The sequence below is a fragment of the Polaribacter sp. R2A056_3_33 genome, assembly GCF_019278485.1.
Lineage (GTDB): Bacteria > Bacteroidota > Bacteroidia > Flavobacteriales > Flavobacteriaceae > Polaribacter.
Window position 1 is genome coordinate 749,728 of sequence record NZ_CP058984.1, and the last position, 922,746, is coordinate 1,672,473.

Genomic DNA, 922,746 nt, shown 5'->3' on the forward strand with positions numbered 1-922,746 from the left:
GAAGGCTTTATGGATTGTTGCGGTTTTGTTTTAAATGATGATGGTAATTTGGTTGGAGAAATTAAGGAAAAAGAAGATTGTAAAGTTTGTAAATAAATTAACCATAAACATCATCTTATTATTTATCTTAGTTGAAATTATAACAAAATTAAAACACCCCAACTATGGCAGCACTTAAAAAAGAAGACATTAGTCAAGAAGTATTTGACTTATATGACGACTATGCACATAACAAAATAGACAGGAAGCAATTTCTAAAAAAACTATCATTATATGCCGTTGGTGCAATTACATTACCAGCTTTATTAAGTTTTATTTCTCCTAATTATGTAGATGCTATCTTGGTAGAACCTAACGATCCTAGATTAAAATCTGAAACCATAAATTACGCCTCTCCTAAAGGTGGAAAAAAAATGACAGGTTTACTCTCCATTCCTAAAGATCCAAAAGGTAAACTACCCGGAATTATAGTTGTCCACGAAAACCGAGGATTAAACCCGTACATAAAAGATGTTGGCAGAAGAGCTGCCTTAGAAGATTTTATAACCTTAGCACCAGATGCACTTTCTCCAATGGGAGGATATCCTGGTAATGATGATGATGGTAGAGATATGCAAAAAAAGAGAGATCAAGGCGAAATGCTAGAAGACTTTATTGCTGGCTACAACTACCTTAAATCTCATGAAGATTGTAACGGAAAAGTAGCAGTTGTTGGTTTCTGCTTTGGAGGTTGGATTTCTAATATGATGGCAGTTAGAATACCAGAATTAGCAGCTGCCGTTCCATATTACGGAAGGCAACCAGAAACAGAAGATGCTAAAAAAATTAAGGCTCCTTTACTATTACAATATGCCGGTTTAGACAAAAGGGTTAATGATGGTTGGCCCGCTTTTGAAAAAACTTTAAAAGAAAATAATATTGAACACGAAGCACATTTTTATCCTGAGGTAAACCATGGCTTTCATAACAATACAACCCCCAGATATGATGAAGCAGCAGCTGATTTATCTTGGAAAAGAACCATCGATTTTTTTAACAAGCATTTAAAAGAATAATTTAATAAATGTAAGCTACAATAACGAAGCATTGTGTTTATTTACAATCGTTTCTCAATTTATAATGAGAAACGATTGATAAATCTATTTTTTAATTAGATTCCTTCTCATTCTTTCTTTAGAATGACAATTTAATGTTTATAATTATTTACTTTTATCTTTTAAATATTTAAGGTGAAAAATAAAACTCTTATCAGTAAAGAATTAGACAATTTCTACAACAAAGCATCAGAAGAAACCAGACTAGAAAAAGGTATGGGGATATTTGAATTTGAACGTATTAAAAATCTCATACAGTTACATATTTCTAATCCAAAATCTAGAATTATTGATGTTGGTGGCGGAACCGGTAAATATTCTGAATGGTTGGCAAAAAATAATCATACCGTTCATTTAATAGAACCTGTTTTAAAACATATAAAATTGGCTGAAAAAAGAGCCAAAAAATTAAAAAACCCTTTTTCTGTTGCTATAGGTGAAGCTAAAAATTTACCTTTTGAAGACAATGTTGCCGATTTGGTAATTTTACACGGACCTTTATATCATTTACAAAAAAGAGAAGATAGAGTTGCAGCTATTCTTGAAGCAAAAAGAGTGTTAAAAAAAGGTGGAATTATTTTAGGTTTTGCTATTAACGCAACTGCCTCTACCGTTGTTGGTTTAATGAATGGAATGATTCATGCAAACTCATTTTTTGATATGTGCAAAAAAGAACTTACTACAGGTGTTCATGATGCACCAAAAGACTTTCCTTTTCTATTAGCTGATGCTTTTTATCACAAACCAGCTGGGTTAAAAGCTGAATTTCTAGAGCAAAACTTCAACTTTATAAACCTGTTTGCCGTAGAAGGTATGATTTGGTTAGACAATGAATATTTTGCAAATATGTTAGATAAGAAAAAATCGAAAACATTAAAAGCATTGCAAAATCTCACACAAAATGATGAGTATTTATTACCTTTTAGTCCGCATATGATGATTGCCGTAAAGAAATAACTTCGTTTCTTTTTTAAATTTATATAAAATAAACTCGCTATATAACTAATTAAAAATAGTCTTTAGAAAACGAATAAAATAACTAAAGTGAAAGATAAAGAGGTCTATTGGGGAGTTTGTAAAAACTGTAAAGGAACAGGAAAAAAAAGGAAAAGTCTTCCTAAAAAAACACGACTCATTTACAAAAATTCATTAGAACAATTTAAAAAATCAAATGGAGAAATTACCCCTCCAGTTTTACCTAAAGGACCACTAGACACATGTGCTAAATGTAAAGGAACTGGACTTATTGAATCTAACACCTTGCCAACTGTAGACACAGAAAACTACCCACACATTGCCATTATTGGTGGCGGAATTGGAGGCGTTGCATTAGCTGTTGCATGTTTACATCGCGGAATTCCCTTTACACTTTATGAACGAGATGTTAGTTTTAATACACGCTCTCAAGGTTACGGACTTACCCTCCAACAAGCAAGCAAAGCTATGGCTGGGTTAGGTATTGTAAATTTAAAAGACGGAATTACATCTACTACGCACATAGTTCACACAACTGCAGGAGAAGTTATTGGTGAATGGGGAATTAGAAAATGGGGAAGATCAGAAACAAAAGCATCACCAAAACGGACAAATATTCACATTGCAAGACAATCTTTACGTTTGGCTTTACTAGAGCAGTTGAACAATACTGATAGCGTAAAGTGGGGACACAAATTATTAAATTATAAAGAGTCTAAAGATGGAAATATTGATATCAACTTTAAAGTAAACGACAAAGTTAAAACAGAAAAAGCAAATCTAATTGTTGGTGCAGACGGAATTAGAAGTTCCGTAAGAAAACTGTTAATTGGTGACGATATTTCTCCTTTACGCTACTTAGACTGCATTGTTATTTTAGGTATTTGTCCTCTAAAAAATCTAGACGGAATTGAAAGCCCATTATTAGATTCCGCTACCGTTTTTCAAACTGCTAATGGTAATGAACGCATCTATATGATGCCTTTCAATTCGGAAACCATCATGTGGCAACTTAGTTTTCCTTTATCAGAAAAAAAAGCAAAAGAACTTAATATTAAAGGGGCTAAATTTCTTAAAGAAGAAGCGTGCAAAAGAACGCAATGGCACAGTCCAATCCCTCAAATTGTTGCTGCGACCAATGAAGCTCAAATATCAGGTTATCCTGTTTACGACAGGCCCCTACTGAATACTAAATTGCTAGAAAAAGAATCTAAAGTAACACTCATTGGAGATGCAGCTCACCCTATGAGTCCGTTTAAAGGACAAGGAGCAAACCAAGCTTTGTTAGATGCTTTATCACTTGCACGAAGCATTACTAAAAACTGCAAACCGCTATCTAAATGGAGAGAGATTGGTATACGAAAAAGTGTGCTTACTAAATTTGAAGCGGAAATGATAGCCCGTAGTACTTCCAAAGTAAAAGATTCCGCAGAGGCTGCAAAATTATTACATTCAGAAATTGTACTTTATAAAGGAGATGGCCCGAGAGGCAAGCATCGAAAGAAAAAAGGAGAATAATTTTTAATTTTAAAACGCGACAACCCACTTAAAAATACTGACAATCAACCTCCTGAAATATTTATTATTCTTTATTTTATTGATTAGATGAAATTTCCGTTGCTCACTTTCAAATTACCGCTTATCATATTATCAAATTAAAAAGCAGTTTACTCACTTACATTTACCAAACCATTCTAAAAACAATAAATTATGATTGTAATTGTAAAAGCAGTAATAGAAATAGTTGAAAAAACAATTGAACTTGTTTTTCAAGTATTCTTGTGATAAATTCATTTAATAATTGATAAAAAAATTAAAATTAGATTTAATTTGTAAGTTAGACAATTAGAATACTCAATACATGAATTTATCTTTAAAAAGATTTTATATACTATTCAACCTCATTGGATGGGTCCTTTTATTTACAGCAACATTGGCTGGTCCAAAACTGTTTCTTTCAGGCACTATATTGGCTCCTGAACAGATATTATATTACTGGCTAGAAACTATTACGTGTGCACTGCTTGCTTTTACGCTAACGTTTTTAATTTCTTTTTATATTGATAAAAAAATTAATTTTAACAGCGACTGGAAGCCTATTACTTGGAAGATTCTTCTAATTTTTACAATTGTACAAGCATTATACTCTTTATTTATCTGGCCAATGTTAGATTTTGTTCAAGAGTACACCAATTACGAATCAACTCACATAATGAATTTTGTAGGTAAAATATATAATGTTTTTTATTTTTCTACCTTATTTGTAATCTGGCTTTTTGTTTTTTTAACCATTAAAATTTACCATCAATTAAAAACGGTTCAAATAAAACAGCTAGAATTAAAGGCTACTTTAAAAGAATCTCAATTAAACACTTTAAAAGGACAAATCAATCCACATTTTATGTTTAATAGCTTAAATAATATACGTGGCCTTATGCTAGAGGATGTTGATAAAGCAAGAAATATGCTTACTAGCTTATCAGAAACCTTACGCTATTCTCTTACAAAAAGCGCTCTAAATTCAATTTCTCTAGAAGATGAATTAGAAATGGTAGAAAATTACATAGAAATTTCTAAAATTCAATTTGAAGATCGCTTACACTTCGAAACTCATATTGATAAAAATTCTTTAAGCAAACAAATTCCACCAATGATCATTCAAATGTTAATTGAGAATGCATTGAAACACGGAATTTCTAATTTAAAACAAGGAGGTAAAATAACCTTATCGACTGCTATAGAAAGTAATCATTTGCAAATCGAAGTTATAAACTCAGGCACCTTACAAAAGACTAAAAAAGGTACTCAATTAGGAATAAAAAATATTAAAAAGAGGTTAAAACTACTCTATGGAGAAACTGCTAATTTTAGATTAGTAGAAATAGAAAATCAGGTAATTGCCTCTATTAAAATTCCACTAATATGATAAAGTTAAAAGCAGTTATTGTAGAAGATTCCCGTTTGGCTCGTAATGAGTTAAAAGAACTAATTAAGGCACATAAAGAAATAGAAATAATAGGAGAAGCAGAAAATGTAGATGATGCTTTTAAGTTGATTAATGACACAAAGCCCGATCTTCTTTTTTTAGACATTAACATGCCTGAAAAAGATGGTTTTGAACTCTTAGAAATGTTAAGCGAAGTACCTATTACAATTTTTACCACTGCGTTTGATGAATATGCAATTAAATCTTTTGAATACAATGCTTTTGATTACCTGTTAAAACCAATTAATCAAAAACGTTTTTCTACAAGTGTTGAGAAAGTAATTGAAAGTATTAGTAAAAATGAAACTGCTACTATTAACAAAAATGAGAATGCCTTAAGTTTAGAGAAACAAATTTTTATTAAAGACGGAGAAAATTGTTGGTTAGTAAAATTAAAAGATATTTCGCTATTTGAAATTGTAGGCAATTACACGCGGGTTTACTTTGATCAGAAAAAACCATTAATTTACAAATCATTAGCACAAGTAGAAGAAAAACTACCAACAGAAGTATTTTTTAGAGCTAACAGACAACAGATTATCAACATTAACCACGTTAAAAAAGTGGTTTCTTGGTTTAACGGAAAGTTAAAAATAGAAATGAATTCTGGCGAAGAAATAGAAATTTCTAGAAGACAATCTTACTTATTTAAAGAACAGTTGAGTTTCTAATTCAGCTATTTTAAAGCAAAAAAAAAGTTTTCATCCTTTAACAAAAGGATGAAAAACTTTAATCTATCTTTTTTAGAAAAACTATAAAGCTTCTTTTCTTCTTACTTTAATTTTCATTGCACCTTCAATAGGTTTGTCAGAAACTAAAATTAAATATCCTGCTCCTCCAGCTCCTGCTAGTTTCCAAGCAAGTGACTTTTCCTTATATTTTTCTATTTCTTTAAGAATTTTATCATTTACCATTGCCGGAAACATTTTTACTTGTGCATCAAATGACTTTAAAAATGCTTCAGAGAACTTCTCTAAATCTTTATTTTGAATCGCATCCCAAACTTCTTCAGAAGCATTTGCTAAAGACTTTACATTCTCTTCCGTAATATAAGTTTCTCCTAATAAATCTAAACCTTGTTCTCTAGGCCATAATAATACCATCTGAATATGATCTTCTAACCAACCTAAAATAGATTCATCATGTACAGATTCAAATTGTGTTGGCCAATAACCATCACTATAATAATGTCTAACAAGACCTGGCATACAAATACCTATTGCATCTTGAGCTCCAGAAACCATCGTAGAACCTGGTGTATTTTCAAACTTAAAAAGTATTTCTGCTAATTTTTGTGGTTTCTCTAATGGTAAATAATGAGGCCATATTTTTTTTGCAGCATTTCTAGTAGAAGTAGACATTCCACAACGTTCATTATACTCAATAATTGGTTCTAAAGAAAGTGTAATTGCCCAACCTGGATGAAATTTAGAAACATAAGGTTGATCGATCCACGTACCACCAAGATCTATTCTGTAAGGCAAACTACAAATACCACCTGTTCTTAAAGAAGTTGTAGACCTTTCTGGCAGACCAGCATCCGGAATTCTCTTCAAGTTTTTTAACTCAATATTTAACTCATTACATAATTCTTCTTTTGCAGGCGAAAAACCATCTTCATTTACAATAAAGTAATCTGGTTTTAATGCCTCTAGATCTTCTTTAAAATCTAGCATTCCAGAACCAGAGTTCACAAAAGCATTTTTCACATATTTAATGGCATTAATCATATAAATTCTTTCTTGTTCAGAATTTATAGTATGACGCCCTTTTAATTCAGACACAGTAGCATCCGAACCAATACCTACATATAAATCTCCATACGTAGAAGCCTCTTTAAAAAATGCAATATGCCCACTATGTAGCATATCAAAACAACCTGATACAAATACTTTCTTCTTCATCAATTATAACTATTTTTTGTAATTCACTCTATTTGAACAGTAAAAATACTGCATTTATTTTAAAAGGTAAGTTTCTTAAACTAGTTTTCATTAAAATCAGAAAAACCTTTACAAACATTTACATTATCTTTATATTCTATGTTACTTTTTATAATTTTACGTGTCTAATAAGTAACAGACATAAAATACAATCATGAAAAAAACACAATCCCTATTAGTTTTAATATTTCTTTTTTTAGCAGCTACTTCTTATGCACAAGAAGTAGTCTATAAAGACACAACATATACTGTTAAAAGGAAATCAATTTATTTAGCAAAAGTAGATGTAACAAAAACCTTAAAACCAGAAAAGGTAAATGAAATTTTTGCTATTCATAAAATAAATGAAGACATAATAGAAACTGCAAAAAAAGCAGAAAAAGAAAAAAAAGCAACCCAAAAGAAACTAAAGAAAGCTGAAAAGGCTTTAAAGAGTAAAATTAAAGCTCAGAAAAAATTAAGCAAAGCAAACGACAAACTAGAGAGTGGTATTAAAAAATACAATAAGCTTAAAAAGAAAGGCGACTTATCTCCTAATGACGACCAAAAATGGTTAGATAAAATAGTGAAGCTAAAAAAGAACGTTACAAAAGCAGAAAAGAATTTTAAAAAATCATAACGAACAATTTTAAAAATTCTTATTTGTAAAAAAAAGGTCTGGTTTATAATAAACCAGACCTTTTTTTGTTATATAATTTTATAAATATTACCTCCTTCTTTTTGGAGCTCTACTTACTTTTTTCTTTCGCTTATTAAAAGGAACAGGCACTGCATCATCAAAAGTATTCTTAGTTTCTTTTGCATTTTTGTTCTTTTTCCAAGAATTATTTTCAGGTAATAATTTCTGTAATAAATCTTGTCGTCCAACTTTGTTCAACGTGTTTTTAATCCAATCTTTATTTTCTTTCTTATACCAAAAGAAAAATTTATGTTGATCTTCACGTTCTTTTTTAGTCTTAGGTGTTTTGGTTGGTTTTAAAGTATACGGGTGATATCCTGAATAATAAATAACCGTTGCAACCGTCATTGGTGTTGGGGTAAAACCTTGCACTTGTTCTAACTGAAAGCCCATATCTTTGGTTTCTGCAGCTAAATTTGCCATGTCTTCCACTTCACTTGCTGGGTGACTAGAAATAAAATACGGAATCAATTGTAAGTTCAATTTCTTCTTAATATTTATTTTATCGAAACGCTCTTTAAACATATGAAAATATTTAAAAGAAGGTTTACGCATTAGCTTTAAAACAGGGTCAGACGTATGCTCTGGTGCAACTTTTAATCGTCCAGAAACGTGCTTTGTCATTACCTCTTCTGTATATGCATCCAACTCTTTTGGATCTGCATTTTTATTGAATTCTGGTACCAACATATCATGTCTAATTCCACTTCCAATAAAAGACTTTTTAATCTTCGGATGTTTATCAACTGCTTGATATAATTCCGTTAAAGGTTTATGAGACGTATCTAAATTAGAACAAATTACGGGCGATATACAACTAGGTGCCACACATTTGTCGCAAATAGATTGCACTTTTCCTTTCATCTGATACATATTAGCAGAAGGTCCACCAATATCAGATAAATACCCTTTAAAGTCTGGCATATTTGCCACTTTATCAATTTCTCGTAAAACAGACTCCTGACTTCTACTTGCTATAAATTTTCCTTGATGTGCAGAAATTGTACAAAAACTACAACCACCAAAACAACCTCTGTGAATGTTAATAGAAAATTTTATCATTTCAAACGCAGGTATTGGTCCACGTTTGTCATATTTTGGGTGTGGTAAACGTGTAAAAGGCAAATCGAAAGAACCATCAATTTCCTTTTCTGTCATGGTAGGAAACGGCGGATTAATCACCAACGTATTCTCTCCTACTCGTTGTAAAACTCTACGTGCTTTTAACTTATTAGACTCTTGTTCTATCACTTTAAAATTAGAAGCAAACGTTTTCTTATCCTTTAAACAAGACTCATGAGAATTAATAGTAACATCTTCCCAATCATTTACAACAGGTAATTTCTCTTTCTTTTCATTAACGTAAATAGCCGTTTGTTTAATGTTTTTTAAACTAGAAAACGGAACCCCTTTTTGCATCAATTCTACAATTTCTCGCAAAGGCTGTTCACCCATTCCATAAACCAACATATCTGCTTTAGACGTCTCTAAAATACCAGGTAACAACTTATCAGACCAATAATCATAATGTGTTACACGCCTTAAAGAAGCTTCAATTCCTCCAATTAAGACAGGAATATCCGGAAACTTATCTTTTAAAATCTTAGAATACACAGACGTAGCATAATCTGGTCTAAACCCTTTATCACCATTTGGTGTATACGCATCTTTATCTCTACGCTTTTTACTTGCCGTATAATTAGAAACCATCGGATCCATACAACCACCAGTAACCCCAAAAAACAAACGAGGCTTTCCTAGTTTTTCAAAATCTTGTAAATTATCGTTTACACTTGGTTGCGGCACAATAGCCACACGCAAACCGTAACTCTCTAAAATACGACCGATTACTGCAGGTCCAAATGATGGATGATCTACATAAGCGTCTCCGCTAAATAAAATAACGTCTAATTCTTCCCAACCACGAATTTTCACTTCCTTGTTTGTAGTTGGTAACCAGTCTGTTAATTGATGTCTCTTAGGTTCTTGCATAGTTTGCAAAAATACAAGAATTTTAATAGAAAAAACACTTATTTTAAGAATGTCTTTATTTCGATTAATTTGAAGCTATTTCCTGCTTTCACTACTCGCTTTTTTCATGCAGAAAAAGCATAAAAAAGAGCTCAAACAGACCGTTCAATCAGGGCTAGACTTGTTTGCTTACAAATAGAAAAACTAAGAATAAAATCTATTTTTTTTTAGAAAAACACAAAAACTCGCAAACCTGTCATTTCGACGTTTGGAGAAATCTCATAACAATGATAACGCAACGCTAACTAAACTTTACGAGATTTCTCATAAAGTTGAAATGATGATTGTGTAAAAAAAATACGCTGTATTCTAGGAGACAACTCCTCTATTCCACAATTAAATGCGGCACCTCATCAACATTCCAATCAATTACCAAACCACCAGCTAAAGATTTTGCTACTTCTTTTCCGTATAAAAACTCACATAAATACAACGCAGCTTCAAAAGATTTTGCGCCACCGGCAGAAGTAATGTATTTTCCATCATGTACAAATAAAACTTCTTTTCTAATATCTAAACCAGGAAAAGTTGCTCTCATTTTATCAATATCCGAAGGAAAAGTAGTAGAAACTTTATCATTTAACAAACCTGCTTTTGCTAAAACAAAAGCGCCATCGCAATGAGAAGTTATATAAGTAGCGTCTTTATCTACTCTTTTTACAAAATTAATCATCGCTGTATCCTCTAAATCTGTATCTAAATGATGTTCTGCAGAAGGCACTACTAAAATATCAATTTTTGGTAACGAATCTTTTAGATAATTAAAATCTGGCAGAATTCTCATTCCTTCGAAAGTAGTAATCGGATTGTCTGTGTTTGCAACAGTAAACACATTCATTGCCTTAATATTTTCTCTAAAAATGGTGTGCTGAAAAATATCGAAAGGAGCAGTTAGTTCTGTATTAAAGGTTCCGTCCATAATTAAAAAAGCAACATTATATCTGTCTTTTTCTAATTTTGGAAATACTTTTTTAGGTTGAATCTCTTTTACATTTTCAGTGCTCTTTTCTACTTCTTTAGATTGACAACTTATTATTAAAATTACTGATAACAACAAAAATACTTTTTTCATCTTTTGGCTTTTAGTAAAGTTTAAAAATAGGCAAAAACTCTTACCCCTGATTGAAACGGCATCCTTTTTATGCTGAACTCGTTTCTGTATTATTAAGCTTATAGAAATGCTATTTGATAAAAGAGAGTGAATGCTGAACTAAAGTCAGCATAAAAAGATATAGTGTAAAGCAGGAAATAGCTTCTAATAAAAAAAGAAAAATCATTTTAACAAAAGATTTTTTACCAACTCTTTTTTGTTTTGTAGTTTTAGCAAAAACTAATTTACCTTTATATGAAGAAACTTTTACTCTTAACATTTTTAAGTCTTTTTTTACTAAATTCTTGTAATTCTACCATAGAAAAAGAACAAAAAAAGGACACTTTTGTAGCAGATAATTACACAAAAAAGGAAGTAGATATTGTTATGCGAGATGGCACAAAACTCCACACAACCATATACGCTCCAAAGGATACAAGTAAAAAATATCCTATTTTAATGCAAAGAACGCCTTATAGTTCTGCACCTTACGGAGCAGGAAAAATGAAAACTAAAATTGCGCCAAATATTCATTTAATGAAAGAATTGAATATTGTGGTATATCAAGATGTTCGTGGTCGTTGGATGAGTGAAGGCGTCTATGATAATATGCGTGCTTATATTCCGAATAAAAAAGAAAATGAATCTGATGAAGTTTCAGATACCTACGACACCATTGATTGGTTGGTAAAAAACGTAGAAAACAATAACGGAAATGTTGGTACGTGGGGAATTTCATACCCTGGGCATTATGCAACCGTTTCTACTATAGATGCGCATCCGGCATTAAAAGCAGCTTCTCCACAAGCTTCAATTGGAGATTTTTTCTTTGATGATTTTCATCATAATGGTGCTTTTTTATTGAGTTATTTTAGAGCCATTTCTTTATTTGGAACTTATAAAGACACGCCAACAGATTCGGCTTGGTATTCGTTTCCTAAAATGGATTCTCAAGATCAATACCAATTTTTCTTAGACAAAGGTCCTTTAAAGAACTTGAATGAATATTTTCAGTATGATAAATTAGATGTCGCAAATACCGAGAAAGATAAAAATAAAATTGATGATTTTTTCTGGAAAGAGATTGTAGAGCATCCTAATTACGATTCTATCTGGCAAAGCAAAGGTATTATTCAGCATTTAGACAAAGTACCTTCTACTGTTGCAACAATGGTTGTTGCAGGAGAGTTTGATGCAGAAGATTTATACGGACCTTTAGAAACCTATAAAGGCATAGAAAAACACGGTAAAAACAATTATAACACCTTAGTTTTTGGCCCTTGGGATCATGGAAAATGGGCTAGAAGCACCGTAGAAAATTATGTTGGTAATTATTATTTTGGAGATTCTATTTCTTTAAAATATCAATCTGATGTAGAAACAAAATTCTTTAATCATTTCTTAAAAGGAAAAGGTGATAAAAACTCTGGATTGCCAGAAGCCTATGTTTTTGATACCGGTAAAAAAGAATGGAAATCTTATGATGCTTGGCCTCCTAAAAATGTAATTAAAGAAGATTGGTTTTTGTCTGAAAATCAAGAATTAACGTCGGATAAAAAAACAACAGAAGAAATTAAATTTATTAGTGATATTAAACGTCCGGTTCCTTATTCTGAAGATATTAAAACGGTTTTTACACCACGTAAATACATGACAGACGATCAGCGTTTTGCTGCAAGAAGACCTGATGTTTTGGTTTTTGAAACGGATATATTAACAGATGACTTTACTTTAGCGGGAGATATTTTAGCAAAACTAAAAGTAGCAACTACAGGTTCTGCTGCAGATTGGATTGTAAAAGTGGTAGACGTTCATCCTGCGGATGCAGAAGAAAACAACAAGAAACTACAAAATCATTTAAAAATGAGCAATTATCATTTAATGGTTAGAAGTGAAGTTTTAAGAGGTAGATTCAGAAATAGTTTCGAGCATCCAGAACCTTTTATTCCGAATAAAAAGACTGATGTAAATATTAGGCTACAAGATGTTTTTCACACGTTTAAAAAAGGACATAAAGTACAAATTCAAGTACAAAGTACCTGGTTTCCTTTAATAGATTTAAATCCGCAAACGTATGTAGACAATATTTATAAAGCGGACGAAAAAGATTTTAAAACACAAACACACACGGTGTTTACAGATTCTAGTATTGAGTTTTCTGTATTGAAATAAAATATTAAACATTTAATTTTAAAAAATCCATCAAGAAAACTTGATGGATTTTTTTATATCACCTCTTTCTTTAAAACTCTTAAAAGATAAAATAGAATTAAGACACCTACAAATGCGAATGCTGTTACTAGTATCCAAGTGGTTTCAAAACCAAATTTAGCCACCAACTGCATACCAACATTGTGGCTAAAAATATGTGATAAAGAGAACGCAATACTATACAAAGCCATGTATTCTCCTTTATTTCCTTTTTCAGCTCTATCTATGGCAAAAGCATTCGAAAACGGAAAAGCAATCATTTCTCCAATAGACATTAATAAAATTCCGATAATTAAAACACCCACCCAACCTGTTAAATTTAAAATAATAAAACTAAAACCGACCAGAAAAAGGCCTAAAGCAATTAATTTAACTTTAGATTTTTTTAAATCTTCTAACCATTTTATCAAAGGCATTTCTAACAAAAAAATAAACAGACCACTTAAGCCCATTAATAGTCCTATTTCAAATTCTGACAAAAAACGCTTATCACTATAATATAAAGGAATTGTAGAAAAATATTGCATAAATACAAATCCAAAAATAAACATCGCTATAAAAAAGACCCAAAAAGCTTTGTCTTTATAAACAGAAATTGGGTTTTCCACTTTTACCTCATCCTGAACTTTTGCTTTCTTAGGATGCAATACTTTCAGTAATAAAAAGGCTGCTAGCATACAAGTAATTCCATCCATCCAAAATAAACCTACATACCCAATTCCAGTAATTATTAAACCTCCAATTGCAGGTCCTGCAGAAAAACCTAAGTTAATTGCCAAACGAATTAAAGTTACAGAACGTGTTTTATTTTCTGGCTTGCTGTACGCACTTAAAGCAACAAACATTGCAGGTCTAAAAGCATCTGCAACGAGCATAACTATAAAAATACCAAAACAGAATTCGTTAAAAGTACTTGCAAATTGCAGAAAAACAAATAGAATTCCTGTACCAAATAAACTTACTAACATTACCTTATAATAGCCAATTATATCGGTTAATTTTCCTCCAATCCAAGTTCCTACAACAGAACCTAAACCAAAGAAAGACATAATCCAACCAACATCTGACAATGAAAAGTGAAGACTTTTTGTAAGATATAATGATAAAAAAGGAATTACCATAGTACCAGATCTGTTAATAAAAGTGATTAATGATAACCACCAAACCTCTGTAGAGAGTCCTCTAAAAGTGTTGATGTAATTGTTGTAAAGTTTTTTCATTTTGGTTTAGTTGATGTATATATAACAAAAAAGTCCGACGTTGAAGTCGGACTTTTATAATTGTTTGATTTTATATTGAACTCATCAAAACATATAAATATACCGATTACTGTAGTTCTCCCACGATAACTTGGCAATAAATGTTAAGACTCTTTTCATTATTTGTTTATTATTGTGCCAAAGCTACATAAATTATTTGAATGTTGTATTTTTGATTTGTAAATAAATTATAATGAAAAAAATAGTACTTCTACTCTCTATCACTTTTCTATTGATGTCTTGTAATTCGCAAAGCAAAAGGCCTTTAATGGGAAAAACTGTTTATCAACAAGAACTAAATGCGAGTTTTAAAGATGCATCTATATCACCTTTAAAAAAGAAAGATTTGAGACATTTTAAAGGGTTAGATTTTTTTGATATTGATTCTACTTTTATTGTAACTTCAAAATTAGTTAGAACAGAAAATGCACCAACATTTGAGATGGCAACCACCACAGATAGAAAGCCTTTGTACAAAGAATACGGGAAGTTACATTTTACTTTGCAAGGAAAAAATCACGAATTAACCATTTACCAAAGTCAAGATGATTTAGAGGATGAAAAATATAAAGACTATTTATTTTTACCTTTTACAGATGATACTTCTGGAGAAACATCTTATGGTGGCGGGCGTTATATGGATGTAATGACCACAGATATTACGGCAGAAAACATGGTAATATTAAACTTCAACAATACTTACAATCCTTATTGTGCCTATAACGACAAATATTCTTGCCCATTAACACCTAGAAAAAATCATTTAGATTTAGAAATAAAAGCCGGAATTAAGGTTTATAAAAAATAAGTATTTTAAACTCTGTTATAACCTACTATAAACAAGTGCAGAAATAACAATTTAATTAAAATCCCCAAGGTTGCACCTTGGGGATTTCTTTTTGCTTACACCATTTTTTTATTGGTCATATACAAACCATAAGCCGCACTAAAAACAACTTTAAATCCAAAGAAGTTTTTCCATTTTCCGTCTGCAAAATTGGTTTCTATAACTTTAGCAAAGTCGGCAGAAAATAAATCGCTAAAACTAGCCATTAACAAAGAAACTACCGTTACAATTACAAAGAAAGGAATAGCTACTCTAGCAAAATTACTCCAAAAAAGCGGTTGTTTTATTTTTTCTAAAAATGTCATTATTTTAATTTTTGATTATTGTGATGACGGTCGTGATCACGTTTTGTTTTAATATCTAATTTCTTTTCAAAAGCGTCTTGTAAATCGACCCCTGTTTGGTTAGCCAAACACAAAACGACAAACATTACATCTGCCAACTCCTCTCCTAAATCTTTATTTTTATCAGACTCTTTTTCACTTTGTTCCCCATAACGTCTTGCAATAATACGTGCAACTTCACCAACTTCTTCTGTTAGTTGCGCCATGTTTGTTAACTCGTTAAAATAACGAACCCCATGAGTTTTAATCCAATCGTCTACTTGTTTCTGTGCGTTTTCTATATTCATTTTTCTTTATTAAAAGATTGAAAAAATTAAAGTATCAAAGATACATTTTATAAATTATTTGGTTTGTTTCTAAACCAATAAAACGCTAACTTCGTTATCGACTGATATAAAATATTAAAACGATTTTATATTATTTCATTAGCAGCAATATGACCAAAAATATGAAAGAAGGATTAATTAAAGATACTTACGAACTCATTTTTAAAGAAATACAAACAGTAATTACAATTTTCTATATTTTGATTGTTGGTATTGGGATGCTTTTTACTTATCAAAAGTACTCGGAATTCGGAATTAATATTTTTGATTATGCGGATGTTTTTGATTTTTTAGTAGCTCCTTTTTCTGATTTTAAAATATTATTATTTTCTACAATAACAATAACGTTAGTTTTTCTCTTTTTTAAACTTGATAGTCTATTTAATAGAAAATTTCCGAAAAATTACTCGAGAATAAACTTTGGTTGGGATAAAAAAAGCTGGTTCAATTCATACAGGTATTCATTATTTTTTATTCTTTTTATTTTCTACCTTTATCTTTCTGCTGATTTTTATGGAAAATTCACAAGTAAACAAACAAAAGAAAATTCACCAATAAACTTAAAATACTCCGACAATGAAATTATCAATGGAATAGTAATTGGAAAAACAAAAGATGTGATTTTTTTATTGCAAGGTAAAAAAGTGAAAGCAATCCCAATAAATTCAATAATTAAAGAATTTGAAATAAAATAAAGCTGCTAACACCGTGTATAATTAATTGCTTTGGTCCTTGCCTATTTGGAAAATTCCTTCGATATTTTTCTCGCGTTCGTTTTTGTTTACTAACTTAGTCGCTTAAACACGTAACAAAGTGTACACAAAACAAAGATAACGAACCTTAAAAAAACTAACTCAAAAACTCAGAAACCTCTGCGTAAAAATCCTTCGGATTTTCAGCATGTAACCAATGACCTGCATTTTTAATTTCTACAATTTTAGAATTCGGAAAATGTGCTTCAATAATTGGTTCTTCGTCTTGTGTAATATAGTCCGATTTTGATCCTTTTAAGAACAAGGTATCTTTTTCAAAAACAGTAAATGATGGCAAAGCTTCACCAACTTCTGGATTATTATCGGTTAAAGATTCCAAATTAAATCTAAACGCTAATTTTCCTTTTTCTTTCCAATAGACGTTTTTCAACAGAAACTGACGCACACCAAAATCCGGAATTAAAGCTGATAATTTTTTATCAACCAAAGTTCGAGTATTTTCTACAGAAAAATCAATAGAATTTAATCCAGCTAAAATAGCATTATGGTGTGGTTGGTACATTCTTGGAGAAATATCAACAACAATTAATTTATCAACTAAATCTGGATATGTAACGGCAAACAACATCGCGGTTTTTCCGCCCATAGAATGCCCAATAATATTTACTTCTTCTAACTGATAATGCTCAATATAAGCATGTAAATCTTCTACTAAAACCTCATAATTAAATTCATCTTCATGAAAACTACGTCCGTGATTCCTTTGATCTATTAAATGAACTTGATAATCTTCAGCAAACTGATTTCCAATGGTCTTCCAGTTATCAGACATTCCAAAATAACCATGTAAAATTAACAATGGTTTTCCTTCTCCTTTTATCGTTGAATGTAAAATTTGATTTTTAGACATTTTGATTTTTTTTGTCTGGTCGAGCGCAGTCGAGACCTAAAGATTAACCTCTCGACTGCGCTCGAGGAGATATTTTTTAAGTTTCCTGACCACAAAGAAACATAGAAAACTTAGTTTTATTGCAGACTGAAACTGAAAACTGAGACTGAATACTACTTACTATTTCAGTCGATGTAAATACATATTTACAACATTCTCTAAACCTAAATACAGACTTTCTGCAATAAGTGCGTGTCCTATTGAAACTTCTGCCAAATTAGGAATATTCTCTTTAAAGAATTTAATATTATCTAAGCTTAAATCGTGCCCAGCATTAATACCTAAACCTAATTTATGTGATAAAATTGCAGCTTCTGTATAGGGTTTTATAGCATCAAAATTACCTAAATCATATTGCGTTGCAAAATCTTCTGTGTACAATTCTATTCTATCTGCTCCTGTTTTAGCAGCTGCTTCAATCAGTTTTGCATCTGTATCAATAAAAATTGAAGTTCTAATTCCGTTTTGTTGAAATTCTTTAATTACTTCTTGTAAAAAAGATTGATGTGTAATGGTATCCCAACCTGCATTAGAAGTAATTGCATCTAGAGCATCTGGCACCAAAGTAACTTGTGTTGGTTTTACTTCTAAGACCAAATCCATAAAAGATTTTATAGGGTTTCCTTCAATATTATACTCGGTAGTAACAACATTTTTTAAATCTCTTGCATCTTGATAACGAATATGTCTTTCGTCTGGTCTTGGGTGAATTGTTATTCCCTGAGCACCAAACTCTTCTATATCACTGGCTACTTTTAATAAATTAGGGACATTTCCTCCACGAGAATTTCTTAAAGTTGCTATTTTATTAATATTTACACTTAACTTTGTCATTGTCTAAAATTAGGCTGCAAATATAATTTATTAAATCATTTTATCCTATATTCGTAAAGCATGAATATGAACGACTACTTATTAGAACAAATAAAACCACTTCGCTTAAAAGACACTGTTAAAAGTGCTCAAAAAGTGTTAAGAAAAAATCATATAACACATTTTCCCATTATTGAAAACAACAAATTATTAGGTTCTTTTGCAGAAGATGATATACAGACCATAGAAAACAACGAAGAAGAGTTAGTTGAGCATGCACATTTATTAAATTCTTTTTTTGCTGATGAAAAAGCAACTGTTTTAGAACTGTTAAAGATTTTTGCAGACAATGACACCAACCTTATACCTGTTTTAAATGAAGCCAAAGATTATATTGGTTATTTTGATTTACGTGATGTTTTAGATGTTTTTTCGACAAGTCCGTTTATGGTTGAAGAAAGCGAGACTTTAATTATAGAAAAATTAAGGAACGACTACTCTATGAGTCAGGTTGTACAAATTATAGAAGCTAGTGGAGGTCAATTATTAGGCTTATATATTTCCGAAAAGAATTTAGATAATGTACAAGTTACCATCAAAGTAATTTCTGAAGAAATAAATGAAATTATGCAAACTTTTAGAAGGTATGATTATAAAATTATATCTATGCATGAAAATGACATTTATTTAGAAGATTTAAAAAGTAGGTCTGAATATTTACAGAAATATTTAGACATGTAAACCTATAAGAATACATTTACCAAAAAATAAAAAAACGTATTGAAAAAAGCAGCAATTTACGGTCAATCATACGCGATTACATCAGAAAAAGAAGTTAAAACATTAATACACGTTTTACAAAAAAATAAGATTGATTTTTATATTGAACATGAGTTTTACAAACTTTTAACAGTAAATAAAGTATTGGAGGATTCATACAAATCATTTGATAATTTTAATGATTTAGACAATACTTTTGATATCATGCTTACACTTGGTGGAGACGGTACATTTTTACGTTCTGCAACCCATATTAGAGATTTAGACATTCCTATTTTAGGCATAAATACAGGTAGATTAGGTTTTTTAGCCATCGTTGCAAAAGACGTAATAGAAGAAAGTATAAATTTGGTTTTAAAAGGCGAATATACCATACAAGAAAGAACACTTTTATCTGTTAAAACAGAACCTAAAACAAAAGATTTTGAAGAATTAAATTTTGCCTTAAATGAAGTAACTATTGCCAAAAAGAACACTACTTCTATGATTGGGGTAAAAACCTATTTAAACGGAGAGTACCTAACAAATTACTGGGCAGACGGCTTAATAATATCTACACCAACTGGTTCTACAGGCTATTCGTTAAGTTGTAACGGACCTGTAATTTTACCAGATTCTAAAAACATTGTAATTACACCAATTGCACCACACAACTTAAATGCAAGGCCTATAGTAATCTCTGACGAAACTAAAGTAGAGTTAGAAGTAGATTCTAGAGAAAAAAGTTACTTAGTATCTTTAGATTCTAGAGTTACTACGGTAGCCAACCACACAAAAATTCTAATAGAAAAAACAGATTTTACCATAAAAAGTATTCTACCTAAAAACCAATCTTTTTTAAAGACGTTAAGAAGTAAACTTTTATGGGGAGAAGACATTAGAAACAAAACAAATGTTTAACGGAGTACTTACAATATTTCTTTAAAAATGTTGTTATTCAAAAAAGACTATATATTAACTTTATAAAGCAATTTGAAATTTCTATATTTGCCCACTATTTTATAATGAAAAAAAGAATATTATTTTTTGTATTTGTAAGTTTCACCTCCATTTTTATGGGGCAACTTCATGAGGTAGGCCTTACTATTGGAGGTACTAACTATGTTGGTGACATTGGTAAAAACTACTACTTTTATCCGAATGAACTCGCTGGTGGCATTACATACAAGTACAATTGGAATCCAAGAATTGCTTTAAGAGCATCTTACAGCTTTCTACCTATTTCAGGAAATGATGCAGATGCAGACACGGGGTATAGAAGAGATCGATTAGACGCTAGCGGAAAAACATACAAGTTTTCTAACAATATTAATGAATTAGCTGTTGGTATCGAATATAATTTCTATGAATATGATTTATCTTCTTATGATAAAACTTGGACTCCTTACCTAATCTTAGAATTGGCTGTTTTTAATCATACAAACGTAAGTTCATACTTACCAACAGGAGGAATAGAAAAATTAGGAAAGAAAACGTCTTTGGCTATTCCTTTCGGTTTTGGTTATAAGTCTAAATTATATGGTACTTTAGCTTTTGCAATTGAAGCAAAATTTAGATATACTTTTGAAGATGATTTAGATTACCTTTCTAACGATACACCAAATGTGAATTTAGACGGTACAGGTAATGATTGGTATATGTTTACTGGGGTTTCTTTAATCTATACCTTTGGTAGACCTGCTTGTTATACAAACGGATTATAAAAAACTATGGACAAAAAATTACTAATCGACCTACAAAGAACACCAAAACATGTTGCCATTATAATGGATGGTAATGGCCGTTGGGCAAAAGGTAAAGGAATGAATAGAATTTTCGGCCATAGAAATGCCCTAACTGCTGTTAGAGAATCTGTTAGTGCAGCTTCTCAAGTAAACATAGAGGCAATTACTTTATATGCTTTTTCTACAGAAAACTGGAACCGACCTAAATTAGAGGTAGACGCTTTAATGAGTTTATTAATTAATTCTTTAAAAAAGGAATTACCTGGCTTCATGAAAAATGGCGTAAAAGTAAACGCAATTGGTGCTATAGAAAGCTTACCTAAAAAAGCTCAAAAAGTTTTAGGAGATGTAATTTCTCAAACAAAAGACAACACAGATATTGTATTAACCTTTGCTCTTAGCTATGGTTCTAGAGAAGAAATTGTTAATACTATTAAAAACATATCCAAAAAAGTTGTTAATAATGAGATAAATATCGAAGAAATTGATGAAAATACTATAAATAACCATTTATATACGTTTAATTTGCCCGACGTAGACTTAATGATTAGAACTAGTGGAGAACAACGCATTAGTAATTTCTTATTATGGCAAATGGCATATGCCGAATTATATTTTACAGATATACTTTGGCCAGACTTTAGAGAAGAGCATTTTTACGATGCAATCATAGATTATCAGAATAGAGAACGAAGATTTGGAAAAACAAGCGAACAAATTACAGAATAAATTTTTTATGAAATTATTTTCTGCATCAATAATGTTAACAGCATTATTTTTTACTTTTAGTGCTAAGGCACAAACTGAAATAGATAGTTTATCGACAGTAAAAATAGACACGACCTCTATAAAAGATACATCCTTTGAAAAAGGGAAAGAATACACCCTAGGAGGCATAAGTGTAACCGGTTTAAAAAAGTTTAGTGAAGAAACCGTTAGGGTTTTTACAGGCTTAAGAAATGGGCAACCTATTAAATTACCAGGAGACAAACTTACAAGTGCCATTAAAAAGCTATACGAAAGTAAGCAGTTTAGTAACGTAGATGTTTACCTAGCTAGATTAGATGGTAGTACAGTTTACCTACAATTTGATGTCTTAGAATTACCTCAATTAAACAATATAACAATTGCAGGTATTAAAAAAGGGAAAGCAAAAGAACTTAAAAAAGATGCTGAATTAAAAAAAGGAGCAATGGTTACTGATAACCTTATTGTTACTACTAAAAATTACTTCACAAAAAAATATACAGATAAAGGTTTCCTAAAAACAAAAGTTAATTTAGATGTTAAAAAAGATACATCTGATATTAACATTGTTAACATGGCTATTTTTATTGATAAAGGCAAAAAAATTAAAATTAAAGACATTAATTTTGTAGGAAATAAAGCGCTTTCTGATAAGAAACTTAAAAAAGCGATGAAAAACACCAAAGAAAAACTTCTTGGTCGTTTTTGGAAAGGATCTAAATATATAGAAGAAGACTTTCAGGAAGATTTAGAAAGTATTTTAGATAAATATAGCAGATTAGGATACAGAGATGCACGTATTCTTAGTGATAAAATTAGTTGGAATGATGACAACACCATCGATATTGATTTAGAATTAGAAGAAGGAAGACAATATAGATTTGCAGAAATTTTATTTGTTGGTAATAAAGAATACACAGCAGAACAACTTCAATTATATTTAAAGATTGAAAAAGGAGATGTATATAATGGTGCTGTTTTAGAAGAGCGCGTTAAAGGTGATGGTAGCCCAACATCTCAAGATATATCTACTTTATACCAAGATAACGGTTTTTTATTCTCTTCTGTGAATGCTGTAGAAACTAAAGTTAAAAATGATTCTATTACAGTAGAAATTAGAATTAGAGAAGATGAAAAAGCTCGTATTAAAAAAGTAACTGTTTCTGGTAATGACAAAACTAATGACCATGTTTTATTCAGAGAACTACGCGTAAAACCAGGAGACTTATTTAGTAGAAGTGCTATTATTAGATCTATTAGAGAAATTGGTCAATTAGGTTTCTTTGATTCTAATGTTTCACCAGATGTAATACCAGATTATCAAAATAAAACAGCAGATATAGACTTTTCTGTTGTAGAAAAAGGTGGAAGTCAAATAGAATTACAAGGTGGTTATGGTGGTGGTTCTTTTATAGGAACTTTAGGTTTATCATTCAACAACTTTTCTATAAGAAACATCTTTAACAAAGAGGCTTATAAGCCTTTACCAATGGGAGATGGTCAAACACTATCATTAAGGTTACAAACGAGTAGAACATACAATACATATAGTTTTTCTTTTACTGAACCATGGTTAGGTGGTAAAAAACCAAAATCATTATCTTTTTCTGTATATTCTTCTAATCAATATCAATTAGATTTTACTACTTATGATGTAGATAAAAGTAAAAGTTTAGGTATTATTGGAGCTTCTGTAGGGCTAGGACAACGTTTAAAATGGCCAGATGATTTTTTCCAATTATCACAATCTATTAGTTACCAAGCATTAAAATCTAACAACTATAACTTTGGTTTGGCAGGTTTAAACTTAAACAATGGTACATTAAACAACCTTTCTTACAATATTTCTTTATCAAGAAACTCTGCAGGACCAAGTTTAATATTTCCTACATACGGATCTGAGTTTACCGTTGGAGCGAAAGCAACATTTCCTTATTCTTTATTGAATAATAAAGATTATAATGACAGCAGTTTAGATGCTGTAGACAAATACAAATGGTTAGAGTACTATAAATTAAATTTTAAAGGAAAATGGTATACTGCATTTACAGACAAATTGGTATTAATGACCAATGCAGAGGCAGGTTACTTAGGTTCTTATAATAGTGATTTAGGAGCAACACCTGTAGAGCGTTATTTTGTTGGTGGAGATGGTATTGCTGCTTACCAGTTAGATGGTAGAGAAACAGTAGGTTTAAGAGGATATGAAAACAGTGGACTTTCATCTAACTATGGTGGAACCATTTATAATAAATTTCAATTAGAATTACGTTATTCAATTACAGATGCTCCTTCTGCATCTATTTATACACTTGGGTTCTTAGAAGCGGGTAATTCTTATGACGATTTTGATGAATTTAATCCCTTTGATTTAAAACGTTCAGCAGGTGTTGGGGTAAGAATTTTTATGCCTGCATTTGGTTTATTAGGAATTGATTTTGCACATGGATTTGATCCACTACCTGGTCAAAGTGAAAAATCTGGTTGGCAAACACACTTTATAATTGGAAAACAATTCTAAAAAAACTTCAGCATTGTAAGGGAAAAGTTTTTTTGGCACGGTTTTTTCTAAATACATAATACAAATGAAAAAAATATTTTTAGTAATCGTTCTTTTACTTAGTGTTACTTTTTCTTGGTCTCAAAGAGGTCAATCAATTGCCTATATAGATATGGAGTATATTCTAGAAAATGTTCCAGAATATTTAGATGCGCAAAACACGTTGGATGCTAAAGTTGCTAAATGGAGAAAAAAACTAGATGAACAAGCTAGACATATAGAAATCTTAAAAACAGATTTAGCAAATGAAAAAGCAATTCTGACAAAAGATTTAATTGAAGAAAAAGAAGAAGAAATTAGTTTAAAACAAGTAGAATTAAGAAGACTAGAATCTTTGTACTTTGGCCCAAATGGAGATATGTTTTCTGTAAGAAAACAATTGGTTAAGCCAATTCAAGATCAAGTTTACAATGCAATACAAAGTATTTCTTTAAGAAAAAATTATGACTTTGTTTTTGATAAATCTACTGACTTGGTAATGCTATATTCAAATAAAAAATACGATATTAGCGACCTTGTTTTAGCAACTATAGATCGTAGTAGATTAATTGCTGAAAAAGGGAAACAAAGAGAAGAAAGAAATCTAGCTCCTAAAAACGAGTTAACAGATAGACAAAAAGAAGCTATCGCCAAAAAAGAACAAGCACAAGCAAAGAAAATTGCAGATGTTGAAGCAAAAAAGAAGCTAATCGCAGAAAAAAGAGAAAAGCTTTTAAAAGATCGAGAAGAAAAGAGAGAGTTGTTAAGAGCTAAGAAAGAAGCTTTAAGAAAGAAAAAAGAAGAACAAAAAGAAGAACAAGAATAATAATTAAATTAAAACAAGAATGAAAAATTTAAAATCGTTACTATTAATCGCTGTATTTACTTTAGGACTAGCAGGTGTTGCAAATGCACAAAAAATAGGTCATATAGACTTTGAAAAATTAGTTGCAGAAATGCCTCAAACTAAGACTCTAAAATTAGATATGGAGAAACTTGGTAAAACGTACCAAGATGAGATTACAGGAATGGAAAAGAAAATTGAAGCTACTAGACAAAAGTATGTTGCAGAGTCTAAAGGACAAACCAACGAAACTAATGATACAAGAGCTCAAGAATTACAACAAGAAGCTGCAAAAATTGAACAAGCAAGAAGATTTGCTTACCAAGATATGCAGAAAAAACAAAATGAAGGTTTACAACCAATCATAGAAAAAGCACAAACTGCTATCGATGCTGTAGCTGCTTCTAAAGGTGTAGTATATGTTTTAGATGCTTCTGTTGGTAAAGGTTTATTAGTTAAAAAAGGTGAAGACTTATTTAACGATGTAAAAGCTAAATTAGGTTTTTAATAAATCTACTTAATATTACAAATTAAAACCTACTGAAATTCAGTAGGTTTTTTTATTTTTACAGAACATGGTAAAACACAATAAATTTCCTATTGGCATATTTGACTCTGGTGTAGGCGGTACTTCTATTTGGAAAGAAATTAATGCACTTTTACCACAAGAGAATACTATTTACTTATCAGATAGTAAAAATGCTCCTTATGGGGATAAAAGTAAACAACAGATTATTGATTTATCCATTAAAAACACCGAGTTTTTACTAAAACAAAATTGTAAAATTATAATTGTAGCCTGCAACACTGCAACTACAAACGCCGTAAAAGTTTTAAGAGAAAAATACGATATTCCATTTATAGGAATAGAGCCAGCTATTAAAACAGCTGCTTTACATACAAAAACCAATACCATTGGCATACTTGCCACAAAAGGAACCTTAAATAGTGAGTTGTTTGAAAAAACATCCCATTCCATCAACCAAAAAATTATACGCAAAGAAATAATAGGAACAGGCTTAGTAGAGCTTATAGAAGATGGTAAACTGCACTCTAAGGAGATGACAGAATTATTATCAACCTATGTTAATCCTTTAATAGAAGAGAACGTAGATTGCCTAGTTTTAGGTTGCACACACTACCCTTACTTAATTCCACAAATAAGAAAATTGGTTGGAAATAAAATTCAAATTATAGATTCTGGTCAAGCTGTAGCAAGACAAACCAAAAATATTTTAGAAAAACATCTACTAATAAATACGAATAAAGAAAAAGGTGTACATCAATTTTTTATCAATAAAGAAAAAAATGTATTAGAAATTTTAATCTCTGATAAAAACCACACAACAACAGTATCTGAAAGAGATTTTTAGAAACCGATAAATGAATTATTAATATTAGGCATACTACGCCAAGTTTTATCTTGCGTCCATAAATTAATACCTAAAGTTAATTGATGAAAACCAGATTTTGTTAAGACTACATCTCCTATTTGGTTTGTATAGGTATAAGAAAACATAACGTTTTTATAATTTAAACCAACTATTGGAGAAACAAATTGAGAGTTCTCTACAGCATCGGCATCAAAACTTCTTCTATAAGACAATGCTAACCACAATTGATAGTTATTAAGCGTTTTATATCCTTTTAAATTAAAATCTGCAATTTTCTGTCCTGTGTTTTCCTTTACTTGAAGCATAAAAGAAGGTTCTAATTGAAAATAGTAATTTTCATCATAATAATATCCTGCAGAAAAAACATAATTCCTTAAATTTAAAGGTTCTAAAACATTTAAATTATTTTTAGCTGTTAATAATAAATTCTTCACTGTAAAATAAGACGAAAAACCACCTCTATGGTAAGCAGCACTAAAATCTGAATTATAATAACTGGAGCTCTGAATAATTGCAGCAACATCATCATTACCAAATGATCTTTGATCGGATTGATTTTGAACAAAAGTAAAAGATAACCCGAAAGATAATTGCTCAAAATAATTACCATTATCATTTAAAGGTAAATGATACGCATACGTACCTTGAATTCCTTTTTGAGAGTGATATCCGTTTTTATCATTAAACAAAACAACACCAAAAGCTGCATTTGTTTCAGCACCAAATCTAGAATGGAAACTTATAGTTTGTAAAGCAGGTGCATCTGGTATACCAGACCATTGTTGTCTTGCTGTAAAACGTAATTTACTAGAATTACCAATACCTGCAGCAGATGGATGTACCAAATACACATTGTCAGATAAATAATCTTGATAAATCGGTAATGTTTCTTGTGCATAATTTTTTAAAGAAAAAAACAAAACACACAGTAAAGAATATTTTACGTAATTTAATTTCATTAAAGGAAAAGTATTATAAGATATCAAATATATTCTTTTTCTTATAGAAAACACTTTTCATGTTAAAAATTTTACAAAATTAGTTGTATATATTTCAGCTAACAAGCTAAAATTATGATTAATACAGTAAAATTTAAAAAGAAAGAATAAAAACCGTTAATGACAAATTTCATTCGCATTTATAACTTCTAAAATAGGAGCCGGAGAAACATAAGGAATTCCAAGACCTAGTCCTCTTAAAACAAATAAAACCCCAATAAATACAACCACAACGGGTATTGCTTTTTGAATTTTTTTTCTAAGAGTACCTTTGGTAAAGTTGCCCAAATAAACGACAGAAGTCATTAAAGGAATAGTACCCAAACCAAATAAAAACATATATAAACTTCCTGAGAAAGCATTTGTGGTAGCTAAAGCTCCAAAAACAGCCATATAAACCAAACCACAAGGTAAAAACCCATTTAAAAAACCAATGGTAAAAAAAGTATCATTTCTCTTCTTCTTCAACTCTTTGCCTAATGCATTCTTTACTTTAAAAATAACTTTATTGATGCCCTTAGAAAAATTTATTTTTGAAAAAAATCTAGGAAAAATCACCATCAAAATCATACTGACACCAACAACTATAGATAGTTGCTGTTGAAATCCGAAGAAATAAAATCCCTTCCCTAAAAAACCAAATAATAAACCGATAATACTATAACTAAATAATCGACCAAAATGATAACTTAAAATTTGTAGAAAACCTTTAGTTTTATTTTGTCTATCAATTGGAAGCATAAAGGCAATAGGTCCGCACATACCAACACAGTGAAAACTACCTAATAACCCAAATAATATTGCCGATAAAAACATTAATACTGTATTTCTCTTTTAATTAAGTATTCTTTATCCTTATATTTGAAAGCCAAATTAATGTTCCAACGACCATCTAATAAACGTTTCTCAGGCACGAGCAAATATGTATTAGAGATTGAAATAGGTATTTCAAAATCTAATTGTTTATTAGACGGTCTATATAGGAACACTTTTCCTGTAATTTCATTTGGAGATAACTCTTTAGGAAATTCTATTTTTAAACCTTCTACTGTTCTTTGAATAGTTACTTTATCTTTATACTTGGCTCCATTTTGCTCTGCATCAATTTCACCTTGAAAATGTACTTCTTGTTGGTAATAATTTTCTGTAACTAAATCGTAACTATAAGAATTATCTGTGCTCATAGTAATAACCATGTATAAAATAAAACTCATAAAAGCGACTATTGCAATAGTAATTCCTGTTCCCCAATTAAATTTCATAATGTTATTTATTTGTAACTTCTAGGTCCTAAAAAGTTGGTTATGGTAGTTTCAATTAATTCGTCGCCACTATAAACACCTATTTCTAACTTTATTTTATCTTTTTTTAATGCTGATGAGTTTATTTCTATAAATAGAGTTCCCTCTGCTAAACCTTGCTTCGGAATATTAAAATCTTGATTGGTTACTAATTTTATAGTTCCTTTTTGAGACATTAATTTATAACTGACGTCATTTATATCTTTGGTTGTTTTATTAATTACCTTAAAAGTATACACATTACTAATAATGTTATTTTCTTTATGCTGATACAATTGTCCTGGTAACCTTAAAATAGTTGCTTCAACATCATTTCTTAAAAACAACATTCCTATTAAAACTCCTACTAAAATAAATAAGACAGCAGAATAACCTTTAATTCTTGCATTCAGCTTAAAAGGTTTCTTTTTCTCTATATTTTCTTCGCTTTCGTATCGTATTAATCCTTTTGGTAAACCAACACTTTCCATCATGTGGTCACATTCATCAATACAAGCAGTACAATTTACACACTCTAATTGTGTACCGTTTCTAATATCTATCCCGGTAGGGCAAACAACAACACATTGTTTACAGTCTATACAATCTCCTTTACCTATAGCCTCTCTATCTTCGTTTTTCTTAAATTTAGATCTTCCTGCCTCTCGTTCACCTCGTTTATGATCATACGCTACGTTAATGGTTTTGTTGTCTAATAAAACCCCTTGCAACCTACCATACGGACAAGCAATAATACAAACCTGCTCTCTAAACCATGCAAAAATAAAATAGAAAACACACGTAAAAATAATTAATGAAATTAGCGTACTAGTATTATCAAAAGGACTGCCAGTTATGTAAGTTATTAATGTATCGCCACCAATTAAATATGCTAAAAACACATTAGCAATAAGAAAAGAAATAACAAAGAAAATAAACCATTTTAAAAGTCTTTTTCTAATTTTTTCTGCGTTCCAAGGTTGTTTATCTAAACGTATTTGTTTTCCTCTATCACCATCAATCCAATATTCTACTTTTCTAAAAACCATCTCTAAAAAAATGGTTTGCGGACAAATCCATCCACAGAAAATACGACCGAAAATAACTGTAAATAGAATGATAAACACAACACCTACAATCATTGAAATTACCAATAAGTAAAAGTCTTGTGGCCAAAAAGGGAATCCAAAAATATTAAATTTACGTTCTATAACATTAAATAGTAAAAACTGATTCCCATTAATCTTTATAAATGGAGCTAATAAAAGAAAAGCTAATAAAAAGTAACTTACGTAAGACCTGTATTTATAAAATTTTCCACTAGGCTTTTTAGGAAAAACCCAAGAACGATTACCAGATTTATCAATTGTACCAATACTATCTCTAAATTGTTCGTTTTTAGGAGTTTCCATAAATCTACTAATTAACTTGTATTATCAGTTATTCTACTTCTGTTTCTACAGGAGCTTCTTCAGTTGAAATTACCTCTACACCTTCTGCAACCCATTTATCTCCTTCAGGAGCTTTAGCGTTTGCAGGTGTAGTACCTTGTAAAGAAATTACATAGCTAGCAACTTTAGCAATATCATCTGCTTTTAAAGTTTTATTCCAAGCTATCATCCCTTTACCATCTCTACCTCCATTAGAAATAGTACTAAAAACATTTTTAATACCGCCACCTAAAATCCAGAATTCATCTGTTAAGTTTGGTCCAATTGCTCCACCACCATCTGCAATATGACAAGATGCACAGTTCAATTTAAAAACAGCTTTACCTCTACCTAAATCTTTAGCATCTGTTAATAAAGTTACATTTTCAGCAGTTATAAAATCTGTTGCTGGTGCTGTAGATTTATATTCTTTTAAAGCAGCTTTCGCTTCTGCAACCGCTTTATCATATTCTACAATTTGATTATCGCCATCTAAGACTTCAAACCTTACTAAATACACAATTGCAAAAACAATAGAAGCATAAAACATATACACCCACCAAGGTGGTAACGTATTGTCTAATTCCTGAATTCCATCATAGTTATGCTCTAAGATTATTTCTTGTTCACTATCAATATCTTTAGATCTTGTCCAAGATTTTAATAGCTTTTTAATCCATGCATTACTTTCTTCTGGAACAATACCTAATTTTTCATTTTTTAATTCTGTTGCTTTAGCAATGGCAATTACATTTACCATTTCCTTTAGTACAACAACTAAAACAAAACCAATAAGAGCGATCCAAACTAAAGGATTCTCATAAATATCAAATGGGTTTTCGTACACCATAAACGACTTTGCAAGCGCTAAAAACGTAACAATTACAAAGATTATATAGATTGTAGATTGAAAATATTTTTTCATTTTTTTTTCTTTTTAGTTCTCTAACGGTATATTACTTACCTTATTTATATATTCTTTTTTTGCTGTAAATACCCACAAGAACAATGCGACAAAAAAAGTAAAGAATATGATTAATGATATTAAAGGATAAATTTCTATCCCTAAAATACTCTCCATGTGACCTTTTACAAATTTTAACATCGTCTTATTTTTTAGTTATTTTTTGTTCGTCTTTTACTTTTATATCAGTACCCAAACGTTGTATGTACGCTATTAAAGCAACAATTTCTCTGTTTTTCATTTCTATAAAAGCTTCACCATTTTCTTCTGCGTATTGTTTATCCGCTTCGTAATTTTTAGCAAAATCTGGATCTGCATACAAGTTTTGCTCAATTTCTGTTCCTTGTGCTAACATATGCTGTTGTGCATTTGCTATTTCTTCTTCAGAATAAGGAACCCCTAAAGTAACCATCACTTCCATTTTAGATTCCGTATCAGATTTATCTAGTTCATCTGTAATTAACCATTTGTATGACGGCATAATAGAACCTGGTGATGTACTCTGTGGATCGTACATGTGGTTTAAGTGCCAGCTATCTGAATATTTAGCCCCAATTCTATGTAAATCCGGTCCTGTACGTTTAGATCCCCATAAAAATGGATGATCATACACATACTCGCCTCCTTTAGAGTATTCACCATAACGCTCTACCTCACTTCTAAAAGGTCTTATCATTTGAGAGTGACAACCAACACATCCTTCTCTAATATAAAGATCTCGTCCTTCTAACTCTAATGGCGTATAAGGTTTTACACTACTAATTGTAGGAATATTAGACTTTACTAATAAGGTAGGAATAATTTGAACTGCTCCACCAATTAAAATAGCAATCGTTGCAAAAATTGTTAATTTAATAGGTTTTCTTTCTATCCAAGTATGCCATCCTTCTCCTTTAGTTCTGTGTTTAGGCACTACTGTTAAAGCAGCTGCTTCTGCTAACTCATCTTCTACTTTGCTACCCGATCTTACTGTTAAAACAACATTGTACAACATTACAAATGCTCCTATAATATACATACTTCCTCCAATTGCACGCATCCAGTACATTGGTATAATTTCACTAACAGTTTCTAAGAAGTTACCGTATGTTAAAGATCCATCTGGGTTAAATTGTTTCCACATAGAAGCTTGTACAAAACCTGCTACATACATTGGTAACGTATACAATATGATTCCTAAAGTACCAATCCAAAAGTGTACGTTTGCTAATGCAACTGAATATAATTTTGTTTTAAACATTCTTGGTACCATCCAATACAACATACCAAATGTTAAGAAACCGTTCCAAGCTAATGCTCCAACGTGAACGTGAGCAATAATCCAATCACTATAATGCGCAATAGCATTTACATTTTTTAAAGATAACATTGGCCCCTCAAACGTTGCCATACCATACCCGGTAATTGCAACAACCATAAACTTTAAAACAGGATCTGTTCTTACTTTATCCCAAGCACCTCTTAATGTTAACAAACCGTTTATCATACCACCCCAAGAAGGTGCTAATAACATTATAGAAAATGCAACTCCTAAATTTTGAGCCCATTCTGGTAATGAAGTATACAATAAATGGTGAGGTCCTGCCCAGATATAAATAAATATTAAAGACCAAAAGTGTACAATAGACAATCTATAAGAATATACAGGTCTGTTTGCTGCTTTTGGCACAAAGTAATACATCAATCCTAAAAACGGTGTTGTTAAGAAAAATGCTACGGCATTATGACCGTACCACCATTGAACTAAGGCATCTTGCACTCCTGCATACACAGAATATGATTTTAAAAAGGTAACAGGTAATGCCAAACTATTAAAGATATGTAATACAGCAACCGTTACAAATGTTGCTAAATAAAACCAAATAGCGACATATAAATGACGTTGTCTTCTTTGTAAGATAGTCCAGATCATGTTTACACCAAACGCAACCCATACCAATGCGATAGCAATATCTATTGGCCACTCTAACTCTGCATATTCTTTAGATGAAGTATAACCTAAAGGCAATGTTATGGCTGCTGCAACAATAATTGCTTGCCAACCCCAGAAGTTAAAATTACTTAAAAAATTACTTGCCATTCTTGCTTTTAACAATCTTTGAAGCGAGTAATAAACTCCTGCAAAAATAGCGTTACCTACAAAGGCAAAAATTACAGCATTTGTATGTAATGGTCTTAAACGCCCAAAACTTAACCAAGAAATTCCTTCTGTGTAGTAAGGGAATAAAAACATAAAAGCGAGCATTAGCCCCACAGAGAACCCCACTATTCCCCAGAATAATGTAGCATAGATAAATTTCTTTACGATCTTATTATCGTAATAAAATTGTTGCATTTCCATAATTTAATATTTAGTCTTTAGTTGATTTTTCTTTATCTTTTACTAATTCATCATCAAACAACATACGAACAGATGGCGTATAAGAATCGTCAAATTGCCCAGTTTTTACTGAATAAATAAATGCGATAAAAAATAAGATTGCTACTAGAATACTAATAGTTAGTAGTAGGTATATTACGCTCATATCTTGCCTGATAATTGATTTGTCAAAAATAGTATTGGTCCGTTTCTTAAAACATGACAAATATCATGTTTCTCAAATATCTTAATTATTTGTTAAATAGTCATAGAAAACAACTGTGTTTTTGGTTTATTTTTTAAAAGATGCAAATCAAACGCCATACAAATGTTTCGTACATAAGGTCTTGCTTCTTCGGGTATTGATAATGATTTTGATTTTACATCAATTTTAACCAATCCATCTTGCTCCATTTCTTCTAATAATGCTAGATGTTCTTCTATTTTATTGATTCTCATCGTTTTTTCATCCCACGAAGTGGAAAAATGACACATAATATTTAAAATATGTTTTCTAATAACGATATCTTCTTCAGATAATAAATGTCCTTTAAAAATAGGAATCTCTCCTGCATTTACAATTTTCTGATATTCTTTTACAGTCTTTACATTTTGTGCAAATGCATACCAAGAATCGGAAATTGCAGACATTCCTAAACCAATCATTAACTTTGTTTTATTGGCTGTATAGCCCATAAAATTTCTATGCAATGTTTTGTTGATGGTGGCCTTATACAAACTATCGGTCTTTAAAGCAAAATGATCCATACCAATTTCTACATAGCCTAATTCTGCAAAAAGTTCTTTTCCTATTTCATACAAGGCTCTTTTTTCATCATCTTTTGGTAAATCATCTTCATTAAAACCTCTTTGCCCAACACCTTTTACCCAAGGCACATGTGCATAACTGTAAAATGAAATTCTGTCTGGTTGTAATTCTTTGGTTTTATTAATACTATAAATTACGTTTTCTTTAGTTTGATGTGGTAATCCAAAAATTAAATCGTGACTTACAGAAGTATACCCAATTTCTCGAGACCATCTGGTAACTTGTTCTACAGCTTCAAAAGGCTGAACTCTATGAATTGCTTTTTGTACTTTTTCATTATAATCCTGCACACCAAAACTTACTCTTGTATAGCCCTCATCAAACAACGTTTGTAATTGTTCTTTGGTGGTATTATTAGGATGTCCTTCGAAACTAAACTCTGCCTCTGGGTGCTTTTTTGCAATTTCGAAAATACCATCCATTAAATATTTTAGGTTTTCTTTTGAGAAAAAAGTTGGAGTTCCGCCACCTAAATGCAATTCTTTAACAACAGGAACCTCATCTACCAAAGCCACATATAATTTCCATTCCTTTAAAACAGTATCTATATACTCATCTTCTACCTCATGACGTTTTGTAATGTGTTTATGGCATGCACAAAACGTACATAAACTCTCACAAAAAGGTAAATGAATATAAATACTGATACCTTCGGATGCATTACTTTCTTTAAAAGATGTTTGAAAAGACTGTATCCAATCTTGTTTGTCTATTCCTGCCTTGTTCCAATAAGGCACCGTTGGATAACTAGTATATCTTGGCCCTGGAATGTTATATTTTTGTACTAATGATTTCATATGCTCGATACAATTTTATTTGATTCTTCCATAAAAACACTTTAGCTGACAATTAACTAAGCCAATTCTAAAGCAATTTCTATCATTTCTTTAAACGTTTGCTCTCTTTCTTCTGCAGTGGTTCTTTCTTTGGTTACCAAACTATCTGATATTGTTAAAATAGACAATGCGTTTACATTGTGTTTTGCTGCTACCGTGTATAAACCAGCAGTTTCCATTTCTACACACAAAACACCATAATCTGCCCATTTTTTATAACTATCAAATTCATCTGCATAAAATTCATCTGAACTTAAAATCCCTCCAGCATTTACAGTTATATTTTTTTCTTTTGCAACCTCTATTGCTTTCTGAAATAATTTAAAACTTGCGGTTGGTGCATAATCTGCTCCGTTAAAACGAATGGTATTTAAACCCGAATTAGTAGAAGCTGACATTGCCAAAACAATATCTCTTATTTTTACATCTTTTTGATAAGAACCTGCAGAACCTACTCTAATCAAATTTTTAACACCGTATTCTGTAATTAATTCTGTACAATAAATTAAAGTTGATGGAATTCCCATCCCCGTTCCTTGCACAGATACCTTTTTACCATTATAAGTCCCCGTAAAACCTAACATACCTCTCACATCATTGTATTGCTTAATATCTTTTAAAAAAGTATCTGCAATCCATTTGGCTCTCATAGGATCTCCAGGTAACAAAACTGTTTCTGCTATTTCTCCTTTTTTTGCTTCGATATGAACACTCATAATTATTTTATTTTATTTCCGATTAAATTGGTAGAGATTGTTGTAAAAACAACAATACTTATAGAACTTAAAGGCATTAGAATTGCTGCCATTACAGGTATTAATTGCCCCGTTACAGCAAAATACAATCCTATTACATTATAACATAGAGACAGTATAAAACTGTATTTTATAACCTTAATCGCTTTTTTTGATGCTTTTATGTACGTGCCAATTTTATTAAATTTTGATGCATCTAAAATTCCGTCACAAGCAGGTGAAAACACATTAATATTTTCTGATAATGCAATACCAACATCACTTTTTGCTAAAGCACCGGCATCATTTAAACCATCTCCAATCATCATTACTTTTTGATGTTTTAGCTGAAGACCTGCAACTACTTCTAATTTATCTTCTGGTTTTTGATTGAATAACAAATTGGTACCTTTTGGTAAACTTTCTTCTAAATAAACTCTCTCCCCTTCATTATCTCCAGAAACAACAGCTAAGTCATATCCCTTTTTTAAGGATTCGAATAACGGCTTTACTCCTTCTCTGTAAGAATTTTTAAAAGTAAATTTCCCTTTGTAAATCTCATTAAAACTAACATATACAGAGGTGTCTAAAGCAGAAGTATCATCTGTATTTTTCACATAAGAAGAAGAACCTAATTTTAATTTTACATCTTTACAACTTACTTCAATACCTTTGCCTACAATTTCTTTAAAATCGGAAATAGCAAGTACCTCTACTTCTCCCAAACTATTATACAATGTTCTACTTAACGGATGATTAGATGCTCTTAAAGAACTTTTTAAAACACTTTTCTCTTGATTATTTAATTGAACTCCGTCATAAGAAATCGTATTCTCTTTATGTGTGGTTAGCGTACCTGTTTTATCAAAAATAATAGAATCTATAGCTGCCAGTTGCTCTACAACCGTTGCATTTTTTAAATAGAATTTTTCTCTCCCAAAAACACGTAGCATATTCCCTAAAGTAAATGGTGCTGCTAAAGCAATTGCACAAGGACATGCTATAATTAAAACTGCGGTAAACACATTTAATGCTTTGCTGGCATCATAAAACAACCAAAAACTAGTGGACAATAAAGCAACTAGTAAAACTAGTATTGTAAAATTCTTACTAATCGTATCTGTAATGGTTTTAAAAGGCGATTTATTTTCTTTATTAAACACATCATTACTCCATAATTGCGTTAAGTAACTTTGAGAAACAGAAGCTAAAACTTCCATCTCTATCACTCCTGAAAGCTGCTTACCACCAGCAAATAATTTGTCTCCAGATTTTTTAGAAACTGGTTCCGCTTCCCCGGTAACAAAACTATAATCGATATCTGCAGTTCCGTTGATTAGAATACCATCCGTAGGAATTAATTCTTGGTTTCTAATAAGTAGTCTATCTCCTTTTACAATATCATAAATAGCCACATTTTCTTCTTTGCCTTTAGAAGTTATACGGGTAACAGCAATAGGAAAATAAGATTTATAGTCTCGTTCAAAAGACAAGAAATTGTATGTTTTCTGCTGAAAAAACTTCCCTAATAAAAGAAAGAAAACCAACCCTGTTAAACTATCGAAAAAACCAGTCCCTAAATCGAAAACAATTTCTACAGTACTCCTAATAAATAGCACTAAAATACCCAGCGCAATAGGAACATCAATATTTAAAATTTTTGATCGCAACCCTTTGTAAGCAGAAACAAAATAACCTTGTCCCGCATAAAAAACAACCGGTAAAGAAAAGGCAAACATTAACCACCTAAAGAGCGTTTTATATTTCTCTATCCAAAAACCATCTACTTCAAAATACTCAGGAAAAGAAAGAAACATAACGTTTCCGAATGCAAAACCTGCAATCCCTAATTTATAAATTAGACTTCTGTCTACAGCTTTTTTGCCTCCTTCATAATCATCTAAACTAATGTAAGGTTCATAACCAATAGAACTTATTAAAAGAACAATTTCTTTTAAAGTGGTTTTACCAGAATTAAAAGTAACCCTTACTTGTTTCTTCGGAAAATCTACTTGAGACGAAGATATTTTATCATTTAATTTATGTAAGTTTTCTAAAACCCAAATACAAGAACTACAATGAATATGTGGTATATACAACGTTGCAATCTGCGTATTTCCATCATTAAAATCCAATAATTTCTCCGCTATTTCTGCAGTATCTAGAAAATCATATTTTCCTTGAATTTCTATTGGAATTGCTCCGGGATTGTCTTGAAAATTGTAATAACAAGTTAAATCGTTTTCAGAAAAAATTTCATAAACAGTTTTACAACCATTGCAACAGAAACTCTTTTCATCGAACTTTATTAAATTATCATCACAAGAATCACCACAGTGATAACATTGTGTAGGTTTCATATTTACTCTTTTGCCTTTTGCAAATTTACGATAAGAATCATGCTTTAGAACATGATATATATCACATTTTTAATATCTTTGACTCTCAAATACCATTAGTCATTATGAGTAAATGCGAGCAATGTATTATTCGTCAATTTAATTCCCTACAACACTTAACTAAAGAAGAGTTAGTTAAGATCTCTAACTGTAAAACAACTAAAGTTATAAAAAAAGGTGAGGCTATTTTTGAGGAAGGTGAGCGATTAAAAGGTGTTTTTTGTATTAAGGATGGTGTTTGCAAGGTTTCTAAAATGAGTGAAAATGGTAGAAATCAAATTATTAGTTTAGTTACCAAAGGTGACTTATTAGGAGAAAGAAGTTTAATATCTGACGAAGCATCTAATCTTAAAGCAGTTGCCTTAAATGATATGCAAGTCTGTTTTATCCCTAAAGAAGAAATTTTAAAGGACCTATCTAAAAACCCAAACTTTACCATGAATGTGCTTAAAGACATGGCACAAACTTTAAAACAGGCTGATAACGTTATTGTAGATATGGCTCAAAAGACCGTAAAACAACGTTTAGCCGAAACACTTCTAAAGCTTCATAAAAAATTTGGCACAAACAGAGAAGGCACAATAGACATCCACCTTTCTAGAGAAGATATTGCTAATATTATAGGAACAGCAACAGAGTCTGCAATTCGCTTACTTTCTGAGTTAAAAAAGAAGAATATTATTGAGTTTAAAGGAAAGGATATCTCAATATTAAATAGTATTGAATTAGACAAAATTGCTCAAGGATTCTAAAACAAAAATACTTTATTATCATATTTTAAAAAGGTGCATTCAACAATGCGCCTTTTTTCTTTTTTTACAGCAAGCTGATGAAATAAAAAAAATTGAGCCTTAGATTAACGATACCACAACTAACATTAAAAACACTGCAAAAAAACTATAGCGCTAAAGAAACTTATAAACACAAAAAAAGCACTTCATAAATGAAGTGCTTTTCGCGGTCTGGACGGGACTCATTTTTAATTTACTTAATTTTAATAAAAACACATAAACCTTACTAAATCGCACTATCTGTATACATATAGAATAAAATAAAGAAAACTAAAATAAACACAAATAAACTAAATGTTGCCACAAACGTTGCCAAAATTAAAATAATCACTATTTTTGAGTAACTAAAAAAAAGAAAAAAATGGCAACCTTTAACTACAAACTAAGAGACAATAAAGCTACCAAACCAACAACAATTAACTATTATATAAGTCTAGGTAGAGGTTGCAGACTCCGTGGAGCAACTCAATACGCTATTTTACCAAAGTATTGGAATGATGACAACCAAGAAGTTAGAAAAATTTCAGATATATCTAACAAAAGAGTTGAAATAAACAAATGGTTAAGAGAATTTAAAAAATGGAGTGAAGACGAAATAGACAACCTTAAAAAAACATATATTTCTAATGACAAACTAAAAGCAGCTTTAAAACATAGTATTGATATAAAATTGCAAAAAATAGTCATCAAAGAAAAAGAGGTTTTAAACTTTTATTCTTTTGTAGAGAAATTTGCAGAACAATCTAAAGGCAGAATTATAGAAAAGACAGGAAAACCAATTTCATCTAGAACAATACAAGACTACAATACCGTTTTAGAACATATTAAAACTTTCGAAAAAGAAGAAGAATACAAAATAACTTTCAATACTATTAATCTAGACTTCTATTATGCCTTTAAAGACTACTTAGAAAATGAAAAGAATAATTATAGCTTAAATACTATTGGTAAATACTTTAAAATTATAAAAGTCTTTATGAATGAAGCAACGGAACAAGGTTTAAACATTAATCTTTCTTACAAATCAAAACACTTTGTAAAACCAACAGAAAAATCAGAACAGATTTATTTAAACGAAAAAGAACTAGAAAAAATTATAAAACTAAACTTATCAGAAAACCAAGAACTAGAACAAGCCAGAGACTTATTTATTATTGGAGCTTATACAGGTTTAAGAGTTTCAGATTTTAACGGACTAACAAAAGAAAATATTCACGAACACAAAGGAACTAGAGTTTTTAGATTATATCAACAAAAAACAAATCAATACCTACCAATACCAATACACCCTATTGTAGAAACAATTCTTAAAAGCAGAAACGGAAACCCACCAAACAAAATGCCTAGTCAAAGAATAAACGACCTATTAGAAACTATTGGAGAAAAAGCGAGAATTAGTGAGATTATTACCATTAAGAAAACCAAAGGAGGCAAACAAGAAACTAAAATGATTGCTAAATATAAAATGATTAAAAACCATACTGCAAGACGCTCATTTTGTACAAATGCTTACCTATCTGGAATGAATACTTTAGATATTATGGCAATATCTGGACACAATTCAGAGAAAACATTTTTAAACTATATAAAAGTGTCTAAAGATGAAAGAGCTATAAAAATAGCAGATACAGCATTTTTTAAACCTAAAACAGAATTAAAAGTAGTCTAGAAATATAGCGTTATCTGTTTTGATTTTGTACATTTATTGACTTCAAAAAAAAGCTAATAAATTACAGAATTAGAAAGAATGACAATAGAAAACTATATAGACAACCTCAACCAAAGATACACCCTAGGCAACGCCACAGAACACACCTTTAGAGGAGATTTACAACAACTACTAGAAACACTTTTACCAGATATAAGAGCCACAAACGAACCTAAAAGACAAAAATGTGGCGCACCAGATTACATACTTACTAAAAAAGAAATTCCAGTTGGTTTTATTGAAGCCAAAGACATTGGAGACAAAGATTTACTAGGTAAAAAGAAAACTGGCAACAAAGAACAGTTCGACAGATACAAAGCATCTTTAAGCAATCTTATTTTTACAGATTATATAGATTTTCATATTTACCGAGATAGCGAATTAATTACTAAAATTGCTATTGCTGAGGTTGTAGACAATCAAATTAAACCACTACCAGAAAATTTTGAAACGTTTACCAATTTAATTAAAGATTTTACCACCCATATAAGTCAAAGTATTAAAAGTTCTAAACGTTTAGCAGAAATGATGGCGGGTAAAGCAAGGTTGCTTTCAGACGTTATAGAAAAGGCTTTAAATAGTGATAACGAACATTTAGAAGACAGTACTCTAAAAGAGCAAATGACGGCTTTTAAAGAGATTTTAATACACGATATAACACCCAAAGGGTTTGCAGATGTCTACGCACAAACTATTGCGTATGGCTTATTTGCTGCACGTCTACACGACCCTACACTAGACACTTTTAGCAGACAAGAAGCCGCAGAACTTATACCAAAATCAAACCCTTTTTTAAGAAAGTTATTTGGCTATATAGCGGGTGCAGATATAGACGACCGTATTAAATGGATTGTAGATAATTTAGCAGAAATATTTTTAGCGTGTAATGTAGAAGAGATTTTAAAAAATTATGGGAAATCTACAAAGATGGAAGACCCTATTATACATTTTTACGAAACCTTTTTAGCAGAATACGACCCTAAACTTAGAAAAGCCAGAGGGGTTTGGTACACACCCGCACCAGTTGTTAATTTTATAGTAAGAGCGGTTGACGATATTTTAAAAACCGAGTTCGATTTACCACAAGGTTTGGCAGATAGTTCTAAAACCACCGTAAAAGTAAAAACAGACATTGCTAATAAAAATTTTAAAAGTGGTTATAAAGAAGTTGATAAAGAAGTACACAAAGTACAAGTTTTAGACCCCGCCACAGGAACAGGAACGTTTTTAGCAGAGGTTATAAAGCACGTACATAAAAAGTTTAAAGGACAAGAGGGTATTTGGAGCAGTTACGCAGAAAACAACCTTTTACCTCGTTTAAATGGTTTTGAGTTGTTAATGGCATCTTATGCAATGGCACACCTACAAATAGATTTACTATTAAGAGAAACTGGTTTTAAAGCCACCAGAAACCAACGTACTAAAATATATTTAACCAATAGTTTAGAAGAGTACCACCCAGACACAGGTACACTATTTGCCAATTGGTTAAGTAGCGAAGCAAACGAGGCAAACCATATTAAAAGAGATACACCAGTTATGTGTATTATTGGAAACCCTCCTTATAGTGGAGAAAGTGCCAATAAAGGCGACTGGATTATGAGTTTAATGGACGATTATAAAAAAGAGCCTGGAGGTAAAGTAAAACTAAAAGAAAGAAATCCTAAATGGATAAATGATGACTATGTGAAGTTTTTAAGATATGGACAACATTTTATAGAAAAAAACGGAACTGGAGTTTTAGCATTTATAAACCCTCACGGATTTTTAGACAACCCTACTTTTAGAGGTATGCGTTGGAATTTATTAAAAACTTATGATAAAATTTACACCATAGATTTACACGGAAATAGCAAGAAAAAAGAAACTGCTCCAGATGGTAGTGCAGACGTAAACGTTTTTGATATTATGCAAGGTGTTTCTATAAATATATTTATAAAAACAGGTAAGAAAAAAACAAATGAACTAGGCAAAGTTTTTCATTATGATTTGTTTGGTAAAAGAGATTTTAAATATGATTTTTTAAATGACAACTCAATTAAAAATATTGACTTTACAGAACTACCAAATATAGCACCTGATTACTATATGGTACAGAAAGATTTCGAATCACAAGGAAAATACAATAAAGGAATCTGTTTAACAGACTTATTTATTTTGAATAACGTAGGTATCGTAACATCTAGAGACAGTTTTGTAATAGATGAAAACAAGCAAACTCTCGTAAACAGAATAAAAGATTTTTTTATCCTAGAAAGTGATGAGATATTGAATAATTATAAATTAAGAGAAAATAAAACTTGGAAAATAAATAAAGTTAAACAAAAAGAAAAACAATTTGAAACGGAATGTATTAAAAGTATTTCTTATCGACCTTTTGACAATCGTTTTATTTATTATAATAACAGCTTCATAGAACGAACTAGGCTTGAAGTAATGCAACATTTGCAAAAAGAACCAAATTTAGCAATTGCAGTAAAAAGACAATCCAAATTAGATTTTTCATATATTTTCATCACTAATAGATTAACTGAATCTTGTCTTTTTGAAAGTGCATATGCAAATAACTCTACACTACCTCTTTATTTATACCCAGAACAAACAAACCAACAAACCACAGAAAACAGCCCAGAAAGAATACCAAACCTCAACTTAGAGATAATAAAAGAAATTAGTAAAAAATTAGAATTAACCTTTACTAACGAAAAGGAACAAACCAAAAACACCTTTGCTCCTATAGATATTTTAGACTATATATATGCAGTATTACACAGTCCTACTTATAGAGAAAAATACAAAGAGTTTTTAAAAATAGATTTTCCTAGAGTACCTTATCCAAAAGACCAAGCTACTTTTTGGCAGTTGGTAAAATTAGGTAAAGAAATTAGAGAAATTCATTTACTAGAAAGTGAAACCGTAGAAAACTATATTACAAGTTATCCAGAAACAGGAGACAATATAATAACAAGAAAACTAACAAAAACTAACATTGGTTACGAGCCTATTACAGAAACGTTAGGTAAAGTTTGGATAAATGACACACAATACTTTAATAACGTGCCTTTAGTGGCTTGGGAGTTCTATATTGGAGGCTACCAACCCGCTCAAAAATGGTTAAAAGATAGAAAAGACAGAGAGTTAAGTTTTGAAGACATTTTACACTATCAAAAAATAATTGTTGCCCTATCTGAAACCCATAGATTAATGCAAGAAATAGACACCATAGAAATTGAGTAAGTTATGGATAAAACAGTTAAAAATTTATATGATGGTTTAAATCTCACAACCTTACCAAAAAGCATAAAAGACTACTTTTTTAGCCTAGGCTACCAAGTTGATAAAGATAACAGAATGAAACCCTATATGGGTAGACACAATTACAGCGAAACAGATTTCTATATACTTGAAAAAGATTATTACAGTTTTTTAAATTTCATAGAACGTGGACTAATTTTCGATAAAGATGATAACGAGGTAACAAAAGAGAATCTTTATTTATTTTTAAAAGAATATGGAAAAGGTTTTTATAAAGGTTATTCAGAATTTGAAGCAACTATAAAACCAAATAGTGTATTATTTGAACTAGACACAAAAGAGAAAATACATAAGATATTTTCTAGAATATACTCTTTTAAATTTGGAGGTAACAACAAAGGACACCTACCAATGTCAATACATACTAATAAAACAGAATATCAAAAAAACTGCCTACCAGAACATTTTTATTACATAACAAACGAAACAATGTTTAAAGCAGGTTTTAATGGCGGGGAATATTATAAATCTTGGGAAATTATTTTACACAATCCTACAATTTTTGATAAGTTATTTAAAAGAAAAATACTTAAAAAAGAAACATTAGAAGCAAAAGAAAATAAACCAATAACAGAAACACCAGAGCTTTCATTAAAAAACATTCCAACCTTTAATTTACAACAACGCTTTTACATATTTCAAAAACTAAAACTAGATAGTTCTATTCATAAAATAGAAACAGAAAAGCAAAGTTCTAAGCATAAAATTTTAGCTCTAATCTTGGGAATAAGTCCAGATAATGCAAAACATCTTATAAATAACACATACAAAGATTTAACACAAGAACAAAAGACAGAGGTTGACGAATATTTACTACTTCAAAAAGTAAAACTTTAAAAAAAACCTCGAAAATACTCGAAAGGGGTCAAAATACCTCAACCCCTTTTTTGACCCTCTAGTAATTAGCTGCAAGCAATTTTAAAAAAACAGTTTGCAATGAAGTTAATACAAGTTACACCAAGTGAATTAAAAGAAATCTTTAACGAACTACTAGACACTAAGTTTAGAGAGTTTTTTAATTCTTATGACAATCAACAAAAACCAGAGTTTATAAGCAGAACAGAAGCCAAAGAACTTTTAAACGTTTCTTATGTTACACTTAACAACTGGAACAGAAAAGAGATTTTAAAACCTAGCTACATAGGCAATAAACCATACTACAATAAACAACAAATTATTAAGCAACTTTCAAAAGGCAATTAATGCCAGTTGATTATGTAAAAGCATTATTAAAAAATGCGAACACAGACAAACTAATAAACAACCCAAAGTTTAAAAAAACGTTTGAAAGTTACCAAGATGAAGATTCTGGAGAATATTCTAAATTGATATTAAAATATTTAAACTTAAATATTATTATCTTTAGAAACGAGCGGGTTTTATTAACTGGTAGTTTACATTACTACCATAATAAAGGCATACATAATTACAATGATTTCACTTTTATAGATTTACAAAAAACTATTTACGAGATTTCTAAATTAGTAGAGGTAAAAATTAGTGATATAATTCTACTTAATATTGAATTTGGCGTTAATTTAACCCCTTATTTCAACCCTAATTACATTATTAATAACTTACAACTACATAGAGGTAAAGAGTTCTTAAAACCGTATAATTTCAACTACAAGGTTAGTAAGCATCAAAGATTTTGGATAAAAGTTTATAATAAAGGAGAACAATTTAAAAGACCTTACAATATTTTAAGAATAGAATTAAAATATAAAAAAATGATAGACTTAAATAAACTAGGTTTATACACTTTCGAAGACCTAGTAAATCCTAGTATCTACAACAACCTATTAAAGCTTTTAGTTGCTAAATGGAGTGAATCTATAGTATATGATTATTCTATTAAAACAGACAACTTAAAACCTCTACTAAAAAACAAAACATTACAATATCAAAACCAAAACTATTGGTTAAACCTAAGTAACCAAGAAAGACAAAGACAAAAAAACAAATTGAGAGAATTGTCTAAAGATTTCGGTTCTAACATTCAACAAGAAGTTAAAACAATAATACTTTTAAAATGGAGTTCTTTATTTGAAAAATGTATACTAAGTAACCAATCTTATAAAGGGTTAATTAATATACAAAAAGAGTTTAAGAGGTTAATTTGCTAAACTTGATTAATCAACAGTATTTCAAGTTGTTTTTCACACTATAAAAAAGAGAGCCGAAATAATCAGTATTCTTTAAATTAAACTCCTTTTGAATTGTTTTTACAACGGTAAAAAGAAAACAGAAACAAACCTACTTTACATCTATTAAAAGATGTTGCCACAACGTTGCCACAGTATTTTTACCTTTAATTGTATCAAATTAAAAAATGTTGCCCCCGATGTTGACATTATTAAAAACAAAAAATCCTTAACGCTCTAATAAATAGATTGTTAAGGACTTTTAAAGCGGTCTGGACGGGACTCGAACCCGCGACCCCCTGCGTGACAGGCAGGTATTCTAACCAGCTGAACTACCAGACCGTTGCTTTAAGCGGTTGCAAATATACAATGTATTTTTACATACACAACAAAAAAATGAAATAATTTAAAAATAATTTCATTTTATATAATTTTGATGCTTTTCAACTAAAATTTGGACACAAAAAAAGCACCTCATAAATGAAGTGCTTTTCGCGGTCTGGACGGGACTCGAACCCGCGACCCCCTGCGTGACAGGCAGGTATTCTAACCAGCTGAACTACCAGACCGTTGCTTTAAGCGGTTGCAAATATACAATGTATTTCTAGATACACAAGCATAAAATAAAAAAAAGTTTATATTTTTTTTCTACTAATTAAATATGCCGTTAAAACTTCATTATATCCTTTACGTATATCTACAGGGATGTAATCAATTTTATATTGTAAACATTTATTTTTCAATTCTTTAAAATAATCACCAACTAATGCAGTGTACTTTTCTCTAATATTTTCTGCGTATATATTAATTTCTTCTCGAGTTTCAACATCCACAATTTTTTTGGGATTATTGTCAAAATTGAAATTAAATTCTGTTTCTCCATCATAAGTATGAAATAAAACAACCTCATGTTTATTAAATTTAAGATGTTTTAAAGCTTCAAAAAGTGTTTCATTATCTTTATTTGGTTGAAACATGTCTGTAAAAACAAAAATTAATGAACGCCTGTGTATTTTCTCTGCAATTTCATGCAAATACTTATAGGTTTCTGTAGAAGACTTAGATTCTGAAACTAATAATTGCTCTAATTGATGCAGTAACATCTTTCTGTGCCGCTCACTCCCCTTTTCTGGAGCATAATATTCATAACTATCGCCATAAATACTTAAACCAACTGCATCTCTTTGTCTTTTTAAAATCTCCATTAAAGAAGCCGAGGCAACTGCAGAAAACCCAATTTTGTTTAAATTGTCTACCGTTTGCTTTTTTACAATAGGGTAATGCATAGAAGCAGAATTATCTATTATAATATGGCACCTTAAATTGGTTTCTTCTTCATACTTTTTAGTATATAACTTCTCTGTCTTTGCAAACAGCTTCCAATCTATATGACGTGTACTTTCTCCTTTATTGTATAATTTGTGCTCAGAAAACTCTACCGAAAACCCGTGAAACGGACTTTTATGAATCCCAGTAATAAAACCTTCTACTACTTGTTTAGCAAGTAAGTCTAGGTTTTTAATGTCTGATTTAACTTCAGATAAATCCATATTATTTTTTAATATTTTGAGCTCTCGTTAAATTATCTGTAGTTTGTAACAACTTCTTTAATAAAATAGCATTGTAATCTGGATGCTCTTCTAAAAACTGATCTAAAACAACTTTTGCTTCTTTAGAGGAATATTGACCAATAGAACTTGCCAACCATCCTTTAGGAAAAAAGATATCACCTGTTAATTGCACTTCTTCTAATGTTTCTAAAACCGATTTTAAATGTATTGTTGCCTCTTTTTGTCTCAACGGATGGTGAATATTCTTTAACCCTGCTTCTACCCAAGATTCGTTTTCTCTATTTTCTTTTTCTAAAAGTGATGTCATAAAAGCATCTCTTACTTGTAAATCTTCAGATAACGAAGGTAACAACCATTTAAAACGATCTAATCTATCGTTGTTAGATATTCTAGTTTGCTGTTCTTGTAAAATTTCTATTGCTTTTACATGTTCTAAAATAGCTAATGTCATTGCCAAAGAACTAAAGTCGCTTTCATTTAAAAATAAGTTGTTAATTTCCCTCTCTTTATTCCAAATTTCATACAAAGTTTCTTTTCCTCCTTCAGAAATAGCTATTGATTTATACAAACCAAACAGCGTTCTTTTTATATTTTTAGATACATTACTTTCTAGCAAACCTAAAACCTCTTTTTCTACTTTTTGCTGCACTTCATTTTGCTCCTCTTCTGTTAAAAATGACCAAAATATTGTTTGAATCCTTCCTGACAAATAATTGGTAATCAACTCATTTTTTTCATCTTTAATTGCTGATATATAAATCTGAAACGTTTCTAACGGAGTAACTTCACCAATCAACATATTTTCATATAAATTAATGTATTGAGAACCTCTAGAAACTTCATCATTTATGTGTCGATAAGTATCAATTTCTTTCTTATAAATTGGAAAAACACCGTAACCAAATCCGTTTGTATTGTATAAAACTTGTCCGGGTTTAAAATCTTTTGTTGCAGATGTAATATCAAAAGATTTCCCCATATTTTTTATATTGATAATTTTCTCAAAACCTCTTTTATCAATCAATTTAATTTTAAAAGATTGCGTCCAAACTTTATTAGAACCATCTTCTGCTTTTTGATGAATTACAAACTTACTTACGTTTCCTTTTTCGTTCAATTCTATTTCTTCAAAGAAAATTGGTCTTCCAGATGAATTCACCCAAACATCAGACCAGTTTTTTATATTTCCTGGTGACTTGTTATCTAAAATAGCAACCAACTCATTCCAATCTGCATTAGAATTTGCATAAGTTTTTATGTATTCTTGAACTCCCGATTTAAAAGCCTCTTCTCCCAACAAATACTCTAACTGACGCATCATAATTGGCGCTTTGTTGTAAATAATTCTTCCATATAAAGAACCTGCATCTTTTAAGTTCCCTAAATGCTGTCGAATTGCATTTGTCCCTTTTGTTCTATCTTCGGAATAGGCACTTGGGTAATGCGTCATCATAAAATTAAGTTTATGATTTACTTCTGGAAAAACAGGATTCATAATTTTATCTGCCATAAAATTAGCAAACACCTCTTTCATCCAAACATCATTAAACCATTTCATGGTAACCAAATCTCCAAACCACATGTGTGAGGTTTCATGTGCAATTAACTTTGCTCTGCTAATTTTTTGCTTTTGAGTAGCATTCTTATCTAAAAACAAAGACGATTGTCTGTATTGTATAGCACCAACATGTTCCATTCCTCCATATTGAAAAGGAGGAATCGCAGCAAAATCCATTTTTTGGAAAGGAAATTTAACCTGCGTAAATTCCTCTAAAAAATCAATCGATTTCTGATGAATTTGAAACACCTCATCTACACTCTCATTTATCTTTTCTGTATCATTTTCTCTGTATAAAAAGCGCATATCAAACGCTCCAGGATTTTTAGTTTCTTCCGTAAATTTACCTGCTACAAAAGAAAACAAATACGTACTCATTAAATCAGACGTTGCAAACGTATGTTCTATAAAGTCATCAAGCTCTACACTACTTTCTTCAAATCCTCCTGCAAGAACTTGCCAATCTTTTGGAGCAGTAATTTTTAAATTGTACTTAGCTTTTATATCTGGCTGATCAAAACAAGGAAACAACGTACTTGCTCTATCCGGAACTAATAAAGTATATAAAAACTCTTCATTTCTATTGAGTGATTTTTCTCCTGCTTCAAATAATATTTCTATTACGTTTTCGCCTAAACTCAATCGTTTTTTCTTAATAATAACGTGTTCTTTCTGGTGATTTATATCGGATATTTCTCCGTTTACTTTTATTGACTTCAACTTAGAGGCATCCTCGTTAAAATCTAAATAAACATCGTTTTCTAAATCATTAGCAGTAAACTTAACTTCCAATATAGAAGCAATAGCCTTTTCTTTTTGCTTCGGAATTTTAAAATGTACATCATAAACAACATCAGCAATTTGCTGTTTTCTGTATTTGGCTAACTCAAAAGAAATTCCCTTTTCTAGTTTTAATTGATTCTCTTGCTTATCACAAGAAATAAAAAGGAAAAGGAAAACTATTATTGATAGGTAAAGTTTCATGTAAAGAATTTAGATTTTAAAAATAAAAAAAGGTTTGACGTTAGCCAAACCTTTTTAATATTATAAAAAATGAATACTACTTATATAGCTGCATCGATTTTTCCTGTATACACATTTTTAGGAGCAACACCTACTTGTTTGTCTACAACTTCTCCGTTCTTAAAGATTAAAACAGTTGGTATATTACGTACTCCGTATTTTGCTGCAAATTCTTGGTTAGCATCAACATCAACTTTACCAACTACGGCTTTTCCTTCATATTCAGTATGAATTTCATCAACAATTGGTCCTACCATTCTACATGGTCCACACCAAGCTGCCCAAAAATCTACTAATACTGGTTTGTCTGATTTTAATACTAATTCGTCAAAGTTTGCGTCTGTAATTTCTAATGCCATTTTTATATTTTTAAATTATTATTTCAATTTCGAACTACAAAAGTAATCATTTTATTCACTTAGTAGTTTTCTTAAAAATTACTTTTTCCTATTTGTCTATAAATAGTTGTTATGCATACAAATAGAGAATCATCAAAAAGACACTCTTTTAAAGTAGTTTTCTGATGATTCTCTATAAATTTAATTCCTAATTAAAGAAACTACACCTTTTTATTTTAAAATAATTTTGATGCAATTGCATGTATATTATCACTTTTCCCCATAGAGTAATAGTGTAAAAATGGCACTCCTGCTTCTTTTAACTCCTTAGATTGCTGAATAGCAAACTCAATACCAACCTGTCTTACCGCTTTATTATCTTTACAACCTTCTACAGCATCAATTAAATCTTCTGGTAAATCAATTTTAAAAACTTGTGGTAAAATCTGTAAATGTCTTTTTACAGCAAGTGGTTTAATTCCTGGTATAATTGGCACTGTAATTCCTATTTCTCTAGCTTTTTTAACAAACTCGAAATATTTATTATTATCAAAAAACATTTGCGTTACCACATAATCTGCACCCGCATCTACCTTTTGTTTTAAACGTTTTAAATCTGTATTTAAAGATGGAGATTCCATATGTTTTTCTGGATATCCTGCAACACCCACGCAAAAATCATAATTATGCTCTACTTTAATATCATCATGTAAATATTTCCCTTTATTTAAATCAGATATTTGTTGTACCAAATCGCTCGCAAAAGCGTTACCTCCTTGAGTTGCTTTAAAATAAGATTCATCTTTTCTAGCATCACCTCTCAAGGCAACCACGTTATCCAATCCTAAATAATGGCAATCTACCAAGACGTATTCTGTTTCTTCTTTGGTAAAACCTCCACACAGTAAATGCGGAATTGCATCTACCTGATATTTATGCATAATAGAAGCACAAATACCTACCGTTCCTGGGCGCATTCTAGTAATTCTCTTGTCTAAAAGTCCATTTCCTTTATCCACATAAACATATTCTTCTCTAGAAGTTGTTACGTCTATAAAAGGTGGATTAAATTCCATTAAAGGATCTATATTATTGTATAAATCTTGAATATTTTTTCCCTTCTGAGGTGGTATTACTTCAAAAGAAAATAATGTTTTACCATTTGCATTTTTAATGTGATCTGTAACTTTCATTTCTGCTGAATTTATTTCAGTATTTAATAGAAATAAGCAACAACTAATGCCGAAAGCGATAACAATAAAAACTGTAGAAGGAATTTTAATTCTATTCTATATCTTTTCATCTCTTAAATTTTCCGCAAAAATGTACTTTCCTATTGTATTATTTATTGATTTAAATGTAACAAATTGTTAATTTAATGTTTTATTCATTTTTTGGGAGTTACCACAAGGGTCACGCTTTACACTATATCTTTTTTTTATCAAAAAAAAGGATGCCGTTTCAATCGTTAACGCAAACTATTTAGCAGCTTTTTTACGACTTCGAAATCTTCTTTGTATTCCCAATAAATCCATCTCCCATCTACATAATCTGTTAAAATATATTTTTCGCTTAAAGATTTAATTCTAGAAACTGCAATTAATTTCTTTCCAAATTTCTCTGCAGCAACAGGAGTCATTTTCTCTTTATTGTTTTTATCAAAACCATGAGAAATAACATAACTTCCTAAATGCAATTCTATAAACTCCATATATACTCATTTTGTAAAATACCCCTGATAGGTTTTAAAACCCTATCAGGATTAATTATTATTCTTCTGCTAGTATTGGATGCAACCATTTTCTAGCTTTCTCCTTAGTAATACCTTTTCTTGTTGAATAATCTGTTACTTGATCATCTGTTATTTTACCCAAACCAAAATACTTAGATTCTTTGTTTGCAAAATAATATCCAGACACAGCTGCAGCTGGCCACATTGCCATACTTTCTGTTAATGTAACACCAATGTTTTCTTCCACTTTAAGCAATTCCCAAATGGTTTCTTTCTCTAAATGATCCGGACACGCAGGATATCCTGGTGCAGGACGTATACCTTTGTAACTTTCTTTTATTAAATCATCATTTGTTAATCCTTCATCTGTATCAGAACCCCAATGTTTCGTCCTAACTTGTTTATGCAGGTATTCTGCCATTGCTTCTGCAAAACGATCTGCAATAGCTTGCGCCATAATTGCATTGTAATCATCTTCTTTTGCCTTATAGCTTTCTGCCAATTCTTGTGCTCCAAAAATACCGACACAAAATGATCCTATATAATCTGTTCTACCAGTTTCTTTGGGTGCAATAAAATCTGACAAAGCGTGATTGGGTATGCCTTCTCTCTTTTTTAATTGCTGACGTAAAGTTCTAAAAATAAATTCTTCTCCTCCTTTTTTCTTTACAGCAATATCATCGTCATTTATAGTGTTTGCCTCAAACAAACCAAAAACAGCTTTTGGCTTTAACAATTGTTTCGCAATAATTTCTTTAATCATTGCCTGAGCTTCATCATACATAATAGTAGCTTGCTCACCAACAACCTCATCCTTTAGAATAGCTGGAAACTTACCATGTAAATCCCAACTTCTAAAAAATGGACTCCAATCTATAAAAGGTAATAATTCTTTTAAACTTAATTGCTCTAAAGTCTGAATTCCTAATTCGTTTGGTTTTACAATTTCAGACGTTTCCCAATCAATTTTATATTTTCTATTACGTGCTTCTTTTATAGAGATGTATGATTTTTCTTTCCCTCGTTTTAAAAACTTGGTTCTAAATTCATCATAATCTTTTTTCATTTTAGCAACGTACTCATGCGATGTTTTCTTATTTAATAAATCACCTACAACAGTTACTGCTCTAGAAGCGTCATTTACATGCACCACAGCATTGGTGTATTGTGTATCTATTTTAACAGCTGTATGTGCTTTAGAAGTTGTTGCGCCACCAATTAATAAAGGCAACACAAAGTTTTGGCGTTGCATTTCTTTGGCTAAATACACCATTTCATCTAACGATGGTGTAATTAAACCAGACAAACCAATAGCATCTACACGTTCGCTAATAGCCATTTCAATAATCTTTTCTGGCGGAACCATTACGCCTAAATCTACAATTTCGTAGTTATTACAAGCCAAAACAACACTCACAATATTTTTCCCAATATCATGCACATCACCTTTTACAGTTGCCATTAATATTTTACCAACAGGCTCTTGCTTATCTCCTTTTTCGGCTTCAATAAAGGGATTTAAATAACCTACCGCTTTTTTCATTACACGTGCAGATTTTACTACTTGTGGCAAAAACATTTTTCCTGCTCCAAATAAATCTCCAACCACATTCATTCCAATCATTAAATGACCTTCAATCACTTCAATTGGTGCCGTAGCTTCCTGTCTTGCTTGTTCTATATCTTCAATAATAAAAGCATCTATTCCTTTTACCAAAGCATGTGTAATTCTATCTTGTAAAGGGTTTTCTCTCCAAGATAAATCAACCGTTTTTTCTACTTTAGAGCCTTTTACAGTATCAGCAAAATCTAATAAACGTTCCGTTGCATCTTCTCTTCTATCTAGAATTACATCTTCTACGCGTTCTAATAAATCTTTAGGAATATTATCATACACTTCTAAAAGTGCAGGATTTACAATTCCTATGTTCATACCTGCTTGAATCGCATAATATAAAAATACTGAATGCATCGCCTCTCTAACTCCATCATTTCCTCTAAAAGAAAACGACACGTTACTAACCCCTCCACTAACACTTGCATTTGGTAAATTTTCTCTTACCCAACGTGTAGCTTCAATAAAATCGATGGCATTTCTTCTGTGCTCATCCATTCCCGTTGCAACGGGAAATATATTTAAATCGAAAATAATATCTTCACTAGGAAAACCAACTTCATCAACTAAAATATCATACGATTTTTTAGCAATTTCAATTCTACGATCATAGTTATCTGCTTGTCCTTCGGCATCAAAAGCCATTACAATTACAGCAGCTCCATATCGTTTTATTTGTTTTGCTTCCCAAATAAATTTTTCTTTTCCTTCTTTAAGTGAAATTGAATTTACAACGCATTTTCCTTGAACCACTTGTAAACCTGCTTCTATGATTTCCCACTTAGAGCTATCAATCATAATTGGCACTCTACAGATATCTGGTTCTGCTGCAATTAAATTTAGAAAACGAACCATAGCTTGTTTTCCATCAATTAAACCGTCATCAAAATTAATATCTATAATTTGTGCGCCACCATCTACTTGGTGTCTTGCAATATCTAAAGCTTCATCAAATTGCTCGTTTTTTATCAATCGTAAAAACTTACGAGAACCAGCTACATTTGTACGTTCCCCTACATTGATAAAATTGCTATTTTCATTCAAGACTAGAGGTTCTAATCCTGATAAACGCATATATTTTGTTTGTTTCACTTTCATTATATGTAATGTTCTACTATTGGAAATGGTTCATAAAAATGATGCAATAATTCTTTCCATTGTTCATATTCATCAGATTTTCTAAATCCAACCTCGTGATCCTCTATTGTTTGCCAACTCACCAATAAAATATATTTATCATCTTGTTCAACACATTTCTTTAATTGATGAGAGCTATATCCTTTCATAGAAGAAATAATCTTTTCTGCCTTCTTAAAATTAAACTCAAAATCCTTTGAAAGACCTACTTTTATGTTTAAAATGGCTACTTCTAGAATCACTTTCCTTTTATTTATATTGAGATTACTACTTACGCAGCACTACTTTTTTATATATCTAAAACCTGTTTATTTACAACAAATGCTCTTGGCTTATATTTTTCCGAAATCCTTGCAATCTCGCTAATATGCTCAGGTGATGTTCCGCAACAACCTCCAATTATATTGATTAAATCTTTCTTTAAATACTCTTCTATTTGCTCACCCATTTCTTCTGCAGTTTCATCATACTCTCCAAAAGCATTTGGCAACCCTGCATTTGGATGTGCAGAAATAGCAAAATCTGTTTTGTTTGCAATAGCTTGTAAATGGGGCTGTAATAAATTGGCTCCTAAAGCACAATTAAAACCTACAGATAATAAAGGAATGTGTGATACAGAAATTAAAAAAGCTTCAGCAGTTTGCCCAGATAAAGTTCTACCTGAAGCATCGGTAATAGTACCACTTAACATAATTGGAACATCAATACTACGTTCGTCTTTTACTTCTTCAATGGCAAATAATGCTGCTTTGGCATTTAAAGTATCAAACACCGTTTCTACTAACAATAAGTCTGCACCACCATCTAATAAAGCTTCTACTTGCTGTTTATAGGCAATTCTTAATTCATCAAAAGTAACTGCTCTATAACCAGGGTCATTAACGTCTGGAGACATACTAGCAGTTCTGTTTGTTGGACCAATAGAACCTGCTACAAAACGAGGTTTGTGTGGTTCTTTTGCAGTAAACTCATTTGCAACTTCTTTAGCAATTTTTGCAGACTGATAGTTTAATTCGTACACTAAATCTTCCATCTGGTAATCTGCCATTGCAATGGTCGTTCCAGAAAAAGTATTGGTTTCTATAATATCTGCACCAGCTTCAAAATATTTACCATGAATGGTTTTAATTGCTTCTGGTTGTGTAATTGATAACAAGTCATTATTTCCCTGTAAAGGTGATGGATAGTCTTTAAAACGTTCTCCTCTAAAATCTTCTTCCGTGAATTTATAGGCTTGTAGCATGGTACCCATAGCACCATCTAAAACCAAAATTCTTTCTTGTAAAGCTTTGTATATATTTGACATTCCTGAAAATTAATTTTTGTGTTATCAGGAAAAGAAGAATTGATACTTTTTCCGTTATCTCTCTGAAAGGTTCTGAACCTAGTTCAGAAAGAATCAGTAGAAATTAGCACCTTCTTTAAAGATAAAGGGTTGCCAAGGCTTCCTCGGGTCTAATCCCTCAACCTTTCTTGATAACAATATTTAATAAATGAACTAAATTACGTTACAAAGTAACGAACTTTTTTCTTGTTTTTATAATTTATTCGTAGATATCTGATGATAAATAACGATCTCCTCTATCGCAAATAATAGCAACGATTACACCTTTGTCTATTGATTTTGCTACTTTTAACGCGGTAGCAACAGACCCTCCACTACTCATTCCTGCAAAAATGCCTTCTTCTTTTGCTAAACGAACCGTCATTTCTTTTGCTTCTTCTTCACTTACTTCAAATATTTGATCTATTTTTTTAGCTTTAAAAATAGCGGGCATATATTCTTCAGACCATTTTCTAATTCCAGGTATTTTAGCTCCTTCTTTAGGCTGCGCTCCAATAATGGTGATGCTTTCGTTTTGCGATTTTAAATAATCAGAAACTCCAGTTATGGTTCCAGTAGTTCCCATGGCAGAAACAAAATGAGTAACTTCTCCTTCTGTGTCTCTCCAAATTTCTGGTCCTGTTGTATTAAAATGTGCTTTAGGGTTATCGAAATTATCAAACTGATTTAAACGAAAGTATCCTTTTTTATATTTTAACTTTAAAGCATAATCAATAGCACCTTCAATCCCTTTATCAGCAGGAGTTAAAATCACTTTTGCACCGTAAGCTCTCATCGTTTTAACTCGTTCTATAGTAGAGTTTTCCGGCATTGTAAGCACCATATTTACACCTAAAACTTTTGCCATTAAAGCCAATGCAATACCCGTGTTTCCACTTGTTGCTTCTACTAAAGTATCACCTTTCTTTATATTTTTTCTTTTAATAGCTTCAGAAATCATATAATAAGCTGCTCTATCCTTTACACTTCCTCCAGGATTATTTCCTTCTAGTTTTAATAATAAAGTAACACCTTCTTTCTTTAAGATATTTTGTACCTCTACAAGTGGTGTATTTCCAACAAAATCTATGATACTTTTGGTTTTCATTCTAATTTCTTTTTTGAAAAATATTATTTTCTGATTTCACTGTTACCACCGAATTTTCTGGAACGGATTCCATAATACAAACATTGGCTCCAATTACAGAGTTTTTCCCTATTACAACATCTCCTCCTAAAATAGTAGCATTTGCATAAATAACTACACCACTTTCTATTGTAGGATGTCTTTTCGTTGATGCTAAACTTTTCTTTACTTGTATTCCTCCTAAAGTTACGCCTTGAAAAATCTGTACATTATCTTTTATAATTGCAGATTCTCCTATTACCGTTCCTGTTCCGTGATCTATATGAAAAGAGGCTCCTATTTCTGCTCCTGGATGAATCTCTGTACCGGTTTTACTGTGCGCATACTCACTCATTATTCTTGGAAAAACAGGGATTCCTAAGTTTAATAATTGGTGACTTAAGCGATACACTGCAATGGCATAAAAACCAGGATATGCTAAGTAAATTTCTTCTAAACTTTTAGCAGCAGGATCATTTTTTTCTGAAGCAGCAGCATCTAAATCTAATTTTTGACGAATAGAAACAAAAGAACTTTCAAAATCATTCCACAAATTTGCTCCATTTTCTATGGATAATCTTTCTAAAATTTTCAAAAACTTTAACCTTGTTTCTGCACCACTTTCAGACAAATGGCGTTCATCAAACAAGTTATTGATTAACTGTTTCGTAAAAACCTCTACTGCATCTCTTAAACACATGCTGTAGTTTTTAAACGTAATTATTTGTGCTGTTTCTTTCATGTTAGCTTTTACATTTCTGGAGCTAATACTACTTCTAACCCGTCCATTGCTGGCGTCATTTGTATTTGACAGCCCAATCTACTATTGTCTTCTACATTAAACGCTTCTGCTAACATAGCATCTTCATCATCTGTCATTTCTGGTAATTCGTGATCTGAATTTACATAACACTGACAAGAAGCACACATGGCCATACCGCCACAAATACCTATGGTACCTTCTTCTGCTAATTCGTAAGAACGAACAACTTCCATAAGATTCATTGCCATGTCTGTAGGTGCTACAACTTCATGTAGTACACCATTTCTATCAGTTATTTTTATATTTATATCTACGCTCATTATACATTTTTTACCAAAGCCAAAAGTAATAAATTTGTTTGGTTAGACCTCAAAGGTTTTAAAAACCTTTGAGGTCTATGTTATTCTCTTTTATTAATTGTCTACTAAATTAAGTAAACCTAACAATTTATACCAATAAGGTTTTTGAAAACTTGCTAAAAAATTACTGAATAGCTTTTACAACTGCTTTTGGCGCATCTTTTCTTGTTCCATCAAATCCTTCTACACCACCAACAGTAGTATATTTCATAACGTATTTCTTATCTGGAAAAATTCTTTTGTAAGCACTCTGACACATTAAAGTTGCTTCGTGAAAACCACAAAGAATTAATTTTAATTTACCAGGATATGTGTTTACATCTCCAATAGCGTAAATACCAGGAATATTTGTTTGATAGTCTAATGCATTATTTACTTTAATTGCATTTTTCTCAATCTCTAATCCCCAGTCTGCAATAGGTCCTAATTTTGGAGATAAACCAAATAAAGGAATAAAATGATCTGTATCTACAATAAAAGCATCTTCTCCTTTTTTCTCTACAGCAACACCCGTTACTTTATCTGTTCCGATAATTCCTTTTACTTCTGCAGGAGTTATCATTCTAATTTTACCTAAATTCTTTAATTCTTGTACTTTTTCTACAGAATCTAAAGCGCCTCTAAATTCATTTCTTCTATGAATTAAAGTTACTTCAGATGCAACGTCTGATAAGAAAACAGCCCAATCTAAAGCAGAATCTCCACCACCAGAAATTACTACTTTTTTATCTCTATAAAATTCTGGTTCTTTAATAATATATTCTACACCTTTATCTTCAAAATCTGCAATATTAGGTATCAATGGTTTTCTTGGCTCAAAAGAACCTAAACCACCAGCAATTGCAACAATTTTAGCATGGTGTTTTGTTCCTTTATTGGTTGTAACAATAAAAGTACCATCCTCTTGCTTATCTATTGTTTCTGCTCTTTCTCCTAATGTAAAACCAGGTTCAAACTGCTTTGTTTGCTCAATTAATTTATGTGTTAAATCTCCTGCTAAAATTTCTGGATATGCAGGAATATCATAAATTGGTTTCTTAGGATAAATCTCAGAACATTGCCCACCTGGTTGTGGTAATGCATCAATTAAATGACATTTTAATTTTAATAAACCAGCTTCAAAAACTGTAAATAAACCTGTTGGACCTGCTCCAATAATTAGTATATCTGTTGTAATCATCTTAAGACTCTTTTTTCTCTATTAATCCTTTGGTGAATTCGTTTAGTGTTTCCACTTTTTCTTCGAAATCTCCTTTTATTGTTTTTCTAAACTCGTTTAAATTCTTAACCAAATCGTCTACGTTTTCCGGAATTACATCCTCAAAAAACTGACGTAATCTTTTGGCTGTTGTTGGCGATTTTCCGTTGGTAGAAATGGCTACTTTTACATTTCCTTTGGTTACAATACCGCCCATATAAAAATCACAAAAAGGAGGATTATCAGCAACATTTACCAATATACTTCGCTTTCTACAATGTTTATAAACCTTTTCGTTAACTTCTGGAAACTCTGTTGTTGCCACAACAATATGTTTTCCTTTTAAGTAACGTTTATTATATTTTTCTTTAATCAGTTTTACGTTTCCCTTCTTTGCTAATGCAGTTGTGCCTTCCCTAAACATAGGTGAAACCATGGTTACATTTGCATCTGGACTCGATTTTAATAAGAACGTTAATTTTTCTTCTGCTACAAAACCACCTCCAATGATTAAAACTTGAAGATTTTTAGTTTTTAAGAAAATAGGGTATAAATTATTTCTTTCCATAAACCTATCCTTTTGACTCATTTGCATACTGTTCTTTAATATCTAAAATTACCTGACGATGTTTTACTACTTCACCCAAAACAATAATTGCCGGGTTTTTTAATTCATTATCAGCAACAATTTTTTCTATAGTATCCACAGTACCTATTCCTAATTTTTCTCTAGAAGTAGTACCTCTTTGAATAATTGCAACTGGCAAGTCATTTTTACCTTCTGCTTGAAATAATTTTACAATTTGAGGCAGTTTGCTCATTCCCATTAACACCACAATGGTTGCATTAGACTTTGCAGCCAACTCAATATCATTAGAAATTTTATGATCTTTTGTGGTTCCAGTAATTACCCAAAAACTCTCTGCACTACCACGTTTTGTTAAGGGTATATTTTGATAAGCTGCTACCGCTAATGATGATGAAATCCCTGGAACAACTGCAACTTCTAAACCTAAATTTGCGGCATATTCCATTTCTTCTGCACCTCTACCAAAAATAAATGGATCTCCACCTTTTAAACGAACTACATGTCCGCTAGATTTTGCTCGTTCAACAATTAACTCATTAATTTGTTCTTGCTGATATTTATAACACCCTCTACGTTTTCCAACGAAAATTTGTTCAGCTTCCGGATTTATATATGCTAATAACTCTTCATTCACCAAAGCATCGTATAAAACTACATCGGCAGTTTTTAAAACCTTAATGGCTTTTACTGTAATTAAATCTATATCTCCAGGGCCTGCACCTACAACGGTTAACTTTGGTGTTTTTAAACTCATTTTATTCTTTTATAACTTACTTTGCAATTGCAGTTTCAGCATTTCTAAAAGCTCTTACTTTCTGTAAAAACGTATTCGCATCGCTAATATACTTCTTTGCAAATTCTTCTGTTGGCGCAAACTTATTAATTTGATAAATTAAATCCGCAAAAGAACCTCCTAAATCTATTTTTTCTGATGCAATAAAGTACTCATCAAATTGAGAAACGATACTTGCATGTGTATTTGTTTTCTTATCTGCTGCTAATAAAGACGCTTTTGCAGAGTTTACAATAGACTGATATGCGTAATAAATAGCTCCTGAATATACTTTGTTTTCAAAAGCTTCATTTGCATTTTCAATTTTCTCATCACTTTCTAAGAATAAAGTTGCAATTAAATCGATTACAACACCAGCACATTCTCCAATTCCTATTTCCTTTACATATTTATCTGCCTCTCCCCAATCGATAAAATCTTCTTGAGTTAAATTAGTAACATCTTGTAAATCGTTTAATAAATCATAAAAATAACGTTCTCCCGTCACTTTATAATACTCTACAAATGATTTTCCATCAGCATTTGCTTCAAAATCATTAAAAATTCTACGCAATGCTTCCGGACCTCTTTTACTTGGTACTTTTACTACTTTATCTGCAAATAATGCATTTCCGTTTCCTAAGTTTCCTCCACCTAATAAAACTTGTAATGCTGGAGCCACTAATTTATCTGGAGTTCTAACAGTCATTCCTTGAAAACCAATGTTTGCCATGTTGTGTTGTCCACAAGCATTCATACAACCACTAATTTTAATTACTAAATCTTCATTTTTTAAGTATTGAGGATATTCAGCCGCAATCACTTTTTCTAGTTCTGCTGCAATCCCCGTACTACTTGCAATACCTAAATTACAAGTATCAGTACCAGGACACGCAGTAATATCTACTGCTTTGTTATAACCTGCTTCTACAAATCCTAATTTTTCTAACTCTTGATAGAAATAAGGAACTAAATCTTCTTTTACAAAAGGAATTACAATATTTTGACGCAAGGTTAAACGGATTTCTCCTGCTGCGTAAGTATCAACTAAATCTGCTAATAAACGTGCTTTATCTGTGTAAAAATCTCCTAATAAAACTTTAATTCCAATAGCAACATAACCTGCTTGTTTTTGCGGGATTAAGTTGGTAGATTTCCATAAGTCAAATGCTTCTTTATTTTTTATCTCTACTTGTGGAGCATCAACAGCAACTGGAGTTGATGCAACATAGCCATCAGCATCAATAGCCACTGATTTTAATTCGATAGCCTTTTGTTCTTGTGCTACTAATTCTTTAAAAGCTTCTAAACCGATGTCTTTTAATAAGAATTTCATTCTTGCTTTGGCTCTACTTTTACGCTCACCATAACGATCAAAAACTCTTAAAACACCTTCCATTACTGGAATAATTTTATCTGATGGTAAAAACTCATATAAAGTTTCTGCATGTCTTGGCTGAGAACCTAATCCTCCTGCAACCATTACTTTAAAACCTCTTACACCGTTTTCAATTTTAGCAATGTATCCTAAATCGTGTAAATAAGACAAACCTGTATCTTCATCTGTAGAAGAAAAAGAAACTTTAAATTTACGTCCCATTTCTTGACAAATAGGGTTACGTAAAAAGAATTTATACAAAGCATCTGCATACGGAGAAACATCAAAAGGTTCGTTTACATCGATACCTGCAGTTTCTGATGCTGTTACATTTCTAACAACATTTCCACAAGCTTCACGCAAGGTAACATCATCTCTTTCTAATTCTGCCCATAACTCTGGCGTTCTTTGTAAATCTACATAGTGAATTTGAATATCTTGACGTGTTGTAATATGTAATCTTCCTCTAGAATACTCGTCTGAAACTTCAGAAATTCTACGTAATTGATTACTCATTACTTTACCATAAGGCAATTTTATACGAATCATTTGTACGCCTTCTTGACGCTGACCATAAACACCTCTTGCTAAACGTAAACTTCTAAATTTTTCTTCATCTATTTCTAGATTATTGAATGCTGCAATTTTATCTGCTAATTCAATAATATCTCTTTCTACAACTGGATTCTCTATTTCGGTTCTAAAACTCTGCATTTTTTCTAGTATTTAGTAGTTCGTATAAAATATTAAGCAATTCTTAATACCTTAAAATTCTACTTTAATTTTACTGTTCCTTTATTCTTTATTCTTACTACTTAATAAAACCAACACCTACTGTATTGTTCGTTTTTGGATCAATCAAAATAAAAGATCCATTAGATTTATTATCTTTATAAGAATCTACCAACAAAGGCTTGCTTAATTTTAATTGTATGTCTCCTATTTGGTTTAAGACTAATTCTGATGGATTTTCTTCAATTCCAGAAAAATCAGTTTTTATAATACTAGACAATTGTGTAATTTTTGCTTGTGCATCATTTACCCCATGTTTAATATAGTATTTTTGAGAAGCTTTTAAAGGCTCTTTATCCATCCAACAAATAGTTGCTGTTAACTCTTTTGCAATTGTTGGCTCTTCATTTACTTTCACCAACATATCACCCCTACTAACATTTACATTGTCTTCTAAAGTAATGGTAACAGAACTTCCTCTTTTTGCTTCTTGAAATTCTTTATCGAAAAAATTAATTGTTTTCACTTTAGATTTTGTTTGCGATGGTAACACTGCAACCTCATCTCCAACAGCTAAATCACCTCCATAAAGCTTCCCAGCATATCCTCTAAAATCATGGTATTCTTCTGTTTTAGGTCTGATAACTGTTTGCACAGGAAAACGAGTTTGAGAAGCATCATTAATATCTTCTGCATCTAATCTTTCTAAGTGATGCATTAACGTTTCTCCTTTATACCAAGGGGTATTTTCAGATTTATGAACCACATTATCTCCTTGTAAAGCAGACATTGGTATAAACGTTAAATTCTGACCTTTGTACTCACTTTTACTTGCTAAGTACTCAATCTCAGCTTTAATAGTGTTGTATTTTTCTTCAGAAAAATCAACCAAATCCATTTTATTTATTGCAATTACAACGTCTTTAATTCTCAATAAATTATTGATAAAAAAGTGTCTGTAAGTTTGTTCTATAACTCCGTTTCTTGCATCAATTAAAACAATAGAAGCTTGTGCTGTTGATGCACCCGTAACCATGTTTCTTGTATACTCTATATGACCTGGAGTATCTGCAATAATGAAACTTTTACTTGGTGTAGAAAAATATATATGTGCAACATCAATAGTAATTCCTTGTTCTCGTTCTGCAACTAAACCATCGGTTGCCAAAGAAAAGTCTAAATAGTCAAAACCACGTTGTCTACTTTTTTCTTCTATTGCTTCTAATTTATCGTCAGTTAATGATTTTGTATCGTATAAAATACGACCAATTAAGGTACTCTTACCATCATCTACACTTCCTGCTGTTGCTATTTTTAATACTTTCATTCTTATGAGCTGTTCGCTATTGGCCTTTGGCTTTTAGCTTAATTTGTATTCATTTTTAATACTTACAAAGCGATTAAATTTTGTAAGGTGTTTGCAAATAGTTGCGTTAGGGATTGAAACGACATCCTTTTTTTGTTCTTTTCAAAAAAAGATATAGTGAAAAGCCCGTTAAAACGCCCAAAGTATTCTAAAAATACCCTTGTTGTTTACGTTTCTCCATTGCTGCTTCAGAACGTTTATCATCTATTCTTGCACCTCTTTCTGAAATGGAAGAATCTCTAATTTCTTCTACAACTTTTGCAATATCGACTGCGTCGGATAAAACTGCTGCTGTACAACTCATATCTCCAACAGTTCTAAAACGAACCATTCTTTCTTCTACAACTTCTTCTTTGTCTCTAAAAACAACGTCATCATCTGCAGACCAGATCATTCCGTCTCTTACAAAAATCTTTCTTTTGTGTGCAAAATAGATAGAAGGAATTTCGATATCTTCTTGTTTGATATAAGACCAAACGTCTAATTCTGTCCAATTAGAAATAGGGAAAACACGTACATTTTGCCCTAAATCTATGCGTCCGTTTAACATATCGAATACTTCTGGACGTTGGTTTTTTTCATCCCATTGACCAAAATCATCTCTTACAGAAAAGATTCTTTCTTTAGCTCTTGCTTTTTCTTCATCTCTTCTTGCTCCACCAATACATGCATCAAAACCAAACTCTTCTATAGCGTCTAATAAGGTTTCTGTTTGCAACATATTTCTACTTGCATATCTACCAGTTTCTTCTTTAACTCTACCAGAATCTATATTGTCTTGTACATTTCTTACAATTAACTCAACACCTAATTCTTTTGCTAAACGATCTCTAAATTCTATTGTTTCAGGAAAGTTATGACCTGTATCAATATGCATTAAAGGAAAAGGAATTTTTGCAGGATAAAATGCTTTTTGTGCTAAACGCACTAACGTTATACTGTCTTTTCCTCCAGAAAATAATAAAACAGGTTTTTCAAACTGTGCTACTACTTCTCTAAAAATATAAATTGCTTCACTTTCTAAAGCATCTACTTGTATTGTTGTATTACTCATAATTATCTTTTTAGATGTGTAAACCACATTCTCTGTTACTTTCTACTTTTGTTGGATCGAAATATGTAAACTCATTTGGCAAATTTTGCGCTACTAAATAAGCGTCTAACTGTTCATCTGTCCAGTTATAAAACGGACTCACTTTTACCACACCGTCTTTACTTTGAGAAACAACATCTATACTATCTCTAAATGCAGTTTGACCTTTTCTTAAGTTTGTAAACCAAACATCTGGTTGATGTTCTTTCATAGCTCTAGAAAATGGTTCTAACTTAACTTGTTCTGTAAACAAAACATGTTTTGGGTCTTCTACCGAAGGAACTCCTAAAACAACATTTCTATGAGCTGCAGTTTGTTTTGGTGTATATAAATGAATATTTAAATTCAGCTTTTCTATAATATCTTCTGCATGTTTATACGTCTGCATCGTATTGTAACCTGTATCACACCAAATTACTTTAATGTCTTTTTGCACATCCGTAACCGCTTTTAAAATTGCAACTTCATAAGGTCTGAAGTTGGTTGTGATTACTGGATTTTTAGCAAAAGAAATAGCCCAAGCTATAATTTCTGCTGGACTTTTATCTTTTAATTCTGCGTTAACTTGTGTTAAGTTTAAGCTCATTACTTTCCCCATTTTATTTTATTCCATACTCTCTCGTGAAAGAAGTATAAAACTAACTTTGTTAAAAAATCTATTGATGCAATTGAAGTAGCTACTGATAACTCCCCTGTTAAGAGGTAAGACACTATTAAAGTATCTACGGTACCTATAACTCTCCAACTTAATGCCTTAAGCACACTTCGTAAAGGTTTTTCAGAAGTTTTATCTTCTTTAAAACCTTTAGTCTGTGCTTTTTTACTAAAAATGATTTGGTCTAAAATCATAAAAAAAATTAATTCAAATAATTACCCTACTACTTTAATAGGGTATGCAAATCTACATTATTATTATACAAAAAGTCGGGATTAAATCTTAAAAATTACCTAAACCCTATAGATTTAGTAGATTAATAAAAAAAAGGCAAATAAATTATGAATATGTAACCACTACAAGGATTTAGTAATTAAAATAATACAAAGGGACTATGAAGTGTATTTGTAAAGATGTATTGTACTCAATATTAATTGACTAAAGAAGCTTACAATTAATCTAACTATAGAATTGTTAATTAACAGATTACCTACTCTATAGAACTTACATTTTTGTTATAAATTTAGCAATTACACAAATCTGCAAGAGTAGTATTTTTAAAAATCTGCAAAGAACTATCCCTTACCTGAACCATTAACTTGTTTACAGCACAAAGGTTTTCATCAGGACAATCTGCACATTTTTCGTAGAAATTTAAACTAACACAAGGAATCATGGCAATTGGCCCTTCTAAGATTCTCATAATAGTAGTCATTTGAATATCTTTAGGCTCTTTTAAAAGATAGTAGCCACCACCTTTTCCTTTTTTAGACGCTAACAATCCGTTTTTACGAAGGGTTAAAAGAATAGTTTCTAAAAATTTTAAAGAAATATTTTCATTTTTAGAAATCGTAGCAATAGAAACAGGCGTTTTATCTTCTAGTCTTGCAAGATAAGTAAGTGCTTTAATTCCGTATTTTGTTTTCTTTGATAGCATAGTGCAAAATTACACAATTTAATTACTATACTAAAACAGTAGGATATACTTTTTTACAAATATCTTTTAAAACTAAAAACCCACTAAGTATTATCTCAGTGGGTTTATAGTTTAATCTAAAATCTAAGTATTTTTAACCCTAACTTAATTTGCAGTGTGCGACTTTTCTAAAGCGTAAAAAGTAGCTTGCACATAATCATCAGCATCTCCAGTGTTATTTTGATTATAAACTCCAGCTTTAAAATACATGTATTGTCCACCAGTATTATAACCACTATTTGCCATAACTACAGTTTTAACAACATCTGCTTTACCTTCTCTTATAATAGTAACCGTTAGATCATCTCCAACAACTTTAATGTTATAACTAAATTTTTCGTCTAGAGCAATTCCATCTGAAGGATTAGAAGCACTATCACTTCTAGAACCTATCATTTCGTGCCATTGTTCAGCTCCACTTCCCTCTGCAGGTTCGTGTGCAAAATAAATAGAACCGAAAGTATTACCTTCTAATTTTCTATAATAAAGACGGATAGGTTCATCATCATTTGCATGAATTTGACCAACAATAACACGCCCTTGCTGATCAGAATTACCTGTAGTTGTTACATGATTTACAGCAAGTGTTGCAGACATTTCTCCGTCATAACTTGCAGCGGCAGTTATATCCGCTTGCGGAGCAGTACCAAAAACCCAATTATTTTTATTAACTCCTTTGGTATCTATGCTCGTATTGGTTCCTCTTAACATTTCGCGAAACTCAACTCTTGTATAACTTGTACCTAGAGATGTTTTAAATCCATCAACTGGACATTTAAAAACCATTCCACCATCATTTGCTGTATAAAAATAAGTATCATTTTTATATTCGCTATTAAGCTCACTTACAGTAATTGTCTTAGCTACACCATTTCCATTATTAGTAGGAATACTCAAATTCCATGTTGATAAATCAAAATTTTGTGATGGAACTTTATTAGGATCTAATTCTCCTGAAATTTCTTCTCTTGCTGCTTGTGTAATTGTTAAACTTTTAGTGATATTATCACCAATAACAGTTATTATTCCTGTACGCTTATTAAACTCAGAGTTTGCTGTTACAGAAATATTTATGATTCTGTTAGTTGTTCCGTTTGTAGGTGTAATGTTAATCCAGTCATTATTATTACTCGTGTACCAATAAGCATTCGCAGTTACCTCAACGGTTTGTGTTTCTTGACTTGCAGAAAATTCAGCAATTGTAGATAAAGACAAAATATCTACTATTTCTTCTTCTGAATCTGCAGAGCTACAAGAAAAAAAAGATAAAAATAATGAACCAATAAATAATAATAATAATCTGAAAGAAATTTTCATAAAAATAATGACATTAATAATTGAATTTTTAAAAATACAAAATTGGTTAACCAATTTACTGTAATTTTAAATAAAATTATTATTTAATTAAATAAAGAGATTAAAACCAACTCTTTAAACAATCAAAATATCTATTATTAATTATTATCTAAAGCTTGTTTTAAATCAGCAATGATATCATCTGCATGCTCTAAACCTACGGAAACACGAACCAAACCATTAGTAATACCAACTTCTAATCTATCTTCTTCAGACAAACGTCCGTGAGTTGTAGAAGATGGATGCGTAACAATAGTTCTTGTATCTCCTAAATTTGCAGACAATGAACACATTTTTATAGCATCTAAAAACTTTCTTCCAGCTTCAATTCCTCCTTTTATCTCAAAGGCAACAATATTTCCTCCTAATTTCATTTGGTTTTTAGCTACTTCATATTGAGGATGCGACTTTAAAAATGGATATTTTACAAGCTCTACATTTTCATTTTCTTCTAAAAAAGAAGCAACTTTCAAAGCATTTTCACAATGTTTTTCTACTCTAATTGATAAGGTTTCTAAACTTTTAGACAAAACCCAAGCATTAAAAGGAGACATTGCTGGTCCTGTATTTCTTGCAAACAAATAGATTTCTCTTAATAAATCTGCTCTACCAACTGTTACTCCACCTAAAACTCTTCCCTGACCATCAATCAATTTTGTTGCAGAATGAATTACCAAATCTGCTCCAAATTTAATTGGCTGTTGAATGTATGGTGTTGCAAAGCAATTGTCAACAATAAAAATAAGATTGTGTTTTTTGGCAATTTTACCAATCACATCTAAATCTAAAATATCCACAGCAGGGTTTGTTGGCGTTTCTATATAAAGAACCTTTGTATTTTCTTGAATCAAACTTTCTATTAAATCTACCTCATCAACCTTAAAATAAGAAGTTTCAATATTCCATTTGGGCAAATATTTAGTAAACATTCCATGTGTTGATCCAAATACAGACCTACAAGAAACAATATGATCTCCGGCACTTAACAACGCTGCAAATGACGAAAATATAGCTGCCATACCTGTTGCAAAAGCATAACCAGCCTCCGCACCTTCCATAGCAACAATTTTATCTACAAATTCTGTAGTATTTGGATTTGTAAAACGACTATACAAGTTACGTTCTTTTTCTTCTGCGAAGGATGAACGCATGTCTTCTGCATCGTCAAAAACAAAACTAGAGGTTAAATATAAAGGTGTAGAATGTTCAGAAAACTGACTTCTTTCTGTTTGACTTCTAATTGCTTCTGTTTCGAAATGTTTACTCATGATTTGTATTGTATTATTGTTAGACCGCTATCGCTTTTTAGAATCAAGAGTTAAGACAAAAAATGGTAATTCCATTCTTTCGCTGCCTTATTCTTGTCTCTTTCAATCTCTTGTTTTTTTTTAAAAAAATCGTAGTTGACTGAAATACAGCCAACTCATAACTACCTACTATTTAATTATTATGCTTTGCTAATCTTAGAATATCACCAAAAACACCTCTTGCAGTAACGCTTGCTCCCGCTCCTGCCCCTTGTATTACAATTGGTTGTTCTCCGTAAGATTCTGTATAAATTTCAAAAATTGCATCAGAACCTTTTAAAGAACCTAATGGAGTGCTTTTATCTGTAGAAACTAATTTCACTTCTAATTTCCCTTTATTTTGCGACAAATCTCCACTTAATTCACCAATATAACGTAAAACATGATTCGGTTCTTGGTTTTCTTTTATCTTTTGATATTCGTCATTCAATAAGTCTAATTTCCCTAAGAAATCAGCAGCAGAACCTTCTCTTAAATTTTTTGGAATTAAATTTTTAATTTCAACTTCATCAAATTCATTTTCTAATTCTAATTCTCTTGCTAAAATTAGTAATTTTCTAGCTACATCATTTCCTCCTAAATCTTCACGAGGGTCTGGCTCTGTAAATCCTTTATCAATTGCTTCTTGCAATGTTTTAGAAAAAGGAACATTTTCCGCAGAAAAAGTATTGAATAAATAACTCAAACTTCCAGAAAACACCCCTCTAATTTTAGTAATATTTTCTCCTGATTCATGCAATAAACGAATGGTATCAATTAAAGGTAAACCTGCACCAACATTGGTTTCATACAAATATTGTTTTTTGTACTCTTTTAACTTTGCTCTTACTTCTTTGTAGAAATCAAAAGACAATGTATTTGCTATTTTATTACAAGAAACTAAATCGAAACCAGCTTCGATAAACGGAATGTAATTACTTACAAAATTGACGCTCGCTGTATTATCTACCGCTATCAAGTTTTCAAAATGGTTTGCTTTTGTAAAAGCGATAATATCATCAACAGTTACATTTTCTTCCCCATTTTCTAATAAATTTTGTTTCCAATCTTTAGAAACTCCATTTTTATTCAGCAATACTTTTTTAGAATTTGCTACAGCAAAAACATTCAATTGAATTTTCCTACGCTCTAAAACAGATTGTGTGTTTTCTATAATTTGATCAATTAAAGTTCCACCAACCAAACCTTTACCAAAAACGGCAATGTTTATTTTTTTAGTAACTCCAAAAACTTGACCATGAATTACATTTACCGCTTTGTGTAATTCGGTTTTTTTAACCACCAAACTCACATTTTTTCCAGTAACCGTATTATTGAATAAAAGTGGTACTATTTGATTTTTAATTAATGCATTATAAGGATGGTGAAATTCACTTAAATCTTGACCAATAATAGAAATCACCGCAACATTACTTACAATAGAAATATGATTTACATCTTGCGAATAAAAATCATTTTCGAATTCTTTTTCTAATGCAGAAACCGCTTCAACCGCTCTATCTGCATCAATAATAAAACCGATTCCTCTTTCTGATGAACCTTGTGCAATTATACTTACACTAATATTACGATCACTTAAAACCTTAAAAATACGAGCATCAACACCCACTTTACCTAATAAACCTCTACCTTCAAAATTCAGTAAAGCAACATTATCTATGGTAGCAATAGATTTAATTCCTTTTGCTGATGAAGATTCTGATGTAATTAAAGTTCCTTTATCTTCTTTATGAAATGTATTTAAAATTCTTAGATTGATATTTTTCTCTAATAACGGAATAATGGTTTTTGCATGTAAAATAGTTGCTCCAAAATTGGCCATTTCATTCGCTTCTGAGAATGATAATTGCTCAATCTTTTTAGCATCTGCAACCAAATCTGGATTTGCTGTAAAAATTCCGCTTACATGTGTATAATTCTGTAACTCATCCGCATCTAAATAATTAGCCAATAAAGCTGCAGTATAATTACTACCATTTCTACCTAAAGTAGTGGTTTCTCCTTTTTTGTTGGATGCTATAAAACCTGTAACAATATTAACTGTTGTGTCATTATTTTTGAAAAAATTAATCACATTTTCTTTAGAAACCGCTGGAATAGGTTGTGCATTTCCAAAGTTTTCATCTGTAATTATTAAAGATCTAGAGTCTACAGCATTTGAAGAAATTTGCTGTTTCTCCAACAAACTAGCTACCAATTTTACAGATAACAATTCTCCTTGAGCTAAAACCTCATCTTTAATTTTATGACTATAATCTCCCAATAAAGAAACACCTTCAAAAATGGTTTCTAATTTAGAAAATTCTTGAGAAAAGTTTACAGAACTATTTGGTTCTGATTGATATGCTTTAAACTTTTCAAACTTTGTTTTATACTCCTTTTTTGACGCTGCCTTATCTAAAATATCTTCTAGTTCGTTTGTAGAATTCCCTCTTGCAGAGGCTACAACGGTTACTTTTATTCCGGCTTTATATTTACTTGCAATAATTTCTATTGCATTTTCTAATCCTTCACCATTGGCTAAAGATTTTCCTCCAAATTTTAAAACTTTCATCTTCTTCTCTCTATAATCTTTATTAAAAATAGGCTCAATAATTTTTTGCAACTGGTCATACTCCATCAAAAATGCATCATGACCATGCACAGAGTTTATTTCATTATACGTAACATTATCTTTTGTTAATGCTAACTTTTTATGTGTTTCTCTGTTTTCTTCCGCAGTAAAAAACAAATCTGAATCCACACCTATAATATGAATATTGGCATCAATTTTATCAAGAATTTCAATATCTTTTTGTCCTCCAATAGTAACATCAATCGTTTTTAATAATTGATTCATTAACTTATAAGAAGATAATTGATATCGTTCTTGCAATGATTTTCCGTGATGTAATAACCAACTTTCTACATCAAAAATATCTGAATCTTGTTTTTTAGATCGATGAAAACGCTCTTTAAAACTTTCTGGAGTTCTGTAGCACAACATAGCGTGCATACGTGCATCATGAACAGGATTGCTAGAATTTACCAGAAATTGTTCTTGAATTTGGCAATTGGCAATTAACCAATCTGTAGATTTCCAATCGGTTGCTATTGGTAAAAAATGTTGTGTTAAATTGTTGTTTAGTACCATCATTTCCCAAGCAATTCCGCCTCCTAAAGAACCTGCAATCAAAGCAAATAGTTTATCAATTTTTAAAATTGATAAACCTTCTAAAAATATCTTTGCAACATCTCTAGCTATAAAGTCTTTATAGTTATCAATTAAAATTCCATCGAAACCATTACCAGGAATATTAAAGGATAAAATGGTATAGGTTTTAGTATTAATCGCCTTTTCATCTCCAACAATATCTCGCCACCAACCTTCTTTACCTGCAACATAAGAGTTACCAGTAAGTGCATGATTTACCAAAATGATAGGAGCTGTCCCTAAATCTTGACCAAAAACCTGGTAACTTAAATTCATTTCCGAAATTAAGGCACCTGATTCTGTAGTAAAATCTTTTATTTTGATATGTTGTAATGGATGTTCCAAATTATTTACTGAATTTTAAATTATTGTCCGTTCGAGCGCAGTTGAGAACTCTTCTATTACAAAAAGTAAAAAAACCTTTCAATTACCCTCGAACAGACATCATTTTATATTTTTGAAAAAGCTGCTGTTAAATCTGCTTTTAAATCTTCTAAATCTTCAATACCAACAGACAATCTAATTAAATCTTGACTTACACCTGCACTTGCTTGTGCCGCTTCATCTAATTGTTGATGCGTTGTACTTGCTGGATGAATTATTAATGATTTAGTATCACCAATATTTGCTAGTAAAGAGAATAATTTGGTATTATCTGCGATTGTTTTTGCTGCTTCAAAACCTCCTTTTACACCAAACGTTACCAAACCACTTTGTCCTTTAGGCAAGTATTTATCTGCTAACGTTTTGTATTTATTACTTTTTAAACCAGGATAGTTTACCCAAGTAACCTCTTCTTGCGCTTCTAACCAAGTTGCCAAAGCCAATGCATTTTCTGAATGTTGCTTAATTCTAACGGGTAAAGTCTCTAAACCTTGAATAATATTAAATGCATTTGTAGGACTTAATGCTGCTCCGAAATCACGTAAACCTTCTAAAATTAATTTAAAAGTAAATGCCGCTGCACCTAAAGCTTCATGATATTTTAAACCATGATACCCTGCAGAAGGCTCTGTAAATTCAGGAAATTTTCCGTTTGCCCAGTTAAAAGTTCCAGCATCAATAATTGCTCCTCCTAAAGAAGTTCCTTGTCCGCCAATGTATTTTGTTAAAGAATGAATTACAAGATTTGCTCCATGTTTAATAGGATTCAATAACGCAGGTGTTGCCACTGTATTGTCAACAATAAAAGGAACCTCTGCTGCTTTTGCATGTTCAGAAATTGCCTCTAAATCTAATACATCTAACTTTGGGTTTCCTAATGATTCTACAAAAAATGCTCTTGTGTTCTCTTGAACTGCAGCTGCAAAATTATCTGGATTATCAGCATCTACAAACGTAGTTGTAATACCTAATCTTGGTAAAGTTACACTTAATAAATTGTAGGTTCCTCCGTATAAACTACTTGAGGCTACAATATGATCTCCTGCTTTTAAAAGCGTTAATAAACCAGTTGCAATTGCTCCTGTACCAGAGGCAAAAACTACGGCTCCAATTCCGCCTTCTACAGCCGCTAAACGATCTTGTAAAATTTGGTTTGTTGGGTTATTTAATCGAGTATAAATAAAGCCTAATTCTTTTAATGAAAAAAGGTTTGCAGCATGTTCTGAGTTGTTAAAAACGTATGATGATGTTTGGTAAATAGGAACTGCTCTTGTACCTCCATTTTGTGTTACATCATGCCCTGCATGTAGTGCGTTTGTTGCTAATTTGTGCGTACTCATTTTTCTATTTTTTTTGAGTTAATAAATGATTAAACCAAAAGTCGAATGCATCAAAAATTTGATGTACTTACTAGAAAAATGTTATTAAGAATTTTACAAATACACGGAAGTGTAATTGTTTATGGGTTATCTATCCAATTTCTGATAAATGAATCTGAAATTAAGTAGAATTTAGCACCTTCTTTTCCTCACGAAAAGGGTTGCTAAGGTTTCAACGGGTCTTTCCCTCCACCTTTCTTGATAACATTTCGATAAGTTATTGAACTTTCTGAATGCAAATATATGTTTAGAAAAATTTAATAACCAAGAAAAAACCGATTTATTTTTTAGAAATATAAATATCACATTAAAACCCCTTGTTTAATAAGTATCAAACAAATAACAAACAATGAAGTTTGTTTTATTGATGATACCATAATAAAATATTATGCTGAAAAATTATGTTATTTGAATTTAAGCTGTAACTTTGCAAAGAATTTTAGAGGAAAAATTTGAACTGATTGCAACCTCTGACGCTGATATTTATATCTGCTGAAACAAAAAATGCTAAAGCAGTAATATTCTACTACTTTCAGCGACTTATGCAATCTCTTTTTATTTTTCTTGATTTCCAATAGGAAGAACACGTTTAAAAAAAATCAATTTTTAATATTAAAAAAGATTTATTATGTCATATTTATTTACCTCAGAAAGTGTTTCTGAAGGACACCCAGACAAAATTGCCGATCAAATTTCTGATGCTTTAATCGATAACTTTTTAGCATTCGACAAATCTAGTAAAGTTGCTTGTGAGACCATGGTAACAACCGGTCAAGTATTTTTAGCAGGAGAAGTAAAATCTAAAACGTATTTAGATGTACAGAAAATTGCTAGAGATGTAATTAACAAAATTGGTTACACCAAAGGTGCCTATATGTTTGATGGAAACTCTTGTGGAGTTTTATCTGCAATCCACGAACAATCTCCAGATATTAACCAAGGTGTTGATAGAGCAAACCCAGAAGAACAAGGTGCAGGAGACCAAGGAATGATGTTTGGTTATGCTACAGATGAAACGGAAAACTATATGCCTTTAGCATTAGAATTATCTCATAGATTGTTAATTGAATTAGCTGCTTTAAGAAGAGAAAATAAAGATATTCCTTATTTACGTCCAGACGCTAAATCTCAAGTAACTATTGAATATTCTGATGATAATGTACCGCAAAGAATTGACGCTATTGTAATTTCTACACAACATGATGATTTTGACAAGTCTGATGATGTGATGTTAGCAAAAATTAAAAAAGACATTGTAGAAATTTTAATACCAAGAGTGGTTGCAAAATTACCTGCTCATCTTCAAAAATTATTTACAGATAACATTACCTACCATATTAACCCAACAGGTGTTTTTGTAATAGGTGGACCTCACGGTGATACTGGTTTAACTGGTAGAAAAATCATTGTTGATACCTACGGAGGAAAAGGAGCTCACGGTGGTGGTGCTTTCTCTGGAAAAGATCCTTCTAAAGTTGATAGATCTGGAGCATATGCAACAAGACATATTGCTAAAAACTTAGTTGCTGCTGGTCTTTGTAAAGAAGTTTTGGTACAAGTTTCTTACGCAATTGGTGTTGCAAAACCAACAAGTATAAATGTTGAAACGTATGGTACAGCTACTGTAGATTTAACTGATGGAGAAATCAGCAAAAAAGTAGAATCCCTTTTTGATATGCGTCCTTATTTTATAGAAAAACGTTTAAAATTAAGAAGCCCTATTTATTCTGAAACTGCTGCTTATGGTCACATGGGTAGAACTCCAGAAGTAAAAACAGTTACATTTACAAATCCTATGGGAGAGACTACCAGCGAAGAAGTAGAAACTTTTACTTGGGAAAAATTAGACTATGTAGATGCAATTAAAGAAGCTTTTAAGTTGTAAAACTTAAAAAATATAATATAAAAAAAGCCTTTAGAATTAATTTTCTAGAGGCTTTTTTTATTGCATATCATTTACTCATATTTAATTTATCTTTATAAAACGAAACGTTTTCAACTCTCTTCTATTGATCAAAAATCAACCTATAAAATTTTACTTTAGTTATTTTTTTCATCAAAATTATTCTTACTTCTAAAATTACATTTTACAAAAATCATATTCTAAGAAACTAGACAGATCAGAAGTCTGGTCTAGCTTAAAACATCTTTAACACTAATTATCAGTCAATTATATGAATTTCAAAAAAAACAGGTGGATGTAATGGCTTTTAATTTAAAATACATATATTTGGGTGCCCAAACTGGTTAACCAAAAATATATGAGCGATTTAAAAACAAACATTACATTTATTATGGGAGTTTCTGGTTGTGGAAAAAGCACCATCGGTCACCTATTATCTAAAGAATTGAATGTTCCTTTTTTTGATGGAGATGACTTTCATCCTGAAAAAAACATTTTAAAAATGTCTAATGGAGAAGCCTTAAATGATGATGATAGATTCGGTTGGTTACAAACATTAAACAAATTAGCAATAGAACAACTAAAAGATAAAGGTTGTATTATAGTTTGTTCTGCATTAAAAGAAAAGTATCGTACTATTTTAAATACAAACATAAAAGATAGTGTAAAGTGGGTTTTTCTTGATGGTTCTTTTGATCAAATTAAAGAAAGAATGAATCAACGAGAAGATCATTTTATGAGTTCTGATTTATTGAAATCTCAATTTGATATTTTAGAAGCACCAAAAAACGCCATTAAAGTAGATATAAGTTTAACGCCTAAAAATATTGTAAAAGTGATTAGTAATGAATTATTAAAAAAATCGGAATTTGGATTATTCGGATTAGGAGTTATGGGGAAAAGTCTTGCTCGAAATCTAGCTAATAAAGGGTTTCATATATCTCTATTCAACAGACATGTTGCAGGTATAGAAGAAGATGTTGCTAAAAATTTTAAAAACGAATTCAAAGAATTATCTACAAGTCTTCCGTTTGATGATATAGCATCTTTTGTAAACTCTCTAGAGAAGCCAAGAAAAATCATGTTAATGGTGAATGCTGGTAAAATTGTAGACAATGTTATTGAAGATCTATTGCCTTTTTTAGAAGATGGAGATATTTTAATAGACGGAGGAAATTCAAACTATAATAAAACAAAAGAACGTTTTGATTATCTAAAAGGCAAAAACATTCATTTTGTTGGCGCTGGAGTTTCTGGTGGAGAAGAAGGTGCATTAAAAGGACCATCTATTATGCCCGGTGGAAGCAAAGAAAGTTATAAAGGTGTACAACCTTTTTTAGAAGCAATCGCAGCTAAAGATGCCAACAACTTACCTTGTTGTACATATATTGGAACAGAAGGAAGTGGTCATTTTGTAAAAATGGTGCATAATGGAATCGAATATGTAGAAATGCAATTGTTGGCAGAAGTGTTTGTAATGCTAAAAGCATTAGGTCATAATCCAGATGAAATAGCAGCCATTTTAGAATCTTGGAAAGAAACAACAAATAGCTACTTATTAGAAATTACCATTGATATTTTAAGAAAAAAAGAAGGTGATGATTGGTTAGTAAACCAAATAATGGATAAGGCAGGTAATAAAGGAACAGGAAACTGGACTACCATAACTACCGCTCAATTAGGAGTACCAAGTTCTATGATTGCTACTGCCCTATTTGCTCGTTATACCTCATTTTATAAAGAGGAAAGAATTGCTGCAAGTAAAAATTTAGAATCTCGAAACAACACTAATTTTAACGTTGCCATTGATGATATTTTAAAAGCATATCAATTTGCAAGAATCATAAATCATTATCAGGGTTTTAAATTGATACAAGAAGCATCTAAAAGCTATCAATGGGATTTAAACTTGAGTGAGTTGTCTAGAGTTTGGACAAACGGTTGTATTATTAGATCTGATTTAATGATAGAATTAGTTACCGTTTTTAAATCTACAGACAATATTTTAACTGACAAAACCATCATTCATAAAATAAAAGCTTTAAAACCTAGTGTTAAAAAAGTGGTTTCTGAAAGTATTTTAAATGAATTACCGATTCCTAACTTTAGTGAATCTATCAATTTCTTAAACAGTTTTGCGATAGCAAATTCATCAGCAAATTTAATACAAGCACAACGAGATTATTTTGGTGCACATACCTACCAAAGAATTAATGACGATTCAAATAAATTCTATCATACTGAATGGAATAATTAACTAAATAAAAACAATTAACTATGACAACACCCCAAAATAAAAAGTCATTCCTACAAAAAATAATAGCAGTTATTTTAGGATTTGGCCCTGGGATTTTCGCCATTGGATATACCATTGGTACAGGTAGTGTAACTTCTATGATTGTTGCAGGTAGTAAATTTAACATGCAACTCTTATGGGTACTTTTAATAAGTTGCCTTTTCTCTGGAGTACTAATGTTTACTTATGGAAATTACGCTTTAATAACAGGAGAAACAGCTCTTTATGGCTTTAAAAAACATTTTAAATATGGTAAAATATTCGCCATTTTAATTATTGTTGGTATCACCTTTGGTCAATGGAACTCATTAATGGGAATTTTAGGTATTTCTGCCAATATTATTTTTGAAATATTAGCCATGAATTTTGAAGGTTTAATCGCCTATAAATATGAAACCGTTTTAATTACTGCAATTGTAATAATTATTACTTTTTACTTATTAATGCTGGTAGGTAGATACACCTTTTTCGAAAAAATACTTGTCATTTTTGTAAGCTTAATGGGGCTTTCATTTATACTTTCCTTATGTTTTGTACAACCACTTTCTATAGATGTAGTTAAAGGTTTAATACCAACAATACCAGACGTAGCAGGCGGTAAAATGCTAGTTGCAGCCTTTGTTGGTACAACAATGGCATCAGCAACTTTTTTATCAAGACCCTTATTTGTAAAAGGAAAAGGATGGACTATAAAAAATTTAGATCAACAAAAAAAGGATTCTATAACTGCAGCAATTTTAATCTTTATTATTAGTGGTGTTATTATGGCAGTCGCTGCGGGTGCATTATATTACCAAGGTAAAGAAGTTACACAAGTTTTAGATATGGCAAATACTTTAGAGCCCGTTGCAGGAAGTTGGGCGGTTTCAATTTTCTTTTTTGGAGCATTAAGTGCTGGTTTATCTTCTATTTTTCCGTGCTTATTAATTGCTCCTTTATTAATTGCCGATTATCAATCTGGAGAACTAGATACCAATTCACGTCAATTTAGAATCATAACTGCAATTGCATGTTTAGTAGCTTTAATAGGTCCTGCTTTTGGAGCAAACCCAATAGAAATTCAAATTTTATCGCAAGTTTTTAATGTGTTTGTTTTACCAATTGTTATTCTAGGAATAATTTTAATCGTAAATAACAAAAAAATAATGCAGGGTTACGAAACAAGTCTATTTGTAAATATAGGATTGTTTGCTTCACTCCTTTTTGCATGCATCATTTCTTATAATGGAATATTAGCTCTTATAGAATATTTTTAATACAAAACACAAATCCCTTTAACACAAAAGAATAATCAATTTCATGAAAATAAGTCTGATAGATACGAACGCAAAGAAAACCTCAGAAAACAGTGTGATTTGCATGATTAGAGATTTAATTAACTCTAAAAATTTAGAACGAGGAGACAAACTACCTTCCGAAAGAATTATGTCGGAAAAGTTTGATATCAAAAGAAATCACATTAGAGAGGCAATCAGAAAGTTAGAGTTTTATGGAATCATAAAATCAATGTCTCAAAGCGGTACTATTTTAAATATTGGATTAACAGGTTTTAACGGAATGGTAGATGAAATTATTTCTTTGAACACTCCAACTTTTAATGAACTCGTAGAAACCAGAATATCATTAGAGTTAAAGACTGTTAGTTTAGCTGCTCAGAGGAGAACAGAGACGGACTTAAAACGAATAAAGGACACCTTAAATGATTTTAAAGCTAAAATTACTGAGGGAGATGATTATTTAGAAGAGGATTTATTATTTCATTTAGCCATCGCAAAAGCAAGTAAAAACAATACAATGATTTCATTAATGCTTTTAATTACGCCTCCTATCCTTGCTACTTACGACAGAAAAACGGTGTGTGAAGGAGATAAATTGATTTCTGAAATAAAAAAACATGAAGATATTTATTTAGCCATAGAGTCTCAAGACCTTGAACTTGCAACGGACATGATGAAACAACATTTTAATAAATTATCTAAACATATTACAAGTAGTGATTCAAAAAAATAAACTTAAATAAAAATAAAATGAACAAAAAAATGATTAAATCGGTATCAACCATCTTTATATTTAGCATTCTATTAATATTAAGTAGTTGTAACAACAAGCCAAAAAAGGCTGATAAAAAAGAAGCTGAAAAAGAAGTTGCAAAAACAGTTTACCCTAGTGACGTTATTCCATTTTTCGATCATTGGAAATTAATATTAGGAGACGGTTCTAATGCTGGAATTGCAAATAATTTTGAAAACAAAGATTTCTTTTACGCTACAAACGATAAAAAAGAAGATTGGGTTGTTTTTAAATCACCTAACAGAGGAAACACACACGGAACGTCAAACAACACAAGAACAGAATTAGCACAAGTAAAAAAGTGGTATCCAAAAACAGCGAATGACAGATTAACCGCTACACTTAAGGTAATGAATGTATCTGCAACTGGAGACGCTCGTGTAGCAGCTTCACATGCCGTTGTTGTTGGTCAAATTCATAGTGCAGACAAACATGAAAACGAACCTCTTAAAATATTTTATAAAAAATACCCTGGTCACACAAAAGGATCTGTGTTTTGGCATTATGAAATAAATACGGCAGGAGACGATAATTCTGGAAGATGGGATTATTCTTATGCTGTTTGGGGTGATGACTTTTCAGTTGTTGGTACAGATGCAAATACACCGCCAGAAGAACCAAAAGACGGCATTGCATTGGGAGAAGAATTTAGTTATGAAATTGAAGTTAAGGATGGAATCATGAACTTAAAATTTACAAGTGAAGGACACGAAACTAAAACATTTACAAAAAACTTAATTGAATCTGAATACACAACAAAAGCAGATATACCAGAACAAACTAAAAAATTATTTGGGCCACTTGGTCAAGATGGTGTAGAACGTAAAGAAGCTTACGCAGGTGAAGGTTGTTTTTTTAAACTTGGTACTTACAATCAAACAAATGGAAAATCTCCAGAAGAAAATAAAAACTGGTGTTCTGGTGCAGAAACACATGGAGGAGATCTTAAAAAACAATATGCAGATGGCAACTATGCAGAAGTTTGGTTTAAAACAGCTAGCATCACTATAAGCAGTAATTCTGTTTCTAACGATGGTTATTTCTCTAAAAATGATTTACTGTACCAAAAAGAAACAAAACACTAAAAGAAATATTTTATTTATTAGTCCATCAAAAAAAATCTAACAGACACAAGAATAACATGAAGAACGATAACAAATTAGTTGGAAAAAACATATTAGTAACAGCTGGTGCTCAAGGAATTGGAGAATCCATCACTAAACATTTTATTGATAATGGTGCACACGTAGCAATCCATTATTTTTCTAGTGCAGATACTGCAAACCAATTAGTAGAATACGCAACTAGTAAAGGACAGAAAGCAATTGCTATTGCAGGAGATTTAACCAAAGAAGCAGATGCTAATAAAGTAGTAGAAAAAACAATAGAAGCATTAGGTGGTTTAGATATTCTAATTAATAATGCAGGATCTCTTGTTGCAAGAAAACTAATAGGAGAAATGGAAGCTGAATTCTGGCATAAAGTAATGGACATTAACATGACCTCTATGATGTTTGTAACAAAAGCTGCAGTACCTCATTTAGCAAAAAATAACCATAGTAGTATTGTTAATTTGGCGTCTCTTGCAGGACGTAAAGGTGGCCACCCAGGATCTTTAGTTTACGCTACCAGTAAAGGTGCTATTCTAACATTTACAAGAGCACTTTCTACCGAATTAGGTCCTCAAGGAACAAGGGTAAATGCCGTTGCTCCAGGACTTATTTTGGGTACTTCTTTCCATAACACACACACAACAAAAGAATCTGCAGCAGAAACTACAGCAGGAATTCCAATTCAAAGAGCTGGTAATGCTGCGGATGTAGCTCGTGCTGTTTTATTTTTAGCATCAGAATATGATGGATTTATTACAGGTGCAACCTTAGATATTAATGGTGGTGTTTACAATATGTAATTATAGCTTTTAATAAGAATTTAAAACACTAGGAACTATACTAATCTCTAGTGTTTTAAATTTAATCAATTAATAAAAAATTAAATTATGTTAAAAACGGCAGTAATACACCCTACAATAATGGAAGTGCTTGCAAGATCAGGTCACTTTGCACAAGTTGTTATCGCAGATGGTAATTTACCAGTTGGAGCAATGACAGGACCAAACTCAACTACAGTACACCTTAATTTTCGTCCAGGGCTTTTAGATGCACTTACCGTTCTAGAAGGCATCCTAGAAGTTTGTCCTATTCAAGGTGCAATCGTTATGGAAAAGCCAGCAGAAGCAAATGCAGAAATTCACCATGAATATAAAAATTTATTGGGTGATGTAACTTGGGATGAAATGGAACGTTATGCTTTTTATGATAAAATTAGAGACCAAAATACCACCCTAATTATTCAAACTGGAGAACAACGTCGTTTTGCAAATTTGATTCTAACTGTTGGTGTTGTTAAAATGGCAGAAGAAAGCAACTTTTAAAAACAAAATACCGAGTGCATTTATAAGAATTATATATCTAAAATAGAAACAAAATGAAAATAACAATCACTAAATCATCTTTACAGTCTTTTTTAATGATAAGCTTAGGTTTATTGTTAATTGGTTGTTCTAATCCAAAGAAAAAAAAAGAGCCATCTAAAGAATTAATAGCAGTCACTTACCCTAGTGATGTATTACCCTTTTTAAATGAATGGAGTATTCTTTGTGGAGATGGTACAAAATATAAAGAATTAGTAGACGTAGATCATAAAGACTTTTTTTATGTAGAAAATGAAAAAGGAACAAATTGGGTAGTGTATAAAACGCCTAACGCTGGTATTACTTCTAGAACATCTAGTAATACAAGAACAGAATTAGGTCAGAAAAAGCATTGGATACCAGAAACAGGTGGTAAATTAACAGGTACCTTAAAAGTACAACATGTTTCTACTTCTGGTGATGCTAGAGTAGCCGCTTCTTACTCTGTTGTAGTAGGACAAATTCATAGTGATGAAGGTCATGAAAATGAACCTATCAAAATATTTTATAAAAAATTTCCTGGCCATACAAAAGGATCTGTTTTCTGGAATTATGAAATTAATACAAAAGGAGATAATTCTGGAAGATGGGATTATTCATCAGCCGTTTGGGGAAATGACATGTCTGTTGTTGGACCTGATGCTACCACATATCCAGAAGAACCTAAAGATGGAATTGAATTAGGTGAGGAATTTAGTTATGAAATTAATGTATATAAAGGTATCATGTATTTAACTTTTACAAGCGAAGGACATGAAACAATTAAGTTTACTAAAAATTTATTAAAATCCGAATTTTCAACAAAAGCAGATATTCCTCAACAAATACTATCACTTTACGCAACAATAGGTCGCGATGGTGTAGAACGTGAAAATGCGTATGCTGGAGAAATAAATTATTTTAAACAAGGTGCATACAATCAAACAAACGGTAAAAACCCTGAAGATAATATTGTTTGGAGCACTGGATCTGAAACTTACAATGGAGATATCGCTAAACAATATGCCAACGGATGCTATGCAGAAGTTTGGTTTAGAGAAGGAACTGTAGGAGAAGGTACTTTACCTGATGAGGAATAATATCAATTTTGAATTAATAACTTCATTATAAAAAAGGATCAACTTATTATATTTATTTAAAGCTCAGAATACACTTCATTGGTGTTTTGAGCTTTTTTTATGACTAAAAATAAAGTCTAAATACAATTAAACCTTCATCAATTACAACTTACTACTCTGATAAATATCATTACATTATTCTTAATAGGAAAGAATATAATCATCTTAATATCTAATATTCTCGAATATAAAACGTGTACAAACTATTAAATAAGATACCGCCTTATTTGGTAATCATCTTTTATTAAGGGTAAACAATTCAACAAATTCTCTTTAGTTTTCAACTTTCTTCAGTGCTTAACACCTAAAATCACTGGTTAACTGCTATATGTTATCAGTAAAACCATTTACAATCCTTAACAGATAACAAAACCAATAACATCTTTTAAGATAACTTTTATACATGTTTAAAAATAAAGACTAAAACAAACCATGTGCTATATTAATAATATTACAAAATAATTTTATTAGAATACAAAAAAAGGGTTGCAACTTTTAAAAGTTGCAACCCTTAGTAAAAAACCAATTTAAAAAACTTAATTATTAGTAACCTGCATTTTGAGTAATTACTCCATTGGTTGCTGTTATTTCTGAGGTTGGAATTGGAAATACATAATAGTTAGGATTAACTGATAATCCCATTTCAGCATCAACTGTACCTGTTCTTACCAAATCGAACCATCTATGTCCTTCTAAAGCTAACTCTAACCTTCTTTCATTTGCAATTGCTTCTCTAACATCTGCTTGAGAACTGATTGTACCTGTTAGACTACTTAAACCTGCTCTACTTCTTATATCATCTAACATAGGAAGTACAGTGCTTGCAGGAGAACTCGTTTCGTTTAAAGCTTCTGCATACATTAGTATCACATCAGACAATCTCATTTCAATAAAATCTTGTTCTAAACCTCCTGTATATTTTACAGCTACTCCATTAGCAGCATCAACTGTTAACGCTTTTCTTAAGTCTGTATTTCCATCAGCTGCACTACTAGCATCAAATGCAGCAGTTAAACGTGGGTCTAACGGTGTAAGAGATTTTGTATCAGCTCCTTCAAACCATCCTACAAATGTAGAAGATATAGAAGAACCATCAGCAATTGAAACAGAGGTTGATAATTGAGTTGCAAATAATCTTTCTGAACTTAAATCAGTTACAACATCTTCAAAGTTAGCTTCTAAACTAACACCTGCTGCAGATGCACCACTTACAACAGCTGCAAGCTCTGTTACTGCACTCGTAAAATTATTTCTGTGCATATATACTTTTCCTAAAAATGCACGTGCAGCAATTTGTGTTGCTCTACCTTCTTCTAATCCAGAATTGTCTAAACCTGCTATAGCGTCTTGAAAATCTGGAATAATTACATTATTATAAATGTCTTCAGTCGGTTGTCTCTCCAAAATAGATAAATCTGAAGTACTTGGCGTAGCAGATAAATTTACTGCAACATCACCAAAAATTGTTACAAGTTTAAAATAAGATAAACCTCTTAAAAACTTTGCTTCTGCTACCTCTGTAGACTCCGATGAGTTTTCTATTACATTGTTTGCACTTAAGATTGACTTGTACAAGTTTGTATAAATTGGATTAAAAAAGGCTTCTGTCATATCTCCACCTGATAAATCTGGATTATAGGTATCTAAAGATGTAAATGGGTCTTCTAACATTAACATGTTGTCTGCTCTAAAATCACCTAAAACTACTTGTGACATTGCAACTCCTGTATGATAATAATATGCTGCATTTAAAACAGGACCATATACTTCTAAATTACTTGATTCTAAATCTAAAGCTGGTGTTTGTTCTAAGTCATTATCGCATGATGTAAATAACATCATCGCTGTTAATACTATATATATAGTTTTCATTTTTCTCATTTTTTCTTAATTAAAAATTAACATTTAATCCAAAAGTAAAACTTCTAACAATTGGACTTGCACCTTCTTGGTATCCGTAAGTTGTTGGACCTCCATAGTTACTATTTTCAGTCTCTATCCCTTCAGGATTAAATGAAGTATAATCATTACCCATTATATATAACAAATTTGTACCTGCAAGATATAATCTCAATGAGCCAATCCCCATTTTACTTGTAAAATCTGAATTAAGAGTATAACCGATAGTAAGGTTTCTTAGTGCGATGTATGAGGCATCTTGAATTAATGCACCATGTACATCTCTAGTTTGTAAATAATGTTTACCATTATTATCAGCAATACCGTCACTATTAGCATCAAAAGCAGTGTTTGTTGCATCACGGAATTGAGATTGCCAATAGATAGGATCTATATTATATAATTCTGCCCCTTGAGATCCTTGTAACTGGAATGATAAATCAAATTCTTTATAATTCATATTACTTGATACTCCCCAATAAAAATCTGGAGTAGCAGAACCTAACTTTACGTAATCATCTTCATACGTTATTTGACCATCATTATTTTGATCTACTACGTATTGTACACCACTAGTATAACCTATAGATCTTGTTGGGTCTTCTATATAAATAGATTCTACTTGACCTGCGCTTTCATATCCCCACATTTCACCAAGTTCTCCACCAACATAATTTCTAAACTCAACACCTCTACCACTAGGACCTCCATATATTTGACGAGGTAATTCGTCTACAGCTCCTAAACTTGTAATTTCTGAATTAACAGTAGATAAATTCGCTCCCATACTCCAAGTAAACTCATCATTTTGGATAATTCTAGCATTTAATTCTAACTCTAAACCAGAACTAGTAATATCTCCACGGTTAAGTCTAACCTGATCTGTACCAAGAACTTCAGAAACACTTTGTTGAATCAACATGTTATTCACATCTGATGTATAATAGTCTACACTAAATTTTAAACGATTGTCTAAAAATCCTGTGTCAACACCATAATTAGTTTCTTTATTTGTTTGCCAAGTTAAATCAGCATTTGCAACCTCATCAGGAATTAAAAATCCTGTACCAAAAGCAGTTGATGAAGTACCTAAAACACTTAATGAACTGTAAGAACCTAAATCAGATGAAGTTCCTAAAGATCCCATACTAAATCTAAGTTTTAATGTACTTAATGTTTCATTGTCTTGTAAAAAATCTTCTTTATGTACATTCCAACCTAAAGAAACTGCTGGAAATACTGCATATTTTTCATTAGCTCCAAAACGAGAATCACCATCTCTTCTAACAGATGCAGATACTAAATATTTATCGTCATATGCATAAGCAACTCTACCAAAAATACCTCTTCTTGCTTGCACTTCATCAATTCTGTTAGATACTACATCTTCAGCATTAAATAAAGAATAATTTAAAGGTAAACTAATTGGCACATTTGATCCATAAGATTCTAAACCTTTAAATTTTGTACTTACAAGTTCAACTCCAACTACAGCAGAAAGATCATGCTTATCAGCTATTACTGTTGCGTAATCTAAAGTAGTTGTACTTAAAATGGTAGATTTTTTAATATCTGAAATATCTAAAGCAGTCTGATTAGAACGTTGTTGACCATCTGATAATATTCCTCTATAATAATACAACTGTACATCTTGTACATCTGCTCCAAAAATGGTTTTGATATTTAACCCATCAGTTATTTCATACTGTAAATAAGAACTTACATTACCATAAAATGTTTTTTTGGTTCTTTCTGAATTATCAAATTTAGCAGCTACACCTGCATCACCTGTTCCTCCAATACCATTCTGATTTCTACCATATTGCCAATCATGAGCAACATCACCTGGCTGTAAATCATAAATACTTGTAGCATCTAAACCTATACCTCTATAATCTTGGTCAAATGAACGACCAATATTATTACCTGTAAAACCAGAGTCTGCTAATGCTTGTCTTCTAGTATCTAATTCTTGAACAAAATCAATTGAAGATTGCGTATGGTAAATAGGACTAATACTATATGCTCTTAAAAGATCTCTCATTTCCCAAGGCACAATATCTTGGTTACCATAAAACCCATTCATACTTAATCCTGCCTTAAATTTATCATTCAAATTAGCATCAATATTCATACGTCCATTAAATCTTTCATAACCTTGTCCTTTAACAATACCTTCAGTATTTAAATATCCTACAGAAGCAAACGCTTTTATATTTTCTGATCCACCACTCACGCTAAAATCGTGACTAGTTGTAGAACCATCTTGGAAAAGCCAATCTTCTATACTAACAACATCTGGTGCATTCTCATAAGCCCATAATCTATAATCTAATAATCCAGCATCTGTTTGTGTAAGATCATAAGCATCTGTCTGCAATTCTTTTGCCCACTCTCCAGAAGTTTTAAGCATATCAATGTCTTTCACATATTTTCTAGAAACACTTGTATAGGCATTATAACTGAAATTTAATTTCCCTGTCTTTCCTTTTTTAGTAGTAATTAAAATTACACCATTTGCACCCAAAGAACCATAAATGGCAGCAGAAGCAGCATCCTTTAATACTTCCATGCTCTCAATATCATTTGGATTAACTGTTGCTAAATTTCCAGAAATAGGAAATCCATCTACAACAATTAATGGATCTGAATTACTTGAAAGAGATGATCCTGTTCTAATTTGAATTTTTGGATCTGAACCTGGCTCTCCACTTTGGTTTTGAATTAAAACACCAGATAACTTACCTGTTAAAGCCTCATCTACACGCGCAACTTGAACAGATGCAAGGTCTTCTCCACCTATTTTAGAAATTGAACCTGTAAGGTGAGATTTTTTACTAGTACCATAACCTACCACAATAATCTCATCAAGTGCACTAGCATCTTCTACTAAATTTACATTGATATTATTTCTATTGTCTACTTTTACTTCTAGCGCAGCAAAACCTAAATAGCTAAAAACTAAAGTAGCATCTCCATTAGAAACTGTTAAAGAATAGTTTCCATCAAAATCTGTTGAAGTACCATTTGTTGTTCCTTTCTCTTGAATACTAACCCCAGGTAGCAAGCCTTCACTTACACCTCCTGTTACAGTACCTGTTACTTTTTGCTGAGAAAAAGCAAAAAGCGATGCTAACAAAAAGAAGCATGTACTTAATTTTTTAATAATGTTGTGTTTCGACATAATAAAATTTAATTTTAATTAATTAAAGAGTTATATTTTTAATTGGTAATCCAATTTGGTCACCCAAACTGGTTAACCAATATGGTTTTTCAAATATACAATTATATTTGAATTAACAATATATTAACTCTAAAATATTCTAAATTAACCTCTAAAAACTTCAACAACTTTCAATGAAACACATAAACACCACTATTACAAAGAGATGACATTAATTTACACAAATAAAAAAATGAGCTATTATTGAGGTAATTTTAACCAATATCAACGTTTTTAAAACCATTTAAGAGTTCTGTTGACGATCAGTTGAACGCATAATTAAAAGAATAAATCTCGCAGACTGAACTTAATTATCCTAAGAAATAATATGATTATGTAATTTTTTGATTTTTTTATTAAAATCTAATCTTAATAATCACATTGTAGATAACATAAATTGTTCATTAAGTACAAACACTTTTTAAAGAGTGAGAAACACACAATAGCCATTTGATTTTGTGCGACAAACATATTTGTAAACAGGAGCGTGATTAGAATTACAAAGGATATGGTAATAATTTTCTTAAACTTTTACATCTAAAATTCAATAGAAGGGTAAACTAAAAATTGTAAAGAATTCTTTAAAATTAAATACACAACTAGTATTTACAATAATTTCTAATGCTAAAATTAGAACAAAAAAAAACTCCTTTACATATGATGTAAAGGAGTTGTATATAAAAAAATATCTAATTAGATACCTAATGCTTGACCACCACCAATTTGGATAGTTTCTGCAGTAATAAAAGCAGCATCTTTACTAGCTAAGAAAGCAACTACACCTGCCACATCTTCTGGCTGACCTAATCTTCCTAACATAATACTATTTGCCCAAGAAGCAAAAACTTCTGGCTTAGTAGCTTTAATTTGAGCATGAAAAGGAGTATCAATAGTACCAGGAGATACTGCATTTACTCTAATACCATATTCTGCTAAATCTTTTGCTAACGCTCTTGTTATTGCATGAACACCTGCTTTAGAAGTACCATAGATTCCTGCTCCTGGTCCACCTGCATTCCAACCAGCGTTAGAAGTATAGTTAACGATTGAAGCATTGTCACTTTTCTTAAGAAAAGGGATTGCTGCTCTAGAAGCAAAAAATGCTGAATCTAAGTTTAAAGCCATTACAAATCTGTAAAATTCAGTTGTCATTTCTTCAAATCTAGATCTACCACCTAAACCACCTGCGTTATTAACTAACACATCAATTTTACCAAACTTTTCACCAATTTTATTGATGTTTGCAGTTACTTCTTCTTCTTTAGTAACATCAAAACCATAGTATTCTGCAGTAATTCCTTCTGCAGTTAACTCTTCTACTCTTTTAGCTCCTGCTTCATCTTCTATACCGTTTAATATAACAGTATAACCATCTTTTCCTAATCTTTTTGCTACTGCAAAACCAATTCCTCCTGTTGCTCCAGTAATTACAGCAACCTTGTTGTTTAATGTACTCATTTAAATTATTTTTAAATATTAATTATGTTATATTAAATTTTTGTAATCGACTTAACTTTTGGTATAAATACCCAAACACTTACTAAAGTTAAGATAGCTAATCCAGCACCAATAACAAATGCAGGTGTATAATTACCACCACTTGTTAACCAAGGCACTAAATATGTTAAACCAGCAGCAGTCAGTTTAGCAGCCATACCAGAAAGTCCAGATAATGTACCTACTGTTTTTCCACTAAAAAGATCACTTGTTAAAGTTTGAACATTTCCAATCGCTGTTTGAAATCCGAATAAAATAACAGCCATAATAATTACTGCAGTTGTTGGTCCTCCAGGACTAGCCATAGCCAATAATGCTGGTAACATTATTAGACAACCTAATGTAATTATCATTTTTCTGGTCTTGTTAATAGTCCATCCTTTTTTAAGTCTGTTTTGTGCCAAAAGACCACCAAACCAAGCTCCTAACATAGCTCCTGCATAAGGTACCCAACCATAAAGTCCGATAGATTTTACATCCATACCATACACTTCATTTAAATAGATTGGTATCCAAAAAACAAACAACCACCAGATAGGATCAATAAATGCTGATGCTAATATTACACCCCAACTTTCTTTATGACCTAATAACTCTTTTGTATCTGGATTGTATTCTTGATCATTTACTCCATCTCCATCAAAATCTTCATTCTTTTGACCTGTTAAGATATAATCACGCTCTTCATCTGTAATCCATGGGTGATTTATTGGTGGCGCTTTTACTAAAATTAACCAAGGCACCAACCATAGTAAACCTGCTAAACCAATTAAAATAAATATACCTTTCCAACTAAAATACACTGTTAAAAAAGCAATTAACGGAATGGAAATAATTCCACCTATCGCAGCTCCTGAGTTAAAGATACCTTGTGCAAGTGCACGTTCTTTAGTAGGAAACCATTCTGCATTTCCCTTTGTAGCACCTGGCCAGTTTCCTGCTTCAGAAACTCCTAAGATTGCACGGAATATACCAAAACTTAAAACTCCTTGAGCAAATGCGTGTAATGCTGTAGCAACAGACCACACACCAATAGACAAAACAAACCCGAATCGTGTACCTACCCAATCAAATATTTTCCCAAATATTGCTTGTCCGAAAGCATAAGAAAATACGAAAATAATTGAAATAAGAGCATAAATTGCTTTCGTTTCATCAGCTGTATGCCCGGGATATAAATCCTTGGCTATTTCTGGCCAAAGGACACTTAATGATGTTCGGTCAATGTAATTAATAATAGTAGCTATAGCAATCAATGCGACGACCCACCAACGTAATCCTTTTACTTTCATTTTATATACTTATTTAATTAAACATTATAACAATATGTATAGAGCTCTCTAAAATGCTCTTTCATTTTTAGTTTTGCCATTTGAGGGTCTTTAGCTTTAATAGCTTCAAAAATAGCCTGGTGATCAGCTATTCCTCTATGCGCTAAGTCTGCATCACAAACATGGTGCTCCTTAAAGTTTGTAATAATTTCTGGAGTAATAATCAACATAAATGTATTCATAGTGCTGTTACGACAAGCCTTTGCTATTGCTAAATGAAATAACAAGTCTTCTTGTACAGCGTCTTCTCCATTAAGCACCTTTTCTTTGTGTGCTTCTAACGCTTCCTCTATTTTTAGTAAATCATCATCCGTTCTCCTTAATGCAGCTAATCTTACAGTTTTTAATTCTAATAGTATTCTAGTTTCTACTAGAGATTTAAAACCTGATTTTTCTAATCTTAAAATATCGTCTATCATACCATTCATAGCAATAACACCAATATTAGCTACAAATGTTCCACTTTGTGGAATGGATTTTAGAAGGCCATAAAATTCTAATTTCTGAATCGCTTCTCTTACGTTACTTCTACTCACTACAAATTTTTCTGAAAGCATCCTTTCAGAAGGTAATTTATCTCCAGGTTCTAAATTTTTATAATTAATAAGTTCTTTAATTCCTTTAATTATTAAATCCTGGATTTTTTGATTTTCATTTTTTGTAAGCACCTCTAATTTCATTTATTCAAATTTTATAGTTTTATGACTTACTAACATTATTTTTAAAAGAAACATTGTCATAAAAATTAAATTAACCGTTATACTAATTGTTAATTGTTTTGAATTATTTATTATAATTCTAGAAACTTTAATTAACCTTTTAAACTTTAAATACTGCTATTTTATAGTTAAAATAAATTGGTTTTTAAAGAACATCTAAAATAAGCTTACTTCTGGTTTACCAAATTGGTTTACCAGTTTCAGTTTTTCAAAGATATACTATTTTTTTTACCTATAAAACACTTTATTAATTAATTCACTAAACTATTGTAATTTAATTAAAATGACAAATTATGTTTTATTGAAGATTATTCTACTTAAAATTCTAAACAAATTATTGACTTAATAATAATTATTTTACTAAGAAGTTAATCGTTAGTTATCTATTAATTTTTCCTCTTGTAGGTTTAAAATAAAAAAGCAAAAAACAACACAATATTAAAGTGAATTATTATCAAATAATTTTAGTTTTAAAAAGCAATAAAACCAAAAATAAAATATCATAAAAATAGCTACGCTCCTCCCTTAAATATTAAAAAAAACAAAAAATATACCTGAAAATCAATAGATTAAAGCCTATTACAATATACCAATTAGAAAATTCTGTTTACAATAAAAAGCAACTATTCGTATTATATTCAAAATAAAACGGACTTAAAAAGAGATAACTATTCTCTTAATTTTCAATATTATTTTAATGTCAATAACATCACTTTTAAAGCTTCTAAATTATCAATAAAAAGAAGAAATAAAATTAAGTAAATATTCAAAAAAGACCTTAAACGAAGTATTTTTCATGAGTCTTTTTAGAAGTATTTAGGAGGTAAATTAAGTGCTGTTTTATTTAGTATTTATACTTATCAAATACAGTAATTTATTAATAATAAATTGGTAAGAAATTCATCATTTAAAAGATTCAAAATGAAAGAATGGGTATTATTTTCTGATAAAGGCTATTTATCAGTCAAACTTCAACCTAATTTATTTAGATACGTAAATATTAAAATAGCTGTTACAATAAAAAAAAGAAGTGAAATATTATTACTCTACGCAGAAATCATCCTTAATATATTGATTTTTAAAGCTAAAATATACGTAAAAAACCACCACTGATATCATACTTAAATATGCTCAAAAATTTGAATAATTAGAAGTTTAAAAATTAAATATCATGAATTTATAAAGCATATTTATGGCTAAAAATTAGCACAAAAAAAAATAACACACATTATTTAAAAATTATAATGTGTGCTATTTATTCTATGATAGACTTGTAAAACTGTCTACTTCTTTACCATCGAATGAAATAAAATAAGTGTTATTTCATTGTGATATAGTACTTCTTAATTAAAAGCCAGGAGTAATAATATCAATATTATCTATAAATACCTCATTGCTGCTATCTACCGCTTTTAATGCTCTCGCATAAATTACAACAATATTTGATGTAGCCTTAAAGGTAAATGTTGTAGTTGTAAATGTATTATCAGATGAAGATCCTTTACTTGAATTAAAATCATTAGTAATATCAAAATAAGCATCAACATTGCTATTATTTGCAGGGTCTGTATTGATATCTTCTTCCGTAGTAATTTCATTATTTAAAATGAATACTTCGGTATTGATTCCTTCAGCTTCAGAACGAGTATCAATAGTAAAAGAATACACAACGCCTGCTTCTACCTCTACAAGTTGGTATAGACGTCTAGAATTATTAGAAAGTTTAACTGCTCTCGTTTTTTCTCCATTCACATAAGAACCATCACTAGAAGAACCTGGTTGTTCATTTGTACCAAAAGCTCCATCTATATAGGCATTTAGAGCAGTATTATTCCATAGTGCTCTAAAAGGACTATCTATAGTATTCCCAGAATTATCTTCTACACTACTGTTAGGAGTCATATCCCAAGCATCTGCATTATCACCTGTATTTTTAGTAAAATCATCTGCTGTACCATTTTGAACAATTGCTTTAAAAGTTGGTTTAACAGCACCTACTGGTACCGCTTTTGTTTCACTTTTAGAAACACCTGCTTCGTTGGTTGTTGTTAAAGTTACATCATAAGTCGCTTCTGCCGGAAAAGTGTGTAATGGACTAACTTCTGTTGATGTAGTTCCGTCTCCAAAATCCCAACTATGTGTAGTTGCTAAAAGAGAAGCATCTGTAAACTGAACAGTAAGACCATTTACATCAAAAGTAAAATCTGGTACTGTAGATAAAACCAATCCTTCAATATTTTTTGAAACCGTAACCTCAGCATCTAAAAAATTAGTTACTGTTAAGGTTACTTCAAAAGTATCTGCTGTTTTATAAATATGAGAAGGGTTAAAGTCTGAATCTAATTCTGTATCTTCTTCAGAGTTCCATGTTAAAGTTTCTCCGTCTCCAAAATTCCAAACTAAAGATTTTGCACCAGAAGTTAAGTTTTCGAAAGTTACTTTAGAATCTATAGAAGTAAAATTAAAATCAACAAAAACAGGAGCTACTGTTGCTGAATCTACAGCTACTAAACCATCTGAACTTGTAGTAGTAAGTTTTACTTTATACTCTCCACCATTGGTATATTTATAATCTGGATTTGCTTCCGAAGAAGTTGTACCATCGCCAAAATCCCACAAATAAGAAGCAGCATCTGTAGAATAACTTCTAAACACGATAGACATAGTATCATCTGCACTTGTACTTGTTGTAAAAAGTGTAGATGGTTGTATATCATTTACATTACCTGTTGGTGGCACAAATTCTTCATACCCGTTGTCATAACAAGAAACTAGACCTAGAAATACAAAAAACAGTGCAAAAATACTGCTATTGAATTTTTTATTTTTTTTATAATTCATAATATTAAATTTTAGAATCTATTATTGTTTAACTATTATATCAAAAGCATCTAGCCTACACTCTGTTCCAGAATTAGTAAGTAAAATAATTACTGATTCATTAAGACCTGCTTCAAACGTAATAGCATGTTTTTTAAATACATCATCTACACGTCCTTCACTACTATCTGTTCTAGATGCAATAATATTAGCTTCTAATTTAGACTCGGCAAGTGTTGTAGCATTTGGACTTATTAAAGAAACTGTTACGTCTCCTGCATTATTAGTATCTAACTCACTAAAATAAGTTAACACATAAGTTGCTCCAGGAGTAACCTCAATTTCTTGATACCCTACTCTACTACCATCTGCAGGAAATTTAGCAGCTTGTAAACCAGAAGGCAATACACCTAACTCAGATTTTGAATTGATTTGAAATACTCCTCCCCAATTTGCGGTACTAGGAGATCTCCAAGAATCTCTACCGTCTCCTGTTCCATCAAATAAAGTTCCATCATCAAAACCTGGCTCTCCAATTTCTGGTATAGCAATGGTTGGTACGGCTTGATTTACAGTTACTAACTTTTCTGTATAAGCAGATTTACCAAGGTTGTCTGTTACCGTTAAACCAATAGTATATGTACCTGGACCAGGAAAAGAAAAAATTAATTCTTGATCTTGTAATGTTGCTGGTGCTAATTCTGAAATTTGTGTATTTAAAGCAGCAACATTTTCTGTAACTTCTGCAGAAACCTCATCTTTAGCTGCTTGTAATTGAACTTTTAAACTTGCAATAGAAGCTTCTAAGACAGCCTTTTTGTCTTCATTTACTTCACATGGTAATTTAAATTCAATTTTAGCTATCTCATTTTCTAATGCTACGACAGTTGCTAATTCCGCATCTATAGATTGCTTAAGAATTGGCAAGTCTTTATTTATTAAAGTTACCCCTTCAGATGGTGTTACTGTCCAATCGTACTGTGTACCATTTACAGCTAAATTAGAACCTGCTTGAAAATTAACTTCATAATTAGCCCATAATTCTACATCATTACAATCAAATTCAGATGTTGTAATATCTGTTGAATTGTAAAAAGGTGTTGGACTTGTAAAATCTTCTAAATCGCCAACTTCTGGTAAGTCGTTACTTACACAAGAGGTTAGAGAAACTACTGTCCCTAACACAATATATTTTAAGTTAAACAAATATTTTTTCATAATTGAGTGTTTTTTAGTATCCATCATTTTGTTTATAAAAATTAGGCAAATTATCTCTTTCTCTTTGTGGGAATGGAAGGTATTTCTTTCCACTAGTATAATTTAAACTATTGTCTGTAGAAAATTTAGACAACACATTATCTGCTTCTCCAAATCTTATTAAATCATACATACGTTGGTTTTCATATACAAACTCAACTCTTCTTTCATCTAATAAGTCTTGTTTTGTTAAGTTTACTACCTCTTCTAAACCAGCTCTTAGTCTCACTTGATTAAAAGCATCTATAGCTCTTTGGTCTGTAGTACTATCTGAGTTTCCTAGAATAGCTTCTGCATATAATAACAACACATCTGCATATCTTAAAACAATCCAATCATTATCTCCAATTTCACCATCCGTAGGATATTTAGCATTAAAAACATCTACAGTATTATTTGCTAAAAAAGCGCTATACCCTAAAGACAAAATAGAGGCAGGAAATCTTACCGGTTGTGCTGTTGGGTTCATAACTTCTAAGAATTCTAAAGTTGCAATATTTACACCGTTAGAAGGTCCTTGTAATGTCATTGCAAAACTGTGAGATTCTGAATCTGTTTCTACTTGATCGCCTAAACCACTATCACTAGTTGCATAGTTATCACTACTAACAAGATCATAAGCTATTGAAAAAATAATTTCGTTGTTAATTTCAAGACCTGAGTTATTAACCCAATCTCCATCAAGAACTGGATCTGATTCTAAATTTGATTCAGAAAAATCACCCGTAAATTCATTCCCAAAAATATGTCCATAATCTACAGCTAAAGTTGCATAATAATCACGGTCTGATAAACCAGCAGCTTTTTCTGTAAACATTAAATCATATTTATAGGTAACATTGTTTTCTACAACTGAAGCTAATAAAAGTTCTGCTTCTACATAATTTGGATTCGGTTGACTTAAATATGCTTTTGCAGCTAAAGAAATTGCAGCTCCTTTAGAAGGACGGTATCTATTTTGTTCTGCATTGTTTAAGTAAGCAATTGAAGTTTTAAAATCTTCAATAATTTTAGCATACACTTCAGCTTCTGGTAATTGAGGATAATCTAAAGCTTCCTTTTCTGTAACATCTAATACTTTGTCTATAAAAGGTATGTTTTGATATGCTCTTACCAAGTTAAAGTGACATAAAGCTCTCATAAAGTAAGCTTCACCAACAGTATATTGTTGACTTTCTGGTGCTAAAAATTTATTATCAATAATTGTATTTGCATGCTTAATAGTATGCATATTATTAGAGTAATACGTTGCTACATCTCCATTATTTGCATCTACATTAAATGCGTTAATTGCAGGAAAGTTTCCGTTTTCTGAATTTGCTCTAACATTATCTGATCTTAATTCTGTTAATAAGAATTCGTTTGCAGGAATTTTTTGATAAGAATCTAAAACTCCATTAGATAATGCTATAAACCCATCGTCTGTTTGTAGTAACTCCTCTAGCGAAAGTGCTGTAGGATTACTTAAGTCCAGTTCTGTTTCACAACTTGTCAATAAAGCTATAAAAGAAAAACCAACTATTATATTTTTATATATATTTTTCATAATTATTTAAAATTGAAAGTTAATTCCCGCTGAAATTGTTTTAACGATAGGTCCATCTCCTCTTTGATATCCTGCTGTTAAAGGCGTATTCGCATTATCTGATGTTTGACCTGCTGCTTCTGGATTAAATCCTTCATAACCTTTAGCTGTAAAGAATAATAAGTTTTCTCCTGCTATGTAAAATCTTAATTTATCAAAATTATATTTTGATGTAAAAGACTCTGGTAATGTATATCCTAAAGTTACATTTCTTAAAGCTACAAAAGATGCATCTTGAATGTGGTCATCAGTAAATCTTCTATGAACCGTTAAGTCTCTATCCGGAAAATTAGATACTTCGTTAACAGCAGACTCACTTGCATAATACAATTGATCTAAATCTGCAACTCTAACTTCTGCTCCATGAGAACCTTGTAATTGAAAAGAAAAATCGAAATCATACAAAGTAAAATCAGAATTAAAACCCCATTCAAAATCTGGGTAAGGACTACCTAATTCTGTTCTATCATCATCATCAATAATTCCGTCTCCATTTAAATCTTTTACATAAACATCTGCATAATCATTGTTAAATCTATTAAAAGGATTGTCTACCCATTCTAAAGGAATTTCTTTTTCATATACCCATCCATAAAAAGAGGTAATTGGCTGCCCAACTTTTGCAATAAATTCTGTTGGTCTTGTATCTTGATCAATTCTAGAGATAATTTGTTCGTTATTTCCTAAGCTTGTTACTTCGTTTCTATTTAAAGAAAACTGACCAGAAACACTCCAACGGAAGTTTTCTTTAGACATCAATCTAGAACTTACCTCAAATTCTACTCCTTCATTTTTAACTTCACCAAGGTTTTGTAACCAATTGTCTGTACCATAAGCAGCAGCAGATGGAGCAAAAAGTAATAAATCTTCACTTGTTCTAATATAGTAATCTGCTGTTAAGCTAAAAAGACCTCTACCAAAAGTAACATCTATACCTGGGTTAAATTCTCTTAATTTTTCCCAACCTAAAATTTGATTTGCTAAAGTTGTTGCTTTTACACCAGTTGTTCCATCATAGCTTATTGTACTATACGCTTCTTCAAATCTGTAAAGAGATTCGAATATGTTATTAGAAATTTGGTTAGAACCAGAAAGACCATAACTTGCTCTTACTTTTAAGAATGATATTAAGTTGCTGTCTGATAAGAATTTTTCATTAGACATAACCCAACCAAGAGATGCAGCAGGAAAAAATCCATTTTTAGAATCTGGACCAAATCTTGTACTTGCATCATTACGTACAGATAATTGAAACAAGTATTTTTCATCATAATTATAGTCTAACCTACCAAAAAATGAAACTAATTTTTCGCTTGCGTTATCTGTATATGTTGTTCCTCCATCTGCAATAGCAATATTATTGTTAAAATCATTAGAAAAACCAACTGCTTCAGATTCTTGTCTGTAATTATCACTTTGCATGTACTCAAATCCTAATACTGAATTAAAGTTATGCTTTTTATAACTTGTATCATATTTAAGTAATGACTCGAACGTATATTGGTTTAATTCGTCTCTCCTTTCTAATCTAAAAGATTCTTGATCTCTGTTTTCTTGACCATACAAATAATCTGCTTCGTTACTTTTATTGTGTCTAAAATCACCAGAAATAGTTTGTCTAAAACTAAGCCCTTTTGCTAATTTAAAATCGATATAAGAAGATGCGTTTAAACTTAACTTCTTCTTAGTTCTAGATCTTTCCATATAATGTACCAAAGGATGTACGTTTTTAGTGGTAGATAAGGTTAAACCACCAGAAGTTAAACCACTAGCAACAGGTAAACCAGTAGCTGGATCTCTAAGAATACTTCTTGGGTTGCTAGGATCTGCTGTAAAGGTATGATCAAAAGCTCTAGAAAAACCGTAACTTCCAACACCAAGGTTTTCAAATAATTTTCCTGCATCTGTAGAAACACCTACCTCTGTAGAAAATGGAGTTACATATTTTAAATGTTCTTCATTTAAATATAATGGCACATGCCCCATTTGTCTTAATGGATCTGTAAATCTTGCAGGTACTTTAGTTTGGTCATTATAATTAACACGTATACTTGCACCATATTTTATTTTTTTATTCTTAGATCTACTATCAATCTTAACTCTAGCATTGTATTTTTTAAAATCATCATTTAAAACAATTCCTTCATCTTCTAAATAACCTAAAGAAGCTGAATAACTAGTTAACTCAGAACCACCTCTGGCAGCAAAAGAATGACTTTGTATAAAACCACCATCAAAAATTTCATCTTGCCAATTTGTTTCACCACTCCCTAATGAAGCAATAAATTCCATAGCTTCTAATTCAGCGTAAGCATTATTATAAGATCCATTATCTGCATTTGCGTTATCACCAACAATTCTACCATAGTTAGGACTATTTACTGATATTGCACTCACTTGACCTTGTAAACCATCTAACCTTGCTCTTTCTTGCGCTATTGTTGTATTAAAGTTGCTATTGTTATCAGAATATTTATACCCTGTAAAGCTGTTATAAGAAAATCTTGTTTGACCAGAAATTCCTTCTTTTAAAGTAACTAAAATTACACCATTTGCACCACGAGAACCATAAATGGCCACAGAAGATGCATCTTTTAAAACACTAATAGATTTAATATTATTATTGTCTATAGATCCTAAAATATCTGAATCTGTACCTAGAATTACTCCATCTACCACAATTAAAGGAGAAGAAGAACCAGTAACAGAACCAGGTCCTCTTAATGTAATTTTTGGATCTCCACCCGCTTCAGAAGAAGTTACTTGAATTCTTAAACCTGCTACTCTACCCTTAAGAGCATCCTCTACACGCGCTACTGCTTGGTTTTGAAGATCTTCTCCAGAAACTTTTGTTAAAGCACTTGTTACGTTTTTTTGTTTTTGATTTCCATAACCTACTACAACAATTTCATCTAAAATATTAGAATCTTCGTCTAAGGCTACATTAATTGTTTTTTGATTTGTAAAAGTTACTGTTTTCGTTTTAAAACCTAGGTAAGAAAACTGAATAACATCTCCAGACTTCACGGTAATTTTATAATTACCATCAAAATCGGTACTTGTTCCTTTTGTTGTTCCAACCAGGATAACATTAGCACCCAATATAGGCTCACTATCCGTTTTAGACATAACATTTCCCGTTACTGTAACACTTTCTTGCGCAAATCCTATTGCACTAAAAAGAAGCATTGCAATAAATACTAACTTAATTTTTAAGTTCATTGTTAATTGTTTTGAATTATTTTTCTTTAAAAAACATTTAATCTTAAATATGTCTTTAAGATTAAAACTGCTATATTTTGATGTAATAGTAACGTCTATCACCTCATTAAATCTTCCTTAAGAGATTCTTATTTTACTTCTTGTCTGCAAAATAAGAAGGTCCATCTCCAGTTAAAAAATCTTCTCTTACAGGACTAAATGTGTCAATTAATTGTCCCTCTTCTAAACAAACAGCACTATGCAATAAATTAGGCTCTATATAAACCCCATCTCCTGCTTCTACAATTTGTTTTACACCGTCAATTTCAAATTCGAATTTACCTGAAACCACATAAGTAGCTTGCGTATGAAAATGTTGATGAGGTGCACCTAATGCTCCTTCTTCAAATTTTACGCTTACCATCATAATTTGATTATCATAACCTAAAAATTTTCTAGAAACTCCTCCACCTAATACTTCCCAATCTAAATCTTTAGAAATTACGTACTTTTCACTAAATCTATTCATTTTTCCCATTTTATTTATTTTTTTTATTTACTTATAATAATAAGAACCTTTCCAATTATACTCCTTATTGCCTATTTTAATTATATGATTTTTATCTGTAGAATTATCTTTATTAGAAATTATAAAAATTTTAGTAGTATTTTTCTTTGTAGTAATTTCTACTGCAGTATAAGCCTCTGTATCTAAAACAACATTTAAGTTTGTAATACTACTATATGCGTTTAAAGCTAATTCAGAAACAGAACTATAACTACCATGAGATTCTATTACAGAAGCAAAAGTGGTGTTTTGAGTATTTTTTCTTCGGATAATAAAAGAAGGTTCTTTACGTAAATTATACTCTGGATCGTTTGCTCCAATTCTTGCCAAAATCAACTCATCATTTGCATTAGAAGCGGTTGTTAATGTGTAGAATAAATCATTATTTTTCCAAGAGAACACCGTATTAGCATCAGCAGGTTTTCCTGAAGCCTCTTTCCATAAATGCTGATAACCATTCTTTTTTCCTAAAGGATTTAGTTGATCATACGTTTCAAACTCAAAATTAGTTTTCATAATATGACCTAAGTAATAATAAGGTAAATCATATTGTTTTTTACTATCTGATTTTATTTTAAAAAGATCTATTGTAAATGGTCTTTCAAAATCTTCATCTTTAATTAAGGCAAGAGTTCTAAGCATTTCTGTACCAGGATAAGCATTTACCTCTGTTGCACTTAATATCTGTATATTAGGATTTTTATCATCATAAAAATACAAGTCTGAATGGTGTTTGGTTCCAATCTCAAACTTACCTTCAAAATGACTTTCTTCATTTACGGTAATTGTATTATGTGCAATGGTTTGTTTTGCCCATGTTTGGTTTTCTTTTAAATAATTACCTCCACCTTTTTGTTCAATATTTACAAAACGAGCTAAACCATAATCTTGCAATACTTCATTACCCTTTTCGTGTAAAGAGAAAGATAATTTATCATAATGACCATGACTAGAACCATGTGAAGCGTATTTATACACCAACTCTAAATTATCACTTCTTAAAATACCAACTCCACCTTCGTCTCCTTTTTTACCGTCAGATAAATTAACAGATTTTTTTGTAAAAGGTTTCTCTAAGCCTTCTTTAATTCCAATTGCAATTGCTAAACCAGTATCATCTAAAACAACTCTATCTTGTTTTTTAGCAATACTTAACAACTCAGGATTTTCTCCTCCAAACTTATAAGCAATGTCTACTGCAGAAACCAACGCTGCTGTATAATAAGACATCCCTTTCTGGCCATCATTTAATGGAAAAAAATCTCCATCTGCATCCGATAAGTTTAATAAAGCATCTACTGCTTTTAATAAAACGCCATCTTTATATTCAAATATTTTTAATTCTGGTTTTACATTGTGTAATGCTTCAGCAAAAATTAAAAAAGGATACATGGCATAACGTTGGTAATAAGGACCTTCATTATAATAACCATCTGGAGAAAAAGGCTCGTCTAAGTTCCCGAAAAAGCCTAACCTTAATCCTTCAACTTTAATAAAACCACCATCATTGTCTCTCATTCCGGTATTTAAATTATCAGTTTTTAAACCGTTTAATGCATTGTCTAACAACTCATCGTTGTCCATAACCAAGGCAATCATTCCAACAGCTACATTACCCCAAGTACTATGGTTATGTACTCTGTTAAAAAATTGTGGATTCCCTTCTGATATAAATTTAGCAAACGGAATAAATAAATCGTTTTCTAATGTTTCTCTCTCTTCTTTAGACAACCAATCATATACGCAATCATAAGCTTGTGCAGAATACACTAACCAATTAGAATCATTTAAACATTGCCAAAATAATTTACCTCTTGCATACGACCTTGTTTGTGGGTGTACAGGTAATGTTGGATATAATTTTGCATACGCAAACAACATATCTTTAACATAGTTTGCATATTTTTCATCATTCAAAATCTGAAATAAGACTCCAGCTTTTTGAATAATTATAAAGTTTTTCTTGTGACGTTCATGTGTATAACCTCCAGATAAATCTTTAGGAATAGGAACTAATATTCCTAATTCTATTTCGGCATCTACTTCTGCTTTTGTATCTGCTAACGTTTTATCGAAAATAGGCACATTGCCTAAGTTTTTTCTGATGTTATCTACACCTTCTTTGGTTAAAATCAATTTAGGATGTGAACCCTCTTTTTTTGCATCCTCATTAGCATTCTCTGTTGTTTTATTACAAGAGATCGCAATAAAACTAATAAAAAAAAGAGCTATTAATTGTATGCTAAATTTTTTCATATATAAATTGAAATTAAAATTGGTTAACCAGATTGGTGTACCAAATATATGGCTAATTAGTATTTTAACAAAATAATAGTATATAAAATAGTGAATTTAACATATTTTACACGCAGAATTTCATCTTTTTATATTAGTCATGTTATAAAAAAACAAAAAAAAAGGCCCATTTATTAAATAAATGGGCCTTAAAAGTAATAATTCAAAAAACTACTCAATAATTATTTTTATAGAACCTACTAAGTCATTACTTATTTATAACATAAACTCATTAAAAAAACAGACAATTCAATTGTTTTTTTGCCTATATATTGTTCGAAAACGGATATTGAAAAAAAATTAAAAGAACGATTAGAGGTATAATATATTTTATTAATACATTAATTTCATCACTAAATTTTCTTCAGTTTTAATTTTACCAGAATTGATTAATGTATTATTAGATTCAACGTTGTTTTTTGCTCCCCATAAAATAGAAACAAACTCCACTTTATTGTTTTTAAATACATTCTTAGTGATGTTTACATTTACTATACCTCTATGATTTAACAACATACCGTTTTCCTCTTTACTCCCACATTCTGTAAAAGTACTATTAGAAACCAATAAGTTTCCACCAATAGTAGACTCATCATAACCACCTCTGTAATAGTCTATCACATTTTGCTTAACATTTGTAAACTGACAGTTATCTACCGTTAAATACTCTGTATTATAGTCTCCTCTATCATTTGTTTCTTCAGATAATTCAATACCATTTTCACAATTGGTAATGGTGCTATTTTTAAAGGTAACTTCTTCTGCAAATGTCTGTTTATATGCTTTTAACACATAATTAAAATTATTAATATCGCATCCAGAAACTGTCAATCCAAAATGATTAGACATGTTTTTATTTAAGTTTGCAAACGCTTTTTGTTTTCCGTTTCCATAAAGCACAATGTTATTGATTGTTAAAATTCCGTACGGATTCAAATTAAACAAAGGCGTATTGTCTGCTCCTTCAAAAATAATTTCCGCTTTTTTATCATCCTTAGATTGAATTGTAAGTGATTTATTAATTACAAGAGATGCAGAAACATTATATGTACCAGGACTCAAAGCAATAACGTCACCAGATTTAGCAGAAGCAATTACCGCTTCTAATTCACCTTTAGCATTTGTAACAGCTAAAACATTTGGTGTTGCAGCTTCTACTACATTAGAATACCAAGAAGCTCCGTATTTAGTTTTATCTAAAATTGCTGGATCTTTCATTAATCCTTGAACTGCAGCTCCTATAGAGTTCGAATTTTCTCTAGAGTTTCCAAAAATATCTTGTTTAATAGTTTCAAAACCAAAACCGTTATAAACATCAAAATCACTCGTTAATTTAGGCATATAAATATGCTCACTCAATTTTGTTAATTCAAATTCAGCAGCTTGTATTCTTTCTGAATTATCAAAACCTACACCCTGATTATTAATGATGTTGTTTTTAAATTTAACTCCATCCGCTTTATCATGTTCTATAATTGGAGTTTCATCTCCTACACTGTTGTAAATAATATTATTTGCAACAACTGTTCTAAGCGCTCTTGCAGAACGAATTTCTGACTTAGGCAATACAGCTGCTTGAGCAATATTTGTACCTACACCAAATTGCCATGGAGATTTAGAGTCTACATATGTATTATATGCAACTACAACATCGGTAACTTGATTGTATCTATTTAATGGTGATTTAGGAATACCATTCATAATAGCTAATGGACTTCTAAAGTTTTCTCCTATAATTTTATAAAAATAATTATTGATAATCCAGTGTCCGGTATTTACAATTCTAATTCCACCAAATTGTTTATTTACACCATCACCAATAAAATAATTACCATCAATAGTAACGTAATTTCCATGACGGGTTACAACAGAACCTTCACTTTTATAAAAAACGTTATTTTTAATGATATTAAAATTTGTCTTACTAGAAATTATTTCAACTTCTCCATTACATTCTTCAAATAAATTGTTTGCAATGGTTGTATTACTTGGAGACATAGATGTAAAACTACTTCCTAATTGAATAGTTTCTCCTCTTGCACCACCTTTTCTAGGTCTTGGTCCAAAATGATTATTTATAATTTGGTGATAATTTCTAATGCTTTGGTTCCCTTTTAGATCTACTCTAACAGTTGGTCCACCATTTGTTTTACCAGCAATATAGTTATTACTTAATTCGTTATGCGTACCATAAAGTTGCACCCATAAATTATCCTGATCACGCTCTAAACTGTTATAATCTAAAATAACACAGTTGGTAACTTTACTATAGTTTGCTACATTTTCTTCTGTAATTCTAAAACCAATAACATTTTTAAACGGTGAATATCCGTTTCTAAAAAATAATCCATTTACTTCTAAATAACTACCTCCCATTTGTAAACTAGAAATACCTTCTATAAAAACTTTACCCGCATTTTCTGCTTTTAAAACAATAGGGTTTTCTTTTGTTCCTTCACCTTCAAAAACAATTTCTACATCTTTGTAAACTCCGTCTTTAATAACAATATTATCTCCTGCTTGCGCGTTTTTTGTTGCCTCTATTAGTTCGGATGAGTTTGTTACAACAATACTTTTAGCTACTTTTTGCTCACAAGAAACGATTAGCAATAGTAAACTGATAATTAGAAGTGTTTTTTTCATTTTCTTTTAGTTAATATGTTTTAGGTAAACTCTTATAAAATTTTTAGAGACTGCTAACCCTAAAAAAGTATGTTGTTTTAAAAAATAATACATAAATTATTTGGTAAAACAAAAACTGGTTTACCAAATTGGTTTACCAAATATAGTTACTAATTTTGGAATGATAAAACTATTTAAGAAGAATTAATAGTTTCATTAAGAACTAATTAATTTTATGTTTCAAAAATTAAAAATAAATGTAGATACTTTAATTTAACTTATAATGCTTTGAAAGCATTATTTAATATAGCATTTTAATACTTTTACTATTACTGAATCTTTTGTAAGAACAACAAAATACAATCCTTTAGAAAAACCACTAAAATCTACCGTTTTATTATTAAACCTATTTTCTATAGAAATATTTCTACCAGTATTATCAAACAACGCAACTTCATCATACGTATCTGAATCTGTATTTTTAAACTCTATCTCATTAGATGATGGATTTGGAAATAATAAAATATTTTCTGATTTTGCTTTTAAATCATCAACAGAAAGTAATCCTGTAATTTCTTCAATGCTAAAATCAGCATATTTTACTATTTCATCTTGCAGGTCTTGTTTGTTATTTAAACTTCTATAAATACCCCATTTGGGTCTTGCAAATTCTGCACCATCTTGCCAAGTATCTAATGGACTATTAGAATAACTAAATATTTCTTCATTATTAGAAACCTTTCTTATTTCTAAAGAATAACTCCCTGCATCATCAAATTTAATATACTCTGTTACTTCTACCCAATTCCCTCTAAATAAATCTAAGTTTGCCGTTTCTAAAGTAGTTTGATCATTGGTTGCTGTATACCTTAATTCAAATTTATCCGGATTTCCTTTTCTTAAAGTAAAAGAAATCATTGGTATAGATGCATATGAACCACCAACTGCTTTTATTTGATGAATATGTGTAAAACTTGCTGAAGTTTTAAAGGAATCACTTAACTTAAATTTCCATTTATATGCTACAGTTTCTCCTTTAGTTACCTTTAAATTTTCAGGTGAATCAGAATATGTTTTTATCTCATTACGTTGCCTATCAAACTTTTTACAACGATCATTATCTGGAGTTACATGAATATGAAAACGGAAAACATTCTTATTTAATTCTGTATCAAAAACTTCATCTATATGATTTCCAAAATCTGTATGATTACAATCTGGAGCTTCCACCACACTTCTGTTTGGATTAGCAAAAACAGCATTTATCAACTCATAGGTATTTCCAGGACCATCTGCACTTAAAACAACCTGACTAAAAATTGTTTGTGAGACTAAAGTCAAAAAAACAATACCAAAAAGAAATTTTTTCTTCATCAGAAAATATATTTATTGCTTTAAACCTATGTTATCGATATCATTATTTACTTTTAATAATGGAGATTTATCACTTGGAGTAAAAAGATAATTATCATCCCATCGGGGATTTTTATAAATTAAATTTTCCTTTTTAGCATTATCACTTATTTTAACAAAACCACTTTTATGAATTAAACAATTAGAAATACTATTATTAGAACCTTTTAAAGAAACAGGCGTTATAACTTTATAACTATCTTCAATCACAGAATTTGTAATGGAAACATTGCTAATTCCATCTGCTCTAATAATTTTACCTTTTTCATTATTAAAAACATTACTAAATATTGAATTATTTATAATTAAGTTACCACCCGGAATTTCTGTCGATACAGTTTTTCTATAATAATTAATTGCTGCTTCTTCTATATTTTTAAATACAGTGTTGTCTATAATAATTGTATTTGCATTGTATAGCTCCATAATATCTTTATCATAAGATAAATTTAAACCTCTATAATTGTTTTCGAATCTAGAGTTTACAAAACTTAAAGTATCTGCTTTTGTACCATTATAGGCTTTAAAAACGCTTCCTCCATTTTTATTCGTAAAGTTTTGAAAGATAATATTATCTACAAATAAATTATAAAGTCCGCCTTCTTGTTTGTCAGGAGAAACAATAGCATATTTTAATTCAGAATTTACACCATCTAGAATTGCATTGCTAATGTGTAAGTTTATCCCTTCATTTACCCTAAACAAATAACTAATCGGTTTTTCTAGATCTTTTTTGGCTGCTATAATGGTAGCACCGCCTTTATCTCCAACAATAGTAATATTCTTAGATACTTTAATTGATTTTTCTAAAATATACTCTCCTGTTTTTAAATTTAAAACAGAACCTGGAGATGCTTTATCAATCGCTTTTCTTAAAGTTTCTATACCAGGTTCTACGGTAATTTCTTCAGCTTTAATAATTGGAGCAACAATATTAGGTGTCCAACCCGGACCAGATCTTAACTTTAAAGCTCTTGGTAAATTATTGGCATCCAGATTAAAAGCGCCTGCATTAAAAACTTCTCTTATATTATTGTTAATATCTTTTTCTAGACTTTTACTATTTTTAGTAACTACTAACAAATCGTTATTCTTAGCAGTCGGCACAGGAAAAGAACCTATCTCTTTCCAATCTATTTTGGTTGCATTAAAACCGTTAATAACTTGTGGTGTTGCCGCATCTATATAATTATTATTAAAAGTGATTCCAGAAACGTCATCAACAAATAAAATATTTTTCCCTGGTTTGTCGTTAAAAATTAAATTGTTTGAAAAATTAGTATTTATAGGTGCAAGCGTTTTTTCATCATCTTTACCTTCTCCAAAGGAAATTGGCCCAGAATTGATAATGGTATTATTCTGAATATCTACATTCTTTACTTGTTCATATCTATTTAAAGGTGAATTTGGCACCCCGTTCATTACTACAATTGGTCCTCTAAAACCATCACCTAACAAACCTACAAATAAATTATTTCTGATAATATGATTAGAGTTGATTACCCTAACTCCACCTGTTTTAGATACACCATTTCCTAAAAAAACATTTCGTTCTACCAACGCGTTATCGCCATGTCTTAGCGTTAAAGCACCTTGGCTACCTACAAATAAATTATCTCTATAAATATTGTCTCCAGATTTATTAGAAATAATTTCTATTTCACCGTCACAACTTGAAAAAATATTTTTTTCTACAAGAGTTTTAGATGATTTTTTAGAGTTCGTACTGGTACCAATTCTAATTGTTTCTCCTCCGTTTTTACCTAGGTCTGGTCTTGTACCAAAAAAGTTATTATCTATTCTATGATTATTTTCTACATGTTCTTCTCCTTTAAGCCAAACTACCAAAGTAGTTCCTTCACTTATTTTACCTGTAAAGTTATTATGATCCACACGGTTATTTTTACCCCAAAGATCTACCCAATGGTCTTTTAAATTTTCTTTAGATTTATAATAAGATATTGTAGAGTTTGTTAAACGACAATTATTAGCAAAGGTTTTAGAATCTTTTCTAAACTGAACAACCGATTTATAGCTTGTATTACCATCTTTAAACCACAAGCCACTTACAATAATGTGTTCGCCATAAATATTTAAGGTAGAGTTTCCTGTGATTATTACTTCTCCAGCAGTTTCTGCTTTTATTAAAATGGGGCTTCCTACCTCACCTTGTCCGTAAGCATTTAATTTAACATCTTGCCAAATACCATTCTTCAAAACAATAACATCTCCCGCTTTTACAGTTTTAATAGTACTGTTATATTCTGTTATATTAGAAACTAATTTTTCTTGTGCAAAGAGATTAATATTAGTAATTGATAAAATGGAAATATAAAATAAAACTAATTTTTTCATAAATAGAATTTATAATTAATATATGGTAATAATCAAAAGGTGAGCCACTTTTTAAAACAACCATTTAAGTATAGTTTTAAACTGGTAAACCAAATTGGTTAACCAAATATACGTATTTTTATTAAATAAAAAAATGGTAAGGCCATTCGAAAATTTAAAATAATAAAATGCAATTTAGTTTTAATAATTAAAGGAGATGTATAAAACATAAAATTAGATTAATAAAAGATATAAAGAAGAAGAATTAGTTATATATGCTAATAAAATTCTTAATATGGAATAACAATTTTACAGAAAAAAATATTTTAAATTTAATTATTAAAATTTTCTAAATAACGAATTTAATTAGATAGATATATTATTGGTATAAAAAAGATTGTAAAAATATTTTAATAAACAAATATGATAAAATATAATTACTTAGGATTTTCATCTTTAAATAAGCACCTAAACATATTATAAAAATAATAGTTTTCAGAAGAAAACGAATCTTTAAATGTAAGATATAAATGATTTTATGTAATTCATAGATTACAAGACCATAACAAACCTTTGAGTTTATTACAAAAAAAAACCTCAATTCATAAGAATTGAGGTTTAGGATCTTGAATATTCAAGATTAAAGAAAGGCGGCGACCTACTCTCCCACATAAATGCAGTACCATCGGCGCGATTGGGCTTAACTTCTCTGTTCGAGATGGGAAGAGGTGAGCCCCAATGCTATAACCACCCTAAAATTTTCAGCTAAATAATTTTAACTGTATAAGTTAACATATGGTAAAATAATATCTAAATCGTCTAATAAATAAAGAGGTTCTGCTCCCGCCTTTCGGCGGGAAGCGTACATAAGTCTATGGGTTATTAGTATCACTTGGCTATGACATTACTGCCTTTACACCTATGACCTATCAACGTTGTAATCTCCAACGACCCTTTAAAGAAATCTCATCTTGTGGTGGGTTTCGCGCTTATATGCTTTCAGCGCTTATCCCTTCCCGACGTAGCTACCCTGCTATGCTTCTGGCGAAACAACAGGTACACTAGAGGTCAGTCCAACTCGGTCCTCTCGTACTAGAGTCAGATCCACGCAAATTTCTAACGCCCACAGCAGATAGAGACCGAACTGTCTCACGACGTTCTGAACCCAGCTCGCGTGCCACTTTAATGGGCGAACAGCCCAACCCTTGGGACCTTCTCCAGCCCCAGGATGTGACGAGCCGACATCGAGGTGCCAAACCCCCCCGTCGATATGAGCTCTTGGGGGAGATCAGCCTGTTATCCCCGGAGTACCTTTTATCCTTTGAGCGATGGCCCTTCCATGCGGAACCACCGGATCACTATGCTCTTGTTTCCAACCTGATCGACCTGTATGTCTCTCAGTCAAGCACCCTTATGCCATTGCACTCTACGTACGGTTACCAAGCGTACTGAGGGTACCTTTAGAAGCCTCCGTTACTCTTTTGGAGGCGACCACCCCAGTCAAACTACCCACCAAGCACTGTCCTCATCTCTGAGTTAGACTCTAGATAAGCAAAGGGTGGTATTTCAAGGACGACTCCACAACGCCTAGCGACGCCGCTTCAATGTCTCCCACCTATCCTACACATTACTTATCCAAAGCCAATACTAAGCTATAGTAAAGGTTCACGGGGTCTTTTCGTCCCGCTGCGGGTAATCGGCATCTTCACCGATACTACAATTTCACCGAGCTCATGGCTGAGACAGTGTCCAGATCGTTGCACCATTCGTGCAGGTCGGAACTTACCCGACAAGGAATTTCGCTACCTTAGGACCGTTATAGTTACGGCCGCCGTTTACTGGGGCTTCATTTCAGATCTTCGCCGAAGCTAAACCCTCCACTTAACCTTCCAGCACCGGGCAGGTGTCAGGCCTTATACATCATCTTTCAATTTAGCAAAGCCCTGTGTTTTTGATAAACAGTCGCCTGGACCTTTTCACTGCGGCCCATCCGAAGATGGGCGACCCTTCTCCCGAAGTTACGGGTCTATTTTGCCTAGTTCCTTAGCCATGAATCTCTCGAGCACCTTAGAATTCTCATCCCAACTACCTGTGTCGGTTTACGGTACGGGTTCTTATAATCTGAAGCTTAGAGGTTTTTCTTGGAAGCCCTTAGGCACACTATCCAATTGTCCGAAGACGCTTGGTACTATCACATTTCACCTAACTCTGCGGATTTACCTACAGTGCCAATAGCTACATGTTTCAACGAACTATTCCGTCAGTTCGCGGTGCTTTCATTACTCCGTCACCCCATCGCAATTATAAGAAGTACAGGAATATTAACCTGTTATCCATCGACTACTCCCTTCGGATTCGCCTTAGGACCCGACTAACCCTCAGCTGATTAGCATCGCTGAGGAAACCTTAGTCTTTCGGTGTGGGGGTTTCTCGCCCCCATTATCGTTACTTATGCCTACATTTTCTTTTGTAAACACTCCAGCATACCTCACAGTACACCTTCTACGCTGATTACAATGCTCCCCTACCACTAACGTGTCTTTCAACGTTAATCCATAGCTTCGGTAATATGTTTATGCCCGATTATTATCCATGCGAAATCGCTCGACTAGTGAGCTGTTACGCACTCTTTAAATGAATGGCTGCTTCCAAGCCAACATCCTAGCTGTCTAAGCAATTTCACCTCGTTTTTTCAACTTAACATATATTTGGGGACCTTAGCTGATGGTCTGGGTTCTTTCCCTCTCGGACATGGACCTTAGCACCCATGCCCTCACTGCTGAGAAACATTTTATAGCATTCGGAGTTTGTCAGGAATTGGTAGGCGGTGAAGCCCCCGCATCCAATCAGTAGCTCTACCTCTATAAAACTTTTACTCAACGCTGCACCTAAATGCATTTCGGGGAGTACGAGCTATTTCCGAGTTTGATTGGCCTTTCACCCCTACCCACAGGTCATCCAAAGACTTTTCAACGTCAACTGGTTCGGTCCTCCACTGTGTGTTACCACAGCTTCAACCTGCCCATGGGTAGATCACTCGGTTTCGCGTCTACTACTACTAACTAAAGCGCCCTATTCAGACTCGCTTTCGCTACGGCTCCTTGACTTAATCAATTAACCTTGCTAGAAACAGTAACTCGTAGGCTCATTATGCAAAAGGCACGCCGTCACACCATAAATGATGCTCCGACCGCTTGTAGGCGTACGGTTTCAGGTTCTATTTCACTCCCTTACTTAGGGTTCTTTTCACCTTTCCCTCACGGTACTAGTTCACTATCGGTCTCTCAGGAGTATTTAGCCTTACCGGATGGTCCCGGTGGATTCATACAGGATTACTCGTGTCCCGCACTACTCAGGGTACCACTATCTTAAATTCGCTTACTTTTACGGGACTATCACCCTCTATGGTCAGTCTTTCCAAACTGTTCTAATTCACTTATCTTCGAATATCGTGGCCCTACAACCCCAAATTTGCCGTAACAAATTTGGTTTGGGCTAATCCGCGTTCGCTCGCCACTACTAACGGAATCACTATTGTTTTCTCTTCCTCCGGTTACTTAGATGTTTCAGTTCACCGGGTTTACCCCTATTGCTAGGTGACATGTCTTCAACATGCCGGGTTGCCCCATTCGGATATCTACGGATCAAAAGGTATGTGCCCCTCCCCGTAGCTTTTCGCAGCTTATCACGTCCTTCGTCGTCTCTGAGAGCCTAGGCATCCGCCATACGCCCTTACTTAACTTATTGTACTTTTTGCTACAGTATGTTTCCATACTATAATGAACTCTTTTATATTTTTATAAAAAAATTATTTAATTAGAATATAAATATTCTAATTGTTCTCTATCTATTTGATTCTTACGATATCATTTTACCAATATGTCAATGAACTTGTGGTCTATTTACTTGAAATTGACCGTTGTGGAGAATATCGGAGTCGAACCGATGACCTCTTGCGTGCAAGGCAAGCGCTCTAGCCAGCTGAGCTAATCCCCCATTATGAAATTCAGAATAAATCCTAAATTATGAATGTAGAATCCTCTTACTTCCAGAATTTCCTTAGTACTTTAGCTTTTTGTAGTCCCGGGCAGACTCGAACTGCCGACCTCTACATTATCAGTGTAGCGCTCTAACCAGCTGAGCTACGAGACTATAATAGCTTAAAATACTTATATTATAAAATTAACAGCAAAGAGTAAAAATGACCTTTTTTTTGTAACTCACCATCTTTCTCTAGAAAGGAGGTGTTCCAGCCGCACCTTCCGGTACGGCTACCTTGTTACGACTTAGCCCTAGTTACCAGTTTTACCCTAGGCGGCTCCTTGCGGTGACCGACTTCAGGCACTCCCAGCTTCCATGGCTTGACGGGCGGTGTGTACAAGGCCCGGGAACGTATTCACCGGATCATGGCTGATATCCGATTACTAGCGATTCCAGCTTCACGGAGTCGAGTTGCAGACTCCGATCCGAACTGTGATATGGTTTATAGATTCGCTCTCTGTTGCCAGATGGCTGCTCATTGTCCATACCATTGTAGCACGTGTGTGGCCCAGGACGTAAGGGCCGTGATGATTTGACGTCATCCCCACCTTCCTCACTACTTGCGTAGGCAGTCTCGTTAGAGTCCCCAACTTTACTTGATGGCAACTAACGACAGGGGTTGCGCTCGTTATAGGACTTAACCTGACACCTCACGGCACGAGCTGACGACAACCATGCAGCACCTTGTAATCTGTCCGAAGAAAACTCTATCTCTAAAGCTGTCAGACTACATTTAAGCCCTGGTAAGGTTCCTCGCGTATCATCGAATTAAACCACATGCTCCACCGCTTGTGCGGGCCCCCGTCAATTCCTTTGAGTTTCAGTCTTGCGACCGTACTCCCCAGGTGGGATACTTATCACTTTCGCTTAGTCACTGAGCTAATGCCCAACAACTAGTATCCATCGTTTACGGCGTGGACTACCAGGGTATCTAATCCTGTTCGCTCCCCACGCTTTCGTCCCTCAGCGTCAGTACATACGTAGTAGACTGCCTTCGCAATCGGTATTCTGTGTAATATCTATGCATTTCACCGCTACACTACACATTCTATCTACTTCCATATGACTCAAGTCAACCAGTATCAAAGGCAGTTCCATAGTTGAGCTATGGGATTTCACCTCTGACTTAATCGACCGCCTGCGGACCCTTTAAACCCAATGATTCCGGATAACGCTCGGACCCTCCGTATTACCGCGGCTGCTGGCACGGAGTTAGCCGGTCCTTATTCTTACAGTACCGTCAAGCTGGTATACATACCAGTGTTTCTTCCTGTATAAAAGAAGTTTACAACCCATAGGGCAGTCATCCTTCACGCGGCATGGCTGGGTCAGAGTTGCCTCCATTGCCCAATATTCCTCACTGCTGCCTCCCGTAGGAGTCTGGTCCGTGTCTCAGTACCAGTGTGGGGGATCTCCCTCTCAGGACCCCTACCTATCAAAGTCATGGTAAGCCGTTACCTTACCATCTAACTAATAGGACGCATAGCCATCTTTTACCAATAAATCTTTAATTAAGTCTTGATGCCAAAACTCAATACCATGGAGCATTAATCTTCATTTCTAAAGGCTATTCTCCAGTAAAAGGTAGGTTCTATACGCGTTACGCACCCGTGCGCCGGTCGTCATCTGTGCAAGCACAATGTTACCCCTCGACTTGCATGTGTTAAGCCTGCCGCTAGCGTTCATCCTGAGCCAGGATCAAACTCTTCATTGTATATTTTAAATATTTTAATGAATAAGTTTCAAAAGAATTTGTTTAAATAAATCTAAACATGGTTATTCTACTCTTTAATTACGCTGTCAATTTCAATATTTTCAATGAACTTTGTTCTAATCTTAAAAAGCAACTTAAAAGCTACTCCCTAAATAAAACTTTGTAGAAATGTTAGACTCGAACTAACTGACTCTTTTAATAGTCATTCCAAATTTTCTTTGATCGTTTTCGCTGTATTTCTTAGCGGCTGCAAACATACAAACTATTTCTAATCTGACAATAAAAAATTAAACTTTTTTTTTATTTTTTTTGTTTGATCTAAAACTAAAAAAATCTTGAACGTTTTTGCCGAAAATTTCGGACTGCAAACATACAACTCTTTTTAATTATAAACCTAAGGAAATTGTTATTTTATTTTTAATAAAATTTTGACGTTTTATTTAGATAAACTACTAATCCTCAACTTACTTACAACTCCTCAATGAACGTTGCTAACTGTGTGATATTACTGTTAGCGGGTGCAAACTTACAACTCATTTTTAATCTAACAACTATTTTTTTACCTTTATTTTAATTTAATTTTACAATACGTTTTAAGACACTTGTTTTTAACTGTTTATGAAGAAAGTTTTTTTGAGGGTATTTTGGAGGTTTTAGGTTTTGGGGTGGTTTTGGAAGTGGATACTTGTTTTTAACACAAAAAACACAAGATCGTTGGAAGATTATTTTAGTAAAAATAGACCTTTTTATTGTTTGTGGTTTGTTGAAATGTGCGTTGTTCTATGAAATAGCGTGGTTGAAATGTGTTTTACTGCTTGAAGAAAACATTTTTTTAGGTGCTAAATCTGTTCTTGGTATGATTCTTTTTGTAAAAAAAGTACTTGGGCTGACAACTCTGGAGATATTTGAAATAAAAATTTCTACAAAGTAATTCTTAAAATCGGAATAATTATGAGCTCTTATATAAGTTAACATTTTACGGAAATATGCAATTATGGAAATATAAGTTCAAGATGAAATTGTTTAACGTCCTGCAATGACATTTCTATTGTAAGAAAGGAAATTAAAAACCACGCTTAGTGAAAGTGAAAAAAGCAGTTTCTTTATTAATGACAAAAGTTAAAACAGATTAAATAGATTCTCTATAAGTACAGAAGCCCGTGTTAGGGATTGAAGCAATTGTTTGAGCTCTTTTTTGTTTTAAAAAAAAGCGAGTGCGGAAAGCCCGACCGCACTTTTTTGTGCGGAAACACCCGAAAAAAAATAGTATTTAATAAGTAGTCATATATATTGTGTGAAATATTGTTTTCTAATATATTTGTATCCTCAAATATTATACATTAAATGATTAAAATAACTTTACCTGACGGAACTATTAAGGAGTTTGCTAAAAATAGCACTCCGATGGATGTTGCAAAAAGCATTAGTGAAGGGTTTGCTAGAAACGTAATATCTGCAAACTTTAACGACGTAACTGTTGAAACCTCTACCCCACTAACCACGGATGGTTCTTTAACTTTATATACATTTAATGATGATGGCGGAAAGAAAGCTTTTTGGCATTCTTCTGCGCACGTATTAGCAGAAGCTATTTTAAGTTTTTATCCGAATGCTAAATTGACTATTGGACCAGCTATTGAAAATGGTTTCTATTATGATATTGATTTAGGAGAAGATGTTATTTCTGATAAAGACTTCCCTTCTATTGAAAAGAAATTTTTAGAGATTGCTCGAGGAAAACATGAGTTTTCTTTACGTTCTGTTTCTAAGGCAGATGCTTTATCATTATATAAAGCAGAAAATAACGAATATAAAGTTGAGTTGATTGAAAACTTAACAGACGGAGAAATCACTTTTTGTGATCATAGTAACTTTACAGATTTATGTAGAGGAGGTCACATACCAAATACAGGAATTATAAAAGCGATTAAAATAATGAGCGTTGCTGGTGCTTATTGGCGCGGTGATGAAAAGAATAATCAGTTAACTCGTGTTTATGGAATTAGTTTTCCGAAACAAAAATTGCTAACTGAATATTTAGAGCTATTAGAAGAAGCTAAAAAACGTGACCATAGAAAATTAGGTAAAGAATTAGAGTTGTTTACTTTTTCTCAGAAAGTTGGTGCTGGTTTGCCTTTATGGTTACCAAAAGGCGCTGCTTTACGTAATCGTTTACAAGATTTCTTAAAGGTAGCACAAAAGAAAGCTGGTTATGAAGAAGTAATGACACCTCATATTGGTCAGAAAGAATTATATGTTACTTCTGGTCATTATGAAAAATATGGTGAAGACAGTTTTCAGACAATAAAAACCCCTAAAATGGATGAGGAGTTTTTGTTAAAACCGATGAACTGCCCACACCACTGTGAAGTTTATAATTTTAAGCCTTATTCTTATAAAGATTTACCAAAACGTTTTGCTGAATTTGGAACCGTTTATAGATACGAACAAAGTGGAGAGTTACATGGTTTAACGCGTGTTAGAGGTTTTACACAAGATGATGCGCATATTTTTTGTACACCAGAACAATTAGATCAAGAATTTAAAGATGTTATCGACTTAGTTTTATATGTTTTTGGTTCTTTAGGTTTTGAAAATTTTACAGCACAGGTTTCTATTAGAGATAAAAGCAACCCTGATAAATATATTGGAGATACTGAAACTTGGGAAATTGCTGAAAATGCAATTATAAGTGCAGCAACTGATAAAGGTTTAGATTTTGTGATTGAAGAAGGTGAAGCTGCCTTTTATGGTCCTAAATTAGACTTTATGGTTAAGGACGCTTTAGGCAGAAGTTGGCAACTTGGAACGATACAAGTTGACTATAATTTACCAAAACGTTTTGATTTAACCTATAAAGGAGCAGATAATCAACTACACAGACCGGTGATGATTCACAGAGCACCATTTGGTTCTATGGAGCGCTTTATTGCCGTATTGCTAGAGCACACGGGCGGTAACTTCCCTCTTTGGTTAACTCCTGATCAGGTTATCTTATTGCCAATCAGTGATAAATATCAAAAATATTCAGAAAAAGTTTTAAAATCGTTAGAAAATTCCGAAATTCGCGCCCTGGTAGATAACCGAAGTGAGAAAACTGGTCGTAAGATTAGAGATGCAGAAGTAAGCAAAGTACCGTTTATGGTAATTGTTGGTGAAAAAGAAGAACAAGATGGCACAGTTTCTGTAAGAAGACACGGAGAAGGAGATCTTGGTACATTTACAATTGAAGAATTTATTTCTTTAATTAAAGCAGAAGAAAGTAAAACATTGAAGAAATTTTAATTAATTTTGAAATTCATCTAGAAAATAAAAAGGTTGGAAAACAACCATTAGTTAAATTTAAAATTTATAAGTCATAGCAATTCGTAGAAGCAGGTCAAGAAGACCGTTAAGAGTAATCAAAGAAGATCAACATAGAATTAATGAGAAAATAAGATATGTTGACGAAGTTCGTCTTGTGGGCGATAATATAGAAGTTGGTGTATATCCTTTAGATAAAGCTAAAGAGCTAGCCAGAGAGCAGGAATTAGATTTGGTTGAAATATCACCAAAAGCTAAACCACCTGTTTGTAAAATTATTGATTACAAGAAATTCTTGTATGAGCAAAAAAAACGTGAAAAGGTTTTAAAATCGAAAGCTACAAAAGTGACGATTAAAGAAATTCGTTTTGGACCTCAAACTGATGAGCATGATTATGAGTTTAAAAAGAAACATGCTCTTAAATTCTTACAAGAAGGTGCTAAGTTAAAAGCATTTGTATTCTTTAAAGGACGTTCTATTATATTTAAAGAACAAGGTCAAATTTTATTATTAAAATTAGCCCAAGAATTAGAGGAATATGGTAAAGTAGAACAGTTACCAAAATTAGAAGGTAAACGTATGATTATGTTTATAGCTCCTAAAAAACTAAAATAAAAAGAGTTTTTAAAGTTTAAAGCTTCTTATAGATTTTAAAGTTATGTATTATTTAACTTTAAAAAATTTATGGACTAATAACTTTAATACTAAAGATAATAAGCAAGTTAAAAACGAAGGAGAGATGCCTAAAATGAAAACCAAATCTAGCGCCAAAAAACGATTTAAAGTTACTGGTACTGGGAAAATCAAAAGAAAGCACGCGTTTAAAAGTCACATCTTAACAAAGAAGTCTAAAAAACGTAAGCTAGCCTTGACACATTCTGCATTAGTTCACAAAGCTGATGAATCGAATATCAAGCAACAATTAAACTTAAAGTAAATTTAAGTTTAAACAGGAAATTTAATTATTAACCATGTAATGTAGCAATTAAAAGTCATTTTTAATTAAAAGTACGTAAGTAGCGTCGCTCTTTACAAAACACATTGAAATTATGCCAAGATCAGTAAATTCAGTAGCCTCAAGAAAAAGAAGAAAAAAAATCTTGAAGGCTGCAAAAGGTTACTTCGGACGTAGAAAAAACGTTTACACAGTAGCAAAAAATGCAGTTGAAAAAGGTATGCTTTATGCATACAGAGACCGTAAAAACAATAAGAGAAACTTCCGTTCTTTATGGATTGTGCGTATTAACGCAGCAGCTCGTTTACACGGAATGTCTTACTCTCAGTTTATGGGGAAAGTTAAAGCTAACCAAATCGAATTAAACCGTAAGGTTTTAGCTGATTTAGCTGTAAACAACCCAGACGCTTTTAAGGCAGTTGTAGAAAAAATAAAATAAATAATAATACTTGCTTATAATAAAAACCCAAACAATTACGTTTGGGTTTTTTTTATAAATTTACAGATGTTAAAAAATCAACCAATGAAATCATTATTAATTACCTTACTATTATTTACTGCTACTTTTTCTTTTTCACAAGAACCTACAGAAGAAACAAACTCCATAGAAAATCAATTTGATAAAATTTATAGAGTATCTACTACTTATCAGTCGTATAAAGTAATTAGTAAAGATAGTTACCAGAGCTTAAAGTCGAATGTTTTAGATTCTCTTAAATCTTCAAAAATGATTATATCAAAAAAAGATATATTATTAAATGCAGAAAAAGAGAATATTGAAAAAAACAAAATTCTTCTATCTAAAACACAATTAGATTTAGAAGCTGCTTTAATAAAAGAAAATTCTATTTCTGTTGCTGGTTTACAGCTAAGTAAGGTAACGTACAACCTTATACTTTGGAGTATTGTAATTATCTTACTTTTAGCACTATCTTATTTTATATTTAAATTCACTAGAAGTAACGTGCTAACAAGAGAAGCTAAAGATAATTTAGCAGAGATAGAAGAAGAGTTTGAGAAACACAGAAAAAACACCTTAGACAAGGAGCAAAAACTTAGAAGACAATTGCAAGATGAAATAAATAAACAGAGAAATAGTTAATTTCACATGCAAAAAATTCATTAATTAAACATAAACTCTAAAATCAATGATAATTTTATATTAAGGCTCACAATTTACACCTTAATATTATCACTTTCGTAATATTTATGACTGAAATAAAAATACCCTCAATTATTTAGTCCATTAAATAGTATTTTGTTAACTTAGGATTTCTAAAAAAAACTAAACCAACTTAATTACTAAAATTTTATGAAAGCCCTTTTTTATACTAGAGAATATCCTCCTTATGTATATGGTGGCGCTGGTGTTCATGTAGAATATCTTGCTGCAGAATTAGCGAAGCTTATGTCTGTAGATGTTAGATGTTTTGGAGATCAGGATGACACTAACAATAACCCAACTGTAAAGGGTTTTCCCTATGAAAACCCTATTTTCGATAACTCAGACGATAAGCTTAAAGCCATCTTTAAAACTTTAAGTACGGGTCTTCATATGAATGCAGATCCCATAGATGCAGATGTTGTACACTGCCATACTTGGTACTCGCACTTTGCAGGGATTGTAGCTAAACTTTGCTACGGTATTCCTTTAGTAATAACTACACACTCTTTAGAACCATTAAGACCTTGGAAAAGGGAACAACTAGGTCGTGGTTACGATGCTTCTTCTTGGATAGAAAAAACAGCTATTGAAATGGCTGATGCCTTAATTGCTGTTTCTGAAGAAACAAAAGAAGATGTTTTAAAGCATTTTAATGTAGATGAATCTAAAATTAAGGTTATTTACAACGGTATTAACTTACAACAATACATTACAACTACTGAAACCTCTACTCTAGATGAATATGGTGTAGATAAAAACAAACCTTATGTACTTTTTGTTGGAAGAATAACAAGACAAAAAGGAATTATTCATTTGGTAAATGCCATAAAATACATTGACTCAGATACTCAAATAGTACTTTGTGCTGGTGCACCAGATACTCCTGAAATTGGTGCGGAAATGAAGGATGCTGTTAACGAGGTTAAAAAAACTCGTAAAAATGTAATCTGGATTGATAAAATGGTCACCAAAGAAGAAATTATTCAATTATATTCTCATGCGGATGTATTCTGCTGTCCATCTATCTACGAACCTTTTGGTATTATAAATATAGAAGCAATGGCTTGTAATACAGCTGTTGTAGCTAGTGCAGTTGGTGGTATCAAAGAAGTTGTTGTGCATGGAGAAACAGGTTTCCTAATCCCTGTAGAACAACAAGACGCAGCTCCATTTGAACCCATAAACCCAGATAAATTTGCTAGAGATTTAGCAGAAGGAGTTAATAAAGTTATTAGTGATCCTAAATTAAGGGAAACGATGGCTCAAAAAGGAAGAAAAAGAGTAGAAGAACATTTTGATTGGATATCAATCGCTAAGCAAGTAGAAGAATTATATAAATCACTAAAAAAATAACGCAATGATAAATGAAAAAGTATTAGGAATTATTTTAGGAGGTGGACAAGGCTCCAGGTTATACCCACTAACAAAGGATAGATCTAAACCTGCTGTACCAATTGCAGGTAAATATAGACTCGTAGATATCCCTATTTCTAATTGTATCAATTCTGATATTAAAAGAATGTATGTATTAACTCAATTTAATTCTGCTTCTTTAAATAGACATATAAAAAATACTTATCATTTTAGTTTCTTTAGTTCTGCTTTTGTAGATGTTTTGGCGGCCGAACAAACCATTAAAAGTGATAAATGGTTTCAAGGAACAGCTGATGCTGTAAGACAAAGTATGCAACATTTTTTAGCAAACGATTTTGAATACGCTTTAATTCTTTCTGGTGATCAATTATATCAGATGGATTTTAATGATATGATTAAAAAGCACGAAGATAGTGGCGCAGAAATATCTATCGCTACGTATCCTGTAGAAGCTAAAGATGCAACCTCATTTGGTTTACTAAAAACAAATGAAGAAAATATAATTACTTCATTTATAGAAAAACCCGCAGCAGAGTTATTACCTGATTGGACTTCTGATGTAGGTGATCAAATGAAAGCACAAGGAAGAGACTACTTAGCTTCTATGGGTATCTATATATTTAATAGAGATTTATTAATAGAGTTAATGAGTAATCCTGATACAAATGATTTTGGTAAGGAAATTATTCCTCAAGCAATTGATAAGCATAAAACATTTAGTTATCAATATGAAGGTTATTGGGAAGATATTGGTACTATAGAGTCTTTCTTTGAAGCAAATTTAGGTTTAACAGATGATGTACCTCAATTTAATTTATATGATGAAAAAGGAATTTATACAAGACCAAGAATATTACCTACTTCTAAGATTGCGGGTTCAATTTTAAATAAAGTAGTTATAGGAGACGGTTGTCTGATTCATGCAGAAAAAATAGAAAGATCTGTTATTGGTATTCGTTCGAGAATTGGAAAAAACTCTTTAATATCCAATACCTATATGATGGGTAACGATTCTTATGAAACTTTAGACGAAGTGTCAGAAAATAATATTGATATTATGATGGGAATTGGAGACAGATGTTACATACACAACTGTATTGTAGATAAAAACTGTAGAATTGGTGATGATGTTAGAATTAATGGAGGAAAGCACATAAAAGATGTAGAAACAGATACCTATATGGTTAAAGACGGTATTGTAGTTATTAAAAAAGATGCTATTATTCCTAAAGGAACAAACATAGGATAGCACATTTTTTTACTTTTTTATTATTTAAACTTAACAAAATTAATGCAAAATCAAAGTAGAATTGTAATAGAAAATATTGCTCCACAAATAAACCACGGAACAGTAAATATTAAACGTGTTGTAGATGAAATTGTAAATGTAACTGCAGATGTTTTAGTTGATGGTCATGATGTACTTCAGGCTAATTTATTATTCAAACATGAAAAAGATAATGAATGGTCAGAAATTAGAATGACACCAACATCTAATGACGAGAATTTAGCAAGCTTTCAAACATCAAAACAAGGTTATTATTCATATAAAATTGAAGGTTGGGTAGATTATGCCTTAAACTGGCAACATGGTTTAGGTAGAAAAATTGATGATTCTCAACATGTAAGTTCAGAGCTTTTAGAAGGAGCAGAACTTTTAGCTCCAATGCTAGAAAAGGTTTCTTCTGAGGATAAAAATTACTTACTGCACCTTATATTCATCTTTAAAAATAATGAAACCTATTCCGAAGCTGTAAAAGAAGCTGTCTCTAAAAGATTAACATCTATTTTTAAAAAACATCCAGAGAAAATTTTAATAGAAACTTCTACTGAATACAAAGTGTATGTAGATAGACTAAAAGCAAGATTTAGTACTTGGTATGAATTTTTCCCACGTTCTGCTTCTGAGCAAGAAGGAAGACATGGAACTTTTAATGATTGTCACAGATTATTACCCAGAGTTGCTAAGATGGGTTTTGATACTTTATACTTCCCTCCTGTTCACCCAATTGGTGAAGTAAATAGAAAAGGTAAAAACAATACTACTGTAGCACAAGATGGAGATGTTGGTTCTACTTGGGGAATTGGATCTAAATATGGTGGTCATAAAGACTTACATCCAGAATTAGGTTCTTTAGAAGATTTTAAAAACTTAATTACCAAAGCCAAAGAATTAGGTATTGAAGTTGCTATGGATTACGCTTTGCAAGCAGCACCAGATCATCCTTGGGTAAAAGAGCATCCAGATTGGTTTAAATGGAGACCAGACGGAACTGTACAGTATGCAGAAAATCCACCTAAGAAATACCAAGATATTCTTCCAATTTATTGGGAAAGCAAAGATTTTAAAAACCTTTGGAAAGAATGCTTAGACACTTTATTATATTGGATTGATTGTGGTATTAACGTTTTTAGAGTTGATAACCCACATACAAAACCATACTTTTTTTGGGGTTGGATTATTACTGAAGTAAAAAAACAGCATCCAGATGTATTATTTTTAGCAGAGGCATTTACACGTCCAAAAATAATGCAGCAACTAGCAAAACAAGGTTATACACAATCCTATACTTATTTTACTTGGAGAGATTCTAAACACGAATTAATCGAGTATATGAATGAATTAACTAAAACCGAACAGAAAGAATATATGAGACCTAATTTCTGGCCAAATACTCCAGATATTAATCCGTTTCATTTACAAGGAGCTCCAGAGAGCAAATACTTACAACGTTATGCTTTAGCTGCAACTTTAAGTTCTAATATTGGTATTTACGGACCTGTTTTTGAACAAATGATAAGTGATCCTATTCCTGGTAAGGAAGAGTATTACATGTCAGAAAAATTTCAACTTTGCAATTATGACTGGTTTAAAGAAAATAAAGTAACTACTTTAATATCTAAAATCAATCACATTAGAAAAGAGCATGAATCTTATCAACAAACAAATAATATTCAATTTTTAGAAACTGGTAATGATCAAATTATAGCTTTTTATAAATGGGACGATGATAGAACTAATGAAACCATAACAGTTGTAAGTTTAGATGCTTATAACTCACAATCTGGTTCTATTCAATTACCATTACAAGCCTTAAAAATAAATCATGGTCAGAAAATTGAGGTAGAAGATTTGGTAACTAGAAATTGTTACAATTGGTATAACGAGTGGAATTATGTAGAATTACATGCAACCCTTCCGTTTCATATCTTTAAAATCAATAAATAACAAAAAGTACCTTTTTAAAAAGGTACTTTTTTGAACTCATAAAACTATGGCACAAACAAAAGTACACAGTCTTTTTACAGAATTTGATATTAGCCTTTTTCAAGCAGGTAAGCATTATCGATTATACGAAAAATTTGGATCGCACATTGTTACTGTAGATGGTGTAGAAGGAACCTATTTTGCCGTTTGGGCTCCAAGCGCAAAATCGGTCGCGGTAATTGGAGATTTTAATTTTTGGTTAGAAGGAGAGCATCACTTAAATGTACGTTGGGACGGAAGCGGTATCTGGGAAGGTTTTATTCCTAATATTGGTAAAGGAACAATTTATAAATATAAAATTAGAAGTACTAATAACGATATAACAACAGAAAAAGCAGATCCTTTTGCAAGGAGATGTGAGCACCCACCAAAAACAGCTTCTGAAGTTTGGGAAGATGACTACGCTTGGAATGATAAAAAATGGATGAAAAATAGAAAGAAAAATAATGCATTAGATGCTCCTTTTTCTGTTTATGAAGTTCATTTAGGTTCATGGAAAAAGCAAATTGAAGAAGGGCGCTTTTTAAGTTATAATGAATTAGCAGAAGAATTGGTTAATTATGTTGCTGAAATGAATTTTACCCATGTAGAATTTATGCCAATTATGGAATTTCCGTATGACCCAAGTTGGGGATATCAATTAACCGGTTATTTTGCACCAACTTCTCGTTTTGGATATCCGGATGAATTTAAATATTTAGTAGATAAATTTCACGAAAAAGGAATTGGAGTCTTATTAGACTGGGTTCCTTCTCACTTTCCATCAGACGATCACGGATTAGGTTTCTTTGATGGCTCTCATTTATATGAACACCCAGATAGAAGAAAAGGATATCACCAAGACTGGAAAAGTTTAATTTTTAACTACGGAAGAAACGAAATAAAATCATTTCTAATTAGTAATGCTATTTTCTGGCTAGACCAATACCATGCAGATGGATTAAGAGTAGATGCAGTTGCCTCTATGTTATTCTTAGATTACTCTAGAGAAGAAGGAGAATGGGAACCAAATGAATTTGGTGGAAGAGAAAATTTAGATGCCATTAATTTTATTAAAGAGATGAATGCAGCTGTCTATGAATCTTTTCCAGATGTACAAACTATTGCAGAAGAATCTACATCATTCCCAAAAGTATCTAAACCCATTTATGACGGAGGTTTAGGTTTTGGAATGAAATGGATGATGGGTTGGATGCATGATACGCTAGATTATTTTGCAAAAGAACCTATATACAGAAAGCATCATCAAAACGAATTAACATTCAGTTTAAATTATGCATTTACAGAAAACTTTATGTTACCTCTTTCTCATGATGAAGTAGTATATGGTAAAAAATCTTTAGTAGATAAAATGCCTGGTGATGAATGGCAAAAGTTCGCAAACTTAAGAATGTTATATAGTTTGATGTACACACACCCAGGAACAAAATTATTGTTTCAAGGTGCAGAATTTGGACAAACAAGCGAATGGAATTTTAACGGAAGTTTAGATTGGCATTTATTAGAATACGGTGTACATAAAGGTGCACAAAATTTAGTAAAAGACTTAAATAAACTATACAAAAAAGAACCCGCTTTACATGAAAAACAATTTTCTCATGAAGGTTTTGAATGGATAGACCATGGAGATCATGAAAATTCTGTTATGTCTTATATTAGAAAAGGAGAAAATGAAAAAGATAATATAATTGTTATCTTAAACTTAACTCCTGTTCCAAGAGAAAACTATAGAATAGGTTTACCAAAATCGGGTACCTTAAAACCTATTTTTAATAGTGATGACACCAAGTATAATGGTACTGGAAACTATGCAAACAAAAAGTTAGCTTCCGAAGAAAAGGAGTGGAATAACAGAGAAAATTCTATAGAATTAAATTTACCTCCGTTAGGAATGATTGCTTACAAGTACAAATAAATTTAAAATGTAAATCCTCTTTTTTTTATCATTCTATTATTCTGACAAAAAAAGAGGAATATTTTTTTTAACTTCACAATAAGAAAACCTCATTTTTAAGACATTAAGAAAAATACCGTCAATTTAAAAAAGAAAATGTAATCTATTTATATTTAAATAAATAAGCAATATTTTTACATCTTAATTAAACCAATCCATTATCGTAGATAAAAAAGTATTCCATAATTCTCTTTTACAAATAATTACGATTTTTATAAGTACAACAAACAACCAAAATTATGATTGTTAATACAGAGTTAGAACAAAAGGGAAACTTATTTCCTTCAGAAATAGTGAGCTACAAGAAAGATGTAGACACATTATACTTTACTACAAAGAACAATGTAATTTTACAACTTACTGTAGTAAGAGACAGTGTAATAAGATTTAGATACTCTACAACAGGTAAATTTGAAAACGATTTTTCTTACGGAGTTACCATTCACGCATCTAGAGGGTATTACTTTTTAGACGTAACAGAAGATGAAACTCACTATGTTGTTACAACTTCCAAATTAATCTGTAAAATAGAAAAAAGTAGTTTACAAGTTAAACTTTTTGATGCTGTAGACTTAAAGTTAATAAACGAAGATGAAATTGGATTTCACTGGGAAGAAAGTTATGAATATGGTGGAGACATCGTAAAAATGAGTAAAGCTTGCCAAAGAGCAGAAAGTTTTTATGGTTTAGGAGATAAACCTGTAGACGTTAACTTAAAAGGTAAACGTTTTGAAAACTACGCTACAGATTCATATGCATTTGGTAAAGATACAGACCCTATATATAAAGCAATTCCTTTTTATACGGCTATACAAGGTGATAAGTCGTATGGAATTTTCTTTGACAATACTTTTAAATCACATTTCGATTTTGCACATGAAAGAAGAAATGTAGCAAGTTTTTGGGCACAAGGTGGTGAAATGAATTATTATTTTATCTACGGACCTAAAATGGAAGATGTAGTTAAAAATTATACAGATTTAACCGGTAAACCTCACGCTTTACCTCCATTATGGGCTTTAGGATTTCATCAATGTAAATGGAGTTATTTTCCTGAAAGCAACGTAAAAGAAGTTACAAAAACTTTTAGAGATTTAAAAATACCTTGTGATGCTATTTATTTAGACATCGATTATATGGATGGTTTCCGTTGTTTTACTTGGGATAAAAACCATTTTCCAGATCCTAAAAGAATGGTTAGAGAATTGGAAGAAGACGGTTTTAAAACCGTAGTTATTATAGATCCGGGAATTAAAATAGATTTAGAATACGATGTTTTTAAAGAGGCATTAGATAAAGATTATTTCTGTAAACGTGCCGATGGTCCTTATATGAAAGGTAAAGTTTGGCCTGGTGAATGTTATTTTCCAGATTATACAAAACCAGAAGTAAGAGAATGGTGGTCTGGTTTATTTAAAGAACTAATTGAAGATTTTGGAGTAAAAGGTGTTTGGAATGATATGAACGAGCCAGCAGTAATGGACGTTCCTAACAAGTCTTTCCCAGATGATGTTCGTCATGATTATGATGGAAATCCTTGTTCTCATAGAAAAGCACATAATATTTATGGAACTCAAATGGCACGTGCAACATACCATGGTTTAAAGAAATATGCATATCCAAAAAGACCATTTGTAATTACAAGATCTGCTTATTCTGGTGCGCAAAGATATACTTCTACTTGGATGGGAGATAATGTTGCTACTTGGGAACACTTAGCAATTGCTAATAACCAAGCACAAAGAATGGCTATGTCTGGTTTCTCATTTGCAGGTTCTGATATTGGTGGATTTGCAGAACAACCACAAGGTGAACTATTTGCTCGTTGGGTGCAATTAGGTGTTTTTCATGCTTTTTGTAGAGTACATTCTTCTGGAGATCATGGAGATCAAGAACCTTGGGTATTCGGAGATGAAGTTACAAACATTGTAAGAAAGTTTGTGGAACTTAGATATCAATTATTACCATATCTATATACTTGTTTCTGGAATTATATTAACGACGGAACACCAATTTTAAAATCTTTAGTTTTATACGATCAAGAAGATACTGCTACACATCATAGAAGTGATGAGTTTGTGTATGGTGAACAAATTTTAGTTTGCCCAATACAAGAACCAAATGCTAGAGGAAGAAGAATGTATATTCCTAGAGGTAAATGGTATAATTTCTGGACAAATGAGCTTGTAGTTGGTGGAAAAGAAATGTGGGTAGATGCAGACATAGATAGCATGCCAATATTTATTAAAGAAGGTGCAGTAATACCAAAATATCCAGTACAACAATATGTTGATGAAAAAGAATTTGATGAAATTACTCTAGATCTTTATTATAAAGAAGGAAAAGAATCTTCACAATTATATGATGATGCCCATGATGGATATGATTATAAAAAAGGTAGATTTAGTTTACGTACTTTTAAAGTAACAGGAAAAAAAGAAGAATTAATTATACAACAACATAAACGTGGTGACTTTAACGCAGGTTACAGCAAGTTTAATATTGTGTTCCATAATTTACCTTTTACTGTTACTTCTATTCAAATAGATAATGTTGAAACTTCTATAGATAGAGTTATTTCTGGAAACACTCAATCTATACTTCTAGATAAAGGTTTTTCTGAATTACATCTAATAGGAAAATAAGTTTTTTCTCACCGTTTTCAGTGAACAGACTCACCAAAAACAGTGAGATAAAATACCCCATAAATGGGTATTGCAGGGGTTAGATTTCTACTGTATATTTGTATCATAAGGAATCTTTTCCCCAAGCAAGATATAATTTGCTTAAGGTTCTTAAATATTTAAATTACACAAAAGCGATTAATAGTTATCTAAACTATAATCGCTTTTTTTTGTTATAATATTACACAGATTTTAATTTTCACAAATACATACCCCTTTCAAACGAATATGTTAAACAACTAAATAAATATTGTATTTTATAAGAACACAAAATATTACAGTAAAAGAATTTTATCAACTATATATCTTTACAAATAAAATTCATCTCACTGTTTTCAGTGAGATGACTACCTGAAAACAGTGAGATGAAAATACCCCATAAATGGGTATTGTAGCATCTAAATTACAAGTATATATTTGTACCATAAGTAATCTTCCCCCTAAACAAAATAAAAATTGTTTAAGATTTCTTAAATAATTGAATGAAAAAGAAGCGGTCTATAGTTTTTCTAAACTATGATCGCTTTTTTTTGTTACCATAAAAATAATGCTCAAATTTAAAATTGCACAAATAAAAGAATCTAATGGGCAATAAAAATAACTAAATCAATGCTAGTCTTATAAAAGTTATTACAAGTAGTAGAGCAAAATAGTTTTAACAGCTATATATCTTTACAAATAAAATTTATCATCACCATTTCTGGTGAACTGACTCACCGAAAACAGTGAGTTGAAATTACCCCATAAATGGGTATTGTGTAGTTTCAATTACCAGTATATATTTGTAGCGTAAGTAGTCTTCCCCCTAAACAGCATAAAAACTGTTTAAGATTTCTTAATTATTTGAATACAAAAAAAGCGATCTATAGTTTATCTAAACTATAATCGCTTTTCTTTTTTGAGCAAAAAAAAACCTTAGAACAATGTTTTAAGGTTTTTCTTATAATTATTAAGAGAACTATATTCCGTCACTTAATCCTTTTAATTTTTGAGTATTTTCAGCTAACATTAATTCATCAATAATTTTCTGAATATCTCCATTTACAATATTTGGAAGATCATATAAAGACAAACCAATTCTATGGTCTGTAACTCTACCTTGTGCATAGTTATAAGTTCTAATCTTAGCACTTCTATCACCAGAAGAAACCATAGAACCACGTTTTAAAGCGTCTTCTGCATTCTTCTTAGCCAATTCCATATCATACAAACGAGAACGTAACACTTTAAATGCTTTTTCTTTATTTTTATGTTGCGATTTTTGATCTTGACATTGTGCAACTAAACCAGTTGGAATATGTGTTAAACGCACTGCAGAATACGTAGTATTTACAGATTGACCACCAGGACCAGAAGAACAGAAAAAATCGATACGAACTTCTTTTGGATTAATTTCAACATCAAACTCTTCGGCTTCTGGAAAAACCATACAAGTAGCAGCAGAAGTATGCACACGTCCTTGTGTTTCTGTTTGTGGAACTCTTTGTACACGATGCACACCTGCTTCGAACTTTAAAATTCCATAAACATCATTACCAGTAACTTCGAACTGAATTTCTTTAAAACCACCATTGGTACCTTCAGAATAATCTACCGTAGAAACTTTCCATCCCCTACTTTCGCAATATTTAGAATACATTCTAAATAAATCTCCTGCAAAAATACTTGCTTCATCTCCACCTGCACCTGCACGTAATTCTACAACTGCATTCTTAGAATCTTCAGGATCTTTTGGTATTAATAAAACTTTTATTTCATCTTCTAATTGAGGGATTCTAATATTGGCTTCTTCGATTTCCATCTTCGCCATTTCATTCATTTCGGCATCAGAACCATCGGCAAGTATTTCTTTTGCCTCCTCTATATTGTTTGTTAAGGTTTGATATTCATCTCCCTTTTTAACAACATCACCTAAATCTTTATATTCTTTCATCAATTGCGCATAACGCTTTTGATCCATGATGATTTCTGGCTGAATAATTAAATCAGAAACTTCATCATAACGCTGCTTAACAATTCTTAATTTATCTAACATCTTCTGTCTTTTCTTGGATTGCGAATTTACAATTTTTATAATTATATTTGAACAAAGCAAACTATTTTTATGAAATTACTCTTTATAGTCTTTTCTTTTTTATTGATCACTTCTTGTCAGAAAGAAAAACCTAGTACGCTTATCCCCAATTTTCTAGTAGGAGATTGGATTCGTGTAAACGAAGAAGAGGGCAATACTACTTATGAATCTTGGAATACAAACCTTAAAGGTTTAGGTTATACTTTAAAAGAAAACGATACTATTTTTAAAGAAAGATTGAGCTTTATTACGGTAAAAGATACATTATTTTTAAAAGTGGAAGGCGTAAATGACACTGCTACTTTATTCAAATTAACACAACAAACGGGCTCTTCTTTTGTTTGCGAAAATCCTATAAACGAATTTCCTAAAACAATAAAGTACTATTTAGAAAACGAGCAATTAAAAGCGATTGTATCTGCTAATAATTTTAAAATTGAATTTATTTTTGATAGGCTGTAATTCTAAACTCTCATAACACTTTTGCCTTTTTTACAACACTATAAAACATAAAAAAGCTCATTATTAAATAATGAGCTTTTTTTATTTTAATAAAATCAAAAACTAGAAATTAGAAACTTCTGCTTCTATTTTTTCCCAGTTTTCCATTACTGCATCTAATTTAGCTTTTTTAGCTTTGTATTTTTCAAAGAAATTTGGTCTAGCAGAAACTTCATCATAATTCTGTGCTAACTCTAAATCTATTTTAGCAATTTCCTTTTCTAAATCTGCTATTTCAGTTTCAATATTAGAAAGTTTATTCTTTAATTTTTTTAATTGCTTTTCTTCATCTCTAGATAATTGATGTGCTTCTTTTTTAGAAGTGTCCTTTTCAACTTTTACAACCGTCCTTTTTTCTGCTTCTCTAAGATTTTCAATTTTGTGTTGCTCTAAGAAATAATCAATATCACCTAGATATTCTTTAATTTCTTTGTCTTTAAATCCATAAACAGTTTCTGTTAAACCTTGTAAGAAATCTCTATCGTGAGATACTACAATTAAAGTACCATTAAAGTTTTTTAAAGCTTCTTTTAATACGGTTTTAGAGGCGATATCTAAGTGGTTGGTTGGCTCATCCATTATTAAAACATTAAATGGTTGTAATAATAATTTACACAATGCCAATCTATTTCTTTCTCCTCCAGAAAGTACTTTTGCTTTTTTATCTACAGCATCTCCGCCAAATAAGAAAGAACCTAACATATCTCTAACACGCATTCTGTTCGTATCTGTGGCAGCATCTTCCATAATTTCCAGCACAGTTTTTTCTCCTGGCAATTCTTCAGATTGGTTTTGAGCAAAATATCCAACTTCTACATTATGCCCAAGTTTTAAATACCCTTCAAAAGGAATTTCACCTACCATCATTTTTGCCAAAGTAGATTTCCCTTGTCCATTCTGACCTACAAAAGCAATTTTACTGTTTTTTTCTATTAATAAATCTACGTCCTCTAAAACATGTTTATCGCCATAACTTTTACATAAATCTTTTGCTTCAACAATAATCTTACCGGGCTCTTTAGAAATTGCAAACTTAACATTCATTGCTTGGTTATCATCTTGGTCAACCTCAATTAATTCAACTTTATCAAGTTGTTTCATTAAAGATTGCGCCATAGAAGCCTTACTAGCCTTCGCCTTGAATTTATTAATTAAGTGTTGCTTTTGCTTTATTTCTTTCTCTTGGTTTTTCTGCGCCTGTAATTGTTTTTCTTTAATTTCTGCTCTTAAAACCAAAAATTCAGAATACGGTTTTTTATAATCATAAATCTGACCTAAAGAAATTTCAATAGTTCTATTCGTTACATTATCTAAAAACATTTTATCATGCGATACCAAAACAATCGCACCAGAATATCCTTTTAAGAAATTCTCTAACCAAATAATAGATTCAATATCTAAGTGATTTGTAGGCTCATCTAATAACAAAATATCATTATTTTGTAAAAGCAATTTTGCCAATTCAATACGCATTCTCCAACCTCCAGAAAAAGTATCTGTTTTTTTGTCAAAATCTTCTCTTTGAAAACCTAAACCTTGTAAAATCTTTTCGGTATCACCTTGGTAATTGTACCCACCAAGTAACTCATAACGCTCTGTATTATCCGTTAAATCATGAATTAATTCTGTATAACCTTCACTTTCATAATCGGTTCTAGTAGCAAGCTGCTCATTAATTTCATCAAGTTTTACCTCAATTTCTTTAATTTCTACAAACGCTTGGTACGCTTCTTCTAAAATAGTTCTTCCTTCAACAAAATCTATATCTTGTCTTAAAAACCCCATTCTAATATCTTTATCAAAAGCCATGGTACCACCACTTGTTTCTATATCTTTAGAAAGCACTTTTAAAAGCGTAGATTTCCCTGCTCCATTTTTTCCGATAAGACCAATTCTATCTCCTTTATTTAACTTGAAAGTAATTCCTGAAAATAAATCCGTTCCCATAAAAGAAACCGATAAGTTGTGTACGTTTAGCATCTAATGTAATAATTGTTACTTAAAAAAAAGTTTAAAACTCTATATTTGCAAAAGTATACAAATTTAAGGTCTATTATGTTGAAAAAGGGTACCAAGTTATATAGTATTTTTAAAGCCAAATGTCCTAGATGTCACGAAGGCGAATTCTTTGCCCATAAATTTACTTTTAATCCAAGTAAAGTAACCAAATTACATGACAATTGTCCGAATTGTAATTTAAAATACATGATGGAACCTTCCTTCTTTTACGGAGCTATGTACGTTAATTATGGTTTAACAGTGGCACTTTCTGTTGCTGTATTTGTAATAAGTAGTTTGTTTTTTGGCTTAAGTCTTTTACAATGTTTTGCCGCAATTGTAATAGCATTATTAATTTTAGCACCTTTTAATTTACGTTTATCTAGAATAATTTGGATAAATATGTTTGTCCATTTTGATAAAAAGTTCAAGAAAAAAGAAGCATAAACTTTTTTTTGGCGCTTTAACAAGCTTTCGCTACTCGCTTTTTTTTGTGCCAGTTCTCGATACAAATTTGTTGAAAAACAAATTCTCTCTAACTGACACTAAAAAAGAGCTCAAACATACCGCTCTATCCTTAGCGCATATTGCTAACCGAGAAGAAAAATCATGAAAATCCACTAAAAAAATACATCTAATAATCAAACTTGTAAAGAATTAGCAATATTTTTTTTTAATAAATTATTTAATTTTTCAATATATTCTTTTCGCTCAAGTAATTGACCTATGTCCGCCTCAAATGTTTTAGTTTTATTTAATTTTGGAAATGATAATTTATTTTTTGCTATTGAATTTGAAATTAAAATATTAAAGTAATTATAAGTTAGGATTATTTTTTGTAAAAAATCAGTTTCAATAATTCTAAAGCCAATTTTCTCGGCGGTTCTCCTATTTATAATATAGCTTGTACCACTAATTTTCATTCTTTTATCCTTCTCATACTTTTTAAGTAGATGTAAAAGTCCTTCTAAATATTGTTGAATTATAAAATCAGTTCTTTGTTTTCCATTCATTTGATTTTCAATTACAAAATAGTAATCAAATAAAGTTCCGCCGTGAATTTTGATTCGACCTTTTTTAGGTTTTTCGATTACAAATAAAGATGAATAATAAATTATTCTACCACTTTTTTTTAAGGATGGCATATCAAAGAATGGAGCAATTATGGATAAAGTAATAGAAAATATTAAAATTCCAATCACATATATTCTTGAATATATTGATATAATAATTGACAACACAATAATCATAAGAGAACAAATTGCTATCGCAATTTGTATTCTTTTTTGCTCTTTTTCATTCTTATTATAAAAACGATGGTTCAACGTATCAGTATGTCTTTTTTATTATTACTATCTTTTATCCTTCAAATGCTTAAAACGAACAATATCTATTTCTTCATCTAAAGATTCACCATTATAAATATGGTTAAATAGGTTTTTAGCTACTGTTGGGGCAATCATTACACCACGTGTCCCTAAACCGTTTAAAACAATTAAATTGTCATAATCTGGATGTATCCCAACCAAAGGTCTTCTACCTGAAACCGTAGGTCTTATTCCTGCAGATTGAGAAACGATGGTATAAGGAACATTAAGTACTTTCTTTAATTTTTCTACCAATTCTTCTTTTCCTTCCTCCGAAGGGTCGGATGTTTTGTCTATCCAATTAAAAGTAGCTCCTACTTTATACATATTGCCTCCCAAAGGCATTACAAAAAGTGTGGATTTTAATAAAAAGTCGATATTTAATTCTGGAGCATGAATGGTTAATAATTCCCCTTTTGCTTCATTAATGGGTAAATAATTAAAATAAGGATTTTCTACCACACCAAAACCTTCACAAAAAACAATTTTGGAAGCTTCAATATCTTTATAGGTTAGAGCTTCTTCTTCAATATTTAATTCTTTATGTTTAAACTGTTCAAAACGAATAAAGTTTTCAGATTTTAAATACGCTCTATAGGCATTTATTAATTTCTCTGTATCTACTCTACCCGTTTCATTTACGTTTCCAAAACTAAAATCGGCTAAAACTCCGTGATAAGAATTGGTATCTAATTTAGGATCTAAATAATCGGTTAACTTAGGTTTGTCTAAAGCACCAAACCAATTATTTTGATCTTCTACAGATTTAAAAGATTTCTTAATTACAAATTTTTGGTCTATAATTATGTTTAGTTTTTCTTCTAACCGTTTATAAAAAGGAAGTGCAACTTCTAATTGTTCTTTCGCGTTCCACACTGGTGTAAAACGTTTTAAAATTACGGGATTATAAACCCCTCCAGCAACTAAAGAAGAGGTTTGAGAATCGTCTTCAAAAACGACAAATGTTTTTTTTGCAGCAATTAATTCTTCTGCAAAAGCCAAACCTGCTAATCCTAAACCAACTATTATATAATCTACTTTCATGTGATAAAAATACGTGAATTTGCAATAATTATGATATTATTACTGAACTTTATTAAAATGAATAGCCCCGATAGAACGGTATGTTTGAGCTCTTTTTTATTCCTCTTTAGGATAAAAAAAGCGAGTAGTGATAGCGGGAGATAGCTACAAAAAAAAACGTCCCAAAGTATTGGAACGTTTTTATATTTTTAAAGAATAATAGAATTTTAGTAATTCCACATATCCATTTCTCTATTTCTAATACCTTCTTTAATTTTATTAGCTTCTAATAACTGGAATAAAGAATTTCCTCTAACGTAATCAGATATTGCTCTATCTCCGTAAATGTTTTCTTCTCTAACAATGGTACTGCTAAATCTTCTTGCATTTAACATGTGATCAAAAGAAATTGGTTGTGATGCATTTTTTGGATTAAATACTTTTGCATCGTGTAAAACATCTCTTGCAGATGGATAAAACACCCAAAATAACTCAAACAATTCTTCTTCATTTCCTCCATCAAGTCCCAATCCTAAAGTTTGTACATCTTTAGCCATTGGAGCAATTGCTAACAATCTGTATTTTAATTCTCCTTGACGTTTATCAAAATACCACATTCCTTTCATCATATAACCTTCTACATCCTGAGATTGAAGTCTAATAGTATCGCTATATCCATTTGATTCTCTTACACTAGACATTCTAGAATCTATTTCATTCTGAGTAATCTTAGACGTAAAGAAAGAGTCTGAATATACTTCTTCTATATTACCTTGTTTAATTCCTTTAATTAAAGTATCAAATAAAGATCTTCTGTTAGAAGATACATTTGAATTATCGATAGGAAAATAATACGGTAAATTTATTTTTTGATTTAGATCTACAAATTCCCAAACTACTTTAGACCATAATACATCTCTATCATCTACATATCCGTAGGCTAAAGGAGCATCGTTATCTGCTGCAATTTGTTGCTCGTTTTTCTTTCCTATTTGATCTACTGTTTTAGCATTTAATAAACCTATTTGTGCGTTTATTGAACTACTAATCATCAAACCGAAAAATAATACTAAACAATTTTTAAACATATTTTATTTTTTAACTTCTAGTTTGTTAATTCAATACTAACAGGTAATACTTGTTTAAGTTTTACTCCATTAGCAGTTGCCTTAATATCGAAAATGTTAATTTGATCTCCTCTTTTTGCTTTGGCTAATTTTTGTTTTGCTGCTGCACTTAAAGAAGAACCATTTACAATAATTGTTAATTCTCCTGGTACTTTTATTTTAAAACTCTGAACTCTAATACTTAAATCGAATTCAAAATCTGGTAATCCTGCTGCAATTGGTGCATTAGATAAACCTGACTTAGGCATTCTTACAGTTCCGTATTGACCTCTTACAGATCCCATAGCTGCTGGTATGTCTTTAATTCTAAAAGTTGCTTTAGAATTTACAGATTTACCATTGCTTAAAGTTGCACTTACGTTAATAACTGCAGTGTTACCTCCACCTGGTTTTAAAACATATTTACCATTACCGCCAGATAAACTACCTCCTGTTGCAGAAACTCTTAAGTTGTTATCACTAACACCAGGTAAAGAAACTGATATTGGGTTGCTTAATCCTCTGTAAACTACATTCATTTTATCTGCAGACACAACAGCATCACCTGGTTGTGGAATTACTGAATAAGAACTTTCGAAAGGTACTTCTACCACTTCTCCATTTTGTGTAAAGGCTATTTTACCTTTAATATCATGGCTTCCAATATTTCCTGCAGGCATGTCTATAATTACTTGACCTGATTGAATGTTTTTATAATCTTTACCGTTTAAAGTAACATTATCTGGAATCATAGTAGCATCATAACGACCTAAAACAATTTTACCTGTTACTTTTTCACCAGCAAAATAAGCGTTCTTGTCTAAAGCAACAATACCTTTATAGTTGTTTAAAGACAATGCCTCTTCCATTTTTCCTCCTAACAAATCAGATACAATATCACTTTCTGTATTTTTGATATCTGCTTGCATTTGCGTTAAATTGGTTAAAGAAGCTACTAAAGGAAACCCTTTATATCTATAATCTAACCATTTAATGGTTTTACCATCTCTATTTTTTTCATCTTCCGTAGAAAATCTTTTTGCTAGAACTGGTACAAACTTGCTTTTTTCTCCTAAAACGTTAAGTACATCTGTTCTATAACCATTTATTTTAGCTAAAAACTCTTCACCTTCTGCTGTAAATTTTTCTCCTTTAAAGAAATACTCATCTAAAAAAGAGGTTTTATCCATTGCTTCATAGTCGCTTTTATCTTCAATATCTGCAGCCATTTTAGCTTTCAGCTCTTCTATATATGTATAGAATTCAGATGAATATCCCTTTATTTTTATTGCATCTTTATTTAATTCTTCAAATTTTGCCGCTTGCTCTGATGCTTTTGTTGCTAAATTAGCATACGCCTCATTATTTTTTGCTGTAGTTGAAATATTATTTTCAATCAACTTTTCATTCATAAAACCAAAAGCAGATAAAACTTCTTTACTCATATTCATTGCCAACATTGCAATAAACACAAGGTACATTAAGTTTATCATTTTCTGTCTTGCGGACACTTTTCCTCCTGCCATTCTAATTAGTTTTTTAAGTTAAAATTATTGTTTGCAACTAATTATTATTTAGACATTGCAGAAAGCATACCTCCATAAACTCCGTTTAAAGAAGATAAGTTTTTTGCTAAAGATTCCATTTGATCTTTTAATTTTTCTGTATTTTCTACAACAGCTCCATTTAAAGCAGACTGTTTGCTTACATTTTCTACCTGTACTTTATACAAATTGTTTAAAGACTCCATTTGAATAGCAGCCATAGACATTTGCTCATTGTATTTGTTAGTAGATGAAATAGATTCTGATGCAGCAGATAAACCTTCTGCAGCTCCTTGAAAGTTTTTCATACTATTTCCTAAACTAGTCATTAAACCTGCATCAATTTTTGCTTCTTTTAATAAGTTATCTAACTTTTCAGATAACATTCCTTGAGATCCAGCTTCTTCTTTTTCTTCTTTCACTGCTTTTACAGTAGTAAAACCATCTTCTCCTAATTCAGGATATACTTTAGACCAATCAAAATCATCTTCTGGTGTCTCAAAAGCAGACATTAAGAAAATAAGAGCTTCCGCAATTAATCCAACAGCTAAAACATTAGAACCATTAAACCAACCAAAACTAATATGATTTAATTTAAATAATGCTCCTAAAATTACAATTGAGGCTCCAATATTGTAAGCCATGTTAAATAATACTTTTTTTGTTTTTGACTGTGCCATAATTTCTTTTCTTATTTTTTTGATTATTTGTTAGTTGTACCAATGTAATTCTGAACGGTTCTAAAACCAATGTAACTTCTAGCAGTATCTGCATATTCATAATCTCTAGAACTCACTTCTAAAAAGTATGCTACATCTTTCCAAGAACCTCCACGAATTATTTTTCTTTTGTTTTTTCTATCTTCTACATTTGGGTTCATTGTAGAAGCCATGTAGTAAGAAGATAAGTTATAAGCAGTGTTTGTCCATTCAGAAACATTACCAGCCATATTATACAGACCGTAATCATTTGCATTAAAAGATTTCGCTTCCATAGTATATAGCGCTCCATCTACAGCATAATCTCCCCTTACCGGTTTAAAGTTTGCTAAGAAACAACCTCTATCTGTAGTGGTATTACCAGTACCCCAAGGATACGTAGCAAATTCTAAACCTCCTCTTGCAGCATATTCCCATTCTGCTTCTGTTGGTAATCTAAAGTCTGGAACACCAATTGAGTTTTTTCTACTTTTTAAATAATTATTTTTCTTCTTAGTTCGCCAGTTACAAAAAGCAGTTGCTTGCCCCCAGTTTACCCCAACAACAGGATAATCTCCATAAGATTGGTGATAAAAATAATCTTGGTGCATTGGATCATTATAAGAATAACTAAAATCTTTTACCCAAACAGTAGTATCTGGATAAATGTTTAATTTTTCGTGTTTTACAAAATCTTTTCTATTACCACCTTGTCTTGCAGCATTATCTCTATCAAACCAAGTATATTTATATTTTAAGTATTTTACGTTAAAAGTTCTAACACCATCTACAGCTTCATCTCTAGCTACAAATAAGGTATCCATAACCTCTACATAATCTGCATCCGGAAAATCTTCTTTTTCCCAAATAATATCATTTTCCCAGTTTAATGGTCTTACAGAATCTGAATCTAACTCTAAACTTGTGTAGTTTTCATACATGTATTTTTCATAAGCATTAGCTCCAGTAGTATCTTTTAAGACAGCAAATGCATAATCATTAATACCTCCAGAAGGAAGTGCACCATTTGGATCTGGTGTTCCCATCATACTTGCAAATTCTTGTTGATAACCTAATCTAGTTCTTACAACAGAATCTCTAACCCACTGAACAAATTCTTTATATTCGTTATTGGTGATCTCTGTTTCGTCCATGTAATATGGTCTTAAAGTAACTGTTTTAGTAGGTGAATTCATTGTACCGATAAGGTCCTCGTCTTGTTTACCCATTGTAAAAGCACCTCCAGGAATCAACGCCATGCCAAATGGTTTTTCTGAAAACCACTTTTTATTCGATTTAACTCCAACCAATTCTCCTCTATCATTAGAGCCACAACTGTAAAAAACTACTATTAAAAGTGCAAATATTGCTGCTTTCTTCATATTTAAAAATGTCTTTACTATAAAGTCCGTAAACCTATTATTTTTTTTGTTAAAAAACAATAAGCAAATTGCTTTTTAACGTTCTAATTTCCTAATCTATATTTATTACACTAATTTTCGCATCGCTTTATACCACTTTTCAGGAATATTTTGCTTAGTGGCTTCTGTATAATCATTATATGTACATGGTATTAACGCATGTCTTTTATATTTATTATCTGATAAGATTTTTATCTCTATCCACCATCTTCCAGATTTATTACTTTTATAAAACGTTAAAGGATCATCATCATCTAATAAAACGGTAAATTTCTGATAATTTTCCTTTCCAGAGAACGGATAATCTTTTACTCTAAAGTTAACGCCCTCAATAAAATACCAAATCATTTGAGCAATTAAATGTGCTGTCTGATGGTTGTTATCTAACTTAGAATTGTACTCATAAACACCAAATGAAGTTACTTTATCACTAAGACCTGCATATCTAGAAATGGCACAAATTTCTTCTCCATAAAACCCATTCGGAGAAGCATTATTGTTTGCAGGTGCTTCACTTTGTCTTACAGAACCCAAATCTATAGAAACAATATCTGCATTTCTAAAAACAGGTTCAATATTTTTTAATTCTTTTGCATTCCCTAATCTATAAGCATCAAAAAATAAGTTATCTAACAACTGTATTTCATCTTGCGAATTAAAATACGTCTGATAACCTACATTACTATAATTAAACAAGTTATTAGGTTCTTGCATAATTATTTTACTTAAATAAGATTGAGAAGTTAATGGATCATCTAAATGACCTAAATCGAAACGACTGTCTACAGCAGCAATATTAACGGTTTGCTCTAAAGAATCATAAGCTCTATAATTTACGTAGGTAAGATCCTGACCTCCACCAATAATTACGGGTATTATATTTTTCTTAAGTAATTCCGTAATAATTTCTGAAACAGCATAATACGTATCTGTAACCGAATTTCCTTTTAAAACATTTCCTAAATCAGCTATCTGCGTGTTCCAATTACCAGGAAACAAATTGTATAATTTTTTTCTGATAAAATGTAAATCTTCTCCACAGCCAAAATTATTCTCTGAGTTTCTGTCTTCTTGAACTCCTAAAATAGCAATTTGCACATTTTCTAAATCAGGCAAACCTTCTTCTAGGGTATGTATCCTAAAGGTTTTTCCTAAGCACAAATTAGATTGTTCTTCTAAAGATTTTACAATCGATTCTTTTACAGGGGTTAAAAAGTCTTGGTTCATTAATTTTTTAAAATCAAATGTAATTTATGAAAAATATTATTTCTTTTTGGTTACTTTCTTCTTAACTACCTTTTTCTTGACAGCTTTTTTCTTTGCCACTTTTTTCTTTGGCGTTTTAGCTTCAATCATTTTAACAGCCTCTTCCTTAGATAGTTTTTCTATTTCTGTAGTTTTAGGTAACTCTATTTTAATCTTTCCTTTTATTACATTAAAACGTCCCCATCGTGCTTTTTCTACACGAATTTCTACATCTTCCCAATTATGGATTACCTTATCGATCTCTTTCTGTTTCTTTACCTCTATTAATTCAATAATATCGTCATCAGTAAGATTATCGAAATCATATTTTTTGTTAACATTGATAAATATATTATTCCATTTTAAGAAAGGTCCAAAACGACCAACACCTTTTTGAACAGGCAAGTCTTCATAATGGTAAATTGGTGCATCTGCTTTTTGTTTTGCCACAATTAACTCTATAGCTCTTGGCAAGTCTACTTCCATAGGATTTTCTCCTTTGTCTAAAGAAACAAACATGGTTCCAAAACGAATATAAGGACCAAAACGACCGTTAGAAACAATTACTTCTTCATCTTCATAACCACCTAAAGTTTTTGGAAGCAAGAATAACTCTAAAGCTTCTTCCATGGTGATGGTTCCTAAATTCTGATCTTTATTTAAGCTAGCAAACACTTTTTCTTCGTCTTCTGGCGCTCCAATTTGTGCAATTGGTCCAAATTTACCTAAACGAACTAAAACTGTTTTACCTGTTTCTGGATGCTTTCCTAAAATACGTTCTCCACTTTCTCTTTCTGCATTCTCCTTTACATCTTCTACAGTGACATGAAACTTGCTATAGAAACCTTTAATCATTTCTATCCAATCTTCATTTCCTTCAGAGATATCATCAAAAGAAGATTCAACCTTAGCAGTAAAACCAAAATCTAAAACATTAGAAAAGTTTGCAACTAAAAAGTCGTTAACAATATTACCAATATCAGTAGGAATTAATTTATTTTTATTTGAACCCGTTTTTTCAGTCAAGGTTTCACTTTTTACAGTACCTGAAACTAAAATCATTTGTTCGTAATTTCTTTCTAAACCTTCATCCTCTCCTTTTTCTACATAGCCTCTTCTTTGTACAGTAGAAATTGTTGGTGCGTATGTAGATGGTCTACCAATACCTAATTCTTCTAATTGTTTTACCAAAGAAGCTTCTGTAAAACGATAAGGCGGACTTGTAAAACGTTGTGTTGCATTTATAAAAGAATACTCTAATGCTTCACCAACTTTTAAATTTGGTAGCATTCCTGCTTGTTCTTCCTCATCATCATCTTTTCCCTCTAAATACACTTTTAAGAAACCATCAAACTTTATCATTTCACCATTTGCAGTGAATATTTTAGAATTCTCAGAGTTCTCTATCTTAAAATTCGTTCTTTCTAACTGAGCATCACTCATTTGAGAAGCCAATGTTCTTTTCCAAATTAAATCATACAATCTAGTTTGATCGTATTCTGTATCTATAGAATGCATTTTCATGTTGGTCGGACGAATAGCCTCATGCGCCTCTTGAGCACCTTTTGCTTTCGTTTTAAAAACACGTTGTTTGCTATATTCTTTACCGTAGTAATTTGTAATTTCTTCTTCAGCAGCGTTTCTTGCATCAACAGATAAATTTAAACTATCTGTTCTCATATAGGTAATTAAACCGGCTTCATACAAACGTTGTGCAACTTGCATTGTTTTTGCTACCGGAAAACCTAATTTCCTAGATGCTTCTTGCTGTAACGTAGACGTTGTAAATGGTGCTGCTGGAGATTTCTTTGCTGGCTTTTTAGTTAACTCTGCAATCGAAAAATCTGCATTTGCACACGATTTTAAGAAATTTTCTGCTGTTTTTTTAGTATCAAAATTCTTTGGAATGGTTGCTTTAAACGTTTTTCCTTCAACATTAGCAAATTCTGCAACTACTTTATAATGTGTTTCTGCATTAAATTCTTGAATACTTCTTTCTTTTTCTACAATTAAACGAACCGCTACAGATTGTACTCTACCTGCAGACAAACCTCCTTTAACTTTTCGCCATAAAACAGGCGATAATTCATACCCAACAAGTCTGTCTAAAACTCTACGTGCTTGTTGTGCATTTACCATATTATAGTCTATATCTCTAGGATTTTCGACTGCTTTTAAAATGGCATTTTTTGTTATTTCATGAAAAACAATACGTTTTGTATTTTCATCCTTTAAACTTAATTGCTCTTTTAAATGCCATGCAATTGCCTCACCCTCTCGATCCTCATCACTTGCTAACCATACAGTATCTGCTTTCTTTGCTAAAGCTTTCAACTTTTTAACTACTGGTTTTTTATCATCAGAAATAATATATTTTGGACTAAAATCTCCTTCTACATCAATACCCAATTCTTTGGATGGTAAGTCTGCAATATGACCATAACTAGATTCTACTTGAAAATCTTTTCCAAGAAATTTTTCGATGGTTTTTGCTTTTGCTGGTGACTCTACAATTACTAAATTCTTTGCCATTTATCTCTCTTTTGTCGCTAGAACGCTTTAAAAACGTGCTATTTTTGATTGCAAAAGTAGTTAGTTTTTTGTAAAAAAAAATTATTTCATCAATTTTCAACAAAAAACATTAGAATTAGTCCATTAAATTTCTGCCAATTTGTCACAATAAATTAAATTTGGTTGTATCTTTGCTCACCTTTAAATGATAAATTGAGAGATGGAATACGTAGAAAAAATCATAGACGAGAAAATACAAGGGAAAGCTCTTGTTACCGAAAATAAAAAAAATAACACTAAAAAATTATTCATAGAAAGCTACGGCTGTCAAATGAATATGAATGATAGTGAAATAGTAGCCGCTATTTTAGATAAAGAAGGCTACAACACAACCCAAATTCTAGAAGAAGCAGATTTAGTTTTAGTAAATACCTGCTCTATTAGAGAGAAGGCAGAAACTACTGTTCGTAAAAGATTACAGAAATACAACGCTGTAAAACAAGTGAACAAAAACATGAAAGTGGGTGTTTTAGGCTGTATGGCAGAACGCTTAAAAGAAAAGTTTTTAGAAGAAGAAAAAATAGTTGACTTAGTTGTTGGTCCCGATGCTTATAAAGATTTACCTAACTTATTAGAGGAAGTAAACGCTGGTAGAGATGCCGTAAATGTAATTTTATCTAAAGAAGAAACCTACGGAGATATTTCTCCGGTGCGTTTAAATTCTAACGGAGTTACAGCATTTGTATCTATAACCAGAGGTTGTGACAATATGTGTACTTTCTGTGTGGTTCCTTTTACTCGTGGACGAGAAAGAAGTCGTGACCCAAAGAGTATTATTGAAGAAATTCAATCTATGGTAGATAGAAACTTTAAAGAAATTACACTTTTAGGTCAGAATGTAGATAGCTTCTTATGGTATGGTGGAGGATTGAAAAAAGACTTTGGCAAAGCATCTGAAATGGCACAAGCAACCGCTGTAAATTTTGCACAATTATTAGATATGTGTGCTACAGAGTTTCCAAAAACTCGTTTTCGTTTTGCGACTTCTAATCCGCAGGATATCAGTTTAGACGTAATTCACGCCATAGCAAAACACAAAAACATCTGTAAATACCTTCATTTACCTGTACAGAGCGGAAGCAACAACATGTTAAAAGCCATGAACAGACAACATACTCGTGAAGAATACATCGAGTTAATTGATAATATCTTTAAGATTGTTCCAGAAATGTCTTTAAGTCAAGATATGATTGTTGGTTTTTGTGGAGAAACGGAAGAAGATCATCAAGACACTTTAGATTTGATGAAGTACGTAAAATACGATTTCGGTTTTATGTTTACCTATTCTGAAAGACCAGGAACTTTAGCTGCTAAGAAAATGGTAGATGATGTACCTTTTGCAACAAAAAAACGTCGTTTACAAGAAATTATAGATTTACAACAAGAACACGCTTTATACAGAACACAGCAACATTTAGGAAAAGTAGAAGAATTTTTAATTGAAGGTACTTCTAAGAAAAATCCGAATGAATGGAAAGGTAGAAACACCCAAAATACTGTAGCTGTTTTTGATAAAGGAAATTATAAATTAGGAGATTTTGTAATGGTAAAAGTAGAAGATTGTACTTCTGCAACCTTAAAAGGAACTGTTGTTGGGTATTCTGATAATAATTAGAAGCTATCTCCTGCTTTTCACTACATCTTTTGTATGAAAAATAAAAAAGGATAGAGTCTGCCCTGAGTAAAGCTGAAAGGTTTCAATCAGGGTTAAGCATTTTAGAAAAGAAAGTACAGTAAAGATATAAATTGCTTATTTATTATTAATTGACAAAAAAGAATCATGACACAAGACCATCTTGGATCTTGAATCAAAAATAATCCTATTTCAAAAAAGAAAATATGGAAAACTTACAAGCTTTAAAACAGCGTTTTGGAATTATCGGTAACGATATTCACTTAAATAGAGCTTTAGAAAAAGCACTTAGAGTTGCACCTACAGATATTTCTGTTTTAGTTACAGGAGAAAGTGGTGTTGGTAAAGAAAATATTCCAAGAATTGTACATCAATTATCACATAGAAAACATGCAAAATACATTGCTGTAAACTGTGGTGCAATTCCAGAAGGAACTATAGATAGTGAATTATTTGGTCATGAAAAAGGATCATTTACAGGAGCAACACAAGATCGAAAAGGATATTTTGAAGTTGCCGATGGAGGAACTATCTTTTTAGATGAAGTTGGTGAATTACCATTAACAACACAAGTACGCTTACTACGTGTTTTAGAAAATGGAGAATTTATAAAAGTTGGTTCTTCTAAAGTTATAAAAACCAATGTTAGAATTGTTGCAGCAACAAATGTTAATATGCAATCTGCAATTCAGAAAGAAAAATTTAGAGAAGATTTATATTACAGATTAAGTACCGTAGAAATTCATTTACCTGCTTTAAGAGAGCGTGATGAAGATATACACTTATTGTTTAGAAAATTTGCTGCAGATTTTGCTCAAAAATATAGAATGCCTTCTATTCGTTTAGATGATAACGCGGTAAAAATGTTATTAAACTATCGTTTTCCGGGGAACATTCGTCAGTTAAAAAATTTAGCAGAACAAATTTCGGTTATTGAAGAAGAAAGAGTTATTTCTGCCCTTAAAATGCAACAGTATCTACCTAATAATAATGGTAATTTACCTGCTGTTATTGGTAGCAAAAAAGAAAATGATTTCTCTACTGAGCGCGATATTATGTATAAAATTTTATTTGATATGCGTAATGACATCAACGATTTAAAAAAGTTGACGCTCGACTTAATGAAAAGTGGTAATGTAGAAGAAGTGCAAGAAGAACATCATCAATTAATTGAAAAGATGTACGAAAACAAAGATGCTCATAAATCTAATGTAGAAGTGATGAATATCCCTCAAAACTCATCCACAGAAAAAGATTATGATTTTATTGAGACTATAGAAGAAGACGAGTCTTTATCTTTACAAGACAAAGAAGTAGAAATGATAAAAAAATCTTTAGAGAAAAACAGTAATAAACGTAAATTGGCCGCTAAAGAACTAGGGATATCTGAAAGAACTTTATACAGAAAAATTAAACAATACGATTTGTAAAAGATTGAGTAATTGTTTAAAATTTAATCACTAAAAACTATCCCTCGAGCGCCGTCGAGAGGTATTAATAAGTAACTATTTTAGGTCTCGACTGCGCTCGACCAGACAAAATCGATGAAAAAAACACTATACATAACACTATTTACACTAAGCACACTCTTTTTTATTGCTTGTGGTGCATATTCTTTTACAGGAGGAAGTACGGGTGATGCAAAAACATTACAAATAGATTTCTTCCCAAATCAAGCATCTTTGGTAGAGCCAACTCTAAGTCAGCGTTTTACCCAAGACATGCTAGATTTATTTACAAGACAAACCAATTTAACCACAGTAACCTCTAATGGAGATTTATATTTTAGCGGAGAAATTACAGGCTATAGAATTACTCCTATGAGTGCTACTGCAGACCAAACTGCTGCTCAAAATAGACTTACCATCACCGTTAATGTTCGTTTTGTGAATAAACTAGTTGAAAAAGACGATTTTGAAAAACAATTCTCTTTTTATTCAGATTTTGCTGCAGATGCACAACTTACAGGTAGTGTATTAGAAGCTGCTTTAGATGAGATTATGGAGAGATTAACACAAGATATTTTTAATGCTTCCGTTGCAAAGTGGTAATATTAAAAGTTAAAAATATTCAGTTGTACTATTCAGTAAAAAGTAGATAAAAATAACTAAGATTTGAAATCAAGTACTTTTATAGATTTAATAAAAAACAAAAGACAAATTCAGGAAGTGGAAACTGCTGAATTAAAAACTGTTGTTGAAGAATATCCGTATTTTCAAGCAGCACGTGTTTTATATTTAAAAGGATTAAAAAATCAGGATAGTTTTAAATACAATAACGAATTAAAAGTAACTGCTTCTTACACCACAGACAGAACTTTATTATTCAATTATATTACTACAAATAATTTTAATAATCAGAAAGAAGATATTCATCAACAAATATTTGAAAAAATATCAGCAGAAAAAACAGTAGCAACTCCTTCTGAAAAAATTGAAAGCCTAATAGAAAAAACTGAAGTAGCTTTAGAAAATATTGCTGAAATAGAAACGGCATTAGAAATTGGAAAACCTATATCTTTTTCTTCCGCAGAGAATCATTCTTTTGGCGAATGGTTACAACTTTCCTCCAGAAAGCCTATTGTTAGAGAAGAAAAAAAGCAAATAGAAAAAACTACTATAGAAAAACCTACAGCAAAAGAGGACTTAATAAACACATTTATTGAAAACAATCCTAAAATTAAGCCTTTAGCAAAAGATAAAATAGTAGCTGTACCAGTTGCTAAAAACAGTCAAGATTCCTCTTTAATGACAGAAACATTGGCTAAAGTTTATTTAGAACAGAAAAAGTATGAAAACGCAATGCAAGCTTATAGAATTTTAAGTTTGAAATATCCAGAAAAAAGTGGTTTCTTTGCAGACCAAATTAAAAGAATACAAATTTTACAAAAAAATAAATCATGAGTTACACAGCATTTTTAATTCTAATTTTGATTGTAGCCGTTGCATTAATCTTAATCGTGATGGTTCAAAATCCTAAAGGTGGAGGATTAACTTCTTCTTTTGGAGGTAGTGGAGCACAATCTTTGGGGGGTGTACAAAACACTAACAATTTCTTAGACAGAACAACTTGGACTTTAGCAATTGCTATGTTTGCATTAATTTTATTAGCAAACTTTGCAATTCCTAGAGATGGAGACAACAACTTTGAGTTAAATAATACTTTAGATGGTATTGAAACCTCTACTCCTGTTGAAAACACAACTCCTATAACTAACGATAGTTTAAATTAATTATCCGTTAGAGATAAATTAAAAATGCCAACGTAAATGACACGTTGGCATTTTTTTTATGCTTAAAATTTAACAATAAATTCAATCAAAGAAAAATTGTCAGTTTTAGTGTAATGGCACAATTTCTGACAATTTACAGTTAGTAACATATAAATTAATTAACTAAAAATATAATAATGGGATTAAACATTAAACCTTTAGCAGACAGAGTTCTTGTAGAACCTGCTCCAGCAGAAACAAAAACAGCGTCAGGATTAATTATTCCTGATAACGCAAAAGAAAAGCCACAACAAGGAACTGTTGTAGCAGTAGGTAATGGTAAAGTTGATGAGCCTTTAACTGTAAAAATTGGAGACACTGTTTTATATAGTAAATATGGTGGAACTGATTTAAAATTAGAAGGTAAAGATTACCTAATGATGCGTGAGTCTGATATTTTAGCGATTATCTAAAAGTATTTAGTTTTCAGTTGCGGTTTACAGTAGCAACAATTAAAACGAATAAATAGTTAAACAAATAAACATTTAAAGAAAATGGCAAAACATATAAAATTTGATATTGAAGCAAGAGACGGATTAAAACGTGGAGTTGATGCTTTAGCAAATGCAGTAAAAGTAACTTTAGGACCAAAAGGAAGAAACGTAATTATTTCTAAATCTTTTGGAGCACCAACAGTTACTAAAGATGGAGTTTCTGTAGCAAAAGAAATTGAGCTAGAAAATGAGCTTGAAAATATGGGAGCTCAAATGGTAAAAGAAGTTGCTTCTAAAACCAACGACTTAGCTGGAGATGGTACAACAACTGCTACCGTTCTTGCACAAGCAATTGTAAAAGAAGGTCTAAAAAACGTTGCTGCAGGTGCAAACCCAATGGATTTAAAACGTGGAATTGACAAAGCTGTTGCTGCAATTATTGCAGACTTAGAAAAACAAGCAAAAAAAGTTGGTAATTCTTCTGAAAAAATTCAACAAGTTGCAGCAATTTCTGCAAATAACGATGCTGTTATTGGAGACTTAATAGCTACTGCTTTTGCCAAGGTTGGTAAAGAAGGCGTTATTACTGTTGAAGAAGCAAAAGGAATGGAAACTTATGTTGACGTTGTAGAAGGTATGCAATTTGACAGAGGTTATTTATCTCCTTATTTTGTTACCGATGCAGATAAAATGATTGCAGATTTAGAAAATCCTTATGTTTTATTATTCGACAAAAAGATTTCTAACTTGCAAGAAATTCTTCCAATTTTAGAGCCAGTTTCTCAATCTGGACGTCCTTTATTAATTATTGCAGAAGATGTAGACGGACAAGCGTTAGCTACTTTAGTTGTAAATAAATTAAGAGGTGGTTTAAAAATTGCTGCTGTTAAAGCTCCAGGATTTGGAGACAGAAGAAAAGCAATGTTAGAAGACATCGCAATTTTAACTGGCGGAACTGTAATTTCTGAAGAAAGAGGTTTCTCTTTAGAAAACGCAACATTAGATCTTTTAGGTACTGCAGAAGGTATTACTATTGATAAAGACAATACAACTATTGTAAATGGTTCTGGTGATGCAGATGCTATTAAAGCAAGAGTTAGTCAAATTAAAGCTCAAATAGAGACTACAACTTCTGACTACGACAAAGAAAAACTTCAAGAACGTTTAGCTAAATTAGCTGGTGGTGTTGCTGTTTTATATGTTGGTGCTGCTTCTGAAGTAGAGATGAAAGAGAAGAAAGATAGAGTTGATGATGCTTTACACGCTACAAGAGCTGCAGTAGAAGAAGGTATTGTTGCTGGTGGTGGTGTTGCTTTAGTACGCGCTAAAAAAGTTTTAGAAAAAATCACTACAGAAAACTTAGACGAAACTACAGGTGTACAAATTGTAAACAAAGCAATTGAAGCACCTTTAAGAACCATCGTAGAAAATGCTGGTGGTGAAGGTTCTGTTGTAATTAATAAAGTTTTAGAAGGTAAAAAAGACTTTGGTTATGATGCTAAAAACGACATATATGTTGATATGCTAGAAGCTGGAATTATAGATCCTAAGAAAGTAACGCGTGTTGCATTAGAAAATGCTGCATCTGTTGCCGGAATGATCTTAACTACAGAATGTGCCTTAGTAGACATTAAAGAAGATGCTCCTGCAGGAATGCCTCCAATGGGTGGTGGAATGCCAGGAATGATGTAGCCAGTAGCACTGGCAGGCAGGCTTTCACTCTTGCTTATTACATTTATATCAATAAAAAATCCGATAGATTAATTTCTATCGGATTTTTTTATTACCTACAAAAAAGAAGTATTATTCCTTCTTCTGCTTTTTCAATTCTCCATTATGGTCTTTAATTATTTCTTCTTCCCTATACTTACAACAACCATGTACAGAACCATACGCTTCATCTGTTGCAATTAGTTTATTTTCTTCATCTAAAATAACATCATGCCCTACTGCTAAAACACTTTTCTGAACAGCCTCTGCATCGGTTTTACGTTCATCTAAAATTACATTTAATTGATGCGTCTCTACACTCCAAATTGCAAACTTTACCCCTTTTGTTTTTAAAGCAGCAGTTTCAATACGTTTTTTACACATACCACAAATTCCATCTACTTCTATAGATACTTTAGCACTTTTCTTCTTTTTTACTTCTTGTGATTGTGTTGTAAAACCAATCAAACATAAACTGAATACGAATAGTATTTTTTTCATCTTTTTTCTATTTTATATTATATTACTTAATCCCACTCTGTGGCTATTTTATTTTAAATCTTAACCCCATATAAAATGCTCTTCCAAAAATAGGAGAATACACAATTGTACTATCAAAATTAGATCCAAATGGATCATCACTTGCTAAAATAGGATTTTTCTGCTGAACATTTGTTAAGTTTTCGGCACCTACATAAACTTCAAATTTGTCTGAAAAAACCTTTGTAATTTGAGAGTTTAACAATTGATAAGAATCTGAATGTGATGGCAATTGATATTGCACAGGATTAGATACCGTATTTGGTAAACGCTGTTTTCCTATATTATTAAAAGTAACATCAAACTTCCATTGAGCTCCACTATCTTTAGCAGGGGTTTCATAGGAAAGGTTTGCAAAAAATCTATTTTTAGGTTGAATCGGTTTCTGTAAATTACCCGAAGTATAATCCGTAGAAATATCAAAATACTTATACGCTGTTCTAAAATTAAAATACGGTGCAATATTATAATTTACTTCAACTTGAAAACTATTTGCAATACTTTTTCCGTTTAAATTATAAAATGATATTTCTTGAGGGTTTTCCCAATCTACCACAACTTGATTTGTAAAATCTGTTTGATAAAAATCGAAAGTAACATCTCCCTTTTTATTGAATAAGTTAAATCTTTGCATATAAGAAACTCCGTAATTCCATGCAACCTCAGGATTTAATCCGTAGATATTACCACCAACATCATCAATATTAATACTCCTTGAACTTGCAAATAATTGTTGATTTTCTGCAAAAATATTAGCACTTCGCTTTCCTCTTCCTGCAGAAGCTCTAAAAACACTGTTTTCCCAAGGCACATATCTTGCATGAATTCTAGGAGTAACAAAAGTTCCTAATAAATTATGAGTATCTATACGCAAACCTGCAGTTAAGCTAAAATCATTCAAATTATCGAATGCATATTCGAAAAAAGCTCCTGCAGAAGTTTCTTTTCTATCGTAATCGGTAATATTTACCAATTCTTCATAATTATCATGCGTAAAACTAAGTCCGGTTTTAAACTTATTTCTAGTATCCCCTATTATAGAATTAAAAATAATATTAGAAAATATACTTTCATGCTCTATATTATAAATTTTTTGTCCAAAATAAGAATCTTGCTGATGATTACTATACGCAAACTGAAGACTTACACTCTGAAAAGGCAACTCTGGAAAAACGTACCCTAATTTAGCCGAAGTCTCAAAACGTCTTGTATCTATTTCACTTCCCCAAGCATTTGTGGTTCCTTTATCTAAAGATGGATTAAAATCAATCTCACCCGTTTGTTTTTCATCATTTAAAAAACGTACATTAATAAAACTTACCCAACCTTTTTCTGCATCAACATACTGCCAACGATTCATTACATTTATTTGATCTGCTAACGGACTGTCTAAAAAATTATCATCATTTTTATCGAATTTCTCACCTCTATAATTACCGTGAACATAAATACCTGTAGACCATTTATCTGAAACTTTTTGGTTAAAATGTGTATTTAACTCGATCCTTCCATTTAAGGAAGAATAGGCATTAACAAAGAATTTATTATCAGAAAAAGGTTTTACCAATTCTGCATTTATTTGTCCAGATATACTTTCATACCCATTAACAACAGAACCAGCACCTTTTGTAATCTGTATACTTTCTACCCAAGTACCTGGTGTAAATGTGAGTCCGAAAACCTGAGCAGCACCTCTAACAGAAGGAATATTTTCTTGTGTAATTGACAAATATGGACTTGTTAAACCCAGCATTTGTATTTGTTTCGTTCCGGTTAAAGCATCAGAAAAACTAACATCTATAGATGGGTTGGTTTCAAAACTTTCTGCCAAATTACAACACGCAGCTTTTAACAATTCTTCAGAATTTACAGTAAACATATTTGCCGTAGACAAAAATGATTTCTGAATTGCATTTCGTTTACTTTTAATTATTACTTCATCTAAATCACCTTCTGGAGTAATATAATGATGAATAGGGTCTAAGTCCTCAATAGTTAAAGTATCGGTTTTGTACCCTAAATAATTAATTACTAATTTTTTATATCCTGGTTTATAATCTATAGTAAACCAACCTTTCTTATTTGTAATTGCACTTACGTTTGTATTTAACCAATGTACAGTTACATCGGCAACCCCTAAATTATCTTTAGGATTATTTTTGTCCATAATCATCCCTTTAAATGTAGTTTGAGAAAAGAGTATAACAGGAATAAATAGCAGAAAACTACTAATTATATATTTTTTCATTATGTGTATTAATTTTAATTTATAACGCTAAATTTCATCGCCTTTAGGCAATATTTATAGTTTAAAAATTAAAATCAAATTAAAAAAGACTGGTATATAACCTGATAATCTAATAGAATTTCAGGCGGAGAAATGTTGTTGTAGTTTGTTTCTTTAAAATCTTGTTCAAAAAATAGATCATTAAAAGAAATATAAAACGATGCTAGAAATTGTTGGTTAGAAAAATCAAAATCGTCAACTTGAGTTTGTCTTAATTGATCTTGACCTTTAATTTGATGAATTTCATCTTTACAACAGTTAGTCTTAGCTGCAATTTTTTGCATTTCTAAGCCGCAATCGTTTGTACTCCCTATAAAAGAAACATCCATTAGAGAATCTCCACAGTAATGCTTTTCTACCGTAAAAGAAAACGTAGAAAACAACACTAAAAGTGCCAATAAAAAAGACGCTATTTTAGAAAAAAACTGTTTCATTGCTTCTGCAAATTTACAATAAGAAAATCAAATTCTATATAAAATTATCTATTACTCAATTTTTGATAATAGAAAGCTGGAAGCAATATTAGTAAAAACAGCGGATGGATTATAAATCTACGTATATAAAACGGTAACAAATAACCACTTTCAAAATTATTTTTAATTAAAATTACGAATACAGAAATAAGAATTACGAAAGCTATCATTAAAAAATAACTAGCAAATTTTAAATACTCTTTTCGCTCAAACAACACCCAAATTATACCTAATGAAATAACAGAGTTTATGAGGTACCTAAAGAGCATATTTACCACTAGCTTCCAAACAACTATATTCTGAATACCTGTGTACAAATAATCATTTTTAAAATATACTATTAAAGGGTCATAAAACAAATTCGTTTGAAAAGCTCTTACCGCGACCAACAGCACAAAAAGCAAGAATACTAATACTATTTTTAGATATTTACTCATTTCTTAAACTTAGAAAATTGATTAACCCAAATAACCCAAAGCATAAAAATGGTACCATAAATAATTGCCGGAAATACCAAACCATGTAAAAATTCTTGATTTTCGGGATATTTATAGATCATTACTGTCAGAAATGCAATTCTTAATACATTGATTGTATAAATGAACAAACTACCAAACAGAGAATAAAAGAAAGTAGCTTTTAAAGACCCAGAAAAAGCAATAATAAATGATATAAATAGAACAATTAAACTAATAGAATTACACCCTTCTATAACCCTAGCGGTATATTTACCTTCTATGATTAGTTTTACAGAAACTTCTTTATCATGCTGAACAGCCTCTACGCTATAATCGAAAAAAGTAAGCACTTTTACGGTTTGGTCCGCCACAAGTGTTGTTATAGATGCTGTTTTATAAACCCCTTCTTTTTCTTGAGAACGCTGTAAGTAAGTGTTATAGATTGTAACTAATAAAAAATAGGTTACAAAAAACTTAATCAGAAAAATGATGATGCTTTTATGTTTCTTCACAATAAATTTTATTTAATTTTGCGACTTATTTACAGAACGAATATACAAAATGAATATAGATATTTTACAACAACAGATCGACAAAATTATTTTATCTAACACATCTAAAGATGAGAAATTACAAGCTATATGTGATTATTTAGAAAAAGAAATTTCTTACTATGATTGGGTTGGTTTTTATTTTAAAAACGGAGATAAAGACGAGCTAAAATTAGCTCAATATACAGGAGAAGAGACAGAACACACTATTATTCCGTTTGGGAAAGGTATTTGCGGACAAGTAGCGGTTAGCAACGAAAACTTTGTAGTACAAGATGTTTCTGCTCAAGACAATTATATTTCTTGCGGTTTGAAAGTAAAATCTGAAATTGTAATCCCAATTTTTGTAGCAGGCGAGAATATTGGTCAAATTGATATAGACTCTCATACAGCAAATACATTTTCCGCAAAGGACGAGGCACTTTTAGAGTATATCTGCAAAGAATTGTCAAGTATTCTTTAATTTTGTTGATTTATATTTATCTTTTAACTACTTTTGATAAAAATAATATAATTCACAAATCGACATATTCCTAAATAATGAGAAAATACGAATCCACTACCATAACATCTAAAAATTCAACATCTAATTATGCTTCAAAAAAAACATCTATTGTAGATAATTTTGTTGTTTGGTTTCGAGATTTTTTAGATAACGCCGAGTAGTGGATCTGTTTTTTTCTAATTAAAAAAACTTCATTAAAAGTTTGTTGTTAATTACTTACTTGTTTTGTTACTATCTTTTATTGCCTTAGAAGATTGCTTTACCTAAATTTGCACGCTTAACAACACAACACTAAATGAGCACTGCAAAAACAATTAAATCCGCATTAATTTCGGTATTTCACAAAGATGGTCTAGAACCAGTTGTAAAAAAATTAGATGCACTTAACGTAACTATCTATTCTACAGGTGGTACAGAAAAGTTTATTAAAGATTTAGGAATCAATGTAATTCCCGTAGACGAGGTTACTTCTTACCCATCTATTCTTGGTGGAAGAGTTAAAACATTGCATCCAAAAGTTTTTGGAGGTATTCTTAACAGACAAGACAATGAAAGCGATGTTGCTGAATTGGCTGAATACAATATTCCACAAATAGACTTAGTAATTGTAGATTTATATCCGTTTGAAAAAACGGTAGCTTCTGGAGCACCAGAACAAGATATCGTAGAAAAAATTGATATTGGTGGTATTTCTTTAATTAGAGCTGCTGCAAAGAATTTTAAAGACACGGTTATTGTTTCATCTATGGATCAATACGAAGGTTTCTTAAACACACTTTCTGAAGGTAATGGAGAAACTACCATTTCTGAAAGAAAAAAATTAGCTGCAAAAGCATTTAATATTTCTTCTCATTACGATACTGCTATTTTTAACTATTTTAATGAAGATGAAATAGTTTACAAAGCAAGTGAACAAAATGCAAACGTTTTACGTTATGGAGAAAACCCTCATCAAAAAGGATATTTCTTTGGAGACTTAGAAGCAATGTTTGATAAACTTCATGGTAAAGAATTAAGCTACAACAATTTATTAGATGTTGATGCTGCTGTAAATTTAATTCAAGAATTTAAAGGTGAAGCACCAACGTTTGCTATTTTAAAACACAACAATGCTTGTGGTTTTGCACAAAGAGACACAATTAGTCAAGCGTATACAGATGCTTTAGCAGGAGATCCTGTTTCTGCTTTTGGTGGTGTATTAATTGCAAATACAGAAATAGACAAAGAAACTGCAGAGAAAATTCATACTTTATTTTGTGAGGTTGTAATTGCTCCTTCTTTTTCTGATGATGCATTAGCTATTCTAAAAGGTAAGAAAAACAGAATTATCTTAATTCAGAAAGATGTTGCATTACCAACATCAACTGTTAGAACTTGTTTAAACGGTTCTTTAGTGCAAGATAAAGATAGTATTACAGATCAATTATCAGATTTAAAGTACGTAACTAACAATAAACCAACTCAAAGTGAGTTAGATGATTTGTTATTTGCTTCTAAACTGTGTAAAAACACAAAATCGAACACCATAATACTTGTTAAGAACAAACAATTATTAGCTGGAGGAACAGGACAAACAAGTAGAGTTGATGCGTTAAACCAAGCTATTGAAAAAGCAACTTCTTTTAAATTTGATTTAAATGGATGTGTAATGGCAAGTGATGCATTTTTCCCTTTCCCTGATTGTGTAGAAATTGCAGATAACGCAGGAATAAAAAGTGTTATTCAACCTGGAGGATCTATTAAAGACCAATTAAGTATAGACTATTGTAATGAACACAATATATCTATGGTAATGACAGGAACAAGACATTTTAAACATTAATAATAAATATGTATTTTACACACAGAATTTTAGTAATTTTGTAAGAATACATCAAGAATAAAACAACAAATATATTTTATGGGTTTTTTCGATTTTATGACGGAAGATATTGCGATTGATTTAGGTACCGCAAATACTTTAATAATCCACAACGGAAAAGTGGTTATTGATAGTCCTTCTATTGTTGCCAGGAACAGAATTACTGGAGAAATCATTGCAATTGGTAAAGAAGCCAACCTAATGCAAGGAAAAACCCATGAAAATATTAAAACTATTCGCCCTTTAAAAGACGGAGTTATAGCAGATTTTGAGGCATCTGAACAGATGATTAAAGAATTTGTAAAGCAAATTCCATCAATTAAGAAGCGTTTATTTCCACCCGCATTAAGAATGGTTATCTGTATCCCTTCTGGAATTACAGAAGTAGAAAAACGAGCTGTTCGTGATTCTGCAAAACACATGAATGCAAAAGAAATCTATTTAATTTATGAACCTATGGCTGCTGCAATTGGTGTTGGTATAGACATTATGGAGCCTAAAGGAAACATGATTATTGATATAGGTGGTGGTACAACAGAAATAGCTGTAATAGCATTAGGAGGTATTGTTTGTGATCAATCTGTAAAAGTTGCAGGAGATCTATTTACAAATGATATTATGTACTACATGCGTACCCAACACAATTTACATGTTGGTGAATCTACTGCAGAAAAAATAAAAATTACCATTGGTGCCGCAACGGAAGATTTAGAAACTCCACCAGACGAAATGTTGGTTCAAGGTAGAGATTTACTAAGCGGAAAACCAAAACAGGTACAAGTTTCTTATAGAGAAATTGCAAAAGCATTAGACAAATCTATTTTAAGAATTGAAGATGCTGTAATGGAAACTTTATCTAAGACTCCACCAGAATTGGCTGCAGATATTTATAATACAGGTATCTATTTAGCAGGTGGTGGTTCTATGTTAAGAGGTTTAGATAAGCGTTTATCTAGAAAAACAGACTTACCTGTTTATGTAGCCGAAGACCCTTTAAGAGCAGTTGTTCGTGGAACAGGAATTGCATTAAAAGAATTAAAAAAATACAAAAATGTATTAATGAAATAGTAGTTTTTAAGTTCTTACAATGCAACAGATTATCTATTTTTTTCAGAAGTTTAAGTATTTTCTGTTTTTTATATTGTTAGAGTTAATAGCGCTAACTTTTACTTTTAACAACCTTCGTTTTCATAAAAGCAAGTTTATAAACTCAGCTAATAGTGTTACTGGTGGTTTTCTTACAACCCTTTCTAACTCTACAGAATATTTAGGATTAAAGTCTGAAAATAAATTATTGTCAGAAGAAAACACACGTCTAAAAAATCTTTTAGAAAAAAATACATCTGTAAATTTTGATATTGATTCTACAGTGATGGATTCTACAAAATATCATCAAAAATATACGTTCACAAACGCAAAAATCATCAACAATAATTATTCTAAACCATTTAATTTTATAACTATAAATAAAGGTAAAAATCAAAATATAGATAAAGAAATGGCTGTAATTAATAGCAAAGGAATTATTGGAATTACAGAAAACTCATCAAATAATTATACGAGAGTACAATCAATTTTAAATAAAAATAGTGGTATTAATGCACGTCTTAAAGGAAATGATTTTTATTACGGAACATTAAAGTGGAATAGTATAGATTACAATATTGTTCAGTTACACGATATGCCAAGACAAGCTCCATTAAAAATTGGAGACACTATTGAAACAGGAGGAAAATCTACTATTTTTCCTGAAGGAATACCTATTGGAACAATCTCTAAAATAAACAAAGGAAACACCGCTAATAACCAAGTAGATGTAACGTTATTTAATGATATGAGTAACCTTGGTTATGTATATATTGTTAAAAATTTAGATAAGGAAGAATTACAATTTTTAGAAAACACGAGCAATGAATAAAAGTATAAATCAAATTTTATCTTTTTTTTTCTTGCTATTCTTGCAAGTATTAGTGCTAAATAACATTAATTTTTTAGGACATATAAATCCATATCTTTATATTAGCTTTGTAATTCTATATCCTTTAAATGAAAAAAGATACTCCTTTCTTTTTATAAGTTTCCTTTTAGGACTATTTGTTGATTTCTTTTCAGATTCAGGAGGTATACATGCATTTGCTACTTTATTTATCGCTTATATTAGGTTGTTTTTTGTGAATGTTTATTTTAGAAAAATACCAGCAGATTACCCTTTCTTTAGCTTAAAATCTGAATCTTTTGGTAAAGTTTTTAACTATGTAGTAACTTTAACAGTAATTCATCACCTTATTTATTTTACTTTTGCTAATTTTAGTTTTGAAAATTTATCAATGGTTTTTTTAAACACATTATACTCTAGTGTTTTTACATTGATTTTATTTTTTTTAGGAACTTATATTTTTACTAAAAGCGAATAATGCAAAGAAGTTTTTTACTTTATTTTTTAATAACACTTATCGGTATTCTTTTTATTGGGAGACTTTTTCAATTACAAGTAATTAGAGGTGCCAGCTATGACCCTATTCATAATTCTGCTGTAAAAATAGAGTATGATTATCCAGAAAGAGGATACGTATATGACAGAAACGGAGAACTTTTAGTTGCAAACCAGCTTTCTTATGACGTTATGGTGCAACCCAACCAGGTAACACCATTAGACACATTAGAATTTTGTAATCTATTAAAAATTGATAAAGCAGATTTCTTAAAAAGATTAAAAAAAGCAGATAATTATGCCCCTTACCTACCTTCTGTATTTTTAAAACAATTGGCAAAAGAAGATTTTGCTTTTCTTCAAGAAAAATTACATAAATACACTGGTTTTTTTATTCAAAAAAGAATCATTAGAAAATATCCTATAAATGCTGCCGCAAATGTACTTGGCTATATTGGAGAAGTAAATGAAACTTTAGCAAAAGAAAATGCCTATTACCAACCTGGAGAATTAATTGGAAAAGATGGAATTGAAAGACAATATGAAGATTATTTAAGAGGAACTAAAGGTAAAAAATATCTACAAAGAAATAACCTAAATAAAGTTACAGGATCTTATTTAGACGGTTCATACGATACCATACCAGAAAACGGAAAAGACTTAACATTAACCTTAGATATAGAACTACAAGTTTATGCCCAAAAACTAATGTCTGGTAAAAGAGGCGGAATTGTAGCTATAGAACCATCTACTGGAGAAATCTTAGCGTTAGTTACTGCACCTTCCTACGATCCTAACATGTTGGTTGGTAGAAAACGATCTAGAAACTCTACAATACTATTTAATGACACCATAAGTAAACCTTCTTATGACCGAGGTTTATTAGCTACCTATGCTCCTGGTTCTCCTTTTAAAATGATGAATGCTTTAATTGGCCTTCAAGAAGGTGTTATTACAGAAGATACCGGTTTTAGATGTAATCATGGTTTTAGATACGGTAGTAGAGCAGGTGCTTTTATGGGATGCCATTGCGGAATTACAGGAAGGCCAGTACTACTAAAAGCAGCTATTGCTAGATCTTGTAACACTTACTTTTCTCAAACTTATAAAAAAATTATAGAAAAAAACAATAATCCTTCAGAAGGTTTAGACACCTGGCATAACCATATTGCCAGTTTTGGTTTAGGCAATTATTTAGGTTATGATTTACCTGCTGGAAGTCCAGGTTTAATACCTACCGGAAAATATTATGATGATATTTATAGATATTCTTGGAACGGTTCTACTACTATATCTAACGCAATTGGTCAAGGAGAAGTTTTAACAACACCTATTCAGTTAGCTAATTTTACAGCAGTAATTGCAAACAGAGGATATTTTTATACACCACACGTATTAAAAGAAGTAAATAAAAACCCTATTAAAGACTCTGTATATACAATTGCAAAAAAAACAACGATAGATAAAAAGTATTTTTCTCCAGTAGTTGAAGCTATGCACGAAGTATTTAAGACAGGAACAGGGAGATTTAATCAAGTAAAAGGAATTGAGATTTGTGGAAAAACCGGAACTGCAGAAAACTTTGCTAGAATAGACGGTCAAAAAATTCAACTACCAGATCATTCAATTTTAGTGGCATTTGCACCTAAAGAAAACCCTAAAATAGCGATAGCAATTTTTGTTGAAAATGGTGGATATGGATCTACAATAGCTGCTCCAATTACCAGTTTACTTATAGAAAAATATATAAATGGTAGCATCTCTAAAGAAAATAAATATAGAGAACAACGAATGTTAGACCTAAACTTAAAAGATATTTACGCTAAACTAAATCAAAAAACTCAATAAATTGCGCCAAGAACGAAATAACATTTTTGCTGAGATCGATTGGCTTTTAGTTTTCTTATTTGCTATTCTTGTTGGTTTTGGATGGATGAATATATATGCAGCATCCAAAACTGAAGATAATATACAGATATTAGATTTTTCTACTAATTATGGAAAACAAATTCTTTGGATTATTTTAAGTGTTCCATTAATTGTGATCATTCTTTTTTTTAATTCAAAATTTTACGAGAAATATTCAAGTATATTCTACATAATATCTTTGATTATGTTATTTCTTTTATTTCCACTTGGTAAAGAAATAAATGGTGCAAAATCTTGGTTTAGTTTTGGTGGCATGAGTTTACAACCATCTGAATTTGTAAAAGCATTTACAGCACTTGCTGTTGCCAAGCTTTTAAGTGATAGACAATACAATTTAGGTTTAATAAAAAACCAAATAAAGGCTTTTATAATCATTTTTACACCTGCCCTATTAATAACCTTACAACCAGATGCAGGTTCTGCCTTAATTTACTTAGCATTTTTCTTTGTTCTAAACAGAGAGGGATTAACCCTAAATTATATAATTTTGGGTACTTTGGCTATCGTTATTTTTATTTCAACTATTTTCTTCGGATTTACATCTGTATTATCTACCCTATTATTATTAATTACAGTCGCTGTTGGTTATGCAATTTATAGAGGAGGTAAAACATTTTTTCGTTTTAATTGGTATAAAGTATTAGCTCTATATATAATTACCGCACTTTTTGTATTCGGAACAAACCTAACTTATAACAATATTTTTAAACAACACCACAGAGATCGTTTTGAAGTGTTATTAGGTTTAAAAACTGATAAAAAAAATATTGGATACAACTCACACCAGTCAGAATTAACAATTAGTTCTGGTGGTTGGACAGGTAAAGGTTTTTTAAAAGGAGATATTACTAAAGGAAATTTTGTACCAGAACAACACACCGATTACATTTTCAGTACTATTGGAGAAGAATGGGGTTTCCTAGGAAGTAGTATTGTTATTATTCTTTTTATGTTGATGATGTATAGAATAATATATCTATCGGAAACACATGCTAATAAATTTGGACGAATATATGGCTACAGTGTGGCTTCTATTCTCTTTTTTCATGTTATTGTAAACATAGGAATGGTTATAGGCTTACTACCAACTGTTGGTATACCTCTACCCTTTTTTAGCTACGGAGGTTCGTCTCTTTGGGGTTTTACAATCTTACTCTTCATCTTTATTAGATTAGATGCTCATAAACACTACGATTGGTAAAATAGGATTAACATTCCTGTTAGTAGTTGGTTTAATAAGCGTTAAAAACCTATAATTCTTCCTTTTTAGACAGACTAATATTTATGCATAATTTTTAAATACGACAACTTTGGGACTTGATCCAAATAATGTTTGATCTGTAATTCAGTTTTTAAAATTAACTTATTCTGTACCCATCTCATTAAAATAAAAAAGGCTTCACATTTCTGTGAAGCCTTGCTATACTTAGTAGCGGGAACTGGACTCGAACCAGTGACCTTCGGGTTATGAGTTTGACAAAAACCCCATAAACCATCCTATTTTGATCTAATTTATATAAAATCGTGTACGTTTTCGTGTACGTTGATTAATAATTAATTTAAGTAAAAATAATAAACAAATTTGAGTGACACAAGAATAAAAACTAAAGACTTTTTAAAGTTGTAAACTCTCCTCTATTATATTAAAATAATACTACTCGTTTTAAAAAATAAAAAAATAAAAAAAAGAGCAACAAAAATGAAACAGTCTGTCAACAATAAAAAAAATCTAAGCCTTTAATTCCTAACATTTTTTTCATTAAATTTAAATTTTAAAATAAAGAATGAATATCTTACTTAAGAAAGTCCTGTTTTCTATAAAACTTCAGAATCATTTTTTTTTAAATATTAATTCTAAACAAGCGTGATAATAAAAAGTAAAAACTTTTATTATCCGGAATATATAAACGGATAAACAATATATTTGTTTGCATATAACCAGTTGTGCGTCATTCGCGGGAAATTATAAAAACAGTAAAAATTATAATAATTAAAAAATGGATGGAGCATATATAGCACTTAGAGGATATAAATTTCAGTTCGATAGGACAATATTAGAGCTATTTAATAATTCGTCAAAAACAATTGAAATTGAACAACTTCAAGATTACGGATTTGACGATTATTTAATTCAAGTAAAATATCACAATACTGATTATAATGCTTCCCAACAAAAACAAAAAGTAAAAAAACCGCTAGTTTTACTTTTTGAACAATTCTTAAAAAACAGAACAAAAAAATTTATTTTATTGATCTATTTAAAAGGTGTTCTTCCCTCAAAAAAGACATTAACCGTACCTGAACTTGATTTAATTCTTGGAAAATTAAAGAAATTTTCATTAGCTGACAAAACTGACTTTGTAAAATGCTTTACACTTATTTACGCTGAAGATTTTGAAATTCAGTACAAAAACGTTATTCAAAAAATTAAATCGGCATATTCTAAATCTGATGAAGAAGCTGAAATTTATTATTCAATGATATCAAGTCATTTATTGGATATTGTTACCAAAAATCCGCCATCAGTAAATTCAAAAAGAAAAACATCCAAAAATGAAATAGACAAATTTATTCATAATGGTAAAAAATTAATTTATAAATCTACTTATGTTGATGTAGTTGCAAAAGAAAAACAACTTAAAAATTTAAATAAAATATTTTTTAAAACTTCATTAAATACTGAACCACACGAAAGAATATTTATAATTGAAGTGAATCCTTTATATGACATCAAAATACTTAAAGAAATAGTCTTATCTATAAAAATAAAGTGGAGTAAAAATAAAACAAAAACAATCCCAGATACTGATAGGTTTGTTCCGATTATTTATTTTAATGGTCTTCAAGATAGCAATTCAGTTAAATTAAAATCCGATTTACAAAAAGATGGGTATGTAATTAATGATGGATATAATTTCTTAAATGCACCTTTCAATGTAAATAGTTTTAATGTGCGTCCAACATTCAACAATAAATTATTCTTTAAATTTATAAATAATCAAAAAGACCTTAAAAAACTATTAAATAATTTACAAAAAACGGGAGAAATATATCAATTTTTCACTCAAAATCCATCACCTATACTTTTCAGTGGGAAACATATTAAAATTGAAATCGAAGATATCGAAGATATTAAAAACATAATCTAATGGCAGATTCAAAAGTAAATGGAGAAGTAATTGCAGTACTTCCAAATAAAGTAAAAATTAAAGTTGATGATTTAAATGCATTTAAAGGAGCTGAACAGCTTAAAGTAGGTTCATACATTCAAATTGCAGATAATGAAAATTCATCAATTAAGTTAATAGCAATAATTGAAAGTTTTCTCATAGAAGTGAATGAGACTGGAGATAGAAAATACTTAATAGAGGCAAATCCTCTAGGAACTATAGAGGATGGAAACTTCAGAAGAGGAGGTGACTCTATTGCTTTACCACCTAAAGAAGCAACTAAAGCATCAGTTGAAGATATAAGGTCAATATATGCTAGTGGTAGTAAAGAAAGTAAATATGAAAGGTTTTGCTTTGCAGAATTGGCTCAATCCCCAAAAGAAAGAATTGAGGTTCCTGTTAATGGAAATAAATTTTTCAATAAACATTTTGCAATTGTTGGTTCAACAGGTTCTGGGAAATCCCATACCACTGCTAAGGTTTTACAAAATGCAACAAAAGAAAAAAAATCCGATTTTAAAGGATTGAATAATTCACATATTATAATCTTTGACATTCATTCTGAATATTCAACTGCGTTTCCTAATGCAAATATTATTAATATAGACGATTTAGTTCTTCCTTATTGGTTATTAAATGCAGATGAACTTGAAGAACTTTTTTTAGAATCTGGTGACAATAATAATTATAATCAATCCTCAATATTAAGGGCTATTATAACAGAAAACAAAGAATCGAATAATCCTGGTGTCGGTAAAGTTTATTTTGATAGTCCTTTAAAGTTTGACATTAATGAAGTTCTTAATTGTTTTTACAACCTTAAAAAGGAAACTGTTAATAGTGATAATGAATTAGATATTCAAATTTCCCCAAGCTCTAAAATTTTCGCATCTGAAAAAGAAAAATACGAACATTATTTCAAAGCTGTATATGATTTTTCCAATACAAGAAGATCTAGCGCAGCAGCTGGTCACGGAATATCAAACGGAATTTTTGCTGATGGTAAAATTGATAAATTTATATCAAGATTGTCAGCAAAAGTTAATAATCCACGTTTGCAACAATTCTTGTTTGGCTCGAAAAGTAAGACTATAACATTTGAGGATACTCTAAAACAATTTCTAGGATATGGCTACAAAGAAACTGTGCGTAAGAATGCGAAATCAAACGTTACTATTATAGATTTAAGTGGAGTGCCTTTTGAGGTTTTAAGTATAACTGTTTCCCTTATTTCTCGATTACTTTTTGATTTTGCTTATTACTATAAGAAAAATTTAGGAGACAATGATATTCCTCTATTGTTAGTTTATGAAGAAGCTCATAAATATGTACCTAAGAGTGACCTTGCAAGATTTAAATCTTCTAGAGCATCAATTGAAAGGATTGCTAAAGAAGGTAGAAAGTATGGAATTTCTTTAGCAATAGTTAGTCAGCGACCATCTGAATTATCCGAAACTATATTTTCTCAATGTAACAATTTCATTGCAATGAGACTCACAAATCCTGAAGACCAAAATTATGTAAAGCGTTTATTACCTGACTCACTAGGCTCTGTGACAGATATACTTCCATCTTTACAATCAGGGGAAGCTTTATTAATTGGAGAAGCAACTGTTATGCCTTCAATTATAAAAATTGACAGATGTGAACACGAACCTTCTTCAAATGACATATTATATCTTGAAAAATGGAAAAATGAATGGAATAGTAAAATTGATTTTAAGGATATTACAGCAAAGTGGATGTCATAAAAAGAACGAACGCACAACACCGTATATAATTTATTGCTAGTTTCTCGCCTACTTACGAAAGTCCTCACAGACTTTCTTTGTCGGTAATTATTTACTAAATTAGTTGTTTAAACCACGCAACAAATCATATACAAACACGTTGTAGTGTATTTAAGGAACCGATGAACAGAGAGAAAAATAATTGTACAGAATGTGAATCCGAATATTTTAGAGATAGTTCGGAAATGACAGATTTATGTCCAGATTGCGCTCACAAATTATATGATTATCCGAATTGTAAACACGAATTTAAAAACGGAAACTGTTCAAAATGTGGTTGGAATGGAAAAACATCTGAATTTCTAAAAAACCGAATTGAAAAAATAACTCTTGAAACGGAATCATATTTAATAGACGGAAAAAATAATGAACGATATTTTCCTTTTTTGGAATTGGAATTTAACGAAAATGTTATTTATGAAAATGATATTCCGAAATATTATTTAAGTTTTTCTGAAGACCTAAAATCTGCTTACGGAATTGGAGATTGGATAATGACTGAATTAAATAAAAATGAACACAATTTGAGAGAATTAATTATTGACTTTGGAAAAATCCTGAATTTGAATTGGGATATTTTCTCATCAAATGTTGGAAAATTTATTGAGGGCAGTTGGAAACCTGAAAAAATTGAACTGATTATATTAACCGACAATCTAATTGAAAAAATAAAAACGCACTACAACACCGTGTAAAATTAATTGCTAGTTTTGGCTCACTTGGGAAATTCCTTCGGAATTTCGCCGTTCGTGATTAATCTAGTAAATTAGTTGCTTGAAACACGCAACTAATCTTACACATAAACGTTGGCAATAATTTAAGAAAAATCCCGAATTGAATAGAATAATAGGAATTATATTGACAATTTTACTTTTGATTTCTTGTAAGAATTCGGAAAATACAGAAACGGAAAAAAAATCTGAATCTGAAAACGAAATCACTCAATCGGAATTTAAAAAAGTTGAGTCTCAAAACGGACTGAATTTGGAATATCAACTTTTAGACGAAAATAACGAACAAATAAAATTTTCGAGTTTAACAAAGATGCCTGAATTTCCAGGCGGACTTGATTCGCTGACTAAATTCATACAGAGGAATTATAAATTTCATCAAGGATTTACGGAATATATAAACGGAAAAGTCAAATCGACTTTTGTAGTTGACACTTTAGGAAAAGTCGTAGATATAGAAATAGTTGAAAAATTGAGAAAAGATTACGATACAGCTTGTTATAAAGTAATATCTAAAATTCCTGACTGGAAACCAGCGGAAATAGAAAATAACAAAAAAGTGAAAGTTAAATTTCTTCTTCCATTCAAATTTGTGACTGAAGAATAAAAACTATTGCCAACAACATATATAATTTATTGCTTGCTTCTTGCCTACTTGCGAAAATCCTCGCGGATTTTCTTTGTCCGTAATTATTTACTAAATTAGATGCTTAAACACGCAACAAACCATATATAAACACGTTGGCAACAATTAAAACTCATCTACAAAAAAAGAAATGGAAACGAATAAAATTTTTGCTATAGCAATAAATGATTATGATGATGCTGAATTAAATCAAATTCAAAATTGTAAAACAGATTTAGAAAATATTATAAAAATTTTAACTGAAAAATATTATTTTGAAGATGTTGAATTTATTTATGAAAAATCGAAAACAACAAGAAAATCACTTTTTAATTCGTTAAATCAATATTTTATTAATTGTTTGCCTGAAGATAACGTCCTTTTTCTTTTTGCAGGTCATGGTCATTATAATGAATTATTGAATACTGCATATTGGCAACCATCTGATGCTGACCAAAAAGATTCTTCAACTTGGATTAGTATCATTGAAATTTTGACATTTATTAAAGCTTCAAAAGCATTTCATATCGGACTTATTTCTGATTCTTGTTTTTCGGGAGCTGTTTTTGAACCAATGAGAGGTGGTGGAATTGGAGCTTTCGAAAAAAGAAAATCTCGTTTAGGCTTAACATCTGGAGGTATTGAAAAAGTAAGTGATGGAAAAGAAGGAGAAAATAGTCCTTTTGCAAAATCATTAATAAACGTTCTTGAAAATAATGAATCAAAAGAACTTCCTTTTTCTGCTTTAGCAACTAATGTTATCTTGGATTTCAGTGAAAAGAAAAAACAAACACCAAGATTTGGAGCATTAAATGAAGTTGGACATGATGGAGGTTCATTTGTTTTTAAACTAAAATCAAAAGGAAGAAAAATTGTAAAAAAAGATGATATAAATGATTTCCTAAAAGAAAAAATGGAACACTTATACATTGAAATCTCCGAATTTGATTTAAAAACAATTGAAGAAATTAAACCAATTACTGATTTAAAAATAAAAGCAGTTAATAACCAAAGTTATGAAGAAGCAGCAAAATTTAGAGATGATGAGAAACAGATAGAAACGAAATTATTTGATAGAAGTTCTGAATATATTGATACTTTTCTTGCTAAAATGAAGTTTACAGCTAAACAAATTAAAGATTCGAAAAAACTCGATATTCTTATAGAAGAATATCAAAAGGAATTATCTAAAACGACATCTGAAAGAGAAAAAAGGAAAGCACTGATAAAAGGAGAAATAATAGGAGTTGAAGAAGAAGTTAAAGACGTTGCAACTCAATTTGAACAGTTTGAAGAAATATTTGGTTTTTTTCTTCCCACTAATCCAGCAATAGATTTATTTGAAAACGAAAAGAGTAATTTTATAAAATTTTATAAAATAAACGTAATTAAAATTTACGAACAAGTTTATAGAATAACAAATATATCCGAAAGTGAATTTTTAAATAATAAAATAATAGAGTTAAGAGAGTTATTAATTAAAATTTATAAATATCAAATTAATCTTATTATTAGAGGAGGTTATAGAGATGAACTCGATGAAATTATGAATTTAAAACAAATAGATATAGATATATTGAATTGGATAAAAAACAAATAACTGTTGCCAACACCGTGTAAAAAAAATTGCTGGTAAAAGCCTACTTACGAAAATCCTCGCGGATTTTGAACTGCTCCCAAAAAGTTAGACACTATTTGAGGGTATTATTATGGGAAGAAAAGTCAAGTATGATTACGCATTTAAACTTCGATGTGTAAAGCAAGTTTTAAAAAATAACCAAACAGTTGAAGATGTGTCTAAGTTATATGGTTGTCATCATACAACCCTTCATGATTGGATTCGATTTTATGAAAAATATGGTAAAAAAGCACTATTACCAAGAAAAACAAAAGTGTATAGCATTCCTTTTAAACTTAAAGTTTTAAAAGCTATTGACAAAGATTCATTATCTTTCAGTCAAGCTTGTTTAGAATTTAATATTCCTACAAAATCTGTAATTATGAAGTGGCAACGTAATTATAAAAAAGAGGGTATTATAGGCTTAAACATTAAACCTAGAGGTAAACCAAAATCTATGCAATTTAAGAGGGCTAAAAAAAAGTCTAATAAACCTTTAACAAGAGAAGAGGAACTTTTATTAGAAAATGAATCATTACGTGCAGAACTGGACTTGCTAAAAAAGTTACAGGCCTTAATTCAACAAGAGCAAAACAAAAAGCAAAAGCCATAACAGAATTAAGGCATAAGTATGATTTAGATATTTTATTATATCATATGAACATGGCAAGAAGTAGTTATTATTATCATCATAAAAGAAGTCTTATAGTTGATAAATATAAAGAGATAAAACTATTGATTCATCAAATATATCATCGTCACAAAGGAAGATATGGTTATAGAAGAATCTCTTTAGAAATCAACAAAATAGGAACTCTAATAAATCATAAAACAGTACTCAAGTTAATGCGTGAATTAGGTTTAAAAAGTTTAGTCAGAGCTAAAAGATACAAGTCTTATAAAGGGCAAATAGGGGAAACAGCTCCTAATATATTACAACGAAATTTTAAAGCTATTAGGCCAAATAAAAAATGGGCTACCGATATTACAGAATTTAAAGTTTTAGGAAAAAAACTATATCTATCTCCAATAATTGATCTCTTTAATAGAGAAATAATAAATTATCAATTATCTGAAAAACCTGATTTTAAACAAGTAGCTATTATGCTGAAAAAGTCTTTTAAGAAAATACCTGATCAAACAAATTTAATATTACATTCAGATCAAGGATGGCAGTATCAAATGAAACAGTATCGAAGATTATTAACAGAAAAAGGAATTACTCAGAGTATGTCTCGTAAAGGAAATTGTTTAGATAACGCTGTGATAGAAAATTTCTTCGGTATTCTAAAATCTGAATTGTTTTATATAAATAAATACAAGTCGATATCTCAATTAAAAAAAGAGATTAAAGTGTATATAAAATATTATAATAATGAGAGAATTAAACAAAATTTAAAGGGAATGAGCCCGATTGAATATCGAGCTAATTATTATCAAAATTAATTATAAATTTGTCTAAACATTTAGGTGCACTTCATTTTCTATTCGGTTTTTATTTGCTAAATTTAGTCGTTAAACCACGCAACAAACCATATACAAATACGTTAGCCACAATATGATAAAGAAAATAATCAAGTTCATAATTATATTTTTAATTCTAGGAATTGGAATTAAAGTTTCAAACGATTATTCATTTGAAGGAACTGAAAAACTAATTATTCTAAAAGATTATAACAAAATTTCAAGTCTCAATGAATTGATTAATTTACCTGAATTCGAAAACAAAATATTATACATTAATTTATATAATACTTATTGTGCCTATTCAACAAAAGAGTTTGAATATTTTCCTATTATTAAAAAGAAAAATAAAGATTTAGTTTTTATTCACCTTTCAACCCCTAAATTTACATTTAAAAATAATTGGAAGGCAACTATAAAAAAAAACAATCTTGAAGGATACAATATTCTTATGAGTGATTTATTTTACAAAGAATTCTATACAAATTTCCAAAATGAACTTTATGGAACAACTCCACTTCATTTTATTGTTGATAAAGATAAAAATATCAAACAAATACGTGTACCTAGTTCTATAGAAGGAATGAAAGTTCTTCAAAAAAGAATTTCGAATATATATAACTTCGTAAATTCAAATTTAGTTTCAATTCAAGAAAATTTATCAAAAAAAAGTGATTTTTTACAGGTTGAAATTATCTTTAATAAAAAATCAGAAGTTAAAAACATCACATATTATACAAGTGATTCTATTGTAAAAGAAACTATTAAGAACGAAATTACTATCTGGAATAATTTAGATACATTTATAAAGAGGTCATTTGATTCGATTTCAGGTAAAACTAGTTTAAAAAAGTATAATTTTTTAATACCACTGAAAAGGAAAAATTTAGAATTAAAAATATCTGAAATAAAGAAAATATAAAATACTGTGGCTAACAACGTATAAACTTTATTGCTATTTATAGCTCACTTGGGAAATTCCTTCGGAATTTCGCCGTTCGTGTTTTATTTACTAAATTCACTGCTTAAATAACACAACAAAGCTTATACAACAACGTTAGCAAACATTAGAATCAACATTATTCATTCCTAGAATTCTATTCATAATTACGTAAATGGAAATTAACTATAACATTGTCAGTTTAATCGATATACTCGGATTAGTTCAAGGTGTGTTTTTAGGCTTGGTATTAATAATTGAGGGCAGACGCATAAAACCCAAGCTTTTTTTAGGCTTATTTTTAATTGCGTATTGCGCAGAACTCTTAAACTCAATCCTTCACGATTTAAACATTCTTGAATCTGAACCTTGGTTGCTGTTTTTACCATTTAACTTTTTTTATTTAATACTTCCTTTATTCTATATATATGTTAAAGGAATTTCTAATATTAATTTAACTAAAAAAAAAATTGTACTCATCCTTTTGCCTGGAATACTAGAATTTATAAGTTATACAGTACTTTTTATGCTAAGTGTGGGTACAAAAGTAAAATTGCATAATTCAGAAAGTTTTTCTAATGTATTGTCTCTGATTGAAATATTATCATTTGCTTATTCAATATATTATATCTTTCTAACTATTAAATTCATTAATAAGCAAAAAACAAAAGTTGAAGAATTTTACTCAAATACAGAAGGAAAATTACTCACTTGGGCAAAGGGTGTTCTTATGTTTCTGTTTACCTTTCTGATTATTATATTGTCTTCACTTTTTTTAGAAGGAATATTTTATGATGATTACATCTATCCAGCCATTTCAATAATTAATGTCGTTTTTATTTTCTGGATAGGGATTTCCGGTATAAAGCAGTCTAAGCTTTTTGTTACTAAAATCGCTAGTATTAAAAAGATAGACCATCAACAAAGTGATGTTAATGAAACCAATAATAGATTAAAAACTAATAATAAAGATCATTATGAAAAGTTAATTGCATTAATGGATGATGAAAAATTATTTTTAGAGCCCAATTTATCTTTAGCAGATGTGTCTTTAAAACTTAAAATAACGCAACGGAATTTATCGGAACTCATACGAGACGAGTCTGACAAAAACTTTAATCAATTTGTAAATCATTATCGAGTAGAAGAAGCAAAAAAGTTATTATTAGATACTTCAAACGATCATTTAAATATGTTAGGAATAGCTTTTGACTCAGGATTTAGCTCAAAAGCAACATTTTATAGTGTTTTTAAAAAACACACTTCCCTTACACCTACATCGTTTAAAAACAACACATTATCATAAAACTACACGAGTCTATAATTATGTAATAAGTCTAGAAAACGGTTTTCTAGACTCAACAAGCCTTTTTTAAGACTTAAAAAATAGTCCTTGGCCGTATCTTTGCACCAGCAAATCAAGAATTAGAATTATGAAGACTAATAAACTGACTTTGATGGTAATAATCTTTATCTGGATTCTTTTCATTTCTTGGGAATTACTTATAACAGAATGGAGTCTTATAAAAAACAAAGATGCATTTAGGGTAGACCTACTTATTATTTTTCCACTACTTCAGTTTATTACAATTTATACATTAATTAAAGTATTTAGTAAAACCAAAATAACAAAATAAATAATTGCGCAAAAGTGCGCTAAAAATTAAAAAAAATGAAAATTAAAAATTTATTTAAAACAGTAATTTGCTTATTAACTTTAAGCTTAACATTTAGTTGTTCTAGCGATGATGATTCTATGAATCCACCAACAGATAATAGTAGCTTTACAACTAATTCCAACACAGGTTTTTTTATAAATTTTGATGGGACTGTAAATCTAATAGTTTCGGGAACTTTTCAAGAAGATAGTGGTTTTGGGACAGTAACAGACAGAGGTTTTGTTTATGGTACTTCATCTAACCCTGAAGTTGGTGCTAATAATACTTCAGGTATATCTGGTAGTAATTCTGATGCAACAGGTTATATAGAAAATTTAACAAGTGGTCAAACTTATTTTATAAGAGGTTATTTTGAATACAGTGATGGCACTCATTTCTATGGAAACGAGATACAAGCAAGTACTGATGTTGATGCGAGTACTAGTAGAAATGTTACTTTAGATATAGAATCAGACGCGTTTTTAATTCAGACAGACTTTATCACAGTAACATTAAATATTAATAATGTTGTTAAAGAAATGCCTATAGAATTTGGTGTTGAATATAGTGTAAATAGCGATTTCACTAGCAGTAGTATAAATGCAATTGAGAATTTTGATGGTATACATAACGAAGGTACTATTGTAATTACTAGTTATTCTGCTGTAGCAGAACCTCTAATGTCAGGAACTCAATACTATTTTAGGCCATACGTAAAATATGCTGACAATACAGTAACAAATGGCGGAACTAGTATAGCTAATTTCGCTACAAACTAAATAGAATAAAACGTTTGCTAACAACGTATATAAAAAATAGCTAATTAAGCGCAAATCATAATGGTTTGCGCTTTTTTAATATCTTTAGGCAAAGAGAAAAGTATTGAATACCTAAACGCTACTTTTCATATACAAGACCGTTAGGTGTCATTAAAAAAAAAAAAACCTCCATTCAATAATGAAAAAAATCAGATTAGTAATTTCGTTAATTCTTATTTCAAATTTATTATCAGCTCAGAGTGAATCTGATATTACTCAATTTGATAAAGCACTAAATCAATTTCTTAATTTAAGAGATTTTTGTATTTCAAAAGATGGAAAAGAAGCATTCTTTACTGTACAAAGCCCTAATCAGGAAATTTCACAACTTGCTTATATTAAAAAGAATAAAACAGGATGGTCTCAACCAGAATTATTGCCTTTTTGTGATTCATATATGTATTTAGAGCCTTTTTTATCTTTTGATAATAATCGACTATTTTTTGTCTCTAATAGACCATTAAATGATTCTATTAATGAAAAAAAGGATTTTGATATTTGGTATGTTGAAAGAGGTAACAATAATGAAGTGTGGTCAAAACCCAAAAACGTCGGGAAACCAATTAATTCAGAATTAGATGAGTTTTATCCTACTGTCAGTAAAAATGGGAACATATATTTTACAATGGTATCACCTGATGGTTTTGGAAAAGATGATATTTATTATTGTGAATTGAAAGGTGATAAGTATTTAAACCCTGTTTTATTAGATGAAAATATAAACAGTGCCGGCTATGAGTTTAATGCTTTTATTTCTGAAAATGAAGATTTTATAATTTATTCGAAATATAATGAAAAAGATGGTCAAGGAAGTGGGGATTTATATATCTCGAAAAAGGATACAAATGGAAACTGGAAAAAGGCCATAAACCTAGGAATTCCTGTAAATACAAAATATATGGAATATTGCCCATTTTATGATGAGCAAAACCAAATATTATATTTCACAAGCAAAAGAAATAATATTTATCCAAGAAATTTCGAAACTATTTCAGATTTTAAAAAATATATTAATGAAAGTAACAATGGCTTAAGTAAAATTTATAAAATCTCACTTAAAATAAAATAGTACTATTGCCAACAATGTATAAAAATAATAGCGGTTTAATCGCTAAAACGAAAGCAAGTAAGTATAAAAAAGGTCTGTATTTAACCGAAAAGTTAGTACGTCTAAATCCGCTACTATTCTTATACTAGACCGTTAGGCACAAGTTAAAAATTGTACTTTCCTGAAATAGGTTGACTAAAAATTAAACACTTAATTATAGTCACTTATGAAAACACAAAAACAACCCTGGCGAAAAAAAACGTACGAAAAAGCAACTTTAGAACTCAAATTATTCGTCGTTGACCAAATTCAGAATGGACAGATTTCCACAAACTTTGCTTCCAAAAAATATGATGTTCCTAGAACTACAATTGGGTATTGGATCAAAAAATATAGTACTTTAGTCCAACAAAATACAGGTATGAGTAAATTAGATGAGATTAAAAAACTAAAGGAACGTATTGAAGAATTGGAGTTTGTAAAGGAATTTCAACAAGATATTATTGCTGACATGGAAATCATTACTGGAGTCGATTTGTCAAAAAAGTCGTTGCCCAAAACATTAGCGAAAGAGATAGAACTAAAAAAGAAAAACCGTTTAAAAGAAAATGGTTCTATGAGTGTTTTGGGATTAGTAAACAAGCCTTCTACAAAAGACTCAAAACCCAAGAAAACAAACGACTAAACGATGAAAAAGTCATCGCAATGATACAAGAATATCGAAAATTAGTTGGTATGAGAACTGGCTGAATTAAGTTATATGATGAACTTAAACAAGACTTTATAAAACAAGGTATTAAAATCGGTAGAGATAAGTTGTACGATGTGTTAAGGCTTCATAATTTACTTGTTCCTAAGCTTAAAAACTATGTGACAACAACAAATTCTAATCATCAATTTAGAAAATATAAAAACCTAATTAAAGACCAAGTTCCTACTCGACCAGAACAACTATGGGTAAGCGATATAACATACATTAAAACAGACAATGGACACAATTACCTAGCAATCGTTACAGATGCATATTCTAAACAAATTATGGGCTATAAATTAGATAACAACATGAAGACATCACTTTGTTCAGAAGCGCTAGAAATGGCTATTAAAAATAGAAAATACCCTGATAAAAAATTAATACATCATTCTGACAGAGGTTTTCAATACTGTAACCCCAAATACACAGCATTCGCAGAAGAAAATGGCATAATGATGAGCATGACAGAACAATATGATCCTTATGAAAACGCAATTGCAGAGCGAATTAATAGAACTTTAAAATATGAATATGGACTTAGAAATTGCATTAAAAACACTGCCATTGCTCAAGAAGTAACAAAACAAGCAGTATATATTTACAACAATTTAAGAACCCATTTTAGCTTAGAATTAAGAAAACCAGCTGAAGTACATTTAAATCCAAACATCAAATACAAATCATATCGAAGAAATAATGTAAATTTGACTGAACTAACAATTTGAAAACAAAACTAGTTCAAAATATTTTTTGCCTTCTAAACGGCTAAAAAAATCTTTTGAACGGTATAAATTAACCTAAAAAAAGGTCAACCTATATCAGTATAATACAAAATGAGATACAATAATCATCTTGAATTACAAAAAACTGAATTTGAATTCAATGAATTTATTATGTTGAATCTTATTAATCCAGAGGTTGAAAGCTTGAATGGACTAAATGGAGAAATGCTAATAGAAGTAGATATTGAATTTGAAATTGATTCAAATAATATTCCTCAAAACATTAAAAAAGCAGAACAATTTAATGGAATACCACGAATGGTTTCTTTTAAAAAAGAGTTACTTAAAATTCAAGATGATTTATTTTTAAATGAGTGTATAAGAGTAATTACAGATTTTAAAAATTGGAAACAGCATAAAAAAGATAACCAATACATAAATATCAAATTCTTTAAAACAATTTATTTTGCTTATCATTCAGAATATTTTAGGAACAAAAATGATTTTGAATTAAACCCAGATATAAAACCTTATTTCAGAATTAAAAACGACAAATATGAAAGAATAATCAAATGCAAATATGGTTGTGATGGAGTTGCGAATTTATTATGTATTGTCGAAAAAAATGGAGAATTATCAAATATTGAACTAATTGGAATTAGCGGAAAGATATCAAGTGAGTTCGCAATAAAAGAATTGAAAACACTAGGGAATCTTGAACCTGCCATAAAAGATGGAAAAAAAGTAAGAACACAAATTGATTTATTAATTTATATATAAAAAATACTATTGCCAACACCGTGTAAAAAAAATTGCTGGTAAAAGCCTACTTACGAAAATCCTCTCGGATTTTCTTGGTTTGTGTTTTATTTACTAACTTTATTGTTTAAACCACGCAACTTTACTTACACAACAACGTTAGCAAACATATGACGAAAAACCTTGAAGAGATAATTGAATTTGAAAATGAAAACACAGAATTAGACTTCAAGTCAATTCAATATGTGAAAAGTAACTATGAAAATTTACTTAAGGATTTAATTTCAATGGCTAACGCAAAAACAAGTAATGAAAGACACATTATTATTGGGGTAAAACATAAAACAAATGGAAATAGGGAAATTTTAGGAATAGAAGATGCATTTATAGATGACGCCACATATCAAGAGATAGCAAACCAGAATATTGAACCTGAATTAAATTTCATTTATTATCCATTCGACTTTAAAGGGAATAAATTAGGGATTTTCAAAATTTTTGATTGTACAAATCCTCCTTATATGATGAAAAGAGCAAAAGGTAAATTAAATATTGGAGATTCATTTATAAGAAAAGGTTCGCATCAAGCAAGATTAACAAGAAAAGACATAGATTATTACATAGAAAGACGTATTTCAATCGATAAATTTAATGGAGAACTTGCCTTTTATTTTGATAAAATTGGAAATAAAGAGCTTTATTTAAAACCAAAATTAATAGATAAAACTCCTTCTGAAAAAGCTAAACAAAAGATTTTAGAAATAATAAAATCTAAAGAAGACTCAATTTCAAAAACTCCTAAATCTTTAATATCTCCTTTTGTCGATTTTGACTATTCAGTTCCTGGTATGTCAACACCATATGAAAAAAGGAGTATTAAAACTTTAAGAGAAAATCTCAAAAACATTGAAATAACGTACGAAGAAGATGATTTGTATTATATCTATGAAGAGAATTCACTTAAATTTAATTTTTCAATTTTAAATTTAAACAATTCATATCTTGAGGATGCAATGATTGAAGTAAGAATTAGTAATAAAAACATCTTGATTTGTAATAAAATATATTCAAAGCCAGTTGAAGAAAATCACTTTTTGGGTGTTTATTCTCCGAAAACAAGTTTCTCATTGGAACAGATGAATTACCCAAACATTAAAGAGACTGAAAATGAATTTATTATTAGAGAAAATTTAGGAGACTTAAAACATCAAATTGAAAAATCAGCATTTAATGTTCCTTTAAGAATATTATTAAATCCTAATTCTGTTGGAGAAAATATTAAAATTCAAATTAAAATGTTTGGAAAGAATTTAAAAGAACCTATAAAAGATAATTTAATAATACAAGTTATTGAATAAATACGTTTGCTAACAAAGTACTGTGGTAAAAAACAAGTAAAAACTCATTATTTTTTCACTAAAACACTTCTATAATTATTATCATAAGTTAGTCCGGATTTAGCAATAGCAAAAGCCTGTTTTAGTAGCTTATTACAAACCGCTATTAAGGTTAGTTTTTTGCTCTTTCCTTTAGCCACTATTCTATCATAAATTGCTTTGCAAGCATGGTTATATTTACAGGCATTAAAACTGCACATAAATAGTAAATTCCGAAGTTTTTGATTTCCTATTTTACTAATTCGAGGACGTCCTTTTACACTACTTCCACTTTGTCGTATTAAGGAAGTTAAACCTGCATAACTACAAAGTTCACTTCCACTTGTAAAGCGATCAAAACCATCCGTTAGAACAACTAGCATTAGAGAGGTTTTAGGACCTATTCCTGGAATGCTTTTTAAATCTGTTAAAAGTTTCTGGTGTACTTCTTTTACTAAAAACAACAATTTATCTTCTATCGTTTTCATATCTTTCTGGAGTTCTTTTAAAATTCGTTTTAAAGACCTCACAACAGATTTACTAGGAATCCCTAAAACAGTTTCTCCATGTATTTTATTCTTAAGCATAGTGCTTTGTTTTGTATACGTAGAAAGGAGTCTAATCATTTGAAGGCATTCTAATTGATGTTTTGAATTACCTTTCCATAACTTTAACTCAACTTGTTTAGCATACTCACAAATTAACTTAGAATCGCTTTTATCTGTCTTTATTTTAGACAGTTTCATCTGAATAAACCGCTTTACAGATAAAGGATTCTCTACGGAAACTTTAACACCTTGTTCTTGCAAATAATAGGCTAACTGGTAGTGATAATAGCCCGTAGCTTCCATCACACAATGACTATTTACATCTAGTAGTTTTACGAACTTTTTAAAGCCTGAAATGCTATTTTTAAATTGGTAATAATTACCTAAAGAATCGGTAACATCAAAAAATAAATGACTGATGTCAAGTCCAAAATATTTTATATCTTTATTCATAAGAAAATGTTTTTTGAAAGGACATACTACGCGAGTTTCAACGACTTAAAATCGAGGTCTAAAAGCCTCATAGAACTGTACGAAATCTGTGTAGAAAAGAGAGGGGATTTTCAATGTTGACGAGATCTAAAGTCTCTCCGTATATAATAACCTTACTCCTCTCTTTTGTGCTTTCTGATTTATATGCTTAAATTTAGTCTTTTATTATAAAATGCTAACTTAAGCCGTGTATAATTAATTGCTAGGTTCTTCCCTACTTGCGAATATTCCTGCGGAATATTCACGGGTTCGTAAAAGTTTGCTAACTTAGTTGCTTAACCACACAACAACGTTGGCAAACATTAAAATGAAAAAACAATTATTAATATTCGTCCTTGTTTTGACAAATGCTTTTGCTTTTTGTCAAGACACAAATCCTGAATTAGCAAAATATGTTTCTTTTCTAGAAACACAAAACACAAGTGCAAAAGATTATATAATTAACTTGTGGAAAAAACATGACATCGTTATTTTATGTGAAAGAAATCATGGAGAAATGACTCAATATGAATTGATATATGACATTGTAAGTTCCGATTATTTCAAAAAAAATGTCGGAAATATTTTTACAGAAATAGGTTCAATAAGTAATCAAAAAGCTGTGTTAGATTTTACTAAAACTGATTTTACAGATTCTAAAGAAAAAGAAAAACAACTTCTAAATCTTTACAGAAAAATTCAATGGAATGGTTGGAGTGCTGCTAATTTCTATTATTTTATAGACAAAATAAATACACTTAATTTTTCATTACCAGCAGATCAAAAAATAAACTTATTTGTTTCAGACGTTAAAGACCCTTCCAAAGAAAACCTTTCCAGTAAAGAAAATTTTTTAACGTATTTTAATGGAATTTACAAACATCGAGATAGCGCAATGGCAGAAAACATTATTCATGTTTATGATAGTATAAAGCTAAACTCTTCACGAAAAAAAAGTTTAGTAATTATGAATTCAAGACATGCTTTTTCAAAAACTTTTTTTGAAAACGATGACAAAAATGTTGGACATAAATTAATTGAGACTTACAAAAATGATGTTTCAAATGTATATTTAAATGGGTTAGCTCCAACGTTAAAAGTCGTTGAATCAGATAAAAATGAGACATATAAAGACTATGTACAAAGGCCTATACAGAATGGAAAATGGGATGCATCATTTAAAATTATAAACAAAGAAAGTTTAGGTTTTGATTTTAAAAATAGTCCTTTTGGAAATGAATTATTTGACCTTTTTCCTTTTATCAAACATAATTATAAGTATAAAGATATATTTACAGGATTTGTATTTTATTTACCGTTAAAAAGACATTATGAAGCGTGGGGAATTCCTAATTATGTAGATGATGATTTCATAGATGAATTTTATAAACAACAAAAATTCTTTTCAGAAGCAATAGGAAACGGAGAAGTTCTAAAAGAAAACTTGAAAGAAGATTATGATTATAATGAATCAAAATATGATGATTATATAATAATAATTGAAGAAATTAATAAATGGTTGGAAAAATAAAAAACGTTTGCCAACACCTTGTATAAAAAATTGCTATATTTGGTTTAAACTAAAACTTGTTGCTTCTTTGCAAACTTCTGAATTTCCGCTGGAAATTCCTCGTTCACAAAATCGCAACTTTCCATACAAAACAACGTTGTACAATATTTAGGAAATGTACTTTCCTGAAATAGGTTGACTAAAAATTAAACACTTAATTATAGTCACTTATGAAAACTCAAAACAACCCTGGCAAAAAAAACGTACGAAAAAGCACCTTTAGAGCTCAAATTATTCGTCGTTGACCAAATTCAGAATGGACACAACTACTTAGCAATCGTTACTCATGCATATTCTAAGCAAATTACGGGATATAAACTCGACAATCAAATGAGGAACGGTATAAATTAACCTAAAAAAAGGTCAACCTATATCAGTATAATATAAAAGGATTGCAACTGTAATACAAAAGAATTGCTACTACCCTACACTGCAATGTTTATCATAAAGTAAAAACAATTGCTACAAATTCACAAAGACAATACAAATTCTCATCAAAATAAATAATTGCATTACAAAAACAAAAAGGATTGCAAATGTAATACAAAAGGATTGCCATTACTTTAGACTGCAATTTTATCACAAAGTAAAAACAATTGCTATAAATTCACAAAAACAACACAAAGCCATATCAAAATAAATTATTGTATTACAAAAACAAAAAAGATTGCAACTGTAATACAAAAGAATTGCTACTACCTTACACTGCAATGTTTATCATAAAGTAAAAACAATTGCTACAAATTCACAAAAACAACACAAAGCCATATCAAAATAAATTATTGTATTACAAAAACAAAAAAGATTGCAACTGTAATACAAAAGAATTGCTACTACCTTACACTGCAATGTTTATCATAAAGTAAAAACAATTGCTACAAATTCACAAAAACAACACAAAGCCATATCAAAATAAATTATTGTATTACAAAAACAAAAAAGATTGCAACTGTAATACAAAAGAATTGCTACTACCTTACACTGCAATGTTTATCATAAAGTAAAAACAATTGCTACAAATTCACAAAAACAACACAAAGCCATATCAAAATAAATTATTGTATTACAAACACAAAAAAGATTGCAACTGTAATACAAAAGAATTGCTACTACCTTACACTGCAATGTTTATCATAAAGTAAAAACAATTGCTACAAATTCACAAAGACGACACAAATTCTCATCAAAATAAATAATTGCATTACAAAAACGAAAAGGATTGCAAATGTAATACAAAAGGATTGCCATTACTTTACACAGCATTTGCAGAAGAAAATGGCATAATGATGAGCATGACAGAACAATAAGATCCTTATGAAAACGCAATTGCAGAGCGAATTAATAGAACTTTAAAATATGAATATGGACTTAGAAATTGCATTAAAAATACTGCCATTGCTCAAGAAGTAACAAAACAAGCTGTATATATTTACAACAATTTAAGAACCCATTTTAGCTTAGAATTAAGAAAACCAGCAGAAGTACATTTAAATCCAAACATCAAATACAAATCATATCGAAGAAATAATGTAAATTTGACTGAACTAGTTATATAGAATATAAATAATTTAAAAGGTATAAATTAGACCAAAAAAGGTCAACCTATATCAGTATAATACATTTCTGATTTTACTGTTTGTGGTGCAGGAACCAATCCTGTTTTTGATTTCTTTTTCTCTAGGTTATGAGAACCTACTCTACAACTATTACTACAAAACTTTTGCACACCTCTTCTTTTAGGTATATATTCCTTTCTACAATAATTACAGATATAGTTTCTTGATTCCATTTTGACTTAAGCTTACATACGATTTAAGGTAAATCGCGATTTTTATATATTTTTTTTGATTCATTGCTTCCTAGAAAACACATTCTTCAATAAATATTCTAAAGCATCTTCTGTACTTAAAAGTGGCTTATGTTTGTGTTTTTTAGGCTTAGATACAATCGCAAAATCTTTCTTTAATTTATCAAACAGCAATCTTTGCTCTTCTTTCGGAAGTGCTTTTGCTACTTGATAAACGATTTCTGCATTCATATTAGAACACAAAAATGAATCTTTATAAAATTAAGTTGTTCGGCTTTGAATGCCTTTGAATAGCTTTTATTGGCTTTGAACGGCTTTTGACACCTATTTTAAAAGAAAATCTGATTGTTTTTTTTAACAGCCAACACTAAGCTAAAAATTTAGAGTAATCTTCTGGTAATTCAGCATCAATATCACGTAAATATTTTTCCAATGCAACCATTGTTGCATGTCCAGAGATTGGCATCAAATTACTTTTCGCTTCATGTTGAGACATGTTTTCTCTAAATTTTCGATATAATTTAGTAATAAAAGTATGCTTAAAACCATACATTCCGTATTCTTCACCTAAATTAAAATGGTCTTTTATTTTTTTGAATCGAGCGGTAAACTCGTTTCTCTTATTCGTTTCTTGTGCATTCCATTCTGCTCCAATTTCATACCTACCAAATAAAAATGCTTTGGGATCTTTATTAGATAAATCAGGTAAATCGTTTAATAAAATTTCTGGAATTATTTTTATCTGTACAGGCTTATTCTTCGCTTTGATGTACAACTTTTTATCTTGTACGTCTACATCTTCAATTTTTAACCTACAAATTTCAATAGGTCTTAAAATACTATAAGATATAAACTTTACAAAAAGCAATAAATGGGCATCTACTTCTTGTAAATGCTTGTAGATTTCCTTTTCTTGTTGTGGTGTATATGTTTTATTTCTTTTGGGAACAGATTTTAGCACATGAATTTTCCTAACAAAATTATGAGCGACCATTTCATTGTCTTCTAAAATTTGAAACATAGAAGCAATGTCTGTTCTTGAATTATTACGATTTCTCGCACTAGTCCTTTTTAAAACTTCATTCAAATATTGAGTCACTACTTTTTTAGTAATAAACGTAATTGGGTTCTTATAATAGTCTCTCTCTTTCAACCATTTTTCAAAAAGCCCTATTCTACTTTTATATTGAACATATGAATTCTTATTCATCATATTCACTTTCAACTCTAAAGTTAACTTTAAACAGTCCGCAATAGAAGTACCAGTCTCTTCAACTTTTTCAACTGCAATTACTGATTTTATAATTTCTGTTTCTAGTGGTGTTTTTGGAATTATTTGATTTTCTACCTTAGTAGAAATCGATACATTCTCCTTTTTATCGGTTACTACTTTTGTTTCTTGTCCCAAAAAAGTACTTTCTAAATCAGAATTATCTTCATAAGGATTAAAACCATAATCTAACAATTGCAACAGCCCTTCTTGCATCGTTCTTAAAAAAGCATACCGCTCTCTTTTAGTTTTCAACTTATTTACACCTGCCTTTATATTCGGCTGCCTTTTTAATTTATTTGTTTGAGGGTTTCTAAAGGAGAAATAAACATACCAAGGTTTATCCAAAGCAGCTTTTTTTTCTTTCAAATTAAGTTTAGACCAACTAGAAATATCAACTCCACCTGTGTAGATTTTTGGCTCAGAATAATTCAGTTTCATAGGTAAAGCGTGTACGTTTTCGTGTACGGTACGTAAAAGTAAGAAATTTAAAGACATAAAAAAAACGGTTCGTGTAACACGAACCGTTGATTTTATTGGCTTTAAACCTTGTAGCGGGAACTGGACTCGAACCAGTGACCTTCGGGTTATGAGTTTGACAAAAACTCCATAAACCATGCTATTTATACCTTATGATAACAGAAACGTTTACGAGAACGTTTACGATGATTAATTATTAATTTTATGCTAAATTAATAATTCCTTCTAACAATTATATCCTTTTTATAAAAAATAACACACAGCTAGTCTGTAAAATTTTTCTTATTTTTGGAAGGTATCAGGAACGCAAACTGCGTACCAACCGAGCATAAAAGCCACGGTGGTTTAGAATACGGACAGTTCAGTCAAAATAAATGAACCTCCATAACTATATTATTTCCCTGATACATAACTTTTAAATTATGTATTATGAAAACTGTTTTTACAACAAAAGAAGGCGTTAAAATGAATTCTCAATTAGATTTTGGAAATACAGCCAACATTAAAGATGAATTTCACTTTTTAATGACCACTTATGAAACAATCTTTGAAGAAGAATTTGATTATTTTTATAGAATTACAGATGATGGTTATATTCAGCTTGCTTATTCATACAATAACAGTAAATTATCAATCAAAGCGCAATACAAATTGAAATTTCAAAATAAAAAAGAAAACATTATTTCAATTGTAAGCAACCTTATAGAAGCCAATTATCTTCATGATGGTTATCCTACTTTAAAAGATAGTGTTATTTTTACACAGCTAGAATTTGATAAAATCATTTCTGACATAAAAGCTCCTAAAACCATTCTAAAGGAAAAGGCAAAACAAAAAATTACACCATTAATTACATTCTTAGAAGAACAACAATTACACCCTATCCCAACAGGGTGCAATGAAAATAGCTGGACTGCAAAATGCCCTTCTGGAGGAAATCATTTTTTACAAGTTGTAACCACAAACGATCAATGGGGTTGTGGATATTGTAAGCGTAAAGGCGGAAAAGAAGAGTTAGAAAAATGGTTGCAAGGAAGAAAATCTATTAAAGATCAAAAAAGACTAACAACCATGATGAAAGAATTAGAGAAAGGAAGTATTCAAACTAAAAAAACATTAAAATGGTGGTTGAATAGATACTAATATACATTCTAATAGAAAAATGAGCTATAAAAAACATATATTTAAAAAATCCAGTGGTTAAAGGTATTTTAACAAAAACAGGAACATTAAAAAGTACTCGTTATGAATTGAAAATAAAAACCATTAACAAACACGTCTTTTTATGGAAAGCCGTAAATAAGATTAAAACATGTACTATACATTTATACATTCAACAACTGTATCAATTTCTGAAATCAGTTCTTCTTTTTTTCTAAAAAAACTATTTCTGAAGAAAAATAAACAAAACAGTTAGGAAAATTTTAAAAATCAATGCGCTTTAAAAGAAATCTAATTTTACTATTATTACCATATTTAGTAATCATCTTGATTAACGAATCTGTGAGACCCACTATTATAGAAAAACCTTATCAAATATTGGGACTTACTTTCATTAATTCTAATCTTCGTAAACCTGATAAATGCACTTGGGTAGCACACAATGACACAAACTATTGTAAAAAACACCATGTAAAATATTTAAAAAATTATTTAGAGAAAACAGATGTAGTCTATTTTGGCATAATTAAACTTTTACATTCTACGGGAAACTACGGAGCAGCAAACATTATTTTCTTGGTCATTTTATTCCCATTAATAATGTGGTATTCCCTTGTTAAGATTATTGATTATTGGTTTGAAATTAAACATTTGAAAAAAAAATAACATGACAATACTCGATATTATTGCAGATTTAGGCATGGGAATTTATGCCTACTGTACAGATTTCACAATCAACATAGCCAACCTTACAAATACATCATACTATGAAGTTAATTTTTTTTTATTCTGTGTGCTATTTCCTGTTTTACTAATTGCTTTACCGTGTACAGCTTTCTTTTTAAAGTTTAAATTAAAAAAATTAAAACAGCTAACAGAAATACAATAAAGAGATTCATATTTATAAATTTATAAAAACTAAATATCAAGTTTTCGAGAAATTCAGTATTAAAAAAAAATACAGAGGTCAGTAGCATTACTCAATTGTATTTTGTTTGTATTCACCCTTTTGAAGATGGAAACGAAAGAATTGGACGTACATTAGCAGAAAAATCAATTGCAGTAAGCTCTAAACAACCCTTCTTAATTTCTCTATTACGTACCATAGAAGCTCATGAAAAAATGTATTACAATTCATTTGAAACCAATAATACAACTTAAGAAATTACAGATTGATTGCAATACTTTAGCAAGACCATTATAGAAGTACAACAAAACACTTTAAAACTTGTAGATTTTATTGTAGAAAAAGCAAAGTTTTTCAACAGTATTCTACCCAACTTAATAACAGGCAACAAAAAGTATTGCTGAGAGTATTTGAAGCAAGTTATACTGGTTTTATAGGTGGTTTAACTGCTTAAAAGAATACTAAAACTGCTAAAATCTCCGCCTCTACTGCTACAACAAATTTAAAAGATCTAGTGGATAAAGGTATTTTAACAAAAAGGAACTTTTAAAAAGTACTCGTTTTGAATTAATTTTGAAGGCAATCTAATTTTATTTCAGCAATACTTTTTTTTAAAAAAAAGTATTGCTGAAATTATAAATGATAGTTTATTGTAATATTTGTTTAAACTCACTTTTAAAGTAAGAAGCAATCTTATAAGGTACTTTTCTATATTCTTCCTCTGGTAATTGTATTCCTTCTGTTTCTTCTATCAAAGACCTTAATAAAGCATAATTATTATTTGTAAACTTTTTAAGTTCTTTTTTAAGAATACTTCTTTCGTTTTTAAATCTATTTTGAAGTTCCTCTATATTAGAAAAATTAAAAGATTCTTCATCATAGCTCAGCATAAACGCGCTTACAATTTCTATATATTCTTTTAGGCTTATTTTTCCATTTTGCCCGCCACGATTCGCATATTTGTCTTCAAAAAAAACAGACAACCACTTATTAAATGTTCTTTGATCTTGGTAGCCCAATTCTTTTCTTGTTTTACTTAAACTTAGTTGTAATTTTTTCTCTAATAAAGGAATTATAGAAACCTTCATTCTACTTTCAGACAAGTTTAAAATGGATTCCATTTCTGGTGCAATAGATTCTAAAAATGCTAAACTTTTAGATAGTTCTTCTGCATCTACAGCACTCATGCTTCGTAAATTAGCAAAATTATCAATTATATCAGTAATTGGAGTACTTGTAATATTCAAAAAAGGTCCAATAAATTTCGCAAAAATTGCAAGGTTAAAATCTTTCGAAAACTCATCTATAGGATTCTTTTTATGCTCATTAAAATATTTTTGAGCAGCTCCTTCAGACCCAAATTTTCGAATATAATGATTCTCAATTATTTTACAAGCGCTCTCTTCTGTTATATTAGGTACGATTTTATTTAAGTTGAAATAAGTATCTGATTTCATAGTATTAAAATTAAAAGTTTTTAAAAATTTGTTCTACTGAAATTCCTTCAGTAGAACAACCTATTTATTAAAAGAACAATGATAATGGTGATGATAATGGTGATGATAATGATAAAATGATAATAGCAATTATGATGATAATGGTAAAATATTAAGCAAATGTAGATAACCTCCTTTTATAAAACGAGCTCTATAATTTTAAATTCTACTACTCTCTAGAGTGCCAATACTCTGCATTGTTCTCATTTAATTGATTAGAATGATTATCTAAATCTGCTTGTGTTGGATCGTCTTTTCTGTTCATTAAGTTTTTCATAATTAAAGTGTTTAAATTAATACTACCGCAAAACTAATGTATAATTGCTTTCTCATTTTTAATTAGTACACGATGATGAAAAAAACTCATTTAAATTTATTTTTTTTAATAATTGAATGCATTTGACACTTAGAATGATATTAATCATTCTCCTTTCCTCTTAAATTCTTGTCATAATAAATAATAAGTTAATTCATAATAAAAATTAGATTATTTCGACTATGATATTCTAATTGTAAGACTTATTACTGTGCTTATTTTCTAAGCCAACCTAACAATAAATCATTCTCAATTTCCCATATTCCATCTTTATGAATCAGCTTAAAAGTTGCTCTAGACATTCTACCAACATTTTGTTGAACAATTTCAACCTCATTGTCACTAACTTTAGATACAATTGCAACATGACCGTATTTATTAAAAGTATGACCACCCATTATTACTAGATCATTTACTTTTGGTTGAGATTTACTTTTATTAGAATATTGCGTAAGATTTCTTGCTGTATTTTTTTGTCCATCTTTTAAACCATGATTATAGAAGCTTTTTGCGTGTCCAAAGGTATTTGGCATTTTGTGGTTTAAATGGTCATAATAATACCTTTTTACAAACTCTACACATTGCCATTCTAAACCGTAATTATACCCATCACTAGCCTTATGTCTAGTATTTTTACCTTGATGTAGATATACTGGAACATTATTAAAGGTATCTATAATTTCATTTCCTTTTTTATCATACACTCTATCTGAATTACAATTTATAAAGCAAGCGCTTAATATCAATAATAAAAGAATCTTTTTCATAGTTAAGAAGTTTAATCAATAATACATTCTAAAAAAACAGGTAAATGATCAGATAACATTCTGGCTGTTTTTAAATTATCACATGTTTTAACAAAATCTAAATGATTTGAATTAATAATCTGTACCTCTGATGAATTATAGTATATATTATCAATAGAATGATTTAGATAGACATCTTTCTTACATGCCATTTTTAAAGTAGTTTTTTTATTTTTAACAGCGCTTTTAAAACCTAAACCATATAGATCATCCCAGACCTTATGACGTTCGTTTAAATTAAAATCTCCGACAATAAAAATATTATTCGTATTTAACCTTTTTGGGTAATCTTTTAAAAATTTAATTTCTTCTTCTGGGTGATCATTGTGTTTTCTTGAATGAAAATTGACAACATAAAACGGAGTTTTGCCTTTTTTAAGTTTAAACTTTCCAATAAATGGTTCTCTAAAACACTTATCCTCTAGGTCTTTATCTAAATATGCTTTTTCTAGTATGCTAACTTTTGAGGTTTTCCACAGAATAGCATATCGTTCTGACATGTATACTGATGGACTTTTTGTAGGGTTACTAATTTGATAATCCCATTTACTCCCCATTCTATTTAATTCGTCGACAATTTTAGCTACTGCTTGGGCTCCTGCAGGGTCTTTTGCCGCCACTTCTTGAATAGCAACTAAATCAAAATTTCTAAGAATTTTAGCAATTTCAATAATTTCTTCTGCATTCTTAGTTCTACCTAAATCTCGAATATTCCAGGTTACAATTCTCAATGAATTAGGTACACCTCTCTTTTTTGTTTCACTTAGCAGTAAATCCTTAGACAATGAAACATTTTTTGCTGATTTTTCTTTTGGGTGTAAGGTTTCTTTCTTTTTTCCTGAAGTACAAGAAAATAAAAATAATATCAATACAGGAATGAATAATATAGATATCTTCTGTACCATCAAACAACTCTATAATTTATATCTAACCAAATCTGAAATGTTATTCAAAGCAGAAACTTGTATTGCTACATATTTCTTTTTATTATCTCTAAATGATAATACAGGATTAATAGAAGCATTTCTATGCTTAGAAAACTCCTTAAGCTTATCATCTAAATCAGATTTTATATTTTCATGAATTACATAGTTTTGGATATCTAAAGAACTTGTTGTTTGCTTAATATTACAAAAAGGTTTTGAAACCCTATGAATATTACTTATTGTATTACTTATGGCAGGTGCATCATTAAAATAGGGATACGTTTTTACACCTTGTATATAATCTACAATACTAATATCTAAAATATTTTCTATGTTGTTCTGAATATCATTTAAATATTTTATGCGCAATTTTTCAAATATTTCATCAGTATTATTCTCTTTAGGAACATAGTCATTATGGAACGTAACAGATAGATTTGGTAAGTTCTTTAAAAATATTTCTTTTTCTTTTTCTATATAATCTAATAAAGGTTTTTTTTCAACAACGTTTACAACAAATGTTGGAGAAGAATACTCAATCTGTTCAAGGGTATCGTCAATTTCTTTTTGCCAATGTTTTATTTTTATAAAATAACTTGATAAAGCTTTATATCGAATTATAAGATCTTTGTTCATTTCATCAAATTTACTAAACAATAAATCAGCTGCTTCAAATGAATATAAATCTTTTTCATACAAAATTTCCTGTAAGTTAGGAGCTGGTACTTCAATCGGAGTAATCAACAACTGTTCTTTCTTTTCAAATAGTTTTTTACCTCCTAAAATTAGCAGATACACACCTACAAGAGAACCAATTATAGTTCCAACAACTGTAATAAACGATTTAAAAAAAATACTTAACAGAATTAATATGATACCTCCCAAAATAAAAAACAAAGCTATATTCTTTTTTGTATCAGCTTTTACAGAAATATTATCAACTTCATTATTTTCGGTCTTAGTGATTGGTGTTTTTTCTTCCTTTAGTTTTTCTAGTATTCTTTTTCGGAACAAAGGGCTTTTAATTTGCTCAGTATTTTCTTCATTCTTTAGAGCTATTAAATCATAGTCTTTTTTTATTTTATTTAACTCTCTTTCTTTTCCACGAAGATTGTATTCTTTAATCGTTTTTATTCGTATTAATGAATCCGCTAAAAACGTAAAACTAGTGTTAGCATCATAGTTAAACTCACTGTAAGATAAATCTACAATACTAGTTATTACAAAAGCTTCTAAACAAAAATCTGAGTTAGTTACATAATCATAAGGTATATAACAATACCCGTTTTCACCAAATGCAGTTCCCCAACTATTCCTTACTTTAAATAACTTCTCATCATCATTAAACCCTACAACTAATAAAGCATGATTTCCATGATCTTCATATTCAGCTTCATTTTTAGAAGGATAAGGAACAATCGCAGATTTATTTTTTGGATAAAAGGATTTAAATAACTTTAATCCAATTATTACAGGATGCCCACAGCTTATAGCATGTTTAAAATCTTTTTCGCTAATATGTACACGACATGCCTTTTCTACAATCTGATGTTGCCCCTCCGTAAATGCTGTTTCATTTGGTCTTTTAGAAAAGGAATCAATAGTATAAGGATGATTTTCTGTATAGCAAGCACCTTTGTCTTTAACTGCATTAATAGTCTCTAACAATGTTGCTCCAGAATCCTCGTCTATATTACCTCTTAAAACTCTAGTATTATAGTAAATAAAAAGCTCACTTATCTCTACGTTCTTTGCATTCTGTTTTGCTGCAAACTCATACACAGCAGCTACAGGAAAAGCTGTACAACTACCTAATTGACCTTGATCTTTTACTTTTGAAAAATATTTAGTTAAATCTATAAATTTAGAAATGGGTCCATCTTCAAACGTGTAAAACTCATCATTAGAATTAATAACAGAAGGAATATACCCTGAAGCATTTATTCTTTTCCCATTGACACTAAAAACTCCTTCATCAAATGCAATATCTAAATCACTATGTATTTCATTAGATTTTTCTTCTAAGGATTTAAGTGATTTTTTATCAGCTTTTATAGATTGAGTTAATTCTGTAATATTATCTCTAAGTATTTTTTGACCTATAAAATCTACTTTTTGATCATCCTCAACATATTTATTAAAATAATTGATGACATCAAACTCTAAATCATTAATATTTAACCGTTCATCAACCCAATGAATACCTTCAACTTTTTGATCATCCTCTCCTAATAAATTAGCAAGAATAACTTTAGACTCTCCTATTGTGTGATTTTTATCTGTAACAAATGTTTCTAGACCTTCTTTAAAGTCATTAATATAAGTTTTCGAATTCTCTGTTAGATTTTCACTGTTCTCGTTAGTCTTAGGATGCTTTTCTATAAATTTTTGGAAAAAATTTTGATACCTTTTAATAAATGGATTACAAGTTTGAATGACATCTCTTAACTGTACACCTTCCTCTTCAAGAACACCTTCTTGCTCAAACTTATACTGTAAAATTTTATTAGATAGAACACTTCTGAATAGCACTTCATTGAAATGAATAACTCCTAACCCAAAAATTTTCGATTTATTTAGAGCTGCTAACGAATTAGGTCCAATCATTTGAAAAACAAAAAACTCTCCTAATGCAAAAGCCAACCAATTTAAATTTAGATGTAATGCAACCTTATCCGTGTTTCTATCGTCTAAATAATAAATATCTTTAATTAAAAAATCATAATCAGTTGTTAATTTCTCCAATAACAACAATTCATTTTTAATATGAGTATCTTTCTCATAGTTCTGTTGATCTAAAGAATACATAATTGTAAATATCTTAATCTCTACACCAGATATCTGTTCATCATTATTTAATTCTTTTACAGCCTTTAAAAGATTATTTAATAATAACACTGAGTCCTCCTCTGCAAGTGGAATAATAATATTTACTATAACCGTATTGCTAATAGAATCATTAACTAAACTGACTAAATTTTTAATATTTCCATACAACTCATAGTCGAACCAACTTTTTACATCATTATCCCTAAATATTTCAAACTCCCCATTTCTTATATTAGAAAGCACGTTCTTATCGTTCTTCAACTCGATTGAGGAAGACAGAATAAAATTCTTGTAAAACCTAGGTTCATGACACCTAAAATGTGTGTCAATTATCTCAACAAGTGCTTTTCCTTGGTTGTTAATACCTATATTTATAGAAGGTGATGACATATAATTATTCTTAAAAAGTTATAAGGTATAGTAGTTACATTAGCTACTATACCTATTGAGAAATTTTTATTTAGCTAATACTTTTTTAACAAAATTTATTTCATCACTAAATAACTCCTTAACTTTTATCATTTTAGAATCTTTTAACTCACTATTCTCAAAATTTTTCTTAGAATAGTGTTCGTTGTAATTTGTTGAGACTGTAACTTCTTTAATTAATTTATGGTTTTCTGTTTCTCCTAAATCGGCTATTTTAGTGTCAATCATAGACTTAAACTCATCTTGTAATTTCAGTCTTTTAAATTCTGTAAAAGCTTCATCTCTATAAGTTCCTAATTCTATCCAATAATCCTCTATAGGGTCTCCTTTTTCTTCACTATAAGCTAAATAATTTTCACCTTCAAATTTTATAAAATCATAGATAAAACCAGTTACCCAGTATTCTAAACTATGATCTTCTCGTTTTGTAGGATAAATATCAAACCCTTCACGCTCCATTCTTAATAACCAATTTGCATCTATATGATGACTTATTCTACTACTCTCCTTTTTTTCTTTATATAAAGTCATATTAGAGACAGCATAAGCGGGCACTGTAGCTTCCATTCTGTAAATAACAATTCTATCTTGCATGCTTGTAGAATTAAAATCTGCTCTCTGATTTGACTCTAAGACATTACTTAATGTCTTTTTATTTATTACTGAAGATTTTACATTAGGAACCCCAATGATGAAAGCCTCATGATGTTGTCTATTTATCACGTGTCCCTTATAGTTATATGACCAAAGTGGATTTGACTTTATAATTAACTCTTTTATTATTTTATTTAATTCGTCTTCCGAATAGGTGCTTAATACTTCATTTATATTTTTATTCCTATATTCTAAAGCTTTAGGTAACTCTTTTGAAAAGCGCCAAAAAGACTCAGATATCAATTTAGTTGACATTTCAGAAAAGTCATACAACCCATCCATATTTCCCCTTATACTTTTAATAAAGTCTGATATATTTAAATCTTTATCAGACACTTTAACGCTGTTTACAAAATCACGGTGTAATTCTTTTACGAATTTTTTAGGCTGTTCGTTTATTTGATTTTGTAATCCTATAAATTTAGACTCACAATCTTCTTCGACTTGTTGTAGTTTTTGAATAATATTTTTAACATTTTCTTCATGATTACCTACCGTTAATAGTAATTTGTTAAAAAATGTAATTGCATATTGGCGTCTTAACAACTCATGAATATTACTAGCTATTAAATTAACAGATTGAATAACATCCTCTTTTGCATTATTTAACTTGGGTCCAAATTTTTTCTCGAGAAAACTCAACCCTTTTAATTCTGAAATTGTTTGATTGAGTTGATTTTTATATAGTTTATCATTTTCTGACATTACCACCTGTTCAGATTTCATTTCCTCTAAAAACAACTGAACATGTTTAACTAATGCATTTAAAAATCGATCTATATTCCCTACCCCTGAAGACTTATTAATGTGTTCAATAATAAAAGAACTTAACTTCTTATTTACATCTGTTTCTTTTATGGCATAATTAGAGGAAATCTCTGTTTTTGCTGAGTCTTCAACATTTACTAAATAAGCATTTACCTCTGAATCAATAGAATTTACATCATTAATAAATGAATACTGAATTTTTGGAGACACTGATAATAAAGAATCAATCAACTCATCATTAGCATCACCATTATTCTCTCTAATTTTAGCATCATCAATAAAAATATCATCTAAATTAAAAGAATCTGTTTCAGGTGTAATTAAATTATTAATGATACTTGTAGAAGCTTTGTGAGCATAAATATTTCCTAATTTATTACCATCATAATACAACTCACTAAGTCCTAAACCACAAGCCCATGACTCTTTATCTTCAACTTTCATAGATCCTCCTGCAATAACTGTTTTTACATTATCATAAGAACTCGCCATCCCTCCACTTAACTCACTCGCTCCTGTAAACATCGCTAAACCAATCAACTCACTTAAATCATTAACATTGGTATAGGTATTGGCATTTTTATCACTATTGTTTATAGTAAATACCAAATCAAACGGAGGCTTCTCAATTGTTATAGTCTTTGTTGCATATTTTATTTCTAGAGGTTTTTTATCAAAGTTGTGATGCATTAAAAAATCTAAATCATGTAAAGCACCATACCCATTAGGCAAAACGTTAGCCATAGCAGGACCATTCATCATAGCATTAAAAACATCTGGTAGAATAGCAAATCCAATAGTTGAAACACCTACAGTAGAATTTATACCTTTTGATACTTCTTTTACAATATAAGCCATATCTAAAAAAGTTCCACTACCAGTACCTCCTGCAACAGAAAACATCATATTTATCTCTACATCACTACCGTTTACCTCGTATTTTTCATGACCTATAGCGTCAGCATTTAATATAGAAGTTAATTTAGTCCTTATGGCTGTTTCAATAGCACCATAATTAAAATGCGTAGCAAATCGACCATTAGACCTTACTTGTCCAGCTCCATCAGTTAGACTCACCAATAACGGCCTATTTTCTGTTGGTACAAAATCAAATAAGTCAGGCTGTTTACTTAATATTTCTTGAGGATTTCTCACCCTAATATGGAGAAACTCAGAAGCATCTAGTCCAATTCTTTGCCCTCCTTTATTGCTGTCAATTTTAGTATTAATACTATCTCCGTCTGTATCAAAAGCCAAAAAAGCAGTCATAGGAGGTATTTCTCCATAGGTATCTATAAATCTTTTTTTAGTATGTAGTATTGATTTTAAACCTGTTCCTCCTAATCCTATGAATAGACTTCTTTTTAACTTTGCCATGATTTTTTTTTTATGAGTATTGTATTTCTATTTTTTCTTCTTCTATCTGAATAGTATAGTTATTAAACTTTTCCATATTCATTACCATAGGACTTATTCTTGCTCCTAAAGGCAATTTTATTTTTATTTTATTACCTCTACCAGGTCTTAGAGTAACTTCCTTTTCGTAGATAGGGTTTACTTCGTAAATTATTTTACCTGTAAAAAGACGATTCAGAGATTTTTGTTTTCTATAAGAATTTGTAAACACGATTAATCTCGTATTCTTAGTAATTGTAATTCCTTTAAAATAAGGTGATAAAATTTGAATTTTTCCTTTTTTAAATTTAGAATACATTGCATTTCTAAGAATCATGAACCAAATTAGTAAAGTACAAAGTACAAAAAGACCAAACCACATCACCCATTTCTTTAATGGATTCATTATTAATCTATGAGTGGCTTCCCACTTAAAAAGTCTTTTTTCTGCAGAAGAATTTAGATCATTATTATTTATAACATCTAGACTGTGATTAGATACAGAAAGAAAACCAGAGGTATAACCTTCAGGGTAATCTGGTAGAAACTTCAAACCTATTTTTAAAGCACCTTTTTGTGTATCTTCACTATTTAAAATAAAGCTGTTATTTTCTATTAAATTATCATTGATAAAAAACTGAATATATTTATTACTGACGATATTTTGTGCGGTATCTACAACCTTAATGGTTACTCTTGATTTTTTTTCAATAGAATAGTCATTAAAACTATACTTTAAATTTTTTGTTAAGACTAAAGTATCACAATCGAAAAACAAAAAAGACCTATAGTAATCTACAGTTCCAAAATCTGCGGTTTCCCCCTGAAATGAACTTTCTTTTTGACAGCTAAAAAAACTAACAATTATTAAAAAGACTAGTACTTTTAGGGATTTATTCATCTTCTGAAAATTCTAGAGTTAAGATTCTTTCTTTATGATTTTTTACAATAATATTAATCTCAGGGTTCAAAATTTTAAGATCATCTTTTGTTGAAAGAGTTAATAATAAATTTGATTCAATGTCACTAATCTTTTGCAGTTCTAAAAAAGATAAATCTCCTTTATTCTTAAGCTTAATCACAAGTTTTTTACTTTCAATTTTAACCTTATCATTCACTAACTCAAAAATTGAGTTATCATCTAAATCTAAATCAATAAATGTATCCTCCTTTAAATAACCCCAATTGTTCGCTTCTAAATTAATTTCAATATCTGTAGGTTCATCATGAAGGTTAAGCTTTAGCCTCTTTGTTTTCGGTTTAACAAAAGCAATATTCATATTAGTACCCTGTACAATGTAAGCATTACACTCTTCATTTATAATATTTACGATAGATTCGTTTATAGCTTCTTTAGAAAGCATAACGTAAAAAAGGTGTGAATTTCTATTCATAGAAAAGTCACACCAATTATTTAATGATTTTTTCAAATCCACTACACTAAAATCTATTTTACTTGTTTTTTTGGTAGCGCTAGGTATCTTAGATTGTTCACCATCCGTTAATAAAAAGATATAATTAATCCTATCTTTATCTATATTTTCCTTAGCCTTTTTAAGAGCTGAATAAATATCGGTATATCCACCTGGAACAGTATTTACATTATAAAAATCAATCTTACTTTTAATCTCTTTTAGCTTAGTTATATTTCCTGCCTTAAACGTCCAACTCTGAAGAATTTCGTAAGTATGCGTTGCTTGAAAAGGTATTATTGTCACAACAGTTTCAGGATCTTTAATTTCTGCTATACCTTTATAAAGAGCATTTTTAACCTCTTCAAAAATATCAATATTATCACCAGACCCCCACATGGATTTAGTAATATCTAGCATATAAATACGTTTTTCTTTTTTAAAATTCTGCGAATTGCTTTGCAAAGAAACTAAAGCCAAAATTAAAATAGGGAGCAACTTAATTCTCATTAATCATTTAAATTAATTAGCATTTATAAACGAATGCTTATTATAGAATAGAAATCACATAAAATTATACCTCAAAAGGGTCTAAAAAAAAATGGAGTATAAGTAAATAGCAATTTTCACTTGTTTCTCCAAACTTAAAGAAAATATATTTATTGAAATATAATATTTCTCATTTTTTTTAGACAAATTTCAATTAAATAATAAATATCCTCATACTTTTCTAAACCTCAAACCTACATAATTATAGATTATAATTATTACGGAAATCCGTAATGCCTTTAATTAGAATCATAAAACTACTTAGGGTAAACATAAAGTATTGCAAAAAAAATGAAGCTGAACACACAAGTTTTATAGATAAATTTAAGTGTATAAAACCAGAACTATAAAAAGTAGCCTTTATGAATTAAATATTAGAAATTAAAACACGATTCCCTGCCTCTTTTATAACTGTTTTAGCTATATTTGATAAGGACTTTCTTAAATCTAAACTACCCACTTTACCATTAAATTTGTATTCAATAAAAAAATGGAGAAATAAGTTTTTATCTGGTATGGATTCATTTAAAATATCAAATAATATTATTCAATGACAAATATTATTCTCTATATAGATATTAAGACATATAAGTAAAGGTTTGTGATTTAGAATTGATTAGTTTAAGTTTAACTTCTGATTTTAGGGAAGTTGATAGTGAAAATAATTTATTTAGCAACCTACCCCTTTCGTTTTTATCAAAAATAGAATGAAGTGTTTACAATAGACAAAGGTTTATTTATTACCATATTTAGATATTATTTGCTTAAAACTAGTTATCTTTTTTAATGATTTTGAGAGTTATTTAGCACAAAATAAGTTAACATAATCACCAAGACTTTAAGAGGACTTTTCTGATAAATAAATTTTACTTGAATTTTAAAAAATTATATTAAAAAATTGATGGAAACAATGAAAAATAGTGGAACAATAATAAAAATTACTTTAGCAGTATTTCTGTTTTTGTGTTTGTTAAAAATGCCTTATGGATTTTATGAATTTGTACGCTTTTTATCCTTAATTGGGTTTGGGCTTTTAGCTTATAAAGCTAAGGAAGAAAATAAAAATTCAGAAATGATTATTTTTACAAGTTTAGCTCTTCTATTTCAACCTTTCTTCAAAATTGCACTTGGAAGAGAATTATGGAACATTGTAGACGTCATTGTTGGTATTGGACTTATATTAAGTTCAGGAAGATTATTTTTCACTAAAAGAAATAATTAAGTCCTAGCTTTTTTTATTTAGTACAATAACTTTTCTTAAATCAATAAAAAAACACATCTATATAAAATGATACAACCAATAGGGTTCAAAAATAAACCTAATATTTTAGGTTCTGTCGATAAATGTGAATGCCCAAAGTGTTTAAATATTTCAAAATGGAATTTATTAGAATTAGAGAAGTATTTCACTCTATTTTTCATACCAATTATTCCTATTGGAAGTAATTATAGGATCATGTGTGAGATTTGTAATCATCAAGAAATTTTAAGCAAGAAACATTTTATAAATTATAAAAAAAAATTAGACATTGAATGGCTGTTTTCAGAAAATGAAATTACAGCGCAAGAAAGAAATTTAAAAATAAATGAAATAAATATAATTATAGAAAAAGCAAAAATAAATAAGTTAAATACTTCACCTGAAGAAAGAAAAGAATGTAAAGAGTTAGCATCAAAAAAAACGGATGAAGAATTATTAACTATTTATTTTAAAGAAAGGTATAAATATATACCTGCAATGATTACAGCTGTTAAAAGTGAGATAGAAAAAAGAAATCTTACAAACGAAAAAAAATAATTAGGAACAGCTCACAGTAGAAATCGTAAAAGAAAACAAAAAACAATTGATCATATATATTTTAGTTATGTAGCTCTATTATTTACTGGAGGTGTTTATGGAATAATAGCTGGTTCTATTTAATTGGTATACAAATTAAAAGAAGAAGAAGTTTATGATTTATTTATCATATTATAATATGGTAAGAAACTATTAGCCAAACCTTTACAACTTACTTAATTCTTAATCCCAAAACTAATAACTTCAACACCTTAACCCCTAAAACCTCATCCAACTCCCCATCCTCTAAAACAGAAACAAACCCCATTTTACATTGATGTTTAATTTGTGAATGATTTTCTTTATCCAAGATATAGTCATCTGTTAAGTACGATTTAAAACTATTTTCTCGGGGATCTCCAGGATACAATAACAATGCTTTTTCTGCATCCCAAAAACGACAATACGCATACATTTGACGTAAATCACTTACTGAAGCGGTATTGTTTTTTGGTCTTTTCCATTTTGTATCGATTATAAATGTTTGCGAACCTTTACGTAACACAACGTCTGGTCTTAAACTATTACCTCCCCAAAAGGATTTAGATTCTTGTCCTGACACTTTTATATCAGTTCCTAAACAAGCCTTCTGTAACTGCTTTAAAACATAGGTTTCCCATAATTCATTCATATCAAATAATAGAGACAACATCTTTTCTTTTCCGCTTGATATATCTGGTGAATAATTTAAAATAATTAACCTCGCTAACTCCAATGCATTCGCATATCCTACAGATTTTCTATTTAACCGAACTTCATTCAGGTGCTTTTCGGTAATAGTTTTTTGATCTACTTCTGGAAAATTTAACTGCACTCTGTTTGCTAAATCCTGTAATCTCGTTCCGTTTGTAAACTGAGTAACAATAATTAATGCTTTTTGCAATACTTGATGTAAAAAGTGATTACTATCGTACACTTGATGCGTAGTATAAAAGCGTTCTTTATGGACGATGTTTTTTCGAATATGTCCTGCAAATTCTAATTTACCTTTTAATGCTTTTGTATTTTGTGTTTGCTTTCTATAGTTTTTTATCAAACCTTTTCTAACCAAACTTTCTACTTCTAATAAGTACAATTCAAAATAAACTTCTAGTAAATTAAGGTGCTGTCTTTTAACATGTGCTGCTCCAGAAGATTCCGCTTTAAGCTTTCCGCATGCTTGTAACATTTTTAATAAAACACCTTTCCATTTAGTATCTGAATCCTCTTTATCTGCTTTTGGGTGAATCTCAATAGTTAAACCATCTACCTGAATTACCCCAACATACTGATTAAATTTGATCCCTTTTGCAATAGGTTCAAAATAATTACCATCATGATATTCGTTCAGTTTTAATAGCGCATCTAAATGTACTTGCCTAAAACCTTCCTCACCCACATACAAACGTTGGTGTTCAAAAACCGATATTGTCTTATTTCTTATCAATTATTCCGCTTGCTTTTTTCCTAACAATGATAAAACTGCTTCTATTACATTATCTTCATTTACTTGCTTTAGAAGGTATGAAGGCGCTTTAAAATCATTTGAATTTTCATACGAGAAATCAGCAAAATTGATAGCATCATTTTTTTCCTTTTCTACAAATCCTTTTCCTAACACCAATCCTATTTTACCATAATCACCATAAAAATACTCTTGCAATAAAGGCACTATTTTAGTATTAAAAGCTTTGGCTAGTTTTTCTTCTGAATTTACTTTACAAAAGTACGAATGACCAATGGCATGATCTCTATCTATTAATAACTCTATACGCTCGTTTATCTTTTTTAAAACTTCAGATAGCTTAATATAATCTACTTCTTCATTTTCTATAACAGTATAATCTGGCATCATTTCTTTAAACTCAAAACGACGTCTTAAAGCAGTATCTAATGCTTCTACAGAACGATCTGCGGTATTCATGGTACCATAAATATCCAAGTTAGAAGGCACACTAAATTCTTTTTTAGAATATGGTAACTTTATACTCATTTCATTTTTAGCGCCACTTCGTTTATCGGTTTCAATAAGCGTTATTAACTCACCAAAAATAGCAGAAACATTTCCTCTATTAATTTCATCAATAAAAATTGCATATCTATTTGAAGGATCATTCTTCGCTTTTATACACAATTTTTTAAAAACACCATCTTCAATCTTATATCCTAAATCTTTAGTTTCTTCTTCTGTTTCAGGAAAAACAGGTTTGATTCCTTCTATAAAATCTTCATAAGCGAAAGATTGGTGAAATGTTACGAAATCGTAATTTTTTATAACTGTTTCATTATTGCTTTTAAAATTGTTAACCTCATCTATTATATCATATACTTCAGGAATTTGCTCTTTTGTTTCTTCTTCAAGTAACTGCCACATTTTATCATTATTCTTATCAAAAATTAACGGATTTTGACGTTGTTTATATGCTACATTTTCTGAAGAAGTTATCGTGTGCATTTGTAATGTTCCCCATATTGTAGCTCTCACATTTTTAGATTCTGATAAAGATGCTTTTGTTTTTACCCATCTATTCTCTAGAATGTCATTTACTTTAGATGTTCCATTTTCAATAAGTGCAATTGCTATTACTTGCCACCAAGTTAAATTCGTTATTTTATCTTCAAAAAACTTTTCTTTGGTAATCGCATTTTCTTTAAGAGTATATCTATCAAACAATTGATCTTTTAAATAAAACGTTTTCCCTGTTCCTGGAGGGCCATAAAGGATTTGGTTTGTTGCTGGTTTCATGTTTTTTTCTTCGTTAGCTTCTACTTGAAAGACGTAATTTTGAAATTCAATATCATTAGATTTAGAATAACCAGATTTAGTTGTTTTATCCAAAACTGATTCTACAGCCTCTAAAACGTTTTGCTTTTCTTTTTCACCAACCACAAGGCTATCTAAATAATTGTAAAAGGTTTGGGGGGACTTACCTGCAAATTTCTCATTATTATTTGATAATTTATCAGTAGATATAAGCCCAAAATTCTGTTTGTTTTTAGAACTGTAAACATTTACACAGTATTTTTGACCAACAATAAAGTTTAATTTATAGCCTCTAACACTAAAAACAATCCTTGGGTCGTTGGGCTTTAAGTTAAATGTTTTAATTAATGATCTTACAAAAGAAATAAACTCCTCAAAAATCGATGGATCTAGTTTTGATCTTACTTTTTCGAATGAGTTTTTAGAATTAAACAAACTCTTTATTTCCTCATATTGTTCTTTTCTTGCATTAAAATTGGTGCCTTGATTACCTGCCTTAAAATCATAAAAACAGGGATTCCCTTTTATGTCTTCATCGGATATTGGACTATCTGCATAGTAATCTGTAATTTTAATTTTCACACGATCTGTTGCCGAAGCATCCGATTTATTGGTATAATACCATTGTTCATGTGGTTCTTCTTCAAAAACACTTACTTCAGAAATAACTTCTGCCAAAGCATAACAACCTGCGTTTTTTCCTGTTTGCCAAATAATAACTTTATCACCTATTTTAATTTTGTCTTTATGCGCTGCTACTTTCCAACTTTTTAGGTGTGCTGCTTTTAAGGCATTGGTAATGTTGTAAATATCAGGGGTTCCTTGAAAGATCCAGTAATTAACATTTTTATTGATATATCCATACTTTTCAAAACGCTTTTTTAACTTGGCCTGCATATTTTGAAATTCTTTAGTAGAAATTCTATGTGCTTCAAATTCTGAATTCTCTTTTTTTTCTATTTGAATATGCTTGTTAATTATTGGTATAATTATTTCTAAATCTTTTTCAATATCTCCAAGCATACTGTTTAAATCTGTGTAACTATCAGTGCGTTGTTTAGTTACATAGGCAAACATTTTTTTATCTCGAGATCCTTCTCTTTGTAATACAATTTTTTCTTTTATTGGAGTTTCAATAGCTTCAATAAGGTTTAAAGCTGATTTATTCTGAGCATCTTGAGGTGAATTTGTTTGCGTAAACTCAAATTTGTAAGTATAATAATCGTTTTTAGATTCAAAAATTAAATTAATGCAGTCAGAGGATGATCCTGGGTAAGAAATTGGTAATGTCCAAAAGGTAATTCCAAAATAATTAGATTTTTCTGTTCCTATAAAATAATCTAACTCTGTTCCTTTAGAGGCATTTTGCCTCAATGAAAACGTAAAACTAGGATCAACTTCATGCTTTTGCATAAGCCAATCATAAACTTTCTTTTCGTAATCTTTATAGTTAATCATAATTGTACTTTTCTAGAGTATTTTACAATATAGTTTCCTTCAGGTAATTTTAAAAACTCAATAAAAGGCTTTAAAATATCAGGATAAAATTCTAATATCCCTTTAAAACACTCCATATTATAACCTTCTAATGGGCTTTTTTCATTATTACTTCGATATAATTTAAATAAACTGTTAAACATATTTTATTCTACTTCAAAAATTATATTCTGCTTTTTCACAAATTCATCCATTCTACTATCTTGTTTTTTTAAGAATAATTTAAAATTTAATTTAGATATAATTCCTTTGGGAGCATATTCATTTATTCCTTTCATAAACTCATTATGTTTCTTTGATCTTTCACGAATACTATCATTAAACCTTTTTTTTAGTAACTTTTCTTTAGTCTTAGTTAAAGTCTTCATAGATTTAATTACTAAATTATTATCTCTTATTTCTCCAGTAAACAGCTCCATACTATCAAACATAATGTCTAAAATTAAATTTGCTTGCAGCTCTTCATAAGTTTTAAATATTTTTTTAAAAACTGATATTTTTTTCTCTTCTAAAGCTCTTATGGCAAGTGTTTTTATAATTGGTTCTACGTCCTTTATAAATGTATGATAAGAAAGTATATAATTAGCATAAGCAATGCAAATTTGCTTAAAGGAAGGAGTACTAATTGCTGTTAAAACAATCTCTGTATTCTCATTTTCTTTATAAGCTTTAAAATATTCTTTTTCAGCATCTTCATAATTTTGATATGCCTTTAAGTTTGGTACCTCTGTTTTAGAAGCCTCTATTAAAAAATACTTACTTTTTTTTCGTAATTTCTCCCATTGACTTCTAACAGCTCTATTATTTTTTCTGAATAGTTTACTTAAGTCTGTAATAAAATTATATTTTTCTAGTATTTCATAGACAAGATCAGCTTCATCATCTGTAAGTTCTTTATCACTTGACATTAACGAATGAAATTCTGAAAACTTAGGGTCGGAGTCATAACCTAATTCTTTTAATCTAGTTTCATAAAGTAAATCTGTTATTTCTACCAAAGTAGACCAGTTATGATGAGAACTAGTACGAATTTGAATTTCGATTCGTTTACCAGAATCTTTATCTTTTATGTAGATGTGAATACCACGATATCCAATTTTTTTTGGATTTTCTATATAATCCCTAATTTTCCCACTTTGTTCAAATTGTTCTTGGATTAATTCTAATGCCTTATATACTTCCCTGTCATTTTCTAATATTAAGCGTATTCCTGCTATATCTCCCATCCTAAAAAGGTTCATATCAGGTTCTCGTATAGCTTTATTTATAATGGTGCTAATCCTTTTTAGTCTAAAAGCAACTATAGCAGATTGTCTTACATTATTTTTAATCGTAATTATTTTATTAAAAGTATATGTTAAAGGTTTAGAAAAAGAGGTTCTAAAATCTTGCAATAAAGTCAAATCTTTAGAATTTATTTCACCTGCAGACTCAACAATTCTTGTTCCTAATCTCTTTATGTCTCCTCCTGTATATGTCATAATTAAATACCTTGAATTATCTTTTGTCAGTGTATATCTCGGTCGATTCTATTAATATTTCTAATTCCTTAAATATTTCTTTTATTTCAGATAATTCTGCTTCCTTTTTTGTTCTTTTCTCTTTTATATATTTCCTTATAACTTCAATGTAATTTTCTCTAATTTTATTATAGCCAATTTGATCTGCAGGATTCCATTTTCCTTTAAATGCTGTATTACATTGTACACAAGAAATAGCTTTATTATCAAAATTTTCTACATCTTTATAACCAGAAATTTTGGGTATAATATGATCTACTTGCCATAATTTGTAATTATCTACAGATTCAAATAAATATTTGTCACAATATTCACATTTACAATTAGCCCTTAGGCCTAAATCAATATTGGTATGATCCCATCCTAGTTTTAATAACTGCTTTCTTAACTTGCTTTTTTTTTCTTCCATTTTTTAATTAATCAAACCTTCATTCCAAAGTGCTAAAACAACATCCATTTGAGAATTAGATCTTTTGTCTCCTAAATTTAATTCTGTCCAAAGTTCTTTTGGAGTATAGGTTTTATTATCTGCCCATTTTAATATTTCAATAGCTTGCAAGGCATATTCCTTATTTTTAATAGATTTTGTATAGGTTCCTTTTGGAATTCCTTTTACCAAACCTGCTTCACACAAACCTAGAAAAGTTCCTTTGGGACATCCTTTTTCTTGTGAACTTTTTGTCTCAAAAATCTCTTTTGCAGCTCTAATGTAAATTTCTGTTATAGAATAAGAGCTTTTATAATTTTGTACAGCCTTTATAGCTGTTTGTCCGTATTTGTTCATAGTATTTTTTTTAACTCAATATTTTTTATTAATTACCTATCTACACTCGACATCCGCTTCATAGTATCAAAAAGAGCTGTTCTAAAAGTATCATCTTTTGCGTATAAACGATATAAATCTAATTCTTGTTTACGTTGCTTGGACATCACATCATCCATTATCTTTTGAAATGCTATGTTCTTGTTTTGTTCATCGAAATTGTTTAAATATTTAGACTCAAAATCTGGGTGGGCTTGTATCGATTTTGTTAAACTAATAAATTTTACACGTTGGTCATCTGGTGTGGCTTCCCAACCTTGAAACCAACGTTCATTAAAACTATTGATAATTAAATCTAAAGGATCTTGTTCTTCACCACCACCATAAGCACCTCTAGGTGTTGGATTTTGTGGATCTACTGCTGTTTCAGAAGCGTCTAATTCTATGGTTTCATTTAAACGTACTCGCTCTAAACCATAGGTAGATAAATCAATAGAACTTAACAATTCATCAAGGGCATCAATAGCTGGATCTACTATTGGTAATTTCGGAATTAAAAACTTTAAAAACCAGTACAATTTTTCCCAATTCAATATTTCGAAAGGTAAAATAGAAGCCATTTGTCCGTAGATTTTTACAAACTGTTTTGCTTTTATTTTAAAATCGGCTTTATCCTCGTCTTCTAACTCGAGTTCGTTTACAAAACGTTCTGCTGCTCTTTCAATAATCGGACTTAATACTTGTGCGTCTGCTTTATTAAAAAATAACTCGTTAAAGTTTTCTACTTCGATCCATTCATAAACACCTACATCATCCAATACATCTTTTAATTCATGTAAAACGTTTACATCAGTAGCTTCACTTAATGAAGTTGCAGTATAAAAAGGATCAAAAGAAGTTTTAATATCTGCAGAAGGATTAAAAAAGTCCAATACAAAAACATCTTCTGTTTTCTTTCCTAATTTTGTGGCTGCTCTGTTTAAACGAGACAATGCTTGTACTGCTAAAACACCTTGTAGTTTTTTGTCTACATACATGGCGCATAACTTAGGTTGATCAAAACCTGTAAGATATTTATTAGCTACTACTAAAATTCTATAATCATCTTCATCAAACTTAATTCGTGTGTCTTTTTCTGCAAAACCATTTATTTCTGCTTCGGAATATTCAATACCATCTACCGTTTTTGTTCCAGAAAAAGCAATTACAATTTTAAACGGATGTCCTTTATCCTTTAAAACACTTTGTAAGGCTTTGTAATAACGAATTGCAGATTCTATACTCTGTGTTACTACCATTGCTTTCGCTTTTCCTTTTAGTTTTTTCTGATTGACTATTTTAGGAATAAAATGATCGAGTATTATTTCTGCTTTGGTATTAATGGTCTGTTGATGTTGCTCTACATACGCACGTAATTTCTTCTGTGCTTTTGCAGCATCAAACAAGGGGTTATCTTCAATAGATTTTTCTATTTCGTAATAACTTTTTAACGTAGTGTAATTTGCTAAGACATCTAAAATGAAACCCTCTTCAATAGCTTGTTTCATGGAATATAAATGAAAAGGTATAAAACTACCATCTTCTTGTTGTACTCCAAACTTTTCTAAAGTAATCGGTTTTGGTGTTGCTGTAAATGCTAAATAACTTGCGTTCCCTCGCATTTTACGAGATTGCATGGCTTGTACAATTTTATCTTGTGCATCAGCAGCTTCCTCTTCATTAAATTGTTGTCCCATAGCTCTGTTCATGTTATCATGAGCCGAACCACTTTGGCTAGAATGCGCTTCGTCAATAATAACCGCAAAACGCTTTTCGCTTAAATCTGCAATACCATCTATAATAAATGGGAATTTCTGAATGGTTGTAATAATTATTTTCTTGCCTTGTTCTAAACTGTCTCTTAGTTCTTTGGATGAATATGCGGGTGCAATAATATTTTTTACTTCAGAAAAACTGGCAATATTATCACGAATTTGCTTGTCTAACAAACGTCTGTCTGTAACTACAATTACAGAATCGAATAAGGGTCTTTCTACATCTTTTATTCCTGGTACATTACCATCTACTGGATAGGTTTCTATCAGTTGATAGGCTGCCCAAGTAATAGAATTCGATTTACCTGAACCTGCGGAATGCTGAATTAAATAGGTTTGCCCTACGCCTTTTTTACTAGCGTCTTCTATTATTTTTCGTACCACATCCATTTGGTGATATCTTGGAAAGAACAATGTTTTTGTTTGGATAGGATCTTTCTTTTTACCATCTAAACGTACAAAGTGCTGAATGATATTTGCTAAACTTTCTCTAGTAAAAACCTCATTCCATAAATAATTAGTTCTATGACCTGTAGCACCATCAGGCAATGTAGGATTTCCTTTACCGTGATTATTTCCTTTATTAAATGGTAAGAAAAACGTGTTTTTACCATCTAATTTCGTAGTCATATACGCTTCGTCTGTGTCTACAGCAAAATGAACTACAGAACGTGCAAATTGTAATAAAGGTTGTTTGTTGTCTCTTTGTGTTCTGTATTGATGCTGACCGTGTACGCGTGCGTTTTGTCCTGTCCAATGGTTTTTTAATTCCATAGTAACAATTGGCAACCCATTTATAAACAATACCATGTCTATTTCTTCTCTTGGGTTGTCTACACTATAGCGTAATTGTCTGGTCTCGCTAAAGCGGTTTTGTTCAAAATTATCTTTTACTTGCTGACTACTACTTGCCAAAGGAGATTCATAAAATAAAACAAAACGTGCATCGTCTACTTCCAAGCCTTTTTTAAGTAAATGCAACACCCCGTATTTTTTAATCATACGATCAAAACGATTTAGAATTTTTAATTTCCAGTCGTTTTGTTTTTGTAGTTTTTCTAACTCTTCTTTTTGTGTTGTTTCTAAAAAAGACCAAAAGAATTGCTCATCTATGGCAAATTGTGCATTAAAATTAGAAGGTTGCCCAATATAATAGCCTTTGCCTGTTCTATAGATTTCTGCATTTTCGTTGACTGCATCTACAGTTTCACTATCCTTTTTAATGGCTTCTATGCAAGTTCCTGTTAAAGTTCTTTCTATGGCTGCTTCTAAAGCTTGTTCATTAGTCTTTGATTGCATATTCTTTTAACTTAATTTGAACCTTATATTTTAATGGTTGTAACTCACCTAATTTCTTAATATTTTTAATAGCAAATATTTTTGAATCTTTATTTACAAGCCATATTTCGTATTTATCTTTATTTTCTTCACCAAACTTCTTCTCTTCATTTGAAAGCATAAAAGATGTGCCATTATAATATTTACTTTCTACAAATTTCAGTGTATTCTTTAGCACATCATAATACTTAATATCATAATGTTCGTTTTCATTTGTTCTCGCTATTAGTTCAACATTTTTATACAAATGAGGTCTTTCATATAAATATTTTCTAATAATCTCTTCCACACTATTTCCAAGTTTTTTCTTGTCATTATCAGATAATCCACTATTTCCACTACCACCTAACCAAAAACCATTTTTAGCCTCTTCCTCTCTACCATTGTTTTTAGTAATTATTTCAAACTCTTCTATAAATTCTGGTACCTGATTAATATCTAAATTAAATGAAGCATTACCATTAATCGTATCGACTACTTTTTCTTCTTCTTTATTTTCTTCAAGTTGAGATTTTATGTAATCTATATGACCTTCAAAGTAAATTAAACTATTAAGTTCTTCATCTCTTCTAATATTTAATATCTCATCATCTGAAAAATGCTTACTGCTAGAACTTTCAATGAAATCATATTCAGGATAATCTTCATTCTCTAATTCAAAATCTATTTTAGGGAATAAATTTGTTAATGCATTAATTATGATAGCATCCAAATTATAACTATTCTCATTTTGTGTAATTGAAAAACCATTTATCAAATGTTCTATTTTGTTTACATTTTTAATAAATAGTTTTTGTTCATCTATTGTTTCGGTTAAAAGAAATTGCCACAATTGATTTTTAACTAATTTTTTTCTTTCATCATAAAATAGATTCAATTCTTTGTTAAATAATGTATCAAAAGATAATTTGTAATCTGATATATCATTATAACTCTTCAAATCTATATCTAAAATTGTGAACACATTTCTAATTTTTACAATTTCATCAATATTATCATCTGAACTAAATAATTTCACCTCACTTAATTCAGGAAAATTATCATATATGTATTCCTCTATATTATGCTCATTTAAATCAGAAATTCCATCAATTCCTTTAAGTCTGAAAATAGTTTTCCAAACAGATAATCTTATACTAATTTCCCCTAGTAAAATATTTGCATCTTCTAATATACCTTCTGCTAGTTCATTTCTAACATCGTAAATATTATCCTCTTTTGATTGCATTATTATTGACTCAAAAGTTTTCTTTTCATCTAATGTATCAAAGACCTTTAAGAAAATATCGGATAGATTATCCCTAAACTGTTTTTTTTGTTTTAATTGAACTATTGATACTCCATTTGGAATATGCAAATAAAACTGATTATTGGAATAAGCATAATTATATGGCTCAACTTGAAAAACTTCTTTATCAATACTACAAACTAATTCTTTGCTACAGTTAATTTTTAACTTATTTAAAAGTCTAACTTGTTTGTTTTTATCGTCTTCCTTTGATATTTTATCTAATCTAAATGCTAAAACAAATGGTTTTATCTCTTTAATAAACTTTTCAAAATCTTGAGAAATTTCAGCATTTTTATTTTCAGTCTCAATTTCTAAATCAAGATCATTCAAATTTGTTAAACCAAACATTTTTATAGCTCTGGAACCTCCTGATCGTGAAGGATAATAAAAAATTGGGAATTTTTTTGTTAAGCCTTCAGGTAGTTTTATTCTATCACTAAAATAAATATCATTAGCATTTTTTACTACAATTTTCTCACCTTCTCTGGCATATAAATCAACATCCAAGATTGATTGTTCATTTTTCTTATAATGGCCAACTAAACTCTTGTAAAAGACTTGAGAACTTTTACTGTTATTTTTATTAGCTAGCTCTTGAGTTCTTTTTTTAAGATAATTAATATCTAAATCATTAAAATCTTTTTTCGCTCCAAAGAAAACAAGTATTCTATCTACTTCCGTTTTATCTAACCCTTTATTTATTTTTGATAGATATTCATAATCTATTTTAAAAGGGTTGAACCATTCTTGCTTTTTACTAGTAATTAAGTAATCTTTAATATTAAACAGTTGTGTTATTTTATAGAAAATTAAGTTCTGATAATCTGATATTTGATAAATACGCTTACGATAAACGTAATTTAATTTTTCTACATTAGAATGCAATAAAGTATAATTTGTAAAAATATTTTTTATTTTTTCATCAAGAGAAAGCCAACTAATAACTTGATTGATATTAATTGATTCTTTGTTTAGTATTTTATTAAAGTTTTTTATGCTAAATAAACTATAGCTATGAATTACTGTATTGTGAATATTATTTGAATATTGAATAAAACCAGGCTCAATAGCTGTACTAATTTTCTCTATTACAGAAAATGGATTTACACCTAACCATTTCAAAAAGGCTTCAACTTCTTCTGCGTTCTCAGTTTCTAAACCTAAATTTTCAAGATTTGCAATTGTGAGTTTATTATCATACAATTCTCCAAAAATTTCCTTAGATAATTTACCTATTTCAAATTCATCAGATAAAACAAGGTTTTGAATCTTTTCTAATCGATTTTCACGGTTTAAACAAGGAATTACTGCATCATAATCTAACTTTGGGTTATCTCCTCGCAACTTATAATTATGAAACAATTTTTGATAAAACTCCTTAATTACTGCAAGTTTTTTGTCTGTATTTTCTCCAAGATAAGTTATCGTTTCTGTTATAATACTTTTTATAACATATTGTGGCTCAAAAGACTGAATATTTGAAATCCCTTCTAGTTCATCTTTTAAACTTCTTGATTTGTTTTTTTGTAACCGAAGGTCTAATTCTTCTAGTAGCTTTGTATGCAATTGAGGGTTTAAAAACCTAATATTAGAATAGCTTGGTACTTTTAAATCTTTATTTTCTGTTGTTTTATTTGTAAAAACAAAATCCTCTACTTTAATAGGTTTGTCTTTCTCATCAATTAAAACACAAAACTTTTCATTTGGATATATCTCTAAAAGTAATCTCACCAATTCTGCTCGCTGCGCAATAGTTAAATTAACGGCAATACCTTCAAGTAGTTCTTTATAGTTTTTAGGTTTTTCTACATATTGCTGTGGTGTAATTGGCAAATCACAATATACAAGTTGTTCACCAAAATGATTTTCTAAATTATTTTTTTGAATAAAATTGGCTATTCTATTTCCTAAGTTTTTTGCAACCGAGGATTTAACATAATCTCCAGATAGTATTGGATATATTTCAAAATTCCACCAATAATTATCTATAACATCCGAATACGGCTTATAAACAGTAAACATTTCATTATTAACAGATTGATAAGGCAACCAAGATTTTGTGAGCGTATTTTTAAGTGCATCAATTAATTTTAAATGCAGTTGAAAAAGTTTATTTAATATAAACGGGTTTACCTTTGATTCTGTACTATGATTTCTATTTTGGTCTAACTCTAAACTGGCGTGTGCAACAAATGGAAGCTCGAAAGGAATTTGTGTTTTAAAATAGTTGTATAATACTTTATCCTTAAAAGTTAAGTCGTTGTTGTAAGCTATTTTTACACTATAGCGTTTAGGTTCGCTAGAATCTTTATCTTCTATCAAGTCTTCATCTACCACTCCATCATCGCTAATCACATAATAAACTTGACCATTATAATTGATTTCGTAATTGTTTTCAGTAATTTTTTTTCTAGTAACAGATATTGTTTTGTTTAAAACGTTTCCATCAATTTCTATTGTATTAATATTATGTAAAAATAAAAGCGTTTTTTCACTAATTGATTTTAATTGCTCTTTAATTCTTTCTTCATAATCTGAATTATATCTTATGGAAATTGTGGTTGTAAACTCCAAATTAGGGTCTACATCTTCAAGTTTACAACAATTTAAAAGCGGTAAAGGATATACGTCTGCCTTTAACTTTCTGTCTTCTCTTATTTCAGTTAACTCTTCTTCACAGTAACCTATTTCATTTAATAAAACATCTTTTTTTAATGAAGTATCGAATACTAATTTAAAATCATTGCTAATAATACTAATTTTATCCGCCCAATTAACAATAGAACGAAAACCTAAACCTTTATTACCAATATAACCAGAAGAAACTTTAGCAGAAAGCCCTGGGTAAAAAATAGAAGCATAACCATTTACCGAAAATGGCTTACTTCCATCATTACTTATTTCTAAAAGATTTTTATTTGTGTCTAAAAAAATTTTAACTTTTGTGGCGCCTTCATCTTCACAGTTTTGAAACAATTCTAATAATTGCCTACCATTATAACCTTGGTTGGTTTGTTTTTCTATACTATTTAAACTAATTAGATTATTAGGGTTTCTTAGTTCTGACCATCGTTTTCTTATTATTTTATCAACTTCTTCTCTAATACTCATACTCTTTTTATAGCTTTTTATTTTTTTATAACAATCCTTTACTTTTCCAAAACCTCCCTAACTCCTTTTCTCTAAATCTGCAATAATATCTCTTCTACCAATAATGGTGTTGTATTTTTCAACCACATCATCCATTGTTTTAAAATCTTCGGTTTCAATAAGAGAAAGTGCAGAATTCTCTTCATTAGTACTAAATGCACCATTAAAATCGACTCCTTTTATACAAGGTACGTAAGTTGGAAAAAAATGATCATTCAATTGTATTGCTGTTGTATACAAATCCATATAATAATCTAATTGATCATCTTTATCTTTACCCTTTAAAAAAGGTTCAATAACCTCTTCTATAAAGCATTCATATAAATCTGTAGAGCCTTTAATAATGACCAAACGATACAAAAAATTCTCTGGAAATTTTAACAAGGCAAGCTGTGGATTGTCTCTAACCATCATTTGCAGTAATCCTGCCATGGCATCTGCTTTATAGGTAGTGAAATTTACATAAATGTATTCTGCAAAATCACGACTTGCGTCTTCTTCAGAAATTTCTTTTTGATATTCCTGTATATTTTCTAATAAGCCTTTTTTGTCAGCATAACTGAAACATTCATCTAAGTTTTTAAATAATTCTTCTTTTTTCATAATTGTATTTTTTTAATTTTTTTTATCACTTGTATATAAAATCTGCACCTATAAATGACCTATTAAAGGCAGGTGTGATTTTGAAAAATTAGATTCGTACAAGGGTAATAAAAAATCTATTTCTTTCTCAAAAACATATATATTTAAACGTAATTCTAATACTAAGGGTTTTGCCCAATGCAATAATTGCAAAGCATTTTCTGTGGTATTTTTATATCCAAAATGCACTTTTAGACGGTTTAAAATGGTGCTTTTACTTCTTCCAACATACAAATAGGTAGTCTTGTAGTTTATTTTCTTTTTTACTGCCGACTTGTTTGTTTTATTTAATTTCTTGTAGGTTTCTATAATATCTTTTGTATTTCCTTTTTTTATTTCAAATACATAAATACAAGGTTTGTTTTTTAGTAACTCTTTATAAGGATGTATCATTATATCAAATTCTGATAAACGTTTTTTTTCGGGCAAACTAAAATCTGGAACATTAAAATTACTCACATCTATTGCTATTTCTAGCTGTTTGTAAGGTTGCAATAAACTTAGTTTTTCTGTTATAAATTTATTGGTTTCTTCAATTATTTGCTTGCCTTTTCCCTCCATACTAACAAACCTTTACCTTACCTGTTACACCCCCATTTATTAAACTACTCTTATACTCTTTTAACTTGGCTATCTCTTGCTGTTTTAAGCCAATAGCTGTTTCTATTTTTTTTGAAGCAGTTTCTATATATGCTGAAATTTCTTTTTGTTCTTCCATTGAAGGAATTACAATCGAATTAGACCCAATCCTATCAACATTCAAATTCATTTGAGTATTCTTAATTGTTGAACTCATAAATTGTTCCTTCATTACTAAAAGTGAATTGTAGAGAAAATGCTTTTCAACAAAATCATTAGGTTCAAAACCAACTATACTATCTGGAAAACAAGCATCAATATCTAAAATTGAAATATCTCCAATATTAGCTGCTATGGTAATTACAATTGTTCCTTTAGGAAATAATGTAGAAACCCTAAGTCCTTTTTCATTCAATGTTTGTCTAAAAACAGAAAGATATTTCCCTGCTCTTGCAACATCTCCTGTTTGAAAAAACGGATATTCTCCATCGTACATTCTTTCATCATTTCTAGGTCTATGTGTAAATTTCCCCCTAAATATTCTAGTTGCATACTTCAATTTCTTCACCTCCCAATGCTCTGGAATCTCACCAATCCACTCCACACCAGAATCTTTCAAAGTAACACTATCATCTAAACCACGTGTTACTGCTTTGTGTATTAAAATTTGTTTGCGTTCTTTAAGTAAGTTTATTTGCTGCTGTTTAATAGCAATAGCATCCTCAATTTTGGTGGTTTTATCGTCTAAAAATTGTGCTATTTTGGTTTGTTCTAGAAGTGGTGGAAGTGTGGTAATTATTTTAGGGATATCTCCCATACTTATATTCTTTTGAGTATTGGAAGTGCACAAAATTTCAATTTGAAATTGAGAATATGTACTTTTCAAATAATATTCTAAAAAAGTAGAGCTAACTTTTGAAAGCAAAGGCTTAATCAATGCTAAAGGCGACCATATACTATATTCAAAATCAACTTTGGATTGAGCTATTTTTCCAATAGAAGCTGCTTTTCCCATCAGAATATCAAACTTTTCAATTTCACATTTCTTTTTATATTTAATAAAATCCTTTTGACTAATATATCTACAATTTTCAAAAACCAACTCTCCATTTTGAATACCATCAACAGATAGAAAAGGAATACCTTCATCTATAAATACTGGTGTTTCGTGAGGACCATCCGTTATATTCTCTCTTATAATATTTTTCAATCTTATTACTTCCCAATGAGTAGGAATTTCACCCAACCATTCTACACCAGAATCTTTATAGGTATCGTAACGTTGTACTTTATTTTCTACTTCTACCATTACACCAAGTTTAAAATGTCTGCAATTAAACCATCACTTTGTTTTTCTAAGTCTAGAATATCTTTGGTAACGTCGTCTATGTTACGCAATGGTGTCTGCTTGTAAAAGTATTTGTTAAAGCTAATTTCGTAACCAATTTTGGTGGCATCTAGGTTTATCCACGCTTCTGGTACGTGTGGTTGTACTTCGCGTAAAAAGTAGCTATGTATGTTATCTTTAAGTGGTACGTTTTCGGTGTCGCGTAGGTCGCTTTCCGTTTCGTAGGTTGTGTACTCTCCTTTTTTAGCAGTTGGGTAATACCCAAAGTCAGCTAAATCTTTTTCTTCGCAATCTAATTGTGCTAAGAGTTTGGTTAATTTATCACCAGATAGTTTTTCAACTTTTTTAATGACTTTTTCAGCATCTGCATCATACCAACTTACCGCATTTAAAATGGCTTTTTTATCGCTTGCGCTAATAGATAGTTTTTGCTTTTTAATTTCGGCATCTACTAATTTTTTAAATTGGTTAAAGTCGTTGTATTCCTCTTTCCCAATGGCTTTTAATAAAACAGTTCCTGCTTTTACTAGGTTTAAGTGCTTTTGCCATGTTGCAGGCTTGGTCAGTTTTGTTTTATTGGCAGACGATAAGTTTAACTCGTTTTTTTCGCACCATTCTAAAATCTCTTTTTCGTGTTTTGCGGTATTCGAGTAGATACTTTCTCCAAAGGTTTCAAAAGCATATTGCATGGGTTCTTGTAAAACTCTATCATAACGCAAAGTTTCTATACGTGCTGCCGCAAATTGTGCTTTTAATCGTTTTGGTCTTTCTATAGTGGCTTTGTAATAGCCAAAATCTGTATTATCGAATACCTGAGCAGAAATACCTTGCTCGCCTTCGCGTTCTGCAACGCTCATGTTGGTATAGGTATTTACAATTTTAGTAATGTGTTTTGGCGAAAATTCGCAGTTTTTGTTCCCTAAATTTTTACGCAGTTTACGGTACAGTTGCCCTGCATCAATCAATTGTACTTTCCCTTTACGGTTGGCAGTTTTATTGTTGCTTAAAATCCAGATATAAGTCGTAATTCCTGTATTGTAAAACAGGTTGTTTGGTAATTGTACAATAGCTTCTAGCCAATCGTTTTCTATAATGTGTCTGCGGATGTTGCTTTCTCCTCCTCCTGCATCTCCTGTAAATAAACTACTTCCGTTATGTACCGAAGCAATGCGTGTTCCTTTTGGGCTTTGGTTTAAAGATTTCATCTTATCTACCATTTCCATTAAAAACAGTAATTGTCCGTCTGACGAACGTGGAATGGCATCTGCATCTTCGGCTACATTCCAATAGTTTTTTAAAGAGATTTTAAAACGAGGATCAATAACATCTTTACCATCCTTGATGTATTTTTGCTCACTACTCCAAGACTTTCCGTAGGGTGGATTGGAGAGCATAAAATCGAAAGACTTGCCTGCAAATTCGTCTGTAGATAAGGTAGAACCAACTTTGATATTTTCAGGGTCGTTTCCTTTAATCATCATGTCCGACTTACAAATAGCGTAGGTTTCGTCGTTTATTTCTTTTCCGTATAAATAAACATCTCCTGTAGCACGAATCTCGCCTGCTTCATCTTTAATAAAGTTTTGACTTTCGGTTAACATTCCTCCAGAACCACACGCAGGATCGTAAATAGTCATTACTGGTGGTAAATTGTCTTTTATAGGGTCGAAAATAATGTGTGTCATTAAATCGATTACTTCACGAGGTGTAAAGTGTTCTCCTGCTTCTTCGTTATTTTCTTCGTTAAATTTTCTAATGAGTTCTTCAAAAACATACCCCATTCCTAAATTGGAAAGTGCTGGTAATTTCCTGCCTTCTGGATCTTCTTTTTCAAAAGGTGTTAAATTGATGTTTGACGATGTGAATTTTTCTAATACATCTAACAACACATCTTTATTCGCCATGTGAGCCACTTGACTTTTGAGCTTAAATTTTTGAATGATTTCTTTTACATTTGGACTAAATCCGCTTAAGTAATCTTCAAAATTTGCTTGTAATATTTGCTGACTGTTAGTAGCGGTATCTTTTAATTTTTGAAGTGTCCAGGTGCTTACATTGTAAAACACATAACCAGAAGCTTCTCGCAAACCAGATTCATCCCATTCGGTAAAACCAGCTTCGTCACGCTGAAAGGCTAATTCTTCTAAAACCGCGTCTTTAGTTGGTTCTAAAAGCGCGTCTAATCTGCGTAATACAATCATTGGTAAAATAACGTCACGGTACTTTCCGCGCACGTAAACATCTCTAAGACAATCGTCTGCAATAGACCAAATAAAGGATACTAATTTATTGTGTGATGATTTATTCATATATATGGATTTTTCCTTATCATGCTATAAACATTATAAGGAATACAATTTTTTTGAGAGCATCTAAAGTAGTAAAACGAACTGATATATAATTACGGAAAACCATAATTATATAAAACTAGAATTGTAGAAATATTTTACATCTTTTTACAGTAATTACATGTAGAGTGCCTTATTCTTATTTTGCGTTAATTATACGTACGATTAACGTATAATTACCCATTTTTGACCTTTTTTATTAATTTCACTTAAGAAAACAGACTTACTATACACTATTCTGACGTTATTTTAAAATAGTTTGTTTTGTATTTTTTTAATACAAAAACAATAATAAAATCCTATAAAATTTATCAACTAGAAACAACTCATCTTATCTTGAAAAAGGAGTTCTAACTGTACATCTATAAATAATTTTAGATACTTTTTAAAAAAGGTTTAGGTTTATGGAAGATTTGGAAATGTCAACAATAAGAATAATTTTATTTTCTTTTGTAGAAGTATTTTAAGCAGTAATACTTTTAAAACCTATATGTAAACAATAATTTTCTGCTCATTATCATAATAAGCCTTTTGTCCATTGAAATTAGGATTCATATTTTTAATAATCTGAAATCTCTCTAATTTTGAAGATATTAATTTTAGATCTCCTTTTGTTGCAGGCTTATTTTCTTCTTTTGTAAAAATAGATTTCACCAATTCTGACGTAAAAGTTCCTACTATAACATTTCCAACCCCAGCAAAACTCATTTCTTCTATTTTTGTGTTTTCTGATTTTACTGTTTGTGGTGCAGGAACCAGTCCTGTTTTTGATTTCTTTTTCTCTAGGTTATGAGAACCTACTCTACAACTATTACTACAAAACTTTTGCACACCTCTTCTTTTAGGTATATATTCCTTTCTACAATAATTACAGATATAGTTTCTTGATTCCATTTTGACTTAAGCTTACATACGATTTAAGGTAAATCGCGATTTTTATATATTTTTTTTGATTCATTGCTTCCTAGAAAACACATTCTTCAATAAATATTCTAAAGCATCTTCTGTACTTAAAAGTGGCTTATGTTTGTGTTTTTTAGGCTTAGATACAATCGCAAAATCTTTCTTTAATTTATCAAACAGCAATCTTTGCTCTTCTTTCGGAAGTGCTTTTGCTACTTGATAAACGATTTCTGCATTCATATTAGAACACAAAAATGAATCTTTATAAAATTAAGTTGTTCGGCTTTGAATGCCTTTGGATAGCTTTTATTGGCTTTGAACGGCTTTTGACACCTATTTTAAAAGAAAATCTGATTGTTTTTTACTAGCCAACACTAAGCTAAAAATTTAGAGTAATCTTCTGGTAATTCAGCATCAATATCACGTAAATATTTTTCCAATGCAACCATCGTTGCATGTCCAGAGATTGGCATCAAATTACTTTTCGCTTCATGTTGAGACATGTTTTCTCTAAATTTTCGATATAATTTAGTAATAAAAGTATGCTTAAAACCATACATTCCGTATTCTTCACCTAAATTAAAATGGTCTTTTATTTTTTTGAATCGAGCGGTAAACTCGTTTCTCTTATTGGTTTCTTGTGCATTCCATTCCGCTCCAATTTCATACCTACCAAATAAAAATGCTTTGGGATCTTTATTAGATAAATCAGGTAAATCGTTTAATAAAATTTCTGGAATTATTTTTATCTGTACAGGCTTATTCTTCGCTTTGATGTACAACTTTTTATCTTGTACGTCTACATCTTCAATTTTTAACCTACAAATTTCAATAGGTCTTAAAATACTATAAGATATAAACTTTACAAAAAGCAATAAATGGGCATCTACTTCTTGTAAATGCTTGTAGATTTCCTTTTCTTGTTGTGGTGTATATGTTTTATTTCTTTTGGGAACAGATTTTAGCACATGAATTTTCCTAACAAAATTATGAGCTACCATTTCATTGTCTTCTAAAATTTGAAACATAGAAGCAATGTCTGTTCTTGAATTATTTCGATTTCTCGCACTAGTCCTTTTTAAAACTTCATTCAAATATTGAGTCACTACTTTTTTAGTAATAAACGTAATTGAGTTCTTATAATAGTCTTTTTCTTTCAACCATTTTTCAAAAAGCCCTATTCTACTTTTATATTGAACATATGAATTTTTATTCATCATATTCACTTTCAACTCTAAAGTTAACTTTAAACACTCCGCAATAGAAATACCAGTCTCTTCAACTTTTTCAACTATAATTTCTGTTTCTATTGGTGTTTTTGGAATTATTTGCCCTTCTACCTTAGCAGAAATCGATACATCTTCCTTTTTATCGGTTACTACTTTTGTTTCTTGCCCCAAAAAAGCACTTTCTAAATCAGAATTATCTTCATAAGGATTAAAACCATAATCTAATAATTGCAACAATGCCTTTTGCATCGTTTTTAAAAAAGCAAACCGCTCTCTTTTCGTTTTGAGTTTATTTACACCTGCTTTTATAAAGGGTTGTTTTTTTAATTTACCTGTTTCAGGATTTCTGTAGGAGAAATAAACAAACCAATCTTTAGAAAGGGCTACTTTTTTTTCTTGTAACGAAAGCTTTGACCAACTAGAAATGGGCACGCCTCCAGTATAGATTTTTGGTTCAGAATAATTCAATTTCATAGGTAAAACGTTTACGGTAGCGTTTACGGTACGTAAAAGTAAGAAACTTATAGACATAAAAAAACGGATTGTTCGTAAACAATCCGTTGATTCTATTAGCGATAAGCTTAGTAGCGGGAACTGGACTCGAACCAGTGACCTTCGGGTTATGAGCCCGACGAGCTACCTACTGCTCTATCCCGCGATATTGTTTCAAAAACAACAACTTAGCTTTTAACTTTCGAATCATAAAATCGACCCGTTATTTCCGGCGGCAAATGTACAACTTAATTAGAGAATTGCGCTCTTTTTTAATAAAAATTATAAATATATTTTTTATTGACCTATTATCAACAAAAAATCAACTTTCAAAATAAAAATTAAAGTAAAAAAAAAAGAGTAATCATTGCTGATTACTCTTTACTTAGTAGCGGGAACTGGACTCGAACCAGTGACCTTCGGGTTATGAGCCCGACGAGCTACCTACTGCTCTATCCCGCGATATTGTTTCAGAAACATCAACTTAGCTTTAAACTTTCGAATCATAAAATCGACTGTTATTTCCGACTGCAAATATACATCATTATTAAATAACTGACCAAACTTTTTTTTATTTTTTTAAAACATTTTTTAATACACTAAATTCTAATCAAATATAAAAAGGAATTATCTTTGCACTATGACGCATAAAGCAGGTTTTGTAAATATTATAGGAAATCCTAACGTAGGTAAATCAACATTAATGAATGCCCTAGTAGGTGAAAAGCTGTCTATCATAACAGCGAAGGCACAAACAACAAGGCATAGAATCTTAGGAATTGTAAATGAAGACGACTTTCAGATTGTCTTTTCCGACACTCCGGGTATTCTAAAACCTGCCTACGAGTTGCAGTCTTCTATGATGGATTTTGTAAAATCTGCCTTTGAAGATGCAGATGTTCTTATCTATATGGTAGAAGTTGGTGAAAAAGAATTAAAAAATGAAGCTTTCTTTAAAAGAATCATCCATAGTGAAATTCCTGTTATTCTATTATTGAATAAAATAGATAAGTCTTCTCAGGAAGAAGTGGAAGAAAAAATAGAATACTGGAAGAATAAAGTTCCTAATGCAGAAGTGTTTGTAATTTCTGCCTTAGAGAAATTTAATGTTCCTGCAGTTTTCGATAAAATAAAAGAATTATTACCAGAAGGTCCTGCTTTTTATCCGAAGGATCAATTAACAGACAAACCAGAACGTTTTTTTGTAAATGAAAAAATTAGAGAAAAGATTCTAATGCATTACAAAAAAGAAATTCCGTATTCTGTAGAAGTAGAAACAGAGGAATTTATAGAGGAAGAAAATATTGTGAGAATTCGTTCTATTATTATGGTAGAAAGAGAGACCCAAAAAGGAATCATAATTGGTCATAAAGGATCTGCCCTAAAACGTGTTGGTGCAGAAGCAAGAAAAGATTTAGAAAAATTCTTCGAGAAAAAAGTTTTTATAGAACTGTATGTAAAGGTTAATAAAAACTGGCGTAGCGATAAAACACAACTTAAACGCTTTGGTTATAATCAAGGTTAATAAGAAAGAACTCTTTTAAACCTATTTTTAAAATATCATTCCCGTTAATGTTGCTTGCAACAGATAAAACGGGAATAAAGTTAATATCTATTGCTCAATAATAGTGATTAACAAATTGTGTAATTCTTTCATCTGATTTTTTCCGGTCTCCTTACCTATACTTCCTAAAAAGTATAATAATAACCAAATTAAAGGCAACGCAACCAAAATAGCAATAGGAAACACCAAGCTTTCCCCTAAACGATATTGTACGTAAGCGAACACTCCTACCCCTAAAAATAAGGTAGCTACCACAAAGTGGACGAACACAAAAAGTGTCCAAACTTGTGGTTTTGGTCCAAAAAGACCTTTTAAAATAGAAGAGTTCTCATCTACTTTTACAATTTCAAAATGTAATTGTGGCGACCAAAAATGACTTTTTTTCATAGGAATATCAATAAACACATGTTTATCTGCAACATTACTCCTATATATACAAGCATCACTTTTTAGATACGTTGTAATTCTTTCTAGCAATGATTCAGGATTCTCTTTTAAATCAATAGAAAACCTAGGTCTTAAAAAAAAATCGCTATTCCTTTTTTCTTGAATACTCATTAAACTGATATTATTTTTTAAATGTAATTAAAAATTCTATTTTGATTGCAATTCAAGCAAAAATCAGTAAAAAAACCACACAAACTTCCTTAGATTTTTTCAGTATTTTAAAGACTTTATTTTTTACATCTTTCTTACAAGCTTAAATTGTATCTTTGCAAAAATTTTCAATAGAGATGAACAGTATTGTTGCCATTGTAGGAAGACCAAATGTAGGAAAGTCAACGCTTTTTAATAGACTGGTACAAAGAAGAGAAGCCATTGTAGATTCTGTAAGCGGAGTTACAAGAGATAGACATTATGGAAAATCTGACTGGAATGGTAAAGAATTTTCAGTAATTGATACTGGTGGATACATTACTGGTTCTGATGATATCTTTGAAGGTGAAATTAGAAAACAAGTAAATCTTGCCATTGATGAAGCAGATTTAATTGTTTTTGTAGTAAACGTAGAAGACGGAATTACACCTATGGATGCAGAGGTTGCTAAACTTTTACGCAAGGTTAAAAAACCAATTTTTACGGTAGTTAATAAAGTAGATAACGCAATGCGTGAACCTGACGCTATAGAGTTTTACAACTTAGGCTTAGGAGAATACTTTACAATTGCTTCTATTAACGGAAGTGGAACTGGAGAATTATTAGATGCATTAGCAGAAAAAATGCCAGAACCAGAAGCAGTAGATTTAGAAGAAGAAGCATTACCAAGATTTGCTGTAGTTGGAAGACCAAATGCAGGTAAATCATCATTTATAAACGCTTTAATTGGGCAAGATAGAAATATTGTAACCAATATTGCGGGTACCACTAGAGATTCTATTGACACCAAATACAATCGTTTTGGTTTCGATTTTAACTTAGTAGATACTGCTGGGATTCGTAAAAAATCTCGTGTTAAAGAAGATTTAGAATTTTATTCTGTAATGCGCGCTGTACGTACTATTGAATATTCTGATGTTATTGTTTTAGTGGTAGATGCAACTCGTGGTTTTGAAGGTCAGGATCAAAATATATTTTGGTTGGCAGAAAAAAACAGAAAAGGTGTTGTAATCTTAATTAACAAATGGGATTTAATAGAGAAGGAAACCAATACCATGCGAGATTTTGAAGCAATGGTTAGAAAACAAATTGAACCTTTTACAGATGTGCCAATTGTATTTATTTCTGCTTTAACTAAACAACGTTTGTTTAAAGCCATTGAAACTGCAGTAGAAGTTTTTCAGAAGAGAAAAACCAAAATACAAACGAGTAAGTTTAATGAAACCATGTTAGATATCATTAAAACTTCTCCGCCTCCTGCAATAAAAGGAAAGTTTGTAAAAATAAAATACTGTATGCAATTGCCTACACAAACACCACAATTTGTATTTTTCTGTAACTTACCACAATACGTTAGAGATTCTTACAGACGTTTTCTTGAAAACAAATTAAGAGATATTTACGATTTTTCTGGAGTACCAATTACTATTTATTTTAGACAGAAATAAACCTATTCTGTAACTTTTGTTACTTTTATACGTCTAAGACAATAGTAATATTGTAATTATATATTCTATCTATAAGGCATGAAAATTATTGAATCGAAGTTAGTAGCTGAAACGGATTTACCATTACAACTAAACGTATCTTTTAACAAGGTTTTTGACTTGTTTAAAAAGTATGCGGATATGGAGTATGCAAAACATCCATACCATAGTTCTGCTAAAAAAATGGTACAATTAATTAACAAGCATCCAGAATTAAATGATGGTTTTTCTGATTATTCTTTATTAGATAAATATAAAGAACAGATAGATCTATTACTAAACCCTTTATTTCCAGAACCTTTATTATTAAACGAAATAAAAGCAGCAAGTATCCCTTTCTCTTTTACTTCTTTTAAATTTACAAATCGTTTTGAAAACATATTAAAAAATGCAGGTGAAAACTACGAATTAAATGTTCGTAATTTTGAAGAAGATAGTATGTACATTATGGCATGTACATTTATTTTAAGTTTCGTACATGGTTTTAATGTTGATTTAAAAAGACCCTTCTATTTTGATATTCCAGATAATACAACTGGAACAATGAAATATTATAGGACCACCTTTAATGGAGATTTTTCTGATATTACAGCTACAGAAAATGCACCTAAATTAACAGAAAAAGACTTTAAAGAATTACTGAATAACTTCGATAATATAGCCTTATGGAAAGAGAAATTCCCTCCAAATAGTTATATTTTTAAAGGATTCGGACTTATTAGTTTATTTGATGTTACTTCAGAAGAAATGTTGTCTTCTATTAAAGCAAACCTACTAAAAGGCGGACAAGATTTAATACCGAAGCTTCAAAGTAACTTAAGAGATTTTTACAGCATTAGAGATTTAAAATTAGGGTATTCTATTTTTGATAACGTAAATACCAAAATTTGTGAAACGCAGGTAAATAAATCCAATAGTCTAATTTTAAACCATGGAATAGAAATAAATTGCGACTCTAGCTACTTTTGCAACACCATTATGCAAAAAGTTTTTAAAGATCATGAAACTTTTATTATTTCTGATGTAGCAGATTATGGAGTAAAAACAGGTAATAATCTTTTTTCTAAAAATCTTCAAGAAAATAACATTCAGAGTATTATATTAATTCCTATTAAAGCAACAAACAATGGAGATTTGGCTTTATTAGAAATTGCTTCACCAAGAGCTTATGATTTAAACTCTGTAAACATCAATAAATTAAAAGATATTATTCCTGTTTTTGAAGCCGCTGTTAAAAGAACTTCAGAAGAGCGTCAAAACATCTTAGAAGCTACCATTCAAGAAAATTACACATCCATACATAGTTCTGTAAAATGGCGTTTTTATGAAGCTGCAGAAAAATACCATACAACTCGTCAAACCAATACCAACGCAAAATTAGATGAAATTGTATTTAATGATGTATATCCATTGTTTGGACAAAGTGACATAAAAGGATCTTCTGTTGCTAGAAATAAAGCAATTCAAGAAGATTTAACCACGCAATTAACCTTAGCAATTACAGTATTAAAAGATGCTTGTAAAACAGAAAAACTCCCTATTTATAATGAGTTAATGTTTAGGGTTACTTCTTATTTAAATGATGTAAAAGAAGGGTTAAATGCAGGTGATGAAATAAATATTTTAGACTTTTTAAATAGAGAAATTTATCCTGTTTTTAATCATATTAACAAAATTAGCACAGAACTTTCTCAGAAAGTGAGTGTTTATATGAAACGTTTAGATAAAAATCTAAATGTAGTGTATGAAAAAAGGAAAGAATACGAGAATAGTGTTACACTTTTAAATGATAAACTGGCACAGTTCTTAGACAACAAACAAAAGCAAGCGCAAGAAATGTTTCCTCATTATTTTGAGCGATACAAAACAGATGGTGTAGAATACAACATGTACATTGGACAGGCTATTACAAAAAAGAAAAAGTTTGATGATCTGTATTTGTACAACCTTCGTTTATGGCAACTACAAACCACTTATGAAATGGAAAACTTAGCATTTTATGAGCGTAAAAACATGCAACATGATTTACAAGTTGCTTCCTTAATTCTAGTTCATAGCAATGCAATGGCTATTAAATTTAGAATGGATGAAAAGCAGTTTGATGTAGACGGTGCTTACAATATTAGGTACGAAATTATAAAAAAGAGAATTGATAAAGCAAACATAAAAGGAACTGATGAACGATTAACAGTTCCTGGTAAAATTGCCATTGTATACTCTCAAGACAAAGATGCTCTAGAATACATTAAATATATTAACTATTTACAATCTAAAAATCAATTAGGAAAAATTGAATTTTTAGAATTAGAAGATTTACAAGGCGCATCTGGTTTAAAAGCATTGCGTGTAGAAGTTATATATCAAACAAGTTTTGATGAAAACAAAACAATTACTTTTAATGATTTGATAAAAGAAATTGAAGCTTAAACAGCTATTTCTAAACTATAAAAAGAAATTGCAAAAGCCAATACACTTACAATAATACCAATCATAAAAACGGTATACGTAATTCTTAATATTTTATATTTTCTATTTAAAACCAAGCCTAAAAAATACAGATCTTTGGTTAAAGAACCATACAAATAATCTCTATCTTGCATCATCTCTTGAATTCCCCATTCAAAATCTGGTAATTTCATTTGATGAAAATTTCCAAAAAATAATAAATTCACTTTTTTATTAGCAACATCTACCTTTGTGAATTTTCCTTCGGTAACATTTGGTCTTGTCGCTAAAATGGATAATATGATAGAAGCAACTGTAAAAACAACAAATATTACAGTAGGTATTATTAAGAAACTATTAGATGGTTTGTCTAATTTTGGTATTAAATTAGACATTGCTAAAGAAACGATAATAGCATTTACAGAAAGTAAAATATTGGCTTTTGTATCTGCAATATTACTTAACGTCATGTGATTTTTTAAAGCAACCCTAAACATGGTTTCTACGCCTCTTTCTGGAACTTCACTTTTATTTTGTTTAATTTCTAGAGCTTCTTCTTTCTGCTTAAACTTTGCTAAATTTTCTTTTATTTTATGTTGATTTTTCAATAATTTAGAGATATTCTTGTCTTTTCCTTTGCTCCATTTTTTTAAAGCATAAGCAGTATAATAATTATGACCTTTAGTTAAAAACTCTATATTAATCTCAATCCATTCTGTATCAGAAAACTTTTTATTCTCTGTACTTTCCCATTCTTTTCTTAATAATTCTAACTTGTTCTCAAAGTTTTTACTTCCTAAATGCGCACAATCTGCATCCATTATAATCTGCTCTAATTCATTATCAGATTGATTTCCCATTTTAGTCGCTAAAATCAATTTAGAGATTACCGCTATTCTTCCAGCATCAACATTATTTTCATTTAAAAAATTGTTAGCTATTTTTACACTTTCAGATTCATGATTTTTTGCATCTTCTATAAATCCGGTGTCATGAAACAAGGCTGCGAGCTGTAAATTTTCTTTAGAAATTGCATCTATATTTAAGTTTTCTGCAAGTTCTGTAGCATAAGCAACCACATCTTGTGTATGTGTTATATTATGATATACATAAACAGCATCTAACTCCTTATTTAATAAATTAAAAACATATTTTTCTGCATCTAAAACTAATGTGTTCATTGTAAAATTATTTTATAAATAAATAGGAAGAAATGATCATTTGCTCTACCACTTTATTAATATTGGTCGTAAATTTATGTTTTGCTTTCAACAGCTTACAAATTAACAATTATTTGTAATGTAACAAGTGTTTTTACGTCTAAAAAAACTATTAACATTATAGTACTAATTTAAAAAGAAAAGAAACAAATATGCTTACTTGGAAAGAAATTATCAACTTTAGTGTAAAAGGAAATCCGACTCCAGATAAAAGAGTAGAGAAATCCGAAAAAGAATGGAGAGCTCAATTAACTGCAGAACAATTTAGAATTACAAGACAAAAAGGTACAGAAAGACCACATACAGGCGATTTGTGTAGTATTTATGATGAAGGCCAGTACAACTGTGTTTGTTGTAACACGCCGTTATTCGACTCTACCATAAAATTCGATTCTAGTTCTGGATGGCCAAGTTTTACGCAACCTATTAAAGAAAATGCCATAAAATATCATAAAGATGTTTCTTTTGGTATGGTTCGGGTTGAAGTGATGTGCAATACTTGCGATGGACATTTAGGACACGTTTTTCCTGATGGACCAGAACCAAGCGGATTACGTTATTGTATAAACTCTGAATCGATGGTTATTGATAAAAAATAATTTAATTAAAAAAAAGTCAAATGTCATTCCGAACGAGGAACGAGGAGAAAATCTTATTATTTTTTAGAGATTACTTCTTCATTTTTCCTCTTAATGACAAAGAAAATATAAATGAATATAAATTTACAAGTTGCTACTTTAGGAGGTGGCTGTTTTTGGTGTACAGAAGCTGTGTTTCAAGAAGTAAAAGGTGTAGAAAAAGTAGTTTCTGGTTATGCAGGTGGTAACGTTCCTGGAGAACCAACCTACAGAGAAATTTGCTCTGGCTTAACAGGTCATGCAGAAGTAATTCAAATAACGTATGATGCAAATGTAATTTCGTATGAAGATATTTTAGTTATTTTTATGACAACGCACGATCCTACAACCTTAAATCAACAAGGAGCAGATAGAGGAACTCAATATAGATCTGTGGTTTTTTATCATGATGAAAATCAACAAAAAATAGCTTCGGAAGTTTTAAAACAGATTCAAGATTATTATAATGACAAGATAGTAACTGAGTTAAGTGCTTTACCTATTTTTTATAAAGCAACGGAAGAACATCAAAATTATTATAGAGAAAATACACAACAAGGGTATTGTAGTTTTGTTATTGAGCCAAAATTAGCTAAATTGAGAAAATTACATGCAGATAAATTAAACTAATAAAATAGGTTTTAGATAGTAGTTAATCTAAAGCCTATTTATAATCAATAAAAAAATGACTGAAATTTTACTATACGGCGCAGATTGGTGTCCAGATTGCAGAAGAGCAAAAACGTATTTAAAAGAAAACAACATAGATTTTACTTTTGTGGATGTAGATTTAGATAAGGAAGCAACTGCAAAAGTAGAAGCTATTAACAACGGTAAACGTATTATTCCTACACTTATAATTAGAGAAAAATCATACACAAACCCTAACAACGTAGAATTAGCTTCAGTTTTAGGAATCAACGAAGTTGGTAACGTTCAGTTATTTGGTGCAGATTGGTGTCCAGATTGTAGAAGAGCAAAAAGCTTTTTAACAGATAATGGTATCAATTTCGATTTTATTGATGTAGATCAATACGATTGGGCAACAAAAAAAGTAGAAGAAATTAACAACGGAAAACGTATTATTCCTACGGTTTTAATTGATGATGTACCATACACAAACCCAGATAATGTAAAATTAACAGAACTTCTTTCTATCAATGTAGAAAAAGAACATAAAGTTTTTGACACCATTATTATTGGTGGTGGTGCTGCTGGTTTAACAACATCTATTTATGCGCAAAGAGATCGTTTTGATACGTTAATTTTAGAAAAATCCACCATTGGTGGAAACGCCTTTTTAACAGAAAAAATTGAAAACTACCCTGGTTTTACCTCTATTTCTGGTCCAAAATTAATGGAAAAGATGGAAGATCAAGCCAAAACCTACGGAGCTATTATTAAAACGGGAGAAGAAGTTGTTGGTATTGAAAAAAAGGATAATTTATTTTCAATAGAAACAAAAGGAACTACCTATTTAGGAAAGTCTGTTGTCTTATCAACAGGTTCTACGTACAGAAAATTAGGCATCCCTAATGAAGAGGAATTAATTGGTTCTGGTATCCATTTTTGTGCAACCTGCGACGGTGCTTTTTATAGAGATAAAGATATTATTGTAATTGGCGGTGGAAATTCTGCCTTAGAAGAAGGTATCTTTTTAGCTGGTTTTTGTAAAAGTGTAAAAATAGTACATCGTTCAGAAAACTTTTCTGCATCTGAAACCTATGTAGAGAAATTGGCAAGTATCGATAATATTTCTACGTATATGAATAAAACATCTTTAGAATTTATTTCTGATGAAAAAGAATTATTTAAAGCATTAAAAGTAAAAGACAATGATACAAACGAAGAGTCTTTATTAGAAGCAGATGGTGTCTTTATTTTTATCGGATTAATACCAAACACACAATCTTTTAAAGGAATTGTAGATTTAGATAAAAGAGGTTTTATACAAACTACAGCATTGGCACAAACTTCTGTTGATGGAATTTTTGCTGCCGGAGATTGTAGAGAAGGCGCAATTGCACAAGTAGCAGCAGCAACTGGTGAGGGCGTTTTAGCTAGTTACGGAATTAGAAGTTTTTTAAAATAAAATGATTAAATTATTTGGCACAGAAAGGTGTCATAAAACTCAATATTATAAAACATTTTTAGAAACGCGTAATTTAGATTACGCGTTTTTAGATATAGAAAAGTCTGCAGAAAATGCAGAGGAATTACGTAACTTGTATGAAAATAGAAAACTAAATTTTCCTACAATTACGATTAACAATAAAAAGTTAAGAAATCCTTCTGATAAAGACCTTCTAAAATGGATAGATACAATATGATGAACCTAAACATAAAAGACACTTTTACGGCAGAATTACCTTCGGATGTTAACTTGGAAAACTCAAGAAGACAAGTAGAAAATGCTGCTTTTTCTTATACAAATCCAAAGAAAACTGCAAAACCAGAAGTATTACACGTTTCACAAGAAATGGTTACTGAATTAGGTATTTCTGAAGAAGATGTAAAATCAGAGTTTTTTAAAAACATTGTAACCGGTAACGAAATTTATCCAAATACAAGACCGTATGCTATGTGTTATGCGGGACATCAATTTGGTAATTGGGCAGGACAATTAGGCGACGGAAGAGCTATTAATTTGTTTGAAGTTGAACACAATACTAAAAACTGGAAAGTACAATTAAAAGGAGCTGGCGAAACGCCGTATTCTAGAACTGCAGATGGTTTGGCGGTTTTACGTTCATCCGTTAGAGAATATTTGTGTGCCGAGGCAATGTTTCATTTAAACGTGCCAACCACAAGATCTTTATCTTTAAGTTTGTCTGGCGATTCAGTAATGCGAGATGTTTTATATGATGGAAATCCGGCGTACGAAAAAGGTGCCATTGTTTCTAGAATTTCTCCTTCGTTTTTACGTTTTGGTAGTTTCGAAATTTTTGCAGCTAGAAAAGACCTTAAAAACTTAAAAGGTTTAATGGATTATACCATTAAACATCATTTTCCGCATTTAGGAAAACCATCCAAAGAAAATTATATTCAGTTTTTTAAGGAAGTTTCAGAACGTACTTTAGCCATGATTATTCATTGGCAACGTGTTGGTTTTGTTCACGGAGTAATGAATACTGATAACATGTCGATTCTTGGTTTAACCATAGATTTTGGGCCTTATGGTTGGCTAGAAGGCTTCGATTTTGGCTGGACTCCGAACACAACCGACAGTCAGCATAAACGATATAGATACGGAAATCAACCAAATATTGGTTTGTGGAATTTGTATAAATTAGCCAATGCGTTGTATCCAATAATTGAAGAAGTAGATCCTTTAAATGCTATTTTAGAGCAATATAAAATCGATTTTGAAATACAATCTTTACAGATGATGAAATCGAAGTTAGGCTTGGTTTCTTCGGATGAAGACGATTTAAAATTGATACAAGAATTAGAAGATAATTTACAATTGGTAGAAACAGACATGACTATTTTCTTTAGAAATTTAAGTAATTTTACGGAGGAAAAATCAGGTTTCAAATTGGTAGAAAATGCTTTTTACGATTTAGAAAACATTTCTAAAGAAGTAGAAAACAGATGGAATACTTGGTTTAAAAAATTTGATAATAGACTTGCCATAGAGCGAATCTCATCCGAAGAAAGAAAAGAACAAATGGATTTGGTAAATCCTAAATATGTGCTTAGAAATTATATGTCTCAACTAGCAATTGATGAAGCAGATAAAGGAAATTACGCTTTAATTGATGAATTATTTCAACTCTTGAAAAATCCATACGCAGAACAACCAGAGAACGAAAAATGGTTTGCAAAAAGACCAGAATGGGCAAGAAATAAAGTAGGTTGTTCTATGTTATCTTGTAGTTCATAAAAAAAGTATCTAATAAAGGTAAAGGCCCTTCAGTTTTCTAAAACCTGAAGGATCTAAAAAAATTAAAAACATGCAATTAGGATTAGGAACAGCCGCTTTAGGAAGACCACAATACATTAATGTTCGTACAGAAAACTGTGACAACTCCAACTTAGCGGAATTTAGAAAACAAAGTTTTAACGTTTTAGAAAAAGCATATAATTTAGGAATTCGTTATTTTGATACTGCTCCTGGTTATGGTTTGGCCGAAGAATTGGTCTTAGAATGGTTGAAAACTAAAAATGATAAAACAATTGAAATTGCTACAAAATGGGGGTATACCTACACCGCCAATTTTGATGCGAACGCAACGGTTCATGAAGTAAAAGAACATAGTTTGTCCAAATTAAATGAACAATGGGATTTTTCTAAACAACTCCTGCCCTATTTAAAAGTATATCAAATTCATTCTGCAACTTTAGAAACCGGGGTTTTAGAAAACAAAGAAGTTTTAGAGCGATTGGCTTTCTTAAAAAAGGAGCACAACCTAAAAATAGGATTGACCACAACGGGAACCAACCAAGTTGAAGTAATAAAAAAAGCGTTAAACGTTTTAGTTGATGGAGAACCCGTTTTTGATTTATTTCAGGTTACCTATAATTTTTTAGATCAAAGTTTAATAGAAATTTCAGGGAAATTAGTTAGTCAAAATAAATCGATTGTAATTAAAGAAGCTTTGGCAAATGGAAGAGTTTTTAAGAATGAAAGCTATACTCATTATGCTAAAATGTATACTACTTTAGAAAACTTAGCTAAAAAACACCAAGTTGGTGTAGACGCTATTTCTCTAAAATATTGCGAGCAAACAATTCCAGGAAGTATTGTTTTAAGTGGGGCAAGTTCTATTGATCAAATGAAACAGAATTTAGAAATGAATTCTTTCACCTTATCTGCTGATGAAATTGAAACTTTAAATTCTTTAAAAGTTTCTCCTGATGCATACTGGACAGAAAGAAAGCAATTACAATGGAATTAACCAAAATTGCTTTTGGTGGTGGTTGTCATTGGTGTACAGAAGCCGTTTTTCAGACTCTAATTGGGGTAGAAAAAGTGGAACAAGGTTGGGTTGCATCAACAGATGTAAACAACACTTTTTCTGAAGCCGTAATTGTACATTTTAATATCGAAAAAATAGCTTTAAAAACGCTAATTGAAATTCATTTATTAACGCATAAAAGTACAAGTAATCATTCTATGAGAACAAAATATCGTTCTGCGATATATTATTTTTCTCATCAACAAAAAGAAGAAAGTTTAAAAATTATTGAAGATTTACAAGGAAACTTTAAAGATAATATCATTACAAAAATATTAGAATTTAAAAACTTTAAACCTTCTACCGAGGAATTTCAAAATTATTATCAATCGAATCCAGATAAGCCATTTTGTAAGAACTACATCAACCCAAAACTGAAACTATTATTAAACCAATTCTCTAAAAACGTAGACAAACGTAAAGTTGCTCACCTTATTCCGACTACCTAAAAAAACAAAAAAAATGAATACTGTTAGATTAGAAATTGAAAATAAAAAAGGCTTAAAATTACAAGCATATTTAGAATTACCTGCCAATGAAAAACCGAATCAATTTGCCATTTTTGCACATTGTTTTTCTTGCAACAGTAATTTTAACGCAGTAAAAAACATCAGTCGTTCTTTGTCTAATCATGGTTTTGGTGTTTTACGTTTCGATTTTACAGGACTAGGAAGAAGTGAAGGCGAATTTGCTGAAAGTCACTTTTCTGCCAACGTAGAAGATTTGTTAGCGGTTAATGCTTTTTTAGAAAAAAACTACAAAGCACCGTCATTATTAGTTGGTCATTCTTTAGGAGGAGCTGCAGTTATTGTTGCAGCATCAAAATTAGAAAACATAAAAGCGGTTGCCACTGTTGGCGCTCCTGCAACTGTTGGACATGTAACTCACTTATTTTCTCATGGAACAGCAGAAATTCCAGAAAAAGGAGATATAGAAGTAAAAATTGGAGGTCGTCCTTTTAAAATAAACCAAGATTTTGTAAACGATTTTAGTAAAACAGATTTACCTAAAATTATTAAAAATTTACGCAAACCAATCTTGGTAATGCACGCTCCTTTTGATACCGTGGTTGGTATAGAAAATGCTGAGAAAATTTATCACAATGCAATGCATCCAAAAAGTTTTGTAAGTTTAGATGGTGCAGATCATTTATTATCAAAATCAAAAGATAGCATTTATGTTGGTAATATGATTGGTACTTGGGTAGAACGTTATTTTGAGTCTGAAGAGAACAATATGATTTCTACCGAAGGTGAACAGTTGGTTGGACATTTAAACTTATTAGAAGACAATTTTACAACTTCTATTCAGACTAAAAAACATGCTTTTATTGCTGATGAACCTGCAAATGTTGGTGGTGATGATTTTGGTCCTTCTCCCTATGATTTTTTAAGTGCAGGTTTGGCTGCTTGTACTGTAATGACTTTAAAAATGTATGCAGAGCGTAAAAAGTGGGATTTACAAGAAGTCTTTGTATATATTACCTATTCTAAAAAACATAGTGACGATTTAGAGGTTGCTGTAGATAAACCAACTCGTTTTGATCATTTAAAGAAGAAATTAAAGTTTGTTGGCAATCTAGACGAAAAACAAACGCAACGTTTAAAAGAAATTGCAGCAAAATGTCCTGTTCACAAAACGTTACAAAGTGACATTATTATAGAAACAGAAATCGTCTAATTTAAACGCTTAGAACATCAATCTTACTTAAATACAGAAAAAACTTTTTTTAAATCAGATTTATTAAAACATGAAATCGTTCAGTTTTAGCAAAAGAGTCAAAAATTTATGATATTAGGACAATTTGAATAAAATTAGCAAGTTACATTTGCATAACTAAAATTGTCAGTTATAGTGTCTAAAAAAATAAAGAATAAAAAATATCGATTTTTAAGAAGATTCTTACGAGTTTTTTTAGGACTAATCATTCTTGTTAGTTTTTTAATACTTTTTATTAGAAGCCCTTGGGGACAAAGTGTTATTGTTGATAAGGCAGTAAACTATGTTACCGATAAAACAAACACTAAAATTACTGTAGACAAGCTATTTTTAACCTTTAAAGGTGGTTTGCAATTAGAAGGCTTGTATGTGGAAGACACCAAAGGAGACACGTTGGTATACTCTAAATCGTTAGAAGCAAACCTACCTCTTTGGGGAATGATTAAAGGAGGTGCCGTTGGTGTAGACAATTTAGAATGGAATGGTTTACGTGCCAATATTATAAGAAAAGACAGTCTTTCTGGGTATAACTTTCAGTTTTTAATAGATGCATTTGCATCAGAAGAACCAACTCCTGTTGTTGAAGAAACAACCTCTGAGCCAGTAGATATTATTCTTGGAAATATTGATTTATCAAATATTAATGTTGTTTTTAAAGATGATGTAATAGGAATTGACAGTCATTTTAAAATTGGAAATCTAACTGCCAATATGGATAAAGTTGATTTGCAAAAAATGATTTTTAATGCTGATGAAATTTCTCTTTCTGATACAAATATTAAACTTATTCAAAAGCCTGTAATTTCAAATACGCCAACTACAGAAAGTATTTTACCCACTTTATCTGTAAATAAGCTTTCTCTTAAAAAGGTTGAAGCTTATTTTGAAAACCCACAAGATCAATTAATTGCTGATGTAAGGGTTGCTGATTTTTATACAGAAATCCCTGAAATTAATTTATCTACAAACAAAATAAATCTTACCACACTTCAACTTAAAAGTTCTGATGTTCTCTTAAAAACAATTTCAACAAATACTGCAACCGTTAAAGAAACATCAAACAGTGATATCGCATTTAACTGGCCAGATTTTGAAGTACAAGTAAATGATATCAATTTAGAAAACAATAAGATTCAGTATTTTGTAAATAATGAAAAAGTGATTCAAAATGTGTTCAATCCGAATGCACTTGTTTTAGAAGATGTAACCTTAAAAGCATCTGATATTTTCTTAAAAGACCAAAAAGCAAATTTGAAATTAAGTGCTTTAAATTTTAAAGAAAAATCTGGATTTAGATTGAGGGAACTCGCACTAAATGCGGAAATAACAGATACAGAATTAAAAGTTTCAGACCTTAAAATCTCATTCAAAAAAAGTATGATTGCTGGTTTTGCAAATGCGAATTATAAATCACTTTCTCAATTCATTTCATCACCAGAAAACACAAAAATTAACATAGGCATTCCGTCATTCTCACTCTTTTTAGATGAACTTTTTACGTTTCAACCGAGTTTAAAACAAAATGAATATGTAACCAAATTAAGTAAAAAAGAACTTTTTGGTGAAGTAAATATAAATGGAGTTTTAGCTGATTTAAATATTGCCAACACCAACCTTAATTGGGGTAATTACACTAAAATATCTTTAGATGGAAACATCAAAAACAGTACAAACCCAGATAAGTTACAACTAAACATTCCTAATTTTGAAGCAAAGACAAAACGAAATGATCTTTTACAAATTGTAGACGAAAAAGCATTAGGGATTCATTTACCGGAAGATATTTTAATAACGAGTAATGCAAAAGGTACTTTAAGCAACATCGTTACAAATACTAAAATAAATACATCACAAGGTATTGCAACAATTAAAGGAAACTTTAAAAACGAAGCAAAAATTAGCTACAATACGGATATAAAAATTGAAAACTATAATGTTGGTACCCTTTTAATGAATCCTAATTTTGGTGAATTAAGTGTTCAATTAAAATCGGAAGGAAGCGGTAAAAGTATTCAGGATTTAGATGCCACGCTACAAACTACCATTTCTAAATTTCAGTTAGAAAAGTATGAAATAAGAGACTTACAAATAGAAGGAGATTTTAAAAATAGTATCGGAAAAATTACCTCAACATATAAAGATAAAAATGTAAACTTAGATTTATTAGCTAATGTAGCGTTAGACTCTATAAACACCAAAGCAACTGTTAATTTAAATCTAATTGGTGCAGATTTAGAAGCACTTAGTATTATGCAGCGTAAGGTAAAAACGGGTATGGAACTTTCTTTAGACTTTAAAGGAAACCCTAAAAAATACACTTTAAAAAGTAACATAAAAAATGGTGTAGCCGTCTATAATAACAGAACGTTTTTAGTAGGAGACTTTGCTGTTAATGCCTTTGTAGATAAAGACACAACGGCTGTTTCTATCAAAAATAAAATGATTGATTTAAATTTAGAATCAAACACAGATCCACAAACTCTTAGTAACGCTTTGCAACGTCATGTTGCTAGTTATTTTTATAGAGATGTTACGGTTTCCGACACCGTTAAAAGTCCAGTAAATTTAAAATTAAAAGCTAAAATTTCTCAAACGCCACTTTTAAGAGATGTTTTCTTAGTTAATTTAAAAGATTTAGACACTATAAATATTGATGTCGATTTTAAAGAGAAAAAACGAAAACTAACTGCCAATATTACGGCTCCTCACATTAATTTTAGCGATAATGAATTAGACAGTTTATCTTTTTCTATGCTTACAGATAATGAAGATTTCAATTTTAATTTAGGTTTTAAAGAAATTAAAGCAGGACCTTTAAATGTACCAAAAACTGTTATTACAGGAATTCAACAAAACAACGAATTGTCCCTTAATTTTTTAGGTTTCTATGACGGAGAGAAATTAATGAATGTAAACTCAAAAATTACTGGAAACAGCGATAAATTAAAGTTTACCATAGATCAAGATAGTTTGTTATTGAATAGTAATAAATGGAAAATTCCGAAAACAAATGCCGTTGTTTTTGAAAATAATAAACTCACATTCTCTGATTTTAAAATCAGTAAAAACAATCAATCTATAGAAATTACAGATAAAATATCCCGTATAGCAGGAGATCACATCGGCTTAAATTATAAAAATTTTGAAATAAATGAAGTTTTTAATTATTTAAGTCCAGAAAAAGAGATTGCAGCAGGAACTTTAAATGGTGATTTTATTTTAGAGCAACCTTTTGGTGATACAGGTATTATTGCAAATTTAAGTATTAATGAATTACAAGTATTAAAAACAGCTTTTGGTACCTTAAGTTTAGATGCCAAATCTTTAGAAAATGGTAAATATGATTTTAATGCTAGCTTAAAAGAAGGGGCCATAGACTTAGATTTAAAAGGAGATTATTTTGTAGATAATAATGATGCTAACTTAAATTTAGATTTACTCATTAACAACTTTAAAATGCAAGCTTTAAACACACTGTCTTTGGGGGAAATTAAAGAAACTTCTGGTGGTCTCTCAGGAAATTTTAAAGTAACAGGCACAACATCAGATCCAAAATATAAAGGGAACTTAGATTTTACAAATGCAGCTTTTAAAGTGACCAAACTAAACGCAAAATTTAACTTACAGAACGAAACTTTAAGTGTAGATAACAGCGGTTTATCTCTCTCTAACTTCACCATTTTAGATGGCGAAAAAAATGCTTTAGTTGTTTCAGGAACCGTTAAAACCAAGAGTTTTATAAATCCTACCTTTAATTTAGACATTAAAGCCAATAAATTTAGAGTGCTAAACGCTACAAAAGAAGACAATGAATTGCTTTACGGAAAAGTCTCTTTTAATGTAGATGCAAAACTAACTGGAAATTTACAGGTTCCTAAATTAAATGCAAAATTAGTGGTGGGTTCAGACACAGATGTTACCTATGTGTTACCTTCTAGTTATGCAAATATAGAAGAAAGAGAAGGAGTTGTTGCTTTTGTTAATAGAGAAAATCCGGATGCAATTTTAACTCAAAATGAAGAACAAATTGCTATAATTACAGGCTTTGATTTAAAAGCGCTCTTAAAAATTGATAAAGAAGCTGCCGTAAAAGTTATCATAGATAAAGAAACTGGCGACAATTTTAAGATTTCTGGTGATGGTGATTTTGTTTTATTAATGGATCCTAATGGTCGTTTAACTTTAACAGGTGCTTATGAAGTTGCTAGCGGACATTATGAACTTAACTTATACAATGTTGTAGATAGAAAATTTATTTTAGTTCCTGGAAGTAGAATTTCTTGGGCAGGAGACCCGTTAGATGCTAAATTAGACATCCGTACAAGTTACACCTTAAAAACCTCTGCCTCTACCTTAATGGCTTCTCAAATTTCAGGAGAAGATTCAGCAACCAAAAATAAATACAAACAAGTATTGCCATTTAATGTGTATTTAAATATTGATGGAGAATTGTTACAGCCAAAAATATCGTTTAATTTAGACATGCCAGAAGACCAACAAGGCGCCATTAGCGGTCAGGTGTATGAACGTGTGCAACAAGTAAACCAGCAAGAAGACGAATTAAACAGGCAAGTTTTTTCTTTATTAGTTTTAAATAGGTTTTATCCAGATGCTGGTAGCGATGGTAGTTCTGGTGGTTTTGCAACAATTGCTAAAAACAATTTAAATGATGCTGTTTCTGGACAATTAAATTCTTTTTCTGATAAAATTCTTGGAGGTTCTGGTATTGAATTAGATTTTGGTTTAAATAGTTTTACAGATTACCAAGGAGACGCACCAACCGATAGAACACAATTGGATGTTGCTGCTCAGAAAAAATTATTTAACGATCGTTTAACCGTAAGAGTTGGTAGCGAAGTAGACATACAAGGTAGCAGTTCTACGGAAGAAAAATCGCCTTTAATTGGTAATGTGAGTTTAGAATATAAAATTACAGAAGATGGCAGATACCGTGTTAGAGGTTTTAGAAAAAGTGAATTTGAAAATGTGATAGACGGACAAACCATTGTAAGTGGGATTGCATTAATTTTCACCAAAGAGTTTAATGAGTTTCATCAACTTTGGGATTCTATTTTGAGTGCTAATAAAGATAGTGAAACCACAAAGGAAACGGATGATCTAAAAACAACAAATAAGACTGAAAATTCAGAAAATAAAAAGTAAATAAATTTTGAAAACACCCTATACAAAACAGCTCTTTTTAATAGTACTATTCGTTTTTATTTACGGTTGTGGTATAAAAAAACACATTCCAGAAGGCAAGCGTTTGTATACGGGCGCTAGCATTGTTATTAAAGCCGATTCTACCGTAGAAAAAGTAAAAGAACTACAAGACGATTTGGTTACTGTATTAAGTCCAAAACCCAATACAAGGCTACTAGGAATGCATCTAGGGCTGTATTATTACTATAAAAATCAGCAAGAAAACCCTGGTTTTTTAAGTAGGTGGCTATATAAAAAAATCGGACAGAAACCAGTCTATCAATCAGACATAAACGTTTTAGAAAATGAAAATCTTTTACGAAACAAATTAGAAAATTATGGGTTTTTCTATAGCACCATTGCTCCTAATTTTAAAGAAAAGAAAAAAGAAGCAGCTATTGTCTATAATTTAAAAGTTCCTGCTCCTTATAAAATGGCTACCTACAAAATAGATAGTATGGTTTCGCCAATTTATAACGAGATAAAAAGATTGACCACAAAATCTCCATTTCAGAAAAATAAACGTTTCGATTTAGGGAGTTTAAAGTTAGAAAGACTCCGTTTGGATACAGAATTAAAAAATAACGGATATTATAATTTTAATCCAGATTTTTTACTCTTTGAAGCAGATACCAATCAATATAAAAGCAATAGTAAAAAATTCGATTTGTTTTTAAAGTTGAAAGCAAAAGTTCCAAAAAAATCTACTGTTCCGTATCAAATCACTAACATCAATGTTTTTCCTAATTATAATTTAAATGATTCTACAGCTGTAAAAAGCATACGTTTCCAGGGGAAAAACTATCACCAAGACTCTGTTTATTTTAAACCAAAATATTTAGATGAATTTATCACTTTAAAAGAAGGAGAACGTTTTAACCCATCAACCTCTAAAAATACTGCTAGAAGACTTTCTTCTATTGGTGTCTATAAGTTTGTAAACATTCAATATAAAGAATTAAAAGACTCTATAACAGACACAATTGGTAGTTTAGTGGCCAATATTTTTTTATCACCATTAACAAAACGCGCCATACGTGCAGAACTGCAAGCCGTTACAAAATCTAATAATTTTGCGGGGCCAGAATTGTCTTTAACCTATAGCAATAGAAACTTATTTAAAGGAGGTGAAACATTAAACATTAGTACAAATATTGGGTACGAAACACAAATTACTAGTGGTACTTCTGGTTTAAGTAGTTTAGAATTAGGCCTAAAAAGTGAACTTATTTTCCCAAGAGTTATCACTCCCTTTAAGATTAATAAAGATTATTTTGACTACTCTACTCCTAAAACTAAAACCAGCCTAAGCGCCACCTATTTAAATAGAAGTCAGCTGTACACACTTTTATCGGGTACTGGTATTTTTGGGTATACTTGGAATGCCAACAAATACATTACATATGAATTTAACCCTATTTCTATAAATTATACACGTTTATCGAATACTACAGAAGAGTTTCAAGAAATTTTAGACGATAATTCATTTTTACAGAGCAGTTTTGATCAGCAATTTATAAGCGGACTTACTTTTTCATTTATTTATAATGAAATGTTAAACGCATCAAAAAAACATCAATTTTTCTTACAAACTACACTAGATGTCGCTGGTAATTCTATTAGTCTATTTGATAAAAAAACAGCTGAAACAAATACTTTTTTAGGCTTGGAATACGCACAATATGCAAAAGCAGATATTGATTTAAGGTATCATTATAATTTTGGTTCTAAAAAAGAGCAAACAATTGCCACACGATTCTTTGCTGGATATGGCTATGCTTACGGAAATTCTGATGTAATACCATTTGTAAAACAATATTATGCAGGTGGCCCCTATAGTGTAAGAGCTTTTAATATTAGATCTTTAGGACCTGGAACTTATAATGATGAAACTTCAGAAAGTACAAGCTCTTTCTTTGATAAAACAGGAAATGTTCGTTTAGAAGCAAATTTAGAATATCGTTTTCCTATTTACTCTATTTTAAAAGGAGCGGTGTTTGCAGATGCAGGTAATGTTTGGAATACCGTTTCAAATTCAGATTTTAATGATACGGATGGTAATGTTAGAGATAAGTTTACGTCAAACTTTATAAATGAATTAGGTATGGGAGCAGGTTTTGGTTTGCGAGTAGATGTACAGGGTTTTGTAATCCGTTTTGATTTGGCAGCGCCTTTTCATGACCCTTCCTTAGAAGAAGGAAAACGTTGGGATTTTAGAGCAGACGAACCTGTATTTAACTTTGCTATTGGTTATTCTTTTTAAGTCAATATTGTTTTTTACAAAGACAAAAATGTTCCCTATTTTTAGTATACTTAAAAAAGAAGTAACAAAAGTTTTATATTTAAACCTAAATTATAGTATTTATTAATGAATCACGAACTTAAAGAAATTATAAATCAGGCTGTCATCAACCAACAAAAAGGGTTGAAAAATGTATTGGCAACCATAGTACATTTAGAAGGTTCTTCTTATAGAAAACCAGGTGTACGCATGTTAATTTCTGAAGATTTAAGTTCTGTTGGAGCCGTGAGTGGTGGTTGTGTAGAAAAGGAAATTAAACACAGATCTAAAAGTGTTTTTTCTGATAACAAACCAAAAGTAATTACATACGATGGTAGGTACAAGTTAGGCTGCGAAGGTATTTTATATGTTTTAATAGAACCTTTTTTTATTACGGATGTATTTCTTACTCATTTTTCGAAAGCAAATTCAGATAGAGAAACAATACATATTGCAAGTTTTTTTACTGATGAAAATGAAGCTTTTGGTAATTTTGGTTCTGTAATTACTTTTCATAATAAAAAACAATTTACATTTTCTGAAGGATTTAAGCATCAGTATAAAAAAGACGTTATAATCTTCTCTCAAATAGTACAACCTAGTTTTAGGTTGATTATAATTGGAGGCGAACACGATGCTATTAAACTTTGTAAAGTAGCCGCAACATTAGGTTGGGAAATTGATGTGATAACCTGTATTAAGGATTCTAAAGAATTAAAAGATTTTCCGGGAGCAAATTCGGTAAATGGTGATTCTGCAGAAACTATTCAATTTACAAATATTGAAGAAAATACGGCTATTGTAATTATGAATCATAGTTACGTACAAGATTTAAAATATGTTATAAAGCTGTCTGAATATACACCAAAATATATTGGTATTTTAGGCGCTCCAAACAGAAGGGAACGATTGTTTAACGAGCTTTTTGAATTTGTACCAGATATTTCTGATGAATTTTTAGAAACTATTTATACACCTGCAGGCTTACACATTGGTGCAGAAACCCCAGAAGAAATTGCCGTTTCTATTGTCGCGGAAATTCTATCTGTAATTAGAAAAAAAGAGCCTTTTTCTTTAAGAAAATTAACAGGTAAAATTAACACATAAATTTATGAAAAACATTGCTGTTTTAGTTTTGGCTGCAGGCAAATCATCTAGAATGAATAGCATAAAACAGTTAGAAAAAGTAAATCATAAAACACTTTTAGAACATACTTTAGAGAAAATACAACGTATTTATGCTTCCACTATATTTTGTGTTTTAGGTGCAAATGCTGATAAAATTAAATCAGAAGTAAGTACTAGAAACGTTCAATTTATTGAAAATACTAATTTCGAAGATGGATTAAGCTCTAGCATCATTTCTGGTATTCAGCATTTTAAACAAAATAATTTCAATTTTGAAGCCATTTTTATCTTATTAGCAGATCAACCAGCTATTGATGTTGCTTATATTGAAGATATGCTTCATTTATTTGAACAACATAAAGATAAAATTATAGCATCTAACTATGGTGAAAAATTAGGTGTTCCTGCAATTTTTCCTAAAAAGTATTTTTCTGATATTTTTCTGATAAAAGGAGACAAAGGCGCAAAGGAATTCATCAACAAAAAGAAAAACGAAATTATTTGTTCTACAATACCAACAAACTTCTTAGACATAGATACCAGAGAAGATTTGCAACGATATAAAAACTCAATTTTAAAATAGTTATTTTAGCACTTATGAAACTACTCAGATATTCCATATTCTTTTTACTTTTTTTATGCATTTCTGCCTGCGCAACCATAAAAAAACAAATTGCAGACAACCAACCTAGCGTGATTAAAAAGGATAGTTCTAAAATTGAACATACTTTTTATTTAATTGGAGACGCAGGAAACTCAACATTAGAAGAAGATTCACCTGCTTTAAAATATTTAAAAAAGCACATTAAAAGTGCATCAGAAGAATCTACTTTACTTTTTTTAGGTGATAATGTCTATGAAACGGGTATACCCGATAAAGATTCTAAAAAATATCCTTTGGCAAAAAGAAGAATTGAAGCGCAAACAAATGTTGCGAAACAATTTAAAGGAAAATCTATATTTATTCCAGGAAATCACGATTGGTATCATGGTCTAGATGGCTTAAAAAGAGAAGAAAAACTAGTTGAAAAAGCATTAGGAAAATCAGCTTTTTTACCGAATAATGGTTGTCCGTTAGAAAAAGTTAAAATTTCTGAAGACATTGTTTTAATTATTGTTGATACACATTGGTATGTAACAAACTGGGACAACCACCCTACAATAAATGATGAATGTGAAATTAAAACAAGAGAAAAATTCTTTGATGAATTTGAAGGACTCATCAAAAAAGCAAGGGGAAAAACAACGATTGTGGCTTTACACCACCCAATGTTTACAAACGGTTCTCATGGCGGACAATATTCTTTTAAAAGCCACATGAGTCCACTACCTGTTTTAGGTTCTCTTAAAAATTTAATTAGAGAAACCTCTGGACTTTCAAATACCGATATTCAGAATAAAAAATATAACGAACTAAGAAAGCGTATTATCACACTCTCTCAAGAAAATGATAAAACGATTTTTGTTTCTGGTCACGACCATAACCTACAATATATTGTAGAAGATAATTTACCTCAAATAATAAGTGGTTCTGGTTCTAAAACAATGGCGACTAAATTAACGGGAAATGCAAAGTTTACTTATGGAGCGCAAGGTTTTGCCAAGTTAGATGTTTATGAAGATGGTTCGTCTAACGTTGCTTTTTATACCGTAAAAGATGATAAAATTGTATACGCCACAGAAGTTTTACCTGCCAATGAAAACACCAACTTTGCTCCGTTTACTAATACTAATATAACAGCAAAAAAAGCATCTATTTACACCAAAGAGGAAGTTGAAAAAAGTGGTATTTATCGTTTTTTATGGGGAGAACGTTATAGAAAATATTTTGGTACAGAAGTAAATGCACCTACGGTAGATTTAGACACTCTTTTTGGCGGATTAAAGCCTGTTAGAAAAGGTGGCGGACATCAATCTAAATCATTAAGACTTGAAGACCCAAAAGGTAGAGAATATGTAATGCGTGCCTTACGTAAAAATGCTGTTCAGTATTTACAGGCAGTTGCTTTTAAAGACCAATATATAGAAGGACAATTTAACAACACTGCTACAGAAGGCTTGTTAAATGATGTTTTTACAGGTTCTCATCCATATGCACCTTTTACTATTGGTAAATTAGCTGATGCAGTTGGTGTTTATCATACAAATCCTGTTTTATATTACATTCCTAAACAAAATAGTTTAGGGAATTTTAATGATGAATTTGGTGGTGAATTATACATGATTGAAGAAAGAGCTGCTTCTGGCCACGGAGACAAAGAAAGTTTTGGGTTTGCAGATGAAATAATTAGTACAGATGATTTATTAAAGAAATTAAGTAAAAATGAACATCATATTTTAGACGAAAAAGCATACATAAAAGCACGTTTATTCGACATGTTAATTGGAGATTGGGACAGACACCAAGACCAATGGAGGTGGGCTATTTTTAAAGAAGGTGAACAGACAATTTACAGACCGGTTCCTAGAGATAGAGACCAAGCTTTTGCTGTCTTTGGTGATGGTTTTTTATTAAATATTACCACAAAATTAATACCTGCATTGCGTGCAATGCAATCGTATAAAGAAGATATCGGCAGCCCAAAATGGTTTAATTTATCTCCGTATCCTTTAGACATGGCATTAATTACAACAGCAACTAAAAACGATTGGGATGCACAAGTAAAGTTAATAACCACCAACCTTACAGATGCAGTTATAGAAGATGCTTTTACTAACTTCCCTAACGAAGTAAGAGACCATACTGTTTTAGAAATAAAAACTAAATTACAAGGCAGAAGAAAGAATTTACAAAAAATTTCTGATGCATATTTTCAACATCTAAATAAATTTCAGGTTATAAAAGGTACTCATAAAGATGATTGGTTTGATATTGAAAGAGTCCCTAATGGAGGTACAAAAATAACTGGATACCGAATTATAAAAGGCGAAAAAGGAACCATTTTTCATGAACGAACTTACAAGAAATCTGACACCAAAGAAATCTGGATTTATGGTTTAGATGATGATGACACTTTTGTAGTAAAAGGAGAAGCTAAAAACTTAATAAAAGTTAGAATTATTGGCGGACAAAACAATGATGTTTACAATGTTTTAAACGGTAAAAAAGTAAAAATTTATGATTTTAAATCTAAGAAAAACACTTTTATAACAAACAAAGGCAGTAAAAAGTTAACAGATAATTACGAAACGAACGTGTACGATTACACGAAGCTTAAAAACAATCAGTTTATTATATCTCCAACCATTGGTTTTAATGCAGACGACGGTGTAAAATTGGGTGTTTCTAATGTATATACTTCTTTTGGCTTTGAGAGAAACCCATTTACTTCTCAACATACCTTAAATGCTGCCTACTATTTTGCAACTAGTGGTTTTGAATTTGATTATTCTAGCGAGTTTGCAAACGTTATAAAAAATTGGAATCTAGGTGTAAAAGCACGTTTTACAAGTCCTAATTTTGCTATGAATTATTTTGGTTTAGGGAATAACTCTATAAACCTAAATGCTCCTCATGAAATTAAAGACGAAGAATACAACAGGCTTAAAATAAAAGAATTGAGTGCTGGTACTTTTATACAGTGGAAAGGAGATTTGGATGGAACAATAAAAGTAGGTGTAAATTTTCAAAACTTTAAAGTAGAACAAACACCTAATAGGTTTATAAGTGATACTTTCTCATCAAATAATGCCATTTTTAACAATCAACAATTTATAAATACAGAAGCTGGTTATCAGTTTGAAAATGCAGATAATACTGCTTTTCCAACAATGGGAATGAAAACATCCTTAAAAGTAGGATATACTTCTAACCTTAAAAACAGTAACAATTTTGGATATTTAATTCCTGCTATTTCTTTTGATTATAAATTGATTTCTAGCGGAAAACTAGTGCTTGCAACCAAAGTAAAAGGACATTATAATTTTGGAGATTCTTATGAGTTGTATCAAGCAGCAAGTATTGGTGGTAATGATGGTTTAAGAGCCTATAGAAATGAACGTTTTACAGGAAAGAATTCAGTGTATCAATCTACAGATCTTCGTTTACTTTTAAGCAAAGTTAAAACAAGTATTGTGCCTCTAAACATTGGTATTTATGGAGGTTTTGATTACGGAACTGTTTGGGGCCAACAAAACACCACCTTTAACAATACTAAATTTAACACTTCTGCTGGAGGAGGTATTTTCTTTAACGCAGCAAATATGTTAGTTGCAAATGTGGCTGTATTTAATGGAGATGATGGCGTAAGAGCAACTGTTAATTTAGGATTCAATTTTTAATAATTATGGATAAAATAGCATTAATTTCTGGAGCATTTTTTGGAATGTCAGCCGTAATTTTTGGTGCTTTTGGTGCGCACCTTTTAAAGAAAAAACTAAACACAGACCAATTACAAAGTTTTGAAACGGGTGTTAAATACCAAATGTATCATGCCATTGTATTACTTGTTTTAGGTTTTCAGTTAAACCACAAAATTACCATTGACAATTACATTGTTTATTCATTTATTATCGGAATCATTTTATTTTCATTTTCTATATATGGCTTGGTAATTTCTTCTGCCAATAATAAAAAACTAAAATTTTTAGGACCAATTACACCGTTAGGAGGACTATGTTTAGTGTTAGGTTGGGGGTTGTTAATTTATAAGTTTGCTATTCAATAAAAGACAGCTGGAGATAATTTATAATAACCTAGCTCTTTTTCATGGGAATAAATTAGTTTTAATGGGGCAACAAACTAAAACTTCAACTCATAAAAATTACCGCCAACACCATCTGCTTTTTCATCGGTAATATATAAAGTATTATTGTCTTTAAAAGTAATTCCTTCTTTTTGAGAATAAGAATTTAATGGAATTTTGGTTAATTTTCCTGATAAAAAATCATCGTTTTTATAATCCGTAAAAATTAAAACAGCAGCAGGTGACAACAATGCTACTTTGCTACCATCGTCAGAAATATCTGCAGAAGTAATCCAACATTCCTTGTCGTTACAATTATTAAATTCAGAAATAAATACTGCTTCATGTTTCCCTTCTTTAGCAGGAACCTTGTATAAAGAGGTTTTACCATACTTTTCTTCTACCCTACTTTTAGTAAACACATAAAATGAATTATTATAATAGAAAAAAGATTCTGCATCAAAAAACAGTTTTTTCTTTTTAGGTGGAAACTTCTTTTGTTCCGGATAAGAAAACTTAATTTTTTCTACTTTTATTTTTTTAGAACTTGTTAAATCACCATGTTTTACTTTTAAAATAACAAGGTTTTCTCTTTCACTATCATTATTTCCAAAATCACCAATATAAAGGTTTCCTTCTTCGTCGGATGCAAGGTCTTCCCAATCGTGGTTTTTTTCTTTTATGGTAAGCTCTTCAACAATATTTCCGGTAGCAGAAACACCGTAAATTTTAGGTTTATTTCCACTATCGTTTAGCATCCAAATTAAATCTGAATTGGCAACTACTTCTGCTCCAGAAACCTCTTCTAAGTCTTTTGATAATTCTGATATAAGTTTTAAACTACCAAAATTTTGACAACTAACTAAAGACAAAAAACTAAAAATTACAGTTATTACTTTCATCAACAATTCAATTTATTTTAATATTAAAACCCTTCAGTTTTTTTATTCTGAAGGGTTTGTTATTTGTTTTTTATTATTAGGTTTTCTTCCGACAGGAAAGATTAAAATGGAATTTACCAGCCACCAGAAGCGCCACCTCCACCAAAACTACCTCCGCCGAAACCGCCTCCAAAGCCGCCTCCACCGAAGCTTCCGCCTCCAGATGAACTTCCAAAACCACCGCCAAAACTTCCGCTACCTCTACCGGCGTTACTTAAAATAATAGTTTCTAAAATAGCGCCTGCAATAGATCCGCTTCTAAAACCTCTACCACCACTACCATTATTTTTATTTCCTCTAGAAATTAAAATAAAAATGATGAATACTATAATGATAAAAATAATAATCCCAGGATCAAAACCTTCTGCATCTTTTTGCCTACTTCCTTTAAACTCTCCGTTTAAGGTTCTAAAAATATAATCAGACCCTTTGTCTAAACCGATATAATAATCTCCTCTTTTAAACTCGGGAATAATAACTCTTTCAATAATTCTCTTTGCCTGAAAATCGGTTAAAAGATGCTCTGTACCTTTACCAGCTTGAATAGCAATTCTTCTGTCGTTTAATGCCAACAACATTAAAACACCATTGTCTTTTTTTGCATCACCTATTCCCCATTTCTCTCCCCAATTAGCTGCTAAATAATTAATATTTTCACCTTCGGTGGATGGAATAATAGCTACTACAATTTGAGTAGAAGTGGTATCTGAATAACGAACCAATTTACTTTCTAAACTTGTTTTTTGACTCTCTGTTAATAAACTAGTATAATCATATACACTGGTTTGAAACTCTGGAATTTCTGGGATTTGATACCCTTGAGAAAAAACACTTAACGTGAATAAAAACGCAATAAAAAAAGTGATTTTTCTAAAAAATACTGCTAACTGAATACTACTTACTGAATACTGTTTACTGTATATCATCCTTTAGAAATCTCATTAGAAAGTTCATCTACATCATCAATTTGCCAAGGAAAGTGTGATTGCAATTCTTTTCCTGCCTTTAAGATTCCGTCTACAATTCCTTGTTTAAAAGCACCTTGTTTAAAATGATTTTGCATTACATCTTTAGTCGTATCCCAAAAATCTTTTGGTACTACTTTGTTAATTCCTTTATCACCATAAATAACAAATTTCTTGTCTTTTACAGCAACGTAGATCAACACTGCATTATCATCTTTAGTGTTGTTCATTTTTAGCAAATGAAAAACTTCTAACGCTCGTTCATCATGATTCTTCTCTGTGGTAGCCTCAATATGTACTCGTATTTCGCCAGAAGTTTCTTTCTCTGCAACTCTTATAGCAGAAATAATTTCTTGTTCTTCTTCTGGAGACAGAAACGCTTCTACTTTAGACATATTATTCTTTTTTCTTATTAAAATCGAAGCTTGCGTCTGGTGCTTTTTCTGATCCTGTATCTGAACTATAGCGATCCATTTCATCAAAATTAAACATTCCAGCTAACACAGAATTTGGAAACACTTTGATGTGTTTGTTATAATTATTTACACCTTCATTAAAACGATCTCTAGCAACATTTATGCGGTTTTCACTTCCTTCATACTGACTTTGTAATTCTAAAAAGTTTGCATTTGCTTTTAACTCTGGGTAACGTTCTACAGAAACCAATAATTTAGACATAGCTCCAGTTAAACCAGATTGCGCTTGTTGAAATTGTGCCATTTTTTCTGGTGTTAAATCTCCTGCATTTATATTTACAGAGGTTGCTTTTGCTCTTGCTTCAATTACTTCTGTTAAAGTATTTCTTTCAAAATCTGCAGCTCCTTGTACAATTTTAACTAAATTCCCTATTAAATCATTTCTACGTTGGTAAGAGCTCTCTACATTAGACCAAGTTGTTTTTGCATCTTCTTGTAAAACAACAGCTTCATTATTAAAGTTTTTACCCCAATTGTATACTCCGAAAACAACAACAAGGATTACTATTACTGGTATTAACCATTTTTTCATAATTTCTAATTTTTAATTTTTTGATTGATTGATTTTTGTACTACAAAACTACTTAATATTCTTCGGGTTGTAAAAGAATATTAGCTTCTATCCTATTAAGTTAGACATCTAAACTAAAGAAATGTTACAATTGATTTTTAATTTTAATCAATTCTGCTTTCACCCCTTCTAATCTAGTAATAATTTCAAGGTTGTGAACTATTCCTTCTGGATTTTTCTTAAGTTTCTGTTTAGCTCCATCTAAGGTAAAACCTCGCTCTTTTACAAGGTTAAATATTAACTTAAAGTTTTTAATATCTTCTTGTGTAAATAAACGATTTCCTTTAGCATTTTTTTTGGGCTTAATAATATCAAACTCTTTTTCCCAAAAACGAACTAATGAAGTATTTACGTCAAACGCTTTGGCAACTTCACCTATTTTATAATATCTTTTCTCGGGTAAATCTACGTGCATCTTTTTCAGTATTAAGTATTTGAAGATTAAAAAAGTATTTTTAGAATAGTAATTTTTAATATTCTTTTTTTGACTTATCTCTTATATCAATAATCTTGTTCCTAAATTGAAACAAAAAATTAATCGTAAGACTGCCCTTCTTCTTCTGCAGCTTTTTGCATTGCTGCAAACTCTTCTGGAGTTAAATCTCCATAATAAAAATTAATAGGATTTACAGCTACATCGTTTTTATGAACTTCATAATGTAAATGTGCCGATACCGATCTACCAGTATTACCAACATATCCAATTAAGTCCCCACGTTTTACCTTGTCACCTTTTTTCGCTTTTATTTTACTCATATGGGCATAAATAGTTTTATATCCATATCCATGATCTATATAAACCACGTTTCCAAAAGTGGCACTTCTTTGTGCTCTAATTACATCTCCATTACCAGAAGCAAAAATAGGCGTTCCTACAGGGGCTGTAAAATCCATTCCTTTATGGAATTTTCTAATTTTTAATATTGGATGATATCTCCATTTATAGCCTGAAGCCATTCTTGTTAAATCTGCAAGTTTTACGGGCAAAATAGCAGGAATTGAAGCTAACATTTTCTCCTTTTCTTTTGCCAAATTTACAATTTCATCTAAAGATTTAGACTGCACAACCAATTGTTTAGAAAGTATATCTATGTCTTTAGTTACTTTTGCAATCATCGTAGAATTATCGAAACCATCTAAATATTTGTATCTATTTACCCCTCCAAAACCAGCTTTTCTTTGCTCATCTGATATAGGATTTGCTTCAAAATAAGTTCTATAAATATTGTTATCTCTTTCTTGTAATTGCGCCAAAATAGACGAACTTTCTTGCATTTTTTTAGAAAGCAACTCGTAATGTAACTTTAAATTTTCTAGTTCTCTTTTTTGAGCTCGCTCTCTTGGAGACATTATAAACTGGCTAAACACAATAAAACCAATAAATGCAGATAATACTAAAGCTAAAACTCCAATAACAGTTTTCTTATAATATTCACCCTTTTTTACAGCAATTTTCCTGTAAGAAAGTGTGTCCGCATCGTAATAATATTTTACTTTTGCCATATTGCTAAATAGACTATTTTTGTGCTTTTATATTGAGTTTCATTTTTAATAACTCACAAATTTACAAAATGTTTTACAACTGCTTTTTATTCGCAGTATTTTTTAAACTAATTTAACATAATCCAACTTGTTGGAAACTTCTTTTTTATGAAATCACAAGATATCCGCGCTACTTTTTTAAATTTTTTCAAAGAAAAAGCACACTTAATTGTTCCTTCTGCACCAATGGTAACTAAGGACGACCCTACATTAATGTTTGTAAATTCTGGAATGGCACCTTTTAAAGAGTATTTTTTAGGTAATGGAGTGCCAAAAAACAGCAGGATGTCAGATTCTCAAAAATGTTTACGTGTTTCTGGTAAACACAACGATTTAGAGGAAGTAGGATACGATACCTACCATCATACTTTATTTGAAATGTTAGGAAACTGGTCTTTTGGCGATTACTTTAAAAAAGAAGCAATTGCTTGGGCTTGGGAGTTATTAACTGAAGTTTATAAAATTGATAAAGACATTTTATATGTTACTGTTTTTGAAGGTTCTGATGATGCAGATAATTTAAAAATGGATACCGAAGCTTTTGATATCTGGAAACAATTTATTGCTGAAGATAGAATCTTAAAAGGTAACAAAAAAGATAATTTCTGGGAAATGGGTGAGCAAGGACCTTGCGGACCGTGTTCTGAAATTCATGTTGATATCCGCTCTGCGGAAGAAAAAGCAAAAGTAGATGGACGAACTTTAATTAATGAAGATCATCCACAAGTAGTAGAAATATGGAACTTAGTTTTTATGCAGTTCAACAGAAAAGCAAACGGAACTTTAGTTGATTTACCAAACAAACATATTGATACTGGTATGGGGTTTGAACGTTTGTGTATGGTAATGCAAGACGTAAAATCTAATTACGATACAGATGTTTTTACACCAATTATTAGAGAAATTGAAACAATTACTGATGTAAAATATGGCAAAAACCTAGAGCAAGATATTGCTATTAGAGTTATTTCAGACCACGTAAGAGCCGTTGCTTTCTCTATTGCAGATGGGCAATTACCAAGTAACACAGGTGCTGGCTACGTTATTAGAAGAATTTTAAGACGTGCTGTTCGTTACGGTTTTACATTCTTAGACAAAAAAGAGCCTTTTATCTATAGATTAGTAGATGTTTTAAGCAATAAAATGGGAGAAGCTTTCCCTGAATTAAAAGCACAAAAACAATTAATAGAAAATGTGATTAAGGAAGAAGAAACTTCTTTTTTAAGAACATTAGATCAAGGCTTATTATTATTAGACAGAATTATAGAAAGTACTTCTGGTAAGGAAGTTTCTGGTGATAAAGCTTTTGAATTATATGACACTTACGGTTTTCCTATCGATTTAACTTCTTTAATTCTTTCTGAAAAAGGATTGACTTTAGATGAAAAAGGATTTGAAGAAGAACTACAAAAACAAAAAAACAGATCTAGAGCTGCAAGTGAAATGTCTACCGAAGACTGGACTGTTTTAGTTGATGACCCTATAGAAGAGTTTATTGGTTACGATGCTTTAGAAGCAAACGTAAAAATTACACGATACAGAAAAGTAACCTCTAAAAAAGATGGTGAAATGTTTCAATTGGTTTTCAATTTAACTCCTTTTTACCCAGAAGGTGGTGGACAAGTTGGAGACAAAGGATATTTAGAAACCACACAAGGAGATGTTGTTTATATTTTAGACACTAAAAAAGAGAATAATGTTATTATTCACTTCACTAAGAATCTTCCAAAAAATATTAACGAAAATTTTAAAGCGGTTGTAGATCAAAAACAACGTTCTAAAACAGAGTGTAACCATACAGCTACGCATTTATTGCACCAAGCGTTAAGAGAAGTTTTAGGAACACATGTAGAGCAAAAAGGTTCTGCTGTGCATTCTAAATATTTACGTTTCGATTTTTCTCACTTTTCTAAATTAACTGTGGATGAATTACGTGAGGTAGAAAACTTTGTAAACAGAAGAATTGCAGGTAAACTTCCATTAGAAGAAAGCAGAAATATTACAATGGAAAAAGCAATTGCAGATGGTGCAATGGCTTTATTTGGTGAAAAATACGGTGATACTGTAAGAGCTATAAAATTTGGAAAATCTATAGAACTTTGCGGTGGAACACACGTAAAAAACACCAGTGATATTTGGCATTTCAAAATTAAATCTGAAGGAGCAGTAGCTTCTGGAATTAGAAGGATAGAAGCGATTACAAATGACGCTGTAAAAGATTTTTATTCTGAAAACAATAAAGCTTTATTCGAAATTAAAGATTTATTAAACAACACAAAAGAACCTGTAAAAGCAGTACAGAAGTTACAAGATGAAAATACTTCTTTACAAAAACAAATAGAACAATTATTAAAAGATAAAGCTCAGAATTTATCTGGTGAATTAAAAAACCAATTACAAGAAATTAATGGCGTTCAGTTTTTAGCTACAAAAGTAGATTTAGACCAAAACGGAATTAAAAATTTAGCTTTTTCTTTAGGAAAAGAACATCAGAATTTATTCTTATTATTTGCTTCTTCTGCTGCAAAAGACAAAGCGATGTTAACTTGTTATATTTCAAAAGAATTGGCAAATGAACGTGGTTACGATGCTGGAAAAGTAGTAAGAGAATTAGGAAAACTAATACACGGTGGTGGTGGTGGACAAAATTTCTTTGCAACTGCAGGTGGTAAAAACCCAGGAGGAATTCCGAAAGCTTTAGAGAAAGCAGTAGATTATTTGGTATAAAAAGTTTCTCGCAAAGGCACAGAGATACAAAGGTGGTGTATTATTATGTTTATCATATAAATTAAACATACAACTAAGAACACACAACTTGTAAAAAAACTTTGCGTCTTAGCGTCTCTGCGAGAGAAAAAAAACACCAAACAACTCATAAAACTTTTGCGCTTTTGTGCGAGAAGACACAACAATATATAAGCTTTTTCGAGAAACAAAAAAATCCACACCTTTGCAAGATGAAACTCCAAACTCAAATTCCTTTAGAGCAAGAAACTAGAAACCCAATAAATTACAATTCTAAGGTGCTATTATTAGGATCTTGTTTTTCAGAAAACATTGGAGATAAGCTCAATTATTTTAAGTTTCAATCTAACCAAAATCCATTCGGAATTCTTTTTCACCCAAAAGCAATTGAAAATTTAATTACAAATGCCATAAATGAAAAAGAATATACAGCAACAGATTTAATCTTCCAAAATGAACGTTGGCATTGTTTTGATGCGCATTCTTACCTAAGTGCTGCTGATAAAAATGAGCTTTTAAATAATCTAAATTCAGCAATTTCATCAACAAATAAAAACTTAAAAGAAGCTTCTCACCTTATTATTACTTTAGGAACTTCTTGGGTGTATCGATTTATAGAAGACGATACAATTGTTGCGAATTGCCATAAAATTCCGCAGAAAAAATTCATAAAAGAATTACTTACTGTAGATGAGATTTCAGAAAGCTTAGAAGCCATAATTGTGCTTTTAAAATCTATCAATAAAGACATACACATACTTTTTACTGTTTCTCCGGTTCGTCATTTAAAAGATGGCTTTATAGAAAACACGCAAAGCAAATCTCATTTAATTGCTGCGGTTCATAATGTTGTAAACCATAGAGAAAAGACACATTATTTCCCTAGTTATGAAATTATGATGGATGAATTAAGGGATTATCGTTTTTATGCAGAAGATATGGTGCATCCCAATAAAACTGCCATTAATTATATTTGGGAAAAATTTGTTGCCACTTGGTTTTCTGAAGAGACCACTTTAACAATGAAAGAAGTGGATGTAATTCAAAAGGGACTTTCTCATAGGCCTTTCAACGAAAACTCAGCACAACATCAGCAATTTTTAAAAAATTTAGAAGTAAAAAAAGACAAATTAAAGGTTCAGTTTCCTTTTATTAATTTTTAAAGCACAAAAAAATAAAATTAATTTACTTAAAAATTTTATGTAAATTCCCTTCTTATAACTTTTAACCTCCAAAAATGAGTAAGAAAATATTAATTGGTATAATTTCAGGACTGTTACTAGGCATGTTCATAACATCCATTTTTGTTTCAGATGAAATTAATGTATCAAAACTCATTTTAACAAAAATTACGGCAACCTCAATAATAACAGGATTTATTTGTGGTATTTACGCCCATATATCAAAATCTAAAATAAAAGTATTTATAGTTTCTATTTTTATAGGAATCATTATTTTCTATACCAAATACCTTATTACTGGTCATAATTTTGATCCATTAACTATGGGAGCTTTTGTAGGGGCAATGCTAGGTGGAATCTTTGCTTTTTTTAGAAAAGCGACACATTCTATAAAAAAATACAACAGATTACAAAGACACAAACAAAAAGGTTTCAAGAAATAAACTTTTTAATTTTAAACAAAAAAAAAATAGAATTCTAACACGAAGTTAAAATTCTATCTTTTTTATCTTATCAATAAAACCCTTCTTTAAAAACAGGTTTTACAAACGTTTATTTTAAGAAACGTGTTGATCTACGTTTTGCCAAGGACCTCCGTTGATAACATCTACTCCATGTTTTTCTAAAAACTGAGTTGCTTGTCCGCTTCTTGCTCCACTTCTACAAACAGCAATTACAGGTTTGTTCCAAGCTTTAATTTTTTCAACTTCTAAAGGAATAACCGTTAAAACTATGTGTTCTGCTCCTTCTGTATGTCCTTCATCCCACTCTTCTTGTGTTCTTACATCTAAAATTACAGCTCCTTTTTCTAAGTATTCTTTAATTTCTGCACTCATATCTTTTCTTTTAAACATGTCAAATAGACCCATGTTGTTTTTATTTTAATATTAAACTTGACACAAAATTAATCCATTTTCAATTAGCTTTGTGTAGCTTTTGTTACATTTTAAAACTTCTAATCTCTCTAAAATGGTCTTCTTAATAGAAAAATTACTTTGCAAAGCTAATTCATATAATTCTAAAAGCAACAACCAATCTCCTTGAAATTTGCTATTTAACTGATTAAATATTTCTGTTATTTTTTTATTAGTTGAAGACTCTTCTTCTCTTAGAACTCTAACTTCATCATACAAGGCATACAATTCTTGTTCACTTTCCGTGTATTTAATTTTATGTGTTTTAGTTTCAGATACTTTTCCTAAACCTAAAAAAGAATCTACATCTGCAGGACCTGCATAGCCAGAAACTACCTCTTTACCAACTGCCATATCATAAATTCCCCATTCTGGTTGAAACAAAACTTCCTCCTTATAAGTAACCGTGCAATCATCAAAAGAAATAATTAAAATTTTACCTCTTAAATCTCTAGTTCCTGTAATCGCTTTTCCTTTTACAATAATGCCACTCTCAAATTCTAAAGTCATAAATTCACCTTCGTAAATTCCGTACGCTTTTAAATCTCTCGGGCTCATGTCTTCTATTGGTAAATTAATTCCTTTTAATTTACCAACCGGACTTCCAAAACCACTTGCGTGACATGTAATTCCGTGTCCAATTAATTCTTTATCTCTATTAGATAAAGCAGTTGCACCTGTTGTTTGAAAATAAGCAACTTTATTGTTTTTAAACTGAATAACTTTGGTAAAAACTCCAGAAATTTGAATTCCCGTTGTCAACTCTATGGTTCCTAAATTATCAGAATTTATTAATTTCTGAATACTTTTCAATCCGCCAGTTCTTATCGCCATTGTATTGGCAAATTCATCTAACACCAAGCTTAAATAAGCAAAATCTGGAGTTACAAATAATTGCGGTTGCGGTTTTGTAATATCAAAATTTATAGTTGCTGCATCAATAGAATACGCAACTTTTTCCACTTCATTTTGCATACACCAAGCACTCTCTCCAATAGAGGAAAGTAAACCTGCTCCATATATTTTAGGATTACCTAAAGTACCAATCAACCCGTACTCTACAGTCCACCAATGTAAATTTCTAATTTGTGCCATTTCAGACAATTCACCCATGTTATTTTGTAGATAAGCTACTTTTTGTTCTGCATTATCTATTTCACTTTCTGTTGAATTTGGATTTTCTTTTAAGATGGATAAAAGCCTGATTGCTTCATACATTTCATAATCTTTAGCAGATGAAATTGCTTTACTACCAATCTCCCCAAACCTTCGTAAATATTCTGCATATTCAGGATTCGAAATAATAGGCGCATGACCTGCTGCTTCATGAATGATGTCTGGTGCTGGTGTATATTCGATATGATTTATGGTTCGCATATCGGATGCAATCACCAAGACATTATAAGCCTGAAATTCCATAAATGCATTGGGTGGAATAAAACCATCAACCGAAACCGCAGCCCAACCAATTTCTTTTAAAATCCTATTCATACCTTCCATATAAGGAATGTTTTCTACAGAAATACCCGTTTTCTCTAAACCTGTCATATAAGATTTATGCGCTACTTTACTTAAGTAATCTACATTCATTCTCATTACATAACGCCAAACAGCTTGGTTTTGCGCTGTATATTCTTCATACGGTTGTTGTACCACAAACTTGTATAGATGCTTGGGTAATTTTTTAGTGACTTCGTTTAATTCGAAATGGAGGCTCATTAAAAAAGTATTGAATTATTCTTACAATAATACGCTTTAAAATAATGATTATTTATTTAAAACATGTTAAAATCATTTTTACACACACTAATCGCAAAGTAAGAATCTTTTAAGTGTAACATTTTACACTTTTTTACTACTTATAATTAAATACTAAATTATTAATTATGGCAGGAGGAGGTTTTATAGCACACATGATTGCAAGTCTAAGTACTAATAAACGATCTCATATTTCTACTTTTGATAAAATCAAAAGCCATAAAAAAAGCGAAAAGAGTGAACTTCATTTTGATAAAAAAGCAAGCCCATCTCAATTAAAAAAAATCAAAGAAGAAATTATCAAAGAAAATGAAATTGCTTTTAAAAGAAAAGTAGCTATCCTAATGCTATTAATTATTGTTATTTTAATCGCTTTAAATTATATAGGATATTCTTTATAACAAAAAAAACAGACTACCTTAAAAGATAGTCTGTTTGCTTTAGATTAATTAATTCAAATAATAATACTAAAGTGATTCTTTTATAATTTTAACGGCATCAAAAGCTTTAGATCTTTTTGCCATATCTAAGGCAGTCATATTTCCTCTGGTAGATTTTACTCTTAATTTAGCGCCATTATCAATTAAAAGTTTTACAATTTCAGCTTTATTATACCTTGCAGCATACATTAATGGTGTTAAACCATTTGATTTTTTGTTTATATTTTCTCCTCTTTCTATTAAAGCTTTTACGGCTTCATAATTCCCCATTCGTATCAGCTTTAAAAAAGCACTAACATTATAATGCGGTTTAATCGTTACTACTTTCTTAAGACTCAAGGTTTCTGGAGTCGTTGCATTTATAGATCCAAATGCAAAAAGACAAAGTAATAATGGTAATATTATTTTTTTCATGACTATAGGTTTTAAGTTAATTTTATAAGTGTTTGTTCTTTTTATATAGACTTATAATTATTTAAATTGTTTCAAAAAAACCTTCTATTAACAAGGTTTTAACAAATCATCTTTATTTTGATAAGAAAAAAAACGAATCAATCATTAAATAAATCTAGCTTCATTTATACAGTCCTTTTTACAATGTTACTTTACGTTATCGGTTTCGTAAAAATTTGATAAAATCAATATAAACGGTAAAATATTTCTTAATTTTACTGTTCAATTTTAAGACAATGGACAAGAAAGTTATACTAATGATTTTAGATGGTTGGGGAATTACACAAGACCCTAAGGTATCTGCTATTTACAATGCAAAAACTCCTTTTATAAACGGTTTATACGACAAATACCCAAATGCTCAATTAAGGACAGACGGAGAACATGTTGGTTTACCAGAAGGACAAATGGGAAATTCTGAAGTTGGACACATGAATTTAGGTGCTGGTAGAATTGTATATCAGAATCTAGCTCGTATTAATAAAGCTGTTAAAGAAAATACTTTAGGGCAAGAAAAAGTATTATTAGATACTTTTAAATACGCAAAAGAGAATAACAAAGACGTTCATTTATTAGGACTAGTTTCTAATGGAGGAATTCATGCACACATTAATCACTTAAAAGGATTATTAGATGTCGCTAAAGAAAACAATGTAGATAATGTGTATTTACACGCATTTACAGACGGTAGAGATTGTGATCCAAAATCTGCTCCTTATTTCTTAAATGAGGTTCAAGAACACATGGATAAAAGTACTGGTGAAATAGCAACCGTAACAGGTCGTTATTATGCTATGGATAGAGATAACCGTTGGGAACGTGTAAAGGAAGCTTATGATGGTGTTGTTAATGGAGTTGGTACAAAAACAACTGATATTATTGATACTATAAAAACGAATTACGAAGCTGGTATTACCGATGAATTTCACAAACCAATCATTGTAACTAATGAAGATGGTTCTCCAAAGGCTCAAATTAAAGAGGGTGATGTTGTACTTTTCTTTAACTACAGAACAGATAGAGGTAGAGAATTGACAAATGCGTTGTCTCAAAATGATTTCCCTGAATTTGGAATGAAAAAATTAGACCTTTATTTTACAACCATCACTTTATATGATGCAAGTTTTAAAGGAATTAACGTGATCTATAATACTGATAACATTAAAAATACTTTAGGAGAAGTTTTATCTAAAGCGGGTAAAAAACAAATTAGAATTGCAGAGACAGAAAAGTATCCGCACGTTACATTTTTCTTTTCTGGAGGACAAGAAACTCCGTTTGAAGGGGAATCTAGAATTTTAAGAAACTCGCCAAAAGTGGCTACTTACGATTTAAAACCAGAAATGTCTGCATACGAGTTAAAAGATGCTTTATGTGAAGATTTAAAGAAAGGTGAAGCTGATTTTGTTTGCTTAAACTTTGCAAATGGAGATATGGTTGGTCATACAGGAATGATGGATGCTGCTATTAAAGCTTGTGAGGCTGTAGATATTTGTGCTAAAGAAGTTATAGAAACTGGTTTAGATAATGGATATTCTATTTTATTAATTGCAGATCATGGTAATTGTGAAACAATGATGAATCCTGATGGATCTCCTCATACAGCACACACTACAAACCCTGTTCCTTTTATTCTAATTGATAAAGAAATTAAATCGATAAACAGTGGTGTTTTAGGTGATATTGCTCCTACAATTTTAGATTTAATGAATCTAGAACAACCAAAAGAAATGACACAACATTCTTTATTATAATTAAAACAACTCAACTATGAAAAAAGTCTTTTTATTGGCTTGTATTATGGTATTTGCATCTTGCATTGGCCAACAAAAAGTAACTAAAAATCAAAAAGTAACTGCAGAGAAAAATCAAAGCGGGGATTTGATTGGAGTGGCTAACAAAGCCTCTTTTCAACAAATCCCCTATAGTTCTTGGTTTAATCAGAAATTAGAGAGTTATACTCCAGACCCAGCAACAATTACCGCTCTTAAAAAGGAGTTAAAAGGTATTACAATTAAAGGTTTTATGGGTACTTGGTGTGGAGATAGTAAAAGAGAAACTCCACATTTATACAAAATTTTAGAACAAACTGATTTTAACTTAAATAATTTTGAGCTTATTACTGTTGACGTCAGTAAAAAAACTCCTGATAATTTACAAGAAGGCTTTGATATAAAAAGAGTACCAACTTTTATCTTTTATAGAGATGAAAAAGAAATTGGTCGATATGTAGAATATGCCCGTGAATCTTTAGAGAAAGACATGCTAAAAATTGTTTCTGGAGAGGCTTATAAACATTCTTACGACAATTAATGATACCTAATAACCCGCTAATTATTGCCGTAGATTTTGATGGTACCATTGTAGAAGATGCGTATCCAAAAATTGGGGAAGAAATAATTTTTGCTTTTGACACCTTAAAAAGATTACAATCTCAAGGGCATCGATTAATTCTGTGGACTTATAGACACGGAAAAAGACTAGATGAAGCAGTTGCTTTCTGTAAAGAAAACAACATTGAATTTTATGCAGTAAACAAAAATTTTCCTGAAGAGGAATTCGATAAAAAACACAGTCGTAAAATACATGCAGATTTATTTATAGACGACAGAAATGTAGGTGGCTTTTTAGGTTGGACAGAAATACACAAAGCCATTTTTAATTACGAGCCACCTAAAAAAAAGAAAAAAGGTTTTTTCTCTTTTTTCAAATAGACAAACCTTACTTCATTCTACCTAAATTATAGTAACTTTGCCATTCAATTTTTTTAACATGATTAAGATAAAAACAAGAGAAGAGATAGAGTTGATGAGAGAAAGCGCCCTAATCGTTTCTAAAACGTTAGGGATGCTTGCTAAAGAAGTAAAACCAGGAGTTTCTACTTTGTATTTAGATAAACTTGCCGAAGATTTTATTAGATCTGAAGGTGCTGTACCTGGTTTCTTAGGGTTATACGATTTTCCAAACTCACTTTGTATGAGTCCAAATAACCAAGTTGTACACGGTATTCCAAATAAAAACCCATTAGTAGAAGGCGATATTATTTCTATAGATTGTGGTGCATATAAAAATGGTTTTCACGGAGATCACGCCTACACTTTTGCTGTTGGAGAGATTGAACCAGCAACTAGAAAATTACTAGATGTAACTAGAGCTAGTTTATACGTTGGTATCAAAGAATTTAAGGCTGGAAATAGAGTTGGTGATGTTGGTTATGCTATTCAGAAATTTTCTGAAGACCATGGTTATGGTGTTGTAAGAGAATTGGTTGGTCATGGATTAGGAAGAGAAATGCACGAAGATCCAGAAATGCCAAACTACGGAAAAAGAGGTCGTGGTAAAAAGTTTGTAGAAGGTATGGTAGTTGCCATAGAACCAATGACAAACTTAGGAACTCACAAAATTAAACAACATTCTGACGGTTGGACAATTACAACCTTAGACAATAAGCCTTCTGCTCATTTTGAGCATGATGTTGCTATTATAAACGGTAAACCAGAATTACTTTCTACGTTTAAATATGTACACGATGCATTGGGGATTGTTACCGATGAGGAGGATGCATTCAGACAGTAAAAAGGACACTAATTTCACTAATTGTCACTAAAAAATAAACTTTATAATTTCACTAAAAAAATTGAAATCAGAACTTCTACATAAACAGGAATCATATAACATTATTGGTTCCTGCATGGAAGTTCATAAAGAGTTAGGAAAAGGTTTTAGTGAAATTATTTATGGTGATGCTTTAGAAATTGAATTTAAAAGACGTGGAATTTTATATCAAAGGGAAGTAAAATTTCAAATATTATATAAAGGAGAAAAATTGTCTCATTATTATTTTGCTGATTTTGTTATCGATAATAAAATAATACTTGAAATTAAAGCAATTGAATGTTTAACAAACAGCCATATAAAACAAACTCTAAATTATTTAGCTGCATCAAAAATAAAACTAGGCTTATTAGTTAATTTTGGTGAAGATAGTTTAACCTACAAAAGAGTAATTTTATAACTCTCATTTTGTGTAATCCGTGTAATTCGTGTCTATTTTTAAATCCATTCTAAATACCATCCCAAGACCTTGGTTAATAAAAGCTAGTTATCTAGTAAGACCAATTATTGCTTTTTCTTTAAAGGGCGATACATTTACAGATCCAATAGACGGCAAGAGTTTTAGAAAATTTTTACCTTACGGATATGGCAAACAACGAGAAAATGCACTTTCTCCTTCTACCCTATCTTTGGAAAGACATCGTTTAATGTGGTTATTTTTAAGAGATGAAACTCCTTTTTTTACATCAACAGAAAAACTTAAAACTTTACACATTGCTCCAGAACAATGTTTTTTAGACATTTTTAGAAAGCAAAAAAACTTAGACTATATTACTTCAGATTTAGAATCTCCAATTGCAGATGTAAAAGCCGATATCTGCGACTTGCCTTTTGATGACAACTCTTTTGATGTTGTTTTCTGTAATCATGTGTTAGAACACATTACAGATGATACCAAAGCAATGCAAGAGCTATTTAGAGTGCTTAAAAAAGGAGGATTTGGTATTTTTCAAATTCCGCAAGATTTATCTAGAGAACATACTTTTGAAGACGACACCATTAAAGACAGAACAGAGCGTGCTAAAATTTTTGGACAATATGATCACGTAAGAGTGTACGGTAGAGATTATTTTGACAAACTGCGTTCTATAGGTTTTAAGGTGGATGAAATAGATTATACAAAAAAAATCGCTCCAGAAAAACTAGAACGATTTTGTTTAATGAAAAATGAAATTCTTCCGGTGTGTTATAAAAATTAATTCTTTTTGTGTTTTCTTAAAAAATCACTTAATTTTTCTAATTCTTTATCACCCAATACAATTACATTATTTCTTATAATTTGGTATTTACCCGACGCTAATTGAACTACTTTAGAGTCTCCTGAATATTTTTTATAGCCATCTTTAACATCACTTACCTTTATTCCTTCTTGGTTGATCCAAATAACTTTACCTTTTTTAATTGCCTGAAAGGTTTCTTTATAATAAGCTCCTATATATTCAAATCCAGCATCTGCACTTAATATTTTTTTAGTCGTAGTACTTAAAAAAGAGTGTACTTTGTAACTATCCTCAAAATACAATGAATACATTCCTCCTCCTAGATCACCTTCAAACAAGTACCATTCTTTATTTATCTTAACCTCACCATCTTTATTATATCTATCAATTAGATCTTCCTTTTTTAGAGATTTCAATAATTCTGATTTATTGGTAATTCTAACCTGTTTTTTAAGATTTAAGTCATAAACCAATGGCTCAAAAGAATTATTTGGATATGTAACCAATCGTCCATTTCCTCTTGGTAACATTACCTGTCCATAATGTGTAGCTATAGAATTAAATCTATTAACACTTGGTAAAATAAATCCCTTTTTGTTATTTGAATTAAAGCAATAAATTTGATTGGGTTGCTCTTTTTTATTTTTTAATAAAATAAAACCTTCGGAAGAGATGGCGTCTTTATAATCGGTGGCTTCTACTACAATTCTGCCTCTATCATCTATAACTCCAAAATTTCCATCCTTTTTAAAAAGCGCTACATTGTTCGTATTAAAATTATAAATACTATCTACCTTTATAGAAAGGGATTCAGATTTTTGATTCCAAAGACTTTTTAGCGAGTCTATTTTTTTTGACGCTTTCTCCCTTCTAAGACGCTGTTCTTCCTCTTTCTTTAATTTCATTTCTAAAGATTCTATAGATTCCTGAATCAAAATAAGACTCTCTAAATTTTTGATATATCCTTCGGCAGTATTATCTTGTTCTAAAACAAAATACCGTCTACTATAAGTTTCTGAGTTTTTTAGAAATGCTATTTTTTCTTTATCAGTAGTTTGAAGTTGATGATTTTCAAAATAAATAAAAGAAGCCAAAGTAGCTAGATTTTTGTCTGAAATTGAATCGAGATACTTTAATGCTTTTTCAAATTGCACTAATGCTTCTTTGTAATTTACCTTGGTTTCTACTGCTTCTTTTGCTCTCCTTAAATACACATTAGCAATATCTGTGTTAGACTGCGCATTTGTGAATGTAAAAGAAATTATGCATAAAAGTGTTAGAAGTAATCTCATCATAGTAATACAAATTATTCAGTGTTATGTATCTACAATGCAAGATAACAAAAACACAGCATAAAAAGTGAACTACTTAAAGGCATTTGTAGTGTATTCTTCTAAATCTCCGTTCTCATTATTAAATAATAGAATGGCATCAATATTTTTATGAATATCTAAAAATTCTTTTGCTTTCTCTAATCCCATTGCCATAAAAGCAGTTGCATACGCATCTGTATCTGCACAATCTATACCCGCTATAACGGAAGCACTTAACAAATTACTTTCTACGGCATACCCCGTTTTAGGATTTACTGTATGCACGTATTTGTGTCCGTCTTCTGTAACTCTAAATTTTCTATAGTTACCTGAAGTAGCCATCGATTTATTAGACAAATTTATTTTTCGATATCCTTTTATACTGTCCTTTTTTATAGGATTCACTAATTTTATAACCCAAGGATGCTTCTCTTTTTTTATCCCTTTAGCTCTGATTTCACCACCAATTTCTACCAAATAATTCGAGATATTTTTACTATCCAAAAAACGAGCTACTACATCAATTCCGAACCCTTTGGCAATAGAATTAAAATCTAAATAAATTTTAGGATCTTGTTTTTTAATTTTACCATCAGCAAAAGTTACTTTATCTAAACCAACATACTGCATTTCTTGTTTTACCTGATCTTCGTTTAAATTGATCTTTTCATTCTTTGGACCAAAACCCCAAGCATTAACTAGGTTTCCAACAGTAGGATCAAAATAACCATTGGTTTCTGTATAAATTCTTTTCGATTTTTTAAAAACCTCTAAAAATAAATCATCAACAATAACAGTAGAATCTCCTTTATTAATTCTAGAAATATCTGAACTAGGAATATAGGTTGATAAGGATTTGTTCATTAAAAAAAACAGACTATCTAAAGAGGTTTGATAGTCCTTAGCACCATCTAAATAAACAATCTTATAAGTGGTACCAAATACGCGCCCTGTTAAGGTATAGTCTTTTATTTTTTCTTTAGAACAAGAAAGAAACACTAGTAAAACGATAGTAACTATAACTTTATTTTTTAGAATCATAAAATTTAAAATCTTTTACAAAAATAGAGCATAAAGTTTTCATAAAATATCATTTATAGTATTTTTTGTAACAACAATTCGTTAAATTTGTTGACTTAATTAAATATTATTACCAATGAAAAAAATATCAATCTTATTATTGACTGCAGTTATAGTTAGTTCTTGTGTTTCTAAAAAGAAGTTTGTTACTTTACAGGACGAACATGATCAAACTACAACAGAATTAGTAGATGTAAAAGCAACTTTACAGAAGTGTTTAATTGAAAGCGAAAAATATGTAGCAACACTTACAGAGCAAATTAACTCTTTAAAAGAGGATAAAAAAGGTGCTTTAAAGCAAGTTGAAAACTTAACAGTTTTAACACAATCTTCTTCAGATAATATTAAAAACGTTATTACACAGTTAAGTGAAAAAGATAAATTCATAAACGGTATTAGAGCAGCAATGACTCAAAAGGATTCATTAAACCTTGCAATTAAATACCACTTAACTAAAAACTTAACTGACGGAATTCAAGATGAAGACATACAGGTTAATGTAGAAAAGACAGTAGTATTTATCTCTATTTCAGACAAATTATTGTTTAAAAGCGGTAGTTATAATGTAACAGACAAAGCATACACTGTTTTAGAAAAAATATCTAAAGTAATTAAAGACCAACCAGAAATGGAAGTTATGATTGAAGGTCATACAGATTCTACACCAATTAAGAGAACTGTTATTCAAGACAACTGGGATTTATCTGCTTTAAGAGCAACTTCTATAACAAGAATTTTACAATATAAATTCGGAGTTAAACCAGGAAGATTAATTGCAGCTGGTAGAAGTCAATATGTTCCTTTAGTAGACAATAATACTGCTGCTAATAAAGCAATAAACAGAAGAACAAAAATTATCATCATGCCTAAATTAGATCAATTCTTTGATTTGTTAGAGCAAGATGCTAATAAATAATCTTTATTGAATAAAAATTTAAAACCATCTGAAATTCAGATGGTTTTTTGTTTAGAAAATAGTCATACTTTAAAAATTTAAAAATGGAAAATTTAAAAAACAAAAAAGCAATTATTACAGGTGGCGGAAGAGGTTTAGGAAAAGCAACCGCAATAGCCTTTGCAAAAGAAGGAATTGACGTAGCTATAACTGGTAGAACTGAAGCCGTTTTAAAAGAAACAGTTGCAGAACTAGAAGTATTTGGCATTAAAGCGATTTACGAAGTTTTTGATGTTGGTGTTTACGAAGAAGTTAAAACAGGAATCAAGAACATTGTAAACTCTTTAGGTACGGTTGATATTCTAGTAAACAATGCCGGAATTGCAGCTTTTGGTTCTTTAAACGACATGGAGGTTAGCAAATGGACCCAAATTATACAAACCAATGTTATGGGTATGTATCATGTAACAAAAGAGGTTTTACCTTATTTAATTGATAAAAATGAGGGTGATATTTTTAATGTTGCTTCTACTGCAGGATTAAACGGAAATGCAACTACATCTGCCTATTCTGCTTCTAAATTTGCGGTTATTGGTATGTCGGAATCTTTAATGAAAGAAGTACGTAAAAACAACATTAGAGTTTGTACGTTAACACCAAGTACAATTGCATCTGATATGTCTGTAGAATTAGGTATTGCAAACAAAGATTCTGAAGATTCTGTTTTACAACCAGAAGATTTTGCTGAGTTAATTGTAGCTGGATTAAAATTACCAAGAAGAGCCATGCTTAAAGGAGCTTCTTTATGGTCTACAAATCCATAAATAGACTTTTATTACCCAAAAGGTATACTTATATTAAATAGCATAAAAACCACCTCTAATGAGGTGGTTTTTTATGTATAGGCAAATTTGAATTTGTTAAATAAATACGGTAACTTCGTTTAACTTCTGATATAAAATATTAAAACCCTCGATATCAATAGCGTTGTACCTAACTACTGAACTAAACAATAAAATGGCTAACATTAAATTCCCCTTACTAATTACTTTTTGCTTATTCTTTTGCAACACATATTCACAAGAAATAATAGAAAAAAAGATAGCTACCAATGTTAATGAGGTTACTGTATTTCTAGAAGGAGCTCAAATTACAAGGAAAAAAAAGGTTGAAGTAAAACAAGGTAAAACTATTTTAAAATTCTCTAATTTGTCTCCTTTTATAGACGCTAAAAGTATTCAGGTAAAAGCGGAAGGAAACATCACCGTTTTAGGCGTAAATCATCAACAAAACTTTATAGAAAAATTAGACAAACAAAAGGAATTAGTTGATTTAGAAACCAAACTTAAAGAAGTTGACGATAAAATAATATTAGAACGTACCTATTTGCAAATCTTGAAAGAAGAATTAGCTTTTCTTAAGGAGAATAGAAATATTGGAGGTAAAAACCAAGAGGTAAGTGTTACTAATCTTAAAAATGCATCCATCTTTTTTGGTACTAAACTGAAAGAACTTAAAATTAAAGAGATTGAAAGAAACAATACGTTAAAAAATCTAAGTATAGAAAGTAGCGATTTAACCAATCAAATAAATACAATCTCAGGAAAAAAGGAATTTCCTAATGGAGAGATTTTGGTAAAAATAGCGGCTAAAAATAACGTTACAGCAAATTTTGAATTATCGTATGTAGTTGAGAATGCAGGTTGGTTTCCTACTTATGATATAAGAGCAAAAAATGTTAACGAACCAGTAGAACTAATTTACAAGGCAAGCATTAAGCAAGATACAAAGGTTAGTTGGGATAATGTAAAATTAAACTTGTCGTCTGCAAACCCTAATGTATCTGGAGTTGCACCTGAACTTAAAACCTATTTTTTAAATTACAACACGCGTCCACCAGTTTATAACAGAGCTAGTAATGAAGTTAGCGGAGTTGTATTAGATCAAGACAATAATCCACTACCAGGAGCTACGGTGTTAATAAAAGGAACCACAATAGGAACTTCTACAGATTTTGATGGTAAATACTCAATAACAATTCCTAATAATGAAAGCTCTTTGGTTTTTTCTTATTTGGGATATATCAGTCAGACCAAACCTATTCAAAGTGAAGTATTAAATATAATGTTAGAAGAAGATTCAGCAACATTAGATGAAGTAGTTGTAATTGGATACGGAACTACTCGTAAAAGAAAATCTGTAACCGAAGCGCTTCAAGGCACGGTAACTGGAATTAATATTCGAGGCGCAAATAGTATACCTATTCCAACAGTTCAAACAGAAAACCAAACAACAGTAGATTTTGAAATAAAAACACCTTATACTATAAAATCAGATAATAAAAGTTATTCTGTAGATATTGACACCTATAATTTACCTGCATTCTATCAGTATTACTCTGTACCTAAAATTGATAAAAATGCATTCTTAATTGCTAACATTTCTAATTGGGGGCAGTACAATTTACTAGAAGGTGAAGCAAACATCTTTTTTGAAGGCACATATATTGGTAAAACATTGTTAGATGTTAGGTATGCTACCGATACTTTGCAAATATCTCTTGGTAGAGATAAAAATGTAAGTGTAAAAAGAAAAAAAGTAAATGAATTTATCTCTAAGAACTTTATTGGAAGTAAAAAAGAAGAGTCTAGAGGATGGAATATTGATGTAAAAAATAATAAATCACAACAAATTAGTATGGTGATATATGATCAAATTCCGGTTTCTACCAATGAAGATATAAAAATTGAAGTTTCAGAAATTTCAGGAGCAAAAAGAAACAACCAATCAGGTGAAATAAAATGGGAATTTACAATTGCAACAAATGAAAGTAAAAACTTTATTTTAAAATACTTGGTTAAATATCCAAAAAATAAAACGATAATATTAGAGTAGAAATATGGATATAATCACATTCTTTGACAATGTTGAGTGGTGCAAATTTTGGGAAAGTCAATTGATTAGCCTGCCACTTTTCTTACTTGGACTTATACTATCAATTTGGTTAATTCCAAAAATTACGATTTCAAGAATAAAAGTAGTCAACAAAGTATACAATAGGAGAAAGATTAACTTCATAGTAGCTAGTTTATGCGGAATACTAAACCGAGTTGCACAGGATTATAAAGTTATTGGACCTGGTTTAGATATTTATTCAAAAACAAATGACAAGGAAATTAATGATTTTGTCGCAATTTTAAGACCCAATATTTTGACAAGTCCAACGAAAAAAGTGTTTGATGTTAATTTTCTTAGTAAACTAATTGAATCAGACCCAGAAATTGTATTTACGACGTTATCAAAAGAAATAAATAGGCTAGATGATTTTTTAATCAGACTTGAAAAAGTTGTTGGATTCCACTCTTTGCATTTAGAAGAAAAAATAATTCAAGAAATTGGAATCTTATGTCTTGACATAATTGATTTGAAAAAAACATTTGAAGACAATTGCATTTGGGATGAACTCAAAACAAAAAGGACATACGTAACCGGAGGACGTGAAATGCTACATGTTTACAAGAGAATAATTGAACTATTAGGTTTAGTTATAAAGGAGAAACATTTGGTAATAGAAAATACTAACATCAACACCGTATAAAAATAATTGGGTTTAGTGCTTAATCAAAGGTCGTTGCGTATTTGCTACGTCTGATTTTCCTTCGGAAAATCCTCGCATACATACCCGCAACTATTCTTATACAAAACAACGTTAAACGAACCTACTCCAAGATCTTGATAAAATCATCAAAAGCCTCATAGTAAGGTTGGTCTTTAAAAACAGGACTTTCAACACTTTCTGCGTTGGCAATTCCTACGCCAGCAAACCAAACTTTGGCATTCTGCTTTTTAGCGTGATTTTTAAAAGTCTCCATCCAAATGGTATCATATTCATTCGGATTTTGAATATTATTACTCGCCTTTACCAAGACAAAAATAGTAGGTTCTCCTTTTTTAAATAACACAAATTGGGGATGTCTTTTTAACTGACTGTTTATAGCCTGAAACTCATACCCCATTTTTGTAAGCTTCTTACCAACAATGTTCATTGCTAAATTATGCAATTCTTGTGCTGTTAAAATCTGCATTATTTTTTCTTTTTCTTGTTATGCTTGTTGTAGTTTTTATCTCCTCTTGTTTTAGGCTTCTTATATTTTGCAGCAATTTCTCGTCTGTAAGAACCACCTAAATTTACTTGGCTATTTTTCTCACTCTTTTCGTGAAACGCAGGTCCTGGAACATATTCTAAAGAAGTTCTGTTCTTAGAAATCCCTTGATCTTCTTTCGGACGTTCATCTTCTGTTAATAATTTAGAAATTTCAACGTGTTCTGGTAAGTCTAAAACCGGAATTTCATAATTCATTAATTCTTCAATACCTTTTTTTGTTTCTTGCTCGCTTGGAGTAGAAAAAAGAATCGTTTTCCCTGCTCTTTCTGCACGACCAGTTCTACCAATTCTGTGCATATAATTTTCAGGAAATTCTGGTGTATCAAAATTGATAACATGAGAAACGTTGTCAAAATCTAAACCACGCGCCATTACATCGGTAGCTAGTAAAATTCGGTTTTTACCTTCATCAAACTGTTTTATAGAACGAATTCTATAATTCTGCGTTTTATTAGAGTGAATCACACACATTTCATCATTAAACGCTTCTTGTAAGTGCTTAAATAACAAATCTGCAGTTCTTTTAAAACCAACAAAAATCAATACTTTATTATACGTTTCTTTATCTGCTAAAAGCTCATGTAACAAATTAACTTTGGTAAAAAAGTTAGGAATGTTATAAGAAACTTGCTCTATATTATCTAAAGGTGTTCCACTTACTGCAACAGATATTTTCTCTGGATTTTTAAAGAAATCGTAAATTAACAAATCTACATCTTCCGTCATCGTAGCAGAAAATAATACGTTTTGTCTTCTTTCTGGAATCACGTCAAAGATATTCATCAACTGAAAACGAAACCCTAGATCTAACATTACATCTACCTCATCAATTACTAATTTCTGAATAGATTTTAGCTTTAAAGCATTGCTCAACGCCAAGTCATATAAACGACCAGGAGTTGCCACAATAATATCTTGTCCTTGTAAAATAGCTTGTTTTTGGGTATTAATGTTTGCACCACCATACACACCTAAAACACGCGTATTAATATATTTAGATAGTTGTTCTATCTGTTCAACCACTTGTAAAACAAGCTCACGCGTTGGTACTAAAACCAAAACTCGAGGATGTTTTTGCTTAGAAAACTTTAATTCTTGCAAAATAGGCATCATATACGCAAAGGTTTTTCCGGTACCTGTTTGCGCAATTCCCACTACATCTTTCCCCGATCTTACAACAGAAAATGCTTGTTCTTGTATTGGCGTTGGCGTTACATAACCCAAATCGTCAATAGCATATTGTAATTGATTAGAGATTCCTAAATCTTGAAAAGTCATTCTTAATATTTTTCTGCAAAGGTACGTTTTATAAAACGCTAAACAATAGCCCTTTTCACTAAGAATATTTAGTAGTTTTGCACTAGAAATTTTTACACAAAATGATTACAGATACACACACCCATTTATATTCTACTCAATATAACGAAGACCAGGCAGCCATGATGCAACGTGCTAAAGATGCTGGTGTCACTCGTTTTTTTATTCCTGCAATAGATTCTACCTACACAGATATTATGTTACAATTAGAAAAAGACTACCCTAACGATGTTTTTCTAATGATGGGCTTACACCCTACTTCTGTAAATGAAACCTACCTAGAAGAACTAGCACATGTTAAAAAATGGCTAGATAAAAAGGAATTTTACGCCATTGGCGAAATTGGTATGGACTTATTTTGGGATAAAAGTTTCTTAAAAGAACAACAAGACGCTTTTAGAACTCAAATACAATGGGCAAAAGAGAAAAAAATGCCTATTAACATTCATTGTAGAGATGCTTTTGATGAAGTTTTTGAAGTTTTAGAATCTGAAAAAAGTGATGATTTAAGAGGGATTTTTCACTGTTTTACAGGTACTTTAGAACAAGCAAAACAAGCTATTTCTTACAACATGAAATTAGGAATTGGTGGTGTTGCTACTTTTAAAAATGGTAAGATTGATAAGTTTTTGAATGAAATTGATATAAAACACATTGTTTTAGAAACAGATGCGCCTTATTTAGCGCCAACTCCATACAGAGGAAAAAGAAATGAAAGTGCTTATTTAACCAACGTTGTTGATAAATTGGTAGATATTTACGGACTTTCTTTTGATGAAATTGCTGCCATTACAACTCAGAATTCTAAAGATGTTTTTGGTATATAAATGGTATTTGATACAATTACAACAGAAGAAAAATTCTTCAATTTTGAACATCCTAAAACATATACTTATTTAGGACTAACAATTGGAATGTTTGCTTGTGTAATTATTTCAATCAACAAAGTATATTTAGAATTTGATTTTATAGAAACTATTTTTTACCCAGTAGCTGTTATTTCTTTTATAACCTTTATTGCTTCTGTATTTTTTACAATGTTTTCTAAAGAAGATATTTTGATAAATTATACAGGGTACCTAAAAATAACTTCGGATGAATTTATTATTGATAAAGGAAAAATAAATTTTACTGATGTTATTTCTATTAAACTATCTGTTGATGACTATGAAGGGAAAGCAAAAAACACACATTCTAGCATTAAACCAATGTACAGCATAGGTGTTAATAATTTTGTAGAAATCTCTACGGATGATAAAGAAATAGAAAAACAAATTCAAATTTGTAGCTTAAGAGAGACGCATTTAATTTCTGACTTTTTATCTGCACAAATTGTAAAAAACAAGTTTACAAGAGCAAATCCGAAACAGTTAATTGCTATTTTTACTGATAAGTTTAAGAAAACAGCAGCAGCAAGAAATTATATTGCAGAACAAATTAAGAACAAAAAGATAAAAACTGTTGAAGGTTTACTAATGATGAATTATTCCTCTGATGAAGAAGTTAAAGAATTAAGAAAAAAATACAACTTTAATTGAGTTTACAAACCACATATTACAAAACACCATTGGGAACCGCAAAAATTGTGGGTGATGAAAACGGAATTCAATCGGTTTCGGTTTTAGATGAAGACTTATCGACTTCGTTCAAAGTGACAAATTCTGAAACCCCTGTGTGTTTGCAAGAATGTGTCACTCAATTAGACCAATATTTTTCTGGAAAAAGAATTGATTTCGATTTAAAATTGAATCCGCAAGGAACCGATTTTCAAAAAAAAGTGTGGGACGAATTATTAAACATTCCTTTTAATAAAACAAGAACCTATTTAGAACAAAGCAAAGCTTTAGGAGATGTAAAAGCCATAAGAGCAGTTGCCTCTGCAAATGGTAAAAACCCAATTTGGATCATTATTCCGTGTCATAGAGTTATTGGTTCAGATGGTTCTTTAACAGGTTATGCTGGCGGAATTTGGCGTAAAAAATGGTTATTAGCGCATGAAAACCCAGTAAAGCAACAATCATTATTTTAATTTTTATTTTCAAACATTAAAAAACATATTTTTACGTTTAGAACATATAGTTTTTTATGATTCAAAGAGTTCTCTTCTTCTTTTTACTTTTTATTGGATTCTCAATCCAATCTCAAACTGTATCTAAAGATTTTAGAGTGCAAAAATATTTGATTGAAAAAGATACCATTCAATTAGATTCTGTGGCTTTAAATCCGCAGAAATTTAAAGTAGTCAATGCTTTTTCAAAGGAAATTCCTTTTTCTGAATATACCATCGATTTTAGCAATGCTATTTTAATTATCAACTCAAAAAAATATACAGAAATTACGGTTGAATATTTTAGGCTTCCAGATTTTATTACTAAAGTTTACACACCTTTTGATGATAAATTTATCCTACCAAATGGCACAAATACGGGTAAATTATACAGTTTAACCACCAATAAAAAAGCATCGGACATAAAATTATTTGATGGTTTACAAACCAAAGGATTTATCACTAGAGGAATTACTTCTGGTAATAACCAGAATGCAGTAACAAACTCTGCTTTAGATTTAGAAATATCGGGTAAACTCTCTAAAGACGTTACCTTAAGAGCCAATATTTTTGACACCAATATTCCCATTCAAGAAAATGGATATTCACAAAATATTACTGATTTCGATCGTATTTTTATTGAAATGTTTACAGATAATTGGCGCGTAAAAGCAGGTGATATTTCATTACAAAACACCAAAAGTTACTTCTTACCTTTTACCAAACAAGTTTCTGGTTTATTGGTAGAAGCCCAGCTAAACGACAATTTTAAAGTTGCTGCTTCTGGTGCAGTTGTAAGAGGACGATTTAGCTCGTATAACATTACAAGTGTAGAAGGCAACCAAGGTCCTTATAAAATTTTAGGAGCCAATAATGAAACTGCTATTTTAATTATTGAAGGTAGCGAGAAGGTATTTATCAACGGAATTCAGATTAAACGTGGAGAAGAAAACGATTATACCATCGATTATAATCTTGGAGAAATAGAGTTCAACACTACTTATCCAATCACCAATGATATGAGAATTCAGATTGATTTTCAGTATTCAGAAAGAAACTATACGCGTTTTATAACATATGATGAAGCTTCCTATGAAGGTGAAAAATTTAGCATCGCTGGTTATTTTTATTCGGAGAATGATGCTAAAAACCAACCCATTCAGCAAAATTTAACTACAGAACAAAAGCAAATCTTAGAAAGTGCAGGTAACAATACAGATTTAATGATTGCAGAAAGTGCCTATGAAGATGCTTTTAATGATAATAAAATCTTGTATAAAAAGGTACTTAATGGAAGTGAAGAAATTTTTGAATATTCCAACAACGCTACAGATGAATTGTACACGGTAACTTTTTCTAATGTTGGTAACAATTTAGGAGATTATGTTTTAGATGAAACCACAGCAATCGGTAATATCTTTTTGTTTGTGGGCACAAATCAAGGGAGTTACAATCCTATCATCCGTTTAACTCCACCAACAAAATCTCAGTTGTTTATCGTACAATCTGCATACAATCCTTCAGAAAAAACGATTATTAATACAGAAGTTGCACTTAGTAATAATGATGCCAATTTGTTTTCTACCATAGATGATGCCCAAAATAAAGCCATTGCAACAAAGGTAAATTGGCAGCAAACTTTAATTGATAAAAAATGGCAATTACAGAGTAATATGAGTCATGAATTTGTACAAAATAATTTTAAAACTGCACAACGTTGGGAATCTGTAGAGTTTAATAGAGATTGGAATATCTTAACAAACGACGCTACTAAAAGTTATTTTCAATCGGAATTTAGTTTACAAAATAAAAAGGAAGATTTTATTTTATATCGATACAACAACTTAACATATAAAGATATTTTTTCTGGTAACAAACATGAACTACAATCTAAAATGAAGTTAAAAAACACTTCTTTTTATGTAAATGGTAGTTTTTTAAAAAATACCTCAACCACAGAAGATAACTCCTTTTTTACAGCAAAAGCGAAAGCAGAACACGATTTTAATAAAAAATGGTTGGGTGCGTTTATTAATTTTGAAACCAATAGTAGAAAAGATATTACTTCACAAGAATTTATCAATACAAGTCATAAATTTAAAGAATATGAAACTTATTTTGGTATTGGAGACTCTACCAATGTGTTTGCTAAAATGGGGTTTAATTACAGAAATAACGACAGTATAAAATCGAATAGTTTTACAGAAATCAACAATAGAAAAACGTTTTACATCAACAGTAAAATCATTCAGAACAAACAAACCAATTTAAGTGTTTTTGCCAATTACAGACTTACAGAAAACAAGTTTACAGACAATGAAAAATCGTTAAATTCTAAAGTTGTTTTTAATCAGGAATTATTTAATAGTTTTATCAATTTAGGAACCGTTTATGAAACCTCATCGGGTAACGTTGCCCAACAAGAATATATTTACGTAAAAACAGAACCTGGTTTAGGCTATTATACTTGGATAGATTATAACAGCGACGGCGTTAAGGATTTTGATGAATTTGAAGTTGCAGAATTTCAAGACCAAGCAGAATATTTGCGTTTACCAAAACCAAACTTACAATTTATTGCTACGCAACGTGCAAAATTTACACAGTCTATAACATTAAATCCAAGAATTTGGACAGCTAAAAATGGGATTAAAAAATTGCTTTCTAATTTTTACAATCAGAGTTTTTTAAGTGTAGAAAATGAACAGCAAAGAATAGGAAATTCTTTTAATTTTAATCCTTTTGATTTTGATGAAAGTAAACTGATTGGTTTAAATTTCAGTCTTAGAAATAGTCTTTATTTCAACAGAAATCTTCAAAAATATAGCACAACCTACACCTACGGAAAAAACAGAAATAAGCAACAATACTTTATAGGAAACCAAGAAAACAACATTGAGTTACATCAGCTAGATTTTGCACATAAATTTGCAACTTTTTGGTTGCTTGAGTTAATGGGGAAAACCGCTGAAAACGATTTAAAAACAGCCAATTTTAACAATAGAAACTATACAATTAATGCCATCGAATTTCAACCAAAAATTAGTTTTTTATACAATGATAGCAATCGTTTAACGGCTTTTTATCACTTTAAAAACAAAGAGAACCAACTGGCAGATTTTGAACATTTGAAGCAACAAAAATTCGGAATTGAATATTTCTACATCAACAGTAAAAAGAATCAAATTTCTGCCAACGCAAACGTGTTTTTGAATGACTTTACAGGAGATACCAACTCGCCCGTTGCCTACCAAATGTTAGAAGGTTTACAAGATGGAAAAAATTACACTTGGAATCTTTTATTCAATCAAAAATTAAATACTTTTTTAAATCTGAATTTATCTTATTTGGGTAGAAAGAGTGAAAGCACAAAAACAATCCATACCGGAAGTGTGCAATTAAGAGCTATTTTTTAGAAACTTGGGTACTTTTTTAATACGTTTGTTACATCAACCAAAAAATCTATTATGAAAAAAATTACATTATTTCTTCTATTGTTTACTTCAGCAATTTCTATTGCTCAAGAAAAAGAAGAACAACATCCACAAGACATCAATAAAAAACACGAAGTAAAATTAAATGTATTAGGTGCGCTAGCTTTTGAATGGATAGATGTTTCTTATGAATATTTAATTAATGATGAATCTTCTTTTGGAGTTGGAGTTCTAGTTGGGTTTGACAAAAATGAAGATGTAGATGAGTATCGAAAATTTTCTTTAACGCCTTTTTATAGAAGATACTTCTCTAGCAAATTTGCAAGAGGTTTTTTTGTAGAAGGTTTTGGAATGTTGCATTCTTATGAAAACAATAATTACGACTATTATATTGATGGTTATGGAAATTATAATAGTTCTTATAATGGAGATACTAAAACGGAATTTGCTGTTGGTATTTCTGTTGGAGGAAAATTTATTTCTAAAAAAGGCTTTACAACAGAAATATATTTAGGGTTAGGACGCAATTTAGGTGGAGATAATAGCTCTTTAGAGGCTGTAGGTAGAGGTGGAATCTCTTTAGGATATAGATTCTAAAACCAATCTTATTTATTAGATTTGCACTCTATAAAAATCATTAAATACAAAAAAACAAAAAACATGAAAAAATTACTTTTAGCTTTCGGACTTTTAGCGAGTACTTTAAGCTACGCACAACAAGAAATTAAATTAGACATTGGAGATGCATTGGTTATAAAAAGTTTAGAGTTTTCGTATGAGAACTACATCTCTGAAAGTTCTTCTTTTGGTATTTCTGCTTTATTTAACTTAGCCAATCAAGATGATAGTTTTAGATACAATGAAAACACTATGATTACACCTTATTACCGTAATTATTTTTCTACAAACGAAGAATGGAACTTTTTTGGTGAAGCTTTTTTAGGAATCAATTCTGGAAAAGAAGAATCTGATGAAGAAAACAACCCTGGAGTTTACGATAACAAATATACAGATGGTGCCTTAGGTGTTGCTGTTGGTACAAAGTATATTACAGGAAGTGGTTTAACTATTGATGTACACGCTGGTGTTGGTAGAAACTTATTTGGATCTGACTCACCTACTTTAGTACCTAGATTAGGTGTTAATATTGGTTGGAGATTCTAATACATTTCTTACTTTATAAAACAAAAAACGCACTCTAAGGTGCGTTTTTTTTGTTACCTATACAACTATACTTTCCCGAATAACATCCTTTTAAACTTCTGTATACATCAATTTGAATACACCTAGAAGTACTGTTTATAAATGGTTAGAGAATAGCTTTTATTTACACTGTACAATATGAAATAAAAAAATCTCTTGAAGCAATGCTTCAAGAGATTTTAAGAAATATATAATTAAGTAATTTTACAATTACCAAAGTTTATTATAAACCTGCATTAACCCAAGTCCAAGAAGTAACATCTACTTGTGTACCTGTATTATAAGCAGCTGTAGTAGTTGCAGCAGCTCCTTCAATTACAACGTTAGCTAAAGGACCATCATCTCTCATGTCTATGTTAGTATCATAACCTTCTAAATATAAGTTAGTAATAGTACCACCAGATGTAGCTTTAAACTGTAAAGCCGTTCCACCAACAGTAGAGATAGCAGTAATATTAGTAAATGTAGGGTTTGCGTTAGCTTTATCACCCTCAAAAACAGTAGAAAAACCAGCAACAGAATGAGAAATATAAGCGTTCGTTACAGAACCAGACCAAGACTCTGTCCAATCTATAGAATCATCACTATTGTTTTCTAAGTATAAGTTAGATACAGAAACAGTACCACCAAAGAACTCAACACCATCATCATCTCCGTTGATTACAGAAACGTTTTCTACAGTAGTTCCAGATCCTACAGCGTAGAAAGAAACTCCATTGTATTGAGATTCTGAATTAATTTGAGCACCAGTACCTTTAATTACTAAATATTTAATAGAACCAGAGCTATCTGCATCATCAGTTCCACCATAAATGAAACCACCTATTTCTGCTTCTGCACCTGCACCTGCACTAGTTGTAGCATTACCACATAAAGTAAGACCTCCCCAATCTCCAGGTTCACCTGAAGCAGAAGACATAACTACTGGATTTGCTGCAGTACCTTGTATGTCTATTTCACCACCTTGTAAAACTGCGATATAAACTCCTGTACCACCATCTCTAGCAGTAATTTTAGTTCCTGCTGGTATTGTTAATTTACCACCATCTTGTACAATATAAGAAGAACTTAATGTATAAGCGATAGAAGCATCTAATGTTACATCACCAGTAACAGCTCCTTGTAATAAGTTAGATTCAAAAGAAACATCAGTATCTACCCAAGGGAAATCTGCTGCAGTAACTGTGGAAATTGCAGAAGTATTTAAAGCATAGAAATATCCGTCTGTTGCTTGATCTTCTGTTAATGCAACTGGAGTATAACCTTGTGAAAAAGTAACGTTAGAAACATCACCACCATCTTTCATGTCTAAATCTACATCATAACCAACTAAAGAAAGACCTGTAATTGTACCTCCAGAAGTAGCTTTGAATTGTAAAGCAGTACCACCAACAGTAGAAACTGCAGTAATATTATCAAAAGTAGGGTTTCCGTTCGCTTTATCTCCTTCAAAAACAGTAGAAAAACCATCTTCTGTATTAGATATATAAGCATTTGAAATGTTACCAGACCATTCTTCTGTCCAGTCGATAGCATCATCTTGTACATTTTCTACATATAAGTTAGTAACTGAAACAGCACCTCCAAAAAATTCTACACCATCATCTGCACCATTAAGTACAGCAATATTGCTAACAGAAGTACCAGAACCTACAGAGTAAAAAGAAATTCCGTTATATTGAGATTCTGAATTAATTTGAGCACCAGTACCAGCTATTTGTAAATAAGAAATAGCTCCAGAACTATCTGCATCATTAGATCCACCATAGATAAAACCACCTACTTCAGCTTCTGCATTTACACCTGCACTAGTAGTAGCGTAACCACAAATAGTTAATCCACCCCATCCGTTAGCTTCTCCTGAAGCTGTAGAAATTACAACTGGGCTAGATTGTGTACCGTTAATATTAATTGCTCCACCTTGTAAAACTGCAATATAAACATCTGTACCACCTTCTAACGCTTCAATTTTAGTACCAGCTGGTATTGTAAAAGTATATCCTTCAGGAACAATAAAAGATGAAGTTAATTTATAAGTAATACTAGCATCTAAAGTAACATCAGAATCTAATCTTCCTTTTAAAATTCCTACTTCTAAATTTTCTTGAACATCAGAATTAAGTAATGCTGGTTCGTCACTAGTACAACTTGCAAAAGTCATAGCAAATGCTAATGCTACAACACTTAAGTTATTAAAAATTGATCTTTTCATTTTTGTTTGTATTGTTTATTGTTTATTTTCATGCAAAGAAACTACTGAACCATTTAAATAACCTTAACTAAATATTAATAATATGTTAGATAAATACGGCTTTGTTAACTAATTGTTACCTCGTTTTAACAGCTAATAACAAATAGTATTTAAAAAAGAAAAAGCCTAGAAGTAAACTTCTAGACTTTTTAAATTATTTAAAAAAATTCTTTAATTAGAAAGCATATTTAACTCCTAAAGTTAATTGAACCCCTTGTTTATAGTTAGAAACTGTTTCATTTGTTTCTATTTCTGTATTTACATTTCTTACGAACTGCGTTTGTTTGATCTCTGGGTTTAATAAGTTTCTACCAACCAATTTAACACTTAATCTATCCGTTAATTCTTTACTTAAAACTAAATCAAGAGAAACAAAACCTTTTTCTATAATTTCGTCATTATAAAGTGTTGCGCTATTCACAAAATCTTCTGGAGATCCCAAAGCAAAAACTTTATCTGATGAATAATTACCTGTTAAAGTTGCAACAAATTCTTTTTCTTTATTACTACTATAACTTAAACTACCATTTGCAATAAGGTCTGAAGCTCCTTGTAAGTTTGATTCTGTTTTTCCTTTATATTGAAAAACATCATCTAAATCTTGGCTAAACCACATTTTAGTTAAGTTCGCATTAAAACCTAAAACAGTATCATCATCTTCATTTTTAATAAAACTTGTTCTAGCTTCTAACTCTAATCCTTTTACTGTTGCTTTCTCTCCTGTATTATAGAAAATAAAGTTACCAGAAGAACCTCTTGACTGGGCCAAGTTAATTGGGTTTTTTATATTTTTATAAAATCCTGTTACAGAGAAAACTTCTCCTCTACTAGGAAAAAACTCCCATTTTAAATCAACATTTATAACATCAGATTTTTCTAAATCTGGATTACCTTTAGAAACACGACCAGTTGGTGAAACATACTCAAAAGGAGATAATTCTTTAAATTCTGGTAAAGTTTGTGTAAGACTTGTTGCAAAACGTATATATTGGTTTTCTGCAACTTCATATTTTAAATTAAGACTTGGAAACAAGTTTTCGTAAGTTTTACTAGTATTACCTATTCTACCTACGTAGTTCGCTACATCCCAAGAAACATTAATTTCGTCTCTCTCGAAACGCAAACCTAAGTTACCCGAAAACTTTTCATTTAAAGTAAAGTTAAAATCTGTAAAAGCAGCTAAAACATTTAGTTCTCCAGAGAAAAGATCTACTTCTCCTATTCTAAGGTTTAAACCATTATCAAAATTAGATTGGACAAAAGTTGAAGATAATTCATCTACAGAAGGTGCTTTATAATTTCTTGCTAAAACTCCAATTGCTTGTGATTTAAAATCTCTTTCTTTCCTTCTATAATTTACACCATAATTAAGCGCAAAAGGCTTATCTCCCTCTTCATTAAGGTTACCAAATTTCCAGTTATTTTTAACATAAGCATTGTACTCTACATCTTCAATTTTTTGAGTAGATTTTCTTTGCTGATAATCTCCTACGTGTGCAAATTGAATTTCTGATGAACTTGCTACATCTAAAATATTAACTTCGTTTCTAATTCTATTTGGTTCTTCTGCTAAAACAAAATTATAACCACCAGCCCAAGTTAACGTATTGTTTTCGTTTAAGTCATGCTCTCCCATTAATTGATTAATAACCATTGTAGTTTGTTTAAAGTTTTGATCTCTAACAAAAGCTCCATCTTGTTGAGGATCTTGATCATAAACAAAACCTAAACCATTTCTTCCTTGTTCATATAAATTATTAGAACTCTTGTTTACAAATAAGGTATTAAACTTAAAACTATTAGCATCATTCAATTTCAATTTAAAGTTAACATAACCAGATGTGTTTGTCTTCGTTGTAAAACTTTCTACATCAGAAAATTTATTATCACTACGGTTTTGTCTAAAACTCTGAAACTCTCCTGAATAATAATCATAAGACTTAGAGTGTGTTGCACTTACATAGAAAGATAAATCTTTACCAAAAATTTCAAATTTTTGAGCAGCCGATAAAGATCCACTATAATTTATAGGTTGTGCAGATATAGTCTCTGTATCCCAACCTTGTCTAGATATTAAATCTTGTAAAGCATATTGTTTTTTATGAAACCCTAAACTTACATCATTATTTGTTATTGTAGTTCTAAAATCTCCATCGTAACCTAATACATTTGTATTTGTTCCTCCGTTTATACCTACAGTATATTCTTTTTTAGAGTAATCTTTTGTTACTACATCTACATTACCAGAAGCTTGATCTGCATAACCAGAAGTTGTATATGTTTTACTAATACCTACATTTTGAATAATATCTGTAGAAAAAAGATTTAAGTTGATGTTTTTCTTTTCAACATCGTCCGAAGGTACAGGTAAACCATTCATAGTAGTCGATAAATATCGATCTCCTAACCCTCTAATAAAGATATCTCCCGTTCCTTGACTTTTTGTAACACCAGAAATTTTAGTTGTTGCAGTTGCAGCATCCGAAACTCCAATTTTAGATAAAGTTTGTGCTCCAATACTTTCTTTAATTACTGTCGCTTTTTTCTGTTCTAATAAAAGTGCAGAAACAGATTCTCTAGACGCAGCAGACATAATAACCACCTCTTCTAAAGAAACGCCTTCTTCTGCAGATAGTATTTGATTAATTGTTACAGTCTCTCCTGCTGCAATTGTAATTGGCTTTTCAATTGTTTTATATCCTAAAAAACTAAAAACAACAGTATGACTCCCTGCTGGTACGTTTAAAGTATAATTTCCATCAAAATCGGTAGTTGTACCCATTGCGGTTCCTTTAATAAGAACGTTTGCAAAAGGCAATGGTTCGTTGTTTGTTTCCCCATCAGATAATATACCCTTTAATGTACCTGTACTTTGTGCTAATAATAATTGGCTAAAAGCTAAAAAAGTAATAAATAAAAATTTTTTCATTTTTTTCGTATAATTTACTGCCGCAAAAGTCCATCGCATTTGTAAATTCTATGTTAGCTTTAAATTATGCTTGCATCACAAAAACATTAACTAAATGTTAAGCGAGTATAAATCGTTAACATTTTTTTAATTTTGAAAAAACATTCATTTTAATTTTTGGTGAGATATTTGAACTATTCTTTAGAAATAAAGATTACCATAAATTAAATTAGTTTTTGTCGACTACAATTTATGATCTACTGCCTCTCACCAAGGCAGTTTTTTTGTTTACTTAATACTAAATTAACTTTAATTTAACATTGTTAACAGTTCTTTGCATCGACAAAAACTAATAATTATGCAATCCCCAGCACTACGTAAAGTAGTAGTTCTCATTATTATGTGTACTTTTTTAAGTATACAAGCACAAGAAACAAACGCACCTAAATTTGGAAATGGCCTCTTTAACTTAGTTGGTAAAGACAGTACCTTTACAATGAAGGTTGGATTAAGATTTCAAACACTAGCAATTTCTAAATGGGATGCAAGTAGTGGGCTATCTAACCCAGAATCTTCTATGTTAATTAGAAGATCTCGCCTAAAGTTTGATGGTTTTGCTTTTTCTCCAAAACTAAAATATAAAGTAGAATTAGGTTTATCTAACAGAGATCAAGCTGGTGCTTCTGAGTTTACACACGATGCACCAAGATATATTTTAGACGCTGTTTTAAAATGGAATTTTTCTGGAAATTTTGTATTATGGTTTGGACAAACAAAGCTTCCTGGAAACAGAGAACGCTTAATCTCGTCTGCCAATATGCAAATGGTAAACAGATCTATATTAAATAGTAATTTTAATATAGACAGAGATATGGGAATTCAATTAAAACACCATTTTAACCTTACAGATCGATTTCTTGTTAAAGAAACAGTTTCAATTGCACAAGGAGAAGGTAGAAATATTACAACAGGTAATATTGGAGGTCATCAATACACTACAAGAATAGAATTATTTCCATTTGGAGATTTTGCCAGTAAAGGAGATTATTTAGGTAGTGATTTAAAATTTGAAAAAGACCCTAGACTGTCTTTAGCTTTTGCTTACGACTTTAACAACAACGCTTCTAAAACAAGAAGTAACCAAGGTTCTTATATGTATAATGATACTGGTTTTTTCTCTACAAATATTTCTACACTTTATTTTGATGCGATGTATAAACATAATGGTTTTTCCTTTATGGCAGAATATGCAAATAGAAACGCAGATGATGCATTAGCTAAAAATTCTGATGGCAGTTTAACTGGTGATGCTGTTCAGGTTGGTAATGGTTTAAATTTACAAACAGGATATTTAGTATCTAAAACAATAGAAGTATCTGCACGATACACCAACGTAACTTTAGACAAAAAAATAACCGGTGAAGGAGCCGAAAATGAATATACCTTAGGAGTATCTAAATACATTGCAGGTCATAAATTAAAAGTACAAACAGACCTAAGCTATACTGATATTGGTTTTAACACAAACAAATTGCGTTTTAGACTACAGGTAGATATTCATTTTTAATATCGATTAAGATAACATAAACATAACATTAGCAATTTTATATGTTTGTAAATTTGCACAACAAAAAAATTAAATAAACAAAATGGGAGATCCATATATTTTAATGTTAGTAGCTCTAGCTATTTTAGCTATAGTAGATTTAGTTATAGGAGTTAGTAATGACGCCGTTAACTTCTTAAATTCAGCCATAGGCTCAAAAGCAATATCTGTAAGAAATATTATGATAATTGCAAGTTTAGGGGTGTTTTTTGGTGCCGTTACCTCTAGTGGAATGATGGAAGTTGCACGTAAAGGAATTTTTAACCCTAACATGTTTATGTTTCAAGATATTATGTTCATTTTTATGGCCGTAATGATTACAGATATTTTATTACTAGATATCTTTAACACGCTCGGGATGCCTACATCTACAACCGTTTCTATTGTATTTGAACTTTTAGGAGCTGCCGTTTGTATTTCTTTAATAAAAATATCTGCTAACGAAGCACAATCTATTTCAGATATTTGGAGCTATATTAACCATGAAAAAGCTTTTGAAATTATTAATGGAATACTATTATCCGTTGTCGTCGCATTCTCTGTAGGTGCACTTGTACAGTTTGTATCAAGACTTATTTATACTTTTAACTTTAATAAGAGAGCTACTTATATCAGTGCGCTATTTGGTGGATTTGCAATTACTGCAATTACCTACTTTATCATTATAAAAGGAATGAAAGGAACTCCTTGGTATTCTGATATAGCACATTTAATTGAAGGAAACACATTAGCTATTATTTTAGGAAGTTTTGTTATCTGGGCTATAATTTCTCAAATTTTAATTCAGTTTTTTAAAGTTAATATTTTAAAATTGATTATTGGAGTTGGTACATTTTCTTTAGCAATGGCTTTCTCTGGAAATGACTTGGTAAACTTTGTAGGGGTACCAATTGCAGCATGGAACTCCTACCAGTCTTGGAGTATTTCTGGTATTGAAGCAGATGCATTTTCTATGGGTATTTTAGCAAAAAAAGTACCTTCTAACATTTGGTTATTATTAATTGCAGGAGCTATAATGGTGGTTACTTTATGGACTTCTAGTAAAGCACAAAATGTAATAAAAACAGGTATCGATTTATCTCGTCAGGGAGAAGGACATGAAAAATTTCAGCCAAACCCTTTATCTAGAGTTGTGGTAAGATTTGCAATGGGTCTTAATTTTGGAATTGCTAAAATTTTCCCGAAAAAGGCATTGAATTATGTAGATTCTAAGTTTCAAAAACCGGTAATAGAATTACCGAAAGATAAAACATACGAATTACCTGCTTTCGATTTAGTAAGAGCTTCTGTTAACTTAATTGTTGCTGGTATCTTAATATCTATTGCAACTTCTATGAAATTACCATTGTCTACTACTTATGTAACATTTATGGTTGCTATGGGTACTTCTTTGGCAGATAGAGCTTGGGGACGTGAAAGTGCAGTTTATAGAGTTGCCGGAGTAATAAATGTTGTTGGTGGATGGTTTTTAACCGCAATTACAGCCTTTTTAGCTGCAGCTTTAGTAGCATATTTAATTAGTTGGGATATGGTTATGATTCCTATTCTATTGGCGCTTGTTGCATTCTTAATTGGAAGAAACAGTCTAATTCACAGAAGAAAATCTAAAGAAGTAAAAAAACAAGTATATATAGAAAGAGCAGAATTAATTACTATTAATGGAGTAATTGAAGAAAGTGCAGATCATATTTCTGAAGTTATAAACCGTGTAAATAAATTATATACCAATGTGGTAAATGATTTAGCAAACCACGATTTAAATAAATTACGTAAAACAGACAAACACGTTGCCAAACTTAATGATGAAATAGATGGTTTAAAAGATGGCGTTTTCTATTTTATTAAATCTTTAGATGAAACGTCTGTAGAAGCAAGTAGATTTTATATTATGGTTTTAGGCTATTTACAAGATATAGCGCAATCTATTAGTTATATTTCTAGAGCAAGCTACAAACATGTAAATAACAATCATAAAAACTTAAAGAAAGGTCAAATAAAAGATTTAAAAACTATTGATGTTGCTTTATCTGCTTTATTAACTAAAGAAGCGGCTATTTTCGAAAATAGAGAATTAGACAATTTAAATAGCCTATTAATAGAAAAGAATGAGTTGTTACAAAGCGTAAGATCTTCTATTGAAAAACAAGTTGCAAGAATTAGAACAGATGAAACTAGTCCTAAAAACACAACTTTATACTTTAGTGTATTGTTAGAAACAAAAGATTTAATTAAAGCTTTAATGAGCTTATTAGAAACGTATGAAGAGTTTCACTTAAGCACAAAACAAGTAAAATTATAATCTATTTATAAGTAACAAAAAAAACCATGAAGAGTGCTTCATGGTTTTTTTTTGCTATTTACTTTATAGCTTTCTAAATACAATTGTTCTTAAGTATAGTGAATAGAAAGCAAACAGTAACAACGTGTAAGTTAAAGGTGTTTAAAAGCATAACTACACACAAATAAGAGCAAGCCTTATACTACTTATTCCATAAAGAAATTCTTTATTATGAGGTTTTAAAACCCAGACACGTTTAATATCCATGTCTATTTCGTTTAGTATACAATGGAGTAATTACAAAAGAGAAATCTAGTATTATAATAATATTAACAGGTAATAAAAGTTAATTTTAGAAGTGTATTACTAATATTTATAGCCTTATTTCTAAAACCAAAAACCTAAATTAAACAACCAATATTGTTCTTTGTTATCTGGAGACCAAGTATATTTTATTTCTAAAGGACCAACAAAAGAATTAAAACTATACCCAACAGCGTAACCAGATTTAACATCAGTAAAAAGGTCTATGTTTTTAAAAACATTTTCATCTAAACGTCCGTAATTGGCTATAAATATTGCATAATGTTTACTAGCAAAAGCATATCTTAAATTAAACTCGGTTTTTATATAAGTATTATCTGAAAGCTCCCCAAACTCATAGCCGTAGAAAGGCACAAAAGTGTTAATATAGTTCTGGTTATATCCTCCCAAATAAAAATCAAAAACATCAGAATCTACATCGTTTAATGTAAAACCAGCTTCACTTGTTACTTGTAGCGTAAGTTTATCTAAAAAGGTAGTAGCAAAACCTAGAGTTCCTTTTGTTTGGGCAAATTGCGAGAAATCATCATTATGATCTGATGAAACCATGTACCACTTAAAGTTTAAGTCTGCAAAATATCCTTTTGTAGGAAAATATTTTTTATCATAAGAATCTAACTTCAAATAGCCAAAAGAATTAAAATAGTTACTATTATCAAAAACAGTAGCTTCATTAGCTTCAGAAGCAATTGTTTCTGTAGTTGCTTTTACATATTTATACTCTACACCTAAACCTAGAGCAAATCTTCTATTAAAAGTTGTTTGCAGAAAAAATTGATTGGTAATATCTGTATATTTTAAATTAATACTGCTAACAGTAGGAAACTGAGATATAATGGAATTAAACTTAGAGTTTGTTCTAAAATGATTGTACCTAGATCTAAAACCATAACTAACATAAAATCCATTATCTACAAAATAATCTAAATTATACCTTAAATTATCTCCTAAAACAAGGTTCAAAGAAAGCATATCATTATTCAATAGAAAGTGTTTCTTATTATAATTTGCCAAAAGACCAGACTTATATAAATAATCATAATGGACACCTAATTTTAGATTAGCACTCCCACTTGATTCGTTTAAATTCAATTTTAAGTTATACGTATTATCTTCTTTTTTAATTAAATTATACGTTATTCGTTCGTAATTTTTTGTAGCAGATAAGAGGTGAATTCTTTTTGTAATTTCCTTTCTTGTTAAACTATCTCCTTTTTTTATCTTTATTTTACCTAAAACAAAAGCTCTTGTATAGATATTACTACCAGACAAATTAATATCAGTAATTGAAAATTTCTCTTTATCAAAATTTAACTTTTTACGTTCTCTTTTATGTACTTGCTTTTCTGCTAATTTTTTAAAAACATTGCTAAATTTCTTTCCTTCTTTAATTCCTATTTCTAAAATATTTTCTTTGTCATCAAAACTAACCACATTATAATCATTGACAACGGGATGAATATAAACGTCTAATTTTTCTTTTTCTATGTCTGTAGTTTTATACATCTGATAACTAACTATCTGATTTAAAAGAGCCACAATAGAATTAAGATTCTCTTTTTCATATAAATTACCTTCCACATCAACTCCTATCACAACATCAACTCCTTTAGACTTCATGATACTAATAGGAAAATTATTAGCTATCCCGCCATCTACCAATAATTTATCATCTACAACAACCGGATTTAATAACGTTGGGAAAGATCCACTAGCCCTTAAAGCCAAAGGCAAAGAACCCTTTTCTAATAAGACAGGACTCCCATTTTCTACATCTGTAGCAATACAAAAGAAAGGAATAGGAAATTTTTTAAAATCATTAATAAGTTCTACTGATGATGATAATTCTGTTAAAAAATTTAATACATTCTGACCTTTAGAAACGGCCACCGGAAAACCTATGGAGCCTTTGTTAACAGGCAAAGTAATTACTGTTTTTTCGCCAAATTCTTTTTCAAAAAAAGGTTCAGAATTTCGAGGCAACTTATCTTGTAAAAGTGTCATAAAATCGGTTTCTAAAACAATCTGCTCTATCTGGTCACCAGAATATCCTATTGAATATAAACCTCCAATAATTGCCCCCATACTGGTACCACCTATATAGTCTATTTGTAAACCAGCTTTGTCAATTTCTTTTAAAACCCCAATATGAGCAAAACCTTTTGCACCTCCTCCACTTAGAACCAAACCTACTTTTGGTTGCTTTTCTTGACTATTTAGAGTTATAGAAAGCAACAATAAAAAGGCTAATATTTGTTTTTTCATTTTTTCTTAGGTTGAAAATATTCATATACTTTTATAGCTCTTGCGTTTCCTATAACTTCTTTTAGTTCTTCTAAAGTAGCTTCTTTAACACGTTTTGCCGACTTAAATTTACGCAATAAGGTTGTAATGGTTTGCTCACCAACATCTGGTATTTGTTCTAACTCAGATTTTATAGCACTTTTACTTCGTTTATTTCTGTGAAAGGTAATTCCGAATCTGTGTGCCTCGTTTCTTAGATATTGCGTAATCTTTAATGTTTCAGATTTTTTATCTAAATATAAAGGTATTGGATCTCCTGGATAATAAATTTCTTCTAATCTTTTTGCTATTCCTATAATGGCTATTTTACCCCTTAAACCTAAACTTTCTAACGCTTTTAAACCAGATGATAATTGTCCTTTTCCACCATCCACAATAATTAATTGTGGCAAAGGTTGTTCTTCTTCTAACAAACGCTTGTATCTTCTGTAAACAACCTCTTCCATAGATGCAAAATCGTCTGGTCCATCAACTGTTTTAATATTATAATGTCTGTAATCTTTTTTACTTGGTTTTCCGTCTTTAAAAACTACACAAGCAGCAACAGGATTTGTACCCTGAATGTTAGAGTTATCGAAACACTCTATATGACGTGGCTCTACAGATAAACGCAAATCTTTTTTCATTTGCGACATAATTCTTTTTACATGTCTGTCTGGATCTACAATCTGTACCTGCTTAAATTGTTCTTGTCGATAATATTTTGCATTTCTTTCAGACAATTCTACAATACGCTTTTTATCGCCTAATTTTGGGACGGTAACTTTTAATGTTTCACCTAAATCTACTTTAAAAGGAACATAAATTTCTGGCGATTGAGAATCGAAACGTTGTCTAATTTCAACAATAAACAATTCTAATAACTCTTTATCCGTTTCATCTAACTTTTTCTTAATTTCTGTAGTGTGAGACTGAATAATAGATCCGTTAGAAATTTTTAAGAAATTAGCATATCCATGTGTTTCATCAGAAATAATAGAAAAAACATCTACATTATTTATAGACGGATTTATAATGGTACTTTTAGATTGATAATTGCTTAATAGATGAAGTTTCTCTTTAATTTTCTGTGCTTCTTCAAACTCCATTTTTTCTGCAAAATTTAACATCATTTCGTTAAACTTCTCTAAGCTTTCTTTAAAGTTACCTTTAATAATATTTCTAATTTCTACGATAGAATTGTTGTAATGAGTCTCGGTTTCTAGGCCTTCGCAAGGACCTTTACAATTTTTTAAATGATACTCTAAACATACTTTATACTTTCCTTCATTTATATTTTGATGGCTTAAATCGTATTTACAGGTTCTTAGCGGATACAACTCCTTAATTAAATCTAACAGAACCCTAACCGTTTTTATAGAAGTATACGGACCAAAATATTCCGAACCATCTTTTATAACTCTTCGGGTCATAAAAACTCTAGGAAAACGTTCTTTTTTAATGCAAAGCCAAGGATACGATTTATCATCCTTTAGTAAAACATTGTAACGCGGTTTGTATTTTTTAATTAAATTGTTCTCTAACAATAAGGCATCTGTTTCTGTATTTACAACAATATGCTTTATACGAACAATCTTTTTTACTAAAACTCTCGTCTTGCCGTTCTCATGATTCTTATTAAAATAAGAAGCCACTCTTTTCTTTAAATTTTTAGCTTTACCAACATAAATAATAACGTCTTCTTTATCAAAATACTGATAAACTCCGGGTTCATTTGGTAACGTTTTAATTTGTAGTTCTAAGGGTGTAGGCATGGAACGAAATTACACATTTTTAAACATCCGGAATATAAAAAGAAGTTTAAAAAAAAGAGGAAAACTGTTTTTTATATTTAAAATTACGTATTAATAGGGCATCTTAGTTATTTTCTATACTTTTAAAACCTAACTAAAATTATTTATTAACTACCGATACAAACTAATCATGGCAAAAAAAAACACTATTTCATTAAAAACAGCTAAAAAATGGACCAAAAGATGGCGCAAAATGGAAGGCACCTATAATGCACACCGAGATTGCAGAGCTTTTAACATTCCTTTAGAAGATTTAAAAGGAGTAATTGCAGAGGGAGCCGTAACAGTAAGAGCCTATTTAGGGGTTCATAAACGCAAAATTGAAGGAGAAACTGTTTTTGAAGAAAAATTAATTATTGTGGGTGTAGATGCTGAAGGAAAAGATATGATTTCTTCTAAGGATGGTGAAAATCTAGATTCAAAAAGTGATTTTATTTATGATTTGACGACTCCTTGTCCGGATAAATGTGACACTGAAAGTCCTTTAAATTAAGCTACCTAATATGACTTTTGATGATTTTGTAATAAATGCTGGCTATACTGTATTAGCTTTAAATACACTAGTTTTTATTATAAGCTATAATAAAAAATACAAAGCACTAAAATACTTTATTATGTATTTATTGCTTTGTCTTTTTATTCAGTTTTTATCTAACATTTTAAATTCGTTAAACAATTACAACCTTTTTTTAAGTCATTATTTTTTTATTGGTCAGTTTATTTTTTTAAGCCTATTCTTTTCCTCTCTTATTGATTTTAAAAAGTATAAGCCCTTCATTTTTTTTTTAACGTTTATAACAGCAGCATCTTTTATTATATATCTTTATAATTTTCCTGAAAATCTAAATAGATGGAGTGTTTTAGAAATTGCAACTACATCAATACCGTTATTATTTTACAGCTTTTTCTTTTTTCTAAAAAAAATAGATGATAATAAAAATAGAAAATACATTTATTTTAACTCTGGTTTCTTTGTCTATACGTTGTGTAGTACACTAATCTTCACATTAGGAAATATAGGTTCTAGGGAGTTAAAGTTTTATGTTTGGCAGTTTAATTCTATTTTATACCTAATTTTTCAGATAATGATTTTTGTAGAATGGTATAAAAACTTTAGAAAACCAATTCGTAAAGAACACAACCAACTATTTGCATCAAAAAATACAGATTAAATTTATAGATAGTTCTATTACAAAGTAATAAAACGACAATTTTGAAAATAAAATTATTTTTATGTAACTTCGTTTTCTTTGATTTAAACCCCCCAAATGAAAAAACTCCTTATTCAAGAAAACCAAGTGGTACTTATCGCTTTAATAGGAGTTTTATTACTTCTATTTATGGGAGTTGCGCTCTTACTATTTTTCTTCTCCTCAAGAAAAAAAATTGTAGACAAAGAACTAGAGAAAAAGAATTTAGAAGTAACACATCAAAAAGAAATTATACAATCTATCATCATAACTCAAGAAGAAGAGCGCAAACGTATTGCACAAGATTTACATGACGATATTAGTTCTAAACTAAATGTAATTAACTTAAATGCAAACCTTTTAAAAGACGGAGATCTGTCTCCAGAAGAATACCTTATAGTTAACAATGGTATTTTAGAAGCTACAGATAAAACCTTAGAAAGTGCTCGTAAAATTGCACATAATTTACTACCACCAATTTTAGAAGAATTTGGGCTTAAAGATGCCATAGAAGAACTTGCAGACTCTTTTAATAATAGTAGAAAAATTAATATACTTTACAATATAAAATACACTAAGCAACATTTAAACCCACAAAATGAATTACATCTCTTTAGAATTACTCAAGAATTAATTAATAATTCTATAAGACATGGTAAAGCAAAAAAGAGTACTTTAAATATTTCTCATAAAGACAACAACCTTATTTTTAGCTATACAGACAACGGTATTGGTTTTAATTCTGATAAAAAAGAAAATAAAAAAGGCCTTGGTATGAAAAATATAGAAAGTAGGGTTTCTTTATTGAATGGACGATATAGTATTGGAAGTGAAGTAGGTAAAGGATTTAATATCTTAATTGTAATATAACCCCCAAATGATGAATAAAATTAATATCATAATTGCTGATGATGAAGAACTTTTTAGAAAAGGTATCCGATTTTTATTAGAAAGAGAAAATAACTTTAGCATTACTTATGAAGCAGAAAATGGTAAAGAATTAATTGATTTTCTATCTTATACAGAACATACTCCAGATATTATTTTAATGGATTTAAAAATGCCCGAAATGAATGGTGTAGAAGCTACTAAAAAAATTCATAAGACACACCCAAACATTAAGATAATTGCTTTAACTAGTTTTGATGGAAAATCTTTTATAACCAATATGATTGATGTTGGCGCCTCATCTTACCTACTTAAAAACACAAGTCCTAAAATGGTAATTCACACCATTAATGAAGTATTTAATAAAGGTTTTTATTATGATGAGAAAGTTTTAAAAATTATTCAAGAAAATATTAATTCATCTAGTGGAAAACGCATAAAAATCGATTTAGATAAAAAATTACTTTCTAAAAGAGAAATTGATGTTTTAGAATTAATTTGCGACCAATGTACTACTGCAGAAATTGCAGACAAACTTTTTATTAGCCCCAGAACCGTAGAAGGTCATAGAAACAACTTATTACTTAAAACGCATTCTAAAAACGTTGCAGGTTTAGTTATTTACGGTATTCAGAAGAAATTAATAGAAGTTACTCCAGATTTTAATATCTAAAAGACGGTTAAGTTTATAATAAACTATGGTAAATATGCAGCTTTAAAAGCTCAAGCTTCAAGTCTCTAAAGAGCTAAGGATAGATTTTAATAAAAAAGGATTATAAACACAATGTAAAAGCTCTCAAATTTATTTTTGAGGGCTTTTTTAAACTTAATTTTTAAAATTACTTAAAAATCCAGAATTGGTATTGTCTATAACTTGCCAATTATAAACTGCAGAAAGTTGATAGATTTTAGACAACTCCTCTAACAATCTTATTTTTGCTTTTTCTTTTAAATCTGTAACTTCAATAGTTTCTTTAATCTTTTCGATACTTGTTTTGTTAATTTTATTCAAATCGTACTTAGAAAAAGTATTAAACTGACTTTGTTGTAAATCGAAATATTTTATATCAGGAGAAATTACAACCTCTTCTTTCGGTATTTTATTGATGTAAATTTTCTTACCTACAGAATCTATCTGAATTTCTAATTTAGATAAATCATAACCAACCTCTACAGTCGCATTTACAGTTACGATGGCTTTTTTATCAAAAGAAAGATAATCGTAAAAGTATTTTTTAGAGTCTGAGTAATTATAAACTTCAGAAAAAGTTCCTTTAGAAACAACAAGCTTACTCAAATTCTTAATAGAAGTTACGACTACTTGTATTTCTTCTTGTTTATGATTCCTCTCTTTTTTATCGTACCAAAATTTGGCGATAAAAAAACCAAAAAGAAAAACAGCCAGGTATTTTAGAAAGCTATTCATATTCTTAAACTTTCTTTAAAGATATAAAAGATTATTCTTTTAAAACAACTTCCTCCTCTTTAGGAAAAGCTTGTTTGCTAAAAATAAACAACAAAGCCACACCAATACTTATAAAAGCATCTGCAGGATTAAATATATATTGAAAAAAAGTAAACATTTCTCCACCCATAACAGGAATCCAATCTGGCAAAACACCTTGCCATAAAGGAAAATAAAACATATCTACTACTCTACCATGAAATAATTCGCCATAAGGTTTCTCTGCAAATAGTGTTGCTACTTTATGGTTAGATCCATCAAAAATAATTCCGTAAAAAACAGAATCGATGATATTACCAACTGCTCCAGAAAAGATTAAAGCAATCGCTATAATTACGGCATTGTGTACCTTCTTTTTAATGTTTTGTATTAACCAATAGATAATTCCAGATACTGCAATCAATCTAAATAAGGTTAAAAAGAGTTTTCCTCCTTTGCCTCCAAACTCAAACCCCATTGCCATACCATTGTTTTCTGTAAAATGGATTCTAAACCAATCGAAAACAACCACTTCTTCACCTAAAATAAAATGTGTTTTAACATAAATTTTAATTACTTGATCTAAAATAATTGCGATAAAAATAATTAGAATAGCAAGACTCTTTTTTGACATCTGTTTTTAATTTGTGTTCACAAAAATAACAATAATATTGCGTTTATTCGGCTGTTAAGAAAATATTAGCTTTTGCAGAGTTTATACGAATTTCTTTCATAGATTTTGCTACTCTTTTCTGATATGTTTTTTCAACTAAAACATCGTTAATTACTATTTTACCCATATTAGAAACAATATCAATACTAGTGTTATTTGAACTCGCATATAAATTTCCGTCATACATTTTTACTGCTAAATTCTCAATAATTGTATGCAATTTTAAAATTCCTTTTTCAATAAAAATATTTAAATCTCCTTTATAGCTTTTAGATTCAATATTTATTTCATCGCCAAAAACAGTAATCTTTTTATTGCCTGGAACTTTAAGAACTACACTTGCTCTTTGTAATCGTTCTGTTATAAATTTTCTAAACACCTTATCTTCTGGTAAACTTTCTGGTATTTCAAATTGAATCTTTAAGGTGTTAAACTCTTCCTTGTAAAGAATATGTTGTTTTGTTATATTTTCTGCAATTAAATAGACTTCTATAAAGTTAGAGTCAGAATTTTCTATTACAAAACTATCTAAACCATGTGTAGAAATTTCTATTTCTTTTAATTGAGTTTCAAACTTTTTCACCACTTTCTTTTGAGATAAAATGTGGGTAGAAATCAATAAAAAGAAAAACACTATTTTCAGATGCCTTCTATTAAACATAATCGTAAAGTTATAAAAACAAAAAAAGCTTCCCTAAAGAAGCTTTTTAATTATGATAAGTAATTTATTATTGTTTGCGTTTAGCTTCTATGCTTAAAGTAGCATGAGGTACTATTCTTAAACGTTCTTTCTGTATTAATTTACCTGTTACTCTACAAACACCATACGTCTTGTTTTCTATACGTAACAAAGCATTTTTTAAGTCTCTAATAAACTTTTCTTGTCTAATAGCTAGCTGAACATTTGCTTCTTTGTTCATCACTTCAGAACCTTCATCAAAAGACTTAAATGAATGTGAAGTATCATTTGTACCGTTATCTGAATCATTTTTATAAGCAGCTTTTAACAACGCTAAATCTTCATTTGCTCTTGCTATCTTCTTGTCTATAATTGCTTTAAACTCTTGTAAGTCTTCCGCTGAATATTTTTGTTTTACGTCTGACATAAATCTTACATTTTTTCTATTAATATTCTACTTTTTATGGTATCAAATTCAATTTCTGTACCATTATTTAACTCATCTACAAAAACCAATTCCTTAGTTAATGTTTCACTCATTATGTAGTCTTTATTATCCGTGATAGATTTTTGTAAGTTCTCGAAATTTAAAACCGTTAATTTTATTCTATCTGTTACTTCTAAACCTGTGTCTTTACGTGCATTTTGGATTCTATTTACCAATTCTCTGGCAACTCCTTCTTTACGCAAATCTTCTGTTATAGTAACATCTAAAGCAACTGTTAACGCCCCTTCATTTGCAACTAACCACCCTTCTATGTCTTTAGATGATATCTCTACGTCTGAGAGTTCTAAAATAATATTTTTTCCATTAACCTCAAGAGAAATGTTTTTATCTTTTTCTATTTTGTTAATATCTTCTTGGTTAAACTTTTGCACCTCAGCAGCTATAAAACGCATATCTTTTCCAAACTTAGGGCCTAATGTTTTAAAATTAGGTTTTATTTGTTTGATTAAAATATCTGAAGCATCATCTAAAATTTGAATCTCTTTAATGTTTACTTCATTTTTAATAAGATCTGCAACCGCTAAAATTTCTTCTTTCTGTTGTTCATTATCAACAGGAATCATAATTTTTTGTAATGGTTGACGCACTTTAATCTTTTCTTTTGCTCTAAGTGATAAAACTAAAGAAGATATAATTTGTGCATTTTCCATTTTACGCTCTAAACTCTTATTTACAAAACTTGCATCATATACAGGGAAATCTGATAAGTGAATACTTTCTGATGTTTCTTTACCCGTTACAGAATTTAAATCTTGATACAATCTGTCCATAAAGAACGGCGCAATTGGCGACGCTAATTTTGCAATTGTATTCATACAAGTGTACAACGTTTGATATGCAGAAATTTTATCTGTTTGATAATCTCCCTTCCAAAAACGTCTTCTACTTAAACGCACATACCAGTTACTTAAGTAATCTTGTGTAAAGTCACTTATTGCTCTAGCGGCTCTTGTTGGTTCGTATTCTTCGTAGAACTTATCTACTTTAGCAATTAAAGTATGTAATTCTGATAAAACCCAACGGTCTATTTCTGGTCTTTTTTCTAAAGGAATATCTGCTTCTTCATAAGAAAAACCATCTAAATTTGTATATAAAGTAAAGAAAGAATAGGTATTATATAAAGTTCCGAAGAATTTACGTTTTACCTCTTCAATTCCGTCTAAATCGAATTTTAAATTGTCCCAAGGATTTGCATTTGCAATCATGTACCAACGTGTTGCATCTGCACCATAGGTAGATAATGTTGTAAAAGGATCTGTTGCATTTCCTAAACGTTTAGACATTTTATGTCCGTTTTTATCTAAAACTAAACCGTTAGAAACAACGTTTTTATAGGCAACAGAATCAAAAACCATTGTTGCAATTGCATGTAAAGTATAAAACCAACCTCTGGTTTGATCTACTCCTTCTGCAATAAAATCTGCAGGAAAAGATTCATTTCCATCAATTTTTTGTTTGTTTTCAAAAGGGTAATGCCATTGTGCATAAGGCATAGAACCAGAATCGAACCATACATCAATTAAATCGCTTTCACGCTTCATTGGTTGTCCGCTTGCTGAAACTAATACTATTTCATCCACAATGTTTTTATGTAAATCTATTTTTGCATAGTTTTCTTCTGAGTTGTTATCAACTTCAAAATCTTCAAAAATATCTTTTGCTAAAACGCCAGCTGATACAGCCTTTGCCATTTCTTCTTTTAATTCTTTAACAGAACCAATACAAATTTCTTCTTTACCATCTTCTGTTCTCCAGATTGGTAATGGAATTCCCCAGTAACGAGAACGAGATAAATTCCAATCGTTTGCATTTGCCAACCAGTTTCCAAAACGTCCGGTTCCTGTAGATTCTGGTTTCCAGTTAATGGTTTTGTTTAAAGAGTGCATTCTATCCTTAACATCGGTTACTTTAATAAACCAAGAATCTAATGGATAATATAAAATTGGCTTATCAGTTCTCCAACAATTTGGATAACTGTGCTTGTATTTTTCTACCTTAAAGGCTTTATTCTCTGTCTTTAACTTAATAGCCAACTCAACATCTATAGATCTTTCTGGCGCTTCACCATCAGGATAATATTCGTTCTTTACATATTTACCTGCAAATTCGCCCATTTCTGGTCTAAATTTTCCTTGTAAATTTACTAGAGGAACTAAATTATCATTTTCATCTTTCACCAACATTGGCGGAATTGGTGGTACCGCTTGTTTTGCAACCAAAGCATCATCTTGACCGAAAGTTGGTGCTGTATGCACAATTCCTGTTCCGTCTTCTGTTGTTACAAAATCTCCTAAAATTACTCTAAAAGCATCCTCTGGATTGTCATTTGGCAAACAGTAATTTAAAACTGGTTCGTATTTAATATTTACTAAATCTTTACCAACAAATTCTTTTATAACGTGATAAGGTATTTTTTTATCACCAGAATTATATGTTGATAATTCTTCTGTAGTTCCTACTTCAACATTATTTTTACCTGCAAATTGTTTTCCAACTAATTTCTTAGCAAGAATTACTTTGATCGGTTCAAAGGTATATTGATTAAAAGTTTCTACTAAAACATATTCAATTTTAGGTCCAACTGTTAATGCAGTATTAGATGGTAATGTCCAAGGAGTTGTTGTCCAAGCGATAAAATAAACCGTTCCTTCATTCTGTAAAAAGTCTGGAAGCGTATTTTCTACAGCTTTAAATTGTGCAACAATTGTAGTATCAGTTACATCTTGATATGTTCCTGGTTGATTTAATTCGTGAGAACTTAAACCTGTACCCGCTTTTGGCGAATAAGGCTGAATTGTATATCCTTTGTAAATTAATTTTTTATTGTAAATCTCTTTTAGCAACCACCAAACAGACTCCATATATTTAGGTTCGTAAGTAATGTATGGATCTTCCATATCTACCCAATACCCCATTTTATTGGTTAAGTCATGCCAAACATCTGTATATTTCATTACCGCTTTTCTACAAGCTGCGTTATAATCTTCTACAGAAATGGTTTTTCCAATATCTTCTTTGGTAATTCCTAATTCTTTTTCTACACCCAATTCTATTGGTAAACCATGTGTATCCCAACCAGCTTTACGCTTTACTTGGTAGCCTTTCATGGTTTTATAACGTGGAAAAATATCTTTAATAGCTCTTGCTAAAACATGGTGAACTCCTGGAAGTCCGTTTGCAGAAGGAGGGCCCTCAAAAAATACAAAAGGTTTTGCATTTTCTCTAGAAGATACACTCTTTTCGAAGATGTTATTTTCTTGCCAATAGCTTAAGATTTCTTCTGCTACTTTTGGTAAGTCAAGTCCTTTATACTCAGGAAATTTCGCTTTCATTTTCTGTCTTTTCTAATAAGATTGCGAATTTACTGAAATTCTTCTAATTTTTAAGTTTGTTTCTAAAGAAGTTACAAAGCATAAAAAAAGTTACAAAATTGAGAAGAAACGAAATGCCAAACTTCGTAAACGCTGCAACTTTGTAACTCTTTAACTTTGTTACTTTAAAACTTAAAATGAGATCTACATACCTCTCTCGTTTTTTATCTTTTCATACGCAGCTTGTATGCTTTGAAATTTTTCATTTGCTCCTTTTAAATGCTCTTCTCCTAAGCCTTGTAATTTATCTGGATGGTATTTTTTTACCATTTTTCTATAACCACTTTTTACTTCTGCATCTGTAGCTGTCTTTTCTAGATCTAAAATTTTATAAGCGTTTTCTGAAGCATCATGAAACATTGCTTTTATAGACTCAAAATCGTTTTGGTTGATGTACAAATAACCAGCCATCTTTCTAATTTCTTCTATTTCAGACGCTGCTACAAAGCCGTCTGCTTTTGCAATACCGAATAAGAAATGTAATAATTGTAAACGAGATGCGTGAGACATATTTTGTCTAATCTGTATACAAACTTGACGTGCAGAAACTTCCTTTTTTATAATTCCGCTAAAAAGCTTAAAGGCATTGTTAGCTCTTTCTTTACCGTACATCCCAACAAATTGAGAACGTACAAAGTCTAATTCTCGCTGATCTACTTTTCCGTCAGATTTTATAACTATGGATGCCAAAACAAGCAAACTCATTTCAAAATCTCCAGATTGTGTATCTGTAGCACTATTTCTACCACTAGATTGTCTGGTTCTTTCGTAATCTAGTTGTTCTTGTGTAAGGTCTTTTATAGAAAAACCATCTACAAAACTACCTACTGCAAAACCAATGGCTGCACCTATTGGACCTCCAAAAGTAAATCCTAATCCTGCTCCTAACCATTTTGTAAAACTTCCCATTATTTATTTTTTATTTGAAGCTACAAAGTTACAAAGATATTTAGTTGAAATTTAAAAGGTTTTAAATTTTATGTAATTGGCAAGTACTCCTTTGCATGAAGGATTGAAGCATTTGTTTGAGCTCTTTTTTGTTTTTCTCAAAAAAAGCGAGTGCTGAAAGCCTGACGATTTTTAAAAAAAGTGCAGTGTAAACGGAACTTTGTTTTAAAAATGGGCATGCCCAAAGAATAGACAATCATTTCTATTGATATAAAAAGGCATCAATTTTATTGATATTTCTATTGAGACAACTATTTTTATAAAGTTGACTTTTCTTTAACTTATACCTATCTTTGCATTTTAAAATTAGAAAATATGTATCCAGAAGAATTAGTAAAACCAATGCGCGATGAGTTAATTAACGCAGGTTTTGAAGCATTATATACAAGTGAAGACGTTGAAAACGCAATGTCTAAAAAAGGAACTACTTTGGTAGTGGTAAACTCTGTTTGTGGTTGTGCTGCAGGTACGGCAAGACCAGGTGCTATTGCTTCTTTAGGAGCAGATAAAACACCAACAAACTTAACAACTGTTTTTGCAGGTGTAGAAAAAGAATCTACACAAAAAGCACGTGAGTTTATGATTCCTTTTCCAGCATCATCTCCAGCAATGGCTTTGTTTAAAGATGGTAAATTGGTGCACATGTTAGAGCGCCATCATATTGAAGGAAGATCTGCACAAATGATTGCACAGAATTTAGCACAGGCTTACGAAGAGTTTTGCTAGGCTTCTAAAATTATATTATACAAAAAAAATCCACTTAATAATATAGGTGGATTTTTTTTTCAATAACATTACTTATTATGGCTTCAGAATTTTCTACATACACCAAAGAAGAACTTATAACGAAACTAAAAAAGCAAAAAAACTTTTTTATTATTAAAATAGTTGTCATTCTTTTAATGGTGGTATTTGCTGTTTTTTCTACCATTGAAAACGGTACTTCTTTTCATACCTTTTTACCTTTGTTTTTTATACCGATGTCTATTTATATGTATGTTGATATCAAAAACATAAAAAAGGAACTGGCTTTAAGAAAATAACTTCTACTACCCCAAACTTTATAGTATAATAATAATTACTTAACATTTACTGTTTTGTAATAGTATTCCTTTGAGTTAAATTATAACTAATTTAATTTACCTATGGAATTAACAGTAATGTATTTAGGTTTTTTCTTAGCAGCGTATTCTGTTGTAGGAAATGACACCATACAGACATTAGGAACCTTTTTAAGTTCTAACGAACGTAAAAAATGGTGGGTGCTATGGCTTTTTGCTGGTGGTATACTTGCTGTAACATTAATCTACGGTTACGTTACTCATAATGGGGATGTTTCTTACGGAAGGTTGGCAAAATATCCTTTACCACAACCATTTGCTTGGTACTACATTCTACCTCCTATTGTTTTAATGCTGTTAACACGTACTGGAATACCGGTAAGTACCTCTTTTTTAATTCTTACATTTTTTAATGCAAAGAATTTAGAAGATATGGTTACAAAATCTGTTTCTGGTTATTTACTTGCGCTAACAGCATCTATTGTCTTATACCTAATTATCTCTAAATCGGTTGAAAAGAAATTTATTGAAAACCCAATTACAGAAAAACAAAGAAATATTTGGACAGCCTTACAATGGTTATCTACAGGTTTTTTATGGTCGCAATGGCTAATTCAAGACTTTGCTAATATTTATGTGTACTTACCAAGACAATTAAGTGTTTGGGAGTTAATAGGTTCTTTAGTTATTATTTTAGGTCTTTTGGCTTACATTATAAAATCTAAAGGAGGTGCAATACAAAGCATCATTCGCTCTAAAACAAATACAGTAGATATAAGATCTGCTACATTAATAGACTTTACGTATGGTATTGTTTTATTCTACTTTAAAGAACTAAACAATGTACCAATGAGTACAACTTGGGTGTTTATAGGAATTTTAGCTGGTAGAGAAATTGCCTTAAACTTTGTATTGCGTAAAAACGAAGCTCGTAGAGATATGTTTAAAAGTTTAGGAGTAGATTTATTTAAGGTATTAATAGGCCTTATAGTAAGTATTGCACTTGTGTATGGTGTAAAATTTATAGCAACTTCAATTTAACAATCATTCTAAATTAAAACCAATGTATTTTAAATTTAAAACTTGCATTATATTAGTTTGTCTACTTTCTTTTACGAATTTAACAATGGCACAAAGCCAAAAAAACGGAATAGATACCGATGAAAAAGGAATCACTATTGCAGATTTTCTTCAAATGTCTGGTAATTGGTTTATCGCTTATAGAGATGGTATTTCTCAAACACAAGCAGATGACGAAATAGGTATTACAAACGATCATCAGAGTGCTTTTGTTTTAAAAAGGAGTTATTTCACCTTAAAAAAAGACCTAAACAAAACCTATTCGGTACGTTATACGATGGATTTAACTGTTGATAGAGATGGACCCGATGCCGGAAATATAGAAACGCGTTTAAAATATTTATATGTAAAAGCAAAACCAAATTTTAATAGTGATGTTTTTACAGGAAACTGGGTAGAAGTTGGTATGGTACATACACCTTGGTTAGATTTTGAACAAAAAATAAATACCTACAGAGTACAAGACAATATGTTTATTGAAAGAAATAGAATTTTTAATTCTGCTGATTTCGGTATCACCTACGGAGGAAATATTGGTCCTGCAATGGATAAGGAGTTTCTAAAAGAAGTAAACGGTGCTATGCCTGGTAAATACGTAAGTTATGTAGTCGGTTTATTTAATGGTGGAGGATATTCTGGTGAAGAAAACAACAATAATAAAGTGTTTTCGGGACGTTTATCTGTTAGACCGTTTGCCAATAAATTACCAGAATTACATATAAGTGGTTATTTTAATGTTGGAAGAGGAAATAGTGAGTACAATCCTCAATTTAATCAGGTATTAGGGTTTATTGCCTATACAGGAAAACAATTAACTTTAACAGGACAAATGCACAGCGGTATAGGTGATTTTAGAGGAGAATATGTAGATGAAAACGATTTTAGTAAAGCAATTGAAAATGATGGATATAGTTTTTTTGGAGAATATAAAATTAAAAAATCACCTTTAGCTCTTTGGGCAAGATATGACTCCTTTCATTTAGAAACTTTAGACGATGCGAATACAAAACGTTTTATTGGAGGGCTTTCTTATACTGTAAACAAATATCTAAGATTGGTACTAAATGCAGAACATAACAACAAAACATCAAACGAAAATAATATTTACGAATTAAATCTCGAAGTATCTTTCTAAAACTAAAAATTATGAAAAACATATTATTTCCAACAGACTTTTCAGAAATTTCTTTAAATGCCTTTGCGTATGCAATGGAATACGCACAAAAGCTAGATGCTACCTTAATTATATATCATGCCTATCATGAAGACATATCGGTAGATGAAAAAACACAATCTATTTACGAAAAAATTGACATTGATAATTTTAGAAATAAAAAAGATAAATTTCCGCCTTTTCAAAAGCTGATAAAAGCAAGTAAAAAAGGAGACTTAAAAGTAAAATACATTGTTGATGAAGGTGTTTTTTCCGATTCTCTATTTAAATATGTTGCCAAACGTGATGACAAAATTGACATCATTATAATGGGAACTAGCAAAGGAAAAAATAGCAGCCTTTTTAGTATTTTTATGGAAACCAATACCATTAAAATTTTAGAAGAAATAGACAAACCTGTAATCGCAGTTCCAGAAAACGCAAAATTTGATGGTTCTCTAGACAATATTATGTTCTTGGTAGATTATAGAGATGAAGAAATTGAACCTTTAGAGAAAATAACCAAAGTTGTTAAAGAGTTTAGTGCTCAATTACACGTTGTACATTTCGATTTAGCTCATGGTGAATCTATTTCTCCATTAATGGATAACTTTAGACAGAACTTAACTTTAAAACATAAAAAAACCAAATTTGTGTCTATTGATACTTTACATTTAAAAACATCTTTAACAGATTATTGTACCGAAAATAAAATAGACATGGTTTGCTTATTAAATCAAGAACGCAACTTATACCAACGTTTATTTACCTTTAGTTTAGCAGAAGATTTAATCAATCATATTGATATCCCTGTAATGGCTATTTATAAAAAGTAATAGATACAAGTATCTAGTTTAAAATTTAAAATCTCAGGTTCATGTTAATCTGAGATTTTTTACTTTTGTAACATGGATAAAGACAACATCATACTAAATACTATAAAATTTGTAAAAGAAACCTTAAAAGATGCCGAAGGCGGACATGATTGGTTTCACATAGAACGTGTCTATAAAAATGCAGTTTTAATTTCTAAGGATGAACATGTAAATGCTTTTATAGTTTCTTTAGGTGCGCTATTGCATGATATTGCAGATCCTAAATTTTATGATGGAGACGAATCTGTTGGTCCTAAAATAGCAACAAAATTTTTAGAAGAACAAAACGTTTCTAAAGACATAAAAGGGCATGTTATAAATATAATAAAACACATATCTTTTAAAAACTCTTTAGAAACTAGTGGTAAAAAATTTACTTCTAAAGAATTAGAAGTTGTGCAAGATGCAGACAGATTAGATGCTATTGGAGCCATTGGTATTGCGCGTTGTTTTAATTATGGTGGATTTAAAAACAGGGCTTTGTATAACCCAGAAATTCCACCAAATCTAAATATGACTAAAGAAGAGTATAAAAACTCTTCCGCTCCAACAATCAATCATTTCTACGAAAAATTATTGCTATTAAAAAATAAAATGAATACTGTTACTGGACAGCAAATTGCTGCAGAAAGACATTCTTTTATGGAATTATTTCTGAAGCAATTTGATGATGAATGGAATGGAGTGAAGTAATTAGAAAAGCTTAATTCTGAATTAAACTCATCATTTCACTTCTATATTTTGAAGCAGATTTACCTGTAAACTCTTTAAACAATTTATTAAAGTGAGAAAAGTTATTAAAACCACATTCAAAACAAATATCTGTAATACTCGTTTGGCTTTCAGATAATAATTTAGTTGCATGTACAACTCTATATTCATTTACCAATTTAGTAAATGTTCTACCTGTTGTTTTCTTAAAAAACCTACAAAACGCAGGAACCGTCATACTTACAAGATCAGAAATTTCATCTAAACTAATATGTTGGTTAAAGTTTTCGTTTATATGTTTAAAGATTACATCTATTTTACTACTGTCTTGTGGTTGCGTCTCAAAAGCATAACCATCTGCATTCAATAAAGTATAATCATCTGATTTAGAAAGTGTATGTAGAATTTCTAACAAAATCAACACTTGTTTAAAACCTTCTTTTTCAGATAATTTTTCAATTTTTGGACCTAATTTTTGTTTTGTTTTTACACCAAAAAGAATTCCTTTTTTGGCTTTTTCAAATAAAATACTAATAGGTTTCATTTCAGGAACTTCAAAAAACTCATTTCCTAAAAAGTCTGGTTTAAATTGTACCAAGGTTTCAGAACCATTGGTTGTTAGTCTATCTGTAAAACCATTATGCGGCAAATTAGATCCTATTAATAATAACTGACTATTATTAAAGTAAGACAAATGATTACCAATATGTCTTTTACCCTTTCCCTTATTCACATAAACTAATTCGATTTCTGGGTGAAAATGCCAGAATGCTTTTATTTGCTTCAAAAACTCTGTATGTTTTTTTACAAGTATTGAGCTTCCAAAATCGGGACTAATTTTCTCTAAAGTAGGTTTAACGTTCATAAATAGTACTATTTAACGGCAAATTTACGACACTTAACACTAAAAAGCTGTATAAAATTAACAAAATTATAGACTAAATTATCTTTACTTTCTTTTAACATAAAAATAACAGTTAATCTAGTACACAAACCCACCAATTTAGATGTTTTCTAAACAGAATTGCTGCCATAAATTTGCAGTGTTATTAATCATATAAATGACAAATAAAATGAAGAAAATTATATTAGTTGCTTTAATGTTCGGAACATTAATTAGTTATGCAAACGAAAACATCAATACTGAAGACTCAAAGAAAACTGTAAAGGTTGAATTTAATAATGTAAAAAAAGGTCAGACTTTAACCATTAAAGATAGTAACGGTTTAACTGTTTACAATAATGAAATTCAAAATTCTGGAGACTATTCTAAAACATTTGATTTTTCTGCTTTAGAAAATGGAATTTACTCTGCTGAGTTAAATAAAGACTTCGAAATTGTTATTAAACAATTTAATGTTGAAAATGGATTGGTAACATTTTTAAACAATAAAGATCAAAAAATATTTAAACCAATCATTAGAACTGAAGGTGAATTATTATTAATATCAAAAATTAATTTTAACAATGAACCTTTAGAAGTTTCTCTTTACTATAATGATGAAGCTGTACTTTCTGAAACCTTATCTGGGGACAAAATTTTAAAAAGAGTTTACAAATTGTCTCAAAAAGAAACTGGTGTTTATAAAGTAGTTATTAGTTCTGATGAAAGAACTTATTCAAAAGAATTTAAAATATAAAAATTTAGTTAATTGTTTCGTCAAATTACTGCTATAGTTTGATGGTAAAAGCGAGTCCAAAAGGACTCGCTTTTTATGTTTATAAAACATCTAGACAAAACCTTTATTGCATAAATTAACACAAACCTACACTATATTAACATGTGTAAATCTACCAAACAAACACACTTGTTAATATAACATATAAAAACACCAATTATGATGTTTTCTAAACAAAACTTCTATCATAAATTTGCAGTGTTATTAATCATATAAATGATATATAAAATGAAAATAAAGAAAATTATATTAGTTGCTTTAATGTTCGGAACATTAATAACTAACGCAAACGAAAAAGACAATACCAATTATAAAGAAGCAAAAAAAACTGTTAAGGTTGAATTTAATAATGTAAAAAAAGGTCAGACTTTAACCATTAAAAATAGTAACGGTTTAACTGTTTACAATAATGAAATTCAAAATTCTGGAGACTATTCTAAAACATTTGATTTTTCTGCTTTAGAAAATGGAATTTACTCTGCTGAATTAAATAAAGACTTCGAAATTGTTATTAAACAATTTAATGTTGAAAATGGATTGGTTACTTTTTTAAATAATAAAGATGAAAAAATATTTAAACCAATCATTAGAACTGAAGGTGAATTATTATTAATATCAAAAATTAATTTTAACAATGAACCTTTAAAAGTTACTCTTTACTATAATGATGAAACTGTACTATCTGAAACCATATCTGGAGACAAACTTTTAAAAAGAGTTTACAAATTATCTGAAAAGGAAGTTGGTGCTTATAAAGTAGTTATTAGTTCTGATCAAAGAACTTATACAAAAGAATTTAAAATATAAAAATTTAGTTAATTGTTTCGTCAAATTACTGCTATAGTTTGATGGTAAAAGCGAGTCCAAAAGGACTCGCTTTTTATGTTTATAAACATATAGACTAAAAATATTTATTGTATAAAATTAACACAAACATATTCAATATTATCATACCTAAATTCAATACAGAAATACGATTGTTAATATAACACACAAAAACACCAATTACGATGTTTTATAGACAAAACTTCTGTCATAAATTTGCAGTGTTATTAATCATATAAATGATATATAAAATGAAAATAAAGAAAATTATATTAGTTGCTTTAATGTTCGGAACATTAATAACTAACGCAAACGAAAAAGACAATAGCAATTATAAAGAAGCAAAGAAAACTGTTAAGGTTGAATTTAATAATGTAAAAAAAGGTCAGACTTTAACTATTAAAAATAGTAACGGTTTAACTGTTTACAATAATGAAATTCAAAATTCTGGAGACTATTCTAAAACATTTGATTTTTCTGCTTTAGAAAATGGAATTTACTCTGCTGAGTTAAATAAAGACTTCGAAATTGTTATTAAACAATTTAATGTTGAAGATGGATTGGTTACATTTTTAAATAATAAAGATGAAAAAATATATAAACCAATCATTAGAACTGAAGGTGAATTATTATTAATATCAAAAATTAATTTTAACAATGAACCTTTAAAAGTTACTCTTTATTATAATAATGAAGCTGTACTATCTGAAACCATATCTGGAGACAAACTTTTACAAAGAGTTTACAAATTATCTGAAAAGGAAGTTGGTGCTTATAAAGTAGTTGTTAGTTCTGATGAAAGAACTTATACAAAAGATTTTACAATATAAAAATTTAGTTAATTGTTTCGCCAAATTACTGCTATAATTTGATGGTAAAAGCGAGTCCAATAGGACTCGCTTTTTATTTGAAATACTTTTTTACAGAAAATAAAATTAACATAAATATACTCTATATTAACTTAACGATTAATTAACATCAATCAAACATGATAAAATAATACATAAATACAGCAATTATGATGTTTTTAAAACTCAACTACCATTGTACATTTGTAGCGTTACTAACCTTTAAATAAGAAGATAATGAAAACAATAATTAAAACAATTTTAGTAGTAACATTAATGTTTGGAACATTAATTAGTTATGCAAACGACAACACGAAATCTACTAATTCAGTAGCCGTTAAAAAAGTTAAAGTAGAATTTAAAGATGTAAAAAAAGGGAATGCTTTAACTATTAAAAATGAATACGGAATAACGATATATAAACAAGTACTACAAAGTTCTGGAAACTTTACTAAGAATTTCGATTTAACAAATTTAGAAGATGGTTTATATACTACCGAACTAGAAAAAGACTTCGAAATTATTATTAAGAAACTTGAAATTAAAGATGGTTTTGTAACTTTCTATAAAAAAGAAAAGGAAGTAATTTTTAAACCAGTAATTAGAACAGAAGGAGATTTAATTTTGATTTCTAAAATTGAATTTGACAACCAACCTTTAAATGTAACTTTATACTACAATAATGACATTATTTTTTCTGATAAAGTAGAAGGAGAAAAAATCTTAAATAGAGTTTATAAATTATCTGAAACGGAAGAAGGAGCATACAAAGTTGTTATTAACTCAGACGACAGAATTTACATTAAAGATTTTACATTATAAAAATTTAGTTAATTGTTTCGTTAAATTACTGCTATAATTTGATGATAAAAGCGAGTCCAAAAGGGCTCGCTTTTTATTTTAAAACACTTTTTTATAGAAAATAAAATTAACACAAACATACCCTATATTAACCTTATAATTTATTAACACTAACTTAAACTGATAAAATACCATATAAATATACCAATTATGATGTTTTAAGAACTTAACTTCCATCTTACCTTTGCAGTGTTACTAACCTTTAAATAAGAAAAAAATGAAAACAGTAATTAAAACAATTTTAGTAGTAACATTAATGTTTGGAACATTAATTAGTTACGCAAACGACAACACAAAACCTACAAATTCAGTAGCTGTTGAAAGAGTTAAAGTTGAGTACAAAGCCGTAAAGAAAGGCGATGCCTTAACGATAAAAAATGAATATGGAATAACAATATATAAACAGGTATTACAAAGTTCTGGAAACTATACTAAAACTTTCGATTTAACGAATTTAGAAGATGGCTTATACACAACAGAACTAGAAAAAGACTTCGAAATTCTTGTTAAGAAGCTTGAGGTAAAAGATGGTTTTGTTACTTTTCATAAGAATGAAAATGAAATAATCTTTAAACCAGTAATTAGAACAGAAGGAAATTTAGTTTTAATTTCTAAAATTGAATTTGATAACATTCCTTTAAATGTAACTTTATATTACAACAATAAAATTATCCTTTCTGATAAAGTGACTGGAGAAAAAGTATTAAATAGAGTTTACAAATTGTCTGAAACTGAAAAAGGAGCTTATAAGGTGATTATTAATTGTAATAACAGAACATACAAAAAAGATTTTACAATATAAAGAGTAATTAATTTTATCATCAATCTACTGCCATACTTTGATGCTTAAAGCGAGTCTAATTTAGACTCGCTTTTTTTATAATAAATAGATATAAAAAATAAAACCTCAACAACATCCGTAATTCTATTTATAAAACATGAACTTTTTTTTTACCAATAAAAGAAAGTACAAAAAGAAAAAAATAATTTAAAAATCGATACATTTTAATTGAAATATCCATTATTTTGGTAAAAATTTTATTTTTGTTCTCTTATTACCTATTTCAACGAAATTGGTTAATTTAGGTATTCCCCATGAAAGATTATAGTAAACTCGAAATACGGCATTTTAAAAATTTTCAACTTGGTAACGAGAAGGCCTTTGAGTATTTTTTTAATAAACACCATAGTCATATTTTAGGGTTTTGCATACAATTCATTTATGACAAATCACAATCTTCAAGCATTACACAAGAAGCTTTTCTAAACCTATGGCTTAATAGAGCTAAAATTGAAAAAATAAACGGTATTGAATCTTTTTTGTACACCTTTGCTAAATCTAAATGCCTTAATACAATTAGACACAACAAAGTAAAAGAACGTTTTAAAAGTAAAACTTTAAACGATAAAGAACGTGCATTAGATCTTGATGTATTAAATGCTATTAATTTTGACAGCCTAACCTTAATGGAGTTAGAAAATTTGATTTCTGATTCTATAAAAGATTTACCAGAGAAGACAAGAGTTATTTTCTTAAAAAAACGATTTGAAAGCAAAAAAAATCAGGAGATTGCTGATGAATTAAATATTACCCTAAAAACAGTAGAAGCGCATATGACCAAAGCTTTAAAAATTTTAAGAGTAAAACTATCTGATTACCTACCACTTATACTAGTTAGCATCATCCTTGCTAACCAACAATAGCCACTATTCTTTAAAACATTTTAGTAATTCATAGTTCTAATTACAAAAACAGAATACTTTTATCCTTATTTTTAATTAATCTAAATAACTATAACATTATACCATAGGGTTATCTAAAACTGAAGTGTACTAACTTATATGCAACAAAAAGAAAGAAACACCAACATTAAATCAACATTACTTTAAAATGATTTCGAATTTAATAACAAAATATTTAAATAACGAAGCTTCCGAAAAAGAAGTTGAATTGATTTTTAAATGGATTGAAGCATCAAATGCTAACAAAAAAGAATTTATTGCCTTAAAAAAAACATGGGTATTAACTTCTGTATCAGCAAACACAGAGAAAAAAGATTGGCAAGAAGTGCAAAAGAAAATAAGAAGCACAAAAACATTTACATATAAAAAATGGCTTAAATATGCTGCCGCAATAATAATTTTTATAAGCATTGGAAAATATTATTATCACACAAGCAGTGTTAACAACAACCTAATAGAAGAAAATAGTATTGTTTTACAAACTGAAGACAAAGATAATAGCATTAAAATAAAATATGATCATGAGAATATTATAAATTCTTCTGGCCAAGTTATCGCTGAACATAATAAAGACGAAATCATTTATAAAAAAACTTCTACTACAAGTCCTACACTTTATCATACCCTAAATATCCCTTTAGGAAAAACTTTTAAAGTAAAACTTTCAGACAGAACAACAGTACACTTAAACTCTGGTACTACGTTTAAATACCCTAAACAATTTAGTACAGCTGGTAACAGACTTGTTTATTTAGAAGGTGAAGCATTTTTTGAAGTTGAAAAAGACGCTACTAGACCTTTTATAGTAAACATAGCCGATGTTGATGTGAAAGTTTTAGGTACCAAGTTTAATATAAGTGCTTATTCTAATACTACAAATTATAGTTGTGTTTTAGTAGAGGGTTCTGTAGATGTGTCTAATGAAAATTACAACTCTTTATTAATTCCTAATCAAAAAGCTAGCTGGAATAACGAAAATATACCATTTAAAATCGAAGAGGTAAATACAGATCTTTATACTTCATGGGTTTATGGAGAATATATTTTAGATGCTTCACATTTCAGCGAAATATCTAAAAAACTTGAGCGTGCATTTAATGTAAGAATCATTAATAATAACAAGCTATTAGAATCTCAAGAATTTAGCGGAACCATCAACTTTAAAAGTTCAACAATAGAAAACATTTTAGACTTACTAAAATTCGATACCTATTTTGAGTACACTATTAAAGACAACCAAATAATAATTAGTAGCAATTAATATGAAGCATATTTTTACTCCCCATATAAAAAAACTAATTCTCTCCTTAGGAATTATATTATTTTATCAAAATGCCTTTGCGCAAACAAAACCAATTTCTATCAACATAAAAGAACAACCACTAAGTACTGTTCTAAAAACAATCGAAGATCAAACATCTTATCGCGTTATTTATAATATCGCTAAAATAGACACGAATCAAAAAGTTAGTTTGGTAGCAATCAACAACAGCTTAGAAGAAGTTTTATCAAAATTATTAAAAGATACAACGCTGACATATGTAATTAAAAATAAGCAGATTTTACTTATTGAAAAACAAGCTGCTAAACCTCAAAAAACAACAAGAATCATAAAAGGAATTGTGTATATAGCAGAAGACAATTTACCACTTCCAGGAGCTAGCATTTTAATTAAAGATTCTAGAATTGGAGCAATCACAAATATGGATGGTCAATTCACTTATTTATTAAAGGGAAATGATATTGCCAACATTGTCTTAGAAGTTTCTTACTTAGGTATGAAAACAAAAACCGTTGTAGTAGCAGACCAATCTCAATTTACTTTTTATTTAGAAGAATCTAGAAATACTTTAGAGGAGGTTGTCATTACATCTTCTTATGGAACAAAAAAACTAAGAGAGGAAGTTGTTGGAAGTATAGAAACCTTAAATTCTAAAGACATTGCTATAGAACAGGCCTCTGAAAGTATTGATAAAATGGTAGACGGACAAATAGCGGGTGTTTATATAGAAAACACATCTGGTATTGGCGGCCCAGTAAGTATTAACATTCGAGGTCAAGGTAGTTTAACCCCTCTAAATGGTGCTATATACGGTACTTCTACACAACCACTTATTATTATTGATGGTGTTATTATGGCCGAAGAAATGGCGATAGATAATGACTTTTTTGACGCTAACGGAAGTTCTTCCGAAGATTTATCGAACCCTTTATCTCAAATTTCTCCAGAAAACATAGAAAGTTTTACTGTCTTAAAAGATGCCGCTGCAGTTAGTATTTATGGAGCTGATGCGGCCAATGGTGTTATTTTAATTACTACCAAGCAAGGGAAAAAAGGACCTGCAAAATTTGGTTTCTCATCACAATTAGGAGTTTCCTCTGCAATTAATCAAATTAAATACTTAAGTGGATCTCAATACAACGAACTGCGAAATGAGTATTTAAAAAACACAACAGTAGGCTACACTCCTATAGCTTATAATGGTGTAGATACCGATTGGTTTAATTTATTAAATGGTACAGGAATTTATAATAAATACAATTTTAGTGTTTCTGGAGCTTCAGAATCCTTTTCATACCGCACAAGTTTATCTTTTAAAAAAATAGATGAGCCTCAAAAAGGAAACACCAACAAACAACTAAATGCGAATATAAATTTAGGATATAAACATAAGAAATTCGACCTAAATTTAACACTAAGTCCAAGCTTCGTATCAAAAAACGCTCCAAACATATATTACAGCTATGCTTTTGCACCAAACTTATCTCCTTATAACGAAGACGGTTCTTATGCCAATGTTGGGATTACTGGCTTAGGAAATCCATTAGCAGCCATTGACCAAAACAAAAACATTTCAAACACTTATAGTATTTTAGGAAGTCTACAAGCTTCCTATCATATAACAGAAGACTTAAATATTTCCTCTTTATTTGGTCTTTCATATAGTGATAAAGAACAAGACCGCTATTTCTCGGGAGAAAATGAAAGTGGTCAAGTTAATGGTAGTTTTACACTAAATGGTACGTCGTATCCAATCTATGGCCGTCGTTTAATAAATAATAGGCACACCAATAAGTGGAACTGGCAAACACGCGCACTTTACAATAAACAAATAGACGAAAACAATGCTTTCGACGGTATCTTTGGTATTGAACTTACAAAAGAAAATGTAGACTTTAATTATGCTTCCGGACGAGGATTTGTAAACCCAAACATTATAAACGAGGTTACCGATGCCCTTCAGGATGACGCCCCATCCACAACCGAGAATGAATCTACAGGAAATCAAACTTACAGCTCGGATATTAGCAACAACTCTAAAGTTTCACTCTTTTCGCAACTTAATTACAATTACAAAAAACGCTATTTTATTCTAGCAAATTTTAGACGTGACCAAAGTTCTGTTTTCGGAGACGACACCAATGTGGCCTACACAGGAGGCGCTGGGGTAAGCTGGATTTTATCTAACGAGAATTTTTTAGAAGCTAATAATTGGATTGATTTATTAAAACTTAAACTAAGTTACGGAACTACAGGAAACTCTAGAATAGGATCTTATCGCTCTAAAGGCTTATACACCATTAATGATAATGGTTATAATAACTTAGATATCGCCTACCCATCGGCTGCTCCTAACGGTGAATTGAGTTGGGAAAAGAATAAAAAATTTAATGCGGGTTTAAACTTCAACTTTTTAAACACGGTGAGTTTAACGCTTGAATATTATTACGACGATATTCAAGATCTTATTACAAGTAGAAGTATACCTTCTGAAACCGGATATAACTCTATACAAATTAATGCTGCAAGCATGTACAACAAAGGCCTAGAGCTATCAACAAATTTTAAATGGTTTCAAAAAGAAAATTTTAAATGGACTACCTCGTTTAACATCTCTACATTACAAAGTGAAGTTACAGAACTGAAAGGATTGGGTAATGAATTTTCAGTTTCAGAAATTGCCTTAGCACAAAAAGTAGGCTACAGCACTTCTACTATTTGGGGTATTAAATGGGCAGGTATCGATCCTGCTACAGGGCGTGACTTACTTAAAAAAGATGGCGAAATTTACGACGCCATAACTTACAACAGTTTGTTTACCAGTGCCGATTGGGTTCCAATAGGTGATTATCAACCCGATGCCTACGGAGGGTTCAATAACACGTTTACCTTCAACAATAATATAAGCTTATCCATTCGAGGAAGCTTTCAAATAGGCGGTGATTATTTAGCAGAAGATGAACTTATTGCCAAATACAATATTACTTCAAACAGAAATCTATCTGTAAATGCGTACGATTATTGGAGAACTCCAGGAGATGTTGCTCTTAACCCAATTGTAACCAGCAATAACCCAACCATTTCTAACTACGATAAATACTTGTACGACGCTACGTCTTTAAGAATAAGTAACGTGAATTTAAACTATAGCTTTCCTAAAAATAGTCTAAGTTTTTTAGATGGCTTATCTGTATATACAGATGTTTCTAATGTCCTTTACTGGTACAAAGAAAAAAGTTTAAATGGCAGAAATGGTATTAGTGAATTTAGATTTACCTACCCACAAGCGAGAACAATTTCAATAGGAGTAAATGCAAAATTTTAAGGTGATGATGACACAAAAAAAACAACTAAAACAACTTTCTAAATACTTCTTAACAGTGTTAATTGCAACCTTTTATAACTGCAGTGGTTTTTTAGAACAAGAACCAGGATCTCAAACTTCTATTACCGAATTATTAAATACTACGGACGGTGTGGTAACCGCACTAAATGGTGCTTACGATAATTTAGAATCCAACGTGAGAGGCGAGCGCTATGCTACTTACGCCGATATGCAATCTGGCAATATCACCTTTACACCAACAGAAACCGGAAGTAATACTGGACAAATTACGGTGCCTTTTAATATAGAAAACGTTTACAACTTTACAGATTTAGCAGATGACAGTAATTTAGACGGGTTTTATGATGACTGCTACGATATTATAAACCAAACAAACCTTATTCTAGAATATGTGGATGCACTAACAGATTCTAATGATAATATAAAAAATCAAATAAGAGCCGAAGCCCTAACCATTAGAGCTTATGTTCACTTTATATTATCTCAAATATATGCGCAAAATTATGGTTTTACTGCAGATGCTAGTCATTTAGGCATTGTTTATAATAAAACCACTTTAACCAATGGCATCACCTACCCATCTAGAGAAACATTAGCAACAACCTATACTTTAATTATTGCCGATTTAACTTCAGCAATAAACAACTACTCCAACACTTTACTTTTAGATGGACCAACATATTCTTATTTCAATAAAGTAAGTACTCAAGCTTTACTTGCTCGAGTTTACGTTTCTCAATACGATTGGCAAAATGCTTACGATTTGGCAAATGAAGTGATTTTCAATTCAGGAAAAACACTAACACCTTCGGATGATTATATAACAGAATGGGAAAAACCAGATTTACCTATTTCTGAAGTATTATTAGAGTTTTCAATTCCGAGAGACAATGGTGGTACGGTAGGAGGCTCACTGTCGAGTTCCTATGGTTTTACCTCAACAGCAGATTATGGGGATTATGTAGCCTCGGAAGATTTATTAAACCTTTTTGAACCTAATGATTTACGTAGACAGCTATTTCTTGAAGCTAATTTACCAACCTTAATTGGTGGTGAACTAGAAGACCGCCCATATTATTTTACTAAAAAATTTCAAGATAACCCAGGCTTTATAGCTATCAGATTAAGTGAAATGTATTTAATAAGAGCCGAAGCCTCATTAGGACTTGAAAATCTAGAAGCTTGTAAAGACGACATTAATATATTACGAAGCAGAGCAAATGCCACGCTACTTACAGAGACGACAGATTTACAGGGTATTCTTCTACAAGAACGCCGAAAAGAAATGTGCTTTGAAACTCAATACTTATTCGACTTAGCAAGATTTCAACAAAATATAATACGAGGTGCAGACTGCGTATCGCAAACTTGTAACTTAAATTATCCTTCAGGAAAATATATACTTCCAATACCAAATAGTAACATTGAACTTAACTCTAATTTACAGCAAAATGAAACATACTAAAACCATATTAGCCATAGCAACTGTTTTTGCGATACTGTTTTCATGCTCTAAAAATGATGACAATACAGTTAATGACGTTCCAAGTTTTGTTCGGTTTAATTTTTTAACCAACAGCAATAATGAACCACTCGAATACCCACAAATAAGTAGCGCCATTATACCAAGTATTAATTATATAAACACAAGCATTAACACCTTAAAAGTACCTGTAACCTTAACATCTTACACATTAGAAAATGAGGTAACCGTAAATTACAGCGTTACATCTTCCTCTAATGAAGATCTATTTACCATAAGCCCATTAAATCAAGTTTCATTTCAAAACAATCAATTAACCGATACTATTTATATTAACTTCGGCAAACGTTGGTCTAGTAACGAAAGCATTGTTCTAAATATAGAATCGGTATCAGATTCTTCTATAAATTTAGGCAACTTAAATTCAAATGAAACTAATACGGAATTCACTATTAACTTAGAACCTATTACAACCACCTATACATTTCTAGAGAACAGAATTGAAATTACAGGTACACCAGGTGAAGAAATTGACTTTGCCGTAAATTTCCCTAACGGATATATTCCTTCAGAAATAGAAAATTTAGATATTTTTAGTTTTTTAGACGGATTTGATTACACTTTAACTACTTTAAATTTAGGCGAAAATAAAACATCAATTACGTATCGTTTAACGTTAAATGAAGCTATTAATAATGATGATGTTCTTTACCAAACAATCATCACATTAAATGATACAGATAATTACAATGCAACCGGAAACAAAAATTTACAAATTGTAAAACCAATTAAAACCGCTAGAGACAACTCCGTAAATATTGCCGCAAATTTTTATAATTTATCAGACAGTTTTTACAGAACTTACCTAGAACATTGGAGCGATTTTAATGAAGATGGTATTTGTGTTTGGCAATCTACATTTGCATTTACCTACCCAATTGTTGTAGATGCAACCAACCCAAATGCGGTACTTTATGATGATAAAGGAACTACAGATACTTCGGATGATATTTATCATCATGCCTTTCAAATAGGTTTCGATAGTCCTATTTCAAGCACTACAACAAACTCTTTTAATCTAAAAAGATATTTTACAAATGAAGGTACAGATCGTGTAAACTCTCCTGGTTTTAACGTAACACCGGCAATAGAATTTTTTCCAGAAAACGGAACAAGTACAACTAACGGCTCCATTTTAATAATCCCTCAATTTTTAACAATCTCTGGTACAAATGGCAATAGCTATGCTTTTGCCATTTCTGGAGAAGGTACTTACCAAGAAATTGGTGATGGAATTTTTGAACTAAAATTTAAACTAAACCTTACAAATGAGGAAGTTTTTGGAGGTACCATTACTTCTGAATATCGTTTATATAATACAGCCAATTATACGGTTCCTGAAGATTTAACTACTAACAATTGCGTTACTGAATACACACTATAATAACCATGAAAAACAACCTTATTTTAACCCTATTTATTTGCATTATTATATGTTCTTGTAAAACAGAACATAAAGAAGAGTACACCAATATTGCTAACCTAAAAGCTATTTATTCCAATGGAGACAATACTAAATGGCCTACTCCAAATTTAGATAGTACCGTAGACAAAAAAGCTTTTAAAGATATTGGAGCTTTACCAAAGTTGCAACATCCAGAATACAACCCTTTTAGTAAAGAGAAATCAAAGCTAGGAAAAACACTCTTTTTCGATCCAAGATTATCCGTTAGCGGACAAATAGCGTGTGCTTCTTGCCATAATCCAGAATTAGCTTGGACTGATAATTCTACCCGTTCTTTTGGTCACGATCGCCAGACAGGAGCAAGAAACTCTATGACTATTTTAAATGTTGGTTTTGCACACAGTTTGTTTTGGGATGGTCGTGCTTCTAGCTTAGAAGATCAGGCTAGATTTCCTATTGGAGATCCTTTAGAGATGAATGAAAAACTGAATATTGCTGTAGATAAAATAGCAAAAATAGAAGGATACAAACCTTTATTTAAAGCCGCTTTTGGTAATGATACCATTTCATTACAACGTATTCAGTATGCCATAGCAACCTTTGAACGCACCGTAAACAGCTACAAAACAAAGTTCGATAAGTTTGTTGAAGGAGATTCTACCAAACTTAACAATCAAGAAGTTTTAGGCTTACACTTATTCCGCACAAAAGCAAGATGTATCAATTGCCATAACACCCCTTATTTTTCAGACAACCAATTTCACAACGACGGACAAACCTTGTTTGGCACCAAAGATGAAGATTTTGGTCGCTACAACGTTACCAAAAACATGGATGATATTGGAAAAATTAGAACTCCAACATTAAGAGAAGTTGCCAGAACTGGTCCTTGGATGCATAATGGACACTTCCCTAGTTTATTAGATGTTGTTCAATTTTACAACCTTGGAAACCCTGCGGTTGTTCAGAAAAAATACTTAGGTAAAGGGCGAGACTCTTTAATACCTACAAACTCACCTATCTTAAAAAAATTAAATCTAGAAAAAAATGAAATTGAAGCCTTAATTGCCTTCATGGAAACCTTGTCTTCTAGCAGAGGGAGAACTTTAATACCTAACCTTCCTAAGTAATATTAATCAATTTTAAACACTCACAATTATGAAAAAACAATTACTCTTATTTACTGCTCTTATCAGCGCAATTGCGTTAAACGCACAAATTACACTTGTAAAAGAAATTAATAATAACGGAGCTTCTAGCTCTAGTCCTGCATATCTTACTGTTTTAGATGGAAAAATATTTTTTTCTGCAGATGATTCTAACGGTTCTAATACTCCCGGTGGAGAAGATTTAGGAAAAGAACTTTGGATAACAGATGGTACAACAGACGGTACAAATTTTCTAAAAGATATTAAACCAGGTTCTGATAGTGGAAATCCATTTGCTTACTTCATCTTTAATAATAAACTTTACTTTACAGCAAATGACGGTAGTGCTGAACTTTGGACATCAGACGGAACAGAAACTGGTACAACAAAAGCAGATATTATGCCAACTATTACAGGAGAAGCACCTCAACGTTTTACAGAACTAAACGGAATGGCTTATTTTACTGTTGGAGGACAACCAGGTAATACAAGTGCAGAAACAGCAAATAAATTAGTGCAATGGGATGGAGAAAACGACGCTGTACAAGTTGCTGATGTAGGAGATGGTTTCGAATCTATTTTTGCTGAAATGGTTGCTTATAAAGATGCGCTTTATATCTATATGAATTATTCTACACAAGATGCATCTTATGGTAACGAACTTTATAAATATTCACCAACTACAGATACCTTTACATTAGTTAAAGATATAGATGCAGGAACTGGAGATTCTAGTATTAGTAATTTTACAATAGTTAATGACATTTTATATTTTGAAGCAGACAATGCTCTTTGGCAAACAGACGGTACAGAAACTGGTACAATAACTGTAGCAGCTGCTACAAACTTAGCAGGAATAGCAGATCTATTTGCATGGAATGATCAATTATTTTTTGCTGGTGATGATGGTACTAATGATGATCAACTTTATGTTTTAAACCCAACAACAAATACTATAAAAAACATCAGTAATATTTCTGGTAAAAACCATGATCCTTCCAATTATGCTGCTTATAATGGGTATTTATATTACAGTGGTGAAGATGCTACAAGTACCAACCAATATTTATTTAGAACGAATGGAACTTCTATTGAACAACTAGACAATACTATTAAAGATATTGATGAAATTACTGTATTAAACGATATCTTATATTTTGAAGGTGACAATGGAGATACTGGGAACGAACTTTACAGCCTAAACCCTACTACGTTAGCTACAGAGAGTGTAACTGCAGAAATAATTAAAGTATTTCCTAACCCAGCATCAGAATATATTATGGTACCACAAAGTCTTTTAAAATCTGCATATGTTATTTATGACATTTCAGGAAAAAGCGTAAGTGAAGGTATTATTTCTTCTGAAAAAATTGACTTAGACTTAAACAGTGGTTTATACATATTACAAGTACAAACAAACTTAAACACCATCTCTAAAAAAATAATTGTAAAATAAATCAATTTACAACTAGAAAAAAAGCCTCATAGTCTTGCGATTATGAGGTTTTTATTTGACCAAAATTGGAGTTACTATTTTATTTTAACCGCTACTTAAAATTTGGTTTTCTTTTATTTAAAAATGCATCAGTACCTTCTATAAAATCATCTGTTCCAAAACATTCTCCAAATTCATCTACTTCAACATCAAAACCATTAACACCATCTTCAAAACCTGCATTAACTGCTCTAATAGCAGCGCTTATTGCTTCCGAAGAATTTCTTATAATCTTACTTGCTATTTTCTCGGCTAATGACAATAACTCCTCTGGAGGAGTAACGTGGTTTACCAAGCCATATTCTTTTGCCTCTTCAGCAAATATCATACCAGCGGTCATAATCATTTCCATCGCCTTTCCTTTACCAACCAATTGCGGCAAACGTTGTGTACCTCCATAACCTGGAATAACCCCTAAAGAAACTTCTGGTAAGCCCATTTTTGCATTATCAGATGCTATTCTAAAATGACAAGACATTGCCAACTCTAATCCACCGCCTAAAGCAAAACCATTTACGGCTGCAATAACAGGTGTAGACAAATTTTCTACATAATCGAATAAAGTATCGTGCCCTAATTTAGATAATCTGGTTCCTTCATCTACAGAAAAATCTGCAAATTCAGAGATATCTGCTCCTGCAACAAAAGCTTTCTCTCCGCTACCCGTTAAAATAATTACCCTAATATTAGCATCATCTTCTAATTCTTCAAAAGCTTCATTCAGTTCTATAATTGTAGCCTTATTAAGAGCATTTAATTTTTTGGGTCTGTTGATAGTAATTTTAGCCAAACTATCTTTTTTCTCAATTAAAATATTCTCGAATTTCATTTTTTATAAATTTAGTTACCTATCCTTCACATTCAAGGCAATGATTATATTAACTTTTTGGTAATACCACAGTAAACACAGTACCTAATCCTTCTTTAGAAGTAAAAGAAATGGTTCCTTTATAAGCTTCAATAATATTTCTTATCATACCTAAACCTAATCCCATTCCACTTGATTTTGTAGTAAATTTAGGTTCAAAAATTAAGTCTTTTAGGTCGTCAGAGATTCCCTTTCCATTATCAGAAACTGTAATTTTTATATTTATATCTTCAGAAAAAACTTTTACTTCAATTAAAGGGTTTTCCTCAACATTTACCGCCTGAATTGCATTTTTAACTAAGTTTGTAATCACTCTAATTAATTGAGTTTTATCTAAATTAGCATGCAGTTCTTTTTCTTGCGGATAGTATTTAATATAACGCTCCGAAAAAATATCTAGAGCAAACTTTACAACACTAATTACATCTAATTGTTCTTTCTTTTGAGTTGGCATTTTAGCAAAATCGGAAAAAGCAGATGCTATAGAACTCATAACATCTATCTGCTGAATTAAAGTCTGGCTAAATTCTTTTAACTTCTCTTTTGCTTTTTCGTCTGTAGGATCAAACCTTCTCTCAAAACTTTGCACTGTTAATCGCATTGGAGTCAAAGGATTTTTAATTTCGTGCGCTACTTGTTTTGCCATTTCACGCCACGCCTGTTCTCGCTCACTTTTAGCTAATTTAGCAGCACTTTCTCCCAATTCATCAATCATATGATTGTATGCTTCCACCAAAATTTCTATTTCTGAACTTGCCTTATCTAAAATAATCTTTTCATTCCGTTTATTAAGACGTGTCTGCTGCATTTTATCAGAAATCGATTTAATAGATCTTGTAATATAACTTGATAAGAAATATGCTATTGCAATTGCAATTAGAAACATTAATATATAAACCACACCCAATCGCAACATAAACTCTCTCAATTCGTGTTCTATCTCAGAATTATCTTGTGTAAACTGTAGCTCAATAATACCAATTCTTTTAAATTTTGGATCGTGAATAAAAGAAAATGAAGATTGAAAACCTGTTCCGTTTTCAACACTTGTTTTTAATATTTTATGATTAGAATTTTGCGATAATTCTTTTAAAACATTTATCGGAAGCGGTTTTATATCTACCTTTTCAAAAGCATTTGCCGTAGAAGATTTTAGTAAATTCCCCTTTAAGTCGTAAAACGAGATATTTAACTTATTAATAGATGATATTTCAAAAATACGTTCTTGAAATATTTTAGCTAAATTTTCAGTATTTACCGGGTAGGTTGTTTTGTTTTTAAGCTCTAATTCTATAATTTCTTTGGTAGTAGCTTCTTTACGTTCAAAACGCTGAATATTGTAGTCTTTTGTCTGTTCATCATATTGATAAATAGTAACCACCAAGATTAATACAGATGCCAATAACACCAATAGAATCATTGATAAAAAGATACGTATTCTTAAGGATATTTTTTTAAAACTCACCAAATCTAATCTAATTTAATTCTCTTTGTCTTCATGGTTAACAGGTCATCAAAGTTTCCATCCTCATCCCAATCATACTTACTTGTCCCTATAAAACCTTCTGTAGTTCTTTCTATAAAGTAGCTTACTTTCTTATCTTTTCCTCCATAGTTAAAAGCTACTTTTAAAGAATCTCCAACTACATCCCATTCTCCAATAGCTTTAGATATTTGCTCTCCTTTTGTGTTTTTAAACCAAGCAGAAAAGGTACCATCATTATTATATTGAGATTGTGCTACTAATTCTGGATTATCATCAAATTTGTCTTCGTAAACTTGCAAAGAATCTGTATTATTAACCGTATACATTTCTATTTTTAGGTAAGTGGTTTCCCAATTATCTACCATAAATTCTTTTGTAGAAAGTTCCGGTTTACAACTAGCAAAAAGTATTCCGAAAAGAAGAATAAAAAAATAAGATTTTGTTTTCATAATAAAAGTGAGATTACATAAATTTAAACATTCTAATTTACAACTAATTTAGCTCTTTTTTAGCTTCATTAAACTCTTCTGGAGTATTTATATTTCTAATATAATCATCATCAATTTCAACAATTTCTACATCAGAATTAATTAACATTTTACGCGGACAAGAATATCCTTGCGCTAAATATTGTAATAAAATAGCGTATGCTTTCGGCTCATAAATAGTAATTAAAGGTTCCGGAAAATCTTTACCTTTCCCCTTAATTGCAGTTGCTGCCTTACTCGGATTTCTGTATTTTAAAACTAACTGAATAATTTCTTCATTTACAAAAGGAACATCTGTTGCCAACACAAACCAAGCTGCATTTGGGTCTTTTTGAAACGCAGAACAAATCCCTCCAAAAGGACCTAAATTGATAAATTTATCTGAAATTTCATCTTTTTTTTCTGATGAATTCTGAACAGAATAAAAGGTTTCTAACTTATTATTTTCTAACAATTCTTTTACCACTTTTTTCTGTGGTTTTCCAAAATAATCGAGTTCAGATTTATCCGTTCCCATTCTTGTACTTTTACCACCAACCAAAACCAAACCTTTTACAGGAGCAATTTTTTCTAGAATTAAATTATGAATATGATTAGAAATCGCATCGATTTCATTAATAGTATAACAAGTGATATTTTTTATCTGCGGATATTTCTCTTCTAAAAAGTTAAAATATTCAGTTTCTGATCTCAACTTAACTATAAACTGAATACGATCTAACTGATCTAATCTTTTTAAAACAGAAGCTTCTTTTGCTTCATCTAAAATTAAAATTTGTTTTGCTCCTTGATAATGATTTCCGTTGATAAAAACATAATCAAACTTAGCAAAATCTAATCGCTGCTGAAATTTATTGATATTCCCAGATGTGGTTATTTGCAAATTTCCTTCGTGATGAAACACATATTCTGACAAGTTATTTTTCACGACTTCCTTAGCATGAGAAGCATCAAAATAAGCCAATTTATAATCTGATAAATTTTGAGAGACTTTATGAACTAAATCTGAAATAACCCCACAATTTGTGCCCAAAATTGCAATTTCATTCGGAGCAAAATTATCGTTATCTCTTCTTTCTAAATTGGTATGTTTACTGTGTTTTTTCATATTATTATTCTATTGTTTCTAAAACAATTGTCATTTCGAAATGAGCCTTTTTAAGCGATTGAGAAATCTCACCATGTAGAATTCCAAAATTTTGTAACTTTATGTGATTTCTCCTAAGATCGGAATGATAGAAAGTTATTTATTATTAATATCAGATTTTCCTCCAGTTTTTTTCAACAGCTTCACTTCTTTAATCACCATTTCTTGACTAATACTTTTACACATATCATAAATGGTTAAACAAGTAATATTTGCGCCTGTTAAAGCCTCCATTTCTACTCCTGTTTTCCCTGTAATAGTAACTTCACAAAAAACTTCTATATTTTCTGAATCTATAATATTGATATCAACATCCACACCGTTAATCAACAACGGATGACACATTGGTATTAATTCTGAGGTCTTTTTTACACCTTGAATTCCAGCAATAATTGCCGTTTGAAAAACTGGTCCTTTTTTAGTTAATAACTCATCATTTGTAAAATGAGCAATTACTTCTTCTCCTAAAAACATGGTTGCTTTTGCAATTGCCGTTCTTTTGGTAATTTTCTTATCAGAAACATTTACCATTTTAGGGTTATTTTTTTCGTTTAAATGACTAAAATCGCTCATTATCTATATCTTATTATCGGAAAAACCTCTCCTTTTTTAAATTCAGTTTTATCATTTGGTAACTGAATAAAAGCATCTGTTTTCACCAAACTTGCTAAATCTCCAGAACCATTTCCTTTAATTGGAGTTGCAATTAAATGTCCAAACCTTGAACTTAATTTTACTTGTAAAAAGTACGTTAAGTTAGGTTTAAATGAAACATCAGCATTTAAAATTGCCGTTTCTTCTTCCAATTTTATGCCTACAGATTTATAATACCAAGGGTAAAAATAGGCTAAGCAATTTACAAAAGTAGAAATTGGATTCCCAGGAAATCCGAACACAATTGTGTTCTTTTTGTATTTATCATTTGTATGATTATCAGAATTTAAATCATTTTCTTTAAGAAAAGATCTTCTTCCAAACCAGAATGGCTTCCCAGGTCTTTGTGTAACTTTATGAAACAATTTCTCTACCCCTAATTCATCAAAAACTTCTGGTAAAAAATCATACTTCCCTTTACTTACGGCGCCACTAAAAAGTAACACATCATATTCTTGCAAGTAGCTTTCTATTTTCGATTTTAAAATTGGCTTATCATCCGTAATATGTGCTGTTTCCGACGGAATACTTAAACGTTCTAACAAAGACACTAACGTAAATACGTTGCTTCTTCTAATTTGATGTTCTAACGGAATTTCAGCTACACCAACCAATTCATCACCCGTAGAAACAATCATTACTTTAGGTTGTTTTGCAACTTTTACTGTTGATTTACCAACCGTTGCTAAAACACCAATTTCTGCAGCAGAAATTATTTTATTTTCTTCAATTAAGACATCTCCTTTTTGTCCATCTTTTCCTCTCGGATGAACATTTTGAGCATCGTTAATTACATCAATATTTATGGTTGCAATTTCATCTATTATCGTTACATCTTCATATCTAATAACTGTGTTTGTATTGTTAGGCAAAACAGCTCCAGTCATAACTTCAATACAGTTTTCAGGATTTTTAAGCGAGATCTGTTCACTTCCCGCAGCTTGAATTCCTTCTATTTTAAAATCTCTTTGTCCATTTTTAAATGCAGGATAATCAATTGCAATTCCATCCATAGAAACTCTATTAAATGGCGGAAAATCTCTATCTGCAAGAATCTCTTCTTTTAGAATTCTACATACAGATTTTATAAACGGAACTTCTTCAATTCCAAATTCTTGACTTGAATTTAAAACGGTTTTTAAAGCTTTTTCTACTGAAATCATTATTCGTTTAATTAAGCAATTTATTAATTTGATATATTAATGCAATGAAACTTGCAATAATAATTCGAACATTTCTAATATAAATATTAAACTCTATATAGTTTTTTGACTTTTTATATTCTAAATAATCACTTTTAATATTTACACAACTGTATATTCCATAGACAATGAAAGCAAAAATAAAAATATCAAAACTGTCCATATTTTTTTTATCCTCCAATAGTACTCATACTCTCTGAAGCTCCACCATCTTTTCTATTTGCTTCTGCTATAAATCCATTTTCTGGCTTTTCTTTTACAAGACCTAAAAACAATTCTTTTAAATCGTCATTAGAAGCGCCTTTTCTAATAAAATCTCTTAAATTAAAAACACCATCATCAAACAAACAGTTTTTAAATGTACCAGTACTTGTAATTCTAATTCTATTACAATCGTTACAAATAGTTCTTGTAAAGGCGGGAATAATTCCGAAAGTTCCTAAATGATTGTCTACTTTATAATTTCTAGAAGTTGATGATTTTTCTGACTGAACTTCGGTAACATTAAACTCCGTTTTTACTTCATTTAAAATCTTATTGAAAGTCCAATTTTCTTTCATATCACGCTGTCCTTTTCCGTTAAAAGGCATTTCTTCAATAAAACGAACCGCAACATTTTTATCTTTTGTCAATCGTACAAAGTCTACAATTTCATCGGTATTAAAACCAGATTGCACTACTACGTTTAGCTTTAAATCTAAACTACTTTTCTCTAGTAATTCAAAGGTTTTATAAACCTCAGGAAAAACATCTCTTCTTGTAATTTTCGCAAACTTTTCTCGATCTAAACTATCAATACTTAAATTGATTTTTTTTACTTTTTCTAATTGTTCAATCTTAGAAATATGATGAGAAATTAACGCACCGTTTGTAGTAATATTAATTTCATCTAATAAATCATTAAAAGACAACATCTCTAAAAACCTAACAAAATCTTTACGTACAAAAGGTTCTCCACCGGTTAAACGGACTTTATTTACCCCTAATTCGGTTAATACACGAATTAAACGATACATTTCTTTAAAGGTAAGTAATTCTTGTCTCGGAACAATATCTATACCATGCGCAGGCATACAATATTGGCAACGCAAATTACAACGATCTGTAACTGCTAGTCGCACATATTCCATTTGTCTACCAAAACCGTCTACTAATTTGCTCATTTAATTTGGTAGTTTTTTACTTAAAACGCCATAAAGCAACGTTCCTAAAAGCGATCCGAACAATAAAATTAAAGCCGGAATTAATTCGAAACCAAGAATTACAAAAATTGGAGCTGCACAAGCACCAGAAATACCCCAACCTAAACCAAAAAAAGTTCCTCCTAAAAGGGTTCTTACAAAACCTTTTTCTTTCGGTTTTGGTATTATTTTATTTCCGTGAATGTCTTTTATTTTTCCACTTTTAAAAAGCTGCATAAAAATCATAGAAATTACAACTGCTCCTCCAATTATTCCAAACATATGAAAAGATTGAAACTTAAACATTTCGTAAAATCGATACCAACTAATTGCTTGCGTTTTGCTTAAAACGATTGCGAAAAAGATTCCTAATATTAAAAATTTGATATTTTTCATTGAATTATATTTTTAAATTTCCAACGAACTTGTTGACTATATTCGAAGTGAAAATTTTTAATTATTTTTTTATTTAATGCCAAACCTTGCTAAAATAAAATTGGAATTATAAACCACGTAGCAATAATACCACCAATAAAAAAACCAACTACCGCCAATAAAGAAGGCAACTCTAAATTACTTAAACCTGTAATTGCGTGACCAGAAGTACAACCACCAGCATAACGGGTTCCGAAACCAATTAAAACTCCAGAAATAATTAAAATTAAAAACCCTTTTAAAGAAAAGACAACATCTTCACTAAAAATTTCATCAGGAAAATATTCGCTTCCAACATTAGAAAAACCTAAATCTGTTAATTCTTGCACTGTCTTTGGGTTTAAATCTATTGCTTGATTTGGCGTTAGAAAATTTGCAGAAATAAAGCCGCCAATTATTAAACCAACTACAAACATCAATGCAAAATCTCTGTCTTTCCAATCTTTCTTAAAATAATCCGACACTTTATCTGCACCTGCAATGGTACACAATGTTTCAAAATTTGTTGATGCTCCAAAATTTTTACCAAAGTGAAAATATAAGAGTAATGATATTGCTATTAAAGGGCCACCAACATACCAAGCCCAAGGTTGTAATATAAAATCCATTATTAAATCTTCTCTTTTAAATAATTCATAATTAATTTTGTTGCTCCAAGATTATCTTCAATATATCTCTTATTAATGACTCCTGTTAACTTTCTAAAGTTTTCATCCTTTTTTAGACTGATAAGATTAGATGTAAATTCTTCTTGATTTGCAATTGAAATACAGCCACCAATTTTTACCAAATCTACGGCTTCTTTAAATTTGTCGTAATTATTACCAATCACAACAGGAATCCCAAAAGTTGCTGGTTCTAAAATATTATGTAACCCTGTTTTTAAACCTCCACCAACATAAGCCAAATCTGCTGCGGCATAAATCTTAGTTAAAATACCAATCGTATCAATAATAAAAACTTGGTATTCAGCGAGGTTTTTATCCGCTTTAGTGGAAAATAAAACTGTTTTTTTGTTGATGGAATTCTGTAATTCTAAAATTGCATCATGTTTAATATTATGTGGAGCAATAATAAACTTCTCATCTTCTGTAGCATTATTATTTATGTAATTTACCAACAACGCTTCATCTTCTTGCCAAGTACTTCCAGCAACAATTGTATAATTATTGTCTTTAAACTGATTGATAAAACCTAACAAATTATCTTGTTCTAATATTTTAGAAACTCTATCAAAACGAGTATCACCAGCAATGGTAACGTTTTTAAAGTTGATAGATTCTAGTAAATTTTTAGAATTTTCATCTTGTACAAAAAAGTGATGAAAAGCTTCTAAAGATTTTCTCATAAAACCTCCGTAACTCTTAAAGAACAATTGTTTTTCCCTTAAAATACCTGAAACTAAAATTGTAGGAATTTCTTTTGATTTTAATTCATTTAAAATATTTGGCCAAAATTCATATTTTACAAAAACGGCAAATTTAGGATTTACAGTTTCTACAAATTTTCTTGCTTTTGCTTTAGAATCTAAAGGTAAATAACAAATAACATCTGCTAAATTATAATCTTTTCTAATTTCATATCCCGAAGGAGAAAAAAATGTGACTAAAATTTTATATGATGGGTATTCTTTTTTAATTGCTTCTATAATTGGCCTTGCTTGTTCAAACTCGCCTAAAGAAGCTGCATGAAACCAAATAACTTCTGAATTCTTTAAGGCTAATATTTTAGAAAATGTTTGATTTCTACCAGATACAAAAAGTTTTATTTTTTTATTAAATAAAGCAATTATTGGCAGTAACAGAGCTGCTATAAAAACGACAAAGTTGTATAAAAATTTCATAGCCGTAAAAATACGAAATAGTAACAACTAAGCTTCTACATAATTAACTAGATAAAAAAAAAGCTACCCTAAGAGTAGCTTATTTTTATTTATGAAAAATAACTATTATTAATAACATTCATATTCCCCCGAAAAAAATGTTACAAGTAAATTAAATTTCATGTTAAATATACAACTATAAAATGACTAGCAGTTGTAAACACCCAAAAAACAGCTATAATAATCTAAAAAACACGTATTTACCCCCATCCCCTACTACAACAACTTGCTTTTATTCTTATTATGAAATTTATTTAATAAGCTCAATCTATACTCATTTATCACCTGAATTACCTTTATTAAAACATAAAACGATTTATTTTAGTAATCTAAAAAGCAATTAATTTACTCGTAATAATTTCTAAAAACAGAAACGCTCAAACATTTTCATGTTTGAGCGTTTCTAATAATTTTAAAACTTAAATAGACTAAGCTTCAAATGGAGTAATAGATACATAAGATCTGTTATCCTTTTTCTTACGGAATTCTACAACACCGTCAACTTTTGCATGTAAAGTATGATCTTTACCCATGTAAACGTTTTCTCCCGGATTGTGAGTTGTTCCTCTTTGACGAACAATAATATTTCCTGCAATTGCAGCTTGTCCTCCAAATATTTTTACTCCTAGTCGTTTCGATTCTGATTCTCTACCATTCTTCGAACTACCTACACCTTTTTTATGTGCCATGTTATTGAGTTTTTATAGGTTAAAGTTAAATTTTTAGGAATTATTTTTCAATACCTCCGTCTAATCTATCTTGTAATTCTTTTAATTCATCCCACTTACCTTCTGCAGCTAAACCAGCTTGTTTAGGCCAAGTAGTTGTTACTAAATGAGATAATCTAGAACTAGCTTCAGTTAAGATTTCACTCAATTTTGTTGGATCTGCTTTTGCTACTTTTGCAAAAGTATCTAGACCTGCATTTACTAAAGCTTCTGCTGCTTTAGGTCCTGCACCTTCAATTTTCTTTAAGTCGTCTGCTTTTGCAGATTTCTTTGAAGCAGCTTTAGTTGCCTTAGGAGCAGCTTTTGTGCTACCAGAAACAGCAATAGATTCAATAAGAATCTCGCTTAAAAATTGTCTGTGTCCGTTTTTCTTAATGTAACCTTTTCTTCTTTTCTTCTTGAAAACGATTACTTTATCACCTTTTAAGTGACTTAAAATTTGAGCTGTTACTGAAGCTCCTTCTATAGCTGGGGCGCCAATAGTTACATTTCCTTTTTCATCAAGTAAAAGAACGTTATCAAAAGTAACTTTTGATCCTACTTCTCCTTGTAAACGGTGAACGTATACTTTTTGGTCTTTTGCAACTTTAAACTGCTGCCCTGCCATCTCTACGATTGCGTACATACTATTTGTTTTGCGTTTATTACTAATTATTTGTGCACAATCCTAATGAAAATGCGGGTGCAAATATACATCTTTTTTAATACTCTACAATATCTTTTAATAAAAAATAATCACATCAAAATCAAGTAAATAAAACCTTATTCACTAAGAATTCTATAATTAAATTTTTATTTTTGGTAGATCTATAAAATGTTTGAATAAATACTGTAACATATTTAAGGTGCCAGCGTCAAACAAATATCAATTAATAACTTAAAAATTAATACATGAAGAAAAGTATTTTATCTCTTACTTCTGCTTTTTTTATCGCATTTTCTATAAATGCACAACAAGTAGAATTTGAAGAGTATGACTTAAATAACGGAATGCACGTTATTTTACATCAAGACAAATCTGCACCCGTAGTTACAACTGCAGTAATGTACCATGTTGGTGCAAAAGACGAACAACCAGACAGAACTGGTATGGCTCACTTTTTTGAACATTTGTTATTTGAAGGAACAGAAAATATTGATAAAGGAGAATGGTTTAAAATAGTTGCGGCAAATGGTGGAAAAAATAATGCCAATACAACTGATGATAGAACTTATTATTATGAAATATTTCCTTCTAACAATCTAGAATTAGGTTTATGGATGGAATCTGAGCGTTTATTACATCCTATTATTGGTCAAGATGGTGTAGACACTCAAAACGAAGTTGTAAAAGAAGAAAAAAGATTAAGAGTAGATAACCAACCTTATTCTCGTTTTTTAGAATATGTAAAAAAAGAAATCTTTAAAAAGCATCCATATAAAGGAACAACAATTGGAGAAATGCAACACTTAGATGATGCTACTTTAGAAGATTTTTTAGCATTTAATAAAAAATTCTATGTACCAAACAACGCTACTTTAGTTGTTGCAGGAGACATTGACGTTGCAAATGCAAAAAGTTTAATTGAAGCTTATTTTGGACCAATTCCTCGTGGAGCAGATATTGAAAGAACTGTAATAGAAGAAGAACCTATTACTGCACCAATAGCAGCAAAAGGTTACGACCCTAACATTCAAATTCCAGCGATTATGACAGCGTACAGAACGCCGTCTATGAAAACAAAAGATTCTAGAGTATTAGATATGATTTCTTCTTATTTAAGTACAGGAAAAAGTTCTGTGTTATATAAAAAGTTAGTAGATACTAAAAAAATGGCATTACAAGCTGGTGCTATTAACTTAAGTCAAGAAGATTACGGAACGTATATTATTTTTGGATTACCACAAGGTGACACTAAATTAGCAGACATAGTTACAGAAATTGATGAAGAAATTGTAACGTTACAAACAGAATTAATTTCAGAAAAAACATACCAAAAACTTCAAAATCAATTCGAAAATCAATTTGTAAACGCTAACTCTAGTGTAGAGGGAATTGCAAACTCTTTGGCACGATACAATGTATTATACGGAGATACAAATTTAATTAATACAGAAATCGAAATTTATCGTTCTATTACTCGTGAAGATATTAGAGAAGTTGCTAAAAAATATCTAAACCCAAATCAAAGAGTAACTTTAGAATATTTACCTAAAAAATAATTAACAAAAGACATATACAATGAAAAAACAGATAATATCACTTATCGCACTTATAGCAATGTCTTTTGCTACAACTGCACAAATAGATAGAAGCCAACAACCTAAACCAGGACCAGCACCAAAGGTTCAATTAGGTAAATCAGAAAAATTTACTTTATCAAATGGCCTACAAGTAATTATGGTAGAAAACCATAAACTACCAAGAGCATCTGCTAGTTTAACTATAGACAACAAACCTGTTGTAGAGGGAGACAAGGCAGGAGTTTCTAGCATAATGGGAAGTTTATTAGGAAGAGGAACAAAAAACATTACCAAAGATGAATTTAATGAGAAAGTAGATTTCTTAGGAGCTGGAGTTAATTTTTACAGTTCTGGTGCTTCTGCAAGGTCATTAACAAAATATTTCCCGGAGATATTAGAATTAATGGCAGACGGTGTTATAAACTCTCAATTTACGCAAGAAGAATTCGAGAAAGAAATTAAAATTACTTTAGACGGATTAAAATCTGACGAAAAAAATGTTACTAGTACTGCAAGAAGAGTAGAAAGCGCTTTATTGTATGGTAAAAACCATCCTTATGGAGAGTTCATCTCTAAAGAAACTGTAAACAACATTACTTTAGATGATGTTAAAACTAACTACAATACTTACTATAAGCCAAACAATGCTTATTTAATTATTGTTGGAGACATCAATATAAAAGCTACTAAAAAATTAGTAAAAAGTTTATTCAAAAAATGGGAAAAAAGTGATATTCCAGAAGTTACTTTCAAAAAACCAGAAAATGTTTCTAAAACAGAAATCAATTTTATCAATATGCCAAACGCAGTGCAATCAGAAGTTGTAGTTGCTAACAATATCGATTTAAAATTAGGCGACAAAGATTATTATGCAGCTTTATTAGCAAGCAATATTCTTGGTGGTGGTGGAACTGCTCGTTTATTTATGAATTTACGTGAAGACAAAGGATACACTTATGGTTCTTATTCTAGCGTTAGACAAAGTAAAGTAGCGGCAACTTTTAGAGCTTCTGCAAGTGTTCGTAACGTAGTTACAGACAGTTCTATAGTAGAAATTAAAAAGGAAATTGATAAAATTCGTACTGAAAAAGTTACCGAAGAAGAATTAAAAAATGCAAAAGCACAATATGTTGGTAATTTTGTTATGGATGTACAAAAACCTGCAACTGCTGCTAGTTTTGCTTTAAATATTGCACGCTATAATTTACCAACAGATTTTTACGAAAACTATTTAACTAACATAAATGCTGTTACTGCAGAAGATGTTCAAAATGCAGCTTTAAAATACTTTAAAAGTGATGAAGCTCGTATAATTGTTACTGGTAAAGCAATTGATGTTTTAGATAATTTAGAAAAAACAGGGTACACCATCAACTACTTTGATAAAAATGGTAATGCTACTGAAAAGCCAGAGATGACTATAGCAATTCCAGAAGGAGTTACTGCAAGTTCTGTTATTGACTCTTACATTGATGCTATTGGAGGAAAAGATAAATTAATAGCAATTGAATCTGTTTCAATTACTTCTGCAGCAAAAGTACAAGGAATGGATATTTCTTTAGTAACAAAAACTGCTGCACCTAATAAAAGTGTTGTTATTGTTTCTGGAATGGGACAAGTTTTACAAAAAATGGTTTTTGATGGTGAAACAGGATACCAAGAAGCACGAGGTAACAAAAAAGAAATGACAGCAGAAGAAATTACAAAATCAAAAGCTAAAAATACAATTATAGGAGAATTAGCATATAAAGAAGGAGAGCTTTTAAGAATTGAACCTTTAGAAGGTACCAAAGCTTACGTTATTAAATATGATGATAAAGAAATATTTTTTGATATAAAATCTGGATTAAAATTACAAGAAGTTCAAGTTGTAAAAACTCCAGATGGAAAGGAAGTAAGAGTACCTTCTACTTTTTCTAATTACAAAGAAGTAAAGGGTGTCAAATTTCCATTTTCAATGGGACAGAAAATGGGACCTATGGATATAAAATTTGAGGTTACAGAAATTAAAATTAACGAAGGTGTTACTGACGAAGATTTTAAATAAGCTACTTTAAAAAAGTATAAAAGGTTGAAGATTTCGGTTTTCAACCTTTTTTTATTTAAAATTAGTACAAAAATCTATAAAAATTTAAAAGTCAAGGCTTTTATTAATAAATTTGTAAAATAATTTTATAACTTATAATAATGAAAATTCAAAAAATATTATTTTCTTTCGCACTTGCTTGTTTCCTTTTAATAGGATGTAAAAGTGAAGTTAAAAAAGAAAAACTCCCCGTACAAAAAGAGAACGTTTCTTTAGCTATCTCTGGTATGACTTGCGAAATTGGTTGTGCTAAAACGATTCAATCTAAATTATCAAAAAAAGAAGGTGTTATAGATGCTAAAGTTGTTTTTACAGATAGCATTGCAAACATTGCCTTTGATGCAAACACAACTTCTAAAGAAGATTTAGTTGCTTTTGTTAGCGGTATTGCTGGCGGAGAACTTTATAAAGCTTCTATTGCTCCTAAAAAAGTAGCACATACTTGTACAGAAGATTGTAAAGAAACTTGCCAAAACAAAACTACTACTACAGCAGCAGAGAAAGCTTGTTGCTCTGTTAATGAAGATGGAACAACCTTTTGTAAAGAAGACTGTAAAATGGCTTGTTGTGCAGACAAAATAGCAGCATAACACTTATTTTAAAAGCAAAAAAAAAGCTGAATCTCAATTGAGATTCAGCTTTTTTTTGCTTTTAAAATTTAATTACATTTTCTGTAACCAAGTTTTTACATCTACTTCTGCTTTAATAATTTCTTTTAAATCGGCTATTGCAACACGTTTTTGCTCCATAGTATCTCTATGTCTTATAGTAACACATTTATCGTTTAAAGTGTCATGATCTACCGTAATACAAAATGGTGTTCCTCCTGCATCCTGACGTCTATAACGTTTACCAACGGCATCTTTTTCATCGTAAAAAACGTTGAAATCCCATTTTAAATCGTCCATAATTTCACGCGCTACTTCTGGCAAACCATCCTTTTTAACTAAAGGAAAGATAGCTGCTTTAAAAGGCGCTAAGACTGCAGGTAATTTTAAAACAGTTCTTGTAGTTCCGTTTTCTAACGCTTCCTCTTGTAAAGAGTTAGAAAAAACCGCCAAAAACATTCTATCTAAACCAATAGAAGTTTCTACTACATAAGGTGTGTAACTTTTATTTTCTTCATGATCGAAATACTGTAGTTTCTTACCAGAAAATTCTTCATGCGCTTTTAAATCGAAATCTGTACGAGAATGAATACCTTCTAATTCTTTAAATCCGAAAGGGAAGTTAAATTCAATATCTGCTGCTGCATCTGCATAGTGAGCTAATTTATCGTGGTCATGAAAACGGTAGTTCTCCGCTCCCATTCCTAAAGATAAATGCCATTTTAAACGTGTTTCTTTCCAAGCATCATACCATTCTTTTTGAGTTCCTGGTTTTACAAAAAATTGCATTTCCATTTGTTCAAACTCACGCATTCTAAAAATAAATTGTCTTGCAACAATCTCATTTCTAAAAGCCTTACCAGTTTGTGCAATTCCGAAAGGAATTTTCATTCTTCCCGTTTTTTGCACGTTTAAGAAATTTACAAAAATTCCTTGTGCTGTCTCAGGACGCAAATATAAATCCATTGCAGTTTCTGCAGAAGCACCTAATTTGGTACCAAACATTAAATTAAACTGTTTTACATCCGTCCAATTTCTAGAACCTGTTAAAGGATCTGCAATTTCTAACTCTTCAATTAATAACTTGACGTCAGCTAAATCTTCTTTTTCTAAAGAAGAACCCATTCTTGCTAAAATTGTATTTATTTTTTCTTGATACCCAACAACTCTTCCGTTGGTCGCTAAAAATTCTTCTTTATTAAAAGCATCACCAAAACGTTTTTCTGCTTTAGCAACTTCTTTATTTATTTTACCTTCAATTTTAGCACAATATTCTTCAATTAAAACATCAGCTCTGTAACGTTTTTTAGAATCTTTGTTATCAATTAATGGATCGTTAAAAGCATCTACGTGTCCAGAAGCTTTCCAAGTTGTAGGATGCATTAATATAGAAGCATCTATACCTACAATGTTTTCGTGCATCTGCACCATTGCTTTCCACCAATAATCTCTAATATTTTTCTTTAGCTCAACTCCGTTTTGAGCATAATCGTAAACCGCACTTAATCCGTCATAAATTTCAGAAGACTGAAAAACATAACCATATTCTTTAGCGTGCGATAATACTTTCTTAAATTGATCTTCTTGTTTTGCCATAAAGCAAAAATAAATTATTTATATCAATTTTTTATATATTAAAAATTACTTTTGTTAAAACTTTTATAACATGTTAAAAAGCCTTTTTACGGTTGTTTTCTCCTTCTTATTTGTCTCTTTAAATTTTGCTCAGATTAAAAAAACATCAACACCTAATTGGGTTGAAGTTCAAACCTATGCCAGCGAGCCAGATATTAATTTTGATGAAATAACACAGGGAACTTTAATTCTCTTATATGATCAACAAACACAAGTAGATAGCGAAGAGAATTATTTTAAAGTTGTCACTAAAATTACGGAAAATGTAGGTATACAAGAAGCATCGAGTATTAATATTTCTTTTGACCCAAGTTATCAAAATCTTAGTTTTCATGAAATTGATATTATAAGAAATGGCCAAACCCTCAGTAAACTCAACAATTCAGAATTTCAAACCATAAGACAAGAGTTAGATGCAGAAAATTATATCTATGACGGTAGTTTGTCTGCAGTAACTCATATTAGCGATGTAAGGGTTGGAGATATTATAGCTTATAGTTTTACACGAAAAGGATACAACCCTATTCATAAAAATTATTTTGCAGAGTATTATAATTTAGACAATTCACATCCGATAGGTAAAATAAATGTAAGAATTAACTCTAAAAACAAACTTGAAGTAAAGTCATTTAAAAACCAATTAAAGTTTAACGAAACTTTTAATAACAACAAATACACGTATACTTTATTAGAAGAAAATATTAGTGCCACCCATTTTGAAGACAATACGCCTTCGTGGTTTTTAGATGCTAACTTTATAGAAATAGGTAATTACAAATCTTGGGAAAATTTAATTGATTGGGGTGTTCAACTTTTTAAAGTTAAAAACAATCTATCTAACAGTTTATTAAAAAAAATTAAAGAAATTGATAAAGAAAACAATACTAAAGGTCTAAAAATAGAAGCTACATTAAGGTTTGTGCAAGATGAAGTAAGATATTTAGGGTTAGAAAACGGAATTAGCGCTTACAAACCTTCGTCTCCTAACAAGGTTTATAACCAACGATTTGGTGACTGTAAAGACAAAAGTCTATTATTAGTAACCATGCTTAATCAAATGAACATTGAAGCGTATCCTGTTTTAGTGAGTACTTATCTAAAGAAAACTGTTACCAATTTATTGCCAAATCCTGCTCATTTTAATCATTGTGTAGTTAAAGTTATCGATGGTAATGAAGGTGAGCGTTGGTATGACCCAACAATCACAAATCAAGGTGGTACTTTTAATAAAGTTGTTTTTCCTGATTATAGATTTGGATTAGTTCTTAAAAAAGGAAATAAAGATTTCGAAGAAATTTTTCCGTTTGCAGAAAACACCATCGATATAACAGATAATTATATTTTAGAGGAAGTTGGCAAAGGTGCAATCTTAAAAATAACTAGTATTTACAGTGAAGCAGAGGCAGATAATATTCGTTTTTATTTTAAAAACAATAGTATTATCAACATCCAAAAAGAGTTTGAAAAATTTTACTCAGACTATCATGCGAATATAAAAAGTTTAGGCAAACCAGAATATACAGACAATCTTAAAACAAACACATTTACAATAAACGAAACTTATAAGATTGATAGTATTTGGCAACCATCATACATGGAAAACCAGATTGGTGTAGATTTTACACCGTACACAATAACAAATGTACTATCAATGCCTTCTAAAATTGAAAGAGAAACACCTTTCGAACTTAGTTATCCTATTACAAGAAGCCACACCATTAATGTAGAGTTACCAGAAGAATGGAATGTTAATGAAGACAATTTCAACTTGAACTCTCCAAATATTTTTTACGATTTTGATGTATTATATAATAAATCTAAAAATATATTAACTTTAAAACATTTACTTAAAATACAAAAGGACTTTGTAAGTGTAGCCGAATTTCCAGCATTTTATAATGACTTAAAAAAACTAGATAGCGAGTTAAACTACAACATTTCCTATAATACAGGAGGTAGTTCTACCTCAACTGGTTCAGCATTAAAATACTTAGGCATTTTTATATTTATTTGTTTTTTAATATTTTTTACTTGGTTAGCTTTTAAACTTTATCACTACGATGTAACACCAAAAATTGAATCTTATTATCAAGAAAATAAACCTATTGGTGGTTGGTTAATTTTAATTGGTATTGGACTCTGTATCTCACCAATAAGGGTTTTTATGGATTTATTAAATACAGAAGTATATTTAAATGGAGATTGGTTAGTCTATTTTGGTGGCACAGACTTTAGTTTATCTATAGGGCTATTATTAATTATTGAAACAATATTTAACGCAGCAGTTTTAGTCTTTTTACCACTAATTATTGTTTTATTTATAAAAAAGAGAAGTAGTTTCCCTAGAGTATATGCAATCTTTTTAATCGTTTATTTGGTATTCATAGTAGCGGATTCATTTTTAGCAACAGCCATAACAGGTGTTAATAGTTTAACAAGTGTAGAGGAAAATCAACTACTAAAAAGTTTTATTTCTACAGGAGTTATTGTTCCTTATTTATTATTATCAGAAAGAGTTAAAGAAACTTTTGTAAAAATATATCAATAAAATTTTAACCTACCTTTTTACAATGATAAACAAAAGCTGGAGGGAAATTTAAGGGCTCAAAACCTAAAGATATAGATTGATTAAACACATTTTTAAGTTTTTTAAAATATGTTAAACTATACTGAAACTGAATAAAGGTTCCATTATCTACTAAAGCACGAAAAGATTTTTCTAAAATTTCATCTGCAACTTCCTCCGGAATGATGGTTAAAGGCAAACTAGAAATAATGTGACACGTTTTATTTAAGTTGAGTTTTTTTAGTTCTTCTTCAATTTTTTCTGCGGATGATTTTACAACAATAAGTTGCTTGTTTTTTATTTCAGATAGCTCATTGTAAAAACAATCATTAATTTCAAAACAAATTAGAGTTGCATTAATGGGTAACTTCTCTAAAATAAGTTTGGTTATCGCTCCGTTTCCAGGACCAAATTCTACTAAAACTTCTACTTTAGAAAAATCTATTTTCTTTAACATTCTTTCTGCTAAAAATCGAGAACTCGGTGTAACAGTTCCTAAGGTCTTTAAGTTCTTAATTGACTCTTTAAAAAAGTTTATTCTGTTGTTCAAATCTTATTCTTAAATTATAATCTTATCTTTCTAAAAAAAAAGGCTTTGTAAAAATGCGAATTTTAAAAGACTTATTCAATCTTTTTTACCCCAAATTATGTGCAAATTGCGATAATCAACTCACTAAGAATGAAAATGCAATATGTACATTTTGCAGGCACGACTTACCTTTAACTAATTTTACAAACTATTCTGAAAATAAAATAACTAAAACATTCTATGGAAGAATTACCATAGAAAAAGCATATTCTTTATTATTTTACAGAAAAATAGGGATAACTAAAAAATTAATTCACGAATTAAAATATAAAGGAAATGAAGAAATAGGTATGTTTTTCGGGAATTGGCTGGGAGAGATGTTAATAGAAAATAATGAATTTTCTGCTATTGATGTTATTGTTCCCGTTCCGTTGCATCCTAAAAAACGAAGGGAAAGAGGTTATAATCAAGTTTCAAAATTTGGAGAATCCTTAAGTAATCACCTAAATAAAACCTTTGTAGAAGATATTTTATTAAGAACTTCCTCCTCAAAAACTCAAACTTTTAAAGCTCGTTTTGAGCGTTTTAATAATAACGATACAAAATTTCAGTTATCTAACATAACAGCCTTAAAAAATAAACACATTTTACTAATTGATGATGTTATTACAACTGGTGCAACTTTAGAAGCTTGTGCAAAAGAGCTGCAAAAAACCGAAGGTGTAAAAATTAGTATTTTAACAATGGCATACACCGAATAAACTTTATGATTTTTAAGTCAAAAATATATTGTTAATTTGTATAAAATTTACTTTTTGTGAGACACTTTTTTAGATTATTTTTTTTTAGCATTTCAATTGTAATTTTAACTAACTGCGCAAGAACAGGAAACCCAGAAGGTGGTCCTAAAGACGAAGACGCCCCTTTGTTCGTGACCTCTAAACCAGCTTATGAAACTATTAATTTTGATGCAAAAGAAATAGAACTAAACTTTAACGAGTATATAAAATTAAAGGACCTAAACAAACAACTAATTGTTTCTCCTCCTCTAAAAACACCTTTATTAGTTACACCACAAAGTACGGCTAGTAAATTTTTAAACATCAAAATACTTGATACTTTACAAGAAAACACTACCTATATTATAAACTTTGGTAATGCTATTGAAGATAATAATGAAGGAAACAAGTTAGAAAGTTTTAAATATGTTTTTTCTACTGGTAAATATATAGACTCACTTTCTACTTCTGGTAAAATTAAAGATGCTTATTTAGACGAAAGTCAAAAAAACATCAATGTTTTATTATATAAAATAGATAGTTCTTTTACAGATTCCATCGTTTTTAAAAAGAAACCAAATTATGTAACAAGTTCTTTAGACACTTCTCTTTTTAACCTTACAAACTTAAAAGAAGGTAAGTATTTAATGGTTGCTTTAAAAGAAACTGTCAACGATTACCTTTTTAATCCAAGGGAAGATAAAATAGGTTTTTTTACAGATACCATAACTTTACCTAGAGATAGTATTATAAAAAAACCAATAATATTATTTAAAGAAACTCAACCTTATTCATTTAAACGTGGTAAAGAAATTACAAGAGGTAAAATTGAATTTGGTTATGAAGGTGTCATAAAAGATCTAAAAGTTCAAATTATTTCTGATACTCCAGAAGACTTTAGAAGTGTTTCTAAGCTAGAAATAGATAAAGACACACTAAATTACTGGTACAAACCTTTTGAAGCGGATTCTTTAAATTTTATAGTTACAAACGATAGATTTATAGATACAGTTACTGTAAATCTTCGTAAGAAAAAAACAGACTCGTTAATTTTAAGTTCTTCTGTAAGCGGAACACTACAACTTAGGGATACTTTTTTTATAAAAGGAAACAACCCGCTTGTAAAAATTGATACGAGCAAGATTACCTTGGTAGATAAAGATACATTATCAGTTCCTTTTGTTAGTATAATTTCTAACATAGAAAATAAAATAGCCTTTATTTTTGATAAAGAACCACAACAGAAATATGCTTTTAAGATGATGCCAGACGCTATTTCTGATATCTTTGAACAAAAAAACGATACTTTAAACTTCAAATTTACTACAAAAGAAATTGAAGATTACGGAAGAATTACCATGGATATTGTAAACGAAACTTCTAATCATTTAATTATTGAACTTTTAGAAGGAAAAAACAAAGACAAACTTATAGAAAGACGCTTTATTACAGGTTCTGGGCAAATACGATACAATCTATTAGAACCAAAAACATATTTTATTAGAGCCATTATTGATGAAAATAAAAACAATAAATGGGACACTGGTAATTACTTGTTAAAACAACAACCGGAAAGCATTATTTATTATCCTCAGGAATTAAAATTACGTGCAAACTACTACTTAGACGGAAATGTCTTTACTGTTAAAAATCCGGAATAAGTTTTAAATTAAAAGCATAAAAAAAAGAGCCAATTGGCTCTTTTTTTTATGCTTTTAAGGCTTGTTCTAAATCAGCAAGTATATCTTCTATATCTTCAATACCTACACTTAAACGAATTAAGGAATTTGTAATTCCCATTCGCTCTTTTTCTGGAGCAGGAATAGAACCATGAGACATGCTAATTGGATGATTAGATAAACTTTCTACGCCGCCTAAAGATTCTGCAAGCGTAAATATTTTAGTGTTTTTTAAAAATGCATATGCTGCTTCTTGTGTCTCCTCTTTTAGTCGGAAAGAAACCATTCCGCCAAAACCATTCATTTGACTTTTTGCCAATTCGTAGTTTGGATGATTTTCTAAACCAGGATAATAAACTTGACTAACTTTTAGATGCTTTTCTAAAAATTTAGCCACTACAATTCCGTTTTCACAATGTCGTTGCATTCTTATATGTAACGTTTTTATACCCCTTAATGCTAAAAAAGAGTCCATTGGTCCAGAAATTGCGCCTGCTGCGTATTGAATAAAATGAATATCTTCTGCCAGCTTTTTATCTTTTACAACCAAAGCGCCCATAATTAAATCGCTATGACCTCCCAAGTATTTTGTGGCAGAATGCATCACAATGTCAGTTCCTAAATCTAAAGGTTGCTGTAAATAAGGTGTTGCAAACGTATTATCTACTCCTATTAAAATAGTAGCATTAATATCTTTTACAGCTGATGAAATTGCTTTTATATCTGCAATTTTCATCAACGGATTTGTTGGTGTTTCTATCCAAACTAGTTTTGTGTTTTCTGTAATTGCATCTGTAATGTTTTTAACATCGTCCATGTTTACAAAAGAAAACTCTAATCCGTATTTTTGAAATAACTTGGTAAACATTCTATAACTTCCACCATATAAATCGTCTCCTGCAATAATTTCATCTCCAGGATTTAATAAACGTAAAACAGCATCTATTGCTGCCAAACCCGATGCAAATGCAAATCCGTGAGTTCCATTTTCTAAAGATGCTAAACTATTTTCTAAGGCAGCCCTTGTTGGGTTTCCTCCTCTAGAATATTCGAATCCTTTGTGTTCCGTAGGACTCGTTTTAGCAAAAGTAGATGTTAAAAAAACTGGAGGCATTACTGCTCCGGTAGTTTCTTCTGGTTTTTGACCTCCGTGAATTGTTTTGGTATTGAATTTCATCTTTAAAAATGTATTGATAATTTTATATTACTATAAGTTAGCAAACTAGTTTAGCCCAGATTGAAGTGGCATCCTTTTTATAGCCTATAAAGAGGAGAATCTATTTTAAGCTATGAGATTGCGAATCTCAAAGAAAAAGTGTGATTCGCAATGACAGCTATAAAAAGATATAACGAAAAGCTGGAAACAGCTTCTAATAAACCTATAAAAATTTCTTGATAGATCTTATAATTCCATAGTGAATTCCTTCGTGAAAATTGTTAAAAGAAATTGCTGATTCGATAGAATTAAGTACAAAACCGGTGCTTGTTGGGTATTCTGCAAAATTCTCAAAAATACCAGCTTCATAATCTTCTTGTAATGTGTCTGGCAAACCTAAAAGCAACTCTTTAACTTCTTCGAACTCCTCTTCTGTAAAAGTTTTTGTTGGCACTGTTCCTTTTTTATAGTCTTCGATTAACTCATCTGGACATAAACAGTTTAAACCCGCTAACTTGTAGTTTAAAAGTTGTTGTGTAACCACTAAATGTGACACATTCCAAGCAATATTATTTTTAAAACCAGCTGGTGTAATATGTAGTTGCTCTAAAGTTAAGCCTTCTAATTCTTTTAAAACTAGTGTGCGAGATGTTCTTAAAAGATCGAATTGTATGTTCATTTTTTTGTGTAATTTTGGAGATGTAAATATAATCTATAAAAATGAAGAAAGTCTATTTTTTACAAACTTGTGATACTTGCCGAAGAATTTTAAAAGAGGTAAATACCGATGGTTTTGAACTACAAGAAATTAAAACAAACAACGTTACTGCAGCTCAATTAGAAGAAATGTATGCCATTTCTGGCAGTTATGAAGCACTTTTTAATAAACGTGCAAAGTTGTATAAATCTATGGATTTAAAAAACCAAACGTTGTCTGAGGCTGATTATAGACAGTTTATTTTGGATGAATACACATTTTTAAGGCGTCCGGTTTTTATAGTTGATGAAGAAATTTTTATTGGAAATAGTAAGAAAGTTGTGGAGGCTTTGAAAGAGAAGATTGGTTAAAACCCTCTCTTTTTACTCTTGTTTTTTAATTTGATGAATACTTTACATCCGAAGAAGAAATCATTGCGGCTAATTCATCGTGTGTAATTTTAGTTTTTACCCCAAACAGCACCATTTTTTCTGAATCGCTGTTTGCTCTAATAATTATTTCTCTAATGTAGTTACCTTTCTCTATAAAAAATAATTCGGCTTTACTTCCGTTTTCTTTTACTCGAGCAAGCGTTTTTAGATTGTTTTTTCTGCCGAATTTTCTAAAATCCTTAGAGAGATTATTGTCTTTATTATCAAAAATCATTAATTTAAAATCGCTCGATTTTCTAATGATGTTCATTAAATCGTCATCGTCTTCATTATCTAAAAATGAACCTGCTAATGAAGCTGATAAATTGATAGAGAACGTAGATTTTTCTTTATTTGAATTGTAGAAATTTTGAAATGCCGCATCTTGTGCAGAAATAGCTGTTATAAAAAGTGTGAATAAAATTGTTGCTAAATGTTTCATGTTAGTAGGTTTTAAATTAAAGACGACCACGAACTACATTTGTTACAATTGCTATTCTTACAGCTTATTTTACAGCATCTAAACCTATGTTGTTTTATAAACTGCCATTAAGTTTTCTGCTTCTTTTTTTGCACTCCAGTTTTTTAGAATTTCTTCTCGTGCTTCTTTTCCTAAAAGAGGAATTTCATTCTTTAATGACTTAGATAAAAGTGTTTCTAATTCTGAGGTAGCCCCTGCTTCAAATAAATAACCATTCTTTTGATTATCTATTAATGAAGAATGGACTCCCACATTTTTAGTTGCAATTACAGAACATCCACAAGACATAGCTTCTGCAGTTACTAAAGAAAATCCTTCCGAAAAACTAGGCACAACAGCTATTTTTGAAGCTTGATAATAAGAAACAATATCTGATGTTTCATCTACAAAATATACTTGATCTGCAATATGATGCTTTTTTGCAATCGTTTTTAATTCCTCTAAAAAAGCAGGTTTATCTATTTTACCAACAATTACCAAAGCCCAATTTTCATGTTCTTTTAAAACCTTAGCTGCTTCTAATAAAACTACTTGCCCTTTTGCTTTACGAACTCTTCCTGCACATAAAATTACATTTTCTTGCTGAATATTTTCTAAAGCGACATCCTTTTTAGGAGAAAACAAATCAACATTTACTCCATGACCAACAACGGTATTTTTTATACCTAAGTTTTTACTCATACTTTCTATGAGCGTTACCACTTTATCTGCTTTTTTTAATAATTTTAAAGTTAATCCAGACGGAGTCGTTTCTGCATGACGTGTTGCAATTAACTTAAACTTTGCACCTAAAAAACGTAGAAATAACATTCTCATTATTTCATTATTTCTATGACAATGCACAACAACCTCTCGATCAGAAAAAAGAAGTTTCTTTAATTTTGATGTAGTAATTTTATCCCCTTCTACATTATAACCATAAACATAAGTCTCATACTCCTTATTAAAAAAAGGTAGCACATTTTCTATACTTCTAGTAACTCCGGTTCTTCGTTTATGAAAATGCGTATGTATTAAAATTGGTTTCAAGAGTTATTCTATTTTCTAGGGTTAATAAAATATAAAGCAGTAAATAATTCTGTTATTCCATTAAATTATTTACTGCTCTAAATTTAAATAGTTTTATGCAAATTTACGCTCTACAATTTCTATAAAACGAGTCTCTAATTCTTGCTGAGAAGACCAGTCGTAATCTGGTTTTACCATTTTATTGATAAATTTTAAAGCTTCCTTTTCTGTTCCGTATGTATTTAATTGAGAAACTACTCTATTAAAATCTTCTTGACTCCCATCAAACAAATTCTTTACAAAGGCAATTCTATCATTTAAACCTATTTGAATATTAGCAGAAAACTTATCATTTAAAGATTTTGGTGCAGCTACGGGAATATCAAATAAAGTAGCCATTTGATCTACAGAAATAGTGTCTTGCAACTCTTCTTCTAAAGACAAAGTCTTAATTTCTTCAATTTTAACTTCTTCCTTTACTTCAACTGGGGCTGGTTCTGCAAATATAATATCTTCTATTTCATCAAAAGGTTGCTCTATAATTTCTTCAACTACAACCTTCACTTCTTCTTTCACCTCCTCTTCAATCTCTTCTTCTGCTTCTTCTATCACTAACTCCTCTGCCAATTCTTCCTCAATTAATTCTTCTTCAATTAGCTCTTCCTGAATTTGGTCTTCAACAGGTAAAGTTACTTCCTCTTCTTCTATTTCATAAAGGGTTACTGTTTCTTCTTCAATATCTTCTTTAACCGGCTCAATATCAACCGAAAAAACTTCTTGTTCTTCTTTTAATGCGATTCCTTTTTCTACATTTTCAATTAAGTCCTCTTTTGTTACTTCTAAATTGGGTGTTGTATTTATATATTCTTCTACAAAAGCTAATAAAGATAATTTTTCATAAATTTCTTTCGATTTTTCTTTTAAAGCAAACACATCCTCTTTATTTTTTAATTGCAAAATGCTGTGTGCTAAACTCATTAAATCGGCTTCTAATTTTTTGTGCATAAGTTGTAAGTTGAAGTTATTTTTTACTCGTAAATATTCATAAATTTGTTGAAATTCAAAGTAACATCAAATTTAATATTCTAACGCCTAAAATTACAAAATGTTTCTCGAAAATACAGTAAATCATTCAGAACAATTTGGCTGGATTGAAGTAGTTTGTGGTTCTATGTTCTCTGGTAAAACAGAAGAATTGATTAGAAGATTAAAACGTGCTCAATTTGCAAAACAACGTGTAGAAATCTTCAAACCTGCGGTTGATACACGCTACGATGAAGAAGAAGTAGTTTCTCATAATGATAATAGAATTCGCTCTACACCTGTGCCTGTTGCCTCTAACATTCGCTTACTAGCAACTGATGTTGATGTTGTTGGTATTGATGAAGCTCAGTTTTTTGACGATGAAATTGTTGCCGTTTGTAACGACCTTGCCAACCGAGGTGTTCGAGTAATTGTTGCGGGGTTAGATATGGATTTTAAAGGAAAACCATTTGGTCCAATGCCTGCTTTAATGGCAACTGCAGAATACGTTACAAAAGTACATGCAGTATGCACACATACAGGAAACTTGGCAAATTACAGTTTTAGAAAAACCCAAAATGAGGATTTAGTACTATTAGGAGAAACCCAAGAATATGAGCCTTTAAGTAGAGCTGCATATTACAAGGCACTCCAAAAACAAAAAATGTTAACACAAAAAGATGTTGATTCAACTAAGGAATAAATGAATAACCATGTTACAGTTTTAGAAATTGATGGAGATGCACTATTGCATAACCTAAATTATTTTAAAGGCAAATTACAACCAGAAACAAAAGTTCTAGCGGTTGTTAAAGCTTTTGCCTATGGTAGTGATGCCGTACAAATTGCTAAATTTTTAGAAAATAAGGTAGATTATTTTGCCGTAGCTTATGTTCATGAAGGAATAGCTTTGCGTGAAGCTGGTGTAGAAAGTCCTATTTTAGTTTTACACCCACACATACAAAACTTACAATCTGTTGTAGATTATAGGTTAGAGCCTTGTTTATACAATTTTAAAATTTTTAATGCCTTTTTAAAACTGGCAGATGAAATTCCGTTAATGAATTACCCAGTTCATATAAAGTTTAATACAGGCTTAAATAGATTAGGGTTTTGGCATACAGATATTCCTAATATAATTGCCGAATTAAAGGAAGCAACACACGTAAAAGTAGCTTCTTTATTTTCTCACTTAGCTGCAAGTGAAGATCTAGAAGAACAAGACTTTACCATTAATCAAATAAATAACTTTGCATACATTGCTCAACAATTTTACAAACATTTAGGGTACGAACCAATGCTGCATATTTTAAATACTTCTGGCGTAATAAACTACCCAAAAGCACAATTTAATATGGTTAGAATTGGTATTGGCTTGTATGGTTTTGGTAACGATGAAAAAGAAACGGCTCAACTTAAAAATACACATAATTTAAAATCTATTATTTCTCAAATTCATATTATAGAACCAGGAGAAACAGTAGGATACAACAGGGCTTATACAGCCAAAAGACAAAGCAAAACGGCAACCATACCAATTGGTCATGCAGATGGTTTGTCTAGAAGATTGGGAAATAAAAAGGGCTATGTTATTATCAAGAATCAAAAAGCACACATTATTGGTAATGTTTGTATGGACATGATTATGGTAGATATTACTAAAATTGATTGTGCTGAAGGTGATGAAGTAATTATCTTTAATAATCAAGAAATGATACAACATATTGCTGATGTTTCTGAAACGATACCTTACGAAACTTTAACAGCAATCTCACAGCGTGTTAATAAAATGTTAAAGTGATGATTATTTTTATTACTTTTGTATTCTAACAAATAATAAAAATAATAAAAAATGGGAATGCTTAAAGAGTTTAAAGACTTTGCAATGAAGGGAAACCTTATTGATATTGCAGTAGGTTTTGTAATGGGTGCAGCTTTTAAACAAGTTGTAACTTCTTTTACAGGAGGAATTGTTTCTCCACTAATTGGATTAATATTTAATACTGATTTAAAAGATTTGAAATGGATCGCTAAAGAGGGTGTTGTAGATGACGCTGGAAAAGTTGTTGGTGAAGTAGCTGTTTTATACGGAGATTTCTTAACAAACGTTATCGATTTTATAATTGTTGCTTTTGTAATGTTTATGATTGTAAAAGGTATTAACTCAACTAAAAAGAAAGAAGAACCAGCTCCAGCAGCTCCTGCAGGACCAAGTCAAGAAGACTTGTTAGCAGAAATTAGAGATTTATTAGCTAAAAAATAAGTTTCTACACTTCTATATAAAACAAAAACCCAAGCAAATGCTTGGGTTTTTTATATAAAATATTTTAACTATTAAGATTCTACAATGTCAGCTTGTATATCTTGAATAAATTGCTCTACAGAAACTCCATTTTCAACAGCAAAATCACCAATTTTAGTTCTTCTTAATGCTGATAAATGTGCGCCTGAATTTAAAGCCAATCCAAAATCGTACGCTAAGGAACGAATGTAAGTACCTTTACTACAAACCACTCTAAATTCTACTTCTGGTAAATCTATTTTTGTAATTTCGAATTCTGTTATGCTTACAGTTCTTGCATTAATTTCTGTAGTTTCACCTTTTCGAGCTAACTCGTATAAACGTTTACCATCTTTCTTAATTGCAGAAAAAATAGGTGGTCTTTGCTGAATATCCCCAATAAATTGCTTGGTAGCTTCATATAACAATTCTTCTGTTATATGATCTGTTGGATAGGTTTTATCAACCTCAGTTTCTAAATCGTAACTCGGTGTAGTTGCACCAACTGTAAATGTACCTGTATATTCTTTTTCTTGTCCTTGGTAAACATGTATTTCTTTTGTCTGCTTACCTGTACAAATAATTAATAAACCTGTAGCAAGCGGATCTAAAGTACCTGCATGACCAACTTTAATTTTCTTAATATTAAAGCGTTGTCTAATTTCCCAACGAAGTTTGTTAACTACTTGAAAAGAAGTCCAATTTAAAGGTTTGTCTATTAACAAGACTTGACCGTTTTTATACTCTTCTGCTGTTTTTATCATTTTGAAGAAAACTTATTATGATGAAGTCTCTGCTTTCACAGAAATAATCAGACTAAAATTAATTTAAAAGAGCGTAACCAATAGCAACAAAACCAACAATAGCACAGTATAATGAGAAGTAAGATAACTTACTTTTTTTAACCAATGCAATCATCCATTTACAGGCTAATAAACCTGATAAAAAAGCGGCTACAAAACCAATTGAAATTGGCAACATTTCTGAAGATTGAAAACTTAAATCTCCACCTAATAAATCTTTACCTATTTTACCAAAAATTAATGGAACCACCATTAAGAAAGAAAAACGGGCTGCTTTTGTTCTATCAATACCTAATAAAACAGAGGTAGAAATTGTTGCTCCAGATCTAGAAATACCTGGCAACATTGCAATTGCTTGAGAAATTCCAATTATTAATGAATTAGAAAATGTTACTTCTTTATTCGTATTTTTTGCTTTATCTGCTAATAATAAAAGTACAGCAGTTACTAACAACATAACCCCTACTAATAGAATTTTTCCTCCAAAAAAAGACTCTAATTGTTCTTCAAAAAGTAAACCAACAGCAACAGCTGGAATCATTGAAAGAATAATTTTTAAAGAAAACTTAGATTCATCATTCCATTTAAACTGAAACAACCCTTTAAAAATTTCTGCTACTTCTTTTCTAAAAATAACCAAAGTACTTAGTGCTGTAGCAAAGTGTAAAACCACTGTAAAAGTTAAACTTTCTTCCGGCACAGAAGTATCTCCTAAAATTACCTTAGCCAATTCTAAATGACCACTTGAAGAAACTGGTAAAAACTCTGTTAATCCTTGTATTACACCTAAGATTATTGCTTCTAATATATCCATTATTATTTTTTTGGATTTGCTAAAATAGCATAAATTTCAATTCCTAAACCAATAATTACTAAAGTTGGCGCTAAACGAATACGCTGCCAATTATAGATTTCTTCATTAAAAACCTCAGGATTATCACTTCCTCCACCTGACATAAATATAAAACCCATTGCAATAACGATGAGTCCAATAATCATGAAAGTATAATTTCTTTTACCAAATAAAAATACTGGTTGTTCTGTGTTTTCGTTTGCCATTATATTAATAATAAAGTTCGTCTGTTTGTAAGTTTAAAAAACGTTGTGTTGCAAAATAAGTACTAATCCACGTAATTAAAAAAGCTGATATTAAAACACCTCCAACTAAATATCCTAGCGTAACATAATCTTTAACCAAATGTAAACTAGGTGCTAGCTGATCTGCATAATAAATAATAACTCCTAAAGCAACTAGGGCTAAAAGGGCTCCAAAAATACCCAATTTAATACTTTGCCAAATAAAAGGTCTTCTTATAAAGCCTTTTGTTGCACCAACCATTTGCATGGTTTTAATATTAAATCGCTTAGAATATATAGATAATCTAATAGAACTATTAATTAATATCATTGCTATTAACCCAAAGAAACCACAAACAACCAATAGCCAAAAGCTAATTCGTTTTATGTTTTTGGTTAATAAGTTAATTAAAGGTTTATCATAAGAAACATCAGAAACAAAAGCATTTTTGAGAAAACGTGTTTCTAATTCTTGCATTTTTTCAGGTGTTACATAATCTGCTTTTAAGTAGATATCTATTCCGTTTTTTAACGGATTTTCACCTAAAAATTCTAGAAAGTCTTCACCAATTTCTTCGCTATAGATTTTTGCAGCTTTTTCTTTACTCGTATAAATAATTGTTCTTGTAAATTCTTCTTCTAATAAAGAATCTTTAAAACTGTTTCTATTTTTAGTAGAAACATTATCTTTTAAGAACAAAGTTATCGCTACTTTTTCTTTTACTTTATTGGCAACAAAGGTAGATTTTAACAAAACTAACCCTAAAATACCGACCATAAAAAGTACTAAGGCTATACTTACTACTACTGATAAGTAAGAAGATAGCAGTCGTCGTTTTTGATAAGCATCAAATTTAGAAGACATATTATAGAATTTTTTTAAGCCTGCAAGATAATAATTAGAATGCAGTTACCGTAACTGTTAGCAGTATTTTAACTAATCTATTTCTTGACACAACTCAATAAGAACCCCATTGGTAGATTTTGGATGCAAAAAAGCAACTAATTTATTGTCTGCTCCTTTTTTTGGCTCTTTATTTAAAACAATAAAACCTTCATTTTCGAGTCTTTTTATCTCTGCTTTAATATCTAAAACCGCAAAAGCAATATGATGAATTCCTTCGCCTTTCTTTTCTATAAACTTAGCAATTGGACTTTCTGAATTTGTAGCTTCTAATAATTCTATTTTATTAGGTCCTGATTGAAAAAAAGAAGTTTTAACTCCTTCGGATTTTACTTCTTCTGTTTTATAATGTGGTTTTCCAAACAAAGAAGCATACAACGCATTCGATTTTTCTAAATCCTTTACAGCAATACCAATGTGTTCTATTTTATCCATAGTGTAAAAATAAGAAAACTTCTTAATTTTCTAAATCAAAAAACACATCATTCTTTTGCATTTATTATTACATTATCCAACTCATAAGTTCCGTTAAAGTTTACATTTCCGTTACCTGTATATTTAAAAGCGATAAAGGCAGTACCCGAATAATTTGATAAATCGATATAAGTAGAATGCACCCAATTTTTATAATTCTCTCCATCAGAAACAATTTTCGCAGGTAAGACTGTCCAAGTTGCAGTATTTATATTGTTTTCGTTTCCATTAAAATCTGTAGAAATTAAAACTTGTAACTCACTTCCATTTCCGAAACTATTGGAAGTTTCAAAAGATAAAAACTCTTGAGATGTAGTGTCTAAGTTAATACTTGAGGTAATTAACCAAGTAATAGTACTTTCATCTCCAGAATTGATAGAATTAACTCTAGCTGCATTACTTTGCGCATAAGTATCTGTGTAAGACCTCCATGATTTCGTCCCTTCTTCTCTGAAGTTAATCCAGTTTAAAACATCAATATCTCCAGACTCATTATCAAAATTTTCTGATAATAAAATTATCGAATACTCTTCTGCAGGTAACGGCGTACACCTTTCATCAATCATAGCAACATCATTGGTATCATTTAAAACAAGTACCATTAAATCCCCTCCAAAATCTTTAGAAACGACCGCGTTTATAGTACCTGCTTTTTCAGGCAAAGTTTCGTTTGAAAAACGAGAAAAAGAACTCGTTTCTAGTAATAATTCATCATACCCCAGCCCTAAGCAAGTTTGAATTTTACGTTGTGTATCAAAATCCTCTATGGGATCTACATAAGATTTCCCCGCTAATTTAGCATCAAAAAAAACGTTTTCTAGCGTGATAAAAGTTCCAATATGAGAAGCATTAATTCCTCCAAAATCAATCAATTTTGGCACAATTTCTTCTGTAATTTCCGTTCTATAAATATGATTAGGAATTTGATTTGATGTAACATTTTCAATTTCAGTAAGATCTGTGGTACTAATTTTTCCACCAATAGTAATATTACCATCTCCAGAATTTGTTTCGCCAACGTACAAACCCTTTAAACGGATGTAAACCTCTCTACCAATATTAAACTTATTATAACTATTACTTAAATTCAAGGCAACTTTTATACCAGCTATTGGATTTTCTGGAGCATCTTGCATGTAAAATTCTTTATAGAAATTACCTGACTTATCTGATGAAATAACATAGCCTTTAACTACTATATCGGAAACAATTTCTAAAGGATCATTACCAATTATGTAGAGTTCTTTTAGTTGTTTTATGGTTTTTAATTGAAGAGCGCCAGAAGAAATACTGTCTATAATTTTATTAACAGCTTCATTTTCTTCATTCCCTAAACTTTCTGGTACTGTAAAATCTGCATCTTCTACACAACTCAATAACAAGACGTTTGTTACAAGTATCAATACAACTGTGATTATTTTATTCTTTTTCATCTTTACGTTTTTCTTTTTCTTAAAATGACACACTTACATTCATAAAATAAGTTGCACCTCTACCATACCAATATTTATTTCCAAAAACAGGTTTATCTAGAGACTTATCTTCTAATAATTGTCTGTAATTAGCATTTCTTCCTTGTTCAAATCCGCCAGACTTGTATGTTTTATTCAATAAATTATTTACCGTTGCAAAAACACTAATGTAATAACCGTTAATCAGAAAAGATTTACCACCGACTAAGTTTACTACAGAATAATTATCGAATTTTTCTTGCTTTAAAAGTCCTTGAGCTATTTCGGTTTCATATTCTAAAAAGGGCAATCCATCATCATCTAAATAAAAATTTTGAGACCTATTTAAAGGCGAAATATCTATAAATGTGTTGCTAAAAAAGTTAAGTGTTGCTCCTCCCCACCAATAAGATGGATCTCTATATTCAAACCCCACGGAATATGCATTTTGAGGTCCGGCAGCTAATTTATAATTCTTAAGATTTGTAGTCCCAAAATTTTTAAATCCGTTTACAAAACCAGCTACTAAAGACTCATTATCTGCTTCTGTCGTTAAGTATAAATTCGGATTATTATCATACGTAAACTGACCAATAGCAGCGGCTCCTTTTAAATTTAAGCTAGCTGTAACTTGAGCTTCCAACCCCAATTCTAAACCCATATGTTTTTTACTAATTCCGCTTAAAATTTCTTGTACAAAAGCAGTATTATCCCCTCCAACACCATCCGCAAAATAAAAAGAAATCTCTGTAGCATCTTTTACTGATGTATAATACGCGGTAAATTTTGATGTTATAATTGGACTTCTATATACATAGCTAACATCTGTAGAAAGCGTTTTTTCACTTTGTAAATCTAAAACCACATTGTTATTTTCTCTAGAATTAGAAAAAGTGTTTCTAGTGGTAGGTGCAGTGGTTATATATGCCGCATTTATATCTACTAAATGACGACCGGTAATTTTATATGTTACTCCTGTTTTAAAACCATAATTCATGAATTTTTGTGCTTCAGACATTCCTAAAGAATTCTCAGAAAAACTACCATTTTTATACAAACCCTCTCGTTGATGTGTTGTATTAGAAACTTTTAAGGCTGCATAAAAATCCGTTTTATTGTATCTAAATTGAGTTTGTGTAAAAGCAGAAATAATAGTAGAATTTAAATTGAAATTATATTTAAAGTCATCTCCTTCTCTTACTATTCTATTCGGATTTAAAAGATCGTTTTGTTTTTCTTCTTCGGTTGCGCCAAAAGGATCGATATCTAAATATGCATCACCGCCCAACAAATCTATAACAGATGCAAAATTATGAGAATTCAAACGCCTATACTCTATTTTTCCGTTAATAGAAATATGATCATTTACTTCTGTATTTAGAATAGTATTTATAGTAAATTGTTTGTCATTATTTCTGTCTTCATACAAAACATAGGCATTTTCTAAACCTGAATTATTATTGGTTTTATTCGCGTCAAAAACCCGATTCCAATTTATCTGTCCGTCGTTTACAAAATTATTTTCAGCATCATACGCACCTTCAAAATCATCATATCTTAAAAAATAACTTGGTAAATTTTGATAATAAGCAGCACTTGGGTTAACACCTCCATTGTAATCAATTCTACTATTACCAATTTTACCAAATTGATACGACACATTAGTATTTATAGCAGTCTTTTCAGAAATATTCCAATAATGGTTTAACATTAAAATAGGCTCGCTAACTTCTTTAATTCTAGAATTTACCTTCTTCCCATTTAAAAAACCCCAATAATCATTATATTTTATGCCTTTTAAATCAAATACTTCTTGTGTGTTTGGTGATGCTTTCCCTCTTCTATTTGGCGTAAAAATTCCTGTAAAATTAATACTACTTTTATCATTTAACTTTTTTTCTATGGATGTAAAAAAAGCATATGCATTGTAAGAAGTAGCGTCATTATAACCTTCAGTTCCTATCCTTCTACTTCCAGAAAATGTAAAAGCCCAATTATTTTTTAACATTCCGGTAGAATACGTCGCCATGATTCTATGCTGATAACTTCGGTTAGAGGAAGAATAAGAAACACGTATTCCAGGTCTTTGTTCCGATGCTCTTGTATTCATATTTGTAGCCCCTAAAAGTCCTCCAAAAGTAACATCTGAAGGTGTTAATCCGTTTCTAAACTCCTGATTTCTTAACACATCATTCAATCCACCCCAATTTCCCCATTGTGCTCTACCATCATAGATCTTATTCATTTCAATGCCGTTAATAAGCACTTTACCATTTCCTGAATCCAATCCCTTTATCTTAAAAAAGGAAGAACTAAATTCATAAGCAGCGGTTCTAAGAAAAATATCTTTTGACGCTTGTAGTAGTCCAGAAATATTATCTGCAGAGCTAGCATCATCATTTAACTCATCATCTGTAAGTGTAATTAAACTTAAATCTTGATTTTCTGTAACTGTTTTAAATAAAAAGATACTTCCTAAGTCTAAAACATTTTCCGAGAGTTCGATGGGAATATTTTGAGTTTCATACCCAACCAATCTTAACTCTAAAATAGCTTTTCTACTTTGAAAATTCTTAAATACAAAACTACCATTTAAGTCCGTAGTTTGATTTTTAGGCGTATTTCTAATTTTAACTAAAACACCTTTAAGCGGTTTCTTAGAATTGTTCTCCAAAATAATTCCCTTCACTACACCCTGCCCATTAACCTCTAAAAACGAAGCTAACAGCAAGCATGTTACCATAACAATTTTTTTCATAAATCATAAGTTGAACTCTAAATTTTCTTTTTCCTTTGCTCTTAAAGTTAACGAAAAAAAAATAAAGCTTTGAATTTCAATCTATCTTAACTAATAAAATAACTTTAGTTTATTACTTTTACTACTTTATAAAAACACTAAAATGAATAAGAAAATATTTTTTATTTTTATTTTTTCGCTAACGATTACGGTATGTAATTCTCAGAAAAACGGAAAAAAATATAATATTAGAACCATTGCTTTTTACAATCTAGAAAACTTATTTGACACGATTAACGACATAAATAAGAATGACGAAGCAAGCCCAATTATGGAGTTAAAATCGAATAGATCTAAGGTTTATTGGGATAAAATTGAAAAACTGAGTAGTACAATTGCTCAAATTGGAGAAGATAAAACAAAAACAAGTCCTGCTATTATTGGTGTTTCTGAAGTAGAGAATTTAAATGTACTAGAAGATTTAATTAAATCAAAGCACTTAGTAAAGAATGATTACGGAATTATACATTACGATTCTCCTGACAAAAGAGGAATAGACGTTGCCTTATTGTATCAGAAAAAATATTTCAACCCTATTCATCATGAAGTGTTTAACCCCAAAATATTTAAAGATAATTACCCTATTTACACCAGAGACCAATTATTAGTTTCTGGTTATTTAGATGATGAATTGATACATATTATTGTAAACCATTGGCCGTCTAGAAGAGGTGGAGAAGCTGCAAGTAGGCCCAATAGAGAAAAAGCTGCCTACCAGAATACTAAGATTATAGAACAAGTTAGAACGCAAGATGGCAATGCTAAAATATTAATTATGGGAGATTTTAATGATGACCCTAATAATTCTAGTTTTAAAAATGTGCTAAAGACTAAAAGTAGAAAGAAAGAAGTAGCAGAAGGTGATTTATATAACCCTTATGAAGACATGTTTCGTAGAGGGTTTAACACCCTAAAATATAGAGATAAAATAAATTTATTTGATATGATTTTCTTTACGTCTCCTCTATTAGATAAAGGTGAAAAAGATTTTTCTTCTTACAAGATGTACAAAGCAATGATTTTTAACAAACGCTTTTTAACGACTAAAAAAGGAAAATATAAAGGATATCCTTTTAGAAGTTTTTCTAGCGGAAACTATACTGGTGGTTATTCTGATCATTACCCAGTCTATTTGTATTTGATTAAAGAAGCTAAATAGTATTGAAAATCACAAAGTTTTCTTAGTGTTAAGTTTGTCATTTCGAAATGAGCTTTTTTTTGCGATTTAGAAATCTCATGAAGTTGATTAGTTTTGCTTTAGCTTCTTTATAAGATTTCTTCCTAGCGTAGAAATAACAAGTTTTGTGACTAAGTTTTACGTTATCAATGTTATACAACTTCTCAATGATTAGAAGTAACTCTATGGTGTTTTTTTAAAAACTACTCTATCTAGTTCTCTATATGCGTTAAGGATAGAGCGATTGTTTAAGCTCTTTTTTGTTTTTTACAAAAAAAGCGAGTGCGAAAGCCTGCCCCTTGTGGTAACGCCCAAGGAATTAACAGAACCTTATAAAAACACAAAACCCCGAAACATAGAAGTTTCGGGGTTTTTTGATAAAAAATTATTGCCTTTATAATATAATCCTTAAAACTATTTAGTTTTAAATTTATAATATAAGTATGTGTAAGCGTCACGAGGTATAATTGTAATCCACTTTTTGTGTTTTAAATACCATTTAAAACGTATAGAATTCACTCCTTTTGTTAGATAAGATGCAATAAAAGGGTGTACATTTAACTGTACTTTTCCTGCTTTAGAGGTTGACATAAATTTCTCTAAATCTGCTTCTATTTTGTCTAACAAAACAATAGGTGCTTCTACTTCTCCATTTATATTTGGGTTGGCTTCGGTAGTTTTTATACTTAACTCTGGTCTTACCCTTTGTCTTGTAATTTGTACCAATCCAAACTTACTTGGAGGTAATATTTTGTGCTTTGTTCTATCTAAAGCCATTTGATCTTTCAAGTGCTGAAACAGTTTATTTCTGTTTTCTGCTTTGTGCATATCAATAAAATCTACAACTATAATACCTCCCATATCACGCAGTTGTAACTGTCGTGCTATTTCGGTAGCTGAAATTAAATTTACTTCTAGTGCAGTATCTTCTTGAGAACCAGCTTTATTAGAACGGTTTCCGCTATTTACATCAATAACGTGCAATGCTTCTGTGTGCTCTATAACTAAATAGGCACCTTTACTCATAGAAACTGTTTTTCCAAATGATGTTTTAATTTGTCTTTCTATTCCGTATTTTTCAAAAATAGGAGTTTCAGATCTGTGTAATTTTACAATTTTTTCCTTTTCGGGATAAATTTCATGTAAATACTCTTTTATTTCTTCTTTCAAAGTTTCATCATTTGTTACAATACTAGTAAAAGAATCATTCATAACATCTCTTAAAATAGACGATGCTCTGTTTAACTCGCTTAAGATTTTTGTTGGCGTGTTTGTATTTGGTATACTTTTACACATTTTTACCCAACGTTCTAATGAGTTTTGCAAATCTTTGTCTAGTTCTGCAACTTTTTTGCCCTCGGCAACAGTTCTTAAAATAACACCAAACCCTTTAGGTTTAATGCTTTTTGCTAATCTTTTTAAACGTTCTTTTTCTTTTGGGTCTGCTATTTTTTGAGAAACAGAAACTCGGTTAGAAAAAGGAACTAAAACCAAATATCTACCTGCTATAGACAACTCAGAACTTAATCTTGGCCCTTTTGTAGAAATTGGTTCTTTTACTATTTGTACTAATAGGTTTTGCCCTGTTTTTAGTACTTGGTTAATACTACCGTCTTTGTTAATGTCTTCCTCTTTTTGGAAGTTCTTTAAAGTGAATTCTTTATACTTACCTGTGCTTACTTTCTTAATGAACGAATTTAATGAGTTTACTTGCGCACCTAAATCATGATAATGTAAAAACCCATCTTTTGGGTATCCTACATTTACAAAGGCTGCATTTAAACCAGTTAAAACTTTTCCTATTTTGGCTAAAAATATATCGCCAACCGAGAATTTGTTATCACTAGTTTCATTATTTAATTCAATAAGTTTTCCATCTCTTAATAAGGCAAAATCAATATCAGATGAATTTGAACGAATTATTAATTCTGTTTTCATGCTGAAATGGTTTTAACTCTACACATAATTGTGCAGATGGGATTAATATTGTCAGGTATTTTGTAATACCGTGTGAGATTGTATAATCTCTTATGTCAATGAACTTTTTTGTTTTTCGCTTACAATAAACGAAAAAGTAAGCGGATGCTTACTTTTTCTTCTTGTGTCTATTTGCTCTTGCTCTTTTCTTTCTCTTGTGTGTAGAGATCTTAGCTCTTTTTCTTTTTTTACCGCTTGGCATAATGTTTAGAATTTTTAAACCCGTTAAGATTTAGATTAATATTGTGTGTTTGTTACTTTACTACTACTTTACTTTTCACTCCTTCAGTAAAAGTTTTTGCCGGTTTAAAGGCTGGAATATTGTGTGCTGGAATCTTAATTGTAGTATTCTTAGAAATATTTCTACCAGTCTTTTCTGCTCTTGTTTTGATAATAAAACTACCAAAACCTCTCAAATAAACGTTGTCGCCATTTTCTAATGCATCTTTCACTTCAGTCATGAATGCTTCTACAGTTGCTAATACATCTGTTTTTTCGATTCCTGATTTATCTGAAATTTTTGATACTATATCTGCTTTCGTCATGTCTCTATATTTACTATATTTTTATTAATTTACTTTCAAAAATGCGGATGCAAATATATGATAATTAATCAACTCCAAAAATAATAACACTTAAATTTATGTGAATTTTATAATGTAATATTGCAAACCTATTTTTAAGCAATGACATTTTCTAACACATTAATTTACTGGTACTTACAAAACAACCGAGATCTACCCTGGCGAAAAACCAAAAACCCATATTTTATTTGGTTGTCAGAAATCATGTTACAACAAACAAGAGTTGCCCAAGGTTTGTCCTATTATCAAAAATTTACCACAGATTTTCCAACTGTTTTTAACCTCGCAAAAGCGGATGAAAGTACCGTTTTAAAAATGTGGCAAGGTCTAGGGTATTATTCTAGAGCAAGGAACTTACATTTTTCTGCAAAACAAATTGCAAACGAACTTAATGGCGAATTCCCCACCACATATAAAGAGATTATAAAACTAAAAGGAATTGGAGATTATACTGCCTCTGCAATTGCCTCTATTTGCTTTAACGAACCAACTGCAGTTGTAGATGGTAACGTTTACAGAGTACTTTCTCGTTATTATGGTATAAATACACCTATTAACTCATCCGCAGGAATTAAAGAGTTTAAAACATTAGCGCAATCATTAATTGACGAAACGCAACCAGGAACCTATAACCAAGCCATTATGGATTTTGGCGCATTACACTGCAAGCCTCAAAACCCGCTATGCGAAACTTGTCCTTTTTCTGATAGTTGTGTGGCATTAGAAAAAAAGTTAACCAAAGAACTTCCTGTAAAAGAGAAGAAAATAAAGGTAAGAAAAAGATACTTTAATTTTCTTGTGATAAAAACAGATAACAACACAACTATTTTATCAGAAAGAAAAGGAAAAGGAATCTGGCAAGGTTTATACCAATTTCCATTAATAGAAAGTGATAAAATCATTAATAAGGAAGAATTAGTTTCATCAGAAGAATTTATCAATTTATTTCCTTTAGAAACCACTATTTCACTTTTTAACCCAAAAGAGGTTGTACATAAATTATCTCATCAACATTTATATACCCAATTCTGGATTGTAGAAACTGCAAATACTGCCGAAACAACGATAAAGTGGAATGAAATTGAAAAATATCCTGTCCCCATTTTAATTGCAAATTTTTTAGAAGCTTTTCAAGCTAAAAAGTAATTGATATTTTTAGTACTTTTGTATTTAAAACTTACAAGCTATGGCTGCAGGAACAATAAACAAAGTAATTTTAATTGGTAATTTAGGTGACGATGTTAAAATGCACTATTTTGATGATCAAAATTGTGTTGGTAGATTTCCAATAGCAACCAGTGAAAGCTACACAAACAAACAGAACGGAGAAAAAGTTACCTCTACCGATTGGCATAATCTTGTTGTAAGAAACGGACTGGCAAAAGTGTGTGAAAAGTATTTATCTAAAGGAGATAAAGTATATATAGAAGGAAAATTAAGAAATCGCCAATGGGAACAAGATGGAGTGAAACGTTACGCTACAGAAGTTCATGTAAATGAAATGACCATGCTTTCTACCAAGAAAAATGCTGATAATTCAACTCCTGTTGCACCACAACAAGAATCTAAAGCTTCTGCTCCAGCCCCAAAAACTGAAACCCCAGAAGAAGACGATGATTTACCATTTTAATTAATCTAACTTATAACAATTGGACCCAGATCCCGAAATATTACTTTCATTATTTGCCTCAATAGATTTTGCAACTACGTTTAATTCAGTTTTTCTAATTGTTTTACTTGTTAGCTCTGCTTTAGTTTCTGGAGCAGAAGTTGCTTTTTTCTCACTTTCACAAACAGATTTAAACGAACTTTCTAACAACGGTAAAGATCAAAACATAGTCGTTAGTTTATTAGAAAAACCTCGAAAACTATTAGCCACAATTTTAATAACCAACAATTTTATAAATATCTTAATTGTATTATTGTTTGCCTCATTAGCAGAAACCTTATTTGGTGGTTTCGACTTTAAACTAGAACTATTTTCATTTTTAATTCCTACTCGTTTTTTATTAGAAATTGTTCTTGTAACTTTTTTAATTCTATTATTTGGCGAAGTTTTACCTAAGGTTTACGCTTCTAGAAATGCACTTAGCTTTTCTAAAACAATGTCTAAGTTTATACACACCATAAATATTCTACTAACCCCCTTTAGCTTACCTTTAATTACACTAACAAAGTGGATAGAAAAAAAATTAGGTAGTAAAAATTCTAATTTTTCTGTAGAAACACTATCACAAGCACTAGAGTTAACTTCTGAAGGCGCAACCACAAAAGACGAACAAAAAATTCTTGAAGGAATTGTAAACTTCGGAAATACAGAAACCGTACAAATTATGGTACCTCGTATAGATATTTTTGCACTTTCAGATACCGAATCCTACGAAGTAGTTTTAGAGAAAATACTAAAAAACGGCTACTCTAGAAACCCTGTTTATAAAGACAACATAGACAATATTGTTGGAGTTTTATACGCTAAAGACTTATTAGCTCATTTAAATAAAACAACTTTTAAATGGCAAGAATTACTGAGAGAAACTTTTTTTGTACCAGAAAACAAAAAGTTAGATGATTTATTAGCCGATTTTAGAGAAAAGAAAAATCACTTAGCAATTGTTGTTGATGAATATGGAGGAACAAGCGGCTTACTGACTTTAGAAGACGTAATAGAAGAGATTGTTGGCGATATAAATGATGAATTTGATGATGAAGATTTACATTATTCTAAAATAGACGCTAACAATTATATTTTTGAAGGTAAAACAAGCATTAAAGATTTCTGTAAGGTTTTAGATGACGAGGATGAAGATATATTTGAAGAAGAAAAAGGCGAAAGTGAAACCTTAGCTGGTTTTATTTTAGAGGTTTCTGGTAAGTTTCCTAAAAAAGGAGAGAAAATAAACTTTAAGAACTATACGTTTACCATAGAAGCGTTAGATAAAAAACGCATTAAACAAGTTAAAGCTACACGAAATGCGTAATATTTTTCTATTAATTTTCACAATCCTATTTCTATCTTGTAAAGAGGATGTATTGCCCAAACCAAAAGGATATTTAAGTTTAACATATCCTACAAAAGCATACAAAAAACTAGACCTAGCAAGACCTTATTCTTTTGATATTTTAGAAAACACAAAAATTTATGACGATCCTAACAATTGGCTCACCATAAAATACCCTAACCTAAAAGCTTCTATAGACATTACCTACAGACCGGTAGAAAACAACATTAAAGAACTACTAACAGATGCAGAAAAACTGGTTTTTAAACACACCATAAAAGCAGAACAAATTATTCCAAAGGATTTTGTAAATCCTAAAAAAAGAGTTTTTGGCAGCATGTATGAAATAACAGGTAATGCGGCCTCTCAAATTCAATTTCACATAACAGATAGCACCAAAAATTTTATAAAAGGATCCTTGTATTTTTACGCAAAACCAAATTACGACTCCATTTTACCCGCAGTAGATTATGTTAAAAAAGACATTTTACGCTTAGTAGAGACACTAGAGTGGAAACAATAAACAAGGCTTAAAACTCCCTACCAAATCCCATAGTTTCTTTAATAGAAAACACTCATGTAAAAAATTTATCCTTTTTACTTTTAGCAACGCTTTCTATAAGTGCCTCTGCTATTTTAGGAAAATACATTGCTTTACCACCAGAAGTAATTATTTTATGTAGAGCTAGTTTTGCCGCCGTTCTAATCTATATTTTTTGTAAAATCAAGAAAATAGATTTAAAAATAAAATCGAAAAAAGATTATTCTTCTTTTGCTGTAAATGGTTTTTTCTTAGGCGCACATTGGGTTACCTATTTTTATGCTTTAAAACGATCTAACGTTGCTTTAGGAATGTTATCTCTATATACTTTTCCTGTAATGGCTGCTCTTTTAGAACCCTTTTTCTCTAAATAAAATTCATGTTTTATTAGGTATCCTTGCATTAATTAGAGTATATATTTTAGTGCCAGATTTTTCTTTAGAAAATGATGAATCTAAAGGAGTTTTACTAGGTATTCTTTCTGCTTTCTGTTATGCTTTAAGAAACTTAACCACCAAAAAGCACGTAACCAACTATAATGGGAGTACAATTATGTTTTACCAATTAATTATTGTGACTCTTTTATTAATTCTCATTTTATTTTTTAGTGATTTTTCTAACTTTGAAAGTCAATTACCTTTACTATTATTAATTGCCTTGTTATCAACAGCCATTAGCCACACTATGATGATTCACACTTTAAAACACTTCTCTGTTGCTACTGCTAGTATAATTAGCAGTGTTCAACCTATTTTTGGGATTATTATTGCCTATATTTTTGTAAATGAAATACCTAGTGTAAATACGATTATTGGTGGAAGCCTAATATTATTAACAGTGATTGTTGAAAGTGTAAGAAGTAGAAAGTAAAATTACAAACTACTATTCTCCACGTCTAATTTGGCTAACGCCTTGTATTTATTCCCCTAAAAAAATGAAATAAAACTATTTTTACAAGATAATAGTGCCTGTAACACAACAAAAACCGAAACACGTTATATAGAATCATTAAAAATAACATCTCTTTTTTTAATTATTACCATTATCAACACCTAAGAATTAACACATTTACATCAAAAGTAGCCTTAAAAAAAAAATTCATCAAATTCGTTAAGTTTATTTAGACTGATTACAAATAGCTTTATATTTGTCGAAAAATAAAACGAATGCCATCTTTTTTTAAAACACTTTTACTGCTACTTATATCATATACCGCTTTTGGTCAAGAAGGAGATTTTTACGGAAAAGTAACAGTTGATAACAATGAACCGGGTATAGATGTTTTTGTAGTTATAAAAGGAGATCACTTTTACAAAGAGACTGTTACAGATTTTAAAGGAGAATTCTATATAAAATCTGTTCCTTACGGAACCCATAAAATTCAATTTCATTCTTTAAACTCAAAGTCTAAAACAATTACCACTCAACTCAATTCTAATAAGAAGGAAGTAAATATTTTATTAGAAAGTATAAAGAATCTGTTAGATGAAGTACGTATAACAACAAAAACAGAAGAAACTAAAAAAGAAACCCAAGGTTTTGCAGTAAATGTTATAAAAACTGAAGAAGCCGGTCTTAGAAACGTTCAAACAAACGATTTATTAAACACTACTGTTGGCGTAAAAATTCGTCAGAATGGTGGTTTAGGATCAGAAGTTAGTTATAGTTTAAATGGATTATCGGGTAATGCTGTACGAATTTTTATTGACGGAATTCCTAGTTCTATGTACGGATCTTCTTACAATCTAAACAGTATCCCGCCTTCCATGATTAAAAATATTGAAGTGTATAAAGGAGTGGTTCCTGGACATTTGACAGATGATGCTTTAGGAGGCGCCATTAACATCGTACTTCGTAATGACACTAAAACAAATTTAAACGCATCTGTTTCATACGGATCATTCAACACCCTGCAAGCTAACGTTAATGGCTTATATCGTTTTGAAGAAACTGGGTTTACTGTAAAATCTTCTATATTTCATAATTATTCTGATAATGACTACGAAGTATCTGGAAGAAGTGTTGTAGATACAGGCTTAGGAGGTGTACAAACTCAAATTACTGCAAAAAGATTTAATGATGCCTATAGATCTACAGGCGGAATGTTTCAAGCTGGTTTTACAGATGTAAAATGGGCAGACCAGTTTTTGGTTGGTTTTAATGCTTCTAAAGACTACAAAGAGGTGCAACACGGGGCTTTTATGACTATCACACCTTATAAAGACCGTTTTTTAGAATCGGATGCTTTGTTGGCAAACATAATTTATCAGAAGAAAAATCTTTTCACCAAAGGGCTAGATGTAAAAATAAACGGATTGTACGGAAAAAGAAACCGCGCTATTAACGATACCGTTGCTTGGGCTTATAGTTGGACTGGAGATAGAGCCATCGACTTTAGAGGTAACGAATACAAATATACTTGGGGATCCCAACAAGAAGGAGGACCAACATTGGCCAAAATTAAAAGAAAAGTAGCCTCTATTAGAACTGGTCTGTCTTATGATTTTAATGATCACCATAAAGTTTTAGTAAACCATGTTTACAGCGGAGTTGACAGAGAAGACAGCGATGTTTTAGTTTCTGTATTAGAAAACACCTTTAAAGGCACAAGAAATATTGACAAAAATATCTATTCTTTAACCTATGAATTTAAAGCTTTTGATAATAGACTAAGAACAAGCATATTCGGAAAACATTATCAACAAAAAACGACCAGTATAGATCCTGAAATCCAAACAGATACAAACGGAAATAAAAGTATCGTTGATGAAATTATAAGCAGTAATAACAAAAAAGACGGATACGGTTTTGCAGCTTCATATGCTATTTCTCCAAAAGTTACATTATTAACTTCTGCGGAAAAAGCTGTTCGTTTACCAGATGAAACTGAAGTTTTTGGTAATGATGGTGATAATGTTGTAGCAAACTCAACTATTAAACCCGAACAAAGTAACAACTATAACTTAGGTTTTAGATTTGGTACATTTAACATAAAAGATCATGATTTCTCTATCTCTACAAATGTATTTACAAGAAACATTAAAGACAGAATTGGTTTACCAATAGAAACATCTTTTAATGTTGATGACGAATTAATTATATACGTAAACCAAGGAACTGCAACCTCTAAAGGGATAGACGCACAATTAAATTACACCTATGATAGAAATTTTGGAGTAAATTTTAATGTCTCTCGTTTCGATTTACAAATTATAGATAACAATATAGAAATAGATGTACCAAACACACCTTTTTTTACCATGAATGGTAGTTTACGCTACTCTTTTAAAGATTTGATACAGAAAAAATCTAGACTAAACCTATTTTACTCGATGTACTTTACAGATGAGTTTTCATACCTAGTTCCTCAAGGTTCTAATACAGTTGGTAATGATTTTTTTGAAGTACCGAAACAATTTTCTCAAGATTTTGGTCTGAGTTATTCTTTTCCAAACAAAAAACTTGTTGCTAGTTTCGATATTAAAAACATATTTGACAAACCTGTATTCGATAATTTATCTGTACAAAAACCAGGTAGAGCTTTTTACATAAAATTAAATTACACAATCAATAAATTTAACTAAATAAAATAAAAATGAAAAGATTTTTTTTAAACCACAAAGCATTAGCCCTTGTATTATCATTAGGCCTATTTACGGCATGTAGCGAAGATGTTAGCGATGACCCAATTGATACCCCAGAACCAGATGCTACTAGATGGATAACAATTGCTGGAGCTAAAATGGGAGACAATCCTGGAGACGGAAATGGCGGAACACTAATTTACAGTGTATCTAGTGAAGATGCAAAAGACCCAACAGTGTCTATAGACCCTTTCGAAAATGGTTTTATTGCACCTTCAAACAGAACTGCTAGATTACAAGCTTCGGAAGACGGAGGTACAATTTTTAATATAAGCTACGCAGGAGATACAGGTGGTAACTACACTAAATATACTGTAGAAGGTGGTCAAAATTTTACACCAACAGGTACAGAAGTAAGTATTGCTCCTTATGTAGGAACTGCTCCAAGATGGATAAAATTATTTGATGGTGACAAAACAGGATCTGCAGTATACGTATCTACAGAACACCAAGTTGATGATAACGGAACACCAGATGATGTAACAGACGATGTTTATACAAATACAGAAGCTACCATAGGTGTAGTAACTTTAGATTTAGAAAACTCTTTAATAAAAGGGTTTGAAGAGCATGTTGTGCCTTTAAGCGCAGAAGAAGAAGCTGCTGGTTATTATTTCTCTAGAATTGATATGCCTACTTTAAACGCAGCTGGAGATAAATTATATATCGGTGGTCGTTTAAGTAAAGTAGACCCAAGTACCGTAGAAAGTGATAGCGATTATGAAATTTTAGGTTCTAAAACCATCGTTTTAGATTACCCTTCATTAGACAATCCAACAGTAATCACTTCTACTGTAGGACACGGAAACACAAACGGATACAGAAGTATTAATGCTTTTGAATATAACGGAAGTGTTTACCAAGCAAACCAAAGTGATCCAGAAGGTTCTCATATTTTAAAAATTGGAGCTAATAATGAATATGACAATTCTTACGACTTTAATTTAGATGATGCTCTAGGTGTAACAGGAGCTTATGTTCTTGCTTGGAGACCTGCAGCAAACGGAAAAGCAGTATTAGCTTACCGTCATGAAGGTTCTGCTGATGGTTTAGCAGGAGCTCAAGGATTTTTTGCTTTGATTGATTTAAATGCTAAAACAGCTGTAAAAATTGAAGATATTCCTTATGATCCAGATTTTTACTTATTTCAATACCAAGGTTTTGCGGTTGATGGAAATGAAATCTATTTAACGCAAGCGCCTGTTGGACAAAACGGTAACATTTATGTTGTAGATACTGAAAGTGGTGCTGTAACTAAAGGTGCTGAGTTAGTAAACGCAACAGGAAGTCACTTTATTGGGGCTTGGTAATCTAAAAATAATGCCAAATAAAAAGGACGTAAATTAATTTTTACGTCCTTTTTTTTATTTTAAAATAGATAATAATTAGACTTCTATTACAAAGTGCCAGCAAACAAGTTTAGCCCTGATTGAACGGTTTGTCTGAGCTCTTTTTTATTGTCCGTTCGAGTGAATTTTGAAGAATGAAAAATTTGTATCGAGAAAGAGCAATAAAAAAAGCGAGTAGTGAAAGCAGGAAACAGCCTCTAAAACAACTCTTTATTACTTATATCTAAATAATTACGCTTTACAAAAGATAAAATAGTGTCTAAAATTTCGCCCATATTAGTACATTCTTTAAACTTTACATCTCCCACATATTTCATTAATTGATTTTTTAATAACGCTACGTTTTTAGGATAAGAAATAGTATCATTTTTCATACAGTTAATAAGAAATTCTGTTCTTCTTGGTGCAGTAATCATCCGTTTTGCCATAAAGGAGCGTTCTTCTATTTTGTATTGTTCAATAGAGCTATTTTGTAATTTTTTACTCACCATTTCCACCATTTTAAAGTTCTCCTTCATAAATTGTAGGTTGTAAACTTTTAAATTCCCTTCAAAAGATTGTTGATCGAAATCTATGGCTCTAATTTTATAAATGATGCTAAAAAAATCGTGTGTTGGCGTAACCACATAATTGTAAGAGCGCATATCCCCTAACAAACGAACCAAACAACGTTCTTTAAACTTTACAAACTCTTTGGCTATTTGCGACTTTTCTGATTCTGTACATTTTGGCAAGAAGTTCTTGATAAAATCATCTCCCGGAATCCCTACAATATGTTCTTCTATTAGTGTGTCTTTATACACCAAAAAATTGATGTTGTGAGGAGATAATATATGCTCCAACTCTAAACCATAGACACGAGAAGCATCTGCTTTTTTTACATAGAAATACGTAAAATTATCATTTAAAATATTTCTTACTTTTATTCTAAACGGTTTAGAATTACCAAACGTACAGTAATCTATAGCATCAACATTTAAAAATGACAAGGTTGCATCACTTCCATCAGAAAGCAACATCATGTATATTTTTTTTAAGCTATTGTCTATCTCTATTCGGTCCCATTCAGAATAATAAGTACGTATCCAAAGTGTGTCTTCATCATTATTATCATACACAGTTACAGAGCCTTGAAAACGCAATAAATCATCATAAAAAATTGGAATTTTTACATTCCTTTTGTATTTTTTTAAGTAATCGCTCAACATATCATTAATAGGAAATGTTGGTTTCTTTTTAGACATTAACTTTCTTTCTACCTTCATAGTTTCAAAAATAGGAATTATTAAGCAAGTTCAAACATCTTTCCTGGTAAAGGTTTGGTAACACCTTTTAATTCTAACTGCAATAATATAGATGATAATTGATAAATTGGAATATTACATTCTAATGATATAACATCTAATAACTGTTGCCCTTTATCATGTAATAAATCATGAATTTTTTGCTCGTTCTCGTTTAATTCTACAAATAGTTGTTTTTGAATTGGTTTCGTTTTTTCTTGAACATCCCAATTCAACATTTTCACAATATCGGAAGCAGAACTCAATAAATGCGCCCTATTATTTTTTATTAAATTATTACATCCTTTACTATAAATATCTGTGGTTCTACCAGGAACCGCAAATACATCTTTGTTATAAGAATTTGCTATATCAGCTGTTACTAAAGAACCTCCTTTTGAGGCAGATTCTATAATAATGGTCGCTTTAGAAATACCCGCTACAATTCGGTTTCTTTTTAAGAAATTTTCTCTTAAAGGAGATTCTTCACTCCAAAATTCCGTTAAAAAACCTCCATTTTCATTTACTTGATTTATATATTTCTTATGTACCTTCGGATAAATTTGCTCGAAACCATGTGCTAAAACAGCAATGGTTTGCAACTTGTGTTCTATAGCTGCTTTATGTGCACAAATATCTACACCGTATGCAAAACCACTTACAATAATGGGATTATAAACGGCTATTTCTTTAATTAATTGATTACAAAAGTCACGACCATAAGAACTAATATTTCTGGTACCAACAATAGAAATAATTCTTTGATTAGAAAAATCGATATTACCATCTTTAAACAATAAAATAGGGCTATCAATACAATGTTGAAGGTTTTTAGGATAATCATCATCTAAAAAATAAAAATGTTCAATATTATTATCTTGAATGTATTTTAATTCTTGTTGGGCTAATTCTATGTTTTTTACATCAAACAGATGTTTTAAAGCATGACTACCAATTCCGTTAATTTTTGAGAGTATCGCTGTCTTTTCTTTAAAGACCTGCTCTACATCACCCACATTTACAATAAGTTTTTTGGCTAAAATATCGCCAATAGCTTTACACTTTTGTAATCTTAAGACCGCTAATAATTTTTCTTCTTTCAATTTGGTAACAATTTGAATACCAATATATAAAATATTTGTTGATAAAATTGTTAAGAAATTGTTTTTCAAAACGCCTTAATTTCTATATTTGTTCTAATGAAATTAGCAACTTACATAAACGATTTACTGTACAGATACGACTGCGTAATTGTACCTGACTTTGGAGGATTTGTAACCAATAAAATTGGTGCAAAAGCCAATAATTTTACACATACTTTTACACCACCTACTAAACAGGTTACTTTTAATAGTTTGTTAAAACACAATGATGGTTTATTAGCTAATTATATTGCTTCTGCAGAAAACATTTCTTTCGAAAAAGCTTCTACTGCTATTTCATTATCTGTTATTAAGTGGCAAAATGAACTACAGTCTAACACTGTACAAATTGATAGTTTAGGTGTTTTGTCTTTAAATGAAGAAAAACAAATTATTTTTGAACCTAATGCCGCTGTTAATTATTTAACAGAATCTTTTGGTTTAGACTCCGTAACATCTTCTGCTATTTCTAGATTTAAAGAACAAGTAAAACCTTTGAATCCTCTTCCTGTAAAAGAAGAGCGCAAAAGAGGAATACCTGCATTTATAAAATATGCTGCAACTGCTGCTATTTTACTAACTCTAGGTTATGCTGGCTATAATGGTTATGAAAATAATCTACAAAAAGAAAACTTAGCGAATCAAGAAAAAGCAATTCAGAAAAAAATACAAGCTGCTACTTTTGTTATTTCTAATCCTTTACCAACTATTAACTTAAATGTTGTTAAAGAAGTAGCGAAACCTTTTCATATTGTTGCCGGCGCTTTTCAATTTGCAGAAAATGCAGAAAAAAGAGTAGAAGAATTAAAAGCAAAAGGATTTGATGCTAAGATAATTGGCGTTAACAAATGGGGACTTACTCAAGTTACTTTTAACAGTTACGCTAGCCGAAATGAAGCTACTAACAACCTTTATAGAATTCAGAAAACAGTATCTAAAGATGCTTGGTTACTTGTTGAAAAGTTAGATTAATTCTACTTTTCTTTAACAATTTTAAACCTCATTTTTTAATAAGCGATTGCTATCTTTGCAAAAAAACATTTTTTGATGGAAGTAAAAACGCCGAAAGAATCTTTAACAATACTTACCGACTTAGTTTTACCTGGGGAAACCAATTATTTAGACAACCTTTTTGGTGGTGAATTACTTGCTAGAATGGATAGAGCTTGTAGCATTGCTGCTAGAAGACACTCCAGAAGAATTGTAGTTACAGCCTCTGTAAACCATGTTGCTTTTAGTAAAGCAATACCTGTTGGTAGTGTAGTTACAATAGAAGCTAAGGTATCTAGAGCGTTTAACTCTTCTATGGAAACCTATGTAGATGTTTGGACAGAAGACAGACAATCTGGATCTAGAACTAAAGTAAACGAAGGTATTTACACGTTTGTTGCCGTAGATGAAACAGGAAAACCTGTTGCTATTCCTCAAATTAGACCAGAAACAGATTTAGAACTAACACGCTTTGAAGGAGCTTTAAGACGTAAAGAGTTAAGTTTAGTTTTAGCAGGAAAACTAAAGCCTGGAGATGCGACTGCCTTAAAAGCAGTATTTAGTTAAATACTATAATTATGGAATTTTACAATTATAAAATCATATCATCAATAGCAATTATAGTTGTTGCTTTTTTAATTCGCTTTGTAATTACCAATTCTTTAAGGAAAATTCAAGTAAAATTTGGGTTTCAAAAAGCTAGAATTATTTTAACAAATAAAATAATTTCAGTGCTTATTTACATTACTATAATTGTATTTGTATCTTTTGTTTGGGGAGTAGACGAGAAACAATTATTAGTTTACGTTTCTTCCTTTTTAACCATTTTAGGTATTGCTTTTTTTGCACAATGGTCTATTCTTTCTAATATTACTGCTGGCTTAATTTTATTTATAAATTATCCTGTAAAAATTGGAGACACCATTACTATTCTAGAAAAAGATAATAATATTACAGGTGAAATTAGAGATATTGGTGCATTTTTTATCACTTTAAGAACATTAGAAAAAGAATTAATAACCATTCCTAATGCAGTTATTCTTCAGAAAAACATTAAGTACTCTCCTCAACCAGAATAGTCATCATTTAACCTTTCCAGTAAAGGTTCTTATTAAGATTAAATAGTTAAAGGTTATCACAAAAAAAGAAGCGCAAATCTAAATTTGCGCTTCTTTCTTTTTTACTAATAGCAATAAGATAAAATTAAGCCATTTGGCCTTTATGTTTACCTTCATATACTTCTTCTACTAACTTAGCATTAAATGCAGGTAAATCATCAGGATTCCTACTAGTAACTAATCCTTTATCTACAACTACTTCTTCATCAACCCAATTTGCTCCAGCATTTATAAGATCTGTTTTAATTGAGCTATATGAAGTTATATTTCTTCCTTTTAAGACGTCTGCTTCCGCCAATAACCAAGGTCCATGGCAAATAGCTCCAACAGGTTTATGATGCTCAAAAAAGGATTTCACAAAATGAACTGCATCTTCATTATTTCGTAATAAGTCTGGGTTTATAACTCCACCAGGCAACATCAATGCATTGTAATTTTCTTGAGATACCTCTTTTAAAGTTTTATCTACTTTATACGTTTCTCCCCAATTACCTTCATTCCAAGATTTTATTTCTCCCGATTCTAAAGACACAATGTGCACCTCTGCACCTGCTTCCTCTAAAGCTTTCTTTGGTTCTCTTAATTCACTTTCTTCAAATCCATTAGTTGCTAATATTGCAACGGTCTTTCTGTTTAAGTTTTCCATTTTAATAAAATTTTAATTAATATAAAAAATTTGTAAATTCTTGTACAAACTTAATTATATACCAGCGTTCTTATGTGTGGTATCAAATTCTATTTTAACGCAAATACTATCTTAAGTAATTATCTTCTTAGAATCCAAGAAGAAGGATTTAAACGTGTTGTATTTTTAAACAATACAAAAACTAATTTTGTTTTTTTAGAAACCTTATCCGTAAAAACCTGACCAATTGCTTGTCCTGTTATTATAACATCTCCTTTTTTAACAGTTACTTTTTCTAAGTTGTTGTATGATGAAATATAATTACCATGTTGTATTAAAACATTTTTTCTTCCTTCTGCACTCACCAAAATATTTAAAACTCTACCATTAAAAATAGATTGCGCTTTTATACCTTGTTTAGTTACAATATGTAAACCGGTACCATTAACGGTAATTCCAGGAAATGAGGGATGCGGCTGTGTACCAAACCTTCTAACCACAATGCCTTCGCTTACAGGCCAAGGTAATTTACCTTTATTTAATTCAAATTTTGCTGCTAAAGCCTTTGCTTCCGGACTTAAAATAAACTCATTTTTCTTAACAACAGTTGGTTTACTATTACTAGGTTTATCCTTTAGTTTCGCTCTTGCAATTCTATTTGCTCGCTCAATTTCTTCACGGATTTTTCTATCAATTTGTACAGTAACTCTTTTCTCTTCTTTAACCTTACTTTGAAGCTCTTTTTTATAACTACTTTCTTTCTTCTTAATAGCAGCTAATAACTTCTCTTGATTCCTTTTATCTTCTTCAATTTCCTTTTTTTGTTCATTTTCAGACGCAATTAACTTATCTTTTAAGGATTTTTGAACCAATAAAGAGTCATTTACAGATTGTACTTCATTTGCATGAATAACAATTTCTTCTCCTTGCTTTTTTCTATAAGCAGTATATTGTTTCATATACTCAAACCTTTTATAAGCTTGGTGAAAGTTTTGTGAAGAAAGTAAAAACATCATTCTACTTTGTTGAGATTTACTTTTGTACGATTTTAAAATAATATCTGCATAGTCTGCTTTTAAATCTGCTAACTTCTTTTTTAATTTTTTTAACTCAGTTTCATTAGCACGAATCTCTTTTGATAATATTCTTGCTTCTGCGTTAATTATAGCAATCAATTTAGCCCTAACACTTATTTTTCTATTTAAATCGTTTAGGTCTTCTAACGCATTATCTACTTTTTTCTTTTCTTTAAAAAGCAACGAGTTTACTTGCTTAATTTCATAATTAAGTTTCTTTCGCTGTTCTTCTAGCTGTTTTCTTGTTTGTCCAAAAACAGAAAAAACACTTAGAAAAAAAATTAAAACGGGTATGTAAAAATTTCTACTTTTCACTATAATTTTATTTGCTTATAACTTCTAGGGATTGAAAAAGAAGTATCTATATCTGTATTAAATTCTACAGATCTTACTGTAAAATCTATATCTGTAAATTTACCAGGTTGCTTGGCTTTAATATTAATTTCTGATGGAAAAATTGCATCATCAACCACGTTATAAGATGGGTAAAAGACATCTAAACGTTGATTTTTTACTGAATTAACAATAGATTGTTTGTCTAATTTAAAATGCGAAGGATTTACTGAAAAGAAGATATCGAATAAGCTTGCCTGAATTTCTGGTGATAAAACATACGAGTTATCTACTATACTTACATTTTGCTTTTGATCTTTAACATTGGTTAAAGACTGCCCTAAAAACAAATTCTGAAGTTGATTAAAATTAATATCTGTACCCAACAACTTTTTTAGCATTGTAAAATCTCCTTCAAAATATTCTCTTTCTAAAGACGAATAGTAACTTACAGAAGTTGGTGTAATCTTTGCTTTAAAAAGGGTAATAAACTTAGTTCCTTTCAGCCAAATCACCTTATCTTTTTCCATTTTTAAACTAACAGAAATACTTTGATTAATCTTACCATTATTAATGTTTGCCTTCAGTTTTGCATCTACCGTTTTTTTATCAAAATTAGCAGCAACATGTTTTCTTGCAACTTTTTTAGCAGACATCTCTTCAGCAATAACATTTGCATCAATCATACTTTTTTTTGCTTTACAGGAAGTAAATACAATTGTAAATACTATAAAATATTTTAAAAATCTCATTCTTAATTTTTTATTTTTTTTGATTTCTCTATAAAGTTTTTTTCCTCTTTAAAATTACCTAAACCTTTATAAGAAACTGCCATTTCTTTATAAAAATCTGCTTCCATAGTATCCTCAATTACAAAATCGATACCATTCTGTAAACTTATTAACGCATTTTTAAACTTTTTCTGATAATTTAAAGCCTTTCCTTTCATTAAATATACAAAAGGCTGCGCAGGAAACAGCAAAATGCCTTCATCAGAATATTTTAAAAGCACTTCAGGATTCTCTTTAGCCGCTACTAAAATTTGATATAAAACAGCATATGATTTATTCGCTTTAAATTGCTCTTCAATAGAGCCTCCGTCAGTTATTTTTTCTTCAACCACCGAATTATTACTCCTTTTAGCTAAGCCTTCTTTCAACCTTTTAAAAGAGGTAGAAAGTCCGTTATTCTGCTCCATTGTATTCATTAAAGAAACCGCTTTGTCTTCTTCTTTATTATTTAAATACAACTTTACCAGTAACTCTTGCTCGCTTAAATTAAGAGTTACCAATTTTTCCTGAACTTCAATTGCATCAGAAAAATTTTTATCTTTTATATGGGTTTTAACAAGATGCTGTAACATCCAAATATTATTGGGCTCATTATTAAGCGCTCTTTTTATGTACTCTTTTGCTAATAATGTTTTATTAAGCAATAAATAATTTTTAGAAAACTCAAAATAAACAGCCGTATTACCTGTTAAAACCTGGTTACTATTTTCTAAATTTTCAATCGCTTTTTGATAATTACCAATTGATTTTTCGGACAAAGCCTTAAAAAAAAATTGCTGAAAGTCTAACTCTTTTTCTTCTGTTAAATCCTTAGCAATTGGTATACTGTCTTGTGAGAAAGAGTTGAAAGAAAAGAGAACAAAGAAGAAAGAAAAAAGAGCATAGGTATAAAAACCTACAATATTCTTTTCTCTAAACTCTTTGTTCTTTCCTATAAATATCATTTATGTCAATTCTGTATAATCACCAATACTTACAGAAGTATATTTACCATTGTATTTTGCATGGTTACCAATCATTGCGTTGTCTAAATCGGCATTAGAAATCGCTACATTAGATTGAATTAGCGAGTTTACAATCGTAGAATTCTCCACTATACTATTTGCTCCAATAGAAACATAAGGTCCTATTTTTGCATTTTTAAGCACCACATTCTCACCAATAAAACAAGGCTGTATAATTTCTGAGTTTTCTAAAACTACATCTTTAGCAACTAAATTATTACCAGCTTCATGTTCAAAACCTAAAACTTGTTTATTGGTATCTACTGTTGGATCTTTTTTACCACAATCCATCCAAGCATCTACCGTTCCAGGAATAAATTTTGCCCCTTGTTGCTTTAAAGATTCTAAAACATTTGTAAGTTGATACTCTCCATTTTCTTTTAAATCGTTGTCGATTAAATATTGAATTTCTTCTAATAATTTATCACCACTTTTAAAATAATAAATTCCAATAATTGCTAAATCTGAAACAAAATCTTTTGGCTTTTCTATAAAATCTGTAATAATACCATCTTGTAATTTTACAACACCAAAAGCACTTGGGTTTGCTACTTTACTTACCCAAATTGCACCATCAGCATTTACATCTAAAGTAAAATCTGCTTTAAATAAAGTATCTGCATAGGCAACAACACAAGGTCCAGTTAAAGATTCTTTTGCCATATAAATTGCATGTGCAGTTCCTAAAGCTTCTTCTTGCACATACACAGATCCTTTTGCACCTAATTCTGCAGCAATTTTTAATAATTGAGCTTCTGTGTCTGTAGGAAATCCTTTTGCTGTTGTACCGATAACAAAGGCAATTTCATCAATTTTTTCATCAATAACAGAAGCAATATCTTCTACTAAACGTTGTACAATTGGTTTTCCTGCAATTACGGTTAAAGGCTTAGGAACTGTTAATGTATGAGGTCTTAAACGAGACCCAATTCCGGCCATTGGCACTATTATTTTCATATCTTTTTTTTATCAATAAATATGGACGCAATATAGCACTAATTAAAATATTCTAAAATTAGATTTTGATGAAATATAATTACCTAAATCTCTTTAATTAACATAAAAACCGTAAAATTTAACATAAATATAGCTTAGAATTTGCTCAAACAAATTAAATGACATCAAAAAACCTACTTAACGCTTGGGTTTTTGTTTCTTTGCAAAAAATAAATTTATTTCTGTGAATTATTTATCTGTTGAAAATATCTCTAAGTCTTACGGAGAACGCGTTTTATTTGAAGACATCTCTTTTGGAATTAGTAAAGACCAAAAAGTGGCTTTTGTTGCTAAAAATGGAAGTGGTAAAACATCCATCCTAAATATTATTGCTGGCTTAGATGTTCCAGATTCTGGCCAAGTAGTTAGCAGAAAAGGAATTACCATTGCTTATTTAGCTCAAAAAGACGATATCGATCCAAAGCTAACCATAGAAGAAACTATTTTTGCAACGGATAATAAAATTCTTTCTATTGTTAATCAATATGAAAAAGCGTTATTAAACTTAGATGATACCGATGCGTATCAAGCTGCTTTTGAGCAAATGGAACATTACAATGCTTGGGATTTTGAAACGCAATACAGACAAATTTTATCGAAATTAAAATTAGACGATTTAACTTTAAAAGTAGGTGCACTTTCTGGAGGACAAAGAAAACGACTATCTTTAGCTATTGTTTTAATTAATAAACCCGATTTATTAATTCTAGATGAGCCTACAAATCATTTAGATTTAGAAATGATTGAATGGCTAGAAGCTTTCTTTGCCAAAGAAAAAATTACCTTATTTATGGTTACGCACGACCGTTATTTCTTAGAACGTGTTTGTAACGAAATCTTAGAGTTAGATGAAGGTAAAATATATAAATACAAAGGGAATTACTCTTACTATTTACAAAATAAAGAAGAACGCTTAGCACTAGAAGCTACCAATTTAGGAAAAGCTAAAAGTTTATTTAAAAAAGAATTAGAATGGATGCGAAAGCAACCAAAAGCAAGAACTACAAAATCTAAATCTAGAACGGATGACTTTTATCAAATTAAAGAAAAAGCACATCAGCGTAGAAAAGATCATCAAGTTCAATTAGAAATTAACATGGAACGTTTAGGAAGTAAAATTCTTGAACTTCATAAAGTTTCTAAGTCTTTTGGAGAAAAAAAGATTCTAGACAATTTCGAATATATTTTTAAACGTGGAGAACGTGTAGGAATTATTGGTAAAAACGGAACAGGAAAATCTTCTTTTTTAAATATTATTACAGAAACTGCTCCCGTGGATTCAGGTAAAGTTATTTTGGGTGAAACTGTAAAATATGGTTATTATACGCAAGCAGGAATTGAAATAAAAGAAGGACAAAAAGTAATTGAGGTTGTTAAAGAATTCGGTGAATTTATCCCTTTATCTAAAGGAAGAAAAATTTCTGCATCACAATTATTAGAACGTTTTTTGTTTGATAAAAAGAAACAATATGATTTTGTTGAAAAACTATCTGGAGGAGAGCAAAAACGTTTGTACTTATGTGCTGTTTTAATTCAGAATCCGAATTTCTTAATTTTAGATGAGCCTACAAACGATTTAGATGTTGTAACATTAAATGTATTAGAAAGTTTCTTATTAGACTTTCCTGGAAACCTCTTAGTGGTTTCTCACGACCGTTATTTTATGGATAAAATTGTAGATGCATTATTTGTTTTTAGAGGCGAAGGTGTTGTTGAAAATTTCCCAGGAAATTACTCAGATTTTAGAGCATATGATGATGGTTCTGCATTAACAGAAGCTACTGCAAAACCTATAGAAGCAAAAGAAGAGAAAAAGACTGAAAAAAAATCAAATAAAAACACCTTAACTTTTGATGAAAAAAGAGAGTTTGGTGCTTTGGAAGGAGATATTGAAAGACTTCAAAGAAGAAAAGCAACTATAGAAAAAGAGTTCTTAAATGTTGAAATTGCTGCTGACGATATTGCTAAAAAATCTGAAGAACTACAAGAAACAATCACAAATTTAGAACAAAAAGAAGAGCGCTGGTTAGAGCTTTCTATGAAATTAGAAGACTAAAAGTTCTTGTACAGAGATTCGCTGAGTTTAAAAAAAAAATAGTTTTGAAAAGTTATTTTATTAGAGTTTCACCAATAAAAACTTAAAAACTCCCATAGAAAATAAACAAATTTTCTATGGGAATTTCATTTTTGGCCCTCAGAGTTTCCCTGTGGATATGTATATGTAAAATAACTAAACACTTACAATATCTTCTGCTCTTAACAATTCTTGGTTATTAAAGCGTAATAAAATTTGGGCAACTGCAACGGTGTCTTTTTCACAATACGTTACAATTCTTTGTATATCTTTTTCTTGGTAATACACTTTTGCCACTTCACTCCCATCAATATCATCTTTTGGAGATGGTATTCCTAAAATAGACGTTAATAATTTTAAAGAAGTATAATGTTTATAGTCTCCAAACTTCCATAGTTCTAAAGTATCTAAATGCGGAACTTCCCATGGTTTTTTCCCGAACAAGTTTAATTTACTTGGCAATTCTATTTGATGTACAATCATTCTTCTAGCGATAAAAGGGAAATCAAACTCCTTACCATTATGAGCACATAAAACATTCGTTTTCTTATTAAAATGTAGATTTAACAATGCTTTAAACTCCGTTAAAAGTTGATGTTCATCATCACCATAAAAAGATGTTAAGCGCAATTGTTTTTTCTTTTCAACATCAGCCAAGTAACCTACAGAAATACAAACAATTTTACCAAATTCTGCCCAAATACCAGCTCTTTCGTAAAATATTTCTGCAGAAACTTCTACCTTACGTTGATATTGGGTTTTCTTATTGTAAAGTTCTTGTGTTTCTTCAGCTAGTTGTCCCCAATTTTCATATTCAGGAACCGTTTCAATATCCAAAAAAAGGACATCGTTTAAGTTGATAGGTAAATTCATAGCAATACGTTTTTCTTTTTCATTACTAAAGATAGTGAAAATAAAAAAGCTCCGAAATAAATTCGAAGCTTAATAAAATAAAAACGCGTTTAGAAGTTATCTAATCACTAATTTTTTTGTGGCAGTTTTACCAGCTTCTGTAACTTTTAAAATGTAGACTCCAGAATTAATTGCAGAAACATCTAAATTTTTCTTTAAACCAGAAAAAGAAGTTGAAAATACTCTTTTACCAATTACGCTAAAAAGAGATACTTCTTTAGTATCTGAGCTATTACTAGAAATTGTGAAACTTTTATCTGTAATAGGGTTTGGATACGTTGTAAAACCTTCTATTGAATTTTTAGATAAAGAAGCAGTAGCTTCTTCAAAAACCAACACATCTTCAAAGGTTTGACCGATCATTAGATCATCAACACGAACAGTTTCGTTTTCTGATGAGTCAGATTGTCTAAAATCAAAACTATCAAGAGTATTTGAGCCAATTTCTGAGCCAGAAATAGAAGTATCTGTAGATACCGTTGGGTTTATCCAAAGTTGTGCAATTCCTTTTTCCTGATCAAACTTTACGATAGCTCTATATTTTTGGTCAAATATTAAATCCGTAGCCCAAATAGCCTCTGCTGTACTTGATGTTGAAGCAATTCCTACTGAATAATCACCTCCATTAGTAGCAGGTACAATATCAATTCTAGCTTTAAAATCAATATGGGCAAAGTATTCATTATCAGAACCACTGTAAACATCGCCTAAATCATCTACAGAAAAATCGAAACCTACGTAAATATCCCCAGAAACTGCAGTAAATGCAATATTAGCATCTTCGCTAGGAGTACCATGCTCCACAACAGCTTGTCCAGAAGAAACTAATAAATCTCCTTCTGTACCACTAACGTTTTCCCAACTTGCAGTAGAAGTTAAACTTCCATTAGAATAAGAAAAACTTTCAGATAAAATGACTTGACCAAAAGAAACTCCTGTCAGGTAAAATGTAAATAATAAAGTAAAAATGTAATTTTTTTTCATGTGTTAATTATTTTAGATTTATATCCATAAAAATATGAATAATTAAGATAAAACAACCATAAACTTAATTAAGTTATCGTTAATTCAATAAAAAAGACGAAATATTGAATTTTTATTAATAATAAAATCAACGTTATATTAACGTTAATAGATTGCATTGAGATTAAATGATTGTTAAGGAGCGGCCTTAATATTATTATTATTACTATTTTTGGTGTTGCATAGTTTAAATCTATTTATGAACAAAAGTGAGATTAAAATTTTATTGGTTGATGATGAGCCAGATATTATAGAAATTGTTGGCTATAATTTAAAAAATGAAGGCTATCAGATATTTACTGCAACAAATGGAATAGAAGCTGTTAAAGCTGCTAAAAAGAATATTCCACATCTAATTTTATTAGATATTATGATGCCAGAAATGGACGGAATAGAAGCTTGCGAAAAAATTAGAAAAGTAAAATCATTAGAAAACGTTGTTATTGCATTTTTAACAGCAAGAGGCGAAGACTACTCTCAATTAGCTGGTTTTGAAGCCGGTGCAGATGATTATATTACAAAACCTATTAAACCTAAAGTTTTAATAAGTAAAGTAAAATCTCTATTACGAAGACTAAAAACCAAAAAAGATAGCGAAGAAACTTTTAAAATAGGAGACATTGTTATTGATAGAGATGAATATGTAGTTTATAAAGCTGGTAAAAGAATATCTCTTCCTAGAAAAGAATTCGAATTATTTTCTTTGTTAACCTCTAAACCCGGTAAAGTTTTTAAAAGAGAAGTTATTTTAGATACTGTTTGGGGAAACGAAGTTGTTGTAGGCGGTAGAACTATTGACGTACACATTAGAAAACTACGTGAAAAAATTGGTGATGACCACTTTAAAACCGTAAAAGGAGTTGGCTATAAGTTTGTTTTAGAAGGCGCAGAGCATTAAAATTGCCCTCATGAAAATTAAAAAAACATATTCTTACGCACTTTGGTCTGCCTTATATTTAACACTGCTTACAGTTGTAATCGCAGCATTATCCTATTGTTTTTTTTCTAAGCATATTGGTATTGGTTCGGTCCTTTTTTCTATTGCAGTTCTTTATGTAATTTCCTTTTTTATCATTCAGTATAGAACGGAGCACTTTATATACAGACGCCTTAAAAAAATATACGAAGATGTTTCTATCTTAGACGTAAACGATTTACGAAGAGATTCCGTAACTACAGATATTGATAAACTTTCTAAAAGAATGCAAAGATTCGTAGAAGGTAAAAGACTAGAAATAAAAAGTTTAACTGAGAGGGATTCTTTTAGAAGGGATTTTTTAGGAAACGTTGCTCACGAACTTAAAACACCTTTATTTACAGTACAAGGCTATATTTTAACCTTAATTGAAGGAGCCGTAAACGACAAAGAAATTAGAACAAAATATCTTGAGAGAGCTAATAAAGGAGTAGAAAGGTTGGTTGCCGTTATTAAAGATTTAGATATGATTGCTAAATTAGAGAATGACGGTATGAAATTAAATAAGGATGTCTTTAACATTTTAGAATTGGTGCAAAATGTTTTTGATATGTTTGAAATGAGAGCAAAAAAAAGAAACATTACCTTAAAATTTGACAGAATTCATGAATTTCCTGTATTTGTAAAAGGAGATGCAGAAAAAATTGAACAAGTTTTAATCAACTTAATTGTAAACTCTATTAAATACGGTAAACCAAACGGAACTACTATAGTTGCTATAGAAAGTTATAATGAAGCTAAGTTTATTGTTAAAACAATAGATAATGGAGAAGGAATTAAACCACAACATCTTTCTAGACTTTTTGAAAGGTTCTACCGAGTAGACCAAAGTAGATCTAGAGAACAAGGCGGTTCTGGTTTAGGTTTGTCTATTGTAAAACACATTATAGAAGCACACAACGAAACCATTTTATTAAAAAGTACTTATGGTGAAGGATCAGAGTTTTCTTTTACGCTCGAAAAGCCTAAATAAACCTGAGTCTAAGATTGTTTCAGTAGTTTTTAAACCTTTATAATTTTCTATTTTAGAAATATCTTCTTTTACAAAATCTTTCATATTTGAAAAAGGAGCTAACTTTTTTCTTTCTAAAAATGAAGCTAAATACTCTTGTTCTGGTTGATTTTCTGTAGGAATAAAAAACACTTTTTTATCTAAAACAGCCAAATCCATTATAGAGGAATAACCAGATCTGCAAATAACAATTTTACTCGAATTGATTAATTTTTGAAGTTCTTCTGATAATAAATAATTGTAAAACGTACTATTTTTTAAAGTCCATTTTTTTTGAGTTGCTTCTACTTTACCCAAAACAAAAACAATATTTCTAGAGTCATTTTTAAAGGCTGATATCAATTTATTTTCTAAAAGGGTTTTATTGGGTTCTGGACCAGAAAAAATGATTAAAATATCAATATTTTGAGCTGATGCTTGCTTTTTAAAACGACTTAATACTCCAATAAATTTTAAGTTGATATTATTTTTGGTTGATGATAATTTTCCTGAAAACTGAGAGCCGTTATTATCAGGAATCCAACACTCATTAAACTTTTTGATTATTTTTTGATGAAAATAGGAAGTAAAAAAAGTAGTGCTGCCAGATAAAACATTTATTTGATGGGTAATATAAACAGAAGGAACTAATGAACTTCTTACTCCAAATCTGTTATCTGATATTACACCAACAACGTCTGTGTTTTTAAGTATAAAATCATTGATAATTTTATGCTCTTCTCTAACTGCTTTTAAAACCTGAGGTATTTGCAAAAGTAATCCCAACTTTAAATTTCTATGGTAAGAAATGTTATAAGCTGGGATTTCTATATATTCTAAACTAGGAAATTCTTTTCTTAAAAAGGTTAAAGCATTTCCGTCTGATGCAATTATTGGTGTAAAATTGTTTTCTAACAACGCATTTATAATTGGCACACAACGGGTTGCATGACCTAAGCCCCAATTTAAAGGAGCCACAATTATTTTATTTTGGGTAGCTTTCATTTTTTAATAATCACTAAAAAACTCGGATAAAACAGTTGATTTTAAACAAGTGCGTTAAGGATTGAAATGGCATCCTTTTTTTCTTTTTCTGAAAAAAAGATACAATGGAAAGCCTGTTAAAACGCCCAAATAAAAATAGCGCTATACTAAATCGAAACCAATGTCTTTTCTGTAATTCATTTTATCGAAATGAATCTTATCGATACTTTTATAACTCTTTTCTAAAGCCTCTTCAATGGTGTCACCAAATGAGGTTACCGCGATAACTCTACCTCCACTTGTAACAACTTTGCCTTCTTTAATGGTAGTTCCTGCATGAAAAACGAAAGAATCTTCTACAGTATCGTAACCTGTAATTTCTTTGTTTTTTTCATAAGCTTCTGGATATCCGCCAGAAACCAACATAACTGTAGTTGCCGTTTTATCAGTTACAGAAAACGATTTCTCACTTAAGTTCTGATTTGCCACTCCTTCGAACAATTCAAATAAATCTGACTCAATTCTAGGCAAAACAACTTCTGTTTCCGGATCTCCCATTCTAACGTTATACTCAACCACAGACGGGTTTCCGTTATCATTCATCAAACCAATAAAGATAAAACCTCTATAATCGATTCCGTCTTTCTGTAAACCAGCAATGGTAGGTTTTACAACCAACTCTTCTACTTTATCTAAAAATGCTTTATCTGCAAACGGTACGGGAGAAATTGCGCCCATTCCACCAGTATTTAAACCAGCATCTCCTTCGCCAATTCTTTTATAATCTTTAGCTGAAGGTAAAATTTTATAACTTTTTCCGTCTGTTAACACAAAGACAGATAATTCTATTCCTTTTAAAAACTCTTCGATAACTACGGTTGTAGATGCATCTCCAAATTTCCCATTAGAAACCATTTCTTCTAATTCGGTTTTTGCTTCTTCTAAAGAGTTTAAAATTAACACTCCTTTTCCTGCAGCTAAACCATCTGCTTTTAAAACATAAGGCGGCTCTAAAGTTTCTAGAAAAGCAAAACCTTCTTGTAAATTATCTTTAGTAAAAGACTCGTAACGTGCTGTAGGAACACCATGTTTTTGCATGAATTGTTTAGAAAAATCTTTAGATCCTTCTAATAAAGCACCGTCTTTTTTAGGCCCGATTACTGGAATATTTTTTAACTCTTCGTCTGCCAAAAAGAAATCGTGCACACCAGCTACCAAAGGTACTTCTGGACCAACAACAACCATTTTAATGTTGTTTTCTAATGTAACCTTTTTAACCGCTTCAAAATCAGTAACACTAATATTAATGTTGGTTGCTATTTTATCTGTTCCTGCATTTCCTGGAGCTACAAAAAGTTTATTAATTTTTTTACTTTCTAATAATTTTATAGCAAAAGCGTGTTCTCTACCTCCAGAACCTAAAATAAGTACATTCATTGTTTGTTGTGTTGTTGTTATTGCAAATATATTTTAAATTCTTTGGATTTCCACTTTCGTGGGAAAGACATTTTAGAAATATGAATTTTAATAATTGTTTAATTTTAACTAAAACTCCATTTTAAAAAATATTTAATTGCGGATGCTAGGTGATAAAAAAATAATTTAATATTTTTTGATGAACCTTTTTGATGTTGATGAGTAATTTCTATGTTTGGATAATATAGTTTCTTTTTTCCTGAATCATCTATTTTTCTACAAATATCAGCATCTTCCATATATAAGAAATAACGTTCATCGAACCCTTTTAGATTTTTAAAATCGGCTGCTTTAAAAAGCATAAAACAACCATGAATAAATTCTGGATAAAATGGTTTTGATAAATCTTTATTTCTATACTCGTTTTTTAAAATTTGATTTTTAGAGATCTTTAGTTTTCTATTTATCAAATCAAAAAAAGTTGGATGTTTTCTACAAACGTATTGTTTTTCTTTATTTGGATAAATAACTTTTGGTGTTATAAAAGAAACATCTTTTTCTTCTTCTAATTTACAAATTAGAATAGGAATAATTAGAGAATCAAACTCTACATCAGGATTTAAAACCAGATGAAATTGAGAGTTGACTTTATCTAAAACTAAATTATGAGCACGACCGAAACCTATATTTTTTCCAACAAAAATATATTCAATTTCAGAAGAAACAAAGTGTTTCTGTAACGTATTTGAAGGCGAATTATCAATTAAAAAAAGTTTCTTATCTAAATTTATTTTTAAAAAAGAGTCAATCGTTTTTTTTAATGATGATAGATTTTCATTGTAAAGAACAATTGTAGCTGTAAGTGTAACATTTCCTGTCATCTAATACGCCTTTTCTTCTCCTTTAAAAACATTAAGAATGGTCTGTAAAATAATTTTGATATCTAAAAAAAATGACCAATTTTCTATATAAAAAATATCTAACCTTACTCTATTTTTAATATCTGTTCTTCTTTTTATTTCTCCTCTATACCCACTTACTTGGGCTAAACCAGTAATTCCTGGTTTTACAATATGTCTTTTTAAATAATCATCTACATCTTTTTGATACTCTAAAGACAAACTTTCTAAATGTGGTCTGGGTCCAACTACACTCATGTCACCAACTAATACATTAAAAAACTGAGGTAATTCATCCATACTTGTTTTGCGTAAAAACGCTCCAATCTTTGTTACTCTGGCATCATTTTTTGTAGCATGTATTTTATCTGATAAATCATTTATTTGCATAGATCTAAATTTGTAACATATAAATTCTTCTCCGTTTATACCTTCCCTTCCTTGTTTAAAAATTAAAGGTCCTTTAGATTCTAATTTGATTAAAAACCATAAAATAGGTAATAACCATGATAACAGAAAAATGATTACGAATAAAGAAAAGAAGACATCAAATACTCTTTTAATGTAAAAGTTTTCCGCAAACTCAAAGGGCAGTTTATTTACATTTAAAACCATTAATGCATCGTCATAATATTCTACACTCTGATTTTTACTATACAATTCACTTGAGTTTGGTATCAGTTTTAAAACAATGTCCTTATCAATTGCAAACTTGTTTATTTTTTTTATTTGATCTTCATTTAATGATGACAAAGAGCAGTAAATTTGATCTACAAAATTATCTGTTACATATTTAAACACACTTTCTAAATCTCCTAAACATTCACTATTCTTATACTTTTTATCCGAGAAAAAGCCTAAATATCTATATCCTAAGTTAGATTTACTTTTAAAAAGTTTAATAATATTTTTTGAAGAATCATCAAAACCAACTACAATCGTCGTTCTAAAGTTATTCCCAAGAGACCTGTATTTCTTTAACAATAGAAGCCACAAAAATTTTACTAAAGAAACACTTAAAATTATAGAAATTAAAATTAAAAACTGATTATTAACAACCTCTCCTTCTCTAAAGAAACCGAAATAAGCAAAATAACCTAGAATAAAAAGGAGAAATTGTTTTCCTAAAAGTGTAGAAACTCTTAGTAAACCTGTATACCTATATACATTATAGAACCCAAATAAATAAGTTGTAACAAGCCAAAAAACAGATATGTATGATAGAAAGTAAACATTTAAAAATGCTTTATCATATATTAAATAAACAATAACGTTGATAATAAGTAGGTCTACAAATGTTTGAAGTGGTCTTATTAAATAGGAAAAGCGTTTTTTCATCTAATCTAATTCTAAGGTTTCAATTACTTTTTTATGAAATTTATTTTTAAAATTGTCTATTGAAAAACCTAACGAATGTTCTCTTATAGATTTGCAGTTAAACTTAATACTTTCAAATTTATTAATCGCATCGGTTAATGATGCTACAGTTTGTTCTCTAAAGAATATTCCCGTTTTATTTTCTAATACTGTATCTAAAGCCCCCCCAGATCCATAAGCAATTACTGGTGTACCACAAACCTGTGGTTCTAAAAGCGCTATTCCAAAATCTTCTTTACCACAAAAAACAAAAGCTTTTGCTTTTTTTAATAATTGCTTAGATTCTTCTGGGAATAAATATCCTTTAAACTCAATATTTTTATTTGCTTTATCTTTAAATTCTTTCATTAAGGAACCGTCTCCAATAATAACTAATTTTTTTCCATTCTTATTAAATGCATCTATTAATAAATCATATCTTTTGTAAGGCTCTAATCTACCTACAGATACATAAAAATCTTCTTTTTCTTCACAATACTCAAAATCATCCACATTTACTGGTGGATTAATAGTATATACTTTTCTTTTATACTTATCTATTGCCCAATTAGATACAAAATCGGAAACAGATATTATTACTGTAGGTTTTTTAGACATTCTTATATCAAACCTTCTCATTGAAGGTATAATAAAAGAACCTATTTTTTTTATGCCTTTAAAATACAATTCTTTTTCTTCCCAAACATATTTTAAATTTCTTGCTACTAAATAAGAAATATGTTTGCTACTTTTTTTATAACTTATTCCTTTTACAACAGAATGTGTAACACTTATAATAAGTGCATTTTCTTCTTTAACTTTTAATTGTTTTAAGAAAAAAGGAAAAAGAGGTAATGCTGCTCTAAACTTACTCCCAAATATTTTTAAAAAAGTCGTTTCTATAGGAATCACTTTATTACCAAATATTTTTTTTAAATTTTCTTTTGGCATTATATTTATTAAAACATAAACTTTATCAAAATTGTATTTTTGATGTAAATATTTTACAACCTGTTCTGACCCTGCATAGGCATCTAACCAATCCATCACTAATATTTTTTTTTCTATTTTCATTTTTTTTCTTTCGTAATTTTATGAAATAAAGGTATAAAAACACCAAATAAATATACACCCAATTGCCTATGAAATAAATTCTCTACCATTAAAAAAAGTACAAAGGAACATATAACAAATATCGAATTAAAACTATCTTTAAATGTATACAAAGAAAAAAATAAAATTGATAACATTAATGTTAAACCAACAATACCTCCTTCTAAGAAAATATCTAAAAATTGATTATGAGTATTAAACGCAGTTTTTAGATAATAATCTCTTTTAGAAATATTATCTATATTATCCTTATAACACTTATTTAAATTATCCTGAATAGTATTTCGATTATTATGACCAAAATAAAAATTAAATTTCGAATCATTAATTTGGTTAAAAACACAATCCCAAATAACAAACCTTGGCTCTTGGTTTTTTAATACTTTAATTGTCTGGCTATAAGAATTTTCTATATGTAATCTATCTTTCAAATTTTTATTCTTTGAAAAAAAAATCGTGATTAGAACTACAATGGTAATGAATCCTAAAACTGACTTAGTCCTTGAAAACTTAAGATAAGTTATACTTCTTATGACCAAATAAATGACCAATAAGAATAATGCCAATCTAGCAACAATAACATAAAGAAAAACAGCAATTAAAAAAGCTAGCACTAAATAAGTTATTTTTTCTGCTTTTAATTTAAGTTTAAGAAACAATATGTCTATTAAAACAATTGCAATTAAACACATAAAACCAAAATAAGGTCTATGAATTAAAATTAAATCTTGCACTTCTGCAGTGTTACCAAAAGGCAAGGCTTTAAAAGAAAGATAAAATTTTAAAATTTTAAAAAAAGAAAGTATAATCGCAAAAGAAACACCTAAAATGTATCCTTTTATAACTAAAGTTACATTTTTAACATTAAAAAATAAAAAACTTAAAGCAAGAATAACAAGCAACTGCTTATATATATTAAAATTTTCTAGGAAGGTATTAAAGAAGGTTGCCTTAAAAATAATATATAAAACATATATAACTACTAACTTACTATATGTATTAGACAATATAACTTTGTCTTTTTTGAATAAGAAAATTAAAAAAAGAACTCCTAATAATATGTTTGGGATTGCCACTGATATTGGCAATGATAATAATAATACTGAAAAAACAATATCAAATAAATTATCTATTTTTTTTACTATCAATTCTTAATAATACTTTTTAATTTAATTAAAAGAGATAATGGTAAAATGTAGAGCAGACAGCTTCTTAACAAACCATATATAGGATATAAACCTAAATAAAAGTTATTTAGTATCAAGACTACTCTATTTTTTGCTTGTTTCTTTCTTAAAAGTGTAGAAATTCCTTTTGGATTTATCTCACATTTTACTAAAACCTTATTAATATTAGCAACTTTAAAGTTATTTGTTACATTAAAAAAAAACGCATAATCTTCTGCTGCCTTATAGTTAACAGGATATAAACCAATAGTATCTAAAATACTATTTCTAAACATAATGGTTGGATGAATATGCATGGCGTTAATAAACATCTTTTTTCTAATAAGTTTATCTTTTTCTGGCACTTTTAAAGTATAGACCAAATTTCCCTTTAAATCTACAAATTCTACGTTACTGCCAACTAACACAATCTCTTTATTAAAATCTAAAAATGATTCTTGTATTTTAAACCTTTCTTCTATACAAACATCTCCACAATCTAATCTCGCTGTGAACTCGTATTCTTTCTTCAAAATAAACTCTAAGCCTTTATTTAAAGCAATTTCGATCCCTTTATTCTCTGGAAGGTATTCAAAATAAACTTCTCCATTAGCTAAATAAGAAGATCTAACCGTGTTTTCATCAAATTTAATGGCACTCCCATCATCTACAATAATGACATCTAAGAATTCCTCTTTGTTTATTGACTTTAAAGATTTATAAAGCCCAATTGGGTTGTTAAAATGGGGAATTAACAAAATAACTCTATTCATTTTCTATTTTTTTCTGTTGAATTTGCAATATTAATAACGCTAAACAAATCCAAAATCCATAAATTCTAAAACTATCAAATTGCAACCAATTTATTGAAAACCCAATAAATGAAATAAGTAATACAATAGGTACTATTTTTTCTATGTCATTTCTGCTTTTAATTAGCTTTTTACATTGTCGCATAATTAAAAAAATAAATGACACAAAAATTAAAACTCCTATGATTCCTGTTTCGGCTAACAATCTAGTATAAAGATTGAAGCCTGGAGGAAAGGATGTATCTTTATCATTTAAATAATATTCCTTAAACTCATAATTATTATGAGTAGCCCATTTAGGATATTTATCTTTTAAATGATAAGCTTGTTGGCCAAAACCAACACCAACAATGGGGTTCTCTTCAAATACTAATAATGATGTGTATTGAATACCAAACCTAGATCTATTAGAAATACTTTTTGTTAGGTTTTTTTTAAAATTAAGTGTACTTAATTTAGTTTCAACTGCCTCTGCTACTTTTTTGCCATTAAAAACAAACAACAAAATAATTAATGCACTAAATAAAAGCAAAAACCTCTGTATAACTTTCTGAAATTTAATATTAATTGAAAATACAACCCCTATAAAAAATATAAATTGAAATATCACAACAATTAACGCTGTTCTAGATCCTGAAAAAAAAGTTAATATAAAAACAACTATAGTTGGTATGTATTTTTTTACTCCTTTTGAAGTTAAAATATAACTAAACATCCACCCACCTACTGTAATCAAATAAATTGCTAAAAAAGGAGGTTCATAAGCAACAGAAGAAATTCTTTTAAAATTAAAATCTAAACTTGTTTCTGTAAAAGGGAAATAATCAAATAGTTGAAAAAAACTTTTTAAAAAAGATAGATTAAAAACTAAAATTAAAATTTCTATAAAGGAATAAAACGAAATAAAAACAAAGGAATACAAAAGTATTTTTCTTAATCGAAGAAATATTGTTTTCAATTTATAGTTACTAAAAATGTTATAGGCAGTAACAAATAAGATTAAAGCTATTGAGAGCGCTAAAAATTGTCTAAAAAACCGATTAAACCCAGATGTTTGTTTTAAGTAATTCTCATAAATTGAAGTGAAATTTAATAACGTAGAAATAAATAACCAGCCTACAAAGAGGATTAAAAACTGAAAAAAAAGGTTTTTTACTGGTATTTTTAGATTCTTTTTAAAAAAAGAATCTAAAAAAAAGAACATCGATGCTAGTAGAAATAAAACAATTGCACCATCCTTTCTGTACTCTCCTAAAAAAGAAATACCCACATACGAATTAAAGGGAATAAAGAAAATCCCTAGAAAAAATAAAAATGTATATACTTCTTTTAAACTAATTCTCATTCTTTTTATTTAACAAAATATATGAAAGAATAGCCGATCCTAGGTTAATGATTAATTGAGATAAAAAGGTTGAAAAAGCAGCTATACGCATTCCGTATTTCTCAATAAAAAAATAATTGACAATAATATTAAATAAAATAGCTAATACACCTAAAGAAAATAAATACTTATACTTTCTGTAAGCAATTAAAAAAGAAAATGGCAATGTTACATACGTAATAAAGGCACCCAACATTAAAATGTTAGTATTCCAAAAAGAAATAATATATTCTTTGTAAATATAATGTGTAATGATAAAATTAAAAAGAATTGCAATTAAAAAAAGAGCAAAAGAAAATAACAAGACCTTTTTAAAACTTTTTTTAACAAATAGTATATAATCATCATTTTTGGCAATTTCTATTTGTTTGATGTTTAAAACCGTAAAAATTGGCACAACTAACATTAATGAAATATTATAAACTTTTAAAGAAAAAGAGTAAATACCTAAGCTTTTTTCAGACAAATATGCATCTACAAAATAAGAATCAATAAAAGAAATAAAAGGAATTAAAGCAGTGTAAAAAATTAAAAACTTAGACCTAAATAATAAAGTTTTTAATTTATCAAAAGTAATACTAAACTCTACCTCTCTTTTCTTTACAAAAAGAACACCTAAAAACACCATGGCTAAAAACGAAACTAAGTAGTTGATTTCTAGTAACTCTAAATAATTATTAGAGTCTAAAACATAAAAGAAAAGAATGGTTGTACCAAAAATACTTACTTGCCTAACTACATCAACAATACCATAATTATAATACCTTTCTTTAACATTTAAATATGACTTTAAAGATGTACCAATTATAAATGTTGTTATAAATAAAAAAAACAGATATAAATTTAACTTAGGATTTAAATGTGAAATTATATAAAAAAAAAGAGGCGCTAATAAAATGGATAAAAATAAAATTCCAAAATTAAATTTCTTGTAACTATATGTTTTAAAATCAACTAAATAAGAGGATAAAAAAGGATCTATAATTATTGCTCCTAAATGCAATAGAAGGAGAGAATAACTATACTCACCAAAGTCTTTAATCGATAAAAAAATTAATACAACAGCTATATTGGCAAGTCCCAAAGACTTAACAATAATATGCGATGATAATATTTTGAAAATATTTTTAAACATTTTTATTAAGAATTCTTCTATAAAACTGTCCTAGTTTAATGGATATTTTTTTTGCAGGACTAATCCAAGACATATTAAAGTGATGAATTCCAAAAGTATTTCTACTGATTACAATTTTACCATTTGTAAAGCTTTTGGGACAGAAAAAATCACTTGGATAAATTCTTAAATTATCAAGAATTAATTGTTCTTTGTTATTTTTTATAAGTCCTTTTTTATTTAAAATACTTGATATTATTTCTACATTCGTAATTGTATTTAATCCGTCTTCTAAAATAAACGATTTATCATCATAATAACTTAATAACTCTTTTATTAAATCGTTATTTTTCACACTACCTATTATACTGCTTTGTACAGAAACATCATCCTCAAACCCAGTAAAACTTTTATTAACCAAGAAGTCATCAATATTTTTTAGTAGCTCCATATCAGAATCAAGGTAAACTCCTCCATAGTTATAAAGCACCCAAAGTCTTATATAATCCGAAACAAAAGCCCACTTTTTTTTTTGATAAGCTTCATTTACAAATAAAGGTGCTTTATTAAAATCAAAGTTATCCTCATTCCATTCGATAAATTCATAATTCCCACAATATTTTTCCCAAGACTTCTCACATTGTTTTACCAATTTAGGTTTTTCTTTACCACCAACCCAAATTGAATGTATAATTTTAGGAATCATAGATTTTAGTTTTAGAAATTATTTATAGTTAGCTTCTTATATTACAATTATAAACCTTTCTATTTTGTTACTTTTATAAACTCTTTAAACGTTTTTAACTTAGTATCCTTCTCAGACAATGTAATTTCACCTAAAGGTATACCCCAATCAATATCTAAATCTTTATCATTAAATAAAACACCATCTTCTGCTTCTGGTTGATAATAATTATCACATTTATAAGACACAATTGTATCATCTTCTAAAACAGAAAAGCCATGTAAAAAACCTCTTGGAACAAGTAATTGCTTATTATTTTCTTCCGATAATTCTACTGAAAATACCTTTCCAAGAGTTTCAGAACCTTTTCTAGCATCAACGGCAACATCTAAAATTTTACCTTTTACAACTCGTACTAATTTTGCTTGTGCAAATTCTCCTCTTTGTAAATGCAACCCCCTTACAACTCCATATTGAGATGTAGATTGATTTCCTAGAACAAAATCTCCTGTAAACCCGGTTTTTTCTTGGAATTCTTTTTTATTATATTCTAATAAAAAACATCCTCTATTATCTTTAAAAAAAAGAGGCTCTATTACATAACACCCTTCTAAACTTGTTTCTTTTACAATCATTATATTTTTAATAAATTATTTCCATAACCACTTTTTAACAAAGGTTTTGTTATTTCTATCATTTGTTCTTTTGATATAAAACCAGCTCTGTAGGCAGCCTCTTCTATAGCACCAACTTTCAAGCCCTGTCTTTCTTCAATTACTTGTACAAACTGACCTGCTTGCATTAAAGAGTCAAAAGTACCTGTATCTAACCAAGCAGTTCCTCTATCTAAAATTTCTACAGATAGTTTCCCTTTTTTTAAATACACATTGTTAACTTCTGTTATTTCTAACTCTCCTCTTTTACTTGGCTTTATATTTTTAGCAATTTCTACAACCTCATTATCATAAAAATAAATACCAGGAACCGCATAATTAGACTTTGGTTTTTCTGGTTTTTCTTCTATTGAAATTGCTTTCTGATTGTCATCAAATTCTACCACACCATATCTTTCAGGATCATTTACATGGTATGCATACACAATACCTCCATTAGGATTGTTATTCGCTTTTAACAAATTAGACAACCCTGAACCATAAAAGATATTGTCTCCTAAAATTAAGGCAACTTTATCTTTGCCTATAAATTTTTCACCTATAATAAAGGCTTCTGCCAAACCATTTGGTTCTGCTTGCACTTCATACTCAAAACTACAACCAATTTGATTTCCGTTTCCTAATAGCTTTTTAAACAAGGGTAAATCTTGCGGTGTAGAAATAATTAAAACCTCTCTTATTCCTGCAGAAATTAGAGTGGAAAGAGGGTAGTAAATCATCGGTTTATCATACACTGGCATTAACTGTTTACTTACTGCCAATGTAAGTGGGTGTAATCTTGTACCAGAACCTCCTGCTAAAACTATTCCTTTCATATCTAACTATATTTTTCTAAATACCACTGAATGGTTTTTCTAATACCCGTCTCAAAATTTTCTTGAGCTTTCCAGTTTAATTTATTTTCTATTTTTGATGCATCAATTGCATATCTAAAATCATGACCCGCTCTGTCTTCTACAAAACTAATTTGTTCTTTGTACGATTTTTCTTTTGGTTTTTCTTCGTCTAAAATTTCACAAATAGCATTTGCTATATATAAATTATTTCGTTCATTTTTACCACCAATATTGTAGGTTTCCCCTAATTTACCTTCTTTAAAAGCAAGCGCTATTCCAGTACAATGGTCTAATACGTACAACCAGTCTCTTATATTTTTTCCATCACCATAAATGGGAATATTTTCCTCAGAAATTGCTTTTCTTATAATTGTAGGAATCAGTTTTTCGTCATGTTGTTTTGGCCCATAATTGTTAGAACAATTGGTGGTTATAACATTCATCCCAAACGTATGAAAGTAACTTCTCACCATAAAATCTGATGATGCTTTAGAAGCACTATAAGGGCTATTTGGTGCATAAGGAGTTTCTTCTGTAAACAAACCTGCTTCTCCTAAAGTACCATATACCTCATCTGTAGAAACATGTAAGAATCTTGAATTTTCAAAACCTTCTATAAATACATTCGGACTTTCCATCCAATATTTTTTAGCTACATCTAGTAAATTAAAAGTTCCAAAGACGTTTGTTCTTACAAATGCATCAGGGTTTTTAATAGAATTATCTACATGAGATTCTGCTGCAAAATGAATAACACTCGTAAATTTATATTGATTAAAAAGATTTTCTACCAAATCTCTATCACAAATATCTCCTTTTACAAAAGTATACCTTTCATTATCTTCTATTTCAGATAAGTTAGAAAGGTCTCCTGCATACGTAAGTACATCTAAGTTTACTACTTTGTAATTTTTATGTTCGTTTAAAAAATAAGGTATAAAATTAGAGCCTATAAACCCCGCTCCACCTGTTATAAGAATTGTTTGCATTATTTATTTTTTGTAGTTATTTAGAAATGTATTTAGTTGTTTTATCATTAAAAATAAAAACATAAGACCCGCACCTAAAATAGCTAATAAAAAGGCGTAATTTTGCGTAACACCGCTTACTTTATATCCTACCGCCTGAAAATTAGAAATTACATTAATCACCTCATATTCTTCAGATCTATCATTAACAACATCCCTTAACTCTGCATTAATTCTTCTATTCGTTTCAAAAAGTTCTAACTCTTTTGTTGTGCTCTTAACACCTCCTAAGTCTATATTTGTTCCGTTACTTTGTTTTTTTGCCTCTTCAACCATTACCTGCATGTAAACCCTCCTTAAAGAATCTACCTGACCTAAATTTTGACGTAATAAAGAATCTGTTCTATTTAGGTTTTCATTACTTAACTCTTTTAATCTGTTAAAATATTTATTCTTTACTACGGAAGAAATAATAACATCTCCTAGATTATTAAAAACGTCGTTTTTTTCTGAAACTACGTGAATTTCATGAATTTTATAATCATAATTTGAGAAGGCTTTTTTAAACTGCTCATATTTATAACTCTTTACCGTAGTTGTATCTACTGCCAAAATAAATTTATTGTAAGAATCAATAATATCATTTTCAGTTTCAATGGAAGTGATTGTAAACTTCTTAAAACTTGCAGCTGTTGATTCGTCTAGATTAAATATTTCAGCTAAATCTGCCGTCTTTTTCTGTCTTACAAGGTCATTATAATAATTTATATTATTATATAATTGCCTTGTACTTTCAAAATTCGGTTTTACAAGTAAATCAGATCCATAAAGATCTTTCTTTTTCACCTCCAAAAAAACCCCTGCTACAACTCCTACCAATGCTGCAATTGCAATCTTAATAAAGTGTTGTTTAAAGAAGATTAAAATTATGATTAAAAAATTAAAAATTCCTTTAAAAATACTTCCAATAAAATTAAAAAACTTAGAAAAACCTTTACCGATAAGTACAAATAATGAACCTAAATCTATTTCTTCTTCGTTATTTTTTTGATTTGTTGACATTCTTTTTTGATATAATATTTTAGTCTTAGACTCTTAAAAAATTTGTTCTAATATTTTTTGTGTAATCGCATATGTTGGTGTAACACCTGTCATACCTAAACCTCCAGAAGCTAATGTTGCTCCTGTTTCTAGCGGATTATCCGATGCATAATATGCATATCTTACTTTTACGTTTTTAGAAATATTTCCTCTAATTTTAGAGGCAGATTGTATTGCTTTTTGATAATGAGCACCTTCCATTTCTAAACCAATAACATTCCATGTAGAGTCATGGAAAAACTGTAACAAATCTTTATTCTGTAATGAAGTTCCTAAAACAGAAATCATAGAACCATCAAAAACTTCTACACCAAAACCTTCTAAATCTTCTTTAGATAACTCATTTTTAAATGGATAATTATCTGCAGTACCTTCAAAAATATGCGCAGTAGGAATCATAATATCTCCTTTACCACCTTCTAAAATACCTGCTTTACCCATTATAGAAACAGATTTTACATCTAAATGATTTTTCTTCTTCGTATTTTTATAAGGTTTTAAAAGCTCATCCATAGTTTCGTAAGCTTGTTCACCAAAAGCATAATCCATCACAATTATAACAGGCTTCTTATTTACAGAATTTACTTTTTCATACGGAGAATCTTCAAAATTAATTTTTTCTGTATCTATTACTTGAACGTTAATATTTGTACCAGAAGTATCTTTAATATAGATCAATCCATTTTCTGATGCATATTCTTTAACCGCTTTTTGCAAAGGCTTACTATCAGAATTACTTAATAACTGAAACAGGCCAAAACCTTCATACTCTTCGGCTTCTTTTGGCAACGCACCTTTGGCATAAATAGAATTTAATACACTGTGCATGTTGGCACTAATAATATGAATTGGTCTTTTAAGCAGACTATTTTCTTTTAGTACCTTTTTAATATTATTTGCCCAAATATCACCATAAATGTGATGTCCGATTTCTTCAATTAAAACAGAGCTAAAAGTAACTTTTCTCTTCTTATTCTCTAAAACTTCATTGATTGCTAATTTACCTAACCAATAAATTAAGTGAAAAAAACGATCTTTTTTTTCTGATGTTGCAAATGCTTTATGAATATCTATTACTTCCTCAAAAGTTCTTCCTAAAATATTACTTAAATGCGCAATAGCAACCTCTCTTTCTTGGTCGGTAATTTGTTTATTATAAATAACAATATCTTCTAAATATTTCCATTCTCTAATAAAATCTGTTCCTTCGTTTATTGTTACTCTTTTTTGAATTTTGTGAGATTCTATAAATAAAAAAGTTAAGTGTGTAAGAATATCATAAATTTCAGAACGACCACGTGTAATTTCTATATTCATTTGGTCTTTGTCTATTCTATAACAATTCCTTCTTCTTTTAGGCGGAATTATGCTTTCGAAATGAGAACTACTATAGCCTTCATCTGCAGTTAAGTTTATAAATTGGCATTCTTCAATTCCTCTCGGAAGCCTTTCTATTACATATATTAACCCGCTTAACTCAATTCTTTCTTCTGCAATTGAACCATAAATTTCTGGTCTTAATAAAAGTAAAGATTTACGTAAAGTTTCTCCAGAAATACCCATTGGCTTGTAAAAACCTCTACTAAATAAATGACGCATAGAAATATATAATTTTTCTATTGCATTTGTAGACTCGTGAGCTCTAGTTCTATCTGTTTTATTTATTTTTGTCATTTTCAATTTTAATTTTCAAATATAAAATTATTTAGCGGATAAAATTTGCTTATATTTTTCTTGGTTTTTTAATACGTTAACCGCTTCTCTTATAACCAAATCATTCTTTAATTTATGATTATATACCCCCTCATCAAAATAGTATTTATTTAGAATTTCTTCTTCAAGAACTATTTTAAGAATATCCTTATTCTTAGTGATTTCATCTACTTTATTTTTAAATAATTTTTCTTTAATTTTCTCATATTCATTAGAAATATTATTTACTGTTATAGCTTTATATGCTTCTTTAAACAAAGCTTCTTGCCTGGTAACAAATGTGGTATCTAACTCTAAATAATTAGTAAACTTATTAAAATCAGCCTCTTTAAATTCAAAATTAAGAGCACTTTCTATTGATGGATGCTGATAATAATAGTTTACAGAAAAATTAAAAATAACTTTAGAGTTTAAGATCATCTCAGTTGCTTCCGTTTTTTCTGATGTTTTAATAACTATATCTGGTAAAACACCACCTCCATCATATACTTTTCTTCCGTTTGCCGTTTTAAACTCATTGATTCCTGAATCAGAAAATTTAGGAACTTTTCCGTTTTTATCTCTATTAGCATAATCTAACTCCTGAATACATCGACCACTTGGCGTATAATACTTAGAAATTGTTAATTTTAATTGGGTACCGTATGTCAATTTTCTATAACGCTGTACCAATCCTTTTCCAAAAGAACGCTGCCCCATAATTACCGCCCTATCATAATCTTGCAAAGAACCACTTACAATTTCTGATGCCGAAGCAGAACGTCCATTTACTAAAACTACAATCGGTATCTCTAAGTCTAAAGGATCATTAGTGCTTTTATACGTATTGCTCCATTTTTTAACTTTTGCTTTTGTAGAAACAATTACCTCTCCTTTTGGTAAAAAGAAATTAGCAATATTTATAGATTCTAACAAAGAACCTCCTGGATTTCCTCTTAAATCGAAAACCAGTTGCTTCATACCTGCCTTCTTTAATTTTCTAAATGCTTTTTTTACTTCGGATGACGCTTTTTCATTAAAGCGTGTTAATACAATATACCCCGTTTCTTCATCAATCATTTCAGAAAAAGGCACTGGATTTATAACCACTTTATCCCTAGTTATTTCTTTCTGAATCCTTTTCCCTTGTCTTTCTATCTCTGCAGAAAAAGTACTATTTGGTGTTCCTTTTATCAACATAGAAAGTTGCTCACTTTCCATATCTTTTACAGATTGGCCATCAATAGAAACAATAATATCTCCAGGTTTTAAACCTGCTTTATCTGCCGAATATCCCTTAAAAATTTCTTTAATCTGAATTCCTTGTTTTATATAATAAACAGAAACTCCAATACCGCCATACTCTCCTTCTCTTAAGATTTTTGCATTTTCTACATCTTGCTCATTGTAAAAATTGGTATAAGGATCTAAATCTTTAAGCGTATTTTTAATAGCGCTATTTGTTAATTCTGCAGGGTTAATTTCATCTACATAATACATATTTAACTCTTTAAATAATGTATTGTAAATTTCAATTTGCTTGGCAACCTCAAAGAATTTCGATTTAAATGCAAACGATAAAAAGATTGTTCCTACTAAAAGAACAATAATTGTATTTTTTGAAAACTTAAACCTCTTCATTTTTTTTATTTTTTACTTCACTAACAAACCGAGTTAGTAATTTTTCCATTTTTAAGAATATCTCGTCATAAGTACATTTATCTTTCCCAATATACGAAATCATAAAAACATAAGGTTGCTCTAAATTATTGTAGACAATTTCTTTTTGCAAACGATAAGATTCTCGCATTAACCGCTTAATTCTATTTCTGTCTACAGCCAGTTTAAAATTACGTTTAGGAACAGAAACTCCCACTTGAGCTGGGAATTCTGAGGTATGATCTGTTTGTAAATAAATCATTCTAAGAGGATACGCCTTCACAGAACTTCTCTCTACATAAAGTTTTTCTATGAGCTTTTTACTTTTTAAACGCTCTTCTTTTCCTAAGGTATGCTTCATGCATACAAACTTAATAGAAATCATCTACTTTTTATAGATTTTGTATCTTTAACTTTCATATTTATTGCTTTATTAAAGTTTCATTTCTGATAAATGAAAACATAAATATTAAACAATAATAAATACATTTGTTTAAAAACACACATATTGTTCAAAAAATAAGATTAAATTCGAATCCATTTTTAGATGTAAACTTATGAAACAAGATCTTTTTCAAGCACCAGATTATTATAATCTAGATGATTTATTATCCGAAGAACACAAACTAGTAAGAACTGCAGCTCGAGAATGGGTAAAACGAGACGTTTCTCCTATTATTGAAGAGTATGCTCAGAAAGCAGAATTTCCAACTCAAATTATTAGTGGTTTGGCAGAAATTGGTGCTTTTGGCCCTTACATTCCTTCAGCATATGGTGGTGCAGGATTAGATCAAATTTCTTACGGATTGATTATGCAAGAAATTGAACGTGGAGATTCTGGAGTTCGTTCTACTGCTTCTGTACAATCTTCATTAGTAATGTATCCTATTTATAAATATGGAAATGAAGCACAACGTAAAAAGTATTTACCAAAGTTAGCTTCTGGCGAGTGGATGGGCTGTTTTGGATTAACAGAACCAAACCATGGTTCTAACCCTAGCGGAATGGAAACCAAGTTTAAAGATATGGGAGATCATTATCTTTTAAATGGTGCAAAAATGTGGATTTCTAACGCTCCTTTTGCTCAAGTTGCAGTGGTTTGGGCAAAAAATGAAGAAGGTAGAATTCATGGTTTATTGGTAGAACGCGGAATGGAAGGTTTTACTACGCCTACCACACATAATAAATGGTCTTTGCGTGCATCTGCAACAGGAGAACTTATTTTTGATAATGTAAAAGTGCCTAAAGAAAATTTATTACCTAATAAATCTGGACTCGGAGCACCTTTAGGTTGTTTAGATTCTGCAAGATTCGGAATTGCTTGGGGCGCAATTGGTGCTGCAATGGATTGTTACGATACCGCCTTACGTTATTGTAAAGAACGCGAACAGTTTGGCAAACCGATTGGTCAATTTCAACTACAACAAAAAAAATTAGCTGAAATGATTACTGAAATCACCAAAGCACAATTATTAGCATGGAGATTGGGTACTTTAAAAAATGAAGGGAAAGCAACTTCCGCTCAGATTTCTATGGCAAAAAGAAATAATGTAGACATGGCTGTTCATATTGCAAGAGAAGCTAGACAAATGTTAGGCGGAATGGGCATTACTGGAGAATATTCTATAATGCGACACATGATGAATCTGGAAAGTGTAATTACCTATGAAGGTACTCATGACATCCACTTATTAATTACAGGTTTAGACGTAACAGGTTTAAGTGCTTTTAAGTAGTTTTTTAACATTTAGTTAAACGTTTAACAAATGTTGAAATTAAGACAAAAATCAATAAAACGATTTATTTTTAACAAGAGTTAAATACTTAATGTATCAGTAACTTAGCAATGAAAAATTTATGGTATTTTTATAAGAGTTTAAAAATATCATTATGCAAGAAACTAGAAATGACATTATTCAGTTTATCAACTTACAATTGGCTTCATTAGGACAACCTACTTTTAAAGACAAACCAGAAAATTCTATTCAATTTTTAGATCCAAAATTTGAGGAATTAACTAGCAGTCTTATTAAAAGCATCAAGCAAAGATCGAGATTATTATCGAACCATCTTTCTCCTGTAGATTCAAGAATACAAGCATTTATTAATGATTATTTAAAAGAAGTCTCTATTAATAAATCTCTTGTAATACCAAACAGCACATTGGTATTAACTAAAAAAGGACAAGCAAGAGAACTTAGTTTACCTCCAGATGGTGATTCTTTTAAAAGTAATTTAGTTACTACTAGTAGAATAAAACAAGGTATTTTAAACAACCCTTTAAACGATAAAAGAACAACAAAGGGAACTTTTCATATTGTAGAAGGTAGCTTACCTGTACCATTAGACAAAAAAGAAGTTCCGCAAGAAACTTTTGCGCATTTATTACATTCAGCTTTTAATCCTTCGGATAATTTAAAAACACTTCCATTTACTTCTAGCCAAGATAAACAAGCCAAAGTAATGGTTTCTTCACTTTTAAGACCTGTGGTTTGTCCGGAAGTAAAAGGAGTAATCTCAGAAAAATCATTAGAAGTTCGCTTTTTTGTACCAGGAAACTTAGTAAGTAATTTAGATTTTGTAGAGTCTATTTTCGGCAATGCCGGAGACCATAACTTATCACAAAATGATGCTGCTTTAGATACAGAACATTGGACAGGACATACTGGCTGTATTGTTCTAGCGCCACAATTAAAAGAATTAAAAAAGAAAGATGTTGGCTTACCTCATTTTAATGATGCCACAGAACGTCAGAAAAAAGACGGCATGTGTTGGGAAAATGAAGAGGAACTTTATAATGAAGGTGGTGCTTTTAAAATTACCTGTAGAGATGATAGAGGTGTTGTAGTTACCCTAATTGCAGATAATTATTACGGTTATTCTAAAAAAGAAATAAAAACTCAAATTAGTTATTCTGCCAACCTATTTGGTTTGGTAGAGGAAGAACATGCAGGTGGTGCCATTGCATTTGCTAGAAGAGTTATGGGCGATACCGTAGATGGTAAAGTGCAATCTGAGTTTTATAACTTTAAGCATACTTTTGAAGGTGTAAAACAACTTTTAGGAGATACCATAGAGGTAAAACCAGAAAACTATGCGGTAGATAAAAAATACCCAAATATTGTTTACATTCCAGAGTTTGCATACATAAACACTAATACCAACAGCATTACTTGGATGCATAAAAGTAAAGAGCAGAAATTAACATTGTCTCCTTACAAAACTTACATACACCCTACGGGAAGTAAATTAAAATTAGAAAAACATAAATCCATCGATTTATGGAGAATTATAGAAACATTTGCAGAAGGTGTTTTTTGCCATAAACCATGTACAGTTTCTGGTGGTGGTAAATCTGAGATATCTAAACCAATGCAAAATGCTATTACGTATAGTACTTTTAACATTCATAATATAGAAGAAGACTTTAAAAAAGCAGACGAAATTATAGAGTATGTTTATTCTAATCGATGGAAAGTAAAAGATCCAAACAGACCAATTTCTAGATCTTTTTTAAGTGAAAAAAGAACGTTAAGTTCTGCTGTTAAACTATTAATTCCGTCGAAACATAATTCAGATGAGTTCAATCAATTTTTAGAAGAAATTCCGGTACACATTCGTTCTTTAGTCCTTTTTGTAAAAAGGTTATACAGACAAGCACACGGAACTTTAAATTGGAAAGAGTATATGTCTGTTGAAATTATCAACGGAAAAAAAGGAACGAGTTTACTATACAATAACACACCTGTTGTTGGTAGTTATGTTCGTATTGGTTTTAATGAACAAGGAAATTGGATGTTAAACAAATTACGTTCAGATTTTTCTCCTTCAGAAAAAGTACAAACAGAAGACGATATAACAGCTTCTATTACCATACCTAGAAATCAATTAAAAAACTTAAACCCAGAATTCACTAATAAAAGTTTAAAGCTATTAACCAATTGCGAGGCACACCTTTTTCAGAGACCAGATGAAGCGGTAGTAAGAGGTTACGATAAAGCTGCCGAATTAGATTTAGTAACAAACGGCCGTTTTTTAACCAACTACGAATTATTAAAGAAAGAAGACGCTATTGCTTTATACGAAGACACTATCAACTTTGATAAATACACACAACCGGTTAAAGATTTTATTGAAAGTATTGTTAAAAGTGATAAAAAAGAACAGTTTTTTGCATTGCCTTCTCATACAAGAATTGTAAATGGTGAACCTACCAAAAACCCTCGTTATTTAGAGCCTTGTAAAAATGTTGTAGAAACTGAAGAAACTTACTTAGCGGATATTGGTGTTCGTTTGGTAAGAAAAATTAACTTAAATGAACCAGTACATCATGTTGTAAATGCGGTTTTAACAGGTAGAAGAAATAATCCTGTAGATAAAGCTGCAGGAATAAGACCTTTGGCTGTTTACAACCCAATTCATTACCAAGAAGCACCAGAATTATTTATGGATTTTATCTGTAGTTTAACAGGTAAATCTCCATCTACAACAGGTGCCGGAACTGAAGGCGCTTTAACAAAAGCACCTTTTAACATGCTTACTCCAACTACCGATTTAAACAATGCGTTGTTATCTCATATTTTAACAGAATCTAACGGATTTAGCACCGCTGCAGGTTACGTTGGCGCAGAAAACAAGATAGATCATGACGTAAGTTTACTAATCCCTGAAATTTGGGCTAGATTAGAACCAAAAGACAGAGATCCTAAAGAGTTAATTGAGAATGGTTCTTTAGAAAAAATTAATGATTTTGAATACGAAGGTGAAACTATTTTAGCGAGTAGACTAGGATACAGAATTACAAAAACTTTTTCTTACAGATGTCTTAATAGAATTTTTGATGAACCTACAGCTGTTTTTAGCGAAAGAATGCTAAAACCAGAATTACAAGGTTTAGAGGATTATGTAGACGGAATTAAAAATATTGTAGAAGCACAACAAAAAGTTGCTTTAAACTATTTTGAAGATGGTAGTATCGCTGCTGCAATTCCGCCTTTAAAAGTTCTATTACACATTATGGCGTATGGAAGTTATAAAGGAAAAAACATTAGTGATCCTGAATTACGTGAGTTATTTAGTAGGGATTATGTTGTTAATAGTGATTGGTACAAAGAAAGATTAGCACTAAAACAACAGAAAGATATTACATTTTACAAAAATCAAATAAAATATTCTGAAGACTTTATTGCAAACCCTTATAACAATTCTATTGCTTCAGAAATGGATATTAATACACGATTAGAAAACTTAAAACTACAATACAAACATGTAATTTCTAATGAATATTTAGAAGGTTTAATGGGGACAATTGGTACAGATCCTTTATATAGAAAAGGATAACAACTAAATTATGCTAAGAAGCTTTTAGCAAAATATGAGGGCATCGCTTACAGTTGATGCCCTTTTTTTTATACTTATTACAACAGCTACTCTTTGGTTTTATGCAACTAGACGAACAAACACTATCACATACGGATGTATTTAACATAGAAACTACGGGCTTACTCTCAGTATAAAAAACAATCATCTTAAATAATTATGTGACAAATATAGTCTTTATTTAGAATAAATAAATATAACAAAACGATAAAATTACTAATTTCTCATACTTACCAAGTTTTTATCACATCATCTTCAACGTTTTACCCTTACAAATTAGATTTAAAATTTTTAAAAAAAGAGAAAAATGGCACACCATCCAAACCCTAAAGTTTTGTTAAAAACCTGTATTTATCAATTCTTTAATTAAACCTTTGCTTCTTTATCTAGTTTCATTTGTTCACACCTCATTTAATCAACCAATAATAATGAAGAAAGTTCTTTTACTCATCTGCTTAATTTTTACTTGTATCACCTATTCTCAAACTAAAGAATTTAAAATTACTGGTACAATAACATCACTAGAAGACAATGAATTGCTAGAATCTGCAACCGTACATGCAGAACGTTTAAAAGACAGCAGTATTATTTCTTATACAATAACCGACGCTAAAGGTTATTTTAATGTTGAAGGTAAAACAGCAGATAGCCAAATAAAATTAGTAGTTTCATATATTGGTTATAAACCGTACACAAAAATAATTAATACAAAAAACCAGCATGTTGGTAATTTAAACTTAGAACTAGCTAATGCATTAGATGCTGTTGTTATTAGATCAAGTGCTCCCATCACCATAAAAAAAGATACCGTAGAATTTAATGTAAAGTCTTTTAAAACAAAGAAAGATGCCAATGTAGAAGATTTATTAAAAAAACTACCTGGAGTAGAAGTCGATGATGAAGGAGCAATTACGGTAAACGGAAAATCTGTGAATAAAATACTTGTTAACGGAAAGCCTTTCTTTGGAAACGACCCAACCATTACAACCAGAAACCTTACCAAAGATATTATTGAAAAAATACAAATTTCAGATACAAAAACCAATGCACAAGCGTTTGCTGGTGAAGATTCTGATGGAGAAAATAAAACGATAAACCTGACTATTAAAAAAGAAAATAATAAAGGGTATTTTGGTAAAACTGCTGCAGGAATTGGTACAGACGGAAGGTATGAATATGCAGGTATGGCAACTCGTTTTAAAGGAAGTGAACGAATAGGACTTTTAGCCGGTGGTAATAATATAAACTCTCCTGGTTTTAGTTTTGGAAATCAAAGATTGCAATTTGGTGGAAATAACAGAAGTTTTGGAGGCGGACAAGGTATTGTTACTTCTAACAACTATGGTTTAAATTACATAAACGCTTTTGGTAAAATGTTTGAACTTTCTAGTGATTACTTCTATAAAAATAGTGAATCCGACAATAAAACAACTAGTAACAGAGAAACATTCTTAGCCGACGGAACAAGCTTTTCTACAAATTCTTACAACACTTCTTTTAATGAAAGTGACAGCCATGATGCAAGTGTAGATTTTGAAATTGAAATTGACAGTACTTTTAGAATTGACATAGAATCTAATTTTAATGCAGATATTAACAAAAACACATATACAAGTAATTCAGAAAGTTTTAATAACAGCAATGCGCTAACAAACGATTCTAACTCTAACTCAATTGCAGATTCTAATAGCAAAAATTTTAATAATGAAGTAAATTTAACCAAAATGTTTGGCAGTAGAGGTGCTTTTTTAAGAGTAGAATTGACAGCAAATATTGATAAATCTGAAACAGAAGATTTAGTGAAATCTGAAACCAATATTTATGGTGACACACCAAATCAAATACTTAGAGACCAATATTCCGATGGAAATACAGACAAAACGGAAATTGGAAGTGAGGTTACGTATCGTTTTCCAATAATATCAAGACTATTATTTTTTGATGTTGGTTATGAATATTCAAACACAAAAACAACAAAAATAAGAAGTACGTTTAACTTGGATCAAAACACCAACGATTACACAGATTTCAGTAGCTTATTAAGTACCGATTTCGAATATCAAGACAATGTTAAAAAACCACGTGCAAAATTATCTTTCCGAAATGAAAAATGGTCTACTTCTGCAGATATTGCTTACGTAAACAGAACTTTAAAAAACACAGATTTTTTAAGGCCAGAAACCAATTTAGAAAGAGAATTTAATAACTTAGAATACGGATTAGGGCTTCGTTTTAGAAAAAACAGAACCAGTAGCTATCGTCTTAGATATAACTTTAAAAACGGAACACCTTCTTTATCTCAATTACAACCATTTAGAGATGAATCTAATCCTTTAAATAATGTAACTGGTAATCCAGAATTAGATCCTACGAAAACACATAGTATTCGTTTTGGAGTATCCAATTTTAATTGGCAAGAAAGAACTGGTTTTTGGGCTTTTGGTAACGCTACTATAACAAATGATAGAGTCGTAGCAAACACTATAGTAGATCAAAATACACTTATTAGAGAAACTTCTTATGCTAACGTAGATGGTTTTTATAGCCTACAAGGTGGTGGAAGTTATAGTGTAACCAAAAAATGGGAAGATTTTGGTAGTTTAAAATCAGAATTTACGATTTTTGGAAACCTTAATAAAAACATTAACTTTAACAATGGTGTACAATATTCTAGTAAAGCAACGTCTATTTCTCCAAGAATTGGTTTTGATTTTATGTGGGATGATGTGTTTGAAATTAGACCATCTTATTCTGTTTCATTTAACAAAAACACTTACGATATAGATAGTTTTAGTGATAAAAACTTTACAAGTCATGATGTTTTAATAAGCACCTCTACTTTTTTACCCAAAAAGTTAGAATGGAGAAACGATGTTAACTATAACTATAATCCAAATATTGCAGACGGATTTCAAAAAAGTGCTTGGTTTTGGAATACAACTTTACGTTATTCAATCTTAAAAGATCAAGGAGCAGTTGGTATTAAAGTATATGATATTTTAAATCAGAATACAAATGCAAGAAGAGTCGCTACAGAAGATTATATTCAAGATTCTTCTAGTACTGTTTTAAAACAATACGCAATGTTAACCTTTACCTGGAAATTTAATAGTTTAGGAGGAGCAGGTAAAAAGTTTGAACCATCAAGAGAAAGAAGATATAGAGGATAAAGTATAAATCTTAATACTTTTCTTTTACTAAGAACTTTAAAAGTAACAAAATACACATCTAAAAAATAATTATAGATCTATAATTATTCTGTAATTTTGCTATGTATGACAGATAAAAAAGAAAATACAGAAAGAAAAAAATTTAAACTAACACATTTACCTGAGTTATTGTTAACAAGTGCAAAAGCCTGGTTTAAAGATGACCCCTTTAATAAAGCTGCAATTATTGCTTATTATGCAATACTCTCTTTACCTGCACTACTAATTATTATATTTAACCTTGTTGGTTCTATTTGGGGGAAAGAAATAGTAGAAGGACAAATTTTAAACGAAATATCTAACGCTATTGGTGCCGAAACGGCAGAAACAATAAAAGGAATGATGGTTAATGATGGAAATAAAAAAACGTCATTATTTACTACCATCATTGGTATTGCAACTTTACTATATGGTTCTACAGGTGTATTTTTTCAAATACAAAATATTTTAGACACCATTTGGGATGCTAAACCTAGATTTAAAAATGGTGTTTTAGAAACTGTTTTTGTAAGATTAAAAAGTTTTGGTTTTATCTTAATTATTGTTTTCTTACTACTAATAAGTCTCGTTTTAACATCACTACTTAGTACTTTTGGAGAAAATTTAAAAAATATTATTTCTAATGAATTAGTAAATTCTATTTTCACGTTGGATATTTTTATTTCCTTAGCTTCTATTTATTTTGTTTTTGCAGCGATGTTTAAAATTCTACCAAATGCAAATGTACCATGGAGAGCTGTTAGAATTGGTGCTTTGTTAACCTCAATTCTTTTTGTTGTTGGTAAATATTTACTTGCAATTTACTTTAGCGAAGTAGAACCAGGTTCTACCTATGGTGCCGCTGGCTCTATAATATTAGTAATGCTATGGGTTTCTTACACTAGTTTGATTCTCTTCTATGGAGCACACTTTACAAGAGCTTATTCAATAAAATATCTTTTAAAACAACCAGAAAAAATTATCGAATAAGTCTCTATTTTAAATCAAATCTTATTTTTTAACGCCTAATTTCACTAGAATGGTTTCTAATAAACACCATTTGGTAAAAGCAGACTGAATTAAATTTACTCCTATAAATACCGTAAACCACATCCAATTAGGACTCACATAAACAGAAAGCACCACACTTAATAAAACCATTACCCCTACTATAACTCTAAAATATTTATTTAACATTCTTTATCTTTTTTAATTTTATATAAACCTTTCTATTGGTAAAACAATTGCTTTTAAAGGATTATTTGTTTCTATATTTTTATTAAAATCTTCTATAAACACAAATAAACCATCTATTTTTTCTGCTTCTGTAAAAGAGAAAAACATAATAGATTCATTACCGTTCTTCTCTGAAGAAAACCAACTAGAAGCCTTTAATAATTGAGGTACATTTTTATGACCATCAATATCTGAACTACTAAAGTTTTCAATATTTGCTTTCTTGAAGATTTTTAAAACCTCCTTTTGAAATTCTTCTACTGCTGTAACAATTACTAATTTCATAAGTTTTTTTCTTTTCTACTTCCCGTAGATCTCACGGATAATCGCAGATTTTTATGGAACTCTTCTGCGTGAATCTGCGCAATCTGCGAGAGAATTAATTACTATTTATAATTTTTCTTCTCTATCATATAATACACCAACGGCACAACTAACAATGTTAATACCGTAGAAACAATCGTTCCTCCCATTAAAGATATTGCTAGTCCTTGAAAAATAGGGTCAAACAAAATAACAAATGCGCCAATAACAACGGTTCCTGCGGTTAACAAAATTGGTGTTGTTCTTACTGCTCCTGCCTCAATACAAGCTTGTTTTAAAGGAATTCCCTCATCCGTTCTTAAGTTGATAAAATCTATCAGTAAAACAGAATTCCGAACCATAATTCCTGCCAGTGCAATCATTCCAATAAAAGAAGTTGCTGTAAAAAAGGCACCCATAATCCAGTGTCCTAAAATAATTCCTATTAATGATAACGGAATTGCAACCATCATAACAATTGGTGCTTTAAAGTTTTGAAACCATCCAACAATTAAAATATAAATTAAGATGATAGCTCCCAAAAATGCAATTCCTAAATCTCTAAAAACCTCTAAAGTAATTTGCCATTCTCCATCCCATTTCACAGTGTAATTATCTTCAAAATCTGGTTGTCCCAAATACATTTCATCCAACTTATACCCTACAGGAAGTTTTATTTCTTTCAATTTTTCTTCCATTCCTAAAATAGCATATGCCGGACTTTCTAATTCTCCTGCCATATCTGCCAATACATAAACCACACGTTTTTGGTTTTTTCTATAAATACTTTTTGCGGCAATTGTTTCTTTAATCTCTACCAAATCTGCAATAGGAACCATATTCCCTTGTTTCGATTTTACTTTTAACTGCGAAATATCAGAAATAGTAGACTTTTCTTTTTCATCTAAACTCAATACCAAACCAACCTGATTCACCGCATTTTCATCATACAAAGTAGTAATTGCACGGTTAGACAAAGCCATATTCATGGTGTACGCAATTTGCTGCGGAACAACTCCATACAACATGGCTTTTTCTTTATTAATTTCAAATTGATATTCAGTTTGGTCATCTTCTACCATCCAATCAATATCTACCACATCTTCTGTGTTCTTTAAAATATTCTGAACACTATTTGCTATCTTAATTTGCTCATTATAATCGGGTCCATAAACCTCAGCAACAATAGTAGATAATACTGGAGGTCCTGGTGGTACTTCTACCAACTTCACATTTGCATTGTATTTTGCTGCAATTCGTTGTATTTCTGGTCTTAATAATTTTGCAATTCCATGACTCTGAATTGTTCGTTCTCCCTTATCAACCAAATTCACTTGAATATCTGTCATATTAGAACCTCCACGTAAATCGTAATGACGTACCAAACCGTTAAAAGTTATCGGTGCAGAAGTACCAATGTAGTTTTGATAATTAACCACTTCTGGTCTTGTTGCTAAATACTGTGCAATTTCTTGAGTTACAACTCCTGTTCTTTCTAAAGTGGTGCCTTCTGGCATATCAATTACCACCTGAAACTCGTTTTTATTATCAAATGGCAACATTTTTACAGCAACAGAATTTGTGAAAAACAACACCATTGTTGCCATTAAAACCACAAATGTTCCTCCTAAAAATAACCATCTTTTTGTTTTATTTTCAATTAAAGGTCTTTCAAATTTGTTATAAATTCTATATATAAAAGTTTCTTCTAATTGTTTTTCGACTTTTTCTACACCACCTTTTTTATCTTTTTCTCTTAAGAAAATATATCCTAAATAAGGTGTTATGGTTAAGGCTACAAATAATGACAAAATCATTGCAATTGATGCTCCAATTGGCATTGGCGCCATATAAGGTCCCATTAAACCAGACACAAAAGCCATTGGTAAAACAGAAGCTATAACAGTAAATGTTGCTAAGATTGTTGGGTTTCCAACTTCGTTAATTGCATACAAAGCCGCTTGTTTAAAAGGCAGACGTTTCATCTTAAAATGTCGGTGCATATTCTCTGCAATAATTATGGAATCATCCACCACAATACCTGTTACAAACACCAATGCAAACAACGTAATTCTGTTTAACGTATAATCCATCATATAATAACTCAACAACGTTAACGCAAACGTAATTGGCACGGATAAAAACACCACCAAACCACCACGCCAGCCCATTGCTAACATAACAACCAAAGTAACTGCAAAGATAGAACCAATCAAATGCCACAACAGCTCAGAAACTTTATGAGAAGCGGTTTCTCCATAATTTCTTGTAATTTCTACGTGTACATCATCCGGAATTAAAGTTGTACGTAAATGATTTACTTTTGTTAAAATAACCTCAGCAATTTTCATAGCATCGGCTCCTTTTCTTTTAGCAACAGAAATAGTTACTGCCGGATATTCAGATTTATAAGTATTGGCTTTTTCACTTGCTTTTCCGAAACCTAAAGACACATAATTCTGTGGAATTTCTGGTCCATCAACAATATTAGCAATTTGTTTTAAGTAGATTGGTCTATTCTGTTGTACGCCAACCACTAAATTTTCAACATCTGCAGCAGAAGCTAAAAACTTACCTGTTTTTACTAAAAATTCTGTATCACTTTTATCAAAACTACCTGCACTTAATTGTGTGTTATTGGCTTTTATCATTTCAGAAACTGATAAGAAATCCAATCCGCTTGCAGCCAATTTATCTTTGTCTAAAACCACACGTAACTGACGGTTTCTACCACCAATTTTATGCGTAATAGAAACATCATTTACCTTCTTAATTTCCGATTCTAACTCTTGCGCCATTTGGCTTAATTGATAATCGCTATAGTTTTCGCTCCACAACGTTAACCCCAACATTGGCACATCATCAATAGCGCGCGTTTTAACCAACGGAAACGTAACACCAGCAGGCATTTGATCCATGTGCTTGTTAATTTCATTGTATAACTTTACAAAAGAACGCTCAATATCTTCACCCACATAAAACTGCACAATTACCATTGCTTTCTCGTTCATAGACGTAGAATACACATACTCTACACCTTTAATATTCGAGATTAATTTTTCTAAAGGTTTTACCACGCGCGTTTCTACCTCGGTAGGACTCGCACCAGGATATCCGACAAAAATATCTGCCATTGGCACATCAATTTGCGGCTCTTCTTCTCTCGGAATTAAAAACGAAGCATACACACCAACCACCATAAAAACGATCATTAGCAATACGGTTAATTTTGATCCAATAAAGACTTTTGCAATTTTTCCAGCTAAACCTTCTTTCATATTATTAATATTTTGGGCGTTTTAACAGGCTATCCGTTACAATCTTTTTTCTTGTGCTGAATTAATTTCAGCATCTTTAAATTTAAGCTAAATGCTTTTTTAAAAGAGATACTGAAACAAGTTCAGTATAAAAAAAAGGATTTTCACTTCTATCCTTAACGCGATAATTCTTGATTACTATTATAATTCAGACTTGTAATTGTGACTGAAAACTATTTACTGAATACTTATCTTAGCTCCGTTGAATAATTTTCCTTCCGCAGAAACTATGTAAGATTCATCAGCATTTAAACCCGATAAAACGGCAACATTGTTTCCATAAGTTCTTCCTAAACGCAACCAACGTAATAATGCTGTATTACTTTCACTTACTGTATAAACGCCAGATAATTGACCATTGGTAACAATTGCATCCGTAGGAATTAAAACCAATTCTGATGTTGTTTTTCTCTCTACCGGAAACTGTACCGTAGCAAACATTCCAGATAAAATAGACACCTCTGTTTTATCTAAATTAATTTTCACTAAATATTGTCCTCCTGTATTTTTAGCAGAAGTACTTACTTCCGTAACTTTTCCTTTTAGTGTTTTATCCATAGATTTCACCAAAATATTTACAGTTGTTCCTTTTTTAATTTGTGAGATCTCTGTTTCAGGAACCATCGCAATTACTTCAAACTCATCAGGAGCTTCTAAACTAATTAAAGGCATCCCTGGATTTGCCATATCTCCTACTTCAATATTTTTACTAGTAATAACACCACTAAAAGGAGCCGTAATATTAGAATATGCAAACTGTGCATTAATTTCGTTTTTCATTTGATTGGCAGATTCTAAACCTGCTTTTGCCATTTGGTAATTAGCAGTCATGTCATCCATTTCTTTCTGAGTAACACTTTTACTTTCATACAAATTTTTAAAACGATTGTAATTTTTCTCTGCATTTGTAAAAGCCGTTTTAGCTTGTGTAATACCTGCGTTTACTTGTCCTTTTTTTGCTTGTAAATCTGTATTGTTAATAGAAACTAACAACTGACCTTTTCTAACTTTGTCGCCAACATTTACATGCACATTTTTAACGTAACCCATCATTCGAGTACTTAAATCTGCACTATTAGTTGCCTCAATTTTTCCGCTTACAGACAAAAACGGTGTGTTGCTATTTACAGCAACTTTACTAACTTTTACAGCAATTGCTGGTGTAGTATCTACTGCTACTTTTTTTTCTTCACTGCCACAACTCGTTATTAATAATGATGTTGTAAATATTGCTATTATGTATATGTATTTTTTCATTTGTATTGGTTTTATTTTTTTACTGAAAACGGCGACTACTTACTGCCAACTATTTCTATTGCTTGGTTAAAAACTCTAAATAAGTTTGTGTAAAATTATATTCGAAAATTGTCTGATAATATTCTAGTTGCTTTTGTGCAAATTGAGTTTCTGCCATTAGTAAATCGGATGTTTTTTCTAAACCTTCTTTAAATCTATTTTTTCTAATTCTTAAAGATTCTTCTGATTGTTGTACTGCTAAATCCGTTAACTCTAATCTGTTTTTTGCATCAACCAATTGGCGCTTTACTTTATTCAATTCTAAATTACTTTTAGATACATATTGATTGTATTCTAACTTAGATTTCTCAAACTCGGCTTTACTTTTTTGAGCTTTTCCAAAACGTTTAGAACCCTGAAAAATATCCCAACTTAATTGTGCGCCAATTAAATATCCGTTTGCTTCACCCTGGAATACTTTGTTATCATACATTTCATAACTTCCAAAGGCATTTAAACGCGGTAGAAAAGCCATTTTATCTGCTTTATTCATTGTTTCATAAGCCTTAGAAGCTAAATGCATCGCTTTTATATCTGCTCTATTTTCAGAAATGGTTTTATCATCAACATTAAAACTAGAAACAGTTAAACTTTCTGTTGGTTTGTAAACAACATAGCTTTCGTCATTCACTAAAAATGATAAATAGTTAGAGGCGTTTTGCACATTACTTTTAGTTGTTTGCAATTGATTTTTAACTTCTGTAACTCTTATTTCTACATTTAAAACATCAGCTTGCTGTAAAAAACCTTGCTTAAAACTATTGTCTGCCATTTGTTTATTCGCCTTTGCTGCTTCTAATGCTTTTTCTAAAACAGCTACTGCTTTGTACGCTAATTGTAATTGCATGTATGCTTTTTCTACTTCGAAGGCTAAATAATCTTGCGTTCTTTCCGTTTTTAAAGACATCGCTTCCATTTTAGTTTTGGCAGCTTTACGTTGATAAAAGCCATCTAAATTAATTAATGGTTGCTGAATTTCTATCTTCGTTGCAAAGTTCCTAGTCGTTGTAGGATCGTTTAACAAAGCAGGATTAAAATCATTTGCAGTTAATATTTCTTGATTCAATTTAGATCCAAAAGACATTAACGGATTTGTAGTTGAAATACCTGTATGACTTGCTGTAATGTTTGGTAAAAACACCGCATTTGTTTGTCTGTAATCTGCTTTAGAAGCGTTAAATTCTTCCTTAGAAATTTGAATAGTTGTATTATTTTCTACAACTTTAGCTAAGACTTCTACTTTCGAAATTGGTTTTATCTCTTGTGCTTGTAAAAACAAGGTTCCTACAAAGAGAAAAAGTATAAATAGTGTATTTTTCATGTATCATTCAATTATCTGAGGCAAAAGTACATTAGACAATTTCTTTAGTAAGTAACATAAGTTACCGAGCAAAGAATCATTATTTGTTAGATTTGAATTCTTATTTTAAGAGACACAAGTACTCACCTATTACAAATAGAATTCTGAGTAGTTATCAGAATTATGTCAATATTTAAAATAAAGGAATGCATTTTTTTTCTGAAGGCTTAGGAATAATATCTCATTTTTAAATACCTTCACATTTTAAAACCAAATCGGCATGAATATTACAGCGTCTTATACAGATCTTTATCAACTTACCATGGCTCAAGTCTATTTTAAGACGAAACCAGATGGACGAGCGATCTTTGATTATTATTATCGCCACAACCCTTTTAATGGTGGCTATTCTATTTTTGCAGGATTAGAAGATGTGTTAAATGTTTTGGAAAATTTTAAATTCTCTACTTCTGATATTGAATATTTAAAACAGCATGGCTTTGAAAATGATTTTTTAGAATACTTAAAGAATTTTAGTTTTAAAGGAACTATTTTTTCAAGTAAAGAAGGTGATGTTGTTTTCCCTAATCGTCCTATTTTACAAGTAGAAGCTAATATTATTGAAGCACAGATTATAGAAACTTTTTTACTAAACATTCTTAATTTTCAGACTTTAATAGCAACAAAAGCAAGTAGAATTAGATATAGTGCAAAAGAGGAGGTTTTATTAGATATGGGCTTACGTCGTGCACATGCAACTGGAGGATATTATGCCTCAAGAGCTGCTATAATTGGTGGTTTTGATAGCACAAGTAATGTGGCTGCAGCTAAAGATTACAACATTCCGTCTACAGGTACAATGGCGCACTCATTCATACAAAGTTATAAAGAAGAAATACAAGCATTTCGAGATTTTGCAAGCATACGACCAAAAGGCTGTGTACTTTTAATAGATACCTACAACACATTAAAAAGTGGATTACCAAAAGCAATTACAGTAGCCAAAGAAATGGAAGCTAGAGGAGAAAAATTACTTGGAGTCCGTTTAGATAGTGGAGATTTGGCATATTTATCTAAAAAAACGAGAGAAATTTTAGACGAAGCCGATTTAGATTATGTAAAAATTGTAGCCTCTAATCAATTGGATGAATATGTTATAAAAAGTCTTAAAGAACAAGGAGCTCCTATTGATATTTTTGGTGTTGGAACTAATTTAGTTACAGGAAATCCTGATGCTGCCATGGACGGTGTTTATAAATTATCTGAATACAATGGAGAGCCAAGAATTAAGCTTTCTGAAAACATTATAAAAGTATCATTACCTTACAAGAAACAGGTTTATAGAATGTTAGATGATAAAGGCATGTTTTATGGTGCGGATGCTGTAGTAGTATATAAAGAAGGCGAAGTAGCGAAAATAGAACACCCTTTTGATGCTACAAAGAGTTTAAAATTAGAAGGTTTTAAACAAGAACAGTTGCTAGAGAAAGTTATGGAAAATGGAAAAAAAACAGTCCCTTCTCGCTCTGTTTCTGAAATTGCTGCATATTCTCAATCTCGTTTAGAACTGCTTCCACATGAATATAAACGTTTTCAAAATCCACATATTTACAAAATAGGATTGAGTTTAAAACTAAAACAAGACCGTGATCAATTGATACAAGAACATCAATTCTAAATTCAATATTCATAAGACTATTGTATCTAGCATCATTGTATATTAATTTCAACTAAAAAACGATTTATGAAAACACTTCTTATAATAGATGTACAAAATGACTTTATCCCAACTGGATCGCTTCCTGTTCCTAATGGAGATAAAATAGTTTCAATTATCAATGAGATACAACCTAAATTTGATTTGGTGATTGCTACCCAAGATTGGCATCCAGAAGATCATATCAGTTTTGCTTCGAACCATAAAGGCTTATCTCCTTTTGATATAATTGAAATTAAAGGAATCTCGCAAACCTTATGGCCAAATCATTGTTTACAAGGATCTAAAGGAGCCGAATTACATCCTAAACTAAATACATTAAAATGTGAAACTATTTTTAGAAAAGGGACTAATAAGGAAATTGATAGCTATAGTGCCTTTTATGATAATGGACACCTAAAATCTACAGGACTAGCTGGCTATTTAAAAGAAAAAGGAACCACTGAACTTTTTATCTGTGGTTTAGCGGCAGATATTTGTGTTTATTATTCCATTCGTGATGCTGTTAAAGAAGGTTTTGACTGTTTTTTTATTGAAAATGCTTCCGAAGCACTAGACAATGAAGGTTTTAAGAAAATTAAAAAAGAAATGGTTGATATGGGAGTTAAAATTATTTCTTCGGAATTTATATAACGCCTTTTCTTAAAGAAATCACACTCTTTTAAACCTATATACAAGTGATTAAAACCCATAAAAAAGGACACTACACATTATTTTTGCTTATTTTTTTAAACCAAATAATAAAACCTGTTATTGGTAACGAGCATCCAACTAAACTAATCAGAAAATAAATAATAATGCTTGGCAAACCCATAATTTCGCCTGTATGTAATGGTTTTGCAATTAACTTAAATTGTTCGTGTAATGGTAAATTTGTAAATAATTCTTGTTTTCTAACTTTACCATCAATTGAAAATTCTATTTTATCCGGAACATAAAAATGCAACAAGTTATCAGTATTCATTTTATTAATATTGATGCTTTTAGTATTTTCATTTGCTAGTTGAATTACTTTTGTTCCGTTATATTTTAAAACACTATCTGTTTTTATAAGCAACGTTTGTAAATCACTTTTTTGCTTTATAACCGTATTTTCTTTTGTTGATAAATCATCAAACAAAACATTAAAAGAACTTGATAAAGATGCTTTTAATGCAATATTGGTATCTGATATTACAATAGAATCTCCGCCCAAACCTATAATTACAACATTTTTTACCCAATGAAAAGAAACATACAAACCGGTAATTGAAATAAAAAAAAGTAACAAAATAGAATAAAACCCTAAAACTCTATGCAAATCGTAATTTACACGATAAAACTTGGCATCAAGCTTTATTTTTAAACTTTTTTTAAGTTGATTTATCTTTTTTGGCAACCAGATTATAAAGCCAGAAAAGAGTAAGAAAATAAACATTAAAACAGCCACTCCGTTTATAAATTTACCAACATCACCAGCCAACAAAAACCTGTGGACTTCTAAAATAAAATCAAAAAAGGCTATTAAATTTTGATTTTTAGTACCTAATAATTCACCAGAAATAGGATTGTAATATGCAGAAACTCCAATATTATTATTACTAAATGATGAAACTAAAATACTTTTATTATTTTCCTTAAAAACAGTAATATTGGTTGCGCCACCAAACTGATTTTCGAAATTATTTAAAATAGTATCAATCGCTATTTTAGAACTATTATTATTTGATTTTATATAAACAACATCACTATCTATAAGGTTTTCTATTTGTGTTTTAAACGCATAAATACTTCCAGAAAGACAAACAATAAAAATTATCACAGACGATAAAAGTCCGAGCCACAAATGCAGCACGGACATGATATACTTAAATAAAGATTCTTTTTTTCTTCTTTTGTGAAGTAAATATTTGATCATTTATTGTCTTTAAAAATTTCTAAAAACGATTATTCTTCGATTTTACCAACCTTATATTCGTCAACCAATTTTAAATATGTGTCAAACTGTTCTTCTGTCATCATCTTTTTAAAAGCAGCTCTTCTACTTACATCAATTTCTTTATGATACTGCATATAAACATCTAGTTTTCCGTGATAATTATCGTGATTATCTCTTAAAACTGTAAAAAAAGTTTCATTTGCTGCATCGTATTTTACAGATTGCAAACTATCTAAATCCAATTCTTTCTTAATTAAAGACATATTGTATTTTTCTCTTCCGCCACGTTCTATGTTTACTTCTGTAAAATAAGTTGCGTATTGTTTGTCCTCTAAAAACGCTTTTATTTTATCATCTTGTTCTGCAAAAACTATTTTTTGTGCAGCCAAAGCAGCTTCTTTATTTCCGTTAGCATCTAACCAAGCTTGTTTTGCTTTTTCTGTATACTCCGTTGTAATTTTATCAAACTTTGTAGTTTGTTCTTCTGTCAATGCAATTTTAGATTTTATCATTGGATAATTAAACCTGCCTTTACTTTCTTTTTCACTACAACCAACAACAATTGTTAAGATTGCTATTATTAAAATTTTATTGATTAATTTCATCTTTATATTTTTTAATTGAACTCAACTATTTTTCTTTATTTATCTAGACTGTTAATCTAGTTTCTCTTTTAAATAAACATTATCTGGATCTTGTTTTTGATGGATTGTATTTAAAATTATCGCATTCTCTTTTTCTTTTAATTTTATAGCTAAATCTACGACTCTGTCTATATAAGCTCCTTGAGGTTTTAGATTAAAACCTATATTTTTTGACAACAAATTATATTGTGTTTCTAATATTGAAGGATTTTTTACAAGCTCTTTTACATTTATTCTAAAACCATTAAATATCGTTCTTAATCCATCAATTAATGATGGTAATACAACACTTCCGTGATCTTCATCATTATAAAATTTAACGTGATAATTTAAATTTTTAGGTGTAGTAATTTCCATTAATTCAAGTGCATTCTTTTTAGCTTCAAAATGAGCAAAATGTTGTTTGCTAGGTACTTTTTGATTTCCTTTAGAATTTGCATTTGCAAAAAACAGAGAACTTCCTTTAAAATCTATTGTTTCTAAATTACTTTCCAACTTTTTTACAAGTACATTATCATCCCACCATAAACTTGGATCTATAATTAAATAAGCATTAAATTCTGAAGGATTTTTTAACAAGGTATTAAACGCAAACAAGCCACCAAATGAATGCCCTATAAGAATTTTATAATCTAATGTTCTATAAGTCTGATTAACTTTAGTAATTAATTCTTCTGTAATAAAAGACTCAAATTTCTTAGAACCTCCATTTTCATAAGATAAACTCGTAACTTTTGTAGGCGTTAAATCTCTAGATCTATTCTTGTTTTTTATTGCCACAATAATACATTCTGGCATTAATGGATAATATCCATCAGATAACTTTTGAACAATCCCCGTAGTAACATTAAAAAATTTTTCTCCGTCTAAAAGATAAATAACGGGGTATTTTTGATTGGCAAAATTCTTATTTGAATAATTTTCTGGTAAAGACACCAAATATTCTCTTTCTTCATCTAATATTTTAGATTGTATGGTTTTTATTTCTCCTATTTCTATTTTTTGAGCTTGAGATAATAAAGACATCAAACAAAAAGCAAAAACAATTATATTTCTCATATCTATGATATTATAAAACAGAAAAGAGAACGCACAAACAACAACGCTCTCTTTTCAACATTTAATAAAAATTAAAACAAACTGTACGTAAGACCTAGTCTAAAGTTAAAAGGCTTTTGAGGTATTCCATAACCATTGTAATATTCTTTATCAAAAATATTATCTGCCTTAAAACTTACTTTGTAATTGTCTTTTTTGTAAAATACCGTAGCATCTACAGTTGTATAAGCTTCTGAACCAAAATTATTGGTTGTACTGTTATAAATTTCGCTCATATGGTTAGCTCCTACTCCAAAGCCTAAACCTTTTGCACTTCCTTTTAAAGCTTGGTAACTTAACCAAAAGTCCCAAACTGTTTCTGGCGTATAACTTAAACTGTTTCCTAAAACAGCTTCATTACCAAAACTTACTTTTTCTAAAGTAGCATTGTTTTTAGTATACCCTGCAACAATATTTAAACCTGGTAATGGATTTGCTATTAAATCAATTTCAAAACCTTTACTCAATGTTTCTCCTGTTTGAGAGCTAATTCCGTTTTCATCCACAATAATATCGTTATCAATATTAATGTTGTAATAACTAATTGTACTTAATAACTTACCATTAAAGAAATCTAGTTTTGTACCAACTTCAAATTGTTTTGCTCTTTCTGGATCCCAAGTAATAATTTCTCCATTTCCGTTATCTGAAGGTGCATTATTATTTAATCCGTCCATATAATTTACAAATAATGATGCTTTATCATCAAAAGGATTATAAGCGATACCTAATTTTGTGCTTAATGCATTTTGATTGTATCCGTTAGTTCCTTCTACTCCATTAGATACTGTGTTACTAGACATAAAACGATCAAAACGTAAACCTCCTGTTAAAGTTAATTGTTTGTTTATCGTAATGGCATCAAAAGCATAAAACCCTAAAGTTTGAAATTTAGTAATTGTTTTATTTTTTGTTCCATCAGCTATATTTGCTTCAAATTGATCATTTGTTAAACCTGTAATTACAGGGTTTGTAGTATCTACCGCATCAATTGCATTCCAAACTCCGGTACGCTGTGTGTCATCTAAATTATTTAAATAACTAATACCTGTAACAAATTTATTATCAACTTTATTACCTTCTACAACATTTAAAAAGTCTTGTTGAATATGTGTATTTTGCGTTTCTCTTGGGTCTAATTGTAAGTAAAATCTATTAACAGTTGTTACATCTCCCATTACAACTCTTAAATAATTTGCATCTGTAAATGAACTTGCTTTTGTAAAGTTAGTTTTTGATGTCCAAGTACCAGATAATTTATAATTCATGTTTATTTGAGATACTAAAGAAGAAAAATAACCAGCCATTTCATTGGTACCATAATTGGTATTAAAGTCCCAGTTTAAATCATCCCATGAATTTACAGTATCAGAAATTAAAGCTCCAGACACACCTCTTGCAAAGTTTAAATTACGTTTACTTTGGTTGTATTCTAGATTTGCTTTAATTGTTAATTTGTCTGACAACTCAAAAGTTAAAGAAGGCGCCAACATAAACTCTTTTATAATTCCTTGGTCTTGAAAACTAGCTTCATTATTATAAGCTCCATTAAACCTAAAGAAAACACTTTCTTCTTTGTTTAAAACTGTGTTATAATCTATGGTTGCTCTATTTAAATCGAAACTTCCTGCGATGTAACCTAAATCTAATTTTTCGCCATTATAAGCTTGTTTTGTTACTTTATTTACAACACCACCAAAGTTGGCAATATTATTAACATTAGCTCCATAAAATAAAGAAGCAGGTCCTTTTATCAGTTCTATTCTTTCTATATTTTGAGGATCAATTGGAGCCTTTACCCAAGCAATTCCGCCATTTCTTAAATGTACGTCAGATCTAAAACCTCTTAAAAACACACTCACATTACCGTCATTAGATTGTACATAACCTCCACCAGTAATACTTTTAAAAGCAGAAGCTAAATCTGTATTTACTTGTTCTTTTAATAACGCATTTGTTACTACTGAATAAGATTGTGGATTGTTACTATTCTTTAATGGAACCTTTGCAACATATTCAGATTCCTTATGTGCAAATTGATTTAAACGTTCTGCAATAATTACAACTTCATTTAATTGCTCTTGATTTTCATCTAATTGAACATCATTTATCTTAGTTTCTAATGAGTTTACTTGAATTTGAATGCTTTTACTGTGCATTCCTATTAATGAAAACTCTAAAGTATAATCTCCGTAAGGAATATTTTTTAAAGAATATTTTCCATCAAAATTTGTAGTAGTACCAAATTTAGTCGACTTAATAATTACATTTATAAAAGATGCTGGGTTTCCATCTGATGTTATTACTTTACCTGAAACACTGCCTGTGCTTTGTTGAGCATAGGTTGAGCTTATTAAAAACAACGCAATAATTGTTTTTAGAATTTTTGATATTTGCATAATATTAATTGATTTTTATTTTTTAAGATTTAAAAATGAAAGTGTATTCTTAATATAAAATTAGATACCTTAATTTTTTACTGTTCTTATTTAGACTAATTATTAATAATGTTTTATTTTTGCACAAATTTAGATAAGTAAAAATCTATTACTATAACGCAAAAGGTTTTTTAATCAACGAGAAAAGAAGAAATGAAAACAACACTAAAAAGTTCTATTTTTGATAAAAACATATTAGTAAAATCATTTCAAAAAAATTTTAAAACATCAAATTATACAGAAAAAACAACTGAAATAAATAACAATAGTATAAAAGGAATACAAACAGAAATTTGTATTAATGGTTTAAGAATTATAATAAGAGATCTTAAAACAAAAGAATATAATATAGAGGTACAGCATGATTTTCCTTTATATAAATTACAATTTGAAATAGAAGGTCATAGCCATTATGTACCTTTAAATTCATCGCAAACAGAAATTTTTATTCCAAATGCGCATTATAATTTATTTTACTTACCAGAAGTTAATGGTACTTTAAATTATAAAACAAAAAGGAGAAAAACCTTAGAAATACTTTTTACAGAACAATATCTAAAAGATATTATTGGTACTAATTTTAAACAAATACTACACAAAATAGGCACAGCCATCTCTAATAAAACAGCCTTTTTATTATGGGAAAAAAGTAAACCTATATCAATTGAATTAAAAAGCCACATTCATCAAATTGTTAATTGTAAGTATCCTAATGATTTAAAAAAAGCATATTTAGAAGCAAAAATCAACGAATTATTAATACAGTTATTAGCCAAAACTAATGAAAATAATTACGAAGAAGAAAATAGCCTTTTACCTATAGAGGATTATAAGAATATTCTAAAAATAAGTGAATACATACATATAAATCTAGAAAAATCTTTAACAATTACCGAATTAGCTGCAACAATAGGAGTAAATACATCTAAACTTAAACATGATTTTAAAGTAATATATGCTACCACAATTTTTAAGTATATAACTAATATTAGAATGGAAAAAGCAAAAGAATTAATCCTAGAAAAAAATTACAATGTAACAGAAGCGGCGTATAAAGTAGGCTACAAACATGCACAACACTTTACAGTTGCATTTAAAAAGATTTATGGTTACTTACCTAGCAAACTAACAGATTTTAAAACTTCTAAATAAGGTAAATACAAGAACGTAAATAACTTTAAAAAAAATAAAAAAGACTAAAAACACACCTAAACTAACTATTTATCCTCTACAAAATCTAAATCTAGCACATTAAAGTTATTGGCTGCTTTAACTAATAAAGTAGAGCCAATAGTTTCGAATAAGTCATTTGTTTTAAGAATAAATTGAGCTTGTTTTTCAATTTTATAATTAGGAATTCCAATAATTGTTAAATCTGTAGATTTAGAGTATTGTTTTATTAAATCATAAAAAGAGGTTTGATCTATAACATTTTCTACAATTACAATTTCTACTAGCACTCTAAGGTCTTCTACTAATTCAGATATTTTTGCATGAATAACAGCAGGATTCACATTATTATTATCTACAAATAAAACACGAATAGAAGTTTGATTCCATTTTGGAGCAGCAATAATAAAACGAGCGATATTTAGCATCATTTCAGCATTTTTACTATCCGTTTCTCGCCACCATAAATCTATTGTTTTATACCTTCCAAATTTCGACTTTCTATCAAAATCTAAATACAATAAGTTATAATCTAAATAAAGCAAAGTTTCCGTCATTTCTGCATATTCAGAAGAACCTTCTAAACCTTTTGGCCATCCCATCATAATCGTATTCGGTTCTACCCCAGAAAAGCCAAAAGTAGTAGCAATATTGGTAATTCCTTTATATAAATTATCAACTTTTACTTGTCTAGCAAAAATACCTAGCTCATTATAGATGTCTTCTCTAACAACCTGATCTCTTTTCTTTAAAGGAATTTTATTCTCTTTGTCTATAATCAACTTAAAGTTAGTAACCACACCAGTTTTACCAGAAACGGCTTTACTTAATTCTAATAAATACCCTTGATGCTCACTGCTACCGCTAAAAAGAATAATATTTGGGTTCCAATTAGTATCAATATCATGTTTTGTATCAATCTTCATCAAGCCTTTATTCACCACATTTTCCCAAACACTTTTCCAGATATCTGTAGAATTTATTTTAACTTCCTCTCTTTGCAACATAAAATACAATCCACCAATTACAACTAAAGCTGCCATCATAGCAATCATATCTAATTTAAACATCACTCCAAAACAAGCCACAACTCCCACTAACCCAATCCACCTTTTAATTTTAAAAGTGGGTTGAAAATCTGGGTTTGCCCAACTTTCTAAAAAAAAAGAAAGATTAATAAAGCCGTAAGCAGTTAAATAAAACATAGAAACCACACGTGCAATAACATCTAATTCACCAATTAAAATACCAGCTTCTGCTATTAAAAACACCAATAATAATGCATTTACTGGCTCATTATTTTCACCTCTTCCCTTTGCAAAAAAGCGAGGTGTAACTTTATCTACAGACATGGCTTGCAAAATTCTTGGACCACCTAAAATTCCGCCTAAAGCGGATGATAATGTTGCTCCCCAAACTCCAGCAATTACGGCAGGAGCAAAAAAGGCTATTTTCATTAAAATATTATAATCTGATTTTAAAACATCAGAATCTATTGTGTACGCTATAAAAACTGCCAATACTAAATACACAATTAAACCAACTCCAATAGCAAGTAAAGTACCTTTAGGTATAGAATTTTTAGGATCTTTTAAATCTCCGCTCATTGCTATTCCGGCAGTAAAACCAGTAACTGCAGGGAAAAATACGGCAAAAACAACTTCTAAAGGAACGGATCCTTCCGTAGAAAACATAGATACCGTTTGTGGTGTAAAATTGTGTGACCCAAAAAAGATGGAAATAATTGATAATACAATGGCTCCTAAAATAAAATATTGAGATTTTAAAGCTAAAGAGGTGCTTATTAAAGCCAAAGCAGTAAGTAAAAATAAGGCAATAGTTCCAGTAATTCTAAAGTCATTTATCCCCATCCCGAAGCCTAAATAACTGTTAAAGCTTTCTGCAAAACCGATTAAATATAATGCAATGGAAAAAGCAGTACCTACATACAATGCAATACCAATAGAACCACCAATTGGAACGCCCATACTTCTAGAAAGGACATAGTAAATTCCGCCTGCACCAATTTTTTTATCAGTGGCAACAGAAGACACACTAAGACCTGTTGAAATAGAAATAACATGTGCAATTATAATAATTAGAATGGCGCCTAACAAACCTGCGTTTCCAACTACCCAACCCAAACGCATATACATAATTACACCTAAAATGGTAAGTAATGATGGTGTAAAAACACCTGCAAATGTGCCGAATTTTTTAGTTTTTGACATTTCTTAAATCTTGTTTATTAAAATAAAGTAATCTACATATGATTTTTTGAATTCATCGATTTTCTCTAATTGCAAGATATTAATAATTACTCAGCCTAAAAACTAAGTTAACATTGCATACTCTAACCAAATTATTTAATGAGATTTTAAAAATAAACTTTTAAAGTTTCTAAAGTCTAACTTCTCTTTTTTATCATCACCAAGTGGTTAATAATTGTGTAAAAATATAATCTCTTATTATTTATTTAACCTATTTTTTATCAGCTTAAGAACAATTAACCCTAATATTCCTCCTAAAAGTGAGACGATACAATTTATGCTAAAAAGTACTCCATTAAATGTTTCGTTTTGCATTATCGATTGCGGATTAAAGCCTAATCGTCCAAATGATTTAATAAAAAAGACACTTCCAAAAACACCCGCTATTGTATTACCTACAATACCAAATGAATATTTTTTAAACAGCATACCAAAACCTATCGCCCCAATTATTCCTAATAAAATACTCAGTAAAGAAATTAATGTTTCTGTCATAATATTAGATTTAGACTAATGGCCGTAATCCATTTTATCAACTTTACCACCCTTTAATCTTTTTTGGATAATTGCGTAAATTACAACCAAGATAATACCAATAATACCCCAAATAAACGCTATAGATAGGCCGTATTCTGGTGCCGCAGTATTGTATATCGTAAGTGGCTCGTGAACATCATTAACAGAAGGTAAAATAACAGGAAATAAAGAAGCCAAAGAAGAGGTGATTCCTCCTAATATTAACAAAGTTGATAGCCAAAAGGCATGTACCTCTTTTTTAATTTTTTTGATAAAAAACAAGCCAACTAATCCCGTAAAATACAGCATCGGGAATACTAATAAATAAGGTTTATCTACAAAATTATTTAAAGAGTCTGGATTTACAATTTGCCAAACTGCTACCGAAAAAATGGTAAGAATTGTTAAAACAATATTCAACTTAAAAATAACACCTTTCAATTTTAAATTGATAGACGAATTTGTTTTTAAAATTATCCAGTTAGCACCGTGTATTGCCAAAGTAACTACAGAAATTAAACCTATAATAATCGTAAACCAATCGATAACTCCTGGATGTTCTGTTAGAGGACTAAAACTACTATCCCAAAGTGGTAAGAAAAAATAATGCCCTTCATACACAGAAACTCCGTTTTCTACGCCACCTAAATTTACACCTCTCACAATATTCCCTAGAGCAATCCCAAAAAATAAGGCCAGTAATAAACTAGAAACTCCAAAAGAAACATCCCAAATATCTTTCCACATCTGATATTTAAATTGACTTCTAAATTCAAGTCCAATTGCTCTAAAAATAATCAACCATAAAACGATGATTAAGGGCAAGTAGAATCCGCTAAATACAGAAGCATAAAACGTAGGAAAAGCCATAAAAAGCATTCCTCCTGCAGCTACTAACCAAACCTCATTAGAATCCCAAAATAAACCTGCAGATTTTGTAATTACTTCTTTATCCTTTTCTTTTTTAGCAAAAAATAAATGAATAATTCCTGTTCCGAAATCATATCCGTCTAAAACAAAAAAGATTCCTAAAACTGTTGCTATTATAATGTACCAAAATATTTCCATCGTTTAATGTTTTTGAAGTTTAGGACCTTCGTTAATCGTTTTACCTACTAAAACTAAAAATAATAGTCCTAATAGCATGTATAAAGCAACAAAACCTAATAAGGTAAATAAGGTGTTACCAGAGGATACTGTTGGCGAAATACCATCGCTTGTTTTTAACAGACCATATACTAAATACGGTTGTCTACCAAGCTCTGCTGTATACCAACCCGTAATATTTGCGATGTACGGAAACGGCACTAAAAACATAATAAACCAAAGTAACGGTTTAAAAGTGTACAGTTTTTTTCGCCATAAAAAGAAAAGTGCCAAAGCCATAACCCCAATAAATATAGTACCTAAACCAACCATTATGTGATACGAATAATACAGCGCCGGAATATTATCTGGTAATTCTTCTTTTTTAAATTGATCCATTCCTGGAATTTGCTTGTTCCAATCTTGATGGGTTAAAAAACTTAAGATATTAGGAACTGCAATTTTATTGTCTAATTTTTTTTCGACCATATTTGGCTGTCCAATCAACACAATTTCTGCTCCAGCTTCTTCTGTTTCAAAAATCCCTTCCATGGCAGCAAAAGCTGCTGGCTGATATTTTGCAACATTTTTAGCATTCCAATCTCCAGTAGGGAAAGCCACTAAAAGGCTAGAAACTAATCCGAAAATTATACCGGTTTTTAAGAATAATTTTCCGTATTCAACTTGTTTTTTTCTTAAAATATAAAAAGCACCAATACTGGCTACCACAAAAGATGAGGTTACCACAGATGCCATTTGATTGTGTAAAAAAGCAGGTAACAACCAAGGATTGGTAAAAAGAGCAGAGAAATTTTCTAATACAAATTTTCCGTTTTCTAAAATCTCATAACCTACCGGATGCTGCATCCAAGCATTAGTAGCAAGAATAAACCAACCACTTGCCCAAGAACCTAAAAACACCAAAAAGCCTGTTAAGAAATGGAGTTTTTGTCCCATTAATTTTTCACCAAAAATAAAGAGTGCTAAAAAGGACGATTCTAAAAAGAAAGAAAACATCCCTTCCATGGCTAAAGTCTGACCAATAATTCCGCCTGTAAGCTCAGAAAATTTTGCCCAATTGGTACCAAATTGAAACTCCATTGGAATCCCCGTAATAACACCCATTGTAAAATTAATTGCAAAAATCTTCATCAGAAATTTTGCAGCATTGTTATATTGTTCATTGTTATTTCTTAGATATTTCCATTTATAATAGACTATCAATAATGAAAGTCCCATTGTTAATTGCGGAAATATATAGTGAAAGGTGATAGTAAATGCAAACTGCAACCTATCATAAAAGAGCATGTCTTCCATATTAAAAATACTTGTTATATTTATTAAGATCTACAAAAATATACATTACCATACGTTCCCTATGTAACATAAGTAGCTAAACCCATATTTTTACATTGGTAAATTTAAGAAAACAAGAACACATAGAAGCCTCTAATATTTAATATTACTTTAACATGATTGGCTACAAGAGGTACGTCTGTTAGGCCTTATTTTATTTATGTTTGTATGCCTTGTAAAGGTAAAATATTCAGTATAAATTATAGTGAGAAAGAAATAAGTTTTATTAAAAAATATTAAAATGAAAAAAAATAAAAACACCAAGAAAACGTGGATTCAGAACGGAGTTTTTGTATTAATACTTATTACGCTTTACGCTACAGGTTTGCATACAGAAGTAATTGGTTTTGCACAACGAGGCGTATTGGCTACTGGCATAATGAACCCTGATGTAAAGGAAATCACAAACAAAAAAAACTCTAAAACTATTTCTGAATACACAAAGGCTGATTTAAATATAAAGTTGATAGATAGACATGGTAAAATTATTTCTTTAGCAGACTTAAAAGATAAAGTAATATTTCTAAATTATTGGGCAACCTGGTGTCCTCCTTGTATTGCTGAAATGCCAAGTATCAGTAAATTACATAAAGAAATGGGTAATGATGTTGCTTTTATCCTCTTGTCTTTCGATAAAGATTTTGAAACTGCAAAGGCTTTTAATAAACGAAAAGATTATAATTTACCAATTTATACGCTTGCTAGTAATTTACCTACAATGTTACAATCATCTGCCTTACCAACAACTTATATCATTGATAGTGACGGAAATATTGTATTAACACATGAGGGAATGGCCAATTACAACACAGATGAATTTAGAGTATTTTTAGAAAATCTAAAATAAATTCATATTTCCCAAAATACACTTTTTAGATTGTTGTTTTATTATTTCTTTACAAACTTCACAAACAATTCCATTTTTTGTCTGTTTGGATAAGAATTATAACATGTTGTAAAAATATCTAGATTAAAATAGGAATCAAAGTACGTAATATACTCTTCTTTACTTCCACCAAAAGGTGGATGGTGATCATTTAATTTTGCATCAAAAAGCAATCCTACTAACTTCCCTTTTTCACCTAACAAATGGTTCATTTTTAACGCATACTTTTCTCTTAAATCAGGATGTATTGCACAGAAAAAAGTTTGTTCAATGATCAAGTCAAAAGTTTGATCTAACTCAAAAAAATCACCCAATATTAATTGTGATTCCGGAAAGCCTGTAACCCTATTTTTAATATTTACCAAAGCACTTTTAGCTAAATCTATTACATAAACATTGGTAAAACCGTTGTTAAAAAGATATTCTGCTTCGTAAGAATTCCCACCGCCTGGAATTAAAATTTTTAAGTCTTTGTTCGTTAATTGATCAAAATATGTTTTTAAAGGAGGAGAAACAGCTCCTAAATCCCAACCAATTTTGTTTGTTTGATACTTGTTTTCCCAAAAATCTTCAGATAAGTTCATATTTTAGCTTATAATCATCATAATTTAACAGAATGATGACAATCATTTTCCTACCAACAAAATAGAGTTTATATTTGCAAAGTAGTTAATAATAAACACTTTTTATGAAAACTTTAGTTAGTGCAAAAAAAAACCTCAACAAAAAAGGATTTTTAGATATTGAAACTCCTAATATTGATTATGTTAAGGAAATTTTGAAACTAAAAAAGGAGAAGAATGCAGTTATTTTAGCGCATTATTATCAAATAGATGAAATTCAAGAAATTGCAGACTTTGTTGGTGATAGTTTGGCTTTAGCACAACAAGCTGCTAAAACAGATGCAGACATTATTGTTTTTGCAGGAGTTCATTTTATGGCAGAAACTGCAAAAATATTAAATCCTACTAAAAAAGTTTTATTACCAGACTTATTAGCAGGTTGTTCTTTGGCAGATTCTTGTCCGCCAGAACAATTCTCAGACTTTAAAAAGAAACATCCAGATCATTTAGTTGTTACGTATATAAATTGCTCTGCAGAAATAAAAGCATTAAGCGATTACGTTTGTACCTCTTCTAACGCTAGAAAGATTATTGATTCTATACCACAAAACCAACCTATTATTTTTGCTCCGGATAGAAATTTAGGAGCTTACTTAAATAAAGAAACAGGAAGAGATATGTTACTTTGGGATGGCGCTTGTATGGTTCATGAAGCTTTTTCTATGGAAAAACTGATTGACTTATATCAAGAACACCCAGATGCAGAATTAATTGCGCATCCAGAATCTGAAGCACACATGCTTAAAGTAGCCAAATATATTGGCTCTACTTCTGGTCTTTTAAACCACGTTAAAAATAGCGATAAAAAGAAATTTATTGTTGCTACAGAAGCTGGTATTTTGTTTCAAATGTTACAAGAAAATCCTGATAAGGAAATAATTCCTGCTCCAGCAAAAGAAGATAATACTTGTGCTTGTAGCGAATGTGCTTATATGAAAATGAATACAATGCAAAAATTGTATTTATGTTTAAAACATGAATTACCAAATATAGAAGTAGAAGCAGAATTATGCGAAAAAGCAATAATTCCTATCAACAGAATGCTAGAACTTTCTAAATAACGCCTTAAAATGTTACCTGATAAAAACATAATCTCTACCGATTTTTTAATAATCGGTTCTGGAGTTTCTGGATTAACTTTTGCTTTAAAAGTTGCTCTAGAACACAAAGACGCTAAAGTTGTTATTGTTACTAAAGACAAACAAAGCGAATCTAACACAAAATACGCCCAAGGTGGTATTGCTACCGTTTATAATAAAACTGTTGATACCTTTAAACAACATATAGAAGACACTTTAATTGCAGGTGATGGTTTATGTGACGAAGAGGTTGTTAAAATGGTTGTTAGAGATGCTCCAGAAAGATTACAAGAATTAATAGATTGGGGAACAAAGTTTGATAAAAACGAAAAAGGAAATTATGATTTAGGTAGAGAAGGCGGACATTCTCAAAACAGAATTTTACATCATACAGATATTACAGGTGCAGAAATTGAACGTGCTTTATTAGCACAAGTAAATGCACAACCAAATATAGAATTTCTTACCTATCATTACGCGATAGATTTAATTACAGAACATCAAACTAAAAAGACTAAAACAAAGCGAAATGGCAAAATTTCTTGTTATGGTGCTTATGTTTTAGATATTAAAGAAGATAAAGTAAAAACCTTTGTAAGCAAGTTTACACTTTTAGCTTCTGGAGGAAATGGGCAAGTTTATGAAACTACTACAAACCCTACTGTAGCAACTGGAGATGGAATAGGAATTGCATACCGGGCAAAGGCAGAAATTTCTGAAATGGAATTTATACAGTTTCATCCAACAGCGTTGTACAACCCAGGCGAATATCCTGCCTTTTTAATATCCGAAGCTGTGCGAGGATTTGGTGCAAAACTAAGAAATTACAATGGTGATTTTTTTATGCATAAATATGATGAAAGAGAAGAATTAGCCTCTAGAGATATTGTTGCAAGAGCCATTGATAATGAATTAAAAAAGAGTGGAAAGCCTCATGTATATTTAGATTGCACTAATTTAGACATGGTAAAATTTAAAGAGCACTTTCCTAATATCACAGAAAAATGTGCATCTTTAAATATTGATGTAACCAAAGACTATATTCCTGTAGTGCCAGCGTCTCATTACATTTGTGGTGGTGTAAATGTGAATAAAAAAGCAAAAACATCTATCAAAAAATTATATGCTTGTGGAGAAGTTACAAGAACTGGTTTACATGGTGGAAATAGATTGGCTTCTAACTCTTTATTAGAAGGCTTGGTATATGCTCATAATGCCTTTCTAAGTGTTTCTAAAAAATACAATAAGGCCAAAACACCAAAAGATATACCTGTTTGGAATGATAATGGTGTTATTAAAAACATGGAAAAAGTATTAATTACACATGATAGAAATGAAGTAAAAACTATTATGACCAATTATGTAGGTATCGTACGTTCTAACGAGCGTTTGCTTCGGGCAGAAAAGCGTTTAAAAGTACTTTATGAAGATAACAAACGCCTTTATGACCATTCTGAACTTTCTATAGATTTATGCGAGCTAAGAAACTTAATTACAACAGCATATTTAATTACCCAATTTTCTAAAAAGAGAACCGAAAATTGTGGTGGTTTTTATAGTTTAGATTGTATTTCTAAATAAAAGAAGCTGTCTAAAAAAGGTTTAAAAAACTTAACTTTTTCAAAACATCAACTTAATCTAGTTCTACCTTCATAAGAACTTGAAATCAATTTAGATTGACAAAAATGCCCTTTTTAGACAACTATTTCTAATCAACCTAGTATTAAATTACTACTTACCACTGTTATTTATAATAGTGATTAACTGGTTTTTAGGTACTGCACCAGATTGCCTCCAAACTTGTTTGCCAGACTTGTATAAAATTAAGGTTGGTACACCTCTAACTTCATATTTTGCAGCTAACGATTGGTTTTTATCAACATCTATTTTAACAATAGAAACTGCATCACCTAATGCGTCTTTTACTTTTTTTAAAATTGGACTCATGGTTTTACAAGGTCCACACCATTCTGCAAAAAAATCTACTAAAACAGGTTTATCTTGATTTATAATTTCTGAAAAATTGCTCATGCCTAAGAACTTTATTTGATTATTTATTAAAGGTAATACTCCAAATTCCTCTCACTTGATTTTCACTATATCCAATCGCCAAATCCTTTGGATATAACTTGTCTATTTGGGCTAATGTAGTGCTTTTAATATCCGAAGTTGGTGTACCATGACATTGTAAACACATGCTATTTGTTTTAATTGGGTAATAAAACTTTACATTTTCTGCAGATTCAACAACAATGGGCTCTGACTCTTTATTTGCTTTAGCCTCTTCTTTAAAAATATTAATATAACCTTTTTCTAAAGTGTTTGCAACATTTTTAATATTTCTTGGTTTGTCAGAGACTCTTTTTATGGTTGCTTTATATACAACAGACATACTATCTGTTAAAGGAAAAGCTTGCACATTACAAAAATTTAATGCTGCCAGAGTTCCTTTTTTTTGAATTGTCCCCATTAAGTTTTTACCCAAAACACTTTTGGTAGCTAATGCATACTTCAATCCTTTTTCACTGTAAGATAGTTTTTTTAAATTAGTACCTTGACCTTGCTGTTGCCTTTGCATTCGTTTTCCATTACCGCCTCCGTTTCCATGTTGTTGATTATAATGTTCGTCAAACCCTTCTGGTTTTTCAATATCACGCTCAAACATATAATCTGAAATTTCTTTGATAGTTTCTTCTGGAAAAGCTTGTTTTGGCATTACTCCAAAACGTTTTACTGCACCGTACATTTTAGCATTTTCTTCCGTTGGGTTTTTAATAAAATCTTGTATTGACTTAATAAATGCTCCTTTAGAGCTATTACTCATTAAGTAACGCTTTTTTATAGCAATCATTGGTGGTGCTATTCTATTATCTTCTATGGTTGTTGGGTTGTGGCAAACGTAACAGTTTGTTTCTAGTAACTTTTTACCGGCATGTTCTTGAGTTTCTAAGACACCATTTTTCTTAGAATAAGTGGTTTTTTTAGAATCTTTACAACCTAAAAACAAGACAATTACGACGATTGATATAAGAGATTTCATTATTTTTATTACAAAAATAAGACACCACTTTAAATTACACAGTAACTAATGTTACAGTTCTAAAACCTTAATACTATTTCTAAATAATTGAATTTTACTTTCGTTTTCTAACTTTTTAAGTAATCTAGAAATTACAACTCTAGAAGTATGTAAATCTTCAGAAATTTGTTTATGGGTAACATTTAAAACATCATTATGGGTAACCATTGCCTTATCTTTAAGATATTTAAAAAGGCGTTCGTCCATTTTTAGAAAAGCAATAGTATCTAAAGCTTCTAAAAGCTCATCCATTCTGTTATGATATGTTTGTAAAATATAAGATTGCCAAGTTTTATATTTCCCTAACCATTCTGCCATTTTTTCTTTTGGCAACATAATTAATTCAACATTTGTTTCTGCTACAGCTCTAATCTTACTCTTTGTTTGCCCCATACAGCAAGAAAGTGTCATGGCACAAGTATCTCCTTTTTCTAAATAGTATAAAACAATCTCATCTCCATGTTCATCTTCTCTAAGAATTTTAATGGCTCCAGAAATTAATAAAGGCATCGATTTAATATAATCTCCAACTTCTATAATAGTTGTATCTTCTTTAAAGCTTTTAGAAACACCTAATTTTTCTATTTCTAAAATTAAATCTTCCTCAAAAAGGTAACCAAAATTAATATCTAACTTACTTGTCATTATACTTTATTTTTCACCTATAAAAATAGTGAAACCTATTGTAAAAATAAAGTATATTCTAGTTTATTGCAACAACAAAAGCCCAAGATAAACTTAGGCTTTTATTAATATTAGGGGGGAAATAAAATTATTTGGCTTTTTTATCTGTGCTCATTAATAAGTAAACGGCTACAACTAGGCCAACAACAACCAATGCAAAAATGCCTATCATAATGGTACCATTTACCCAAGAAACTTGTGGTATATTTAAAAAGCTCATATTCATCTAATTTTGAACTCAAAAATATAACATTAGATTACTTTAAAATATGACCAAAATCAGTTTTTAAAAATTGACATTTAAAATATCTCCACTTAATTGTAAAAGTTGTAATTCAATTAATTTTGCATCAAATTTAGCATTGTTAAAAGCTGTTTTAGAATTTAGTAAATTAATTTGTGCTTGCCTAAATTCTATAGATGTTATTTGTCCCAATTTATAACGCTCTGTACTTCTATCAAAATTATTCTGTGTAGTTGATACATTTTTTTCTTGTGCTGATAAAATAAATAATTGGTTTTGATAATTCTCCCAAGTATTTTTCAGATTATTATTGATGGTTACTTTTTGTTGTTCTAATAATATTTGCTGATTTTCTAATGCTATTTTTGCATTGGCAACATTGGTTTTTGTACTTCCACCGTCAAACAAATTCCAAGACAAACTTAAACCTGCATTTAATCCGTTAGATGATGTAGATTTTGGCTGAAAGGCATTGGCAAGGTTTTCGTTATCATTCTGGTTCCAACCATAAGATGTATTTAAAGCTAAAGAAGGTAAATAATTAGCCTTATTTACTTTAATGTTAAACTCGCTAATAGCAATGTTTTTTTCATTTTGTTTAAGGGTAGAATTATTAGCAATTGTTTTTTGCTGGAGCTCTTCTAAATTCATCATTTTATTAAAACTAACCTCCGTTTCAACATTATAAGTTACTGCTTTTTCAATTCCTAAAATAATGTTTAAACCACGTTTGGCATTGCTTAATTGCTGTTTGGCACTTATTAATGTAATGCTATCATTATTTACATCTACCTCTGCATTTAACAACTCTAACTTAGTTGATTGCCCGTATTCGTATTGATATTTTGCACGCAGTAAACGTTGTTTAGAAATAGACAATGCCTCGTCTAAATTTGTCTTATTTTCTGATAACCTTGCAATTTGAAAGTATGAGGTAAACAATTGTAAATAGGTGTTTTCGATCGTTTCTCTAGCTTGTAATTCGGTTAAATTATAGGTTTCTTTTAATTGCTGATAATTGTATTTTCTTCCCAATCCATCAAAAAGAATATAATTTAAACCAATACTTGCGTTATAAGACTTAGTTACAGCACCTGTAGTAGATGTTGCTGCGCCCGTTTGTGGTGTGTTGGTTTGATTATTATTGCTATAATTTGCTCCCGAAGAAACCGTTGCCGTTGGCAAAAAACCAGTATTATAAATACTTTTATTGTTTTTTGCAACTTCTAAATTATTGTTCGCAATTTTAATTCCGAAGTTATTTTCTAAGGTAATTTCTAGTGCTTCTTTTTTGCTTAAAATCTCTTGCGAGATTCCTTGTAAAGTCGATAAAAACCCGACTATTAATATGGTGTTTCTAATGATCTTCATGTTCGTCGAATTTAGATTCTATAACAGCTCTTTCTACCTCTTCTTTATTTACTTTATCTCCTGTTTTTAGCCATTTAAGTCCAACTTTTATAGAATTAGAAACGGACAATAATAATGGTAACATTACCAAGGTTAAAATGGTTGCAATTGCTATTCCGTAAGAAATAGAAATTGCCATCGGAATTAAAAATTGTGCCTGTCTACTTTTTTCTAACATTAAAGGGGCTAAACCAGCTACTGTGGTTAAAGAAGTTAAGAAAATTGCTCTAAAACGAGATTGACCAGCCAAAACTAAAGCGTCATCAAACAACATTCCTTCTTTTAAATAACTATTAAATTTCCCTATTAAAACTAAACCATCATTTACCATAATACCTACTAGTGCAATAATACCCAACCAAGATAAAATGTTGATTGGAAAATCGTGAATATAATGCCCTAAAACAACCCCAATCATACTAAAAGGAATCATTATAAGTAATAATAGTGGCTGACTGTAAGAACGAAATGTAAACGCTATTACAATATAAATTAAGCCTAAAATAATCCACTTTAACCATTCTAAAGAATCTATGGTTTTTTGGGCCTCTCTATTCTGACCTTCGTAAAGAGGAGATACAGAATGATATTTAGAAATTATTAACGGCATTACACGTGTTTTAATATCATCTAAAATTTCAGTTGCACTTTCTTTTGGATCTTTTAAATCTGCAGAAACTTGAATTTCTCTTTTTCCATTTAAATGATTTATAGCAATATCTCCTCTTTTAATTTGATACGTTCCAATTTCTGAAAACGAAATTCTTGTTCCGTTTGGAGCTACAATTTGCATATCATCTAAGTTTTTAATAGAAGATCTATCTTCTCTATTATAACGCACCCAGACTTTAATTTCGTCTTGCCCTCTTTGAAAACGCTGTGCCTGAAATCCGAAGAAACCATTACGAATTTGCGCCATTACAGATTGTAAATTTAAGCCTAAAACATATGCATTGTCTTTTAAAGTAATGCTTACCTCTTTAATTCCAGCAGGATCATTATCGGAAATATCTTTTAATAAAGGATTATTTTCTAACTCTAGTTTTAATTCTGCTTTTGCGGCTTTTAACTCTTCAATATTATTTCCTAATAAAGAAACTGCAACTGGACTTCCTCCAAAATTACCACCAGAACCAAAAATTAAACTTTCTACACCGTACACTTTTCCTACTTTTTCTCTAATAGAATTTGTTATTTCTGGTGATGAAAACTCTCTACTTTCTCCTGCTAATAAATTGATATTTAAAGTAGCATTCGCACTACCGGGACCAACTCTTTTTATGATATTTTGTACAACTTGCTCGTTTCCGGATTGTTTTGCTGTATATTCTTTATTTATCAACCAAACTTTTTCTTCAATTTTAGAAATTATAGAATCCGTAATTTGTTCGTTTGTACCTTGGGGCATTTTTAAGGTTACTTGTATTTTATCACTTGCAATAGAAGGAAAAAAAGATGTTCTTACAATTCCGCCACCAATAGATGTTATACTAAAAATTAACAACGCAATAGGCATTGAAAAAGCAAACACCTTATTTTTTAAAGAAAACTTTAAAAAAGGTACGTATAGTTTTTCATTTATTTTTGTTAACCCTCCGTCTGCAAACCTGTTTATTTTATTAAAAAATGCATCAATTGCATTCTTCTTTTTTACCTCACCATTTTCTAGTCTTTTTCTGTCTAAAGCTTTAGAATGTGCAATATGTGCTGGTAAAATAATTAAGGCTTCAATTAAAGAAACTGTTAATGTTAAAAGTACAACAGTAGAAACTTCACTAAAGAAATTACCGATTCTTCCATCTACAAAAAACAAGGTTGAAAAAGCAATAATAGTGGTTAGTATTGCCGAAACAATTGGCGGAATTACTTCCATTGTACCATCTATGGCTGCTTGAATTTTAGATTTACCTAAATCATAGTAATGATGATAAATATTTTCTCCAATTACAATTCCATCATCCACCAAAATACCAATAACAATAATCATCCCAAACAGTGATAAGATATTTATAGTAACATCAAATTGTGCTGCTAAAATAAACATCCCGAAAAATGAAATAGGCAAACCAAAGGCCACCCAAATTGCCAAACGCAAATTTAAAAACAATGCTAAAAAGAAGAGCACAAGTAAAATACCTACCACTCCGTTTTCTATTAAAAGTCTGGTTCTACCTTGTAAAGTTACACTTCTATCATCTGTAATATCTAAATGAATATTTTGGTTTTGCTGATTAAATTTGTGAATGTATTCTTTAATTTTATCCGCAGAAGAAAGTAAATCTTCATTGTTTGTATTACTTATAGAAATATCAATTGCTAAATTACCATTGTAATATAATCTATCTGGAGTTTCTGACCAAGTATCTTTAACCTCTGCAATATCTTTTAGGCGAATTATATGTCCGTTTGTTTCCGTTCTAACTATAAGGTTTTGTAACTCTACACCATAATAAGAACGGTTACTTGCTCTAATTAAATAATCTTCTTGGGCAGTTTTAATATTACCTCCAGTTATTAAAAGATTAGAGTTTTGAATAGCCGTTGCTACATCTGTAAAGGACAAATTATACGCACGTAAATCATTTTCTTTTACAGCGATTTCAATTTCTTCGTCTGGAAATCCAGAGAGAGACACTTGAGAAATTCCTTCAATCCCTCTAATATCATTTTCTATATTTCTAGCATATTGCTTTAAAGAACCTAGCGAAATATCGTCTCCACTAATCGTAAAACTGATGGTTGGTCTAATATTTTCTACTTTTGCAATTACGGCAGGTTCCATACCAGAAGGAAAAGACGGAACTCTATCTACCGCATTTTTTACATCTGTTAAAACAACATCTATATCTTTCCCTTTTTCTACCTCTATATTTACCGTTGCAGAGTTTTCGCTAGAAACAGAAGTTACACGTTCTACGCCAACAATTCCTTTTAAATTATCTTCAATTTTAAGGACAACACCTTCTTCCATTTCTGCAGGAGAAGCTCCAGGGTATGCTAAAGATATGTTTATTAATTCAGAGTCTGTCAGCGGAAAGAAAGACGATTTCATTGTAATAGCGCCCACTAAACCAAAAGCTACAAATGCAATAATAAAGACATTAACAGCAACAGGATATTTAATAAAATATGTAATTATTTTTTTCATCTAATTACTGTTTATTAATTTTTACAATCATACCGTCAAAAGCACCTGGCAATACTTGTGTTAATATTTTTTGATTATTCTCTAAACCTTTAATCACCACTTTTTCGCTACCAAAATAAACTGGTTGAATATTTGTTAACGTTAAAATACTATCGTTTTTAATTGTATAAACAGATTGGTTGTCTACTAGTAATTTTCTAGAAATTTCGATAGCATCAATTTCAGATTTTGCAACTAAGTCTGCTTCTAAAAACATACCTTCTTTTAAATCGGCATGTATTACATCTACATATGCTTTTATTGTTTGTGTTACTTGATCTACTTTTCCATTAACACGAACCACTTTTCCTGTGTATTTTTTTGTTTTTTCTAAATTAGATAAGTCAACAGAATTACCAACTTTTAATAAGTCTGCATATTCTGAATTTACAGAAACTTCCATTTCATATATTTTAGGATCTATAAACTCGCCTAATTTCTGACCAACTCTAACTAAAGTTCCAGGGCTAACTAAAGCTTCTGTTAAAACACCAGAAAAAGGAGCTCTAATTTGATGTTTAGACAAACGTACTTCTAGGTTTTTAACATTATAATATGCTGTTAAAATTCCTCGTCCTGAAATAAAATACTTTTCTTTATCTGATGAGAATTCGGGTAATTTTGGCGTTGATTTGTTCATATCAAAACCTTGTAAATAATTTTCCCAATTCTTAAATTCAACTGGGTAATCTAAACGTAAATCTGGTAAAATAGCCGTAATTAAATTATACAAGTTACTTTTCTGAGACTGTAAGCTTGCGTAAAACTCATCGCTATTTATACCTAATAAAGTTTCACCACGGTTATATTTTGTACCTGCCTTAAATAACTTATTAGATACTTTTAAAACTCCAGAAACTTCAGAGTAAATTTCTATTTTATTTTTTGCAATTAAGTTTCCGCTTGCAGTTAAAACAATAGGAATATTTTTATTACTTACATTTTCTACAAAAACAGTTTTTATTTGTCTTTCAAATGTTGGTTTTGGTTTTTGGTTTTTATCAATAAGGTAATTGCCTAATAAGATAGCACCTACGATTGTTAAAACACCTAGGATCGCTAGAATAATTTTTCTCATAATTAGTTAGTTGTACTTTTAATTTATGCTTATAAAGTATTGTATTTTTGCAAATATACTTTTAAGACGTTCAGAACTTTAAATAGTTTACAAGTAAGAATGTTAAAGAAACGTTATAATTTTTAATTATTGAGTTAAAAATTAAATATTCTAGACCAATTAGTAAGCAGTTACCCTTGTATTACGACTTATTACTTACCGGTAAAAAAAATAAATTAGAGTGTAATTTTTAGGCACCATCCTTTTAGGAATTAAAAATCTTAAAATAGGCTGTTTTTTAATGCTGAAAATAATCCGATGACAGTTTTAAATTGTTAATACCTAAATTTACCTTAGAAAAAGGAATATTTTTACCAAAGAAAACGGAACTTTGCGCATTAACAAAGCTCTTTTAGAAAATTAAAACTATATAATTAATTTGATTTGTTGCGCCAATACAAATACTGCAAAATTTTTCTCTTCTATTGATGAAATTCCTACCCAAATATGGGAGACTTTAGACTGTACAAAAAACAGTTATTTTCATCCTTATTTTTTAAAGTATATCGAAAAAAACCACCCAGAAATTACCTTTTCATATATTGTTTTGGTAGATCAAAAAAATATACCAACGGCTTTTGCCAGTTTAACAATAATTAATTTTGAACTAAATTCTATAAAAAATGATTTCGAAATTTTAAAAACTATTGGAAAAAAACTTCATGTGTTTCCTGATAAAAAACCCCTACAACTGCTTATCTGCGGGAATCCTTTTGTGAGTGGAGAGCATGGTATTTTTATAAAGCAAAATCAAGATAAAAAAGCCATTATAAAAGAATTAGCAGAAAGTATAAATCACTTTGTAAATTCTGATAAAAAACTAAAGAAACAAATTGATGCATTTCTTATAAAAGATTTTACAAAGGAATCCTTACCCATAACAGACACTTTAAAAAAATTTAGTTATCATCCGTTTTCTGTAGAACCAAACATGAAACTTCAACTCCATGAAAATTGGCAAAATTTTGATGATTATTTGGCTGCTATGAAAACCAAATTTAGGGTAAAAGCTAAAAAAGCTTTTAAACAGAGCGTCGCAATTAAAATTAAAGATGTCACCTTAGAAAACATTGATAAAATGTTGCCAGAAATGACTATACTGTATGAAAAAGTTGCCTCGAATGCAGGTTTTAATTTAGGTGTTTTTAATTTAGAAACTTACAGGAATTTTAAAAAACTGTTTGGAGAAAATTACATTTTAAAATCTTATTTTTTAGATGATAAACTTGTTGGATTTGTATCTGGAATTATCAACCAAGAATCTTTAGATGCCCATTTTGTAGGTATAGATTATCAATTAAATAGAGAGCATGCTATTTACCAAAGAATGTTGTATGATTATATAGAAATTGCCATCGATAAAAAATTAAAAACCATTAATTTTGGAAGAACTGCTAGCGAAATAAAAAGTTCTGTTGGCGCAGTACCTCAAGATTTAACCATGTATCTTCGTCATCAGAAAACTATTAAAAACAAAATTTTAAAGTTATTTTTGCAAAGAGTTCAACCAACTCCATTTCAACAAAAATTTCCATTTAAAACTTTAGAAACTAAGCATGAAAAACACTAAAGAATTAATTTCACTTTTAAATTTAGAAGATTTAGGTAACCATAATTTTAGCGGAAACAGCGTAACCATTGGTAGTCCAAATGTTTTTGGCGGACAAGTTATAGCACAAGCGGTAAATGCGGCTTATAAAACCATATCAGAAAATCGTTTTTTACATTCTTTACATTCTTATTTTTTAGAGGCTGGAGATTTAACAATTCCTATTAATTATCATGTACAAGAAGTAAGAAATGGAGGTAGTTTTTCTACAAGAAGAGTTACTGCAAGTCAAAATGAAAAAACTATTTTTATTCTAGCAGCTTCATTTCATAAAGAAGAAGATGGTTTTGAGCACCAGGCAACGTTTGATGCAACTATAAAACAACCAGAAAAATTATTGAGTTGGGATGATATGTTAAAAAAGTTTGGTGATTTTTTACCAAAATCCATGAAATACTTTTTAAGTATAGAAAGACCTATAGAATTTAAACCCGTAAGAATACCAAACCCATTACAACCAGAAAACTTACCACCAAACGAGCAAGTTTGGTTTCGCTTAAAAGGTGAAAAGCAAGAAATGGCTTTTAGAACAAAACAAGAAATTCTTTCCTATATTTCTGATTACAACATACTAAATGCCGCATTTAACCCAAATGCGAGTAATTACAATTTTGGAAATACTCAAACCGCAAGTTTAGATCATTCTATGTGGTTTTTTAGAGATTTCGATTTTGATGATTGGATGTTGTACTCTGTAGAATCTCCAAATGCTTTTGGTGCTAGAGGTTTATCTAAAGGAAATATTTTTACAAGAGATGGTAAATTAATTGCCTCTGTAGCGCAAGAAGGATTGTTAAGACCTATGAAAAAGTAGGCAATAGCAAAATTAAAAAATTAGAATTATGAGTGAAACTTTGATATATATATTTACCACAAACGGGTTATTATTTTTAATAAGTATTCTTTTTTGGAAATTCCCTCCAAAAAAAGTGAATGGAATTTATGGTTACAAAACACCAAAAGCAATGCTAAATCAAGAAATATGGGATTTTGCGAATGCTAATTTTAATAAAAGTTTTTTAATCTACTCTGGTATTTCTTTTTTAGGTGCCTTAGCTCTTGTAAACTTTGCTACTATAGAATTAACTTGGCAACCAATGGTTTTAGTGCTATTATCTATTTTAGTTAGTGTTATAAAAACAGAAAGAGCATTAAACGATAATTTTACTGAGGAAGGTAAAAAGAAGAAAAATTAGAAATTTTTCAATCTAAAAAACCTTTTTAAAGACCTATCAAAATTAACCTTCAATAAAAACACCTTATGCTTCAGTTAACTTTATAAAGTTCAATTTATTTAGACAAAAATTATAATTTAAAGAATTGAATTATTAAATTGGATATTGAAAAGTCTTGTTTCTTGCGTTTTTTAGCAAAGCGGTCTTAAGTCTTTTTTAGTCGGTATTTTGATGTATCAACTAAAAACTGTTTCTAAAATTTGGAGTGATTTTGGCTTCCTAAACCCATCTAAATGGAGTTCGAAGTACTGAATTATAATTTTTAAAACGATCTGTCTTTCTTGTTTACCAAAAGACACATTTTCTATTTCATCAAAAGTAATTCCTAATAGCTTTTTGAATTGGTAATAATAGTTACCAGAAATAAGGTTTTTTTGAGAGGTTAAATCAGAGAAGCCCCCCTCACTTAAATCAAATCCCAATTTATCAGCATCAGACAAATCTGGATAAAAACCTAGAAAACGGGTTAAATTCAGTAAAAATAACAAGTGAAAATTTGCAATTTTATCATGTAAATCTAACCAAATAAGTCCCGATTCTAAATACTCGTAAAGCCCTTCATTCTTTTCCTCTTCTTTTATTGCATAAGACAATACTTCAGATAAAAACAACACCACAGATTGCTTAACAATATCTCTATAAATAGTTTGATAAGGGTATGAAACCTGAACTTCTTTAATAGAATTTAAAGTCCCTTTATTATTGTGGCTTGCAACAATTGTTAGCTGCGTTAATGGCTGAAAATAAGCTGCTTTTAATCCTCCTTTTTTAGCTTTTAAAATACCTCTAATTAAATAAGACTTTACCCCTTCTTCTTCTGTAAAACATTTTACAATTAGGCTTGAGTCTCCAAATTTTAAAGCACTTAAAACAATTGCTTTTGTAGTTACAACAGCCATTTTAGTTTACAATTGCAATTTTAGTAACAGCTGTTTCCGTTGCATCATCATTAGATAATAATACAATATAAATACCAGAAGCTACATTAATACCTGCAAGATTTTTTTTATTCCAAACCACTTTTCCCCCTTGTAATTCCTGCCCTTCTACCACATTGGTTTCATATACTAAGTTACCGGCAACATCAATTATTTTTACATTAGTTCCTTTTGGTAAATGTGTACCGTTTCTACCATCAATAGTAACCGTTTCATGATTTTTTAATGCAGGGTTTGGGTATGCATAAATATCTGGAATAACATCACCGAAAGGTGCCACTTTACTATTATAAACTACAATACCTTTATTGGTTGCAAAATAAACTTTACCAGTACTATCATCTACCGCTATTTTTACAATTTTATTAGATGGTAATGGCGAATTGTCCATACTAAAATTGGCTAAGGTTGTTTGTCCGTTTGGATTGGTATAAATTACACCACCATTATCTGTACCAAACCACTTATTGTCTGCGCCATCTACCACAATGCTATTAACACGTTGATCCCCCAAAAGTCTTTCTCCAAAACCCTCCTCGTTTCCGTTGATAACTACCGCATTTGCATTTGGTGTAGCATCATCAAAAACACCTGATGCATTGTTATACATAACCAAACCAGATCTAGTACCAATCCAAACTCTATTGCTACCATCTACAACTACAGATTGTACATTTACATCCGGAAGATTCCCTAAATTAGGCGTTGCAATTAATGCCTTTTTTCTAGCTCCGCTCTCATTAAATACATATACACCGTTTCCTCTAGATCCATACCAAAGACTGTTATTTCTATCAATAGCAATTTCACTTATACCTGCTCTACTAGCATCTGTTTCTACAGATCGCATATCAAAACTAGTCCAATTGCCACTTGTAGAAAGTTTTTTTAACTCACTATCGACCAAAACATTTGTTACCCATAAGTTTCCTTCAGGGTCGAAAATAGTACCACTAACCCTTACCGTTACCCTGTTTGGGTCGGCTGCTTCAATATCTGCTAACGGACTATTTAAATGATTATAAAAGGTTTTAAGTTCATCGTTTTCTATCACTAATAAACCTCCTGTAGCATTTTTATTAGTATCTGATGTTACGTTTGTATCTCCAAAAGAACTAACATAAACTCTATTTTCTACATTTGGATCGATTGTAATGTGGTTTAAATCTGAAAAAGGAGCATCTGAATTTAAATTTATATTTTTCCATTTTACTCCATCAATTTCTTTACCGTTAAAATGGCTAATAACACCTATTCTATTTCCAATAGGTCCATAAACATCTGTATAACCACCATAAACAACCCAAACATTGTTATTGCTTGCCGCTATTGAAAACACATCATTTTCTAAAGGTCCTTCTGGATGGATTTCTACATAGTCATCGTTATCTTTATGTCTTTGTAATAAACCAAACTCTGTGGTTACTAAAAAAATGGTATCATCTTCAAAAAAAGAATTGTTTAAAGTAAAATTGAAATTTCCTGTTGTGGTAAATTGAAAAACAGTGTTTAAAGAAGTATCTATAATTACAGAATTTTGACCTAAAGTAGCTGTCAAAAAGGAAGATGAACTTTTAATAGAAATAATTGGTTGAGAAAAATCTCTTATTTCATTTAAAACACTTCCATTTATTTCATATAATTTCGATCCAGAAATTGCAAATACATTATTATTAAACGTTACTAATTCCTTAAAATTATTGCCACTAAATTGCTGATTCCAATTATTAAAGTCTATTAAAGATGTATTATTTGTATCTGCCGTATAAATTCCGTCTTCAGTAGCTGCATAAATTACATCATTTAAAACAGTTGTTGTATTAATTCCTATAGCACTAGATTCTTTACCAATAAAATAGGTATCACCAAACTCTAACCTGTCAATATCATACACTACAATAGCAAATGGAGTAGACAAATACAATTTGTCATTATACTCTGTAATATCATTGATACTTTTTTCTCCAGATTGATTAAAACTAACAATATCTGAAGAAATGGTTATTAAACCATCTTCATCTACAACTTCTACCAATCCGTTTTCATAACCAATTACCAACCTTTTAAAACCACTATTATAATGAATAGAACTTGTAGTTTCTCCAGACAAGCCTTGTACAGAAGATAGTTTTTCAATCTCTTTAGTACCCACGTTGTACGTAAAAACAGCATTGTCTGATAAGGCATAAATTACATCATCTACCTTTACAAAATCTTTTACATTGTTGTAAGAGTAAAAGTCCTCCCAAGAAGTACTATAATCTGTCTGAGCGGAAAATGATACTGAGAAAAATAAGATAGAAAGTATAAAGAATTTTTTCATCATTTAAGTTTAATATCCCAAAGATATTTCTTTTTTATCATTAAACGTAAACATGCTAGTATTAGTACACTTTTTAACCCTATTTCTAAGATTTATTCTAATTTGTAATATATAATCTAACTAAAAAGAATACTTATTGAGGATGACAGTTTGTTTTAAAAAAGTATTTTTGTGACGATTGTTAAAACAGGATATGAAACTGATTACTTTAGATGATTTTATAGACACGTATTTTAAAGCAATACAACGAGGTAGCAAGTTTTTCTTTTCTAAATTTACGTTTAACAAAGAAGTTAGAACAAAAAGTGCTTTTGATAACTCTTCCTTTATTTCTTCTAATTTTTGGTCTATTCCTAAGGTTGTAGAACGATGGAATTTTTTAATTTCTGGTGATAAAAATGTAGATTATATTAGTTTTATTACGGATGATTTTTTGAAAGACAAAACCAACCTAAGGCTTCTTTCTTTAGGTTCTGGTATTTGCAATCCAGAAATTGAATTGGCCAAAAACAACACCATTTTTAAAGAAGTTGTTTGTTTAGATATTGCTGACAATTTACTTCAGATTGCAGCGAAAAATGGCGTAACAAACATTAAATTTATTGCTAAGAACATTGATGATTTTGAGTTTAATAAAAATGATTTTGATGTTATATTCTTTAAAGCTTCTTTACATCATTTTGATAAAATAGAATCTTTATTATCTGGCAGAGTACAAAAAGTATTAAAACCAGATGGATTACTTATAATTAATGAATTTGTAGGAACTACAAGGCATCAGTTTTCTAAAACACAAATAACAGCAATCAATGAAGCGTTAAAATCTATTCCTAAAAAATTTAGAACACGATTTAAAAGTACCTTTCATAAAAACAAATACAGAGGCGTTGGTGTGCTTAGAATGATCATGGCAGACCCTTCTGAATGTATTGATTCAGAAAGTATTATTCCGTCTATTCATAAACATTATACCACGCTTGTAGAAAGACCTTACGGAAATAATTTATTGATGAGCACCCTTAGAGATATTTCTCATCATTTCTATGAATTAGATACCGAAAAGGAGCAAGTTTTGGACAAGCTTTTTGCCCTAGAAGACAAATATCTAAAAGAAAATCAGTCTGATTTTGTATTTGGCATTTATCAGAATAAAAAATAACATTATTTATTACAATACCTAAGTTACGGTAAAAAACATCCATTTTATGAGTTTAGAAATAGAAAGAAAATTTTTAGTAAAAAACGACGATTTTAAACGTGAAAGTTTTGCTCAAAAAAGCATTAAACAAGGCTATTTAAATTCTGATAAAAACAGAACTGTAAGAGTTAGAATTGCCGATGAAAAAGCTTTTATGACTATTAAAGGAAAATCTAACGCAACAGGAACAACTCGTTTTGAATGGGAAAAAGAAATTGACAAATCGGAAGCCGAAAGTTTACTTTTATTATGTGAACCTAGTGTAATTGATAAAACAAGATATTTAATTAAAGTTGGTGATCACACTTTTGAAGTGGATGAATTTTATGGCGACAACCAAGGTTTAACAGTTGCAGAAGTAGAATTAAACTCAGAAACTGAAACTTTTACAAAACCAAATTGGCTAGACCAAGAAGTTACTGGAGATGTAAAATACTATAATTCTAGCATTAGTAAACATCCTTTTAAAGATTGGATTTAAAAATTACAGGTAGTAAATTCCAATAAAATGACTGATACTGCCTAATAAAACAAATACGTGAAAAACGGCGTGGTTATAAGGTATCTTTTTGATGGAATATAAAATAGCCCCAATGGTGTAAAAAACTCCTCCGCCAATTAATAAGTTTAAATTAAAACTTGGTAAAGCAACCATTAAAGGTTTTATAAAAAATACCACTTGCCAGCCCATTAAAAGATACATTGCTGTAGAAATTTTATCGAACCTTCCTGTAAAAAATAGCTTTAAGATAATACCTGTTAAGGCAAAAACCCAAACCGCAATAAACATATACCAACCCAAGTCAGAATTTAAAGCGACCAAACAAAAAGGAGTATAACTCCCAGCAATTAAAGCATAAATAGCGGCATGATCAAAAATATTTAACCGTCTTCTTTTCTTCGGATTTTTAGCAGCATGATAAAATGTAGATGCTGCATATAAAACAATTAAACTCACCCCATAAATAACAAAACTAGCAATATCCCAAAAGTTAGCATAGTTGGTTGCTTTTACTATTAAAAAAGGAAAAACTAGTACACTTGCAAGCAAACCTAAACCATGAGACCAAACGTTTAAGCGTTCTTCTGTTTCGGAATATCCTGGATTTAATTTTACACTCATTTTGTGCTATTTGTATCTTTCATATACTTTTTATCATTTGCCAAATCGTTGTAAATCATATCAAATGTCTTATCTTTTAATTGATCTCTATCTTTTAAAGACAACCCTTTTGTAGAAATAAATTTATGCTGGTGTACTCTAAAAACTCCCATACCTCCTTTAAAAATATCCCAAGAAAACAAACGTTTACAATCGTAATAAACTTGTGGTACAATTGGTATCTCAAACTCTATTGCTAAACTAAAAGCTCCTTTTTTAAATGGTGCTAAAATCACATCTTCTTCCGGTACTAATCCTTCTGGAAAAATAGCCATACTTACACCGTTTTGCAATCTTTTTTTAGCCATGCTAAAAACTCTTCTTCTACTTTCGGGATTATTTCTATCTACCATAATCACCACTCGTTTATAGAAAAAACCAAAAACAGGTATTTTAACCAACTCTTGTTTACCAACAAATACAATAGGGTTTTTACTGATGGCAATCAAAACAAAAGGATCCATTAAAGAAGTATGGTTTGGGCAAAACATATAACTTTTATTCGGTTCTAATTCTTCATCAAATTGTACATTTAAACGAAAACCCATTCCGTAAATTAGAATTTTAGATAAAACTCTAGCAATTCTCCAAAAAATATGATAATGCGCTTCTTTAAAAGTAAATAACAATAAAAGTGGCGACATCACTAAAATAGTTATGATCATTAAAAGGTAAAACCACAAACGCCAAATTAAAAGAAAAGGAACCTTAAGGTACTTCATAGAATCAATAAAAGTTGCTAGATGATTTAAAATAGTAATCACTTAAAAAGAATAAAGTTACTCTCCTAAATTCTACTATCAAACAAAAATACTAATATTCTTTTGTTTGATAGGTTTTCTTAAACAAAACCTTATTTTTGTAGTTACAGAGAGTAATGAGAAGCTCTCCATCAAAAAAAAGATAAAAACAAAGTAATGTCTAGAATTTTAACAGGTGTACAAAGTACAGGAACTCCACATTTAGGAAATTTATTAGGAGCAATTTTACCAGCAATAAAAATGGCAAATAGTCCAGGAAATGAATCTTTTATATTTATTGCAGATATGCATTCTTTAACCCAAATTAAAGATGGAAAAGAATTAAGAGAAAACACGTACAGTGTTGCTGCTACTTGGCTTGCTTGTGGATTAGACATTAATAAAACCATATTTTACAGACAAAGCGACATACCACAAACTACAGAATTGACTTGGTATTTAAGCTGTTTTTTTCCATATCAAAGACTAACTTTAGCACACGGATTTAAAGATAAAGCTGATAGATTAGGTGATGTAAATGCAGGTTTATTTACCTACCCAATGTTAATGGCTGCAGATATTTTATTGTATGATGCAGAAGTTGTACCTGTTGGTAAAGATCAGTTACAACATTTAGAAATGACCCGTGATGTAGCCAATAGATTTAACAATATTGTCGGCGAAACATTGGTTCCGCCTCAAGCAGAAATTCAAAAAAACACAAAATTAGTTCCTGGAATTGATGGTGAAAAAATGAGTAAATCTAGAAATAACATTATCAATATTTTCTTACCAGACAAGAAGTTAAGAAAACAAATAATGTCTATTAAAACAGATAGTTTAGGGTTAGAAGATCCTAAAAACCCAGATACAGATAATGTTTTTGGACTCTATAAGTTATTAGCTTCTGATGAGCAGATTGCAACAATGAGAGAAAATTACGAAGGTGGTAATTATGGCTATGGACATGCAAAACAGGCTTTATATGAATTGATTCTTGAACAATTTTCACCAATAAGAGACCGCTACAATCATTATATGGAAAATAAGCATGAACTTGATGAGGCTTTAAAAATTGGAGCAGAAAAAGCAACTGTAGTTGCAAACGGAGTTCTAAAAAGAGTAAGGTCAAAAATTGGTTACTAAACCTATTTTTACCAATATAAAAACCACGCTAAATGCGTGGTTTTATTTTTTAGATATGGTTTACTCTATGCCCATTCACATATAATACCTCCCATAAATGCCAAAGTTACTATCCAATAACCAGCATTAATAGCAACGTATTTTACAGATTTCCTTTCAAACATTGCTATAATTGATAAAATAGGTAATACAAAAAACAGCCCCGTTAAAATTCCGTGTAATAAACCGTGTTTAAAGGTTCTATAATTATTTCCATACTTAGTCATAAAGTCTTCAAAATAAGCCAACGCTTCACCTTCTAGTCCTGTTGAACCAGATACTAACATTGTAGAGAAAACACCACCTTGATGAATTACAAGAGATTGTAAAATGAAAGCTATAAAAAAACTAAATATATAACAGAGTATAAACGTTAATACCATGTTCTTGTTAGCTAAAGATTCTTTGGTAAATCCCATTTCTTTCATCCAAGTATTTCCAAATAAGGGACCATACCAGATAAAACCGATAACTAAAGGAATTAAAGCAGCTATAAAAAAGATGTAAATATTCGTTTGCATGATTAAAAGTTTTTGGTTGAATACCAAATATAGCTAATCTGAAATTAGAAATTTATTCCATAAAAAAAGCCGAAAACAAATACTTTCGGCTTCAATAAGACTTTATAAAGTCCTTTTATTTGATCTTCATAGATTTTGCAGTTGCTTCTAACTCAAACAAAAATGCTCTTTTGTTAACAGAAGGTGCATACGTGAAACCTTCAAAAATAATTAATCGGTTGTTCTTTTCATCCACCACCGTATAGTTTAAAAATGGACCTGCCATAAAATCATTTTTAACTTCCCACTTACCACGAGTTTCATAGGCTTTTTTACCATCTATAACAGCATCAAAAGTAAAAGGAGTATATGCTTTTTCTGTAATCATATGCATGGTTTCTGGGTCTGAACCTGGTATATATTTCTTACCAATTCTATTTCTAACAGCTACAATACTATCAGATACTTGTGTTTCATCTTCTAAAGGAACAGAATACACTAAAATATTATTACTTCCTGTTTTTGCAATTCCGCTTGATAAATGCTGACGCAACCATAAAAAATCTCCCGTATCATCTACTGTGTTAAATTTATTATTGATGGTTAATGAAATCCCTAAATTTTGAAGTGTTTTAAATTGAGAATCATCCAATTTGTTTTTTGCAAACAAATTTTGAAGCATTTTAACATCCGAAGCTATAAAGGTTTTAATAATTTCTTCATGATGTTTTTTAAACAAGTTTACAACACCTTCTTTGTCTTTAGCATACACATAAACAATAGTTTGTGGATCTGCATAAACATTAGTTCTAACAAAATATTTTTCTTCATCGGCAACACCAATAACCAGAATATTTCTACCAGCTTGCATCATCTTTCCAAAACCATTTGGAGCCACTTGAGAAACAGATAAAAGAGGCTCTGGTTGTGGCAAACCAACCATCAATTCTCCAAAAGAATTTCTTATTTGTTTACCAATATCACCAGCCCAATCACTAGCCTTGGTAACTACCATTACCTTGTTTACTTTACCAACCGATGATCGTAAAGTAATTTTATCCTTTCCATCATCACATGAGGTTAATAAAACTGCAATTACTAGTAGTGTAAATATTTTTTTCATGAGTTTAGTTATTTTTTATGTTGTAAGGTTGGTTCTAACACCTAAAAGTTTAATACACCAAATACTGTTCCACTTTTAAAGTATTTCAAAGAAAATTAAAAATGTTTTTAGAAATACTTTAAAGCAAGTCTATTAGGTATCTTTTAGGGGAGTTTTTATTACTTTTTTGTTTCTTTTAACAGTATTTACCTCCCTATTTTCTTTGGATAAACAGACAATCTTTGCCCTATTTTTAATCGGCTTGTTTTTAAACTATTCCAACGTTTTAAGTCACTTACCCGAACTCCAAATTTATTTGCTATTTTACCTAAAAAATCTCCATTAACTACTCTGTAACGTATACGTTGGTCCATTTCGAAATACTTAGGTAAAGGTTTTTCTCTCTGCGCATCATCTGTATCTGCCAAAGCATAAATTTCTTTTTCCTTATCTAAAAACTCAATAATCTTGTTACTTGGTAATATTAAAGCATAATTTTTATTTTCTACAAACGGAATAATATCCAATTTATAAGACGGGTTTAACTCAGACAACACCTCTTCATCAATAGCTATCTTCTCTGAAATTTGATCGAAACTAATGGTTCTTTTGACATGAATTGTATCTGTCTGAAAATTAAAAAATTGTGGAAGTTCAGAATAAATATTATGTTCATTTGCATATTCAAAAATATACATAGTTGCATAAAAAGCAGGTACATAACTTGCGGTTTCTCTTGGCAAATAAGGTCTTATATTCCAATAATTTGTATATCCTCCAGAACGCTTAATAGCTTTTCTTACATTTCCAGGCCCAGAATTGTAAGCTGCTAAAGCTAAATCCCAATCACCAAAAACAGTAAATAACTGACTTAAATATTTACAAGCAGCAATTGTTGCTTTTACGGGATCTTGGCGCTCATCTACATAAGAACTCACTTTTAAATCGAACTCCACTCCTGTGCCATACATAAATTGCCACAAACCTGTTGCTCCAGCTCCAGATTTAATTTTTGGTCTTAAAGCAGACTCTACAATAGCCAAATACTTCATTTCTAAAGGAATATCATATTGATCTAAATATTGCTCGAACATTGGAAAATAGTATTTTGCTTTTGCCATTAAAGCAGGATAGTATCTTTTACGATGCAATAAATAACTATTAATTACTTGTTCTAAAGAAGGATTAAATGCTAAATTAAAAGGCGTTTTATTATTTAAAGCAGTAAGACGTAATTTTAATAAATCTGTTGTTAAAACAGTGCTTGTGTTTCCTATAATATCTATATCATTTATTACATAACTTAACGAATCTACTAAAGCCGAATTAAATTTATCATCAACTAATAAGCTATCGATTGCATCTAAATCTGCATCAGAAAAAAAACTTTTTCTAACAGGCTCTTTTAAGGTGTCTTTGGTTATAAATAAAGTATCTTTTTTTATTTGTGAAAAAATAGTACTAGTAAATAGGAGGAATATAATTAGTTTATTCATGTTTTGTTTTAAATATCAAGTTCTACTGCAATTGGGCAATGGTCTGAATGTTTTGCTTCTGGTAAAATATAGGCTCTAGAAATTTTTTCTTTTAAAGGTTCTGAAACCATCGCATAATCTAAACGCCAACCTTTATTATTTGCCCTAGAATTTGCTCTGTAACTCCACCAAGAATATTCTTGTTTTTCTTGATTTAAAAAACGAAAACTATCTATAAACCCGTTCTTAATAAATTCGTCAATCCAAGTTCTTTCTACGGGTAAAAAGCCAGAAACATTTTTCATTTTTGGGTTGTGAATATCAATTTCTTCATGACAAATATTATAATCTCCACAGATTACTAAATTCGGAATTTCTAGTTTTAAATTATTGATGTATTCTTGAAATTCATCCATGTATTTAAACTTAAAGTCTAACCTTTCAGAATTAGTACCAGAAGGTAAATACAAGCTCATTACAGAAACACCATCGAAGTCTACACGTAAATTTCTACCTTCAAAATCCATAGATTCAATTCCGGTTCCATACTCAATATGATTTGGTTTTTCTTTACAAAAAATAGCTACAGAAGAGTATCCTTTTTTCTGTGCAGAAAACCAATAATGATATGGGTAACCTGCATTTTCAAAATCGGTAAGATCTAATTGTTCTTTATGTGCCTTGGTTTCTTGTATGCAAATTACATCTGGATTTGCGGCTTCTAACCAATCTAAAAATCCTTTTTTTAATGCGGCTCTAATGCCGTTTACGTTGTATGATATTATCTTCATGTATGCTTTTTAATTTCCTGATAAAGGAAAACACTCTTATTTTTAATTTATTGCTCTAGCATTATTGGATCCTTTAAAAACACCCAAGTAATCTGCTTTTTCTTTCCTGCTTCAGTTAGAATTAATCTTTTTCTTGGCGATAGCATAAATGCTAAAACGGCACAAATACCTCCTTTTAAAAGGAAGTTATCCATTGTATACAATTGATCAAAAATGAACATAAATACAACAATAAGAATTGGATAAATAATCCAATATGTTTTCTTAAATAAATTCATTTTAAAACTTCATTTCTGGTATTTCCCCATTAACTACCAATGTTCCTTCTGTTGCTTTCTGAATATCTTCTACAGAAACACCAGGAGCTCTTTCTAACAAGTGAAACACCTTATCTCTTACTTCTAGAAATGCTAAGTTTGTTACTATTTTTGTTACACAACCAACTCCCGTTAAAGGCAAAGAACATTTCTTTAAAATTTTAGACTCACCACGTTTATTGGTGTGCATCATGGCAACAATAATATTTTCTGCAGAAGCAACTAAATCCATTGCGCCTCCCATTCCTTTTACCATTTTTCCTGGAATTTTCCAGTTGGCAATATCACCATTTTCTGCAACTTCCATTGCTCCTAGAATAGTTAAATCTACATGCTTACCACGAATCATTGCAAAACTCATAGAAGAATCGAAAAAACTTGCTCCAGGCATCGTTGTTATCGTTTGTTTCCCTGCATTTATAATATCTGCATCCTCTTCACCTTCAAAAGGAAAAGGTCCCATTCCTAGAACACCATTTTCACTTTGAAACTCAACCTCAATACCTTCACGGACGTAATTTGCAACCAAGGTTGGAATACCAATACCCAAGTTCACATAAAATCCGTTTTGAACTTCTTGTGCGATTCGCTTTGCAATTCCTATTTTGTCTAACATATTATTAATTTGATGATTAATAGATTTAATAATTAGAAAAAGTATTAATTTAACCTCATGTCATTCCTGTAAAAACAGAAAACTATCATTAATTTTAAATTAATACAGTATCGATTCTTGTCTACGCAAGAATAACAAACGAATAATTATTCGCGATTACGCACCGTTCTTTGTTCAATTCTTTTCTCATAATCTTTACCTTGAAAAATACGTTGTACAAATATTCCGGGAATATGAATATTGTTTGGGTCCAATTCACCAACCTCTACCATTTCTTCTACTTCAGCCACAGTAATTGTTGCGGCACCGCACATATTCGGATTAAAATTTCTAGAAGTTCCTTTAAAAATTAAATTACCTGCTGCATCTCCTTTCCAAGCTTTTACAAAGGCAAAATCCGCTTTAAAAGCAAGCTCTAAAACATACATTTTACCATCAAACTCTCTGGTTTCTTTTCCTTCTGCAACTTCTGTTCCGTAACCTGCAGGCGTATAAAATGCAGGAAAACCAGCTTGTGCAGCTCTACATTTTTCAGCTAATGTTCCTTGTGGAGTTAATTCTACTTCTAACTCTCCAGATAACATTTGGCGTTCAAACTCATCATTTTCTCCTACATAAGAAGAAATCATTTTTTTGATTTGCTTATTTTGAAGCAATAAGCCTAAACCAAAATCATCTACACCTGCATTATTAGAAATACAAGTAACATTTCTAACATTTAGTTTTACAAGTTCTGAAATTGCATTTTCTGGGATTCCACATAAACCAAAACCACCCAACATAAAAGTCATTCCATTTTTAACGCCTTTTAAAGCATCTTCTACGTTTTTTACCTTTTTATTGATCATAATGTTCCTGTTTTAGAGCTTCCCGACTATGCGCGAAGTGACATTCTTGTAATTTACTAAAAAATAAATTTAGCACAAAATAAAGAATTTATTGAAATAAAGAATCCCCTAAAAACTTAGGAGACTCTTTCTATACTAAAAATCGGTATCTTCATCTATAGGAGTATCCTCATCACCAGATGTATCATTACAATCAATATTGATTGATAAGTTCTCTGGTTTTTCAAAATCTTTCTTACTAACATTTAACGTTTCATCTGCATATACTTTTTGCATATATAACGCCCAAGAAGGTAAAGCCATTGTAGCACCTTGTCCTTTTGCAATACCTGCAAAATGAGTTGCTCTATCTTCTCCACCTGTCCAAACACCTGTTGCTAAATTAGGTACAATCCCCATAAACCAACCATCTGATTGATTTTGAGTGGTACCTGTTTTACCTGCAATAGGATTTGTAAATTTATAAGGATGACCTGTAATATAATCGGCTTTTTTCCAAGGTAAACGTAAACGAACACCAGAACCAGATTGGGTAACTCCTTTTAATAAATCTAGCACAACATAAGCAGATTCTTCGCTTAAAACCTCTTTCGTTTCTGGTGTAAATTCTTCTAAAACAGTTCCGTTTTTATCTTCAATTCTTGTTAAAATCATTGGTGCAACTCGTAAACCTTGATTTGCAAAAGTAGCATAGGCACTTACCATTTCTAATAATGATAAATCTACGGCTCCTAATGCAATAGAAGGATTTGCAGGAATATCACTTTCTATACCAGCAGATTTTGCTAAACGCACTACATTTTCTGGACCAACCATATCTATTAATCTCGCAGACATTGTATTTACAGAACCAGCTAAACCATCTTTTAGGCTTAACATTCCTCCATACTTTTTACTCGCATTTTCTGGTGTCCATGCTTTTGGTATTCCATATTTTCCTTTTGGAATTGTATATGGTATGTTTGGAAATTCATCGCAAGGAGATAATTTTAATTGATTAATTGCAGCAGCATATACAAATGGTTTAAAGGTAGAACCTACTTGCCTTTTTTGTTGTGCAACAGCATCATATTTAAAATGCTTGTTATTAACTCCTCCTACCCAAGCTTTAATATGACCAGATTGTGGCTCTATAGACAACAATCCAGCACGTAAAAAGTATTTATAATATCTTACAGAATCCATTGGAGACATAATAGTATCAATATCACCTTTCCAAGAAAAAACACTCATTTCCGTTTTTGTTTTGAAAACTTCATCAATATACTTATTAGATTTTCCTGCAATTTTTAACCGCTTATATCTATCCGAGTTTTTCTTAGCTCTTTCTAAAATTCTGTTAATTTCAGATTCTTTTATATCATAAAAAGGTGCTGTTTTGTTTCTTTTTTGTTCTGTAAAAAAGTAAGACTGTAAGTTAGACATATGTTCTTCAATAGCTTCTTCTGCATATTTTTGCATTCTAGAATCTATAGTTACATAAATCTTTAAACCGTCTCTAAAAATATTATATTCTTCTCCATTTGGTTTTGGGTTTTCCTCTACCCATTTTCTTAAATATTTCTGTAAATACGTTCTAAAATAAGTTGCAGAACCATCACTATGTCCTTCTTTATGAATATCTAAACCTAAATCTAATGCTTGTAAAGAGTCTTTTTCTTGTTCTGAAATAAATTCGCTACGGTTCATTTGTTTTAACACAACGTTCCTACGATTTTTTACACGTTCTGCTCTTCTTAAAGGATTAAATAATGATGCATTTTTTAACATACCAACCAACATTGCAGATTCTTGCACCTCTAATTCTTTTGGTTCTTTACCAAAATAAATACGAGCTGCAGAACGAATACCAACTGCCTGGTTTATAAAATCGTACTTATTTAAGTACATTGTAAGAATTTCGTTTTTGGTATATTGTCTTTCTAATTTTGTAGCAACCACCCATTCTTTTACTTTTTGGCCAACTCTTAAAAAGATATTTCTAGAAGCTCTACCAGTAAATAACATTTTTGCTAATTGCTGTGTAATTGTACTAGCACCTCCACTTCCTGGTTTTAAGATAGCTCTTGCAGTTCCTTTAAAATCGATACCAGAATGCTCAAAAAAACGTTCATCTTCCGTTGCTACTAATGCTTTTATTAAATTATCTGGTAAATCAGTAAACTTAATAGGTGTTCTATTTTCTGTAGCATATTTACCCAATGTTTTACCATCTGAAGAAATAATTTCTGTTGCTAAGTTATTTTCTGGATTTTCTAACTCTTCAAACGTTGGTAATTTTCCTAAACCACCCCAAGAAGCAATTAAAAACAATAATAATATTGATGCAAATCCACCTAGAACTAGTAACCAAAACCATTTAATATATTTTTTAAAATCTGTCGTTTTCTTCTGTGTCATTTCTATTTTAATTTTCTATGCTAAAGCCAACATCCTGAATTCCTTTTAAAAATTCAATTGGCTTTACTTCTCCATTTTTACGCATTGCATGGCGCACATTAAATGTATAATTTCCAGAAATTGGAAATGCCTTTTTTTCTTTATAAAATAATTTATTTTCTTTAATCTCTGTAAAACCAACACCTAAAAAACGCCCTGTTTTATCTGCCATTTCGTATTGTAAAGTATCTACAACCTTTGTTTCATTAGGAAAAACAAGCTCTGTAATAAGATACAAATTACTATAAGCATACTCATTATTATTTCTAATATTGATAAATAGATTTTTTGGAGAAATAGTGTCTTTTACATCAAACTCAAAAAATATTTTCTCATTCGCTTTCCAACCTTCATTGTCTATTGATTTATATAGATTAAAATCTGATTTATCATCACAAGAAAACAGCAATAAAAGAGATCCTAAAACAATTAAAAAAGGATTACTTTTCAGAATTGTTATCATTTTTAGGGTTATTATTTTTACGGTTTCTATTATTTCTCCTTGGCTTATTTACCTTTTTAACTTCACCTTCTGGCTTTTTTATATCCTTAGCTTCTCCTTCTGGTTTCTTTACATCACCTTGAGGTTTCGGTCTTGGTTTTCTTTGCGGCCTTGGCTTTGGCTGAGCATTTGGTTTAGCCTTTTGATTCGGATTGGCATTCGCATTCGGGTTCAATTTAGCTTTGGGCTTCTGATTTGGGTTTGTATTTGGTTGTTTCTTTGCCTGTGGCTTTCTTTTCTGATTTGGGTTCGGCTTTTGACTGGTTGTTGCCTTTTGGTTAGGATTTGGTTTTTGATTTGGGTTAGACCTTGTCCTTGGCTTATTATTATTATTATTAGCAACTGCAGCCGGTTTTTTCTTATTTCTTCTCTTACGATTGCTTGTTTTAGGAGCATCAAAACGCGTTAAACTATCTTGCCCTACAGCATCTTCGAAATCTACTTTAACAGGAATTTCTACATCCGCTTCATATTCTTCTAACGAAATAGATTTTTCATTATTTTTATTAAGCGCTATTATTTCTAAAACTTGTTCTAATGTAAGTCTAAACCATTTAAAACGTTCTTCTTTGTAGGTATACCAAAGATGATTTTTAAAAATATCCATCTTTACAAATACGGCATCTCCCTTTTCTGTTTTTAGTACTAAATCTTGTTTCGGAAATGATTTTAAAGCATCTAAATACGTGTCTAATTCAAAATTTAAACAACACTTTAGTTTACCACATTGTCCTGCTAACTTTAAAGGATTTAAAGATAATTGTTGATAACGTGCCGCAGATGTTGTTACTTTTCTAAAATCTGTTAACCAAGTAGAACAACATAACTCTCTACCACAAGAACCAACACCACCTAAACGGGCAGCTTCTTGTCTTGCACCTACTTGCTTCATTTCTACACGAATAGAAAATGCACTTGCCAAGTCTCTAATTAACTGTCTAAAATCTACTCTTGTATCTGCCGTATAATAAAACGTAGCTTTATTTCCATCACCTTGATATTCTACATCAGACAATTTCATTTGCAAACCTAAACGTCCTAGAATTTCTCTTCCTTTTCTTTGCGTTTCTTCTTCTTTGCCTCTTGCCTCTTGCCAAATATCTATATCTCTCTGACTCGCTTTTCTGTAAATTTTCTTTACATCTTCATGATCTGCGGTAATTTTGCGTTTTTTCATTTGCACTTTTACCAACTCTCCTGCCAAAGAAACTGTACCAATATCATGTCCTGGAGCACCTTCTACTGCCACAATATCTCCCATAGTGATGGGTAAATTATCTGGATTTGTATAAAAATGCTTTCTTCCGTTTTTAAAACGGACTTCAAAAATATTAAATCTTTCTTGTCCGCTTGGTAAAGTCATATTAGACAACCAATCAAAAACGGCTAGTTTATTACTACCACTTCCGCAGGTTCCTGACCCACAATTACCATTACTCTTGCAACCTTTTGGTACTCCATTTTCTGTTGTACCACAACTTCCACATGCCATGTAAGTATATATATTTTTATAGTTGATAGTCTTTAAAGTTTATTATTAGCAGCAAATCCACTAAAAACATCGCTATAAAACCTAAAAACCTCTTGGTTCATAAATTGATTATCAGACAGATACTAACACACCGCCTCATCTTCACTAATTCGTAAATATACGCATTCTCAAAGAATGAAAAAATAGGTTTATGAAAGTTAACAAAACTACTTTTTAATTTATTGATACTTCAAATGTAGTCTGAAAAATTGTTTGCTCCCTCATCCGTTTAGTATTTGCATGGGTTTAATTAGTATTCGTATAAAAACCTCTTTTTTTAACAAAAAAAAGCCCTCAATAGATGAGGACTTTATTTTAAAACTTATGTAATTCTTAAACTTGCTTTACTTCAATAATTTTTACAGGACACGCTTTTTTTGCTTCTAAAGAAGGATAAAAAATAGATTCATCAAAAGATTTTATAGTGAAAAAACCTTTCTTTTCTATGGAATGTAACAATACCGATTTTCCGTCTTTTTTAGACATCTGAAACTGACTTGGAGCAACTTCTACACAATAATTACAACCAATACATTTGTTTCTTTGTAATGTAATTACCACCATTAGTTTTGTGCAAATTCAGTTTTTACAATCTTGTACAACTTGTCTGATCTTCTTATTTTGAAATCTAATTTCATGGTAACTTCGTCTCCTTTAGTTGCTTTTTCGGCTGCAACATCATTCACAAACATTTGCTTAACTTCCATTTCTTGTGCTCCGGTGGTTGGACCTGTAATTAAAATGGTATCTCCCAAAGCAACATCATACGCGTCAATTTTAAATTGACCAATTTTAGCTTTATCAAAATAATGTTCTCCTTTCCCTAAATAAACTTTCTTTTGTGTTGCATGAGAACCAGATTCTTTACTCCATTCTCCCAATTTCTGACCTAAATAATAGCCATTCCAAAAACCACGATTGTAGACTTTTTCTAGTTCTTGCATCCAAGAAATTACTTTTTCCTTGTCGTAGGTTCCGTTTGCCAAACTATCAATTGCATCTCTGTAACATTTAATTACTTTAGCTACATATTCTGGCGCTCTTCCTCTACCTTCAATCTTTAAAACTTTAATTCCGGCATCTGCAACTTGGTCTAAAAAGTCAATCGTACATAAATCTTTAGGAGACATTATATACTCATTATCTAACTCCATTTCAAAACCAGTTTCCTGATCGATAACCGTATATTTTTTTCTACAATTTTGTTTGCAAGCACCTCTATTTGCTGATGAATTATGCGAATGCAAACTCATATAACATTTACCTGAAACTGCCATACACAAAGCACCATGACCAAAAATTTCAACTTCAACCAATCTGCCTGAAGGTCCTTTTATTTGATCTTTCTCAATTGCTTCTGTAATCTTTTTTACTTGTCGTAAACTCAACTCTCTACTTAAGACAATTGTATCAGCAAAAAGTGCATAAAACTTTACAGTTTCTATATTTGTAATATTAATTTGCGTAGAGATATGGACTTCCATTTGTTGTTCTCTCGCCATAGAAATCACTGCTTGATCCATGGCAATTACCGCAGTAATATTTGCTTCTTTTGCACGTTTTATCAATGTTTTTACTATTGATAAATCATGGTCGTAAACTATAGTATTTAATGTAAGATAGGTTCTCACATTTTTTTCTGAACATCTTTTAGAAATCTCTTCTAAATCATCTAAAGTAAAATTAACAGAAGCTCTTGCTCGCATATTAAGCTGCTCTACTCCAAAATAAATAGAATCGCAACCATTATCTAAAGCAGCTTGCATAGATTCAAAATTACCGGCTGGCGCCATTAATTCGATTTTTTGCATGACTTTACTTTTTAAATTTTAAAGCTTCAGAACGACCTTTCTTAAAGATCTTATTGCTATTTCCTTTTCCTTTTCTTAATTCCTTTTGCTCTTCAAAAGACAACTGAATTATTTCTTGGCAATCTGCAGAACAGGTGTTTTCTGTTCTTTCTGCACATTCATCACATTGAATAAACAATAAATGACATGCCTCGTTGGCACAATTTGTATGCTCATCACACGCTTTACCGCATTGGTGACAGTTAGAAACTACATCGTCTGTAATACGTTCTGCTCTTCTATGATCGAACACAAAGTTTTTACCGATAAATTTATTCTCGATGCCTTCTTCTTTTACCTGACGTGTGTATTCTATAATTCCGCCTTCTAACTGAAAAACATTTTTAAATCCTTTGTGTTTGTAATACGCAGATGCTTTTTCACAACGAATTCCGCCAGTACAATACATCAACAAGTTTTTGTCTTCTTTATTGTCCTTTAAATCTTCTTCTATAATATCTAAAGAATCTCTAAAGGTATCTACATCTGGAGTTACAGCACCATCAAAATGACCAATTTCACTCTCGTAATGATTACGCATATCTACACAAACCGTATCTGGGTTTGCTAACATTGCATTAAATTCTGCTGCATTTAAATGCACTCCTTTGGCAGTAACATCAAAAGTTGCATCATTTAAACCATCAGCAACAATTTTGTTTCTAACTTTTACTTTTAGCTTTAAAAAAGATTTATTATCATGCTCTATAGCAACATTTAAACGAATATCCTTTAAAAAAGAAATACTGTCTAATTGGTCTTTTAGAGCATAAAAGTTTTCTGATGGAACAGATAATTGAGCGTTGATACCTTCGTATGAAACATAGATTCGACCTAAAACATCGAGTTCATTCCATTCTAAAAATAATTTATCTCTAAATAATTGTGGGTTTTCTATCTTAAAATATTGATAAAAAGAAATTGTTAAGCGGTCTTTGCCAGCTTCGTCTATTAATGCAGCGCGTTCTATTGCGCTTAACTTATTGTACAGTTGCATGCTATACTAATTAGGTTAACGTTTTAAACTGAACTTGTTTCAGTTTTTTTTTATAAGCTGCAAAGTTACTGATTTTAGAAAGAGATTTTATGATTTTTATCATGGATTTGAGAGACTTTGCTAGGTCTTAAAAAAGCTAGCAAACAAGATTAGCCCTGATTGAAGTGACATCCTTTTTTATTTTTCATAAAAAAGATATAACGGAAAGCAGGAAATAGCTTCAAAAAAATAAAGATCCTATTATTTAAAAATTACCACAAACTGTTTAAATTTAAACATTAGAAAAATTTGTGATTCAATTTTAAACTTTGGTTGATTTATAAGGGGTTAAGTGATTTATATAATTATTATTTTTAGGATATTTGCAACTCAATATAATATTAAATTTTTAGGCGATGAAAATAGCTGTAGTAGGTGCAACTGGAATGGTGGGCACAGTAATGTTAAAAGTTTTAGAAGAGCGTAACTTACCAATAACGGAATTAATTCCTGTAGCTTCTGCAAGATCTGCTGGAAAAAAATTATCATATAAAGGGAAAGAATATACCATAGTTACTTTAGAGGATGCTGTAAAATTGAAGCCAGATGTTGCTTTGTTTTCTGCGGGTGGAGACACTTCTTTAGAATGGGCGCCTAAATTTGCTGAAGTTGGTACAACAGTTATCGATAACTCTTCTGCTTGGAGAATGGACCCAACAAAAAAATTAGTGGTTCCAGAAATTAATGGAGACGTTTTAACAAAAGACGACAAAATTATTGCAAACCCTAATTGTTCTACAATTCAGTTAGTGGCAGTTTTATCTCCGTTACATTTAAAGTATAAAATGAAACGTGTGGTTATTTCTACATATCAATCTGTTTCTGGTTCTGGCGTTAAAGCGGTACAGCAATTAGATAATGAAGAGGCTGGTATTGATGGCGAAATGGCATATCCTCATAAAATTGGTAGAAATGCAATTCCACATTGTGATGTTTTCTTAGAAAACGGATACACCAAAGAGGAAATGAAATTGGTAAAAGAACCTAAGAAAATTTTGCGTGATGATTCTTTTTCTGTTACTGCAACTGCGGTTAGAATACCTACTGCGGGGGGACATTCTGAAGCTGTAAACGTTCAGTTTGAAAATGCCTTTGATTTAGCGGAAGTTAGAAAAATATTAAGTGAAACTCCTGGAGTAATTGTAGAGGATGACTTGGCTAACAACGTATATCCGATGGCAATAAACGCACATGATAAGGATGAAGTTTTTGTTGGACGAATTAGAAGGGATGAATCTCAAGAAAATACCTTAAATTTGTGGATCGTTGCAGACAACTTACGTAAAGGTGCAGCTACAAACACAATACAAATTGCCGAATATTTAATTGCAAATAATTTGGTATAAAATAAACATCTTTAATGGCAACATTTCATAAAGTAAATATACACGAAGTGATTAGAGAAACCGCAGATGCGGTTTCTCTTGTATTTAAAATACCCGGTAATTTAAAGTCTAAGTTTGCTTTTCATGCAGGGCAATACTTAACACTTAAAAAAACGATTAACGGTAAAGAAGTTAGAAGAGCCTATTCTATTTGTTCTTCTCCTAGCGATTCTTATTTAAAAGTAGCTATTAAAGCAGTAGAAAATGGTACTTTTTCTACGTATGCAACTACAGAATTAAAAGAAGGTAATTTTATTGAAATTTCTGAACCTGAAGGTCTGTTTACCCTAGAAACAAAACCTAATAAAAACTACATCGCTTTTGCTGCAGGATCTGGTATAACACCAATTCTATCTATGGTTAAAGATGTATTAGAAAATGAAGTTTCGTCTACTTTTACATTAATTTATGGTAACAAAACAGTTGCAGATACTATTTTTAAAGAAGAATTAGATGCTTTAAAAGAAGCAAATCCAGATCGTTTTAACCTACACTACATTTGTAGTAGAGAACAGCTAGAAGGTTCTTTATTTGGTCGAATAGACAAAGCACACACTAATTTCTACATTAACAATAGTTATAAAAATACTTCTTTTGATGCTGCTTTTTTATGTGGACCAGAAAGTATGATTGATGAAGTTTCTGCAACACTTACAGAACGTGGTTTTGCTAAAGAGAATATTCATTTTGAATTATTTACAACTTCTATAGACGAAGAGGCTGTAGCGGAGATAAAAGAAGGTACTACAGAAGTTATTGTAATGCTAGATGATGAGGAAACAACCTTTACTATGAACCAAACTGACGATCTATTATCGGCCAGTTTACGTAACAATTTAGATGCTCCATATTCTTGCCAAGGAGGAGTTTGTAGCACCTGTATGTGTAAGGTTACAGAAGGAAATGCTATTATGGTTAAGAATTCCATTTTAACAGATAGCGAAATTGAAGAAGGATTGGTTTTAGCCTGTCAGGCATACCCTACAACTTCAAAAATTTCAATAGATTTTGATGATGTTTAAAAATATATAGTTGTCCTGCAAGGTTTCAAAAGCCTTGTAGGTATCAACCTCTATAAATACCACTTTTTTTGGCGTTCGAGCGGGCTTTACGCTATATCTTTTTACTAAAAAGCAAAAAGGATGTCACTGCAATCCCTAACGCAAGTGCAGTTATCTCTATTAAATATCGTAAAAACCAGGCTTTAAAGTATTAAAAAACCTCATAACAAGTTCACAAACGTGTTACAAGGAACGTAGAGAGGAATTTCATAATATTAAAACATAAAACTGACAATATTATTTCACTTAAACTTGATACATTTCTAAGCCAATTTAAAATCTCATAATTGGTAAATCCTAATTAAACAATTACCTTTATCCAATGGATATTTACGACTTTAAGAATGCTTTTTTAATAGGTTTTTTCATGGCTTTTATGATAGGGCCTGTTTTTTTTATGCTTATTCAAACCAGTATTTTAAAAGGAGCTAGAGCAGCCATTGCGTTCGATCTTGGTGTTCTTTTAGGGGATGTTACTTTTATATGTATGGCATATTTTGGAAGTAGATCTTTTTTAGAAAAAATTAAAGATGACCCTAGACTCTTTTTTATTGGTGGCCTAGTACTTATTGTATACGGTTTAATAACTTATTTTGACAAACAAAACAAAAAAGAGGCTTTAGCATCTGCAGAAACCATAGTCGTCCCTGTTAAAAACAACTATATAAAACTGTTTTTTAAAGGTTACTTTTTAAACTTTATAAATATTGGCGTGTTAGCATTTTGGTTGGGTACCGTGTTGGTAATTGGACCTACTTTAAACATGAATTCTAACAGTATATTTTGGTATTTTGCTACCATAATTTTAGGGTATGCAATTACAGATCTTGGTAAAATACTTTTAGCAAAACAATTAAAAAGTAAAATGACTCCTTTAGTAATTTATAGACTAAAGAGAATAATGGGAATTATATTAATTATCTGTGGTGTTTTTTTAATCTTAAAAGGGTTTATACCTAATGATAAAATAGATAATTTTATCAGTTAAAACCGTCGTTTATTCAATTACAGCTATACCCCAAAGAATCATACTTTACAGTTATATCAATAGACTTACTTTAGTTTACTATCGATTACAAAAACTATTTTGTAACAAAGCAATAATTAAATCGGGTACTACAATTAATTTGTATGTAAAAAAATACTACTATTTAAAAGTCTTAAAATAGCTCTTTTAAAGAAATATTATTCTAATCAATAAAGGAATTTATTATAAAGTAAAAACAGCGCATTAGTTAGCTTTCATAAGCTCTAAAACAGCTAATAATAACTTGTTCTACTAAAGTCGTTATGCATTTCTGCATATATACTTTCTCAATTAATTCACCATAGCCCCCCACAACAACACTTTATAACGAATACTATAAATACTAAAAAAACAAAAAACCAGTGAATAAATTCACTGGTTTTATATCTTAAATATCATTTAAAACAAAATGATGTATTTTATTTTCTAAGAAGGTTCTTCTCCTTCTAATAAAGGCACAGTTTGTAACACAAAGTCTTCTCCATGTAAATATGCACTATCATCATCTTCTGGATCTACACGCTTACTATAATCATACGCCCATCTATGAACTTCTGGTAATTTCCCTGGCCAGTTTCCGTGTACATGATCTACAGGAGTTGTCCATTCTAAAGTAGTTGCATTCCAAGGATTCATTGTTGCTTTTTGACCTCTATAAATAGAGATAAAGAAGTTTGCAATAAAAAATATTTGAGCAAAACCACCAACTAAGGCAAACAATGTAATTACTATATTAATATCAGATAAATCATCAAACATAGGAAATGCTGTGTTAGAATAATATCTTCTTGGTAAACCTGCTAAACCAATAAAGTGCATTGGCCAGAAAACTCCATAAGCACAAATGATGCTTAACCAGAAATGCCAATATCCTAATGTTTTATTCATCATTCTACCATACATTTTAGGAAACCAGTGATACACACCAGCAAACATTCCAAAAATAGCAGAAACACCCATAACTAAGTGGAAATGCGCTACAACAAAGTACGTATCATGAACATTAATATCTAAAGCTGAATCTCCTAAAACAATACCTGTTAAACCTCCTGTAACGAATGTAGAAACCAATCCGATAGAGAATAACATGGCAGGATTTAATTGAAGATTACCTTTCCATAATGTCGTTAACCAGTTAAATGATTTTACTGCAGATGGAATTGCAATTAGTAACGTTGTAAATGTAAATACAGACCCTAAGAAAGGATTCATACCTGATACAAACATATGGTGTCCCCAAACAATTGTAGATAAAAAAGCAATTGCTATAATAGAACCAATCATTGCACGGTAACCAAAAATAGGTTTACGTGAATTAATGGCTAAAATTTCTGAAACAATACCCATGGCAGGTAAGATTACGATATATACCTCAGGGTGACCTAAGAACCAAAATAAGTGCTCGAATAATACAGGAGAACCACCTTGATAATGTAAAACTTCACCAGCAATAAAAATATCTGATAAATAGAAAGAAGTACCAAAACTTCTATCAAAGATCAATAATAAAGCAGCAGACAATAATACAGGGAAAGAAACTACACCAATAATAGCAGTTACAAAGAACGCCCAAATTGTTAAAGGCAATCTCGTCATTTTCATTCCCACAGTTCTTAAGTTAAAAACTGTTGCTATATAATTTAAAGATCCTATTAAAGAAGATGCAATAAAAATAGCCATAGAAACTAACCATAATGTCATACCCATTCCAGAACCTGGAATTGCTTGTGGTAAAGCACTTAATGGAGGATAGATTGTCCATCCTGCTGCTGCTGGACCAGCTTCAACAAACAAAGAGCAAACCATGATGATACATGAAACAAAGAACATCCAATAAGACACCATGTTTAAAAAACCAGAAGCCATATCTCTAGCTCCAATTTGCAATGGTATTAACAAGTTAGAAAATGTACCACTTAAACCAGCCGTTAATACAAAGAATACCATTATAGTACCGTGTATTGTTACCAAAGCTAAGTACATATCCGGATTCATTACACCGTCTGTTTGGTGATCTCCTAGAAAAGCTTCAATTAAAGAAAATGATTTTTCTGGCCATGCAATTTGCATACGAAATAACATAGACATAAATACCCCAATAATTCCCATAAACATACCAGTTACTAAGAACTGCTTAGAAATCATTTTATGATCTTGGCTAAAAATATATTTTGTTACAAATGTTTCTTTATGATGATGTTCTGACATAATCTTATTTATTTGTAGTGTCTTTTAATTATTATTATTTAATACTGATGATAATGTTGGCTGCTCTGCAATCCATTTGTCATATTCTTCTTGTTCTACAACTGTAATTTTCATTTGCATGTTATAGTGAGAAGCTCCACAAATTTTATTACATAACAATAAATAATCAAACTCATAAGGATCTTCTCCGTTAGCTTTTCTTATTTTATTGATTCCTGCAGTTTTCTCTACAACCTCAGATTGTTGTCTCATCTCTGCAGTAGTATATTTTGGAGTAAAACCAAATTCAGTTACCATACCTGGTACACAGTTCATTTGCGCTCTAAAGTGAGGCATATAAGCTGAGTGCAAAACGTCTTGAGAACGAAACTTGAAATGAACTTTTCTACCTTTAGGTAAGTACAATTCAGTTACTTGTTTATCATCTAAAGCATTTTTATCATCCATATCAACACCTATAGTGTTCATACCTTTAATATAGTTTACGTTTCCTAAACCTAACGTATTATCTTCACCTGCATAACGAGCATCCCATCTAAACTGCTGAGCATAAACCTCTATTACTACAGGATCTTCTAAGTCGGATAAATCCATGATATTATTCCATTGCCATAATCCATAACCAATTAGAACAACTAAAACAATAGCTGGAGTAATGGTCCAAATAGCCTCTAATTTATGACTGTCTGAATAGAATTTTGCTTTCTTTCCTTTTTCACCTTTATACTTAAAAGTAAAATAGAAAATTAAGAATTGCATTAAAAATTGAACAATACCAATTAACCAAAATGTAATATCAAAAAGGTTATCATCATGTTCTCCTTCATAAGAAGCAGATTCTGGTAACATTACAACATTCATGAAGATTAAACAATAAATCATCATTGCATATAAAAAAACCATAAAGTAAATGGCATTTCTACCTTGGGTTGCGTTGTCTTTATCAGTAGCGATTACGCTTCTTAAGTTTAATATTCTGGTTATTTGCCAAAAACTTACACCGATTGCAACAGCTATAAAAATATAAAATAGAGCTAGCATATTTATCTCGTCTTAATTATTTTAATTCAAATTATTTATTAATGATGATCTCCTGAACCTTCACCTCTGTGTTCAATATTATAATAGTGGTAATGTTTACTTTCTCCTAAGAAAGGGTTACCAGTTGGTATAGCACTTGCTTTTGCAAAAGAACTAAAAGTAGCATATATAAAGACTCCTATGAAGAACAATATTGCACCAATTTCAGGGATACCGAAAGACCATTGATCACCAACAGTACCTGGCATAACCATTACAAATATATCAATATAATGACCACAAAGAATTGCAACACCTCCAATAACGATAAACCAAGGAATACTTTTAAAGTCACTATTTAATAATAACAATACAGGAAAAGCAAAGTTCATTACTACCATTGCTAAGAAAGGAAAGTTATACTCATTAAATCTCATTGCAAAATAAGTAGTTTCCTCTGGAATATCTGCATACCAAATTAACATAAATTGAGAAAACCATAAGTATGTCCAAAAGATAGAAAAACCAAACATATATTTTGCTAAATCATGAATGTGACTATCGTTCACACCAGGTAAAGCTCCTTTAGAACGTAAATATATTGTAACTAAAGCAATTACCGTTAATGCACTTACTAATAAGCTAGATAAAACATACCAACCGAATAATGTAGAGAACCAGTGTGGGTCTAATCCCATAATCCAATCCCAAGACATCATTGTTTCAGTGATCATAAATACGAAAATAAAACCTACAGAAGCATTATAACTCAATTTATACGTTTTTCCTCCATCATTTGCAGTATCTTCTTTTATAGAATTTCTACGGATAAACCATCTGTATGCATTCCATAAAGCTAAATAAATAATACTTCTAATAGCCCAACCTGGAACGTTTATCCACCAAGATTTACCATCTACAATAGGATCGTAATTAGGACTTGTAGGATCAAATACTCCTTCTGCCATCCACGGGAACATATGATTCCAATGCATTACAGCCGAAATTACTATAAGAACCATTACAATTGAAGTTGGTACTAAGTTAGCAGTAATTGCTTCCATTACCCTAAACAAAAGAATAGACCAACCCGCTTGCGCAACTCTTTGAATTGCATAAAAAGCTAATACCAATAAAGTAATTCCCAAAAAGAAAAACAATGCTACATATACTGCAGACCATGGTTTATTTTTTAACTGATGTAAAACATGTTCAGCATGTGCGTCATCATGAGATCCATCTACTGAACCATGGCTTTCACCATGTGCTTCACTTTTATGCCCATCAGCACTAACCTCTTCATGAGAAGTAGCATGACTATCACCATGTGAAGCCTGTTGTGCAATAACTTCTTTAGCTTCTTCAACTGTTTTAGGAGCTGAATAAAAACCATAACCAATTCCCACTAAACCAATAAGTATTAGTGCTAATGAGAATGTTTTTAATTTACCTGAGAATTGATACATATCTTTTTCGTATTCTTTCTAATTGAAATTATAATTCTGAACGTAATTTTTCTACGTACTGTACTATTTGCCAACGCTCTGTATACGTTGTTTGAGATGCATGTGAACCCATTAAGTTTTTACCGTGCATAATTACATGATAAATACTCCCTGTGTTAATATCTCTATCTTTATAATTAGGGATACCAGAAAATTTATCTCTTTGAGATAAAACTCCATTACCATCTCCTGCTTTTCCATGACAAGTTGCACAATAGATCTCGTACATTGCTTTTCCATTTGCCAAACTTTCTTCTGTAGTTTCTAAAGGATTAGTAACCGTAAGTTTAGACAATTCATATCCTTCATTTGTATTAGGGATATCATAAGTAGCATGTCCGCCTCTTGCAATTGTTCCTGCAACAGGTTTACTATTTACAGGTTCTCCATTAAGACCATTGGCTCCATTTACATCATAAGGCACAGATACATACATATCTGGCATAAATTGTAATTGCGGCTTAGTTTTATCATTACAAGAAATGATACTTGTAAGCGTAAATAAAGCGATAATTAATTTAAAATTCTTCATTTTCTATATATTAGTGCTTGTCTACTACATTAATTTCTACAGCTCCTGTACTAGCTAATAAATCAATAATTTTAGCTTCGTTGTTATTTACAGGGATTTCCATTAAAAAATGATCATCTGTAGTTCTTGGATCTGGATTCTCAGCTTCTTTAAATGGCCATAATCTACTTCTCATATAAAAAGTAATTACCATTAAGTGGGCTGCAAAAAACACTGTTAATTCAAACATAATTGGCACAAACGCAGGCATGTTTGCCCACCAAGAAAAATTTGGCTTACCACCAATATCTTGTGGCCAATCTTGAATCATCATGTAATTAGTCATCCAAATAGCAAATGCTAATCCTGTAATTCCATATAAAAATGCAGTAATTGCTAATCTTGTTGGTGCTAATCCCATTGCTTTGTCTAATCCATGAACAGGAAAAGGACAAAATACTTCCTCTATATGAAGATGTTCTGCTTTAACAGCTTTCACTGCGTCCATTAGAACTTCGTCATCATTATAAAATGCGTGAATAACTTTTGATGATTCCATAATTATTCTTTATTAGATTTATCAGTTGTACCTGCTACGTTTGCTACATTAATAGCTGGTTTAGTTGGTATACCTTGTTCTCTTCTCTTCTTGTAAAACTCTCCAGAAGATTTTAAAATAGTTTTTACTTCCGCTTGTGCAATTACCGGGAATGTTCTTGCGTATAATAAGAATAATACACCAAAGAAACCTATAGTTCCCACAAAAATACCAACATCTACAAACGTAGGTTCAAAACGCCACCATGTAGATGGTAAATGACCTTTACTTAATACAATTGCAATAATATCGAAACGCTCAAACCACATACCAATGTTAATTGCAATAGAAATAATAAAAGTAATTACAAAACTTCTTCTAAATTTCTTAATCCATAATAACTGTGGTGTAATAATATTAAATATTATTAGTGACCAGAATGCCCAAGCATAAGGACCAGTTGCAGCACCTACAGATAAATATGTATAGTTCTCATAAGGTGACCCTGTATACCAAGCAATAAAGAACTCTGTTGCATACGCCACAGCTACAATACCACCTGTTAAGATAATTACAATGTTCATATACTCAATGTGCATACGTGTAATGTAATCTTCTAAATTAGTAACCTTTCTCATAATTCCTAATAACGTTTGTACCATTGCAAATCCAGAAAAGATTGCTCCTGCTACGAAATAAGGAGGGAAAATAGTTGAGTGCCAACCTGGGTTAATAGAAGTAGCAAAATCCATAGATACAATTGTATGTACAGAAAGTACTAATGGTGTTGCTAAACCTGCAAGTACCAAAGATACTTCTTCAAAACGTTGCCAGTCTTTTGCTCTACCAGACCAACCGAATGATAATAAAGCATATATTTTCTTTTGGAAAGGCTTCACAGCTCTATCTCTAATCATTGCAAAATCGGGTAATAAACCTGTCCACCAGAAAACTAATGATACAGATAAATAAGTTGATATTGCAAAAACATCCCATAATAATGGTGAGTTAAAGTTTACCCATAACGAACCAAATTGATTTGGCATTGGCAATACCCAATACCCATTCCAAGGTCTACCCATGTGAATCAATGGAAACAGTCCTGCTTGAAAAACGGCAAAAATTGTCATTGCTTCTGCAGAACGGTTAATAGCCATTCTCCATTTTTGACGGAATAATAAAAGTACTGCAGAAATTAGTGTTCCTGCGTGACCGATACCAACCCACCATACAAAGTTTGTAATATCCCAAGCCCAACCAATGTTCTTGTTCAATCCCCAAACTCCAATACCAGTACCTATGGTATAAAAAATACATCCAAATCCCCAAAGCGTTGCAGCCAAAGAGATATAAAATGCTATGTACCAATTTTTATTTGCAACTCCTTCAATAGGTTTTGCAATGTCTTCTGTAATATCGTGATAACTTTTATCACCTAGTACTAAAGGTTCCCTTATGGGTGCTTCGTAATGAGACATATTTTTATTACTTAGTTTAATTATAGTTTTTAAACTTTCAAAGTTCTTTAACTTTGAGTTTTCAATTTAAAATTTTCTTACGCTTCGTTTGTATTTCTAACTTTCACTTGATATACTACATTCGGTTTCGTTTGTAAGTAATCTAATACGTGATAAGCTCTCTTGTCTTCTGCTAATGCTGCTACTTCGTCTTTTTCGTTATTAATGTCTCCAAAAACCATAGCACCTGTTGTACAAGCTGATGAACAAGCTGTTTCAAACTCATCTGTATTAACAGCTCTTCCTTCTTTTTTAGCTTTTAGAATTGTAGCTTGTGTCATTTGAATACACATAGAACATTTCTCCATAACCCCTCTAGAACGAACTACAACATCTGGGTTTAACACCATTTTACCATAGTCATTATTCATATTGAAGTCAAACTCTTTGTTATTAGAATACTGGAACCAGTTAAAACGACGAACTCTATAAGGACAGTTGTTTGCACAATATCTTGTACCAACACATCTGTTATATGCCATTTGGTTTTGACCTTGACGACCATGAGATGTTGCTGCAACTGGACAAACAGTCTCACAAGGAGCATGATTACAGTGCTGACACATCATTGGTTGAAAAGTAACCTCTGGATTTTCTGCTTCAGTTTCTATAGCTTTATACAAGTCTCCACCGCTTAAGCCCATTGCCTTCGCTTCTTCTCTTGTTGCAACTTCAGAAGAGTAATATCTATCGATACGCAACCAGTGCATATCTCTACCAACTCTAACCTCATTTTTACCTACAACTGGTACATTATTTTCTGCATGACATGCTATAACACACGCACCACAACCTGTACAAGATGATAAATCTATTGATAAGTTAAAGTGATGACCAACTTCTCTGTTGTGCTCTTCCCATAAATCTATAGATTTTGCTTCAACTTCTTGATGATCATAAGATACAAAAGCAGGCTTGTTCCAAGAATGTTTTGGATCTACACTACTTACTACCTCTTTTAAAGAAGCTACTTTTAAAATATCATGACGCCCTGCAATTGTTTTTTGTACTTGTGTACAAGCAAATTTATGGGTACCAGATACTTTTTCTATTGTAACTCCGTACTGAATATTGTTTCCGTTAATGTATAATGGATATCCATTAACACCAACTTTCATTTCTTCTTTTAAACCAAAAGTTTTACCGTAACCTAAAGCTAAACCAACAGAACCAATAGCCTGACCTGGTTGGACCATTACCGGAACAACAACATCAACACCATTAACAGATACTTTGGCATAATCACCATTAATAGCACCGTTATCTTTTACAGGATTAGAAAAACCTAATTCTCTGGCATCTGCCATAGACATCATTAAGTAATTATCCCAAGAAGCTCTTGTAATAGGGTCTGGAAATTCTTGTAACCAAGGATTGTTTGCTTGTTTACCGTCTCCTAAACCTGTTTTAGTATATAAGTTTAATTCAAAACCAGAAGCTTTCTTCGCTGAACTTGCTAATTTTGATGCAATATCAGAAATTACAACAGTAGATTCAAAAACTTCTCCCTCTTCTTCTAAAGAAAGGTCTTTTTTGAAAAAACCATTATGTAAAGCTTTGTTCCATGAAGCACCACCTAAAACATTGGTAGCTGCATATGTTTTTAAATAATCGTAATATTTTGTAGTATCTCCAGACCATTTTAATAACGTATCTTGAACCTGACGTGTATTAAATAATGGTTGAATTGTTGGCTGCATTAAACCATACGTTACAGAATCGAACTGTGCATCTCCCCAAGACTCCAAAAAGTGTGGAGTTGGCAATGCATAATCCATTAAAGTAGTAGTACTGTTATGTTCTGTAGACAATGCTACTGAAATTTCTAGTTTACCTAATCCTTCAGAAAAATCTGATGCATTTGATAATGAATACACAGGATCTACATTGTATGCAATTAATCCTGATACTTTACCAGCTTTCATATCTGAAACTAATTGAGCAACTTCAGCATCATTTCCTTTACGGATGTTTAGCGTATTTTTTGTATCAATAATTTCACTATTTAATGCCTTATTAATCGCTAATGAAATTAATTGTGCATTTTTATCATTCAACCCTGTTAAGACAACACCTTTAGAACCAGCTTTCTTTAAATCTGAAGCTAATTTTTTAATAGTTGCATCTACAGAAGTTGCTTTAGAAGGAACATTTGCTCCTGTAATAGCGTTGTATAAGTTTAACAATGCAAATACCTGATCAGATGGTTTTACAACCACTCTTTTATCAGCATTAGCACCTGTTAAAGACATATTACTCTCTACCTGTACATGGTAAGACATGTATCCTTTTTCTGGTTTTCTACCAGCAATGTATTTCTTCTCTAAACCTCCATGGAAATCTCCAAGAAAATCAGCACCAAAAGAAACAATTGTTTTTGCATTTTCTAAATGATAATTTGGTAATACACGTTTACCGTACATTGCCATAAAAGCATCTGCCGCTCCAGATTCTGAAACTGCATCATAGACAACATGTTTTACATTTGGGTTTGCTGCAATAAAGCCTTCAATAACTTTATCCGTAGATGGACTTGCCATTGTACCTGTTAATAATACAACAGGTTTATTTGCTTCTTTTAATTCGTTTAATTTTGCACCAATTTTAGAATCAGCATCTGCCCAAGTTAAAAAAGCTTCTTTATCTTGAGGCTCTTTTAAACGTAATTTTTCATCATATAAAGATAAAACAGAAGCTTGTACTCTCGCACTTGTTGTTCCGTCCGCTTCTTTATTAGGCATAATTTGAATAGGGCGCCCTTCGCGTGTTTTTACCAACACATTTGCAAAATCATAACCATCTGCCATTGAAGTTGCGTACCAATCTGCAATACCAGCAATGATATCGTCTGGTTTTACAACATAAGGAATAGCCTTTCTAACGGGTCCCTGACAAGCTGCTAATGAAGCTGCAGCTGTAGTAAAACCAACATATTTTAAAAAGTCTCTACGTGAAGTAGAAGAATTCTCTAAAGTTTCTTTATCACCTAAAAATTCATCTGACGGAAGCTCTTCCACAAATTCGTTTTTACTTAACGTTTCAACAATAGAACTACCTTTAAGTTCCTCAACACTTTGCCAGTATTTTTTGTCTGAAGCCATTTATACTTTTTATTTAATGATTGAAAGATTCAAACTAGAAAACACCCAGTTTTGTAATCTTTTAATTTTTAATTCTTTTTAATTAGTAGTGACATTTACCACACTCTTTACCACCTAACTGTGAAATGGTAACTTGATCTACATTGTATTTCTTTGCCAAATCTTCATGAATTTTCTTGTAATAATCATTACCTTTTAAATCCACTTTAGTGTCTTTATGACAATCTATACACCAACCCATTGTTAATGGAGCGTGCTGATACAATTCATCCATTTCTTCTACAGGTCCATGACATTTTTGACAATCGATACCTGCAACTGTTACGTGTTGTGAGTGATTATAATAAACAAAATCTGGTAAATTATGAACTCTCACCCATTTAATCGGAGCCGTTTCACCTGTATACTCTAAGTTATCTGCATCCCAACCAGCGGCTGTATAAATCTTTGCAATTTCAAGATCTAATTCTTCTTTTCCAAGAACACTTCCATCTCCTAATTCTACAACAGTATCATCTGCAACTTCAGAAATATTTAAGTGACAATTCATACAAACATTTACTGATGGAATACCAGATGTTTTACTATGTTTTGCCGAAGAGTGACAATATTGACAATCTATCTTATTATCTCCTGCATGTATTTTGTGTGAAAATGCAATTGGCTGAATTGGTTGATACCCTTCATCTACCCCTACTTTAAATAAGAATCCAAATAACACATAAATACCAATTAACACTAAAAATATAGTAGTTAAAACTTTTAAGAAAGTATTTTTCATTATACCTGCCCAAAGCTCATGTAAATCTCTTTTAAGATTTGAATCTTCTCCCGGAGCAGTATCACCTTTTAATTCACTTACCTGCTTTAACAAACTAGCAATCATTAAAAAAGCAACAATAATAGCAGCAGACAGCACATATATTAACCAACCTGGAGCACCTGCAGAAGAAACATTTGCAGAAGCATCACCTGCCGCCACTTCACCTACTTTTTTAAGCTCACCTACAGTGGTGTAATATAAAATATCATCTACATTCTGATCAGTTAACTGAGGGAAAGCAGACATCGCAGCTCCATTATACTCGTCAAAAATTGCATTCGCATCTGAATCTCCAGTTGCTCTTAACTCTGCATTATTTTTAATCCAAGAATGTAACCAATCATTTTCTCTTCTCTCCTCGACACCAGCCAAAGCTGGTCCAATTAATTTCTTATCTAACTTGTGACAAGAAGCACATAACGATTTAAATAATTTTTTCCCTTCTTTTTGGCGTGCCTCATCTACCTCTTGTGAATAAGCAGATACACTGAATGCAAAAATTAGGAGAAAAGTAATACTTTTAAGAAGTAATGTGGTTAGTCTATTGTGCAGTTCTACACTTTTCATATTTAAACTTTGATTAAAAATATCTAATATAAAATGACAAAAGTCATTTTTTTCCGTTTGACAAAAGTAATACTTCTTCCTAAGGTTTGAAAAGCTAAAAGAATGTAAAACATAATTTATAATTATTCTAAATAAGCGTTTAATCTAATTTATTCCTAAACTAGTCGTTATTTTTGTACAAAATAAAATTAAGCATGAAAAGTAAATTAACAACACTCTCGTTTTTGATTGTTTTATTAGCAACTAGTTACAATTCTTTCTCACAAAATAGCACAAATGAATCTGCAGAAATAAAGGATATTGTTTCTAAAAAAAGAAGTTTTAATAGCACTTTTGGCTTTGGATACAGAATTCAACTTTATAACGGAAGCGAGCAAAAAGCAAGACAGTTTATGGCTCGTTTTAAAGCAGAATTTCCCGGAAATTTCTCGAAACTAGTTTATTACGCTCCAGAATGGAAAGTACAAGTAGGTAATTACAAAACAAAATTAGAGGCTGATAAAGATCTAATAAAATTTCAAGAAAAATTCTCTGGAATTATTGTGATCCCAATGGGGAAGTAATTAATACAGAAAACACATTAGAAGTAATTAAAAAGCTTCATTATTTTGTCATCTAAAAAGAAAACAAAATAATGAAGCTTTTTAATATTACATTTTTAAGTAGGTTTTACACTAAAACAAACACCTTAATCTAAAGTAAGTAGTAAAACCTATAGCAAGACTTTATCAAGAAAAACCTATTCTTCTAAGTCTACTTTCTCTTCCAAAGAAACGGAAACTACCGTATTACCCCAACCTAAATGCATGGTAACTGTATTATCTTCAACTTCATTAAAGACAATTGAAAAAGCTTCAATACTTTTTTCTGACTCAGAAACTGCACCAGAAACCCTAACAACATCATCTTTTTCATCGTAAGTATAATGCCCCCAAACATTTCTAACATTACTAAGAATAAGCGTCCATTCTTTATCACCAGGAACCGAAAACAAAGTATATGTACCCGCTTTTACGCTTTCTCCTCCAAATAAAACATCCTTAAAAAAAGTAATTTCAGAAGCTTCATTAGCACCAGTTCTCCAAACACCTTTATCTGAAACCTCAGCCAAAGAAGACAATGCTCTTCCTTTTAATTGTGGTCTTCCGTAAATAACTCTTACTAACTTATCGGAATTTCTCCAATCACTTGGGTAGGCAGCAACATCTAAAGGACTCACATCTAATCTTGGAAATTTTTGAGAGAAAGTATCTGTCGATGAAAGAATTGAGAGTACAATAATGGCAAATAATAGAATTGTTTTTTTCATTTTTATAATTTATGAGGTGATATAAAGATCAGTCATCAAAAATAAAAAATCTTACAATGTTATTTTACTAATTTCATGTTAAACATAATGAAGAGGCAATAAAAGGAATTAAGCAGACACAAATTGACATCCCTCATTTCATGAAGCTGTGCAGTAAAATAAATATCTTAAATGGTTATAAAAAGTAAATTAACAACCACAACCAGCACTACAACCTTTCTTTTTTTTAGAAGGAAAAACATATTTTCTTAATAAAAAAGCTACGGCTAGAACAACTAATATATATGCTATAATTTCTTGCATTAACTTAAAATTTGATAGGTTATAAATGAAGCAACATATGCCATTAAGCCCATTCCGAACAATTGGATTAATGGCCATTTCCAAGTTTTCGTTTCACGCTTTACAATAGCTAACGTTGCCATACACTGCATTGCAAAGGCATAAAAAACCATTAAAGACATTCCCACAGGGAAATTAAATCTTTTACCACCGGTATCTGGGTTTATTTCTGACCTCATCTTTTCTTTAATCGTAGATGTATTTTCATCATCTGCTTCTACACTATAAATGGTTGCCAGCGTACCTACAAAAACTTCTCGTGCAGCAAAAGATGTAATTAAAGCAATTCCTATTTTCCAATCATACCCTAAAGGTCTAATAGAGGGCTCTATTGTTTTCCCAAGAATACCAATATAAGAATTCTCTAACTTTACAGATGCTATTTTTTGCTGTAATTCCTGATCTGATAAACTCTGGTTAGCAACATTTTCAATCGTATTTTTCTCTGCGTTCTCAAAAGAAGCTGGTCCGTTTGATGCTAAAAACCATAAAACAATAGACAAAGCTAAAATGATTTTTCCCGCTTCTAAAACAAACGATTTTGTCTTTTCAACCACCTCATAAAAAACATTTTTAACAGATGGTAATTTATAATTTGGCATTTCTACCACAAAAAACGACTTCGATTTTATCTTTAACGTCTTATGTAATATATAAGCTGCTATCACTGCTGTTGCAAACCCCAATCCATATAACAATAACAAAACTACACCTTGTAAATTTAAGAATCCGAAGATTTTTGTATCAGGTATAATTAAAGAAATTAAAATAGCATATACGGGTAAACGCGCAGAACAGGTGGTAAACGGCACTACCAAAATAGTAATCAATCGCTCTTTCCAACTAGCAATTGTTCTAGTTGCCATAATTGCAGGAATTGCACAAGCAGTACCAGAAATTAACGGAATTACACTTTTACCATTCATACCAAATCGACGCATAATTTTATCCATTAAAAACACCACACGACTCATATACCCCGTTTCTTCTAAAACCGAAATAAATAAAAATAGAATGGCTATTTGTGGAATAAATATAATAACACCTCCAATTCCAGGTATTATTCCCTCTGTTAACAGGTCTGTAAGCACCCCATTTGGCAGATTACTTTTTGCAAAATCTGCAATTTGAGCAAAACTAGTATCTATAAAATCCATTGGTACTGAAGCCCAATCGAAAACAGATTGAAAGATAATCAATAATAAAAACACAAAGAAAAAGTAACCAAAAACCTTATGTGTAAAAACCCTATCTAGCCTACCACGAAGGTCTTTGGCTTTGGTTTTATCTACTATATAGGTCTTTTTAAGTATTTTATTAATTTCTTGATAACGATAAATAGTTTCTTTATGTTGATATTTCTTTAACTTAGAAACGTCTTTTTTAAAGTTAAGGAGTTTTTGTTTTTCTTCTATTGATATGGAATCTGGATAGTTATTCTGCGTTACCATCAACCATAATTCATACAAAGAATATTTAGGGCTAATTTCTTTTAACTTATCAAAATAATCTGGATCAATTTGATGATTGATTCCACATAAAGGAGAAGCTTTTGCAGCAACGTGGCAACGAATAATTGCAGCTTTTACATCATCTATTCCTTCATTTTTTCTTGCACTAATTAAAACTACCTCTGTATTTAACTCTTTTTTCAATAAAGATAAATCGATAGTAATTCCTTTTCTGTTCATTTGGTCAACCATATTGATTGCCAAAACTGTTGGAATTTCTAAATCTTTAATCTGAGAAAAAAGCAGTAAGTTTCTTTTTAAATTCTCTACATCTGCAACTACCAAAATAACATCTGGAGATTCCTTAATATCCTTTTTTAACAAGGTTTTTAAAACAATACTCTCGTCTAAAGAAGTAGGATTTATACTATATGTACCTGGTAAATCTGTAATAATTGCATTCTGAGTAGCAGATAGTTTACTAACACCATTTTTTTTATCAACAGTAATTCCTGGGTAATTTCCAACTTTCTGATTTAAACCTGTAAGTTGATTGAATAGTGATGTTTTTCCGGTATTTGGGTTCCCTATTAAAGCAACCTTTATATCATTTTTAGACATTATAAATGCGCTTTAAGGATTCGAATTTTAGAAGCTGTTTCTATTCTTATTGCCAAATGACTACCGTTTACGCAAATATACAAGGGGTCTTTTAAGGGCGCTATTTGAACTAACTGAACCTCAGCTCCTGGTAGACAGCCCATTTCTAACAATTTTAAAGGAATAAAATCTAAAGACTCTTCAGAAATATATCCTATCTCTCCCTTACGTAATGTAGCTATTGTGCTCAATGAATTTTATTTGGAAGGCAAATATAATCATTTAGAATGATTCTAAACAAGTTATTCAGAAGCATATTCTTCTTTTAACAAAACAATATCATTTTTAAGTTTCTCCATATCTTCTTTCTCCGTCCCATCATAATACCCCCGAATTCGTCTGTCTTTATCAACTAAAACAAATTGTTCTGTGTGTATAAAATCACTTTCATCACCATTACCTTCATCTAAAACTGCAAAATAACTTTTTCGAGCCAACTCATAAATGTGCTTTTTAGAACCTGTAGTAACATTCCATTTTCCATCAATAACCCCTTTTCTATCCGCATATTCTTTTAAAACAGAAACGCTATCCATAACTGGCGTAACAGAATGCGATAAAAACATAATATCATCATCCTTTTTATAAAACTCTTGCAACTCTCCCATATTATAAGCCATGGCAATACAAATTGTTTGGCAACGAGTAAAAAAGAAATCTGCTATATAAATTTTATCTTTATAATTACTATTGGTAACCGTTTCCCCATTTTGATTGGTTAGTTTAAAATCGGCAATGGTATGGTTGTTTTGAATATGCACCATACTATCGTCTACCAATCTCGGGTTTACATCAATAGGATTGTAAATTTTAAGGTGTTTATCTACTTTTAATAAATGATAATAAACTGTAAGTGAAATTGCAGAAAACACCGCAAAAAAGATAAGTAGAGGAATAGACTTTTTAAACTCCATAAGATAATTTTGTGACAACAAATTTACGACTTAATAAAACCTTAGAAAAAAAAACAAAAGGGAATAGTTTCCAAAATCTTTGTTAAATTAAAAAGGTACCTCAATTTGTTCTTTTGCAACTACCTTTAAAAACGTACATTTGCGACTATTTTAACTATGATTTAACGCTGAATGGAAATATTAATAAAAGCATCACAATTTATTTTAAGTTTATCTTTATTGATTGTATTGCACGAGTTAGGGCACTTTATCCCTGCAAAATTGTTTAAAACTAGAGTAGAAAAATTCTATTTATTCTTTGATTATAAATTCTCTATTTTTAAGAAAAAAATTGGTGATACTGTTTACGGTATTGGTTGGATTCCTCTAGGTGGATATGTAAAAATATCTGGAATGATAGATGAAAGTATGGATACTGAGCAAATGGCTTTACCACCGCAACCTTGGGAATTTCGTTCTAAACCGGCATGGCAACGTCTAATTATAATGTTGGGTGGAGTTTTTGTAAACTTTGTTTTAGGTATTTTTATCTACATTATGTTAATGTATGCTTATGGCGAAAACTTTTTACCAAACGAAAATGTAAAAGACGGTGTTTGGGTACAAGATTCTTTAGCGATGAACTTAGGTTTACAAACTGGAGATAAAGTTTTAACTATTGATGGAGAAAAAATTAAAAAATTTAACGAACTAACTTTAGGGTTTGTAAACGGTAATAATTTTCAAATTGAAAGAAAAGGACAAGTTATTGACAAAGTAATTCCAGAAGATTTTATCTCTCAATTAGTAGACAGAGGTAAAGATGCTGGTGTAATTTTACTACCTAGATATCCTTTTGCTATTACGAGTGTTTCTGAAGATTCACCAAATAAAAATGCTGATTTAAAAGCGAAAGATATTGTTGTTGCCATTAATGGAAATGCAATAAAGTATTTTGATGAAGCTCAGGTTGAATTAAATAAGTTTAAAAATCAGGAGATTTCTGTTACCATAAAAAGAGAAAACGAAACAAAAGATATCGCTGTAAAAGTTACCAATGAAGGTAAATTAGGCGTTGGTTTTGGCTTATTACCTTCTAAAGACTTAGAAAGACTTGGCTACTACGATTTGGCAAATATCGAATACACTTTTGCAGAAGCAATTCCTGCAGGGTGGAACAAATCTGTAAAAACACTTACAGACTACATTAAACAATTAAAGAAAATCTTTAACCCAAGCACTGGAGCTTATAAAGGGTTAGGTGGATTTATTTCTATAGGAAGCATTTTTCCATCGGAATGGAGCGCAGAATCTTTCTGGAACATAACCGCATTCTTATCTATTATGTTAGGATTTATGAACCTTTTACCAATACCTGCTTTAGACGGTGGTCACGTTGTTTTTACCCTTTGGGAAATGATAACTGGTAAAAAACCAGGAGATAAATTTTTAGAATATGCACAAGTAACAGGCTTTATTCTTTTAATAGCTTTATTACTTTTTGCAAACGGAAATGATATCTTTAGGTTGTTTAACTAAACAAAATAAAAGACATTAAAAAGCCTCACTTTTATAAAAGTGAGGCTTTTTTTATACCTTAAAAGAACGATTGATAAAAGAAAACCAAGTGTACTGTGTATTGCACCTATCGCAAGCATAAGCCTTAGTACCTGGTATTAATTTAACAAATGCACCCCTCCTCATTCTGTGGTTAGATGTAGATTTACATTTTGGGCAAGCTTTCATAATTAAATTGGTTTGGTTTACCTCTGAAATTTAGCAAGTTACAGTAAGATAATTCTATTCTAAATTAACTGATTTATATACTAAAATTAGGGTACAAAAAGAAAGCTTAAATAATAAGAAAATTTTGGTAACCTAAATTGATATCAGATTCTTATAAACACTGATTTTAAGCAAACAGAGACACAGAAATAAATTCTGTATAATAAGATTTTACACCTTTAGAATGGCTTTTTTTTTGCTACACCTTAAAAGTACGATTGATAAATGAAAACCAAGCATACTGTGTATTACAATTATCACAAGCATAACCTCTTGTTCCTGGAATAATCTTTACAATTCCTTTTCTCATCATTCTGTGTCTAGATTCAGATTTACATTTCGGACAAGATTTCATAAGCTAGGGGATATTTATTTTAAACCGCAATTTACTAAATACAAGCAATGTATTTACCCCGTATTAATACCTGTTTAAAAATCAACGTTTTAATTATTCTACCAAAAATTATATATCAAAAAAGCCATCATTTAAAAAATAAATGATGGCTTCCGTTAAAACTTGTATGTTTATAAACTAGTTATCTTTAGTATCAATAACCTCAGCAGGTAACCCAGTAGGGATATCTTTTCCTTTTAAATAACTTGGCAACTCCATACCTGCCATATTAAACATTTCCTGTAAAGGTGGTACCGCTTTATACATTCCAGAAATAAAGTTAGAGGTTGATGTTTTTCCATCTGCTCCTCCTCCGTTTTCCCAAACAGTAACTTTATCAATTTTTATATTTTTAATAGCTTCGGCTTGTATTTTCACTAATTCCGGTAACTTATCAGCAATTAATAATAAGGCTGCATTTTGAGAATCGTTTCCAGCAGCTTTCACTATTTGATCTAAACCTTGTGCTTGTTTGGTTAAAACCTCAAACAAACCTTGTGCTTCCGCTTGTGCTTTAAATAAAATTGCATCGGCTTCACCTCTTGCAATTCTTCTAATATTTTCTGCTCTTGCTTCTGCGTCTATTTCTACTTTACGTTTGTCTATTTCTGCAGGTACAATAATATCTGCTAATTGAGAAGAACGCTCTCTTTCCGCTCTTGCAACCTCTGCTTCTTGCTCTGCAGCATAAGATTCTTTTAACGCGTTTGCTGTTTGTACTTTTTCTGATGCAATTGCAGTACGTTCTGCTTCGGCTTCTCTTTGTCTTCTTAAAGAGTCTGAATTTGCTACATTAATTTTTGCTGTATTTTCTCCAGCTACTGCTTGTGCATTTGCTGCTGCAACTTGTGTTCTTTCATCTTGTACCGCGTTTGCCTCACCAATAGAACCATCTCTATTTTTTTCTGCAACCGATTTACGTGCCGCGTTAATTGCATGTGCAGCTGCTTCTTTACCTAAAGCTTCTATATAACCAGATTCATCAACAATATCTGTAATATTTACGTTGATTAATTTTAATCCTACTTTCTTTAACTCTGTTTCTACAGATTGAGAAATATTAGTTAAAAATTTATCACGGTCGTTGTTAATTTCTTCAATATCCATCGATGCTACCACCAAACGTAGCTGACCAAAAATAATTTCTTGTGCTAAATCTTGAATGCTATCTTGGTCTAAACCTAACAATCTTTCTGCTGCATTTTGCATGATTCCTGGTTCTGTAGAAACCCCAATTGTAAATCTCGAAGGTACATTTACACGAATATTTTGCTTAGAAAGTGCATTTACCAAATTTACTTCTATAGAAATAGGTGTTAAATCTAAAAATTGATAATCTTGAATTACTGGAAATATAAATGCGGCTCCACCATGAATACATTTAGCAGATTCTCCTCCACCTACTTTTCCATAAACAACCAAAATACGGTCTGAAGGACATCTCTTATAACGTTTTACCATTGCTATTAGCAATATAAAAACGAAGAGAATTGCAATTCCGATTCCGATTAATCCAGCAAATTGACTGGCTTGTAATACCATAAAGTTTAACATAGCTTTTTTTTTAATTTTGAGGTTCTATTATTAATATTCCGTTATTTGTTACTTCTATTACTTTAATTATCTTTCCCTGTTTTAAATCTTCATTATAATCTGTTAATGCTTCTAATTCTCTTAAAGCTCCCTGAATTTTTATCTGAATTTTACCTGTTTTAGATCTATTTGCACCTACTGTTAAATAGACTTCACCAATAGAGTTTAAGGCATTTTTCATTTTTAAGGTTCCGCTAGAAGATAATTTACTGATGTAATAAAATAATGCTGCCATTACAAACATCATCAACAAACCAGAAAATATAGAAATAATAATGGTAGTTCCTGTTGCGTTTCCTGCATCCATACTTGCAATTCCACTCCATCCGAAAATAGTGAAAAAAGCAACTAAGTTTTTTAAGGTAAAAAACTGAAATCCGGCTCCAGTATCTGCATCAATTTCGGCATCTACATCACCTATATCATCTGTTTCTGCACCAATTATTGTGGTTATTAAAACCAACAAAAACATAAATGTAGAAATCCCGGTAATTACCCAATAGGTCTTTTCGAAAGTAGTTAATTCTTGAAACCATTCCATCATAGTAGTTTGTTTTAAAAGAGATTAAAGATAAATGTTTTTGACTGAATAAAGAGGTTTATTCCATCATTATAAAGCACGATACCATTTGATTCAAATCAACTTTTAAGAGCGCTCTTTTTAAGTTGATTTTAAACTTTAATTGTTAAAGTAATAAATGAGATAAGTAGTATTGAGCTGCTACTATTAGTACTCATAAACCTTGTTTTGTTACAGATTTATGAAAATATTTTAAAATAAAAATTTTAGAATTAATAAATACCTATTTCAAACATTAGAAACAGATTATGAAGTTAACGTAACATATCCACCAAAGGTGGAAAATAGACCTACTAATAGAATAGACTTACATGGTTAAAAGAAACCTTGCAGGATAATCTGAATAATTATTAAATCTTACTTAAACATTAAAATGTACTTCAGAAAATTAAAAAAAAGCCTTGATAAAATTTATCAAGGCTTTTTACAAATATCTATTTTTTATTATTTAGTAACTATAACGCAAACCAAATAACACATTACTTGGTGGCATTGGTACAAAACCAGATTCTATATATTCTGCATCAAAAATATTATTTGCAGTAACTGTAAAACTAAATTTATTAAAATCTACAATTACAGAAGCATCCCAAACATTATAACTTGTACCAACAGTACGTTCTGCATGTTTGTAAATAATATTCTGACTTACATTTTTAAATAATCTTGATGAAAAACGTGTTGTAAAATGATGCTTTAAGGTATTTAGTGAGTATCGAGATAAATCTTTATTCTGTTCTAAAATATCATCCTCTAAAAAAGTATAACCAATAGAAAGGGTTTGTTTGTACTCTTTTATATTAAAACGATAATCAGCATCTACCTCAAAACCTTGCGTATTTACTTCAGCTATATTAGTTGCTGTATATTTAGGTTCCGTTGCATTTGGTCTAATAAAGTCTATTAAATTAGTAGCATCTCTATTAAATATTGCTACAGAAGAAGTAAATTTCCCTGTGTTATATTTTAATCCTATTTCTTGCGCAAATGCTTCTTCTGGTTCTAGGTTCTCATTTCCAATAGTTCCAGGATCATTATAATATAAATCTGTATAAGTAGGTATTCTATAGGTAACTCCTAAATTACCATAAGCTTTTAAGTTTTCTGAAAACTGATATCCAATATCAACTCCTGGAAACGCATGAAATTTAAAGTCAGAAAAATAAGTAACTGCAACTCCCGGAGTAATATCTAATTTGTCATTAGCTAATTTAAAACGGTGCTCTAAAAATAAATTAGCCATCGTTCTATCTCTCTTTCCTAAATTATTACTACTTATAGAAACTCTAGAAACATCTATTCCAAAACCAGTAATTCCTAAATTAGAAGTATATGAAGCATTCGTTTCTACACCAACCTTATTGGTAATATGTAAATTTCTAAAAAAACTAGGATCATCTCTTTTTAATAAGAAAATATCTTGCCCTCTTCTCCAATAAACTCTTGGTGTAATCTTAAATTTTTCAGTTCTAAAAACTGTAGAAACTCCTATTATACTATTCTGAGTTTCTTCATACTCATGCCAATCTGGATTTGTTGTATAAAAATTCTCTGCGCCATATTTTTTATCGAAAAAAGTAGCTAAAACCTCAATAGGCTGTTTCTTTTTATTAAAAATACCTTTTAACACATAACTCTTATTTTCATAATCAGAATTTGTTCTATAACCATCAGATGTTAAGGAACCAACATGTGCTATAAAAGAAGTATTCTCATATTCTTCTCCAAAAGTTACAGAACTATTAAATTGACCAAAAGAACCTGCTTCTATATTTATACTTGCTTTACTTGTTAACTTCTTTTTAGTAACAATGTTTATGGCTCCCGTAAATGCATTCTGACCGAAAACTCGTGCAGCAGGACCTTTTATAATTTCTATTCTTTCAATAAATTCAATAGGTAAAGCTGCATTTAAGGTATGATGTCCGGTTTGAGAATCATCCATTTTAATTCCATCAACCAATAATAAGGTTTGATCGAAACCTCCTCCTCTAATATATAAGTCTGCCTGACTACCAGCAGTTCCTCTTTTTCTAATATCTATACCCGCAACTTGTTGTAATAAATCTGCAACAGTTGTAGCGGCACTGTTTTTTATTACTTCGGATGAAATAACATTTATGGTTCTCGAATTTTCTTTAAAAGGCAAATCTATTCTCGTAGAAGTAATAACAACCTCTTTTAAAGTATCTCTTTTTATAGGATCTGATTGTCCTTGTACTTGAAAGGCTGCAAAAAATGATGCAATTATTAAGGTAATTTTAATTTTCATAATTAGTGATTTTAATCTGATGCAAAACTCGTAACTTTCCGGACGATTAAAATAGTCCAGTTTTAAAATGAAAGATAGTCCGGTTAATACTTTATTTGAACAATTAATCAATTTTGATAAATCCGTACCTCAACCTGTGTACGTACAAGTTGCTCAGCAAATTATAAATGCCATACAACGTGGATATATCTCAAAAGGCACTCTTTTACCCGGAACCCGTGTTTTAAGTCAGACTTTAAAAATCCACAGAAATACCGCAGTTGCAATTTACGAAGAATTGGCTTCACAAGATTGGGTAGAAATCATTCCTAATAAAGGTACATTTGTTATCGAACCATCATTAAAAACAGTAAAAATAAAAGCGTCTTCTCAAAAAATAAATGAAGCATATAAAACAGCTAAAACAACTGGATTTCCGTTTCAAAAATCATTTCATTTAGCATCTACAGTTCAATTATCAAAAGTACAATACACTATAAATGACGGAAAACCAGATTTACGTTTGCATCCTGTTCATGAATTTTCTAGGTGGTACAGCGCTGCGATGAAACGTAAAACAATAATAAAAAAATGGAATAGCTCTAATCAATCTCTCCATTCTTTATTTGAAACTCAACTTTGCAATTACTTAAACGCAACAAGAGGTTTTCATATAAACCCAAACAATTTAATAAGTACGCGCAGTACAGAAATGAGTTTGTACATTGTTTCTCAACTATTGATAAAACAAAACGATGTAGTTTTAGTAGGAAATTTGAGTAACTATGCTGCTAATATGATTTTTCAGCAAGCAGGTGCAACCATAAAAACAATTCCAGTGGATTCAGATGGACTGGATGTAGATTATATTAGAAAACATTTTATAAAAAAAAGTATTCGATGTATTTATATCTGTGCGCATAGAGATTACCCAACAACAGTAACTTTAAGTGCAGAACGTCGTTTGGCTTTGTTGCAATTGGCAAAAGAATTTGGTTTTGCAATTATTGAAGATGATTACGACTACGATTTTCAGTTTACAGGTTCTGCTATGTTGCCAATGGCAAGCGCCGACGGAGACGGAATGGTTATTTATCTCGGAAAATTAGGGCAATCTTTATTTCCAAGTTTTCAAACAGGATTTGTAATCGCACCAGAAAACTTAATTTCTGAAGCTAAAAATTACCTACAATTGCTCGACGAACAAGGCGATTTAATACAACAACAAATGTTATCTGAATTAATTTATGAAGGTGAAATTTCTCGTTTGATGAAAAAAAACATCGTCATATATAAACAAAGACGCGATTGTTTATGCCAACTTTTAACGCAACATTTTTCTGAAATAGCAAAATGGAAAATACCTTCTGGTGGATTGGCTATTTGGATTCAGTTTCAAAACCAAATATCATTAGTAAAACTAGCTGAAGAAACAGAAAAAAACGATTTATTTTTACCAAAAACCATTCTGTATCAAGATAAAAATACCTGTGCCATTCGTTTTGGTTTTGGCCATTTAGCTTTAGAAGAAATAGAGATGGTAATAAAAAAAATGAAAAGTGCTTATAAGAACTTGATTTTAAAATAAAATTTTGTCAATCTGAATTTATTTCAGATTCTCTTAATTATAATAATCATCCTAATAAGATGCTTAAACTAGTTCAGCATGACAAAGTGTAGTTTTATTTTTTAACAGATTAAGATATTAACAACGTTATTTTGCCTACTATTTTTAGGTACTTTTATGGCATGTTTGCACTAGTAGATTGTAATAATTTTTACGCTTCTTGCGAGCGGGTTTTTAACCCGAACTTGCAAGGAAAACCCGTTGCTATTTTAAGCAATAACGATGGTTGTGTCATTTCTATGAGCGATGAAGCTAAGAAATTACAACTGCCTTTTGGTGCGCCTATTTTTAAATGGGATGCCTTTTGTAAAACAAATAATATTACTGTTTTGTCTTCTAATTATCCATTATATGGAGATATGAGTGCTAGAGTAATGAATATTTTAGCAGATTTTTCTCCGGATGTAGAAGTCTATTCTATTGATGAATCTTTTTTACAATTAAAAGGATTTGAAAATTATGACCTACAAGAATACGCTACAAAAATGAGAAGTCGTATTTTAAAATGGACAGGTATACCAACTTGCGTTGGAATTGCGCCAACCAAAGCATTGACTAAAGTTGCCAATAAAATTGCGCGTTCTAACATTAAACAATCGAAAGGAGTTTGTATTATAGATTCTGATGAAAAAAGAATCAAAGCCTTAAAATGGACAAAAATTGGCAATGTTTGGGGAATCGGAAGTCGTTTAAAAAAAAGATTGGAAGCAAAAGGTTGCATTACGGCATACGATTTTACACAACTTTCTAGCGATTGGGTTTTAAAAGAATTTTCTATTGTAGCATGGCGTTTGCAAAAAGACCTACAAGGCATTTCTAAAATTCCGTTAGAAGAAGTTTCATCAAAAAAAATGATAGCTACCACACGTAGTTTTGAATACACTTATTCTGATATTGACAATATAAAAGAACGTATTTCTACCTTTGCAGCTAGTTGTGCAGAGAAATTAAGGAATCAGAAATCTAGTTGCCACATGCTTATTGTGCAACTTTCTAGCGATCGGCATAAAAAAGAATTTGAACAACATAGAGAAAGTACTACAGTTGTTTTCTCCTCTCCTACAGATTCGACGTTAACCATTGCCAACGCAGCAGTAGAAGCTGTAAAAACTATTTTTAAAACTGGTGTTAAATACAAAAGAGCAGGTGTAATTGTTACGGGTTTAGTACCTAATGATAATTTTCAATTGGATTTATTTTCAAGCGAAAATCCAAAACACAAACCGTTAATGTCTGCAATAGACAAATTAAATCGTAAATTTAAGGCAGACAAAATTAAATTAGGAAATCAAGATTTAAACCGCACTTGGAAAATGCGTCAAGAACGATTATCCGCTAGATTTACCACAAATATTAACGATATTTTGATTGTTAAATAAACACCATGAATTAAAACTCCATAATTTTTAATAAAAGAATAAAATTCTTTTTAAATTCAGTTTGTCATTCCGAACGAGGAACGAGGAGAAATCTCATAATTATAAGGTTTTAACCTTTAAATTGATAATAAATAATATTTTCATGAATGATAATTACAAAATTTTAGCCGTTTTTGAATATTCTACAGAAGCGCATATAACAAAGTCTAAATTGGATTCCGAAGGTTTCAAAACCTTATTAATGGATGAGAAAACCATAGATACCGATCCTTTAGTGAGTAATGCAATTGGGGGTGTAAAATTGTTGGTTCATAAAGATGATTTTGAAAAAGCGGCAACTATTTACAATGAGATTAGAATTTATCAAAAGGATGAAAATGGAAATGACCTTTTTTGTCCGAATTGTAATGCTACACAAATACTAATTGCCCCCCTTACGAGGAGAAATATATTCTATATGTTATTCCCATTTTTCGAAAAAACAAGACGTATTTGCAATAATTGTAAGACCGTATTTTAATTGCAAAATAATATCTCGAACATTTAAAGAAAAGTTATAATTTGCAAACATTATGAACGGAACTAAAAACCTTACTTTTTTTACACCTAAAGCTTCTTCTGGAAACGGAGCTGTTTTGGTAGATGTTGGTATTTCTGCCGGTTTTCCTTCTCCTGCAGATGATTTTAGAGAAACTAGAATTTCTTTAGATGATGAATTAATCCACAACAAAGACGCTACTTTTTTTGCAAAAGTAAAAGGGCAGTCTATGATTGATGCAGGTTTAGATGATAACGATTTGCTAGTTATTGATAGAAGTTTAGAACCTACCAATAATAAAATTGCTGTTTGTTTTTTAGATGGCGATTTTACTGTAAAGCGTTTACGTGTAGAAAAAAACGAAGTTTGGTTGCAACCGGAAAACCCTAATTATCCTATTATAAAAATCACAGAAGAGAATGATTTTATGATTTGGGGAATTGTAACAAGTGTCATCAAAAAAGTGTAAAATTATCTTTTTTTAGTATTTTATTATTGTTTTTCGATAATTTTTATATATTTGCATTGTCAAATTATATAAAGCTATGAAAACAATTCAAATTTTAAGAACCCTTATCAACATTTTATTTTACACTCTAATTACAGTATTTAGTATTGGTTTTGTGTTTTATCTTTTTTTATTTTTATTTCCAGAATTATTACCCGCACCTTTAGGAGGTTTTTCGATGTTATTTAGCTCAATGTTTTCTTGGAAAATGTATATTGCTCCTTTATCTTCAGTAGTAAATTTTGTGCTTTTAATAGTAGCAATTTTTTATTTAAGAAAGTGTATTTCATCATTTTTAAACTCAGATTTTTATAATGAAGATGTAACTACAAACTTTAAAAAAGCTGGGAACCTTTTTATATTCATTGGAGTTTCTACTATTATAATTCAGTTGTTTGCTATTTTATACTTTCAAAATTTAGCGGAAAACATGATACAAATGAAAACCAACTTTTTAATTACTTTATCAAATATACTGGCGGCTACAATCGATTTAAAAAGTGTTATTTCTATCATTATTGGGTTGTTCTTTTTGCTATTTAGCAAAATATTTGAAAACGCACGAGTTTTAAAACAAGAAAACGATTTAACTATATAATCTATGCGAAAAATTAATATTTTAAAAGCCATTGTAGATTTACTTTGGATATTCTCCATGCCAATAGTCTTGGTAATTATCGGTTTTTCTGTTGCTATTTTCTTTGTAGACCTAGGTGATTTAAACATAAAAATAAACTCAATAGGTCTTAATACCGATACACTATTCTCAAAAACACTTCTTGTTGTTTCTGCACTAAATTATTTATTAATTGTTGCTGCTTTGTATTTCTTCAAGAAAGTACTAAACCACTTTGTAAGAGTAAAAATATTTGAAGAAACCGTTATTTCATCCTTCAAAAAATCAGGAAATCTATTATTTATTTCAGGAATTATTTCACTCACAATTTCTATGATTAGTAAAGTGTATTTTCAACAAAAAGTAACCTTAGAATTCGGGTTAAATCAGCATTTAGTAATTATATGCTTGGGCTTGTTTTTTTTAGTTTTAAGTGAAATATTTAAAGTTGCAAAGAATCAAAAACAAGAAAACGATTTAACAATATAATATGGCAATCATCGTAAACTTAGACGTAATGCTTGCCAAACGTAAAATGCGAAGCAAGGAATTGGCAGAAACTATTGGTATTACAACAGCCAATTTATCTGTTTTAAAATCAGGAAAAGCAAAAGCAATCCGTTTTTCTACTTTAGAGGCAATTTGCAAAGCATTAGATTGCCAACCTGCAGATATTTTAGAGTATCAAAAAGATTAAAAACAGTACTTTTAATACGTCTTAAAAACACATCAAATCAGTTAACGAATCGTAATGACAAAACATTTAAAAATTTTAAGCATACTTTTCTTTTATTTATCTATAACAGCCGTAAATGCTCAATTTTCTCCTAGTCTAAAAAACTATACGCTAGCAGAATACAAAGCTGGTAACCAAAATTGGGATATTACAAGATCTAAAAACGGCAAAGTATATGTTGCTAATAATAGTGGCTTATTAGAATATAATGCGTTAGTTTGGAAATTATATCAATTACCTAATAAAACAACCGTTCGATCAGTTTTAGCTGTAAATGATATCATTTACACGGGCTCGTTCGAAGAATTTGGTTTTTGGGAAAGAGATCATTTCGGAATCCTTAAATACCAATCATTAAGTGATACTATTCTTAACAAAATTTCTCCTAATGAAGAAATATGGAGTATTGTAAAATATAAAGACAAAATAATTTTTCGTTCTTTCTTAAATATTTATATATATGACTATAAGAGTATTACACAATTAAAATCCGATTCAATACTTATTTCGCTTAGTGTTATTGACGATGATTTATATGTAAGTACTTTAAATGGAGGTGTTTTTTTACTTAAAGACAAAAAACTAGCACCTTTCTATTCTAATGACCTGCTTTTAGATACTAAGATTATATCTATCAACAAATATGAAGATAAACTTCTGTTGATGACCTCTCTAAAAGGAAGTTTTTTTCTAAAGAAAGGAAAACTTGTTCCTACCGGTTTTGAGATAAATGCAGCCATTAAACTACATCAACTTAATGATTTTTCTATTTTAAGAAACGGAGAAATGGTTTTTGGAACTATAAAAGACGGCGTTTTCTTAACAGATCATTTAGGAAACTTAAAATTTCATATCAGTAAAGAGAATGGTTTATTAAACAATACTGTTTTAGGTCAAGCGCTTGATGATTCAGACAACCTTTGGTTGGGGTTAGACAATGGAATTGCTCATATAGAACTAAGTAGTAGTAACTATTTCTTTAATGATGTTTCTGGGAAACTGGGTGCTGTTTATGATATTATTGAATATAAAGATGTTATTTATATCGGTACCAATACTGGTCTTTTTAAGCTTGATGCTAATGATCAATTAGTTTTTATAGAAGGTTCGCAAGGTCAGGTTTGGGATTTAACAATTATAGGTGATGAACTTTTTTGTGGTCATAATGAAGGAACTTTTTTAGTAGATACAAATACTTTTAAAAAGATCTCTAATTTTACTGGGGGATGGACGATAAAGAAAGTTCCTGAAAGAAATGACACCTATATTCAAGGTACCTATTCTGGATTGGTGAAATTTGAAAAGAAAAATGGAGAATGGACTGTAAAACAATTTGACAAAGCCCTAATACCTTCTCGCTTTTTAGTATTTGAAAATGATTACACAGCTTGGGTTGCACATGAAACCAAAGGCGTTTATAAGATTCAGTTTGATGAAGATTATGAAACCATACGTAGTGTAGAAAATTATGAAAAAAAAGGTATTAGCTCTAATTACAATATAAGGGTTTATAATATTAAGAACAATATTAGTTTTAAAACAAGTGAAGGTTGGCAGAAGTATGAACCTATTTTAGATTCTATTATTCCTTATAAACTGCTTAATAATAAGTTAGGAAAGCATAGTTATATTATATCTGAAGATGACACGAATCTTTTTGCTCTAAAAAACAATCATGGCTTTATTAATTTTAAATCCTTCTCTAATAATGACGAACTACTCATTTTAAGTGATGATCAATTAAAAAACAGGTATATTATAGGTTACGAAAATGTATCTAAAATAAATGATTCTGCTTATGCTTTAAATTTAGACAATGGTTTTATGATGATTAATAACACCACAGCCTCTAATTATAGTTTACAAAAGCCAAAAATAGAAGTTATATCTGTAGATGGAATTCCTATTAACCTATCTAAGATTAAGAACAATGAAGTCCGTTTTAATTTTAATGAAAATATTACGGTAGCGCTGTCATCTTCAAAATCTGTAAATCATTATTTTGAATACAAAATATCTAACACAGGTAATTTATGGTACAAAGCAGAAAACGATAAAATAGAGTTCTCTAACCTTAAAGACGGAGAATATACAATTTCCTTTAGAGCAAAAGGGAATTCTGGAAATGTATCAGCTGTTCAAAGTTTACATATAGATGTATTACCACCTTGGTATAGAGATACTTTTGGATTCTTGCTATACGCAATTATTGCACTTTTAATTATTGCACTGTTATATGTTTTGCAAAATAAAAAAATAGCAAAAGAACAGCGTCTTATAAAAATCAAGTATCAGAAAGAGCAAGAAAAATTACTACGCGAAAAGACGTTAGAAAACGAAAAACAAATTGTGGAGTTTAAAAATGAATCTTTGCAAAAAGAAATTAAGCTTAAAAGTAAACAGTTAGCTAATAATGCGATGGCTTTAGTGAAGAAAAATGAAATCCTTGAGGAAATTAAAAAAGAATTGATGGGGCATAAAGAAGGATTTAATAGTCAGTACAACTTTAAAAAATTGTTAAAAAAATTAGATAATTCTATTGTACTTAAAGATGAATGGGCCGTTTTTGAAAATAATTTCAGTCAAGTTCATGATGAGTTTTTCGAAACCTTAAAAACCAAACATCCAAAGCTTACTCCAAAGGATTTAAAGATATGTGCTTACATCAAAATGAATCTTTCTTCAAAAGAAATTGCACCTTTAATGAATATCTCTCATAGGGGTGTAGAAACGCATAGATATAGGTTAAAAAAGAAGTTAAATTTAGAAAATGACATTTCTATCACTGATTATTTGTTAAATATCAAATAATGAACTTGTTTTTTTACCTAATACACAATTAATAACTACGTCATATATACGTCATTTATTAAAATCACCTTCAACTACAACGTTTTATTTAGGGCAACAAAGTACGTCAACCGCGATTTGTTAATGATTTTTAACATTTGGTTCATTTGGTGACGTATTTAAAATGTAAAGCTCTTTTTAATTTATTTAATAATAGTTTATAATTTAGTCTACCGAATAAACTGAATATTTAATAATTAATAACACTAATATGAAAACAAAGATTAGTCTATTATTAATACTATTTTTTTCATTAGCTGCTTTTGCACAAGAAATGGAAATAAATGGTATTGTAACAAGTAAAAATGGAGGTACTCCTTTACCAGGAGTAAGCGTTGCTGTAGCAGGAACAAGCAACGGAGTCTCAACCGATTTTGATGGAAAGTACACTCTTACCGTTAATAAAGGAGAACAATTAACATTTAGCTACATTGGCTTTAAAAAAATTACGGTAACTGTAAATAATGAGAATGTTATTGATATTTCATTGGAAGATGACGTAGAATCTCTAGATGAGATTGTAGTTATTGGTTATGGTACCCAAAAAAGATCAGATCTTACAGGTGCTGTTTCTAGTATTAAATCAGACGACCTATTAAAACAACCAGCGGCAAACGCAACACAATCTATACAAGGAAAATTGTCTGGTGTAAATATTATTAACACCAATGCACCTGGTAGTGACCCTGTAGTAATGATAAGAGGATTAGGTACTGCTGCATCTGGTACAACACCTCTTTATATTGTAGATGGTATACAAGTTAGCGGTATCAGTAACATAAACCCTTCTGATATTGAAACAATGGATGTTATGAAAGATGCTGCCTCAGCTGCTATTTATGGTATGGATGCTGCAAACGGTGTTATATTTATTACAACCAAAAAAGGGAAAAATGGAAAAGCTAAAGTTTCATTAAGTTCTTACTACGGAGCAACAAGTACGCTTAACCCAGTAAAAATGGCAGATGCTTCAGAGTACATTACTTACTTTAATGAGGTTCGTACATCTTTAGGATCTACAGATTTATTATCATCAAACCAAGCATATGATACAGATTGGTATAATGAGTTAACAGACGTTAGATTATCTAATAGTAATAATGTTTCTATTTCAGGAGCTAATGAACATACAAATTATTTCTTTAGCTTAAATAATTACAATGAGGATGGACTTTTAAAAGATCAAAACTTAACCAGAAATACGTTAAGATCTAACAATACCTTTAATCTTTTTGAAAACACAGTAAAATTAACACAAAGCTTTAGTGCTGCAATTTCAAAAGGAACTCCAAAACCTTTTAATGCCTTTAATGAAGCATACAGACAGTCTCCACTAGTACCAGCGTACTATGATAATGGCGCTTTTGGTCAATCTAACTGGAATACGAATACAGGAGTTGTTGGTTACCAAGGTAACAGCCGTTTAAACTCTATAGGTAACCCTTTGGCAACCGTATATTATAACAATCAAAAAGACGAAACTACAGATTTACAAGGGTCTTTTGATTTAGAGGTTAAGATAACAGGTTCTTTAAAAGCCAACTCTCGTTTTGGAGGTACTAAATCGTACTACAAATCAAGATCTTTTAATGATATCAAATCTCAATACTTAACAACAAATACAGGGCAAAATGAGGCTGATTTTAATGCATTAAAAGAAGCAAACCCAACAACTACAGCATATGCAGATAATAACTTATCTTTTAGCAGATCTGAAAGCTATAGATACAACTGGGATAATTATTTAACTTTCGACAAAATAATAGGCAATCACAGCATTAATGTTGTAGCAGGTCTTACAAAAGGAAGTAAAAATAATACGTTTAATACCTATCAACTAGCTTATGATGTACCACAAAAAGAACAATACTGGAACATCAACTTTGCTTCTGAAGATTATGAACAAACTTCACAACAAAGTTCCTCTACGCCTACAAATCAATTATCGTATTATGGAAGGTTGCAATATAATTTCAATGAAACATACTTTCTTCAAGCAAATATTCGTAGAGATGGTATAAGCACATTCAATAATGATAACAATACAGAATATTTTGGAAACTTCCCTTCTTTTAGTGCAGGTTGGGTATTAACTAAAGAATCATTTTTAAGTGATATAGAAAATTTAAATTTCTTAAAAATGAGAGTAGGTTGGGGTAAATTAGGAAATTCAGATGTTCCTTTTAATGTGTCAACTTATTCAACCGCTACCGGAAGTAGTAATGTAAATTACGTATTTGGAGCAAATCAAGATTTAGTGTACGGTGCAGCTTTAGGTGCTTCTATCTACCCTATTTCTTGGGAAATCACTAAAGAAACAAACGTTGGTTTAGATTTTCAGGCGTATAGCTCAAGGTTATCTGGTAGTTTTAACTACTACAACAGAAACACGGAAAATGCTATTTTAAACGTAACTCCTGTTTACACTTCTGGTGAAGGAACCAATTATTATGATCATGGTGCAGAAGTACTAAACAAAGGTTTTGAAATAGAATTTAATTGGAGAGATAATATCACCGAAGACTTATCATACAACCTAGGTTTTGTCTTTTCTGATAATAAAAATAACGTTGAGAATGTAAAATCAGCATATGATGGTCAAACTGGAGGTAGTTTATCGAACGGTCAAATCACAAAAAAATTACAAGAAGGACAACCTATTTATGCTTGGTGGATGTACGAAGCAGATGGTGTTTGGCAAAACCAAAATGAAATAAATAACAATGCACATTACGGTACTCCATCTCCAGGACATTTACGTTATAAAGATCAAAATAACGATGGTGTTATTGATGATAATGATAAAAAATTCTTCGGTTCTTACATCCCTACTTATAACTTCGGATTTAATGTAGGTTTAAATTATAAAAGTTTTGACTTGGCCGTTGATGCTTTTGGAGCTGGAGGAAATAAAATTTATAACGGTTTAAAAGGAACTAGCATAGACGGAGGTGAAAACATAGCGTATGATACTTTTGCAAATAGATGGACAGGCGAAGGATCTACCAATGTAAACCCAGGAGCGGATAAAGACTCTTATGCATCAAGTTATTATTTAGAAGATGGAGATTATTTAAGAATCAACAATATTACCATTGGTTATACTTTACCAGTGCTAATGAATCAAGTTTCTAGAATTAGAGTTTATGCAACTGCTAAAAACCCATTTATGTTTACTAAGTATTCTGGTTTTACTCCAGAAATAGTTGGTTCATCTGGTTCAGCAGGAGCAAGTGGAGCAGCAGGAATAGAACTTTCTGCATACCCAAACACTAAAACCTTCTTATTTGGTGTAAACATCGATTTATAAAATTTTAAAAAATAATTATCATGAAAAATAATATTAAAAATATACAGATTCTATTTGCTATAGGACTGCTTTTCACTACTGTTTCTTGTAGTGAAGATTATTTAAATGTTGATAGTAAAGATCGTTTAGAGCAAGACGATACTGAAACAGTAACACCTAAAGAAATGGTAAATGGTGCCTACGGTATGTTAACCGAATGGGATTATGCTTTTTCTTATCTTGGAATCACAGAAATTATATCTGACAATTCAGATAAAGGTAGTTCTTCTACCGATACTGGTGCGGATAAAGACGTATTAGATGCCTTAACCTTTACAAGTAGTGCAGGTTCAATTCTTTCTATGTGGCAAAATTGGTATAAATCTATAAACAGAGCATCTATTGCTATAGATTATACAGAAAATTATGGCCTAACAGATGAAAACTTAAAAAACAGATTAGTAGGTGAAGCGAAGTTTTTAAGAGCTTTAAATTATTTTTGGTTAGTAAGATCTTTTGGAGCTGTACCATTACAAGATGTAGATTTAGTTGAAAGACAACCTGTAGCAGATGTATACGCTTATATAGAAGCAGATTTATTAGACGCTATAGAAAAACTACCTCTTAAGAGTAAGTATGCTTCAGAAGACTTAGGTCGCGCATCTAAAGGAGCTGCGCAAGCACTTTTATCTAAAGTTTACCTTTATGAAAAAGAGTGGCAAAAAGCATATGACATGGCAGAAAATGTTATTAATTCTGGAGAATATGGTTTACATCCAAATTATGAAGAATTATGGAGAGCTTCTACAGAAAATGGTATCGAATCTATTTTTGAAGTGCAAGGTAGAGGAGAATCTATAGCTCATGGTGTGCAACAATACTCACAAACTCAAGGTGCCAGAGGTGCTGACGGTTGGGGATGGGGATATAATAACCCATCTGAAACTCTTGTAAAAGCGTTTGAAGCAGAAGGTGACCTAATTAGAATGAATGCTTCTATTATTTTTGAAGGTGAAACACTATGGGATGGTCGTGAAGTTTTTGAAGTTGAGAACCCTAGGTATAATGAAAAAGCATATTCTAGTGCCTCTACAGGATCAGACGATGGAGATAAAAACATACGAATACTTCGTTATGCAGAAATTCTATTGATAAAAGCAGAAGCTGCAACATATATTGGTCAAGACGCCGCAACACCTCTTAATTTAGTAAGAAGCAGAGTAAACTTACCTACCATTAGCAATCCAACAGTAGCACAAATCTGGAAAGAAAGACACTTAGAATTAGCGATGGAACACGATCGTTGGTTTGATATTGTTAGAACAGGTCAAGCAAAAGAAGCAATGGCTGCAGATGGTAAAACATTTGTTGTTGGTAAACACGAATTGTTTCCAATTCCTTACAATCAATTAATACAAACTCCAGGAATGACACAAAATCCAGGATGGGAGTAATCTAAAATTTCAGCTATGCTTAACATTTAAGTATAGCTGAAATTTAACCTATCATTTAAGAACATGTTATATATGCGTAATTTTCTATTAATAAGTATACTATCACTGGCTCTATTTGGTTGTAATAAGCAAAAAGAAGAAACTACTACAGATATCGTTGTAGAAGATACCTTAATTTCTGATGATGCACTTTTAGATCGTATTCAAGAGCAAACCATAAATTATTTTTGGGAAGGAGCAGAATCAAATTCAGGTTTAGCACTCGAAAGAATACATATGGATAATGTGTATCTTGAATCGCCTAAAACTACCGTAACTACAGGAGGAAGTGGCTTTGGGTTGATGGCTATTTTAGTAGGAATTGAAAGAGGATTTATATCGAGAGAAGCAGCACTTCTACGTTTTCAAAAAATAGTAGATTTTTTAGATAAAGCAGATCGTTTTCATGGTGCTTGGCCACATTGGATTAATGGAGAAACAGGAAAAGTACAACCTTTTAGCGAAAAAGATAATGGCGGAGATTTAGTTGAAACAGCTTTTTTAATCCAAGGCCTATTAACGGTTTCTGAATATTTTGATGGCAATACTGTACAGGAAAAAGAATTGGTTTCTAAAATAGATAATCTATACAGAACTGTAGAATGGGACTGGTACACCAAAAACGGAGAAGATGTTTTATACTGGCATTGGTCGCCAGAATATGGTTGGGATATGAACCTACCTGTTAAAGGTTATAACGAATGTTTAATTATGTATGTGCTTGCTGCAGCATCACCAACACACCCAATTAAAAAATCTGTTTATGAACAAGGATGGGCAAAAAATGGTGCTATTGTTTCTAATAAAACGTATTATGATGAAAACATCGTTTTAAACTATTTTTATAATGACACAGATTTGGTAGGACCTTTATTTTGGGCACATTACTCCTACTTAGGTTTAGATCCTAGAAACTTATCAGATCAGTATGCAAATTACTGGACACTAACACAAAATCAAGCTAAAATTCATTACAAATATGCAGTCGATAATCCACTAAATTTTAAAGGGTACGGAGAGGATCTTTGGGGTTTAACTTCTAGCTATTCCATAGATGGTTATCATGGACATAGACCAGGTGATGATCTAGGTGTAATTTCACCAACTGCTGCATTATCATCATTTCCATACACACCAAAAGAAAGCATGAATGTTTTAAGAAACATTTATATGAATCACGATAATCTTGTTGGTAAATACGGGCCTTATGATGCTTTTAGTTTTGAAAATAATTGGTACATAGAAAAATATCTAGCAATAGATCAAGGTCCTATTCCTATAATGATAGAAAATCACAGAACAGGTTTGCTATGGCGATTATTCATGAAAAATAGCGATGTACAAAATGGTTTAGATGCACTTGGTTTCACCTATTAATAAGTAAAAAAAAATGAAGTTAAAAACGCTTATAACAACACTCTTTTTAATTTTTGTAATGTCTTTTTTAATGAGCGCACAGCAATTAAAAAAGTCAGAAAATGTATTCCTAAAAAAAACACATGTTGTTCATAAAGATACGCTACAATTTAGAATGTTATTACCTAAAGATTTTTCTGAAGACAAATCTTATCCGGTAGTATTATTTTTACATGGTGCAGGTGAACGCGGTGGCGATAATGAAAAACAATTGGCAAATGGAAGCGATTTATTTTTAAATGAAGCCACAAGAAATTCATTTCCTGCGATCGTTATTTTTCCGCAATGTCCAGAAAATGATTATTGGGCAAAATTAAAAGCAGATCGTACCACAAAACCAATTACATTTAGATACAAGTACAAGAAATCACCAACCAAGGCAATGAGCTTGGTAATGAATTTAATGGATGAAATGGTAGAAAAACCATATGTAAAAACCAACCAAATTTATGTAATGGGGTTATCTATGGGAGGTATGGGAACCTTCGAAATTATCTATAGAAAACCAGAAATGTTCGCAGCAGCTATTCCTATTTGCGGAGGCGGACATCCAAAAACGGTATCAGCATACGCCAAATCTATACCATTATGGGTTTTTCATGGAGCAAAAGATGATGTTGTAGACCCTAATTTATCAGTAAATATGGTGTCTGAAATTCTTAAAAATGGTGGATATCCAAGATTTACACTCTATGATTTTGCAAATCACAACAGCTGGGATCCTGCTTTAGCAGAACCCAAATTATTAACATGGCTTTTCTCTAATTCAAAATAAAAAAAATGAAAAAACAATCTATTCTAAAAATAACAGGTATTCTAATTATAGCAATCCTATTTTCGAACTGTAATTCTAACAATAATACAAGAACAAGTTCTAAAATAGTAAACAATCCATTCGAGTCAAAAATAGATTCAATTCTAGAATTAATGACCTTAGATGAAAAAATAGGGCAACTTAATTTACCAACTTCTGGAGATATCACAACAGGAACAGCAAAAGGAACTGATGTAGGAGAACGTATAAAAGAAGGTAAAGTTGGTGGGTTATTCAATATTAAAACAGCTGAAAAAATTTATGAAGTTCAAAAAATTGCTGTAGAACAAAGTAGATTAGGAATTCCTCTAATTTTTGGAATGGACGTGATTCATGGTTACAAAACAACATTTCCAATTCCTCTAGGTCTTTCTAGTTCTTGGGATATGGAAATGATTGAAAAAACGGCTAGAGTAGCAGCAACTGAAGCGAGTGCAGACGGAATTAACTGGACGTTCTCTCCGATGGTTGATATTTCTAGGGATCCACGTTGGGGACGCGTTTCTGAAGGAAATGGTGAAGACCCTTACCTAGGAAGTAAAATTGCTGTAGCCATGGTAAATGGGTATCAATCTGATGATTTATCAGCAAATAACACATTAATGGCTTGTGTAAAACACTTTGCACTTTACGGAGCTTCAGAAGCAGGTAGAGATTACAACACAGTAGACATGAGCCGTATTAGAATGTATAATGAATACTTAGCACCTTACAAAGCAGCTGTAGATGCAGGAGTGGGGTCTGTAATGGCTTCATTTAACGAAGTAGATGGAATTCCTGCTACAGGAAATAAGTGGTTACTTACAGATTTATTAAGAGATGATTGGGGTTTTAATGGTTTTGTTGTAACAGATTATACGGGTATTTATGAAATGATAGCACATGGTGTTGGAGATAAATATCAAGTTTCTGAACAAGCATTAAAAGCAGGTGTAGATATGGATATGGCAGGAGATTCTCCTTCTATTCCAGCTGCTTTTGTAAAAACGTTAAAAGAGTCTTATGAGAATGGTAAGGTAACAATGGATGAAATTGACACTGCAGTAAAACGTATGTTAACGGCTAAATATCAATTAGGCTTATTTGACGATCCTTATAAATATTGCGATCTTGATAGAGCTAAAACAGAAATTTTTACACCAGAAAACAAAGCGTTCGCACGTAAAGTTTCTGCTGAATCTATGGTATTGCTGAAAAATGAAGATCAATTACTTCCGCTTAAAAAATCTGGAACAATCGCTTTAATTGGCCCATTAGCAAAAGCAGCTAACAATATGGCAGGAACTTGGAGTGTAGCTACAGATCAAGAAAAATCAAACTCTGTTTTTGATGGATTAAAAGAAGTTATTGGCGATAAAGCAACGATGCTATACGCAAAAGGAAGTAACATCGATTATGACTTAGAATTAGAACAACGTGCCACTATGTTTGGAAAAGGGATTCCAAGAGATGGACGTACAGACAAACAATTGTTAGATGAAGCGCTTAAAATTGCAGCGAAGTCAGATGTTATTGTTGCAACTATTGGAGAATCTGCTGAATTAAGTGGAGAAAGCAGTAGTAGAACAGACCTTGGTATTCCTCAAGTTCAAAAAGACTTATTGAATGCTTTGTTAAAAACAGGAAAACCTGTTGTTTTAGTATTGTTTACCGGAAGACCTTTAGTTTTAGTAGAAGAAAATGAAAATGTACCTGCTATAATTAACGCATGGTTTCCTGGTAGTGAAGCTGGTTTAGCTATTTCTGATGTATTATTTGGAGACGTAAATCCTTCAGGAAAATTAACAGCTACTTTTCCAAGAAATGTAGGTCAAGTACCATTATTTTACAATCATAAAAATACAGGAAGACCTCTTGGAAATACAGAAGGTAACTTTGAGAAATTTAAAAGTAACTATATCGACGTTCGTAACGAGCCTTTGTATCCTTTTGGTTATGGATTAAGCTACACTACGTTTGATTATGAAAACTTAAAATTAGACACATCTTCTATAAACATGGACGGCGAAATTAATGTTTCTGTAGAGGTTACTAATTCTGGTAATTACGACGGAAAAGAAGTTGTTCAGTTATATATAAGAGATCTTGTTGGTTCTTTAACACGACCTGTAAAAGAATTAAAAGGTTTTCAAAAAGTAGAAATTAAGAAAGGAGAAACTCAAAATATAAGCTTCAAAATTTCTGTTGAAGATTTAAAATTCTATAATTCAGAATTAGATTTTGTAGCAGAACCAGGACAGTTTCAGGTTTTTGTAGGAACAAATTCAGATACCAAAATGATGAAAGAATTTGAATTGACTAAATAAAAACATCACAATTAAATAATAACAATTTTATGCCACACATAATTTTTAAGTTTCTCCCTATTCTTATTATTTTGTGTGGTTTTTACTTGTCTGATTGTAATACAATCTCAGGTTAGTCATTTAGAATGAAATTTTCAGAAGAGAAAATAAAAATATAAATCTTGCATAGAGTATTTTGATAGCTTGTGAATACAATACGTATTATAATCCACTAACCGAAAAAAACACTAAATTATAAATCATGAAAAAACTACTTTTTTTATTCACTTTAGTATTACTTTTTTCTTGTAATAATGAAAAAAATCAGAATGTATCAGAAGCTTCTGACACCAAGAAAGTATCAGAAATAAAAAAAAGGCTTGAAACCTATATCAACCCATTAGATATTGATTATACCTATATGGTGTATAATTCAACGCAAAATAAATCGTATCGTTCTGGTGCAGATCCTGCAGTTATAGAGTTTAAAGGAGAGTATTACATGTTTGTAACACGTTCTTTTGGCTATTGGCATTCTACCGATTTAATAAACTGGAATTTTATTAAACCAGAACAATGGTTTTTTGAAGGTAGTAACGCACCTACAGCTTTTAATTACAAGGATTCATTGGTGTATTTTGCTGGTAATCCTGCTGGTTACGGAAGTATTCTTTATACAGATGATCCGAAAGGAGGAAAATGGACACCAACTGCCTCTATATCTACAGACATTCAAGATTCGGAATTATTTATAGATGATGACGGACAAACCTATTTGTACTGGGGCTCTTCTAATGTTAATCCACTAAAGGTTAAAAAGTTGAATAAAGATGATCGTTTTTTAGAAACAGGTGTTCGTAAAGAACTGTTTAACCTCGATGAGGAAAAACACGGATGGGAACGTTTTGGAGAAAATAACTTTCACCCAACTTTAAAAGAAGGTTATATGGAAGGTGCTTCTATGACTAAACACAATGGAAAATATTATTTACAATACGCAGCACCTGGCACACAATTTAATGTGTATGCAGATGGAGTTTATATTGGAGACACCCCATTAGGCCCATTTAAATACATGAAAAACAACCCGATGAGCTTTAAACCAGGCGGATTTACAAATGGTGCTGGACACGGAATAACGGTGAAGCAAACCAATGGACAATATTGGCACTTTGCAACAATGGCACTTGCTTCTAATTCGCAATGGGAACGTCGTTTAAGTATGTTTCCTACTTATTTTGATGCCGATGGATTAATGTATAGTAACACATCATATGGCGATTATCCGCGTTTTGGAGCGAATCATACTACAAAAGCAGGAGAGCACAATGGTTGGATGTTATTGTCTTATAAAGGAGCTGCTACCGTCTCTTCTTCCTTAATGCAGATAAAGAAATTTACGTCTGATGACGATGCAGTAGAAGTCACAGAATTACCTTTGGAAAAGAATACTGATGGTCAAATAATTTCTAAAGTATTAACAGATGAAAACCCTAAAACATTTTGGGTTGCAGAAGCCAATGATGATAAACAATGGTTAACCATTGAAATGCTAAAACCGGGAAATATCAATGCTTTTCAATTAAATTTCCATGACCATGAATCAGGGATTTATACGCGTACCGAAGGATTAAAGCATCAATTTACTATTGAAACTTCTATGGATGGTATTAACTGGCAAACGGTTGTTGATAGAAGTACAAGCGAAAGGGATACGCCAAATGCTTACATTGTATTAAATGAACCTGTAAAAGCAAAATTTGTACGTTACAACAATTTAAAAGTACCTGGAGCAAACTTTGCAATGTCTGAGTTTAGAGTCTTTGGATTAGGACTTGAAGATAAGCCAACAGGAGTTACAGGATTCAAAGTAAAAAGAGAAGCAGATCGTAGAGATGTATCTTTTTCTTGGGAAGCTGTAGAAGGTGCTCAGGGTTATAATATCCGTTGGGGAATTGCGAAAGATAAATTATATCAATCATGGCAAGTCTACGATACGACAGAACATTTTATGCGTTCTTTAGACAGAGATACACCGTATTATTTTACTATAGAAGCATTTAGTGAAAACGGAATTTCAGAAAGAAGTAATATTCTTTTTACGAAGTAGATAATAGCAAACAAAATAATTTTAGATACTCTAAAGCATAAAAAACTCCGAATTTTCATTCGGAGTTTTTACTTTTAAGTTCTTGACTTCGCTCGAACTGACATTGAATAATTTACCTATTCATTGGTTTGTCTAAGTTCATATACATAATATCAGCATCGGTAGCTTCTTTACCTAATAAATATTTACTAAAATGATCTGCTCTTAACCAAAAAGAATATTCAGTCATGCTACCAAAACCATGTCTTTGTCCTGGCATAACCATAAATTTAAAACGTTTATTTGCTTTAATTAATTCGTTTGCCATTCTAATCGTTCCGGCAGGATTTACGTTATTATCCATATCACCATGAATCAACATTAAATGTCCTTTTAAGTTCTTTGCCAAAGATGGATTTGTATCAATCTTATATTTATAAGAACTTTTCCCTTTTGCATCAATTTCTTCCTTTACACCATGATGTGTTTCACTCCACCAAGAATTGTACACATTATTATCATGATTTCCTGCAGATGAAACTGCTGCTTTAAAGAAATCTGGATAGACTAACATAGCTGCTGTAGACATAAATCCACCACCAGAATGACCATAAATCCCTACTTTTTCAATATCAATATAACTGTGTTTGTTTGCCAATTGTTGTGCTACATACTTTTTATCAGCCAAACCATAATCACGTAAATTTCCGTAACCATAATTATGATACCATTTAGATCTGTCTGGATGCCCACCTCTGTTTCCTAAGGTAATTACGATAAAACCAACTTGTGCCATTCTATCTACACGGTCCATAGAATAAGAAAAAGATTTATTTACCGCTTCTGTCTGTGGCCCAGGATAAACATACTCCAACAAAGGATAAACTTTCGTAGAGTCCATATCAAATGGTTTATACATAACCCCATAAATATCGGTAATTCCATCGTCTGCCTTTACTTTAAAGGTTTCTGGAAACTTGTATCCTGATGCAAATAGTTGCGATAAATCAGCAGTTTCTAAATCCATTACTTTACGTCCGTTTGCATTTCTAAGTTCCGATTTTGGTACGGTATTTACTCTAGAAAAGTTGCTTATAAAGTATTTGTTAGAGTCAGACATACTTGTGCTAGTTGTAAAATCTCCAGGGTTTAAGTTTTTCATTCCCGTACCATCTAAATTGATTTTATAAGAATGTGCATAGTAAGGATCTTGTTCTTTATTTACGCCGTTTGCAGAAAAATATAACGTGTTGCTTTTTTCGTCTAAACCTTCAAAACTAGCCACATGGTAATCGCCTTCTGTAACTTGATTTTTTAAGTTTCCGTCTGTATCATATAAATAAAAATGTGCCCAACCATCTCGTTCTGCCCAATGCAACATTTCTTTTTCATCATTTAATAAAATTAACGGACGAGACTCTATATAGGTATTAAAACGCTCTTCAATTAAAGTTTTGTATTCTCCCGTATTAATATCTGCTACGTTAATATCATACTTTTTACGATCTCTAGAGATTACGCTGAAATATACTTTTCCTTTTTTAGAAAGCAATAAAGTTGGTCTAAACTCATCGTCTCTACTAGATTGTTTTCTTGGTGCTCTAAAAACAGAAATACTTTGCTGTTTAATGGTATCTAAAGGTACTTTTACATGTGTTTTAGAAGGAATATCAAAAATTAATAATTCTGATTTATAATATTCTTGTTCTCCTGGCATGTGGTATTTATAGGTTTCTAACGTTGGTCTTTTTTTACCTGTAGAATTAATTACCCATAAATCTTTAATATGTCTTGAGTCAGATTTTTGAAAAACAAACTTTTTAGAATCGTGAGACCAGATTCCTCCAACACCGTTTCTTTTGTCTTTATTTTTTTCTTTATCTACATTATCTCCTCTAGATCCACGTCCGTAAGCATAGTTTTCTTCACCATCTTTTGTCCATTGGTTTTCTACAACTGTACTATCTTTTTCGTCTTTAATAAACTTTTTAAAGTTTATTTTATCCATCCAATACAAGTTGTAGTTTTTAGAATACAAGACAATAGAACTATCTGGTGCAATGTTTGCCCACTTTTTCCAATCTTCTTTTTCTTTCTTAATGGTATCAATAATTGTCAAGCCATTTCCACCTAATTTATACTCTAAATGGTAGACTTTTTTCTCCATTTTAGGTTTTGTCGGTTTTTTAGACTTGGCTTTTTTTGTTGAAGTAGAGTCTTTTCCCTCCTCTTTCTTTTCTTCTTTTTTATCATCAATAACTTCAACTTCTTCTGTTGATGTTACTCTAAAACGGATAGCATCTTCTGCTTCGTTAAATTTAAAACTAAAACGAGGTAAGTGTTTTGCGTCGTATGGATCTTTAGTGATTTCTGTTAACCACTTTGCCATCTTTACATTATCGAAAAGTGCCTTTTTAGATTTTTTATCTGCATCCACTAAATAATAATTGGCACCTTCTGATGTTTTATAAGCATACCAAAAACGATTTCCTTTTTTTAACCAATGTGGACTTACAGATGTAGAGTGTACCATTTTTGCCAAATTTGTTGGTGAATACTTAGCAGCAGCTCGGTAATTAGGGGTTGGAGTTTCTTGTGCAGAAATTGTTGAAACAACAATAAATGGCAAGAATAAAAGTAAGAATTTTTTCATGAAGTAAAATAATTTGAATTAGTTGACGTAAAGTTTCTCTAAAACAAATTATCTCACAAATTTTTAAGATTTATTTACAAAAAGTTTAACAATTCCATAATTAATTTAGATTCCGTTTTTCAATAAAGAATCGCTTTAATAACTGAGAACATTCGTTTTCTAAAATTCCACTAACAACTTTTGTCTTTGGATGTAGTGTAGTTTTTAAATTTACAAAACCTCTATCTGGTTCTGTTGCTCCATAAACAATTTTACCAATTTGTGCCCAATAACTTGCACCTGCACACATCTGGCAAGGCTCTAGCGTTACATATAATACACAATCTTTTAAATATTTTCCTCCTAAAAAATCAGCAGCAGCTGTAAATGCTTGCATTTCCGCATGCGCCGTTACGTCGTTCAATGTTTCCGTTAAATTGTGTGCTCTAGCAATAATTTGATCTTTAAAAACAATAATTGCACCTACAGGTACTTCGCCTTTATCAAAAGCAGATTCTGCTTCTTGTAAGGCTTTTTTCATAAAATAGGTATCATCAAAAGGTTGTATCATGTATGTTGATTATAAATATCAAAATTAAGTAAAATATTTACGATAGATTTGTATTTATTAACTGCCCGTTTTACGCACACAGTATTTGATGTTGTATTTTTACGTTTGAATGAAGAATTTGTTAGACCACATAGTAAACCCAGAAGATTTACGAAAATTAAATCAAGATCAATTACCTCAACTTGCAAAAGAATTGAGGGATTTTATTATTGATATTGTAGCAACCAAAGAAGGACATTTAGGCGCTAGTTTAGGCGTTGTAGAGTTAACGATTGCTTTGCACTATCTATTTGATACCCCAAATGACTTATTGGTTTGGGATGTTGGGCATCAAGCATACGGACATAAAATATTAACAGGCAGAAAAGATGTTTTTCACACCAACAGACAGTTGGGTGGAATTGCAGGTTTTCCGTCAAGAAAAGAAAGTGAATACGATGCTTTTGGTGTAGGGCACTCCTCTACTTCTATTTCTGCAGCTTTAGGAATGGCAATTGCCTCTAACATAAAAGGAGATACAGAAAAACACCACATTGCTGTTATTGGAGATGCTTCTATTGCAAGCGGAATGGCTTTTGAAGCCTTAAACCACGCAGGAGTTTCTAAGGCCAATTTATTAATTATTTTAAATGACAACGCTATTGGTATTGACCCTTCCGTTGGTGCTTTAAAAGAGTATCTAACAAAGGTTAAAACCGATAAAAGACTTGCGGCGCAAAACAATATTATAAAAGCTTTAAATTTTGATTATTCGGGTCCTATTGACGGACATGATTTACCAAAGGTATTATCAGAATTAAAACGTTTAAAAGATGTAAAAGGCCCAAAGTTTTTACATGTAATTACTACAAAAGGAAAAGGTTTACAGAAAGCTGAAGAAGACCAAGTAACCTATCATGCACCTGGTAAATTTGATAAAATTTCTGGTGAGCGATTAAAAATAGCAAAAAGCTTATACACAAAGTATCAAGATGTTTTTGGTAAAACAGTGGTAGAATTAGCTGATAAAAATGATAAAATTGTTGGTATAACTCCAGCGATGTTAACGGGAGGTTCTCTAAAATTCATGTTAGAAAAGCATCCAAAGAGAACTTTTGATGTTGGTATTGCAGAACAACACGCTGTAACCTTAGCGGCAGGTATGGCAACGCAAGGTTTAATTCCGTTTTGTAATATTTACTCTACGTTTTTACAACGCGCTTACGATCAAGTAATACATGATGTTGCCTTGCAAAACTTACCAGTTGTTTTTTGTTTAGATAGGGCTGGTTTGGTTGGCGAAGATGGAGCAACACACCATGGAGTTTTCGATTTGGCATATTTACGTTTAATTCCGAATTTGATCGTTTTTGCTCCTAGAAATGAAATTGAATTGCGTAATATTTTATATAGTGCTCAATTAGGATTAAAAAACCCAATTGCCATTCGATATCCAAGAGGAACAGGAGCAATTATCGATTGGAAAAAACCTTTTGAAAAAATAGCAATCGGAAAAGGTGTTTGTTTACAAGAAGGAAATAAAAAGGCTATTTTATCTATAGGAACTATTTCTAAGAATGTTTCTGATGCTTTAGAATTAGTAGAAAATCTAGAGAACTTTTCTCATTACGATATGCGTTTTGTAAAACCTTTAGATGAAAATTTATTACATCGTATTTTTGATAAACATCAAACCATTATTACCATTGAAGATGGAACGATAAAAGGTGGTTTTGGAAGCGCCGTTTTAGAATTCGCATCAGAAAATAGTTATCATCATAAAATAAAAACGATAGGAATACCTGACGATTTTATTGAACACGGAAATGTTTTAAAACTGCAACATGCATTTGGTTTAGATGCAGATAGTTTAGCAAATACATTTAATACATTAACATAAAAAAGACGCCAAATGGCGTCTTTTTTATGTTTGTATTATTGAATTTTAATTATTCAATAATTATTTTACTAGAAGATCTTTTATTGTTTTCATCAATAATGTTTACAATATAAACTCCAGCATTTAAACTCACAGAAACTTCTTGTTTTCCATTTGATGTAAAATCTACTTCTTTAGTAAAAACTTGTTTTCCTGTAAGACTAAAAACAGTCATTTTAGTTTTCCCTAAGGTACTTTTTGCTTGTAAAGTAAAGTCTCCTTTAGAAACAGTAGGATAAACTGCAAATACTTGTGTACCTGCTAAAACATCTTCTACAGAAGCAGTTGCTGTGTTTTTATTTATAGATTTAATAGCCCAACCATAAGAAGATGCTCCTGGATCTGAAACTAAACTTAATTTAAAAACAATTGTTTCTCCAATAGCAAAACCTTTATCTGTTAACGTTATATTTTGTTCTTTAAATAAAGCATCACTACCAATTGCATTATCTTCTTTATTATATTCTGTTAACCATTCTGGAAACCTTCTTGCATCATACTTATCTAATGTTTTCCATGTAATTAAATCGGTAGAAGCTTCAATTAAAACAAAATCATAAAACTGAGTCAAATCGGTTAAATCATCTGTATAAGGTTCTATAAGCGCAAAGTCTTCATACGTAAAAACCTTATTGTCTTCTGATATTGTTAATGGTTGTTTTAATGTTACCGAATATGTTTTATTATTATTATAAGGATGTTCCGAATTATTTAAAACAACACTAGCTACATTGCCATCTAAATTATCTATAACAAAATTAGATTTATAAGTAAAGACATCTGTATTCTGAAATTCTGAAATTTCAATTGAAGTACCTGCATCCTTATAATCAATTACTAAAAACTCTTGGTTATTTATTGGTGTTTCTAGATTATTAACGTCATCAAAAACCTGAATACCTAGTTGATGATACCCTTCTGCCACATCTATTGTTTCATAAGAATAAGTTACTTCTGTACTAAAATTTTGTTCAATCTCTGTTTGCTCTAATCCGTCTATAAATATTTTAACTCTACTTACATCATCTGAAGGTACGTTATAACTAACGGTTGTTTTTAAACTTTCAATTTCTTTTTGTTGTGCAGTAGCATTTGGAAACTTTAAATATCCTGGAAGTGTATATGTACTTAATTCTGGTATCGTTGCAGACCATACACCTCTTCCATAAGTTGCAATTACAACTTGATCGTTTACTATTTTTAAGTCATAAACAGCTACAGAAGGTAAATCTGTAATCATACTCCAACTTGTACCTCCATTTTCTGTTTGAAAAAGACCAATATCTGTACCTGCCCAAATAATATCTTTGTTAAAAGGCATTTCTAAAATACTGTGTACTGCTACGTCGGGGAAACCTGTATCTATACTAGCTTCAAACCCTGTAATATCAGACCAAGTAGCACCTAAATCTTCTGTTTTTAAAATCTTAGGTCTACCTTGTGAAGAAAAAAGAGCATAAGCCCTATTTTTTTCAATATAAGAAGTTCCTAAACCTGAAATAAATAGATTATGGTTACCATTTGGATTGTTGTAAACACCTGCATCTGTAAAAGTTTGTCCATTATCTTTAGAAACATGTAAAACATAACTACCACTTTCTGTCATTAATGCTCCAGCCCAAACAATATTTGGGTCTGCTGTAGAGACTTTTACATTTAAAGCACTTGAGGTACTTGAACTACTTGGTATAAAGTTAGAAGTAATTGGCACTAAATTCCAAGTTGCTGCAAAATCGGCTGAACGCCAAACCCCATTACCAGAAACAGAAAAAACAGCATTTGGGTTATTATCAGCATTTGCCAATTTTGTATAAAATATTTCTTCTCCTTCTAAACTTTCTTGACCTGCAAACGCAAAATTAACATATCTACCAATTCTATTGTTCTGAGAAGAAACAATAAAATCTTGAGGATTGTCATAATGCCAAATAACTTCAAATCCGTCACCACCAAATGCTTCTAAATACTCTTTGTCTTTATTAGCATCATTTCCCAATGATATCCAACAACCATTATCTTGTGCGCCTGTTAAATAATTATCTTCTCCATTTTGTTTTGTTGCTCCGTAAAATTGTGTACTATTTTTTCCTAAGGCTGCACTAGACCAATCGCCTTCATTTACGCCTGGATCTAAAGCCAAATTACTAGAATAAATACCTCCATCATTTGCTAAAATTAATTGAAAGTTATTATCAACTCCTTTTATAGCAGCAAGCCCGTGCTGATCTACATGAACATCTGTATTAATTTGAGTAAGATTACCATTTTGACCAGTAGCAGCAATCTCTAAAGCTGTAAAAGTATCATCATTATTAACAATAACTTTAAAAAGCTCCACACCTCCAACATAAAAAATATCCTCATCGAAAGGATGCGTTAAAACAATATTATCATACCATCCTTGTCCGTTTACCAAATCTAATCTATCTACGCTAGCATCAATTGGAGCGGTTAAATTTGTAAAAGTAGCCCCCGCATCTCTTGATATATATAAATCTGTATTAGTACTAACAGTACCATCAGAACCAGAATACGCACAAACAATAACAACCGATGTATTTACTTCTGATACAGCTGTTTCAAATCTGCTATGATTTACATTAACAGCTGCTTTATCTAAAGCAACACTCCAAGTAATACCACCATCAATACTTTTTACCAATCCTACCCCATTTACAGAACCAAATTGAATATTAAAATCAGATGAAGATGCATCTAAATCTTGAACTCTGCCTGTTGAATTATAAGTTTTAGTCCAGTTTACACCACCATCAATAGTTCTATAAATACCAGAAGTAGTTCCTATAAGAACATTATTGTCGTCTAGGGGATTAATAATCATTCTACCAACATCTCCTAAAGGTGCTGTAGCTGTTAAATGTTGCCAAGTAGTACCACCATTTATTGTTTTAAATACGCCAGAACCACCAATTGCACCTAAATTACCAAAAGGTTCCCCGGTACCTGCATATAATACATTAGAATTTATTTGACTAATTACAACTGTAGAAGTTGCTAAATTAGGTACCTTAAAATCTGTTAATGTTTCCCAAGTTGCTCCGGAGTCTTCTGTAAGCCAAACACCTCCACCAACACTACCTACAAACCATCTTTTTGTGTCATTAGGATCTATAGCAATTCCTCTAGCACGACCAGGCACATTATTAGGACCTCTTTCTTTAAAAACAGGGCTAATTGCACTTTTACCACTTTTTTTTAATTTTTTACTTTTAGCTTTGTTAAATTCTTCTACAAGATATCCTTTTTTATAAGTGGAATTTTCTTCTTCAATTCCTTTTCTTATCTGTTTCTGATAATCTGCAATCTGTTCTATTCCTTTTTTATGAACACCTTTTTTCTTTTTTTGTTTCTTTATTTGATTAAAGTTATTCTTTAAAACAATTTCGGTTTCTTTTTCTTTTGTCTGACAACCAATAAAAAAAAAAGTTGATAAAAGGGCACAGATAATACTAGTTAGGTAGTTGTTATTCATACGAATATATTAAGTTAATCTATTTTTATAAAAATATATTTCTTTTTGGTTGGTATGCTTTCAAGAAGTACTTCGTCACTTTGTTTTTGGACCATGCCAATATGTGGCGTGCATTTTAAAGTGGTATTATCTAACCATTCCATTTTTTCTCCAGTAAATATTCCTTTTTTTAATTCCTTATTCGTTTCTACATCAACTACCTGATAATCAAAAGTAATCGCAGGGTTTTTGGTAGATGTATATTGCAATATTAATACTTTAGACTTATCTTGATTATAAACTTTATCTGTAATTTCTTTATCCTGAAAAGTTATAATTTGGTTGTTTTTAGTATTTTGTTTACTCACATTATTAGATTTACAAAAGAAAAAAAGACTAGAAACTAGCATTAAAAAAAATAATTGAATGGTTTTATTTAACATAAAATATCATCGTTTAAAAGTTAAATTTAACATATTGTTTAAAAATGAAATCTAAATATAGGTACTATTGGTATCAATTAAATAATATTTCCCTTTAATTTTTTATGTGTTCTAATCGCATAACTATCAGACATTCTAGAAACATAACTGCATACTTGCATAATTCTTTGATACAAACTAATTGATTCTGTTTGATATTCTTCTGGTAATAGATTCAATACTAAATCATCAAAATTAGATTCTTTAGCATCAAACTTATTATTTAAAGCTGTTACAAAAACATCTAATAAATCGGCAATAATTCTATAACCAGCAATTTCTTTTTCTACAACGTCTTTGCTTTTATATATTTTTGCAACACTTAATTTAATAATGTCTTTTATTTGCGCTTCATATTTACATCTATCTAATAAAGACCTCTCAAAAGTTCCGTTTAAAATAGCTTCTTCATTTGCTAAGAAAATAGCAACGGCTTCATTAATTAACACCCCAATTGCCAAAGCTCTTAAGTAACTTATTCTGTCTGTTTTATGTTGTAAGGAATGATATTTTTTAATGTCAATAGTATCTTTTACCAACTTAATCATGTATTCTAGAGCAAACTCTTCTTCAATTAAGCCTAAATTAATTCCGTCTTCAAAATCGATAATTGTATAACAAATATCATCTGCAGCTTCTACTAAATAAGCCAATGGATGCCTGTAAAATGAAATTGCCGAATTAGATTTTTGTTTCATCCCTAAATCCTCTACAATTTCTAAAAAAGCTTCTTTTTCAGATTGAAAAAAACCATACTTTTTATCTACAATATGATTTGTTGGTTTCTTTGGCAGACTCTCTTTTGGATATTTTAAAAAAGCCCCCAATGTAGCATAGCTTAAACGCAAACCACCAGAAATTCCTTCTCTCGATTCCGTTAAGATTTTAAATCCGTTTGCATTCCCTTCAAAATCTATTAAATCTTGATATTCTTTATCAGACAATAGATCTTTATATTTTAAACCATTACCTGTTTTAAAATACTCGCCTATGGCTTTTTCTCCAGAATGCCCGAAAGGAGGGTTTCCAATATCATGCATTAAAGAAGCGGTTCCAACAATAGCTCCAAAATCGTTAAACGTATACCCTAATTCCTCTAATTTTGGATAACGTTCTAACAACACCTTACCTACTCTTCTACCCAAAGTTCTTCCAACAACAGACACTTCTAAACTATGTGTTAATCGTGTGTGTACAAAATCTGTTTCTGATAAAGGTATTACTTGTGTTTTGTCTTGTAAACTCCTAAAAGCTGATGAAAATATAATTCTATCAAAATCTACATCAAAACCCAGACGAGTTTCATCTTGAGTTGCTCTTGGGCGTTTTTGTGTATCGCCAAAACGTTTTAAAGAAAGTAATTGTTCCCAGTTCATTTATTTAAATAATAAAGTTTAATTGGTAAAAATACAAACTATTATTTTGAGGTGATGTTCTGATTAAAAAAACATTTTTTTATCAAAAAATTAAGAGAAATTTAATGTAAAAAAGTTTAAAATGTTCTCAACTTAACTTATTTTTATGAAAATTTTTTAATGAAAACTAAAATATTATTTCTTATTCTAATTTTACCTACCATAACAAACTGTAAGTCAACAAGTGTAACAAACCACGACGACACTATTACAGAAAAATATTGGAAACTTAAAACTTTATATGGAAATGAAATTAAAATGGAAGACAACCAAAAACGAGAAATAGCTATCACCTTAAAAACAAAGGACAATAGATTTAGCGGGTTTGCAGGTTGTAATTCAATTAATGGCGAGTATATTTTAGAGAAAGGCAATAAAATTAAATTCACAAAAGTTATTTCAACAAGAATGTTTTGTAATAATACTGATGAATCTAAATTATTAAAAGCAATTAATTCAACAGATAATTATACTATTAAAAATAATAGATTATCTTTAAATGTTGGTAAGAGAGCGCCTTTAGCAGTTTTTGAAGCTGTTTACATGAATTAAAAAAAGATGCGTATCCATTCAATTATCAAATTTATAAATTAAGCTATTATTCATGATAAAAAAATTATTTATTACCCCGTTTCAAAAGTTTGTAAAAATTGAAAGTTTTAGCGGAATCCTGTTACTAATATGTACTTTAGTTGCTTTATTTTGGGCAAACTCACCTCTTCATGAAAGTTACTCTTCTATCTTAGAATATAAAGTTGGTTTTTCAGGAGAAAATTTTGAATTGAAAAAATCTGTTTTATTTTGGATTAATGATGGTTTAATGGCTATTTTCTTTTTCTTAATTGGATTAGAAATAAAACGTGAAATTTTAATTGGAGAATTAAACACAGTTAAAAAATTAGCTTTCCCATTATTTGGAGCTGTTGGTGGAGCACTTATTCCTGTTGGATTATTTATGCTTTTAAACCAAAATCCAGAAACCTTTAAAGGTTGGGGAATTCCTATGGCAACAGATATTGCTTTTTCTTTAGCTGTATTAAACACCTTAGGAAAACGTATACCTCTTAGTTTAAAAATATTTTTAACTGCTTTTGCAATTGTAGATGATATTGAAGCTGTTTTAGTGATTGCTGTTTTTTACAGTGAATCTATTGAAGTTGCATTATTATTAATAGGTTTAGGATTAATAGCACTATTGTATGTATTAACAAATAGAGGGTATTACTCTAAATTTGTGATGATTTTTGTGGGTATTATCGTTTGGGTATTGTTCTTAAAATCTGGAGTACACCCTACTGTTGCTGGTATTTTAATTGCATTTTCTGTACCAATTAGACAAGAAATAAAAACAACTACTTTTCTTTCTCAATTAGAAGGTATTTACAATAGCATTAAAACTGCACCTGTATTAAAGGAACCTATATTATCTAATCAACAATTAAAATTAGTAGATAATTTAACCCATTGGAGTAAAAAGTTTCAATCTCCTTTACAGCATTTAGAACATAACCTACACAATTGGTCGGCTTATTTTATAATTCCTGTTTTTGCACTAGCCAATGCAGGTGTGTTAATAGATAGTTCTGTTCATATAGATATGGCTTTAGTCTTCCATATTATACTCTGTTTAGTCTTAGGTAAAGGACTAGGTATACCACTAGTTATATTGGTTGCAAAAAAATTAAATTTAATTCAAATACCTGCAGATATTCACTTTATACAAATTTTAGGAGTTTCATTTATTGCTGGTATTGGATTTACTATGGCTATTTTTATTGCTGGTTTGGCATTTTCAACATCACCAGAGTTTATTAGCTCTGCAAAAATAGGTATTCTTTTAGGCTCGCTTATTTCTGCGATAATTGGTTATCTTATTTTGAGATTTGCACCAGTTAAAGACTTTATTAAACTTTAATAAGTATTTAAAATCTTATTTATAAAAAAAGAGAAGCTTTTAGGCTTCTCTTTTTTTATATAATTACATCTTGTTTTATAAAACTGATTCTTTTTTCTGATTATAATAATTCAGTAAAGCATTTGCACTTATATTGCCGTTTATTAAAACAAATGGACTTCTGTAGTACTAAATTTACTTTTACCAAACCTCAACAAGTATATAAAACTGTATTTTAAAGTAATTTTAGCTACATATATAAACTTTTATCACATTTACAAGATTCTATTGACTTTGACTTTTAAAACCTCTTACGAGTTTTATTTTAACTCATTATTACTTCTTATATCAGTTCATTTTCAAATAATAGCACACAAACAGGTATAATCCAGATTGAAGCATTTGTTTGAGCTCTTTTTTGCCTTTTTCAGATAAAAAAATGAGTGATTTTCTACTGAGCTCAAGATAAACTCTAAGATATAAATAGCTTCGAAAAAAAAAAAAAAGAGAAGCCTTTCGACTTCTCTTTATCTATTTTTAATTTAAAATTAAGAATAAACACCCCAATTTCTTTTTAAATGCCAATTTGGTTTCCATTTAATATATCTAGAAGGATTAAAATGTGTATTTGTTAATTCTATTTTTAGGATTTGGATTGGTAAAATAGAAATGTTATGCTTTCCTTTTGGCCCATTTAAGATAAGAAAATGATATCGTTGGGATTTATCTCTATACTTTCTACTTGGCCCTAAATCATAAGGAATACACTTTCCAGTTACAATATTACCACCTACTGTTCTAAAAGTTAAATTCACTATCAATTTATCATTGATAGATTTCAAAAATTCTTTACGCATATTTTTATATAAATTTAAATAATCAACATTTTTATTTTTATTGTTGACAACTATTTTTGTAGTAAAAACCCACTCATAATAGAGTTTTTTGAACTACAGAATCATTATATAAATATTTAACTTGGTCGGAAGATTCTAATTTTGTACTTTTGAAGTAACAAAACCGAGTTGAGGTTAACTCTTCTTCTCTGTTTAATAATATAATTGGCCGTGAGAATCCATTAATATTAAAAAAACCAAGGGGCAATATTTATATTTCCCTTTTTTTATGCCTTGTTTTTACTACCTCAGCATGCTATTTTAATTCTTTAGAATAAGAAAGAAGCCTTTCGACTTCTCTCCTAATTTATTTTCTTACTAATTACCCTTCGCAACTAGCACATTCTTTCTTTTGCTTAAATTTCTGTGCAGCATTCATACTGTGTTGGTAATACATAGATTTTACACCTAATTTCCAAGCATTAATATAAACCGAATTCACTTCTTTAATTGGCATATCTGGATGTACCATAATATTAATTGACTGCCCTTGATCTATATGATTTTGTCTATTAGCTGCCTGATATACAATTACATTTTGATCGATTTCTGAATAGGTTTTAAACACCTCTTTTTCTGCTTCAGTTAAAACGCTTAAATGCTGTACAGAACCATCATTATCTCTAATACTTTTCCAAATATCTGATGTATTATGTCCTTTTTCTTCCAATAATGTTTCTAAAATTGGATTCTTAATTGTTGTTTTAATTTTTGCAATATCTTTTACATAGATGTTAGACCAAATTGGCTCAATTCCTTGAGATACTTGACCTAAAATAAATGCTGAAGATGTTGTTGGTGCAATTGCATTTAAAGTGGTGTTACGTCTTCCGTATCCTTTTAATACTTCTGGCTCACCATACAACTTAGCCATTTCTTCTGATGCTTTATAAGATTTTTCTTTAATCACCTTAAAGATTTCACTGTTTAAAGCATATGCTTCTGCACTGTCAAAAGCATGCATTTTAGATTGTAATAAAGAGTGCCATCCTAAAGCACCTAAACCTAAAGCTCTGTTTTCTTTAGCAAATTTATACGCTTTCTCCATAAAACGGAACGTAAACTGATCGTCTCTGTCAGATGAATCTTTGTATACTTCTAACTTAGTGATAAACTCCTGCATTACTGCATCTAAAAAGTACGTAAGTGTTTCTACTGCATCTGTATCTTTCCACTTATCATAATGTAATAAGTTTACAGATGATAAACAACATACAAAAGACCAATCTTCATTAGAAGGTAACATGATTTCTGTACACAAGTTACTCGCATAAATTTCGTGGTTTTTGTCCTTATAAACATCTACCGTTCCATTATTTGCGTTGTCTCTAAAAAGAATATATGGATACCCAATTTCTCCTCTTCTTTGTAATATTTTTGCCCAAATACCTCTTTTTTCTACATCACCATCAATCATTGCTTGCATCCATTCGTCACCAACGGTAACACCATGCGTTAATTCTTGAATTGGGTTTCCTTCTGTTCCTATTTCTAAAAATTCTTTAATATCCGGGTGATCTACTGGTAAATATGGAGAAAAACGTCCACGTCTTACAGAACCTTGACTTACAACATCTACCATTTTTTCGAACAACTGCATAATGTGTACAGAACCAGAAGATGAACCGTTGTTTTTTACATCGGCACCTCTTTTACGTAGCTTACCAAAGTAACCAGAAGTTCCTCCTCCTAATTTAGACATCATACCAACTTCTGATTGAGAGAACAAAATATCTCCCATATCATCTGCTACATGCGATCCAAAACAGCTAATTGGCAAACCTCTTTTTTTTCCAAAGTTAGACCAAATTGGCGATGCTAAAGAGTAATACCCTTCAGCCATATATTTGTAAAACTTATCAGAAAAACCATCCATTTTTAAAATACGTTCTGCATTATCTGCAATTTCACGTATTCTTTCTTCAGGTGTGGTATCTCCTGTTAAATAACCAGACTGTAAAAATTTACGACTATTTTCTGTTAGCCATGTAATTTCTGGTTGATCTTTACCTTTAAGCATTTCTTTCCTAGCAGCGTTTCTAACTTGAATTAACTGTTCGTGTTCTGTAAGTTCTGTTGTTTTTGTTTCGTTCAAGTTCATAATTTAAAATAAGTCGTCGCTAGTTATACTTTTTGTTCTTTTACTATAGTTGATTGATCTTTTTACAAAGAAATCACCATGTTTGGTTCCAATAATTTCATCATCAAACCAATCTGTTTCTGCTAATAATTTTTGATCTACCTCAAATACTTTTGCAATACCAATACTTTCTAAAGAATTATTAAATCTATTTTTAATAAATTCATTAATTACATCTTTAGGTAGAAAGTCTAATTCTCCTTTTTCAAAAATCCAATCGATTAATTTACTTTCAGAAAGAAACGCTTCTTTACAAGTTTCTTGAACCAATAAATTATGCTCTTCACTAAACCAATCTGGATTTTCTTCTTTTATAATTTTTATTAAATCGATACCAAAATCTCCATGAATCTGCTCTTCTTTAGAAGTAGCTTCTACCACGTTAGAAATTCCTTTTAGTACATTTTTATGCTTGTTAAAAGCCATTATAATCAAAAACTGAGAGAATAAAGATACGTGCTCTATAAATAAAGAGAACAATATTATAGACTCAGAAAACTCTTGATTGTCTTCACTATTTACATTCTTTAACGCGCCTTCTAAATAGTTAACACGTTTCATTATAACAGGGTTTTTCTTTAAGTTTTTAAACTCATTATTTAACCCTAAAATCTCTAATAAATGAGAATACGCATCATGATGACGCACTTCACTTTCAGAAAAAGTTGCACCTACAGAACCAATTTCTGGCTTTGGCATCTTTTTATAAATGTCTCCCCAAAAAGTTTTAACAGCAACCTCTATTTGAGAAATTGCCAACATGGTATTTTTTATTGCATTCTTTTCCACCTCAGTAAGAGATGTCTTAAAGTCCTGAATATCACTCGTATAATTAAACTCTGTATGAATCCAATAAGAATGTCTAATTGCATCCACATATTCTCCTAAAGCAGGATAATCATAAGGTTTTAAGTTAATCCTCTTCTCAAAAATATTTGGTTTTCTACTTCTAGTTTGTTCGTCTCTATATAATATGTATGCCTTTGCAACGTCATGAAAAGGACTGTCCATTAATTTATACTCTACTATATCTTGTACCTGCTCTACTGTAGGAATATAATCTGGTTCATTTAACCTTCTTTCTAATAATGTACCATGTACAATATTTGATATAGCAATAGCATCATTTCTAGAACCATTGTTAACGGTAAGCATTGCTTTTTCTATAGCATTAATAATTTTCTCTAACTCAAATGTGGTTGTTTCTGAGTCTCTTTTTATAATATGCGTAATTTCCAAGGTAAATGAAGGGTGTTTAATTGTTATTTTTAGTGTTAACAAAGATTGGATTTTTTGCTCCAAAATAAAAGTTATACTTATTCACAAAACCCTTGAAGTTTTTAACAAATTAACAGTTTTCCGAAATTTCACGCTAAAAAAATGATTTTTTAAAAATCTCATAACCATACAATTATCAATACAAAATCGCTGTAACTACTATCGATATTGAGTTTCTTAAAAGACCTCTATTAAATAATTTTTGTAACAATTATTTACTTTTTTTTTACTTACAATCTGTTACGTTGTACTTACAAAAAGAAAACAATTATTTAAAACCGCATTTTAGTAATATCAATTAATATAATCTTATATTTGCAGTATTATTAACATTTATATTATATTATTTTGAAAAAAGGGACAGTAAAATTCTTCAACGAATCTAAAGGATTTGGATTTGTAACAGAAGATGATTCAAACACAGAGTACTTTGTACATGTATCAGGATTAATTGACGAAATTAGAGAAGGTGACGCAGTAGAGTTCGACCTTAAAGAAGGTAGAAAAGGTTTAAATGCAGTAGACGTTAGAGTTCTATAATTTTAAATTTTTTGAAAAGAACAAGTCGCTTAATTTTTTAAGCGGCTTTTTTTTGTCTTATTTTTTTTCACAAAACGCCCCCTTTATAAAAAGTAAAGGATCATTTTAACTAATTGAGTATAATTATTTAGAAAACGGAGCTGTTTTAAAAACTTATTGGCAAGTATTTTCTTTTTTATAAGAACAAGTCGTTTAATTTATTTTAAACGAATTTTTTTTGCCTTATTTTTGTAAAAACTTTTATTTATAATGAAAAGTAGCTTCACAAAAACTGTACAAATTGCCATTATATCTGTCTACTTAATTTTTTTAGCAGGCTCTGTTGTTAGAATGACCGGATCAGGAATGGGATGTCCTGATTGGCCAAAATGTTTTGGGTATTATATTCCGCCTACAGCGGAAGAACAAATTACTTGGAAACCAAATTCTGAATTTAAAAAAGGTTTTATCATCATTAAAGACGAAGCTTTATTTGTTGCAGAGCACGATATAAAAACAACAGACCAATTTAATAAAAGCAATTGGGCTACTTATACAAAACACGATTACGCAAATTTCAACAAATACCATACCTGGACAGAGTACATTAACAGACTATCTTCTGTTTTAGCAGGTTTTGTTTTCTTATTCTTAATCTACGGAGCTACAAAATACTGGAAAACAGATAAGAGAATTCCAATACTTGCTTATACTGCTTTCTTTCTAATGTTAGTAGAAGCTTGGTTAGGAAAAACGGTAGTAGACACAAATTTAAAACCTTCTATAATAACTATTCACATGGTTATTGGTTTAATTATTATCGCGCTTTTATTACAACTAAAATTTATTACTTCAGACAAAAAGAAAACCTACAATTACAATTCATTATTTAGTAAATTACTTATTATTTCTGCCGTATTTTCTTTAATTCAAATAGCAATGGGAACTCAAGTAAGGCAATTTATAGACGAGCAAGTAAAGCTTTATGGTTTCGAAAACAAAGATTACAGTTTAATGAATCCGAGTTTTAAATTTTATTTTCACAGGTCTTTTACCATTGCAATTGTATTGATAAACTTTGTTTTATTTTACATAAATCAGGCTAAAAACTTAGGATACAAACTGGTAAACTGGGTAGTTGCATTAATCTTTTTAGAAACCATTACCGGAATGTTAATGTATTATGCAGAATTTCCTTTAGGTACGCAAGCAACACATTTATTGTCAGGTGCTATTTTATTTGGACTACAGTATTATTTATGGTTGCAAAGTAAACCGGTTAAGTAAACAGTATTCAGTCTCAGTTTTCAGCGGCTCACTTGAAAACAGCAAATTGAACACATAGCAACACAGAAAATATCGTTTTTTAAAACTTTGAAACTTATTTACAGACACCCCCTACTAGCCGATAGCGTGAGCGTATCGCTCGTGAAAATACCAATAAAATGTGGAGTAACCTCCACAAACTTACTCAACAATGTTTTAAGAAAAGATACGAGCGAGACGCTTGTACCAGCATTAAGGTTGAAACTAAGAACCGAAAATTAAGGATGCGCGTTCACCCAAACCTCTCCGTCTGAAAAATATTCTTTTTTCCAAATAGGAACCGTTTCTTTTAAAGTGTCAATTGCAAATTCACAAGCTTCAAAAGCGGCTTTTCTATGCTTAGAAGACGTAGTTATAATTACAGGAACTTCTCCAACCTGCAACATTCCTTCTGCGTGGTGAATGGCAATTTTTTTAATATCGAATTTCTCTAAAGCCAAATCTGCAATTTTTTGCATTTCTTTAATCGCCATTGGCTTATAGGCAGAAAAGTCTAATTGCATAACTTCTTTTCCTTGAGTATCATTTCTTACAGTTCCTATAAAAGCAGAAATTCCACCACAAGAAGCATCTTCTACAAAACGATAACACTCTTGTAAATCTAATTTATCTGAAGTAATTTTTATTGAAGTTCTTTTCATTGTTAAACAAAAATAGGAAAACAAAATTGTATTTTCGCAAAAATAAACGAATCGAAATTACAAGGGGTTTTCTGTACATTAGAAAGTTATAATAATCAATACAGATTACAAACATATGTTGCCTTGACAAAAATTATCTTTATGAAAAATATATTTAGAATTGTAAGTATTTTAGAAGGAGTTTCTTACCTATTATTATTATTTATTGCAACACCTATAAAATATTTACAAGATGACCCTTCTTACGTAAAAATGTTAGGAATGCCTCATGGAATTCTTTTTATGTTATATGTAGTATTGGCCATAGTTATCAAAAAAGAAATGAATTGGAACAATAAAACTTTAGGGATGGTTTTAATTGCTTCTGTGATTCCTTTTGGTACTTTTTATGTTGATAAGAAGTATTTTAAAAAATAACTGCTAGTACTCTTTTATAAAACTACATTAGCTTGCTTCTTTCCTTAAGGATAAAAACAAGCTTTTTTTTTACCCTCCGCTAACTGGCGGAATTACAGCAACAACGTCATTCTCTTTTAGAAGAAAATCATCCGTTGCATAACTTTCATTAACAGCAATTGCATAAGAGTTTAACTTTTCTAACTGCTGATACTTCCCTTTTAAAGAGTTTTTAAAATCTGCAACAGTAGCAACGTCAGCTATATTAAGTTCTAAAGCTGATGAACCTACTAAATCCGTGGTTATTCCGAAAAAAAGTACTTGAATTTTCATGTATCAAAAATATTAAAACATACTCAATCGAAGCAATAAACCATCGTTTTTAATTCCAGCGTGAAAAGATTTTACATAATCTACTCTTAAAAAACGCCATTTACCAAAGCCTATATTATCTAAACCAATAGAGTATTCTGTATACGGTTTTTTATCTGCCATCACTAAGGTTTTTGCTCCACCAACTAAATGAAGATTTAATTTATTTAACAACGGAATCTTCCCTAAAACAGCACCTTTAAAATCATGCTGAATATGTGCTTCTGCATATTTATCATTGGTATAAAATTTATAATATTCTAACAAACCAAAGCTACTTAACTCACGGTCTAACGGAAAAAGTAATTGATTTCCGTTGGCTTGTAAAAAGTCCATAAAAGCGATGTCTTTCTTTTTAAGAAACACACCTCCTCTAAGATTATAAGAAAACTCACCATAATTCCCTGCACTAATATCTTGTGTTAAATTTGCTGTAAATACATCTGAATTTAACTCAGAATTAGAAGCTCCAAAGCGTTTGGTATAATTAACATTCAGTGATGGATATTTATCACTATCTATGTTTTCTTTTCTATCTGGATAAGACAAATATTTTTGTCCGAATACAAAAGTAGCACCTACATTTAAAATAGCAATTTCATGCTCTTTAAACACTTCAATTACATCTGAAGGATTATTAGGCTTGTAACCTCCGTTTTTATCTTGCCCTGCAAAAGAGTAGTCCGTGGTATTAAAAAGTGGTTTTCTATTCGCATATTCAAATGATGTAGCTAGGTAAATTCCATTTACAATTTCTTCTGAATAATTAATTTTAGCAAACTCCTTTTCGTAAATTCTTAAATAATTTAACCTCCTCATCAAAGAACTAACGGTGTTATTTAATTTCATTAAAGGGTTCCTACCATTAAATTGAGCAGTTGTAACTCCTCCAGAAATGGTCATTCTAGGTCTAGAAATATCATTCCAACTTTTAGTTAAAAAGAAAGTGGGCCTTATGCGTTTGTCCGAAAAACCATAATTTACCTTTCCACCTACATTCCACCATTTTCCTGTATCATTTTGCTCTTTAAAATAACTACCTCCTAAAGAAACATTAAAACCCTGTACTGTATTAAAGTTAAAGTCATTAATTAAGCCATTATAAGAAATAGCCCATTTTTCAAAAGAGTTTTTATACGTATAACCAGTTATGGAAGAGAGTAAGTTAAACTTGTTTTGTTTTTTATTTACAGAATCTAAATATTTTTTAGATTTTCTTACCACCTTTAAACTGTCCTTAAATTTATAATCATCAGTTTCTTCATTCGTTAAAGGTACAGGTCTTAAGGCATTCCAGTACAAGGTATCTTTTTCAGTTGCTTGTTTCTCAAACGATAAAACCTCATTAGTAAACGTGTCTTCGTTATATTTTGGTGTAAAATTATATGCAGAATATGCTGATGAAAAGCGGCCATCAAAATTAAAACCTAATGCATCTACTTTAAAATCTATACTCTGACTAATTAGCACCCAAGCATCGTTTGCTTCTGAATAATTATAGTTTTGTTTTAAATTTAAAACATCTACAATGGGTATGTTTACTTGAGCTCCGGTAACAGAAACATCTGCGCCATAAATTGCCCAATCATCTTCTACAATATATAAAAAACCATTAAAAACACGATCATTTTTACGCTTAGGAAGCAATTTTATTTTATTGATGAGTTTGCCATTTGTATCATAAAAAGATCCTTCTAACTTAAAGTTATAATAACCAAAAGCATTGGTAGATATTGGCGAAATTAAATCGCTACCAAAAGTAACACTATTATCATAAAAATTAATATTCGCATCTTCTGCCCTATTAAAACTAATACCATTATCTGTTCCGCTTACTTTAGAAGCAATAATTTTTTCTTTAAACTTTTTCGGATTTTTCTGAAAATGAATTTCAGAAACCGTTTCAGAAAGATAAATAATTCCGCTTCTTGTAGAATCTAATGCTCCGCCAAAATCGCCCAAATTTTTACCTAAAAACTTCTCTGGAGCATCTTTAATTTTATACAAACCTCTAGAGTAAAATTTAGCTGTATACTTTGCATACTTATCTGTATTTTTATCTTTACTTGCTATTGTGTTTCTAATAATTCTATTTGCAGGATTGTCTTTTGTAGAGATAGAAATTTCTGCTAATTGTACGTTTTCTTCTTCTAATTGAACATTTAATTCAAAAGGAAAAGATGTAATATTTATTTCTTTTTTTAACGTTGTATAGCCTAAAATTTGAAAAACAATAGTATGTTTTCCTTTTTTGGTAATGCTTAAAACATATGTTCCGTCATCATTAGAAGTTGTTCCTGTAACAGTTTCATCCAAATAAATACTAACAAATGATAAAGGTGTATTATTTGTATCTGTAATGTTTCCTTTTACTTGTGCTAAGACAGATATTGATAAGCAGAAAAATAGAAGAAAAGTATATTTTTTCATAGTTTGGTTGTGTTGATAAGAACAAACATAAACTTTATGATCGACCTAAATCTTTAAAATTTGTTAAACAACAAAAAATAGTGCCCTAACTTAAAGGTGTTTAAAAAAATAAAAGACCTAATTTTATAAAAATTGACACCTATCAAAAGATTTGAAAATTAATCTTCTCTTTCACTGAAAATCATATCTTTGTAAGCTTAAACAAGCAAAGACTTATTATATGAGCGATTCTAGAAAAAGACACGAAGCTTTATTATATCACGCAAAACCAAAACCAGGAAAAATAGAAGTGGTTCCTACTAAAAAATATGCCACTCAACACGACTTAGCTTTGGCATACTCACCAGGTGTTGCTGAGCCTTGTTTAGAAATTGAAAAAGACAAAAACAATGCTTATAAATATACTGCTAAAGGAAATTTAGTTGCTGTAATATCTAATGGAACTGCCGTTTTAGGTTTGGGAGATATTGGTCCGGATGCCTCTAAACCTGTAATGGAAGGTAAAGGATTACTTTTTAAAATATTTGCAGATATCGATGTTTTTGACATTGAAGTAGATGCAACAGATGTAGAACTTTTTATACAAACCGTAAAAGCAATTGCACCTACTTTTGGTGGAATTAACTTAGAAGATATAAAAGCACCAGAAGCTTTTGAAATTGAAAGACGATTAAAAGAGGAATTAGATATTCCGGTAATGCACGATGACCAACACGGAACAGCAATTATTTCTGCTGCAGCCTTAAAAAATGCGATTGACATTACCAATAAAGATATTAGTAAAGTAAAAATTGTAGTTAACGGAGCTGGAGCTGCGGCAATTTCTTGTACCCTTTTATATTTAAAACTAGGTGTAAAGAAAGAAAACGTAGTAATGTGCGATAGTAAAGGTGTTATTAGAAGCGATAGAGACAACCTTACTTCTCAAAAAGCCGAATTTGCAACCGACAGAGATTTACACACTCTAGATGAAGCAATGCATGATGCTGATGTATTTATTGGTTTATCGAAAGGAAATGTAGTTACTCCACAGATGCTTTTAACCATGGCTAAAGACCCTATTGTTTTTGCAATGGCAAACCCTGTGGCCGAAATAGACTACGATTTAGCAGTTACTACAAGAAAAGATATTATAATGGCTACGGGAAGATCTGACCATCCTAACCAAGTGAATAATGTACTTGGATTTCCATTTATTTTTAGAGGAGCTTTAGATGTTAGAGCTACTAAAATTAATGAGGAAATGAAAATGGCAGCCGTTCATGCTTTAGCCGATTTGGCTAAAAAATCGGTACCAGAACAAGTAAACATTGTTTATGATGAAGTAAGTTTGGCGTACGGAAGAGAATACATTATTCCAAAACCATTTGATCCAAGATTAATTTATGAAATTCCACCAGCAATTGCAAAAGCTGCGATGGATTCTGGTGTTGCTCTACAACCAATTGAAGATTGGGATAAATATAGAGAAGAATTAATGGAGCGTTCTGGTTCTGGAAATAAAGAGATTAGACTTTTACACAATAGAGCAAAAAGTAATAGAAAACGTATTGTGTTTGCAGAAGCAGACCATATAGATGTTTTAAAAGCTGCACAAAGAGTACATGATGAAAAAATTGGGGATCCAATATTATTAGGAAGAAAAGAAGTAATCTTAGCTTTAAAAGCAGAAATAGGATTTACTGCAATTGTACCAATTATAGATCCAAAAACCGATGAAGAAGCAGAACGTAGAGAGCGTTTTGGAAAAATTTATTGGAAAAATAGAAGACGTAAAGGACGTACTTTATCTGAAGCAACAAAATTAATGCGAGAACGTAATTATTTTGCTGCAATGATGGTGAATGAAGAAGAAGCAGATGCATTAATTACAGGATATTCTAGACCTTACCCAACTGTTTTAAAACCAATTTTAGAACTTATTGAAAAAGACAAAGGAATTACTAAAATTGCTGCAACCAACTTAATGTTAACCAAACAAGGTCCGTTATTTTTAGCAGATACTACAATTAACATAAATCCTACGGCAAAAGAATTGGTGAAAATTTCACAAATGACTGGTAATTTTGTAAAAATGTTTGGTATGAAACCAAACATGGCAATGGTTTCTTTTTCTAACTTTGGATCTTCAAGTTCAGAAACTTCTAAAAAGATAACCGAAGCTGTTTCTTACCTACACAGACACTTTCCAGACACTATTATTGATGGAGAATTACAAGCAGATTTTGCTTTAAATCCAGAAATGTTAGCAAAAGAATTTCCGTTTTCGAAACTAAATGGTAAAAAAGTAAATGTTTTAATATTCCCTAATTTAGAGTCTGCAAACATTACTTATAAGTTAATGAAACAATTAAACCACGCAGAATCTATTGGTCCAATAATTTTAGGATTAAGTAAACCTGTACATATTTTACAATTAGGCTCTAGTGTAGATGAAATGGTAAACATGGCTGCATTGGCTGCTGTAGATGCCCAAGAAAAAGAAAAAAGAAGTAAAATTTAATAATATCTAGCTTAAGGTTAATTTGATGTAAGAATCGAGTTTAAATAAAATAGAGATTAGACATTTATTTGTTATCATTTAAAGTCTAATCTCTATGATTTATAAAATATAAATTGCGCTCACACCTAACCTAAAATAAATTCTTACTTTAGAGGCTTATAAAAAGAAATATATGATTACACAAGTTAGAGGAAGGTTGGTAGAAAAAAACCCAACAGAAGTTGTTGTAGATTGCAATGGAGTTGGTTATTTATTACATATTTCTCTAAATACTTTCTCTAGTTTACCCGATGATGAAGCTGTTGTTTTATACACACATTTATCAATAAGAGAAGACGCACACACCCTTTTTGGTTTTTTTACAAAAACAGAGAGAGAAGTTTTTAAGTTGTTAATTTCTGTTTCAGGTGTTGGACCAAGTATTGCAAGAACAATGTTGTCATCTATGACATCAGAAGAAATACAACATGCTATTGCATCAGAAAATGTACCACTCATACAATCTGTAAAAGGAATCGGTGCAAAAACAGCACAAAGAGTTATTGTAGATTTAAAGGATAAAATTTTAAAAACCTTTAATATTGATGAAGTTTCTACTTTTACAAGCAATACCAATAAGGATGAAGCGTTATCTGCTTTAGAAGTTTTAGGGTTTAATAAAAAGCAATCAGAGAAAGTGATCTCAACAATTTTAAAAGAAAACCCGGAAGCTACCGTAGAAAACTTAATAAAACTAGCCTTAAAAAATTTATAAGAATTTTGAAAAATTTTTTGAAAAAAATATTTTTATTTCTTGCTTTTGCTTTCATAGCAAACACCTCTTATGCGCAAACAGATAAGGATACAGATTCCATAACAGTAAAAAAAGACACTCTAGACTTAAGATATAACTTTAAAAAAGAGCAAACTGGTGGTTTATTTTTAGATTATCTGGCAGAGAAAGAAATTATTTTTGATAAAGATTTAAACAGGTATGTAATTTTCGAAAAAATAGGCGATTACTACACCAAAACCCCCATTTATCTTACACAAAGAGAATACGCAGATTATCGTTTAAAACGAGATATGACGCAATACTACAAAGACAAAGTAAGTGCTACGAACTCTAACAAAAAAGGATCTAAAGAAGCTCAAAAAGATCTACTACCAACATATTATGTAAAATCTGACTTATTTAAAACTATTTTTGGAGGGAGTGAAATTAAAGTAACACCTACTGGAAGCTTAAATTTAAAGCTCGGTTTTATTTATCAGAATACAGAAAACCCACAATTATCCGAAGAAAACAGAAGTAGTTTTACGTTTGATTTTGATCAACAAATTAATGCAAGTATTCGTGCACAAGTAGGTACACGTTTAGATTTCACAGCAAATTACGACACACAATCTACTTTCGATTTTCAGAATTTAGTAAAAATTGGTTACGAGCCAACAGAAGATGATATTTTACAAGGAATAGAAGCAGGTAATGTTTCTATGCCTATTAAAAACTCTTTAATAAACGGAGCTCAAAGTCTTTTTGGGGTAAAAACACAATTAAAATTTGGGAACACTAATATAACCGCTGTTTTCTCTCAACAAAACTCAGAAAGTACCACAACTGTTGCAGAAGGTGGTGCTTCTATACAAGAATTTCAATTAAAGGCTACGGATTATGATAATGATCGTCACTTTTTCTTATCACAATATTTTATAGATAACTACGCAAACTCTCTTAAAAACTATCCTTTAATTAACAGTCAGGTTAGTATTACAAGAGCAGAAGTTTGGATTACCAATACAAGCTCTAGTACAGAAGATTATAGAAGTATTGTAGCTTTAGCAGATATTGGAGAATCTAATACGGATGTTTTGGTAAATCAAACAGGAGAAGTACAACCTACAAGTCCGCCAACAACCACAGGTGGAAATATTCCAACAAACGAATCGAATAATTTATCTAATTTACTAACTACAACTAGTGGTATTAGAAATATTTCTACCGTAAATAGTACTTTACAACCTTACAACATGAGTGAGGGTACAGATTATTCTGTATTAGAAAATGCAAGAAAATTGAACACTAGTGAGTTTACGTTAAACTCTCAATTAGGTTTTATTTCTTTAAATAGAAGGTTAAACGATGGTGAAGTTTTAGCGGTTGCTTATGAATATACAATTGCAGGTGGCGTTTCTGGAAGTACAAAAACTTCTTTTAAAGTAGGTGAATTTTCTAACGATGGTATTCAAGCTCCACAAACTCTAGCTGTAAAATTATTACGTAGTGAAATCTTAAAAACTAACAGAGAGAGAGTTGTTAATGGTGCTACTATTACAGAATCTTTTCCTACATGGCGTTTAATGATGAAGAACGTGTATGCATTAGGTACTTTTCCTTTATCTCAAGATGGTTTCTATTTCGAAATTCAATACAGAGATGACCAAACAGGTATTTCTTCTAATGTTTTACAAAATGCAAATACAGCAGGCATACCTAACCTACCATTAATACAGGTTTTTAAGTTAGACCAATTAGACCAAAGTCAATATAGAACTCCAGACGGATATTTTGATTATGTAGAAGGCATTACCGTAAATTCTCAAAACGGATTTATCTTTTTCCCAGAACCAGAACCTTTTGGTAATGATTTAGTTCAACAAAACACCAATGATGTTGGTTTAGATGAAACGGTAGATAACAATTATTTATTTAAAGAACTTTATTTAAACACCAAAATAAACGCACAAAACAACTATCAAAATAAAGACAAGTATTTCTTAAAAGGATATTTCAAATCAGAAAATTCTGGAGGAATACCAATTGGAGCATTTAACGTACCAAGAGGATCGGTTACCGTAACTGCAGGAGGTAGACAATTGGTAGAAGGTGTAGATTATGTGGTAGATTATCAATTGGGTCGTGTGCAAATTATAGACACTGGCTTGCAAGCTTCTGGAACTCCAATTAGTGTTTCTACAGAAAACAACGCGGTGTTTAATCAACAACGTAAAACCTTTATGGGGGTTGATGTTGAACATAAGTTTTCAGATAAATTTATTATTGGTGCCACCATTTTAAATGTAAATGAAAGACCTATTACTCCAAAAGTTAATTTTGGTTCAGACCCAATAAACAATACCATGTTTGGGGCAAATATAGATTACACTACAGAGGTTCCTTATTTTACAAAATTGGCAAATAAATTACCTTTTGTAGACACAGATGTACCTTCTAATTTATCGGTTAGGGCAGATATGGCATATTTGCTTCCAGGAACGCCAAGTGGTATTGATGTAGCAGGTACTGCAACTTCTTATATAGATGATTTTGAAGCTTCTCAAATACCAATTAGTATCTTATCACCATTAGATTGGCATGAGGCAAGTACTCCAAAATTTTTCACAGGTTTTAATGGAGATCAAGAAGATTTATCTTACAATTACCAAAGAGGAAAATTGGCATGGTATAATGTAGACCAAATTTTCTACGGAGCTGGAGATACACCATCAAATATTAATGCAGCAGAACTTTCTAGAGCAGAAACAAGACAGATTAATTATAGGGAATTATTCCCTAATGTGCAGTTAGATATTACACAGAACTCAGTAATAAGAACTTTAGATTTAGCTTATTTTCCATCTGAAAGAGGTTCTTATAATTTTGATACTGGTATTAATGTGAAAGCAGACGGAACTTTCTCTGACCCACAAAATAGATGGGCGGGAGTTATGAGAGCTTTAACAACCAACAATTTTGATCAAGCAAATGTTGAATATGTACAGTTTTGGGTAATGGATCCTTATGAAAATTATTCCATTACCGAGACAGAAGGTTTACCTATAGGCATGAATCCGGAAGATCCATCAAACCAAATTGGAGATTTATACATAAACTTAGGTAATGTTTCTGAAGACATCTTAAAAGATAGTCGTAAAATGTTTGAAAACGGTTTACCAGAAACTGGTGGAGAAATAAATACCGCAGAAACAACTTGGGGAAAAGTACCAACAAACTCATCTATAATTTATGCTTTTGATGAAAATGATGAATCTAGAGCAAACCAAGATCTTGGATATAATGGTTTAAATGATGCTGAAGAATTTGCGAAGTACAGTACAACTCTTCCTAACTTTAGTAAATTAAACCCTAATGATCCTGCATCAGATAATTTTCAATATTTTAGAGGTAGTGAGTTAGACGCAAATCGTGCTTCTATAATTACTAGGTACAAAGATTACAACAATACACAAGGAAATTCTCCAACCTTAAATCAATCTACAGAAAGCTACCCTACTTCATCTACAACCTACCCAGATGTAGAAGATATTAATAAAGATCAGACCATGAATACCGTAGAAAGCTACTACGAGTATAAAGTTTCTATGAATAGAAATGATTTGGTTGTTGGAAAGAATTTTATTGTTGATAAAAAAACAACAGATGTAACTTTAGAAAACGGAGCAAACCAAACAACAACTTGGTATCAATTTAGAGTACCTATTAGAAGCGGAACACCTGTAAATGGTATTTCAGACTTTAATAGTATTCGTTTTGTTAGAATGTTTTTAACTAGTTTTAAAATACCAGTAGTACTTCGTTTTGGAGAGTTAGATTTGGTACGTGGAGACTGGAGACGTTATACAAAAACATTAGACGAATCTATTTCTACACCAGAAGATTTAGATGAAAATGAATTAAAAGATTTTGAAGTTGGTGTTGTAAGTATAGAGCAAAATGAAGGAAGCTACATTCAGCCTCCAGGAATAGAAAGAGAGCAATTACAAGGTAGTACAAGCGTACAATTACAAAATGAACAATCTGTAACATTAAAAGTAAATAATTTACCTGCAAACGAAACCAGAGCCATTTATAAAAACATAAGCATTGATTTAAGACGATTTAAAAATTTAAAAATGTATATGCACCTTCAAAAAAATGAAGGAGCACTTGCCATTAATGATGATGATTTTTCTGCAGTTATAAGATTAGGTACAGATTTAGATGATAACTTTTATCAAATAGAACTCCCTTTAAAAGTATCTCAAAATGGTACTTCTGCTTTAGATATTTGGCCAGAAGCAAATAATTTAGATGCTTTTCTAGAAACTTTTGGATTGGTAAAATTAGAAAGAGACAGAGCTGGTGTTGCCATTACAGACATCTATACATCTATTGAGCAAGATGCCGAAATACCTTATACAATTTCAGTAAAAGGAAACCCAACTTTAGCAGAATTAAAAACAATTGTTTTAGGAGTAAAAAACAAAACAACAACTCCAATTAGTGGTGAGGTTTGGTTTAATGAGTTGCGTTCTTCTGGTTTTGATAATGAAGGTGGATGGGCAGCTGTACTAAATGCCGATGCAAATTTTGCAGATGTAGCAAATGTATCTTTATCTGGTAGTATGTCTACCGTTGGTTTTGGTAATGTAGAAGACAGAGTAGGACAACGTAGTTTAGATGAAACAAAACAATATGATGTTGCTACTACTATAAATTTAGGTAAAGTATTAACTCCTAAAAAATGGGGAATTCAATTGCCAATGAGTTATAGTATTGGTGAACTTTATATAGATCCAAAATACGACCCTCAGTTTCAAGACGTAGAATTAGCAGATGCTTTAGGTGAAAATGAAAATAGTGAGTTTTCTAGAGATTATACCAAAAGAACAAGCATTAGCTTTACAAACGTTAAGAAGAATAGAAATCCTAATTCTACAAAAAAACCTAAGTTTTATGATGTAGAAAACGTAGCTGTTTCTTATGCTCATAACAAAGAATATCAACGAAATTACAACATTAAAAAACGTATTAACGAAAGTGTAAGAGCTTCTGCATCCTATAATTTTAGTTTCGACTCTAAACCATTTGAACCATTTAAAAATAATGATTCTATTTTTAGAAATAAATATTGGCAGCTTATAAAAGACTTTAATTTTAATCCAATCCCTAAAACTTTTGCAATTAATTCTAGTATCAACAGAAATTATAACGAACAACAATCTAGAAATTTAGTTTCAGGTTTATCGGCTCAACCAGAATTAAAACAACGTAGATTTTTATTCGATTGGGATTATACCATCGGTTTCGATTTAACAAAATCGTTACAAGTAAACTTTAATGCAACCAACAGTTATATTTACGATACTTTTGGTAGCAATGATGAAATACAGGTTTTTGATGACTTTTTTAATACCGGAAGAGCAAATCATTACCATCAAGCATTAAACGGAACGTATAATTTACCTATCGATAAAATTCCTTTTTTAAAGTTTATAAAAGCAGACTATGCATATACTGCAGATTTTGACTGGCAAGCAGCTCCTCAAAATACGATAGACGTTAATGGTGTTGATGTCCCTTCTGTAAACTTAATAGGAAACACGATACAAAATGCAAATACACACAATTTAAATACCACTATTAATTTTGATGCTTTTTACAAAGGGCTTGGTTTCGAAAAATTATTATTGACTAAAAATCAACGTAAAAGTGCAAAAGGAGATCAAGGTACTGGTTTACCAAGAACTCCTGGTAGAGTTAAGCAAAACAAAAAATTATCTATCGGTAAAAAGATCTTAAAAGGTACTTACGATGTTCTAACTTCGGTAAAACAAGGGAAGATAAGTTATTCAGAAAACAATGGTCAATTATTACCAGGGTATACAGAAGATGTTGGTTTTTTAGGAGGTGCTCCTACTTCTTTTGCTTTTGGTAGCCAAGTAGATATTAGAAATAAAGCTTTAGAACAAGGTTGGTTTGTGTCTCGAAACAATGGAGAAGAATATTATAGTAAAACTTACAGCAAAACACATTACAATAAATTAGATTACACATTTACATTAAAGCCAATTAAGGATTTAAATATAGATGTTAGAGGTAATAAAATACAAACAAGAGATCTCTCTCAGCAACTAGACCTTGTATCTGGCAGCAATGAATTTGAAAATACCCCTTTCTTTGAAACAGGAAACTTTAGTACCAGTTACTCTATGATTTCTACTGCATTTACAGACGGAGATGTTTTATTTCAGAATTTAAGAGATTATAGAAGTATAATTTCAAACAGATTAGCTACAGAAAATTTAGTACCTGCAAGTGGTTTTGGAACCAATAGTCAGCAAGTTTTATTACCTGCATTTGTAGCTGCTTATTCTGGTAAAAGTCCAGATAAAGTAAATACCGGTCTTTTTAGAGATATTCCTATACCTAACTGGACATTGCGTTACAATGGTTTAATGAAGTTTAATTTCTTCAAGAAAAACTTTAGTAATTTTGTAGTTTCACATGGTTATAGATCTTCTTACACTGTATCTAGTTTTACCAATAACTTACAGTATGATGCCAATAACCCTTACGCAAACATAAATGCTGCCAACAATTATGAATCAGAATTATTAGTATCTGCAGTTACTTTAGTAGATGAATTTTCTCCACTAATTAAACTAGATATGAAAATGAGAAACTCATTTTCTTTAAGAGGAGAAATAAAAAGTGACAGAACGCTTACTATGAATTTTAACAACAGCACCTTAACAGATATTTCTGGAACAGAATTTATATTTGGAATGGGATATGTTTTTGAAGACGTAAAATTCAATACACGTTTTACAGGAAAGAAACAAACACTAAAAGGAGATGTCAATTTAAGAGCAGATGTGTCTTTAAGAGATAATATTACACAAATTAGATCTGTAGATGAAGATAATGATCAAATTAGTGGTGGACAAAAACTTTTTTCTATTAAATTTACCGCAGATTATAGATTAAGTAATAGTTTAACCGCATCATTCTATTACAACCATCAAACATCTAGATATGCAATCTCTACCACTTTTCCTAGACAAGCGATTAATGGAGGATTTAATATTATTTATAACTTAGGAGGAAATTAAACATAACAACAAAAACTATTTAAAAAAATGAATTTACCATCAGAATTAAAGTATACTAAAGACCACGAGTGGATTAAGGTTGAAGGAGACGTAGCAACTGTAGGAATTACAGAATTTGCACAAGGAGAATTAGGAGACATCGTTTATGTAGATGTAGATACTTTAGACGATACTGTAGAAGAAGGAGACGTTTTTGGCTCTGTAGAAGCTGTTAAAACAGTTTCAGACTTATTTATGCCTTTATCAGGAGAAGTAATAGAATTTAATGAAGAATTAGAAGAGGAGCCAGAATTGGTAAACTCAGACCCTTATGGAAAAGGTTGGATGATTAAAATTAAAATATCAGATAGTTCACAAATAAATGATTTATTGGATGCTGCAGCGTATCAAGAGCTTATTGAAGGATAACCTTTTTATCATTGCGATATTCATAACAATTACAATTGCTTATTTGAGTTTAAGGAGAATGCCTAAGATAGAAACTGGTATCAATAACGTTGATAAAATATATCATCTTATTGCCTACTTTACACTTTCTGTAACTTGGTTATTCTCTTTTTATAGAAAACCAACTCTAAAATATGTGATTGTTATTTGTTGTATTTTTTTTGGCATAATTATTGAAGTTTTACAACAGACATTAACTACATATAGAACAGGAGATTATAAAGATGCAATAGCAAATACAGTAGGTATTCTCTTAGGTTTTATTATTTTTAATCAAATTTTGAAAAAAATTACAGTTAATTCATACTAAGACTTGTATATAAACCAATAATTTAATTAAATTAGCGAACTATTAAAAACTCTTTACAATGGAAATTAAAAAAAACCCGAAATCAAATTTAGAAAATTACAGTAAAATTTTTATGCAAATAGGTTTGGTTTTAGCACTATTTGTAACTTACGCAGCTATAGAAAACAGAACTTATGATAAAGTTATTGGAGACTTAGGTACAGTGAGCATGAATGCTGATATGGAAGAAGAAACAGTAATTACTGAAAAAATAGAACCTATTAAACCAAAAACTCCACCACCTCCAGCACCAGAAAAAATAGAGATTGTAGAGGATGAGGAAGAAGTTGAAGAAACTGTAATCGAATCTACTGAAACAGATGAAACTGAAGCTGTAGAAGTTGAAGAAATTGTAGAAATTCAAGAAGTAGAGGAAGTTGTAGAAGACGTAAGTTTTATGATTATTGAAGATGTACCTGTATTTCCTGGATGTAAAGGAAGTAAAAACGAGTTAAAAGCTTGTTTTAGTAAAATGGTACAAAAGCACTTCTCTAGAAAGTTTGATGCAAATTTACCAAACGAATTAGGATTATCTTCTGGTAGAAAAAGAGTATTTATCGGTTTTAAAATTGATAAAAACGGTAATATTGTTGATGTTAATGCAAGAGCTCCACACCCAAAAATTAAAAGTGAAGTTATTAGCGTAATGAAACAATTACCTAAAATGAAACCAGGTAGACAAAGAGGTAAGCCAGTAGGAGTAAAATATAGTATTCCTTTTACTTTAATTGTAGAGTAATTTATAATACATTATATAAAAAAACGTTTAGAGTTAAAACTCTAAACGTTTTTTTATGCTTTAAACTTTTTAAATGTCTTATAATATTTTTTAATATTCATAAATTATAGCAAATTAAATATGAAAACTTACTTAATATTAATATTTTCAACTCTACTTTTATCTAGTTGTAAACAAGAAATTAAAAAAAAAGAAAACTTCTCACCTTTAATAGACTACCAATATCTGATTAAAACAAATAACGATTTTAAATCACCTACTGAAACTTATAAAATACGTTACAAATCAGATGGTCTTGAAATAACTGGTTTTCTAACAAAACCAAAAGATTTACAGAAATATCCTACCATAATTTATAACAGAGGAGGTAATAGAGATTTTGGTACTTTTACGACTAAAAGTTTAATATATCAACAATACTTATCATCAAATGGTTTTATAGTACTGTCTTCTCAATTAAGAGGAAATATGCACAGTGAAGGAAAAGATGAATTTGGAGGAAAAGATTTAAATGATATCCTTAAACTTATTGAAATCAATAAATCCCTCAAATATTCTAATCAAAATATTGGAGTATTCGGAATATCTAGAGGAGGTCTAAATGCATACCAAATTTCGAGATTAACCGATGAAATTAAAGCCATTGCAGTTGTTGGTGCCCCAACGGATCTAAGACTTGATTTTGATACTCGTCCAGAAATGTATGAAAAAGTATTAAAAGAATTAATTGGTGACACTATCAATTTTAAAAAGGAGTATGACTATAGGTCTCCAATAAAATGGGTAAATGAGATCAATGAACCAACGCTTATTTTACATGGATCTGATGATTGGAGAGTAAAGCCCATAAATGCAGAACTAATGATTAAAGAAATGAAAAGACTGAATAAGGAGTTTGACTTTCAAATTGTTGAAAATGGCGACCATGGATTAAATACTCACCGTAATATTAGAAATGAAAAAGTAATAAACTGGTTCAGAAAGTACTTAAAATAACCTGATGTAAAGATACTTAGCATAACAATCTCATTAAAGAAACTGGAATAAAAAATAATAGTAGATACTCCATTCTTATATTTAAAACTAACAAAGTATATTAAAACAGTTCTAATTTAGAACCGAAAACGTTTTAATAAATAACCAAGTGTAGTTAGTCCATAAAAAAACTCCAAAAAATTACTTTTTTGGAGTTTCAATAGCCCGTTAATTGGCTAAACAAAAATAAAAATTATTTATTAGCAGCTAATTTAGCTTCATGTTTCCATAAATTTACGCTAACAATTGCATTGTTATTATAATTAATTTCTTTTAAAGATTCATCATTCCAAACAAACCACTTTCCTACTTTTTTGCCATCATTGTATTTGGCAATTTGAGTTTTGTTTCCGTTTTTATCAAAACGAGTCCATTGACCTGTTAATTTTTTATCTTTAAAGTACCCTTCAGTACTAATAGAACCATCTTCGTAATAATAAGTAGCTTTCACTAAATCTCCCTCTATGGTATAAGTTGTTTCTCTATCTTGTGCGTATCCTATTGTTGCTACACAAAGAACTATAAGTGTTAGTATATTTTTCATGACGATAATTTTTTATTGTTATGTTACATGTTCAAATATACGTGAAAAATTACAATTAAGCAACCTTTTAGTAACATTAATTTAACATTGGGGTTTTAAGAATAAAAACAACACCTTTACTATATATAAATTTAAAACAAAGATGATGGCAGTTATGAAGGTTATTTAAGTATTAGCTATTTCTTAAAAAAGTTCGGAAGAAGTGACTAGAGTAACAGTAAAAGAAGCCTTTAAATCAGTAAAAAATATAAGATCTATTTTTTTAAAATCGCAAAGTGCTGTTGTAAATAATGATGAGATTACTGAATTTATAGTAAACTTAAAAATCACATTCAAAGTAAATTAAAAGATAAAACACCCTACTCTAAATTTTTTCTCATAAAATTAAATCGATTTACTTAATACAACAGAATGAATACAATACAAACAATACCAGCAGCACTAGGCATTATTTCACTTTTAATATTATAGTTAAACTTTTTCTTGTTCAATAAGAAACCTTTATTTTTGCATTTAATTTATAAACAGAAGATAAAAAATGAAAAAATATTTAGAGTATTTAGAAAAATTAATTATTGAATATACGCCTAAAGTATTAGTAGCACTAGCTATTTTAATTATTGGTTTATTAGTTATAAAACTAATTGTTAAAGGTGCTAAAAAGGCAATGAATAAGGGTGGTATTGACACTACTCTTCAAACTTTTTTAAGTAATTTACTTGGTTGGGTACTAAAAATATTATTAATAATAGTTGTTATTTCTAAACTAGGAGTAGAAACAACCTCTTTTGCAGCAATTATAGCAGCGGCAGGTTTAGCTGTTGGTTTAGCACTACAGGGATCTCTTGCTAATTTTGCTGGAGGTGTTTTAATTATGATTTTTAAACCTTTTAAACTAGGTGATTTTATTGAAGCACAAGGTGAAAGCGGAACTGTAAAGCAGATTGAGATCTTTACAACGAAACTAAACACTACAGATAATAAAGAAATTATAATTCCTAATGGAACGTTATCTAATGGTAATATTGTTAACTATAGTACAGAAGCTACTCGTCGTGTAGATTTTACATTTGGTGTAGGGTATGATTCTGATATTAAGAAAACAAAAGATCTTCTTTATGGCATTCTAAACAACCATCCATTAATTTTAAAAACTCCTGCTGCTGCAGTTAATTTATCTGAATTAGGAGACAGTTCTATCAATTTCTTTACTAGAGGTTGGGTAAAAAAAGAAGACTACTGGACAGTTAAGTTTGAAGTTATGGAACAGGTAAAAGAAGCTCTAGATGAAGCCGGAATCGATATTCCTTATCCACACAGAGTAAACATCAACAAAAACGAATAATATTTTAAAAGGTTGGTTTCTTTTTCTTTTCAGGAATAACCACAAAATCTTTTAAGTAAAATGGTTCAAAATAAGCGACATCTTCGATGTCGTTTTTTTTGTACTTATCATAAGATAATTTTGCCATTTCTTTAGCAGAAGGGAACATATCATCAATAAAAACTGCATTTTTATGGGTAATTATTTCTTTACATTTATGCGCTCCATCACCTAAAAAGTAAACGGTATTTATTTCTAAATAATCAGAAAAAGAATTTTCATCAATTATCTCTGCTTTAATATCTCTAATTTGTTCATGTTTTTCATTAAAAACAGCAGCATAAACCTCCATTCTTCTAGCATCTAACATTGGTATAATAATGCCTTTCTCTAAAGAAGTAGCATGTGCTAAAGATTCTAATGTTTTAATAGAAATTAAAGGCTTATCAAAAGCAAAACAAAGCCCTTTTGCGGCAGAAACTCCAATTCTAAGGCCAGTATAAGACCCCGGTCCTTTACTAACGGCTACAGCGTCTATTTCAGTAGAAGTAATATTTACTTCATTTAATACATCTAAAATAAAAGGGTGTAATACTTCTGCATGAGAATAATTACCATTATTCAATTCTTTTATTGCTATAACTTTTCCGTCTTTTGCAAGACTTACAGAGCAGTTCTTGGTTGCGGTTTCTATGTTAAGGATAATTGCCAATTGTTCTATTTTTATGCAAATATAAGTTATAGAAAAAAGAAAACCTCGCAAATGTGCGAGGCTTCATAAGGAATCTTTATTTTATTTATTCTAGAATCAATTCTCCAGAATAGAATTGTAATACTTTCGTTTTAAAAACATAATCGTATTTAGAGCGTATCATGGTAGCTTCTGCATTTACCAAACGGGTTCTTACTTGATCAAAATCAAACAAAGTAATGGTTCCGTAATTATAACGTTCTTGTGCATTTTTAAAAGCTTCTTTTTGTGCTTCTAAAGAAATGTTTGAAGCTTCGTAGGTTTTTAATGCAGACTTAACATCTAAAAAAGATTGTTCTATCGTTTGCTTTAAATTTAATTTTTCACTTTCTAATTGAGTTTCAGAAATCTCTTTATTAATCATCGATTTAGCGACACTATTTTTTGTTTGAAATCTGTTAAAAATAGGAATACTAAGAGAAACACCTAATCCGTGTTGTAACCTATCTTCAAACTGGGCAAAGAAAGAAGAGTTCGTTTGATTTGGTAACAAGTTATTAAACTGATGATAATAAGAATTACCAGAACTAACAGAATATGATAAAGTAGGTAAAAAAGCTCCTTTAGAAATATCAATATTTAAATCTGCATTTTCTATTGCCAATTTAGCTCTTTCTATTTCTGGCATTTCCTCTAATGATTTTTCATATACGTCATCAGAATTTTTAAATAATAAAGTTGATGTAGGAGTACCAACATCTATAGAAGTAATATCGAAATTTTGAACCGGTACTTGTAATAGTTGCGCTAAGTTTAACAAAGCTAAGTCTAACGCATTTTCTTGTGCAATAACATTTTGTAAGTCTGTAGCAGCTGTAGATTGCGCGTTTAAAAGATCTCCTTTAGCAATAACTCCAGAATTAAATCTACTCTCCGCAGCTTCAATTTGTTTTTTACTAATCTCATACTGCACTTTACCAGAACTTAAATTTTCTTTAGCAAATAATATATTTAAATAACCATTTACAACAAATAAAGAAATATCATTTTCTATCTTCTTTAAATCTAACAAACTAGACTTTACACCTAACTGAGCTTGTTTATAAGTGTTCGTATTTCTAAAACCATTAAAAATAATTCCACCACCAGATAAACTTAAACTAGATGAAAAATTATTTGTGTTTTTTAATACTCCGTTTTCATCTGAAGATAAACCTGCATTAAATCTTCCTCCAGTAGAAAGGTTTAAGTTTGGTAAAAAATTTCCCTTAGCAATAGCAACATCTTTTTTAGCTAGCTCTAAGCTTAATTTATTTTGTTGGATAGAAATATTTTTCTCTAAAGCTTGATCTACACATTCTTTAAGTGTCCATTGTTTCTGAGAAAAGGTAGTAATAGTGGTTAAAAAAGCTACAAATAGGATCAATTTAGTTTTCAAAACGTATTATTTTTTAGTTGATATAATATAAATTGTAATTACAAAAGAATAACTTTTCTTTTGAAGTTAAAAATAAGACGACTAAAAGTAAAATTTGTTACAAAAAAAAACACTTATAATCCTATTTCTCATTTATCCTTTTATATCTATAAATTACAAAAAGCAAAAGACCTACTAAAAGATAGGGAAATACCATTAAATAGGTTATTCCATTATTAATACCTTCTGCCATAGAACTATCTCCATTTTCTACAACAGCTTTACACATTGCACATTGAGAAAATGAAATTTTCGATGTAAAAAACATCATCAAAAAAAATACTAAAACTCTTTTTTTATACATAGTAAGGAGATATCATTAAATAGACAATTACACCAGTAACAGCAACATACAACCATAAAGGAAAAGTAAATTTGGCTATTTTTTTATGTTGTGGAAAATTACCCAATTTTGCTCTCATATAAGTTGTGAGTACAAAAGGAATTACAATTATTGATAAAATAATATGCGTGAATAAAATAAAATAATAAACGTATTTTATAATCCCTTCTCCTCCAAAAGATGTAGAATTTGAACTCATATGATATCCAATATAAAGCAAAAGAAAAATAAGAGAACATGCTATTGCAACCGTATTAAGTTGCTCATGTAATTTTATATTTCCTTTTTTAACTGCAATAACTGCCGCTATTAAAAGAACAGCTGTAACGCCATTGATAGAGGCATAAATTGGAGGTAAAAATGTTAACGGTTCTACATTAAAACCTAAATCTTTTAGATTAACACCAAACAAAGCTGCAACAGCTATAGGAATTACAATGGATAAACCAGTTATAATTTTCTTATACTTTTTTTCTTGTGCTAAATTACTCATTCAACAAAATTTTAATATCTTCTTTTAATTCTTTAACCTGATCTGCAAAACCTTGTTCAGACAAAGCTCTGTAATACATAATAGGATTACCGTACTCGTCTTTTCTAGATCTAATATTTCCTTCTTTATCTACCAAAGCAAATAAGCCAGAATGTTCAAAACCACCATGTTCTTCAGCACCTTTACCTGCAAACAGTTTAAAACCTTTATTAGCTAAATCATACACTACCTCTTCCCCTTTACCCGTTAATAAGTGCCAGTTTTTATGTGTAATCTGATTCACTTTAGCATATTCCTTTAAAACTTCTGGAGTATCAATGTCTGGTGTTATAGAAAAAGAAGCTATTCCAAAATTATTATTGGAAGCAAATTTATCTTGAATTGTTACCATTTTTTTATTCATTAGAGGACAAATGGTTGGACAAGTAGAAAAGAAAAATTCTACAACATATACCTTGCCTTCATAATCTTTATTGCTAATAGTTGTTCCGTTTTGATCTATAAACTCAAAATCCGGAACTTTGTTAAATGTGTATAAGTCATTTTTGCTTGTTCCTTTTTTATCAACCTTATTCAATCTATCTTCTTGGACAAGATCATTGTCATTTATTCTGCTATCTAAGTTTCTAACAACATAAATTCCGAATAAAAGAATAATAAATGAAACACCTATATAAGAATACTTTTTGTTCATAACCCTACTTCTTTTCTATCTGCTTTGTTCTTATTATTTTCTTTAAAAGCGGCATAATACTCGTAATAAAGTACCAATACATCATCTTTTAATTTTGCGTTTAACACAGAAACTGAATTCATATTATAGCCAAATAATTTTCCATCAACACTATCTGCATCTTTCACTCTACCTCTTAGACCTCCATTTTTATCAATCAAAAAAACATTAGATGTATAAAAGTTAGATAATTTATCATTTGAATTAAACCCAGCGTGTAATGCTTTAATTTGTTCTTTAGAGCCTGCTGTAAATTTCCATTTTACCATATCGGTAAAAGCACCTATTTCTTTTTTTAGAACAGCTACCTCATTCTCTTTTCCTTCTGGATAAACAGCAATGATTTGAAATTGATTATATTCTATAAATTTCTTATAAATTTTCTCATTCAAATTAAAGAATCCCCCCTTATTGGAATCCATATCGTTTCCTAGAAAACAAACAACAGAAATCTTGCCTTTAAATGTGTTTGATGAATCTAACGTAGAAATATCTACAACATTGCTTGTAACAACAGGTAGTTTGCTAAAATTATTTGTTCCGGTTGATAAAATTAAAAAACAAATTAATGGGAAAATAAAAAGTAAAAATAAAACAACTCTTTTTTTAGTAAGTTTCATCATTGTTAAAAATTATAAATTAACCGCAAAAAGCGTAAAGTTTTTTTTTTATCACCCCAGGTAAGTTCTTTCTAAGTCTTAATTGGTAATAAAGAAATTCTAGATATTTTATTGTTAGTCTTAGATTATAAGAACCTATATTTTGTATATAAAAAAAGGTGGTTAAAACCACCTTTTTAAATTTTTAAATTACCATTTTACAAGTGGTGCTAAAACGCTATGTAAATAATTACCTTCTATTAAAAAAAGTGTTAATAAATAACAAATTAAGAAAACAGAGGTCCAAACTACAGAACGTCTTAACCATTTATTTTCTGCTTCTAAGTGCATAAATGCCCATGCAATGTAATAAGCCTTTACTAATGTTAAAATGATAAATATCCAGTTTAAAGGACTTGTACCTAAAATACTAGTAAGGTGTAAAGATGCTGGTTTTATAATACCTAATACAACCTCTACAGTAGTTATAAGTGTTAATAGTACTAAAACTATCCAGATTCTTTTTGTGTTTGATTCGTGTGCGTGTGCCATTTTTAATCTTATTTTAGATTCCTACTTTCACAGGAAAGACAATTTAATTAGAACTTTTAGGCAATGCCTAGAGGTCTTTATTTTTTTTATACTAAGTAGAAGAATGTGAATACAAATACCCAAACTAAATCTACAAAGTGCCAATACAATCCTACTTTCTCTACCATTTCATAATGTCCTCTACGCTCGTAAGTACCTAGTACTACGTTAAAGAAAATAATGATATTAATGATAATTCCAGAAAGTACGTGAAATCCGTGAAAACCTGTGATAAAGAAAAAGAAATCTGCAAAACTTGTGTTTCCATATTCATTAACTTTTAGGTTAGCTCCTTCAACAACCATTTTTGTTTTGGCTAACTGCGCCATTCCTTCTTCTCTAGAAAGGATAATCTTCTGTTTTGTTGCTGGGTCAATCAATTCTGAACGAATTAAAACATCAGGATTTGATTTGTAAGATTCCTGAATTTGAGCAACAGAATACGTAGCAATTGCTTCTTCTTTCTCAAACCACAATCCATTTTCTCTTTCGTGTAAGACTCTCCCGTCTGTTCTTTCTCCTACAACAAAATCAGACAATGCTATTTGATGAAATATTGGTTCTCCATCGGCATCAACACCATCTTGTGTTGCAAATTGTAAAAGTCTACCATCTGTAGTTTTTACAGCACCATAAGTACCATTAATAAAGTTTTTCCATTCCCAAGCTTGAGAACCGATAAAAATTATTCCAAAAATAATAGTGGCAAACATGTACCAAGCTACTCTTTTTTGTTTCATTTGATGACCTGCATCAACGGCTAAAACCATTGTTACAGAAGATATAATAAGAATAAAGGTCATTAATGCAACATAATACATTGGTGCATGTACACCATGTAAACCAGGAAAATGTGTAAACACTTCATCGGCGATAGGCCAAGAATCCATAAATTTAAATCGTGTTAAACCGTAAGCGGCTAAAAACCCTGAAAAGGTTAAAGCATCAGAAACGATAAAAAACCACATCATCATTTTACCATAACTTGCTCCTAATGGTTTTTGTGTACCACCATTCCAAGTATCTTTACCATCTGTAGGTATAGCAATATTTGCTTCCATATAATAATCTCTGTTAATTAATTCTTAGTTAGTTTGCCAAAAATAACTATTTTTCATCACCTAATAAAATAGAAAAAGAAAAATAGATAAATCCATAGTATATCTACAAAATGCCAAAAGATTGCACCTAGTTCAAACCCAAGCATATTGTCTGATTTGTATTTGTATTTAAAATGATTATAAATAACAACCAAAAGCACTAGAACACCTGCCAACAGGTGTAAAATATGCATAAATGTAATTCCTATTATAAAAGATGTTGATACAGTACTCTCTGGTCCTGTAAAAAATAACCCTACACTTTTTAACTGATTAAAGCCTACATATTGTTGCCAAATAAACCCTATCCCTAACAATAAAGTAACAACAATCATCACTAAAGAGAGCTGTCTTTTATCATTTTTTAAGAATTTTTGTGAGAAAAAAAGCGTAATACTACTTGCAATAATTAAAAATGTACTGATATAAAATGATTGCGGTAAGTTAAAAGTAACCCAATCATCTCTTTCCATACTTATTACATAAGCACTTGTTAGTCCTGCAAAAAACATCACCATACTAATCATGGAAATCCATAACATAGGTTTTGCAGTCTTTTTCTTAGCAATCACTAATTCTTCTTCTATTCTCTGTTCTCTTACCATTATTAATGTAAAAATTTATCAACTACGTATACAATTTGCACTACTGTAATATATAAAACACTAGACAACATTAATTTTCTAGCATCAACGTTATCTTCACTTTTATGCAACTTAACACCAAAATATAACATATATACTCCTAAAAGAGCAACAATTACAGCTGTTATTGGGTGAATGTAAAATGCTCCAGATAATTTTAAAACTGGAGAAATCGATACCAATATCATTATTACTGTGTAAAAAATAATCTGTTTTACGGCTCCTTTATTTTTTTGCCCCATTGGCAACATATTAAAACCTGCTTTTTTATACTCTTCATGTTGTAACCAACCAATAGCCCAAAAATGTGGAAACTGCCAGAAAAACTGAATCATAAACAAAAAACCTGCTTCCATACCAAATTGATTGGTAGCAGCTACCCAACCTAACATAAAAGGAATGGCTCCCGGAATGGCACCAACAAAAACAGATAAAGGTGTTACTGGTTTTAAAGGTGTATAAACACTTGTATATAAAAATATGGAAATAGCACCAAACAAAGCTGTTTTAGCGTTGATACTATATAATATTGACAACCCAGATACTGTAAATAGTATTGCAATTGTAAGCGCAACATTAACAGACATTCTACCGGTTGGTAAAGGTCTATTTTGCGTACGTTTCATAATAAGGTCTGTATCTTTTTCTATGATTTGATTAAATGCATTTGATGCACCAACCATAAAAAAACCTCCAATGGCTAACATTAAAAGCGTAAAATAATTTACAACATCTATAGCCAATAAATAACCGGCAACGGAAGAAAATACAACACTTAATGACAAACCAACTTTTGTAAGTTGTTTAAAGTCTGAAATTATAGCTTGCATAGATATTTTATTGTCTGTAATTACTGTTGATTCCATTCTATAAAAATAGTTTGCAAAGATATTTGATAATTATGACTTTACCATCCTTTTAGTTGGGTTTTAACTATAAATAAAAAACCCACTCAATAAATTGAGTGGGAAAATTGCTATGAAAAAGAAAAAGTGTGACTTAATTAAAAATCACACTGCAAATGTATATATAATACTCTTATGTTTTTCTTAAAAAAATATTAAAATTTAAAAATCGAAATACCAATTAAACAAATCGGCTCTTACCCCTACTGAAAACCAAACATTAGAACCAGATGGATAACTTGTTAAATCTGAATCTGAAGAGAAATTTCTGTATGATAAACCCGCAAATAGATTTGTATTCGTAGAAGGATTAATTAAATAATTGGCTTGTACGTCTGCAATAAAGACATTTGCAGCATTACCTTGTGCAAGCTCTATACCCGTATCTGACAATCTATCGTTATAAGATTGATAAATATCACCACCATAACTTATTGCCTGATCTTCTAAATCGAATCCCTTTTTACCTACAATAATTTTTGCACTACCACTCCATCTATCTTTTTTATATCTAGCAATAGCAATTGCTTCCCAAAAGTTAGCACCCCACAAATGCCCAAGAGGCTGACTGTAATTACCGTAATTTAATATTGGTGATTTATGTGCAAAGGTATAAGGACGAGCACGATTGTACTCTAACTGTAAAAATAAGTTTTCTACTTTAAAAGCATCAAAGTATTTTACACCTAATTGATATGCGAATTTATGTTTCCAATCGCTCATGTCACTAAAGTTCCCTACAGAAAACTCATCAATTACTAATTGAGAATATAAAGAGACATTATTATTTAGCTTATACTTTCCTGTTAAACCAATAATTGCGTTTCCAGAATCTTCACCTCTATTAAATTCTAAAGACCTATAAAATATAAGTGGGTTTAAGAAACCAGCATCCATTCCATTCTCTCCGGCAGAAATTGCAGTTTCAAAAAAGCCTAAATTTAATTTATCTGTAACATTCACACTTAAATAATGAGCTGCGACATACTTTCTTGCATGTTCATTAGGATCTGATACTGAACTTAAAGATGGTTCTGTATTCCACATCCAAATATTGGTGTATTGTATTTTCCAAATATCTAATTTCATTTTTAAATAAGTAGTTGGAGAAGAAACATCAGACAAAATAAAAGATCTATATCCATCTCCTATAAAGTTTTTACCGTTTCCAAACTGAAACTGCATGTATTTATTTGGTGTATATGCCAAATAGCCTTCTGCAACAGGGTAATCGTGTGAATCTTCTTTAAATCCTTTTGTCTTCCCCCTTCCAGGAACTAAACCTTCGGAATTTTGGGGTCTTACATTGGCTGCATTATTTGTTACAAAGCTATTTACATATTCTGCAAACCTACCTTGACTTTCTGCATAAGTAGTAGAAAATGAAAAGTTGTTTCCAATTTCTCCATTTACATTTACAATTCTAGAATTATTAAAGGTGTAATCTACATCAGAATTGTCTTTTCCCATTTGAACATCAAACAGCAAATCTACCGTAAGCCAATAATCGTCTTTTTTTACTTGTACCAAATGCTCATTCCAGACCTTTTTACCTAACCAAGTTTCTTTATTTGGTTTTAAAAATTTCTTTTTTTCTTTAGTTAAATCGTAATATGGCTTTATATCATCATACGTATAAGGTTTAGACGCGGTGTGCGTTCCTTTTGCTTTGTGCAACGCAAATTCATAATCTACATAGCTTCTATGTGTAAAAGGTATGTTTAGTTTACTACTATGTTCTAAAAAAGTAGAGTCTGCAATTCTCTTTTTTGCTACAACATCTATTAAGCTTTCTTTTTTAATTTCTAATGTAGTATTGTCTACAACAACATCACTATCATTCGTTAAAGGAAATTTAATTGGAAGCTCGAATTTCATTTCTATTGCATGGTCATTATACCAAGCAGGTGTAATTTTCGAAAACACCTTAAAAGCTCTCTTTACTTCGTCTCTAATTTCATCGAAAGGCGTGTCTACATATATTAATTTAAACTCCCCTTCTGCTGTAACAGCAAAAATAGTATTGGCAGAACCAACAAAACCTTCTTCTTTTGCAATTGCCGGTGTTTCAAACTCTGCAAAAAACAGTTCTCTTGTTTGGGCATAGAAACAATCTTTTAAAGATTGAACTTCTACATCTTTACAAGCATCAAAAACGGGGTACTTTTCTTCTTGAGCAAAATATATTGAGGGAAATAATAAAACTAGAAATATGTATTTTTTTATCATCCTATAACTTTATAATGGTATTATTTTTTAATTGATATTGTTCTTTACTTTCTTTACAGACTGCAATTCCGTTTTTATTAAACTCTAATCGATGTCCGTATTCACTAACCCAACCAATTTGTTTGGATGGATTACCAACTATAAGTGCAAAAGGTAAAACTTCTTTGGTTACTACTGCTCCCGCTCCAATAAGGGCGTATTCACCAATAGTATTTCCACAAATAATAGTAGCATTTGCCCCAATACTTGCTCCTTTTTTCACTAAGGTTTGTTGGTATTCATTTTTTCTTTTGATAGCACTCCGTGGATTGATTACATTTGTAAAAACCATAGAAGGTCCTAAAAAGACATCGTCTTCGCAAATTACTCCTGTGTAAATAGATACGTTATTTTGCACTTTTACATTTTTACCCAAAACTACTTCTGGAGAAACCACTACATTCTGACCAATATTACATTGTTCACCAATAACACAATGAGACATAATATGACTAAAATGCCAAATTCTGGTATCTTTTCCGATACTGCAATCGTTATCTATTACAGCCGTTTCATGTGCAAAATATTCTATCAAAATTAGTATCCTGAATTACTGTTTTGTTCTTTATTTACAATCTCTTTAGAAGATGATGTACCAATTCTATCTACTCCTAAATTAACCATTTTTACAGCCATTTCATAATCTCTTACGCCGCCTGCTGCTTTTATTTTTAATGGTTTTGCATTTTCTGCAATTAACTTCATTGTTTCTAACGTTGCTCCGTTAGGCAAATTGTTTTCTGTTTTAAAAAAACCTGTTGATGATTTCACAAAAACATTCTCTGCATTTTCTTCACCAAAATCAGTAAAAACAATATTTTTAATTAAGCGCGAAATTACAATTATTTCTTTGTTTGTTAAGGCAGCAACTTCAATTATCCATTTTATTACTTTGTTATGTTCCAAAGCAAGTGCAATCCCTTTTGTAATTTCATTGGTAACCAATTGTAATTCACCTCTTTTAAAGGCTTCGTAATTCACAACAAAATCTAACTCATCTGCCCCTAAATTAATAGCTTCTTGTGCTTCTTCTAATTTTTCTTGAGTAGTATAAGTTCCTTCATGAAAACCAATTACAGTTCCAATAAGAATACTTTTATTTGCCTCTTGAAGCATTTCCTTAGCTAAAGGAATGTATTTAGCACGAATCATAATTAATTTATAATCGTACAAAATAGCTTCTTGAATTAAATGAATAACGTTTTGTTTATTTTCTTCTTCCGTAAGATTCGCTTGACTTGCTGTTTTTAAGTAAGTAGCGTCTAAATATTGACTGATTTTCATCTTGCTAAAATAACAAATAATAAAATATTTTCAACATAAAACCCAACCTTTTGGTTGGGTTTTATGTTATTCTAAACTAAAAGCAATGGGCAAGTTATACCTTACTTTAACAGTTTTACTATTTTGTATACCTGGTTTAAATTTTGGTAACTTCTTAATAACTCTTAAAGCCTCTTTTTCTAATGTTTTATATGCAGTCCTTATTTTAACATCAACTATTTCTCCTTTATCATCTATAACAAACTGAGTATATATTTTATGTTTACCAGTGCCTAAACCTATTTCACTTGCCAATTCCACATCAAAATTACGCTGTACAAACTGTTTCATTTTTTTCTCAAAACAAACCTTATTTTCTTCTTTCGATAAATTATCACATCCTTTAAAAATGGGTGCATTTTGTATGTTGATAAAATCTACATCTTCTACAAATTTCTCTTCAACATTAACCTCTACAACATTTTCTATATCTATTAAAACTGGATCTTCTGCTGTAACATTATCAATAATATTTTCAATGATATTATTATCACCTTTTACAACCTCATCTAAAATAATTGGTGCTGCTTTTATAATCTCTATTTTAGGAATAACCTTAGGCTCTTTTGTAAAAATGACATCTGTATCTGGTGCTACATAAACGACTTCTCTTTTAGTAGTTTCAAAATCTGCAACTATTTTCTCTTCGGTTTGGTGCTCTAACGTTATAAAGATAATAAAGAGCACTAATACCAACCCTAACTGTGTAAAAATATTAGAGAATTTCTCTAATTGTTTTCTTGGTAATTTTTTGGTGTTTCTCATAATTCAAAAGTTTTTAAATGTTAAAACTTTGTTAAAACAATTAACGTGCCATAAAAAAAGCATCAAATTTCTTTGATGCTTTTTACTTCTATTTATACGTGATATAAAAATTTACTTATTTTTCTAAATGTTTTGCGGCTATAACCTCTAATTCATCATACCAATCCTGTCCAAATTTCCTTATCAAGGCTTGCTTTACAAACTTGTAAATAGGTACTTGTAATTCTTTTCCTAAAGAACAGGCATCATCACAAATTTCCCATTTATCATAATTTACAGCAGAAAACTCACTGTATTCTTTTATTCTGATAGGATATAAATGACAAGAAACTGGTTTTTTCCAATCTATTTCTCCTTGGTTATACGCTTCTTCTATTGCACAAAGTGCTGTCTTTTTTTCATCAAAAATAACATAAGCACAATCGGCACCATTAATTAAAGGAGTTTCTAATTCTCCCCACTCACTGGTAACCCAAGTACCTTGTTCTTCAATAACAGCAATTCCTTCTTTTCTTAAAAAAGGTTTTACTTTAGGATATATTCTTTCTAAAATTTTGGTTTCTTCCTCATCTAAAGGAGCTCCGGCGTCACCATCTACACAGCAGGCGCCTTTACAAGCAGATAAATTGCAAACAAAATCTTTTTCGATAATATCTTCTGAAACTATAGTTTTTCCAAGTTGAAACATATCGCAAAAATAGTGTTATTTTTTTCTATAACTTTGCGTTTTCCTAAACTAAGTTATCTAATTTTACAAAAAAATATAAAAAATTATGAATTTTAATTTTAAAGAAGCTTTTACAGCCTTTATGGTTTTGTTTGCAGTTATAGATGTTATTGGTAACATCCCTATTATTATAGATTTAAGAAAGAAAGCAGGCCATATCCAATCAGAAAAAGCAGCTATTATTGCAGGTGTAATTATGATTGTTTTTTTGTTTTTAGGACAAAGTTTACTAAAACTAATTGGTATTGACGTACATTCATTTGCCGTTGCAGGTGCTTTTATACTTTTTTTTATTGCTTTAGAAATGATTTTAGGAATTACGCTTTACAAAGACAATGAAGATGATGTAAATGCAATTACGGCTTCTGTATTTCCATTAGCTTTTCCTTTAATTGCTGGTCCAGGAAGTTTAACAACCTTACTTTCTTTAAGATCTGAGTTTTTTTTAGAAAATATTATAATTGCAGTATTAGCAAATATTATTTTAATTTACATTGTCTTAAAAACCTCTTCTAGAATAGAGCGCATGATTGGCCCTATTGGAATTCAAATAATTAGAAAAATATTTGGTGTAATTTTATTAGCTATTTCTGTAAAATTATTTGCAGCAAATATTAAAGTTCTATTTGTATAAATGAATTTTGATGTTTTAATTATTGGTGGTGGAGCTTCTGCACTGCAATGTGCATTGGTATTAGGTTCTGCAAAAGACAAAGCTTTTGCAGCTGGTAAAACTATTGGAATTATCAGCCATCAGAGAGCTTCTCACCTGCAAGATGCCTTATTTAATAATGTATTAGGCATACCTGCTAAAACTTTAGGGAAAGACATATTACTTGAAGGTAAAAAACAGCTTTCTACCTTATACCCTCATGTACAACAAATAGAAAGTGAAAAAGTTATCTCTATTTTAACTGCAGAAAATGGATATCAAATAACAACCAACTATACTATCCATTTTACTAAGGTTGCAATTCTTGCTTTAAATTACTCTAAACCTTTTACAATAGAAGGGCTAGACTCTTTTATAGAACCTCATCAAGGAGCTAATCCAGTAAAAGATAGAATTCAACTTAAAAATAAAAATCACCTTATAAAAGACGGTTTATACTGTTGTGGCACCATCTCTGGTTGCAGAAGTCAATTTGCAATTGCTGCAGGAAGTGGCGCAAGTGTTGCTACAGATATTCTTACAATTTGGAACAATAATACACCCACCAAAGTACATGACAAAGTATGATGGAAATCATATTTTAAAGCCCTTTAAATTATTAATTTTATAATAGAAAATCGAATTTAAAAGAATTTGATAATCTAGAAAGCTATTTTTAAATAACGAAGTTAAAATTATACATTTTTAAAGGATTTCAAAATGGACATTAAAAAAAACCCAAAACAACAGTTAGAAAATTACAGTAAAATTTTCTTACAAATAGGGTTAGTATTAGCCTTATTTATTACTTATACTTTAATTGAGCACAAAACTTATGAAAGGAATGACCTAAAAAGCTTAGGACAAGCAAACATGATTGATGATATGAAAGAAGATATTCCTATCATTGAAATGCAAGAAGTAATACCTCCACCAAAAAACACACCTCCACCTATTGTAGAGCAAATTACAGTAGTAGAAGATGAAAAGGAAATTGAAGAAACAGTAATTGAATCTACAGAAACAGACGAAACAGTAGGTGTAGTTGTAAATACCGATGATATTGTTGAAATTGAAGAGGTAGAAGAAGTGGTAGAAGACATTCCTTTTGTATTAATAGAAAACGTGCCAGTTTACCCTGGTTGTAAAGGAAACAATAAAGCACTAAAAGACTGTTTTACAAAAAAAGTTACAGAATTTTTTGGTAAAAGATTTGATATTAATTTAGCATCTGAATTAGGCTTAGACCCAGGTAAAAAGAAATTGTTTGTAATTTTTACAATTAATAAAAAAGGGAAAATAGCAAATGTTAAAGCGAGAGGACCACACCCTCGATTAGAAAAAGAAGTAGTAGAAATTATTAATGCTTTACCTACAATGACTCCAGGTAAACAAAGAGGTAACCCTGTAGGTGTTAGCTACAGCATACCAATAACATTTGAAGTTAGAACATAAATAAAAAGAAAACCCAACTTTAAAGTTGGGTTTTCTTTTTTTACTCAAAATCGACACAGTAGCAGCAACCTATAAGATTTATAAGCAATCTCTTATGATTTGTATATCACCAAAACCTGCTTTTTTATACCTAATTATAAAAAATAAGAAATTCACCTATTGAACAACCTTACAATGTTATATATATTTGTAGTATAAAAACAAGTACATGGTTGATAATCAAATAAATTAAATCTTACTAAAAAAATATTTTATTAAAATATCTTCCCCCACTATTTTAATAATTCATTAATATATTAGTCCCCCAGTTATATTAATAAAAAAGCTAAACAACCCCCTTAAAGTTTAGCTTTTTGTTATTATAAAAACTTTGTAAAATCAATAATATCTTTTTTTGGAATTAAATTTTTTAAAGATTAGCAGCCTAATAGTTATGCTATCTTTATTGCCTCAACTAATTCATCAAAATCTTTAGCTTTATCAAAAAAAGCAAACGCTCCGTATTTAAAACACGTCTTTCTTAGCTCTGTACTTATAGAAAAAACAAAGACTTTAGTATCCTTTTTATCTTTCTGAAGCATTCTTAACAACTCTATCCCATTACCATCAGGCAACTTCAAATCGAGTATTATTACATCAAAATTAGTTTTGTTAAAAAAAGAAATTGCTTCATGTAAAGATTTTGTCAAGCAAATATCTCTTATACTATCAATTTGCTTAGCGGCATCAAAAATATTTCTACCTATAAAAGGGTTGTCTTCTACTATCAGTAAATTATGAAATGCTGCTTTCAATATAAGGTTGGGTATCTTAATTAAAAGGCAAGGTAAATAGTTTTTACAGATATTTTCATAAGCAAAGTGCTTATCATTTTAATTTAACAGCTATATGAAAAAGTATAGATCTATTAAATTCCCAATGAAGTTAATCCTTCTTGAATGGCATATTTTGTTAATTCAGGAATAGTGAATAAATCTAATTTTTTCATAATGTTATTTCGATGTACATCAACCGTTTTAGGACTTAAAAATAAGATTTCTCCTATTTCTTTAGAAGAACGCCCTTCTGCAATTAACTGTAATACTTCTTTCTCCCTAGAGCTTAATTGTGTCTTTTCTATTCCTTTAGGCTCTTTTAATACCAAAAGAAACTCTTGATTAATATCATTTGAAAGATATTTTTTATTATGCATTACAGTGCATATTGCTGTAATCAATTCATCTGAATCTCCATCTTTTAACAAGTAAGCAAAGGCACCAGCTTTAAACATACTCTGTATAAACTGCTTGCTAGAATGCATAGAAAGACCAATTATCTTTATTTCTGGATTGTTTTTATGAATCTGCCTTGTTGCCTCTATACCATTTAAACCAGGCATAGCAACATCCATAACAACAACGTTTGGCAAAAGTTTTGGACATATTTTTATAGCCTCTCTACCATCGGAAGCTTCCCCAATTATGTGCATATTAGACCTCTGCTCTATAATGTTTCTTAAACCATCTCTTAATAGCTTATGATCATCTACTAATACAATTTTAATATCTTTTAAATAACTCATTTAGATAAAGGTATAAAAATTTTAACAGTTGTACCCATATTTATTTTTGATTTTATTGCAAATTTCCCTTGAATATTTTTAATTCGTTCCTGAACCGTAAACAAACCAAAACCTGAACCTGAATGATTGTGAAGACTACTCAATATTGCTGTATTAAAACCAACACCATTATCTGTAATAAAAATATCTAACCCTAACTCATTCTTATCAAGGTCTAAAGTTATCAAAGATGCATCTGCATATTTTATAGCATTGGTTAACACTTCTTGTATGCTTCTATATAGTAAAATAGATTTTACTTCATCTAGATTAATATTATCTACATTAGTATTAACTACACAAGCAATCTTATGCGTAGCCTCTACATTATCAAACAACCAACTTAGCGCTTCAATAATACCTAATTGATATAATACCGGAGGAGAAAGTTCATACGTAATTTTTCGGCTATTTTCTAAAGCTTCAGAAATATGAGTTTCAATAAATTTTAAATCCTCGTCAATCAATTTTAATTGAGGTCTTTTTTTCAACTCATTAATTTTCATTTTTGAGATTACTAAAGACTGACTTAGATGATCATGTATGTTTGTTGCAATTTCTTTTTTCTGTTTTTCTTCTATTAACGTCATTTCTGTTGTTAATTTCTGAAGTGATGATTGGTATACTTCTATCTCTTGCTTCGCCAGTACCCATTGCGTAATATCTCTTGCTGATGAAATATAGGAATTAATCATATTATCTTTATAAACTGGAGAGGATAAAAACTCTAACCAAACGTAATGACCTTCTTTATGCAACACTCTACAACTAAATGCATCAGTATACATATTACTAGATGTTCTTTCAGACATTACTTTTAATAAAGGCTCAATATCTTCTTTATGAACAATGCCAAACACTTTTCTCCCTAAAAGCTCTGATTGCTCATAACCTAATAAGTTATGTATAGAAGGACTAATATATTTAAAGCTACTATCAACTTCATGCAAACAGATTAAATCATTAGAATTATCCGTTAATATACGGTACATCTCTTCTGCTTTCTCGATTTCACTTCTTGCCTCTTTTTGAGCTGTAATATCTTGATTGGTTCCTTTTAAACTAACTACCTCCTTATTTTCTCCGAATATAGGCTTACATATAGACCTTATAGTTTTTTCTACATTATTTGGTAAACAAATTCTAAACTCAATATCATAAGGTATTCCTTTAGTGTAAACTAAAGATGCTGCATTTTCAAAATAATCAAGATCATCTTTATGAATTCTATTTAAGATATCTACTTGCTCTGGTGTTGGTTTATTTAAATCAAAACCCCAAATACGAAACGTTTCATCAGACCATTCTGATTTTTTTGTTGAAAAGTCAAACGACCAACTACCAACTTGGGCTAACTCTTGTGCTTCTTTTAACCTATTTAAAGATTCTCTTTTTTCAGATTCAGCATCTTTTATATTTTGTATACTCTGTATACTAACAGGAACTGTTTTTTGCTGTTCCAAATTTAGAGGAATTGGAATTGAAATTAGGGCCGCAAACTCATCCCCTTTAAAAGTTTTATAATTTACTTCGGATGTAAATGTTTTCTCCTTATTCCATATTGAAATTATAAATTCGGCAAACACTTTATGCGCACCTGTACCAAATGTGTTTTCCATTTTTCCATCTAAAAACTCTTTTTCACTTTTTGCTTTAAAAAGTTTTACAGTAGCTTTATTCACTTTGTTTATGACTACTTTTTTAAGTATCGAAACAAAAACCTCAGGATGCTGCTCTAAATACACTCTAAAATCAAGAATTTTAAGCTTTTTAAGTTCTTCTAATTGTTTTATCACTCCAGATAAATCTCCATTCCAAACGGAAATCGTAGCGTTATCAAAGAGATTTCTATACCTTTCGGTTATTATCAAATTTTCGTGTTCTATTTGTTTTCTCTCGGTAATATCTTGAAAAACACCTCTTCTACCAATAACCTCTTTTTCCTCATTAAATAAAGGTTGAACTATCATTCTACCCCAAACCTCTTCTTTCTTTTTATTAATTAACCTAAGTTCAATATCATAAGGAATACCATGCTGCTCAAGATCTAAAGTCACTTGTTTCATCTTTTTTTGCGACTCTTTATCTAAAAAATTAATAATATCTTTTAATGGAGGCACTGGGTCTTTTGAATCCAATCCAAAAATATGAAATAGAAACTCAGACCAAACAAAAGTCCCCGTATCATTATCATATTCCAAATACCCTATTTTAGCCAAATTACTAGCCTCGTTCTTAGAATACTCACTTTTTTCTAACAATTCTAAAGAGGTTTGAATATTTTTCTTAGAAACCTCTAACTCAAACTGTGCTTTTTTAGACGCAGTAATATCTTGTAAAACTCCCCTTCTTCCTATTATTTCATTATGTTTATTATAAACAGGCTGACCAAAATTTCTTACCCAAACTTCTTCTTTATCATTGGTAACAAGCCTCAACTCACAATCTAAAGGAGTCCCATTTTTAATTAGTTCTTGAGTTGCTTTCGTATATTTCTCGACAGATTCATCATCAAAAATTGCAATAACATCTTCACGTGATGGAATCCCTTTTTTTATATCAAACCTTAAAATATCATAAACATAATCAGACCATATAAAAGTATCCGTTGCATTATCATATTCTTGGTAGCCTATTTTAGCTATTTCACTTGCTTTTCTCAAGGAATATTCCTTTTTCTCTAAAAGTTTTAGAGCATTTTCTATCTTTTCTTTAGATAGTTCTAATTCCTGTTGCGCTTCCTTAGAACCTGTAATATTCTGCAAAACACCTCTTTTACCAACAATTTCATTCTTTTCATTATAAACAGGTTGCGCTACATTCCTTAACCAAACCACTTCGTCTTTTATATTATTAAATTTCAACTCTAGATCGTAAGAAACACCTTTAGTAGTAAGTGCTGTAGTTGCTTGTACAAACTTTTCTTGCGATTCTATAGTCATACTTTCTAAAAACTCTACCTTTGATGGAATTCCATTTTTTGGATTTAATCCAAAAATATGATACACGTATTCAGACCACACAACAATATCTGTTAACAGGTCATGCTCCCAATACCCTATTTTAGCCACTTTACTAGCCTCCCCCATAGCAAACTTACTTTTTCTTGACAGTTCTAGGGAATTCTGAACATTTTCTTTAGAAATTTCTAGTTCTAGTTGAACATTTTTAGAAGCTGTAATATCTTGTAAAACACCTCTTCTTTTAATAATTTTATTTTGTTGATTGTAAACCGGTTCAACTGCAATTCTAATCCAAACTTCTTCCTTTCTTAGGTTTGTCAACTTCAACTCAATATCAAAAGAAATGCCCTCAGTATCGAGTTTTAAGCTAGCATCTCTCATTTTTTCATTAGATTCCTTATCAAAAAATTCTGCTATTTCTTTACGTGAGGGTACTGGTTGTTTTATATCAATTCCAAAAATATGATATGTATATTCCGACCAAGAAAAAGTTTCAGTTGCAATGTCATACTCTATATACCCTATTTTAGCCATTTTACTAGCTTCATTCTTAGAGAACTCACTACTTTCCAACAACTCTAAAGACCTCTGAATCTCATCTTTAGAAATTTCTAATTCTATTTGAGCATTTTTAGCGGCTGTAATATTATGTACTACACCTCTTCTTCCAATAATTTCATTTTTATCGTTATAAATAAGATGAACCACTTGTCTTACCCATAACTCTTTATTTTTTTTATTAATTAATTTCAATTCAATATCATAAAGAGTGCCTTTTAAACTAAGGTCTACAGTAGATTTTGCTAATTTTAACTGAGAATCTTTATCGTAGAAAGCAACCATATCCTTACGAGACGGAATACTTTCACTTGGGTCTAAACCATAAATTTCATACACATAATCAGACCAAACAAAAGCATCAGTTGCTATATCATACTCCCAATGTCCAATTTTAGCAATCCTGCTTGACTCAGTTAAAGAGTGATCTCTCTTTTCTAAAAGATGTAACGAAGATTGTATCTTTTCCTTAGACAATTCTAATTCAGCTTGTGCTTTTTTCCATTCAGAGATATTTTGCGACACACCTCTTCTGCCAATAATTTCATTTTGTTTATTATATATAGGCTTAGCAACATTTCTTACCCAAACTTCTTCTTTATTTTTATTAATTAATTTTAAAACAAGATTATAAGGTGTACCATGTGTATTCAGTTCTACAGTGGCTGCTAATAATTTATCTATCGACTCTTTATCACAAACCTTTACTACTTCTTCATATGGTGGAATTCCTTCATTAGGGTCTAATCCATAAATATGATAAATATAATCGGACCATGTATATGTATCTGTTGCTGCAATATAATCCCAATACCCTATTTTTGCCAAATTACTAGACTCATTTAAGGAGTAGTCCTTTTTTTCTAGTAACTCTAAAGAAATTTGAATCTTTTCATTAGAAAGCTCTAAGGCTAATTGGGCTTTTTTAGAAGTTGTAATATTCTGTAAAAGCCCCCTTCTTCCAATAACTTTATTTTGTTTATCGAATACAGGTTGCACTATATTGCGTACCCAAATTTCTTCCTTTTTTTTATTAGTTAACTTTAATTCAATATCATAAGGCGCTCCACTTGAATTCAACTCTAAATTTACTTGCACAATCTTTCTTTGAGATTCTTCATCAAAAAGTGCTACAATTTTTTCTCGTGGAGGAATTCCTTTTTTAGGATCAAATCCAAAAATTTCATAATGATAATCAGACCAGACAATATTAACCTGCTCGTTATTATACTCCCAATAACCAATTTTCGCCATTCTACTAACTTCATTCAAGGCATAATCCTTTTTCTCTAAAAGCTCTAGAGAAGATTGAATCTTTTCTTTTGAAAGTTTTTCTTCAAATTGGGCTTTTTTAAAGGCTGTAATATCCTGCATAATACCTATTCTACCTACAACTTCATTTTGTTGATTGTAAATAGATTGAGCTACAGTGCGCTCCCAAACAACTTCATTTTGTTTGTTGACAAACCTTAACTCTACATCACAAGAAACTCCTTTTACAGCAACATCTTTTAGAGCCTGTAGTATTTTTTCTTGTGATTCTTCATCGTATAGAGAGAGCAGTTCTTTTTTAGAAGGAATTCCATTTACGGGATCCATTCCATAAATAGTATACATATAATCAGACCAAGTAAAAGTATCTGTTTTAATATCATATTCCCAGTATCCTATTTTAGCAACTTTACTAGCTCCCTCTAAAGAGTGCTCCTTTTTTTCTAATTCTTCTAAAGAATCTTGAAGTTTCTTCTTTGATAACACTCTCTGCGTAATATCTCTAGCAGAGGTAACAAAGTAACTAATTTCACCTCCTTCATAAACAGCAGATGACAAAAACTCTAACCAAACAAAATGACCTTCTTTATGATGAACTCTAACAGGAACAGCTTCAGAAATAATACCTTTACTAATCAACTTGTTTGATACTACTTCGTTTAAAAACTTAAGATCTTCTTTATGAACAATACTAAAAACTTTTTTACCTACTAAATCTAATTGTTCGTAGCCTAATATATTTTTTATAGAGGGGCTAATATATTTAAAAGCACCATCTGGTTCTTGTAAAAAGATTAAATCATTTGAGTGATCAGTTAGTATACGATACATCTCTGTAGTTTCTTCAATTACTTTTTCTGCAGATTCAAATTTCTGCTTGTAAGTTAGTGGCTCAAAGACGTCTTTTATTTTAAAAACACCTGTTAACTGCTTGTTTAAATCAAAAAACCTTAAATAAAGATAAAGAAGTACACTATAAAAGACTGTAAAAATCCCTTTAGATATAAGTCCTGATATGATAATTGACTTTAAATTATCTATTCCCCAAAAATTAAGGGTTACAAAGAATAATGTATCAAAACTTACAACAATTAACATGGTAATACAAATGCGTAAGAATAAACATTCTACTCTTTTAGATATATATTCGAATAAAAGTATAATTAAAAAAGCATCTAAAAACAATACCACTGTACCAATAAATAATTCTCTTAAACTTATATCGAAAAGGTTTACAGATGCATTAAAAGTTCCTTGTATTGATGTATTGTTAAAATTTAAGTTTAATGCTTGTACAAGAATTGTCATTACTATATTTACTATAAACAGCGCATAAATTAGTTTTTTTGTTTCACTGGCATCTTCTTTTATATATACCATAAGTATTACAAAGAGAGATGCCGTAAAATAAACAACAGAGCCTGGAGAAACAAAGAAATTATCTGTAATTGAAACAGAAACCGTATTATATAAAAATAATTGTACAAATTGAAATAATCCTAGGCATGCAAACATGACTCCAATACCCAACTGCTTTCTAAGGTGAAATAAAAAAAGAATTACCAAAGCAACTAAAGTGCCCTGCATAAACAAATGGGCTATTTGACTATAATTCATAGTTATAGGGATAATTATATAGACATAATAAAATAAAAATATTTTCTATTTTATATACTACATTAAATATTTTAAGGACTAAGGTAAGTATATTTTTTTTTTACATATCAATATACAATGTTGATATTTAACTAATCACAAAATTTAAGAGTAATATATTACTTTTATCAAATAAAAAAACCCAGCTATAAGCTGGGTTTTTTTATTTGATAAAATATAAGAAAAATTACTCTACCGTAACCGATTTTGCTAAATTTCTTGGTTGATCTACATTCTTACCTAACATTACCGCAACGTGATAAGATAGTAATTGAAAAGGAATTGTAGTTAATAACGGTGTTAACGCTTCTTCTGTTTCAGGAATTTCTATAACATGATCTGCTATATCTCTAACCTGTGTATCTCCTTCTGTTACAATTGCAATAATTTTACCAGACCTCGATTTAATTTCTTGAATATTACTCACTACTTTTTCGTAATGACCTTTATTGGTTGCAATAACAAAAATTGGCATGTTCTCATCAATTAAAGCAATTGGACCATGTTTCATTTCTGCTGCAGGATATCCTTCTGCATGTATATAAGAAATTTCTTTTAATTTTAAAGCGCCTTCTAATGCTACCGGAAAGTTAAAACCTCTACCTAAATACAAACAGTTTTTTGCATCTTTATAAACATCAGCTATTTCTTTTACCTTTTCATCAATCTTTAAAAGTGCCTCTATTTTAGCCGGAATTAATTCCATTTTCTGCAAATACATTCTAAAAGCAGAGTCTGACATTGTTCCTTTTGCCTTTGCTAACTTTAAAGAAATTAATGTAAGTACCGTAATTTGAGTTGTAAATGCTTTTGTTGAAGCTACTCCAATTTCTGGACCAGCATGCGTATAAGCTCCTGCGTGTGTTTCTCTTGCAATAGAAGAACCTACTACATTACAAATACCAAATACAAAAGCTCCTTTAGATTTTGCTAATTTAATAGCTGCTAAGGTATCTGCAGTTTCTCCAGATTGAGAAATTGCAATAACCACATCATTTGGTGTAATTATAGGGTTTCTGTATCTAAACTCTGATGCGTATTCAACCTCAACAGGTATACGCGCCATATCTTCTATTAAATACTCACCAACTAAACCAGCATGCCAAGAAGTACCACAGGCAATAATTATAATTCTATGAGCATTTAAAAACTTATTTAAATTGTCATCTATTCCAGACATTTTAATAAGTCCTTCATTAGGTAACATTCTACCTCTATAAGTATCTATGATAGCCTTAGGTTGCTCATGAATTTCTTTTAACATAAAATGATCATAACCACCTTTTTCTATCTGATCTAAACTCAGTTTTAATTTCTGAATATTAGTATCAACCATAGAGTCGTCTTTAATCTTACGAACTTTTATGTCTTTACCAATTTTAACAACTGCTAGTTCTTCATCCTCTAAATAAATAGCATTCTTTGTATACTCTATAAATGGCGATGCATCAGAAGCAACAAAAAATTCACTATTATCTTTTCCTACTCCAATTGCAATAGGACTTCCTAAACGAGCAATAACTAACTCATTTGGTTTTGTTTTATCAAAAACAGCAATTGCGTAAGCACCTACAACACTTGTTAATGCTAGTTGAACAGCTTGCCCAAGCTTACAGCCTTCATTCTTTTTTACTTCTTCTATTAGGTTAACTAAAACCTCTGTATCTGTATCACTCTTAAAAACGTAGCCTCTAGATATTAGCTCTTTTTTTAAAGTATCGTAGTTTTCAATAATACCGTTGTGTACAATAACTAATTCACCAGACTGAGAAACATGTGGATGAGAATTTACATCATTTGGCACCCCATGAGTAGCCCAACGTGTATGGCCAATTCCTATATTTCCTTTTTTTCTTTTTTCGTCATTATCAGTTATAGCTTCTAAATCAGAAACTTTTCCTTTGGTTTTAGAAAGATGTATTTCTTTTCCATCATACATCATTATCCCAGAACTATCATACCCTCTGTACTCTAATCTTTTAAGTCCATTTACAACTATCGGGTAAGCATCCCTAAAGCCAATATAGCCAGTAATTCCACACATAAAATTTTCTTTTAGTTAGTTTTTTTTTAATCCTTTTTCTCTGAATATGAAATCTTTAACTCTACCTTTTTATCTTCATTTATAGCTTCATGATTATAAAGAGTTACTGCCTTCGGATTCCAATTATAATTCTTAAATATAGTATCTGTAACTGTTAGTAAGTCTGTAGCGTTAATTACTTTAAGCCTTAGTGTTGGAGAATAATTTGTTTCACCACTTAATAAGTCTGAAATATAATCTGTAATTCTAAAAGTGTACTTCTCTTTCTTTCCATTAGAGTCTCTTTGTAACAAACCTCCAAAAACAGCGGCTCCCTCAGAATAAACATCTTTTATTTGACTGTAAACAGGCGGTACATTTTCATCACTCTTGTACAAAAATAACTGATAAGGAACAGCTGTTGTATCTATAGATTGATTAATATAAAAGGTTAAAGAAGCATCATTTATCAACAGATTTCTAGCTCTTAATTCTTCTATTTTATCAGCAACTCCATTACCATCTGTATCTGCTCCAAAAAGGTTTATTTTAGCTTCACTTCCTGCCGCTCCTTGTAATACAATTTTATCTGAAGGATATACTTTATCATCCATCTTATAAGTACTTGCTCTTACACCAGATAGTAAAAAACTATCATTTTTGTAAATTGTATCTATAATAACTCCTCCAGCAACAACTGTGTTTGTATAATAAACTTCTAGTGATGGCTTAACCGTAGCATTAAAATTAAAAGAAACTAAAGATCCTTCGTCTCCTGTAGCTTCTAGAATAAGTCCTCTAAAATAGTCATTAAACGCAGCTTGAGAATCAAAATCTGATGATTCATATTTATCTAAGAATAATTCTTTAATTTTATCTTCTTTTAAAGGGATTGCTGCAAAAGGTACTGGTATTGTAGCAGATGTAGAATTAAAATATTTTATAGTATCTTGCTTAGCTACAGTTTCATCACTTAACCATCTTTTAACTACAATTGAGTCTGTTAAGCTCGGTAAAAATTTAAAATCTGAAGTAGCATTCAACTCAGTTACTTTTTTATCAAACACATCATTAGATTGATAACTATTCAATTTTGAAGGCTCTGTAGGATTTAATATACTTAAATAAGTACTGGTTTCATAAACATTTAAATTAAACGCTTTAGTTTGATCCCCTATAATTGAATCTAACTCATACGCTGTACCATCATTATTAAAAGTTACTTGATATGGTAATTTTACAAATGCAGTATCTATTGTAGTAACCACAATAGTATCAGAACCGTAAATATTGGCATCATCTATTACTTGTAAACCTGTACTTAAAGCTAGTTGAGAAACTATAGAAGCTTCTATTTTTTCGTAATCACCATTTGCACCAGTATGAACACCTAGTAGATATAAACCTGGCTCTGCAGAAATATTATCAGAAGTAACACTTGTAATAGGGCTATTTTCTATAACAATTCCTTTAACAGTTAAGGTATCTGTATCAAACTTTGTATTACTAATAATACTAGACTTAATATCTGTAAAATCTTTTTCACAAGAAATAACAGCTGTAAATACGAATACTAAAGCTACAATAAATGTGCTCTTCTCAAAAAATCTCCTCACTTTATAAAATAATTAATTAGCTGAAATTAAATCAGCATAAAAATTTAAATAACTTTCCTTTAAATCTTCAGATTGATATTCTAAAACTGGAATATCTTTACCTTCTATAAAAGAAGTCAATTCTTCTGAAATATCTTCACTACCATGTATAATTGCGTCAGAATTTTCTATCGCACTTTTTAATATGTTTGTAAAGTTTGGTGTTTTAATTGTAGCAATTTTCTCGTCACAAATATTATCAAATTTCACTTTATCAGCTAAAGATTCATCTAACGTTCCCTCAAAAGGGTTGTTATATAAAGACGTTATAATTTTACTTTCGGTAAACAAAGGCTCTTCTTTATAAAACTCTTTTAAATAAAGAGGTAAAAGAGAAGCCATCCATCCATGAACATGGATAATATCTGGTGCCCAGTTTAATTTTTTCACAGTTTCTATAACTCCTTTTGCAAAGAAAATAGCGCGCTCATCATTATCCTCAAACAAATCATCATCTTCATCTGTAAAAACGGCTTTTCGTTTAAAATATTCTTCATTATCTATAAAATATACTTGCATTCTTTCTTTAGGAATAGAAGCAACTTTTATAATTAATGGCATATCCATATCATTAACTACTAGATTCATACCAGATAAACGAATTACTTCGTGTAGCTGATGTCTTCGCTCGTTAATTACGCCATATCTTGGCATGAAAATTCTTGTTTGTACTCCTTTAGAATGTGCGTTTTTTGCAACATTAAAGGCTGTAGATGATAACTCTGTTTCGGGTAAGTATGGAACTACTTCAGATGAAACAAATAATATTCTCTTGTCCTTCATTAAATCAAACTCTTTTATAAGAAGCGCAAAAATACAAATTTTTATGCTAATATCGTGTTAAATTGGTAAGTTTGCAGACTCTACTTAATTTTTGAAGATGAAAATTTTTAACAGTAAACAAGAAATAAATACATATTTAACCTCTAAAAAAGAGGATAATAAAACCATAGGTTTTGTGCCAACAATGGGCGCATTACACGAAGGTCATTTATCTTTAATTAAAAAAGCAATCGAAAAAAACGATCTAGTTGTAGTAAGTATTTTTGTAAATCCAACCCAGTTTGATAACCAAGAAGACTTAATTAAATACCCAAAAACCATAGAAAACGATACTAAATTACTAGAAAGTGTTTCTTGTGATGTATTATTTTTGCCTTCTGTAGAAGAAATCTATGCAGAAAACATAGCCTCAGAAAAATTTGATTTTGACGGACTAGAACACCAAATGGAAGGCAAGTTTAGAACAGGTCATTTTGATGGTGTTGGTACCATCGTAAAAACCCTTTTCGAAATTGTAACACCTAATAGAGCTTATTTTGGTCAAAAGGATTTTCAGCAGTTACAGATTATCAAAAAAATGGTTAGAAAAAACAGACTTCCTGTAAAAATAAAAGGATGCCCCATTTTTAGAGAAGCAGATGGTTTGGCAATGAGTTCTAGAAACGCTAGATTATCTAAAGAACATAGAGAGGCAGCACCTTTTATATACAAAACTCTTAAAAAAGTTAAAAATAAATTTGGCATAGAAAATGCTGTAACCGTAACTGAGTGGGTAGAAAATCAGTTTAAAGAACACCCTTTATTAGAATTAGAGTATTTTACAATTGCTGATGAAAAATCATTAGAAACCATAAAAAATAAAGAATCTAACAATAAAAACCGTGCTTTTATTGCAGTTTATGCAGGAGAAATACGATTGATAGACAACATTCGATTAAAATAGTAGTAATCAAAAAAAATAGTATTTTTGCCCCATGTTAGTACAAGTTGTAAAATCAAAAATCCACCGTGTAAAAGTTACAGGTGCAGATTTAAATTATATAGGAAGCATTACCATTGATGAAGATTTAATGGATGCGGCCAACATTATTGAAGGCGAACGCGTTCAAATTGTAAACAATAATAATGGCGAGCGTTTAGAAACATACGCTATTCCTGGACCTCGTGGAAGTGGAGAAATCACCTTAAACGGAGCAGCAGCAAGAAAAGTTGCTGTTAATGACGTTTTAATTCTAATCGTTTACGGATTCATGGATTTTGAAGAGGCAAAAAGCTTTAAGCCATCTTTAGTTTTCCCTAACGAAAAAGACAATACACTTACATAGGTTTGAATATCAAAAAAATATTAAAAACTATACTACCTCTCGTTTTGGGAGGTTTTTTAGTATGGTACTCTCTCTCTAAAATCTCTTTAGATGTTCTAATAGGATATTTTAAAGACGCAAAATATGGTTGGATTGTCCTTGGTCTATTTTTCGGAATTTTGAGTCACCTTTCTAGAGCTTATAGATGGAAATTCATGTTAGAACCTTTGGGTTTTAAACCCAAATACACAAATAGTGTTTTAGCTGTTTTAGTAGGTTATTTAGTAAACTTAGCCATACCAAGAGCTGGAGAAATTTCTAGAGCAACTGTAATGGCAAACTACGAGAAAATTCCTTTCGAAAAAGGATTTGGAACTATTGTAGCCGAACGTATTGCAGATTTAATCATGATGCTTTCTATCGTTGCAATAACACTTTTTGTTCAATTCGATTTTATTTACGACCTCTTAACTAAAAACTTTAATCCTACAAAAATCATTATTGGCTTAACCGTTCTTATTCTTGGTTTTTACATTTTAACATCATTTATAAAGAAAGCTAAATCTGGTTTTTTACTAAAAATTAAAACCTTTGTTGCCGGCTTGTTAGAAGGTGTTACTAGTATTTTTAAAATGAAAAATAAATGGGCATTTATCTTTCATACCGTATTTATTTGGGTAATGTACGTTGCCATGTTTTGGGCAACAATTCCTGCAATTGAAGGTTTACACGTTCCGTTTGGCGGAATATTAATAGGGTTTATTGCCGGTGGATTCTCCATTGCGGCAACAAATGGCGGAATTGGATTATACCCAATTGCTGTAGCTGGTGCCTTGGCGTTGTTTGATGTACCTACAGAGCCTGCAACCGCTTTTGGTTGGATTATGTGGACCGCACAAACAGCAATGATTATCATTTTTGGAGGTTTAGCTTTTTTTGCACTACCAATCTACAATAAGAATAAATAACTTTTAAGCATTCCTAAAAAGGTTACGCTTTCACTACTCGCTTTTTTCTTTTGCTAAAAAATCAGCAAAAGAAAAAAGATCAAACAATGAGCCTGTCTTGATCTTGTTAAAATATTCAATCGTTAACGTAAAAATTTTAGAAAAAGGGTCTTGTAAATAGCTATTTACAAGACCCTTTTCATTTAACTTTTGAATAACTTTTTATAATTGCCTATACTGTAAAAAAGGAATATGTTTGCCGTTATGGAAAAAAAAACATTAGCAATTGTAGGTTGCGGCGGACTTGCAAGCATCGTTGTACAAGCTTTAGATAAAGGCTTGTTGCCAGATTTTCAAATTATCGGTACATACTCTAGAACATTCAATAAGGCCGAGGTTTTTTCAAATCATATTAACAATATAGATAGAGGATACACCTGTACTGCATGTCATTCTCTAGAAGAATTATTAATGCTAAAACCAGACTATCTTGTTGAAGCATCTTCTCCAGACTCTTTAAAAGAATTAGCTTTATCAACCTTAAAAAACGGAACATCAATAGTAACAATCTCCATAGGAGGTCTTGCAGATGCCGATTTTTACGAAGAGGTTAAAAAAACAGCTTCAGAATATGGTACACGAGTTCATATTGCATCAGGAGCCGTTGGAGGATTCGATGTACTAAGAACCGTCTCTTTAATGGAGGAAAGCGAAGTGACTTTCGAGTCTACAAAATCGCCAAGAGCCATGAGAAATAGCCCCGTTTATAATCCTGTTATAGAAACGCAAGAACATACATCTTTTAAAGGTACTGCCGTAGAAGCCATCGCACTTTTCCCAAGACAAGTAAACGTTTCTGTAGCAGCTGCATTGGCATCAACAGGACCAGAAAACGTAAAAGTTTCTATTAAAACTACCCCAGAATTTGTTGGCGATAATCATCGTATAGAAATAAAAAGCCAGGAAATTCATGCCGTTTTAAACATTTATAGTCAAACGGCAAAAATTGCTGGCTGGAGTATTGTTAATACATTGCGAAATATTACTTCGCCTATTGCTTTTTAAAATAAGCTATTAAGTTAGCTAATACCTTTTCACTTAATCTAACAAACGCTTGTTGTGTTCTACCCGTAGAAACTTCTAAGCAATTAACTTTAGGATTATTTAAAAGCTCTTTATCACCTAAAGCACCAAGAGTATCACAGTATACGGCATTGTCACCTGCTGCTAACCACTTATTAAAAGGCTCAGCATCCCAAGCAGGTGATAATCCTGTATTGAATAATATTTTATGATTACCAAATTTAATAAACTCGTTTTCATGCAATAAAACTATGTTTTTATTTAAACAAGCAATCACAACTTCATTTGTTTCCATTAGTTCTTCTAATGGTAAAAACTCATAGCCTTTTGCTTTAGCATCTTGTTTTTCGCTTCTAGCAAAATAAGTGATTTCTGCACCTAAAAAGTGAAGTGCATCCGCAACCATACCACCAGATTTACCCAAACCTACAATCCCTACTTTTAATCCTGTAATCTCTCTTGGAATTCCGCCCCAAGCATTTCTTGGTTTACCATCAGAAGTAGTTCCAAAACCATGTAAACATCTTACCAACTCACTAATTACATATTCTACAACTCCCTCATCTCCATAATCACGCACACCAGTAACGGTAATACCACGAGAATTTGCATAGTTAATATCTACATTAGCACTTTCTGGCGCATACAACGAACAGCACATACCTATATATTTTATGTTCGGACAACGCTCTAAAATTTCTTTTGTTAATGTAGTAGTATAACTTAATAAAACACCATCTGCATCACCAATACGCGCTACAATCTCATCGTCTGTTGTTGGTCTGTCTGTGTATAATAGTAGGTTTTCTGTTAAAGACTCTAATTTTATATTAACTGACTCAATTAACTCTAAAGGCTCTATTCCTATAAGTTTTTTAAACATAATTCACTTTTTTATTTGTTGTAAATGAAAGACGGCAACATAAGAAATATCCCTTGTAAGAACTAATTTTTAACGTAACTTTAAACTATTCTTTAGTCTACATTATTTTTTGGACGTTCCCTAAAAAAGGTCGCGCTTTCACTACTCGCTTTTTTCTTTTGCTAAAAAAACAGCAAAAGAAAAAGAGCTCAAACAAGTCGTTCAATCACTAACGCAACTGTTTGTTAGCTTTTTGATATTTCTTTTTTTATTATTTTTTTTTAAAACCAATAAGCTTATAAACTTTGTAACTTTGTTCCTCAAAAAAATTGTAAACTTTTTTCAAATGGCTAAAACCAAAACTACTTTTTTCTGTCAGAACTGTGGAACCCAACATGCAAAGTGGGTAGGACAATGTGGTGCTTGTAAAGAATGGAATACCATTGTAGAAGAAGTAATACAGAAGGAAGAAAAACGCGTTTGGAAACAATCTACAACTGCAAAACAAACCATAAACAAACCTTTAAAAGTTGCAGACATTCAACTAAATCCAGAAGAAAGAATTGTTACCAATAACAACGAATTAGACACGGTTTTAGGAGGCGGATTGGTAAAAGGCTCTGTAACACTTTTAGGTGGTGAACCTGGAATTGGAAAATCGACCTTATTATTGCAAGTTGCCTTAAATATTAGTCAGAAAGTACTGTATGTTTCTGGTGAAGAAAGTCAGTCTCAAATAAAAATGAGAGCCGAAAGGTTGGAAGCAAATAATTCTAACTGTTTAATTTTAACGGAAACCAACACCCAAAACATCTTTAAAAATATAGAAGAAACAATGCCAGATGTTTTGGTAATAGACTCTATACAAACATTACATACAAGTTCTATAGAAGCTTCTCCTGGTAGCATTTCTCAAATTAGAGAAACTGCTGCAGAACTCATAAAATACGCCAAAGAAACTGCGACTCCAGTTTTATTAATTGGGCACATAAACAAAGACGGAAACATTGCGGGACCAAAAATTTTAGAGCACATGGTAGATGTTGTTTTACAATTTGAAGGCGACAGAAATCATACCTACAGAATTTTAAGAAGTCAGAAAAACAGATTTGGTTCTACATCAGAGTTAGGAATTTATGAAATGCTTTCTAACGGATTGAGAGAAATCTCTAATCCGTCTGAAATTTTAATTTCTAAAAAGGATGCAGACTTAAGCGGAACTGCAATTGCAAGTACTTTAGAAGGGATTAGACCTTTAATGATAGAAATTCAAGCCTTGGTTTCTACAGCTGTTTACGGAACTCCACAACGTTCTACAACTGGTTATAATTTAAAAAGATTAAATATGATTTTAGCGGTTCTAGAAAAAAGAGCTGGCTTTAAATTAGGTGCAAAAGATGTCTTTTTAAATATTACAGGAGGAATAAATGTAGATGATCCAGCAATTGACTTAGCCGTTGTAGCCGCCATTTTATCATCTAACCAAGATGTTGCAATTAACCCAAATGTATGTTTTGCTGCAGAAGTTGGTTTGGCAGGAGAAATAAGACCTGTTTCTAAAATTGACCAAAGAATTACAGAAGCAGAAAAATTAGGCTATAAAACTCTTGTAGCTTCTAAATACAATAAGATTTCTTCTAAAAATCATGGTATTAGGTTGGTTTTGGTTGGTAAGATTGAAGAAGCTTTTGCTACTTTGTTTGCATAGAATAAATTCTATATTTTAAGAATTGTAGGTAATAAATTATTAAAATAAATTCACTTAAAGTTAAACTACTTATAGCATGTGAATTCTATTTAAATTTTAAAATATAGATGCTTTTTACAAAAAAATAATTTTACTCCTTACTCTAATTTGCCATTATTTTTTAATAAAAAAATAAGTTTTAATATTTGAAAAAATAATATACATTTGCACCCGTCAATCATATGTGTTTTTACACATATAAAAAAAATAAAAGCATGGATAAATACACCAAAATACTAAAAGCTTTGTCGGATGAGACAAGATTAAAAATTGTTTGGTTGCTTACTAATATTGATGAAAAAATTTGCGTTTCAGAAATTGTAGAAGTCTTAGAAGAGCGTCAATACAATATATCTCGCCACTTAAGAATATTAAAAGACGCCCAACTAATAGAAGAGGTAAAAGAAGGAAAATGGGTGTTTTACTATTTAACTTCAACCAAAAATGAATTTAGACTTTTAATGCAAAAAACTATTAGCGCAATACCAGAAAAAGATATGAAAAAAGAATTAACTAAATGTAAAACACTACTAGATAGACGCGAAAAATAGAAAACAACAAATAATACTTAACCTTTTTTTATAACAACATATGTGTTTTTTCACATATAATTAATTTTAATAAAACAAATATCATGAATGAAAAATTTAATTTAGCTCTAGAAGAATTTATACACGTAGGTGTGGTCTTAATATTTATTATTGCCTTAGTATCTATATTTACTGGCTTAATAAGAGCATTTATCCCTCAAGAAAAACTTCAAAAGAAACTATCTAAAACAGGAAAATATGGCGGTTTAATGGGAGCTTTAATAGGTATTCCAACTCCATTTTGTAGCGCATCAATGGTTCCGGTATCTATGGGAATGATAGAAATGGGAGCTCCTTTTTCAATGGTTTTTTCATTTTTACTCGCCGCACCATTGGCTAATTTTGTTGTAGTTGGTTTTATTTTTGGTGTTTTTGGGTGGGAAGTTGCTTTGGTATACTTTTTAATTGTTTTTATTGGAGCTGTTTTAATTGGAACACTTGCTGGTAAAACTTCATTAAAAAACGAGGTAAAAAGAATTAACTTAACCCCTTCTACCCTCTCTTCAACTTGTACTCCTCAACCTATAAATACACAAGACTGCAATTCTAACAATCAATCAGAAACGTATTCAAAAACTTCTTGCAACCAAACAAATACAACTAACCCTAGACTAAAAGAAGCGCTTACTTTTGCATGGGCATTATTTAAACGAATCTTTCCTTATGTTTTAGTTGGTGCACTTATTAGTGCTGTTTCTGCTGTTTTTGTACCAGACGCATGGGTAGAAAAGTATTTAGGAAATGATAGTCCACTAGCCATTCCTATAGCAGCAACTGTTGGTATTCCTCTATACTTAAGAATTGAAATGGCTATACCTATTTTAAATGCTCTTATTGTTAAAGGAATGAGTATGGGAGCTGCAATGGCATTAATTATAGGAGGAACAGGAGCTAGTTTACCAGAAATAGCAATAATTTCTTCTATGTTAAAAACGAAAGCCATAATAGCCTTTGTTTTGTCTGTGATGACAATGGCTGTAGTAGGTGGTTTTATATTTTATTTCTTCTTTTAGTTATGATAAAATTTATAAAAAAAATAATAAAAGCATGTCCTTATTCAATAATGGGGAAAAAATGTATTGAAACTCTACAAGGTAAAAAAAAAGATAAAAAGAAAAATAACACCAAAATTGAAACATTAAAGAAAGGGATAAAAACAGGACGGGATATTATATTGATTGGGATATTCTGTCCCCTACTTTGGTATTCTATACTATCAGGAGCTAGTAAAGATTTAATTATTATAAACTTAATGCATTCAGGAGTTATTGTTGCTCTAGGTTTTGTACTTATAGTTATTAATTATTTAGCATTATTCCGATATAAAAATGCTAGTTGAAGTAAAACCTCTTCTTTTAGGCAAGTGAATATTTAATAAAGTAGGTGTTTTTTCTAATTATAAAAAAAGGAAAAAACACCTATTAATCTAAAAGAAAGCAAACAAGTTTAGCCCTGATTGAGCGGTATGTTTTAGCTCTTTTTTGTTTTTTTTTACAAAAAAAGCGAGTAGCGAAAGCAGGAAATAGCTTCTAAAATTAAAAATCATTTCTTTTATGGATTGAGTTCATATATAATGCTATTGTTATATTATTAACCTTAAAAAGTTTTGATATTTGGACTTTATAACTAAATGTCATTAACTTAAAACAACAAAAAAGATGAAATTAAGAAAGACGAAATTAAGAATATTAAGTATTATCTGTTTAACTTTAATAACACTTGTAGGCTGTAAAGAGACTAAAAAGGAAAAAGTGAACGATACTCCTGAAAAAATTACAGAAATTACCTTAGAAAAATTAGAAAACTCACCGGAATACGCTACAGCTTCGCTTAAAATGACAACACCAAGTGATACGGTAATAAAAACTGTTGGTGAAACTGCTTTTAATTTTGAAGTAAATAATTACGAATTAGGTGCATTAACACAAAGTAAAGACACAGCGCTTTTAGCAAATTCAGCAAAAGGACAACATATTCATTTTATTTTGAATAACGAGCCATATTCTGCACATTACGAACCAACATTTAAAAAAGATATGCCTAATGGAGTGCATCATTTAGTGGCTTTTTTAAGTAGATCTTATCATGAATCTGTTAAAAACGAAAATGCTGTAGTTGTTAAAAAATTAATTGTCGGAGAAGACACTAAAGACGATAACAATTTAGATATAAATGCACCAACACTTATTTATAGTCGCCCAAAAGGAGAATATTCTGGAAAAGATACAGAGAATCTATTACTAGATTTTTTCGTATTAAATACACAACTTTCAGAAAACGGTACTAAAGTTCGTGCAACTATTAATGAGAAAGAATTTATAATCACAGAATGGGCACCACAGGTAATTAAAGGTTTACCAAAAGGAAAAGTTTTTATAAAATTAGAATTAATAGATGCAGAAGGAAATTTAATTCCTGGACCTTTTAATAGTGTTGATAGAACAGTTACTTTAAAAAAATAATTAAATTTATAACTAAAAAAGAATCATAAAAAAAACCAAGCAATTATGCTTGGTTTTTTTTATGTAATTTATAGAGCTATAAGAAATATTACTTCTTATTTGCTAATTTTATGTATTTATCTAAAGCCATTGTCATAGAAGGTGTTTCTGGTGACGGTGCCGTGATATCACACTTAAAACCAGCATCTGTTACAGCTTTTACTGTAGAATTACCAAAAGCAGCAATTCTTGTTTCTTTTTGCTGAAAATTAGGGAAATTCTTTAAAAGAGATTCTATTCCTGATGGGCTAAAGAACACCAAAACATCATAAAATACATCTTCTAAATCAGACAAATCACTAACGACTGTTCTATATAAATCTAATCGTTTCCAGTTTATTCCTAATTTATCTAATTCTTCTGGAATTAAAGGTTTTAATTTATCTGAACTTGGTAATAAAAACTTTTCCGTCTTATGTTTCTTAATTAATTTTGTTAATTCTAGAAATGATCTAGGACCAACATAAATTTTACGCTTTCTATATACCACATATTTCTGTAAGTAATAAGCTACTGCCTCCGACTGACAAAAGTACTTCATTGAATCTGGCACTTTAAAGCGCATTTCTTCTGCAATTCTAAAAAAATGATCTACGGCATTTCTACTTGTTAAAATAATAGCTGTAAAATTATGTAAATCAACTTTTTCTCCTCTTACTTCTTTGACAGATATACCTTCTACATGAATAAATGGTCTAAAATCTATCTTTACTTTTTGTTTATCAGACAAGTCAAAATAAGGGGAAGTTTCAGTCTTTGGTTCTGGTTGCGATACTAAGATCGTTTTCACTTTCATATGCTTCTTTTTTCTAGTTAAAACAGCAATCTAAACAGTACAAATAGCGGTGCTATTTCGACCGCGCAAAGGTACAAAATAAAATAAAACAACTCGCTAAAAACCAGCTTTTTATTAATTACCGCATGAAATATAAATCGAATAGAAAATAAAAGTGTCGAAAAATAGACTAAAAAAGGGGTGTCTAACTGTGAGTATTCCACTAAAACAATAGCTATAAGTAGAAAAAAAGAAACAGAATATAAATAGACGGACTTAGAAACTAAAAAGAAATCTAGCTTTTTATCAATCTTAAAAACTACAGAAAGCAAGAATTCTAATAGCCTTTTAATCGTTAAATATGAAAAAACAACTCCAAAAATCTGCAGAAAAATATAAAAACCTTGTTCTGCAGAAGAATTATAATACAAATAGATTTTATAGGTTAATAAAGCAAGAACTGTAATCGAAAAAATAAAAATGACATTTTTAAAAGGGTTAAAAAAAGAAGTATTTTCTTCTATTTCAGATTCGATAAAACTTTCATTAAACAAAGAAGATACAGTACCTCTTAACCTTACAACACTTAACCCTCTTAAAAGGAAAACACAAGCAAACAAGCATACCAATAATATGGTAATCCAACTGTTATCTATTACTACTCTTTCTATTGCTTGCACCTATTTTTGTTTTGGTAAGATTAACACAAAATTAGTAATTAAATAATGTATATTTGTCTACTTACCACATGAAATTTTATTTATGTCAGATGCGTTAGTCATAATACCTACTTATAACGAAAAAGAAAATATAGAAGCTATTATTAGAGCCACTTTTAATCAAAAGCAAGAATTTCATATTTTAGTTGTAGATGACAATTCTCCTGATGGAACCTCAGAAATAGTAGAAAACTTAATTTTAGAATTCCCAAATCAGCTTTTTTTAGAAAGAAGAATCGGCAAAAGTGGTTTAGGTACTGCTTATATACATGGTTTTAAATGGGCCATTGCTAAAAAATATGACTATATTATTGAAATGGATGCCGACTTTTCTCACAATCCAAAAGATTTAATTCACTTGTATAAAGCTTGTAAAAAAAAGGGGGCAGATGTTTCTATTGGCTCTAGATATTCACAAGGTGTAAATGTTGTGAACTGGCCTATGAAGCGGGTTTTACTTTCTTATTTTGCTTCTAAATACGTCCGCTTTATTACTAGAATTCCGGTTTGCGACACTACAGCAGGTTTTGTTTGTTGGAAAAGAAATGTACTCGAAACCATAGCATTAGACAAAATAAAATTTATTGGCTACGCTTTTCAGATAGAAATGAAATTTAAAGCATGGAAACACGGTTTTAATATAAAAGAAGTATCTGTAGTTTTTACTGATAGAACATTAGGAACTTCTAAAATGAGTGGAAACATTATTTCTGAAGCTTTATTTGGTGTGATAAAAATGAGATTAAAAGGATTACCAAAAAAAGTTTATGAATAAAATTTCTATTAGAACTGCGAATTTAAAAGATTTAGAGACATTACTGGAGTTTGAACAAGGTGTTGTTACTGCAGAAAGACCTTTAGATCCTTTTTTAGGTAATGGTAAATTGTCTTATTATAATATACCCGAATTAATTACTAATGAAGACATTTATTTTATTGTTGCTACTTCTAACAATCAATTAGTTGCTTCTGGTTACCTAAGAATAGAAAACTCTAAACATTATCACAAAAATCCAAAACATGGTTATATTGGTTTTATATTTGTAAAACCAGCTTTTAGAGGAAACAAGATTAGTAATTTAATTTTAGAGTCTTTAAAAGATTGGGCAGTAAAAAAAGATTTAAAAGAATTAAGATTGGATGTTTATAGCAATAATTCTGCAGCAATAAAATCTTATGAACGCTTTGGTTTTACAAAAATCTTAGTGAACATGAAAATGAGTATTTAATAGATAGGAATAGTAAAAAAAACAATTAAAAACTTTACTAACTTTGCAAAAATCAGCAAAGTATTTTCAGTAAAAACAATTATAAGAAATGGCGAAATCGACTTTAATAAAAAACGCAAGAATCGTAAATGAAAACAAAACTTTCTTAGGGGATGTTCTCATTGAAAACGGAATTATAAAAGAAATTTCATCAGACATAAAAACAACTGGAGATCTTGAAGTTATTGATGCAGAAGAGAAGTTTTTAATTCCTGGTTTTATAGATGATCAAGTACATTTTAGAGAACCTGGTTTAACACATAAAGCAAATATTGCTACAGAAAGTAGAGCTGCCGTTGCTGGCGGAATTACTACTTTTATAGAAATGCCAAACACGGTACCACAAGCTACAACACAAGATTTATTAGAAGATAAATTTATAATAGCAGCAAACGATTCTTACGCTAATTATTCTTTTATGTTTGGTGGAACAAACGATAATTTAGACGAATTATTAAAAACAGATCCTAAAAAAGTAGCCGGAATTAAATTATTCTTAGGTTCTTCAACTGGAAATATGTTGGTTGATAATGAAGAAATTCTAGAGAAAATTTTCTCATCAACAAAAATGATTATTTCTGTGCATTGTGAAGATGAAGCAACTATCAGAAAAAATACACAAGAGTTTGTTGATAAATACGGAGAAGATATTCCGGTAAAATACCATCCGATTATTAGAAGTGAAGAAGCTTGTTATTTATCATCTTCTAAAGCTATTGAGTTGGCTAAGAAAACGGGTGCAAGATTGCATATTTTTCATGTTTCAACCGCTAAAGAAACCGAACTTTTTAGAAACGATATTCCTTTGGAAGAAAAACAAATTACTGCAGAAGTTTGTGTGCATCACTTATGGTTTTCAGATAAAGATTATGAAGAAAAAGGAACCCATATTAAATGGAATCCGGCAGTAAAAACAGAAAAAGACAGACTTGGTTTATGGGAAGCCTTGTTAGATGATAGAATTGATGTTTTAGCTACAGACCACGCTCCGCATACTTTAGAAGAAAAAACAAATGTGTATACGAAAGCACCAAGTGGTGGACCTTTAGTGCAACATGCAGTTATTGCGCTTTTAGAAAAAGTAAAAGAAGGAGTAATTCCTATTGAAAAATTAGTTGAAAAAATGAGCCATAATCCGGCAAAATTATTTCAAATTGAAAAACGAGGCTTTATAAAAGAAGGGTATTTTGCAGATATCGTTTTAATTGATACCAACAAACCACAAACTATTTCTAAAGACAATATTTTATACAAATGTGGTTGGTCTCCTTTTGAAGGCACAACGTTTTCATCAACCATTACACATACTTTTGTAAACGGAAATTTAATTTATAATAATGGTGTCTTTAATGATAATATTAAAGGAAAACGCCTGACTTTTAATCGTTAATATGAAAAATTTAAGTTATTTTTTTGTTTTTCTTTTCTTCGCATCTTGTACAAGTAACACTATTTTTAAAGAACCAGAAGACCTCATTCCTAGAGATACAATGACTTTATTACTTGGGGATATGATGATTGCTTCTTCTGCAAAATTTATACAAAACAAAAACGAGCAAAAGAAAGTAAATTACATGGCTTTTATATATGATAAGTATAAAATTGATAGCCTACGTTTTCAAAATAGCAACTTATACTATACCTCCAAAATAGATTTATACGAGGAAATGATTACCGATGTTAAAAAAAACTTAGAAGATAAAAAGGATTTTTACAATAAAATAAGCTCACGAAAAGACTCTATTAGAAGAGACTCTATTAAAAAAGTTGGAAAAAAGTTGAAAAAATTAGATTCTATAAGAAAGGAAGAAAAGATTTTAGATCCTAACTTGGAGGAATTTCAGATAAAGATTTAACGTATTTCTGAGATACCTCTTTAATAACAGTATCAATTTTCTCAAATTGAAAAGGTATTGTTTTTTCAATTTTTTCTGAGGAGTATTTAGATACCGAATGTGCACTTCTTGCTGAATACTTGCTCAACAATGGTGCTTTTCTTGAAAATAGAGACAACACCCAAGAAACTCTCCAAAAAATAGCAGTTTGCCAAGGCTGAATATTTTTTGTTGGTCTTTTTTTACCGAAAGCATCTGCAATAGAAAAGAAAATTTCTTTAAAAGATTTATTCTCTGCAACTAAAATAAAACGTTCATTTTTAATGCTAGAATTCATCAATTTAACCATTGCTGCAACCACATCTTTTACACCTACAAAACCAGTAATTCCTTCTGTATAATAGCTAAAACCGTTATAAACCTGTGTAAACATTTTACCAGAACCCGCTCTAAAAAAACCACTCCCTAAAATAATACCTGGGTTTACTATAACTACATCTACTCCTTCTTGGCTTGCACGCCAAATTTCCATTTCTCCCCCAAATTTCGTTATCGAATATCCACTATTATCAGATTCTGGGTTCCATTCATTCTCTTCGGTGATAAGACCACCTTTTAGAGAATCTCCCACAGAAGCAATAGAACCTACAAAACAAATTTTATGAACATTTGCATCAATGGCAAGGTTTACAATAATCGCTGTTCCATGTATATTTACTTTACGCATTTCCCTATAATCTTTCGGATTAAAGGAAATAAATGCTGCGCAGTGATATATTTTTTCAATTCCAATAAAAGCAGGAATCATAGCAGGAACATCTGTAATATCTGCTTTAAACCATTCTATTTTAGAAATTAAGTTCCCAACATCATCCGTATAAAAAGAAAAGACTTCTTTTACTTTTTTAATTCTTTCTTCAGAACGGTAAATAGCACGTATTTTTTCATCATTCTTAACCAAATGATACAATAAATGTGCGCCAACTAAACCTGTTCCTCCGGTAACTAAAATCATAACGCGAATTTATGATATTTTCATTGATAAGTTTATCTTTGCATAATGAAAAATAGCAAATAAATAATTGCTATTAAGATGTCAAATTGAGCTTGTCCAGATTGATAATTTAAACGATCAAGACACAAAACTTAAACAAGCTGAATTTGGCATTCGTATTTTGAATTGAATTAATTTAGACTTATAATGACAAATTTTGTTGAAGAATTACGCTGGCGTGGATTATTGCATGATATTATGCCTGACACTGAAGACTATTTATTAAAAAATAAAACTGCTGGTTATATTGGTTTTGATCCAACTGCAGACTCTCTACATATTGGTAGTTTGGTGCAAATATTTATTTTGAAACACTTTCAAAATGCAGGTCATAATCCTATTGCTTTAATTGGTGGAGCTACTGGTATGGTTGGTGATCCTTCTGGAAAATCTGCTGAACGTAATTTGTTAGACGAAGCAACATTAGCTAAAAATATAGCCGGAGTTAGAGAAAATTTAGAACGTTTTTTAGATTTTGATGCTACCGCAGAAAACAAAGCAGAATTGGTTAACAATTACGATTGGATGAAAGATATTTCATTAATCGATTTTGTAAGAGATACAGGAAAACATATTACTGTAAACTACATGATGGCTAAAGATTCTGTAAAGAAACGTTTGAGTTCTGAATCTTCAGTTGGTATGAGTTTTACAGAATTCACCTACCAATTATTTCAAGGATACGATTTTTATCATTTATACCAAGAAAAAAATTGTAGACTGCAAATGGGTGGTTCAGATCAGTGGGGAAATATTACCACAGGTACAGAATTAATTCGTAGAAAAGCACAAGGAAAAGCGTATGCAATTACGGTTCCTTTAGTAACAAAAGCAGACGGAACAAAATTTGGTAAAACAGAAGGCGGAAATGTTTGGTTAAATACAGACAGAACTTCTCCATACAAATACTACCAATATTGGTTAAATTCTTCGGATGAAGATGCAGAGAACTTTATTAAAAAGTTTACATTTTTAGACAAAGAAACTGTAGAAAACTTAATTGCTGAGCACAAAGAAAATCCGCATTTACGTTTGTTACAGAAAAAATTAGGGGAAGAAGTTACTATTTTAACACATGGTAAAGAAGCTTATGCAAATGCTTTAAAAGCTTCTAATATTTTATTCGGGAAATCTACTGCTTCTGATTTAAAGTCTTTAGATGAACAAACGTTTTTAGATGTCTTTGATGGAGTACCACAAGCAACAGTATCTACGACTGATATTGAGGAAGGTTTAGATATGATTGGTGCTTTGGCTGCTAAAACAAATTTCTTAAAATCTAATGGAGATGCAAGAAGAGCTTTAAAAGAAAATGCAATTTCGGTAAATAAAGAAAAAATAAAAGAAGATTATTCTATTACTAAAGAAGATCTAATTGCAAATAAATATGTGTTGTTACAACGTGGTAAAAAAACATATTATTTATTAGTAGTTGAGTAAATTATAAAGCTCATTCGAATATTTCTGAGATTAAAAATTGTTTTAATATAGAGTAGATATAAGCACTAATAATGAATAATCTAAAGAAGTTTCGAAATTACATAAGGGGTAAATATAAAAAAGAGCTGATTGAATCAGCTCTTTTTTTTACAACATTCACAAAATCCCCCGACATTGCTTTCAATCATCATTTTTTATTAATTTTCAACCAGTTTTTGTCTGCTTTTATTTTTAAATCTTCAGCACCTTCTTCCTTCCATAACTCTAACGTATTTATTCCCCAAGAATTGTAGAATAGATATAATTTTCCATCTCTAATCTCAAATGTTTCCGGATCTATAGAAACCTTCTCTCCTTTTGCTCCAATTGCATATGCACAATATCCTCCATAAGCAGGAACGTATTTTTTAGGTGATGTATTAAAAATTTCTAAATTCTCTTTTGATGAAAACTTAAATTGCACACCATCGTAATCTGCAACAAATCTTTTATCTCCTTTTACTGCGGTGTTGTTAAAATAAGAAACCACATCATACCCCTCTGCAACAAAACCTTTTTTGGTATTGTAATCTTGAGCATATAGTGAAGTGGAAATTATAAGAACTAAAAGTGTAATTATGTGTTTCATCGATTGTATTTTCTACATAGTCGCTGAAATTTTTGAGAAATTACAAATAAAAATTAAGATATACAGGCTTTTATGAATTTTTTTAAAGTAATAATTAGTTCTGGAGTATTTTCAATATGACTCATATGTCCGTCAGGAAAAATAATAAGTTCGGTATCTGTCTTTTTAGCCTCCACTATAGAAGTTTCTAAATCTAAAACAAGATCTTTCTCACCAACAATTATCAATTTTTTAAAATTATTTTCAGCTAAAACAGCATTGGTATTTAAGCGATTTTTCATTCCCTCATTCGCAGCAACATAACCCTGTAAAGAAGTCTGCATAGCTTCTTTTTTTACCACTTCTATTTCTTCTTTAAATTTCAATAAATTTTCTTGATTAAATAAATTTGAAATCGACATTCTTACCATGATTTCAAAATTATTCTGCACCATTTTATTTGCTCTTGTTCTTATTTTAATCCGTTCTTCAGAATCTTTTTCAGAAGTTGAGTTTAATAAGCACAAGCCCTTTATTTTAGAAGGATTCATTTTGGAAATAACCAAAGAAATATAGCCTCCAAGAGAATGGCCAACCAAAATAAATTTTCTGATTTTTAAGTGTTTTAAAACAGCTTCTATAGTCTCTGAAAACAACTCCATAGAATGTACATAACCCAAACAATCAGACTTCCCATGCCCTAATAAATCAATGGTAATTATTCTGTTTCTTTTAGTGAGTTCAGGTACAATTTTATCCCACATAGTGGAATTCTCTAAAAAACCATGTATGAAAACAACAACAGATCCTTTCCCTTGATCTGTATAAAAAATATTAGCGTTTTTGTAGACTAAAATCATAGAAACAAATATAGTGTTTGATTCGTTTTTAGAAATCTAAAACATCGTAAAACTATTTACTATATTTGGAGTAAATTCAACAACTTTATTATATGTTTCTTAAAAAAGCAATACTACTCTCTCTTTTTCTTATTTCATTAACCTTAAACGCACAAATTAACGAGAAAAAACTCGATAATTTAATAGAAGAAACCTTAAAAACTTTTGAGGTTCCTGGTATTTCTGTCGGAATTTTAAAAGATGGAAAAATAGTCTACGCAAAAGGTCACGGAGTTCGTTCTTTAACCAACAAAAAAGACATGAATGAAAACACCTTGGTTGGTATTGCGTCTAATAGTAAGGGATTTACTTGTTTTGCTTTGGCAATGATGGTAGATGCTGGGAAATTAAATTGGGATGATAAAGTACGTAAACACATTCCGGAATTTGAAATGTACGATGCTTGGATTAGTCAAAATATTACAGTTCGAGATTTAGTTACACACAGAAGTGGTTTAGATTTAGGCTCTGGAGATTTAATGTTTTTTCCTGAAAACAATAATTTTACCACAGAGGACATCATTAAAAATGTAAAATATTTAAAACCATCGAGTAAATTTAGAACCGATTTTAAATATAACAACAATATGTTTATTGTTGCAGGAGAGGTTTTAAAACGTGTTAGCGGACTTACTTGGGAAGAGTTTATTGAAACTAAGATAATGAAACCCGTTGGCATGAACAACAGTAAAGCATCTTACAATAGAGTTACTAACAGAACAAATATTATTGATGCACACACAAGAACAGAAGAAAAAGTAATTCAAATTCCGCATGATTGGAGCGATACTGCAAACCCAGCTGGTGGAATTATGAGTAACGTAAACGACATGTTAACTTGGGCAAATTTTTTAATGAATGATGCTGTTACCAAAAACGGAGAGCGCTTGCTAAGTGAAACTCAATTTCATGAACTTTGGCAATTACAAACTCCTTTAAAAGTTACTAAAGATGATTCTTATAATTCTAACTTTAGAGGCTACGGTTTGGGTTGGTTTGTAACCGATGTTAAAGGCGGACACAAACAAGTGTATCATACTGGTGGTTTATTGGGTACCGTTACTCAGTTTACTATGATACCAGATTTAGATTTGGCAATTATCGTATTAACAAACCAAATGAACGGAAGTGCTTTTAACACCATTACAAATACGGTAAAAGACACTTATTTAGGTTATGAAAATAGAAACTGGATCGAAAAACTAGGAACTAATAATACCAAGTATTTAAAATACAACGACAGTATAAAAGCAAGTGTTTATAATAAAGTTGCAGTAGCGAAAGCAGATAAAAGCTTGCCAAGACCTTCACAAATTGTAGGTACTTATAATGATGCTTGGTTTGGTAATATGACCATTTCTAATGATGGAAATTCTTACAGTATAAAATGTGAACGCTCTGCTACTTTATTTGGAGAATTATTGCCATACAACCAAACAACCTACGTTGCAAAATGGAACAATAGAAGTTATGATGCAGATGTTTTTGTACAATTTTCTTTTGATGAAAAAGGAAATACCACAGGAGCAACCATGAAATTTATTGCACCAATTACAGATTTTAGTTTCGACTTTAATCATTTAAACTTTAAAAAAGTAAACTAAATTGAACAAAACAAGAGATATTTGGATTGCAGGTTTTGCATTATTTTCACTCTTTTTTGGGGCTGGAAATTTAATTTTACCACCAACTTTAGGTGTTAAATCTGGATCAGATTGGTGGATTGTTGTTTTAGGTTTTATCTTAACAGCCATCATTATTCCTATTTTTGCTATTTTTGCGCACGCAAGGCTACAAGGAACTTTGTACGATTTTGGTAAGAAAGTATCACCTGTTTTTAGTACTATTTTTTGTTTTTTAATATACATTATAGCCGCGGCAATTCCGTCACCTAGAACTGCTGCGGTTACTCATGAAATGGCAATTCAACCTTTTTTTGATTCACCACCTATTTTAACCAGTATTATTTACTTTGTTTTAGTATTTATTTTTGCGGTAAATCGCTCTAAAATAATTAGTTTAATTGGTAAATTCTTAACGCCAATTATTGTAATAATTTTATTGGTCATTATTTCGATTGCCTTTTTTACTTCTCCAGGAACCGTAAATCCATCATCCTTTAAAAACCCTTTTGTAGACGGAATTTTAGAAGGATATCAAACTTTTGATGCCATTGCAGGTGTTGTGGTTGGAGCCGTAATTATTATTTCTTTAGATTACAGCAATCACACAACTTTTTTAGAGAAAAGAACATTAATTAGAAAAGCGGGGTATATATCTGGGATTGGTTTGTTATTAATTTACGGAGGTTTAATTTTAAGCGGATCTTTATTCAGTGCTACGTTTACAGAAAATGCTACAAGAATTGAAATTTTATCTGGTTTAAGTACTAAAACCTTAGGTAATTTAGGTACTACTTTTTTAAGTGTATTGGTTGCTTTAGCTTGTTTTACAACAGCAGTTGGTATTGTTACCGGAACTGCAGATTATATAAAAGGAATTTGCAACAATTCTAAAACGGCATATGTTATTACGGCTGCAATTGCTTCCATTGTTGGAATTATTGTTGGAAGCTACAATGTTGGTTTTATTATTGATGTTGCCGTGCCTGCGTTAATGTTTGTCTACCCAATAACCATTATGCTCATTTTACTAAATGTGGTACCAGAAAAATATGCTTCTAAATTGGTTTTTAGAGGTGTTGTAATTGTAACTTTTATCTTTAGTATTCCAGATTTCTTAGGTTTTATCATTCCTAGAGAAAACTTAACCGGCATTAAAAGTTTTATTCCGCTTGCAGAACACAGTTTGGGTTGGGTGTTGCCTGCTTTGGTAGTTTTTGTTTTGTTGAATTTAATTACAAATAAAACAAATTAATACTTGTTGGAAACGGCTTTGATTTATTAGAAGACTAGCTAGATTGTTTATTTTCAGTAAACTATGATTTGTTTTAATTTTATTTAAGAAAAATAAATTTTAAATGGTTTCTATTTTTACCATCAAAAATTATAAATCCTAAATTGGTAATAAAATGGCTAAAAAGCATAGAAATTGCGGCTCCCATTATTTTGTAAGTAGGAATTAAAAGAAGGCCTAAAGTTAAATTTATAAAACAGCCTACAATAAATCGGTATACATTTTTTTTAAGTTGATTACTATTGATGAGGTGTTTTTCAAAAACCATTCCCAGGAAAATGAATATTGGCGACCAACTAAATATTTTTAGCGGCGTAGCGATAGAAACATAACTTTCATTAAAAAAAGTACTTAAAATAGAGGTTCCAAAAAATGTGTAAAATAATCCTATTAGAACTCCTAATAATAACATGTATTTATACAAAGCGCTTATTTTTTTCTGATATATATTGATATCCGTTTTATAAGATTCTGCCAAAGAAGGATATAATGCATTAATTATTGAAAAACCAATACTCCAGGTAAGAGCTATAACTAAAAAATCAATGGTAGCAAAAAGACCTATTGCAGCATCTCCAAAATAGTATTTTAAAATAAAATCATCAATAGAAATGTAGAGAGATACTAATAAATTTGAAAGTATTAAAGGATAAGAGTTTTTTAATAAATATTTTGCCATCGATATAGAAAAATATTTATTTTTAAGTTTGATAGAGGTTTTAGTAATAAAAATAAAGCCGTAAATAATTCCTTGCAATAAGAAATCAATAATTAAAAGTGATGCAAAATATTGAATTCCAAGTTGATGTTCAACTCCATAATATTGTAATAAAACAATACAAAATAAGCTTGAAATTTTACTTATAAAAATATAATTCGTTTTTTTAATAGCATAAAAATAATATTCAAAAACATCTGTAATCCTTATAAAATAGCTAAAACCAATTAAAAAGTAGAGCCAAAATAGTTCGTTACTATTATAAAAGTAATTGTAAATTAAAAGTCCAAGGAAAAATAAAATCCAGCTAAAAAGGCGCAAGTAGAACGCAGTTACTAAAATTTCTTTTGTTTTTTTCGGATTAAAAATGATCTCTCGAATACAAATTGCAGATAATCCTAAAAATAATACAGGTGCAAAAAAAGCAATAAATGTTTCAGCAAACTTAAGTTTGCCAATATTTAAAACACCAAGTGAATTAAAAATTTTAGGAATAATAAAGATACCAACAAGTAACTGAATCAATTTTTCGCCAATAAACCACTTTGTATTAAGAAAATCTTGTTTACTAAAAAGCACAGGTATCTAATATAGAATTGAATGTATAAAGATTAAACTTTTTTTGTAATCTTGTAGCCTAAATTATTAAAATGTCTCCAGAATTTCTAAGACGCTACTATATCCTAAAAATTATTACAAATCCAAAAGCTTTTGGTGTGGATAATGATTTATATGTAACGCATAAAGAACTTCAACAAAAACTACAGGATAAACAATCAGAATTTATTGAAAATGAATTTTTAAGTAAATTAAATTCTAACAGTCCAAAAACGGTTCATAGAGATTTCCAATTTATTAAAAATGAGTTTGGCGTTCATATTTCATTAAAAAGAGGCTATGGCTATTTTGTTAAAAGCGGTTATGTATCCGAAGAAATTACAGATATTTTTAATAGATGCGAGCACTTATTAATAAGTAAAAAAGCATCTGAAAATAATTCTTGTGTAACTACAGAAAAATCTTCATTAAATAGTAAGTTAGATTTGTTAGGGCTAATTAATGCCATAGAAAACAAGTATGTAATTCATATAAGTTACAAAGGTTGGTATGATGATAATTGTTTTGAAGAAATTAGTAAAAAAGCCTTCCAACCTTTACATTTAAAAGAAAAAGATAAAGCTTGGTATTTGCTTGCGTATTGCCCTATAGATGCTAAAATTACGTCATTTTGTTTAGATAAACGTTTACAGGAAATTAGAATCTTTAAAAGAAAAATGTTAGAAGCAATTCCTTTTGATCATAATACTTATTTTAAAGATGCAGTTGGTATTTTAAATGATGAAACAAAAGCAGAGAAAATCACATTACAAGTAGCCAATCATCATTTAAAATATCTGATAAGCAAACCAATACATGCTAGTCAACGTCTTGTGGTTGAACCTGTAAAATGGAATTCAGAGGCGTTAGATTACGCTGATCCTGATATTTGGGGAACGATTGAAGTTCAACTCAAACCAAATTACGAGTTTATCATGGAGATGCTAAAGTTTAACCAATGGATTAAAATTATTTCACCAAAATCTGTGGTAGATAATTTTAAAGAACACTTACAATCTATTGTAAAATACTACAAGTAATTTTTTTTAGAATTTTTTAACTTCCCTCAAATAGACTTTGTTTGTCTCTTTGACAATTCTATTTTTGAAGATTGAAATCTACATACGCCAATCGTTAAAATTTAAACATTCTGTGAATGTGAAAAGCGAATATATTGGTTATGCTTTGTCTGTTTCAATTAGTACTATGTTTTCTAATCCAATGAATGAAAAAGGAAAAGTACATGTTACTTTTATGAGAGTTAAAGGTATTTAAATACTGGTTTTTTAGAAGATAGAGTTATTTAAAATAAAAATAATTATGAAATTTATATTGGGGGATATAAATTTTATTAGAATAAAGAATACGCAAAAGTATCGCGTATTCTTTATTTAAAATTATTTTTTTTACATAGTATATTATTGTTATTATAGTTAAGTCTTTTGAAAAGGGAAATTAAAAATTGCTATGAATTGTAAAAGGGGAAATGATGTATTCATTTACCCCTTTTTATTTTAAGAGAGTTTTTATAACAATTTGCTGACATTAATTGTTGTCCACTTTTTAAAGTCAACTAATCACAAAACAAAATATGCCAATGTAAGACATCATAAATTCATGTTTTGATCGTGTTTTATAATCAAATTTTAGATTTTATCCTACTCAACGTTTCTTGTGATATATTGATGTAAGAAGCTACAATTTTGTTTGGTAAACGCTTAACAATGTTTGGATTTATCTTGAATAATTGCTTGTATCGCTCTGATGCATCTAGTGTCGTAAATGAGATCAATCTCTTAGAATTATTTACATATGCCTTTTCTAAATAGATACTATAAAAATCTTTCCATTTAGGAACAATAGTCATAAGATGTCTAAAATCATCGTGCGTGATGTATAGAAGTTCACTATTTTCAATAACCTGAATGGTTTCTTGCGCAGGTTCTTTGGTTATAAAACTAACCAATTCTGTCGCAAACTGATTTTCAAAAGCAATATAACGCGTTACATCTTTCCCCTCTTCATTGATGTAAAATAATCTTAAACACCCTTTTTTCACGAAATAACTAGCCTGACTATTTTTACCATTTGAAAGTAAAATGTCATTTTTCTTTTTTTTAATTATTTTAAAATAAGATAACACGATTTTTAAATCTTCATCATCAATATGTATATTCTTTTTTATGAAGTTAATCAGTTCAATATTATTTATCATCTATTTGTAGTCTCTTACAAATTTACGATAATGAATAATATCTTGTATTGTTAACACCATCAAATTGTGTTCAATTGCAAATTCTGAAATCGTGTCAATTTTTGCCATTGTTCCGTCGTCATTCATTAATTCACACAGTACTGCTTCTGGTTTTAAACCTGCTAATTTCATTAAATCTACGCTTCCTTCTGTATGACCTTTTCTATCCAAAACCCCATTATCTTTGGCTCTTAAAGGAAAAATATGACCAGGTTTTGCTAAATCGTTGCTATTCGCATTTTCTTTACTCGCAGCTTTTATTGTAGTTAATCTATCTTTAGCAGAAACTCCTGTAGTAACGCCTTTTCTTGCCTCAATTGAAATTGTAAAAGGTGTTTGGTAGCTACTTGTATTTTCTTTTACCATATAAGGTAACCCTAATGTATCTGCTTTTTCATTCGGCAAACAAAGACAAACAATACCACTACATTTTCTAATCATCAATGCCATTTGATTATTTGTCATGTGATGCGCAGAGAATACCAGATCACCTTCATTTTCTCTATCTTCATCATCCATTAAGATAATTCCATTTCCATTTTTAAGGTGTAATAATGCTTTTTCTAACCGTTCTTTACTGTCTTTACCAAACCTTTGTAATGTATCTAATTCTGTAAGTACCATCTTAAAATCTATTTATTTTTTCGACTGTAAAATTAAGGCTGTCTCAAGTAAAACTATTTGATGTAAGTCAATAAATTCATTTATTTTAATCTAAATAATGATAACAAAAGAAGCTAATATTCACGTTGTGGAATTTTACTTTTTGTTGCTCTTTTCACTAACTTAACCGGAATTAAAAGTATTATTCCTTTTACAGGACATAGTTTAGGTTGGGTATTGCCTGCTTTGTTGGGTTGAATTTGAAGAAGAAATAGATATTAAAAGCATAACTATACTTTTATTTTTCATTATAAATCTAGCTTTTTCTTTACACAAGCTATTACATACCTATATTTTTTAATTCCATATTTTTATATGAATCTAATAAATATTTTAAATTAAAATTCATCAAATCAAAATTACTCTCTAGATGTAAAGAAAAACTGAATTTTTTTGTTTTAGGATTTAAATCAGTTATTTTAATTTTTTCAAGAATTTCAATTAAACTGAATTTATTGTTTTTTACAATTTGAACTAACATATCCCAACTCACAATATCTATAAAGAATAAATTCTCGTAAGGTATAATTTTAAGCTCTTCCTCTTTTCTAATTTTTAAAGTTTCATCCTTAAGAAATTGCTCCCATATGTCTTCTGAGTTTCCTAAAAATAGTTTTTTATATGTAATAATAATACCATAATAAATTTCAGACTCACTTAGTTTAGCTGCTACATTAACCATCTGTTTAGCATAGGCTTTAACCAAATTTTTTCTAAACTCATTTGCTAATATTTTATCATCAGGATTAGCACGAGCATAAGGTTTTATTTCGATAGCTTTAACTTCTAAAAGGATATTATTATCAATAACAAAATCAACTAAGTTATTCTTCAAACCTAATATTTTTTCTAACTCCTTTTCTGTTCTATACTTAAAGTTTGCCTCATCCAATCCTAATTTTACATACTTTTCCATTCTAGCTCCAAATTCCGTTGTGAATTTATCATCATTACTTTTTAAATATTCGTAAATAAAATGAGTAAAATTATGTTTTAATAAATTTTTATGAGGAACAATATAACTATTTTGAAAATCAAGAAATGGTTTTCTAGTAAAAACAGATTGCTCAAAAGTTTGTAAATTATAATTTTTTATTATCCCTTTGTCTTTTTCTAAAATATCATCAATTTTATCTTCTGAGAAGCATAAAAGATTTAAGTAGTTTTTAACATCAGTCTCATTAAATACTTTAATTAAGATATCATAATCTTCACTAGAGAAATTCCCTCCAATCAAAAAATTTATTTTCCCATTGAATCCTGATTCCAAATTATTAAAAGTAAACATCCAAATTACAAATGAAATATTAATAAAAATATTCAAATCAATTTTTGTCAAATTTTTAAAGGATTTACTTATATCATATTTGTTCTTCAACTCATGGAATAGGATTAATTGTCGAGTGAAAGTATCCCAATGCACTTGATTTTGATAAGTGAATTGTTGATGAGCCATCATTATCAAAGGTTTTTGAAAATTTAATGATTTACTCAAGTTAAATAAATCATTTGACATCTCAAGAGCTTCCAATTGCTTCATCAGTTTTATTAAATCGTTTCCATCAGCAACTTTAGCTTTATGCTTTTTAGGATAAAATTCATAATTCCATTTTAATAATAAAAATAAGTGCCAAATTGGAATACGATAATTCTTATTGATTTCAGTTTTGCGTAATTGTTTTAAGATTTCTGTAGTGATGGATTCAAGCGTAAAAGTTTTTAATTTATTTCTTATTGGTCTATAGTCCATTTTTTTTTATGCTTGTATTTAATGTTACTCTGAATACATATCGTTTTAATAACCTATATTCAACGTTAGTTAAATGTAGCTTAAATTAAATTTAAAAGCAAACTAACTTCATTGCAAGATTTCAACTAAATACACGACCAACAAACCACAACAATAAAATATGGCAGTTCAAGACATTGTAAAATATTCCTTTAAAGAAACCTTTTCTGTAAGTACAGTTCAATTCGAAAAAGCGTGTACCATAGATCATTCTGTGCAACAAAACGCCTATTCTATTTATTGGATTCAAGAAGGAAGTGGAACCTACAATATCGATTTTGAAAGCTATACGTTTAACGACAATGTGTTGTTCTTTTTATCACCCGGACAAGTATTTACCGTAGATTCCGAACAAATAAAAACCGCCTACAAACTTACCTTTGTAAGAGACTTTTACTGCATACAAACCCACGATACAGAAGTGGCGTGTAACGGAATTCTGTTCAACAACATTTATGAAACTCCATTTGTAAAACCTTGTAAAAAAGACACCCAAAAACTCAACTTTATTTTAGAGAGTTTAATCGAAGAGTTTCAGCAAAACGAAACCGCACAGTACGATATGTTGCAATCTTATTTAAAGCAATTTATCATTTCTTCTGTTCGTGTAAAAAAGGAAAACCACGTTATTAAAGAAGACACCGAAACTCGTCTTTTTAAAGATTTTAGCTTATTGGTAGAGCAGAATTTTAAAACCATGCATACTGTAACAGACTATGCAAACAGATTAGGACTTTCGCCAAAATCTATTAGCAAACACTTTCAAAAACTGGGTGCAAAAACGCCTTCAGACTTTATTAAAAACCGCATTTTATTAGAAGCAAAACGTCAACTTATTTACACCGATAAAACAGTAAAAGAAATTGCTTTCGAGCTTGGTTTTAACGATCCTGCCTATTTTACGCGCTTTTTTACAAAGGGTGTCGAAAAATCTCCACTTCAATTTAAAAAAGAATATTAACTGTTTATATTTCACCTCAGCTTCACTATAAAATCCCTCTTAAAGACTGATTAAAAGGGTTCATTTAGTTTTTTTCTTTCAGTTTTGTCATTTCGAAATTTTGGGAGAAATCTCATAAAGTTTGGTTGACGTTGTGTTATCACTGTTATGAGGTTTCTCCTATTGTCTAAATGACAAGCTTGTGGTTTATGTTCTAGCTTCACGCAACATTTTTTAATTTTCTTGGGCGTGCCCTTATCAGGTCAGGCTTTCGCAACTCGCTTTTTAAAGTTTTATCAAACTTTAAAAGAGCTCAAACAACTTGCTCTATCCTTCACGCGTGCATTTTTGCCAACTTTTTTACCTTGTCCAAACAGTAGGAACTTTTGTCCATTTTTAAACCTCTATCTCGGTTGCATCTTTGCAGTGTGTAACAATAACAACACAACAACAAGATATAAATCCTGCTTTAGCAGCAATTAAAAATAAGGAAAAATGGAAATTCAATTAGAAAAAACAGACTTTAACAATGTTATAGAAAACAACAGTAATGTATTATTAGATTTTTACGCAGACTGGTGTGGACCTTGTCAAACATTATTACCAACCATCAACAAATTAGCAGACGAGTTACAGGAAAACATTACCATTAAAAAAGTAAATGTAGATGAATACCCAGAATTAGCAGCTAAGTTTAATGTAAGAAATATACCAACATTAATCTTCTTTAAAGACGGAGCACCTGCTGACAGACATACAGGTTTAATTACAGAAAGTAGTTTAAGAAGTAAAATAGACAACTTAAAATAAGGACTACAACCATCAAAAAATAGACAACTTTTTAACGAGTCCAAAGCAAAGGAACTTTTGTCCAATTTTTGAAGTCATTATCGGTTGCATCTTTGCAGAGTCAAACAGTAACAATTAAAAAAACAACAATATGAAAACAATAGAAAACGCACAATGCCCAAACTGTTGGGGATACCAAACATACGACGAGCAACACCAAACACAACAACTTTGCGAATGCAAAGCATAATATAAAAGGAGAACAAAATATTAATAATAAAACAATTTAAAATAAAATTATGAGCACATTTAACGTACCAACAAAAAACGAAGTATCAGAAAATAACCAAGCAATTTTTAACCAATTAGAAAAAGGATTGGGTTTTGTACCAAATTTATACGCAGCATTTGCACACAGTGAAACTGCATTAGGTAACTTTTTAGCAATAGGGCAAGGAAAAACAAGTTTTTCGGCCAAAGAAAAAGAAGTAATCAACTTAGCAGTAAGTCAAGTAAACGAATGTGTGTATTGTTTATCTGCACACACAGCAATTGGTAAAATGAATGGTTTTACAGAACCTCAAATTTTAGAATTAAGAGCTGGTGAAGCTTCCTTTGATGCAAAATTAGATGCTTTAGCAAAATTTTCTAGAAGTGTATCTCTAAACAGAGGAGCTGCAACAACAGAAGCAATAGAAAACTTATACGCAGCAGGATATACAAAAGGAAACTTGGCAGATGCAATTATCTTAATAGGAGAAATTACCATTACCAACTACTTTCATAAAACAACAGATGTTGCCGTAGATTTTCCTGTAGCACAAACTTTAGAAGTAGCAACAATTTAATAAATAATCAATTTTAATAATAATTAGTAATACACAACAATCATGAAAAAAGTAATCGCAATTTTAGTAATCATTTTAGGTTTCGCATTTAATACAAATGCACAAGATGTAAAAACAGTTTCTTTAGAACAAACCAAGGGTGAGTTTACTCAGAAACAACTTACATTATCTGAAGGAACTTATGTTTTTGAAGTAGCAAACAACAATGTAGGTCATAATGTTGGTTTTGTTTTAGCACCTAAAGCAGATGTAAAAGCACACATAAAAAACGCGTATGTTACTGCACAAGTAAAAAACAACACCAAAGAAAGCTCTAAAGAAGTAACGCTTAAAAAAGGTGAATATGTTTATTTCTGTCCTTTAAACCCAACACCACAATATACTTTAATCGTAGAATAATTTTCTTAATTCAAGTAGTGATTGGCGAGCAGAAATGCTCGCCTTTTTTGCATTTATAAACTAAAATTTTTCTGGCACAAAAGTTTGGTAATCCATTGGTGGTCTTACATAGGCTTTACTGTCTGGTAAAGGCGGAAGTTCAATTGGTTTTATATCCATTTTTTCATAAGGAATCTTACTTAACATATGACTGATACAATTTAGTCTCGCTTTCTTTTTGTTATCAGAATTTACGACAAACCAAGGCACTTGCTTTGTATCTGTATGGGCAAACATTTTATCTTTTGCTTCAGAATACTCTAACCATCGCGAACGAGATTGTAAATCCATCGGACTAAATTTCCAACGTTTTAAAGGATTAGAAATACGGTTTTTAAAACGTCTTTCTTGTTCTTCATCACTAACAGAAAACCAATATTTTAAAACAATAATGCCAGATCTTACTAACATACGTTCAAATTCTGGACAAGAACGTAAAAACTCATCATATTCATCATTTGTACAAAAGCCCATTACCTTCTCTACTCCTGCTCTATTGTACCAACTTCTATCAAACAACACAATTTCTCCTGCAGCCGGTAAATATTGCACGTAACGCTGAAAATACCATTGTGATTTTTCTTTTTCTGTAGGCACACCCAATGCAACCACTTTACAAATTCTAGGGTTTAAAGGCTCTGTAAAACGTTTTATAGTTCCTCCTTTACCAGAAGCATCTCTTCCTTCAAAAAGAACGACTACTTTTAAACCTTGGCTTTTAACCCACTCTTGCATGTGCACCAATTCTGTGTGCAATATTTTTAATTCTTCGTCGTAATTAAATTTCTTTTTCTTAGTGCTAACCTTCTTTTCTTTATCCATCTACGCAATCTACGAAAATTCAAAAAAATATGAAATACATTTATTTTTAGTAGTGCTATTTTAAATTAATTATAAATAATATCGCTTAAAAAAAGCACTAAAAATTACATCAAAATTAAAAGTCTTATTTTTGCACTTCAATTTTTAATAGATATCAAAAACAACTATTTGCTAAACTACTATTCATATCCGCATACAACCTCTAAAGAATGGGTTACTTTTGTTCATGGAGCCGGAGGAAGTAGTTCTATTTGGTTTAAACAAGTAAGAGATTTTAGAAAACATTTTAACGTTTTAATCTTAGATTTACGTGGTCATGGAGATAGCAAACCAACACTAAAAGATACGTTTAAAGCAAAATATACTTTCGATTCTATTACGGCAGATATTGTTGAAGTGATTGATTATTTAAAAATTAAAAAATCTCATTTTATTGGTATTTCTTTAGGTACTATTTTAATTAGAAATCTTGCAGAAAAAAGACCAGAAATGGTAAAAAGCATGATTATGGGTGGTGCTATTATAAAAATGAATTTCCGCTCTCAAGTATTAATGAAAGTAGGTAATATCTTTAAATCTGTAGTGCCTTATATGATGCTTTACAAGCTCTTTGCCTTTATTATTATGCCAAAGAAAAATCATAAAAACTCTCGATTACTATTTGTAAACGAAGCGAAAAAATTATATCAAAAAGAATTTTTACGTTGGTTTAAATTAACATCAGAAATAAACCCTTTATTACGTTTTTTTAGAACAAAAGATATTAAAATCCCTACATTATATGTAATGGGAGCCGAAGATCATTTGTTTTTACCTTCTATAAAAAACATTGTTTCTAAACATGTTACAGCATCACTTTTTGTAATTGAAAATTGCGGTCATGTGGTAAATGTAGAACAGCCAGAAATGTTTAACAACCAAACAATCCGTTTTATTACATCTTTATAATTTCATTCATTTAATTCCGTGTAAAACACTTTTTTAATAAATTTTTATGAGGTATATTTACCTTATAAACATTTTTATTATGAATCAGATAATTACATTTGGAGAGGTTTTAATGCGAATTTCGCCTTCAGGAAACAAAAAATTTATTCAATCTAACCAAGTAGAATTTTATTTTGGTGGTACAGAATTAAATGTTGGTATTTCTGTAGCCAATTTTGGACAAGATGTAAAACATATTTCATGTGTTTCTGATGATTTTATAGGTGATACCGCTATTTCTTTTCTAAGAAAATTTGACGTTAGTACTTCTGCAATTGTTCGTTCTAGCAGACCTTTAGGTGTTTATTTTTTAGAAGTTGGTGCTGTTATGAGACCGAGTTCTATTTCTTATAATAGATCTCACTCTTCTTTTTCTGAAATTCAACCAGAAATGGTAGATTGGGAAAAATCTTTAAAAAAAGGAAAATGGTTTCATTGGACAGGTATCACTCCTGCACTTTGTAAAGGTGGTTATGAAACTTTAAAAGAAGGATTAATCCTTGCCCAAAAAAAAGGTATGGGAATTTCTGTGGATCCTACCTACAGAAGTGGTTTATGGAAATGGGGAGGCACTCCAAAAGAAGTTCTATCTGAATTAGTGAATTATTCTACCGTTTTTATTGGTGGTGTAAATGAAATAAATGAACTTTTAGAAACTAATTTCTCTTATTCTAACGACGATTTTATTGAAGCTAGTAAACAGTTAATGGAGAAGTACCCTACCATAGAAAAAGTATTTGATAAAATAAGAACTTCTATCAATTCTTCTTGGCATAAAATTAGAGCAAGAATGTGGAATGGTAAAGAATTTAAAGAAACCCAAGATTTGGACATAACACATATTGTAGACAGAATTGGTACTGGTGATGCTTTTGCTGCCGGAATAATTCATGGTTTACAAAAATTTGATGACTATAAAGCTATGGAATTTGGTAGCGCAGCGTGTGCCATTAAACATACCTATTTAGGTGATATTAATTACGCAAATGAAAAAGAAGTAATGAGTATTCTAGAAGGAAACACCACAGGTAGATTGCAGCGATAAAAAACTAAAAATATAACCGATTTTTTATAAGATTATTAACCTTAGGAAGTTTTATAAAAAAATAAGATATTTGCATTGTGAAAATAGCAGCAATCTTTTTATCGTTATTCTTGCTTTCTAAGCCCTTGCTTCCATTATTGGAATATGCTGCTTTTTACGATTATATTAAAAATGAACTTTGTGAAAACATAGAAACTCCAGAGTTACAGTGTAACGGAAAATGTCATTTAGCAAAACAGATTGTGAAGGCAGGAGATTCTGAAAATGGTAATGAAAAAAACCAATCTTTTAAAGTAGAAATTTCTATCGTTTATTTTCAAGAAACAACTCATAATGATTCTGTTCTTTTATCTAAAGATGAAAATTTAAAAATAAGTACTTCATATAATAACACCTATAAATTCCATTATACGGATGTTGTTTTTCACCCACCACTCGTTTAATTTCTTCATACTAAGAAACGCAATACACCAAATAATTGGTACTTAATTAATTTAATTAGGCTTCTAATTATGTGCTATCAATTAGAAATAATTAATAGTAAAAAACAACGCACAGTTAAGTTTTTTTTTTAACAAAAGCTTTTTACGCGGTGTTTGGTAAGCGCGTTTCCTAACGATTTATTTTTAGTAGTAAAAATGCAATTATAGCAATTGTGTTTAGCTGATAATGTGCAATATACTTTCTTAAAAATGAATAATTGTTCACCTATTTGCTGCTACTATTTTTTCAACAGTTTTTTAATAAAACAGTCCTAAAATAATGAAACATTTACAGATAATTGTAATTGCAATTTCTATTGTAATAACTTCTTGTACGCTAGATAAAACAGATTACGAAGCGGAATTAATTGTAGAAACAACAGAATATATTGAATTCGAAGAGGTAACTACCATAAATAATGAAGATTATAACATTAGCATAGAAGCTTTAAATGGTACTTTATATAAAGGTTATAATGAAGTTCATCTAAAAGTCATCAGCTTAAAAACCGGTGAAAGTATAGAGAGTTCACAAATTACCTTTTTGCCAATTATGACCGATGCAAATGGAAACAAATCTTCTTGTCCGCACGAATATGATCTAACATACAATGCTACGGAAGGGTATTACAAAGGATATGTTGTGTTTACAAATGAGAGTAGCTCTACAGTAGATTGGCAGTTGTATATCGATTTTACAGATAATAATGAAACTCAATCTATCGATAAAGTTATCACTGTAGAAGCGCAAACAAATATGAACCTAAACATGACGGCTTTTACAGGCAATGATAACGAGCAGTATTTTATTGCTTTAGTTGCACCTCAAAGTCCGCGTGTGGCACAAAACGATTTGGTTGCTGGTATTTACAAATACAACAAGCCAGCTAATGCGGCAGGAGAATTTCCTGATGTTACGCAATTTTCGTATTCAGCTGTAGAAAATCACACCTTGTTATTAGATCCAAGAATGCCAGAACCTTCTATGGGAAATCATTCATCACTTTATAATGAAGATTTATCCCAAGAAAGCGATGGTTTGTACCATGGAGTTGTAAATTATACCATGACGGGGAACTGGACGTTGAACTTCATTTTAAAAGATGAAAATAAACAAATAATAAAAGGAAACGAAGTTTCTACCGAATTTACTCCTGGAGTAGAAGGAGAAAGAGGTGAACTTCATATTGATATCTTATTTTAAAAATATGAAAGCAATAACAATAGCCATCCTATTATTAGCAACCTTGGCAAATGCACAAACTGTTGAGAAAAAAAAAGATAGTTTAGGAGGCATCTTAGATGAAGTAATAATTATAGCGGCTAAAAAAAAGAAAATAGAAACAGACATGAAAATGGCGGTTTCTGTTGATGAATTTTTAGCTTCTTCAGACAATATCAGTTTTATTAAGCGTGGTGCCTATGCATGGGAACCTCTACTTAATAATATGAGTACAGAGCGTTCTTTAATTACCATAGATGGTATGCACGTTTTTGGCGCTTGTACCGATAAAATGGATCCGGTAACGTCTTATGTAGAAAGTAATAATTTATCTGATATTGATATAAAATCAGGACAAGAAGGTAGTTTGCACGGAGCAACAATTGCTGGTAGCATCGATTTGAAAAGGAAAAGTACCGCATTTACAATTGGGGAGAATTATAAAGGTGCCTACCAAACAGGATTCGAGTTTAATAACAAACAGTTTTTTAACCTTGCAAACGCCTCTTATTCTTCTGAAAACTTAGTAATAGATGGAAGTATCTCTAACAGAAAAGCAGAAAATTATACTGACGGTAATAATGACGAAGTACAGCATTCTCAGTTCGAAAAACTGAATGCTTCTTTAGGAGTTGCCTACAAAACTAGTGATTTATCATCTCTAAGGGTAGATGCAATTTTTGATAGAGCTAAGAATGTTGGTTTCCCAGCATTACCAATGGATTTGTCTTTGTCTAGAGCATTAATTACATCGGTTGCATACAAGCAATTTTTTGAAAAAGGAATTGTAAAAGTTTGGGATACCAAAGTGTATTTTAATGCTGTAGAACATTATATGGATGATACTACAAGACCAGAAAATTTGGTTCACATGGATATGCCTGGTTGGAGTACAACGTATGGTCTGGTATCTAAAATAAATCTTCAAAAAGACAATTTATCATCTGAAGTGCAATTAAATTCCTACAATAATTTATCGATTGCAGAAATGCGAATGTATCCGCAAGACAGAAGCGAAAGAACCATGTTTGCTTATAGCTGGCCATGGGTTACCACAACTTATGCAGGACTTTCTATGAATAATTTATGGGATATTTCTGATGCAAGTCAACTAAGTTTTGGAGGCTCTGTAGGTGTCAACTACAATTATTCTAAATATGTAGAATTCAATTGGATTTTTCACCCAGGAACACCACAAGAAAAAACAAGGTTTTTACCAAACTTACATACAAGTTATAATTTAAACGTTGGTGATTTTAATTTTTCTATTGGTGGTGGTTATGGCCACAGAGCACCTTCGGTTTCGGAAGCATATGGGTATTATATTTATAATAGTTTTGATCGGTACGATTACATCGGAAATCCGGATTTGAAAAATGAAATTTCTTATGAAACCAATGCAAGTGCTGGTTTTAAAAATGAAAAATTGAGTGTGCAAGCCAAAGTAAACTATTTCTATATTCAAAATTATATTATAGGAAGAATTTTAAGTTTGGGGAGTCCAATGAATTATCAATCTGTAGGTGTAAAAGGATACACCTCTTTAGATTATGCAACATTGTTCAATTTTTCACTAAATACCAAGTACAATATTTTGGAAAACTTGCATTGGAAAGGAACACTAACGTATGCGAGAGGTTTAGATGATAATCAAAATAACTTACCTTTTATCCGTCCGTTGAGTTACCAAACTTCATTGCATTTTTCTCATAAAAATTTCGGTTTTGGAACAGCACTAAATGGTGATTTCAAACAAAATAATTACAGTCCAGAATACGGAGAAGATGAAACACCTTCATACAAAAACTTTAATGTTTCTGCAGATTATACTTTTTACATTAATAATTACAAAACAGTTTTTCAAGTAGGTGCGGAAAACCTGTTTAATGAATATTACAGCACCTACGCAGATTGGGGAAACATCCCCAGAATGGGACGTAACATTTTTACGTCTTTAAAAATCAATTTTTAAACAAACACAATCAATTAATAATCACAAATTTAAAAAACAATGAAAAATTTTAAAAAGTACCTTTTAGCATCATTAGTCTCATTATCAATAATTTCTTGTAGTGAAGATAGTATTCCTGTAGCCAACGACGTAACATTAGAATTTAACAATACATTTGGAGCAACAACAATTGTTTTAGGAGATGCAACCTCTACAGATGCAACTGTAAATACTTCTGTTGAAGAGCAGGTTCATCATTTTGAGGAATTAAAATATGTAATTAGCAACATTCGTCTTATAGATGTAGAGGGTAATGAGTTTCCTTATAACGTAAATAATTTAGATGAAGGAGCAACTATTATAGATCAATCTAAAACAGCAACTTTACAATATGTTTTAACAGATATTCCTTCGGATGAATACACGCAGATAAAATTTGGATTAGGAGTAAAATCTGAATTAAATACTTTAAATGAAGAACAATTCCCTAATTTTTATGCAGCAGCAGGAGCAAATGATACAGAAATGCATTGGGAATGGGGAACAGGTTACCGTTTTACAAAAATTGAAGGTTTTTATGGTACAGAAAACAATGAATTATCTTTTCACTCTGGAAGTACTGTTGAAGGTACAAGCGGAGAAGAAAGCACTTACACACAAGGTGTTGATGCTTATAGAGATATTACATTAGATCTTTCTACATCTGCAGTTGTTGGTAATAATGCACCAACAATTAAAATTAAAGCAGATTTTGATAAATTTTTAAGCGGAGAAAGTAATACAATAACATTAGTTTCTACGGCAGATATTACAAACAATGCTACGCCAAGTGCTCATACAGCTACAGAAATGATGAAATTTGTAGATAATATTGGAGGTAATGGAGGTACAGACATTAAAGGAATGTTCTCTGTAGAAAGTGTAGAAAACTAAACCTAAAAATAGAGCTGTCTTAAATTTCACTTACGACAGCTCTATTTTCTTTTTTTAAATATTGAAAATGAAAAAAATACTACTGAGTTTCTTTATCATACAGCTAATTTCATCTTGTACTAAAGAAGATGTTTATGAGCCTTTTATTTTTGACAACCCAGAAATAAAAATAAGTATTCCGGTAAATTTTCCAGAATTAAATACTTCATTTTACGCCAACGTTCCTACAAAATATGGAGTTGAATTAGGTAAAAAATTATTTAATGAAAAGAGGTTAAGTGCAGATAATACAATTTCTTGTTCTAGTTGTCATATGCAAGAAAATGCTTTTGCAGATCATAACGAAAAAGGAATTGGTATAGAAGGTAGAATAGGGCTACGTAACGCACCTCCTATCCAAAATATGGCATTTATGCAATTTTATAATTGGGATGGCAATAAACTGGTTTTAGAAAACCAACCGTTAGTTCCTATTATTACTTTCGTAGAAATGGACTCTTCTATTTTAGAGGTTATTGGCAAAATTGAAAATGATGAAGAATATCTAAATTTATTTTATAATGCTTTTGGTGATAAAGAAATTACTGCCGATAGAATTTATAATAGTATTGGTCAGTTTGAATATACATTAATTTCTACCAATAGTAAATATGATAAAGTAAAGAGACAAGAGGGAGAAGAATATACCGATGAAGAAGCACAAGGATATCAAACTTTTCAAGACAAATGTGCAAGTTGCCATAGTTCCGAATTGTTTACAGACCAAAGTTTTAGAAACATTGGCTTCCCTATTAATCCTGATTCAGAAGAAGGCGGACGCTCTAGAGTTACTGGAGAAATAGATGATTATATGCGTTTTAGAGTACCTTCTTTACGTAACATAGAATATACTGCTCCTTATGGAAGTTTTGGTCAATTTGCTACGTTAAAAGAAGTCTTAGATTATTTAGACAATGGTGTTTTAGATGCCGATAATTTAGATCCAATTTTAAAAGATAATGGAAATAGAATTCCACTTACAGAAAACGAAAAAGAGAACCTTATTTCATTTCTAACAACATTAAGTGATTCTGAATTTGTTGGGCAATAACACGAAGTTTAGAGTATAAAAAAAGCGAGTCGTAAAACTCGCTTTTAAATATTTATTTCAAAGAATTAACTTTGCATTAAATCTTCAATTTCATCTGCTTCAATAGGTATATTTCCCATTAAATTAAACGGCTCTCCTTTTTCTTGAACAACGACATCATCTTCTAAGCGAATACCAAAACCTTCTTCTGGAATGTAAATTCCTGGTTCTACTGTAAACACCATATTTGCTTCCATTGGTTTGTGTAATAAACCATAATCATGCGTATCTAAACCAATATGATGACTTGTACCATGCATAAAGTATTTCTTATACGCAGGCCAATCTTTAGGAGCATTCTTTACATCCGCCTTGTCTAATAAACCTAATTTTAATAATTCAGAAGTCATAATATCACCAACTTCTACATGATATTCTTTCCATAATGTTCCTGGAACCAATAATTTTGTAGCTTCCTTCTTAACATAGTTTACAGCATTATAAACCGCTTTTTGTCGGTCTGTAAACTTCCCCGAAACTGGTACAGTTCTAGACAAATCACTTTTATAATTTCCATATTCAGCAGCAATATCAAACAAAATTAAATCACCAGCTTTACATTCTTTATTATTTTCTACATAGTGTAAAACATTAGCATTATTACCACTAGCAATAATTGGTGTGTAAGCAAACCCTTTAGATCTATTTCTTACAAATTCATGCAACAATTCTGCCTCAATTTCATATTCCCAAACACCAGGTTTAATAAAAGATAAAATTCTACGAAAACCTTTTTCAGTAATATTACAAGCATGTTGCATTAAATCCAATTCAATTTGGTCTTTAACAGCACGTAATTTATGTAAAATAGGGCTGCTTTTAGCAACTGAATGTGCAGGATATTTTGCCAATAGCCACTTTGTAAAACGATCTTCACGAGTTTCCGTTTCTACATTTGCTCTATAATGTTCGTTTGTGTTAATGTAAAAAGTATCTGCATAAGTAGAAAGTTCAAACAATACCTTCTCTAAATCTTGCAACCAGAAAACTGTTTTAATTCCACTTGTTTCAAAAGCAGCTTCTTTTGTTAATTTTGCTCCTTCCCAGACCGCAATATGATCGTTAGTTTCTCTAACAAATAATATTTCTCTGTAAGCTTCATTAGGGCAATCAGGAAACAAAAATAATACACTTTCCTCTTGATCTACACCACTTAAATATAAGATATCTCTGTGTTGCTCAAAAGGCATTGTACTATCTGCACTAATTGGATAAATGTCATTAGAATTAAAAATAGCCAAACTATTTGGCTTCATTGCAGCAGCAAAGTTTTTTCGATTTTTTATAAATAATTTTGAGTCTATTTTATCGTATTTCATACTGATGAATTTATGTTGAAATACAAAGGTAGCAATATTTCGTTGGCTACAAATTCAACACTCATAAAATATAAAAATCTCTTATAACAAGTTTACTTATTAAATTTGACTCTATATTCAAAAACTAAAAACACCCCTTATATTTATTTTTTTTTTGCATTCGAACGGGCTTGTAGTTTATCTTGAGCGAAGTCGAAAGGTTATATCTTTTTGCAAAAAAATCAAAAAGGATGCCATTACAAATGCAAAACATTCACGATTTCAACAATAATAAAAAAGGATGAGTACTCCCTAACGCAAATAAATCCTAACAATTGTCATTTCGAAGTATTGAGAAATCACATAACAGTGATACCACAATGCCTAACTAACTTCATGTAATTTCTCCCAAAAGGTCGAAAATACAAACTGTGTAGAAGATTTATAAATCACTAAAAAAACTCATTTCGAAATGACAAATCGAATGGTATTGTACAGAAGTAAAATACATTAATGCTTCTCTAAAAATAAAAATCCTACAAGGTTAACAACCTTGTAGGACAATAAAATTCGTGTAAATTAGAAAAATTAATCTCTAAAACGTTTCTTTTTTGGTGCTCCAGTTCTTCCTCTTCCAGAAGTAGAACCTGCTGGTTTATTTCCTTTAAAATGAGGTTTATTTTTTGGTTTATCTCCTTGAGAAGATCCTCCATTAGAAGATCTAGTTTTCTTACCAAAAGATCCTTTACTTTGCGTTGCTGCCCTTTTAGGAGCTGCCGTATCTGTAGGTTCAAAACCTTCTACAATAGAAGTGTTTAATTTCTCTTTTAGTAATTTTTCAATTTCGTTTTGGTACTCAGTTTCTTCACTACAAACTAAAGAAATTGCTTCTCCAGCTGCTCCTGCTCTACCCGTTCTACCAATTCTATGCACATAATCTTCTGGTACATTTGGTAACTCAAAGTTAATAACATGAGGCAATAAAGGAATATCTAAACCACGTGCTGCAATATCTGTAGCAACTAATGCCTTAATGGTGTTGTCTTTAAAGTTTCTTAACGCTTTAGTTCTTGCACCCTGACTCTTATTTCCATGAATTGCTGCTGCAGAAATACCTGCTTTAATCAATTTCTCGGTTAATTTATTAGCTCCATGCTTTGTTCTTGTAAAGATTAAAACTTGGTTCCAATTTCCGTCTTTTATCAACTTAATCGTAAACTCTGTTTTTTGGCCTTTATCAACTTTATAAACATTATGAGTAACTTTTTTAGCCGTAGAATTCTGTGGCTCTGCTTCTACAGAGACAGGATTATTTAAAATACCTGACGCTAATTTTTTAATATCAGCAGAAAAAGTTGCCGAAAACATCAAATTCTGACGCTTTGCAGGCATAAAACTAATCAGTTTATTTAGGTCTCTTGCAAAACCCATATCTAACATTCTGTCTGCTTCGTCTAAAATTAAAACATCAATTCTGTTAAAAGAAACCGCTTTCTGACTGTGTAAATCTAATAATCTACCTGGTGTAGCTACCAAAATATCTACACCACTTCTTAGGGTTGCTATTTGTGGTTTTGCATTCACTCCACCAAAAATTACAGCAGATTTTATGTTTACATATTTACTATACTCTCTTACATTATCATGTACTTGCGCCGCTAATTCTCTTGTAGGCGTTAACACTAACGCTCTTAAAGGTCTATATTTTGGATGCTTTGTTTCAGCTAAATGTTGTAAAACTGGTAATGTAAAACCAGCTGTTTTCCCTGTTCCTGTTTGTGCAGAAGCTAAAATATCTTTACCTTCTAAAATATGTGGAATTGCTTTTTCTTGTATTGGGGATGGTTTGGTATATCCTTTTTCTTCAACTGCTTTTACTAATGCAGCAGATAAACCTAAATCTTTAAATGTCATAAAAATACTTTTTTGAATGCAACTTTATGTAGTTGTTTCAGCCTACAAAGATACGTTGTTTAAAATTGAAGTTGAATTTTTCTTAAAATTCCTTTTTATGTTAATTTTTTTGATATTGATTTTACATGTAGTAATTTCATCACCTTAAAACAAACCTTACTTTTTATGAAGTCTATTTTCACTTTTGCAACACTCTTTCTTTCAGGATTTTTAATTGCACAAACAGTAACAAGTTCAGATATCACTCAACAATCCTTAGAGAAAAAGTCTCAAATGATGAACTCTTCTTTGGTAAAAAATGTTGAATTTACCAATATTGGCCCCACAGTAATGAGTGGTCGTGTGGTAGATATGGATGTAAACCCAAACAATACAACCGAATTTTATGTAGGGTATGCTTCTGGAGGACTGTGGTATACAAACAACAACGGAACAACGCTTACACCTGTTTTAGACAATGCTCCAACCCAAAATATTGGTGATATTGCCGTAGATTGGAAAACTGGAACCATTTGGGTAGGTACAGGAGAAAATAATTCTTCACGCTCTTCTTATGCCGGAATTGGAATTTTAAAATCTACAGATAAAGGCGAAACTTGGCAAAATGTTGGGTTACCAGATTCTCATCATGTTGGTCGAATTTTGATTAACCCAAATAATTCTGATGAAGTTATTGTTGGTGCTATTGGACATTTATACTCTTCAAATGAAGAAAGAGGAATTTTTAAAACTACAGATGGAGGAAAAACATGGAATAAAACCTTATTTATTAATGAAGACACCGGTATTATAGATGTTGATGTTGCTCCAGAAAACTTCAATGTTATGTATGCAGCTTCTTGGGAAAGAGAACGCAAAGCATGGAATTTTGTTGGAAACGGAAAAAATTCTGCTATTTACAAAAGTACCGATGCAGGTAATTCTTGGACAAAAATTGCTGATAATAGTGGTTTTCCTACTGGAGATGGTGTTGGTAGAATTGGATTAGCCGTTTTTAATGCTAACACTGTATATGCTCTGCATGACAGCCAATATAGAAGAGAAGCGAAAAAGAAAACGACTGCTTACAATTTAACAAAAGAGCAATTTGAGAATTTATCGTCTGCAGATGTTTTAGCACTTAGAAATAAAACTTTAGACAACTATTTAAAAGAGTATGGTTTTAGAGAAAAATTTAGAGCTGAAAACGCAAAACAATTGTTAAGACCAGGAGGTTTAAAGCCAAAGGAACTAATGGCTTTTTTAGACGATGAAATGGCAATAGCTTTTGAAGAACCTGTAATTGGTGCCGAAGTTTTTAAAACAACTAATGGAGGAACTTCTTGGAAAAAAACACACACTGAATATTTAGACGGAGTCAACAGTTCTTACGGGTATTATTTTGGAGAAATTAGAGTGAATTTAGAAGATGAAAACAGCATTTATGTTTTAGGTATTGGCATTATAAAATCTAAAGATGGCGGAAAAACATTCTCTTCCATCAGTAGAGAAAATATACATTCAGATCATCAAGCATTGTGGGTAAATCCTAAAAAACCAGGTCATTTAGTAGAAGGAAATGATGGTGGTTTAAATATTTCTTATGATGATGGAGAAAGCTGGATAAAATTAAACAACGCTGCCGTTGGGCAATTTTATTCTGTAAATGTAGATAATGAAAAAAACTATAATGTTTACGGCGGTTTGCAAGACAATGGTGTTTGGTTTGGTCCACATAATGCAAAAATAGATAAAGCATGGCATCAATCTGGACAAAATCCTTTTAAGTCAATTATGGGTGGAGACGGAATGCATGTTCAGGTAGACAACAGAAACCATAATATTGTGTATACAGGATATCAATTTGGTAATTATTACCGTATTAATTTAGAAACTGAAGAAAACATATACATTCAACCAAAACCAGAAAAAGGCGCAAAACCTTACAGATTTAACTGGCAAACTCCAATTCATTTATCTAAGCACAACCAAGATATTTTATATTTAGGAGGAAATAAATTACACCGTTCTTTAAACCAAGGTGATACTTGGGAAACAATTTCAGATGATTTAACAAACGGCGGAAAAGAAGGAAATGTTGCTTACGGAACCTTAACTTCTATTTCTGAAAGTCCGTTTCAATTTGGGTTAATTTATACAGGGTCTGATGATGGTGTTATTAGCTTAACAACTAACGGAGGCGGAAGCTGGACCAAAATTTCTAACAATCTTCCACAAGATTTATGGGTTTCTAGAGTAATTGCTTCTAAATTTAAAAAAGAGCGTGTATATGCAACTTTAAACGGCTACCGTTTTGATGATTTTACACCTTATGTGTACATGTCTGATGATTACGGACAAACTTGGACAAATATTGGAAACACAATCCCTACCTCTTCTGTAAACGTAATTAAAGAAGATACAGAGAACGAAAACATATTGTATTTAGGTACAGATAACGGACTCTATGTTTCTTTTAACAACGGAACTTCTTGGAATGCTTTTAGTAAAGAATTACCCAATGTTGCTGTACATGATTTAGTGATTCAACCAACAGCAAAAGATTTAATTGTTGCAACACACGGACGTAGTTTATATAAAACCAATATTACTGCAATACAAAAAATGAATGATAGCGTTTTAGCAAAGCCTATTGCGCTTTTTAATGTAGATAATATTAAAAAAAGTAAAAGATGGGGAAGCTCTAGAAGTCAATGGAGAAAAGCAAGTACACCAGAAGTTAAAATTCCTTTTTATGTAAATATTGATAAAAAAATAACGTTAGATATTTTCTCTGGAAACGTAAAGGTAAATTCAATTTTTATTACTGCAGACAAAGGATATAACGAAGTTGTTTATGATGTTTCTTTTTCTAAAAAAGGATTGAAAGACTTTAAGAAAGCTAATAAAAAATCTGAAATTGAAAAAGGAAATAACGATGTATATTATTTATCTAAAGGAAAATATACCGTTAAAATTGGTGAAGAAAAAACAAGTTTTGAGGTAGAATAATTTACTTAGGTTTTTAAACAATAAAAAAATTATAACGTGTACTCGTTACAAACGAGCACCAGCTTGTGAGAGCACATCATTTTAGACTACTTAATCGCTAGCGCTCGTTTTTAACGAGTGCCGGCAACAATGAGAACATTCAAAATTATTTTTTTGTATTTTTGATAAGCTATGAGTCGAAAATATAAGTTTCACAACAAATCTGCTTTATATTTTGTAAGTTTTGCTACTGTAAACTGGATAGAAATCTTTACAAGACAAGTATATTTTGATGTATTAGCAAAAAGCATCGATTTTTGTAGGGCGAAAAAAAGGTATGGAACTGTATGCTTATTGTTTTATGCCTAGTCATGTACACCTATTATTTAGATCCTCTAATGAGCAACCTATGGAGCTGCTACGAGACTTAAAAAAACATACCGCAAAAAAAATAATTGAAGCTATAAAGAACAATCCACAGGAAAGTAGAAAAGAGTTGTTACTTTGGTTATTTGAAAAAGCAGGGAAAGAGAAAGCGAATGTAACTAAATATCAATTTTGGCAACATCACAATAAACCAATAGAATTGTGGAGCGAAAAAGTAATCAAGCAAAAAATAGATTATATTCACAACAACCCTATTGAGCTTGGTTTTGTAACAAACTCAATCGATTGGAAATATTCTAGTGCAAGAAATTTTCAAGATGACCATACCGTTTTAGAAATAGATGAAACTGGTTTTTTAGGTTAAAAAACTAAAGATAATAGTGTGAACGAAGATAGAAAATCCTTGTGGGTACTCGTTACAAACGAGCACCAGCTTGTGAGAGCACATCATTTTAGAGGACTTAATCGCTAGCGCTCGTTTTTAACGAGTGCCGGAAACAATAAAAAAATAAAACTCAGTACTCCTTGTAAACCAGTTATAGCTTGTAATTTTCACATTTACAAAAGTGGCAGAACTACAAAAATTTCAGATAAATTTTAGCACCTCTATCCAAAATAGAATCATGATTAAAAAAAACATTTTGCCCATTAAATTCAGCTTCAATTAACAAATAAGAACCTTTAAAATAAGAATTTAAAACAATTGCTTTTAAATTAGAGTTTTCTACTACTTTTATTTGATGTGGATATACTAAAACTGTTTTATTATTGATGGTAATTTCGTTGACATCATCAAACAAAGCGGCAACGTATTTTTCTGTTGGGTTGTTGTAAATCTCTTTCGGAGCATTGTTTGCTATTATTTTATTGTCTTTGATAATAATAAGTTTGTCTGCAAAGGAAAGTGCATCATTTTTATCGTGTGTAGCAATAATACAAGCAATATTTTTTTCTTTTAAATAACTGAATAAATTTCTACGTAAAGAGTTCTTTTTAAAATTATCTATTTGTCCGAATGGTTCATCTAACAACAATAATTCAGGTTCTTTTGCCAATGCTCTTGCAATAGCAACACGTTGTTTTTGTCCGCCACTTAGGTTTTTAACCATTGTGTTCTCAAAAGACTTCATTTGAATGACTTCTAATAATTCTTGAGTACGTAATTCACTTTCTTCTGGATAAAACCTCGACAAAAATTTTTTAATGTTTTCTGATACAGAAATGTAAGGCATTAAATCGAAGTCTTGAGCTACATATTTAAAGTTTTCGAAACCGGGAACAAGATGTTTCTTTGGACCGAAAATTTGTTCCTCTTTCCAAAATATTTTTCCTTTATTTAAGTCTACTAATCCGTAAATAGCTTTTAAAAGTGTCGATTTTCCGCAACCACTTTCCCCCATTACACAAAGGTGTTCTCCTTGTTGCAAGGTGAAATTAAAATCGTTTAATATTATTTTTTTTTTATGGTAAGAAAATGAAACGTTATCTACTTTTAGCATCTTACAAAAATAAGAATTATTAACAAACCCTAACATAGATTTTAAAACCATGTAAAAAAGTTGAATTTTATGTGGTTGTTAACATGAGACTTCTCAATAATTCTTAGTGAAAAATTTAAATTAAAATGACACTAACAAACCCCGCGTTAGCGATTGAACGGTTTGTCTGAGCTCTTTTTTAAGGTACGAAAAAAAAGCGAGTAGTGAAAGCGCGACCCTTGTGGTAACGCCCAAAAAAACCGACACTTTCGCATCGGTTTTAATGTTGTTCTTAGGTATGTATTCACAAAAAAATCATACAAAAAAGGTCTGCGACCTTACCAGATTCTTACTCTTTCTTCTGGTTTTAAATACATTTTATCACCTTCTTTAACATCGAACGCTTCGTAAAAAGCATCTACGTTTTTAAGAGGCATATACGCTCTGTACATTCCAGGAGAGTGTGTGTTTGTCATGATTAAGTTTTTTAAAGCTTCATCACGCATTTTTGTTCTCCAAATTGTTCCCCAAGAAAGAAAAAAACGTTGTTCTGGCGTGTAACCATCAATATCCGCTGGTCTACCATTCTTTTGTAAGAAAATCTGTAAACCTTCGTAAGCCGCTTGTACACCACCTAAATCTCCAATATTTTCTCCTAAAGTATATTCTCCATTTAAGTGCATAGAATCTATGGCAATAATATCTGAATATTGCTTGATTAATTGCCCGCCAATTTCTTTAAACTTTACAGAATCATCTTCTGTCCACCAGTTATTCAGGTTTCCATCACCATCAAAACGAGCACCAGAATCATCGAAACTATGAGAAATTTCATGACCGATAACAGCTCCAATTCCACCATAATTTACAGCTTCATCTGCTTTATAATCATAAAAAGGAGGTTGTAAAATTGCTGCTGGAAAAACGATTTCATTATTTACAGGATTAAAGTACGCATTTACAGTTTGAGGAGACATTCCCCATTCTGTTCGGTCTACTTCGCTACCTAATTTTGCCATTTCTTTATTGTAGTTCCATTTGGTTACATTAATAGCATTCTCGAAATAAGAACCACCATTTTCTAAACCTTTAACTTGTAATTCAGAATAGTCTTTCCAAACATCTGGGTAGGCTATTTTAACCGTTAATTTGTGTAATTTTTCTAACGCTTTTTCTTTAGTAACTTCACTCATCCAAGGTAATTGTGCAATTCTTGCTTCGAAACCAAGCATTACATTATCAATCATTTCTTTCGCTTTTAGCTTTGCTTCTGGTGGAAACATTTTTTCTACATACAATTTACCTAAAGCTTCACCAATTGCACCATTTAAGCTACCTAAAGCACGCTCATCTCTTGCACGTTGTTTTTTAGCTCCACGCATTTCTTTAGAATAGAACTCCCAATTTGCAGTTTCTAAATCTGTAGATAAAGAACCTAAAGAGCTATTTATAGTATTCCAACGTAATAATAATTTAAGATCTGCTACAGATGCTTTTGCAAAAACATCGCTAAAAGCTTTAAAATATCCAGGATCTGTAACAATAACTGTTTCTAAATCTGTTACTCCAATACCATCTAAATGCGCTTGCCAATCTATTGAAGGAGACAATTTTTGTAATTCTGCAATCGTCATTGGATTGTAGATTTTACGAATATCTCTGCTTTCTTCTTTAGACATCATTGGTGTTGCCAAACTAGTTTCTAAAGCAACAATTGCTGCTGCATTCTTTTTAGCAGAAGCTTCATCATCACCAAATTCTTGCAACATTTTTGCTACAAAAATTTCGTATTTTTCTAATTTGTCTTTTACTTTAGCATCAACATAGTAATCTCTAGATAAACCTAAAGAACCACCGCCCATATAACCTGCGTATTGGCTACTATTTTTTAAATCGTTATAAACACCAAAACCGTAAAAACCTCCACCACCATAAGGCGCCATATTTGTTAAATACGTTTCTACATCTTTCTTTGTCTTAATTTCATCTACTTTAGCTAAATAAGGCATTACAGGTGCTTTCCCTTGTGCATTTCTAGCTACAGTATCCATTATTGTTTGGTAATAGTTTACTGCTTTTTCTTGATCTGAATCAATTTCATTTCCTTTAGCATCTTTTATTTTAGGAAAATTACTTTCTTCAATTGCTTTGTTTAAAATAGTTAAAACATCTGCATCTGTTTTTTTACGTAATTGATTAAAACCACCCCAAGAGGTTTGATCGTCTGGAATTTCGGTTTTATCTAACCAAGTTCCGTTTACGTGTCTAAAGAAATCATCTGTAGGTTTTACAGTTGTATCCATGTTTTCTAAAGCAATACCAGGTGCTTTTTCTTCTTTTGGGCTGTCTTGTTTACAAGCTACTAAACCTAAAGAGGCAATAGCTGAAACAAAAAAAACATTTTTAATTATCTTCATTATTATCTGATTTTTGTTGAGTTTAATTATTTGATTAGTAACAAAAATAGCATATTGTTACATATTTTAAGATTTATTTTTTACTGATTTAGATATTTATCAAAAAAAAGAAAATTTAAGAACGCATAATATTTACCGTTTTTTATTAAAAAATCTGTTTAACTAAATCGATATTCTTCTTGTAGCATTTTTAATTATAGTAGTTTTGTAGAGATAAAACTATTTATGAAGGATTATATAATTATAGGAGCAGGACAATCTGGACTTGCAATTGCGTATCATTTGGTCAAACAAAATGCTAATTTTTTAATTGTTGATGCAAATAAAGAAACCGGCGAACCTTGGTTAAAAAGATGGGATTCTCTAAAATTATTTACGCCTTCTGAATTCAATAGTTTACCGGGAATGGAATTTCCTTATAAAAAAGGACATTATGCTAACAAATATGAAGTTGCTGATTATTTAAAAGCGTATGTCTTTAAGTTTAATATTCCCATTGAATTTAACCAACGCGTAAATTCTTTAAAAAAAGTGGATGGTATTTTCATTTTAAAAAGTGAAAACAAAACTTTTGAAGCAAAAAATGTAATTATTGCTACTGGTCCGTTTCATAAACCATTTACACCGAGTTGCCATAAAAAAATATCCAAAGACATTTTACAGATTCATAGTGAACATTATAAAAGTCCAGATCAATTACAAGAAGGTGCAACTTTGGTAGTTGGCGCAGGAGATTCTGGCGTACAAATTTTAAATGAAATTTCTAAAGCAAAGAAAAAGGTTTACTTTTCTGGTAAGACAGATATTGTTTCGCTTCCGCAAGAACTTTTAGGAAAAACACTTTGGTGGTGGTTTAGTAAAGTCGGTTTTTTAACGGCGAATAAATATTCTTTTATCGGAAAAAAACTAAGTAACAGCGGTCAGCCAGTTATTGGTACAGATGTAAAAACTTTATTTAAAAAAGAAAATATTACTTGTGTTGGTAGAACTTTAGATGCAAATAACGACACCATCATTTTTGAAAAACAAAAAGTAAACGATATTAAAAATATTGTTTGGGCAACCGGTTTTAAACCTAACTTTAATTGGATTGAAAACATCCAATTAGATGAAAATCAATACCCTAAAAACTACAGAGGTGTTAGCGACATGGAGGGTTTGTATTTTATTGGTTTGCCATGGCTCTACACAAGAGGTTCTGCTACTTTGGGAGGCGTAAAAAAAGACGCTAAGTATTTATGCAATTATATTGCTAAACAACAAAAGAGGCAGACTAAAACAGATTAAGTCTTGTCATACTGAACCTGAAATAAATTCAAGTTGACAAAAAACTTACTTTTTAGACGACCTCTTTTATCAATCTAGTTTTATAAACTAAGATTTAATTTTAGCCGATATCGGATTTGGTAACTGCTCAAACCCCATATTGAATAATGTAAAACCAAAAATATCTGCATATTGCTCAATGGTTTTTGCAACAGGTGTTCCGGCACCATGGCCTGCATTGGTTTCTATTCTAATTAATGTAGGATTATCTCCACTTTGTTTTGCTTGTAATTCTGCTGCAAATTTAAAACTATGTGCAGGCACAACTCTATCATCATGATCTCCGGTAGTTACTAAAGTTGCCGGATATTGCACACCTTCTTTTACATTATGTACTGGCGAATATCCTTTTAAATACTCAAACATTTCTTTGTTATCATCTGCAGTACCGTAATCATACGCCCATCCTGCACCAGCAGTAAATGTATGGTAACGCAACATATCTAAAACACCCACTGCAGGTAAAGCAACCTTCATTAATTCGGGTCTTTGCGTCATAGTTGCACCAACTAATAATCCTCCATTAGAACCACCTCTAATTGCTAAAAACTCTGAAGAGGTATATTTTTCTGAAATTAAGTATTCTGCAGCTGCAATAAAATCATCAAACACATTTTGTTTTTTTAGTTGCGTACCTGCATCGTGCCATTTTTTACCATATTCTCCTCCTCCACGCAAATTAGGAACTGCATACACACCACCTTGTTCCATCCAAACTGCGTTTGCAATACTAAAAGAAGGTGTTAAACTCACGTTAAAACCTCCATAACCATATAAGATAGTCGGATTCTTACCATTTAACTCCACTCCTTTTTTATGCGTGATAATCATCGGAACTTTTGTTCCGTCTTTAGAGGTATAAAAAACTTGTTTACTTGTATATGCATCCGCATTAAAAGCTATTGAAGGCTTCCAATAAGATTCATACGTTCCGTCTTCTGGGTTAAATTTGTATGATGAACCTGGCGTACTGTAATTGGTAAAAGAAAAATACAATTCTTTCGCTGCTGTTTTTCCTCCAAAACCACCGGCAGTTCCAATTCCTGGTAATTTTACTTCTCTAATTAATTTTCCATCAAAATCGTATTGCAATACTTTAGAAACGGCATCTACCATATACGTTGCAAAGAAATAACCTGCGCCAGAATTTAAACTCAATACATTTTCTGTTTCCGGAATAAAATCCTTCCAATTTTCTGATGTTGGATTTGTAACATCAACAGTTACTACCTTTTTATTTGGCGCGTTTAAATTTGTTACCAAATACACTTTACTTCCAATATTTTCTATCGGATAGGTATCACTGTCTGTATGATCTAAAATAGTTACCAAAGGACTATTTGGTTTAGACAGCTCTTTAAAAAATAACTTATTACCAGATGTTGATACACTTGCAGAGATAAAAAGGTATTCATTATCTTCAGAAACATTTCCACCAACATAACGGTGTTTTTCTGATGCCTTTTCACCAAAAACCACAACATCATCTTTTTGAGATGTTCCTAATTGATGATAATACAATTTGTGTTGGTCGGTTTTTGCAGACAACTCACTTCCCTCAGGCTTATCGTAACTAGAATAGTAAAAACCTTCGTTTTTATACCATGAGATTCCTGAGAATTTTACATCTACCAACGTGTCTTCCTTTATGGTTTTAGAAACAGCATCCATAATGATAATTTTACGCCAATCAGAACCTCCTTCAGAAATTGCATAGGCAGCAATTGACCCATCTTTAGTAAAACTTAACGAGCCTAAAGAAGTAGTTCCGTCATCAGAAAAATTATTTGGGTCTAAGAAAACTTCTGGTTCAGAATCTCCTTTGGTTCTGTATATAACACTCTGATTTTGCAATCCATTATTTTTAGAAAAATACGTATAATCACCTTCTATAAAAGGGGTACCTACTTTTTCATAATTCCATAATTCAGACAAACGTTCCTTTAATTGTTCTCTGTACGGAATCTTATTTAAGTAATTGAAAGTAACCTCGTTTTCTGCTTTTACCCAAGCTTCGGTTTCTTTACTTCTATCATCTTCTAACCATCTATAATTATCTACAACAGCGGTTCCAAAAAGTGAATCTATTACTGGTTTTTTAGTAGTTTCTGGGTATTTCAAATCGGTATTTTTTTGTTTAATTTCTTTGTTACAAGAAACAAAAATTGCACTTGCAAATAAAATAGGAATGATTAATTTATTTTTCATGAGTTCAAAGAATTTGGTAATACTAAATAAATTTTAAAATGATTGATGATAAATTTAAGTTATTTTTTCTTAATAAGAGATAGAAAGTCTAATCATAGCCTTAGCTACGATTCTATTTTATATTGAATTAGTAAGGAAAAAGAAATGAATTTAATCAGTCATTTTGATGTTTACTTGGTATAACTATCAAAATTAAGAATATTTAATTTATACACCGTTATTTTACCATTTTTAACTTTTGAAGCTTCAATTTACCTCCATTTTGTAATTTATCAAGTATAAAAACGACTACTTTTGTGAAAATAGATTACATATTTCCGACTTTATCGGAAGCAAATTAAAAAATTATGACAGAAAACTTAACAAAAGAAACTTTCTTAGAAAAGGTTTTTAATTTTGAAGAAAGCCAAGAATGGAAATTTAAAGGAGACAAACCAGCATTAATCGATTTTTATGCAGATTGGTGCGGACCATGTAAAGCTATAGCACCTGTTTTAGAGGTTTTATCTCAAGAATACGAAGGTAAAATTGATATTTACAAAATAGACACCGAAGCTGAACAAGAATTATCTGCAGCATTCGGAATTAGAAGTATACCTTCTATGTTATTTTGTCCTGCAGAAGGAGAACCACAAATGGCAAACGGAGCTTTACCAAAAGCAGAACTAGAACGCATTATTGCAGAGGTGTTAAAAGTAGAAAAGTAAAATACCTTATAAAAATTATTATAAAAATCCTGAAGATTAATTTTTCAGGATTTTTTTTGCCTTAAAAAACCATACATAAGAATTCTATGTATAAGAAAATTATGTATATATTTGTATTTAAGAAATCGTCACAACGAAGAACAAATCAATCTGTTTTTAATGATAAGATTGCTTCATAAACTCGCAATGACAATTAAACAAATAAACAATTACACGATTACACATTTTTTAAACATGGGAAATCAGAAATTATATAAAGGCTCTTTACAAACCATCATTTTAAAGTTATTAGAAACAAACGATAAAATGTATGGTTATGAGATTACGCAAAAAGTAAAAGAATTGACAAAAGGCGAATTAAAAATTACCGAAGGTGCCTTGTATCCTGCATTGCACAAACTAGAAGCCGATGGTTTGTTAGATGTAGAGGTTGCTAAAGTTGGTAACCGACTTAGAAAATATTACAAATTAACAGAAAGCGGAACCAAAGAAACGGCCAACAAGTTGGATGAAATGCAAGAGTTTTTAAAAACGATGCAACAATTGGTGAATCCTAAATTTAGTTTGGAGTAAAAAAATTTAGTTATGGAATTAACAACACAACAACTACAAAGAGTAGAACATTATTTAGATAAAAAAAACATCACATATATTGATGTTCGTTTTGAAGTTTTAGATCATATTGTTTCTGATATAGAAACAAAAATGGAGGATAAAAAACTAGATTTTGAAACTGTATTTTATACTGTAATGGATAAATGGAACATTCATTTAAAACAAACATCTAGTTGGCTATATGGAATTGCCTATTCTGCTCCGAAAATTGTAATGAAAAAAGTAAATAACAATTTTAGAAAATGGTTCTTAATTTCTAATTCATTAATGATTTTATTATCAATGATTGAAAGTAGAATAGATCTTTCAGTTTCAGAAGGCACGCAATTATTCTTAACAAACTCTCTAGTTATTATAAATATAATTTCTTTTTTTATTTTAGTTTTTTTTATGACTAAGAATTCAAAAACAAAAGAAAAAACGAGTTATAGTTTTATCTTAAAAACACAAAGTTTAGGGGGGTTGATTGCTTTTTTTGCTATCATTTTTTCAGGAATAATAGAAGGTATAATGCCAATTTATAGTTTTACCTTTATGTCTATAGCAATAACTTATATTTATTCTCATTTTCTAAAAAAACACAAAGAAGCTATTAAAAAATATAAAATTTCATAATTATGGAATTAACAAACGAACAAATACAATTAGTAGAGAATTATCTTGATAAAAAAAGCTTCGATTTTATAGATTTAAAAGTTGAAATTTTAGATCATATGATTTCTGATATAGAAAGTTTTATGGATAAAGAGTATTCTTTTGAAAATGCTTTTAAAATTACTGTTTTAAAATGGGATAAACATTTTAAAGATTCGTCTAGTTTCTTTTTTGGTTTACAATATCACGAATCTAAAATTGTAGTTAAAAAAGCCGCACAAATATTTAAGCCTTTTTACTTTTTATATTTAACTGCGTATTTTTTACCAATTGTTATTTTTACCAATTTTAATATAGTATTTTCTAAAAGTAATACTGTTTTTTTAAACCAACTTTTCTTTGCTACTTCTATTATTTCCCTAATTTACTTGCTATATATCATTATTAATAACATAAGAACAAAAATAAAAACAACCTACAGTTATGTTTTAAAAACACAATATGTTAGTACTGTTTTTTTAATTCTTCCTTTATTTATGGGAAACCTTTTTAATGATGACGGAAGTTTTATTCCTTTTTTAATTGGTTTTCAAAGTGCCGGTTTTGCAGTAACTTATATCTGCCATTATTTCTACAAAAAACATAAAGCAGCTATTAAAAAATATAAAATTTCATAATTATGGAATTAACAAAAGAACAACTACAAAGAGTAGAACATTATTTAGACAAAAAAGAATTTAATTATATAGATTTAAAACTAGAAATCTTAGATCATATGATTTCAGACATCGAAAGTTGTATCAATAGAGAGCATTCTTTTGAAGAAGCTTTTAAAATCACCATTTTAAAATGGGATAAACATTTTGATGAAACAGCTAGTTTTTATTTTGGCTTAATGTATCACGAGCCAAGTATTTTAGTAAAAAACGCCTCAAAAATATTTAAGCCTTTTTACTTTTGGTATTTAACAGCTTGTTTTTTACCTATGCTAATTTTTACGAATTTTAAAATTGTATTTCCTAATTTGTTAAATCAACTTTTATATGCTATTTCAGTTTTTTGCTTAATTTACTTACTATTTATTATTGTTAAAAACATAAGGTCTAATATAAAAACTACATATAGTTACATACTAAAAACACAATATTACATTATATTTAATTTGATAATGTTTCTATCGTATTCTTTATTGAAACTAAATTATTTTAATGATGAAGGGAATATAAATGGTGTTTTCTTGGGTTTCCATATTGCCGGTTTTGCAGTAACTTATATCTGTCATTATTTCTACAAAAAACATAAAGAAACCATCAAAAAATATAAAATTTCATAAAAAAACTATGAAACTAACAGATATACACATAGAAGAAATCTACAAATTCACCAGAAAACATTATGTAGAATATTACGATGTACAAACAGAATTGGTAGATCATTTAGCAAACGATATAGAAAGTATTTGTGCAGAAAATTCTAATCTAACTTTTGAACAAGCTAGAGATACATCTTTCAAAAAATTTGGTGTTTTTGGTTTTATGACGGTTGTAGAGCAAAAGCAATCTTACATGACAAAAAAGTACTTTAAAATTATTCTAAAGTTTGCTAAAGAGTGGTTTCAACTTCCTAAAATTATACTTACAATATTACTTTTTATTGGCTTTTATCAATTACAAAATAATTCAAATGCCTACACAGTATATGTTACTGTTTTTGGGTTTGTTTTTATAGCACAAGTAACTTTAACAATTATAAATGCCAGAAAATTAAAAAAGGAGTTTAAAATAACACAGAAAAAATGGTTGTTCAAAAACATTATTAATGTTCAGGGATTGATATATTCGGCTTTCTTACTTTTTTATGTTTTCGATTTTTTCGTTCCAGATGGCAAAGACTTTTTAATGATGGGAGATTTCAGAAAAGTTTTTTCGGCATTTTTTATCACGTTTATAGTAATTTTCGGCTATATCACTTTAATTATCATCCCTAAAAAAGCAGAAGAATTATTAGAAGAAACCTATCCAGAATATAAATTGATTTAAATTTTAGATTGATGAAATTATCAGAAGATCACATAGACGAACTTTATAAATTTACCAAAAAACATTATGTGTATTACTATGATGTACAAACCGAACTGGTAGATCATTTGGCTAACGATATTGAAGAAATTTGGGTAGCACAACCACTTTTAACGTTTGAAGAAGCACGAGATACATCCTTTAAAAAATTCGGTATTTTTGGTTTTATGGATGTTGTAGAAAGCAGACAAAAAGCCATGAATAAACGCTATTGGAAAATAATATTACGTTTTGCTAAAGAGTGGTTTACAGTTCCTAAAATAATCATTACACTTACTGTCTTTTTACTATTTTTTAGTCTTTTACAGATAAAGCATTCAGAATATATTTTCTTAGCAACACTTCTTGTTTTACTAACTTTAGAAGGCATCACTTCTTACAAAGTAAGAAAAGCACACAAGCAAAAAGAATTAAAAAAAGAAAAGATATTTCTGTTAGAAGAAATGCTAGGCACTACAAAAAACACCTATACAGGGTTTACTTTTGTCAATTTATTTAACATTGCCAATTTAACAAGATTCGATTTTAGTCAATTAAATAGCTATTGGATTTTTGCAATTTCTATTGTGTTGACTTTATTATGCATTTTGTTTTATGTTTCTAATTATATCCTTCCCCAAAAAGCAGAAGAATTACTACAAGAAACGTATCCAGAATATAAAATGGTAAAAAGTGATTAAACGTATTAAAGGAAACAAATGTCACTTCCATACCAGGAGAATTCTCATAAAGAAGCTTTCACAAAATGGAGCAATAGCATGAGATTTATTCGAAAAGTCGAAATGACAAACTGGATGAAAAAAGGACAAGAAATGAAGTATTCTCATCAAAAAAAAGAAAATTTAAAATATTCTGTAACAAAATCGATTTCTAAACTACTTATTATCAATCAAACTAATTAACCAAACTTATGATTTCACATTTTTTAAAGTTAGAATGGAAACAGTTTACACGTTCTGCTTCTTTAGGGAAAAGCGTTTCCATAAAAATATTAATGGGCTTTTTGGCAATTTGGATGCTTCTTGGATTTCTTTCTGTTGGGGTTGGAGCCTATTTCTTTCTTAAAAAAGAATTCCCTAACAATGACCCTTTTATTATGGCGAATAAATTTATAATTTTCTTCATAATCTCAGATTTGCTTTTCCGTTATTTAATGCAGAAAATTCCTGTAATGGATATAAAGCCAATGCTTATCTTATCAATAAAAAAGAAAAAACTAGTAAACTATATTTTAACCAAATCTATTTTCTCTTTTTTTAATTTCAGTGCTTTAACACTCTACATACCTTTTGCTTTTATCTTAATTTCTAAGGGATATAATTTTACAGGTGTATTAGCTTGGACTTTTTTTATGCTGACAATTACTATCTGCGTAAATTTTATAAATTTCTTAATTAATAAAAATAATATTGCACTAGGAGTTATAATTATATCTATAACAAGTATCTGGATATCTTTTAAATATCAAATATTTGATATGACTCATTTTTTTGGCGATGTATTTTATACTATTTATAAAAACCCTTTGCTTGCCTCTATCGGGTTACTATTATCAATAATATTATACTATTTAAACTTTAAACAACTATCTAATATTATATATTTAGATGGAGCCATAAAACAAAAAGAGGAAGAAGTAAAAACTGCAGATTTATCTATGATCGATAAACTAGGTGATGTTGCTCCTTTTATTAAAAATGATATTCGATTAATTTGGCGAAATAAAAGAACAAGAACAGTATTTTTAATGTCTTTTTTATTTTTACTAATTGGCTTAGTATTCTTCACTGTAAAAACATACAAAGATTCAGAAATATGGCAATTATATGGTTGCATTTTTTTAACGGGTGGTTTTGCCATGAATTACGGACAATTTGTACCAGCATGGGATAGTGAACATTATAGAATGTTAATGACTCAAAACTTTTCTTATCGAAAATTTTTAGATTCTAAATGGTTTTTAATGGTAGTTATGACCATTATTTTATTTGTCTTATCTACACCGTACATCTATTTTGGTTTTGACAAATACCTTTTAATAGTTGCAGGTTTTTTCTTTAACCTAGGTTTTACACCATTAGTAATGCTATACATGGGAGCGTTTAATAAAAAAAGAATAGATTTAAATGCTAGTGGTTTTGGTAATACACAAGGCACAAGTGCAGCGCAATTTTTAGTTATGATTCCTGTTTTAATTTTACCAATGATAATTTACGCTATTGTTAATCACTTTTTCGGTTTTAATACAGCGGTAATTGTTATTGCAGGTGTTGGTGTTATTTCATTTTTATCAAAAAACAGATTAATGAATTTGATAGAAGAAAAGTACCAGCAAAATAAATACAAAACACTTCACGGTTTTAAGCAATCGGAATAGATCAACCTTAAATTTAACATCAAAATGATTACAATAGATACAATTACTAAAAAATACGGAAAAACAGAAGTTTTAAATGTAGCTTCAATAGAAATTCCTACCGGACAAAGTTTTGGTTTGGTTGGCAACAACGGAGCAGGAAAAACTACTTTGTTTAATATACTTTTAGATTTAATTAGACCTACAACAGGGAGTATTACAAACCATAAAATTGTTGTAAACCAAAGTGAGGACTGGAAAAAATTTACAGGTTCTTTTATAGATGAATCTTTTTTAATTGGTTATTTAACCGCTGAAGAATATTTCGATTTTATTGGAGATTTACGTGGTATGAACAAAGCAGATGTAAAATCTTTTCTAACTCAGTTTGATGATTTCTTTAACGGAGAAATTATAGGAAAGAAAAAATACCTAAGAGATTTAAGTAAAGGAAATCAGAAAAAAGCTGGAATTGTTGCTGCATTAATGGGAAATCCGAAAGTAGTAATTCTAGACGAACCTTTTGCTAATTTAGATCCAACTACACAAATAAGATTAAAAACGATTATTAAAAAATTAACCGAAAACAGAGATATTACTGTCTTAATTTCTAGCCACGATTTAACACATGTAACCGAAGTTTGTGAGCGTATAGTAGTTTTAGACAAGGGGAATGTGGTAAAGGACATAGAAACATCTACAGAAACTTTAGAGGAATTAGAAAGCTATTTTTCTGTAGAAGCTTAGTATTCTTATTTTATTACTATTTTTACGCATCAATTTATACTATTATCCATAGATTTTAGTTTAAATAAGAGTTTCTTACTTTTAAAATTAGTTGTTTAATTAAGATATATCTGCGTGAAAACCACCAAAAAAATAGTTTTAGTAATTGCCGCATTTTCAGTTCTAAACTCTTGTAGTACAAGAAAAGATACTGTAATAAGCAGAAACTGGCATACCTTAAATACCAAGTACAATGTACTTTTTAATGGTAAAGAAGCTTTTAACAAAGGAATTGAAGGCATTAATGAAGGCTATAAAGATGATTGGTTTACACAAATACCTATAGAACCAATTAAGTTTGAAGAAGATAAAATTAACATCCCAAACTTTAATACAGGTATGGGTGCTGGTTTTAATGATGATGGAAACGAAGAAGAAAAAGCGAGTACTCCTTTTGGAATTGCAGAAGAAAAAGCTGTAAAAGCAATCCAAAAACACGGAATGAATATAAAAGACGTAGAGCGAAACAGACAAATTGATGATGCGTATCTATTATTAGGAAAAGCCCGTTATTATGAACAACGTTTTATACCTGCCATAGAAGCATTTAATTATGTTATCGCTACGTATCCGGATGCTAATTTAATTGCTGAAACCAAAATTTGGAGAGCAAAAGCAAATATTAGAAATGATAATGAAGAGTTTGCTATTGAATCTCTAAAATTACTTCTTCAAGTAAAAGACACACTAGAAGTAGATTTACCAGAAATAACTAGAGAACAAGGGTATACCGCTTTAGCAATGGCCTATATAAAATCTGACAGTATAGATAACGCTAAAAAGTATCTAAATAAAGCTACAGAAACACTAAATAATAGAAACCAAGGTGCTAGAAATCTGTTTGTTTTAGGTCAGATTTATAGTTCAGAAAACAAAAAAGACTCTGCTTCATTAGCATTTCAGAGAATTATCGATTTTAGAAAAGCGCCCTACAAATACAAAATGCACGCCCATATAGAATTGGCTAAAAACTCTACTAGTGATTCTACTTCCACAGCTATTTTAGAAAAAATTCAAGACCTAATTGAAGAAAGAGAAAACAGACCTTATTTAGATGAATTGTATTATCAGGCTGGTTATTTACATGAGCAAAACGATAGTTTAAGTTTAGCTGTAGACTATTATAATAAATCTCTTAGAGCAGAATCTGATAATGTAAAACAGAAAACATTTACCTACGAAAAACTAGGAAACATCAATTATAAAAATTCAGAATACATCGTAGCAAGTTCTTATTATGATAGTATTATAAACATTGCTGCAGATACTTTAAACCTAAGATTTAGACGTATTAAAAGAAAGCACAAAAACTTAGCTTCTTTAATTAATTTTGAAAACATAGTTGCTAAAAATGATAGTATTTTAAGCATTGTTGAACTTTCTAAACCAGAGCAAGAGGCATTTTTTCAAAAATACATAGACGATTTAAAAAAGAAAGATGAAGAAGCAGCTCAGTTAAAGCTAAATCAGCAAGCCTTTGGAGATACATTTGGCGGAAATCAATTAAAATCTAATAATAAAGGAAAATGGTATTTCTACAATTCTCAATCGATAAGTTTTGGTAAAACAGAATTTGCAAAAATCTGGGGAAATAGGGCTTTAGAAGATAATTGGAGATGGTCAGGTAAAACAGCAACCAACATTGCAGACAATGACTCTTTGGTTATAAATACAAAAAATTTACGTTACGATTTAGCGAATTATATAGAAACAATTCCTACTAAAAAAGAAAAAATAGACTCTTTAAAGATTAACAGAAATCTAGCTTTATACGAATTAGGTGTTATTTATAAAGAGCAATTTAAAGACACTAAACTAGCCTTAGATAGATTAGAAAGAGTAAACAGTCTAAACCCTAGCAAAGAATTAGTTTTACCAATTAACTGGCATTTATATCAAACTTATAATGAGTTAGGTAGTGCAATAAAAACAAATCAACATAAAAACATTATTCTAACAGACTACCCTTCCACTAAGTTTGCACAAATAATAAGAAATCCTAATAAACCTCTTGAAGAAGCTGTTTCTATAAATGAAATAGAAGAGACTTATAAAGAAATCTATTATTTATATAAAGAAGATAAGTTTGAAGAAACCGAAGCCAAAATAAACGAAATACTTCCAACATTACAAGACTCAAAATTATTGCCAAAATTCGAGCTATTAAGAGCTTACGCTATAGGAAAATACCAAGATATAGAAACTTATAAAATTGCAATGGACTTTGTAGCTGTTAGCTACGGAAATACAGAAGAAGGAAAGAAAGCAAAAGAAATAGTAAAACAATTAAGTAAGTAATATGTTTAGTAATAAAAGTAAAAAACCACAAAATAAAAAAGTTATGGAGAGAAATGTTCTTGCTAAAAACACAAAAATTGTTGGCGACATAAAATCTGATGGTGATTTTAGAATTGATGGAACATTAGAAGGAACATTAGTGACAAAAGGACGAGTTATTATAGGTGCCGATGGTTTTGTAAAAGGAAAGGTAGAATGTACCAATGCGGATATAGAGGGTAAATATTCTGGAAACCTTTTGGTATTAAATACACTAACCATAAAAACGAAAGCAAATATTTCTGGAGAGGTAATAATCGGAAAACTATCTGTAGAGCCAGGTGCTACATTTAACGCAACCTGTACTATGAAAGGAGCCGTAAAAGAATTAAATTCTAGTAATGACAAAAAAAACAGATCAGAAAAAACCGCTTAATAAAGCAATAAGACTCTCTGGTGCGGGTTTACAAATGGGCTTAACTATTTATTTAGGCTCATTATTAGGGAAATGGTTAGACCTAAAATTTAACACTGCTTTCTTAACAGAAGCTATTACATTATTCGCCATCTTTGTAGCCACCTATTCTTTGATAAAACAAGCCAATAAAATTAATGATTAGAATTGTTATTACGTATTGCATTGCCTTAGTTTTACTTTTTGCTATCAGTTATGGTATTCATAGTTTTTTGATAGAAAAAAACCAGGTAATATTACATTTTAAACTAGTAGAAATATACGAATTTAACGTTGGTTTCTCTGTATTGGTTTGTACTAATTTTGTTGCATTCTCTTTTGTTGATAAATTCAAAAAAAAATTAAGTTATATATATCTTGCCGCTATTCTTATTAAACTAATACTGTTTAAATTAGCCTTCTACGACACCCTATTTCTAAAGGAAACACTCACGGTTTCAGAAAAATTATCGTTGCTAATTCCAACCCTTATTTTTTTATCAACAGATGCATTTTTTGTAGCTAAAATACTGAACAAAAAACAATAAAATAAAATAGCTAAAAAAAAGAGTGTAAGTATTTGAATAATTACATACCTTTGCCGCAAATTTAGAAAGCGTATTTTAAAAATGGGTGTTGCACAAAAAACAATCAAATTTCTTACAATAGCTGTAATAGCTCTTATTACAACTACAAGTTTCGCATTTGAATCAGGTAAAAAGACCGACGACCAAAACGACGGAGGACAAGTAAATACCAAAGAAGAGGTAAAAGCTTATATAGAGCATCACCTTAAAGATTCTCACGATTTCGCATTTTACTCTTACACAAATGATGCAAATGAAAGAAAACATGTAGGTTTTCCGCTTCCTGTTATTGTCTGGACTACAGAAGGTTTAGTTACTTTTATGTCATCAGAATTTCATCATAATGACGATGGACATGTAATTGTAGAAAAAAACGGCTTAAAATTCGCAAAAATACACAGTAAAATTTACGAGCTAGAAAACGGAGCTGCAACAGTTTCTTTTGACGATGCTCATCATGCTACAAACGCTAGCAGAGTTTTAGACTTTTCTATCACTAAATCTGTTGTAGGTATTTTATTTGCAGGATTTTTAATGTTCTTAGGATTCTCTAGATTAGCAAAACAATATAAATCAAGACAAATACCAAAAGGATTTAGTCGTGTTTTAGAGCCTTTAGTTTTATACGTTAGAGACGAAATTGCAAGACCAAACATTGGTGAGAAAAAATATAAAAAATTTACAGGCTTTTTATTAACCGTATTTTTCTTTATCTGGATCTTAAACTTATTAGGTTTAACTCCATTTGGATTTAACGTTACGGGTCAAATTGCAGTAACATTAGCATTGGCATTATTTACAATGGTAATCTATTTAGTAAATGGTACCAAAGATTTTTGGATGCACACATTATGGATGCCAGGTGTACCTTATATTTTAAGACCTATATTAGCAGTTATAGAATTAGCTGGTTTTATTTTAATTAAACCGTTTTCTTTACTTGTACGTTTATTCGCAAACATTACTGCGGGTCACTTTATTGTAATGAGTTTAATTGCATTAATGGTAACAATGAAAGAAGCATTCGGACCTGTAGCATCTACAGGAATGTCCTTAGCATTGGCTTTGTTTATAATGGTTATTGAATTATTAGTAGCCTTTTTACAAGCATATATATTTACAATGTTATCATCATTATTTATTGGAATGGCTGTTGAAGAACATGACCATCACTAAAACCTTGGTGCAAACCAAGTATCAAAAGAGAGTATTAGAATTTGTTTAATTAATATATTTAAAAATCAATTAGTATGTACAATTTAATTGGAGCAGGATTAATCGTAATCGGAGGAGGACTTGGATTAGGTCAAATCGGTGGAAAAGCAATGGAAAGTATTGCTCGTCAACCTGAAGCAGCTGGTAAAATTCAAACCGCAATGATCATCATTGGTGCCTTATTAGAAGGATTAGCATTTGGTGCATTAATCTTAGGGAAATAATTTTCTCAAAAAAAAACGAAAACACATTTCTGTAACGGTTGGTTACAGAAAGTGTTTTTAAATTAAACAAAGAACAATATAATTAGTAAATAGAATGGAAACTTTATTAAACGACTTTTCACCAGGCTTATTTGCAATGCAAGTAGTAATCTTAATTATCTTATTAATTTTGATGAAAAAATTTGCTTGGAAGCCAATTCTAAACTCTTTAGAAGAAAGAGAAACAGGTATAGAAGATGCATTAGAAGCTGCAGAAAATGCACGTAAAGAAATGCAAAACTTACAAGCTGATAACGAAAAATTAGTAAAAGAAGCTAGAGCAGAAAGAGAAGCAATGATGAAAGAAGCTAGAGATATTAGAGATAATATGATAGCAGAAGCTAAAGAAGATGCAAAAGAAGTTACTACTAGTTTAATTGAAAAAGCGCAAGCTTCAATTCAGCAAGAAAAGCAAGCAGCTTTAGCAGAAATAAAGAAAAACGTTGCCGAATTATCTATTGGCATCGCAGAATCAGTAATTAAGAAAGAATTATCTAATAAAAAAGATCAGCTAGAATTAGTTGAAGGACTTTTAAAAGATGTTACTTTAAACTAATTTAAGCATGAAAAACGCAAGAGCAGCAATACGTTATGCAAAAGCAATTTTAAATCTTGCTAAAGATTCAAAAGAAGAAACTGCCGTAAATGACGATATGTTATTTATTGTTAGTACAATTTCTGAAAATGAAACTTTTGAAGTAATGCTAAAAAGCCCTATTGTTAAACCATCTGAAAAAACAAAAGTTTTAAAAGCTTTGTTTGAAGGTAAAGTAAACAATATTACACTTGGCTTATTTCATTTATTACAAGATAATAAAAGAATTTCCATGCTTCTTAGTATTGCAAAGCAATATGCTATTATTTATGATTTTGATAAGAATATAAAAGTAGCAAAGGTAACTACAGCAGTTCCTTTAACAGAAGAAATAGAAAAGAAAGTTTTAGCTAAAATTGTAGCCATAACAGGAGACAAAGCTAATATAGAGAACGTAGTTAATCCGGCTATTTTAGGAGGATTTATTTTACGTGTGGGAGATGTGCAGTATGATGCAAGTATCTCTAATTATTTATACGAATTGAAAAAGGAATTTGACAACAGTCATTTTATTCCAAAAATTTAATTATACATCAAATTATAAAAGATGGCAAGTATCAAACCAGCTGAAGTATCAGCAATTTTAAAGCAACAGTTAACAAATTTTGAAGCAAAAGCTACTTTAAACGAAGTAGGTACTGTTTTACAAGTAGGAGATGGAATTGCTCGTGTTTACGGTCTTTCTAACGTTCAATATGGTGAATTAGTAGAATTCGATAATGGATTAGAAGGTATTGTATTAAACTTAGAAGAAGACAATGTAGGTGTTGTTTTATTAGGAGCATCAACTTCTATTAGAGAAGGATCTAACGTTAAACGTACAGAACGTATTGCCTCTTTACAAGCAGGTGAAGGCGTTGTTGGACGTGTTGTAGATACTTTAGGTAACCCTATTGATGGTAAAGGACCTATTACAGGTAAAACTTATCAAATGCCTTTAGAGCGTAGAGCTCCTGGAGTTATTTATAGAGAGCCAGTAACTGAGCCATTACAAACTGGTATTAAATCTATTGATGCAATGATTCCTGTTGGACGTGGACAACGTGAGTTAATCATTGGAGATAGACAAACTGGTAAATCTACCGTTGCTATTGATACTATTTTAAATCAAAAAGAATTTTACGATGCTGGTGAGCCAGTATATTGTATATATGTAGCTATTGGTCAAAAAGCTTCTACTGTTGCAGCAATTGCAAACATGTTAGAAGAAAAAGGCGCAATGGCTTATACTACAATCGTAGCAGCAAATGCATCAGATCCTGCAGCAATGCAAGTATATGCACCATTTGCTGGAGCTGCAATTGGAGAATTTTTTAGAGATACTGGTAGACCAGCTTTAATTGTTTTTGATGATTTATCTAAACAAGCAGTTGCATACCGTGAGATTTCTTTATTATTAAGAAGACCTCCAGGACGTGAGGCATATCCTGGTGATGTATTTTACTTACACTCTAGATTATTAGAACGTGCTGCAAAATTAATCAATGATGATAAAATTGCTAGTGAAATGAACGATTTACCAAATTCTTTAAAAGGAATTGTAAAAGGTGGAGGTTCTTTAACTGCATTACCAATTATTGAAACTCAAGCAGGAGACGTTTCAGCATATATTCCAACAAACGTAATTTCGATTACAGATGGACAAATTTTCTTAGATGGAGATTTATTTAACTCTGGTGTTCGTCCAGCAATTAACGTAGGTATTTCTGTATCTCGTGTTGGTGGTAACGCACAGATTAAAGCAATGAAAAAAGTATCTGGTACTTTAAAATTAGATCAAGCTCAATACCGTGAATTAGAGGCATTTGCAAAGTTTGGTTCTGATTTAGATGCAGCTACAATGAGTGTAATTTCTAAAGGACAACGTAATGTTGAAATTTTAAAGCAAGCTCAAAATGATCCTTTCTCTGTAGAAGATCAAGTTGCAATTATCTATGCAGGTTCTAAGAACTTATTAAAAGATGTTCCTGTAGACCAAGTTAAGAAATTCGAGAAAGATTATATCGATTACTTAAACTCAAAACATAGAGATACTTTAGATACCTTGAAGTCTGGTAAATTAACACCAGAAACAATTGCTGTTTTAGAAGCAGCAGCTAAAGAAATTTCTACTCATTTTGAATAAAGACTAGTTAAGAGTTTAGAGCGATGAATTATGAGTAAGTTAACTGAAAGCCCTATAAGAATTAAAAGCTTTCAGTTTGCTTGCGAAATAGTTAAATATTGTGATACTCTTAAAGAAAATAAAGATTTTGAATTAGCATCTCAATTAATAAGAAGCGGAACAAGTATTGGAGCCAATACAAGAGAAGCACAAAGAGGAGTTAGTAAAAAAGATTTTAAATACAAATTTGGTATTGCTTTAAAAGAAGCTGATGAAACCAAATATTGGTTAGAAATTTTAGAATCAACAGGTAGAAAAGTACCAGCTGAATTGAATAATAAGTGTGAAGAGTTAATACGTATTTTGGTAGCAATTATCAAAAACTCATAACTTAACACTCATAACTCATAACTTGAGAAATGGCAAACTTAAAAGAAATACGTAATAGAATTACCTCTATTAAATCTACAATGCAGATTACATCTGCCATGAAAATGGTATCTGCTGCAAAGTTAAAAAAAGCACAAGATGCAATTACGGCAATGAGACCGTATTCATCTAAACTAACTGAATTGTTGCAAAATTTAAGTGCAACTTTAGATAGTAATGCTGGTGGAGTGTATTCAAATCAAAGAGAGGTTTCTAAAGTTTTATTAGTTGTTGTAACTTCTAACAGAGGTTTGTGTGGTGGTTTTAACTCATCAATTACAAAAACAGTTATTAGAACTGTAAAAGAAAAATACAGTAATGTTGATGTAGACCTATTTACCGTTGGTAAAAAAGGTGGAGATATTTTATCTAAACAATATAACATTGCAGAATCTAATAACGAAATTTACGACGATTTAACTTTTGATAACGTAGCTGAAATTGCTGAAAAGTTAATGAGTCTATTTGCTGAGGGTACATACGATAAAATTGAACTTATTTATAATCAATTTAAGAATGCTGCAACTCAAATTCCGCAAGTAGAACAATTTTTACCAATTAAACCTATTGAAGGTGGTGATAAAGAAGCAGTAAGCTCTGATTATATTTACGAACCATCTAAATTACAAATTGTTGAAGCTTTAATACCTAAATCTTTAAAGACTCAGTTATATAAAGCACTTAGAGATAGTTTTGCATCAGAACACGGTGCTCGTATGACTGCAATGCACAAAGCAACAGACAACGCAACAGATTTAAGAGACGATTTATTGTTAACTTATAACAAAGCACGTCAGGCAGCAATTACCAACGAAATTTTAGAAATTGTTGGTGGTGCGGAAGCATTAAACAATTAGACAAAACTTTTGTGAAGTCAAATTATTTAAAAGTGCGGAAGCATTAAACAATTAGACGAAACCTTTGTGAAGTCAAATTATTTAAAAGTGCGTAAGCATTAAATAATCAGACATTTTAATTATCCTGCAAAAGCAGAAACTTATAAAAAAAGAGCTTATCAAAATTGATAAGCTCTTTTTTTATACCTTGCCATATCGTTTGATTTCTATTATAAAAAAATAAGAATTATGAAAACTTTATCTATTTTGTTACTTATCTTAAGTTTTTCGCAATGCGGAAGTACAAAATTTCAAAAGAATACTTCTTTTATAATTGATTCGGCAAACTATATGACTTGGACTGGAGAACAACCAGGAATTCATGGTATTAATGTTCAAATTCAATTAAAAGAAAAATCGAGTATTACGTTTGATTCTTTATACTTTAGAAACAAGGCAACAAAAGTCGAAATTAAAGAAGCATCTCTTATTATAGCAAACTATACAACTTCAAAGAATAAAAACTTAGATGTTACACTTCATTTAGACCCTAAAAAAGAATTCAAAAATAAACTTCCCGTACAAAAAAAGATTCCTTTTGAATTATCAAAAAAGGAAGCAGTTCTATCCTATCAACTAAATGGAGAAACAAAATATTATAAAATAAAAGAGATTAAAGAGAGGGATACTAAACTTACTCAACAAATACAATAAACAGAAAAAACATTCCTTAAAAACCACTCAATTATGAGTGGTTTTTATTTTTGGCACGTATTTTGAAATTACATAAGCATAACAGTAAAATTCAAGCTTATGAAATCAATAAAACTACTTATAACAATAATCATTACCGGAACACTATTAAGTTCTTGCTCTAGAGTTGACGATAATTATGACATTTCTTTAGAACAAGTAGTCACAGATTATGACTTATGGTATGTAGATTATCATAGAACAACAGGAAGTGGAGACATACCTTATGTTTCAAGAGCCTTTACTTTATCATTTGTAAATGGAATTTTATACGCAAACAATAATATTGTAGATATTGGAAGAACCGGAAATGGATTTGGAATTGATGTTGGAACTTACAATACGTATAATGGTATCTTAGAAACTGATCATGATATAGACGGTGCAAACGACTTTGAAGTTACTGTACTTTCTAACAATGAAATAAAATTATACAACTACAGACAAAATGTAAGCTACTACTTAATTGGGTATCAAGTAAATCAATTTGACTATGATAAATTATTTTACGAAAACATAGAATACTTTTTACAAGAATATATTGGTTGGGAGAAATTAAGTACAAAAGGAGGCTTAACAGATGCCTTTGATAATGAAAATTATTTAGCTTTTACACCCGAAAATATAACAACATTTTATAGCTCTCAAGATCCTTCTGGCACACAAATTGATAATATCTATTGGGATTACGTTGGTGCATATGAAATCTTTGATATCAATGGATTTGAGGATATAAAGGATTTAACATTATATTATGATGACGGAGATACAGAAGAGTTTGAGTTGGACGTTATTAATGATGGAACGATAGCACTTTATAATTATGAATCTGGAAAAACTTACGAGTTTTCTGGAAGAGGTTATTTAGAATTTAAGAAAAGTGAAAATTCTAAAACAAGTGCAAAAGATATTGTAAGGAATGATGGTAGAAAACGTACTAAGATAATAAGAGAAACAAAAGAAAGAAGAAATTTAAAATAAAGTTTGGTTAGTTGATTTTTGATTGGAGTAGTTACCAATTGAAAGATAAACCGTCCTGTGGAGGACGGTTTTTTCTTTGTTTATAATTTGATGAAAATTAAACCCTAAAATTCTGACTATCAAAATATGTTTTCTTAATTTTATAAAACAATTTCACGGAATAAATTAGATTACTGCTATCGCAGGAATAATAGAAAAAAGACAAATGAAACAAACAGCATTTATAACCGGAGCTACGTCTGGAATTGGAAAAGCAACCGCAGAAATTTTCGCAAAAAATAACATCCGTTTAATTCTTTGCGGGAGAAGAGCAGAACGATTATCAGAACTTAAAGAAACTTTAAATAAACTTACAGAAGTAACCACTTTACAGTTTGATGTTTCTAAAAGAGAAGAAGTTGCAACAGCCATAAATTCATTACCCGAAAACTTTAAACAAGTTGATATTTTAATCAATAATGCAGGGAATGCACATGGTTTATCTAGCATACAAGATGGCGATATAGATGATTGGGATGCTATGTTAGATATAAACGTAAAAGGTTTGTTATACGTTTCCAAAGCAATCATTCCGCAGATGACAGATAGAAACAATGGTTTTATTGTAAATATTGGCTCTATAGCGGCAAAAGATGTCTATCCTAACGGAAATGTATATTGCGCTTCTAAACACGCTGTAGATGCTTTAAATAAGGCAATGAGAATCGATTTAAACAAACATAACATTCGTGTTTCTGCAATTCATCCTGGGGCGGTAGAAACTGAGTTTTCAGATGTTCGTTTTAAAGGTGATAAAAAAAAGGCAAAATCTGTGTATGCAGGTTATAAAGCTTTACAAGCAGATGATATTGCAGATATTATTTATTTTGTAATTTCTAGACCGTATCATGTTAATATAGAAGATTTAGTAGTGTATCCTACAGCACAAGCAACACCAACAATCTTGAATAGAAATTAAAATGCCAAAATCAGAAATTATAATTGGGTGCATGTCTTGGGGGAAATGGGGAAAACAATTTTCTACTAAAGAACAAATTGATATGATTCAATTCTGCGTAGAAAACGGCTATGCAACTTTTGATCATGCAGATATTTATGGTGATTATTCTACAGAAGCTGAATTTGGAAAAGCATTTGAAAAAACTGGCATTCCACGTGAAGAAATTCAATTAATATCTAAATGTGGTATCCAACTTGTTGGAGAAGCTCGAAACAATAAATTAAAACATTATAATTATTCGAAAGAATATATTATTTGGAGTGTAGAATCTACTTTAAAAAACTTAAAAACGGATTATCTTGATACTTTTTTACTGCACAGACCAAGTCCGCTTATGCAACCTGACGAAATTGCAGAAGCCATTACTGAACTGCAAGAAAGTGGTAAAATAATCAATTTTGGAGTTTCAAACTTTACGCCTTCTCAAGTTGATTTAATTGCTGATAAAATTCCTGTTTCTGTAAATCAGATAGAATTTTCTTTAACACATCATAATGCAATGCAAAATGGCAGTTTAGATCAAATGCTACAAAAAAATATGCAGCCAATGTGTTGGAGTCCTTTAGGAAGTGTTTTTAGAGAAAAAACTACAAAAACAGAAAGAGTAAAAGCAGTTTTAAAAACATTAGTCGCAAAATATACTGTTTCTGAAGATGTGTTATTATTAGCGTGGATTTTAAAACATCCTTCAAAATTATCTCCAGTGATTGGAACTACTAATAAAGAACGAATTTTAAACGCGAATAAAGCTTTAGAAATTAATATAGAACTACAAGATTGGTTTCTACTTTTAGAAGCTAGCCAAGGAGAAGAAATGCCATAAAATGATAAACAAAAGACTTTTAATCAAAAACCTACTTTCTCACAACGATGAGAATAGTTTTTATGATAAAAAGCAAAAATTATCATTAAGTGCAAAAGATGGAAAAGCAAAGTTTTTAAAACATATTTGTGCCCTTTCTAATTCCAATCCAGAAAATAATTCTTACATCGTTATTGGTATTGAAGATGAAGAAAACAAAATTATTGGTGTCGATTTTTATGATGATAGCAAGATTCAGAATTTAGTGAATGCTTATTTAAAAAACCCTCCAAAAATTGAATATGAAAATGTTCCTTTTCCTAGCTTACAGCGTCATAAAGTAATTGGTTTGGTTACTATTCATCCGAATAATAAAATTACATCACTTTTAAAGAATACTTGGAAATATAGAAAAGGAACTACTTTTTATAGAAGAGGAAGTAACTCTTTACCTTCTTCCGGAAATTTTGAATTGCGAAACACCAATAAAGATATTGTTGAAGCTATCGAAAAAAATGCGAGTAATAATATAGAATTAACCTTAGATGGTGTTTTCGATTTCATCAACAACCATAAATCAGCCTACAACCCCCAATATAAAGTTTTTAATGAACAATTTGTGTTGTGTTGGGCAGGAGAAAAAAAGCTTATAAACGATGAAGTTTATTTTTCTAGGGTAGATATCGAATTAATTAACGAGCAAGTAAAGTTGTTTTTTTCTGCTTTAGATGATGTTCAAATTAGTTATAATCAGCAATCTTTCATTATCACTGAATACATCTACTTAGGATTAGAAAAGCAAGAAGAATTGTATCCTTTAGAGAAAACAATTATCAATTTTAAAGAAAACGGGCAGCATGATATTGTAAAAGAGTTTTTGTTTGTTCCTCCAAAATTTGATATAAACATTATACATCACATTTACAATGACTGCAATGCTATTGTAAAAAAAATTGAAAACAACATACCTCTTTCTGTAATTGAAGGTGTGGATGTATTGCGTTTACCAACCAATTATTTAATCTGTTATTTACACGGTTATGTAGACGTTTCTAAACAGTTAAAGAAGGTAAAAACGTACCTAAAAGATTTAAAAGATAAAACAACGTATATAAAGTATAAAGAAGCAATGCGTGTAATTAGAAAAGTGCAATATCATTAAATAAAAAGAGGTTGTCTAAAAAAGTTTTTTTTGTCAGTAAGACAAGTTTAATACTTTTAAGACAACCTCTTCTTGTAAAGGGATATTTAAATTTATAGGTTACTTTCTAGACTTCCGTTTCTTCATTTTTTTATCTTCTAATTTCTTTAAAATTTTCTCTTGTTTTTTCTCGTTTAATTCTGCTTTTGTGAGCTTTTTTCTCAATACAGCCATGATATTATCATTTTAAATTTATATATAAAAAAACAGTATCGTAAACTCTAAATTGACACATTATTACATATGCGAGTAAAGCCATTCAATTTGTTATTTTGAATATCTTCTATAAGAAATAATGAAATAGAGCTGTGTAGGCACACTCGAAATGCCTAATTAAGACACAAAGATAATTTTACGTTTTCTATACATTGCAAAAGAAAAAGAAGCACAAACAAAGCCATGGACAAGCGTCTCATAAAATCCTTGTAGATATTTTCTTTTTATTGATTTCATTGCAGTATTAAAATAAAATATTGATTAATTATCAAAGATAACTTTAAGTTTTCGACTTTCCAAATTTACATGCATAGCTTAATTTTAATCCCTAAAAACAGGATATATTCCTATAAAAGTTGAATCTAAATGTATCTTGGATATGAGAAGTATTAAACAAAATTTAATTTAGAAAATGATTTGTTCAAAATAGCAACATCATCTACTTGCAACCATTTGTCTAAAATTGTTGCATAAATTTCTCTAAAATCTATTTCATAATTAAGGTTTCCATTTTTATCTAAATCACCCAAATTAGGTAAATTATTATACAAACCTTGTTTCTTTAAGTTTTTTCCCATCACAAAAACATTGTTAGCTGTTCCGTGATCTGTTCCTTTAGATTCGTTTTGTTTTACACGTCTACCAAACTCAGAAAAAGTAAGAATTAACACATCATCAAATGTGTTGTTTTTTTGTAAATCATTTATAAACACTTCCATACTTTCTGCATAGACCTTTAACAATCTTTCTTGTGTTCCTGCTTGGTTTGCGTGTGTATCAAAACCACTTAAACCTGCATAATATACTTGTGTTTCTAAACCAGAATTTATAAATTGAGAAATAGTATTAAGCTGTTTTCCAAAGATATTTTTAGGGTATTCTGCAGTCCTACTTCTGGTGTTGCTTTTTTCGTAAATGTGTTTTGCAGATGATTTTGCATCAATCATAGTATTGTACAAATAGCCTAAATTATGTTCGCTTAAATGCGCATCATTATAATTGGTTACCACATTGTTAAAAAATGGTGCACGCATAGAATTATAAAACATTTTTGGGTCTGTAATTGCCAATCCGTTTTGTGTATTCCCTTTCATCATTAAGGACAAACTTTCATCAACTTCAATAGCAGCATATGGATTTCCTTTGGTGTAATCTAAATAACGACCTACCCAACCATTTTGTAAATACTCATTACTATCACTAGCTGTTTGCCAAATATCTGTAGATCTAAAATGTGATAAATTAGGGTTTGGATACCCTACATTATTTATAATACTTACAAAACCTTTGTTATATAAATCTTGTAAAGGTTGTAGGCTTTTGTGGAGCCCAACCTCATCAGAAATTTTAAAGACATCATTTTGTTTTATGGCGATATTATTTCGTTGTTGATAATAAATATCGTTTTGGAAAGGAACTACCGTATTTAAGCCATCGTTCCCTCCTTTTAATTGAATAATTACTACTTTTTTATGGCTAAGTGTTTTAATAGGAAGTTGTTCAAAAGCCTTTAAAAATTGAGGCACAAAAAACATTCCTGAAGCAAAAGTTGTTTGTTTTAAAAAATCTCTACGTTTCATAATCTCAAAAAATTAGCAAAGTTGATATTCAGGTAAACTCATTAATTGCACAACAAAATCGTGCTTAGAAAGTTGCTGATTTCTTTCTAACATTTCTTCAGTTCCACTATTAATTTTTGATGTAATAATCTGATGTACAAGTTCCTTATTAGATTCCTTTTTATAATTTTCTTCAAAAGAATTCCAATCGGCAGAAACTTTTATAAAAGCTTTTTTACGCAATTTTCTTTTCTTAAAATCGGTAATCATAGCTTCTTCATCACCAATTTCTGAATATGCAATTTCTGCATTGTTTAATAATACAGAAGGCAAACGCAAACGGGTAACAATGGTATTACTGTCAATCCAATTTCTACCGGTTTTCCAACCAGCAACATTTGGCGGACTCAATAGTTTTTGTCCTAATAAGCGTTGTAATAATAAAACTTGTTTCGGTTTCTCTATTTTATAAGGTACAACTGTGTTTATACCAACTAAAAACTCAATAGGCGATTTTATTTTGTTTCCAATATTTTCATCAGCATAAAACCAATTAGAAAGCAAAACAAAACGCATTAAATTTTCTATATTATAATCTTTATAGAACACCTCTACCATTTCATCTACATGGTTTTTATTAGTGTTTTCATTGACAAAATAGGTGTAAATTTTTTCTGATATAAAACGTGCACATTGTTCTTTTTCTACAATCAGATCTATAATGTCATCACCCTTAAAATGGCCCGATTTACCAAAAAATGTCTTTTCTCCAACATCATGTTGTCCTTTTTTAAAGTTGAATTGTCCTTTAAAATCATAACTATATCCTGTAAATGATCTTGCAGACTCTTTTATATCTTGTTCTGTATAATTGTCTTTCCCCAACGTAAAAAGCTCCATTAATTCACGTGCAAAATTCTCATTCGGACTTTTTTTCTTGTTCTGTTTGTTGTTTAAATAAGAAATCATTGCGGCTTCTTTAGAAACTGCTTTTGTGAAATTTCTAAAATCACCCAAAGCATTTTTTCGCAACATATTATTGTAACTCTCTACATATAAAATGTTTTTGTTTTCACACACAAAATGATTCGCCCAAAACAAGGTCATTTTTTCACGTAAAATTTCTGATGGATTATTTAAGCGTTCAAACCAAGCTGTAGAAAGCTCTTGTACTTTTTTTCTACTAATTTTTTGAAGTTCTTTACGTTTGTTTTTATCCTTGGAATCTTTAAAAGAAATACCTTTTAAAAAAGATGTATCTACGGATAAAACAGTTGTTTTCTTTGATGAAATAAATAATTCGTTAACTACGTTTTTTTTACTTTTCTTAGATAAACGAGCCAATTCTTTTGGTGAAATACCAAAACCAACTCTGTTATATAAATGTTGTATATGTGCTGATTTCATAAACTTAAGACAATAAAAACTAAAGATAGTTTAATTTAAAGCATATAATTCTAAGGATATGAAAAAACAAGCTCTTACAAATATATTATTCTAGGTTTTGTGCTATAATTATAAGTTTAAATTCTAGTATTCTCAAAGATTGATTTTGAGATTTTTTTTAAACCTTTTTATCATTTCTAAAGGAGATTGATGCAATCTGCCAGTCGCTTTTTCAAAACCTGAAGGAACCTCATTTTCGCCTCCTTTTATGCCTTCGTAAATTCCAGCAATTACAGTTCCTATAAAATCTCCCAATGCTCCTTTTCGTTCAGCGGCATAAGCATCAAAAGAAACAGAATTGTAGGTTAAATTAGTGTCATAAACTTGGTTTATTAAGGATGCTAATTCACTTTGGGTAATTGCTTCTCCAACTAAATTGTAGGTATTACCATTATGTTTTTCTTCTAAAAGCATTTTTGAATATGCAAAACCTAACTCTTCTCTGCTTGTATACATACATTTACCTTCGCCTGCACAATTTCTAATTGCGCCTTCTTTTACATAGGTATCAATATATTCTAAATCGGGTTCAATATAAATACCGTTTCTTCCAATAACCCAATCCAAACCAGAATTGATAACGTCTTTCTCTGTTTGTCTATTTGTTTGCACAATAGGACTAAATGCATTGTTTTCTTCTGCACCTACAATACTTGTGTACACAATTTTTTGAACGCTGTTACTTTTTGCAGCTTCAATTACATTTCTATGTTGTATAATTCTTTTTTGAGGATCATCCATTCCAGAAACTAAAAGAACAGCATCTACTCCTTGCAATGCCTTCTCAAAATCTTCTCGGTTGTTATAATCTCCTTTTCTTATTTCTACATCTAAATAAGCTGCCTTTTCGGGCGTACGAGCAATTCCTATTACATTTTCTTTTCCTATCGCTTTAATTAAATGTTTTACAATGGAAGCTCCTAATTTTCCGCTTGCTGATGTTACTGCTATTTTCATAATATCTTTTTAATCCGTTTTATTTTAGACTACAAATATCAGAATGTTACTTTTTTTCGGACAGATACAACTTCGACTAAAAATGGTAAAAATTAGCTTTTATAAGATGTTTTTTACTGCTGCTTCAATTTGAAGTTGCGCCATATCTATAATATTTATTTGGTCTGTAGGTTTTATGATTGACAACTCCGTACAACCAAGAACTACAGGATAATTTTCTCTATATTTTTTAATCAATTGATGGTACTTATTGATGATTTCTTTGGTTTCCGTAGTATTATAAATGTGTTTTCTAACCTCATCTATAAATATCATATCTTCTGAACTTGGAAGCAGAATTTCAATAGAATTTAATTGTAAATAAGAACGAATATAACTGGACTGCATGGAATGTAAAGAACCAAAAATCACGACTTTCTTAGCATCAATTTCTTTCATTTTTAAAACTGATAAAGGCAACGGATGTAAGATGTTTTTTTGAAATTCTAACCGATCTATCGTTTCATGCAATGTAATATTGGGAATTAATATTTCCGTAACTTCTAAGGCTTCCATTTGATCTAAATAACTTTGTAAAATAGTATCTAATTGCAATGAAGTATTTGGTAAAAGCGGATTTATGGTATCAAAATCTGTATTTAACAAAAAAAACGGACAAGTACTATACCCTCCTTTTTTAACATTGTATACCTTATTTAGTTGCTCTAAATAATATAAAGTAGATCTGCTTCCCAATCCTAATATGGCAAGTTGCGTTTTAATCATTTTTAATTTCTAGTTAAAATATAATCTGCAAAATAGGCTTTGCTATCCATAATTTTAGTGTCGATACTAAAATCTGTATTCGCTATAATTTGTTGAATCAATTCATCATTATATTTTCTAGATATTTCTGTATGAATTTTTTCACCTTTGGTAAAACTAAAAGATGTGCCTATAGACTTAATGGTTACTATTTGATTTTCTGTACTTACAATATAACTCTTTGCAATACCTTCTTTTTCATCATATTCTGGCTGATGCTGAAACTGATTAAGGTTAAAATCACCACCTAATTCATTATTGATTCTATCTAATAAATTCAAGTTAAACGCAGCAGTTATTCCTTTACTGTCATCATAAGCTGGAAGCACAATTTCTTTCGATTTTATCAAATCTACGCCTAACAATAATTTATCATCCGGATTTAAATTTGCACCTAATTTAGAAATAAATTTTGCAGCCTGTTTATCGCTCATATTCCCAATATTAGAACCCAAAAACAAGATAATTTTTGGCTGTTTGCTCTTTTTTAAGGAATCTAAAACTTCAAAATAATCTCCTTGTTGCGTTTTTACAGACAAGTTTGGTATTTCAGAATTTAAATCCTCTTTCAATTGACGCAAAGCATTCGAAGAAATATCTATTGGAAAATATTCGAAATTATAATTTTGCGTTGTTAAACTTTTTAATAGTTCTTTTGTTTTTAATCCATCTCCAGCACCTAATTCTATCAATTCAAAATAAGAATCGACTTTCATCTTAAAACTATCTATTAAATCTTTTGTTTTATTTTTGAATATATCTAGTTCGCTGCGTGTTAAATAATACTCAGGCAAATTCATTATTTCTACAAAAAGTGCATCGCCTTTTTTATCATAAAAATATTTTGAAGAAAGCGTTTTTGGATTGCTCAGGAGTCCTTTTTCAATATCGTTTCTAAATGTTTCATTGATTTCTAAATTGATTGTACTCCCTTTTTTATCTTTGTTCTTAACGATTTCAATCATATTATTATTTTACTAGTCTAATTCCTGTAAATTGCCATCTTTCGGTAGGGTTAAAAAAGTTACGATATGTTGGTCTACTATGATCTCGAGAAGTTGCTACCGAAGCGCCTCTCAACACCATTTTATTGCTCATAAATTTTCCGTTGTATTCTCCAACCGCTCCATTTTCTTTTTTAAATCTTGGGTAAGGCAAGTAGGCGCTATTTGTCCATTCCCAACGTTTTCCCCAATCTAATTTTTGGGCTGCAATTTCCCATTCAAATTCGGTTGGTAGTCGCATTCCTTTCCATTCTGCAAAAGCATTGGCTTCGTAATAATTAATATGACTTAAAATAGCAGCTGTATCCACTTTTTGCAAACCTGCAAGTGTATAAGAATGCCATTCTCCATCAATTTTATGCCAATACAAAGGAGAATTAATATTGTTTTTATTTACCCAAGACCACCCCTCATCTAACCAAAGATTAAAATCTGTATAGGCGCCAGAATCCATAAAATCTATAAACTCTCCATTGGTTACCAAATGATTATTAATTTCAAAATCATCTAGATATACTTTATGAACGCCCAATTCATTATCATAACAAAAATCTGTTCCATGGTGTCCTATTTCATAAATTCCGGCAGGTATTTGTATGCTTTTTGTTGCAGTATTTTTATCTTTAACTAGATTATACTCATTATTAAAAACTGGAAAAATAGGATTGTGCCCAAACATATATTTCACATCAGTTACTAATAATTCTTGATGTTGTTGTTCGTGATTTAAACCCAATGTTACCAAATCAATTATTTTTTCATCGGAAAGATCATTTAAAAAAGCATTCATTTTAGCATCTACATACGCACGGTATTCATAGATTTCATTGGTACTTGGTCGAGACATATTGCCTCTATTTGCTTGTAATATTCTAGTACCAACATTGTTGTAATAACTATTAAAAAGAAAGTTGAAATCCGCATTAAATTCGGTGTAACCCGCTATGTATTCTTTTAATATAAAAGTTTCAAAAAACCAAGTAGTATGTGCTAAATGCCATTTGGGGGGGCTAGCAAATAGCACTACCTGAATAGCATAATCTTCTATATTTAGATGATTACAAAAAGTGGTCGTTTGCAATCTTACTTGTTTGTATTTTTCTGCTAATCTCATTTAGGTTTTTATAGCTTTATTCCAATCCTTTTTTATCAGGATTCCAAAATGGTTTTGTTTTAATTTGTTTCGCACTCCAGTTTAGTTCATTTCTAAAATATTTATTTAATGCCACACAAACTCTACTGTCTCCTGCAATATAAACAATTTTATTTTCTTTTAATTTAGGTGTAATTTTTTTTACCTTTTTTATAATTTCGTTTATTGGATTTTGCTTTAAATAATACCTATTAAATGGTTTAGAACCACCTATATCATCAAAAAAAGCACTTTGGCTCTCACTATATAGTATACTTTCTACTTGCTTATTATTCGGTAAGTTTCTGTTTAGAATGTATAAATGTGATAAGGCAGATAAATCTCCAATCATTAAATAGCTTTCTGCAGTTTCGTCTAATAAAAAGTTTCCTTTTTTCCATTTAAAATAGACAGTCTCTCCTACTAAACAATTAGCCACCCATTGCGACCCAATACCTTTGCTATCGGTTGCAATGGCAATATCTAAGTAGCCTTCGGTTTGGTTTATGTCCCAAACACTATAGCTACGTACTTTATCTTTCATTGATAAATTATCATTACCAATTCCGATTCCTAAACGTAAAAAATAGCCAGGTTTAAAATCTGCTTTTTTTATACTTTCACTTTTCAACCTGATTTTATAAACGGATGCTGAAATTTTCTCCTTATGTTCAATAATAGCAGCTTCTAAAACGACCTTTTTGATTATGTTTTCTAATAATCCCATCTTAATTTAAGATTTTAGTATTTTTCGTTTTCTTCTTTCTATGAATTTATTTTTGATAAAAGGAATTCTTATCATAAAACCGAGACCAACAACTATTGCATAAATAAGCCATGTTTTATCTAAAATAGCCACGTGTAATACGCTTAAGAAAATAGCTGCATACGCATAACTTTGTAATTTTTTCCAGTTCGATTTTAGGAACTTCATAGACTTTCTGTTAGAAGTAAAAAACAACGGAATTAAAATTAAAATAGCAACAAAACCAGCTACATAATTAACTTGTGTAAAGGTTTCTAAAAAACCTTCTGCCCAAATAAAAATAATAAAATGCAGAAAACTCCAAACAGCTGTTGCAATTCCCATTGCCTGACGTACAAAAAGGTTCATTACACCAAAAATGATAAAAACCGGAGTTAACGTTAATACAGCCGTCATCCAACGGATAGCAAACTCGCCAGAAACATGATACAACATTTCTAAAGTGGTTTTTCCATTACCTCCTTTGTCTTCTATTAATGAAAGAGAAAATCCGTTCGATAGATCTACATCAAACATATTGATGATTACAAGCATTGGTAATAGCGCTAGAATAGCAACAATTACCCAACCGTAATTCTTTTTTATTTCTTTCATTATTTGTACATGGTATTATTGTTCAAAGCTTCTTTTGGTACTTGTTGAATGCTGTCCCAGTGTTCTATAATTTTACCATTTTTATCGAACCTAAAAAAATCCATGGTCACATAATTATCGTTGTCTGGCCATTCTTGATAGGTATGTAAGGCAACCAAATCTCCTTCGGATATTGCTCGTACAAAATCAATCGTTTTTACCGGAAATTCCTTTTGCATTCTATCAAAATAATCAATAAACGCCTGTGGCCCATCTCCTACCATTGGGTTGTGTTGAATATATTTTTCACCTACATATAACGCAACAGCCTTTGTAGGATTTCCTTCATATGCCATTTTGTAAAAAGCAATTGCATTTTTTTTATTTTGCTCTATATTCATGGTATTATAGATTTGCTTTTAAAACAGCTAATTCTTTTTCTAAAGTTTCTGCTTTTAGCTTAAATTTCTCCATAGCTTTTTTAATCTGACCTATTTTTTTGAAGGCTTCATCATCTTGTACTGCCGTATAAATAGTATTTCCTTCTTTTTCTTTTATTTTTGATTTGCTGCCACATGTTGGGCAAATTCCTACTTGACTCATATTATTTGTTTTATAATTTACAAAGGTCTAATTATCTTCTTATTATAAAAGGTAAATCTAGGGTCCTTTATGGTAAATATGAGAAATCTATTATTATTTATTCATTGATATTAAGACTACTTTCCCTTCAAATTTAGACTCTAATTCATATTTATCGGTTTCAGCAATTACTTTTGAAAACACTTTAGATGCTGACATACTTGCATTATCAACATAAATAATTGTTTGCTTATGAAAGTTAAGCACAAGCATATTGAATAATGGTAAATACAATTGTTTTTATCAAAAGAAGCCTAAAAACGGTAAATATGAACCTCTTATAAATTAATTGGATTTCTATAACGCAAAAAAAATCTGATAAACACTATAAGGAATTTATCAGATTAGATATATTGAATTGATAAGTAGTAATTACTTCTATTATTATAAAACTTATTAGGGTCTTTTTAAATGATCTATAATACCACTTGTAAACACTGTTCTTAAAGTTCTTTCTGGTTTATTTTGATAACCCACTATAATAGAACTGTGCATTAGCATTTTGTCAAAATCAAAAACAATGGTTAAATAGTCTTTTAAACCTATTTCGTGCCAATTCACTAAATACATATCGTTTCCAAGTTTTGTTGATCTATACGAAATGTCTTCGTTTCCGTTTCCCTTATTTGGTCCAGCAAACCATTGGTACTTTGCTTTTCCATCATTAAACTCCATATGCAAACCAGCACCGTTTTGATATTGAAAATTAAAAGAATACCCGTCTAAAAGGTGTTCTGCTTGTTCAAACTGGAAGTTGTTTTCTGTTGTTGTTTCGTTTTGTGAAAAACCAAGTCCTACTGTAAATAGTGCAAGACATAATAAAGTAATTAATTTTGCTTTCATTTTTATTGAGTTTTAAATTTAATACAAAGTTGCTATAAAACTCTTTTATGAGAAAGGTAAATCTTCCGGTAATAATGGTAAATTTAGGAATTACAAAAACTGTTGATTCTTAAATTCTTTCGGACTTAAGTTCATTTTCTTTTTAAAAAACTTTGTAAAATTAGTAACCTCATCAAATCCTGTATCAAATGCAATTTCTTTTAAACTTTTGTTGGTACTCATCATATCTCGCTTTATTTCTAAGATAACATAATCATCTATAAAATTTTTAGCCGTGTTTAAAGTAAATTCTTTTACGGCACTATTTAAAGTTTTGGTAGTAATAAATAATAAATTTGCGTAGTCTTTTACATTTCTAGTGTTTGTAAAATTAGTCTCTACCAAGCTTTTAAACTGATCAAAAGTATAAAACTGTTTCGACTTATTTTTTGGAATGTAATTATCAGGAGATTTACGTTCTAACTTTAATAAATATAAATCTAGAAACGCCGCCATAATATTACGATGCGCAAAACTATTCTCTAGTGCAATTTCCAATTGCAGTTGATGTATTAGAATCTCATTGTCTATTTTATTTTTAAAAACAGGAGAAGATAAATGGTAATTGTATAAATTAGAAATTAAATTAATAGAAGATTTAGAGAAATAATTCATCAGAAACTCTTCTGTAAAAATTATTAAAAAACCTTGGTATGTTGCATTTCTTTGAAAAGAATGTACTTGCCCTTTCGCTATTTTAAGAACCGTACCCTCTTCAACCTTATAATCCTTTAAATCTATTTGATGAGTACCAGTACCCTTTGTAACAATTAGCAAGGCAAAAAACGAAATTCTATGTGGTTGCCTTGGCTCATGATCCTCAATATTATCTAACCTTTCAAATAAATCTGATAAGTTTAAAAGCTCAAAAACACTTTTACGATCTTTACCTTGAAAGGCTATATTTGGAATATTTTTCAATATATCGATTTATTTTTTTTGATTAAAAATAGTATTCGTTCTGTAGACCATAATAGAGAATATAATTATCTTTTTTAACTCTTTGTTAATAAACGAGTCAATTCTTCTGGAGAAGTTTCAAAACCAATCCTATTATATAAATATTGTATATGTGCTAATTTTACGCTCTTTAAACTTAAGAATCTAAAGATAGTTTAATTTAAGATTAAGTAAAGAATCCCAAAAATAAATTATATAGCAATAATTCCTATAATTAAATTTACAATTTGTTCTTTTTGAATTTGTGCTTTAACTCGCTTCCGAATTTTAAGTTTTTCTGATTCATTTAGTTTTTATAAAACTTATACTGACTTTTTTTTAGATTTTAACCTTTCCATTTCATCTCCATAAATGGGTTTTATTTTATCAAAAGGAACTTTATTTTTTCTAGTAAAAACGGAAGCTTTATTACCAGATCCAATATAACCAACACCCGGACTCATTCTTCTTCTGTTTTCTCTTTTCATTTTATACGAGTTACTTGGTTATAATTAATCTAAACGCATTAAATTCGAAGTAAACATAATTTTAGAAAAAATAGAAAAAACTGAAACTTATGTATTTCTTTATCGTTTTTAACAATAGAACTAACCAAATTGAATGTCTAAAGAATTAAATCTTTTAATTAAAAACAGTAAAAGAGGAAATCAAAAAGCTCAAATAAAGCTTTACGACTTGTTTTCTGAAGCTATGTTTTTTATATCCTATAGATATCTAAAAAACGAAGAGGAAGCAAAAGACGCTATGCAAGATGCTTTTCTTAAAGCCTTTTTAAGTTTAGATACTTTTAAAGAAGACACTAGTTTTGGTTCTTGGTTAAAAAGAATTGTTATTAATACTTGTATTGATAAATTAAAAAAGAAAAGTATAGAAACGGTTTCTTTAGAAAATTATCCTTTGGAAGTTTTAGATGATAACGATTGGAATTTTGATGTAAAAATTGATAGAATAGAAATTATTGATGCAATTGAAAGTCTAAAAACTAAGTATCAATTGGTTGTTAAATTATATTTATTGGAAGGTTATGATCATTCAGAGATTTCAGAAATTTTAAAAATTCCGATTAAAACATCAAGAACACAATTAAGAAGAGGAAAATTAGAACTTAGAAATCTTCTAAAAACTTAGAATTATGGAACATGATATAAGAGATTTATTTAAAAATAAAGAGCAACTCAAAAAAGAGTTACCAAAAGGTCATCGTACAGATTTTATAAAAAAATTAGACGGAGTGAAAAATAGTAAGAATAAAAAGAGATCTTATTATTTCTTAAAAATTGCAGCATCAATTTTATTCCTTCTTTTCTGTGGGTATTTTTTCCAGAATACGAATTCTAAACCCGAAAAAACTGCACTTGAAATTCAATTTGAAGGAATAGAAAATGAATATTTAATCAATATAAATAAAGAATGGAATGCTTTTATTGATGTAGCAAAGGATACTGTTTTAATTAGAAAATATAAAGAGAAACTAAAAGAGTCTGATACTGATTATAAAAAAATAACTACTCAATTAAAGGAGTTTCCAAACAATATAAATGTTTTAGAATCTTTAATAGATAATTTGCAAAGACGTTTGCAATTAATCAGAGATATTAAAGAACATATTAATGAGTTAAATCAAAAAAACACAAGTAATGAAACCATATATATATAGTATTTTATTTCTAATAAGCATCCATTTTTCTTTTTCACAAACAAAAGAATTGGTCTTAAAAGAAAGTTACGAAATTGACAAAAACACCATATTAGAGATTGATATAGACAATGCATCAATTGTATTTGAAGAATCTAATGATCATAAAGTTCATCTTGATTATTCAATTCTTTTTGATAAAGATTCAGAAGATATTCAATATAAAATTTTTAAGGGACTTAAAGCCAAATCTTCAAAAACTAATAACAAAATAAAATTAGAAGTAAAAAACTCAATGTACCTTGGGGAATTACATTCTTTAGATGTTGATATAGAAACTTACAAAGAACATATTAGAGGTTTTTTTAAAAAGAGGAGAGCAAATGAATTTTACTATAAATCTAAAGATTCTATAGTAAAAGAAATCGACTTTAGTTTGGGTACAGATTCTAATGATTATTTTAAGAAACTTAAATTAGAAAACCCATATAAAAATTACGGAAAATCACCACGAAAATTTAAACAAGATTTTATAATCAAAATACCAAAAAATGTAAAAATTAAAATTAAAGCACTTCATTCTAGAATAGATTTCACATATAATGTTAATACGCATCTAGATATAAGTTCATTCAAAACTTATTATAAATTTAAAGGCATCAACAATGAGAATAACTCATTTAAATTGATGAATGGAATTTTTCAAGCAGAAGCTATATCAGGGGGAAATTATGATTTAAAAGACATTTACAAAGTAAGAATCGGGTCATTTTCTAATGCAATGTTAATAACGGAAACCTCAAAAATTCAGATTGGTGAAATAGGCAAAAAAGTTTCATTTAAAGATTTTACAAGTAAAGTACATTTATATAATTTTAGTGAAAGTTTTGCTGATTTTAATTTTGAAGGAAAATATTCTGAATTAAATGTATACAAAGTAAAAGAAAGTAATTATTCTGTAAAAGTTTTTGGTTTCAATACCGTTTTAAATATGGATGGTACTAAAACTACTTTTGGTAATTCTAAAGAAGAGAAACTCACAAAAATTCTTGAAAAGAAACCAAAAGAAAATATTATTTCTAACGGAAATATTGCAATTGAGTTAGAAAATGGCATTTTAAATATTAAATAAAAAAAACAATTCTCATAAATTTATGAGAATTGTTTTTTTTTATAAATGTAAATCTATTTTTTATAAATCGAATTTAATTCCTTGTGCTAAAGGCAATTCATCGGAATAATTAATGGTATTTGTTTGTCTACGCATATACACTTTCCAAGCATCAGAACCAGATTCTCTACCGCCACCAGTTTCTTTTTCACCACCAAAAGCACCACCAATTTCTGCTCCAGAAGTACCAATATTTACGTTTGCTATACCACAATCTGAACCAGCATAAGATAAGAATTTCTCTGCTTCTTTTAGCTCATTCGTCATAATTGCTGATGATAAACCTTGCGCAACTCCATTTTGTTTTTCAATAGCATTTTCTACTTCTCCAGCATATTTCATTAGATATAAAATAGGTGCAAAAGTTTCATGCTGAACAATTTCAAAATGATTTTCTGCTTCTATAATTGCTGGTTTTACGTAACATCCAGATTCATATCCTTCGCCTTCTAAAATACCACCTTCTACTAAAACAGTTCCTCCTTCTGCTTTTGCTTTTTCAATTGCAGCTAAATAAGTGTTTACAGCATCTTTGTCTATTAATGGACCAACATGTTTGGTTTCATCTAAAGGATTCCCTATTTTAATTTGTTTGTAAGCACCAACAATGGCATCTCTTACTTTATCATACACCGATTCGTGAATAATTAATCTTCTAGTAGATGTACAACGTTGTCCGCAAGTACCAACAGCACCAAAAACAGCACCAGGTACCACTACTTTTAAATCCGCCGTAGGCGTAATAATAATGGCATTGTTTCCGCCTAATTCTAATAAAGATTTACCGAAACGTTGGGCAACCGTTGCTCCTACAATTCTTCCCATTCTGGTAGAACCTGTTGCAGAAACTAGAGGAATACGAGTATCTGTAGTCATCATCTCTCCTACTTTATAATCGCCATTTATAATGGAAGAAATTCCTTCCGGTAAATTATTTTTCTTTAAAACATCTGCAATAATATTCTGACAAGCAACGGTACATAAAGGTGCTTTTTCAGATCCTTTCCAAACACAAACATCACCACAAATCCACGCTAAAGAGGTGTTCCAAGCCCAAACAGCAACTGGAAAATTAAATGCAGAAATTATACCAACAACACCTATTGGATGCCATTGTTCTCTCATAACGTGTCCTGGTCTTTCAGACGGAATTGTTTGTCCGTTTAATTGACGAGACAAACCAACAGCAAAATCGCAGATATCAATCATTTCTTGCACTTCTCCGTAACCTTCTTGTAGAGATTTTCCCATTTCATAAGAAACTAATTTTCCTAAAGGTTCTTTTAAATCTCTTAATTTATTACCAAACTGACGTACAATTTCTCCTCTTTGTGGAGCAGGCATATTTCTAAATGATAAAAAAGATTTTGTAGCAGTTTCCATCACTTTTTCGTAGTCTTCTTTTGATGTAGATTTTACTTTTCCTATTAATTTTCCATCAACAGGAGAGTAACTTTCTATTAACTCACCATTAGAAAAATTATTAGATCCTATAGAAGTACCATTATTTATAGCTTTTAAACCTAGTTTTTGTAAAGCTTCTTTAATTCCAAAGTCTGTCATTTTGCTATTCCGTTTTTGTTGTTTACATTCGAATGACAATTTACAAATAATTTCAAACAAAAGTAAATTAAACAAAAACAATAGTAATTGTTTTATTTTAAACACAAATTATGATGAAATCCTTTTTTATTACCCTGTTATTATTAATTTCTTTTGGATGTAAAAAAGAAATAACATCGCCAGAAGAAAAAACAGCTACTACAAAAAAACATGAATTTGCAATTGTTATTCATGGTGGAGCAGGAACTATTTTAAAGAAAAATTTATCTGATGAAAAAGAAGCAGCTTACAAAGCAAAATTAGAAGAAGCTATTAAAGTAGGACATACAATTCTTAAAAACGGAGGAACAAGCCAAGAAGCAGTTATTAAAACCATACAAGTTATGGAAGAATCTCCATTATTTAATGCAGGAAAAGGAGCTGTTTTTACACATGAAGAAACCAATGAATTGGATGCTTCTTTTATGGATGGAAAAACATTAAATGCTGGTGCAGTTGCTGGGGTAACTAATGTAAAAAGCCCTATTGAATTGGCTGTAAAAATTATGACAGATTCTGATCACGTAATGCTTTCTGGAAAAGGAGCTTCTATTTTTGCTGAAGAAAAAGGATTAGAAATTGTAGATCCAAGTTACTTTTATACAGAAAGACGTTTTCAATCGCTTCAAAAAATAAAAAATAAGAATAAAACAGCGTTAGATCATGATGATAAAAAAGCCGCTTTTTATGATGCTGATATTAAAAATGCAAAATTTGGTACTGTGGGTTGTGTAGCTTTGGATAAAAGTGGAAATATAGCTGCAGGAACTTCTACTGGAGGAATGACAAATAAACGTTGGGGAAGAATTGGAGACGCACCAATTATTGGTTCTGGTACGTATGCAAATAATTTAACTTGTGGTGTTTCTTCTACAGGTTGGGGAGAATATTTTATTAGAAGCCAAGTTGCTTATGATATTTCTGCACAGATGGAATATCAAAATAAATCTTTAAAAGAAGCAACTACAGACGTTATACAAAACAAACTGACTAAACTTGGAGGAACGGGTGGTGTTATTGCTTTAGATAAAAACGGAAATATGTCTTTTTAGTTTAATACTGCAGGAATGTACAGAGCTTCTATGAACGATGAAGACCAATTAATTGTAAAAATTTACAAAGAATAAGCCAACCATTCTTCTGGAATTGGACCTAAATCTAGTTCTATCTTTTTAGATTTTACAATCTTTTTATATCCTAATCTAGAAATTATAGGTACAGATAAGTTTATATTATTCTTTTTATTAATAATTTCTAAAACCTCCCGGATAGATCTTTTGGTACATAAAACTAAGCTATTCATCATAGCATTAGATTCTTTTTCTAAATCGTAAAAATCTACAAAATAAGCAGGTTTTTCATCCTTATAAACAACCCATTGTGTAGCTTTTCTTTCTAATGTTTCTATAACTTCTTTCGTTCCGCTTAAAGTTCTATATGTAATTGCTAAAAATGTCATCTTATTTTCTTTTAAAAAATCAAATTTAATATAATGCATTAGTAATTCTTTTTTAATTTCGATAGAACTACCATAAACATCGTTAAAATGTATATTTAATACCTGAATATATGCCAAAATTGAAAGGAGAAAAACCATTGGAATTCTCACTAAAAGTATCTAACTGTGCTTTAAACATGGGGTTTAAATTTAAAGACCATTTATTATTTAAAAAATAATTAAAATCGAAACCTAAGTTTCCACTAAAGTTAATATTATTTAAATTGTTAGCACTACCCGAATTAGTAAAAAATTGAGAACTAAAATTAACTTCATTTTTATTTAAAAACAAAGAACTGAACCCAGCAACCACCTGTGTATTGAAATTTTTAACAGTTAAAAAATTATATTTCACTTCTATAGGGACTTCAATATAACCAAATATTTGATTCAAATCTCCATTTAAACTCGTTCTACTTATCAATGCACTGTTATCAAAATCTGAAGTTTGTACGGGAGCTGTATTAAAAGATAGAGAAACACCACTATTAAATGCAACAGGTGATGTGCTTTTAGAAATTGAAGAAACAGCTGTTACCTGATTGTTCACAAAACTCATTTCTTGCAAATGCACACCAGATTGAATGCTCCATTTTTTATTGATTTGGTAGCCTATTTGAAAACCATAAGAAAAAGAACTCTTACCTTTTGTGGAGTTTGATAAACTTCTATTTACAGGAGATGAATTTGAAAATGAATTAGAATTTAAAACTGCAAAAACAGGTGCAATAGACCATTTATGCTTTAAATGTTTAATAGAAAAAATACTATCCTTGTCTTTTATAAATTTATTTAAATCGACCTTCTTGTTAGGCAATTCTTTTTCTACAGCTACATTCTCTACTATTTTCTCTTTCTCTTCAATAAAAACCTCCTTATTTTTATTTACATCTATCTTTTTATCGTTCACAGAAACTAACATCTCCTTAGCTGTATTATTAGCTAACAAAGTTTTTTCCACAACGTTTTTATCTCGAACGAACTTCTTTTGAAAAAGAGGTTTTTCTATATCCTTTTTTATACTTTCTTTCGTTTCTTTATCTGTAACCAGTATTTTTTTATCAATTTTTGTATTTTGAATAAGTGAATCTATTTTTGGCAGATCATTTTTTTCTACTTCATTTTCGGTACTCTCTGTTACAATCGTTTTAGAATCGATTTTCATAAAATCTGTTTCGTTTGTAGAGACAGGAAAGAGTAACATTCCTAAAAGTAACATCGCTGCTGCTCCACCTGCAAACCACCAAAGAGGTACTACCCTTCTTTTCTTCTTTTTAAGCTTAGATTCTATATTGCCCCAAACTTTTTTATCTGGAGTTACCTCCAAATTTTTAAGCTGATCTTGAAACAATTTATCTAAATTCTTATTCTTCATTAGTTAATCATTTACTGTTGTTTTTTGATGCATTTCTAATTGATCTTTCAAAATTTTTCTTGCTCTAGACAGGTTCGATTTTGATGTTCCAACAGAAATCCCTAACATTTCTGCAATATCTTTATGAGCATAATCGTCTAAAACATATAAATTAAAAACCAGTCTGTATTGATCTGGTAATTGCTGAATAAAACCCAACAACACATCCACATTAAAAGCAGTATCTTCTATATTAAACTCTTCTTCTGTTTCTAATTCATCAGAAAAATCACTTACATTTTTCAAAGGAGACTTTACTCTATATTTTTGCAAAACAGTATTTACAGTTACACGTTTTAACCAACCTTCAAAAGAACCTTTATGGTTATATTGTTTTATTTTTTCGAAAATAGTCATAAAACTATCTTGTAGATTATCTTCTGCATCTTGATAATTACTCGAATATTTTAAACAAACTGCAAACAGCTTATCAGCATAAAGCTGATAAACTGTTGATTGTGCTGTAATTTTCTGCTTACAGCATTCTTGTATGAGTTCTTCTAGTTTGATGGTACTAATTTACAGGAACTATTACTTCCTCAAAAATATTTTCGCCCTCACTATCAGTTCCTTTAAAGAACTTAAAAATATAGTCTTCTGTTTGAGACGCTGTAACAACAAACTTCTTTTCTTCTTGTACAATTTCTTCTGTACATTCTTCATCTAATAAAACCATTGCCGTTACTGCAACAGTTCTCGTAGAATCTTTAGTCTCATAATAAATTTGTTCAAAAGAATAACAATCGTTTGGAAAAGAATATTTTATAGTAATAGTATCTGATTCTCCATATGTAAAACTTTCTGGAGTAATCGCTTCATCTATTGGCATAAACTCAAATTTGTAATTGGGTACATCATCGTTGTTTAAACAAGAAGCAAAGACAAATAATCCTAATAAAAGTAAACTAATTTTTTTCATGGTTTTTGTGTATTAAATTAATATTTAAGGGTTGGAATTCCATTTTCGCATTCAACAGAAACAGGAACACTTGCTATTGAACAATCTGAAATTATGCCCCATCTAACGTTAAATGTTTTTTCTGCTTGTGTGTATATTTCTATTTTATTTAAAAAATCATTTGTATCTATTTCAGTAGAATAAGCGATATATCCTTGCGAACCTCCACAAGCTTTTGAACCGTAAGCGGTAAACAACCAATTTGTAGCGTCTGAGCAAGAAACACTGCTAGACAACTCTTGAATTTCATTGAATAAATCCATTAAACTTCTATATTCTACTTCTTGTTCTGTCAGTTCTCTTTTTACAACCAATTCCTGTTCTGTAAGTGTAATAATTCTCCAAGCATAATTTGCAGGATAGCTTTCTGTAGAAATGCTAACTAGCGTATTTTCTAAATCAAAAACTCCTTCAATATTAAAAAAAGTTAAAGGTGGTGTACCGCACCAACCAGAAGTACGTTCTATAAAACCACCGTTTTTATGAAATGAAATTCCGTAAGCATCATTTGGCAAAGAGTTCCCTCTTTTAAATGTTGTAGTTTCTCCTTCGTAAACCGGATCTAACCAAGTACCTATTAATAAATTATTAGCATCTATTATTACCTCATTGTCTTCGCAAGAAAACAATGAAACTAGAAAAAGGAAAGCAATTATTTTTTTCATCATTTTTAGTATTGTATTTGAGAATCCCACCCTTCTAAATTTAAAAGAATTGTAGTGTCACTGTCTTTTAAATCTTTAATATTAAACGTAAAATCTTTAGAAATAAAAGCCAAACAAGCTTCCGTATTTTCTAAATTGATTTTAATATTTCTTTGAGTCGGATTCGATTCTAAGATTAAATCTGCATCTACAAGCGTTGCTCTCCAACTAGTACCATCACAACCACTAGCCATAATGTTCAGAGTTAATAAATCCCCATCTAAAATTGCATTATTAATATTGTAACCAGTGGTTGCTGTTTCATTATATAAATTATTATCTATAATTACACATTCATTACAGAGTTCTAAAGTAGTTTCTGCTGTTTCTGAACATCCTAAAAATGCTAAAAGGGTAATTAGAAAAATACTTTTTAACTTCATTATTTAGGTGTTTTATTACAAGATGCAGAAATTTTAAAAAGGTTGCGTCTAATATTGTTATTTTTGCAAAAGTATATGCAAAACACAATTTTTAACATCCGAAATCAAGAAGAATTTAAGCAAGCTGCTTTAGCTGTTTTTAAACATCAATTTAAAAACAATAAAGTATATCGTTCTTTTTGCGATTTATTATACATTCATCCTTCAGACGTTACTAAGGTTGAAGAAATTCCGTTTTTACCTATTCAGTTTTTTAAAAGCAGAAAAGTACTTTCTTCTTTAGAAGAAATTGAAGAAACTTTTACAAGTTCTGGTACCACAGGAAGCCTTACTAGCAAGCATTTTGTAACAGATATTAACCTCTACAAAGAAAGTTACCTAAAAGGATTTGCACATTTTTATGGCAACATAGAAGACTATGTTGTGTTGGCTTTATTGCCAAATTATTTAGAAAGAAATGGTTCTTCTTTGGTGTATATGGTTGATGATTTAATTCAGAAATCTAACAATACTGAAAGTGGATTTTATTTAGATAACATTGAAGAATTAGCAAAAAAACTAGTAGAATTAGACAAAAAAGGACAAAAAACACTCTTAATCGGAGTTTCTTTTGCTTTGTTAGATTTGATAGAAATGCAAAAATTCAACCTAAAAAATACCATTATCATGGAAACTGGTGGTATGAAAGGACGAAGAAAAGAATTGATTAGAGCTGAATTGCATCAGCTTTTACAAAGCGGATTTGGAGTTTCTGAAATTCACTCAGAATACGGAATGACAGAATTATTAAGTCAAGGATATTCTAACGGAAACGGTGTTTTTGACACACCACCCTGGATGAAAATTTTAACAAGAGATACAGAAGATGCTTTAACCATACAACAAGTAGAAAAAACAGGCGGCATTAATGTAATTGATTTAGCCAATTATAATTCTTGTGCTTTTATTGCTACGCAAGATTTGGGCAAAGTACACCAAAACGGTACTTTCGAAATCATTGGTCGTTTTGATAACTCAGACATTAGAGGTTGTAATTTAATGGTCTTATAAAGAAATTAAAGATGAAGTTTAAATTAATTGAAGATTTTAAAGAGTTTGCTGTAAAAGGTAACATGATAGATATTGCTATTGGGGTTATTATTGGCGCTGCCTTTAATAAAGTTATAAGCGTATTGGTAAAAGAGGTTTTTATGCCTCCTTTGTCTTTTATGACCCAAGGTTCAAAATGGGAAAACAAGAAAATTATTCTAAGAGAAGCGGTACTTGTTAAAGAAAAAATTACAGTTGATGAAATTGCCATTGGTTATGGTAAATTATTTGAAGCTAGTATCGATTTTCTAATCATTGCTTTTACCGTTTTTATCATTGTAAAAGCAATGAATGCAATGAAAAAGAAAGCAGACGACCCAAAAAACAAAGCAGTGGTGACTCCTAAAAATATTGAGTTAATGCACAAAACCAACGAGCTTTTAGAAAAACAAAATGAATACTTACAGAAACTTTTAGCAGAAAAAAAATAACGATACATACGTTTTGTAAATTTTGTTTTTAAATTACGACTGATTTGTTATCAGCTAATTAAACACAAAACGTAATGAATACTAAAACAGCCCTTTTATACCTAGTCCTTTTTTCTTTTATAGGATGCCAATCCGGTCAAACCAAAACAGCACCTCAAGCAACTACAAAAAAAGAAAACACTCCTATTCCAAAAAGTGAACAATTTAATCAGTATTGGTATTCTGGAAAAGCAGAATTAAGCAGCTACACCTTAAAACAGGCTAGATATGGCGAAATACGAGACGGAGAAGTTGTTTTGGTTTTTGTTACAGAACCTTTTTCTGTTAGTAAACAAGTAAAATTAGACAATCCGCAAAAAGCAGGAACTGACAACGTTTCTGTTATGAAATTGAATCATGTTCGTAAATTTAATACCGGTATTTACGATTATTCTATTGTCACCTCTACTTTTACACCTATTGATACTCAAAACTATCCTTTTACTTTAAAAGCTTCCACAAGTATACAAGAATGGTGCGGACATACTTTTACGCAATTAAACCTTGCTGATGACAAATACAATTTTAAACAATTCTCTTATTTTGAAGCTGACGGAGACGAAGAGAAAACAATTAATGCTACCTTTTTAGAAGAAGCATTGTTTACTAAAATTCGTATTGCAAAAGGTCAATTACCAGAAGGAGAAATCAATTTGATTCCTTCTACTATTTACAGTCGTTTTAACTACAAAAAAATGGACGTAGAGAAAGCTGAAATTAGTAAAACAACATCAGAAAAAACACTTACTTATAAGATAAAGTATCTAAATATTAATAGAACTCTTACCATTGATGTAGAAAAAGAGTTTCCTTACAAAATTTTAGGTTTTACAGAATTTGATGGAACTGGTTTAACCACAACAGCGAAACTAAAGGCAACTAGTAATGAGCCTTATTGGGAACAAAAAAAATTATCAGATCAAGATAAAAGAAAAGCACTTAAATTAAAATACGAATAGATTTTTTTTAAAATTTCTACTATTATTTCTTTGCTAGATAGTTACGCATTTCTAATAAAAAACAGTTGACTTCGTTTAACTTCATGATAAAATGAAATTGAACTGAACTTGATTCCGTATTAAAACTCACCTTATCATTTTAGTTTTAAAAAACGAAAATTATGAAAACTCTTTTTATCTCTATTTTATTCATTTCGCTTGGACTTTCAATGAATGCACAAGGCGAAGAAAACAAACAATCAGAGCATAATAAAAAGAACGTAATTGCGTCGGAGAGAACAGTAATTGTCTTAATAAATAATGAAATAATTGGAAATCCATCTATTTTAAAAAACATCCCTCAAGAAAATTTAGCAACTGCTGATTTTTCAGAAGATGCTAAATTAGGTTCAAAAAAAATATTTTCGGCTGAATTGATGAGACAATAACTACTGAACCCTGAATTAAAAAATGGGGGAATCATAAAACTAGAAACAGCATTAAAATTTAATATTAAAACTCAGAAAGATTTAAATACTTTTTTTGGATTAAAAGAATCAAACGACATTTTTGTAAATGGATACTTATTAAATAAAAAGTATGCTATTATTAATGAATGTATAAGAGAAATTCAGTTAATAAAAGAGGGGAATCTGTTTTTAAAGGATAAAGTATTAAACATAATAATCTGATGAAATATTTTTCAACACAGTTTATAAAAAATTACTTGCTTAACTAAATCTATGTTTGTTGCTCGTTTGCTAACTTCTAATTTCCCTTCAGAAAATCTTCTTACATAAACACAACTTACCATATACATTAAAGTTAAACAAACCTTTTTCAAAAAAACACTCTTGACTTTCTAAAAAAAATAAACTAACTTCGTTTAACTTCTGATTTAAAACATTAAAATGTTCGATATCAATATAGTTATATGCTATTTTAAAACGAAAAACACATAAAATGTAAAAAAACAAGTAACTTGCTCAAGTTCTTTTAAAGAAAGGACATCTAAAAAAATAATATGTATAATTAAAAAATAAACTTATGAAAAGTAAACTAACATCAATGCGCTTTATTGCCTTATCCTTATCACTTTTTATAATGGCTTTAGGTTTAGAATCATGTAGTTCTGATGATAATTCGGATGCAGATGAGGAAACTGACACTTCAGAATGTGTTCAACAAGAATTGGCAGAAGGAAGTGGAGTTTGTGATACTGAATTAGATCTTACACCCTCTGTAACAATTAGTGTTGATGGATCTGATAGGGTTATATCTACTAATAGTATCCCTGATCATTTAGTAGGAACCTTCATTAATGGAGATATTACTGAACAAAATGAAACTTATACAATAACTGCAAGTCCTGAACTTACGGGGAATTTAACTTCTCTACAGGGGGATAATGGTCCTGAATATATTTTTGGTGTCTTGTTAGATGGTGTAGAATTAGACCCTATTGCAGCTGAGCCTTGGCCACATAGTAATCTTGGAGTTATGGATCCTGATGTAAATTGGGATTGGAATTTAGAAGCATTAAATGTTCCTATAGGTTTAGACTGTAACTACTCACATGTTCAACCTACAGGTAAATATCATCATCATGGTGCTCCAACATTATATGACTTAATTGCAGATGCAGACGGAACTGAAATGGTACAAGTTGGATGGGCAGCTGATGGATACCCTATTTATTATAAATACGCATATACTGATGCTGATGATAGTAGCTCTGCTGTTATAGAAATGACCTCAAGTTATGAATTGTTAACAGGAGATAGACCTGGAGATGGTGAATCGGCACCTTGCTCTGAGTACAATGGTGCATATTCTGCAGATTACGAGTATGTTGATGGACTAGGAACTCTTGATGAGGCAAATGGAAGAACAGGTGTAACCCCTGAATTTCCTGATGGCACATTTTATTATATATTGACTGATGGTGATTCTTTTCCAAGTATCCCAAGATACTTTAGAGGAACACCTTCTGATGACTTCAAACAAGGACCAGGGAACTAAAAAAAACTTAAAAAACGAATCAAATATGTATAAATTATATTTATCATGTTTATTCTTTATCATGTGTATACCTTTTACGTATGCACATGATTCTGATATAGCTTATTTTGATATTACAACAGAAGGTACTCAAACTATAATTCATGCTGAATTTTCATGGAGTATTCGAAATGCCTTAATTGCATTCGATTCTAATTATAATAATGCTAAAACAATAGAAGATATTAATGACATATTTTTACGTTACACCAAAGAGAAATTAAAAATTTTCGACTCAAAAGGCAAACAATTGCATTTATTAAAAGTTGTTCTTGAAAAGAATAATGAAGAACATAACCATGCCACACGTTACACATTAATATTCGAGGGTTCAGATATTAGTAAAGTTTCAAATATCATGATGTTTGAACAGAGTAACTCTCAAAAAAATTATCATTGGTACTTAAACAAAGACGGAAAAAAGGAAGAAGCAATTACAGACAAGACTACTTCATCTTTTAATATCACCACAGAAACTAGTAGTTATTTAAAATATTATTTAATTGTTGGCGCAATACTGTTGTTAGGTTTTCTGATTTTTTCTTTTAAAAGAAAGACAAGGTAAATTGTAATAAAATAGAATTTGTGCTAATTATAGTAAAAGATTCTATTAATTTTTAAGAGCCAAATTAGATTGAAAGTTGTACTTGTGGAAAAAAATTATGTTATGATATCTGTGAAATTGAATAAACTACTGATTAAACAGCATATAACACAGTGTATAATTAATTGCTTTGTTCTTCACTACTTGCGAATATTCCTGCGGAATATTCACGGGTTCGTAAAAGTTTGCTAACTTAGTTGCTTAACCACGCACAAACACGTTAAACGAATCTCATAAAAAAAGGCGAAAAATTTTAAATTTTTCGCCTTTTTTATTATAAAATATCATCACTGTATTTATTCATTCTTCAAAGCATTCCAACCTTGAGCTTTCAACTCAATTTCTTGGCTAGCTCTTGTAACCAAGTTCAATCCTTGGTTTTCTGCAGTAATATGACCAATAATAGAAAAATGAGGATTTCCTTTTATTTTATCAAAATCTGCAATTGGCACAGTAAATAACAATTCGTAATCTTCACCACCACTTAAAGCAACCATGGTAGAGTCTAACTCAAACTCTTCACAAGCAGAAATTACTTGCGGGTCTAATGGCAATTTATCTTCGTATATTTTACAACCTACTTTACTCTGCGTACAAATATGAAAAAGTTCCGATGAAAGTCCATCAGAAATATCAATCATAGAAGTTGGTTTAATTTCCATTTCTTTTAATAAACCAGGAATATCTTTACGAGCTTCTGGCTTTAACTGACGCTGAATTAAGTATGTGTAATTATCTAAATCTGGCTGATTATTTGGATCAACTTTAAAAACCTGTTTTTCTCTTTCTAAAACTTGTAATCCTAAATAAGCAGCACCTAAATCTCCAGAAACCACAATTAAATCGGTTTCTTTAGCGCCATCTCTATAGACAACGTCTTCTTTTTCTGCTTTACCAATTGCGGTAACAGAAATTAAGATTCCTTTGGTAGATGAAGTAGTGTCTCCACCAACTAAATCTACATTATAGCTTTCACAAGCCAACTGAATTCCGGCATACAATTCTTCAATTGCTTCTAGCGGAAACCTATTCGAAACCGCAATAGAAACCGTAATCTGTTCTGCAACTCCATTCATCGCATACACATCAGATAAATTTACCATTACAGCCTTATATCCTAAATGCTTTAATGGCATATAACTTAAATCGAAATGCACCCCTTCTATCAACAAATCAGTAGTAACTAAAGTTTGTTTATCCAAAGCATCTAAAACCGCAGCATCATCTCCAATAGCTTTTATCGTAGATGAATTTTGCACTTTAAAATATTGTGTAATATGATTGATCAAACCAAACTCACCTAGTTCGGCCAACGACGTCTTTTGTGTATTTTTATCTTCTAACATGTTGCAAAGATAGGTACATTCTAAAAAATGACAGAATTACTTTAACACCTATATTTTTTATTTTAGATTTTAAACAGTACTTTTAAATTCTAAGCCTAAGAATTATGATTCGTTTTAGTATTGTTTGCTTTTTTATTCTACTCCATATTTCAAATGTAACTGCTCAAGAAATCATAGAAATTGCAGAATCTGAAGCAAAATCGGCTGCTACAAAAATTCATTTTAAGGCAAATCCTAATACTTCAAATTACGATATTACCTACCATAAACTAGAGTTTTCTGTAGATCCTGCTGTGGCAGCTATTTCTGGTAAAGTAACCACTACTTTTACCGCTTTAAACAATTTATCTACCGTTACTTTTGATTTAGATGATACTATGACGGTGACTTCAGTAACTCAAAACGGAAACGCTCTATCTTTTTTTCAAAACTCAAATGACGAATTGGTAATTACGCTTCAAGCGACTTTAAACCAAGGAAACTCAACATCAGTTGTAATAGATTACAATGGAAACCCAACAAGTAACGGTTTTGGCTCTTTTGAAGTAAACACACACGGAACAGCAAATACTCCGGTACTTTGGACACTTTCTGAACCTTATGGCGCTTTAGGTTGGTGGCCTTGTAAGCAAGATTTGAATGATAAAATTGATACGATTGATGTATATATCACTGCTCCTGAACAATATGTTTCCGTTTCCAACGGATTAGAGCAGAGCACAACGACTAATTTAGGCTTTAAAACCACACATTTTAAACACGAATATCCTATTCCCGCTTATTTAATTGCCATTGCAGTGACCGATTATGAAACCTATTCGCATGATGTTTCTCACAATGATAATAATTTTCCGATTGTAAATTATGTGTATCCAGAAAGTTTAACCTCAGCTCAAAACAGCACTTTAGTCACGGTTGATATTATGGAACATTTTATTGATTTGTTTGGCGATTATCCTTATAAAAATGAAAAATACGGTCACGCCCAGTTTGGTTGGGGCGGCGGAATGGAGCACACAACCGTTTCTTTTATGGGAAATTTTAACCGTGGATTAATTGCGCATGAATTAGCGCACCAATGGTTTGGAAATAAAGTTACCTGCGGAAGCTGGAAAGATATTTGGCTAAATGAAGGTTTTGCTACTTATTTATCTGGTTTAACCATAGAACACTTAGATGGAGATGCTTCTTTTAAAAGTTGGAGAAATTCTACAATTAGCTCTGTAACCTCATCTACAAATGGTGCTGTGTACCTTACGGATGCAGATACCACAAGCGTTGGCAGAATATTTAATAGTAGATTATCTTATAATAAAGGCGCAATGGTTTTACACATGTTGCGTAAAAAATTGGGAGACAATCACTTTTTTGAGGCTTTAAAAAACTACATTTCAGACCCAAATTTGGCATATAATTATGCAAAAACTCCAGATTTAATAGCACATTTAGAAACTGCAAGTGGCTTAGATTTAGAAGAGTTTTTTAACGATTGGATTTACAATCAAGGGTATCCAACTTACCATCTAAACTGGCATAAGTCAGAAACAAATACCATAAATATAACATTGAATCAAACTCAAAGTGATAGCTCTGTTTCTTTTTTTGAAGCCAATGTTCCCGTGCGTTTAAACGGAACAAACGGAGAAGTTTTAGATATCATTTTAAACAACAACACAAACGGACAAACATTTACAGAAAACGTTACTTTCACAGTAAATTCAATAGATTTTGATCCAGATTCTCATTTCATTTCTAAAAACAATAATGTTACTTTAGATCTAGAAAACAATCTTTTTGTATCGGAAAATATTTCTTTATTTCCGAATCCTGTAGATGACATTTTAACTATTGAAACCTCAAAAAATATCACATTCAAAAATGTGATACTCTATAACACACTTGGCAAAGAAGTACTTAACTCTAGCAATAAGCAGATTAATCTTAGTCAATTAACTGAGGGTATTTATTTTATTAAAGTTTTTACGGATACAGGAAACTTGTATAAAAAGATTATTAAAGAGTAACTTTTTGATTGAAGTATTCTCGATACAAAATTTCTGAAAAAGAAACTCCACTCGAACTGTTAGCTTGTATTATTTAAAAGATTTGTTAAGCAGAAAGGGTAAAATACAGTTTTATCGTTTTTGTGTATGATTTCGTTGCGTGTTTAAGCACTAAAGTTAGCAAATAAATCACAGATAGAAAGTCCGCGAGGACTTTCGTAATTAGGCTATAACTAGCAATGAATTATACACGGTGTTATGTGCTGCCATTTAATTCTTTTTCAGTTCGAAAGTCCAATGGAAACGGATAGTAAGTTGGATATTTATTCAGAATAATTGGTAGCTTTTCAATCGTTTTAATTCTTTCGTAATGTTTAAAATTAGTGATTTCCGATAATTGCATTAATCGATTTGGGTTATCAATGCTCAAAACAAAACCGAATGGTGGAAATGTAAATTCGCATACAGTTCCGAAATGATTTGTATAATGAATATGTCCATTTCTGTTTTTTCCTTCGTTATTTAAATACATATAAAATCTGTATTTGTTCGGCAATTCACTCAAGTTTTCGTTTTTTACAAATTCTAATAGTTCGGGATAACTTTCTGTAAATGAATGTTTATTTGTAGCTATAAAAATCGCAGTAATTTGCTTTAGAAACTTAAGTAGGTTTATGTCAGAAATATCAAATTCAAAAGCTCTAGCGTTCTTGTCGTTCGATTGAATTATCGACATCGCTATATTCGCAAACTTTTTATAAGTCCGAACGTAGTTTGAACCTAAAAATCCATTACAATCAAAACAAAAGCTAAATTTTCCAATTCCTCCTTGTTCCTTTCGTGATTTAGGTTTGAGATTGTCAAATGTATATTCCTTTGCTTTTTGATAATATTCGGTTTGGTCAACAATGTAATATTTGGTCTCTTTATTAAATGCAGAACGTGGTGGAATATGCTCAAAATTCAATTCTTTCGTTTCGAGGCAGAGTTTACATTTTCCAATTTTAGTTCCCTTGCTCATTGTTTGGTTTGGTTGCACATAACATTTCGATAATAGGAAAAATTTCATAACAGTGTTACCACAACAACCACCAAACTATATGTGATTTCTCACAAAAAGGTCGAAATGACAAAACTGAATGGAAAGAAAAACAATAAGCTGTCATTTCGACGAAAGGAGAAATCCCATAACAGTGATACACAAAATTGTATCGAGATGTTTTTCTTTTTTTAAATAAAATTAGTGCCCAACCTTTTTAAAGCCTTTCACCCGTTTATAAATTAGTTTTTCTATTTTTACCGATATAAATAAACAACTCCTTGATTTCTATAACAACTTCAGAAAATAAAAAAGTCTATTTTGCATCCGATCAACATTTTGGAGCACCAACACCAGAAGCTAGTTTTCCTCGTGAAAAAAAGTTTGTTGCTTGGTTAGATGAAGTAAAAAAAGACGCAGAAGCCATTTTTTTATTAGGCGATTTATTTGACTTTTGGTTCGAATACAAAACCGTAGTTCCTAAAGGATTTGTACGAGTTCTAGGGAAATTAGCAGAAATAAAAGATTCTGGAATTCCGATATACTTTTTTATCGGAAATCATGATTTATGGATGAACGATTATTTCCAAAAGGAACTGAATATCCCCGTTTATAATGAACCACAAGAGTTTTTAATCAACAATAAAAAGTTTTTAATTGGTCATGGAGATGGTTTAGGTCCTGGAGATCATGGGTACAAACGCATGAAAAAAGTATTTACATTTCCATTATTCAAATGGATGTTTAGATGGTTGCATCCAGATATTGGTGTACGTTTAGGGCATTATATGTCTGTAAAAAACAAGTTGATTTCTGGTGATGATGATGCAAAATATTTAGGTGATGAAAACGAGTGGTTGGTATTGTATTGCAAAGAAAAACTAACCCAACAACATTACGATTATTTTGTTTTTGGACACCGACACCTTCCTTTAGAAATAGAGCTACAAGAAAACAGTAAATATGTAAACCTTGGAGACTGGATTCAGTATTTTACTTATGGTGAGTTTGATAAAGATTTTAAATTATTAAAAGCATAAAAATAAACCTTCACTGATTTAGTTTAAATACTTTTATAAAATAATAGACATAAAAAAAGCGGCAAGTTGCCGCTTTTTAAATATAAAAATAATTCATTTATTTTAAGTTAAAACTTACTCTTGCAAATAGAAATCTACCGCCAATACCAAATTGTTGTGCTCTTCTAGACCAATCGAAACGACCATCACTTCTGTTACCAAAAGAAGCTTCTGCCATATCTGGATAAATATCAAACAAGTTATTTGCACCAATTGTTAACGTTAAAGCATCTGTAGCTTTATATCCCAAAGATAAATCTGTAACCACCTTAGAACTGAATACCTGTTGGTTTGCAACCACTGTTGTAGCCTCTGTTACTTCACCAAAATATACATTTCGTAAAAAGATATTAAATTTACCTGTTGTAAAACTATTTGTTAAATTTAACTTCGTTCTTGGCACTGCTTCTTCTAAATACACTCTACTATCTTCAGGAAAATAAGTACTTACTAAGCCTGCATTTTCTAAAACTGTAGATGCATTAATATCTCCTACCTGTTCTGTTTTAGATAAAGTTGCAGATAAATCTGTTTTTAATCTAGAATTAGCTCCAATATCTGCTTTATGCGTAATTACAAAATCTACTCCTTTAGATTGTGTATCTATTGCATTTGCGAAGAAAGACGCTGCAGAAGCATTTGCTTGTGCCAATAAATTATCTAATTCTGTGCCAGTACCAGGACCTGCAAACTGACCTGTATAAACCACTCTGTCATCAATATTAACAACATAACCATCTAAAGTTAAAGTAATATTAGCTTCTGGTAATTTTGCAGTAAAACCTGCACTAAAACTGGTAGAAGTCTCTTCTTTTAACTGAGGAATACCTAATAATTGAGCTGCTCTACTATCATTAGAAAAAGTACCTACTTCTTGTGGATCTCCATTCTGATCAAAAATAGTTGACGTAGAATTAAAGTTTAATTGATGTAAAGAAGGTGCTCTAAAACCAGTATTAAAAGAAGCTCTAATTCTAAAATTATCCGAAGCTTTAATTAAAGTTGCTAATTTAAAATTTATGGTAGAACCAAAATCCGAATAATCTTCAAAACGTGTTGCGAAATTTAACGAAATAGCATCAGAAAAATCTGCATCTAAATCTAAATAACCAGCAATACTACTTCTACCTCTAGACAACTCATTACTTGGACTAAAACCTGGAAAAACTTGCGAACCACCTGGTCTTGCTGCATCAAAAAAGTCTAATAAAGGCGTTTGAGATGATAAGGTAATTGCCTCACCTACTGCTGTATATTGAGTATAAGAAGCTTCTTCTCCGGCAGTAATTTCATAATTTTCTAAACGATATTCTGCACCAAAAGCGACACCTAAACCTTGAAAAGTGTTTTTATAAAACTTATTTAAATCTAAATTTACGGTATTTTGAGCAAAAGCAAAACCACCAGCATCAAAAACTGTTGGAGATGCATTTCCTTGAGATGCATTAAATGTATTACCAATCATATAATCGAAAGCATTTCTACCATATGTATTTGAAAAATCTACATTCCATTCTCCAATCTTACCTTTTATTCCCACTGCTAAAGATTTGTCTGAAATAGTAGAATTAATTTCTGGCAAAAAACCATTAATGTAAGCAGGTGTGTATGTTCTACTTTGGTTTGGCAATCTATAAAAACCAGCAGAATTACCATCTCTAGACCCTAAACCAGCAAAGGAATATAATTCTGTACCATTATCATCTAGAGGTAATTTAAAGTTGGCAAAAAATCTACCTCCACGTACTTTAGACTGCCCAACTCTCATGTTAAAGTCTTTACTTTCTAAACCTCTTGCTGCTAATTCTGCAGTTGTATTATCTCCTGATAAAATACCTTGTAATTGTGTCTTTGTGGTAGCTCCATTTAAATTAATACCAGCCTGATTTGCATATTGTATAACATCACTAACATCATTATCTAATAATTTGGTTAAATCATAACCATCATCATTTGCAAATCTTTCAACGGTATTATATAAATTAAAGATTGTTCCTTCCCAATCTTTCATTCTGTTGTAAGCTTCTCTTACATCAAAATCTCCTGTAAAGTTAATGAACCCACCTTTATCACCAATTGGCAATCCATAGTTTGCACTAATATTGGTAGTTTGTCCGTCTACACCTCCCGTTTGTCCATTGGCATTTTTACTAAAATTAGCACCAGTAGTTACTACTAAAGCTAATTCATTTACGCTTTCATTTAAAACGATGTTAATAACACCCGCAATAGCATCAGAACCATATTGTGCCGCTGCTCCATCACGTAAAACTTCAATTCGTTTTATAGATGCTGCAGGTATAGCGTTTAAATCTGTACCAACAGAACCTCTACCAAAAGTTCCATTAATATTTATTAAAGAAGAAGTATGCCTTCTTTTACCATTTATTAATACCAAAACCTGATCTGGTCCTAAACCTCTTAAAGATGCTGGATCTATATGATCTGTACCATCAGAAATTGTTTGTGTATTAGACGTAAATGACGGAGCTACAAAATTTAAAATCTGATTTAAATTTACTTGTGGAGAAGATGCAGCCAATTCTTTCATATCTACAATATCTATTGGAACCGGAGAATCTATAGCAGTTCTATTAGGGTTTCTAGAACCTATTACAACAACTTCTTCTAAAGAATTATCTTCATTTACCAAAATTGTTAAATAAGAGGTATTTGTAACATTTACCTCTTTAGAAGCATATCCCATAGAGGAAACTACCAATTTAATAGGTAAACTTTCTACAGTAACAGAAAACTCTCCATTAATATCTGTAACCGATCCGTTGGTTGTTCCTTTTTCAATAACATTTACATATGGCAAACCACCACCAGATGAATCTGTAACTTTACCCTTTATAGTTTGTGCTACCATAGCCAAAGGCAACATAAATAACAAAGTGATCACTACGTTTTTTAATAAGTAATTTTCTTTCATATTAAAGTATTTTTAAAGTTATTATCTCTAAATATCGCCTTTTTAAACTAAAAATCCAATATTTTAACAATTTCTTTATACTATAACTCTTTTTATAAATTAAAAAAATAGACATCTTTAACCTTCTTTTAACAACAATAATTTTGTTATTATTGTAGCTTTGTTCCTGTAAAAAATAACACCTAACACAATATTACAATGGATGTAGATGTAAGAGCTATTAATGAAAAAATAGAAAGAGAAAGTGCCTTTATAGACATTCTTACTTTAGAAATGAATAAAGTAATTGTTGGCCAAAAACAAATGATAGAAAGTTTGTTAATTGGATTGATTGGAAACGGTCATATTTTGCTAGAAGGGGTTCCTGGATTGGCAAAAACCTTAGCAATTAATACATTGTCTAAAGCGGTACAAGCCTCTTTTAGTAGAGTACAGTTTACACCAGATTTATTACCTGCAGATGTTGTTGGAACCATGATTTACAACATGAAAGAAAACAATTTTGAGATCAAAAAAGGTCCAATTTTCGCAAATTTTGTGTTAGCAGATGAGATTAACAGAGCACCTGCAAAAGTGCAATCTGCTTTGTTAGAAGCAATGCAAGAGCGCCAAATTACTATTGGAGACACTACTTTTAAGTTAGACGAACCTTTCTTAGTAATGGCAACTCAAAACCCTGTAGAACAAGAAGGAACATATCCTTTACCAGAAGCACAAGTAGATCGTTTTATGCTAAAGGTTGTTATTGACTACCCAAAATTACAAGACGAACAAATTATTATGCGTCAGAATTTATCTGGCGGATTTTCTAAAGTAAATCCTGTAGTTTCTGTAGAACAAATTATTAGAGCAAGAGAAGTGGCTAATGAAGTGTATATGGATGAAAAAATTGAGAAATACATTCTTGATATCATCTTTGCAACACGTTACCCAGAAAAATATAATTTACCACAATTAAAAGATTTAATTAGTTTCGGAGCATCACCAAGGGGAAGTATCAACCTTGCTAAAGCAGCAAAATGTTATGCTTTTATCAAAAGAAGAGGGTATGTAATACCAGAAGATGTTAGAGCAGTTGTTTTTGATATTTTACGTCACAGAATAGGAATTACTTATGAAGCGGAAGCAGAAAATGTAACGTCTGTAGACATTATCAATTCAATTATTAATGAAATTGAAGTACCATAGATAGTTGGCAGTAAAAACAGTTGCAGTTGGCAGTTGCTTACTCATGTTTTAAAAAACCGATTCAATTACACGCTTCAACAATTAAACAATTACACGTTGCAAACTAAGGAGATACTTAAAAAAGTTCGTAAAATAGAAATTAAGACAAAGCGTTTGTCTAATGATATTTTTGGAGGTGAATACCATTCATCTTTCAAAGGACGTGGTATGACTTTTTCTGAAGTAAGACAATACCAATTTGGCGATGATGTTAGAGCAATTGACTGGAATGTTACTGCGCGTTACAATGAACCTTATATTAAGGTTTTTGAAGAAGAACGAGAGTTAACCATGATGCTTTTGGTAGATGTTTCTGGTTCTGAATTATTTGGAACATCAACACAATTTAAAAAAGATACGGTTACAGAAATTGCTGCAACATTGGCTTTTTCTGCCACTCAGAATAATGATAAAGTAGGTTTAATTTTATTTTCTGATGATGTAGAACTTTTTATTCCTCCTAAAAAAGGAAAAAGCCACGTTTTACGTATCATTAGAGAGCTAATAGAATTTAAGCCAAAAAGTAAAAAAACCAATATTGCTGCTGCTTTAAAGTTTTTATCTAGTGTGATGAAAAAAAGAGCGATTGTTTTTATGTTATCCGATTTTATGGATGATGATTATGAAAAAACATTAAAAATTGCGGCTAAAAAACACGATTTAACAGGAATAAGAGTTTTTGATAAACACGATGAAGAAATTCCTAATTTAGGAATGGTACCTATGTTAGATTCAGAAACTGGCAATGTACAATTAGTAAACACTGCATCAAAATCTGTAAGAACTAGCTACAAAGCAAATGCCTTACGTTTGTCTGATTACTATTTAAACATGTTTAAAAGAAGTGGCGCAGGTACTGTTAACACAAGAGTTGATGAAAACTACGTAAAAAAATTATTAGGTTATTTTAAACATAAAGGAAGATAGTAACGCAGTTACCCTTAAAAATGAAAAAACAACTATTCTACATACTACTATTCGTTTCAACCATAGGTTTTGCACAAGAATCAAAGGTAAAAGCAGAAATTGACACCACTAATATTAGAATTGGTGAACAATTCAATTTAAAAATTACTGTTGATGATACTCAGAATGTGATCATGCCCAAATTACAATTAAAAGGTTTAGAAATTATAGATTCTACTCAAGTAGACACTATAAAAAACTCCTTAATAAGAAAGTATATTTTAACTGGTTTTGATAGTGGTGCATTTTACATTCCGCAGCAACAAATATTTGTGAAAAATCAAGCTTTTTTAACAGACTCTTTATTGATAAATGTAGCCACCATTGCTATTGACACAACTAAAGTAAAAAAGTACCCTATTAAATCTATTAAAAGTGAACCATATACTTTTGATGATTTTAAAGTATACATATATATACTTTTAGCAGCATTAGCTATTATCGGTTTCTGGATTTATTGGTTTGTTATCAGAAAAAGAAAAGAAGAAATAGAGGAAGATACTTATAAAGCAATGCCTCCTTATGACGAAGCTATTTTAAAGTTAAATGAATTAGACGAAAAATTATTGTGGCAAAACAATAAGGTAAAAGAATATTATTCTGAATTAACAGAAATTGTACGTGGTTATATAGAGCGAGAATTAAAAGTACCTGCTTTAGAAAAAACAACTGATGAGGTTTTAGATATGCTAAAAGACTTTAAAGATGCAGAAACCATACAAACATCAGAAGATACTATTAAAAAGTTAAGAGATTTGTTAAGAGAAGCAGATTTGGTGAAATTTGCAAAATCGAAACCTTTAGCTTTAGAAATAGAAGAAGATAGAAAAGATGCTCAGGATATTGTGAGTAATTTAAAACCTAAACCAATTATTGAAGAGAATGATGAATTGGAGTAATTTTGAGTTTCATAATCCGGAGTTTTTGTGGTTGCTAATTGTAATACCATTAGTAGTAGTATGGCATTTTTTTATGCGTAAAAAAGATGCTGCAGTATTAACAATGCCAAGTATAAAGGGGTTTAAAACAGACTCGCTTTTATCAAAATTAAAACCACTTTTATATCTTTTAAGAATATTAGCTTTAGTAGCAATTATTGTTGCTTTAGCAAGACCGAGAAATGTTTCTGTCAGTAAAAAAACAAAAAGCAATAAGGGGATAGACATTGTAATGGCAATTGATGTTTCTGCAAGTATGTTGGCAAAAGACCTAAAACCGAACAGATTAGAAGCGCTTAAAAAAGTAGCCATAGATTTTGTAGATAGAAGACCAAACGATAGAATAGGAATTGTTGTGTATGCCGGAGAAAGCTTTACACAAACACCTATTACAAGCGACAAAGGGATTGTAAAACGAACCATTTCCGAACTTCAATGGGGACAATTAGAAGGCGGAACAGCTATTGGAATGGGATTAGGTTCTGCTGTAAACAGGTTAAAAGAAAGCACCGCAAAAAGTAAGGTTATTATCTTATTAACAGACGGTGTAAATAACACTGGTAACATAGACCCAAGAACAGCTACAGAACTTGCAAAAGAACTAGAAATTAAAACCTACACAATAGGATTAGGAACTAATGGAATGGCAGATTTTCCTTACAGTAAAGACCCAAGAACAGGAAAATTACAATTTAGAAAGTTGCCCGTAGAAATTGATGAAGAATTGCTAAAAGAAATAGCTACAGAAACCCAAGGTAAATATTTTAGAGCTACAGATAATGAGTCTTTAAAAGAAATTTATGACGAAATTGACAAGCTTGAAAAAACGAAGATAGAAGAATTTAAATATTACAATTATCAAGAAAAATATAGAATTTTTATCTTTTTAGGATTAGGATTCTTGTTGTTAGAATTTTTGTTGAGAAACACGTTATTTAAATCGTTTATTTAAAGTATTGAGTAGAGAAGCATAGCATTAAATAATTGTAGCGAGAATATAAAAAACATCTCGATACAAATTTGATAAAAAATCAAATTCACTCGGTGTGACAGTGTGAATAAAAAAATTACAAGACCAAACAATGTATCGTATAGAAGAACCCGTTTATTTTTCCCTGCTCATAATCATTCCAGCAATGATTGTTGTTTTCTTGTTGGTTTTATGGTGGAAAAAAAGAACACAGAAAAAATTTGCTGACTTAAATTTACTTCAAAATTTAGCTCCAAATTCATCCACTTTTAAATCTGTTTTAAAACTGGTATTTTTACTTTTAGGAATTACTTTTTTAGTAATTGCGTTAGTAAACCCTAAAATGGGAACCAAATTGCAAACCGTAAAAAGAGAAGGTGTAGATATTGTATTTGCCTTAGATGTTTCTAAAAGTATGCTGGCAGAAGATATTGCGCCAAACAGACTAGAAAAAGCAAAACAAATTATCTCTAAAACTATTGATAAATTAGGTTCTGATAGAGTTGGTATTATTATTTATGCAGGAAATGCATACCCGCTTTTACCAATAACCACAGATCATGCGGCTGCAAACATGTTTTTACAAAATGCGAATCCAGATATGGTTTCTAGTCAAGGTACAGACATCAATGGAGCTCTAGAATTAGCAAAAACTTATTATAATAATGACGAACAAACAAACCGTTTTTTAATTATTATTTCTGATGGTGAAGATCATCAAGAAGAAACAAAACAAGTAGCCCAAACATTAACCGAAGAGGGGGTAAAGATTTACACAATTGGTGTAGGTTTAGAAAATGGAAGTCCAATTCCTATGCGAGTAAACGGTACTATGATTGGCTACAAAAAAGACAATAAAGGAGAAACTGTACTCACCAAACGCATGCCAGATGTTCTACAAGGCATTGCAGATGCTGCAAATGGCAGTTACATAGATGGTAACATTACAGAAAAACCAGTAACAGTGATTGCTGATATTATTGCTAATGCTGAAAAAAGCGAATTCGAAACAAAGCAATTTTCTGATTATAAAGACCAATTTCAATGGTTTGTAGCTATCGGATTACTATTCTTATTGATAGATATTTTATTATTTGACAAGAAAACCAAATGGTTGCGAAAAGTAGATTTGTTTGATGAAGAAAAACAGAAGAAATAACGCCTTTATTCCTTCCGAGGCACGAGGAAATCTCTTAAAAAGTACAACCTTTTTATAAAGTTACATTTTAGATGAGCTGATTAATAATTTTAATCAGCTCATTTATTTTATTTCATTTGTTAGAAAAAACTTTATCAATTACACAATAAAATCTTCCACTCATTAAATAAGGATACTTTTTACCCATAAAATGGGTAAATAATACACACTTAAAAATACTCAAAAAAGATAACCTACTATAAACAAGCCACATACACTAATGGTATATATATTGATTTAATCTTGGTACAAAAAGTCCTAAACAAACACCATCATGAAATCAACAGCATTTAATTTAAAATTACAAAATAATAAATTCTCTATAGAAGACAGAAAAACTTCTCCAATTAACTTTAGAGCGGTTATTGTTCTTGTTAGTTCATTTGTTATAATGATTGGTGCCGCTTTTGCAGTTTATTTATTACAAGATGATTTTTCAAAATTTAATTTTGAAAGATTAAATAATAGTTTCGGAGCTGTATTTTTTAATCTTGCAGCTGTATTATTTGTTTTTACATCCTTAACCTTTCTTTACGATGTATACTTATATTTTAAATACAAACCTATTGAGTCTGTAAGTGATGAAGAACTGCCAACAGTTACCGTTATTGTACCAGCGTATAACGAAGGGAAGCAAGTTTGGGCTACCTTAAAAAGTTTAGCTAAAAGTGATTATCCTAAAGAAAAATTACAATTATTATCTATTGATGATGGTAGTAAAGATGATACTTGGAAGTGGATGAAAGAAGCTAAAAGAATTTTAGGAGATCAAGTAACCATTATGCAACAGCCTAAAAACATGGGGAAGCGTCATGCTTTATACCGTGGTTTTAATATGGGAACAGGAGAAATTTTTGTTACAGTAGATAGTGATTCAATCGTTAAGGAAGACACACTACGTAACCTAGTAAGCCCATTAGTTGTGGATAAAAAATGTGGAGCTGTAGCTGGTAATATTCAAGTATTGAATAATAAAAAAGCTTTATTACCAAAAATGCTAAATGTAAGTTTTGTAATGAGTTTCGAATTTAAACGTTCTGCTGAAAGTAGTTTAAACTCAGTATTATGTACTCCTGGTGCTTTAGCTGCTTATAGATCAAACGCTGTTTTTGCTTGTTTGCCAGAGTGGATAGATCAAAAATTTATGGGTAAAGCTTCTGATATTGGAGAAGACAGAGCATTAACTAACATGATATTAAAGCAAGGTTACAGCGTCTTATTTCAAAGAAATGCTTTTGCTTACACAAATGTACCAGAAGATTATAAAGGTTTATATAAGATGTTTATTAGATGGGGAAGAAGTAATGTTAGAGAAAACATTGCAATGTCTAAATTTGTATTTACAAACTTTAAAGAAGGAAACAAGTTCGGATCTAGATTATTATTTTTTACACAATCAATTAAAATGATTATGTCTTATCCTTTCTTAATATTTATGTTATATTTTATAATTGCACATCCAGCATTATTTATAAGCTCTACGTTATTAAGTATTTTAATAATATCTACTTTTCCAGTACTATTTTATGCAAAAAGATATGATTTTAAAGAAGCATTTTGGGCGTATTCATATAGTATACTATATACTTTTGGGTTGTTCTGGATTACTCCGTATGCCATTGCAACAGCAGGAAAAAGTGGTTGGTTAACTAGAGAAATAGCCGCTTAAGTAGCATAAAAACAACATATAAATAATTCTACCCCCTATTTTGTAGAATTATTAAGAAAACATCCAGGAGGCTCTTTTATAGAGCAAACTGGATGTTTTTATTTGTAGAAAATTAAACACAATACTTTTCATCCCAAACCACTTCATCATACAATAAGTTCATTAAAAGCAACCTAAAACAATGAATATTAGGCTCCTTAAAAATAACAACTTATTAACAAAATTCTTTTTTTGAATACCTTACTTTTGTAATCATTACTTTTATGTAAAAAGATACAAATTATGAAAGAAGTTAAAGATAACATGAAGATCTTACAGTACATCCTTATCGTTTTCTTGATGCTATTTTCACCGAAAGAAATTTTAGCACAAAAAGACTCTATTGCCTTACAACGAGAAGCTAGAAAGTTGTTAAGACAAGGAAATGATTTATACAGTAAAAAGCAATTTACAGATGCTTCAGTTGCGTATCAGAAATCATTAGCAAATAATACAAAATACGATAAAGCATCATACAATTTAGGTAATGCTTTATATGAAAATAATAATTTTAAAGAAGCGGTACCACAATACGAATTAACCGCAGAAACTGCAAAAGATAAATTTACAAAAGCAGAAGCGTACCATAACATTGGTAATGCAATGATGGAGCAAAAACAATATCAACCTGCTGTAGATGCCTACAAAAATTCGTTAAGAAACAACCCTAATGATGATGAAACTCGTTATAATTTAGCCGTTGCTCAATCCTTACTAGAAAAGGAAAATCAGGATAATAAAGACGACAAAAACAAAGACAACAAGGATAAAAAAGATCAGGACAAGAAAGACAAAGACGATAAGAAAGAAGGAGACGACAAAGATAAAAAAGACCAAAAGGATAAGGACGGCAAGGGAGATGATGAAAAAGACAAGAATAAAGACCCTAAAAAAGATGAGAAAAAGGAACAAGAAAAGCCTAAGCCTCAACCAGGAAAAATGTCTCCAGAACAAGTAAAGCAATTGTTAGAAAGCTTAAATAACGAGGAAAAGAAAACTCAAAAGAAAATGAATGCTCAAAAAGCGAAAGGCAAAAAAGTAAAGCAAGAAAAAGATTGGTAGAAATCTACCCTTAATCTTAATTGAAGCTAGCGTACATCATATTCTAAAAATTAGTTTGTTTAAAAAATAAGTACAAAATTGAATACCTATAAAATTAAAATAATAAATAAAACTCAAGAGTGGCTCTCACAAATGGGGAAAGTTAGAGGTGCCTTTATGCTTATATTTTGTTTAGTAACCACTTTTGTAGCTGCTCAAGAAGCTACCCTAACAGCAACTGTAAGTAAAAATAAATTGGCAGTAAACCAACGTTTACGAATTGAGTTTACCATTAATAAACAAGGTGGAGACAATTTTTCTCCTCCTAAGTTTACAAATTTTAAAGTAGTTGGTGGCCCAAGTCAATCTGTTAGTCAGTCTTGGGTAAATGGAAAAACAAGTTTTTCACAATCTTATACCTACGTTCTTCAACCAAATAAAAAGGGAGAATTAACTATTGGAGAAGCAAGTATTAAAATTTCTGGTAAAACCATAAAATCTGAAGCTATAAAAATTATAGTTTTAGATGCTGTAGATATTCCTAAAAACCCAAATGACCCAAACTATATTGCACAACAAAACATTCATTTAGTAGCAGAAATCTCTAAATCTAGACCTTATGTAGGAGAAGGTATTTATGTAGAATATAGATTGTATGTTAGCGAAAATGTTAGTGTGTACGATACTAATGTTACAGAAGCACCACAATATAATGGTTTTTGGAACCAAACCATTAAAATAAGTAATTACCCTGTAAAAATGGGAAAATACAATGGCGAAGATTATAGATACATTGTACTTCAGAAAGCATTATTAATACCTACAAAAACAGGAAATCTAACAATAGATCCAATGAAAATGGATATTGTTATAGGCGTTCCTACAGGTAGAGCAGATTTTTTTGGAAATGTAATTACAAGAAATGTTCAAAAAGAATTTGCATCGGCTAAAAAAGTAATTAACCCTAGAAGTCTTCCTTTAGAAGGGAAACCAACAAACTTTACAGGTGCCGTTGGTGATTTTAATTTTGACGTTACTCTAAGCAAAGAGGTTTTAAAAGCAAACGAAAGCTCTCAAATTAAAGTAGCTGTTTCTGGTAAGGGAAATTTAAAGTTATTTGAATTACCAGAGGTAACAACTCCTGTTGAGTTAGAAAAATATCAACCAGAAAGAAAAGAAAAAGTTCAGGTAAATTCTAGTGGAGTTTCTGGTGAAATATCAGATTTATATACCGTAGTTCCACAATATAAAGGAAAGTATAAAATACCGAATGTTTCTTTCTCTTATTTTAACCCAAATGAACGAAAATACCATACAATTACAACAGATGATTTCTTTGTAGATGTTTTAGAAGGAAAAGAATTAAAACCTGCAATAGATACAAATGCTACGCAAAAACAAGATGTGGTTTCTACAGGTAATAATTTTAGATACATACAAACAAAAAGTAATTTAGAACTTGTAGACACAGAAGATTTCTTTAAGTCTAACTTGTTTTACATTTTGTTATTGTTGCCGTTAATAACAATTCCTATTGGTGTTTTTATTGCTAAAAAAGCAGAAGAAAGAAGTAATGACCTTATTGGAAATAAATTAAGAAAAGCAGAAAAATTAGCTAAAAAATATTTATCTGAAGCGCAAAAACAACTAGGTAAAAAAGAAGCTTTTTACGAAGCCTTAGAAAGAGCGTTACACAACTACCTAAAAGCAAAATTAGGTATTGAAACAGCAGATATTAGTAAAGAAAAAATTACAGAAATTTTAGAAAATAAAAAAGTTGAACCAACAACAATTATTCAATTTATAGAAGTTTTAAAACATTCTGATATGGCACGTTACTCACAGATAACAAATACAGAAATGGAAGCTGAATTTGAGCGTGCTAAACAAGTTATTGTTCAATTAGATAAACAATTATAACCTATTTCCTAGAAGGCTTCAAAACCTTTTAAGTATATTTCAATATAGACTATTTCGAATGAAAAGAATATTTTTTTTATTGTTGATAATTGCCAATTCGGTTACTGCACAAAATGTAGATAGCTTATTTGTTTCTGCAAATAATTTATACAAAGATGGTAAATTTAGCGAGGCAATTGAGTTCTACAAACAAATAGAAACTAAAGAATTAGTATCATCAGAATTGTATTACAATTTAGGTAATTCTTATTACAAGCTTAACAAAGTTGGACCAGCTATTTATTATTATGAAAAGGCGTTAATATTAGATCCTTTAAATGCTGATGTAAAAAACAATTTAGTTTTTGCACAACGTTTAGCATTAGATAATATAGAAGAATTGCCAAAAACTGTTTTACAAAAATTTAAAGTAAATTATTTACAAAAGCTATCATATAACCAATGGGCAATAGTAGTTGTAATATTTTCGATTTTAGGTAGCTTCTTATTTTTACTCTTTTATTTTGCTGATGGACCTACTAAAAAAAGGTTCTATTTTACAACAAGTATTATTAGCTTTATACTTCTTATTGCATCATTATTTATCACTTATAATCAATATAATTTTGCGCTTAACAATAAAGAAGCTATCGTTTTTGCAGAAGAAACAGACGTTAGAAATGCACCTACATTAAACTCCGAGGAAATATTTACGTTGCACGAGGGAACTAAAATTATAGTTTTAGATGGCGTGGATGAATGGAAAAAAGTTAAAATTAATGATGGTAGATTAGGTTGGATACACGCTGAAGACATTAAGTTATTAAACGATATTTAATTTTTTTTTAACACTAAATACAAAAAGCTTTCTTAAATTCGCAAAAAAAATACTTGAAAGTTAAAGTAGCACTTTTCTTTATATTGATATTTTCCTCCCTATTAATTACGCCTACAGTAATTAGTTTAATTGACAGTACCCAAGACATTTCTGTCTTAATTAACATGAATGAGGAAGAAGAAAATCATGGAAAAAACACTTTAAAAGAAGTAAAAGTTATTCCTTATTCTGATGTTTCTATCTCTTTTAGAAAAAATCAGAAGATAAAAAATGTACGTTACAGATCTAAAAACTACATTTCTGAATACCCAAAGATAGTTACTCCTCCACCTAAGTTTGTACTATAACTTCTGTACAAAAAAACAAAATTTATAAAACTTAACAAATAGCTCTACTCTAAAAAGAATAGAGTAAAAATATATTACATATGTTTAAAAATATTAAAAACGACTTACCTGCAAGTATTGTAGTGTTTTTCGTAGCATTACCATTGTGTTTAGGTATTGCATTAGCAAGTGGTGCACCATTATTTTCTGGAGTTATTGCAGGTATAGTTGGTGGTGTTGTTGTAGGAGGACTAAGTGGCTCTAAGCTTGGTGTTAGTGGACCTGCAGCAGGTTTAGCGGCTATTGTATTAACTGCCATTGCTACTTTAGGTAGTTATGAAAACTTCTTAGTAGCTGTAGTTTTAGGTGGAATTATTCAAATAATTTTTGGCTTTTTAAAAGCAGGAGTTATTGGTTATTATTTTCCTTCATCAGTAATTAAAGGAATGTTAACCGGTATTGGAATTATCATCATATTAAAACAAATACCAAACTTTTTTGGTTATGATGAAGAATCTGCTTGGGATCTAGAGTTTTTTGAAATTGATGGTGGAAATACATTTTCTGAGCTTGTTAAAATGTTTAGTAATATAAACCCAGGAGCTGCTTTAATAGGTTTTTTAAGTTTAGCAATTATACTTTTTTGGGACATTATTTTAAGTAAGAAAGCAAAAATATTTAAAGTTATACAAGGCCCATTTATTGCTGTGGTTGCAGGAATTATATTTTATACGCTTACTCTAGGTGATGAAACACTTTCAATTGCTAGTAAACATATGGTAAGTGTACCAATTCCAGAAGATTTAAGTTCTTTTGTAGGGCAGTTTAGTTTTCCTAACTTTTCAGTTATTTTTCAACATGAAGTATGGATTGTAGCATTTACGATTGCTTTGGTTGCTAGTTTAGAAACTTTATTAAGTGTAGAAGCTTGTGATAAATTAGATCCAGACAAAAATGTAACACCAACCAATAGAGAATTATTGGCACAAGGAACTGGTAACATTATTTCTGGTTTAATTGGTGGATTACCAATTACACAAGTAATTGTAAGAAGTTCTGCCAATGTACAATCTGGCGGAAAATCAAAATTATCTACCATTTTACACGGTATTTTATTATTAATATCAGTAGTTTTAATTCCTACTTTATTAAATAAAATTCCATTAGCTGTATTAGCTTCAATTCTTTTAGTTGTAGGATACAAATTAGCAAAACCAGCTCTTTTTAAACAAATGTATAAATTAGGTTGGAAACAGTTTATTCCTTTTATAGTTACGGTTGTAGGTATTGTTTTTACAGATTTATTATCAGGAATTGCTTTAGGTCTTTTAGTAGGAATTGTTGTGATTTTATTAAAAAGTTACCAAAACTCTCACTTTCTTCACATTGAAGACAATAGTAACGGTAAACATAAGATAAAAATGACCTTAGCAGAAGAAGTAACTTTCTTTAATAAAGGAGCAATTTTAAAAGAATTAGACAGCTTACCTGGAGATTCTTACTTGGAAATAGACCTTATTAAAACAAGGTATTTAGATAATGATATTATAGAAATTCTTGAAGACTTTTTATACAAAGCCAAAGAAAGAAATATTGACATTAAACTTATATCTAAACGAGGAACAGTAGAAAACCCAAAAAGTTTTATTAATTTCTTTAAGGAAAATCCAAAGTCTAGCATTAGTTTAAGTTAAAACTAAGTCGACTAAAAAAGAATATAAAACCAAATAGCATCTAAACTATAAGTACTGTAAGGTAATAGATAACGGTGCTAAATTTTAAAACAAATAATTATTGAAACAAACGTTTCTTTAATACAAAACATAAAGAACATGAAAGCACATACTAAAGAAACACAAGCAACAATGACGCCTAAAAAAGCGTTAAATTTTTTAACAGAAGGAAACCAAAGATTTCAAGATAACTTAAAGGCACATAGAAACTTATTAGAACAAGTAAATGATACAAGTACAGGTCAATTTCCTTTTGCTACAATTTTAAGTTGTATCGACTCTAGAGTTTCTGCAGAGTTAATTTTTGATCAAGGTTTAGGAGATATTTTTAGTATTAGAATTGCAGGTAACTTTGTAAACCAAGATATTTTAGGATCTATGGAGTTTGGTTGTAAACTTGCAGGAACAAAACTTGTTGTAGTTCTAGGACACACAAGTTGTGGTGCCATAAAAGGTGCTTGCGACAATGCAAAATTAGGAAACTTAACTGCAATGCTTAACAATATTAAACCAGCCGTAAACGCTGTTTTAGAGCCAAAAGAAGCTAGTTCTAGAACATCATCTAACTTAGATTTTGTGGATAATGTTGCTGCCAGAAATGTAGAATTAACCATTGAAAGAATTAGACGCGAGAGTGAAGTTTTAACAACAATGGAAGAAAGTGGTGAAATTATGATTGTTGGAGCTATGTACAATATTAATGATGGATCTGTTAATTTTATCAATTAAAAAATAAAACAGCTTAATAAAAGAGGGAGCACAAGCCTCTTTTATTAAGTTATAATAATTACCTTTCCATTATTAATGCACAGCATAATCATATATAAATGTGCAATTAGAAAAAGTATAACTAAAAAATACTAACTAAAACTTTAATAATGAACTTAGAAACTGTATTTAAGAACAATGAAAATTGGGTTAAAGAAAAATTAGCTACAGATAAAAACTATTTTGAAGAATTAGGGAAAGGTCAAAAACCAGAGTTACTATACATTGGTTGTTCAGACAGTAGAGCTACCGCAGAAGAACTAATGGGAGCAAAACCTGGAGAAGTTTTTGTGCATAGAAATATTGCGAATATGGTTATTAGTATAGACTTAAACGTAATGTCTGTAATTAATTATGCCGTAGATCATTTAAAAGTAAGCCATGTTATTGTTTGTGGCCATTATGGTTGTGGTGGCGTTAAAGCTGCTATGCAATCTGCAGATCTTGGTATTTTAAACCCTTGGTTACGTAATATTAGAGACGTGTATAGAATTCATGCTACAGAATTAAATGCTATTGAAAACGAAGAAAAAAAATACGAACGTTTGGTAGAATTAAACGTAAAAGAACAATGTGTAAACCTTATTAAAACAGCGGCTGTACAGAAAGCATATAGAGATCGTGGTTTAAAAGTACATGGTTGGGTTTTTGATGTACATACAGGTAAATTAATTGATCTAAAAATTGATTTCGAAAAATACCTAAATGATATTATGAAAATTTATCATTTGGATTAAAAAATAAAACCCAAGGAAAATTCCTTGGGTTTCTTATTGCCGTAAAGTTTATGCAATTTTTATAAAGCTTTATCTTGTTCTTCTTCCTTTATTATTGATGGAAAAATAGTAGGTGCTACCTTTTTAACTGGAGCATATAAAATAGATTCTTGCAATGTTTCCTTTTCTACAAAAGGAATTGTATCATTCATTTTACCAAAAAAAATGAAAACAACACTTAATATCAATCCTATTTTTAAGGAGCCAAATACACCTCCCAATATTTTATTTAAAATTCCTAAAGAAGCAAAATCTGCTATTTTAGTCAATGCTTTTCCTATCAGTGCAATTACTAAAATAATTATAACAAAAGTAACGGCAAAAGCCGCTAAAGAAATATATTCTGGATTCCAAGAAACATACTCTTTTAAAAAATCTGAAACAAAATAAGAGAAATGAATTGCACCATACACACCACCAATAAGTCCTACCAAAGAAGCAACTTCAACAAATAAGCCTTTTAATACCCCTCTAACAAAACCAAAAAGTAATAAAGAAGCTATAACAATGTCAAAAATATTCATGAAATTAATTTTATCAAACCTACATAATTTTTTGTCAATTTAAAAATGCCAGTTGTATCTTTACAACTTATAAAAAAAGTAAGATGCCAAAAACACTCACCTTAAAAGAAAAATGGGAATTGTTAGTTAATAAATTAACCAATCAATTTGCAGATGGAGACGAATTAAATATGGATGGAATTATCTATTTAATTGGTGTACAAGAATTAGGACAGGGACAAAGAGAATTTAAAAAAGACGAAAAAGTAAACCTTATGCATATTGCCATTTGTAAGCTTTTAGAACCTTATGGCTATTACGAATTCGATTATTATGATGATGACACTTGGCCACATTATAAAACACTAACAGAGTTACCAAACTTAAAACCTGGTGAACAAACTGTGTTAATGAAAGAAGCTATTATTAATTATTTTGAAGCTTTAAATTATTAATAAGACTTTAAAATAGAGAAATAGTACTTTTGGTATGCTTCTTGAAAATAGTTTAACAAGACCAAAAAATCAATTTAGAAAGATGAAAAAAATACTCGCTCTTATATTCTTAATTTCTTCATTTGCACAAGCACAATATACTGTTAACGGAACCATGTCTCCTACCATAGATACAGATTGGGTTATTTTATACAAAATAGAAGGAGCAACACAAAAGTTTATACAAAACACAAAAATTAAAATAGATTCTGTTGCTATTCAAGGAAAAAAACAAGCAATAGGTAGCTTTAGTTTTACACTTCCAGAAAACACAAAAGTAGGTTCTTATAGAATAACGTATAGGTTGGAAAATGCAGGTTTTCTAGATTTTGTTTTTAATAAAGAAGATGTAAATTTTGGTTTTCACCCAGAATACGCAAACCAAACAGTCACTTATACAACTTCTAAAGAAAACATGTTGTATAAGGATTATGTAGATACAATTTCTACAGCACAAGCAACATTAGACTCTATACAAGTTGCAGTTTTACAAAACCAAGGTTTAAATTTAAAAAACGAATACAAAGAGGCTTTAAAAAAGGTAAATAATATTCAGAAAGAGTATTTAGAAACTTCAAACGGAATGTATGTACAGCCTTTTATTAAAGCCTCAAAAAGAAATAATCTTCCAGAGATAATAGAAACTCCAGAGAACTATATGTCTAATATGATTGATTCTTTTTTTGACCCTATAGACTTTAATAACAAAACGCTAGTAAACTCTGCTTTTATTACAGATAAAATTACCGATTATGTTTTTTACATCAATTACTCTCCAGATCCAGCAACACAACAAAAATTATATAAACAATCTGTAGATAAAGTTTTTTCTAAGATTGGTAACATTTCTTATAAAAAGGAAATCATTGAGTTTTTAATCAACCAGTTTGAATCGGATATGAACCTTGAATTAATAGATTATTTGTTTGATAACTATTATTCTAAATTACCTACTAACTTACAAGACAAAGAGTTTAAAGAAGGCAAAGAGGCGTTATTTGCTGCAGAAGTTGGCCGAATTGCACCAGATTTCACATGGAAAGAAGACGGCAAACAATTAACCCTTTCTAAATTAAATGATGCAGAAAACTATCTATTAATTTTCTGGAGTACTACGTGCTCACATTGTTTAACCGAAATACCACAAGTACATACCTTTTTAGCCGAAAACGACCAAGTAAAAGTAATTGCTTATTCTTTGGAGAGTGATAGTTACGGTTGGAATAGTTTCAAGAAAACATTACCAAATTGGCACCATGTTTTAGGTTTAAATAAATGGGAAAATAAAACTGCTAGAACTTATAACATTGTTTCTACTCCTAGCTATTTTATTTTAGATGCTAACAAAAAAATCATTGCAAAACCAGAACATTTTAAAGATGTAAAACTATTTTTTAATAAAAAATAATGACTAAAAAACTACTTATTCTTTTAGTTTTATTTATTCATTTTTCTGCTGTAAGTCAACAGTTTTTTAAAATTGATGATACTGCTCCAGATTTTAAGTTATGGCTTACAGACGGCAGTCAATTAACAAATAATGACACCAAAGAAAAGGTCGTTGTTTTAAAATTTTGGTTTACCTCTTGCATGCCTTGCCTAACAGATATCCCTAAGTTAAACAACCTTGTAGAGGAGTTTAAAAAGAGAGATGACATTCTTTTTATTGCACCTGCTTTAGATAGAAAATCTGTTATAGAAAAATTGCTAAAAGTGCATCCATTTAGCTTTAAAATAGCCTACTCTGCGATGGATGTCAGTCAGAAATTTAATAAACAACAAGTTTATCCATCCTATTTTATCATCAACAAAAAAGGGAAAATTGCATACATAGATAGTGGCAGTAAAAAATCTAATGACAAGGATTTAAGAAAAGCTATTATTGAAGCATTAAAGTAATTACGTTTTCTTATTCTTTGCTTGCTTTAAAGAAGTAATCACAATACCAATGATTACTAAAAATGCTCCTAAAAACTGAAGTAACGTTAATCTTTCTCCTAAGAAAAAAGAGGCTAAAACAATAGTAGATATTGGCCCAACACCAGCCACAATTGCAAAATTTGAGGAGCTAATCATTTTTATAGAAGTACTTACTAAAAACGAAGGAATTACCGTTGCAAAAACAGCAATTAAAAGTCCGAAACCATATACTTGCCAAGGCAAATTAAACAAATCTGTTTCTCCCATAAAACTAAAGTGTATAAACACACAAAAACAAGAAACTAACATGGCATACGCTGTAAATTTTACAACTCCGAATTTAGGAATTAACCAACCACTTCCAACCAAATAAGAAGCATAGGTTATAGCGCTTAAAAGCACAAAAAAGCCTCCTAAATAAACGTTGTTTCCAGAAACATCTACTTCATCAGAAAAAGCAATTACAATTCCTAAATAGGATAAAAAGATGGCTAAAGCTTGAAATTTAGTAATCGGCTGCTTAAAAAAAAGTCTATTTAATAAAATTACAATTGTTGGGTACACAAATAGAATAATACGTTCTAAACTCGCTTTAATATAAGTTAAACCCTCAAAATCGAAATAGCTTGCTAGATAATAACCTACTACCCCAAAAAATACCACCCAATAATAATCACTTTTGGTAGTTTTGATCTCCTTGTTTTTATTTCGGTATAAATAGGCAATCACTACGTAAAACGGAAAGGAAAATAACATTCTTAACAACAACATGGTTATTGCATCTACATTATACTTGTATGCAAGCTTAACCATTACCGCTTTAGAAGAAAAAAGCACAATACCTAAGACACCTAAGAAAACACCTAACCAAAAGTTTTTTTTCATCATAAAACGAAACTAAAACTTACCGTTTTAGAAAGTTGTTTTAGAATTAAACAATTACGATGTTCAGAAAGACATCTACGCTATTAATTCTGAGATTTAGATTTACCTAAATACGTTTAGCACTATAAAATATCGATTGTCAAAAACTTAATAAACAACCTTGATAAACTGCACTGGCAAGGAGTATGCTTCCGATACTAATACTTTTCATTTATAGGAAAGTCTATGGGGTATTAAATACTTGGCTATCGCCCTGCGATTAAAAATGTAGAAAAGCATCTTCTAAATGCTCAATTTTTGTTTTATTTTTTTGATGAATAATGGCAATGATATCAAACCGAACCTCCACATCTAAATCTTTTTCTACCACATAATAATCGATTGCAGAAACTAATAATTTAATCTTTTTAGCTTTTACAGCATCTTGTGGTTCTTCAAAATAGTCTGAACTTCTTGTCTTTACCTCAACAGCAGCTAATACTCCTCCTTTTTGAGCAATAATATCTACTTCAGCCTTTAAATATCGGTAGTTTGTTTCTAAAATTTTATAGTCGTTTTTTAACAAAAACGCAATGGCTAATTTTTCTCCTTTTTTACCAAGCTCGTTGTGTTCTGCCATATTATGAGTTTACAGTATTCAGTGGCAGTTTTCAGTAATAACTAAACCTTAAATTATTATTAAATGAAATTACCAATGTGTTAATTTACACAATATTGATTACATTTATAAACTATGAGTGAAGAAACCTTGATTAAATATTTGGAATTTCTAAAAACGGAGTGCTTAAGACATTCTAATGATAAAATTATTACAGATGATGAAATCAATCAGTTAAAAATTGAAATAAAACTGTTTATAAACAACATCAATAATCTTTTATCATCAGAAGAGATAAAACAAGAAATTGTAAAAATTGATTTCAATTTAAATGAAGAAAACCATAATCATCAAAAATACAGATGGTTAAATATCATCGGTGGTTCTAAAGGCAAAGAATTTAAAGAACAAGAAAACCGTAAACAACGTTTTTTAAAACTTTACAATGACTTAGATACTTCTCTATTTAAAATAAAATCTATTCTGTAAAAATAACAGAACTCTGTCCAGAACCAACAGTTAACTGAATATTCCTTCCAAAAATTAAAGCTCTATTATCTGGTTCGTGTCCTGCAGGAAAAGCAAACATCACCGGAAAATCATACTCTTTTACAACATCTAAAACCAATTGTTCTATAGAGCTACCCCAATTAGTAGAATTACTCTTGATTTTAGAAATATCACCAATAATTAAACCCGCACAATTATCAAAATAACCAGCACGCTTTAAACTTTGCAACATTCTATCTATAGAATATTTATACTCACCAATTTCTTCAATAAAAAGAATCTTTCCACTGGTATCTGTCTGACTGTTGGATCCCAACATAGAGGATAATAATGCAAGGTTTCCTCCTACTAATTGTCCGCTTACCACTCCATTTTTATTGTAATTAGAAGAAGGAATCGTGTACTTTAATTGCTTGCCAAAAATTGCTGTTTTAAAACTAGCTACTGTTTCTACAATTAACGCTGGTTTCTCATCTACACTTGTCCCCATCATTGCATGCATCGTTTCTACGCCTAAATTATGAATATGGCTATGAAAAGCTGTAATATCTGAATACCCAATAATCCATTTAGGCTGTTTTAGAAAAGCAGTATAATCTAATTTATCTAAAACCCTCACAGAACCGTAACCGCCACGACCCGACCAAATTGCTTTAATATTTGGGTTGTCTAATGCATTTTGAAAATCTTCAGCTCTTTCGTTATCTGTACCAGCAAAATGACTATTCTGATTAAAAATATGTTTCCCTAAAATCACTTTTAAACCCCAGCTTTCGGCCAATTTTTTAGCTCTATATATGGTTGCTTCTCTATTTTTTAAAATTCCAGCAGGTGCAAGAATTGCAATCGTATCTCCTGGTTGTAAATAAGCTGGTGTAATTAATTTTTCTTGTGCATATATTGTTGAAAAAATCATAAAGAGTGCAAGTGTAAAAAGTGTTTTTTTATTCAAAATATGTCTTATTTATGGGTTCTAATCTAGTAAAAATCTATTTCCTGTAAATGTATCAATTTTCAATGGTTTTTAAAAGTCTCTTTTTCGTACTTTTGCACTTCAAAAATCAGTACATAATTAATACACAGAACACATGAGTGCTCCTAAAAGATATACAATTACTGCCGCATTACCATATACAAACGGTCCAATACATATTGGGCATTTAGCAGGCGTTTACGTTCCTGCAGATATTTATGCACGTTATTTACGATTAACTGGTAATGACGTTGCCTATATTTCTGGTTCTGATGAGCATGGTGCTGCCATACCAATGAGAGCAAAAAAAGAAGGAGTTTCTCCGCAAGTAATTATCGATAAATACCACGGAATCATCAAAAAATCTTTTGAAGATTTCGGAATTTCTTTTGACAACTATTCGAGAACTTCAGCAGAAATTCATCATAAAACTGCCTCAGAGTTTTTTACAAAGATGTATAATGATGGTGAGTTTATAGAAGAAACTTCTGAACAATTGTACGATGCAGAAGCAAATCAATTTTTAGCAGATAGATTTGTGGTAGGAACTTGCCCAAAATGTGGTTTCGAAGAAAGTTACGGTGATCAATGCGAAAGCTGTGGAACAAGTCATAACGCAACAGATTTAATCAACCCTAAATCTGCTATTACTGGTAATACTCCTACTTTAAAAGAAACAAAACACTGGTTTTTACCTTTAGATAAACACGAAGCTTTTTTACGTGAATGGGTTTTAGAAGGTCATAAAAAAGATTGGAAACCTAATGTTTACGGACAAGTAAAAAGTTGGGTAGAAGATGGTTTAAGACCAAGAGCCGTAACTAGAGATTTAGATTGGGGAATTCCTGTACCTGTAAAAGGCGGAGAAGGCAAAGTTTTATATGTTTGGTTTGATGCACCTATTGGTTACATTTCATCAACCAAAGAATGGGCTGCGAGAGAAGGAAAAAACTGGGAAGACTATTGGAAAAAAGACGATACGAAACTTGTTCATTTTATAGGAAAAGACAATATTGTTTTTCACTGTATTATTTTCCCTGCGATGTTAAAAGCGCACGGAGACTATATTTTACCTGATAATGTACCTGCCAATGAATTTTTAAATTTAGAAGGAAATAAATTATCGACTTCTAAAAACTGGGCGGTTTGGTTGCATGAGTATTTAGAAGAATTTCCAAATCAGCAAGATGTTTTACGTTATACCTTAACAGCAAACGCTCCAGAAAGTAAAGACAACGATTTTACTTGGAAAGATTTTCAGGCAAAAAACAACAACGAATTAGTAGCCATTTTTGGTAACTTTATTAATAGAGTTGTAGTTTTAACTAATAAATATTATACAGGAATTGTACCAGCACCAACTGATTTTACAGAAGTAGATGAAGATGTTTTAGCTGCTCTAAAAGAGTTTCCAAATATTATTGGTAAATCTATAGAACGTTACAGATTTAGAGAAGCTAGCCAAGAATTAATGAATTTAGCAAGACTTGGTAACAAGTATTTAGCAGATGAAGAACCTTGGAAAGTGATAAAAGTAGATGCAGAACGTGTACAAACAATTATGTATGTTGCGTTACAAATTTCTGCGGCTTTAGCTGTAACTTCAGAACCTTTTATCCCTTTTACATCAGCAAAATTAAAAGGTATTTTAAATCTTGATGAAACACTTTCTTGGACAGATATTACTGAAAAAGATATTTTACTTGCAGAAAATCATCAAATAAATAAAGCTGAATTATTATTTTCTAAAATTGAAGATAAAACGATAGAAGCTCAAATTGAAAAATTAGAAGCTACAAAAATTGCCAACGAACAAGAAAACAAAGTGGTAGAACCTCAAAAAGAAACGATTGACTTTGATGATTTTACCAAATTAGATATTAGAATTGGTACTATTTTAGAAGCAGAAAAAGTAGCAAAAACTAAAAAGCTTTTAAAACTAAAAGTTGATGTTGGTATAGATACAAGAACAATTGTTTCTGGTATTGCAGAAAGTTTTAAGCCAGAAGATATTATTGGGCAACAAGTGTCTGTTTTGGTAAACTTAGCGCCAAGAAAAATAAGAGGTGTAGAAAGCCAAGGAATGATTTTAATGACAGATACTCCTGATGGGAAATTAGCATTTGTAGAACCAGAAAAAGAAGTTAAAAACGGACAACAAGTAAGTTAATCACTAAGAATACAAATAGTTAAAAGCTATTGATTTTCATCTGAAAGTCAATGGCTTTTTTATTATCACATAATTTTTAGAATTATGAAAAATTAGTTAATTTTTCATAAAAAACTAATAAACACATAATAAAAATCAATTTTACTTACATTTTATTCAAATACGGCATGAATATTGATGCTAATTCTGAAAAAAACTATGAAAAAAAAACAACTTAGCAAAAAGCTTACAGCAACACTTTATTTTATTTTTTTTTCAATTCTTCTTTTTCAAGGACAAAGTAAAATCAATCAAAACATTGATAAAAATGTTCCGTTAGATTATAAAGAAACGGTGTATTCTCATCTAAATAAATCGACCTACATTAAAGGGGAAGAAATAGGTTTTACTTCTTATGTTTTCAATAAAAAAACAAAAAAACCCTCTCTTTTAACAACCAATCTTTACTGTGTTATTACAGATAAAAAAGATAATGTTTTAAAAGAAAAACTGGTAAAAGTTGAAAACGGTATTGCATCCGGTAGTTTTAAAATAGATTCCGTTTTTACAACAGGAAGCTATAAGGTTAAGACATACACAAACTGGATGTTAAACTTTAAGGAACAAAATTACTTTATAGAAACAATTAAAATTATTGCTCCTGGTAAACCAAATAAAAAAATCAACATTACTGAAAATGATAAAATCGACATTCAGTTTTTACCTGAAAGTGGTACTTTTTTAAATAATGTTCACAACACAATTGGTATAATTGCAAAAGATAGTTTAGGATATGGAATTCCTAATATTTCTGGAGAAATACTAGAAAACAACCTTATAATAGGAGATTTTAAATTAAATAAATTAGGTATTGGTAGAACGTCTTTTACTATTGAAAAAAACAAAAAATACTATGCTAGTATAAAATTTAATGGACAAAAAATAACGAAACCTATTAATACAAATACCAAAATAAATGGCATTTTACTAAAAATTACAAAAAACCAAGAAGAGATCTTTGTTTCTTTAATTACCAATAAAAATTCCTTGCCAAAAATTAAAAACAAAGATTATTTTTTGAATTTTCATAACGGTGAAAAAATAAATAAACTAAAAATTAAATTCGTAAAAAATACCTCTATAATTAAAAATATAAAACTTGATAATTTAGCTTATGGAGTAAATATTTTTACTTTAGTTGATGACCAAAACAACCCTATAGCCGAAAGATTATTTTTTAATTACGAAGGATTACCTCTTTTAGATTTTAATAAAACTTCTGTAAAAACAGTAAAAGACTCTTTAGAAGTTTATTTAAAATTTGATGATAAAATTAATTTTAAAAATAGTAATGCAAGTATTTCTATACTTCCAAAAAGAACTAAATCTTATAATAAAAGTTCAAATATCATTTCTCAAACACTTTTAAACCCTTATTTAAAAGGCATTGTAGAAAATGGAGGCTATTATTTTAAAAACATCAACGACCAAAAAAAATATGATTTAGACAATCTGTTGATTACTCAAGGTTGGAGTAGTTTTGATTGGAAATCTATCACAGATAAAGAACAAAACAGAATACATCAATTTGAAAAAGGAATAAGTATAAAAGTAAATATTCCTAATGTTGAAAACGAAAGTGATTATTTAATTCATCATTTATCTAATAGAAATGGAAATATTTTAAGTTTTAAAGAAGAAGTAAAATCTTTTCAATTGTATTCTTATTTCCCTATGAATAATGAGAATCTATTCATTTCAAAAATAAATAAAAAAAAGAAACTTGAAGGACCTCCTCTTTATATTCAATATTATCCAAATCATATTCCAAAACTAGATGAGACAAAAGAAGTATTAGAATCTAAAATATACTACAGTGATCCTAAAGTTGAAAATTATTCTAATTTTTATTTTTTAAATAAAACAAATACTTTAGATGAAATTTCTGTAAAAGTAAACTTAAAAGAACAAAGAATTGAAAAACTCAGAAACCAATCTATGGGAAGTTTCTTCCTATTAAATGATTTTGATAAAAACCGAACACTTGCGAATTTTATAGGTTTTAAACCTGGTATTTATGCTTACGACAATTTTAAAACCGGACAAATAGTGGCAATAAATCGCTCAAATAAATCTCCAATAACTTTCTTTTTAGATGGTTTTCAAGTAACAAGTAGACGTTTATTATTCTACTATAATCTTTATAATGTGGAATATATAGACATTAATTTACGAGATTTATCTGGTGGTCTAGCATATGGTGCTGGGGGTGTTATAAGAATACAAACAGATCCTTTATTAAATTCCGTAAATAAAAAAAAAACTGTAAGAAAGTTTAATTTCCCTATTACATTTAGCTCTTCTAAAAAGTTTTATGTGCCAAAATATAAAAATTATCAAAACTCATTTTATAGAAGTTATGGTGTTATAGATTGGCTCCCAAAGAACAAAATTCAAGAAGACGGAACTTTAAAAGTAACATTTAAAAATACGGATCAAAAAAATGTGAATCTATTTGTTGAAGGAATTACTGCAGATGGTCAGTTTATTTCTAAGAAGCTATCAATTGATGTAGAATAATAGAATTAGTTCTTTTAAAAACTATGCCTTATTTATTAATAATAATTGAATTTTATTCAAAAAATGCATCTTAAAGTTTAACTTTTCACCGATAATCACAAACAATTCACAGAAAGTTATGTTCTTTTTAACGAATTAATATTTTTTCTAATACCTAATGAATTAAATTTGTAGTAGAAAAACATTTTTACCTTAAAGATATTAGAGAAGTAACATGTTAAGAAATCCCTATAATTTTTAACAAATAAAAGTTACCCTCACTTTTGTTAAATCGCCAAAACATTAATTTATTTTGGCGATTTTCATTTTACTTTAATAATGCTTTTAACTATCCTAAAATTTCACTCTTATTCAATTCATTAACAAAAGGCTGACGATATAGTCTCTTACCCAATGCAGCGTTAATTGCATTTGCCACTGCGCCTCCTGCTGGTGGTAAACCTGGTTCTCCTAATCCGGTTGGAGATAAATCATTTTCTACAAAATGAACTACTACTTTTGGCGTTTCTTGCATTCTAATTAAACGATATGTATCAAAGTTTTTTGCATTTGGTTTTCCGTCTTTAAAAGAGAAACCTGCATACATAGCATGCCCTATTCCATCTAAAACACCACCTTCTACCTGATTCCTTGCTCCCGTTGGGTTTACAACAATACCACAATCTACGGCAACAGTTACTTTTTTAACTACAGGAAAACCATCTTTTAACACTATTTCGGCAATTTCCGCAACGTGTGTATTATGGCTATAATAAGCAGAAAAACCTTGGTAAACACCTTCTTTTGTTTTACCCCAATTTCCTTTTTCTCTCACTAATTTAATAGTATCTTCCATTCTTTGTCCAGAATATTCAATCTTTTCATCGGTAGATCCTTTTACAGACTGCAATAAATCTAAACGTAATTGAATGGTATCTACATTTAATTCTGATGCTAATTCATCAAAGAAACTTTGTTCTGCAAACGCTAAAAAATTAGTATAAGGTGCTCTCCAAGCTCCTGTTGTAATATTACTATTATAACTGCCCGTTTCTACTTTATAATTAGGAATACACCCTGCTGGAAAAAAGTTAGGAATCAATCCATACATATTTCCATTTACCGCAGCTTCTTTTAAAAGATAGCCTGTTACTCTACCCTCTTTTAAAGCTGCTTTTATTCTATATTTTACGGCAGGTTTATAAACACCTGTTGTCATATCATCTTCTCTGGTAGAAACCAATTTTACTGGTTTCTTAATTGCATTAGATATTTCTGCAGCTTCATACACAAAATCAGCGTACAATCTTCTACCAAAACCACCACCCATTCTGGTCATTTCTAAAGAGATTTTTTCGATATCAAAATCTAATAAATCTGCAACTACATTTGCTGCAAATTCTGGTGTTTGTACAGGTCCCGCTAAATGTATTTTTTCTGATGTAACATCAGCATAAAAATTCATGGGCTCCATACAATTGTGTGGTAAAAAAGGAGAATGATATGTTTTTTCAATCACTTTATCTGCAGTGGCAAAAGCCTTTTTTACATCTCCATCTTCTCTTCTTGTATTTAGTTTTTTTCCATCTAAAATATCGGTTAAAACTGTATCATGGTTTTCTGTAGATTCTAAATTACTATCTTCTTTCCAAATTGCAGTAAGTGCTTTTTTTCCTTTTATTGCCGCCCAAGTATTTTCTGCAATAACAACCACCTTATCTGTTTCAGACATGGTAAATGTCCAGTTTTTCTTACCAGATGCCACATACTGTCTTATCTTATCACCAATAGTAATTACATCAATAACGCCTTTTACTTTTTTTGCGGCTGTAGCATCAAAACTTTCTAATATTTGCCCGAAAGCGGGTGGTCTTAAAACAGTAGCAATCACCATTCCGTCTGTTTTGTAATCCAATCCAAAAAGAGGTTTTCCGGTAATAATTTTATCAATATCTACATTTACAATTTCTTGACCAATAATGGTATAATCCTTAGTTTCTTTTAATGTTACATTTTCTGGCACTTCTAATAATGCCGCTTCTTTTACAACATCTCCATAACCTAATTGATCTCCATTTGCATTGGTAATAATTCCTTTTGATGCTTTACACGTACTTGCATCTACATTCCATTTTGCAGCTGCAGCATTTATCAACATTTGTTTAGTGGTTGCCCCTGTTTGTCTTAAAGCATCCCAACCAAAACGAATAGACTGACTTCCACCAGCCAATTGTCTGGTAAAATTATTAGTGTCTAAATTACCTTGAGCTACATTTACCTTACTCCATTCTACATCTAATTCTTCTGCAATAAGCATAGGCATTGCTGTTTTTACACCTTGTCCAATTTCTGGGTTCGGAGAAAAAATAGTGACATAGCCATCATCAGAAATTTTGATAAATGCATTAAAATCATTGAAGTTTAATTTTGTAATATCCACTGGCATTACTGCTTCTGGTTTACAAGCTGTTAATAAATTAAACCCAATTAATAAACCACCACTTGCTAAAACTGATGTCTTTAAAAAGTTTCTTCTGCTAAAATTATTCTTTGATATAGATTCCATTTTGTGAAGTAGTTTTATGATTAAGACATTTTATTTGCAGCAACTTTTACCGCTTTTTCAATTCTATTATAAGAAGCGCATCTACAAATATTACCGTGCATGGCTTCTCTAATTTCTTCTTCTGAAGGATTTTTATTTTCTGATAAAAAAGCAGAAGCAGTCATTATTTGTCCCGCTTGGCAATATCCACATTGTGGCACATCAATCTCTTTCCAAGCTTCTTGTACTGGATGTTTACCATCAGTTGACAACCCTTCTATAGTGGTAATTTTTACATCATCTAAAATAGAAACTTGCATTTGACAACTTCTTGTTGCAACACCATCTATATGAACTGTACAAGCACCACATTGTGCAATACCGCAACCAAATTTTGTACCTACCAAATTGAATTCATCTCTTAAAATCCATAACAATGGGGTGTCTGCGTCTGCAGATACTTTTCGGGCTGTTCCGTTAATATGAAGTGTATAATTTGGCATAGAAAGTCGGTTTTAAATTGATGTTGGAAGTTACAAAAAATTGCTTTTGTTATTTTAACTAGAAGTTAAATGAATACATTTTGGGATTATTTTAACAAAAAAAACCATAATCACCTAAAAAACAACACTATAATAGTTTAAAAAACAGTTTAAAGCAAAAAAAAATCCACCCTAAGAAAGGGTGGATTCAACTTTTTCAAATCAATTTTACGCAGCTTTATCTTACTATTTCTTTACTCCACATCTATAATTCGTTTTTGTTTTTCTGTCTTCTTTATCTTTTTTAAAATATCAAATAAATTTAGTTTTAACTCTCTATGTTCTTTTAAGTGATTTTTAAATAAAATAAGTAGTGTTTTATGCTCGTTCTTATAAGTTTCTTTTTGTTTATCAGCCTTAATATCTATAACTTCGAGGCTATTTTCATGTTTTTGAACCAATTGAATTAATGCATCATTGGTCTTTATAGAGTTACTTAATTTCTCAATAATTTCTTTACTCTTACCATAAGATTGAAAATCGATTAACTGAAGCGTGTTCCATTTTATTAAGTCTTTGAAAAAGAGATATTCATCATTTAAAAATTCTAATTCTAAACGCCATTCTTTAGAATCATTATGCATTTCTTCTGCACTTAACCATTTTATATAACTTGTATTTACATGTTTAATTTTCATCATAAATAGTATTAAATTCTACACTAAAAAACTTATCTACCCCTAATTTACCTAAAATAACAAGCTTATAAAATGATTAATATCATCTAAATTAGATTGTCTTTTCCCCTGAAGGAATTACTAAGAAAGGTACATTTAAGTGAAAACCTATTTGACTAATAGTTGATTTAAAAAATAGATTTTCGAAAAAAGAATGCTTATTGTTTATCATCACTAACAGATTTATTCGCATTTTTAATTGAAATTCAGAAATTGCACCTGTTACACTTTGGTTGCTTACACTATAGAATAAATGGGTAACATTTTTTAATATTTTATCTAACTTCTGTTTATTTTCTATTTGATTTTTAGATAAATCATCACCATAAGTAGTGTTTATTATATTTATTCTAGAACTATTAGAAAGGCCAATATCTACAATTAACTTTATTTGTTTTTCATTAAAAGAAACTTCATAGTCCGAAGGAAATAATACTTCATTAGGAGCTTCAAAAGCATAATTACTTGGTATTGCTAACACTGGGCATTTTGCATTTTTAATGATATGCACGGTGTTAGAACCAAATAAAATTTCGGTTAAACCCGTTGCTCCTTTGGTTCCCATTACAATAAGATCCATTACATGTTTTTTATGCAACTCTTCTATCTCATTTGTTAAAGTATTAAATGAAGCTATTTTACGATACGTATGGTTTGGGTTTTTAAATTGATTTTCAATTTTTTGTTGAAGTTTATCAAGTCCTTCCTCTGATGTGTTTTTTACAACATCAACTAAATTAAAACCTTCAACACCTGGGTTCATATACTCTACATCATAAATCATTGGTGTATAAGTATTCATTATAAAGAAATTACATTTTTCGTCCTTAAATAATTGAATTGCATATTGAATTGCATTCCATGAGTTATCTGAAAAATCTGTAGGTAAAAGTATATTTTTCATGATGTTTGTTTTTAATAAATTCTTAATTACATTTCCTATTCCATAATCTTCCTAGAAGAGATTTTTACCTATAAATTTATTTTATCTATATGGTTTTAAAATAGAATGTGTTACTTTTTAAGTATAAAATGGACCTCTAAATTTCTTAGATTCTCCTTAATAAAGAGCTAAATATCTATCAGAAAGATAAAGCACATCTGTTGCAGAATTATTATCAGACTAAAAAAAGTCTTTATTAGCCTGATAATAATTTAACCGAGCATTTATCTGTATTTACAGATAAGGTTTTGTAATTGCTTTTCTCTTTTGTAATTGCTTTTCTAAATCTGAAATAGTATTTTTTACAGCAAGCTCGTAATTTTTTTCATTTGAAGATGCAAATAATCTTGGTCCTGGTGCACTTAATTCTATTTCACAAATTACGCCTTTGTTTTTAGAATCATTTTCCTTTTTAAAAAACACATCTGCTTTAATAATTGTTTCGAATTTTTTAACCAAACCATCTAGCTTTTTTTCTGTATAAGCTTCCATAGTTTCACTTGTAGACATGTTAACAAATTGAATATTCATTTTCATCTTTATGGTGTTTTTAGTTATTAATAAAAAAATTATTGAAACCTATCGTTTCATATGTAGTTCTAAGATAATCCTTTTTAATTAAATTATCATAATAGCATATGCAATATTTAATAGGTATAAACCTATTAGAAAAAGTAGTGTATAAATTGCCTGTACAAATCTAATATTTACAAGTTTTAACCAATGTATGGTTTGCTTAGGAATACTAAAAAGAGATAACCCTATAAGCAATGATGACCAACCAATTAGAGTAATTATAAGTTTCCAATTAGGCTCCCAAATGTTATGGAATAGAATATTTATCAATCCAATAATAATGGCTAAAAAAGAAAAAATAATCAGAAATTTTTGATCTTCTAAATCATTAAATATTTGCCTAATCCTTTTTGGATTAAAACTTAGTATAACGAAAAAAATAAGTAAGTAATAACCCCAAAACTTTGCTAAAAAAATTGAATTATCCATAACATATTGTTTTTATTCATGTAGTACCAAAAAAGGTACATCGGTATGATAGCTTATTTCCGCTACCTTGGTATGAAATAGTATTTGTTGAAAATAATTAAGATTTTTTGCCACCATAGCAATCATATCTATATTTCTACTATTTACAAAACATTGCACAGCATCTTCTACTTTTTTATTCGTTAAAAAATGAAAACTGTGTTGGTAATTATAAAGATAATCTTCTAATAGTTCTTTACTTTTTTGTTGACCCTCATTTAATGAGGTTACCTTTTTACTGATATTTAAAACCCTTAAAGACGCGCTTTTTTCTTCTAAGATTTTTATTATTGGTTCTAATATTTGTAATTCATTATATAAAGAAAAATCTGTAGGAAATGCCACCTCTTCTATTTTCTTAAATTTGGCATTCTCAGGTACTACTAAGGTTGTACATTTTACCTTTGTAATAACATCTCCCGTATTACTCCCAGTAATATATCCTTGAAAGCCACTAGCTCCTTTGGTGCCCATAACAATAACATCTATTTTTTTTTCTTCTACCTGCTGTCTTATAGACTCAATAAAAAAATTAGTATCTGTTAAAGTGTAAAAATTATGGTTCTTATTATTAAAGTTTAGAGCTATTTTTTGCTGAAGTTCTTTTAATTGTTTTTTTGCATTTTCTATGTTTACATCTACAATAACTTCTTGCGTGTTATCATAGAAATAATCATCTACTACAACATTATTTATCCTATTAACGTGTAACAAATAAAAATTGCACGTTGCGTGCTTATAAAAATTTAAAGCATACTCAATTGCATTCCAAGAATTGTCTGAAAAATCTGTAGGGAGTAAAATTGCTTTCATTTAAATTCATCTTTATCTAAAAGACAAATTTATTGCTAGAATACTTTTTAAAAAATGATATTAGTCATATGGCCACTAATACATTTATTATCAAGAAATTTCTTTTAGTTTTTCTAAATCTAAGATTCTAATTGTTCTACCCTCTATTTCTATCAAACCTTGTTTTTTAAAACTAGACATGGTTCTTATTAAAGTTTCTGTTGCAATACCTGCAACACTAGCTAAATCGTTTCTAGAAATTTTAATTTGATCTTCTGGTTTTCTATTTAATTTTTCTGCAAACATTAAAATTGTCTTCGCTGTTTTTTTACTTACAGAACTATACGCCATTTGCAAAAGTTGGTCTTTTACAACAGCTAAGTCTTCTGTTAACAATTCTATTAACTCTAGTGTTACTTTATGATTTTTATTTAAAACACCCGTTAATGTTTTTTTAGAAAGACCAACTAATTCTGTTTTCTGAATTGCCGTTGCAGATTCTTGATATGCTAAATTTTGAGAAAAAGAAGTATAGCCAAACAAATCATCCTCTTTATATAAAGCAGTTGTAAGTTGTTTTCCTTGTTCATCTAGCTTATGGCATTTTATAAGCCCTTTATTTATTAAATAAATATAATTAGAGTTATTCCCTTCTTTATAAATGCTTGCATCTTTTAGAAAAGTAAAAGTTTCTCCATTATCTTCAAAATAATTTTTTAAGTCATTAAGGCTTCTTATGTCTTCTTCCTCTTCTTTTACGACTTCAATTTTTTCTCTACGATCTTTTAGTATCGCTGCTTTTGCTAATCTGCTTTCTATAGCACTAATTAGTTCATCTTCATTAAAAGGCTTTGTTATATAATCATCTGCTCCTAAATCCATTCCTTTTCTTACATCACATCTTTCTGTCTTTGCTGATAAAAATATAAACGGAATGTGTTGCGTTATTTCGTTATTAGTTAAAGCTTCTAAAACACCGTAACCATCTAACTCTGGCATCATAATATCACAAACAATAATATCTGGTACTATTTTTTTTGCTAGCTGTACCCCTATTTTACCGTTAGCAGCACTGATAACTTCATAGTTTGATAATTCTAAAAGTTCTGATGTGTTTTCTCTTAAAACTACATCATCCTCAATTAATAGTATTTTTCTCATATTGCTTTGTTAATAATCTTCAATGTAAAAGTTGATCCTATATTCTCTTCACTTTCAAAAGTAATCGTTCCGCCTAAGTTTTGTAAATGACTTTTAATAATATTTAAACCAATTCCTGTTCCTTCCGTTAATAATGCATTTTCTGCTCTAAAATAACGGTTAAATATATTTTTTTGATCTGCCTTCGGAATCCCAATTCCTTGATCTTTTATTTTAATGGTAGTCGTCGTGTTGTCTTGCTTTATTTTAATGTCTATTTCAGAATTTTCTGGCGAATATTTAATAGCATTGTTTATTAAATTAGATAATGCCAAGGCGATTGTTTTTTCGTCTTGCAGTAAAGAAATATCATCTATATCTTCTGGGTATTTAATTCTTTGCCCTACTTTTAAAAGCATGTTTGCATTATAAATTACCTCATCTACTACTTTACTCAATTTAAAAGTATGAAACTTGTAATTTACTTTACCCGTTTCTAGTATTTCTATAGATAAAAAATCATTTAAAATATTATTTAAATAATGTACTTTATTGGTAATGGTTTCTAAGTGCTTATCTCTTTTTTCTTGTTGTTCTGCTAACTTATATTTACCTAAAAGCATTGTAGACGTTAAAATACCACTTAAAGGTGTTTTAAACTCATGAGAAACTAATGACAAAAACTTTGTTTTTAATTCATTGAGTTCTTTTTGCTTTTTTAAAGCATCTTTAATTTTATTCTCTGCTTCTAGCCGTTTATGATTCTCTGTATCTAGCTCTATATTTACAGCTTTTAATTCATGAACTGTTTTACTTAACTCTTTTGTTCGCTCACAAACCTTTTTTTCTAGCTCATTGTTTAATTGATGTATTTCTTCTTCTTGTTGTTTTCGAACAGAAATATCGATTACCAAAGCCATTATAAAAGTTTCTCCATTAATTTGAAACGGATTTAAACCTGCCTCTAACGGAAAAATAGCTCCATTTTTTCGGGCTCCATACAAGTCTCTCCCATTACCCATCTGTCTTTTTTCTTTGTTCTTCATAAAACCCTTAAAATGGGCTCCGTGACCTGCGTGATAATTTTTAGGGATTAAAATATCGAGTGGTTTATTTATGAGTTCTCCCGAATCATAACCAAACATTCTCTCTACAGATGAATTTACAGAAACTATGTTTTGCTTATCGTTTACAACAACAACTCCCTCTGAAACAGCCTCAAAAAGCACATTAAAAACATCCCGATCTTTACTTAGCATTTGACAATAAATTATCTAATTAAACAAAGATTAAAAATACTACATTTTATATTCAAATTATAGTAATTTATGACTAATATCATAATTATACAGCTCATAATTATATAACTTTACTCATATTCATAAATTCTTAATTATGAAACCATCACAAAACACAATTATTTCTTTTTATGAAAACTTAGGTAAATTATTTTTCGCAATTGCAGCTGCAGATAACATTGTAGAAGAAGTAGAATTTAATGTTTTAAAAAAAATAGTAAAAGACAAATGGACTAAAATAGATCCTGTAGATGATGATTTTCATTCTGATGCAGCCTATCAAATAGAAACCGTGTTCGATTGGTTAAATATTGAAAGTTTTTCTAATTCAGAAACTTGTTACAATGAGTTTATCGATTTTAAAAAAGAACATCCTTCCTTATTTACCGAAGAAATAAAAAGTCTAATTATAAAAACAGCAACTAAAATTGCTGCATCTGTTGCAGATTTAAATAAATCTGAATTAAAATTGGTTGCAAAACTAAGTTTAGAACTTGAAAAATAATAAATTTAAGTATTATTTTAACCAAGTTGTAATACACAACCAAATTAAAAAAAATACGTATATTACTTTTTAAACACCTTAACTGATGGCTTCTATAGATTATTATAAAATTTTAGGAATTACCAAAAGTGCTTCTGAAGCTGATATTAAAAAAGCTTACAGAAAATTAGCACGAAAATACCATCCAGATCTAAACCCAAATGATAAAACTGCCGAGAAAAGCTTTAAAGAAATTAATGAAGCAAATGAAGTTTTAAGCAATCCAGAAAATCGTAAGAAATACGATGCATATGGAGAGCATTGGCAAAACGGAGAAGCTTACGAACAAGAAAAACGAAGACAGCAAGAACATCAAAGTAGGTCTCAGAGTAATCAAGGTGGTTACTCTCAAGAAGATTTTTCTGATATGTTTGGAGACATGTTTGGTAGCGCTTCATCAGGAAGAAGAACGAATGCTAAATTTAGAGGGCAAGATTACAATTCTGAAATTCAACTAAACTTAAACGATGTTTACAAAACACAAAAACAGGTAATTACTGTTAATGGGAAAAACATTAGAATTACAATTCCGGCTGGTGTAGAAAACGGACAAGTTATTAAAATAAAAGGGCATGGAGGAAAAGGTGTAAATGGTGGTCCGAATGGCGATTTATACATTCAGTTTTCTATTATAAATAACACCAAATTTAAACGAGACAAAGACAATCTTTATATTGATGTTGATTTAGATTTATATACCGCTCTTTTAGGCGGACAATTAACCGTTGATACTTTTGATGGACAAGTAAAATTAACCGTTAAGCAAGAAACAGCAAACGGAACTAAGGTGAAATTAAAAGGAAAAGGATTTCCTAAATATAAAAAAGAAGATCAATTTGGAGATCTATATATTACTTATCAACTTAAAATACCAACTAAATTAAACGAAAAAGAAATAGCACTAATTAAAGAATTACAAAAACTACGCTAAACATGGAAACTCAAAATTTAATATCTATTCAGCAGTTTTGTGCCCACTACAGCATTCCTACAGCTTTTATAAATGAGTTAAAAGAGTATGAATTAATAGAGATTATTGTAGAAAACGATGATCATTATATTAAAATCACTCAAATAACAGAAGTTGAAAAAATGATTCGTTTACATTATGATTTAAACATAAACCTAGAAGGTGTTGATGTAATTTCCAACTTATTAAACCAAGTGGATTCTCTAAAAAAAGAAATAACCGATTTACAAAACAAGCTAAAGTTTTACGAAAACGAATAAAATTCTAAAATAATTTCATATAGGAATAGTTCCTTATTTTAGCTTTACCTCCTACAATTTTTAGGCTTTTTACACCTAAAAAATCATATAATTCTAAATAAAAAATTAATAAACTGATTTTTATCATATTTTATTTAATTGATTTTTAATACATTAGTTACTCCCTTTAACCAAAACTAAGCATCATGATAACTAATTTAAAAGAGAATGAATGCATAAACATATTAGAAAATAACTATGTAGGGCAACTGAGCTATATTTATATAGAAAGACCTTTTATTGTACCCATGACTTATTTTTTTGACAAGAAAAATAGTATTGTAGGCTATTCCGAAGAAGGTCATAAAACAAAGGCAATGAGAAATTATAGAAAAGTTTCTCTGCAAGTTTCAGAAAGAGCAGACAGTAATACTTGTAATTCTGTTTTAGTTCATGGTATTTATGAAGAACTATCTGGTTCTGTAGCAAAAAAATATTTGCACGATTTTACCGAAGGTATTAAAGCAATTATTCTAAAAAATGAACACAGAAATCTGCATTGCATAAGTGATTTCTCTAATAAAAGAACACAGAAAAAAATTCCAATTGTTTTTAGAATTACTGTTGATGAAATGACCGGTAAAAAAATTACAAACGAGAGTTCTTAATCAGACAACGTAAATATCTAATTAAAAAAAGACCATCTAAAAAGGTTCAATACTTTCTAGACAGCCTCTTTCTATGTAAATTATTTAGATCCCAAAAGCAATAATTCATTCACCATAATTTCTGTAACGTATCTTTTTTCACCTTCTTTGGTATCATAAGAACGGTTTGTTAACTTCCCTTCAACAGCAATTTCTTGCCCTTTATTTACATAGTTTTCTACTACTTTAACCAAACCTCCAGTAATAACAATATTATGCCAATAAGCACGCTCTACTTTATTACCTGCTTTGTCTTTGTAACTGTCATCTGTAGCCATAGAAAATTTAGCCATTTTATTGCCATCTTTAAAAGTTACTATTTCTGGATCTTGACCTAATCTACCAATTAACTGTACTTTGTTTCTTAACGTATTCATAAGATAAGTTTTTATGCATTTTTATTGAATGCAGATTTATAATTTGTTTTTGTCAATTCGTTTTGACTCTGCAAAGTTGCGACACCATTGCAATTTTATTCGGTTACAAAACAATTACTTTCGGTTGTAATTATTTGTAGTCGTTTGTAAACGGATAAAATTTAAGTATATTTACCTTATGAAATTTCATTTAGAAACAGAAAGATTACTTCTTAGAGAATTTAGAATAACTGATGTAGATGACATGTTTGAGTTAGATTCTAACCCAAAAGTTCATCAATATCTAGGAAAAAAGACAATTAAAACGAAAGAGGAAGCAAAAAAAATGATTGAATTTATTCTAAAACAGTATAAGGAAAACGGTATTGGTCGATTTGCTGTTATAGAAAAATCTTCAGGTAGTTTTATAGGTTGGTCTGGCTTAAAACTAAATAAAGGAACAAAAGAAAGCTTAAATGGTTTTCAAGATTTTATTGATATTGGCTATCGTTTCATTCCTAAATATTGGAAAAAAGGATACGGTTTAGAAACTGCTATTGCTTGTTTAGAATATGGTTTTAAAACAATGAATTTAGACATTATTTATGGTGCTGCAGAAATAGAAAATATTGGTTCTAATAAAATTTTACAAAAAATTGGATTACAATTTGTAAACGAATTTAAAGAAGGTAATGAGCTGGTAAATTGGTACGAACTAAAGAAAGAAAACTATGGAAAGTAGAAAATGTTTAGAGTGTGACGAAATTGTTAAAGGTAGAGTTGATAAGAAGTTCTGTTCTGATTATTGTAGAAATGCGTATAACAATCGTGTGAACAAAGACAGTAAAAATCTCATTAGAAATATAAACAACCGACTTAGAAAAAATTACAAGATTTTATCAGAATTAAATACAACTGGAAAAACAAAAGTAACCAGAACCAAATTATACGATAAAGGTTTCGATTTTCAATTCTTTACTTCTATTTACAAAACAAAAACTGGGAATACGTATTTTTACGTTTACAATGAAGGCTATTTGCCTTTAGAAAATGAGACTTTTTTATTAATCAGAAAAGAGTAAAACCTTATATAAATTGCAACTTATACTTGTTTAAAATGTTTTTAGTTACAGATTTCGAACCTTTTTTAATTCCGATGCTATTTATTGTAATCGTTGGTTTAATACTATTCATAACTTACTATTTTAGTACAAAACAAAAAATTATAAGAGCTCTTTCTAAACTACCAATCAAACAAATAGGAAGCTTAAAAAATAATGAACTTACAAGGTTTACAGGTAAAGCTTTACATGTAAAAGAGCCTTTAATTGCACCTTTTAGCAAAAGAAAATGTGTGTTTTGTGTCATAAAAATTGAACAGCAAAAAAGTAACGGAAAACAACAACGCTGGAGAACAATTGTACATGAAGAAAAAGTACAAGATTTTTTCTTAGAAAAAAACAGTGATTTTGCCATGGTAAGACTCCATCAAAATCCTAAAAACTACACGAGTTATTTAGTAGCTGATAAAAAAATAAAATCGGGTACTTTTAATGATCCAACAAGAGAGTTTAAAGCACTACTAGAAAGCTATCATATTAAAAGTGATAATTTTTTAGGCCTTAATAAAACCTTACGCTATTCTGAAGCAATTATAGAAATTGGAGAAGAAATTACCGTTGCAGGTATTGCAAAGTGGAAAAGTTTAAGAGAGCCCATAGAAGGCTATTCATATTCTAAAATAGCCGAACTAGAAAGTTCTGATAAACAAAAATTAATTATTACAGATTTACCAAATATTAAATCTAAAAAAAGGTTTTAACTATTCCAGGTATTTCCTTTTACACTAATGGCAGCTTTTAAAACATCTGTTTGACTTATTTGACCAATTAGCTTTCCGTTTTCTACCACAGGAAATCTTCTTCTGTGAGAACTAATAAATTTAAAAGCAGCATCAAAAATATTCGTATTCTTATCAATAGTATCCACACCAGTAGCCATATACTTACCTACTGTATTATTAACATCAGAAGGCATATTGTAATATTTACTTTCAGAAATATGTTTAATACAATCAGTTTCAGAAATAATACCTATTAAATCATTTTTATCATTTACAACCGGCCCACCAGAAATTTTATGTGTAATTAATTGTTCAATTACATGATCTAAGGTATCCTCAGCTTTAAAAGTTATCAATTTTTTTGTCATATAATCAGATACTAAAATTTGAGCATCTTCTTTTCCCTGACTGGTATCTCTTTTTCCTTGAAAGCTTTTAATTGCCATAATAGTTTCGTTTTTGGTTCTCTTAAATTTACTATTTTTTCTGTTTTAAACAACTTTTCTATCAAGTTTTTTTTTATTTCCTACATTTAAATAATTTTTTTTATCAAATCATCAAATAAAATCCTTTTCTTCTCTTATATCTGTATTTATAATTACTGGCGTTATTATTTGGAGTTTTTCTGATTTAAAACCTACATTTTATCGAAAATAAAATAGCGTCTAAACAGAATTCTCTATAAATAATCCGCTTTGACTTTTAAAGAAATAAAAATAGCTACCAAACAAGTTTAGCCCAGATTGAAACGGCATCCTTTTTTCTGTCAGTTCGAGTGGTTTTTATGACGAAGGAAGAAAAATTGTATCGAGAACAGAAGAAAAAAGATATAGTAGAAAGCTGGAAATAGCTTCTAGAAAGTAAACGCATAAAAAAAAGCATCCAGAGAGATCTCTAGATGCTTTTTAAATATAATTTTAGGTTGTTTTTAGTCTATTTCAGAAACTCTTAATGTATTTACCATACCTTTAGCCTCAACTGGCATAGAAGTAAGGTTAATCATTAAATCTCCTTCTTTAACAAATCCTTTTTCTTTAGATATTTTGTTAATATCTACAACAGTATCATCTGTACTTAAGTTTTTATCGTAATAAAAAGCTTTTACACCCCAAAGTAAGTTTAGTTTTCCTAAAATTCTTCTTTCTGATGAAAATGCTAATATTTTAGCTTGTGGTCTCCATGCTGAAATTTGAAATGCTGTATAACCACTATTTGTTAAAGTAGAAATTGCGGTTGCATCAATATCATTTGCCATTAAAGCTGCGTGATGACAAACTGATTTTGTTATAAATCTGTTTGTTCTAATATGCGGTGCTTCATGAGGTACTTTAATCATTCTAGAGTTTTCAACAGCTCTAATAATTTCAGACATTTTCTGAATTACTTTTAAAGGATGCTTCCCTACAGAAGTTTCTCCAGATAACATTACTGCATCTGCTCCATCCATAATAGAATTGGCAACATCATTTACTTCTGCTCTTGTAGGAACAGGATTATCAATCATTGTTTCCATCATTTGAGTTGCAATAATTACAGGAATTCTTGCTCTCTTAGCACGTCTTACTAATTTCTTCTGAATTAATGGAACGTCTTGCATAGGAATTTCCACTCCTAAATCTCCACGAGCAACCATTAAACCATCACAAAAAGGAATTAATGCATCAATATTTGCAACTGCCTCTGGTTTTTCAATTTTAGCAATTACGGGTACTCTATAATCTGAATGCTCATCGATTAAATCGCGTAACATTCTTAAATCTTCTGGTGTTCTTACAAAAGAAAGTGCCATCCAATCTACATTTAAACCTAATGCAAATACGGCATCTTCTTTATCTTTTTCTGTTAAAGCTGGTAAAGAAATAGCTGTGTTTGGTAAGTTTACTCCTTTTTTAGATTTTAAAGGTCCACCAACTACTGTTTTTACTACAACTTCTTTGTCTTTATCTGTAGAAACTACTTCAAATAACAATTTACCATCATCTACCATAATATGCTCTCCAACTTTTACGTCTTTAGGAAAACGTTGGTAGGTCATAAATGCTTTTTTGTTGTTACCAATACATCTTTCTGTAGTAAAAGTAAACAAGTCTCCATCATTTAAAATAACATCTTCTTCCATTACTCCTACACGAAGTTTTGGTCCTTGTAAATCTGCTAAAATGGCAACATTAAATCCTTCTTCTTCATTAATTTCTCTAATTCTTAGCACATTTTGTTTTACAACATCGTAATCTGCATGAGAAAAATTAATTCTAAAAACGTTGACACCTGCAACTGCCAACTCTTTCATCTTTTCTTTAGTGTCTATTGCTGGACCTAAGGTTGCAACTATTTTTGTTTTTTTGTAGTCTTTCATGTTTAAAATATTAAAAAGTCTTTAGACTTTAAGGTGTTTTTATCTATTGAATATGCGGTAATTACATTCTCAATACTTTTAATTCTATTTACTGTTTTCGTAACAAAACCATCGTCTGAATCTCCACATATTTTTAAAAAAAAATCTACTTTTTTCTTTTCTGGAATCAGATATGTTATTGTTTCTGATGTTAATAACAACCCATTGGCTGCTGTTTGGTTTTCTGTTCTATAACTGTTCGTTATTAAAAACCACTTGTAATCATATTCTATATTTTCATAATTATATATAGAAAAAGAGGCTTTCTTTTCTTCTATAACAAATTTTAAATCTTCTTTTGCTTTATAAAACCTGGTATTAAGGTTTTTATTTAATAAGTAGGCAAGTTTATAATCTTCTAAAGTAGAATGGATTCCTATTAAAGAATATTCTTCTTCGCAAAATTCGTCCATTTCTAAAGCGTGTACCTGCATAGATTATAACTAATACTCGTTTTTATGAAAACCAAAATTACTAATTGTTTATGAACTTTACCGTTAATTTTAACGAAAACGTTATCGTGAATTAGCCTAAATTAATTTCTTTTTGAAATGCAAAATAGACTCTTTTAGCAGCTTGCTCTTCTGCTTTTTTCTTAGAAGTAGCTCTACCTTTGGCTATTTGCTCTCCATCGATACTTACCTTTACACTAAAATGTTTGATAGCTTCGTTACCAGAATCTTCATAGGTATCAAAAGTATATTTCTTCTTTTGTTTCTGACACCATTCTATAATAAGCCCTTTGTAACTTGTAACTTTACCCTCTAGTTTTTCGATATCTACGTAGGGTACAATTACATTTTCATAAATAAATTTCTGACAAGTATTGTAGTTCTTATCTAAATAAATAGCGCCTACTAATGCTTCAAAGATATTACCATGAATATTATCTCCAACGTTAGCTTGATCTATATTACTTTTTACAAAACGTATTAGGTTTAAATCTTTTCCTAACTCATTTAAATGCTCTCTACTAACAATTTTAGAGCGCATTTGTGTAAGATAGCCTTCACTACCTGTAGGTACTTTTTTGTATAAATAAGATGCAATTACAGATCCTAAAATAGAATCACCTAAAAATTCTAAACGTTCGTAATTAATAGGTATTCCTTTGCTGTCTAACATTTGCACAGACCTATGTGTAAATGCCTTTTTGTATTTATTTATTCTTCTTGGAGAAAAATTAAGTAGTTTTTTTAATTCGTTGTATAATTGTGCATCCTCTTCACTGTGAGGTTTTACTATTTTACGAATAAAATTCATAGAGTATTATTCATCAAGTTTTTTAAATGCAACACATGCATTATGTCCACCAAAACCAAAAGTATTACTCATAGCAATATTAATATCGCGCTTTTGAGCTTTATTTAAAGTTAAGTTTAATTCTGGATTGATATTTTCATCTACATTAACATGATTAATTGTTGGAGGTACAATACCATTTTTCATGGCTAAAATTGCAGCTATAGACTCTATAGCTCCTGCAGCTCCCAACAAGTGACCTGTCATAGATTTTGTAGAATTAATATTAATGTTTTTAGCATGTTCTCCAAAAACTGCAGAAATTGCTTTCAATTCTGCAACATCTCCTAAAGGAGTTGAAGTACCATGTGTATTAATATGATCTACATCTTCTGGTTTAATACCTGCATTTTCTAAGCAGTTATTCATTACAGCAATCACACCAATTCCTTCTGGATGTGGTGCAGTCATATGGTGGGCATCAGAAGACATTCCTCCTCCAATAACCTCAGCATAAATTTTTGCTCCTCTAGCTTTAGCATGCTCATAGCTTTCTAAAACCAAAGCACCTGCTCCTTCACCTAATACAAAACCATCTCGTTCTGCATCAAAAGGTCTAGATGCTGTTTCTGGACTTTCGTTTCTTGTAGATAAGGCGTGCATGGCATTAAAACCACCAACACCAGAAATTACAACTGCAGCTTCCGAGCCACCAGTTACAATAACATCACAAGTACCTAAACGAATGTAATTTAAAGCATCAATCATTGCATTCGCAGATGACGCACATGCAGAAACCGTAGTATAATTTGGCCCCATAAATCCATTTTTAATAGAAATATTTCCTGGCGCAATATCTGCAATCATTTTTGGGATAAAAAATGGGTTAAATTTTGGCGTACCATCTCCGGCTCCAAAATTTATAGCTTCGTTTTGAAAAGTTTCTAAGCCTCCAATTCCTGCTCCCCAAATTACACCAACGCGTAATTTGTTTAATTTTTCTAGATCAAAATTTGCATCTGCAATAGCCTCATCAGAAGCTACCATTGCATACTGCGTAAATGGATCCATTTTTCTAGCGTCCTTTCTATTAATAAAGTCCGTTACCTCAAAGTTTTTTAATTCACATGCAAAACGAGTTTTGAACTTGGCAGCATCAAACCGCTTGATAGGTGCTGCACCGCTAACTCCGTTAACTAAAGCATTCCAATACTCTTCAATATTATTACCAATTGGCGTAAGTGCGCCAAGTCCAGTGACTACAACTCGTTTTAACTGCATATAAATTTACTTTTTAGCTTCTTCAATATAGCTTACTGCTTGACCTACTGTTCCGATGTTCTCTGCTTGATCATCTGGTATTTGAATATCAAATTCTTTTTCGAATTCCATAATTAATTCAACAGTATCCAAAGAATCTGCTCCTAAATCGTTTGTGAAGCTAGCTTCTGTTGTTACTTCGTTATCGTCTACGCCTAATTTGTCTACGATAATAGCTTTTACTCTTGATGCAATGTCTGACATAATTTTGTGTTTTTTAAAATTTTAATCGGGGCAAAAATACAAATCTTAGCAATTAAAACTAATTTTTGTCCTAAAAATGATTCTTAAAAGTAAATAAAAATATTTAATCTTCTCTTAAAATAATCAATTTGTTAATAATTATTCTTTTTTTTGTAGCTTAGAAATGAAGTTATGAAGCGTATTGTTATTTTTGCATCTGGTTCTGGAACGAACGCAGAAAACATTATTAAATTTTTTAATCATACTAAAACCGCTAAGGTTACCACTGTGCTATGTAACAATGAACATGCCAAAGTATTTGATAGATGTAAGAAATTAGACATCAAATGTTTACACTTTAAAAAAGAAGCTTTTTTTACTTCGGATGAAATACTAAACCTATTAAAAGAGCAGGCAGATTACATTATTTTAGCAGGTTTTTTATGGAAAATTCCAACCAAAATTATCGATGCTTTTCCAAATAAAATTATCAATATTCACCCTGCCTTGTTACCAAAATATGGTGGAAAAGGGATGTATGGTATGAACGTTCATAAGGCAGTAAAAGAAAATAAAGAATCAGAAACGGGTATTACAATTCACTACGTAAATGCCAATTATGATGAAGGTGCCATCATTTATCAGGCAAAAACAGCCTTAAATGAAGCAGATTCTCCTGATAATATTGCAGAAAAGATCCATATTTTAGAGCAACGTTACTTTCCTAGAGTTATTGAAGATGTAATTTTAGCCATAAATGAGTAAAAAAAAGTTTTATGTAGTTTGGAACGGACACAGAAAAGGGGTTTTTACGTCTTGGAAAGTCTGTAAAAAGCAAATTGATGGTTTTGAAGGTGCTCAATATAAATCGTTCGCAGATTTAAATGAAGCCGAAATAGCTGCAACCAAAAATTATGCAGACTATGTAGGGAAAGATACTAAAAAGAAGACGTTATCATCAACAGAAAAAGAAAAAATTGGGAGACCTATTTTAGAAAGTATTTCTGTAGATGCAGCTTGTTCTGGAAATCCTGGTAAAATGGAATACAGAGGTGTTTTAACGCATAATAAGCAACAAATTTTTATAAAAGGCCCATTTGCTAGAGGAACTAACAATATTGGCGAATTCTTAGCTCTAGTCCACGGAATCGCTTTGTTAAAGAGCAAGAACAAAGAAAACATCCCTATTTATTCCGATTCTAAAATTGCCATGAGTTGGGTAAAGCAGAAAAGATGCAAAACCAACATGCATTTTGATGCTTCTAACAAAGATTTATTAGACTTGATAAAAAGAGCCGAAACTTGGCTAAAAAATAATACTTATAAAAATCCAATTCTAAAATGGGAAACCAAAGCTTGGGGAGAAATTCCTGCAGATTTTGGACGGAAATAGTTATCAGTTATTAGAATTTAAAAACTCTATGACTTCTATCCAATAGAAAACATAACAATTCTTATTAATACATACTACTTGTCACTTCGAAGTATTGAGAAGTCGCATAACAGTGATAACACAAAACTCAACAGTATTATGTGATTTCTCCTATCGTCGGAATGACAAAACTGCATGAAAACCAAACATTATTAATCAAATTCATTATTCAAAAAAGTAAAAGAAGGGTTCACTTCTTTTATAAGTGCTAGTTTCTTCTAACGTCTCCATTTTTTCAATTCCTTTTCCCTAGCAATAGCCAATTGAATCCAAGTATGTTTTTCGTAATACACTAAGAACTCAATATTATATTTTGCTGCAAATGTTTTCTTCTTTTCAAGTATGTTTGTTTTATGTTGTTGCAAACGTTCTTTTAAGTTATTTGTTACTCCAATATAAAATGTGGAACGGTAACTATTTGTAATTATATAAACATAATAACTATGAAATCCTTTTTGTAGGTTTAGCATCCTTTTTTTTCTTAAAAGGTATGTATTATAAAAAGAATCTCCAAACTTGTCACTTCGAAGTATTGAAAAGTCGCATAACAGTGATAACACAAAACTGAATAGCATTATGTGATTTCTCCTATCGTCGAAATGACAAACTGTATGAAAAAAAAACTACAAATTATACCCAATACTAAACATGATTATTCTTGGTAAAATAAAGGTTTTACTATCTGATATTAAATAATCTGAAAAACTATTACTTTGTTTAAATTGTGTATTAAACATATTTTGGACACTTATTTTATAAGACCAAGCAGCATCTTCTTTTTCATAAGACAAGGTTGTATTTGCTATTTCATACACATTTTTTTGCCCCAATGTTTTATTCTGATAGTTACTTAACTTATAATCGAAATTAAAAATAAAGCCTTTTAAAAAATCGTAATCTACGGTTACAAAAGGTTCTGTAGTTATAAATTTTGAAGTAGAATTACTAGAAATAAATTTACCAATATCTCTACTTACACCAACTTCTATTGTCGGAAAATTATCAAACATGGTTTCGAAACCTACTTCGTAATTATACCCATTATTTTTATTGGTTTGGGTATTTCCGTTTAACTCTTGTAGGTATTTATTGTTACTAAAACCAACATCAAACTTATATTTTATGTTTTTTATACTTTTTTCTAAATGTATATTTCCATGAAGATCTTCAGACGGATTGTCGAACATTTTTACGGTTAAAAACTGGTTAACATCATTAAAATCTACTGTATTTCTAACTCCTTTTATCTGTTTGTTATAATTTAAGTTTGCAAACAACATTAAACCTCTGTACAAACTAAATCTACTATAATAAATACGCGCGGCGTGATATAAATTGTTTTCTAAGTTTTCATTTCCTTTAAAAACCGAATTATACGATTGTAAATAAAACCGATTGGCAAATTTACCTACATCAGAAAAAGACGTTTTTAAATTGTAATTAATGGTAATTTTTTTGGATTTATTAAACTCAATTTTTGCTAAGAAATCTGGTAAAACAATCCATTTGTTGTTTTCTAAATGGGTTTGTTTGTCTAATTGCCATTTGTAATTGTGTAATTCTACACCTTGTTTTAAAGTAAAAATTCCTGCTCTAAACTTATAATGCAATCCTACAAAGAAATCGTTTAGCTTTAAATTTAAATCGTTGCCAAAATCATCCGAAGAAAAATTATTTGTGGTGCCGTTATCTAACGTCTGAAAATCATCACTAACAAAATCTTCGTTTAAAAATTTATTACCCAACGTTGTGTAAATATGATTGCTGTTGTTAATTTCCCAAAAGTGTTTAAAAATAGCATCAATATTTTGTTCTTTGGTGTTTTTTAGTTGATGAATTCTTAACAATTCTTGATTTGTATCTGCCGGAATTAAACCTTGTAAAATAGCATCTTGCGTTTGCCAATAATTGGTTTTATCACTTTTATCAAACACATAATTAAAAATGGATGAAAACGTGTGTTTATCATTTTGTCTTTTGTGCCATTCTATATTTTGGTTGATGTACGTTGCTGTTAAATGGCTGTCTGTAGCAATGGTATTTGTGTTGGCATTTATTAAGGAAGCAACTGTATTTAATTTGGTGTTATTAGTCCTTTTTACTTGTGTTCTTGCATACCATTTTTCTTTATTATTTGGTGTGTACTCTATATTTAGATTCCCAATACCTAACAAATTATCTGTGGCTGTTTTATTAGTTCTTTGTTCTGTAAACGTGGTATATTCGTTTTGGTTTTCTACAAAACTACTGGTATTTGTATTCGAAAAAATAGCATAACCAGAAACATCTAAGGTAGAAGTTGCCGTTTTTGTAATGTTTAAAGCTCCAAATTTTTGGCTACTTGTCTGCAAATCTCTACTTTCTAAAAACTGAGAAAAATCACCACCTTTCCATTTAAAACTACCGCTAAATATAGCATTCATACCGCCAGAAAAACTCATATAATCTCTAAACGTAAATGTTTTTTCGCCTATATTATTAATGTTTCCTATAAAATTGACATTGGTTTTGGGTGAATAATAAAACAAATTGGCGCTAGTTTTATAAAAGTCGTTGTTGCCTTTACCCGCATCTACATCACCAAAAACAAAGCGTTTTTTATCTTCTTTTAGTTTGATGTTCATTGCCATCTCATCAGAATCTGTTAATCCTTTTAAGAATGAAACTTCGTTATAATTATCGGTTACTTCTATATTGCCAACAGCATCTGCAGGAATGTTTTCTACTGCCAATTTAGAATTACCACCAAAAAACTTTTTACCATCTACCAACATTTTGGTTACTTTTTTACCTTGCACAGTAACCGTTCCGTTTTTATCTACTTCTACTCCAGGTAATTTTTTTAAAACATTTTTAAGTTTGCGTTCTGTACCGTTTATAAATTTATCGGTTTTATAAGTAGTGGTATCTCCTCTTACTGTAACTGGCATTTCTATAACCACCTCATCTAACTGTTCTGAAGATTGTTGTAATACAAAGTCTTTTTTAGTAGTTTTTAAGGCTATAAATTGATATTCTATAGGTTTATATCCTAAATAAGAAATACTAATTGTTATGGTATCTCCTTTTTCTAAAAGCAATTTATAATAGCCTTCGTTATCTGTTATGGCAAATTGTAAGTTTTTAGAAACATCTTTTGGTTTTGCAATAACGTTGGCATAAGACATTGGATTTAGTAAACTGTCTTTTACAGAACCTGAAAGGGTTACTTTTTGCGAAAAACAAAAAGTGGTGATACTAAACAATAATAGAAATAAGAATTTGTTTTTCATAGAATGTTTATTGTTTTTCAATACTTTTCCAAAACGCTTCTCCTCTTTTTCTAGACTCTTCGGCTGTCATTTTTTTACCTTTTGTAGGTTTTTTAATTACAATTTCTTTTTTAGGGTTTATAATTATTTCTGATGCACTAATAGTTCTTTTAGAGAGTTCTACTAAAAGCACCAAACCAGGTAAACCATTATACTTTAAAGGACCAAAACTAACAGGTAATTCTGGTGTAAACCAAACTACAGGTTTCATTTTTTTGCTAGTTGATTCAATATCAATTGCTTTAAAACATAGATATCTACCAATCTTTTTAGATTCTTGTGTTATTTTCCACTTTTTAGGATTAATTTCTATTAAGAATAATTCTCCAAAAGTGCTACTTTCATTAAAATACTCATTCGTTTTTGTGTTTTTATAATATCTATTATCTCCTCCAGCAAAAGTTCTATTTACATTAAAAATGGGTTTTCCATCATTTTGCATTTTATCCTCTACGTAATATAAAGACTCATCATTAGAAAACTCTAAATAGGCATTTACATTGGGTGTGTTTTCAAAAACATCTCGCATCCATTTGTCCATTTTTACTTTTTTTGACTTCAATTTTTTAGATATGGAATCTATTTTTTCTTTTGAAAATGATTCCATAGAAACCACATAAGTAACTTTACCACTTATTTTCTGAGAAAAAACCGTTATTGAAAAACAACAAATTATAAGGGTTATAAAATTTTTCATAACAATTAATTTATACAACTTTACTATTAAAAACGATTTATAAAATGAAAGGTTTCAATTATAAAAAAACTAAATTTTATAAAAATCTGAATATGCTTCTTTAGTTATTTTAATTCCGTCAATTATTTCAAATACTATTTTAGGTTTAAAGTAATTTTATTAGCATAATATATTTTCCTGTACGTTACTAATTCTAGAATTACACCTGTTAAATCATCACAACTAAAGGGTTAAAATGTAAACAAAAAAATGATAAATACTAATCTGGATTTTTTAATTTTAAACTTTTGTACATTTTTTTACTCAACAAATTGAATTCATACAAATTAATTTTCCTTCCAATTTTGGTTTGTCCAATTTTTGAATTGTCAACTTTAACAATCTCTTTTAATTGATATTGCATATTACCTTCTTGCAATTGCATAATTAAACCTGGAAGCCCACTAAATTCTTTTGGCCCAAAATTAAAGGGAATTTCGGGTGAAAACCAAGCTGTAATGTGCCTTTTTTTTAAACCTCTACTAGTTTCAATTTCATTTATTAAAGTTGCTTTATAACACAAGTACTTTCCACATTTTTTTGATAAGTTCGTAATATTCCATTTATTTGCAGGAAGTGTAACTAAGAAATCTTGACCAAAAGAATTTTTTTCCCATAAAACGCCTTCTTGATTTGTAAAGTAAGTACCCTTAAATCTTCCTATTCTTTTAATTATAGAAATATATCCTTTTTTTATGTCTAGCTGTTTTGGTAAATAAAAAATAGATTTCATATTATCAAAATCTAAAATAAAGTCTATTTTTTTTGAAAGTGAAATAGTTTTAAGTGTCTCTTTTTTTCTTTTTATAAGTAACACTTCATGTTTGGTTCCCAAATACTTTTCAGGAACTTTAAATTTTGTACTATCTATTACTTCTACATTATAATATGCTCTAAATGAATTTTGAGAGTTTATGTTATAAGTAATAAAAAATAATATAATTGTTATTTTAAGTATTCTCATATTGATTTTTTTTAAATTAAAACCTCAAGATGCAATTCTTGAGGTCTTTAATTTATTATTATTTTTTTTGTCTTGATAGTGAAAAACTGTAAAACCGTTTTCATTATTGCCAATTTCCAAGGTACGAATCATAAGCTTCTGCAAAGACATCATACGATTCTTCATAGCTTAAACCTCCAAAACCATACCAAGGCGTAGCTTCAATCTCTGCGAAATAAACAGCAGATTCCGCATTATCCCAGCACACATCATTTAAAATATTGGTTGAACTCATCATAGCTCCTGTTGCAAAAATAAAAACCATTGCTAAAATCACTTTTTTCATACTATAAAATTTTGTAACCTAAATTATTTAGGTTTATTGATTTAAAAATATTTAGAACTTTAGATGAGTTAACAAGTTTAAAATTCTATAAAATTGGTAGAAAAAGGCTTACACATCAATGAGATTTCTCAATCGCTTAAAAAAGCTCATTTCGAAATGACAATCGTTTCATTTTTATATTTCTTAATTCCGCAAGCGGAGTTTTTTTTTACTATTAATTAAGAGGTTCTTAAATCACTTTAATGAACTCTCTTTACGGAATAACACTCGTTATAACTTATAAAGAATAATTACATTTTTTTTAATCGAGATTTAGCACTTCTGCCTATACTATCATATTTTTCTATTGAGATTGTATTTTGGGTATTAGGAATTTCAATCTCAAATATTTTATTTGTTTTCAAAGTAATTTTATTTGCAAAATAAATAATATTATTTTCCTTTAATTCTATTATTAATCCCAGTAAACCTCCAAATCCTTTTGGTCCAAAACCAAAAGGTATTTGTGTTGTGTACCAAGCTTCTATTTTTGTTTTTTTATTTAAATAAGTTATAGCTTTAAAGCAATTATATTTTCCAATTTTCTTCTCTTCTCTTGTCAATTCCCATTTTAGTGAATCTAAATTACTAACTATATTAAATTCTTCTCCAAACATTATTTTTTTTTTAATTTTTTTCCGACTTATAATGTTTTGATAAAAAATATCTTTCCCGCTATTTGTAATAATTGCGTATTTTAACTGTGTATCATTATCTACATTCAAGATTTTATTCATAGAAAAAACAGATACATTTCTATTAAAATCTAAAACAAAAACAAACTTATTTTGATTATTTTTAATGCTAGAATTTAAAAAACTTAACGTGTTTCTTAAATTTTTATCTTTTTCTTTATTTATTACATCTTCACTTATAAATGAACCATTTATTTTAGACTTATACTCAACATTCCCATAAACTGATTGACTGTTCAATAAAAATATATTACTGAATGCAAAAAAACATACTAAAATTAACTTCATATTTTTTATTTTAAAAATAGCATTGGGAAAAATCCCCAATGCTATAAATTTATATCTAATAATTAATATCCTGCATTATTTAAACACTCTGTTAATTGAGCTTCAGAAAGCTCAAAAGCATATTCCCAGTCACCTGTAAAAGCTTCTAAAAAATTGTACATATTTAAAGATTGTCCTGCACAGTCTTCCGCAGGTTCAACATATAAATTGTTAATAGAACTTTCTGTAGATGCATTCATTACTGTTCCTGTTGCAAAAATAAAAACCATTGCTAAAATCACTTTTTTCATACTATAAAATTTTGTAACCTAAATTATTTAGGTTTATTGATTTAAAAATGTTTAGAGTTTTATATGAGTCAACAAGTTTAAAATTCTCTAAAAATTGGTAGAAAAAGGTTTACACATCAATGAGATTTCTCAATCGCTTCATTTTTACATTTCTTAATTCCGCAAGCGGAGTTTTTTTTACTATTAATTAAGAGGTTCTTAAATCACTTTAAAGAACTCTCTTTACGGAATAACACTCGTTACAATCTATTGATAGATTAATTCGTATAAAACTCGTAGTAATAATGTTATTTTGGAGGGAAGAAATTTTCTTTTTCACAGTATTTTTCTCTTTCCAAAGATGGAAAAGACATTTTTAAAAACCTAAAGAATCACTTTCCATTATAGCATACCCAACTATAGGTATACTGAATCACTGTTTTCAGGTATGCCAAAATGGAAATATTTTAAATACTAATTTTACTTATTTTTACATCGAAAAAGAAAACAAGTTGGTATAAGCCGTTATGAAATGGCACTTCATTTAGGCTTAACAGAAAATGGTTATTAAAGGACATACAAAGTTAGATGTAGAAGGATTACTTCTAATTTTAGAAAAATTAAACATTACACCAGTCTAATTTTTTAAGGAAATCGTTTAATTTTTTTTTATATCAAAAAACCCAAAACTAAAATAGTTTTGGGTTTTTATATTTATTAATTTACTTTAAGATTGCTTCGTAAAAACTCGCAATGACGTTTAAACTATCTTATTATAAATTAGCCTTCATCAACTCCCTATTCATTCTTGCAATATTGTCTAAAGAAATTCCTTTAGGGCATTCTACCTCACAAGCTCCTGTATTTGTACAGTTACCAAAACCTTCTAAATCCATTTGTGCAACCATGTTTTTAACACGATCTGCAGCCTCTACTTGTCCTTGTGGTAACAAAGCATACTGAGATACTTTTGCACCAACAAATAACATTGCAGAAGAGTTTTTACAAGTAGCCACACAAGCACCACAACCAATACAAGTTGCTGCATCCATAGCATCATCTGCTGCGTGTTTAGAAATAGGTAAAGAGTTTGCATCTTGTGTATTACCAGAAGTGTTTACAGAAATGTAACCACCTGATTGCTGAATACGCTCAAAAGCCATTCTGTCTACTACTAAATCCTTTATAACAGGAAATGCTGCTGCTCTAAATGGCTCTATTGTAATAGTATCGCCATCGTTAAACATACGCATGTGTAACTGACAGGTTGTTATACCTCTGTCTGGTCCATGAGCTTCTCCATTAATATATAAAGAACAAGCACCACAGATACCTTCTCTACAATCATGATCAAAAGCAACTGGTTCTTCACCACCATTTACTAATTGTTCATTCAAAACATCCATCATTTCTAAAAAAGACATGTGCTCTGAAATATCATTCACTTTATAGTCTACCATTTGACCCTTTGAACCAGCGTCTTTTTGTCTCCAAATTTTAAGTGTTAAATTCATCTTGTCTTTCTTATTTGTATGAACGTTGTTTCAATTCAATATCGTTAAACTCTAATTCTTCTTTGTGTAAAACCGCATCTGCAGGTTCTCCTTTATATTCCCAAGCAGCTGCAAAAGCGAAATCTACATCGTTACGTTTTGCTTCTCCTTTTTGAGGACCATCTAATTCTGCAGATTCTTCTCTAAAGTGACCTCCACAAGATTCTGCTCTCATTAAAGCATCTTTAGCAAATAACTCACCTAATTCTAAGAAATCTGCAACTCTACCTGCTTTTTCTAATTCTGGGTTCATTTCATTTGAAGATCCTGGTACAGAAACTTCTTTCCAAAATTCTTCACGAATGGCTTTAATTTCCACCATTGCTTCTTGTAATCCTTTTGCGTTTCTAGACATACCTGCCTTGTCCCACATTACTTTTCCTAATTTCTTATGGAAATAATCTACAGATTTTGTTCCTTTATTATTAATAAAGTGATTGATTCTTTCTGTAACTTCTTTTTCTGCCTCAATAAATTCTGGAGTTTCTGTTGAAATTTTTCCAGTTCTAATGTCATCAGATAAATAATCTCCAATAGTATAAGGTAATACGAAATAACCATCTGCTAAACCTTGCATTAATGCAGAAGCTCCTAACCTGTTTGCTCCGTGATCAGAGAAGTTTGCTTCTCCAATACAATAACATCCAGGAATCGTTGTCATTAAGTTATAATCAACCCAAACACCACCCATTGTATAGTGTACTGCTGGATAAATCATCATTGGAGTTTCATATGGATTCTGATCTATGATTTTCTCATACATCTGAAATAAGTTTCCGTATTTTGCTCTAACAATCTCTTGTCCTAATTCTTTTATTTTTGCAGGTGATGCATTTTTTATATTATGAATCTTAGCTTGCTCTTCTCCATAACGAGTAAAAGCAGATGCAAAATCTAAATAAACAGCTTCTCCTGTTGCATTTACTCCGTAACCAGCATCACAACGTTCTTTTGCTGCTCTAGATGCAACATCACGTGGTACTAAGTTACCAAATGCAGGGTAACGTCTTTCTAAATAGTAATCTCTTTGGTCTTCTGTTAAATCTTTAGCAGTTTTCTTTCCTTCTCTAATTGCTAAAACATCTTCCATGTTTTTAGGAACCCAAATACGTCCATCATTACGTAAAGACTCAGACATCAATGTTAATTTAGACTGATAATCTCCAGAACGAGGAATACATGTTGGGTGAATCTGTGTATAACAAGGATTTGCAAAATATGCTCCTTTTTTATGGATTTTCCAAGCTGCAGTAGCGTTAGAACCCATTGCATTTGTAGATAAGAAATATACGTTACCATAACCTCCAGAACCAATTACAACAGCATGTGCAGAATGACGCTCAATTTCTCCTGTAATTAAATTTCTAGCAATAATTCCTCTTGCTTTTCCATCAACAATGACAACGTCTAACATTTCATGTCTGTTAAACATCTCTATTTTACCACGAGCAATTTGTCTATTCATTGCAGAATAAGCTCCTAATAATAATTGTTGACCAGTTTGTCCTTTTGCATAGAAAGTTCTAGAAACTAAAACTCCACCAAAAGAACGATTGTCTAACAAACCACCATAATCACGTGCAAAAGGAACTCCTTGTGCCACACATTGATCAATGATATTTGCAGAAACCTCAGCTAAACGATACACGTTTGCTTCACGAGAACGGTAATCTCCACCTTTTACAGTATCATAAAATAATCTGTAAGTAGAATCTCCATCTCCTTGATAATTTTTTGCAGCGTTAATTCCTCCTTGTGCCGCAATAGAATGCGCTCTTCTTGGAGAATCTTGGTAAGCAAATGCTTTTACATTATACCCTAACTCTGCTAATGTTGCTGCGGCAGAACCACCAGCTAACCCTGTACCTACAACAATAACGTCTATATTACGTTTGTTTGCAGGGTTTACCAAGTCAATTTTATTTTTATAATCTGTCCATTTATCTTTAATTGGACCTTGAGGTACTTTTGAATCTAAAGCCATATTGTATAGATTAATGGTTTAAGTAATGATAAAGTGCAATAAAAATAAATCCTAAAGGAATTATAATTGAATATGCTTTACCTATTGTTTGTAATGTTTTTTTTCGTCCAGATGTAGAACCCATAGATTGAAATGCTGATGTAAATCCGTGTGCTAAATGCAATCCTAAGAAAACAAAAGCAACAACATAAGCAGCAACTCTAATAGGGTTTACAAATTTATGCAACAACTCCTCATGGTAACGGTAACCTTCTATTCCTTCTAAAGTACCAGACCAATCGCCTTGAATAAATTTTGTGTTAATTTCTGGAAACCAGAAATCGATAAAATGTAAAATGATAAATGCTAAAATAGCAGCACCACTCCAAATCATGTTTCTGCTCATCCAAGATGAATTAGCTGCACCATTGTTTTTTGCATACCCAACTCCGTTTGCTTTTTTGTTTTTTAATTCTAAGATAAATCCCATTACAAAATGAAAAACTACACCAAAAATTAATACTGGTTGCAAGGCAAACTGTATTAAAGGGTTTGTTCCCATAAAGTGTGAAACTTCGTTAAAAGTATCTGGGCTTAGAACTGATAAAAGATTGATTGCAAAATGCTGTAAAAGGAAGAACATTAAAAAGAATGCAGAAAGCGCCATGGCTATCTTTCTTCCAACTGAAGATTTGAAAAATCCGCTCATTGTATAAATGTATAATTAAGTTATAATTGTTGTTTTACAAATGTACCATTTAGATACGCTTTACTGAAATAATAATGGTTGTTTTTTGGTTATTTAGAATCGTTTTAATATGATGTTTTTGTTTTAAATATTACCTTATTTTTTAACGTGTTATAACACTGCCATTACTTCTGCTACAATAATTATAAGCACCAATGAAAAAGGATACACAGCTGCGTAAGCAATTTGCGGAGCATCCGAATCGGTCATAGAGTCTGTTGCACTTAATCCTGGTGTAGAAGTCATACCTCCTGTTAAGGCTCCTAAAACAGACAAAAAGTTTATTTTTAAGAGAAATCGTCCAACAAGAACAGTAATAATCATAGGAATCAAAGTAATTAAAGCGCCATATAGAAATAAAATAAAACCATGTTTTTCGATTGCTGAAATTAAGCTTTGTCCTGCTTTTAAACCAACAGGAGTAAGAAATAACAAAAGCCCAAACTGACGTAATATTTGGTTTGCAGGACCTGATAAATTCCAAATTACAGTAGCAAACTTTCCTTTCCAACTTAAAAATATAGAAGATAAAAGTACCCCACCAGTAAGACCTAATTTTAAACCAATACCACCTAACGGTATAGCAATGGCACCTACAAGAATACCGATAACAATACCAAATGCTACAGGTAAAAAACTTGTTTGACCTATTCTTTTTAAACTATCTCCAAAGAGTTGCGTCACCGCAGGAACATTTCCTTTAGAACAAGAGACTAAAATTTTATCACCATATTTTATTTTGGTTGATGGATGTGGAGCTAAATCGATACTAGCTCTTCTAATACGTGTTATGGTAGCAGAATAATTTTCTAGAAGATTAAGTTCTTCAATGGTTTTATTTACCACAGCATCATTACTTACTACATACCACTTTACTTCGTAAGTTCCACTTCTAGGAATTTTAATATCGGTAACTTTACCTAATAAAACCTCTATTCTTTGTAACGCATTTACCGTACCTACTGCTTTTATAATATCTCCCGTTTCTAAAATAGTATCTTTTGTAGGAGAAATAGGTAATTGATTAGGCTTCATTATACGTGAAATATTCGCTTTGGTCATAAAACGAATTCTCAACTCTCTAATCGTTTTACCGTTTACGTTTTCATTAGAGATAATTAAGTTTTTATTGATCACCATTGGAGTGCTCGATTTCGATTTTTCTTCAAAATCTTTTTCTTCATTCTTAATGTTTATTCTAAATAATGCAGGTCCTAATTTTACAAACAAAATAACACCTAAAACTCCAAACGGATATGCAATACCATAACCAATAGACGCTAAAGGAGATTGAGAGGCTTCTATAGAAGCAGCCAAACCAGGTGTAGATGTTAGTGCTCCTGTTAGCAAACCGCTCATCATATTCATATCTACATCATAAATATAAGAAATAGACACAGCAGTAATACCACCTGATATAACCGTAATACCTGCCAAAAGGATTAATTTAGCTCCTTGTTCTTTAAAAGAACTAAAAAAAGAAGGTCCTGCTTGCATACCTATGGTGTAAATAAATAACACCAAACCTACACTTTGAATAATTGGAGGAATATTAAAAGTAATGCCATTTAAATTGTACAGATATCCAAAAAAGATAGCGACAAAAATAACCGCAGAAGTATCAAAACTTATTCCTTTTATACGAATGTTTCCTAAGGCGATTCCTAAACCAATAACTAGAAATAACACAAAGTAATCTTTAGTGAGTAATTCTAAAAAAAATTCCATAATTTTTAATATTAATTTTATTATTTTTTATAAAAATTGACTTTAATTTAAGTAGACAAAAGTAGGTCTTTAGTGTATTTAATTTTTATGATAATTATCACTAGAAACCTTGCTGTTACTGATATTTTAAAACTACACGCCCTCCAACCACTATATCTATTGAACGAATACGTTGTAGTATATTTTACCAATTAAAACAAGCCACTTATTTAGTATCCGAAGAGATTAGACATTTATCATTTTCCCATTTACCTCTAAGCCCCTCTTTGTGAATCACTTCTCCATTACAAGTTAAAAAATTACCTTTTTTATCTTTTTTTATGATTTTCATTTTTCCCTCCTCAATAGCATTTACAATTCTATAGATTAACCCTTTTCTAGAAACAACACTTCCTTTTGCAATTAATTTTAACCCTTCTTCATTATTATGTAAATCCATTTCAGATGAAATTTCATCTGGCACAACACCATCTTCTAATTTTTGTTTTTTGTATGTTAAATAATTTTCTTTTTCATGTGCTTCTCCTAAAGAACGTGCAGAACTCACACCCATTTCTTGTGCTAATCTTGCCATCCAGTAAGCATGCCTAAAAGCATCTACCTGCCCACCTGCTCCATCTTTATCTAACAAGTCTGTTTTTGCAATTGAATCTGCAACCCTATTTGTTTCTTTAGAAATTTCTAAAGATTTTGTTGCTTTAAAAGGATGAAAAAACACCCATTTTTTAATTGGTGGAGAGAGCTTAAAAAAACTTTTAAAATTAGATTGTCCAAATGAATGTACAGCAAAGAGCATCGTTAAGAGAAATAGTGTCTTTTTCATTTTGAAAATAATGATTTGTAAAAAACAAAAATACTCCTTTTAATTGAAAAAAAATTGATGCGTAAACTTCAAGACCACTTATTTAAAAAAAAGCCTTCAACAGCAAACTTCTTTATGAGTCTTAAATTCAAAGTAGTAATATTTAATATTAATCAATTTTAAAAATTTAGCACAAAAAAAATCATCTTAATTATAAAAATTAAAATGATTTAAATATATGTTTTTAAAAAACAAGAATCGCTTCCTAAAAATTGAAGAAATTGGGGGAAATCTTAATTATTTGTAGCAAAACTAAAGTTAATTAAAAACATTTTTGAATAATAATACTCCTAAAAACTGTAGAAATGGGAAAATAAATAAGAATTCACCTAATCAGAATATTTTTTTTAAGAGAATACAGCCTTTAAATCATAGAAGTTTAATGTTATTTAAATAAATTTATATTCAAAAAAATATTACACATATTTTTTTCTAAATTCTTCTGGTGTAGAATTAGTGTGTTTTTTAAAATATTTATACAAATTAGTAGGCTCATTAAAACCAGTTTTAAAAGCAATCTCTTTTATAGAAAGATTATAATGTATCAGCAATCTTTTCACTTTAATTATAACAGTATCATCTATAAACTCTTTAGCAGATTTATTTGCTATAAATTTTACAACCATATTAAGCTTCTTTGCAGAATACCCTAACTTATTTGCATAATCATAAACTTTTTTAGTTTTGTAGTAATCTTCTTCTAGTAAATTTTGAAATATAATAAACTCTTTTAAATACTTACTTTGCTGCAAAGTGTTATATCCGGTCGATTTTATTCTATAAATCAAAGTAATTAAAATATGTAGTAAACTCCTTATCAGTTTAAAAGAGTAAATATCATTTACAACTAAAACTTCTTTTTCTATTCCTTTTATTAATTTAAAAATACTCTCAAAATCGCAGTCTTTTAATTGTGTTTTTGGAGAAACTAATAACTCATTAAACATCTGAATTGCATTTGCAACCTCAATTTCATTTAAATAACTATTTAAAAACTCTTCTTTAAAACATAATAGAAAACCTTTTGTTGCCTTATTTAAATAAAACCGATGCATTTGATCTTTTCTAATAGCCAAAATAGTCCCTTTATCATAATCATAATCAGAGAAATCAATTGAGTGTTTGCCTTTTCCTTCTGTTATAAAAATTAATGCATAAAAATCTACTTTATGATTTTTTGTAAGAATTTCTTCACTTTCGAACTTCTCTAAGTCCAGAAAATTTACAATATCAAAATTTGATTGTTGGAGCTTTAAGTAATTATGAGTTCTATGCATGTTAATCGACATTTATTTAAGGTGTTTAAAACTCTAAAATACTGATTATTATTTTAGTCCTTTTACAATTATTGTATTTCCATTAAAAACAATCGCATCTTCTATCTTTTTACCTAACAACAACTTACCGATTGGAGACGAAACAGAAATAGCAAAATACACCTTATTATCAACCGTAAGTTTACCTGCAGAAATAGATAAAAAATAATTAGTCATATTTGTTTCAATCACCGTGCCTAGATGTGCAATATTTGACGTTTTTGAAACATCAATTTTAGCTAAAATTTCTTTCATTTGTGTAATTCCGACAAGTTGCTGACTCGCTTTTTCCATTTCTAACTGCAACATGGCTCTACCAGTTTCGTGCTTATCGCCAGCAGAACTTTTAGTTTCTGATTGCAATGCTTTTTGATTAGAGGAAATAATTTCAGTAACCGTATCTAAGCGTTTATTTACAAAAGTTTCACATTGCTTATAAAGTGCTTCTTTAACTTTTAATTGCGACATATATTATTTTAATTTTCTAAAGTAAATACAAAGGCACCATAATTCCCATGATGCGAAATTGAGCAAGATTTGGTTAATATTTTTTTCTTGTGATAAAACAAAGGAGCACCAACAGTTGTTTTTATTTTTACGATTTCATCGGATAAAACTCCTGTTTCTATCGCCAATTGTGTTTTTAAATCGATATGAATATTTTTTGATGAGCCAATCTTAAAATAAATAGCATCCTCACTTTTCAGCTCTTTGGCAATTGTATGGATATAAAATGAGTTTAAACTTGTATTTGTATAATATTTATGATCTTCAAAAAGAACAACCCCTTCTATTAACGAAACGAAACTACATTCAAATTTTTGAGGCGCAAAAAAACGTGTTTCTACTTTTTGAGTATAACTCTTATAAGCCGCTTCTTTCATAGACCAAAATTGCCAAACTTTTAAAAATGGATTGTCTGCATTACGAATTTCTTCTTGTTCTTTTTGGGTGAATTGCTTCTCTAAAAACCCTTTTCGTTGCCAATTACTTTCGGTTTTAGCAAGGTTTAAATCAACAATATCATTACCAATATTATGCATCCATTTTAGATTGAATTACAGCAATGGTTGCCTTTACAGAAAGCATTTTCTCCATAGAAGCATTGTCTATTTCTATTTTAAACTCGTCTTCTACATCTAAAATAATGTCTACTAAGTTTGCTGAATTTATTTCTAAATCGTTTATAAAATCTGTGTCTTCATTTAACTTTTTAAAACCTTCTTCATTTTGAACATAAGGCTTTACAATTGTAGTTAACTTTGATATAATTTCTTCTTTTGTCATATTTTATTTATTGTTTTAGACCTCACAGCTTTTAAAACCTTTGAGGTCTTTCTTTTTCTTAAATTAGTTACAGTTTATACTTTTTAAAGATAACACAAGCATTTACATCACCAAAACCAAAACTTGCTTTTGCTAAAATAGTAATGTTTTTTTCCATCATTTTTGTCGGAATTTTATCTGTAGAAATTAATTCAGAAATTTCTGGATGAACATCTTCACAATTGATATTCGGAAACACAAATTGTTCTTTAATTTGTAAAACAGCAGCTACAGATTCAATAGCGCCAGAAGCAGCCAAACAATGGCCAACCATAGATTTTAATGAATTAATATGTGGAAAATTTGTTCCTTTTCTTTGCATTGCTTTGGTCCAATTTTCTATTTCTAAACTGTCTTTTGAGGTTGCTGTTAAATGTCCGTTAATAACATCAATTTCATCAGCAGAAATATTGGCATCTAAAATTGCATCCGTAATACATTTCTGAACAGCTTCTGCATTTGGAGCCGTTAACGTTCCGCCATTTCTTTGTCCGCCAGAATTTATATTTCCTCCTAAAACTTCTGCATAAATAGTCGCATTTCTTGCTAAAGCACTCTCTAAAGATTCTAAAACCAAGGCTCCTGCACCACTTCCAGGAACAAAACCTGATGCAGTTTCACTCATAGGTCTCGATCCTTTTTCTGGAGTTTCATTGTGTTTATAAGACATCACTCTCATGGCATCAAATCCGCCCCAAGTATACAAACTACTGTCGCTAGAACTGCCAACCAACATTCGTTTTGCTTTTCCGTTTTTAATACGTTCGAAACCTAATAACAAGGCTTCTGTACCTGTTGTACAAGCAGATGAATTTGTGGTTACTTGGTTTCCTAAACCTAGAATTCCACCTAAATAGGCCGAAATTCCGCTTGCCATAGTTTGCACTACAGAAGTACTTCCTAAACGCCTTACATTTTGATCGTCAATTTTATAAATTGCTTCTCTAAATTTTTCAATACCAGAGGTTCCTGTTCCAAAAATTAAACCAGAATCATAGTCTAATTTAGAGTTTTCATCTACAGAAAAACCTGCATCTTTCCAGGCATCAATTCCTGCTATACATCCGTATAAAATAGAAGTACTATTAAACCCACGTAGTTGTAAAGGTGTTAAGTATGTTGCTTTTTTTTCTTCAGAAACTTCCGGAATTCCACCAATACAGCAAGAAAACCCTTTGTCCATTAAATTCTGATGAAAGGTAATTCCAGATTTCCCTAATCTTATTGCATTTGTAAACTCCTGCAAACCTACTCCATTTGGAGCTACAACTCCTAAACCAGTAATTACAACTCTATTTTTCATCTTATTTAGCTATTATCATTCCAGAAATAGTTCCTCTGCAAACCAGTTCATTTTTATCATTCATCATTTTTACTTTGCACTTTAATTTATTGAATCTAAAATATTCTTTCTCTGAAATTACAGTTACTTTTTCATTTGGTAAAACGGGTAAATAGAAATCAACCTGATTAGAAGTTAACGCAATTTGTGTTTTTTTTTCTTCGGAAGAAATTTCGTCTTTTAATAAATAAATTCCCAAACAAACAACGCCAATTTGTGCCATGGTTTCCGTTAAAATAACACCTGGCGTAATCGGATTTCCTTTAAAATGACCTTCATAAAAAAAGGCACTTTCGTTGAATGTATAATTTCCAGTAACTCCATTTTCTGAAATTTCTGTCAATTCATCAACAAACAAAAATGGATTTGTATAAGGAAGGTTTTTTATAATTTCTATTTGGTTCATTTGCTCTATTTTTTACACAGTATTGTAACTATACTTTACCACTCCAACAATATTCTTTGTGCAGAAAAACCTGGACCAAAACTCAACATTAAACCACGTTCTCCTTTTGCAGGATTTCGATCCATAAATCGTTCTAAAACATACAAAACGGTTGCACTAGACATATTACCGTATAATCGTAAAACTTCTTTTGTATCGTCTATATTTTTCCCTAAAACACCGAATAAATCTTCTACAGTTTGTACAATTTTTTTTCCTCCCGGATGAAAAATTAAGTGATCTACATCATCAATAGTTAAATTATTTCGTTCTAAAAACGGATGTACAATTGCCGGAAAATGATCTGATATTTTCTGCGGAACTTCCTTATCTAAAATCATTTGTAAACCTGTATTTACCAATTTAAAACCCATCATAGAAGTAGCATCGTAAAAATGATACATGGCTTCATCAATAATTTCTGGACCTTTATCTTCTTCATAAGAAGACAAAATAACAGCAGAAGCTCCATCACCAAAAATAGCAGCACTTACAATGTTTGTCATCGAATAATCATTTAACTGAAAAGTTGCTGTTGGTGCTTCAACAGCTATTACAGCAGCTCTTTTATTCGGATTCGCTTTCAAAAAATTCTTCGCATAAATAATACCAGAAACTCCGGCTGCACAACCCATTTCTGTTACTGGCAAACGTACAATATCTTGTTTCATTTGCAGAGAATTAATCAAATAAGCATCCATAGACGGAATCATAATTCCGGTACAACTTACGGTAATTATATAATCGATATCCGTAGGTTCTAAATTTGCTTTCTCTAATGATTTTGTTAAAGATTGTTCTGCTAGTTTTACAACTTCTCTTGTATAAATATTATTTTTTTCTTCAAAAGAAGTCGCTATAAAAACTTCTTCCGGATCCATAATTGAATACCTTTTATCTACGCCTGCTCCTTCAAAAAGTTTAATAACTTTTCTTTGAAAACGAGTATCTTGATCTTGCATCCATAATTTTACAAACGGAATAATATCTTTGGTTTCCCTATAATATTTTGGAAGTTGTTTTGCAACCGATGTTATTTTTACTTTCATATTTTTAGACACTAATTTCACGAATTCGCACTAATTTATTTCGACACAGGTTTCACCTTATGTTTGTGGTTTAAATTAAAAGTCTAAAACTTTTAACTTGATAGCATCCATCGAAAACGGAATGCCCATTTCCAAGAAACTTGTGGCTCTACATTTAATTTTTGAGAGATTCTTTCTAAATCTTTTCTTTTAAATCCTCTTAATACAGATGTTAATCCATCTTCAATAATCATTTTATTTTTAATAAAAAGAGACAATAACATAAACAGATAATACGCCAATTTATGTCGATGCAAATCGTTTACTACAATTGCTATTTTTGTTTGTTTTAAAGTGTCTCCTAAAAAAGAAACCAATTGTTCTTCTTTAAAATGATGTAAAAATAAGGTTGCCAACACCACATCGAATTGTCTGTTTTTAAAAGAATCAGAAAAAATATCTTCCGTTTTAAAACTCAGTTCTGGAAACGCTGTAGATAATTCATTGGCATATGCTATTGCTGTTGGGTTTGCATCAATACCTAACAATGTCATTTTATAGCCTTTCTTTCTTCCAAATTTTGCCACATCTCGTAAAATATCTCCATGACCACAACCAATATCTACAATGGTTAACTCTTGTTCTTTTGGGTGATTTTTTAGTACTTTTTTAAGGGAGTTTAAAGTAACTAAATTTCCGCCTAAATATCGATTTATATTTTCTAACTTATCTAAAGTATCTCGCAGTAAATCTCCACCAATAGAAAAATCATCCATCAGTTCTTCTTTGTCTGTTCTGTTTTTTGTGCTGATAAAAAAGTCCATTAAATTTTCATTGGTTTACCATGGGTTTGCTTGATAATGATTGGTAATAAAAAAGGTAGTTTCTTTAAAATTTGTAATAAAATCGATGCAATTCTATCTTTTCGAAATAACATTGCTATAAAATGACCTGCTTTTAAACGCAAACTAAATTTTTTATTCCACTGTCTAATATATTGCTTTTCGAGCTCTTTTCTAGACATATTTTTACCATTCAAGTAATTTAAAATCAATTTAGATGCAATTTGTGCAGACTGAATTGCCATACTCATTCCGTTTCCGCAAAGCGGATGAATCATTCCTGCAGAATCGCCACACATTAAAATATGGTTTTCTACTGGTTTTTTAGTTTCAAAAGAAACCTGACTAATGGTTAATGGCTTCTCAAAAACAGCTTCAGAATTATTAAATATTTCTTTTAAAAAATGATTTTTAAAAACGACTTGTTCCTGAAAATCATCAATATTTTTATACTTTTTAAAAGACGCGTAATTGGTGATATAACACAAATTAATCGCATCATTTTCCACTTTAGAAACACCGCAATAACCACCTTTAAAATTATGAAGTGCTACTAAATCTTCTTTAAAATTTCCTTTTACATGGATTTTTACGCCTAAATAAGGTGATTTTTTTTTGATGAAATCTCTTTCTAATTTTACGTCTAATAAAGAACGTTTGCCAAAAGCGCCAATACAAATTTTAGATTGAAAACTATTATGCTCTTTGGTTTCAACTAAAAAAACATCCTCTTTAAAATCGATATTTACTACTGAATCTTGTAGTATTGTAACTCCATTTTTTGTTGCTTTTTCTGATAATACAAAATCTAATTGATACCTAGAAATTCCGAAACCACCCAAAGGTAATTTTGCTGAAATCAGTTTATTTTTGGTCGTTGATAATTGAAAATTTTTAATTTTTACCGCACCAAAATCAAACGGATTTACATCTAAAAATTCTAAATAAGGCAATACTTCATTTGAAATATATTCACCACAAACTTTATGTTTCGGATATTCATTTTTTTCAATCAGTAAAACTTTTTTACCAAATTTTGATAAATGAATTGCATTGCATAAACCTGCTAAACCGCCACCAATAATAATTACATCTGCGTTCATAGGTTTTCCATTTTAATTTATTGACTTTTACAATGCTTTTTCAAAACAAACACTATTTTCCATTTCTTTATACTGTCCATAATTTTCAATCACTTTGTAATTACATTTCTGATAGAATTTAACAGCTTCTACTTGTCTTTTACCAGTTTCTAATACACATTTTTTATACCCTAATTCTTTTGCCCAAGTTTCTAATTCTTGTAATACTTTTTGTGCGATTCCTTTCCCTCTTTCATCAGGAGAAACAAACATTCTTTTTACCTCTAAAGAAGTATTATCAAACTTTTTAATTGCTCCGCAGCCAACTGCTTTTTTATCAACAGAAACAACCACCACATTCTTTAAAACATCTATATTATTAAACTTATTGTAAAAATCGTGCTCTGCTCCATCCATAATTTTTAAGTAGCCATCTAACTGTTTTACCAAATTGATAAAATCTGGGTTTTCAGAATTTGTTCTAATAATTTCTATTTTCATTTCTAATGTTATTTATGCCATTCTAAGACCCGATAAAAAAATCGATCAGAAATAATAACGTACAATTTAGTCCTTTCTATGATAAGCCTCGTAGTATTTCTTTCAGTTTTGTGCTTTTACGGTTATGAGATTTCTCCTATCGTCGAAATGACAATTTGAAGTATTATTAATCCTTTCCATTTTTAGGCAAGCCTACAGAAATTGAACTCTTCATAATTTAAGTTAACAAATTACTAAGTAATGCTTACCATAATTCTGTAGCATACAAAAAGACACTTAGCGTCAGAATTCAAATTTTAATTGTACCCAAACAGGTTCTTTATTTTCGGTGTTTAAATTACCAAAAGACAAACCTAATAAACGTACCGAATTGGTAATTTTATCTTGAAACAACAACTCTTTTACTACAGGAAAAAATTCGTTTTTAGTTTGCATAAAATAATCTTTAGTTTTACTTCTTGTCTGTTGTGTAAAATCTGAATATTTAATTTTTAAAGTGATTGTTTTTCCTTTTGTATCCGTTTTTTTCATGCGTTTTTCTAACTCATCTGCAATTTTCTCTAACTTTTCTATCATAAATATTTCCGAAGAAATGTTTTCACTAAAAGTCCTTTCTGCAGCAACAGATTTCCGAATTCTGTTTGGTTTTACTGCACTATTATGAATTCCGCGAACAATATTATAATAATGAGCACCCGATTTCCCGAAAAATTTAATCAGTTCTTCTAAAGTTTTTTTCTTTAAATCGTTCCCCACAAATATGCCTAAGTTATACATTTTAGCAGCAGTAACTTTACCAACTCCGTAAAACTTATTGACAGGTAATTCTTCTAAAAATTGAATAACCTCATCTGGATGCACTGTTTTTTGTCCGTTTGGTTTATTAATATCAGACGCTACTTTTGCAATAAACTTATTTATAGAAATTCCTGCGGAAGCTCTTAAACCTGTTTCTTCGAAAATACGATCTCTAATTTCTCTAGCAATGGTATTTGCAGACGGATTTCCTTTTTTATTTTCCGTAACATCCAAATAAGCTTCATCTAAAGAAAGCGGCTCTACCAAATCTGTATACTCGTAAAAAATGTCTCTAACTTTTTGTGATATTTCTTTATAGCGAGGAAAATCGCTATTTACAAAGATTAAATGCGGACATTTTTGTTTTGCTAAAGTGCCGCTCATTGCAGATTTTACACCAAATTTACGCGCCTCGTAACTTGCTGCAGAAATAACACCTCTTCTGCCTTCTCCACCAACAGCGATTGCCTTTCCACGTAATTCAGGGTTGTCTAATTCTGCTACAGACGCATAAAATGCATCCATATCTACATGAATTATTTTTCTAAAAGGTGGTTGCAGTTCCATGTTTCGAAAATACAAAATGAGTTATCAATCTATCAATATTTTATTATAATATTCATAATTCATTTTAAAGAGTTTTATCAACAATAAAAACTGTTATAACATTAATTTACATCGACGGGTATTTAATATTTTCACACAATCTGTAAAAGTATAGGATCAATCTAAAATAATATCGTGGTCTATAAAATGGTTACTTAAAAGAACAATCAATAAAACCAATTGTTTAATTGGGTTTGTTAATGAAAGTTTGTTATTTTTCTTCGACTTATATCGTATATTTGCAGACAATTTAGATTTAATCTATTTAAAATTATGATAAAAGTTTCAGACACAGCAAAGAAGAAAGTCATAGAATTAATGACTGACGATGGCTTTAATGCAGTAACCGATTTTGTACGCGTTGGTGTAAAAAGTGGTGGTTGTTCAGGTTTATCTTACGATTTAACTTTTGATAACAAACAAGAAGAAAACGATAAAGTTTTTATAGAGAATGATGTAAAAATCATTGTTGATAAAAAAAGCTTTTTATATTTAGTAGGAACAACCTTAGAATATTCTGGAGGTTTAAACGGAAAAGGATTTGTTTTTAACAACCCAAACGCAAATAGAACTTGTGGTTGTGGAGAATCATTCTCACTTTAAAAATTTAAGAAAAAGATGTCAAAGTACACAGAGGAGCAGCTAGAAGAAGAATTAAAAACCCAAGAATATAAATACGGTTTTTATACAGATATAGAAAGTGACACATTTCCCATAGGATTAAGTGAAGATGTTGTTCGCGCAATTTCTAAAAAGAAAAACGAGCCAGAATGGATGACTGAATGGCGTTTAGAAGCTTATAGAGTTTGGGAAAAAATGGAAGAACCAGAATGGGCAAATGTACATTATGAGAAACCAAAGTTTCAGGACATAGCTTATTATTCTGCGCCAAAAAAGAAACCACAGTTAAACTCTTTAGATGAAGTAGATCCAGAATTATTAGACACTTTTAAGCGTTTAGGAATCTCTCTAGATGAGCAAAAAAAATTAGCTAATGTAGCTGTAGATATTGTAATGGACTCTGTTTCTGTTGCGACTACTTTTAAGAAAACATTAGGTGAAAAGGGTATTATTTTTATGCCTATTTCTGAAGCAATTCAGGAACACCCAGAATTGGTTAAAAAGTATTTAGGAACCGTTGTACCAACAACAGACAACTTTTATGCAGCATTAAATTCTGCAGTTTTTTCTGATGGATCTTTTTGTTACATTCCAAAAGGAGTAAAATGTCCGATGGAACTTTCTACCTATTTTAGAATTAATGAAGGCGGAACAGGACAATTTGAAAGAACACTAGTTGTTGCAGATAAAGGTAGTTATGTTTCTTATTTAGAAGGTTGTACTGCACCAAGTAGAGATGAAAACCAATTACACGCAGCTGTTGTAGAATTAATTGCATTAGATGATGCAGAAATTAAATATTCTACCGTACAAAACTGGTATCCTGGTAATAAAGAAGGAAAAGGTGGAGTTTACAATTTTGTAACGAAAAGAGGTATTTGCGAGAACAATGCAAAAATTTCTTGGACACAAGTAGAAACTGGTTCTGCTGTAACATGGAAATATCCTTCTTGTATTTTAAAAGGAAATAACTCTGTAGGTGAATTTTATTCTATTGCAGTTACTAATAATTTTCAACAAGCAGATACCGGAACAAAAATGATTCACTTGGGTAAAAACACCAAGTCTACCATTATTTCTAAAGGAATTTCTGCAGGTAATTCTCAAAACTCTTACAGAGGTTTGGTACATATTGGAGCAAGAGCAGAAAACGCTCGTAACTTCTCACAATGTGATTCTTTATTAATGGGTAATGCTTGTGGAGCACACACGTTCCCTTATATAGAGGCTAAGAATAAATCGGCACAAATAGAACACGAAGCAACTACAAGTAAAATTGGTGAAGAACAATTATTTTACTGTAACCAACGTGGTATAGATACAGAAAAAGCAATCGCTTTAATTGTAAACGGATTTAGTAAAGAGGTACTAAATAAGTTACCTATGGAATTTGCTGTAGAAGCTCAGAAATTACTTGAGATCAGTTTAGAAGGAAGTGTTGGATAATTAATTATCCAACCATAAAATATATAATTATTAAAATAATGCTTCTAGCCAAAAGCTAAAAGCCAATAGCATAAAAAGGATGTTAAAAATAGAAAATTTACAAGCGAGTATTGATAATAAATCAATTTTAAAAGGATTGAATTTAGAAGTAAAAGCAGGTGAAGTACATGCCATAATGGGACCTAATGGTGCTGGTAAAAGTACTTTAGCTAATATTATTGCCGGTAAAGAAGATTATGAAGTTACTGCTGGTACAATTGAGTTAAATGGTGAAGATATTAGCGAATTAGCACCAGAAGAAAGAGCACATAACGGTGTGTTTTTATCTTTTCAGTATCCTGTAGAAATTCCTGGAGTTTCTGTAACAAACTTTATTAAAACTGCTATTAACGAAACTCGTAAAGCAAAAGGTTTAGAAGACATGCCTGCAAAAGACATGTTAAAAATGATCAGAGAAAAATCTGAATTATTAGAAATAGACCGTAAATTTTTATCTCGTTCTTTAAACGAAGGTTTTTCTGGAGGAGAAAAGAAACGTAACGAAATTTTTCAAATGGCAATGTTAGAGCCAAAATTAGCTATTCTAGATGAAACAGATTCTGGTTTAGATATTGATGCTTTACGTATTGTTGCAAACGGAGTAAATAAATTAAAATCTAAAGACAACGCTGTTATTGTAATTACACACTACCAACGTTTATTAGATTATATCGTACCAGATTTTGTACACGTTTTACACGATGGTAAAATAGTAAAAAGTGGAGATGCTTCTTTAGCTTTAGAATTAGAAGCAAAAGGTTACGACTGGATTAAACAAGAATTAGTTTAAAATGTTTCTTGTTTCTATTGTTTAAAGTTTCATGTTTTGGCTACTATAAGAAGATTCGAAGATTTAGAAATATGGCAACTAGCTAGAAAATTAGCTCAGCAAGTTATTTTTATTTCTAAAAATACTGATTTGAAAAACGACTATCGTTTTAAAGATCAAATTAAAACTTCTTCTGGTTCAGTAATGGATAACATTGCTGAAGGTTTTGAAAGAGATGGAAATTTAGAGTTTAGACAATATTTATCAATTGCAAAAGGTTCTGCTGGAGAAGTTCGTTCACAATCTTACAGACTCTTTGATTCGGAATATATTTCTGAAGAAAAATTAAACGATTTAATTATTGAGTGTGAACATTTGAGTAAAAAAATAGCAAATTTTATCAGCTATTTAAATAAAAGAGATTTTAAAGGAACTAAGTTCAAGTAGTCACAACTTGAAACAAAAGAAACTTTAAACCTGAAACTTATAAAACAATGGAATTAAAAGATAAAATAGTATCATCTTATGTTGCTTTTGAAAATGATGTAGATATCAATTCAGAAATACATAACATACGTACAAAAGCATTACAAAATTTTGAAACATTAGGGTTTCCTACCAAAAAATTGGAAGAATGGAAATACACTTCTTTAAACTCAATTTTAAAACAAGATTATAGTATTTTCCCTAACAAAGAAAATAACGTTGAATTTGCGGATGTAAAACAGTATTTTATTCATGATATTGACACCTATAAAATTATTTTTATAGACGGAAAATACAGTTCTTTCCTTTCTGATGTAACGCATGATGGAAAAGATATTTGTTTACTTTCTTCAGCAATATCAAAAGCTAAATATAGCCCTGTTATAGAAAACTACTTCAATAAAATTGCAAAACAAGATAATTTAACCTCGTTAAATACTGCGTTTGCCAATGAAGGAGCTTACATTTATATTCCTAGAAATGTAGAAGTAGAAAAGCCTATTCAGATTATTAATTTTACAACAGGTTCGGAAGCTGCTACAATGATACAGCCAAGAAACTTAATTGTTGTAGAAGAAAATGCACACGTTCAAATTATAGAGCGTCACCAAAGTTTAACAGACAACGCTGTGTTGTCTAATGTTGTTACTGAGGTCTTTGCAGCTAAAAACTCTACGGTAGACATTTATAAAATTCAGAATGATAAGATAAATGCTTCTCTAGTAGATAATACTTACATAGAACAAAAAACGAACAGCGTTGTTTCTGTACATACATTCTCTTTTGGAGGAAATATCACCAGAAATAATTTAAATTTCTATCAACGTGGAGAACATATGGACTCTATCTTAAAAGGAATTACAATTATTGAAGGAAAACAACATGTAGATCACCACACTTTGGTACATCATATAGAACCAAATTGCGAATCTCATCAAGATTATAAAGGAATTTTTGACGAGCGCTCTACGGGAGTTTTTAACGGTAAAGTAATTGTAAATAAAGAAGCTCAAAAAACAAATGCATACCAACAAAACAACAATGTTTTAATTAGTGATAAAGCAACGATTAATGCAAAACCACAATTAGAAATTTTTGCTGATGATGTAAAATGTTCTCACGGTTGTACTATTGGTCAATTAGATGATGATGCTTTATTTTACATGCAACAACGTGGTATTCCTAAAAAAGAAGGGAAAGCATTGTTAATGTTTGCTTTTGCAAATACGGTTTTAGAAAGCGTTAAAATACCAGAGGTAAAACAACGTATTACCAAATTAATTGCAGAAAAACTAAACGTAAATATTGGTTTCGATTTGTAAATCTTAAAACCACTTTTTATATAAAAAAAAACCACGCAAATTGCGTGGTTTTTTTTATTTATATTTTTTGTAACTTTATAAAAAAACTGAAGATTATGAATAAAACAATTAAAACAGTATTATTAATAGCAGGAGTTGTATTACTTGTTTATGGAACTTACACTATGATTCAGCCAGAAACAGAAGTCTCAATAGGTGATTTAGATTTGATAGAATCTCAAGACAACACCAATTCTTATATCACTATCGCATTAGGTATTGCTGCTGTAGCACTTAGTCTGATAAAAGGTAAAAGTTAATAAACCAACCATTAAATTGTGTTATAAAACCACTTAGAAATAAGTGGTTTTATTCTGTTTTATCATAAAATAGTTTACTCTGGTCTTGCTTTTAATTTTCTGATAAATAAAGAATACACATAGATTGTAATTACACTAACCAACAGTATTACCCAAAAACCATAATTCTGAAACCACGTTTCAAAATTACTTTTATAATTATAATTTTGAGGGTTTAACTCTAAATAAACATCTTTTAAAAATCTAGAATAACTAAAAGCAGCAAACAAAAAGAAGGTTGGTACTGCAAATAAAACTAACGACCAAAAGATAGATATTATCGTTTTTTTCCAATTTAAAATATAAGAAAAAATTGAAAAAACGATAATTAAAAAAGAGATAAACAACATTATAAAGTACTCGTTGTATTTACTATACCCAAACAAATTGCTAGAAGAAGACATTAACCAAACTATTAATACCAAAACAACCAAACTTGCTACAAAACTTAACAATATTGTTTTAATGCTTGTTGTTTTAAATATTAAAATAAGAATGCTTAAACAAAAAGAAAAGGCAATTATAAAATACAAAAAGACAATATTAAAACCAGGAAAATAAGATTCATATACGTTCTTAAAGAAATTATCAGTATCATTAAAATCGAAGTATAAACTCTTAGAGTAAGGGATATCTTTACCCGAAGATAAATTGTTTACTCCATAACCTGTTCTTCCATAATATTCTTCTTTTGGGTTGCTCGTATGTATCAATTCCGTTAAAAGGTAACTTGGTTTATTATCGATTAATTCAAACCAATTGTCTACTGTTAAGTTATGTTTTATTTCATATTTTTTTGAGATGGAAAGCACCTCATTTAATCCTTCTTTTATTTTAACATCATCTTTATTATTTAATATTTCTTGATAGAAATTAAGCTGATTTTTATAGTCTAAAGAGTCTTGAGCATAATTAAATTTCTCTTTTGAATAATTGAATAAAGACGGATTTAAAAACTCTTTAAACTCACTTATATCAATTATAGTTCTATCTTCAAAATTATCAAAATCAATTGCAGATCTAGTTTTGTAAGAGTTGTTCGTTTCTAAATTAGAGTTATTATTGAACTTATAAAACTGTAAAAAATGACCATCCCTTTTAAAAAAAACTTGAGTAGTATCAATATTATCTGTTAAATTCTGATCATAACCTACTGCAACATTTAAAGGAAAAGGTACCGGATATTCTTTTTTATCTATTTCATATTCATCTTGTTCTTGCATTAAAAACAAACTAAACTTATTAAAAGTCTTAATATCTTTATCTAATTCTTGCCAATTATAAAGAGATCTTGTTTTAATTTTTAAACCTGTTTTAAAAGAATAAAATTGTGTTGTACTTATTAGAATGATGAGAAATACAATACAAAATTGCTGAAAAACCATTCCCTTTTTTACAGAATACAAATTTTTAAAAGCATTATTTCTTAGGTAAAAAATAATCCAAATTAATAATAGAAAAATAGAAATCAACACGCTGTAATACACGTTAGATGTAAAAAAGAAGAAATCATCTAACTTATAATGTTCTTTTAAGTCTGCTAAACCATTAACGGAAGAAAAGCCTATTAAAAAGAAAAGTAAATGAACAATTATATTTACTCCAAGCATCCAAACTAAACGAGTATTCCAAATTAATGGATAATGCTCTAAAAGATATTTATTTATTTTATTGATGAAATTCATTATTATTGTTTAGATGATTAATACACAAAAAAGCGTCTGGTAGATTTAGAAATATCTCTAATATACGTTACATTTAATTGATGACTTGCAATCGTATTTAGCACCTTATTAAATGTAATTTCATCCTTAAAGTACAAGATATAAACACCTCCATTAAACTCTAGCTTTTCTAAATTCAGTTCTTTAAAAACAGTTTCTAATTCTTCTCTAGAGTTGGTTGCATCTAATTCTATAATTAATTGCTTTGCTGTTTTTTCTGCAATATTTAACTCATTAGAAGGTTTACCATTTCTTAAATAAATAACCTCATCAGAAATTTTTTCTACCTCATATAATTGCTGAGAAGAAAATACCATTGCAATTGGGTTTACAGGAGATTTAGACATCATCTTTAAATCTTCTAGGATAATTTGTTGTGCCAAAATATCTAAGTTTGCCAAGGGCTCATCTAACAAAATAATTTCTGGCTTGCGTAACATTGTTCTTGCCAACTCAAAACGCATTTTATATCCAGAAGAAAGTTCGCTCCATTTTAAATCTTTGTATTTCCAAAGACCAAACCGGGCAACCATCATTAAAACTAGTAAATCATTTTTTTTACCTTTTACACCATAATGTACCAACGTAAATTTTAAATTATCTAAAACTTTACCATACCAAACAGCCGTTCTCTGCGGTATGTAAACCAATTTAGACAACACATCGTAAGCGTCTTTATTTTTTGATGAAAAAGAATACTCTAAACTACCTGCAGATACTTTATTTAAAGAAGCCAACACCGTTAATAACGTTGTTTTTCCATTTCCATTTTCACCAACCAAACCAAAAATATCTCCTTTTTTCAATTCGACATTTACAGGACCTAAAACAAAACGACCTTTGTTATAATCTTTGGTAATATTATCTGCTTTTAAAATTGTTGTACCAACTAAGTTTTTGGTTTCAATTTTTATATTTTTTAATTGATTACAGCATTCTGTAAATAACAAAAGTAATGACGATTTATCATCACTACTTTCATTTTCATATTTTTCTACAAAGTCTAATACTTTGATAAATATTTCTGTAGAATCTGTGTTTAAAGAAGCATCTAAAAGCGTTCTATAACCTAAAGAAAAATCGCCTCTCTTAAAATATAAAAGTGCATTCTCTATTAATTCTTCTTGTGTTTGTATCATATTTCTCTGAATTCTAGCAATTTTTCTAATTTAGAAATAATAAAATTTATTTAATTGACTCAATCACACCCTTTAAAAAGGTATTTTCATCAAAATTATTTAAACCAAAACGGACAATTACCATTTCTTGCTCTGGTAAAACATACACTCTTTGTCCTTGAAAGCCATCTGCATAATATATGTTTTTAGGCACGTCCTTAAAATCATTTTCTGCATTTAGCCAAAACTGCGCACCATAAGTTCCGTTAGAACCTGGCGTTGGTGTTGTTATATAATCTACCCATTTTTTTGTAAACAACTCTTCTCCATTCCAATTTCCATTTTTAAGGTATAAAAGACCAAATTTAGACCAATCTCTTGCAGTTGCCCAAGAATAAGAAGAACCTACGTAATTTCCGCTCAAATCGGCTTCTAAGACCATAGAGTTCATCCCTATTTTATCAATAAAGTTGATATACCAAAAGTCTAAATATTCTTGATGCGTTTTAAAGTAAGTTCTTAAAATACCTGATAATAGATTGGAGGTACCAGAAGAGTAATTCCAACTCTCGTTTGGGTTACCAACCAAAGGCTTATTTTCTTGCATCTTGGTCATATCTCTTTCTAGAAACAACATTTTAGTCGCATCAGAAATTTCCGCATAATTCTCATCCCATTCTAAACCAGAATTCATTTGTAATAAATTATTGATGGTAATCTTTTTACGTTCATCATTTTGCCAAGAATCAATTGGAGCTTTGCCAAACACATTAATTCCACCTTGATTTTCCATAATACCAAATACAGTACTTAACAAACTCTTTGTCATAGACCAGCCTAAAAATTTTGACTCTTTATGAAATCCGTCTGCATATTTTTCTGAAACAATTTGATCTTTATAAACAACCAAAACAGCTCTTGTTTTATTGGAAGGATCAAATAATAAATCTACAGATTCATCAATTTTATCATAATCTAAATTTGCAAAAATAGTATCTATTTGTGGGGCGTTTCCATAAGGGTAAGGTGTATTATTATCTGCTTCTAATCTTTTAGGAACTAAATAATCTGCAGTTTCATCGCTTTCTTCTAAGGTTAAAACAACACCTAAACCTTCTCTATAAATAGCTTTTCTACTTAACAAACCAAAAGCAGAAGACGTTGCATTTTTATTTTCTAAATCAATTGCATCAGAAGCCAAATTAACTGGAGAAAAATTATTGTCTGTAGTGTCTGTAAACTCTAGAGTTCTATCCGCAACAAAAACAGATGAAGCCATGTTTTTAGCAGAATAACCAGCCAAGAGATTCAATTTTGGATAGTTGTAAATAACAACACCAACTATAGCAATCAATATCAAAAGTAGAATCCGTTTAAAAATTTTCATCAGAAAAGAGTTTAGTTATGTAAAAATAAGAAATTCATATTGTCTTTATTACAAGTTTCAAACTTCATCGGTTATCTTTGTGTTTTAAATTGATTTTGTATGATAAATGTTGATAAAATTAGAGCAGATTTTCCAATTCTAAAAAGAACCGTTCACGGAAAACCTTTAGTCTATTTTGATAATGCTGCTACTTCTCAAACACCACAAGTTGTTATTGATGCAATTGTAGATTATTACAGTAACTACAACGCTAATATTCACAGAGGAGTACATACTTTAAGTCAGGAAGCGACAGATAAATATGAACAAGCGCGTATTAAAATTCAGCATCATTTTAATGCAAAAGAAGCGTATGAGATTATTCTAACTGCTGGTACAACAGACAGTATTAATAGAGTTGCTGCTGGTTTTGCATCACTTTTAAACACAGGCGACGAAATTATTGTTTCTGCTTTAGAACACCATTCTAATATTGTGCCTTGGCAAATGTTATGCGAAAAAACAGGAGCTATTTTAAAAGTCATTCCAATGATAGAGGATGGTTCTTTAAACATGGAGGCATATCATAATTTATTGAATGATAAAACAAAATTAGTTTTCTGTAACCACGTTTCTAATGCATTGGGAACTATAAACCCAATTGAAGAAATTATTAACGCTGCACATAAGGTAAATGCTGCTGTTTTAATTGATGGAGCTCAGGCTACACCCCACATAAAACCAGATGTACAGGCATTAAATGTTGATTTTTATGTGGCTTCTGCTCACAAATTATGTGGTCCAACAGGTGTTGGAATGTTATACGGAAAACAAGAATGGTTAGAAAAACTACCTCCTTACCAAGGTGGTGGAGAAATGATTGCTACCGTAACTTTTGAGAAAACTACGTATGCAGGCTTGCCTCATAAATTTGAAGCAGGAACGCCAAATATTTGTGGAGGAATTGCTTTTGGAGCAGCTATAGATTATCTAAATTCTATTGGTTTTGACGCTATCGCTGAATACGAACATGAGCTTTTAGAGTACGGAACACAAGAACTTTTAAAAATTGAAGGCCTAAAAATTTTCGGAACTACAAAAGACAAAACAGCTGTAATTTCTTTTAATGTAAACGATATTCATCCGTATGATATTGGTTCTATATTAGATAAATTAGGAATTGCTGTAAGAACGGGTCATCATTGTGCACAACCAATTATGGACTTCTATAAAATACCCGGAACTATTAGAGCTTCTTTCTCATTCTATAACACAAAAGAAGAGATTGATGTTTTGGTTAGCGGAGTTAAAAGAGCTGTAATGATGTTATCTTAAAAAGATTGTTCAATAACATAAAAGAGGCTATCTAAAAATATATTTTTAGATAGCCTCTTTTATGTTATTGTAATTATTTTCTTACTTTAAAGTAGGGGAATAATTTGTAGGATAATCATCTGCTTTAGCCAAACCATCTGTTGCTAAAGTAAAATTAGAACCAAATTCTGCATCTATAGACTCTAAAATTTCATTAGCCATTAAAGCATAACCTCTCCCTGTTAAATGTACACCATCTAAACTTATTAAACCACCAGTAACTAGACTTGTATTTAACCTATATTTATCAAAAATAACCCCTTCAGAAGCTTCTTGTAAAAGACCTTTAAAATCTACCAATGCAACATTTTCATTTGTACTTGTTATTGTTTCAATTGTTGTATTATAAGCATCTGTAGCCGTTTTTATTGCTGCTTGCTCCTGTGGTGTTAAAACCCAATTATCTGCTAAAGGAACAGATACTCCGTTAATTAACGATGCATTTCCATTAACTGTAGTACCAATAATAGCAGAACTTGCTAATAATAATAAATCATCTGCAGTTGCTTGTCTATATTTTGGAATTTCTGCAAAAGCTGGGTTTATAGCTCCTAAATCTGTTAAGTCTTCATCTATAATTACTACTGCATTTTGACCAGCCGAAAAACTAATTGTTCTTTTAGCTACCTCATCATCTGTTAATAAGCCAGTTCCGGCTAAAGCTGCCGCAGCTGCTTGTAAACCGCCATTATAAGGCGCATAACCAGCATTTACAGCTTCTGCTGTTGCTGCATCTAAAGGAAGAGGGTTATAAGGTACTGTACTAAAATTAGCTAAATCTGTAATATAAGGTACATTTGCAACCACTCCTTTTGCTCCATTTGATGTAAGTGCTGTTACCATACCATTTAACACATTTGCAAAAACAGTTGGATCTGTAATATCTGTTTCTCCATAAGTAGAAGGATCATAATTTCCTGTTTGGTCTACTCCAGAACCTCCAGAAAGTGCATAACCTAAAACATCATTTCCTCCAATTTCTGATAATGTAAAAAACGTTGGTGCTTGGGCTAATGCATCTCCTATAACTGTAGCAGAAGAACTAGATTCCATTCTACCAAAATATGGGTTTAATGTTCCATAACCAGCAACACCTAAATGAAAACTTTTAGCACCAGGCACTCCAAAATTATTAAAAGGACCAGATACTTTAGATGTTAAAGATGTTGTAGGTAAAACACTTAACCTTGTTGGACCAGCTCCATCAAAATAAAATCTTGGCGGTTGAACTGCTGTTCCGTTAAAAACCAAACCTCCAATATTATCATTCATTAAAGGTTGTTTAAATGTGGTTCCAAATTTTTCTGCTAGAATGTTTGGAAAAGAATTTTCTTGCCCCGCTTTAAACAATGCTCCATCGGTATATCCTGCGGTAAAAGAAGCTCCTATAGAAATGTATGTAGAAAAATCTAATCCATTTTTATTTAACGTTACTAGCGGTTTTACTGGATCTACTATTTCATCTAACTCATTGTTTACATCACAAGATGTAATGCTGAAAGCCAAAAGAAATAATCCTATATATTTATAATTTTTCATAAAGTATTTTATTTTAGTTATTAATTGTCCAAGAAATATAGTATTGAGAACCTATTGCTCCTACACCGGTAGCACCTAAATATTCTTGACCTGTTAAATTTGCTCCACCTAATTTAAATACAGATTTCATTGAAGGAACACTATAATTAACTTGAGCATCTAAAACGGTTCTCGCTTTCATTGTACCATCTAAGAAAGAAGATTCCCATCTATATTCATCTTGCCATCTTGCATTAACATTAAAACCAAAGTTTTTAAATAAGTCTGTTTTACCAAATTGTAATTTTACTTTATGTTCTGGTGTATTAAAACCAGCTTCAAAATCTGGATCTGAAGCTTGATCAAAATCAAATTTTGCATAAGTATAATTAAGACCAAGATTAAAACCTTTTAAAATTTTGGTATTTAAACCAATGGTTGCTCCATAAGAATTAATATCTGCATCAGAATTAGTATACAATTGAAAAACCTTAAATCCGCCGGCAGCATTGTAAGGTACAATTACATTTTTATTGGCTATAAAATCCTCATATTGATTATAATACAAACTTAAATCTACAGTAAGGTTACTTTCATTAACTGGAATAAGACCTCTATACCCTACTTCAAAAGCGGTTACTTTTTCTGGTTTAACAAAGTCTACCTCTGCTTTTACAGTTCCACCACTTGCAACAGTATAAGAGTTTTCATAAGCATCTCTACCTGTTAACCTATAATTTACACCTGCAGCATCTGTAAAAGTTGTGGTATATCTATCTATATTATCTTCTACACCACCTACTAAAATTGCGTTACCAACGTCTAAACCAATATATTGATCTTGCGTTGTTGGATTTCTAAATCCTGTTTGAAAAGAAGCTCTAAAGTTTTGATTTTTATTTTCACCACCGGCGTATGCAAATGAAACTCTTGGAGAAAAGTTACCATCAAAATTTTGTGCTTTATCATAACGAATTGAAGCCGTTACCTTTAAACGATCTTCTTCTAAAAATTTCTTTTGAGCTTGTGTATAAACACCATATTCATCATACTTAATAGGCCCGTCTGTATCTGTAAATATATTTCCAAAAGAATTTAAAGAATACCTTCTGTAAGAACCACCTACTTGAATTTCTGCAAAATCTATAACATCTTGAAAATTGTAATTTGCATCTGCATGATATAATTTTGTTTGATCTCTAAACTTTGCACCAGAAATTAAATCAGGATTACTAGTTACTTCATTAAAAGCATTGTTAAACTCTGCAGAACCAGGTAAAAAACGATTTCTATCGGCAAATGCTCTTGCAGCTTCATGAGAACTAGCAGTAACACCTGGTACGCTTCCTAAATAGGCTCCAGCATATTCTGTAAACCAATTTTGGTCTGAACTCCAAGACCTATTAATATTTAAACCTGCAAATAAGGTATTGTAAGAATCTCCAGCATCTTCACTTGTTACATAACCACGAACAAAAAAGTTTTTCCCTTTAAATTCTAATTTATGTTGTTCCAACAAAAAGTTTTTAATGCTATATTTTTGACCACCTAAATATTGAGTAGTTCCAACGCCTACTTTAGTATTCCATATCACTTCTAAACGATCATCACCAAATGGTCTATAATTTAATGAACTACCAAACTTTACGCTTTTAACGCCATAGTCCATCAAATCGTTTTCATTATAACCTGTTCTACTTACTTTTCCTATAGCTCCCCCAAAATCATTAGAGGCTACATCTCCATAAACATTAACACCATTATAATTTGGATCTGATCTATCTCCTGATATGTATTCATCACCATCTGTATTTCTATAATCTGTTGCATGCCAATCTTCTCCTTCTAAATAGGATAATGTTGCTTTTGCAGCAAACTTATTAGAAAAAGCATACGCCATTCTAATATTAAAATCATAAAACTCATTATTTCCTGCTGCTTCTTGACTTGTAACACCTCCTTTTAAAGAAACACTAATTCCTTGATCTTCAAAAGGGCTTTTACTAGTCATAAACATAATACCATTAAATGCATTTGCACCATATAATGCAGAGGAAGCTCCTGGTAATAATTCTACTGTTTTTACATCTAGTTCAGACATCCCAAGTAAATTACCCAAAGCAAAATTTAATGCAGGCGAAGAATTGTCCATACCATCTACCAATTGCATAAAACGTGTATTAGAAAAAGTTGCAAAACCACGTGTATTTACAGATTTAAAAGTTAAACTGTTGGTATTTACATCTACTCCTTTTAAGTTTTCTAATCCGTCATAAAAAGAAGGGGAAGAAGTATTTTTAATAGCTCTACTATCCATTCTTTCTATTGTAACCGGAGATTCCATAACACGTTCTGGCGTTCTAGATGCAGAAACTACAATTTCATCTAAAGAAGTTTCATTTTCTATTAAATTAACGATTACTTTTTGGTTGTTTTTTGTAATCTCAACTTTTTCTAAATGAAATCCTAAAACAGAAATTTCTAAAGTAAAGGGAGGATTGTCTGAAACATTAAATACAAATTGACCATCAAAATCTGTAGTTGTACCTACCGCTTTTCTAGCAATTTTAATATTTGCTCCGGGAATTGTTTCTCCTGTTTTAGCGTCTGTAACAGTACCTGTAACCGTGGTTTGACCAACCATGGCTACACTACTAAAAGCTATAAACGCAAGAAGTATAAATTTTTTTATCATAATTTGAATTATTTGTTAGTTAAATGCAAAATACAATATTTTTTGAATAATATAATAAATAGGTCGCTATTTTAAGATTATAGCAATAAATTGCAATTATATTATCAAATAGAAAGTTCAAAAAAACTACTCTTTTTACTATTAGCAGAAACACTTAGTTATTGTACATTTGTATTATCCTTAATTATCTTTTTGATTGAATACAATTCAGAATATTTCTAATTTTTCTACTTCAGAAAAAACATATGTAACCATTGGTACTTTTGATGGGGTACATTTTGGGCATCAAAAAATTATTGATAAGCTGGTTTTAGAGGCTAAAAAAGCAAATAGAAAATCTGTTTTACTTACCTTTTTTCCGCACCCTAGAATGGTCTTGCAAAAAGACGCCACTATAGAGTTGATTAATACAATTGAAGAACGTGCCGAATTGCTTAAAAAAACAGGTTTAGATTACTTAATTATTCATCCTTTTAGCAAAGAATTTTCTAGAATGACAGCTCTTGAATTTGTGCGTGAGGTTTTGGTTAATCAATTGAATATTTCGAAATTAATTATTGGTTACGATCATCATTTTGGTAAAAATAGAGAAGGAAATATTGTTCAATTAACAGAATATAGCCATTTATACGATTTTGTGGTAGAAGAAATTCCGGCACAAGATATCGATGATGTTTCTGTAAGTTCTACAAAAGTAAGACGTGCTTTGGCAACCGGAAACCTAAAAACTGCCAACAATTATTTAGGCTACAATTTTATGTTAAGTGGTACAGTAGTAAACGGAAAACAATTAGGTGGAAAAATTGGCTATCCTACGGCAAATATTGATGTAAAAGAATCTTATAAACTGATTCCTAAAACGGGCGTTTATGTTGTAAAATCTAGGATTGACAATAAAACTGTTTTCGGAATGATGAATATTGGCAGCAGACCAACCGTAGATGGAACTTACCAAACTATTGAGGTTCATTTTTTTGACTTCAACCAAAATTTATACAACCAATATTTAACAATAGAATTGCTTTATTTTTTACGTGATGAAGAAAAATTTAGTTCTATTGACGCATTAGTTGTTCAGATTAAAAAGGATGAACAAACTGCAAGGGATTATATTAAAAACAAGCTTTAAGTTTTTTTACATAGGTTATGTTAATACTACCTTTTTAAGGAACATTACATCTCTTTTGTTATCACTGTTATGTGACTTCTCATTGCATTCGAAGTGACATTTGTTGTGTTTTTTTTTAGCGAATAGTCTTATTTCCAATCAGTATGTCTTTTTAACCTTTTGAGAGAAATTGCATAAAGTTGCTCTACAATGTGTTTTCTTTGTTATGGGATTTCTCCTTGCGTCGAAATGACAAGTTGGGTGTTTACTTTTATGTTTTCATTATTATGGTGCTTTTAAATACTTCGAAGTAACATTCTTATTAAAGACTTTTCTTTTTCTAGTATTCACTACGCGTTAAGGATAGCGCAATTGTTTGAGCTCTTTTTTGTTCTTTTAACAAAAAAAGCGAGTGCGAAAGCCTGCCCCTTGTGGTAACGCCCAAAAGACATTGGAAAACATCTATTTTCTATGATTTCTTTGTGCCTATTTGGTTAGAATTTTACAACATACTTTTATTTATAATTTAGTGTAAAACCATTTCACAAATTATATCTTTGCATTTACAAAAATTCTACAAAAATGTTACAAGTACAGTTTATTAGAGACAACAAAGAAACGGTTTTAGCGGGTTTAGCTAAACGTAATTTTGCTAATGCAGCAACGATTATTGAACAAGTTTTAACTGCAGATGAGAATAGAAGATCTACTCAGGTTGAATTAGATAATACTTTGGCAGAATCTAATAAATTATCTAAAGAAATTGGTGGTTTTTTTAAATCTGGAGAAGTACAAAAAGCAAATCTTTTAAAGGAAAAAACAGTTCAATTAAAAGATAGATCTAAAGAGCTTGGTGAAAATTTTAATGCTTTTGCAGAAGAGTTGCAAACGTTATTATACCAAATTCCGAATATTCCGCATGCTTCTGTAAAAGCAGGAACATCTGAAGAAGATAATGAGAACATTTTTAGTGAAGGAACCATTCCGGATTTAGGAGAAAATGCTTTGCCTCATTGGGAATTAGCTAAGAAATACGATATTATAGATTTCGAATTAGGAAATAAAATTACAGGTGCCGGTTTTCCGGTTTATAAAGGAAAAGGTGCAAGATTACAACGTGCTTTAATCAACTATTTTTTAGATAAAAATACGAAAGCAGGTTATACAGAAGTACAAGTGCCACATTTGGTAAATACGGAATCTGCAACTGCAACGGGGCAATTGCCAGATAAAGACGGACAAATGTATCATTCTACAGTAGATGATTTATATTTAATTCCTACTGCAGAAATTCCTATTACCAATATGTTTCGTGGTAATTTAATGCAAGAAGCTGAATTTCCTATTACAGTAACTGGTTATACGCCTTGTTTTAGACGTGAAGCTGGAAGTTATGGTGCGCATGTAAGAGGTTTAAACAGATTGCATCAGTTTGATAAAGTTGAGATTGTACGTATTGAGCATCCAGATAATTCTTACCAAGCCTTAAATGGTATGGTAGAACATATTAAAGATATTTTAAGAGAGTTAAAATTACCTTATAGAATATTACGTTTATGTGGTGGAGATACTGGTTTTACGGCTGCTTTAACATTCGATTTTGAAGTATTTTCTACAGCACAAGACCGTTGGTTAGAAATTAGTTCTGCATCTAACTTTGAGGCTTTTCAGGCAAATAGATTAAAACTACGTTTTAAAAATAAAGAAGGAAAAAGCGAATTGGCACACACCTTAAATGGTAGTTCTTTGGCTTTACCTCGTGTTTTAGCGGGTATTTTAGAAAACTATCAAACAGCAGACGGAATTAAAATACCAGATGCTTTAGTACCTTATTGTGGGTTCGATATTATAGATTAATAAATTAGTAAGCAGTATTCAGTTGGCAGTAAGCAGTTAGCTTGTTTGTATAATATTTTTTTATACAATTGAGTACTGTTTACTGCAACTACTAATTGTAAACTAATTTTAGTTAGCAGTATTCAGTCAATATTTGACTGAGTACTGAAAACTGAAAAACGGTAGACTAGTTTGCAACTACAGCAACCATTAATCTTTTGTATTTATTCATTTCTAAAAGTGAGTTTAAATACGCACTAATTTGTCCGTTTTTCATAAACTCTATAGAATTGTTTTTTGCTGTTTCGTATTGTTTTTTAAATGTATTCATCTTCTTAAAATTTGATTGGTTATATTCTCTATAGACAAGTTTCGTGCCAAATTATTACAAAGAACACCTTATAATAGACGTCTTTAATAAAAATTTAACATATTTCTTACTTATCTTTGAAATTGATGAAACAACTGTTTTTACTTATTTTTATTACTATAACTAGCGTTAGCTTTTCTCAAAGTGATTATTATTTGGCGGAAGATTACTATAGAGAAGGAGAATATGAAAAAGCGACTCAAATCTTTAAAAACTTATATGCTAAGAACCTTTTTAATACTACTTATTTAAGTAGATTGATTTCTTGTTATCAAGAAACCAATAAATTTAATGAAGTAGAAAAACTATTAAAAACCGCACTTGACAAAGACCCTAAACAAGCTTTTTTTTATGTGCATTTAGGATATAACTACCAAAGACAAGAATTACAAGAGTTGGCAGAAAAAAATTACGCTATTGCTTTAAACTCTATTGATACAAATAGTTTTTATGGCGGGTTTATTGGTAGGCTTTTTAAAGATTACAATCTTTTAAATCATGCAATTTTAGCGTATGAAAAAACAATGGCTAAAAATAAAAAAGCAGATTATAACTTTAGAATTGCTCAAATTTATGGAGAAAAAGGTGACTTAAAGAAAATGTTTGAAGCTTACTTTAATCTAGTTGATAAAAACATTGAAAATTACGATTTAGTAAAAAGATATACGAGTAGTTATATTACAGATGACGCAGAAAACGAAGCTAATATTTTATTTAGAAAAACACTTTTAAAAAAATCTGCAAGCAATCCAAAAGATGTTTGGAATCTATTATTAAGTTGGCTTTTTACACAACAGAAAGATTATAATAAAGCCCTTACGCAAGAAAAAGCTTTGTACAAAAGAAACCCTGCTGATTTAAATTCTATTTTTGATTTAGGAAAAATAGCTTTTGAAAACAAAGATTATATCACAGCTAAAGAATGTTTTTATTTTATTACCCAACAAAAAACTTTACAAATAGAAAAAATTGATGCGTCTTTTTACCTCGCTAAAATAGCTGTTGCAACAGATAATCCTGAAGTAGAAAAAATGTTTCTATCTCTTTTTAATCAGTACGGTAAAAATGCATCAACCATAAAATTACAAGTAGAATATGCTGATTTTTTAACTTTTAAAAAAGACCAACCAAACGAGGCTAAAACTGTTTTAGAAGAAGCCTTAAACTATTCTCGTTCTCGATTCGACAAAGCAAGAATAAAACTAAAATTAGGGGATATTTTGGTCTTTACAGAAAATTACAACAAAGCATTGATCTATTTTTCTCAAATTCAAACACAACTTAAAAACCACGAATTAGCACAACAAGCCCGTTTTAAAGTAGCGCAAACAAGTTATTATAAAGCAGATTTTACATGGGCAAAAGCACAGTTAAAAGTATTAAAAGGCTCTACAACACAATTAATTGCGAATGATGCTCTAGAGTTGTTTTTAAAAATTACAGATAATGAACCGGTAGACTCTATTCCGTCTGGATTAAAACAATTGGCAAAAGCAGAACTGCTCTCTTATCAAAATAAAAATGAGGAAGCATTAACGGAATTACACAGTTTATTTACCCCTAAAATCGTTTTTGAAAACGGATTAAATCTTGGAGAAGTTATATACGATGATGTTTTATTTTTTGAAGCAAAGTTGTTCATCAAACAAAAAAAATATGACGACGCTATTGTAAGTTTTTCAAAAATTATTGCAGCCGATAATCAAGGTATTTATGCAGATGATGTGTATTATGAAATGGCAGAATTGTATAATAATCAATTAAACAATCCAGAAAAAGCTTCAGAATACTATCAAAAGATTATTTTTGACTATTCTTCTAGTATTTATCTAGTAGATGCTAGAAAAAAATATCGAAAATTAAGAGGAGATAAAATATAACACTCTAATTTTATCAATAAAACATTTATACAAAATTACAATTACTAATCATAATGTACATATACAACGTAACTATAAATATAGATGAAACCGTTCATAAAGAATGGCTTACATTTATGGAAACTCATATTTTAAAAGTCTTAAATACGGGTAGATTTACTGCAGCAAAACTAACTGAAGTTTTGGTAGAAGAAGAAATGGGTGGTAGAACTTATTCTATACAATATACAGCAAATACTAGAGAAGATTTAGACGATTATTATAAACACGAGGCAGAAACATTGCAACAGAAAAGTCTTCAAAAATTTGGAGATAAAATGTTAGCTTTTAGAACAGAATTAAAATTGATAAAAGAATTTTATCCTACAAATGTGATCAACTAATAATTAAACATGAAAAACTTTCTCTACATACACAGAAAGAAAGTTCCTTTAATTGGTATTTCGCTAATTTTAATAGGAGCTCTACTTGCCTACTTACAATGGGGCAAAGAACCTGGAGAAACAATTTCTGGAGTGTTTTGTGGACTAGGTTTTGGTTTAACAATAATAGGTCTTGGAGGCATTAAAAAACCCGATAAATTATGAGTGTAAAAGCAAAAAAACATTTAGGTCAGCATTTTTTAACAGATGAAACCATTGCACAAGATATTGCAAACGCATTAACAGGTAATGGGTATGATGATGTCTTAGAAATTGGTCCTGGAATGGGGGTTTTAACCAAATATTTATTACCAAAAAAAGCAAAGGTAACTGTCATGGAATTAGACAGAGAATCTGTTGCTTATTTGCATGAAACATTTCCTTTAGAGCACATTAAATTAGACACTTCTAAAGAACATTTCGAAATAATTGAAGGCGATTTTTTAAAGAATCAAATCCAAGATATTTTCAATAAAAAGCAAGTAGCAATTATTGGTAATTTCCCTTATAATATTTCTACCCAAATTGTTTTTAAAGCCATTGAAAATAGAGAGTTTGTACCAGAATTTGCAGGTATGTTTCAAAAAGAAGTGGCTAAAAGAATTGCAGAAAAAGAAGGTAGCAAAGTGTACGGAATTTTATCGGTGTTAACCCAAGCCTTTTTTGATGTAGAATACCTATTTACAGTTCCGCCAACGGTATTTAATCCACCTCCAAAGGTAGATTCAGGTGTTATACGATTAATTCGTAAAAAAGATTATTCGTTACCTGTAGACGAAAAATTATTTTTTAGAGTTGTAAAAACAGCCTTTAATCAACGAAGAAAAATGCTTCGTTCTAGTTTAAAGTCTTTCAATATTTCGGATACCTTAAAAGAAGACCCTATCTTTGCGAAACGCCCAGAACAATTATCTGTTTCTGAGTTTATTTTACTTACGCAAAAATTGGCAGAAAATGACGTTCGAAATCACTGATGAATCTTTAGAAAACCTATCAGAACTTATCATTTCTAACAATGATAAAGAAATAACAGCATTATTTTCTGAAGTCCATTTTGCCGATATCGCAGAAGTTTTAGACGAAGTTAATTTTGATGAAGCTATCTATATTATCAAACTTTTAGATAGCGAAAAAACATCAGAAATACTTACCGAATTAGACGAAGATACTCGTGAGAAAATTTTAAAAAACTTATCTGCAAAAGAAATTGCCGATGAAGTTAGAGAAATGGACACCGATGATGCTGCCGATATTATTGGAGAACTGTCTGAAGAAAGACAAAAAAGGGTAATGTCTGCTTTAGAAGACGATGACCATGCAGCAGATATTAAAGAATTACTGTCTTATAATGATAATTCTGCAGGTGCTTTAATGGCAAAAGAATTGGTAAAGGTCTATGAAACCTGGACCGTTGCCGGCTGCATGCGCAGAATAAGAGGACAAGCTAAAGATGTTACCAGAGTACACTCTATTTATGTAGTAGATAAAGAAGATAAATTGGTAGGTAGAATGTCTTTAAAAGACTTAATCATTGCCAAATCAGACCATAAAATAGCAGACATTTGTAAAGCAAAAGTAGATGCTGTAAACGTACATCAAAACGACGAAGAAGTTGCTAAAATAATGGCTAAGTACGATTTAGAGGCCATACCTGTTGTAGATGACAACAATGTTTTAGTGGGTAGAATTACCATTGATGATATTTTAGATGTTATTAGAGAAGAAGCCGACAAAGATTACCAAATGGCAGCTGGTTTCTCCCAAGATGTAGAAGCAGATGATACCATTTGGGAACTTACAAAAGCCCGTTTACCGTGGTTAATTTTAGCCCTTTTTGGTGGCTTTATTTCTGTTTCTGTCTTAGGTAGTTTTGATAATGCAATAAACACTTTTCCAGAACTGTTCTTTTTTACACCTTTAATTGCTGCAATGGCAGGTAATGTAGGCGTACAATCTTCTGCAATTATTGTGCAAGGTTTGGCAAACGACAGCTTAAAAGGATCTCTGTTTAAAAGGTTGTTAAAAGAAATATTACAAGGTTTGTTAAACGGTTTTGTATTGGCTGCCTTATTAATGTCTGCCGGAATGTTGTTTTTAGGATTTCCACTAGACTTAGGAATTACCGTAGCAGCTTCCTTAATTTCCGTAATTATTATTGCTTCAATTATTGGAACATTTATTCCTATTATTTTAGCAAAAAAAGGTATCGATCCAGCATTGGCCACAGGACCATTTATAACAACAAGTAACGATATTTTAGGAATTTTAATCTACTTTTCTATCGCTAAATTAGTCTTAGGATTTTAATTTTTTTAGAAGCTATTTCCAGCTTTCCGCTATATCTTTTTGCTGAAAAAGCAAAAAGGATGCCGCTTCAATCTGGGCTAGACTTGTTTGCCAGCAACTTTTATATACTGAATACTCCTTTTAATATCATTTGAAATTTGAAACAGTAAAAGCTAAGAAAACCTAAAAATTAAACACCAAATTTATCATTTCGACGCAAGGATAAGTCTCATAAAAGTGCTGCACTAACCCGATCAACCTTATGTGATTTCTCTCTCCGTTCGAAAGGACAAACTGTGTGAGAAAAAATATAAACGGCTACAAATATGTGACATCAGAAAGTACAAACTGTATGAGCAAAAAGAACTATTTTCTTAACTTCACAAACAAGTCCCAAATAACAACTCCTGTAGTTACAGAAATATTTAAAGAATGTTTGGTACCCAATTGCGGAATTTCGATACACAAATCAGACGCATTTACCACTTCTTGTTGCACGCCTTTTACCTCGTTCCCCATAACAATAGCATACTTCTCTCCTATCGTCGGATAAAAAGTGTCGAGCATTGTAGAATTTTCTGCTTGTTCAATAGATAGAATTTTTACATTTTCAGCCTTTAATTTTTCAACTAAAGTCAAAGTATCTTCTACGTATTCCCAAGCCACCGATTCGGTTGCTCCTAAGGCTGTTTTATGAATATCTTTATTTGGCGGAGTAGCACAAATACCACATAAATAGATCTTTTCAATCAAAAAAGCATCACTTGTTCTAAAAACAGAACCAATATTATTTAAACTTCTAATATTGTCTAAAACTACTATAATTGGCGTCTTTTCAACAGTCTTAAATTCATCAACTGTAATTCTTCCTAACTCGTTATTCTTTAATTTTCTCATATCTTGTGAATAAGTTCACTGTAAACTGCTACTGATTACTGAGTACTAATTTTTATCTTCGCAAAACTAACTGAAAATTTCCAAAACTTGGCAAAATCAAAAGCAAAAAAGGTAACTCCTTTAATGAAACAATACAACGCAATCAAGAATAAATACCCTGATGCAATGTTACTTTTTAGAGTAGGAGATTTTTACGAAACTTTTGGTGAAGATGCCAAAAAAGCTGCCGATGTTTTAGGAATTACCTTAACAAAACGTGGTGCCGGAAGTGAAACAGAAACTGCTTTGGCAGGTTTTCCACATCATTCTTTAAACACCTATTTACCAAAGTTGGTAAAGTTTGGAATGCGTGTTGCTATTTGTGATCAGTTAGAAGATCCTAAAATGACCAAAACCATAGTAAAACGTGGGGTTACAGAATTGGTTACACCCGGAGTTTCTTTAAACGATGAAGTTTTACAAACCAAAACAAACAACTTTTTAGCGGCAGTTCATTTTGATAAAAAACAACTCGGAATTTCTTTCCTTGATGTTTCTACTGGTGAATATTTGGTGGCACAAGGAAATGCAGAATATATTGATAAATTGTTGCAAAACTTTAGTCCGAGTGAAGTCTTGGTTCAGAAACAACACAAACAACAATTTTTAGAATTATTTGAAAACCGATATTACACGTTTTATTTAGACGATTGGGTTTTTCAAAAAGAATATGCGAATGAAACGTTGCAAAATCATTTTGAAGTAAAAAGCTTAAAAGGTTTTGGAATTGAAGATGTTAAAAACGGAATTATTGCTGCCGGTGCAGTGATGTATTACTTGTCGGAAACGCAACACAATCAGCTAAAACACATTCAGCATATCAGCAGAATTGCTGAAGATAATTATGTTTGGATGGACCGTTTTACGGTTCGAAATTTAGAATTATACAATCCGAATTCTATCAACGCAGTTACTCTTTTAAATGTAATTGATAAAACAATTTCGCCCATGGGTGGAAGATTGTTAAAACGTTGGTTGGCATTGCCTTTAAAAAATATTGACGCCATTAAAAATCGTCATGAACTGGTAAAGTTTTTTATAGATTCTGATGAGTTTTCTCAGACAGTAACTTATCAATTAAAACAAATATCCGATTTAGAAAGATTAATTTCTAAAGTAGCAACCGGTAAAGCTTCACCAAGAGAAATTGTACTTTTAAAAGATTCTTTAAAGGCCATTTTGCCGATAAAAGCATCCGCAGAAAAAAGTAAAAATAATACAGTAAAAGCACTCGGAAATCAATTACATACATGTGCCGATTTAATTGAAAAAATTAATGAAACCTTGTTTGATGAAGCTCCGGTAAACATCAATAAAGGAAATGCTATTGCTACAGGCGTTCATCAAGAATTAGACGATTTACGTGCCATTTCTAACTCTGGTAAAGAGTATTTAGATAACATGCTAAAGCGTGAAACAGAGCGCACAGGAATTACAAGTTTAAAAATTTCTTTTAACAACGTATTTGGGTATTATATTGAGGTTAGAAATTCTCATAAAGACAAAGTTCCACAAGAATGGATACGTAAACAAACCTTGGTAAATGCAGAGCGATATATTACCGAGGAATTAAAAGAATACGAAACCAAAATTTTAGGTGCTGAAGAAAAAATAGCCAAAATAGAACAAGAAATATTTTCTAAATTACTACAGTACATCATTCAATATGTACAGATAGTCCAAGAAAATGCACAGGTTATCGCAAAAATAGATTGTTTACTTTCTTTTTCAGTTTTAGCAATTGACAATAATTATGTGCGTCCTCTTATGGATGAAAGTACTGATTTGGAAATAAAAAATGGTCGTCATCCTGTTATTGAAAAACAATTACCCATAGATCAAGCGTATATTGCAAATGATGTGGTGTTGAATAGAACTCAACAACAAATAATTATGATTACCGGACCTAATATGTCTGGTAAATCGGCAATTTTACGTCAGACTGCATTAATCGTTTTATTAGCACAAATGGGAAGTTATGTTCCGGCTCAGAATGCAAAAATTGGTATTGTAGATAAGATTTTTACCAGAGTTGGTGCCAGTGATAATATTTCTATGGGCGAATCTACCTTTATGGTAGAAATGAACGAAACAGCTTCGATCTTAAATAACGTTTCTGAGCGCAGTTTAATTTTGTTAGATGAAATTGGTAGAGGAACCTCTACTTATGACGGAATTTCGATTGCATGGGCCATATCTGAGTTCTTACACGAACATCCAACCAAAGCAAAAACATTATTTGCTACGCATTATCATGAGTTGAATGAAATGACCACTACTTTTGAGCGCATTAAAAACTTTAATGTGTCTGTAAAAGAATTAGAAAACACCATAATATTCTTGCGTAAATTGGTTTCTGGTGGTTCTGATCATAGTTTTGGTATTCATGTTGCCAAACTTGCTGGAATGCCAAATATGGTAATTCATAGAGCGAATAAAATTTTAGAAAAACTAGAAAAGAACAACAAAAATGCCGAAGTTAAAGACGTTTTAAAACAAGATCAGAATGAAGAAATGCAACTCAGCTTTTTTCAGTTAGATGACCCGTTATTAGAAAATATTAAAGAAGAAATTTTAGCCACAAATATTGATACTTTAACACCAATTGAAGCATTAATGAAATTGAATGAAATTAAACGAATGTTGATTAAAAAGTAAAAAAGAGCTAAACGTAAATGTTTAGCTCTTTTTAATTATTTTTTACTGTATTTTTTTAAAACTTATACTTTGCAGTAAGTTGTAAATTTCTAGTTTCTCCTGGTAAAGCTCCTGCAAACATTGCTTTTACATAATATCTAGTATTAAAAATATTTTCAATATTTAATCTTAAATCCCAATTTTTTCCAATTCCATAAGCTAGAGCTCCATCAAAAAGAACATAGCTATTTACATGAGCATCTACTAAACTATAACCATCAATAGTTCTTTTGCTTTCGTAACTTGTACCTAAGTTAAAACTTAAAGGATTTTTTTGTTTACCTAACAAGAACTTGTATTGTCCCCAAAAACGAGCATATGTTTTTGGTACACCTTTACTTTGTTCTGTAATAACATCTTCTCCTTCTATTGTTTTAGGGTCTTGAAATGTTGCATTGGTATTAAATGATAAGAAATTATTAACCGCATAATTTACATCTAACTCTACACCTCTTGTTCTATTTTCTTGATCATAAAAATACTGAGGTACATCAATATTAAAATTTGATGCTGCAGGATCATCTTCATAATCATCATTAGCATACTGTAAATTTGTGGTTGCTGTTTGAAAAAATACAAGAGACGCTAATAAACTGTTATCTTTCGTCTTAAAACGCATTCCTAAATCTATTGACAAAGATTCAGAATCAGGACGATCATCACCATCTAAAGAAGATGTTACGCTATAAACCGTTCTACCAACAGAATAGTTACCAAATAAAGATAACTGATCCATAGCTCTATAATTTAAACCTAAATTATAAGCAAAACCAGCATCGTTAAAATCAACTAATTGTCCATCATCATACAAATTTCTATAATCTTGTTGGGTACCTAAATAAGCTCCACCAACTCTAGCTGTTAATTTATCGTAATAAATAACTTCTTGAAAACCGACCCCATAACCTTGTACTGTTTTTTCGTATTGGCTTCTTAAAATTGGGTCATAATCCCAAATACTTCCAGATCCCCAGTTAGGGTTTCTAATATCTAAAATGTATGGCACAGGATTAGTCGCTCTACTATCATCTGCATCCCAAGTAGAATGTTGGCTGTAATCAATATTTCTATTCTCGTAGTTAATACTTAATAAATGCTCTCCTCTTAAAGCATTTCCTTTTCCCCATGTTTTTTGAAAATCACCAAAATATTGAAACATTTTTTCTTGAGCATCAACAATTCTATATTCTTGACGTCTTGCCGCATACGGATAAATTACATCATCTATAATTAATGGCGAACGAGTATCGTTATGTATAATACCACTTTGTTGATAATAAGAATAATTTAAAGCCCCTGTTTGCCTAACATAATCTGAGCTATAATTTCTATACAAAACCTGGTTTGTAATGTTAACAGTTTCACTTGGTTTCCACTCATGACGTAATTTTACTCTAAATTCTTTTCCTTTATTTGGTGTTGCCAAAGGTGATACCAATGTAGCATCTCCAATATCAAAGGGTTCATAACCATCTGTATTGGTTAATGAGTTTGCTAAAATTTGGCGTTGCTCATCAGTTAATTGTACACCAGAAAAGTTTCCACTACTATCTAAACCTGTATCATTTACTAAGTTTTCCCAATTATAACCACCCTCTTCCGGATTCCCTAATAAACTTGTACTTATTAATCTTACAGGGTTTCCTGTTGGATCAATTTGAACAGCATCTTCTATATATGCACTAGATAATATAAATTGATGTTTATCTGTTTCATATTTTAAAGATCCATAATTCTCAAATCTTTCAGATGATACATCTCTATATCCTTCTTCAACTTCACTTGCACTTACAAAACGATAGCTTAATTTCTCTGAAATTGGCCCCGTTAAATCGACCATAACTCTATAATGGCCCCATTTTCCAAAACGAGTTTCAATAGAATATTGTTCTATATCTAAAGGTTTTTTTTCTATTAAATTAATCACTCCACCTGCAGCGCCCATTCCGTAAAGACCAGCAGACGGACCTTTTAAAACCTCAATTCTTTCTATGTTAGTTTGCGAACGAACAGGATTAAATGTATTTCCTAAACTACCACCACCATACATACCATCGTAGGCATAATTAGCACCTAACCCTCTAATAACTAAATTATCACCAATATTATAATTATTACCCGCTTGTGTAACTCCACTTATATTTCTAATACTTTGTTGTATCGTATTGTTAGCTTGTTGATCTAGTAAATAACCACCTACAACAACTACAGGCGCAGGCGTGTTCATTAAACTAATTTTAGATTTTGTAGCAGAACGAGAAACTGTAGGTACTTTTTCTTTGTCTAAATGAGCTTCAATTAAAATTTCATTTAAATTTTCTGATGTATTTGTAAGTATCAAATGTACTTCAGAAATTTTATTTGAGTTCACTGTTATGGTTTTATTAACTGTTTTATAACCAACATATGAAGCAGATAAAGTAATCTCACCAATAGGAACTTTAACCATAAATTCACCTTTATTATCTGATGAAGTTCCCAAAGAAAATTCTTTAATTTGAATGGTTACATTAGAAAGAGGAGTACCACTTTGATTAACAATTTTTCCATGAATTTTGCCACTTATATTTTGAGCTTTCCCATCTTGGAAACTTAATAAAAACAGTATACAGCATACTATTTTAGTGAGGTTTATAGAACTTTTCGAATTTATAAAATAATTCATTACTTTTGATTTTAAGTATTTTTTTAATCTGTTAATAATATCATGTTTCCAGTATGAAATCTGATAATGACACACTAGTTTTTGGTAAATATTTTGCAAACATACAATGTTATTTTTATTTGTTCTAAATAAAGATAATATATGATTTATGGATATTTTTTTTATCTTTTAGTACTATCAAAATAAGCGAGTTAAGAAATAAAATATTTTTTTAATAATTTAAAGAGCATTAAAATGCTTCTAAAAAAACGTTGATGAAATTGAATAATATTAAAAAGTAATGGTAAACAATTTAGAACAAGGTTTTTTCGGCATTGGAATTCAGAATGGAAAAACGCCTGAAAATTTAGGTGTATTATGGCGTTCTGCTCAAAACATGGGTGCTAGTTTTATTTTTACTATTGGAAATCGCTATGCAAAACAAGCTTGCGATACGCACAAAGCCACTGGTGCAATGCCTTATTTTCATTACGAAAATTTTGACGATTTCTTTAATAATCTTCCTAAAGGAGCTATGTTAGTCGGTGTAGAATTAGATGAAAAAGCGGTACAATTAGAAACATTTGAGCATCCTAGACGTTGCGTTTATTTATTAGGCGCAGAAGATCATGGAATGTCTAAATTAGCGATTGAAAAATCGCATCATTTAGTAAAATTTAAATCTGAATTGAGCTTAAATGTATCAGTAGCCGGAAGTATTATTATGTACGATCGGCAAGCGAAGTTTAATTTTTAGGTGTAAGAGAATCATTATTACTACTTATTAAAAAAACGTTGATCTATAAGATTAAAAAATAAAACACCATTAGAAATCAGCAAATACCTTCATAAACAATATTTTATCTGAAATTAATTTTCTATGATGTTAGGGTGCAAAAGATTCATATCTTTGTATCAGATAAGAATCAATAAACTAATTTTCCAACATTAGAGAAGAAGATAGGGAAGATTAGTTTTTCTTTTGCGCATAATCGTGTACTCTAATAATTTAATGTCTAACTCATTAATTTATTATATATGCAAAAGAAACATTTTTATTTATTACTGTTAATTTTAGGTACTGCTTTTTGGGGAATATCCTTCACTTTTGTTAAAGTAAGTGTGGGAGAAGGATCTCCTTTTGTATTCTTGTTTTATAAATTTCTAATTGCAGCTGTAAGCTTAGCAGTTATTTTTTTTAATCAACTAAAATATATTACCAAAAATACCCTTCGTATAAGTTTTCTTATTGGTACTCCATTACTGTTTGCAACCATTTTACAAACAATAGGATTAAAATATACAACCGTTTCAAACGCTGCCTTTATCACTGGTTTAGATGTTCTTTTAATTCCTATTTTAAAGTTTCTGATTTATAAAAAAAAGGTAGCATTTAAGATTTGGATTGCCTGTACATTGGCTTTAACAGGGTTATACATTATCGTTGTAAAAGACGGATTGACTTTAAACGTGGGTGATTTATGGATTATTGCCTGTGCTTTTGGGTTTGCTTTTTATGTGCTACAAGTTGGTAGATTTTCTAATGAAGTTAAACCGATGCCAAGTGTAATTTTATTGATGCTATTCTGTGCTATTGGCTGTTTTATTTTTGCTTTGTTTGATACCAATACAATTTGGTTTCCAGAGACCAATGGATTTTGGAGTGGTGTACTTTTTACCGCTTTACCAGCGACAGCCTTTATGTATGCTGTACAAAATGTTGGACAACGTTATTTAGGTGAAGAAAAAGTAGCTTTAACTTATTTATTAGAACCTGTTTTTGCTACAATAGCAGGCATTGTAATTTTAAATGAAAAGTTTTTTAATGAAATGTTAATTGGTGGTGTGCTTATTATATCTGCAATGGTTATCGCTGAAGTTAATTTTAAGAAAATTTTTAAAAAGTAATTATGAAGTATTATAATCTTAATTTAATACGCCAACAGTGTTGTAAAAAGTAACTGTTTTTAATTGTGAATAAATTTATATTAAAGAGTGTTAGCAACTATTTTTTATTCTAAAATTAGGATTATATTTTTCATATTTCAAATCAAAATTAGTAGTTAAAAACTTAGTTGTTGTTTCAACACTTTCTTTCCTTTTTAAATCTAATATTGGTTCACGTTTTGTATGCATCTCGTTCAAAATATTCACCTCAAAACTACTATGTTCAACTGTTAAATCTGGATTTGCTCCACTAAACCAAGAAAGCTTTTGAGATTTCCTGAATTTCAAAATGGTAATTTTAGACTTATCAGAAATGTCAATTCGTGTTTTAAAAAATAATTTTCCTAAAAAGAACGAACCTTTATAAAGATTAGAATTTTTTGTAAAAAATCCTCTTTTCAAAAACGCTATTGATATTAAAAAAGTATAACAAATAACACAAATCGAAAGAATTAAATAATTTTCTATATTGATATTATTTCTGAACAATAAGAAAATTTTAAATAAAAAAGGAGCTCCAAGATATAGAAGAAATATAATCTTTTGGTGATTTGTAAATCTATATTCTAATATAATTTTTTTCATTTAGAGCATTTTTTTCTAAATAGTTGGCAACTTTGTTGTTTATAAAAATCAACTACTTTAGTGATTTTTATAAACTGAGTTACAATACGTTTTTATTTTCTTCTTTTAGAATTAAATATCTATTTTTTCCAAAAGTGATATAATACATTGGGTATATAAATCCAATTGCTATAAACCAGATTAAAAAGGGGAAGTCAAAATTAAGTGCATATTTTATAAGATAATACATCAGCATAATTCCTAAAATTACTGGTAAAATAAATTTTCCAAATTTGAAACCACTTAATATCAAAGTTATTATTTCATTTTCGTTTATATTTAACACCATTTTTGGGCTTCTACACCAATCTATTTTTGCGAAAATTTCGTGATTTCCATTGTCAATTTCATACTCTTGAGCTTCTCCATCGTTAATTGTTCCCACTTTTTTTCCATCAATATAAATACCAATTGAACGTGCTTTATTATTCCATTCCGAATTTCTCTTTATTCTTATTTTTGTCATTTATTTTGGCTTTTTTATCAATTCGGTACAATATTATCTTCTTATAAAAAACTACACCCTTTGTTTAAGCTAAAATTAAGCAATTTTTTTATACGGTGTTATAAAACCTTAATTCAGCGGAAATGTTATTCCGACTGCAAATGCTCCAGCGTATTGTTCAACAGATGGCTGAAGGTAGTAAGAGAATCCGAGGTCAAAATTATTATTTCTACCTAATTCTAAACCTATAGAAATAGGTATGTGGTAAATTAGGCCACTTTTATTTATTTTATCAAGAGCGGTAAATGTTTCAAACTTTCCGATTGAAGTTCCAATTCCAATTTCGAGATATGGAGCTACCCAAGGAATTGGTGCTCGAACTCTAGCTTTTCCACCTAATAAAAAAGCTTTTGATACGGCTTTTTCATCTGTTGGTTTGCCATCTAAGTCTTTTCCTTTTGAATTTGTTAAAATAATTCCTGCATAAGGTCTAAACTCAATCCAAGAAGCTACTTTTAGTACTAATTCTCCTTGTATAAAAAAACCGTCATCAACAGTTCCATCAATGCTATTGTTTGGAGCACTGAGTCCATATCCAATTTGAACATTTATTGATTTTTCCTTTATGAATTGTGCATCTACTAAATTCGATGTCAAAATTATTATTATTATTATTATTATTATTATTAATATCAGGTTTTTCCTCATAATGTTTTACAACGGTTTATATCACTATCAAAAGTTCTTTTACCCCATTATTTAATGGTTATCCTTACTCTTCTGATTTTCAAAAGTAATATTCGTATGTATTTTTTATAGTTTTAAAATGAGCGCTTAAATTTCATTTACTTCACTTGTTTAGTAATCTGTTTTTATCCAAATTTACAACAAAAAGAATGCTTGTCAGTCCCTAGAATGCTAAGAAATAAAATATCGGTTAGTCTTTTTTGAACTGTATCCAAGTAAGACGGTGCCATAGCTTTTCTAAAGGACCTTGTCCGTATTTGTTTATCCACCATTTAAAAAAGTAAAACTGAATAATCCACAATACAATACCGATTCCTAAACTTACCGTATGCCTTACATTTGGACCTAAACCTAAGCCGTAACCAAAGAATACAAAGCTTCCCAATATAGATTGCAGCACATAGGCAGTTAAACTCATACGACCAACATAACGCAAACCGCCTACTAGTTTTCTAAACCCACCATATTGATAAAGCAAAATAAAACCAGAGACTAATACAAATGTAAAGCTCAAGTTTTGATACATGGTAATGGCTTTTCCTAAAGACCCCAAAACCACTTTTGAACTTACCAAAGCAGCAAAATTTTCACCTAAAAAATAAAGCGGTATAAAAGCAATAGCAGCTACCACAAGCATTCTTTTCCAAAAACGAATAGAAGCATCACTGGTTACAAATAGATCTTTAATTCCTAGCCAATACCCAAGTACAAATAGACCTGCAGTTTGTACGGTTCTACCTACTTGTAAAGACCAATAGAAAGTTACTTTATGTCCGTAAAGCGTGTTTGATTTTACTAAATCAAAAAAAGAATTACTCAATTGCCCTTCTTTTAGCATACGCCACAAATTACCTGTAGGCAAAACGGGTAAAACATAATCTGGATTTATTAATGATTGTACATAATGCCACAACTCAATTGGCTGTAATAAAAGTAAAAAAGCCGCTAATAAAACAAAATTAGAAGACCAACCACGTACTAAAATAAGCACCACTCCTACCATGGCATAAAGTGAAAGTATTTCTCCTGGAAAAAAGGCTCCGTTTACAATAGCAAATCCAACTAAGAGAATAAGTCGCCAAAAAAAACGTCCTCCAAAATCTACACCAGCCTTAGCTTGCTTGCGATACATCATACTAAACGTAAGCCCAAAAAGCAATGCAAATATTGCATACCCTTTACCTCCAAAGAGGAAAAACAACGTATCCCAAATATAACCATCTAACGTAGTTAACCATGCTGGTTGTAAAGAAGCATCTGGAAATACATAAAAATTGAAATGCTCTATACTATGTAAAAGCATAATGGCTAAAATAGCGAAACCACGAAGCGCATCAACAGCATCTAATCTTTGCTTAGTGATAGGTACGGAAGCTTGCATATCTATGTTTTTGCGTAAAAATAAGGAATGATTTTAGCTTATAAAAGCATAATCTATTGAATATAATATTCCACTTAACAATTCATTATAAGAGAAAAAGATCACCTATCAACAAAAAAAAGAGGAGAATTATTTTTTACTAAAACGTCTAGAAATTTTGTATAAAAAATAGACCAATGCTGCTAAAAAAACTATTTGAATTACTTGCCAAAAAAGAATACCTGCACTAAAATCATTTATTATTTCTTCCATAGTTTATGCTATTTTAATCAATATATTTAATAATTATCTCTTAGTTCCTCAAATATCATTTGCATTCTCTTTTTTACTTCACCGTTAGAATGCATATAATGGTTATTCATATAACTAAAAACTAATACTTTACCCGATTTTGTAATTAAGTATCCGCTTAAATTATAATTATTTCCTAGAGTACCAGATTTTGCATGAATATACGGTTTTGGATTTCCAGAAAACCAATTTTTTAAAGTACCCGATTCTCCACCAACAGGAAAAAACTGAAACAACTTTTTAGATGGTATTTTTTTGTGCATTTTTGTTAAAACTTCTACAAAAGAAATGGGTGTAAATAAATTATATCTACTTAAACCAGAACCATCTACCCAGCGTGGTTTTTGTTTTAAATCTTGTAATTGATGTTTTAAAATAAAGTTTCTTGCTTTTGCAGAACTCAATGTATCTGAAAGTGTTGAAGACGCTAAAACTAAAATCTGTTCTGCTAAAAAATTATCGCTTACTTCCATCATTCTTTTAAATAATGAATCTTTAGGAATACTATAGGCAATTGTAGCCGGTTTTAAAGCCGATTTATGCAATAAACTTACTTTGTTGGGTAAAATATCATTCCAGAGATTTAAGAGTAAAGAATCGCTTATAATCATAGGAATTTCGGTTTCTCTTTTCCTGTTTTTTCCAAAATAAAAAGAATTAGAAAGCTCTTTTCTGCCGTAACTTTTATCTGTAATTTCTAATTTATCAGCAAAATAGTTTGGGCTGACCTTTATGGAATCTTCATTTTGAACAAAGACAACATTTCCATACATAGGAAAAGCACTTACTTCTGGACTAAAATAGCTATCAAAATCTTCCCAAGCCCAACCTGGTCCGTATTTTTGATCAGAAATATTATTAGCAATTAAATGTACTTTTTTATATTTTTTTGCCAATTTTAAAGCGGTGCTGTCTTTAAAAAATGGATGTAAAAAAGTAGGATCTCCTGTGGCTTGTATGGTAATTGTATCTTTATTTACAGCATATTTAAAAGCCGGAATTGAATCTGGCAACATTTCTAAACCTGTAAAAAGTGTGAAAATTTTGGTATTACTTGCGGGTGTAAAATACTTATCTGCATTATAATTATAAAGTACTTTATCTGCTGCTACATCATAAATATAAATTCCCGTAAATTGATTATCAAAAAAAGAAGTTGCTAATTTTTGATCGATATTTCTAGATAATTTAACTATTTTACAGCTTGTAAAATAGACAGTTACAAACAAAATTACAAGTACTCTTTTAAGCATTTAAATTATTTTTAATATATTTTTTTTCTAAACTACAAATATTTTGGTTTGTGAAGTTTATATATTGAATAAATATTTACCTTTGTAGTATATGAATACAATTCTTTTATTTATTAGTGGTCCAGAAATAATGGTTGTCATGTTAATTGTGGTGATGCTTTTTGGTGCAGATAAGATTCCTGAAATTGCCAAAGGATTAGGAAAAGGAATGCGTCAAGTAAAAGATGCAACCAACGATATTAAGAGAGAAATTAACGAAAGTTCTAAATTACCAAAAGCAGAAGCAGATTCTGCAAAAGAGGTATCTCAAGGCGCAAACCAAGAATTTAAAAATATTACAAAAGATATTAATAAAGGAATCAATTCTGTAAAACAAGATATTGAAGATTTAACTGGCCCGATAAAGCGTAATTTCTAAATTTATTTTTTAGAACCGTTTATTCCTCTTAAAAAAATTACCTTAACTATCTTTCCTTCGTAGCGGAAAACCATAATAAACACTTCAAAAATTACTTTTTAAATAGTTTATTGGTTTTTAAAAACAATGTTTTTTATCCCGCAGAGCGGAAACTATTTTACTCTAGTTATTGTTAAACCATCTCTAATTGGTAATAGTACCGTTTCTACTCTATCATCTGTATTTAATAATTTATTGTATTCTAAAAGAACTTTTGTGTCTTTGTCTTTAGGATCTAATTTTTCTACTACTTTTCCACTCCAAAGTACATTATCAGACAAAATAATTCCGCCAGAATTCATTTTATCAATAATTAAATGAAAATAGTTGATGTAATTAGATTTATCCGCATCAATAAAAACCAAATCGAATTTCTGGTCAATAGTAGGAATAATCTCAATTGCATTCCCCACAAATTGTGCTATTTGATTTCTGAAACCAGATTTTTCAAAATATTTATTTTGAAGTGTTTCTAATTCTTCATTTTTATCTAATGTAAAAATTTTTCCTTCGGATGCTAATCCTTCCGCTAAACACAAAGCAGAATACCCAGTATACGTACCAATTTCTAAAATGTTTTTTGGCTGAATTAATTTTGAAATCATAGACAATACTCTTCCTTGAAAAGCACCGCTTAACATTCTAGGATTCAATACTTTTTGCCAAGTTTCTTTACCTAATTCTTTTAAAATGGTTGGCTCTTGTTGTGAATGTTCCACAACATAATTGTCTATATTTTCTGGTAAAAAATGCATCTTATAGCTGGTCGAGCGCAGTCGGAACCTTATTAAATTTCTATACAAACCTCTCGACTGCGCTCGAGAAGACAAAAAGCTAAAATACAAAAAAACGGAATCTATATTTCTATAAATCCCGTTTCAATCTAACAAAAAATCAAAAAATGTAGTTTTTTAAAAACTACCAAAATATCTTTATTCCTTTATTCCTTTATTTTCTCTAACTCTCTCTTTAGAGCTTCCTTTTCTTCTTTACTTAAACAACGCTTTATCTCTTTACAACTTTTAGCTTGCCCTTTGTATAAATTTGTAAGTGTTTTATTTTGCTTTGTGTAAAGACAACATATTTTACAACTTAAAAAATGAATACTTAATTTCACTTTTTCACTTATAGTAGCAGCACCGTATTGGCTTTTATCACAAATAGTAGTTGCTTCGTCGCAGGTAATTTTTAAATTTTTAAACATGTCTTAATTATTAAACCAATTATCTTCCATACACTTTCTGAGCTGTGTTCTTGCTCTATGAATGATAACCCATAAATTGGACGCTGTAATATCTAACTCCTTACAAATTTCTTCAGTTTCAAACTCTTGTATTGTTTTCATTCTAAAAACCATTGCATATTTTTCTGGCAAAGCATCTATACAAGAATCTAACTGACTTTTTAATTCTTCGTTTTCAATGGTTTTTTCCGACTGATTGTCCCAACTCTGTGGCACTCTTTCTTCTAACCAATTACCTTCATTTTCTCCATCATCATAAAAATTCATTCTAACTTCAGCCTGTCCTTTTTTAGAATTTATTTTTCTGTAATAATCTATGATCTTTCTTTTTAAGATTGAAATTAACCAAGTTCTTTCGGTAGATTTTCCTTGAAAATTTTTAGCTGATTTTAATCCTGCAAAAAAAGTATCTTGAACTAAATCTTTAGCCAAGTCACCATTATTTACACGCACAACAGCATAATTATACATATAATCTGCATAATTATCTATCCATTTGTCTGTGTTTAATACAACTTGCTCTTCTGTCATCTAATAAATAAAAAATCAAAGATAATGTTATTTTTTATTCTTTGCTCTTTACAATTACCACTTCTTTTTTAACTATCAAATAATTAAGTAGATACAAGTTCTTAGAAATTTAAATGAAAAACTATAAATAACAAGCAATAAAATTAACAAATAACCTTTTAATAAAATTTTATCTTCTTAAGATTAACGAAAGATTAACTTGTTTAATATTTAATGCTTTTCCTTACATTTACATACTATTATAAAAAATAAAAAGTATGTCAGCAGCAAAAAAAGAATATAAAAAAGTTACAGTAAAATCTTTGGTAGATATGAAGAAGAATGGAGAGAAAATTTCCATGTTAACTGCCTATGATTTTACAATGGCAAAAATTTTAGATGGAGCTGGAATTGATGTTCTTTTGGTTGGAGATTCTGCATCTAATGTTATGGCGGGTCATGAAACAACTTTACCTATTACGTTAGATCAAATGATTTATCATGCAAGTTCTGTAGTTAGAGCTATTACAAGATGTTTAGTGGTTGTAGATTTACCTTTTGGTAGTTACCAATCAGACCCAAAAGAAGCGTTACGTTCTGCTATTAGAATTATGAAAGAAAGCGGCGGACATTCTATAAAATTAGAAGGTGGTAAAGAAATTAAAGAATCTATTAAACGTATTTTAAATGCCGGAATTCCTGTAATGGGACATTTAGGTTTAACACCACAATCTATATATAAATTTGGTACGTACACAGTTAGAGCAAAGGAAGAAGAAGAAGCAGAACAATTAATGGAAGATGCTTTAATGTTAGAAAGATTAGGCTGTTTTGCCGTTGTTCTAGAAAAAGTACCTGCTAAATTAGCTCAAGAAGTTGCAGAAGCAATTTCTATTCCTGTAATTGGTATTGGTGCCGGAAATGGTGTTGATGGTCAGGTTTTAGTTACCCACGATATGTTAGGAATGACACACGAATTTCATCCTCGTTTTTTACGTAGATATTTAGATATGCATACAGAAATGACTGGCGCTTTTAAATCTTATATTGATGATGTAAAAAGCAGTGATTTCCCTAATGATAAAGAGCAATATTAAGTATCGATGATTGGATTGTTAGATTGTTGGATGATTAGATTTAACATAAACATTCTAAAATTGGATGAATAAAATTTATAATTTTCTAACAATCTAATTATCTAAAATTTATAAAAAATGCATCGGTATAAAGATTTAAAATTTTGACAATTAAGTAGAACTTTTTGTACTGATATCTATATTATTACTAAATCTTTTCCTATAGATGAAAAGTTTGGATTAATTTCCCAATTAAGAAGAGCAGTAGTATCTATTCCTTCTAATATTGCAGAAGGAACAGTAAGAAGTTCAAATAAAGATTTTAAGCGTTTTCTAAGAATTTATTTAGGATCTTGTTATGAAATTGAAACACAACTTTTGATTTAGGGTTTCTTGAAAAAGAAGAACTTGAAAAACTTAATAAAAACGCTTCAAAAAATTATTAAAATGATGTCTAAGTTTAATTCTTCTCTAAAAATCTAAGAACTCCAACAATCTAAAATACTAAAAATGAAAATTCTACACCTAGACTCAAATCACTCGCTTTTAATAAATCAATTAAATGATTTAGGGTATCAAAATGATGAAGATTACACTTCATCTAAAGAAGAAGTTTTAGCTAAAATTCACAACTATGATGGTTTTATAATTAGAAGTCGTTTTTCTATTGATAAAGCATTTTTAGACAAAGCCACCAACTTAAAGTTTATTGGACGTGTTGGTGCAGGTTTAGAAAATATAGATTGTGATTATGCAGAAAGCTTAAATATTGAATTAATTGCTGCTCCGGAAGGGAACAGAAACGCAGTAGGAGAACATAGCTTAGGAATGCTATTATCGCTATTTAACAAGCTAAACAAAGCAGATAAAGAAGTTAGAAACGGTAAATGGCTGCGCGAAGAAAACCGCGGAATTGAACTAGACTGTAGAACGGTTGGATTAATTGGTTATGGAAATATGGGGAAATCTTTTGCAAAAAAACTTCGTGGTTTTGATGTAGAAGTTTTGTGTTATGATATAAAGCCAAATGTTGGAGATGCAAATTGTAAACAAGTTTCTTTAGAAGAATTACAAGAAAAATCTGACGTTTTAAGTTTACACATACCACAAACAACACTTACTCAAAACATGATTAATGCAGACCTTATCAATGGTTTTAAAAAGTCTTTTTGGTTGATAAATACCGCACGTGGAAAATCTGTAGTCACCAAAGACTTGGTTTCAGCTTTAAAAAACGGTAAGATTTTAGGTGCTGGTTTAGATGTTTTAGAGTATGAAAAAGCATCTTTTGAAAACTTGTTTTCTGATGATAAAATGCCAGAGGCTTTTCAATATTTAATCAATTCAGAAAATGTTTTATTATCACCTCATGTTGCCGGTTGGACTGTTGAAAGTAAAGAACGATTGGCACAGACTATTGTAGATAAAATTAAGGTAAAATTTAATTAAATAATTTACTATAACAATCAGCCCCTTCAGTTTTAAAAACCTGAAGGGGCTTTTTATATTATAAAACTTAAGGAGTAATGATTTCTAACTTATCAAAAGAAATTACATAGGTTTGTGTTATCACTGTTATGGGATTTCTCCTTTGGTCGAAGTGACAATTTCATATTATTATATGTTCAGTTATGGTTACACCCAGTTTTGTCATTTCTACTTTTTTGGGAGAAATCTCATTAAATTGCTCTGTTTTACATTAGCTTCTTTATACGATTATTCAATACTTATAATTCACAAAATATGTTTAACTTGTTACACTTTTGTCATTCGAAATGACACTTGTATAAATCTAAAATTATGCAATACAAAGCCACATCAGTAGAAGAGTATATAAAACAGGTTCCTGAAGAACGTAAAAATGCTTTATTAAAATTACGTACAACCATCAAACAAAACCTGCCTAGTGATTTTAAAGAAGGTATTCAGTATGGAATGATTGGGTATTATGTTCCTCATTCTTTGTATCCAGATGGGTACCATTGCAACCCAAAAGAACCTTTGCCTTTTATGAGTTTTGCTTCTCAAAAAAACTCCATAAATTTATATCATAGTGGTATTTATGCCATTCCAGAAATTAAAGATTGGTTTGTAAACGAATACCCAAAGCATTGCAAACGCACATTAGATATGGGTAAAAGTTGTATTCGTTTTAAAAAAACAGCAGAAATTCCTTTTGAATTAATTGCTGAATTATGTAAAAAAATAACTGTTGATGAATGGATAGCAGTTTATGAAACTAATATTAAAAAGAAGTAGTTTATGAAAAATAGAGTTACAGGAATTGGAGGTTTATTTTTTAAATCTGAAAATGCAAAAGCAGCAAAAGAATGGTATAAAAATCATTTAGGATTTAATACGGACGATTGGGGATGTACTTTCTGGTGGAAAGATGAGAACGGAAATAAATGCTCTACACAATGGAGTCCGTTTGCAGAAGACACTAAACATTTTGAACCTTCTAAAAAGGACTTTATGTTTAATTACAGAGTAGAAAATTTAGTAGAATTATTAGCTGAATTAAAGAAAGAAGGTGTTACTATTGTAGGTGAAATGGAAGAACATGACTATGGTAAATTCGGTTGGATTTTAGACAACGAAGGAAACAAAATTGAGCTTTGGGAACCTATTGATAAAGCTTTTCTTTAGGATTATATAATATTAAATTAATCAAAAAAATGTCAGAAGAAAATAAAAATTTAAAGGGGAACCTAAAAACAACTTTAGGTTCAATTTCTAACGAAGCAAAAGAAACTCTTGAAAGCACAAAAGAAAAAACAAACGAATTTGTAGAAGATGCTAAAGACGTTTTTGAAGATGCAAAAGGAAAAGTAAATGAACTTTTATCTGATGAAAACATAGAAAAAGTAAAACATAAAGCAGAAGAATACTCTGAAATAGCAAAACAGAAAACAACTGAATTTACAGATGACACAAAAGAAACTTATGAAGATTTAAAAGAAAAAAGTTCTGAATTAGCTGGAGACGCAGCAGAACATTTAGCCGATTTTGCAGAAGATGCTAAAGAGGAACTAACAGATATCAAAGAAAAGTCGAAAAGCTTTTTACAACGATTATTCGGAAAATCATAAAGGGAAGTAATTATGCATTTTTTATCTGACTACCCTACTGAGATTTTAATCTTATTTTTTTTAATCATTACTTTTTTAATATCTGCATTCGAAAAAATACTAGATTGGAAAGGAACGATCTCTTTTATAAAAGATCATTTTAAAAATTCTCCATTAAAAGGCAGTGTTCCGTTTTTATTATCCATTCTATTAATCATAGAAATTCTTGCTGTAGGATTTATGATTATTGGAGTGTATCAAATTTATACTTCAGAAGCAAAAGAAATTGCATTACTCGGAATACAGCTTTCTGCCATTAGTATAATTTTTATGCTTATTGGGCAACGTCTTGCAAAAGATTATCCAGGAGCGATGTCTCTAGGTGTCTATTTTATCATTTCACTTTGTGGTGTATATTTACTAAATAAATAAAACTGATATTTTTTATCAATTACATAAGTAATATTTATAGAAAAAACTCTTGAAACAATCGTTTTAAGAGCTTTTCTTTTTTAACTAAGGTGTTTCTACTCTATTTGAAATATGTTTTAAACAAGTCTTTTTAAAATCGTTTTTAATAGCTTTTTAGGTACAAAAACTAAAGTAAGATATACTTTTTCCTCTTTTTGATTTAAATGAAACTAAAAACTGATTTTACAACGTTCTTTTTTCAATTTTGAGATCTCTTCTTAAAAACATATTTATTTAATATTCTAAAGGATTTCTACAATACAACTTGTTTTCAAAAAACATTGAATTTTATATGATAAGAAAAACACAACTGAACTAGAATTTAAAAGAGAGTAAAATTTTAAGTAAAAACTAATTAAAATTTAATATCCAAACTAAGAGTTATAGTTACATTTTATTTTGAAGTAACTGAACTTTTCAAACTTATTATGAATCTATAAAACAGCTATTATAAAATTCTACAAAACCTACCACTACTCCAACATTATAAATATTCAGATAAAATTAAATCGTTCTTACCTGTAATCTATATTTTTAATTTAATGTTTGTAGCTAAACCATAAAACCATTCTTAAATCAATTTTTTAATTATTGTTTTAAAAAACGTTCCTAATTTTAGATTAAAAAACTAAAATGTTCCACGAGGAACAACTTGATTTTTCATCATAAAAAAACCTTCAAAATTATTTTTTTGAAGGTTGATAATTCTTTTAAAAAAAAATTATAATTCTACTTGTTTTTAATTACATAAATTAAAGAAGAATATTCTTTTGTTTTCCTTGCTTTTAAATTGGAAACAAAACCTCTATGAAATGCTTTCAATGGATTCATTTTTCCTGTTTTATATTTTTCACTTAAAAGAGAAACATAATAAGAATCAAACTTCATTGGCAATGTTTTTTCTACAATCATATTCTCTTCAGAAAATATTTTCTGAATTGAATTTTGTGAAAAATGCCAAATATGTCTTGGCACATCAAAAGCTGCCCAATACTCTTTATAATATTTTGCATCATCACTTTTATGATTCGGTACCGCAATGATTAATCTTCCATTTTCAGAAAGTAATTCTTTTAATTTAGAAATGTAATCAGATAATTTTTCTACATGTTCTAAAACATGCCAAAGCGTAATTACATCAAATTTTTTATTTTGAATATCAAGTAATTCTTCTTGTAAAATAATCCCTTTTTCTTTTGCAATTTCTCTTGCATCAGCACTTGGTTCTACACCAAGAACATTCCAATAATTAGATGCACATACTTTTAAAAAGTCTCCTGTACCTGCTCCAACATCTAAAATATTTTTAGAATCTGTTTTAAAGGAATTAATTAAATTTAACTTACTTCTTAATGTAATATTCTTTACAGACTGATAAACCTTATCCATTAATGTTTTTTTACTATCAGTGTGTGAAATATAATTTTCACTCTTATAGTAATTTTCTAGATCTACCGGAATTGGTGAAGTCACCAACATATCATATTCCGTATTAAACATCACCTCATAAGTTTCATCTGAAACCGTAAAATCTTTACAATTTAAATAAGGTTCTAACTTTTTGTGAAGACCTCTTTTTTCCCCCATAATACTTTTTCTTTATAATATGTTCCACGAGGAACATAGCAATTATTTTCACAATTTATCTACCCATATAAACCAAAAGCACAGAGATATCGCTGGGGGAAACGCCACTTATTCTACTTGCTTGTGATATAGATGTCGGTTGAATTTTACTCAATTTTTCTCTAGCTTCAAAAGACAGAGATTTTACTTTTTGATAATTAAAACTAGAAGGAATCATTACATTCTCTAACCTATTTAATTTATCTGCATTATTCTTTTCTTTCTCTATATAACCAGAGTATTTTAAATGAATAACAGCTTGTTCAATTGCTTCCTTATCAATATTATTTTCATCTAAAAAAGCAGTTAATTTCTTTACACTTTTAAAATCAGAAAAATCTAATTGAGGTCTTGCAGCAATTTTATAAAGCTTCATAGATTGGTTAATCAATGCTAAATTCTTTGCTTCTAAAATAGGGTTTATTTCCTCTTGTTTTACACTTGTATTTTGTAAAAAATGAATTAATAGATCTGCTTTTTCTTGCTTTTCAATAACTCTATCTAACCTTTCTTGAGAAGCTAAACCTAATTTAAAACCTATTGGTGTCAATCTCAAATCTGCATTATCTTGTCTTAATAAGGTTCTATATTCTGCTCTAGATGTAAACATTCTATAAGGCTCTTCTGTACCTTTTGTAATTAAATCATCTATTAAAACACCAATATAAGCTTCGTTTCTTTTTAAAACAAAAGGTTCTTTTTCTTGCGTTTTTAACGCAGCGTTTACACCTGCCATTAAACCTTGAGCAGCAGCTTCTTCATAGCCTGTGGTTCCATTTATTTGTCCTGCGAAGAATAAGTTTTCAATTATTTTAGTTTCTAACGAATGTTTTAATTGCGTTGGTGGGAAAAAATCATACTCAATTGCATAGCCATATCTTAAAAATTTTACATTTTCAAAACCAGCTACAGAACGAATTGCTTTGTCCTGAACATCCTCTGGAAGAGAGGTTGAAAAACCATTTACATACATTTCACAAGTTGTCCAACCTTCTGGTTCAATAAACATTTGATGTCTATCTTTCGTTGCAAAACGGTCTATCTTATCTTCTATCGAAGGACAATATCTTGGCCCTGTAGATTTAATTCTACCATTAAACATTGGCGATCTATCAAACCCTGTACGCAACAAATCATGCACATCTAAATTGGTATACGTTAACCAACAAGAACGTTGTTTTTGTAATGGTTTTGTTGTTGGTAAATAAGAAAATTTCTCGGTAATTTCATCACCAGGTTGCTCAATCATTTTAGAATAATCTAAAGATCGTCCATCTACTCTTGGTGGTGTTCCGGTTTTCATTCTACCAGATTCAAAACCTTTAGCAACTAAATCTTCTGTAATTCCGGTTGATGCTCCCTCACCTGCTCTACCACCTCCAAAACTTTTATCTCCAATATGGATTAATCCATTTAAAAAAGTACCTGCAGTTATTACCACAGTTTTGGCTTTTATTTCTAAACCTAAAGCTGTTTTTACACCAATAATTTTATTACCATCAAATAATAAACCGTTTACAGAATCTTGATAAAAATCTACATTTTCAGTTTGCTCTAACATCGTTCTCCAGCATTCTGCAAACTGCATTCTGTCAGATTGGGCTCTTGGACTCCACATTGCAGGTCCTTTAGATTTATTAAGCATCTTAAATTGTATCGCTGTTTTATCAGTAACAATTCCGCTATAACCTCCTAAAGCATCAATCTCTCTAATTATTTGTCCTTTTGCGATTCCTCCCATTGCAGGATTACAACTCATCTGCGCAATATTTTGCAAATTCATTGTAATTAATAAGGTGTGTGCACCCATGTTTGCAGCAGCTGCTGCAGCCTCACTCCCAGCGTGACCACCTCCTACTACAATAACGTCGTATGTTGTTGAAAATAAACTCATTATATTATGGTTCCACGTGAAACCTTGTATTTACATTATTGATTATCAATTATTTGAATTCAGATAACGCCGTATTCTCGGCATTTCTCATCTCTTTTTTTTCAGTTTCAGTTTTATCTTTATATCCCATATAATGAAGTACACCATGTATCATCACTCTATGTAATTCCTCTATAAAAGAAACCTCAAAATCTTTCGCATTATCAGCAACTCTTTCAATAGAAATATAAATATCTCCGCTAATTAATTTACCTAAAGTATTATCGAAACTAATTACATCAGTTAAAGTATCGTGTTGTAAAAACTCTACATTTAATTTATGAAGGTATTCGTCATCACAAAAAATATAGTTCAATTCACCTAAACTAAAACCTTTTTTTGAAACCACATTATCAATCCAATATTCTAAAAGATTTTCATCTTTTAAATCAAAATCTGTTTCGTAATTAAAAGTAACCATAATTAATCCTTGTTTGAGTCAGAAAAATATGCTCTAACTTTGTTTTTATAATTCTGCTGCAAAGGTAATGATTGTCTATTTAATATCTCTGTTTGATTGTAAAACTGCTTTTTAAATTCTAAAGCCTTTATATTTCTCTTTTCAAGTTCTTTTAAATTAGAATTAGACTTCCGTTTTTTATCTTCTCCTTGTTCTAAAGCAGCTTTATCTAACTTTAATAATTCATAATTTAATTGCTGCATTTTTTGAAGTGTTTCAGCGTTAAAACCTTTTTCTAAGATTTCATTTTCTAAGTCTTCCATCTTCCTTAGAGCTTTATTAGCATCTGAATTTTTACCATTTCCATCTTCCTCAGACATTTTAATTTGTTCTTGTAATTCTTGTCTTAATAAACTTTGCTGCTTGTAAATCTGATAAATTTCTCCATCCAAATCATCTATAGAGCCTCCTTCGCCACTACTACCTTTCTCTCCATTCTGTCCCTGTTTATCTCCCTTATCATTTTGTCCTGGTTTATCTCCTTTTTTTCCTTCTTTACCTTCAGTTTTATTATCACTAGGTTTATTACCTTTTTTCATTCCTTGCTGCATTTTTTCAGACAGCTCTCCTTGCTTCTTTATAAGGTCTGGCAAACTAAAACCTTTGCCTTTAGATTTATTTCCTTTGCCTTTTTTCATAGACATAGAATTCTTCATACTACTTAACATATTACTTAAATAATCTGCTAAACTATTAACAGAAGTCATAACGTAACGTTGGTTAGAAACTCCATATGAAAAAAGATTTTCAGAAAAATTATATAAAGATTGTTCTAAATTATAATGCGTTGTAGATAAATCATCTTTAATAATTGATGAAATTTTAGGCAACCTCATAGACAAGACATACAGACTATCATCTACATGTTCAAAATAGGTTTTAAGTTCATTTTGTTTCTTTAAATCTTTTCCAAAATCTGGATGTGAAGTAGAAATTTCTTCAAACTTATGCATTAAAGATTCTTGTTTGAAAGAAAAAACAACAAGGTTTTCTAAAATTTTACGCAAGTCATCAATGTTTTCTTCCATAGATTGTCCTTCCATTTCCATCATTGCTTTATGCATTTTAGTACTCATTTCTTTCATCTTTTTTGATGAATTATTTTGACTCTTTTTTGCATTAACTTTGTTTTCTTTAGAAAGGTTTTCTTCAGATCTTTTTAATTCAGTATCAATATCATCTTTTTCATCTTCCACATCCGGAAGTTCCATAGGTTCCTTTAACTTGTTATTGTCTTTATTTAATTCTTCTAAATCTTTTTTTATGACTTCAAATTCCTTTTTTATTTCTTTCTGTTTGATTAAAGTATTCTCTTTTTCTGTAGATAGTTCTTCTTGTTTTTTAGACAATTCTTCAACCTTATTAGCAATTTGCATTGTTTTCTGCTCAACATAAAAACGCTTGGTCAATTCTAAAATCCGTTCTAAACTTCTTTCTTGTTGTTTATTTTGTTGTGATAATTCCTTCGCCTTTTTTAATAAATCTTCTTTGTTAAGCTTCTGTCCCATTTTCTGAATTTCATCTAACAATTTTTGTTGCTTGTCTAATTTTTTAAGCTCTTCAATACGCTTTTTTAGCTCTTCTTTTTTATCTTGAAGATCTTGATTTTCTTCGTTTTTTTCATCTAAATTTTCGTGTAATTTATCAGTTTGACGTTGCATCATTCTATTATAATTATTCTGACGCTCTACAAATTTGTCAATCTTCTTTTTATCATTCCAATTAATTTGCTTCTTTCCTTGTAAATCTTGCTGAACTTTTTCTAATGCTTTCTGTTGCTTTTGTTGTTTCTGAATTGAATTTGAAATATTATTAATCGTATTTCTTTGCTCTTGCAACAACTCCTCCTCTACTTCATCAGTTGTTTTTTGTCGATAATTAAAAATTTTTGTCTTACTTTTTTTACTTCCATTTACAGCATCATTATCCAATACCTCAAAAAACAATTCATAATTAATTCCTGACTCTAAATTTAATCCGTCAGGAAACTGATAAAAGAAAGTTTGAATATTTTCTTTCGTTATTGACAATTCAAATTTATTTTGATTTTCAGGCTGCTCGTCATTATAATAAACGAGTTGTAATATTTTAATTCCATAGTCATCAGAAATCTGACCAGCAAATTGTGCAGTTCCGCGTGAAATACTGTCAATATTAGATTGCACAGTAATTAATGGAAATTCATCTTTTATAACATCTACATAAAACTCTAAATTCTCAAAATCTTTTAAATCTTTATTAGAAGATGAAATTTGATAATTTACCGGATTTTGAATCCTTTTAGAATATATAAAAATATTATCTGCATTTGAATCAAAAAAAACACTTTTATTATTGTTGATAAAAGCCAACGAATCTGTTTGATTTGTAGTTACATTCCAAGTAATAGTAGTACCTTCGGGAACTATTACATTACCAGAATTTTTAATCATTTCATTTTTCTTACCTAAATATTTGGGATACTTAACATCTAAAGAAATAGCATTAATAGTAGGTGTTTTTATAACTTCTAATTTATAATTTTGAGATTTAACTCCGTTTGCTTCAATAAAAAAATCAATTGGTTGTTGAACAGCTGAAAAAGTATAAGTAAAGGTTCCGTTACCATTATTTTCTAAAAAATATTGCTGATTTTCAAAGTGGATTTGTGCTTCCATTGGTAACACTTTTCCGAGGGTCTTAACCAAAATAGAAATAGACTTTCCTTGTATCACTTTTAAATCGTTATTTTTTACCGAAAATAAAAATGGAGCAGGCGGATTATAAGCTGTATTATGATTTACAACACGTTGTAAACTTTCTGATAATTTATCATTAGTATCTGTAAATAAGGTTATTAAAAATATTATAACAGGAACTATTGCATATTTTAAATACTTTTTGTTTTTGGTAAAATCTACAGCTTTTACAAACGGAATGGGTTGTAATTCTGTTTCTTTTTGTTGAATACTTGCTAACAATAAATCAGAATTATTGTTATTTTTTTTCAATTGCAAAACATTCAATAATTTATCTTGAACTTCAGGAAAATGAGCACCAATTATTTTAGAAGATTGTTCAAAAGTAATTCCTTTTCTAAGACCAATTAATTTAAAAATTGGCAGAAAAATAAATCGAAGTAACAAAAAAACTTCCACCAGTATAAAAAACCAAAATAAAATAGTTCTTGCGGTTGGTTTTAACCACAAAAAATATTCTATAAACACCGTGAAAAAAAAGTATAGAAATCCTAAAGAAAGAAATAATATACTTCCTTTTATCAATTCACTAGTATAATATTTACGTGTAAATTGATGTAATTTCTCCTCAATATTTTTAAATTCTGCCATAACTAACTTTTAAAAATACTATTTTTACATAGATAGACAACCAAATAATTGTTAAAACGAATTTTGTAAGTAATTAAAAAATAGTACTACTAAGTTTTAAAATCAAAAAAATGAAACAAATAACCAACTTTCTATTTTTATTCTTAACCATTTCTGCATTTTCTCAAGGTCCTTGGACGCAAGAAAAAGGAAAATTATATACCCAATTGTCATTTACTACAATACCTAATTATGATAAATTTTTTGGCGATCCGGATTATAGTATTAATGGAGAAATAACAGACAATACAATTCAAATTTATGGAGAATACGGAATTACAAATAACACAACTTTAATAGTAAACCTTCCATTTAAACTAATTTCTGTAGATAATTTAAGTTATGTAGATCCAGCAATATATTGTATTGTAGATTGTTCAAAAAATATTAATGAAAACAAAACAAGTTTAGGAAATATAGAAATTGGTGTAAAACATAACTTCTATAAAAAAGACTGGTTACTTTCTGGTCAATTATCAGTAGAAGTAAACACAAGTTCCTTTTATGAAAATTCAGGAATAAGAACAGGTTATGATGCCTTTACTTTTACTCCCCTATTTTTAGCTGGTAAAAGTTTTAGTAATTCTTATTTACAATCTTTTATAGGTACTAAACTTAGAACAAATAATTATAGTTCTAACTTTAAATTTGGTGGAGAATACGGTTATAAAGTTTTTAAAAATATATGGATCATTGGTTTTCTTGATTTAGAAAAATCTTTTGAAAACGGAGATATTGAGTTACCAGACATTAATAGAATAACATCATTATATATTAATAACCAAGAATATGGTGTTGTTGGTTTAAAAGCAATTGGAGAATTTTCTGATAATTTTGGAGTTACCGCAAGTTTGCCAGCTGCTTTTTATGGAAACAATGTTGCTAAACAAGTAGCATTAACTGTTGGTGTTTATAAGAAGTTTTAGGTTAATTCAATTTCAACATCTATCTCTTGAGTTCCATGAATTTCTTTATCAAAATCAATTTTATAAATATATTTTTGATTGTATAACTTTAGAATCTCATCTATTTCTTTTTTACTTTTTTCTGTAAAAATTAAATCATTTTTATAATTATTGAAATTTTTAATTGATTTTTTTATGAATAAATAACCTGTAAATAAAAAACTTCCAGAAACAATTAATAAAAAAGCCATATAGTTAAAAAAAGCTCTAGGATCCTTATTATAAGAAACTCTATCACCATTATTATGAAAATAATCAAAAACTAAAGAACCACATATCAACAAGAAAACACCAACAATAATTCCAAAAATAAAATTTTTATAAACCTTATTTTTTGATAATTTTAGATCTTCATAATCAACAAGAATATCTTCTAAAATATCCAATAAATTATCACTAAATTCAATTTTAGTACAAGTTATATTAAAGTCAGGTTTCTTATTTGTTACTCCACATAAATCACCTTTATGTAAACTTAGTTTTTGGTGTTCGCATAAATCACAATGCCTTTTCATTTTCATTTTATAAAAATACTAAAAACTAAGAAAATTATACTTTATAAACAACTATGTTTTTTAGGTACCTATGTGGTCAGTTTTTTATAAAAAAGTATCTTTGCAACCATAAAAAACAGAAAAGATGGAATCTAATGTACGTGTTCGTTTTGCACCAAGTCCTACAGGACCTTTGCATATTGGTGGTGTAAGAACAGCTTTATATAATTATTTATTTGCTAAAAAATATAACGGAACTTTTGTACTTCGTATAGAAGACACAGACCAAACGCGTTATGTTGCAAATGCAGAACAATATATTATAGATGCTTTAGAATGGTGTAATATTCCTTTTGATGAAGGCCCAGGAAAGAACGAAAAATTTGGTCCTTACAGACAATCAGAACGTAAAGAATTGTACAAAGAATATGCAGATAAACTAATTGAAACTGGTTGGGCATATTACTGTTTTGATTCTTCTGAAGCTTTAGATGCAGAAAGAAAAGCACACGAAGCAGAAGGTAAAACCTTTATCTATAACTGGCATAACAGAGCAGGCGGAACTTTAGTAAACTCTTTAGTTTTAACTGATGATGAAGTACAAAACAGAATAAATTCTGGCGAGAATTATGTAATCCGTTTTAAAACGCCACAAGATGAGCTTTTAAGAATGGAAGATGAAATACGTGGAAATATTAGAATTGATACCAATACTTTAGATGATAAAATTTTATTTAAAGGAGACGGAATGCCAACGTATCATTTAGCAAATATTGTTGATGATCATTTAATGGAAATCTCTCACGTAATTCGTGGAGAAGAATGGTTACCTTCTATGCCATTACATGTTTTATTATACAAAGCTTTTGGTTGGGATGCTCCTAAATTTGCACATTTACCATTAATTTTAAAACCAGTTGGTAAAGGTAAATTAAGCAAACGTGATGGTGATAAATTAGGTTTCCCAGTGTTTCCTTTAGAATATACAAACGATGTTACAGGTGATGTTTCACGTGGATATAAGGAAGATGGTTATTTTTCTGATGCTTTTATAAACATGTTGGCTTTCTTAGGATGGAATCCTGGAACAGAACAAGAATTATTTAATTTAGAAGCTTTAATTGAAGCTTTCGAATTAAAACGCGTTAGTAAATCTGGTGCAAAATTTAACCCAGATAAAGCAAAATGGTTCAATCAACAATATATGCAGACCAAGTCTGATGATGAATTGACTGATTTATACTTGCCTATTTTAGCTGAAAAAGGAATTACAAAAGACAAAGAGTTTGTTTTAAAAGTAGTTTCATCAATTAAGGAAAGAGCCACTTTTGTAAATGATTTTTGGGATTTATCTAGTTTCTTTTTCGAAACTCCAACAGAATACGACGCAAAAGCTTCTAAGAAAAACTGGAAAGAAGGAACATCAAAATTAATGCAAGAATTAATTACTGTAATTTCAACTATAGAAGATTTTTCATCAGAAAATACAGAAAAAGAAATTAAAGAATGGATTACTGCTAAAGAAATTGGTTTTGGTAAAGTAATGCAACCATTAAGATTGTCTTTAGTAGGTAAATTAGCAGGACCACATTTGTTTGATATTATTGCTATGATTGGTAAAGAAGAAACTTTAAAAAGAATTAAAAATGCAATTGAAAAATTGTAAAATTTCATCAAATAGAAATAATAACATACAGTTTTGTCATTTCGAACGAAGAGAAAAATCAGATAAATTTACATAAACTATGAGATTTCTCCTATTGTCGAAATGACAAATGGACGTATTATTAATAATTTTACCACATAGTAACATCTTAAAAATAGCGTTATATTTTCTACGTTACTATGTGTTGTAAAAAAAATTTAACTAATTACAAAATTAGTTAATAGAAGAAATTTTACTTTTTCACAAAATTGTATATATTTTTTTTTAATACCTTTCAATAAAAATAAAATCATCATCAACATGAAAAAAATATTTTTAGTTTTAATTTTAGGATATGCATTTACTGCTCAAGCTCAATACGGTTATGGAGATAGTCAAAGCAGGCGTCAGAATCAAATGATGCAAACAGAACAAAAGGCTCCAGAACCTAATTTTGATGTAGAAAGATATATTGGTATTGTAAATTATGATATAGAAAAAGCAGCTAAAAAATCGAGTATAAAACTTACTTCTAAAGAAGGACAAGAATTTTCTAGGGTATTGACTAAGTACAATAAAGATATTAAAGACATCACTAGAATTAATACGTTTGTATTAAGAAGTACAAAAGATATGGTTGAAAATTATCAGAAAACAGTAATGAAAACTGGTGATAATTCTTCACAAAAAAAAGTAATGACAACGATGAGTGAAAACCTCAAGCCTATTTCTGAAATACTAAAGAAAGAAGATAGAGAACTTGATAAAACAATAAAAGCGTTACTTTCTGAAAAGCAATATAAAAAGTGGATTAAGTACAACAGAAAAATATATAAAGTTTTTCCGAAAGAAGAAGAATAATTTATAAACTTAACAATATAAAAATCCTGTGAAAAATACTTTTCACAGGATTTTTTTTTAATAAAACTGTAACAATATAATAAAAATACGTCCTATAAATAATTACTAAATACCCTATCTTTACATATAAACAAATTATTAACTAAATAAAAAATAAACTATGATATCAACTACTATTATTATACCTATTGTTATAATTGCACTTGTCTTATTTTCATCATTTTTTATGGTGAAGCAACAAACAGCTGCCATTATAGAACGTTTTGGAAAATTTCATAGCATTAAACAATCTGGACTTAAATTAAAGATTCCTTTTGTTGATAAAATTGCTGGAAAATTGAGTTTAAAAATCCAACAATTAGATGTTATTATTGAAACAAAAACTTTAGATGATGTTTTTGTAAAATTAAAAGTTTCTGTACAATATAAAGTAATCACAGAAAAAGTATATGACGCTTTTTATAAATTAGATTATCCGCATGATCAAATTACAAGTTACGTATTTGATGTGGTAAGAGCAGAAGTACCAAAAATGAAATTAGATGATGTTTTTGTGAAAAAAAATGACATTGCTATTGCTGTAAAAACAGAATTAAATGATGCTATGTTAGATTATGGTTTCGATATTATTAGAACCCTTGTAACAGACATTGATCCAGATGCACAAGTAAAGATAGCAATGAACAGAATTAATGCTGCAGATAGAGAGAAAACAGCTGCACAATATGAAGGAGATGCCCAACGTATCTTAATTGTAGAAAAAGCAAAAGCAGAAGCAGAAAGTAAACGTTTACAAGGACAAGGTATTGCAGACCAAAGACGTGAAATTGCACGTGGTTTAGAAGAGTCTGTAGACGTTTTAAATAGAGTTGGTATAAATAGCCAAGAAGCATCTGCATTAATCGTTGTAACGCAACATTATGATACTTTACAATCTATTGGTAGTGAAACGAACAGTAATTTAATATTATTACCAAATTCTCCACAAGCAGGTAGTCAAATGTTAAATGATATGGTAGCAAGTTTTACTGCAAGTAACCAAATTGGTGAAGCAATGAAAAATGCAAAACCTAAAAAATTAGATAAATAAGTAAATACAATTTAATTTCATCTTTTGTTACTATAATAAAAGATGAAGTAACCTTATAAAAAATTACAAGAAATGATAGTAACAACAACTCCCACCATAGAAAACAGGCCTGCAACTCAATATTTAGGTATAGTAACAGGAGAAACCATTATTGGCGCTAATTTTATTAAAGATTTCTTTGCAGGAATTAGAGACATAGTTGGTGGACGTTCTGGTTCTTATGAAAAAGTTTTAAGAGAAGCTAAAGATTCTGCTTTAAAAGAAATGCAAGAAATGGCAAATTCTTTAGGTGCAGAAGCAATTGTTGGTGTAGATTTAGATTATGAAACTGTTGGTAAAAATGGAGGAATGTTAATGGTTACAGCCTCTGGAACAGCAGTAAAGTTATAGTAAAATAGCTACTTTTTAATGATCATAAGCTTAATAAAATTTTTAATAGAATATTTTATTAAGTTTTTTTTTTCCTAAATTTGAATGCACATTGTATTCGTAAAAAAATATTAAAGATTTTCTAACGATAAATTATCACTTTTAATAAAAAAAAATAGTTTAACTTACTTCATAATATAATTATCTTAACTTTCGTTTAGTTTGAAAAATAGATAGATCCTTTTTGAATAAGAACAATAGATTCTTGTTAAAAAACTTATAAATAAATATTATTTTTAAAGTTTATATATAAAATATTTTTTTTCTATGAAAAAAATTAGAAAATGGCTTTCTATGCCCTATTACTTTAATCCATCCATAAAAATTAAACTAAAAATTAGTTTTTCTCTTGGGTTATTCATCTTTATATTTTTATATATTTTTAGACCTTTTTATTTGAATCTATTTGAAGTTATTCTTTTAGAATATACTTTAGCTATAGGTATAACTGCCTTTATATCTGCTTTTATTATTCTATATGTACCACCACTTATTTTTAAGGATTATTTTAACGAAGATAAATGGACTATTGGTAGAAATCTATTTTTAATAGTGGTAAGTATTACAATAATTGGAACTATTGTTTGGTATTTTAGTGATTTATATACAAGACCTTATCACCTAAGAAGGTTTAGTCTTTTAGAATTTCTTTTCTATACATTTTTAATTAGCTTAATTCCATTAACCTTTTTTCTTTTTATTAATGAAAAAAATATACGTGAAAGAAGAGAAAAAAAGGTATTAGAAATTAAAGAAATAAAAAAAGAAAAAGAAATTTCTAAAAAACTAGCCAGTGAAATTTCTATTACTTCTGATAATGGAAAAGAAACTATTACTTTTAAAATAAAAAATTTGGTGTATATAACTTCTCAAGGAAACTATGCTAGTTTCTTTTTGTTACATAATAATAATCTAAAAGAAAAAATATTGAGAGTTACATTAACAAAAATAACTAAAGAATTAGAAGAATATTCTAATATTATTAGATGTCATAAAAGTTATATTGTAAATGTGAATTATATTACTGATATTTCTGGAAATGCACGAGGTTATTTATTAGGTTCAAAATTAATACCAATAGTTATTCCAGTATCTAGAAGTTTTTCTAAACAATCTTTACAAAGTTTGATACAATAAACCTTCCCATTTATCCCAAATACAGCAAAAATCTTCCTGTTTATAACAAATTTTTAATAATTTCGATTAAGATATATATATTTGTCTCAAGAAAAATGATTAAAAATATTGGGGGATTTTTTTAATTCATATACTAAAAAGCTCAACTTGTTTTATACAAATTGAGCTTTTTTTATGTTTTAAAAAGAATAATAAAGTATTATTTTTTCTCCTCTAATTTTTCTTCTGGTTCTTCTTTAGCAGCGTTTTTAAACTCTTTAATTCCGCTTCCTAAACCTTTCATTAATTCTGGAATCTTCTTACCACCAAATAATAGTAAAACTACTACCACAATAATAATTAGTTGTGGACCACCAATGAACATAAAATTTGTTGCTAAACTATACATGTTTTCTTTTATTTAATAGCACAAATATACAAAAAAGGTAATAACACTAACCTTTGTTAATTCCTTTTTTGAATAATTCCACCAATTACTTTTTTATCTTTAACAACCTCTGGATCTCCCTTGTAAAATATAGATCCTCCAAAGCTTACTTTAGCACTTAAAGTTTTACCTGCTAAAACTTCTGCTTTAGCTCCTGTACCTGCAAAAACATTAGAATTACTAATTACTTGCATGTCAAAACCATTATAAATACCATATAAGTCTACATCTACTTCTTGGTTATCTGCAGTACCAGTTAATTTTATAATTCCGCCAGATGATGTTTTAACAGTTAAATATTTAACCTCTGTTGTTAAATTAATAAAAGCTCTTTCTTGTGCGTTTACTTCTAATTTATCTTGATTTACATCTTTACCGGTTACGGTTGCACCTTCGTTAGCATCAATAATAGCTATATTTTTGTTATAATATAGTTTAACTAATACTTGACCATCTGCAGCATTATTTTCTGGTTTTAATGAAAAGGGTAATGATATTTTTAAGATGTTATTTACATTCTTAATTTTTACCATTTCAGATTTTTCTCCAGTAATTTCTAATTTTTGCTCTGCAGATTTTATCAACTCTAATTCTATACCATTATAGACTTTTAACTCAGAATAATCTCCTAAATTTTTAGTTACAGTTGTTTGTGCAATTGTTACAGAACTTAACAGTATAGCACAGATATATATTATATTTTTCATTATTTAAAAATTTTGATTACTATATTTAATTCAACAATTATACCACTATAAAGACTTTTTATCTTTTTTATTGTCACAAAAATAAAAAAGATAAAAATCTTAAAGTATTAAAATTTAGTTAATGAATTTTAAATCAATCACATACCATTAAAAGATTAAGCTTCTATTAAAGCAAAATCTAAATGTTTTCTTTCTAAATCTGTATGTTTTACTCTTACTTTAACATCATCTCCTAACTGATATAGTTTTTTAGAAGCTTGACCTACTATAGCATATTGCTTTTCATCAAAAATATAATAATCACTTTTTATATCTCTAATTCTCACCATTCCTTCACATTTATTAGAAGAAATTTCTACATAAATACCCCATTCTGTAACTCCTGTAATAACACCTTCAAAAATTTCATCTTTATGATCTTGCATGTATTTTACTTGCATGTATTTAATAGATGATCTTTCTGCTTTAGAAGCTAATTCTTCTCTGTTTGATGAATGCTTACACTTTTCTTCATACTTATCTGCTTTTGGGCTATCTCCGCCATCTAAATAGTGTTGCAGTAATCTATGTGTCATTACATCTGGATAACGTCTAATAGGCGACGTAAAATGACTATAATAGTCAAAAGCCAATCCGTAATGCCCAATATTTTGAGTTGTATATACCGCTTTAGACATAGTTCTAATGGTTAAAGTCTCAATCATGTTAGATTCTGCTTTACCATGCACATCACTTAATAACTGATTTAAAGAATCTGAGGTAGATTTTTTGGTATCTGTATTAATTTTGTATCCAAATTTACGAACCATATTTTCTAAAGAAGCCAATTTTTCTACATCTGGCTCGTCATGAACCCTGTAAATAAATGTATTGTTGGTAGCTTTTCCTTTAGAAAAACCAATAAATTCAGCAACTTTTCTATTTGCTAACAACATAAATTCTTCAATTAATTTGTTAGCATCTTTAGATTCTTTAAAGAATACACCTACTGGGTTTGCTTCTTCATCTAAATTGAACTTCACTTCTACTCTATCAAAAGAAATTGCGCCTTGTTTCATTCTTTTTTTACGAAGAATTTTAGCCAATTCATCTAATTTTAAAGTAGCTTCTACAACTTCTGGAGCTACTAAATAAGATTCATCTGTAATAGAAATATCTTCTGGCATAGTATACGGTTGAACATCATCAGATAATTTAACGTTTTCTATAATAGATTGTGCTTCTTCATAAGCAAAACGTTGATCTGAATATGTTACCGTTCTACCAAACCACTCGCCTACTACTTGTGCTTTTTTATTTAATTCAAACACTGCAGAAAATGTTAACTTTTCTTCATGTGGTCTTAAAGAACACACTCCGTTAGATAACATTTCTGGTAACATTGGTACTACTCTATCTACTAAATAAACAGATGTAGCTCTTTTATAAGCTTCATCGTCTAAAATTGTTTTTGGCTGTAAATAATGAGAAACATCGGCAATATGAATTCCTATTTCATAATTACCATTTTCTAATTTTGTGAATGATAATGCATCATCAAAATCTTTTGCATCTTTAGGATCTATTGTAAAAGTTAAATCTTTACGCATATCTCTACGCTTAGAAATTTCTTTTTCTGTAATTTCAATTGGTAAAGATTCTGCTTCTTTTTCAACCTCTGGCTCAAACTCATAAGGCAAACCATATTCTAATAAAATAGAATGCATTTCTGTATTATGATCTCCTGGTTTACCAAGAACGGTTGTAATTTTTCCAAAAGGATTTTTAGAGTTTTTAGGCCAATCTAACAAAGTAGCTTGTACCTTATCGCCATCTACTGCCCCATTCAACTTGCTCTCAGACACAAAAATATCTGCATACATTTTGTTGTTATCAGGTACTACAAAACCAAAATTTTTGGTTTTACTTTTTTGTAAAACACCTACAAATTCTGTTTTTGCACGTTCAATAATTTCTACAACATCTGCTTCATATTTCTTTCCACTACGTCTTTTATAAACATACGCTTTTACAGTATCGTTATGTAAACCTTTACCCAAATTAATATTCGGAATAAAAATATCGTCTTCATAATCATCTGTTACAAAATATCCGTTTCCGGTAGAAGTTACATCTAAAGTACCAATAGAATATTTTCTATCAACATTTATTTGAAACTTACCGCGCTCTACTTCTTTTATTTCTTTGGTTGCAGCTAATTCTGCTAATTTCTTAATTATCTGGGTTCTCCCATCTGTATCAGAAATCTTTAATTTTGCAGCAATTTGCTTATGATTATAAGATTTTTCGCTGTCTTGTTTTAATACTTTAAATATATTTCTGGTTAAGTCTTTTACAACGTTCCCTTTCTTTTTATATATTTTTTTCTTCTTTTTTGTCATTAATTCTTACTTCTTATTATATGATACTAAATTACAATTATTTACTGTGATTGGCTATTAAAAAATGGTTATCAATCTAAAATTGTAATTTGGCATTACTTTAATTATTATTTTTATGTCTACATCTTGGTTTATAATTGCAAATCCTATTTCTGGAAATCGGAATTTTTCTAAACAATGGAAGGAAATTCAACAATTATTAAACAATAAGAAAATAGACTTTTCTTTTGCTTTTACAAAATTTTCTAAACACGAAATTGAATTGGTGGATACCGCAATTCAACAAGGTTTTAGAAATATTATTTCGATTGGTGGAGATGGAACACTACATAACGTAGTTAACGGAATAATGACGCAAAGGTACGCAAAAACTTCTGATATAACTATTGCTGTAATTCCACAGGGAACTGGTAACGATTGGATAAAGACGTATAACATACCTAATAGCGTTAAAAAAGCGATTGAAATTATTCATAAAAAGAATATTATTTTACAAGATATTGGTGTTATAGAAACTGAAAATAGAACTGTTTTTTTTAATAATGTAGCTGGTTTAGGGTATGATGGTTACATTGTTAATAAACTAAAAACTTTAAAAAGTTTTGGCTCTTTAGCTTATATATTAAGCGGAATAGCTGGTTTATTACTTTATAAAAAAACAGTGTTTAAAATTATTTTTGATGATAAAATTCTAGAAACTAATTGTTTAATGACCGTTTTTGGTATTTGTAAATTTTCTGGTGGTGGAATGCAGTTTACAAAAAATGTAAATAGCACAGATGGTTTATTAGATATTACCATAGCTAAAAACCTGACTATCTTAGATTTAATTTTAAATTTACCTAAATTATATTCTGGTAAAATTGTAGATCATAAAAAACTAGAAACGTATAAAACTAAAGCAATTAGAGTGGTTCCAAAAACAGCAAAACCTTTTATTCAGGCTGATGGTGAGATAATTGGAACTGGAGAAGTACATGTAAAAATTATTGAAAAGGCTATAAATTTTGTAGTGAACTAATTAAAAATCAACTTTATAATTTCTATCTAGCTTATATTTTAAGAAAAAAAACATTAAAGACAAAATGCTCTTTTGTTTTTATAAAAGGTAACACAACTTTAAAATATTAAAAATACTTTTATTCTCAATAAACAGAAAAATAAAGAGTCTAATAAAAGTTAAGTCAATTTCTTCTCCTTTTTCTTTTCGCTTTCCTCCTATTTCATTTTTTCGTTTTCAACAGTTATAAACATTCTTTATTATAATTATATTTTCTTTTTAAATTTAAAAAAAACAATAATGGTTATAATAGTGTGTGAATAGCTACTATAAAAAAATGTCTTTTTATTTTTTAATTTCAGTTATTAAAAATCATTGACAAGTTATGAGTTACTTAAAAGCTTATAAATCAATTTAAAATTAGAGTTATTAACAATAGTTATAAACAGTAGTTAACCTAAAACTCTTAATAGTTAACATCCCAATTGATGTAAACAAATGGTTAATTTTATGTTGATAAACTTTTATCAAAAACTCATAAATAAAGTTGTGTATGTGGTAGTGCTCGCTGTATTGTAATTTTAATTCAATATACCAAATTTACTTGTAAAACTTTACCGATACTTCTTAACAATTACCTAACATAGCTAAAGAGTTAAAAATTAAAAGGTTATTAAAAAAGCTAATTTTTTGATTGTTTATAACTGTTGATAACCGTTAGTTTCTGTATTTTTGTTGCTACAACACAATTAAAATCAATTTATTATGACAATTGCCATTGGTAACGATCACGCAGGTACAGAATACAAATTCGAAATTATAAAACATTTAGAAGAAAAAGGATATAAAGTTCTAAATTTTGGAACCGATACAAACGATTCTATGGATTACCCAGATGCCATTCATCCAACAGCAGATGCTGTAGAAAGTGGTAAAGCAACAATGGGTATTATTTTGTGTGGTTCTGGTAATGGAGCACAAATGACCGCTAATAAACACCAAGGTATTAGAGCTGCTTTGTGTTGGAATAATGAATTAGTTGCATTAACAAGACAACATAATAATGCAAACGTTCTTACAATTCCTGCACGTTTTGTGTCTTTACAACAAGCTATTGGTTTTGTAGATATTTTTCTTTCTACAGAGTTTGAAGGTGGTAGACATGGAGATAGAGTTCAAAAAATTTCTTGTGCCGGATAAATAACTTTCTGTTACAAAATTTAAAAAATAAAATTTCACTCGAAGTAACAATGTGTTGATAACTGTTGTTTTTTGAGTGATTTTGTTTTTTTAGTAAAATTATACAGAGAATATAAAGATTTTAAAATGATGAATTTTCAAATAAAAACCTTTCAAGAGTTAAATACAACAGAACTTTATAAGATACTTCAATTACGATCTGAAGTTTTTGTGGTAGAACAAGATTGTGTATATCAAGATGTAGATTTTAAAGATCAAAAAGCATTACATGTTTTTTGTTTAAAAGATGATAAAATTATTGCTTATACACGTATTTTTAAACCAGGAGTTTATTTTAAAAATGCTAGTATTGGTAGGGTAGTAGTTGCTGCTAACGAACGTAAATATGGTTTTGGACATGATTTAATGAAAGTTTCTATAGAAGCAATAAAAACTCATTTTAAGGTTGATAAAATTACTATTTCTGCGCAAAAATATTTAAAGAAATTTTATGAAACGCATCAATTTATTCAAGTAGGCGAGGAGTATTTAGAAGATGGTATTCCGCATATTAGAATGGATAGAGAATAATTGTTTTTTAACACGATTTAATTAAATTTTAGGCAAATTATTTTCTTTTAAAAGTTGATTCTAAAGCTTAAATTAGGAGTAAAAGGCAAAGAATAATTGTTTACTCTATTTACATTGTTTTTACTAGTCTCATCTACAATATAATAAGAATCTATAATGTTTTCCTTATTCGTTAAATTAGTAAAACCTAGACGAATAGTGGATTTTATAACATCAGAAAAATCAAAATTATAGCTTCCAGAAAGATCTAATCTAAAGAAATTATCTAGCTTTTCTTGGTTAGGATTGTTATAATTTACAATAGTTCTGTTACCACTTTTTATGGTTTCATTTCCATCAATAGGTGTTGTATAAGGTTTACCAGAACGTAAAACTCCACCAAAAGAAATTTTAAAAAATTCAGTAAAATTATAGTTAAATGCTGCACTTAAAGAATGTGTAATATCTAAGCTATTAGAAAATGTTGTAGGATTAAAAATATCGAAGGTATAATCGTTTTTAGCGTACGTATAACTTAACCAAGTACTAATTTTTTCAGTTTGTTTATTCACTAAAAACTCAACCCCTTTTACTTTATAATTTCCTATAGAATTTACGGCTTGTGTATTGTTATAAAAGCCTTGGTTTACAGCTGTAATTCCATCTGCTTTTTTATAAAAAGCAGTAATATCTACATATAATTTATTTTTAGAATATGCTGCTCCAAAAGAAGCCTGTTTACTTTTTATAATAGGTGTATCTTCATTATCAGAAAGAATCCATCTTCGTTTTTCTATTCCTAAAAAATTATCTTCAAAATCTATTTTTTGGGCTGTTGTTTGGTTTTTTAATTCGCCTTCTAATTTTACAGATAATTCTGTATTTAATTGCTGTCGGATGTTAATTCTAGGTTCTACAACAAATTTTGTAAACTGATCAAAGTAGTTTGCCCGAACTCCAAATCTTGCATAAGTATTTTTTTTATGATACTCTATTTCAGTATAAAAGGCACTTTTTAACAACACATTTTTGTCTGTTTTAGAAAATGTAGGTGCATTTACAGTTGTGGTATTTTTTACACCTATTTCATTTATTACCAATCCATTAGTGAAATGTAAAACATCAGAAATCTCATATTTAGAATCTAACTTTACTTCCGTTTCTAACACATTATTAAACTGCGTTTGATATTGATCTGAATCTTTATTATAATCTGTAGAATTTATTCTATAATCTGAAAAAAAGAAAGATAAGTTGGTAGAAAATTTAGCATCCCAATTTGCATGCCAGTTGATATTTGCTCCTAAATTTTCTTGTTTTAAAGAACTATTTTCTTCAATTGTTGTAGTATTAGTAGTGTATTTTTCTTGATAGTCTAAATTGTTTTTTATATGAATAAAATTGGCTCTAATAGTATGATTGTAGCTAACATCATATAAAACTTTAAAGGAGTAATCGTAGAAATAAAATTTAGAATCAGCGTTATTAATAGTGCTTGATGAGATAGAATTATCTTGAAAACTGCGTGAGAAATAATTTTTATAAGTTGGAGTGTTAATAACATCTGTAAACGACCTTCTTGCAGAAATATGAGCTTCTAAATTCTTTTTTATAGGAACTTGTACAAAAGCATCTGCACTTAACAAATTAAATCCACCACCACCAGAAAGTTTATTTGTAATCTCATTAGATGTTTCCATATTTATGGTTGAAGAAACCCCGTCTGAAAATGCACTACTTGTTCCGTTTTTAGTAACAGATATCTTTTTTGTTAAATACGGGTTATAAGCAGAAATAAGCCCAAAAAAATGACCTGAATGATACATTTTTATACCATCCCAAAGCATTAAATTTTGGTCATTTGTACCACCTCTTACGTTAATATTAGAAATACTTTCGTTTATACTTTCTATACCTGGTAGAATTTTAATTGTTTTTAAAATATCGGGTTCTATTAAACCTGGTAAAATTCCAAATTTTTCTGTGTCTAAAACTGTACTACCATCAGTATTTTTATGCAAACCAGCGGTTAAAAACTTAGGCATTATAATTTCTGATAATTCCTCTGTTTCTTCTTCTAAAAATACTTCTTTACAGTTAGAAGAAAACAATTCTTTTGCGGTAATAATTTTTGTTTTAAAACTGATAAAAGAAATTGTTAAAGTAGCGTTAGCCGGTACATTTTTTAAGTTAAAATTACCGTTATTATTAGTGGTTGTTCCTAATTTATAACCATTTACTTTTACAGAAGTTAAAAATAAAGGTTCTAAGGAGTTAGCATCTAAAACGGTTCCGCAGATAGAAATGTATTTATTTAAAAATGAAACGGTTACATATCTATTGTCTAAGGTTTTAAATTGTAAAAATGTTTCTTTATTTAAAAAAGAGAGTAGATTTTCTATAGAAATATCTTTTTTTGGTTGTTGTATAAAAATATTTTTTACATCATTATCAGAATAAGAAAATTTTATATCATAACTTTTTTCAAGCGCTAATAAAATTGATGCAAGTGGCTTTTTCTCTGAAGAATTTTGAGAAAATACAAGACTATTAGTCAGTATAAAACTGATAAAAAAAAGAAGATACTTATTTCTCATAATTAAAGATAGTAATTTTTTTACCATCAATTTTATAAGATAACTGTAACGGAATTGTAACAGATTTTAAAGCAATATCTATATCTGTATGTGTAAAACCACCAGAATATAAAATATCTAAATCTACATTTGTAGTTTCGATAGTATACCCAAACTGATTTTCTATTTCTTCTAAAATAAAACGCAAAGCTGTACTTTTAAAATTAGATTCTTTTTGCAACCAAGATTTCTCTTTAATATTAAAAGTATTGTTAATATCTACCACGCCATTTACTACTTTAAAAATGGATCCTCTAGGTAATTTAATCAAGCTATCTTTATAGACAACACTTACCAAACCTTCAAAGGTTTTTACTTCAAAATAATTATCTCTTTCCTTTACATTAAATTGTGTTCCAAGTACAGTAACCTTACCAACTTCTGTATTTACAGTAAACTTTTCTCCTTTTTGTACTTTAAAAAATGCTTCTCCGTCTAAGGTTAAATTTCTGTTTTCTTGCCAACTATCTTTCGCATAAGAAATTTCTGAATTTGCGTTTAATACTACCTCAGAATTATCTGGTAAATTAAAGTTTTTTGTTTCTGCAAAGGCTGTTTTATAAATAGCATTATCAGTATTATTAGAGAGAAAAAAATAAGAAGTTGTTAGTAAGACAACCACTGCTGCTGCATATTTATAGAGTTTTTTATAATTAAAAGGAATAACTTTTCCTTTTTTAGAGGTATTTTCAGTTTTTAATTTAAAATCTGCAAGGGCTTTTTCTACATCAACTTTAGGAGCATCTATTTGAGATGAATAATGTGCTATTTTTTCTAAAGTATTAAAATCTTTTGTTTCTTTTAAATGCGTTAGTTCTTCATCAGAAATTTCTCTGTTTAGCCATTTTAATATGTCTTTTTCTTTTTTCATTGTATTGTACTTCTATATATAAAACAACTAATCAGTAGTTTACCCTACCTTAAATTGATATTAAATTCCGTCTATTTTAGTTCTTAACTTTTTTAATGCTGATGACATTCGTTTCTCTACTGCTTTTTGAGATATTTCTAACGTTTCTGCAATTTCTCTGTATTTTTTTCCATCAATTCTATTCATCAAAAAAACTTCACGTTCTCCTTCTGTTAAACCTGCAATAGCATTTTTTAGTTTGTTTTTAAACTCTTCTTCTTCTAATAAATAATCTGGACTTTGGTTATTAACATCTAAATAAGGACTGCTTTTAGCATACTCAAAAACTACTTTTTGATGTTTTACTTTATTTAGAAAAAGATTGTTAATAACTGTAAATAAGTAAGACTTGGCTTTTGTAAAATCTATTTTAGAACAATGTTCCCATATTTTTATAAAGGCTTCTTGTGCTAAATCTAAAGAGGCATTTTTATCACCAGATTTATAATAAGCAAAATTACTTGCAGACTGAATATGAGAAGTATAAAACTCATTAAAATTGATTTCATCACAAAGAGATTTATCAGTCATATTAAGGGGATTAAATAAAAAATATCATTTTTTTTGAGGACAAAGGTAGGGTAAATAAATGTTTAGTTGTTTTACTTACAGGACAGCAATAATATAGCTATTCAAAAAATAAGTAAGATAAATAGTTACTGTTGTCTTACTTATAAATACAAAAAACAAAAAATATCAAAATTTATTATTATGAAATCATTAAAATTATTTACGGCAATTGCTTTAACTGCAATATTAGGTTTTACATCTTGTCAGTCTGATGAAAGTGAACAAGTAGGTACAAACCCAAACACAAATTCATCTACATCTCCAACAGCTTCTAATTATGAAAGAGCTGCTAAAAATAATGGTTCTGAAGATGATTTTTTAGACGGAAACGCATGTACTGAGTTGTTATTTCCATTAACAGCAACTGTAAACGGAAAACAAATTACGCTTATAAGTAAATTAGATTTCTCTACAGTTTTAAACATTATGGGAGAGTTTAATGATGATAGTGACGCTTTAACTTTTAATTTTCCTATTCGTGTAAAAACAAGTAATTATACAGAGGTAACTGTAAATAACCAAGCAGAATTAGATGCTTTAATGGAAGAATGTGAGCAAGCAGAAGAAGATGGAAAAGATGCTATTTCTTGTATAGATATCAATTTTCCTATAACCATGTTAACTTATAGTATAAGTTTAGAACAAACAGGAACAGTGGTTCTACAATCACAAGAACAATTGTATACGTTTATGACAGATTTACAATCTGATGAGTTATTTGCGGTAAATTATCCAATAAATGTAACCTTAAGTAACAGTACTTCAACAGAAATTAATAGTGATACAGAATTTCAAAATGCGGTTTCAGAATGTGTACAATATGAAGAAGAAAAAGACGAGGCAAAAGAAACTGCAGTAGAAGTAGAGGCTATTTTAACAGGAACTAAATTTAAAGTAGAATCATTTGTTACAGCAGGTGTAGATACTGCAAATGAGTATGCAGATTGGTCTATAGAATTTACAAACGATTTAAAAGTAGTAGCCAAAGATGTAGTAAATGCAACGTTAAATGAAGTTGAAGGAACCTATACAGTAAGTTCTGAAATAGATGCTTTTGTAACTATCGATTTTGCAAGCAATACAGCAGTAAGTGCATTAGGTAATGATTGGGTTGTCACTAATTATAGCAGTGCATTAATTACTTTAAAAAGTAAAACTGATGCTTCTGTAACTTTAGCTTTTAAGAAGATTTAAAAGATTATTAAGTAATAAATATAGTTAGTTGATGATAACTTTGCAGCTATTGCCCCTATACCCCTAAAGTAATAGCTGTAAAGTTTTAATAAAATCAGAATGAAAAATATTCTTTTAAAAGTAATTTTAGTTTGCAGTATTTTATTTTCTTGTTCTTCTAAAGAAGACGAAATAATAGATAGTGAAACAGGTAACTTAATAAATGTAAGTACAAACAGACAAATAACAGGTTCTTCTGCAAACGATTTACTTTCTGGAGGTATTTTTAAAAAAATGATTGTTGAAATTGCATATATAGAAGGTTTTAAACCCTCTGAAACAGCTATAAATAATTTTAAAAATTTTATTACGAATAGAACTAATAAACCAGAAGGAATAACCTATATAACTCAAGAAATTTCTTTTACAGATAAAGAAGCATATACTTTAGAAGAAGTAGTAGCTTTAGAAAAAGAGCATAGAACTAAATACAGTTCAGATACAACTATTGCTGTTTGGGTATTATTTGTAAACGGAAAATCTTCTAAAGATACTAGTTCTAGTGCTATTTTGGGCGCAGCATATTGGAACACTTCTTTTGTAATTTACGAAGAAACACTTCATGGTTTAAGTAATGGTGCTTTTGAACCTGAAAGGAGTTTATTAGAGACCTCAGTAATTAATCATGAATTTGGCCATCTTTTAGGTTTAACAAATTTAGGAAGTGAATTACAAAGTAATCATGAAGATACAGAGCATCCAAAACACTGTAACGAAGAAGATTGTTTAATGTATTGGGCAGCAGAAACAAGCCAAGGAATAGGCAATATGCTTTCTGGCGGAAAAGTACCAACATTAGACGCACAATGTTTAGAAGATTTAAAAGCCAATGGTGGAAAATAATTTTAAAAATAGAAAAATGAAAACAATATATATTACAATGGCATTAATGATTACAAGTGTATTATCATTAAATGCGCAAGACAGTAAAAATAAAGCAACAGCAGGTATTAAAGGAGGATATAATATGTCTTCTGTAAGTTTTGATGGTAGTTCGGAAACAGATAGATTACATGGATATCATATTGGTATATATGGGGAATCTTTTATAGGTAAATTTATTTCTATTCAACCAGAAATTTTGTACTCTAAGCAAGGTTATAAAATTATAGATGGATCTAGTACGTATACCCAAAAACTAGACTATATAAATGTGCCATTAATGCTAAAATTATACCCTGTAAAAAGTTTCTTTTTAGAAGCAGGACCTCAAATAGGTTTTTCAATATCACATAAAGAAACCTTCGATTCTGGTTTTATTTTATATGATACAGAAAAAGAATTTGAACCTAATAATTTTGATTGGGGAGTGAATGTAGGAGCTGGTTTTAAAAGTGATTCAGGCGTTAGTTTAGGAGTTAGATACCATTTAGGTCAAAATGATATTTATGATGAAGACAAGCCTAAAAATAGAGTTTGGCAACTTTATGTAGGATTCGATTTTTAAACACAAATTTTAAATATAAAAAAGGGAGATAAATTAATTTTTATCTCCCTTTTTTGTCATTTTGTAAATTAAGTAACCAAAACCCACTACAAAGTGTAGAATAATTACAGCAGCTACTATATATAAAGTGGTATTAGAATTGTTCATAACGTAAAAATAGAAATATAAAAGTTGTTTTTTTGTGATAAATGTTACATTAAATTATCAACTTCTTTTACTTCACTAATTTCTAAATTACCTAATTCTATTTTACCAATTCGCACACGAATTAAACGTAAGGTTGGTAAGCCTACTGCAGCCGTCATTTTACGTACTTGTCTAAATTTTCCTTCTGTAATAATAATAGAAACCCAACTTGTTGGTCCATGTCTTTCATCTCTAATTTTCATGCTTCTAAGCGGAAATTTAGGATCGTCTATTATAAAAGCTTTACCAGGTTTTGTTATGTATTTTTTGCCATTAAAACCAATTTCTACACCGGTTTGTAATTGCTCAATTTCTTTTTGGGTAATAATACCATCAACTTGTACGTAATATTCTTTTTCGTATTTATGAGATCTAATTTCTGCCGATACTTTACCATCAGTTGTTAATAAAAGCAATCCTTCAGACGGCACGTCTAAACGACCAATTGCCATCGTTCCTGCAGGGAAATCATGTAAATCACCTAATAACTTTTTCTTCCGCTTTGCGGGATTTACAAACTGAGAAATCATTCCCCAAGGTTTGTGAATTATAAAATGACGGTGTTTTTTTATCAATTTATTAGTTTTTTAAAGAAGATAAAAACGCATTAAAAGAAGCCCAATACGTTTCATTACCTTCTGTAGTCTTCCAAAGTGCTCTAGAACCATGGATTCCTTTTACTTCTGGTATAAAATGCGTTAAATAACTAGAATCTACTTTATTTACTAATGTTTTAACGGCAGCACTTTCACTTAAAGAAGAAGTAACAAAAACAGGTTTTTTATAAGAACTAATACTTTTATTAATGTCAATTCCTTTAAAATATTCACCAGGACTAAATGCAACAACGGCTTTAATTTTAGAATTATCTACGCCCATTAAAAGTGCTAAAGAAGAAGAGTAAGAACTACCAACTAATATAATTTTTTGTCCGCCATTTTGGTTGTATATATAATCTATAGCAGCTTCAATATCTTGTTTTGCATCTAAATAAGTATCTCCTAAATCTTTTGCTCGAGCAGCTATTGCTGTTTGATTATCTATATTATTAACCGTTTTACCAGAACGTTGGTCTATAGCCATAACAGCATAGCCCAATTTAGTTAATTCTATAGCAGAATCCTTGTATTCTCCTCTACTATAACCTGCCTGATGACATAGTAAAACAGTAATTGGTGTCTCTTTATTTTTAAAAATATCTGCAGTAATTGGTAAATTATCTTTAGAAGGAAAAGTTATCGTTGTCTTGATAAAACTTTTTTCTATTTCTTTTACAATGCTTTTATTATCTTTTTCTATGGTAGTTTTATTAGTAGGTTGTTTACAAGAAAAGACAAGTATAAGGCTAAGTATTAAGGTAAATTTCATTTTTTATTTATAGATTTTATTATTGTTGTTAAATTACTTTAATAGTTACAGAAAAACTATTTTCACCTTTAGAAATACTCATATTTTCTTCAGAAAACTTCTGATTTGTGTAAGATGTATATTGTGTAATAGGCTCAATACAAAGCATGTTATCAACTTCTGTCCATAACATAAAATTATGAAACCCTTTTGTAGTAATTTCTAAATCGTTTCTATCAATATTTTTTAAAATGATTTTATCAGCATTTAAAACCGGAAAAGCATTTGAACCAGCTTTATAAACATCTGCTAAAGTAATTTCTTTAGCATTAGAAATTAAAGTTTCATTACCAGTGTTAGATAGCATAAATGCCGGATGATACCCTAACATAAATGGCATTCCTTCATCAGAATTAATGATAAATTCTATGTTTAAAACATCATTTTCTAAGGTAAAATTCTTTTCGAAAGAAAAATCGAAAGGCCAAGAAAGATTTTCTTCTGTAGATTTTTTAGGAAACTTACTATTGTTAATAAGTGTATTCTTTTTGTATTTTTTGATGAATTTAGCTGAGTTTTCATCCGAAGAAACTAAAGAATATTCTAACTCACGCAACAAACCATGTTGGTCTAGAATTGCATCTCCATTTTTGGTATGCACTCTAAAATTATTTTTAGAAGTTGGTCCAATAACCGGAAACATTTCATCATCAGAATTACGCCAACCTTTGTTTCCTTTTTGATGAATATATTCTTTATCATCTTTTTGAAAACTGATGATTTCTCCTTTTTCTATGTGAACTGTGCACTCTTTATTTTTTAAAAATACTTTAAAATTCATTGTTAGTAAGCTTTGTGTAAAAATAGAATAAATTTGACTGTTATTTTTTAGGAAACTAATTTAAGTTTTTTGTAACTTGTCGGACTTATTTAAAAATAAAACAAGCAAGATTAATGGCGACAGATAAAGAAAAAACAGCAAAGCTAAAAGCACTTCAACTTACTCTAGATAAGCTAGATAAGACTTATGGTAAAGGAGCTGTAATGAAATTAGGTGATGTAGTAACTGAAGATATAGATGCAATTTCATCTGGTTCTTTAGGGTTAGATTTGGCTTTAGGCGTTGGTGGTTATCCAAGAGGAAGAGTTATTGAAATCTACGGACCAGAATCTTCTGGTAAAACTACCTTAACATTACATGCAATTGCAGAGGCTCAAAAAGCAGGAGGAATTGCAGCGTTTATTGATGCAGAACACGCATTTGATAAATTTTACGCAGAAAATTTAGGAGTAGATATTGATAATTTAATTATTTCTCAACCAGATCATGGTGAGCAAGCTTTAGAAATTGCAGAAAACTTAATTCGTTCTGGTGCAATTGATATTGTGGTTATTGATTCTGTTGCAGCATTAACTCCAAAATCGGAGATTGAAGGAGAAATGGGAGATTCTAAAATGGGTTTACATGCTCGTTTAATGTCTCAAGCATTACGTAAATTAACAGGTACTATTTCTAAAACAAAATGTACCGTTATATTTATTAACCAATTACGTGAAAAAATTGGAGTTATGTTCGGTAATCCAGAAACTACAACGGGTGGTAACGCATTAAAATTTTATGCTTCTGTTCGTTTAGATATTAGAAGAAGAACACAAATTAAAGACGGAGACAAAGTTATTGGAAACAGTACTAAGGTTAAAGTTGTTAAAAATAAAGTAGCACCTCCTTTCCAAATTGCAGAATTTGATATTATGTATGGACAAGGAATTTCTAAAGTTGGTGAAATTTTAGATATTGGTGTAGAGTTAGGTATTGTTAAGAAAAGTGGTTCTTGGTTTAGTTACGGAGAAACAAAATTAGGGCAAGGTAGAGATGCTGTTAAAGGCTTAATTAAAGACAATCCTGAGTTAGCAGAAGAACTTGAAGGTAAAATAAAGATTGCTATTGAAAATCAAGAATAAATATTAAAAGTTCTAACTATTATTATTAAACTGCTATAGAAGTAATCAATCTATAGCAGTTTTCTTATTTTTAAAATGTTCTCTTTCTAATTTTATCTATTGTATTTAATAGAATAAGACTTTAAATGGTTTACTTAGAAAGCAACTTTACAATCCATAAGATTAAGTATAAACCTAATCCAACACCAGCGAATAAAAAGGCAACTACAAAGCCTATTCTAATATATTTTGCTTCTACATTTATTTTTGGACTTAACCAATCTGAAACACCTAAAATCATATTTTTATTTTTTGTTAGTTAATAAAGGTCATTAAGCTTCTAATATCACTAAAAGAAGATTTCTATTTTATATAGAAGACTTAATCATAAAGATATAATAAAAAAGCATTATTTAATAACAACACTTCAAATTATGTTTTAAAATTGAAAAGTATTTTAATCTTTATCCTGTAAAAATAATTGTTTATCCTGATTAATTATTATTTAATACTTTTTATTTATAAATTTGCATGAAGTCTATTTTTTAGAAATTTTATCTTTTAAAAAGAGAATATGAAATACAAATACGTAATTATACAAGACAATCAAGAAGCTCTTGATGATTTAAAAACCACTTTAGGTAAACATTCTAATTATAAGCTTATAGATATTGCATCGAATTTAGAGGATGGATTTGCTTTAATTTTAAAAACTAAACCCGACCTAATTTTTTTAGATGTAGAAATAAATGATAAAAATTCTTTTACGCTTATTCCTAAATTAAATGAATTTTTTATGGAGTTGCCAACCATTATTATGACAACCTCACATAATTATTATGCAAAAGAGGCAGTAAACAATCAAATATCTTATTTTTTAAGTAAACCAATTGAACCAGTAGAATTACAAAAGTCATTATTATTCTTTGAGAAAGAATTTACAAAAGAACAATCACATCTTGCTGTAAAAACAAGCTCTGATATTCATCTTTTATCTTATAAAGACATTTGTTTTTTACAAGCAGAAAGAAACTATACCAATGTTTTTAATATTACGGGAGAGAAGTTATCAACTTCAAAATCATTAAAACATTTTGAAGAAACTTTACCTAAAAAATTCATTAGAATTCATAAGAGTTTTATCATCAATAAAGATTGTATTGAAAAGTTAAATACTAGAAAAGGACAACTTTTTTTGCAACCAACTGATGCGCTCATAGATTTAGAAGAAAACTTTGTACCTATTGGAAAAGAGTATCTTCCGAAATTAAAAAACTCCTTTACTTTTTAAAGGATATCAAAGATTTAAAATGGTTCTTTTTTTATTGATTTTATTCCTTTAAAATTTCACCTAATTTTTTAGATACTTTAGTGGCTCCTTTACTATTAATATGGTGGTGATCAGTAAAATCAGAATCATAAAAATTATTATTTTTATAATAATTGAAGTCATAAAAAGGAATTCCTTTTTTTTCTAAAAAATTTGTAAAAAATATTGAAGATTTATCTTCTAAAGTTTTATTAATTCTTGTTCTAGGATAAGGCGCTCTAACACAGATTAATTCAATATTATTTTCATTACATAATTTAATGATTAATTCTAACTTTTCTTTGATAAAAAGAGCTAAAGAATCGTCAACATTGTATGTTAATGGCCCTATTTTACTAGCTTGTATTGAGTCAATTATAAAATTATCATACATATAACCTTTAATCAAATACCTGTTTTTTTGAATATTAGATTCTGTGTTAGATGCATTTTGAGTACTACTTTTCATTAAATTTAAAATAGATGTAATCTCATTTTTTAGATAAGGTTTATGTTTTAAAAGTGGGTTAAATATATTGGTTAAACCTTTTTGTTTATAGCCATTTAATATCATATCCCATTTACCTTGATTAGACATAAAATGTGCATTTAACATTATATGATAAAAATCTGTGTTAGTAAATTGAGGAACAAATATCTCATAAATAATTTTTTTAGGGCTTTGATACTTTAAAACTTCTTTAAGTACATAGTAACTTTCTATTATATTTTGAGAGCTTGTAGCCATATTATATGTAGAATTACTAGTAATGCTATCAATTATTTTTGGATTATAAGCATTGTAAGCTCTACTAGATCCGAGGATGATATTATCGAATTGTTCATTTGGGTTTTTAATTTCATTCCATTTTACTAAAACATGATTAGTGCCATTATTAATACTATATTGTGTAGGGAAATTTAATACATAATTAATAGAATATATAATTAGAATAAATGGAAAAAGAAAAATAAATATAGATTGGAATATAAATTTTTTCATAATTTAGAATTGAAAATATATAAATGATATATCTTTTTTTAAGGTAAAGAAAAATATTGTAATTATTATTAAATAATACATTGAAAACCTTAAATAACGTTTCCATTTAATACCTAATTTTTCTAAAGCATATTTTTGTTCTCTCCCTACCCATTCAATGATTAAAAATGATAAAAAAACAATAATATAAGGAGTCCCAAGATTGTAAATAAATCTATATGTTTTATAGTAATTAATGTAATCATTTAAACCAAAAAACATTTCATAAATATAAGTAGTTGCATGACTAATGTTTTCTGCTCTAAAAAATATCCATGCAAATACAGTTAATGTAAACGTTAATAACATTAAAAAGAATTCCTTAACACTTGGTAAAAATTTTCCTTCAGCAATTGTATTTGTATTATTTCTATTTTTGTTAAGTAAAAGTAAGGGCAAAAAGTATAAAGCATTTAATGCTCCCCAAACTATAAAAGTCCATTTTGATCCATGCCAAAATCCACTAACAATAAATATAATAAAAACATTTCTAATTTTATTCCAATTACTTCCACGACTTCCTCCTAGGGGTATATAAAGATAGTCTCTAAACCAAGTTGAAAGAGATATATGCCAACGCCTCCAAAATTCTGCTATGTCTCTAGAAAAGTAAGGAAAAGCAAAATTTTGTTTTAAGTTAAAACCAAATAAACGAGAAGTTCCTATAGCAATATCTGAATAACCAGAAAAATCTCCATAAATTTGGAATGCAAAAAACACTGCTCCTAAGATTAAAGTACTCCCAGAATAGTCATTCGAATTATTAAAAATAATATTAGCATTTTGAGCACAATTATCTGCAATTACAATTTTTTTAAACAAACCCCAAAGTATTTGCCTCATTCCATCAACTGCTTTTGTATAGTCGAAATTTCGTTTTATATAAAATTGCGGTAGTAAGTCTGTTGCTCGTTCAATTGGACCTGCAACTAACTGAGGAAAGAAACTTACAAAGGCAGAAAAAGCTATAAAATTTTTAGTTGGTTCAAGCTTTTTCTTATAAACATCTATTGTATAACTTAATGTTTGAAAGGTGTAAAAACTAATTCCAATAGGTAAGATGATATTTAAAGAACTTGCATTTATTTTAGTTCCAAAAAACGAAAAAGCTGATATAAAATTATCTAGAAAGAAATTATAGTATTTAAAAAACCCAAGAAATCCAAGATTTATAAGAATACTTATATAAAGTAGAATTTTTCTCTTTCTTTGATTATTTTGGTTTGATAAACTAATTCCAATCGAATAATCTATTATAGTACTAAAAAGAATTAAAGATAAAAAACGCCAATCCCACCAACCATAGAAAATATAACTGGCTGTTATGATTAAAAAGTTCTGTAATCTTAAATTTTTATTTGTAACAAACCAATATAGTACAAAAGTAATTGGTAAGAATATTGCAAAGTCAATTGAGTTAAAGAGCATTTTTTATTTTAAGATATTTAAACTCCTGTACTTCCAAAGCCACCAGCACCTCGCTCAGTTTCACTTAAAATGGTTACTTCTTGCCAATTTACACGTTCGTGTTTTGCAATAATTAATTGAGCTATTCTTTCTCCATCATTAATAACAAAATCATCATTAGATAAGTTCACTAAAATCACTCCAATTTCCCCTCTATAATCTGCGTCTACAGTTCCTGGAGAATTTAAAACAGTAATTCCTTTTTTAGCAGCCAATCCACTTCTTGGTCTTACTTGTGCTTCAAAACCTACTGGTAAAGCTATAAATAAGCCTGTTTTAACAATAGCTCTTTCTAATGGTTTTAATGTAATTGCAGCATCAATATTTGCTCTTAAATCCATTCCTGCAGCTCCTTCAGTTTCGTAATTAGGTGTTGCGTGTTTCGATTTGTTAATTATTTGTACGTTCATTGTTTTCTAAATTAAATAAAAATGTAATTACTTCTAAAAATTCTTCTTTCCAAAAAGACTCTGTGTGTTTTCCTTCTGGAGCAATTTTAGTTTTTATGTTTTCTGATGGAAATCCTATATCTAATAAGCATTCTGCCATATTTTCTGTATCGGTAACCATAATAGCTTCTTCTTTATCACCAGCTAATAAATAAAGTCTAGTATTTTTTTGATTCCCATTTTCTTCAGCAAATTTAACTACTTTATCAGAAAACCAAAAAGAGGTAGAAAGTGCGCCAATTTTACCAAAAGTATTCGGATATTTTAATCCGCCATAAAAAGAAATTAAACCACCTAAAGAACTACCAATAATTGCGGTGTTTTCTGGTGCCAATTTTGTTCTGTAATTTTTATCTATAAAAGGCTTTAGTTGGGTAACTAAAAAATCGACATAAATAGCTCCTTTTCCACCACCATATTTTTGGTTTTTCCAGGGTGTATACTCTTCAATTCTATGCTCTCCACCGTTTTCTATACCTACAACAATAAAACTTTTTCCTGTGTTTTTTGTTACAGTACTCTCTTTTTTTATTATAGTTTTATTGATCTTACAAGAGTTAAAAACAAGAAGAAAAGTTATAGCAAGTATGGTTATTCTATTCATATTTATCGCTTTAAAATTTGTTTAATTTCATCTTTTTCATTGTAATAAATTAAGCCAAAGAAAAGTAAAATAGTTATTATAGAAAACCAATACTGCCCTCTGAATAAGGTAAAAGAAATCCACTCAAAAACGATTGAAAACACTAAATAATAAGCTATTTTTTTTAATTTATAATTTACAGGATAATGTTTTTTACCAACAAAATAAGACAATACCATCATGGTTCCAAATGCAATTAACGTTGCCCAAGCAGAAGCTATAAAACCTATTTTAGGAATCATTACTAAGTTAAAAACAATGGTAATGATAGCACCAACAATAGAAAAGTACATTCCGTATTTTGTTTTGTCCGTAAGTTTATACCAAATTGATAAATTGTTATAAATACCTAAAAATAAGTTTGCTAAAAGTATGATTGGAACAATAGAAAGCGCAGTGAAATATTCTGGTTTTCCTAATAGAATTTTCGCGAACAAATCAATAAAAACAACTACAATTAGCATAAAAAAAGATCCAAAGATTGTAAACCATGTTAAAACTTTAGAATAAGTTTCTTTGGCATTTTTTTTATCAGCATTATTAAAGAAAAATGGTTCTGCACCTAAGCGGAATGCCATAATGTATAAGGTCATAAAAACGCCTAATTTGTAACAAGCCGCGTAAATTCCCATTTGTTTTTCACCTAAAATATCCCCAAGAAGAAGTTTGTCTAAATTTTCATTGGTTACAAATGCCAAACTTCCAATCATTATTGGAAAACTATATTTAAACATTCTTTTGAAAAGAGATAAATCGAACTCGAATTTGAATTTAAAAACAGCAGGAAAAAGTAATAGAAAAGTAGATAAACTTGCCACTGTTCCTGCAACAAAAATGTGAATTACTTTTGGGTAATTATTATAATAATTTACAATGGATTCTGGTAAATAAGTTTCATTTTTTAAGGTATAAGGAACAAACCACAAAAAGAAAACATTTAAAATAGTGAATACACCAATATTTATCAATTTTATAGCAGTAAACTTTAGAGGTTTATTGGTAACACGTAAATATGCAAAAGGTACAACTACTAAGGTATCTAGTGTAATTGTATATACTAATAATTTAAAAAATAAAGGATTTTTAAATCCGAAGAAAACAGCTATTTCATTATTAAAAAACAAGGCGATACAGAAGAAAATTAATGTGGAGATTAGCAAACTAATAAAGGAGGTAGAGACCACTTTTCCTTTCTCTTTTTCTTTAGAAAAAAAACGAAAAAAAGCAGTTTCCATACCAAAGGTTAGTAGTGCATTTAAATACGCAGCGTACACATAATAATCTGTATTTACGGCATATTTTGCTGCATCTAAAGTAGAGGTATGTAGTTTTACCAAAAAGATGTTAATTGCCCGTGGTAAAACAGCGGCAATTCCGTATATTATAGTGTCTTTAAAAAATCGTTTTAAGGAACTCAATAAGTTTGAATTAGAGCATACAAATATAATAATTCGTAAATGCAATCCTCAAAAGATAATAGTTTTATTACTTTTGATGTAAAAAACACGATTCATGAACACACAGAAAAAAATAGCGGTCTTTGGAGGAGGAAGTTGGGCGACTGCAATTGTAAAAATGTTGTCTGAAAATATAAGTACAATTGGTTGGTACATGCGTAATGAACAGGCAATTGAGCACATAAAAGAAAATGAACATAATCCTAATTACTTGCAATCTGCAGAATTAAATGCAGAACAATTAGATTTGTCTAGTGATATTAATTACACTGTAGAAAATTACGATGTTCTTATTTTTGCAATTCCGTCTGCCTTTTTAACAAGTGAATTAAAAAAGTTAACGTCTTTATTAGAGGGTAAAATCATCTTTTCTGCTATTAAAGGTATTGTGCCAGAAACAGGGTTAATTATAGGAGAGCATTTTAATAGAGAATATCAGGTTCCTATAGAAAATATTGGTGTTATTACAGGTCCTTGTCATGCAGAAGAAGTGGCTATGGAGCGTTTATCTTATTTAACAATTGCTTGTAAAGATGAAGATAATGCAAAGTTTATAGAGAAATCTGTTCAAAGTTGGTATATAAAAACCAAAATTTCCGACGATATTATTGGTACAGAATATGCTGCTATGTTAAAGAATATTTATGCGGTTGCAGCAGGTATTGCACATGGTTTAGGGTATGGAGACAACTTTCAGGCGGTGTTAATGAGTAACGCAATTAGAGAAATGAAAAGCTTTATAAAAAAGGTACATAAAATGAAACGTAACATTAACAATTCTGCTTATTTGGGTGATTTGTTAGTTACCGGTTATTCTCTTTTTAGTAGAAATAGACAATTTGGAAACATGGTTGGTAAGGGCTACACTGTAAAATCTGCTCAAATGGAAATGAGCATGATTGCAGAAGGTTACTACGCTACCAAAAGTGCTTTTAAAATGAAGGAAGAAAATGGAGCAACTACACCTATTATAGATACCGTTTATAATATTCTATATGCAAATAAAAATCCTAAAAAAGAATTTCAAAAATTGACAGATAAATTAGATTAAATGTTTAATTTTGAACATTGAAGTAATATATTAAACAATTACAATGAAAACAATACAAGAAGTTGTAGAAAGCACCATTAGAAAAACACCTTTTATAGAAGAGGCTTTAAATGAAAAGTTGATAAATGTTTCATCTTTGGCAAGAATTATTTTACCCGAAGTTTCTACTGCTTTAAAAAAAGAAGTAAAGGTTGGTGCAGTTATGATGGCTATTAATAGACTTTCTCCTGCAAGTGAATTACGTATTAGAAAGAACATAAAAAAATTAGCCTTAGATCTAGGTGATGTAATTGTAAGGTCTGATTTGTGTGATTTCACTTTTAAAAACACCACTTCATTATTAAAAGAAATTGCAAAAATTTTAATGAAATCATCAGAAAGTTCTGATTATTTTTTAACCGTTTCTCAAGGTATTTTTGAAACGAATATTGTTACTAGTAAAAATTTAGAACCATTTGTAAATGAGATTTTCGAAAAAGAAGCACTTATTTCTAGTGTTTTAGATTTGGCGTCTATTACAATTAAACTTCCAAAGGAAAACCAAGAACAATCTGGTATTTATTACTTTATTTTAAAACAATTGGCTTGGGCAGATATTCCGTTACAAGAAATTATTTCTACTACAAACGAAATGACAATTGTTGTAAAAGAAGAAGACATTAACCAAACTTTTGCCATTTTAATGGATATGAAATTGAGTTAAAATGACAAAACAAGATCCTTATGCAGCATTAAGAATTAAGGAATTCAATATTTTTTTATTTGTTAGATTTCTGCTGGTTTTTGGTTGGTCTATGCAATTTATTGTTATAGAATGGCAAGTATATTCCATTACAAAAGATCCTTTATCTTTAGGTATTATAGGTTTAATGGAAATTATTCCTGCATTTACAATGGCTTTATTTGCAGGTCATATTGTAGATCAAAATGAAAAAAGAAATTTATTTGCTATTTGTATTGCAGCTTTTTCGCTGATTAGTTTAGGACTGTTTTTATTAACATCAGATATTGTTGTTGGCCATTGGTCTACAAATAAAATTCTATATTCAATTTACGCTTTGGTTTTCTTTGGCGGCTTTTTACGTTCGTTTTTTGGACCTACAATTTTCTCTTTAGTGTCATTATTGGTTCCTAAAAAGATATATCATAATGCGGCAACATGGAGTACAAGTACCTGGAAAACTGCTTCGGTTTCTGGTGCCTTATTTGGTGGGTTTTTTATAAGTTGGATTGGTGTTGATAAAACGCTTTGTTTGGTTTTTATCTTAGTAATTCTATCCTTAATTTTTACTTTTTTAATAGAAAAGAAACCCATTTTAAACAAAAAAATTGGGGAACCAATGAAAGAAAGTTTAAAAGCTGGTGTAAGATTTGTGTTTCATAATAAAGCCATTTTAGGTGTTTTAACATTAGATATGATTGCGGTTTTATTTGGTGGAACCGTAGCTATTTTATCTGTTTTTGCACAAGATGTTTTAAAAGTTGGACCAGAAGGTTTTGGTATTTTAAATGCTTCAATTTCTATGGGAAGTATTGTTACTATGTTTCTAACAACTTACATTCCTATCAACAGAAAAACAGGTAAAAAAATGTTGGTTTCTGTCTTTGTCTTCGGACTAAGTATTATTGCTTTTGGGTTATCTTCTATTTTCTGGGTTAGTATTTTAGCATTGTTTATAAGTGGTGCTGCAGACGGGATTTCTATGGTAATTCGTCAGACAATTTTACAATTAAAAACGCCAGATGATATGAGAGGTAGAGTATCTTCTGTAAATTCTATGTTTGTAGGTTCTTCTAACGAGTTAGGTGCTTTTGAAAGTGGTTTAGCTGCAAAGTTTTTAGGAGCCTCTATGGCGGTTATTTTTGGAGGAACCATGACGTTACTTACCGTTGTTGGTATTGGTGCTTTAAACCCTACTTTAAGAGATTTAGATTTAACAGAAGAGATAGAAGCAAATCAAAAAGAAGATTAATTTTTAAGGTATAATTTTTGATGCTTTAAATATAAATATTTTCATGAAAAACTTAATTATATACTCGTTTCTACTATTCTCTACAATTGGTTTTTCTCAAAAAATTTCTGGTACAGTTTTAGATTTTGATACTAAAAAACCTATTGAAAAAGCACATATTTTTTTTATAGATAAAACTGTTTATACCAATCAGAAAGGAGAGTTTACTTATCGTTTAAACAATCAAAAAGAAATATCTTTTTCCGTTTCTCATCTTAAATACGAAACTCAAAAAATTGATTATAATATAACAAATGAACCGTTAGTTATTTTTCTTCATGAAAAGCAAGAAATGTTAGATGGAATTAAAATCAATTCAAAAAAGAACTTAAAAAATTCAATTCATTTTTCAAAATTAGAAAATTTACCACAAGGAGTATATTCTTTTGCATCTGTTTTAAACAATAGTAAAATACATGTTTTTGGAGGAGATACTTCTACTGAATACGATAGAAATAAAGAAGGTATAAGTCAGCTTCAATACGGAGGCGAAGAAGAAATAATGAAATTCTTAACGAGACCAAAATTTGCTAGTTTTTATAATTATATTGGTGATATTCAATCTTATGATATTGCTGATAAACAATGGGAAATTAAGGAAGATAAGGTTATAAAAAGGGCTTATCACAGTGCAATAAACTATAAAGATACTGTTTTACTTATGGGGGGTAAAAAACTGTCAAGAACTAAAAAAAGAGACTTGTTAGTAAATGATATAGAGATTGTGTCTTTAAATAATTTATCAATTATAAAAGACCAAACAAACCCACATAAAGCTGTAGATTTTGGTACAGTTTTGTATGATAATAAACTGCTTGTTTTTGGCGGTTCTACTAAGATAAACAAAAACGGAAAAATAATTTATTCTAATGATATACACCTATACGATTTAGAAAAAGGATATTGGTATTTACTTGCTAAAATGCCGAAAGGAAAAGAAGTTACAGGAATTATTTTTGATGATAAATTATATTTATTTGGAGGATATAATAATAGTAATTTAACAGATATTGAATCTTTTAATTTAATTACAGGCAGATGGAAAAAAGAAGGAACTCTTTTTAGAGGAATGAGAAAGCCTGCTATTACTAAAGATAATGATTTTATCTATTTAACAGAAGGAGGAAAGCTTGTAACTTTAGAACCTAAAACTAATATTTTAAAAGAGTATATAATAGGTTTAAATTTAAACGATGCTAACATGCATTTCTTTAATGAAACTTTATATGTTCTGGGAGGTTATCTTAATCTAAATGAATTTAAAAAAGATCCATCTAATGGTCTTTATTCTATAAATGTGTCAGATATTATTAATACGAGACCTATTGATAGTAAAAAGTTATAAAAAAACCGCTTATTAAGGTAATAAGCGGTTTGTAAATTTATTTAACTTCTGTGATGGTTAATATGGTTTTTACAGTTGCTAAATCTCCTGTTGCTTCACCATTTTCATCAAACTCATCAATTTGTTTTGTAGACCAAGTAATATTGAATTTTTTACCAATCATTTCCTCTTCGTATAAAGAAAGTTCTATATTTTCATCTAAGTCGTAGAATAAAATAGTAACATCTTTTTCATCTACAAATTTAAAATATTCTGTTTCAGTTACTCCTTTAAAAGTAGCAACAATTTTGTTTTCTTTTTCTTGTGCAGAAATTGTGTTAACAGAAAAAGTTAAGGTAATAAACAGCACTAATGCTGACGCATATAATGTTTTCATGATTTTTAATTTTAAGGTTATTTTTTAATAAATATAGTAGCTGCTCTTTTTCTTAAAAGAACCTGCTTTGGTTTTGAAGTACTCGAAACTATATTTTCATAAGCCTTAAAAATTACTGATAATGTATATCAAATATACATTTTTTTTGAATTGAAAAGAGAAAAAGTTATTTTTTTATCATTACTAATAAAAAATTATTGATTAATGTATTTTCCTCTCAATTATACTGATATTTATGTTGTTACGTATTTTTTGAAAAGAGTTTAAATGTAAGGGATTTCCTTAAAAATGTTACACTAATTTATTTTATCATTAAAAAACACGAACTATATTTTTTTAGTTAGATCGGCAACCAAAAAGTTGAAAAAATACTACCTATTGAGCATATACAAAACCATTTATAAAGTTTTAAATGGCTTAAATTATTATTTTGCTTTAATGGATAATATCGTTTTTACAGTAATTTTCTCACCTGTTTTTTGACCTACGGAATTATATTCTTCTACAAGTTTATTTTTCCAAGTAACTATAAATTTTTTATTCATTTTAGAATCATCTTCTTTCTCAAAATTTATATTTTTAGATTTATCATAAAATAAATATGCCACACCATCATCATCTACAAATTTATAGTCTTGATTTTCTGTAGGACCTATATAAGTAGCAACTAATGTATTTATTTTTTCTTGAAATACTATTTTTTTTGCAGAAAAAGAGAAGGCAATAAATAAGACAACAATCGAGGTATAAAACGTTTTCATAATTTTTAAATTTAAGTTTATTGTAAATTATAAATATTTTAAATACTCTTTTTTCGAGAAAGAAGTTATTTAAATAGAAAAATCATAAACATCATAATGATAGGACGTTATATTCAAATATAAACTTTTTTTTAAAAGTATTATATTTGAATTAAGTTTTTTTTTAGTAAATTAATGACTATAAATAGAGCTTAAAAGATGTTTTTAACATAAAAAACCTCACAGATTATACAATCTATAAGGTTATATATATTGGTGTTTTAAAAACTATACTTTAGTTAAAAGTAGTAGCCAATTGTATTTTTTCTTCTAATTCTAATTGATGTTTTTTAGTTGTTTTTTCATCCCAAGAAAAATGAGTTTTAAACAATTCTAAAACATATTCTTTGTATAAATTTACACTGTGTGCATCAAAAAACATACGACCCGTTCTGCGCATAAAAAAATCTGTTGGAGTGCAAGTCATTTCGTAATTTATGGTAAACCAAACTTCTGCCATGATCATTTTTTCTTGCATATTATCGTGCATTAAATCATCAAATTTTTGTAAAATAATATCTGTTTGTTTTCCATAATTATGCACTAAATATTCTGCGTCCTTTCTATCGAAATCTACTTCTGCAATTCTATTTTGAATAGCATCTGTATAACTTTCTACTTCTTGGTAATTATCAAAAGTACCACCAGAAAGTGCTATTTCTTTGGTTTTTATTTCTTCAAATTTTGTATCGAATCTGCGTTCATATTTTTTGGCAATTAAATCTACAATTCGTTCTGCCATTTTACGATAACCGGTTAATTTTCCGCCAGCAATAGAGATTAGTTCGGTATCAGAAACAAAAATTTCGTCTTTTCTAGACAATTCTGAAGCAGATTTGCCTTCTTCATGAATTAAAGGTCTTAATCCTGCCCAAGAAGATTGAATGTCATCCAACGTAAGTTGAATCTTTGGAAACATGTTATTAACAGCAGAAATAAGATAAGTAGCATCTACTAAATTGGTTTCTACATTATTTTTATCTAGTTGATAATTGGTGTCTGTAGTACCAAAATACGTAACTTTCCCACGCGGAATGGCAAACATCATGCGTCCGTCTGGAATATCAAAATAAACAGATTGTTTTACAGGCAATTTATCATGGGCCACTACTAAATGTACTCCTTTAGTTAAATGCAATCTTTTACCAGTTTTAGAATGGTTAACTTGTCTTAATTCATCTACCCAAGGTCCACAAGCATTTACTACATATTTTGCTTTAATATCATAATCTTCACCAGAAAAAGTGTCTTTTACTTTTGCGCCAACAACTCTATTATCTTCATAAATAAACTCTTTAGCTGCTGTATAATTTATAATTTTTGCATTGTAATTTAAAGCTGTTTTTAAAACCTCTATAGTTAAACGAGCGTCATCGGTTCTGTATTCTGCATAATATCCGGCACCATTTAAAATGTTTTCTGGCAACATCGGTTCTTTTTCTAAGGCTTCTGCTTTGTCTAACATCTTTCGTTTGTCTTCTCCTTCTACAGAAGCTAAAATATCGTAGACTTTTAGTCCGATAGACGTTAACCAAGAACCATACGTTCCTCCATCAATTAAAGGTAAAATCATTTTTTCTGGAACCACTAAATGTGGAGCTAAATCATGTACAATAGCACGCTCAGTTCCCACTTCTTTAACCAACCAAAAGTCGAATTGTTTTAGATAACGCAAACCTCCGTGAATTAGTTTTGTAGATTTACTAGAAGTACCAGAAGCAAAGTCGTTTTTTTCTATCAAAGCAACTTGCATTCCTCTAGAAGCTGCATCTAATGCAATACCTGCGCCTGTAATTCCACCACCAATAATTAGTACATCAAATTCGATAGATTGTAAATCTTGTGTATTTTTTTTTCTATTTAAATAGGAAAAGTTGTTCATGTTTAAAGTTAAATTTTAATAATAAAAAATTTAAAAGTATATATTTGCTTACAAAATACATAAATCAACCCTATGATATACAATTACTTTAAGCAAATTTTTCTTTTTTTCTTTTTAGCTTCTTTTTCTTTAGTTGCTCAAAATTCATCAGAAAAACAACTTATAATTAAAGATTATAATTTAACAAAATTAGAGAATTTAAAGGAAGAATTTTCTACAAACTTTAGAAAAGAAAAAGAGAATGCTACCCTTTTAGCAACTCAAAGAGGTTGGAAAATGAAATTTACAGACGATACAGGTTCATATTATGAATTAATGAAGGTCTCTAAAGAAGGTACCCCTTTGTATTATAAAACATACAATGTTGATGCAGCTATTTCTACCAGAACAAATTACTTACATAATAATGGAGGTCTTGGCTTAAACATAGAAGGTCAGGGAATGACAGCTTATGTTTGGGATGGTGGTATTGCAAGAGCAACGCACCAAGAATATGATGGAGATGGTGGAGAAGATAGATTTTCTGTAGGAGATTTTTCATCAGAATTAAATTTTCATGCAGCTCATGTAATGGGAACTATTATTTCTTCTGGTTTTGAGCCAGAAGCAAAAGGAATGGCTCCTAAGGCAAAAGGAATTGGTTATGATTGGAATAACGATTTATCTGAGGCTACGATTGCTGCTTCAAACGGAATGTTAGTTTCAAATCATTCTTATGGTATTGCTGCTAGAGATGATGATAATGAAGTACAAATTCCATCTTATTATTTTGGCGCTTATATTTCTACTTCTAGAAATTGGGATAACTTAATGTACAATGCACCTTATTACTTAATGGTTGTAGCTGCAGGAAATGATGGTAATGACAATACTGCAAATGAAGCTCCTTTAGAGGGAAGTGCTGCTTTTGATAAGTTAACAAGTTGGTCTACTACAAAAAATAGTTTGGTTATTGCAAATGGGCAAGATGCATTAATAGATGCAAATGGTGCATTATTATCGGTTAATAGAAATACCAGTAGTTCACAAGGTCCAACAGACGATTTAAGAATTAAACCAGACATAATGGGGAATGGGTCTTCTTTATATTCTACTTATGATTCTGCAGACAATGCTTATAATTCAATTTCTGGTACTTCAATGGCTTCTCCAAACGTAACAGGTTCTTTATTGTTATTACAACAATATTATAAAGAAACATATGGTAGCTTTATGAAAGCTGCTACTTTAAAAGGATTGGCACTACATACTGCAGATGATACAGATATTGCTGGACCCGATGCAAAAACAGGTTGGGGGTTAATGAATACTAAAGTAGCTGCAGAAACAATTACTAAAAAAGGTTTTGAATCTTGGATTTCTGAAGAGGTTTTAACCAATGGAAATACTTATTCTGTAACCGTTAATTCTGATGGTTTAAATCCTTTATTAGCATCTGTTTCTTGGACAGATAAACCAGGAGCTGTAAGTGAAGGATTAGTAAATGATGCAACAGCTGTCTTAGTAAACGATTTAGATATTAAAATTACTAGAGATGGTGTTGAGTATAAGCCTTGGAGATTAACAGGAGTTAATAGCAATGAAAAAGGAGATAATTTAGTAGATCCTTATGAAAGAGTAGATATAGCAAACCCAACTTCTGGAGAGTATACCATTACAGTTACTCACAAAGGAACTTTGGCAGAGGCACAAAATTTTTCTTTAATTGTAACTGGTATTGCTGGTGAATTTACTTTTGTAGCAGATAATTCTGAACAAGCATTTTGTTCTAATGAAGATGCTGTTTTTAATTTTGAATATAGACAAGCTGTTGCAGGTACTACTCAGTTTTCTACTACAGGAGCTCCAGAAGGTGTATCCGTAGCTTTTTCTAAAGAATCGTTAAGTGAAGATGGTAGCTTTAATATTACTATTGGTAACTTAACAAACGTTTCAGCAGGTTCTTATTATATTGAAGTAGAGGGAGATAATGGGAATGAAATTCAAAAAAGAATAATTAGATTGATTGTTCTTCATCCAAATTTTGATAATAACCCATCAGAATTAGAATTTCCAGAGAATGGGCAGAAAGGGATTGCAAAAAAAGTATCATTAGCTTGGAAAACAAATCTAAATGCTGAAAACTATGTGGTAGAATTATCTAACTCACCAAGTTTTAGTACTCTTTTATTTACAGATGTTATTTCTGCAACAACAGTAGATATCGTTGATTTAGAAACGAATTCTGTGTATTATTGGAGGGTAAAACCAACAAATAAATGTGGAGAAGGAGCATACTCTTCTACTTTTAGTTTTCAAACTGGAGTTACAGATTGTACAAATATTTATACTGCTACAGATTTTTCTACGGCTGGTATAGATGAAACATCTGCAAATGCTACAGCAATAGTTCCTATAAGTATTACAGACAATTTATTTGTTAATAAAGTTATGGTAACATTAGATATAACACATCCAAGTATGCAAGAGTTAACGATTTCTTTACAAGCCCCAGCTAGTATTGGTGGTGCTAGTGTAGTTCTTTTATCTGATGCTTGTGGTGATAGAGGAGATATAAGAAATACTACTTTTGACGATGATGCAGGTGTATTATTTTGTAATTTTTCAACACCAGCAGTAACCGGAACCATAGCACCGGATAACAATATGAGTTTACCATTTTTAGGAAAATCTGCAATTGGAGATTGGAAATTGATTGTACAAGACAACTCAGAATTGAATGGAGGCCAAATTAATGCTGTTTCAATTACAATTTGTTCATCAGTAGAAAATACAAGTGTTCCTACTTTTTCTACTTCAAATTTAGTTTTAAATGGAAGTTTAAACTATGTAATAACAACAACTGATATGAATGCTTCTACGGCTTCTGAAACCGAAGAACAACAAATATATACCTTAGTAGAATTAGCAGAAAAAGGTACTCTTAAAAAAGAAGGAACCGAATTAGTTTCTGGAGACACTTTTACCCAAGCAGATATAACAGCAGGTAAAATTACCTTTACAAATGCAGAGACAACTGCTTTTACAGATCAGTTTAAAGTTAATGTTACAAACGCTGCAAAAGGATGGTTATCAAACCAAACAGTTACCATACAAGAAGGTGTTTTAAATACAAATGAATTTTCTTTAAATGATGTTTCTTTATGGCCTAACCCAGTAAAAGGTATCTTAAATGTAAAATTAAATAATGCAATTGGTAATGATGTAATTATCTCGTTATTTGACTTACAAGGAAGAAAAATTTTCACTTCTGTAAATAAGTCAACAACAGATGTATTTACTAAAGAAATAGATACAAAAAACCTTTCTTCAGGTGTTTATTTATTAGGTATAAAACAAGGAAGTAAAAAAGTAACAAAAAAGATAATTATTACACAATAAGGTAACTTTTAAAATCAAAAAAAAAAGCCAAAACAAGTGTTTTGGCTTTTTTTTATTCAATTAAAGGTAAAATCATTTTTTCTGGAACCACTAAATGTGGCGCTAAATCATGTACAATGGCACGCTCAGTTCCCACTTCTTTAACCAACCAAAAGTCGAATTGTTTTAGATAACGCAAACCTCCGTGAATTAGTTTTGTAGATTTACTAGAAGTACCAGAAGCAAAGTCGTTTTTTTCTATCAAAGCAACTTTCATTCCTCTAGAAGCTGCATCTAATGCAATACCTGCGCCTGTAATTCCACCACCAATAATTAGTACATCAAATTCGTTAGATTGTAAATCTTGTGTATTTTTTTTTCTATTTAAATAGGAAAAGTTGTTCATGTTTAAAGTTGAATTAATAAAAGAATAGTTATGTTAAAACTAATCTTTAGCAAAGTACAAAAAATGCAATCTATTCGATTTGTCTTTTTAGAAATATTTTCGGAAACGTATTTTAACTTTTTTTTTAAACCATTTTCACTATTTTTATCGAAAATAAATAAAATGGCAATATTAGATTTATATCCTAAAGGAAAACACAAACAAGAAATCGGGCATTTTGCAAATATTGTAAAAATTGCAAAAATAGACGGAGAAATTACAGATGATGAAAAAGAATTATTAATACGAATGGGTAAGAACTTAAACTTAACGTTAGATGAGTTTGCTGTTATTCTTAATAATCCAGAAAAATTTCCAACAAATGCACCTGCAAATTATGAAGATAGAATAGAACGTTTGTATCGTTTGGCTAAAATGATTTTGGTTGATGGAGAAGCAAAGTTAATTGAAGTTCAATTGATGAGAAAAATAGCTGTTCGCCTACATTTTTCTCATGATAATGTAGAAAAAGTTTGTGACGAAGCCATTCATTTAGTTTTAAACGAGAATGATTTATCCGATTTTACTAAGGCAATAAAGTTAGTGAACAAGGTTTAATTTTTAATTGCAAACAATTCACAACCTAGAGCTGTGGTTGTCCTGGATGGACGATCTTGCAGAGCAAGATTATGTAATTATTGATGATTTTATAGACAACAACCTTTATAAACAAATTAAAAACTTTCTTTTTGAAAAAATAGATGTTTTTGATAAAGCAGGTATTGGTTCTCTTAACCAACACACAATAAAAAAAAACATTCGTGGTGATAAAACCTATTGGTTAAATAAAGACAGAGATGCGGCACTTAGTGGTTTTTGGAATTTATTAGAAGAAACTAAAAGTACGTTAAATAGGTATTGTTATCTAAGTTTATCTGGCCAAGAATTTCATTTAGCTCATTATCCTTCTGGAGGTTATTATAAAAGACATTTAGATCAATTTGAAGGTAGAAATAATAGAATGATTTCTATGATTATTTACCTTAATGATAATTGGGAAACAGAAAATGGTGGACAATTAGAAATTTTAGATAAAAACAAAAAATTACAATTAGTAGCACCTATTGCAAAAAGATGTGTTTTATTTAAAAGTGATAAAGTACCACATGCTGTTTTAAAATCTTTTAAAGATAGGTATAGTTTAACGGGTTGGTTGCTTTACCAACCAACAAGTTTAGGCCCCTTATTAGGGTAATTATATTTTTCTTTTTTATAAGTTACTCAAAACATTATTCCAATATTTGGGAAGGTAAACCATCAATACTTGTTTGGTTTTTATCTTCCCAATACTTTTTAATACCCTCTTTTCCTTGTTCGGTTGCCCAATCATTTAATTCATTTCTTTCGCCTTTATAATCGTAAAACGGAATAGACATTCCGCAAGAAGTTTGTGCAGATGCTATAGAAATGTCAAATATCTGACGCGTTCCTGGAGTTTCTGGAAACAGTGTAATTAAATCATTCCAAGAAGCATCTCCTTCTTTAATTTCTTTTCCTTTACCGTATAATCTAAGAATGTTTGGTGCACCTTCAAAAGCACAAAACATGATGGTAATTCTATCGTTTTCTAATAAATGAGCCGCAGTTTCGTTTCCGCTTCCGGTAACGTTTAACCACAAAACACGGTTTTCATCCATCACTCTAAAAGAATCCATTCCTTTAGGAGATAAATTAATTCTACCATTATTTGGAGCCGTAGCTACAAAGAATATTTTTTGAACTTCTATAAATTTTTGAAGCCTTGAAGTGATTTTTGTATAAAATTTTGACATAATCGTAATTATTAGTCGACCAAATTACAAAATAACGATTGATAATGTGGTTTAATAATTACTACCTTTAGCATTCTAAACATTTTTTTATGGAATATGGATTTTTATCAGTAATACCACCTATTGTGGCAATCATTTTAGCCTTAAAAACCAAACAAGTGTACATTGCCTTGTTATTAGGTATTTGGTTTTCTTGGTTGATCATAGAAGGTTTTAATCCGTTATCCGGAACTTTGGCAATGATAGAAGGCATGGTAAATGTTTTTCAATCTCAAGGAAATACAAGAACCATTATGTTTAGTGCTTTGGTGGGTGCATTACTAATTTTTATTCAATATTCTAGAGGAGTAGAGGGATTTATTAATATTATCAACAGAAAATTAGTAAAACTAGAAAATAAAAAAACAGGTTATAGCAGAGTAATGGTTCAGGTTTTAGCAACCTTTACTGGTTTATTACTGTTTGTAGAAACTAGTATTAGTTCTTTAACAGTAGGTACTTTATACAGACCAATATTCGATAAATTAGGTATTCCAAGAGAAAAACTAGCCTATATAGCAGATTCTAGTTCAGCACCATCATCCATATTAATTCCGTTTAATGCTTGGGGCGCTTTTATTATGGGACTTTTATTAACACAAGGCATAGACAAACCTTTTGCAATGATGATTGCCTCTATTAAATATAACTTTTATCCAATTTTAGCCATCGGAATTTTGTTTTTTATCATCTTATCTAAAAAAGATTTTGGCCCAATGAAAAAAGCCGAAAAAAGAACCAAAGAAACAGGAGCGTTAATGAACGAAGGCTCTACACCAATGATTTCTGATGAAATTACGTCATTTCCTCCAAAAGAAGGAATTGAAGCAAAAGCGTATAACATGATTGTACCGCTTTTAGTCATGGTTTGTATGATGCCAATAAACTTAATCTACACAGGTTGGGATGCTGTAAAAGAGGCTACATCTACTTTAGACCATATAACACAAGCAATCGGAGAAGGTTCTGGTTCATCATCGGTTTTATACGCAGTAATTACTGCTTTACTGGTTGCCATGGCAATGTATTTTATACAAGGAATTATGAAGCCAAAAGAAGCTGTTAATTTAACTTTAAAAGGAATTAGTGAGCTCATGCCATTAGCGTTGTTAATGTTGTTGGCATTTGCCATTGGAGATGCTTGTAAAGAACTAGAAACTGGAATTTACGTAGCCAATGTTACCAAAGATTGGTTGTCACCAGAATTGTTACCGGCTGTGGTTTTTATCATTAGTTCGTTTATTGCTTTTTCTACCGGAACCTCTTGGGGAACTTTTGCCATTATGTTGGCAATTTCTATACCTATGGCAAATATTCATGGAGCAGATCCAACTATTGTGGTCGCTGCAACTTTAGGAGGTGGCGTTTTTGGAGATCATTGTTCGCCAATTTCAGACACTTCTATTATATCTTCTATGGCGTCTGCTAGTGATCATATAGACCATGTAAAAACACAATTACCGTATGCCTTAGTTGGTGGCGTAATTACAATTTTAATGTATTTGGCTATTGGTTTTTTAGGCTAAATTAGCTTTTTAACGATCCTTTTTAAGAATTTGGGCGTTACCACAAGGGTCGCGCTTTCCACTATATCTTTTTGCGAAAAACAAAAAGGATACCTTTGCAATCGCTAACGCGAGCATATTTGCAAACAAACTGTAATTTTGTTTAGTTTGTCATTTCTAAATGAGCTTTTTTAAGCGATTGAAAAACCTCATGATGCTTGTTTTCTTTTTGTTATCAATGCAATAAGACTTCTCTTAACGTAGAAGAAATAATTTTAAAGGTTTTTCAAATTCTTCATTAAAATAAAAAAACCTCTTTAAATTTTAAAACTTAAAGAGGTTAATTAATATATATGAAAGATCCTTTTACTCAGCTAGAATAGCACGTTTTTTAATGCTATCAATCATACGCAAAGCACCTTCTTTAATAGTGTTTTCTTTAAAGAGAAATGTTTTTTCATACAAAGTATTTCCTTCGAAAAAAGTAACCTGAAAACGGTTATTTAACTTGAACAACTCTGGTTGAATAAATTCAATTTTAGCAAAAGAATTTGCTGGAAGTTTGTCTAATTTTTTACGGAATAAAGATGTTATTTTAGTCTCAGAAAAGCCTTGTGTAACAACTACCATCATTTCTAAATCAACATTTTTATTATTGATGATATAGACATTCCAATCGTTGGTGTTATAAATATCATTGTATTCATAAGCGATTGCCATTTCTACGTCGGTAACTTCTGGTATTTGAATGTCTTTTTTCATAAAAAATAATCAAGAAAATAATTTGTTTGTGTCTTTGTAATTTGGTGTAATTACACCTTTTAAATTATTAACAATAAGGTGTTTAAAAACACTTTCTACACCGTATTTATCAAAAAGATTTATAGGTTCAAAAACTAAACTTTTTAGTTTTGTAAAATACAAATCGCAAAACAAATTAATATTTAAATTTTTGCAAATATACTCTTTTTCTATAGCCTCTTCTAGTAAAGGTTTTAAGTTGGTTTTTATAAAATTGACTTTAAAATCAATAAAAACAGCATCTGCTTTGTGATGATATTTTTTAATTCCATATAAAAAAGTCGGTTGAAAATAGTCTAAATATTGAAAATTTACTTTTTGAATTAAAATTATTTTTTCAATAGGATCTTCTGTAGTTTTTAGAATTTTATCTATTTCGTGCAGGTATTTTTCAATAATAAAACGAACCCCTTTAGAAATGAGTTCGTCTTTAGTTTTAAAGTGTTTGTAAATGGTTTTTTTAGAAATACCAAGTTCGGAAGCGAGCTCGTTCATAGAAAAACGCTTGCTTCCAAACTTGATAAAATTTGTAATAGAACATTCAATAAGTTCTTGTTTACTAACCATTTTAAGTTATTATTTTAAACCTCCACCCAAAGCTTCGTATAAGTTTACAACAGATTGTAATTGTTGTAATCTACTACCAATCACTTTAATTTCTGAGTTTAACGCACTTTGTCTAGCTGTTAATAAGTCTAAATAAGTAGCATAACCATTCTTTAATAATTCGTCAGAATTTTTTTCTGCTTTACGCAAAGCTTCCACTTCGTTTTGTAAGAATTCGTACTTTTTATTTTCAGAATTAAAAGAGTACAAAGCATTTGAAACTTCGTTACCTGCAACTAATAAAGTCTTTTTAAAATTTAAAAGCGCTTGTTCTTGTTGTGCAATAGCAACTTCTTTTTGCGTTTTTAGTTTTCGCTTATTAAAAATAGGTTGTGTTAAACCACCAACTATATTTGCAAATAAAGAGTTTGCATTAAATAATTTATCTAATTCTAAACTTTGCAATCCGCCAGCAGCGGTTAACGTTAAAGAAGGATATAAACTACTTCTAGCAACATTTGTCAATTCGAAAGCACTTATTAAGTTATACTCAGCAGCAATTACATCTGGTCTGTTACTTAGTAATTCTGAAGCAAAACCTAATTTCATTTCAGTGGTTATAGTTTGGTCTTCTAAACTACTTCTTTCCACTTCCTGAGGTGTTTTACCCAATAAAATACTTAATGTATTTTCTGCTCTAAATAGTGCAACTTCTAAATCTACTTCTAATGCTTTTGCATTATTGTATTGTGCAATATTTTGATCTACTGCAACCTGATTTGTTAAACCTGCTTCTTTTAAAGCTTTAATAGTTTCTACTCCTTTTTCTCTTGTTTTAATAGATGTCTTGGTTATTTCTAACTGTGCATCTAAAGCTAAAATACTGTAATACGTAGCTGCAATACTAGAAATCAATTGCGTTTTTACGGCTTGATGTCCGGCAACACTTTGTAAATAAGCTGCTTGAGTTGCACGCTTATTGCTTCGTATTTTTCCCCAAATATCTGCTTCCCAAGAAAGTGATGCAGTAATATCCCATTGATCTGTAGAAGTATCTGTTAAAAATGCTCCAAACTGGGTATTTTTAGATAATTCTTGATGTGTAAGATTAGGACCTACACTTAAAGAAGGTAAATAACCTGCTTTTCCTTGTTTAGCATATGCTTCGGCTGCAACTATTTGTTGAATTGCAATACGAATGTCCATATTGTTTTGCAAGCCTTCTTCTATATATTGCTGCAAATAGGTATCTGTAAACAAGTTTCTCCAAGATACATCTGCCATAGATATACTATCTGATGGCAAATTATCTGTTCTGTACAAGTTTTCTGTTTCTTCTACTGTTGGTCTTGTATACTCTTTGGCAACAAAACAACTTTGTAACGTAAAAGCCATTACAGCTAAAACGACTCCTTTTTGAAGGTTTTTATTTTTTATAATTGATATCATCTTATTCTTCTTCATTTTGTTGAGAAATAACTGCTGGTTTACTAGAAACTTTTTCTTGTAACCATTGAAATAATATAAATAGTATCGGAATTACAAAGACTCCTAAAATGGTTCCTATCAACATTCCTCCAACGGCACCTGTACCGATAGAATTGTTTCCTTCAGATCCAACTCCTTTTGCTAATACTAATGGCATTAAACCAAGAATAAAGGCAAATGAGGTCATTAAAATAGGACGTAAACGAGATTTTGCTCCATGTATAGCTGCATCAGAAATACTTTCTCCATTTTTACGTCTTTGTAGCGCAAACTCCACAATTAATATGGCGTTCTTGGCGAGTAGACCAATTAGCATGATTAAAGCAATTTGGAAATATATGTTGTTTTCTAATCCAAAAAACCAGGTACTTATATAGGCTCCGAATACACCAAAAGGAAGTGATAATACCACTGCAAATGGTAATAAATAACTTTCATATTGTGCACTTAATAAGAAATACACAAATAGAATACTCAATGCAAAAATAAATATAGTTTGGCTACCCGCACTTACTTCTTCTCTTGTTAAACCAGAATATGCAATGGTGTAGTTACTTGGTAATTTTGCAACTTCTTCTTCAATAACTCTAATAGCATCTCCAGTACTATAACCTTCGTTTGTTGCACCAGTTATGGTTGTAGAATTAAACAAGTTGAAACGCGTTACCGATTGTGGCCCATATACACGTTCTAATTTTACAAACTGTGTAATTGGTGTCATTTCACCAGAGTTTGTTCTTACATACATGCTATTTAAATCATCTACGGTTGCTCTGTCATCTGGTAAAGCTTGAATATATACTCTAAATTGTTTTCCGAATTTTGAAAAATCCGAAGCATAAATTCCCCCTATATACCCTTGTAATGTAGAGAAAATACTACTAATAGGTACGCCTTTTTCTTTTGCTAAAGGCACATTAATTTCCATTTCATATTGTGGGTAATTTGTACTGAAAGAAGATTGTGCATATTTAACTTCTGGATGACTCATTAAAGCCATTGCAAATTCTTTATTTGCTTTGTCTAAGTCTTTAAATTCTCCTCCAAATTTATCTAATAAATTTACTTCGAAACCTGCAGAGTTACCAAAACCTCTAATACTTGGTGGTGAGAAGAAAATAATTTTTGCTTCTGGAATGGTAGCTGCAATTCCGAATAACTTACCTGTAATGGTCTGTACAGAAGTAGAAGGATCTTCACGCTCTCCCCATTCTGCTAATTTTATAATTCCAAAACCATAATTTGATCCAGCTCCACTAATTAAACTTCTACCTTTAATAAAGTTTACGGCAACAATACCGTCTATATCTTTTATTTTACTGTACAAATCTTTAGATACTGCGTTCGTTCTGTCTAAAGAAGCACCTGCTGGCAACTCTATATTTGCAAAAAGAATTCCTCTATCTTCATTAGGTACAAAACCGGTTGGTGTTTGTTCTGATGCCCAAAAAATACCAACAATAGCTAAGACTAATAATAAACCAGATACCCATTTTCTTTTGTATAAGAAATGTAGTGATTTTCCATATCTTTCTACCGTAGCATTAAAACCACGATTAAATAAAGTGTAAAAACGTTTTAAAGGACTTTTACCTTTTATTTCTTCATCTTCTTTATGTGGTTTTAATAATAAAGCACATAAAGCCGGACTTAATGTTAATGCGTTTACTGCAGAAATAAGGATTGCAATAATTAATGTAACTCCAAATTGCTCATAAAAAACACCTGTTGGTCCAGAGATAAAAGTTACTGGAATAAATACAGCTGCCATTACCAAAGTAATAGATATAATGGCTCCTGAAATTTCGTTCATGGCAGTTAAAGTTGCTTTTTTAGCACTCTTTTCTCCTTCATCTAATTTGGCATGAACGGCTTCTACAACCACAATGGCATCATCTACCACAATACCAATTGCAAGTACTAATGCAAATAGTGTTAATAAGTTAATTGAGTATCCAAAAACATTCAAGAAAAAGAAGGTACCAATAATAGAAACGGGTACAGCTATCGCTGGAATTAAGGTAGATCTAAAATCTTGTAAGAAGATAAATACCACTAAGAAAACCAATAAAAAGGCTTCTAATAATGTATGTATTACTTTTTCTATAGATGCATTTAAAAACAAACTTGTATCGTAAGGCACAAAAACATCTAATCCTTCTGGTAGGTCTTTTTTAACAGACTCTAACGTCTCTTTAATGTTTTCAATAATTACTTTTGCATTAGAACCTTTTGTTTGAAAAATCCCCATAAAAACCGCAGGATTTCCTTTACTCATTGCATTAGAAGCATAAGATTGTGCATCTAATTCTATTTCAGCAACATCATTTAGACGCAAAAATTGTCCGTTACCTAATGCTTTTATAATAACATCTCCATATTGTTTTTCTTCTTTAAAACGACCACTATAGGTTAATGTATATGAAAATGATTCTCCACTATTCTGACCTAAAGAACCTGCAGCCGCTTCTAAGTTTTGTTCTGCTAAGGCTGCTGTAATATCTGAAGGAATTAAATTATAAGCTGCTAATTTTTCTGGTTTTAACCAGATTCTCATAGCGTAATCTTGTTGAGAGAATACACTAACATCTCCAACACCACTAATACGTTGCATAGCAGGAATTACGTTTATTTTTAAATAATTCTGAATAAAAGTAGCGTCGTAATTGTCGCTTTCAGAATACATAGAAATAAACATTAATGCACTGGTTTCTTGCTTTTGTGTTGTTACACCAGTTTGTACAACCTCTGCAGGTAACAATGGTGTTGCTCTAGCCACACGGTTTTGAACGTTTACTGCAGCAATATCTGCATCTATTTCTTGACTAAAATAAACAGTTATTTCTGCTGTACCTGTGTTAGATGCTGTAGAGGTAATGTACGTCATACCTTCTACACCATTAATTTGCTCTTCAATAGGTATAATTACACTTTCTAAAACTGTTTCTGCGTTGGCTCCAGCATAAGAGGCAATTACCTTTATGGTTGGTGGAGCAATATCTGGGTATTCTTCTATTGGTAGGCTTGTAACGCTTATAATTCCTAGCAAAACAATGATAATAGAAATTACGGTTGAAAGAACAGGTCTTTCAATAAATGTTTTTAACATAACTAAATAAGTTTATGGTTTGCTAGTTTTTAAATAAAGTTTCTACAGGTTTAATTGCATCATCAAAAGGAGTGTCTTGTGGTGTAATAACGGTACCACTTCTTAATTTACCAACTCCAGATACTAGAATCTTGTCTTTTAAATTGATTCCAGAATCAACTACATATAAATTACCTACTATTGCTTTTATTTTAATAATTGAAGCTTCAGCTTTGTTACCTTCTCCTAGTTTAAACAACATAATATTTCCTTGTTGTTCATAAGTTGCTTGTTGTGGAACAACAATTGCATTCTCGAAGACGGTTGGAATTTGAATTTTACCACTATTTCCATTGGTTAATAGTTGGTTAGGATTGTTAAAAACAGCTCTTAAACTAACAGTACCTGTATTTTTATTTACTTGTCCTGTACTTGTTTCTATTTTACCTTTTTCTGCATACGTGTTTCCGTTTGCCAATACTAAATTGATTTCAGCATAATTTCCCAATTTTTCTTCTAAGTTTTTACCTTCTGCATTTTGTAAAAAGTCTAAGTATTCACTTTCGTTTAAACTAAAAAAGGCATATACTTTACTAATATCACTTACTGTTGTTAATGGAGTTGGGTCTGCAGGACTCACCAATGCGCCCTCTCTGTAATTAATAGCACCTACATAACCATCTACTTGACTTCTAATAGTTCCGTAAGCGATACTTGCAGAAACACTACTATAGTTTGCTTTGGCTTGTGCTAAATTTGCTTTCGCAGTTTCTAATTGAACCGAACTAATAATGTTTTTTTCTACTAACGGTACTAATTTGTTTACTTCTACTTGTGCAACATTAATACGCGCTTTTGCTGCACCAGCATCTTGACTTAAAGACTGAGTTTCTAGTCTAAATAATACTTGGCCTTTACGTACTTTCTGACCTTCATCTACCATTACTTTTTGTATGTATCCAGATACTTTTGCTCTAACTGCACTGTTTACAACTCCTTCTAAACTTGTTGGGTACTCATTGTAACTTGTAACTGTTTTTGGTTGCATGGTAACTACAGGAAAAGAAGGTGCAGGACCTTGTGCTGCTGTGGCTGGTTGCTCTTTGTTGGTGCAACTTGCAATTACTAAAAATACACCTAGTGATAGTAATGATAATAATTTATAATGTTTCATTTTTTGTCTTGGTTTAAATATCGAATTTATTATTGTCTAGTTTTAATTTTAATTCCTCTACAGAGGATGTAGCTCCGTCTATAAATTTTATATAATCGTCATGAAAATTTAGATCGAATTTTTCACTTTCATTTTCAATTTTATTCTTGTTTATAGTTTCTTTATAATTTTTTATTTCTAAATGCATTTCACGTTCTTCTTTCCACTTGTGTATCATATTATCTATATGTTGAAGAACCATTCCTTTATTAATGATAAAATATTTTTTACGATCACCAGTTTTGGTGAAATACACTATTTTATGTAAATCTTGTAAATGATTAAGGTGTGTAGAAATAGTGCTTTTACTAGCACAAAGTATGGTTACCATATCTTCAAAAGTGACTCCTTTTTTACCTGTTAAAATGATGTAGGCTAAAATACGAGCTGCAACAGGGGCTAATTGTTCTCTGTCTTCTAAATGCACACCTAGTTTTTCAACCAAGGCCATTTTTATTTTACAGATTTCTTCTTTCATTTTATTTGCTTTAAGACTGTTTTTAAAGAGCAATTATTTATTAACAGTCAAATTCTTTGCAAAGATATATTTTTAGTTCGGAACAAACCGAACTTAACGAAGTTAATTTTTTGTTAAAGGAAAAAGCCGATAGTAATATCGGCTTTAAATTTTGTAAAATGTAAGTTTAAATGTGTTTTTTATCCGCTGAAATCGGATAAAAGTCTAGATAATAAGTTTTTAAAAAGTTTTCTTTTGTAACTATAGAATTACCAAAGTTTATAAAACTCTTCTTTAGAGATAACATCTCCGTCACATTCATCTATGGTTAATGTGCCTTCGCACAAACCACCAAACTCATCTTCTAAGTGGTCTTCATTATATTTAGTAACTTTTTCGTTTTTATAAACCGTAATTTGTTTTAAAACTTCGTCTGCATCATTGGTTTCAAAATACCAAGTTGAGGTTCCCCAATCTGCATATTCATCATCTCTTTCTTCGTCCCAAAATTGTGTAAAATATTTCATTATCTAAATTATTTTTTACTATTAAAATTCACAATACCGATTATACAAACTTGTTAACTCTTTCCCTGCTTGGTTTTATAAAACAGATTTAAATTGTTCTAAGAAACGTTTATCGTTTTCATAAAACATTCTAATATCAGGAATTTGGTATAACAACATGGCAATACGTTCTATTCCCATTCCAAAGGCATAACCAGAGTATTTAGTTGGATCTATGTTTGCATTTTTCAATACATTAGGGTCTACCATTCCGCATCCCATAATTTCTAACCAACCGGTACCTTTTGTAATTTTATAATCTGTTTCTGTTTCTAATCCCCAATAAATATCTACTTCTGCACTTGGCTCAGTAAACGGAAAATAAGAAGGACGTAAACGTATTTTAGATTTACCAAACATCTCTTTAGTAAAGTACAAAAGTGTTTGTTTTAAATCGGCAAAAGAAACATCTGTATCAATATACAAACCTTCTACTTGATGAAAAATACAATGTGCTCTTGCAGAAATATCTTCATTTCTAAAAACTCTACCTGGAGAAATTGTTCTTATCGGTGGTTTATTTTCTTCCATATATCGTACTTGTACAGAAGAAGTATGTGTACGTAGTAAAATATCTGGATCTTGTTCTATAAAAAACGTGTCTTGCATGTCTCTTGCCGGGTGATATTCTGGCAAGTTTAAAGCTGTAAAGTTATGCCAGTCATCTTCTATTTCTGGACCTTCAGAAACGGTAAAACCAATTCTATTAAAAACATCAATAATTTGGTTTCTTACCAATGAAATTGGATGACGAGAACCCAAGTTAATAGGCTCTGAAGGGCGTGATAAATCTCCATAAAAAGATTTGTTACTCGTAACACTGTCTAAAGACTCGCTTAACTCGGCAACTTTTCCTTCTGCAGATTTTTTTAAATTATTTAATGCTTGTCCAAAATCTTTACGCAACTCTGCGTCTACATTTTTAAATTCAGCAAATAAATCCTTAAGTAAGCCTTTGCTACCTAGGTATTTAATTCTAAAAGTTTCAACTTCTTCTTTTGTGGTTGCGTTAAATGATTTTACATCACCAATCAGTTCTTTTACTTTATCTAACATTACATACTAAATTAGGTCGCGAATTTACACATTTTTATTTTTGTTGAATCTAATTTTTGGCTGAATACTTGTAATATATTAATGTTCTAAACTAGAAAATTAATATATTGTAAATTATATAAAACAGCATAATAATGAAAGAAAATATCTTATCTAATTTAAAAACATATGCATTTAAAGAGGTAACTTTTGATAAATTAATGCAAAATAGGATTAATAAGGTATTAATAGTTTGTTCTAACTACGATTTTTATATGCTTGAAGAAGATGGTAGAATTGAAGAACGAATTTTTAATGAATACACTTCTTTAAATTTAAGACATCCACCAAATTTTATCCATGCGAATTCTGCAAGAAGAGCAATTAAAATGATGAAGACTCATCAAATAGAGATCGTTATTACTTGGTTAGATATTGGTAATTACAATGCTTTTGAAACATCAAAAAAAATTAAAGAAGCATACCCAAACGTTCCAATTGCAGCTTTAAGTCATCATTCTTCTCAATTAAGAAGTAAGCTACAAAAAGAAAATACAGATAGTATAGATTTTGTTTTTCATTGGAATGGTAATGCAGACATATTTTTGGCAATTATTAAATTAACCGAAGATAGAATGAATGCAGAAACGGATATTAATACTATTGGTGTTAAAGCCATTTTATTGGTAGAAGATTCACTAAAGTTTTATTCTAGATATATTCCGCTTATTTATAAAGTGATCCTTAAACAAACGCAAGGATTAATGTCTGAAGGATTAAACGAGCATAGAAAAATGCTGTTAATGCGAGGGAGGCCAAAAATTTTATTAGCCACTACTTTTGAAGAGGGAATTGATTTATTTGATACCTACAAAGAAAATTTACTAGGTGTAATATCTGATGTGAATTACTTTAAGGATGGTGTTAGAAACAAAGAAGCTGGTTTTTTATTATTAGATTATGTAAGAAAATATAAACGTTATTTTCCTTTTTTAATGCAATCATCTAATGAGAATAATGAGAGGAGAACGTTAGAACTAAAAGGTAAATTTTTATATAAACATTCAGAAACTTTAGGTGTTGATATTAAAAATTATATTATAAAATACTTTGCTTTTGGAGATTTCGAGTTTTGGGATCCTACCCAAATGAAAATTTTAGCAACAGCTAAAGATTTAGGTGAATTTCAAAAAGCCATAAAGAATGTTACTGAAGATTGTTTGATGTATCATGCAAAAAGAAGTGAGTTTTCTAAATGGTTAAAATCTAGAGCGCTGTTTCCTTTAGCAGATTTATTAAACGTTATAGAATATGATGAATTTGAAAATAATGGTCAAATAAGAGATTTCTTAATTAATTCTATCAAAGCATATTTAGTTTACAGATCTAGAGGTGTAATTGTAAAGTTTAATAAAGATAAATACGATGAGTTTGTTGGTTATGCAAGAATAGGTGAAGGTGCTTTAGGGGGCAAAGCGAGAGGTTTGGCTTTTATAGATTCTTTTTTAAAACGCAATAATTTATACAACAAATACAAAAATGTAAGTATTACCATACCAAGAACTGTTGTAATAAGTACAGAAGTTTTTGATCAGTTTATAGAAACCCATAAACTAATAAAATTTGCAGCAAAATGTACAGATGATGATAAAATATTACATGAATTTATTTCAAAAGATTTACCAGAATGGGCTTTAGAAGATATTAGAGCATTTTTAAAAACAACTACTTGTCCTATTGCAGTAAGATCATCTAGTATGTTAGAGGACTCAAATTATCAGCCTTTTGCAGGTGTTTTTGCAACGTACATGATTCCGAATTCTGAAATAAACAAAAAAGTTGAAATGGTTGCTAATGCAATTAAATCTGTTATAGCATCTGCTTTTTTTGAAAACAGTAAATTGTATTTAAAAGCAATATCTCATACTATAGAAGAAGATAAAATGGCTGTAATTTTACAAGAAGTTATAGGTAAGCCATATCAAGATGTATATTATCCAAATATTTCTGGAGTAGCACGTTCTATTAATTTTTATCCTATTGGAGATGAAAAAGCAAGTGAAGGAATTGCTAATATTGCTTTAGGTTTAGGAGAAATAATTGTGGGTGGCGGACAAACATTACGTTTTTCACCATCTTATCCAAAAAAAATATTACAACTATCTTCTCCCGGTTCTACACAAAGAGAAACGCAACAGTATTTTTATGGTTTAGACTTGAACCCTGATAGTTATAAGGTTTCAACTTGTGAAGCCATCAATAAAAAGAAAGTAACCATTAGAAAAGCCGAAAATCATGGATCTTTAAAGTTTGTAGCATCTACCTATGATTTACAAAATAATACCATTAGGCCAGGTGTAATGCAAGATGGTATTCGGGTAATTACATTCGATAATATTTTAAAATACAATACGTTTCCATTGCCAGAAATTTTGCAAGAACTCTTACGTGTTGGGCAACGAGAAATGAGAAACCCTATAGAAATAGAATTTGCAGTAAAACTAGATGTTCCTGCAGGTAAACCAAAAGAGTTTAGTTTTTTGCAGATAAGGCCTATCATAGAAAGTGTGGAAACCGTAAGTAAATTACCTGAAAATTTAGATATTTCTGAAACAATTATTTACTCAGAATCTGCTTTAGGAAATGGTAAATATGAAAACATTTGTGATGTAGTTTATGTAAAACCAGAAACGTTTAATTCGGCAAATACAAGAGATATTGCAAGCGCAGTAGAAGAAATTAATAAAAAATTTGTAGCACTAGACAAACCCTATATTTTGGTTGGTCCTGGGCGTTGGGGATCTAGCGATTCTTGGTTAGGCATTCCGGTACTTTGGTCTCAAATTTCTGCGGCAAAAATAATAGTTGAGTCTGGTTTAAATGATTTTAGAATAGACCCGAGTCAAGGAACTCATTTTTTTCAAAATTTAACCTCTTTTAAAGTGGGATATTTAACCATCAATCCGTTTATAAAAGATGGCTTTTTTGATGTAGATTATTTAAATGAACAAGAAGCAGATTTTGAAGATTCTTTTTTAAGGCATATTTCTTTTAAAAATGACCTTACTGTTATTATTGATGGAGAAAATAATAAAGCAGCTATTTTTAAAGAAGGTATCTCTTTGGAGAACAGTACTTCAAATATAGAAGAATCATTTGAAGAATTGCCTCCGGAAGGGTTTATGTAAAATGTATATTCTATAAAAAAATACTTCAAATAAATGAATTAATATTCAAATTCTTAGATAAGAGATAAAATATTGTTAATTATCAAAAAACATGCTGAAAGTTTTATTTTAAAATCAATTTTAAAATGTATTTTTGAAGTATAAGTTATTGAATAAAAAATTACTAATTATACCATTATGAATGTAAAAGAAATTTTAACAAATTTGGAAACGAAACACCCTGGTGAAAAAGAATATTTACAGGCTGTTAAGGAGGTTTTAGAGTCTATTGAGACAATTTATAATGAAAATCCACAATACGAAGCGGCTAAAATTATTGAACGTTTAGTAGAGCCAGATAGAATTTTAACCTTTAGAATTTCTTGGATTGATGATGCAGGACAAGTTCAAGTAAATATTGGACATAGAGTGCAATTTAACAATGCAATAGGTCCTTATAAAGGAGGTATTCGCTTACACCCATCTGTAAATTTAAGTATCTTAAAGTTTTTAGGTTTTGAGCAAATATTTAAAAATGCCTTAACAACACTACCAATGGGAGGTGGAAAAGGTGGTTCTGACTTTAATCCTAAAGGAAAATCGGATACCGAAATTATGCGTTTTTGCCAAGCATTTATGTTAGAATTATGGAGAATGATTGGACCAAGTACAGATGTACCAGCTGGAGATATTGGAACAGGTGGTAGAGAAATTGGGTTTATGTATGGCATGTATAAAAAATTACAACAAGAACATACAGGAGTTTTTACAGGAAAAGGTTTAAACTGGGGAGGAAGCTTAATAAGACCAGAAGCTACAGGTTTTGGTGGAGTTTACTTTACAAAAGAAATATTAGAAACTAAAAATGATAATTTTAAAGGTAAAACAGTAGCGCTTTCTGGTTTTGGAAACGTAACATGGGGTGTTGCTTTAAAAATTACAGAATTAGGCGGAAAAGTAGTTACAATTTCTGGTCCTGATGGATATATTTACGATGAAAAAGGATTGGATGATGATAAAATTAGTTACTTATTACAGTTAAGAGCATCTAATAACGATATTGTTTCTCCGTATGCAATTGAGTTTCCAGAAGCAAAATTTTATCCTAATGAAAAACCATGGGGTGTAAAATGTGATATTGCAATGCCTTGTGCTACTCAAAATGAATTAAATGGAGAAGATGCCTTAAAATTAGTTGCAAATGGTGTACAATATATTGCAGAAGTTTCCAATATGGGATGTACTCCAGAAGCTGTTCATACATTTCATGATGCTAAAATTTTATACGCACCTGGTAAGGCAGTAAATGCTGGTGGAGTTGGAGTTTCTGGTTTAGAAATGTCTCAAAACGCAATGAAATTAAATTGGACTAAAGATGAAGTGGATGAAAAATTACATCAAATAATGCATTCAATTCATACAGCTTGTTTAATATATGGAACAGAAGAAGATGGCTATGTAAATTATGTAAAAGGAGCAAATATTGCTGGTTTTATTAAAGTAGCAGATTCTATGTTAGATTTAGGAGTTGTATAAAAACAAATAAATTAAAAACTAAAACGCATCAATTTTTTTGATGCGTTTTTTTTGTTTCCTATAATAAGTTAAGGTGCTCTTAGGTATATTTTTAATTAGATATAAATGCATTTCAATAAATAAAGGAAGTCAAATTTTTATATATTTTAAATTTGTTATGCTCTTCAATAAAAATAAAATTAATAGGGTAATAGAGTTTTATATAATATAGAAAATAAGGTTAGTGAATTAGGTTTTTTTTTAAGGTTGATAACTTATAATTTTAAAGGATTTACGTAAAGAACTTTAGTGCTTTTTAAGTATAAAATATTCAAAATAACTTATATTTGCTTAGTTAAATGTTTATAAAAGTCAAAATAAAATGTCTACGAATACAGAGTCCAGAATAGAAGATTTCATGCAGTTGGTTGAACAAAGAAACAGCCATGAAACGGAATTTTTACAAGCAGTGAGAGAAGTAGCAGAAACCTTAATTCCTTTTATTGTTGAAAATAAAAAGTACTACGGAAAAAACCTTTTATTAAGAATGGTAGAGCCTGAAAGATTAATTTCTTTTAGAGTAACATGGACAGATGATAATGGAGAAATAAGGGTTAACAGAGGTTATAGAATACAAATGAATTCTGCTATTGGACCGTATAAAGGTGGTTTAAGATTTCACCCATCTGTAAATGCTAGTATTTTAAAGTTTTTGGCTTTTGAACAAGTATTTAAAAATTCTTTAACAACATTGCCAATGGGTGGTGGTAAAGGAGGTTCTGATTTTGATCCAAAAGGAAAATCTGATCGTGAGATTATGAATTTTTGTCAAAATTTTATGAGTGAATTGCAAAAACATATTGGACAACATATAGATGTACCAGCAGGAGATATTGGAGTTGGCGCAAGAGAGATAGGCTACATGTTTGGAATGTATAAAAAATTGAGAACAGAATTTACAGGGGTTCTAACAGGAAAAGGAGTTGCTTATGGTGGTTCATTAATAAGACCAGAAGCTACAGGTTATGGAAACGTGTATTTTGCAGAAGCTATGCTGAAACTTAAAAACGAATCTTTTAAAGGAAAAAATGTAGTTATTTCTGGATCTGGTAATGTTGCACAATATGCAGCAGAAAAAGCGATTCAATTTGGAGCAAAAGTATTAACGCTTTCTGATTCTGGAGGTTATATTTATGATAAAGATGGTATAGATGCTGATAAATTAAACCACGTAATGTATATTAAAAATGAAAAACGTGGTAGAATTAGCGAATATTTAGAAGAATACCCAAAAGCAAAGTATTTTAAAGGAGAAAGACCTTGGTCTGTTAAATGTGATATTGCATTGCCATGTGCTACTCAAAATGAATTAAATGGAGAAGAAGCAAAAACATTAATAGACAACGGTTGTATATGTGTTTCTGAAGGTGCAAATATGCCTTCTACACCAGAGGCCGTTCATGAATACCAAAAAGCAAAAATATTATACGCCCCAGGAAAAGCTTCAAATGCTGGTGGTGTTGCTACTTCTGGTCTAGAAATGAGTCAAAACTCATTACGATTAAACTGGTCTAGAGAAGAAGTAGACGAAAGGTTAAAAGAAATTATGCAAAAAATACATGATTCTTGTGTAGAGCATGGTAAAAATGAAGATGGAACTGTAGATTATATCAAAGGGGCAAATATTGCTGGTTTTGTAAAAATTGCAGATGCTATGTTAGCGCAAGGGGTAGTGTAGAAAAACGCTTATAAGTTATAATATAAATGAAACGTGTCAATTCTTTGACACGTTTTTTTGTTTATTTGTCCATATAAAAACAATTTATGAGCTTTCTAATTTTTATTTTCTTAGGTTTTGGTGTTGCGGTTTTAGGTAGTATAACGCCTAGTTTTTTAAATCTGACTGTAGTTAAATTCAGTTTAAGAAATGGAAAAAAAGCCGCATTTTATCTTATTGGAGGGTATGCTACCGTTTTATTTTTTCAAGCGAATATAGGTGCTTATTTATCGAGTATTTTAATGGAAAATTCAGAGTATATAACCTTATTACAAAAAATAGGTACAGGTATTCTTTTACTGCTATCCATTAACTTTTTTAGACTGTATTTTACGTCAAAAGAAAAGAAAGTAAAAGAAGAAATACCTAAGTCGAAAGCTTATTTACACGGTATTGGAATGTCTCTTTTAAATACCATTGCAATTCCGTTTTACTTTACAACTATTTCTATTTTAATAGGGTTAGAATACTTTGAATATTCTTACTTAAATGGATTTTATTTTTCAATTGGTTCTACAATTGGTTCTTTTACACTATATTCATTGTATGCTATTGTTGCTAAAAATATTGAACACAAACTAACTTTTATTGCTTCTAAAATGGATTTTATTTTAGGTAGTTTAACAGGTGTAGTTGCGGTAGGAAATTTTGTTTTTCTACTTTACAAATAATTTATTTTGAATATCTTTTTACTCTTTTTCTTCGGTTTTATTTTCTCTTTCGTTGGTTCTATAACACCAAGTATGTTAAATATGACTGCGTTAAAAATTAGCTTAGAAAAAGGGAGATTAGCAGCTAACAAATATGCATGCGGAGTTTCTTTAATTATTATTCCTCAGGTGATAATTGCGGTTGTTTTAACCAAATACATTGCAGAAAACCCTACCATTTTAGAAACCTTAGAAAAAGTAGGAATCGTTGTTTTTATAACTTTATCTTATTATTTTTATAATGAATCTAAAAAAGAGAAAATAAAGATTGATGAGGTAAATATTAAAGAAATAAATCCTCTACTAACAGGTATATCACTATCTGCTTTAAACATGTTTGGCATTCCTTTTTTTAGCGGAACCATTATTACCTTAGATGTTTTTAAGTTGTTTAGTTTTGAGGCTGTTTCTGTATTATTTTTTACGTTAGGATCTGTATTAGGAACATTTTATATCCTATTTTTATATGGGAAATTTGCAAAAGTAATTCAAGAAAAAACAGGGAAACTCACAAAAGACATCAACCTAATTTTATCAATTATAACAGGTTTAGTTGCTGTTTTTACATTTATAAAACTATTTATTTAAAGAGAAAATGAAAATTTTAAAAAATACAATCATTCAAGGCAAACATAGTAAACCAATTGTCGCAGATGTTTTTTACAAAGAGAATCATCAACCAAAAAAAATAGTTGTTTTTTGTCACGGTTACAAAGGTTTTAAAGATTGGGGAGCTTGGAATTTAATGGCTGAAGCTTTTGCAGAAGCAGGATTTTTTTTTATAAAATTCAACTTTTCTCATAATGGAGGGACCGCTGAAAACCCTATTGATTTTCCAGATTTAGAAGCTTTTGGGAATAATAATTATACCAAAGAATTAGACGATTTAGTGAGTGTAATCGATTGGATTTCATCCGAAGAAAAATTTAAAAACGAAGTTAAAATTAATGATATTTCAATAATAGGACATAGTAGAGGTGGTGGAATTGTATTGCTAAAAGCAAATGAAGACGCAAGAGTAAAAAAAGTAATTTCCTTAGCTGCTGTATGTGATTTTGGCTCTAGAAGTTCTACGATTGGTGATTTAGAGAACTGGAAGAAAACAGGTGTTAAATACGTTTTAAACGGACGAACAAAACAGAATATGCCACATTTCTATCAGTTTTATTTAAATTTTAAAGAAAATGAAGAGCGTTTAAATATTCGGAAAGCGGTAGGCAGTTTAAAAATACCACAGTTAATAATTCATGGAGATAAAGATACTTCTGTTTCTATTGATGAAGGTAAAAAAATACACTCTTGGAATACTGAAAGCCAATTTGAAGTTATTAAAAATGCAGATCATGTTTTTAATGTTTCTCATCCTTGGAAAAAGGAAAACATGTCTAAGGAATTAGAAGAGGTTACAGTACTTTGCGTAGCTTTTTTAAAAAAATAAATCTACAAAGTATTACCTTGTAGATTTATTTTTGGCACTCGTTTTAGATTTGAAACTCTTTAGCAGAAAAGTAAAGGTCTATTGGAGAAGCTCCTACATTATCTACCGTTTTTGCTACTGTTTTATCTGCATTATAAATTACTAAAGCACTATTATTTGGATCCATAAAATCCTTTAAACCGATAACGTAAACTTGTTTTGTATTTGGGTGTTGTTTTACAACTGTGTTAAATGCAATTCCGTCGTTAATTGGTGTTGCAAATTCTTCAATAACTTTGGTTTCTGTATTAAAAGTGTAAATTTTTCCAGATGCAGATTCAGACCAAAAAGCATTTACATTTTCTGAGTTCATTGTTAAAATACTGTTTGTGTATAAATTAATAACACCATCTGTAACAGTTACTGTTTCATTAATAGAATAGTCTGCATTTAGTTTTGTAAACGTGGCAGCTGTGGCTCTCTTTTCTTTTGCGACCCAAATAGTTCCGTTTTTATCTTTTAAAAGCCCAGAAATACTATCATCAAAAGTTATTACAGAAGTAAATTCTTTAGTAGTCATATTCATTACAACTAATTCCTTTCCATCTGCAATTAACACATTTTCAGCATCTACAATTAGTGCAGCATTGTTAAAAAGAATTTCATTAGAAACCTCACTTATAGCATCACCAATACCAGTAGTGGTGTTTACGTGGCAAAGATTGTAATTTCTACTTCTTCCACTTCCAGAGGTATTAATTACCAAGCCATCCGTGTTAGAATACATTTGTAAATAAGATGGAGAAGATACGTTAGAAGAAGTTATTGACTCTTCTACACTTAATGTTTCTAGGTTAACTTTAGAAATATATGATGGTCCGTTTTGACTTACAATATAGAGTTGGTTATTATAGCTAGAAAAAGAGGTGCTTTCTGTATTTTCAGATACAGTAACATTTGGTGTTGCAATTTGATTTTCGTCTAGAAATGTAAGTGCTGTTTTATCACTTTCTAGAGATAAGATAAAGGCATTGTTATAAGTTATTGGAGCTTCAGGAATTACATCTTTTTTAGTACAAGATACAGCAAATAATAAGCCAATTAAGGCTAATCTGGTTAGACAACTTTTCATTATGATTGATTTTAAAATTTTAAATAACAAAATAGGCAAGTTCTTACCCTTATTAAAAAGCGGAAAAACCATGCATATGACACGTATTTCTTTTTAACTTTTCTCCCGAAAGTTACAAAAGACGAATATAATTTTTGGCAGGTCTCCTGGCTTGCATTTTGTTAAAACCTTCCCGTCTTTTATAAAGACAGTGGTGTAAGAAATAACGATAATCTAAATAGACAATGCTTACAGTTGCGGGAACAGCTCAGGCTTAAAAAAACTACCTGATTCCCTTTTAATTTTAATTCAATTTATTGAATATAAAACCAAAAATTTATGATGCAAAAGTATTTCCTTTTTTCATTATAAAAAACTAATTTCAACAAATAATCTAGTGTATTTTTATGTTTTAGGAATTGCAATTTCCTTTTATAAGATAGTGAGATTTCTCAATCGCCAAAGAGCTTATTTTGAAGTGATAAAACTGAATGCAATAAAAACATACAACGTATCACTGCTAAGTATTTAGAAGCCTCATAGTAGTGATAAAACAAAACTAAACACCCAATTTGTCATTTCGACGAAAGGAGAAATCTCATAACAGTGATGCTATAACAAAAAGCAACTTTATGTGATTTCTCTCTCCGTTCGAAATGACAAAATTGAACGCAAAAAAACATACAACTTGTCACTTCGAAGTGTTGAGAAGCCTCATAGTAGTGATAACATAAACCGGAATACTGCTATTGTAAACTGTCAACTAAAACCAGAAACTACTTCTCACTTTCCAATTCCAAAACCTTCTGAATCATTTTATCATCCTGGTGCATAATTCTGTAAAAGCCAACATCGCCAAAAAGTGTGTTTGCAATAGAAGCTTTTAGGTATTTTTCTAAGCTTGTTTTGGTTGTTAAAGAAGGTTTATAAGCGTCTTTAATATCAGATAGATAACTATTAAAAACAGTTCCTTCTTTATCAAAATCAGTAATAAAAGTATCTATTGTCCATTTTTGTAGATTTTTTCTATTGTTATCAACGTAATCAAAAGCAAAATCATTAATCGTATTAAAGTAGTAACCATTCATGTAAGAAGTAGTGTCTATTGGTACAAAAACATCCGGAATAATTCCACCGCCACCATAAACAATCTTTCCTTTAGGAGTTTTATATTTAAGAGAATCTACCACTTTTATGCTATCTTTATTAAACAATTCACCATTAGAAACCCTCTTCTGGTAATCTGTATAATAATTCTTATTTCCTTTGTGGTCATAAGGTTTTTGAATAGATCTACCCGTTGGCGTATAATAACGAGCCGTTGTTAAACGCACAGCAGAACCATCGCCTAAATCCATTTCTATTTGTACCAAACCTTTACCAAAAGAACGCCTTCCAATTATGGTTCCTTTATCATTATCTTGTAAAGCACCAGCTAAAATTTCTGAGGCAGAAGCAGAGTTTTCATCAATCAAAACATACAAACCACCTTTTTCAAAATCACCTTTAGTGGTTGCAAAAGATTCATCAATTTCGTTTTTATTGTTTTTAGTAAAAACAATTAGTTTATCATCTTCTAAAAATTCATCAATAATACTATTTGCAATGTCTATAAAACCACCACCATTGCCTCTAATATCAAGAATTAAATCGGTCATTCCATCATCAATTAAGGTGTTTAACGCAGATTTAAATTCACTATAAGTATTTCTTGCAAAACGATCTAGTTTAATATAACCAACAGAATCGTTCACCATATATGCTAAATCAACACTTTTAATATTTACATTACCACGAGTCACGGAAACGGTAAAAGTAGAGTCTATACTTTTTCTATAAATTTTAAGCGCAACTTTAGTATCTGGTTTCCCTTTTAAATAACCAGGCACTTTATCTGTGTACATTTTTTTACCATACAAAGTATCTTTATTAGCCATTAAAATTCGGTCTCCTGCCTTAATTCCTGCTTTTATACTTGGTCCACCTTTTATAGGTTGAATAACGGTAATAGAATCTTCAATCATTCTAAACTGAACGCCAATTCCAACAAAATTACCTTGCATGTTTTCTGTAACCGCTTGCAGCTTTTCTTTAGGAATATAAACAGAATGCGGATCTAGTTTACCCAACATTTGCGTAATAGCTCCGTCTAAAAGACTTTCTGTATTTACAGTATCTACGTAGTCTTTTTCAATAAAATTAATAAGTTTCCTTATTTTTAGTTCTTGAGACGAGTTTTTATTTAAAGACAACATATTGGTAGCACTTCCGTTAAGTGAAAGTCCAATAAGTAAACCAAAAATAACTGCTAAAGATAAATATATAGGGAGGTTGTTTCTATTCTTCATAAGGTAAATGCATAATTTCTACGCCTGCTTTTTCTAGAAAATTGATACCAGAAGTATCCTTGTATGATTCTGCATACACAACACGTTTTATTCCTGCTTGGTGAATTAATTTGCTACACTGAGTGCATGGAGATAACGTAATATATAAGGTTGCACCCTCTGCAGATTGGGTAGAAGACGCCACTTTTAAGATGGCATTTGCCTCTGCGTGTAAAACTTCCCATTTTGTAACCCCGTTACAATCTTCGCAAGAATTATCAAAACCAGTTGGTGTTCCGTTAAAGCCATCAGAAATGATCATTCTTCCTTTTACAATTAACGCACCTACTTGTTTACGTTTGCAATGAGAGAGTTTCCCCCATTCGCGAGCCATTTTTAAATAAGCCCTATCGTATTTTAATTGTTTCTTTTCAGTCATACAGAACGAAAGTAAAAAGATTTAGATAAATATGACGTTAATAATTAGACAAAATTTATTTTAAGCTGTTATGAATAATTTTTTGAGCGTTCCCTTACAGGTCGGGCTTTCCGCTACAATCTTTTTATTCATCCTTCATAAAAAGGATTTTTACTGCAATCCCTAACGCAGCTTACTTATTATCAACAGTAAAAAATCGAAAATTTTGTTGTTTACCAAAAAACTCTATCTAGCATCATTTGTATAGAGAAACCAATTACAATAGACGAGCAAACTAAAATCCAATCTCTTCTGCTAACTCTAAAAAAGTTTTGAAGTAATGTACCTACAATTAAAATACCTAAAACAATAATAATCTGAGCAGCTTCTATACCTAATGCAAATTCTATTAGCGGAAACAATTTATTTTCTTCTTTACCAACCATCATTTTAAAATAGTTAGAAAACCCTAAACCGTGAATTAAACCAAAAAACAAAGCAAATATTAAGTTGATGTTTTGTTTACCAGAAGCAGTGTTTTTAGCAGTAAAAACATTAATAGCTCCAGTTATAAAAATGGTTACCGGAATTAAATATTCAATAATATCTATTCTAATTTTTAGAATTCCGTAGGCAGATAATGCCAAAGTAACAGAATGACCAATTGTAAATAAGGTTACTAACCATAAAACTTTTCTCCATTGTTTAAAGCTAAATACAACAGCTAGTACAATCAAAAATAAAATATGATCGTAAGCGGATAAATCTAACACATGGTTTAAACCCATTTTAAAATACAGTAAAAAATCGTCCATTAATAAAAATAATTAAGTGTGAATGGTAAAGATATTAAAAACAGTAATTGGATAAAAGCTTAAATACACTATTAACAATTCTAATTACTAAATTTTAAATAAAATCAAATTTATAAGTATTCATTCCTTTAAATTGATAATAATTTGATAAATACGTAAAGTTTATTACTTTAAATAAGTATTAATACGTAATAATACTTAGTTTTGTATTTCAAATACGTAATTATGAAAACAGTTATAGTTGTCGGAAACGGAATGGTTGGTTATAAATTTTGTGAAAAATTTGCAGCAACTCCAGAAAGTAAAGATTTTAAAGTTATTGTTTTTGGTGAAGAGCCAAGACCTGCTTACGATAGAGTTCATTTAAGTGAGTTTTTCGAAAACCAAGATGCAAAAGCCTTAGAAATGGCACCTGCAGAATGGTATAAAGAAAATAATATCGATTTAATTGTTGATGAAAGAGTTTCGGAAATTAATAGAAAGTCTAAACTAATTACTACGGCAAACGATAGAGAGTTTTCTTACGATTATTTAGTGTTGGCTACGGGTTCTTCTGCTTTTGTTCCGCCAATTAAAGGTGTAGAAAAAGAAGGGGTTTTTGTATACAGAACTATAGAGGATTTAGAAGGAATGTTGGCGTATGCTGCAAAACTGAAAGAGAAAAACCCAAATGCAAGAGCTGCCGTTTTAGGTGGAGGGTTATTAGGTTTAGAAGCAGGTAAGGCAGTTATGGATATGGGGTTAGAGCCTCATATTGTAGAGTTTGCCTCTAAATTAATGCCAAGACAATTAGATTCTAGAAGTAGTAACGTATTGCAATTAAAATTAGAATCTATAGGATTAAACATTCATTTAAACAAAGCAACCAATCAAATTTTAGGTGATACATGTATTACCGGAATGGAGTTTGGCGAAGACGATGTTTTAGATGTAGAAATGTTAGTGGTTTCTGCCGGAATTAGGCCAAGAGATGAGTTAGGTAAAGTATCTGGTTTAGAAATGGGCGTTCGTGGCGGAATTGTAGTGGACAATAAAATGCAAACTTCCGATCCAAGTATTTTTGCAATCGGAGAAGTTGCTTTGTACAACCAAATGATTTTTGGTTTGGTGGCTCCTGGTTATGATATGGCGGGTGTTGCCGTAAATCAAATTATTGGAAATGTAGAAGAATTAATGCCTGCAGAAATTGATATGTCTACCAAATTAAAATTAATAGGTGTAGATGTAGCAAGTTTCGGAGAGCCTTTTATGCCAGCATCAAAAGGACATTCAGTTATTTTCGAAAATAAAACACAACATTTATATAAAAGAATTAACGTAAGTCTTGATGGTAAATCATTATTAGGAGGAATCTTAGTAGGCGATGCATCAGACTATAATATGTTGCATCAAGTATATTTAAACGGAATGCCAATTCCAGAAGATGCAGCACAATTAATATTACCTGCTACAGAAGGCGGCGCTTTTGGTAGTGCTTTAGATTTACCAGACGAAGCGCAAATTTGTTCTTGTGAAAACGTAAGTAAAGGTCAGATTTGTGGAGCCATAAAAGATGGTTCTTGTGAGGATTTAGCTGGCGTTATTTCATCAACAAAAGCAAGTACAAGTTGTGGTGGTTGTAAGCCAATGGTTACAGATTTGGTTAACGAAACTTTAAAATCGTTAGGTAAAACGGTTAAAAATGTAATTTGTGAACACTTTGAATATAGTCGTCAAGAATTATACGGAATTATAAAAGCTAAAAAACTGACTTCTTTTAACGAGGTTTTAGATACTTGTGGTTCTGGTCATGGTTGTGAAACTTGTAAGCCTTTGGTTTCTTCAATTTTTGCAAGTTTATATAATGACACTCCAAATAAAGAAGACGTTACCCAAGATACAAACGATAAATTTTTAGCGAATATTCAACGTAACGGAACGTATTCTGTAGTGCCTAGAATTGCAGGTGGAGAAGTAACGCCACAAGACTTAATTGTTTTAGGACAAATAGGATCGAAATATAATTTATACACAAAAATTACCGGTGGAGCGCGTATCGATTTCTTTGGTGCAGAATTAAATGATTTACCAGCAATTTGGAAAGAGTTAATTGATGCAGGTTTTGAAAGTGGTCATGCGTACGGAAAATCGTTAAGAACTGTAAAAAGTTGTGTAGGTTCTACCTGGTGTCGTTATGGTTTAGCAGAAAGTATTTCTTTTGCCATAGAATTAGAAAACAGGTATAAAGGTTTGCGTTCTCCTCATAAAATTAAAGGTGGTGTTTCTGGTTGTATTCGTGAATGTGCAGAAGCAAGAGGTAAAGATTTTGGAATTATCGCTGTAGAAGGTGGTTGGAATCTTTATGTTGGTGGAAACGGTGGTGCAACACCAAGACACGCACAGTTATTAGCAGAAAAAATAGACAACGAAACAGTTGTAAAATATTTAGATAGATACTTAATTTATTACATACAAACAGCTGCTCCATTAATGAGAACTGCTGCTTGGTTAGATAAATTAGAAGGCGGAATAGAGCAATTGAAAAAAGTGGTTATCGATGATAGTTTAAATATTGTGGGTGATTTAGAAAAAGAAATGCAATTCTTAGTAGATGCTTACGAATGTGAGTGGAAACAAGCCATCGCAAACGAAGAAACTAAAAAACGTTTTAATCATTTTGTAAATTCAGATGATAGAGATGATAACTTAGTGTTTGTGCCTTTACGTGATCAGAAAATGCCTGAACTTTGGAAAAATTAATTTTACCAGTATAAATCATAACGTACAGTTTTGTCATTTCTAAGTAAGGAGAAATCACGTAAAGGTGCTCAACATTATGTGTTCACTGTAATGCGACTTCTCTTAAAATCGAAGTGACAGAACGTTTTAAAATAACATTTTAAATCTCAATTATTTTCAATAAGACTACTTAGTTGATCAGAAATAACAAATATAATTATGGATACATTACTTTTAAAATACAAAACAGTAAAAGAAGCAGATGTAAAAGTTTGGTTTAAAGCAGCTCCTATTAGTGCATTTCCAAAAGATGGTGGAGCATGTGTAAAATATAAAGATTTACAAATTGCAGTTTTCAATTTTTCTAGGTTAGATAAATGGTATGCTTGCCAGAATTTATCACCAGAAAAACAAGAAAATGTATTGTCTAGAGGTATGTTGGGCGATCATAAAGGGGTTCCTAAAATTGCATGTCCGTTGCATAAAAAAACATTTTCGTTAGAAACGGGAGAAAACTTAAATGCAGATTTAGCACCTATCGCTGTATATCCTATTAAGATTGAAGCAGAAAATGTGTATATTGGCTTTTCAGAATAAACAAAAAAGATGAAGCCAACAAGATTTGAAACTGCCATTGCATTAATAGATAAAAAAAACGCTGAAGATCCAAATAACTACCAAGTTTCTGGATTAGAGTATCCTAAAGAATTATTATATTCTCAAAGGATGACAAGAAAGTTACTTCAGTTTGATCCTAATGCATCAAAGGCACTTCAAATTTCGGCAAGAGCACAACATATTTGTCGTTGGAAAATTGGTAGAAAAGAATATCCGATGGATAGAGTTGGGTATTTAAAATGGCGTGAAGAATTAAAAAAGATGCACGCAAATACTACTGGAGAAATCTTAGAACAAGTTGGTTTTGATGAACAGTTTGTAGACAGGGTTCAGAAGATTATCTTAAAAAAACTAATCAAGAAAAACGAAGAAGCTCAAACCTTAGAAGATGTTATTTGTTTGGTTTTTCTAGATTATTATTTTGATGAATTTGCAGCAAAACATACCGATGAAAAAATTATCGATATTTTAAAGAAAACGTGGGTAAAAATGTCTGATAATGGACATGCAGCAGCGTTAAAAATTCCATTTTCAGAAAAAAGTTTGGCATTGGTAAAACAAGCTATCTCATAAATAAAATGTAATTTAACATGACTAAAAACGGCAATTCATTAGACCAAAGAACGTTTGATAAATTAAGCCGTTTATACGTTATTGCATTAAGTACCATTGCACTTTCTGTTATTATTAGTCAAGTTTTAGTTCATAATCACTTAGAAAGTCAAAAAAGTGACTCTACCGTAATTAATGTGGCTGGTAGACAACGAATGTTGAGTCAAAAATTAACCAAAGAAATTGTTTCTCTTTCTGATTATTCTGATAAAAAAAATAGACTTCTACTTAAGAACAAAATTTCAGAAACCCTTTACCTGTGGCAGTTATCTCATCATGCGCTTCAAAAAGGAAATGATAGTTTAGGGCTTCCTGAACATAATAGCGATAAAATTAAGAGTGAATTTAAAGCAATAAATCCTGTTTTTAATACTATTGAAAAATCAGCTAAATCAATTGTAAAAAAAATATCACAAAATCCTACCATTCCTATTGATGAGTTATCATCAGAAGTTAAAAAAGTAATCCATAATGAAGGTTCTTTTTTATTGATGATGGATGAAATTGTAAATCAATATAATGTAGAAGCAGATAAAAAAATAGCTTGGTTAAAAAAATTGGAATTCCTATTAATGACTTTTACGTTAATAATACTTTTAGGTGAATTTTTATTTATTTTTTGGCCAACAGCAAAATCGGTAAAAGCAACACTTTCAGAGTTATTATCCGCAGAAAAAAGAGCTAAAAAAATGGCCTTTGATGCCGACGAGCTAAGTCTTTCTAAAGAAAAATCTATAAAAGAATTACGTGCGTTTAGCCATGCAATAGATGAAACGTTGTTGTTTGCAAGGGTTTCGCCAAACGGAAACTTAATTCATATAGGAAATAAATTTTCTCGTTTGTTTAGATTATCAAACTTAAAGAATGAAGTGTTGTTTTGGAATGTTTTATCTAATAATGAAAATGAACAATTAGTAATTGAAAATTTAATTAATAAATATAAAAAAATAGGTTGGCAAGGAGAGGTAAAAGCAACCATAAAAGGAGGTGTTGATATTTGGTTAGAGATGTCTTTGGTGCCTTATAGACCTACTGAGGATAGATCTGAATTGTTAGTAATTGCTTCTGAAATTACAGATAGAAAAGCGGCTCAAATAGAAGTAGAAAGACTTACAGAAGAAAGTTTTGAAGAGAAGATGAGTCAGCAAAAGATAATCTCTAGTAAGATTATTGAAAATCAAGAAAAAGAACAAAACAGAATCGCCAAAGACGTGCATGACGGAATTGGGCAAATGTTAACAGGGTTAAAGTACAATTTAGAGAGTATCAATATGAATGATATTGAGAAAACAACTTTAAAAATAGAGCACTTAAAAGAATTAACCACCAATATTATAAAAGGAGTTAGAACTGCTACTTTTAATTTAACTCCGCCAGAATTATCAGACCACGGAATTGTGCCTGCAATTACCAAGTTAACACATGAATTAGGTAGATTGACGGGAAAAGAAATTATATTTTTTAATAAAACAGATTTTAATGAGCGTTTAGATTCTTTAATAGAAATTAATATTTACAGAATTGTACAAGAAGCAATTAATAATGCTATTAAATACGCAGATTCTTCACATATTTTAGTGTCACTTTCTCACAGTGAAAATATCTTAAGCATTAATATTGATGATGACGGAAAAGGTTTTGAACCATCAAAAGTAAAGAAAGTAAAAAATGGCGATGGAGGAATGGGAATGACTTTTATGAAAGAACGTATTAAATATATTGATGGTCGTTTATTCTTAAATTCTGAATTAGGAAAAGGAACTAGAGTTACTTTGAATATTCCTATTTAAAAGACTAAACACAAAACTTTACAAACATATTACAACACAATTTTGTCATTTCGACTTTAGGAGAAATCACATAACAGTGATCACACAAGGTCTAACAAACCTTATGTGATTTCTCACTGCGTTCGAAATGACAAAGAGTATAAATAATAAAACAAGCTACTATATAAATACGTAGTTTTACTTAAATTCCTTATTTTTGTACGTATAAAATAGTTACAATTATGATAAATGTAGTTTTAGCAGACGACCACGTTTTGGTAAGAGATGGAATAAAAGCACTTTTAGAAGATCAGACAGGAATTACGGTTATTGATGAAGCATCTAACGGAAAAGAGGCTTTAGAGGTAATTGCTAAAAACAAACCTCATGTTCTTATTGTGGATATTCGTATGCCAGAAATGAATGGTATTGAAGTGGTTGCAGAAATTACAAAACAGAAAATAGATGTAAAAACCTTAGTGCTTTCTATGCACGATTCTGAAGAGTATGTTGTAAAATCGATTCAAGCCGGTGCAGATGGTTATTTGTTAAAAGGAGCTAGTAAAGAAGAGTTTTTAAAAGCGGTTAATAATGTAGCTGGTGGAGATAAGTATTTTACCGGTGATGTTTCTACCATTATCATGAATAATTTTGTAAACGGAAAAACTAGTAAAGTTATTGAAGAGCAAAAAGAAGTAAAAGTTGCTCCTTTTAAACTGACTAAAAGAGAAAGGCAAATACTTACTTTAGTTTTAGAACTAAAGAATAATAAAGATATTGCAGAAGAATTATCTATTAGCAAGCGTACTGCAGAAGTACATCGTTTTAATTTAATGAAGAAGTTAGAGGCTAAAAACTTGCAAGAATTAACAAATAAAGCCAAAGAATATCAGTTGATATAGGTTTTTTGATTGTAGATGTCTCTGTGTAATAACTCACAGCAAAGTTCTATCGCCAAGGGCGCAAAGAAAAAAACTCAGTGGATCTCTATGTGGTAATTAATGCTTACTTTTTTGTTTGATTTTTCTTTAACTTATCAATTACAAAAACACTGTATATCATAATTAACAAGCCAAGAATCATGGCACTATATTGTAAAGTTTTATAATCAGCTAAAAATGTCATTCCGAGTGTTGAAAGTGCCATTCCAACCACAAATAGATTTATTCCTTTATTATTTTTCATTTTTGTTCCGTTTATTTTCAATTGATTAGTAGTATAATTGAACTATTTGTTACACTTTATCTTTTAATTTTAAATTGAATAGAACAATTTGTTGGACTACACCTTTTTCATAACAATTATTTTTCAACTCCAATTTTATCATATTCTTAAATTCAATACTACGTAATTGTTAATCTAGTAAATTTTATAAAAATACGTATTTTTTAGGTATATAATTAAGTATTTATACTTAGTTTTGTGTATCTAAAAATATGTATTATGATAAACCTATCTCAAGAAAAATCTACAAAATTAAGTTTATTCGATTTTAAGAATGTATCCACTCGTACATTTTGGATTACATCAATATCATTCTTTTTATGCTTTTTCGCATGGTTTGGTATTGTACCTTTTATGCCAGATGTTGTAAAAGATTTAGGTTTAACTCCAGATCAAAAATGGAACTCAATTATTTTAGCCGTTTCAGGAACCGTCTTTGCACGTTTACTAATTGGTAAATTATGTGATAAATACGGACCAAGATTATGTTATACTTGGTTGTTAATGTTAGGTGCAATTCCTGTTATTTTATGTGGATTGGTACAAACACCAACTCAATTTTTAGTTTGTAGATTGTTTATTGGTTTTATTGGAGCTTCCTTTGTAATTACACAAGTGCATACTTCTTTAATGTTTGCACCAAATATTGTAGGAACCGCAAATGCAACTTCTGCAGGTTGGGGTAACTTAGGTGGTGGCGCAAATAGATTAGGTATGCCTTTAATTGCAGCCGCAGTTGTTGCTTTTGGTGTTGCAGACGGAGAAGCTTGGAGATATTCTATGGTAATTGCTGGTATTGTTTGTTTTTTAATGGGTATTGTATATTACCTATTTACAACAGATACTCCTAAAGGAAACTTTAGCGAATTAAAAGAAGCTGGAGAAATGATTGTTACTAAAAAAGATCAAATAGGATTTTTAGAAGTATTAAAAGATTATAGAGTTTGGATTCTTTTTGTAGTATATGCTGCAAGTTTCGGAATTGAATTAACAGTATACGGAACTATGGATGATTATCTTCAGAATACGTTTCAATTACAAAGAGTAACTGCAGGTAACATTGTATTGTCATTTGCTTTGATGAATATTTTTGCAAGAACTTTAGGTGGTTTCTTTGGAGATAAATTTGGGAAATTAAAAGGATTGAGAGGTCGTGTTTTATTCTTGTCTTTCATTTTAACCTTACAAGGAGTAATATTGATATTTTTCTCTGGAGCTACAAGTTTGGTTTTAGGAGTTGTTTTGTTGATTCTATTTAGTTTAAGTGTTCAAATGGCAGAAGGAGCAACGTTTTCTGTAGTGCCATTCATTAATAAAAAAGCCATTGGTTCTGTTTCTGGAATTGTTGGAGCAGGAGGTAATGTTGGAGCATTTTTAGCGGCAATGTTATTAAAATCTAAATCTTCACTAGCAGAAAAAGCAGCAATTGTTTCTAATGAAGGTTTAAGTGATGAGGTTGTTAAAGCAGCACAATCTGCCGCTTCTTCGAGTGCAGTTGCAAGTGGGTATTTATTAATAGGTTTTGTAGTTGTAGTTACAGGTATTATTGCTTTAACTATTAAATTTTCTACAGAAGAAGAGGAAGATGAGTCGACAGAAAATAGCGTTGAGTTAACACCAGAGTTGATACCAATTAACGTAAAAGGATAAAAAGATAATTGTCCCCCAACCTTTTATTATCTATTAAAAAGAATAACAAAATTGATTATTAATGGTTGTTTTTTATTGATTTATAAATTCAACTCATCTTTTTTAAGTGTATTAAGAATAATAAAATCTAACTTTGGTTAGTAAATAATTAATATCGTATTTTGTATAAAACCTTGGTCTAAATGATTAAAAATGAAATTAAAACAACGTGTTCTTATTGTGGAGTAGGTTGCGGAATTATCGTAAAAAAAGACATTAACAACAAGGTTTTTGTTGAAGGAGATAAAGACCATCCTGTTAATAAAGGAATGTTATGTTCTAAAGGGATGAATTTGCATTATGTTGCTAATGATACTTCAGACAGAATTTTATATCCAGAAATGCGTTGGAGTCGTTCGCATCCGCGTGAGCGTGTTTCTTGGGATACGGCTTTAGATAGAGCTGCCAACGTTTTTAAATCAATCATAAAAAAACATGGTCCAGATTCTGTAGCATTTTACGTTTCCGGACAAAGTTTAACAGAAGAATATTACATTGCTAATAAACTTACAAAAGGGTTTTTAGGAACCAATAATATAGATACCAACTCGCGTTTATGCATGAGTTCTGCAGTGGTTGGTTATAAAAAAACATTCGGAGAAGATAGTGTGCCAATTTCGTATGATGATATTGAATTAGCAGATACTTTTTTAATAACAGGTGCAAACCCTGCTTGGTGTCATCCAATTTTGTTTAGACGAATTGAAAAACGCAAAGAAGAAAATCCGAAGGTAAAGGTGATTGTAATTGATCCACGTAAAACAGATTCTGCAAAATTTGCAGATTTGCATTTGCAATTAACACCAGGTACAGATGTTGTTTTATACAATGCTATTGGTAGGTGTTTGTACAAAAGTGGTTTAATTGATGAAGATTTTATTAAAAATCATACGCAAGGTTTTGATGGTTACAAAGAAATAATCTTTGGAACCACTTTAAAACAAGCGTCTAAAATTTGTGGAGTTCCTGCTAAGGAAATTCAAAAAGCTGCAGAAATGATTGGTCTTGCCAAAGGCTTTATCAGTATGTGGGCAATGGGTTTAAACCAAAGTGTAATTGGTACAGACAAAAACACATCACTTTTAAACTTATCTTTAATTACCGGTCAGGTTGGTAAACCTGGTTCAGGTCCATTTTCATTAACAGGTCAGCCAAATGCAATGGGCGGACGAGAAGTTGGCGGAATGGCAAACTTGTTAGCGGTTCATAAAGATTTAGGAAACGAAGAACACAGAAGAGAAGTTGCACAATTTTGGGGAGTCGATAAAATATCGCCAAAACCAGGATTAACAGCAACAGAAATGTTTGATGCTTTAGAGAGCGGAAAGTTAAAAGCAGTTTGGATTGCTTGTACAAATCCGTTAGTAAGTATGCCAAATTCGCACAGAATAGAAAAAGCGATGGCAAATTCTAAGTTTGTGGTAGTACAAGAAATTTCTCATAAATCAGATACTTTACAGTTTGCAGATTTGGTTTTACCAGCTGCAGCGTGGTTAGAAAAAGAAGGTACCATGACAAATTCTGAAAGAAGAATTTCTTATTTACCAAAAGAAATTGAAGCGCCAGGAGAAGCAAGACCAGATGTAGAAATTTTCTGTGATTTTGCACAAAGAATGGGTTTTAGAGGTTTTAATTTTAACAGTGCAGAAGAAATTTATGATGAATATGCTTCTATGACCAAAGGAACAAATATTGATGTTTCTTTCTTAAATTATGATCGATTAAAAAACGAAGGTACTTTTCAGTGGCCAGTAAATGAATATAGAAGTAAAGGAACACCGCGTCTTTTTGAAGATAAAAAGTTTTATACACCTTCTCAAAAAGCAATTTTTAATGTTCCATCAACCATAGAAAATACATCTGTAAAAACGAATGACGAGTTTCCGTTAATTTTAACCACAGGTCGTGTTAGAGATCAGTGGCATACCATGACCAAAACGGGGAAAGTAGCAAGATTAAAAACACATTATGCGAAACCTGTTTTAGAAATAAACCCTGTTGATGCATATTTAAATAAAATAAAAGACGGAGATATTACAGAGATTAAAAGTGGAAACGGAGTTGTAAGGATACGTGCAAAAATTACCGACGAAATTAAAGAAGGCGTTGTTTTCTTGCCAATGCACTGGGGTAAAGTGTTGCAAAGTAATTTAAATAGAGCCAATAATTTAACCAACACACATATAGATCCGGTTTCTAAAGAACCCGATTTTAAATTTACATCGGTTTCTGTATCAAAATATAAAAAACCGAAAGATAAAATTATCATTGCAGGTGCAGGAGCTGCCGCTTTTCGTTTTTTACAAAACTATAGAGATAATAATGAGGTTGATGAGATTCATGTTTTTTCTATGGAAAAGAACTTGTTTTACAACCGTGTTTTGTTGCCAGAATATATTACAGAAGAACTTTCTTGGGAGCAATTATTGAAAATAAAAAATGCTGAATTAAAGGGATTGAATATTAAAATTCACCCAGAAACAATAATAGAAAAGATTGATAAGGATGCTAAAGTTGTTACAGATTCTAACGGAGAAACGCATTCGTTTGATAAATTAATTTTAGCAACAGGAAGTAGGCCTTTTATACCTAAAGATGTACAAATAGATTTACCGGGTCGTTTTACCATGCGTAATAAAAGTGATGCAGATCGCTTTAAAAATTATTTAGATGCTACAGGTTTGCCGCCAGAAGAACAACATGTTGTAATTGTTGGTGGAGGTTTGTTAGGTTTAGAGTTGGCTGCAGCGATGAAGCACAAGAATGTAAAAATCACTATTATTCAGCGTGCATCTCGATTAATGGAACGTCAATTAGATAAAATTTCTAGTAAATTATTATCAATAAACGTACAAGAAAGAGGGATTCAAATTTATTTTGATAATGAAGTAAGTACTGTTTTTGATGATGAAGATACTGGTGAATTAACCATCAACCTAAAAAGTGGAAAATATATTAATGCCAATGCAATTGTGTATGCAATTGGTACAAGACCAAATATAGAAATTGCTAAAAATAATGGTATTATTTGCGGTAGAGGAGTAAAAGTGAATCAACATTTACAATCTTCTCATCCAGATATTTTTGCCATTGGAGAAATTGCAGAATTTAAAAACAAGTTATTTGGTATTACCTCTGCAGCAGAAGAACAAGCAGGTATTTTAGCCAACTTTATTGCAGGTGATATTAGTGAGGCTTACAATGGTTCTGTATTAATGAATATTCTAAAATTTAGCGATTTAAACTTGTGTAGTATTGGAGAAATTTCTGTTCCGGATAACGATCCAAGTTACGAGGAAATTATTTTTACAGATATTTCTAAGGGATATTATAAGAAGTGTATTGTAAAAGATGATTTACTAATTGGTGCTGTTTTAGTAGGTGACAAAAATGAATTTGCAGAGTTTAAAACCTTAATTGAAAGCAAGATTGAAATGTCTGACAAACGAGAAACCTTGTTAAGAGGCGCATCTAATGACGCACCTGTTTTAGGAAAATTAGTTTGTTCTTGTAGCCAAGTAGGAGAAGGAAATATTGAAGAAGCCATTGCTAAAGGATGTTCTAATTTTACGGAATTATGTAACAAAACAGGCGCAGGTTTAGGGTGTGGAAGTTGTAAAACGGAAGTAAGAGAAATTTTGAACAATGCAAAAGTAACAGTATGAGCGAGCAGTTAAATAGAATCATTGTAAGAGGTGGAGTTTTATCTCCTGGAGAACTAAAATACATTTGCGAATCTGTAGAAAGTTTAGGCTTAAAAACCATTTCTTTTGGGTCTAGACAAGATATTTTATTACCTAAAAATGTAAATCAAGAAGAGTTAGCTCAATTTGATAAATTAAAAATTGTAGAAGCAAATGAAACAGGTGTAGAAAACATTGTTTCGTCTTATGTTTGTGCAGATATTTTTCCGAGTACTTCTTGGTTAACCGGAGATCGATATTTATATCTTTTAGAACAATTTAACCTAGAATCTAAATTAAAAATCAATTTAACAGATCCAAAACAACGTTTAGTTCCTTTGTTTACTGGGAATATAAATTTTATTGCTTCAGAACATGAAGATTATTGGTATTTGTATGTGAGGCTTCCAGATTGGAAAAAAACACAAATGTATCCTGCTTTAATTTATAGTTGGGATTTAGATAAGATTGAAACAGCCATAGAAAACATCCTTCAAGAAGAGCCAGAAACCATCGAAATGATTTTCGATTTGGTTAGTGATGCAATAGATACCAATAATAGAACGGTAGATATTCCTTTAGAAGTGCCTTTTTATCCTTTTCCTTATTTTGAGGGAATGAACAAAATTGGTATGGATAAATACTGGTTAGGTTTGTATTGGAGAAACAATAAATATGATATTTCTTTCTTAAAAGAAATGTGCGAATTGTGTTCTGAAAATAAGATTGGTAAAATTTCTATTACACCTTGGAAATCTTTTGTAGTTAAAGGGATTCCGAGAGAATCTAAATTGGTTTGGGAGAAGTTTTTAGGTAAGAGAGGAATTAATGTTCGTCATTCTATGTTAGAGTTAAATTGGCACATTCCAGTAGCCAATAAAGACGCTTTAAACTTAAAAAAATACTTGGTTTCTAATTTCGATCAAAATGATATTAGTACCTATGGTTTAACTTTCGGAATTACAGATTACAGTAAAGCTGCTTATTATTTTACATCAATCGTTGTTGAGAAAAATAAACAACCAGAAATGATAGGAAATTTCCAGACAAGAGATACTTATAATTTATTGTACGCTAAAAATTTCGATCCGAATACAAGGCAATATATTATGCACGTTCAAGACGTGGATAAAGTAGAATTACCAGGTTTATTAATGGAATTAAGTCAGTTGTATTTTGATCAATTAGGAAGCGAAATAGAAGCAGAAAAAGAAGCTGAGGTACAAAAAGAAACCACAGAGTTAGAAGTATACCAATGTAAAGATTGTTTAACAATTTACGATGAAGCCTTTGGCGATGTTACTCAAAATATTCCTCCAGAAACCGTTTTTAACGCACTTCCAGAAAGCTATGAATGTTCGCTTTGTGAAGCTCCGAAATCTAGTTTTAAAAAAGTAGTATTAGTAAAATAAGTAAGTTATAGCATAAAAAATTTGATTGTAAATTCAAACATAGTATTAAAAAACTCAAGAAAAGTAATTACTGATTTTTCTTGTGCTTCTTGTATGAATACAGCTTGTTTGATAAAAAAAAATTTATCCAATTTATCCAATTCAGTTTTTGTTGAGCATAAGAAAACGCTGAAATGCAAAAAAGGACAACAATTTATTATGGAAGGCGCACCTGTAAATGGTTTGTTTTTTATTTTAAAAGGAACTGTAAAAGTTTTTAGAACCGGTATTAATGGACGTGAACAAATTGTGCGTTTTGCTAAAGAAGGAGAAATTATAGGGCACAGAGGTTTTGGTACAGAAGAGTATTATTCTATTGGTTCTATTGCTTTGCAAGATACTATTTTGTGTTATTTCTCTAAAGATGATTTACAAGAAGCGTTGTTAGAAAACCCGAAGTTTGGGTATGATATGATGTTGTTTTACGCCAACGAATTAAATAAAAGCGAGTCTAAAGTGAAAACAATTTCTCAAATGACCGTTCGTGAACGCGTTATTGATACGTTGTTATATATTCATAGAAAATTTGGCGATTTAAGAGGGTTTTTAAATCTGCCTTTAAGTAGAAAAGAATATGCAGATTATGCAGGAACTACAGAAGAGCAAGTGATCAGAATTTTTTCTACACTTAAAAAGGAAGGATTGATCATTGCACAAGGAAAAAAAATTGGCATTGCTAATATTCAGAATTTAAAGAATGAAATTAGTGAACATAATTATTATCTAGATTCTTAATATTACCGTAAACTTTATGTCTGGTCTAGCCTAGTCGAAACCTATTTTTAAAAAATTAATATACAAACCCTTCAGATTTTAAACCTGAAGGGTTTTTTACGTATAAAAATTATTCTAAAAATAAGTACGTAGAATTATACGTATATGTTTTATGTTGGTTTAATGTTTTGATTAATATTGTTTTACTTTTTAAATATGTTTTATCGCAGTTTATAGTATGTTTTAAAAAGAGGTTTTAATATGTGGTTTCCCATAAGCTAGAAACCTATCTACTTATATATTTGTCAAATAAATAAGTATTAATACGTAGATTAATAAAACTTACTAAAAATGAAATCTCTATTTAAAAAATCAACTTACATTTTACCTGTAGCAATGTTATTATTTGCTTGTGGTGGTAAAGAAACTAAAAAAGCAACAACAGTTGTTGATGCAAAAACATCAAAAACAAAAACATTAGCAATAGAAAAACCTCAATTAACGTTTGGGTTTATCAAGTTAACAGATATGGCTCCTTTGGCTATTGCAAAAGAAAAAGGATTTTTCGAAGACGAAGGATTGTTTGTTTCTGTAGAAGCACAATCTAACTGGAAAAATATTTTAGACCGTGTTATTGATGGTCAATTAGATGGTTCGCACATGTTAGCGGGTCAGCCAATTGCTGCAGGAGCAGGTTTTGGAAGACAAGCAAAATTAGTGACCGCTTTTTCTATGGATTTAAACGGAAATGCAATTACAGTTTCTAATGATGTTTGGTCTAAAATGAAACCACATGTAGCAAAAGATAAAGATGGTAAACCTGTTCATCCTATAAAAGCAGAAGCTTTAAAGCCTGTTATTACTGAATATAGAAATTCTGGTAAACCTTTTAAAATGGGAATGGTTTTTCCGGTTTCAACGCATAATTATGAAATTAGATATTGGTTGGCAGCAGCAGGAATAAACCCTGGAATGTATACCAAAGAAAACGTACAAGGACAGATTGATGCTGAGGTTTTATTATCTGTAACGCCTCCACCACAAATGCCAGCAACGTTAGAAGCAGGTACTATTCATGGATATTGTGTAGGTGAACCTTGGAATCAGCAAGCCGTTTTTAAAGGAATTGGAGTTCCGGTTGTTACAAATTATGATATCTGGAAAAACAACCCAGAGAAAGTATTTGTTATGACAGAGAAATTTGTAAACGAAAACCCAAATACAGCCATTGCAGTTACCAAAGCATTAATTAGAGCTGGTAAATGGTTAGACAAACCAGAAAATAGAAAAGAAGCTGTGCAAATTTTATCTATGTCTCAATACGTAGGTGCTCCTGTAGAAGTATTAGCAAATTCTATGACCGGTACTTTTGAGTTTGAAAAAGGAGATAAAAGAGAAATGGAAGACTTTAATGTATTCTATAAATACAATGCAACCTATCCTTTTTATTCTGATGGAATCTGGTTTTTAACACAAATGAGAAGATGGGGACAAATACCTGATGCAAAAACTGCAGATTGGTACGCAAGCACAATTAAAGATATTTACAGACCAGATATTTGGAAAAAAGCAGCAGCTCTTTTAGTTGCAGAAGGAAACATTTCTGCAGCAGATATTCCTACAACAGATGGTTATAAGCCAGCAACAGCAGATTTTATTGATGGAACAATGTACGATGCAAAAGATCCAATAGGATACATCAATAGTTTTAAAATAGGAAATAAAGATAAAAAATAATTGATTTTGTCATTTCGAACGAAGTATGAGGAGGAATCTCACTATTTATAAGATTTCTCGTCGTTCGTACCTCACTCTGTCGAAATGACACTTAATAAATACATATAGATAATGAAAGCAAGTTTAACACTAGAGAAGGTTTCTAATTTTATAGGATTAGGTTTTTTTGTAACATTAAAAGATCTGTTTACTGGAAAACTAGAAAAAGAAGAATTTAAAAACTTTTTACGCAAGACAATAGTGCCACTTGCTTCCATTTTATTATTTATTGGTTTGTGGCATTTAGGAGCAAAATCTTTATACAATATAGAGGCAGAATTTAAAATAGAAAAGGCTTTAGAAGATCAGGGTCAGGTTGCGGCAGATGCTTTAAAAGCATGTATTGCTTCTGGAGAATCTAGTTGTCAGCCAAATACATTACCATCTCCGGCTCAGGTTTGGGAATCTTTCCATTCTTTATTAAGAGATCACAGAATTATTAATGCAGATAAAGCTGCTTTTATAGAAAAAACAGCTGCATTAAATGCTAGTAGAATTGCAGAAGGAAAAGATGCAATTACGTATACAGGAAGACCATCATTTGTAGATCAAATATTTAGAAGTTTACAAACGGTATTTGCTGGGTTCTTATTGGCCTTATTAATTGCAGTTCCTTTAGGTATTTTTATAGGATTAAGTGCAACTTTAAAAAGTGCTTTTAATTGGTTTATTCAGATTTTTAAGCCAGTATCACCCGTAGTTTGGTATTTATTAGTTTTTATGATTGTAAAAACATTGTTGATAGATTCTAACGAAGATAGTTCTTTTACCATTTCATTTATTAGTGTGGGTTTCTGTTCTATGTGGGCAACATTAGTAAATACGGCTATGGGAGTTTCTTCTGTAGATAAAGATTATATAAATGTTGCAAAAGTTTTAAAATTAGGAACTTTTCAGAAGATTTTTAAAGTAATCTTACCATCTTCTTTACCTTTAATTTTTACAGGTCTAAAAATAACATTATCAGTTGCTTGGATGGTTTTAATTGCAATTGAACTTTTGGCACAGAGTCCTGGTTTAGGGTTGTTTGTGTGGGAGGAATTCCAAAATGGAGCAAACGATTCTAATGCAAAAATTATCGTAGCCATGTTTGTAATTGGTATTATCGGTTTTTTATTAGACAGATTGATGTTAACAATTCAGAATTGGGTGTCTTTTGATAAAACAGATGCAATTTAAGATGTGTAATTGGTTAACTGTTTAATCGTGTAAACGAAAATGCAGTATTTAACAACCTACAACAGTTACACAAATAAACAGTTACACGATTAAACAATATTACAATGGCATATTTAGAACTAAATAATATTTACAAAAGTTATCATCAAGCAGATGGAGAGACAGAAGTGTTGTCTAATATCAACTTGAAAATAGAAGAAGGCGAATTTGTTGCAATTGTAGGTTTTACAGGAAGTGGAAAAACAACGTTAGTTAATTTAATTAATGGATTGATAAAACCAACAAGTGGAGAAGTGTTGTTTAAAGGAGCACCTGTGGTTGGTACAAGTCATGAACGTGGAGTGATTTTTCAAAATTATTCGTTATTGCCTTGGTTAACGGTTGGTCAGAATGTGTTTATGGCAGTAAAAGAAGCTTTTCCGAAGAAAAATAAAAAAGAACTAAATGAAATTGTTGCAAATTATGTAGAAATGGTGAGTTTAACGCCAGCAATAAATAAAAGACCAAACGAATTATCTGGAGGAATGCGTCAAAGAGTTGCGGTTGCAAGAGCTTTGGCAATGAAACCCGAAATGATAATTATGGACGAACCTCTAGGAGCTTTAGATGCTTTAACACGTGGTAATTTACAAGACGAAATCTTAAATATTTGGGGGAAAGATAAGAGAACAGCTTTGTTAATTACAAATGATGTGGATGAAGGTATTTATATGGCAGACAGAATTATTCCTTTAAGACCTGGGCCAAATGCAACTTTAGGACCAGAATTTAAAATTGATTTGGAACGTCCGAGAGATAAAACAGCCATGAATGACAATGAGAGTTTTAAGAAAACCAGAAATGCTATTATTGAGTATTTAATGGATATTGGAAATGAACGTAAATCTGAAGCTAAAAAGGAATATGTACTTCCAGATTTAACGCCTAAAGATTTTGTAAATGAGTTTAAATTTGGAATGTAATGAGCACTATAATAAAACAAGAAACACCTAAAATTATTACGAATAACACACGTTTTCCTTCGAATGATGTAATGTTAGATTTAAAAAATCTTAAAAAAGTGTATCCTACACCAAAAGGAGATTATGTAGTTTTAGAAGACTTAAATCTGCAGATAAAAAAAGAAGAATTTGTGACTATTATTGGGCATTCTGGTTGTGGTAAAACAACAATGCTTTCTATGATTGCTGGTTTAAACCCAATTTCTGGAGGTAATATTTCTGTGTTAGGAAAACACATACAAGGTCCTGGGCCAGATAGAGGTGTTATTTTTCAATCGCCTAGTTTAATGCCTTGGATGACTTCTTTACAAAATGTTTTGTTGGGCGTAAATCAGGTTTTTCCTAAAGCTACAAAAGCACAAAGAAATGATGTTGCAAAATACTATTTACAAAAAGTAGGTTTAGAAGATGCTTTTCATAAAAAAGCAAGTGAATTATCGCAAGGAATGCAGCAAAGAGTAGGTATTGCAAGAGCATTTGCAATTAAACCAAAAGTATTGTTGTTAGATGAACCTTTTGGAATGTTAGATTCTTTAACAAGAGGAGAATTGCAAGACATTTTAATAGAAATCTGGAACAAAGAAAAAATAACAGCAGTAATGATTACCCACGATGTTGATGAAGCTATTTTTTTAGCAGACAGAGTGGTAATGATGACTAGCGGACCGAAAGCCAAAATTGGAGATATTTTAGATATCAATTTTGAAAGACCAAGAACTAGAAAATCTGTTTTAGAGCATGACGATTATTATACATACAGAAAGCATTTAATAGATTTTTTAGAGCATTAAAAGAGAGTAGAAGTAATTATATTTTAGAGAATTAAAAACATGAGAAATGTCATAATAAAGATGTTTTAGTCTTTTTATATTTCGAAACTTAAATAAAAACGCAATCAAAACAATTAAATTAATAAAAAAATGAAAAAACAATACGTAATTTTAGGGCTAATGTTAGTATGCTTTCAGTTTGTAAATGCACAATTTACATTAGATGGAGAATTTAGACCACGTACAGAATATAGAAACGGATTTGGAAGTTTAATTCCGGATGCAGCAGATGCTGGTTTTGGAATTTCTACAAGAGTACGTTTAAATACCAGTTATATGACCGATAATTACTGGTTTTATGTGAGTTTACAAGATGTAATGGTGTGGGGAGAAAACAGACAAATTTTACCTTATGATCAAAACGACTCATTTGCAGTTTTTCAGGCTTGGGCAGAAATTAAGTTAGGAGAAAATACTTCAACAAAAATTGGTCGTCAAGTTTTATCTTATGATGATCAAAGAATTTTAGGAGGTTTAGATTGGGCACAACAAGGTAGAAACCACGATGCAGCTTTACTTAAATATAAAAAAGATAATTTTATGTTAGATTTTGCATTGGCATTTAACCAAGATTATTCGAATCCAACAGGTTTTCAATCTGCAGGTACTGCATATAATACAACAGGTTATTTCTCATATAAAACAATGCAAATGTTATATATGAAACAAAAATGGAATAAATTAACAGGTAGTTTATTATTGTTGAATAACGGATTCCAAGAATTTGATGCTGTATCAGGAGAAGCAGATGGCGTAAGTAACTTACAAACTTTAGGAACACATTTAGATTATAAATCTGGAAGCTTTGGTTTGTCTGCAAATGCTTTTTTACAGACAGGTAAACGTCAGGGAGATGTAGATGTAAAAGGAGCGTATTTAGTTGGTTTAGATGCAACGTATAAAGTAGCACCAAAAGTAAGTTTAGGGTTAGGTATAGAAGCTATTAGTGGTAACGATGGTGATGCAGGAGAAACGGGAGCATTTTTCCCTTTATATGGAACAAACCATAAGTTTAATGGTTTTATGGATTATTTTTATGTGGGGAACCACGCAAACTCTGTTGGTTTAGTAGACTTACATTTAAGTGCAAACTTTACTTTAAACGATTCTTCTAGTTTAATGGTAAAAGCCCTTAATTTTAGTGGAGAACAAGATTTAGCAAGTGGAGAAAGTTCTTTAGGAACAGAGATAGATTTAGTGTACAAAAAGAAATTTAAAGGTTATTCTTTAGTACTTGGGTATTCTCAAATGTTTGCAAGCGATGGTATGTACGAATTAAAAGGTGTAACTGAAGCAGCAGCGGCAAATAATCAAAACTGGGCTTGGGCAATGTTGGTAATTAAGCCTAAGTTTTTAACCGGAAAATAGTAAAGTAAATTATTAGTATTATAATTCCTTTTTAGTGTTAAGAATTATAGCTACTACTATTTTGGATCCCTCTTTTAGAGGGATTTTTCTTTGTTAAAAGATTTATCAAATTATAATATAAGTCTTGTTGTTTTTTATATTCTAATCATGATATTATTAGTAATTTTATCAAAAAAAATGAAGTATAAAGCTGTTGTTTTCGATTTAGATGGTACGCTCGTAAATTCTATAAAAGATATTGCTGATGCCATGAATATTGTATTGGATAAACGCAAGTATCCTACTTATGATTATGAAACATATAAAACTTTTGTAGGAAGTGGAGTAAGAAGTTTAGTGGTAAAGGCACTTCCAGATGAAAACCCTAAAGATGAAGAAGTAGCAGCATGTTTGAAAGATATGATGCAGGTGTATAGCAAAATTTGTACTGATAAAACGGAACCTTACGAAGGGATCTTAGATTTATTACATCAATTGAAAGCTAAGAACATTAAAGTAAGTGTGCTTTCTAACAAAGAAGATACTTTAACTAAAAAAATAACTGCCTTTTTGTTACCAGAATTTTTGAGTCCGGTTTTAGGATTGAAAGTTGAGGTTGATAAAAAACCAAATCCGAAAGTAGCTTTGGAAATTTGTGAGGAGATACAGATAAAACCAGAAGAAACTATTTTTGTTGGTGACACAGATGTAGATATTTTAGTCGCTAAAAAAGCAAAAATGCTTCCTGTTGGTGTGTCTTGGGGTTTTAGAGATAAAAAAGGACTGATAGAAGCTGGAGCAGCGCATATTTTAGAACATCCTTTAGATTTGATGAAAATTTTAGAGCTTGTTTAGAAAATAAAAAAAATCGTCTAAATTTCTTTAGACGATTTTTTTATTAAAATTATGTTTGGCAATCTCTTACCAGAATAAACAGTACAATACGGTTAATAAAATACATACTGTTATAGATCCCATATTAAATAATGGTGATGTTTTAAATAAATCTTTAGTGATTTCAATTCCTTTAGGATCATCTGCTCCTTTATTTTGAATATTACTCATTACCATGATAATAACAAGAGTTAACAGCGTTGTAATTCCCATTTGATGCATCCAAGGCTCGAATACAGGAATAGGAATAAACTTTAATGCCAATGCAATTGGAATTGATAAAACCGCTCCCCAAATAGCCGCATTGTTGGTTGTCTTTTTCCAGAATAAACCTAACATAAATACTGCTAAAATACCAGGACTTACAACACCTGTATATTCTTGTATAAATTGAAATGCTTGATCAATACCTCCTAAAAGTGGCGCAACAATAACAGCGATTAATAAAGCAACTGCAGCAGAAATTCTTCCCACATTTACTGTTGTTTTATCATCTGCATTTTTGTTAATGTATTGCTTGTAAATATCCATTGTAAAAATGGTAGAGGTAGAATTTAACATTGAAGCTAAAGAAGAAACAATTGCCGCTGCTAAAGCTGCAAAAGCAACACCTTTTAATCCTGTTGGTAAAAATTGTAACAACCAAGGATACGCTTTATCTGCTTGCTCTACAGAAGGTACATTTAACATGCCCGCTTCTCCTAAATTAGCCATAATAGCTGGGTCATTTACCATTACATACGCTGCAATACCAGGAATTACTACGATTAATGGAATTACTAATTTTAAAAATGCTGCTAATAAGATCCCTTTTTGAGACTCTTTTAAAGATTTAGCAGCTAAAGTTCTTTGTATGATATATTGGTTGAATCCCCAGTAATATAAATTGGCAACCCATAAACCACCAACTAATACCCAAATACCAGGTAAGTTTACATAGTTGTCATTAGATTCTTCTAAAATCATGTGGAATTTTTCTGGTGCTGCTTCCCAAACTTTAGAGAAACCTGCAATCATTCCTTCTCCTCCAGAAACGGTATTTAATGCTAAGTAAGTGGTAATTAATCCACCAAAAACTAAAAATACTACTTGTATTACATCTGTCCAAGCTACTGCAGACAAACCTCCATATAAAGAATACGCAGCTGCAAAAAGTGCTAGTCCAATAATAGCGTACATCATATCTACACCCATAATGGTTTCAATAGCCAATCCTCCTAAATACAATACAGAGGCAAGATTTACAAAAATGTATAAGGCTAACCAAAAAACAGCTAAAATGGTTTTAAGGTTGGTAGAAAAACGCTTTTCAACAAATTCAGGAATTGTATATAATCCTTTTTCAATAAAAATAGGTAGAAAATATTTACCAACAATTATTAAGGTTAAAGCTGCCATCCATTCATAAGAAGCAATTGCAATACCTAGTGCAAAACCAGAACCAGACATCCCTATAAATTGTTCTGCAGAAATATTTGCAGCAATTAAAGAAGTACCAATTGCCCACCAAGGTAAAGATTTACTTGCCAAGAAGTAATCTTCTGCATTTTTTTGGTGTCCTTTTTTATCTCGAGACACCCATAATCCTACACCTAAAATTAAAATGGCATATGCAATAAAAACTACATAGTCCCACATTTCAAAACCTGCTTTCATTATTTATTATAATTTGTTTATTACTTAATGGCTATTACAAGTATTGTTTAGCCGTGCACTGTTACTAATTATTGTTATTAAATTATAAATATGCCTCAAAAATAAATTAAGAGGCATACTGCTATTGGGGAATTCCTATTTTGTCTAACTCTTTTCTTGGAGTTTTAAATTTTACACTTAAAACTACCTTCTTAATGTGGTTTTCTATGCTTTACAAACGTATTGTTAATTACTTGTTAAGAGGGTGGTGATTTGTATCTAAATGGGAGTAATTATGTTACATAATAAATTATTTCACCCCTTAATTGATTGGTTTTTACAAGATTTTTTAATCAATTTTAAGATTCATTATATTTTAATTAAGTTGTAACTTTCTATTACCACTCTTACCAAATTCAAATAATAATTATGTTACTCTTTAACCACTTTTAAAGTTTTTATCTCTAAATTGTTCGTATCACTAGCTTTTAATAAATAGATGCCAGCTTTTAAATCACTCATATCTAAACTATTTGTTACTTTTTGAGAAAGTACTTTTGCACCTAATATATTATAGACTTCTACAGAAGAAACAGTATTTGCAGAAAAGTATAAAACATCTTTTACCGGGTTAAGGGATGTTTTAAATTTTTATTCATGTAGTTGATTGGTTTGCAAGGCATTACTGTGAGTAGGTCCATAAAAAGCTAATCTCATACCACTCGTATATCCACCATTTTTAGAAGTTATTCTATCAGGTTTCTATACTCCAGTAGATTCTTCACCTACTATCATAATAAAACTATAATTAGTACTTCCCATTTTGTGATCAAATTGTTTGAAATCTAATCTAATCGTAAAGTGATCTTCACCCAAAGTATTTTCGTTAATTATAATATGACCTGTATAATCTCTTTGAAAGGTTTTACTAGAAGTATCTGTATCAGTAACAACAGTGTTTGCAAATTGAGTACGTTCTATAATATCACCTATTGTTTCATAATACGTTAGAAAGTATTGCATCTTGTTGTAAATTAAGTTGTAACAAGATGCGTGTAGGAGTTGTTACCTGAATTTATGTATGTTTGAGCAGTAGAAGTATATTTTTTTAAGAATCGTTATCCATAAAAGTGGTGTCACTATTTTCTATAGGTTCTTTGTGTTGTTTTATGTATTCTGATGGGCTTATACCGTATTCTTTATTAAAACATTTACTAAAGTATTTTTGATTGTTAAAACCAGTTAAGTATGCAACTTCAGAGATGTACATACTATTTTTCTTTAGTAGTTGTTCGGCACGTTTTAGACGTATTTTTTTTATAAAATTAACAGGTGTTTCATTTAAAATTACTTTTAGTTTTCTGTATAGATTAGCTCTACTCATACCAACTTCAGAGGCAAGATATTCTACACTAAATAGATGGTCTCCCATGGATGTTTCTACTATACCAACTAGTTTTTTTATAAATTTCTCATCATTAGATTCTACTTCAATTTCAGAAGGAGCTGCTGTAATTACCTTACTATATTCGTTTTTAAGTTGTTTTCTAGATACCAATGTGTTGTTAACTTTCCATTTAACAAACTCCATACTAAAAGGTTTCTCTATATAATCATCGGCCCCCATAGATAAGCACTCTATTTTTGTGTCTGGAGAATTTTTAGCAGTTAGCATAAAAATTGGAATGCTTTTAATTTTTGGATTTTGTTTTATTCTTTTCAACATAGAAATACCATCTTCTACGGGCATCATAATATCACTAATAACCAATTTTGGTTGTTCTTTTAAGACAATATCATAGCCTTCTTTTCCGTCTGATGCTTCTAATATATTATATTGACTTACTAATTCTTCTTTAAGCATTGTTCTTAATTCAGAATTATCATCAACAATTAAAATAGTAGGTTTGGTACTGTCTTTTGAAGTTGTTTTTTGATCATATTCGGAAGAAATTTCTTCTATAACTTGGAATTCTGAATTTTTAATAAAGTTTTTTAATAACGGTGTACTTGTTTTTAAAATTTCATTTTTATGAAACCTTTTTTTGCTAATTGGTAGGTAAAAAGTAAATTCGGTAAACTTGTTTTCTTCACTTTCTGCAAGAATAAGTCCATGATGTCTTTCTATTAGTTTTTGAACCAATTCCATACCAATTCCTGTACCTGGAATTTGATTACTATAGGGTTTTGTTGCTTGGTAGTATCTGTCAAAAATATGTACTAAATCTTTTTCTGGAATACCCACTCCGTTATCTTTTACAATACATTTAATATATTCGCTTTTAGGTAAATTTAAACTAGTAAGTTCTTGGTCTTCTGTAGAAACTACTTTTGTTTCAACACTTATTTCTCCTCCTTCTTGCGTGTATTTGAAAGCATTTGATAATAAATTAAAAAGTATCTTTTCTAAAATATCTACATCATACCATGCTTTTTTAGCGGGTTCGTCTGAAGTAAAGTTGTATGTAATATCATAGATTTTTGCAAAATCATTAAAGGCATTTTTTATAATGCTTACATCTTTTATAATATCATTTTTAGAGATGTTTAATTTGAACTTTCCTTGGTCAAATTTTCGAATATCCATTATTTGATTTATAAGCCTGTGCATTCTTAATGTATTATTATAAATACGTTGAGAGGTAAGCGGACTTAAAGTAAACTTTTTTTCTTTTACTACTTTTTCTATGGTACCAAGAATAAGTGACAATGGTGTTCTTAATTCGTGAGAAATGTCTGTAAAAAAGATCATTTTCATTTTATTAAGCTCATTATCCTTTTCTCTACTCACTGTTTCTTTTACAAGATTTTGTTTTAATCGGTACCATCTTCTAATTAATTTAATACTGATAAAAATAAGTATTACGCTAATTAGAAAGTAGGTTAAATAAGCCCAATTAGACCTCCAAATAGAAGGCATTATTTTAAAAGTTAGTTCTGTTGGTGTTTCGTTCCAAACACCATCGCTATTAGAACTTTTTACTTTAAATTTATACGTACCAGAAGAAAGGTCATTGTAATTTGCATTTCTATTAGAAGCACTTGTGTAGATCCAATAATTATTTAGACCTTCTAACATATAAGCATACTCATTTTTATATGGAGTTGTTAAGTCTAAGGAAGAAAAGTTTACTACAATATTATTTTGGTTATAAGGTAGTGTAATTGGTTTTTGTGCATCTACATTTAAGTGATTGGAAATGTGTAATTCTGAATTTATCTCATTACTTTTTGTTGCTCCAAGCGTTGCAAAACTTGTGATTACTGTGGTTGGTAATACACTTTTTTGAAAGAAATAATTACTATGTACTGTATAGAAACCTTCTGCACATCCAAAATAAATGGTGTTTTTACTATTGTTTGAAGCGCTAGAGTTAAAACTAAACTGACTTTCTTTAATTCCGTCTTCAATTTTAAAAGGAATAAATTTTTCTGTTGTTAAATCAAACCGAACCAAACCATCTTGTGTGCTTAACCAAATATTACCATCGTGGTCTTCTTCTATAGACGAGATTGTATTGGATAAAACACCATTTAACTTTCTAAAACTTTTAAAGCTATTTGTTTCTTTAACGTATTGGTTTAACCCCCCACTTCTTGTTCCAACCCAAATATTTTTGTTTTTATCCTCATACAAGCTTAAGATTGCATTAGATGTTAATTTATTTTCTATAGTTGGTGTATATTCTTCGATTGTTTCATTGTTTAAATCTACTTTATAGAGACCTTCTCCTCTTGTTCCTATCCATAAATTTTGATCTTCAGTTAAAAGAAAGACAGATGTATGGTTCTTAGAGAGTCTTGTTATAATGTCTTTTTTAAATTGAGATATTTGATTATTGTTATTTATAATGTCTACACCACCGTTCCAAAGAGCTACCCAAATTTCATTCTTATTTATTACTTGAATATCTGTAATTTCATTCTTGTATGTTTTTAATGTTGTTAGTTTTAAATTATCTGTGTTATTATTGTAAAGTTCAGATTGGAACAGTTTGTTACTGGATGTTATGTATAGTTTGTCTTTCTCATTATTAAATGAGATATGTTTAATATTGTTTATTCCGGTTTCTATTTTAGTTGAAGTATTCTCTTTGGAATTGTATTTATAAAGTCCACTGTTCATTCCTAGTAAAATAGTATTAGGGGAGTAAAAAAGTAGGCAATTTGTTAAATCGTTAGCTTTTTTGTTAGGTGCTTTAATTTCATTGTACTCAAAAATAGAAGTTCTTATTCTGTATTTATTGATACCTTTTAAAGATCCAATCCAGAGGTTGCTATAGGTGTCAAAAACAATAGAGGTAATAAAGTTGTTTTTTAAATTTCCGCTCTCAGATTCTTTAGAATATCTAACAAAAGTGTAACTGTTGTTGTTTCTAGTTGCTTTAAATAAACCACTTCTAGTTCCTATCCATAAATCTTCATTACTAGGGTTTATTGCTAGAGATGTAAGTCTAGTTTGTTCTTCTATAGAGTTCGTAAAGTCTGGGTAGTTTTCTAGTGTTTCTAAAGATAAATCTGCTTTATTGTACTTTAAAATTAAAAAACCGTGAGGAGTAATTGCAGCAAACCTATTGTTTCCAAGATCCTTAACGCTTACAATTTCTTCTTTAAAAGTTGTTTCTGTGTACGTGTTGTCTTCATTTAAGATAAAAAAACCTTTATTTGTAGCTACCCAGTATCTCCCAAAATCATCTTCTATCAAAGAGTTTATCTGTGCATTTAGTTTTGAGGCTGCAATACTGTTTGTATAGTTTTTAGTACTGTTTATTTTTTGAAAGTCTTTATTGCTATCTATTTTAAGTAGTCCTATTCCTTTTAAATGAGCAAAAACTTTTCCACTTTTACTTTTATATAGAATTTCTGTTGTAATGTTTTTATTGAACCCTTTAAACTTATTTTCTTTTCTATTAAAATGTATTAAATAACTCTCACTTCCTATCCATAAATTTTTATGTTCATCTTCTACTATAGAGTTAATACTGTTGTTTGGAATTGAAAATGGGTTAAAAGCATCTTGTTGATAAGAAACTAAACTGTAACCATCATACCTAAATAATCCGTTATTACTACCAATCCATAAATAGCCTATACTGTCTTCAAATAGTACATTTATCTTTTTATTAAATGCAGAACCTTGTATTATTAAGTCATTAAAATAAGGTTCATTTTTTTGTGAGAAACTTATTGTAACAAAAGTTAGACATATAAACAGGTATATTTTTTTTAATAGTGGTTTACAGGTTATAATCTTTGGTAGTTTTATAATCATAAAGTTCATTATTAATTGATTCTGTATAGGTACTATAATATTATCTATTTTACCTTAAAACTATAGATGCTTAACGGGGGGTAAATGTTGCATTTTAGAGTTGTTTATGTTGCAAAATTAGATTATTTGGGTTGATTTATTGCTTTTTTAGTGTTTTTTAATTAATTGAACCACTGATTTACTTCTCTTTTTATGTTTTTTTGTTGCTTTTTTTCTAGTGCTTAGCAAGTTTTGTTAATTAAGTTTTGGAAAAAAAGGTGTGGATAAGTTGTTAGATATACAGTGTGTTGTAAAAGTGCAATAAAATTAGTGTCTGTAAAATGAGACGTTGAATAAGGCTAGAGGTGTTTGTTGATGCTGTGTTGGGGTTTTAATGTTGCGTTTTTCGATTTTTTGTGATATTTGACTAAAAATGCAACATTAAGAGGGTGTTTTGTATATTTTTAGATATTCTTTTAATAATATATTTGAACCTAGCGAATTTATTTCGTTATGCAAATTAGTAAATTAAAGTAAAATTAAAAGGAAATGAATAAAAGTTTAAAATTTCTCTCTTTAGCTTTGTTAGTCTTCACTGTGATTTCGTGTGGCTCAAAAAGTTCAACAGAAAAAAGTAGTTCGCAAGAGGCAGTTACGTCTTTAAAAAAACCAAACATTATCTATATTTTAGCAGATGACCTTGGTTATGGAGATTTAAGTAGTTATGGACAAACAATGTTTAAAACGCCAAATATTGATAAATTGGTTACAGAAGGTTTAATGTTTACACAACATTATGCAGGTAATACGGTTTGTGCGCCTTCAAGATCTGCTTTATTAACAGGTCAGCATACAGGGCATACACCTGTTAGAGGAAACAAAGAAATTATGCCAGAAGGGCAATACCCAATTCCTGCGAGTACATTTACTTTAGCAGAATCGTTAAAAAAAGGTGGTTATGTAACAGGTGCTTTTGGTAAATGGGGATTAGGATTTCCTGGATCTGAAGGAGATCCTGTTTATCAGGGTTTTGATACTTTTTACGGATACAACTGTCAGCGTTTAGGTCATAATTATTATCCAAACCACTTATGGTCTAATAGAGATTCTATTGCTTTAACTGGTAATGATAATGGTCAAAAAGGACAGTATGCACCTATCTTAATTCAAGCAGAAGCAATTAAGTTCTTAGAGAAAAATAAAGACACTACATTCTTTATGTATGTGCCTACTATTATACCTCATGCAGAATTAGCAGCTCCAGAGCATATCATAGAAAAATATAGAGGAAAATATTTACCAGAAAAGAAATTTAAAGGAACAGATGATGGTCCAGAATTTAGATTGGGTAAATATGAGTCTCAAGATGAATCTCATGCAGCTTTTGTTGCTATGATTGAAGTGATGGATACTCAGGTTGGTGAAATTATGGATAAAGTAAAAGCTTTAGGCATAGAAGATAATACTATTATTGTTTTTGCTTCAGATAATGGTCCTCATGAAGAAGGAGGAGCAGATCCAAAGTTTTTTAATAGTGCTGGTCCTTTAAGAGGAGTTAAAAGAGATTTATACGAAGGAGGAATTAGAGTACCAATGACTATTAAATGGCCTAATAAAATTAAAGCAGGTACTCAAACAGATTTAATTTCTGCTTTTTGGGATGTGTTTCCTACATTTTCTGAAATAGCAGGAGTAGAGGTTCCTGAAGGTTTAGACGGTATTTCTTTCTTACCTACTTTATTAGATAAGCCAGAAGATCAAGTTCAGCACGATTACTTATACTGGGAATTCCATGAAAGAGGTGGAAGACAAGCGATAAGAAAAGGAAACTGGAAAGCTGTTAAGTACAACGTATTAAAGAAACCTAATGCACCTATGCAATTATTTGATCTTTCTACAGATTTAGGAGAAAAAAATAACATTGCAGCTCAACACCCAGAAATAGTTGCTCAAATGAAAGCTTTATTTTTAGAAGCAAGAACACCATCTGATGTGTTTACATTTGATCAAGTTTCTTTTTAATATTTAAAAGACATTCTTAATTCTTACTTAATACTATGTGAAATTCTTTTTTGCATAGTATAAGTAAGAATTTAAATAGATAAAAATTATTTATTCTTTCTGTTTATGGTTTTAAAAAACACATATTTTATTGCTTTATTTAGCCTTCTTCTGGTGAATAATATTTGGGGTCAAGATTTAAAAAGTATAAATATTACTACCAATAATGGACATGCAATAAAAAAAGGAGCAAGTGGTTTTAATGTTCGTATAGCAGACAAAATTTGGAGTTATACACATCCAGATTTTGTAAAATCTGTTAAAGAATTAAAACCAGGTTGGTTGCGTTATTTTTCTGGTACTATGGGCGATGCTTTTAGTAGTGCAACAGGAGAATATGATCTAGATTATATTTCTATGTTAGATCATGAGAAAGGGTATTTAAAAGGATTTAGATATGTAAAAGTTAAAGGTCCTCATAGAGTTATAGATTTATATGATCTTTTAAGTGAAGTAAACGGTAAATTAGTTATTACTGTAAATGCTTTTACAGAATCTCCAGAGATGATTTTAGAATTGGCAAGATTTTGTAAAAATAATAATATAGAAGTAGCTGTTTGGCAGTTTTGTAACGAACCTTATTTTTATGTGCCAAACAGAAATAGATTTTGGTGGAATGATGGTTTTGATTATGCTGCTAAAATGCAACCTTATGCAGAAGCAATTCAGCAAGTTTTTCCAGATGCACAATTAACCCTTAATTATACTTGGGATGGCGTTTGGACTTTTATGAAAGAAATTAATCAATTTCAAAAAGAAAATGGAGCTTATTGGAACGTGTTTTCTAAACATTCGTATGCACCACATACCGGTAAAAAAGACACAAGAGAACAAGCTTACAAACGTGCAAATACCAAGTTGTTAGAAGCAACTTCTAGTGCTGCAATGGCAGAAATTGAAGATTACACATGGAAAGATGTTCCTATGGTGATTACAGAATTTGGTGTTTGGAATAGACCTTTAAATGGTATTTATTCTAGTATTTATAATATTGAATACGTAATGCGTCAATTAGCACATACAAACACTCAATATGTAGGTGCTCATGAAATAAGTAACAAGTATTATCCAGGAAAAGGAATGGGTAATGTTGTAGAAAATGCTTTCGAAAATAATTTAAAAATAGAAACAGATACTGTAGCTACAGGAATTCGTAGAGATATAGAAGGTAAGGCATATAAAATTTATAACGAAGCTGTTAACAATTCTGAATACTTATATCATGTAGATATTAGTAATAATCTACAAGTAGAGGGTTTAAAGGGTACAAAAGTAAACGGTATGTATGCCCAAGGGTATAAGGGAAACAATGGCTTTAATTATTTAGTAGTAAGTAATAGAAGTAAAAATGCAAGTCAGTATCAGATTAATGTTGATAATAATGCACTTAAAGATCATTTACTTGTAACTTATATTGCTGCAGATGCATTAAATACAAGGGATACAGAAATTAAAGAAACTCAAATTAAAAACGGAATTCTATCTGTAAAACCATTTAGTTTATCTGTTTTAAAATGGAAAACAGATTCTTACAAATTAGAACAACCAACTATTTATAAAGCAACAGTAGAAAAAGAAGGTGTTTTATTAAAATGGGGTTCTATATCAAAAGCAAAATCTTATAAAATTCACTACGGAACAAATGCTTCAGATTTAAACGAAACAATTAATGTTGCTGCAAAGAATACTTTTTTAGTGAAAGGATTGCATCCTAATAAAAAATATTTTTTCACAGTTGAAGCACAAAACGATGAAAAAATTAGTGACTTGTCTACTCCAGTTTCTGTGGGATATCAATTAGCGAGTACACCCCAAATATTTAAAGTTTCAAGAAGAAATAATACGGTTACTTTATTTTGGAAAAGTGTACCCAATGCATCTAGTTATTTAATTAACTATGTAGATGAAAACAATAAAAATATTGAAATAGATACAGACAATGTTTTTGGATATAGAGTAGAAGATTTAAAAGATAATACAAAATATCAGTTTACTGTAACCGCATATAATGGTTTAGGTAAAAGTATTCCTTCAGAAAAAGAAGATGTTTTGGTTTCTTCTAGAGTGCCTTTTAGTCCAAGAAATGTGTCTGCTACAAAAATAGCGTCTAATGTTATAGAGGTAAAGTGGCATCCGCAAGCTAAGGTGCTTCCTAATACGTATTATAACGTGTATAGAGGTGTAAAACTACATGAGTTTACTAAGGTTGCAAGTGGTGTAAAAGACACTGTATATGTAGACAATTCTATTAAAGATAATGTACAGTATTACTATACAGTTAAAGCAGAGACAGAAGTTGGTGAGAGTAATTTTCACCCGAATATTGCTACTGCTTTTTCAATAGAAAAAAACAATAAAGTTAAGATACAGTCTGTAGTAACTCAAAAAGAAGGGTATTTGGTAAACGTAGTTTTAAATCAATTAAAATTAAAACCAGGAGATTCTTTTGGAGTTATCATTAACAATGTTTCTTATTTAAACGTAGAACATGTTAAAATTTTAGGAATCCCGGATGTAGAAAGGAATAAATCTTTTAAAGTATTTATTCCAAATTCCAAAGTAAAAGTAAATTCAAAATATGCTATAAAAGCTTTTGTTCTAAAGGGTGGTAAGCAAATTGAAAGTGCTATTGTAAATCAGTTTATAAGTAAAAATTAAACCAACACTTAATTATCTATCAAAATGAAAAAATCTTTATTAATCATTATTGCCTTAGTGGCTACTTTTACTTCTTGTGAGAAGAAGGGTGACACGAAACCTATTTATGTAGCTGATAAATGGGAAAATCCAGAATGGGAAAATCCAGAAATTTATCAGATAAATAGAGAAGAGCCAACAGCTTCTTTTTATAAGTATGCAGATGATGCGGCTGCTTTAAAAAATGAAAGCTGGAAAAATTCATCTTTATATAAATCTTTAAGCGGAACTTGGAAGTTTTACTATGCAGATAGTGTACAAGCAAGACCAACAGATTTTTATAAAGCAGGTTTTGATATTTCTCAATGGGATGATATTGAAGTACCATCTAACTGGGAATTAAAAGGACATGGAATCCCTATTTATACAAATAGAACATATATGTTTCCTCCAAACCCTCCTTACATTCCTCATAACCTTAACAATAACGGAAGTTATAAAAAGGAATTTGAAATTTCTGAAGACTGGGATGGAAAAGATATTTATTTACATTTTGAGGGAGTAAGTGGTGCAATGTATATTTGGTTAAACGGACAAAAAGTAGGTTATAATGAGGGTAGTAAAACTGCTGCTGAATACAAAATAACAGACCTTGTTAAAAAAGGAAAAAATGACTTAGCAGTTCAAGTTTTACGTTGGTCTGATGCAAGTTATATGGAAGATCAAGATTTTTGGAGACTGAGTGGTATTGAGCGTGATGTATATGTATACGCTGCTAATAAAGTAACTTTAAGAGATTTTAGAGTAACGTCTGATTTAGAAAATGATTTTAAAGATGGTGTTTTTAAAGTAGATTTAAAAGTTGATAATAACACTGCAGAAACAGTTCAAAAAGAAGTAAAAGTACAATTATTAGATGGTGATAAAGAAATTTATGCAGCAACTAAAAACGTACAATTAACCAAAGGAAGAAATATTGTTGATTTTGCAAAAAATATTCCGAATGTAAAAACATGGAATGCAGAACACCCTAATTTATACACTCTTTTAGTAAGTGTTAATGGAGAATCTACTTCTATAAAAGTAGGATTTAGAAATATTGCTATTAAAAACATGCAGTTTTTAGTAAACGGAATGCCTGTATTATTAAAAGGAGCAAACTTACACGATCATAGTGATACAGAAGGACACGTTATTTCAGAAGAATTAACGTTGTTAGATATGAAGGTGATGAAAGAAAACAACTTAAATGCTATTCGTTGTAGTCATTATCCTAAAAACCCACACTTTTATAGATTGGCAGATAAACACGGTTTTTATGTAATTGATGAAGCAAATATAGAAACGCATGGTATGGGTACTACCAACCAAGGTTTAAATAACAATAAGAAGGATCAAGCGGTACACCCAGCATATTTACCTCAATGGAAAGGAGCACACATGGATAGAACAATCAGAATGTTTGAGCGTGATAAAAATTACCCTTCAATTATAACTTGGTCTTTAGGAAATGAAGCAGGAAATGGTGAAAACTTTGTTGCAACTTATAATTACTTAAAAGAGCAAGATGATACTAGACCAACACAGTATGAAGGGGCTACGCAGTACTCTAATACTGATATTCAAGCTCCAATGTATTGGACAATTGATAGAATGGTAAAATATGCAGAAAACAACCCAACGCGTCCATTAATTCAGTGTGAATATGCACATGCAATGGGAAATAGTGTAGGTAATTTACAAGACTATTGGGATGTAATTGAGAAGTACGATATTATGCAAGGTGGTTTTATCTGGGATTGGGTAGACCAAGGTATTTTAACAAAAAATGAAGAAGGCGAAGCGTTTTGGGCTTACGGTGGAGATTTAGGAGCAGGTCATTTACATAATGATAAAAACTTCTGTTTAAACGGAATTGTAAATCCAGATAGAACTGCGCATCCAGCTTTATATGAGGTTAAAAAAGTATACCAATACATTAAGTTTAAAGAAGTAAATATTAAAAAAGGAGAAATCGAAATCAAAAATATTTATGACTTCACAAACTTAAATACATTAGATTTTTCTTGGACTTTACTTAAAAACGGAAAAGAAGTAGCTAATGGTGCTTTACCTGTTTTAGATGTTGCACCTTATACTTCTAAAAAAGTAAAAATTAGCATCCCTAAATTAGACGATGCAACTGCAGAATATCATGTAAATGTGTATGCTAAAACAAAAACAGCTACAGGTTTATTACCAGCAGGTTATGAAGCAGCGTATGAGCAATTTGCATTAACAAGCCCTAAAGCTAAAGTTGTTTTAGCTAAAAATGACGGTTCTTTAAAAGCAGCTGCAGATGCAACTTCTATTAAAGTTACAGGAAATGGATTCAACATGTCTTTTAGTAAAGAAAATGGTGAGTTAACTACTTTAGACTATGGTAACGGAAATGTATTGCTAAAAGGAATTAAAGCTAATTTCTGGAGACCAACTACAGATAATGATTATGGTTTTAAAATGGCTAAGAAAATGGGTGTTTGGAAAGAAGCTTCTAACAACCAAGAATTAACCTCTATAGAAAGTAAAAATACAGCTAATAATACTGTTTTAGTAACAGCAACCTATGCTTTAAATGCAGTAAAAGGAAAATTAGTTATTGATTATACAATTGATGCTAATGGTAAAGTTTTAGTAAATACTAATATTTCAGAAATCAATAAAGAATTACCAGTATTACCAAGATTCGGAAACAATTTTGTTGTTAAAAATGAGTTTAATAATGTTGAGTGGTTTGGTAGAGGTCCTTTCGAAAATTACCAAGATCGTAAAACAGCTGCTTTAGTTGGTTTATACAATTCTTCTGTAAAAGATTTATATTTCGCTTACATTCGTCCACAAGAAAATGGTTACAAAACAGATACACGTTGGGTAACATTTACAAATGGATCTGGAACAGGAATAAAAGTAACAGCTACAGATTTAATTTCTTTTAGTGCACACCATCAATATAATGAAGATTTTGATGCTGGAGATGAAAAAACACAACGTCACACAACAGATATTAAACAACGTGATTTGGTAAACGTTAATATAGACTGTGGTCAAATGGGTGTTGGTGGAGATACAAGTTGGGGTAGAATGCCTCACGAAGAGTATCAAATTAATGCTGCTAATTTAAGTTATAGCTACACAATAGAAGCTATAAAGTAATAACAGTGATTTAAAAGATAGTGCTTGCTTATTAATAAGTAAGCACTATTTTAGTAAAATAAGTATGCTTAACTACATTTATAATTTAAAAGATATGCGTATAAAAAATTTAGTATTCCTTTTTGTTTTTAGTTTTATATTCTCTGGTTTTTCTAGTGATAAAAAGCCTAAAGATAAAATTGTACAACGTCTCAATTTTGATGCTAATTGGAAATTTATTCAAAAAGACATTACAGGAGCAGAAAAAGTTTCTTTTAATGATGCTTCTTGGAGAACCTTAAATTTACCACATGATTGGAGTATAGAAGGTGAGTATAATGAAAACAACCCAATGGGAGCTGGTGCAGGATACTTGCCTGCAGGTTTTGGTTGGTATAGAAAAACCATTAACGTTCCAAAAGATTGGAAAGGAAGGCATGTAGAAATTGCTTTCGATGGTGTTTTTATGAATAGTACGGTTTGGGCAAACGGACAAGAATTAGGAACAAGACCTTACGGTTGGGTTTCTTTTGCGTACGATGTTAGTGAATTAGCCAATACTGCAGAAACAATAACCTTTGCAGTTCGTGTAGATAATGATAAACAACCTGCTGCACGTTGGTATACAGGTAGTGGTATCTATGCACATACTTGGATCGATGTAAAAAACAATACATACGTTAAAAGAGATGGAATTTTTCTTAGAACAGAAGGTGATAAAGTTTTTGTAGAAACAGAATTATTCACAAAAGAAGACTGTGAAAAAGTAAAATTAATTACTTCTATTGTTGATGCAAACGGTGTTGAAGTAGCTTCTAATAAGGATAAAGTTAAATTAGAAAAAGAGGCACTTGTAAAAACGGATTTAAGTATAAAAAATCCAAATTTATGGTCTGTAGAATCTCCTTATTTATACACTTTAAAAACTGAATTACTAGTTGGTAAAAAAGTAGTAGATATTGTAGAAACTAAATTTGGTGTTAGAGATATTGAGTGGGTTGCAGAATCTGGAATGTGGATTAACGGTAAAAACGTAAAATTACAAGGAGTTTGTAATCATCAAGATGCGGGAGCTATGGGAGCTGCAGTACCTTATAAAATTCTTAAGTTTAGAATTCAGCAATTAAAAGACATGGGTGTGAATGCTATTAGAACTTCACACAATCCACAAACACCAGAATTTTATGACATCTGTGATGAAGTAGGAATGATGGTAATGGATGAAATTTTTGATGGTTGGCACAAGAAAGCTAAAAACGATTATGGTGCGCATCATTTTGATGAGTGGTGGAAAAAAGATTTAACAGATTGGATTAAACGTGATAGAAACCATCCTTCTATAGTTATTTATAGTGTTGGTAATGAAACACGTGGAGATATTGCTAAAGATTTGGTAGCAACTTGTAATCATTTAGACCCAACAAGACCTGTAACTTCTGGTCATTCTGGTTCAGATCACATGAATGTTTTAGGGATAAACGGAGGTAGTGAAAAGAAAGGGTTTATGGAGAACTTAGCAAAAAATCCGAAGGATAGAGTTTTTATAGGTACAGAAAACACACATACCTGGCAAGTTAGAGGTTATTATAGAACTAAGACTTGGTATAGAGATGGTTTTCCTAATAGAAACCATACATATGAAATTCCTGATTTAACAGAAAAAGAAGTTTTTACACATGATTGGATTGACGAATCTGGTAGAAAAAACAGAAAACAAATTTTTAATTCTAGTTATGACAATGCAACTGTACGTGTATCTTCTAGATTAAATATCGAGCAATTAAGAGATGTTCCTGCGTATGCTGGTTCTTTTAGATGGACAGGTCATGATTATATTGGAGAGGCTGGTTATGTACATGGAGGTTGGCCATTTAGAGCTTTTATGGGAGGAGCTATAGATTTAGCAAACTTTGAAAAAGACTTGTTTTATTTATACCAAAGTCAATGGACCACAAAACCAATGGTACATATTTTACCACACTGGACGCATCCTAAAGTAGCACTTGATACTGAGATTCCGGTTTGGGTATATTCTAATACAGAAGAAGTAGAGTTGTTTTTTAATGATGTTTCTTTAGGAAAACAAATACCAGGAAAAGATTGGGATAAAATGCAATGCCAATGGATGGTAAAATGGCAACCAGGAACGTTAAAAGCAGTTGGTTATAAAGATGGTAAAGTAGTTTCAGAAAAAGTGATTAGAACTGCCAATCAACCTTCTAAAATTAAACTTTCTGTTGATGGAGAATCTCTACAGAATAAAATAGATGATATCGTTCAGGTACGTGTAACAACTACAGATGATAAAGGAGAGTTTTATCCGTATGGAGAAAATAGGACCTATTTTAATGTTTTTGGATCAGGTAAAATTAAAGCCTTAGACAACGGAAGTCCTGTAGATGTAGAACAACATGTTGGGCCTAATCACAGAATTGCATTTTACGGATTAACACGTGCATATATTTCTGCAACAACTACTTCTGGAGATATTAATGTATTAGCAAGTAGTATTTTAGGAGAGAAAAAATTGATTACTTCTAATAAAGTAAGTATCGATACAGAGATTATCAATTTAAGAGGGAATAAAATCAATCCTAAGATAGAAGTTTATTATACTACAAACGGAGAAACACCAACAACTAGTTCTAACGTTTACAAAGGAGCTTTTGAGATTGGTTTAGAAACAACTGTAAAAGCTTTAATTGTTGTTGATGGAAAAGAAACTCAGATTTTAGAAGAAAAATTCGGAAAAGATGAAGGTTTTACTTGGAATGAAACTATAGAGAGCAAAGGGCAAATTGGTGAACAAGCTGAAGAAGCAACATTAGAAAATGCTACAATTTCATCTAAAGGGAAAAACTTTAACGGTAAAGGTTTTGTGAGTTTAAAAAGTAAAAACGCCTCTATTTCTTGGTACCAAGAAAATGATGGTAGTGCTGGTAATGCAGAACTAACTATTCGTTATAGTACAAATGTTGCCAATAAAGATGGAGCTTATATAAAAGTAAATATTAGTGGTAAAGTAGTTCGTAAAGAACTATTATTAGCTAATACTAAGCAACTCGGTAATAATTGGAAAACTGTAATCATTCCTATTAAAATAGATCGTGGAGCGAACACAATATTGATAGAGTCTTTAGGAGATCAAGAAGTTTTAATTGATGAAATTGTAATTAAATAAAACGAAGATGTTTTATTAAGAATCTTAAATTCTTGTTTTATAGTCATTCTATAAAAATTAATAAGTGTAAAAATCGTTTAAAACAATCTTGTTTTAGACGATTTTTTATTTCAAATGGTATTTATAGAGGTGTTTTTTTTAAAAAAAATAAAAAGGATGCGTATTTTATGAGTGCAACATTTGTTACCTTCTAATAGCTGTTGATGGCATTTAAAAGGGTGCATTTAATTAATGTGCTTGTATTTAGTTATGTAGCTCTTTTTTAGTGCTATGAAGCAAGTTTTTAAGATGGCTTATAGTATGTAAGTATTCAGCCAAATATTATTTATAATGGCCTGTTACATCTTATTTCTCCATAATGATTTACAAGGTATGTTTTGGTATCAAAGAGAATAGATTATAAAATCTTTTAAATGTTCTTGTAGTACAGGTAAACGTTTGAAGGTTGGGGTTTTAAGTTTTTTAATAGGTAAACATACACACTAACAAGGAATAATTAATATGCTTAAAAAAAGCAGCTAGTTATCCTGCAAATTTATTATTGAATACAGGGGGCTTTACCTTCATGGAAAACTCATTAATAAGACCTGAAATTTTAAAAGAAGTAGGTAAATAGATTAAAAATAAAGGTTGAATAATCTTTTAAAAGCATAACCTTTTTTATATGTTAAATTAACTCAAAAGTTATTTATATTATATCTTAGAGTTTTGCAACAAAAGAAAACAAAACTCTTAAAAACCCCTATTTACAACTAAAATATCATCAAATAGCAACATTTTGAATCCCTATATGAGAAATTTCAATCTTAATAATATGTTAATTTTGTATGGGATTACATAATTGATTGATAACATAACTCTCTAGAATAAAAAAAATAGGAGAATTATCAAACAAAAAATAATCAAAAACAATTAATTAACTCATTAAAGTATTATGATTGTGAAATTTCAATATTCTACTAATTCAGAAAATTTAAATTTATGAAAAAACTCAACTTATTATTATTATTAATATCCATTTCTTGGGGTTCGTTTTCTCAAGATATAATTAAAGGAATTGTAAAGGATTCAGGAGGAATTCCTTTACCAGGAGTTAGTGTGGTCGAAAAAGGAACACAAAACGGAACAAGTACAGATTTTGATGGAGTATACCAAGTTAAGGTTTCTCCAAATGCTACTTTAGTTTTTTCTTACATTGGTTTTAAAGAGCAAGAAATAAAGGTAACTGGAAAATCTAGTTTAAACATTACAATGATAGAAGACACAGAAAGTCTTGCTGAAATTGTAATTATAGGTTACGGACAGCAAAAAAAAGAAAGTGTCCTTGGAGCTATAAGTCAAATAAAAGGAGAAGATATAGTAGAGTCTGGTTCTCCAAATATGGTAAATGCTTTAAATGGTATTTCACCAGGTCTTAACATTGTTCAAAGTTCAGGGCAACCAGGAAAAGAAGATGGTGAAATTTATATTCGTGGTAATGCAGACCCATTAATACTTGTAGATGGTGTAGAAGTTGTTGGAGGGTTCTCAAACATTGACACAAGAGATGTAGAAAGTATTAGTGTATTAAAGGATGGTTCTGCAACTGCCGTTTATGGAATTAGAGGTTCAAATGGAGTTATCATAATTACAACTAAACGTGGTAAAATAGGAAGACCTAAAATTAGTGTTACCAGTGAGTTTACTCTAAAATTAGTGCCAGAAGGACCAGATGTATTAGATGCTTTTACAGCTCAAAGTGCATTAAATACAGGAATTCTAAATGATCAAGCATATGCTAGTGGTTATAGTACAGAAGCGGATTTAGCACATTGGAAACAAGGTGATTTCCCATACATGTATCCAGATGTAAATTGGGATGATACACTTATCAAAAGTCATGCAACAAGTTTTAATCAAACGATTTCTATACGTGGTGGAACAGAATTTGTAAAATACTATGCTTCTGCAGGTTATTTACAAGAAGGAGATATTACAAAGACCGACCAACTTTTTAATTATGATCCTGAATATAAGTTTAGCAGGTATTCATTTAGAGGGAATTTAGATTTTTCTTTAACTAAAACAACAACACTAAAAACAAGTATTAGTAGTCGTTTAGAAGATACTAATGAACCTGGAAATGGAAGTAATTTATCTGATGCTTTTTTAGCTTTATACACATTAGCTCCTGGAAGTGTTATACCTTATTATCCGGCATCTGTTATGGAACAATATCCAGATCCTTTATATCCTGGACTTGCAGAAGTAAGAATTGGGGAAGGACCTAATGCTTATGGCAGTCTTAATCGAAGCGGTAGTGCAAACACTATTAAAACTGTTTTTTCAGTAGATCTTGAATTACAGCAAAAATTAGATTTCATCACAAAAGGACTAGCTTTTAATGCGAAGTATAATTTTATAAGCAGCTACGGTAGTAAAAGCCAGATAACTTATGATGGGTCTATTTCTTCTCAACAAGAGGCTTATACATTACTTCGTGACGGAACTTGGTCATCACAAGAAGGTATAGATTATGAACGTCCGTTATATTATATACAAGGGAGTGAAAGTGTTAATGGA

Annotated in this window: 791 protein-coding genes, 6 tRNA genes, 3 rRNA genes, 5 pseudogenes and 4 riboswitches (2 of these 809 cut by a window edge); of the genes and pseudogenes, 390 read left to right on the plus strand and 415 right to left on the minus strand. The window is 30.3% G+C overall.

Annotated features, from left to right (window positions below; all coding sequences use genetic code 11):
* The 6 genes from H0I29_RS03185 to H0I29_RS03210 all read left to right on the plus strand — a co-directional run.
* Positions 1 to 96, plus strand: partial view of a sigma-70 family RNA polymerase sigma factor gene (locus tag H0I29_RS03185; RefSeq protein ID WP_218754406.1) — the final stretch only. It extends 444 nt beyond the left edge of the window; the window shows 96 of its 540 coding nt (coding positions 445-540); its start codon lies off the left edge, out of view; its stop codon occupies positions 94 to 96.
* Positions 97 to 164: 68 nt separating this feature from the next.
* Entirely contained in the window at positions 165 to 1,055 is an 891-nt protein-coding gene (locus tag H0I29_RS03190; RefSeq protein ID WP_218754407.1) for a dienelactone hydrolase family protein, read from the plus strand.
* A gap of 174 nt (positions 1,056 to 1,229) precedes the next feature.
* The gene (locus tag H0I29_RS03195) at positions 1,230 to 2,051 is read left to right on the plus strand and encodes a class I SAM-dependent methyltransferase (RefSeq protein ID WP_218754408.1); all 822 of its coding nucleotides are present in this window, start codon (positions 1,230 to 1,232) and stop codon (positions 2,049 to 2,051) included.
* Positions 2,052 to 2,129: 78 nt separating this feature from the next.
* Positions 2,130 to 3,587 (plus strand): NAD(P)/FAD-dependent oxidoreductase, encoded by a 1,458-nt coding sequence (locus tag H0I29_RS03200; protein ID WP_218755185.1) that lies wholly within the window; start codon positions 2,130 to 2,132, stop codon positions 3,585 to 3,587.
* A gap of 343 nt (positions 3,588 to 3,930) precedes the next feature.
* Positions 3,931 to 4,995, plus strand: coding sequence for a sensor histidine kinase (locus H0I29_RS03205; protein ID WP_218754409.1), 1,065 nt, complete (start codon positions 3,931 to 3,933; stop codon positions 4,993 to 4,995).
* Positions 4,992 to 5,726 carry a LytTR family DNA-binding domain-containing protein gene (locus H0I29_RS03210; protein ID WP_218754410.1) on the plus strand — a complete coding sequence of 245 codons (735 nt, stop codon included), beginning with the start codon at positions 4,992 to 4,994 and terminating at the stop codon, positions 5,724 to 5,726. Before H0I29_RS03205 ends, H0I29_RS03210 begins: the two co-directional genes overlap by 4 nt.
* 81 nt (positions 5,727 to 5,807) lie before the next feature.
* On the opposite strand, the gene H0I29_RS03215 is transcribed toward H0I29_RS03210, so the two are convergent.
* Complete coding sequence (locus H0I29_RS03215) at positions 5,808 to 6,959, minus strand: adenylyltransferase/cytidyltransferase family protein (protein ID WP_218731371.1); 1,152 nt, start codon at positions 6,957 to 6,959, stop codon at positions 5,808 to 5,810.
* Between the two features lie 193 nt (positions 6,960 to 7,152).
* Between H0I29_RS03215 and H0I29_RS03220 the strand changes: the two genes are divergently transcribed.
* Entirely contained in the window at positions 7,153 to 7,617 is a 465-nt protein-coding gene (locus H0I29_RS03220; RefSeq protein WP_218754411.1) for a glycine--tRNA ligase subunit alpha, read from the plus strand.
* A gap of 87 nt (positions 7,618 to 7,704) precedes the next feature.
* Here H0I29_RS03220 and H0I29_RS03225 read toward each other — a convergent pair whose 3' ends face one another.
* Positions 7,705 to 9,669 carry a YgiQ family radical SAM protein gene (locus H0I29_RS03225; protein WP_218754412.1) on the minus strand — a complete coding sequence of 655 codons (1,965 nt, stop codon included), beginning with the start codon at positions 9,667 to 9,669 and terminating at the stop codon, positions 7,705 to 7,707.
* Between the two features lie 364 nt (positions 9,670 to 10,033).
* Positions 10,034 to 10,780 carry a DJ-1/PfpI family protein gene (locus H0I29_RS03230; RefSeq protein ID WP_218754413.1) on the minus strand — a complete coding sequence of 249 codons (747 nt, stop codon included), beginning with the start codon at positions 10,778 to 10,780 and terminating at the stop codon, positions 10,034 to 10,036.
* Between the two features lie 273 nt (positions 10,781 to 11,053).
* On the opposite strand from H0I29_RS03230, the gene H0I29_RS03235 reads away from it, so the two are divergent.
* The gene (locus H0I29_RS03235) at positions 11,054 to 12,970 is read left to right on the plus strand and encodes a CocE/NonD family hydrolase (RefSeq protein ID WP_218754414.1); all 1,917 of its coding nucleotides are present in this window, start codon (positions 11,054 to 11,056) and stop codon (positions 12,968 to 12,970) included.
* A 53-nt stretch (positions 12,971 to 13,023) separates the two neighbouring features.
* Here the strand turns inward: H0I29_RS03235 and H0I29_RS03240 are convergent, their stop codons facing one another.
* Positions 13,024 to 14,229, minus strand: coding sequence for an MFS transporter (locus H0I29_RS03240; RefSeq protein ID WP_218754415.1), 1,206 nt, complete (start codon positions 14,227 to 14,229; stop codon positions 13,024 to 13,026).
* 232 nt (positions 14,230 to 14,461) lie between these two features.
* On the opposite strand from H0I29_RS03240, the gene H0I29_RS03245 reads away from it, so the two are divergent.
* Complete coding sequence (locus tag H0I29_RS03245; protein ID WP_218731377.1) at positions 14,462 to 15,076, plus strand: DUF1684 domain-containing protein; 615 nt, start codon at positions 14,462 to 14,464, stop codon at positions 15,074 to 15,076.
* Between the two features lie 95 nt (positions 15,077 to 15,171).
* On the opposite strand, the gene H0I29_RS03250 is transcribed toward H0I29_RS03245, so the two are convergent.
* On the minus strand, positions 15,172 to 15,420 hold the full coding sequence (locus tag H0I29_RS03250; RefSeq protein WP_165732273.1) for a hypothetical protein: 249 nt from the start codon (positions 15,418 to 15,420) through the stop codon (positions 15,172 to 15,174).
* On the minus strand, positions 15,420 to 15,746 hold the full coding sequence (locus tag H0I29_RS03255) for a nucleotide pyrophosphohydrolase (protein WP_218731378.1): 327 nt from the start codon (positions 15,744 to 15,746) through the stop codon (positions 15,420 to 15,422). The genes H0I29_RS03250 and H0I29_RS03255 overlap by 1 nt, the downstream gene beginning before the upstream one ends.
* 161 nt (positions 15,747 to 15,907) lie before the next feature.
* Here H0I29_RS03255 and H0I29_RS18320 point away from each other — a divergent pair, with 161 nt between their 5' ends.
* Complete coding sequence (locus H0I29_RS18320) at positions 15,908 to 16,480, plus strand: hypothetical protein (protein WP_254712690.1); 573 nt, start codon at positions 15,908 to 15,910, stop codon at positions 16,478 to 16,480.
* Between the two features lie 154 nt (positions 16,481 to 16,634).
* On the opposite strand, the gene H0I29_RS03265 is transcribed toward H0I29_RS18320, so the two are convergent.
* The gene (locus H0I29_RS03265) at positions 16,635 to 17,408 is read right to left on the minus strand and encodes an alpha/beta fold hydrolase (protein ID WP_218731379.1); all 774 of its coding nucleotides are present in this window, start codon (positions 17,406 to 17,408) and stop codon (positions 16,635 to 16,637) included.
* 159 nt (positions 17,409 to 17,567) lie between these two features.
* The gene (locus H0I29_RS03270; protein ID WP_218731380.1) at positions 17,568 to 18,281 is read right to left on the minus strand and encodes a pyridoxine 5'-phosphate synthase; all 714 of its coding nucleotides are present in this window, start codon (positions 18,279 to 18,281) and stop codon (positions 17,568 to 17,570) included.
* A gap of 66 nt (positions 18,282 to 18,347) precedes the next feature.
* On the opposite strand from H0I29_RS03270, the gene H0I29_RS03275 reads away from it, so the two are divergent.
* The 8 genes from H0I29_RS03275 to murI all read left to right on the plus strand — a co-directional run bounded on the left by H0I29_RS03275 (position 18,348) and on the right by murI (position 26,267).
* The gene (locus H0I29_RS03275; RefSeq protein ID WP_254712691.1) at positions 18,348 to 19,001 is read left to right on the plus strand and encodes a CBS domain-containing protein; all 654 of its coding nucleotides are present in this window, start codon (positions 18,348 to 18,350) and stop codon (positions 18,999 to 19,001) included.
* Between the two features lie 39 nt (positions 19,002 to 19,040).
* On the plus strand, positions 19,041 to 19,940 hold the full coding sequence (locus tag H0I29_RS03280; RefSeq protein WP_218754416.1) for an NAD kinase: 900 nt from the start codon (positions 19,041 to 19,043) through the stop codon (positions 19,938 to 19,940).
* Between the two features lie 104 nt (positions 19,941 to 20,044).
* Positions 20,045 to 20,743, plus strand: a complete 699-nt coding sequence (locus tag H0I29_RS03285) for a DUF6089 family protein (protein ID WP_218731383.1) — start codon at positions 20,045 to 20,047, stop codon at positions 20,741 to 20,743.
* Between the two features lie 6 nt (positions 20,744 to 20,749).
* Positions 20,750 to 21,493 carry an isoprenyl transferase gene (locus tag H0I29_RS03290; RefSeq protein WP_165732258.1) on the plus strand — a complete coding sequence of 248 codons (744 nt, stop codon included), beginning with the start codon at positions 20,750 to 20,752 and terminating at the stop codon, positions 21,491 to 21,493.
* Positions 21,494 to 21,500: 7 nt separating this feature from the next.
* Positions 21,501 to 24,032, plus strand: coding sequence for an outer membrane protein assembly factor BamA (gene bamA, locus H0I29_RS03295; protein ID WP_218731384.1), 2,532 nt, complete (start codon positions 21,501 to 21,503; stop codon positions 24,030 to 24,032).
* Positions 24,033 to 24,096: 64 nt separating this feature from the next.
* Positions 24,097 to 24,876, plus strand: a complete 780-nt coding sequence (locus tag H0I29_RS03300) for an OmpH family outer membrane protein (RefSeq protein ID WP_218754417.1) — start codon at positions 24,097 to 24,099, stop codon at positions 24,874 to 24,876.
* 19 nt (positions 24,877 to 24,895) lie between these two features.
* Positions 24,896 to 25,402 (plus strand): OmpH family outer membrane protein, encoded by a 507-nt coding sequence (locus H0I29_RS03305; RefSeq protein WP_165732252.1) that lies wholly within the window; start codon positions 24,896 to 24,898, stop codon positions 25,400 to 25,402.
* A 67-nt stretch (positions 25,403 to 25,469) separates the two neighbouring features.
* Positions 25,470 to 26,267, plus strand: coding sequence for a glutamate racemase (murI, locus tag H0I29_RS03310; protein ID WP_218754418.1), 798 nt, complete (start codon positions 25,470 to 25,472; stop codon positions 26,265 to 26,267).
* On the opposite strand, the gene H0I29_RS03315 is transcribed toward murI, so the two are convergent.
* The 11 genes from H0I29_RS03315 to H0I29_RS03360 all read right to left on the minus strand — a co-directional run bounded on the left by H0I29_RS03315 (position 26,264) and on the right by H0I29_RS03360 (position 38,078).
* On the minus strand, positions 26,264 to 27,247 hold the full coding sequence (locus H0I29_RS03315; protein WP_218731387.1) for a type IX secretion system membrane protein PorP/SprF: 984 nt from the start codon (positions 27,245 to 27,247) through the stop codon (positions 26,264 to 26,266). The two genes, murI and H0I29_RS03315, sit on opposite strands and share 4 nt — an antisense overlap.
* 156 nt (positions 27,248 to 27,403) lie before the next feature.
* Positions 27,404 to 28,102 (minus strand): sulfite exporter TauE/SafE family protein, encoded by a 699-nt coding sequence (locus H0I29_RS03320; RefSeq protein ID WP_218754419.1) that lies wholly within the window; start codon positions 28,100 to 28,102, stop codon positions 27,404 to 27,406.
* Entirely contained in the window at positions 28,102 to 28,548 is a 447-nt protein-coding gene (locus tag H0I29_RS03325; RefSeq protein WP_218731389.1) for a FixH family protein, read from the minus strand. The genes H0I29_RS03320 and H0I29_RS03325 overlap by 1 nt, the downstream gene beginning before the upstream one ends.
* A gap of 8 nt (positions 28,549 to 28,556) precedes the next feature.
* Complete coding sequence (ccoG, locus tag H0I29_RS03330; protein WP_218754420.1) at positions 28,557 to 29,978, minus strand: cytochrome c oxidase accessory protein CcoG; 1,422 nt, start codon at positions 29,976 to 29,978, stop codon at positions 28,557 to 28,559.
* Between the two features lie 28 nt (positions 29,979 to 30,006).
* On the minus strand, positions 30,007 to 30,921 hold the full coding sequence (locus H0I29_RS03335; protein WP_218754421.1) for a cbb3-type cytochrome c oxidase N-terminal domain-containing protein: 915 nt from the start codon (positions 30,919 to 30,921) through the stop codon (positions 30,007 to 30,009).
* 12 nt (positions 30,922 to 30,933) lie between these two features.
* Complete coding sequence (locus tag H0I29_RS18325; RefSeq protein ID WP_082864248.1) at positions 30,934 to 31,101, minus strand: cytochrome C oxidase subunit IV; 168 nt, start codon at positions 31,099 to 31,101, stop codon at positions 30,934 to 30,936.
* Between the two features lie 4 nt (positions 31,102 to 31,105).
* Entirely contained in the window at positions 31,106 to 33,301 is a 2,196-nt protein-coding gene (ccoN, locus tag H0I29_RS03340; RefSeq protein ID WP_218731392.1) for a cytochrome-c oxidase, cbb3-type subunit I, read from the minus strand.
* 10 nt (positions 33,302 to 33,311) lie between these two features.
* Complete coding sequence (gene ccoS, locus H0I29_RS03345; RefSeq protein ID WP_105047790.1) at positions 33,312 to 33,485, minus strand: cbb3-type cytochrome oxidase assembly protein CcoS; 174 nt, start codon at positions 33,483 to 33,485, stop codon at positions 33,312 to 33,314.
* Between the two features lie 92 nt (positions 33,486 to 33,577).
* Positions 33,578 to 34,945, minus strand: a complete 1,368-nt coding sequence (gene hemN / locus H0I29_RS03350; protein ID WP_218754422.1) for an oxygen-independent coproporphyrinogen III oxidase — start codon at positions 34,943 to 34,945, stop codon at positions 33,578 to 33,580.
* Between the two features lie 56 nt (positions 34,946 to 35,001).
* Positions 35,002 to 35,700 (minus strand): purine-nucleoside phosphorylase, encoded by a 699-nt coding sequence (gene deoD / locus H0I29_RS03355; protein WP_218754423.1) that lies wholly within the window; start codon positions 35,698 to 35,700, stop codon positions 35,002 to 35,004.
* Positions 35,701 to 35,702: 2 nt separating this feature from the next.
* Positions 35,703 to 38,078 carry a heavy metal translocating P-type ATPase metal-binding domain-containing protein gene (locus H0I29_RS03360; protein WP_218754424.1) on the minus strand — a complete coding sequence of 792 codons (2,376 nt, stop codon included), beginning with the start codon at positions 38,076 to 38,078 and terminating at the stop codon, positions 35,703 to 35,705.
* 104 nt (positions 38,079 to 38,182) lie between these two features.
* Here H0I29_RS03360 and H0I29_RS03365 point away from each other — a divergent pair, with 104 nt between their 5' ends.
* From H0I29_RS03365 to H0I29_RS03390, 6 genes are all read left to right on the plus strand, one after another.
* The gene (locus H0I29_RS03365) at positions 38,183 to 38,869 is read left to right on the plus strand and encodes a Crp/Fnr family transcriptional regulator (protein WP_218731396.1); all 687 of its coding nucleotides are present in this window, start codon (positions 38,183 to 38,185) and stop codon (positions 38,867 to 38,869) included.
* Positions 38,870 to 39,269: 400 nt separating this feature from the next.
* Entirely contained in the window at positions 39,270 to 40,577 is a 1,308-nt protein-coding gene (locus H0I29_RS03370; RefSeq protein ID WP_218754425.1) for a site-specific integrase, read from the plus strand.
* Positions 40,578 to 40,655: 78 nt separating this feature from the next.
* Positions 40,656 to 43,853, plus strand: coding sequence for a type ISP restriction/modification enzyme (locus tag H0I29_RS03375; protein WP_218754426.1), 3,198 nt, complete (start codon positions 40,656 to 40,658; stop codon positions 43,851 to 43,853).
* Between the two features lie 3 nt (positions 43,854 to 43,856).
* Positions 43,857 to 44,768, plus strand: coding sequence for a hypothetical protein (locus H0I29_RS03380; RefSeq protein WP_218754427.1), 912 nt, complete (start codon positions 43,857 to 43,859; stop codon positions 44,766 to 44,768).
* Positions 44,769 to 44,867: 99 nt separating this feature from the next.
* The gene (locus H0I29_RS03385; RefSeq protein WP_218754428.1) at positions 44,868 to 45,134 is read left to right on the plus strand and encodes a hypothetical protein; all 267 of its coding nucleotides are present in this window, start codon (positions 44,868 to 44,870) and stop codon (positions 45,132 to 45,134) included.
* Positions 45,134 to 46,057, plus strand: a complete 924-nt coding sequence (locus H0I29_RS03390; RefSeq protein WP_218754429.1) for a hypothetical protein — start codon at positions 45,134 to 45,136, stop codon at positions 46,055 to 46,057. The genes H0I29_RS03385 and H0I29_RS03390 overlap by 1 nt, the downstream gene beginning before the upstream one ends.
* 286 nt (positions 46,058 to 46,343) lie before the next feature.
* On the opposite strand, the gene H0I29_RS03395 is transcribed toward H0I29_RS03390, so the two are convergent.
* From H0I29_RS03395 to H0I29_RS03520, 26 genes are all read right to left on the minus strand, one after another.
* Positions 46,344 to 46,417: transfer RNA gene (locus H0I29_RS03395), tRNA-Asp, on the minus strand.
* Positions 46,418 to 46,570: 153 nt separating this feature from the next.
* Positions 46,571 to 46,644, minus strand: a tRNA-Asp gene (locus H0I29_RS03400).
* 66 nt (positions 46,645 to 46,710) lie between these two features.
* Positions 46,711 to 47,625 (minus strand): DUF58 domain-containing protein, encoded by a 915-nt coding sequence (locus H0I29_RS03405; protein WP_218754430.1) that lies wholly within the window; start codon positions 47,623 to 47,625, stop codon positions 46,711 to 46,713.
* Between the two features lies 1 nt (position 47,626).
* Positions 47,627 to 50,188 (minus strand): M1 family aminopeptidase, encoded by a 2,562-nt coding sequence (locus H0I29_RS03410; RefSeq protein ID WP_218754431.1) that lies wholly within the window; start codon positions 50,186 to 50,188, stop codon positions 47,627 to 47,629.
* A gap of 80 nt (positions 50,189 to 50,268) precedes the next feature.
* Positions 50,269 to 50,586, minus strand: coding sequence for a thioredoxin (gene trxA / locus H0I29_RS03415; RefSeq protein ID WP_165733121.1), 318 nt, complete (start codon positions 50,584 to 50,586; stop codon positions 50,269 to 50,271).
* 215 nt (positions 50,587 to 50,801) lie between these two features.
* Positions 50,802 to 51,758: a methylenetetrahydrofolate reductase [NAD(P)H] gene (metF, locus tag H0I29_RS03420; RefSeq protein ID WP_218754432.1), complete on the minus strand. Its 957-nt coding sequence runs from the start codon at positions 51,756 to 51,758 to the stop codon at positions 50,802 to 50,804.
* A gap of 275 nt (positions 51,759 to 52,033) precedes the next feature.
* Positions 52,034 to 52,276: a hypothetical protein gene (locus tag H0I29_RS03425; protein WP_218754433.1), complete on the minus strand. Its 243-nt coding sequence runs from the start codon at positions 52,274 to 52,276 to the stop codon at positions 52,034 to 52,036.
* Between the two features lie 58 nt (positions 52,277 to 52,334).
* The gene (gene metH / locus H0I29_RS03430; protein WP_218731401.1) at positions 52,335 to 55,010 is read right to left on the minus strand and encodes a methionine synthase; all 2,676 of its coding nucleotides are present in this window, start codon (positions 55,008 to 55,010) and stop codon (positions 52,335 to 52,337) included.
* Complete coding sequence (locus H0I29_RS03435) at positions 55,010 to 55,291, minus strand: antibiotic biosynthesis monooxygenase (protein WP_165733125.1); 282 nt, start codon at positions 55,289 to 55,291, stop codon at positions 55,010 to 55,012. The genes metH and H0I29_RS03435 overlap by 1 nt, the downstream gene beginning before the upstream one ends.
* Before the next feature lie 47 nt (positions 55,292 to 55,338).
* Positions 55,339 to 56,355, minus strand: coding sequence for a homocysteine S-methyltransferase family protein (locus tag H0I29_RS03440; RefSeq protein ID WP_218754434.1), 1,017 nt, complete (start codon positions 56,353 to 56,355; stop codon positions 55,339 to 55,341).
* A gap of 51 nt (positions 56,356 to 56,406) precedes the next feature.
* Positions 56,407 to 56,532, minus strand: a riboswitch (SAM riboswitch).
* A gap of 61 nt (positions 56,533 to 56,593) precedes the next feature.
* Positions 56,594 to 57,481: a cysteine synthase CysM gene (gene cysM, locus H0I29_RS03445; protein ID WP_218731403.1), complete on the minus strand. Its 888-nt coding sequence runs from the start codon at positions 57,479 to 57,481 to the stop codon at positions 56,594 to 56,596.
* A gap of 1 nt (position 57,482) precedes the next feature.
* Positions 57,483 to 58,241: a serine O-acetyltransferase EpsC gene (gene epsC, locus H0I29_RS03450; protein ID WP_218754435.1), complete on the minus strand. Its 759-nt coding sequence runs from the start codon at positions 58,239 to 58,241 to the stop codon at positions 57,483 to 57,485.
* 8 nt (positions 58,242 to 58,249) lie between these two features.
* The gene (locus H0I29_RS03455; RefSeq protein ID WP_218731405.1) at positions 58,250 to 58,582 is read right to left on the minus strand and encodes a 2Fe-2S iron-sulfur cluster-binding protein; all 333 of its coding nucleotides are present in this window, start codon (positions 58,580 to 58,582) and stop codon (positions 58,250 to 58,252) included.
* A 163-nt stretch (positions 58,583 to 58,745) separates the two neighbouring features.
* Positions 58,746 to 59,801 (minus strand): NAD(P)/FAD-dependent oxidoreductase, encoded by a 1,056-nt coding sequence (locus tag H0I29_RS03460; RefSeq protein WP_218731406.1) that lies wholly within the window; start codon positions 59,799 to 59,801, stop codon positions 58,746 to 58,748.
* Between the two features lies 1 nt (position 59,802).
* Positions 59,803 to 60,387, minus strand: coding sequence for a bifunctional precorrin-2 dehydrogenase/sirohydrochlorin ferrochelatase (locus H0I29_RS03465; protein ID WP_165733131.1), 585 nt, complete (start codon positions 60,385 to 60,387; stop codon positions 59,803 to 59,805).
* A gap of 4 nt (positions 60,388 to 60,391) precedes the next feature.
* The gene (gene cobA, locus H0I29_RS03470; RefSeq protein WP_218754436.1) at positions 60,392 to 61,162 is read right to left on the minus strand and encodes a uroporphyrinogen-III C-methyltransferase; all 771 of its coding nucleotides are present in this window, start codon (positions 61,160 to 61,162) and stop codon (positions 60,392 to 60,394) included.
* 16 nt (positions 61,163 to 61,178) lie between these two features.
* A complete protein-coding gene (locus H0I29_RS03475; RefSeq protein ID WP_218754437.1) occupies positions 61,179 to 63,272 on the minus strand; it encodes a HEPN domain-containing protein in 2,094 nt (697 codons plus the stop codon).
* Positions 63,273 to 63,369: 97 nt separating this feature from the next.
* Complete coding sequence (locus H0I29_RS03480) at positions 63,370 to 64,617, minus strand: sulfate adenylyltransferase subunit 1 (RefSeq protein ID WP_218754438.1); 1,248 nt, start codon at positions 64,615 to 64,617, stop codon at positions 63,370 to 63,372.
* A 187-nt stretch (positions 64,618 to 64,804) separates the two neighbouring features.
* Complete coding sequence (cysD, locus tag H0I29_RS03485) at positions 64,805 to 65,710, minus strand: sulfate adenylyltransferase subunit CysD (protein ID WP_218754439.1); 906 nt, start codon at positions 65,708 to 65,710, stop codon at positions 64,805 to 64,807.
* Between the two features lie 10 nt (positions 65,711 to 65,720).
* Positions 65,721 to 66,335, minus strand: coding sequence for a phosphoadenosine phosphosulfate reductase family protein (locus H0I29_RS03490; RefSeq protein ID WP_218731411.1), 615 nt, complete (start codon positions 66,333 to 66,335; stop codon positions 65,721 to 65,723).
* Positions 66,335 to 66,598 (minus strand): DUF2061 domain-containing protein, encoded by a 264-nt coding sequence (locus H0I29_RS03495; protein ID WP_208891073.1) that lies wholly within the window; start codon positions 66,596 to 66,598, stop codon positions 66,335 to 66,337. Before H0I29_RS03495 ends, H0I29_RS03490 begins: the two co-directional genes overlap by 1 nt.
* A gap of 329 nt (positions 66,599 to 66,927) precedes the next feature.
* On the minus strand, positions 66,928 to 67,341 hold the full coding sequence (locus H0I29_RS03500; RefSeq protein ID WP_165733138.1) for an Rrf2 family transcriptional regulator: 414 nt from the start codon (positions 67,339 to 67,341) through the stop codon (positions 66,928 to 66,930).
* Positions 67,342 to 67,485: 144 nt separating this feature from the next.
* On the minus strand, positions 67,486 to 68,697 hold the full coding sequence (locus H0I29_RS03505) for a polysaccharide lyase family 7 protein (RefSeq protein WP_254712692.1): 1,212 nt from the start codon (positions 68,695 to 68,697) through the stop codon (positions 67,486 to 67,488).
* 137 nt (positions 68,698 to 68,834) lie between these two features.
* Positions 68,835 to 70,004 carry an O-succinylhomoserine sulfhydrylase gene (locus H0I29_RS03510; RefSeq protein WP_218754440.1) on the minus strand — a complete coding sequence of 390 codons (1,170 nt, stop codon included), beginning with the start codon at positions 70,002 to 70,004 and terminating at the stop codon, positions 68,835 to 68,837.
* 172 nt (positions 70,005 to 70,176) lie between these two features.
* A complete protein-coding gene (gene thrA, locus H0I29_RS03515) occupies positions 70,177 to 73,581 on the minus strand; it encodes a bifunctional aspartate kinase/homoserine dehydrogenase I (protein ID WP_218754441.1) in 3,405 nt (1,134 codons plus the stop codon).
* Positions 73,582 to 73,685: 104 nt separating this feature from the next.
* Positions 73,686 to 74,960, minus strand: coding sequence for an O-acetylhomoserine aminocarboxypropyltransferase/cysteine synthase family protein (locus H0I29_RS03520; protein ID WP_218754442.1), 1,275 nt, complete (start codon positions 74,958 to 74,960; stop codon positions 73,686 to 73,688).
* Positions 74,961 to 75,083: 123 nt separating this feature from the next.
* A riboswitch (SAM riboswitch) is annotated at positions 75,084 to 75,207 on the minus strand.
* Between the two features lie 420 nt (positions 75,208 to 75,627).
* Between H0I29_RS03520 and metK the strand changes: the two genes are divergently transcribed.
* The 8 genes from metK to H0I29_RS03560 all read left to right on the plus strand — a co-directional run bounded on the left by metK (position 75,628) and on the right by H0I29_RS03560 (position 84,820).
* Positions 75,628 to 76,884 carry a methionine adenosyltransferase gene (gene metK, locus H0I29_RS03525; protein WP_208891070.1) on the plus strand — a complete coding sequence of 419 codons (1,257 nt, stop codon included), beginning with the start codon at positions 75,628 to 75,630 and terminating at the stop codon, positions 76,882 to 76,884.
* A gap of 376 nt (positions 76,885 to 77,260) precedes the next feature.
* On the plus strand, positions 77,261 to 79,159 hold the full coding sequence (gene gndA / locus H0I29_RS03530) for an NADP-dependent phosphogluconate dehydrogenase (protein ID WP_218754443.1): 1,899 nt from the start codon (positions 77,261 to 77,263) through the stop codon (positions 79,157 to 79,159).
* A 20-nt stretch (positions 79,160 to 79,179) separates the two neighbouring features.
* A complete protein-coding gene (locus H0I29_RS03535; RefSeq protein WP_218731422.1) occupies positions 79,180 to 80,454 on the plus strand; it encodes an Nramp family divalent metal transporter in 1,275 nt (424 codons plus the stop codon).
* Positions 80,455 to 80,497: 43 nt separating this feature from the next.
* Entirely contained in the window at positions 80,498 to 81,208 is a 711-nt protein-coding gene (locus H0I29_RS03540) for a FadR/GntR family transcriptional regulator (RefSeq protein WP_218731424.1), read from the plus strand.
* A gap of 29 nt (positions 81,209 to 81,237) precedes the next feature.
* Entirely contained in the window at positions 81,238 to 82,353 is a 1,116-nt protein-coding gene (locus H0I29_RS03545) for a polysaccharide lyase family 7 protein (RefSeq protein ID WP_254712693.1), read from the plus strand.
* A gap of 56 nt (positions 82,354 to 82,409) precedes the next feature.
* Positions 82,410 to 83,180: an SDR family NAD(P)-dependent oxidoreductase gene (locus H0I29_RS03550; protein WP_218731427.1), complete on the plus strand. Its 771-nt coding sequence runs from the start codon at positions 82,410 to 82,412 to the stop codon at positions 83,178 to 83,180.
* Between the two features lie 87 nt (positions 83,181 to 83,267).
* Positions 83,268 to 83,702 (plus strand): RbsD/FucU domain-containing protein, encoded by a 435-nt coding sequence (locus H0I29_RS03555; protein ID WP_218731428.1) that lies wholly within the window; start codon positions 83,268 to 83,270, stop codon positions 83,700 to 83,702.
* Positions 83,703 to 83,755: 53 nt separating this feature from the next.
* Positions 83,756 to 84,820: a polysaccharide lyase family 7 protein gene (locus tag H0I29_RS03560; protein ID WP_218754445.1), complete on the plus strand. Its 1,065-nt coding sequence runs from the start codon at positions 83,756 to 83,758 to the stop codon at positions 84,818 to 84,820.
* Positions 84,821 to 85,402: 582 nt separating this feature from the next.
* Here the strand turns inward: H0I29_RS03560 and H0I29_RS03565 are convergent.
* The 19 genes from H0I29_RS03565 to H0I29_RS03655 form a co-directional block, all read right to left on the minus strand.
* The gene (locus tag H0I29_RS03565) at positions 85,403 to 86,731 is read right to left on the minus strand and encodes a RagB/SusD family nutrient uptake outer membrane protein (protein WP_218731431.1); all 1,329 of its coding nucleotides are present in this window, start codon (positions 86,729 to 86,731) and stop codon (positions 85,403 to 85,405) included.
* A gap of 19 nt (positions 86,732 to 86,750) precedes the next feature.
* Positions 86,751 to 89,942 (minus strand): TonB-dependent receptor, encoded by a 3,192-nt coding sequence (locus H0I29_RS03570; protein WP_218754446.1) that lies wholly within the window; start codon positions 89,940 to 89,942, stop codon positions 86,751 to 86,753.
* Positions 89,943 to 90,674: 732 nt separating this feature from the next.
* Positions 90,675 to 91,439 (minus strand): SDR family NAD(P)-dependent oxidoreductase, encoded by a 765-nt coding sequence (locus tag H0I29_RS03575; protein WP_165733151.1) that lies wholly within the window; start codon positions 91,437 to 91,439, stop codon positions 90,675 to 90,677.
* Between the two features lie 32 nt (positions 91,440 to 91,471).
* Positions 91,472 to 92,770, minus strand: a complete 1,299-nt coding sequence (locus tag H0I29_RS03580; RefSeq protein WP_218731434.1) for an MFS transporter — start codon at positions 92,768 to 92,770, stop codon at positions 91,472 to 91,474.
* A 17-nt stretch (positions 92,771 to 92,787) separates the two neighbouring features.
* A complete protein-coding gene (locus tag H0I29_RS03585) occupies positions 92,788 to 93,489 on the minus strand; it encodes a FadR/GntR family transcriptional regulator (protein WP_218731435.1) in 702 nt (233 codons plus the stop codon).
* 1,386 nt (positions 93,490 to 94,875) lie between these two features.
* Entirely contained in the window at positions 94,876 to 96,369 is a 1,494-nt protein-coding gene (locus H0I29_RS03590) for a PKD domain-containing protein (protein WP_218731437.1), read from the minus strand.
* 21 nt (positions 96,370 to 96,390) lie between these two features.
* Positions 96,391 to 97,566, minus strand: coding sequence for a hypothetical protein (locus tag H0I29_RS03595; RefSeq protein ID WP_254712694.1), 1,176 nt, complete (start codon positions 97,564 to 97,566; stop codon positions 96,391 to 96,393).
* Positions 97,567 to 97,579: 13 nt separating this feature from the next.
* Positions 97,580 to 99,151 carry a RagB/SusD family nutrient uptake outer membrane protein gene (locus tag H0I29_RS03600; RefSeq protein ID WP_218731439.1) on the minus strand — a complete coding sequence of 524 codons (1,572 nt, stop codon included), beginning with the start codon at positions 99,149 to 99,151 and terminating at the stop codon, positions 97,580 to 97,582.
* Between the two features lie 6 nt (positions 99,152 to 99,157).
* Positions 99,158 to 102,412, minus strand: a complete 3,255-nt coding sequence (locus tag H0I29_RS03605; protein ID WP_218731440.1) for a SusC/RagA family TonB-linked outer membrane protein — start codon at positions 102,410 to 102,412, stop codon at positions 99,158 to 99,160.
* Between the two features lie 133 nt (positions 102,413 to 102,545).
* Positions 102,546 to 102,920: a cupin domain-containing protein gene (locus tag H0I29_RS03610; RefSeq protein ID WP_165733157.1), complete on the minus strand. Its 375-nt coding sequence runs from the start codon at positions 102,918 to 102,920 to the stop codon at positions 102,546 to 102,548.
* A 27-nt stretch (positions 102,921 to 102,947) separates the two neighbouring features.
* Positions 102,948 to 105,215 (minus strand): alginate lyase family protein, encoded by a 2,268-nt coding sequence (locus tag H0I29_RS03615; RefSeq protein WP_218754447.1) that lies wholly within the window; start codon positions 105,213 to 105,215, stop codon positions 102,948 to 102,950.
* 372 nt (positions 105,216 to 105,587) lie between these two features.
* A complete protein-coding gene (locus H0I29_RS03620; protein ID WP_218754448.1) occupies positions 105,588 to 107,897 on the minus strand; it encodes a chondroitinase-B domain-containing protein in 2,310 nt (769 codons plus the stop codon).
* Between the two features lie 276 nt (positions 107,898 to 108,173).
* On the minus strand, positions 108,174 to 109,250 hold the full coding sequence (locus H0I29_RS03625) for a T9SS type A sorting domain-containing protein (RefSeq protein ID WP_218754449.1): 1,077 nt from the start codon (positions 109,248 to 109,250) through the stop codon (positions 108,174 to 108,176).
* 12 nt (positions 109,251 to 109,262) lie between these two features.
* Positions 109,263 to 111,644 (minus strand): polysaccharide lyase 6 family protein, encoded by a 2,382-nt coding sequence (locus H0I29_RS03630; protein ID WP_218754450.1) that lies wholly within the window; start codon positions 111,642 to 111,644, stop codon positions 109,263 to 109,265.
* Between the two features lie 624 nt (positions 111,645 to 112,268).
* Positions 112,269 to 112,378: ribosomal RNA gene (gene rrf / locus H0I29_RS03635) — 5S ribosomal RNA — on the minus strand.
* A 107-nt stretch (positions 112,379 to 112,485) separates the two neighbouring features.
* Positions 112,486 to 115,370, minus strand: a 23S ribosomal RNA gene (locus tag H0I29_RS03640).
* A gap of 175 nt (positions 115,371 to 115,545) precedes the next feature.
* Positions 115,546 to 115,619, minus strand: a tRNA-Ala gene (locus H0I29_RS03645).
* An 82-nt stretch (positions 115,620 to 115,701) separates the two neighbouring features.
* Positions 115,702 to 115,775: transfer RNA gene (locus H0I29_RS03650), tRNA-Ile, on the minus strand.
* Positions 115,776 to 115,860: 85 nt separating this feature from the next.
* Positions 115,861 to 117,378: ribosomal RNA gene (locus H0I29_RS03655) — 16S ribosomal RNA — on the minus strand.
* The 16S, 23S and 5S rRNA genes sit together here with 2 tRNA genes alongside, the layout of an rRNA operon.
* Positions 117,379 to 118,722: 1,344 nt before the next feature.
* Between H0I29_RS03655 and thrS the strand changes: the two genes are divergently transcribed.
* The 10 genes from thrS to H0I29_RS03705 all read left to right on the plus strand — a co-directional run bounded on the left by thrS (position 118,723) and on the right by H0I29_RS03705 (position 132,043).
* Complete coding sequence (thrS, locus tag H0I29_RS03660) at positions 118,723 to 120,663, plus strand: threonine--tRNA ligase (protein ID WP_218754451.1); 1,941 nt, start codon at positions 118,723 to 118,725, stop codon at positions 120,661 to 120,663.
* Positions 120,664 to 120,799: 136 nt separating this feature from the next.
* The gene (gene infC / locus H0I29_RS03665; protein WP_203394938.1) at positions 120,800 to 121,297 is read left to right on the plus strand and encodes a translation initiation factor IF-3; all 498 of its coding nucleotides are present in this window, start codon (positions 120,800 to 120,802) and stop codon (positions 121,295 to 121,297) included.
* Positions 121,298 to 121,421: 124 nt separating this feature from the next.
* Positions 121,422 to 121,619: a 50S ribosomal protein L35 gene (gene rpmI, locus H0I29_RS03670; RefSeq protein WP_165733707.1), complete on the plus strand. Its 198-nt coding sequence runs from the start codon at positions 121,422 to 121,424 to the stop codon at positions 121,617 to 121,619.
* Positions 121,620 to 121,731: 112 nt separating this feature from the next.
* Entirely contained in the window at positions 121,732 to 122,076 is a 345-nt protein-coding gene (gene rplT / locus H0I29_RS03675; RefSeq protein WP_068450935.1) for a 50S ribosomal protein L20, read from the plus strand.
* A gap of 84 nt (positions 122,077 to 122,160) precedes the next feature.
* Positions 122,161 to 122,739, plus strand: coding sequence for a hypothetical protein (locus H0I29_RS03680; protein WP_218731448.1), 579 nt, complete (start codon positions 122,161 to 122,163; stop codon positions 122,737 to 122,739).
* A 210-nt stretch (positions 122,740 to 122,949) separates the two neighbouring features.
* Positions 122,950 to 124,155: a glycogen synthase gene (gene glgA, locus H0I29_RS03685; RefSeq protein ID WP_218754452.1), complete on the plus strand. Its 1,206-nt coding sequence runs from the start codon at positions 122,950 to 122,952 to the stop codon at positions 124,153 to 124,155.
* A gap of 4 nt (positions 124,156 to 124,159) precedes the next feature.
* Entirely contained in the window at positions 124,160 to 125,425 is a 1,266-nt protein-coding gene (locus tag H0I29_RS03690) for a glucose-1-phosphate adenylyltransferase (protein ID WP_218731451.1), read from the plus strand.
* A 42-nt stretch (positions 125,426 to 125,467) separates the two neighbouring features.
* Positions 125,468 to 127,405 (plus strand): alpha-1,4-glucan--maltose-1-phosphate maltosyltransferase, encoded by a 1,938-nt coding sequence (locus H0I29_RS03695; RefSeq protein ID WP_218754453.1) that lies wholly within the window; start codon positions 125,468 to 125,470, stop codon positions 127,403 to 127,405.
* 46 nt (positions 127,406 to 127,451) lie between these two features.
* On the plus strand, positions 127,452 to 129,359 hold the full coding sequence (glgB, locus tag H0I29_RS03700) for a 1,4-alpha-glucan branching protein GlgB (protein WP_218754454.1): 1,908 nt from the start codon (positions 127,452 to 127,454) through the stop codon (positions 129,357 to 129,359).
* Positions 129,360 to 129,637: 278 nt separating this feature from the next.
* A complete protein-coding gene (locus H0I29_RS03705; protein WP_218754455.1) occupies positions 129,638 to 132,043 on the plus strand; it encodes a glycoside hydrolase family 31 protein in 2,406 nt (801 codons plus the stop codon).
* Positions 132,044 to 133,040: 997 nt separating this feature from the next.
* Here the strand turns inward: H0I29_RS03705 and prfA are convergent.
* A complete protein-coding gene (gene prfA, locus H0I29_RS03710) occupies positions 133,041 to 134,117 on the minus strand; it encodes a peptide chain release factor 1 (RefSeq protein WP_218754456.1) in 1,077 nt (358 codons plus the stop codon).
* Between the two features lie 69 nt (positions 134,118 to 134,186).
* Between prfA and H0I29_RS03715 the strand changes: the two genes are divergently transcribed.
* On the plus strand, positions 134,187 to 134,618 hold the full coding sequence (locus H0I29_RS03715; RefSeq protein WP_218754457.1) for a hypothetical protein: 432 nt from the start codon (positions 134,187 to 134,189) through the stop codon (positions 134,616 to 134,618).
* 102 nt (positions 134,619 to 134,720) lie between these two features.
* Here H0I29_RS03715 and H0I29_RS03720 read toward each other — a convergent pair whose 3' ends face one another.
* Entirely contained in the window at positions 134,721 to 136,637 is a 1,917-nt protein-coding gene (locus H0I29_RS03720; protein ID WP_218754458.1) for an ABC-F family ATP-binding cassette domain-containing protein, read from the minus strand.
* Positions 136,638 to 136,682: 45 nt separating this feature from the next.
* Between H0I29_RS03720 and H0I29_RS03725 the strand changes: the two genes are divergently transcribed.
* The gene (locus H0I29_RS03725) at positions 136,683 to 137,102 is read left to right on the plus strand and encodes a DUF983 domain-containing protein (RefSeq protein ID WP_345740397.1); all 420 of its coding nucleotides are present in this window, start codon (positions 136,683 to 136,685) and stop codon (positions 137,100 to 137,102) included.
* Between the two features lie 194 nt (positions 137,103 to 137,296).
* On the opposite strand, the gene H0I29_RS03730 is transcribed toward H0I29_RS03725, so the two are convergent.
* The 8 genes from H0I29_RS03730 to topA all read right to left on the minus strand — a co-directional run bounded on the left by H0I29_RS03730 (position 137,297) and on the right by topA (position 147,591).
* Positions 137,297 to 137,980, minus strand: a complete 684-nt coding sequence (locus tag H0I29_RS03730) for a hypothetical protein (RefSeq protein ID WP_218754459.1) — start codon at positions 137,978 to 137,980, stop codon at positions 137,297 to 137,299.
* A 27-nt stretch (positions 137,981 to 138,007) separates the two neighbouring features.
* The gene (locus H0I29_RS03735; protein ID WP_218754460.1) at positions 138,008 to 139,066 is read right to left on the minus strand and encodes an FAD-binding oxidoreductase; all 1,059 of its coding nucleotides are present in this window, start codon (positions 139,064 to 139,066) and stop codon (positions 138,008 to 138,010) included.
* Between the two features lie 206 nt (positions 139,067 to 139,272).
* Positions 139,273 to 140,133 carry a gliding motility protein GldN gene (gene gldN, locus H0I29_RS03740; protein ID WP_218754461.1) on the minus strand — a complete coding sequence of 287 codons (861 nt, stop codon included), beginning with the start codon at positions 140,131 to 140,133 and terminating at the stop codon, positions 139,273 to 139,275.
* Between the two features lie 17 nt (positions 140,134 to 140,150).
* On the minus strand, positions 140,151 to 141,677 hold the full coding sequence (gene gldM, locus H0I29_RS03745) for a gliding motility protein GldM (protein WP_218754462.1): 1,527 nt from the start codon (positions 141,675 to 141,677) through the stop codon (positions 140,151 to 140,153).
* Positions 141,678 to 141,721: 44 nt separating this feature from the next.
* On the minus strand, positions 141,722 to 142,375 hold the full coding sequence (gene gldL, locus H0I29_RS03750; RefSeq protein WP_218731470.1) for a gliding motility protein GldL: 654 nt from the start codon (positions 142,373 to 142,375) through the stop codon (positions 141,722 to 141,724).
* Between the two features lie 23 nt (positions 142,376 to 142,398).
* The gene (gene gldK / locus H0I29_RS03755; RefSeq protein WP_218754463.1) at positions 142,399 to 143,775 is read right to left on the minus strand and encodes a gliding motility lipoprotein GldK; all 1,377 of its coding nucleotides are present in this window, start codon (positions 143,773 to 143,775) and stop codon (positions 142,399 to 142,401) included.
* A gap of 105 nt (positions 143,776 to 143,880) precedes the next feature.
* Positions 143,881 to 145,041, minus strand: coding sequence for a formimidoylglutamase (locus H0I29_RS03760; protein ID WP_218731472.1), 1,161 nt, complete (start codon positions 145,039 to 145,041; stop codon positions 143,881 to 143,883).
* Between the two features lie 36 nt (positions 145,042 to 145,077).
* Positions 145,078 to 147,591, minus strand: a complete 2,514-nt coding sequence (gene topA, locus H0I29_RS03765) for a type I DNA topoisomerase (RefSeq protein WP_218731473.1) — start codon at positions 147,589 to 147,591, stop codon at positions 145,078 to 145,080.
* Positions 147,592 to 147,790: 199 nt separating this feature from the next.
* Here topA and miaB point away from each other — a divergent pair, with 199 nt between their 5' ends.
* From miaB to groL, 7 genes are all read left to right on the plus strand, one after another.
* The gene (gene miaB, locus H0I29_RS03770) at positions 147,791 to 149,245 is read left to right on the plus strand and encodes a tRNA (N6-isopentenyl adenosine(37)-C2)-methylthiotransferase MiaB (protein ID WP_218731475.1); all 1,455 of its coding nucleotides are present in this window, start codon (positions 147,791 to 147,793) and stop codon (positions 149,243 to 149,245) included.
* A 224-nt stretch (positions 149,246 to 149,469) separates the two neighbouring features.
* Positions 149,470 to 150,693 carry a sigma 54-interacting transcriptional regulator gene (locus H0I29_RS03775; protein ID WP_218754464.1) on the plus strand — a complete coding sequence of 408 codons (1,224 nt, stop codon included), beginning with the start codon at positions 149,470 to 149,472 and terminating at the stop codon, positions 150,691 to 150,693.
* A 114-nt stretch (positions 150,694 to 150,807) separates the two neighbouring features.
* Positions 150,808 to 151,314 (plus strand): LptE family protein, encoded by a 507-nt coding sequence (locus tag H0I29_RS03780; protein ID WP_218731478.1) that lies wholly within the window; start codon positions 150,808 to 150,810, stop codon positions 151,312 to 151,314.
* Between the two features lie 63 nt (positions 151,315 to 151,377).
* On the plus strand, positions 151,378 to 152,166 hold the full coding sequence (locus H0I29_RS03785) for a hypothetical protein (protein WP_218754465.1): 789 nt from the start codon (positions 151,378 to 151,380) through the stop codon (positions 152,164 to 152,166).
* Positions 152,163 to 152,495, plus strand: coding sequence for a preprotein translocase subunit SecG (gene secG, locus H0I29_RS03790; RefSeq protein ID WP_218731481.1), 333 nt, complete (start codon positions 152,163 to 152,165; stop codon positions 152,493 to 152,495). The genes H0I29_RS03785 and secG overlap by 4 nt, the downstream gene beginning before the upstream one ends.
* Before the next feature lie 176 nt (positions 152,496 to 152,671).
* Positions 152,672 to 152,947: a co-chaperone GroES gene (gene groES / locus H0I29_RS03795; protein ID WP_068449432.1), complete on the plus strand. Its 276-nt coding sequence runs from the start codon at positions 152,672 to 152,674 to the stop codon at positions 152,945 to 152,947.
* An 81-nt stretch (positions 152,948 to 153,028) separates the two neighbouring features.
* Entirely contained in the window at positions 153,029 to 154,660 is a 1,632-nt protein-coding gene (gene groL / locus H0I29_RS03800; protein WP_218754466.1) for a chaperonin GroEL, read from the plus strand.
* Between the two features lie 111 nt (positions 154,661 to 154,771).
* On the opposite strand, the gene H0I29_RS03805 is transcribed toward groL, so the two are convergent.
* From H0I29_RS03805 to xrtF, 5 genes are all read right to left on the minus strand, one after another.
* Positions 154,772 to 155,179 (minus strand): heavy-metal-associated domain-containing protein, encoded by a 408-nt coding sequence (locus tag H0I29_RS03805; RefSeq protein WP_218754467.1) that lies wholly within the window; start codon positions 155,177 to 155,179, stop codon positions 154,772 to 154,774.
* A gap of 43 nt (positions 155,180 to 155,222) precedes the next feature.
* Complete coding sequence (locus tag H0I29_RS03810) at positions 155,223 to 157,466, minus strand: TonB-dependent receptor (protein ID WP_218754468.1); 2,244 nt, start codon at positions 157,464 to 157,466, stop codon at positions 155,223 to 155,225.
* Between the two features lie 74 nt (positions 157,467 to 157,540).
* The gene (locus H0I29_RS03815) at positions 157,541 to 157,939 is read right to left on the minus strand and encodes a hypothetical protein (protein ID WP_218754469.1); all 399 of its coding nucleotides are present in this window, start codon (positions 157,937 to 157,939) and stop codon (positions 157,541 to 157,543) included.
* A gap of 44 nt (positions 157,940 to 157,983) precedes the next feature.
* Positions 157,984 to 158,415 (minus strand): exosortase F system-associated protein, encoded by a 432-nt coding sequence (locus H0I29_RS03820; RefSeq protein WP_218754470.1) that lies wholly within the window; start codon positions 158,413 to 158,415, stop codon positions 157,984 to 157,986.
* Positions 158,412 to 158,948 (minus strand): exosortase family protein XrtF, encoded by a 537-nt coding sequence (gene xrtF / locus H0I29_RS03825; protein WP_218754471.1) that lies wholly within the window; start codon positions 158,946 to 158,948, stop codon positions 158,412 to 158,414. Before xrtF ends, H0I29_RS03820 begins: the two co-directional genes overlap by 4 nt.
* A 49-nt stretch (positions 158,949 to 158,997) precedes the next feature.
* Here xrtF and H0I29_RS03830 point away from each other — a divergent pair, with 49 nt between their 5' ends.
* The 23 genes from H0I29_RS03830 (at position 158,998) to H0I29_RS03935 (ending at position 183,168) form a co-directional block, all read left to right on the plus strand.
* Positions 158,998 to 159,450 (plus strand): GAF domain-containing protein, encoded by a 453-nt coding sequence (locus H0I29_RS03830; RefSeq protein ID WP_218754472.1) that lies wholly within the window; start codon positions 158,998 to 159,000, stop codon positions 159,448 to 159,450.
* A gap of 77 nt (positions 159,451 to 159,527) precedes the next feature.
* Complete coding sequence (locus H0I29_RS18410) at positions 159,528 to 159,653, plus strand: hypothetical protein (RefSeq protein ID WP_262887631.1); 126 nt, start codon at positions 159,528 to 159,530, stop codon at positions 159,651 to 159,653.
* Between the two features lie 134 nt (positions 159,654 to 159,787).
* A complete protein-coding gene (gene purH, locus H0I29_RS03835; RefSeq protein WP_218754473.1) occupies positions 159,788 to 161,314 on the plus strand; it encodes a bifunctional phosphoribosylaminoimidazolecarboxamide formyltransferase/IMP cyclohydrolase in 1,527 nt (508 codons plus the stop codon).
* Between the two features lie 78 nt (positions 161,315 to 161,392).
* Entirely contained in the window at positions 161,393 to 162,421 is a 1,029-nt protein-coding gene (locus H0I29_RS03840; RefSeq protein WP_068449442.1) for a rod shape-determining protein, read from the plus strand.
* A 19-nt stretch (positions 162,422 to 162,440) separates the two neighbouring features.
* On the plus strand, positions 162,441 to 163,271 hold the full coding sequence (mreC, locus tag H0I29_RS03845; protein WP_218754474.1) for a rod shape-determining protein MreC: 831 nt from the start codon (positions 162,441 to 162,443) through the stop codon (positions 163,269 to 163,271).
* Positions 163,264 to 163,767, plus strand: coding sequence for a rod shape-determining protein MreD (gene mreD, locus H0I29_RS03850; RefSeq protein WP_218731498.1), 504 nt, complete (start codon positions 163,264 to 163,266; stop codon positions 163,765 to 163,767). The genes mreC and mreD overlap by 8 nt, the downstream gene beginning before the upstream one ends.
* The gene (gene mrdA / locus H0I29_RS03855; protein ID WP_218754475.1) at positions 163,767 to 165,632 is read left to right on the plus strand and encodes a penicillin-binding protein 2; all 1,866 of its coding nucleotides are present in this window, start codon (positions 163,767 to 163,769) and stop codon (positions 165,630 to 165,632) included. Before mreD ends, mrdA begins: the two co-directional genes overlap by 1 nt.
* Before the next feature lies 1 nt (position 165,633).
* Positions 165,634 to 166,914 (plus strand): rod shape-determining protein RodA, encoded by a 1,281-nt coding sequence (rodA, locus tag H0I29_RS03860; protein WP_218731501.1) that lies wholly within the window; start codon positions 165,634 to 165,636, stop codon positions 166,912 to 166,914.
* A 796-nt stretch (positions 166,915 to 167,710) separates the two neighbouring features.
* Positions 167,711 to 168,862 carry a hypothetical protein gene (locus H0I29_RS03865; RefSeq protein ID WP_218754476.1) on the plus strand — a complete coding sequence of 384 codons (1,152 nt, stop codon included), beginning with the start codon at positions 167,711 to 167,713 and terminating at the stop codon, positions 168,860 to 168,862.
* Positions 168,862 to 170,634, plus strand: a complete 1,773-nt coding sequence (locus H0I29_RS03870; protein WP_218754477.1) for an ATP-binding protein — start codon at positions 168,862 to 168,864, stop codon at positions 170,632 to 170,634. Before H0I29_RS03865 ends, H0I29_RS03870 begins: the two co-directional genes overlap by 1 nt.
* Before the next feature lie 161 nt (positions 170,635 to 170,795).
* Positions 170,796 to 171,368, plus strand: a complete 573-nt coding sequence (locus H0I29_RS03875; RefSeq protein ID WP_218754478.1) for a hypothetical protein — start codon at positions 170,796 to 170,798, stop codon at positions 171,366 to 171,368.
* Between the two features lie 139 nt (positions 171,369 to 171,507).
* Positions 171,508 to 172,011: an energy transducer TonB gene (locus H0I29_RS03880; RefSeq protein WP_218754117.1), complete on the plus strand. Its 504-nt coding sequence runs from the start codon at positions 171,508 to 171,510 to the stop codon at positions 172,009 to 172,011.
* 169 nt (positions 172,012 to 172,180) lie between these two features.
* Complete coding sequence (locus H0I29_RS03885; protein ID WP_218754479.1) at positions 172,181 to 173,629, plus strand: UvrB/UvrC motif-containing protein; 1,449 nt, start codon at positions 172,181 to 172,183, stop codon at positions 173,627 to 173,629.
* A gap of 109 nt (positions 173,630 to 173,738) precedes the next feature.
* Positions 173,739 to 174,260: a helix-turn-helix domain-containing protein gene (locus H0I29_RS03890; RefSeq protein WP_025562376.1), complete on the plus strand. Its 522-nt coding sequence runs from the start codon at positions 173,739 to 173,741 to the stop codon at positions 174,258 to 174,260.
* Positions 174,257 to 175,093, plus strand: a complete 837-nt coding sequence (locus H0I29_RS03895) for an IS3 family transposase (protein WP_254712739.1) — start codon at positions 174,257 to 174,259, stop codon at positions 175,091 to 175,093. The genes H0I29_RS03890 and H0I29_RS03895 overlap by 4 nt, the downstream gene beginning before the upstream one ends.
* A 112-nt stretch (positions 175,094 to 175,205) precedes the next feature.
* On the plus strand, positions 175,206 to 176,033 hold the full coding sequence (locus H0I29_RS03900) for a hypothetical protein (RefSeq protein WP_218754480.1): 828 nt from the start codon (positions 175,206 to 175,208) through the stop codon (positions 176,031 to 176,033).
* Between the two features lie 193 nt (positions 176,034 to 176,226).
* Positions 176,227 to 177,357 carry an AraC family transcriptional regulator gene (locus H0I29_RS03905; protein WP_218754481.1) on the plus strand — a complete coding sequence of 377 codons (1,131 nt, stop codon included), beginning with the start codon at positions 176,227 to 176,229 and terminating at the stop codon, positions 177,355 to 177,357.
* A 366-nt stretch (positions 177,358 to 177,723) separates the two neighbouring features.
* Positions 177,724 to 178,488, plus strand: coding sequence for a hypothetical protein (locus H0I29_RS03910; RefSeq protein ID WP_218754482.1), 765 nt, complete (start codon positions 177,724 to 177,726; stop codon positions 178,486 to 178,488).
* A gap of 178 nt (positions 178,489 to 178,666) precedes the next feature.
* Positions 178,667 to 179,596: a hypothetical protein gene (locus H0I29_RS03915; RefSeq protein ID WP_218754483.1), complete on the plus strand. Its 930-nt coding sequence runs from the start codon at positions 178,667 to 178,669 to the stop codon at positions 179,594 to 179,596.
* Between the two features lie 205 nt (positions 179,597 to 179,801).
* On the plus strand, positions 179,802 to 180,260 hold the full coding sequence (locus H0I29_RS03920; protein WP_218754484.1) for a helix-turn-helix domain-containing protein: 459 nt from the start codon (positions 179,802 to 179,804) through the stop codon (positions 180,258 to 180,260).
* 140 nt (positions 180,261 to 180,400) lie between these two features.
* Entirely contained in the window at positions 180,401 to 181,054 is a 654-nt protein-coding gene (locus H0I29_RS03925) for an IS3 family transposase (protein ID WP_254712743.1), read from the plus strand.
* Between the two features lie 108 nt (positions 181,055 to 181,162).
* Positions 181,163 to 181,831: a hypothetical protein gene (locus H0I29_RS03930; protein WP_218754485.1), complete on the plus strand. Its 669-nt coding sequence runs from the start codon at positions 181,163 to 181,165 to the stop codon at positions 181,829 to 181,831.
* Positions 181,832 to 181,980: 149 nt separating this feature from the next.
* Positions 181,981 to 183,168, plus strand: coding sequence for an ATP-binding protein (locus H0I29_RS03935; RefSeq protein ID WP_218754486.1), 1,188 nt, complete (start codon positions 181,981 to 181,983; stop codon positions 183,166 to 183,168).
* Positions 183,169 to 183,215: 47 nt separating this feature from the next.
* On the opposite strand, the gene H0I29_RS03940 is transcribed toward H0I29_RS03935, so the two are convergent.
* Positions 183,216 to 184,187: an IS110 family transposase gene (locus H0I29_RS03940; RefSeq protein ID WP_218754487.1), complete on the minus strand. Its 972-nt coding sequence runs from the start codon at positions 184,185 to 184,187 to the stop codon at positions 183,216 to 183,218.
* Between the two features lie 346 nt (positions 184,188 to 184,533).
* Here H0I29_RS03940 and H0I29_RS03945 point away from each other — a divergent pair, with 346 nt between their 5' ends.
* Both H0I29_RS03945 and H0I29_RS18480 read left to right on the plus strand, forming a co-directional pair.
* The gene (locus H0I29_RS03945) at positions 184,534 to 185,736 is read left to right on the plus strand and encodes a hypothetical protein (protein WP_218731526.1); all 1,203 of its coding nucleotides are present in this window, start codon (positions 184,534 to 184,536) and stop codon (positions 185,734 to 185,736) included.
* Positions 185,737 to 187,112: 1,376 nt separating this feature from the next.
* Complete coding sequence (locus tag H0I29_RS18480) at positions 187,113 to 187,331, plus strand: hypothetical protein (protein ID WP_368384631.1); 219 nt, start codon at positions 187,113 to 187,115, stop codon at positions 187,329 to 187,331.
* 41 nt (positions 187,332 to 187,372) lie between these two features.
* On the opposite strand, the gene H0I29_RS03955 is transcribed toward H0I29_RS18480, so the two are convergent.
* From H0I29_RS03955 to H0I29_RS03965, 3 genes are all read right to left on the minus strand, one after another.
* Complete coding sequence (locus H0I29_RS03955; RefSeq protein ID WP_218731528.1) at positions 187,373 to 187,564, minus strand: hypothetical protein; 192 nt, start codon at positions 187,562 to 187,564, stop codon at positions 187,373 to 187,375.
* Between the two features lie 60 nt (positions 187,565 to 187,624).
* On the minus strand, positions 187,625 to 187,813 hold the full coding sequence (locus tag H0I29_RS03960; RefSeq protein WP_218731530.1) for a hypothetical protein: 189 nt from the start codon (positions 187,811 to 187,813) through the stop codon (positions 187,625 to 187,627).
* A gap of 136 nt (positions 187,814 to 187,949) precedes the next feature.
* Complete coding sequence (locus H0I29_RS03965) at positions 187,950 to 189,350, minus strand: tyrosine-type recombinase/integrase (RefSeq protein ID WP_218731610.1); 1,401 nt, start codon at positions 189,348 to 189,350, stop codon at positions 187,950 to 187,952.
* Between the two features lie 272 nt (positions 189,351 to 189,622).
* Positions 189,623 to 189,715, plus strand: a riboswitch (SAM-I-IV-variant riboswitch).
* A gap of 46 nt (positions 189,716 to 189,761) precedes the next feature.
* On the opposite strand from H0I29_RS03965, the gene H0I29_RS03970 reads away from it, so the two are divergent.
* The 3 genes from H0I29_RS03970 to H0I29_RS03980 all read left to right on the plus strand — a co-directional run bounded on the left by H0I29_RS03970 (position 189,762) and on the right by H0I29_RS03980 (position 191,654).
* The gene (locus H0I29_RS03970) at positions 189,762 to 190,475 is read left to right on the plus strand and encodes a hypothetical protein (protein WP_218754488.1); all 714 of its coding nucleotides are present in this window, start codon (positions 189,762 to 189,764) and stop codon (positions 190,473 to 190,475) included.
* 685 nt (positions 190,476 to 191,160) lie between these two features.
* A complete protein-coding gene (locus H0I29_RS03975; RefSeq protein WP_218754489.1) occupies positions 191,161 to 191,382 on the plus strand; it encodes a hypothetical protein in 222 nt (73 codons plus the stop codon).
* A gap of 95 nt (positions 191,383 to 191,477) precedes the next feature.
* Positions 191,478 to 191,654 carry a Fic family protein gene (locus tag H0I29_RS03980; protein ID WP_218754490.1) on the plus strand — a complete coding sequence of 59 codons (177 nt, stop codon included), beginning with the start codon at positions 191,478 to 191,480 and terminating at the stop codon, positions 191,652 to 191,654.
* Positions 191,655 to 192,047: 393 nt separating this feature from the next.
* On the opposite strand, the gene H0I29_RS03985 is transcribed toward H0I29_RS03980, so the two are convergent.
* The 7 genes from H0I29_RS03985 to H0I29_RS04015 form a co-directional block, all read right to left on the minus strand.
* Entirely contained in the window at positions 192,048 to 192,857 is an 810-nt protein-coding gene (locus H0I29_RS03985) for a hypothetical protein (protein ID WP_218754491.1), read from the minus strand.
* 570 nt (positions 192,858 to 193,427) lie between these two features.
* Positions 193,428 to 193,979, minus strand: coding sequence for a CHAP domain-containing protein (locus tag H0I29_RS03990; RefSeq protein WP_218754492.1), 552 nt, complete (start codon positions 193,977 to 193,979; stop codon positions 193,428 to 193,430).
* An 11-nt stretch (positions 193,980 to 193,990) separates the two neighbouring features.
* Positions 193,991 to 194,923, minus strand: a complete 933-nt coding sequence (locus H0I29_RS03995) for an endonuclease/exonuclease/phosphatase family protein (RefSeq protein ID WP_218754493.1) — start codon at positions 194,921 to 194,923, stop codon at positions 193,991 to 193,993.
* A gap of 9 nt (positions 194,924 to 194,932) precedes the next feature.
* Positions 194,933 to 198,163, minus strand: coding sequence for a C1 family peptidase (locus H0I29_RS04000; protein WP_218754494.1), 3,231 nt, complete (start codon positions 198,161 to 198,163; stop codon positions 194,933 to 194,935).
* A gap of 66 nt (positions 198,164 to 198,229) precedes the next feature.
* On the minus strand, positions 198,230 to 201,001 hold the full coding sequence (locus H0I29_RS04005; RefSeq protein ID WP_218754495.1) for a tubulin-like doman-containing protein: 2,772 nt from the start codon (positions 200,999 to 201,001) through the stop codon (positions 198,230 to 198,232).
* A 10-nt stretch (positions 201,002 to 201,011) separates the two neighbouring features.
* Positions 201,012 to 201,920 carry a hypothetical protein gene (locus H0I29_RS04010; RefSeq protein WP_218754496.1) on the minus strand — a complete coding sequence of 303 codons (909 nt, stop codon included), beginning with the start codon at positions 201,918 to 201,920 and terminating at the stop codon, positions 201,012 to 201,014.
* Positions 201,913 to 202,941 carry a VWA domain-containing protein gene (locus H0I29_RS04015; RefSeq protein ID WP_218754497.1) on the minus strand — a complete coding sequence of 343 codons (1,029 nt, stop codon included), beginning with the start codon at positions 202,939 to 202,941 and terminating at the stop codon, positions 201,913 to 201,915. The genes H0I29_RS04010 and H0I29_RS04015 overlap by 8 nt, the downstream gene beginning before the upstream one ends.
* Before the next feature lie 949 nt (positions 202,942 to 203,890).
* Here H0I29_RS04015 and H0I29_RS04020 point away from each other — a divergent pair.
* Complete coding sequence (locus H0I29_RS04020) at positions 203,891 to 204,202, plus strand: DUF6804 family protein (RefSeq protein WP_218754498.1); 312 nt, start codon at positions 203,891 to 203,893, stop codon at positions 204,200 to 204,202.
* A 66-nt stretch (positions 204,203 to 204,268) separates the two neighbouring features.
* Positions 204,269 to 204,778, plus strand: a complete 510-nt coding sequence (locus H0I29_RS04025; RefSeq protein WP_218754499.1) for a zinc-ribbon domain-containing protein — start codon at positions 204,269 to 204,271, stop codon at positions 204,776 to 204,778.
* Between the two features lie 211 nt (positions 204,779 to 204,989).
* Here the strand turns inward: H0I29_RS04025 and H0I29_RS04030 are convergent, their stop codons facing one another.
* The 17 genes from H0I29_RS04030 to H0I29_RS04110 all read right to left on the minus strand — a co-directional run bounded on the left by H0I29_RS04030 (position 204,990) and on the right by H0I29_RS04110 (position 226,936).
* On the minus strand, positions 204,990 to 206,243 hold the full coding sequence (locus H0I29_RS04030; protein WP_218754500.1) for an McrC family protein: 1,254 nt from the start codon (positions 206,241 to 206,243) through the stop codon (positions 204,990 to 204,992).
* On the minus strand, positions 206,244 to 209,018 hold the full coding sequence (locus H0I29_RS04035; RefSeq protein ID WP_218754501.1) for an EVE domain-containing protein: 2,775 nt from the start codon (positions 209,016 to 209,018) through the stop codon (positions 206,244 to 206,246).
* Positions 209,015 to 209,200, minus strand: coding sequence for a hypothetical protein (locus H0I29_RS04040; RefSeq protein WP_218754502.1), 186 nt, complete (start codon positions 209,198 to 209,200; stop codon positions 209,015 to 209,017). The genes H0I29_RS04035 and H0I29_RS04040 overlap by 4 nt, the downstream gene beginning before the upstream one ends.
* 3 nt (positions 209,201 to 209,203) lie before the next feature.
* On the minus strand, positions 209,204 to 210,538 hold the full coding sequence (locus H0I29_RS04045; protein WP_218754503.1) for a hypothetical protein: 1,335 nt from the start codon (positions 210,536 to 210,538) through the stop codon (positions 209,204 to 209,206).
* A gap of 16 nt (positions 210,539 to 210,554) precedes the next feature.
* Complete coding sequence (locus H0I29_RS04050) at positions 210,555 to 210,986, minus strand: HNH endonuclease (protein WP_218754504.1); 432 nt, start codon at positions 210,984 to 210,986, stop codon at positions 210,555 to 210,557.
* 3 nt (positions 210,987 to 210,989) lie between these two features.
* Complete coding sequence (locus tag H0I29_RS04055; protein ID WP_218754505.1) at positions 210,990 to 211,361, minus strand: hypothetical protein; 372 nt, start codon at positions 211,359 to 211,361, stop codon at positions 210,990 to 210,992.
* 32 nt (positions 211,362 to 211,393) lie between these two features.
* Complete coding sequence (locus tag H0I29_RS04060; protein WP_218754506.1) at positions 211,394 to 214,453, minus strand: type I restriction endonuclease subunit R; 3,060 nt, start codon at positions 214,451 to 214,453, stop codon at positions 211,394 to 211,396.
* A complete protein-coding gene (locus H0I29_RS04065) occupies positions 214,437 to 218,894 on the minus strand; it encodes a sacsin N-terminal ATP-binding-like domain-containing protein (RefSeq protein WP_218754507.1) in 4,458 nt (1,485 codons plus the stop codon). Before H0I29_RS04065 ends, H0I29_RS04060 begins: the two co-directional genes overlap by 17 nt.
* A gap of 57 nt (positions 218,895 to 218,951) precedes the next feature.
* A complete protein-coding gene (locus H0I29_RS04070) occupies positions 218,952 to 219,536 on the minus strand; it encodes a hypothetical protein (RefSeq protein ID WP_218754508.1) in 585 nt (194 codons plus the stop codon).
* 48 nt (positions 219,537 to 219,584) lie between these two features.
* Positions 219,585 to 220,136 (minus strand): hypothetical protein, encoded by a 552-nt coding sequence (locus H0I29_RS04075; protein WP_218754509.1) that lies wholly within the window; start codon positions 220,134 to 220,136, stop codon positions 219,585 to 219,587.
* 1 nt (position 220,137) lies between these two features.
* Positions 220,138 to 221,463 carry a restriction endonuclease subunit S gene (locus H0I29_RS04080; protein WP_218754510.1) on the minus strand — a complete coding sequence of 442 codons (1,326 nt, stop codon included), beginning with the start codon at positions 221,461 to 221,463 and terminating at the stop codon, positions 220,138 to 220,140.
* The gene (locus H0I29_RS04085; protein ID WP_218754511.1) at positions 221,463 to 223,811 is read right to left on the minus strand and encodes a class I SAM-dependent DNA methyltransferase; all 2,349 of its coding nucleotides are present in this window, start codon (positions 223,809 to 223,811) and stop codon (positions 221,463 to 221,465) included. The genes H0I29_RS04080 and H0I29_RS04085 overlap by 1 nt, the downstream gene beginning before the upstream one ends.
* Before the next feature lie 525 nt (positions 223,812 to 224,336).
* Positions 224,337 to 224,744 (minus strand): hypothetical protein, encoded by a 408-nt coding sequence (locus H0I29_RS04090; RefSeq protein ID WP_218754512.1) that lies wholly within the window; start codon positions 224,742 to 224,744, stop codon positions 224,337 to 224,339.
* A gap of 60 nt (positions 224,745 to 224,804) precedes the next feature.
* A complete protein-coding gene (locus H0I29_RS04095) occupies positions 224,805 to 224,993 on the minus strand; it encodes a hypothetical protein (protein ID WP_218731530.1) in 189 nt (62 codons plus the stop codon).
* A gap of 134 nt (positions 224,994 to 225,127) precedes the next feature.
* Positions 225,128 to 226,513 carry a tyrosine-type recombinase/integrase gene (locus H0I29_RS04100; RefSeq protein ID WP_218754513.1) on the minus strand — a complete coding sequence of 462 codons (1,386 nt, stop codon included), beginning with the start codon at positions 226,511 to 226,513 and terminating at the stop codon, positions 225,128 to 225,130.
* Between the two features lie 54 nt (positions 226,514 to 226,567).
* Positions 226,568 to 226,640 (minus strand) — tRNA-Met (locus tag H0I29_RS04105).
* Positions 226,641 to 226,863: 223 nt separating this feature from the next.
* Positions 226,864 to 226,936, minus strand: a tRNA-Met gene (locus H0I29_RS04110).
* Between the two features lie 178 nt (positions 226,937 to 227,114).
* On the opposite strand from H0I29_RS04110, the gene era reads away from it, so the two are divergent.
* On the plus strand, positions 227,115 to 227,999 hold the full coding sequence (gene era / locus H0I29_RS04115; RefSeq protein ID WP_165731878.1) for a GTPase Era: 885 nt from the start codon (positions 227,115 to 227,117) through the stop codon (positions 227,997 to 227,999).
* An 87-nt stretch (positions 228,000 to 228,086) separates the two neighbouring features.
* On the opposite strand, the gene H0I29_RS04120 is transcribed toward era, so the two are convergent.
* Positions 228,087 to 228,596, minus strand: a complete 510-nt coding sequence (locus H0I29_RS04120; protein ID WP_218754514.1) for a GTP-binding protein — start codon at positions 228,594 to 228,596, stop codon at positions 228,087 to 228,089.
* A gap of 176 nt (positions 228,597 to 228,772) precedes the next feature.
* Between H0I29_RS04120 and der the strand changes: the two genes are divergently transcribed.
* On the plus strand, positions 228,773 to 230,083 hold the full coding sequence (der, locus tag H0I29_RS04125; RefSeq protein WP_218733930.1) for a ribosome biogenesis GTPase Der: 1,311 nt from the start codon (positions 228,773 to 228,775) through the stop codon (positions 230,081 to 230,083).
* A gap of 78 nt (positions 230,084 to 230,161) precedes the next feature.
* Entirely contained in the window at positions 230,162 to 232,549 is a 2,388-nt protein-coding gene (locus H0I29_RS04130; RefSeq protein ID WP_218754515.1) for a GAF domain-containing protein, read from the plus strand.
* On the opposite strand, the gene H0I29_RS04135 is transcribed toward H0I29_RS04130, so the two are convergent.
* Entirely contained in the window at positions 232,546 to 233,748 is a 1,203-nt protein-coding gene (locus H0I29_RS04135; protein ID WP_218731613.1) for a Pycsar system effector family protein, read from the minus strand. The two genes, H0I29_RS04130 and H0I29_RS04135, sit on opposite strands and share 4 nt — an antisense overlap.
* Positions 233,749 to 233,939: 191 nt before the next feature.
* On the opposite strand from H0I29_RS04135, the gene msrB reads away from it, so the two are divergent.
* From msrB to H0I29_RS04205, 14 genes are all read left to right on the plus strand, one after another.
* Positions 233,940 to 234,386 carry a peptide-methionine (R)-S-oxide reductase MsrB gene (gene msrB, locus H0I29_RS04140; RefSeq protein WP_218731614.1) on the plus strand — a complete coding sequence of 149 codons (447 nt, stop codon included), beginning with the start codon at positions 233,940 to 233,942 and terminating at the stop codon, positions 234,384 to 234,386.
* Between the two features lie 111 nt (positions 234,387 to 234,497).
* A complete protein-coding gene (gene msrA / locus H0I29_RS04145; protein ID WP_218731615.1) occupies positions 234,498 to 235,034 on the plus strand; it encodes a peptide-methionine (S)-S-oxide reductase MsrA in 537 nt (178 codons plus the stop codon).
* A 55-nt stretch (positions 235,035 to 235,089) separates the two neighbouring features.
* Positions 235,090 to 236,496, plus strand: a complete 1,407-nt coding sequence (locus H0I29_RS04150) for an FAD-dependent oxidoreductase (RefSeq protein ID WP_218754516.1) — start codon at positions 235,090 to 235,092, stop codon at positions 236,494 to 236,496.
* A 1-nt stretch (position 236,497) separates the two neighbouring features.
* Positions 236,498 to 236,734 (plus strand): glutaredoxin domain-containing protein, encoded by a 237-nt coding sequence (locus H0I29_RS04155; protein WP_218731617.1) that lies wholly within the window; start codon positions 236,498 to 236,500, stop codon positions 236,732 to 236,734.
* Complete coding sequence (locus H0I29_RS04160) at positions 236,734 to 238,290, plus strand: YdiU family protein (protein WP_218755188.1); 1,557 nt, start codon at positions 236,734 to 236,736, stop codon at positions 238,288 to 238,290. The genes H0I29_RS04155 and H0I29_RS04160 overlap by 1 nt, the downstream gene beginning before the upstream one ends.
* Before the next feature lie 70 nt (positions 238,291 to 238,360).
* A complete protein-coding gene (locus H0I29_RS04165; protein ID WP_218754517.1) occupies positions 238,361 to 239,305 on the plus strand; it encodes an aldo/keto reductase in 945 nt (314 codons plus the stop codon).
* Positions 239,296 to 239,814, plus strand: coding sequence for a peptide-methionine (S)-S-oxide reductase (locus H0I29_RS04170; RefSeq protein ID WP_218754518.1), 519 nt, complete (start codon positions 239,296 to 239,298; stop codon positions 239,812 to 239,814). The genes H0I29_RS04165 and H0I29_RS04170 overlap by 10 nt, the downstream gene beginning before the upstream one ends.
* Before the next feature lie 13 nt (positions 239,815 to 239,827).
* Positions 239,828 to 241,045, plus strand: a complete 1,218-nt coding sequence (locus H0I29_RS04175; protein ID WP_218754519.1) for a bifunctional alpha/beta hydrolase/OsmC family protein — start codon at positions 239,828 to 239,830, stop codon at positions 241,043 to 241,045.
* A gap of 174 nt (positions 241,046 to 241,219) precedes the next feature.
* Positions 241,220 to 246,247, plus strand: a complete 5,028-nt coding sequence (locus H0I29_RS04180; RefSeq protein WP_254712695.1) for a translocation/assembly module TamB domain-containing protein — start codon at positions 241,220 to 241,222, stop codon at positions 246,245 to 246,247.
* 7 nt (positions 246,248 to 246,254) lie between these two features.
* Positions 246,255 to 248,549: a BamA/TamA family outer membrane protein gene (locus H0I29_RS04185; protein ID WP_218754520.1), complete on the plus strand. Its 2,295-nt coding sequence runs from the start codon at positions 246,255 to 246,257 to the stop codon at positions 248,547 to 248,549.
* Between the two features lie 105 nt (positions 248,550 to 248,654).
* Complete coding sequence (locus H0I29_RS04190; protein ID WP_218754521.1) at positions 248,655 to 249,674, plus strand: XdhC family protein; 1,020 nt, start codon at positions 248,655 to 248,657, stop codon at positions 249,672 to 249,674.
* 4 nt (positions 249,675 to 249,678) lie between these two features.
* Positions 249,679 to 250,278: an NTP transferase domain-containing protein gene (locus H0I29_RS04195; RefSeq protein WP_218754522.1), complete on the plus strand. Its 600-nt coding sequence runs from the start codon at positions 249,679 to 249,681 to the stop codon at positions 250,276 to 250,278.
* 14 nt (positions 250,279 to 250,292) lie between these two features.
* On the plus strand, positions 250,293 to 253,976 hold the full coding sequence (locus H0I29_RS04200; protein WP_218754523.1) for a metallophosphoesterase: 3,684 nt from the start codon (positions 250,293 to 250,295) through the stop codon (positions 253,974 to 253,976).
* Positions 253,977 to 253,981: 5 nt separating this feature from the next.
* Positions 253,982 to 254,362, plus strand: a complete 381-nt coding sequence (locus H0I29_RS04205) for a DUF423 domain-containing protein (RefSeq protein WP_218731625.1) — start codon at positions 253,982 to 253,984, stop codon at positions 254,360 to 254,362.
* 74 nt (positions 254,363 to 254,436) lie between these two features.
* Here H0I29_RS04205 and H0I29_RS04210 read toward each other — a convergent pair whose 3' ends face one another.
* The 6 genes from H0I29_RS04210 to H0I29_RS04235 all read right to left on the minus strand — a co-directional run bounded on the left by H0I29_RS04210 (position 254,437) and on the right by H0I29_RS04235 (position 258,836).
* Entirely contained in the window at positions 254,437 to 255,282 is an 846-nt protein-coding gene (locus H0I29_RS04210; protein WP_254712696.1) for a hypothetical protein, read from the minus strand.
* Between the two features lie 113 nt (positions 255,283 to 255,395).
* Entirely contained in the window at positions 255,396 to 256,247 is an 852-nt protein-coding gene (locus tag H0I29_RS04215; protein ID WP_218754524.1) for a YgcG family protein, read from the minus strand.
* Complete coding sequence (locus H0I29_RS04220) at positions 256,244 to 256,681, minus strand: TPM domain-containing protein (protein WP_218731627.1); 438 nt, start codon at positions 256,679 to 256,681, stop codon at positions 256,244 to 256,246. Before H0I29_RS04220 ends, H0I29_RS04215 begins: the two co-directional genes overlap by 4 nt.
* Position 256,682: 1 nt before the next feature.
* The gene (locus H0I29_RS04225) at positions 256,683 to 257,294 is read right to left on the minus strand and encodes a LemA family protein (RefSeq protein WP_218754525.1); all 612 of its coding nucleotides are present in this window, start codon (positions 257,292 to 257,294) and stop codon (positions 256,683 to 256,685) included.
* Positions 257,295 to 257,418: 124 nt separating this feature from the next.
* Entirely contained in the window at positions 257,419 to 257,748 is a 330-nt protein-coding gene (locus tag H0I29_RS04230; RefSeq protein ID WP_165732026.1) for a MerR family transcriptional regulator, read from the minus strand.
* 119 nt (positions 257,749 to 257,867) lie between these two features.
* The gene (locus H0I29_RS04235; RefSeq protein ID WP_165731855.1) at positions 257,868 to 258,836 is read right to left on the minus strand and encodes a M23 family metallopeptidase; all 969 of its coding nucleotides are present in this window, start codon (positions 258,834 to 258,836) and stop codon (positions 257,868 to 257,870) included.
* 147 nt (positions 258,837 to 258,983) lie between these two features.
* On the opposite strand from H0I29_RS04235, the gene alaS reads away from it, so the two are divergent.
* The 3 genes from alaS to H0I29_RS04250 all read left to right on the plus strand — a co-directional run bounded on the left by alaS (position 258,984) and on the right by H0I29_RS04250 (position 263,244).
* Entirely contained in the window at positions 258,984 to 261,602 is a 2,619-nt protein-coding gene (alaS, locus tag H0I29_RS04240; protein ID WP_218754526.1) for an alanine--tRNA ligase, read from the plus strand.
* A 230-nt stretch (positions 261,603 to 261,832) separates the two neighbouring features.
* Positions 261,833 to 262,783 carry a GSCFA domain-containing protein gene (locus H0I29_RS04245; protein ID WP_218754527.1) on the plus strand — a complete coding sequence of 317 codons (951 nt, stop codon included), beginning with the start codon at positions 261,833 to 261,835 and terminating at the stop codon, positions 262,781 to 262,783.
* Between the two features lie 74 nt (positions 262,784 to 262,857).
* Positions 262,858 to 263,244: a hypothetical protein gene (locus tag H0I29_RS04250; protein ID WP_218731631.1), complete on the plus strand. Its 387-nt coding sequence runs from the start codon at positions 262,858 to 262,860 to the stop codon at positions 263,242 to 263,244.
* Positions 263,245 to 263,358: 114 nt separating this feature from the next.
* Here the strand turns inward: H0I29_RS04250 and H0I29_RS04255 are convergent, their stop codons facing one another.
* On the minus strand, positions 263,359 to 263,637 hold the full coding sequence (locus H0I29_RS04255; protein ID WP_218731632.1) for a rhodanese-like domain-containing protein: 279 nt from the start codon (positions 263,635 to 263,637) through the stop codon (positions 263,359 to 263,361).
* Between the two features lie 51 nt (positions 263,638 to 263,688).
* Complete coding sequence (locus H0I29_RS04260; protein WP_218754528.1) at positions 263,689 to 265,434, minus strand: aromatic amino acid hydroxylase; 1,746 nt, start codon at positions 265,432 to 265,434, stop codon at positions 263,689 to 263,691.
* A gap of 167 nt (positions 265,435 to 265,601) precedes the next feature.
* Between H0I29_RS04260 and H0I29_RS04265 the strand changes: the two genes are divergently transcribed.
* A complete protein-coding gene (locus tag H0I29_RS04265; RefSeq protein WP_218731634.1) occupies positions 265,602 to 265,874 on the plus strand; it encodes a hypothetical protein in 273 nt (90 codons plus the stop codon).
* Between the two features lie 66 nt (positions 265,875 to 265,940).
* On the opposite strand, the gene H0I29_RS04270 is transcribed toward H0I29_RS04265, so the two are convergent.
* Positions 265,941 to 266,327, minus strand: coding sequence for an ankyrin repeat domain-containing protein (locus H0I29_RS04270; RefSeq protein ID WP_218754529.1), 387 nt, complete (start codon positions 266,325 to 266,327; stop codon positions 265,941 to 265,943).
* Positions 266,328 to 266,602: 275 nt separating this feature from the next.
* On the opposite strand from H0I29_RS04270, the gene gpmI reads away from it, so the two are divergent.
* The 6 genes from gpmI (at position 266,603) to H0I29_RS04300 (ending at position 271,180) form a co-directional block, all read left to right on the plus strand.
* Complete coding sequence (gene gpmI, locus H0I29_RS04275; protein ID WP_218754530.1) at positions 266,603 to 268,120, plus strand: 2,3-bisphosphoglycerate-independent phosphoglycerate mutase; 1,518 nt, start codon at positions 266,603 to 266,605, stop codon at positions 268,118 to 268,120.
* 16 nt (positions 268,121 to 268,136) lie between these two features.
* Positions 268,137 to 268,679 carry a thioredoxin family protein gene (locus tag H0I29_RS04280; protein ID WP_218754531.1) on the plus strand — a complete coding sequence of 181 codons (543 nt, stop codon included), beginning with the start codon at positions 268,137 to 268,139 and terminating at the stop codon, positions 268,677 to 268,679.
* Entirely contained in the window at positions 268,679 to 269,080 is a 402-nt protein-coding gene (locus H0I29_RS04285; protein WP_218754532.1) for a BT0820 family HAD-type phosphatase, read from the plus strand. The genes H0I29_RS04280 and H0I29_RS04285 overlap by 1 nt, the downstream gene beginning before the upstream one ends.
* Before the next feature lie 58 nt (positions 269,081 to 269,138).
* Entirely contained in the window at positions 269,139 to 269,942 is an 804-nt protein-coding gene (gene map / locus H0I29_RS04290; protein WP_218754533.1) for a type I methionyl aminopeptidase, read from the plus strand.
* A 61-nt stretch (positions 269,943 to 270,003) separates the two neighbouring features.
* A complete protein-coding gene (locus tag H0I29_RS04295; RefSeq protein ID WP_262501899.1) occupies positions 270,004 to 270,381 on the plus strand; it encodes a GxxExxY protein in 378 nt (125 codons plus the stop codon).
* A 28-nt stretch (positions 270,382 to 270,409) separates the two neighbouring features.
* Positions 270,410 to 271,180 (plus strand): class I SAM-dependent methyltransferase, encoded by a 771-nt coding sequence (locus H0I29_RS04300; RefSeq protein ID WP_218754534.1) that lies wholly within the window; start codon positions 270,410 to 270,412, stop codon positions 271,178 to 271,180.
* On the opposite strand, the gene H0I29_RS04305 is transcribed toward H0I29_RS04300, so the two are convergent.
* The gene (locus tag H0I29_RS04305; RefSeq protein ID WP_218754535.1) at positions 271,177 to 272,496 is read right to left on the minus strand and encodes a hypothetical protein; all 1,320 of its coding nucleotides are present in this window, start codon (positions 272,494 to 272,496) and stop codon (positions 271,177 to 271,179) included. The genes H0I29_RS04300 and H0I29_RS04305 overlap by 4 nt on opposite strands.
* A 69-nt stretch (positions 272,497 to 272,565) precedes the next feature.
* Complete coding sequence (locus tag H0I29_RS04310; protein WP_218754536.1) at positions 272,566 to 273,555, minus strand: FAD:protein FMN transferase; 990 nt, start codon at positions 273,553 to 273,555, stop codon at positions 272,566 to 272,568.
* Between the two features lie 115 nt (positions 273,556 to 273,670).
* Here H0I29_RS04310 and H0I29_RS04315 point away from each other — a divergent pair, with 115 nt between their 5' ends.
* The 4 genes from H0I29_RS04315 (at position 273,671) to H0I29_RS04330 (ending at position 278,087) form a co-directional block, all read left to right on the plus strand.
* Positions 273,671 to 274,510, plus strand: a complete 840-nt coding sequence (locus H0I29_RS04315; protein WP_218754537.1) for an OmpA family protein — start codon at positions 273,671 to 273,673, stop codon at positions 274,508 to 274,510.
* Positions 274,511 to 274,593: 83 nt separating this feature from the next.
* Entirely contained in the window at positions 274,594 to 275,313 is a 720-nt protein-coding gene (locus tag H0I29_RS04320) for a 3-ketoacyl-ACP reductase (RefSeq protein ID WP_218731645.1), read from the plus strand.
* 193 nt (positions 275,314 to 275,506) lie between these two features.
* Positions 275,507 to 277,384 carry a mucoidy inhibitor MuiA family protein gene (locus tag H0I29_RS04325; RefSeq protein WP_218754538.1) on the plus strand — a complete coding sequence of 626 codons (1,878 nt, stop codon included), beginning with the start codon at positions 275,507 to 275,509 and terminating at the stop codon, positions 277,382 to 277,384.
* A gap of 4 nt (positions 277,385 to 277,388) precedes the next feature.
* Positions 277,389 to 278,087, plus strand: coding sequence for a hypothetical protein (locus H0I29_RS04330; RefSeq protein WP_218754539.1), 699 nt, complete (start codon positions 277,389 to 277,391; stop codon positions 278,085 to 278,087).
* 121 nt (positions 278,088 to 278,208) lie between these two features.
* Here H0I29_RS04330 and H0I29_RS04335 read toward each other — a convergent pair whose 3' ends face one another.
* On the minus strand, positions 278,209 to 278,574 hold the full coding sequence (locus tag H0I29_RS04335; protein ID WP_166387593.1) for a Na(+)-translocating NADH-quinone reductase subunit F: 366 nt from the start codon (positions 278,572 to 278,574) through the stop codon (positions 278,209 to 278,211).
* Positions 278,574 to 279,932, minus strand: a complete 1,359-nt coding sequence (locus H0I29_RS04340) for a DEAD/DEAH box helicase (RefSeq protein ID WP_218731647.1) — start codon at positions 279,930 to 279,932, stop codon at positions 278,574 to 278,576. Before H0I29_RS04340 ends, H0I29_RS04335 begins: the two co-directional genes overlap by 1 nt.
* Before the next feature lie 101 nt (positions 279,933 to 280,033).
* On the opposite strand from H0I29_RS04340, the gene H0I29_RS04345 reads away from it, so the two are divergent.
* The 6 genes from H0I29_RS04345 (at position 280,034) to H0I29_RS04370 (ending at position 286,616) form a co-directional block, all read left to right on the plus strand.
* Positions 280,034 to 280,798 carry a TatD family hydrolase gene (locus tag H0I29_RS04345; RefSeq protein WP_218754540.1) on the plus strand — a complete coding sequence of 255 codons (765 nt, stop codon included), beginning with the start codon at positions 280,034 to 280,036 and terminating at the stop codon, positions 280,796 to 280,798.
* On the plus strand, positions 280,799 to 281,509 hold the full coding sequence (locus H0I29_RS04350; protein WP_218754541.1) for a hypothetical protein: 711 nt from the start codon (positions 280,799 to 280,801) through the stop codon (positions 281,507 to 281,509). It begins immediately after the preceding gene.
* Positions 281,506 to 282,000 carry a methylated-DNA--[protein]-cysteine S-methyltransferase gene (locus H0I29_RS04355; protein ID WP_218754542.1) on the plus strand — a complete coding sequence of 165 codons (495 nt, stop codon included), beginning with the start codon at positions 281,506 to 281,508 and terminating at the stop codon, positions 281,998 to 282,000. Before H0I29_RS04350 ends, H0I29_RS04355 begins: the two co-directional genes overlap by 4 nt.
* A 56-nt stretch (positions 282,001 to 282,056) precedes the next feature.
* On the plus strand, positions 282,057 to 285,434 hold the full coding sequence (locus H0I29_RS04360; RefSeq protein WP_218754543.1) for a hypothetical protein: 3,378 nt from the start codon (positions 282,057 to 282,059) through the stop codon (positions 285,432 to 285,434).
* Between the two features lie 51 nt (positions 285,435 to 285,485).
* A complete protein-coding gene (locus H0I29_RS04365; protein WP_218731652.1) occupies positions 285,486 to 286,049 on the plus strand; it encodes a DUF3575 domain-containing protein in 564 nt (187 codons plus the stop codon).
* 63 nt (positions 286,050 to 286,112) lie between these two features.
* Entirely contained in the window at positions 286,113 to 286,616 is a 504-nt protein-coding gene (locus H0I29_RS04370; protein ID WP_165731828.1) for a DUF3575 domain-containing protein, read from the plus strand.
* Between the two features lie 262 nt (positions 286,617 to 286,878).
* Here H0I29_RS04370 and H0I29_RS04375 read toward each other — a convergent pair whose 3' ends face one another.
* Both H0I29_RS04375 and H0I29_RS04380 read right to left on the minus strand, forming a co-directional pair.
* The gene (locus H0I29_RS04375) at positions 286,879 to 288,867 is read right to left on the minus strand and encodes a hypothetical protein (protein WP_218754544.1); all 1,989 of its coding nucleotides are present in this window, start codon (positions 288,865 to 288,867) and stop codon (positions 286,879 to 286,881) included.
* Positions 288,868 to 289,081: 214 nt separating this feature from the next.
* The gene (locus H0I29_RS04380; protein ID WP_218754545.1) at positions 289,082 to 291,835 is read right to left on the minus strand and encodes a TonB-dependent receptor; all 2,754 of its coding nucleotides are present in this window, start codon (positions 291,833 to 291,835) and stop codon (positions 289,082 to 289,084) included.
* 337 nt (positions 291,836 to 292,172) lie between these two features.
* Between H0I29_RS04380 and H0I29_RS04385 the strand changes: the two genes are divergently transcribed.
* Entirely contained in the window at positions 292,173 to 293,381 is a 1,209-nt protein-coding gene (locus tag H0I29_RS04385; RefSeq protein ID WP_218754546.1) for a porin, read from the plus strand.
* An 82-nt stretch (positions 293,382 to 293,463) separates the two neighbouring features.
* Positions 293,464 to 295,719: an inorganic phosphate transporter gene (locus tag H0I29_RS04390; RefSeq protein ID WP_218754547.1), complete on the plus strand. Its 2,256-nt coding sequence runs from the start codon at positions 293,464 to 293,466 to the stop codon at positions 295,717 to 295,719.
* A gap of 366 nt (positions 295,720 to 296,085) precedes the next feature.
* Here the strand turns inward: H0I29_RS04390 and H0I29_RS04395 are convergent, their stop codons facing one another.
* A complete protein-coding gene (locus H0I29_RS04395) occupies positions 296,086 to 298,287 on the minus strand; it encodes a patatin-like phospholipase family protein (RefSeq protein WP_218754548.1) in 2,202 nt (733 codons plus the stop codon).
* Complete coding sequence (gene uvrC, locus H0I29_RS04400) at positions 298,284 to 300,080, minus strand: excinuclease ABC subunit UvrC (RefSeq protein WP_218754549.1); 1,797 nt, start codon at positions 300,078 to 300,080, stop codon at positions 298,284 to 298,286. The genes H0I29_RS04395 and uvrC overlap by 4 nt, the downstream gene beginning before the upstream one ends.
* Before the next feature lie 169 nt (positions 300,081 to 300,249).
* On the opposite strand from uvrC, the gene H0I29_RS04405 reads away from it, so the two are divergent.
* The 4 genes from H0I29_RS04405 (at position 300,250) to H0I29_RS04420 (ending at position 302,870) form a co-directional block, all read left to right on the plus strand.
* Positions 300,250 to 300,612, plus strand: coding sequence for a hypothetical protein (locus H0I29_RS04405; protein ID WP_218754550.1), 363 nt, complete (start codon positions 300,250 to 300,252; stop codon positions 300,610 to 300,612).
* Positions 300,613 to 300,622: 10 nt separating this feature from the next.
* Positions 300,623 to 301,291: a hypothetical protein gene (locus H0I29_RS04410; RefSeq protein WP_218754551.1), complete on the plus strand. Its 669-nt coding sequence runs from the start codon at positions 300,623 to 300,625 to the stop codon at positions 301,289 to 301,291.
* A 96-nt stretch (positions 301,292 to 301,387) separates the two neighbouring features.
* Positions 301,388 to 302,179, plus strand: coding sequence for a sensor histidine kinase (locus H0I29_RS04415; protein ID WP_218754552.1), 792 nt, complete (start codon positions 301,388 to 301,390; stop codon positions 302,177 to 302,179).
* Positions 302,180 to 302,189: 10 nt separating this feature from the next.
* Positions 302,190 to 302,870, plus strand: a complete 681-nt coding sequence (locus tag H0I29_RS04420; RefSeq protein ID WP_218755190.1) for a response regulator transcription factor — start codon at positions 302,190 to 302,192, stop codon at positions 302,868 to 302,870.
* A 153-nt stretch (positions 302,871 to 303,023) separates the two neighbouring features.
* Here the strand turns inward: H0I29_RS04420 and H0I29_RS04425 are convergent, their stop codons facing one another.
* The 6 genes from H0I29_RS04425 to H0I29_RS04450 all read right to left on the minus strand — a co-directional run bounded on the left by H0I29_RS04425 (position 303,024) and on the right by H0I29_RS04450 (position 309,781).
* Positions 303,024 to 303,623, minus strand: a complete 600-nt coding sequence (locus tag H0I29_RS04425; protein ID WP_218731662.1) for a DUF4230 domain-containing protein — start codon at positions 303,621 to 303,623, stop codon at positions 303,024 to 303,026.
* 31 nt (positions 303,624 to 303,654) lie between these two features.
* Positions 303,655 to 304,275 carry a lipoprotein signal peptidase gene (locus H0I29_RS04430; protein WP_218754553.1) on the minus strand — a complete coding sequence of 207 codons (621 nt, stop codon included), beginning with the start codon at positions 304,273 to 304,275 and terminating at the stop codon, positions 303,655 to 303,657.
* Positions 304,276 to 304,318: 43 nt separating this feature from the next.
* Positions 304,319 to 304,897, minus strand: a complete 579-nt coding sequence (locus H0I29_RS04435) for a hypothetical protein (RefSeq protein WP_218754554.1) — start codon at positions 304,895 to 304,897, stop codon at positions 304,319 to 304,321.
* Positions 304,898 to 305,042: 145 nt separating this feature from the next.
* Positions 305,043 to 305,420: a TraR/DksA C4-type zinc finger protein gene (locus tag H0I29_RS04440; RefSeq protein ID WP_165731815.1), complete on the minus strand. Its 378-nt coding sequence runs from the start codon at positions 305,418 to 305,420 to the stop codon at positions 305,043 to 305,045.
* 5 nt (positions 305,421 to 305,425) lie between these two features.
* Entirely contained in the window at positions 305,426 to 308,833 is a 3,408-nt protein-coding gene (gene ileS / locus H0I29_RS04445) for an isoleucine--tRNA ligase (protein ID WP_218754555.1), read from the minus strand.
* A gap of 183 nt (positions 308,834 to 309,016) precedes the next feature.
* Positions 309,017 to 309,781, minus strand: a complete 765-nt coding sequence (locus H0I29_RS04450) for a TerB family tellurite resistance protein (RefSeq protein WP_218754556.1) — start codon at positions 309,779 to 309,781, stop codon at positions 309,017 to 309,019.
* 354 nt (positions 309,782 to 310,135) lie between these two features.
* Between H0I29_RS04450 and H0I29_RS04455 the strand changes: the two genes are divergently transcribed.
* From H0I29_RS04455 to H0I29_RS04480, 6 genes are all read left to right on the plus strand, one after another.
* Positions 310,136 to 310,546, plus strand: a complete 411-nt coding sequence (locus H0I29_RS04455; RefSeq protein WP_165731812.1) for a BrxA/BrxB family bacilliredoxin — start codon at positions 310,136 to 310,138, stop codon at positions 310,544 to 310,546.
* 77 nt (positions 310,547 to 310,623) lie between these two features.
* The gene (locus H0I29_RS04460; RefSeq protein ID WP_218731667.1) at positions 310,624 to 310,863 is read left to right on the plus strand and encodes a hypothetical protein; all 240 of its coding nucleotides are present in this window, start codon (positions 310,624 to 310,626) and stop codon (positions 310,861 to 310,863) included.
* Between the two features lie 102 nt (positions 310,864 to 310,965).
* Positions 310,966 to 311,922: a hypothetical protein gene (locus H0I29_RS04465; protein WP_218731668.1), complete on the plus strand. Its 957-nt coding sequence runs from the start codon at positions 310,966 to 310,968 to the stop codon at positions 311,920 to 311,922.
* An 85-nt stretch (positions 311,923 to 312,007) separates the two neighbouring features.
* Positions 312,008 to 313,096: a hypothetical protein gene (locus H0I29_RS04470; RefSeq protein ID WP_218754557.1), complete on the plus strand. Its 1,089-nt coding sequence runs from the start codon at positions 312,008 to 312,010 to the stop codon at positions 313,094 to 313,096.
* Between the two features lie 11 nt (positions 313,097 to 313,107).
* A complete protein-coding gene (locus H0I29_RS04475) occupies positions 313,108 to 313,950 on the plus strand; it encodes a universal stress protein (protein WP_218754558.1) in 843 nt (280 codons plus the stop codon).
* 72 nt (positions 313,951 to 314,022) lie between these two features.
* Positions 314,023 to 314,682: an HD domain-containing protein gene (locus H0I29_RS04480; RefSeq protein ID WP_218754559.1), complete on the plus strand. Its 660-nt coding sequence runs from the start codon at positions 314,023 to 314,025 to the stop codon at positions 314,680 to 314,682.
* A 10-nt stretch (positions 314,683 to 314,692) separates the two neighbouring features.
* On the opposite strand, the gene H0I29_RS04485 is transcribed toward H0I29_RS04480, so the two are convergent.
* Positions 314,693 to 315,565, minus strand: coding sequence for an AraC family transcriptional regulator (locus H0I29_RS04485; protein WP_165731806.1), 873 nt, complete (start codon positions 315,563 to 315,565; stop codon positions 314,693 to 314,695).
* A gap of 208 nt (positions 315,566 to 315,773) precedes the next feature.
* Between H0I29_RS04485 and H0I29_RS04490 the strand changes: the two genes are divergently transcribed.
* The 12 genes from H0I29_RS04490 (at position 315,774) to H0I29_RS04545 (ending at position 330,836) form a co-directional block, all read left to right on the plus strand.
* Positions 315,774 to 316,340 carry a hypothetical protein gene (locus H0I29_RS04490; protein ID WP_218754560.1) on the plus strand — a complete coding sequence of 189 codons (567 nt, stop codon included), beginning with the start codon at positions 315,774 to 315,776 and terminating at the stop codon, positions 316,338 to 316,340.
* Between the two features lie 267 nt (positions 316,341 to 316,607).
* Entirely contained in the window at positions 316,608 to 317,186 is a 579-nt protein-coding gene (locus tag H0I29_RS04495; RefSeq protein WP_218754561.1) for a hypothetical protein, read from the plus strand.
* Positions 317,187 to 317,455: 269 nt separating this feature from the next.
* On the plus strand, positions 317,456 to 318,034 hold the full coding sequence (locus H0I29_RS04500) for a hypothetical protein (RefSeq protein WP_218754562.1): 579 nt from the start codon (positions 317,456 to 317,458) through the stop codon (positions 318,032 to 318,034).
* A gap of 255 nt (positions 318,035 to 318,289) precedes the next feature.
* Positions 318,290 to 318,874, plus strand: coding sequence for a hypothetical protein (locus H0I29_RS04505; protein ID WP_218754563.1), 585 nt, complete (start codon positions 318,290 to 318,292; stop codon positions 318,872 to 318,874).
* Positions 318,875 to 319,130: 256 nt separating this feature from the next.
* Positions 319,131 to 319,715 (plus strand): hypothetical protein, encoded by a 585-nt coding sequence (locus H0I29_RS04510; protein ID WP_218731676.1) that lies wholly within the window; start codon positions 319,131 to 319,133, stop codon positions 319,713 to 319,715.
* Between the two features lie 293 nt (positions 319,716 to 320,008).
* On the plus strand, positions 320,009 to 320,617 hold the full coding sequence (locus H0I29_RS04515) for an RNA polymerase sigma-70 factor (RefSeq protein WP_218731677.1): 609 nt from the start codon (positions 320,009 to 320,011) through the stop codon (positions 320,615 to 320,617).
* A 187-nt stretch (positions 320,618 to 320,804) separates the two neighbouring features.
* Entirely contained in the window at positions 320,805 to 321,917 is a 1,113-nt protein-coding gene (locus H0I29_RS04520; protein WP_218754564.1) for a FecR family protein, read from the plus strand.
* 1 nt (position 321,918) lies between these two features.
* Positions 321,919 to 325,263: a SusC/RagA family TonB-linked outer membrane protein gene (locus H0I29_RS04525; protein ID WP_218754565.1), complete on the plus strand. Its 3,345-nt coding sequence runs from the start codon at positions 321,919 to 321,921 to the stop codon at positions 325,261 to 325,263.
* Between the two features lie 4 nt (positions 325,264 to 325,267).
* On the plus strand, positions 325,268 to 326,749 hold the full coding sequence (locus H0I29_RS04530) for a RagB/SusD family nutrient uptake outer membrane protein (RefSeq protein ID WP_254712697.1): 1,482 nt from the start codon (positions 325,268 to 325,270) through the stop codon (positions 326,747 to 326,749).
* Positions 326,736 to 328,211 (plus strand): hypothetical protein, encoded by a 1,476-nt coding sequence (locus tag H0I29_RS04535; protein ID WP_218754566.1) that lies wholly within the window; start codon positions 326,736 to 326,738, stop codon positions 328,209 to 328,211. Before H0I29_RS04530 ends, H0I29_RS04535 begins: the two co-directional genes overlap by 14 nt.
* A gap of 5 nt (positions 328,212 to 328,216) precedes the next feature.
* Complete coding sequence (locus tag H0I29_RS04540; RefSeq protein WP_218731682.1) at positions 328,217 to 329,362, plus strand: cytochrome-c peroxidase; 1,146 nt, start codon at positions 328,217 to 328,219, stop codon at positions 329,360 to 329,362.
* Between the two features lie 28 nt (positions 329,363 to 329,390).
* A complete protein-coding gene (locus H0I29_RS04545) occupies positions 329,391 to 330,836 on the plus strand; it encodes a T9SS type A sorting domain-containing protein (RefSeq protein WP_218754567.1) in 1,446 nt (481 codons plus the stop codon).
* A 91-nt stretch (positions 330,837 to 330,927) separates the two neighbouring features.
* On the opposite strand, the gene H0I29_RS04550 is transcribed toward H0I29_RS04545, so the two are convergent.
* The 12 genes from H0I29_RS04550 to rplU all read right to left on the minus strand — a co-directional run bounded on the left by H0I29_RS04550 (position 330,928) and on the right by rplU (position 341,571).
* Entirely contained in the window at positions 330,928 to 331,704 is a 777-nt protein-coding gene (locus tag H0I29_RS04550; protein WP_218754568.1) for an enoyl-CoA hydratase/isomerase family protein, read from the minus strand.
* Positions 331,705 to 331,753: 49 nt separating this feature from the next.
* A complete protein-coding gene (locus H0I29_RS04555) occupies positions 331,754 to 333,163 on the minus strand; it encodes a PAS domain-containing sensor histidine kinase (RefSeq protein ID WP_218755191.1) in 1,410 nt (469 codons plus the stop codon).
* A gap of 50 nt (positions 333,164 to 333,213) precedes the next feature.
* Positions 333,214 to 333,678, minus strand: a complete 465-nt coding sequence (locus H0I29_RS04560) for a hypothetical protein (protein ID WP_218731685.1) — start codon at positions 333,676 to 333,678, stop codon at positions 333,214 to 333,216.
* Positions 333,679 to 333,721: 43 nt separating this feature from the next.
* The gene (locus tag H0I29_RS04565; protein ID WP_218754569.1) at positions 333,722 to 334,825 is read right to left on the minus strand and encodes an NTP transferase domain-containing protein; all 1,104 of its coding nucleotides are present in this window, start codon (positions 334,823 to 334,825) and stop codon (positions 333,722 to 333,724) included.
* Between the two features lie 135 nt (positions 334,826 to 334,960).
* Positions 334,961 to 335,437, minus strand: a complete 477-nt coding sequence (gene moaC / locus H0I29_RS04570) for a cyclic pyranopterin monophosphate synthase MoaC (protein ID WP_218754570.1) — start codon at positions 335,435 to 335,437, stop codon at positions 334,961 to 334,963.
* Positions 335,437 to 336,681, minus strand: a complete 1,245-nt coding sequence (locus tag H0I29_RS04575; protein WP_218754571.1) for a molybdopterin molybdotransferase MoeA — start codon at positions 336,679 to 336,681, stop codon at positions 335,437 to 335,439. Before H0I29_RS04575 ends, moaC begins: the two co-directional genes overlap by 1 nt.
* A gap of 209 nt (positions 336,682 to 336,890) precedes the next feature.
* Entirely contained in the window at positions 336,891 to 337,883 is a 993-nt protein-coding gene (gene moaA / locus H0I29_RS04580) for a GTP 3',8-cyclase MoaA (RefSeq protein WP_218754572.1), read from the minus strand.
* A complete protein-coding gene (locus H0I29_RS04585; RefSeq protein ID WP_165731796.1) occupies positions 337,884 to 338,297 on the minus strand; it encodes a DUF6691 family protein in 414 nt (137 codons plus the stop codon). It lies immediately after the preceding gene.
* A gap of 89 nt (positions 338,298 to 338,386) precedes the next feature.
* Positions 338,387 to 338,944 (minus strand): YeeE/YedE family protein, encoded by a 558-nt coding sequence (locus H0I29_RS04590; protein ID WP_218754573.1) that lies wholly within the window; start codon positions 338,942 to 338,944, stop codon positions 338,387 to 338,389.
* A gap of 2 nt (positions 338,945 to 338,946) precedes the next feature.
* Positions 338,947 to 340,179: a 3-deoxy-D-manno-octulosonic acid transferase gene (locus H0I29_RS04595; protein ID WP_218754574.1), complete on the minus strand. Its 1,233-nt coding sequence runs from the start codon at positions 340,177 to 340,179 to the stop codon at positions 338,947 to 338,949.
* A 467-nt stretch (positions 340,180 to 340,646) separates the two neighbouring features.
* Positions 340,647 to 340,907: a 50S ribosomal protein L27 gene (rpmA, locus tag H0I29_RS04600; protein WP_036782547.1), complete on the minus strand. Its 261-nt coding sequence runs from the start codon at positions 340,905 to 340,907 to the stop codon at positions 340,647 to 340,649.
* A 40-nt stretch (positions 340,908 to 340,947) separates the two neighbouring features.
* Complete coding sequence (rplU, locus tag H0I29_RS04605) at positions 340,948 to 341,571, minus strand: 50S ribosomal protein L21 (RefSeq protein WP_218754575.1); 624 nt, start codon at positions 341,569 to 341,571, stop codon at positions 340,948 to 340,950.
* 266 nt (positions 341,572 to 341,837) lie between these two features.
* On the opposite strand from rplU, the gene H0I29_RS04610 reads away from it, so the two are divergent.
* The 3 genes from H0I29_RS04610 to H0I29_RS04620 all read left to right on the plus strand — a co-directional run bounded on the left by H0I29_RS04610 (position 341,838) and on the right by H0I29_RS04620 (position 345,845).
* Positions 341,838 to 343,148 carry a pitrilysin family protein gene (locus tag H0I29_RS04610; RefSeq protein WP_218754576.1) on the plus strand — a complete coding sequence of 437 codons (1,311 nt, stop codon included), beginning with the start codon at positions 341,838 to 341,840 and terminating at the stop codon, positions 343,146 to 343,148.
* Between the two features lie 19 nt (positions 343,149 to 343,167).
* Positions 343,168 to 345,216, plus strand: coding sequence for a pitrilysin family protein (locus tag H0I29_RS04615; protein WP_218754577.1), 2,049 nt, complete (start codon positions 343,168 to 343,170; stop codon positions 345,214 to 345,216).
* A 140-nt stretch (positions 345,217 to 345,356) separates the two neighbouring features.
* Positions 345,357 to 345,845 (plus strand): cation transporter, encoded by a 489-nt coding sequence (locus H0I29_RS04620; protein WP_218731696.1) that lies wholly within the window; start codon positions 345,357 to 345,359, stop codon positions 345,843 to 345,845.
* 72 nt (positions 345,846 to 345,917) lie between these two features.
* Here H0I29_RS04620 and H0I29_RS04625 read toward each other — a convergent pair whose 3' ends face one another.
* Entirely contained in the window at positions 345,918 to 347,459 is a 1,542-nt protein-coding gene (locus tag H0I29_RS04625) for a glycine--tRNA ligase (RefSeq protein WP_218754578.1), read from the minus strand.
* Between the two features lie 70 nt (positions 347,460 to 347,529).
* On the opposite strand from H0I29_RS04625, the gene H0I29_RS04630 reads away from it, so the two are divergent.
* Entirely contained in the window at positions 347,530 to 350,046 is a 2,517-nt protein-coding gene (locus H0I29_RS04630; RefSeq protein WP_218754579.1) for a DUF2569 family protein, read from the plus strand.
* A 4-nt stretch (positions 350,047 to 350,050) separates the two neighbouring features.
* Here H0I29_RS04630 and H0I29_RS04635 read toward each other — a convergent pair whose 3' ends face one another.
* Positions 350,051 to 350,614: a class I SAM-dependent methyltransferase gene (locus H0I29_RS04635; RefSeq protein WP_218754580.1), complete on the minus strand. Its 564-nt coding sequence runs from the start codon at positions 350,612 to 350,614 to the stop codon at positions 350,051 to 350,053.
* Positions 350,615 to 350,667: 53 nt separating this feature from the next.
* Here H0I29_RS04635 and H0I29_RS04640 point away from each other — a divergent pair, with 53 nt between their 5' ends.
* Entirely contained in the window at positions 350,668 to 351,354 is a 687-nt protein-coding gene (locus tag H0I29_RS04640) for a ComF family protein (protein WP_218754581.1), read from the plus strand.
* Between the two features lie 56 nt (positions 351,355 to 351,410).
* On the plus strand, positions 351,411 to 353,033 hold the full coding sequence (locus H0I29_RS04645) for an Ig-like domain-containing protein (protein WP_218754582.1): 1,623 nt from the start codon (positions 351,411 to 351,413) through the stop codon (positions 353,031 to 353,033).
* A gap of 46 nt (positions 353,034 to 353,079) precedes the next feature.
* Here H0I29_RS04645 and H0I29_RS04650 read toward each other — a convergent pair whose 3' ends face one another.
* Together H0I29_RS04650 and H0I29_RS04655 are read right to left on the minus strand one after the other, a co-directional pair.
* Entirely contained in the window at positions 353,080 to 354,228 is a 1,149-nt protein-coding gene (locus tag H0I29_RS04650) for a cystathionine gamma-synthase (RefSeq protein WP_218754583.1), read from the minus strand.
* A 202-nt stretch (positions 354,229 to 354,430) separates the two neighbouring features.
* Positions 354,431 to 354,886 (minus strand): DinB family protein, encoded by a 456-nt coding sequence (locus H0I29_RS04655; RefSeq protein ID WP_218754584.1) that lies wholly within the window; start codon positions 354,884 to 354,886, stop codon positions 354,431 to 354,433.
* Between the two features lie 41 nt (positions 354,887 to 354,927).
* Between H0I29_RS04655 and H0I29_RS04660 the strand changes: the two genes are divergently transcribed.
* Positions 354,928 to 355,275: an arsenate reductase family protein gene (locus tag H0I29_RS04660; RefSeq protein WP_218754585.1), complete on the plus strand. Its 348-nt coding sequence runs from the start codon at positions 354,928 to 354,930 to the stop codon at positions 355,273 to 355,275.
* Between the two features lie 25 nt (positions 355,276 to 355,300).
* Here H0I29_RS04660 and H0I29_RS04665 read toward each other — a convergent pair whose 3' ends face one another.
* The 3 genes from H0I29_RS04665 to H0I29_RS04675 form a co-directional block, all read right to left on the minus strand.
* A complete protein-coding gene (locus H0I29_RS04665) occupies positions 355,301 to 355,777 on the minus strand; it encodes a DUF4252 domain-containing protein (RefSeq protein WP_218754586.1) in 477 nt (158 codons plus the stop codon).
* A gap of 84 nt (positions 355,778 to 355,861) precedes the next feature.
* Positions 355,862 to 356,845, minus strand: coding sequence for a glycosyltransferase family 4 protein (locus tag H0I29_RS04670; RefSeq protein ID WP_218754587.1), 984 nt, complete (start codon positions 356,843 to 356,845; stop codon positions 355,862 to 355,864).
* A gap of 93 nt (positions 356,846 to 356,938) precedes the next feature.
* Positions 356,939 to 357,829: a hypothetical protein gene (locus tag H0I29_RS04675; protein ID WP_218754588.1), complete on the minus strand. Its 891-nt coding sequence runs from the start codon at positions 357,827 to 357,829 to the stop codon at positions 356,939 to 356,941.
* 100 nt (positions 357,830 to 357,929) lie between these two features.
* Between H0I29_RS04675 and H0I29_RS04680 the strand changes: the two genes are divergently transcribed.
* From H0I29_RS04680 to mscL (H0I29_RS04690), 3 genes are read left to right on the plus strand one after another with little or no spacing between them, the layout of a single operon-like run.
* Positions 357,930 to 358,550: a thymidine kinase gene (locus H0I29_RS04680; protein WP_218754589.1), complete on the plus strand. Its 621-nt coding sequence runs from the start codon at positions 357,930 to 357,932 to the stop codon at positions 358,548 to 358,550.
* Positions 358,551 to 359,648, plus strand: a complete 1,098-nt coding sequence (alr, locus tag H0I29_RS04685; protein ID WP_218754590.1) for an alanine racemase — start codon at positions 358,551 to 358,553, stop codon at positions 359,646 to 359,648.
* Between the two features lie 51 nt (positions 359,649 to 359,699).
* Positions 359,700 to 360,110 (plus strand): large conductance mechanosensitive channel protein MscL, encoded by a 411-nt coding sequence (gene mscL, locus H0I29_RS04690; protein ID WP_240915441.1) that lies wholly within the window; start codon positions 359,700 to 359,702, stop codon positions 360,108 to 360,110.
* Between the two features lie 71 nt (positions 360,111 to 360,181).
* On the opposite strand, the gene truB is transcribed toward mscL (H0I29_RS04690), so the two are convergent.
* The 7 genes from truB to H0I29_RS04725 form a co-directional block, all read right to left on the minus strand.
* Positions 360,182 to 360,892 carry a tRNA pseudouridine(55) synthase TruB gene (gene truB, locus H0I29_RS04695; protein ID WP_218754591.1) on the minus strand — a complete coding sequence of 237 codons (711 nt, stop codon included), beginning with the start codon at positions 360,890 to 360,892 and terminating at the stop codon, positions 360,182 to 360,184.
* A 58-nt stretch (positions 360,893 to 360,950) separates the two neighbouring features.
* Positions 360,951 to 361,745: an undecaprenyl-diphosphate phosphatase gene (locus H0I29_RS04700; protein ID WP_218731711.1), complete on the minus strand. Its 795-nt coding sequence runs from the start codon at positions 361,743 to 361,745 to the stop codon at positions 360,951 to 360,953.
* Positions 361,746 to 361,747: 2 nt separating this feature from the next.
* Positions 361,748 to 361,990 carry a DUF3098 domain-containing protein gene (locus tag H0I29_RS04705; RefSeq protein ID WP_218731712.1) on the minus strand — a complete coding sequence of 81 codons (243 nt, stop codon included), beginning with the start codon at positions 361,988 to 361,990 and terminating at the stop codon, positions 361,748 to 361,750.
* Between the two features lie 4 nt (positions 361,991 to 361,994).
* The gene (locus H0I29_RS04710) at positions 361,995 to 362,873 is read right to left on the minus strand and encodes an ABC transporter permease (protein ID WP_218731713.1); all 879 of its coding nucleotides are present in this window, start codon (positions 362,871 to 362,873) and stop codon (positions 361,995 to 361,997) included.
* A gap of 72 nt (positions 362,874 to 362,945) precedes the next feature.
* On the minus strand, positions 362,946 to 363,347 hold the full coding sequence (gene mce / locus H0I29_RS04715) for a methylmalonyl-CoA epimerase (RefSeq protein WP_218731714.1): 402 nt from the start codon (positions 363,345 to 363,347) through the stop codon (positions 362,946 to 362,948).
* Positions 363,348 to 363,394: 47 nt separating this feature from the next.
* Complete coding sequence (locus H0I29_RS04720; RefSeq protein ID WP_218754592.1) at positions 363,395 to 364,819, minus strand: DUF5689 domain-containing protein; 1,425 nt, start codon at positions 364,817 to 364,819, stop codon at positions 363,395 to 363,397.
* 19 nt (positions 364,820 to 364,838) lie between these two features.
* Entirely contained in the window at positions 364,839 to 367,595 is a 2,757-nt protein-coding gene (locus H0I29_RS04725; RefSeq protein ID WP_218754593.1) for a carboxypeptidase-like regulatory domain-containing protein, read from the minus strand.
* Positions 367,596 to 367,737: 142 nt separating this feature from the next.
* On the opposite strand from H0I29_RS04725, the gene H0I29_RS04730 reads away from it, so the two are divergent.
* Entirely contained in the window at positions 367,738 to 368,793 is a 1,056-nt protein-coding gene (locus tag H0I29_RS04730) for an endonuclease/exonuclease/phosphatase family protein (protein WP_218754594.1), read from the plus strand.
* A gap of 432 nt (positions 368,794 to 369,225) precedes the next feature.
* On the opposite strand, the gene H0I29_RS04735 is transcribed toward H0I29_RS04730, so the two are convergent.
* Both H0I29_RS04735 and H0I29_RS04740 read right to left on the minus strand, forming a co-directional pair.
* A complete protein-coding gene (locus H0I29_RS04735) occupies positions 369,226 to 370,749 on the minus strand; it encodes a ribonuclease E/G (RefSeq protein WP_218731718.1) in 1,524 nt (507 codons plus the stop codon).
* Positions 370,750 to 371,042: 293 nt separating this feature from the next.
* On the minus strand, positions 371,043 to 371,333 hold the full coding sequence (locus H0I29_RS04740; RefSeq protein WP_036824254.1) for an HU family DNA-binding protein: 291 nt from the start codon (positions 371,331 to 371,333) through the stop codon (positions 371,043 to 371,045).
* Between the two features lie 141 nt (positions 371,334 to 371,474).
* Between H0I29_RS04740 and mutY the strand changes: the two genes are divergently transcribed.
* From mutY to H0I29_RS04775, 8 genes are all read left to right on the plus strand, one after another.
* A complete protein-coding gene (gene mutY, locus H0I29_RS04745; protein ID WP_218754595.1) occupies positions 371,475 to 372,518 on the plus strand; it encodes an A/G-specific adenine glycosylase in 1,044 nt (347 codons plus the stop codon).
* 40 nt (positions 372,519 to 372,558) lie between these two features.
* Positions 372,559 to 373,002, plus strand: coding sequence for a single-stranded DNA-binding protein (locus H0I29_RS04750; RefSeq protein ID WP_218754596.1), 444 nt, complete (start codon positions 372,559 to 372,561; stop codon positions 373,000 to 373,002).
* Positions 373,003 to 373,021: 19 nt separating this feature from the next.
* Positions 373,022 to 374,350, plus strand: coding sequence for a gliding motility-associated protein GldE (locus tag H0I29_RS04755; RefSeq protein WP_218731721.1), 1,329 nt, complete (start codon positions 373,022 to 373,024; stop codon positions 374,348 to 374,350).
* Positions 374,343 to 374,894, plus strand: a complete 552-nt coding sequence (gldD, locus tag H0I29_RS04760) for a gliding motility lipoprotein GldD (protein WP_218754597.1) — start codon at positions 374,343 to 374,345, stop codon at positions 374,892 to 374,894. Before H0I29_RS04755 ends, gldD begins: the two co-directional genes overlap by 8 nt.
* Before the next feature lie 125 nt (positions 374,895 to 375,019).
* The gene (locus H0I29_RS18330; protein ID WP_254712744.1) at positions 375,020 to 375,286 is read left to right on the plus strand and encodes an EamA family transporter; all 267 of its coding nucleotides are present in this window, start codon (positions 375,020 to 375,022) and stop codon (positions 375,284 to 375,286) included.
* A 49-nt stretch (positions 375,287 to 375,335) separates the two neighbouring features.
* Positions 375,336 to 375,782 (plus strand): DMT family transporter, encoded by a 447-nt coding sequence (locus H0I29_RS18335; RefSeq protein WP_254712698.1) that lies wholly within the window; start codon positions 375,336 to 375,338, stop codon positions 375,780 to 375,782.
* A gap of 296 nt (positions 375,783 to 376,078) precedes the next feature.
* Positions 376,079 to 378,496 carry a TonB-dependent receptor gene (locus H0I29_RS04770; RefSeq protein ID WP_218754598.1) on the plus strand — a complete coding sequence of 806 codons (2,418 nt, stop codon included), beginning with the start codon at positions 376,079 to 376,081 and terminating at the stop codon, positions 378,494 to 378,496.
* Between the two features lie 11 nt (positions 378,497 to 378,507).
* On the plus strand, positions 378,508 to 379,866 hold the full coding sequence (locus H0I29_RS04775) for a hypothetical protein (RefSeq protein ID WP_218754599.1): 1,359 nt from the start codon (positions 378,508 to 378,510) through the stop codon (positions 379,864 to 379,866).
* A 236-nt stretch (positions 379,867 to 380,102) separates the two neighbouring features.
* On the opposite strand, the gene H0I29_RS04780 is transcribed toward H0I29_RS04775, so the two are convergent.
* Positions 380,103 to 381,170 carry a hypothetical protein gene (locus H0I29_RS04780; protein WP_218754600.1) on the minus strand — a complete coding sequence of 356 codons (1,068 nt, stop codon included), beginning with the start codon at positions 381,168 to 381,170 and terminating at the stop codon, positions 380,103 to 380,105.
* A gap of 20 nt (positions 381,171 to 381,190) precedes the next feature.
* On the minus strand, positions 381,191 to 382,291 hold the full coding sequence (dprA, locus tag H0I29_RS04785; protein WP_218755192.1) for a DNA-processing protein DprA: 1,101 nt from the start codon (positions 382,289 to 382,291) through the stop codon (positions 381,191 to 381,193).
* 96 nt (positions 382,292 to 382,387) lie between these two features.
* Here dprA and H0I29_RS04790 point away from each other — a divergent pair, with 96 nt between their 5' ends.
* The 3 genes from H0I29_RS04790 to H0I29_RS04800 all read left to right on the plus strand — a co-directional run bounded on the left by H0I29_RS04790 (position 382,388) and on the right by H0I29_RS04800 (position 384,399).
* Entirely contained in the window at positions 382,388 to 383,302 is a 915-nt protein-coding gene (locus H0I29_RS04790) for an SPOR domain-containing protein (RefSeq protein WP_218731726.1), read from the plus strand.
* A 75-nt stretch (positions 383,303 to 383,377) separates the two neighbouring features.
* The gene (locus H0I29_RS04795; protein ID WP_068447114.1) at positions 383,378 to 383,887 is read left to right on the plus strand and encodes an acyl-CoA thioesterase; all 510 of its coding nucleotides are present in this window, start codon (positions 383,378 to 383,380) and stop codon (positions 383,885 to 383,887) included.
* An 11-nt stretch (positions 383,888 to 383,898) separates the two neighbouring features.
* Complete coding sequence (locus tag H0I29_RS04800; protein ID WP_165731756.1) at positions 383,899 to 384,399, plus strand: mechanosensitive ion channel domain-containing protein; 501 nt, start codon at positions 383,899 to 383,901, stop codon at positions 384,397 to 384,399.
* Between the two features lie 124 nt (positions 384,400 to 384,523).
* Here the strand turns inward: H0I29_RS04800 and H0I29_RS04805 are convergent, their stop codons facing one another.
* From H0I29_RS04805 to H0I29_RS04825, 5 genes are all read right to left on the minus strand, one after another.
* On the minus strand, positions 384,524 to 385,084 hold the full coding sequence (locus H0I29_RS04805; RefSeq protein ID WP_218731727.1) for a type 1 glutamine amidotransferase domain-containing protein: 561 nt from the start codon (positions 385,082 to 385,084) through the stop codon (positions 384,524 to 384,526).
* Between the two features lie 119 nt (positions 385,085 to 385,203).
* Positions 385,204 to 386,454 carry a murein hydrolase activator EnvC gene (locus tag H0I29_RS04810; RefSeq protein WP_218754601.1) on the minus strand — a complete coding sequence of 417 codons (1,251 nt, stop codon included), beginning with the start codon at positions 386,452 to 386,454 and terminating at the stop codon, positions 385,204 to 385,206.
* Entirely contained in the window at positions 386,454 to 387,224 is a 771-nt protein-coding gene (locus H0I29_RS04815; RefSeq protein WP_218754602.1) for a DUF4292 domain-containing protein, read from the minus strand. Before H0I29_RS04815 ends, H0I29_RS04810 begins: the two co-directional genes overlap by 1 nt.
* A gap of 2 nt (positions 387,225 to 387,226) precedes the next feature.
* On the minus strand, positions 387,227 to 388,207 hold the full coding sequence (locus H0I29_RS04820) for a lipopolysaccharide assembly protein LapB (RefSeq protein ID WP_218754603.1): 981 nt from the start codon (positions 388,205 to 388,207) through the stop codon (positions 387,227 to 387,229).
* Positions 388,208 to 389,224, minus strand: coding sequence for a sugar phosphate nucleotidyltransferase (locus H0I29_RS04825; RefSeq protein ID WP_218731731.1), 1,017 nt, complete (start codon positions 389,222 to 389,224; stop codon positions 388,208 to 388,210).
* 223 nt (positions 389,225 to 389,447) lie between these two features.
* Here H0I29_RS04825 and H0I29_RS04830 point away from each other — a divergent pair, with 223 nt between their 5' ends.
* Positions 389,448 to 391,319 (plus strand): ABC-F family ATP-binding cassette domain-containing protein, encoded by a 1,872-nt coding sequence (locus tag H0I29_RS04830; RefSeq protein WP_218731732.1) that lies wholly within the window; start codon positions 389,448 to 389,450, stop codon positions 391,317 to 391,319.
* A gap of 174 nt (positions 391,320 to 391,493) precedes the next feature.
* On the opposite strand, the gene H0I29_RS04835 is transcribed toward H0I29_RS04830, so the two are convergent.
* Together H0I29_RS04835 and H0I29_RS04840 are read right to left on the minus strand one after the other, a co-directional pair.
* Positions 391,494 to 392,210, minus strand: coding sequence for a 3'-5' exonuclease (locus tag H0I29_RS04835; RefSeq protein ID WP_218754604.1), 717 nt, complete (start codon positions 392,208 to 392,210; stop codon positions 391,494 to 391,496).
* 96 nt (positions 392,211 to 392,306) lie between these two features.
* A complete protein-coding gene (locus H0I29_RS04840) occupies positions 392,307 to 393,233 on the minus strand; it encodes a T9SS type A sorting domain-containing protein (RefSeq protein ID WP_218754605.1) in 927 nt (308 codons plus the stop codon).
* Positions 393,234 to 393,471: 238 nt separating this feature from the next.
* On the opposite strand from H0I29_RS04840, the gene H0I29_RS04845 reads away from it, so the two are divergent.
* Both H0I29_RS04845 and H0I29_RS04850 read left to right on the plus strand, forming a co-directional pair.
* Positions 393,472 to 394,170: a response regulator transcription factor gene (locus tag H0I29_RS04845; RefSeq protein ID WP_218731735.1), complete on the plus strand. Its 699-nt coding sequence runs from the start codon at positions 393,472 to 393,474 to the stop codon at positions 394,168 to 394,170.
* Between the two features lie 10 nt (positions 394,171 to 394,180).
* On the plus strand, positions 394,181 to 395,221 hold the full coding sequence (locus tag H0I29_RS04850; RefSeq protein ID WP_218731736.1) for a cell wall metabolism sensor histidine kinase WalK: 1,041 nt from the start codon (positions 394,181 to 394,183) through the stop codon (positions 395,219 to 395,221).
* Here H0I29_RS04850 and H0I29_RS04855 read toward each other — a convergent pair.
* The 17 genes from H0I29_RS04855 to rnpA form a co-directional block, all read right to left on the minus strand.
* On the minus strand, positions 395,186 to 396,244 hold the full coding sequence (locus tag H0I29_RS04855; RefSeq protein WP_218754606.1) for a glycosyltransferase: 1,059 nt from the start codon (positions 396,242 to 396,244) through the stop codon (positions 395,186 to 395,188). The genes H0I29_RS04850 and H0I29_RS04855 overlap by 36 nt on opposite strands.
* Positions 396,245 to 396,385: 141 nt before the next feature.
* A complete protein-coding gene (gene purD, locus H0I29_RS04860) occupies positions 396,386 to 397,660 on the minus strand; it encodes a phosphoribosylamine--glycine ligase (RefSeq protein WP_218754607.1) in 1,275 nt (424 codons plus the stop codon).
* A 104-nt stretch (positions 397,661 to 397,764) separates the two neighbouring features.
* Positions 397,765 to 398,520: a glycosyltransferase gene (locus H0I29_RS04865; protein WP_218754608.1), complete on the minus strand. Its 756-nt coding sequence runs from the start codon at positions 398,518 to 398,520 to the stop codon at positions 397,765 to 397,767.
* Positions 398,521 to 399,876 carry an exopolysaccharide biosynthesis polyprenyl glycosylphosphotransferase gene (locus tag H0I29_RS04870; RefSeq protein WP_218754609.1) on the minus strand — a complete coding sequence of 452 codons (1,356 nt, stop codon included), beginning with the start codon at positions 399,874 to 399,876 and terminating at the stop codon, positions 398,521 to 398,523.
* Positions 399,877 to 400,968, minus strand: a complete 1,092-nt coding sequence (locus H0I29_RS04875) for a glycosyltransferase (protein WP_218731741.1) — start codon at positions 400,966 to 400,968, stop codon at positions 399,877 to 399,879.
* Complete coding sequence (locus H0I29_RS04880; RefSeq protein ID WP_218731742.1) at positions 400,965 to 402,155, minus strand: O-antigen ligase; 1,191 nt, start codon at positions 402,153 to 402,155, stop codon at positions 400,965 to 400,967. Before H0I29_RS04880 ends, H0I29_RS04875 begins: the two co-directional genes overlap by 4 nt.
* Positions 402,152 to 402,946, minus strand: coding sequence for a glycosyltransferase (locus H0I29_RS04885; RefSeq protein WP_218731743.1), 795 nt, complete (start codon positions 402,944 to 402,946; stop codon positions 402,152 to 402,154). The genes H0I29_RS04880 and H0I29_RS04885 overlap by 4 nt, the downstream gene beginning before the upstream one ends.
* On the minus strand, positions 402,939 to 404,330 hold the full coding sequence (locus H0I29_RS04890) for an O-antigen ligase (RefSeq protein ID WP_218731744.1): 1,392 nt from the start codon (positions 404,328 to 404,330) through the stop codon (positions 402,939 to 402,941). The genes H0I29_RS04885 and H0I29_RS04890 overlap by 8 nt, the downstream gene beginning before the upstream one ends.
* Positions 404,320 to 405,504 carry a hypothetical protein gene (locus tag H0I29_RS04895; protein ID WP_218731745.1) on the minus strand — a complete coding sequence of 395 codons (1,185 nt, stop codon included), beginning with the start codon at positions 405,502 to 405,504 and terminating at the stop codon, positions 404,320 to 404,322. Before H0I29_RS04895 ends, H0I29_RS04890 begins: the two co-directional genes overlap by 11 nt.
* Positions 405,497 to 406,189: a glycosyltransferase family 32 protein gene (locus H0I29_RS04900; protein WP_218731746.1), complete on the minus strand. Its 693-nt coding sequence runs from the start codon at positions 406,187 to 406,189 to the stop codon at positions 405,497 to 405,499. The genes H0I29_RS04895 and H0I29_RS04900 overlap by 8 nt, the downstream gene beginning before the upstream one ends.
* Before the next feature lie 59 nt (positions 406,190 to 406,248).
* Complete coding sequence (rfbC, locus tag H0I29_RS04905) at positions 406,249 to 406,803, minus strand: dTDP-4-dehydrorhamnose 3,5-epimerase (RefSeq protein ID WP_218731747.1); 555 nt, start codon at positions 406,801 to 406,803, stop codon at positions 406,249 to 406,251.
* Positions 406,803 to 407,657 (minus strand): glucose-1-phosphate thymidylyltransferase RfbA, encoded by an 855-nt coding sequence (rfbA, locus tag H0I29_RS04910; RefSeq protein ID WP_218754610.1) that lies wholly within the window; start codon positions 407,655 to 407,657, stop codon positions 406,803 to 406,805. The genes rfbC and rfbA overlap by 1 nt, the downstream gene beginning before the upstream one ends.
* 2 nt (positions 407,658 to 407,659) lie before the next feature.
* Positions 407,660 to 408,667: a dTDP-glucose 4,6-dehydratase gene (gene rfbB / locus H0I29_RS04915; RefSeq protein WP_218754611.1), complete on the minus strand. Its 1,008-nt coding sequence runs from the start codon at positions 408,665 to 408,667 to the stop codon at positions 407,660 to 407,662.
* A gap of 3 nt (positions 408,668 to 408,670) precedes the next feature.
* Positions 408,671 to 409,708 (minus strand): hypothetical protein, encoded by a 1,038-nt coding sequence (locus H0I29_RS04920; protein WP_218754612.1) that lies wholly within the window; start codon positions 409,706 to 409,708, stop codon positions 408,671 to 408,673.
* Positions 409,709 to 409,741: 33 nt separating this feature from the next.
* Positions 409,742 to 411,421: a hypothetical protein gene (locus tag H0I29_RS04925; RefSeq protein ID WP_218754613.1), complete on the minus strand. Its 1,680-nt coding sequence runs from the start codon at positions 411,419 to 411,421 to the stop codon at positions 409,742 to 409,744.
* 27 nt (positions 411,422 to 411,448) lie between these two features.
* Entirely contained in the window at positions 411,449 to 413,080 is a 1,632-nt protein-coding gene (locus H0I29_RS04930; protein ID WP_218754614.1) for a S41 family peptidase, read from the minus strand.
* Positions 413,067 to 413,459: a ribonuclease P protein component gene (gene rnpA / locus H0I29_RS04935; protein ID WP_218754615.1), complete on the minus strand. Its 393-nt coding sequence runs from the start codon at positions 413,457 to 413,459 to the stop codon at positions 413,067 to 413,069. Before rnpA ends, H0I29_RS04930 begins: the two co-directional genes overlap by 14 nt.
* Positions 413,460 to 413,655: 196 nt before the next feature.
* Here rnpA and H0I29_RS04940 point away from each other — a divergent pair, with 196 nt between their 5' ends.
* From H0I29_RS04940 to H0I29_RS04955, 4 genes are all read left to right on the plus strand, one after another.
* The gene (locus H0I29_RS04940; RefSeq protein ID WP_218754616.1) at positions 413,656 to 414,834 is read left to right on the plus strand and encodes an acyl-CoA dehydrogenase family protein; all 1,179 of its coding nucleotides are present in this window, start codon (positions 413,656 to 413,658) and stop codon (positions 414,832 to 414,834) included.
* Positions 414,835 to 414,988: 154 nt separating this feature from the next.
* Positions 414,989 to 418,438, plus strand: a complete 3,450-nt coding sequence (locus H0I29_RS04945; protein ID WP_218754617.1) for a hypothetical protein — start codon at positions 414,989 to 414,991, stop codon at positions 418,436 to 418,438.
* A gap of 467 nt (positions 418,439 to 418,905) precedes the next feature.
* The gene (locus H0I29_RS04950) at positions 418,906 to 421,647 is read left to right on the plus strand and encodes an outer membrane beta-barrel protein (RefSeq protein ID WP_218754618.1); all 2,742 of its coding nucleotides are present in this window, start codon (positions 418,906 to 418,908) and stop codon (positions 421,645 to 421,647) included.
* Positions 421,648 to 421,752: 105 nt separating this feature from the next.
* Positions 421,753 to 422,655 (plus strand): YihY/virulence factor BrkB family protein, encoded by a 903-nt coding sequence (locus H0I29_RS04955; RefSeq protein WP_218731757.1) that lies wholly within the window; start codon positions 421,753 to 421,755, stop codon positions 422,653 to 422,655.
* 21 nt (positions 422,656 to 422,676) lie between these two features.
* Here H0I29_RS04955 and H0I29_RS04960 read toward each other — a convergent pair whose 3' ends face one another.
* The 5 genes from H0I29_RS04960 to H0I29_RS04980 all read right to left on the minus strand — a co-directional run bounded on the left by H0I29_RS04960 (position 422,677) and on the right by H0I29_RS04980 (position 429,138).
* Positions 422,677 to 422,862, minus strand: coding sequence for a DUF2892 domain-containing protein (locus H0I29_RS04960; protein ID WP_218731758.1), 186 nt, complete (start codon positions 422,860 to 422,862; stop codon positions 422,677 to 422,679).
* An 18-nt stretch (positions 422,863 to 422,880) separates the two neighbouring features.
* Positions 422,881 to 423,186 carry a hypothetical protein gene (locus H0I29_RS04965; protein ID WP_218754619.1) on the minus strand — a complete coding sequence of 102 codons (306 nt, stop codon included), beginning with the start codon at positions 423,184 to 423,186 and terminating at the stop codon, positions 422,881 to 422,883.
* Between the two features lie 101 nt (positions 423,187 to 423,287).
* On the minus strand, positions 423,288 to 426,482 hold the full coding sequence (locus tag H0I29_RS04970) for an efflux RND transporter permease subunit (RefSeq protein ID WP_218754620.1): 3,195 nt from the start codon (positions 426,480 to 426,482) through the stop codon (positions 423,288 to 423,290).
* A gap of 216 nt (positions 426,483 to 426,698) precedes the next feature.
* The gene (locus H0I29_RS04975; RefSeq protein WP_218754621.1) at positions 426,699 to 427,778 is read right to left on the minus strand and encodes an efflux RND transporter periplasmic adaptor subunit; all 1,080 of its coding nucleotides are present in this window, start codon (positions 427,776 to 427,778) and stop codon (positions 426,699 to 426,701) included.
* Positions 427,779 to 427,833: 55 nt separating this feature from the next.
* Entirely contained in the window at positions 427,834 to 429,138 is a 1,305-nt protein-coding gene (locus H0I29_RS04980) for a TolC family protein (protein WP_218754622.1), read from the minus strand.
* Positions 429,139 to 429,397: 259 nt separating this feature from the next.
* Here H0I29_RS04980 and H0I29_RS04985 point away from each other — a divergent pair, with 259 nt between their 5' ends.
* Together H0I29_RS04985 and pncA are read left to right on the plus strand one after the other, a co-directional pair.
* Positions 429,398 to 430,795, plus strand: coding sequence for a nicotinate phosphoribosyltransferase (locus H0I29_RS04985; protein ID WP_218754623.1), 1,398 nt, complete (start codon positions 429,398 to 429,400; stop codon positions 430,793 to 430,795).
* Between the two features lie 66 nt (positions 430,796 to 430,861).
* Complete coding sequence (pncA, locus tag H0I29_RS04990; protein WP_218754624.1) at positions 430,862 to 431,467, plus strand: bifunctional nicotinamidase/pyrazinamidase; 606 nt, start codon at positions 430,862 to 430,864, stop codon at positions 431,465 to 431,467.
* A 70-nt stretch (positions 431,468 to 431,537) separates the two neighbouring features.
* Here pncA and H0I29_RS04995 read toward each other — a convergent pair whose 3' ends face one another.
* The 4 genes from H0I29_RS04995 to H0I29_RS05010 all read right to left on the minus strand — a co-directional run bounded on the left by H0I29_RS04995 (position 431,538) and on the right by H0I29_RS05010 (position 436,893).
* A complete protein-coding gene (locus tag H0I29_RS04995; RefSeq protein ID WP_218754625.1) occupies positions 431,538 to 432,635 on the minus strand; it encodes a PepSY domain-containing protein in 1,098 nt (365 codons plus the stop codon).
* 125 nt (positions 432,636 to 432,760) lie between these two features.
* Positions 432,761 to 433,357 (minus strand): hypothetical protein, encoded by a 597-nt coding sequence (locus tag H0I29_RS05000; protein WP_218754626.1) that lies wholly within the window; start codon positions 433,355 to 433,357, stop codon positions 432,761 to 432,763.
* A 51-nt stretch (positions 433,358 to 433,408) separates the two neighbouring features.
* Entirely contained in the window at positions 433,409 to 434,455 is a 1,047-nt protein-coding gene (locus H0I29_RS05005; protein WP_218754627.1) for an alpha/beta hydrolase, read from the minus strand.
* A 71-nt stretch (positions 434,456 to 434,526) separates the two neighbouring features.
* Positions 434,527 to 436,893, minus strand: coding sequence for a TonB-dependent receptor (locus H0I29_RS05010; protein ID WP_218754628.1), 2,367 nt, complete (start codon positions 436,891 to 436,893; stop codon positions 434,527 to 434,529).
* A gap of 192 nt (positions 436,894 to 437,085) precedes the next feature.
* On the opposite strand from H0I29_RS05010, the gene H0I29_RS05015 reads away from it, so the two are divergent.
* Entirely contained in the window at positions 437,086 to 438,084 is a 999-nt protein-coding gene (locus H0I29_RS05015) for a helix-turn-helix transcriptional regulator (protein ID WP_218754629.1), read from the plus strand.
* 65 nt (positions 438,085 to 438,149) lie between these two features.
* Here the strand turns inward: H0I29_RS05015 and H0I29_RS05020 are convergent, their stop codons facing one another.
* The 4 genes from H0I29_RS05020 to H0I29_RS05035 form a co-directional block, all read right to left on the minus strand.
* Positions 438,150 to 440,333: an amino acid permease gene (locus H0I29_RS05020; protein WP_218754630.1), complete on the minus strand. Its 2,184-nt coding sequence runs from the start codon at positions 440,331 to 440,333 to the stop codon at positions 438,150 to 438,152.
* A 237-nt stretch (positions 440,334 to 440,570) separates the two neighbouring features.
* Positions 440,571 to 440,867 (minus strand): hypothetical protein, encoded by a 297-nt coding sequence (locus H0I29_RS05025; protein WP_218754631.1) that lies wholly within the window; start codon positions 440,865 to 440,867, stop codon positions 440,571 to 440,573.
* Between the two features lie 15 nt (positions 440,868 to 440,882).
* Positions 440,883 to 441,956 (minus strand): cytochrome d ubiquinol oxidase subunit II, encoded by a 1,074-nt coding sequence (gene cydB / locus H0I29_RS05030; RefSeq protein ID WP_218754632.1) that lies wholly within the window; start codon positions 441,954 to 441,956, stop codon positions 440,883 to 440,885.
* Positions 441,957 to 441,959: 3 nt separating this feature from the next.
* Positions 441,960 to 443,291: a cytochrome ubiquinol oxidase subunit I gene (locus H0I29_RS05035; protein ID WP_218754633.1), complete on the minus strand. Its 1,332-nt coding sequence runs from the start codon at positions 443,289 to 443,291 to the stop codon at positions 441,960 to 441,962.
* Between the two features lie 280 nt (positions 443,292 to 443,571).
* Here H0I29_RS05035 and H0I29_RS05040 point away from each other — a divergent pair, with 280 nt between their 5' ends.
* Positions 443,572 to 444,177, plus strand: a complete 606-nt coding sequence (locus H0I29_RS05040; protein WP_218754634.1) for a TlpA disulfide reductase family protein — start codon at positions 443,572 to 443,574, stop codon at positions 444,175 to 444,177.
* Positions 444,178 to 444,218: 41 nt separating this feature from the next.
* Here H0I29_RS05040 and H0I29_RS05045 read toward each other — a convergent pair whose 3' ends face one another.
* Entirely contained in the window at positions 444,219 to 444,800 is a 582-nt protein-coding gene (locus H0I29_RS05045) for a methyltransferase domain-containing protein (protein WP_218754635.1), read from the minus strand.
* A 104-nt stretch (positions 444,801 to 444,904) separates the two neighbouring features.
* Between H0I29_RS05045 and nadA the strand changes: the two genes are divergently transcribed.
* Both nadA and nadB read left to right on the plus strand, forming a co-directional pair.
* Entirely contained in the window at positions 444,905 to 445,900 is a 996-nt protein-coding gene (nadA, locus tag H0I29_RS05050) for a quinolinate synthase NadA (RefSeq protein ID WP_218754636.1), read from the plus strand.
* A gap of 9 nt (positions 445,901 to 445,909) precedes the next feature.
* Positions 445,910 to 447,499: an L-aspartate oxidase gene (gene nadB, locus H0I29_RS05055; protein WP_254712699.1), complete on the plus strand. Its 1,590-nt coding sequence runs from the start codon at positions 445,910 to 445,912 to the stop codon at positions 447,497 to 447,499.
* Between the two features lie 150 nt (positions 447,500 to 447,649).
* Here nadB and trxA (H0I29_RS05060) read toward each other — a convergent pair whose 3' ends face one another.
* From trxA (H0I29_RS05060) to H0I29_RS05085, 7 genes are all read right to left on the minus strand, one after another.
* Positions 447,650 to 447,949 (minus strand): thioredoxin, encoded by a 300-nt coding sequence (trxA, locus tag H0I29_RS05060; protein WP_218754637.1) that lies wholly within the window; start codon positions 447,947 to 447,949, stop codon positions 447,650 to 447,652.
* Positions 447,950 to 447,968: 19 nt separating this feature from the next.
* Positions 447,969 to 448,958, minus strand: coding sequence for a DUF3365 domain-containing protein (locus H0I29_RS05065; protein ID WP_218754638.1), 990 nt, complete (start codon positions 448,956 to 448,958; stop codon positions 447,969 to 447,971).
* A 51-nt stretch (positions 448,959 to 449,009) separates the two neighbouring features.
* A complete protein-coding gene (locus tag H0I29_RS05070; protein WP_218754639.1) occupies positions 449,010 to 449,642 on the minus strand; it encodes a Crp/Fnr family transcriptional regulator in 633 nt (210 codons plus the stop codon).
* A 127-nt stretch (positions 449,643 to 449,769) separates the two neighbouring features.
* Entirely contained in the window at positions 449,770 to 449,901 is a 132-nt protein-coding gene (locus tag H0I29_RS18415; protein WP_261972279.1) for a hypothetical protein, read from the minus strand.
* A 66-nt stretch (positions 449,902 to 449,967) separates the two neighbouring features.
* Positions 449,968 to 451,296, minus strand: coding sequence for a TolC family protein (locus tag H0I29_RS05075; protein ID WP_218731777.1), 1,329 nt, complete (start codon positions 451,294 to 451,296; stop codon positions 449,968 to 449,970).
* On the minus strand, positions 451,283 to 454,483 hold the full coding sequence (locus H0I29_RS05080) for an efflux RND transporter permease subunit (RefSeq protein ID WP_218754640.1): 3,201 nt from the start codon (positions 454,481 to 454,483) through the stop codon (positions 451,283 to 451,285). Before H0I29_RS05080 ends, H0I29_RS05075 begins: the two co-directional genes overlap by 14 nt.
* A gap of 4 nt (positions 454,484 to 454,487) precedes the next feature.
* Positions 454,488 to 455,600 carry an efflux RND transporter periplasmic adaptor subunit gene (locus H0I29_RS05085; protein WP_218754641.1) on the minus strand — a complete coding sequence of 371 codons (1,113 nt, stop codon included), beginning with the start codon at positions 455,598 to 455,600 and terminating at the stop codon, positions 454,488 to 454,490.
* A 418-nt stretch (positions 455,601 to 456,018) separates the two neighbouring features.
* On the opposite strand from H0I29_RS05085, the gene H0I29_RS05090 reads away from it, so the two are divergent.
* Genes H0I29_RS05090 through H0I29_RS05100 form a run of 3 tightly spaced genes read left to right on the plus strand, consistent with a single transcriptional unit; the run spans position 456,019 to position 458,444 of the window.
* Positions 456,019 to 457,209, plus strand: coding sequence for a peptidogalycan biosysnthesis protein (locus tag H0I29_RS05090; protein ID WP_254712700.1), 1,191 nt, complete (start codon positions 456,019 to 456,021; stop codon positions 457,207 to 457,209).
* On the plus strand, positions 457,196 to 458,062 hold the full coding sequence (locus H0I29_RS05095; RefSeq protein WP_218754642.1) for an acyl-CoA thioesterase II: 867 nt from the start codon (positions 457,196 to 457,198) through the stop codon (positions 458,060 to 458,062). Before H0I29_RS05090 ends, H0I29_RS05095 begins: the two co-directional genes overlap by 14 nt.
* A 28-nt stretch (positions 458,063 to 458,090) precedes the next feature.
* The gene (locus tag H0I29_RS05100; protein ID WP_218731781.1) at positions 458,091 to 458,444 is read left to right on the plus strand and encodes an SdpI family protein; all 354 of its coding nucleotides are present in this window, start codon (positions 458,091 to 458,093) and stop codon (positions 458,442 to 458,444) included.
* 215 nt (positions 458,445 to 458,659) lie between these two features.
* Here the strand turns inward: H0I29_RS05100 and recO are convergent, their stop codons facing one another.
* Together recO and H0I29_RS05110 are read right to left on the minus strand one after the other, a co-directional pair.
* Positions 458,660 to 459,382, minus strand: coding sequence for a DNA repair protein RecO (gene recO / locus H0I29_RS05105; RefSeq protein ID WP_218754643.1), 723 nt, complete (start codon positions 459,380 to 459,382; stop codon positions 458,660 to 458,662).
* Position 459,383: 1 nt separating this feature from the next.
* Entirely contained in the window at positions 459,384 to 461,744 is a 2,361-nt protein-coding gene (locus H0I29_RS05110; protein WP_218754644.1) for a hypothetical protein, read from the minus strand.
* A gap of 193 nt (positions 461,745 to 461,937) precedes the next feature.
* On the opposite strand from H0I29_RS05110, the gene H0I29_RS05115 reads away from it, so the two are divergent.
* Together H0I29_RS05115 and H0I29_RS05120 are read left to right on the plus strand one after the other, a co-directional pair.
* Complete coding sequence (locus H0I29_RS05115) at positions 461,938 to 462,903, plus strand: class I SAM-dependent methyltransferase (RefSeq protein ID WP_218754645.1); 966 nt, start codon at positions 461,938 to 461,940, stop codon at positions 462,901 to 462,903.
* Between the two features lie 46 nt (positions 462,904 to 462,949).
* Positions 462,950 to 463,423, plus strand: a complete 474-nt coding sequence (locus tag H0I29_RS05120; RefSeq protein WP_218731785.1) for a CYTH domain-containing protein — start codon at positions 462,950 to 462,952, stop codon at positions 463,421 to 463,423.
* Positions 463,424 to 463,426: 3 nt separating this feature from the next.
* Here H0I29_RS05120 and H0I29_RS05125 read toward each other — a convergent pair whose 3' ends face one another.
* Both H0I29_RS05125 and H0I29_RS05130 read right to left on the minus strand, forming a co-directional pair.
* Positions 463,427 to 464,065 carry a hemolysin III family protein gene (locus H0I29_RS05125; RefSeq protein ID WP_218754646.1) on the minus strand — a complete coding sequence of 213 codons (639 nt, stop codon included), beginning with the start codon at positions 464,063 to 464,065 and terminating at the stop codon, positions 463,427 to 463,429.
* Positions 464,062 to 464,826, minus strand: a complete 765-nt coding sequence (locus tag H0I29_RS05130; protein WP_218754647.1) for a 1-acyl-sn-glycerol-3-phosphate acyltransferase — start codon at positions 464,824 to 464,826, stop codon at positions 464,062 to 464,064. The genes H0I29_RS05125 and H0I29_RS05130 overlap by 4 nt, the downstream gene beginning before the upstream one ends.
* Positions 464,827 to 465,021: 195 nt before the next feature.
* Here H0I29_RS05130 and trpS point away from each other — a divergent pair, with 195 nt between their 5' ends.
* Positions 465,022 to 465,990: a tryptophan--tRNA ligase gene (gene trpS / locus H0I29_RS05135; protein ID WP_218754648.1), complete on the plus strand. Its 969-nt coding sequence runs from the start codon at positions 465,022 to 465,024 to the stop codon at positions 465,988 to 465,990.
* A 65-nt stretch (positions 465,991 to 466,055) separates the two neighbouring features.
* Here the strand turns inward: trpS and H0I29_RS05140 are convergent, their stop codons facing one another.
* The 13 genes from H0I29_RS05140 to H0I29_RS05200 all read right to left on the minus strand — a co-directional run bounded on the left by H0I29_RS05140 (position 466,056) and on the right by H0I29_RS05200 (position 478,997).
* On the minus strand, positions 466,056 to 466,550 hold the full coding sequence (locus H0I29_RS05140; protein WP_218754649.1) for a DUF1761 domain-containing protein: 495 nt from the start codon (positions 466,548 to 466,550) through the stop codon (positions 466,056 to 466,058).
* A 115-nt stretch (positions 466,551 to 466,665) separates the two neighbouring features.
* On the minus strand, positions 466,666 to 467,652 hold the full coding sequence (locus H0I29_RS05145) for a DUF4837 family protein (protein ID WP_218754650.1): 987 nt from the start codon (positions 467,650 to 467,652) through the stop codon (positions 466,666 to 466,668).
* Between the two features lie 185 nt (positions 467,653 to 467,837).
* Positions 467,838 to 469,127: a lytic transglycosylase domain-containing protein gene (locus H0I29_RS05150; protein WP_218754651.1), complete on the minus strand. Its 1,290-nt coding sequence runs from the start codon at positions 469,125 to 469,127 to the stop codon at positions 467,838 to 467,840.
* An 8-nt stretch (positions 469,128 to 469,135) separates the two neighbouring features.
* Complete coding sequence (locus H0I29_RS05155) at positions 469,136 to 469,897, minus strand: exodeoxyribonuclease III (RefSeq protein WP_218754652.1); 762 nt, start codon at positions 469,895 to 469,897, stop codon at positions 469,136 to 469,138.
* 47 nt (positions 469,898 to 469,944) lie between these two features.
* Positions 469,945 to 470,175, minus strand: a complete 231-nt coding sequence (locus H0I29_RS05160; RefSeq protein WP_218754653.1) for a hypothetical protein — start codon at positions 470,173 to 470,175, stop codon at positions 469,945 to 469,947.
* Position 470,176: 1 nt separating this feature from the next.
* The gene (locus H0I29_RS05165; RefSeq protein ID WP_218754654.1) at positions 470,177 to 470,830 is read right to left on the minus strand and encodes a 3-oxoacid CoA-transferase subunit B; all 654 of its coding nucleotides are present in this window, start codon (positions 470,828 to 470,830) and stop codon (positions 470,177 to 470,179) included.
* Positions 470,831 to 470,976: 146 nt separating this feature from the next.
* A complete protein-coding gene (locus H0I29_RS05170; protein WP_218754655.1) occupies positions 470,977 to 471,678 on the minus strand; it encodes a CoA transferase subunit A in 702 nt (233 codons plus the stop codon).
* Positions 471,679 to 471,813: 135 nt separating this feature from the next.
* Positions 471,814 to 474,078, minus strand: a complete 2,265-nt coding sequence (locus H0I29_RS05175) for a penicillin-binding protein 1A (protein ID WP_218754656.1) — start codon at positions 474,076 to 474,078, stop codon at positions 471,814 to 471,816.
* A 7-nt stretch (positions 474,079 to 474,085) separates the two neighbouring features.
* Complete coding sequence (locus H0I29_RS05180) at positions 474,086 to 474,580, minus strand: gliding motility lipoprotein GldH (RefSeq protein ID WP_218754657.1); 495 nt, start codon at positions 474,578 to 474,580, stop codon at positions 474,086 to 474,088.
* Positions 474,558 to 476,111: a regulatory iron-sulfur-containing complex subunit RicT gene (ricT, locus tag H0I29_RS05185; RefSeq protein ID WP_218754658.1), complete on the minus strand. Its 1,554-nt coding sequence runs from the start codon at positions 476,109 to 476,111 to the stop codon at positions 474,558 to 474,560. Before ricT ends, H0I29_RS05180 begins: the two co-directional genes overlap by 23 nt.
* Before the next feature lie 372 nt (positions 476,112 to 476,483).
* A complete protein-coding gene (locus H0I29_RS05190; protein ID WP_165731672.1) occupies positions 476,484 to 476,714 on the minus strand; it encodes a ferredoxin in 231 nt (76 codons plus the stop codon).
* Positions 476,714 to 477,961: a peptidase U32 family protein gene (locus tag H0I29_RS05195; protein WP_218754659.1), complete on the minus strand. Its 1,248-nt coding sequence runs from the start codon at positions 477,959 to 477,961 to the stop codon at positions 476,714 to 476,716. The genes H0I29_RS05190 and H0I29_RS05195 overlap by 1 nt, the downstream gene beginning before the upstream one ends.
* Positions 477,962 to 477,965: 4 nt before the next feature.
* Positions 477,966 to 478,997 (minus strand): rhodanese-related sulfurtransferase, encoded by a 1,032-nt coding sequence (locus H0I29_RS05200; protein ID WP_218754660.1) that lies wholly within the window; start codon positions 478,995 to 478,997, stop codon positions 477,966 to 477,968.
* A 395-nt stretch (positions 478,998 to 479,392) separates the two neighbouring features.
* On the opposite strand from H0I29_RS05200, the gene H0I29_RS05205 reads away from it, so the two are divergent.
* The 3 genes from H0I29_RS05205 to H0I29_RS05215 all read left to right on the plus strand — a co-directional run bounded on the left by H0I29_RS05205 (position 479,393) and on the right by H0I29_RS05215 (position 482,470).
* A complete protein-coding gene (locus tag H0I29_RS05205) occupies positions 479,393 to 480,382 on the plus strand; it encodes an aspartate-semialdehyde dehydrogenase (protein WP_218754661.1) in 990 nt (329 codons plus the stop codon).
* A gap of 14 nt (positions 480,383 to 480,396) precedes the next feature.
* The gene (locus tag H0I29_RS05210) at positions 480,397 to 481,443 is read left to right on the plus strand and encodes a ferredoxin--NADP reductase (protein WP_218754662.1); all 1,047 of its coding nucleotides are present in this window, start codon (positions 480,397 to 480,399) and stop codon (positions 481,441 to 481,443) included.
* A gap of 361 nt (positions 481,444 to 481,804) precedes the next feature.
* Entirely contained in the window at positions 481,805 to 482,470 is a 666-nt protein-coding gene (locus H0I29_RS05215; protein ID WP_208890541.1) for a LysE family translocator, read from the plus strand.
* A 465-nt stretch (positions 482,471 to 482,935) separates the two neighbouring features.
* Here the strand turns inward: H0I29_RS05215 and H0I29_RS05220 are convergent, their stop codons facing one another.
* The 8 genes from H0I29_RS05220 to H0I29_RS05255 all read right to left on the minus strand — a co-directional run bounded on the left by H0I29_RS05220 (position 482,936) and on the right by H0I29_RS05255 (position 494,299).
* The gene (locus H0I29_RS05220) at positions 482,936 to 484,717 is read right to left on the minus strand and encodes a cbb3-type cytochrome c oxidase subunit I (protein WP_218754663.1); all 1,782 of its coding nucleotides are present in this window, start codon (positions 484,715 to 484,717) and stop codon (positions 482,936 to 482,938) included.
* Positions 484,718 to 484,741: 24 nt separating this feature from the next.
* Positions 484,742 to 485,758, minus strand: a complete 1,017-nt coding sequence (locus H0I29_RS05225) for a cytochrome c oxidase subunit II (protein ID WP_218754664.1) — start codon at positions 485,756 to 485,758, stop codon at positions 484,742 to 484,744.
* A gap of 38 nt (positions 485,759 to 485,796) precedes the next feature.
* Complete coding sequence (locus tag H0I29_RS05230; RefSeq protein ID WP_218754665.1) at positions 485,797 to 487,203, minus strand: quinol:cytochrome C oxidoreductase; 1,407 nt, start codon at positions 487,201 to 487,203, stop codon at positions 485,797 to 485,799.
* A 28-nt stretch (positions 487,204 to 487,231) separates the two neighbouring features.
* Positions 487,232 to 487,774 (minus strand): cytochrome c, encoded by a 543-nt coding sequence (locus tag H0I29_RS05235; RefSeq protein WP_218731805.1) that lies wholly within the window; start codon positions 487,772 to 487,774, stop codon positions 487,232 to 487,234.
* Positions 487,775 to 487,784: 10 nt separating this feature from the next.
* Positions 487,785 to 488,312: a DUF3341 domain-containing protein gene (locus H0I29_RS05240; protein WP_165731663.1), complete on the minus strand. Its 528-nt coding sequence runs from the start codon at positions 488,310 to 488,312 to the stop codon at positions 487,785 to 487,787.
* Between the two features lie 2 nt (positions 488,313 to 488,314).
* Positions 488,315 to 489,769: an NrfD/PsrC family molybdoenzyme membrane anchor subunit gene (gene nrfD, locus H0I29_RS05245; protein WP_218731806.1), complete on the minus strand. Its 1,455-nt coding sequence runs from the start codon at positions 489,767 to 489,769 to the stop codon at positions 488,315 to 488,317.
* 77 nt (positions 489,770 to 489,846) lie between these two features.
* Entirely contained in the window at positions 489,847 to 492,909 is a 3,063-nt protein-coding gene (locus H0I29_RS05250; RefSeq protein WP_218754666.1) for a TAT-variant-translocated molybdopterin oxidoreductase, read from the minus strand.
* An 82-nt stretch (positions 492,910 to 492,991) separates the two neighbouring features.
* Entirely contained in the window at positions 492,992 to 494,299 is a 1,308-nt protein-coding gene (locus H0I29_RS05255; RefSeq protein ID WP_218754667.1) for a cytochrome c3 family protein, read from the minus strand.
* Between the two features lie 194 nt (positions 494,300 to 494,493).
* Here H0I29_RS05255 and H0I29_RS05260 point away from each other — a divergent pair, with 194 nt between their 5' ends.
* Positions 494,494 to 494,862 carry an SPOR domain-containing protein gene (locus H0I29_RS05260; RefSeq protein WP_218731809.1) on the plus strand — a complete coding sequence of 123 codons (369 nt, stop codon included), beginning with the start codon at positions 494,494 to 494,496 and terminating at the stop codon, positions 494,860 to 494,862.
* A gap of 176 nt (positions 494,863 to 495,038) precedes the next feature.
* Here the strand turns inward: H0I29_RS05260 and H0I29_RS05265 are convergent, their stop codons facing one another.
* From H0I29_RS05265 to H0I29_RS05285, 5 genes are all read right to left on the minus strand, one after another.
* Positions 495,039 to 495,608, minus strand: coding sequence for a DUF2911 domain-containing protein (locus H0I29_RS05265; protein WP_218754668.1), 570 nt, complete (start codon positions 495,606 to 495,608; stop codon positions 495,039 to 495,041).
* Between the two features lie 189 nt (positions 495,609 to 495,797).
* Positions 495,798 to 495,911: a FeoB-associated Cys-rich membrane protein gene (locus H0I29_RS05270; RefSeq protein ID WP_165731657.1), complete on the minus strand. Its 114-nt coding sequence runs from the start codon at positions 495,909 to 495,911 to the stop codon at positions 495,798 to 495,800.
* Complete coding sequence (gene feoB, locus H0I29_RS05275; RefSeq protein WP_218731811.1) at positions 495,911 to 498,022, minus strand: ferrous iron transport protein B; 2,112 nt, start codon at positions 498,020 to 498,022, stop codon at positions 495,911 to 495,913. The genes H0I29_RS05270 and feoB overlap by 1 nt, the downstream gene beginning before the upstream one ends.
* A complete protein-coding gene (locus H0I29_RS05280) occupies positions 498,022 to 498,252 on the minus strand; it encodes a FeoA family protein (protein WP_165731655.1) in 231 nt (76 codons plus the stop codon). The genes feoB and H0I29_RS05280 overlap by 1 nt, the downstream gene beginning before the upstream one ends.
* Before the next feature lie 51 nt (positions 498,253 to 498,303).
* Entirely contained in the window at positions 498,304 to 498,975 is a 672-nt protein-coding gene (locus H0I29_RS05285) for an SCO family protein (RefSeq protein ID WP_218731812.1), read from the minus strand.
* A 171-nt stretch (positions 498,976 to 499,146) separates the two neighbouring features.
* Between H0I29_RS05285 and rseP the strand changes: the two genes are divergently transcribed.
* The gene (gene rseP, locus H0I29_RS05290; protein WP_218754669.1) at positions 499,147 to 500,493 is read left to right on the plus strand and encodes an RIP metalloprotease RseP; all 1,347 of its coding nucleotides are present in this window, start codon (positions 499,147 to 499,149) and stop codon (positions 500,491 to 500,493) included.
* A 445-nt stretch (positions 500,494 to 500,938) separates the two neighbouring features.
* On the opposite strand, the gene H0I29_RS05295 is transcribed toward rseP, so the two are convergent.
* The 4 genes from H0I29_RS05295 to H0I29_RS05310 form a co-directional block, all read right to left on the minus strand.
* Complete coding sequence (locus tag H0I29_RS05295; RefSeq protein WP_157603506.1) at positions 500,939 to 501,094, minus strand: hypothetical protein; 156 nt, start codon at positions 501,092 to 501,094, stop codon at positions 500,939 to 500,941.
* Between the two features lie 177 nt (positions 501,095 to 501,271).
* Positions 501,272 to 502,687, minus strand: a complete 1,416-nt coding sequence (locus H0I29_RS05300) for a flotillin family protein (protein ID WP_254712701.1) — start codon at positions 502,685 to 502,687, stop codon at positions 501,272 to 501,274.
* Positions 502,688 to 502,697: 10 nt separating this feature from the next.
* Positions 502,698 to 503,270 (minus strand): hypothetical protein, encoded by a 573-nt coding sequence (locus tag H0I29_RS05305; protein WP_068447317.1) that lies wholly within the window; start codon positions 503,268 to 503,270, stop codon positions 502,698 to 502,700.
* 484 nt (positions 503,271 to 503,754) lie between these two features.
* Complete coding sequence (locus H0I29_RS05310) at positions 503,755 to 505,578, minus strand: TonB-dependent receptor (RefSeq protein ID WP_218754670.1); 1,824 nt, start codon at positions 505,576 to 505,578, stop codon at positions 503,755 to 503,757.
* A 67-nt stretch (positions 505,579 to 505,645) separates the two neighbouring features.
* Here H0I29_RS05310 and H0I29_RS05315 point away from each other — a divergent pair, with 67 nt between their 5' ends.
* The 14 genes from H0I29_RS05315 (at position 505,646) to H0I29_RS05380 (ending at position 525,218) form a co-directional block, all read left to right on the plus strand.
* On the plus strand, positions 505,646 to 507,145 hold the full coding sequence (locus H0I29_RS05315) for a PLP-dependent aminotransferase family protein (protein WP_218754671.1): 1,500 nt from the start codon (positions 505,646 to 505,648) through the stop codon (positions 507,143 to 507,145).
* A gap of 161 nt (positions 507,146 to 507,306) precedes the next feature.
* Positions 507,307 to 508,563 carry a Y-family DNA polymerase gene (locus tag H0I29_RS05320; RefSeq protein ID WP_218754672.1) on the plus strand — a complete coding sequence of 419 codons (1,257 nt, stop codon included), beginning with the start codon at positions 507,307 to 507,309 and terminating at the stop codon, positions 508,561 to 508,563.
* A 142-nt stretch (positions 508,564 to 508,705) separates the two neighbouring features.
* Positions 508,706 to 509,083, plus strand: coding sequence for a DUF2007 domain-containing protein (locus H0I29_RS05325; RefSeq protein ID WP_218754673.1), 378 nt, complete (start codon positions 508,706 to 508,708; stop codon positions 509,081 to 509,083).
* Positions 509,084 to 509,135: 52 nt separating this feature from the next.
* A complete protein-coding gene (locus H0I29_RS05330; protein WP_218754674.1) occupies positions 509,136 to 509,570 on the plus strand; it encodes a LexA family transcriptional regulator in 435 nt (144 codons plus the stop codon).
* Positions 509,571 to 509,646: 76 nt separating this feature from the next.
* On the plus strand, positions 509,647 to 510,207 hold the full coding sequence (locus tag H0I29_RS05335; RefSeq protein ID WP_218731820.1) for a DUF2975 domain-containing protein: 561 nt from the start codon (positions 509,647 to 509,649) through the stop codon (positions 510,205 to 510,207).
* 3 nt (positions 510,208 to 510,210) lie between these two features.
* Positions 510,211 to 510,714, plus strand: coding sequence for a DUF2975 domain-containing protein (locus H0I29_RS05340; protein WP_218754675.1), 504 nt, complete (start codon positions 510,211 to 510,213; stop codon positions 510,712 to 510,714).
* Between the two features lies 1 nt (position 510,715).
* Positions 510,716 to 510,922 (plus strand): helix-turn-helix transcriptional regulator, encoded by a 207-nt coding sequence (locus tag H0I29_RS05345; protein WP_218731822.1) that lies wholly within the window; start codon positions 510,716 to 510,718, stop codon positions 510,920 to 510,922.
* A 54-nt stretch (positions 510,923 to 510,976) separates the two neighbouring features.
* Positions 510,977 to 513,772: a LuxR C-terminal-related transcriptional regulator gene (locus H0I29_RS05350; protein ID WP_218754676.1), complete on the plus strand. Its 2,796-nt coding sequence runs from the start codon at positions 510,977 to 510,979 to the stop codon at positions 513,770 to 513,772.
* A 250-nt stretch (positions 513,773 to 514,022) separates the two neighbouring features.
* Entirely contained in the window at positions 514,023 to 517,121 is a 3,099-nt protein-coding gene (locus tag H0I29_RS05355; RefSeq protein WP_218754677.1) for a TonB-dependent receptor, read from the plus strand.
* Between the two features lie 20 nt (positions 517,122 to 517,141).
* Entirely contained in the window at positions 517,142 to 518,554 is a 1,413-nt protein-coding gene (locus H0I29_RS05360; protein WP_218754678.1) for a RagB/SusD family nutrient uptake outer membrane protein, read from the plus strand.
* Positions 518,555 to 518,626: 72 nt separating this feature from the next.
* Positions 518,627 to 519,970, plus strand: a complete 1,344-nt coding sequence (locus H0I29_RS05365) for a glucoamylase family protein (protein ID WP_218754679.1) — start codon at positions 518,627 to 518,629, stop codon at positions 519,968 to 519,970.
* A 13-nt stretch (positions 519,971 to 519,983) separates the two neighbouring features.
* Positions 519,984 to 520,784, plus strand: coding sequence for a prolyl oligopeptidase family serine peptidase (locus tag H0I29_RS05370; RefSeq protein ID WP_218754680.1), 801 nt, complete (start codon positions 519,984 to 519,986; stop codon positions 520,782 to 520,784).
* 5 nt (positions 520,785 to 520,789) lie between these two features.
* Positions 520,790 to 523,129 (plus strand): beta-glucosidase BglX, encoded by a 2,340-nt coding sequence (gene bglX, locus H0I29_RS05375; RefSeq protein WP_218754681.1) that lies wholly within the window; start codon positions 520,790 to 520,792, stop codon positions 523,127 to 523,129.
* A gap of 241 nt (positions 523,130 to 523,370) precedes the next feature.
* Complete coding sequence (locus tag H0I29_RS05380) at positions 523,371 to 525,218, plus strand: family 43 glycosylhydrolase (RefSeq protein ID WP_218754682.1); 1,848 nt, start codon at positions 523,371 to 523,373, stop codon at positions 525,216 to 525,218.
* Positions 525,219 to 525,330: 112 nt separating this feature from the next.
* Here the strand turns inward: H0I29_RS05380 and H0I29_RS05385 are convergent, their stop codons facing one another.
* Positions 525,331 to 527,850, minus strand: a complete 2,520-nt coding sequence (locus tag H0I29_RS05385) for a DPP IV N-terminal domain-containing protein (protein ID WP_218754683.1) — start codon at positions 527,848 to 527,850, stop codon at positions 525,331 to 525,333.
* Positions 527,851 to 527,950: 100 nt separating this feature from the next.
* Complete coding sequence (locus H0I29_RS05390; protein ID WP_165731631.1) at positions 527,951 to 528,400, minus strand: nucleoside deaminase; 450 nt, start codon at positions 528,398 to 528,400, stop codon at positions 527,951 to 527,953.
* A 109-nt stretch (positions 528,401 to 528,509) separates the two neighbouring features.
* On the opposite strand from H0I29_RS05390, the gene H0I29_RS05395 reads away from it, so the two are divergent.
* The gene (locus H0I29_RS05395) at positions 528,510 to 530,279 is read left to right on the plus strand and encodes a 1-deoxy-D-xylulose-5-phosphate synthase (RefSeq protein ID WP_218754684.1); all 1,770 of its coding nucleotides are present in this window, start codon (positions 528,510 to 528,512) and stop codon (positions 530,277 to 530,279) included.
* Positions 530,280 to 530,328: 49 nt separating this feature from the next.
* Here the strand turns inward: H0I29_RS05395 and H0I29_RS05400 are convergent, their stop codons facing one another.
* The 3 genes from H0I29_RS05400 to H0I29_RS05410 all read right to left on the minus strand — a co-directional run bounded on the left by H0I29_RS05400 (position 530,329) and on the right by H0I29_RS05410 (position 535,648).
* The gene (locus H0I29_RS05400; RefSeq protein WP_218754685.1) at positions 530,329 to 533,811 is read right to left on the minus strand and encodes a T9SS type A sorting domain-containing protein; all 3,483 of its coding nucleotides are present in this window, start codon (positions 533,809 to 533,811) and stop codon (positions 530,329 to 530,331) included.
* 14 nt (positions 533,812 to 533,825) lie between these two features.
* The gene (locus H0I29_RS05405; protein WP_218754686.1) at positions 533,826 to 534,158 is read right to left on the minus strand and encodes a hypothetical protein; all 333 of its coding nucleotides are present in this window, start codon (positions 534,156 to 534,158) and stop codon (positions 533,826 to 533,828) included.
* Between the two features lie 152 nt (positions 534,159 to 534,310).
* Positions 534,311 to 535,648 (minus strand): deoxyguanosinetriphosphate triphosphohydrolase, encoded by a 1,338-nt coding sequence (locus H0I29_RS05410; protein ID WP_218754687.1) that lies wholly within the window; start codon positions 535,646 to 535,648, stop codon positions 534,311 to 534,313.
* 159 nt (positions 535,649 to 535,807) lie between these two features.
* Between H0I29_RS05410 and H0I29_RS05415 the strand changes: the two genes are divergently transcribed.
* Both H0I29_RS05415 and nhaA read left to right on the plus strand, forming a co-directional pair.
* A complete protein-coding gene (locus H0I29_RS05415; protein WP_218731833.1) occupies positions 535,808 to 536,239 on the plus strand; it encodes an META domain-containing protein in 432 nt (143 codons plus the stop codon).
* 52 nt (positions 536,240 to 536,291) lie between these two features.
* Positions 536,292 to 537,602 carry a Na+/H+ antiporter NhaA gene (gene nhaA, locus H0I29_RS05420; RefSeq protein ID WP_218731834.1) on the plus strand — a complete coding sequence of 437 codons (1,311 nt, stop codon included), beginning with the start codon at positions 536,292 to 536,294 and terminating at the stop codon, positions 537,600 to 537,602.
* Positions 537,603 to 538,129: 527 nt separating this feature from the next.
* On the opposite strand, the gene H0I29_RS05425 is transcribed toward nhaA, so the two are convergent.
* The 3 genes from H0I29_RS05425 to H0I29_RS05435 all read right to left on the minus strand — a co-directional run bounded on the left by H0I29_RS05425 (position 538,130) and on the right by H0I29_RS05435 (position 541,856).
* On the minus strand, positions 538,130 to 538,438 hold the full coding sequence (locus H0I29_RS05425) for a hypothetical protein (protein ID WP_218754688.1): 309 nt from the start codon (positions 538,436 to 538,438) through the stop codon (positions 538,130 to 538,132).
* 361 nt (positions 538,439 to 538,799) lie between these two features.
* On the minus strand, positions 538,800 to 540,578 hold the full coding sequence (locus H0I29_RS05430; RefSeq protein ID WP_218731836.1) for a ribonucleoside-diphosphate reductase subunit alpha: 1,779 nt from the start codon (positions 540,576 to 540,578) through the stop codon (positions 538,800 to 538,802).
* Positions 540,579 to 540,581: 3 nt separating this feature from the next.
* Positions 540,582 to 541,856, minus strand: a complete 1,275-nt coding sequence (locus H0I29_RS05435; RefSeq protein ID WP_218733949.1) for a ribonucleotide-diphosphate reductase subunit beta — start codon at positions 541,854 to 541,856, stop codon at positions 540,582 to 540,584.
* A gap of 387 nt (positions 541,857 to 542,243) precedes the next feature.
* Between H0I29_RS05435 and H0I29_RS05440 the strand changes: the two genes are divergently transcribed.
* Both H0I29_RS05440 and H0I29_RS05445 read left to right on the plus strand, forming a co-directional pair.
* Positions 542,244 to 542,435: a cold-shock protein gene (locus H0I29_RS05440; protein WP_068447358.1), complete on the plus strand. Its 192-nt coding sequence runs from the start codon at positions 542,244 to 542,246 to the stop codon at positions 542,433 to 542,435.
* A gap of 249 nt (positions 542,436 to 542,684) precedes the next feature.
* Complete coding sequence (locus H0I29_RS05445) at positions 542,685 to 543,701, plus strand: heme A synthase (RefSeq protein ID WP_218754689.1); 1,017 nt, start codon at positions 542,685 to 542,687, stop codon at positions 543,699 to 543,701.
* 257 nt (positions 543,702 to 543,958) lie between these two features.
* Here the strand turns inward: H0I29_RS05445 and H0I29_RS05450 are convergent, their stop codons facing one another.
* The gene (locus tag H0I29_RS05450) at positions 543,959 to 544,381 is read right to left on the minus strand and encodes a molybdenum cofactor biosynthesis protein MoaE (RefSeq protein ID WP_218754690.1); all 423 of its coding nucleotides are present in this window, start codon (positions 544,379 to 544,381) and stop codon (positions 543,959 to 543,961) included.
* 141 nt (positions 544,382 to 544,522) lie between these two features.
* Between H0I29_RS05450 and H0I29_RS05455 the strand changes: the two genes are divergently transcribed.
* Positions 544,523 to 544,798 (plus strand): DUF3817 domain-containing protein, encoded by a 276-nt coding sequence (locus H0I29_RS05455; RefSeq protein ID WP_218754691.1) that lies wholly within the window; start codon positions 544,523 to 544,525, stop codon positions 544,796 to 544,798.
* 69 nt (positions 544,799 to 544,867) lie between these two features.
* Here H0I29_RS05455 and moaD read toward each other — a convergent pair whose 3' ends face one another.
* Positions 544,868 to 545,110, minus strand: a complete 243-nt coding sequence (gene moaD / locus H0I29_RS05460) for a molybdopterin converting factor subunit 1 (RefSeq protein ID WP_218754692.1) — start codon at positions 545,108 to 545,110, stop codon at positions 544,868 to 544,870.
* Positions 545,111 to 545,122: 12 nt separating this feature from the next.
* On the minus strand, positions 545,123 to 547,579 hold the full coding sequence (locus H0I29_RS05465; RefSeq protein WP_218754693.1) for a DUF5686 and carboxypeptidase regulatory-like domain-containing protein: 2,457 nt from the start codon (positions 547,577 to 547,579) through the stop codon (positions 545,123 to 545,125).
* A gap of 220 nt (positions 547,580 to 547,799) precedes the next feature.
* Between H0I29_RS05465 and H0I29_RS05470 the strand changes: the two genes are divergently transcribed.
* The 7 genes from H0I29_RS05470 to H0I29_RS05500 all read left to right on the plus strand — a co-directional run bounded on the left by H0I29_RS05470 (position 547,800) and on the right by H0I29_RS05500 (position 560,488).
* Positions 547,800 to 550,082: an NADP-dependent malic enzyme gene (locus H0I29_RS05470; RefSeq protein ID WP_218754694.1), complete on the plus strand. Its 2,283-nt coding sequence runs from the start codon at positions 547,800 to 547,802 to the stop codon at positions 550,080 to 550,082.
* 172 nt (positions 550,083 to 550,254) lie between these two features.
* Positions 550,255 to 550,836, plus strand: coding sequence for a Holliday junction branch migration protein RuvA (ruvA, locus tag H0I29_RS05475; RefSeq protein ID WP_165731618.1), 582 nt, complete (start codon positions 550,255 to 550,257; stop codon positions 550,834 to 550,836).
* A 17-nt stretch (positions 550,837 to 550,853) separates the two neighbouring features.
* The gene (sprA, locus tag H0I29_RS05480; protein WP_254712702.1) at positions 550,854 to 557,957 is read left to right on the plus strand and encodes a cell surface protein SprA; all 7,104 of its coding nucleotides are present in this window, start codon (positions 550,854 to 550,856) and stop codon (positions 557,955 to 557,957) included.
* Positions 557,958 to 557,984: 27 nt separating this feature from the next.
* Entirely contained in the window at positions 557,985 to 558,365 is a 381-nt protein-coding gene (gcvH, locus tag H0I29_RS05485) for a glycine cleavage system protein GcvH (RefSeq protein ID WP_218731845.1), read from the plus strand.
* Between the two features lie 58 nt (positions 558,366 to 558,423).
* Positions 558,424 to 558,714, plus strand: a complete 291-nt coding sequence (locus H0I29_RS05490; protein ID WP_254712703.1) for a VanZ family protein — start codon at positions 558,424 to 558,426, stop codon at positions 558,712 to 558,714.
* Positions 558,715 to 558,772: 58 nt separating this feature from the next.
* Entirely contained in the window at positions 558,773 to 559,492 is a 720-nt protein-coding gene (locus H0I29_RS05495) for an energy transducer TonB (RefSeq protein WP_218754696.1), read from the plus strand.
* A 120-nt stretch (positions 559,493 to 559,612) separates the two neighbouring features.
* Positions 559,613 to 560,488: a S9 family peptidase gene (locus H0I29_RS05500; protein ID WP_218754697.1), complete on the plus strand. Its 876-nt coding sequence runs from the start codon at positions 559,613 to 559,615 to the stop codon at positions 560,486 to 560,488.
* A 232-nt stretch (positions 560,489 to 560,720) separates the two neighbouring features.
* On the opposite strand, the gene H0I29_RS05505 is transcribed toward H0I29_RS05500, so the two are convergent.
* Positions 560,721 to 561,071: a toxin-antitoxin system YwqK family antitoxin gene (locus H0I29_RS05505; RefSeq protein WP_218731848.1), complete on the minus strand. Its 351-nt coding sequence runs from the start codon at positions 561,069 to 561,071 to the stop codon at positions 560,721 to 560,723.
* A gap of 202 nt (positions 561,072 to 561,273) precedes the next feature.
* Here H0I29_RS05505 and H0I29_RS05510 point away from each other — a divergent pair, with 202 nt between their 5' ends.
* Entirely contained in the window at positions 561,274 to 561,417 is a 144-nt protein-coding gene (locus H0I29_RS05510) for a dodecin domain-containing protein (RefSeq protein ID WP_368384602.1), read from the plus strand.
* Between the two features lie 192 nt (positions 561,418 to 561,609).
* On the plus strand, positions 561,610 to 562,416 hold the full coding sequence (locus tag H0I29_RS05515) for a mechanosensitive ion channel family protein (protein WP_218731849.1): 807 nt from the start codon (positions 561,610 to 561,612) through the stop codon (positions 562,414 to 562,416).
* A 4-nt stretch (positions 562,417 to 562,420) separates the two neighbouring features.
* On the opposite strand, the gene tsaB is transcribed toward H0I29_RS05515, so the two are convergent.
* The 14 genes from tsaB to H0I29_RS05585 form a co-directional block, all read right to left on the minus strand.
* Positions 562,421 to 563,107 (minus strand): tRNA (adenosine(37)-N6)-threonylcarbamoyltransferase complex dimerization subunit type 1 TsaB, encoded by a 687-nt coding sequence (gene tsaB / locus H0I29_RS05520; RefSeq protein ID WP_218754698.1) that lies wholly within the window; start codon positions 563,105 to 563,107, stop codon positions 562,421 to 562,423.
* 85 nt (positions 563,108 to 563,192) lie between these two features.
* Positions 563,193 to 564,524 (minus strand): TolC family protein, encoded by a 1,332-nt coding sequence (locus H0I29_RS05525; protein ID WP_218731851.1) that lies wholly within the window; start codon positions 564,522 to 564,524, stop codon positions 563,193 to 563,195.
* Positions 564,525 to 564,859: 335 nt separating this feature from the next.
* Complete coding sequence (locus H0I29_RS05530) at positions 564,860 to 565,399, minus strand: DUF420 domain-containing protein (protein WP_218731853.1); 540 nt, start codon at positions 565,397 to 565,399, stop codon at positions 564,860 to 564,862.
* On the minus strand, positions 565,392 to 566,093 hold the full coding sequence (locus H0I29_RS05535) for an SCO family protein (RefSeq protein ID WP_218731854.1): 702 nt from the start codon (positions 566,091 to 566,093) through the stop codon (positions 565,392 to 565,394). Before H0I29_RS05535 ends, H0I29_RS05530 begins: the two co-directional genes overlap by 8 nt.
* On the minus strand, positions 566,090 to 566,755 hold the full coding sequence (locus H0I29_RS05540) for a hypothetical protein (protein WP_218754699.1): 666 nt from the start codon (positions 566,753 to 566,755) through the stop codon (positions 566,090 to 566,092). Before H0I29_RS05540 ends, H0I29_RS05535 begins: the two co-directional genes overlap by 4 nt.
* Positions 566,756 to 566,941: 186 nt before the next feature.
* On the minus strand, positions 566,942 to 567,283 hold the full coding sequence (locus H0I29_RS05545; protein WP_165731605.1) for a cytochrome C oxidase subunit IV family protein: 342 nt from the start codon (positions 567,281 to 567,283) through the stop codon (positions 566,942 to 566,944).
* 86 nt (positions 567,284 to 567,369) lie between these two features.
* Positions 567,370 to 568,383 carry a cytochrome c oxidase subunit 3 gene (locus H0I29_RS05550; RefSeq protein ID WP_218754700.1) on the minus strand — a complete coding sequence of 338 codons (1,014 nt, stop codon included), beginning with the start codon at positions 568,381 to 568,383 and terminating at the stop codon, positions 567,370 to 567,372.
* 56 nt (positions 568,384 to 568,439) lie between these two features.
* Positions 568,440 to 569,027, minus strand: coding sequence for a cytochrome c oxidase subunit 3 (locus tag H0I29_RS05555; protein WP_218731857.1), 588 nt, complete (start codon positions 569,025 to 569,027; stop codon positions 568,440 to 568,442).
* A gap of 2 nt (positions 569,028 to 569,029) precedes the next feature.
* Positions 569,030 to 569,932, minus strand: a complete 903-nt coding sequence (gene cyoE / locus H0I29_RS05560) for a heme o synthase (RefSeq protein WP_218731858.1) — start codon at positions 569,930 to 569,932, stop codon at positions 569,030 to 569,032.
* 201 nt (positions 569,933 to 570,133) lie between these two features.
* Positions 570,134 to 572,200, minus strand: coding sequence for a gliding motility protein RemB (locus tag H0I29_RS05565; protein WP_218754701.1), 2,067 nt, complete (start codon positions 572,198 to 572,200; stop codon positions 570,134 to 570,136).
* Position 572,201: 1 nt separating this feature from the next.
* Positions 572,202 to 572,774, minus strand: a complete 573-nt coding sequence (locus tag H0I29_RS05570) for an acyltransferase (RefSeq protein ID WP_302849948.1) — start codon at positions 572,772 to 572,774, stop codon at positions 572,202 to 572,204.
* A 2-nt stretch (positions 572,775 to 572,776) separates the two neighbouring features.
* Positions 572,777 to 573,523 (minus strand): deoxyribose-phosphate aldolase, encoded by a 747-nt coding sequence (gene deoC, locus H0I29_RS05575; RefSeq protein ID WP_218754702.1) that lies wholly within the window; start codon positions 573,521 to 573,523, stop codon positions 572,777 to 572,779.
* Positions 573,524 to 573,589: 66 nt separating this feature from the next.
* Positions 573,590 to 574,327, minus strand: coding sequence for an energy transducer TonB (locus H0I29_RS05580; RefSeq protein WP_218754703.1), 738 nt, complete (start codon positions 574,325 to 574,327; stop codon positions 573,590 to 573,592).
* Between the two features lie 115 nt (positions 574,328 to 574,442).
* The gene (locus H0I29_RS05585) at positions 574,443 to 575,015 is read right to left on the minus strand and encodes a DUF3109 family protein (RefSeq protein ID WP_165731597.1); all 573 of its coding nucleotides are present in this window, start codon (positions 575,013 to 575,015) and stop codon (positions 574,443 to 574,445) included.
* Positions 575,016 to 575,100: 85 nt separating this feature from the next.
* On the opposite strand from H0I29_RS05585, the gene H0I29_RS05590 reads away from it, so the two are divergent.
* The 3 genes from H0I29_RS05590 (at position 575,101) to H0I29_RS05600 (ending at position 577,161) form a co-directional block, all read left to right on the plus strand.
* Positions 575,101 to 575,688 carry a MarC family protein gene (locus tag H0I29_RS05590; RefSeq protein ID WP_218731862.1) on the plus strand — a complete coding sequence of 196 codons (588 nt, stop codon included), beginning with the start codon at positions 575,101 to 575,103 and terminating at the stop codon, positions 575,686 to 575,688.
* Complete coding sequence (locus H0I29_RS05595) at positions 575,689 to 576,294, plus strand: NAD(P)/FAD-dependent oxidoreductase (RefSeq protein ID WP_218754704.1); 606 nt, start codon at positions 575,689 to 575,691, stop codon at positions 576,292 to 576,294.
* A gap of 132 nt (positions 576,295 to 576,426) precedes the next feature.
* Positions 576,427 to 577,161: an energy transducer TonB gene (locus H0I29_RS05600; RefSeq protein WP_218731864.1), complete on the plus strand. Its 735-nt coding sequence runs from the start codon at positions 576,427 to 576,429 to the stop codon at positions 577,159 to 577,161.
* A 431-nt stretch (positions 577,162 to 577,592) separates the two neighbouring features.
* On the opposite strand, the gene H0I29_RS05605 is transcribed toward H0I29_RS05600, so the two are convergent.
* The 6 genes from H0I29_RS05605 to H0I29_RS05630 all read right to left on the minus strand — a co-directional run bounded on the left by H0I29_RS05605 (position 577,593) and on the right by H0I29_RS05630 (position 589,671).
* Positions 577,593 to 577,955: a response regulator gene (locus H0I29_RS05605; protein ID WP_218754705.1), complete on the minus strand. Its 363-nt coding sequence runs from the start codon at positions 577,953 to 577,955 to the stop codon at positions 577,593 to 577,595.
* Between the two features lie 113 nt (positions 577,956 to 578,068).
* Positions 578,069 to 578,722, minus strand: a complete 654-nt coding sequence (locus H0I29_RS05610) for a response regulator transcription factor (protein ID WP_218754706.1) — start codon at positions 578,720 to 578,722, stop codon at positions 578,069 to 578,071.
* Entirely contained in the window at positions 578,719 to 585,171 is a 6,453-nt protein-coding gene (locus H0I29_RS05615; RefSeq protein ID WP_218754707.1) for a PAS domain-containing protein, read from the minus strand. The genes H0I29_RS05610 and H0I29_RS05615 overlap by 4 nt, the downstream gene beginning before the upstream one ends.
* A 226-nt stretch (positions 585,172 to 585,397) precedes the next feature.
* Complete coding sequence (glmS, locus tag H0I29_RS05620) at positions 585,398 to 587,254, minus strand: glutamine--fructose-6-phosphate transaminase (isomerizing) (protein ID WP_218754708.1); 1,857 nt, start codon at positions 587,252 to 587,254, stop codon at positions 585,398 to 585,400.
* Between the two features lie 26 nt (positions 587,255 to 587,280).
* Entirely contained in the window at positions 587,281 to 588,849 is a 1,569-nt protein-coding gene (locus H0I29_RS05625) for a DUF4270 family protein (protein ID WP_218754709.1), read from the minus strand.
* A 12-nt stretch (positions 588,850 to 588,861) separates the two neighbouring features.
* Positions 588,862 to 589,671 (minus strand): glycogen/starch synthase, encoded by an 810-nt coding sequence (locus H0I29_RS05630; protein ID WP_218731870.1) that lies wholly within the window; start codon positions 589,669 to 589,671, stop codon positions 588,862 to 588,864.
* A 97-nt stretch (positions 589,672 to 589,768) separates the two neighbouring features.
* Between H0I29_RS05630 and panC the strand changes: the two genes are divergently transcribed.
* The 4 genes from panC to H0I29_RS05650 all read left to right on the plus strand — a co-directional run bounded on the left by panC (position 589,769) and on the right by H0I29_RS05650 (position 592,987).
* Positions 589,769 to 590,614 carry a pantoate--beta-alanine ligase gene (gene panC / locus H0I29_RS05635; protein WP_218754710.1) on the plus strand — a complete coding sequence of 282 codons (846 nt, stop codon included), beginning with the start codon at positions 589,769 to 589,771 and terminating at the stop codon, positions 590,612 to 590,614.
* A gap of 31 nt (positions 590,615 to 590,645) precedes the next feature.
* Complete coding sequence (gene panD / locus H0I29_RS05640; protein WP_165731587.1) at positions 590,646 to 590,996, plus strand: aspartate 1-decarboxylase; 351 nt, start codon at positions 590,646 to 590,648, stop codon at positions 590,994 to 590,996.
* Positions 590,997 to 591,040: 44 nt separating this feature from the next.
* Entirely contained in the window at positions 591,041 to 591,943 is a 903-nt protein-coding gene (locus H0I29_RS05645) for a lysylphosphatidylglycerol synthase transmembrane domain-containing protein (protein ID WP_254712704.1), read from the plus strand.
* 243 nt (positions 591,944 to 592,186) lie between these two features.
* The gene (locus H0I29_RS05650; RefSeq protein WP_218754712.1) at positions 592,187 to 592,987 is read left to right on the plus strand and encodes an aspartate dehydrogenase domain-containing protein; all 801 of its coding nucleotides are present in this window, start codon (positions 592,187 to 592,189) and stop codon (positions 592,985 to 592,987) included.
* Here the strand turns inward: H0I29_RS05650 and H0I29_RS05655 are convergent.
* The gene (locus H0I29_RS05655; RefSeq protein ID WP_218754713.1) at positions 592,974 to 593,888 is read right to left on the minus strand and encodes an NAD(P)-dependent oxidoreductase; all 915 of its coding nucleotides are present in this window, start codon (positions 593,886 to 593,888) and stop codon (positions 592,974 to 592,976) included. The two genes, H0I29_RS05650 and H0I29_RS05655, sit on opposite strands and share 14 nt — an antisense overlap.
* Positions 593,889 to 594,213: 325 nt before the next feature.
* On the opposite strand from H0I29_RS05655, the gene radA reads away from it, so the two are divergent.
* The 5 genes from radA to H0I29_RS05680 all read left to right on the plus strand — a co-directional run bounded on the left by radA (position 594,214) and on the right by H0I29_RS05680 (position 598,666).
* Positions 594,214 to 595,575: a DNA repair protein RadA gene (radA, locus tag H0I29_RS05660; protein ID WP_218754714.1), complete on the plus strand. Its 1,362-nt coding sequence runs from the start codon at positions 594,214 to 594,216 to the stop codon at positions 595,573 to 595,575.
* A gap of 254 nt (positions 595,576 to 595,829) precedes the next feature.
* Positions 595,830 to 596,165 carry a metalloregulator ArsR/SmtB family transcription factor gene (locus H0I29_RS05665; RefSeq protein ID WP_218754715.1) on the plus strand — a complete coding sequence of 112 codons (336 nt, stop codon included), beginning with the start codon at positions 595,830 to 595,832 and terminating at the stop codon, positions 596,163 to 596,165.
* An 83-nt stretch (positions 596,166 to 596,248) separates the two neighbouring features.
* Positions 596,249 to 597,217 carry a permease gene (locus H0I29_RS05670; RefSeq protein WP_218754716.1) on the plus strand — a complete coding sequence of 323 codons (969 nt, stop codon included), beginning with the start codon at positions 596,249 to 596,251 and terminating at the stop codon, positions 597,215 to 597,217.
* Between the two features lie 2 nt (positions 597,218 to 597,219).
* A complete protein-coding gene (locus H0I29_RS05675) occupies positions 597,220 to 597,543 on the plus strand; it encodes a hypothetical protein (protein WP_218754717.1) in 324 nt (107 codons plus the stop codon).
* Positions 597,544 to 597,862: 319 nt separating this feature from the next.
* A complete protein-coding gene (locus H0I29_RS05680; protein ID WP_218754718.1) occupies positions 597,863 to 598,666 on the plus strand; it encodes a hypothetical protein in 804 nt (267 codons plus the stop codon).
* A gap of 88 nt (positions 598,667 to 598,754) precedes the next feature.
* Here the strand turns inward: H0I29_RS05680 and H0I29_RS05685 are convergent, their stop codons facing one another.
* Positions 598,755 to 599,501 carry a uroporphyrinogen-III synthase gene (locus H0I29_RS05685; protein ID WP_218731880.1) on the minus strand — a complete coding sequence of 249 codons (747 nt, stop codon included), beginning with the start codon at positions 599,499 to 599,501 and terminating at the stop codon, positions 598,755 to 598,757.
* 17 nt (positions 599,502 to 599,518) lie between these two features.
* The gene (locus H0I29_RS05690; RefSeq protein WP_218754719.1) at positions 599,519 to 600,160 is read right to left on the minus strand and encodes a DUF4271 domain-containing protein; all 642 of its coding nucleotides are present in this window, start codon (positions 600,158 to 600,160) and stop codon (positions 599,519 to 599,521) included.
* 82 nt (positions 600,161 to 600,242) lie between these two features.
* Here H0I29_RS05690 and H0I29_RS05695 point away from each other — a divergent pair, with 82 nt between their 5' ends.
* From H0I29_RS05695 to H0I29_RS05710, 4 genes are all read left to right on the plus strand, one after another.
* On the plus strand, positions 600,243 to 600,974 hold the full coding sequence (locus H0I29_RS05695) for a polyprenol monophosphomannose synthase (RefSeq protein WP_218731882.1): 732 nt from the start codon (positions 600,243 to 600,245) through the stop codon (positions 600,972 to 600,974).
* On the plus strand, positions 600,967 to 601,428 hold the full coding sequence (locus H0I29_RS05700) for a GNAT family N-acetyltransferase (RefSeq protein WP_218754720.1): 462 nt from the start codon (positions 600,967 to 600,969) through the stop codon (positions 601,426 to 601,428). Before H0I29_RS05695 ends, H0I29_RS05700 begins: the two co-directional genes overlap by 8 nt.
* Before the next feature lie 88 nt (positions 601,429 to 601,516).
* On the plus strand, positions 601,517 to 602,857 hold the full coding sequence (locus tag H0I29_RS05705; RefSeq protein WP_218754721.1) for a dihydroorotase: 1,341 nt from the start codon (positions 601,517 to 601,519) through the stop codon (positions 602,855 to 602,857).
* 1 nt (position 602,858) lies between these two features.
* Positions 602,859 to 603,323, plus strand: a complete 465-nt coding sequence (locus tag H0I29_RS05710) for a DUF4296 domain-containing protein (RefSeq protein WP_218754722.1) — start codon at positions 602,859 to 602,861, stop codon at positions 603,321 to 603,323.
* Here the strand turns inward: H0I29_RS05710 and H0I29_RS05715 are convergent.
* Complete coding sequence (locus tag H0I29_RS05715) at positions 603,292 to 604,317, minus strand: NAD-dependent epimerase/dehydratase family protein (protein WP_218754723.1); 1,026 nt, start codon at positions 604,315 to 604,317, stop codon at positions 603,292 to 603,294. The genes H0I29_RS05710 and H0I29_RS05715 overlap by 32 nt on opposite strands.
* Positions 604,318 to 604,503: 186 nt before the next feature.
* Here H0I29_RS05715 and tyrS point away from each other — a divergent pair, with 186 nt between their 5' ends.
* Positions 604,504 to 605,796 (plus strand): tyrosine--tRNA ligase, encoded by a 1,293-nt coding sequence (tyrS, locus tag H0I29_RS05720; protein WP_218754724.1) that lies wholly within the window; start codon positions 604,504 to 604,506, stop codon positions 605,794 to 605,796.
* 187 nt (positions 605,797 to 605,983) lie between these two features.
* Here tyrS and H0I29_RS05725 read toward each other — a convergent pair whose 3' ends face one another.
* Positions 605,984 to 606,424 carry a YHS domain-containing (seleno)protein gene (locus H0I29_RS05725; protein ID WP_218731888.1) on the minus strand — a complete coding sequence of 147 codons (441 nt, stop codon included), beginning with the start codon at positions 606,422 to 606,424 and terminating at the stop codon, positions 605,984 to 605,986.
* Between the two features lie 53 nt (positions 606,425 to 606,477).
* A complete protein-coding gene (locus H0I29_RS05730) occupies positions 606,478 to 607,263 on the minus strand; it encodes an alpha/beta fold hydrolase (protein ID WP_218754725.1) in 786 nt (261 codons plus the stop codon).
* 92 nt (positions 607,264 to 607,355) lie between these two features.
* Between H0I29_RS05730 and H0I29_RS05735 the strand changes: the two genes are divergently transcribed.
* Entirely contained in the window at positions 607,356 to 608,906 is a 1,551-nt protein-coding gene (locus tag H0I29_RS05735; protein ID WP_218754726.1) for a serine hydrolase, read from the plus strand.
* Between the two features lies 1 nt (position 608,907).
* Positions 608,908 to 610,179 (plus strand): branched-chain amino acid transport system II carrier protein, encoded by a 1,272-nt coding sequence (brnQ, locus tag H0I29_RS05740; protein WP_218754727.1) that lies wholly within the window; start codon positions 608,908 to 608,910, stop codon positions 610,177 to 610,179.
* 79 nt (positions 610,180 to 610,258) lie between these two features.
* Here brnQ and H0I29_RS05745 read toward each other — a convergent pair whose 3' ends face one another.
* Positions 610,259 to 611,461 (minus strand): flippase, encoded by a 1,203-nt coding sequence (locus tag H0I29_RS05745; RefSeq protein WP_218754728.1) that lies wholly within the window; start codon positions 611,459 to 611,461, stop codon positions 610,259 to 610,261.
* Between the two features lie 125 nt (positions 611,462 to 611,586).
* Here H0I29_RS05745 and H0I29_RS05750 point away from each other — a divergent pair, with 125 nt between their 5' ends.
* Positions 611,587 to 612,573, plus strand: a complete 987-nt coding sequence (locus H0I29_RS05750; protein WP_218754729.1) for a YafY family protein — start codon at positions 611,587 to 611,589, stop codon at positions 612,571 to 612,573.
* 599 nt (positions 612,574 to 613,172) lie between these two features.
* On the opposite strand, the gene H0I29_RS05755 is transcribed toward H0I29_RS05750, so the two are convergent.
* The 3 genes from H0I29_RS05755 to H0I29_RS05765 form a co-directional block, all read right to left on the minus strand.
* Positions 613,173 to 613,748, minus strand: a complete 576-nt coding sequence (locus H0I29_RS05755; RefSeq protein WP_218731894.1) for a Crp/Fnr family transcriptional regulator — start codon at positions 613,746 to 613,748, stop codon at positions 613,173 to 613,175.
* Entirely contained in the window at positions 613,749 to 614,411 is a 663-nt protein-coding gene (ribB, locus tag H0I29_RS05760) for a 3,4-dihydroxy-2-butanone-4-phosphate synthase (protein WP_218754730.1), read from the minus strand.
* 319 nt (positions 614,412 to 614,730) lie between these two features.
* Positions 614,731 to 616,200, minus strand: coding sequence for a hypothetical protein (locus tag H0I29_RS05765; protein ID WP_218731896.1), 1,470 nt, complete (start codon positions 616,198 to 616,200; stop codon positions 614,731 to 614,733).
* Between the two features lie 160 nt (positions 616,201 to 616,360).
* On the opposite strand from H0I29_RS05765, the gene H0I29_RS05770 reads away from it, so the two are divergent.
* From H0I29_RS05770 to H0I29_RS05785, 4 genes are all read left to right on the plus strand, one after another.
* A complete protein-coding gene (locus H0I29_RS05770) occupies positions 616,361 to 617,200 on the plus strand; it encodes a helix-turn-helix domain-containing protein (protein WP_218731897.1) in 840 nt (279 codons plus the stop codon).
* 474 nt (positions 617,201 to 617,674) lie between these two features.
* Entirely contained in the window at positions 617,675 to 617,989 is a 315-nt protein-coding gene (trxA, locus tag H0I29_RS05775) for a thioredoxin (protein WP_218754731.1), read from the plus strand.
* 278 nt (positions 617,990 to 618,267) lie between these two features.
* Positions 618,268 to 618,816: a carboxymuconolactone decarboxylase family protein gene (locus H0I29_RS05780; protein WP_218731899.1), complete on the plus strand. Its 549-nt coding sequence runs from the start codon at positions 618,268 to 618,270 to the stop codon at positions 618,814 to 618,816.
* Positions 618,817 to 618,858: 42 nt separating this feature from the next.
* On the plus strand, positions 618,859 to 619,215 hold the full coding sequence (locus H0I29_RS05785; RefSeq protein ID WP_218731900.1) for a cupredoxin domain-containing protein: 357 nt from the start codon (positions 618,859 to 618,861) through the stop codon (positions 619,213 to 619,215).
* A gap of 60 nt (positions 619,216 to 619,275) precedes the next feature.
* Here H0I29_RS05785 and ppk2 read toward each other — a convergent pair whose 3' ends face one another.
* Entirely contained in the window at positions 619,276 to 620,076 is an 801-nt protein-coding gene (gene ppk2, locus H0I29_RS05790) for a polyphosphate kinase 2 (RefSeq protein WP_218731901.1), read from the minus strand.
* A gap of 168 nt (positions 620,077 to 620,244) precedes the next feature.
* Here ppk2 and H0I29_RS05795 point away from each other — a divergent pair, with 168 nt between their 5' ends.
* The 7 genes from H0I29_RS05795 (at position 620,245) to H0I29_RS05825 (ending at position 627,786) form a co-directional block, all read left to right on the plus strand.
* Positions 620,245 to 621,024 carry an alpha/beta fold hydrolase gene (locus H0I29_RS05795; RefSeq protein ID WP_218754732.1) on the plus strand — a complete coding sequence of 260 codons (780 nt, stop codon included), beginning with the start codon at positions 620,245 to 620,247 and terminating at the stop codon, positions 621,022 to 621,024.
* Between the two features lie 79 nt (positions 621,025 to 621,103).
* Positions 621,104 to 622,108 (plus strand): sugar kinase, encoded by a 1,005-nt coding sequence (locus H0I29_RS05800; RefSeq protein ID WP_218731903.1) that lies wholly within the window; start codon positions 621,104 to 621,106, stop codon positions 622,106 to 622,108.
* Positions 622,109 to 622,185: 77 nt separating this feature from the next.
* On the plus strand, positions 622,186 to 622,551 hold the full coding sequence (locus H0I29_RS05805) for a hypothetical protein (protein ID WP_218754733.1): 366 nt from the start codon (positions 622,186 to 622,188) through the stop codon (positions 622,549 to 622,551).
* Positions 622,552 to 622,870: 319 nt separating this feature from the next.
* Entirely contained in the window at positions 622,871 to 623,794 is a 924-nt protein-coding gene (locus tag H0I29_RS05810; protein WP_218754734.1) for a hypothetical protein, read from the plus strand.
* A 4-nt stretch (positions 623,795 to 623,798) separates the two neighbouring features.
* Positions 623,799 to 625,784, plus strand: a complete 1,986-nt coding sequence (locus tag H0I29_RS05815; RefSeq protein WP_218754735.1) for a TonB-dependent siderophore receptor — start codon at positions 623,799 to 623,801, stop codon at positions 625,782 to 625,784.
* Positions 625,785 to 625,823: 39 nt separating this feature from the next.
* Positions 625,824 to 626,696, plus strand: a complete 873-nt coding sequence (locus tag H0I29_RS05820) for an MbnP family protein (protein WP_218754736.1) — start codon at positions 625,824 to 625,826, stop codon at positions 626,694 to 626,696.
* A gap of 67 nt (positions 626,697 to 626,763) precedes the next feature.
* Positions 626,764 to 627,786, plus strand: a complete 1,023-nt coding sequence (locus tag H0I29_RS05825) for a cytochrome-c peroxidase (protein ID WP_218754737.1) — start codon at positions 626,764 to 626,766, stop codon at positions 627,784 to 627,786.
* Positions 627,787 to 627,851: 65 nt separating this feature from the next.
* Here H0I29_RS05825 and H0I29_RS05830 read toward each other — a convergent pair whose 3' ends face one another.
* Complete coding sequence (locus H0I29_RS05830) at positions 627,852 to 629,144, minus strand: aminopeptidase P family protein (protein ID WP_218754738.1); 1,293 nt, start codon at positions 629,142 to 629,144, stop codon at positions 627,852 to 627,854.
* A 567-nt stretch (positions 629,145 to 629,711) separates the two neighbouring features.
* Complete coding sequence (locus tag H0I29_RS05835) at positions 629,712 to 631,037, minus strand: DEAD/DEAH box helicase (protein WP_218731910.1); 1,326 nt, start codon at positions 631,035 to 631,037, stop codon at positions 629,712 to 629,714.
* Positions 631,038 to 631,202: 165 nt separating this feature from the next.
* Between H0I29_RS05835 and H0I29_RS05840 the strand changes: the two genes are divergently transcribed.
* Together H0I29_RS05840 and H0I29_RS05845 are read left to right on the plus strand one after the other, a co-directional pair.
* Positions 631,203 to 634,028, plus strand: coding sequence for a sialidase family protein (locus tag H0I29_RS05840; RefSeq protein WP_218754739.1), 2,826 nt, complete (start codon positions 631,203 to 631,205; stop codon positions 634,026 to 634,028).
* A 171-nt stretch (positions 634,029 to 634,199) separates the two neighbouring features.
* A pseudogene (locus H0I29_RS05845) lies at positions 634,200 to 634,758 on the plus strand (transposase).
* A gap of 211 nt (positions 634,759 to 634,969) precedes the next feature.
* Here H0I29_RS05845 and H0I29_RS05850 read toward each other — a convergent pair.
* Together H0I29_RS05850 and H0I29_RS05855 are read right to left on the minus strand one after the other, a co-directional pair.
* Positions 634,970 to 635,893, minus strand: a complete 924-nt coding sequence (locus H0I29_RS05850; RefSeq protein ID WP_218755194.1) for an ABC transporter ATP-binding protein — start codon at positions 635,891 to 635,893, stop codon at positions 634,970 to 634,972.
* A gap of 317 nt (positions 635,894 to 636,210) precedes the next feature.
* Positions 636,211 to 638,289 (minus strand): M13 family metallopeptidase, encoded by a 2,079-nt coding sequence (locus H0I29_RS05855; protein ID WP_218754740.1) that lies wholly within the window; start codon positions 638,287 to 638,289, stop codon positions 636,211 to 636,213.
* A 225-nt stretch (positions 638,290 to 638,514) separates the two neighbouring features.
* Here H0I29_RS05855 and H0I29_RS05860 point away from each other — a divergent pair, with 225 nt between their 5' ends.
* Entirely contained in the window at positions 638,515 to 639,576 is a 1,062-nt protein-coding gene (locus tag H0I29_RS05860; RefSeq protein ID WP_218754741.1) for an NAD(P)/FAD-dependent oxidoreductase, read from the plus strand.
* An 87-nt stretch (positions 639,577 to 639,663) separates the two neighbouring features.
* Here H0I29_RS05860 and H0I29_RS05865 read toward each other — a convergent pair whose 3' ends face one another.
* Positions 639,664 to 641,823 (minus strand): prolyl oligopeptidase family protein, encoded by a 2,160-nt coding sequence (locus H0I29_RS05865; RefSeq protein ID WP_218754742.1) that lies wholly within the window; start codon positions 641,821 to 641,823, stop codon positions 639,664 to 639,666.
* Between the two features lie 347 nt (positions 641,824 to 642,170).
* On the opposite strand from H0I29_RS05865, the gene trxA (H0I29_RS05870) reads away from it, so the two are divergent.
* The 26 genes from trxA (H0I29_RS05870) to H0I29_RS05990 all read left to right on the plus strand — a co-directional run bounded on the left by trxA (H0I29_RS05870) (position 642,171) and on the right by H0I29_RS05990 (position 662,417).
* The gene (trxA, locus tag H0I29_RS05870) at positions 642,171 to 642,530 is read left to right on the plus strand and encodes a thioredoxin (RefSeq protein ID WP_218754743.1); all 360 of its coding nucleotides are present in this window, start codon (positions 642,171 to 642,173) and stop codon (positions 642,528 to 642,530) included.
* 234 nt (positions 642,531 to 642,764) lie between these two features.
* Positions 642,765 to 643,103, plus strand: coding sequence for a PadR family transcriptional regulator (locus H0I29_RS05875; RefSeq protein WP_218755195.1), 339 nt, complete (start codon positions 642,765 to 642,767; stop codon positions 643,101 to 643,103).
* 12 nt (positions 643,104 to 643,115) lie between these two features.
* Entirely contained in the window at positions 643,116 to 643,760 is a 645-nt protein-coding gene (locus H0I29_RS05880) for a hypothetical protein (protein ID WP_218754744.1), read from the plus strand.
* 2 nt (positions 643,761 to 643,762) lie between these two features.
* Positions 643,763 to 644,416: a hypothetical protein gene (locus H0I29_RS05885; protein ID WP_218754745.1), complete on the plus strand. Its 654-nt coding sequence runs from the start codon at positions 643,763 to 643,765 to the stop codon at positions 644,414 to 644,416.
* Between the two features lie 2 nt (positions 644,417 to 644,418).
* The gene (locus tag H0I29_RS05890) at positions 644,419 to 645,072 is read left to right on the plus strand and encodes a hypothetical protein (protein ID WP_218754746.1); all 654 of its coding nucleotides are present in this window, start codon (positions 644,419 to 644,421) and stop codon (positions 645,070 to 645,072) included.
* A gap of 7 nt (positions 645,073 to 645,079) precedes the next feature.
* Positions 645,080 to 645,778: a hypothetical protein gene (locus tag H0I29_RS05895; RefSeq protein ID WP_218754747.1), complete on the plus strand. Its 699-nt coding sequence runs from the start codon at positions 645,080 to 645,082 to the stop codon at positions 645,776 to 645,778.
* A gap of 11 nt (positions 645,779 to 645,789) precedes the next feature.
* Complete coding sequence (locus H0I29_RS05900; RefSeq protein WP_218754748.1) at positions 645,790 to 646,497, plus strand: hypothetical protein; 708 nt, start codon at positions 645,790 to 645,792, stop codon at positions 646,495 to 646,497.
* A gap of 18 nt (positions 646,498 to 646,515) precedes the next feature.
* Complete coding sequence (locus H0I29_RS05905; RefSeq protein WP_218754749.1) at positions 646,516 to 646,719, plus strand: hypothetical protein; 204 nt, start codon at positions 646,516 to 646,518, stop codon at positions 646,717 to 646,719.
* 8 nt (positions 646,720 to 646,727) lie between these two features.
* On the plus strand, positions 646,728 to 648,194 hold the full coding sequence (locus tag H0I29_RS05910) for a DUF5687 family protein (RefSeq protein WP_218754750.1): 1,467 nt from the start codon (positions 646,728 to 646,730) through the stop codon (positions 648,192 to 648,194).
* A 24-nt stretch (positions 648,195 to 648,218) separates the two neighbouring features.
* On the plus strand, positions 648,219 to 648,920 hold the full coding sequence (locus H0I29_RS05915) for an ABC transporter ATP-binding protein (RefSeq protein WP_218731923.1): 702 nt from the start codon (positions 648,219 to 648,221) through the stop codon (positions 648,918 to 648,920).
* Positions 648,921 to 649,034: 114 nt separating this feature from the next.
* Positions 649,035 to 651,257, plus strand: a complete 2,223-nt coding sequence (locus H0I29_RS05920) for a lipopolysaccharide assembly protein LapB (RefSeq protein WP_254712705.1) — start codon at positions 649,035 to 649,037, stop codon at positions 651,255 to 651,257.
* A gap of 43 nt (positions 651,258 to 651,300) precedes the next feature.
* Complete coding sequence (locus H0I29_RS05925; RefSeq protein ID WP_254712706.1) at positions 651,301 to 651,672, plus strand: polymer-forming cytoskeletal protein; 372 nt, start codon at positions 651,301 to 651,303, stop codon at positions 651,670 to 651,672.
* Positions 651,638 to 651,856, plus strand: coding sequence for an AtpZ/AtpI family protein (locus H0I29_RS05930; protein WP_208890791.1), 219 nt, complete (start codon positions 651,638 to 651,640; stop codon positions 651,854 to 651,856). Before H0I29_RS05925 ends, H0I29_RS05930 begins: the two co-directional genes overlap by 35 nt.
* Positions 651,849 to 652,238, plus strand: a complete 390-nt coding sequence (locus H0I29_RS18485) for a DUF6168 family protein (RefSeq protein WP_368384399.1) — start codon at positions 651,849 to 651,851, stop codon at positions 652,236 to 652,238. The genes H0I29_RS05930 and H0I29_RS18485 overlap by 8 nt, the downstream gene beginning before the upstream one ends.
* An 81-nt stretch (positions 652,239 to 652,319) precedes the next feature.
* The gene (gene atpB / locus H0I29_RS05935) at positions 652,320 to 653,453 is read left to right on the plus strand and encodes a F0F1 ATP synthase subunit A (protein WP_218754751.1); all 1,134 of its coding nucleotides are present in this window, start codon (positions 652,320 to 652,322) and stop codon (positions 653,451 to 653,453) included.
* 74 nt (positions 653,454 to 653,527) lie between these two features.
* Positions 653,528 to 653,716 (plus strand): ATP synthase F0 subunit C, encoded by a 189-nt coding sequence (gene atpE / locus H0I29_RS05940; protein WP_068447578.1) that lies wholly within the window; start codon positions 653,528 to 653,530, stop codon positions 653,714 to 653,716.
* A 94-nt stretch (positions 653,717 to 653,810) separates the two neighbouring features.
* The gene (locus tag H0I29_RS05945) at positions 653,811 to 654,311 is read left to right on the plus strand and encodes a F0F1 ATP synthase subunit B (RefSeq protein WP_218731927.1); all 501 of its coding nucleotides are present in this window, start codon (positions 653,811 to 653,813) and stop codon (positions 654,309 to 654,311) included.
* A gap of 7 nt (positions 654,312 to 654,318) precedes the next feature.
* On the plus strand, positions 654,319 to 654,876 hold the full coding sequence (gene atpH / locus H0I29_RS05950) for an ATP synthase F1 subunit delta (RefSeq protein ID WP_218731928.1): 558 nt from the start codon (positions 654,319 to 654,321) through the stop codon (positions 654,874 to 654,876).
* Positions 654,877 to 654,897: 21 nt separating this feature from the next.
* Complete coding sequence (gene atpA, locus H0I29_RS05955) at positions 654,898 to 656,475, plus strand: F0F1 ATP synthase subunit alpha (RefSeq protein ID WP_218731929.1); 1,578 nt, start codon at positions 654,898 to 654,900, stop codon at positions 656,473 to 656,475.
* A 30-nt stretch (positions 656,476 to 656,505) separates the two neighbouring features.
* Complete coding sequence (locus tag H0I29_RS05960) at positions 656,506 to 656,844, plus strand: four helix bundle protein (protein ID WP_166383788.1); 339 nt, start codon at positions 656,506 to 656,508, stop codon at positions 656,842 to 656,844.
* A gap of 29 nt (positions 656,845 to 656,873) precedes the next feature.
* The gene (gene atpG, locus H0I29_RS05965) at positions 656,874 to 657,740 is read left to right on the plus strand and encodes an ATP synthase F1 subunit gamma (RefSeq protein WP_218731930.1); all 867 of its coding nucleotides are present in this window, start codon (positions 656,874 to 656,876) and stop codon (positions 657,738 to 657,740) included.
* A 228-nt stretch (positions 657,741 to 657,968) separates the two neighbouring features.
* Positions 657,969 to 658,433, plus strand: coding sequence for a hypothetical protein (locus tag H0I29_RS05970; RefSeq protein ID WP_218754752.1), 465 nt, complete (start codon positions 657,969 to 657,971; stop codon positions 658,431 to 658,433).
* Between the two features lie 99 nt (positions 658,434 to 658,532).
* Positions 658,533 to 659,453: a hypothetical protein gene (locus H0I29_RS05975; protein ID WP_218754753.1), complete on the plus strand. Its 921-nt coding sequence runs from the start codon at positions 658,533 to 658,535 to the stop codon at positions 659,451 to 659,453.
* A 205-nt stretch (positions 659,454 to 659,658) separates the two neighbouring features.
* Positions 659,659 to 660,411, plus strand: coding sequence for an SDR family NAD(P)-dependent oxidoreductase (locus tag H0I29_RS05980; RefSeq protein WP_218754754.1), 753 nt, complete (start codon positions 659,659 to 659,661; stop codon positions 660,409 to 660,411).
* Between the two features lies 1 nt (position 660,412).
* Complete coding sequence (locus tag H0I29_RS05985) at positions 660,413 to 661,276, plus strand: aldo/keto reductase family oxidoreductase (protein WP_218754755.1); 864 nt, start codon at positions 660,413 to 660,415, stop codon at positions 661,274 to 661,276.
* Position 661,277: 1 nt separating this feature from the next.
* On the plus strand, positions 661,278 to 662,417 hold the full coding sequence (locus H0I29_RS05990) for an ATP-binding protein (RefSeq protein WP_218754756.1): 1,140 nt from the start codon (positions 661,278 to 661,280) through the stop codon (positions 662,415 to 662,417).
* Positions 662,418 to 663,061: 644 nt separating this feature from the next.
* Here H0I29_RS05990 and H0I29_RS05995 read toward each other — a convergent pair.
* The 13 genes from H0I29_RS05995 to H0I29_RS06055 form a co-directional block, all read right to left on the minus strand.
* Positions 663,062 to 664,252: a DUF1501 domain-containing protein gene (locus H0I29_RS05995; RefSeq protein WP_218731936.1), complete on the minus strand. Its 1,191-nt coding sequence runs from the start codon at positions 664,250 to 664,252 to the stop codon at positions 663,062 to 663,064.
* Positions 664,253 to 664,264: 12 nt separating this feature from the next.
* On the minus strand, positions 664,265 to 665,638 hold the full coding sequence (locus tag H0I29_RS06000) for a DUF1800 family protein (RefSeq protein ID WP_218754757.1): 1,374 nt from the start codon (positions 665,636 to 665,638) through the stop codon (positions 664,265 to 664,267).
* Between the two features lie 132 nt (positions 665,639 to 665,770).
* A complete protein-coding gene (locus H0I29_RS06005) occupies positions 665,771 to 666,634 on the minus strand; it encodes an SDR family oxidoreductase (protein WP_218754758.1) in 864 nt (287 codons plus the stop codon).
* A gap of 99 nt (positions 666,635 to 666,733) precedes the next feature.
* Positions 666,734 to 667,399: an aspartate/glutamate racemase family protein gene (locus tag H0I29_RS06010; RefSeq protein WP_218754759.1), complete on the minus strand. Its 666-nt coding sequence runs from the start codon at positions 667,397 to 667,399 to the stop codon at positions 666,734 to 666,736.
* Positions 667,400 to 667,401: 2 nt separating this feature from the next.
* The gene (gene egtD / locus H0I29_RS06015) at positions 667,402 to 668,403 is read right to left on the minus strand and encodes an L-histidine N(alpha)-methyltransferase (RefSeq protein WP_254712707.1); all 1,002 of its coding nucleotides are present in this window, start codon (positions 668,401 to 668,403) and stop codon (positions 667,402 to 667,404) included.
* A gap of 4 nt (positions 668,404 to 668,407) precedes the next feature.
* Entirely contained in the window at positions 668,408 to 669,556 is a 1,149-nt protein-coding gene (gene egtB / locus H0I29_RS06020; RefSeq protein WP_218754760.1) for an ergothioneine biosynthesis protein EgtB, read from the minus strand.
* A gap of 16 nt (positions 669,557 to 669,572) precedes the next feature.
* Positions 669,573 to 670,301, minus strand: a complete 729-nt coding sequence (locus H0I29_RS06025; protein WP_218754761.1) for a siderophore-interacting protein — start codon at positions 670,299 to 670,301, stop codon at positions 669,573 to 669,575.
* A 6-nt stretch (positions 670,302 to 670,307) separates the two neighbouring features.
* A complete protein-coding gene (locus H0I29_RS06030; protein ID WP_218754762.1) occupies positions 670,308 to 670,934 on the minus strand; it encodes a ferric reductase in 627 nt (208 codons plus the stop codon).
* Complete coding sequence (locus H0I29_RS06035; protein WP_218754763.1) at positions 670,934 to 671,314, minus strand: nuclear transport factor 2 family protein; 381 nt, start codon at positions 671,312 to 671,314, stop codon at positions 670,934 to 670,936. The genes H0I29_RS06030 and H0I29_RS06035 overlap by 1 nt, the downstream gene beginning before the upstream one ends.
* 4 nt (positions 671,315 to 671,318) lie before the next feature.
* On the minus strand, positions 671,319 to 671,516 hold the full coding sequence (locus H0I29_RS06040; RefSeq protein WP_218731944.1) for a hypothetical protein: 198 nt from the start codon (positions 671,514 to 671,516) through the stop codon (positions 671,319 to 671,321).
* 435 nt (positions 671,517 to 671,951) lie between these two features.
* Positions 671,952 to 672,398, minus strand: a complete 447-nt coding sequence (locus tag H0I29_RS06045; RefSeq protein ID WP_218754764.1) for a MoaF C-terminal domain-containing protein — start codon at positions 672,396 to 672,398, stop codon at positions 671,952 to 671,954.
* Between the two features lie 90 nt (positions 672,399 to 672,488).
* Positions 672,489 to 673,358: an AraC family transcriptional regulator gene (locus H0I29_RS06050; RefSeq protein ID WP_254712708.1), complete on the minus strand. Its 870-nt coding sequence runs from the start codon at positions 673,356 to 673,358 to the stop codon at positions 672,489 to 672,491.
* Positions 673,359 to 673,699: 341 nt separating this feature from the next.
* Positions 673,700 to 673,864 (minus strand): hypothetical protein, encoded by a 165-nt coding sequence (locus tag H0I29_RS06055; protein ID WP_218731946.1) that lies wholly within the window; start codon positions 673,862 to 673,864, stop codon positions 673,700 to 673,702.
* 133 nt (positions 673,865 to 673,997) lie between these two features.
* On the opposite strand from H0I29_RS06055, the gene H0I29_RS06060 reads away from it, so the two are divergent.
* Genes H0I29_RS06060 through H0I29_RS06070 form a run of 3 tightly spaced genes read left to right on the plus strand, consistent with a single transcriptional unit; the run spans position 673,998 to position 676,165 of the window.
* Entirely contained in the window at positions 673,998 to 674,525 is a 528-nt protein-coding gene (locus H0I29_RS06060; protein ID WP_218754765.1) for an RNA polymerase sigma factor, read from the plus strand.
* Between the two features lie 4 nt (positions 674,526 to 674,529).
* Complete coding sequence (locus H0I29_RS06065; RefSeq protein ID WP_218754766.1) at positions 674,530 to 675,054, plus strand: hypothetical protein; 525 nt, start codon at positions 674,530 to 674,532, stop codon at positions 675,052 to 675,054.
* Entirely contained in the window at positions 675,035 to 676,165 is a 1,131-nt protein-coding gene (locus tag H0I29_RS06070) for a hypothetical protein (RefSeq protein WP_218754767.1), read from the plus strand. Before H0I29_RS06065 ends, H0I29_RS06070 begins: the two co-directional genes overlap by 20 nt.
* 60 nt (positions 676,166 to 676,225) lie before the next feature.
* Here the strand turns inward: H0I29_RS06070 and H0I29_RS06075 are convergent, their stop codons facing one another.
* Positions 676,226 to 677,767: an aldehyde dehydrogenase family protein gene (locus tag H0I29_RS06075; RefSeq protein WP_218754768.1), complete on the minus strand. Its 1,542-nt coding sequence runs from the start codon at positions 677,765 to 677,767 to the stop codon at positions 676,226 to 676,228.
* A gap of 113 nt (positions 677,768 to 677,880) precedes the next feature.
* Between H0I29_RS06075 and H0I29_RS06080 the strand changes: the two are divergent.
* A pseudogene (locus H0I29_RS06080) lies at positions 677,881 to 678,933 on the plus strand (isoaspartyl peptidase/L-asparaginase family protein).
* On the opposite strand, the gene H0I29_RS06085 reads toward H0I29_RS06080, so the two are convergent.
* The 6 genes from H0I29_RS06085 to H0I29_RS06110 form a co-directional block, all read right to left on the minus strand.
* Positions 678,921 to 679,265, minus strand: coding sequence for a hypothetical protein (locus tag H0I29_RS06085; RefSeq protein ID WP_218754769.1), 345 nt, complete (start codon positions 679,263 to 679,265; stop codon positions 678,921 to 678,923). The pseudogene H0I29_RS06080 and the gene H0I29_RS06085 overlap by 13 nt on opposite strands.
* Positions 679,266 to 679,347: 82 nt before the next feature.
* On the minus strand, positions 679,348 to 680,679 hold the full coding sequence (locus tag H0I29_RS06090; RefSeq protein WP_218754770.1) for a PorT family protein: 1,332 nt from the start codon (positions 680,677 to 680,679) through the stop codon (positions 679,348 to 679,350).
* A gap of 3 nt (positions 680,680 to 680,682) precedes the next feature.
* Positions 680,683 to 681,237 carry an RNA polymerase sigma factor gene (locus H0I29_RS06095; protein WP_368384632.1) on the minus strand — a complete coding sequence of 185 codons (555 nt, stop codon included), beginning with the start codon at positions 681,235 to 681,237 and terminating at the stop codon, positions 680,683 to 680,685.
* A complete protein-coding gene (locus tag H0I29_RS06100) occupies positions 681,233 to 681,637 on the minus strand; it encodes a hypothetical protein (RefSeq protein WP_218754771.1) in 405 nt (134 codons plus the stop codon). Before H0I29_RS06100 ends, H0I29_RS06095 begins: the two co-directional genes overlap by 5 nt.
* A 17-nt stretch (positions 681,638 to 681,654) precedes the next feature.
* Complete coding sequence (locus tag H0I29_RS06105; protein WP_218754772.1) at positions 681,655 to 682,344, minus strand: hypothetical protein; 690 nt, start codon at positions 682,342 to 682,344, stop codon at positions 681,655 to 681,657.
* Positions 682,345 to 682,346: 2 nt separating this feature from the next.
* Complete coding sequence (locus tag H0I29_RS06110; RefSeq protein ID WP_218754773.1) at positions 682,347 to 682,763, minus strand: hypothetical protein; 417 nt, start codon at positions 682,761 to 682,763, stop codon at positions 682,347 to 682,349.
* 75 nt (positions 682,764 to 682,838) lie between these two features.
* On the opposite strand from H0I29_RS06110, the gene H0I29_RS06115 reads away from it, so the two are divergent.
* The 6 genes from H0I29_RS06115 to H0I29_RS06140 all read left to right on the plus strand — a co-directional run bounded on the left by H0I29_RS06115 (position 682,839) and on the right by H0I29_RS06140 (position 687,886).
* A complete protein-coding gene (locus tag H0I29_RS06115; protein WP_218754774.1) occupies positions 682,839 to 683,813 on the plus strand; it encodes an acyl transferase in 975 nt (324 codons plus the stop codon).
* A gap of 11 nt (positions 683,814 to 683,824) precedes the next feature.
* Positions 683,825 to 684,283, plus strand: coding sequence for a large conductance mechanosensitive channel protein MscL (gene mscL / locus H0I29_RS06120; RefSeq protein ID WP_218754775.1), 459 nt, complete (start codon positions 683,825 to 683,827; stop codon positions 684,281 to 684,283).
* Positions 684,284 to 684,357: 74 nt separating this feature from the next.
* The gene (locus H0I29_RS06125) at positions 684,358 to 685,281 is read left to right on the plus strand and encodes a septum formation inhibitor Maf (protein WP_218754776.1); all 924 of its coding nucleotides are present in this window, start codon (positions 684,358 to 684,360) and stop codon (positions 685,279 to 685,281) included.
* Positions 685,282 to 685,442: 161 nt separating this feature from the next.
* Positions 685,443 to 685,709 (plus strand): hypothetical protein, encoded by a 267-nt coding sequence (locus H0I29_RS06130; protein ID WP_218754777.1) that lies wholly within the window; start codon positions 685,443 to 685,445, stop codon positions 685,707 to 685,709.
* A gap of 598 nt (positions 685,710 to 686,307) precedes the next feature.
* Positions 686,308 to 687,282 carry a YHYH protein gene (locus H0I29_RS06135; protein WP_218754778.1) on the plus strand — a complete coding sequence of 325 codons (975 nt, stop codon included), beginning with the start codon at positions 686,308 to 686,310 and terminating at the stop codon, positions 687,280 to 687,282.
* 25 nt (positions 687,283 to 687,307) lie between these two features.
* Positions 687,308 to 687,886 carry a hypothetical protein gene (locus H0I29_RS06140; protein WP_218754779.1) on the plus strand — a complete coding sequence of 193 codons (579 nt, stop codon included), beginning with the start codon at positions 687,308 to 687,310 and terminating at the stop codon, positions 687,884 to 687,886.
* 335 nt (positions 687,887 to 688,221) lie between these two features.
* On the opposite strand, the gene thiL is transcribed toward H0I29_RS06140, so the two are convergent.
* Positions 688,222 to 689,271: a thiamine-phosphate kinase gene (thiL, locus tag H0I29_RS06145; RefSeq protein ID WP_218754780.1), complete on the minus strand. Its 1,050-nt coding sequence runs from the start codon at positions 689,269 to 689,271 to the stop codon at positions 688,222 to 688,224.
* A gap of 104 nt (positions 689,272 to 689,375) precedes the next feature.
* On the opposite strand from thiL, the gene H0I29_RS06150 reads away from it, so the two are divergent.
* A complete protein-coding gene (locus tag H0I29_RS06150; RefSeq protein WP_218754781.1) occupies positions 689,376 to 691,295 on the plus strand; it encodes a M1 family aminopeptidase in 1,920 nt (639 codons plus the stop codon).
* A gap of 235 nt (positions 691,296 to 691,530) precedes the next feature.
* Here the strand turns inward: H0I29_RS06150 and H0I29_RS06155 are convergent, their stop codons facing one another.
* Positions 691,531 to 692,295, minus strand: a complete 765-nt coding sequence (locus tag H0I29_RS06155) for a hypothetical protein (RefSeq protein WP_218754782.1) — start codon at positions 692,293 to 692,295, stop codon at positions 691,531 to 691,533.
* 299 nt (positions 692,296 to 692,594) lie between these two features.
* Here H0I29_RS06155 and H0I29_RS06160 point away from each other — a divergent pair, with 299 nt between their 5' ends.
* On the plus strand, positions 692,595 to 693,353 hold the full coding sequence (locus H0I29_RS06160) for a UDP-2,3-diacylglucosamine diphosphatase (RefSeq protein WP_218731964.1): 759 nt from the start codon (positions 692,595 to 692,597) through the stop codon (positions 693,351 to 693,353).
* 97 nt (positions 693,354 to 693,450) lie between these two features.
* Here H0I29_RS06160 and H0I29_RS06165 read toward each other — a convergent pair whose 3' ends face one another.
* The gene (locus tag H0I29_RS06165) at positions 693,451 to 696,327 is read right to left on the minus strand and encodes a TonB-dependent receptor (RefSeq protein ID WP_218731965.1); all 2,877 of its coding nucleotides are present in this window, start codon (positions 696,325 to 696,327) and stop codon (positions 693,451 to 693,453) included.
* Between the two features lie 198 nt (positions 696,328 to 696,525).
* Between H0I29_RS06165 and H0I29_RS06170 the strand changes: the two genes are divergently transcribed.
* The 13 genes from H0I29_RS06170 (at position 696,526) to H0I29_RS06230 (ending at position 710,676) form a co-directional block, all read left to right on the plus strand.
* Entirely contained in the window at positions 696,526 to 697,515 is a 990-nt protein-coding gene (locus H0I29_RS06170; RefSeq protein ID WP_218731966.1) for a MoxR family ATPase, read from the plus strand.
* Between the two features lie 96 nt (positions 697,516 to 697,611).
* Positions 697,612 to 698,481 (plus strand): DUF58 domain-containing protein, encoded by an 870-nt coding sequence (locus H0I29_RS06175; protein ID WP_218754783.1) that lies wholly within the window; start codon positions 697,612 to 697,614, stop codon positions 698,479 to 698,481.
* Positions 698,482 to 698,501: 20 nt separating this feature from the next.
* Complete coding sequence (locus tag H0I29_RS06180) at positions 698,502 to 699,419, plus strand: BatD family protein (protein ID WP_218754784.1); 918 nt, start codon at positions 698,502 to 698,504, stop codon at positions 699,417 to 699,419.
* Positions 699,406 to 700,410 carry a VWA domain-containing protein gene (locus tag H0I29_RS06185; RefSeq protein WP_218755199.1) on the plus strand — a complete coding sequence of 335 codons (1,005 nt, stop codon included), beginning with the start codon at positions 699,406 to 699,408 and terminating at the stop codon, positions 700,408 to 700,410. Before H0I29_RS06180 ends, H0I29_RS06185 begins: the two co-directional genes overlap by 14 nt.
* A 130-nt stretch (positions 700,411 to 700,540) precedes the next feature.
* Complete coding sequence (locus H0I29_RS06190) at positions 700,541 to 701,587, plus strand: VWA domain-containing protein (protein ID WP_218754785.1); 1,047 nt, start codon at positions 700,541 to 700,543, stop codon at positions 701,585 to 701,587.
* A 313-nt stretch (positions 701,588 to 701,900) separates the two neighbouring features.
* The gene (locus H0I29_RS06195; RefSeq protein WP_218754786.1) at positions 701,901 to 703,295 is read left to right on the plus strand and encodes a glycosyltransferase family 2 protein; all 1,395 of its coding nucleotides are present in this window, start codon (positions 701,901 to 701,903) and stop codon (positions 703,293 to 703,295) included.
* Positions 703,296 to 703,577: 282 nt separating this feature from the next.
* On the plus strand, positions 703,578 to 704,396 hold the full coding sequence (locus H0I29_RS06200) for a tetratricopeptide repeat protein (RefSeq protein WP_254712709.1): 819 nt from the start codon (positions 703,578 to 703,580) through the stop codon (positions 704,394 to 704,396).
* 78 nt (positions 704,397 to 704,474) lie between these two features.
* Positions 704,475 to 706,295, plus strand: coding sequence for a BatD family protein (locus H0I29_RS06205; protein ID WP_254712710.1), 1,821 nt, complete (start codon positions 704,475 to 704,477; stop codon positions 706,293 to 706,295).
* A gap of 58 nt (positions 706,296 to 706,353) precedes the next feature.
* On the plus strand, positions 706,354 to 707,112 hold the full coding sequence (locus H0I29_RS06210) for an SH3 domain-containing protein (RefSeq protein WP_218754787.1): 759 nt from the start codon (positions 706,354 to 706,356) through the stop codon (positions 707,110 to 707,112).
* Positions 707,113 to 707,165: 53 nt separating this feature from the next.
* Positions 707,166 to 707,459 (plus strand): hypothetical protein, encoded by a 294-nt coding sequence (locus H0I29_RS06215; protein WP_254712711.1) that lies wholly within the window; start codon positions 707,166 to 707,168, stop codon positions 707,457 to 707,459.
* Positions 707,460 to 707,539: 80 nt separating this feature from the next.
* Positions 707,540 to 709,132, plus strand: coding sequence for a SulP family inorganic anion transporter (locus H0I29_RS06220; protein WP_218754788.1), 1,593 nt, complete (start codon positions 707,540 to 707,542; stop codon positions 709,130 to 709,132).
* A 138-nt stretch (positions 709,133 to 709,270) separates the two neighbouring features.
* A complete protein-coding gene (locus tag H0I29_RS06225; RefSeq protein WP_218754789.1) occupies positions 709,271 to 709,900 on the plus strand; it encodes a carbonic anhydrase family protein in 630 nt (209 codons plus the stop codon).
* A 149-nt stretch (positions 709,901 to 710,049) separates the two neighbouring features.
* Positions 710,050 to 710,676, plus strand: a complete 627-nt coding sequence (locus tag H0I29_RS06230; protein ID WP_218731975.1) for a carbonic anhydrase — start codon at positions 710,050 to 710,052, stop codon at positions 710,674 to 710,676.
* A gap of 59 nt (positions 710,677 to 710,735) precedes the next feature.
* On the opposite strand, the gene H0I29_RS06235 is transcribed toward H0I29_RS06230, so the two are convergent.
* Positions 710,736 to 711,239 (minus strand): CvpA family protein, encoded by a 504-nt coding sequence (locus H0I29_RS06235; protein WP_218754790.1) that lies wholly within the window; start codon positions 711,237 to 711,239, stop codon positions 710,736 to 710,738.
* Positions 711,240 to 711,322: 83 nt separating this feature from the next.
* On the opposite strand from H0I29_RS06235, the gene H0I29_RS06240 reads away from it, so the two are divergent.
* The 3 genes from H0I29_RS06240 to H0I29_RS06250 all read left to right on the plus strand — a co-directional run bounded on the left by H0I29_RS06240 (position 711,323) and on the right by H0I29_RS06250 (position 713,611).
* On the plus strand, positions 711,323 to 711,673 hold the full coding sequence (locus H0I29_RS06240; protein ID WP_218754791.1) for a hypothetical protein: 351 nt from the start codon (positions 711,323 to 711,325) through the stop codon (positions 711,671 to 711,673).
* A gap of 82 nt (positions 711,674 to 711,755) precedes the next feature.
* Positions 711,756 to 713,120 (plus strand): TlpA disulfide reductase family protein, encoded by a 1,365-nt coding sequence (locus H0I29_RS06245; RefSeq protein ID WP_218754792.1) that lies wholly within the window; start codon positions 711,756 to 711,758, stop codon positions 713,118 to 713,120.
* Complete coding sequence (locus H0I29_RS06250) at positions 713,120 to 713,611, plus strand: TlpA disulfide reductase family protein (protein WP_218754793.1); 492 nt, start codon at positions 713,120 to 713,122, stop codon at positions 713,609 to 713,611. The genes H0I29_RS06245 and H0I29_RS06250 overlap by 1 nt, the downstream gene beginning before the upstream one ends.
* On the opposite strand, the gene H0I29_RS06255 is transcribed toward H0I29_RS06250, so the two are convergent.
* Positions 713,612 to 714,520, minus strand: coding sequence for a DMT family transporter (locus tag H0I29_RS06255; RefSeq protein ID WP_218754794.1), 909 nt, complete (start codon positions 714,518 to 714,520; stop codon positions 713,612 to 713,614).
* Positions 714,521 to 714,776: 256 nt separating this feature from the next.
* Positions 714,777 to 715,136 (minus strand): YraN family protein, encoded by a 360-nt coding sequence (locus tag H0I29_RS06260; RefSeq protein WP_218731979.1) that lies wholly within the window; start codon positions 715,134 to 715,136, stop codon positions 714,777 to 714,779.
* Between the two features lie 114 nt (positions 715,137 to 715,250).
* Here H0I29_RS06260 and H0I29_RS06265 point away from each other — a divergent pair, with 114 nt between their 5' ends.
* Positions 715,251 to 715,604, plus strand: a complete 354-nt coding sequence (locus H0I29_RS06265; RefSeq protein WP_218754795.1) for a hypothetical protein — start codon at positions 715,251 to 715,253, stop codon at positions 715,602 to 715,604.
* Here H0I29_RS06265 and H0I29_RS06270 read toward each other — a convergent pair.
* Entirely contained in the window at positions 715,594 to 716,541 is a 948-nt protein-coding gene (locus tag H0I29_RS06270; protein WP_218754796.1) for an LD-carboxypeptidase, read from the minus strand. The genes H0I29_RS06265 and H0I29_RS06270 overlap by 11 nt on opposite strands.
* Before the next feature lie 172 nt (positions 716,542 to 716,713).
* Here H0I29_RS06270 and metG point away from each other — a divergent pair, with 172 nt between their 5' ends.
* Positions 716,714 to 718,768: a methionine--tRNA ligase gene (metG, locus tag H0I29_RS06275; protein ID WP_218754797.1), complete on the plus strand. Its 2,055-nt coding sequence runs from the start codon at positions 716,714 to 716,716 to the stop codon at positions 718,766 to 718,768.
* 198 nt (positions 718,769 to 718,966) lie between these two features.
* Positions 718,967 to 721,327 carry a hypothetical protein gene (locus tag H0I29_RS06280; RefSeq protein ID WP_218754798.1) on the plus strand — a complete coding sequence of 787 codons (2,361 nt, stop codon included), beginning with the start codon at positions 718,967 to 718,969 and terminating at the stop codon, positions 721,325 to 721,327.
* Positions 721,328 to 721,655: 328 nt separating this feature from the next.
* Here H0I29_RS06280 and H0I29_RS06285 read toward each other — a convergent pair whose 3' ends face one another.
* From H0I29_RS06285 to H0I29_RS06325, 9 genes are all read right to left on the minus strand, one after another.
* Positions 721,656 to 723,872, minus strand: a complete 2,217-nt coding sequence (locus H0I29_RS06285) for a molybdopterin cofactor-binding domain-containing protein (protein ID WP_218754799.1) — start codon at positions 723,870 to 723,872, stop codon at positions 721,656 to 721,658.
* Between the two features lie 20 nt (positions 723,873 to 723,892).
* Positions 723,893 to 724,354, minus strand: a complete 462-nt coding sequence (locus H0I29_RS06290) for a (2Fe-2S)-binding protein (protein WP_166383884.1) — start codon at positions 724,352 to 724,354, stop codon at positions 723,893 to 723,895.
* 233 nt (positions 724,355 to 724,587) lie between these two features.
* Positions 724,588 to 725,034: a hypothetical protein gene (locus tag H0I29_RS06295; RefSeq protein WP_218754800.1), complete on the minus strand. Its 447-nt coding sequence runs from the start codon at positions 725,032 to 725,034 to the stop codon at positions 724,588 to 724,590.
* Positions 725,035 to 725,122: 88 nt separating this feature from the next.
* Positions 725,123 to 725,974 carry a universal stress protein gene (locus tag H0I29_RS06300; protein WP_218754801.1) on the minus strand — a complete coding sequence of 284 codons (852 nt, stop codon included), beginning with the start codon at positions 725,972 to 725,974 and terminating at the stop codon, positions 725,123 to 725,125.
* A gap of 273 nt (positions 725,975 to 726,247) precedes the next feature.
* A complete protein-coding gene (gene raiA / locus H0I29_RS06305; RefSeq protein ID WP_345740365.1) occupies positions 726,248 to 726,544 on the minus strand; it encodes a ribosome-associated translation inhibitor RaiA in 297 nt (98 codons plus the stop codon).
* A gap of 87 nt (positions 726,545 to 726,631) precedes the next feature.
* Complete coding sequence (locus H0I29_RS06310; RefSeq protein ID WP_218754802.1) at positions 726,632 to 727,018, minus strand: hypothetical protein; 387 nt, start codon at positions 727,016 to 727,018, stop codon at positions 726,632 to 726,634.
* 12 nt (positions 727,019 to 727,030) lie between these two features.
* Entirely contained in the window at positions 727,031 to 727,870 is an 840-nt protein-coding gene (locus H0I29_RS06315; RefSeq protein WP_218754803.1) for a universal stress protein, read from the minus strand.
* A 90-nt stretch (positions 727,871 to 727,960) separates the two neighbouring features.
* Positions 727,961 to 729,010 (minus strand): response regulator, encoded by a 1,050-nt coding sequence (locus H0I29_RS06320; protein WP_218731990.1) that lies wholly within the window; start codon positions 729,008 to 729,010, stop codon positions 727,961 to 727,963.
* The gene (locus H0I29_RS06325; RefSeq protein ID WP_218754804.1) at positions 729,007 to 730,248 is read right to left on the minus strand and encodes a PAS domain-containing sensor histidine kinase; all 1,242 of its coding nucleotides are present in this window, start codon (positions 730,246 to 730,248) and stop codon (positions 729,007 to 729,009) included. Before H0I29_RS06325 ends, H0I29_RS06320 begins: the two co-directional genes overlap by 4 nt.
* A gap of 136 nt (positions 730,249 to 730,384) precedes the next feature.
* On the opposite strand from H0I29_RS06325, the gene H0I29_RS06330 reads away from it, so the two are divergent.
* The 4 genes from H0I29_RS06330 to H0I29_RS06345 all read left to right on the plus strand — a co-directional run bounded on the left by H0I29_RS06330 (position 730,385) and on the right by H0I29_RS06345 (position 732,708).
* Complete coding sequence (locus H0I29_RS06330; protein ID WP_218754805.1) at positions 730,385 to 730,792, plus strand: hypothetical protein; 408 nt, start codon at positions 730,385 to 730,387, stop codon at positions 730,790 to 730,792.
* A gap of 85 nt (positions 730,793 to 730,877) precedes the next feature.
* On the plus strand, positions 730,878 to 731,762 hold the full coding sequence (locus tag H0I29_RS06335) for a DnaJ C-terminal domain-containing protein (RefSeq protein ID WP_218731993.1): 885 nt from the start codon (positions 730,878 to 730,880) through the stop codon (positions 731,760 to 731,762).
* Between the two features lie 2 nt (positions 731,763 to 731,764).
* Entirely contained in the window at positions 731,765 to 732,061 is a 297-nt protein-coding gene (locus H0I29_RS06340; protein ID WP_218731994.1) for a chaperone modulator CbpM, read from the plus strand.
* A gap of 185 nt (positions 732,062 to 732,246) precedes the next feature.
* Positions 732,247 to 732,708: a pyridoxamine 5'-phosphate oxidase family protein gene (locus tag H0I29_RS06345; RefSeq protein WP_218754806.1), complete on the plus strand. Its 462-nt coding sequence runs from the start codon at positions 732,247 to 732,249 to the stop codon at positions 732,706 to 732,708.
* An 80-nt stretch (positions 732,709 to 732,788) separates the two neighbouring features.
* Here H0I29_RS06345 and H0I29_RS06350 read toward each other — a convergent pair whose 3' ends face one another.
* Entirely contained in the window at positions 732,789 to 733,124 is a 336-nt protein-coding gene (locus H0I29_RS06350) for a single-stranded DNA-binding protein (protein WP_218754807.1), read from the minus strand.
* 178 nt (positions 733,125 to 733,302) lie between these two features.
* On the opposite strand from H0I29_RS06350, the gene H0I29_RS06355 reads away from it, so the two are divergent.
* From H0I29_RS06355 to H0I29_RS06365, 3 genes are read left to right on the plus strand one after another with little or no spacing between them, the layout of a single operon-like run.
* Positions 733,303 to 733,845 (plus strand): GNAT family N-acetyltransferase, encoded by a 543-nt coding sequence (locus tag H0I29_RS06355; protein ID WP_218754808.1) that lies wholly within the window; start codon positions 733,303 to 733,305, stop codon positions 733,843 to 733,845.
* Positions 733,835 to 734,185, plus strand: coding sequence for a hypothetical protein (locus H0I29_RS06360; protein WP_218731997.1), 351 nt, complete (start codon positions 733,835 to 733,837; stop codon positions 734,183 to 734,185). The genes H0I29_RS06355 and H0I29_RS06360 overlap by 11 nt, the downstream gene beginning before the upstream one ends.
* Before the next feature lie 35 nt (positions 734,186 to 734,220).
* On the plus strand, positions 734,221 to 734,925 hold the full coding sequence (locus H0I29_RS06365; protein ID WP_218754809.1) for a GIDE domain-containing protein: 705 nt from the start codon (positions 734,221 to 734,223) through the stop codon (positions 734,923 to 734,925).
* Here the strand turns inward: H0I29_RS06365 and H0I29_RS06370 are convergent.
* The 6 genes from H0I29_RS06370 to H0I29_RS06395 form a co-directional block, all read right to left on the minus strand.
* Positions 734,922 to 735,392, minus strand: coding sequence for a CBS domain-containing protein (locus tag H0I29_RS06370; RefSeq protein WP_218731999.1), 471 nt, complete (start codon positions 735,390 to 735,392; stop codon positions 734,922 to 734,924). The genes H0I29_RS06365 and H0I29_RS06370 overlap by 4 nt on opposite strands.
* 482 nt (positions 735,393 to 735,874) lie before the next feature.
* On the minus strand, positions 735,875 to 737,302 hold the full coding sequence (gene pyk / locus H0I29_RS06375) for a pyruvate kinase (RefSeq protein ID WP_218732000.1): 1,428 nt from the start codon (positions 737,300 to 737,302) through the stop codon (positions 735,875 to 735,877).
* Between the two features lie 2 nt (positions 737,303 to 737,304).
* Positions 737,305 to 737,775 (minus strand): IPExxxVDY family protein, encoded by a 471-nt coding sequence (locus H0I29_RS06380; protein ID WP_218732001.1) that lies wholly within the window; start codon positions 737,773 to 737,775, stop codon positions 737,305 to 737,307.
* Between the two features lie 91 nt (positions 737,776 to 737,866).
* Entirely contained in the window at positions 737,867 to 738,604 is a 738-nt protein-coding gene (gene rnc, locus H0I29_RS06385; protein ID WP_218732002.1) for a ribonuclease III, read from the minus strand.
* 6 nt (positions 738,605 to 738,610) lie between these two features.
* Positions 738,611 to 739,864, minus strand: a complete 1,254-nt coding sequence (fabF, locus tag H0I29_RS06390; RefSeq protein ID WP_165731459.1) for a beta-ketoacyl-ACP synthase II — start codon at positions 739,862 to 739,864, stop codon at positions 738,611 to 738,613.
* Positions 739,865 to 739,870: 6 nt separating this feature from the next.
* Positions 739,871 to 740,107 (minus strand): acyl carrier protein, encoded by a 237-nt coding sequence (locus tag H0I29_RS06395; RefSeq protein ID WP_004569249.1) that lies wholly within the window; start codon positions 740,105 to 740,107, stop codon positions 739,871 to 739,873.
* Positions 740,108 to 740,278: 171 nt separating this feature from the next.
* Here H0I29_RS06395 and H0I29_RS06400 point away from each other — a divergent pair, with 171 nt between their 5' ends.
* Positions 740,279 to 740,851 carry a phosphoribosylglycinamide formyltransferase gene (locus H0I29_RS06400; protein WP_218754810.1) on the plus strand — a complete coding sequence of 191 codons (573 nt, stop codon included), beginning with the start codon at positions 740,279 to 740,281 and terminating at the stop codon, positions 740,849 to 740,851.
* The gene (locus tag H0I29_RS06405) at positions 740,844 to 741,479 is read left to right on the plus strand and encodes a viroplasmin family protein (RefSeq protein ID WP_218754811.1); all 636 of its coding nucleotides are present in this window, start codon (positions 740,844 to 740,846) and stop codon (positions 741,477 to 741,479) included. Before H0I29_RS06400 ends, H0I29_RS06405 begins: the two co-directional genes overlap by 8 nt.
* 191 nt (positions 741,480 to 741,670) lie before the next feature.
* On the opposite strand, the pseudogene H0I29_RS06410 reads toward H0I29_RS06405, so the two are convergent.
* From H0I29_RS06410 to dinB, 23 genes and pseudogenes are all read right to left on the minus strand, one after another.
* Positions 741,671 to 741,988: pseudogene (locus H0I29_RS06410) on the minus strand (GIY-YIG nuclease family protein).
* A 153-nt stretch (positions 741,989 to 742,141) separates the two neighbouring features.
* Positions 742,142 to 744,790 (minus strand): carboxypeptidase-like regulatory domain-containing protein, encoded by a 2,649-nt coding sequence (locus tag H0I29_RS06415; RefSeq protein ID WP_218754812.1) that lies wholly within the window; start codon positions 744,788 to 744,790, stop codon positions 742,142 to 742,144.
* Positions 744,791 to 744,797: 7 nt separating this feature from the next.
* Positions 744,798 to 745,526, minus strand: a complete 729-nt coding sequence (locus H0I29_RS06420) for a GLPGLI family protein (RefSeq protein ID WP_218732008.1) — start codon at positions 745,524 to 745,526, stop codon at positions 744,798 to 744,800.
* Positions 745,527 to 745,785: 259 nt separating this feature from the next.
* Positions 745,786 to 746,529: a GLPGLI family protein gene (locus H0I29_RS06425; protein WP_218754813.1), complete on the minus strand. Its 744-nt coding sequence runs from the start codon at positions 746,527 to 746,529 to the stop codon at positions 745,786 to 745,788.
* Positions 746,530 to 746,632: 103 nt separating this feature from the next.
* Positions 746,633 to 746,854 (minus strand): hypothetical protein, encoded by a 222-nt coding sequence (locus H0I29_RS06430; protein WP_218732010.1) that lies wholly within the window; start codon positions 746,852 to 746,854, stop codon positions 746,633 to 746,635.
* A gap of 290 nt (positions 746,855 to 747,144) precedes the next feature.
* Positions 747,145 to 747,876: a GLPGLI family protein gene (locus tag H0I29_RS06435; protein WP_218754814.1), complete on the minus strand. Its 732-nt coding sequence runs from the start codon at positions 747,874 to 747,876 to the stop codon at positions 747,145 to 747,147.
* Positions 747,877 to 747,938: 62 nt separating this feature from the next.
* Positions 747,939 to 748,166: a hypothetical protein gene (locus tag H0I29_RS06440; RefSeq protein WP_218754815.1), complete on the minus strand. Its 228-nt coding sequence runs from the start codon at positions 748,164 to 748,166 to the stop codon at positions 747,939 to 747,941.
* Positions 748,167 to 748,918: 752 nt separating this feature from the next.
* Positions 748,919 to 749,659, minus strand: coding sequence for a succinate dehydrogenase/fumarate reductase iron-sulfur subunit (locus tag H0I29_RS06445; protein ID WP_218754816.1), 741 nt, complete (start codon positions 749,657 to 749,659; stop codon positions 748,919 to 748,921).
* A gap of 10 nt (positions 749,660 to 749,669) precedes the next feature.
* Positions 749,670 to 751,682, minus strand: a complete 2,013-nt coding sequence (locus H0I29_RS06450) for a fumarate reductase/succinate dehydrogenase flavoprotein subunit (RefSeq protein ID WP_218754817.1) — start codon at positions 751,680 to 751,682, stop codon at positions 749,670 to 749,672.
* Positions 751,683 to 751,692: 10 nt separating this feature from the next.
* Complete coding sequence (locus H0I29_RS06455; RefSeq protein ID WP_218732014.1) at positions 751,693 to 752,370, minus strand: succinate dehydrogenase cytochrome b subunit; 678 nt, start codon at positions 752,368 to 752,370, stop codon at positions 751,693 to 751,695.
* 150 nt (positions 752,371 to 752,520) lie between these two features.
* A complete protein-coding gene (locus H0I29_RS06460; protein ID WP_218754818.1) occupies positions 752,521 to 754,137 on the minus strand; it encodes an aspartate:alanine exchanger family transporter in 1,617 nt (538 codons plus the stop codon).
* 205 nt (positions 754,138 to 754,342) lie between these two features.
* Complete coding sequence (locus H0I29_RS06465; protein WP_218754819.1) at positions 754,343 to 754,960, minus strand: hypothetical protein; 618 nt, start codon at positions 754,958 to 754,960, stop codon at positions 754,343 to 754,345.
* Between the two features lie 455 nt (positions 754,961 to 755,415).
* On the minus strand, positions 755,416 to 756,276 hold the full coding sequence (locus tag H0I29_RS06470; RefSeq protein WP_218754820.1) for a helix-turn-helix transcriptional regulator: 861 nt from the start codon (positions 756,274 to 756,276) through the stop codon (positions 755,416 to 755,418).
* 48 nt (positions 756,277 to 756,324) lie between these two features.
* Positions 756,325 to 756,783 carry a 3-oxoacyl-ACP synthase gene (locus H0I29_RS06475; protein WP_218732018.1) on the minus strand — a complete coding sequence of 153 codons (459 nt, stop codon included), beginning with the start codon at positions 756,781 to 756,783 and terminating at the stop codon, positions 756,325 to 756,327.
* A gap of 8 nt (positions 756,784 to 756,791) precedes the next feature.
* Complete coding sequence (locus H0I29_RS06480) at positions 756,792 to 757,358, minus strand: 4'-phosphopantetheinyl transferase superfamily protein (protein ID WP_218754821.1); 567 nt, start codon at positions 757,356 to 757,358, stop codon at positions 756,792 to 756,794.
* Positions 757,351 to 757,602: an acyl carrier protein gene (locus H0I29_RS06485; protein ID WP_218754822.1), complete on the minus strand. Its 252-nt coding sequence runs from the start codon at positions 757,600 to 757,602 to the stop codon at positions 757,351 to 757,353. Before H0I29_RS06485 ends, H0I29_RS06480 begins: the two co-directional genes overlap by 8 nt.
* 67 nt (positions 757,603 to 757,669) lie before the next feature.
* Positions 757,670 to 758,944, minus strand: a complete 1,275-nt coding sequence (locus tag H0I29_RS06490; RefSeq protein WP_218754823.1) for a beta-ketoacyl synthase — start codon at positions 758,942 to 758,944, stop codon at positions 757,670 to 757,672.
* A gap of 1 nt (position 758,945) precedes the next feature.
* On the minus strand, positions 758,946 to 759,389 hold the full coding sequence (locus tag H0I29_RS06495; RefSeq protein ID WP_218754824.1) for a 3-hydroxyacyl-ACP dehydratase FabZ family protein: 444 nt from the start codon (positions 759,387 to 759,389) through the stop codon (positions 758,946 to 758,948).
* A gap of 35 nt (positions 759,390 to 759,424) precedes the next feature.
* Entirely contained in the window at positions 759,425 to 760,477 is a 1,053-nt protein-coding gene (locus tag H0I29_RS06500) for a type III polyketide synthase (RefSeq protein ID WP_218754825.1), read from the minus strand.
* Positions 760,478 to 760,569: 92 nt separating this feature from the next.
* On the minus strand, positions 760,570 to 761,280 hold the full coding sequence (locus H0I29_RS06505) for a methyltransferase domain-containing protein (protein WP_218754826.1): 711 nt from the start codon (positions 761,278 to 761,280) through the stop codon (positions 760,570 to 760,572).
* Positions 761,280 to 762,401 carry an NAD(P)/FAD-dependent oxidoreductase gene (locus H0I29_RS06510; protein ID WP_218754827.1) on the minus strand — a complete coding sequence of 374 codons (1,122 nt, stop codon included), beginning with the start codon at positions 762,399 to 762,401 and terminating at the stop codon, positions 761,280 to 761,282. Before H0I29_RS06510 ends, H0I29_RS06505 begins: the two co-directional genes overlap by 1 nt.
* A gap of 27 nt (positions 762,402 to 762,428) precedes the next feature.
* Positions 762,429 to 762,881, minus strand: coding sequence for a GNAT family N-acetyltransferase (locus tag H0I29_RS06515; RefSeq protein WP_218754828.1), 453 nt, complete (start codon positions 762,879 to 762,881; stop codon positions 762,429 to 762,431).
* A gap of 282 nt (positions 762,882 to 763,163) precedes the next feature.
* On the minus strand, positions 763,164 to 764,246 hold the full coding sequence (gene dinB, locus H0I29_RS06520) for a DNA polymerase IV (RefSeq protein WP_218754829.1): 1,083 nt from the start codon (positions 764,244 to 764,246) through the stop codon (positions 763,164 to 763,166).
* Positions 764,247 to 764,558: 312 nt separating this feature from the next.
* Between dinB and H0I29_RS06525 the strand changes: the two genes are divergently transcribed.
* The 6 genes from H0I29_RS06525 (at position 764,559) to H0I29_RS06550 (ending at position 769,267) form a co-directional block, all read left to right on the plus strand.
* On the plus strand, positions 764,559 to 764,888 hold the full coding sequence (locus tag H0I29_RS06525; RefSeq protein ID WP_165731437.1) for an iron-sulfur cluster assembly accessory protein: 330 nt from the start codon (positions 764,559 to 764,561) through the stop codon (positions 764,886 to 764,888).
* Positions 764,889 to 764,903: 15 nt separating this feature from the next.
* Complete coding sequence (gene sufB / locus H0I29_RS06530; protein ID WP_218732029.1) at positions 764,904 to 766,352, plus strand: Fe-S cluster assembly protein SufB; 1,449 nt, start codon at positions 764,904 to 764,906, stop codon at positions 766,350 to 766,352.
* A gap of 79 nt (positions 766,353 to 766,431) precedes the next feature.
* Entirely contained in the window at positions 766,432 to 767,181 is a 750-nt protein-coding gene (gene sufC / locus H0I29_RS06535) for a Fe-S cluster assembly ATPase SufC (protein ID WP_165731435.1), read from the plus strand.
* Between the two features lie 36 nt (positions 767,182 to 767,217).
* Positions 767,218 to 767,607, plus strand: coding sequence for a four helix bundle protein (locus H0I29_RS06540; RefSeq protein ID WP_218754830.1), 390 nt, complete (start codon positions 767,218 to 767,220; stop codon positions 767,605 to 767,607).
* A 47-nt stretch (positions 767,608 to 767,654) separates the two neighbouring features.
* Complete coding sequence (gene sufD, locus H0I29_RS06545; protein WP_218732031.1) at positions 767,655 to 768,968, plus strand: Fe-S cluster assembly protein SufD; 1,314 nt, start codon at positions 767,655 to 767,657, stop codon at positions 768,966 to 768,968.
* Between the two features lie 95 nt (positions 768,969 to 769,063).
* Positions 769,064 to 769,267, plus strand: a complete 204-nt coding sequence (locus H0I29_RS06550; protein WP_218732032.1) for a hypothetical protein — start codon at positions 769,064 to 769,066, stop codon at positions 769,265 to 769,267.
* 74 nt (positions 769,268 to 769,341) lie between these two features.
* On the opposite strand, the gene H0I29_RS06555 is transcribed toward H0I29_RS06550, so the two are convergent.
* Genes H0I29_RS06555 through H0I29_RS06565 form a run of 3 tightly spaced genes read right to left on the minus strand, consistent with a single transcriptional unit; the run spans position 769,342 to position 773,535 of the window.
* Entirely contained in the window at positions 769,342 to 770,991 is a 1,650-nt protein-coding gene (locus H0I29_RS06555) for a hypothetical protein (protein WP_218754831.1), read from the minus strand.
* Positions 770,992 to 771,008: 17 nt separating this feature from the next.
* Positions 771,009 to 772,169: an ATP-binding cassette domain-containing protein gene (locus tag H0I29_RS06560; protein WP_218754832.1), complete on the minus strand. Its 1,161-nt coding sequence runs from the start codon at positions 772,167 to 772,169 to the stop codon at positions 771,009 to 771,011.
* 46 nt (positions 772,170 to 772,215) lie between these two features.
* Positions 772,216 to 773,535: a serine hydrolase gene (locus tag H0I29_RS06565; protein ID WP_218754833.1), complete on the minus strand. Its 1,320-nt coding sequence runs from the start codon at positions 773,533 to 773,535 to the stop codon at positions 772,216 to 772,218.
* Positions 773,536 to 773,634: 99 nt separating this feature from the next.
* Between H0I29_RS06565 and H0I29_RS06570 the strand changes: the two genes are divergently transcribed.
* Entirely contained in the window at positions 773,635 to 774,849 is a 1,215-nt protein-coding gene (locus H0I29_RS06570) for an aminotransferase class V-fold PLP-dependent enzyme (RefSeq protein ID WP_218754834.1), read from the plus strand.
* Between the two features lie 81 nt (positions 774,850 to 774,930).
* On the opposite strand, the gene H0I29_RS06575 is transcribed toward H0I29_RS06570, so the two are convergent.
* Together H0I29_RS06575 and H0I29_RS06580 are read right to left on the minus strand one after the other, a co-directional pair.
* Entirely contained in the window at positions 774,931 to 776,427 is a 1,497-nt protein-coding gene (locus H0I29_RS06575; RefSeq protein ID WP_218754835.1) for a G-D-S-L family lipolytic protein, read from the minus strand.
* 13 nt (positions 776,428 to 776,440) lie between these two features.
* Positions 776,441 to 779,101: a TonB-dependent receptor gene (locus tag H0I29_RS06580; protein ID WP_218754836.1), complete on the minus strand. Its 2,661-nt coding sequence runs from the start codon at positions 779,099 to 779,101 to the stop codon at positions 776,441 to 776,443.
* A gap of 196 nt (positions 779,102 to 779,297) precedes the next feature.
* Here H0I29_RS06580 and H0I29_RS06585 point away from each other — a divergent pair, with 196 nt between their 5' ends.
* The gene (locus H0I29_RS06585; protein WP_218754837.1) at positions 779,298 to 780,230 is read left to right on the plus strand and encodes a bifunctional riboflavin kinase/FAD synthetase; all 933 of its coding nucleotides are present in this window, start codon (positions 779,298 to 779,300) and stop codon (positions 780,228 to 780,230) included.
* Positions 780,231 to 780,791: 561 nt separating this feature from the next.
* On the plus strand, positions 780,792 to 782,066 hold the full coding sequence (gene serS, locus H0I29_RS06590; protein WP_218754838.1) for a serine--tRNA ligase: 1,275 nt from the start codon (positions 780,792 to 780,794) through the stop codon (positions 782,064 to 782,066).
* Positions 782,067 to 782,232: 166 nt separating this feature from the next.
* On the opposite strand, the gene H0I29_RS06595 is transcribed toward serS, so the two are convergent.
* On the minus strand, positions 782,233 to 782,376 hold the full coding sequence (locus H0I29_RS06595) for a hypothetical protein (RefSeq protein ID WP_165731424.1): 144 nt from the start codon (positions 782,374 to 782,376) through the stop codon (positions 782,233 to 782,235).
* A 125-nt stretch (positions 782,377 to 782,501) separates the two neighbouring features.
* Here H0I29_RS06595 and H0I29_RS06600 point away from each other — a divergent pair, with 125 nt between their 5' ends.
* Genes H0I29_RS06600 through mgtE form a run of 5 tightly spaced genes read left to right on the plus strand, consistent with a single transcriptional unit; the run spans position 782,502 to position 787,024 of the window.
* Positions 782,502 to 784,295 (plus strand): tetratricopeptide repeat protein, encoded by a 1,794-nt coding sequence (locus H0I29_RS06600; protein ID WP_218754839.1) that lies wholly within the window; start codon positions 782,502 to 782,504, stop codon positions 784,293 to 784,295.
* Positions 784,296 to 784,348: 53 nt separating this feature from the next.
* On the plus strand, positions 784,349 to 784,678 hold the full coding sequence (locus tag H0I29_RS06605) for a DUF4286 family protein (protein ID WP_218732042.1): 330 nt from the start codon (positions 784,349 to 784,351) through the stop codon (positions 784,676 to 784,678).
* 9 nt (positions 784,679 to 784,687) lie between these two features.
* Entirely contained in the window at positions 784,688 to 784,882 is a 195-nt protein-coding gene (locus H0I29_RS06610; protein WP_218732043.1) for a hypothetical protein, read from the plus strand.
* Positions 784,879 to 785,691 carry a 16S rRNA (adenine(1518)-N(6)/adenine(1519)-N(6))-dimethyltransferase RsmA gene (rsmA, locus tag H0I29_RS06615; RefSeq protein ID WP_218732044.1) on the plus strand — a complete coding sequence of 271 codons (813 nt, stop codon included), beginning with the start codon at positions 784,879 to 784,881 and terminating at the stop codon, positions 785,689 to 785,691. Before H0I29_RS06610 ends, rsmA begins: the two co-directional genes overlap by 4 nt.
* Positions 785,672 to 787,024, plus strand: a complete 1,353-nt coding sequence (gene mgtE / locus H0I29_RS06620; RefSeq protein WP_218732045.1) for a magnesium transporter — start codon at positions 785,672 to 785,674, stop codon at positions 787,022 to 787,024. The genes rsmA and mgtE overlap by 20 nt, the downstream gene beginning before the upstream one ends.
* A 345-nt stretch (positions 787,025 to 787,369) precedes the next feature.
* On the opposite strand, the gene H0I29_RS06625 is transcribed toward mgtE, so the two are convergent.
* Positions 787,370 to 787,900 (minus strand): RNA methyltransferase, encoded by a 531-nt coding sequence (locus H0I29_RS06625; protein ID WP_218754840.1) that lies wholly within the window; start codon positions 787,898 to 787,900, stop codon positions 787,370 to 787,372.
* 87 nt (positions 787,901 to 787,987) lie between these two features.
* Between H0I29_RS06625 and mutS the strand changes: the two genes are divergently transcribed.
* A complete protein-coding gene (mutS, locus tag H0I29_RS06630) occupies positions 787,988 to 790,597 on the plus strand; it encodes a DNA mismatch repair protein MutS (protein WP_218754841.1) in 2,610 nt (869 codons plus the stop codon).
* A 55-nt stretch (positions 790,598 to 790,652) separates the two neighbouring features.
* Here the strand turns inward: mutS and H0I29_RS06635 are convergent, their stop codons facing one another.
* The gene (locus H0I29_RS06635; protein WP_218754842.1) at positions 790,653 to 793,301 is read right to left on the minus strand and encodes a TonB-dependent receptor; all 2,649 of its coding nucleotides are present in this window, start codon (positions 793,299 to 793,301) and stop codon (positions 790,653 to 790,655) included.
* Positions 793,302 to 793,581: 280 nt separating this feature from the next.
* Between H0I29_RS06635 and H0I29_RS06640 the strand changes: the two genes are divergently transcribed.
* Complete coding sequence (locus H0I29_RS06640) at positions 793,582 to 794,037, plus strand: RNA methyltransferase (RefSeq protein ID WP_218754843.1); 456 nt, start codon at positions 793,582 to 793,584, stop codon at positions 794,035 to 794,037.
* 281 nt (positions 794,038 to 794,318) lie between these two features.
* On the plus strand, positions 794,319 to 795,188 hold the full coding sequence (locus tag H0I29_RS06645) for a DMT family transporter (RefSeq protein ID WP_218754844.1): 870 nt from the start codon (positions 794,319 to 794,321) through the stop codon (positions 795,186 to 795,188).
* Positions 795,189 to 795,278: 90 nt separating this feature from the next.
* On the opposite strand, the gene H0I29_RS06650 is transcribed toward H0I29_RS06645, so the two are convergent.
* The 6 genes from H0I29_RS06650 to H0I29_RS06670 all read right to left on the minus strand — a co-directional run bounded on the left by H0I29_RS06650 (position 795,279) and on the right by H0I29_RS06670 (position 799,968).
* A complete protein-coding gene (locus tag H0I29_RS06650) occupies positions 795,279 to 795,812 on the minus strand; it encodes a hypothetical protein (protein WP_218754845.1) in 534 nt (177 codons plus the stop codon).
* A gap of 79 nt (positions 795,813 to 795,891) precedes the next feature.
* Positions 795,892 to 796,317, minus strand: coding sequence for a hypothetical protein (locus H0I29_RS06655; protein ID WP_218754846.1), 426 nt, complete (start codon positions 796,315 to 796,317; stop codon positions 795,892 to 795,894).
* A gap of 108 nt (positions 796,318 to 796,425) precedes the next feature.
* Positions 796,426 to 796,953 (minus strand): hypothetical protein, encoded by a 528-nt coding sequence (locus H0I29_RS06660; protein ID WP_254712712.1) that lies wholly within the window; start codon positions 796,951 to 796,953, stop codon positions 796,426 to 796,428.
* A 280-nt stretch (positions 796,954 to 797,233) separates the two neighbouring features.
* Entirely contained in the window at positions 797,234 to 798,424 is a 1,191-nt protein-coding gene (locus H0I29_RS06665) for a DUF418 domain-containing protein (protein WP_218754848.1), read from the minus strand.
* A 129-nt stretch (positions 798,425 to 798,553) separates the two neighbouring features.
* The gene (locus H0I29_RS18420) at positions 798,554 to 798,676 is read right to left on the minus strand and encodes a hypothetical protein (RefSeq protein WP_302850016.1); all 123 of its coding nucleotides are present in this window, start codon (positions 798,674 to 798,676) and stop codon (positions 798,554 to 798,556) included.
* 26 nt (positions 798,677 to 798,702) lie between these two features.
* On the minus strand, positions 798,703 to 799,968 hold the full coding sequence (locus H0I29_RS06670) for a D-alanyl-D-alanine carboxypeptidase/D-alanyl-D-alanine-endopeptidase (protein WP_218754849.1): 1,266 nt from the start codon (positions 799,966 to 799,968) through the stop codon (positions 798,703 to 798,705).
* A 91-nt stretch (positions 799,969 to 800,059) separates the two neighbouring features.
* On the opposite strand from H0I29_RS06670, the gene tatA (H0I29_RS06675) reads away from it, so the two are divergent.
* Positions 800,060 to 800,386 carry a twin-arginine translocase TatA/TatE family subunit gene (gene tatA / locus H0I29_RS06675; protein ID WP_218754850.1) on the plus strand — a complete coding sequence of 109 codons (327 nt, stop codon included), beginning with the start codon at positions 800,060 to 800,062 and terminating at the stop codon, positions 800,384 to 800,386.
* 152 nt (positions 800,387 to 800,538) lie between these two features.
* Here the strand turns inward: tatA (H0I29_RS06675) and H0I29_RS06680 are convergent, their stop codons facing one another.
* The 3 genes from H0I29_RS06680 to H0I29_RS06690 all read right to left on the minus strand — a co-directional run bounded on the left by H0I29_RS06680 (position 800,539) and on the right by H0I29_RS06690 (position 802,199).
* Complete coding sequence (locus H0I29_RS06680) at positions 800,539 to 801,180, minus strand: O-methyltransferase (RefSeq protein WP_218754851.1); 642 nt, start codon at positions 801,178 to 801,180, stop codon at positions 800,539 to 800,541.
* A 185-nt stretch (positions 801,181 to 801,365) separates the two neighbouring features.
* Entirely contained in the window at positions 801,366 to 801,629 is a 264-nt protein-coding gene (locus H0I29_RS06685) for a hypothetical protein (protein WP_218754852.1), read from the minus strand.
* 3 nt (positions 801,630 to 801,632) lie between these two features.
* The gene (locus H0I29_RS06690) at positions 801,633 to 802,199 is read right to left on the minus strand and encodes a sigma-70 family RNA polymerase sigma factor (protein ID WP_218754853.1); all 567 of its coding nucleotides are present in this window, start codon (positions 802,197 to 802,199) and stop codon (positions 801,633 to 801,635) included.
* 257 nt (positions 802,200 to 802,456) lie between these two features.
* On the opposite strand from H0I29_RS06690, the gene panB reads away from it, so the two are divergent.
* The 7 genes from panB to H0I29_RS06725 all read left to right on the plus strand — a co-directional run bounded on the left by panB (position 802,457) and on the right by H0I29_RS06725 (position 806,757).
* A complete protein-coding gene (gene panB, locus H0I29_RS06695) occupies positions 802,457 to 803,275 on the plus strand; it encodes a 3-methyl-2-oxobutanoate hydroxymethyltransferase (protein ID WP_165731405.1) in 819 nt (272 codons plus the stop codon).
* A 201-nt stretch (positions 803,276 to 803,476) separates the two neighbouring features.
* A complete protein-coding gene (locus tag H0I29_RS18490; protein ID WP_254713176.1) occupies positions 803,477 to 803,641 on the plus strand; it encodes a four helix bundle protein in 165 nt (54 codons plus the stop codon).
* Positions 803,642 to 803,764: 123 nt separating this feature from the next.
* Positions 803,765 to 804,703: a 2-hydroxyacid dehydrogenase gene (locus H0I29_RS06705; protein WP_218754854.1), complete on the plus strand. Its 939-nt coding sequence runs from the start codon at positions 803,765 to 803,767 to the stop codon at positions 804,701 to 804,703.
* 351 nt (positions 804,704 to 805,054) lie between these two features.
* Entirely contained in the window at positions 805,055 to 805,513 is a 459-nt protein-coding gene (locus H0I29_RS06710; protein ID WP_218754855.1) for a DUF1801 domain-containing protein, read from the plus strand.
* 3 nt (positions 805,514 to 805,516) lie between these two features.
* Positions 805,517 to 805,903: a VOC family protein gene (locus tag H0I29_RS06715; protein WP_218732056.1), complete on the plus strand. Its 387-nt coding sequence runs from the start codon at positions 805,517 to 805,519 to the stop codon at positions 805,901 to 805,903.
* A gap of 29 nt (positions 805,904 to 805,932) precedes the next feature.
* Positions 805,933 to 806,346 carry a hypothetical protein gene (locus tag H0I29_RS06720; protein WP_218754856.1) on the plus strand — a complete coding sequence of 138 codons (414 nt, stop codon included), beginning with the start codon at positions 805,933 to 805,935 and terminating at the stop codon, positions 806,344 to 806,346.
* A gap of 12 nt (positions 806,347 to 806,358) precedes the next feature.
* Positions 806,359 to 806,757 carry a DoxX family protein gene (locus tag H0I29_RS06725; protein WP_218732058.1) on the plus strand — a complete coding sequence of 133 codons (399 nt, stop codon included), beginning with the start codon at positions 806,359 to 806,361 and terminating at the stop codon, positions 806,755 to 806,757.
* A 768-nt stretch (positions 806,758 to 807,525) separates the two neighbouring features.
* Here the strand turns inward: H0I29_RS06725 and H0I29_RS06730 are convergent.
* The 4 genes from H0I29_RS06730 to H0I29_RS06745 are packed head-to-tail and all read right to left on the minus strand — an operon-like array spanning position 807,526 to position 814,144.
* Positions 807,526 to 808,383: a class I SAM-dependent methyltransferase gene (locus tag H0I29_RS06730; protein ID WP_218732059.1), complete on the minus strand. Its 858-nt coding sequence runs from the start codon at positions 808,381 to 808,383 to the stop codon at positions 807,526 to 807,528.
* A gap of 55 nt (positions 808,384 to 808,438) precedes the next feature.
* The gene (mnmG, locus tag H0I29_RS06735; RefSeq protein WP_218732060.1) at positions 808,439 to 810,316 is read right to left on the minus strand and encodes a tRNA uridine-5-carboxymethylaminomethyl(34) synthesis enzyme MnmG; all 1,878 of its coding nucleotides are present in this window, start codon (positions 810,314 to 810,316) and stop codon (positions 808,439 to 808,441) included.
* Positions 810,317 to 810,365: 49 nt separating this feature from the next.
* Positions 810,366 to 810,776 carry an rRNA maturation RNase YbeY gene (gene ybeY, locus H0I29_RS06740; RefSeq protein ID WP_208890699.1) on the minus strand — a complete coding sequence of 137 codons (411 nt, stop codon included), beginning with the start codon at positions 810,774 to 810,776 and terminating at the stop codon, positions 810,366 to 810,368.
* A gap of 2 nt (positions 810,777 to 810,778) precedes the next feature.
* Positions 810,779 to 814,144: a DUF4175 family protein gene (locus tag H0I29_RS06745; protein ID WP_218754857.1), complete on the minus strand. Its 3,366-nt coding sequence runs from the start codon at positions 814,142 to 814,144 to the stop codon at positions 810,779 to 810,781.
* A 110-nt stretch (positions 814,145 to 814,254) separates the two neighbouring features.
* Between H0I29_RS06745 and H0I29_RS06750 the strand changes: the two genes are divergently transcribed.
* The gene (locus tag H0I29_RS06750) at positions 814,255 to 815,109 is read left to right on the plus strand and encodes a hypothetical protein (protein WP_218754858.1); all 855 of its coding nucleotides are present in this window, start codon (positions 814,255 to 814,257) and stop codon (positions 815,107 to 815,109) included.
* Here H0I29_RS06750 and H0I29_RS06755 read toward each other — a convergent pair.
* Entirely contained in the window at positions 815,106 to 815,663 is a 558-nt protein-coding gene (locus H0I29_RS06755) for a hypothetical protein (RefSeq protein WP_218754859.1), read from the minus strand. The two genes, H0I29_RS06750 and H0I29_RS06755, sit on opposite strands and share 4 nt — an antisense overlap.
* A gap of 124 nt (positions 815,664 to 815,787) precedes the next feature.
* Here H0I29_RS06755 and gltX point away from each other — a divergent pair, with 124 nt between their 5' ends.
* The 5 genes from gltX (at position 815,788) to H0I29_RS06780 (ending at position 820,804) form a co-directional block, all read left to right on the plus strand.
* Entirely contained in the window at positions 815,788 to 817,308 is a 1,521-nt protein-coding gene (gene gltX, locus H0I29_RS06760) for a glutamate--tRNA ligase (RefSeq protein WP_218754860.1), read from the plus strand.
* Between the two features lie 300 nt (positions 817,309 to 817,608).
* The gene (locus H0I29_RS06765) at positions 817,609 to 818,148 is read left to right on the plus strand and encodes a hypothetical protein (RefSeq protein WP_218732065.1); all 540 of its coding nucleotides are present in this window, start codon (positions 817,609 to 817,611) and stop codon (positions 818,146 to 818,148) included.
* Between the two features lie 160 nt (positions 818,149 to 818,308).
* On the plus strand, positions 818,309 to 819,238 hold the full coding sequence (locus tag H0I29_RS06770) for an SPFH domain-containing protein (RefSeq protein ID WP_218732066.1): 930 nt from the start codon (positions 818,309 to 818,311) through the stop codon (positions 819,236 to 819,238).
* A 72-nt stretch (positions 819,239 to 819,310) separates the two neighbouring features.
* Positions 819,311 to 819,628: a heavy metal-binding domain-containing protein gene (locus tag H0I29_RS06775; RefSeq protein ID WP_165731391.1), complete on the plus strand. Its 318-nt coding sequence runs from the start codon at positions 819,311 to 819,313 to the stop codon at positions 819,626 to 819,628.
* 306 nt (positions 819,629 to 819,934) lie between these two features.
* Positions 819,935 to 820,804, plus strand: coding sequence for a LytTR family DNA-binding domain-containing protein (locus H0I29_RS06780; protein ID WP_218754861.1), 870 nt, complete (start codon positions 819,935 to 819,937; stop codon positions 820,802 to 820,804).
* A gap of 199 nt (positions 820,805 to 821,003) precedes the next feature.
* Here H0I29_RS06780 and tatA (H0I29_RS06785) read toward each other — a convergent pair whose 3' ends face one another.
* From tatA (H0I29_RS06785) to rnr, 3 genes are all read right to left on the minus strand, one after another.
* Positions 821,004 to 821,192 (minus strand): twin-arginine translocase TatA/TatE family subunit, encoded by a 189-nt coding sequence (gene tatA / locus H0I29_RS06785; protein WP_068447859.1) that lies wholly within the window; start codon positions 821,190 to 821,192, stop codon positions 821,004 to 821,006.
* A 56-nt stretch (positions 821,193 to 821,248) separates the two neighbouring features.
* Positions 821,249 to 821,938, minus strand: a complete 690-nt coding sequence (locus tag H0I29_RS06790; protein ID WP_218732068.1) for a head GIN domain-containing protein — start codon at positions 821,936 to 821,938, stop codon at positions 821,249 to 821,251.
* Positions 821,939 to 822,093: 155 nt separating this feature from the next.
* On the minus strand, positions 822,094 to 824,319 hold the full coding sequence (rnr, locus tag H0I29_RS06795) for a ribonuclease R (RefSeq protein ID WP_218754862.1): 2,226 nt from the start codon (positions 824,317 to 824,319) through the stop codon (positions 822,094 to 822,096).
* Positions 824,320 to 824,434: 115 nt separating this feature from the next.
* Here rnr and H0I29_RS06800 point away from each other — a divergent pair, with 115 nt between their 5' ends.
* From H0I29_RS06800 to H0I29_RS06810, 3 genes are all read left to right on the plus strand, one after another.
* Positions 824,435 to 825,340, plus strand: coding sequence for a diacylglycerol kinase family protein (locus H0I29_RS06800; protein ID WP_218754863.1), 906 nt, complete (start codon positions 824,435 to 824,437; stop codon positions 825,338 to 825,340).
* A gap of 744 nt (positions 825,341 to 826,084) precedes the next feature.
* Positions 826,085 to 826,519 (plus strand): ribose 5-phosphate isomerase B, encoded by a 435-nt coding sequence (gene rpiB, locus H0I29_RS06805; RefSeq protein WP_218754864.1) that lies wholly within the window; start codon positions 826,085 to 826,087, stop codon positions 826,517 to 826,519.
* Positions 826,520 to 826,648: 129 nt separating this feature from the next.
* The gene (locus H0I29_RS06810) at positions 826,649 to 827,089 is read left to right on the plus strand and encodes a GNAT family N-acetyltransferase (protein ID WP_218733724.1); all 441 of its coding nucleotides are present in this window, start codon (positions 826,649 to 826,651) and stop codon (positions 827,087 to 827,089) included.
* A gap of 47 nt (positions 827,090 to 827,136) precedes the next feature.
* Here the strand turns inward: H0I29_RS06810 and H0I29_RS06815 are convergent, their stop codons facing one another.
* From H0I29_RS06815 to H0I29_RS06825, 3 genes are read right to left on the minus strand one after another with little or no spacing between them, the layout of a single operon-like run.
* Positions 827,137 to 829,665: a TonB-dependent siderophore receptor gene (locus tag H0I29_RS06815; RefSeq protein ID WP_254712713.1), complete on the minus strand. Its 2,529-nt coding sequence runs from the start codon at positions 829,663 to 829,665 to the stop codon at positions 827,137 to 827,139.
* Positions 829,655 to 830,575 carry a FecR family protein gene (locus tag H0I29_RS06820; protein ID WP_218732073.1) on the minus strand — a complete coding sequence of 307 codons (921 nt, stop codon included), beginning with the start codon at positions 830,573 to 830,575 and terminating at the stop codon, positions 829,655 to 829,657. The genes H0I29_RS06815 and H0I29_RS06820 overlap by 11 nt, the downstream gene beginning before the upstream one ends.
* A gap of 60 nt (positions 830,576 to 830,635) precedes the next feature.
* The gene (locus tag H0I29_RS06825; protein ID WP_218754866.1) at positions 830,636 to 831,145 is read right to left on the minus strand and encodes an RNA polymerase sigma factor; all 510 of its coding nucleotides are present in this window, start codon (positions 831,143 to 831,145) and stop codon (positions 830,636 to 830,638) included.
* 180 nt (positions 831,146 to 831,325) lie between these two features.
* Here H0I29_RS06825 and H0I29_RS06830 point away from each other — a divergent pair, with 180 nt between their 5' ends.
* The 3 genes from H0I29_RS06830 (at position 831,326) to H0I29_RS06840 (ending at position 833,864) form a co-directional block, all read left to right on the plus strand.
* Positions 831,326 to 832,378: a hypothetical protein gene (locus tag H0I29_RS06830; RefSeq protein ID WP_218754867.1), complete on the plus strand. Its 1,053-nt coding sequence runs from the start codon at positions 831,326 to 831,328 to the stop codon at positions 832,376 to 832,378.
* A 99-nt stretch (positions 832,379 to 832,477) separates the two neighbouring features.
* A complete protein-coding gene (locus H0I29_RS06835; RefSeq protein ID WP_218754868.1) occupies positions 832,478 to 833,260 on the plus strand; it encodes a membrane metalloprotease in 783 nt (260 codons plus the stop codon).
* A 16-nt stretch (positions 833,261 to 833,276) separates the two neighbouring features.
* Positions 833,277 to 833,864, plus strand: a complete 588-nt coding sequence (locus H0I29_RS06840) for a porin family protein (RefSeq protein WP_218732077.1) — start codon at positions 833,277 to 833,279, stop codon at positions 833,862 to 833,864.
* Positions 833,865 to 834,055: 191 nt separating this feature from the next.
* Here the strand turns inward: H0I29_RS06840 and H0I29_RS06845 are convergent, their stop codons facing one another.
* From H0I29_RS06845 to H0I29_RS06855, 3 genes are read right to left on the minus strand one after another with little or no spacing between them, the layout of a single operon-like run.
* Positions 834,056 to 834,580, minus strand: coding sequence for a pseudouridine synthase (locus tag H0I29_RS06845; RefSeq protein WP_254712745.1), 525 nt, complete (start codon positions 834,578 to 834,580; stop codon positions 834,056 to 834,058).
* Positions 834,581 to 834,629: 49 nt separating this feature from the next.
* Positions 834,630 to 835,418 (minus strand): alpha/beta hydrolase, encoded by a 789-nt coding sequence (locus H0I29_RS06850; protein ID WP_218754869.1) that lies wholly within the window; start codon positions 835,416 to 835,418, stop codon positions 834,630 to 834,632.
* A 28-nt stretch (positions 835,419 to 835,446) separates the two neighbouring features.
* Positions 835,447 to 836,238, minus strand: a complete 792-nt coding sequence (locus H0I29_RS06855) for an aldose 1-epimerase (protein WP_218754870.1) — start codon at positions 836,236 to 836,238, stop codon at positions 835,447 to 835,449.
* Between the two features lie 113 nt (positions 836,239 to 836,351).
* Here H0I29_RS06855 and recA point away from each other — a divergent pair, with 113 nt between their 5' ends.
* Positions 836,352 to 837,359 carry a recombinase RecA gene (recA, locus tag H0I29_RS06860; RefSeq protein WP_068447884.1) on the plus strand — a complete coding sequence of 336 codons (1,008 nt, stop codon included), beginning with the start codon at positions 836,352 to 836,354 and terminating at the stop codon, positions 837,357 to 837,359.
* Between the two features lie 130 nt (positions 837,360 to 837,489).
* Here recA and H0I29_RS06865 read toward each other — a convergent pair whose 3' ends face one another.
* The gene (locus tag H0I29_RS06865; protein WP_165731376.1) at positions 837,490 to 837,639 is read right to left on the minus strand and encodes a PspC domain-containing protein; all 150 of its coding nucleotides are present in this window, start codon (positions 837,637 to 837,639) and stop codon (positions 837,490 to 837,492) included.
* A 273-nt stretch (positions 837,640 to 837,912) separates the two neighbouring features.
* Between H0I29_RS06865 and H0I29_RS06870 the strand changes: the two genes are divergently transcribed.
* Positions 837,913 to 838,629, plus strand: coding sequence for a LytTR family DNA-binding domain-containing protein (locus tag H0I29_RS06870; RefSeq protein ID WP_218754871.1), 717 nt, complete (start codon positions 837,913 to 837,915; stop codon positions 838,627 to 838,629).
* A 40-nt stretch (positions 838,630 to 838,669) separates the two neighbouring features.
* Here the strand turns inward: H0I29_RS06870 and H0I29_RS06875 are convergent, their stop codons facing one another.
* The 5 genes from H0I29_RS06875 to H0I29_RS06895 are packed head-to-tail and all read right to left on the minus strand — an operon-like array spanning position 838,670 to position 843,666.
* Positions 838,670 to 839,650 (minus strand): hypothetical protein, encoded by a 981-nt coding sequence (locus H0I29_RS06875; RefSeq protein ID WP_218754872.1) that lies wholly within the window; start codon positions 839,648 to 839,650, stop codon positions 838,670 to 838,672.
* A gap of 3 nt (positions 839,651 to 839,653) precedes the next feature.
* Positions 839,654 to 841,117, minus strand: coding sequence for an MBOAT family protein (locus tag H0I29_RS06880; protein WP_218754873.1), 1,464 nt, complete (start codon positions 841,115 to 841,117; stop codon positions 839,654 to 839,656).
* Between the two features lie 17 nt (positions 841,118 to 841,134).
* A complete protein-coding gene (dut, locus tag H0I29_RS06885; protein WP_218754874.1) occupies positions 841,135 to 841,566 on the minus strand; it encodes a dUTP diphosphatase in 432 nt (143 codons plus the stop codon).
* Entirely contained in the window at positions 841,547 to 842,209 is a 663-nt protein-coding gene (locus tag H0I29_RS06890; protein ID WP_218754875.1) for an alpha/beta hydrolase, read from the minus strand. Before H0I29_RS06890 ends, dut begins: the two co-directional genes overlap by 20 nt.
* Before the next feature lie 2 nt (positions 842,210 to 842,211).
* Positions 842,212 to 843,666, minus strand: a complete 1,455-nt coding sequence (locus tag H0I29_RS06895; RefSeq protein WP_218754876.1) for an oligosaccharide flippase family protein — start codon at positions 843,664 to 843,666, stop codon at positions 842,212 to 842,214.
* A 94-nt stretch (positions 843,667 to 843,760) separates the two neighbouring features.
* Here H0I29_RS06895 and H0I29_RS06900 point away from each other — a divergent pair, with 94 nt between their 5' ends.
* From H0I29_RS06900 to H0I29_RS06915, 4 genes are read left to right on the plus strand one after another with little or no spacing between them, the layout of a single operon-like run.
* Complete coding sequence (locus tag H0I29_RS06900) at positions 843,761 to 844,756, plus strand: NAD(P)H-dependent glycerol-3-phosphate dehydrogenase (protein WP_218754877.1); 996 nt, start codon at positions 843,761 to 843,763, stop codon at positions 844,754 to 844,756.
* Positions 844,757 to 844,799: 43 nt separating this feature from the next.
* A complete protein-coding gene (locus H0I29_RS06905) occupies positions 844,800 to 845,459 on the plus strand; it encodes a hypothetical protein (protein ID WP_166386046.1) in 660 nt (219 codons plus the stop codon).
* 1 nt (position 845,460) lies between these two features.
* Positions 845,461 to 846,729 carry an MFS transporter gene (locus H0I29_RS06910; protein ID WP_218754878.1) on the plus strand — a complete coding sequence of 423 codons (1,269 nt, stop codon included), beginning with the start codon at positions 845,461 to 845,463 and terminating at the stop codon, positions 846,727 to 846,729.
* Between the two features lie 43 nt (positions 846,730 to 846,772).
* Positions 846,773 to 848,113 (plus strand): kelch repeat-containing protein, encoded by a 1,341-nt coding sequence (locus H0I29_RS06915; protein ID WP_218754879.1) that lies wholly within the window; start codon positions 846,773 to 846,775, stop codon positions 848,111 to 848,113.
* Positions 848,114 to 848,150: 37 nt separating this feature from the next.
* Here H0I29_RS06915 and H0I29_RS06920 read toward each other — a convergent pair whose 3' ends face one another.
* The 3 genes from H0I29_RS06920 to H0I29_RS06930 all read right to left on the minus strand — a co-directional run bounded on the left by H0I29_RS06920 (position 848,151) and on the right by H0I29_RS06930 (position 851,171).
* The gene (locus H0I29_RS06920) at positions 848,151 to 848,489 is read right to left on the minus strand and encodes a hypothetical protein (protein WP_218754880.1); all 339 of its coding nucleotides are present in this window, start codon (positions 848,487 to 848,489) and stop codon (positions 848,151 to 848,153) included.
* 425 nt (positions 848,490 to 848,914) lie between these two features.
* On the minus strand, positions 848,915 to 849,250 hold the full coding sequence (locus tag H0I29_RS06925; protein WP_218732090.1) for a hypothetical protein: 336 nt from the start codon (positions 849,248 to 849,250) through the stop codon (positions 848,915 to 848,917).
* 274 nt (positions 849,251 to 849,524) lie between these two features.
* Positions 849,525 to 851,171, minus strand: coding sequence for a glycerol-3-phosphate dehydrogenase/oxidase (locus H0I29_RS06930; RefSeq protein ID WP_218754881.1), 1,647 nt, complete (start codon positions 851,169 to 851,171; stop codon positions 849,525 to 849,527).
* A 72-nt stretch (positions 851,172 to 851,243) separates the two neighbouring features.
* Between H0I29_RS06930 and H0I29_RS06935 the strand changes: the two genes are divergently transcribed.
* Positions 851,244 to 854,552, plus strand: a complete 3,309-nt coding sequence (locus H0I29_RS06935) for a S8 family serine peptidase (protein WP_218754882.1) — start codon at positions 851,244 to 851,246, stop codon at positions 854,550 to 854,552.
* 55 nt (positions 854,553 to 854,607) lie between these two features.
* Here H0I29_RS06935 and H0I29_RS06940 read toward each other — a convergent pair.
* Positions 854,608 to 854,937, minus strand: a pseudogene (locus tag H0I29_RS06940) (FAD-dependent oxidoreductase); the annotation flags it as partial.
* 162 nt (positions 854,938 to 855,099) lie between these two features.
* Here H0I29_RS06940 and H0I29_RS06945 point away from each other — a divergent pair.
* Positions 855,100 to 855,534, plus strand: coding sequence for a TerB family tellurite resistance protein (locus tag H0I29_RS06945; protein ID WP_218732093.1), 435 nt, complete (start codon positions 855,100 to 855,102; stop codon positions 855,532 to 855,534).
* 46 nt (positions 855,535 to 855,580) lie between these two features.
* Positions 855,581 to 856,171, plus strand: a complete 591-nt coding sequence (locus tag H0I29_RS06950; RefSeq protein ID WP_218732094.1) for a 2OG-Fe(II) oxygenase — start codon at positions 855,581 to 855,583, stop codon at positions 856,169 to 856,171.
* 34 nt (positions 856,172 to 856,205) lie between these two features.
* On the opposite strand, the gene H0I29_RS06955 is transcribed toward H0I29_RS06950, so the two are convergent.
* On the minus strand, positions 856,206 to 856,748 hold the full coding sequence (locus H0I29_RS06955; protein WP_218754883.1) for a pyridoxamine 5'-phosphate oxidase family protein: 543 nt from the start codon (positions 856,746 to 856,748) through the stop codon (positions 856,206 to 856,208).
* 89 nt (positions 856,749 to 856,837) lie between these two features.
* Between H0I29_RS06955 and H0I29_RS06960 the strand changes: the two genes are divergently transcribed.
* The gene (locus tag H0I29_RS06960; protein ID WP_218754884.1) at positions 856,838 to 858,313 is read left to right on the plus strand and encodes a Na+/H+ antiporter NhaC family protein; all 1,476 of its coding nucleotides are present in this window, start codon (positions 856,838 to 856,840) and stop codon (positions 858,311 to 858,313) included.
* A gap of 345 nt (positions 858,314 to 858,658) precedes the next feature.
* Here the strand turns inward: H0I29_RS06960 and H0I29_RS06965 are convergent, their stop codons facing one another.
* The 8 genes from H0I29_RS06965 to pheS form a co-directional block, all read right to left on the minus strand.
* Entirely contained in the window at positions 858,659 to 859,054 is a 396-nt protein-coding gene (locus H0I29_RS06965) for a hypothetical protein (protein WP_218754885.1), read from the minus strand.
* Positions 859,055 to 859,063: 9 nt separating this feature from the next.
* Positions 859,064 to 859,660 (minus strand): TetR/AcrR family transcriptional regulator, encoded by a 597-nt coding sequence (locus tag H0I29_RS06970; protein ID WP_218732098.1) that lies wholly within the window; start codon positions 859,658 to 859,660, stop codon positions 859,064 to 859,066.
* A gap of 9 nt (positions 859,661 to 859,669) precedes the next feature.
* A complete protein-coding gene (locus H0I29_RS06975) occupies positions 859,670 to 861,088 on the minus strand; it encodes an efflux transporter outer membrane subunit (RefSeq protein WP_218732099.1) in 1,419 nt (472 codons plus the stop codon).
* Position 861,089: 1 nt separating this feature from the next.
* Entirely contained in the window at positions 861,090 to 864,236 is a 3,147-nt protein-coding gene (locus H0I29_RS06980; RefSeq protein ID WP_218754886.1) for an efflux RND transporter permease subunit, read from the minus strand.
* 22 nt (positions 864,237 to 864,258) lie between these two features.
* On the minus strand, positions 864,259 to 865,389 hold the full coding sequence (locus H0I29_RS06985) for an efflux RND transporter periplasmic adaptor subunit (RefSeq protein ID WP_218754887.1): 1,131 nt from the start codon (positions 865,387 to 865,389) through the stop codon (positions 864,259 to 864,261).
* Positions 865,390 to 865,402: 13 nt separating this feature from the next.
* Complete coding sequence (locus tag H0I29_RS06990) at positions 865,403 to 865,906, minus strand: GbsR/MarR family transcriptional regulator (protein WP_218732102.1); 504 nt, start codon at positions 865,904 to 865,906, stop codon at positions 865,403 to 865,405.
* A gap of 248 nt (positions 865,907 to 866,154) precedes the next feature.
* Positions 866,155 to 866,412 (minus strand): hypothetical protein, encoded by a 258-nt coding sequence (locus tag H0I29_RS06995; protein ID WP_218732103.1) that lies wholly within the window; start codon positions 866,410 to 866,412, stop codon positions 866,155 to 866,157.
* A 75-nt stretch (positions 866,413 to 866,487) separates the two neighbouring features.
* Entirely contained in the window at positions 866,488 to 867,507 is a 1,020-nt protein-coding gene (pheS, locus tag H0I29_RS07000) for a phenylalanine--tRNA ligase subunit alpha (protein WP_218732104.1), read from the minus strand.
* Positions 867,508 to 867,641: 134 nt separating this feature from the next.
* Here pheS and H0I29_RS07005 point away from each other — a divergent pair, with 134 nt between their 5' ends.
* The 6 genes from H0I29_RS07005 (at position 867,642) to H0I29_RS07030 (ending at position 876,093) form a co-directional block, all read left to right on the plus strand.
* The gene (locus H0I29_RS07005; protein ID WP_218754888.1) at positions 867,642 to 870,674 is read left to right on the plus strand and encodes a PEP/pyruvate-binding domain-containing protein; all 3,033 of its coding nucleotides are present in this window, start codon (positions 867,642 to 867,644) and stop codon (positions 870,672 to 870,674) included.
* A gap of 177 nt (positions 870,675 to 870,851) precedes the next feature.
* Complete coding sequence (gene gdhA, locus H0I29_RS07010) at positions 870,852 to 872,189, plus strand: NADP-specific glutamate dehydrogenase (RefSeq protein WP_218732106.1); 1,338 nt, start codon at positions 870,852 to 870,854, stop codon at positions 872,187 to 872,189.
* Between the two features lie 361 nt (positions 872,190 to 872,550).
* On the plus strand, positions 872,551 to 873,906 hold the full coding sequence (gene gdhA / locus H0I29_RS07015) for an NADP-specific glutamate dehydrogenase (protein ID WP_218754889.1): 1,356 nt from the start codon (positions 872,551 to 872,553) through the stop codon (positions 873,904 to 873,906).
* Between the two features lie 86 nt (positions 873,907 to 873,992).
* Positions 873,993 to 874,616 (plus strand): LysE family translocator, encoded by a 624-nt coding sequence (locus H0I29_RS07020; RefSeq protein ID WP_218732108.1) that lies wholly within the window; start codon positions 873,993 to 873,995, stop codon positions 874,614 to 874,616.
* A gap of 6 nt (positions 874,617 to 874,622) precedes the next feature.
* On the plus strand, positions 874,623 to 875,243 hold the full coding sequence (locus H0I29_RS07025) for a LysE family transporter (RefSeq protein WP_254712714.1): 621 nt from the start codon (positions 874,623 to 874,625) through the stop codon (positions 875,241 to 875,243).
* A gap of 7 nt (positions 875,244 to 875,250) precedes the next feature.
* Positions 875,251 to 876,093 (plus strand): S9 family peptidase, encoded by an 843-nt coding sequence (locus H0I29_RS07030; RefSeq protein WP_218754890.1) that lies wholly within the window; start codon positions 875,251 to 875,253, stop codon positions 876,091 to 876,093.
* 43 nt (positions 876,094 to 876,136) lie between these two features.
* Here H0I29_RS07030 and H0I29_RS07035 read toward each other — a convergent pair whose 3' ends face one another.
* The 4 genes from H0I29_RS07035 to H0I29_RS07050 all read right to left on the minus strand — a co-directional run bounded on the left by H0I29_RS07035 (position 876,137) and on the right by H0I29_RS07050 (position 880,743).
* On the minus strand, positions 876,137 to 877,204 hold the full coding sequence (locus H0I29_RS07035; protein WP_218754891.1) for a hypothetical protein: 1,068 nt from the start codon (positions 877,202 to 877,204) through the stop codon (positions 876,137 to 876,139).
* 118 nt (positions 877,205 to 877,322) lie between these two features.
* Positions 877,323 to 877,532, minus strand: a riboswitch (cobalamin riboswitch).
* 427 nt (positions 877,533 to 877,959) lie between these two features.
* Positions 877,960 to 879,531: a S41 family peptidase gene (locus tag H0I29_RS07040; RefSeq protein ID WP_218754892.1), complete on the minus strand. Its 1,572-nt coding sequence runs from the start codon at positions 879,529 to 879,531 to the stop codon at positions 877,960 to 877,962.
* A complete protein-coding gene (locus H0I29_RS07045) occupies positions 879,521 to 879,949 on the minus strand; it encodes a dCMP deaminase family protein (protein ID WP_165731347.1) in 429 nt (142 codons plus the stop codon). The genes H0I29_RS07040 and H0I29_RS07045 overlap by 11 nt, the downstream gene beginning before the upstream one ends.
* Positions 879,950 to 880,161: 212 nt before the next feature.
* Positions 880,162 to 880,743 (minus strand): HupE/UreJ family protein, encoded by a 582-nt coding sequence (locus tag H0I29_RS07050; RefSeq protein ID WP_218732112.1) that lies wholly within the window; start codon positions 880,741 to 880,743, stop codon positions 880,162 to 880,164.
* A 225-nt stretch (positions 880,744 to 880,968) separates the two neighbouring features.
* On the opposite strand from H0I29_RS07050, the gene nirB reads away from it, so the two are divergent.
* From nirB to H0I29_RS07075, 5 genes are all read left to right on the plus strand, one after another.
* A complete protein-coding gene (gene nirB, locus H0I29_RS07055) occupies positions 880,969 to 883,482 on the plus strand; it encodes a nitrite reductase large subunit NirB (RefSeq protein WP_218754893.1) in 2,514 nt (837 codons plus the stop codon).
* A 198-nt stretch (positions 883,483 to 883,680) separates the two neighbouring features.
* On the plus strand, positions 883,681 to 884,058 hold the full coding sequence (nirD, locus tag H0I29_RS07060) for a nitrite reductase small subunit NirD (RefSeq protein ID WP_218732114.1): 378 nt from the start codon (positions 883,681 to 883,683) through the stop codon (positions 884,056 to 884,058).
* A gap of 9 nt (positions 884,059 to 884,067) precedes the next feature.
* Positions 884,068 to 884,652, plus strand: a complete 585-nt coding sequence (locus H0I29_RS07065) for a DUF4202 domain-containing protein (RefSeq protein ID WP_218754894.1) — start codon at positions 884,068 to 884,070, stop codon at positions 884,650 to 884,652.
* A gap of 17 nt (positions 884,653 to 884,669) precedes the next feature.
* A complete protein-coding gene (locus tag H0I29_RS07070) occupies positions 884,670 to 886,481 on the plus strand; it encodes an ATP-binding protein (protein WP_218754895.1) in 1,812 nt (603 codons plus the stop codon).
* Positions 886,482 to 886,702: 221 nt separating this feature from the next.
* Positions 886,703 to 887,362, plus strand: coding sequence for a response regulator transcription factor (locus tag H0I29_RS07075; RefSeq protein WP_218754896.1), 660 nt, complete (start codon positions 886,703 to 886,705; stop codon positions 887,360 to 887,362).
* Between the two features lie 103 nt (positions 887,363 to 887,465).
* On the opposite strand, the gene H0I29_RS07080 is transcribed toward H0I29_RS07075, so the two are convergent.
* Positions 887,466 to 887,645 (minus strand): hypothetical protein, encoded by a 180-nt coding sequence (locus H0I29_RS07080; RefSeq protein WP_068447949.1) that lies wholly within the window; start codon positions 887,643 to 887,645, stop codon positions 887,466 to 887,468.
* Between the two features lie 258 nt (positions 887,646 to 887,903).
* On the opposite strand from H0I29_RS07080, the gene H0I29_RS07085 reads away from it, so the two are divergent.
* The 10 genes from H0I29_RS07085 (at position 887,904) to H0I29_RS07130 (ending at position 902,209) form a co-directional block, all read left to right on the plus strand.
* Positions 887,904 to 889,334, plus strand: a complete 1,431-nt coding sequence (locus tag H0I29_RS07085) for an MFS transporter (protein WP_218754897.1) — start codon at positions 887,904 to 887,906, stop codon at positions 889,332 to 889,334.
* Between the two features lie 182 nt (positions 889,335 to 889,516).
* Positions 889,517 to 893,038: a nitrate reductase gene (locus H0I29_RS07090; RefSeq protein WP_218754898.1), complete on the plus strand. Its 3,522-nt coding sequence runs from the start codon at positions 889,517 to 889,519 to the stop codon at positions 893,036 to 893,038.
* Positions 893,035 to 894,468 carry a rubredoxin domain-containing protein gene (locus H0I29_RS07095; protein WP_218754899.1) on the plus strand — a complete coding sequence of 478 codons (1,434 nt, stop codon included), beginning with the start codon at positions 893,035 to 893,037 and terminating at the stop codon, positions 894,466 to 894,468. The genes H0I29_RS07090 and H0I29_RS07095 overlap by 4 nt, the downstream gene beginning before the upstream one ends.
* Before the next feature lie 21 nt (positions 894,469 to 894,489).
* Positions 894,490 to 895,242 carry a Crp/Fnr family transcriptional regulator gene (locus H0I29_RS07100; protein WP_254712715.1) on the plus strand — a complete coding sequence of 251 codons (753 nt, stop codon included), beginning with the start codon at positions 894,490 to 894,492 and terminating at the stop codon, positions 895,240 to 895,242.
* 330 nt (positions 895,243 to 895,572) lie between these two features.
* Complete coding sequence (locus tag H0I29_RS07105) at positions 895,573 to 896,958, plus strand: CmpA/NrtA family ABC transporter substrate-binding protein (protein ID WP_218754900.1); 1,386 nt, start codon at positions 895,573 to 895,575, stop codon at positions 896,956 to 896,958.
* Positions 896,959 to 897,069: 111 nt separating this feature from the next.
* Positions 897,070 to 898,176 carry an ABC transporter permease gene (locus H0I29_RS07110; RefSeq protein WP_218732122.1) on the plus strand — a complete coding sequence of 369 codons (1,107 nt, stop codon included), beginning with the start codon at positions 897,070 to 897,072 and terminating at the stop codon, positions 898,174 to 898,176.
* 104 nt (positions 898,177 to 898,280) lie between these two features.
* The gene (locus H0I29_RS07115; protein ID WP_218754901.1) at positions 898,281 to 899,138 is read left to right on the plus strand and encodes an ABC transporter ATP-binding protein; all 858 of its coding nucleotides are present in this window, start codon (positions 898,281 to 898,283) and stop codon (positions 899,136 to 899,138) included.
* A complete protein-coding gene (locus H0I29_RS07120; protein ID WP_158839621.1) occupies positions 899,138 to 899,968 on the plus strand; it encodes an ABC transporter ATP-binding protein in 831 nt (276 codons plus the stop codon). Before H0I29_RS07115 ends, H0I29_RS07120 begins: the two co-directional genes overlap by 1 nt.
* A gap of 129 nt (positions 899,969 to 900,097) precedes the next feature.
* A complete protein-coding gene (locus H0I29_RS07125; RefSeq protein ID WP_218754902.1) occupies positions 900,098 to 901,375 on the plus strand; it encodes an alginate export family protein in 1,278 nt (425 codons plus the stop codon).
* 177 nt (positions 901,376 to 901,552) lie between these two features.
* On the plus strand, positions 901,553 to 902,209 hold the full coding sequence (locus H0I29_RS07130; protein WP_218754903.1) for an HAD family hydrolase: 657 nt from the start codon (positions 901,553 to 901,555) through the stop codon (positions 902,207 to 902,209).
* A gap of 66 nt (positions 902,210 to 902,275) precedes the next feature.
* Here H0I29_RS07130 and H0I29_RS07135 read toward each other — a convergent pair whose 3' ends face one another.
* The 4 genes and pseudogenes from H0I29_RS07135 to H0I29_RS07150 form a co-directional block, all read right to left on the minus strand.
* Positions 902,276 to 903,904, minus strand: a complete 1,629-nt coding sequence (locus tag H0I29_RS07135) for a sodium/sugar symporter (protein ID WP_218754904.1) — start codon at positions 903,902 to 903,904, stop codon at positions 902,276 to 902,278.
* A gap of 411 nt (positions 903,905 to 904,315) precedes the next feature.
* A pseudogene (locus H0I29_RS18495) lies at positions 904,316 to 904,456 on the minus strand (T9SS type A sorting domain-containing protein); the annotation flags it as partial.
* A gap of 189 nt (positions 904,457 to 904,645) precedes the next feature.
* The gene (locus tag H0I29_RS07145) at positions 904,646 to 904,906 is read right to left on the minus strand and encodes a hypothetical protein (protein WP_218754905.1); all 261 of its coding nucleotides are present in this window, start codon (positions 904,904 to 904,906) and stop codon (positions 904,646 to 904,648) included.
* An 85-nt stretch (positions 904,907 to 904,991) separates the two neighbouring features.
* Positions 904,992 to 909,155 carry a hybrid sensor histidine kinase/response regulator transcription factor gene (locus H0I29_RS07150; protein WP_218754906.1) on the minus strand — a complete coding sequence of 1,388 codons (4,164 nt, stop codon included), beginning with the start codon at positions 909,153 to 909,155 and terminating at the stop codon, positions 904,992 to 904,994.
* 528 nt (positions 909,156 to 909,683) lie between these two features.
* On the opposite strand from H0I29_RS07150, the gene H0I29_RS07155 reads away from it, so the two are divergent.
* From H0I29_RS07155 to H0I29_RS07175, 5 genes are all read left to right on the plus strand, one after another.
* Complete coding sequence (locus H0I29_RS07155; protein ID WP_218754907.1) at positions 909,684 to 911,156, plus strand: arylsulfatase; 1,473 nt, start codon at positions 909,684 to 909,686, stop codon at positions 911,154 to 911,156.
* A 153-nt stretch (positions 911,157 to 911,309) separates the two neighbouring features.
* Positions 911,310 to 913,853: a fibronectin type III domain-containing protein gene (locus H0I29_RS07160; protein WP_218754908.1), complete on the plus strand. Its 2,544-nt coding sequence runs from the start codon at positions 911,310 to 911,312 to the stop codon at positions 913,851 to 913,853.
* Between the two features lie 24 nt (positions 913,854 to 913,877).
* Entirely contained in the window at positions 913,878 to 917,024 is a 3,147-nt protein-coding gene (locus H0I29_RS07165; protein WP_218754909.1) for a glycoside hydrolase family 2 TIM barrel-domain containing protein, read from the plus strand.
* Between the two features lie 94 nt (positions 917,025 to 917,118).
* On the plus strand, positions 917,119 to 920,184 hold the full coding sequence (locus H0I29_RS07170) for a glycoside hydrolase family 2 TIM barrel-domain containing protein (RefSeq protein ID WP_218754910.1): 3,066 nt from the start codon (positions 917,119 to 917,121) through the stop codon (positions 920,182 to 920,184).
* Between the two features lie 981 nt (positions 920,185 to 921,165).
* Positions 921,166 to 922,746, plus strand: partial view of a TonB-dependent receptor gene (locus tag H0I29_RS07175; RefSeq protein WP_218754911.1) — the 5' portion only. It continues 1,497 nt past the right edge of the window; only the first 1,581 of its 3,078 coding nucleotides appear in the window; it begins with the start codon at positions 921,166 to 921,168; its stop codon lies off the right edge, out of view.

Bases quoted from the DNA above. Each gene is read 5' to 3' on its own strand.
- pheS (WP_218732104.1), bottom strand. From the start codon at position 867,507: ATGTTAGATAAAGTAAAAGAACTGATTGGTGATGTAAAATCATTTAAC.
- H0I29_RS07020 (WP_218732108.1), top strand. From the start codon at position 873,993: ATGAGCTTTCTAATTTTTATTTTCTTAGGTTTTGGTGTTGCGGTTTTA.
- H0I29_RS06745 (WP_218754857.1), bottom strand. From the start codon at position 814,144: ATGGCAGAATTTAAAAATATTGAGGAGAAATTACATCAATTTACACGT.
- H0I29_RS03625 (WP_218754449.1), bottom strand. From the start codon at position 109,250: ATGAAGAAAAAATTTCTTTTTGGTATTGTTTTTTTGACTTTAGTCTCA.
- msrA (WP_218731615.1), top strand. From the start codon at position 234,498: ATGAATATAAATTTACAAGTTGCTACTTTAGGAGGTGGCTGTTTTTGG.
- H0I29_RS05335 (WP_218731820.1), top strand. From the start codon at position 509,647: ATGAAAACAATTCAAATTTTAAGAACCCTTATCAACATTTTATTTTAC.
- moaA (WP_218754572.1), bottom strand. From the start codon at position 337,883: ATGAGCAAATTAGTAGACGGTTTTGGTAGACAAATGGAATATGTGCGA.
- H0I29_RS05085 (WP_218754641.1), bottom strand. From the start codon at position 455,600: ATGAGAAAAATTATTCTAGCGATCCTAGGTGTTTTAACAATCGTAGGT.
- H0I29_RS04475 (WP_218754558.1), top strand. From the start codon at position 313,108: ATGAAAAACATATTATTTCCAACAGACTTTTCAGAAATTTCTTTAAAT.
- H0I29_RS03560 (WP_218754445.1), top strand. From the start codon at position 83,756: ATGAAAATAACAATCACTAAATCATCTTTACAGTCTTTTTTAATGATA.
- gndA (WP_218754443.1), top strand. From the start codon at position 77,261: ATGAGCGATTTAAAAACAAACATTACATTTATTATGGGAGTTTCTGGT.
- H0I29_RS06180 (WP_218754784.1), top strand. From the start codon at position 698,502: ATGAAAAAACAACTATTCTACATACTACTATTCGTTTCAACCATAGGT.
- H0I29_RS07155 (WP_218754907.1), top strand. From the start codon at position 909,684: ATGAATAAAAGTTTAAAATTTCTCTCTTTAGCTTTGTTAGTCTTCACT.
- dinB (WP_218754829.1), bottom strand. From the start codon at position 764,246: ATGGAACTGCAACCACCTTTTAGAAAAATAATTCATGTAGATATGGAT.
- H0I29_RS06315 (WP_218754803.1), bottom strand. From the start codon at position 727,870: ATGAAAGCAATTTTACTCCCTACAGATTTTTCAGACAATTCTTGGAAT.
- H0I29_RS05500 (WP_218754697.1), top strand. From the start codon at position 559,613: ATGAAAACTTACTTAATATTAATATTTTCAACTCTACTTTTATCTAGT.
- H0I29_RS05555 (WP_218731857.1), bottom strand. From the start codon at position 569,027: ATGGTAAGAGAACAGAGAATAGAAGAAGAATTAGTGATTGCTAAGAAA.
- groES (WP_068449432.1), top strand. From the start codon at position 152,672: ATGGGATTAAACATTAAACCTTTAGCAGACAGAGTTCTTGTAGAACCT.
- H0I29_RS06085 (WP_218754769.1), bottom strand. From the start codon at position 679,265: ATGACATTTTTAGCAATTACATATAGAACTTTAAGCGGAACGAAAGAA.
- H0I29_RS03760 (WP_218731472.1), bottom strand. From the start codon at position 145,041: ATGAACCAAGACTTTTTAACCCCTGTAAAAGAATCGATTGTAAAATCT.
- H0I29_RS05310 (WP_218754670.1), bottom strand. From the start codon at position 505,578: ATGAAAATTAAAATTACCTTAATAATTGCATCATTTTTTGCAGCCTTT.
- H0I29_RS06350 (WP_218754807.1), bottom strand. From the start codon at position 733,124: ATGAATACGTTAAGAAACAAAGTACAGTTAATTGGTAGATTAGGTCAA.
- H0I29_RS05170 (WP_218754655.1), bottom strand. From the start codon at position 471,678: ATGATCAATAAAAAGGTAAAAAACGTAGAAGATGCTTTAAAAGGCGTT.
- H0I29_RS05975 (WP_218754753.1), top strand. From the start codon at position 658,533: ATGAAATCAATAAAACTACTTATAACAATAATCATTACCGGAACACTA.
- H0I29_RS06490 (WP_218754823.1), bottom strand. From the start codon at position 758,944: ATGAAAAATAGAGTTGTAATTACTGGTTTAGGAGTTGTAGCTCCAAAT.
- H0I29_RS06415 (WP_218754812.1), bottom strand. From the start codon at position 744,790: ATGAAAAACAAATTCTTATTTCTATTATTGTTTAGTATCACCACTTTT.
- H0I29_RS05350 (WP_218754676.1), top strand. From the start codon at position 510,977: ATGACAAAACATTTAAAAATTTTAAGCATACTTTTCTTTTATTTATCT.
- H0I29_RS06405 (WP_218754811.1), top strand. From the start codon at position 740,844: ATGAGTAAAAAAAAGTTTTATGTAGTTTGGAACGGACACAGAAAAGGG.
- H0I29_RS05450 (WP_218754690.1), bottom strand. From the start codon at position 544,381: ATGAAAAGAACTTCAATAAAAATTACTTCAGATAAATTAGATTTACAA.
- H0I29_RS05590 (WP_218731862.1), top strand. From the start codon at position 575,101: ATGAATTTTAATTTTAAAGAAGCTTTTACAGCCTTTATGGTTTTGTTT.
- H0I29_RS06480 (WP_218754821.1), bottom strand. From the start codon at position 757,358: ATGCATAATATTGGTAATGATATTGTTGATTTAAACCTTGCTAAAACC.
- H0I29_RS05540 (WP_218754699.1), bottom strand. From the start codon at position 566,755: ATGATGAAACTTACTAAAAAAAGAGTTGTTTTATTTTTACTTTTTATT.
- H0I29_RS04070 (WP_218754508.1), bottom strand. From the start codon at position 219,536: ATGAAAAAAGAAGAATTATTTAAAAACTTAGATGAATGTTTCAGTTAT.
- topA (WP_218731473.1), bottom strand. From the start codon at position 147,591: ATGGCAAAGAATTTAGTAATTGTAGAGTCACCAGCAAAAGCAAAAACC.
- H0I29_RS04405 (WP_218754550.1), top strand. From the start codon at position 300,250: ATGGCAAAAAAAAACACTATTTCATTAAAAACAGCTAAAAAATGGACC.
- H0I29_RS03490 (WP_218731411.1), bottom strand. From the start codon at position 66,335: ATGAGCTTAAACTTAACACAAGTTAACGCAGAATTAAAAGATAAAAGT.
- uvrC (WP_218754549.1), bottom strand. From the start codon at position 300,080: ATGCCTACACCCTTAGAACTACAAATTAAAACGTTACCAAATGAACCC.
- H0I29_RS05230 (WP_218754665.1), bottom strand. From the start codon at position 487,203: ATGTATCAATTCTCAGGTAAATTAAAAACATTCTCATTAGCACTAATA.
- dut (WP_218754874.1), bottom strand. From the start codon at position 841,566: ATGAACGTACAAATAATTAACAAATCGAAACACGCAACACCTAATTAC.
- H0I29_RS05110 (WP_218754644.1), bottom strand. From the start codon at position 461,744: ATGAAAAAATTCTTTATACTTTCTATCTTATTTTTCTCAGTATCATTT.
- H0I29_RS06670 (WP_218754849.1), bottom strand. From the start codon at position 799,968: ATGCTTAAAAGAGTACTTGTAATTTTGTTTGTAACTGTCTATTTTACA.
- H0I29_RS07045 (WP_165731347.1), bottom strand. From the start codon at position 879,949: ATGACTGAAAAGAAACAATTAAAATACGATAGGGCTTATTTAAAAATG.
- H0I29_RS03410 (WP_218754431.1), bottom strand. From the start codon at position 50,188: ATGAAACTTTACCTATCAATAATAGTTTTCCTTTTCCTTTTTATTTCT.
- trxA (WP_218754637.1), bottom strand. From the start codon at position 447,949: ATGAGCAATTTTTCAGAAATTATAAATCAAGATAAACCTGTTTTAGTA.
- H0I29_RS03965 (WP_218731610.1), bottom strand. From the start codon at position 189,350: ATGTCTTTAAATTTCTTACTTTTACGTACCGTACACGAAAACGTACAC.
- H0I29_RS04510 (WP_218731676.1), top strand. From the start codon at position 319,131: ATGAAAACAGTAATTAAAACAATTTTAGTAGTAACATTAATGTTTGGA.
- H0I29_RS03505 (WP_254712692.1), bottom strand. From the start codon at position 68,697: ATGAAAATTTCTTTCAGATTATTATTATTATTTATTGGTTCATTATTT.
- cyoE (WP_218731858.1), bottom strand. From the start codon at position 569,932: ATGGAATCAACAGTAATTACAGACAATAAAATATCTATGCAAGCTATA.
- H0I29_RS05415 (WP_218731833.1), top strand. From the start codon at position 535,808: ATGAAAACTAAAATATTATTTCTTATTCTAATTTTACCTACCATAACA.
- H0I29_RS06975 (WP_218732099.1), bottom strand. From the start codon at position 861,088: ATGATATCAATTATAAAAAATAAAAACCTTCAAAAAGGAGTCGTTTTA.
- H0I29_RS05190 (WP_165731672.1), bottom strand. From the start codon at position 476,714: ATGGTGGTAATTACATTACAAAGAAACAAATGTATTGGTTGTAATTAT.
- H0I29_RS03590 (WP_218731437.1), bottom strand. From the start codon at position 96,369: ATGAATTATAAAAAAAATAAAAAATTCAATAGCAGTATTTTTGCACTG.
- H0I29_RS04920 (WP_218754612.1), bottom strand. From the start codon at position 409,708: ATGTCAACAAATCAAAAAAATAACGAAGAAGAAATAGATTTAGGTTCA.
- H0I29_RS04675 (WP_218754588.1), bottom strand. From the start codon at position 357,829: ATGCACAAAAAATTAGAAGCCGATTTAATGAGTTTAGCACACAGCATT.
- H0I29_RS05495 (WP_218754696.1), top strand. From the start codon at position 558,773: ATGGAAATTAAAAAAAACCCGAAATCAAATTTAGAAAATTACAGTAAA.
- pyk (WP_218732000.1), bottom strand. From the start codon at position 737,302: ATGAAAGACTACAAAAAAACAAAAATAGTTGCAACCTTAGGTCCAGCA.
- H0I29_RS04235 (WP_165731855.1), bottom strand. From the start codon at position 258,836: ATGGCAAAAGTAAAATATTATTACGATGCGGACACACTTTCTTACAGG.
- H0I29_RS05040 (WP_218754634.1), top strand. From the start codon at position 443,572: ATGAAAAAAAATAAAAACACCAAGAAAACGTGGATTCAGAACGGAGTT.
- H0I29_RS04825 (WP_218731731.1), bottom strand. From the start codon at position 389,224: ATGAAAATAATAGTGCCAATGGCCGGAATTGGGTCTCGTTTAAGACCT.
- H0I29_RS03335 (WP_218754421.1), bottom strand. From the start codon at position 30,921: ATGAAAAAATATTTTCAATCTACAATCTATATAATCTTTGTAATTGTT.
- H0I29_RS06400 (WP_218754810.1), top strand. From the start codon at position 740,279: ATGAAGCGTATTGTTATTTTTGCATCTGGTTCTGGAACGAACGCAGAA.
- H0I29_RS04480 (WP_218754559.1), top strand. From the start codon at position 314,023: ATGGATAAAGACAACATCATACTAAATACTATAAAATTTGTAAAAGAA.
- nadB (WP_254712699.1), top strand. From the start codon at position 445,910: ATGTTACCTGATAAAAACATAATCTCTACCGATTTTTTAATAATCGGT.
- rnpA (WP_218754615.1), bottom strand. From the start codon at position 413,459: ATGAAGCATACCTTAGGAAAAGAAGAGCGTTTAAAAAGTAAAAAGCTC.
- H0I29_RS04630 (WP_218754579.1), top strand. From the start codon at position 347,530: ATGTTAAAAAGCCTTTTTACGGTTGTTTTCTCCTTCTTATTTGTCTCT.
- H0I29_RS06730 (WP_218732059.1), bottom strand. From the start codon at position 808,383: ATGGGGGAAAAAAGAGGTCTTCACAAAAAGTTAGAACCTTATTTAAAT.
- mreD (WP_218731498.1), top strand. From the start codon at position 163,264: ATGAATAAAAGTATAAATCAAATTTTATCTTTTTTTTTCTTGCTATTC.
- H0I29_RS18415 (WP_261972279.1), bottom strand. From the start codon at position 449,901: ATGAGCTTTTTAAATATACCACAAGTTTCTTGGGTAAATGGTACCATT.
- H0I29_RS06255 (WP_218754794.1), bottom strand. From the start codon at position 714,520: ATGATGAAAAAAAACTTTTGGTTAGGTGTTTTCTTAGGTGTCTTAGGT.
- H0I29_RS04700 (WP_218731711.1), bottom strand. From the start codon at position 361,745: ATGGATATATTAGAAGCAATAATCTTAGGTGTAATACAAGGATTAACA.
- gldM (WP_218754462.1), bottom strand. From the start codon at position 141,677: ATGGCAGGAGGAAAAGTGTCCGCAAGACAGAAAATGATAAACTTAATG.
- H0I29_RS04005 (WP_218754495.1), bottom strand. From the start codon at position 201,001: ATGGCAAAGTTAAAAAGAAGTCTATTCATAGGATTAGGAGGAACAGGT.
- tatA (WP_068447859.1), bottom strand. From the start codon at position 821,192: ATGTATAGTTTAGCAACAAATTTTATGTTCATTGGTGGTCCACAACTA.
- H0I29_RS04020 (WP_218754498.1), top strand. From the start codon at position 203,891: ATGAAAAATAGTGGAACAATAATAAAAATTACTTTAGCAGTATTTCTG.
- H0I29_RS06290 (WP_166383884.1), bottom strand. From the start codon at position 724,354: ATGCCAAATTATACACTTCATATTAACGGAACAGCCCGAAAAGTATCT.
- ruvA (WP_165731618.1), top strand. From the start codon at position 550,255: ATGATTACACAAGTTAGAGGAAGGTTGGTAGAAAAAAACCCAACAGAA.
- H0I29_RS05530 (WP_218731853.1), bottom strand. From the start codon at position 565,399: ATGAGTAATTTAGCACAAGAAAAAAAGTATAAGAAAATTATAACTGGT.
- era (WP_165731878.1), top strand. From the start codon at position 227,115: ATGACGCATAAAGCAGGTTTTGTAAATATTATAGGAAATCCTAACGTA.
- H0I29_RS04135 (WP_218731613.1), bottom strand. From the start codon at position 233,748: ATGAACACATTAGTTTTAGATGCAGAAAAATATGTTTTTAATTTATTA.
- H0I29_RS03585 (WP_218731435.1), bottom strand. From the start codon at position 93,489: ATGAAATTAGAGGTGCTTACAAAAAATGAAAATCAAAAAATCCAGGAT.
- H0I29_RS04450 (WP_218754556.1), bottom strand. From the start codon at position 309,781: ATGGGAAGTTTTACAAAATGGTTAGGAGCAGGATTAGGATTTACTTTT.
- H0I29_RS03465 (WP_165733131.1), bottom strand. From the start codon at position 60,387: ATGGAAAGAAATAATTTATACCCTATTTTCTTAAAAACTAAAAATCTT.
- H0I29_RS06265 (WP_218754795.1), top strand. From the start codon at position 715,251: ATGAGTGAAGAAACCTTGATTAAATATTTGGAATTTCTAAAAACGGAG.
- tatA (WP_218754850.1), top strand. From the start codon at position 800,060: ATGAATACAATTCTTTTATTTATTAGTGGTCCAGAAATAATGGTTGTC.
- cysM (WP_218731403.1), bottom strand. From the start codon at position 57,481: ATGAAAACCAAAAGTATCATAGATTTTGTTGGAAATACACCACTTGTA.
- H0I29_RS04925 (WP_218754613.1), bottom strand. From the start codon at position 411,421: ATGACAAAAATAAATAAAACAGATAGAACTAGAGCTCACGAGTCTACA.
- H0I29_RS04805 (WP_218731727.1), bottom strand. From the start codon at position 385,084: ATGGAAAACTTAAACAGAAAGACCGTTGCAATATTAGCAACTAATGGA.
- H0I29_RS05465 (WP_218754693.1), bottom strand. From the start codon at position 547,579: ATGAAAAAATATACTTTTCTTCTATTTTTCTGCTTATCAATATCTGTC.
- H0I29_RS04575 (WP_218754571.1), bottom strand. From the start codon at position 336,681: ATGATTTCAGTAGAAAAAGCTTTAAAAACCGTTTTAAATTCAAGTCAA.
- H0I29_RS06440 (WP_218754815.1), bottom strand. From the start codon at position 748,166: ATGAAAAAAGTGATTTTAGCAATGGTTTTTATTTTTGCAACAGGAACA.
- H0I29_RS05600 (WP_218731864.1), top strand. From the start codon at position 576,427: ATGGACATTAAAAAAAACCCAAAACAACAGTTAGAAAATTACAGTAAA.
- H0I29_RS04525 (WP_218754565.1), top strand. From the start codon at position 321,919: ATGAAGCATATTTTTACTCCCCATATAAAAAAACTAATTCTCTCCTTA.
- H0I29_RS05150 (WP_218754651.1), bottom strand. From the start codon at position 469,127: ATGAATAAACTAATTATATTCCTCCTATTTACTAGTACTATTTTTTCA.
- H0I29_RS03865 (WP_218754476.1), top strand. From the start codon at position 167,711: ATGGATGGAGCATATATAGCACTTAGAGGATATAAATTTCAGTTCGAT.
- trxA (WP_218754731.1), top strand. From the start codon at position 617,675: ATGGAAATTCAATTAGAAAAAACAGACTTTAACAATGTTATAGAAAAC.
- H0I29_RS04090 (WP_218754512.1), bottom strand. From the start codon at position 224,744: ATGGAATCAAGAAACTATATCTGTAATTATTGTAGAAAGGAATATATA.
- H0I29_RS07120 (WP_158839621.1), top strand. From the start codon at position 899,138: ATGAGCACTATAATAAAACAAGAAACACCTAAAATTATTACGAATAAC.
- fabF (WP_165731459.1), bottom strand. From the start codon at position 739,864: ATGCAGTTAAAACGAGTTGTAGTCACTGGACTTGGCGCACTTACGCCA.
- H0I29_RS07170 (WP_218754910.1), top strand. From the start codon at position 917,119: ATGCGTATAAAAAATTTAGTATTCCTTTTTGTTTTTAGTTTTATATTC.
- H0I29_RS03380 (WP_218754427.1), top strand. From the start codon at position 43,857: ATGGATAAAACAGTTAAAAATTTATATGATGGTTTAAATCTCACAACC.
- H0I29_RS06340 (WP_218731994.1), top strand. From the start codon at position 731,765: ATGGAAACTCAAAATTTAATATCTATTCAGCAGTTTTGTGCCCACTAC.
- H0I29_RS06865 (WP_165731376.1), bottom strand. From the start codon at position 837,639: ATGATTTTAGGTGTTTCAGATTGGTTAAGTCCAAAAATAAATGTAGAA.
- H0I29_RS04320 (WP_218731645.1), top strand. From the start codon at position 274,594: ATGGAAAATTTAAAAAACAAAAAAGCAATTATTACAGGTGGCGGAAGA.
- H0I29_RS05835 (WP_218731910.1), bottom strand. From the start codon at position 631,037: ATGACATTTAAAGATTTAGGTTTATCTGCTGCATTAGTAAAAGCAGTT.
- H0I29_RS06380 (WP_218732001.1), bottom strand. From the start codon at position 737,775: ATGCAGGTACACGCTTTAGAAATGGACGAATTTTGCGAAGAAGAATAT.
- H0I29_RS06005 (WP_218754758.1), bottom strand. From the start codon at position 666,634: ATGAAAATAGCAGTAACATCAGCAAGCGGAAAATTAGGAGCTTCCATT.
- H0I29_RS05855 (WP_218754740.1), bottom strand. From the start codon at position 638,289: ATGAAGATAATTAAAAATGTTTTTTTTGTTTCAGCTATTGCCTCTTTA.
- H0I29_RS05165 (WP_218754654.1), bottom strand. From the start codon at position 470,830: ATGTTAGACAAAATAGGAATTGCAAAGCGAATCGCACAAGAAGTTCAA.
- H0I29_RS04370 (WP_165731828.1), top strand. From the start codon at position 286,113: ATGAAAAAATTACTTTTAGCTTTCGGACTTTTAGCGAGTACTTTAAGC.
- H0I29_RS06555 (WP_218754831.1), bottom strand. From the start codon at position 770,991: ATGAATTTCATCAATAAAATAAATAAATATCTTTTAGAGCATTATCCA.
- H0I29_RS04150 (WP_218754516.1), top strand. From the start codon at position 235,090: ATGACTGAAATTTTACTATACGGCGCAGATTGGTGTCCAGATTGCAGA.
- H0I29_RS05330 (WP_218754674.1), top strand. From the start codon at position 509,136: ATGAACGGAACTAAAAACCTTACTTTTTTTACACCTAAAGCTTCTTCT.
- H0I29_RS05075 (WP_218731777.1), bottom strand. From the start codon at position 451,296: ATGAAGATCATTAGAAACACCATATTAATAGTCGGGTTTTTATCGACT.
- H0I29_RS03360 (WP_218754424.1), bottom strand. From the start codon at position 38,078: ATGAAACCTACACAATGTTATCACTGTGGTGATTCTTGTGATGATAAT.
- H0I29_RS04455 (WP_165731812.1), top strand. From the start codon at position 310,136: ATGTATCCAGAAGAATTAGTAAAACCAATGCGCGATGAGTTAATTAAC.
- H0I29_RS03995 (WP_218754493.1), bottom strand. From the start codon at position 194,923: ATGGTACAGAAGATATCTATATTATTCATTCCTGTATTGATATTATTT.
- H0I29_RS05815 (WP_218754735.1), top strand. From the start codon at position 623,799: ATGAAAGCAATAACAATAGCCATCCTATTATTAGCAACCTTGGCAAAT.
- H0I29_RS05355 (WP_218754677.1), top strand. From the start codon at position 514,023: ATGAAAACAAAGATTAGTCTATTATTAATACTATTTTTTTCATTAGCT.
- H0I29_RS04850 (WP_218731736.1), top strand. From the start codon at position 394,181: ATGAAAATTAAAAAAACATATTCTTACGCACTTTGGTCTGCCTTATAT.
- H0I29_RS07065 (WP_218754894.1), top strand. From the start codon at position 884,068: ATGAAGCCAACAAGATTTGAAACTGCCATTGCATTAATAGATAAAAAA.
- H0I29_RS03220 (WP_218754411.1), top strand. From the start codon at position 7,153: ATGAAAAAAACACAATCCCTATTAGTTTTAATATTTCTTTTTTTAGCA.
- H0I29_RS06210 (WP_218754787.1), top strand. From the start codon at position 706,354: ATGAAAAGAATATTTTTTTTATTGTTGATAATTGCCAATTCGGTTACT.
- H0I29_RS05755 (WP_218731894.1), bottom strand. From the start codon at position 613,748: ATGATAAATAATATTGAACTGATTAACTTCATAAAAAAGAATATACAT.
- H0I29_RS04725 (WP_218754593.1), bottom strand. From the start codon at position 367,595: ATGAAAAAAATTGTTATGGTAACATGCTTGCTGTTAGCTTCGTTTTTA.
- H0I29_RS06605 (WP_218732042.1), top strand. From the start codon at position 784,349: ATGTACATATACAACGTAACTATAAATATAGATGAAACCGTTCATAAA.
- H0I29_RS05545 (WP_165731605.1), bottom strand. From the start codon at position 567,283: ATGGCACACGCACACGAATCAAACACAAAAAGAATCTGGATAGTTTTA.
- H0I29_RS06960 (WP_218754884.1), top strand. From the start codon at position 856,838: ATGGAATATGGATTTTTATCAGTAATACCACCTATTGTGGCAATCATT.
- tyrS (WP_218754724.1), top strand. From the start codon at position 604,504: ATGACAAATTTTGTTGAAGAATTACGCTGGCGTGGATTATTGCATGAT.
- H0I29_RS04710 (WP_218731713.1), bottom strand. From the start codon at position 362,873: ATGTCTTCTAAATTTGATGCTTATCAAAAACGACGACTGCTATCTTCT.
- mnmG (WP_218732060.1), bottom strand. From the start codon at position 810,316: ATGAGTTTATTTTCAACAACATACGACGTTATTGTAGTAGGAGGTGGT.
- hemN (WP_218754422.1), bottom strand. From the start codon at position 34,945: ATGAAATCATTAGTACAAAAATATAACATTCCAGGGCCAAGATATACT.
- H0I29_RS07110 (WP_218732122.1), top strand. From the start codon at position 897,070: ATGAAAGCAAGTTTAACACTAGAGAAGGTTTCTAATTTTATAGGATTA.
- H0I29_RS03300 (WP_218754417.1), top strand. From the start codon at position 24,097: ATGAAAAAAATATTTTTAGTAATCGTTCTTTTACTTAGTGTTACTTTT.
- radA (WP_218754714.1), top strand. From the start codon at position 594,214: ATGGCTAAAACCAAAACTACTTTTTTCTGTCAGAACTGTGGAACCCAA.
- H0I29_RS03520 (WP_218754442.1), bottom strand. From the start codon at position 74,960: ATGAGTACGCACAAATTAGCAACAAACGCACTACATGCAGGGCATGAT.
- H0I29_RS05490 (WP_254712703.1), top strand. From the start codon at position 558,424: ATGCCTAAGATAGAAACTGGTATCAATAACGTTGATAAAATATATCAT.
- H0I29_RS05885 (WP_218754745.1), top strand. From the start codon at position 643,763: ATGGAATTAACAAACGAACAAATACAATTAGTAGAGAATTATCTTGAT.
- H0I29_RS06625 (WP_218754840.1), bottom strand. From the start codon at position 787,900: ATGAGAAAATTAAAGAATAACGAGTTAGGAAGAATTACAGTTGATGAA.
- H0I29_RS04800 (WP_165731756.1), top strand. From the start codon at position 383,899: ATGGAATTTTACAATTATAAAATCATATCATCAATAGCAATTATAGTT.
- H0I29_RS04175 (WP_218754519.1), top strand. From the start codon at position 239,828: ATGAATACTGTTAGATTAGAAATTGAAAATAAAAAAGGCTTAAAATTA.
- H0I29_RS04390 (WP_218754547.1), top strand. From the start codon at position 293,464: ATGGGAGATCCATATATTTTAATGTTAGTAGCTCTAGCTATTTTAGCT.
- H0I29_RS06825 (WP_218754866.1), bottom strand. From the start codon at position 831,145: ATGACTGATAAATCTCTTTGTGATGAAATCAATTTTAATGAGTTTTAT.
- H0I29_RS04970 (WP_218754620.1), bottom strand. From the start codon at position 426,482: ATGAAAGAAGGTTTAGCTGGAAAAATTGCAAAAGTCTTTATTGGATCA.
- H0I29_RS04075 (WP_218754509.1), bottom strand. From the start codon at position 220,136: ATGGAGGGAAAAGGCAAGCAAATAATTGAAGAAACCAATAAATTTATA.
- H0I29_RS06010 (WP_218754759.1), bottom strand. From the start codon at position 667,399: ATGATTAAAACGCAACTTGCCATATTAGGATTGGGAAGCAGATCTACT.
- H0I29_RS05315 (WP_218754671.1), top strand. From the start codon at position 505,646: ATGAAAGATAGTCCGGTTAATACTTTATTTGAACAATTAATCAATTTT.
- H0I29_RS03875 (WP_218754478.1), top strand. From the start codon at position 170,796: ATGAACAGAGAGAAAAATAATTGTACAGAATGTGAATCCGAATATTTT.
- H0I29_RS03290 (WP_165732258.1), top strand. From the start codon at position 20,750: ATGGACAAAAAATTACTAATCGACCTACAAAGAACACCAAAACATGTT.
- H0I29_RS06715 (WP_218732056.1), top strand. From the start codon at position 805,517: ATGAAAAATAGAGTTACAGGAATTGGAGGTTTATTTTTTAAATCTGAA.
- H0I29_RS05380 (WP_218754682.1), top strand. From the start codon at position 523,371: ATGAAAAAACTACTTTTTTTATTCACTTTAGTATTACTTTTTTCTTGT.
- H0I29_RS04795 (WP_068447114.1), top strand. From the start codon at position 383,378: ATGGAAGTAAAAACGCCGAAAGAATCTTTAACAATACTTACCGACTTA.
- H0I29_RS07125 (WP_218754902.1), top strand. From the start codon at position 900,098: ATGAAAAAACAATACGTAATTTTAGGGCTAATGTTAGTATGCTTTCAG.
- rfbA (WP_218754610.1), bottom strand. From the start codon at position 407,657: ATGAAAGGAATAGTTTTAGCAGGAGGTTCTGGTACAAGATTACACCCA.
- H0I29_RS05945 (WP_218731927.1), top strand. From the start codon at position 653,811: ATGGAAACTTTATTAAACGACTTTTCACCAGGCTTATTTGCAATGCAA.
- H0I29_RS05910 (WP_218754750.1), top strand. From the start codon at position 646,728: ATGATTTCACATTTTTTAAAGTTAGAATGGAAACAGTTTACACGTTCT.
- gdhA (WP_218732106.1), top strand. From the start codon at position 870,852: ATGAATGTAAAAGAAATTTTAACAAATTTGGAAACGAAACACCCTGGT.
- H0I29_RS06640 (WP_218754843.1), top strand. From the start codon at position 793,582: ATGGTAAACAATTTAGAACAAGGTTTTTTCGGCATTGGAATTCAGAAT.
- H0I29_RS06755 (WP_218754859.1), bottom strand. From the start codon at position 815,663: ATGAAAAGGCATTGTGATTTATGCGAACACCAAAAACTAAGTTTACAT.
- H0I29_RS03270 (WP_218731380.1), bottom strand. From the start codon at position 18,281: ATGACAAAGTTAAGTGTAAATATTAATAAAATAGCAACTTTAAGAAAT.
- H0I29_RS04620 (WP_218731696.1), top strand. From the start codon at position 345,357: ATGAAAATTCAAAAAATATTATTTTCTTTCGCACTTGCTTGTTTCCTT.
- H0I29_RS06835 (WP_218754868.1), top strand. From the start codon at position 832,478: ATGAAAAATATTCTTTTAAAAGTAATTTTAGTTTGCAGTATTTTATTT.
- H0I29_RS06950 (WP_218732094.1), top strand. From the start codon at position 855,581: ATGGACGATCTTGCAGAGCAAGATTATGTAATTATTGATGATTTTATA.
- H0I29_RS04845 (WP_218731735.1), top strand. From the start codon at position 393,472: ATGAACAAAAGTGAGATTAAAATTTTATTGGTTGATGATGAGCCAGAT.
- metF (WP_218754432.1), bottom strand. From the start codon at position 51,758: ATGAAAGTTACAGATCACATTAAAAATGCAAATGGTAAAACATTATTT.
- H0I29_RS06130 (WP_218754777.1), top strand. From the start codon at position 685,443: ATGAAAACTCTTTTTATCTCTATTTTATTCATTTCGCTTGGACTTTCA.
- H0I29_RS04485 (WP_165731806.1), bottom strand. From the start codon at position 315,565: ATGAACGTTAAACCTACTTTAGAGAAAATTAGTCCCGATTTTGGAAGC.
- H0I29_RS06330 (WP_218754805.1), top strand. From the start codon at position 730,385: ATGAAACCATCACAAAACACAATTATTTCTTTTTATGAAAACTTAGGT.
- H0I29_RS04265 (WP_218731634.1), top strand. From the start codon at position 265,602: ATGGCAGGAGGAGGTTTTATAGCACACATGATTGCAAGTCTAAGTACT.
- H0I29_RS06870 (WP_218754871.1), top strand. From the start codon at position 837,913: ATGAAATACAAATACGTAATTATACAAGACAATCAAGAAGCTCTTGAT.
- mrdA (WP_218754475.1), top strand. From the start codon at position 163,767: ATGCAAAGAAGTTTTTTACTTTATTTTTTAATAACACTTATCGGTATT.
- H0I29_RS05710 (WP_218754722.1), top strand. From the start codon at position 602,859: ATGAAAAATTTAAGTTATTTTTTTGTTTTTCTTTTCTTCGCATCTTGT.
- H0I29_RS05615 (WP_218754707.1), bottom strand. From the start codon at position 585,171: ATGAATTATAGTCAAATAGCCCATTTGTTTATGCAGGGCACTTTAGTT.
- H0I29_RS04340 (WP_218731647.1), bottom strand. From the start codon at position 279,932: ATGACTTTTCAAGATTTAGGAATCTCTAATCAATTACAATATGCTATT.
- recO (WP_218754643.1), bottom strand. From the start codon at position 459,382: ATGGCTGTTGTAACTACAAAAGCAATTGTTTTAAGTGCTTTAAAATTT.
- H0I29_RS06335 (WP_218731993.1), top strand. From the start codon at position 730,878: ATGGCTTCTATAGATTATTATAAAATTTTAGGAATTACCAAAAGTGCT.
- deoD (WP_218754423.1), bottom strand. From the start codon at position 35,700: ATGAGTGTTCATATCGAAGCAAAAAAAGGAGAAATAGCAGAAACAGTT.
- H0I29_RS04225 (WP_218754525.1), bottom strand. From the start codon at position 257,294: ATGAAAAAATGGTTAATACCAGTAATAGTAATCCTTGTTGTTGTTTTC.
- H0I29_RS03595 (WP_254712694.1), bottom strand. From the start codon at position 97,566: ATGAAAAAATATTTGTTTAACTTAAAATATATTGTGTTAGGGACAGTA.
- H0I29_RS03885 (WP_218754479.1), top strand. From the start codon at position 172,181: ATGGAAACGAATAAAATTTTTGCTATAGCAATAAATGATTATGATGAT.
- H0I29_RS07165 (WP_218754909.1), top strand. From the start codon at position 913,878: ATGAAAAAATCTTTATTAATCATTATTGCCTTAGTGGCTACTTTTACT.
- H0I29_RS05445 (WP_218754689.1), top strand. From the start codon at position 542,685: ATGAAAAGTAGCTTCACAAAAACTGTACAAATTGCCATTATATCTGTC.
- H0I29_RS04305 (WP_218754535.1), bottom strand. From the start codon at position 272,496: ATGATGAGATTACTTCTAACACTTTTATGCATAATTTCTTTTACATTC.
- H0I29_RS04210 (WP_254712696.1), bottom strand. From the start codon at position 255,282: ATGAAAGTAATAACTGTAATTTTTAGTTTTTTGTCTTTAGTTAGTTGT.
- H0I29_RS06775 (WP_165731391.1), top strand. From the start codon at position 819,311: ATGATAGTAACAACAACTCCCACCATAGAAAACAGGCCTGCAACTCAA.
- H0I29_RS06430 (WP_218732010.1), bottom strand. From the start codon at position 746,854: ATGAAAAAAGTGATTTTAGCAATGGTTTTTATTTTTGCAACAGGAGCT.
- H0I29_RS04360 (WP_218754543.1), top strand. From the start codon at position 282,057: ATGATTCAAAGAGTTCTCTTCTTCTTTTTACTTTTTATTGGATTCTCA.
- H0I29_RS04420 (WP_218755190.1), top strand. From the start codon at position 302,190: ATGAATAAAATTAATATCATAATTGCTGATGATGAAGAACTTTTTAGA.
- H0I29_RS04055 (WP_218754505.1), bottom strand. From the start codon at position 211,361: ATGAACAAATACGGACAAACAGCTATAAAGGCTGTACAAAATTATAAA.
- H0I29_RS06345 (WP_218754806.1), top strand. From the start codon at position 732,247: ATGATAACTAATTTAAAAGAGAATGAATGCATAAACATATTAGAAAAT.
- H0I29_RS03605 (WP_218731440.1), bottom strand. From the start codon at position 102,412: ATGAACTTAAAAATTAAGTTAGTATTTATTGCAATGCTTCTTTTTAGT.
- H0I29_RS06260 (WP_218731979.1), bottom strand. From the start codon at position 715,136: ATGGCAGAACACAACGAGCTTGGTAAAAAAGGAGAAAAATTAGCCATT.
- H0I29_RS06225 (WP_218754789.1), top strand. From the start codon at position 709,271: ATGAAAGCACATACTAAAGAAACACAAGCAACAATGACGCCTAAAAAA.
- H0I29_RS03455 (WP_218731405.1), bottom strand. From the start codon at position 58,582: ATGAGCGTAGATATAAATATAAAAATAACTGATAGAAATGGTGTACTA.
- H0I29_RS04955 (WP_218731757.1), top strand. From the start codon at position 421,753: ATGACAGATAAAAAAGAAAATACAGAAAGAAAAAAATTTAAACTAACA.
- H0I29_RS03680 (WP_218731448.1), top strand. From the start codon at position 122,161: ATGAAATCATTATTAATTACCTTACTATTATTTACTGCTACTTTTTCT.
- H0I29_RS03555 (WP_218731428.1), top strand. From the start codon at position 83,268: ATGTTAAAAACGGCAGTAATACACCCTACAATAATGGAAGTGCTTGCA.
- H0I29_RS03540 (WP_218731424.1), top strand. From the start codon at position 80,498: ATGAAAATAAGTCTGATAGATACGAACGCAAAGAAAACCTCAGAAAAC.
- H0I29_RS03905 (WP_218754481.1), top strand. From the start codon at position 176,227: ATGGAAATTAACTATAACATTGTCAGTTTAATCGATATACTCGGATTA.
- panB (WP_165731405.1), top strand. From the start codon at position 802,457: ATGTCAGCAGCAAAAAAAGAATATAAAAAAGTTACAGTAAAATCTTTG.
- H0I29_RS05080 (WP_218754640.1), bottom strand. From the start codon at position 454,483: ATGAAAAAAATAATTACATATTTTATTAAATATCCTGTTGCTGTTAAT.
- H0I29_RS06280 (WP_218754798.1), top strand. From the start codon at position 718,967: ATGAAAAAAAAACAACTTAGCAAAAAGCTTACAGCAACACTTTATTTT.
- H0I29_RS03695 (WP_218754453.1), top strand. From the start codon at position 125,468: ATGCAAAATCAAAGTAGAATTGTAATAGAAAATATTGCTCCACAAATA.
- H0I29_RS07130 (WP_218754903.1), top strand. From the start codon at position 901,553: ATGAAGTATAAAGCTGTTGTTTTCGATTTAGATGGTACGCTCGTAAAT.
- H0I29_RS03240 (WP_218754415.1), bottom strand. From the start codon at position 14,229: ATGAAAAAACTTTACAACAATTACATCAACACTTTTAGAGGACTCTCT.
- trxA (WP_218754743.1), top strand. From the start codon at position 642,171: ATGACAGAAAACTTAACAAAAGAAACTTTCTTAGAAAAGGTTTTTAAT.
- H0I29_RS05205 (WP_218754661.1), top strand. From the start codon at position 479,393: ATGAAAATAGCTGTAGTAGGTGCAACTGGAATGGTGGGCACAGTAATG.
- H0I29_RS06980 (WP_218754886.1), bottom strand. From the start codon at position 864,236: ATGTTAAAAACATTTATTGAAAGACCTGTTCTTTCAACCGTAATTTCT.
- H0I29_RS04250 (WP_218731631.1), top strand. From the start codon at position 262,858: ATGAGTAAGAAAATATTAATTGGTATAATTTCAGGACTGTTACTAGGC.
- H0I29_RS03610 (WP_165733157.1), bottom strand. From the start codon at position 102,920: ATGAATAGATTTAGTGAAAAGTACGTAATTTCTAAAGATTTAGATTGG.
- ppk2 (WP_218731901.1), bottom strand. From the start codon at position 620,076: ATGGATAAAGAAAAGAAGGTTAGCACTAAGAAAAAGAAATTTAATTAC.
- H0I29_RS03830 (WP_218754472.1), top strand. From the start codon at position 158,998: ATGAATATAGATATTTTACAACAACAGATCGACAAAATTATTTTATCT.
- H0I29_RS05915 (WP_218731923.1), top strand. From the start codon at position 648,219: ATGATTACAATAGATACAATTACTAAAAAATACGGAAAAACAGAAGTT.
- H0I29_RS06505 (WP_218754826.1), bottom strand. From the start codon at position 761,280: ATGGACTTTTTTATCAGCACAAAAAACAGAACAGACAAAGAAGAACTG.
- H0I29_RS04960 (WP_218731758.1), bottom strand. From the start codon at position 422,862: ATGTTAAATAAATATTTTAGAGTTATAGTAGGGGTAATGGTTTTATTA.
- gldD (WP_218754597.1), top strand. From the start codon at position 374,343: ATGCGTAATATTTTTCTATTAATTTTCACAATCCTATTTCTATCTTGT.
- H0I29_RS04285 (WP_218754532.1), top strand. From the start codon at position 268,679: ATGATACCTAATAACCCGCTAATTATTGCCGTAGATTTTGATGGTACC.
- H0I29_RS05580 (WP_218754703.1), bottom strand. From the start codon at position 574,327: ATGAGAAACACCAAAAAATTACCAAGAAAACAATTAGAGAAATTCTCT.
- H0I29_RS03715 (WP_218754457.1), top strand. From the start codon at position 134,187: ATGAAATTACTCTTTATAGTCTTTTCTTTTTTATTGATCACTTCTTGT.
- nhaA (WP_218731834.1), top strand. From the start codon at position 536,292: ATGATAAAAAAATTATTTATTACCCCGTTTCAAAAGTTTGTAAAAATT.
- H0I29_RS06765 (WP_218732065.1), top strand. From the start codon at position 817,609: ATGAAAAAAATATTTTTAGTTTTAATTTTAGGATATGCATTTACTGCT.
- H0I29_RS03255 (WP_218731378.1), bottom strand. From the start codon at position 15,746: ATGAATATAGAAAACGCACAGAAACAAGTAGACGATTGGATTAAAACT.
- H0I29_RS04545 (WP_218754567.1), top strand. From the start codon at position 329,391: ATGAAAAAACAATTACTCTTATTTACTGCTCTTATCAGCGCAATTGCG.
- H0I29_RS06935 (WP_218754882.1), top strand. From the start codon at position 851,244: ATGATATACAATTACTTTAAGCAAATTTTTCTTTTTTTCTTTTTAGCT.
- H0I29_RS05195 (WP_218754659.1), bottom strand. From the start codon at position 477,961: ATGCAAAAAATCGAATTAATGGCGCCAGCCGGTAATTTTGAATCTATG.
- H0I29_RS06240 (WP_218754791.1), top strand. From the start codon at position 711,323: ATGCCAAAAACACTCACCTTAAAAGAAAAATGGGAATTGTTAGTTAAT.
- H0I29_RS06060 (WP_218754765.1), top strand. From the start codon at position 673,998: ATGTCTAAAGAATTAAATCTTTTAATTAAAAACAGTAAAAGAGGAAAT.
- trpS (WP_218754648.1), top strand. From the start codon at position 465,022: ATGTCTAGAATTTTAACAGGTGTACAAAGTACAGGAACTCCACATTTA.
- H0I29_RS05890 (WP_218754746.1), top strand. From the start codon at position 644,419: ATGGAATTAACAAAAGAACAACTACAAAGAGTAGAACATTATTTAGAC.
- H0I29_RS06880 (WP_218754873.1), bottom strand. From the start codon at position 841,117: ATGCTCTTTAACTCAATTGACTTTGCAATATTCTTACCAATTACTTTT.
- H0I29_RS06090 (WP_218754770.1), bottom strand. From the start codon at position 680,679: ATGAAGAATAAGAATTTAGATAAATTGTTTCAAGATCAGCTTAAAAAT.
- H0I29_RS03985 (WP_218754491.1), bottom strand. From the start codon at position 192,857: ATGAAATCAGATACTTATTTCAACTTAAATAAAATCGTACCTAATATA.
- H0I29_RS06890 (WP_218754875.1), bottom strand. From the start codon at position 842,209: ATGAATAGAATAACCATACTTGCTATAACTTTTCTTCTTGTTTTTAAC.
- H0I29_RS06425 (WP_218754813.1), bottom strand. From the start codon at position 746,529: ATGAGAATACTTAAAATAACAATTATATTATTTTTTATTACTTATAAC.
- H0I29_RS06355 (WP_218754808.1), top strand. From the start codon at position 733,303: ATGAAATTTCATTTAGAAACAGAAAGATTACTTCTTAGAGAATTTAGA.
- H0I29_RS06550 (WP_218732032.1), top strand. From the start codon at position 769,064: ATGAATAAAACAATTAAAACAGTATTATTAATAGCAGGAGTTGTATTA.
- H0I29_RS04945 (WP_218754617.1), top strand. From the start codon at position 414,989: ATGCAAGAAACTAGAAATGACATTATTCAGTTTATCAACTTACAATTG.
- H0I29_RS03495 (WP_208891073.1), bottom strand. From the start codon at position 66,598: ATGATTTTAGACCAAATCATTTTTAGTAAAAAAGCACAGACTAAAGGT.
- H0I29_RS05200 (WP_218754660.1), bottom strand. From the start codon at position 478,997: ATGCAACTGTACAATAAGTTAAGCGCAATAGAACGCGCTGCATTAATA.
- H0I29_RS04520 (WP_218754564.1), top strand. From the start codon at position 320,805: ATGATTTCGAATTTAATAACAAAATATTTAAATAACGAAGCTTCCGAA.
- H0I29_RS06945 (WP_218732093.1), top strand. From the start codon at position 855,100: ATGGCAATATTAGATTTATATCCTAAAGGAAAACACAAACAAGAAATC.
- H0I29_RS06420 (WP_218732008.1), bottom strand. From the start codon at position 745,526: ATGAAAAATTTTATAACCCTTATAATTTGTTGTTTTTCAATAACGGTT.
- H0I29_RS05655 (WP_218754713.1), bottom strand. From the start codon at position 593,888: ATGTTTAAAAAACTTATAGGAATAGAGCCTTTAGAGTTAATTGAGTCA.
- H0I29_RS06685 (WP_218754852.1), bottom strand. From the start codon at position 801,629: ATGTTTAAAAATTTAAAAATTACCTGCGACGAAGCAACTACTATTTGT.
- H0I29_RS04820 (WP_218754603.1), bottom strand. From the start codon at position 388,207: ATGATATTTATAGGAAAGAACAAAGAGTTTAGAGAAAAGAATATTGTA.
- H0I29_RS06485 (WP_218754822.1), bottom strand. From the start codon at position 757,602: ATGACAAAAGAAGAAATTATATCAAAGTTAACTACAATTGTAAAGCCT.
- glgA (WP_218754452.1), top strand. From the start codon at position 122,950: ATGAAAGCCCTTTTTTATACTAGAGAATATCCTCCTTATGTATATGGT.
- H0I29_RS06285 (WP_218754799.1), bottom strand. From the start codon at position 723,872: ATGGAATCTATATCAAAGAATAATTTTAGCAGAAGAAACTTTTTAAAG.
- H0I29_RS03630 (WP_218754450.1), bottom strand. From the start codon at position 111,644: ATGAAAAAATTAGTTTTATTTTATATTTCCATTTTATCAATTACTAAT.
- H0I29_RS05505 (WP_218731848.1), bottom strand. From the start codon at position 561,071: ATGAAAAATATACTAACACTTATAGTTCTTTGTGTAGCAACAATAGGA.
- H0I29_RS03440 (WP_218754434.1), bottom strand. From the start codon at position 56,355: ATGTCAAATATATACAAAGCTTTACAAGAAAGAATTTTGGTTTTAGAT.
- H0I29_RS06495 (WP_218754824.1), bottom strand. From the start codon at position 759,389: ATGAACCAAATAGAAATTATAAAAAACCTTCCTTATACAAATCCATTT.
- H0I29_RS04205 (WP_218731625.1), top strand. From the start codon at position 253,982: ATGGATAAAATAGCATTAATTTCTGGAGCATTTTTTGGAATGTCAGCC.
- H0I29_RS03205 (WP_218754409.1), top strand. From the start codon at position 3,931: ATGAATTTATCTTTAAAAAGATTTTATATACTATTCAACCTCATTGGA.
- H0I29_RS05010 (WP_218754628.1), bottom strand. From the start codon at position 436,893: ATGCAAATATCAAAAATTCTAAAAACAATTATTGCGTTGTTTTTAATA.
- H0I29_RS07105 (WP_218754900.1), top strand. From the start codon at position 895,573: ATGAAATCTCTATTTAAAAAATCAACTTACATTTTACCTGTAGCAATG.
- H0I29_RS04640 (WP_218754581.1), top strand. From the start codon at position 350,668: ATGCGAATTTTAAAAGACTTATTCAATCTTTTTTACCCCAAATTATGT.
- H0I29_RS03390 (WP_218754429.1), top strand. From the start codon at position 45,134: ATGCCAGTTGATTATGTAAAAGCATTATTAAAAAATGCGAACACAGAC.
- H0I29_RS06985 (WP_218754887.1), bottom strand. From the start codon at position 865,389: ATGAAACATTATAAATTATTATCATTACTATCACTAGGTGTATTTTTA.
- H0I29_RS06185 (WP_218755199.1), top strand. From the start codon at position 699,406: ATGAATTGGAGTAATTTTGAGTTTCATAATCCGGAGTTTTTGTGGTTG.
- H0I29_RS04350 (WP_218754541.1), top strand. From the start codon at position 280,799: ATGGTATTTGATACAATTACAACAGAAGAAAAATTCTTCAATTTTGAA.
- miaB (WP_218731475.1), top strand. From the start codon at position 147,791: ATGGAATACGTAGAAAAAATCATAGACGAGAAAATACAAGGGAAAGCT.
- H0I29_RS05145 (WP_218754650.1), bottom strand. From the start codon at position 467,652: ATGAAAAAAATATTTACACTACTAGTAATTGCAGTTTTATTAACCTCA.
- H0I29_RS03945 (WP_218731526.1), top strand. From the start codon at position 184,534: ATGAAAAAACAATTATTAATATTCGTCCTTGTTTTGACAAATGCTTTT.
- H0I29_RS05550 (WP_218754700.1), bottom strand. From the start codon at position 568,383: ATGGAAGCAAATATTGCTATACCTACAGATGGTAAAGATACTTGGAAT.
- H0I29_RS06995 (WP_218732103.1), bottom strand. From the start codon at position 866,412: ATGAAATATTTTACACAATTTTGGGACGAAGAAAGAGATGATGAATAT.
- metK (WP_208891070.1), top strand. From the start codon at position 75,628: ATGTCATATTTATTTACCTCAGAAAGTGTTTCTGAAGGACACCCAGAC.
- H0I29_RS03265 (WP_218731379.1), bottom strand. From the start codon at position 17,408: ATGTCTAAAAATCAAATTTTACATTCAACGATAAAAGGAGAAGGAAAA.
- H0I29_RS06230 (WP_218731975.1), top strand. From the start codon at position 710,050: ATGAACTTAGAAACTGTATTTAAGAACAATGAAAATTGGGTTAAAGAA.
- gpmI (WP_218754530.1), top strand. From the start codon at position 266,603: ATGGACAAGAAAGTTATACTAATGATTTTAGATGGTTGGGGAATTACA.
- H0I29_RS03900 (WP_218754480.1), top strand. From the start codon at position 175,206: ATGATAAAGAAAATAATCAAGTTCATAATTATATTTTTAATTCTAGGA.
- H0I29_RS06155 (WP_218754782.1), bottom strand. From the start codon at position 692,295: ATGAGCAAGGGAACTAAAATTGGAAAATGTAAACTCTGCCTCGAAACG.
- H0I29_RS04010 (WP_218754496.1), bottom strand. From the start codon at position 201,920: ATGAATAAATCCCTAAAAGTACTAGTCTTTTTAATAATTGTTAGTTTT.
- H0I29_RS06820 (WP_218732073.1), bottom strand. From the start codon at position 830,575: ATGAAAAAAGAAAAAGACATATTAAAATGGCTAAACAGAGAAATTTCT.
- H0I29_RS06075 (WP_218754768.1), bottom strand. From the start codon at position 677,767: ATGACAGACTTTGGAATTAAAGAAGCTTTACAAAAACTAGGTTTAAAA.
- H0I29_RS04465 (WP_218731668.1), top strand. From the start codon at position 310,966: ATGGAATTAACAGTAATGTATTTAGGTTTTTTCTTAGCAGCGTATTCT.
- H0I29_RS06515 (WP_218754828.1), bottom strand. From the start codon at position 762,881: ATGAAAATAGAAATTATTAGAACAAATTCTGAAAACCCAGATTTTATC.
- H0I29_RS05925 (WP_254712706.1), top strand. From the start codon at position 651,301: ATGGAGAGAAATGTTCTTGCTAAAAACACAAAAATTGTTGGCGACATA.
- H0I29_RS07040 (WP_218754892.1), bottom strand. From the start codon at position 879,531: ATGAAGAATAGAAACAACCTCCCTATATATTTATCTTTAGCAGTTATT.
- H0I29_RS05725 (WP_218731888.1), bottom strand. From the start codon at position 606,424: ATGAAACACATAATTACACTTTTAGTTCTTATAATTTCCACTTCACTA.
- H0I29_RS04220 (WP_218731627.1), bottom strand. From the start codon at position 256,681: ATGTCTAAAGTAGAAGCGTTTCTGTCTCCAGAAGAAGAACAAGAAATT.
- murI (WP_218754418.1), top strand. From the start codon at position 25,470: ATGGTAAAACACAATAAATTTCCTATTGGCATATTTGACTCTGGTGTA.
- H0I29_RS04045 (WP_218754503.1), bottom strand. From the start codon at position 210,538: ATGACATATACAGGAGGAGACATAAAGAGATTAGGAACAAGAATTGTT.
- bglX (WP_218754681.1), top strand. From the start codon at position 520,790: ATGAAAAAACAATCTATTCTAAAAATAACAGGTATTCTAATTATAGCA.
- H0I29_RS04515 (WP_218731677.1), top strand. From the start codon at position 320,009: ATGAAAGATTATAGTAAACTCGAAATACGGCATTTTAAAAATTTTCAA.
- H0I29_RS06720 (WP_218754856.1), top strand. From the start codon at position 805,933: ATGTCAGAAGAAAATAAAAATTTAAAGGGGAACCTAAAAACAACTTTA.
- H0I29_RS06445 (WP_218754816.1), bottom strand. From the start codon at position 749,659: ATGAATTTAACACTTAAAATTTGGAGACAAAAAGACGCTGGTTCAAAG.
- H0I29_RS06790 (WP_218732068.1), bottom strand. From the start codon at position 821,938: ATGAAAAATATAATATATATCTGTGCTATACTGTTAAGTTCTGTAACA.
- H0I29_RS05900 (WP_218754748.1), top strand. From the start codon at position 645,790: ATGAAATTATCAGAAGATCACATAGACGAACTTTATAAATTTACCAAA.
- H0I29_RS04705 (WP_218731712.1), bottom strand. From the start codon at position 361,990: ATGGCAAACGAAAACACAGAACAACCAGTATTTTTATTTGGTAAAAGA.
- H0I29_RS03550 (WP_218731427.1), top strand. From the start codon at position 82,410: ATGAAGAACGATAACAAATTAGTTGGAAAAAACATATTAGTAACAGCT.
- H0I29_RS05395 (WP_218754684.1), top strand. From the start codon at position 528,510: ATGAAGAATTTGTTAGACCACATAGTAAACCCAGAAGATTTACGAAAA.
- gldL (WP_218731470.1), bottom strand. From the start codon at position 142,375: ATGGCACAGTCAAAAACAAAAAAAGTATTATTTAACATGGCTTACAAT.
- H0I29_RS05875 (WP_218755195.1), top strand. From the start codon at position 642,765: ATGGGAAATCAGAAATTATATAAAGGCTCTTTACAAACCATCATTTTA.
- H0I29_RS07030 (WP_218754890.1), top strand. From the start codon at position 875,251: ATGAAAATTTTAAAAAATACAATCATTCAAGGCAAACATAGTAAACCA.
- H0I29_RS06900 (WP_218754877.1), top strand. From the start codon at position 843,761: ATGAACACACAGAAAAAAATAGCGGTCTTTGGAGGAGGAAGTTGGGCG.
- H0I29_RS04165 (WP_218754517.1), top strand. From the start codon at position 238,361: ATGCAATTAGGATTAGGAACAGCCGCTTTAGGAAGACCACAATACATT.
- H0I29_RS07035 (WP_218754891.1), bottom strand. From the start codon at position 877,204: ATGAAAAGTTGTCTAACCAGATTAGCCTTAATTGGCTTATTATTTGCT.
- H0I29_RS04900 (WP_218731746.1), bottom strand. From the start codon at position 406,189: ATGATTCCTAAAATTATACATTCAATTTGGGTTGGTGGTAAAGAAAAA.
- H0I29_RS05250 (WP_218754666.1), bottom strand. From the start codon at position 492,909: ATGGCTTCAGACAAAAAATACTGGCAAAGTGTTGAGGAACTTAAAGGT.
- H0I29_RS18485 (WP_368384399.1), top strand. From the start codon at position 651,849: ATGATTAGAATTGTTATTACGTATTGCATTGCCTTAGTTTTACTTTTT.
- H0I29_RS04740 (WP_036824254.1), bottom strand. From the start codon at position 371,333: ATGACGAAAGCAGATATAGTATCAAAAATTTCAGATAAATCAGGAATC.
- mutY (WP_218754595.1), top strand. From the start codon at position 371,475: ATGACATTTTCTAACACATTAATTTACTGGTACTTACAAAACAACCGA.
- H0I29_RS05585 (WP_165731597.1), bottom strand. From the start codon at position 575,015: ATGTTTCAACTTGGAAAAACTATAGTTTCAGAAGATATTATCGAAAAA.
- H0I29_RS06125 (WP_218754776.1), top strand. From the start codon at position 684,358: ATGAATACTAAAACAGCCCTTTTATACCTAGTCCTTTTTTCTTTTATA.
- H0I29_RS04040 (WP_218754502.1), bottom strand. From the start codon at position 209,200: ATGTTTAACAGTTTATTTAAATTATATCGAAGTAATAATGAAAAAAGC.
- H0I29_RS04495 (WP_218754561.1), top strand. From the start codon at position 316,608: ATGAAAATAAAGAAAATTATATTAGTTGCTTTAATGTTCGGAACATTA.
- H0I29_RS05180 (WP_218754657.1), bottom strand. From the start codon at position 474,580: ATGATAACAATTCTGAAAAGTAATCCTTTTTTAATTGTTTTAGGATCT.
- H0I29_RS04190 (WP_218754521.1), top strand. From the start codon at position 248,655: ATGAATCACGAACTTAAAGAAATTATAAATCAGGCTGTCATCAACCAA.
- H0I29_RS04610 (WP_218754576.1), top strand. From the start codon at position 341,838: ATGAAGAAAAGTATTTTATCTCTTACTTCTGCTTTTTTTATCGCATTT.
- H0I29_RS05125 (WP_218754646.1), bottom strand. From the start codon at position 464,065: ATGAGTGTAAAATTAAATCCAGGATATTCCGAAACAGAAGAACGCTTA.
- H0I29_RS05000 (WP_218754626.1), bottom strand. From the start codon at position 433,357: ATGAAATTAATCAATAAAATTTTAATAATAGCAATCTTAACAATTGTT.
- H0I29_RS05160 (WP_218754653.1), bottom strand. From the start codon at position 470,175: ATGAATTTATTTAAGAAAACATATTGGATTATTTATCCAATTCTTATT.
- H0I29_RS07050 (WP_218732112.1), bottom strand. From the start codon at position 880,743: ATGGACGATTTTTTACTGTATTTTAAAATGGGTTTAAACCATGTGTTA.
- H0I29_RS06065 (WP_218754766.1), top strand. From the start codon at position 674,530: ATGGAACATGATATAAGAGATTTATTTAAAAATAAAGAGCAACTCAAA.
- H0I29_RS03810 (WP_218754468.1), bottom strand. From the start codon at position 157,466: ATGAAAAAATATATAATTAGTAGTTTTCTGCTATTTATTCCTGTTATA.
- H0I29_RS06360 (WP_218731997.1), top strand. From the start codon at position 733,835: ATGGAAAGTAGAAAATGTTTAGAGTGTGACGAAATTGTTAAAGGTAGA.
- H0I29_RS04215 (WP_218754524.1), bottom strand. From the start codon at position 256,247: ATGATATACAGTAAACAGTATTCAGTAAGTAGTATTCAGTTAGCAGTA.
- H0I29_RS06575 (WP_218754835.1), bottom strand. From the start codon at position 776,427: ATGAAAAATTATAAATATATAGGATTATTTCTTTTGGCTTTCAGCATT.
- H0I29_RS04155 (WP_218731617.1), top strand. From the start codon at position 236,498: ATGATTAAATTATTTGGCACAGAAAGGTGTCATAAAACTCAATATTAT.
- H0I29_RS06810 (WP_218733724.1), top strand. From the start codon at position 826,649: ATGAATTTTCAAATAAAAACCTTTCAAGAGTTAAATACAACAGAACTT.
- H0I29_RS03890 (WP_025562376.1), top strand. From the start codon at position 173,739: ATGGGAAGAAAAGTCAAGTATGATTACGCATTTAAACTTCGATGTGTA.
- H0I29_RS05220 (WP_218754663.1), bottom strand. From the start codon at position 484,717: ATGTCAGAACATCATCATAAAGAAACATTTGTAACAAAATATATTTTT.
- H0I29_RS06000 (WP_218754757.1), bottom strand. From the start codon at position 665,638: ATGAAATCAGCACATATACAACATTTATATAACAGAGTTGGTTTTGGT.
- gldK (WP_218754463.1), bottom strand. From the start codon at position 143,775: ATGAAGAAAGCAGCAATATTTGCACTTTTAATAGTAGTTTTTTACAGT.
- H0I29_RS03955 (WP_218731528.1), bottom strand. From the start codon at position 187,564: ATGGAATCAAGAAACTATATCTGTAATTATTGTAGAAAGGAATATATA.
- H0I29_RS06115 (WP_218754774.1), top strand. From the start codon at position 682,839: ATGCAAAACACAATTTTTAACATCCGAAATCAAGAAGAATTTAAGCAA.
- msrB (WP_218731614.1), top strand. From the start codon at position 233,940: ATGCTTACTTGGAAAGAAATTATCAACTTTAGTGTAAAAGGAAATCCG.
- H0I29_RS05980 (WP_218754754.1), top strand. From the start codon at position 659,659: ATGAAACAAACAGCATTTATAACCGGAGCTACGTCTGGAATTGGAAAA.
- H0I29_RS04555 (WP_218755191.1), bottom strand. From the start codon at position 333,163: ATGATTCTATTGGTGTTATTGGCATCTGTATTAATCTTGGTGGTTACT.
- H0I29_RS04855 (WP_218754606.1), bottom strand. From the start codon at position 396,244: ATGAAAGCTACCCAAAATAAAATAATTGTGGCTCCTTTAAATTGGGGC.
- H0I29_RS06600 (WP_218754839.1), top strand. From the start codon at position 782,502: ATGAAACAACTGTTTTTACTTATTTTTATTACTATAACTAGCGTTAGC.
- H0I29_RS05130 (WP_218754647.1), bottom strand. From the start codon at position 464,826: ATGAAGTACCTTAAGGTTCCTTTTCTTTTAATTTGGCGTTTGTGGTTT.
- H0I29_RS03405 (WP_218754430.1), bottom strand. From the start codon at position 47,625: ATGGATTTATCTGAAGTTAAATCAGACATTAAAAACCTAGACTTACTT.
- rseP (WP_218754669.1), top strand. From the start codon at position 499,147: ATGGAAATATTAATAAAAGCATCACAATTTATTTTAAGTTTATCTTTA.
- alr (WP_218754590.1), top strand. From the start codon at position 358,551: ATGAATAACCATGTTACAGTTTTAGAAATTGATGGAGATGCACTATTG.
- H0I29_RS05155 (WP_218754652.1), bottom strand. From the start codon at position 469,897: ATGAAGATAATATCATACAACGTAAACGGCATTAGAGCCGCATTAAAA.
- H0I29_RS03580 (WP_218731434.1), bottom strand. From the start codon at position 92,770: ATGAAAGTAAAAGGATTACGTTGGTGGGTCGTCGCATTGATTGCTATA.
- rplU (WP_218754575.1), bottom strand. From the start codon at position 341,571: ATGTACGCAATCGTAGAGATGGCAGGGCAGCAGTTTAAAGTTGCAAAA.
- H0I29_RS06235 (WP_218754790.1), bottom strand. From the start codon at position 711,239: ATGAATATTTTTGACATTGTTATAGCTTCTTTATTACTTTTTGGTTTT.
- H0I29_RS04615 (WP_218754577.1), top strand. From the start codon at position 343,168: ATGAAAAAACAGATAATATCACTTATCGCACTTATAGCAATGTCTTTT.
- H0I29_RS04085 (WP_218754511.1), bottom strand. From the start codon at position 223,811: ATGAATAAATCATCACACAATAAATTAGTATCCTTTATTTGGTCTATT.
- H0I29_RS06690 (WP_218754853.1), bottom strand. From the start codon at position 802,199: ATGACAGAAGAGCAAGTTGTATTAAACACAGACAAATGGATAGATAAT.
- H0I29_RS04775 (WP_218754599.1), top strand. From the start codon at position 378,508: ATGAAAAGATTTTTTTTAAACCACAAAGCATTAGCCCTTGTATTATCA.
- H0I29_RS03780 (WP_218731478.1), top strand. From the start codon at position 150,808: ATGAAAAAAACACTATACATAACACTATTTACACTAAGCACACTCTTT.
- H0I29_RS05305 (WP_068447317.1), bottom strand. From the start codon at position 503,270: ATGATGGAATGGTTTCAAGAATTAACTACTTTCGAAAAGACCTATTGG.
- H0I29_RS05895 (WP_218754747.1), top strand. From the start codon at position 645,080: ATGAAACTAACAGATATACACATAGAAGAAATCTACAAATTCACCAGA.
- H0I29_RS03990 (WP_218754492.1), bottom strand. From the start codon at position 193,979: ATGAAAAAGATTCTTTTATTATTGATATTAAGCGCTTGCTTTATAAAT.
- H0I29_RS05800 (WP_218731903.1), top strand. From the start codon at position 621,104: ATGAATCAGATAATTACATTTGGAGAGGTTTTAATGCGAATTTCGCCT.
- H0I29_RS03805 (WP_218754467.1), bottom strand. From the start codon at position 155,179: ATGAAAAAAATACTATTCGTATTCAGTTTATGTTTGATTGGTTTTACA.
- secG (WP_218731481.1), top strand. From the start codon at position 152,163: ATGAGTTACACAGCATTTTTAATTCTAATTTTGATTGTAGCCGTTGCA.
- H0I29_RS03960 (WP_218731530.1), bottom strand. From the start codon at position 187,813: ATGAATGCAGAAATCGTTTATCAAGTAGCAAAAGCACTTCCGAAAGAA.
- H0I29_RS04680 (WP_218754589.1), top strand. From the start codon at position 357,930: ATGTTTCTCGAAAATACAGTAAATCATTCAGAACAATTTGGCTGGATT.
- H0I29_RS05360 (WP_218754678.1), top strand. From the start codon at position 517,142: ATGAAAAATAATATTAAAAATATACAGATTCTATTTGCTATAGGACTG.
- H0I29_RS18420 (WP_302850016.1), bottom strand. From the start codon at position 798,676: ATGGAAGAAATAATAAATGATTTTAGTGCAGGTATTCTTTTTTGGCAA.
- H0I29_RS05715 (WP_218754723.1), bottom strand. From the start codon at position 604,317: ATGATTTTAGTTACCGGAGGAACAGGTTTAGTTGGCGCACATTTATTG.
- H0I29_RS03970 (WP_218754488.1), top strand. From the start codon at position 189,762: ATGAAAACTGTTTTTACAACAAAAGAAGGCGTTAAAATGAATTCTCAA.
- H0I29_RS04750 (WP_218754596.1), top strand. From the start codon at position 372,559: ATGGCTGCAGGAACAATAAACAAAGTAATTTTAATTGGTAATTTAGGT.
- H0I29_RS06070 (WP_218754767.1), top strand. From the start codon at position 675,035: ATGAAACCATATATATATAGTATTTTATTTCTAATAAGCATCCATTTT.
- ybeY (WP_208890699.1), bottom strand. From the start codon at position 810,776: ATGGTTACTTTTAATTACGAAACAGATTTTGATTTAAAAGATGAAAAT.
- H0I29_RS06270 (WP_218754796.1), bottom strand. From the start codon at position 716,541: ATGATTTTTTCAACAATATATGCACAAGAAAAATTAATTACACCAGCT.
- H0I29_RS04665 (WP_218754586.1), bottom strand. From the start codon at position 355,777: ATGAAACATTTAGCAACAATTTTATTCACACTTTTTATAACAGCTATT.
- H0I29_RS04460 (WP_218731667.1), top strand. From the start codon at position 310,624: ATGGCTTCAGAATTTTCTACATACACCAAAGAAGAACTTATAACGAAA.
- H0I29_RS06645 (WP_218754844.1), top strand. From the start codon at position 794,319: ATGCAAAAGAAACATTTTTATTTATTACTGTTAATTTTAGGTACTGCT.
- H0I29_RS03510 (WP_218754440.1), bottom strand. From the start codon at position 70,004: ATGAGTAAACATTTCGAAACAGAAGCAATTAGAAGTCAAACAGAAAGA.
- H0I29_RS04050 (WP_218754504.1), bottom strand. From the start codon at position 210,986: ATGGAAGAAAAAAAAAGCAAGTTAAGAAAGCAGTTATTAAAACTAGGA.
- map (WP_218754533.1), top strand. From the start codon at position 269,139: ATGATTAAGATAAAAACAAGAGAAGAGATAGAGTTGATGAGAGAAAGC.
- H0I29_RS05665 (WP_218754715.1), top strand. From the start codon at position 595,830: ATGGATAAATACACCAAAATACTAAAAGCTTTGTCGGATGAGACAAGA.
- H0I29_RS06030 (WP_218754762.1), bottom strand. From the start codon at position 670,934: ATGAAAGAAATAAAAAAGAATTACGGTTGGGTAATTGTTGCTATTCTA.
- H0I29_RS04940 (WP_218754616.1), top strand. From the start codon at position 413,656: ATGAAACAAGATCTTTTTCAAGCACCAGATTATTATAATCTAGATGAT.
- H0I29_RS05295 (WP_157603506.1), bottom strand. From the start codon at position 501,094: ATGAAATCTTGTCCGAAATGTAAATCTGAATCTAGACACAGAATGATG.
- H0I29_RS04780 (WP_218754600.1), bottom strand. From the start codon at position 381,170: ATGAAGGTAGAAAGAAAGTTAATGTCTAAAAAGAAACCAACATTTCCT.
- panD (WP_165731587.1), top strand. From the start codon at position 590,646: ATGTTAGTACAAGTTGTAAAATCAAAAATCCACCGTGTAAAAGTTACA.
- H0I29_RS04540 (WP_218731682.1), top strand. From the start codon at position 328,217: ATGAAAAACAACCTTATTTTAACCCTATTTATTTGCATTATTATATGT.
- mce (WP_218731714.1), bottom strand. From the start codon at position 363,347: ATGGATAAAATAGAACACATTGGTATTGCTGTAAAGGATTTAGAAAAA.
- atpB (WP_218754751.1), top strand. From the start codon at position 652,320: ATGGGTGTTGCACAAAAAACAATCAAATTTCTTACAATAGCTGTAATA.
- H0I29_RS04130 (WP_218754515.1), top strand. From the start codon at position 230,162: ATGAAAATTATTGAATCGAAGTTAGTAGCTGAAACGGATTTACCATTA.
- H0I29_RS04890 (WP_218731744.1), bottom strand. From the start codon at position 404,330: ATGAGAATTAGTTTAAAAGAAGTATATACATTTTTATTTTTTCTAGGG.
- H0I29_RS03975 (WP_218754489.1), top strand. From the start codon at position 191,161: ATGACAATACTCGATATTATTGCAGATTTAGGCATGGGAATTTATGCC.
- H0I29_RS05730 (WP_218754725.1), bottom strand. From the start codon at position 607,263: ATGATTTTAGTCTACAAAAACGCTAATATTTTTTATACAGATCAAGGG.
- H0I29_RS06595 (WP_165731424.1), bottom strand. From the start codon at position 782,376: ATGAATACATTTAAAAAACAATACGAAACAGCAAAAAACAATTCTATA.
- gdhA (WP_218754889.1), top strand. From the start codon at position 872,551: ATGTCTACGAATACAGAGTCCAGAATAGAAGATTTCATGCAGTTGGTT.
- H0I29_RS04095 (WP_218731530.1), bottom strand. From the start codon at position 224,993: ATGAATGCAGAAATCGTTTATCAAGTAGCAAAAGCACTTCCGAAAGAA.
- H0I29_RS04815 (WP_218754602.1), bottom strand. From the start codon at position 387,224: ATGAGATTTTTAAAATATTTTATAGTATTTACAATTGTATTTACTTCC.
- H0I29_RS03775 (WP_218754464.1), top strand. From the start codon at position 149,470: ATGGAAAACTTACAAGCTTTAAAACAGCGTTTTGGAATTATCGGTAAC.
- H0I29_RS06610 (WP_218732043.1), top strand. From the start codon at position 784,688: ATGAAAAACTTTCTCTACATACACAGAAAGAAAGTTCCTTTAATTGGT.
- mscL (WP_240915441.1), top strand. From the start codon at position 359,700: ATGGGAATGCTTAAAGAGTTTAAAGACTTTGCAATGAAGGGAAACCTT.
- mscL (WP_218754775.1), top strand. From the start codon at position 683,825: ATGAAGTTTAAATTAATTGAAGATTTTAAAGAGTTTGCTGTAAAAGGT.
- H0I29_RS03210 (WP_218754410.1), top strand. From the start codon at position 4,992: ATGATAAAGTTAAAAGCAGTTATTGTAGAAGATTCCCGTTTGGCTCGT.
- H0I29_RS03480 (WP_218754438.1), bottom strand. From the start codon at position 64,617: ATGAAAGTATTAAAAATAGCAACAGCAGGAAGTGTAGATGATGGTAAG.
- H0I29_RS05340 (WP_218754675.1), top strand. From the start codon at position 510,211: ATGCGAAAAATTAATATTTTAAAAGCCATTGTAGATTTACTTTGGATA.
- purD (WP_218754607.1), bottom strand. From the start codon at position 397,660: ATGAATGTACTTATTTTAGGTTCTGGAGGTAGAGAACACGCTTTTGCT.
- H0I29_RS03910 (WP_218754482.1), top strand. From the start codon at position 177,724: ATGAAAATTAAAAATTTATTTAAAACAGTAATTTGCTTATTAACTTTA.
- H0I29_RS04440 (WP_165731815.1), bottom strand. From the start codon at position 305,420: ATGTCAGACGTAAAACAAAAATATTCAGCGGAAGACTTACAAGAGTTT.
- H0I29_RS04260 (WP_218754528.1), bottom strand. From the start codon at position 265,434: ATGAGCCTCCATTTCGAATTAAACGAAGTCACTAAAAAATTACCCAAG.
- H0I29_RS04330 (WP_218754539.1), top strand. From the start codon at position 277,389: ATGGATATAATCACATTCTTTGACAATGTTGAGTGGTGCAAATTTTGG.
- H0I29_RS05840 (WP_218754739.1), top strand. From the start codon at position 631,203: ATGAAGTCTATTTTCACTTTTGCAACACTCTTTCTTTCAGGATTTTTA.
- H0I29_RS06395 (WP_004569249.1), bottom strand. From the start codon at position 740,107: ATGTCAGACATTGCATCAAGAGTAAAAGCTATTATCGTAGACAAATTA.
- H0I29_RS04255 (WP_218731632.1), bottom strand. From the start codon at position 263,637: ATGAGTGCAGAAATTAAAGAATACTTAGAAAAAGGAGCTGTAATTTTA.
- ribB (WP_218754730.1), bottom strand. From the start codon at position 614,411: ATGGTACTTACAGAATTAGATACATTACAAAGGTTTGGTAAAGACAGT.
- H0I29_RS06220 (WP_218754788.1), top strand. From the start codon at position 707,540: ATGTTTAAAAATATTAAAAACGACTTACCTGCAAGTATTGTAGTGTTT.
- atpA (WP_218731929.1), top strand. From the start codon at position 654,898: ATGGCAAGTATCAAACCAGCTGAAGTATCAGCAATTTTAAAGCAACAG.
- H0I29_RS04720 (WP_218754592.1), bottom strand. From the start codon at position 364,819: ATGAAAAAGAATAAAATAATCACAGTTGTATTGATACTTGTAACAAAC.
- H0I29_RS05390 (WP_165731631.1), bottom strand. From the start codon at position 528,400: ATGATACAACCTTTTGATGATACCTATTTTATGAAAAAAGCCTTACAA.
- H0I29_RS03935 (WP_218754486.1), top strand. From the start codon at position 181,981: ATGACGAAAAACCTTGAAGAGATAATTGAATTTGAAAATGAAAACACA.
- H0I29_RS06190 (WP_218754785.1), top strand. From the start codon at position 700,541: ATGTATCGTATAGAAGAACCCGTTTATTTTTCCCTGCTCATAATCATT.
- H0I29_RS06245 (WP_218754792.1), top strand. From the start codon at position 711,756: ATGAAAAAAATACTCGCTCTTATATTCTTAATTTCTTCATTTGCACAA.
- H0I29_RS06470 (WP_218754820.1), bottom strand. From the start codon at position 756,276: ATGCATAGAACTCATAATTACTTAAAGCTCCAACAATCAAATTTTGAT.
- H0I29_RS03250 (WP_165732273.1), bottom strand. From the start codon at position 15,420: ATGACATTTTTAGAAAAAATAAAACAACCGCTTTTTTGGAGTAATTTT.
- alaS (WP_218754526.1), top strand. From the start codon at position 258,984: ATGAAATCACAAGATATCCGCGCTACTTTTTTAAATTTTTTCAAAGAA.
- H0I29_RS03305 (WP_165732252.1), top strand. From the start codon at position 24,896: ATGAAAAATTTAAAATCGTTACTATTAATCGCTGTATTTACTTTAGGA.
- H0I29_RS07090 (WP_218754898.1), top strand. From the start codon at position 889,517: ATGATTAAAAATGAAATTAAAACAACGTGTTCTTATTGTGGAGTAGGT.
- H0I29_RS07115 (WP_218754901.1), top strand. From the start codon at position 898,281: ATGGCATATTTAGAACTAAATAATATTTACAAAAGTTATCATCAAGCA.
- deoC (WP_218754702.1), bottom strand. From the start codon at position 573,523: ATGAAAATCAGTCAATATTTAGACGCTACTTACTTAAAAACAGCAAGT.
- H0I29_RS04060 (WP_218754506.1), bottom strand. From the start codon at position 214,453: ATGCAATCAAAGACTAATGAACAAGCTTTAGAAGCAGCCATAGAAAGA.
- H0I29_RS05830 (WP_218754738.1), bottom strand. From the start codon at position 629,144: ATGAAATACGATAAAATAGACTCAAAATTATTTATAAAAAATCGAAAA.
- H0I29_RS06850 (WP_218754869.1), bottom strand. From the start codon at position 835,418: ATGAAATTTACCTTAATACTTAGCCTTATACTTGTCTTTTCTTGTAAA.
- H0I29_RS05670 (WP_218754716.1), top strand. From the start codon at position 596,249: ATGAATGAAAAATTTAATTTAGCTCTAGAAGAATTTATACACGTAGGT.
- H0I29_RS04430 (WP_218754553.1), bottom strand. From the start codon at position 304,275: ATGTCAAAAAAGAGTCTTGCTATTCTAATTATTTTTATCGCAATTATT.
- H0I29_RS05285 (WP_218731812.1), bottom strand. From the start codon at position 498,975: ATGGAGTTTAAAAAGTCTATTCCTCTACTTATCTTTTTTGCGGTGTTT.
- H0I29_RS04280 (WP_218754531.1), top strand. From the start codon at position 268,137: ATGAAAAAAGTCTTTTTATTGGCTTGTATTATGGTATTTGCATCTTGC.
- H0I29_RS07095 (WP_218754899.1), top strand. From the start codon at position 893,035: ATGAGCGAGCAGTTAAATAGAATCATTGTAAGAGGTGGAGTTTTATCT.
- H0I29_RS03735 (WP_218754460.1), bottom strand. From the start codon at position 139,066: ATGAAAGTAGATTATATAATAGTTGGTTTAGGATTAGCAGGTTTGGCT.
- H0I29_RS04160 (WP_218755188.1), top strand. From the start codon at position 236,734: ATGAACCTAAACATAAAAGACACTTTTACGGCAGAATTACCTTCGGAT.
- H0I29_RS04310 (WP_218754536.1), bottom strand. From the start codon at position 273,555: ATGATTCTAAAAAATAAAGTTATAGTTACTATCGTTTTACTAGTGTTT.
- H0I29_RS06100 (WP_218754771.1), bottom strand. From the start codon at position 681,637: ATGAAAAAAATTAGTTTACTTTTATTAGGATTATTTGTCTTTGCTTCT.
- H0I29_RS04835 (WP_218754604.1), bottom strand. From the start codon at position 392,210: ATGAATTTACCTATCAACTTAAACGATGTCCTTTTTTTGGATATTGAA.
- H0I29_RS04200 (WP_218754523.1), top strand. From the start codon at position 250,293: ATGAAACTACTCAGATATTCCATATTCTTTTTACTTTTTTTATGCATT.
- H0I29_RS05210 (WP_218754662.1), top strand. From the start codon at position 480,397: ATGGCAACATTTCATAAAGTAAATATACACGAAGTGATTAGAGAAACC.
- H0I29_RS06525 (WP_165731437.1), top strand. From the start codon at position 764,559: ATGATAAAAGTTTCAGACACAGCAAAGAAGAAAGTCATAGAATTAATG.
- H0I29_RS06140 (WP_218754779.1), top strand. From the start codon at position 687,308: ATGTATAAATTATATTTATCATGTTTATTCTTTATCATGTGTATACCT.
- nirB (WP_218754893.1), top strand. From the start codon at position 880,969: ATGAAAACAGTTATAGTTGTCGGAAACGGAATGGTTGGTTATAAATTT.
- H0I29_RS04345 (WP_218754540.1), top strand. From the start codon at position 280,034: ATGATTACAGATACACACACCCATTTATATTCTACTCAATATAACGAA.
- H0I29_RS06510 (WP_218754827.1), bottom strand. From the start codon at position 762,401: ATGAACGCAGATGTAATTATTATTGGTGGCGGTTTAGCAGGTTTATGC.
- H0I29_RS06570 (WP_218754834.1), top strand. From the start codon at position 773,635: ATGATAAATGTTGATAAAATTAGAGCAGATTTTCCAATTCTAAAAAGA.
- ccoG (WP_218754420.1), bottom strand. From the start codon at position 29,978: ATGGAAACTCCTAAAAACGAACAATTTAGAGATAGTATTGGTACAATT.
- H0I29_RS05685 (WP_218731880.1), bottom strand. From the start codon at position 599,501: ATGAAAGTGAAAACGATCTTAGTATCGCAACCAGAACCAAAGACTGAA.
- H0I29_RS04425 (WP_218731662.1), bottom strand. From the start codon at position 303,623: ATGAATAGCTTTCTAAAATACCTGGCTGTTTTTCTTTTTGGTTTTTTT.
- H0I29_RS04195 (WP_218754522.1), top strand. From the start codon at position 249,679: ATGAAAAACATTGCTGTTTTAGTTTTGGCTGCAGGCAAATCATCTAGA.
- H0I29_RS05695 (WP_218731882.1), top strand. From the start codon at position 600,243: ATGTCAGATGCGTTAGTCATAATACCTACTTATAACGAAAAAGAAAAT.
- H0I29_RS04930 (WP_218754614.1), bottom strand. From the start codon at position 413,080: ATGAAGAGGTTTAAGTTTTCAAAAAATACAATTATTGTTCTTTTAGTA.
- H0I29_RS05960 (WP_166383788.1), top strand. From the start codon at position 656,506: ATGAGTAAGTTAACTGAAAGCCCTATAAGAATTAAAAGCTTTCAGTTT.
- metG (WP_218754797.1), top strand. From the start codon at position 716,714: ATGAGTGCTCCTAAAAGATATACAATTACTGCCGCATTACCATATACA.
- H0I29_RS04790 (WP_218731726.1), top strand. From the start codon at position 382,388: ATGAAATTAGCAACTTACATAAACGATTTACTGTACAGATACGACTGC.
- H0I29_RS04870 (WP_218754609.1), bottom strand. From the start codon at position 399,876: ATGAAAAAACGCTTTTCCTATTTAATAAGACCACTTCAAACATTTGTA.
- H0I29_RS07150 (WP_218754906.1), bottom strand. From the start codon at position 909,155: ATGATTATAAAACTACCAAAGATTATAACCTGTAAACCACTATTAAAA.
- H0I29_RS06110 (WP_218754773.1), bottom strand. From the start codon at position 682,763: ATGAAGTTAAAAAGTATTTTTCTAATTACCCTTTTAGCATTTTTAGGA.
- H0I29_RS05300 (WP_254712701.1), bottom strand. From the start codon at position 502,687: ATGTTAAACTTTATGGTATTACAAGCCAGTCAATTTGCTGGATTAATC.
- H0I29_RS06465 (WP_218754819.1), bottom strand. From the start codon at position 754,960: ATGAAAAAGACACTATTTCTCTTAACGATGCTCTTTGCTGTACATTCA.
- H0I29_RS06830 (WP_218754867.1), top strand. From the start codon at position 831,326: ATGAAATCATTAAAATTATTTACGGCAATTGCTTTAACTGCAATATTA.
- H0I29_RS05140 (WP_218754649.1), bottom strand. From the start codon at position 466,550: ATGCAAACGAATATTTACATCTTTTTTATAGCTGCTTTAATTCCTTTA.
- ccoS (WP_105047790.1), bottom strand. From the start codon at position 33,485: ATGAGCGTAATATACCTACTACTAACTATTAGTATTCTAGTAGCAATC.
- H0I29_RS04325 (WP_218754538.1), top strand. From the start codon at position 275,507: ATGGCTAACATTAAATTCCCCTTACTAATTACTTTTTGCTTATTCTTT.
- H0I29_RS04170 (WP_218754518.1), top strand. From the start codon at position 239,296: ATGGAATTAACCAAAATTGCTTTTGGTGGTGGTTGTCATTGGTGTACA.
- H0I29_RS03720 (WP_218754458.1), bottom strand. From the start codon at position 136,637: ATGCTAAACGTACACAACTTATCGGTTTCTTTTATGGGAACGGATTTA.
- H0I29_RS18410 (WP_262887631.1), top strand. From the start codon at position 159,528: ATGAGAAAATACGAATCCACTACCATAACATCTAAAAATTCAACATCT.
- H0I29_RS04595 (WP_218754574.1), bottom strand. From the start codon at position 340,179: ATGAAATTTTTATACAACTTTGTCGTTTTTATAGCAGCTCTGTTACTG.
- H0I29_RS06370 (WP_218731999.1), bottom strand. From the start codon at position 735,392: ATGGCAATTAAAAGCTTTCAAGGAAAAAGAGATACCAGTCAGGGAAAA.
- H0I29_RS06320 (WP_218731990.1), bottom strand. From the start codon at position 729,010: ATGAGAAAAATACTATTAATTGAGGATGATGTAGTTTTAAGAGAAAAC.
- H0I29_RS05610 (WP_218754706.1), bottom strand. From the start codon at position 578,722: ATGAGTTATTTAAAAGATATTAAAATTGTATTAGTAGATGATCATAAG.
- H0I29_RS05880 (WP_218754744.1), top strand. From the start codon at position 643,116: ATGGAATTAACAACACAACAACTACAAAGAGTAGAACATTATTTAGAT.
- H0I29_RS05425 (WP_218754688.1), bottom strand. From the start codon at position 538,438: ATGCGTAAAGAATTTTTGAAATCTATCAATGATAAATTGATAGTGAAT.
- H0I29_RS03285 (WP_218731383.1), top strand. From the start codon at position 20,045: ATGAAAAAAAGAATATTATTTTTTGTATTTGTAAGTTTCACCTCCATT.
- H0I29_RS05115 (WP_218754645.1), top strand. From the start codon at position 461,938: ATGAAACTGATTACTTTAGATGATTTTATAGACACGTATTTTAAAGCA.
- purH (WP_218754473.1), top strand. From the start codon at position 159,788: ATGAGCACTGCAAAAACAATTAAATCCGCATTAATTTCGGTATTTCAC.
- H0I29_RS05705 (WP_218754721.1), top strand. From the start codon at position 601,517: ATGGCGAAATCGACTTTAATAAAAAACGCAAGAATCGTAAATGAAAAC.
- rfbB (WP_218754611.1), bottom strand. From the start codon at position 408,667: ATGCAAACAATTCTTATAACAGGTGGAGCGGGGTTTATAGGCTCTAAT.
- H0I29_RS04560 (WP_218731685.1), bottom strand. From the start codon at position 333,678: ATGAAAACAAAATCTTATTTTTTTATTCTTCTTTTCGGAATACTTTTT.
- H0I29_RS04965 (WP_218754619.1), bottom strand. From the start codon at position 423,186: ATGAAATTAGTAATTGTTACAGCAGTAGAAGAATTTCAAAAGGAGGTT.
- H0I29_RS06680 (WP_218754851.1), bottom strand. From the start codon at position 801,180: ATGCATTTTTTACCAGAAAATATAGACAATTATGTTGTGGAACATTCA.
- H0I29_RS04080 (WP_218754510.1), bottom strand. From the start codon at position 221,463: ATGGTAGAAGTAGAAAATAAAGTACAACGTTACGATACCTATAAAGAT.
- rpmI (WP_165733707.1), top strand. From the start codon at position 121,422: ATGCCTAAAATGAAAACCAAATCTAGCGCCAAAAAACGATTTAAAGTT.
- ricT (WP_218754658.1), bottom strand. From the start codon at position 476,111: ATGGCATGTGGAAGTTGTGGTACAACAGAAAATGGAGTACCAAAAGGT.
- serS (WP_218754838.1), top strand. From the start codon at position 780,792: ATGTTACAAGTACAGTTTATTAGAGACAACAAAGAAACGGTTTTAGCG.
- H0I29_RS05065 (WP_218754638.1), bottom strand. From the start codon at position 448,958: ATGAAATCTCTTATATCAATCGTCGTAATTGTCTTGTTTTTAGGTTGT.
- H0I29_RS05260 (WP_218731809.1), top strand. From the start codon at position 494,494: ATGAAAAGTAAATTAACAACACTCTCGTTTTTGATTGTTTTATTAGCA.
- H0I29_RS07085 (WP_218754897.1), top strand. From the start codon at position 887,904: ATGATAAACCTATCTCAAGAAAAATCTACAAAATTAAGTTTATTCGAT.
- H0I29_RS05345 (WP_218731822.1), top strand. From the start codon at position 510,716: ATGGCAATCATCGTAAACTTAGACGTAATGCTTGCCAAACGTAAAATG.
- H0I29_RS04840 (WP_218754605.1), bottom strand. From the start codon at position 393,233: ATGAAAAAAAATTACATTTTTACTTTATTATTTACATTTTACCTGACA.
- H0I29_RS04530 (WP_254712697.1), top strand. From the start codon at position 325,268: ATGATGACACAAAAAAAACAACTAAAACAACTTTCTAAATACTTCTTA.
- H0I29_RS06925 (WP_218732090.1), bottom strand. From the start codon at position 849,250: ATGAAAACGTTTTATACCTCGATTGTTGTCTTATTTATTGCCTTCTCT.
- sufD (WP_218732031.1), top strand. From the start codon at position 767,655: ATGGAATTAAAAGATAAAATAGTATCATCTTATGTTGCTTTTGAAAAT.
- H0I29_RS04660 (WP_218754585.1), top strand. From the start codon at position 354,928: ATGAAGAAAGTCTATTTTTTACAAACTTGTGATACTTGCCGAAGAATT.
- H0I29_RS04770 (WP_218754598.1), top strand. From the start codon at position 376,079: ATGCCATCTTTTTTTAAAACACTTTTACTGCTACTTATATCATATACC.
- H0I29_RS04885 (WP_218731743.1), bottom strand. From the start codon at position 402,946: ATGAATAGAGTTATTTTGTTAATTCCCCATTTTAACAACCCAATTGGG.
- H0I29_RS05045 (WP_218754635.1), bottom strand. From the start codon at position 444,800: ATGAACTTATCTGAAGATTTTTGGGAAAACAAGTATCAAACAAACAAA.
- H0I29_RS07070 (WP_218754895.1), top strand. From the start codon at position 884,670: ATGACTAAAAACGGCAATTCATTAGACCAAAGAACGTTTGATAAATTA.
- H0I29_RS03600 (WP_218731439.1), bottom strand. From the start codon at position 99,151: ATGAAAAATATATATAAAAATATAATAGTTGGTTTTTCTTTTATAGCT.
- H0I29_RS04865 (WP_218754608.1), bottom strand. From the start codon at position 398,520: ATGACAGGAAATGTTACACTTACAGCTACAATTGTTCTTTACAATGAA.
- H0I29_RS05235 (WP_218731805.1), bottom strand. From the start codon at position 487,774: ATGAAGAATTTTAAATTAATTATCGCTTTATTTACGCTTACAAGTATC.
- H0I29_RS05370 (WP_218754680.1), top strand. From the start codon at position 519,984: ATGAAGTTAAAAACGCTTATAACAACACTCTTTTTAATTTTTGTAATG.
- H0I29_RS06450 (WP_218754817.1), bottom strand. From the start codon at position 751,682: ATGGCTTTAGATTCAAAAGTACCTCAAGGTCCAATTAAAGATAAATGG.
- H0I29_RS06055 (WP_218731946.1), bottom strand. From the start codon at position 673,864: ATGAAAAGAGAAAACAGAAGAAGAATGAGTCCGGGTGTTGGTTATATT.
- H0I29_RS06800 (WP_218754863.1), top strand. From the start codon at position 824,435: ATGTCTACATCTTGGTTTATAATTGCAAATCCTATTTCTGGAAATCGG.
- H0I29_RS03570 (WP_218754446.1), bottom strand. From the start codon at position 89,942: ATGTCGAAACACAACATTATTAAAAAATTAAGTACATGCTTCTTTTTG.
- H0I29_RS04625 (WP_218754578.1), bottom strand. From the start codon at position 347,459: ATGGCAAAACAAGAAGATCAATTTAAGAAAGTATTATCGCACGCTAAA.
- H0I29_RS06770 (WP_218732066.1), top strand. From the start codon at position 818,309: ATGATATCAACTACTATTATTATACCTATTGTTATAATTGCACTTGTC.
- thiL (WP_218754780.1), bottom strand. From the start codon at position 689,271: ATGTTAGAAGATAAAAATACACAAAAGACGTCGTTGGCCGAACTAGGT.
- H0I29_RS05265 (WP_218754668.1), bottom strand. From the start codon at position 495,608: ATGAAAAAAACAATTCTATTATTTGCCATTATTGTACTCTCAATTCTT.
- H0I29_RS03690 (WP_218731451.1), top strand. From the start codon at position 124,160: ATGATAAATGAAAAAGTATTAGGAATTATTTTAGGAGGTGGACAAGGC.
- H0I29_RS05455 (WP_218754691.1), top strand. From the start codon at position 544,523: ATGAAAAATATATTTAGAATTGTAAGTATTTTAGAAGGAGTTTCTTAC.
- H0I29_RS04100 (WP_218754513.1), bottom strand. From the start codon at position 226,513: ATGTCTATAAGTTTCTTACTTTTACGTACCGTAAACGCTACCGTAAAC.
- H0I29_RS05240 (WP_165731663.1), bottom strand. From the start codon at position 488,312: ATGGAATCATCAAAAGTTATTCACGCATTTTATAATGATGACGAAGTT.
- H0I29_RS04470 (WP_218754557.1), top strand. From the start codon at position 312,008: ATGGCACAAAGCCAAAAAAACGGAATAGATACCGATGAAAAAGGAATC.
- H0I29_RS06655 (WP_218754846.1), bottom strand. From the start codon at position 796,317: ATGACAAAAATAAGAATAAAGAGAAATTCGGAATGGAATAATAAAGCA.
- H0I29_RS05385 (WP_218754683.1), bottom strand. From the start codon at position 527,850: ATGAAAAAATTCTTACTTTTATTCTTGCCATTTATTGTTGTTTCAACA.
- H0I29_RS05175 (WP_218754656.1), bottom strand. From the start codon at position 474,078: ATGACACAGAAGAAAACGACAGATTTTAAAAAATATATTAAATGGTTT.
- H0I29_RS03235 (WP_218754414.1), top strand. From the start codon at position 11,054: ATGAAGAAACTTTTACTCTTAACATTTTTAAGTCTTTTTTTACTAAAT.
- H0I29_RS04410 (WP_218754551.1), top strand. From the start codon at position 300,623: ATGACTTTTGATGATTTTGTAATAAATGCTGGCTATACTGTATTAGCT.
- H0I29_RS04380 (WP_218754545.1), bottom strand. From the start codon at position 291,835: ATGAAAAAATTTTTATTTATTACTTTTTTAGCTTTTAGCCAATTATTA.
- H0I29_RS03915 (WP_218754483.1), top strand. From the start codon at position 178,667: ATGAAAAAAATCAGATTAGTAATTTCGTTAATTCTTATTTCAAATTTA.
- H0I29_RS06875 (WP_218754872.1), bottom strand. From the start codon at position 839,650: ATGAAAAAATTTATATTCCAATCTATATTTATTTTTCTTTTTCCATTT.
- H0I29_RS05770 (WP_218731897.1), top strand. From the start codon at position 616,361: ATGGCAGTTCAAGACATTGTAAAATATTCCTTTAAAGAAACCTTTTCT.
- H0I29_RS03320 (WP_218754419.1), bottom strand. From the start codon at position 28,102: ATGTTTTTATCGGCAATATTATTTGGGTTATTAGGTAGTTTTCACTGT.
- H0I29_RS05995 (WP_218731936.1), bottom strand. From the start codon at position 664,252: ATGAAACGTAGAGATTTTTTAAAACAAACAACTTTTGCTTCAGGAATG.
- raiA (WP_345740365.1), bottom strand. From the start codon at position 726,544: ATGAATATTCAATTTGTTAACATGTCTACAAGTGAAACTATGGAAGCT.
- H0I29_RS05255 (WP_218754667.1), bottom strand. From the start codon at position 494,299: ATGAAAAGTGTAGAACTGCACAATAGACTAACCACATTACTTCTTAAA.
- H0I29_RS03535 (WP_218731422.1), top strand. From the start codon at position 79,180: ATGACAACACCCCAAAATAAAAAGTCATTCCTACAAAAAATAATAGCA.
- H0I29_RS05990 (WP_218754756.1), top strand. From the start codon at position 661,278: ATGATAAACAAAAGACTTTTAATCAAAAACCTACTTTCTCACAACGAT.
- H0I29_RS04365 (WP_218731652.1), top strand. From the start codon at position 285,486: ATGAAAAAAATTACATTATTTCTTCTATTGTTTACTTCAGCAATTTCT.
- H0I29_RS05985 (WP_218754755.1), top strand. From the start codon at position 660,413: ATGCCAAAATCAGAAATTATAATTGGGTGCATGTCTTGGGGGAAATGG.
- H0I29_RS06500 (WP_218754825.1), bottom strand. From the start codon at position 760,477: ATGAAAGTAAAAATAACATCGGTTGCAAAACAACTTCCAAAATATTAT.
- H0I29_RS03820 (WP_218754470.1), bottom strand. From the start codon at position 158,415: ATGAGTAAATATCTAAAAATAGTATTAGTATTCTTGCTTTTTGTGCTG.
- H0I29_RS06955 (WP_218754883.1), bottom strand. From the start codon at position 856,748: ATGTCAAAATTTTATACAAAAATCACTTCAAGGCTTCAAAAATTTATA.
- H0I29_RS05365 (WP_218754679.1), top strand. From the start codon at position 518,627: ATGCGTAATTTTCTATTAATAAGTATACTATCACTGGCTCTATTTGGT.
- H0I29_RS05015 (WP_218754629.1), top strand. From the start codon at position 437,086: ATGAAAACAACACTAAAAAGTTCTATTTTTGATAAAAACATATTAGTA.
- H0I29_RS03375 (WP_218754426.1), top strand. From the start codon at position 40,656: ATGACAATAGAAAACTATATAGACAACCTCAACCAAAGATACACCCTA.
- H0I29_RS06965 (WP_218754885.1), bottom strand. From the start codon at position 859,054: ATGAAAAAAGACATTCAAATACCAGAAGTTACCGACGTAGAAATGGCA.
- H0I29_RS05120 (WP_218731785.1), top strand. From the start codon at position 462,950: ATGAGTTTAGAAATAGAAAGAAAATTTTTAGTAAAAAACGACGATTTT.
- H0I29_RS06845 (WP_254712745.1), bottom strand. From the start codon at position 834,580: ATGATTTCTCAGTTTGTAAATCCCGCAAAGCGGAAGAAAAAGTTATTA.
- pncA (WP_218754624.1), top strand. From the start codon at position 430,862: ATGAAAACACTTCTTATAATAGATGTACAAAATGACTTTATCCCAACT.
- H0I29_RS06915 (WP_218754879.1), top strand. From the start codon at position 846,773: ATGAAAAACTTAATTATATACTCGTTTCTACTATTCTCTACAATTGGT.
- H0I29_RS04270 (WP_218754529.1), bottom strand. From the start codon at position 266,327: ATGAAAAAAATAATATTACCATTATTACTTTGTCTTTTTGCATTTGGA.
- H0I29_RS05860 (WP_218754741.1), top strand. From the start codon at position 638,515: ATGAAGGATTATATAATTATAGGAGCAGGACAATCTGGACTTGCAATT.
- gltX (WP_218754860.1), top strand. From the start codon at position 815,788: ATGGAATCTAATGTACGTGTTCGTTTTGCACCAAGTCCTACAGGACCT.
- H0I29_RS03815 (WP_218754469.1), bottom strand. From the start codon at position 157,939: ATGAAACAGTTTTTTTCTAAAATAGCGTCTTTTTTATTGGCACTTTTA.
- recA (WP_068447884.1), top strand. From the start codon at position 836,352: ATGGCGACAGATAAAGAAAAAACAGCAAAGCTAAAAGCACTTCAACTT.
- H0I29_RS04245 (WP_218754527.1), top strand. From the start codon at position 261,833: ATGAAACTCCAAACTCAAATTCCTTTAGAGCAAGAAACTAGAAACCCA.
- H0I29_RS06025 (WP_218754761.1), bottom strand. From the start codon at position 670,301: ATGGGATTATTAGAAAACATAATCAAAAAGGTCGTTTTAGAAGCTGCT.
- H0I29_RS06365 (WP_218754809.1), top strand. From the start codon at position 734,221: ATGTTTTTAGTTACAGATTTCGAACCTTTTTTAATTCCGATGCTATTT.
- nirD (WP_218732114.1), top strand. From the start codon at position 883,681: ATGGATACATTACTTTTAAAATACAAAACAGTAAAAGAAGCAGATGTA.
- H0I29_RS04065 (WP_218754507.1), bottom strand. From the start codon at position 218,894: ATGAGTATTAGAGAAGAAGTTGATAAAATAATAAGAAAACGATGGTCA.
- H0I29_RS06295 (WP_218754800.1), bottom strand. From the start codon at position 725,034: ATGATGAAAATTAAACATGTAAATACAAGTTATATAAAATGGTTAAGT.
- H0I29_RS03565 (WP_218731431.1), bottom strand. From the start codon at position 86,731: ATGAAAACTATATATATAGTATTAACAGCGATGATGTTATTTACATCA.
- rpiB (WP_218754864.1), top strand. From the start codon at position 826,085: ATGACAATTGCCATTGGTAACGATCACGCAGGTACAGAATACAAATTC.
- H0I29_RS07080 (WP_068447949.1), bottom strand. From the start codon at position 887,645: ATGAAAAATAATAAAGGAATAAATCTATTTGTGGTTGGAATGGCACTT.
- H0I29_RS03460 (WP_218731406.1), bottom strand. From the start codon at position 59,801: ATGATTACAACAGATATACTAATTATTGGAGCAGGTCCAACAGGTTTA.
- H0I29_RS04650 (WP_218754583.1), bottom strand. From the start codon at position 354,228: ATGAAATTCAATACCAAAACAATTCACGGAGGTCAAAAACCAGAAGAA.
- H0I29_RS04335 (WP_166387593.1), bottom strand. From the start codon at position 278,574: ATGCAGATTTTAACAGCACAAGAATTGCATAATTTAGCAATGAACATT.
- H0I29_RS03370 (WP_218754425.1), top strand. From the start codon at position 39,270: ATGGCAACCTTTAACTACAAACTAAGAGACAATAAAGCTACCAAACCA.
- H0I29_RS04385 (WP_218754546.1), top strand. From the start codon at position 292,173: ATGCAATCCCCAGCACTACGTAAAGTAGTAGTTCTCATTATTATGTGT.
- mgtE (WP_218732045.1), top strand. From the start codon at position 785,672: ATGACGTTCGAAATCACTGATGAATCTTTAGAAAACCTATCAGAACTT.
- H0I29_RS05410 (WP_218754687.1), bottom strand. From the start codon at position 535,648: ATGAACTGGGAACAATTACTTTCTTTAAAACGTTTTGGCGATACACAA.
- H0I29_RS06710 (WP_218754855.1), top strand. From the start codon at position 805,055: ATGCAATACAAAGCCACATCAGTAGAAGAGTATATAAAACAGGTTCCT.
- sufC (WP_165731435.1), top strand. From the start codon at position 766,432: ATGTTAAAAATAGAAAATTTACAAGCGAGTATTGATAATAAATCAATT.
- H0I29_RS04230 (WP_165732026.1), bottom strand. From the start codon at position 257,748: ATGCACGTAGATTTACCCGAGAAAAGATATTATAAAATAGGTGAAGTT.
- rfbC (WP_218731747.1), bottom strand. From the start codon at position 406,803: ATGATTGTAAAAGAAACAAGTTTAGAAGGGTGTTATGTAATAGAGCCT.
- H0I29_RS05735 (WP_218754726.1), top strand. From the start codon at position 607,356: ATGTTTCTTAAAAAAGCAATACTACTCTCTCTTTTTCTTATTTCATTA.
- H0I29_RS03275 (WP_254712691.1), top strand. From the start codon at position 18,348: ATGAACGACTACTTATTAGAACAAATAAAACCACTTCGCTTAAAAGAC.
- H0I29_RS04875 (WP_218731741.1), bottom strand. From the start codon at position 400,968: ATGAAAATAGAAAAAAAAATATTAGTGATGGATTGGTTAGATGCCTAT.
- H0I29_RS04950 (WP_218754618.1), top strand. From the start codon at position 418,906: ATGAAGAAAGTTCTTTTACTCATCTGCTTAATTTTTACTTGTATCACC.
- H0I29_RS06455 (WP_218732014.1), bottom strand. From the start codon at position 752,370: ATGAGCGGATTTTTCAAATCTTCAGTTGGAAGAAAGATAGCCATGGCG.
- H0I29_RS06905 (WP_166386046.1), top strand. From the start codon at position 844,800: ATGAAAACAATACAAGAAGTTGTAGAAAGCACCATTAGAAAAACACCT.
- H0I29_RS06460 (WP_218754818.1), bottom strand. From the start codon at position 754,137: ATGGAATTTTTTTTAGAATTACTCACTAAAGATTACTTTGTGTTATTT.
- H0I29_RS07135 (WP_218754904.1), bottom strand. From the start codon at position 903,904: ATGAAAGCAGGTTTTGAAATGTGGGACTATGTAGTTTTTATTGCATAT.
- H0I29_RS05825 (WP_218754737.1), top strand. From the start codon at position 626,764: ATGAAAAAAATACTACTGAGTTTCTTTATCATACAGCTAATTTCATCT.
- H0I29_RS04895 (WP_218731745.1), bottom strand. From the start codon at position 405,504: ATGTTTAAAAATATTTTCAAAATATTATCATCGCATATTATTGTTAAG.
- H0I29_RS18320 (WP_254712690.1), top strand. From the start codon at position 15,908: ATGAAAGAAGGATTAATTAAAGATACTTACGAACTCATTTTTAAAGAA.
- ccoN (WP_218731392.1), bottom strand. From the start codon at position 33,301: ATGGAAATGCAACAATTTTATTACGATAATAAGATCGTAAAGAAATTT.
- H0I29_RS06105 (WP_218754772.1), bottom strand. From the start codon at position 682,344: ATGATGAAAAAAATAATTGCTTTCCTTTTTCTAGTTTCATTGTTTTCT.
- rsmA (WP_218732044.1), top strand. From the start codon at position 784,879: ATGAGTGTAAAAGCAAAAAAACATTTAGGTCAGCATTTTTTAACAGAT.
- H0I29_RS04500 (WP_218754562.1), top strand. From the start codon at position 317,456: ATGAAAATAAAGAAAATTATATTAGTTGCTTTAATGTTCGGAACATTA.
- atpG (WP_218731930.1), top strand. From the start codon at position 656,874: ATGGCAAACTTAAAAGAAATACGTAATAGAATTACCTCTATTAAATCT.
- H0I29_RS03245 (WP_218731377.1), top strand. From the start codon at position 14,462: ATGAAAAAAATAGTACTTCTACTCTCTATCACTTTTCTATTGATGTCT.
- H0I29_RS06910 (WP_218754878.1), top strand. From the start codon at position 845,461: ATGACAAAACAAGATCCTTATGCAGCATTAAGAATTAAGGAATTCAAT.
- ileS (WP_218754555.1), bottom strand. From the start codon at position 308,833: ATGAAAGCGAAATTTCCTGAGTATAAAGGACTTGACTTACCAAAAGTA.
- H0I29_RS04590 (WP_218754573.1), bottom strand. From the start codon at position 338,944: ATGGATTTTATATTACAACCTTGGGCTTGGTATGTTGGTGGCCCTTTA.
- H0I29_RS04535 (WP_218754566.1), top strand. From the start codon at position 326,736: ATGAAACATACTAAAACCATATTAGCCATAGCAACTGTTTTTGCGATA.
- bamA (WP_218731384.1), top strand. From the start codon at position 21,501: ATGAAATTATTTTCTGCATCAATAATGTTAACAGCATTATTTTTTACT.
- H0I29_RS06930 (WP_218754881.1), bottom strand. From the start codon at position 851,171: ATGAACAACTTTTCCTATTTAAATAGAAAAAAAAATACACAAGATTTA.
- H0I29_RS04395 (WP_218754548.1), bottom strand. From the start codon at position 298,287: ATGAAAAAACAAATATTAGCCTTTTTATTGTTGCTTTCTATAACTCTA.
- H0I29_RS05430 (WP_218731836.1), bottom strand. From the start codon at position 540,578: ATGAACTTGAACGAAACAAAAACAACAGAACTTACAGAACACGAACAG.
- H0I29_RS05595 (WP_218754704.1), top strand. From the start codon at position 575,689: ATGAATTTTGATGTTTTAATTATTGGTGGTGGAGCTTCTGCACTGCAA.
- H0I29_RS06195 (WP_218754786.1), top strand. From the start codon at position 701,901: ATGAAATCAACAGCATTTAATTTAAAATTACAAAATAATAAATTCTCT.
- H0I29_RS03225 (WP_218754412.1), bottom strand. From the start codon at position 9,669: ATGCAAGAACCTAAGAGACATCAATTAACAGACTGGTTACCAACTACA.
- H0I29_RS04120 (WP_218754514.1), bottom strand. From the start codon at position 228,596: ATGAGTATTCAAGAAAAAAGGAATAGCGATTTTTTTTTAAGACCTAGG.
- H0I29_RS05515 (WP_218731849.1), top strand. From the start codon at position 561,610: ATGAAAAAATATTTAGAGTATTTAGAAAAATTAATTATTGAATATACG.
- H0I29_RS05320 (WP_218754672.1), top strand. From the start codon at position 507,307: ATGTTTGCACTAGTAGATTGTAATAATTTTTACGCTTCTTGCGAGCGG.
- H0I29_RS06035 (WP_218754763.1), bottom strand. From the start codon at position 671,314: ATGAATATAGAGCAAAATAAAAAAAATGCAATTGCTTTTTACAAAATG.
- H0I29_RS06780 (WP_218754861.1), top strand. From the start codon at position 819,935: ATGAAAAAAATTAGAAAATGGCTTTCTATGCCCTATTACTTTAATCCA.
- H0I29_RS05535 (WP_218731854.1), bottom strand. From the start codon at position 566,093: ATGAACAAAAAGTATTCTTATATAGGTGTTTCATTTATTATTCTTTTA.
- H0I29_RS03385 (WP_218754428.1), top strand. From the start codon at position 44,868: ATGAAGTTAATACAAGTTACACCAAGTGAATTAAAAGAAATCTTTAAC.
- rplT (WP_068450935.1), top strand. From the start codon at position 121,732: ATGCCAAGATCAGTAAATTCAGTAGCCTCAAGAAAAAGAAGAAAAAAA.
- glgB (WP_218754454.1), top strand. From the start codon at position 127,452: ATGGCACAAACAAAAGTACACAGTCTTTTTACAGAATTTGATATTAGC.
- H0I29_RS05035 (WP_218754633.1), bottom strand. From the start codon at position 443,291: ATGGAAGACATGCTCTTTTATGATAGGTTGCAGTTTGCATTTACTATC.
- H0I29_RS07005 (WP_218754888.1), top strand. From the start codon at position 867,642: ATGAAAGAAAATATCTTATCTAATTTAAAAACATATGCATTTAAAGAG.
- gcvH (WP_218731845.1), top strand. From the start codon at position 557,985: ATGAATTTACCATCAGAATTAAAGTATACTAAAGACCACGAGTGGATT.
- H0I29_RS05905 (WP_218754749.1), top strand. From the start codon at position 646,516: ATGTCACTTCCATACCAGGAGAATTCTCATAAAGAAGCTTTCACAAAA.
- H0I29_RS05270 (WP_165731657.1), bottom strand. From the start codon at position 495,911: ATGCAAGAAATTATAGCATATATATTAGTTGTTCTAGCCGTAGCTTTT.
- metH (WP_218731401.1), bottom strand. From the start codon at position 55,010: ATGAAAGTGAAACAAACAAAATATATGCGTTTATCAGGATTAGAACCT.
- H0I29_RS06580 (WP_218754836.1), bottom strand. From the start codon at position 779,101: ATGATAAAAAAATTTATACTTCTTGCGTTTATAGCTTTTAGTAGTGTA.
- H0I29_RS04000 (WP_218754494.1), bottom strand. From the start codon at position 198,163: ATGTCATCACCTTCTATAAATATAGGTATTAACAACCAAGGAAAAGCA.
- H0I29_RS04655 (WP_218754584.1), bottom strand. From the start codon at position 354,886: ATGAACATACAATTCGATCTTTTAAGAACATCTCGCACACTAGTTTTA.
- H0I29_RS05700 (WP_218754720.1), top strand. From the start codon at position 600,967: ATGAATAAAATTTCTATTAGAACTGCGAATTTAAAAGATTTAGAGACA.
- H0I29_RS04730 (WP_218754594.1), top strand. From the start codon at position 367,738: ATGAATAAGAAAATATTTTTTATTTTTATTTTTTCGCTAACGATTACG.
- H0I29_RS04975 (WP_218754621.1), bottom strand. From the start codon at position 427,778: ATGAAAAAATACATATACATAATAGCAATATTTACAACATCATTATTA.
- H0I29_RS06650 (WP_218754845.1), bottom strand. From the start codon at position 795,812: ATGAAAAAAATTATATTAGAATATAGATTTACAAATCACCAAAAGATT.
- H0I29_RS03325 (WP_218731389.1), bottom strand. From the start codon at position 28,548: ATGAAATTTAATTGGGGAACAGGAATTACTATTGCAATAGTCGCTTTT.
- H0I29_RS05785 (WP_218731900.1), top strand. From the start codon at position 618,859: ATGAAAAAAGTAATCGCAATTTTAGTAATCATTTTAGGTTTCGCATTT.
- H0I29_RS06840 (WP_218732077.1), top strand. From the start codon at position 833,277: ATGAAAACAATATATATTACAATGGCATTAATGATTACAAGTGTATTA.
- H0I29_RS05565 (WP_218754701.1), bottom strand. From the start codon at position 572,200: ATGATAAAAAAATACATATTTCTAGTTTTATTATTTCCCTCAATATAT.
- H0I29_RS03500 (WP_165733138.1), bottom strand. From the start codon at position 67,341: ATGCTATCAAAGAAAACAAAATACGGAATTAAAGCACTTACTTATCTT.
- H0I29_RS05400 (WP_218754685.1), bottom strand. From the start codon at position 533,811: ATGAATAACAACTACCTAACTAGTATTATCTGTGCCCTTTTATCAACT.
- H0I29_RS04490 (WP_218754560.1), top strand. From the start codon at position 315,774: ATGAAGAAAATTATATTAGTTGCTTTAATGTTCGGAACATTAATTAGT.
- H0I29_RS05025 (WP_218754631.1), bottom strand. From the start codon at position 440,867: ATGACAGAAACATTAATTTCTTTACTGAGTATTTTATTAGGAATAATT.
- moaD (WP_218754692.1), bottom strand. From the start codon at position 545,110: ATGAAAATTCAAGTACTTTTTTTCGGAATAACCACGGATTTAGTAGGT.
- H0I29_RS06310 (WP_218754802.1), bottom strand. From the start codon at position 727,018: ATGGATAATTCAATTTTTTTAGCAAAGTTTTGGGGTTATTACTTACTT.
- H0I29_RS05850 (WP_218755194.1), bottom strand. From the start codon at position 635,893: ATGCTAAAAGTAGATAACGTTTCATTTTCTTACCATAAAAAAAAAATA.
- H0I29_RS06250 (WP_218754793.1), top strand. From the start codon at position 713,120: ATGACTAAAAAACTACTTATTCTTTTAGTTTTATTTATTCATTTTTCT.
- H0I29_RS05095 (WP_218754642.1), top strand. From the start codon at position 457,196: ATGAAAAACACTAAAGAATTAATTTCACTTTTAAATTTAGAAGATTTA.
- H0I29_RS05630 (WP_218731870.1), bottom strand. From the start codon at position 589,671: ATGAAGGACAAGAGAATATTATTTGTTTCATCTGAAGTAGTTCCATAC.
- H0I29_RS03940 (WP_218754487.1), bottom strand. From the start codon at position 184,187: ATGAATAAAGATATAAAATATTTTGGACTTGACATCAGTCATTTATTT.
- H0I29_RS05325 (WP_218754673.1), top strand. From the start codon at position 508,706: ATGAATGATAATTACAAAATTTTAGCCGTTTTTGAATATTCTACAGAA.
- gldN (WP_218754461.1), bottom strand. From the start codon at position 140,133: ATGTTTAAAAATTGTTTAGTATTATTTTTCGGTTTGATGATTAGTAGT.
- H0I29_RS06475 (WP_218732018.1), bottom strand. From the start codon at position 756,783: ATGTCGCAATTAAAAGTTAAAGAAGCACTTTATAAGCAATGTGAAACT.
- H0I29_RS04585 (WP_165731796.1), bottom strand. From the start codon at position 338,297: ATGAAAAATATCAAATTTTTAATATTAGGAATCTTTTTCGCAATCGTT.
- panC (WP_218754710.1), top strand. From the start codon at position 589,769: ATGAAAATTTTTAACAGTAAACAAGAAATAAATACATATTTAACCTCT.
- glmS (WP_218754708.1), bottom strand. From the start codon at position 587,254: ATGTGTGGAATTACTGGCTATATTGGCTTTAGGGATGCTTACCCGATA.
- H0I29_RS03315 (WP_218731387.1), bottom strand. From the start codon at position 27,247: ATGAAATTAAATTACGTAAAATATTCTTTACTGTGTGTTTTGTTTTTT.
- H0I29_RS06045 (WP_218754764.1), bottom strand. From the start codon at position 672,398: ATGAAAGCAAAATTAATTACTTTATTATGTCTTGCACTATTTACAGTA.
- H0I29_RS05865 (WP_218754742.1), bottom strand. From the start codon at position 641,823: ATGAAAAATAAATTAATCATTCCTATTTTATTTGCAAGTGCAATTTTT.
- nadA (WP_218754636.1), top strand. From the start codon at position 444,905: ATGAAAACTTTAGTTAGTGCAAAAAAAAACCTCAACAAAAAAGGATTT.
- H0I29_RS04505 (WP_218754563.1), top strand. From the start codon at position 318,290: ATGAAAACAATAATTAAAACAATTTTAGTAGTAACATTAATGTTTGGA.
- H0I29_RS03930 (WP_218754485.1), top strand. From the start codon at position 181,163: ATGAGATACAATAATCATCTTGAATTACAAAAAACTGAATTTGAATTC.
- H0I29_RS04415 (WP_218754552.1), top strand. From the start codon at position 301,388: ATGAAAAAACTCCTTATTCAAGAAAACCAAGTGGTACTTATCGCTTTA.
- H0I29_RS04025 (WP_218754499.1), top strand. From the start codon at position 204,269: ATGATACAACCAATAGGGTTCAAAAATAAACCTAATATTTTAGGTTCT.
- H0I29_RS06300 (WP_218754801.1), bottom strand. From the start codon at position 725,974: ATGAAAAATATACTTTTACCTACAGATTTTTCAGATAACTCATGGAAT.
- H0I29_RS06560 (WP_218754832.1), bottom strand. From the start codon at position 772,169: ATGATACAAACACAAGAAGAATTAATAGAGAATGCACTTTTATATTTT.
- atpH (WP_218731928.1), top strand. From the start codon at position 654,319: ATGAAAAACGCAAGAGCAGCAATACGTTATGCAAAAGCAATTTTAAAT.
- H0I29_RS06165 (WP_218731965.1), bottom strand. From the start codon at position 696,327: ATGAAAGAAAATTACTTATTAAAAAACGTAGTGATCACTTTGTTATTT.
- egtB (WP_218754760.1), bottom strand. From the start codon at position 669,556: ATGAGATTAGCAGAAAAATACAAACAAGTAAGATTGCAAACGACCACT.
- H0I29_RS05215 (WP_208890541.1), top strand. From the start codon at position 481,805: ATGGATATTTACGACTTTAAGAATGCTTTTTTAATAGGTTTTTTCATG.
- H0I29_RS03705 (WP_218754455.1), top strand. From the start codon at position 129,638: ATGATTGTTAATACAGAGTTAGAACAAAAGGGAAACTTATTTCCTTCA.
- H0I29_RS05225 (WP_218754664.1), bottom strand. From the start codon at position 485,758: ATGCTAGCTCTATTTTATATTTTTATAGCTGTTGCAATCGGTGTAAGT.
- egtD (WP_254712707.1), bottom strand. From the start codon at position 668,403: ATGATTGAAATCGTTAAGAACAAAGATAAAAAAGGGAGTACAATCAAT.
- rnr (WP_218754862.1), bottom strand. From the start codon at position 824,319: ATGACAAAAAAGAAGAAAAAAATATATAAAAAGAAAGGGAACGTTGTA.
- truB (WP_218754591.1), bottom strand. From the start codon at position 360,892: ATGATAAAAACAGCAGAAGAGTATAAAAACGGTCAAGTCTTGTTAATA.
- H0I29_RS06970 (WP_218732098.1), bottom strand. From the start codon at position 859,660: ATGGTTAGTAAACAAGAACTTATTGAATGTTCTATTACAAATTTTATC.
- H0I29_RS06920 (WP_218754880.1), bottom strand. From the start codon at position 848,489: ATGAAAACATTATATGCGTCAGCATTAGTGCTGTTTATTACCTTAACT.
- H0I29_RS03620 (WP_218754448.1), bottom strand. From the start codon at position 107,897: ATGAAAAAAACACTTCTAATTATCAGTTTACTATTGCTAATCGTTTCT.
- H0I29_RS18325 (WP_082864248.1), bottom strand. From the start codon at position 31,101: ATGTTAAAATTTGTAAAAGGTCACATGGAGAGTATTTTAGGGATAGAA.
- H0I29_RS04315 (WP_218754537.1), top strand. From the start codon at position 273,671: ATGAAAAAAATATCAATCTTATTATTGACTGCAGTTATAGTTAGTTCT.
- cydB (WP_218754632.1), bottom strand. From the start codon at position 441,956: ATGGAAATATTTTGGTACATTATAATAGCAACAGTTTTAGGAATCTTT.
- H0I29_RS06435 (WP_218754814.1), bottom strand. From the start codon at position 747,876: ATGAAGTTAATTTTAGTATGTTTTTTTGCATTCAGTAATATATTTTTA.
- groL (WP_218754466.1), top strand. From the start codon at position 153,029: ATGGCAAAACATATAAAATTTGATATTGAAGCAAGAGACGGATTAAAA.
- H0I29_RS05810 (WP_218754734.1), top strand. From the start codon at position 622,871: ATGAAACATTTACAGATAATTGTAATTGCAATTTCTATTGTAATAACT.
- sufB (WP_218732029.1), top strand. From the start codon at position 764,904: ATGTCAAAGTACACAGAGGAGCAGCTAGAAGAAGAATTAAAAACCCAA.
- atpE (WP_068447578.1), top strand. From the start codon at position 653,528: ATGTACAATTTAATTGGAGCAGGATTAATCGTAATCGGAGGAGGACTT.
- H0I29_RS06725 (WP_218732058.1), top strand. From the start codon at position 806,359: ATGCATTTTTTATCTGACTACCCTACTGAGATTTTAATCTTATTTTTT.
- H0I29_RS03920 (WP_218754484.1), top strand. From the start codon at position 179,802: ATGAAAACACAAAAACAACCCTGGCGAAAAAAAACGTACGAAAAAGCA.
- H0I29_RS04035 (WP_218754501.1), bottom strand. From the start codon at position 209,018: ATGATTAACTATAAAGATTACGAAAAGAAAGTTTATGATTGGCTTATG.
- H0I29_RS07145 (WP_218754905.1), bottom strand. From the start codon at position 904,906: ATGCAATACTTTCTAACGTATTATGAAACAATAGGTGATATTATAGAA.
- H0I29_RS06855 (WP_218754870.1), bottom strand. From the start codon at position 836,238: ATGAATTTTAAAGTATTTTTAAAAAATAAAGAGTGCACAGTTCACATA.
- H0I29_RS06040 (WP_218731944.1), bottom strand. From the start codon at position 671,516: ATGAGTCAAGTAGGAATTTGCCCAACATGTGGCAGCAAATCAAAAATA.
- H0I29_RS06170 (WP_218731966.1), top strand. From the start codon at position 696,526: ATGGATGTAGATGTAAGAGCTATTAATGAAAAAATAGAAAGAGAAAGT.
- H0I29_RS05100 (WP_218731781.1), top strand. From the start codon at position 458,091: ATGAGTGAAACTTTGATATATATATTTACCACAAACGGGTTATTATTT.
- rpmA (WP_036782547.1), bottom strand. From the start codon at position 340,907: ATGGCACATAAAAAAGGTGTAGGTAGTTCGAAGAATGGTAGAGAATCA.
- H0I29_RS05680 (WP_218754718.1), top strand. From the start codon at position 597,863: ATGAAATTAAGAAAGACGAAATTAAGAATATTAAGTATTATCTGTTTA.
- H0I29_RS03475 (WP_218754437.1), bottom strand. From the start codon at position 63,272: ATGCAGAGTTTTAGAACCGAAATAGAGAATCCAGTTGTAGAAAGAGAT.
- H0I29_RS03230 (WP_218754413.1), bottom strand. From the start codon at position 10,780: ATGAAAAAAGTATTTTTGTTGTTATCAGTAATTTTAATAATAAGTTGT.
- H0I29_RS04565 (WP_218754569.1), bottom strand. From the start codon at position 334,825: ATGAAAAAACACAGTAAACATACCAATTTAGAAAGAAGAGATAACGAT.
- H0I29_RS05675 (WP_218754717.1), top strand. From the start codon at position 597,220: ATGATAAAATTTATAAAAAAAATAATAAAAGCATGTCCTTATTCAATA.
- H0I29_RS05930 (WP_208890791.1), top strand. From the start codon at position 651,638: ATGACAAAAAAAACAGATCAGAAAAAACCGCTTAATAAAGCAATAAGA.
- H0I29_RS03215 (WP_218731371.1), bottom strand. From the start codon at position 6,959: ATGAAGAAGAAAGTATTTGTATCAGGTTGTTTTGATATGCTACATAGT.
- H0I29_RS05020 (WP_218754630.1), bottom strand. From the start codon at position 440,333: ATGTCAAAAACTAAAAAATTCGGCACATTTGCAGGTGTTTTTACACCA.
- H0I29_RS06325 (WP_218754804.1), bottom strand. From the start codon at position 730,248: ATGCTAAGTAAAGATCGGGATGTTTTTAATGTGCTTTTTGAGGCTGTT.
- prfA (WP_218754456.1), bottom strand. From the start codon at position 134,117: ATGTTAGATAAATTAAGAATTGTTAAGCAGCGTTATGATGAAGTTTCT.
- der (WP_218733930.1), top strand. From the start codon at position 228,773: ATGAACAGTATTGTTGCCATTGTAGGAAGACCAAATGTAGGAAAGTCA.
- H0I29_RS05750 (WP_218754729.1), top strand. From the start codon at position 611,587: ATGTCTCCAGAATTTCTAAGACGCTACTATATCCTAAAAATTATTACA.
- H0I29_RS05070 (WP_218754639.1), bottom strand. From the start codon at position 449,642: ATGACAAGTAAGTTAGATATTAATTTTGGTTACCTTTTTGAGGAAGAT.
- cobA (WP_218754436.1), bottom strand. From the start codon at position 61,162: ATGAGTTTAAAAACACCAAAGTTAACCGTTGTAGGTGCAGGCCCTGGA.
- H0I29_RS06815 (WP_254712713.1), bottom strand. From the start codon at position 829,665: ATGAGAAATAAGTATCTTCTTTTTTTTATCAGTTTTATACTGACTAAT.
- H0I29_RS03575 (WP_165733151.1), bottom strand. From the start codon at position 91,439: ATGAGTACATTAAACAACAAGGTTGCTGTAATTACTGGAGCAACAGGA.
- cysD (WP_218754439.1), bottom strand. From the start codon at position 65,710: ATGAGTAATACAACAATACAAGTAGATGCTTTAGAAAGTGAAGCAATT.
- H0I29_RS06635 (WP_218754842.1), bottom strand. From the start codon at position 793,301: ATGAATTATTTTATAAATTCGAAAAGTTCTATAAACCTCACTAAAATA.
- nrfD (WP_218731806.1), bottom strand. From the start codon at position 489,769: ATGTCTCATTACGAAGCACCCATAAGGGAACCTTTAGTACTAGGTGAT.
- rnc (WP_218732002.1), bottom strand. From the start codon at position 738,604: ATGAATTTTATTCGTAAAATAGTAAAACCTCACAGTGAAGAGGATGCA.
- H0I29_RS04980 (WP_218754622.1), bottom strand. From the start codon at position 429,138: ATGAAAAATACACTATTTATACTTTTTCTCTTTGTAGGAACCTTGTTT.
- H0I29_RS04375 (WP_218754544.1), bottom strand. From the start codon at position 288,867: ATGAAAAGATCAATTTTTAATAACTTAAGTGTTGTAGCATTAGCATTT.
- H0I29_RS04550 (WP_218754568.1), bottom strand. From the start codon at position 331,704: ATGAAATTCGAGAATATTTTAATTGAGAAAAAAGATAGTTTGGCTAAA.
- H0I29_RS05765 (WP_218731896.1), bottom strand. From the start codon at position 616,200: ATGGACTATAGACCAATAAGAAATAAATTAAAAACTTTTACGCTTGAA.
- H0I29_RS06150 (WP_218754781.1), top strand. From the start codon at position 689,376: ATGATTCGTTTTAGTATTGTTTGCTTTTTTATTCTACTCCATATTTCA.
- H0I29_RS05780 (WP_218731899.1), top strand. From the start codon at position 618,268: ATGAGCACATTTAACGTACCAACAAAAAACGAAGTATCAGAAAATAAC.
- H0I29_RS04985 (WP_218754623.1), top strand. From the start codon at position 429,398: ATGAATATTACAGCGTCTTATACAGATCTTTATCAACTTACCATGGCT.
- H0I29_RS03365 (WP_218731396.1), top strand. From the start codon at position 38,183: ATGAGTAAATGCGAGCAATGTATTATTCGTCAATTTAATTCCCTACAA.
- H0I29_RS05470 (WP_218754694.1), top strand. From the start codon at position 547,800: ATGAGCGATTCTAGAAAAAGACACGAAGCTTTATTATATCACGCAAAA.
- H0I29_RS07075 (WP_218754896.1), top strand. From the start codon at position 886,703: ATGATAAATGTAGTTTTAGCAGACGACCACGTTTTGGTAAGAGATGGA.
- H0I29_RS04735 (WP_218731718.1), bottom strand. From the start codon at position 370,749: ATGAAAACAGAATTAATAATTCGTTCAAATTCATCTGATATTGATTTT.
- feoB (WP_218731811.1), bottom strand. From the start codon at position 498,022: ATGTCTAAAAATGATATAAAGGTTGCTTTAATAGGGAACCCAAATACC.
- trxA (WP_165733121.1), bottom strand. From the start codon at position 50,586: ATGGCATTAGAAATTACAGACGCAAACTTTGACGAATTAGTATTAAAA.
- H0I29_RS03870 (WP_218754477.1), top strand. From the start codon at position 168,862: ATGGCAGATTCAAAAGTAAATGGAGAAGTAATTGCAGTACTTCCAAAT.
- H0I29_RS05005 (WP_218754627.1), bottom strand. From the start codon at position 434,455: ATGAGAAATATAATTGTTTTTGCTTTTTGTTTGATGTCTTTATTATCT.
- H0I29_RS05820 (WP_218754736.1), top strand. From the start codon at position 625,824: ATGAAAAATTTTAAAAAGTACCTTTTAGCATCATTAGTCTCATTATCA.
- H0I29_RS06705 (WP_218754854.1), top strand. From the start codon at position 803,765: ATGAAAATTCTACACCTAGACTCAAATCACTCGCTTTTAATAAATCAA.
- moaC (WP_218754570.1), bottom strand. From the start codon at position 335,437: ATGAGCGATTTTAGTCATTTAAACGAAAAAAATAACCCTAAAATGGTA.
- epsC (WP_218754435.1), bottom strand. From the start codon at position 58,241: ATGAAAGAAACAGCACAAATAATTACGTTTAAAAACTACAGCATGTGT.
- H0I29_RS03190 (WP_218754407.1), top strand. From the start codon at position 165: ATGGCAGCACTTAAAAAAGAAGACATTAGTCAAGAAGTATTTGACTTA.
- H0I29_RS05650 (WP_218754712.1), top strand. From the start codon at position 592,187: ATGGAAAAAAAAACATTAGCAATTGTAGGTTGCGGCGGACTTGCAAGC.
- mreC (WP_218754474.1), top strand. From the start codon at position 162,441: ATGCAACAGATTATCTATTTTTTTCAGAAGTTTAAGTATTTTCTGTTT.
- H0I29_RS06990 (WP_218732102.1), bottom strand. From the start codon at position 865,906: ATGAAAGAAGAAATCTGTAAAATAAAAATGGCCTTGGTTGAAAAACTA.
- H0I29_RS06665 (WP_218754848.1), bottom strand. From the start codon at position 798,424: ATGCAAGCTTCCGTACCTATCACTAAGCAAAGATTAGATGCTGTTGAT.
- thrS (WP_218754451.1), top strand. From the start codon at position 118,723: ATGATTAAAATAACTTTACCTGACGGAACTATTAAGGAGTTTGCTAAA.
- H0I29_RS06135 (WP_218754778.1), top strand. From the start codon at position 686,308: ATGAAAAGTAAACTAACATCAATGCGCTTTATTGCCTTATCCTTATCA.
- H0I29_RS03425 (WP_218754433.1), bottom strand. From the start codon at position 52,276: ATGGAGTTTATAGAATTGCATTTAGGAAGTTATGTTATTTCTCATGGT.
- H0I29_RS03615 (WP_218754447.1), bottom strand. From the start codon at position 105,215: ATGAAAAAATTTAGCATACAATTAATAGCTCTTTTTTTTATTAGTTTT.
- H0I29_RS04015 (WP_218754497.1), bottom strand. From the start codon at position 202,941: ATGAGAATTAAGTTGCTCCCTATTTTAATTTTGGCTTTAGTTTCTTTG.
- H0I29_RS05970 (WP_218754752.1), top strand. From the start codon at position 657,969: ATGAAAACTTTATCTATTTTGTTACTTATCTTAAGTTTTTCGCAATGC.
- H0I29_RS06200 (WP_254712709.1), top strand. From the start codon at position 703,578: ATGAAAGAAGTTAAAGATAACATGAAGATCTTACAGTACATCCTTATC.
- H0I29_RS03840 (WP_068449442.1), top strand. From the start codon at position 161,393: ATGGGTTTTTTCGATTTTATGACGGAAGATATTGCGATTGATTTAGGT.
- H0I29_RS06750 (WP_218754858.1), top strand. From the start codon at position 814,255: ATGAAACAAATAACCAACTTTCTATTTTTATTCTTAACCATTTCTGCA.
- H0I29_RS06565 (WP_218754833.1), bottom strand. From the start codon at position 773,535: ATGAAAATTTTTAAACGGATTCTACTTTTGATATTGATTGCTATAGTT.
- H0I29_RS03545 (WP_254712693.1), top strand. From the start codon at position 81,238: ATGATTAAATCGGTATCAACCATCTTTATATTTAGCATTCTATTAATA.